Source organism: Helcobacillus massiliensis, assembly GCF_014191425.1.
In the GTDB taxonomy this organism is placed as follows: Bacteria; Actinomycetota; Actinomycetes; order Actinomycetales; family Dermabacteraceae; genus Helcobacillus; species Helcobacillus massiliensis.
This window is the reverse complement of sequence record NZ_JACHWP010000001.1, coordinates 285,275-1,208,020: the sequence shown is the minus strand read 5'-3', so window position 1 is coordinate 1,208,020 and position 922,746 is coordinate 285,275. Positions and strand designations below refer to the sequence as shown.

The window sequence follows — 922,746 nt, the reverse complement described above, 5'->3', positions numbered from 1 at the left end:
GGAGCAGGCCGGAGCGGACCCCTTCTGCGTCCGGCAGCAGACCAGGGAAACCGCCGACGGGTTCGAGCTCGAGTACAGCCTGACGCTGCCTGCGGGGCAGTGAACGCGGCTGCGTGAGGACCGCCCCGGCGCCACGGGGCTCCGACCTCGTGGCGCTGGGCTGATCGGTACTGTGCAGAGGTGGTGACCCGAGACCCCGTCGTCCGGCACTACCGGTCCGCGGATGCCCGCGTGAGCGCGGAGGTGTTCGCCAGACTCCTTCCGGTGATCCGCAGCGCATCCTCATCCATGCCGCCAGGATTGGGATGACGAACGGCCAGCACCCGTCGGCCGCCCCGACCAGGCGGCTACGATGGCGGCAGCCCACCCGCACACCAGACGCGACAGAGGAGCCGCACCATGACCTTCACCGTGTACCTCTCCGGCGAGATCCACTCCGACTGGCGCGAGGAGGTCCAGCGCGGTGCTGAAGCCGCCGGCCTCGACATCACCTTCACCGCGCCGGTCACCGACCACCCCGCCAGCGACGCCGCCGGTGACCACCTCGGCGACGCCCCCGAGGGCTGGTGGCGCGACAACCAGTCCTCCAAGGTCAACGCGATCCGCACCCGCACACTCATCCAGCAGGCCGATCTCGTGGTGGTGCGCTTCGGCGACAAGTACAAGCAGTGGAACGCGGCGTTCGACGCCGGCTACTGCTCCGCCCTCGGCACCCCCTACATCACCCTCCACGACGAGGACATCGTCCACCCGCTCAAGGAAGTCGACGCCGACGCCCAGGCCTGGTGCCGCACCACTGATCAGGTCGTCCAGACCCTCCAGTACGTCCTGAAGGGCTGAGAGGACCGCGCCCGGCGCCGTCCTGGCACACGCCCGTCAGCGGCGCCGCAGCATCCGCACGATCAGGCGGCGCACCTCCTCGATCAGCAGGAACACCACCGCGGCGCCCAGCACCACCAGCCAGTGCGCGCCGTCCAGCGGCACGGTCGAGAACGCCGTGTTCAGCAGCGGGACGTACAGCACCAGCAGCTGCAGGCCGAGCGTGATCCCCAGCGCCGCCCACAGCTTCCCGTTCGTGAACAGGCCCACCGCCATGCTGCGGTGCGCGTGCCGCACCGACAGGGCGTTCGCGATCTGCAGCGCCACCAGCACCGTGAACGCGACGGTCCGCGCCGTCGTCGCATCATCGGAACCGTCGATCAGGCCGCCGGGCAGTCCAGCATCCAAAGTCAGCAGCGTCAGCGCGCCCATGACGAAACCCGTCCACAGGATCCGAGCCCACTCCGGGCCGTTCAGAGCCCGATCACCCGGGCGGCGCGGCGGATCCTGCATCACCGAGTCATCCACCGGATCCAGACCCAGCGCCAGAGCCGGCAGGGAATCCGTCACCAGGTTCACCCACAGGATCTGCGTGGCCAGCAGCGGCAGGAGCACGGACCCGTCGGCCTGAGTCAGCCCGAGCAGCCCCGCGAGGAACACACCGCCCATCACCGTGAGCACTTCGCCCATGTTCGAGGACAGCAGGTACCGCAGAACCTTCGTGAGGTTCCGGTAGATGCCGCGGCCCTTCTCCACCGCGGTGATGATGGAGGCGAAGTTGTCGTCGGTGAGGATCATGGCGGCGGCGTCGTGGGACACCTGCGTGCCGGTGATGCCCATCGCCACGCCGATGTCGGCGCGCTTCAGCGCAGGGGCGTCGTTCACGCCGTCACCGGTCATCGCGACGACCGTGCCGCTCTCCTGCAGGTGGCGCACGATCCGCAGCTTGTGGCTCGGGTTCACCCGGGCGAACACGGACGTGCCGCTGACCGCGTCGGCGAATTCGGCATCGTCCAGGGCATCGACCTGAGCGCCCGTCATCACCTGCGGCTGGTTGATGCCGAGGTCCTCAGCGATGCGGCCCGCAGTCAGCGGGTGGTCACCGGTGATCATGATGACCCGGATCCCTGCGTGCTGCGCTTCGGCGATCGCATCGGCCGCTTCGGGGCGCGGCGGGTCGATCATCGCCGCAAGCCCCACAAACGTCAGGTCCTGCTCGGCGTCCTCCGTCAGGTCGCCGGAAGTCGTCCAGGCGCGGCCTCCGTCGGCCTCCCGGATCGCGACCGCAAGCGTGCGGTACGCGTCCCCCGCGAGCCGCGCGATCTCGCCCTCGATGCCGGTGCGACCCGCCTCATCCAGCGGCGCATCGCCGCCCGCGGTGCGGATGCGGGAGCATCGCGCCAGCACCACATCCGGCGCGCCCTTCATGATCAGCAGCGGCTCCCCGGCCTCACCCGTCACCGCGACCGACATGCGCTTGCGCTCCGAGGTGAACGGCAGCTCATCCATGCGCTCCCACCCGGGGATCGTGTGCGGGCCGTCAGCGCAGGCCAGCAGGAACGCCGCCTCCGTCGGATCCCCCAGCGGCCCCTCCGGTGTGAGCCGCGCGTTCGAGGCAAGCGCCCCCAGCTGCAGCGTCGCAGCGGCGGCACTGTCCGACGCAGCTTGGTCACCGTCAGCGGTCACCACCCGTTCGATCGTCATCCGGTTCTGCGTCAGCGTGCCCGTCTTGTCCGTGCACACCACGCCCGCTGAGCCCAGCGACTCCACCGCATCCAGCTTCTTCACGATCGCGTTGGAGCGGGCCATCTCCCACACACCGAGAGCCAGCACCATCGACACGATCGCCGTCAGCCCCTCCGGCACCGCCGCCACCGCCAGCGACACCCCCAGCAGCAGCACCGTCACGATGGAGGACAGCGAATGGTCATCGGTCGCGAGGTACGCCGCGACCATGACGATCAGGGCGATGGCGATGACCGCGATGGTGAGCATGCGGCCGACGGATGCCATCTCCTTCTGCAGGGGCGTCTCCACTTCGCCGGCGTCCGAGATCATGTCAGCGATCTTCCCGATCTCCGTGGCGGCGCCCGTCCCCGTCACCACGGCGGTCGCGCTGCCCTGCGTGACGGCCGTCCCGGAGAACACCATGCACGTCCGGTCGCCCAGTGCCGCATTGCGAGCGACCTCATCCGCGGACTTCTCCACCGGCACTGACTCGCCCGTGAGCGCCGCCTCCGCCACCATCAGGTGGCCCACCCGGACCAGGCGCGCATCCGCCGGGACGGCATCGCCCTCACCGAGGTGGAGGATGTCCCCGGGGACGAGGTCCGCTGCCTTGATCTCCATCTGCCGCCCGTCCCGGGTGACGGTGGCGTGCGGGCTCGTCATCTGCGACAGCGCTGCGACCGCGTCAGCGGCCTTCAGCTCCTGCACGAGACCGATCACGGTGTTCAGCACGATCACCGCGGCGATCACAATCGCATCCACCGGCAGGCCGTGCATGCCCTCCGCCGCCCACGCGATCACCGACACCACGATCGCTGCGAGCAGCAGGTAGGTGAGCGGCTCGGCGACCAGCGCCAGGGCGCGGCGCCAGATCGGCACCGGGGGCGCGGAGGCGAGTTCGTTGCTGCCGAAGTGCTCGCGGCGCTGCGTCGCGTCAGCGGCGCTCAGCCCGGTCGCGACCTGTGCGTCGAGCGCGGTGAGGATGTCGGAAGCCGATGACGCATGGGGGTCCGCCGGGGGAGGGGTGAGGGGAGGGCCCGCCGGCGGAGGGACGGGGGACTGCGCTGCGCTGCTCATACCTCGAGCCTATGCCGCTTTTCGGGGCCACCGCGGGGCCTTCAGCCTGGTGACGGCGATCCACTGCCCCGAACCCGGCGATCGACAGGGCTGACCCCGGTGCGCACAGGTCCAGGTGTGCACAAACTGGAGATTTCCGCCGGATCGGAAGGCCGAATCCCGCCGCAGGTGAGTTCTGCTCCAACTTTTGCACGCCCCGCCCCGCGACCGGCCCCGCTCGCCACGCTCGCGCCCGGCCCGCCCCGCGAGCCTCGGGGCAGCTCTGCACGGCGGGACGGCCCGGTGAAAAGGAGCGCTGCGGCACACATCCCGCTGGCTCCCACCCGCCCCGGGGTAGTGTGTGAATCGTTGCTCGGAAGTGAAGTTCGTGCTGACAGCCCCGGCGGTCGGCATTGCAAGGCCCAGTTCCTTCTGAATCGTGCATCGAGCAAGCGCCCCGGGACGTCCGAGATGCGGGCGCCCACGCCAGAAGGGATTTCATCATGGCTACCGGTACCGTCAAGTGGTTCAACGGCGACAAGGGCTTCGGCTTCATCGCAGCAGACGACGACTCCGCGGACGTCTTCGTCCACTTCAGCGCCATCCAGGCCGACGGCTTCCGCACCCTCGACGAGGGTCAGAAGGTCGAGTACGACGTCGAGCGCGGCCAGAAGGGCCTGCAGGCGTCGAACCTCACCGTGATCGGCTGATCGACCCCAGCGTGTGACAGGACCGCCGACACACCCGGGCGGCGGTCCTTCTTTTCCGACCCACTGTCGGTCACCACCTGCACAGCGTTCGGGGTCGACGGGGCCCGCAGTCACCTGTGCCAGAATCGCGGCGTGCACACCCCTGACGAACCGACTGACCGATCCCGCGCCCCGCGCGCAGTTGCCGATGCCGCTGCAGACAACCTCGCCCTGACCGATGCCCGCGTGTGGCGCGGCGGCGAATGCATCGCGGCGCACGTCTCGCCCGCCCGGCTTGCGGAGGAGCTCCTCGACGACCGCACAGTGGTGTGGGCGGACCTGCTGGACCCGACCGCAGAGCAGCTGCTGGCGCTGGCGGAGCAGCTCGGCATTTCGCCCGCTGCGGTGGAGGACGCCCTCGCGCCGCATGAGCGGACGAAGGCGAGCCGATCTTCCGACCACATCTTCTTCACCGTGTATGGGGTGGACGTGCGCTCCATGGCAGGGGAGGGGGAGGTCCGCACCGAACTGTCCCCGGCGCGCATCAGCGGCTTCGTGCTCCCGCGGGGGCTGCTGACGATCCGGACCACGCACAACGGCCGCGTTTTCGACCTCGAGGATGTCGTCCGCCGCTGGGACGCCGCCCCCGATCTGATCTCGGAGGGCGCCGCGGCACTGGTCTATGGTCTGCTGGACTCCGTGGTGGACGGGCATTTCGCGGTGATCCAGGACTTGGACGACGCGATTGAGCACTTGGAGGACGTCCTCTTCGAAGAGGGCGGCACGGACAGCGACTTCGAGCAGAAGGTGTACGGGTACCGAAAGAGCCTCGTCCAGCTGCGCCGAGTGGTGCTGCCGATGCGGGAAGTGGTCAACACGCTGATTCGACATCGTGGCCGGACCGGTGGGTCGCTCGACTCCTGGTACGACGACCTCTACGATCACGTTCTGCGCGCGTCCGAGTGGACGGAATCGCTGCGCGACATGGTCTCCAGCGTGTTCGAAACGAACCTGTCGCTGCAGAACGCGCGGCTGAACACGATCATGAAGCAGCTGGCAGCGTGGGCTGCGCTGATTGCGATCCCCACGGCGATCACCGGCTGGTTCGGTCAGAACGTCCCCTACCCCGGTTTCAACAACGCGTTCGGCTTCTGGCTGAGCGTCGCCCTGATCCTCGGCCTGTCGCTCGGCCTGTTCGCACTGTTCAAGAAGAAGGATTGGCTGTAGGCCGACGGGTGCCGCCCCGGGCTGCTGCCGGGCCAGCAGCGCCGCGCCGGTCTCAGGCGGTCAGCAGGGGCTCGGCCCCCGGCATCTGAACGCGGCCGCCGGGCAGCACCTGCTGATCACCGGTGCAGCAGGCGGTGTAGGTCAGATCGCCGTGCAGGTCGCCGCCCACGCCCGGCAGCCTTACCCCCGTAGCGCAGAAGCGGAGGATCCCCCTCGCCCTGCTCGCCGAACGCCTGGGCAGCCGGCGGATGCGCCGCGCGGCAGCCCGCGCGGGGCTGGGCTTCGAGTTCTTCCTGATGGAGCCGAACGGCCGGGAGCTGCAGGAGCTGGTGGCACTGGTGGACTCCGGCGCCCTCACCCTCCCGATCGACGGTCGGTTCCCGCTGGACGACTACGCCGCCGCGTTCGAACGGCTCGAATCCCGGCGCTCCAAGGGCAAGGTCATCGTCGAAATCGGTGCCTGAGCCGGGCGTGCGGATTCAGGTGACCTTCTCGAAGCGGAAGATCCGCCACTGTCCGTTGACATTCTCCGTTTCCACCTCGATGGTGGCCGGCTCTGTGCTGCCGTCCTCCCACGTGAACCGGGTGTCCACCGTCAGTTTGACTCGGGAGCCGTCCGAGCTCTTCTGCCCCTGTGTGATCGTGTAGTCGACCTTGGTCAGCCCCTGCCAGCCCTTCGACCATTTGGCGCAGTCGATGCTCGCGGCGGCATCCGGGGTGAACGTCTCCTTCACCGTCTCGCAGTCGCCGTTCACCGTGGCCTGCAGGTTCGACTTCAGCGTCTCCTCCGGTGAGCTCAGATCCACCGAGGTGGGGCTGGACTCGCCGCCCTGCTTCAGGGTGCCGGCCTCGAGCTGCCCCCAGAGGAACCAGGCGCCGATCACCATGGAGATCGCGACGATCAGACCGAGGCAGCCGCAGGCGCCGAGGATCCAGAGGCGGGACGCGGACTTCTCCGGCACCACGGGGACCTGGCGGCCCACCGGCTGTGCACCGGGACGGGGAGAGGGCGGGGGAACGGAGCTCATGGCACCAGCCTAAGGTGAGAACGGGACGGAACGGGACTGTTCGCGGCATTGGATATCGGATCCAGCAGCGGAAGGATCAGTGGACCCGGAGTGGTCATGCTCCGAGAGTAGGGGAGCGGGCCGACGGGTGCGATGCCCGCCGATGGGTCCCCCTGCCCGGTTCGTCAACGCCCACGCCCACGCCGACAAGTCCTGGTGGGGACGCGACTGGGTGTCCTACGGCGGGGAGGGCGGCACCGACGGCCGCATTGCTCATGAGCGCAAGATGCGGGACGACCTCGGCATCCCCGGCGTCGAAGTGACCGTGAATGTTCTGCGGGAGTTCCTGCGCCACGGCACCACCCGGGTCCGCAGCCACGTGGACGTCGACCTCGGCATCGGGCTGCGCGGACTCGAAGTGGTGCGCGAAGCCAACGCGGCGCTCGGCGACGCGATCGACCTCGAATGGTCGCCTTCCCGCAGGACGGTGTGCTGCGTCGTCCCGGTGTGGATCGGCTGCTCGACGAAGCCGCTTCCGCCGGAGTCGCCCACATCGGCGGTCTGGATCCGTGTCTGATCGACCGTGACCCCGTCGGCCAGCTCGACCTGCTGTTCGGCATCGCTCAGCGGCACGGATGCGGGCTCGACATCTACCTGCACGACTCCGGCACCCGTCGGCTCCGCGCCGCTAACGCTGCCTGAGATGCGGGAGCATGGTCTGCCTCTGGGCCTGGGGACCGGCGGGATCCGGGACCCGTGGGCTCCGTACGGTGACGGCGACATGCTTCGGATCGCCACCACGTTCGCCCGCCGCACTGGGCGCGGTACGACCACGAACTGCAGAACGTCCTGGACATCGCCACGGGTCACACTCACCCGTTCGTGGGCGGGCAGACCCATGACCTCGAGGTCGGCTCGCGCGCGGACATCGTGCTGATGGAGGCGACCGGTCCTCTGGATGCGCTGATGCGCGCGCCGCGCCGTGAGCTCGCGATCGCCGGAGGTGCCGTCGTGGTGGACGCCGGTGAGGTGCTCGTCGGCTGAGCGCTCAGCGGTCCTCTTCGTCCCGCAGACGCGGCTCCACCCGGCGCTGGGGATGCCAGCCGAGCTTGTCGGCGTAGAACGCGCGGATCCGGTCCATATCGGCCTTCACGTCCCCGGTCATGTCGATCGTCGGACCGAGTCCCACCCGTTTGTTCGGTCGGTCGATGAAGCCGAGGGTGACCGGCATGCCGGTCGCGCGGGCGATGCGGTAGAACCCGGACTTCCAGTAGTCGGTTCTGTTCGTGCGGGTGCCGTCCGGGGTGATCACCAGGTTGAACGGGGTGCCGCGCTCCATCTCTGCGAGCAGATCGGCGACCGCGGCGCGGGGATTCCCTCGGTCCACGGGGATGCCGCCGGCAGCGCGGAACAGCGGCCCGTACCAGGAGCGGAACAGGGTGTGCTTGCCGAGCCAGCGCACATGCAGCTGCTCCTGCCAGTTGATCGCCATCATGTACACGAAGTCCCAGTTCGAGGTGTGGGGCGCGCCCAGCAGGATCGAGGGACGCGAGCGGTCGTGTTCGGTGGTGAGGGTGAACGAGGACGCTGCCCAGAACAGGCGGGCGATCAATCGGGTGATCATGCGGTCAGACTACCGGGTGATCACCACCGCGCGGCCCCACCTCCCGGGGCGCGACGGGGCCGGCGCGCTTGGTCGCGGGCCGAGGATGCGGGACACTCAGCCTATGAGCCCTCACCGAGCCAGCCGCCGCCCCCCGAGCCTCCGTCGTCTTCTGATTCCGGCGCTGCTGACCCTCGCTTGGCTGATCGTGTTCGCGTTCGGCGGCATGAGCTTCGGCTCCATCAGCGACGTCTCCACCAATGACCGCTCCACCTTCCTGCCCGAGAGCGCCGAATCCACCCGCGTGCAGGAGGAGATCACCCGCTTCACCGGGTCTGACGCGATCCCCGCGATCGTCATCGCCGAACGGCCCGGCGGCATCACGAAGGACGACACCGCGGCCCTCACCGCGGCCCGGGAGAACGCTCTCGCCGCTGTTCCCGGTGCCGAATCCTCACCCGTGATCCCCTCCGAAGACGGCGAGGCCGCTCAACTGGTGGTGACGGTCCCGTCGGATCAGGACACCGCGAGCGCGGTGGAGACGATCCGCGCAGCGGTGCAGGAGAGGGCTCCGTCGGGCCTGAATTCGTGGGTGAGCGGCCCCGCCGCGTTCACCGCGGAGCTCACCGAGGCGTTCGCCGGGATCGACGGGCTGCTGCTGATCGTGGCGCTCGCGGTGGTGCTGATCATCCTGGTGGCGGTGTACCGTTCGCCGCTGCTGCCGCTGATCGTGCTGCTGAGCTCGCTGACCGCGCTGTGCGCTGCGGTCCTCATCAACGTGGCTCTCGCCCGCGCCGATGTCCTCACCATCACCGGGCAGGTGCAGGGCATCCTGTTCATCCTCGTGATCGGTGCCGCCACCGACTACTCCCTGCTGTTCGTGGCCCGCTACCGCGAAATGCTGCGGGACCATGCCTCGGCGGCGTCGGCGGCGCTCGCCACGATCCGTGAGGTCGCCGCCCCCATCATCGCGTCGGCCGGCACCGTGATCGCGGGCCTGCTGTGTCTGATGCTGTCCGACCTCCGATCCAACGCCGCGCTCGGCCCGGTCGCATCCATCGGCATCGCCTGCTCGGTGCTCGCCACCCTCACGTTCCTGCCCGCTCTGCTCGCCCTGTTCGGCCGTGTCGCCCTGTGGCCGCGCGCCCCAGAGAACGGCAGTGCGCATCCTGTCCTGCACGGCGAGGGTGCCCGCGGCTTCTGGGCGCGGCTCGGCGCCTGGGTGGAGCGGGGCCCGAAGCGCGTCGCGGCCGGGGTGGCGCTGCTGCTCGCCGCTGGCTGCGCCGGCCTCGTGCTCCTGGACGCCGACGGGGTCCCGCAGTCCAGCCTGGTGCTCGGCGACTCCTCCGCCCGTGACGGCCAGGCCGTCATCGATGAGCACTTCGCCGGCGGCTCCGGTTCCCCCACCTATGTTCTCGCCCCCGCAGACCGGCAGGAGGAGGTCGCCCAGGCGATTGCGGAGACCGACGGGGTGGACAGCGTCGCGATCATCTCCCAGGACTCCCCGTCGGGCACCCTCCCCATCGGGGACGACGGCACTGTGCAGACCCCGCCGCCGGGTGCCGGCCCGCCCGGGGCCGTGGAGGCGGAGCCGACGGTGTTGGAGGACCGTGTCATGTTCTCCGTGACCCTCGATAGCGCCGCCGACTCCCTGGAGGCGGAGCAGACCATCATCGCGATGCGCGACGGCCTCAACGGGACGGACGCGGCCGTCGGCGGCACCACCGCCGTGGACCTCGACACGAACGACACCTCCGCCCACGACCGCTCCGTCATCATCCCGATCGTGCTCGTCGTGATCACGGTGATGCTGGGTCTGCTGCTGCGGGCGATCGTGGCGCCGTTGGTGCTGCTGGCGACCACGGTGCTGAGCTTCGGCACCGCTCTCGGCATCAGCGCCGTCATCTTCCACCTGATCGGGCAGGGGAAGTCGGACCCCTCCGTGCCGCTGTACGCGTTCGTCTTCCTGGTGGCGCTCGGAATCGACTACAACATCTTCCTCATGACCCGGGTGCGGGAGGAATCCGTCGGCCACGGCACCCACGTGGGCACCCTGCGCGCCCTCGCCGTCACCGGCGGTGTCATCACCAACGCCGGCATTGTGCTGGCTGCGACGTTCGCGGCGCTGCTGGTGCTGCCGATCCAGTTCCTGCTGCAGCTGGCGATCATCGTGGCGCTCGGTGTGCTGATCGACGCGCTGGTGGTGCGCGCCCTGCTGGTGCCGGCGCTCGCCCTGTGGATCGGGGATGCGATCTGGTGGCCGTCGCCGCTTGCTCGTGGCGCACGCGATGCGCACCGCCGCGACTCGACTCCGTCGGGCCGCGCCACAATAGAGGCATGACCGACCGGACCACCCCGATCCCCGTGTTCGTCGACTGCGACCCGGGCATCGATGACGCCCTCGCACTCGCCCACCTCCTCTGCCAGGACGACGTCACCATCACCGGCATCGCCGCCAGCGGCGGCAACGTCTCCACCGTGCAGGTCGCCGCGAACACCCGCGGCTGGCTCGCCCTCGCGGGCCGCACCGACGTCCCCGTCCACACGGGCCACGCGCTCCCGCTCGCCTGGCACCACGGACCGCCGGCGTTCGCAGCCGGGCGGGACGAACCGGAGTACGCGGACCTCACACACGGGCCGACGGGCGCCGGCTACGCCCAGCTGCCCGACGTCCCCGTCGGCCCGTCCACCGGCGACGGTGAGCCCGCTGCCGACGGGCGGGACGCCGCCCGCGCCTGGGTCGAGGCCGCTCGCGCCCACCCCGGTGAGCTGATCGGCGTGCTGCTCGGGCCCGCCACGAACCTCGCGCTCGCCCTCGAGCTCGAGCCGGAGCTGCCGCGGCTTCTCAAGCGGCTGTTCATCATGGGCGGAGCGTTCAACTATCGCGGCAACACCCACCCCACCACCGAATGGAACGTCACCTTCGACCCGGAGGCGACCGCCGCGGTGATCCGCGCCTTCGGCGGCGCTCATCTCTCCGGTCACACCCCGCACGCCCCGGTGATCGCACCCATCGAAGCGACCGAAGCCGTCGTCATGACCCCCGAGCGCCTGCAGGCGATCCTCGACGGCGCCGCCGCCTACGGCCACGATCTCGCAACCGGGTGGGGAGCCGTCCTGAACCAGCTCGGTGAGGCCCTCCGGTTCTACTTCGAGTTCCATGAATGGGACGGCCTCGGCTGCCTCGCCCACACCCATGACCCGTTCGTCCTCGCCTGCGCCGTCGACTGGGCCCGGAACCCGTCGGCCGGCCTCCCCTGGGCGCAGACGGCCATGGCTCCGGTGGACGTGGAGTGCACCGGTACACTGACACGCGGCGAAACCGTCGCCGACTGGCTCGGACGATGGGGCCGGGAGCCGAACGCCGAGCTCATCCGTACCATCGATGCCGATGCCTTCCTACAGATCTTCAGCGCAGCGCTGATGAAAGGCCCCCGATCATGACCCTCCCCGCATCTGGGCAGGGGTCCGTCCGCCGGACGGGTCCCGCACAAACCCCCGAGCACCCCACCCGCAGCCCGCTTCCGCTCATCCTCATCACCGCCGGGACCCTCGTCATCGCCGCGACCTACATCGCGGTGATCCTCACTCAGCCCGCCAACCTCGATGTTGAGCTCGGGCCCGCCGCCCTCTGGACCATGGCGGGCTACCTCCTCGGCGGCATCCTGATCGCCGCCGGCAGCCTCTCCTACATCCCCCGCGGCATCATCGGCCTGATGCCCGTCGCAATCGCCCTGAACATCGCGGTCGGCCAGATCGTCGGCGTCTACACCCCGATCCCGCTCTACCTGGACTCCATCGGCACCGTCATGATCGGCGTCCTCGCCGGCCCAGCCGCCGGCGCCCTCACCGGCATCCTCACGAACATCCTGTGGGGCGTCACCATCAACCCGGGCGTGATCGCGTTCTCCACCGGCGCCGCGTTCATCGGCGCCGCCGCCGGCTGGGCCGCCCGCCTCGGCCTGTTCCGCCGCATCTGGACCGCCGTCCTTGCCGGCGCCGTCGCCGGCGTCCCCGCCGCTGCCCTCGGCGCCCCGGTCGCCGCCTACATCTACGGCGGCGGAGTCGGCTCCTCCACCGCCGGCGTCGTCGCGATCCTGCAGGCCGCCGGCATGGAGATGCTGCACGCCACCCTCGCGCAGTCCCTGGTCTCCGACATCGCCGACAAAGCCCTGATCTTCGCGCTCGCGTTCGCGGTGGTGCACGGCCTGCCGCGGCGCATCACCGACCGGTACCCGTTCACGCGCTTCACCCGTCGGCCCCGCCGCACCGAATGACGCGCTGGCACCCCGCCACGGAGATCGTTGCGCTGGGCTGCGCCCTGCTGCTGGTGTTCGGTCTCGCCTCCCCGCTGGTGCCCGCCGCACTGATCCTCGTGACCGTCCTGGCGGTCGCCGCCGCCCCCGCGATCCGCTTCCGATCCTGGCTGGTGGCCGTGGCGCTGATCTGCCTGCCCACCCTGCTGTTCGCCATGGTGGTGCAGGGGTTCTTCTACCGCGGCGCCGACCCGATCATCCTGTGGGATGCAGCGATCGCGCAGTTCACGCTGCAGGGCGCGGCGATCGCGGTGCAGCTGTGGCTGCGCCTGACCGCCATGGTGGGTCTGTGCGCCGCGTTCGGTCTCGGCAACGACTCCGCGCGCCTGTTCGACGGCCTGACCCGCCTGCGCGTGCCGCAGCCCATCGCGTACGTGTGCGCCGCCGCGCTCGGACTGATTCCGCTGGTGCGGACCCGGACCGTGCAGATGCTGGAGGCGCGGGCCTGCCGCGGCTGGGACACCCGCTCCTGGGCGGTGCGCATCCGCCTGATCCGCACGCTCGTGCCGGGCCTGTTCACGGCGGTGCTGATGGGGGTCGAGCAGCGGTTCGACACCCTCACCCAGCGCGGCTTCGGCGCGCCCGGGCAGCGCGGCGTCGGCGGCGGCCGGCCCACGGAACTGCAGGACCATCCCGACTCCGCCGCATCCAGGGCGGTGCGCTGGATCCTGCCCCTGGGCGCCGTCGCGTTCACCGCGGCGGTGATGACGGGGCTGATCCCGCTGCCGAGCGCACCGCAGCTGCTGGAGGTGATCACCCGATGAGCCCGGCGGATCCCGCTCAGGCGGCGCCCGTGCTGCTGGTGGAGGGCGCCGGTTTCGCCTACCGCACCGCCGACGGACTCCTCCCGCCCGTCCTCGCCGACCTCCGCCACCGGGTGCCCGCTGGGCAGATGCACACGGTGCTGGGCCCCGTCGGCGCCGGCACCTCCACGCTGTGCCGCCTCGTCACCGGTCTCCTCCACGACCGCGGCGAGACCAGCGGCACCATCCGCGTCACCGCCCCGAGGGGCGATGCCGGAACCGCGGTCATGCTCGGGGACGACCCGGAAGCGCAGCTCACCGGCATGACCACCCGGGTCGCCGACGAACTGCAGCTGCCTGCGCGCCTGCACGGCGTGAGCGCCGCCACCGCCCGCTCCCGTGCGGAAGCGGCCGCGAACGACCTCGGGATCACTGACCTGTGGGACCGGCGGGTCACCGAACTGTCCGGCGGGCAGCGGCAGCTGGTGGCGCTCGCGGCGCTGCTCGGGCTGCAGCCGGATCTGCTGGTGCTCGACCAGCCGGGCCTGTCCCTCGACCCGACGATGCGAGGCCGCCTCTCTGCGATGCTGCGCGACTACTGCGACGCGGGCGGCGCGGTGCTCGTGACCGGGCACCAGGTGGACGAGTTCGCCACCGCCGCCGATCAGGTCCTCGCCCTCGGCCCCTCCGGCCTCGCGTCCCTGCCGCTCACCGCCGATGCTGTGCGGGCTGCGGGGGTATGGGATGCGCGGGCTGCGTCGGCCCCCGCCCCGGGGCCCACCCCCACAGCCGGCCGCCGCGGGGCCCCTCTGCTGGCCGTCCGGGGCCTCCACGCCGCGCGCGGCGACCGTCCCGTCCTCCGCGGCGCCGACCTCGACGTCCACGCCGGGGAAGTGGTGGCGCTGATGGGGCCGAACGGGGCCGGGAAGTCCACCCTGCTGCGCAGCCTGCTCGGCACACTCGACCGCCGCGACCAAGTCAGCGGGACGATCACGGCCGACGGGGTCGACCTCGCCCGCCTGCCCACGCATGAGCGCTCCGCCCACCTCGGCTGGGTGGGGCAGGACCCGGGCGCGCAGCTCAGTGCCCCCACCGTGCGGGACGAACTGATGCGGGCCGCGCCCCTGCCGCGCCGCCCCCGCCACGTCCGCGACGAGGCGATCCGCGAGCGGGAGAAGCAGGTGCAGCAGCTGATGCGCGCGGCCGGCCTAGTGGAGGCGGCGGATGAGCACCCGTTCGATCTGGATGCGGCGCAGCGCAAGGACGTGGTGATCGCCGCGGCGCTGCTGCGGCGCCCACCGGTGCTGCTGCTGGATGAGCCGACGCTCGGGCGCGACGCCGCTTCGATGAGCCGGCTCGTGGGACTGATCGACATGCAGCTGCAGCGGGGTGGGGGAGTCCTCGCCACCACCCACGACCAGCACTGGGCCCAGGCAGTCGCCCACCGGCAGCTGCATCTGGACAGCGGTCGGATCAGCTGAGCACGCTGCCAGTATTGTGGTGGTATGACCACCGATCAGATTCTCGCCCGCCTCGCCGCCTGCGGCATCACCCCTGTCGATCCGACCTCGTTCGCCCCTGAGGACGATGACCCGTTCTTCATCCTCACCGACGTCGACGACGACGGGGTCGGCTCCCTCCGGTACGTGCTCGCCTACGACGCCGAAATGATCGACGATAAGACCGCGTACACGGACTGGATCCATGAATGGGCCCGCGCCACCGACAGGTCCGACGCCATCGGTGACGTGCAGTCCCACGTCGACTTCGACGGCGGCGCGTCCTTCGTCCAGTGGAGCCTCAACGGGACGCGGACCCGTGTCGACTTCGAGCAGGAGGGCGATTGGATCCATCCCGATGCGGCCGACGCCATCATCGACCAGCTCGGCAGTGTGGAGGGTCGCACTCGACTGTTCATCGACAACGGCCAGGGCGGCGTGTACGCGTGGGTGCTGCCCGGCACCGTCGACCAGTTCACCGAGCTGTTCCCCGAAGCCGAGCGAGCCTGACCGGCCCGGGCGCAGGGGCGCCCACGGGCTGAGCGGGCCGCCGGCCGGGTGAGCGCACTTGCTAAACTCGGCCCACTCAATCCACCTGCTCTTTCTCGAGGAGCGCTGTGCTCACCGCCTACCCCGTCCTCTCCCTGCTGCCGCCGCTGATCGCGATCGCACTGGTGATCCTCACCAAGAAGGTGCTCCCCTCACTCGGCGCCGGCATCATCGTCTCAGCGCTGCTGGTCGCGAACGTCAACCCCCTGAAGGCCGCATCCCTCATCTGGGACGGCATCGTGGGCCTCGTCTGGGCCGACGGAGGCATCGCCTGGGACACGGTCCTGATCATCACCTTCCTGCTGGAGCTCGGCGTCATCGCGTCCTTCGTGCTGATGGCGGGCGGAACATCCGCATTCTCCGAGTGGGCCGCGAAGCGCATCCGCTCGCGTCGCGGCGCCCAGGCACTCGGCGGCATCCTCGGCATGGTCATCTTCATCGATGACTACTTCAACGCCCTCGCCGTCGGGCAGGTGGCGCGCCCCATCACGGACCGTCAGCGGGTGTCCCGTGCGAAGCTGGCCTACCTCATCGACTCCAGCTCCGCTCCCGTGGTGGTGCTGGCGCCGTTCTCCTCTTGGGGTGCATCCATCATCGGCATCATGGCCCCGCTGCTGGCGGCGTCTGCGTTGACGCTCAGCCAGGTGGAGGGGTTCCTCCTGGCCGCGTCGATGAACTACTACGCCATCGGCGCCCTCCTGCTGCTGTGGCTGACGATTCTGCTGGAGATCGACTTCGGGGCGATGCGCGCCGAGGAGCGCCGAGCCGCCGACGGTGACGGCGTCATGGCCGAGGACGATGAAGCGCCTGGCCAGCTGTCGGATGACCTCCCCTCCCACGATCCGGGCGCGATGCGGGCGCTGGTGGTGCCGTTCGTGGTGCTGGTCGCCGGAGTCATCGGCGGCATGTACATCACCGGTGGTCTCGCCGCGGGTGGGTGGGGCCCGGTGGAGACCCTCGCCGAAGCGGACGTCACGCTCGCGCTGAACATCGGCGGTCTGATCGCCCTCGGCGTGGCGCTCTACTACTGCCTGCGCTACACCTCCCCGAACCCCGAGTTCACGCCGGGCACGCGTCGCGGCGGTGCCTGGGAGGGCGCGAAGTCGATGATGCCGGCGATCCTCATCCTGATGTTCGCCTGGGTGCTGGCCGCCATGATCGAGGATCTCGGCACCGGGGCCTTCCTCGCTGATGTCGTCCATCAGCTGTCCGTGCCCGCTGTCTGGCTGGTGCCGATCCTGTTCGTGGTGGCCGGTCTGATGGCCTTCGCCACCGGCACATCCTGGGGGTCCTTCGGAATCCTCCTGCCGCTGGCCGGCGAGATGATGAACGCCGTCCAGGGCGGGGACGACGTCCTGCTCGCCGCCTTCGGTGCGGTCCTCGCCGGCGCCGTCTTGGGCGACCACTGCTCGCCGATCTCGGACACCACGATCCTGTCCTCCACGGGCGCGGCCTGCTCGGTGCCCACGCACGTGCGCACACAACTGCCGTACGCGATCACCGGTGCGATCGCCGCCCTGGCCGGCTACGTCGTGTTCGCGCTGACCGAGAACGGCATCGTGGGCCTGGTGGTCACGCTGGTGGGCGTCACCCTGGTCGCCTTCGTGGTCCGACGGATCCTTCCGGTCATCCGCATCCCGATCCGCCACCGCCGCTACGAGGCGAAGGCCTGAGGACTCAGCGGATCTGAGGAATCCGTCGGAAAGGACAGCTTCACCATGTCCTCAGCCGCATCATCCTCCCTCCCAGCCGGACCCGCGCGATCTCCTCGCGCGCATCGGCCACAAGCACGCCTCCCTCGGGATCACTGAGATCGTCCACGACAACCTGTTCGCTGCGATCGTCGGGGTGCTGGGCGCCGATGTCGTCACCGCTGATGTCGCCGAGGCGTGGGACAGCGTCTACTGGATGATGGCGAAGGTCCTCATCGACTTCGAGAAGGACCTCTGCCGGCACCAGGGCGTCCAGCCCGGCGACGTGTTCCACGGGGCCGTGGTCCGCTGGCGCGAGGAGCTCGGTCACGGAGTCATCCGCTTCACCGTGGCCCGGGAGGACGGCGAGGCCCTGCCCGGATTCCTGCCCGGCCAGTACATCTCCGTCGGGGTGACCCTGCCCGACGGTGCCCGCCAGCCTCGCCAGTACTCGCTGGTGAACGGTGCCGAGGAGGGCATGCTGGAGGCGCTGCGCGCGGCCGGCTCCAAGCGACCGATCGGGGCGCTGAACCTGCCGACCGACGCGTCCGTCTATCTGTGCGGCTCGACTGGGCACCCTGACTCTCTGCTGTCCGCGGTGGGTCTAGTGCTCGAACAGCTCCGGTCGGAACTCCCGCAGGTCCGCCTCGATGAACGGGGGCAGCGAGCGCGCCATGGCCCGCGTGATGTGACTGCCGTCCCGCAGGGTGCGCACGTTGCCGATCGCGGCGGGGCACGCATCCTCGGTGCACAGGTACTGCGGGGAGGACAGCACGCGGGTCATCTGCGGATCGTACGGCAGTTCGGGGGAGGGGACGGCACTGGGGCTCGCCGGGTCCCCCTCCATCGGCACATCGAAGGCAGGATCCGTTCGTTCCTGCTTCGGGAAGGAACAGGCTGACGGGTCCTCGGGGCGCTGCGTCTCGACGCACTCCAGGGCCGCTTCGTCGGGCATGGGGGTCTGGCGCACCAGGTAAGCGGGAACACCGGCGTCGTTCAGCCGGGCGACCGCATCGGCCATACCCGCATGCGCGTTCTCCGGACCGTCCCCGCGCCACGTGGTGGCCTGCGCGATGACCAGGGCGGGCTGGGAGCTCTCCAGCTCCTCGATGACCGAGTCCGACCACTCCACACAGGACGGGTCCACCACATCCTCCGAGGCGGCATCACCGCCCACGTTCAGCACGCAATAGCTCTTCGCGTAGTAGACCAGGTTCCACCCGTACTCCTCGGCGAGCATCTCGATCGGCCCCGACCACTGCAAGGTGTGGGAGCCGCCCGCGATCACCACCAGCGGTCCGTCGGGGTCCCCGCCGGCGAAGCGGCAGCTCTTCACCTCCACCCCGCCTCGGTTCTGCACGCACTCCCCGAGGTTCTCCTTCTGCTCGGGCCACGGCACATCCTGCGCCGCGGTGGGCAGATCCGGCAGCACCGAGGCGGGCGGGACCTCCTCGCCCGTGATCAGCGCGACCGCACCCGGGTGCTCCTCGTCGATCGCGCCGCGAGTCTGCTCCTCCCGCTCAGCCTCCGCCTGCGCCGTGGCGGTATTCAGACCGGCGGTGAACAGCAGTGCGATGGAGGCCAGGCCGGCCGCACCGACGGCGATGGAGCGGCGCGGGCCGGGGAACACGATGCGGGCCTGTGCCAGGCGGTCCTCGAACAGGGCCTTGCCAAGTGCGCCCATGGCCAGGGAAGCGGCGAGCACCGCCACCTGCTGCCAGAAGGCGAGGTTGTCACTGTCGAGCGCCGTCATCGTGAGGATCAGGATCGGCCAGTGCCAGATGTACAGGGAGAAGGAGATGTCGCCGATGCGCTGCAGCGGCGTCGTCGTCAGAAGCCGGTCCGCACCCCACTTCGTGCGGCTCTGCCCGCCGATCAGCACCAGGACGATGCCGAGCACGGGCCACAGGGCGGCCGGTCCCGGGAACAGTGCACCGCCGTCCAGCACGAAGCCGCAGCTGACGATCAGTCCGGTCCCGACCCAGGAGAGGACGCCGCGAGTGTGCGGGCTCAGGCGGAAGGAAGTGATGCTCAGCCCGACCATGCCGGGCAGGGTCAGCTCCCAGATCCGCGCCGAGGTGGAGAAGTAGGCGGTTTCGGGGGAGCGGGCCTGATAGTGGGTCGCCCACGCGAGGGAGGCGATGGTCAGAGCTCCCAGCACCACCAGCAGGACCAGCTTCGGGCGGATCCGCAGGCGCAGGGCCCCGAAGCACACGGCCATCACCAGCACGATCATGCCGAGGTGGAACTGCCCCTGGATCCCAGTGGACCACAGGTGCTGCAGAGCGGAGGTGTCCGCGCCGGCCGCGTTGTAGGCGGACTCCGCCCGCACCAGTTCGATGTTCTCGTGGAACAGCAGGGAGACGCGCAGCTCCCGCATCAGCTGCGGCAGGTGCGCCGTGGGCATCAGCAGCCAGCCGACCGCGGCGGTCACCAGCAGCATCGGAAGGATCGGCACGGCCAGGCGTCGGATCAGTGCGGACAGGCGGGCGGCCACGTCCATCCGCCAGCCGTCGCCGGTCCGGCGCAGCAGAGACGGCAGGGCGAGGAAGCCGGTCACGGCGAGGAACACGTCGATGCCGCCGGAGACGCGCCCGTCGGCGACGATGTGGAAGAGGACCACCAGGAGGATCGCCAGCCCGCGAGCCCCGTGCAGCTCGGGGCGGAACCGGCGTTCGTCGCGGAACGCGGCGGAGGCGTTCCGGCGAAGATGCGCAGGCCGCTTCAGCGGCACTCGGGCAGGGCGGGGTTCGCTGTTGCGGCCGTCGGTGTGGTCCTGCAGCTGATGCGCCGCCGCACCGATGCCACTGCGCCCACCGCGGCCAGCACCGCCTGAACAGGCACTGGGGCGGGCCCTCACTCGGTTCACCAAAAGTTTCCCCGAAAATGGTCAAGCAAGGGTAAAGACATGGTTTAGAGTGGTCCGTGTCCAGGTGGGGCGTCGCCGACGCTCCTCCCTCCGAGACCGAGATGAGGTTCCCGCCATGCGCATCACCCGCCGTTCCGCTGCTGTCGCCGCCAGCTCCCTGTTCGCCGCTCTGGCGATCGGCGGCCTCCAGGTCCCCGCTCTCGCGGATGGCGCATCGACCGCCAGCTCCTCGCAGTCCGTGTCCCTCGGCGCCACCGTCTCTCACCTCGGTTCCGGCCTCGTGACGGCAGCTCAGGCCGCCGCCGCTGCCGGTGCGCCTGCTCAGGCCGCCGCCCCGGCCGCCTCCGACGGGGGTCGCCCCCTTCCTGCCGATGCTGTCCAGGCCTCCTCGGTGGTCCCGGCTGGCGTCATCGATGAAGCGGCGGTGGCCGTGATGGTCAGCAAAGACGGCTCGGTGTCCTGCGCCTTCTGGGAGCACGGTGAAGGGCAGTGCGGAGCGCTGGCCGCCCAGGACGGGCGCCACGGTGCGGATGAGAATGGTCAGCCCAAGTGGATGCTCAGCATGACCGGCAACAACCCCATGGAGTTCTACTCCTACGACGCCGCGGGCGACGACACCCCGTGGGGCGCGGCCGGTGGCGACATTCAGGTGGTCGAGCCCGGCCAGACGGTCACCTACGGCGACTTCGCCTGCACCGGCACCGAGGCCGGCGGCATGACCTGCTGGAACCTCACCGACAAATCCATCGACGCCCACTTCGAGGACGGCGACCTGGTGAAGTGACGCCCGTGGCCCGCTGGCTCAGCGGATTTCGAACCGCCCGTCGCCGGCGCGGTGCTCGATCTCTTCGGAGTGAACAGCATCGACACCGGCGGCGGGCGGTCCGTCATGGCAGGCCCGCTCCAGCTCATCGACGGCCTCCGTCGGCCCGCTGACCTCTGCCTCCACGCTGCCATCGGGGAGGTTGCGCACCCAGCCGGACAGGCCGAGCTGTTCGGCGGTGCGCTGGGTCCAGAAGCGGTACCCGACCCCTTGGACCCGGCCGGTGATGACGAAGCGTTTGCGGATCATGGGTCCTCCTGTTCTGAATCTGCTGGTGCGCCGACGCGCCCCGGGGTTGTCCAGGGTAAGTGCTTACGCTCTCAGCATGATGAGCCCTGATGACCGCACTCCCGAGAACCTGCCCGTCTTCGACTCGAGCGGCATGTCCCGCGTGCTCGTGGTGGTCGCCCACCCGGATGACGCCGAGTACGGCCTGTCCTGCGCCGTCAACCGGTGGACTCGCTCCGGCATCGAGGTGTCGTATCTGCTGCTCACCCACGGTGAGGCGGGGATCCGTACCATGCACCCGTCGGAAGCCGGACCGGTGCGGGCAGAGGAGCAGCGCCGCGCCTGTGCGGCCGTCGGTGTCAGCGACCTTGCCATCCTCGACCACCCCGACGGCATGATGGAGCCGTCGATGCAGCTGCGCCGTGACATCGCGGAGCGGATCCGCATCGTCCAGCCGGACACCGTGGTGACTGCCAACTTCGATGTTGAGGCGTACGGCGGATTCAACCAGGCCGACCACCGCGTCACCGGTCTCGCCGCGGTCGACGCCGTCTCCGCCGCCGACAACCCGTGGGTGTTCACCGATCTCGAGCTCAAACCCCACAAGGTCAGTCGCATCCTCATCCACGGTGCGGCGGCTCCCACCCACCGGATCGAGCTGGAGGAGGAGGACGTGCAGGCCGGCATCACGTCCCTCGCCGCGCACGAGGCGTACTTCGAGGCGCTGCCGAACCACCCGAAGCCGGAGCCGTTCATCCGCTCGATGGTGGAGCCGCATGGCCTCATGATCCGGGTGCAGGACCTCGGCTGAGCCGTGCCCATGGACCTGATCATCACCCCCGGTGACATCACCGCCCTGAGCGTGGACGCGATCGTCAACGCCGCGAACTCCGGCCTGCTCGGAGGCGGGGGAGTGGACGGCGCCATCCACCGTGCCGGCGGCCCCGAGATCCTCGCCGAATGCCGACGGATCCGCGAGGAGCAGCTGCCCGAGGGCCTCCCCGCAGGCCAGGCCGTTGCCACCACCGCCGGGCGTCTCGATGCCCGGTGGGTGATCCACACCGTCGGTCCCGTCTTCGCGAAGAGTGAGGACCGCTCCGCCACCCTGGCCTCCTGCTACCGGCAGTCCCTTCTGCTCGCCGGCCGGCTCGGCGCGCGCTCGATCGCCTTCCCCGCGATCTCGGCCGGCATCTACGGCTGGCCGATGGACGATGCCGCGCGGATCGCTGTGGGCACCATCCGCTCCCTCGAGGGGGATGAGATGGTCGCGGGGGTGCAGGAAGTGCACGTGGTGCCGTTCGGTCCGCAGGCGGAGGCTGCGTTCCGCGCTGCGCTCGCAGGCTGATCGCGTGGCGCCCGACGGGGACCGCACCCCATGGCTCCGCCCCGGCGCGTGGTGTGACTGCCGTTACCCTGGAAGGGATCGTGTCATCCACTGACCCCAGGAGGGCCCATGGCCACCACAACCGTCGACAACCGCCGCTCGCCCGGCATGGCGAAAGCCGGCAAGGTCCTGATGATCCTCGGCGCCGTCATCCTGCTGCTCAGCCTCATCGTGGGCGGAATCCTCGCCTACCGCGGCGGCTCCGGAGTGGTCGAGACCATGGATGACCTCCAGACCATCAACAACGGTCAGGCCACGGTCTCGGCTGAGGAGGGCGATATGCTCATACTGCTGAAGCGCGAGAGCGCAGCGACCGCCCCCAGCTGCCAGGTGACCGGCCCGGACGGCCAGGACGTCCCGTTGGAGACCCCGACCACCTCCACCACCATCAACGAGTGGAAGAGCTTCGCGGCGTTCACGCCCTCGATCTCCGGTGACCACTCCATCACCTGTGACGCCGAAGCAGCAGTCTCCCCGCCGCTGAGCGTGAGCGGCATCTTCGGCGCGGTCGGCGGCGTCCTTCTGCTGATCGGCGGCTCCCTGCTGGGCCTGTTCCTGCTGGGTCTCGGCCTGCTGCTCTGGCTGCTGGGTCGCCGCAGGAAGCAGACGGACTATGTCCAGCCGGTGCAGCAGACCGTACAGCACCCCGGTCAGGCAACCCAGCCCGGTCAGCGCGACCAGTTCCCGAACGGCGGCCCCGGCCAGTCCCACTGATATCGGCAGTCCGCTCCAGCATGGCAGCACCCCCGTGATCCGCAGCGGATCACGGGGGTGCTGCTGTCAGTGCCGCGGGTCAGGGGACCGCGAGCGCTGATCAGTAGAGGTTCAGGAACAGCTGGAGGACGCGCACGGTCTGCTCGTCGTTCAGGTCCTTCGCGCCGTTGTGGGTGGCGCCCACCTCGTGCTGAAGCCCCTTCATGGTCTCGGGGCCGACGACGCCGTCCTGCTCAGCCTTGGACCACTTCTGCAGGGCGATGATGGTCTCCTCGTTCATCTCGCCGGTCTGCTCAACACCCAGCCAGTCCTGCAGGGCGGTGATGGTCTTGGGGCCCATCTTGCCGTCCACCTCGAGGGTGCCGGCGACGGACAGGTCAGGAGCGCCGACGGTGCCCTTCGATGCTCGCTTCGGCGCGTCAGACTTCTTCTGCTTCGGCTGTGCCTCCTGCTTCGGAGCCTCCTGCTTCCGCTCCTGCTTCGGAGCCTCCTGCTTGCGCTCGGGCTGAGCCTGACGCTTCTCCTTCTTCGGGGTGTCCTTCTGCTTCGGGGCGTCCTGCTTGCGCTCAGAGGTGTCCTGACGCTTCTCCTGCTTGGGGGCGTCCTGCTTCTTCTCCTTCTTGGGCGCCTTCTCCTGCGTCTCCTTGGCCGGCTTGGACGACGTATCAGCGCCGCCGCTCAGGAACTTGCCGCAGTTCGGCCATGCACCCGCGCCCTGGTTGTCGAGCACGCGCTCAGCAACGGCGATCTGCTGCGACTTGGATGCCTGATCGGCGGTGGGGGCGTACTCGGTGCCGCCGTGGCCTGCCCAGGTCTCGGCAGAGAACTGGAGGCCGCCGTAGTAGCCGTTGCCGGTGTTGATGGACCAGTCGCCGCCGGACTCGCACTCGGCCACGCCGTCCCAGCCGGACGCAGCGTGGGCTTCCTGACCGGTGGTGGCGATGACGCCGGTGGCGAGGACGGCGCCGCCGCCCAGCGCGAGGACGATGCGACGGCTGAAGTTCGAAATGATGGAGGTGCTCATGGAGGACGGATCCTTCGTCGAATCGGGTTCGTGATGACGCCTCGACGCTACGACCCGCCCCACCCACCTCTGCAAGGACCCCGGGCAGAACTTTGGGGAGGTTTGAAGCGCCGAACCGGGGCGTGCAAAAAGCGACCAAAACCCGGGCCCCCGGCGTGATGAACTCACAAAATCCCCAGATTCCGGTCGGATTGTGCTCAGCCCCGGCCCTTTTCGGCTCTTCCGGCTCCGCCCCCAGCTCCCGCCTCGGCCGGACCCGTGACCCGGCCGAACCTGCCCCGGCGCGCCCTGCGGCTGTATTCTGACCGCTCCGAATCCCTGCCCTTCTTGGAGCCATGAGCACCGCAGCCCCACCCCGCCTGACCTCCGACGAGGTCGTCCAGTCCCTCCCGTTCCGCTGGCCCGTTCAGGGCCGCATCTTCATCATCGGCGGCCTCGGCTTCATGTTCGACGCCTGGGACGTCGCCCTCAACGGAGCGCTGATCCCCGCCGCCGTGCAGGAATGGGGCATCAGCCGCCCCGAAGCCGCCCTGCTGTCCACCGCGAACCTGCTCGGGATGGCGCTCGGCGCCATCGTCTGGGGCACGATCGCGGACCGGGTGGGTCGGCGCCGCGCCTTCTCCCTGACACTGCTCATCTTCACGGTCTTCACCGCAGCCGGCGCCCTCGCGCCGTCGTTCGCGGTGCTGGCGGCGTCCCGCTTCCTCGCCGGCATCGGCCTCGGCGGCTGCATCCCCGTGGACTACGCACTCATCGGCGAGTTCACTCCGAGGAGGGTCCGTGGTCGTGTCCTGACCGCGATGGACGGCTGGTGGCCCGTCGGTGCCGCCGCCGCGTTCTTCGTCTCCGCGGGTCTGCTCGCCGCGACCGGCACGTGGCGGCTGTCGCTCGCGATCATGATCCTGCCGGCGCTGCTGGTGTTCTGGGTGCGGCGCGATATTCCCGAATCGCCCCTGTTCCTCGCCCGGCAGGGTCGGGAGGCGGAGGCCCGAGCTGTCGTGGACAGGCTCGTGGAGGCCACCGGCGCCCCGAGGCGCGAGTATGTCGTCGCGGCTGCTGAGCTGGACACGCGTCGGCGCACCGGCAACCCCATCACCGCAGCGTTCGACCAGCTGGCGGCGCTGTGGAGGGAAGCTCCGCGCATCACCGCGGTGTCCTGGGGACTGTTCGGCACGATCCTGCTGGTGTACTACCTGGCGCTGAACTGGATGCCGTCGATCCTGCAGGATGCCGGACTCGGCCGCATCGCCGCTCTGGTCTCCGGTGCGGGGATGGCGCTGGCGGGCCTCATCGGGGTGGTGGTCGCGGCTGTGCTGGTGGAGAGAGTGGGCCGACGGGTGCTGCTGGCGGCATCGGCTCCGGCCGCTGGCCTGCTGCTGGTGCTGGTGGCGGTGACGCTGGATGATCCGCGCGGCGCTGTCGTGTGGCTGCTGGTGTTCGGCGTCATCATCCAGATCTCCGTGCCCGTGCTCTACACCTACGTCTCCGAGCTGTATCCGACTCATCTGCGGGCATCCGGCTTCGGCTGGGCATCGACGATGAGTCGCGTCAGCGCCGGTGTGGGACCGCTGCTGTTCGCCGTGGCGTGGCCCGTGATGGGGCTGGGGGCATCGTTCGCTGTGGCGCTCGCACTGGTGGCGGCGGCGGTGATGGCGATGCTGCTGCTGGCACCGGAGACTGCGGGCCGGGACCTGCGCTGACCCGCGGTCCGGTGCCCTGCGTGGAGGGTTCAGGTGCGCCCGATGTCCGCGAGGACTTCGAGCCATTTCTCGGCGAGCGAATCGATGTTCTCGTGCGCGTTCAGGCCGGACGGCTGCGGCACCACCCAGAGCGCGGTCCCCGTCGGCCAGCGTGGGAGGTCCTCCGGCAGGGCCGACGGGTCCTGCCGCCCCAGCTGCGCCTTCGGCAGTCGGAACGCGGTGCGGTACGCGGTGATGCCGGCGATGGCGACCGCGCGCGGCCGCAGCTCCTGCACGCGGTGGACCAGTCGCACCCCTGCCGCGCGCAGTTCCTCTCGGCTGAGCTGGTCGGCGCGGGCGGTGGCGCGGCCGATGAGGTTCGTCAGGCCGATGCCGCGGCGCAGAAGTGCGAGTGCGTCCTCATCGGTGAGACCGAGGGAGCAGTCCACGACGGCGTCGGTCATGCCCGCGCGGTTGAGAGCGGGCCAGAAGCGGTTGCCGGGCCGTGCGAACGGGGCGTTCACGGCGGCGGTCCACAGCCCTGGGTTGATGCCGACGATCAGCAGGTCCAGGCGGTGGGAGGCGCCAGCGGGCAGCACATCGTCCACACCGTTCGGGTCGGCGGTGTCGACGGCGGCGAGGTCAGCCCGGGTGGGCTTCGCACCGCCCAGCGGCGACGGCCGCCGCGGCCGCAGAGCCACGGTGCGGTGCAGGTCAGTGGGGGAGGTCATGGCCCGATAGTAGTGGCCGGGCCTGGACCGGTGGGCGTGAGGTTCGTGAACCTCTGCAGATCTGCTGGTGACCGGCGCCGCGGCCGCGGATACGATGGTGACCCGACCATTCTCACCGGAGGAGACCCCGTGACCCAGGCGTACCACGCAGATTCCAGTGACCTCGAGACCAAGGAGGTCCTCACCTGGGACCTGTTCGGCACCGCGTCGCGCGAGCTGGCGCAGACGATCGCCGATTCCGACTTCGAACCGGAGATCGTCATCGCGGTGGCCCGCGGCGGACTGCTGCCCGCTGGTTCGCTCGCGTACGCCCTCGGTCTGAAGCTGGCCGACGCCATCAACGTCGAGTTCTACACGGACGTCCACGAGACGCTGCCGGATCCGGTGCTGCTGGAGCCGATGCTGGACACCAACGCCATCACGGGCAAGCGCCTGCTGGTGGTGGACGACGTCGCTGACTCCGGGCGCACTCTCGCGCTCGTGCTGGAGCTGCTGGAGGCGCAGGGCGCCGAGGCCCGCTCCGCCGTTCTCTACGCCAAGTCCGCATCCGTGGTGGAGCCCACCTACGTGTGGAAGCGCACCGACGACTGGATCGTGTTCCCGTGGTCCGCTGAGCCTCCGGTCACCCGCTCGAAGTGACCCGCGCCGGGCGCGGATCGCGCCGCCGCCCCCGATGGGCCGTGGCCGGTGCGGTCGGGATCGGTGCCGCCGTCATCGCGGCCAGTGAGGTGATCGACCAGCTCGCCTCCCGCAGCCTCGTCACCCCCACGTCCAGCGAAGCGTCCGGCGGGGGAGCAGCCGACGGGTCCCGCACCCTCATCGTCCTCGGCTACGGCCAGTCCGGCACTCGCGCCGGGCTGATCAACCGGTTCCGGGTCCGCCAGGCGCTGCGCACTGCCTACGTGTGGGAGGCCGACGGCACCGGGCCGTGCACCCTGCTGATGTCCGGCGGCGCCGTGCGCGGTCACATCCCCGAGGCGCACCTGCTGCGTGATGAGGCCATGCGCTGCGGCTTCACCGGTGAGATCCAGCTCGATGCGCTGGCGCGCAGCACCGAGGAGAACGTCCTCAACACGCTGGCGGCGGTCGAATCATCCCGCGACGCCGCCTACATCTCCCACCCGCTGCATTCCCTCCTGGCGCGCCGCTACCTGCGCCACCTGCGACCGGAGCTGCTGAGGCGGATCCGCCGCGCCGATGACGTGCGCATCCTCGAATGGGGGCCGCTGCGGCCCATCATGACCGTGATCGGGCTGCGGGAGCTGCGACGCGTGCGCCGCCTGCACGCCGGTGCGTGAAAACCGGCCCCCGATCGGAGACGATGGAGCCATGACCCTGCCCTTCCCCGACTCCGCCCCGCCCAGCGACGGCCTCGCCCACCTGGAGGCACAGCAGCCCGTTCTGGACGAGCTGTTCGCCCACGCCTCCTCCCACGCCGGCGGCCGCGACTCGCTGCTGGACGCGATGGAGTTCGCCGGTCGCTTCCCCACCCTGTCCTGCTACAACGCGTCGCTGGTGCACCTGCAGCGGCCCCGAGCCCAGTTCGTGGCGACCCGCCGCACCTGGACGAGGGACCTGCACCGCACGATCCGCCCCGGGGCGATCCCCCTGATCGTGCTGCGCCCGTTCGGCCCCATCGACCTGATGTACGACATCGCCGACACCGACGGCCCCCACCCGGTGCCGCAGAGCGTCCTGCACCCCCTGCGCAGCCTCGGCCCCGTCACAGCGGCCGGTGCGGCGCAGCTGGTGCGCCTCATCGAGCAGGCGGGCGGCCGCGAGCATATTGCCGCCGTCTGCGCCCAGGCGGAGGAGGCGGAAGGGACACAGGGGCCGACGGACCCCGCCGATCTGATCGCCGCGGTTCTGCGCGCCCTGGCGCATGCGCTGCTGGGCCACCTCACCCCGTCGACGGAGCCGCCCGTCCAGGTCCTGCGCACCGTCACACCGCAGGGACGCCGTGAACTGGGGCCGCGGGCACAGGACTTCGAAGCGGACGCCGTGGTGGCGCTGGTGCTGCGGCGAGCGTCAGTGGAGCACCCGTCGGCCGCTATCCCGAAGGCCGACGGCGACGATGCCGGTCTGGTCGCGGCGGTGAGCCCCGAAGCGATCTTCACCGCGGTCAAGCACATCGAAGCGCTCGCGGGCAGGCGCCTGCTGGGGGAGCAGCTGCGGGCTGTTCCCCATCAGGGGGACCATCCGCAGCTGATGCCGCGCGGAGGATCGGGGAAGGCGGGGGCGGCCGAGGTGAGCCCGTGGGATCAGCCGTCGCTGTTCGACGCCTCCGGTTCCGCCGCCGACCCCGACACTGCCGACCTCGAGGCCGTCGATCCCGAGGCCGAGGATGCTTCTGCCGATTCCGCGGGCGAACCTCAGGACTCGGAGGAGCCCTCCGGCCGATAGGCATGGCTGCCGGTGCCGGTGCCGGCGGCGGCGCCTCCCGTGCGCTCACGGCCCGCCTGGACGGTGGGAGCGCCGTCCTCGTGGCCCTTTCCGCGCAGCCTCTGGATCAGGGCGACGACGCCGACCACCACCGATCCCCAGATGATGCCGAGGATCAGCGAGCAGACCGTCTCCACCAGCCAGGAGAGGAAGCCCCCGATACCGGCGAGGCCCGCGACCGGGCCCTGCAGGGCGTGCACGAGGTTCTCCGGGGCGTGCCAGCCCAGTTTGTCGAGGCCCACGAGGATGATGTGGCCGCCCACCCACAGCATGGCGAGCATGCCGACGTACTCGATGATGCGCAGCACCACCGGCATCGCCCTGACGAGCGCTTCGCCGAACTTCGCCGCACCGGCGGAGTCCTTCGTCATCATCGCCAGGCCGATGTCGTCCAGCTTCACCAGCAGCGCCACCACGCCGTACACGGCGACGGTGATGACCACGGCCACCACGATGAGGGTGATCAGGCGTGACCAGAAGGCTTCGTCGGCGACCTCCTTCAGGGAGATGACCATGATCTCCGCGGACAGGATGAAGTCGGTGCGGACAGCGCCGCTGACCACTGACTTCTCCGCGTCCGCGCCGCGCTGCACAGCGGGTTCATCACCGGCTGTGTGATGCTCGAGGAGGCCGATGAGCTGCAGGATCTTGTGCGCCCCCTCGTAGCAGAGGTAGGTGCCGCCCACCATCAGCAGCGGGGTCAGCAGCCACGGGATGAACTGGCTGAGCAGCATCGCCAGCACGATGATGATCGCCTTGTTGATGAGGGAGCCGCGCGCGATCTTCGCAATGATCGGCAGCTCCCGCTTGGGGTCCACGCCCTTGACGAACTGCGGGGTGACGGCCGTGTCATCCACGACGACGCCGGCGGCCTTCGCGCTGGCGCGCCCGGACGCGGCGGCGATGTCATCGGCGTTCGCGGCGGCCATGCGCGCGAGTGCGGCGACATCATCCAGCAGGGCGGCGAGTCCACCAGCCATGAGCAACCCCTTCCAGAGGGAACAGTCGTGATCGAATCGTCGCCAATGGTAGCGACCGCCGGCCCCACCAGCCCGCAAGCAGCCTGGACCGCGCTGGTGATGCCCGCCACCGTGCTTGGCGCTGTCCCCACCGCGCCGATACCCTCGATCGGGGCCCGCGCCGCGGACCGGCAGAAGCGATGCGGGAGGGAGGAGACGTGCACAGCGAGCAGGCGAACGAGCACGGCACCCAGCACCCGTCGGCCCCGCTGTGGGGACGCGTGGTCCTCCTCGGCTTCGGCATCTTCACCCTCGTCACCCTCGAACAGCTGCCGATCGGCCTCCTGCCGCTGATGACCTCCGATCTCCACGCCACCGACGGCGCCATCGGCCTCGCCGTCACCCTGCCGGGCATCCTCGCCGCCGTCATCGCCCTGATCCTGCCCGGCATCACCCGCGGCATCGACCGCCGGCTCATCCTCGTGGCGTCGCTCGCCGCCGTGGTGCTGTCCACGGTCGGATCGGCGCTCGCCCCCAGCACCGGCGTGCTGATGGCCTCGCGCATCCTCACCGGCTTCGCCATCGGCATGTACTGGCCGGTGATGCCGCAGGTGGCTCTCGCGCACGTGCCGCGCCGCCACAGCGCCGCCGCCCTGTCCATCGCGTTCGCCGGCGTCGGCTCCGCGGTGCTGCTCGGCATTCCGCTGTCCACATGGCTCGGCACCACCGTCGGATGGCGCGAATCGTTCCTGCTGGTCGGCGGCATCGCCGCCGTCGTCGGGGTGCTGCAGCTGCTCGTGCTGCGACCCGTCCACTCTCAGGCTGCGGAGACCGTCCGCTCCACGCTGCGGGCCCTGTCCATCCCCACCGTGAAGTACGGATTCCTGCTGGCCTGCACCGCCGTGACCGCGCAGTTCATCTCCTACTCCTACGTCACCCGCATCCTCGAGCAGCTCGGCGGCGTGCGGATCGAGCACATCTCCGCGTTCCTGCTCGCCTACGGCGTGGTCGGCCTGCTCGGCAACTTCGCCGGCGGCGCCGCGCTCCACCGCAGCCCATGGGGGTCAGTGTGCCTGCTCGTGGGCGGCATGATCGCAGCGCTCACCCTCATGGTCACGATCGTCCACGACCCCGTCACCGCGCTCATCGCCACCATTGTGTGGGGAGCGTTCGCCGGGATGCTGTCCGTCACCGTGCAGGGCTTCGTCCTGTCCGGTGCCGGGAAGCGGGAGGACGCCGCAGTCGCCATCAACTCCTCCGCCTTCAACGGCGCGATCGCCATGGGCGCCCTCATCGGCGGCATCCTCGTGGACCGCTCCGGCATCATCGCCGCGCTCACCGCCAGTCTCGCGCTGCTCGCCGTCAGCGCTGGCATCCTGGCCGCGTTCCGGCTGCGCCAGCCCACCCGAGAGGGGGCCGACGGAGCCCCCAGTCCCACCACAGCACCCGAAGGAGGCACCGCATGATCGACGACCCCACCGACGCCGGCGACACCCGCGCCCGCGACTGGGACGAGAACGAGCCCTCCACCACCACCGGCGCCATCCCCGTGTCCACCGGCGCGATCCCCGTGGTGCCCGAGCACCCCGAAGACACCGCTGAGCCGGCGCGATCGAACTGGCTCGCCGTGGCCACCCTCGCCATCGGCATCTTCGTGCTCGTCACCATCGAAGAGCTCCCCATCGGAGTGCTCACCCTCATCAGCGACGACCTCGGGATCAGCCGCGGATCCGTCGGCCTCGCCGTCACGCTCCCCGGCGTCCTCGCCGCCGCCATCACCCTGGTCACCCCGCGCCTGTCCCGCGGCCGCGATCGACGCATCATCATCCTCGTCGCGCTCGCCATGGTGATCGTGTCCTGCGTCCTCACCGCCGTCAGCTGGGACCTGGTGAGCCTGCTGTTCTCCCGCGTGTTCGCCGGGTTCGGCATCGGCCTCTACTGGGCGGTGATGCCGCTGGTGGCGATGGGGCAGGTGCGCAGTGAGCAGATCCCCCGCGCCCTGACGATCGTCTTCTCCGGGGTGGGGGCGGCACTGATCTTCGGCCTGCCGCTGGCGACCTGGCTCGGCGACTCCTTCGGCTGGCGGATGGCGTTCGTGCTGGTGGGCGCGATGTCCCTGGTGGTCGGCGTGATCGTGCTGGCGATCGTGACCCCGTCGGTCTCCACCGCCGCGAGCACTGTGCGCCGAACCCTCGGGGCGATCACGCACCCCGCCATCGGCACTGCAGTGCTGCTGACCGCACTGCTGCTGACCGCGGAGTTCATCACCTACAGCTACATCCGTCCCATCCTGATCGACGTGGCCGGGGTTCCCGGCTCCTCCACGTCGGTGTACCTGATGGTGTTCGGCACGCTCGGGCTCGTCGGCAACTTCGCCGCCGGGGCCCTGGTGTCTCGCACCCCGGTGCTGGCGATCCTGGTGCTCGCGATCGGCTCGGGACTGTCCGTCGCCGCCCTCATGTGGCTGATGCACGGTCCGGTCGCTGCGGGCATCGTGCTCGCCGCATGGGGCTTCTTCTCCGGCATGATCAGCGTGTCCTCGCAGGCGATGGCGCAGTTCCGCGCCGGTGACCGCGTGGATGACGCCACCGCGCTCAACACCGCCGCCGCCACCAGCGCCATCGCGGTGGGGGCGCTCATCGGCGGTGTGCTCGTGGACTCCTTCGGCCTGCACGCCCCCATGATCGCTTCGCTCGTGCTGACGGTCATGGCCGTGGCCGTGGTGCTCGTCTTCCACCTCCGATTCGACCGCGACGGGGAGCATGAGCGGGCCTGACAGCCACAACCAGTACGCTGTGCCCCATGTCACCATCGAAGAAGAAGGCCGAGAAGAAGGCCGCGAAGAAGTCCGCCACCCGTGTCGAGGAGCTGAAGAAGCTCGACAAGAAGGCTGCGAAGAAGGCCGCAAAGAAAGCCGAGAAGAAGAAGGCCGAGCAGAAGAAGGTCGAGAAGAAGGCGGAGAAGCTCACCGCTGCCGGCTTCTGCGTCCAGCCGTCCCAGCGCGCGAAGGTCAGCGTCCGCGACATCGACCCGCGCTCCACGCCCGGCTTCGACGGTGACAAGGCCGCCGGTCAGGAGCTCCTCGCCCTGCAGTCCGAGCGCCTGTCCGAACTGCAGGAGCGGCTATGGGCCGCCCACTCCGGTCGCGTTCCGGGGCGCCGCGCCGGTCGCAGCGTGCTCCTGGTGGTCCAGGGCATGGACACCTCCGGCAAGGGCGGCATCATGCGCCACGTCGTGGGGGCGGTCGACCCGCAGGGCGTGGACATCACCGCGTTCAAGGCGCCCACCGAGGAGGAGAAGTCCCACCACTTCCTGTGGCGCGTCCGCCCGCACCAGCCGGAGCCCGGCATGATCGGCGTGTTCGACCGCTCCCACTATGAGGACGTGCTCATCCACCGCGTCCACGGCTGGGCCGATGACGAGGAGATCGCGAAGCGGTACCGCTCCATCAAGACCTTCGAGAAGGAGATGGCCGACGACGGCGTCATCGTCCTCAAGGTCATGCTCCACATCTCGAAGGACAAGCAGTGGGAGCGCCTCTTCGAACGCCTGCAGCGGGAGGACAAGCACTGGAAGTTCGCCGTCTCCGACCTCACCGAGCGCAAGCGCTGGGACGACTATATGGACGCCTACGACGCCGCCATCGCCGCCACCAGCACCCGCACCGCCCCCTGGCACATCATCCCCGCGGACCGCAAGTGGTACGCCCGTCTCGCGGTGCAGAACCTGCTGATCCAGGCGCTGGAGGACATCGACCCGCAGTGGCCGAAGGCCCGGTTCGATGTGGAGAAGGCGAAGCAGCGCATGCTGGACGAGCCCGGCCACCCGCTCGTGGACGATGCCACCGGCGCCACCGAGAAGTGACACGTCAGGGCTTTGTCAGCTTCATGGCTGACAGTGGCACCGGCACAGCAACCACCAGCACTCCAGGAGGATGACCATGGCACAGATCAGTCTGCGCGGCGAGCAGGTCGAGACCGTCGGCGACCTGCCGAAGGTGGGCGAAAAGCTCCCCGACTTCACTCTCGTCGGCACCGACCTCAGCGAGATCACCAAGAACGACTTCGCCGGCAAGCGACTCGTTCTGAACATCTTCCCGTCGATCGACACGGGCGTCTGCCAGGCCAGCGTCCGCGAGTTCAATAAGAAGGCCGACGGCGAGGGCGACGTGGTGGTCCTTGCAGTCTCCAAGGATCTGCCGTTCGCCTTCGACCGCTTCTGCGGGGCCGAAGGCATCGACTCGGTCGTCTCAGCGTCCGCATTCCGCTCCGACTTCGGTGAGGACTACGGCGTCACCATGACGTCCGGCGGTCTGAAGGGTCTGCTGTCCCGCTCCGTCGTCGTCGCCGACGAGGACGCCACGATCCTGTACACCGAGCAGGTGCCGGAGATCGGCCAGGAGCCCGACTACGACGCCGCCTGGAGCGCCCTCACCGGCGAGACCCCCGGCAGCGCCGGCCTCTGACACCGACGCCCACCCGCACCGGACCCGGTGATGCGGCCCGGCGGATGCGATCTCACTGATCGACCGCCGGGCCGTTCCCTGTCTCCGCGGCTTATGGTGAAGCGATGGATCCGCTCTCCCTCGTGCTCCTGGCCGTCGCCGCAGTCGTCGCCGGTGCCATCAACGCCGCCGTCGGCTCCGGGTCCCTCCTCACCCTCCCCGTCCTGCTGGCGATGGAGGTCCCGCCCGGCGCCGCCGTGCGCACCAACACCATCGGCATGGTGTTCTCCACCATCGGCGCCGTCGCCGGCTACCGCCGCGAGATCCGCGAGGATCTGCCGCACCTGAAGCCGCTGATGGTCACCACCACGATCGCGGCGCTCGCCGGTGCCGGTCTGCTGCTCGTCACCGGCTCCGACGTCCTCGATTGGGTGGTGCCGGTCCTCATCGTGGTGGCGCTGGTGCTCGTGGTCTGCCAGCCGCTGATCGCCCGGCGCGTGCGCGCCCGCTCCGCTTCCGGTGGGGGAGGGGAGGCCGACAGGGACGAGCTCGCCGCCCGCCGCCTCCGCAGCCCGGGACTGATCGCCGCGATGAGCGGCGCCAGCCTGTACGGGGGGTTCTTCACGGCCGCGCAGGGCGTCCTGTACCTGGCGTTCCTCGGGTCGTTCACGGGGAGACAGATGCGGTCGGTCAACGGCATCAAGAACCTGCTGTCCCTGATCGTGAACGTGTGCGCGGCCCTGGTGTACCTCGTCGCGTTCGTGGTGTTCGACGCCCCCGTCGTGTGGCTCGGGGTGCTCGTCGTCGGGGTCGGTTCCCTGATCGGCTCCTCCTTCGGGGCGCACCTGGCGAAGCGCATCCCCGAATGGCTGATGCGCGGCGTCATCATCGTGGTCGCGCTCGTCGCCCTGGCTCGTCAGGTCATGTGAGAAAGCGCAGGCGCCGCCGTCCCGGCCCATCGGCCAGTGCGGCGGCGCCTGGTTCTGCTCACGGCGCTGGTTGCGTGATCAGCGGGTGCGCAGAGCGTCGATGATGGTGTTCAGCGTGGTGGACGGGCGCATCACGGCGGAGACGGCGTCCTGGTCCGGGAAGTAGTAGCCCTTGATGTCCACGGCCGAGTCCTGCACGCTGTTCAGCTCGTTGAGGATCATCTCCTCGCCGGCGCGCAGCTTCTCGGCGATCGGCTGGAACAGGGCCGCGACCTCCGCATCGTCCTGCCGGCCGAGCTCCTCGGCCCAGAACATCGCCAGGTAGAAGTGGGAGGCGCGGTTGTCGTCCTCCCCGGTGGTGCGACTCGGGCTGCGGCCCTCGTTCAGCAGGGTCTCCGTGGCGCGGTCCAGGGCGTCCGCGAGGATGCGCGCACGCTCATTGTCCGTGGTGCGGGCGAGGTGCCGCAGCGCCTCCGCGAGGGCGAGGAACTCACCGAGGGAGTCCCACCGCAGGTGGTTCTCCTCCACCAGCTGCTGCACATGCTTCGGGGCGGAGCCGCCGGCCCCGGTCTCGAACAGGCCGCCGCCGTTCATCAGCGGCACCACGCTCAGCATCTTCGCGCTGGTGCCGAGCTCCATGATCGGGAACAGGTCCGTCAGATAGTCGCGAAGCACGTTGCCGGTCACGGAAATGGTGTCCTCGCCGCGGCGCACCCGATCCAGCGTGTGCTGGGTGGCGGAGACCGGGTCGAGGATGCGGATGTCGAGGCCGTCGGTGTCCTCCTCGGCGAGGTAGGCGGTCACCTTTTCGATGAGGGCGCGGTCGTGCGCGCGGGAGTCGTCCAGCCAGAACACGGCGGGCATGCCGGACTCGCGGGAGCGGCGCACGGCGAGCTGCACCCAGTCGCGGATCGGGGCGTCCTTCGTCTGGCAGGAGCGGAAGACGTCTCCGGTCCTCACCTCCTGGCGGAGCAGGACGTCCCCGGCGGCGGTGCGGATCTCGACGGCGCCGTCGGAGGCGATCTCGAAGGTCTTGTCGTGGCTGCCGTACTCCTCCGCCTTCTGCGCCATCAGGCCGACGTTCGGGACGGTGCCCATGGTGGCGGGGTCGAACGCGCCGTGCGTCCGGCAGTCCTCCACGGTGGCCTGGTAGACGCCGGCGTAGGAGGAGTCCGGCAGGACCGCGAGGGTGTCCTTCTCGGTGCCGTCCGGGCCCCACATGGTGCCGCCGGCGCGGATCATCGCCGGCATGGACGCGTCCACGATGACATCGGAGGGGACGTGCAGGTTCGTGATGCCCTTGTCGGAGTCGACCATCGCGAGCTCGGGGCCCTCCTCGAGGCCCTGCTGGACGAGGTCGCAGACGCGCTGAGCGGTGGCGTCATCGAGCTGGTCGAGGCCGCCGAGGATGCCGCCGAGGCCGTTGTTGGCGGACAGGCCCGCCTTCTGCAGCGCGTCCCCGCACTCCTCGAACAGGGCGGGGAAGAAGGCGCGCACCGTGTGGCCGAACAGGATCGGGTCGCTGACCTTCATCATCGTGGCCTTCAGGTGCAGGGAGAACAGCACGCCCCGCTTCTTCGCCTCAGCGATCTGTTCGGTGAGGAACTGATCGAGCGCGGCGGCGTCCATGACGGTGGAGTCGATGATCTCGCCCACCAGCACCGGCAGGCTCTCCTTCAGCACGGTTTCGGTGCCGTCGGCGGCGACGTGCACGATGGTGAGGGTGTCGTCCTTCTCCAGGACGTGGGAGGTCTCGTTGGAGCGGAAGTCGCTGCCGTCCATGGTGGCGACGCTGGTGCGGGACTCGGCCGACCACTCGCCCATCGAATGCGGGTGGGCCTTCGCGAAGTTCTTCACCGCCTGCGGCGCGCGGCGGTCCGAGTTGCCCTCGCGCAGCACCGGGTTGACGGCGGAGCCCTTGACGGCGTCGTAGCGGGCGCGGGCGTCCTTCTCCTCGTCCGTGGTAGGGGAGGAGGGGTAGTCCGGGAGGTCGTACCCGTCGGCCTGCAGCTCCCGGATGGCGGCGGTGAGCTGCGGGACGGAGGCCGAGATGTTCGGCAGCTTGATGATGATGGCCGACGGGTCCTTCACCAGCTGGCCGAGCTCACCGAGGGCGTCATGCACCTTCTGGTCCTCGGGGAGGACATCGGCGAAAGCGGCGAGGATGCGGGAGGCGAGGGAGATGTCGCGGGTCTGCACCTCCACCCCGGCCTGGTCGGTGAAGCCGTCGATGATCGGCAGGAGCGATGCGGTGGCGAGCATCGGGGCTTCGTCTGTACGGGTGTAGATGATGCGGGACATCGCAACTCCTGGTTCTGGCAGGTCCCTGCCAACTCGGAAATGTCTTGAGGTCAAGATATCAGGTTCGTTCGGTGCGGTCAGCCGAAGAGCCGCCGCACCTCATCCCACCGTTCCCGCGGCACCGTCTTCACCGAATCGATCGCGTCGCTGAGCGGAACGTCCACCACGGACGTCCCCCGCAGCGACACCATCCGGCCGAACGCTCCCGCGTGCACCAGCTGCACCGCGGCCATGCCGAAGCGGGTCGCCAGGATGCGGTCGTATGCGGTGGGCGCACCGCCGCGCTGAATGTGGCCGAGCACCGTGGCTCGGGATTCGATCCCGGTGCGCTCCTCGATGATCGGCGCGAGCTTCTGCGCCACCCCGCCCAGGACGGGCCGCCCGAACTCGTCCAGTTCGTAGTCGCTGAACGACTCGGACGCGTCCGACGGTGTGAACCCCTCCGCCACCACCACCAGAGGGGAGCGGCGCGGCTGGCGCCGCATCCGGGCGGTGACGAAGTCGCAGATCTCCTGGATCGACAGCGGGAACTCCGGGATGCAGATGACGTGCGCGCCGCTCGCCATCCCGGAGTGCAGCGCGATCCAGCCGGCGGATCGGCCCATCACCTCCGCCACCATGCAGCGGTGGTGGGAGTCGCCCGTGGTGCGCAGTCGGTCGAGGCTCTCCGTTGCGATCTCCACCGCCGTGTTGAACCCGAACGTGTAGTCCGTGGCATCGAGGTCGTTGTCGACGGTCTTCGGCACCCCGACGATCGGGATTCCCCGCTGCGCCAACCGGTGGGCCGTGAACAGGGTGCCGTCGCCGCCGATGGCGATGAGGGCGTCGACCTCGGTCTCCTCCATGGACCGGGCGACTGCAGCGGCTCCGTCGGCCCCGCCGTGGAACGGGTTCCAGCGGGACGTGCCGAGGATCGTGCCGCCGGTGCGGCCGATGCCGCGGACCTTTCGGCGCGGAAGCGGGATCACCTCCCCGCTTTCCACGCCGCGCCAGCCGTCCACGAAGCCCACGAACTCCGATTCGTACACGGTGTCGCCGGTGAGGACCGCTCCGCGGATCACTGCGTTGAGGCCGGGGCAGTCGCCGCCGGAGGTGAGGATGCCGATCTTCATGGCGCCCCAGTCAGCGGCGGGAGCCGCGGTAGAACTCGATCAGAGCGCGCGTGGACTGGTCCTCGGCCTCCATTGCCGCCTGGTCACCGCTGACCGCCGGCGCGAGGTCCTTCGCGAGCTGCTTGCCGAGCTCCACGCCCCACTGGTCGAAGCTGTTGATGCCCCACACCGCGCCCTGCACGAACGTGATGTGCTCGTACAGCGCGATCAGCTGACCGAGCGTGCTCGGCGTCAGCTTCGGCGCCATGATCGAGGTGGTGGGACGGTCACCGGAGAACATCCGCGCCGGCACCAGCGCCCCTTCGGTGCCGCCCGCCTCGACCTCCTCAGCGGTCCTGCCGAATGCGAGTGCCTTGGTCTGGGCGAAGAAGTTCGCGAGGAACAGTTCGTGGACGTCCGTCTCGCCGTCCTTCAGCGGGTGGTTCGGCTCGGCGAAGGCGATGAAGTCGGCGGGGATGATCCGGGTGCCCTGGTGGATCAGCTGGTAGAACGCGTGCTGGCCGTTGGTGCCGGGCTCGCCCCAGAAGATCTCGCCGGTCTCGCAGGTGACGGCGGTGCCGTCCCAGCGCACGGACTTGCCGTTGGACTCCATGGTGAGCTGCTGCAGGTAGGCGGGGAAGCGGTGCAGAAGCTGCGAGTACGGCAGCACCGCGTGGGTCTCCGCCTCGAGGAAGTTGACGTTCCAGATGTTCAGCATGCCCATCAGCAGGGGCACGTTCTCTTCGGGGGCGGCGGTGAGGAAGTGCTCGTCCATGGTGTGGAAGCCGGCGAGCAGCTCGGCGAACACCTCGGGGCCGAGTGCGATGGCCAGCGAGGTTCCGATCGCGGAGTCCACCGAGTAGCGCCCGCCCACCCAGTCCCAGAAGCCGAAGGCGTTCTTCGGGTCGATGCCGAACTCCTCGACCTTGTCCAGGGCGGTGGAGACCGCGGCGAAGTGCTTCGCGACCGCATCGTCCCGCCGGTCCTCGCCGACGCCCTTCGCCGCGAGGCCGTCCAACAGCCAGGTCCGCACCAGGCGGGCGTTGGTGATGGTCTCCAGCGTGGTGAAGGTCTTGGAGGCGACGATGACGAGGGTGGTCTCCGGATCGAGGTCCTCGGTGGTCTGGGCGACGTCCGTCGGGTCGATGTTGGAGATGAAGCGGGCGCTGATGCCGGCGTCGGCGAGGGGGCGCAGCGCTTCGTACACCATGACGGGGCCGAGGTCGGAGCCGCCGATGCCGATGTTCACCACTGTCTCGATCCGCTTGCCGGTGACGCCGGTCCATTCGCCGGAGCGGACTGCGCGCGCGAACTCGGCGATCCGATCCAGCGTTGAATGGACGTCCTCGTCGATGTTCTGGCCGTCGACCTCGAGGGCGGGGGAGGCGCCGGCGGGGCGGCGCAGCGCGGTGTGGAGGACAGCGCGGTCCTCGGTGGTGTTGATGTGCTCGCCGCGGACCATGGCGTCGCGACGCTGCAGCACGCCGGTCTCCTCGGCGAGGCGGAGCAGGAGGCCGACGGTCTCATCCGTGACCAGGTTCTTGGAGAGATCGACGAACAGATCGCCGGCGCTGTGGGAGTGCTTCCGGGTGCGCTCGGGATCGGACTCGAACCATTCGCGCAGGGAGCCGTAGAGCTCGGCGTCGTGCTGCTCGAGCGCGCGCCAGGCATCGGTGGTGGTGGGGTCCACAGGGGAGGCAGGAGCGGTGTTCTCAGTCATGGCGCCATTGTCGCCTCCGGATCCGGATGCCTCCTGGAGGATACTGAGGCGACGCCGGCCCGGGGAGATCGGTGGTCTGACCAGGCGGATTGGTCAAAGGGGCGACGTGTCCGGCATCATATGGCAGTTGCTCAAAGCGGAGACCCTGCCGCGGGCGACTGTCCCTGTTCCCCAAGAGAAGGCCCATCCCTGTGCTCTGGTATATCGGGCGGCGACTGCTGCAGATCATTCCGGTGTTCCTGGGTGCCACTCTGCTCATCTACCTGATGATGTTCTCCACCGGCTCGGACCCGATCCAGGCGATCGCGGGCGAGAAGGCACTGCCGCCGTCGGTGGAGGCGCAGCTGCGCGCCCAGTACAACCTCGACAAGCCCATCCTCGTCCAATGGTTCCTCTACATCGTGGGAGTCATCCAGGGCGACTTCGGCCTCAACCTCTCCGGACGTCCCATCATCGACGACATCCGACGCGCGTTCCCGGTCACCGCGAAGCTCGCGATCATGGCTGTCATCATCGAAGCGATCTTCGGCATCGTCGCCGGTGTCATCGCCGGCCTGAAGAAGGGCACGTGGATCGACACCACCTTCCTGATGCTCTCGCTTCTGGTCATCGCAGTCCCGACCTTCGTCATCGGCTTCGTGGCGCAGGTGATCCTCGGCGTCCAGCTGAAGCTGGTGCCGGTGAACGTCGGCAACGACCCGTCGTTCATGAACCTGCTGCTGCCGGCGACCGTGCTCGGTGCGGTGTCGTTCGCGTACGTGCTGCGCCTGACCCGCACCAGCGTCGCCGAGAACGTGCCGGCCGACCACGTCCGCACGGCGAAGGCGAAGGGCCTGTCCTCCGGCGCCCTGGTGTCCAAGCACATCCTGCGCAACTCCCTGATCCCCGTGGTCACCTTCATCGGTGCCGACCTCGGCGCCCTCATGGGCGGCGCGATCGTCACCGAGGGCATCTTCAACATCAACGGAGTCGGCTCGCTGCTGTTCCGCGCCCTGCAGCGCAGCGACAGCCCGACCACCGTCAGCGTCGTCACGCTCATGGTGATCATCTTCCTGATCTCCAACCTGATCGTCGACGTGCTGTACGCCGTTCTCGACCCGAGGATCCGCTATGCCAAGAAGTGACCAGAGCCAGTCCATGTCCCCCGAGCGCCGCACCGCCGCCCCCCACCCGGGTCAGGAGCACTACACCGCGCCGCTGTCGGAGACGCCGCTGAAGGACGTCGACGCGTTCGACGACACCAGCACCCCGCGCTCCATGTGGCGCCAGGCCGCGCACTCGCTGCTGCGCGACCCGGTGTTCATCGTCTCGGCGATCCTCATCGCCTTCATCCTGTTCGTGGTCGCGTTCCCCGGGGTGTTCACCTCGCAGGACCCGACGGCGGGCTCCCTCGCCAACGCCAACCAGGACCCGAGCGGCGAGCACCCCTTCGGCACCAGCCGTCAGGGCTACGACATCTTCTCCCGCGTCATCCACGGCACCCGCACCTCGGTGATCGTCGGCTTCTTCACCATGATCGGCTCCACCCTCATCGGCGCCGCGATCGGTGCTCTCGCCGGGTACGTCGGCGGCTGGGTCGATGAGATCGTCTCCCGCGTGGTCGACGTCTTCTTCGCCATCCCGCTGATCCTCGGTGCGATCGTCATCGGCGCCCGCTTCCAGGGCATCGACTCGATCTGGGTGGTGATCCTCGTGCTGTCCGTGTTCGGCTGGACGAACATCGCCCGCATCACCCGCGGCGCGGTCATCGGGGTGAAGAGCCAGGAGTTCGTCATGGCGTCCACAGCGCTGGGCGCCGGGAGGTTCTCCAACCTGATGCGGCACGTGCTGCCGAACGCGCTCGCGCCGATCATCGTGACCGCGACCGTGAACCTCGGCGTGTTCATCGTGGCGGAGGCGACCCTGTCGTTCCTCGGTGTGGGCCTGCCGCCCACCGTCGTGAGCTGGGGCGGTGACATCTCCACTGCGAGGACGTCCCTGACCACCCACCCGATGCAGCTGATGTACCCGTCGATCGGCCTGGCGGTGACGGTGCTGAGCTTCATCATGCTCGGCGACGCCGTCCGCGATGCCCTGGACCCGAAGGCGAAGAAGCGATGAGCCGCGAGGACGAGAAGCAGATGAGCACGACCACCACCACTGCACCGCTGCTGGAGATCTCCGATCTGGACATCACGTTCTCCACCTCCAGCGGTGACGTCAACGCCGTCCGCGGCGCATCCCTGACCGTGTACCCCGGCCAGACCGTCGCCATCGTCGGCGAGTCCGGCTCCGGCAAGTCCACCACCGCGATGTCGATCGCCCACCTTCTGCCGAAGAACGGCAGGATCACCGGCGGCACCGTCCGCTTCCAGGGAGAGGACATCACGCACCAGCGCGAACGCCAGATCATGGCGCTGCGCGGAAGCGAGATCGGACTGGTCCCACAGGACCCGATGTCGAACCTCAACCCGCTGTGGAAGGTCGGCTACCAGATCGACGAGGCGCTGCGCGCCAACGGCGTGAAGGGCTCCAAGCAGGAGATCCGTCAGCGCACCGTGCAGCTGCTGGAGGAAGCTGGCCTGCCCGATGCGGAGCGCCGGGCTCGGCAGTACCCGCACGAGTTCTCCGGCGGTATGCGCCAGCGTGCCCTCATCGCGATGGGCCTGGCGGCGCGTCCGTCGCTGCTCATCGCCGATGAGCCGACCTCCGCGCTGGACGTGACCGTGCAGCAGCAGATCCTCGACCACCTCGACACCCTCACCGGTGACCTCGGAGTGGCGGTGCTGCTGATCACCCACGACCTCGGTCTCGCCGCCGAGCGCGCCCAGCACCTCGTGGTGATGTACAAGGGCCAGATCGTGGAGTCCGGCCCGGCGCTGGAGATCCTGCAGAAGCCGCAGCACCCGTACACCAAGCGACTGATCGCGGCGGCACCGTCCCTGGCCTCGCGCCGGCTCTCCTCCATCCACCAGCGCGAGGAGGTCGCCGAGCAGGCGCAGGAGCACGCAGCGGAGGACACGGACGGCAGCCCCGCGGTCAGCGAGAACATCATCGAGGTGCGCAACCTCTCCAAGGTGTTCCAGCTGCGCGGCGCCTCGCCGTTCAGCACGACTCCGTTCACCGCGGTGGACGACGTCTCCTTCGACCTGAAGCGCGGCACCACCACCGCCATCGTGGGCGAGTCCGGGTCGGGCAAGTCCACCGTGGCGCAGATGGTGCTGAAGCTGCTCGAGCCCACCTCCGGTGAGATCCGATTCGACGGTCGGGACATCGCATCCATCAAGTCGGCCAAGGACATCCTGGGCCTGCGCCGCCGCATGCAGCCGATCTTCCAGAACCCCTACGGGACTCTGGACCCGATGTACTCGATCTTCACCACGATCGAGGAGCCGCTGCGCATCCACGGCATCGGATCGAAGAAGAGCCGCGATCAGAAGGTGCGCGAGCTGCTGGACCATGTCCGCCTGCCCGCCGCCATGCTGCGTCGCTACCCGAACGAGCTGTCCGGCGGTCAGCGGCAGCGCATCGCGATCGCTCGTGCTCTGGCGCTGGACCCGGAGGTCGTGGTCTGCGATGAGGCCGTGTCCGCTCTGGACGTGCTCGTGCAGGCGCAGGTCCTCGAGCTGCTCAACGACCTGCAGGCGGAGCTCGGCCTGTCCTACATCTTCATCACGCATGACCTCGCGGTGGTGCGCCAGATCGCGGACGCGACCCTGGTGATGGAGAAGGGCCGCGTGGTCGAGCAGGGCACCACGGACGAGGTGTTCCACAGCCCGCAGCAGGAGTACACGCAGCGTCTGCTCGGCGCCATCCCCGGCGGCTCGATCCCGCTGGCCGGCTCCGAGACGATCAGCGAGGACGGCTCCCAGGAGGCGGCCCCCGTCGGCCGGCCGACGGGTTCCCACCGCGCCCCCGCCCACCGCGCTGACGGCTGACGCCCCGGCGGGGGAGGACAGTCGCCTCTTTCACACGCCCCGCCTCTGATGACGAGAAGCGCGCCGCGATAGACTTCCACGCGGCGCGCTTCTCGCGCCCTCGCACACGCCACAGTTAGGCCCTTCATGACTCAGACTCTGCGCACTGATCTCCGCAACGTCGCGATCGTCGCCCATGTCGACCACGGCAAGACCACCATGGTGGACGCCATGCTCACCCAGGGCGGTGCGTTCGGCGACCACGAGAAGCACGACGAGCGTGCGATGGACTCCGGAGACCTCGAGCGCGAGAAGGGCATCACCATCCTCGCGAAGAACACCGCGATCCGGTACACCGGCCCCACCGCGGCCGCCGTCGGCGAGCCCGATGGGATCACCATCAACGTGATCGACACTCCGGGGCACGCCGACTTCGGCGGCGAGGTGGAGCGCGCCCTGTCCATGGTGGACGGCGTGGTGCTGCTGGTGGACTCCTCCGAGGGCCCGCTGCCGCAGACCCGCTTCGTGCTGCGCAAGGCGCTCGCCGCGAAGCTGCCGGTGATCCTCGTGGTCAACAAGGTGGACCGGCCCGACGCCCGCATCGACCACGTCGTGGGCGAAGCGACCGACCTCCTGCTCGGCCTCGCTTCCGACCTCGCCGATGAGGTCCCCGACCTCGACCTCGACGCCGTCCTCGACGTGCCCGTCGTGTACGCCTCCGGCAAGTCCGGCCGCGCCTCCCTCAACCAGCCCGCCGACGGCGAACTGCCGGATGAGGAGACGGTGGAGCCGCTGTTCAAGACCATCATCGAGACGATCCCGGCGCCGTCCTACGACACCGACATGCCGCTGCAGGCGCACGTCACGAACCTGGACGCCTCCCCCTTCCTCGGCCGTCTCGCGCTGCTGCGCATCTTCAACGGTGAGCTCACCAAGGGCCAGCAGGTCGCCTGGGCCACCCAGCACGGCGAGATGAAGACCGTGAAGATCACCGAACTGCTGGAGACCAAGGGCCTCAAGCGCGAGCCGATGACCCGCCCCGCCCGCCCCGGGGACATCGTCGCCGTCGCCGGCATCCCGGAGATCATGATCGGTGAGACCCTCACCGACATCAACGACCCGAAGCCGCTGCCGATGATCGAGGTGGACGACCCGTCGATCTCCATGACCATCGGCATCAACACCTCCCCGCTGGCCGGGAAGAACGCGAAGGGCCACAAGCTGACCGCCCGCCAGGTGAAGGACCGCCTGGACCAGGAGCTGATCGGCAACGTGTCCCTGCGGGTGCTGCCGACCGAGCGCCCCGACGCCTGGGAAGTGCAGGGCCGCGGCGAGCTGGCGCTGGCGATCCTGGTGGAGCAGATGCGCCGTGAGGGCTTCGAGCTGACCGTCGGCAAGCCGCAGGTGCTGACCCGCGAGATCGACGGAGTCACCTGCGAACCGGTGGAGCGCCTCACCATCGACGCGCCCGAGGAGTACCTCGGCACCATCACGCAGCTGCTCGCCAGCCGCAAGGGCCGCATGGAGACGATGAACAACCACGGCTCCGGTTGGGTCCGCATGGAGTTCGTGGTGCCCGCCCGCGGTCTCATCGGCTTCCGCACCCGGTTCCTCACCGAGACCCGCGGCACCGGCATCGCCGCCTCCATCAGCGACGGCTTCGCTCCGTGGATGGGCCCCATCGAGTTCCGCTCCACCGGCTCCCTGGTCGCGGACCGTGCCGGCACGGTCACCCCGTACGCCATGATCAACCTGCAGGAGCGCGGCTCGTTCTTCGTGGAGCCCACCTCCGAGGTGTACATGGGGCAGGTCGTGGGGGAGAACTCCCGCAACGAGGACATGGACGTCAACATCACGAAGGAGAAGAAGCTGACGAACATGCGCGCCGCATCGTCGGACAGCTTCGAGAACCTGGTGCCGCCGCGCAAGCTGACCCTGGAGGAGTCCCTCGAATTCGCCAGCGAGGACGAGTGCGTGGAGGTCACCCCGGAGATCGTCCGCATCCGCAAGGTGAACCTGGATCCGACCGAGCGCGCCCGCGCCCGCTCGCGCGCCAAGAACTCGTGACCGCGCAGCCGCCGAGCGCGCCCCGTCGACCACTGGAGCGCATCGCCCAGTTCGCCACCGGGGCCGTGCTCGGCGTGCTCTCCGCCTTCGTGCTGATCGGGATGCACCGCGTCAGCGCCGAGATCGGCGGCGTCACGGTGCCCTGGGGACTCGCGTTCGGCGCCCTGTTCCAGGTCGTCGCATGCGTTCTGGTGGTCGCCTGGTTCGATGCCAAGCTCCCGCTGATCATCCTGGCGGCGGTGTTCGCGCTGCTGGCGCTCATGTTCTCCGGGCCGAGCCCCGGCGGCGGCATCCTCATGCCCGCTGAGGTCAACGGCGAGGCGCAGTACTCCGGGTGGCTGATCCAGCTGATCGGCGTGCTGATCCCGCTGATCGCCGCTGCGGGCCTGTGGGCCGTGCAGATCGCGGCGCTGCGCCGCGCCCACGAGCATTCCGCCCGGCCCACGACCGCCGACTGACGGTCGCACATCACACCGGCGCGGCGCCTCCGGCGCTGGAAAAGGACCGTTTCGGTGGGACAATGGTCCGAGGGCCCCGCCTGATGCGAGCCCTCGACCGCCGCTGTTTCGAGAGGATCAACCATGACCTACGTCATCGCCCAGCCGTGTGTGGACCTCAAGGACCGCGCCTGCGTTGACGAATGCCCCGTCGACTGCATCTACGAGGGCAACCGGATGCTGTACATCCAGCCCGACGAGTGCGTGGACTGCGGTGCCTGCGAACCGGTCTGCCCGGTCGAGGCCATCTACTACGAGGACGACGTCCCCGACGAGTGGGCCGCCTACTACGACGCCAACGTCGAGTTCTTCGACGAGATCGGCGCCCCCGGCGGTGCCGCGAAGATGGGCGTGATCGATGCCGATCACCCGCTGATCGAGGCCCTGCCGCCGCAGAGCACCGAGGGCTGATCCGCCCATGACTGTGCGCCGCCCTCTCGCCAGCCGCCTGCCGGACTTCCCGTGGGACTCCCTGGAGGCGGCGAAGGCCCGGGCCGCCGCCCACAGCGACGGCATCGTCAACCTGTCGGTCGGCACCCCCGTGGATGCGACCCCGTCGGGCATCCAGGAGGCGCTCGCCGCCGCTGCGGACTCCCACGGCTACCCGCAGACCATCGGCACTCCCGCGCTGCAGGACGCCCTGGTCGCGTTCGCCCGCGAGCACCGCGGCGCGCCAGCGGGCCTCGGGGCCGACGGAGTCCTGCCCACCATCGGCTCCAAGGAGCTGGTGGCGCACCTGCCGTTCCAGCTCGGCCTCGGAGCCGAGCACGCCGTGGCATTCCCGCACATCGCCTACCCGACCTATGACATGGGGGCGCGCTTCGTCGGTGCGCAGCCGCTGCCGGTGGACATCGCGCACCTCGCCGCCACCGGCGAGGCCCGTTCCGGGGCCGACGGATCCGCACCGCTGACCGAGGAGCAGATCTCCTCGATCGCTCTGCTGTGGCTGAACTCTCCGTCCAACCCGACCGGTGAGGTCCTCGACGTCCAGCAGCTGCGCTCCCTCGTTGAGTGGGCGCGCGAGCGCGGCATCATCATCGCCAGCGATGAGTGCTACGCCCTGCTGCCGTGGACGGTGGACGAGGTGCCCAGCGTGCTGGATCCCCGCGTCAACGGCGGCGACCTGACCGGTCTTCTGTGCACCTATTCGCTGTCGAAGCAGTCGAACCTCGCCGGGTACCGCGCCGCGTTCATCGCCGGTGACCCGGCACTGATCGCGGAGATCACCGCGATCCGCAAGCAGGCCGGAATGATGATGCCCGGTCCGATCCAGGATGCGATGGTGACCGCCCTGGCTGACCTGGACTCCGTCGGCCGGCAGCACGCGGTCTACCGCGCACGCCGCGACGTGCTCAAGCCCGCCATCGAAGCGGCCGGCGGTGAGGTGAGCGGCTCCCAGGCCGGGTTGTACCTGTGGACGTCCTTCGGGATGAGCGGTGACGACGCCGTGGAGCGCCTCGCGGACTTGGGGATTCTGTGCGCGCCCGGTAGATTCTATGGTGAGGCAGGCAACAGCTTCGTTCGCATTGCCCTCACCGAATCGGACGAGCGGATCCGTGCCGCGGCTGACCGACTCAGCACGTCACAGCTGCGACCGTAGAGCGCCATCCGGTGCGGGGGCCGATCACGTTCACATAGGGGAGATACGGAAATGGCAGAGACGACCTCGGCACAGCTTCAGTACAACGGGGGCTCGATGGAGCTGCCGGTCGTCGAGGCGGTGGAGGGCAACCCCGGCATCGGCATCGGCCCGCTGCGCACCGAGACCGGTGCCGTCACCTATGACCCCGGTTTCATGAACACCGCGAACACGAAGTCCGCGATCACCTTCATCGACGGCGACGAGGGCATCCTGCGCTACCGCGGCATCCCCATCGAGCAGCTCGCCGAGCACTCCACCTACCTGGAGACCGCCTACCTGCTCATCACCGGCGACCTGCCCACCAAGAGCCAGCTGGAGAACTTCGAGGTCTCCATCCAGGAGCGCACCCTGCTCGATGAGTCGTTCAAGCGCGTGTTCGAGGCGTTCCCGCGCGACGCCCACCCGATGGCGGTGCTGCAGGCCGGCGTGTCCGCCCTGTCCACGTTCTACCAGGACTCCCTCGACCCGTTCGACACCGAAGCGGTCCGCATCTCCACCGCCCGTCTCATCGCGAAGATGCCGACCATGGCCGCCTATGCGCACCGCGTGGCGCACGGCCAGCCGCTGATGTACCCGGACAACAACCGCAGCCTGATCCAGAACTTCCTGCGCCTGATGTTCGCGTTCCCAGTGGAGGACTACCTCGCCGACCCGCTGATCGAACGCGCCATGGAGCAGCTGCTGATCCTGCACGCCGACCACGAGCAGAACTGCTCCACGTCCGCTGTGCGGCTCGTCGGCTCCGCCCAGGCGAACCTCTTCACCTCCATCTCCGCCGGTGTGGGCGCACTGTCCGGCCCCGCCCACGGCGGCGCGAACGCCGCCGTGATGAAGATGCTCGATGAGATGCGCGAGAACGACATCTCCCCGCGCGCCTTCATGGAGAAGGTGAAGAACAAGGAGGACGGCATCCGCCTCATGGGCTTCGGGCACCGGGTCTACAAGAACTACGACCCGCGCGCCCGCATCGTGAAGGGCCTCGCCGACGAGGTCCTCGAGCGCCTCGGCGTGGACGACGAGCGCCTCGACCTCGCGATGAAGCTCGAGGAGATCGCCCTCAACGACGACTACTTCGTGGAGCGCAAGCTCTACCCGAACGTCGACTTCTACACCGGCATCATCTACCGCGCCATCGGCTTCCCCACCGAGATGTTCACCGTGCTGTTCGCGCTGGGCCGCCTGCCCGGCTGGATCGCCCAGTGGCGCGAAATGGTCGCCGACCCGGAGACGAAGATCGGCCGTCCCCGCCAGATCTACACCGGTGAGACCAAGCGCGACTACCGCCAGCTGTCGGAGCGGACCGGCACCTCGGAGCTGCGCCTGGCGGAGCTGCACGAAGAGCTGAAGAAGCACGAGGCCGCGAACCCGTCCGAGTGACACCCACCCACAGCGTCCGCCCCGCGGGGCGGGGCGCCGGTGACGGGCCGCGCCGCGAAAGGCTCCCCCAGGAGATCCTCGTCCTCGTCGGTGCGGCCTTCGTCATCGCCATCGGCTTCGGGCTCGTCTCGCCCGTGCTTCCGGCCTACGCCCGCACCTTCGACGTCGGCGTCGCCGGCGCCTCCGTCATCGTGTCCGCCTTCGCGGCGTTCCGGCTGCTGTTCGCACCCGCCGGCGGCGCCCTCGCCGCCCGGCTCGGGGAGAGACGGATCTACCTCACCGGCCTGACCGTGGTGGCGCTGTCCTCACTCGCCACGGCGTTCGCCGGCAGCTACGTGCAGCTGCTGGTGTTCCGCGGCCTCGGCGGCATCGGCTCCACCATGTTCACCGTGTCCGCGATGTCGCTGCTGGTGCGGCTCGCCCCACCGAGAATGCGCGGCCGGGTCAGCTCAGCGTACGGATCCGCGTTCCTCATCGGCGGCATGGTGGGCCCGGTCCTCGGCGGCATGCTCGCCTCCTACGGTCTGCGCACCCCGTTCGTGGTGTACGCCGCCGCGCTCGCCGCCGCCGTGGCCGTGGTGGCCGTCGGCATCCGCCCGGAGGCGCTGCGGCCGAAGCCCGGTCAGCCCGCCCGGGCGGTGATGACCCCGAAGGAAGCGGTCGCGCACCCCACCTACCGCGCCGCACTGATCTCCGGCCTCGCCAACGGGTGGACGAACTTCGGCGTGCGGGTGGCGGTGGTGCCGCAGCTGGCGTTCTCACTGCGCGGAGACGCCTGGGCCGCGGGCGCGGCCCTCGCCGTCTCCGCAGTCGGCACCGCGGCGGCGCTGCAGGGCGCTGGCCGGGTGGTGGACCGACACGGCCGCAGGCCCGTCGTCATCACGGGCCTGGCGGTGATGGGCGCGGGGATGGCGGCGCTCGCCCTCACCGAACAGCTGGGGATCTGGTTCCTGCTCGCCTGCTGCCTGGTCTCCGGCATGGGGGCGGGGCTGGTGAATCCCGGTCAGCAGGCCGCAGTGGCGGACGTCGTCGGCTCGGACAGGTCCGGCAGCCGGGTCCTCGCCGTCTTCCAGATGGCGCAGGACCTCGGTGCCGTCGTGGGGCCGGTGCTGATCGGCCTGGTCGCCGATGCCGCCGGTTGGGGCTGGGCGTTCGCCCTCACCGGCGGCCTGTGCGGCCTCGCCCTCATCCCGTGGCTGAGCGCCCCGGAGACCCTCGACCTGTCAGCGACCGGTCACGCGGTCAGTTCGCGTGGAGGTCAGCGTTGAGCTGCAGCGCCTTCCGCTGATCCGCGACCGCTTCGACGGCGCCGGTGACGGAGTTGCGGCGGAACAGCAGACCGCTGCGGCCGGACAGGTCCCGGGCCTTGACCACGGTGTCGCCCGCCCCGTCGTCCCCCTTCAGGGTCACCTTCGTGCCGGCCGTGATGTACAGGCCCGCCTCCACGGTGCAGTCGTCGCCGAGGGCGATGCCGATGCCGGCCTCCGCACCGATCAGGCAGCGCTCACCAACGGCGACGCGCTGGCTGCCGCCGCCGGACAGGGTGCCCATGGTGGAGGAGCCGCCGCCGAGGTCGGAGTCGTTGCCGATCACCACGCCCTGCGAGATGCGGCCCTCGATCATGGCGGTGCCGAGGGTGCCGGCGTTGAAGTTGACGAAGCCCTCGTGCATGACGGTGGTGCCGTCGGCGAGGTGGGCGCCGAGGCGGACCCGGTCGGCGTCGGCGATGCGGACACCCGTGGGGACCACGTAGTCGACCATGCGGGGGAACTTGTCGATGCCGAACACGACCGGTGGGCGGCCGTCAGCGCGCAGCCGGGCGCGGGTCAGTTCGAAGCCGTCGACGGCGCAGGGGCCCTGGTCGGTCCAGACGTTGTTCGGCAGCAGAGGGAAGATGCCGTCGAGGTTGATGGTGGTGGGCTGCACCAGGCGGTGCGAGAGCAGGTGCAGGCGCAGATAGGCGTCGGCCGTGGAGGCGGGGGCGGCGCCGGTGTCGATGGTCAGCTCCACGACCTCCTGGCTGGTGCCGCGGGCCTCGTCGGTGCGGGCGGCGGCCCGAAGGCTCGTACAGATCTCGTCGGCCTGCTCGGCGGGAGTCTCCGCAGCGAGGACGGGGGAGGGGAACCAGACGTCGAGGACGGTGCCGCTGCGCATCGTGGCCAGTCCGATGCCGTGGGCGGTGGTCGCGGTGCTGGGGGTGCTGTTTCGCGAAGTCATGCGTTGAGTGTAATCGCGGTTTCCTATGATGATTCGTATGACTTCCGCACCCCTCACCGCTTCGCCCGCAGCCGACCCCCGCGCCCCGGAGGGGACGCACACGAGCATCGCGATCATCGGTGCGGGACCGCGCGGAGTGGTGGCGCTGGAGCGCCTGGTCGCTGCGGTGCAGGAGCCCGGATTCCGGGGCAGCCTCACGGTCCACCTGATCGACCCGTACGTCCACTCGGGCGGGTCGGTATGGCGCAGCGACCAGACCGAGACGCTGCTGATGAACACCCGCACCTGCGACACCACAATGTACCCGGACGAGTCCACCGCGCCGCGGTTCCCCATCCCCGCGTCCGCGCAGACGTTCGCGCAGTTCTGCGAGGCCGACGGGTTCGAGATCGACGACTTCGCGCCGCGCCGCCAGCACGGGCGCTACATCACCGCGGTCCGCGAACAGGCGCTCGCGGACGCCGCAGCCCTGCCCGCCATCGAGATCCGCGAGTACGAGGGGAGTGTCCGCGACATCGAGCGCGGTGACGAGGACGAGCAGCTGCTGCGGATCGAACCGCGCGACCCGTCCGCGTCCCACATCGGCATCGCGGTGGACTCCGTCATCTTCGCGCTCGGGCACCTCCCCACGGAGGTCGGGATCCGGGCCCGCGCGTTCCAGGACTACGCCGCCGTGCACGACCTCGCGTTCGCCGCCCCCGCGAACCCCCTGGATGTGGACTATAAGCAGTTCCTCGGCCGGGAGAAGGTCGCGGTGCAGGGCATGGGCCTGAACTTCTACGACGCCCTCGGCATGATCGTGGAGGCCGCCGGCGGCCGCTTCGAAGCCGACGACACCGTCCCCCACGGCCTGCGCTACGTCCCCGGCGGCCGGGAGCCCGTGCTGGTGGTGGGGTCGCGCACCGGCATGGTGTACCGGCCGAAGCCGGACACGGGCCCGAACCTGCCGAAGCGGCACCGCCCCACCGTCCTCACCGACGAGGTGATCGACGAGCTGTCCGGCCGCGTCCACGGCATCGACTACGAGGACGACGTCCTGCCGCTGATCTTCCGCGAGCTCACCGACGCACTCGCCTCCCGCGGCTTCACCCCGCCGGAGTTCGACGACGTCGAAGCAGAACTGTTCCCGCTGGGCCGCCGCGCCGTCTCCGCGGAGGACGCCCACGCCCGCACCGTGGAGGTGCTGCGGGCCGCGACCGTGCGCTCCATGCGGGAGCCCGACGGGCGCTGGCTCGCCCTGTTCCGCGCCCTGACCGCGGTGAAGGACCAGGTCAACAAGCTCGCCGAGCGCGGCGCCTTCAGCACCGGCTCCTACCTCCGGGACATCCAGGGGTTCCTGCGCAATGCCCTCGCCTCGTGGACGTCCGGGCCGCCGGTGATCCGCGGCCAGCAGCTGCTGGCCCTCGTGGATGCGGGCCTGGTGGAGTTCACCGGCCCCGGCATGTACATCGGCAAGGACGTCCATTCCGGGCGGTTCCTCGTCCACGCCGGCGGCACGTCCGCGCACCTGTGCGACGGCCTGCTCATGGCGCACCTGCCGGCCGTGGACCTTGACGCCTACACCTCGCCCCTCATCCGCTCGATGGTGCGCCGGGGCGATGTGGTCAACGCCCGCCTGGCTACCCCGCAGCCCGACGATGCACCCGCCACCGGATCCATCGAAGTGGCCGAGCGCCTCTTCCCGGTCACCGCTGCCGGTGACGCGGTGGCGGACCGCTTCTTCCTCGGCGTGCCCGTGACGGCGGCGCAGCCGGGCAGCGCGATCACGGCGGCGCCCGGCACCGGCGCGCCCCTGCTGCGTCTCGCGGAGCAGGCGGTGGAGCGCCTGCTGGTCGCCGAGGGGCACATCGACGCACGCGAGGAGACGCTGTCCGCGTTCGCGACGCTGCGACCCGAACCCGAAGGCGTGCCGCTGGCCGACGGCGAAGAGCTCGACCTGCGCCCCACCGAGCCCGCCCCTGCCGTCGCCGACCCGGAGTCAGCACCTCCGGCCCGCGGCGTGAGGGGCCGGTTCCTCACCGTCGACGGCGACCTCACCTCCCTCACTCGTCAACTGATCGACATCGAATCCGTCTCCGGCAATGAGACCGCTCTCGCCGACGCCGTCGAGGACGTCCTGCAGCGCTGCGACCACCTCACGGTGGAGCGCGACGGCGACACCCTCTGCGCCCGCACCAGCCTCGGCCGACCCACCCGGGTGCTGCTCGCCGGACACCTGGACACCGTCCCCGTCGCGGGCAACCTCCCGGCGACCCTGCGGGTGCTCAACGGCGTGGAGGAGCTCGCCGGCCGCGGCGCCGCCGACATGAAGGCCGGGCTCGCGATGATGCTGCAGGCGGCGGTGCTGCTGCAGGACCCGTCGGCCGACATCACCCTGATCTGCTACGACCACGAAGAGGTCGCCAGCGAGCTCAACTCCCTCACCCGCATCGCCGCCACCCGCCCCGAATGGCTGCAGGCGGACTTCGCGATCCTCGGCGAACCCACCAACGGCGGCATCGAAGCGGGATGCAAGGGCACGCTGCGCGTCATCGCCCGGGCCACCGGCACCGCCGCGCACTCCGCGCGCGACTGGGTGGGCCACAACGCCGTCCACGACCTCGCGCCCGCCCTGCAGCGCCTCGCCGACTACGAGGCCCGCCGCGCCGTCATCGACGGCCTGGAGTACCGAGAAGCGCTCAACGCCGTGGGCATCGGCGGCGGCATCGCCACCAACGTCATCCCCGACTCCGCCCACCTCACCATCAACTACCGCTTCGCCCCCGACACCAGCCCGGAGCAGGCCGAAGAGCACGTCCGCGAAGTCCTCGCCGGCCTCGACCTCGACATCGATGTGGATGATGCCGCCGCCGGTGCCCTGCCCGGCCTCACCCACCCGATGGTGCGCTCCTTCACCGACGCCCTGCGCCGCACCAGCGGCGGCGACCCCGTCGTGGAGGCGAAGCAGGGGTGGACCGATGTCGCCCGCTTCACCCAGCTGGGGGTGCCGGCGATCAACTTCGCGCCCGGCGACCCGCTGCAGTGCCACACCGACGACGAGCACATCCGCACCGACCAGCTGGATCCCTGCTACCGGGCGCTCGAATCGTTCCTGACAGGCCGCTGAGCGGGACCGTTAGGCTGGGGGCCATGTCAGAGACCAAGCAGAACGGCGACTACCGCAAGGGCCCGGTGGTCCTGCGGGGGTCCCAGCGACCCGACCGCACCACCGACCAGAACCTCCTCGAAGAGACCGCACCCGGCAGCTGGGTGCACTCCGACCCGTGGCGCGTGCTGCGCATCCAATCGGAGTTCGTGGAGGGCTTCGGCGCCCTCGCCGAACTCGGCCCCGCCGTCTCCATCTTCGGCTCCGCCCGCATCCGGTCCGAGCATGAGGACTACACGAAGACCTACGAGATCGCGAAGCGCATCGGCGACCGCGGCCTCGCCGTCATCACCGGCGGCGGCCCGGGCGTGATGGAAGCCGGCAACAAGGGTGCTCGCGACTCCGGCGCCGTCAGCGTAGGCCTCGGCATCGAACTGCCCTACGAGCAGGGAATGAACCAGTACGTGGAGCTCGGCGTCAACTTCCGTTACTTCTTCGCCCGCAAAACGGTCTTCATCAAGTACTCCCACGCCTTCGTGGTGATGCCCGGCGGCTTCGGCACCTTCGATGAGCTGTTCGAGGCGCTCTGCCTCATCCAGACCCACAAGATCCAGAAGTTCCCCCTCATCCTTGTGGGCAGCGAGTACTGGTCGGGTCTGCTCGACTGGATCCGGGGGCCCGTGTGCGACTACGGCGCGATCTCCCCGGGCGACCTCGACCTCATCCACGTGTGCGACACGGTCGATGAGGTGGATGCGGCGCTGCAGGAGCACTGCGCCCAGTACCGCGACGGCCAGCGGAAGGCCTGAGGAGCGCCGCCATGGTGTGGGTGCTCATCGGCTGCGCCGTCCTCGCCGCGGTCCTCTTCGCCGCTCTCGCCCTGGGTGTTCTGCCCGACGGGATGCAGCGTCCCCGTCCCCACCACCAGGCGATGGTGGAGCGGGTGCGGGGCGGCCCGACGGGGCCCCACAGCGGCTCGGATCACACTGTGATGCCTGACAGGCAGGCACAGGAAGATGACGGATAATGGACGAGTCCGCAGATTCTGAGCATGAAGGGGGCCCACATGGCCGCTATGAAACCCCGCACCGGCGACGGTCCGATGGAAGTCACGGAAGAAGGGCGCAGCCTCGTCATGCGCATGCCGCTCGAAGGCGGCGGCCGTCTCGTCGTGGAGATCAACCAGGACGAGGCCACCGAACTGCGCGACGCCCTCAACGGCGTCATCAAGGCCTGAGCCTCACCTTCGACTTCCCGTGCGCTGACGCACGAACGGATCCCCCTGACCGCTGAGCCCGCGCACCGGGCTCGCCGCCAGGGGGATCCGTTGCGTTCAGCGGCGCACCGCGGTCAGCACACCGTCGCCGGAGGAGCTGAGCGAGGACAGGAACTGGTCATCGTCATGCACCGCCCGCAGCAGTGACCGGATCGCCTGCGTGGTCGCATCTCGCGCCACCGGGTCCGCCACCCGGTCATGGAACAGCACATTGGTCACCACCGTGACCCCACCGGAGCGCAGCACCCGCGCCGACTGCGCGAACAGTTGCGCGGCCTGCGGGTGGTCCGCGGAGAACACGACCATGTCATAGGCGCGGTCCGACAGCCGCGACACCACATCCAGGGCCTGGCCGGCGATGGTCCGCACCCGGTTCGTGCGGATCCCCGCCTCGTCGAACGCCGCCCGGGCGGCCCGCTGGTTCTCGCGCTCGTAGTCGATGGTGGTGAGGACCCCGTCGGCCGTCATCCCGGAGAGCAGGTACAGCGACCCCACGCCGCTGCCGGTGCCGATCTCCACCACCGACTGGGCGCGCACCATCGCCGCGGAGGTGCGCAGCTGGGCGGCGGCGCCCCGCAGCAGGGGAGCGACCCCCAGCTCGTTGCCGCGCTCGCGGGCACGGGCCAGCAGCCCGGGGACGGGGAACAGTTCGTCCTCGTCGATGAACTCTTCGCCAAAGGCCCACGATGCGATCTTTCCGGACGCCACGAGCGCACCGCCTTCCTGTCGGGATCGATATGTCCCCAGGGTAGTGCACCCGTGGGTCACGATCCGGCGCACGTGCCCGTCTGGTCAGCGAGCACGGTGATGTCCCTGGCATAATGGCGAGGACTCTTCTCGACGAATGGTGGGACAAGCGTGCAGATCTTCGGGCTGAACGGCTGGGAGCCGGTGGTTCTCATCCTGGTGTTCCTCGTGGTCATCGGGCCGCAGCGCCTCCCCGAGTACACCCAGAAGGCCGTGCAGGGCATCAGGAAGCTGCGCCGCTGGGCGGATGAGTCGAAGGCCAGTCTCGAGGACGAGATGGGCATCGCGGTCGACGACCTGAAGAAGTACGACCCCCGCCAGTACGACCCGCGCCGCATCGTCCGCGAAGCGTGGGACTCCACCGGCATCGAGGACGACTTCCGCTCCGTCGGGGACGCCGCGAAGCGCGCCACCACCCTGTCCGGCTCCACCGCGGTGGACGCCTCCGGGGCGGCCGCTGGGGCCGCTGCCGCCACCGCGAGTCGCGGCGCTGCGGAGGCGCCCGTCATCGAGGGCACCCCGTACGATCCCGAAGCGACCTGAGGGCCCCGCCGATCTGCGGCGAGGCCGCGGGCTCACATGACGGTGAGCTTCAGCTTCCTGCCCGCAAGGCCCCGCGGCTTCGCCACCGCGGAGGCGATCCGCAGGAACTCCTGCGCCGCCGGCGACGTCGGATCGGACACCACGATCGGGGTGCCCGCATCGGAGCCCTCCCGCACGGGCTGTTCGAGGGGGACCTGGCCGAGCAGCGGCACCCGTCGGCCCTGAGCGGACGACAGCTCATCGGCGACGCGCTCACCGCCGCCGGCACCGAACACCTCCATGCGGGTGCCGTCCGGCAAGTCCATCCAGCTCATGTTCTCCACCACGCCGATCACCGACTGCTGCGTAGAGGAGGCGAGCGACCCGATCCGCAGCGCCACATCCGAGGCCATCGAGTTCGGGGTGGTCACCACCATCAGCTCCGCCGACGGCAGCAGCTGTGCCACCGAAATCGCCACATCGCCCGTCCCGGGCGGCAGGTCCAGCAGCAGGAAGTCGAGGTCGCCCCAGAAGACGTCGGAGGCGAACTGTTCGATCGCGCGGTGCATCTTGGGGCCGCGCCACACCACGGCCTGCCCCGGCGGCACGAACACGCCGATGCTCATCACCTTCACACCGTGCGCCTCCGGGGGCATCAGCAGGTCGTTCACCTTCGTCGGCTGGTCGGTGACGCCGAACATGCCGGGGATGGAGAAGCCGTGGATATCGGCATCCAGCACCCCCACCCGATGGCCGAGGGAGGCGAGAGCGGCGGCGAGGTTCGCGGTGACGGTGGACTTGCCGACCCCACCCTTGCCGGACGAGATGCCGAGCACCCGGGTGAGGGAATCGGGCCGATTGAACGGGATCTCCCGTCGGCCCTGGCGCAGCGAATCCACGAGGCGCTTGCGCTGCTCCTCGCTCATCGTGCCGGACTCCACCCGCACCTCGGTGAGGCCGGGCACCGTCGCGGCCGCTTCGGCGGCCATCCGTTCGATGTTCGAGCGCATCGGGCAGCCCTCGATGGTCATCAGCACCCGGATCTCCGCCGCGCCGCGCTCGTCCACCGTCACCGACTCCACCATGTCCAGTTCGGTGATCGGCCGGCCGATCTCCGGGTCGATGACGGAGTTCAGGGCTGTGCTGATCTGCTGAACGAGCTCAGCGGTCACGGGGTGCGTCCTCCTTCGGGGCGTCGGGTCGGGGCATGTCGCTCAGAGCGCTGCGGAGCTCTTCGCGGACGATGCGGCGGATCGCGTCGGCGTCGGGGCCGACGGGTGCCGGCGTGCGGTTCGCCGACGCTGCTGCGGGGGCCGGCACGCGCGGGTCGCCCTGCTGGGCGTCGGTCAGCTCCTCCAGCAGGTCGCGCAGCTCACCGCGGACGTAGTCGCGGGTGGCGACGTCGTTCACCGCGAGGCGCAGCGAGGCGATCTCCCTGGTGATGAAGTCGGTGGTGGCGTGCGCGCTCTCCGCACTGTGGCGGTCCGCTTCGGCCTGCACGCGGTCGCGGTCGTCCTGCCGGTTCTGCGCGAGCAGCAGCAGGGGAGCGGCGTAGGACGCCTGCAGCGACAGCATCAGGGTCAGCAGGGTGAAGTTGAGGGCGCGCGGATCGAACTGCAGAGTCTCGGGCAGCAGCGTGTTCCAGCCGAGCCAGACACCGCAGAAGATCGTCATGCCGATGAGGAACCCGGGGGTGCCCATGATGCGGGCGATCCACTCGGCGGCGCGGCCGAACGCGTCGCCGTCGCTCTGCCCGCCCTTCGGGGCGCGGTGCAGACTGAACGCGCGGCGCTGCACCACGGGGTCGTCCACCTGCGGGATCTGACGCTTCTTCGCCATCGGGCTCACCGCCCTTCGCTGTTGGATCGGTTGACTTCGGCTGCGATCTCCCGCAGGTCCATCTGGCCGGTGACGGCGGCGTCCACATCGTCCTGTTCGCGCCAGTCCTCCGGGAGGACATGGTCGAGGACGTCATCCACGGTGACGGCGCCGAGCAGGTGGTTGTGCTCATCCACCACCGGCAGGGACACGAGGTTGTACGCGGCCATTTCGCGGGTCACTTCGCTGAGCGAGGAGTCCGCGGAGAGCTCCGGGTAGTCGGAGTCGAGGATCTCACCGACGGGCCGCTCCGGGCGCTCCCGCAGCAGGTGCTGGAAGTGGACGGCGCCGAGGAACCGGCCCGTCGGGGTCTCCAGCGGCTGCCGGCACACGTACACCATGGCGGCGAGGGCGGGGGAGATCTCCTGGCGGGAGATCATCGCCAGGCACTGCGCAACCGGCGCCTCGGGCGACACCATGATCGGCTCGGTGGTCATCATGCCGCCGGCGGTGTACTCGTCGTACTCCAGCAGACGCCGCACATCAGCGGCCTCCTCCGGCTCCATCAGCTGCAGGAGGGCTTCGCCGAGCCGCTCGGGGACCTCCTGCAGGAGGTCGGCGGCGTCGTCGGGGTCCATCACGTCCAGCACGTCCGCGACGCGCTTCGTGTCCAGCCCGGACACGATCTCCACGCGGGTGTCCTCCGGCAGCTCCTCCAGCATGTTCGCCAGACGCTCATCGGAGAGCTCCTCGGCGACCTCCCGCCGACGCTTCGGATCCATCTCGTGGACGAGGTCCGCGAGGTCGGGGATCTTCAGGTCCGAGTAGGAGGCGAGCAGCAGCTGCGCGGACTGCTCAGCGGCGGAGCCCAGCAGGCCCGTGGCCTCGTCCCAGTCGACGGTCATGGTCTCGCCCCGGCCCACGAGCTTGGACAGGGCCCCGCCGTGGCGGCGGCGCCGCACGAACAGGCGCGACACCTCCCATTCGCCGGGGCGCTTCTGCTCCAGGGCGACGTCCTGCACAGTCGCCTCGCCGGACCCGTCGGTCAGGGTGACCACGCGGTCCAGCAGGTCGCCGATGACGAGCACCTCGCTGCGGCGCATCTCGAAGCGGCGCGGGTTCAGCTCGCCGCGCATGATGACCTGTCCGGTGCTGATCGACATCACGCGGGTGGCGCCGAGGAAGATCCGCCTGCGGCCCGGGATCTCCACCACGAAGCCGACGGCGCGGGCGGGGCGCCGGTCCTGCGGCACCAGGACGACATCGCGGATGCGGCCCACCTGGTCACCGATCGGGTCGAACACCCCGGTGCCGGCGAGGCGCGCCGCATAGAACCGCGAGGAGGCCGCCGGGCTGCTCACAGCAGGTCCGCCATCCAGGCCTCCACCTCGTCGGGCGTGCGGGCGAGGGCGGCGGACATGTTGACGGCGCCGTCGGCGGTGACGAGGATGTCGTCCTCGATGCGCACACCGATGCCGCGCATCTCCTCCGGCACGAGCAGGTCGTTGTCCATGAAGTACAGGCCCGGCTCGATCGTGAAGACCATGCCCTCTTCGAGCTCGGCATCCAGGTACATCTCGCGGCGCGCCTGCGCGCAGTCGTGAACGTCCATGCCGAGGTGGTGGCTGGTGCCGTGCACCATCCAGCGGCGGTGGAACTGGCCCTCGGGGCTGAGGGACTCCTCCGCGGTGCCCGGCAGCAGGCCCCATTCCTCGAGCGCGGCTGCGATCACCTTCATCGCCTCGTTGTGGAGGTCGCGGAACTTCAGACCCGGCTTTGCGATGGCGAAGGCGGCGTCCGCGGCCTCCAGCACGGTCTCGTAGACCTTGCGCTGCACGGGGGTGAAGGTGCCGGAGATCGGCAGGGTGCGGGTGATGTCGGCGGTGTACAGGGAGTCCACTTCGACACCGGCGTCCACGAGGATGAGGTCGCCGTCCTTCACCTGGCCGTTGTTGCGGATCCAGTGGAGGGTGCAGGCGTGGTTGCCGGCGGCGGCGATGGTGTCGTAGCCGACCCCGTTGCCGTCGGCGCGGGCGGTGCGGGCGAAGGTGGTCTCCACCAGGCGCTCACCGCGGTGGTGCTTCTTCGCCTCGGGCAGGATCTGCACGACCTGCTCGAAGCCGCGGATGGTGAGGTCCACGGCGAGCTGCATCTGGTCGATCTCGAACTGGTCCTTCACCAGGCGCGCCTCGGACAGGGTCTGCTGCGTGTGGGCGTGCAGGTCCGCTTCCTCCTCGCCGGTGGGCAGGCCGTTCTGGGAGCGGATCTCGGAGACCATCGACTGGACGGACTGGTCCACGTTCGGCACCACGGTCAGGTTGAGCGAGCCGCCCACGTCCTTGGCGATGGCGTCGCGGAGGTCGTCGATGTGGCGGCACGGCACACCGATCTGCTGCTCGACCTCCTCGAGGGTCGGGCGGCGGCCCACCCACAGTTCGCCGTAGCGGGAGTCGGCGTAGAACTCGTCGGTGTCGCGGCCGGAGCGGGGCCGGAAGAAGTAGGTCGCCTCAGCGCGCTCAGGGTCCTCGGCCGACGGCTCCACGACGAACACCGAGTCCGGCTCCTCATCGGTGCCGAGACCGGAGTAGTAGGCGAAGCCGGTGTCGGGTCGGAACGGGTAGTCCGTGTCGTTGGAGCGGACCTTGAAGTTGCCGGCAGGCATGACGATCCGCGTGTTCGGCAGTGCCTTCACGAGGGCGTCGCGGCGCGCCGGAGTGAACGCGGCGACCTCGCGGCGCTCAGCGGGCGGGACGGACTCATCCCAGCCCTTGGCGATGAATGCGCGGAACGCCTCGTTGGCGGGTCGCTGAGAACGGGTGTCTCCGCGCTTGGACAGGTCGTCAGAACGGGTCTTCTCGTTGGTACTCACGCCTCGATGATCCCATGGGGTGCTGAGTGAGGCAGAATCGGGGTATGGACCGGATCGATCTGCACGCCCATTCCTGCGTCTCCGACGGCATGGACACCCCCGCCGAGCTCATCGCGGCCGCCGCGGCAGCCGGCCTGGACGCGGTGGCGATCACCGACCACGACACCGTCGACGGCTGGGACGAGGCGGCCTCCGCCGCCGCGGAGCACGCCATCGCTCTGGTGCGCGGCATCGAGGTGACCTGCCGCCACCAGGAGCGGTCTCTGCACCTGCTGGCGCTGCTGGTGGACCCGTCGGAGGGCACCGCCCTCGCGCAGCGCCTGGCGAGCCTGCGCGCCTCCCGCGTGACGCGCGCGCAGCGGATGGTGGAGCTGATCGCCGCGGACTACCCCCTGACCTGGGAGGAGGTGCTGGCCGCCTCCACGCGCGACGGCGTTTCTCCCCGCACGCTCGGCCGCCCCCACATCGCGGATGCACTCGTCGCCGGCGGGGTCGTGCCCGACCGATCCGCCGCGTTCGCCGACATCCTCACCCGCAGTGAGTACCGCGTGGACAACGAGGAGTACCCGGCCCAGGAGGCCATCGCCGACATCCACGCCGCTGGGGGAGTGGCGATCGCGGCGCACGTGCTGTCGGGGGCGCGGGTGCGGGGGCCGAAGCGGGAGGTGGGCGACCGGCTGGAGTCCCTGATCGCCGCGGGGGTCGACGGTTTCGAGGTCGACCATCGCGAGCACGACGACGCCGAGCGGGCCCTGCTGCGCGAGATCGTGTCCTCCCGCGGACTGATCGGAACCGGCGGGAGCGATTATCATGGCTCCGGCAAGCCCAATCAGCTGGGCGAGAACCTCACCACTGCCGCGTCGCTGGCAGCGATCAGCGAACGCGCCACGAGCACCACCGGAGTCCTGCACCCGTGACCTTCATCGACGTCGCCTTCCTGACCAGCGTCTTCGTGACGCTCTTCGTGATCGTCGATCCGCCGGGCACGATCCCGATCTTCATGGCGCTGACGGGGTCGATGACCGCGAAGCAGCGGTCGAAGGCGGCGTGGACCGCGACCGGCGTCGGCATGCTGATCATCGTCATCTTCGCGGTGTTCGGCCAGTTCATCCTCGGCTACATGCACATCTCACTGTCGGCGCTGCAGGTGTCCGGTGGTCTGCTGCTGCTGATCATCTCGCTGCAGCTGCTGACGGGCAAAGAGGACGAGATGGCGGCGTCCGATGGTGTGAACGTGGCGCTGGTGCCGCTGGGCACTCCGCTGCTGGGCGGCCCCGGCGCGATCGTGGCGGTCATGCTGTTCGCGCAGCAGGCGCAGGGGTCGATGCCGCGCACCATCGGCCTGGTGGTGGCGCTGCTGACGATCGCCGCGATGATGTTCCTGTTCATGCGGTTCAGCGGGGTCATCTCCCGCATCCTCGGCAAGGGCGGCGTCACCCTCGTGACGCGCGTGGCGGGCGTTCTGCTCGCCGCGATCTCGGTCCAGATGATCGCCGACGGCGCTCAGGCGTTCCTCACCACCTGGGGTCTCATCCCCGAGGCCTGACCGGGAACGCTGCGCGTCCCGCACTCGCCGCACCGGCGGAGACCGCTTCGCGGGGGCCGACGGGTGCGCCCATAGCGTCAGCAATACGCACTGCAGCGCGTACAGGCTCAGTGCGGCCCGTCCCGGCGCCGACGAGCAGCGCGAACAGGGGAGCGGTGAGGAACTCACTGGTGATGAGGATGCGCGCCGGCCCGTCGCTCGGGGCGGTGTGCGCGATCACCATCGAAACAACGGCCGCACCGCGCGCCCTCCAGGGCGAGAACGCGGTGCGGCCGAATGCTGTGCTCGGTCACGGGGAGTCAGCTGTCGGCGGACTCGCCGCCTGTGCGCTTCTGCGCCACCACTTCGCCGTTGACGCGGCGGGTGCGGGTGCGGCGCCGACGGCGGCGACGACGCGCAGGCGCCTCCTCGCCGGTGCCCGCCTGCTCGGTGCGCTCAGCACAATCGCCGCCCCGGCCACCACGGGTGCGACCGCGCCGGCCACCACGACCGGCATCGCGGCCGCCACGGGAGCCGGTGCGTCCACCGCGGCCTCCGCGACCCCCGGCACGGCTGCGGGAGTCGGGACCGCCGAGGTCCTCCAGGACCTCCGCGTCCAGGCCCTCGCGGGTGCGCTTCTCCTTCGGCAGCTTGCCCTTCGCGCCCTCGGGGATGTCGAGGTCGGTGAACAGGTGCGGGGAGGTGGAGTAGGTCTCCGGGACCTCCAGCGGCAGGCCGAGCTGCTTGGCGATCAGGCCCCAGCGCGCCAGGTCCTCCCAGTCCACGAACGTGACGGCGGTGCCGCGCTTGCCCGCACGGCCGGTGCGGCCGGTGCGGTGCAGGTAGGTCTTGTCGTCCTCGGGGCAGGTGTAGTTGATGACGTGGGTGACGTCCTCCACGTCGATGCCGCGGGCGGCGACATCGGTGGCGACGAGCACGTCGATCTTGCCGTTGCGGAATGCCCGCAGTGCCTGCTCACGGGCGCCCTGGCCGAGGTCGCCGTGCAGGGGAGCGGCGGCGAAGCCGCGGTCCTGCAGATCGCCGGCCGTGCGGTCCGCGTCCCGCTTCGTGCGGGTGAACACGATGGTCAGGCCGCGGCCCTCCGCCTGCAGGATGCGGGCGAGGACCTCGTTCTTGTCCAGCTTGTGCGCCTGGTAGATGACCTGCTTGATGTCCGCCTTCGTGCGGGCGGTGTCACCGGGGTCCGCGGCGCGGATGTGGGTGGGCTGGGACATGAAGCGGCGCGCCAGCGACATGATCGCGGCCGGCATGGTGGCGGAGAACAGCATGGTCTGCCGCTTCTCCGGCACGGCGCGCAGGATCTTCTCCACGTCCTCGAGGAAGCCGAGGTCGAGCATCTCATCGGCCTCGTCGAGCACCGCGACCTTCACCTTGGACAGGTCCAGATGCTTCTGGCGCATGAGGTCGATGAGGCGGCCGGGGGTGCCCACCACGACCTCGACGCCCTTGTTCAGGGCCTCGACCTGCGGTTCGTAGGCGCGGCCGCCGTAGACGGTGAGGACGCGCACGGAGCGGTTCGCGGATGCGATCGAGAGGTCGGAGGAGACCTGCACGGCGAGCTCGCGGGTGGGGACAACGATCAGCGCCTGTGGGGCGCCGTCGGTGGTGGGGCCGTCCTCACCGGGGCCGACGACGGCTTCGAGCGCGGGAATGCCGAAGCCGAGGGTCTTGCCGGTGCCGGTCTTGGCCTGGCCGATGATGTCGCGGCCGCGGAGGGCGACCGGCAGGGTCATGGCCTGGATGGGGAAGGGGGTGGTGATGCCCTTGGCTTCCAGGGCGGTCACGATGTCGTTGCGGACACCGAAGTCCGCAAAGGTCTCGGTTGCTGTCACAGGTTCAAGCTCTCTTCATCAGGAGAGGAAGCCCACGCGTCGAGGCTCCTCCGTCGACAGGTCGACGTAGGCGATCTTCGCCCCGGGAACCAGCACGACGCGGCCCTTCGGGTCCTCGAGGCGCAGCAGCGAGGATTCGGCGACGGCGGTCTCGATCAGCGCCGTCAGGTCCTCAGCGGACTTCTCGCTCTCCACTGTGATCTCACGAGGGCTGTGCTGCACACCGATGCGAAGTTCCATGGATCTTCCTTCAATTCACAATCGTGCGCCCGCTCAACCGCGGCGCCGCGGACGATGAGCCCGGGCGGCGGCGGGAGGGGCGCTGGCCGTGCGCAGGTGTGCGCACGATTTTCGTACCAGTGGCCAGTCTACAGCTCACTCGTCATCGAACTCGGGTGCGCCCTGGAACGACATCACACCGTAGGTGAGCAGCTGCACGGTCTCGTCGATCGCGGCCTGCAGAGCATCCGGGTGCAGCTCATCGGGGCCGGAGTCCGCCAGCTGGTGCGCGGAGGACTGGATGGAGCCGGCGAAGATGCGGCCGAGGGTGAGGGCTGTGCGGCGCTCCACGTTGCGGGTGGCGGTGAAAACCTCCGCGATCGCGAGCGCGCCCTCGTCCTGGATGCGGCGGATCTCGGTGTGGACGTCGTCGGAGATGTACTCCTTGCCGAAGAACATCTGCATCGTCTGCCGATGCGTGGCCATGAGGTTGAAGTACATGGTGACGCCGGCGCGGACCCGATCCTCGGTGGTGCCGCCGAAATCGGAGTAGGAGGCGATCTGCTCGCGCAGGTACTCGCCGATGCTGGCGATCACCGCGACGTACATGTCCTCCTTGGAGGCGAAGTGCTGATACAGCACCGGCTTGGTGATGCCCGCGGCGCTGGCGATGTTCTCCATCGACGTGGGATGGAAGCCCTTCTCGCCGAACTTCTGCGTGGCGATGTCGATCAGCTGGGCGCGGCGCTGAGCGCGCGGCATGCGTTTGGTCAAGGGACTCCCCTCTCACTGTGCTGCCAGGACCGTCCGGATGCGTAGAATCAGGAGCCGCTGTCGGGCGGGCGGGGCGGCAGCGGCCGGTGACTCCGGCTGCTGCCCTCATCGTAGGGTGTTTTTGGCCGTGAAGACGCCTGTGCGCCAGATCTGTGGTGCATGTTACCGAATGGCCCGGCGATAAGTTACCGACGGGCCCGAGCCGAGTGATCGGAGGAGAGGGTGCGGATGCTTCCGCCGCGGGCCGATCGCCCCGCCGAACTGCTCGATGCGGACGCGCTCAGCGACGGACAGCGCGAGGCACTCGCCGTCCTCGAGGACGACGGTGACGCCCTCGTCGTCGCCGCACCCCGGTCCGGCGCCACCTCCCTCATCGTCACCGCTGCGGCCCGCGCCATGGGGGCCGACGACATCCTCGTGCTCGCTCCCACTCGTGCCCGCTCCGCCGCGATCCGCACCGCCCTGATGGCGGTTCAAGTGGCGGCGGGTCCCACCCCGCCGGTGCCGCCGCTGCCGGCCTGCGCAACGCCGACGGCGGCGGCGTTCGCCGTGGTCGCCGACCGCAGCGCCCGCACTGGCCGTGGTGACCCGACCCTCGTCACCGGCGCTGACCAGGACGCCCTGCTGGAGGAGATCCTCCGCGATCCAGCGCTCGACTGGCCCACCTCCCTGCAGGGCGCGGTCCACGAACTGCCGGGCTTCCGCACGGAGGTGCGCGATGTCATCGCCCGCGCCGCCGAACGTGGCCTGGGCCCCGAGGATCTGGCCGAGCTGGGCCGACGAGCGCACCGGCCCGTGTGGTCGACCACCGCCGGTGTGTTCGAGGCGTACCGGGACGTCCTCGCCCTGCAGGCCGCCACCGCTGTCGACGCGGGCCCCCGCCTGGACGGTGCCGGCCTAGTGGACGCCGCGGTCCAGGAGATCGAGGCGGGCCGCGCACCGTCGCCGGATGTGCTGCTCGTCGATGACCTGCACGACTTCACCCGCGCCGGTGTGCGGCTCATCCAGGCGCACCTGCGCGCCGGTGCCCGCGCCCTCATCACCACCAGCGCCGACCAGGCCACCGAGACGTTCCGCGGCGGCATGCCGGAAGCGGCCGGCCTCCTGCTGGAATCAGCCCCGCGCCCCCTGCACTCGGTGACCCTCACCGAGGCGTTCGACCAGGACGGGGCTATCACGGTGTTCACCGACCGGATCCGCTCCCGCCTGCCGCTGCACGGGGCACCGGCCGCCACCCGTCGGCCCCGCGCCGCCCTCCCCGCCCCGGAACCCGATGAGCCCACCGAGCCGCTGCCGCCGTGCGCCGTCGCCGCCGTCACCGCCCCCGACGCCGATGACGAGGCCCGCCGCATCGCCACCGTCATCCGCGCTCTGCGCGGCGAGGACGGCGTCAGCCTCGACGACATGCTCCTGATCTGCCGATCCGGCGGCGCCGCCGACGACCTCGCCGCGTCCCTCATCCGTCACGGCGTCCCGGTCCGCACCGACCGACGCGCCACCGCCCTGAGGGACGAGCACGCCGTGCAGTCCCTCAGCGCGGTCATCCGGACGGCCCTGAACCCGTCGGCCCTCACCCCCGACGCCGCGGCCGCCCTGCTGCGCGGCGCGTTCGGCGACGCCGACGACCTCCAGCTCACCACCCTCCGGCGCCTCCTGCTCGCTGCCGCCGACACCGAGGACGCGCACTCCGACCAGCTGCTGGTCCGCTCCCTCACCGAACCCGGCCTCGCTGTGCGGGACGAGGTGCTCGCCGCCCAGCCGAAGCGGCGCCGAGCCTGGGCGCGGGGCGCCCTCGCGCCGCTGCTGCGGGTGCGCACCATGATCGACGCCGTCCGCGACCTCGACTCCCGGCGCATCCTCGACGTGCTCTGGGCCGCCTGGCAGGCGTCCGGCCGCGCCGGTGTCTGGCAGCGCGCAGCCCTCGAGGACGGCGACGAAGGAGCGCGGATGCGCGCCGCGGTGATGAACCGCCGACTCGACGCGATGACCGCCCTGTTCACCGCGGGGGACCGCTATCAGGAGCGGCAGGCCGATGCCGACATCGCCGTGTTCCTCGCACACATCGACGACCAGGAGGTCCCCGAGGACTCCCTGTCCGCCCGCAGCGCCCTCCCGGGCCGCCTGCACATCACCACCCCCGCCGGCGCCGCCGACCACAGCGCCGACACCGTCATCATCGCCGGGCTGCAGGAGGGTGCCTGGCCGAACGTCCGCATCCGCTCCTCCATCCTCGGCGCCGCCGACCTCGCTCTCATCGCCGACCGGCCCGACCTCGAGCACGCCGACCTCGACCTGATCCGCTCCATCCAGCGGGAGAGCGTGCTGATGGACGAACTGCGGATGATGGTCTCCGCCGCCAGCCGCGCCCGTCGCAGGCTCCTGCTCACCGCGGTCGACTCGGACTCCTCCGCCCCGTCGGTGCTGCTGCGCCTCGCCCAGGAGGTCACAGCCCAGCACGGCGGCGCTGCCTGGACCCAACCGATCCTCACCGGAGAGGACCCCGGCCCGTACCCGGACCCGCGCCGCCTCATCGCCTCCCTGCAGCGCCGCATCGCCACCGCCGACGATGATGATGAGCGCGACCTGCGGCTGCGCCAGCTGGAACGCCTCATCACCGCTGGAATCCCCGGCGCCGACCCGCACACCTGGTACCACCAGGCCCCCAGCACCCGTCGGCCCGTCATCGACGACGACGACCGGCTGCGCCTGTCCCCGTCGGCCCTGGAGACCGCCGCCGCCTGCATCCGCGCCCACCTCCTCGAAGCCGCCGCCGACCCCGGCACCGCCGGCCCCGCCCAGCTCATCGGAACCGCCCTGCACGCCCTCGCCGAAGCCCACCCCACCGCCGGGCCCGACGAGCTCGTCCGCCGCCTCCCCGACCACCTGCCGAGCCCAGCGTCCGACGCCCCGTGGCGCGAGCACGCCGACTACGAGCGGGCCGTCACGATGGCCGACAAGCTCGGCCAGTACCAGCTCGCCCACCCCGACGTGGCCGCCGTGGAGCAGCGGTTCGACATCACCCTCGGTCGGGTGGACCTCGTCGGCACGATCGACCGGATCGAACGGGAGGACGGGCAGCTGCGCGTGGTGGACTACAAGACCGGCACCGCCGCGAAGTCCGCGGACGCCGCCATGCAGGACCTGCAGCTCGCCGCCTACCAGACCGCCCTCGCCGACCAGCCCGGCTCTGCGCCCGTCGCCGGCGCCAGCCTCGTGCACATCGGCACCGCCACGAAGTCCGCCGCCATCCGCCACCAGGCGCCGCTGCGCGACCACGGCGACCCCGACTGGTTCCGCACCCTCGTTGCCGACATCGACGCAGCGGTGCGGACCCTGCCCCAGATGCTGCACCGCAACGACCACTGCCGACTGTGCGCCGTGCGCTCCTCCTGCCCCCTCCAGGACGACGGGCAGCAGCTGCGATGACCACCGACATCCGCTTCACCGCCGAACGCCTCAACCAGCTGCTCGGACAGCACCCGCCCACCGCCGAACAGGCCGACGTGATCCAGGCGCCCCTGCAGCCCCTGCTGGTGGTCGCCGGCGCCGGCAGCGGCAAGACCGAAACGATGTCCGGCCGCGTCCTGTTCCTTATTGCCAACGGCCTGATGGAGCCGCGGCACATCCTCGGCCTCACCTTCACCCGCAAAGCCGCCCTCGAACTCGAGGAGCGCATCAGCGCGCGCCTCGCCGCCCTCACCAGCGCCCTGCAGGCAGCGGGGGAGCAGCTGCCGCCCGCGCTCGAGCGCTCCCGCGACTCCCTCATCGGGCAGCGGCCGACGGTGCAGACCTACAACGGGTTCTCCCTCGACCTCGTCACCGAGCATGCCCTGCGCATCGGCATCGACCCCGACTTCACCGTGCTGACGCCCGCGGCCGCGTGGCAGATCGCGTACGAGATCGTGGACTCCTGGCCCGCCCGCCTCCCGTTCGAGCAGAGCTCAGCGACCATCGCCTCCGCCGTGGTGGCCCTGTCCGGTTCGCTCGCCGACCACCTCGCCGGCCCCGATGACCTCGACGGCTACCTCACCGACATCATCCGCACCACGCAGAACCTGCCGCTGCAGGACGAAGGCCGGCGGCGCACGAGCCCCGCCGCCGTCCGCGACCTGTGGTCCAGCATCGACCAGCGCCTCGCACTGATCCCGCTGCTGCGGCGCTTCGAGGAGATCAAACGCGAACGCGGCGCCATCGACTTCTCCGACCAGGTCTCCCTCGCCGCCCGCATCGCCGACACCGCACCCGAAGTGCCGCAGCTGATGCGGCGCATGCACCGCGCCGTGCTGCTGGACGAATTCCAGGACACCTCCGTGGCGCAGCTGCGGCTGCTCGCCGCCCTGTTCGGCGACGGCCACCCCACCACCGCGGTGGGGGACCCGAACCAGGCGATCTACGGCTGGCGCGGCGCCTCCGCCGCCTCCCTCACCACCTTCGTCCAGGACTTCGCCGGCGAGGACGCCCCCGTCCTCCAGCGCAGCCTCTCCACCTCCTGGCGCAACGACCACCTCATCCTCGACGCCGCGAACGCCGTCAGCGCGCCCCTGACCAGCGCCAGCGACCCGGTGCAGGTGCCGCGCCTGGCCGCCAGCCCCATCGCGGGTTGCGGCACCGTGCGCACCCAGCGGTTCGTCACGGTGGAGGAGGAGGCCGACGGCATCGCCGACTGGATCGGAGCGGCCCGGACCGAGGCCGCCGAGGACCCGTCGGCCCCCGTGCCGCCCAGCGCCGCCGTCCTCGTCCGCAGCCGCGGCGCCATCCCCGCGATCGGCCGTGCCCTCCAGCGGCGCGGCATCCCGTTCCACGTCGTCGGCGGGGGAGGGCTGCTGCACGAACCCGAGGTGGCGGATGTGCGCGCCCTGTTGGAGTGCGCGGACTCCGCTCAGCGGCCCGACGCCGCCCTGCGCCTGCTCGAAGGGCCCCGCTTCGCGCTCGCCCCGCGTGACCTGCAGGTCCTCATCGAATGGCGCCGCAGCCTCGGCCGCACCAGCCGCCGCGCCGCGCCCGGCGACGACGCGACCGCGTTCACCCTCATCGACGCGATCGACTCACCCCCGCCGTACGACTGGGAGGATCGGACCGGCCGCCGGCTCTCCCGCACCGCACAGCGCCGCGTGCGCGACCTGCGGGACGTTCTGCGCCGCATGCGCCGCCACTCCAGCCTCCCGCTCGCCGACCAGGTGTCCCTCGCCATCCGCGAACTCGGCACCGACCTCGCCCTCCTCGCCGACCCGGACCGAGACCCCATCACCGCCCTCGCGAACCTCGGCCAGTTCCGCGCCTACGCCGCCGGGTACGACGCCTCCGCCGCCACCTCCGCCTCCGCCCCCACCCTCGCCGGCTTCCTCGCCTTCCTCGACGTCTCCGAGGACCAGGAGGCGGGACTCGCCGCCCCCGTCGACGCCGCCGTCATCCCCGAGGACGCCGTCACCATCTCCACCATGCACGCCTCCAAGGGCCTGGAATGGGACATGGTCGCGATCGCCGGCCTCACCGACGGCGGCTTCCCCTCGTTCACCACCCGCGGCGCGAAGGCCGTGGACCCCGCCACCGGACTGATCGCCCCGCGCGACTCCGGCTGGCTCGGCGCACTGAAGGACGCCGGCATCCCCAACGATCTGCGCGGCGACGCCGACCTGCTCGAGGAGCTCGCCTGGGGCGAGGCCGCCACCCAGGTGGACCTGGAGGGCGCGATCGAGGAGTTCCGCCTCGCCTCCGGCGCCGAGTCCCTCCGCGAAGAGCGCCGCCTCATGTACGTGGCGCTCACCCGCGCCAAGCACGCCCTGCTGCTCACCTCCGCCGCCTACAAGCCCGACGTCAAGGCTCCCGCGCCCGCCTCCCGGTTCCTCACCGAGACGCTCACCGTGGACGGGGTCGATGCCGCGCCCGACCCCGACCTGCCGGAGGAGAACCCCCTCGCGTCCGCACCGGCGCTGGTGGCGTGGCCGCAGCCGCCGAGCCCCCGCGAGGCCTCCGTCACGGCAGCGCTCACTCGCCTCCAACAGCTGCGCGAAACGAACGACCAGCCGCCCGCCGAGGCGCCGACGGATCAGCTGTCCCTCGCCGTGGACCACGTCATCGCCGACCACGAGGACCGCGCCCGGTACGGCGACGTCCACCTGCCGCTGCGCCTCAGCGCCTCCGACATCGTCGCTCTCGCCTCCGCCGACGGCGACGACCAGCGCACCCTCGACCTGCTGCGGCCGCTGCCGCGCCGCCCGTCCCCGCAGGCGTCGCTCGGCACCCAGTTCCATGCGTGGGCGGAGCGCGCCGCCGGCGCCGCCGCCCTCGTGGATCTCGACGACCTCACCGACGCCGATGACGACTCGCTCTCCGCCACGGACGCGGCCGCGCTCGCGGAGCTGCGGGAGAAGTTCGACCGCTCCCGCTTCGCGGCGATGACCCCGATCGCGGTGGAGCAGCCGGTCTCAGCGGTGCTGGGCAGCGCGTTCGCCGCGGGCGTCATCGACGCCGTGTTCCCGAACCCGGACGGGGAGGGGGTGCTGATCGTGGACTGGAAGACGGGGCGCGTCCCCTCGCGGCGCGAACTGCGGGCGAAGTCCGTGCAGCTGTCGATCTACCGCCTCGCCTGGCATCAGGCGACGGGCCTGCCGCTGGAGCGGATCCGCACCGCGTTCCACTATGTGGCGGCGGAGGAGACGGTGGAGGTCACCGACCATCTTGGGCCGGGGGACCTGGAGGCGATGATCGCCGGTCAGTCGGCGGCGTGGGAGCCGTCGAGCTCGGAGTAGGTGCGCTCAGCGTCCTCCCGCGCCATCTGCGCGAGGTCCTCTTCGATGTCCTGCAGCATGGCGAGGCCGTCGTCGACGATCTGGTCGTCGCCGCTGTCCAGCCCGGTCAGCATCCAGTCGAGCACGGCGAACTCGCCGGCGAGCTGCGTGCGCTCCACCAGGCGCGCATCGGGGCGGCGGTCGAGGTTCGCGGTGTAGGCGGTGAAGAACTCGTCGAACGCTCGCGGATCCAGTGCCGACAGGATCCACGCGAGGTCCGAGGCGGGGTCGGCGACCCTCGCCTGCGAGAAGTCGAGGAAGCCGGAGACGGAGGTGGAGTCGGCGAGGACCTTGTCCTCCGTCATGGAGCCGTGGATGAACCGCGGGGTGAAGTCCCACAGGGAGTCGTCGTCCAACAGGCGGGTCCAGCGCTGCACCACGGCGGTCGGCAGTTCGCGGTGCTCACGGGCCCGACGGATCCCGGCCCGGTGGTGGTCCCGGATCGCGGTGACGGTGAACTGCTCCGCGCCGGATGCTTCGATCGCGTACGTGGGCGTGTTGTGGAGGGTGGCGACGGCGGTGCCGAGGGAGGCAATGAGCCGCTCGTTGCTCGCGAGGTGGTCGACGTCGAGCGCCTCGCCGTCGAGGGCGAGCGCGATCATGGCGCGGCCGCCTTCGGGCAGGCGCGCGAACCCCTGCGGGGACTGCACCAGAGGGGCCAGTTCGGTGCCGCTCAGGGCCTCCAGCACCACGGTCTCCTGCTCGAGCCGCGCACCGGATGCGGGGTCGGTGCCGGCGGCGACCACCCAGAAGCGGTCCTGGTCGTCGAGCACCACGGCGGTGTCGATGTCCGGGGCGCTGTCGGTTCGGCGGCAGCGCACCGGGATCACCCCGGGGATGCCCGCGGAGGCGAGGGCAGCGAGAGCGTAAGGATTTCTTTCCACAGCACCACCCTAGGGGCTCAGAGCTGACAGCTAGGGTGGGACGCATGCCGAATCCCGCGAACTTTCCCACACGCTTCCTCACATCCTCCTATCGGGCGGGTGAGGATGCACGGCTGGCACCCGTCGGCACCGCCGCCGACGCCGCCAACCGAGTCCGGGTCCGCGGCAGCGGCGTCGCCGTCACCGGTGAGCAGCCCGGCTCGATCCGCCTCTCCCTCGACCCGCTGACCCCCGCCGATCTGGGGGCCGACGGGGTCCGCGGCGGCATCCTGCTGGGCACCGATCACGGGCTCGACACCCTCACCGCCGACCTCACCGACGCCCCGGAGTCCGTCGGCCTGCCGCCGGGCGCCCGCTTCGCCCCGCTGCGGCAGGTGGGGCCCCACCTGGATCGGCGGGAGGCGAACCTGGCGCTGACGGCTGTGGCGATGAGCACATGGGACCGCACGGTCCGCTTCTGCTCCGACTGCGGCGGCACGATGCGACCGGCGAAGAACGGCTGGATGAGGCGCTGCGACGCGGACCACCTGACGTTCCCCCGCACCGACCCGGCGATGATCGTCGCCGTCACCGATGAGCATGACCGCCTTCTGATCGCTCGCAACCACCGCTCCACGACCGGTACCTCCAGCGTGCTCGCCGGGTTCGTGGACCCGGGGGAGGACCTCGAGACCACGGTGCGCCGCGAAGTGCACGAAGAGGTGGGACTGGAGGTGACGGATGTCCGGTACCGGTTCAGTCAGCCGTGGCCGTACCCCCGGTCGCTGATGATCGCCTTCACCGCCCGGGTCGTCACCGGCCTCGGCGAGGGGGACATCGCCCTGCTGGACGGGGAGATCGAGCAGGCGCGCTTCCTCACCCGCGAGGAGATGCGCGCCGCCCTCGCCGACGGGACCCTCCGCATCCCCGAGCACGGCTCCCTGGGCCGCGCTCTGATCGACCTCTGGGAGGCCGGCGAGTGAGGCCCGAGCAGATCCTCGAGCAGCTGGACCCGGAGCAGCGGCAGGTCGCCGAATCGATCGGCGGGCCGCTCTGCGTCCTCGCCGGTGCCGGCACCGGCAAGACCCGCGCCATCACCCACCGCATCGCATACGCGGTCGCCACCGGCAAGTACAACCCCCGCCATGTGCTCGCGGTGACGTTCACCTCGAAGGCGGCGGCGGAGATGCGGTCGCGGCTGCGGGACCTCGGCACCCCGGCGGTGCAGGCCCGCACCTTTCACTCGGCGGCGCTGCGCCAGCTGCGGTACTTCTGGCCCCGCACGATCGGCGGCCCCATGCCGGAACTGGTGCCGAACAAGATCGGCATGGTCGCCAGCGCCTGCCACCAGCTGAACATGAAGGTGGACCGCGCGGCGCTGCGGGACATCACCAGTGAGCTGGAGTGGGCGAAGGTGTCGCTGATCCTGCCGGAGCAGTACCCGGTGGCGGCGGCACGCCTCGGCCGCGAAGGGGTCTCCGGGTTCGATGCCCGCTCCATCGCCCGCATCATGGCCCGGTACGAGGACGTCAAGAGCGACAACAACGTCATCGACTTCGATGACGTGCTGCTGCTGACCGCGTCCCTGCTGGACGACTACCCGCAGATGGCGCGGGAGGTGCGCGGCCAGTACCGCCACTTCGTGGTGGACGAGTTCCAGGACGTCTCCGCGCTGCAGCACCGACTGCTGCGCGCCTGGCTCGGCCACTCCCAGGACGTGTGCGTGGTGGGCGACGCCGCCCAGACGATCTACACCTTCGCCGGCGCGCAGTCGACCTATCTGACGGAGTTCACCAAGGAGTTCCCCCGGGCGTCCGTGGTGAAGCTGGAGCGCAACTACCGCTCCACCCCCGAGATCGTGAAGGCCGCCAACGGGGTGCTCGATGCCGCTGCTTCGCGCCGCGATGACACCCGCCTCACCCTGCGTGCCCAGCGCGACTCCGGCCCGCAGCCCCTCGTCATCGGCTACGACGACGATGTGAAGGAGGCCGACGGGGTCGCCGACTCCATCGGGCAGCTCATCAACGCCGGCACGCCCGCCAGCGACATCGCGATCCTGTTCCGCACGAACGCGCAGTCGGAGAACTTCGAGCAGGCGCTCGGCGTGAAGAACATTCCCTACCTCGTGAAGGGCGGGGAGAAGTTCTTCGAACGCCAGGACGTGCGCTCGGCGATGGTGACGCTGCGCGCCGCCGTGGCGGCGGCCCCGCCCGGTCACGACCCGGCGCAGGTGGCGATGGATGTGCTGTCCGGGCAGGGATGGACCACCACCCCGCCGGAGGGCACCGGTGCGATCCGTGAGCGCTGGGATGCGCTGAACGCCATCGTGAACGTCGCGAAGAACATCGGCGAGCGCGAGGGCTCCACCATTCAGGACGTGGTGGCGGAGCTCCAGGAGCGGGCGGAGGCGCAGTCGGCGCCGACGGTGGAGGGCGTCACCCTTGCCTCCATCCACACCGCGAAGGGCCTGGAGTGGCCGGTGGTGTACGTCGTGGGAGCCTCGCGCGGCCTGATCCCGATCTCGATGGCGAAGACCGATGAGGCGATCGAGGAGGAGCGGCGCCTGTTCTATGTGGCGCTGACCCGCGCCCGGGACATCCTCACCGTCACCTGGTCCGCGGCTCGCAGCGAAGGGGCGCGCGCCTCCCGCAAGGCATCCCCGTTCATCCAAGGCGCGTTCGATCGGTCCCGCGACCGCACGGACCGCTCGGCTGTGTCCCGCTCCACCGGCCGGCGCGGCGCCACGATCTTCCTGCACTGCTCGCAGTGCTCGGGGGCGCTGGAAACAGCGGCGGAGCAGAAGATCGGGCGGCACCGCGACTGCGGCGGTGAGCAGTCCGCTGAGCTGTTCAACGCTCTGCGCGAGTGGCGTCTGGACGTGTCGCGGGAGCTGAAGCGACCCGCGTTCGCCGTGTTCACCAATGACACGCTGCTGGCGATCGCGGACCGCGCCCCGCGGGACGAGGCGCAGCTGCTGGCGATCCCCGGCATGGGGCCGGTGAAGCGGGAGCAGTACGGCGAGGCTGTGCTGGCGATCGTGAACCGTGTCCTCGGCTCTGAGAAGCAGTGAAATCCCAGGTCAGAAAATCGTTGGCCCTCCGGCGCGGTGCGCTGTAGGCTGTGACGCGACGATTGACCGCATCGTGAGCGAGAGGATCGCTCGCGCGAGAACCGAAGGAGGTGCCTGATGAACAACAACTGGACACAGCTCATGCTGACCGCTCAGGCACCCGTGCGCCCGCGCATCGGGGGAGTGGACTCCTGACATCCAGGGCGTGACCGCCCTGCCAGTCCGCTCCACGGGCCTGCCCGCGTCCGGCAGTGAGCCCCCGCACCCTTTGTGATCCTCTCCGTCTGCGTCCAGAAAGCACCACGATGACGTTCGCTTCTGCAGCCCTGCTGTCCTCCACCGCCGCCCCCACCCGACAGATGCCGGGTCCCGTCGGCTCACCGTCCATCCCGAGCGACCTGCCCTGCGCGGGTGATGCCGCCGACCTCTTCTTCTCCGCCTCCCCCGCCGAGCTGAACGAGGCGAAGCAGCTGTGCGCCCACTGCCCGCTGCGCACGGAATGCCTGGACGGCGCCCTGCGCCGCGCCGAACCCTGGGGCGTGTGGGGCGGCGAGATCCTCGACAACGGTCGCGTCATCGCCGCCAAGCGCGGCCGCGGCCGGCCCCGCAAGTCCGAGACCGCTGCTGAGCAGGCGGCGTAGGGGGGTGACGGAGCACGGCATCGAGGTCCCCATCGCCGGCGAAGAACGGGTCCTCCTCCGTACCGAACACATGCACATCGGGCCCCGTCGGCAGTCCCCCGTCGACGGATGAGGGGTCGATGAAGGCGTGGACCAGCAGCGCCCCTCGTGCAGTGGGCCGGCGCGCCAGCTCCTCATCTCCGATCTCCCCGACGTGTGCGAGGCCGTCCTGCAGGGAGTCGAACGTGCGGACGTCGGCACCGGTCGCCCGCAGGGCGTCGGCGATGCGGCGAACGCCGCCGGTGAGGCCGAGGACATGGCGGAGGAGAACGATCGTCGTTATGGGTCGACCCCAGCGTCGGATGCCGGAGATCCACTGTCACGGGGCCCGGAGAACGCTGGGAACGCAGAAGCGGGACTCCCCGTCATGGGAAGTCCCGCTCGCTGTCTGCTGGTGGCGTCAGGACGCCTTGCCGAGGATGCGGTTGAGCTTGGTGCTGCATTCCGGGCAGGTGCCCTTGGCGTAGCGGCGACCGTTCTGCTCCACGACGTTGCCGGTGGCTTCGCGCTTCTCGCGGCACTTCACGCAGTAGAACTCACCGGTCCACGTTTCGTCAGCCATGTTGGTGCTCCTTCTCATGGATGGAGACGAGGGTGTCCTCGTCGCTGTCACCCCAGCGCACGGATCGGCTGTGACCGGCCCGCGGGGATTTGGCACCAGCGTAACCCGCTGTTCTTCAAAGAGAACGGCGACCCTGGAGCTTCGGGATGATCAGCGGGTGTTCCACCGCAGAAGGAGAAGTGCTCCGGGTCGCCGTTTCGCCGCCTTCACAGACGGAGGACTCCGGGGGCTCTCAGCACCACGCGCACCTTCCCCGTGTGCGTTCTGCTAGTTATCCCGAAGCCCTTGTCCGATCGAATCTAATGGCCTTCTCCGCCTCGGTCAACGCGTCGTTGTGCGCCCACTGTGGACAAGTCAGGGCCAGCTGTGGAAACCACGCGAACCTGTGTGGACATCGTGTGTGCGACACGCCGACGACACACCGTCACACAACTGTGACCAGCGCAAACGCCATACCCGGGGACCGCAGGTAAAATCTTTCTGGCAGGGCCGGGCGCCCCTCACATTCCCGCTGCGCAGCGGTGCCTCCGCACAAGTTGTCCACAGACTCCCCGCCGATATCGCTGACCTGCACAGGGACGGGCGGATCGTCGCTAGACTCGCCCCATGCCGCGCAGCCGACGAGTCCTTTCCCGCGACCTGGTGAGGTCCTCCGCGACCCGCCGCACCGAGCTGGTGCAGTTCGCGGACATCGACGAGCCGATCCTCGTCACCCGCTCGAAGCGCCGGCGCCGCACCATCGGCGCCCGGAGAGTCGGCGGCCGGATGGAGCTGCAGATCCCTTGGGGCCTCTCCGCCGCCGAGGAGCACCGGTGGGCGCTGCACATGCTCGAGCGCGCCGAGCAGTCCCGCCACCGGGTCGCGCCCAGCAGCGATGACGACCTGCTCGCTCGCGCCCGCGAGCTCGCTCGCCGCTATCTCCCACCGGGGACCGACGGGCCCGTCAGCGTCCGCTGGGTCAGCAACCAGGGCAGCCGCTGGGGCTCGTGCAGCACGCTGGAGCGCACCATCCGCCTGTCCGACCAGCTGCAGGGAATGCCCCGTTTCGTGCAGGACGCGGTCCTCGTCCATGAGCTCGCGCATCTGGTGGAGGCGAACCATTCACCCGCGTTCTGGGCGATCGCCGATTCGTTCGAGCACGCCGAGAAGGCGAAGGGATTCCTCGAGGGCGTGGCCTACGCGCAGTCGCTGCCCCCGTCGGACTTCTGAGGACGATCCAGTCCCAGCGCGGCGAGCGTGGCGTGCAGGTCCCGAACCAGACCCGCCGGCAGGTCATCGAGTGCGAACCAGGCCAGCCCCGCGCTCTCGCGCTCGCTGATCGCGAGTCCGTCCTCGGCGCTGGCCGGGGTGAACGGGGCACGCAGCAGGTACTGCACATCCCAGTGCTCGCGGCAGTGCGCGAAGTTCTGGTTCAGAGCGTGGGCGTGCAGCATGGCCGGGCCGTCGCCCACCACCTGCAGGTCCCTCAGTCCGGACTCCTCGGCGGCTTCGCGCCGCGCGGCATGTTCGAAGGATGTCTCGCCGTCATCGATGTGGCCGCCGAACTGCAGCCAGGCCCCCACCTTTCGGTGCAGGTGCAGAGCGATGTGCTCACCGGAGGCGTCGATCACGATCGCGGAGGCGGTGAAGTGAAGGGGCCCGCTCGACTTCCGGTGCACCTGCGTGCCCGAGCGCGCGAGCTGCAGGAACTGCTCCCGCTGTGCAGCCGGGCCCGCTGCGCGCTCCAGCTCAGCGATGAATCGACTGCTCATGCGGCCGGTGCCGGGCCGGGCTCATCGCCGTCCCCGTCGCCATCGTCATCCCCGTCGCCATCGCCGTCCTCCTTCGGCGCTTCTGGGAGTTCGCCGTCCAGCAGGCGACGCAGCTCCTCATCGAAGTCCGCATCGAAGTCGGCGGCGGCCTCCGCGGGCTGCTCAGCGGCGTCGGCCTTCGGCGCCTGCGGCTGCCCGGACAGCACCTCGGGGGAGGGAAGCAGGTCCGGGTGCGCCCACACCTTCTCGCGGCCGGCCGCGCCCTCGGTGTCGAGCACGGACTGCCACCAGTCGTACGCCTCCGAAATGGAGCGGGGTCGCAGTTCGATGCCGACCAGGTTCGCGAGCATCTGCTCGGCCTGACCGCCGGTGGCGCGGCGGCGCCGCACCAGTTCCCGCATCGCATCCAGGCGCGGCAGCTTCCCCTCCAGCGCGTGCGTGACCACGTGGTCCACCCATGACTCGATCAGCGCGAGCGTGGTGGTGAGCTCGGTGAGGGCGCGCTCCTGACGCTCCGACCGGGTGAAGGTGAACATGTCCTCCGGGTTGAGCGCGCTCATCGCGATGGGGTCGGACACGTCCACGTCCCGCATCTTCTCCTCCAGGGAGGAGAGGTCCAGTTCGATGCCGCGGGCGTAGCCCTCGATCGCGGTGAAGAGGTGCTCCGGCAGCCACGGTGCGCTGCGGAACAGGGTGACGTGGGCGATCTCGCGGGCCGCGAAGAAGATCCGGGCGGCGCTCGGGTCGAGGTCGGAGTCCGCCAGGAGGTCGTCGAGGTTGGCGGGGATGAGCACCGGGGCGGAGGAGTCCCAGAGCGGCAGCGAGAGGTCGGTGGTGCCGAGCTGCTCGCGGGCGAGGGAGCCGATGGCGTGCCCGAACTGCATGCCGAACATGGTGCCGCCCATCATCCGCATCATGGCGCGCGGATCGCCCATGCCCATGGCGCCGAGGCCCTCCATGCCGGGCATGGACTGCATCTGCTCCATCTGCTTGCCGAGGGCGTCGCCGATGGCGCCGGCCATGTACTCGGCGACCGGCTCCACCACCTTCTGCCAGCGGGGAATGGTGCGGTTCACCCAGGTGCCACGGGTCCATGCTTGCAGCGGCGCGGCGGGGACGTCCACATCCACCACCTGCTGCAGCCACAGCCGGGCGATGGTGGCGGCTTCGTCGAGGGCGTGCTGCGCTTCGGGAGTGACCGACGGGTCCCCGTCCGTGCCGATCTGCGAGCCGCCGGTGGGCGGCAGAGCGTGCCCCGGCACCATCGTGACGGAGCCGGAGGCGACCTGCCGGGCGAGGTCCTGGGCGAGCTTCCAGTTCACGGGCTCATCACCGCCGGAGGCGAACAGCGACTGCATCTGCGCGGCCGCGGCCTGCAGCATCGCGGGGTCGGACGGCAGTCCGGCTCCCTTCGCCAGTTCCGTCAGGTCCATGCCCTCGAGCGCGCCGGGTGGCAGCTGGCCGCCGAACACCTCTTCGAGGAACTTGCGGAGGTTCTCTTCGTCAGATCCGGATGAAGACGTCATAGCGCTCAGAGTATCCGCCTGCGCTTGGAGCAGACTCCGCAGGAGCGTCCCCGTGCCACAATAGGGCCGTGTCGTCCCCCGCCCCAGTGCCCCAGCAGTCGCGCCGCATCTCCGCGCGGCGTTCACTGATCGGCAGCATCGCCCTGATCGCTCTGTGCGTGCTCACCCTCATCGCCACGCTCACCCCCTCGCCGTACGTCATCGAGTCGGCGGGGCCGACGGTGGACGTCCTCGGCGAGGTCGACGGCACCCAGGTGATCGAGGTGAAGGGCAGCGAGCCGGAGAAGCCCGACGGCCAGCTGCGCATGACCACTGTCGCCGTGCTCGGCGCACCCGGTCAGCCCGCCCCGACCACCGCGGTGTTCGCCGCCTGGTTCGACCCCACGAAGTCGATCCTGCCGCGCGAAGCGGTCTACCCCGACACGCAGGACGAAGAGGGCAGCAAGCTCATGACGTCCGCGCAGATGAGCTCCTCCCAGCAGGAGGCGATCGCCGTCGCCCTCGCCGCCCAGGGCATGGAGTCCACGCCGGTGGTCCGCATCTCCGGGGTGCGCTCCGACGGTCCCGCCGCTCAGCTGCTGAAGCCGGGCGACCGCGTCGTGTCCGTCAACGGCACCGAGTCCGACGAGGTTCCCGCCCTGCAGAAGGCCACCGCCGACACCCCCGCCGGCGGCACCGCCGACTTCGTGGTGGAACGCGACGGGAAGAGGACGACCGTGTCCGTGCCGGTGGAGCAGAAGGACGGGCGCAGCGTCGTCGGCATCGTGCTGACCCCCGGGTTCGACTTCCCCGTGGACGTCAGGATCGCCCTGGACGGCATCGGTGGGCCCAGCGCCGGCCTCATCTTCGCCCTCGGCATCTACGACGAGATGACCCCCGGCAGCCTCACCGGTGGGAAGCGGATCGCCGGCACCGGCACCATCGACCAGAGCGGCGCCGTCGGCCCCATCGGCGGGATTCGGCAGAAGCTGGTCGGCGCGAAGGAGGACGGCGCCGAGTTCTTCCTCGCTCCCGCCGACAACTGCGCCGAGGTGGTCGGTCACGTGCCCGACGGGCTGAGCGTGGTCCGGGTCTCCACGTTCGAGGACGCCAAGCACGCTGTCGAGACCATCGCCGACTCCGGCAGCACCGCCGGTCTGCCCACCTGCACCGCCTCCGAAAGGACCTGATCCATGGCCCGCCAGCGCCGCACCCGCTCCACCGACGCCCTGTCCCAGAAGACCGTCGTGTTCGACTTCGGCGGCGTCATATCCGCCGCCCACGACCCCGTCCCCGCGATCCACGCCGAGACCGGCGGCGACCTCGAGGAGGTCCGCGCCGCGTTCTGGGGCGAACGCCTCGCCTACGACACCGGCGACCTCACCCTCGAGGAGTACTGGGGCCGCGTCTGCGCGGCGGCGGGCATCGAGGACCCCTCCGCCGATGAGCTCGCCCACCTGCAGGACGTCGACAACCGCTACTGGCTGGAGATCCACCCGGAGTCCCGCAGCCTCATCCACGACCTCTCCCGCAACGGCGTCCGTCTGGTGCTGCTGTCCAATGCATCGGTCGCGTTCGGTGAGGCCGTGCGCCGCGCCGAATGGTTCGAGGCGTTCAGCTTCGCCATCATCTCCGGTGAGGAGGGCGTGGTGAAGCCGGACCTGCGGATCTTCGAGGTCCTGCTGGAGACCCTCTCCCACGAGACCGGGGGAGTGGAGCGCCCCGCGTCCACGATCTTCTTCGACGACGTCGAGGAGAACGTGGAGGCGGCCCGCCGCCTCGGCATCGACGCCCACCGGTGGCCGCGCAACGGCGACGGCGCCGCCGACAACGGCTGGGAGATCGCCCGCGCACACCTCGCCGGGCGCGGCATCCCGCTGGACTGAGCGACCGGGAGCCATTGGTAGGCTGGCCCAGTGCGCTCCCGGCCGCCTGAGCCGACGAGCGGTCCATCAGTCTTCTTTTTGCACACATGCTGCACGGCGACACTCCGACAGTGTCCTGACCAGGGGAAATCGCTTGGCTGAATTCATTTACACGATGTACAAGGCACGGAAGTCGGTGGGCGACAAGCTCATCCTCGACGACGTGACCATGAGCTTCTACCCGGGCGCGAAGATCGGCATGGTCGGTCCCAATGGCGCCGGCAAGTCCACGATCCTCAAGATCATGGCGGGGCTCGATGAGCCCAGCAACGGCGAGGCGCGCCTCAGCCCCGGCTACACCGTGGGCATCCTGCTGCAGGAGCCGCCGCTGAACGAGGAGAAGACCGTCCTCGAGAACGTCCAGGAGGGCATGGGCGACCTCTACGCGAAGGTCCAGCGCTTCAACGAGATCGGCGAGGAGATGGCGCAGCCGGACGCTGACTTCGACGCCCTCATGGAGGAGATGGGCAAGCTCCAGACCGACATCGACGCCGCCAACGGCTGGGACCTCGACTCCCAGCTCAACCAGGCGATGGACGCCCTCCGCCTCCCGCCGGGCGATGAGAAGGTCACCCACCTCTCCGGTGGTGAGCGCCGCCGCGTGGCACTGTGCAAGCTCCTGCTGGAGAAGCCGGACCTGCTGCTGCTGGACGAGCCCACCAACCACCTCGATGCCGAGTCGGTCCTCTGGCTGGAGAAGCATCTCCAGGCGTACGAGGGCGCTGTCATCGCCATCACCCACGACCGCTACTTCCTCGACCACGTCGCCGAGTGGATCGCCGAAGTCGACCGCGGCCACCTCTACCCGTACGAGGGCAACTACTCCACCTACCTGGAGAAGAAGGAGGCGCGCCTGCAGGTGCAGGGCAAGAAGGATGCGAAGCTCGCCAAGCGCCTCAAGGAGGAGCTCGAGTGGGTGCGCTCCAACGCGAAGGGCCGCCAGACCAAGTCGAAGGCCCGACTCGCCCGTTACGAGGAGATGGCGGCGGAGGCCGAGCGCACCCGCAAGCTCGACTTCGACGAGATCGTCATCCCGCCCGGCCCGCGGCTGGGCAATGTGGTCATCGACGCCAAGGACCTCAAGAAGGGCTTCGGAGACCGCGTCCTCATCGACGGCCTCTCCTTCTCGCTGCCGCCGAACGGCATCGTCGGCGTCATCGGCCCCAACGGTGTCGGCAAGACCACGCTGTTCAAGACCATCGTGGGTCTGGAACCGCTGGACGGTGGTGAGCTGAAGATCGGCGAGACCGTGAAGATCAGCTACGTCGACCAGAACCGGTCGAACATCGATCCGGAGAAGACTCTGTGGGAGGTCGTGTCCGAGGGCAACGACTTCATCCAGGTGGGCAAGGTGGAGATCCCCTCGCGCGCCTACGTCTCCCAGTTCGGCTTCAAGGGCCCGGACCAGCAGAAGAAGGCCGGTGTGCTCTCCGGTGGTGAGCGCAACCGCCTGAACCTGGCGCTGACCCTCAAGCAGGGCGGCAACCTGCTCCTGCTCGATGAGCCGACGAACGACCTCGACGTCCAGACGCTCGGCTCCCTGGAGAATGCACTGCTGAACTTCCCAGGCTGCGCCGTGGTCGTCACCCACGACCGCTGGTTCCTGGACCGCATCGCGACCCACATCATCGCCTACGAGGGCACCGAGGAGAATCCGTCGAACTGGCACTGGTTCGAGGGCAACTTCGAAGCGTACGAGCGCAACAAGGTCGAGCGACTCGGCGAGGAGGCGGCGCGTCCGCACCGCGTCACGCACCGTCGCCTCACCCGCGACTGATCATCACTGCAGCGGAAGGGCCGGTTCCCCTCGGGGGAACCGGCCCTTCGTCGTTCAACCGTGACTCCTGCGCCTCTCTACTCACCGCCGGTGGTCTGCTGACCGGTGCTCACAGCTGTGCCCAGCGCGCCCCCGGGCGCCTTCGGGGACTCGTCGGTGGCACCGCGCTGCCGGACCAGCAGCAGGTGCACGGCCAGCGCGATGACGAGGACGATCAGACAGGCGATGAGGATTCCGCCCAGCGCAAGACCAGCGAGCACGAGTGTCTCCATGCGGTCTCCTGATTGAATATTGAACTGATGGTGGCCTGTCCCGAGTCTACGTTCGACCAGCGCACCCCCAGATGCTCAGAAGTCCCTTGATGCAGAATCGTAATGACTGACCGGTCATCAGCAGCCGACGGGCATCATTCCCGACTCGCCGCGGCGCTGACCGTCACCTCGGCCCACCGCCCTGGAATACTGAGGAGGTCATCGCCGTTGAACTGACAGCACTGCCCGACGAGCCCCCAGAGGTGACTCCATGATGCGAAGCCGCAGCCCCTGGACGGCGTGGCTCCTGGTGGCACCCGCCACCATCGGCGTGGTCGCCTTCATCCTGCTGCCCGTCCTCGTGGCGTTCGGTCTGTCGCTGACGAACTGGCAGCTCGTCGGCGGCGGCGGATTCGTCGGCCTGGAGAACTACCGGGCGCTGCTGACCGGCGGCGCCCTCCTCAACTCCCTGGTCGTCACCGCCCTGTTCACCCTCATGAGCGTCCCGGTCGCGATGGCGCTCGGTCTGCTGCTGGCGATGCAGCTCAACCGCGCCCTGCCCGGCGCCGGCGTCTTCCGCGTCATCGTGGTGATCCCGTGGGTGTGCGCACCGTTGGCGATCGGCGTGGTGTTCTCCTGGATCTACCAGCCGAGCTACGGCGCCCTGAACGCCATCCTCGGCCGCCGCGTCGAATGGCTGACAGACCCGTCCCTCGCGCTGCCGTCGGTGGCGTTCGTGGCGATCTGGCAGGCGGCCGGATACATCGCGCTCTTCTACCAGGCGGGTCTGCAGAAGATCCCCTCCTCCATCTATGAGGCCGCCGAACTCGACGGGGCCGGCCCGCTGCGCCGCCTGTGGTCGATCACCCTGCCGCTGCTGCGCCCCACCACGTTCTTCGTGGCGCTCACGCAGATCGTGGCGAGCTTCCAGGTGTTCGACACCGTGTACGCCCTCACCGGCGGCGGGCCCGGGCGCCGCACCGAAGTGATCGCCTCCCTCATCTACTCCGAGGCGTTCACCTCGTACCGCATGGGGCGGGCCAGCGCGATCGCGGTGATCCTGTTCGTGATCCTCGCGCTCGTGGCGATCGTCCAGCAGCGCTACTTCTCCTCCCGCATCACCTACGACATGAGCTGAGGCGATGACTGTGAGACCCTCCCACCGCAACCGGCCCGGCGCTGCTGGCGCCCTGTTCGCCTACGTGGTCATGACTGCGGCCGCGCTGCTCACCCTCGCACCGATCGCGCTGAGCACCATGACCGCGCTGCGCGCCCCCACCGACTTCCTCTCCCAGGGGCCGCTGCACCTGCCGAACCCGCCCACGCTGGAGAACGTCACCCAGCTGTTCACCCGCGAGGATTCGTTCATCACGCCGTTCGCTGTGACGGCGCAGATGGTGGCGGTGATCCTCGCCGGGCAGATCGTGTTCTCCGTCATGGCGGCGTACGCGTTCGCGTTCCTGCGCTTCCGGGGCCGCGACGCCCTGTTCTGGCTGTTCATCTCCACGCTGATGGTGCCGCAGGTCGTGGTGATCATCCCGCTGTTCCTGGCCCTGTCGGAGCTGGGGCTGCGCAACACGTTCTTCGCTCTGGTCATCCCGTTCGTGTTCGGCTCACCGTATGCGGTGTTCCTGCTGCGGCAGAACTTCCGGTCCGTCCCCCAAGAGCTGATCGATGCGATGCGCGTGGACGGCGCCGGGCACCTGCGGATCCTGTGGAACCTGGTGGTGCCGCTGAACCGCCCGATCATCGTCACCCTCGTCATCATCACCGTGGTGACGCACTGGAACTCGTTCCTGTGGCCGCTGATCATCACCAAGGGACCCGACTGGCGCACCCTCACGGTTGCGACCTCCGCTCTGTCCACCCAGTACAACGCCAACTGGACGCTCGTGATGGCGGCGACCACGCTCGCCCTCATCCCCCTGATCCTGCTGTACTTCGCGTTCCAGAAACAGGTCGCGAACTCGATCTCCGGCACCGAGCTGCGCTGACGCAGCCGCGCCGACCCTAGAAAGGAAACACCATGGTCACTCGCCGCACCTTCGTCACTTCCGCCGGCATCGCCGGCGCCGCTGGAGCGCTCGCCGCCTGCTCCCCGTCGAAGAGCTCCTCCGACGGGTCCTCGAAGTCCTCGGGCTCCGACTCGAAGAAGCTGACTCTGCGCATCTGGGACGATGTCGCCAAACCCGCCTATGAGGAGTCGCTGAACGCGTTCACGGAGAAGACCGGCATCGAGGCGGCGGTCGAGGTGGTGCCGTGGGCGGACTACTGGAAGACCCTGCCGCTGGACATCGCCTCCGGTGACGCCGCCGACGTGTTCTGGCTGAACAGCGCGTCCTTCACCCAGTACCAGCAGGCGGGCAACCTTGTGGACATCACCGAGACCCTGGGGGAGGACGCCGCCGCGTCCTGGGAGAAGGCCGTGGTGGAGCTGTACACCCGCGACGGATCCCTGTGGGGCGTGCCGCAGCTGTGGGACTCCATCGCCCTGTTCTTCAACAAGAAGCTGACGGATGAGGCGAACGTCGACCCGACGAAGCTGAGCTTCGACCCCGCCGCGAAGAGCGATCCGCTGCGCGATGCCGCGCTGAAGCTCACGAAGGACAAGGCGGGAAAGAAGCCCGGCGAGTCCGGCTTCGACCCGAACGCGCGTCAGCAGTTCGGCTTCAACTCCGCGGCGGACCGCCAGGCCATCATCGGCCCGTTCCTCGCCTCCAACGGCGCCGAGTGGCAGAAGGACGACACGTACGCGTTCGACACGCCTGAGGGCGTCGCCGCGTTCAAGTACATGGCCGACCTCGTCAACACCTGGCAGGTGGCCCCGTCGGCCGCGGACACCAACCCCAACGGCGACTTCGCGCGCGACCAGTTCATCCAGGGCAAGCTCGGCCTGTTCCAGTCCGGTCCCTACCACCTGATGAACATTCTGGAGGGCGTGGGCGACTCCTTCGAGTGGGGGATCGCGCCGATGGTGGGCGGCCCGAAGGGGCAGAAGTCGCTGGTGCACGGCGTGGTCGCCGCCGGCAACGCGAAGAGCGAGAACCAGGACGGGGTGAAGAAGCTGCTGGAGTGGCTGGGCTCCGCCGAGGGGCAGAAGCCGATCGGCACCAAGGGCGTCGGCTTCCCCGGCCACACGGATGTGCAGTCCGCGTTCGTGGAGTTCTGGAAGGGCAAGGGCCATGACGTCCAGCAGTTCATCGAGGCGGCGAAGGACCCCGCGATGGCGGACACGGGCGCGAAGGCGCTCGCCGGCCTTGAGGCTGTGATGCCGGTGTTCCAGCAGATCTTCGCCGGTGAGGTTCCGGCGGAGGAGGGCGTGCCGCAGGCCGTCAAGGAGGGCAACGCCGCGATGGCGTGACCTCCTGTCGGGTCGCGGCCGTCACTCCTTGATGCGGATCATCCCCTCCTGGGTGACGGTCGCGATCAGCTCACCGCTGCGGCGGTACAGCAGGCCCTCGGTGAGGCCGCGGCCACCGGCGGCCGACGGGGACCGCTGCACGAACAGCATCCACTCGTTGACATCGGGCCGCGAGTGCCACCAGATCGCGTGGTTGATGGTGGCGGCGCGGATCCCGGGGGTGGTCCACGCGAGGCCCTGGCGCCGCAGGATCGGTTCGAACGGCGTGTAGTCGGATGCGAACGACAGGATCGCGTCGTGGGTCAGCTGGTCCGCCTCCACCGGCGCCAGCACCTTCATCCACACCATCTGCTGGGAGCGCCCTGACTCGTCCGGCGCTAGGTAGATCGGCCGTTCCACGTGGCGGATGTCGATCGGCCGCTGCGTCGCCCAGTACTGAGCCACCGGGTGGTCGATGTCGCGCAGGTGGTCCGCTGTGGTCGGCAGCGTCTCCGGGTCCGGCGCCTCCGGCATCGGCTCGGCGTGCTCCAGGCCGTCCTGCTCCTCCTGGAAGGACGCCGTCATCGCCAGGATCGTCTTCTCATGCTGGATCGCCAGCACGCGCCGCACCGAGAACGAGCGGCCGTCCCGCAGGGAGTCCACTTCGAACCGGATCGGGACCGACGGGTCCCCGGGCCGCAGGAAGTACGAGAACATCGAATGGATGTGCCGCCCTTCCGGCACGGTCCGACCCACCGCCATCACCGCCTGGCCCATCACCTGGCCGCCGAACACGTGACCGCCCGGGTGCGGGTGGGAGTCGCCTTCGAAGCAGCGGAACGCGTCGGCGGCGGGGGAGTGGGGGACGGGACTGTCGTCGACCCCGGACGGGACGGAGCGGAGGTCCAGGACGGTCAGCAGGCCGTCGGTGACGGCGCGGTCATCAGGAAAGCTCATGGACTCATCGTAGGCGGGGACGCACCCGGGCGCGACGGACGGTGCCCGTGCCGTCCGTCGCCTCCCAGGGCGGTGTGGGACAGTCAACGCATCTGACCCCTGTCGAGAAGGAGCGAGACCATGATCCTCATCAACGTCAAGTACACCGTCAAGGACGGCCAGGCCGAGGAGTTCCTGGAGGCCGTCGGCGAGTTCACCGCCGCCACCCGCGCTGAAGAGGGCAACCTCTGGTTCGACTGGTACCGCTCCACCGAGAACGAGAACGAGGTGCTGCTCGTTGAGGCGTTCAAGGACGACGCCGGCGAAGCGCACGTCAGCTCCGACCATTTCGCCGCCGGCCTGGAGGCGATGAAGCCGTTCCTCACCGCCACACCGCAGATCATCTCCCGCACCGTCGACGGTGAGGGCTGGGACCGCATGGGTGAGCTGAAGGTCGACTGACGCCCAGTGAGCGCCTGGGACGTCTTCCTCGACCTCGCATGGATGGGCCTGCTGCTGGCCGTCGGGGCGCTGATCCGCGCCACCGTTCCACCGGTGCAGGCCCTGTTCCTGCCCGCCTCTCTGATCGCCGGTGTCCTCGGACTGATCCTCGGGCCAGCTGTGTTCGGAGTGATCCCGTTCTCCGAGCTGATCAGCCAGTACTCCGGCCTGCTGATCGCGGTGGTGTTCGGGGCGCTGCCGTTCACGATGCGCATCGTGTCGGTGAAGTCCGTGATCCGCTCCGTGGGGAGCATGTGGGCCGTCACGCAGGGCTCTACCCTCATGCAGTGGGGCTTCGGCCTGCTGATGTCGCTGATGCTTCTGTCACTGATCTTCGGCGGCCTGCCCGACGGATTCGGCCTCATGCTCGCCGCCGGCTTCATGGGCGGGCACGGCACCGCGGCAGCGGTCGCGGAGGGCTTCGGTGATCGGTGGCCCGATGCGGCCTCGCTCGGCTTCACCTCCGCCACCATCGGCATCTTCGTTGCGATCATCGGAGGCATCACCATCATCAAACTGGAATCGCGCCGGGGCGGCACCGCCTACCTGCAGGACTTCGCGGACCTGCCGCGCGAACTGCGCACCGGGGTGCTGGAGCAGAAGAGCCGCGCCCCGATCGGCCGGGCCACCGTCTCCACGATGAGCATCGACCCGCTGATGCTGCATGCGTCGATCCTCGCGGCGATCGCCGGCGCCGCGTACCTGATCTCCGAATGGTTCAGCGAGGTCACCGGCGGCCTCTCCTTCCCTGCGTTCGCCGTCGCGTTCATCGTGGGCGGCCTCGTCCTGCTGGCGATGCGCACCACCGGCGCCGACCGCGTCCTCGATTCGGAGACGATGAACCGCGTCTCCGGGTCCGCCACCGACCTGCTCGTCGCCTTCGGCATCGCGGCGATCAGCCCGGCGGTGGTGGCGCGCTACTGGCAGCCGCTCGCGCTGCTGCTGGTCGGCGGCCTGATCCTGCTGCTCTTCTCCTACGTGTTCGTGTGGAAGCCGTCGTTCCGGGACCACAAGGTCGAGCAGTCCGTGTTCAGCTTCGGCTGGCAGACCGGCACCGTCCCGATGGGCATCGCTCTGCTGCGGATCGTGGACCCGCAGATGCGCTCCAAGACCCTCGACTACTACGGCCTGGCGTACATTCCGATCAACCTGGGCGACATCGTGCTGATGGCGTTCCTGCCGGCCCTGGTGCTCGCCGGATTCGCCTGGCCCCTCGCCATCGGCCTGACGGCGGCCGCCCTCGCGATCTATGCGTTCGCACTGCGGCTGAACCGCGGGCACTGGCATGCCCAGCCCTGACCCTTCGAAAGGATCCCCGACCCCCATGGCCCATATCGACATTCCCGTTCCGCTGCGCTGGTCCGACCTCGACGCCTACGGGCACGTCAACAACGCAGCCCTCCTCACCCTGCTGGAGGAGGCGCGCATCCACGCGTTCTGGGAGGTGCCGCAGGAACAGCTCGGCGGCGGCACCGAGCAGTCGCCGATCGTGCTGCCGGTCTCTGCTGACGGCCGCGACCTGCTGACCTTCGTCGCCTCGAACCGGATCGAGTACCTGAAGCCGGTGGAGTACCGACGCGACGGCGCCGTGGTCCGCCTCTGGATCTCCCGCCTCGGCGGCGCGTCCCTGACGGTGGACTACACGCTCCACACGCCGGGGCGGATGGATGAGGCGCTGATCCGGGCGCGCACCGTGGTGGTGCTGGTGGACTCCTCGGGCCGCCCGACGCGCATCGACGACGATATGCGTGAGCGGCTCGCCCCGTGGATGGGGGAGCCGCTCACCTTCCGCGACTGACCTCAGCGGGCCTGCGCGGTCACTGCATGTGGTCGGGCATCGTGCGGCCCGCCATCGGCGCTTCACCGCCGTTGACGGTGTTGATCAGGGAGCGGGCCGCCCGGTCCATGTAGTCGAGCATGAGGCCTTCGTACAGCGGCGGCAGCTGCTGCTCGGTCACGGCCGTGGTCATGTGGCGCAGCCAGGCGTCGGCGGCGTCGGGGGAGACGGGGAAGACTGCGTGGCGCATCCGCAGGCGCGGGTGGCCGCGCTGCGCCCCGTAGTCCTTCGGCCCGCCCCAGTACTGGACGAGGAACATCCGCAGGCGGTCCTTCGCGCCGTCGAGCTCGTCCTCGGGGTACATGGGGCGCAGCAGCGGATCCTCGGCGACACCCTCGTAGAAGCGGTCGACGATGGCGGTGAAGGTGGGCATCCCGCCGACGGCGTCGTACACGCTCTGCTGGTCGTCGTCGCGGCCGCGGGTCGGCTGGAGGGGGATGGTCACGGTCACTGACCTGCTTCCTGGAATCGGGGGAGTGCGAAGCTGATCTTCTCATCCTGGAACGCCCGACGGATGCGGCGGCGCAGCTCCTGCTCCACCTCCCACTGGCGGCCGGGCGCCGACTTCAGGGTGACGCGGCGCTGGTAGCGGGCGCCGTCGATGGACAGGATGCCGCTGATCTGCGGCTTGTCCAGCAGCACCTTCTCCCACGTGGTGTCGCGCCACAGGGCGTCGGTGACGCGCTGCAGCACCTCGGTGACGTGGACGTCGTCGTTGGACAGGTCGAGGTCGAGCTTCACCAGGGCGGTGGCGAAGCCGCGGGACATGTTGCCGATGCGGATGATCTCGCCGTTGCGGACGGTCCACAGCACGCCGTCGATGGAGCGCAGCTGCGTGGCGCGCAGATTGATGCTCTCCACCGTGCCGGTGGCGTACTCGAGGTCCACGAAGTCGCCGACGGCGACGATGTCCTCGAACAGCATCACCACACCTGCCACGATGTCCTTGATGATGGTCTGCGCACCGATGCCGGCGGCGAGGCCCACCACGCCGAGACCGGCGATGACGGGGGCGATGTCGATGCCGAGTTCGGACAGCACCATCACGCTGGCGAGCGCGCCGATGATCAGCGCGGCTACGTTCCCGGCGACCTGGGAGAGGGTCTGGGCGCGCTGCTGCCGGCGCTGCTGGGCGCGTTCCTGCTCACCCGCGTGCTCGGTGCGGCGGATTGCGGCGTTCGTCATCGCGGAGATGCGGGTGCCGGAGTCCAGCATAGTGCGCACCACCCGCCGGATCAGTATCGCGGCGACGTACCGCGCGGCCAAGGCGAGAATGATGATCAGCAGGATCTTCACGCCGTGATCGAGCAGCCAGGCGCCGGCGTGGTCCAGCCAACTGAGGGCGTCGTCTGAAGTGGGAGCAGAGATCAGCATAGGGCAACAGGCTAGCCCCCGCGGATGGGAGCACAGTCAGCGGAGCCTCCGCTCCACTGACTGTGCGGCTCTGACCTGGATCAGTGGGCGTCGGCGCGCTGCACCCGCAGGGCGCGCTGCACCGTGTCCCGACCCTCGAGGATGGGGCGCCGCTGACCCATCGGCTTGTCGGCGTTCTCCTCCAGCCACTGCGTGGACAGGTCCACGACCTTCTGGCTGGGGAACTTCGCCGGGAAGTACCCCTGCACGAGGCGGTTCGCGATCTCACTGGAGCGGGTCGCCCACGCCGTGTTCAGCATGCCGAAGAACCGCTCCGTGTACGGGTCGAGCAGTTCCTTGGACCCCTGGTTGAAGCCGATCACCACGGAGGTGACGGACTCGTTGGCGAGTTCGTCCTTCTCCACGGTGTCCTCCCAGGCCTTCGCCTTCGCAGCCTCCGTCGGTAGGGCGGCGTGCGCGGTGAGCGCGGACTTGCGGCCGCTCTGCGTGTCGTCGGACGCGAGCACCTCGTCGATCTGGGCGTCGTCGAGGGCACCGGCGGCGGCGAGGGCGATGACGATCTTCCATCGCAGGTCGGTGTCGATGTCGCGGCCCGGCAGCTGCTGGGAGCCGTCGAACAGGGCGCGCGCGAGCTCCACCTGCTCGTCGGTCACAGCATTGCGGAGGAAGCCCTCCAGGTACTGCAGCTGCGCGTCGCTGCCGGCCTCCGCCTGCTGGGTCAGGCGCCACAGCGCGTCGCCGGCGGCGGCTTCGCGCTCGGCGCGCTGCTCCGGCGCAGCGTAGTGGCCGGCCACCGCATCGAGGCGGGTGAGCAGGGTGCGGATCACGGAGGACTCCGTCTCACCGGCGATGTTGTTCACCAGCAGCTCCTGGTAGCGGCGGCTGGGCAGTTCAGCATCGCGCACCATGTCCCAGGCGGCCGACCAGATGAGGGTGCGGGCCAGTGAGTCCTCCAGGGTGGACAGCTTCTGCATCGCGGTGGCGAGGGACTCATCGTCCAGGCGGAGCTTCGCGTAGGCGAGGTCGCCGTCGTTGACGAGCCACAGGTCGGCCTGCTTGCCCGTCAGCTCGGGGATCTCGGTGCGCTCACCGTCGACATCGACCTCCACTGTCTCGGTGCGCACCAGCGCGCCGTCCTGCTCGGTGAAGCCGGCGATGCGCAGGCGGTGCGGCCGCAGCGTCGGGTAGTCCGACGGGGCCTCCTGCAGAACCGCGAACGACACCACGGCGCCGTCCTGGTCCCGCTCGATCTGCGGGCGCAGCAGCGTCACTCCCGCCTTCTCCAGCCACAGTGCTGACCAGGAGGTGAGGTCGCGTCCGCTGGTCGCCTCCAGCTCCACCAGCAGGTCCTTCAGCTGCGTGTTCCCCCAGGCGTGCTTGCGGAAGTAGGCGCGCAGGCCTTCGAAGAAGGCGTCCTCGCCCACATAGGCGACGAGCTGGCGCAGCACGGAGGCGCCCTTCGCGTAGGTGATGCCGTCGAAGTTGGTCTCGACCGCGTCGAAGTCCACCATGTCCGCCACGATCGGGTGCGTGGACGGCAGCTGGTCCTGGTTGTACGCCCATGCCTTCTCGGAGCCGGCAAAGGTGGTCCATGCGGTGGTCCACTTCGTCGCTTCGGCGGAGGCGAGGGTGGAGGCGTATTCGGCGAAGGATTCGTTCAGCCAGAGGTCGTCCCACCACTTCATGGTGACGAGGTCGCCGAACCACATGTGGGCGAGCTCGTGGAGGATGGTGAGGTCGCGGCGCTCGCGGATGGCGTCGGAGACGTCGGAGCGGAACACGTACGCCTCCACGTAGGTGACGGCACCGGGGTGCTCCATCGCACCCATGTTGTACTCGGGCACGAACACCTGGTCGTACTTGCGGAACGGGTAGGGGCAGTCGAACTTCTCCTCGTAGAAGTCGAATCCCTGCTGGGTGACGTCGATGATGTTCTGCCCGTCGAGGTGCTCGGCGAGGGAGGCGCGGGCGTACACGCCGGCCTTCAGCTCGCGGCCGTCGCGCGACCGGATCGTGCCCTCCACGCCCTCGTACTTGCCGGCGATCAGCGCCGTCAGGTAGGTGGAGATCCGCTCGGTCGCTTCGAACGCCCAGGTGGCGATCCGCTGCCCGTTCTGGTCGGTGCCGGCATCCGTCGGCTCCGGGGTGGGGGCGATGGAGATGACGCGCCAGTGCGCGGGTGCGGTCACCGTGAACGTGAACTCGGCCTTGAGGTCGGGCTGTTCGAAGCAGGCGAACATGCGGCGCGCGTCCGACACTTCGAACTGGGAGTAGAGGTACACCTCGTCGTCTACGGGGTCGACGAAGCGATGCAGGCCCTCACCGGTGTTCATGTAGGCGGCATTCGCCCGGATGCGGATGGTGTTCTCACCCTTCTGCAGCGCGGGCAGCTGCACGCGGGCGCCGTCGAAGCGGGACGCTGGGTCCTCCAGCAGCTCGCCGTTGAGCTCGATCTCCAGCACCTCGGGGGCGATGAGGTCCACGAACGTCTCCCGCTCCTCGGTGGAGGTGACGCGGATGGTCGACTCGGTGAGGAAGGTGGTGGGCCCCTGCGTCAGATCCAGGGTGACGTCATAGGTCGAGGTGGACAGGAACGAGGCGCGTTCCTGGGCTTCGCTGCGCTTCAGGTTCTCGGTGGCGCTCACGCGGGCATCCCTTTCGGTCGGTGCAGATGGATCCGTGCCATTGTGTCACCGATCTCACCGAGGGGAGGCATCAGCGTTTGCGGTGCGTCTCCCGGTCCGTCAGGTCCTTCTCCCACGTGTAGTGGTCGGGCAGCGCCGGAGTCCCCCAGCTGGGGTTGGGGAAGAAGTACTCGTACCCGGCGTTGAAGGGGTAGCACCAGGCGCGGATGTCGCGTTCGGCTTCGCGGCCCCACGCGCGGATCTGGTCGGCCTCCTGGGGGGAGAAGTAGCCGACGCGCTCCGCCCCTTCGAGTTCGTCCTCGTCCTTGTAGTGGTAGTCGCGGCGCGGCAGCACCACGAGGTCGAGGACCATGTCGCGGGAGCGGACGCCTTCGTCGGTGCGCTCCAGGGGGGATTCGAGGTTGACGTAGTAGCACCCGAGGGTGCCGTCGTCTCGGTAGAACAGCCACACGGAGTACGGCTTGTCGGGCAGGCCGATCATGAGGATGCCGTTGCCGGTCCACAGCTGCTTGGACTGGTGGCGCTGCTCGGTGAACATGCCCTCGTCGCCGGCTCGGCGCAGCGGCGCGCCGGACTCCAGGACGGGGAGGAGGACTTCGGTGCCCGGAGCGATCCACACCACGATGCCGCGATCATCATCCAGGACGACCGTGCCGGGCCGAACGGTGATGGTGTCGTGCGCGTGCGTGTAGTACGTCCAGGTCACGTGGTCCCCGGGGGACCATCGCTTCTGGGACATCACGTTTTCCTGGCCTGGTCAGCCCCACGAGCACACGCGCGACCGGCCGAGGCGCGGGTGTGGATTCCGCTCGTGAGGGGGAATCGAGTATGGGTCGAGCCTAGCGGATCACACGCGGGGGCGCCTGAACGCTCACCGGCTCCAGGCCGCCCACAGCCGCGCGTACTGACCATCCGCCGCGAGCAGATCCGCATGCGACCCGGACTCGATCACGTGCCCGTCCGCCATCACGAGGATCCGGTCGGCGTGCATCGCCTGCGAGAGGCGGTGCGCCACGATGACGGTGGTGCGGCCCTCGGCCACAGCGAGCGCTGCGCGCTCCAGCACCCGCGCACCGGAGGATCCCTCATCGGCGGTCGCCTCGTCCATCACCAGGATCGCCGGGTCCTTCAGCGCGACGCGCGCGAGCGCCAGCTGCTGCGCCTGCTCCGCGCTCAGCCGCTCGCCCTTCTCCCCGACCGCGGTGTCGAGCCGGTGGGGGAGGAGCTCCGCCCAGGAGTCCGCGCCGACGGTTCCCAGCGCCGCCCACAGGTCCTCCTCGCTCGCGTCGGGAGCTGCGAGGCGCAGGTCGTCGGCGAGGGTGCCGTGGAAGACGTGCACGTCCTGGCTGACGATCACTGCATGCGCCCGCACTGCGTCCAGCTGCGCCCGCGAGAGATCGGCGCCGCCGTGGCGCACCGTCCCCTCACTGGGCCGCAGCGTGCCCGCGATGATCGACGCGAGGGTGGACTTCCCCGCACCGGAGGCGCCCACCAGTGCGATCGTCTCGCCCTCCTCGATCGTGAGGTCGATCGGCTCCAGCACGCGCTGCTGCCCGTAGGAGTGCGCGATCCCCGTCAGCTCCACGGACCCGTCGGCCGGCTCTTCCGGCCCGGGGGAGACCGCGGGGTCGATGGAGACGATCACGCCCACCATCCGCATCAGCGACGCCGCCGCCGACTGCGCATCATCCAGGGAGAAGATCAGCGACTGCAGCGGCCACAGCAGGGTCAGAATGTAGATTCCGGCCGACGCCACCACCCCGACCGGCACCCCGACGGAGTTCACCAGGAAGAAGCCCAGGACCAGCACCAGGGTGATCGCCAGCAGCTCCGGCACTGTCATGATCCAGGCCACCGAGATCACCAGGTTCATGATCCGCATCTTCAGCGAATAGGCGGAGCGCGACAGCGCCGCGACATGCCGCGTCTCGCGCTGCTCGATCTCGTAGGCGTGGACCGTCGGCACACCGTTGATGGCGGACAGCAGGCCCTGCGCTCGCGCCCCCAGCGCGATCCGCTCCACCCGGTAGATGCGGTTCGTGCGCGGAAGGAACCAGCGCAGCGCCGCGATGTAGAACGGCAGGATCGCCACCACGACCAGCAGCAGGTACGGCGACAGCATCGCCAGCGCCACCAGCGTGATCGTGATCTGGAAGGTGACGGTGATGATCCACGGGACGATGTTCGTGACGGCCTTCGCGGTGACGGCGACGTCGTCGGCGACACGGGAGAGGGCATCGCCGATCCCGGCCCGCTCCATCGTCTGCGCCGGCAGGTCGAGGGCGCGGTCGATGACGTCCTCGCGCATCCCCGCCAGGAGACGCTGCCCGAGCGCGGACACCTGCGCCTGCCCGAGTGCAGAGCACACCGCCTGCAGCACCCCGACGCCGACCATCACCGCGGCGAGCACCCACACGCCCTCCATGTGGCCGCCCTCGGGCGCGGTCACCACATCGACGACGGTGCCGATGAGGCGAGGCACCGCGGCCCCGGCGATCGCGGCGGCGAGCACCGTCAGTACCATCAGCACGAACGCGAGGCGCATCGACCCCAGGCGCGTCAGCAGGAAGCGAAGGGTCTGCCGGCCGGTCGCGATCGGCAGCAGTTCGGCATGGCGGGACAGCTGCCGGGCGACATCGTCCTCCTCCCGCATCGAGGTGATGAGGTCGAGCTCCCGTTCGCTGGCCTCGTTGGTCGGCATGGTCATCGCTTCACCACCTCCGCATAGTCGTCCCGTTCCATCAGGTCGAAGTGCGTGCCGCTGACCGCACCCGTCGGCGCGAGGAACACCACCCTGTCCGCCTGCACCAGCAGGGACGGGGCGCGCGTGAGGATCAGGGTCAGCCGGTCCGGGACGCGCCGCGCGGCGGCGAGCGCTTCCCCGATGTTCTGCTCGGTCACCGCGTCGACCGCGGTCGTGGGGTCGTGCAGCACCAGCGCCGGCGGATCAGCGGCGACGGCGCGGGCGAGCGCAAGGCGCTGCCGCTGCCCGCCCGACAGGTTCGAGCCGCGGTCCTGGATGCGGGTGTCGAACCCGTCGGACAGGATCCCCAGCAGATCGAGGGCCCCCGCCGCCTCCAGTGCGCTGCGCGCCCACGCGTCCCCGTCGTCGAGGTGGTCGACGCTCTTCTCGGGGGCGCGGGTCGCGAGCTGTTCGCGCAGCGTGCCGTCGAAGAGGTCCACGGTGTGCGGTTCGATCAGCAGGTCCCGTCGGCGCTCCTGCAGCGTGCCCGGCGTGATCGCCTCCCCACCGAGCGACGCCGACGCGTCCCCAGCCGTTCCGGCGAGCGCCGTCAGGACGGTGTGGGCGTCCCGCGCAGTCGGTGCAACAACACCGACGACCTCCCCGTCGGCCACCTCGATGCAGCCGTCCGGCAGCTCCAGGGCGAGGGGGCCGACGCCGTCCCGACGCGGCCCGTTGCCGCGCGTCACCGGCGCCGCTTCGCCAACGGCCGGCGACGCGGCGATCGCCTCGCGGATCACGGGGTCCTCGTGGGTGCGGCCGAAGTCCGCCATCAGGCGGTCGATGCGCTTCGCGGATGTGGAGATCGACGCCCACCACACGGGCACACCGGACAGGCCGTGCATCATTCCCGACATGGTGCGGATCAGCGACACCACCGCGATCAGGGCGCCGACGGTGATAGCGCCGCTGAGCGTCAGAGACGCCGCGAGCACCACCACCGACGCGATCATCAGCGTGGACACCAGGATCATCATCCCGTTGGCGACACCGGAGAACCGAGCGTTCGTCAGCGCCGCCCGCAGCGCGACCCGGGACGACGCCCGGTAGTTGAGCCGGGCCCGGTGCTGCACACCGAGGCCCTGCAGCACCCGCAGGCCGTGCACGAGGTCGGTTGCGGTGGAGGCGGCGTCGGCGGCGCGGGACTGCTGGTCGTCGTACTTGCGGGACAGCACCGGCGTCACCACCCTCAGGCCGACGATCTCCAGCAGGATCCCGATCAGCACCGCCAGCCCCAGCCACGGTGACACGAACGCCATCCACGCGCCGGCGCCGAGCACGGCGATCGCGGCGGGCAGCGCCCACCCGATCATGTCGAAGAAGTCGGGCGCATTGTCGGCGTCGCTTGTCGCGATCGACAGCACCTCACCGGCGGGCCGGTCCACCGGCCGCGAACCGGGGTGCAGCGCCGCGGCGGTCAGCGCGACCCGCAGGTTGTGCTGCTCCGCCATCCGCAGCTGCATCGCCCAGTGGAAGCTGAACGACCATGCCGCCATCGCCACGAGGCGCACCAGCACCGCCAGCGCCGCGAGCTGCAGCAGGAGGGTGAGGTCGCCGCCGAGGATGCCGCGGTCCACGGCGAAGCCGAAGATGATCGGAACGCTCATCTCGAGGGTTTCCGTGACGATGGAGGCGGCGACTGCGGCGGTCACCTTCGCGGGGTGTCGAGCGATGATGGTGCGCAGAGTGCGCACGTGCGCCGCAGTCGGAGAAGTCATGACCTCGATCCAACCGCCCCGGTCGCCTGGTGGCAAGTGGATTTCCCAGCGGCCGGGCTCTGACACAATGGAGGGGCTGACTGCACGATTCGAGGAGGAACCAGTCCATGGCCCAGATCGTCGACGTCTTCGTTGACCCGACCTGCCCGTTCGCCTGGCTGACCAGCCGCTGGGCGCTCAACGCCGCTGAGGTGCGGGACGTCCGGATCCGCTTCCAGCCGATGAGCCTGTCCGTCCTCAACGAAGGACGCGACCTCGACCCCGACTACATGGAGGCGATGCGGAAGGCGTGGGGCCCTGCCCGACTGCAGCTCGCCATCGACGAGCAGCACGGTCAGGACGCCTTCTCCACCTGGTACACCGCCTGGGGCACCCGCTTCCACGTCCAGGACCAGAAGGACGACTACCGCCGCGTCGCCGTCGAGGCGCTCGAGGAGGCCGGCCTGCCGACGGACCTCGCCGATGCGATGGACACCGACACGAACGACGACGCGCTGCGCGCCGCCCAGAAGCGGGCACAGGACCTCGTGGGCGATGACGTCGGCACCCCCGTCATCTCCTTCGGCTCCGGTACCGCCTACTTCGGTCCCGTCCTCTCCCGCGCCCCGCGCGGCGAAGAAGCCGGCCGGCTGCTCGACGCCATGGCCACGATGGCGGAGATCAGCGGCTTCGCGGAGCTCAAGCGCAAGCGCGACCCCCTCGACTTCTCCTGACCCCGTCGGCCCCCACCCCCACCACACCCAAGGAGCACCGTCCATGCAGGTCCACATCGGCACCGACCACGCCGGCTTCGAACTCAAGAACCGCCTGGTCGAGGCACTGAAGGCGAAGGGCCACGAGGTCACCGACCACGGCGCCCACACCTACGACGCCCTCGACGACTACCCGCCGTTCTGCACCGCAGTCGGCGAAGCCGTGGTCGCCGCGCCCGGCAGCTTCGGCATCGTCATCGGCGGCTCCGGCAATGGTGAGCAGATCGCCGCGAACAAGGTGAAGGGCGTGCGCGCCGCCCTCGTCTGGAACGAGGACACCGCCAAGCTCGCCCGCCAGCACAATGATGCGAACGTCATCTCCGTCGGGGCTCGTCAGCACACGGAGGACGAACTGGAGCACCTGATCGACCTCTTCCTCGCCGAGCCGTTCAGCGGCGACGAGCGCCATGTGCGCCGCATCGAGAAGATCGCGACGTTCGAAACCACCGGCGCCTACTGACATGCCCGAAGGCCATTCGATCCATCGACTGGCCCGCGCGATCACAGCCGCATTCGGGGACACCCGGGTGCGGCTGTCGTCGCCGCAGGGCCGGTTCGCGGAGGAGGCGGCCCAGCTGGACGGCTGGCACCTCCACCCGGCCGACGCGTTCGGCAAGCACCTCTTCCTGCCGTTCTCGCCCGACGCGGACACCGACCCCACCCTGTTCGTCCACATCCACCTGGGACTGTACGGGTCGTGGACGTTCGCCGGCGACGAGGACTTCGCGACCGCGCACGCCATCGGCGCACCCCGCAACCGCATCCATGAGGAGGGCACGGACTGGCGGCTGATCCAGCCGGGACAGAACGTGCGCCTGCGCATCACCGGCCACCACGGCCTCGCCGATCTCACCGGCCCGAACCAGTGCCGCATCATCGACTCCGCCGGCCGCGCTGAGGTCACGGCCCGGCTCGGCCCGGACCCGCTGCGCGCTGATGCCGATCCCGACGTGTTCGTGGACGTGGTGAAGCGCTCGCGGACCACGATCGGTGCGCTGCTGATGAACCAGCAGGTCGTCGCCGGCATCGGCAACATCTACCGCGCCGAGCTGCTGTTCAGGGCTCGTCTTGATCCGACCGTGCCAGGCCGAGACCTGTCGCGACCCGCGATTCGCGCGATCTGGGACGACCTGGTGCCGCTGATCCGCTACGGGCGGCGCACCGGCCGCATCGTCACCACGCAGCCGGAGCATCGGGCGATCCACGCCGCGATCCAGGAGCGGTCCGTGCCGACCTACCAGAACGATGACGACCACCCGGATGCGGTGCCGCGGGAGGAGTCGTTCTACGTGTACCACCGGCAGAACCTGCCGTGCCGCATCTGCGATGCGACGATCCGCACCGCGATGGTGCAGGGCCGCACCGTGTTCTGGTGTCCCCGCTGCCAGCGCCGGCGCGTCAACGCCGCCCGTTGGATCCTTGACCATCCCGCCGGCCCGTGGGCCGACCCCGAAGGAGCTGTTTGATGTCGACCCTGATCACCCTGGATGCTGACCTTCCGGAGGGCATCACGATGCATGCCGCTCACATCCGGGACATCGACCCGGTCATGGTGTACCTGCTGGCGAAGCTGAGGCAGGACGTGTTCACGATGGAGCAGGGCGCCACGGACGCGGATCTGGATGGTCGCGAGACTGAGGACGGCACCCGCCTCGTGTGGTGCGAGCGCGTCGGTATTCCGCTGGCGCATCTTCGTGTCCTGGATGATGGCGCGAATCTTCGCATCGGGCGTCTCGCGGTCAGCAAGGACGCGCGGAGGCTGGGCCTGGGCGGCCGCGTGATGCGGGCGGGCCTCGATCTGACGGAGCAGATCGACGCAGACCGCGTGGTGAAGATCGACGCGCAGTCCTACCTGGAGCAGTGGTACCTCGACATGGGCTACGTGACCACGGGCGATCACTTCATGGAAGCCGGCATCGACCACGTGCCGATGGAGTTCCGGCACCGCTGAGGCCGCGTCGCCGCCGCGGGGGTCAGGAGTTGAACAGCTCCGTCATGTCGGTGCGCTGGAAGAATTCGGCGGTGGCGCGGGCCGACGGGTTCCCGGCGTCGAGGTCGGCGCCGCCGTCTTTGAGTGCTCTCACGGTGTCGATGTCGTTCTTGAACACGGCGCCGGCGATGGGGGTCTGACCGCGATCGTTCTGGCGGTCCACGTCGGCCCCGCGTTCGATGAGTTCGCGCACGAGGTCGGTGTGGCCGTGGTAGGCGGCGAGCATGATCATGGTGTCGCCGTTGGCGTTCTGCATATCGAGGGGAGCGCCGGCGTCGAGCGCGGGGCGCAGCAGTTCCAATTCGCCGGCGCGGGCAGCGTCCATGATGGCGTTGGCGAGTTCGATGGCGTCGGCATCTGGCATGGAGTTCTCAGAGAAGTCGGTGTTCACGCATCCCAGCCTATCGGGGCCCATTCATGGGCGCCCGCGTAATCCCGAGTGTCCCCGCTGTCTGCACGCGGGGACGCGGTGAATCCACTGCGAAGGGTCACTGGATCATCCGCATGGTGCGCGGCGGTGGGAGATAGTCGCACGCCGTCATGAATCTTCGGCGCAGCGGGGTGCTGCGGGTCCGCTCGTGTTCCGTCGCCGGAGTGCTGGTGGCTCCGGCCGGACTTCGGTGGATTGGTGCTGCTGGGCTGTAGCTCGGGTAGTGGGTGGTGATGATGCCGACGGTGCTCGCCCACGTCAGACCGTCACCCCTCGGTGTGGGACGGGCCTTGTGGATGTGGTCCGCCTTGGTGAGGTTGTCGGAGGCGTCGAGCGCGGCGCCGTTGCGGATGCTGGTCGGTCCTCCGCAGGTGGCGGGGTGAATGTGGTCAGTGTGGGTGGCGGTGCCGTTGCAATAGGGCGCTTCGCAGATCCCCCCGGCGCGCATGCGGATGAATTCGGCCATGGCGCCGGTGAATCGGCGCTTCTTCTGTTCCATGTGGATGAGCTGCCCGCTTGTGGGGTGGGTGAACAGCCGGCGGATCCAGGCGGTGTCCGGGTTCCTTCGGATCGCGCTGACGAGTTCCTCGAGCGGGACGGGGTTGTAGCCGTCGATCAGTGCGGGCCCGCCCTTGTCCGGCTCGAGCAGCTGCCGGTCCGTCATAACGATGTTGAGGGTGAGACTGGAAGGCGATGCGGGCCGGTCCCCGGTGATGATCTGGGCGAAGGCATCCGCCATCGCCTGATGACGTGTCAATTGGAAACGTTTCATTCCTGTCGTGCCCGCAGCCTGCTGTGATGCGCTGGTTCTGCTGATCGGGTCCCCGTCGGCGCCCCCGATGCCCCCGACGTCAGGGCACGGCTCATTGTTCCGTTCGCGGATGAGCGTGTTCGCGGCGGCTTCGAGTGCGGTGAAGGCACGGTGGGCGTTCAGGCGGGGGAGGACGGCGCGGATGATGCTGGTGCCGTCGTCGGCGTCGTGGATGGTGACGCGCCGATTGTGGTGGGCGCGTCGGGTCCGGTCGCGGAGGACCTGCGGATCCAGTTCGGCTATGCGGCGCCGCGCCTGATTGCGCCACGCACGAGTTCCGGCCGCTGACAGCTGTGCGGCGTCCTCAGCGAGAACGTCATCGAGGCGCTGTTGGTGCTGAAGCGTGGGCGCGAGCGCGGCTTCGCCCGTGATGGCGAGGGCGGATTCGTGGTCGATCCTGCCGGCGGCAACGGCGTCACGCAGCTTCGGCATGGAGGAGTTCATCAGAGCGTGAGCGGCGATGAGACGGCGGGCCCTGTGGTGGGACTGGCGCATCCATGTGCCGATCTCATGGGCGGCGGCCCGAGTCGCGATCTGGCGTTTCGCCAGGGCAGCCGCGGCGGAGTCGCTGGGGTGGGGCGGGTTCTCTGCGACGGTGGCCGCTGTGGCCTGAGCAGCCAGAGAACCCATGAGAAGGGTGATCTGATCACGCGCAGCAGCGACCACGGTGGTGGCGGGTCCGTATTCTTCGGCGTGGGTCAGCGGCTCGGCCATGAGCTCGTCGTGCAGAGTGGAGATCTCCTCAGCGAGAGCGAGCGCAGCGGAATGTATGCGGTCCAGTGTGGGGTTGGTTGAGCGCGGGAGCTCGTGCAGGGGACCGAGATCGATCGCCATCGCTGAGTCGCCTCCTTTCGCTGATAGTCGAGTGGTCCTCCGGCGAGGGAACCGCCGGTCTGTGCTGTGTGGACGTCTGTTCCTTGGGGTTCCGGTCGTGCCGTCAGCGTAGGAGAGGGGTGCGACATTTAAAGTCGGGGGGTCTGTTCCTGCTGGTCAGGGCTGGTTTCTGGCGAATTCTCGCTGTGGAGAAGTGATCGTCCCCAGTGACGGCGTGAGGTCGACGAGGACTGCTAGAGGTCACGGTCTGTCCACAATTTCTGTGATTCATGCCCGCGGGTGCTGGTGAGCTGGTTGGGTCGTGGGCATGACTGTTCCCCTTCCCGAAGGAGACACCGATGTCCCCTCGTGTCCTGCGCCGTTCCTTCAGCACCGCCGCTGCGGCGCTTATGCTCGCATTCAGCGCCGCCGGGTGCGCGTCGAAGGACGAGCCGCCGGTGATCACACCGAAGCCGGAGCCCAGTGCAGGTTCGCCGGCATCGGACGCAGGCGATGATGGCTCAGTCGCATCCGATGGCGGCGGTGGCGCCGCTGCGAAGCCGACGGATGCCGCCATCGACAAGAGCCAGCTCCCGCCGGAGAACCGCGACCTCAAGGCTCCCGATCCCAAGGACTACCCCGGGTTCTACGAGAAGACGGATGAGGGGGCAGGTGCTGTTCTTCTCTATTTCGTTGATGCCATGCATTACTACGAATCGACAGGGGACGACTCTCCTCTCGCCGACGTATACGACGCTGAGCAGTGCACAGGATGCAGGCAGGTCACCAAACATGTGGCAGAAGCGATTGTGGACGGAACCTACTCTGCGCCGACCGAAGCGCAGATCCAGGAGCACTATGTCAAGCACAATAAGGACCGCGTGCTGGCTTACGTGGAATATGGAGTCCCGTCCCGGAAATTTCTTTCGGGCGCAAAAGCCGGGGAGAATCGGCCTGCGCTGACCGTTAAACTTGCCGCCCTTGTTGAATGGAACGGGGAACATTGGGTCATCCTCGGACTCAACGCCGAGAACGAAAAAGGCTAAGCATGAGAACTCGAATGATTGCTGGACTCATGGCCGCATACTGGATGTGCAGTACCGCGACCGTCGCCTATGCAGGTAACTCCGATGACAACTATTGGGGTGCTACAGACGGTGACCAGAGCTTTCTCGTTGAAGCAGAGTCAGTTCCGTCGGGCCGGACAGATGCGGGGGCACCATTCGCAGTCTCGCGACCTAAGCATGGCAGCAAACCGCGATCACGCACTCCTGGCGGGCCGTCTGTGAAACGCCCCGCGAAGCAAACGGTCCGGAAGCCTCCGCGGTTCATCTCGTTGCAGAGCTCGATCGAAGGTGAAGGGTGCATCCCCGGCGCAGTCGCGTCGTGCGGTGTTGGGGAACTGACCTGTCTCGAGGATTCGGCGACCGGTGCACAGTCCGTCGCCTACCGCCGGCGCGGATCACCAGTACCCGAAGGGATGCGCCCGTGCACCGCGAAACCGGCTGAGCCGGCGAAACCCGCTGCACAGGAAGCCGAGGCAATGCCGACGGTGCAGGCGAACGCGACCGGGTTCGGTGAACTGGTCATCACGCCGCCCACAGGCATGCGGGCGCCCGGTTTCGACTACGTTCCGGTGCGGATCCCGATCACGTACTGGGCTAAGGGCGACGAGGTGCAGACGCACACCCAGACCATCCTCGGCCACGAAGTGACGATCACTGCGCGCGCTGAGTCCTATGAATGGGACCTCGGCGACGGCAACACCCTCACCACCACGTTCCCGGGTGGGGCGCCGACGAAGAAGGGGCCGGGCGCGATCTTCCATTACTACCGGTTCCAGGGCTGGTACCAGGTCACGATCCGCACCACCTACTCCGGCAGCTATTCCATCGACGGCGGTGAGGAGATCCCGATCGACGGCACGGTCACGCTCGATTCCGACCCTGGCTGGTTCTATTCGAAGTCGCTGCGGGCCCGTCTGACGGGTGAGAACTATGAGGCGAAGCCGATCGAGGTGCCGCCGCGCACCGCTGAGAACCTCGGCCGGAAGGATCCGGCCGCTGAGCATCGCGACCTGACCGAGGCCATGAACGACCGTGCCGAGAAGAAGCGCCTCGACCGAATCCGCGAACGCGGTGCCCGGCGCAGATGAGCCGGCGGCGGCTCCACCGGATCAGCCGAGCAGGAGGCGCACAGCGAGCGGAACGAAAGCGAAGACCAGCACCAGCACCAGCCCCACCGCGTCGATCCGATGGAACCGCGAGCGGTGTGCCCAGGTGCGGTCCTTCGCCTCCGCGAAGCCACGTGCATCCATCGCCACAGCCTGAGTCTCCGCACCCCGCAGTGTCCACACCAGCAGGGTGAGGGTCGCCCCCGCATACAGCTTCACCGGGTTGCGCCGGTGAATGCCGCGCACCCGTCGGATCAGCAGGATCTCCGACCATTGGGCCCGGATGTGCCCCACCCGGACCAGCCCCGCGGTCATCGCCGCCATCGCCCGCGCAGGCATCCGCAGATGCTGGGCGAGCGCCTGCCCGAGCCGCGTCGGATCCACAGCCTCCGCCAGCACAGCACCCGGGGCCACGAACGCGAACAGGCGCAGCGCCTCCGAGGCGGCGAGCGCCCACGTCGCCGCCTCACCCCAGGGCCGGCCGGACAGAAGCAACGTCGACCAGGCGAGGGACAGCGCCGCCAACGACACCGGCAGCAGGCGCAGCCCCAGCCGTTTCGGCGTCCGCGCCGCGAGCGGCACCACCAGCAGCGTCAACGATGCCGCCACCGCACCCACCAGCAGTGAATCCACAGCGAAGGACCCGATCGCCGCAGCCAGCGCCACGGCGATGATGACCAGGGGATTCATGCCGTCGGCGGGTACCACCGGCGAGCGGCGCACCCGCGGAATCGGCGCGGAGGCAGCCCCGTCGGCCGGCCGGCGATGCATATCGGAGCGGGAGGCCGACGGGACCAGCGGCACCTCCCGCTCCGCCTCCGCGACCAGACCCGGATCGTGCGTGGCCGCGATGACGGCGACCCCGGCGTCGCGCTGGGCGCGGATCATGTCCAGCACGTCACGGCGGGCGAGGGGGTCGAGCCCCACCGTCGGCTCATCGAGCAGGAGAACGGGTCGGTTCGATGCCGTGGCGGCGGCGAACGCGAGGCGTCGCTGCTCCCCGCCCGACAGGGTGAACGGATTCGCCTGCGCCAGGTGGCCGATCCGCACCTGCTCCAGGGCAGCACGTGCCGCCTCCTCGGTGACGCCGGGCGTCGCCATCGCCTCGCCGAGAACTGTCGACGCGCAGAACGAGATCTCCGGATTCTGCGGTAGGAAGGAGCACGGCCCCTCGTCGATGAGGCGGCGCAGCAGGGTGGACTTCCCAACGCCGCTCGGGCCGGTCAGCACCACCAGGTCGCCGGGATGAGCAGTGACGTGGACGGTCTCAGCGAGAAGATCGGATTCAGCGAGGGCGCCGTTGACGTCCAGGACAGGGGCCGATGAGTGCGCGGCGGGCCGGTCGTGAAGAGCAGATGCCGCCGGAGGAGAGGCAGGCGAGGCTGGGGCGGGAGGAGCACTGCACGGCTCGATCGCGAGACCGAGCTCGCACAGCAGCTCCGGCTGGTGCAGGTCGATCCGCTCCGGTGTGTCGTCCGCGAGGATGCGGCCGCCCGGACCGAGGACGATCACGCGGTCCATCTCATCCCACCAGGCGTCCAGGCGGTGATCCGCGATGACGAGGGTGCGCCCGGTGGCGTCGGCGGCGGAGAGGATGGAGGCGCGGATTTCGCGGGCCGTCGCCTCATCCACCATCGACAGCGGCTCATCCATCAGCATCACCGCACTGGTCACCGCGAGAGTACCCGCGAGCGACAGGCGCTGCTGCTGGCCGCCGGACAGGGCGAACGGGTCGGTGTGCAACGGCGCATCGAACTGCGCGAGGGCGCGCGCCCGCTCCACCGTCTCCGGCATGTCCGCGGGCGGCACCTGTTCGTTCTCCGGTGCGAAGGCGATGTCGAGCCCGGCGTTCGCGGCGACGATCGCGTGCGCCGGGTTCTGCACCATGAGGGCGCGGCGGGACGCGTCCGCAGGCTCGGGCGGCACCTCACCGGTGGTGTCCCCGTCGGCCAGGAGGCCCGCGAGGGCCCGCAGCAGGGTCGATTTGCCGGACCCCGACGCGCCCGCCAGCAGCACACGCTGCCCAGCGGGGATGCTGAGCGTGACATCGGTGAGCGTGGGGGAGCGGCGGCCCACCGGGGTGAAGGTGAGGCCGCGCAGTGCGAGGGCGGAATCGGTCGGGGTCACGGCGGCGGGCATGTCAGACCGCGGTGCGCTCGGCGTGCTCCCGTCCGGGAGCGAAGCGGTTGATCGCACCGGTGGATGCCAGCAGACGGGTCAGCAGAAGGCCCAGCCCAGCGGTCAGGACCAGCCCGGAGATCAGGAAGAACACCAGGTACATGCCCTTGAAGAACACGTCCCACTCGGGGAAGTACGCGATGATCTCGTAGATCCATTCGAAGAACACCGACAGGCATGCGCCGAGGGCGGCGGGTGCCCAGCCGAAGCGGCGGTAGCCGAACACGGCGAACCCGATCTCCATGCCGAGGCCCTGAGCAGCGCCGGAGATGACGGCGCCGATGCCGAAGTGGGAGCCGAGCAGGGCCTCCAGGATCGCGGCGATCATCTCCGCGCCGAGCGCGGCGCCCGGTTTGCGGACGATCAGCAGCGCGAGGATCGCCGGCAGGCACCAGATGCCCGTCAGGATGCCTTCGGCGGGGCGGAACAGCGCCGTGACCGGACCGATCGCGGTGTAGAACAGGGAATATCCCATGAAGGCCACACCGAAGGCGACGCCGATCAGCACCGTGACGAGGATGTCGATGGTGCGCCAGCCGCGCTCGGGGGCGGTGGGGGTGGTGGTCATCGTGGTCTCCTTTCCCAGCGGAAAGGGCCGGTGGGTGCGCTGTTCGCCGCCACCGGGAGATCGTCCCGACTTCCTTCGCCGGTGCTAACCGGATCAGGTTCGAGGGTCTGCGCGCCTGCGCACTCTCAGCACCGCTCGGTGCTCCCCTGTCTGACAATGACGGCCACGAGTGTAGGCGCTCCCGGCGGGAGGGGGCCAATCGGCGGGGCCGACGGGTTCAGCGCTTCGCCCGGATCACCTGCGCGAGCGTGTGCGCCGCCGCGTCCGGGTCGACGGGGGACAGCAGGAAGCTGCGGCCCCGATGCCCGACCACTTCGACGATCCGCCCGCCCTTGGTGACGGCGCATTCGGCGTCCTGCCGCTCGTCGACCGCTGTCAAACGGCGCAGGCCGTCGACCTCCTCGATGGCGGACATCTGGGCGCGCAGCACGCGGCCGCGCCGCAGACCGAAGCCGCCCACCTGGGTGCCGACCTGGTCGCCGGGGATGCGGCGGATCTGTACGGTGCGGAACTCCTCTGCGGGCCAGGTGCGGGCGGGCCAGAAGCCGCCGCGCGACACGGTGATCCCCTCGGGGTCCACGATGAAGGTGAGGGACTGGTTCATCCATTCCCGCACCGCCAGCGCCGTGAACAGCACGATGAACGCGGCCGCGACGAGGAGCGCCTCGGCGCCCCGCATCCACAGCACCAGGGGGACCGCGACCAGGGCGATCACCAGCGGTGCTGCGATGCGGGTCCAGCCGACGGGGCCGGGGGTGATCCGGCCCTTGTGGAACAGGTTCTTGCTCACCAGATCGACACGCGCTTCTCAGGAGCGAGGAACAAGGAATCGGACTCCGTGACGCCGAACGCGTCATGGAACTCGTCCATGTGCCGCACCACGCCGTTGGTGCGGAACTCGGCGGGCGAGTGCGGGTCGATCGCGAGACGACGGATCGCCTCGGCTTCGCGGTACTTGGCGCGCCAGATGACCGCCCAGGCGAGGAAGACCCGCTGGATGCCTGTGAATCCGTCGGCCCCCGTCTCGTCGGCGGTGTCGCCGGCGAGGTGGCGGTAGGCGTCCAGGGCGATCGAGAGTCCGCCGAGGTCGCCGATGTTCTCACCGATGGTGAAGGCGCCGTTGACGGTGTGCTCGTCGTCGAGGTCGCGCGGGGACATCGCGGAGTAGTCGTCGATGAGGGCGCGGGTGCGGTTCTCGAACTCCGTGCGGTCCTCCTCCGTCCACCAGGAGCGGAGGTTGCCTCGTCCGTCGTACTTGGATCCCTGGTCGTCGAATCCGTGGCCGATCTCGTGGCCGATGACGGCACCGATTCCGCCGAAGTTGACGGCGTCGTCGGCGTCCATGTCGAAGTACGGGGCCTGGAGGATGGCGGCGGGGAACACGATCTCGTTCGCACCCGGGTTGTAGTAGGCGTTGACCGTCTGCGGGGTCATGTGCCACTCGTCCGGGTCCACCGGCTGGGCGAGCTTCGCCATCTGGTGGGCGTGCTCATGGCGGGCGACGGCAAGGCGCTGATGCAGCAGGGAACGGTCGTCGATCTCCAGCTCGTCGTAGCGGCGCCACGTCGCCGGGTAGCCGATCTTCGGCGTGAACTGCGTGAGCTTCTCCAGGGCCTTCTCGCGGGTTGCGGGGGTCATCCACTCCAGATCGGTGATGGAGCGGCGGTAGGCGTCGATGAGGGCGTCCACCAGTTCCTCCATCCGCTGCTTCGCCTCCGGCGGGAAGTGCTCGGCCACGTACATCTCACCGATCGCCTCACCGAGAGCGTCCTCCACGAATGCGACGCCGCGCTTCCACCGCTCCTTCAGCTGCGGGACACCGGTCAGGGTGGTGCCGAAGAACTCGTGGTGCGCGGCGACGAACTCATCCGACAGATACGGCGCGGATGCGACGACGAAGTGCAGCGCCAGCCACGCGCGCAGGTTCTCCAGCGGTTCGTCCGCCCACAGTGTGCTGACGCCCTGCAGGTACTCCGGCTGGCCGACGTTGACGTCGGACAGCTCGGCGAGGTCGACGCCGAGACCGCTGAAGTGGGCATCCCAGTCGAAGGCGGGGAATGCGGCGGCGCGCTGATCGGCGTCCATCCGGTTCGTGGACTTCTCGCGGTCCCGCAGGCGCACCACGTCGACGTGGTGAGCGGCGATCCGCTTCTCCAGGTCGACCACGGTCTCGGCGAGGGCACGGGCGTCACCGTCGGGCAGGCCGGCGCGGCCCGGCAGGGATGAGAGGTCGGCGAAGCGGGCGAGGACATCGGTGTACGCCTCGACGATCGGGGCGTACTGCTCCTGGCGGTAGAAGGACTCGTCGGGCAGGCCGAGGCCGGACTGGAACACCTGCGCCTGGTTGCGGGAGGAGTCGTCGGCGTCGTGCCACACTCCGACCGCGATGACGGCGGTGGCGGACTCGGGGCGGGCGGCGACCTCGGTGAGGGCCGAGCGGGAGTCAGCAGCGAGGATGCGGCCGACGAACTCCTCCAGCGGCTCGGCGCCGGCGCGGTTGGCCGCGTCCTCATCCATGAACTGGGTGAACAGGGCGCCCACCTTGTCGGCATCGGACTCGATGGTTCCGCGGTCGGCCTGGTCGGCGGCGAGCCGCTGGGCGAGGGCGTGGACGCGCTCCTCGGAGAGGTCCCGGAGGCGGGTGAATTCGCTGTCGCCGGACTTGTCCTCTGCGATCTCGTGGGCGGCGAGCCAGGCGCCGTTGACGTGGCCGAACAGGTCGTCCTGGATGCGGATGGAGGGGTCCCGCTGGGACAGGTCGAGACCGGACGTGGGCGTGCTCATGCACTCTCTCCTTCGTGGGGTGGGATGCAGTGACCCACGCTACCAGCGGTGAGAGGCCGAGATCACACGCCGATCGTCGCGGGCACGAGCACGAGTGCGATCGCCAGCAGGAGGGTGAGCACGGAGATGACGATCGGGGCGTACAGCCACGGTGAGCGGGCGCGCCTCTCAGCGCTGTAGCGCTGCACCACCAGGGTGGAGAACCCGGAGGCGACCGACAGGATGAACGCCGCGCCGGCCATGATCGGGGCGGCGGCCACGAGGACGGTGGCGGCGAGCTGGAAGATCAGCACGGCGGCGATGTCCACGAAGCGCATGGTCATGGCGCGGCGCACCGACAGCTTGTCGTTGAGGACGGACAGCACCGTGTTCTTCGACCAGTCGCCGGGGCGGAGGATCCGTCGGCGGCTCATCACCAGCTGGGCGGTGGTCAGCACCGCCCACACGGTCATCGCGCCCACGCCGATCCACAGGCCGAGCGGGCCGGGGCCCTCGCCGACGAACAGGACGAGGCCGAGCAGCACCACCGCGAGGCGCAGCGCCTCCTCGAAGCCGACGCGCGCCACCAGCAGCACGGGGGAGTTCGCGAGGTCGCCCGCGACTCGGCTCGCCACGGCGCTGAGCGCGATGAGGGAGGCGAGGTGGCCCAGGCCCATGCCGATGCCGAGCAGGAGCACGAGCGGGCTGGACGGGGTGAGGATGAGGGAGCCGGCGATCAGCACGATCGCGAGGGCGGGCACTGCGAGGGAGAGGACCGCGAAGCCCTTGCCGAGGCCCTGCACCACGTCCGAACCGGTCGGCCCGTGGTCGTGGTCGCTGCCGCAGGAGCAGGCGTTCGTCGCGGGGTCCACGGTGTGGTCGGCGGCGGTGTTGGCTGACACGGATTCTCCTTCTTGCAGGTCGGCGTTCAGGATACCGTCGGGATGCGGTGGCTCTCGAGAGGTGCCGACGGGGCTGTGAGGCTTTCGTCAGCGGTCGACGTGAACTCCATGTCTTTTCGGATCGAATTCCCTGCGGCCGCGGAGCCTTCTGTGGGACGATTGCCCTGATCAGCAGGGGTGCCGACGGCGACGGAGCCGCGGCCGTCTCGCCGCTGATGCCCTCGCAGGTCGACACCAGGAAGGAGCGCCGTGACGCCCAGTGAGCTCACCGAGGAGCTGCGGGAACGCACCCTCGGCTCCATCCTGACCGCCGCCACCGGCGACGCTCTCGGAGCTCCCTACGAGTTCCAGCCGCCCATCTCCTCCTCCGAGGACGTCGACATGATCGGCGGCGGCATGCTGAACTGGGAACCGGGGGAATGGACCGACGACACCTCCATGAGCGTGGTGATCCTCGGAGTGGCTGCCGATCCGAAGATCGGCCCGGACCTCACCAGCACGGAGGCCCTCGACCAGATCGCCGCCGGCTGGTACCGCTGGTCGCTGAACACCCCCGACATCGGGGTGCTCACGTCGAAGGTCATCACCCGCGCTGTGGAGAACGCCTCCTCCGACGGCCGCGCCGTCCCGAGCGCCCACGACTTCCGCTGCTCCGCCCAGTCGATCTACGACACCGACGGGCAGGGAGCCGGCAACGGCGCCCTCATGCGCACCTACGCCGTGGTCACCACCTGCCTGTTCACGCCGAAGGAGCACCTGACGCGCTCCGTTCTGGCCGTGAGCTCGCTGACCCACGTGGACCCGGAGACCGACGACGCGGGCGTCATCTGGGCGCACGCCATCCGCCACGGCATCCTCACCGGGGAGCTCAACCTGCACGCGGGGATCGACCAGATCCCCGAGGAGCGGCGCACTCTGTGGCTGAAGCGGATCGACGACGCCGCGAGCGCCCCCAGCACCTTCTTCAACCGCAACGGCTGGGTGGTGCATGCGCTGCAGGCCGCGTGCTCCGCGATCTTCGCCGCCGGGGACGTGCCGGAGGACAAGTATGAGCAGCGCGCCTACGTCTCGACTGTGCTCGACAACGCGGTCCGCGCCGGCTTCGACACCGACACCGTCGCCTGCATCGCCGGTTCCCTCGTGGGAGCAGTGCTCGGCTCACGGGCGGTCGACCCGATGTGGCTGCGGCGCGTGCACGGCTGGCCCGAGTACACGGCGCGGGACCTCGAGGAGCTGATGGACCACATCCTCGCCCTGCAGACCACGACCTGACACCAGAAGGCCCCCGCTGATGCGGGGGCCTTCTGCGTGCGGGGCCGATCCGGCGGCAGGTCAGTCCGCGGCGGCGAGGGCCTCAGCGGGGGAGACCTTCGCGGCGGACCGCGCCGGGATCACCGAGGCGAGCAGACCCGCGAGGATCGCCAGCACGACAACGGCCAGCAGGGTCACCCACGGGATGCCGATGACGAACGGGACGCTCGCCGGCACCACGGTGCGGGCGCCGACCACTCCGAACACGGTTCCGAGCAGGAGGCCGATCGCGGCGCCGACCAGGGCCATGATGACGCCCTCCCAGGCGAGCATCGCCCGGATCTGTCCCTTCGAGGTGCCGAGAGCGCGCAGCAGGGCGTTCTCGCCGCGTCGCTCCACCACGCTGAGCGAGAGCGTGTTCATCACCCCGACCAGAGCCACGAGGACCGCAACAGCCAGCATGCCGGTGGCGAACATCAGCAGTCCGTTGACGGCGGTGGTGAACATGTCGCGCTGAACACCCGGCATGTCCAGTCCCAGACCCGCGGGGTTCTCCTCATCGGCGCCGTCGTCACCGTCCTGGGCCTGCGGGCCGAGGACGGAGCCGACCTCCGTCAGTATGGTGGGCGCATCCGTCTGCTTCCGCTGCGGATCCGAGCGCTCCGCGAGCCGCGCAGCCACCGCCGTTTCGGGCGAGGTCGAGAAGTGCTGGACGGTCTCCTCGGTGGTGAGCGTGAGGCTGAGCGACTCGTTCACGCGGACCCTGACCTTCGTGCCGTCGGGTGCGGTGAGGGTGTCGCCGTCCTTCAGACCGAAGCTCTCCGCGCGGTCCTTGCCGACGAGGACCTCGTTGTCGCGGACGTCGTCGGCGAGGCCGTCGAGGACGCTGACGCGCTCGATCTCATCCCGGTCGAAGCCGAGGATGGTCATCATCTCGCCGTTCGGCGCCTTCACATCGACGCTGACGCCCTGCACCGCGGTCTCGACTCCGTCGACCGCCTGGGTCCGCTTCGCACTGGAGTCCGTGAAGGCGGCCGAGGAGGCGATCACGTCGAACGGGGAGGAGGAGTTCAGCTCGGTGATCAGGGTGCGCTCCGCGGTGTTCGCGCCCACGCTCATCGTCGCCATCAGCGTGGTGCCGATGACCAGGGCGGTGATGGTGGCGGCGCTGCGGCGCGGGTGCCTGCCGGCGTTCAGAGCGGCGAACCGTCCGGGAACGCCGCCGATGCGACCGAGCACTGCGCGGAACAGGCGCATGATGGCGGGCACCACGACCAGCACACCGGCGATGACGCCGATCATCATGACGATGGTGCCGAGGATCGCCACGAGCATCGGCACCGCGGTGACAGCCGCATCGGGCGAATCGTTGCGCAGGGCCAGGAACCAGCCGGCGGCGAGCAGGGCCGCGCCCGCTGCGACGAGCAGCGCGGCGACGAACGTGCGGATCACCCCCGCGCCCTTGCCGGCCGCCGCTTCGATCGGGCGCAGCGCCTCCACGGGTCGCACCTTCGTGGCGGAGATCGCCGGGACGAGCCCCGCGGCCACCGTCAGCAGAACGCCCAGCACGATCGGGACGATGATCGCGAGGATGGACAGGGGCGGCAGCGGCGGGAACGCGGTGGAGGAGGTGATGCGCAGCAGGTTCAGCGCACCGGTGCCGGCCAGGTACGCGAGCACCACGCCGATGACGGCGCCGACGAGGCCGACGAGGGCGGAGTCCTTCAGCACGAGCCGCACCACCTGGCCGCGGGTGGCGCCGAGTGCGCGCAGCAGCGCGAAGGAACGGCGGCGCTGCGCAACGGTCACGGCGAACGTATTCGCCACCACCAGAGCGGCGGTCACCACGGCGATCGCGACGAACGAGCCGAGCGCCACGGTCAGGGACGCGACCATGACGAGCACGGCGGAGTTCATGTCCTTGATGACCTGCTCGGTGGTGGTGGCGTCGAACCCGTCGGCCTGCAGCTGCTTCACCACCTGGGCCGGGTCGGTGCCGTCCTCGACCTGGGCGTAGATCGCGGGGCCGCCGAACTCCACGGGGTCCCCGGCGAGGGTCGCTGCGCCCTCGCTGGTCATCACCAGCGGGGAGGCGCCGAGCAGGGCGCTCTTGGGGGTGTCCTGGATACCGGCGACCGTGAGGCGGACCGGCTTGCCGTCGGTCACCTTCTGCAGCACCAGCTCATCGCCCACCGCGAGGTCGTTGTCCTCGGCGATGGCGGTGTCGATGAGGACCTCGGACGGCGAGGACGGCATCGACCCGGAGTTCAGGCGCGTGTCGCTGTCGGCGCCGGGAGGCGCGACCTGCACATCGACGAACGCCCCGGGAGTGGCGAACGGGTTCTGATCGTCGATCTTCGACTCATCGGCGACGAGCTTGCCCAGCAGGTTCTCCGGCACCGGCCAGGCGGCCCTGACCCCATCGGTCTTCTCGACATCGGCGGGCGCGATCTGGCCGGCCACGCCGGTCTCGTCGTCGACCGTGGGCTGGACGATCACGTCGGTGCCGGCGTACTGGCCCTCCACCTGAGCGGTGATGATGCCGGACACGAACGTGATCGCGAGGATCACAAGGGACACGAACGCGGTGGCGAGGGTGACGGTGACGACTGCTGCGGCCTGCCGGTGCGCGGGCTGCAGACGCAGACGACTGCGCTTCATGACGGCGGCTCCTCTCACTTCGTCGCGGCCGATGCGTGCGGCACGGCCTCGTCGGCGATGATGCGGCCGTCGGCCAGGGTGATGATGCGGTCGGCGCGCTCAGCGGCGTCGCGCTCATGCGTGACCATGACGACGGTCTGGCCGAACTCCTCCACGCTGGTGCGCAGGAAGTCCAGCACCTCATCGGTGGTGGCGGAGTCGAGGTTGCCGGTGGGCTCATCGGCGAACAGCACCGACGGGCGGGTCACCAGTGCGCGGGCGATCGCGGTGCGCTGCACCTGACCGCCGGACATCTGGCTCGGCAGGTGGGTGAGGCGCTCGCGCAGACCGAACCGGTCCACCACGGTGTCCATCCAGGCGCGGTCCGGCTTCTGCCCCGCCAGCTCCAGCGGCAGCAGGATGTTCTGCTCACAGGTCAGCATCGGCAGCAGGTTGAACGACTGGAACACGAAGCCGACGCGCTCGCGGCGCAGCTTCGTGAGCTGCGAGTCGCTGAGGCCGGTGATGTCGATGCCGTCGATGACGACGCTGCCGGTGTCGAGGCGGTCGAGTCCGGCGAGCATGTGCAGCAGGGTCGACTTGCCGGAGCCGGACGCGCCCATGATGGCGGTGAAGCACCCCCGCTCGATCCGGAGGGTGACGTCGTCGAGGGCGCGGACCTCGGCATCGCCCTCGCCGTAGGACTTCCGCAGTCCGGTGGCGGTCACCTGAGCGGTGGGGGAGGCATCGGCCGACGGGTCCGGCGCGTTCACTGGTGCAGTCGAGGACATGGCGTTTCCTTCGCTCGGGGAATCGGTTCACCACGATCATCCGCCGCGGCGGTTCCCTGCGGCATCAATCGCTGGGAGCGACCCGAAGATGCCCGGTCATCCGATGGTTGTAGCTGTCAGTACGCTGGGAGCATGACGGACGAAACGTTCAGCGCCGCCGAGCGCGCAGCCATGACGCAAGCAGCCGCCGAGCGGAAGGCTTTTGCGGCCGCCGCGAAGAAGGGCGGGACCCGCGCGGGGAGGGCCGCGGCGAAGCGCGCCGCGGAGCTGACCGCCTGCACCGACGCGATCGCCGCCCTGCCGGAGAGCGACCGCGCCATCGCCGAAGCCGTCCACGAGATCGTGTTCGCCGAGGTCGAGGACGTGCGCGCCAAGACCTGGTACGGGTTCCCCGCCTACCACCTCGACGGGCCCGTGATCGCGTTCGTGCAGCCCGCCTCGAAGTTCGGCACCCGCTACTGCACGCTCGGCTTCAACGACGGCGCCCAGCTCGACGACGGCGCGATGTGGCCCACTTCCTTCGCCGTCCTCGAGGTGAACGATGAGGTGCGCGAGCGCATCACCGCTCAGGTGCGCACCGCCTTCGGCGCGTGAGCGCGGCAACCGCCCCGGTGGGGACAGCACCGGTGGGCGCATCCGGTCGGGCGAGGCGGGCCGTCGCCGGCGGCATCGTCGGCAACCTCATCGACCAGCTGCACATCTTCGTGCCGGTGGTGGCGCTCGCCCCGGCGCTGCCCACCCTGATTGGGTCGGACCGCATCGAGCTCGCCGCCGCGCTCGTCATGGCCGCCACACTGATCGGCCGCCCCGTCGGCGCCGCCGTGTTCGGCAGCATCGCCGACCGCGTCTCCCGCACCGCCACCACCCAGATCGCGATCGGCGGCACCGCGCTCTGCTCGCTGCTGATCGCCCTCGTGCCCGGACACGCCACCCTCGGGGTGGGGACACTGGTCGCGCTGATCGCGCTGCGCTTCCTGCTCGGCATCGCCATCGCCGGCGAGTACAGCGCCGCGATCCCACTGGCGATGGAATGGTCCGCGCCGCGCCGACGCGGCCTGAACTCGGGCCTCATCATGGCGATGGCGCCGCTGGCCCAGGCCGGGATCGCGGCGTTCACCGCCCTCGCCCTGCAGGGCCTGGGACCGGATGCCTACGCCCAGTGGGGGTGGCGGATCATCTTCCTGATCGCCTCCGCGCTCAGCGTCGGCATGCTGATCTTCTACCGGCGCCATGTGGTGGACGCCGCGGCGTCGACATCGGCTGAGGCAGCGGCGCGGACGCGGCTGTGGGACGTCGTGGCGGGCCGGTGGGCGAAGCCCTTCTGGCAGCTCTTCGCCCTCATGACCGGACTGTGGCTGATGACCCAGATGACCGTCATCGTCATCGTCGGCCGGCTCAGTGCATCGGACGGGCCCGGACTCGACGCGGATGACACCGCACTGATCATGCTCGCCGCTTCCATCGCGCAAGCTGCGGTGATGGCGGTCGCGGGTCATGCGTCCACACTGCTGGGGCGCCGCCGCTTCCTGACGCTGTGGGGCGTCGGTTCGGCGGTGCTGGCACCGGCCGTGTGGATGTGGGCAATGGGCACGGGCACGCTGGGCGCGGCGCTGGCGCCGGTGGTCCTGCTGCAGATGGTGACGGTCCCGGTGTACGGCCCGATGGGCGCCTACATCTCCGAATCGTTCTCCGCAGCGGTCCGCTCCCGCGGCTACGGCACCGCCTATTCGGCGTCGATCGTGCTGCCATCCCTGACGATGCTGTACATGCCGCTGCTCGACCGCGCTCTGGGGCCACTGGTGGCGCCGGCCGTCGTGCTCGGCGCGGCCGGACTGCTGGTGGCGGCCGCCGCGCTCGCCGGACCGGCCGCCCGCCGGGAGGAGGAGCCGCTCAGCTGAGGCGCACCCGTCGGCCCTGGTGGAACGCGACCGCCGCACCCACGAGGCCGCCCACGACGGTGACCAGCAGACCGATCCTCAGACCCGCCGACACCGACACCAGGCCGATGATCGGCGACGTCGCGAGCATCCCGATCCGCATCGACCACGACAGCACCGCGACACCGGTGCCGTGCCGGAGGCCGGGGATCGCGTCGGCGCCGGCGAGCGCAGCCGGCACGAGCGGGCCGCATCCCAGCCCCATCAGCATGAATCCGGCGATGCCGACGACCGGGGCCGAGGCGAGCGCAGCGGTCGCACCGCCCGCGGCGATCAGCACGCCGCCACCGACGGCAGCCGCATGCATGCCGAATCGGCTGCTGATCGGATCGGTCGCGAAGCGCCCCACCACCTGCGCGGTGAGCGTCAGGGTGAAGGCGAGTCCGGCGACGCCGGGGGAGGCGCCGAGTTCGCGGCCGGTGAACAGTGCGGACCAGTTGTTCGCGACGTCCTCCACCATCGTCCCGGCGATCGCCAGCAGCGACAGGGCCAGCAGGGTGATCACCGCGGGCCCCGCAGGACGGCGCGTCGATGCGGCACCGGCCGGCGCGTCCTCGGCGTCGGCGTCGCGCACGAAGCGCTCAGGGGTGCGGGCTGCGGCCGCGGCCGCCACCACCACGAGCACCCAGATGCACGAGTTGATGCCCATGTGCACCAGCAGGGGGACGGAGGCGGCGGCCGCCCAGGTGCCGATCGCGCCGCCCGCAGCGGCGCCGATGGACCAGGCGGCGTGCAGGGAGCCGAGAATGGTGGACCCCTTCCAGCGCTGCACGGCGAGGCCCTGCAGGTTCTGCGCCGTGTCGACGACGGCGTCGGCGGCGCCAGCGGCCATCATGGCGAGGACGAACAGCGCGGCCGTCGGCGCGCCCGCCGCAGCAGTGACCAGGCCGCCCACCAGGATCGAGCCGGCGACCATCGTGGGCAGCGCGCCGGCCCGGCGGATCACCGCTCCAGCCGCCGGCGCGGCGATCAGCGCACCGATCGCGGTGGCGATGACGACGAACCCGAACGCGTGGTCATCCAGCGCGAAGCGGTCCTTCACCTCCGGCAGGCGCGGCATCAGCGAGGCGAGCAGCGCCCCGTTGGTGAGGAACTGAGCGGAGATGCCCAGGCGGGCCAGAGACGGCGAGGGGGTGAACATCCCGCCACGCTCCCACGGAACCGTGCGACTCAGCCATCCCCGTCCACGTAGGATCACACTGTGCTGATCAGCCCCGTCACCATCGCTCCGCTGAGCATCGACACCCTCCTCCCGTTCGCCGCCGCGCACCCCGACTGGGCCGAGGCGGCCCCGTACTGGATTCTGCTGCAGGACGCCGGGCGCTCCCGCGTCCTCGTGGCGCACGACCCGGGACCCGTCGGCATGGTGGAGATCGTGACCGCGGGGGCGGTGCCGCTCCTCCGCCACCTGGAGGTGCTGGCGGCGCACCAGGGCCGCGGCATCGGCACGCAGCTGCTCGCCGCTGCGGAGGCCGCGATCGCTGCGGAGGCCGAGCTCGCCGCCGCCGGTGCGATCCGCCTGCAGGTCGCCGCGGACAACCTGAGCGCCGCCGCGCTGTACCAGCGCTGCGGATACGTGGACACGGGCAGGAGGACCGCGGCGGAGGGAGAGCAGCAGCTGATCCTGGAGAAGCCGAGCGCCCACCCGGCGGTGCCGTGATGGCGGCCGTGGAATCCTCTGATCTTCGGCGGCGCCTCGGCATGGTCGACGCCGTCACCATCGGCCTCGGCTCCATGATCGGTGCGGGGATCTTCGCCGCGCTCGCTCCGGCCGCCGCCAGCGCCGGGAGCGGCCTGCTGATCGCGCTGGCGATCGCGGCCGTCATCGCCTACGCCAATGCCACCTCAACAGCGCGCCTCGCCGCGCTCCACCCGCGTGCGGGCGGCGCCTACGTGTACGGCACTGAGCGGCTCGGAGCACTGCCCGGCTTCCTCGCCGGCTGGTGCTTCCTCATCGGCAAGAGCGCCTCGGCCGCCGCGATGGCCCTCACCATCGGCTCGGCCATCGCTCCCGATGCCGCCCGGCCCATCGCGGCCGCGGCGGTCATCGCGCTGACGGTTCTGAACACGCGGGGCGTGCAGAAGTCCGCCCTGCTGACCCGTGCCATCGTGGCCGGCGTGCTGGCGGCGCTTGCGGCGCTGGTCGCCGCCGGGCTGCTGGCGGCGCTCGGCGGGGGCGGGGCCGACGGGGCCCTGCTGTCCCTCGGCTCCGACGCTCCTGAGGGCGCAGGCGGCGTCGTCGGGATCCTCGGTGCGGCCGGTCTGCTGTTCTTCGCGTTCGCCGGGTACGCGCGCATTGCGACGCTCGGCGAGGAGGTCCGCGAACCGGAGTCGACGATCCCGCGGGCCATCATCACGGCGCTGGGGATCGCACTTCTCGTGTACGCCCTGGTTGCGGTGACGGTGCTGCGGGCGCTGGGGGCGGAGCCCCTCGCGCAGTCGCCGGCGCCGCTGGTCGATGCGGCGCGGGCACTCGGAGGCACCTGGCTGGTGTGGGTGATGGCGGCGGCGATGGTGGTGGGATCCGTCGGCTCCCTGCTGGGCCTGATCCTCGGGATCTCCCGCACCGCGTTCGCCATGGCCCGCGACGGCCGCCTGCCGGGCGCGCTGGCGGCGGTGCATCCGCGCTTCGGGGTGCCCCACCGCGCGGAGATCGCGGTGGGCGTCGTGGTGTGCGCAGCGCTGCTGGTGGCGGATCTGCGCCACGCGATCGGGTTCTCCTCATTCGGAGTGCTGCTGTACTACGCGGTGGCGAATGCGTCAGCGCTGACGCTGACGAAGCGGGAGGCGGCGGGCACGAAGGCGATTCCGGCGATCGGGCTGGTGGGGTGCGTTCTGCTGGTCGTGTTCCTGCCGCTGACCTCGATCATCGCGGCGCTGCTGCTGATCGCGGTCGGGGTGGTCGTGTTCGCGATCGGCGCTCGGAAGCGCCGGCCCTGTGATCGCTGACACAGTCGGATCGGGCCGGGAATGAAAGCCGATCGGCGAAGGTTGAGCCTAGTGAACTCAACTTCAGTGCCACGCTGATTGACAACCCGAGAAGCGGGTCGTTTGACTGGGACTGTTCTTGAGCCGCAGTGACTCAATGGCCGGCAGGTCCGGCAGGAAGAAGGATCAGAACTTATGTCACGTGTTGTTGGTATCGACCTCGGAACCACGAACTCCTGCGTCGCAGTCCTCGAGGGCGGCGAGCCCCAGGTCATCGCGAACGCCGAAGGCGCCCGCACCACCCCGTCGGTGGTCGCGTTCTCCAAGCAGGGCGAAGTCCTCGTCGGCGAGCTGGCCAAGCGCCAGGCGGTCACCAACGTGGACCGCACCATCGCCTCTGTGAAGCGCCACATGGGCACCGACTGGAGCACGGAGGTCGACGACAAGAAGTACACCGCGCAGGAGATCTCCGCGCGCATCCTCGGCAAGCTCAAGCGCGACGCCGAGTCCTACCTCGGTGACCAGGTGACCGACGCGGTCATCACCGTCCCCGCGTACTTCAACGACTCCGAGCGCCAGGCCACGAAGGACGCCGGTCAGATCGCCGGCCTGAACGTTCTGCGCATCATCAACGAGCCCACGGCCGCGGCCCTCACCTACGGCCTCGAGAAGGGCAAGGACGACGAGCGCATCCTCGTGTTCGACCTCGGCGGCGGCACCTTCGACGTCTCCCTCCTCGAGATCTCCAAGGACGAGGACGGCTCCGCCATCCAGGTGGTCGCCACCGCCGGTGACAACCGCCTCGGCGGCGACGACTGGGACCAGAAGATCGTCGACTGGCTGACCCAGCAGGTGAAGAACAAGGAGGGTGTGGACCTCTCCAAGGACCGCATCGCCCTGCAGCGCCTGAAGGAAGCAGCGGAGCAGGCGAAGAAGGAGCTGAGCTCCTCCTCCTCGACCAACATCTCCCTGCAGTACGTGTCGATGAGTGAGAACGGCCCCGTCCACCTGGACGAGACCCTCTCCCGCGCACAGTTCGAGGACATGACCTCGGACCTGCTCGACCGCACCAAGGCACCGTTCCACCAGGTCATCAAGGACGCCGGCGTGTCCGTCTCCGATATCGACCACGTGGTCCTGGTCGGCGGCTCCACCCGCATGCCGGCCGTGACCGAGGTCGTCAAGGAGCTCACCGGCGGCAAGGAGCCGAACAAGGGCGTCAACCCCGATGAGGTCGTGGCGATGGGCGCAGCCCTGCAGGCCGGCGTCATCAAGGGCGACCGCAAGGACGTCCTGCTCATGGACGTCACCCCGCTGTCCCTCGGCATCGAGACCAAGGGCGGTGTGATGACCAAGCTCATCGAGCGCAACTCCGCGATCCCGACGAAGACCTCCGAGGTGTTCTCCACCGCTGAGGACAACCAGCCGTCCGTGGCCATCCAGGTGTTCCAGGGCGAGCGCCAGTTCACCCGCGACAACAAGCTGCTCGGCACCTTCGAGCTGACCGGCATCGCACCGGCGCCGCGCGGCATGCCGCAGATCGAAGTCACCTTCGACATCGACTCCAACGGCATCGTCCACGTGACCGCCAAGGACCGCGGCACGGGCAACGAGCAGTCCATCCAGATCACCGGCGGCTCCGGCCTCTCCGATGAGGAGATCGACCGCATGGTGAAGGACGCCGAGGCACACGCCGCGGAGGACGCCGAGCGCCGCAAGACCGCCGACGCCCGCAACGGCCTCGAGCAGACCGCCTACCAGGGCGAGAAGCTGCTCAAGGACAACGGCGACAAGGTCTCCGATGCGGACAAGACCGCCGCTGAGGACGCGATCAAGGAGGCCAAGGAGGTCCTCGCCAAGGAGGACGCCAAGGCTGACGAGCTCGAGGCCGCGCAGACGAAGCTGAACGAGGCTCTGCAGGCCGTGGGCACCGCGATCTACAGCCAGGCCCAGGCGGCCGACGGCGCCGAGGGCGCTGCCGGTGCCGATGCCGCAGGCGAGTCCTCCGATGAGGACGTCGTGGACGCCGAGATCGTCGACGATGAGGACGAGGAGAACAAGTGAGCCAGCAGGACGACCAGCGCGCAGGCGACGAGCCCGAGCGCCAGGACGCGCCCTTCAGCTTCACTGACAAGCGCAAGGTGACCTCGGACGGCACCTCCACTGCCCCGCAGGACGGTGCCGCCGAGGCCCCCACCGCCCAGCCGGACGCCGCCGACGAGCAGGGCGCTGCCGGCGACGGCGAGGTCGACGACCTCTCCGCCGAGGCGGGGCGGCTCTACGAGTCGTCCGTCGCAGAAGCGGACCAGCTGCGCGAACGCGTCGCCGAACTGGAGGAGGAGCTGAAGCGCGAACAGGCCGAGTACGTCAACTCGCGCCGCCGCATCCAGCAGAACGCCGAGGTGTCCAAGCAGAACGCCGTGGCGAACGTGCTGAACTCCGTCCTCGGCGTCATGGACGACATCGAGCTGGCCCGCCAGCACGGTGATCTCCCGGAGGGCACGCCGTTCGCCTCCATCGCCGCCAAGCTCGAGTCCGCACTGGCCCAGCACGGTCTGCAGCGGTTCGGCAAGGAGGGCGAGGAGTTCGACCCGCAGATGCACGAGGCACTCATGCATGAGGATCAGGAGGGTGCTGAGAGCACCACGCTGAAGGTCGTCATGCAGCCGGGCTACCGGATGAACGAGCGCGTGCTGCGACCCGCACGCGTCGGAACTCAGGGCTGAGCCCCGAGTCCCCACAGGAGCGGGCGGCGGGAGTCCCACCGGATTCCCGCCGCCCGCTTCCCATTCCACGACTTTCCACTCTTCAGGAGGCACAGTGTCCCAGCAGGACTGGCTGAGCAAGGACTTCTACAAGGTCCTCGGTGTGTCGCAGGACGCCAGTGCGTCCGACATCAAGAAGGCCTACCGCAAGCTCGCCAAGAAGTACCACCCGGACCGCAACCCGGGCGACAAGCAGACCGAGGCGAAGTTCAAGGAGATCGGCGAGGCCTATTCGATCCTCAACGATCCTGAACAGCGCAAGCAGTACGACGCCATCCGCGCCATGGGAGCCGGCGGAGCCCGCTTCGCATCCGGGCCCGGCGGCGCCGGCGGAGCGGGCGGCTTCGAAGACATCTTCTCCGCCTTCGCCGGCGGCGGCCGACCCGGCGGTGGGCAGGCCGGCGGCATCAACATCGAGGACATCCTCGGTGCGTTCGGTGGCGCCCAGGCCGGCGGGCAGGGAGGCTTCAGCCCCTTCGGCGGCGGAGGCTTCAGCGGCGGATTCGGTGGAGGCCACGGTCAGCAGGCGCCGAAGGGCGAGGACCAGCAGGCGCGGGCGCGCCTGTCGTTCCGCGATGCCGCGCTCGGCACGCAGATCTCGATCCCCGTCGGCGGCCGCACCGTGAAGACCCGCATCCCCGCGGGGGTGCGGGACGGCCAGAAGATCCGCCTGCGCGGCAAGGGCCACCCCAGCCCCTACGGCGGTGAGAGCGGTGACCTCATCATCATCGCGGACGTCGCCGCCCATCCTCTGTTCACGATGGACGGCTCGAACCTGCGCGTCACCGTGCCGGTGACGCTGCCGGAGGCGGTGTTCGGCACCACCATCGAGGTGCCGCTGCTCGAGGGCGGCTCGGTGAAGCTGCGCGTCCCGCAGAACACCCCGAGCGGACGCGTGCTGCGCGCCAAGGGCAAGGGCATCACCACGAAGTCCGGCACCGGCGACCTGCTCGTCACCCTCAGCATCGCCGTGCCCACCGAGCTCAGCGACGACGCCGAGAAGGCGCTGCGTCTGTTCGGGAAGGCGACGGAGGAGCAGAACCCCCGCGCCGGCCTGTTCGACGCCGCCGCGGAATGAGGTGACGGACCATGCCGCAGGGACTGGATCAGCACAAGGGAGTGTTCGTCATCTCCGTGGCCGCTGAACTGTCCGGCATGCACCCGCAGACGCTGCGGACCTACGATCGCCTCGGCATCGTGTCCCCGCAGCGGACGCGGGGCCGGGGCCGCCGCTACTCCGCCTGGAACATCGCCCAGCTGCGCGAAGTGCAGCGGCTCAGCCAGGAGGAGGGCATCAACCTCGCCGGCATCAAGCGGATCATGGAGCTGGAGAGCCAGGTGGAGGAGCTGCAGGGCCAGTTGGAGCGCGCCGCGGAGGCGATCATGCGCCTGCAGGGGCAGAAGTCGCGCGTGTTCACCGGCTCCGCCGACGGTGAGGTGACGCCGATCCGCCGTGGTGAGCGTCCGCCGGAGCGTCGACGCGGGGGAGCGCTCGTGCTCTACCGCGGCCAGCGCGGCCCGCGGGTATGACACCGGGGCCGACGGGGACCGCGCCTCAGGCGGGCAGCAGCGCCGTGTAGAAGTCCCGCCACTGGCGGGCCACGGAGTCGCGGTTGTAGAACTCGGCGCCGCGGCGCGCATCCGCCACGGCGGCATCGCGAACCGCGCCTGGTTCGAGGATGCGCTGCAGCTGCTGAACGAACCGGTCGATCTCACCGGGCGCGGCGTCGATCCGCGCCGCATAGTCGTGCAGGACGCCGTCGTAGTAGACGAGGTCGCGCACCACCACGGGCGTGTGCGCCGCCATCGCCTCCAGGATCGTCATCGGGAACAGTTCCTCGAAGGACGGCAGGAAGAAGGCGTCGGCCAGGTTGAACAGGACGTTCATCTCGCCCCGCGGCACCAGCCCCACCAGGTTCACGTTCGCTGGCAGCTCGCGCATCGCCCGGGTGATCTCCGAGTGCCCGGCGGTGATGCGGCCGAAGGAGAAATCACCGGCCCACAGGAACTGCACGTGCGGCAGGGCGCGCGCCACGGCGAGGAAGTCGAAGAAGCCCTTGCGGACCTGCAGCTGGCCCGCGCACAGCACCACGGGCCGGCCCGTCGGCACCCCGAAGCGCGTGCGCATCGCGGCAATGCGGGGATCGTCCGCCGCGAGGGGGTGGAAGTCATCCGCGGAGACGAAGTTCGGGATGAACGTGATCCGCTGCGGGTCCATGCCGTAGTCGTCGGCGAGCTTCGTGATGAACCAGGGGTTCACGGTCACCAGGTGCTGGGCGCGCCGGTAGAACGCGAGCATGTACCGGTCGAACACGGCGCGGGCAGGCCGCGGCATCCGGATCGAATCGTTCACGGTCTCCGGGATGAAGTGGACGTGCGCGACCGTTGCGCCGCGCCGCGCCGCCGGGATCATCGCCGCGAAGTACTCCGGGTTGATGGAGTGGAAGTGGTTGATGTCGCCGAAGCCGCCGCGCAGCCGGGCCCGGCCGAGGATGTCGAACTGGTCGGACAGCTCCCGCTCGATCAGCTGCACCTGCTCCAGGTAGGCGGAGCCCACTCCCTGGCCGGCAACGGAATCGGCTTTGGAGAAGGCGTGGATTGTGGGCTTCACTGAGGGTCCTTCGGTCAGGGGCGGGTCACCAGGGGACGACCGTGGCGAGCAGCGCGCTGATGCCGAGGCCGTAGGCGAGCAGGGTGGGGATCTTGCCCAACAGGATGATGATCGCGTACGCGGAGAACCGCATCTTCGTGGTGCCGGCGAGATAGCACAGCAGGTCGTCGGGGGCGACGGGGAGCACGATGGCGATCGCGAAGGCCCGAGCGAAGTTCCGGTGCCGGGTCCACCCGAGGTACTTCTCCACCAGCTTCTCGCTGAACAGCGTCTCGATCAGGGCCAGGCCGATGTGACGGGCGATGATGAAGTTCAGCAGCGACCCGGCGCACACCGCGACCCAGTTGATGATGGTGCCCGTGACCGGCCCGAACAGCACGGGGGCTGCGAGCACGAGGAGGCCGCCGGGCACGATGGGGAACACCACGGAGGCGAAGGACGCGAAGCCGAACACCAGCGGGCCCCAGAATCCGAGGGAGTCGATGAAGGCGCGCAGGTCGTCCTGCGAGGACAGCACCCCGCTCTTCAGCCCGGCGATGACGAAGCCGGCGCAGACCGCCAGGCCGATGAGCGGAAGGATGCGCGAGGCCCACCGGATCGCAGCGGAGTGCTCCTTCACGCTCTGCTGAGCGCGCGTCAGTTCAGCGGGACCACCGGCTGCGGTCTCGGCTGCGTGCGACACGTCAGGCGGCCTGCAGCTCGAGCTCGCGCCCGGTCATGAGATCGGTGAGAAGCATCTCCTCGGCGATCTGCTCCACCGACGGCAGGCCCAGCACCCGGCGGTACACGCCGAGCACGGCGAGGCCGAACGCCCGGGCACTGAACACGGCAGCCGCATGGGACGCGCCCTCATCACCCATCGCCCGCATGACGGCGGAGCTGGAGGTGATGGCATCGAGCCCGCGGCGGAACCCGTCGGCCGAGGTGAACGTCCACCCTGTCCGGCCGGGGACGACGACCTGCTCCAGGGATGGATCCTCGCGGCACAGCAGCGGCAGCCCGCACGCCTGCGCCTCGATGTAGGTGAGCCCCTGCGTCTCACTGAGGGAGGCGGAGACGAAGACGTCCGCCATCCGGTAGTACTCGGGGACGGCCGACGGGGCCACGAAGCCGGCGAATCGCACCGACTCCTGCACATCCAGGCGCTCCACAAGGCGTTCGAGCTCCGGCCGGTACGGGCCATCGCCCACGAGCACGAGAGTGGTGTTCTCTGCACCGGACGCGGCGAAGGACGCGATGACCTCGTCCACGTTCTTCTCCTTCGCCAGGCGGCACACGGAGATGAGGACGCGGTGGTGGGCGGGGACGCCGAGCTCAGCGCGCAGGCGCACGCTCTGCTCCCGCTCCGCAATCGTGGCGGCGGGACGGAAGTGCGTGAGGTCCAGGCCCGTGGGGATCACGGAGATCGGGGTGGTGATGCCGTAGCCCTGCAGCAGATCGGCGACCTTGCCGGTCGGGACGATGACGGCGTCCATCGCCGTGCACACCTTGCGGCTGAAGGAGGACACCATCTTCTTGCCCATGGTGCGCGAGGGCGAATAGTAGTGCGTGTAGTCCTCGTAGATCGTGTGGTAGGTGTGCACCACGGGGATGCGGAGGCTCTTCGCCAGGCGCTTCGCCCACAGGTGCGTGGAGAACTCGCACTGGGAATGGATGACATCGGGACGCCACTGCTCGAGCTCGCGGCGAATCCTGCGGTTCGAGCGGACCGCCAGGCGTGCATGGTCGTAGAACAGGGACGCGGACACGGACCCGAGACGGTACACCCCGTTCTCGATGGTGGAGCGGACGGACCCGGACAGCGTGAGGACGCGGACATCGCAGCCCAGCAGCTCCAGCTGCTTCTTCAGGGTGAGCACACTGGCCACCACTCCGTTCACCACGGGCTCGTACCAGTCGGTGGTGATCAGCACCTTCAGCGGTCGTTCCATCCTCATGCCCCCATCGTCACTGATCCGCGCGGCCGCGACCATCGTCGGAAAGTCGCGAGCTGATCCGACTTGAGGACGGCGGCAGCACGGCTCGGTTCCATCCCTGCCAGGCTACGGGCAGCAGTCGGCGGCGCGCCGGTGCGACGCCCCGGAGATTCCCCGGAGTGGCCCGGACGGGGTCAGAAGCCGTCGGCCGACGGCGACCGGTAGTGCTGGGCGAACTTCTTCACCTGGTTCGCCATCGCCGCCGCGACGTAGGCGCGGCGCTTCAGGCCCTCGGGACGGTACAGCAGCGGGTGGACCGTGGCACGCTTCGCGATCGCCTTCGCGCGTGACCGCAGAGACGGGTCCGTGACGTAGCGCCACAGCAGGGTTCTCGGGATGATCGAGTAGAGGATCTCCCGGGTGGGGCGGATCTGCTCGATGCTGCGCTGCTGCAGATGGTCCGCCACAGCCGGCAGCGCAATATTGGCGCCCGCCGCCGTCATGTAGACGTTGTTGCGGCCCACCCGCGGGTTCACCTCGAAGAACTTCGGCTGCCCATCGCGCGGATCCACCTTCACATCGAAGTTCGCGTACCCGCGGTAGCCCACATGCGTCAGGAACCGCTCCGCCTGAGCGAACAGCTCGGGCATGTCCTGCGTGATCATCGCCGCCGGATTCCCCAGGGCGCCCGGCGTGTGCTCCTCCAGCAGCACATGCGCTCCGCCCATCAGCGTGACCGCCCCGCGCTGATCCACATACGCCGTCACCGACCGCATCGCCGTGTCATCGCCCGGGATCATCTCCTGCAGCACGAAGCGGTCCCGGAACCCCGCCTCATGCAGGCGACGGACCAGATCCTCCAGCTGCGCGCGGTCAGCGATCTCGAACACCTTCCGCTTCCCGGGGAACTTCACATGCGCGTACGCCGAGGAGCGGGACGGCTTGGCCACCAGCGGCCAGCCCAGATGCTCCACTTCCGGCACCGCCGGCAGGGCACCGTCGGTGAAGTCCACGATCACCGTAGTCGGAGTGGTCATCTCCACCTCGGCGCACAGCCTCGCGAACTCAGCCTTGTCCGCCACCTGCTCCAGCAGGTCCTCCGGCAGCACCGGCAGCAGATAGTGCTCACTCAGCGCTTCCCGGTTGCGGACGATCAGCGCAATCAGCCAGTCCGCGTTCGCCAGCAGGAACGGCTTCGGACCTCCCGTCCGCGCCCGCTGCGCGGTGGCCAGGCGCCCGGTCTCCAGAGCGGCTTCGAGCAGCTCCGCCTCTCCGGCCTCGGCACCCAGACCGCGGGCCTGCAGGATCGAGGAGTCCGCGACGGGTCCCGCCACGCTGCGTGTGATCACCGTGGCGTGAGTGCCGAAGGCTTCGTGGAACGCGCGCGCGATCGCGTAGACGCCGATGTCACCGCCCAGCAGCACCAGCTGCACATGCTCGGTGTCGGAGTGGTCAGCCGGCGAAGGCGAAGCCGGAAGGGCGGAGGAACGGGTCATGGCAGACGAAGCTTTCGATCGGAGAGAAGAAGCGTGGCACAGGGCGGCGCGGGATCAGAAACCGGAATCCGTCGGCCGCGGATACACGCGCAGGTACTTGCGCACGAAGTTCGCCCCGGACACCACTGAGTACGCCTTGATCCACAGGCGCTCCGGGCCGTAGCGGAACGGGTTGCGCAGAGCGCGCCGCGCAATGCGGTCGAAGCGGCGCCGCAGGTGGCGGTCACGGATGTAGCGCCGCACCCACAGGCGCGGCACGATCGAATAGAGCACCTCGCGGTCAACGACGACCTGATCGAGGTCGACCCCGTCGATGCGGTCCGCCACGATGTGGCGCGACACGGGCTCGCCCGCTCCGGTCACGTAGTAGTTGTTGCGGCCGATGCGCGGGTTGATCTCCAGGAAGTACGCCTCGCCGGTGCGCGGATCCACCTTCAGATCGAAGTTCGCGAACCCGACGTAGTCCACATGGTCCAGGAACCGCTCCGCCTGCGCCGTCAGCTCCGGGAACGACCCGGTGATCATCGCCGCAGGACGGCCCAGCGCCTCCGGCGTGTGCTCCCCCAACAGCACCTGCGCGGCGCACAGCAGCGTGACGCGGCCGCGTGTGGACCGGTAGGCCGTGATCGACCGCAGCGTAGTGTCGTCGCCCTCGATCAGCTCCTGGAACAGGAACCGGCCGCGGAATCCGGCGTTCGTCAGCGACTCGACGAGATCGCGGCGCTCCCGCTCGGACTCCAGCATGAACACCTTGCGCTTCCCGGGGAAGGTGAGATGGGCGTAGTCGCTGGTGCGGGCGGGCTTCGCCACCACGGGGAACTGCCACGGCAGCTCCTCGTGCCCGTTCCACCCCTCCTGACCGGCGCGGGAGAAGTCCACGGTCACAGTCGGCGGGGTGGGAATGTCCAGCCTCGCGCAGATCTCCGCGAACTCTGCCTTGTCCGCCAGCTGATCGAGCAGGCTCCGCGGGATCTGCGTAAGCAGGTAGTGCGGCTCCAGCTGGTCCCGGAAGCGGTCGATGAACGCGATCAGCGTGTCATCGTTGGTCAGCAGCAGGGCCGGCCGGCCCGCAGGACGCCTGCGGGCCAGCTCGACGAGCGCCTCAGCGAACTCCTCATCGGAGGTCCCCAACGGCAGCGTCACCGCATCCGCTGTGACCGTCTTCTCGTTCATGGCCACCGAGGAGCGCATCACGAAGGTGGAGCGCATCCCGTACTGGGCGTGGAAGGCGATCGCAAGGTTCAGGGAGTTCAGGCCCGCGCCGAGGATGACCACATCGAAGTCATCACGCGGCTCCGCCGGTGTGTGAGAGCGCATGAACTGCAGACTACCAAGCGGTGGTCAGCGCAACCAGACGGTGCTGTTCGCCGCCAGACGCTCCTGCGCGTCCGGGTGGGAGGCGAGCAGCACCTCAGCGCCCGCCGGCAGGTCATGGTCCTGATCCGTGGTGTTCACCAGGACCGTGACCCCGGCGTTGGTGAGCGAGAGCACGCCCTCATGCGGGCTCTCGTTCATCACCAGGTCACCGGTCGCCAGACCCAGGGCGCGGCGCTGCGCGATCGCGGCGCGGTAGAACTCCAGGGTGGAGCCGGCCACGCCGTCCTGCTGATCCGCGGCGCGCTCACCGTAGACGTCCGGCTGCGGCAGCCACGCCTTCCCCGTCGAGGAGAAGCCGTAGGCGGGGGAGTCCTTCTCCCACGCCAGCGGCACACGGCAGCCGTCGCGGCCCGGCACGCCGGCCCGCTTGTGCGCAGGGTCCTCGCGCAGCTCGTCGGGGATCTCCGCGACCTCCGGCAGCCCCATCTCCTCGCCCTGGTACAGGTAGGCGGAGCCGGGCAGAGCCAGCATAAGGGCGGTGGCGCCGCGGGCGCGACGCAGACCCAGCTCCAGGTCCGGCTTCTCCTCGCGGGACAGACCCTCACCGAAGCGGTAGCCGTGGTCGAAGCCGTACCGGGTGGCGTGACGGATCACGTCATGGTTGGACAGCACCCAGGTGCTGGGGGAGCCGACCTCCTTCGCGAAGGTCAGCGGCGTCATGATGGCGTCGGTGATGGTGTCCACGCTCCAGCCAGCGCCGAGGAAGCCGAAGTTGAAGATCTGGTGCATCTCGTCGGGCCTGATGTACAGGTGCTGACGGTTCTTCGGCACCCACGCCTCCGCCACCATCATGCGGTCGCCCTCGTACTCGTCGAGCACACGGCGCCACTCGCGGTAGATCTCGTGGACCCCGTCCTGGTCGAAGTAGACGGGGACCACGTCGGGGTCGCCGGCCATGAGCTGACGGTGCTCCTCGGACTCATCCGGCAGGCCGTCCGGCTTGATCATGCCGTGGGCGACGTCCACGCGGAAGCCGTCCACACCGCGGTCCAGCCAGAACCGCAGAACGCCTTCGAACATGTCGCGCACGGCGCGGTTGGTCCAGTTGAAGTCCGGCTGGGAGGTGTCGAACAGGTGCAGGTACCACTGGCCGTGCTTCTCCTCGCGGGTCCAGGCGCTGCCGTGGAAGATCGACTGCCAGTTGTTCGGCGGCTCCTCGCCATGCTCGCCCCTGCCGTCGCGGAAGATGTACATCTCGCGCTCCGGGGAGCCGGGCTCCGCGTCCAGCGCGGCCCTGAACAGGGGGTGCTCGGAGGACGAGTGGTTGGGGACGATGTCCACGATCACCCGGATGCCGAGCTCATGGGCCCGGGCGATCAGGGCATCGGCGTCCTCGAGGGTGCCGAAGCGGGGGTCGACGTCGGTGAAGTCCGCGACGTCATAGCCGGCGTCGTGCTGCGGCGAGGTGTAGAACGGGGACAGCCAGATCGCGTCCGCGCCCAGGTCCCGGATGTGCTCCAGACGCGCGGTGATGCCGGGCAGGTCGCCCATGCCGTCGCCGTTGCCGTCGGCGAACGACCGCGGGTACACCTGGTACACCACGGCGCTGCGCCACCATTTGTTCGACATTGCAGTCCTCCTTCTCTGGGGGGTGGATGGTCGTCGGTTCAGGTCAGGTCGGTGAGGGGGAGCGCGCTCAGCCCGGGCCCCTCGGCGCTCAGGCGGAGGACACCGGCCCCGTCGGCCCAGGCGGCTCCGCCCACGTGCAGGAGGGCGGCCGACGGATTCTGGGCGCGCACCGTCCCCAGCAGCAGATCGGTGGGGACCTCGATCGCGTCATGGGCGGTGCGGGCCGCATGGATCAGCACGCTGCCCTCCGGGTGAGTGCGGACGAACACGAGCGCGTCGGCGGTGGCCGCGATCCAGCGGATGCCGCCGCGGCGCAGGGCGGGCGAGGCGGCGCGGGCCGCAAAGGAGCGCTGGACGGTGGTGAGGGCGTCGTGGTCGATCGCGGTGACGGCGCTCGCGGGCCCGGAGCCGTCGATCAGGTCCCACGGCATCGGAGTGCGGGAGTGCTCGCCGTTCAGCCCGTGCAGGCCCAGCTCGTCGCCGGCGAACAGGGTGGGGACGCCGGGCAGGCAGGCGAGCAGTCCGAGCGCCACCCGGGTGCGGCCGGCGTCACCGGTGACCGTGCGGATGCGGGGCGTGTCGTGGCTGGACAGCAGGTTCTGCGAATGCAGCCGTGACGGATACGGCATCTGGGCGTTCACACCGCGCAGCGTGCGGGTGGCTGCGCCGCCTGGCAGGCGGGGGATGCTCATCGGCAGACCGAGCCAGTTGAGGTCCGAGTCGGGGTCGGCGAGCCACGCCCAGAGGGGGCGGGTGAAGCCGGCGTAGTTCATGGTTCCGTGCCAGCCGTCGCCGTCGAGGTCGCGCGTGGCGTCGTGGCCGTGCTCGGCGATCAGCCAGTGCTGCCGGCCGAGGGTGCGGCGCATGGTGCGGGCCACCTCGTGCGCGAGGTCCTGGGCGCCGTGGCGGCCGGTCATGTTCGCCACGTCGATGCGCCACCCGTCGGCGCTGAACGGCTCGGCGAGCCAGTGCGCGGTGACGGAGTCGGCGCCCTCATAGAGTGCGCGGCGCATCGCGGGTGCGCGGTGGTCGAGCTTCGGCAGGCTGGGGACGCCGAGCCAGCCGACGTAGTCGTCGCCGTCGCCGGAGAACAGATAGAAGTCCCGCTCCGGGGCGGTGGGGTCGGCGAGCGCCGCCTGGAACCAGGCGTGCCGATCGCCCGTGTGGTTCGTGGTGAGGTCGAGGATGAGGCGCATGCCGCGCTCGTGCAGGGCGGCGCTGAGCCGTGCGAGGGCGTCGTCGCCGCCGAGCAGCGGGTCGACGCGCTCGAACGCGGAGGCGTCGTAGCGGTGCACGGAGCCGGCGGGGAAGATCGGCGTCAGGTAGACCGTGTCCGCGCCGAGGCCCTGGATGTGGTCGAGGTGCTCGATGATGCCGTCGAGGTCACCGCCGAACAGCTGGACGCCGTTGCGGTGGCCGTCCTCCGAGGCGGGATCGGACCAGCGCATCGGCTCCGCCCAGTCGGGCAGGTCGAGATCGGGGAGGCCGTCGGCTGTGGTGGGGGAGTGGGCGGCGCGGGCGAAGCGGTCCGGGAAGATCTGGTAGACGATCGCGTCGGCGACCCAGTCGGGAGCGGGGGTGTGGGCGATGAGGGTGAAGTCCTCGGCGTCGGTGACGTCGTGGTCGCGCACCCCGGCGGCGGTCACCCACGCGTACGGCAGCGGGGAGGGGGCCGACGGGTCCTGGGAGCCGACCACGCAGAACCGGTAGCGGGTGACCGGGTTGTGGACGAGCACCTCGCCGGTGAACCAGTGCCCGGCGCCGTCAGCGGGGCCCCGCTCGAGCGCGGTGGCGACGGGTTCGCCGTCGCGGACCTGCCGCAGGGCGACCGCGCTCGCATGCCACAGGTCCGGCACCCACAGACGGACCTCGACGGTGTCGCCGAGCGCCGGGGCGGACGCGGAGGTGCACAGCGGACCGGAGTCGTGGAACGGCTCAGCGGCGAACAGGTCGAGGCCGGGTGCCGTGGGGGTGAACGGTGCGGTCAATGTGCGCTCAGCCCTTGACGGCGCCGGAGGTGGAGCCGCCCACGATGTACTTCTGCAGGAACTGGTAGAGGACGATCACCGGGATCATCGTCAGCACCGCGCCGGCGGCGAACACGCCCAGGTTGTTGGAGCGGTCACCGGCGAGCATGCCGTAGAGACCCACGGCGAGGGTCTTGTTCTCGTCACTGGTGAGGAAGATCGACCCGAGGAGGAAGTCGCTCATCACGCCGACCAGCGACAGCAGGAACGTGGTCGCCAGGATCGGGGTCAGCGTGGGCAGCAGGATGCGGGTGAAGGTCTGCCAGTGGGTGGCGCCGTCGATGATCGCCGCCTCATCCAGTTCCCGGGGGATGGTGTCGAAGAAGCCCTTGATCAGCCACACCTGCCCGAGGGAGCCGCCCAGCAGCACCACGATGTAGCCGGGCAGGGAGTCCAGGCCGAGGAACGGGATCGCCTCGCCGAGGTCGGAGATCATCGTGTAGATCGCGATCATCGACAGGATCGCCGGGAACATCATGATCAGCAGCAGCGCCAGCATGCCGCCGCGCCGGCCCGCGAAGCGCAGGCGGGAGAATGCATAGCTCGCCAGCACCGACAGGCTCACCTGGGTGAGGGCCACCACGCCGCACACGATTGCGGTGTTGAGGTACCAGCGCAGGAACGGGCCGCGGGAACCGGACAGCAGCTCGCGGAAGTGGTCGAGGCTGAACGCCCGCGGAATCAGGTTCGTGGAGGACACGGTGCCCAGCGGATTCAGGGATGCGGAGATGACGTACAGGATCGGGATGGCGGCGAAGACCAGGGCGGCGATGCCGACCAGGTGGCGCCAGCCGACCTCGCGGAACCAGCGGCCCGCGCTCATGCGGTTGCGCGGAGCCGGGTCGTCGGTGGGGGTGGTGATGGAGGTGCTCATCGGTGTCAGTCCTTGTGCTGCGGCCGGTCAGTTGACGTCTTCGAGGAACTTCGTGAACCGGAACTGGAACGCCGCCAGCAGACCGGTGATCGCGAAGAGGACCACGGACACGGCGGAGGCGAAGCCGAAGTCCGCTCCGGAACCGCCGAAGGCGATGCGGTACACCATCGAGATCAGGATGTCGGTGCCGCCTCGGGTGAACTCGTTGTCGGGGAACGGGCCGCCGCCGGTGAGCAGCTCAATGGCGTTGAAGTTGTTGAAGTTGAAGGCGAACGAGGCCACCAGCAGCGGCGCGATCGACACCAGCAGCAGCGGGGTGATCACCTTGACGGTGGTCTGCAGCGAGGAGGCGCCGTCGATGCGGGCGGCCTCCTTCACGTCCGACGGGATCGACTGCAGCGCGCCGGTGCAGACGATGAACATGTACGGGAAGCCCATCCACAGGTTGGTCAGCAGGATCGCGACCTTCGCCCAGGTGGGGTCGCCCAGCCAGTTGATGTGCAGGCCGGTGAGCTGGTTGATCAGCCCGTAGTCCTGGTTGTAGAAGTTCGACCAGATCAGCAGAGCGATGAAGGCCGGCACCGCGTACGGCAGCAGCAGGAACGACCGGTACAGGCGGCGCCCCCGGATCCGTTCGTCGTTGAGGGCGAGTGCGAGGGCCAGACCGAGCGCGAACGTGGTGATGACCGAGCCGGCGGCGAACACGAGGGTCCATGCGAACGCCTTGAGGAACTGGGCGCCCACGCTGCCGTTGGTGAACAGGCGGGAGTAGTTGTCGAACCCGACGCCCTGCAGCCAGGACTGGGAGAAGGCGCGCTTGCCGTCGGCATCCACGAACGCCTGCTCGCCGCCCACCTCTCCGACGGTGAAGACCTCACCGGTGGCGGTGTTGACGATCTGGTCCTTCGCTTCGTCGTACTGGAGCACCTTCGTTCCCTGGAACGCCGTGCCGGCGTCGAGGATGCGCACCGCGGTTGTGTCGTCCACGGTGACTGCGACGTCGCTGATCTCACGGAAGTGGTCGTTGACCTCGCGGGGCTTGAGGAGGGTGAATCCGTCGGCCTCCGTGACGCGGCCCGAGGAGATCGAGACCGCGTCCTCCTCGACCGGTTCGAGCGGCTGCTCGGCGCTGCCGGTGAAGGCCTCACCGGTGCTCTGGTCCACGAGGAAGAACGTGTACGGGCCCTCCACGGCGCCCTTGGTGCCGACGGTGAGGGTGTAGCGGGATGCGCCGTCGACCTGCTGCACGGAGTTGCCGGTGATCGAGTTGATCGCCTCCTGCTTCGTGCCGCGGGAGCCGTCCCCGTAGTTCGTGAACGAGTACCCGACCGTCAGGATGATCGGCGTGATCAGGAAGACCACCAGGAAGAACGTGCCGGGGAAGATGTACTTGCCGGGGATGAAGCGCTTGGTGGTGTAGAGCGCGAAGATCGCCGCCACGGTCAGCACGGTGAAGGTCAGCCACAGCCAGGCCTTCAGACCGATCAGCAGCGGGATCAGCCACACGGCAGCGGCGGCGACGGAGCCCAGGAACAGGATCTTCACCACCAGGGCGGTGGTGGAGGTGGTGCGCTGCCGGTGGGCAGGGGCGGAGGTGTCGGTCATCTCGCGGATCTTCCTCGATGCTTCGGACGACGGAGTTGGGGAGGGGTGGCGGCTGGGGCCCCGCCGGCGCAGAGGCGAGCGGGGCCCCAGCCGCCTGGCGGGATCAGCCCGCGATGGAGTCGGTGATGGCCTTGCCCGCGCCCTCCATGGAGGACTTCGGGTCGGCGCCGCCGATGATGTTGGCCTCGGCGATCCCGAGCGGCTTCCACACGGCCGCCATCTGCGGGATCGACGGCATCGGCTCGGCCTTCTCGGCGAACTGCGCGAACTTCACGACCTCCGGGTGCTTATCAGCGAGCTTTTTCTGCAGCTCGAGGTTCACCGGCGGCAGCTCGTTCTTCGCGAACATCTGCTCCACCAGGTCCGGGGAGGCGGCGACGGCGTTGACGAACTGGTTGGCGAACGCGGCGTTCTTGCCCTTGGAGGCGACGTAGAACGCGTTCACGCCGGCGAACGGGCGGGCCTCCTCCAGGCCTTCGAAGCCGGGAATGGGGGAGAGCTCGAAGTCGATCTTCGCCTTCTTGATGTCCGCGAGCGCCCACGGGCCGGAGATCAGGTAGGCGGCCTTGCCGTCGGTGAACAGCGAGATGGCGTTGTCGTTGGTGATGGAGGTCTTCAGCACGCCCTCCTTGCCGAGCTGCTGCATCTTCTCACCGGCGGAGACGGAGCCGTCCTTGCCGACGCCGACGTCCTCGGGGTTGAGGCCGCCGTCGGCCTTCTCTCCGAACAGGTAGCCGCCCGCGGAGGTGTACAGCGGGTGCATGGCGTAGGGATCGCCCTCTTCGCCGACGGGCAGGGAGAGCGGGGTCTCGGCGCCGCCGGCCTTGCCGGCCTCGACGAGCTCCTCAATCGTGGCCGGGCTCGGCTTGTCGGTGAGCTTCTTGTTGGCGAACAGCGCAATGCACTCCACGGCGTACGGCATGCCGTAGGTCTGGCCGTCGTAGGTGACGGCGTCGAGGCCGACGGGTGCCAGGGCCTTCTTGGCTTCTGCCGGCAGCTGAACGGGGGAGACCGCGCCGTTCTGCACGAGGTTGCCGATCCAGTCGTGGGCGCCGAGCAGCAGGTCCGGGCCGTTGCCGGCCTGGTTGGCGGTGATGAAAGAGCTCTGCAGCTCGTCGGCGACGGTCTGCACGGCGACCGTGAGGCCCTGGGACTCGCCCCATGCCTTCGCGGGCTCCTGCAGGGCGGCGGCCTTCTTCTCGTCCGCCCAGATGACGAGGTCGGCGTTCTTGGGGACGGCCGGGGCTGCGCCCTCCGCGCCACCGGCGTCGGACGCGCCGGAATCGGCGCCCTTCTTCTCGGTGGAGCCTCCGCCGCAGGCGGCGAGGGTGGCGGCGCCCATGGCCAGGAATGTATGACGACGGATCAGCACCGTGTTCTCCTTCGAATGGTGGCTGCTCGCTGTGCGGTCCGATGGGGAACCGTGGTGGCGGGCATCGGTCGCGGGGGTGGCGGGCCACTCCCGTTGCTTCACGGTAGGCCGAGGGGTCCGCGTATGCAAGAATGAGACTGCAAGATGCAAGAAAGTTGCATTGAATGAGGAGTCGCCGACTCCCGAACAAGGACGTTCGTCCACCCCTCTGGGCCGTTCCCACTCGTGCTCCTGCACGGGAATCGGGCCGCGGGTGGCGAAGAAAGCAGCAGCAATGAAAGCGCGACTGATCGACATCGCAGCGCAAGCGCACGTCAGTGAAGCAACCGTGTCCCGTGTTCTTGCAGGAAAGCCCGGCGTCAACTCGGCCACGCGCGAGAAGGTGCTGCAGATCGCCCGCGAGCTCGGCCGATACAGCGATGCGGCCCTGCAGGACTCCCGTCCGCTCATCGGCGTGGTGCTGCCCGTGCTGGACAATCCGATCTTCCCGATGTTCGCCGACGCAGTCGAGCAGGAAGCCGCCCGCGCCGACGCAGACGTCCTCATCGGCGCCGGTGCCCGCAGCCCAGAGGACGAGGAGCGGATCTTCGATCGCCTCGTGCGCGCCGGCTCCCGCGGCATCATCGTGGTCTCGGGTCTGCATGCCGACTCCGCGCACAGCCACGACCACTACCGGGCGGCGATGGAGCGCGGCGTCGCGTTCAGCCTCGTCAACGGCGAACTGCCGGACCTGCAGGCCGCCTTCATCACCGCGGATGACGAATTCGCGATCAGCCTCGCGCTCACCCACCTGCGCGAGCTCGGCCATGAGCGCATCGGCCTCGCCGTCGGCGATGAGCACACCTGGCCGGTGCGCCGCAAGACCGCCGCCTTCAGCGCGCAGACGGCCGACTGCTCCGGCCGCAGCCCCATCTCCTACACCGACTTCTCCTACGCCGGCGGCTACCAGTCCGCGAGCGAACTGCTGGACAAGGACTGCACGGCCATCATCTGCGGCTCGGACGTCATGGCCGTCGGTGCCGTCGCCGCCGCCGCCGACCGCGGCCTCAGCGTCCCGCGGGACCTCTCAGTCGTCGGCTACGACGACATCCCCACCGCCCGCACCCACTCGCCGGCGATCACGACGATCCGCCAGCCGGTCGCGCTGATGGCCCGCACTGCGCTGCGGCACGTCCTCGCCTCTGAGGGGCGCACCCGTCGGGCCCCTTCCTCCGCCTTCGCCGCCCGCCCCGAACTCGTGGTCCGCGCCTCCACCGCTGCGCCCCGCTGACGGCCGATCCTTCAGCGGTGCGCCGCCAGCCTCGCTGCGGGGGAGCGGGCGGCGGATCCGGCGCGCGCATTCGGTACGGTAGAGGGGTGAACACGAACACCGCTTCTACGTCCCCGACCATCGCCGAGATCCCCAGCGGCACCTACGCCGCCGCGCTGCGCCGCAATGAGCAGATCGAGCAGCAGCTGGAGAAGGACCCGTCGGTCTTCCGCATGCTGACCGGTGACCGCCCCACCGGTGCTCTGCACATCGGGCACTACTTCGGCACGCTGCGCAACCGCGTCCGGCTCCAGAACGCCGGTGTGGAGTCCTGGATCCTGGTGGCGGACCTGCAGGTCATCACCGATCGCGACCTCGTCGGCGACATCCGCGGCAGCGTCACCCAGCTGCTGACCGACTACCTCGCAGCCGGCATCGACCCCGAGAAGTCCACGATCTTCGCCCACTCCGCGATCCCCGAGCTCAACCAGCTCGTGCTGCCGTTCCTCGCCCTGGTCACCCAGCCGGAGCTCGAGCGCAACCCCACCGTGAAGTCCGAGCTCGCCGCTGCCGGCAAGAGCCATATGGGCGGACTGCTGCTCACCTATCCGGTCCATCAGGCCGCCGACATCCTCTTCTGCCACGGCAACCTCGTACCCGTGGGCAAGGATCAGCTGCCCCACATCGAACAGACCCGGGTCATCGCCCGTCGCTTCAACGAGCGCTTCGCCGGCGGCGAGAAGTTCTTCACCGAACCGGACGCGCTGCTCTCCAAGGCGCCGATCATCCTCGGCCTCGACGGCGACAAGATGTCGAAGTCCCGCGGCAACACCGTCATGCTCTCGATGACCGCCAAGGAGACCGAGAAGCAGATCAAGCGCGCCAAGACCGACTCGGACCGCACCATCACCTACGACCCCGACGCCCGCCCCGAGGTGGCGAACCTGCTGACCATCACCAGCGAGTGCACCGGTCGCAGTCCCCAGGAGATCGCTGACGAGATCGGCGACAAGGGGGCCGGCACGCTGAAGGTCATGTGTGCCGAAGCTCTCAACGAACATCTGGCGCCGCTGCGGGCACGCCGCGAAGAGCTCGAGCAGAGCCCCGACTACCTCCTCGAGGTGCTGCGCGCCGGTAATGAAAAGGCGCGTGATCAGGCGGTTCGCACGCTGGATCAGGTGCGGGACTTCATGGGCATGGCCTACTGACCGAGCCAGGACGAACTCCGTGGTGGGGCGCTGCAGCATCGACGCTGCGGCGCCCCGCCGTCGTTTCCGAGGGTGCAGCGCTGGTCGCTCAGGGACGGCGGCATAGGATGGAGCCATAAGAGCAACTTAGGGTGACCAAAAGTGAAGGCGGTGCATCCGTCGGCACTCATCCACCCACCCACCCAGAACAGGAGCTGATCCGCGTGCGCATCCATTCCAGCGTCTCCGACCTCGTCGGCAACACCCCGCTCGTCCGCCTCAACCACCTGCCCGATGCCGTCCGGGCCACCGTGGTCGCCAAGATCGAGTTCTCCAACCCCGGCGCATCCGTCAAGGACCGCATCGGCGCGGCGATGATCAACGCTGCGGAGGAGTCCGGGCAGCTCACGCCCGGCGGCACCATCATCGAAGCCACCTCCGGCAACACCGGCATCGCCCTGGCCATGATCGGCTCCTCCCGCGGCTACCGCGTCATCCTCACCATGCCCGCCTCGATGTCCAAGGAGCGCCGGGCGCTGCTGCGCGCATTCGGTGCCCAGATCGAACTCACCGAGCCCGCCGGCGGCATGAAGGGCGCCGTTCAGAGGGCCGAAGAGCTCGCCGAGGAGACCGGCGGCGTCCTCGTGCGCCAGTTCGCCAACCAGGCCAACCGCGAGATCCATCGCGCCACGACGGCGGAGGAGATCTGGCGCGACACCGACGGAACCGTGGACGCGCTCGTCGCCGGCGTCGGCACCGGCGGCACCATCACCGGCGTCGGCCAGGTGCTCAAGGAGCGCAAGCCGGACGTCCGCATCGTCGCTGTGGAGCCCGCCGAGTCGCCGCTGCTGTCCGGCGGCAGCGCCGGCCCCCACAAGATCCAGGGTCTCGGCGCGAACTTCGTGCCCGAGGTGCTCGACACCGAGGTGTACGACGAGGTCATCGCCGTCGAAGGCGAGAAGGCGATGGAGCGCGCCCGCAGCGTCGCCCGCTCCGAAGGCCTGCTCGTCGGCATCTCCTCCGGCGCCGCCGTCGAAGCGGCCATCGAGCTCGGCTCCCGCGATGACATGGCCGGCAAGCTCATCGTCGTGATGATCCCCAGCTTCGGCGAGCGGTACCTGTCCACCCCGCTGTTCTCGGAGTACCTCGACTGATGATCCGCCGCGCCGCCCGCTCCCTGACCGCCGTGCGCGAGCAGCTCCGCGAGGACCTGCAGGGCGCGCGCGAGCGCGACCCCGCCGCACGCAGCGACCTCGAGATCGCCCTGCTGTACCCCGGGCTGCACGCGGTCTGGACCCACCGCATCTCCCACCGGCTCTGGCAGCGGCCCCGCCTGCGCTTCGCCGCCCGCGCCCTGTCGCAGGTGAGCCGCGCCGCAACCGGTGTGGAGATCCACCCGGGTGCGCGGATCGGGCGGCGCTTCTTCATCGACCACGGCATGGGGGTCGTCATCGGCGAGACCGCCGAGGTCGGCGACGACGTCATGCTCTACCACCAGGTCACGCTCGGCGGGCGCTCCCTCGAGCAGACCAAGCGCCACCCCACCGTCGGTGACGGCGTGATCGTCGGCGCCGGTGCGCGCATCCTCGGCCCCGTCGAGATCGGCGCGCGGTCACGGATCGGCGCGAACGCCGTGGTGGTCAGCGACGTGCCGACGGAGTCCTCCGCTGTCGGAATCCCAGCCCGCTCACGCCCGCTGGATCCGACCGTTCACCGCGAGGAGTCCGCCGGAACCGATCCCGCGATCCTCATCTGAGCGGGCGCTAGCATGGGAGGCGTGCAGACGCGTGCCTTCGAACTCCGCCCCCATCACCGCCGCGTGGTCGCCCTCACCGGGGCGGGCCTCAGCGCGGCGGCCGGCCTGCGCACATTCCGCGGCCCGGGCGGCCTCTGGGAGGAGGACCCGCTGCTGGAGGCGTCCATGGACGTCGCCGCCCTGCCGGACAGCCTCGATCATCTGTGGCAAGTGTGGGGCGGCGTGTTCGAGACCGCCGCGGTCAACGGCCCCACGCCCGGCCACCGGGCTCTCGCCCGGATCGGCGCGCAGGTCCTCACCCAGAACGTGGACGGCCTCCATCAGGTCGCCGGCAGCCGCGATGTCGCCGAACTCCACGGCAGCGCCGCCCATGCCCGCTGCCTGAACGACGACTGCCCGTGGCGCGCCGACCTCGTCGCCGGGCAAGCGGGCGCCGTCCCGCGGGATCTGCCCGAGCGGTACGGTGCCCCGTCGGCCTGCCCCCTCTGCGGAGAGCGCACCCGACCGGACGTGGTGCTGTTCGGCGAAATGCTGGACGTCGCCGTCATCGAGGCGGCCGAGCGCGCCGCGCGCAGCTGCGATGTGTTCCTCGCCGTCGGCACCTCCAACACGGTCGCGCCGGCCGCGCTGCTGGCTCCGCTGGCCCGCTCCTGCGGCGCCGTCACCGTGTGCATCGACCCGCGCGCCACGACCTCCAGCGTCAGCGCCGTGTTCGATCACGTCATCGCCGAGGACGCCCACACGGTGCTGCCGCGCTGGGCGCAGCTGCGCGACAAGGAGCGGCGCAACCCCTTCCTCGAGCCGTTCTGATTCCGGTCAGTCCAGCGCCAGGGGCCGCTCCATCAGCAGGCACTGCTCGCCGAACTCCGTCAGGCCCTTCCGGGTCGTGAAGCCGAGGCGCTTCAGCAGCGCCACGCTGCGTTTGTTGCGCGAGGCGGTCACCGCGATCACATGCTCATCCGGCAGGTTCTCCGCCGCCCAGTCGAGAACAGCATGGCACGCCTCCGCGGCGTATCCGAAGCCGACGCAGTTCGGCAGCAGCGCGTACGTCAGCTCCAGCTCTTCGCGGTCGTAGCTGAGGGTGACGATGCCCAGCATGCGGTCCGCCGGTGCATCGTCAGTGTGATCCTCGACTCCGTCGGCAGATGTTGCCGCGATCACCCATCGGCCCCAGGTCAGGCCGAGAGGCGAGAGCTCCAGGGCCTGCCGGGAGGCGAAGCCGACGGCGCCGCCGAGGTAGTCGCGGGCGCGATCAGCGGTGATCAGCTCGATGAGGGCGGGGCGGTCGCGCTCCGACGGCTCCCTGATCGACAGCCGGTCCGTTGTCAAGCGGACGGGCCATACGTTCGTACCCTCAGTGTTCACGCCGTCAGCCTAGGCCAGGCGGCAGGACGGCCGGTCCAGGAATCCCTAGTAGAGTGGCGCCAGCAGCCCGGTCCAGCGCTGGTCGCAGGTTGTGCGAATTCTCGGGACCGGGATCGATGGAACAATGTGTTGTACGCGCATTGCGCAGATCTAGGAGTCTTAATGTCCGCTGATGAGCTTCTTCGCACACCCCTCCAGGAAGTCCACCAGGAGCTGGGAGCGTCGTTCACCGACTTCGCCGGCTGGAACATGCCCGTGCGCTACACCTCCGACAAGGCGGAGCACGCTGCGGTCCGCGACTCGGCCGGTCAGTTCGACCTCTCCCACATGGGCGAAGTGTTCTTCACCGGCCCGCAGGCCGGGGAGGCCCTCGACTACGCCCTCGCCGGCAAGCTCTCCAGCATGCAGATCGGCCGCGCGAAGTACACCCTGCTGCTCAATGACCAGGGCGGCATCATCGACGACCTCATCGTCTACCGCCTCAGCGAGGACGAGTTCATGACCGTCCCCAACGCCGGCAACCGCCTCGTGGACGCCGAGCAGCTCGTCAAGCGCGCAGAAGGCTTCGACGTCAAGGTCGAGGACCAGTCCGAGCAGACCGCACTGGTCGCCGTGCAGGGCCCGAAGTCCGCCGACATCGTCGAGGAGTTCGCGAAGTCCGACGAGGTCGAGGTCGACCTCGACGAGCTCGCCGAGCTCAAGTACTACCGCATCCTCGAGGGCACCTACCAGGGCAAGCGCCTGCTGATCGCCCGCACCGGCTACACCGGTGAGGACGGCTTCGAGCTGTACGTCCCGAACGAAAGCGCCGTGGACCTGTGGAAGGCCATGGAGACCATCGGCGGCGAGGGCATCCTCCCGTGCGGTCTCGCCTGCCGCGACTCCCTCCGCCTCGAGGCCGGTATGCCGCTGTACGGCAACGAGCTGTCCGAGGACCTCTTCCCCGCGCAGGCCGGTCTCGGTCGCGTGGTTGCGTTCAAGTCGAAGGACGACTTCGTCGGCCGCGAGGCCCTCGAAGGCAAGGACTTCAGCGACATGCCCGTCCTCGTGGGCATGACCGCTGAGGGCCGTCGCGCAGCGCGCGCCGGCTACAGCATCAAGGACGAGTCCGGCACCGAGATCGGCCACGTGAGCTCCGGCGCACTCTCGCCGACCCTCGGCTACCCGATCGCCCTGGGCTACGTGGATCCGAAGTTCGCCGAGCCGGGCACCAAGCTGGAGATCGACGTCCGCGGCAAGACCCTGCCCGCCACGGTGGTCAACCTCCCGTTCTACTCCCGCGAGAAGTAATCCCTCCAGAGCTTTCCACTCTTTTCCACAATCGAAAGGAAATGACCATGTCTGATCTCAAGTTTTCCAAGGACCACGAATGGGTTCGCGAAGAGGGCGACACCGTCGTCGTCGGCGTGACCGATTTCGCCGCTGACCAGCTGGGCGACGTCGTCTACGTTGACCTGCCCGAGGTGGGCGACAGCGTCGAGGCGCACACCGAGATGGGCGAGATCGAGTCCACCAAGAGCGTCTCCGACCTCTTCTCCCCGGTCACCGGTGAGGTCATCGAGATCAACGAGGACGTCGTCGACGAACCCGAGAAGGTCAACGAAGATCCGTTCGGTGCGGCATGGCTCATCAAGGTGAAGGTCGAATCCCTTCCCGATGACCTCATGTCCAAGGACGAGTACGACAAGCTCACCCAGTCCTGATAGGGGCCACTCTCAACTGATGTCTGATATGAACGAGGCCATCTACGGCCAGCATTCGTTTGTCCGCCGCCACGTGGGCACCACCGCGAACGACCAGGAGCACATGCTCAAGGCGCTCGGCGTCTCGTCGCTCTCGGAGCTCATGGAGAAGGCCGTGCCCAGCACGATCTACCTCGGTGAGGAGCCCGACTCGATCCTGCCGGAGGCAGCGACCGAGTCCGCGACCCTCGAGGAGCTGCGCGGCTTCGCGAAGAAGAACAACGCGAAGCGCTCGCTGATCGGCCTGGGCTACTACGGCACACACACGCCGTCGGTCATCCAGCGCAACATCCTGGAGAACCCGGGCTGGTACACGGCCTACACGCCGTACCAGCCGGAGATCTCCCAGGGTCGTCTGGAGTCGCTGATGAACTTCCAGACGATGATCGCCGACCTCACCGGCATGGATCTGTCCAACGCATCGATGCTCGACGAGGCCTCCGCGGCCGCTGAGAGCATGATGCTCGCCCGTCGTCAGAACCGTCGCCAGAAGTCCAACGTGTTCCTCGTGGACGCGGACGTCCTGCCGACCACCCGCTACGTCCTCGAGGGCCGTGCCGACATCCTCGGCTTCGAGCTCAAGTACGTGGACTTCGCGAACGACGGTGCACCCGAGGGCGACTTCTTCGGTGCCCTGATCCAGTACCCGGGCGCTTCCGGCCGGGTCTGGGACGCCACCGAGGTCATCGCCGAGCTCAAGAAGTCCAAGGCCGTTGTCATCGTGGCAGCGGACCTGCTCGCTCTGACGCTGCTGAAGTCCCCGGGCGAGATGGGCGCCGATGTCGTCATGGGCACCTCCCAGCGCTTCGGTGTTCCGCTCGGCTTCGGTGGTCCGCACGCCGCGTTCGTGGCCGTCAACGACGACCTCAAGCGCCAGCTGCCGGGCCGCCTGGTGGGCATCTCCAAGGACGCCGACGGCAACCCCGCGTACCGTCTGTCCCTGCAGACCCGCGAGCAGCACATCCGTCGTGAGAAGGCGACCTCGAACATCACCACCGCGCAGGTACTCCTCGCGGTGATGGCATCGATGTACGCCGTCTACCACGGCCCGGACGGCCTGACCGCCCTGGCGCGTCAGACCGCCGACCGCACCGCGACCCTCGCCGCATGGCTGAAGGACGCCGGCTTCACCCTGAAGCACGAAGCGTTCTTCGACACCCTGCGCATCGAGGCACCGGGCAGGGCCAAGGACATCTACGAGGCCTTCAAGAAGGCCGAGATGCTCATCCACGTCGTCGACGATGACACCGTGCAGCTGTCGCTGGACGAGACCGTCACCGCCGAGGACCTGAAGGCCATCGCCGGCGTGTTCGGCGAGTTCGGCTCCGCCAAGGGCGAGATCGAGGACGGCGCCGTGAAGAGCGGCGACGCATGGGGCGGCCTCGTGCGCGAGACCTCCTTCCTGCAGCACCCGGTCTTCCAGTCGTTCCACTCCGAGACCGCGATGATGCGCTACCTGCGTCGTCTCTCGGACCGCGACTACGGCCTGGACCGCGGCATGATCCCGCTGGGCTCCTGCACGATGAAGCTCAACTCCGCCACCGAGATGGCTGCGATCACCTGGCCGGAGTTCAACTCCGTCCACCCGTTCGCGCCCGTCGAGGACGTGGAGGGCTACCTCGAGATGATCACTCAGCTGGAGGAGTGGCTCGCCGACCTCACCGGCTACGACACCGTCTCCCTGCAGCCGAACGCCGGCTCCCAGGGTGAGGTCGCCGGTCTGCTGGCGATCAAGGCGTACCACAACTCGCGCGGCGAATCGCAGCGCGACGTCTGCGTCGTGCCGTCCTCCGCGCACGGCACGAACGCCGCTTCGGCTGCGATCGTCGGCATGCGCGTGGTGGTCGTCGCCTCGGACGCCAACGGCAACATCGACGTCGACGACCTCAAGCAGAAGATCAAGGACCACGGCGATGAGCTCGCCGCGATCATGATCACCTACCCGTCCACGCACGGCGTGTACGAGTCCGAGGTCCGCACCATCTGCCAGCTGGTGCACGATGCCGGCGGTCAGGTGTACGTCGACGGTGCGAACGCAACCGCGCTGCTGCAGGTCGCCCGCCCGGGCGAGTTCGGCGGCGACGTCTCGCACCTGAACCTGCACAAGACCTTCTGCATCCCGCACGGCGGCGGCGGCCCGGGCGTCGGTCCGGTCGCAGCCAAGGCGCACCTCGCTCCGTTCCTGCCGGGTCACCCGCAGATCCAGAAGCCGGAGCATCCGGTGGTGGGCGAAGGCGAGCAGGTGCACGGCGGCGCTCCGGTGTCGCAGGCACCGTACGGCTCCGCGTCGATCCTGCCGATCTCCTGGGCGTACATCCGCATGATGGGCGCCGAGGGCATCCGCCACGCCACCAGCTCCGCCGTGCTCGGCGCGAACTACCTGGCGAAGCGCCTCAGCGAGAAGTTCGAGATCCTGTACACGGGTGAGAACGGCCTCGTGGCCCACGAGTGCATCGTGGACCTGCGTCCGTTCACCGCCCGCACGGGCATCACCGTGGACGATATGGCCAAGCGCCTCATCGACTACGGCTTCCACGCTCCGACCATGAGCTTCCCGGTTGCGGGCACGTTCATGGTGGAGCCGACGGAGTCCGAGGACCTGCAGGAGCTCGATCGCTTCGCCGACGCTATGCTCGCCATGTACGACGAGGCTGAGAAGGTCCTCTCCGGCGAGTGGCCGAAGGACGACAACCCGCTGGTCAACGCTCCGCACACCGCTGAGTGCGCATCGGCATCCGAGTGGGAGCACCCGTACTCCCGCGAGGTCGCCGTCTACCCGGGCGTGGACAACAGCGAGGACGTCAAGGGCTACCACTCGAACCGCGCCATGCGCATCCAGGCCAAGTACTGGCCGGTTGTGCGCCGCATCGAGCAGGCCTTCGGCGACCGCAACCTCGTCCCCACCTGGGGTGACTTCTCCGGCATCGTCGACGGCGAGTGATCGCCGCGGCTCAGCCGCTGAGATGTGACTGATCATGACGCCCCGTGAACTCCGGTTCACGGGGCGTCATGCCGTCCCGCTACTGTGGCGACATGACCATTGAGACAACGCATGCGGGCTCCCTTCCCCGCACTCCCGAGCTGATCACCGCCAACGCTGAACGGCCCCTCGAGGCCGACGGGATCACCCCCGTCACCACGGACGAGTTCGCCGAGACGCTGCGCGACGCCGTCGCCTCGGTGGTGCAGCGCCAGAAGGACATCGGCATCTCCATTCCCGGAGACGGCGAATACGGCAAGGACATGTCCACCGGCGTCAACTACGGCTCCTGGTGGTCGTACATCTTCGGCCGCACCGCCGGCCTGGAGATCACGGGCGAGGACCACCGCCACAGTGAGCCCAAGCGCTCCGAACCGGGCCGCATCCGCCTCACCTCGTTCCCCGATCGCCGCGACTGGGTCCGCTTCGCCGACGCCTACAACGACCCGGAGTCCGGCATCACGGTCGGTGGACAGAAGGTGTTCCCGGCCGCCACCTCCGCCATCGGCTACACCGACCTCGGCCGGGAGTTCGCCGCGACGGACACCCGCAACTTCCGCTCCGCGCTCGACGCCGCAGGGTACGACCAGGGCTTCCTCTCCTCCCTCTCACCGGGCTCCGGTGCCCGCATCGCCGATGACCACTACGGCGATGAGGACGCGTTCATCGAGGCGTGGGTGCAGGTCATGCGCGAGGAGTACCGCGCGATCGCGGACTCCGGACTTCTGCTGCAGATCGACGATCCGTCGATCGCGGAGAACTGGGACCAGATCAACCCCGAACCCACCATCGAGGACTACCTCGCGTTCACCCAGAAGCGGGTCGATGCGATCAACCGGGCACTGGAGGGGATCCCGCAGGAGCAGGTGCGCTTCCACCTCTGCTGGGGCTCCTGGCACGGCCCCCACACCACCGACATCGAGTTCCGCCACATCGCGGAGCTGATGCTGCAGATCAACGCGAAGTACTTCAGCTTCGAGGCCGGCAATGTGCGCCATGAGCACGAATGGGTGGTGTGGAAGGACATCGAGCTGCCCGCGGACCGCGTTATCATGCCCGGCGTGGTCTCGCACGCCACCAACGTGGTGGAGCATCCGGAACTCGTGGCGCAGCGCCTGCGCCGCTTCGCCGACATCGTGGGACCGGAGCGCGTCATCGGATCCTCCGACTGCGGGTTCGGCGGCCGCATCCACCCGGACATCGCCTGGGCGAAGCTCGAGTCACTGACCGAGGGCGCAGCGATCGCCTCCCGCGGCTGAGCCGACCGAGCCCGGCCCGGGTGCGGCTGACGGCGCGCCCGGGCTCGGATCGCGGCGTGTTCACATTCGGCCATGCAGATTGTGATGGGGCCTTCCCGTGCAGTGAACTGGGGGAACCCTCGCGGCAGCGGGGGAGCACAGCACCACTGCGGGGCCGCCGAGCACCGCCGAATGACACGGAAAGGATGGCGCAATGAGCAACATCGCTGCACATGACACTGCTTCTCACAAGGACGCCATCCGCATGTCCGCCTTCATCGGCAGCACCGCCGCCCCCAGCGCGGACACCGCCACCGGCCGCACCCGTCGGCCCCTCATCGGCATCACCGCCGGCACGCGCACGCTCACCGACGGCGCCTGGGCCGGGTACGAGGCCACCGCCGTGACCACCAACTACACCACCGCCATCCGCGAAGCCGGCGGACGGCCCGTCATCCTGACGCCCGGTGAGGTGTGGAGCGCCGACGAGCTCGCCGACCTCGACGGCATCGTCATCACCGGCGGCACCGACATCGACCCCGCGCGCTACGGCGCGGATGCTCTGCCGACGGACTTCGCCGCCGACGAGGCGCGCGACGCGTTCGAGATCGAGCTCGCTCAGGCCGCCGAGGAGAACGGCATCCCCGTGCTCGGCATCTGCCGCGGCCTGCAGATCATCAACGTGGCGCGCGGCGGCACCCTCATCCAGCACCTCGCGGATGAGGATCTCGCGTACCCGCGCAGTGACCAGCAGCTCACCGAGGTGCCGATCGAGGTCGACGCGGACAGCGACGTGGCGCTGGCGCTCGGCACCGCACCGACCGTCAGCGCGTTCCACCACCAGGCGATCGACGCCCTGGGGCGGGGGCTGCGCGTGGTGGCGCGCCACGCCTCGGGGGTTGTGCATGCGGTGCAGTCGACCTCCGGTGCGCCGGTCCTCGCCGTCCAGTTCCATCCGGAGACGCGCGCGGACGCCGCCGAACTGTTCGCCCGCTTCGTGGGCATCACGTCAGGTTCGCGCGCGGTGGCTCCATCGCCTAAGATGGCAACGGTACAGCCGTGATTTTGGAGGATCGATGAACGCATACGCCGCTTCGGACGTTCGGGGAGCCGAGGGCTCGCACACCGTGGACGAGAGGCGCGAAGCCAACCAGACCGGTGAGGGCAACAGCCTCGGTTCGTCGCTCGCGATGTTCATCCCGCTGTTCCTGCTTTTCACCGCCGGCCTGTGGGTGCTGAGCCTCTACACCGTGTGGAACTGGTACTTCATCATCGGCCTGGCCATGTGCCTGGTCGCGCTGTACATCACCTTCGCGGTGATCCCGCGCCACAAGAACGATTCCGAGGAACTGCTCGACTGACCACGCGTCGCGCGCTGTCTCAGCCGCCGCGCTGAGTCCTCGATGACGGAAGGGGCGGAGCCAAGAGGCTCCGCCCCTTTCGTGTGCCCGACCGGCTCAGTGGGTGCTGACGTCCAGGGTGTGCAGCGCATCCAGCGCCATGACGACCATGTCGGAGAAGGTCTCCTGCCGCTCCTGCGCACTGGTCTCCTCACCGGTGATGAGGTGATCGGACACGGTGCAGATGGAGAGGGCGCGGCGGTCGAACTGCGCGGCGAGGGTGTACAGGGCCGATGCCTCCATCTCGACGCCGAGCACGCCGTAGCCGGCGAGGGTCGCGGTGATGTCGGTGCGCGGGTTGTAGAACTGGTCGGAGGAGAACAGGCCGCCCACCACCGCGGGCAGGCCGCGCTCATTCGCGGAGTCGACCGCGGCGCGCATCAGGTCGAAGTCCGCGGTGGGCGCGAAGGTGACGTCGCCGAAGCGGGCGCGGTTCATCGCGGAGTCCGTGGAGGCGGCGGAGCCGATGACGACGTCGCGCACAGCGACCTTCTCGGACAGGCCGCCGCAGCTGCCGACGCGGATGATGGCCTCGACGCCGTACTCGGCGAACAGCTCCTGCGCGTAGATGCCGATGGACGGCTGTCCCATGCCGGAGCCCATGGCAGTAACGCGGCGGCCGTTGTGGGTGCCGGTGTAGCCGAGCATGCCGCGGACCTCCGTGACGAGCTCGGCGTCCTCGAGGAAGTCCTCGGCGATCCAGCGGGCCCGGTAGGGGTCGCCGGGCATCAGGACATGGGGTGCGATCTGGCCGGGTTCGGCTCCGATGTGTGTCGACATGCGCCCAGCCTAGCGCGCCGCGCCTACTGGCCGGTGGGGCAGTCGCGCTTCCTGCCGGAGCTGACCCGACCGAGGATCTCCACGAACCCGTCGGCGTCCATCACGGCCATGTCGCCGGTGAGGACCCAGCCGTCCCCGGTGAGCACCTCAGAGGTCTTGTCGGGGCGGCCCCAGTAGCCGTGGAACACCTGTGGACCCTTCACCATCAGTTCGCCGGCGTCGCCGGTGGGCAGGACGCGGCCGCGGTGGCTGGGATCCACCACCCGCATCTGGGTGGCGGGGAAGGGGATGCCGACGATGCCGGGCGAGTCGCTGAACGCGGCGAGGGCGCGGATCGCCTCCGGGTGGGGGCTGATGCCGGGGATCGCCGCGACCACGCACGACTCCTCCAGGCCGTAGCCGATGATCGTCGGCATCTGGTGGGTGGCCTCCAGCCAGCTCGTGGCGGTCTCCTCGGTGATGCGCGACGTCGGTGTGAAGGCCACGCGGATGCTGGCGATGTCGAGCTTGCCGTCGTGGGCGAGGGCGGCGAGGTGGTCGACCACTTCGGTATCGGCGGCGAGGACCACCGGCCGATGCTTCTTCACCGCTTTGGCGACCGCGGCACGGTCGAAGGCGGGGATGAGGATGACGCGGCGACCGTGGAACAGGCTCGTGGTGAGCGCATCGGCCACGCCCACCACGGAGTGCAGCGGCCACATCGCCAGGCTCGCCTCCTGCCCGGGCTGGGTGTCCGCCAGCCACGACAGCGACTGGGCGGCCATGGCGCAGAGGTTCCCATGGGTGATGATCGACCCGAGGGGGTGCCGGCCGCCCTCATCTCCGTACATGATCAGGGCGATGTCGTCGCCGCTGGGCATGGGGTGGTCGGCGTCGATCCGGGCGGAGGTGAGCACGCTCCGCCACTTGCCGACGTAGAACCCGTCGGCCCCGCCCTTCTCGGCCGGCTTCTCCCGCTTCATGAAGGGCCGCGCGAGCTTCCCGGTGGAGACGGCGGCGGTCCTCTTCAGCGTGGAGATGGTGCCGGTCAGGGAGATCTTCGTGACGTCGAGCTGAGAGGGCGGGCGCGGCACCGCGATCACGGACAGCGGCAGCGCGGCCGACGGGATCCGCGTCAGCACACCGAGGCGCTCCTCGGAGACGATGGCGCACACCGGTTCGTAGTCGTCGAAGTAGCGGGACAGCTGAGCGGCGGGGGTGTGCGGGGAGTGCTGCACGACCACGGCGCCGATCCGCAGAACGGCATGGAAGGCGATGACGGCGTCCAGGCTCATCGGCAGCAGGAGGCTGACGCGGTCGCCCTTGCGGATGCCGCGGTCCAGCAGCCCCTGCGCGGCGATGTCGATCTGCTGTCCGAGCTGCCGATAGGTGAGGGTCCGGCCCTGGAAGTCGAGGGCGACCGACGACGCGAACCGCTCGGCGGCCGCGGTGATGGCGGCGGGGACGTTGGTGAACTCCGGGGTGACCGTGCGCGCTGTGCCGGGAGCGTAGTACTTCGCGAATCTCTGGGGCACGCTCGCATCCGCTCCTTCTGTGGGTTCCGTCCCCGTGAGTCTAGGGATGCTTCCTGAACAGTGCCGGGGGTCCGCCCGGCACGCGCGAACGGCGCCGTGGACGCTCACCTGCTCGGTAGGGTGGGCCGCATGAACCGCCCCGCCGCCGCCTCCGATCCGAGCTCCGCACGCCTGGACGTGTGGCTGCATGCGGTGCGGCTGGCGAAGACCCGTTCGGCGGCGAAGAGCCTGATCACCGCCGGTCATGTGCGGCTGAACTCCGAGGTGCCGAAGGCGTCGGCGAAGGTGGCGGTGGGCGATGAGGTGAGGATCCGTCGGCCCGGGCATGAGCGGATCTTCGTGGTGCGGCGCCTCCTGGCGAAGAGGGTGGGCGCTCCGATCGCGCAGAGCGCGTACGAGGACGTGTCCCCGCCGCCGCCCCCGCAGCTGTTCGCGGCGCCGCCGAGACGGGAACGGGGGAGCGGCCGGCCCACGAAGAAGGAGCGCAGGGCGCTGGATCGACTGCGCGGCCGCGCGAGCAACACCCAGCGGCGCGGGAGCGGCCCGTTCAGCCTGTGACCTGGGCCGCAAACGCCCCGTCAGCAGGGTTGAGCGGAATAGACTCAACTTCGCTGTCGTTGTTCTCAGTGATGGTCGTGGGAACTCCCACCGGCCTGTGATCCACTGTCAACGACACCAGCGAAAGGAGTGCGTGGAATGGACTTCCGCTTCACCACCCGTTCAGAAGAGGCTGTGCAGCAGGCAGCGCACTCCGCCTCCTCCCGCCGCAACCCCGCCGTCACTGCGGCGCACATCCTCAAGGCCCTGCTCGGCCAGGAGGACTCCATCGCGACCGCCGCCCTCCGGGAGGTCGGCGTCGACATCCCGTCCCTCACCAGGGGCGTGGAGCGCGAGCTCGAGGGCCTGCCACGCGTCAGCGGCACTTCCGTGGTCAAGCCCACCGTGCAGGGCGACGGCTACGACGCCCTCGAAGCAGCCGGTGAAGCAGCCGGACTCGCGCGCACCGACGCCGCCGCCCGCGGCGAGGACGACCGGCCCTACATCTCCACCGAGCACCTGCTGCTGGGCATCGCCACCGCCGCCAGCCCCGCCCGCGACATCCTGACCGACTCCGGCGCCACCGCAGAGGCCCTGCGCGCCGCCATCACCACCCTTACCGGAGGCACCCCCGTGAACAGCTCCAACCCCGAAGGCACCTTCAAGAGCCTCGAGAAGTACGGACTCGACCTCACCGCCCGAGCCCGCGAGGGCAAGCTCGATCCGGTGATCGGCCGCGACGCCGAGATCCGCCGCGTGGTCCAGGTCCTGTCCCGCCGCACCAAGAACAACCCCGTGCTCATCGGCGAACCGGGAGTCGGCAAAACCGCTGTCGCCGAGGGCCTCGCCCAGCGCATGGTCGCCGGTGACGTCCCGCAGTCCCTGCAGGGCAAGACCCTCATCGCCCTGGACCTGTCCTCGATGGTCGCCGGGTCGAAGTACCGCGGCGAGTTCGAGGAGCGGATGAAGGCCGTCCTCGACGAGATCCGCCAGTCCAACGGCCAGATCGTCACCTTCATCGACGAGCTGCACACCGTGGTCGGCGCCGGCTCCACCGGCGACTCATCCATGGACGCCGGCAACATGCTCAAGCCGATGCTCGCCCGCGGCGAACTGCGCATGGTGGGCGCCACCACCCTGGATGAGTACCGCGAGAACATCGAGAAGGACCCGGCGCTGGAGCGCCGCTTCCAGCAGGTGTTCGTCGGCGAGCCGTCCGTGGAGGACACCGTCACGATCCTGCGCGGACTCAAGGACAAGTACGAGGCGCACCACAAGGTCACCATCGCCGACTCCGCCCTGGTCGCGGCAGCCGCGATGAGCGACCGCTACATCGCCTCCCGCCAGCTGCCGGACAAGGCCATCGACCTGGTCGACGAGGCCGCCAGCCGCCTGCGCATGGAACTGGACTCCTCCCCGGTGGAGCTGGACATCCTGCGCCGCCAGGTGGACCGCCTGAAGATGGAGGAGATGGCCCTGCAGGGCTCCGACGACGACGGGTCCCGCGCCCAGCTCGAGCACGTCCAGTCGCAGCTCGCGGAGAAGACCGAGGAGATGAACGCCCTCTCCGCCCGGTGGGAGAGCGAGAAGGCCGGCCTGAACAGGGTCGGTGAGCTGAAGGCGAAGCTGGAGGACCTGCGCATGCAGGCCGACCGCGCCCAGCGCGACGGCGACCTGACGAGCGCCTCCAAGATCCTCTACGGCGACATCCCCGCTCTCAAGCAGGAGCTCGCCGAGGCCGAGGAGGCCGAGGAGTCCGGTCAGGCCGAGACCGTCGACGACCGCGCACCGCTGGTGGCGGACAAGGTTGGACCGGACGACATCGCCGACGTCGTCTCCGCCTGGACCGGCATCCCCGCCGGCCGCCTGCTGAAGAGCGAAACGCAGAAGCTGCTGGACATGGAGTCCATCATCGGGCAGCGCCTCATCGGGCAGAAGCGCGCCGTCGCCGAGGTGGCGGATGCGGTGAGGCGCTCCCGCGCCGGCATCGCCGACCCGAACCGGCCGACGGGATCCTTCCTGTTCCTCGGTCCCACGGGTGTGGGCAAGACGGAGCTGGCGAAGTCCCTCGCCGAGTTCCTCTTCGACGACGAGCACGCCATGATCCGCATCGACATGTCGGAGTACGCCGAGAAGCACTCGGTGTCCCGTCTCGTCGGCGCCCCTCCGGGGTATGTGGGCTATGACGAGGGCGGTCAGCTGACCGAGGCGGTGCGCCGCCGCCCGTACTCGGTGGTCCTGCTGGACGAGGTGGAGAAGGCCCACGCGGACATCTTCGACATCCTGCTGCAGGTCCTGGACGACGGCCGTCTGACCGACGGCCAGGGGCGCACGGTGGACTTCCGCAGCACCATCCTGATCCTCACCTCGAACCTCGGTTCGCAGTTCCTGCAGAATCAGGAGATGGAGCCGTCGGCCCGCGAGGACGCCGTGATGGCGACCGTGCGCGCCGCCTTCAAACCGGAGTTCCTCAACCGCCTGGACGACATCGTCATGTTCGATCCGCTCGGCCGCGACGAACTCACCCACATCGTGGGCCTGCAGATCGCCTCGGTCGCGCAGCGACTCGAGGACCGCCGCATCAGCCTGGACGTCGACGAGCAGGCGGAGCGCTGGCTCGCCGAGAAGGGCTACGACCCCGCCTACGGTGCTCGTCCGCTGAAGCGTCTGGTGCAGAAGGAGATCGGCGACCAGCTCGCCCGCCTGATCCTGCAGGGCGCGGTGCGCGACGGCGACACGATCGCCGTGGCCGTCGACGCCGCGGACGATGCGCTGGCGCTGACCGTCACCGGGGAGCAGGAAGCGGACTGATCCCGCTCGCGACTGACACAGCGGCGCCGCACGGACCTGATCTGTGCGGCGCCGCTTCGTGTGTCGGGCGTGTGTCCACGCTGAAGGATGAGCACGCGGATGAGATGCCGGGCACCTACAGTGTGCGTATGCGAGAACAGAGCACACCCCCGAACGGCTCCCATACAGCAGCATCCGTCGGCGCCGCCGAGCCGGCCGCCAAGCAGTCCTCGATGAAGACCATCCTCGGCACCGGGGTCGGCAACGGCCTCGAATGGTTCGACTGGAACATCTATGCCAGCTTCGCCGTCTACTTCTCCGCCCAGGCGTTCAACGACGACGACCCGACCTCGGCGTTCCTGCAGACCATGGCGATCTTCGCCGTCGGGTTCGTGGCCCGCCCCTTCGGCGGCTTCGTCTTCGGCTGGATCGGTGACCGCATCGGCCGCAAGCACGCCCTGACCGTCGCCGTCCTCGCCGCCTCCTTCGGCTCCCTGCTGATCGCCGCTCTGCCCACCTACGACCAGGTCGGCGTGTGGTCCTCCGTGATCCTCCTGGTGGCGCGCCTTGTGCAGGGCCTCGCCCACGGCGGCGAGCTTCCCAGCGCCCAGACCTACCTCGCGGAGCATTCGCCGCGGGAGCACCGCGGCCTGTGGGCGTCCTCCATCTACGTCACCGGCACCATCGGCCTGCTCGCCGGCCTGCTGCTCGGCCTCATCCTCTCCAGCATCCTGACCGAGTCGCAGATGAACGCCTGGGGCTGGCGCATCCCGTTCGCGATCGGCGCGGTCCTCGGCCTCATGGCGCTGTGGATCCGCTCCTCGATGGAGGAGTCCGACGTGTTCGAAGAGGAGCAGCAGCGCCAGCAGCAGGAGGAGGCGAAGGTCAACGTCCTCGTGGCCCTCTGGCAGGACCGTTCGCGCGCCCTGCGCGTCATCTTCATGACGGCGGGCCTGACCGTCGCCTACTACATCTGGTCGGTGTCCATCGCTGCGCTGGCGAAGCAGAACCTCGGCTACACCGACCAGGAGGCGTTCCTCGCCTCCATGATCGGCAACATTGCGCTCATCCTCGCCCTGCCGGTGTGGGGCGCGCTCTCCGATCGCATCGGCCGCAGGCCCTGCGCCATCGGCGGCCTGCTGGGCACCGCCGTGCTGTACATTCCGCTGATTCTGCTGATCCAGGGTGAGTTCTGGCAGCTGGTCGTGGCGATCGTCGTGCAGCTCGTGCTGCTGGCCGGCATGCTGTCCCACGCTCCCGCGATGTATGCGGAGATGTTCTCCACCGGCAACCGCGCCAGCGGCTTCGGCATCCCGTACGCGATCGCGATCGCCCTGTTCGGCGGCACCGCCCCGTACCTCAACACGTGGGTGGGCGACCAGATCCAGTTCGGCGTCTACGTGGTGGCGCTGCTGGTCATCTCCTGCGCAGTGATGGCGTTCATGCCGGAGACCAAGGGCAAGGACCTGGCGCATGACACGCCTCGGAGCCGTCACCCCTGAGAGCAGGGCAGAAGCTCGTTTACCCCCGATGCACCCCTTGTTTGTGCAGTCTTGGTGATCTCTTGACCCAAATGCCTGATCGTGTTTAGCTGGAGGGGTCGGAGTTGAGAATGCTGCGACGTTGCATGGCAGACACTCTCACCGAAGGAGGATCTTTTGTGACTACTTCAAGGATGACAGTTGACCGCCGAGCATTTGCCACATCCGCCTTAGTGGGGGGTGTCCCTATGTTTCGAGTCAAGCCGCGAGAGCGGTCGGCTCGGGGGTAGGGGCGGTTGTCGGTGGCTGGTAGTAGGTGCCGTCGCGGAGCATGGCGTAGATGACGTTGCAGCGGCGGCGGGCTAGGCAGATCACGGCGGCGTTGTGCCGTTTGCCTTCGGCGCGTTTGCGATCGTAGTAGGCCTTGGAGATGGGGTCGTGGTTGGAGGCGACCCAGGCGGAGTAGAACAGGGCGTTCTTCAGGCGTTTGTTCCCTGACCGGGCGGGGAACTCTCCGCGGATCGAGGTGCCTGATCTGCGGGTGACCGGCGCGATCCCGGCATAGGCCGCGAGGTGGCTGGCGGACTCAAACGCGGAGCCATCACCGATCGCGAGGAGGATCTGGGCGGCGGTCTTGATGCCGATCCCCGGCATGCTCATCAAGACCGAGGCGAGAGGGAAGTCCTCCAGCATGCCCTCCACTTCGTGGGCCACGGTCGCGCGCTGTTCTTTCAGCTCTTTAACCTGGCCAGCGACTCGGGGGATCACCAGCTCAACCGCTGCGGTGGCGGGCACGATGACGGTCTGCTCGCTAAGGGCTGTGAAGATCTGCTCGACCAGCGTCTCGGGGTCGCGGCGTGAATGCGCGCGGGCGAACCGCAGCACCTTCCTTCGGCCGGCACTTCGGAGGCCGGTGGGTCCGCCGAACTTCTCCAGCAGGTCCAGCACGAGTCCGGTCGAGAGGGTCCCGCCTGCGAAGACGCGCTCGAGCGCGGGGTGGATCTGGGTGAGCAGGGACCGGATCCGGTTCAGCGCCCTTGTGGTCTCGTGGGCGAGGTCCTCGTCGAAGCCGGCAAGGACCTTCAGTGCGGAGAGGACCTCGCTGTCGCGATCGACCTGCCGGAGGGTGTGAGGCATGGTGCGGGCCGTGTCGGCGATGATGAACGCGTCGCGCGCATCGGTCTTTGACCTGCCCGGATAGAGGTCCGCGGCCTTCCGCATCGCCAATCCGGGAAGGTAGGCGACTGTGCAGCCGGTATCCCGGGCCACCGCGATCGGCAACGCTCCGATGGTGTTCGGCTGATCGACGACCAGCAGCACTTCGCCGTGGTTCTGCAGCTGGGTGAACAGCTCGCGAAGTTTGGTCTCGTCCTGCGGGAGGGGCTTGTCGAACAGCTTGTTCCCCTCCGGGTCGAGTGCGCACGCGTGGTGAGCTGTCTTCCCGACGTCCAGGCCGATCACGACCGCGAACCCTGTGTTCATGACGCTGTCCTCCTCATCACTGCTGGCCGCAGTCTCGACACCCGATGCCGGCACCCACGTTACGAAGAGACCTCAGACAGAGCTGGGCCGTGTCCCTATCAGCGGTCAACGCGTGTCTCTCGACCGGGCGGCAACACCCCCCGGACCATCAATGGCAGGGCAACAAAGCCATACCCGGCCGAGCGACCAGACCCCGTCCATCGGGGTGCTCACAAGGTAACGGGGTTGAGTGTTGCGCTTGGGGTGTCCCCGCGGGCAGAAGGGGCAGGTGTCGATCCTGCCGCAGCTGAAAAGGGCCTGACTCTTTCTCGCGATCAGCAAGAGGACGCCGAGGTTATTTCCAAGGGCCTCGAAGACTTCTTTACCAGGTATATGCCGGTCAAGAGTGGAAAATTTGTAGTCCACGACTCTGCTGTGATTGCCGATGGATACGGTGACGCGTTGCCGAAATTTGAGAAAATGGCAAGCGAGCTCAATGCAATGGCCGACGGTCGGGTTGCCATCGCGGGCGATCGAACGGCGTCAGCATCCAGTGCAAAGTCGTACGCCCAGTGCGTCGTCCTAAGCGCGCTCGGAATCCCAGCAGGCGCATTGAGTGCGGGCACATGGACTGCCATCGCTGATGCTATAAAGATGTATCGCTGGGGGCTCGCAGCGAAAACCATCGTCCGAGGATTGGGGCCCGCCGCGCTCAAGGGCGTTTTGAGAGCTGTCGGTGGTCCAGCGGCGATCGCAGCGGCCCTTGCAGGTAGCGCAATCGTCTGTGCTGGATCTTGAACGTTGCTCGCGGAAAGGATGGAGTATGCGCACGACAGCGTGGCTGATCGGCATCGGAATGTTCGCGACGACTACGCTCCTCTTGGCAGCGATATTCTCGTTCGCGACCGGCGGTGCATTGCTACCGAATAATATTGTCATTTGGGGTGTCGCCGCAGTCGTGGCCGGGGTCTTCACTGTTCCCGTGATTCGGGGTGTTGGGAGCGGACGACGCCTCTGACTCCCCTCTGTACGAGTAGGCCGGGCCATCACGTGAGCGATGGCCCGGCCTATATTCTCGTCAGTCTGGTTGTCGGGAGATTTGGGGCTGAATTATTGAGGCAGGGGGTGATATCGGTGTCGCACGGCCCCGGCGCCGCCTCAGATCACCAGGTTGACGAGCTTCGGGGCGCGCACGATCACCTTGCGCAGCTCCTGGCCCTCCAGCAGCTCCTTCACACGGTCCTCGGCCATCACGCGGGCCTCGAGGTCCTCGGCGGTGATGTCCGCCGGCACCTGCAGGCGGTGGCGGACCTTGCCCTTCACCTGGACCACCGCGGTGATCTCGTCCGCGCCGAGGTAGGCCTCATCGGCCGACGGGTACGGCGCCCGCACCAGGGGCTCCTCGTGGCCCAGGCGGTGCCACATCTCCTCCGCGATGTGCGGCGCCAGCGGCGCCGCCATCAGGATCAGCGGCTCCACCACGCTGCGCGGAACCGCGGTGCCGGCGGTCATCAGCTTCGTGAGCTGGTTGACCAGTTCGATCATCTTGGAGATCGCGGTGTTGAACCGCATGTTGTCCATCTCCACGGTGACCGCATCGATCGTGGTGTGCAGGGCCTTGAGGGTGGCAGCGTCGGCCTCGCCGTCACCGGCGATGACCTCACCGGTCTCCTCGTCGATGACGAGGCGCCACAGGCGCTGCAGGAAGCGCTGAGCGCCGACCACGGCGCGGGTCTCCCACGGACGGGACTGGTCAAGAGGGCCCATCGACATCTCGTACACGCGGAAGGTGTCCGCGCCGAACTGGGCGTACATGTCGTCCGGGGTCACCGAGTTCTTCAGCGACTTGCCCATCTTGCCGTACTCCTGGGAGACCCTCTCGCCGTTGTAGGTGAAGGTGCCGTCGGCCTCCTCTACGACCTCCTCAGCGGGGACGTACACGCCGCGGGCGTCGGTGTAGGCGTAGGCCTGCACGTAGCCCTGGTTGAACAGGCGATGGAACGGCTCCTGGCTGGACAGGTGGCCGAGGTCGAACAGGACCTTGTGCCAGAAGCGGGCGTACAGCAGGTGCAGCACGGCGTGCTCCACACCGCCCACGTACAGGTCCACACCGCCCACGGAGCCCTCACTGCGCGGCCCCATCCAGTACTCCTCGTTCGCGCGGGAGGTGAGCTCATCCTCGTTCGTGGGGTCGGTGTAGCGCAGCTCGTACCAGGAGGAGCCGGCCCAGTTCGGCATCGTGTTCGTTTCGCGGATGTAGTCCTTCTCGCCGTCGCCGAGGTCCAGACGCACGTTCACCCAGTCCTGGTTGCGGCTCAGCGGGGTCTGCGGCTCCGTGTCGGTGTCGTTCGGATCCAGCGCGGTGGGGGAGAAGTCGTCCAGCTCCGGCAGCGGCACGGGCAGGTGCTCCATCGGCAGCGGGATCGGGGTGGTGGGGTCGTCCTTGGCGTACACGATGGGGAACGGCTCACCCCAGTAGCGCTGGCGGGAGAACAGCCAGTCGCGCAGACGGTACGTGGTGCGGGCGCGGCCGAAGCCCTTCTCGATCGCGTACTCGAGGGCCTTCTGCTTCGCGTCGTCGATGCCGAGGCCGTTGAGGTCCAGCTCGTCGCTGCGGGAGTTGATCTTCTCGCCGTCACCGGTGTAGGCCCGGCCCTCCTCGAAGTCGTCCGGGACCTGGACGGTGCGGATGATGTCGAGGTCGTACGCCGAAGCGAACGCGTAGTCGCGCTCGTCCTCGGCCGGCACCGCCATGACGGCGCCGGTGCCGTAGCCGATGAGCACGTAGTCGGCGACGAACACGGGGATCTTCCGCCCGTCCATCGGGTTGACGGCGAACAGGCCGGTGAACACGCCGGTCTTGGGGCGGTCCTCGTCGGTGCGGTCGTCGTCGGTGAGGGAGGCGGCGCGCTGCTGGTAGGCGCGGACCGCCTCGGCGGGTGTGGCGGCGCCGCCGGTCCAGGCGTCCTTCGTGCCGTCCGGCCAGGAGTCGGGTAGGGCCGACGGGTCCGCCATCAGAGCGTGTTCGGGGGAGAGCGCACAGAAGGTGGCGCCGAAGAGGGTGTCGGCGCGGGTGGTGAACACGTCGAACTCGCCGCCGGCGAGGGCGGACGGGGCGTCGGCGAAGCGGAAGCGCACCTGGGCGCCGTGGCTGCGGCCGATCCAGTTGCGCTGCATCAGCTTGATCGACTCCGGCCAGTCCACGCGGTCCAGATCGTCCACGAGGCGGTCCGCGTAGGCGGTGATGCGCATGTTCCACTGACGCAGGCGGCGCTTGAAGACCGGGTAGTTGCCGCGCTCGGAGCGCCCGTCGGCGGTGACCTCCTCGTTCGCCAGCACGGTGCCGAGTCCCGGGCACCAGTTGACCGGGGTGTCGGAGATGTAGGCGAGGCGGAAGGAGTCCACCAGCTCCTGCATCTGCTCGGGGGTGTACTGCACCAGGAAGTCGAACGGGGTGGAGTCGCCCTCGATCCAGTGCTTCGGGGAGGGCTTGCGCTCGATCCAGTGCTGCGGCAGCTCGATGCCGAGCCTCTCCGCCATCGCCCACGGATCCACCTCGCGGTTCTGGATCGCGCCCTTCAGTTCGCTGATGGGGCGGGCGCGGCCGGTGACGCCGTCGACGTTCTCGGCCGTCGGGTCGTACCAGGACTCGAACAGCTGCAGGAAGATCCACTGCGTCCACTTCACGAAGTCGGCGTCGGTGGTGCGCAGGGCGCGGCGCAGGTCATGCGAGAGGCCGAGGCGGAACAGCTGGCGGGACATGTTCGCCACGTTCTCGTCAGTGGTGGTGCGCGGGTGGGTGCCGGTCTCGATGGCGTACTGCTCAGCGGGCAGGCCGAACGCGTCGTAGCCCATCGTGTACAGGACGTTCTTGCCCTTCATCCGCTCGTAGCGGGCCAGCACGTCGGTGGCGATGTAGCCCAGGGGGTGCCCCACGTGCAGACCCTTGCCGGAGGGGTAGGGGAACATGTCCATGATGAAGGACTTCTCCGGGAGCGGGGAGCCGTCGCCGGCGAACTCGCCCTCGGGGTCCACGGCGTGGAAGCTGCCGTTGTCCTTCCAGAAGGCCTGCCAGCGCTCCTCAATGGAGCCGGCGAGATCGGCGTTGTAGCGATGCGGTGCGTCAGTCATCCCAATCCTTGTGCGTCTGAGCGGGTCGGCCGACGGATGCTCCCGCGCACAGGGGCCCAGCTGGATGGGTGAGCATCCCGGTGGGGTGGGGGAGCAGCCGGCGTTGGCGGTGCTCCCAGACTACCGAAGCCGCCCGCTGGACACCGGATCGGTCCAGCGCGGATCACCTCACGCCTGCAGGCGCTCCTTCACGGCCGCGAAGATGTGCGGCATCGCCTCGTTCAGCACGTTCATGGTGGAGGTGAAGTTCTCCGCCCCGCCGTACCACGGGTCCGGCAGCGGGTCGCCCGCATCCGCACCGGGGACGAAGTCGGTGACCAGAGCGATCTGGTTTTCGCGGGCGCCGAGGGCGCGCAGACGCTCCAGGTGGAAGTCCTCCGCCGCGATGATGAGGTCCGCCTCCCGCACATCGTGCTCGGTGATCTGACGGGCCCGGTGGTTGTCCGCATCGATGCCGTGGCGGCGCAGCTCCACCCGGGCGCGGTGGTCGATGGGATTGCCGAGCTCCTCGCTGGACACGCCGAAGGATTCGATGCTCAGCTCCTCCAGCTCGGAGGCGGTCAGATGCTCGCGGGCGCACTCCTGCGCGATGCGCTCAGCCATCGGGCTGCGGCAGATGTTCCCCCAGCAGACGAAGTACAGGTGCACGATCCGATCTCCTCCACACAGCAGTCACGGTGAACCGTCATGCTCTCAGATCGAGCCGTGCACCGGATGGGCGTACGGGCCGCGCACGGCGACCTCAGCCCAGCGCGCCGGGCTGACGCGGCTGAGCAGGACGAGGCCCACCAGGACGTGCGCCGCTCCCAGGATGAGGAACATCCAGGGGGAGGTGAGCGGAGCCCCGCCCACGCCGAGCACCGCCATGCCGAGATGGAAGCCGCCGTGGATGCCGGCCGCGGCCCAGACGCTGCGCAGCAGGATCCCGAGGGCGGCGGCGGTGAGGGAGAACCCGAACGGGATCGTCAGATACGACAGGTGCCCGATCAGACCCTGCTGGCCGCCCGAGCTCCCCAGATGCGGCAGGGTGAACACCACCGCGGCGATGAACACTGCCCGACGGGGCCGTGACCGCAGCGACTGAAGCAGATAGCCGCGCATCAGCACCTCCTCGCCGATGCCCTGCAGAACGAAGGACCGAACCAGGATGTAGGCGAGCAGCAGCCAGGCGGGGATCTGCGCCAGAGCGGCGGGGGCGCCGAGCGCGGCCTCCTCCGCCGTGGCGGGCCCCGCCGGGGACGCCAGCACCGGCTCCACCAGCAGCCAGCCCGCGGTGGCGGCAGCGGCGATCGCCACGGAGACGGCGGTGCCGACGACCAGGGCGATGAGAGCACGCGGCCCCGGTCGCAGCCCCAGGTCGCCGACCGGGCGACGGTCAGCCCAGCGCACCAGCGCCATGGAGCCGCCGACGAACACCACCAGCGCCAGCGGCCACACCAGAAGTGCGATGCGCATATGCGCGGCGTCGTCGGCGCCGACGAAGTCGGCATGGGCATCGGGCAGGAGCGCGAGCACCAGCATCGGCGCGGCTGGCGCCGCAGTGAACACGGCAAGGGTCAGCAGGATGCGCACCCACATCGGAAGGCGGGGCTGAACGGTGGGGGAGGGAGGCTGAGATGTCATGACCTCCACGCTAGGAATCGGTGCCCCTGGGGCTTCAGTGCCGCTCGTCACCGACACCCATGACCCGTGTCATGGGTCAGTGCACGGCCGCCGCGCATAGGCTCATGCCGTGACCCGACCAGAGAGCACCGCCGACCCCACCCGCGCCCTGCCGCTCCTGCAGGCCGGAGCCCTGTTCTGCTACCTGCTGGGGGTGCTGCAGTTCGCGAACCCCGATGCGCTCGAGGACCCGTCGGCCCCCGTCTTCACCGCCGCTTCCGCACCGATCGCCACCGGCATCGCGGCGATCACAGCCAGCGTCGGTCTGCTGTGGGTCCTGCGGCGCAGCCTCACCAGCAGGCGCATCCGGTCCGCGCTGGCGATCCTCGTCTTCGCGCTGCTCGCCGCCGGCGCCCTCCTCGGCCACCTGGGCCTGTACGCACCAGCGCTGATCCTCTCCACTCTGCTCCTCGTGCTCGACGCCTCCTGGCGGATCTCCCTTGCTGCCGTTGCCATCGACGCCGCCGTCAGCATCGCCGCCGGGCCGCTCCTGTTCGGCACGCCCGTCCTCCACGCTGTTCTGAACGTGCTGCCCGTGGCGATGGTGTACGCCCTCGGCACCATCCTCGGCGTCATCCTCGCCCGCTACGCGACCCTCGTGGAGGAGGAGCGCCGCGCCGTCGCGCAGCGCGACCGCGCCCTGCAGGAACTGGCGCGCCGCAGCGTCGCCGAACGCGATCTCATGCTCGCCGAAGAACGGGCACGAGCCGCCGCCGAACTCCACGACGGGCTCGGCCACCGCCTCACCCTCATCGGCATGAGCCTCGAATTCGCGCAGCGGATGCGCGACCGCGCACCCGAGGCGGCCTGGCAGGAGATCGCCACCGCCCGGACCACCGCCTCCGACGCCATGGGGGAGATGCGCACCTGGGTGCGGGCCCTCAGCCCCATCCGCCGCGACGGCTCCCACGGCATCGCCGCTGTTGAGGACGCCGTCGCCTCCTTCGAACGCACCGGCCTCACCGTCACCCTCACCGAGGACCTCGCCGGCGCCGCCCTCACCGAACCGATGGAGCGCCTGTCGCTGCGCACCGTCCAGGAGGGCCTCACCAACGCCCTGCGGCATGCCCGCGCCGACCATGTCACCATCGACATCCACCACGACCGCGCTGAGGGCACCGTCACCGTCACTGTCCAGAACCCCGCTGCGGACGCACCCGTCGGCCTCCTGCCCGCCGAGCACCGCGGCATCGGACTCACCGGCCTCACCCGCGCCGCCCGCATCCTCGGCGGCACCCTCACCGCCGACGCCCGCCCGGCAGGTGAGGGAGGCGGGCGGGTCTTCCGCCTCACCGTCACCGTCCCCGCGGGCGAGGCCCTCGCCACCACCGAAGGAGCCCCAGCATGACCTCCACCGACCGTCCGCCCCTGCGTGTCCTCGTGGTCGACGACCAGCAGCTGCTGCGCCGCGGGCTCACCCTCCTGCTCGGCACCGAGGACGGCATCGACGTGGCGGCCCAGGCCGCCGACGGACGCGAAGCGCTCGCCCTGCTCACCACCACCGAGGTCGATGCTGTCCTCACCGACGCGAAGATGCCCCACATGGACGGAATCGACCTCGTCCGGGCCGTTGCCGACCGCCACCCCGGCCTGCCGGTGCTGGTGCTCACCACCTTCGACGAACCCGACCTCGTGCAGGGCGCCATCGCCGCCGGAGCTGCCGGCTTCCTCCTGAAGGACTCCTCGACCACCACCCTCGCCGACGCGCTGCGCGCAGCCGTCGGCGGCGGCATGGTGATCGCCCCGCGCGTCGCCCGCGCCGCGTACTCCCCGCCACCGTCCGGAGAGGGGGAGGAGGGCATCCTGACCGTCCTCACCCCGACCGAGCGGCGCGTTGCCGAAAAGGTGGCCGACGGGTGCTCCAACCAGGAGATCGCCGCGCAGCTGTTCCTCGCCGAGGGGACGGTCCGCAACCACATCTCCGCTCTGCTGCGCAAAACCGGTGCCCGTGACCGCACCGTCCTCGCCCTCGACCTGTTCAAGGCGCTGCGCTGAGAGCCCCGCGCGGGAGAGCGGGGAGAGGCGCGGCCCTCAGGTGAAGAAGGGGCTGACCGCCAGCAGCACCAGCATCGTGCCGATCGAGGTCACCAGCGCCGTATCGCGCGAGACCTCCTCCGCCGTCTCATAGTGCGCCGCCGTCACGTACACGTTCTGCGCCGTCGGCAGAGCCGCCATCACGACCGCCGCGAACAGCGCATGACCGGACAGCCCGAACAGCACCGCCGCCGCACCGAACGCCACCAGCGGCATCACGATCAGCTTGAACGCGCTCGCCAGAAACACATCAGCGCGCACCCCATCGGTCTTCGCGAGCGGCTTCGAGGCCACCAGCGACATGCCGAAGCTGATCAGCAGACCGGGGATCGACAGCCCGCCCAGGATCTCGATCGGCTCCATGGCGAACGCGGGCAGGCTCCCCCCCGCCGCCAGCAGAGCGATGCCGATCGCCGCCGCGATGATCGTCGGGTTCGCCGCAACGTTCGCCGCGAACGCCTTCAGCGACGGCCGCTGCCCGCTCTTCACCGCATGCAGGACGAACTGGAACATCGGGGTGAAGAGCGCCATCTGGAACAGCACGATCGGCAGTGCGAACGCCACATCGCCCAGCACGTACGCCGCCAGCGGGAAGCCCATGTTCGCGGAGTTCACCATCGAGGCGCTGACCGCCGTCACCAGGGTGTGCTCGGGGCGCCGACGCAGCAGCAACTGCGCAGCCGCCCCCGTCAGCGCCACGGTCATGAACGCCGCAATCGCTGCGATAGCGAAATGCGGCGACAGCACCATCGAGAGGTCCGAATCCATCAGTGAGGTGAACACCAGCGCGGGCGTCCCCACGAAATAGGTGATGCGGTTCAGCACGAACCGCCCCTGCGGGCCGAGGATCCCGGTCAGGCCAGCGGCGATGCCGACCGCGATCAGGACCGAAATGATGAAGAAGCCGCTGAGAACTCCGAGCATTCAGGATCGCCGGCTCACCGCGACGCGATCTGGCCCGGCATCCCCGGGACGGGCTGCGCGGGATCGGTCCCGATGCCCACGATGCGGTTGTTCTCGTCCACGTGCACCACGCGCGGCTCATGCACCGCGGCCTCCGCGTCATCCATCAGCCCGTAGGCGATGAGGATGACGAGGTCACCGGGATGCACCAGGTGGGCGGCCGCGCCGTTCACCTTGATCTCGCCGGTGCCGTGCTCCCCGCGGATGACATAGGTCTCGAGACGGGCACCATTGGTGATGTCGACGATCGCGACCTTCTCGTTCTCCATGAGTCCGGCGGCGTCCAGCAGGTCGGCGTCCACCGTCACGGAGCCGACATAGTGCAGGTCCGCCTGGGTGACGGTGGCGCGGTGGATCTTCGAGGTCATCAGTGTTCGCATCATGATGCCCCCATTGTCCCACCGGAAGCGCCCGCGGTCAGTGAGGCGTTCGCCGCATCCGCGCAGGGGCGACGGGCCTGTCACGCTCAGGGCCCACCGGCCCCGTTCCTGCGATACTGGGGGAGTTCACCGGCGCCTGCCGGCAGGGCCCCGTCGGCCCGCATGAGGAACAGCAGACCCGCGCCGCGCCGGCCCGCAGAGGAGGAACCGATGCCGAAAGCGAAGAACCGCCGCTCCAAGGGGACGCCCTTCGAGGACATGGCCCTGCCCACCGAGCTGATCAACGAACTCGACTACCACGGCTTCACCCGCGCCTTCGAGATCCAGGAGGCGATCCTCCCCGACGCGCTCGCGGGCCGCGACGTCCTCGCCCGCGCTGAGACCGGCAGCGGCAAGACCCTCGCGTTCACCCTCGCGATGACGGCGCGCTTCCGCGGCCGACGGGTGCACAAGCGGCGCCCGCTCGGCATCGTGCTGGTGCCCACGCGCGAGCTGGCGGTGCAGGTCGTCGACACCATCCACCCGTTCGCCCGCGCAGTCGGCATCCGCGCGCAGCTGGTGGCCGGCGGGATGAACATCGAGAAGCAGGCCGAGGCGCTGAGGCGCGGAGTCGCGATCATCGTCGCCACACCCGGCCGTGTGAAGGACCTCGCGATCCGCGGCGACCTCGGACTGGACTGCATCGAGACCACCGTGATCGACGAGGCGGACCACATGGCCGACCTCGGCTTCCTGCCGCAGATCGGGGAGATCCTCGCGAACATCCCCATGGGAACGCAGAAGATGCTGTTCTCCGCCACGCTCGACGACCAGGTGGAGCGGATCGTCGACGACTTCCTCGTGGACCCCGTCACCCACGAGACCACTCCGGTGGCCGCCGCTGTGAAGACGATGCGGCACGAGGCGTACGCCATCAACCCCAAGCGCAAACGGGAGATCACCGCGCAGATCGCCGCGAGGGACGGCCGCACCCTCATCTTCACCCGCACGCAGCTGGGCGCGGAGCGCGTCGCCCAGGAACTGGTGGAGGTGGGCGTGGCCGCCGCCGCCCTGCACGGCTCCAAGCAGCAGGGAATGCGCACCAATGTCCTGGCCGGCTTCCGCAACGGCGCTTACGACGTCCTCGTCGCCACGGACGTTGCGGCGCGCGGCATCCACATCGACGACGTCTCCCTCGTCCTGCACGTGGACCCGCCGGAGACGGCGAAGGACTACGTGCACCGGTCGGGTCGCACCGCCCGCGCCGGCGCGCACGGCATCGTGGTCACCCTTGTCCTTCCGCACCAGAAGGACGGCGTGTCGCGGCTCCTGGATGCAGCGGAAGCCCCCGTCCAATGGCATGATGTGGCCTCTGAGAACGATGAGGTGCTCCGCTTCGTGGGCGGCAGGGCCCCGTCGGGCGAACCCGCGGAGGATCCCGCGATGATCAAGCACAAGGGTGCCCCGCGCCGCCTCGACATCCGAGGCGGCAGGGGAGCCGACCAGCGGCGCGCCGAGGTGCGCCGCGAGAACGAGGCGCGGCGCTCCGTCTACGACCAGGACGGCGAGGGCGCCGCAGGGGCCGCATCCGGGAGCCGGGGCGGCGCCGGCCGACGGCACCAGCGGCGGACGACCACGAGCACCTGGCGGGGCCAGGGCGAGGGCGCGTCCGAGCGCAGGAGCCCGCGGGGCGGCCGTTCCGGCGCCGGGCGAGGCGGCGGACGCGGCCGAGGGCAGGGTGGCCCGAAGCGCTCCGGCGGTGCACGCAGTCGGGGGAAGTAAGGACCAGTAAGGATCAGATATGGCAATCAGCTTGTTCGACCTGTTCAAGATCGGCATCGGGCCGTCGTCCTCGCACACCGTCGGTCCCATGCGCGCCGCGAACGAGTGGGCGCAGGAGATCCTCGCCGATGAGGGCATCCGTTCCCGACTCGATGACCTCGATGTCCACCTGTACGGCTCCCTCGCCGCCACCGGCATCGGCCACGGCACCCTCGATGCCGTCATCCTCGGCCTGGAGGGCAATGACCCCCGTGAGATCGACCCCGTCAAGGGCTGGGAGCGCGCCCAGGAGATCGAGAAGGAGGGCGGGCTGCTGCTCGGCGGGCAGGTGCCCGTCACCCTGCGCCCCTCCACGATCGTGGTGCACCCCCTCACCTTCCTGCCCGAGCACTCCAACGGCATGACCTTCAACGCCCTGGACGCCGACGGCGAAGTCATCGCCACGCGCACGTCCTTCTCCGTCGGCGGCGGCTTCGTGCTCACCAAGGAGGAGATCAACGCGCGAGGTGCGGACGCGGCCGACGAAGCCGAGGACGTCAACCCGATCTTCACCACCGGCGCTGAGCTGCTGCGCGTGTGCGAGGAGCACGGCATCTCCATCTCGCAGGCCATGATGTGGCGCGAGCGCCAGTGGCGCAGCGAAGAGGAGGTCCGTGCCGGGGCACTGGAGATCTGGGCCGCGATGGACGCCTGCATCACCGCCGGGATGCACACTCCCGGTGTTCTGCCGGGCGGGCTGAACGTCAAGCGCCGCGCTGCCGGCTGGTACGAGTCCCTCCAGGCGGAGGATCCGGACAAGAGCCGCGACAGCCAGTTCGACTGGGTCAGCCTCGCCGCTCTCGCCGTCAACGAGGAGAACGCGGCGGGCGGCCGGGTCGTCACCGCCCCCACCAACGGCGCAGCCGGCATCATCCCCGCCGTCCTGTTCTACGCCCTCAACTTCCTGGACTTCGACACCCAGGAGGAGAAGGACGACGCGGTGGTGCGCTTCCTGCTCGCCGCGGCGGCCGTCGGCTCCCTCTACAAGGAGAACGCCTCCATCTCCGGCGCCGAGGTCGGCTGCCAGGGCGAGGTGGGCTCCGCTTCCTCCATGGCCGCGGCCGGCCTCGCCGAGGTGATGGGCGCCAAGCCCCCGCAGGTGGAGAACGCTGCGGAGATCGCGATGGAGCACAACCTGGGCCTCACGTGCGACCCGGTGGGCGGCCTCGTGCAGATCCCCTGCATCGAACGCAACGCGATGGGCTCCATCAAGGCGATCACGGCGGTGCGGTTCGCCCTGCGCGGCAACGGTGAGCACCTGGTCTCCCTGGACACCGTCATCGAGACGATGCGCCGCACCGGCAAGGACATGAACGAGCGCTACAAGGAGACCGCAATGGGCGGTCTCGCGATCACGGTGCCGGTGTCGCTGCCCGAGTGCTGACCCGATTCTGTGCTTCAGCCCACATGCGATAACGTTGTGAGGGTCACGCCGCAGGAGCCGGCGGACAGCGGAGAGATCCGCGTCCGTCGGCTCCTGTGCTTCTGACCAGCACCGCCGCACCCGGACCCGTGGAGGAGAGCCAGGATGACCACCCAGAACCCGTCGGAACCCGCTGAGCAGACCCAGGACGTCTACCCGCCGAGCTCCGAATTCTCCACCAACGCGGTCGCGCGCCCCAGCCTCTACGAGGAAGCCGCTGCTGATCGCCTGAAGTTCTGGGAGCTGCGCGCCCGCCTGCTCAACTGGTCGAAGCCGTTCACCGAGGTCCTCGACTACTCCAACGCCCCGTTCGCCCGCTGGTTCGCCGACGGTCGCCTCAACGCCTGCTACAACGCCGTGGACCGCCACATCGAATCCGGCCACGGCGACCAGGTCGCCCTCTTCGCCGAATACGAGGACGGAGCCGACGCCTCCTACACCTACGCCCAGGTGAAGGACGAGGTCTCCCGCATGGCCAACGCCCTGCAGGACCTCGGCGTCACCACGGGGGACCGCGTGGCCATCTACCTGCCGATGATCCCCGAAGCGGTGTTCGCCATGCTCGCCTGCGCCCGCATCGGCGCACCCCACTCTGTCGTGTTCGGGGGCTTCTCCGCCGACGCCCTCCGCTCGCGCATCGACGACGCCGGCGCCGTGGCCGTCATCACCGCCGACGGCCAGTTCCGCCGCGGCAAGGCGCTCCCCCTCAAGCCCGCTGTGGACGACGCCCTCGATGGCTCGCAGGGCACCGTGAAGAACGTGCTCGTGGTCAAGCGCACCGGTGGCGACGTCGCCTGGACCGACGGCCGCGACCACTGGTGGCACGAACTGCGCGAGGACGCATCCACCGAGCATGAGCCCGTCGCGGTCGACGCCGAGCACCCGCTGTTCATCCTCTACACCTCCGGCACCACCGGGAAGCCGAAGGGCATCGTCCACACCACCGGCGGGTACCTCACCCAGGCCGCCTACACGCACCGCAACGTCTTCGACCTCAAGCCGTCCTCCGACGTCTACTGGTGCACCGCCGACATCGGCTGGATCACCGGCCACACCTACGTGGTGTACGGACCGATGGTGAACCGCACCACGCAGGTCATCTACGAGGGCACCCCCGACACCCCGCACCAGGGCCGCTGGTGGGAGGTCATCCAGAAGTACGGCGTCACCACCTTCTACTCCTCGCCCACGGCGATCCGCACCGCCATGAAGTGGGGCGAGGACATCCCCGCGAAGTTCGACCTCTCCAGCCTGCGCCTGCTCGGAACGGTCGGCGAGTCCATCAACCCGGAGGCATGGCGCTGGTACCGCCGCGTCATCGGCGGTGACCGCTGCCCGATCGTCGACACCTGGTGGCAGACCGAGACCGGTGCGATCATGATCTCCCCGCTGCCCGGCGTCACGCCCCTGAAGCCCGGCAGTGCGCAGGTGCCCCTGCCGGGGATCAGCGCCGACGTTCTCGACGACAACGGTGAGGCCGTCCAGCCCGACGAGCCAGGCTTCCTCGTGCTCACCGATCCGTGGCCGGCCATGCTGCGCGGCATCTGGGGCGATGACCAGCGCTTCATCGACACCTACTGGTCCCGCTTCGAGAACCGGTACTTCGCCGGTGACGGCGCCAAGAAGGACGCCGACGGGGACGTCTGGGTGACCGGTCGCGTGGACGACGTCATGAACGTCTCCGGCCACCGCCTGTCCACCTCCGAGATCGAATCCGCCCTCGTCTCCCACCCATGGGTCGCCGAAGCCGCCGTCGTCGGCGCAGCCGACGAGACCACCGGACAGTCCGTCGTCGCATTCGTCATCCTCCGCTCGGATGCGCTCGGCGACGTCGAGGCTGAGGGCGGCGAGGAGAACGCGGTGCAGGTGCTGCGCGCGCATGTAGGCCAGGAGATCGGCCCGATCGCCAAGCCGAAGAAGGTCCTGCTCGTCACCGAGCTGCCCAAGACCCGATCCGGCAAGATCATGCGCCGCCTGCTGCGCGATGTCGCCGAGAACCGCGAGGTGGGGGACACCCAGACCCTCGCCGATTCCTCCGTGATGGACCTCATCCAGCGCGGCCTCGCCGGCAAGTGAGCAAGTGATGGAACAATGATGGCCATGGCTGAGAAGAAGACCGAACCGTTCCAGAGCGACCCGACGAAGACGCGGGCATCGCTCAACGACGTCGCCGAATCCGTCGGCATCACCAGTGCGATCGCAGTGCGCGCCCTGCGCGGCGCCCCGGACATCAAACCGGACCTCGCGCAGCGCACCCGCGAAGCCGCTGAGCGCCTCAACTTCCCCCTCGAGGACATCTCGGAGGAGGACGCGCGCAACGGAGTCATCGCCGTCCTGGTGAACACGATGCGCAACACGTGGATCTCCGACCTTGTGCGGGCCATCCGCATTGAGCTGTCGGCCACCGGGCGCACGGTCGTGGTGGTGCCGACCCGTCAGCGCGTCCCGGAGTACCCGGTGACGGTGGACGAGTCCACCATCTCCTCGCTGACCGCGCTCGGCGTGGACGGCTTCATCATGGCTTCCGACCTCCCCGATATGGACGTGGTGCGCCGCGCCATCGGCTCCCGCCCGATCGTCGCGATCGGCGCATCCAAGCAGCACATCGGCACCATGGACACGGTCCGCATCGACGACGAGGCCGGCCTCGGCCTCGTCGTGGACCACCTGGTGGCGATGGGGCACAAGGACATCGCCCACGTGGGCGGTGTGGGGTACACGGTGGCGCAGGAGCGCGCCGAGGCGTTCACCGCGGCCATGGCACGCCACGGTCTGGAGGACCGCGCACGTGTGGAGCCCGCCGACTTCTCCGAACAGGTGGGGCGCACCGCCGGGTCGATGCTGCTGAACGGCTCCTCGGTTCCGACCGCGATCACCTGCTCGAACGACGTCACTGCGACGGGAGTCCTCACCGCAGCGGTCGAGGCGGGCTACAGCGTTCCGGCGGACCTGTCGGTCGTCGGCTACGGCAACACCTCGCTCGCCGCCTCCGGAACGGCGCAGCTCACCAGCATCGATCCGAATTCGCGGCGCCTGGGTGCGATGGCGGCGCAGTTCATCGTGGAGCGCGCCGGTGGGTACGACGGTCCGGCCCGCGACGTCGCGGTGACCCCGCGGCTGGAAGTGCGCCGCAGCTCCTCGGCGGGCCCCCGCCCGGAGAAGCAGCGGCGCCGCCGGATCACCCTCGACTGACATAACGACCAGATCACAGTCCTGATAGGGTTTCTTCATGATCAACTCTTCGAATGACCGCGCGTCGCGGACGAGCCAGCGATCCATCAGCGAGCTCATCACGTCCATCAAAGCCGAGGTCACCGGCGTTGTGCAGCGAGAGATCGCCATCGCCAAGAAGGAGATCACGGACATCGTGGTCAAGGCCGGCATCACCGCCGCCCTTGCCGCCGTCCTGGTGTTCTTCCTGCTCAGCGCCTGGGTGATGCTCCTGTTCACCGCCGCATGGGGTCTGGTGGCCCTGGGTCTCAGCCCGTGGCTGTCCTTCCTCATCGTCGCCGCTGCGCTCATCGTGCTCGGCCTGATCCTGGGCCTCGCGGCGTTCCTGGTCGCGAAGAGGATCAAGGGCCCGACCACCACCGTCGAAACCGCCACCAGCGCCGTCGGAGCAGTGCAGGGCAAGCGCCCCGTGAACGCCGCTGACTACGACGACGCCTACGAGGAGCTCTACGGCAAGCAGGTCGCTGCTCGCTCCGTGGAGAAGACGAAGGCCCGCGCCTGAGTCGCCTCCCTCATCATCGAGAAGCGGATCGCCCTGCGGGCGGTCCGCTTTTCCGTTCCCCAGACGCGCAGAATATGCTGGCCTGGTGACTCTTCGACTGCATGACTCCGCCACCCGCACGCTCTCGGACTTCATTCCGCTGACGGAGGGGAAGGTGGGCCTGTACGTCTGCGGTCCCACCGTGCAGGACGGGCCGCACATCGGGCACGTCCGCACCTTCCTCGCATTTGACGTCCTCGTGCGCTGGCTGCGCCGCAGCGGATACGACGTCACCTATGTCCGCAACGTCACCGACATCGATGACAAGATCCTCGCCCGCGCCGAGCAGGAGGGCCGCCCCTGGTGGGCTTGGTCCATCCAGCACGAGCGCCTCTTCGGCGAGATCATGGACCGCTTCGGTGCTGTGCGCCCCGACTACGAACCGCGCGCCACCGGGCATGTGCCCGAACAGGTCGACTTCATGCAGCTGCTGATCGACCGCGGCCACGCCTACGCCGACGGTGAGGGCAACGTCTACTTCGACGTCCGCTCCCTGCCGGAGTACGGCTCCCTGACGAACCAGTCCCTCGATGACATGATCGACGACCTCGAAGCCCCCGAGCGCGGTAAGCGCGACCGTCGGGACTTCGCGCTGTGGAAGCAGGCGAAGGCCGACGAGCCGGAGTCCGCCGCGTGGAACACCCCGTTCGGTCGCGGCCGGCCCGGCTGGCACCTCGAATGCTCCGCCATGAGCCGGAAGTACCTGGGGGAGTCGTTCGACATCCACGGCGGCGGCCTCGACCTCCGCTTCCCCCACCACGAGAACGAGCAGGCGCAGTCGTTCGGCGCCGGCTACGGGTTCGCACAGCGCTGGATGCACGCCGGCATGCTCACCGTGGACGGCATGAAGATGGGCAAGAGCCTCGGCAACTTCATCACCGCCGAAGAGGCGCTGACGCAGTCCTCCCCGCAGGCGATCCGTCTGGCGATGGTCTCCAGTCACTACCGGTCCGACATGGAGTTCAACAGCCGCATCCTCGGCGACGCCGAGACGGTCATCGCGCGACTGGATGCGTCCGTGCTCCGCGCCGTGGAGGCGGTCGATGGATCCTCAGCATCGGCGGAGCTGATCGATCCCGCGGAGGCGGATCTGCCGGAGGCGTTCGTCGCCGCGATGGACGACGACCTCTCCGTGGCCGATGCCCTCGCCAACATCCACCGCACCCACGCGGACCTCAACACCCTCCTCGGCGCGAAGCAGCAGGACCTGACGGCGATCGCCCGCACGGTCTCGTCCCTGCGCGGCATGCTGGATGTGCTGGGCCTGGACCCAGTGCAGTGGCGCGCCCAGAGCACCCGGACCTCGGGAACGGCCGCAGAGGATGCGTTGGATGCGCTGGTGACCGCGCAGCTCGAGGAGCGGGCCCAGGCGCGCGCCGCGAAGGACTGGGCGGCGGCCGACGCCATCCGCGAGCGACTCGGTGCCGCCGGCATCACCATCGAGGACGGTGCGGACGGCGCCCGCTGGTCGCTGACCGACCACTGACCACACGACACCGACACCACGCGCGCGCCGATGCGGCGCCGAATCCGATTCGGAGGAATCATGGCACGCTCAGCACCCAAGGGCTCAGGAGGCCAGCGCCGACGCGGTCTGCGCGGCCGCGGCCCCACCCCCAAGGCGGAGGACCGCCCGTACCACAAGGCGTACAAGGGCACGCAGGACACCGTCGGCCGCGCCGGTGCGAAGACGGGCAGGCGCCGACCGAAGCCGAAGGCTCAGAAGGACATCGCGAACCGCCCCACCCACATCGCAGGCCGCAACTCCGTGCTCGAGGCGATGCGGGACGAGGTGCCGTCCCTGGGCCTCACCCTGCAGATCCGCATGGATGTGGACGACCGCGTGCGCGAGATCATGCGGATCGCGCAGGCGGAGAACATTCCGCTGCGAGAAGCCAGCCGCAACGAACTGGACACCATGACCGACGGCGCCGTCCACCAGGGCGTGGTGCTGACCATCCCGCCGTACGAGTACGCCGACATCGACGAACTGATGGACATCGCCGCTCAGCGCTTCGAGGCGCCGCTGTTCGTGGCGCTCGACGGCATCACCGACCCGCGCAACCTCGGCGCCATCCTCCGCAGCGCCGGTGCGTTCGGTGTGCATGGCGTGATCGTGCCGGAGCGCCGCTCCGCGCAGATGACCGCCAGCGTGTACAAAGTGGCCGCCGGTGCCGCCGGACGCGTGCGGGTGGCGCAGGTGACGAACCTGAACCGTGCGATCGACGACCTCAAGAAGCGCGGTGTGTTCGCCGTCGGCCTCGACGCCGACGGGGACCAGAACCCCCGCGAGCTGACGTTCGCCCCGGACCCGCTGGTGCTGGTCATCGGTGCGGAGGACAAGGGCATCTCCCGTCTCACGCGGGAGAAGTGCGATGCGATCACATCCATTCCGATGGCGGCGACCACGGAGTCGCTGAACGCGTCGGTGGCGGCGTCGATCGTGCTGTACGAGGTGGCGGGCCACCGTGCCCGCGCCGGCCTGCGCTGAGCCGCTCGGGCGGCGGGGCGTCAGCCCTCGAAGATCGGGATCGCTGACGTCTCCGAGGTGATCAGCGCCCGCTCATCCTGACGGTGGATCAGGACGGTGAGGATGTAGTCCTGAACGGTCTGGTCCATCGTCGCGTCGTGTCCGAGGCGCTGCGACAGGTGCCACCGATGTTCCAGCAGCTCGTGGTAGAACTCCGGCGCCTGCAGTTTGCGGCGCATCGCCCGGGGAATCGCCCTCACCACCGGCTCGTAGCACTCCTGCAGCCATTCGTGCGCCACGAAGTCCTCGTCCTCGCCCTGCTGGTCCGTTTCGGCGGCGTACTGGTCGAGGTCGTTCAGCAGGCGCCGAGCCTGGTTCTCCTGTGCGTCGATGCCGGTCAGGCGCAGCAGACGCCGTGCATGGTGACCGGCGTCCACCACCTTCGGCTGGATGCTGACCGAGGTGCCGTCGAGGTCGGTGGTGATGTCGAGTTCGTCCACGTCGAAGCCGAGCTCGTTGAGCTTCTCGATGCGGGCGGAGACCCGCCAGCGCTCTTCGGAGCTGAACGTCTCCCGTTCGGTGAGGGTCGCCCACAGCACCTGGTAGCGCTGCACCAGCTGGTCACCGATCTCGATCGCATCGACGTCATCGGCCAGTTTCTCCCCGGCCTGCAGGTCGAACATCTCTCCGATGATGTTGGTGCGGGCGAGGTCGAGGTCGTATTCGCGCTGACCGCGCGAGAGGGTCTCGTGCAGCTGCCCGGTCTCGACGTCGACGAGGTAGGCGGCGAAGGAGCCGGCATCGCGGCGGAACAGCGTGTTGGACAGGGACACATCGCCCCAGTAGAAGCCGGCGAGGTGCAGGCGCACCAGCAGCACGGCAAGGGCATCGAGCAGACGGCTCGCGGTCTGCGGCTGATTCACCTGGGAGAACAGCGCACGGTACGGCAGGGAGTACTGGAGGTGGCGGGTGATGAGGACCGCGTCCAAGGGCCTGCCATCGACCGTCTCCCTGCCGGACACCACGGCGAAGGACTCCACCGCTGGAATGTTCATCTTCGCCAGCAGCCGCAGCAGTCGGAACTCGCTGCGGGCGAGGTCCTCGGTGATCTCCTTGAGGGCGAGCACACGCCCGGAGACACGGGCGAACCGCACCACGTGGCGGGAGATGCCGCGGGGGAGGGAGGCGAGAAGGTCGTCCGGCCAGTCCGCCAAGGGGAGGTGCCACGGCAGATCCAGTAGGGCGGGATCGGGACGTGCAGCGGAGATCTCCAGGGCGGCCATGGGTCCATTGTCTCCCATCGCGGGGTCCGGTGATGACGAGGGGCGCGCACCCGGATGGATGCGCGCCCCTCGCCCTTCGGTCGGGCCGGGTCAGTCGCCCAGGCGCAGGCCGCTGCTGAGATCGAACAGGTGCACGTGGTTCTGCTTCGGGCGGAAGTGGACCGTCTCACCCTTCTGCGGGGGAGTGCGGCCGTCCACGCGCGCGATGATCGGCTTCGCGGTTGGGTTCTTCTCACCAGCGAGGCGGCCGTACACGTAGGCGTCGGCGCCGAGCTCCTCGACTACGTCGATCTCGACCGGCAGGCCCTCGCCGTCCGGGGAGATCTCCAGATCCTCGGGGCGGACACCGACGGTGACGGAGTTGTCCGAGGACTGGGAGAGCGTGGAGCGGTCCACCGGCACGAGGGCGCCCCCGAACTGCACACCGCCCTCGGAGAGCGGCTGCTCGATGAGGTTCATGGCGGGGGAGCCGATGAAGCCGGCCACGAACACGTTCGCCGGGCGGTCGTACATAGTGCGCGGGGTGTCGACCTGCTGCAGGATGCCGTGGTCCAGGACGGCCACGCGGTCACCCATGGTCATGGCCTCGGTCTGGTCGTGCGTCACGTACACGGTGGTGACGCCGAGGCGGCGCTGCAGGGACGCGATCTGAGTACGGGTGGAGACGCGCAGCTTCGCATCGAGGTTCGACAGCGGCTCGTCCATGAGGAACACCTGGGGGCTGCGGACGATGGCGCGGCCCATGGCCACACGCTGGCGCTGACCGCCGGAGAGGGCCTTCGGCTTGCGGTCCAGGTACTCGGTGAGGTCGAGGATCTCGGCGGCCTCGCGGACGCGCTCACGGATCTCGGCCTTCGGCTTGCCCTGGATCTTCAGCGCGAAGCCCATGTTGTCCGCCACGGACATGTGGGGGTACAGCGCGTAGTTCTGGAACACCATGGCGATGTCGCGGTCCTTCGGCGGGACGTCGGTGACGTCGCGGTCGCCGATGAGGATGCGGCCGGCATTGACCTCTTCGAGGCCGGCGAGCATGCGCAGAGCGGTCGACTTGCCCGAGCCCGACGGGCCGACGAGGACGAGGAACTCGCCGTCCTCGATGTCGATGTTGAGGCTGTCCACCGAGGGCTTGTCGTTGCCCGGGTAGATGCGGGTGGCACTGTCATAGGTCACGGTTGCCATGGGGCTGTTCTCCTTCACCGGCAGGTACGTGCCGGACGATCCGTTGTGAAGCGAAGCCTGCGAACCTCGTTGTCGCAGGTCCAGTGATCGTATCGCAGGTTCTCCGCCGGATGTGGGACATTCCACAGCCGGGCTGCGGAGATGTTCGCCTGGTAGAACAGGGGCATGAAGCTGCGCGACCTCACCGCCAAGATCCTCTCCCGCCGCGACGACTCCGCCGACCCGCTGCGGATCGTCCAGGCCGGGCACCCTGCTCTGCGGGCATCCAGCGTCGCCTTCGCGGACCAGCTCGATGCCGACGAGCTCTCCGCCCTGCTGCGGGCCATGGTCATCACCATGCACGAAGCGCCCGGCGTCGGTGTTGCGGCGCCCCAGATCGGCCTGCCGCTGCGGCTCGTGGTGATGGAGGATTCCGTCGGCTTCGACGAGGAGGAGGGCGAGGACCCCCTCGAGCGCCGTGATCTGCCCCTGCACTGCATCGCCAACCCCCGGTACGAGGGAGTCGGCGAGACCGTGGTGTACGCATGGGAGGGGTGCCTGAGCGTGGACGGCTGGCGCTCCATCGTTCCGCGCCACCAGCGGGTGCGGGTGCGCGGAACCGTCATCGGGGCCGACGGGTCCCGCCGTGACCTCGACGAGGTGTGGTCCGGGTGGCCCGCCCGCATCTTCCAGCACGAAGCCGACCACCTCGACGGGATTCTCTGCCATGACCGCGCCGTGGATCGGTCCATGATCTGGGAGGACTACGCTCCGTACTATGAGGAGCTGACGGACGCGGTCGACTACCTCGGGCTGACCGGCCCGATCACCGAACTCAACCCCGGTGAGGTCGCCCACACTCGATCCGCGTCCCAGTCCTGAGACCAGGAGAGCCCGCCCGAGAGGGCACTCGAGCGCCCACCGGAAGGAGACCCCATGGCCGCTGCGAAGAGAGCAGACACGGACGCGCTGACCCCTGAGGAGGCGGGCGTCCAGATCGCCGACCGCCACTTCGCCCTGATCGACCGTGCGCTCGCCCTGCAGGCGCCGCTGGCGAACAAGTACATCGACGGCATCCGCCGCAAGCGCCCCGAGCTCACCGATGATCAGGTCGTGCGGCGCATCGAGAAGCAGTTCCTCACCCTCGCCACCGCGACCGGCGCCGGCGTCGGCGGAACCGCCGCCCTGCCCGGCGTGGGAACCGCTCTGGCGGTCGGGCTGACCGCCGGTGAAGGCGCCGCGTTCGCCGAGGCATGCGCCTTCCTCGCCCTGTCCGTTGCGCGCGTGCGCGGGGTGGACATGACCGATCCGGAGCGCCGCCGCATGGTCACGCTCGGCATCATCGGCGGTGAGCGCGGCAGTGAGATCGTTGCGAAGGCGCTCGGCAAGCAGGGGGCGCAGTGGTCCACTGTGCTGGACGGCATCGCACCCGACTTCGTCATGGCCCAGGTCAACAAACGCGTGAAGAAGTGGATCCAGCGCCGGGCGGCGACTCGCCTCGGCGGGGTGTGGCTGGGCCGCCTCGCCCCGTTCGGCCTCGGCGCGGCGATCGGCGGATTCGGCAATCGCGCCGTGGCCAAGAGCGTCATCGACGCCTCGCGTGAGATCTTCTCCCACGCCCACACCACCACCATCGAGGGCGCGAAGAAGGACGAGCGACCGTCGCCCTGACGCCCAGAGCCGAGCGGGCCCCCGACTGCACAGTGCAATCGGGGGCCCGCCTCGTGGACCAGGTGATCCGGACAGAGATCAGTCCTTCTCGAAGAACTCCTTCGGGGTGTACTCGTTGTAGTGCTCAGGGCCCGCTTCCACGGCGCGCTTGAAGGAGGCGCGGATCTCCGCCTCGGCTGCGGAGCGGCCCTCCCAGTGGGCGCCCTCCACGCTCTTGCCCGGCTCGAGGTCCTTGTAGACCTCGAAGAAGTGCTGGATCTCCAGGCGGTGGAACTCGGAGACGTCGGTCAGCTCCTGACGGCGCACCTGGCGCTTGTCCTCCACCGGGACGGCGAGGATCTTGTCGTCACCGCCGGCCTCATCGCGCATGCGGAACATGCCGATCGCACGGCAGCGGATCAGGCAGCCGGGGAACGTGGGCTCCTCCAGCAGAACGAGAACATCCAGGGGATCGCCGTCCTCACCGAGGGTGCCTTCGATGAACCCGTAGTCGTCCGGGTAGCGGGTGGCGGTGAAGAGCATGCGGTCCAGGCGGATGCGCCCGGTGTGGTGCTCCACCTCATACTTGTTGCGATTCCCCTTGGGGATCTCGATCGTTGCGTCGAATTCCACGTCTGACTCCATTGGCTCAACGGAAAAGGTCTCAGGCGCGCGACCTAGGGCCGGCGCATCAATTGGGTCCACCCTACCCCCGTGATCCCCAGCCGGCCTGCAGCATCGCCGATCCGCTACTGTGATGCCCGACGGGTTCGCGTTCGATGGGAGGCAGCGGATGAAGCGGAGTGTGCGCGCAGCAGCTCTGGGTCTGTGCCTTGCCGTCCCCGTCGGGTTCTATGCACTGGCCGACGCCGTGGACGCTCTGCCGGGCGTCATCACGATCGACCGCGCCGCCGGCCACCCTCCGGTCAACCCACCCGCCGCCGCGGAGACGATGACGCCGCCCGCCCCAAAGGCGCTCGCCCCCGTCGACCCCAGCTCGGGCGCTCCCGCAGGTCAGTCGAGCGCCGACCCCGATGCCGACCCCAGCGCCGATGCGTCCGGGGACGCTGTCCAGCCGACGGTGTCCGGCGACCAGATCACTGCCGCGATGATGCGCGCCGCCGAGATCCCCGTGGTCAACAACCACCTCGCCTTCAGCGTGGTCGACGCCCGCACGGGGGAGACCATCGCGGAGCACGACGGCGACACCGCACGCGTCCCAGCGTCCACCATGAAGCTGCTCACGTCCGTCGCGGCGGCGCGCCACATCGACCTGGATTCCCGGCTGACGACCTCCACCCATCTGAAGGGCGGGGACCTGTTCCTCCGCGGCGGCGGCGACATGATGCTGACCACCGAGTCCGCGGCGTCGAAACCGGTGGTGAAGGAGGACCTCTCCCGCGCCTCCATCACGGACCTCGCCCGCGCCACCGCCGACGACCTGAAGAAGCAGGGCGTCACATCCGTAGCCCTGCACCTCGACGACACCGCGTTCGCCGACGATCCCGTCAACCCCGCCTGGGGCAGCAATGGGCCCTCCGGTGGGTGGGTCGCCCCCATCACCGCGATCGCGGTCGACGGCGGCCGCCTGGACGGCGAACCGTACGGACCGAAGTCCACCAACCCCTCGGAGGACGCCCTCACGGCGTTCCGCGCCGAACTGGAGAAGAACGGCATCACCGTCACCGGGGAGCCGAACCGCGCCGCAGTGCCGAAGGACGCCGCTGAGATCGCCCAGGTGCAGTCCGCGCCCGTCCGCGACCTCATCCACCACACCCTCATCCACTCGGACAACACCACCGCGGAGGTCCTCGGCCGCCTCGTCGCCGCCGAGCAGGGCAAGCCGGCCACAGTCGCCGGCGCCCGCGACGCCGTCCAGGAGGACATCACTCTGCTGGCCCGTGACGAGGGCCTGCATGCCGACGGGCTCCGCATCGCCGACAACTCCGGCCTCTCCGCCGACAACCGCATCCCGCCGCGTCTGCTGGCCGAACTCAACGCCTGGTCCACCGGCGAAGCGCCCGACCCGGTGCGCGAGGTGTTCACCCTCGTCCCCATCAGCGGGCTCGAGGGCACCCTCGCCGACCGCTTCGAAGCCTCCTCCGTCACCGACGCGCGCGGCATCGTCCGCGGTAAGACCGGGTACCTCGCCGGCACCTCCTCCCTCACCGGGGTCACCACCCTCGCCGACGGCCGCGTGGTCGGCTTCTCCATCGTCGTGTACGGCTTCGACGGAGCGGACGCGGACGCCGCCCGCGCAGCCGTGGACACCACCGCCGCGCTGATGATCCGCGAGCAGTCCTGATGACGGGACCGCCGCCGCAGATCGCGCGCGCCCGCACAGCGGTCCGCGCCGCGCTCCTGCAGCGCCTCACCGACCTCGCCGACCGCACCGACCACGCGCTCCACGGCGACCAGGCGGATGCCTCCGCCCGCATCATCGTCGGCCTCAGCGGCGGCGCGGACTCCACCGCTCTGCTCGCCACCACCGTCTGGTGCGCCCGGAAGCTGGGCCTGAGCACTCACGCCGTCATCATCGACCACGGCCTCGCCGACGACTCCGCCTCGGTGGCGGAGCGCGCCCGCACCACCGCCGAACGAGTCGGCGCCGACCAGGTGACCGTCCGACGGGTGCAGGTCGACCGGGATGCGCCCGGGGGAGTGGAGCAGCGCGCCCGCACCGCCCGCCTCGACGCCCTCGATGAGATCGCCGACGCCAGCGGGGCCCTCGCCGTCCTGCTCGGCCACACCCTCGACGACCAGGCCGAACAGGTGCTGCTCGGGCTCGCCCGCGGCTCCGGCGCCCGCTCGCTGGCCGGCATTCCCCGTGAGCGCGGCCGCATCCTCCGCCCCTTCCTCGGCACCGGCCGCGATGAGACCACCGGGCTGTGGCGCAAGGACACCCGCGCCATCTGCGACCAGCTCGACCTCGACATCTGGGACGACCCCATGAACGAGGACCAGGACCTGCTGCGCGTCGCCGTGCGCACCGCCGCGCTGCCGCAGCTGCAGGAGGTGCTGGGCGAGCACGTCACCTCCGCGCTCGTGCGCACAGCGGACCTCCTGCGCGATGACGCCGACGTCCTCGACGACCTCGCCGCCGAGGAGTTCACCGCTGCTCGCCGGCATCCGTCGGCCGAGGACCCCGACGGCACCGTGCTCGCCCTCAGCGCCACCGCGCTCGCGCCGCTGGCGCGGGCCCTGCGCACCCGGGTGCTGAAGCTCGCCGCTGCGGAGGCCGCCCGCCTCGGCGGGCACCCGTCGGACAAGTCGATCCTGCGCCGGCAGGTGCTCGCCGCCGACTCCCTGCTGTCCGCATACCGCGGTCAGGGCCCGATCCCGCTACCCGGTAGGATCGATGTGCATCGGTCCAACGGGGCCATCCTGTTCGTGACCACCCACCCAGCAGCGACCCAGCGGAGGCCTTCGTGACCAGCCAGGACCACCATCCGGATGTGCAGAGCATCCTGCTGACCGAACAGCAGATCGCCGACCGCGTGGCCGAGCTCGGCCGCGAGATCGCGGAGGCGTACCAGGATGAGCCGCCCCTGCTCGTCGGCGTGCTCAAGGGCGCCGTCATGATCGTCGCCGACCTCGCCCGCCGCATCGACCTGCCGATCGACATGGACTGGATGGCCGTGTCCTCCTACGGCAGCGGCACCAAGTCCTCCGGCGTGGTCCGCATCATCAAGGACCTCAACGCGGACATCACCGGTCGGCGCGTCCTCATCGTCGAGGACATCATCGACTCCGGGCTCACCCTCTCCTGGCTGATCGCCAACCTCCGCTCTCGCGGCCCCAAGAGCGTGGAGATCTGCACCCTGCTGCGCAAGCCCGACGCCGTCAAGGTCGACATCGACGTCCGCTTCTGCGGCTTCGACATCCCCAACGAGTTCGTTGTGGGCTATGGCCTGGATCACGCAGAACAGTACCGGAACCTGCCGTACATCGGGGTTCTCAAGCCCTCGGCGTACACGGACTGATCCCACTCGCCAGAGCCCAGCACGGGCGGCTACCGTAGCCCCATCATCATCCACGAATCGGAATAGCGCATTTCATCTATGGCAAAGAAAAAGAAGGCCCGCGTCCCATCCGCGGCGGTTGCGATCATCGCCCTCGCGGTGCTCGCCTTCCTCCTGTTCAGCCTTTTCGGCTCCGGCGGGTACCAGAAGATCGACACCCAGCAGGGCCTGGAGCTGCTGAACTCCAAGAAGGTCGAGCAGGCCGAGATCATCGACGGCAACCAGCAGCAGGTGAACCTCGTCCTCACCGAGGAGTTCGAGGACAAGGGCACCAAGGTCCAGTTCCCGTACGTCACCGCCCGCGGTGACGCCGTCGTCAAGGCCGTGGAGGACGCCGCCCCGAAGAAGGGCTACACCGACGAGATCGCGCGGTCGTCCTGGCTGTCCACCCTCGCCTTCTCCGTCCTGCCGCTGCTGCTGTTCCTCGGCCTGTTCTGGTTCCTCATCATGAACGCCCAGGGCGGCGGCCGCGCCATGCAGTTCGGCAAGTCCAAGGCGAAGCTGTTCAACAAGGAGGCCCCGAAGGTCACCTTCGCGGACGTCGCCGGTGCCCAGGAGGCGGTCGAGGAGCTCGACGAGATCAAGCAGTTCCTCGTCTCCCCGGAGCGCTACCAGGCCGTCGGGGCGAAGATCCCCAAGGGCGTGCTGCTGTACGGCCCGCCGGGAACGGGTAAGACTCTCATCGCCAAGGCCGTCGCCGGTGAGGCGGGCGTGCCGTTCTACTCCATCTCCGGTTCGGACTTCGTGGAGATGTTCGTCGGAGTCGGCGCCTCGCGCGTGCGCGACCTGTTCTCCACCGCGAAGGAGAACGCCCCCGCCATCATCTTCATCGATGAGATCGACGCCGTCGGTCGCCACCGCGGCGCCGGCATGGGCGGCGGTCACGACGAGCGCGAGCAGACCCTGAACCAGATGCTCGTGGAGATGGACGGCTTCGAGGAGAACCAGAACGTCATCCTCATCGCTGCCACCAACCGCGTGGACATCCTCGACCCGGCGCTGCTGCGCCCCGGCCGCTTCGACCGCCAGATCGCAGTGGAGGCGCCCGACCTTAAGGGCCGCCTGAAGATCCTCCAGGTCCACGCCAAGGGCAAGCCCTTCGCCGATGACATCGACTTCGAGAACATCGCCCGCCGCTCCATCGGCATGTCCGGCGCTGACCTCGCGAACGTCCTCAACGAGGCGGCGCTGCTGACCGCCCGCAGCGGCAACCAGATCATCGACAACCGCGCCCTGGACGAGGCGATCGACCGCGTCTCCATGGGTCCGCAGCGGTACTCGAAGGTCATGACGGAGCGCGAGCGCCAGATGACCGCCTACCATGAGGGCGGCCACGCGCTCGTGGCGGCGGCGCTGAACAACTCCGCCCCCGTCACGAAGGTGACGATCCTGCCGCGCGGCCGCGCCGGCGGCTACACGATGGTGGTCCCCACCCAGGACCGCAACTACCAGTCCCGCAATGAGCTGCTGGACCGCCTCGCCTACGCGATGGGCGGGTACGCCGTGGAGGAGGGCATCTTCCACGACGTCACCACCGGCCCCAGCTCGGACCTGCAGAACGCCACGAAGATCGCCCGCACCATGGTCACCCAGCTCGGTATGAGCGATGTGGTGGGCCAGGTGGCGCTCGCCAGCGACCAGGACGAAGTGTTCGTCGGCATGCAGCAGGGCCAGGGCCCGCGCTACTCCCCGGAGACCGCGGAGCTGATCGACAACGAGATCCGCCGCCTGCTCGACAACGCCCTCGATGAGGCCTGGCAGATCATCCGCGAGAACCGCGATGTCCTCGACCGCCTCGTGGAGGAGCTGCTGGAGAAGGAGACCCTGGACGAGCACCAGCTCGCGGACATCTTCGCGAACGTGAAGAAGCGCGCGCCGCGCGAGGTCTGGCAGTCCTCCTCCACCCGGCCCGTGTTCCACGAGCCCCTCGTGGGCGGCGCACCCGGGCAGATCAGCGGCGAGCCCGACGGCACCGAGAACAAGGGCGCCGGCGAACCGCTGAGCCCCACCCCACCCGAGCTGCCGCAGCCCGGCGGCGACGAGCCCCCGATCCCAGGAGCGTGAGCGTGACCACCGAGCCGAGCACCCCGAACCCCGGTGAGTCGCCGGTCGACCTCGACCGCATCGAAGCAGCGGTGAAGGAGATCCTCGCCGCCGTCGGTGAGGACCCCCAGCGCGACGGACTCCTGGACACCCCGGGTCGGGTCGCCCGCATGTACGCCGAAGTGTTCCGCGGCCTCCACGAGGACCCGAAGGAGCACCTGGCGCGACAGTTCGATGTTGAGCACAACGAGATGGTCATCATCCGCGACATCGCGTTCTATTCGATGTGCGAACACCACCTGCTGCCGTTCCACGGCACCGCGAACGTTGGGTACATCCCCGGCCCCAGCGGGAAGGTGGTGGGCCTGTCGAAGCTCGCCCGCGTGGTCGAGGGCTACGCGGCGCGCCCGCAGGTGCAGGAGCGCCTTACGAGCCAGATCGCGGACGCCATCATGTCGGAGATCAGCGCCCTCGGGGCGATCGTGGTGATGGAGGCCGAGCACATGTGCATGTCGATGCGCGGCGTCCGCTCGCCCCGTTCGGCCACCGTCACCAGCGCCGTGCGCGGCCAGCTGAAGAAAGAGGCCACCCGCGCAGAGGCGATGTCGCTGATCACCAGCCAGGTCAGCCGCTGATGCCGGGCTTCCTCGATGCCGCATCGGCGCCCGCCTGGACGTCCCCGCAGGGACTGCCGGAGGCGATGATGCACGCCGGGCGCACCCTCACCATGGGCGTGCTCAACGTGACGCCGGATTCGTTCTCCGACGGCGGAGCCCACAACGAGCGCGGTGACGCGGTCGCCCACGCTGAGAAGCTCATCGCCGACGGCGCCGACATCATCGACATCGGCGGCGAATCCACCCGCCCCGGCGGTGAGCGCGTCACCGAGGACGAAGAGCTGCGCCGCGTGATTCCCGTGGTCCGCGATCTCGCTGAGCGCGGCATCGTGATCAGCGTGGACACCATGCGCGCATCCGTCGCTCAGGAGTCCGTGAAGGCCGGCGCCCTCATCGTCAACGACGTCTCCGCTGGTCTCGCCGATGAGCAGATGGCACCGGTGGTGGCCGCAGCGCGCACCTCTCTCAGCGCCCCGCCGGTGTTCATCGGCATGCACTGGCGCGGCCACAGCGACGTCATGAACGCCATGACCGACTACGAGGACGTCGCTCGCGATGTCGCCCGCGAACTCTCCGAGCAGATCGACCGCGTCCGCGACGCCGGTGTGGAGGAGGGCTCCCTCGTCCTCGACCCCGGATTCGGGTTCTCGAAGAAGGGGCGGCAGAACTGGGACCTGCTGCGCGAGCTCGCCGTTCTGGAGCAGCTGGGCCTGCCGCTGCTGGTCGGGGTGTCCCGCAAGCGCTTCGTCACCGCCCTCGGCGGCGACCGCGACGCCGCCACCGCGGCGATCTCCACCCTGTGCGCCGCCCGCGGCACCTGGGCGGTGCGTGTGCACGATGTCGCAGCCACCGCCGCCGGCATCCGCGTGGTCAGCGCCCTGCAGGGCCGCGTGGGGGAGGCCGACGGGTTCAATGCGCACCTGGCCGACGGCGAGTACCCGTCGGCCCACCGTGCCGCCGAGGTCGCCGGAGGCGCCGATGCCTGAGCTGAACAGTGAACAGATCCTCTCCCACGGGGTGCCGGCCTGGCGGCCGGAGGCCCTGGACGTCATCGGCATGGACGGCTTCACCGTTCACGGCCCGCACGGCGTCCTGGAGCAGGAGAAGATCGACGGCCACGACTTCCGCGTCGACTGCCGACTGTCGGTGGACACCCGCTCCGCCGGTCGTGATGACGCGCTGGACCGCACCGTGTCCTACGCGGACGTCGCCGCGATCATCCAGGACGTCATCGACTCCCCGAGCGTGGACCTCATCGAAACACTGGCGGCGCGCATCGCCGAGCGGATCCATGCAGAGCACCCGATGGTGCGCTCCTGCATGGTGCGGATCAGCAAACCGACCGCGCCGATCGACATGCGCTTCGACACCGTGTTCGTGCAGATCCAGCGGGACGCCCCACCGGTGCGGGCGATCCTCGCCGTCGGCTCCAACATGGGGGACCGCGCGGCCTACCTGCAGCTGGCGCTGCAGGAGCTGGAACGGGCCCACGGCATCGACCTGGTGGCCGCGTCCGCCACAATCGAGACGGACCCCGTCGGCGGGGTGGAGCAGGACAGCTTCCTCAACGCCGCCATCGCCGTGGACACCACCCTCAGCCCATGGCAGCTGCTCGACCTCGCCCAGCACATCGAACAGGTCGCGCAGCGCCGGCGCATCGTCCGCTGGGGACCGCGCACCCTGGACGTCGACGTCATCACCTGGGGTGAGCTCCAGCTGAACGACCCGGCACTGACCCTCCCGCACCCCCGCGCCCACGAGCGAGCATTCGTGCTGCATCCCCTCGCTGACCTCGAGGAGCGCCTCGGCACACCCATCACCCTGCCGGGCCGCAGCCGCGGAGTGCCGGATCTGCTCGCCGATGCCCAGGACCGGGACGGCATCCGTCCCGGGATCGAGGTGGTCGGGTACCCGTCGGCCCCCGCCGGTGGGCCCGCGCACAGCGCCCCAGCGCCGACCGAGGACGGCTGAGCGCGTGCGAGCCACCCCGGTCACCACGGCGATCTGGTTGCTGCTGATCGCCGCCGCTCTCGGGCTCGGCCTCGGCCACCTGCTGGGCTCCGCCGGGCAGCCGCTGCCGCTGCCGGGCTGGATGTCCGGTCTCACCATGCTCGCCCTCGCCGGTGTCCTCCTCACCTTCGCGCTGCGGGTGCGGCGCTACATGGTGGAATGCGAGGAGCGCCGACGCGAGCACACCGCAGCGCCGCGCCGCCACGAACTCGACATGGTGACCGCGTTCCGCACTCTGCTGTTCGCCCGCGCCGCCATCATCACCGGGTCCCTCGTCGCCGGATTCTTCGGAGGAGAACTGGTGTTCCTGCTGATCAACGGAACGGGCACCCTCACCGGGGCGCTGCTGCCCACTGGGTTCGCCGCTCTCAGCGCCGCCGTCCTCGCGATCGTCGGATTCATCGCTGAACGGTGGGGCAAGCTGCCGCCGGAGGAGGGCGATGCCGAGACAGAGGGGCCCTCACCCACCGTCTCGGACGCCCCACCGGCCTGAGCGACGCACGTCGGCACTCTCTTCGACCATCGGAGGAGGGGAGCCCCCGTCAGCGGTGACATGATGGCCGCATGACCCGCTCCGCGATCCCCCTCCCGGGCGAGGACCACACCCTCACGCCCGTGTCCCCGAAGCTCCTCGCCGCCCGCCGCGTCTCCGGCCTCATCCGGTGGCTGATCTTCCTCGGGCTCGCCGCAGGCTGGAACGTCCTGTGCGCCTGGCTCGAGTGGCCCTGGTGGACCCACCTGTTCGCGCTTCCGCTCTACCTGCTGGTGGCGCAGTCCGTTCTGCTGCTCGGTCGACGCACCCGCGCCATCGCCTACGCGGTCCGCGAGCACGACGTTCTGCTGCGCACCGGCATCATGTTCCGCAGCATCGAGGCGGTGCCGTTCGGACGCGTGCAGGACATCGAGATCGACGAGGGACCCATCGAGCGCCGCTACGGCCTGTCCACCATCACGGTGAAGACCGCCGGAAGCGACATCACCATCCCCGGCCTGGAGAAGGCGCAGTCCGAGCATCTGCGCGCGGTGATCCTGCGCGAAGCCGCCGAGCAGATGGCGGCGCTGTGATGGCCGAGGAGACCGCCCCGGACACTCCGGAGCAGCTCGCCGAGCAGCGCCAGGACCCGCCGGACACCGAGTTCCAGCGCCTGCACCCGCTCACCCCGCTGCTGACGGGCTGGCAGGTGGTGGCCGGCGCCATCGCGATCCTCACCGCACAGAACATCAGCGAGCTGATCGACGAGTTCACCCTCACCCGCCTGCTGATCGCCCTCGGCATCCTCGCGGGCGTCGTTCTGCTGTTCGTCGCCGGGTCGTTCATCAGGTGGCGCCTCACCGCCTACGCTGTGGTGCCCGACGGGGTCTTCCTGCGGTCCCGGTTCATCACCACCACGCGCCGCACCGCGCCCCGCGGACGCATCGACTCCGTCTCCATCCACCGGCCGCTGGTTCCGCGCCTGCTGGGTCTGGCGAAGGTGCGGGTGGAGCTCGTCGGCGGCGGCGATTCCCACCTGGACCTCACCTACCTCTCCTCCGCCCGCGCGGAGGAGGTGCGCCGACGGATCCTGCAGATCGCGGCTTCGTCCTCCGACGACGCCGATGCCGAGTCGGTGCCGGAGCTGCCGGGCACCGATCCCGAGGAACAGGAGCAGGCCAGCACCGCGGACCGGATCCGCGGCACCCTGCTCGACGGCGTCACCACCGGCACCCTGCTCGCGCAGATCCCCACCCAGCGGCTCCTGCACGCACTGATGCGCGACCCGTTCATGTGGTTCGTGCCGATTCTCACCGTGCTGGTCGCCATCGGCCCCATCACGGCGATGGTCCTCGACGGATTCAGCATGCGCGCGCTGATCCCGGTTCTCACCGCGGTCATCGCCGGACCGAAGCTGATCCTCGACCGCATCGAAAAGGGCTGGGGCTTCACCTCCCGCTCCACCGACGCCGGCCTGCGCGCCCGGCGCGGCCTGTTCACCACCCGCTCCGACAACCTCTCCGCTGACCGGATCCAGACCGCCACCCTGCGCCAGCCCCTCCTGTGGCGGGACCCCGCCTGGGTGCAGATGGATGTGGCCACCGCCGGAGCGGAGGACGACGACGAGAACGGCGCGATCCTTCCCGTCGGCACCGGCGATGAACTGGTGCGCAGCATCGACCACATGCTGGCACCCGTCGGCCTCCCCATTCCCCCTGAAGCATGGGGCGCAGGCGGCCCCGGCCCGGAGGATGTCGCTGCGGATGCTGCTGCCGAGACCTCCGCCGAGGACGACGTCGCCATGCTCACCCGCATGCTGCGCGTCCCAGCCGCCGAGCTGCCCGGCATCCGCCCCGACCATTGGCTGTTCCCGCTCGGACGCCGGTTCACCAGCGTCATGCTGACGCCCCATGCTGTGCTGGTGCGCAGCGGAACCCTCGTCAAGCGGATCCGCATCATCCCCCGGGACCGGATCCAGACGGTCGAAGCCCTCGAGGGCCCCATCGACCGCCGCATCGGGCTCCTGCCGCTCAGGGTCACCACTGCCGACGACTCCGAGGTGCTCACCCTGCCGACCGCTGACGCCCTGCGGCTCCTGCCCGTCCTGCACAACGATGCGGCGACGAGGCGTCGTCTCGCTCACCGCGAGCAGTGGGCGCGTCCCCGCCGGTCCGGTGCGCGCGCTACCGTGGAGGCGTGAGCACACCAGGACACCGCATGGGCGTCGGCATCATCAGCGCCGGTCGGGTCGGCGCCGTCGTCGGCTCCGCGCTGCGCGCCGCCGGTCACGCCATCACCGGGGTCGCCGCCGTCAGCGACGCCTCCCGGCAGCGCGCCGACGACCTGCTGCCCGGCATCCCCATCCTCGATGCGCCCACCATCCTGGAACGAAGCGAACTGGTGGTCCTCGCGGTGCCCGACGACGCCCTCGCCGACCTCGCCGAAGGACTCGCGACCGCCGGGGTCGTTCCCGGCGGTCAGATCATCGCCCACACTTCCGGCCGCTACGGCATCGAGGTGCTGAAGCCCCTGCAGGAGAAGGGCGCGATCACGCTGGCCCTTCACCCCGCGATGACGTTCACCGGGATGTCCCTCGACCTCAAGCGCCTCATCGGCTGCCCCTGGGCCGTTACCGCCGCCCCCATGTTCCTGCCGATCGCCAAAGCGCTCGTCGTCGAGATGGAGGGCGAACCCGTGGAGATCGGTGAAGCGGACCGCGGTGCCTACCACATGGCCCTCGCCCACGGCTCCAACCACCTCGTCGTCCTGGTCAACCAGGTGCTGTCCATCCTGGACGAGCTCGGGGTGGAGGACCCCGCCCGTCTCGTCTCCCCGCTGCTGCACGCCGCACTCGATGAGACCCTCCGCACCGGCCCCGCCGCCCTCACCGGGCCCGTCATGCGCGGAGACGCCGGCACCGTCGGCGAGCACCTCGACGCCATCCGAGAGATGCGCCGCCCGGAGGTGGACCGCACTTACCGGGCCCTCGCCGCCGGCGCGCTCGCCCTCACCGACCTTGACGAGCCGAAGAAGCGCACCATCGCCCGGCTGCTCGCCGACACCGACCCCGCCACGGGAACAGACACCACGGAGGACCCCGAGTGACCCGCCTGATCACCACCATCGCCGAGATGCGCGACATCCGCGCCTCCCTCACCGGCCGGGTGGGCCTCGTGCCCACCATGGGCTCCCTGCACGACGGGCACCTCACCCTGATGCGCCGCGCCCGCGAGCAGTCCGACGTCCTCATCGTCTCCGACTTCGTCAATCCCCTGCAGTTCGGTCCGAACGAGGACTACGACCGCTACCCCCGCGACCTCGACGGCGACCTCGCGAAGGTCGACGGCCTCGCCGACTACCTCTTCGCCCCCAGCGCCGAGGAGATGTACCCCGCCGAGGAGCCGTTCCAGGTGGACGTGGGACGCATCGGCACCGTCTTCGAAGGCGCCATGCGCCCGGGGCACTTCAACGGCGTCGCCACCGTGGTGCTGAAGCTGTTCACCATCATCCGGCCCGACATCGCCGTGTTCGGGCAGAAGGACGCGCAGCAGCTCGCCGTCATCCGCCGCCTCGTCCGGGACTTCAACGTTCCCGTCGACATCATCCCCGCCCCCATCTCCCGGGAGGGCTCCGGCCTCGCCCGCTCCTCCCGCAACGCCTACCTCGACGAGGACGGACGCTGGCACGCGCTGGCTCTGTCCGGCCTGCTGAAGGATCTGAGCGGCCGACGGATGCCGGCCCCCGAGCTGTTGCACGCTCTCGAACAGGCGCGCGCCACCAGCAGCACTGACGTCCAGTGGGACTACGCCGAAGCGGTCGACCCCGCCACCTTCGAGCCGATCGACTCGTCCTTCACCGGGGACGCGGTCGTGATCGTCGCGGCGCGGGTGCAGGGCGTGCGCCTGCTCGACAACGCTGAGATCACCGTCGGCACCTGACCACTCGGTGCGCGGCGGGTGAAGGTGCGCACACTCACCGTGCCGCGTCGCTCACCCCTGCATGGGTCCGCTCGGGGAAGCTGAGACAATGACCCCATGACGACTGACCAGAACGCCCCCCAGGCAGAAGCAGAGAGCACCAACGACCAGATCAGTGTGCGCCGCGCCAAGCGGCAGCGACTCCTGGACCGCGGGGAGGAGGCGTACCCCGTCTCCGTGCCGGTCAAGGACACCATCGAGGACGTGCGGGCGACGTACGCCGACCTCGAGGACGGCGAGGAGACCGACACGGTCGTCGCCGTCGCCGGCCGAGTCGTCTTCCAGCGCAACACCGGCAAGCTGTGCTTCGCCACCATCCAGGCCGGTTCCGGCGAACGCCTGCAGGTGATGCTGTCCCTCGCGAAGGTGGGTCAGGAGCGCTTCGCCCAGTACAAGGCCGATGTGGACCTCGGCGACCACGTGTTCTTCGAAGGCCCGATCGGGAAGTCCCGTCGCGGCGAGCTGTCCGTGTTCGCCACCGAATGGACCATGGCCGCCAAGGCGATGCGGCCCCTACCGGTGCTGTTCGCCGACCTCTCCGAGGAGTCGCGGGTGCGCCGCCGCTACGTGGACCTGATCGTCCGCGAGCAGGCTCGGGCCACCGCGAAGCTGCGCGCCGATGTCATGTGGTCGCTGCGCAACAACTTCCACAACCGCGGCTACATGGAGGTGGAGACCCCCATGCTGCAGGCCGTTCCATCGGGCGCCGCCGCCCGTCCATTCGTGACGCATATGAATGCCTACGACATGGAACTGTTCCTGCGGATCGCACCCGAACTGTTCCTCAAGCGCGCAGCCGTCGGCGGAATGGAGAAGGTCTTCGAGATCAACCGCAACTTCCGCAATGAGGGCGCCGATTCCACTCACGCCCCGGAATTCTCCATGCTCGAGGCCTACCAGGCCTATGCCGACTACAACACGATGGCGGACCTGACGCAGAATCTCGTGCAGCAGGCCGCTCTGGACGCTTTCGGCTCCACCACCGTCACCCTGGCCGATGGCACCGAATACGACTTCGGTGGTGAATGGAAGCGCATCGGCATGTACGAAACGGTCAGCGAAAAGCTGGGTCGGGACATCACCCCGTCCACGACTGTCGATGAGCTGCGCGCGATCGCCCGCGAGCTCGACCTGGATCTCGACCACCCGAAGTACGGCCACGGCAAACTGGTGGAGGAGCTGTTCGAGCACCTCGCCGAGGACGACCTGTATGAGCCGACCTTCGTGATGGACTTCCCGACGGAGACCTCGCCCCTGACTCGTGCGCACCGCTCGAAGGACGGCGTGGTGGAGAAGTGGGACCTGTATGTGCGCGGCTTCGAGCTCGCCACCGCCTACTCCGAGCTGATCGACCCGGTGGTGCAGCGTGAGCGCTTCGAGCAGCAGGCCCGCCTGGCGGCTCAGGGCGACGATGAGGCGATGCGCCTGGACGAGGACTTCCTCGAGGCGATGGAGTACGCGCTGCCGCCCACCGGCGGCATGGGCATGGGCATGGACCGACTGCTGATGGCGCTCACCGGCCTGGGTGTGCGTGAGACGATCCTGTTCCCGCTGGTGAAGTGACGATGGACATCTGGTTCGAGCTCGGGGCCCTGGTGCCGTCGATCGGTGTGGGCCTGCTGTTCTGGTTCGTGCTGCGGTCGATCGTCCGCGCGGACCGCGGTCAGCGCGCCGCGGAGCGGGAAGCGGAACGCGAATGGGAGCTCCATCACGGTTCACCCGATTCGCCGTCTCAGAGCCCGGCGCCTGAAGGGCGAGAATAGACCGCATCCGAATAGATCGCCATTCATTCAGCGAATTGTTCACCTCTATTCTTGATATTCACTAGGTGAGGGAATAGCCTGGGGGCGTTAGACGATCCCCTGCGCAAAGGAATGACGACTGTGGCACGTAAGACGATTGTGGAGCTCATCGATGACATCGACGGCTCCAAGGCAGTGGACACCATCAACTTCTCGCTTCAGGGTGTGAACTACGAAATCGATCTGTCCGAGGAGAACGTGGACAAGCTCCACCGCGAATTCGGACTGTGGATCGCGTCGGCGCGTCGCGTCGGCGGGCGTGCACGCCGGTCCTCCGGTGCACCGACCACCGCGAAGGAGACCGCGAAGATCCGCGAGTGGGCCCGCGAGAACGGCTACCGCGTGTCCGACCGCGGCCGCATCGCCGCTGACATCCGCGAGGCCTACCACGAGGCCAACGGCAGCTGATCTGACGTCGGCGACGGCGGCGAGTGCCGTCGGCCCGCCGCATCACCAGCCGTCGATGGTCCATTCGTGCAGGACAGTGTCTCCCGCATCGATCGCGATCACGTCGGTGCCGGTCGCGAACGCGTTCGGCGGGCACGTCATCGGTTCCACCGCCACGGCGGTGCCGGAGGTGTACACCTGCACCCAGGGCAGGCGCGAGTGATCGAAGGCGATCGCCGCGCCGGTGCCGGCAGGGGAGTGGACCGCAACCCGGCCCCCGGTGAGGTCCGTGAACGCATGGTCGAGGGCAGCGTCGGCGAGCGCCAGGGCGCCGTCCGCCGCTTCGGCGCCGAGCAGCGCCGAAGCGGGCAGGAGATCGGCGGGCAGCTTGCGGTCATCCACAGCGAGCACGCGGCGCGCCGGCAGGTTCAGGGACCAGCAGGCGGCATCATCTGTTCCGGCGACGAGGTACGGGTGGGGGCACACCCCGTAGGGGGCAGGTGCGCCGCCCCCGAGGGAGACGTCGATGTGGTGCGCCGTTACGCGGGTGGTCAGACCCTGCTCCTCGTGGAGGATGTGCTCGACGTCGATGCTGAGCGGGAACGGGTAGCCGGGGCTCGGCACCAGGTCCAGGTGAAGCGCTGCTCGATCCGCCGCTCGCTCCCGTACGGTGAAGGCGGTGAAGCAGGTCAGGCCGTGCAGGGCGGTGCGGGTGGATGCTTCGGTGACGGGCACGTGGTGGTCGGCGCCGTGCCACGTGTAGTCCCCGTCGGCCAGCCGGTTCGGCCAGGGCGCCACCAGCGCTCCGCGGTACTCCGCGTTGGGAGCATCCACCGGGGCTGGGAGGATGAGGTCGCGGCCGGCGAGGGTGAGCGACTGGACGGCGGCGCCGACGGCGGCGATGCGGGCGCGGTAGTCACCGGCGGCCAGGTCGATCAGCTCACCGGTGAACGGGGTGGAAGCAGTGCCGGTCATGAGGCGTCCTGGTCGCCCTGCGCGGGCGGGGCGATCAGCACCACGTCGAGACGGCGCGGTCCGTGCACGCCGTCCACGCGCTCCAGTTCGATGTCGCTGGTGGCGCTGGGGCCGGAGATCCAGGTCCACGCGGCCGACGGGTCATCCTCACGCATCCGCTGCACGCACGCCGGCACACCCACGACCGTGTCCTCGGGCCGGACCACGACGATGTGATGATCCGGGATGAGGGAGATGATGCGGCGGCCGCCGATGCCGTCGTCCTTCAGCGCAAGAGTGCCGGTCATGGCGATGGCGGTGTGGCAGCCGGTGATGACGGCGTCCACATCATCGAGGGAGCGGGCGTCCAACGAGCCGTGGTCCGCCACCAGCTGCGCCTGCGCGGACGGCAGCCACGCCTCCGGCAGGTCAGGGGCGTGCACGGCGACGGCGCCCTCATCGAGCAGCTCGGCGATGGTGTCGGTGACATCGGCCTCCTCCACCATCTGCACGCCCGCCCCGTACTCGGTGAGGGTCTTCGTCAGTGCGGCGAGGACCTTGTCGATGCCGGTGGTGGTCTCCGCCTTCGCGTCGGGGCCCTGGTAGTCGCGGGGGACGTCCTCGAGCGCGGTGATCGGATTCGGTCGGGGCTGGTCCAGAGCGGTGCGCAGGCGCTGCAGGATCTCGGTCTTCGCGTCGCTCACTTCTGCTCCTTGTTCGAGGCGTCGGCGCTGCGCCGAGCCTTCTCCCTCTTCGTATACCAGGACCGGAACGACTCGCGGGGAACGGGCAGGTCGCGGAACTGCGTCCAGTCACCGATCATCGGCAGCGGCAGGTTCGAGAAGTTGCCGCGGGGCTTCGCGCGGCCGATGAGGGCGGAGGCGCGGACCACGGCGTCGTAGGTGCCGGGGCTGCTCATCAGCTTCGACGCCCCGGCCATCGCCGCATCCCACTGGTTGCGCTTGGCGCCGGCCTCGGCGCGCTCGTCGACATCCCGGGAGCGCAGGTGCACGAGGATCTCAGGAATGTTGATCTTCACGGGGCACACGTCGTAGCAGGCGCCGCAGAGCGAGGATGCGTACGGCAGGGTGGCGTTCGGATTGTCCTCGCCCTCCATCCCGGTCATCTGGGGTGAGAGGATCGCGCCGATGGGGCCGGGGTAGGTGGAGCCGTAGGCGTGTCCGCCGGCGCGTTCGTACACGGGGCAGGCGTTCAGGCAGGCGGAGCATCGGATGCAGTGCAGAGCGGACCGCCCGTGCGGGTCGGACAGGACCGCGGAGCGGCCGTTGTCCAGCAGTACGATGTGCAGATTCTCGGGCCCGTCGGCCGCCTGCGTGCCGGTGAACATCGTGGTGTACGGGTTCATCCGCTCACCGGTGGAGGACCGCGGCAGGAGCTGCAGGAACACTTCGAGGTCCTGGAAGGTGGGGATGAGCTTCTCTATGCCCATCACCGCGATCAGCGTGGACGGCAGGGTCAGGCACATGCGGCCGTTGCCCTCGGACTCGACAATGCTCAGGGTGCCGGTCTCCGCGACCGCGAAGTTCGCGCCGCAGATGGCGGTGTCCATCTGCAGGAACTGTTCGCGCAGGAAACGGCGCGCCGCCGCGGTCAGCTCCTGCGGGTCGTCGCCGAGATCAGCGGGCGCGCCCGGGAGATGGTCGCGGAACAGCTGCTGGATCTGCCGACGGTTGCGGTGGATCGCCGGCACGACGATGTGGCTGGGCGTGTCCCCGGCGAGCTGCACGATCAGTTCGGCGAGGTCCGTCTCCACGGCGGTGATGCCGGCATCGGCGAGGGCCTCGTTCAGGCGGATCTCCTGCGTGGCCATCGACTTCACCTTCAGCACCTTCTCACTGCCCGCGTCGCGGACGAGGGAGGTGACGATGCGGTTCGCCTCGTCGGCGTCGCGCGCCCAGTGGACCGTGCCGCCGGCGGCGGTGAACGCCTCCTCGAACTGCTCCAGCAGCTCCGGGAGGTGGTCGGTGACGTGCCATTTCAGGGCACTGCCGGCGCTGCGCAGCTGCTGGAAGTCCCGCAGTTCGCGCACTGCCTTGGCGCGCTTGGTGCGGATGCCTCCGGCGGCGTGCGCGAGGTTGGCGCGCAGCTGATCGTCCTGCAGTTCGCCCTTCGCGGCGTCGCGGAACCCGTCGGCCCCCATCAGCGCCGACGAGGCGGAGGCGTACGGTGGGCGCACCCGGGGCATTCCGAGGTTCACGGTGGTCATGAGGCCCTCCCCAGAAGAGTCGACGACGGCACGAACGGGTTCTCCTTCGTGCTGTTGAGGATCTGCGCCAGGTGGATCGGCCGTGGCCGCTGCCCCTGCCGGGCGAGCTTGCCGCCGATGTTCATCAGGCAGGAGGCGTCACCGGCGACCACGAAGTCGGCGCCGGACTTCACCACGTTGTTCGCTTTGTCGGTGACCATCGCGTTGGACGTCTCCGCGTTCTTCACCGAGAAGGTGCCGCCGAAGCCGCAGCAGGTGTCGGACTCCGGCAGGTTCACCACGGTGATGCCCTCGACGGCGCGCAGCAGTCGCAGGGGGCGCGGACCGACCTTCAGGAAGCGCATCGAATGGCAGGTGGGGTGGTAGGTGACGGTGTGAGGGAAGTACGCGCCCACGTCGGTCACCTTCAGCACGTCCACGAGCAGTTCGGACAGTTCGTATGTCTTCGCGCTGACGCGGCCGGCGCGCTCCTCGAGGTCGGCATCACGGGCGCGGCGGGCCACCAGGGCGTGCTGGTCGCGGACGGCGCCGGCGCAGGAGCCCGACGGCATCACGACCGCGTCCACGTCCTCCAGCTGCGGTTCGAACACGTCCACGAACTGCCGGACCACGGGCGCGGCCTCGCGGAAGTAGCCGGTGTTGGTGTGCATCTGTCCGCAGCAGGTCTGCCGCTTGTCGAACACGACCTCGTGGCCGAGCCGCTCCAGCAGCTCGACGGTGGAGCGGGCCACATCGGGGGCCATCACGTCCGCCAGGCAGGTGGCCATCAGTGCGATTCTCATCGATCCTCCTCGACGGGGGTGCGGACGCTGGGCGCCGCGGGGGTCGGCGTGGGGGTCACCGGTTGAGGCCGAGGACCTCGGCGGTGCGGTCCAGGGAGGCCGTCGCGGCCGACGGGTCCTGGCTCAGCGGCTTCCGCCAGCTCGGCACCATGGCGCGGACCTTCGGCTCCCAGGTGCTGGAGCGCTGCGGGAACACGGCTTCGAGCATGCGCAGCATGATCTCCACCGAGGTGGACGCGCCGGGGGATGCGCCGAGCATGCCGCCCATGGAGCCGTCAGCGGTGGTGATCAGCTGGGTGCCGAACTGCAGCACGCCGAGCCGGTCCTTGTCGGGGGCGATCACCTGGACGCGCTGACCGGCGGTGATCAGCTCCCAGTCGTCCGCGTTGGCGCTCGGCATGAACTCCTGGAGGGAGGCGACGCGCTGTTTGAAGGTCTTGGTCAGCTCGCTCACCAGGTACGTCATCAGGTCGAGGTTCGGCGGGGCGACGGCCAGCATCTGGCCGATGTTCGAGGGCTTCACCGACCGCAGCAGGTCCGTGTTGGACCCGGTCTTGAGGAACTTCGGCGACCAGCCGGCGTAGGGGCCGAACATCAGCTCGCGGCGGCCGTTGATGTACCGGGTGTCCAGGTGCGGCACGCTCATCGGCGGGGCGCCGACGGCGGCCTTGCCGTACACCTTGGCGCTGTGGTCGGCGACGATGTCCGGGTTCGTGCAGCGCAGCCATTCACCGGAGATCGGGAAGCCGCCGAACCCGCGGATCTCATCGATCCCGGCGTCCTGCATCAGCGGCAGGGCATTGCCGCCGGCGCCGACGAACACGAACGGAGCACGCACCACAGAGACATCGCCGTCCGTGCCACGGGACATCACACCCCAGTCGCGGCCCATGCGGCGCAGAGAGGTGACGGTGCGGCCCGTGCGCACCTCGGTGCCCTGCTTCGACGCGGCATCGAAGAGGATGCGGGTGAGCTCGCCGAAGTTGACGTCGGTGCCGTCCAGCGAACGGGTCGCGGCGATCGATTCGGTCTCCGGGCGCCCCCGGGTGATCAGCGGCGCCCACTCGGACAGTTCCGCGTGACTGGTGGTGTACTCCATGTCGCGGAACAGGGGGTTCTGGGAGAGGGCCTCGTGGCGACGGCGCAGGTAGTCGGCGTTCTCCAGGCCGCGCACGAAGCTGATGTGCGGAACCGAGTGGATGAACGCGGACGGATCGGCGATGCTGCCGGTCTCCACCAGGTGCGACCAGAACTGCCGCGACAGCTGGAACTGCTCGTTGATGCTGATGGCCTTCTTCGGACTGACGGACCCGTCGACGTCCTGCGGAGTGTAGTTCAGTTCGCACAGAGCGGAGTGGCCGGTGCCGGCGTTGTTCCAGCCATCCGATGCCTCCTGGCCCACCTTCGGCAGCTTCTCCAGCACCACGATCCGCCAGTCGGGTTCCAGTTCGGTCAGCAGCGCCGCCAGGGTGGCGCTGGCGATTCCGCCGCCGATCAGCACCGCATCAGCTGTGCTCGCGTTCACTGTTCTCGACGACCGAGTCGGCATCAGACTTCCCTTCACAAGATCGCGTGTCCGTCCCCGATCCTATCGACCGATTGCGTCCGCCGCAGGCAGGTGAGCCGGTCCCGAACCGTTTCACCCTGTGGCGAACAGGAGCGCGTTCCCAGGGGCATCCCGCATAGGCTCGTACCATCTGACGACCAGACTGAGGAGAAGCATGTTCGAACGTTTCACCGACCGTGCCCGTCGCGTCATCGTCCTCGCCCAGGATGAGGCCCGGCTGCTCAACCACAACTACATCGGCACCGAGCACATCCTTCTCGGTCTGATCCACGAGGCCGAGGGCGTCGGCGCCAAGGCCCTGGAGGCGCTCGGCGTCACCCTGGAGGGCGTGCGCGAGCAGGTCCGCGAGATCATCACCGAGGGCTCGCAGGCACCGACCGGGCACATCCCCTTCACTCCGCGCGCGAAGAAGGTGCTGGAGCTGTCGCTGCGCGAAGCGCTGCAGCTCGGGCACGGCTACATCGGCACCGAGCACATCCTGCTCGGCCTGCTGCGCGAGGGCGACGGCGTCGCCGTCAAGGTCCTGACCCGCCTGGGTGCGGAGCCGTCGGCAGTGCGCCAGGAGGTCATCCAGCGCCTGTCCGGCTACCAGGGCAAGGAGACCGTCAACGCCGGCGGCGGCCAGCAGGAGGGCCAGCCCTCCGGTTCGCTCGTGCTCGATCAGTTCGGCCGCAACCTCACGCAGGCTGCGCGCGACAACCAGCTCGACCCGGTGATCGGCCGCGACAAGGAGGCCGAGCGCGTCATGCAGGTGCTCAGCCGCCGCACGAAGAACAACCCGGTCCTCATCGGCGAGCCGGGCGTCGGCAAGAGCGCCGTTGTGGAGGGCCTCGCCCAGGCCATCGTCCGCGGCGACGTGCCCGAGACGCTCAAGGACAAGCAGCTGTACACCCTCGACCTCGGGTCCCTCGTGGCCGGCTCCCGCTACCGCGGCGACTTCGAGGAGCGCCTGAAGAAGGTGCTGAAGGAGATCCGCACCCGCGGCGACATCATCCTGTTCATCGACGAGATCCACACCCTCGTCGGTGCCGGCGCCGCCGAAGGCGCGATCGACGCCGCCAACATCCTCAAGCCGATGCTGGCGCGCGGCGAACTGCAGACCATCGGCGCCACCACCATCGAGGAGTACCGCAAGCACATCGAGAAGGACGCCGCGCTGGAGCGCCGCTTCCAGCCGATCCAGGTGGACGAGCCGTCGATCGCCCACACCGTGGAGATCCTCAAGGGTCTGCGCGACCGCTACGAGGCGCACCACAAGGTGACCATCACCGATGACGCCCTCGTCTCCGCGGCGAACCTTGCCGCCCGGTACATCAACGACCGCTTCCTGCCGGACAAGGCGATCGACCTGATCGATGAGGCCGGCGCGCGCCTGCGCATCCGCCGCCTCACCGTGCCGCCGGAGCTGAAGGCCTACGAATCGAAGATCGAGGAGTCCCGCAAGGCGAAGGAAGCGGCGATCGACTCCCAGGACTTCGAGAAGGCCGCCAGCCTCCGCGATGAGGAGCAGCGCCTCACCGAGGAGCGCAAGGAGAAGGAGAAGGCCTGGCGCGAAGGCGAGAACGACACCGTCTCCGTGGTGACCGAGGACGTCATCGCAGAGGTGCTCGCCGCCTCCACCGGCATCCCAATCATGAAGCTGAACGAGGAGGAGTCCACGCGCCTGCTGCGCATGGAGGACGAACTGCACAAGCGCGTCATCGGCCAGAACGAGGCCGTGCGGGCCCTGTCGCAGTCGATCCGCCGCACCCGCGCCGGCCTCAAGGACCCCAAGCGCCCCGGTGGTTCGTTCATCTTCGCCGGCCCCACGGGTGTCGGCAAGACCGAGCTGGCGAAGGCTCTGGCCGAGTTCCTGTTCGGTGATGAGGAAGCGCTCATCCAGCTCGACATGTCCGAGTTCGGGGAGAAGCACACCTCCTCGCGTCTGTTCGGCTCCCCGCCGGGATACGTCGGCTACGACGAGGGCGGTCAGCTCACCGAGAAGGTGCGCCGCAAGCCGTTCAGCGTGGTCCTGTTCGACGAGGTGGAGAAGGCCCACGCCGACATCTTCAACTCGCTGCTGCAGATCCTCGAGGACGGCCGTCTGACCGACTCGCAGGGCCGCATGGTGGACTTCAAGAACACCGTCATCATCATGACCACCAACCTGGGCACGAAGGACATCGCCAAGGGCGTCTCCATCGGCTTCCAGGCCGGCGGTGACCTCTCCACCGACTACGAGCGGATGAAGGGCAAGGTGCACGAGGAGCTCAAGCAGCACTTCCGCCCCGAGTTCCTCAACCGCGTGGACGACATCGTGGTGTTCCCGCAGCTCGGCCTCGAGGAGATCAAGCAGATCGTGGACCTCATGATCCACAGGCTCGACGACCGCCTCGAAGAGCGCGACATGACGGTGGAGCTCACCGAGCCCGCCAAGCAGCTGCTCGCCGAGAAGGGGTACGACCCGGTCCTCGGTGCCCGGCCGCTGCGCCGCACCATCCAGCGCGACATCGAGGACACCCTCTCCGAGCACATCCTGTTCGGTCGTGTCCACGCCGGCGACGAGATCCTCATCGATGCGCGCGGTGAGGGACCGCTCGGCGAATTCGTGTTCTCCCGCCGGGGCAAGGACGGCACGGTGACCGAACTGGACACCGAGGTGACCGTCGAGAGCCTCAGCGAGAACAGCTGACCTGACAGCGCAGGCGCCCCGTCCGGTTCCGCCGGGCGGGGCGCTGTCGATCCGTGACCGGAGAGCACCGCCCATGACCGCCTGGATGCATCAGCTGGAGGTGTGGATCGCCGGCGTCGCCGACGCCTGGTGGATCCACCTGGTGATGTTCGCGTGCGCGTTCGTGGACGCGTTCTTCCCCACGGTGCCCAGCGAATCCGTGCTCGTCACCCTCGCCTCCCTGTGGTCCTCGGGCGGCACGCCCACTCTGTGGCTGCTCGTCCCGGCAGCCTGGGTCGGCGCGTTCCTCGGAGACAACCTCACGTTCCTCATCGGCCGACGGGTGCCGCTGCACCGCCTGCGGTTCCTTCAGCGCCCGAAGATGCAGGCCGGAATGGAGGCTGCTGAAGCGGGGCTGGAGAGCCACGGGTTCCTGTGGATCATGACCGCCCGCTACATCCCGTTCGGCCGCACAGCCGTCAACCTCTCCGCCGGCGCACTCGGCTACGAGCACCGCAGGTTCCTCAGCCGGTCCCTCGTGGCAACGTTCTGCTGGGCGACCTACGGCGCCGCGGTCGGGGCGATCGCAGGGCAGTGGTTCACCAGCCACCGGCTGATCGGGGTGATCGTCTCGCTGGCGGTGGCGGTGGTGCTGTCGCTGATCATCGAACGGCTCGCGGCGGCGGTCCGAGCGCGATCGCTGCGTCACCGGCGGAGCCCGTCGGCACCCGGTGGACGAGACGATCAGTGAGCAGTGACTGCAGGATGCGCGCAAAGCGGGCGTCATCCGTCGCAGCGGCTCGTTGCAGATCCGCTTCCGAAGCGGCCGCACCCGTCGCCTGGCGCAGGTGCTTCATAACGCGGCCGCGCAGCTGACGGTCCGTGCCGGCGAACTTCTGCACGGGGGAGCGGCGCACCTCGGGAACCCGTCGGCCCTCGACGTTCCAGGTGCAGTGCGCAGCGAGCGGGCAGTCGTCGCAGCGTGGGGACCGGGCGGTGCAGATCAGCGCGCCGAGCTCCATGATGCCTTCGTTCCAGATGACACTGTCGCCCGCGCTCGCCGGCAGCAGCGAATCCGCGAGGGAGCGCTCCGCCGCAGTCGACGACGGCCGCTGGTCGAACTCACCGGAGATGACGCGCCCGATCACGCGCCGGATGTTCGTGTCGAGCACGCGGATCCGCTGACCGAATGCGAAGGACGCGACTGCAGCGGCGGTGTACTCTCCGATGCCGGGCAGGGCGCGCAGGAGCTCCGGGTCGCCGGGGACACGGCCGTTGTGCCGATCTGTGATCGCCTGCGCGCACTCCTGCAGGCGCAGCGCTCGGCGCGGGTAGCCGAGCGAGCCCCATGCCCGCAGAACATCCGCCGGATCGGCGGTGGCGAGGTCGGCGGGGGTGGGCCAGGTCTCCATCCACTCCACCCATGCAGGGGCGACGCGGCCCACCGGGGTCTGCTGGCTCATCACTTCGCTGACGAGCACGCCCCACGGGGAGACCGACGGGCGCCGCCATGGAAGATCGCGACGATGCTCATCGAACCAGTCGGCGATGAGGCGGAACAGGTCGCGTCGCGGCAACGATGCCACTGGTTCTCTCGTGCGGTGGGAGTCGGCGGGGGAGGAGGTCACGACGGCCACTGTACCGGCGCGGACAGCGACGAAGCGGGACCCTCCAGAAGAGGATCCCGCTTCGTGTGCGGTGGGGGCGGTCGCGGCTCAGGCTCGCGAACGCTGACCGAATCGACCGGATGCGATCACTCGTTGACGCGCGGGGTGCCGGTCTGCGGGTGGCGCTGGTCGCCGGCGAGCAGGTCGCGGATCTCGGTGAGCAGAGCGATGTCCTCAGCGACCGGGTCCTCCTCGACGGCCGGCAGGCCCTTGCGGACGCGGGCCATCTGGCGAGCCTTCGCCATCGGGGCGACGAACACGAAGTACACCACGGCGGCGGTGATGAGGAACGTGATCACCGCGGACAGCAGCATGCCGATGTTGATCTGAGTCGCCGGGTTGTCCCGAATGATGCGCGGACCGAAGCCGGCGATGCCGCCGGTGTTGAACACGGAGAGGATCGGGGTGATCACGTAGGTGACGAATGCGCCGACGAGAGCGGTGAAAGCAGAGCCGATGACGACGCCGACGGCCAGGTCGATGACGTTGCCCTGCATGATGAAGTCGCGGAAGCCCTTCATGAGTGTTCCGTTCGAGGAGGGGACGGAACGACCGCAGTGGGCCGATCTTCAGGAAGAGAACCTACCCGATCACCGCGATTGTTGCAGTACCTCTATCCGCGCACTGCGCCGCGGACGACGCCGCATCTGCGGGGATGTCGACCAGTACTGCGGGAGTGCGCGGACTTATTGATCCGGCTGTGATCTCCGTTTCTTCCGGCAGTGCTGCACCCGCGGAATGCACTCGAGCCTCAATGGCGGGCGCTGTCGGTTCGGGGCCGCCCGGACACACGAGGGTGATCGCGGTGCCGGGTGTGAGGAGTGTCAGCAGGGCGTCATCGCGCAGCTGCACGGCGATCACCGCCCGGCCCTCAGCGGGTCTGTGCGACCCGTCCGTCCCGGGTGCTGAGCGTGCATCGGATCCCGATTCGTCCCCATGCCCTGTCCCGCCCGATGCCCCCGCCTCAGCGGCATGCGCTGTGCCGGGGCTGAGGCTGCGCGCCGCCGCCTGCACCCCCTGGGCGAGGATCGCCGTGACCAGGAGCAGGAGGAGGATGCGTCGATGTCGGCGCAGACTCCGACGTGCAGCGGGCAGGCGATCGGTCACACGTGAGAACAGCATGCGCTGATGCTACGAAGGGGCCTCGATGCGCCACGAGGGGCCCGCAGGGACTGGGGATGACTGGAGGTGTGGGCAGCCCGTGGCCGCTCCGCCGCCCCGGTGCACTGGGGGGGTGTCCCTATGTTTCGAGTCAAGCCGCGAGAGCGGTCGGCTCGGGGGTAGGGGCGGTTGTCGGTGGCTGGTAGTAGGTGCCGTCGCGGAGCATGGCGTAGATGACGTTGCAGCGGCGGCGGGCTAGGCAGATCACGGCGGCGTTGTGCCGTTTGCCTTCGGCGCGTTTGCGATCGTAGTAGGCCTTGGAGATGGGGTCGTGGTTGGAGGCGACCCAGGCGGAGTAGAACAGGGCGTTCTTCAGGCGTTTGTTCCCTGACCGGGCGGGGAACTCTCCGCGGATCGAGGTGCCTGATCTGCGGGTGACCGGCGCGATCCCGGCATAGGCCGCGAGGTGGCTGGCGGACTCAAACGCGGAGCCATCACCGATCGCGAGGAGGATCTGGGCGGCGGTCTTGATGCCGATCCCCGGCATGCTCATCAAGACCGAGGCGAGAGGGAAGTCCTCCAGCATGCCCTCCACTTCGTGGGCCACGGTCGCGCGCTGTTCTTTCAGCTCTTTAACCTGGCCAGCGACTCGGGGGATCACCAGCTCAACCGCTGCGGTGGCGGGCACGATGACGGTCTGCTCGCTAAGGGCTGTGAAGATCTGCTCGACCAGCGTCTCGGGGTCGCGGCGTGAATGCGCGCGGGCGAACCGCAGCACCTTCCTTCGGCCGGCACTTCGGAGGCCGGTGGGTCCGCCAAACTTCTCCAGCAGGTCCAGCACGAGCCCAGTGGAAAGCTTCCCGCCTGCGAAGACGCGCTCGAGCGCGGGGTGGATCTGGGTGAGCAGGGACCGGATCCGGTTCAGCGCCCTTGTGGTCTCGTGGGCGAGGTCCTCGTCGAAGCCGGCAAGGACCTTCAGTGCGGAGAGGACCTCGCTGTCGCGATCGACCTGCCGGAGGGTGTGAGGCATGGTGCGGGCCGTGTCGGCGATGATGAACGCGTCGCGCGCATCGGTCTTTGACCTGCCCGGATAGAGGTCCGCGGCCTTCCGCATCGCCAATCCGGGAAGGTAGGCGACTGTGCAGCCGGTATCCCGGGCCACCGCGATCGGCAACGCTCCGATGGTGTTCGGCTGATCGACGACCAGCAGCACTTCGCCGTGGTTCTGCAGCTGGGTGAACAGCTCGCGAAGTTTGGTCTCGTCCTGCGGGAGGGGCTTGTCGAACAGCTTGTTCCCCTCCGGGTCGAGTGCGCACGCGTGGTGAGCTGTCTTCCCGACGTCCAGGCCGATCACGACCGCGAACCCTGTGTTCATGACGCTGTCCTCCTCATCACTGCTGGCCGCAGTCTCGACACCCGATGCCGGCACCCACGTTACGAAGAGACCTCAGACAGAGCTGGGCCGTGTCCCTATCAGCGGTCAACGCGTGTCTCTCGACCGGGCGGCAACACCCCCCGGACCATCAATGGCAGGGCAACAAAGCCATACCCGGCCGAGCGACCAGACCCCGTCCATCGGGGTGCTCACAAGGTAACGGGGAGTCAGGCGTCGTCGGTGAGTACCGCGATGCCGTCCGCTGTTGCAGCGAACCGGATCGGGTAGTCGTGCTCGTCGCGCGGCAGCGTTCCCGCCGGCAGAAGCTCCGACGGGTTCACCGCAGTCACCACGAACGACTCCGTGGACCGGTGCTGAAGAGCGCGGTCGTAGTAGCCCTTGCCGTGGCCGATGCGGGTGCCCGAACGGTCGACCGCCACCGCCGGCGTGATGATCAGATCCGCCGTGGCGAGGCCCTCCACACCGTGGTCCTCACCGGTCGGTTCCGTTCCGAACTTCGCCCCTTCTGATGCCTCCAGTTCGCTGACGCCGTCCCACTCCCTCCAGGTCAGCACATCGCCGTGGTACACCGGCAGCAGGACGGTCGAACCGCCGGTTGCGAGGGTGCGCAGCAGCGCCATGGGATTCGCCTCCGTCGGCAGCGCGCTGTAGCCCGCAACCACGAGGGGGCGCTCGAGGTCACCCAGATGGGAGTCGATGAAGCCCTCCAGGTGGGCGACGAGCGCTTCGGACTCATCACGGTGCCGCTGCGCGCCCTCCGGTGTCGAATAGGCGGAGCGGCGGGCGGCGAGGATCTCTTTGCGCAGCGCCTTCTTGCGGGCGGTGAGGTCGTCGATGTTGCTCATGTCGCCATCCTGGCACGAAGATCAAGGGGTGACCATGAGAGAACCGGGCGGACCTGCCGCCCAGTCCCCGGCCGACGCAGGCGCGCCGCGGCACGAACCGCGGGTCGAGCTTCGGCCCCTGCGCCGCCGCGACCGTCGAGCATTCATCCGTCTGCGGGACCAGAACTGGGAATGGCTCCGCCCCTGGGAGGCCGTGGATCCGTCGGCTGATGCCCCCGCCTCCTCCGCCGCAGTGTTCCGCTCCCTGCGCCGCAGCGACCGGCTCGGCTCCACCGCAACCCTCGCTGTTGAGGTGGAAGGGCGCCTGACCGGCCTGGTCATGATCGGCCCCATGATGTGGGGCGCGGTCAGCACCGCCCCCATCGGCTATTGGATCGAGGAGAGCGCCGCCGGGTGCGGAGTGATGACGCGGGCACTGCGCCTCGCCCTGGACTACTGCTTCGAAGACCTCGCCCTGCACCGCGTCACCGCCCAGATCCAGCCCTCCAACACCGCATCCCTGCGGGTGGCGCACAAGGTCGGGCTGCGCCGTGAGGGCCTGCTGACCGGGTCGATGCACGTCAACGGCGCCTGGCGCGACCACCTGCTGCTCGCCGTGACCGCGGAGGAGCACCGTCCGCTGAATCCGTGAGCGGATTCCATGGGGAGGCCGCGCGTGTCTGACCGGGAAATGACATCGCTGTCATTACCCTGGAACAGTGAACGAATTCAATCTTGGTGCGGTGCTCCTCGTCCTCCTGCTGCTCATGTGGCTGGGGTACGCTGTGCCGCGCATCTCCCGTCGCCGAGAACTGCTCGGTCAGGCGCAGGAGATGAACCAGGAGAGGTTCACCCACACCGCACGCGACCTCACTGGCGGCGTGCGGGCCCGGCAACGATCAGCAAAGGCTTCCCCCATGGCTCACCGCTCCCAGCTGCTCCGTCCCAGCACTCCGATCGACCGCCCGCGCTTCGAGGTTCAGGGCGCAGGCCGTGATCTCGGCGCCGAGGTCATCGCGCCCGTGGAGAACCGTCACCGGCTGCTGACCGCGATCCTGCTGGTCCTGCTGGTCGGAGCACTGGCGCTCACCGGAACCGCCATCGCCGGGCTCACCAGCTGGTGGCTCGCAGCGGGCGTCGCATGGCTCGCCGTCATGTTCGCGACTGCGCTGCGCCTGACCCGAACGCGCCGCCAGCGCCGCGCAGTGCGTCCGGCACGCGTCCAGGAGTCGGCACCCCTCGGCCAGGCGGCCGCCGCGGAAGCCGACGATGCCGGCAGCGGAGCCGGTTCCACTGCGACCGCCGCACAGGCTGAGACCGCGCAGCCGGCTCGCAGCGCCGTGATGGGTCCCGCAGAGCGACACGAACTGTTCCTGCGCGAGATCATCGGCACCGATGCTCGTGAGCAGTCCCAGACCTACCGCTACGGCACCCTGTCCTCCGCCACCGCCCCGCTCGAGTACGCACGCCTCGAGGAGATCGAAGCGGTCGAAGCCGAGACCGCGGATGCGGAGGCCGCCGCCGGAATGACCATCGCCGAGGGCCTTACACTGGATGAGGTGCTCGAGCGCCGCCGCGCCTGAGCCCGCTGGCCCGAGGGTGCGCCGGGCTGAGCGCGTCAGACAGCCGCCTCCTGAGGAAAGGGCCGTGCACCGTGGCACATCTTCGCAGCGACCGCCCCCTGCCGTTCGATGAGCTGGACGCCGTCCTCCGGCAGGCCGGGCTCACCCACCGCCCCGTCGGCGTCGTCGACCTCGACGCCTTCGAGGACAACATCGCCGCCATGCGCCGCCGCACCGGCGGCCTCCCCATCCGAGTCGCCACGAAGTCCCTCCGAGTCCGCTCCCTCATCAGCACGGCGGAAGCAGCCGAGGGCTACTCCGGCCTGCTGTGCTTCACCCTGGACGAAGCACTGTGGCTGCACAGTCGGGGCCACCAGGACATCGTGGTCGCCTATCCCACCGCGGACACCGCAGCGATCCAGCGCCTCGCTCAGCACGACAGCGCCCGCGCCGCCATCACCCTCATGGTGGATTCGAGGCCGCACCTCGACCTGATCGAAACCGCCATCGGCGCCGCCTCGAGCAGCACCGCCCCGATCCGCGTGGCGATCGACATGGACGTCGCCTACCAGCCTCTGAAGGGCCTCCACATCGGAGCCCTGCGGTCCCCGCTGCGCACACCCGAGGACATGCTGGGCCTCGCCCGAGAGATCAGCCGCCGCCCCGCCCTTCGCCTGGTCGGCATCATGGCGTATGAGGGCCAGATCGCCGGGGTCGGCAACCTCGGGCCCCGCCGGGCCGTAGTCCGCCTGATGCAGCGCGCCTCCAGCCAGGAGATCCTGCACCGCCGCGGCGCCGCTGTCCGCGCCGTCGCAGGCGAGTTCGACCTCGAATTCGTCAACGGCGGCGGAACCGGCTCCATCGAGACCACGTCCCAGGACCCCGTGATCACCGAGATCGGAGCCGGGTCCGGGCTGCTGGCATCCGCCCTCTTCGACGAATACAGTGCGTTCACCCCGCGGCCGGCCCTGTTCTTCGGCTTCGCCGTTGTGCGCCGACCAGCGCCGAAGGTCGCCACCATCACCGGCGGCGGGATCATCGCCAGCGGTGTCCCCGGGCCGGACAGGCTTCCGCGCGTGGTGCACCCAGCGGGCCTGCGGTTCAGCCGTCAGGAGGGCGCCGGCGAAGTGCAGAGCCCAGTGGTCGGAGAAGCGGCAGAGCACCTGCGGGTCGGGGATACAGTATGGCTCAGGTGCGCGAAGGCGGGGGAGCCCGCGGAGCGCTTCTCGCAGTATGCACTGGTGCGCGGCACGGAAGTGGTGGACGTGGTCCCCACCTACCGCGGTGAGCATCAGCTGTTCCTCTGATCCGAAAGGACGGTCCGCCGATGACCCCACTGCCGCTCGCTGACAAGCGCACCCTCACCTCGAACTGGTCCGGCAGCGTGGACTTCTCAGCGGCCGACGTCGAGCACCCCGGCACCGAGAGTGCGGTCATCCACCACATCGCCCGCGCCACCGCCCACGGCCACAGCCTGCGCCCCATCGGCGCCGGCCATTCCTTCTCACCGCTGTGCGAGACCGACGGAACCCTCCTCACCCTCGACAACCACCGCGGCCTGGTCAAAGTCGACCGCGCCACCGGTGACGCCACCTTCCGCGCCGGCACCCGCCTGATGGAGATCGGTCCCGCGCTCGCGCGCCACGGCCGCGCCATGATCAACATGGGCGATGTGGACGCGCAGTCCATCGCCGGCGCCATCTCGACCGGCACCCATGGCATGGGCCACCAGATGCAGGGCCTCGCCGCCACCGTGACGGGCCTGCGGATCGCGCTCGCCAGCGGTGACGTGGTGTGGGCGGACAAGGACACCAACCCGCGCCTGTTCGAAGCGGCCCGTCTCAGCCTGGGGGTCATCGGCATCATCCTGGAGGTTCGGATGGCGACCGCCCCCGCTTTCCGGCTGGAGAGCAGGGACGAGAACCTCCCGGTCGACGACGCCGTAGCCGGATTCCTCCAGTCCAGCACGCAGGCCGACCACCAGGAGATCTTCTGGTTCCCCGGCTCGACCCGCGCCACGCTGCACACCATGCACCGACGGGAGGCCGGCGCCCGTCGGTCCCGCCCCAACCGGGTCTCCAGCTTCGTGAGCCGTGAACTGCTCGCCAACGGCGTGTGGGAGATCATGTGCCGCGCCGGCACCCGGTCACCTCGGGTTGCACCCGCCCTCGCCGATGTCGCCTCACGGTTCTTCCCGGGCGCCGCCGTCACCGACGACTCCCACACCGTGTTCACCGCCCCGCGCCGCGTCCGCTTCCACGAAGCGGAGTACGCGATCGCCGCGGAGGCGTTCCCGGAGGCGTTCGGCAAGGTCCGCGCCCGCATCCACCGGGAGTTCCGGGACGTGCTGTTCCCGCTGGAGATCCGCCGCGCCGCCGCGGACGATGTCTGGATGTCCACGTGCTACGACCGAGACACCATCTACATCGCCGCGCACACCTACCACCGGCGCGACGGCTACGCCTTCCAGCAGGCGGTGCAGGAGGAGCTGATGGAGTTCGACCCGCGTCCGCACTGGGGGAAGATGCACTGGCTGGACGCCGACTACTTCGCCCGCGTCTACCCGCGCTTCGACGACTTCCGCACGGTCCGTGCCGAAGTGGACCCGAAGGGCATCTTCCTCAACGACCACACCCGCACCGTCCTGGACGTCTGAGGGCGCGCCGACGGGTGCCTGAGAGGATGGATGCATGACTTCAGCATCCGTCCCCACCATCACCTCACTCGTCGACGCGGCGCGCGCCGCCGCCAGCGCAGCGGCCGACTACCAGCGCGGCCTGGACCGCTCGGCTATCGACCGTGAATACAAGCTCAACGCACACGACATCGTCACTGAGCATGACAAGCGCTCCGAACAGATCATCGTCGACGCGCTCAGCGCCGCTGTGCCCGATGCCCGCATCCTCGGTGAGGAGAGCGGCCACCAGGGCGGTGACGGCCCGGTGGCGTTCATCGTGGACCCGATCGACGGCACGTCGAACTTCGCCGCCGGCCTGCCGCTGTTCTGCGTGTCCATCGGCATCGAGATCGATGGAGCCCTCGTCGGCGGGGTGATCAACGCCCCGATCCTCCACCAGGAGTTCTTCTCCGATGACACCGGGGCGTACCTCAACGGTGAGAGGCTGGGCCCGCACACGATGAAGCCGCAGCAGGATTCGCTGGTGCTGTCCTCGTTCCCCGGCAACCGCGACTTCAGCGACCACCCCGACATCGCCCTCGACCTGGCGGGTGCGCTGCGCAGCGACACCAGCGCGCTGCGCAGCCTCGGCACCGCGGCCCTGGAGCTCGCCTATGTGGCGGCGGGCTGGGCGGACGCGGCGATGCTGCTGAGCATCAAGCCGTGGGACGTGGCCGCGGGCTTCCACCTGGTGCAGCAGGCGGGCGGGTCGGTCCGGGCCTGGTCCGGCGAGCCCGGCGTCGAGTCAGACGGAGGTATGACCCCGCTGCACATGCGCCCTGCCTACGTCGCATGTGCGGGGCAGGACCGCCTGCCTACGCTGGACCTGATCGCTGAGCGCGTGCATTCGCACCGCGCCGGCGCCTCACCCAACTGACCAGGAGGTTGCCATGAGCAGCGCCATCCCACCGCACAACCCCAACAGTCCCAATCCCTCGCAGCCCGACGAGTACGGCTACGGCCAGCAGGGCCCGCACGCACAGAACTCAAACGAACAGCACGCAGGCCATGGCCAGCAGCCGCATGCTCAGCAGGCTCCCTACGCTCATCAGCCGTCGGCCGCGCAGGGGGCGCAGGCGCCGCTGTCCGACTCCGATGCCCGTCTCTGGGCGATCCTCGCGCACCTGTCGATGCTGATCGGCAGCCTCGCGTCGGTCGGCTACCTCGGCTGGCTGGGACCGCTGGTGATCCTGCTGGTGTTCGGCAGCCGCAGTCCGTTCGTGCGGCAGGCCGCCGCCGGCGCCCTCAACTTCGCCATCACCATCTTCATCGCGCAGGTGGTCCTCGGCATCATCGCCGCCATCGGCTGGATCCTCGTGTGGGTCCTGGTCGGCCTCATCCCGCTGGCAATCGCCGGCCTCGGCCTGGTGATCGTATGGGTGGTCTCGATCATCGTTCCGATCCTCGCCGCGGTCACGGCGAACAGGGGCGAGGCCTACCGCTACCCGCTGACCTGGCACATCATCTCGTGAACGTGTGAACCGCGCACGGCGCAGAACGAAGGGGCGGGGCCGAGGAGACATCTCCTCGGCCCCGCCCCTTCCTGTGCCCCCACGACCGCGCCGGTCGTCGGCCCCAGCGTGGGGAGCGGAACTCACTCGGTGAGCGCGTCCGTGTCGTCGTCCACCCAGTCGAAGGTGCGCTCCACAGCCTTGCGCCACACGCGCATGGAGCGCTCGCGGGTCTCCTCGTCCATGGCGGGCTCCCAGCGGGTGTCCTCGGACCAGTTGTCGATGACGTCCTGCTCTGACTTCCAGAAACCGACCGCGAGGCCGGCGGCGTAGGCGGCGCCGAGGGCGGTGGTCTCCACGACCTTCGGTCGGACCACATCCACGTCCAGAAGGTCCGCCTGGAACTGCATGAGGGTCTCGTTGACGGTCATGCCGCCGTCGACCTTCAGCTCCTTCAGCGGCACGTCCGCATCCTGGTTCATCGCCTCGACCAGTTCCGCGGACTGGAACGCGGTGGACTCCAGGACGGCGCGGGCGATGTGGTTCTTGGTGACGAAGCGGGTCAGGCCCACGATTGCGCCGCGCGCATCATCGCGCCAGTACGGGGCGAACAGGCCGGAGAACGCAGGCACCACGTACACGCCGCCGTTGTTGTCGACCTTCTTCGCGAGGGTCTCAACCTCGGGGGCGTCCTTGATCAGGCCGAGGTTGTCGCGCACCCACTGCACGAGGGAGCCGGTGACGGCAACCGACCCCTCCAGGGCGTAGACCGGCTTGTTGTCGCCGAGCTGGTACAGCACGGTGGTCAGCAGGCCGTTCTCGGAGTGGACGATCTCCTCGCCGGTGTTCATCAGCAGGAAGTTGCCGGTGCCGTAGGTGTTCTTCGCCTGGCCGACCTCGAAGCACGCCTGGCCGAAGGTGGCGGCCTGCTGGTCGCCGAGGATGCCGGCGAACTTCGCGCCGATCAGCAGGGAGTTCTTCGACCCCTCGCCGTAGACCTCGGAGGAGGAGCGGATCTCGGGCAGCATCGACATCGGAATGCCCATGTCCTTGCAGATGGACTCCTCCCAGTTGAGGGTCTTCAGGTTCATGAGCATGGTGCGCGAGGCGTTCGTGACATCGGTGATGTGCAGGCCGTCCTTGGTGCCGCCGGTGAGGTTCCACAGCACCCAGGTGTCGGTGGTGCCGAACATGAGGTCACCGGCTTCGGCCTTCTCGCGGGCACCGTCGACGTTGTCGAGGATCCACTTCACCTTCGGGCCGGAGAAGTAGGTGGCCAGCGGCAGGCCGACGATGTCCTTGTACTTCTCCGGGTCGCCGCCGCCGAGCTCCTCCACGATCTTCTTCGTGCGGGTGTCCTGCCAGACGATGGCGTTGTAGATCGGTTTGCCGGTGGTGCGGTCCCATACCACAGCGGTTTCGCGCTGGTTGGTGATGCCGACCGCGGCGATCTGGTGGCGGTTGATGTCGGCGCGGGACAGGGCCGTGCCGATGACTTCGCGGACGTTCTTGATGATCTCCACCGGATCGTGCTCAACCCAGCCGGACTTCGGGAAGATCTGCTCGTGCTCCATCTGGCCGACCGAGACGATCTCGCCGGCGTGGTTGAAGATGATCGCGCGCGAGGACGTGGTGCCCTGGTCGATCGAGAGGATGAACTTCTCCTGGGACATGATGGTCTCCTTCAGGGGCTTCTCTGCCCGTTGACGGTTCTGTGACAGGTCAGTTGGCGACGAGGACGGTGGACACGAGGCCGGCGAGGACACCGCCGACGATCGGGCCGGCGATCGGCACCCACGAGTACGCCCAATCGCTGCCGCCCTTGCCGGGGATCGGCAGCACGGCGTGCGCGAGGCGGGGGCCGAGGTCACGGGCCGGGTTGATGGCGTAGCCGGTGGGACCGCCGAGCGACGCGCCGATGGCGAGCACCAGCAGGGTCACCGGCAGCGGGCCGAGCTCGGTGGGAGTCGAGCCGAACATGATGATGACCAGCACAAGGACGAAGGTGGCGATGGCCTCGGTGACGAAGTTCCAGCCGTAGGAGCGGATCTCCGGGCCGGTGGCGAAGGTGCCGAGGATGAGGGCCTGGTCCTGCTCCTGGTCGTAGTGCTTCTTGTAGGTCATCCACGCGAGGACAGCGCCGATGAAGGCGCCGATCAGCTGCGCGAGGAGGTAGGCGATCGTGTTGCCGAAGGTCACGGGGATGCCGGGTGCGTATTCGGCGGCGCCGCTGGCGAGCAGGCCGAACGTGACGGCGGGGTTGATGTGCGCGCCTGTTTTGAAGGCCACATAGACACCGCAGAAGACGCCGAGCGCCCAGCCCACGTTGATCAGCAGCCAGCCGCCGCCGAAGCCCTTGGTCTTGCCGATGATGACGTTGGCGACGACGCCGACGCCCAGCAGGGTCAGCACCGCTGTACCGGCGATTTCATACAGGAAGATCTCTCCCATGGGTTCTCCTCATTGAGACTGCGGCCGCGTGTGCGGCGGTGGAAGGGTGGGGTCGAAGGGACAGGGACAGGTGGGCGGCCGGCCCGCCGCGGGGGAGGGCCGGCCGCAGGCGCGCTCAGATCAGCGCGGGGACTTCGGGGACGGGCTCCACGAGGGCGGCGGCCTCAGCATCGGTCTGCACGTCTTCGGCATCCAGATGCGCCTGGATGTACGCGCGGTAGGTGTCGACCTCGCAGACGCGGCGCGCCTCCGACCAGTCGAGCTCCGCGGCGACGATGCGGGAGGCTTCGTCGGCCGCGTCGACTCCCCGGTCGGTGACCTCATAGATGAGGCGGGTGCGCCGGGCGAGGACATCGGCGAGGTGCTCCGCGCCTTCTGCACGGGCGGCGTAGGCCACTTCGGCGCGCAGGTAGCGCGGGGCGCTCTCCAGCGGCTTCGCCAGAGACGGGTCCTCCTCCATCATCGCGAACAGCTCGCCCAGCAGGGAGCCGTATCGGGTGAGGAGTCGTTCGGTGCGGATCGCATCGAAGCCGAACTCGCGGGCGCGGCGCTCGGCGTGCAGGCGCATCTCCTCGAACCCGTCACCGCCGATGATGGGGATCTGCTTCGTCCGCGTCTTCGGCGCATCGGCCTGGCCGCGCAGCGCGAAGTCGACCACGTCCTCCGCCATCACGCGGTAGGTGGTGAACTTTCCGCCGGCGATGGCGGACATCCCCTCGCGCACCTCCATCACGGTGTGCTCGCGGGAGACCTTCGCCGAGGACTCCTCGTTCGTCGAGACCGGCTGCAGCAAGGGGCGAAGGCCTGCGAAGACGCCGAGGACGTCGTCGCGCCGGAGCGGCCTCTTCAGCACGGCGTTGGCATGCTCGAGCACGTAGTCGATGTCGGCGCTGGTGGCCGAGGGGTGCGCGACGTCCTGCTTCCAGGGCGTATCGGTGGTGCCGATGATCCAGTACTCGTCCCACGGAATGATGAACAGGACCGACTTCTCGGTCTGGGTGATGACCCCGGTGTGCTCTTCGGCCTGGATGGCGTCGCGCGGCACCGTGATGTGGATGCCCTTGGAGGCGAGCACCTCGAGTCCCTGACCGGCGTCGACTCGGTCCTGCTCGTCGCCGGTCCACACGCCGCCGGCGAGGATGACGTGCTCAGCGTGCACCGTGTACTGATCACCGGTGAGCAGGTCGGTGAGCTCCACGCCGATGACCCGTTCCCCGCGGCGCAGATAGTCGGTGACGCGGGTGTAGGAGGTGGCGTGGGCGCCGAGGTTGACGGCGGAGCGCACCAGCATCATGGTGACGCGGGCGTCGTCCATTGTGGCGTCGTAGTACTCGATGCCGCCGCGGTTCTTCGCCGGGTCGAGGCCCGAGAAGTGCTTCTGCAGCTTCTTCGGGAACAGGTGGCGGTGCATCGGAACGGCGCGGTGGCCGGTCTGCATCGCGTCGTACAGAGCGATACCGGAGCCGATGAAGGCGCGTTCGGCGATGTTCTTCATCGGGAACACGAAGCTGACGGGCTGGACCAGGTGAGGCGCCGTGGTGGTCAGCAGCAGGTCGCGTTCGCGCAGCGCTTCGGCGACGAGTTTGAAGTCGAGCATCTGCAGGTAGCGCAGGCCTCCGTGCATGAGCTTCGAGGAACGGGAGGAGGTGCCGGTGGCCCAGTCCTGCATCTCGGCGACGCCGACGCTGAGCCCGCGGGTCGCCGCGTCGAATGCGGCGCCGGCGCCGTTGATGCCGCCGCCCACGATGAAGATGTCCAAGGGGTTCTCGGCCGTGGCGGCGGAGTAGGCCTCGAATGCTGACCTGCGTGCCTCGGCGTTGAGGGGTGCCTTCAGAGAGGGAGTCACGGTGTCCTCAGATCTGCGGGCAGCAGCCCGCCTCGGGTGTCGTGTCCACCCATTGTGATGTGACCTGATCGAGTGGTCAATCAGGGTGCACGAACGTGCAATACTGGCCTGATGAGCGGGTCCGATCGACTGAATGCGGCCTTTGAGGCTGCACTAATGTATTACCAGGACGGCATCACCATGGAGGCGATCGCCGACCGCACCGGCCAGTCCCGCTCGACGATCTCCCGCCTGCTGCGCGACGCCCGTGCCCACGGCCTCGTCACCATCACGCTGCGACCGCCTGGCCAGCAGCGCGTGCAGGCTCTGCAGGTCCGGCTCCGCGACCGCTTCGGCGTCAGTGCCACCGTCGTCCCCGTCGCCCCCACGATGGATGAGCGCGAACGCCTGGACGCCGCGGCCCAGGAGGCAGCCGCCCTCATCGATTCCCTCATGGACACCAGCACGGTCATGGGCATCGCCTGGGGCACCACCATGACTGCTGTTGCCGACGCCATCCGGCCCCGTCCCGTCCCAGGAGCGCGCATCGTGCAGCTCAACGGCGCGATCGACTCCGAAGGCGCCGGCTTCGACTACGCCACCGCAGCCATCAGCCGCCTCGCCCAGAAGTGGGACGCACAGATGCACCCGTTCGCGGTCCCCGCGTTCTTCGACTACGAGGACACGCGCCGAGCCATGTGGCGAGAGCGCTCCACCCGCCGCATCCTCGACCTGCAGAACCGCACCTCCATCGCCGCATTCGGCGCCGGCGCCTTCGACTCCGCCGTCCCCTCCCACGTGTACGCCTCCGGCTACTTCACCAAGGAGGTCACCGAGCAGCTGCAGGCCGACGGGGTCGTCGGCGACGTCTGCACCATCGCCCTGCGGGCCGACGGATCCTGGCGTGACATCGAACTGAACCGCCGCGCCACGGGCCCGAACCCGGACCGCCTGAAGCGGATCCCACGGCGCATCCTCGTCGGCGCCGGATCCTCGAAGGCGCGGGCGCTGCGCGCCGCCCTGCTCGCCGGTGTCGCCACCGACCTGGTGGTGGATGAGAGCGCCGCCGCCGGCATCCTCGCCGACTGACAGCGCTCGGGTCCGAACCCGACCCTGCGATGATGGGACCCGTCCCCAGGAGGAAGGAGACTCCATGTCCTCACGTGCCAAGCGCGGCCCCGCGCGCGGCGGCCGCCCCGCAGCGGGCAGAAGCCGCACCGGTGGACGCGGGAAGAAGCCGTCGGCCCAGGAGCAGCGCCGCACAGGACGTCAGCGCACCTCGGGGGACGGGCATGAGGCCGCCGATAGGCAGGCGGCCAAGGACGAGCGCACGCTGAGGGTCGGATTCATCCCCGGCGTGGAGCCGGACCGGTTCGGCCGTCGCTGGCGTCAGTCGCCGCTGCGCGCGGACCTGGAGCTCGTTCCCCTCGTGGAGCGCGACCCCCTGCAGGCGCTCGCGGCGGGCGAGGTCGACATGGTCTTCGCTCGGTTCGATCCGGCGCAGGTCATCGGCGGCTCCCACCTCGACCCGCCGATCGATCTGCATGCGGTGCCGCTGTGGCAGGAGGTGCCGGTGGCGGTGATGAGCCGCGACAACGAGCTGAGCATCCTCGATGAGGTCAGCGACGCTGATCTCGAGGACGAGCACGTCTTCGACCAGCAGCGCCCGGGCGATGAGAAGGAGCGGGTGCTGATCGTCGGAGCCGGCATCGGCTGCACGATCATGCCGATGTCGCTCGCCCGGTTCCACCACCGCAGGACCGTGGTGCACCGTCCCTACGTGGACGGCGAGCCCACTCAGATCGCCCTGTGCTGGCCGACGGATGCGGACGATGACCTTCGGCAGGAGTTCGTGGCGGTGGTGCGCGGCCGCACCTCCCGCTCGTCGCGGTGATGGCGCGGACGGCGCCTGCCGGCCCGCAGCGGTTCTCCGTGAGCGCTGATCCCATCTCGATACGCTGACGGGGCACAGCACCGCCGTCGAAGGGAACAGTCATGGCCGAGAAGATGAACGTGGAGAGCTTCAACCTGGACCACCGCAAGGTGGAGGCTCCCTACATCCGCATCGCCGACCGCAAGGACCTCGGCAGCGGGGTCCGCCTGACGAAGTTCGATCTTCGCTTCACCCAGCCGAACCGTGAGCATCTCGAGTCCGAGGTGGTGCACTCGCTGGAGCACATGATGGCTGAGCACTCCCGCAACCATTCGGACGTGGTCATCGACATCTCGCCGATGGGATGCCGCACCGGCTTCTACCTGCTGGTCTCCGGCGACATGGAGGCGCAGGACGCCGCGGATCTGGTGGAGGCCACTCTGAACGACCTGGTGGCGGCCGATGAGGTTCCCGCCGCCAATGAGATCCAGTGCGGGTGGGGCGCCCACCATGATCTGGACGGGGCGAAGCGGGAAGCGAGCCGCTTCCTGGAGCAGCGCGAGGACTGGCTCACAGTGGGGGTCTGAGGCTCAGGACCAGCTGTCCAGCCAGATCCGCCACTGCCACTGCTCGTACGGGATCATCTCCCCGGTCCACACCGGCCAGAAGAACGCCGAGACCAGGATGATCAGGCAGGTGAGGGAACCGGCGGCGGCCGCGCCGACCTGTCGGCGCCCCGCCGCCTTCTCATCGCCCGCGGCGAAGAGGGCGGCGCCGCCCGCTGGAGATGCGGCCCGCTTCCCGCGGCGGGCACGGGCCCGCAGCAGGCGCGGACCGATCAGCAGCCCCAGCACGTACACCAGCGCCATCACCATGAACGGTTCGAACACGATGGTGTAGAAGGTGAACACGGTGCGGTTCAGGTACATCAGCCACGGCAGGTAGCCGGCGCCGATGCCGGTGAGGATTGCGGCGGCGCGGCCGTCGCGGCGCCACACCGCGGTCACCAGGAGCACCGGGATGGACAGCGCCGCCGCCCACCACAGCACCGGATTGCCCACCGATGTGATCACCTCAGCGCAACTCTGCGCCGTGCAGCCGTTCTGCCCGTGCTCGGAGGAGGTGAACAGGAACAGGGTGGGTCGCAGCTGCAGCAGCCAGCCCAGCGGGCTCGCCTCGTACGTGTGCCCGGAGTCCAGCCCCACGTGGAACCGGTACGCCTCCTGGTGGTAGTGCCACCAGGAGATCAGGGCCCGCACGGGCCCCGGCGCGGAGGCGTGCCCGTTGCTCTCAGCCCAGCGGCGGCCCCAGCCGTCGTCCGAGACGAACCAGCCGGTCCAACTCGCCAGGTACACCAGTGCCGCAACCGGCACCGTCTGCAGGAACGCGGGGATCGCATCGCGGACGAAGCCTCGGGTGAACCAGTGCGGATCGCGGGCGCGGCGGCGCCGCATCCAGTCCCACACCACGGTGAGGATGCCGAAGAACGCCAGCACGTACAGCCCGGACCACTTCACCGAGCACGCCGCACCCAGCAGGACGCCCGCCGTCAGCCGCCACCCGCGTGCTCCCAGCGGCAGGCCCGAGGCGATCCGCGCATCCGCGCGGTCACGGTCCAGCAGCAGTGCACCGAACGCCAGCAGCACGAACACCATGAGGAAGAGGTCCAGCAGGCTGGTGCGCGAATGCACCAGGTGGGCGCCGTCGATCGCCATGAAGAACCCGGTGAGAGCGCCCAACAGGAGGCTGCCGAGCAGGCGGCGCACGATCAGAACAGCGGCGATGATGCTGATCGTTCCGGCCACGGCCGCGGAGATCCGCCAGCCGACGGGGTCATCGGCACCGAGGGCCATCTGCCCCAGTCCGATGAGCCATTTGCCCAGCGGAGGGTGGACGACGTACGCACCGGAATCGAGGAATGTGGAGACGTCTCCCGCTTCGAACGCGGGGTTCGGGTTCTCCGGCCAGTCCATCTCCACGCCGCGCTGCGTGAGCGTGTAGCCGTCCTTGACGTAGTAGGTCTCATCGAAGATGAGAGTCTTCACCGCACCGAGGCGGTGCAGGCGCAGCATCAGCGCGAACGCGCCGATCAGCAGGGCCGTGATCCAGGCCGCGACGGCGGTGTGGGCGTCTGCGGGCAGGTGGACGGCCCGGGTGCGGCCGACGGAATCAGGAGCTGTGGCTGTGGACACCCCGCCATGGTAGCGGCGGCAGCGGCCCGATCGATGCAGGCGGCGACAGATACGATCAGGACATGAGCGATGAGACTGCAGGCCAGAGCGGCAGCTCGGCACCCGTCGGCGCCGACGCCGTCCTCACCCCCGGGGTGCTGACCCTCGCCGCCACCCCCATCGGCAACCCGCTGGACGCCACCGTGCGCCTCACCCGCGCCCTGCGGGAAGCGGACCTCATCGCGGCGGAGGACACCCGCCGCCTCAAGCGGCTCGCCACCGCCCTCGGCATCCGCCTGGACGCCACGACCGTCTCGTACCACGAACACAACGAGGAGCAGCGCACCGACCGGCTCCTGAGGGCGGCCGCTGAGGGGCAGCGCGTCCTCATCGTCACCGATGCCGGGATGCCCGTGGTCTCCGATCCGGGGTTCCGCGCAGTCCGCGCCGCCCTCGAGACCGGCTGCCCCGTCGATGTCCTGCCCGGACCCTCGGCCCCCGTCACCGCGCTCGCCCACACCGGCATCGCGCCCGACCGGTTCGCGTTCGAAGGGTTCCTGCCGCGGCGCCCCGGGCAGCGGACGGCAGCCCTGCAGCGCATCGCAGCGGACGACCGCACCCTCATCTTCTTCGAATCCCCCCGCCGCACTGCCTTGACCCTCGCAGCGATGCGCGAGGCGTTCGGAGCAGATCGCAGCGCCGCGGTGTGCCGGGAGCTCACCAAGACCCACCAGGAGATCAAGCGGGGCACCCTCGCGGAGCTGACGGATTGGGCCGAGGCGCACGAGGTGCTCGGCGAGGTCGTCATTGTGGTGGAGGGCGCCGGCCCCGAGGACGCCGCCGCGCATGCCGCCGCGCAGGCAGCCGACCCGATGGACCTGCTGCGTGAGCTCGTGGCCGACGGCACCCGCCTGAAGGACGCTGCGAAGCAGGTGGCTGCGCAGGTGCCGGGAGTGCGCTCACGCGACCTCTACGAGCAGGCTCTGGCCGAGAAGCACTGAGGCGGCCGCTGCGCGTCTGACCGGACGCGGGCATGAAAAAAGCGCCCACCGCAGTGGACGCTCATTTCAGATGTGATCCAGCAGATCAGGCATCGATGTCGATCAGACCGCGCTGGTAGGCCTTGGCCAGACGGCGCGGAACACGTGCGGTGCGGCCGCGGACGGACACCTGCACGAGGTCGGTGGCTTCAGCCTTCCACTGGGCGCGGCGCGAACGGGTGCGGGCCCGGGACATCTTGAACTTGGGCACTGCCATGAGAACGCTCCTTGCTCGAATGAAAAAATCTGGGGGCGTGCGTGTGGAACCGACGAATCGGCACGAGCGCACGCAACAGGAGACGATTATGCCAGAGAACCGCCGCGCAGGGGAGAGTATCGGGTCGGGCGTGTGGTGGTGATAACAGCAGTCGGCGGGGTCCGTCGGCCGCCACCCGTACGATGGGTCCATGACTGACTCTGCGCCCACCACGGGCAAGCGCACCCGCGACCAGCGCACCGAGAGCGGAAGCCGTCGCGACCTCAGCTGGCCTCCCCAGCCGGAGGCTCTGCCGCTGCCGGTGACGGACAACCACGCCCACCTCGACTTCATCGACGGCAAAGAGGAGCTCAGCGTGCAGCAGCAGCTCCAGCTCGCGATCGACTCGAACGTCACCGGCGTCATCACCATCGGCTGCGACCTCGCCGCCGCCCGCTGGACCCGCGCCCTGCTCGACGGCAGCGTCGAACAGCCCGCGGACCCCGCTCTGTTCCGCAACCACCTGCGCGCCGGCGTCTCCATCCACCCCAACACCGCGGTCGAACACCGCCGCGGCACCGACCGCGACGGCAACGAGCTGCCCAGCCTCGAGGACGCGATCGCGGAGGTCTCCGACCTCCTCGACCACGACCACATGGTCACCATCGGCGAGACAGGTCTCGACTGGTTCCGCACGAAGCGCGCCGACGAGCACGCCCGCACCGCCCAGATCGACTCCTTCCGCGCCCACATCGCGCTCGCGAAGGAGAAGGGCCTGCCGATGCAGATCCACGACCGCGACGCCCACCAGGACGTGCTGGACGTGCTGGACGCCGACGGGATCCCCGACCGCACCGTGCTGCACTGCTTCAGCGGCGACGCCGACTTCGCCCGCGCCTGCGTGCAGCGCGGTGCCTACATCTCCATCGCCGGGCCCATCACCTTCAAGTCGAACGACTCGCTGCGCGATGCCCTCGCCGCCGTCCCCCTCAACCGGGTCATGGTGGAGACTGACGCCCCGTTCCTCACCCCGGTGCCGTACCGAGGCCGGCCGAACTCGCCGTACCTCATCCCGCACACCATGCAGACCATCGCGGACGTCCACGGCGTCAGCCTCGAGGACGCGTGCGCCGCCGTACAGGCCACCACTGCCGAGGTGTACGGCTGGAGCGGCGCATGAGCGCTCCCTCCCCCCTGCTGACCGCCCCCGAGATCCGGCGCCTCGCCGAGTCCGGCGGCATCCGGCCCACCAAACAGAAGGGCCAGAACTTCCTGCTCGACCCCAACACGGTGCGCGGCATCGTGGAGCGCGCCCGCATCGAGCCCGGCCAGGCCGTCGTGGAAGTGGGGCCGGGCCTCGGCTCCCTCACGCTCGGACTGCTGGACGCAGGGGTGCACCTCGGCTGTATTGAGCTCGATGAGAAGCTCGCCGACCTGCTGCCGCAGACCGTCGCCGCCAAAGGGTTCGACCCGGACTCCTTCGCCCTCACCCAGGGGGACGCCCTCAAGGTGGAGCAGCTGCCGAGGCCCGCTGCCGCGAGCTCGGATGCGACGGCCCTGGTCGCGAACCTTCCGTACAACGTGGCCACACCGATCGTCCTGACCATGTTCGCCCGCTTCGACTCCCTGCGCAGCGCCCTCGTCATGGTGCAGAAGGAGGTCGCGGAACGGCTCGCCGCTGTCCCGGGGTCCAAGATCTACGGCGCGCCGAGCGTGAAGACGGCCTGGTACGGATCAGCGGCGCTCGCCGGCACCATCTCCCGCCAGGTGTTCTGGCCCGTGCCGAACGTGGACAGTGCCCTGGTGCGCATCCAGCGCGACCGGGTCGCCGATCCGGCGGAGCCCGCCCGCGAGGACGTGTTCCGCCTGATCGATGCGGCGTTCGCCCAGCGTCGCAAGACCCTCCGCTCCGCGCTGAAGCCCGCCCTGGGCACCACGCAGGTCGTGGATGCTGCTCTGGAGGCCGCCGGCATCGAACCGACCCGCCGCGGAGAGACCCTCGTGATCTCGGACTTCATCCGCCTCGCAGCGGCAGCATCCGGTTTGCGCTGACGGGCTCGGATGCGGTTTGCTCAGACCCATGACAGTCGGCTCAGTGACAGTGCACGCGCCCGGGAAGATCAACCTCTCCCTGCGCTGCGGGCGCGCAGACGAACGCGGCTACCACCGGCTCGCCACCGTCTTCCACGCGGTCGACCTGGTGGAGACCATCACCGCTGAACGCGCCGATGACCTCACCGTCACCATGTCCGGAGCCGGCTCCGAACACCTGCCGGTGGACGGCACCAACCTCGTGGTGCGCGCTGCGCGAGCCATCCACGAGCGCGCCGCCGTGCTCGGACGCCCCGTCGGCGGCTCCGCCCGCATTCATGTCGACAAGCAGGTGCCGGTCGCCGGCGGAATGGGCGGCGGCAGCGCTGACGCCGCCGGCACGCTCGTGGCCCTGAACCGCCTGTGGGGGCTCGAGCTCGGCCTGCACGAACTCACCGTCCTCGCCCGCGATCTCGGAGCGGACGTCGCATTCCCCTTGCTGGGCCGCACCGCCCTCGGCACCGAGTACGGCGATGTTCTTGAGGCGGTGCCCGCAGCGGGGTCCTGGCACTGGCTGCTCATCGAACCCGGCGGCGGCCTGTCCACTCCGGGCATCTTCCGCCGCTTCGACGAGCTCACCGCGGCAGCCGGCCGCCCCGTTCCCGAGCAGCCCGACGCCGACTCCGCGCTGCTCACCGCTCTCGCCGACGGCGACCTCCACCGCGTGGGGGCGCTGATGGACAACGACCTCCAGGCCGCAGCGTTCGACGCCGACCCCCGCCTGCGCGCCCTCATCGCGACGGCCCGCACCGCTGGCGCGCTCGGCGCTGTCGTCTCCGGCTCGGGCCCCACGATTGCGGTGCTCGCCGTCAGCGGCGAGCACGCTGCGCAGCTGGAGCAGGCGATCCTCGCCGACCATGACGTAGCGCGCACCCACCGGGTCGGCGGCGGAGCCGCCGGCGCGCATGTGACCGCCTGAACGCGTGTTTCCGCGGCCGACGGGCACCCCGCTAGGGTTGGTCCGTGGCACTTCTCCTCGGGGCTGAGTCCCTGCACCTGGCATATCCGAACCGCGTCGTCATCGACTCGGTCACCTGCGGCATCTTCGACGGCGACCGCATCGGGATGGTCGGCCGCAACGGTGACGGCAAATCCACTCTGCTGTCCATGCTGTTCGGCCGTCTCGAGCCGATGGGCGGGCGGGTCACTCCACGCGGCGGTGTCCGCATCGGGCTGCTGGCGCAGTCGGACAGCCTCGATGACGAGGCCACCGTCGGCCACGAGATCGTCGGCCATCTCCAGGAGTACGAGTGGGCGGGCGACCCCCGCATCCGCGACGTCGTCTCCGGCCTCGTCTCCGACATCCCCTTCGACCGCCTGATCGGCGCCCTCTCCGGTGGGCAGCGCCGCCGCGTCGCGCTCGCGCAGCTGCTGGTGGGGGAGTGGGACCTGATCGGTCTGGATGAGCCCACCAACCACCTGGATGTGGAGGGCATCGCCTGGCTCGCCCGGCATCTGAAGAACCGGTGGCCGAAGAACCAGGGGGCGCTCGTGGTCATCACCCACGACCGCTGGTTCCTCGACGAAGTCTGCACTGCCACCTGGGAGGTGCACGACGGCATCGTGGAGCCGTTCGAAGGCGGCTACGCGGCGTACGTCCTGCAGCGCGTGGAGCGCGACCGGATCGCGGCCCAGGCGGAGCAGAAGCGGCAGAACCTGATGCGCAAGGAACTGGCGTGGCTGCGCCGCGGCGCCCCCGCGCGCACCTCGAAGCCGAAGTTCCGGATCGACGCCGCCAATCAGCTCATCGCCGATGTGCCCGATGTCCGCAACTCCCTCGAACTCAAGCGCATGGCCACGGCGCGCCTCGGCAAGAAGGTCGTGGACCTGGAGGACGTGGGCGTGGCCTACGGCGACAAGCAGGTGCTCGCGGATGTCACCTGGCTCATCGCCCCCGGTGAGCGCACCGGCATCCTCGGCCAGAACGGCGCAGGCAAATCGACCCTGCTGAACCTCATCGCCGGAGCGATCGAGCCGACCAGCGGTCGCATCACCCGCGGCAAGACCGTGCAGGTGGCGATCCTCGACCAGCAGTTCCGCGAGCTCGCGGAGATCGGCGACAAGCGGGTCCGCGAGGTGCTCGCCGAGTACCGGACGTCGTTCACAGTGGACGGCAAGGAGCTCAGCCCCGCCCAGCTGCTGGAGCGCCTCGGCTTCACGAAGGACCACCTGTCGACCCCGGTGATGGACCTCTCCGGTGGCCAGCGCCGCCGCCTGCAGCTGCTGCTGGTGCTGATGAGCGAACCGAACGTGCTGATCCTCGATGAGCCCACGAACGATGTGGACACCGACATGCTGACCGCGCTGGAGGACCTGCTGGACTCCTGGCCCGGTACCCTGATCGTGGTCAGTCACGACCGCTACCTGATGGAGCGCGTCACCGATCAGCAGTACGCGGTGATCGACCAGGGGCTGCGGCACCTGCCCGGCGGGGTGGAGGAGTACCTGCAGCTGCGGGCCGCCCAGGACTCCCGCCCTGATGCAGCGGCCACGGCACGCGGCTCCGACGGGTCCGCCGCACCAGAGGGACAGGCGCTCAGCGGAGCCGAGCTGCATGCCGTGAAGAAGGAGGTCTCCTCCATCGAACGACGCATCGACCGCCTCACCGCCGAGATCGCTCGCCTGCACGATCAGCTCGCCGCCCACGACCCCACCGACTTCGAGGGGCTCAGCGCCCTGCACGCGCAGGTGCGCGAACGCGAGGAGGAGATCGAGCAGTTGGAGGAGCGCTGGCTCGAGCTCACAGAGCTCACCGGTTGATGGACGCGGCCACGGGCGAGGCCGGCTGGCACAATGGGCGCATGACTGCTGAGCGCGTAATCGATTCGCCCCTGGGGCGCCTGCTGCTGACCGCTACTGACCGCGGCGTCAGCGCCGTCAGCTTCGAGGCGGACCTCGACGTCCCCCGCGACGCCGACCGTTCATCGCCCCAGCGGGACTGCGCACCCAGCAGCGGGCAGCACCCGTCGGCCGCTCACCACCTCGAGCGCGCCGAAGCGGAGCTCGCCGAGTTCTTCGCGGGTGAGCGCAGAGGATTCACCGTGCCGCTGGCACCACCGGCCACCACGGAGCTGCGCCGCGCCGTTCATAACCACCTCGCGCAGATCCCCTACGGCACCACCCGCACCTACACGCAGGTCGCCGATTCCGTCGGCCGCCCGAGGGCGACCCGCGCAATCGGCTCCGCCTGCGGCTCCAACCCTCTCCCCATTCTGGTGCCATGCCACCGCGTGCTGCGCGCCGACGGGTCGCTCGGCGGCTACCGCGGCGGGCTCGAAGCGAAGCGGATGCTGCTGGACCTCGAATCGGGCCGCTGATGGACCCCCTGTTCGGGGACGAGCTCGTGCAGCGCCCGATTCCGGAGCTGCCGCCGGGTGCCCACTTCGTGCCCGGGTTCCTCACCCTGGAGCAGCAGCGCTGGATCGTCGGCCAGTTCCATCGGTGGGTCGAGGGACCGGTGCCCCTGCACTCCACCACGATCCGCGGAAACCCGATGAGCGTGCGCACCGTCTGCCTCGGGTGGCATTGGCGCCCCACTGGCTACACGCGGGAGGCCGTGGACGTCAACGGGCGCCGCGTGCTCGACTTCCCCGACTGGATGGGGCGGCTGGGTCGGCGCGCCCTCACCACCGCCACCGGGGACGAGAGCGCCGCGGTCCGCTACCGCCCCGACACCGCCCTGGTGAACTTCTACGACTCCACCGCCCGGATGGGCATGCACCAGGACAAGGACGAAAAGGCCGACGACCCGGTGGTGTCCCTGTCCATCGGTGATTCCTGCCGCTTCCGCTTCGGGAACACCGAGACCCGAAACCGGCCCTATCAGGACCTTGAGCTGCGTTCGGGCGACCTGTTCGTGTTCGGAGGGCCGTCCAGGCTCGCATTCCACGGTGTGCTCGGCACCCGGGCGGGCACCGCGCCCGACGGATGCGGCCTCACCAGCGGCCGCATCAACATCACGATGCGGGTCACCGGCCTCAGCGGCTGAGCATCACCGCGTCGTGGACCATCACTTCAGGGGAACGCGCCGCACCCGCTGCCGATGATCCAGCGTGTTGTGCCCGTTCATCATGCGTGAACGCAGACTGTCGTAGCGGCGAGTGGGCCGATCGTACATCTGCACATCGACCACTTCGACACTGGTCTGAGTTTCGAACTCGTAGGACTTATCGGTGTTGCGGTAGTACTGGTAGATCGCGAAGTACACCGTGAGCCCCACCAGCAGCATGCCGCCGAGCGGGAACAGGATGTAGCTGATCGCTTCGTTCATCGTCGGTGTCCTTCTCAGAAGACATTGGCGACAAGCGGCGCAAGGAAGCCCAGCACCAGCCCGCCGAGGGAGGCGAGCGCGGACACGGCGATCAGCTTGCCCTGCGACACGGGGACGGAGCCCATGGTGCGCCCCGTGCGGCCGTTCACGGCGATGTAGTGAACGAACTGGCTGCCGTCGGACCGCTGCTCCATGTGGCTGTACAGCCACACCGGCAGATAGATCGACACCCAACGGCTGCCGTGCACGTCCAGTCCCTCCCGCTCCCAGACCACACCGCGGTCGTACAGCGGCAGCATGCCGGAGGCGCGGGCGCGGGCGATGGACAGGAAGCCGTCGGCCGCTTCTCCGCCGAGGTCGGCGATGTTCGTGTCGCGCCGCTCCGAGGTGAATCCGCTGAGGTAGTTCGGGTTGTAGGCGACGGCGTTCTTCGTATCGAACGGCTGCACCGCATTGATCACGTTGTTCGTGTTCACGGCGGTGTTCATGTGGGCGCGGTCCGCGTTCGACTCGAGCGGCAGGTCGTCCACGCGCAGGGTGAAGCGGCGACCGAACTCGTACTCCTGCGCGATGTAGTAGGTGCGTCGTTTGTCGTCGGAGCCGACTGTGCGGGTGCCGAGGTGCTCCTGGCCCCGTCCCTGCAGCTCGACGTCCATGGTCGCATCCACCAGCATGTACGGCATGTACACCCCGAGGATGTTCTGCGGCTGGAACCCTTCCTTGAAGGCGGCGGTGGCGAACGCGCGCCGGGATCCGGCGAATTCGCGGATGTTCTTGACGGCCGCCTCATGCGGCACCGTGAACGGCAGGATCGCGTCCGGGATGCGGCCGTTGCCGATGCGCTGGCCGAGGCTCAGCACCTGTCGGCACCAGTGGCAGCGCGCCTGAGCCGCCTGCTGCGGATCGATGACGACGTCGGCGCCGCAGCCGGCGCAGCGGATCGTCACCACTGAGTCGTCCTCGACCAGGTTCGCAGCACCGGAGCCGTGCACCGTTCCTCGCAGGGAGCCGATGGAGGAGTCGAACCCGAACTGCTGGTCCGCGTTCGCCTCGTTCCACTGGAAGCGGCAGTAGGTGCACACCAGAGCGGCCGCTACGGGGGAGTACCCGATCTCCGTGGAGCCGCAGCGGGGGCACTTCTGGAAGCCGCTCTGCTGGCCGCGCGAGGTGTCGATGACCTGCTCGCCGACGGGGCGGACATCCGTCATCGCTTCGTCACTGGCTTCGGTCCCGTTCAGCGGCGCGCCCTGCGGATCGGCGGCGACCCGGTGGGCGTCGTGTGCTCCCTGGGGGATGGGACGCGGGGCGTTGGGATCGAACGGGGCGGACATCACAGGCCGAGCGCGCGGTTCTTCGCAGCGTCGTAGTCCTCTTGGGAGATGAGGCCCTGGTCGAGCATCTGCTTGAACTGCGCGAGCTTCGCCACGGGATCCTCGCCGCTCTGGGACCCGTCGGCCTGCCCGCCCTGAGTCTGGCCGCCCTGCGCCTGACCGGCCCCGCCGTCCTGCTGGGGCGCTGCCTGCTGCTGACCCTGCTGCGCGCCGGCGAACGGCGTCTGGTTCGTTGGCGCGGCCATGCCGCCGAGCGCACCGGCGCCCATGCCCATCATCGCCAGGCCCGCACCGCCGCCGTTCTGGCCAGCGGACTCCACGCCGCGCGCGAACGCCTGGCTGGCGAAGGAGCGGGAGCGGTCGCCGGAGAGGGCGTCGGCCTTCTTGACATCGGACAGCAGGCGGCGAGTGTCCTCGTCGTACTCGATGGACTCCATCGCGACCTTGACGATCACCAGACCGCGGTCCGCCGCCCAGCGGTAGTTCTCCTCCACCGCGGCGCCGAGCGCCTGGGCGAGGCCCATCGAATCCTGCTGGATGCGGGTGATGCGGTGGTCCTTGTCCTCGTCGTTGGTGTACTTCGAGAACGCTGCGGCGAGGGAGGCGACGACCTCGCGGAACAGCTGGTCCGCGGCGTCATTGCTCATGTCCGTGAAGTCGAACGGCTGAGCGTTCGGCTGGAGGTGCCTCGCGGGGACCCAGTTGTGCACGAACAGCAGCGGATCCACGATTTTCATCGTGTACGACCCGCGCGCCACGGCGCCCACCTGCGCGTTCATGTAGCGGTCGTCCCAGTAGATCTCCGACTGGGTGCCGAAGCGGTTGTTCGGCAGCTCCTTCAGCGACACGAACATCGCCAGCTGCTGGCTGCCGGGCTGCCCGCCGAACTTGAAGCGCTCCCAGGTGGTGGACACGGTGGAGGCGATGATGCCGTTGCCGGCGAACACGGAGCGGGAGTTCGGATCGCCGGAGGCCCAGATGTACCCGCCCGGCTCGGTGATCAGGCCCGTGGTGCGGCCGTCCTCCATCGTGATGAGGCCGTAGCCCGGCGGCACCACGATCTTCGACCCGTTGGAGATGATCGACTCGCTGCCCTTGGTGTTCTGGCCGCGACCGGCGTTGGTGCCCTTCGAGACGGCGGGGAACAGAGCGGCCGTCGGCGCAATGCCGGACGGAACGGTGAGGAAGTCCAGCCACTGGTCGGCGAAGGTGCCGCCGAGTGCGCCGGTGAATGCCTGGATGAAGCCCATGAGGTCCTCCTGAAGTGGATGGTTCAGCGCCGATGTGACGGGCGCCGCTGCAGACAATCCAAGCACAGCCGACGGCGCCCACCTGCGTGTCAGCCGGGGGAGGGGTCCCCACCCGGGCTCGACGGAGACGTCACGGAGGTCAGGCCGACGGGTCCTCGGCGTCCGCCGGCGCCTCCAGCGCGAGCAGAAGACTGCGCAGAGCATCGCCCATCTGCTCCTGCGCGCCCGCGGGCAGGGCGTCGAGGAACTCCTGTTCGGCGTCCATCAGCGCACTGATCGCCTCATCGGCCAGGCGGATGCCCTCCGCCGACAGCTGCACCACCACGCTGCGGCCGTCCTCGGGGGCGCGGGCCCGCGTCACCAGGCCCCGCGCCTGCAGCTTGTCGAGCCGGGTGGTCATGGTCCCGGAGGTCACCAGGGTCTCCTGGATCAGCAGTCGGGGAGTGAGCTGGAACGGGTCGCCGGCGCGGCGCAGTGCGGAGAGGACGTCGAACTCCCAGCCGTCCAGGCCGACCTTCGCGAAGACATCGCGCCGCAGGTTCTCCTGGATCCACGCGATGCGGGAGATGCGGGAGAACACGTGCAGGGGAGTGGAGTTGAGATCGGGCTGCAGCTGCTGCCAGGCCCGGACGATGCGGTCCACCTCGTCCATCGCGGGGCGCTCAGCTGTCATCGTCTGCGTCTCCTCGTCTCGTCGGGTCTCTTCCGACGGCTGCCGGTCCAGGCGGCCCGCGCGGGGTCCGCCGTCGGTGTCGGAGGCGACCCCAAGTCTCACACATCCCGGCTCGGCAGATTAAGCGAATGGACAGGCCGAGGCTTAGGATCGGGAGCGTCCCCTACGGGTCATCCGCGATGGTGTAATCGGCAACACATCAGATTTTGGTTCTGAGATTCCAGGTTCGATTCCTGGTCGCGGAACGGCAGTGATCTGCAGATCGCGTCGCCGCCAACCGATGAAGGCCATCCGAAGGAGCCATTGAGTGGACTCTCAGACGCCAGCAGCAGTCGTCGTCCTCGCAGCAGGGGCCGGCACTCGAATGAAGTCCAAGCTTCCGAAAGTCCTCCACCCCGTGTGCGGGCAGTCGATGCTCGTGCACGCCATCGGCGCGGCCGGTGAGACGGGCACCCCAGAGGTCGTCGCCGTGGTGCGGCACGAACGCGAGCAGGTGGTCGGCCATCTCGCCGAGCACGCACCCCAGGTGAAGATCGCCGACCAGGACGAGATCCCCGGCACCGGGCGCGCCGTGCAGTGCGGCCTCGAGCAGGTCGCCGCGGAGACCGGCACCGTCCTCGTCACCTACGGCGACGTCCCCCTCCTGCAGGGCGACACCCTCCGCGCACTCATGGAAGCGCACGCCGGCTCCGGCGCCAAGGTCTCCGTCCTCACCGCTCACCTCGAGGACCCCACCGGCTACGGCCGCATCCTGCGCGAGTCCGACGGCGGCGACGTCCTCGGCATCGTCGAACACAAGGACGCGACCGAGGAGCAGCGCGCGATCACGGAGATCAACTCCGGCATCTACGCCTTCGACCTCGACCTCCTGCGCACCGCGCTCGCCCGCGTCACCACCGATAACGCCCAGGGCGAGATGTACCTGACCGATGTCCTCGGCATCGCCCGGGAGCTCGGCCACCGCGTCTGCGCTCACCCGATCGACGACATCGACCAGGTCGAGGGCGCCAACGACCGCGTACAGCTCTCCCAGCTGGCCCGCGAGATGAACCGACGGATCCTGGAGCGCCACATGCGCGCCGGCGTCGGCATCGTGGACCCGGAGACCACCTGGATCGACAGCACCGTCACCATCGGCGCCGACACCGTCATCCGCCCCGGCGTCCAACTGCACGGCACCACCGCCATCGGCGCGGACTGCGAGATCGGCCCCGACTCCACGCTCACCGACATCACCGTCGGCGACGGCGCCTGCGTGGTCCGCACCCACGGCAGCGGAGCCTCCATCGGTGAGGGCGCCTCCGTCGGCCCCTTCACCTATCTCCGACCCGGCACCGTGCTCGGCGCCGCCGGCAAGATCGGCGGCTTCTGCGAAACGAAGAACGCGCAGATCGGCGACGGCGCCAAGGTGCCGCACCTGTCCTACGTGGGTGATGCCCAGATCGGTGAGGGCACCAACATCGGCGCAGCCACGATCTTCGCCAACTACGACGGCGTCAACAAGCACCGCACCGTGGTCGGCAAGCATGTGCGCGTCGGCAGCGACAACGTGCTCATCGCTCCGGTCACCATCGGCGACGGCGCCGCCACCGGCGCCGGCACCACCGTCTTGGAGGACGTCGCCCCCGGTGACCTCGCCATCAACACCGTCTCCCAGCGTACGCTGGAAGGATGGACCCTGAAGAACCGCGCCGGCACCGCGGCAGCCGATGCCGCCGCAGCGGCTCGTGCATCGCACTCCACGCCGACCGACACATCCACCGAGAACGGAACTGAGGAGAAGAAATGAGCGGCATCAGCACCAAGGGTGAGAAGCACCTCGTGCTTGCGGCGGGCCGGGCGCACCCCGTGCTCGCTCAGGAAGTCGCGAGCGAGCTCGGCATCGACCTCCTGCCGATGGACGCCTGGGACTTCGCCAACGGCGAGATCTACGTGCGCTACGGCGAAAGCGTGCGAGGTGCGGACGTCTTCGTCCTCCAGGCGCACCCGGCGCCGCTCAACAACTGGCTGGTCGAGCACCTGATCATGGTCGATGCCCTCAAGCGCGCCAGCGCCAAGCGCATCACCGCGATCGCTCCGTCCTACCCGTATGCGCGCCAGGACAAGAAGCACCGCGGCCGCGAGCCGATCTCCGCCCGCCTGGTCGCCGACCTGTACCGCACCGCCGGCATCGACCGCATGATCTCGGTGGACCTGCACGCCCCTCAGGTCCAGGGCTACTTCGACGGTCCCGTCGACCACCTGATGGCCATGCCGATCCTGTCCGGCTACGTCAAGGAGCACTACGGCGATGAGGACCTCTGCGTGGTCTCCCCGGACGCCGGCCGCATCGCCGTCGCGGAGAAGTGGGCGAAGGTGCTCGGCAGCGTGCCGCTGGCCTTCATCCACAAGTCCCGTGACCCGAAGAAGCCGAACCAGGCAGTGGCCAAGCGCGTCATCGGCAATGTCAGCGGCAAGACCTGCATCCTCGTGGACGACATGATCGACACCGCCGGCACCATCGTGCAGGCAGTCGAGGCGCTGAAGGAGAACGGCGCGAACTCCGTCGTGGTGGCGACCACCCACCCGATCTTCTCGGACCCCGCCACCGAGCGTCTGCGCAACGCGGACATCCGCGAGGTCATCTGCACCAACACACTCCCGATCCCGGAGGAGAAGAAGTTCGAGACTCTCACGCAGCTGTCGATCGCACCGCTGCTGGCCCGTGCGATCCGCGCGGTCTTCGATGACGGCTCGGTGACGAGCCTGTTCGACGGCGACGTCTGATCGGTCCTGCCGCTCGCCCCGGGCACGGGGAAGCGGTGAGCGCGCACCAGGCGCGGACGGCCTCCACCGTCCGCGCCTTTGTGTTCGAGGTGCTGGGAGAGCATGAAGAAGGGCCTCGGAGCCGCGTCCCTCCTCGCAGCTCCGAGGCCCTGACGGGGCGGTGTCAGCCCCGGGGGACCGGTGGGACCGGGCTCAGCGGAGCCACGAATCCTCACCGACGATCTGTGCCCACTTCCGGCCGAAGCCGAGGTGGTCCTGAGCGCCGACGCCCAGCAGGACGATCAGCACCAGTGCCATCAGCACGTGGTCATCAACGAACGGGTTGGTGCCGAACGGGTACGCCGCCAGCGCCATGAACAGGTACATCGCCACGCCGCTGATGGTGGCGACCTTCATGCCGATCCCGAGCATCAGTGCCGCACCGATGCCCAGAAGCCCGGCCATGAACAGGATGTCGGTGAACGGATTGATCGACACCAGGGCATTCCACACGCCGGTGAGGGGATTTCCTGCTGGAACTGCGTGCGTGAGGAATCTGGTGGTGGGGCTGCCGCCGTTCAGCACCGACTTCCCCGGTTCGGTGCCGACGCCGAGGCCGAACAGCTTGTCGAAGAATGCCCAGAGGAACACGAAACCGGTCAGGATGCGCAGCACACCTGCCGCGGGGAACATCCAGGATGCGACGCCACGGCGCTCGTCCGTACGGGTGAGAGCGGCTGTCGAGTCGGTGGGGTGGAGATTGCGGGGTGCGGTCGGGGCAGTCATCGCAGGGCCTTTCTGGCGAATCCCTATTCTTCTGCTTCCTGGATTGGCGTCTTCTCTGAAGTCGGTTCCACCGTATCCCTGTGAAAGACCCAAAAAAAGGGACCAGTGTCCTTTTCTGAGCGGTCTCATCGAATTCCTCGCCGGTGCGGTTCCGAGCGGGTGCGATGCGCCATCATGGACAGCACGCGAGATGGCTGCCGGGAGGGCTGTGCGCGCCTGCCCGGTGGACCGACGGGTGCTGAACGTCACCCGGCTTCCCGGCTGGAGTCCTGGCCCTCAGCCGGCGGCGCCGGTAGACTTCTGGAGAACTTCGGCGAGGGAGAGCGCCTGCTCTCCGTGATCGACGCGGTGACCATAGCCAGTCCACGTCTTCGTGGGCGCCTTGTGTCGCGTTGAGTCGCCTCCGCATCTTCACAAGGAGAATCCCATGGCAGAGAACCTGAAGGTTGAGCGCCGCGAAGACTTCGGCAAGGGCGCTGCCCGCCGCATCCGCCGCGACAACGCGATCCCCGCTGTGCTGTACGGCCACGAGATGGACCCGGTCCACCTGGTCCTTCCGTACCACGCCACCGCTCTGATCGCCCGTAACTCCAACGCCCTGATCGAGCTCGAGCTGCCGGACGGCAAGACCAAGCTCGCCCTGATCAAGGACATCCAGCGCCACCCCGTGCGTCGCGAGATCCAGCACCTGGACCTGATCGTCGTCAAGCGCGGCGAGAAGGTCGAGGTGGACATTCCGTTCCAGGTCGAGGGCGAGCCGGTGTCGCCGGCCACCCACATCATGGAGCTCAACGACCTCACTATTCTGGTGGACGCTCTCAAGGTCCCCGAGGTCATCGAGATCTCCGTGGAGGGCCTCGAGGAGGGCACCCAGATCTTCGCCGGCGACCTCACCCTGCCCGAGGGTGCGGAGCTGGTGACCGACGCTGAGGCGCTCGTGGTCTCCGTTGAGGTGCCGCAGGTCGACGAGGCCGACCTCGAGACCCCGGAGGCCGAGGACGCCGAGGGCGAGGAGGCCGCTGAGGGCGAGGAGTCCTCCGAGGACGCCGAGGACTCCGACGAGGAGTGATCCTCTTCTGACACCCGCAGGGGCGCCGTGCCGACAGGCACGGCGCCCCTGTACTCTGTGGACCGACGCGCGAAGGATGGAAAAACGGTGAGCAGCACAGTTCTGATCGTGGGCCTCGGCAATCCGGGCCCCCAGTACGCCCAGACCCGCCACAACATCGGCCACATGTGCCTGGATGTGATGGCCGGCAGCGCCGGAGGCCGCTTCAGCAGCGCCAAGCGCGCCGCCGCGGAGGTCATCGAAGGCCGGCTCGGCCTGCCCGGCCAAGGGGTGCGCGCGGTCCTCGCCAAGACCACCAGCTTCATGAACGTCTCCGGCGGCCCGGTCAGCTCGCTCGCCCAGTACTACGGCATCGACCCCGACCACGTGATCGTGGTGCATGACGAGATCGACACCGAGTTCGGCACGGTCCGCCTCAAGCAGGGCGGCGGCGAAGGCGGGCACAACGGCCTGCGGGACATCACTCGTGCGCTCGGCACGCGCGACTACCTGCGAGTGCGGCTGGGCGTCGGGCGCCCGCACCGCGGCCAGGACACCGCCGACCACGTCCTCTCACGATTCTCCGCCGCCGAGCGGAAGGTGCTGGACGACCTCCTCATCGACGGTGCGAACGCCGCCGAGCACCTCGCACTGCACGGTCTGCTGTCCGCCCAGAACGAATTCCACCAGCGGGAGGCGATCCGCCCGTGAGCCTCGGCCACGCCCTGGACCTGGTCCGCCGCTCGGCGGACCTGCAGCGCATCGGGGAGGCGTTCAGCGCCTCGCAGTCCATCAGCATCATCGCCCCGCAGGGCATGCATCCCTTCGTCGCGGCGGAAGCGGCGAGCTCCGCCGGCACCGATCAGCCGCTGATCATCGTCACCGCCACCACCCGCGAAGCCGAGGACGTGCTCGCACAGGTGCAGGCGCTGGCCCCGTCGGCCCCCGCGGCCCTGCTGCCCGCGTGGGAGACCCTCCCGCATGAGCGGCTCTCGCCGCGCTCGGATACGGTCGCGACGCGGCTCGCCACTCTGTACCGGCTCGCTCACCCGGAGGAGACCGACCCGCTGAGCGTGCTGGTGATGCCGGTGCGCGCCCTGATGCAGCCGATGGCGAAGGGCCTCGGCGACCTGCGGCCCGTGCGCATCGTCCGCGATGACGCCTACCCGATGGATCAGCTGGTGGACGACCTGGCGGCCGCCGCCTACGTCCGGGTCGACATGGTGGAGCGCCGCGGCGAGTTCGCCGTGCGCGGCGGCATCCTCGACGTGTTCGCGCCGACGGAGCCCCACCCGGTCCGCATCGAGTTCTTCGGCGACGACGTCGACGAGATGCGCTTCTTCTCCGTCGCCGATCAGCGCTCGCTGGACGCCGAACTCACCGAGCTGCACGCCCCCGCCTGTCGGGAGATCCTCCTGACCGACGATGTGCGCCGACGTGCCCGCGAGATGGCCCAGCAGCTGCCGGGCCTCGCGGACATGCTCACCCAGATCGCCGACGGCATAGCCGTGGACGGCATGGAGTCCCTCAGCCCGGTCCTGGTGGACGGGATGGAGTCCGTCGCCGAGACGGTGCCGGAGCGCTCCCGCGTGCTCGTGCTGGAGCCGGAGCGCGTCCGCGCCCGAGCCGACGAACTGGTGCAGACCACCGGGGAGTTCCTCGCCGCCGCGTGGTCCAGCGCCGCTGGTGAGGGCGCAGTGCCGATCGATGTGGACGAGGCCAGCTTCCTCGACATCGACGCGCTGCAGGAGATCTTCCGCCGGCGCGGCATCCCACTGACCACCGCCGCCCCGTTCGGCATCGACGCCGACATCACCGTCGCCGCAGCCGCCCACCCCGGCTACGGCGGATCGACCGCCCAGGCGGCGCGAGATCTTCACCGCCGGCAGACCGACGGCTGGCGCCTGCTCATCACCACGGCCGGCGCCGGCACCGGCCGCCACCTCGCGGAGAGCCTGCGCGACGCCGACGTCACCGCGCAGTTCACCGAGACCCTCGACGAGGAACCGGCCGAGGGCCAGCTGCTCATCACCACCGGCCCCATCACCGAAGGCGTGGTGCTGGAGTCGGAGCAGATCATGGTGATGTGCGAACGCGACCTCACCGGAAAGTCCGGGGCGCGCCGCAGCTCGGAGCGTCGCCTGGCGTCCAAGCGCCGCGTCACAGTGGACCCGCTGCAGCTGAAGGCGGGGGATTTCGTGGTGCACGACCACCACGGCGTCGGCAGGTTCGTGGAGCTCACCAGCCGCACCGTCGGCCAGGCGGGCAAACGGACCACCCGCGAATACCTCGTCATCGAGTACGCGCCGTCACGCCGCGGACAGCCGGGTGATCGTCTGTACGTGCCCAGCGACCAGCTGGAGCACATCACGAAGTACGTCGGCGGGGAGTCGCCGAGCGTCAACCGGATGGGCGGCAGCGACTGGTCGAAGACCAAGTCGAAGGCCCGCAAGGCGATCCGGGAGATCGCCGACGAACTGGTGCGGCTGTACAGTGCCCGCCAGGCGTCCGAAGGGCACGCCTTCGGTCCGGACACCCCCTGGCAGCAGGAGCTGGAGGACGCGTTCGAGTTCACGGAGACGCCCGACCAGCTGTCCACGATCGACGAGGTCAAGAAGGACATGGAGCGCCCGATCCCGATGGATCGCCTGATCTGCGGCGACGTCGGATTCGGCAAAACGGAGATCGCGGTCCGTGCGGCGTTCAAAGCCGTCCAGGACGGAAAACAGGTCGCTGTGCTCGCTCCCACCACCCTGCTGTCGCAGCAGCATGTGGACACCTTCACCGAGCGCTTCGCCGGCTTCCCCGTCACGGTGCGGGGCCTGTCGCGCTTCCAGGCGAAGGCGGAGTCGGATGCCACGGTGGAGGGCCTCCTCGACGGCTCCGTCGATGTCGTCATCGGCACGCACCGTCTGCTCACCGGCCAGGTGCGCTTCAAGGACCTGGGCCTGATCATCGTCGATGAGGAGCAGCGCTTCGGCGTGGAGCACAAGGAGACGCTGAAGGCGCTGCGCGCCAACGTCGATGTGCTGTCGATGTCGGCCACACCGATCCCGCGCACCCTGGAGATGGCCGTCACCGGCATCCGCGAACTGTCCACTCTGGCGACCGCGCCCGAGGAGCGTCACCCCGTCCTCACCTATGTGGGCGCACAGGAGGACAAGCAGGTCGCCGCGGCGATCCGTCGCGAGCTGCTGCGCGAGGGGCAGGTGTTCTACATCCACAACCGGGTGGAGGACATCGACCGCACCGCGCAGAAGATCCGTGAGCTGGTGCCGGATGCCCGGGTCGAAGTGGCGCACGGCAAGATGAACGAAGCGCAGCTGGAGCGCGTGATCCTCGACTTCTGGGAGAAGCGGTTCGATGTGCTGGTGTGCACCACCATCGTGGAGACCGGCCTGGACATCTCCAACGCGAACACGCTGATCGTGGAGAACGCCGACCGGTTCGGCCTCTCGCAGCTGCACCAGCTGCGCGGCAGGGTGGGCCGGTCCCGGGAACGCGCCTACGCGTACTTCCTGTACCGCGGCGACAAGCCGCTCACCGAGACCGCCCACGACCGCCTCACCACTCTCGCCACCCACTCCGACTTGGGTGCCGGCATGCAGGTGGCGATGAAGGACCTCGAGATCCGCGGCGCAGGCAACCTCCTCGGCGGTGAGCAGTCCGGCCACATCGCCGGTGTGGGCTTCGACCTCTACGTCCGCATGGTCGGCGAGGCGGTGAATGCGTTCAAGGGCACGGGTGCCCCGGTGCGCCGGGACGCGAAGGTGGAGCTGCCGCTGAACGCCCGGATCCCGTTCGACTACATCGAATCGGAGCGGCTGCGCCTGGAGGCGTATTCGAAGCTGTCGAAGGCCGTCAGCACCGAGGAGCTGGAGAGCGTTCGGGAGGAGCTCACCGATCGGTACGGCGAGATGCCGCCCGAGGTCGCTCTGCTGTTCACGGTGGCGCGCTTCCGCCTGGACTGCATCGAGGCGGAGATCGACGAGGTGCAGGTGCAGGGCCGGATGATCCGCTTCGGTCATCTCGAGGTGCCGGATTCGGTTGCGATGCGCCTCAAGCGTCTGTTCCCCGGCACACTCATCAAACCGGCGACCCGTTTGGTCCTCATCCCGCACCCGCAGACCAAGCGGATCGGCGGCACCGGCCTCGTGGACGACGACCTGCTCGACTGGTGCCGCACGGTCATCGCCGTTCTGCGCCCGGACAGCGCCATCGCTGAGACCGCTCAGGCCCCGGGCACCGTGGGGGCCGCACGATGAGCGAACTGGTGATGCTTCCGGTGTCGCCGCTGAATGCGGCCGGCCTGCTGACCGCCGCCGGCTGGGACTGCCTGCGGTCGGCCGGCCGAGTCGCCGTCGGCTCCATCGCCGCGGACTCCTGGGAGGCGCACCTGCGGGAGGCCGGGGTGGAGGCCCACCTGCTGGATGCGCGCTCCGCTGCCGCGCTGATCGACGGCCTCGCCGGCCTGCTGACGGGGGAGGGGGAGGCCGACGGGAGCGCCACTGATGACCCTCTCGTCCTGCTGATCGACTCCGAGCACCCCTTCCTGCCCGGCCCCACAGCGCTGCTGGATGCGCTGGAGGCGCGCCTGGGGCGCCGCCTGGATGCGGATGTCCGCTTCGCCTCTCCCACTGCCCCGGGAAGCGCGGTCGTGGAGTCGGTGCGGATCATGCATGCGCTGCGCAGCCCCGGCGGCGATGTGTGGAGCGCTGAGCAGACGCACCAGAGCCTCGCCAGGTACCTCCTGGAGGAGACCTTCGAAGTGCTCGACGAGCTGGAAGGACCGGATCCGGATGGTCCCACGGCGGTGGAGGAGTTCGGGGACCTGCTGTTCCAGCTCGTGTTCCATGCGCGCATCGGCATGGAGAGCGCGAGCCCGTGGACCCTGGACGACGTGGCCCGATCACTGAACCGGAAGATGTACCGCCGCAATCCGCATGTCTTCGCACCCGAGGACGAGCGCACGGAGGTCGGCACGGTGCAGGACGTGGTCGACCAGTGGCAGGCGGTGAAGTCCGCGGAGAAGCCCCGCAGCCATCTGGGGGAGGGGATCCCGTCGGCCCTGCCGGCGCTGCAGGCGGCGTTCAAACTGATCCAGCGGGCCCGCACCGGCGGTGAACTGCCGGGCATCCTCGAGCATCTGGAGCAGGTGCGCATCGCCGCCGAGTCCGCCGCGCCGACCGACCCTGAGGCGGCGATCACCCTGGATGCTCTCGATCTGCTGGCGGTGGTGGTCCGCGCTGAGGAGCACGACCGGGATCCGGAATCCGCTCTGCGCCGACTGAACCGACTGATCGACTCAGTTGGGACTGCGCGCTCAGTCAGTCCCGATCACCTCGCCTAGAATGGTCCCCGCGGGTCAACGCCGACCAGCGACCTTTCACCCTCGACGAAGGAGACCTGTCAATGGCATTCATCACCGACGTGCGCGGCCGCGAGATCCTGGATTCGCGCGGCAACCCGACCGTGGAGGTCGTGGTCAGTCTCGACAACGGCTTCGAGTACCTCGCCCAGGTCCCCTCGGGTGCCTCCACCGGCCAGTTCGAAGCAGTGGAGCGCCGTGACGGCGACAAGGGCCGCTACCTCGGCAAGGGCGTGAAGGACGCCGCCGCTGCTGTGCGCTCCGATCTCGGCCCGCAGCTGGTGGAGCTGGACGTCGCCGACCAGCGCGCCATCGACTCGATCATGCTGGACATCGACGGCACCGACAACAAGGGCAAGATCGGCGCGAACGCCATCCTCGGCGTGTCCCTGGCGGTGGCGAAGGCCGCCGCCGACGTCGCCGAGCTGCCCCTCTACCGCTACATCGGCGGCCCGAACGCGCACCTGCTGCCCGTGCCGATGATGAACATCCTCAACGGCGGGTCCCACGCGGACTCCAACGTGGACATCCAGGAGTTCATGATCGCCCCGATCGGCGCTGAGACCTTCACCGAAGCCGTCCGCTGGGGCGCCGAGGTGTACCACGCGCTGAAGGCAGTGCTGAAGGAGCGCGGCCTCAGCACCGGCCTCGGTGACGAAGGCGGCTTCGCCCCGAACCTCGACTCGAACCGCGAAGCGCTCGACCTCATCGTCGACGCGATCCGCGCTGCCGGCTACGAGCCCGGCAGGGACGTTGCGCTGGCGCTGGACGTCGCCGCATCCGAGTTCTACGAGAACGGCTCCTACCGGTTCGAGGGACAGGCCCGCACGGCCGAGGAGATGGCGGACTACTACGCCGAGCTCGTCGCAGCCTACCCGCTGGTCTCCATCGAGGATCCGCTCGATGAGGAGGACTGGCAGGGCTGGGTGGCCATCACCGAGAAGCTCGGGGACAAGGTCCAGCTCGTCGGCGACGACCTGTTCGTCACCAACCCGGAGCGCCTGGAGCGCGGTGTCCGGGAGGGCGCTGCGAACTCCCTGCTGGTGAAGGTAAACCAGATCGGCACGCTCACCGAGACCCTGGACGCTGTGGCCCTTGCCACCCGCTCCGGCTACACCTCGATGATCTCCCACCGTTCCGGCGAGACCGAGGACACCACGATCGCGGACCTCTCCGTGGCCCTGAACACCGGCCAGATCAAGACCGGCGCACCGGCTCGCGGCGAACGCGTCAACAAGTACAACCAGCTCATCCGCATTGAGGACGAGCTGGGCGAGGCAGCGGTGTACGCGGGCGCTTCGGCATTCCCGCGCTTCCGTGCCTGATCGCACACCTGAGGGGCAGGGCGCTTCGCCGTCGGCGAGGCGCCCCGCTTCATCGAACCCGAGCTCCCGGCCGAGGGCGCCCCGCCGCCCCCAGTCCGGGGATCGGCGAGAGGAGCAGAACCAGCGCGCAACCTCCGTCGGCCCCGGTGCCGCGCCCCGTCACGGTGCCGCGAACTCCGCCCGCGTTCGCAGCACATCGCGTCCCGCGGCGTCGGCCCGTTCCGCACCCGCCTCGGGCGGCACCGCCGTCGCTGCCCGGCAGCGCACTGGCCGCGCCTCGCGGACCGCGGGCCGCGTCGGCGAGCACGCACTCGGCATCACCAAGCGCAGCCTGGTGCTGATCACGGTGATCGTTCTGGCGCTGGCCGCGCTCGTCCCGTCGGTCAACCACTATGTGGCGCAGGAGCAGCGACTCGCCCAGATGCAGGCGCAGATCCGCAACCGCCAGCAGCAGCTGGACGACCTCGAAGCGCAGGTCGCCCGGTGGGACGACCCCACCTTCGTGGCCGCGCAGGCCCGTGAGCGGCTGCTGTTCGTCTGGCCCGGTGAGACCCAGTACCGCCTCACCGACACCTCCGGTGAGGAGATCCCGATGACCACTGCGGAGCGGCGCGAACAGAAGGCCCACGAGACCGCCTGGTACGGCACTCTGTGGGATTCGATGGTCGGGGCCTCGCAGGCCGCGCCGCCGGAGAAGCCGTCGGCTGCGGACGATCACCCGAAGAAGCCCGCGCCGGCCCCCGCGTCCGATTCCGGCGGCTCGAACGAGCCCACTTCCGATTCCTCTGACCCGAAGGACACCGAATGACCCTCGACCCGATGCCGTTCGAGAGCCCCGCCACTGCGCTCGACATGGAGATCATGTCCCGCCAGCTGGGCCGCACGATGCGCGGGGTCGTGTCGATCGCCCGCCGGTGCGCCTGCGGTGCACCCGCGGTGGTGCGCACTCTGCCGCGCCTGCCGAGCGGCGCCCCGTTCCCCACCTCCTTCTACCTGACGCTGCCGTCGCTGGTGGAGGAGATCTCCCGCGTTGAGGCCACCGGCACCCTCGCCGAGTGGACGGAGGAGCTCGCCGGCGATCCGGAGGCGCAGCGGAAGCACCGGCGCGCCCATGAACACTTCCTTGAGCGCCGCGATGAGCTCGGCGATGTGGAGGAGATCCGGGGGATCTCGTGCGGCGGCATGCCCGAGCGCGTGAAGTGCCTGCACGCCCTCGCCGGTCACGCCCTCGCAGAGGGCCCGGGGCTGAATCCCTATGGCGACCGGGTCCTCGAGCAGATCGCCGAGAGCGCCAGCATTGAGCGCTGTCGCTGTGAGGACACGCCGGCGTCGGTCACCGCTGAGTGGGAGGCCGACGGCACCCGGCCCACCGACCGGGTCGCAGCGATCGACTGCGGCACCAACTCCATTCGTCTGCTCATCGCCGATGCCGCCGACGATCCCGACCGACCCGGTGGTGCAGCACTCACCGACATCGACCGCACCATGACGATCGTGCGGCTCGGCTACGGCGTGGACCGCACCGGCGTCCTCGACCCCGAAGCGATCGACCGCACGCTGGAGGCGCTGCGGTCCTACAAGCAGAGGATCGACGCCGCAGGGGTGGCCCCCGCCGCGGTGCGCTTCGTCGCCACCAGCGCCACCCGCGATGCCTCCAACCGCGACGACTTCGTCCGCGGCGTCCGCTCGATCCTCGGCATCGACCCCGAAGTGATCGACGGTGCTGAGGAGGCGACGCTCAGCTTCCAGGGCGCGGTCACTTCGCTCCCGTCGGCGCCGGAAGCCCCGTCCCTCGTGGTGGACATCGGAGGCGGCTCCACCGAACTGATCATCGGTGCTGAGGAGCCCGAGGCGGAGGTCTCCCTGAACATCGGGTCCGTGCGGATCATGGAGCGCCATCTGCAGGACGACCCACCGAGTGAGGACGCGATCCGCGCTGCAGAGCGGGACATCGACGAGATGCTCGACACCGCCACCGAGATCGACCTCTCCCGCGTGCGCTCCTTGGTCGGCGTCGCCGGCACCGTCACCACGATGACAGCGCATGCACTGGGCCTCGACCAGTACGAACCGGATGCGATCCACGGCGCCGAGACTGATGTGGAGCGCTTCGCCGAGCTGTGCGAGGAGATGGCGCGGACCCCGCGCGCCGAGCGGGAGCAGATGGCGTACATCCACCCGGGCCGCGTCGACGTCATCGGTGCCGGAGCCCTCGTCTGGGCGCGGATCCTGCGCCGCGTCGCCGCTGAAGGCCACGTCTCCGTCGCCGTCACCAGCGAACACGACATCCTCGACGGCATCGCCCTCAGCGCCCTGCGGCGACTGCGGGTCGCGGAGGCGGAGCCGGCGCCTCGAACGAGCGCGCCGACGGGTGCGCAGACTGACTGACACCTCACACATCCCACATGGAACGATCAGAAGAACAGGACTAGCCTTAAAGCCATGAACACCAATGCATCCAAGCCCCATGTCCTCATCCTCGGCGGCGGCACCGTCGGCATGAACGTGGCCTCGGAGCTGACGAAGAAGCTCGGCTCCAACGCGGCCGTGACCGTCGTCGACTCCCGCCCGTACCTCACGTACCAGCCGTTCCTGCCTGAGGTGGGCGCCGGCGCCATCGACCCGCGCAACGTCCTCGCTCCGCTGCGCAAGGTGCTCAAGGGTGCGAAGGTTGTGACCGGCACCGTCGACCGCATCGACCACAAGGACCGCTCGGTCCAGGTGAAGACCGATGACGATGTCGCGGTCTCCATCAACTACGACTACCTGGTGATCGGCCTGGGCGCTGTTCCGCGCACCCTGCCGATCCCCGGGCTGGCGGAGAACGCCATCGGCTTCAAGCAGGTCGAAGAGGCCATCGCTGTGCGCGACCGCATCCTCGCGAACCTCGCGGAGGCAGCCTCCACGAAGGACGCCGAGACCCGTAAGCGCCTGCTCACTTTCACCTTCGTGGGCGGCGGCTTCGCCGGCGGCGAGGCTGTGGCAGAGGCGCAGGACATGGTCCGCGCCGCCCTGCGCTACTACCCGGACCTGCACCCGTCGGACGTCCGATTCGTGGTCGTCGAGGCGATGGGCCGCATCCTTCCCGAGGTCGGCGACGACCTCGGCAAGTTCGCTCTGAAGGACATGCGTGAGCGCGGCATCGAGGTCAAGCTCGAGACCTTCCTCAACTCCTGCGAGGACGGCATCGTGAAGACCTCCGACGGTGACGAGTTCGCCTCGGACCTCATCGTCTGGACCGCCGGCATCAAGCCGAACCCGGTGCTGGCGAACTCGGACCTGCCGCTGAACCAGACCGGCCGCCTCGACTGCATGGCCGATCTGCGCGTCAAGGGCGAGAACGGTCCGCTGGAGAACGTGTTCGCCGCGGGCGACTGCACCACGGTTCCGGACCTCGCCTCCGGCGAGGGCAAGGTCTGCCCCCCGAACGCGCAGCACGCTCAGCGTCAGGCTGTCCGCCTCGCCGACAACATCGTCCGCGACATCGACGGCCGTCCCCTGGTGGACTACTTCCACAAGAACCTCGGCACCGTCGCCACGCTCGGCATGTACAAGGGCGTCGGTCAACTGTTCATCGGCGGCAAGACCATCGAACTGAAGGGCCTGCCGGCCTGGGCAGCAGCCCGCGCCTACCACGTGTACGCCATGCCGACCTTCGCGCGCAAGGCCGCGGTGATCGCCGGATGGGCGACCAACGCCATCGGCAACCGCGACATCCTCGGCATCCCGGAGTCCACGGATCCGCGCCGCGCCTTCGAACTCGCCGCCGCGTCGACGCCGAAGAAGAAGTGACGTCCGCACCGAGGGTGTCTCCTCGGTGAACAGTGCACGGCAGCGCTCGTCGCCGCGACCGCGGAGGCGAGCGCTGCTGTGTCCCCGCCCCAATCCTGTCCCCGCCATTCCCATCGGAAGGAACGCCGTGCGCGTCATCATCAAGAAGACACCCCAGGACGCCGCCCGCACAGTCGCCGACCAGATCGAGGCCGTTGTGCGCGGTGCCGGAGAATCCGGTGCCACACTCGGCCTGGCCACCGGGTCGTCGCCGGTGCTCAGCTACACCGAGCTGATCCGCCGCCATCGGGAGGAGGGCCTCAGCTTCGCCGGCACGCGCGTGTTCATGCTGGATGAGTACGTCGGCTTGGACGCCGACCACCCGCAGAGCTACGCCCGGTTCATCCGTGAGCACCTCACCGACCACATCGACATCGAGGACTCCGCGGTGCAGTCCCCGCGCGGTGACGCCGAGGACCCCGTCGCCGAAGCCGCCCGGTACGACGCCGCCATCGGCGCTGCCGACGGCGTCGACCTGCAGCTCCTCGGCATCGGGACCGACGGACACATCGCCTTCAACGAACCGGGCAGCTCCCTGGCCTCCCGGACTCGCGTGAAGGTGCTGCTGGAGCAGACGATCGAGGACAACGCCCGCTTCTTCGACAAGAAGGAGGACGTTCCGGTCCACGTCCTCACTCAGGGCATCGGCACCATCTTGGAGGCGCGCCGCATCGTGCTGACCGCAACGGGCAGCAATAAGGCGGAGGCCATCGCGCAGTGCGTGGAGGGCTCCGTGTCCTCCCGCTGGACGGGCTCTGCGCTGCAGATGCATCCTGACGTGGTCCTCGTGATCGACGATGAGGCCGCTGCGAAGCTGGAGCTCGCTGACTACTACCGGTTCTCCGAGGAGCACCAGCTGAAGCGCTGACTGCTCTTGTTCTGTGATGCCCGTCGCGCTGACTGCGTGAGCGGGCGTCACTGCATGCACGCACCGTGGGCGCATCGGTGAGAATGGGGGCATGTCGAGCACCTCGGACACCAGGACCGCACCCAGCAGCCAGCAGCCGCGCCCCGGCGCGCTTGACCGCTACTTCCACATCTCTGAGCGCGGATCCACGGTGGGCCGCGAGATCCGCGGCGGCGTGGTGACGTTCTTCGCCATGTGCTACATCGTGGTGCTGAATCCTCTGATCATCGGCACGGTTCCGGATTCCACGGGGCACTTCCTCGGCGGCGGCACGGAGCCGAACCTTCCCGCGGTCGCTGCGGGCACCGCTCTGGTGGGCGCGGTGGCGTCGATTCTGATGGGCGCGTGGGCGAAGTTCCCGTTGGCTCTTGCGACCGGACTCGGCCTCAACGCCTACCTCGCCTACTCCGTGGTCGCACTGCCGGGGATGACCTGGGGCGGCGCGATGGGGTTGGTGGTCCTCGAAGGCGTCATCATTCTGCTGCTGGTGCTGACGGGGTTCCGCCGGGCGGTGTTCCGGGCGGTTCCAGGGTTCCTGAAGACGGCGATCGCTGTGGGCATGGGCCTGTTCATTGCGTTCATCGGTCTGTTCAACGCCCGCTTCGTCACCTCCGGCACGGGGGTGCCGGTGCAGCTGGGCGTCAACGGTTCGCTGGAGGGCTGGCCGACGGCGGTGTTCGTGTTCGGGCTGCTGCTGATGATCGTGCTGTGGGTGAAGAAGGTGCCCGGGGCGATCCTCATCTCGATCCTCTCCACGACGATTGTGGCGGTGCTGCTGGAAGCGGTGCTGAAGATCGGTGTGTTCGTTCCGGCGGACGGCAAGTCCTCTGGGAACCCGACGGGCTGGTCGATGAACGTCCCGGCGCTGGATCTCTCGGCGTTCGCTCTGCCTGACTTCTCCACGGTGTTCGAGGCGGACCCGATCGGCGGTGTGACGGCGCTGGGCGTGGTCGGTGCGTCCATCGTGGTGTTCTCGCTGCTGCTCGCCGACTTCTTCGACACGATGGGGACGATGGTCGCGGTCGCGTCAGAGGCTGAGCTGGTGCAGGAGGACGGGGACGTTCCCCATTCGCAGCGGATCCTCGTGGCCGATTCTGCTGCGGCGATCCTGGGCGGCGTGGGCGGCGTGTCATCCGCCACGAGCTTCATGGAGAGCGCGACCGGTGTCGGAGAAGGAGCGCGCACCGGGTTCGCGTCGGTGGTGACGGGCCTGTGCTTCCTGGCGACCGTCTTCCTGTCGCCGTTGGTGGCGCTGGTGCCCTACGAGGCTGCGACGCCGGCGCTGGTGCTGGTCGGGTTCCTGATGATGACGCAGGTGACGGACATCGACTTCTCGAACCTGTCGGTGGCGATTCCGGCGTTCCTGACGATCATCCTGATGCCGTTCTCCTACTCGATCACGGTCGGCATGGGCGCCGGCTTCATCGTGTATGTGCTGCTGCAGCTCGTCCAGGGTGCGGGCCGACGGATCCATCCGCTGATGTACATCATCGCGGGCATGTTCGTCCTGTACTTCCTGCGGGATCCACTGGCGACCCTGATCTCCTGAGGCACACGCCCCTGTTGCCCTGCCGCTTCCGCGACGCCTGAGAACGGCGGCCCTTCTCGAGTGGGAGAGGGCCGCCGTTGTGGGTTGTGCTTCGGTGTCAGCTGAGCTGGTCGAGCACCCAGTCGAGGCTTGCGATGAGCGCCTGCACGTCTGAGGGATCGACCGCGGGGAACGTCGCGATCCGCAGCTGGTTGCGGCCGAGCTTGCGGTACGGCTCGATGTCGATGATGCCGTTGGCGCGCGCAATGCGCGTGACCTCGGCGGCGTCGATGGCGCTGTCGAGGTCGATGGTGGTGACGACCTGCGACCGGGCCGAAGGCTCCGTGACGAACAGCGTCAGTTCGTCACGCCCTTCGACCCACTGGTGCAGCAGACCGCTCGTCTCAGCGGTTCGAGCCGTTGTGAAGTCCAGACCGCCGTTCTTGTTCATCCAGTCCACCTGTTCTGCCATGAGCAGGAGGGTGGCGGTGGCGGGCGTGTTCAGGGTCTGGTCCTTGCGGGAGTTGCTGAGGGCGGTGGTGAAGGAGAGGAACTGGGGGATCCAGCGGTCGGTCGCGGCGATCTCCTCGGCACGGCTGATGGCAGCGGGGGAGCACAGGGCGAACCACAGGCCGCCGTCGGCGGCGAAGGACTTCTGCGGGGAGAAGTAGTAGACGTCGGTCTGCTCGATGTCGACGCTCAGCCCGCCGGCGCCGGAAGTAGCGTCCACGAGCACCAGTTGGTCATCGGTGGCGCTGTGCGGCCGGATGATGGGGCTCATCACGCCGGTCGAGGTCTCGTTGTGGGCGTAGGCGTAGGCGTCGACATCGGCCTCGCCCGTCGGCAGCGCGAGGGTGCCGGGGGCACTGGAGATGACCGACGGGTCCTGCAGGTGGGGTGCGGCAGCAGCGGCTTCGGCGAACTTCTGGGAGAACTCGCCGATGGTGACGTGCTGCGAGCGAGTGCGGATCAGGGAGCTGACGGCGGTGTCCCAGAAGGCGGTGGCACCACCGTTGCCGAGAACGACTTCGTACCCGTCGGGCGCGTCGAAGAGGTCGGTGAGGCCGCGGCGGATTCGGCCGACGAGGTTCTTCACGGCGGGCTGTCGGTGGGAGGTGCCCATCACCGTACGGCCGGCGCGATCGAGCGCGGCCATCTGCTCTGGTCGAACACGGCTGGGGCCGGAGCCGAAGCGGCCGTCGGTCGGCAGAAGGGTCGAGGGGATCGTCAATGTTTGGCTGTTGCTCATGCACCCATTGTGGTGGTCGACTCATCAGCGGTGCAGTCCTGTCCGCCATCGGCGCGCCGTGCGGGGCGCACGCCGTCGATCAGGCAGGATGGAGGCATGAACCGCGCTGACCTCTCGAAGAAGCCCGTTGACGTCTCCTCGATGTTCGACGGCATCGCCGGACGGTACGACCTGCTCAACGACATCCTCGCCTTCGGGCAGGTGCGCAGCTGGCGGCGTGCCATGGTCGAGGCGCTGGATCTGCGTCCGCACTCGGATGTTCTGGACGTCGCCGCAGGCACTGGGACGTCGTCCGCGGCGATTGCTGCCGCTGGCCATCGCGTCATCGCGTCCGACTTCTCCGAGGGAATGATGCAGGAGGGCCGGCGCCGCCAGCCCCACATCACCTTCATCGGCGCTGATGCGACCGCGCTCCCATTCGCTGACGACTCCTTCGATTCAGCTGTGGTGTCCTTCGGACTGCGCAATGTTCAGCAGCCGCAGAAGGCACTGGCGGAGATGACCCGCGTGGTGCGTCCAGGCGGCAGTGTGGTGGTGTGTGAGTTCTCCACGCCCACCAATCGAGTCTTCCGGCACGTGTACTCGAACTATCTGATGAAGGCGCTGCCCGCAATGGCGTCGGCGGTGGCTTCGGACGGCTCTGCGTACACGTACCTGGCGGAGTCGATCGCAGCGTGGCCGGACCAGCAGGGTCTCAGGTCATGGTTCCTCGATGCGGGCCTGGAGAAGGCTCAGTATCGGAACCTGACGGGCGGCATCGTGGCGCTGCACCGTGGGTACGTCCCGGCAACTCGCTGACCAGCGGTTTCACCAGGCGGCACAGCCGAACCGAAGCTGCCGCTGTTATCCAGCGCACCTTCGCGCGGCGCTGGCTTGCGGGCCCGATCCGGAGCGCGTAATGTTTCATCTCGTTGCCGCGGAGAACGGAAGTTCCTCAGGCGGCGATTCCGAAGCCAAGAGCTTCACCTCTCAACGATGACAGCGACGCAGTCGAAGCGCGGCACCATGCCGAACAGAGACAGTGACGCAGATCATAGCGGAGGGGCTTGCGGAGGAGTTCCCAAGCGGGTAGAGTAATCTCCCGTGCCGAGAGCGGCACGAATATCGTGAAGAAGTAGCCATTGAGGCCGAGCGGCGCGAGCCGTAACGATCAGTGTGCGCAAGTTGTTTGATATCTCAATAGTGTGTCTGTTTGTTGATGCCAAAGTTTTTTTGGCAGAGGATCAATTTTCTAGTTGATTTCTTCGGACAATTGAACGCAGATTTTTTATCAGCGTCGGTTGTTTGTTTTCTGCCGGGTTTCAAATTTTTTTATGGAGAGTTTGATCCTGGCTCAGGACGAACGCTGGCGGCGTGCTTAACACATGCAAGTCGAACGATGAAGGCCCAGCTTGCTGGGTTGGATTAGTGGCGAACGGGTGAGTATCACGTGAGTAACCTGCCCTTCACTTCGGGATAACTTCGAGAAATCGGGGCTAATACCGGATGTTCTGTCTGCACCGCATGGTGTGGGTTGGAAAGATTTATCGGTGGAGGATGGGCTCGCGGCCTATCAGTTTGTTGGTGAGGTGATGGCTCACCAAGGCGATGACGGGTAGCCGGCCTGAGAGGGCGACCGGCCACACTGGGACTGAGACACGGCCCAGACTCCTACGGGAGGCAGCAGTGGGGAATATTGCACAATGGGCGGAAGCCTGATGCAGCGACGCCGCGTGGGGGATGACGGCCTTCGGGTTGTAAACCTCTTTCAGTAGGGAAGAAGCCTTTGGGTGACGGTACCTGCAGAAGAAGCGCCGGCTAACTACGTGCCAGCAGCCGCGGTAATACGTAGGGCGCAAGCGTTGTCCGGAATTATTGGGCGTAAAGAGCTTGTAGGTGGCTTGTCGCGTCTGCCGTGAAAACCCAATGCTTAACGTTGGGCGTGCGGTGGGTACGGGCAGGCTAGAGTGTGGTAGGGGAGACTGGAATTCCTGGTGTAGCGGTGAAATGCGCAGATATCAGGAGGAACACCGATGGCGAAGGCAGGTCTCTGGGCCATTACTGACACTGAGAAGCGAAAGCATGGGGAGCGAACAGGATTAGATACCCTGGTAGTCCATGCCGTAAACGTTGGGCACTAGGTGTGGGGAACGTTCCACGTTTTCCGCGCCGTAGCTAACGCATTAAGTGCCCCGCCTGGGGAGTACGGCCGCAAGGCTAAAACTCAAAGGAATTGACGGGGGCCCGCACAAGCGGCGGAGCATGCGGATTAATTCGATGCAACGCGAAGAACCTTACCAAGGCTTGACATGCACTGGATCGCTGCAGAGATGTGGTTTTCTTTGGACTGGTGCACAGGTGGTGCATGGTTGTCGTCAGCTCGTGTCGTGAGATGTTGGGTTAAGTCCCGCAACGAGCGCAACCCTCGTTCCATGTTGCCAGCACTTCGGGTGGGGACTCATGGGAGACTGCCGGGGTCAACTCGGAGGAAGGTGGGGATGACGTCAAATCATCATGCCCCTTATGTCTTGGGCTTCACGCGTGCTACAATGGTCGGTACAATGGGTTGCGATACTGTGAGGTGGAGCGAATCCCAAAAAGCCGGTCTCAGTTCGGATTGGGGTCTGCAACTCGACCCCATGAAGTCGGAGTCGCTAGTAATCGCAGATCAGCAATGCTGCGGTGAATACGTTCCCGGGCCTTGTACACACCGCCCGTCAAGTCACGAAAGTCGGTAACACCCGAAGCCAGTGGCCTTACCCCTTGTGGGAGGGAGCTGTCGAAGGTGGGATCGGTGATTGGGACTAAGTCGTAACAAGGTAGCCGTACCGGAAGGTGCGGCTGGATCACCTCCTTTCTAAGGAGTATCTTTCGAGCATTTTGGCACTGTCGTGACCGAGTGTGTTGCGGGTGCTGCTCGTTGGGTGGAACATCAATGAATCAACAGGCTGCTGCTGGTTGGGCTGGCTCTAGTACGTGTCTCTTCGGGGGTGCTGGAACGGGTCTGGGTTCGGCTGGTGGGGTTTGGTAGGCACACTATTGGGGTGTGAGGCGGCTTGTGTCGTTTCTTCCCTGCTGGGGTAGGAGCCATCCTGTGTGGGTGGTGGGGCCTTGGTGTGGGGGTGTTGTTTGTCAACTGCATAGTGGACGCGAGCATCTTGTAAGCAATTTACAGATTGTTGCGAAACGAAGCTTTGTTTTTGTTTTGTCTCTGTGTGTTCATTTTTATGTGTGTTTTGTTGAAGTTTTCAAGGGCGCACGGTGGATGCCTGGGCACAAGAAGCCGATGAAGGACGTGGGAGTCTGCGTTAAGCCCCGGGGAGGTGACAACCGACCTGTGAGCCGGGGATGTCCGAATGGGGAAACCTGCCAGGCGTTATGGTCTGGTACCTGCCGTTGAATGTATAGGCGGTATGGGGGGAACGCGGGGAAGTGAAACATCTCAGTACCCGTAGGAAGAGAAAACAATTGTGATTCCGTGAGTAGTGGCGAGCGAAAGCGGATGTGGCTAAACCTGGTTGGTGTGATACTCGGCAGAGGTTGCTGATCAGGGGTTGTGGGATGTGCATGGATTGGGCTGCCGCCTGGTCGTCGCTGTCAGTGTGTGGTAGGTGAATCCTTGTGAGTGGGGAACCGTAGTGGGTGTGAGTCCCGTAGCTGAAACTGCATGGCTGGGTGATGGTGCATTGTCCCGAGTAGGACCGGGCTCGTGAAATCCGGTGTGAATCTGCCAGGACCACCTGGTAAGCCTAAATACTTTCTTGTGACCGATAGCGGACAAGTACCGTGAGGGAAAGGTGAAAAGTACCCCGGGAGGGGAGTGAAATAGTACCTGAAACCGTGTGCTTACAATCCGTCGGAGCCTTTTTTGTGGGGTGACGGCGTGCCTTTTGAAGAATGAGCCTGCGAGTTAGTGGTCGGTAGCGAGGTTAACCTGTGTGGGGTAGCCGTAGCGAAAGCGAGTCTGAATAGGGCGCCTTTAGTTGCCGGCTCTAGACCCGAAGCGAAGTGATCTATCCATGGGCAGTGTGAAGCGCGGGTAAGACCGCGTGGAGGCGCGAACCCACTTCAGTTGAAAATGGAGGGGATGACCTGTGGATAGGGGTGAAAGGCCAATCAAACTTCGTGATAGCTGGTTCTCCCCGAAATGCATTTAGGTGCAGCGTTGCGTGTTTCGTCCTGGAGGTAGAGCACTGGATAGGCGATGGGCCCCACCGGGTTACTGACCTTAGCCAAACTCCGAATGCCGGTGACGTGAGAGCGCAGCAGTGAGACTGTGGGGGATAAGCTTCATAGTCGAGAGGGAAACAGCCCAGAACATCAGCTAAGGCCCCTAAGCGTGTGCTAAGTGGGAAAGGATGTGGAGTTGCTGAGACAACCAGGAGGTTGGCTTAGAAGCAGCCACCCTTGAAAGAGTGCGTAATAGCTCACTGGTCAAGTGATTCCGCGCCGATAATTCAGCGGGGCTTAAGTACACCGCCGAAGCTGTGTCACTCCACTGTGTGTGGGGTGGGTAGGGGAGCGTCGTGCATTGTGTGAAGCTGCGGGGGGACCTTGTGGTGGATGGTGTGCGAGTGAGAATGCAGGCATGAGTAGCGATTAGGCGGGTGAGAATCCCGTCCGCCGAATGATCAAGGGTTCCAGGGCCAGGTTTATCCGCCCTGGGTTAGTCGGGTCCTAAGGCGAGGCCGACAGGCGTAGTCGATGGATAACGGGTTGATATTCCCGTACCGGTTGTGTGAGGACCCATGCTGAAAGTCGTGATGCTAACCACCCGAGCGCTGCTCTTCACCTTCGGGTGTTGGTGTGGTGTGAGGCTGGGGTCCAATCGGTGAGTAGGTGAGCGTGTGGGATGACGCAGTGAGGTAGCTTCCGCGGGGCGATGGTTGTCCCCGTCTAAGCGTGCAGCCTGTGCCCGAGTAATGTTGGGCGCGTGTAGGTCAGACGTGATAGTGACCCTTTAGTGGGGAAGTTGGGTGATCCTGTACTGCCGAGAAAAGTCCCGGCGCCACGAGCGCAGCCGCCCGTACCCTAAACCGACTCAGGTGATCTGGTAGAGAATACCGAGGCGTTCGAGAGAATCGTGGTTAAGGAACTCGGCAAAATACCCCCGTAACTTTGGGAGAAGGGGGACCTGACCAGTGAGAGCTGGGAGGGTCGCAGAGACCAGGGAGAAGCGACTGTTTACTAAAAACACAGGTGAGTGCGAAGTCGTAAGACGCTGTATACTCACTGACGCCTGCCCGGTGCTGGAAGGTTAAGCGGACTGGTTAGCGCCTTCGGGTGCGAAGCTGGGAAGTTAAGCCCCAGTAAACGGCGGTGGTAACTATAACCATCCTAAGGTAGCGAAATTCCTTGTCGGGTAAGTTCCGACCTGCACGAATGGCGTAACGACTTCTCCACTGTCTCAACCGCGAACTCGGCGAAATTGCATTACGAGTAAAGATGCTCGTTACGCGCAGCAGGACGGAAAGACCCCGGGACCTTTACTATAGTTTGGTATTGGTGTTCGGAGCGGCTTGTGTAGGATAGGTGGGAGACTGGGAAGCTGGCACGCTAGTGTTGGTGGAGTCGTTGTTGAAATACCACTCTGGTCGTTTTGGATATCTAACCTCGAGCCATGATCTGGTTCAGGGACAGTGCCTGATGGGTAGTTTAACTGGGGCGGTTGCCTCCTAAAGAGTAACGGAGGCGCTCAAAGGTTCCCTCAGCCTGGTCGGTCATCAGGTGTTGAGTGTAAGTGCACAAGGGAGCTTGACTGCGAGACAGACATGTCGGGCAGGAGCGAAAGCTGGAACTAGTGACCCGGCACCTCATTGTGGAATGGGTGTCGCTCAACGGATAAAAGGTACCCCGGGGATAACAGGCTGATCTTGCCCAAGAGCTCATATCGACGGCATGGTTTGGCACCTCGATGTCGGCTCGTCGCATCCTGGGGCTGGAGTTGGTCCCAAGGGTTAGGCTGTTCGCCTATTAAAGCGGTACGCGAGCTGGGTTTAGAACGTCGTGAGACAGTTCGGTCCCTATCCGCTGCGCGCGTTGGATATTTGAGAAGGCCTGTCCCTAGTACGAGAGGACCGGGATGGACTGACCTCTGGTGTGCCAGTTGTTCTGCCAAGGGCATGGCTGGTTGGCTACGTTGGGAAGGGATAACCGCTGAAAGCATCTAAGCGGGAAGCCTGCTTCGAGATGAGATATCCGTGCACCTTTGGGTGTGTGAGACCCCCAAGAGATGATTGGGTTGATAGGCCAGATGTGGAAGCGCGGTAACGTGTGGAGCTGACTGGTACTAATTGGTCGATGACTTTATCAAAATACGCATAAAGCACTGGCTGTTGGTTGGTGTGTTTGCTTGTGTGTTCGCGTCCACTAGGCGGTTGATTGACCGCACCCCTTGTGGCTGCCGGCAGTGCCCTTTTTGTGGGTGGTGTTGGTGGTGGGGTTGTGTTGTGTATAGTGTCTGATCCCTGCACCCGGTGGGTGTGGTGTGGAACGGTCTTTGTGTGGTTGTTCCGGTGGTCATAGCGTTGGGGAAACGCCCGGTTACCTTTCCGAACCCGGTAGCTAAGCCCAACTGCGCCGATGGTACTGCACTCGGGAGGGTGTGGGAGAGTAGGTCGCTGCCGGACTTTTTCTTGTGTGGTGTGGGCTCCAGCCTTGTGGTTGGGGCCCACACGCATTTAATTGTTCTTTCGCGGCACAGGTTCATTGACGCTGCTTGTTGCTGTGTGTGTGAAGGACTGGCCCCGGCGGCCATCCGCTGCGACCGACCCGTTGCAGTCGCGTGCCCGTGCCGCAGATGGCGGATGTCCTGACATGCGCACCAGACCGCATAGGGGCCGTCCGGACAGGCGCACCGCAGTGCACCTCCATTCTGGGCTCTCACTGCGCTCGCATGAACGCCGTGACTTCTGCTAACTACTGCCGCGGGCCCGTAGGTGGACACGGTCAGGTGCCCTAGTCTTGATGTGTAACCCCATAGCGCCAGCGCCCTGAGGCAGGAGAACTGAATTGTCTGACTACGAGCACCGCTCCGACCGCGGCAAACGCCGTGACTGGTCCCACTCATCTCAGTCTCGCCGCGCGGGTGGCTACCCCCGCTCCAACGAGCAACGGCGCGATACCAGCCGGGGCGACCGCCGTCAGCGCCGCGACGAGCGCGGTGACGCACAGGGCCGCAGCCGCGACGAGCGTAGCCGCGGCGAATACGGCGATAATCGAGGGCGTCGAAGTGACGTCAACCATCGCCGCCGTGACGATTCACAGTCCACACCTTGGTGGGAAAAGCGGGACAACGGCAGCGGCGATGCCGCCGGCCAGTCCCGATCGCACCGACACAGCGCCGGCTCCCGTCGGGACGAGCGTCATTCTGCCCACCGAGGCCCGGGAGGTGACCGCCGGGGCGGCAGTCATCGCGGCGACTCCCGTCGAGATGACCGGCGCAGTGACCGCAACGAGTCGCGCCGCGACGGCCGAGGCGGCTACCGCAAGGATTCGCCTCGGGATGACCGAGGCGGCTACCGCAAGGATTCCCGCCGCGGCGAGCGAGGGGGACACCAGCAGGATCGTGGAGGGTTCCGCCAGCAGCGCCGCGACGACCGTGGGCATCGCGACGAACGGCGTGGGCCCCGCAGCGACCGCCGCGACTTCAGCAGCGCGCCTGTGGACCACCAGCAGGACCGTGACGACCGGATCCGTACAGGTCGGGAACCGTTCGTGCCCGCCGAGATCACCGGTCGCGAGCTTCCCAAGGAGATCCGCTCGGAGCTGAAGACCCTCACCAAGGACCAGGAGGAGCGCGTCAGCCGCCACCTCGTCCAAGGCATGCTCATCCAGGACACCGATCCCGAACTCAGTCTCGACCACTTCCGCTGGGCCACCCGATTCGGTGCACGCGCAGCGACCGTCCGCGAAATGTACGGTGTCCGGCTCTACGGGGCCGGAGAGTACCGCGCCGCAATCCGCGAACTGCGTGCCGCCATGCGCATGAACGGTCGCAACGACATGCTGCCGATCATCGCCGACTGCGAACGCGGGCTCGGCCGCCCCGAACGCGCCCTCGACGTCGCAGCGCTGCCGGAAGCGGAATCCCTGAGTGAATCCGAGACCATCGAACTGATGATCGTCGTCGCCGGTGCCTACGCCGACATGGGCGATATCGACCTTGCCCTTGCGTCCCTTGACATCCCAGCGCTGCGCCAGAAGGTGAACGGACAGTGGCAGGTGCGCCTCTGGGTGGCCTACTCCGACCTCCTGGAGAAGGCCGGACGCAGCGATGAAGCCTTCAAGTGGCTGACCCTCGCCGCCGACGCCGACACCAATGAGATCACCGACGCCGGGGAGCGCCTGGGCCGCCCCAGCAAGGTCCAGGCACCCGTCGTGCTCGAAACCGACGAACAGATCGGCGTCATGGACGTCCTCGACGACTTCCTCGCCGAAGAGCGCGAACGCGAACGAGAAGCAGCCGACGACGCTGCCCGCTCAGAAGACACTGCGGAAGCAGGCGCCGACGATGACGCCGAACCGGCAGAAGACAGCGAGATGTCCGACCCTCAGCCCAGCCCGGAGGGGGCCGGCACCGAGGACGCCGCCGATATCGAGACCGACGACGAGGACACCGATGCGCGCCAGGACTGAACTCAGCTTCCTCGACCGCTTCGACGCCCTCCTGCTCGACATGGACGGCACCCTCATGCACGGTCATCGCCCCATCGACCACGCGGTCGACAGCGTGGATGCCGCTCGCTCCCACGGGACGGCGATCGCATTCGCCACCAACAACGCCTCCCGGACTCCCGACATGGTGGTGGAGCACCTCACGGCGCTCGGCTTCAGCGCGCACGCGCATGAAGTGGTCAACTCACCCCACGTCGCAGTCGCCGTGCTCGAGCAGAGCGTCCCCGCACCCGCCCAGGTGCTCGTCGTCGGCGGCGACGGCATCACCCATGAACTCGACGCACGGGGATACGAACCCGTCCGCGAAGCCGATGACACGGTCGCGGCCGTGATCCAAGGATTCGCCCCCACCGTCGGGTGGCGCGACCTCGCTGAGGCGGCCTACGCCATCCGCGCCGGTGCCCTGTGGATCGCCACCAACGCGGACTCCACCCTCCCCACGGAACGCGGCCTCGCGCCCGGCAACGGATCCCTCGTCGCCGCGCTCACCCATGCCACCGGTCAGCAGCCGCAGATCGCCGGCAAACCCCAGCCCGCAATGTTCACCACCGCCGCACAGCAGGTGTCCTCGCATGCCCCGCTCGTCGTCGGCGACCGACTCGACACCGACATCGAAGGCGGCAACCGCGCCGACCTGCCCACCCTGCACGTCCTCACCGGCGTCTCCAGCTGGCAGGACGCCGCCTACGCCGAGCCGATCCAGCGCCCGACCTTCATCCGGCCCGACCTCTCCTTCCTCACCGGCCCCGCCGGCGACCCCAACGTGGAGGCCGGCGCGACCGGCGAAGACGAGGGCAGCGGGGGCACCGAGGGAGTGACACGTGAGGCCGGTGGGGGAGAAGGCAGCGGGAGCGTCCGGGCCGCACGCTGCGTGTACGGGCCAGTGACCGCGGAGCTCGCCGACGGCATCATCACCGTCAACGCCACCGACCAGGACTGGCACACCCACCAGGCCGTCATCAGCCTCATCCGCGCCACCCACCCCGACCGCGCCTTCGCCGGCGAGATCCGCCTGACGAACACCACCATCACCGCGGACAGCGAGGCCGGTGCGGCACGGTGAGCACCCGCATCGACACCGCGCTCCATCAGCGCGGCCTCGCATCCTCGCGCACCCACGCCCGCCGCATCGTGGAGGAAGGCAGGGCGCTCATCAACGGCGCCCGGGCCCGGCGCGCATCCGCTCCCGTCGGCCCTGACGACCGCCTCGACGTCACCGGAGCACCCGTCGGCGGCGAATACGCCTCCCGGGCCGCCCACAAGCTCGCCGGCGCCCTCACCGCCTTCCACCTCGACGACACGGCCGACGGGTCCCACGCTCTGGACCTCGGCGCCTCCACCGGCGGATTCACCGACGTCCTCCTGCGCGCCGGCGCCCGCACCGTCACCGCCGTCGACGTCGGCACCGGGCAGCTCATCGAGCGCCTCCGCGCCGACGAGCGTGTGCGCAGCCTCGAACAGACCGACGCCCGCACCCTCAGCGTCGACACCGTCGGTCACCGGCCCGACCTCATCGTCTCCGACGTCTCCTTCATCTCCCTCACCCAGATCATCCCCACGATCAGCCGCGTCGCCGCCGACGGCGCCGACATCGTCCTCATGGTCAAACCCCAATTCGAAGTGGGCCGGGGCAACCTCCCGAAATCCGGGGTCGTCACCGACCCCGCGCTCTGGCGCCGCGCCATCGCCGCTGTCGCCGAGGCCTGCGCCGAGCACGCACTGACCGTCGTCGGCGTGCAGGAGAGCACGCTGCCCGGCCAAAACGGCAACCGTGAGTTCTTCCTCCATGGGCGCAACACCCCACCCAATCCCGCCTGCTCCCACCACGTCTGTGGGATGATCGACGAAGCAGTCGAACGGGCCAGCGGACGCGGAGAAGGAAGGACCAGATGATGCGCCGATTCCTTCTCTATCTGCACACCGGGCGCTCCAGCGCGCTGCGCGGCCTCGCCCAGGTGATCCACGAAATGCGCAACCGCGGCGTGCGCACCGGCATCCTCGACCAGCAGCTCACCGAGATGCGCGAAGCCGACCCCGCGCTGCTGCCCGACGGCCTCCTCGAGGCCATCGACGGGCCGGACGTCGACATCGTCCACGACCTCGACCCCGCCATCGACGAACTCGTCATCGTCCTCGGCGGCGACGGCACCATCCTGCGCGCCCTCGAGATCGCCCGCGAGCACAGCGTCCCCGTACACGGAGTCAACCTCGGACACGTCGGCTTCCTCGCCGAATCCGAAGCGGCCGACCTCGCCACCACCGTTCACCGCCTGCTGGACGGGGACTACTCGATCGAGAAGCGCGGCACCCTCAACATCGAGGTGTACGACGCTGAGGACCGCATGGTGGCGGCCGAGTGGGCCCTCAACGAAGCCAGCCTGGAGAAGTCCGACCGGCAGAAGATGGTCCACGTCGTCATCGAGATCGACGGCCGCCCCGTCTCCACCTTCGGCTGCGACGGCGTCATCCTGTCCACCTCGACCGGCTCCACTGCATACGGCTTCAGCGCCGGCGGACCCGTCGTCTGGCCGGAGGTCGACGCATTCCTCGTCGTCCCACTGGCCGCCCACGCTCTCTTCGCGCGTCCCCTCGTCCTGGGACGCTCCAGCGAAGCGGCCATCGAGATCACCGCCGACAATACGTGCAGCGCAGTCCTCACCATGGACGGCCGACGCGTCCTCGACGTTCACGCCGGCATGCGCATCGAATCGGTGCTCTCACCCAACTCCATCCAGTTCGCGCGACTGACCCACACCCCCTTCGCCGACCGCCTCGTGGAGAAGTTCGAACTGCCCGTCGACGGCTGGCGCGGTCGCGGGCACGATGACCCCGCCGCGCAGGAGCGCTGATGCTGACCTCCCTCGCCATCCGCCACATCGGCGTGATCGACGACGCCGTCCTCGACTTCGGGCCCGGATTCACCGCCATCACCGGCGAAACCGGCGCCGGAAAGACCATGGTCGTCACCGGACTGTCCCTCCTGCTCGGCACCCGCCTCGACAAGCGCCGAGCCGGGGTGTCCAGCACCGTCGAGGGCCGCCTCCGCGTCGACGGATCCCCGCTGCTCCAGCACCGCCTCGACGACCTCGGCGCCGAAGCCGAAGACGGCGAAGTGCTCGTCGTCCGCCGCGTCACCAAGGACGGACGCTCCCGCGCCCATGTCGGCGGGGTCCCCATCCCCGTCTCCACCCTCGCCGAACTCGTCGGCGAGAACATCACGATCCACGGTCAGAGCGACCAGATCCGCCTGAAGAGCCCCGACCTGCAGCGCGACGCGCTCGACTCCACCATCGGCCCCGAATTCGACGACCTCCTCGCCGAGCATCGCGCCACCTTCCGGTCCCGCCGCGACAACGCCGCCGAACTGGAGCGCATCCGCGCCCTCCTCGCCGACCGCGAGCAGCGCGAGCAGGAACTCACCAGCATCCTCACCACCCTCGAAGAGGTGGACCCGCAGCCGGGGGAGGACGACGCTCTGCGCGAGGAGATCACCCGCCTCAGCGACGCCGCCGACGCCGCCGACGCGTTCGACACCACCCTCATGCACCTCGTCGGCGACGAAACCGGCAGCGCCCTCACCCGCCTCGACGAGGCCATCGCCGCCATCACCGCGCTCGACTCCGACTCCACCCCCGGCCTCGCACCCCTTGTGGATCGGCTCGTCTCCGCCCGCGAAGAGCTCAGCGACACCGCCGCCGACCTCTCATCCCTGCAGGACGACTCCCACGCCTCCCCGGGCCGCATGGAGGAAGCACAGCAGCGTCTCCACACCCTCAGCGTCCTCGTCCGCGACCTCGGGCCGCGGCTGGACGGCGCCGCCACCGTCACCGAACTGCTGGACAACTCCGCCGGCGCCGTCAGCGCCCTCCACGACCTCGAAAGCGCCGCCGACACCAGCGAACAGCTCACCGCCCGCATCGTCGAACAGGACGAGGAGCTCGACGACCTCGCCGCCCAGCTGAGCCAGCGGCGCCGCACCGCCGCCGAACGCCTCGCCGATCGCATCGAGACCGAACTCGCCACACTCGAGATGCCCGGCGCGAAGATCCGAGTCGACATCGCACCCGCACCCGCCCGTGAGCACGGCCGCGACCTCGTCACGTTCCTCATGCAGCCCCACCGCAACGCCGAGTTCATGCCGCTGGCGACCGGTGCCTCCGGAGGTGAGCTTTCCCGCGTCATGCTCGCACTCGAAGTGTCGCTCGTCGCCGACCGCACCGACCGCAACCAGGAGATCGGCCACCCCGTCTTCATCTTCGACGAGATCGACGCCGGCATCGGCGGCAAAGCGGCCCGCGCCGTCGGCGAACGCCTCGCTCACCTCGCCGGTGAAGCCCAGGTCATCGTGGTGACGCACCTGCCGCAGGTCGCCTCCTACGCCGGAACCCACCTCACCATCGTGAAGGAGACCCGCGGCGAGGAGACCTCCTCCCGAGTCGACCTGCTGGACAGCGACGGGCGCGTCCACGAACTCGCGCGCATGCTCGCCGGCGACGCCTCCTCGGAAGCCGCCCTCACCCACGCTGAGGAACTGCTCGCCGAATCCGCCGCCGCAGCACAGACCGCCGCATCCCGGTACGCCGCCGCTCCGGGCCGGAAGAAGAAACGGACCCAGGCGGGGGAGAAGCGATGAGCACCGTGCACACGCCCGCCGTCACCACCGGCATCGCCCGCATCGGACGCCGCACCAAGGACCTCACCAAACGGCTGGTCCCCGGCGACATCGCGGTCATCGACCACGAGGACATCGACCGCGTCGCCGCGGAAGCACTCGTGGAGAAGAAACCGGCCGCGGTGATCAACGCCGCGCAGTCCATCTCCGGGCGCTACCCCAACATGGGCCCCCAGATCCTGGTGGACGCCGGCATCATCGTCATCGACATCGAACACGACACCCTGCTGGAGACGATCGGCGAAGGCCACGAACTCACCCTGGACGGTGCCGATGTGCGCCTCGCCACCGGGGACGTCCTCCAGGGCAAGCGCTACACCCCGTCCATCGTCGCCGAGGACCTGCGCCGCGCCCGCGAGGGCCTCTCCGAACAGCTGGTGAAGTTCGCGGAGAACACCATGGAATACATGGTGCAGGAGCGCGATCTGCTCATCAACGGGGTCGGCACACCGGATGTGCGCACGGTCTTCCAGGACCGGGCCGTGCTCATCGTGGTGCGCGGCTACCACTACAAGGAGGACCTCACGGTCCTGCAGCCGTTCATCCGCGAGAACCGTCCCATCATCGTCGGAGTCGACGGCGGTGCCGACGCCGTCCTCGATGCCGGCTATCGGCCTGACATGATCATCGGAGACATGGACTCCGTGTCCGATCGCGCGCTGCGCTGCGGAGCCGAACTCGTCGTCCACGCCTACCGCGACGGCTGCGCCCCCGGGATGGAGCGCCTCGCCGAACTCGGCCTCGACGACGACGCCGTGACCTTCCCGGCCTCCGGCACCAGTGAGGACATCGCCATGCTGCTGGCCGACGACCGAGGCGCCGACGTCATCGTCGCAGTCGGCACCCACGGCACCCTCGAGGAGTTCCTCGACAAGGGCCGCGCCGGCATGTCCTCCACGTTCCTCACCCGGCTGCGCGTCGGCTCCAAACTGGTGGACGCCAAAGGCGTGTCCCGCCTGTACCGTCAGCGCATCTCCACCCTTCAGCTGTTCGCCCTCGTGGCGGCGGGCCTCGTGGCGATCATCGCCGCCCTGTCCGTCACCGCCGGCGGGCAGACCCTCATCCAGCTGCTCGGCGCTCGGCTCGACGACTTCCTGTCGTGGTTCACCGGACTGTTCACGCTGCAGAGCGTTCCGGCGAGCGCAGCCGCCCTTCTGCTGCCGCCCCGGCTGACCCGACCCTTCCGGGAAGAGACCCATGATTGATTTCCGCTACCACCTCGTGTCCCTCGTCGCCGTCTTCCTGGCGCTCGCCCTCGGCATCGTGCTCGGCGCGGGGCCCCTGCGGCAGAGCCTCGGCGAACAGCTCACCAACCAGGTGGAGCAGCTGCGCCGCGACAAGGACGAGCTGCGCGCTCAGAACACGGAGCTGACGGACGGCGCCAAGCGCCTCACCAGCTACATCGACGCCTCCGGCAAAGAGCTGCTCGCCGGCGCCCTGCCCGATGGCGCCCCCATCACCATCATCTCCGACGGCGAATCCGTCGCCACCGCCGCTGACCAGGTGAGCGAACGCGTCACCCAAGCCGGCGGCACCACCGGCAACCGGATCAGCCTGAACCCGTCCCTGTGGGATCCGGCCGCGGAGGCCAAGCGCACTGACACCCTCACCGCCCTCACCAGCCGCTGGCCGGAGCTCGCCGCTCAGACCTCGACCAGCGGCGAAGGCCTCATGCATGCGCTGATGGTCGCGATCTCCCCGCAGTCGCCCCTCAGCGACGCCGACCGCACTGAGGTGGTCAAGCGCCTCGCGGCCGATGGTTTCATCACCAGTGACGGCGGCTCAGTGGTCGCCCCCGCCGGGCTCGTGTACGTCGCAGCCGCCCCCGACACGTTCACCAACTCGGACGACAGCGCCGCCCAGGATGCCGAGCGCATCAGCCGAGTCGAAGCGGTGCAGATGCGGTTCGTGACCGACATGCGCGAGGCGAAGGCTCCGATCGTGGTTGCGGGTCAGTCGCCGACGCTGCACGAATCCGTCGGCCTGGTCCGCGCCATCCGCCGCACCACCGACCTGCAGTCCGTGTCGACGGTCGATGCCGTCACCTCACCGGAGGGTCCGGTCGTGATCGTGCTCGCCCTGGCCGAATCGGTGCGCGGCGGCAGCTCAGGTCACTACGGCGCCGCCCCCGACGCACAGGCCCCGATGCCGGCGCTGCCCAGCTCCCCAGCCGGCGGCGGCCAGTCCGGCGCAGACGCCCCGGACGCCTCTCAGCCGACGGAACCCGCGCAGCCCGCCGACGCGGACACCGACACCACCAGCGGCAGCGGTGCGTCCCCCGATTCGGGTGGGCAGAAGAACCAGCGCCGCACCAGCACTCCCACCCCTTCCGCGCCGCAGGGCGCCAGTGACTCCGGAGGAGACCGATGACCGCCGCTTTCGCCGCCGCCAACACCACCACCGCCGCGCAGGCAGCCTTCGACTCCGGCATCGCCGCGCTCCCGCCGGAGCTCGCGGGCGACGTCAGCCGGGCTCTGCAGCGCACCAACTACCGCGGCTCCACCGTCAGCCTCGCCGAAGGCATCGGCGTCATCGCCGGGATCGTCGGCGGAGCGTCCGGGGCCCTGCCGATGCGGGAGCGCGCCGCACTCGCCGCCATCGGCGCTCTAGGCCTCATCGACGACCTCGCCGAACCCTTCCTGCAGGACCACGGGACCACCGCCTCCAAGGGGCTGCGAGGTCACCTCGGTGCGCTGCGCCGCGGACGCCTCACCACGGGCGCTGCGAAGGCGCTCGCCATCCCCGCCGCCGCCGCCGTCATCTCGCTGCACCAGCCGAAGGCACTGGACCGAGCCATCGACACGGTCCTCATCGCCGGCAGCGCCAACCTCATCAACCTGTTCGACCTGCGGCCCGGCCGCGCCCTCAAAGCCACAGCAGCACTCTCCGCCGTTCCCGGTCTCGGGGTTCTCTCCCGTCTGCGCGACGGCGACCTGGACGAATCGGCGCGGGACCTGCTGCTGGGAATCCTCGGCGTCATCGCGTCCGCCGCCCCCGCCGATCTCGATGAGGTCGGGATGCTCGGCGACAGCGGAGCCAACATCCTCGGCGCCGCCGTCGGCACTGCCGCATCGCGCGCCCTGCCGCGCTCCGCCCGCGCCGCGCTCGCCGCCGCCCTCGTGGGACTGACGCTCGCCAGTGAGACCGTGTCGTTCTCCCGCATCATCGACTCGGTCCCCGCGCTGCGCGCCATCGACCGTCTGGGACGCGCCGAATGACGGTGAATGCACCGAACGGGTCCCGAACGCGGGCCCTGATCCGCGCCGCCGGCATGATCGCCGTGGTGACGATCCTCGCCCGCATCGCCGGATTCATCCGCTACCTGGTGTTCGGCGCCAGCGTCGGCGCCGGCGACGTCGGCACCGCCTACTCCTCCGCGAACCTCGTCCCCAACGTCCTGTTCGAGGCTGCCGCCGGCGGCGCCCTCGCCGGCATGGTGATCCCGCTGATCGCGGGGATGGAGATCACCGCGAGCCGACGAGCCGACCGCATCATCTCCGCGCTCCTGACCTGGACGCTGATCATCACCGCGGTGCTCGCCGGTCTCGTCATCGCGTTCGCGCACCCGATCTCCGAGTTCGTGTTCGCGCAGGGAAGCTCCTCCCTCTCCACCGCCGGGGTGGACCTGGGCGCACGCTTACTGCGGGTCTTCGCCCTGCAGCTGCCGCTGTACGGCATCACGATCGTGCTCGGAGCGTTCCTGCAGGCCCGCAAGCGCTTCTTCTGGCCCGCGTTCGTCCCTCTCGTGTCCTCGCTGATGGTGATGGCGACCTACGCGGCGTACGCGGCGTCGGTACCGCCCGCCGTGTCGGTGGCGACGCTGCCGCCGGGCGGCGAGTTCTGGCTGGGCTGGGGCACCACCCTCGGCGTGGCCGCGATGGCGCTGCCGCTGATCATCCCGTCGCTGAAGGCAGGCCTGCGCTACCGACCCACCCTCACCCTGCCGCGCGGCGTCACCCGCCACGCCCTCGGGCTCGCCGCCGCCGGGATGACCGCGGTGCTCGCGCAGCAGGCCGTCACCGCCCTCGTGCTGATCCTCGCGGTCCGCGCCGGCGGCTCCGGCACCCTACCCCTGTTCCAGTACGGTCAGGCCGTCTACCTCCTGCCGTACGCCATCCTGCTGGTGCCGATCATGACCACCGTGTTCCCCACCCTGTCCGAGTCGAGGCTCGCCGGCGACAAGGCGGAACTGTCGCGGCTGGCTCTCGGGTCGATGCTGTCGATCACTGCACTGGCGGGCGTCGGCGGCGCCGCGCTGTGGGGCGCATCCGTCGGTCTGGAGCGCTTCTTCACAGCGATCGACCGGACGGGAGTGGTCGGTGTCGGCGCCGTGACCGCCGCGTTCGCGATCGGACTGATCCCGTTCGGGGTCGTCATGCACTCCATCCGGGTGCTCAACGCGGCCCTGAAATCGCGCGAAGCACTGATGGTGGGGGCGGTGCCGTGGCTGTGCGCGGGACTGCTGATCACCTTCACCGTCCTCACCTCGAGCACCCGCACCGCGTCCGAGGCGGCCGTGCTGTTCGCGTTCTCGATCGCGATCGGGCAGATCGTCGGTGCGGTCAGCGCGATCACCGTGCTGCGTGAGCACACGCTCGCGCCCGAGGACGGGGCGGCGATGATGCGCGGAACCGCGACGGCGGCCATGGCGTCGATCGTGGCGTCCGTCGGCGGCTACTTCGGCGGGCGGGCCGCGGAACCGATGATGACGGGGGCCGCCACCGCCGCGCTGCTCGGCGCCGTGATCGGCGTCGCCGCCGGAGCGGCCTGCCTGGGGCTGATCGCCGTGCTCGACCCCGCTCGTGCCCGCGCCGTCATCGGCATCGCCGGTTCTCTGCTGCCGGGCCGCCGAGCAGAGCGCACCGCCGACGAATCAGCATGATCATCATTCGTCCCCGCGCCGCCGGCGGCATCCTCAGCCACATCCGCGATGAGCACCGGATGCTCACCGCAGCCGGCCACCCCACCCTGGACGCCGGCCCTACCGACGATGCGATTCCCGCGAGCGCCATCCACCATCACGGCATGCCGATCGGTGCCCGCCCGCACCCGCTGCGGGACCTCCGCGCCGTGCTCGCCCTGCGGACCCTGCTGGGCCGCAGCCCCAGCGTCGCGGTGCACGCCCACGGGGTGCGGGCCGGGGCACTGGCCGTTCTGGCCCGTCGAGGCTGTGCGCCTGAACGCCGCGGTCGACTCATCGTCACCCTGCACAACGCCCTCCCCACTCGAGGTGTCAGCGCCGCAGTGGGGGCGGTGCTGCTGCGGATCACCGCTCGCGGGGCCGACGGCATCCTCGCCGTCTCCCCGGACCTCGCGGATGCCGCACGAGCCGCCGGTGCGGAGCAGGTGGAGCGCGCTGTCATCCCCGCGCAGCGACCCGGCGCCACCGACGCGCCGCGCGACTCCGAGGAGCTGGCCTCGGCACGGCGCGATGGCCGCGACCCGAACCCATCACGCGGAACCGATACCGACTCGGAGCCCCTGCGTCTGCTGATGCCGGCGCGGCTCGCCCCGCAGAAGGACATCCCCACCGCCCTCGCGGCCATGGCCCTGCTGAAGGAGCGCGGCATGGGGCCGGTGCGGCTCGACATCGCGGGGGAGGGGCCGCTGCGCCACCACCTCGAGCAGCTCATCGCCGGCTCCGGGGAGGAAGCGCACCTGCTCGGCCACCGCACCGACCTCCCGGCCCTCATGGCCGACGCAGACGTGATCGTGCAGAGCTCCGTCTGGGAAGGACAGCCCGTCGCGATCCAGGAAGCACTGCACCGCGGGTGCGCCGTGATCGCCACCGACGCCGGCGGCACCCGCTGGGTGACGGAGGACGCTGCCCTGCTCGTGCCACCGGCGGACCCGTCGGCCCTCGCCGACGCGATCGTGCAGATGAGCGATGCCGCAGTGCGCGCTGACTTCCGCCTGCGGGCCCTCCGCCGATCCCACAGCCTGCCCGGCGATGCGGACCTGCTGGAGCAGATCACCCGGCTGCTGCAGCTCGACTGAAGGAGAACTGATGCTCACCGACCGCTTCGGCGCTCGCCCCACCGTCCAGTCCCGAGCCGTCCATTCCGGCATGATCTGGACGGTCCGGCGTGACACCGTCGACTTCGCCGACGGGGTCCGCTTCGACCGCGAATACATCGACCATCCCGGTGCGGTCGCCGTCCTCGCGTTCACCGACGACGCCCGCGCCGTCATCATCCGGCAGTACCGCCACCCGGCCGGTGGGTGCTTCGCGGAGATCCCCGCGGGACTGCTCGACAAGGACGGCGAGGCACTCGGGGACGCGGCCCTGCGCGAACTGGCGGAGGAGACCGGGTACGAGGCGACGCGGATCCATCACCTCCTCGACGTCTTCCCGTCGGCGGGCAGCTCCAGTGAGATGATCCGGATCTTCGTCGCTCTCGGCGCCCATCCCGCCGCCTCCGTGGAATTCGACCGGACGGATGAGGAAGCGGAGATCGAGGTGGAGCTCGTGCCGCTGGGGGAGCTGGTCGACGCCGTCCTCGGCGGTGAGGTCACCAATGCGGCGCTGGGCAGCGCAGTGCTCGCCGTCTGGGCGCATCTGAACCGGCAGGGTCTGGGCGAGGCGGATGTTGCTCAGCTGGACCTGCCCGACGCCGACCGACCGCTGCCGGGCGCCTGACCCCAGCGCGCATGTCCCACCCGAGCGCAGTGACCGGTGCGGGTCAGCGGCGGGGGAGTGCCGCCTGAAGCAGCGGCGCCACCTGCTGAGCCTGCCACGGCCGCGCACCGACGGCCTCGAGCTCGCGGCGCACAGCGGCCGTATCATCGGACGCCGTCTCGTGGTTCCACACCCACTGACGCACCTGCCCGGGGGAGATCAGGTTCTCCACCGGCATGCGGATCTCCTCAGCGTGCCGAAGCAGGCGCTCGCGCACAGTCCGGTACCGCTCCTGCACCTCCGGGTGCTTCCGCGCCCACGACTTGTGGTGCGGGTGCGGGCCCTTCTCGTTCGTCTCCGGCAGATGCCCGACCCCCAGGGCGCGGGCGGCGCGGGCCGCCTGCCACCAGGCCTCGCCCTGCTTCATCCCCTTCGGCATGGCCGCCAGGAAATCCGCCTTCGTCCGCATCGACGCCTTCACCATCGCCATCAGGTGCTTGTCGCGCACCACCATGAACGGAGCGATGTCCGCGGTCCGCGCCATCTCATCGCGCTTCGTCCACAGGGCACGGGCGATCGCGAGCTGCTTGCGGGACCGCAGTGAACTGACCCCGCTGAGGGACCGCCACGGCTCATCGGGAACCTCCGGGTGGGAGAACCGCATCTCGTGGTGGAACTCCTGCAGGGCCCATTCCCACTTCCCGTCGTGGCGCAGACGCTCCGTCAGCGCGTCCCGCAGCGGCAACAGGTACTCCACATCGAGAGCGGCATAGGCCAGCCAGGAGGTCGGCAGGGGGCGCTTCGACCAGTTCGAGGCGGAGTGCTCCTTCGCCAGGCGCACCCCTATGAACTCCTCCACTACGGCACCGAGGCCGACGCGCTCCAGACCGAGGAGCCGACCGGCGACCTCCGTATCGAACAGCCCCGCGGGCTCCATTCCGTCCATCGCCAAGGACGGCAGGTCCTGCCGGGCGGCATGCAGCACCCAGGTGCGGGAGTTCATCAGCTCCACGAAGCTGCGCGGCAACCGCATCGCCAGCGGATCCACCAGCACGGTGCCTGCGGATTCGCTGCGCACCTGGATCAGGTACGCCTTCGCGCTGTACCGGTAGGAGGAGGCGCGCTCCACATCGACCGCGAGGTCCTCCTCGGCCGCCACGCGGTCGCACCACGCCAGGAGCTGCTGGATCGTGGTGGTGAGCTCAGGAGTGCCGCCGGCTGGTTCGCGCACCAGCGGCGCCGCCGGCGCCGGGGCTGCCGCGTCACCGGCACGGCCGGTGCGAGCAGCATCCGCGGACCCGGTATCGGCAGGGGAGCCGGAGGACGCCGGGGCATCGTCGGCGGCGGCTGAGGAGAAGGGCCGCCCGGACCGAGCGCGGGACTGGGAGCGGGCGCGGCTGCGGGAGCGCGTCCGGGTGCGTGAGGAGGAGCGGGGAGATTCAGAGGTCATCGGCTCGAAGAGGGGGTCGGGCGGACGCGAGGTCGACCGGACGCGGCGGGAGGCCGCCGGCCGCTGCAAGGATCTGCGTCCAGGAGGCGAAATGGGGCTCGAGGTGGTGCTCGTCCGGGGTCCACGAGGCACGGATCTCCACATCCACCGAGGTTGGGCGGGCAGCCAGCGCGCCGTAGCTCTGCGACACCACCCGGGTGATGGTGCAGCCGAGCTCATGAGCGGACGCGCCCATCGATTCCAGCGACTCCGTCACCCAGGACCAGGCGACGTCACCGAGCATCGACTCCACAGCGAACTCAGGCTCCAGCCGGGCCTGCATCAGCGTCACCACGCGCAGGTCGCCCTGCCATGAGTCGTTCCCGGCAGGGTCGTACAGCACGATGAACTTTCCGCTGGCGACCTCCTCATCGTCATCGCCGATGAGCTCAGCGGACGCCGCCCACGTGAACGGGGCGAGGCGGGAGGGAGCGGGGATCTCGTTCCACTCGACCTCCCGGCGCACGCGGACTCTCGAGAGAGCATCGGTCAGGGCCTGGAACGCCGCACGATGCTGAGGGAACTGATGGACTGCCACGCGAACACCCTAACGGCGCGCTGTTCCCGGATCGCGGCGGCGCGCCGCACGCGCCGACCGGATATGGGGCCGGTCGCGACGATCGCCGGTGTTCTCAGGCGGCGTCGTCGGAATGGACCAGGCAGATCGAATTGATGCAGAAGCGCTCATCCGTGGGGGTGGGGAAGCCCTCTCCCCGGAACACATGCCCGAGGTGGCTGCCGCAGGCCCGGCACCGCACCTCGGTGCGGCGCATCCCCAACGAATCGTCATCGAGCAGCTCCACCGCGTCGGAATCCGTCGGCGCGTAGAACGCCGGCCAGCCGCAGTGCGCGTTGAACTGGGTCTCAGCGGTGAAGAGCTCCGCGCCGCAGCCTCGGCACGCATACGTCCCCGACGGACGGACCTCCTCATATTCGCCGGTGAAGGGCCGCTCCGTGCCGCCCTCGCGCAGAACATGGAACTCCTCAGGGCTGAGACGCTGACGCCACTGCTCGCCGCTGAGCGCCAGGGGATAGTCGCCGTCGCCGATCCGGTGCGTGCTCATGGGTGGACTCCTTTCACTGCGGGCGCGCCGGTGCCGCACCCGCCGGGGTGGGGTAGAGGTGCAGGAACGTCGCCTCCACCGCGTCCTCCACTGTATGCGCCCACTCGTCGGCGAACTCATGGTCGCGCACGATCGGCTGCGTGAACGCCACGATCGTCATCGACGAGCACTCCGAGACGTCCGCGGAGCAGGCCGACAGGGGACGGTCCGTCACACAGCCGTCCACCACATCGCAGCCCGCCGCGGTGAACGCCCGCGTCAGTGACGACAGGATCTCCTCGGGCTCCGCCTGCTCGCGGCCGTGCTCAGCACCCCGCAGGAGGGCCATCTCCTGCGGGAAGCGGTCGGCGAAATCGGAGAGGCCCAGCACGTCGACGGTGTCCAGCACCAGGTTCCGGGTGCGGGAGGAGTGCACTCGCAGACGAGCCGACGGGCGGCCGCCGTCCCGCGGGTCGATCCCGAGGAACGTCAGGGCATTGAGCGCATCGATGGAGTCGATGGTGCAGTCGGCGACCACCACGAGATCGGGGCCGCACTGCTCGGCGAGGGTGCACATGTCACCGATCGTAGACCCGGCCCCTGCACCATCTGCGCCCAGGCCCGTCCCGTACCCTGACGAACATGACCAAGGCCTCCCGCATCGCCGTCGCCAGCACCGTCGGCGCCGGTGCGTTCGCCCTCTCCGCGGCCGGAGCAGCAGCGGCCGCCACCATGGTCGCCCGGGCGCCCCTGACCCCCGTCGCGTCCGAACCGCCCCTGCTGACCGTTCAGCACGCCGATGTCCACTGCGTCACCCTGACCGCGTCCCGCGCGGCCGAATGGCCCGGCGTCTTCGGCATCCGCCAACAGGGCGGCGCCGTCCACGCCCGCATCGGCGACATCATCGCCAAACCCACGCCCACCACGGTGGTGCGGCGCATCCTCGCCGCCGACACCCGCGAGCACCTGGCGCCCGGCCCCGCCGCCCGCAACGGCCTGTTCTGGGCCGGCACACCCATGCACGCCCACGGCATGCCCTTCCAGGACGTCACCATCGACTCACCCGTCGGCTCCATGCCGTCCTGGCTGGTCCTCGGCGCGGCCCCCAGTGCGGGCGGCCCGGACCCCGCCCGCACCTGGGCGATCACCATCCACGGTCACGGCTCCGTCCGCGGCGAAGGCCTGCGCGCCCTCCCGCTGCTGCACGCCCTCGGCCTCACCACGCTGATGGTTTCCTACCGCAACGACGCCGGAGCCGCCCCCTCACCCGACCGCCTCCTCCACCTCGGTGCCCAGGAGTGGGAGGACGTCGACGCCGCCATCGCGTTCGCGCTGCGGCACGGTGCTCGCTGCATCCTCCTGATCGGCTTCTCCATGGGCGGCGCCATCGCTCTGCGCACCTCGTTCTTCTCCGAGCACCGCGACGTAATCGACTCCCTCATCCTCGACGCCCCCGCGGTCGACTGGGAGGTCATCCTCGAGCACCACACGCGGCTCCGACGGGTTCCGCAACCGCTCGCGCTCGCGGCCCGCAGCCTGATGACGCACCCGCGCTGGTCACGCTCCGTCCGCCTGCTGGAGCCGATCCTCCTGAACGAGATGACCACCGACTACGCGGCAGACGCGCTGCGCCACCCCACCCTGCTCATCCACTCCCGCGAGGACGAAGTCGTCCCCTACGAACCGAGCAGGCTCCTCGCCCACTCGCGCCCCGACCTCGTGCACCTGCGCACCTGGGACATGGCCTCCCACACCCGGGAATGGAACCTCGACCCGGCGCGCTGGGAGAGCCAGATCCTCACCTGGATCCAGCAGCGCTCCGCCGGAGCGGGGTTCCCGATCAACCGCGTGGACCCGTCGGCCCTCCCGATCCGTCAGCCCAGCGCCCCAGCCCAGCCGCTGTCCTCCGGTCGCAGGCTCTGAAGCCGGCAGCCACCAGCGCCCCGGCGTCAGTCGCGGTCCCGCACGTACCGATGAAGAGTGGCGCCGCGGCCCACCAGCATGTCCGACAGCTGCCACTGCGCGTCATGCTCCGCCCCCCGCACGATCCGCGTGTGCTCGCCGCCCACCGTCACATGACTGGTGGACACGCACAGCTCGTCAACTGCATCGGCTTCCAAGAACAGCGCGTTCACTGACGGGCCGCCCTCCACCTGGATGCCCACCCAGCCGCGCTGCGCGAGCTGCTCGATCAGGTCCAACGGCTCCTCGAACGTCACCACGTTCTCCGTGGGGAAACCGGAGGCCTCGATCACCGCATCCCGCTTCCCCCGCGAGGTCGCCAGCAGGGTCGGCCACGACGGATCCACCGCCCCACCCAGGTCCCCACTGCCCGTCAGCACCACCAGCGCCGGAAACTCCGTCCCGCTCGGCCGCCTGCTGGGAGAGCGCAGGGACTTCCGGCCGCCCGGCCGCTTGTAGTCCTCCGCCCGCACAGTCTCAGCGCCCGCAACGATCACATCGGGCATCGCCCTCAGCACCACCAGGTTGAAGAAGTCAGTCGGGTTCCCCAGAGACGCACTGGTCCCGTCGGCCCCCGTGGCGGAACCGTCCACCGAGGAGTTCATCATCACCCGCACCGTGGTGCGCTCCGGATCGAACTGGTACAGGTCCGCGAGCTCCTCAGCACCCGCATCGTCCATCGGCACCGCGGCAGCGGCACCGTCGGTGAACGCACCATCGCGCAGCACCATGTGCACACTGTCCTTCTGCACCCCGTCGGCGGTCATCGCACTCTCCAATCCACCGCGCAGGAAAAGGGCCCGGCACGGCTCGCGGGCTCCTGGGATCGCCTCCAGCATAGTGAGCAGACCCAGACCCCTCCGCCGTACACTGAACGCCGTGACCACAAGCCTGACCTCCCGATTCCCCACACCCGCACCGGGCGAACTCGTCGCCCAGCTCGTTCCCCCGCCGCGCTTCCAGCAGGCCCGCCTGGACAACTACATCCCCGACCCGGACTACCCCTCCCAGGAGGCGGCGAAGCAGTCCCTGCAGCAGTTCGCGTCCCGCCTCACCGCTCAGCCCAGCAGCAGCCGGGGCGGCCTGCTCAGCATGTTCGGCAGGAAGAAGGGCCCGGCCGCAGCCCACGGCCTCTACCTCGACGGCGGCTTCGGAGTCGGCAAGACCCACCTGCTCACCGCCCTCTTCCACATTGCACCCGGACGGCCCCTCTACGGCACCTTCGTGGAGTACACCAACCTCATCGGCGTCCTCGGCTTCACCCGCGCCGTCGAGGAGTTCTCCACCGCCAGCGTCCTGTGCATCGACGAGTTCGAACTCGACGACGTCGGCGACACCCTCCTCATGACGCGCATGATCCGTGAGCTGTCCGACCGCGGCGTCCCCGTGGTCGCCACCTCCAACACCCTCCCCGACGCACTCGGCGAGGGCCGCTTCGCCGCCCAGGACTTCCTCCGCGAGATCCAGGCCATGGCCGACCGCTTCGATGTGCTCCGCATCGACGGCCTCGACTACCGCGAGAAGGACCGCATCGACGACCCGCCCCAGCTGGCCGACGACCAGGTCCGCAGCGGCGCTCGCGGTGACAGGGTCAGCCTCGACGACTTCGAACCGCTCGCCGAGCACCTGCGGGAGGTCCACCCCTCCCGCTACGGCGCGATGATCGACGGGATAGAGCGCTGCCACATCGTGGGGATGGAGCAGGTCAGTGAGCACAACCGCGGGCTGCGTCTCGTGGTTCTGATCGACCGCCTCTACGACCGGGAAGTGCCGGTGGCACTGAGCGGGGTGCGGGTGCCGGAGCTGTTCACCGAGGACCTGCTGAACTCCGGTTACCGCAAGAAGTATCTGCGCTGCCTGTCCCGCCTGGGGGCGCTGCAGGCCGACGGGGCCCGCGCGCTCGTGTGAGGCGCGGCGTGCACCGCCCACTCGTGGCCCGCGCCGGCGGTGCTGGCGCGGGTGCGGGTCTGGAACAGCGAAAGGGCCCCGGTTACCCGGGGCCCTTTCCTCGTGGAGCGGATGACGAGACTCGAACTCGCGACCCTCACCATGGCAAGGTGATGCTCTACCAGCTGAGCTACATCCGCATGGGTCGGCCGGAGCGTGCTCCGACGAAAGAAGACAGTAGCCAGGCCCGTCAGGGCCGCGCAAATCCGCAGGCTGCTTCGTGGTCGGGGTCACGGCCGAGCGGGTCGAATGTGGCGCTCGCCGCAAACTGCCCGTTTTCGACCTCTGCGAATTTGTCGCCGCTCGGAAGTCGTGTAATGTTGTTCAGGTCGTTGAGGGAGCAGGCCGCTCCGGAAACGCACCGGCAGACCCGGGCGATTAGCGTAGTGGTAGCGCGCTTCCTTCACACGGAAGAGGTCACTGGTTCGATCCCAGTATCGCCCACGTCACATATGAATAGTGATCTGCGGATGTAGCTCAGTTGGTAGAGCATCACCTTGCCATGGTGAGGGTCGCGAGTTCGAGTCTCGTCATCCGCTCGGAGAACTTCGGTTCTCGCACGGTGGGTTGGCCGAGAGGCGAGGCAACGGCCTGCAAAGCCGTGTACACGGGTTCGAATCCCGTACCCACCTCGCAACAATGGGCCCACGGGTCCTGCATACGGGCGATTAGCGTAGTGGTAGCGCGCTTCCTTGACATGGAAGAGGTCACTGGTTCGATCCCAGTATCGCCCACCCACGAAGAAGACCCCCTCGGTTCGCCGAGGGGGTCTTCTGCATGACAGGCGCAGGGGAACCCGACGGGGTCCGCGCATCGCAGCTCTCAGGCCAGCCGTGCGAGCGCGCTGCGCGCTGCCGCCTGCCCTCCCAGGCCGTGCACACCGGGCCCCGGCGCGCTCGAGGCCGAGCACAGCAGCACCTCAGCATCCTCGCCGCCCGGCGCCCAGCCCGGCAGGGTCGCCAGATGGTGCGGATCCGTCGCGAGGAACGGCCGGGCCCCCAGATGCGGCAGAGCCGTGCTGCCGCCCGCAATGTCCCCGCCGGTCAGGCTCCGGTTGTGACCCGTCATGCGCGAGGCCGGAACGCCCCGCGCCGCCACCACCAGGTCTCGGACGCCCGGGGCGAACCGCTCCAGCTGTGCCAGCACCAACGGCACCGGATCCACCGGGCAGCCCAGCGGCACGTGCGCATACGCCCACACCGGCCGCAGCCCTCGCACCTCCCGCGAGGGATCCGCCCCCGCCGGATCGCTCACCAGCACCACCGGGGCCTCCGGCAGCCGACCCTCCGCCACCTCCCGCTCGGCCGTGTTGATCAGGGTCGCCGACCCGCCCAGATGCACCGTCCCGGCGCGCGCAATCCCCGGCGCCTGCTGTGCGGCCGCCCACGGGATCGGCCCGGACAGCACCAGGTCCGCCTTCGCCGCCGCCCCCGCCGACGGAGGGAAGACCTGCAGACGGCGGGTGAGCCGGCGGGAGGCGGCGGACCTCGCCCACGGAGCCAGCAGTCGACCGGCCGACGGGGCAGGCAGATCCAGCAGCACCACCCTCGACGGCGGGAGCTGATCCAGTGACGTGACCGGCGCGTGCGTCACCACTGAGCCGCCGAGCTCGGACAGTTCCGCGATCCACGCGGTGACCAGGGACTGCGAGCCGCCGCGGGGGATCGGCCAGCCGCCGGTGTGGGCGAGGGAGCCGAGCAGCACAGCCGTCCCGATCGCCGTGGGGGAGGAGAGGGGGCTGATCGCATGGGCGCCGACCCCCGCGAGGAGCGCGCCGGCATCGTCGCCGCTGCGGACGGAGCGGTCCGCCAGGGCAGCTGCCCGGCCCAGCAGCGCTGCCGTGCGGGCACCCGTCGGTGAGGTGATGGCGCGCAGGCGCTGCTCAGCCGTGCCGAGCATCAGAGCCATCACGTCCGGTCCATGAGCGGCGAGAGAGGAGAACACGTCGGCCCACACTCGCCCGCGGCGCCCACCGATGAGATCTCCCGTCGCAGCGGCGCTGCGCATCGCAACCGCTGCCCTGCCGCCGTCCAGCGGATGCGCGTACGACGCCTCCGGCGCGATCATGTCCACACCACGGGCGCGCAGCCACTGAGCTCCGATCGCCGGACTCGCCAGCGCCAGCGGATGCACAGCCGAGCAGACGTCATGGACGACCCCGTCGGCCAGCCCCAGATCGAGCGTGCGCGCCCCACCGCCGGGGGTGGCCTCCGCCTCCAGCACGAGCACCTGCATGCCCCGTCGGGCCAGAGTCAGTGCGCCGAGCAGGCCGTTCGGGCCGGAGCCGACCACCACCGCATCCCACGGTCCCGAACAGCCGCGGAGCACGGCCGGATCGACGGCTGGGCGTGGCATGTGATCCATACCGACAACCCTAGCTGTGAGCGCCCCCGGTGCATCGTTACACTGGACGGCAGAGCCGGCATGGTAGGTCGGATCCCCTCAGCGATAAGGAGCTCACGTGTCCCAGATCAGCATCGTCCTCAACGGAACGCCCACCACCGTCGAGGGAGGGACCACCGGCACCGAGCTCTTCGAATCTCAGCGGGACATCGTCGCCCTGCGCGTCAACGGTGAACTGAAGGACCTCTACGCGGAGGTCGCCGACGGCGACCAGGTCGAAGGCGTGGAGCTCACCAGCGACGACGGCCTGATGATCCTCCGCCACTCCACCGCGCACGTCCTCGCGCAGGCCGTGCAGCGCATCAACCCCGAGGCGAAGCTCGGCATCGGCCCGCCGATCCGCGACGGCTTCTACTACGACTTCGATGTGGAGACCCCGTTCACCCCGGAGGACCTCAAGGCCCTCCAGAAGGAAATGGTGAAGATCGTCAAGGAGGGTCAGCGCTTCCAGCGGCGTGACATCCTCGACCCCGATGCCGAGCAGGAGCTCGCCTCCGAGCCGTACAAGCTCGAGCTCATCGGTCTGAAGTCCAACGCGTCCGAAGCCGCCGAAGGCGCCAGTGTGGAGGTCGGCGACGGCGGCCTGACCATGTACGACAACATCAACCGTCGCGACGAAGTCGTGTGGACTGACCTCTGCCGCGGCCCCCACCTGCCGTCCACCAAGCTCATCGGCAACGGCTTCGCCCTCACCCGCTCCGCCGCCGCCTACTGGCGCGGCAGCGAGAAGAACCCGATGCTGCAGCGCGTCTACGGGACCGCCTGGCCCACGAAGGAGGAGCTGCGGGAGTACCAGGAGCGCATCGCGGAGGCGGAGCGCCGCGACCATCGTCGCCTCGGCAGCGAACTCGACCTCTTCTCCTTCCCGGACGAGATCGGCTCCGGCCTGCCCGTGTTCCACCCCAAGGGTGCGATGATCCGCATGGAGATGGAGGACTACTCTCGCCGCCGCCACGTGGAGGACGGCTACTGCTTCGTCAACTCCCCGCACATCACCAAGGCACAGCTGTTCCAGACCTCCGGCCACCTCGACTGGTACGCCGAGGGGATGTACCCGCCGATGCACGTGGACGAGGAGCGCAGCGCCGAGGGTGAGATCACCCGCCAGGGCCAGGACTACTACCTGAAGCCCATGAACTGCCCGATGCACAACCTCATCTTCCGCTCCCGCGGCCGGTCCTACCGCGACCTGCCGCTGCGGCTGTTCGAGTTCGGCACCGTGTACCGCTACGAGAAGTCCGGCGTGGTGCACGGCCTCACGCGCGCCCGCGGCTTCACGCAGGACGACGCCCACATCTACTGCACCCGCGATCAGATGAAGGACGAGCTCACCCGCGTGCTCGAGTTCGTCCTCGACCTGCTCAAGGACTACGGCCTCAACGACTTCTACCTCGAGCTCTCCACCAAGAACGAGGAGAAGTACGTGGGTGACGACGCCGTGTGGGAGGAGGCGACTCGCACCCTCGAAGAGGTCGCCACCGCGTCGGGCCTCGAGCTCGTTCCGGACCCGGGCGGCGCCGCGTTCTACGGCCCGAAGATCTCCGTGCAGGCCCGTGACGCCATCGGACGCACCTGGCAGATGTCCACCATCCAGCTGGACTTCAACCTGCCGGAGCGCTTCGACCTCGAGTACACCGCGTCCGACGGCTCCCGGCAGCGCCCCGTGATGATCCACCGCGCCCTCTTCGGATCCATCGAACGCTTCTTCGGTGTGCTGCTGGAGCACTACGCCGGTGCGTTCCCGGTGTGGCTGGCCCCCGTGCAGGTGGTCGGCATTCCCGTGGCCGGCGACTTCGCTCCCTACCTCCACGAGGTGGCGGACAAGCTCCGCAAGCGGGGAGTGCGCGTGGTCATCGACGACTCCGACGACCGCATGCAGAAGAAGATCCGCACCCACACCAAGGAGAAGGTGCCGTATCTGCTGATCGCCGGCGGAGAGGATCAGGCCAACGGCGCCGTGTCCTTCCGCATGCGCGACGGCTCCCAGGACAACGGCATCCCCGTGGACGAAGCCGTGGAGAGGATCGTCCACTCCATCGCCGAGAAGGAGCAGGTGTGAGCACTCCGCTCCCGCACGACCCGGACACCGCCCGCGTCCCCGCCTCCGGCGAGGGCGCGGGCGCGCCCGCATCCGAAGCCCCCTACCGGTTCGCCGGGGCGCCCGATTCCATGCAGCGCCTGTGGACGCCGCACCGCATGGCGTACATCGACGGGGCGGGCAAGCCGTCCTCCACGGACGCGACGGACGAATGCCCCTTCTGCTCCGCGCCCGACCGGACCGATGAGGACGCCCTGATCGTCCACCGCGGACAGAGCGCCTTCGTGATCCTCAACCTCTTCCCCTACAACTCCGGTCACCTGCTGGTGTGTCCGTTTCGGCACGTCGCCGACTACACGGACCTGACCGAGCAGGAGGTGCACGAAGTCGCGGAGCTGACCCGCACAGCCATGCGGGTGGTCCGCTCCGTGTCGAAACCTGCCGGGTTCAACCTCGGCATGAACCAGGGGGACGTGGCCGGCGCTGGGATCGCCGGGCACCTCCACCAGCACGTGGTTCCCCGCTGGTTCGGCGACGCGAACTTCCTGCCGATCATCGGCCGCACCAAGGCTCTGCCGATCCTGCTGGACGACACCCGCCGTGCCTTTGCCGACGCCTGGCCGAAGGACGGCGCGTGAGAAACGCCCACGACTACGACTATGACGTCGAGCGACCGGCCGGCTCCGCGGACCGGCCGCTCACCAACGGCTCCCGCACGGCGCACCTCGACGTGCGCCGCAGGCGCTGGCCGCGCTGGATCGTGTTCGGGATGGTCGCCGCCGTTCTCGCCGTTGCAGCCCTGCTGCTGCTCGTGTTCGTGTTCATCCCGATGGGGTTCGGAACGGCGCTGGCCGCCGGCACGGCCTCGCTGCTGCCGCTGGCGATCGTCGGCGTCGGCATCTGGTGGCTGGACCGCTACAACCCGGTGCCGCGCGGAACGATGGTGTACGCGTTCGCGTGGGGCGCGATCGGCTCCGTTGTGCTCACCCTCATCCTGGGCACCGCGGTGCAGCTGCTGCTCGCCGTGCAGCGTCCGGAGCCGACGGAGCAGCAGTTCATCAGCGCGGTGATCCAGGCGCCCGTCATCGAAGAGCTGATGAAGTCCGCCGGACTGCTCGTGCTGCTGGCGTTCGGCCGGCGGTACATCGCCGGGCCCGTCCAGGGCGTCGTCTACGCCATGCTCATCGCCAGCGGATTCGCGTTCACCGAGAACATCACCTACTTCGCTCGCGCCCTCGATGCCGCCGGCATCACCGGCAACTCCACCCTGTTCTGGACCATGCTGCTGGTGCGCGGCGTGCTGTCGCCCTTCGCGCACGCCGCCTTCACCTCACTTGCGGGGCTCGCGTTCGGCATCGCAGCCGAGCGCCGCTCACCCCTGCTCGGCCTCACGCTCGGTCCCGCCGGGATCGCGCTCGGGATGTGCCTGCACGCCCTGTGGAACGGCTCCTCCTTCCTCGTCCCCGCCAGCCGTCAGGACGGCGGCTTCGGCAGCTTCCTGCTGACCTATTCGCTGATCCAGGTGCCGATCTTCGTGGTGCTCGCCGGTGTGCTGATCGCGCTGCGACTGCGGCAGCGCCGGATCGTGCGCCGTCGCCTCGGAGAGTACGCGGCCGCGGGCTGGTTCACCCCCGGTGAGGTGGACATGCTCGCCGGCATCCGCAGTCGCCGTCGGTCCCTCGTGTGGGCGTCCGAGCAGGGAGCAGTGGTGCTGTGGGCGATGCGGGCGTTCCACCGCACGGCCCTGACGCTCGCCATGCAGCGGCAGAGCGGGGGAGCGGACGCCGGGGCCGCCGCCCGCCGCACAGAAGCGGAGCTGCTGACCGATCTGGTGTCCGAACGGCGCCTGATCTCGTCCCTGACGCTGCCGGTGAACGGCGCATCAGGTGGGACCACTACAATGGATTCCTGACCCCGGCGCACGGGGTCCCATGGAGCCTGCCTCCACACCCCTGCGCCCCCGTTCGCCGACAGACAGAGGGAGCATCGATGGCCGGTCATTCCAAATGGGCAACCACCAAGCACAAGAAGGCGGCACTGGACGCCAAGCGCGGCAAGCTCTTCGCGAAGCTCGTGAAGAACATTGAGGTCGCAGCGCGCATGGGTGGACCTGACCCGGCCGGCAACCCGACCCTCTTCGACGCCATCCAGAAGGCGAAGAAGAACTCCGTGCCGAACGACAACATCGACCGCGCGGTCAAGCGCGGCGGTGGCCTGGACGGGTCCGGTGTCGACTACGAGACGCTCTGGTACGAGGGCTACGCGCCCGGCGGTGTCGCCGTCCTGGTCGAAGCCCTGACGGACAACAAGAACCGCGCTGTCTCCGAGATCCGCCTCGCGTTCAACCGCGGCGGCGGCAACATGGCCGACTCCGGCTCCGTGTCCTACATGTTCGCCCGCAAGGGCGTCGTCGCGGTGGCCGTCGAGGGCAACACCGAGGACGAGCTGCTCGAGATCGTCCTGGACGCCGGCGCTGAGGAGATCAACGAAGAGGGCGATGTCTTCGAGATCATCTCCGACCCCGGCGACTACGTGGCGGTCCGCACCGCCCTGCAGGAGGCGGGCAAGGACTACGAGAGCGCCGAGGTGCAGTTCGTGCCGTCCATGAAGACCGAGGTCGACCTCGACGGTGCGAAGAAGGTCCTCGGCCTCATCGACGCCCTCGAGGACTCCGACGACGTCCAGAACGTCTTCACCAACCTCGACATCCCCGACGACGTCGCCGCGCAGCTCAACGACTGATCGGATTCCATGCGCGTTCTCGGCATCGACCCGGGTCTGACCCGGTGCGGTTTCGGAGCCGTCGACGGCGGGGCCTCTCGCTCCGCCGTCTTCGTCGGCGCCGGCGTCATCACCTCCTCCAGCGCGGACACGATCGACCAGCGCCTGCTGGAGATCCACACCGGCCTGGAGCAGGTGATCGAGGAGTACGCCCCGGACATCCTCGCCGTGGAACGCGTGTTCTCGCAGAACAACGTCGGCACCGTCATGGGCACGGCGCAGGTGTCTGGACTGGCGATCGTGCTCGCCGCCCAGCGCGGCATCCCCGTGGAGATGCACACTCCCTCCGAGGTGAAGCGCGCGATCACCGACAACGGACGCGCCGACAAGAAGCAGATCCAGGCCGTGGTGGCCCGGCTGCTGGGGCTCGCCGAAGCGCCGAAGCCGGCCGACGCCGCCGACGCGGTCGCCATCGCGATCACCCAGCTGTGGCGCGGACGCGGCACCGTTCGCCTGGACCGCACCGGAGCGGCGCGCACCAGCGCGCAGGCGCAGTGGGCCGACGCCGAACGACGAGCCCGGCGCTCCCGAGAAGCCTCCACATCCCACTGGTGATCAAACATGTGTTCTAGGATGGGTTCGTGATTGCAACTCTGAACGGCACCGTCAGTGCCATCGGCCTCGATGCGCTTGTGGTGGAGGTCGGCGGCATCGGCTACCTCGTCCACTCCGCTCCGCAGACCCTCGAGCAGGCCCGGCATGGCCAGGCGATTCTGCTCCACACCGAACTGGTGGTGCGCGAGGACTCACTGACCCTGTTCGGGTTCCTCACCGCTGAGGAGACCGACCTCTTCCGCACCGTCCAGTCCGTCTCCGGGATCGGGCCGCGGATCGCGCTCGCTGTTCTCGCCGTGTTCACCCCCGGCGAGTTCGGCCGCGCCATCGTCAGCGATGACGTCAAAGCGCTGACCCGGGTGCCCGGCGTCGGCCCCAAGAGCGCCAAGCGGATCCTGCTGGAGCTGAAGGAGAAGGCGGCGCGCTTCGCTGCGTTCGGCAACGAGGAGGCCCCGCCGGGCCCCGAACCCGACGAGGAGACCGCGGCGCTGCCCCCGAACGCGGCCGACGTGGTCACCGCGCTGCTCGGTCTCGGCTGGTCGCAGAAGCAGGCGGAGGACGCCGTCACCAGCGTCCTGTCCACCATGAGCGAGGACGAAGCGCGCCTCGCGGAGTCGTCGCTGCTGCTGCGTCTGTCGCTGCGCAGCCTCGGAGGTCAGCGATGATCGAACGCTCCAGCAGCCCCGAGGGGGCGCCGCGTCCCGGTGGGGGAGGGCCGACGGGTGCCGACGCGGACGGCCGGGACCTTGTGCGCGCGGAGGCCGCCGCTCTGGAGCGCGCCGCCGAAGGGGCGCTGCGGCCGAAGGACCTCGGGGAGTTCGTGGGGCAGACCCGCGTGCGCGAACAGCTGTCCCTGGTCCTGGACGCCGCTTCCGCGCGCGGCCGCTCTCCCGAACACATGCTCCTGTCCGGACCGCCCGGGCTCGGCAAGACCACGCTCGCCATGATCATCGCCCGCGAGCTCGGGGCGCCGCTGCGCATCACCTCCGGTCCCGCGGTGCAGCACGCCGGTGACCTCGCCGCGATCCTCTCCTCCCTCGAGGAGGGCGAGGTGCTGTTCATCGACGAGATCCACCGCCTGGCCCGCCCGGCGGAGGAGATGCTCTACATGGCGATGGAGGACTTCCGCGTGGACGTCGTGGTCGGCAAGGGAGTGGGCGCAACCGCCATCCCGCTGGAGCTGCCGCCGTTCACCGCGGTCGGGGCCACCACCCGGGCCGGTCTGCTGCCGTCCCCGCTGCGGGATCGCTTCGGATTCACCGGCCACCTCGACTTCTATTCGGCGGCTGAACTCGCCCAGGTGATCGAGCGCAGCGCGGGTCGGCTGGAGATCGCCGTCGATCCTGATGCCGCCCACGAGATCGCCTCCCGATCCCGCGGCACACCCCGCATCGCGAACCGTCTCCTGCGCCGCGTGCGCGACTTCGCCGAAGTCCGCGGAACCGGGGACATCACCATCGACTCCGCTCTCGAAGCCCTGCGCGTCTATGAAGTGGACCAGCGGGGGCTGGACCGCCTGGACCGTGCGGTCATCTCCGCCCTGTGCACCAAGTTCGGAGGCGGCCCCGTCGGCCTGTCCACTCTGGCGATCGCGGTGGGGGAGGAGACCGAAACCGTGGAGACCGTGGTGGAGCCCTTCCTCGTGCGAGAAGGTCTGCTCGGCCGGACACCGCGTGGACGCATCGCCACCCCGGCCGCGTGGGAGCACCTCGGCCTGGCCGCGCCGCCGCAGTCCGCGCAGTGGGGCGCGCAGCCCGCCCTCACCGACGACCCCGGGGATGACATAGGTCTCGGACGATTCGCCTGAGGCTGCTCTCGCAAACACCGTTCCGCCCGATACAGTGGGCGGTGCACTGTGCGCGGCCGCTGAGCCGCTCGCACTCATCGTATGAAAGGACCCTCCGTGGACTTCACCTTCCTCCTCCTGCTCTTCGCCCTCATGCTGCTGCCGATGCTCCTCATGGGCCGCGGCCAGAAGAAGCGCATGCAGGCGCACCAGGAGATGGTGCAGTCCGTCCAGGTCGGAGAAGAGGTCCGCACCACCTCCGGCTTCTACGGCCTCGTGGTCGAGAAGTACGACGACGTCGTCATCCTCGAAGCCGAGGACGGCTCCGAGCTGAAGTGGGCGCTTCAGTCCATCGCTGAGCGCATCACCCCGACCGATGCCGTCACGGCGGACACCGCGGAGACCCACGGCGAGTCCGGTTCTGCGACCGGCAGCGCCACGACTGCTGATGCCGATTCCGTGGACAGCGACAGCGCTGGTTCGTTCGGCCACCGTCCCGAGGACACCTCCGGCCCGTTCGGTGAGACCCGCCCCTCCGACCGCCGCGACGACACCCGCGGATCCTCCGCCCTCTGACCCCTCCGCAGCACCGCCCCTCATGACGGGGCGGTGCTTTCCCGTGAAAGAGCACTGATGCCAGTACGCCGCATTGCCCTGAGCGCCTTCGCCGTCCTCCTGATCCTGGTCTGCGGAGGGCTCGGCCTCGCCGTCGCCACCCAGGGCTGGCAGGCGCAGCCGAAGTACGCCCTCGACCTCGAAGGCGGCACCCAGGTGATCCTCAAGGCCCGATCCAACACGGGCGAGCCGATCTCCAGCGAGCAGATGAACCAGGCCCGCAACATCATCGCGCAGCGAGTCAACGCCATGGGCGTCGCGGAAACGGAGATCTCCGTCCAGGGCGGCACCAACATCATGGTGAGCGTCCCCGGCTCGATCGACCAGAAGACCTCCGACGCTCTGCGCCGCACCGCCACACTCGCCTTCAGGCCCGTGCTCATCCAGGGCGCGCCGAACGCCACCGCCTCCGACGGCGGCGGGTCCGACGGCACCTCGGAGATCGACCAGGCGAAGGCCCAGGCCGCATCCGACGGCGGCGGCGCCCAGGCGGCTCCGAAAGCGACCGGCTCCGATGCCGGCGGAGCCTCCGATGCCGGCGGCGGCGCATCGCCCACCGTGGTCAACGGCAAGCCGGCCTGGTCGCTGGAGCAGATCACTCCCGAGGTGGAGAAGCAGTGGACGAGCCTCGACTGCACCGACGCCGAGGTCCGCCGCAACCACGACGTCAACAGTGCCCCGAAGTCCGCCGTGGTGGCGTGCGCGCCCGACGGATCCGCCAAGTACATCCTGGGCCCTGAAACCGCCGACGGCACCTCCATCACCGACGCCAAGGCTGCGCCGCAGGAGAACTCGACCTACTACCAGGTCTCCATGAACTTCGACAAAGCCGGCGGCAAGGCATTCGGTGACATGACCACCGCCCTGTTCAACGGGGAGGGAGCCACCGGCCAGTTCGCCATCGTCCTGGACTCCCTGGTGATCTCCGCACCCCAGGTGCAGGCCCCCACGTACGGCGGCGCCTCCATCACCGGCAACTTCTCCGCCGACAGCGCCCAGGAGCTCGCCGACCAGCTGAAGTTCGGGGCGCTGCCGCTGGAGTTCACAGTCGAATCCGAGCAGGAGATCTCCGCCACGCTCGGCGGCGACCAGCTGCAGAAGGGCCTCATCGCCGGTCTCATCGGCCTGGTCCTCGTGGTGGTCTACGCGTTCTTCCAGTACCGCGTCCTCGCCATCGTCACCACGCTCAGTCTGCTCACCATGGGCATGCTCGCGTACGGGATCATCACGATCATGTCGAACATGAGCGAGATCGGCTTCCGCCTCTCCCTCGCCGGTGTAGCCGGCCTGATCGTGTCCATCGCGTTCACCGCCGACTCGTTCATCGTCTACTTCGAACGTGTCCGCGACGAGATCCGCGACGGCCGCGGCATCCGCGCCGCGGTCGACCACGGCTGGGACCGCGCCAAGCGGACCATCCTCGCCTCCGACGCGGTCAACCTCATCGCCGCGGTGGTGCTGTACCTCGTCAGTGCAGGATCGGTGCGCGGGTTCGCCTTCACTCTCGGACTCACCACTGTCCTCGACCTCGTCGTGGTGTTCCTCTTCACCCACCCCATCCTGCAGACCCTGGTGCGCACCAACTTCTTCGGCAAGGGCCACCCGATGAGCGGTCTGGATCCCGCGCAGCTGGGTCGGAACGTCCCCGCCTATGCCGGACGCGGCCGCTTCCGCAGCCCCGACGAGAGGAAGGGCCGGCGCTCCCGCCGCGGCGGAGACGATGCCCCCACTGAGACCCTGGCCGAGCGGAAGGTGCGCCTGGAGCGCGAGATGGAGGATGACGCATGAGCACGCTGAACCTGGCCGAATTCGGCAATGACCTCCACAGCGGGAAGCGCTCCTTCGGGATCGTCACCCGCCGCCGCACCTGGTACGCCATCGCCATCGGCGTCCTTCTGATCCTCGGCATCGTCGCCGGGGTGCGGGGATTCAACTGGGGCATCGACTTCACCGGCGGCAGCGAGTTCCAGGTTCCGGGCGTGAGCGTCTCCGACACCGACACCGCCCGCACCGTGGTCCGCGACCACGTGCCCGACAACGAACCCACCGTGACCGCCCTCGGCTCCGACACTCTGCGGATCCAGACCCAGCAGCTGGACTCCGACGCCACGAAGGCCCTGGCCGCCGACCTCGCCTCCGCGTACAGCGTGGACCCGTCGGCCGTCTCCACCTCGTTCATCGGCCCCAACTGGGGCCAGGGCGTCACCGACAAGGCGATCCGTGGAGTCCTCGTCTTCCTCGCGCTCGTCGGCGTGGTGATGGCGCTGTACTTCCGCAACTGGAAGGCATCCGCCGCAGCGCTGCTGGCGCTGCTGAGCGACCTGATCTTCACCGTGGTCGCCTACGGCGCCATCGGCTTCGAGATCACCCCCGCCACGATCATCGGGTTCCTCACCGTGCTCGGCTACTCCCTGTACGACACGGTCGTGGTGTTCGACAAGGTCCGTGAGAACACCGCTCACCTGCCCAGGGAGAACAGGACGTTCGAACAGCTGGTGAACCTCGCCGCCAACCAGACCCTGGTGAGGTCCATCAACACCTCCGTCGTTGCGCTGCTGCCGGTCGGCGCGATCCTCGTGATCGGCGCATTCCTGCTCGGTGCAGGTACGCTGAAGGACATCTCGCTGGTCCTGTTCATCGGCATCATCAGCGGAACGTTCTCCTCGATCTTCCTCGCCCCGGGGCTGCTCGTGGATCTGCGCAGCCGTGAACGCGGCATCCGGGAGCACAGTGCACGCGTGGCGTCCGCGCCCGCCCAGGAAGGAGTCGCCGCATGAGCGACACGACCATCGACAGCCTCTACGACAGCCACATTGCGCTGTACCCCGACTTCCCGCAGGACGGGGTCCTGTTCCGCGACATCACCCCGCTGCTGCGCGACCCCGTCGCGTTCCGCCAGGTGATGGACCACTGGTGCTCCAAGATCCCGTCGGACATCGACCTCATCATCGGCACCGAGGCGCGCGGCTTCGTGTTCGGTGCCCCCATGGCGTACGCCCTCGGCATCGGATTCGTGCCGGTCCGCAAGGCCGGCAAGCTGCCCGGCGACCCCCGCTCGCTCACCTACGACCTCGAATACGGGACCGCCACGGTCGAGATCGCTGAGCACGCCATCGGCGACGGCCACCGCGTCATGGTGGTCGACGACCTCCTCGCCACGGGCGGTACTGCCCGCGCCACCGTGGACCTCGCCCGCCAGTACGGGGCCGACGTGGCCGGTGCCAGCTTCCTCATCGAACTCGAGGGTCTGGGCGGACGGGACGTCCTGGACGACGTCCCCGTCACCACTGTGTGGAGCGTCCCGAACTGACGACCGGACCGGACCAGGGTTGACGGTTCGGTCACAAGCGCGGCGAGTGGCTGGCCGAGGCGCACCGGACCGCTAGGATCAGGGCACAGGTCAGAAGGAGGTCGCGCTATGGCTGAGAGCACCCACCCCGATGGGCCGAGCACGCCCAGGCGGTCCCTCACGAGCCTCTTCGGCGGGAAGAAGACCCCGGACGACCCCCTGCTCGAACCGCTGATCCAAGCGATCCGCGGCCACCAGCCCAAAACCGACCTCACCCTCATCCGGCGCGCTTTCCAGGTCGCCGAGAAGGCGCACCGCGGCCAGATGCGGCGCAGCGGCGACCCGTACATCACCCACCCCGTCGCCGTCGCCACCTTCCTCGCCGAAATGGGCAGCCCGTCCGAGGTGCTTGCGGCAGCGCTCCTGCACGACACCGTGGAGGACACCGACTACTCCCTCGACGAGCTGAGGACCGACTTCGGCGAGACCATCGCCGTCATGGTGGACGGCGTCACCAAGCTCGACAAGGTCCAGTACGGCGAAGCGGCGCAGGCGGAGACGGTCCGCAAGATGATCATCGCGATGAGCCGCGATGTCCGCGTGCTGCTCATCAAACTCGCCGACCGCGTGCACAACGCCCGCACCTGGAAGTACGTGTCCGGGTCGTCCGCGGAGCGCAAGGCGAAGGAGACCCTCGAGATCTACGCGCCGCTGGCGCACCGCCTCGGCCTCAACACCATCAAGTGGGAACTGGAGGACCTCTCCTTCCAGGTGCTCTACCCGAAGGTGTACGACGAGATCGTCGCCCTGGTCGCCCGCCACGCCCCGGCCCGCGAGAAGTACCTCGGGCAGGTCACCGCCATCATCGAGGACGACCTCTCCCAGGCGAAGATCGGCGCGTCCGTCACGGGCCGTCCGAAGCACTACTACTCGATCTACCAGAAGATGATCGTGCGCGGCCGCGACTTCGCCGACATCTACGATCTGGTGGGCGTACGCGTCCTCGTGGATTCCGTGCGCGACTGCTACGGGGTCCTCGGCATCCTGCATTCGCGGTGGAACCCGATCCCGGGCCGCTTCAAGGACTACATCGCGCTGCCGAAGTTCAATCTCTACCAGTCGCTGCACACCACCGTCATCGGCCCCACCGGCAAACCCGTCGAGATCCAGATCCGCACCTGGGACATGCACCGACGCGCTGAGTACGGTGTGGCCGCGCACTGGAAGTACAAGGCGCAGATGCGCAACGAGCCGCAGGACGGACGCTCCGGCAGCACCCTGGACATCCAGGGCGGGGAGATGAACTGGCTGCGCCAGCTCCTCGAATGGCAGAAGGACACCACCGACTCCGGTGAGTTCCTCGATTCCCTGCGGTACGAGATGAACACCCAGGAGGTGTACGTCTTCACCCCGCGCGGCGACGTCATCTCCCTCCCGCAGGGTGCCACCCCCGTGGACTTCGCGTACAGCGTCCACACGGAGGTCGGGCACCGCACCATCAGCGCCCGAGTCAACGGAAAGCTCGTGTCTTTGAAGGCGGAGCTGGCCACCGGCGACGTGGTCGAAGTGTTCACCTCCAAGGCGGAGGGCGCAGGGCCCAGCCGCGACTGGCTCGCCTTCGTGAAGTCGCCGCGTGCGCGCAACAAGATCAAGCAGTGGTTCTCCAAGGAGCGCCGCGAAGAGTCACTGGACCGCGGCAAGGACGAACTGGCCAAGGAGCTGCGCAAGCAGAACCTGCCGCTGCGGCGCATGCTCACCCATGAGCTGCTGTCGCAGGTTGCGCTGGACCTCAACTACGACAGCGTGGACGCGCTCTACACCGCGATCGGTGAGAACCATGTCAGCGCAGGCGCTGTCACGGGTCGCCTCGTCCACGCCCTCGGAGGGGTCGACGGCTCCGAGGAGGACCAGGCGGAGGCGGTGCTGCCGTCGAAGGTGACTTCACGGCGACGCAGCGATGCCGCCCAGGCCGACCAGGGCGTGGTGGTCGACGGAGAATCGGACCTGTGGGTGAAGCTCGCGAAGTGCTGCGCGCCCGTGCCGGGCGACCCGATCGTCGGGTTCGTGACCCGCGGCGCCGGTGTGCGCGTGCACCACGCGGCCTGCACGAACGCGATCGACATGAACAAGCAGAACCCGGAGCGGTTCCTCAAGGTGTCATGGTCCGGCAGTGCCCGCTCCCAGTACCTGGTCCACATCAAGGTGGAGGCACTGGACCGCTCCCGCCTGCTGACCGATCTCGCGAACGTCATCAGCGACCAGCAGGCGAACATGCTGTCCGCCTCCTGCAACAGCCATCCGGACCGTCTGGCCATTGCCCACTTCTCGGTGGAGCTGGTGGACCCCGGTCACCTCAGCTTCCTGCTGGCGCAGGTGCGCCGTGTCGAGGGTGTGCTGGATGCGTATCGTGTCTCGAGCGACGGTCAGCCGATCCTCGACGCGACGGGTGCCCGCTCCCACTGACGGTTCCGTCGGCCGTTCAGAGACGCTCCAGCGCCTCCAGGGAGCGCCGTGAGTTCCTGCCCGGCCCGATCTCGTGGATGCGTTCGCGCACGACGGTCTTCTGCGTCCACCCGCGTTCCAGCAGCGTTCGCAGCGCAGCGATCACACCGGGGTCGTCGGGCCCGGTGCGCAGCAGGTCAGCGGCCACGCGGCTCGGCGACATGACAGGGCAGCCCCCGATCGTGAGGATATCGGCGGGGGAGAGGGAGAACTGGTGGAGCGTCACCCCACCGCGGGTGCGGGCCCGGTGCGGCACCGCCACGGCGGGACGCTCGGGCGGCGCGCCGCCGAGGTACACCCAGGCGGCGCTCCAGTTGGCCAGCACCCACGGCCGGCGCAGGTCCGCGCCGATGCCCATCGCTGCGAGAACGGCGCGCTCCGGCAGTGACACGTCGACGTGGGCCGGCAGCAGCAGGTCTGCGCCGAGGCGGTGCACCGGGACGTCGAAGCCGATCAGCTGGGTGCGGACATCACCGGCGTCCAGCAGCAGATGTCGGCTGATCGTTCGTCCGAGCTCGTACGCGTGCGGAGACCACACGGTCAGCGGTTCGGCACAGGCAGAAAGATCTCCCCTCATGCCCGTCAGTATCGTCCGGTTCGGACGGCGGGGCAGGAGGGGAGATCCTTTTGTGGACAGTCAGGCGTCCACAGGGACGCGCTGAGTGCCGGTGGTCAGTTCAGCTGCTGTGCGGAGCGTTCGATGACAGCGAGCCATTCGCGACGGGCGTCGAGAGCGGCCTGCGCCTTCTCGATGCGCTTCGCATCGCCGGACGCCTTCGCCTTCTCCAGGTCCTCCTCGTAGGAGGCGATGGCGCTGTGGAGCTGGCTGGAGGCGCCTTCGACGCGTGCGCGGGTGCGCGGGTCGGTGCGGCGCCACTCGGCGTCCTCCGCCTTCTTCAGGGCGTCGCGGACAGCGCGGATGCGGTCCTCGACGCGGCGCATCGCGTTGCGGGGGACACGGCCGGCGGCGTCGAAGCGCTCTTCGATGCCGCGCATCTTCTCCTTCGCGGCGTCGAGGTCGGTGATCGGCAGCAGTGCCTCCGCCTCGTCGAGGATCGCCTCCTTGACCTTGAGGTTCTCCTTCTGCTCGCCCTCGATCCTCTTGCGGTCGGCATTGCGGCGTTCGAAGAACGCATCCTGGGCGGCCTTGAACTTCGCCCATTGGGCGTCGTCCTTCTTGCGGTTGCCGCGCGGGGCGGCGCGCCACTCGTCCATCAGCTCGCGGTAGGCGCGGGCGGTGTTGCCGAAGTCCTCGGAGTCCTTCATCGCCTCGGCGCGGTCGATCAGGGCGGCCTTCACCTTCTCGGCTTCGGCGTGGTCGGCATCAAGCTGGCTGAAGTGGGCGCGGCGCTTGCGGTCGAACTCGCTGCGGGCGGCGGACAGGCGCTTCCACAGTCCGTCCTCAACGGAGCGGTCGATGGCGACATCGCCCTTCTGCATCGTCTTCCATTCGCCGACCATGCCGCGCATGGTGGCGGCGGCCTTCTTCCACGAGATGCGGTGGGAATCGGTGGCCACGAGCTCCTCGATGGACTCGACGAAGCGGGTGCGCTTCGCCGTGGCCTCATCGCGAGCCGCCTGGCGCTTCTTCTCCAGCTCCCCGATCTGCTCCTTCGCCTTCTCGCGCAGGTCGTGGGCGCGCTGGCGCAGCGCCGGGATGTCGCCGACGGTCTTCGGCTCCTTCATGTTCTTGCGCATCTGCTCGAGGATGCGGTTGAGATCGGCCTGCGTGTTGCCGTCCACCCCGAGCTTCTGCTCGACGATGTCGAGGAACGCCGCGAGGTCGAGGTAGGCGTGGGCGAACGGAGTGAGGGCCTCGTCGACGTCGGTGCCCGGTTCGACGGCGCCGATCTCACGCACCTGGGTGCCGTCCTGCACGGTGACGACGCCGTCCTCGCGGACCGTGCCGAAGGTCTTCGCTTCGGCGACCTTCGCGTCGTCGTACTCGGCGGCCACGGGGATCACCGGCACCAGGGGAGTGGACCGCTTGGCCACAGCGGCCGGGTTGGGGGCGGGCGACGACGTGGTCGCCGAGGTGAGCGCAGACGGCGCCGGCGTGGTGGGTGCCGACGGGGTCGGGGCATCGTCGCCGGCCGACGGGACCGCGCCGGTCTGCGCCGCCTCCTGGGCAGTCTTCGCGGACTGATCGATGGGCTGGTCCGCGGGCGTCACCGCACCGGCGGTCTGCTCAGCTGCGGCGGTCTCGGGGGCGGCCTCGGCGGCGGTGGGCTCGCCGGAGTTCTGCTGGGTCTCGGCGGTGCGGTCGTCGCTCACGTCGATGCTCCTTCGTACGGTGCTGCGCCCGACTGGGGGCGCGGACAGGGGCACTCGGCGGTGCCCGGGGCATGGATCCGCAGCGCGCAGTCAGCCGCCGCGGGGACGATCCCCGCACCGGGATCGCACGCGCGGGCGCGAGTGGGCCGGGACCTGCGAAAACCCTACCCCGTCGGGCTGAAGTGCGGGCAATCGTCGCGGAATCGGCCCGGGGACCGGCCTGTGCCACGATGGAGTCATGAGCAGTCCTCTCGCCGTCCGCTTCGTCGTCTCCCCGTTCCTGCAGGCCACCTGCTGCGTCCTCCACGAGGATCAGCAGGGCGGAGCCGCCCTCATCATCGACCCGGGGTTCGACGTCGCGCCGACCGTGCAGGCGTACCTGGACGCGGGGGAGCTGGAACCCGTCGGTCTCGCCGTCACCCACGGCCACCTCGACCACGTGGCCGACGCTGCCCGCCTCGCCGCCGACTGGGACGTCCCCGTGCACGTGGGCCGGGGCGACTCCTACCGGCTGGACTGCCCGATCGATCAGCTGCCGGACGCCTTCACCGGCGCCATCCGGCCGGTCTGGGAGCAGCTCGGCTGGCAGCGGCCCGCGCAGGTCCGCGAACTCGCCGAGGAGGACACGATCCAGCTCGGCGCGCACCGCCTCACCACCACGACCCTGCCCGGGCACACGGAGGGATCCACGATCATCTGCGCCGACACTCCGGTGCGGGCCGTACCCGCCGGCGGCATCACCGACGGCCTGGCCGAGCTCCACGAGCACGGCATCGCCTTCACCGGCGACATCCTGTTCCGAGGCTCCATCGGCCGCACGGATCTGCCCGGCGGCAGCAGTGACGACATGCTCGCGTCCCTGCGCCGGCTGCGGGCCCTCGCTGAGCAGCGGCGTGCGATGACGATCGTGCCGGGACACGGACCGGCCTCTGCATTCGGACGCGAACTGACCGATAATAGGTTCCTGAGCCTCTAGCCGCACGGCTGGGCGCCCCACCCGGACCACCCCAAGGAGCACACCCGCATGGCGAAGATCACGCCGCTGTCAGGATTCCCCGAATGGCTGCCCGCCGACAGGCTCGTGGAGCAGCACGTCATCGACGTGTTCCGCGAGGTGGCCGAACTGCACGGCTTCGCCAACATCGAGACCCGCGCTGTGGAGCCGATGAAGCAGCTCCTGCGCAAGGGCGAGATCGACAAGGAGGTGTACGTCGTCTCCCGCCTGCACGCGGAGGACGGTGAGGACGCCCCCGCTGCCGACGGGGAGGACCGCCGCCTCGGCCTCCACTTCGACCTGACGGTGCCGCTGGCCCGCTACGTGTTGGAGAACCAGGGCAGGCTGGAGTTCCCGTTCCGCCGCTACCAGGTGCAGAAGGTGTGGCGCGGCGAGCGCCCCCAGGACGGCCGCTTCCGCGAGTTCTACCAGGCCGATCTCGACATCATCGGCCAGAACGCGCTGCCCGCCCACATGGACGCCGATGTGGCGATCGTGATGGCGGACATCCTCCGCCGCCTCCCCCTGCCCGGCGGTTTCCGCATGGCGGTCAACAACCGCAAGCTCTCCGAAGCTGTGTTCACCGCGCTCGGCCTCACCGACACCCCTGCGGTTCTGCGCGAACTGGACAAGATCGCGAAGATCGGCCCCGAAGAGGTGCGCCGTCAGCTGATGGAGAAGGCCGGCGCCACGGGGGAGCAGGCCGACGGGTGCCTCGCCTTCGCCCAGATCCGCGCCGGCGCCGACGACCTCGCCGACAGGATTGCTGCTCTCGGACTCAGCAGCGACGACATCGACGCCGCGGTCGAGGAGCTCGCCTACGTGATCCGCACGGTCGATGCGTCGGCTCCGGGCGTGTGCGAAGCGGACCTGTCGATCGCCCGCGGACTCGACTACTACACCGGCACCGTCGTGGAGACGTTCGTGGAGGGCCATGAGGACCTCGGCTCCATCTGCTCCGGCGGCCGCTACGACACCCTCGCCGCCGATCGCCGTTTCACCTACCCGGGTGTGGGCCTGTCGATCGGCCTGTCGCGCCTGGTGTCGCGCCTGGTGACCCGCCAGGCGGCGGTGCCGACCCGCTCCGTGCCGACTGCGGTCCTCGTCATCGTGGAGAGCGAGCAGGAGCGTCTGCGCAGCACCGAGATCGCGCGCGAACTGCGCGAACGAGGCATCGCCGCGGAGGTGTCGCCGACGTCCGCGAAGTTCGGCAAGCAGATCCGCTACGCCGACCGGCGCGGCATCCCGTTCGTCTGGTTCCCGTCGGAGGACGGCGGCACCACCGGCGACGTCAAGGACATCCGCAGCGGTGAGCAGGTGCAGGCCGATGCCCGCACCTGGGAGATCCCCGCTGAGGACGCGCGAGTGCGCATCACCACCGCCGAGTGACCGCGCTCACGCACACGGAATAGGACCACACCGAAAGGGGTTGGAACCAGCATGGCTACTCTTGAGATGACCACCGAGAACCACGACGACATCGTCAAGGACGGCATCGTCCTGATCGACTTCTGGGCGGAATGGTGCGGCCCCTGCCGCCAGTTCGGCCCTGTGTTCGAGGCCGCGGCCGAGAAGCACACCGACATCACCTTTGCGAAGGTCGACACCGAGGCGCAGCAGCAGCTCGCCATGCAGTACGGCGTCACCTCCATCCCGACCCTGGTCGCCTACCGCGACGGCATCCCCGTATTCGGTCAGCCCGGCGCACTGCGCGAGAACGACCTGAACAGCCTCATCGAACAGGTCAAGGGCCTGGACATGGATGAGGTGCGCACGGCCTACGAGGAGCAGAAGGCGAAGCAGCAGGGCTGATCCGCCGCACCTGAACCACCGCACCGGGCGGGTCCACGACGATCTTCGTGGGCCCGCCCGTTCGTCATGCCGGCGCGGCGCCGCCGGAGAGGATCCGCACCGCGTCGAGATCGGCGGGTGCCCAGGCCAGGTGTGGGAGGTCCGACGGGTGCACCCACTGCATCGCATCGTGGTCCGTGGATGATGTCGGCGCATCCCCGGTCAGGGCGCAGGTGTAGACCCGCAGTTCGACGGCGCGGCGCCGGCCGGGCGTCACCGTGGCCGAGACACGGTCGCCGACGGTGATGGAGCAGCCGAGCTCCTCGCGGATCTCGCGGATCAGCGCGGCCGCGTCCGTTTCGCCGGGGTCGACCTTCCCACCGGGGAACTCCCACAGTCCGGCGTTCGCGGTGCCGGGGGCTTTGCGGGCGCACAGGAAAGCTCCGTTGTGCTGAATGGCGGCAGCGACGACGATGAGGGCGGTGGGGAGGTGACGGCTCGGCATGCTGCCGATCGTAGCTGACCGGTTTATGCAAGCTGGGACTGTCGAAAACAGGGTGCTCGCGTAGGGTGGGGCGCATGACGACTCCGAGCCCCCGCCCCGCATCCGATCCCGGCCCCCGCCCCGCGAAGAAGCCGCGCCCGCAGGCCGTCCTCACCGTCCGCTCCGTCACGCCGCTCACCCCGCGACTGACCCGCGTCGTCGTGGGCGGTGACCAGATCGAACGTCTGAACCCGAATCAGCACGCGGACCGGTACGTGAAGCTCCTGCTGCCGCAGCCCGGCAGCGGCCTCACCCCGCCGTACGACATGGACGCGATCCGTGAGCAGACCCCTGAGCTGCTGCCGTCCCGGCGCACCTACACGGTGCGCCGCTGGGACCACGACGCCCAGGAGCTGTGGCTGGACGTGGTGATCCACGCCGAGCCCGGCCGCACCGGCATCGCCTCCGAATGGGCCCGCACCGCGACGCCCGGTGATCAGATCGCCATGAGCGGAGCCGGCGGCGGCTACACGCCGCGGACCGATGCACGCCAGCATCTGCTGATCGGTGATCACGCCGCCGTGCCCGCCATCGGCAGCGCCCTGGACGCCATGCCGGCCGACGCAGTCGGGCAGGTGCTCATCCACCTCGAGCATGCCGAGGACCAGCTCGACCTCGACGCTCCCGACGGGATGCGGATCCAGTGGATCATCGGGGACCGTGAGGAGCTCGTTCAGGCGGTCGAATCGCTGGAGCTGTCCCAGGAGCTCATCGCCGAGCGGGGTCTGCAGGTGTTCTGCCACCTGGAGCGCGGCGCCACGAAGCGCCTGCGCAGGTCCCTCATCAATGAGCGCGGCCTCGACCGCGAGGACGTGTCCATCTCCGCGTACTGGGCGCTCGGGCGGGTCGAGGACCAGTTCCAGGCGGAGAAGAGGGAAGCCGTTGGGCAGATCTTCTGAGACCGTCGGTCCCGTCGGCGCTGGCCCCGACCTCGTAGTGGGGGCCGACGGGTGCGCCCGACCGCCCTGGGCGACGGCCAACGAGATGGTGCGCGCCTACTACGACACCGAATGGGGCATGCCGGTGCGCACCGAACAGGGAGTGTTCGAGCGCCTCAGCCTCGAAGGTTTCCAAGCGGGGCTCAGCTGGGCGACGATCCTCACCAAGCGCGCCGCGTTCCGCCGCGCCTTCCACGACTTCGATGTCGACCGCGTCGCCCAGATGGGGGAGGAGGACATCCAGCGCCTGCTCAGCGACGCCGCCATCATCCGGCACCGCGGCAAGATCGCCGCGACGGTGACGAACGCGCGGATCGCCCAGCGCATGCGCACAGAAGGAACCGACATCGCCGAGCACATCTGGTCGTTCCAGCCGGCGCTCACCTACGCACCGCGCACCCTCGCTGAGATCCCCACGCAGGATGAGACGTCACGGGCGCTGTCCCGCGACCTGAAGGGACGGGGGTTCCGGTTCGTCGGCCCCACCACCGTGTTCGCGCTGATGGAAGCGATCGGACTGGTCGACACCCACCTCGTCGGCTCGCACCGCCGCGGCGCGTCGGGGCTCTTCGGGGCCGACGGATCCCGCCGCTGAGCCGGCGCCGCTGCTGACGAACGAACCGCCCGAGCCCGGAGCTGCCGGGCGGGGCTCGGTCAGCGCTGCGGCAGCTCCCGTCGGACAGCCTCGGTTGCGGAGGACAGATCCACCTCCACGACGCCGTCGCGGACGCGGGAGTCGTACACGGACAGGCGGAAGTTCGGCGAGGTGTAGCACTCGCCGGTCTCCAGATCGTAGGACTCCTTGTAGAGCGGGCTCGCGATCGTGGGTCGGCGCTCACCGCCCACCTCGTGGTCGCCGACGATGCCGCGCGACATCACGCCCTGGTGCGTGCGCGGATCGATGTTCGAGGTGATGTGCACCTGGCCGTCCCAGGCGAGGAACACGGCGAGCTGTTCGGTGCCGAACAGCGCTGCCTCGCCCCAGTTCTTCTCCAACTGGTCAATCCGGCACACCTCGCGCCACTGATCGTCGGTCATGGAACACTCCTTCAGCTCAGGTGCTGTTTCCACCATTGTCGTGCCCGGGCGGCTGGGCTGCGGGGACACTGGTCCTCCCACCCGTCGAATGGACCCGAACAGGACGCTCGTCCTGGTGACCCGCAGATCTTCAGGGTAGCGTCGGCGATGAACAGACCTCTGGGAAAGGGCCAGTTGATGACCACTGACACTCTCGCGCACAGCACGAACGAACCGGCGGTCGAGCACGTCGTCGTGGTGGGCGGCGGACCCGCCGCACACCGCTTCACCGAGACGATGCGCCGCCGCGACACCGAGGACCGCTTCAAGGTCACCGTCATCTCCGAAGAGGCCCTGGCGCCCTACGACCGCGTCAACCTCGCCAAGCGCTGGGACCGCTCCTACGACCTCACCCTCGGCGACCCCACCCTGTGGGAGGACGAGCACGTCGGCCTCGTCCTCGGCGACCGCGTCAACTCCATCGACACCGAGCTGCGGCAGGTACGGACCCGCTCCGGCACCATCTACGGCTACGACCACCTCGTCATGGCCACCGGCTCCAATGCCTTCACCCCGCCGATCTCCGGCTGGGACACCAAGGGCGTGTTCGTGTACCGCACCGTCGACGACGTCGACCAGATGGCCGACTGCGTGCAGGGCATGCAGTCCGACGAGAACCGCACCGGCTCCGCCGTCGTCCTCGGCGGCGGCCTTCTCGGTCTCGAAGCAGCCGGTGGTCTCGCCGCCGAAGGGTACGACGTCCACCTCGTCGAACTCGCCGACTGGCTGATGCCCGCTCAGCTCGACGAAGGCGGCGGCCGACTGCTCAACCGCCTCATCGAACAGCGCGGCATCACCCTCCACATGGGCGTCTCCCTCGACTCCATCGAGAAGCGGATCTCCTCGCGGAAGCCGTCGGCCTCCGAAGCCGACGCGCTGGCGAGCGCCGCCTCCAACGTGCGTGCCGTTCGACTCTCCGACGGCTCCGAGATCCCTGCGGACCTGGTCTGCCTCGCCGTCGGCATCCGCCCCCGCGATGAGCTCGCGAAGGTCGGCGGCTTCGAGATCGGGCCGCGCGGCGGCATCATGGTTGGGCAGGACTGCGCCACCTCCATCGACCGGGTGTGGGCGATCGGTGAAGTGGCCGCTGTGGAGGGCCGCTGCTACGGCCTGGTCGCCCCCGCCAACACGATGGCGGAAGTGGTCGTCGACCGCCTCCTCGGCGGAAAGGCCGTGTTCGGCGAACCCGACTCCTCCACCAAGCTGAAGCTCTCCGGCATCGACGTCGCCAGCTTCGGCGATGCCAAGAGCGCCCAGAAGAACACCTTGGACGTCGTCTTCGCCGACCCCACGCAGGGGATCTACCAGAAGCTCATCCTGTCCTCCGATGTGCGGGTCCTGCTCGGTGGCATCCTCGTCGGCAACGCAGAGAACTACTCGACCCTGCGCGCCTACATCGGCCGCGAGCTGCCGGGGGACCCGTCGGCCTACCTCGCCGCCGGCGGCGGTGAGCTGCCCGACACCGGCGACATCCCCGACGAAGTCGTGGTCTGCTCGTGCAACAACGTCACCTCCGGCACCATCAAGTGCGCCGTCAACGGCGAGGGGGACTTCGAGACCCCCGCCCGCGACATCGCCACCCTGAAGGCCTGCACGAACGCCGGCACCCAGTGCGGCTCCTGCGTGCCGCTCATGCAGAAGATCCTCGCCGCGCAGCTCGCGAAGGCCGGCATCGCCGTGTCCACCGCGCTGTGCGAGCACTTCGACTACTCGCGCTCCGAGCTGTACGCGAAGATCCGGGAGAATGACCTCTCCACGTTCGACGAGGTCATCGCGGAATACGGCACCGGTCACGGCTGTGACGTCTGCAAGCCGACCGTCGCCTCCATCCTCGCCTCCCAGCGGGACCGCTACATCCTCGACCGAGGGCTCGGCGAGCTGCAGGACACCAACGACCGATTCATCGGCAATATGCAGAAGGACGGCACCTACTCCGTGGTGCCGCGCGTCCCCGGCGGTGAGATCACTCCGGAGCGTCTGCGCGTCATCGCGGAAGTCGCCGCCGACTTCAACCTGTACACGAAGATCACCGGCGCGCAGCGCATCGGCCTGTTCGGCGCCCGCCTCGAACAGCTGCCCCATATCTGGCAGCGGCTCGTGGACGCCGGGATGGAGTCCGGCCAGGCGTACGGCAAGTCCCTGCGCACGGTGAAGAGCTGCGTGGGCTCCACCTGGTGCCGCTTCGGCCAGCAGGACTCCGTGTCCATGGCGATCCTCCTGGAGGAGCGCTACAAGGGCCTGCGCTCCCCGCACAAGTTCAAGCTCGGCGTGTCCGGCTGCGCCCGCGAATGTGCGGAGGCCCGTGGGAAGGACATCGGCGTGATCGCCACAGATAAGGGCTGGAACCTGTACGTCGGCGGCAACGGCGGCTTCTCGCCCCGCCACGCCGAACTGCTCGCCTCCGACGTCGACGACGACACCCTCGTCTCACTCGTGGACCGCTTCCTCGGCTACTACATCCGCTCCGCGGAGAAGCTGCAGCGCACCGCTGCGTGGATCGACTCGATGGACGGCGGCATCGACCACGTCCACGCCGTCGTCGTCGAGGACTCCCTCGGCATCGCCGACGAACTGGAGAAGGAGATGCAGGAGTTCGTGGACGGCCACGAGGACGAATGGGTCGCCACCTTGAAGGACCCCCAGAAGCTCGCCCGCTTCCGCTCCTTCATCAACGCCCCCGAGGCCGCCGACCCGCTGTTCGCCCGCGTCCCCGAACGTGACCAGAACCGCCCCGCCACCCTGGAGGAGCGCGAATCGGTCCTCATCTCCGGCCCCGAGATCGCGTTCCGCGGACCGCGCGGCGAAGCCATCGGCTCCGGGCGCACAGTGTGAGGCCCACCGCGTTCCACCTCGAGCGCAGCTGGCAGGGGCGGACCGTCGATCAGGAGACGGCGGGCCGCCCCCTCAGCTGGCAGGCCGCGCAGGCGTTCGCCGCTGAGGGCGCCCACGTCATCCTCGACACGGATGAGCCCCAGCGGCGCGCGCAGCGCTTCGACGCCCTCGCCCGTGAACAGGGGCTGCAGGACACCGTGCTGCAGTGGGCGACGCGCGATTTCGGCACCATCACCATCCGCGAAGAAGCGCCGCGCAGCGGCGAACCGATGGGGGAGGGGCCGACGCCCTCCGTACCAGGCAGTGTCGCGCTCGTCGGCAGCGGGCCCGGCGATCCGGAGCTGCTCACTCTGGCCGCCATGCGCGCCATCGCGGAGGCCGACGTCATCTTCGCCGACCGTCTCGGTGCCGCCGGCGACTGCCTCCGGCTCGCCCCCGGGTCCCTCATCGTGGATGTGGGGAAGAAGCCCGGGCACCATTCGATGATCCAGGAGCTCATCAACGACCAGATGACGGTCTTCGCCCGTACCGGCGCCCGTGTGGTCCGGCTGAAGGGCGGCGATCCGTTCATCTTCGGCCGCGGATCCGAGGAATGGCAGCACCTCGCAGAGAACGGCATCCGCGTGGACGTGGTCCCCGGCATCACCAGCGCCCTGGCGGTGCCCGCGAGGGCCGGAATCCCCGCCACCCACCGCGGCATCACCCGCGCGGTGACGATCATCTCCGGCCACGAAGCGATCGACGGCGCAGAAGCCGCAGCGCTCGTGCAGCTGGGCGGCTCCGTCATGATCCTCATGGGCATGGGCACTCTGCCGCTCACCCAGCGAGCCCTGCTGGAGGCCGGACTGGATCCGGCCACGCCCGCCTCCGTCATCCACCGCGGATTCCATGGCGATGAGGCACGCTGCCACAGCACCCTCGCCGCTGTTGCGCAGGACGCCGCCGACGCCGGCCTGACGAGCCCGTCGATCATCGTGATCGGTGAGGTGGCGGGACTGCACACCACCACCGCGGACATCACCGACGGCCTCTGAGAGAAGGAGACGGCATGCCCACCGACCACGCCCAGCAGACACCGCCTACCGCCGCCGGCAACGCGGGATCGGCGGACCCGTCGGCCGCACCGGGACCCACGACCGCACAGGGCACGCAGCAGCCGCTGGCGGGCCTGCGGATCGCGGTGACGGCGAGCCGACGCGCCGATGACCAGGCCGATGCCCTGCGCCGCCGCGGCGCCGACGTCCTGCTCGCCCCCACCATGAGGATCGTGCCGACGGGTGCCGACGCCCAGCTGCTCACCGACACGCGCCGCCTGCTGGACGTGCGTCCCGCACTGTTCTTCGTCACCACGGCACAGGGCTTCACTGCGTGGCTCGACGCCCTCAGCAGCGCCGACCCCGATCTCGCGCAGGCCGCCATGGCCTACCTCGCCGACACGCGCATCATCTGCCGCGGTGCGAAGGCCCGCGGCGCTGTCCGGGGCCGCGGCCTGCCCGACGCACCGGCCGCACCGTTGGAGACGTCCGCATCGATGGTCGACGTCGCCCTCGCCGAAGGCGTCCCCGCGGGCCCCGTCGGCCTGCAGCGCCACGGCTACATCCACCCCGATGTCCTCACCCGGCTCGCCGATGAGGGGGAGGGGCACGACCTCGTGGTGGTGGCGCCCTACCGGTGGGAGCCGCCGGAGGAGCTGGACCCCGTCGACGAACTGGTCAGCGGTATCTGCCTGCGCCGCATCGACGCGGTGACGTTCACGGCCGCGCCGTCCGTGGATGCCCTCTTCGCCCGAGCCGACGAACTCGGCCGCCGCGACGACGTCGTCGATGCGCTGCGCAGCGATGTGCAGGCCGTCGCCGTCGGCCCCGTCACCGCGGAGCCCCTCGAAGCCGAAGGGATCACCCCGATCGCGCCTCAGCGTCAGCGCATGGGTGCGATGATCCAGCTCATGGCCGAGCAGCTGCCCGAACGGGTCAGTCGGCGCTGAGGGCGGCAGCGCAGTCCAGATAGCGCTGCGCCACCACCGGACCGAGCGCTGCGCCGAGGTGCCCGGCGGTGTCCCAACCGGCTGCGGCGGCCGATGCCGCGGTGCGCTCGAGCAGCAGACCGGGCGCCGTGAACAGCGGCAGCAGCAGGCCCGGCTCGTCCGCGGTGATCATGTCCGCCGCTCGCGGAGCACAGGTCGCGAACCCCGCCCGCACCCGTCGGCCCAGGGCAGCGCCCAGCCGGTCCGCGAGGTCCGCCACCGCGGCGTTCGCCTGCTCGTGTGAGGATCCCACCGCCAGCAGCACAACAGGGGAGTCCTCGCGACCCGGTGAGGTGTGGGCCCGTGCCTGGTCCGCGAGGACCGCGAGCACATCGTCACCGGTGCCGATGATGCCGGCGCGGTGGATCGGCAGACCCGTCGCCGCCTGCGCCTCATTCAGTGCTGCCGGAACATCGGAGGTGGCGTGGAACGCCTCCGTGAACAGCAGCGGCACCGCGATCGCTCCCGGGCACTGGTTCGCCGCCAGCTCCGCGGCACGCGCCTGCACGGACGGCTCCGCGAGGTCCAGGTACGCGTCAGCGAAGGGGGCGCCGGCGATGCGGGCCGCGGAGCGGGCGATGTCCTGGGTGGCGGTGACAGCGGAGTCCAGGCGGGATCCGTGCGCGATCGCCAGCAACAGGGGCTCGCTCATGCGTCGCTCACGCCGAGCCGCTCCAGCTCCTCATCCACGATCGACGGGTCCAGCTTCTGGAAGATCGGCTTCGGCTTCGCAACCGGGGCGCCGACGGTGACCGGGCGGTGGCCCCAAGCGGGCACGTCCGAATAGTCGCCGGTGATGATCGGATAGCCGGGACCGCCGTCGAGGTCGTCCACATCCTCCATGCGCGGCATCGGCGCGACCACGCGGTCCCCGCCGAGGGCCTTCTCCACCTCGTTGGAGGAGTGCGGCAGGAACGGCGAGATCATCGTGTTCAGGTCCGTGACGGCCTGGGCGAGCGTGTGCAGCACGGTCAGCAGGCGCGGACGCTGCTCCTCCGCCTTCATCTTGAAGGGCTCGGTCGCGGAGACGTACCCGTTCGCTTCGCCGACCAGACGCATGATCTCGTTGATGGCGGAGCGCTGATGGTGGTGCGCGATCAGATCGCCGACGGTGTCGAATCCGTTGCGGATCTTCGCCAGCAGGTCGAGGTCGATCTGCTCCATCTCGCCGGCGGCGGGGATCTCGCCGACGTTCTTCGCGATCATCGCTGCGGTGCGGTTCACCAGGTTGCCCCAGCCGGCGACCAGTTCGTTGTTGGTGCGGGAGACGAACTCGCTCCAGGTGAAGTCCGCGTCGTTGTTCTCCGGACCCGCCGCCGAAATGAAGTACCGCAGCGCATCCGGCTGGTAGCGGGAGAGGATGTCCCGCACGTAGATGACCACGCCCTTGGACGAGGAGAACTTCTTGCCCTCCATGGTGAGGAACTCACTGGAGACCACCTCGGTGGGGAGGTTCAGCTCCCCGTACACACCGGGGGAGCCGCCCTTGGCGCCCTCACCGTTGTGGGCGATGAGCTCCGCCGGCCAGATCTGGGAATGGAAGACGATGTTGTCCTTGCCCATGAAGTAGTAGGACAGGGCCTCGGGATCGTTCCACCACTTCCTCCACGCGTCCGAATCGCCGCTGCGACGGGCCCATTCGATGGAAGCGGAGAGGTAGCCGATGACCGCATCGAACCAGACGTACAGGCGCTTGGTGGGCTGGTCCTCCCAACCCGGCACCGGGATGCCCCAGTCGATGTCGCGCGTGATGGCGCGCGGGCGGATCTCCTTCAGGAAGTTCTGGCTGAAGCGGATCACGTTCGGCCGCCACAGGCCGGTCCTCTCCCGCTGGTCCAGCCAGCGTCCCAGCTCCTCCGCCAGCGACGGCAGGTCCAGGAACCAGTGCTGGGTTTCGATGAACTGCGGGGTCTCGCCGTTGATCCGCGAATGCGGGTTGATGAGGTCGGTGGGGTCGAGCTGATTGCCGCAGGCGTCGCACTGGTCGCCCCGGGCGCCGTCGGTCCCGCAGATCGGGCAGGTGCCCTCGATGTAGCGGTCAGGGAGGGTGCGGCCGGTTGAGGGGGAGATGGCGCCGTGCGTGGTCTGCTCGATCATGTAGCCGTTGTCCCGCACAGCGCGGAACATCTCCTGCACCACGGAGTAGTGGTTGACCGTGGTGGTGCGGGTGAACAGGTCGTAGGACAGGCCCAGCTGCACCAGGTCCTCCACGATGATCCGGTTGTTGCGGTCGGCGAGCTCCCGAGCGCTCACGCCCTCAGAATCGGCGGCGACGAGGATGGGCGTGCCGTGCTCGTCCGTGCCGGAGACCATCAGCACGTCATGACCCGCCATGCGCATGTAGCGCGAGAACACATCGGATGGGACTCCGAAGCCGGCGACATGACCGATATGGCGGGGGCCGTTCGCATACGGCCAGGCGACTGCTGAAAGAACTCTGCTCATAGGCCCAGTCTACGAGGCGTCCTCACCTGCGCTCAGTAGGATGGCGGTATGAGTGAACAAGGTCTTTCCCACGCCCAGCGGAAGATGCGCGAGGCCTCCGTCCCCGAAGCCGCCATCAGCGTGTTCTCCGATTTCTACCGCCAGCTCGAGGAGGGCACCACCGGCCAGATCCCCGAGGACACCATCGAGCCGTACCTGAACCCGCCGAAGCTCGCCGATGAGACCGTCAGCGAGGACGACGCGGCCGACGCGTTCTCGAAGCTCGTGGTGATCAAGCTCAACGGCGGGCTGGGCACGTCGATGGGCCTGGACAAGGCGAAGACCCTGCTTCCGGTGCGCGACGGCAAGAACTTCCTGCAGATCCTCGCCGAGCAGGTTCTGTCGGCGCGGGAGCGCACCGGCGCCCGCCTGCCCCTGCTGTTCATGAACTCCTTCCGCACCCGCGAGGACACCCTCGAGGTCCTCGAGCAGTACCCGAACCTCGCCGTGGAGGGGCTGCCGCTGGACTTCCTGCAGAACAAGGAGCCGAAGCTCCGCCAGGACGACCTCACCCCGGTGGAGTGGGAGGCGGACCCGAGCCTCGAATGGTGCCCGCCCGGTCACGGCGACATCTACACCGCTCTGTTCGCCTCGGGTGTGCTCACCCAGCTGATCGATGCGGGCTTCCGCTACGCCTGCGTCTCCAACTCGGACAACCTCGGCGCCGAGCCGTCCCCCGAGCTCGCCGGCTGGTTCGCCGCCTCCGGTGCCCCCTACGCCGCGGAGCTGTGCCGACGCACCGCAGCGGACCGCAAGGGCGGCCACCTGGCCGTGCGCAAGGAGGACGGCCGCCTCATCCTCCGCGACACCGCGCAGACCCCGGCGGACGAAATGGACTTCTTCACCGACGAGGACCGCCACCCGTTCTTCCACACCAACAACCTGTGGTTCGATCTGGTGCGCCTGCAGGAGATCCTGGATGAGCGCGGGGGCGTGATGGGCCTGCCGCTGATCCGCAATGAGAAGACCGTGGACCCGGGCGACAAGTCCAGCACGCCCGTCTACCAGATCGAGTCCGCGATGGGCGCCGCGATCGAAGTGTTCGAGGGCGCGACCGCGATCGTGGTGGATCGGGCCCGGTTCCTGCCGGTGAAGGCCACCAGCGATCTGCTGCTGATCCGTTCCGACGCCTACTCCCTCACCGATGACCTCGCGCTGCGCAAGGCGGTGGACACGGTGCCGCTGGTGACGCTGAGCGATGACTACAAGCTGATCGGTGACTTCGATGCCCGCTTCCCGCATGGTGTGCCGTCCATGAAGGAGGCGTCCCGCCTGACCGTGGAGGGTGACTGGACGTTCGGCGCGGACGTAGTGGTCCGCGGTGAGGGGCGCCTCGGCGCCGAGGGCGGTCAGGTGGCCGACGGGACCGTGCTGGGCCAATGACCGCGTGACATGACGCGCTGAGCCTGCGCGAACCCGCAGGGCTGCGCGGCGCAGATGCGACGAGCGGCGGCCGTCCCCACGAGGGGACGGCCGCCGCTTCTGTTCGTCAGCGAGGCTGACCGACGGAGGATCAGACCTCGCGGATGATCTTCTCCAGGTCGTACGGCAGCGGGTTGCCGTATCGGTGGTTGGTGGCGCTGACCGCCTGCTCATGCACGTAGCTGATCAGCTCGGCGCGACCGGACTGCACCACTGCGTGATCGAACAGGGCGACCTCCGGGCGGAGGTTGATCGCCTCGCGGATCTCCGGCTCCACACCGCCGATGGCGCGGACGCGGTAGATCGGTGCGGTGCGCAGGCGCGCCGCCAGAGCCGCAGCGGACTCGGTGACGACCTCCACGCCCGGGTGGTCGGTGGGGACCTGGGAGGCGAACTGCTCCGGGACCGACACGGATACGGTCGCGCCGACGGTCTTGGCGGCGTGCAGCACACGCTCCACCTCGAACTCGGTGACCTTGCCGCCGACGCGGATCAGCATCTCCACCGGGCGGTACTTCATCACGTTGATCTCGCCGTGCAGCTGCTGCACGTCCTTCGGGGCGTAGAAGGTCGACCAGTTCTCGATGTCGGACTTCTTCGCCTTCTCCAGCCAGGCGGCATCGCGCTCGCCCTCAACGGGGTCGCTGCCCACCATGAGGTGCATCAGGTAGTTCGGGCCGCCCGCCTTCGCGGTCGGGCCGATGGCGGAGCGCTTCCAGCCGCCGAACGACTGACGCTCCACGATCGCACCGGTGATGCCGCGGTTGATGTACAGGTTGCCCGCCTCCACGCGGGAAGCCCATTCGGCGATCTCAGCGGGCTCCAGCGAATGCAGACCAGCGGTCAGACCGTAATCGGTGCCGTTCTGGATCTCGATCGCCTCATCAAGGGTGTCAGCGTGCATCACGCCGAGGATCGGGCCGAAGTACTCCGTGCGGTGGAACTCGCTGCCCTTCTTCACACCGGTGCGCACACCGGGGGAGAAGAGGCGACCGGTCTCATCCAGCTGCTCCGGCTTCGCGAGCCACTTCTCGCCCTCGCCGAGGACGGTGAGGCCGCGCTCCAGCTTCTCGCCGGGCTTCTCGATGACGGGGCCCATCTCGACGGTGGGATCCGTCGGCCAGCCGACCCGCAGGGACAGCACGGCATCCGCCAGCTGCGACTGGAAGCGGCGGGAGCGCTCCACGCTGCCCACGGTGATGACGAGCGAAGCTGCGGAGCACTTCTGGCCGGCGTGCCCGAAGGCGCTGTGGGCGACGTCGTAGGCGGCGAGGTCGAGGTCGGCGTGCGGCGTCACGATGATCGCGTTCTTGCCGGAGGTCTCCGCCTTGATCTTCGCCAGCGGGTTGAAGCGGGCGAACAGCTTCGCGGTCTCGTACGCGCCGGTGAGGATGATCTGGTCGATGCGCTCATCACCGATGAGGGCCTGACCGATCTCGTTCTCCGGCACGTCCACCAGGCGCAGAACATCCTCGGGGATGCCCGCCTCGTGCAGCAGGCGCACCAGGTAGGCGCCGGTGCGCATCGCCTGCGGAGCCGGCTTCACAACCACGGCGGAACCGGTGACCAGGGCGGACACGATGGAGCCGCACGGGATCGCGATCGGGAAGTTCCACGGCGGGGTGACCAGGGTCAGCGGGCGCGCTTCGAACACGATGTCGTCGCGGCTCGCCAGGTCCTCGGCGTTGTCCGCGTAGTACAGCGCGAAGTCGATCGCCTCGGAGACCTCCGGGTCTCCCTGCTCGAAGGTCTTGCCGGTCTCGGACGCGGCCACCTCCAGCAGCTCGGCACGGTGCTCGGCGAGGACCCGGGCGCATTCGCGCAGCAGGTTCGCACGCTCGGACATCGGACGAGCGGCCCATGCCTCCTGGGCGCGCAGCGCGCCGGAGATGATGTCGTGGACCTCCTTCTCGCTGTCCACGCGGGCGGCCTCCGCCTCGACGACGCCGAGGGTGGAGTCGGCGATGCGCGGCAGCAGCTGACGCGCCCACTCCTGGTTCGCGGCGGTGGTCATGTCGGTGTCCGGGGTGTTGAGGAACTTCCCCGGGGTGGACGGGATGGCGGCGGAGCCGAGCGGGATGCGGGACCCGTCGGCCGGCTTCTCCGCGGCGCGGTCACCCATGCGGTGACGCACCGGCGCCTCCTCCTCGAAGGAGCGGCGCAGAGCGGCCTCGAAGCGCTTCTGCTCGCGCTGGAACAGAGCCTCGCTGGAGTCCAGTTCGAACACGGCGGACATGAAGTTGTCCGAGGAGGCGTTCTCCTCGAGGCGCCGCACCAGGTAGGAGACAGCGACGTCGAACTCCTTGGGGTGCACGACCGGCACGTACAGGCGCATCGAGCCGACGGTCTCGCGGACCACCTGCTGCTGGCCCGGGGCCATGCCCGCCAGCATCTCGAACTCAACGGCGTCCGAGCCCTCGAGTCCGCGCTCCTTCATCAGCAGGTGCGCGTAGGCGATGTCGAACAGGTTGTGGCCGGCGATGCCGAGATGAACGTTCTTCAGCCGCTCCTCGGTCAGGGCCCAGCGCAGCACGCGCTTGTACTGGGCGTCCGACTCCTCCTTGGTGTGGAAGGTGGCGAGCTCCAGGCCGTGCACGGACGCCTCCACCTGTTCCATCGGCAGGTTCGCACCCTTCACCAGGCGCACCTTGATCGGGGCACCGCCCTCGGCGACGCGGCGGGCAGCGAACGCCTGCACGCGCTCCATCGCGGCAGCGGCATCCGGCAGGTAGGCCTGCAGCACGATGCCGGCGTACAGGTCCTTCAGCTCCGGCATGGACAGCAGGCGCTCGAACACCTCGAGGGTGAGCTCGAGGTCCTTGTACTCCTCCATGTCCATGTTGATGAAGGTCGGCTTCGCCTGACGCGCCGCATCGAAATAGAGCGGCTTCAGGTTCTCGAGGATCTTCTCGATCGTGATGTCTGCGCCCCACAGGGACATGTGGTCCACGATGGAGGAGATCTTGATGGAGCAGTAGTCGACGTCATCGCGCAGGATCAGGCGGTGCACGCCCTCCAACCGGCGGTTCGCCTCACGGGCGCCGAGCACGGCCTCGCCGAGCAGGTTGATGTTGAGGTTCACACCCTGATCGCGGAAGCGCTGAATGGCGCGGCCCAGCTGTGGGTCGCGGGCATCGAGGATGAGGTGCGAGACCATGCGGCGCATGACCTCACCGGCGATCAGCACCGTGGTGCGCGGCGTGATGTACGACGCGGTGGAGCCGAGCTGCACGATGGAGCGCAGGGGACCGGTCAGGAACTTCGGCGGGTCCTGGGCGAGGTGGCGCAGATGGTGCGCGGCGGCGCGAGGATCCTCCGTGCGGATCACGAGGTCGACGAATCCGACGGTGAACTCGAGGCCCTTGGGGTCGGCGAGAACATCGGCGAGCATCTTCGCCTGTGAAGGAACGGGCAGACGGGCTGCATCCTGCACCCAGGTGCGCACCTGTTCGGTGACGGCGCCGGCCATAGCAGCGGGCTGATCGGCGCGGCGGCCGGATCGGGGCATGGTGGACAACTCTGTCTTCTCCTCACCGTAGACAAGAGGGCGCCGGGCGGCGCTCTCGATCCAACAATAGGGGCACTCCCCCTATTCGAGCCCAGCCCGAGGAGTGCGGACTGCGTCACGCGCAGCCCTGCGGGCTGTGTCACCTCTATGGGTGCATTCGATCGGACTCGGGCACAATGGTATCCGGAGACAGTCGATGCCGACTGTCCGAGCACCACTTGCTGTTCAAGGAGGAACACCGCGTGAGCAACGCATCCGCCAGCGCTGACCAGGTCCACAACGATTGGCTCCGCCGTGTGGCGATCGCCGAAAGCATGATCCCGCTGATCGGCGGGCTCTACCGCGAGAAGGATGTGAAGCCCCACATCTTCGGTCGCACTCTGATCAACAAGTCCGGAACCGACATCCTCAAGGCCCACCGCTGGGCCCGCCGCATCGAGAACGGCGAAGCGAAGGTGGAGGACACCCTCGCCGTGCTCGAACTCGCCCGTGAGAAGGACGTCACCGGGATCCCGCTGGACCTCGGCCGCCTGATCCGCGCCGCCTACCGTGACGGCAAGGACGTGCGCGAAGCCGCCCTGGAGTACTTCGAGAAGGCCGAGAACCGCGCCCCGCAGCAGCCCACTGACGTGGTCCTGTACGGCTTCGGCCGCATCGGCCGTCTCCTGGCCCGCATCCTCATCGCCCACCAGGGCTCCGGCGCGGGCCTGCGCCTGAAGGCCATCGTGGTCCGAAAGAACGGTGAGGATGACCTGCAGAAGCGCGCCAGCCTGCTGCGCCGCGACTCCGTGCACGGCAAGTTCGACGGCACGATCTCCGTGGACAAGGACTCCAACGCGATCATCGCCAACGGCACCCGCATCCAGGTCATCTACTCCTCCGACCCGGCATCCGTGGACTACACCGAGTACGGCATCAACAACGCCATCGTGGTGGACAACACCGGCCGCTGGCGCGACGAGGCCGGTCTCGCCGAGCACCTGAAGTCCACCGGTGTGGGCCGAGTGCTGCTGACCGCGCCCGGCAAGGGCGATCTGCCGAACGTGGTGTTCGGCATCAACCACGAGCAGATCACCCCGGACACCCGCATCGTGTCCGCTGCGAGCTGCACCACCAACGCCATCACCCCGGTGCTGAAGAAGCTCAACGACACCTACGGCATCGTCCGCGGCCACGTGGAGACCGTGCACTCCTACACCAACGACCAGAACCTCATCGACAACTTCCACAAGGGCCCGCGCCGCGGCCGCTCCGCCGCGCTCAACATGGTCATCACCGAGACCGGTGCTGCGAAGGCCGTCTCCAAGGCCCTCCCGGAGCTCGAGGGCAAGCTGTCCGGCAACGCCATCCGCGTGCCCACGCCGGACGTCTCCCTTGCGGTGCTGAACCTGACGTTGGAGAAGCCGGTCGACCGCGACGAGGTCAACGCCGACATGCGCGCCGAGTCCCTCACCGGCGAGCTGCGCAACCAGATCGACTACATCGCGTCCTCCGAGGTCGTCTCCACCGACTTCGTCGGCTCCAAGCGCGCCGGCGTCGTGGACGGCCTCGCGACCATCGCTGAGGACAACAGCCTCGTGCTGTACGTCTGGTACGACAACGAGTTCGGCTACTCCTCGCAGGTGATCCGCGTGCTGGAGCACATGGCCGAGCAGATGTGACCGGTCGTCTCACCGCACTGCCCGCAGGGCTGGGGTGAGATGACGAAGGGCCCCGTCGGCCGAGGAGACCTCCTCAGCGCCGACGGGGCCCTTCCCTGTGCGGGGTCGGTCCCTGTGCGGACCGGTCAGCGGACGCGGCGGGCGGTGAACTGGTCGCGCGGGTTCACATAGCGCTCCTGGTTCTCCACCAGCAGCAGCTCCGGCGCGCCCTTCTCCTCCGTGTCGGTCAGCAGGTCGAACACGGCCGAGGCGGTGCGCTCCAGCGACTCCTCCGGGGTTGCGCCGGAGCGGTAGTGTGCGGAGAACAGGGCCGCGGTGACGTCACCGGATCCGTTGCGCTTGGTGGGCAGGTGCGGGGTCTGCACGATCCAGGCGCCGTCCTGGTCGGCGAACAGCATCTCGAGGGTGTCGGCCTCGCGGTCCGGGCGGAACACGGAAGTGACGAGCACGGCCGACGGGCCCATCTCGAACGCACGGTCCACGGACGCGAGCGTGGACTCCAGATCGGTCGGGTCGGTCTCGGTGAGGTAGCCCAGTTCGAACTGGTTGGGAGTGATGAGGTCCGCGGCGGGGATCACCTTCGAGCGCAGCAGCGGCGGGATGTCATCGGCCACGAAGCAGCCGGAGTTCTTGTTCCCCATCACCGGGTCAGCGGTGTAGGTGGCGTTCGGGTTCGCGGCGCGCACCCGGTTCGCGGCGTCGATGATGACCTCGGAGATGGCGCTCGAGCCCTGGTAGCCGGACAGGACCAGATCGACCTCGGAGAGGGCGCCGCGGTCCTCCATGCCGAGGATGACCTCGTGGACATCGTCGGCGTCCACCACGGGGCCGCGCCAGGAGCCCCACCCCGTGTGGTTGGAGAACAGCACGGTGCTGACGGGCCACACTTCGTGGCCGAGGCGCTGCAGGGGGAAGACGGCCGCGCTGTTGCCGACATGGCCGTAGGCGACGGAGGACTGGATGGACAGAATCTTCATGCCCTCATTGTTACACCCCCGGTGCGCGGTCAGAACATGGCGGGACCGGCGGCGCGGGAGCGCTCCTGAAGGTAGCAGCGGCCGCACAGCGATTCGTAGGTGACGGTGCCGCCGGCGCCGGAGTCGATCGCGACCTGGTCGCCCTCGAACACGAAACGGCCGCCCACCGATCGGCAGTTGAACTCGGCCTGGGAGCCGCACCGGCACATCGTGGGCAGCTTCTCGAAGTTGTCGGCCACCTCGAACAGCCGTGAGGAGCCGGGGAACTGCGCGGTGCGGAAGTCGGTGCGCAGCCCATAGCAGATCACGGAGATGTCATCGAGCTTCGCGACGAGGAACAGCTGGTCGATCTGCGCGGAGGTGAGGAACTGCGACTCGTCCACGAGGATGCAGGCAAGGGGGCTGCTGAGCTGCGCGGCGGCGTCGTGGATCATGCGGCGCAGATCCTCGCCCTCCTCCACCAGCAGGTCAACGCGGCGGCGGCTGCCGGCGCGCGCCACGACCCAGTCATCGCCCTTGGTGTCCACAGCGGGCTTCACGGTGAGGGTGCTCAGGCCGCGCTCTTCGTAGTTGAAGGCGGTCTTGATGAGGGTGTCGGACTTGCCGGAGTTCATCGCGCCGTATTTGAAGTGCAGCTTGGCCATGCCTCACAACTCTAGTTCACCCCGACTTGCTAGCTTCGGTGCCATGCCCGACGACTCCACACCCCGGAGGCGGATCAGCCGCCCGAACCAGGCCAGGCGCGCCTCGTCGGCGTGGCGGGACCGCAACCGCCCGCAGCTGGACGCTCTGCAGCGGCACGAGGTGAACCGCCGTATCCCGGTGGGGCTGTCCACGTCGTCGGTGTTCCCCCTGGGGCTCGAGGACACGTTCCGAGCTGCGCAGGGGGCCGGGTACGACGGCGTCGAGGTGATGCTCTCGCACGAAAGGTGCACGCACGACGCCGAGCACCTGCGTGACCTGGTCGCCCGCTACGACATGCCGATCCTGTCGCTGCACGCCCCGACCCTGTTCCTGCTGCAGTTCGTCGGCGGCCTCAATCAGCGCCGCAAGCTGGCGGGGTCCGCGGCGCTCGCCGCGGAGCTCGGCGTGCCGACGGTCGTGGCCCACCCGCCGTTCCGCTGGCAGGGGAAGTACGCCGCGCGGTTCGAGCAGATCGTGCGCGACCTCGAGAAGCGCTACGGCGTGGAGATCGCGGTGGAGAACATGTACCCCTGGCGCCTCGGCGTGCGCGAAGTCCTCGTATACGCCCCGGACCACGACCCGACCGACCAGGACTTCGCCCACGTCACGATCGACCTCTCCCACGCCTCCACCGCCGGAGACGACTCGCTCGCGATGGTGCAGCGGGTGGGGGACCGGCTGGCGCATCTGCACCTCACCGACGGCAACGGGCACAGCATGAAGGACGAGCACCTGGTGCCGGGGGAGGGCAAGCAGCCCGCCGCCGAGGTTCTGCGGCACCTCGCCATCACGGAGTGGTACGGCTCGATCGTGGTGGAGATCAGCACCGGCAAGGGGCGCCGCTTGGACGCGAAGATGCCGGCGATCGAGAGGTCATTGGCGTTCGCCCGACGCGAGCTCGGTCACCATGCCTTCGAGTGATGGGATTTCTGCACCCTTTTTCAGAGGCAGGTGAGAGAATCACCTGATGGATTCCGCGCGCTCGGGCCCGGCCCCGTCCGGTCGGCCGAGCAGCGCGAACCTCCCGCAGAGCAGCGCGCCGCGCACCCGTGCACGAGTGCGCGCCTCGAACAACGAGCAGACGAAGACAGACGGAAGTGACATGGTTCTCAGCAGCAACGCCTCGTTCGAGCATCGCAACGCCGCGATCCTCTCCATGACCGCGGTGGAGGCGCAGGTCCCCGTGACCTCGGACGAGCTCGATGAGATGCTCGCCCCCGCCCGCAAGCGCCTGCGCATCCCCAAGGGCATGCTGCAGCGCGTGGCCGGCGTGTACGAGCGCCGCTGGTGGAAGGACCCGGAGAACGGGTGGAAGCACGGCGTGGTCCAGGCCGCTGAGCGGGCCATCGCCGAGGCGGGCATCTCTCGCGACCAGGTGGGTCTGCTGATCAACGCCTCGGTGTCCCGCAAGCATCTGGAGCCGGCGATGTCCACGCACATCCACGCCGCGCTCGGCATGCAGCCGTCCACGATGAACTTCGACATCACCAACGCCTGCCTCGGCTTCGTGAACGCCATGACGATGGCCGCCGGCCTGATCGACGCCGGCCAGCTCGACTACGTGCTCGTGGTCGGCGCGGAGGACGTCGAAGAGGTGCAGCGCCGCACCATCGGCCGCCTCAACCAGCGCACCGCCACCCGCGACGACTACAACAACCAGTTCGCCTCCCTCACGCTCGGGTCCGGCGCCGCCGCCGCTGTCATCGGCCCAGCCGACCGGCACCCGGAGGGGCACCGTCTGCTGCACACCCAGTCCCGGGCGGGCACCGAGCACCACGAACTGTGCATCGGCAGCATGGACCACATGCAGACCGACTCCACCGGCCTGCTCGAGAACGGACTGGCGCTCGTGCTGGACACCTGGCGCGCCGCCAAGGAGTCCGGCCGTGACTACAACGCCTGCGACTGGGTGGTCATCCACCAGGTGTCGATGGTGTACTCCCGCGCCTTCTCGAAGGCGGCGGGCTTCGACTTCGACCGCGTGCCGCTGATCTTCCCGGACCTCGGGAACATCGCCGCCGAAGCGGTCCCCATGACCGTGGCGAAGCACCAGGACAAGTTCTCCCGCGGCGACAAGATTCTGATGATGGGTGTGGGCTCCGGTCTGAACACCGCAATGATGGAGGTTGAGTGGTGACGATCGGACACCAGAGCACCGACGCCGGCCGTACAGCAGCGCCGGAGATCCCCGAGCAGCCTGGAGTGGACCCTCGCCTGCACAGGTTCGCCACCGTGAAGGACTCCTTCGGAGACGACCGCCAGTGGCACTACCTGGACAACATCGATCTTCTCGCCGAGCGCGGTGTGACACCGCGCGGCACCATCCTCGCGGTGCACGGCAACCCCACCTACTCCTTCCTGTTCCGCACCCTGTTCCGCGACGACATCGACTGGCGCGTCATCGCAGTCGACCAGCTGGAGATGGGCTACTCGGAGCGCACGAAGCGCATCCGCGGCCTCCAGGACCGCATCACCGACCTCTCCCTGTTCACCGACAGTCTCGGCCTGCGCGGTCCGATCGTGACCGTCGGCCATGACTGGGGCGGCATCATCTCCATCGGCTGGGCGCTGGACAACAAGCACGACGTCGTCGGCATGATCCTCACCAACACGGCGATCTACCAGGGGCTCGGCGAGTCCCTGCCGAAGGCGCTGCAGATCGCCTCCGCGCCCTCGATCATCCGCACCATGACCTCGGGGACCGACGCGTTCCTCCGCGGCACCATCAACCTCTCCAAGCCGCCGCTGCCTTCTGAGGTGAAGGCGGCGTACCTCGCCCCGTACCGCGGCTCCAAGCGCCGCGCCGGCATCGAACAGTTCGTGGCGGACATCCCGGCCGACGCCATGCACCCCTCCCGCGCCACGCTCGAGCGCCTCGCCGAGGGCCTGAAGGACATGAAGGTGCCGTCTCTGTTCCTGTGGGGCCCGCGCGACGTCGTCTTCTCCGACCGGTTCCTGCGCGACCTCTTTGAACGCGTTCCGCACGCCCAGGTGCACCGCTTCGAGAACGCCTCCCACCTCGTGTGGGACGACGCCGATGTCGCCGGCACCATCGCCGAGTGGCTGCAGGACGTCTACGGCGACCAGAAGCCGGGCGACACCGCTGTCCCCTCGCTGGAGCGCGGCCCGAAGGCCGTCTCCACGTTCGCGGACCAGCCGCCGCACGTGCCGCTCGGCTCCCGCATCACCGAGCTCGCCGAGGACCCCGCCACCGCTGACCTGTCCGCCGTGGTGGAGATGAACGGCGGGCCCGACGGGGGCCGCCGCACCATCACCTGGCGCCGCCTCGAGGAGCGCATCGCCGACCTCAGCGCCGGCATGCTCGCCCACGGCATCCGTCGGGGCTCGCGCGTGTCCGTGCTGGTGGAGCCGGGTGCGGACCTCACCGCCGTGCTCTACTCCTGCCTGCGCATCGGGGCCGTCGCCGTTGTGGCCGATGCGGGTCTCGGCGTGAAGGGCCTGACCCGCGCGGTCGTGGGCTCCCACCCGGACTTCATCATCGGCATCGACCGTGCCCTCATCGGCGCGAAGGTGCTCGGCTGGCCGGGGCAGAAGATCAGTGTGCAGACCCTGCCGACCGTGGACCGCGCCGTCCTCGGCGTCACCACCTCGATGGCGGAGCTGATGAACGAGGGTTCGCAGATGCGCGCCCTCGCCGCTGATACCCGCGCCGAAGACCTGGACCCGGACGAGGACGCCCTGATCCTGTTCACCTCCGGCTCGACCGGCCCCGCGAAGGGCGCCGCCTACACGCACCGTCAGGCCAGCGCCATGTTCAGCGCCGTCGGCGAGACCCTGCAGCTGCGTCCCGAGCGCGGCCTGGTCGCCGGGTTCGCACCGTTCGCGCTGCTGGGTCCCTCGCTCGGCGCCCCCAGTGTGGTGCCGGATATGGATGTCACCCGCCCCGGTGAGCTGACCGCTGCGGCTCTCGCAGATGCGGTGGATGCGCTCGGCTCCCCGGCCGTGTTCACCGCCCCCGCAGCACTGAAGAACATCATCGACACCGCCGGCGAGCTGACCACTGAACAGCGGGAAGCGCTGGCGCGTGTGCCCAGCTTCTTCTCCGCCGGCGCGCCGATCCCGGCGCCGCTGCTGCGGCAGCTGCGCACGCTGATGCCGAACGCGCAGTCGTTCTCCCCGTACGGCATGACCGAATGCCTCGCGGTCGCCGCGATCGACCTCGACGGCATCGAGGAGGCCGGCAGTGGCAACGGCGTCTGCGTGGGCCGACCCGTTCCGCGCGTGGAGATCGCCATCGCGCCGGTCGATGAGCTCGGCCGCGCCGCCGACCACGCCGTCACCACCGCAGGGGTGACCGGTGAGATCCTGGTCCGCGCAGCCCATGTCCGCGACCGCTACCTCATGCTGTGGCGCACCACCCGGGAGGCGATGCGCATCGAGGGCTACCACGCCACCGGCGACATCGGCCACCTCGACGACCAGGGCCGGCTCTGGGTGGAGGGCCGCCTCGCGCACGTGATCCCCACGGCCGAGGGCGTCCGCACCCCGGTCGTGATCGAGCAGGCCGTGGAATCGGTCGAGGGCGTGCGCCGCGCCGGCGTCTGCGGCGTCGGCCCCGCCGGCACCCAGCAGATCATCGCGGTGGTGGAGATGGAGGAGGACCACCGTCCGGGCAGGCCCGCACAGCCGAAGCCGGCGCCGCACGAACTGGAGGACAGCATCCGTCGGACCGTGCGCGAGCGCACCGGCGCCGAAGTGACCGCCGTGTTCACCACCACCACGCTGCCCACCGATATCCGCCACAACTCCAAGATCGACCGCACGCGCCTGGCCGCGTGGGCCGAGGTGGCACTGTCCGGAAAGAAGGCGAAGCTGTGAAGGTCCTCGTCACCGGCGCATCCGGCATGCTCGGCGGGTATGTTGCGCGGGCTCTGCGCGACGCCGGCCATGAGGTGTCCGCATTCCAGCGCCGCCCCGCCGGCATCGACGGCGTCGCCGACATCACCGGCTCCCTCACGGAGGAGGCCGATGTCCGCCGCGCCGTCGCCGGGCAGGACGCCGTTGTGCACCTCGCTGCGAAGGTGTCGATCTCCGGTCCCGAAGAGGAGTACCGGAAGATCAACATCGAGGGCACCCGCCACATCGTTGAGGCGATGAAGGCACAGGGCGGCGGCAAGCTCGTCAACATCTCCTCTCCGTCGGTCGCGCACTTCGGCCAGTCGATCGTGGGCCTCGGCACCACCGCCCCGGAACCGGAGCGCGCCTCCAGCCCGTACGCGCGGACGAAGGCAGCGGCGGAGCTCGTCGCCATGGCTGCGGACGGAGAGGACGGCATGCTCGTCACCTCGATCCGCCCGCACGTGGTGTGGGGACCGGGCGACACGCAGCTGGTCGAGCGCATCGGCGGCCGCGCCAAGCAGGGGCGGATGCCGCTGCTGGACGAGGGCAACGCCCTGATCGACACCATCTACGTCACCAACGCCGCGGACGCGATCGTGGCGGCGCTGAACCGAATCGACGAGGTGCACGGCGAGTCGTTCGTCGTCACCAACGGCGAACCGCGCACGGTGCGCGACATCATCGGCGGCTTCGCCGCCGCTGTCGGTGCTGAGCGTCCCACGCTGCGGATCCCGTCGTCAGTGGCGCGCATCGCCGGGCGCATCATCGAGCGGCTCTGGGAGATCCGACCGGGATATGACGAACCGCCGATGACGGAGTTCTTCGCCGAACAGCTGTCCACCGCGCACTGGTTCGATCAGCGCCGCACCCGTGAGCGCCTGCAGTGGACGCCGAAGGTCAGCATCGATGAGGGCTTCGAGATCCTGCGCCGCTACTACTCCACCCGCTCCCGCTGACGTGGATCCGTCGGGCACGAGACAGAAGGACATCGTGAACGCTCACGCCGTTGAGGACTATCAGGACCTGGATGCGGAGATCCGCGCCGATATGGATGCCGCCCCGCGCGCCCCTCAGCGCACGGTCGGGCTCGTCCTGCTGATCGGCGGTTTCCTCGGCTGGTGGGCGTCGGTTGCACTCACCCTCGATAAGTTCACCCTGCTGAAGGACCCGCACGCGAAGCTCGGGTGCGACGTCAACCCGTTCATCTCCTGCGGCACCATGCTGAACACGTGGCAGGCGTCCACGTTCGGCATCCCGAACCCGCTGATCGGCATCGGCGGGTTCGCGATCATGGCGGCCGTCGGCGCGCTGATGATGTCCCGGGTCCTCCTGCCGCGCTGGTTCGAATGGGCGGTGTTCGGCGGAGTGGCGTTCTCGTTCGCGTTCATCCATTGGCTGGCGATCTCCGCGATCTTCTTCATCCACGCCCTCTGCCCCTGGTGCCTCGTAGCGTGGGTGGCCAGCGCCCCCATGTTCTTCTCGGTGGTGGCGCGCCTGGTGGAGACCGGGCATATCGGTGCCCAGGGGGCCGTCCGACGGGTGCTGCGCTCCTGGGTGGTGCTCACCCTCGCTTGGTACCTGCTCGTGATCGTTCTGATCGTCGTGATGTTCTGGAACCAGTGGGTGCTGATGTTCGGTCTGTGAGCCGCAGCTGACCCGGTCCGTACACGGCGGCTCGGTCCACATCACCGCTTGTCCCCAGTCCCCGTCTTCGGGCGGAGGCTGGGGACGATGCTTCCTAGCGTGGGCGCATGAGTCAGAGGGATACGCGGAAGGGCCGCCGAGCGGCCCCGCACACACAGGCCAGCAGCTGGGACGATCTGGAGAAGTGGGCACGCCCCACCCTCACCGAACGCGTCCGGAGCGCCGTCACCCTCACCCGCGTGCTCGTGTTCGCAACCGTCATCGCCGTCGTGGTGCTGGCGGCCCGGCTGGTGACGGCCGGGAGCGATTCCGGCACGGTGGTGCCGCCCGCTGCCGCCGCCCGCACCTATCCGGGAACTGCCGCCAGCGATGGTGGCGGGACCGGTGGGGGAGCGGAGCGCCCGCAGCCCGCCCCCGCTTCGACTCCCGGCCCCGGCGATCCTGCGGCCCCGGCAGAGGGACCGGAACCGGCCGCCGGGGTCATGTACGTCTACGTCACCGGGCAGGTGCCGAACCAGGGCGTGGTCCGGGTTCCGGCGGGCGCGCGCGTGCACGATGCTGTGCGCGCCGCCGGCGGCCTCACCGGCGACGCCGACACCACCTCCCTCAACCTCGCCCGCCCTCTCCAGGACGGTGAGCACATCCATGTCCTCGCCCACGGGGAGGAACCGCCGCCCGGGTACAGCGCCGGCACCATCGGCTCACCCGGCAGCACCGGCACCACCGGCTCCAGCAGCCCGGGCAGCGGGGGCGGGCCCGCCGAAGCGCGCGGAACCAGCACCGGCGGGCCCGGTGGGGGAGCCGACGGGCGCATCAACATCAACACCGCCACCGCTCAGGAGCTGCAGGAACTGCCCGGAGTGGGCCCGTCCATCGCCCAGCGCATCATCGAGTTCCGGGACGCGAACGGCCCGTTCCCCAGCGTCGACTCCCTCACCGAGGTGAGCGGAATCGGCCCGGCCACGCTGGAGAAGCTGCGTGACTCCGCGACAGTCTGACCGACCTGGGCGACGCACCCTCAGAGCCGGCGACGCCGCCTCTGGTGAACGCCCCGCCCGAGGCTCGCTGGGCGGCGATCCGGCCGCGCCGATGCCGCCGGATCGCCGGGTCCGCAGCCGGCTCGTCCCAGCCGCCGTCATCCTGTGGGCGGCAGCGATCACCGGTGTGCTGTCCGGTCTGGAGAGCGGCCGCGCCGTCCTCGCCGGGGGCCTGCTGGTGGCGCTGGGGACCGCGATCATCACTCGGCGGCACCGTCGCCTCGAGGACGACCGCGTCGACCCGCCATCCCCGGCACGGACCCACCTCACAGCGACCGCTGTCGTGACTGCGGTGGTCCTGTGCATCACGGGGCCGGTGCAGCTGCTGCGCACCGACGCGCAGGAGCAACAGCTCGTGCCGCTGGACCGTGCTGTCGCGGCCCGCACGGACCCGTCGGCCCCCGACCTGATGATGACGATCGACCTGCGCATCCGCACCCCACCGGCTCTCATCCGGGCGCAGAGGCGCACCGACAACAGCGGGGAAACCGAGCTCAGCACTGCCGGAGACCGCGTCACCGCGCATGCGGACCCCGTTGAGCGGTCAGCACGCCTCGGCCGCGACCGGGTCGAGCTGCCGGACCACACTCGCGTGATCGTCGCGCTCGACTCCTCGACCCGCGGGGACGCACGGCTGCTGCCAGGGGACCAGGTGCAGGTGCGCGGCCGCATCGACCGGCGCGGCACCACCGTGTTCATCGACGCCGCCGAGATCCGCCCCGCCCACGGCCTCGACCTGACGGGCCCGTGGAGACCGGCTCAGCTGCGCGGACGGCTCCACCAGCATCTGCAGGCCGCCACGTCCGTCCTGCCCGCCGATCGCGCCGCCCTGGTGCGCGGCATGGCCATCGGCGACACCACCGGCATGAGCGAGGAGCTGGATGAGGCGATGAAGATCTCCGGGCTCACCCATCTGGTGGCGGCATCGGGCGCGAACATCGCCCTCGCGTGCGCCTGCGCGGCGATCCCGCTGCTGCTGCTCGGAGTGCGGCGCCGGATCCGAGTGCTGATGTCCATCGCGTCCGCGGTGGGATACCTGCTGATCGTCGGTCCCGAACCGAGTCTGCTGAGGGCGTTCGCGATGGTGCTGCCGCTGCTGGTCGCGCGGTTCATCGGCATCCGCACCAGCGCCCTCAACGCCCTCTGTCTGACCGTCATCACCTACAGCGCGCTGTGGCCGCCCCTCGCGGCGTCTGTCGGCTTCATCCTGTCCGCCGCAGCCACCGGCGCGATCCTCACCCTCGCGCGGCCCACCGCCGCCGTGATCCGTGAACTGACCGCTGACCGGGTGCCGGAGATCATCGCGCTGGCCGTCGCTGTGCCGCTCGTTGCGCAGGCGGCGTGCACACCGGTGCTGATCCTCCTGCGCCCCGAAGTGTCCCTCTGGGCGGTTCCCGCGAACATGGCCGCGGAGATCGTCGTCGCCCCCACCACCGTCGTCGCGTTCCTCGCTCTCACGGTCGCTCTGGTGAGCCCCGGCGTCGCGGCTCCGATGCTGCAGGTCGCCGGCTGGGGAGCCGAAGCCGTCATTCAGATCGCCGAGTGGAGCCGAATCCTGCCCGGCGCGCAGATCCCCGTACCCGACGGGGCGCGCGGCGCCCTCCTCGCCGCGGTGGTGCTCACCGGGGTGCTCGCCCTGACGTGGCAGCGGCACCGGCCCGCCGCGTGGGCGCTCGCCGCCTGCCTCGTCCTCATCGCCGCCGGGCCCGGCATCGTGCAATCTGCGAGCATTCGGTTCGCGCCACCGGCGTGGACGATGGCGCTGTGCGACGTCGGTCAGGGCGACGCCCTGCTGACTCGAATGGCGCCGGATCCGTCGGCACCCGTGGTGCTGATCGACACCGGGCCCGACCCGCAGGCGCTCACCGGCTGCCTCGATGCGCTCGGTGTGGACCGCATCGACCTGGTGGTCCTCACCCACCCCCACGCCGATCACACCGGCGGCCTGCCTGCGCTGACGGGGGAGCGGGCTCCGTCGGCGGCCTGGGTGTGTCCCCTGGACACCTCCACACCCCCGCATCTGCCCGCCACCACGAACGTCCGCACCGCGGTGCGGGGCGACGCCCTGACGCTCGGGCAGGGCCGCCTGGACGTCCTCTGGCCGACGGATGCCGACACCATCACCAGCGTCGCCGCCCGCGAGAGCTCCTCCGGCGAGCAGGCGGAGGCCAACGACTGTTCCGTCACCGTCGCCCTCACGTGGGCCGACGGAGCCCGGCTCGTCGCCCTCGGCGATCTCGAACCGGCGGCCCAGGCCGCCCTGGCGGAGCTCGGCGCAGGGCATGCCGACGTCGTGAAGGTGGCGCATCACGGGTCCCGCCGCCAGGACGACGCCCTGTACCGTCAGCTCGCACCGTCGCTGGCGGTGATCGGAGTGGGGGAGGACAACACGTTCGGCCACCCCCACCCGGATGCGCTGAGGCTGATCAGCGATCGCGGCGCGACCATCGTGCGCAGTGACCTGCACGGCCTCACACTCATCAGCAGCGACGGCGGCGGCGCGTGGCGTGTGCACCCCCAGCGCTCTGATCTAGACTCGGTCCGGTCAACAGGGAGGTTCCATGGCCCAGGTGGAATGGCACAGCGTCGCACCCGCCCCGGTGGTGCTGCTGACAGGCAGAGAACCGCTGCTGCTGCAGCGGGCCGCTGACCGCCTCCGCACACTCGTCCGGGAGAAGGACCCCGAGGTCGAAATCCACGACCTGCAGGCCGGCGACACCACGCCCGGTGAACTGCGGCAGGTCACCGCACCGTCCCTATTCGGCGACGCCCGCCTCGTCCTCATCGACAACCTCGGCCGCGCCAACGACCAGCTGCTCGACGCGCTCATCGACTACGTGCAGCAGCCCGAGGACGGCGTCACCCTCGTGCTGCGCCACGGCGGGGAGCAGCGCGGCAAGAAGCTCCTGGACACCATCAGGAAGTCCGGTGCTCCCTGGGTGAAGGCCGACCCGATCAAGAAGCTGAACGACAAGCACGCGTTCACACTCTCCGAGTTCTCCCGTGCCCGCCGGCGCATCGCCACCGACGCCGTCCACGCCCTCGTTGACGCCTTCGGCTCCGACCTCGCAGAGCTCGCCGCCACCTGTCAGCAGCTGCTGTCCGATACACAGCCGGAACCGAAGGAGGAGGCAGGCCCGATCACCCTGCGCGACGTCGAGGCGCTCACCGCCGGGCGGGTGGAGACCACCGCGTTCGCCGTGGCCGATGCCGCGATCGGCGGCAAGGAGCGCGAAGCCCTCGCCCTGCTGCGCCACGCGGAGCTCGCCGGTGTGGATCCCGTGCCGCTCGTCGCGAGCTTCGCCCGCAAACTGCGGGATGTGGCCAGGGCGGCGGCGCCGGGTGCCACCGCGCAGTCCGTCGGCATGCCCGATTGGCTGTTCCGCAATCAGGCCCGGGAGGCCCGCCAATGGACCGACCGCGGACTCGCCGCCGCGATCCAGGCCGTCGCCTCCGCCGACCACGGTGTGAAGGGCAACGAACGCGACCCCCACTGGACCGTGCAGCGCATGGTCATCAGCATCTGCCGCGCCCGCCGCATCCGCTGACCTCTCACTGAAGGAGACTCATGAAGCACCGATTCACCGCTTGGCAGATCTTCGTGATCGTGTGGGCGGCCCTGTTCATCCTGCTGGTTCTGATCGGCGTGGTCCTCAAGGGCCCGGACCTGCTGCGCACCACGTTCTCCGACCCGAACGCCGCCGCGCACAGTGCAGCGAGCATCGCCGCGCCGCTGAGGGCATGACGAAGCGGCCGCACCCCCTCGGGATGCGGCCGCTTTCCGAGCCTGTGTCAGGCGATGATCACTTCTTGAGCGATGCGACCAGCGCAGCGAGACCGGACTTGCGGTTCGCGCTCTGGTTCTTGTGGATGACGCCCTTGGACGCTGCCTTGTCCAGCTTGCGCGAAGCGTCGCGCAGTGCGGCAGCAGCTGCGTCGGCGTCACCATTGGCGACCGCAGCGCGCACCTTGCGCGTGTAGGTCTTCAGCTCGCTCTTGACGGCGCGGTTGCGCGCGCGAGCCTTCTCGTTGGTGCGGTTGCGCTTGATCTGGGACTTGATGTTTGCCACGTGGAGCCTTCTCTGTTGTCTATAAGGTGAAGCGCCGCTTCAGCGGAGGGTGCGGTTCGGACGGGGACGGGCGGTGGGGATTCGCCTGGAGACGTCCGCGCCGCACTGCGGAAGCGGATAACACGATCCCCGTTCAGCGAAAAGGCCTCCCGGACACGGATGGGCGGCCCGCCACCGACAGCGGATCGGTATGTTCACACATACTCGACCGACCTTACCAGCGAGCCGTCGCGCAGGGAACCGCCCTCCCCTCACCAACCGTACTGATCACGTATGGCTTTGCTCACCCGGGTGAACACGGCCTCGCCCACACGGCCGCCCTCTCGGCGCACCGTGCTGGTGCGCAGCTGGATCAATCGGTCCACCCGCACCTCGGACGGCCGACCCTTCGCATCCCACTGGCCGGAGCCGATGTCCACCCATCGGTTGCCGTGCTCGTCCACATGGTCGCCGGCGCCGCGGTCCCGCGAAGTGAGCATCAGGCAGGTGAGGACATCGCCGTCGACCTCCAGCACCAGGACGGGGCGGTCCTTGCCCTGCGTTGGGTCCTCCTCGAACGGGACCCACCCCCACACCACCTCACCCGGGTCGGGGGAGCCATCGGCCCGGGGTGCATAGGTCAGGCGCAGCGGGCGGGAGCCGTCGCGGTCAGGCAGTGGCGTGCCGAGCGTCTGCTGCTCGGCCTGGGCGCGGCCGGTCCGCTCCGCCGCGGGAGCCCCCGAATGGGCCGGGGCAGGTGCGGCCGAGCCTCGGCGGCGCTGGAGTTCGCGGATGCCGCGGCGTCCCAGGGAGAACGCGGTGCGCTGCACCATCGGATTGCGGGCTGCGCGCAGCAGCGATGAGAACAGTGACATGACTGGAACGCTAGCAGCGGCGCCTGGTGAGACGGAGCGCTCAGATGATGCTGGGGCCGGTGCACTCGTGAGACGATGGTGCGCGACTGCACCCCCAGGGCGCCCCCGCGCATCCGACGCGGGCCGTGAGCGCCCGGTGCACCAGGTATTCGACGAGAGGAATCAGTTCGTGGCGATGGACGTGTCCCCGCAGGAACAGGCGAAGATCAGACCGGCCCACACGCAGGTGGACCGGATCCGCAACTTCTGCATCATCGCGCACATCGACCACGGCAAGTCCACCCTCGCCGACCGCATGCTCGGCCTCACCGGTGTGGTTGAGGACCGCCTCATGCGCGCCCAGTACCTGGACCGCATGGACATCGAGCGCGAACGCGGCATCACCGTGAAGAGCCAGGCCGTGCGCATGCCCTGGTCGGTGGACGGTGAGGCGTACGCCCTCAACATGATCGACACCCCCGGCCACGTGGACTTCACCTACGAGGTCTCCCGCTCCCTCGCCGCCTGCGAGGGCGCCATCCTGCTGGTGGACGCCGCTCAGGGCATCGAAGCGCAGACCCTCGCCAACCTGTACCTGGCGATGGAGAACGACCTGACGATCATCCCCGTGCTCAACAAGATCGACCTGCCCGCCGCCGATCCCGACAAGTACGCGGCGGAGATCGGCCAGCTGGTCGGCGTCGACCCGAGCGAGGTGCTGCGTGTCTCCGGCAAGACCGGTCTCGGCGTGGAGGAGCTGCTGGACCACGTGGTCCGCACCATCCCCGCCCCGGAGGGCGACCCGGACGCTCCCTGCCGCGCAATGATCTTCGACTCCGTGTACGACACGTACCGCGGCGTCGTCACCTACGTCCGCATCAAGGACGGTCGTCTCACCCCGCGTGAGCGCATCCAGATGATGTCCACCCTTGCCAGTCATGAACTGCAGGAGATCGGCACCATCTCACCGGAGCCGAACCCGTCGGAGGGCCTCGGTGTGGGTGAAGTGGGCTACCTGATCACGGGGGTGAAGGACGTCCGCCAGTCCAAGGTCGGTGACACCGTCACCACGCTGCACCACGGCGCAGAAGAACCGCTGGCCGGCTACGAGGAGCCGAAGCCGATGGTGTTCTCCGGCCTGTTCCCGATCGACGGCTCCGACTACCCGAACCTGCGCGACGCCCTGGAGAAGCTCAAGCTCAACGATGCCGCCCTGAACTACGAACCGGAGACCTCGACCGCGCTCGGCTTCGGCTTCCGCGTGGGCTTCCTCGGCCTGCTGCATCTGGAGATCGTCCGTGAGCGCCTCGAGCGGGAGTTCAACCTCGACCTGATCTCGACCGCCCCGTCGGTGATCTACGACGTCCGCATGGAGGACGGCACCGAGGTGCGCGTGCTGAACCCGTCGGACTTCCCCGAAGGCAAGGTCAACGAGATCCGTGAGCCGGTCGCGGTCTCCACCATTCTGGTGCCGTCGGAGTTCGTGGGCGCCACGATGGAGCTGTGCCAGTCGAAGCGGGGCCAGATGCAGGGCATGGACTACCTTTCCGAGGACCGCGTGGAGCTGCGCTATTCGCTGCCGCTGGCGGAGATTGTGTTCGACTTCTTCGACCAGTTGAAGTCCCGCACCAAGGGGTACGCCTCCCTCGACTACGATGTCCGCGGTGACCAGGCCTCCGACCTCGTCAAAGTCGACATGCTGCTGCAGGGCGACCCGGTCGATGCGTTCAGTGCGATCGTGCACCGAGACAAGGCGTATCACTACGGCGTGGAGATGGCTGGGAAGCTGAAGGAGCTGATCCCTCGCCAGCAGTTCGAGGTGCCGATCCAGGCTGCGATCGGGTCCCGCATCATCGCGCGTGAGAACATCCGCGCGATCCGCAAGGACGTCCTGTCCAAGTGCTACGGCGGCGACATCTCCCGTAAGCGCAAACTGCTGGAGAAGCAGAAGGAGGGCAAGAAGCGCATGAAGAACATCGGCAACGTCGAGGTTCCGCAGGAGGCGTTCATCGCGGCGCTCTCCAATGATGGCAGCAGCACGAACAGCGATGGCAAGCGCAAGTGACCCCGCGGGGCGGACACGACAGAACGTCGGCCACTCACCACTAGGAGATCCGATGCCCGAGCAGCCCACGTTCCCCGAAGCCGCCGGCCCACCGGCCCCCGATGAGCTGATCGGGATCTGGGAGCTGCGCGGTCTTGTGGAGGACAAGGAGTGCAACCGCTTCGAGATCGAGGACAGCGAGACGTTCCGCTCCCGCCGGTCGACGTGGCTGATCCCTCCGCTCGAGGAGATTCCCGTGAAGCGCTTCCGCCGCGCTCAGGGCCTTGCGATGCTCATCACCGAGGAGAACGGTGAGATCCGCGCCCGGGAGGTCTCCGACGCCTCCGAGGTCCCGTGGATCGACGAGGAGGGCACGGGGCCCGCGAAGGTGCCCGAGCCGTACGAATCCCGGCTGCTCACCACCCGCGGTGCCGACGGGACGTCGCGACAGTTCCTCATCCCCCTCGCCGAGGCCGACGGGGCGCGCACGCCGATCCGTGAAGGCGCCTCCGGCAGTGAGAGCTGCGATGCCCTCACGCTGCTGGATGACGGCCGGCTCGTGCGCACGCAGGCGAACTGGGTGGACGACGCCTACGGGTTCCGCCACCATCTGATGTTCGAGCGCGTTCAGCAGCAGGAGACCGAGCACCGCCGCAACCTCCGGGCGATCCCGAGGCCCGCCCCGTCGGCCGGGCGACCGGTGCCGGACCTGCTGCCGCCCGAGATCCGCGCACGGGTGATCAGCGCGCTGTCCGAGGCGATGGCGCGCTGCACCGTGCCGCTCGCCGGTGCGGGCGCGGTCTGCTTCGTGGAGCTCAACCGCGGCAGCACCAGCACGACGAAGGACGTGACGGTCTATGCGGCGGACGGTCGACGCGTCCAGCTGTCCCCGGAGATGGATCAGATTCTGCGCAAGGGCGTGCACCGGAACGTGCTCCGCGCCATGACAGATTCCCTCAAGGAGTCCCACCTCGAGGAGGGGCTCGCCGATCACCACGGCACACGGGTCTACGGCGTGTTCTTCGGCCTGGAGCCCGGGGCCGATGAGCTCACCATCAGGCTGTACAGTGGTGAAGCCGGCTGGGGCCTGCGGCACGGCCGTGGCATTCCGAATCTCGAATACCTCAAGCAGGTCCTTCCCGCCCTCGCAGCCGTCGACCCGCTGCCGGACTTCTATGACTGCGTCTCCATGATCGGACCGGGCTCGGCGAATCCGCTGCCGTTGCCCGTCGAGGAGCAGGAGCAGCTGCGCCGCGCCCTCGCACCCGCCGCCCAGAAGGCACCGCACGCCCTCATGCTCCATGTGCACTGGCAGGTGCGGAAGAAGCCGCTGCGTTCGAGCGAGGACTGGCTGTTCCTGCACCTCCTCGGCGTCTCAACGAACGGGACGGTTCTGCGCTGGACCACCCGCCGCGGCGAGCCCAGCATCCCGGAGGAGCTCGTGACCGGCGGTGCCGACGCCTTCCAGGCGATCATCGAGCGCTCCCTGCAGCACACTGGCACAGCATCGCAGGACCCGAAGGAGCGCGGCCCCGGCGCGGGACACATCATCCACCGCCTCAGCACGGGGGAGACCACGGCGCTCGTCTACGACGCGCACGACGCCCCCCACGTGACGGAGCTGAAGGACCTCACCGAGACCGTGGCCCGGTCCACCATCCCCGCCTGGATCGCCGACGGGGACGTCCCGCACGATGACCCGTTCGCAGCCCTCGACCTCGGCGGCAGCACCTCGAGCTCAGCCCCGCGCACCCTGTCCCTGCCCGACACCACCCCGGGAGAGCGATGACCGCGACCCCAATTGCCGGAACCCTCGCTGCCGTGTGCCTGCCGCGCGAGCTCTTCGCCGTCACCACACGCGGCCGTCTGATCAGCGGCATCGCCAAGGAGCCCGTTGAAGGCCCCGTTGAGGTCCTCTCCCAGGGGATCTGGGGCGACGTTCAGGGCGACCGCCAGCACCACGGCGGCACGTTCAAAGCCGTCTACGCCTACGCGCGAGAGCAGCGCGAAGCGCTCGCGGAGAGCCTCGGCAGAGAGTTCCCCGACGGCTTCTTCGGCGAGAACCTCGTCACCACCGGCATCGACACCGACGGCGCCGTGATCGGGGAGCGCTGGCGCATCGGCACGACCGTGCTCGAGGCCAGCTGCGTGCGCACCCCGTGCGCCACGCTCGCCGAGCGGACGGGCGATCCGCGCTTCGGCCGCCGCTTCACCGACCACGGCATGCCGGGCGCCTACTTCCGCGTCATCGAGGAGGGCGAGATACTGGCGCGGCAGGACATCGAGGTGATCAGCAGGCCGGACCACGGCGTCACGCTCCGCGACGCCTTCCGCGGCCTCACCGCAGACCAGGCCTCGGCCCTGCTCGACTGGTCCGAGGAGAGCGCCACTGTCCTGTACAGCTCGCTTGTGAAGTCCGCGCAGCGGACGCTCGCCAAGGCTGGCCTCGAGCACTTCCATCCCGCCCGGCTCAGCTCCGACGGCCGGGGGATCTGACGTGAGCACCCGCCCCACGCCGCCATCGGCGGCCGCCGGCCTGTCCGTCTACATTCACATTCCGTTCTGCGCCGTGCGCTGCGGCTACTGCGACTTCAACACCTACACCGCCACTGAACTCGGCGGGGGCGGCTCCCAGCGGGAGTACCCCGACAACGCCTGCCGCGAAATGGACCTCGTCCTCGCGGACGACCGCGCCGCCGGCTACGACTACGAGGCGATCTCCACCGTGTTCTTCGGCGGCGGCACCCCCACCCTCCTGCCGGCGGATGACCAGGCGCGCATGCTGGAGCACCTCACCTCCCTGATCCCACTCGCGGACGGGGCGGAGGTGACCACGGAGGCGAACCCGGACTCGGTGAGCCGCGCCTCCATCGCCCGTCTCGCCGACGCCGGCGTCACGCGTATGTCGTTCGGGATGCAGTCCGCGGTGCCGAGCGTTCTGCGCACCCTGGACCGCACACACGACCCGGAACGAGTGCCGCAGGCGGTCCAGTGGGCGCGCGACGCGGGTCTGCAGGTGTCCCTCGACATGATCTACGGGACGCCGGGGGAGCGGATCGAGGACGTCGCCGCCACGGTTGACGCGATCACCGCGATGAGCCCCGACCATGTCAGCGCGTATTCGCTGATCGTGGAGGGGAACACGAAGATGGCGCGGCAGCTGCGCCGCGGGGAGCTCGAGACCCCGGACCCGGACTTCATGGCGGACGCCTACGAACTGATTGCGGATCGCCTGGAGGCCGACGGGTTCTCCTGGTACGAAGTGTCGAACTTCTCCCGCTCCCACGACACCCGCTGCGAGCACAACATCGCCTATTGGCGCGGCGCCGACTGGTGGGGGATCGGCCCCGGCGCCCACCGCCACCGCAACGGCCTGCGCTCCTGGAACGTCAAGCATCCCTCCCGCTACGCGGCGATGCTCGCCGACGCCTCACTGCCGGTGCAGGGGTCGGAGACCGTCGGCCGGGAGGACCGGGAGGTGGAGCGGCTGATGCTGGAGCTGCGCCTCGCTGACGGCCTCGCCATGGACTCCCTCGACCTGCTCGGCACGGACCACGCCCGTGAACAGATCGACAAGCACATCCGGCTCGGCACGCTCGATGCGGCCGCGCGGGAGGCGGGCGTTCTGCGCGTCACCGATGAGGGCCGCCTGCTGGCCGACGGAGTCGTCCGCGACATCGTCTCCTGACCCCGTCGGCCCCCGCAGCGCGGCGGCGATGTGGGGCGGAGACCGTCCGGTTCAGTGCCAGATGGAGATGAACCCGCGGCCGAGGACCGCGAAGGTGATGCCGGCTGCGAGCAGGCACGCCCCGGCGATGACCAGCAGCGTGATGCCGAGAGTGGACAGCCCGGCCGCGGTCGCGAGGAACGCGATGGACAGGTCCCCGATCATCGGCAGGGATGCGATGAGGAACAGGGCGCCGCTCGCGGCGATGACCGCGAGGAACCCGATGACCCGCAGCATCGGCGGGTGGTTGCGCTTCGCGGCCGTCAGCGACCAGATGATCGTGGCGAGCACAGAGATCGCCACGAACGCCCCCACGAACGTGACGTTGATGGTCATGCTGCCCGCCGCGGGCTCCGCATTGATCCGGGAGTAGATCTGATCCAGGGGCATGCCCGGGACGATCCGGGTCGGGTTGAGCGCGAGGATGTCCCAGGCGCCGAGGGCGGCGAAGACGACGGTGGTGAGGATGCCCAGGGCAGTGATCAGCCCCGTGTGAGATCTGTGCATACTGACCATGCTAAGCGGTCAGTCGCCTTCTGCGGTCACCCAATCGATCAGTTCTTCGATCCGGCCGCTCAGAGTCGGCTCCACATCCGCGTAGGACCGCACCTGCTGCAGGATCCGCTGCCAGCCGAGCCCCACGTCCTCCTTCGTGGCATGCGGCCAGCCGAGAGCCGCCAGCGACCCCTGCTTGATGTCCGTGCCCTTGGGAACATGCGGCCATTCGCGCAGGCCCACCCGCTCCGGCTTCACCGCCTGCCAGACGTCCACGTACGGGTGGCCGAGGATCAGCACGTGCTCCCGCGCACCGGGCAGGCGCATCACCTCCTCGGCGATCCGCGTCTCCTTCGACCCGGCGACGAGGTGGTCCACCAGGATCCCGAGCTTCTGCCCGGGACCCGGGCCGAACGCCCGCACCCGCTCGGCGAGGTTGTCAGCGCCGTCCAGCATCTCCACGACCACACCCTCGATCCGCAGGTCATGCCCCCACACCTTCTGCACCAGCTCGGCGTCATGCCGGCCCTCCACCCAGATGCGGGACCCGCGCGCCACCCGCGCCTTCGCGCCCTTCACGTACACGGAGCCGGAGGCGCTGCGCAGACGCTGCCCGGAGCCGCCGGGGGCCGACGGGGTCTGGGCGCGGCGCTGGGGCGGCGTCAGCGTGACGGGCCGACCGTCGATGAGGAACCCGGGGCCGAGGGTGAAGGAGCGCAGCCGGCCGTGCCGGTCCTCCAGCTCGACCACATGAGCGCCGGCGGTCTTCTCCACGCGCGTGATCGCACCCACCCAGCCGGTGGAGGCGTCCTCGACCACGAGGCCGCGCTCGGCGGGCACAGGGGCGGAGGCGGGGCGACGCGGCCGGTGCGGCTGTGCGGTGCCGGCGAGGATGTCGGATCCGTAGCGGTCGAAGGTCATGCGGTGACCGTAGCAAAGCACCGGGCCGACCCCTCAGTGCGGCGCGCCCCGCGCCCGGGCCTGTTCGCTCACAGGGGAGCAGGGGGCCTTGGGGAGGCGCGGCCCTGCCCGATAGGCTGGCACTCGCGCACGCACAGTGCTAAACGGATTGCAGGCAGGACCAGACCAGGAGGGACGCAGTGGACGACCGCAAACTGCACATCCTCGGCGCCATCGTCGAGGACTTCGTCGCCACCCGCGAACCCGTCGGTTCCAAGTCCCTCCTCGAACGGCACGAGCTCGGCGTCTCCGCCGCCACCGTCCGCAACGACATGTCCGTGCTGGAGGATGAGGGCCTCATCACGCAGCCGCACACGTCTGCGGGCCGCATCCCCACCGACAAGGGCTACCGCGTGTTCGTGGACCACGTGGCGCAGGTGAAGCCGCTGTCCGCCCCGGAGAAGCGCGCCATCCGCGCGTTCTTCGACGGCGCCCACGACCTCGACGACCTCCTCACCCGCACGGTCCGCCTCCTCGCCCAGCTCACCCAGCAGGTCGCTGTGGTGCAGTACCCCGCGATCCGGCAGGCGCATGTGCGGCACGTGGAACTGGTGAAGGTGGCCGACACCCTGCTGACCGTCGTGCTCATCACCGACGCCGGCCGCGTGGACCAGCAGACCATCACCCTGGAGCACCCGGCGAGCGCCGAGGAGTACATGGCGCTGCGCGAACGCATCAACCGCGTCTGCATCGGCCGCTCCGTCCTGGACATCCCCTCCTCCTTCGACGACCTCATCGCCTCCCTCCACCCGAGCGAGCAGGACTCCGCCCGGGAGGTCATCGCCTCCCTGACGGAGCTGCTGGACGAACGCCGCGAGGAGAGGGTCGTCATGGCCGGCACCGCGAACCTCGCTCGGGCCGCCCAGCAGGCCGCGGACGTGGAGCCGATGCTGGATGTGCTGGAGGAGAACCTGGTGCTGCTGCGGCTGCTGTCCGCGATGCGCGCCAGCCCCGGCCACGTGGATGTGCTCATCGGTGAGGAGCTCTCCAATGAGGCGCTGTCCCGGGCGGCGCTCGTGGGCACCGCCTACAGCGGCCTCGGGCAGAACGACGCCCCCAGCCGCATCGCAATCCTCGGCCCCAGCCGCATGGACTACGTCACCGGCATTTCGTCCGTCTCCGCCGTCGCCGCCTACATTTCGCGCTTCCTGCGCTGATCCGGCCCCGGCACCGGACGCCCCCGACCATCACACTGCACAGAATCGACAGGACAGGAATCAGTGAACGAGGACTTCTACGAACTGCTCGGCGTCTCCCGCGACGCATCCGCGGACGACATCAAGCGCGCCTACCGCAAGGCGGCGCGCAAGCTCCACCCGGATGTGAATCCCAGTGAGGACGCCGCGGATCAGATGAAGAAGGTCTCCCAGGCGTACGAGACGCTGTCCAACCCGGAGAAGCGCCGCATGTACGACATGGGCGGCGGAACCGGCGGCTTCGGTGGTTTCGGCGGCGGTGGAGCCTCGTTCGACTTCTCCGACATCTTCGACATGTTCACCGGCGGCCAGGGCCGCGCCCAGGGCCCGATCCCGCGTCAGCGCCGCGGCAACGACATCCTGCGCCGCGTGGCGGTCTCCCTCGACGACATCGTGTTCGGCTCCGAAGCCGAGGTCGACTTCCGCACCGCGGTGGCCTGCACCCGCTGCAGCGGCTCCTGCTGCGAACCCGGGACCAGTCCCAGCCGCTGCTCCACCTGCTCCGGCACCGGCCACGTGCAGCGCGTCACCCAGTCGCTGCTCGGCCAGATGGTGCAGATGGCTCCGTGCTCCGTGTGCCACGGCCACGGCGACGTCATCGAGAACCCCTGCACGGAGTGCTCCGGCCACGGCCGGGTCCAGCAGAAGCGCACCATCACGGTGACGATCCCGTCGGGCCTGGAGAACGGCACCCGCATCCAGCTGCGCGGCGAAGGCGAAGTCGGCGAGGCCGCCGGCCCCTCCGGCGACCTGTTCGTGGAGATCGCCATCGAGGATCACGACACCTTCCACCGCGACGGCACGAACCTCATCGCCCGCATCACCGTGTCCATGGTGGCGGCTGCCCTCGGCACCACCATCACCCTGCCCACGTTCGACGGCGACAAGGAGGTGCAGATCCGCCCGGGCACGCAGCCCGGTGAGATCATCACCCTCGACGGCTTCGGCATCACCCAGTTCCGCTCCGACAAGCGCGGCGACATCCACCTGGATGTCGACGTGGAGATCCCCACGAAGCTGTCCCGCGAGCAGCAGGACCTGCTGCGGCAGTTCGCCGACGCCCGCGACGAACCGGACGTGGCCGAGGCGCCCCGCAATGCCGCGAACGAGCCCCGAACTGCCGGGCGCAAGTCCCGGTTCTCCAAGCTCCGCGACCGTCTCCGCGACCTGTGACCGCGCTCAGCTTCCTGCTGCCGGACGGCGCCCTGGAGGGGCACCGTGCCGGCGACTCGATCACGGTGGACGGCGATGAGGGCCGCCACGGCGCCGCCGTGGTGCGTCTGCGCGCGGGGGAGGACGTGCTGCTGACCGACCCCGTCGGCCGGCAGGCGGCGGCGCGCGTCACCGCCACCACGAAGACCCGCTTCACCGCGGAGCTCACCGCTGAACCCGCCGATGCCCCGGCGCCGCGCCCCCGGATCACCCTGGTGCAGGCGCTCGCCAAGGGCGGCCGAGACGAGAGCGCGGTGGAGAGCAGCGTCGAACTGGGCGCCGACGCCGTCCTCGCATGGCAGGCGGGCCGCTCCATCGTCCGCTGGCAGGGCGCGAAGAAGGTCAAGGGCGTCGCCAAATGGGAGGCGACGGTGCGCGCCGCCGTCAAACAGTCCCGCCGCCCCATCCTCCCGCGTGTGGAGGGCGTGGTCACCACCGCCGAACTCGCGGAGCGGATCCGGGAGGGGGAGGCCGACGGGTGCCGCGCGATCGTTCTGCACGAAGCCGAACAGCGTCCCCTCACCACCATCACCGACGCCCTCGCCGATGCCCGCGACATCCTCATCGTGGTGGGCCCCGAAGGCGGCATCAGCAGCGAGGAGCTCGACCAGCTGCAGGCCGCCGGTGCCCTCAGCTGCGTGCTCGGCACCAGCGTGCTGCGCGCATCCACCGCCGGGCCGGCCGCGATCGCGGTGCTGTCCGCCGCTCTCGGCCGCTGGTGAGGGCCCGCCGCGGTCCCAGGTGGGGTGCTCCGTCCTCGGACGGTGGTGCAGGAGCGCCCCGTAGGATGGATGCATGACTGATCACGACTGCGTGTTCTGCCGCATCATCGCCGGCGACATCCCCTCCGACCGCGTCTACGAGGACGAGGACGTCATCGCGTTCAAGGACCTGAACCCCGCCGCGCCCGTGCACGTGCTCGTGGTGCCGCGCAAGCACGTGCCGAACGTGGTGGCGCTGTCCGCTGAGCCGGCGCTGCTCGCCGCTGTCGCCTCCGCTGCCGGCACGGTCGCGCAGCAGGAGGCGAACGGTGATTTCCGGTTCCTTTTCAACACCGGTGAGACCGCCGGCCAGACCGTCTTCCACGTGCACGGTCACGTCCTCGCCGGCACCGACATGAGCGAAGGAGAGCTCTGAGCTTGTCATCCGCTGACACCGACCCCGACATCCGGTCCTGGGACATCGCGATCCCCGACCACCTCAACCCCGTGGCCGTCCTCGGCGCCAACGACCAGGCGCTGAACGTCATCGAGAAGATCCTGCCGGATGTCGACGTCTCCATGCGCGGCCACCGCATCACGGTGCGCGGCCCCGAGCAGGCGATCAGACGAGCGGACGCGATCATGCGGTCCCTGATCGCCGTCGCCGCGAAGGGCGAGGTCGTGAACTCCGAAGCGGTGCACCGCGCCGCCCACATGTACGGCGATGACCGCCGCCGCGAACAGAACGTCTCGGAGGTCCTCTCCCAGACCGTGCTGTCCGCCCGCGGCCGCACCATCCGCCCCAGGACCATCGGGCAGCGCGACTACGTCAACGCGATCGAAGAGAACACGATCGTGTTCGGCATCGGACCCGCCGGCACCGGCAAGACCTACTTGGCGGTGGCGAAGGCGGTGCGGGCGCTGCTGTCGAAGCAGGTCAACCGCATCATCCTGACCCGTCCGGCCGTGGAGGCGGGGGAGAGGCTCGGATTCCTGCCCGGGTCGCTCAACGAGAAGATCGACCCGTACCTGCGGCCCCTGTACGATGCCCTGCACGACATGCTCGACCCGGAGTCCATTCCGAAGCTGATGGGCGCCGGCACGATCGAGGTGGCGCCGCTGGCGTACATGCGCGGCCGTACCCTCAACGACGCGTTCATCATCCTCGATGAAGCGCAGAACACCTCTCCCGAGCAGATGAAGATGTTCCTCACGCGGCTCGGGTTCAACTCCACCATGGTCATCACCGGTGACATCACCCAGGTGGACCTGCCGGGCGGGCACCCGTCGGGCCTGCGGATGGTGGAGAAGGTGCTGAAGAAGGTGGACGACATCGAGTTCTGCCACCTCAGCGCCAAGGACGTGGTGCGCCACCGCCTCGTCTCCGACATCGTCGACGCCTACGCTCAGTGGGACTCAGCCAGCGGGAAGAAGGACCGCCGATGACCATCGAAGTGAACAACGAGACCACGCACCGGCTGAACGAACGGGAGTTCACCGACCTCGCCCGGTACGTGTTCGAGCAGATGTTCCTCCACCCGGCGACCGAACTGTCCATCCTGTTCGTGGATGAGGACGCGATGGAGGACCTGCACAAGCGGTGGATGGACCTCGACGGACCGACCGACGTCATGAGCTTCCCGATGGACGAGCTGCGCGAGGGCAGCGAGGACCAGCTCGCACCCGAGGGCCTGCTCGGTGACATCGTCATCTGCCCGACGGTCGCCGCGAAGCAGGCCCGCATCGCCGGGCACTCACCCGAGGAGGAGATGCTGCTGCTGACCACCCACGGCATCCTCCACCTTCTCGGCTACGACCATGTGGAGCCGGAGGAGGAGCGCGTTATGTTCACCCTGCAGCGCAAGCTCCTGCTCACCTTCCTGGCCTCCCGCGGCGGCAGTGCCCACATCACCGACACGGGCGGCCGCGCGTGATCCTCGTGCTGATCGGCGTCCTCGCGGCTCTGGCCGTGGTGGTCGCCACCCTGATCGCGGCCTGTGAGGCCGCCATGATGTCCGCATCCAAGCATTCGCTGGAGCGGGCGCTCGAGGAGAAGTCGGAGAAGAAGCGCGAGAGTGTCCTGCACCTGCACCAGGACGCGCACACCACCCTGTCCACCCTTGCGCTCGGGCGAGTGCTCGCGGAGAGTGCGTACGTCGTCATCATCACCGCGATCCTGTTCGAAACGATCGACGGCCTCTGGACACCGCTGCTGCTCGCCATGGTGATGGCGGGCCTGATCTCGTTCATCGCGTCCTCCGCATCGCCCCGCACCATCGGCCGGCGCAGCCCCGACGCCGTCCTGATCCGCCTCTCCCCGCTGATCCGGACCTGCCGGACGGTGCTCGGTCCGCTGTCCCGCCTGCTGGTGCACATCGCGAACGCCGCCACACCCGGCGGGAAGTACGCCGGCGGGCCGTTCGCGACCGCGGACGAACTGCGGCAGATGGTGGACCGCGCCAGCGAAGGCGAAGAGCTGCAGGACGACGAGCGGGACATGATCCGCGGCGTGTTCGACCTCGGCGACACCCTCATCCGCGAGCTGATGGTGCCGCGCACCGACATGGTCACGATCCAGTCCGACGCCAGCGCCGAGAAGGCGATGCGCCTGTTCGTCCGCTCCGGCTTCTCCCGCATCCCCGTGATCGGTGAGAGCGTCGACGACCTGCTGGGCATGCTGTACTTCAAGGACGTCATGCGGGCGATCCACTCGCCGTGGAACCCGGGCGCTGACCGCCCCGTCACCGACATCATGCGCCAGGTGCGCTTCGTGCCCGAGTTCGTCGGCGCGGACGAGGTCATGAACCAGATGCGCACCAGCCGCGTGCATGTCGCGATCGTGACCGACGAGTACGGCGGCGTCTCCGGCATCGTCACGATCGAGGACATCCTGGAGGAGATCGTCGGCGACATCTCCGATGAGCATGACCGTCATGAAGCGGCCGCCGTGCCGATGTCCGGCGGCGCGTTCCTCGTGCCCGCCCGGGAGAAGCTGTCCGAGGTGGGCGATCTGTTCGACATGGAGATCGACGACGACGACGTCGACACCATCGGCGGGCTCCTCGGCAAGGCCCTCGGCAGGGTCCCGATCGTCGGCTCCGAGGCCGACGCGCACGGTCTGCACATGGTGGCCGAGAAGATCAGCGGCCGCCGCAAGCGCGTCAGCGCCATCGTGGTCTCCCGCGCCCCCCGCGAGGCCGCCCTCACCGGGGAGCTCCCCGTCACCGAAGGAGAGAACGAATGACCGACGTGCACCGCAGCGGCTTCGCCGCCCTCGTGGGCCGACCCAACGTCGGCAAGTCCACCCTCACCAACGCCCTGGTGGGGGAGAAGGTCGCGATCACCTCGGACAAGCCGCAGACCACCCGGCGCGCCATCCGCGGCATCCTCACCACCGAGGACGCCCAGATCATCCTGGTGGACACCCCCGGAGTCCACCGGCCCCGCACGCTGCTGGGGCGCCGGCTCAACGACCTCGTCAACGAAACCCTCACCGATGTCGACGTGGTCGGGTTCTGCATCCCAGCGGACCAGAAGATCGGCCCCGGCGACCGCTACATCGCGCAGGCCCTCGCCGAGATCCGAGCGAACCGATCCCGGCCCGTCATCGTGGTCATCGTGACGAAGGCGGACCTGGTGAGCCGCGACCAGCTCGCCGATCAGCTCGTGGCGGTCTCCCAGTTCATCGACGCCGACGAGATCGTCCCGATCTCCGCGGTGGAGGGAACCCAGATCGACGTGGTCACCCGCGTCATCGCCTCCCACCTGCCGGAGGGCCCCGCCCTCTACCCCGACGGCGTCCTCACCGAGGAGTCGATCGAGGACCGCATCGCCGAACTCGTGCGCGAAGCCGCGCTCGCCGACGTCCGCGACGAACTGCCGCATTCGCTCGCCGCCGTTGTGGAGGAGATCGTCGAGGAGGACCCCGAGGGCGACCCGTTCAAAGAGATGGCGCCGGGGGAGGGCCGGCTGGTGGTGCGCGTGTCCCTGTTCGTGGAGCGGGACTCGCAGAAGGGCATCGTGATCGGCAAGGGCGGTGCTCACCTGAAGAAGGTCGGGACGACCGCTCGCCGGCAGATCCGCAAGCTGATGGGCCGCCCGGTGCACCTGGACATTCGGGTCAAGGTCGCCAAGGACTGGCAGCGGGACCCCAAGCAGCTCGGCCGTCTCGGATTCTGACACGCTGTTCACAGTCAGAGACAGGCGCGTAGACTCGGGGCCATGCTGCTTCTCAACCGCCGTGCGGACCTCCTGCTTATCCGCCGCGACGAGTCCTGACGCCGGGTCCTCGTCGCGGAGGCCCCTCATGCCCGGCGACTGATCACATCGACGTTGAGGACCACACCATGAACGACTCCGCAGCAGCCACCGCCTTCGCCGCCGCCCAGGCCCCGACTGTTCCCGTGACAGGGCAGAGGGGCGGTGCGCCCCAGCAGCCGTCGGCCATGCCGATCCACCGCTACCAGCCGTTCCACGAGCAGATCCGCGTGGACCTGCCGGACCGCACCTGGCCGAACACCATCATCACCCGCGCGCCCCGCTGGTGCGCCGTGGACCTGCGCGACGGCAACCAGGCGCTCATCGACCCGATGAACTCCGAGCGCAAACTGCGCATGTTCGACCTGCTCGTACGGATGGGCTACAAGGAGATCGAGGTCGGGTTCCCGTCGGCCTCCCAGACCGACTACGACTTCGTGCGCACCCTCATCGAAGAGGACCGCATCCCTGACGACGTCACCATCCAGGTGCTCGTCCAGTCCCGTGAGCACCTCATCGAGCGCACCTACCAGGCTCTTGAGGGCGCGAAGCACGCCATCGTCCACCTGTACAACTCCACCTCCATCGTGCAGCGCGACGTGGTGTTCCGCTCCGATGAGGACGGCATCCTCGACATCGCCGTGCAGGGTGCACTGCTGTGCCGCAAGTACGAGGAGACCATCCCGGACACGAAGATCAGCTACCAGTACTCCCCGGAGTCCTTCACCGGCACGGAGCTGGAGTACGCCCTGCGGGTCTGCAACGCCGTGATCGATACGATCAAGCCGACGCCCGAGGACAAGATGATCATCAACCTCCCGGCGACGGTGGAGATGGCGAGCCCGAACGTCTACGCCGACTCCATCGAGTGGATGCACCGCAACCTCGACCGCCGCGACTCCCTGGTGCTCTCCCTGCACCCCCACAACGACCGCGGCACCGCGGTCGCCGCCGCCGAGCTCGGCTACATGGCCGGCGCGGACCGCATCGAAGGATGCCTGTTCGGCAACGGTGAGCGGACCGGCAACGTGGATCTGGTGACCCTCGGCATGAACCTCTTCACCCAGGGCGTGGACCCGCAGATCGACTTCTCGGACATGGATGAGATCCGCCGCACCGTGGAGCACTGCAACCAGATCAACGTGCACGAGCGCACCCCCTACGGCGGCGACCTCGTCTTCACCGCCTTCTCCGGCAGCCACCAGGACGCCATCAAGAAGGGCCTGGAGCGGATGGAGTCCGATGCCGCGAAGGCCGGCAGGAGCGTCGAGGACAGCATCTGGCGCGTCCCCTACCTGCCGGTGGATCCGAAGGACGTGGGCCGCTCCTACGAAGCGGTCATCCGCGTCAACTCCCAGTCCGGCAAGGGCGGGATGGCGTACCTGCTGCGCACCGAGCATGGCCTGGACCTGCCGCGCCGCCTCCAGATCGAGTTCTCCGGGATCGTGCAGCACCTCACCGACTCCGAGGGCGGCGAGGTGTCGCCCGAGGCGCTGTGGGAGGCGTTCCGGGACGAGTACCTGCCGGCGCCGAAGCCCGCTGACCGCTGGGGCCGCTTCAGCTTCCGCGGTATGCACCAGGTGTCCGAAGGCGAAGGCACCGACCGCATCACCGTGGAGATGGTGGTCGACGACCACGTGGAGGAGATCACCGGTCTGGGCAACGGACCCCTGGACGGCTTCGTGAAGGCACTGGACTCCAAGGGCGTGAAGGTGCGCATCCTCGACTACGCGGAGCACGCACTGGCTGAGGGCGATGACTCCCTCGCCGCCGCCTACATCGAAGCCGAGATCGATGAGGCGATCTACTGGGGCGTCGGCATCGACGGCTCCATCACCCGCGCCTCCATGCAGGCCCTGGTCTCGGCGCTGAACCGGGCGGCGAAGATCCGTCGGTGATCTCCCGGCTCATCCGTGATGAAGCGGTCGTGCTGCGCACCCAGCCCCTGGGTGAAGCCGACCGCATCATCACGCTGCTGACCCGACGGCACGGCAAGGTGCGGGCGTCGGCGCGGGGCGTGCGGCGCACGGCCTCCCGCTTCGGCGCCCGCCTCGAACCGTTCCAGCGGGTCGATCTGCAGCTGCGCCGCGGTCGCAGTCTGGACGTCATCGCCCAGGCCGTCACCATCACCGGCTACTCCAGCCGCATCGCGGAGGACTACGACCGGTTCACCGCCGCCACGGCCGTAGCGGAGACCGCCGAGCGGCTCAGCGATGAGGGCATCGACTCCTCGAACGACTTCTACCTGCTGGTGCTGTCCGCCCTTGCCGCGATCGCGGACGGCTCCCGGCCGCCGATGCTGCTGCTGGACTCGTTCCTGCTGCGCGCCACCGCCAGCGCCGGCTGGACTCCGCAGCTGCGCACCTGCGCCACCTGCGGGGCCGACGGGCCCCATGTCGCCTATGACGTCGCAGCCGGCGGCGTGGTCTGCTCGGAGTGCCGGCGCCCCGGCGCCGTCGGTGTGCGACCGAGGGTCATCGAGCATATGATCTTCCTGCTCGCCGGGGATTGGGAGAACGTCCTGGACTCCGACGATCGCACCCAGAACCAGGCCGCTGCCCTGATCGCCAGCACTCTGACCTGGCATCTGGAGCGCGGCATCCGCGCCCTGCACTATGTGGAGCGCTACCAGAGAGGACCCCAGTGACCACGAAGCCCCTGCCCGGATCCATCGGCCAGCACCCGTCGGGCGCGCAGCCCCCAGTGATCCCGGCGCGCTTCGTCCCCCAGCACATCGCGGTGGTGATGGACGGCAACGGCCGGTGGGCGAACCACCGCGGTCTGCCCCGCACCGCCGGTCACGAAGCCGGTGAGGCGGCCCTGCTGGATGTGGTCGCCGGCGCGCTGCAGATAGGGGTCACGCACCTGAGCGCGTACGCGTTCTCCACCGAGAACTGGGCGCGCTCCCCGGAGGAGGTGCGGTTCCTGATGGGCTTCTCCCGGTTGGTTCTGCGCCGCCAGCGCGACACCCTCAACGAATGGGGCGTGAGGATTGTCTGGATCGGCCGGCCGCAGCGGCTGTGGCGATCCGTCATCAGCGAGCTGCAGGCCGCTGAGGAGCTGACACGGCACAACACCCGCCTGACGCTGTACATGTGCGTGAACTACGGCGGGCACGCCGAACTGGTGGACGCGGTGCGCCGCATCGCCGAGGAGGCGGCCGACGGGCGCCTGAAGCCGTCACGGATCCGCTCCTCGACCATCGAGTCCCACCTGTACGCGCCCGATATGCCGCCAGTCGACCTGTTCCTTCGGTCCTCGGGGGAGCAGCGCACCTCGAACTTCCTGCTGTGGCAGAGCGCGTACGCGGAGCTGCTGTTCATCGAGGAGATGTGGCCGGATGTGGACCGGGTGGTGCTGTGGCGCGCCATCGAGGAGTACGCGAAGCGCGATCGGCGCTTCGGGGGCGCCGAGGACCGCCCACAACAGGTGAGCGAGGGGCAGGGCCCCGCGTCAGTCAGCGCGGACGGATGAGCTGCCAGTGCCCTGACGGTCGGCCGCCCCAGCCAACGGCGTCGCCGGGGATCTGAGTCGCGCACGCGCCCGTCGGCCCCCGCGGATCACCATGGCGGCGCCGAAGATCGCGAGCACCACGAGGACCGCTGCCAGCGGGTTCGCCACCAGCAGGCGCCACCACAGGCTGAACGCCGCCAGCCCCGCCGTGGCGTAGATGACCGCCCACAGGAAGCCTCCGACGGCGAGCGCCGGCAGGTAGCGCCGCAGCGGCATCCGGACGACGCCGGCAGCAGCATTGACCGCGGTCTGGAAACCGACGGTGAGGAAGCTCAGCGCCACCAGCGGAGCACCCCAGCGAGCGAGCTTGTCCTGAGCGCTCGCGACTGCCGCGGACTCCAGGAAGCGGCGCAGGCGGCTGCGGTGCGCCAACTGAGTGGCGAAGCGGCCGAGCGCATAGGTGGCGCCGGCGCGCAGGTAGATCACCACGAGAAGAAACGCGATCGCGGGGATCAGCGGCAGTGACCGGATCCAGTCGAGCACGGCTCAGCCGGACTGCTCTGCAGAGGCCGCAGCATCGCCCGTGGCCTCAGCGCTCTCCTGATGCTTGGGGCACAGGCCGTAGATCTCCATCGTGTGGTGGAGATCGGTGAAGCCGTTCTCCTGAGCAATGCGGTGCGCCCAGCGCTCCAGCTCGGGCGCCACGAACTCGATCGTGTGGCCGCAGACGCGGCACAGCAGATGATGGTGGTGCTCTTCGATGCGGCACTGGCGGTAGATCGCTTCGCCCTCATCGGTGATGAGCACATCGACCAGGCCCGCGTCCACGAGGGACTGCAGGTTGCGGTAGACCGTGGCGAGGCCCACCGGCTGGTCATCATCGCGCAACAGGTCATACAGCTGCTGCGCGGTCATGAAGTCGCGCTCGGACGCCAAACAGTTGAGGATGGCGGTGCGCTGACGAGTCTGGCGGACAACCTTAGTCATAGTCGCTCCATCATCCCACGCCGCGGCGGGGAATAAGAGCGGATGCGAGCAGACCCACGATGTACACGGCGATGGACAGCAGAACGATCACACCGCCCGGCGGCAGATCCACGAACACGGTGATGAGCAGGCCCGCCACAGAGCACAGCACCCCGATGACGATGGCGACGTTCATGGTGCGGGAGAAGCCGCGCACCATCGACTGTGCCGCCGCCACCGGCACGATCATCAGCGCCGACACCATCAGCGCACCCACGATCCGCATCGCCAGGGTCACCGTCAGCGCCGCCATCACAGCGATCAGGATGTTGACCATCCGCACCGGCAGGCCGATCGCCTGCGCATGCTCCTCGTCGCTGGTGACGGCGAACAGCAGGGGCCGCAGCCCCACGCCGATCAGCAGCACCACCACGGCGAGAACGGCCGCGATCAGCAGGTCCGAGCGCGTCACCGTGGACAGCGACCCGAAGAGGTACGCCATCAGGGACTGGGAGGTGCCGCCGGCGAGCTGGATGAGGACCACACCGCCGGCGATGCCGCCGTAGAACAGGATCGCCAGAGCAGTGTCGCGGCTGGTGTGCCCGGCTATGCGCACCCATTCGATCATCACAGCGCCTGCGACGGCGGCGACCAGAGCGCCGGGCACGGCCAGCACGTCGGGGGAGAGGGCGGTGAGAGAGGCGACGAGCCAGCCGACCGCCACACCCGTCAGCGCGACGTGGCCGAGGCCGTCACCGAGCAGCGAGAGCCGCTTCTGCACCAGGTACGTGCCGACCACGGGGGCGGTCAGGCCGACGAGCAGAGCGATGATCAGCGGGTCGCGGATGATGGGGGAGCTGAGCAGCTCGAAAGGGCTCATGGGGTGAACTCCTGGCCGATGCACTCCTCAATGATCGGGTCCACGTGGTGGTCATCGGCGGGGTCGTGGGGAAGGCGGTCGGGGACGGGGCCGTCATGCACGATGCGGCCCTGCTCCAGGAGGATCGCGCGGGTCAGCAGGGAGCGCAGCGGTCCCGTTTCGTGGAGCACCACGATGACGGTGGTGCCGCCGGCGTTGAGGTCGCCGATCAGTTCGGCGATCTGCTCCTGGCTGGAGGCGTCCACACCGGTGAACGGCTCGTCCAGCAGCAGCACCTGCGGGCGGCGGATGAGGGCGCGGGCGATCATCACCCGCTGGCGCTGTCCGCCGGACATGTCGGTGATGGGCCGGTCCGCGAGGTGGGAGATGCCGACCGTGTCCAGGGCCTCGTCGACCCGTCGGCGGTCGCGGCGCAGGAAGAGCGAGCGGGAGTTCAGCAGACCCGCGGAGACCGCTTCGCGCGCGGTCGCGGCGATGTTGCCGATCCCCGCACTGGTCTGCGGCACGTAGCCGATGCAGTCGTGGGCGGCGCGGTGCCGAACCGGGTCGCCGTGGATCCATGCGCGGCCCTCCGCGAGCGGCAGGATGCCGATCATGGCGCGCATGAGAGTGGACTTGCCGGACCCGTTGGGCCCGATCACGGCCACGAACTCGCCTTCGCCGATGGCGGTGGAGACGGAGTCGAGCACGCGTGCACCGGAGCGCACCACCGTGGCGCCCTCCAAGCGGATGAAGGTGTCGGGGCCGTCAGCGCTTGCCGGGGTGGAGGGGGATGCAGCGGTGGGGGTGTGCTCGGCCCTCACTGCCACGATGCGACCAGTTTTTCAGCGTCCTCGATCATGACTTGAGAATAGTCCTTCTTCTCATCGAGCTGCTGCTCCAGGTTGTCCAGCTCCTCCGCCTTCGCACCGGTGGAATCGGCGAGGGACTTGGCGACCTTCGGGGACGCGGTCGTCTCGAAGAACACGGTGGTGACGCCCTCGTCCTTGATCACCTTCTGCAGGTCGCGCAGCCGCTTCGGGCTGGGTTCGCTCTCGGGGTCGATGCCGGAGATGCCGACCTGTTTGAGGCCGTAGCGGGCCGCGAGGTACCCGAATGCTTCGTGGGAGGTGATGAAGGTCTTCGGGCCCTTCACGGAGTCGAAGGTGGACTTCAGCTGAGCATCCAGCTTCTCCATGTCTGCGGTGAAGGACTTCGCACGCTGTTCGAAGTCGGCGGCACCGGAGGTGTCGATCTCACCGAGGCGCTTCGCGAGGGCGGTCGCGACCTCCGCCATCTTGGTGGGGTCGAACCAGAAGTGCGGATCGTAGATGCCGTGGTCGTGACCGTCGTGGCCCTCACCGGCGTGGTCTTGCTCATCACCGTGATCGGCGTGATCGGCGTGCTCCTCAGCGCTCTCGCCGGCGTGCAGCAGGTCGGTCACCTCGTGCACGGCGAGGACGTTGTCGGGCTTCTGCTGCTTCACGAGGTCGTCCACGGCGGCCTGGTAGCCGGTGATGTGCACCAGCACATCCGCCTGGGTGATCTCGGTGGCCTGGGCGGGCGAGAGCTCGAGGCCGTGGGGGTCTACGCCCGGTTTGACGGGGTTGATGATGGTGACGGCGTCACCGCCGATGCGCTGGGCGATGTGCACCAGTGGGTAGCAGGTGGCCACCACGCTCACGCCGTCCCCGTCGGCCGACTTCCCGCCGCAGGCGGCGAGGGCCGCGGCGAGCGCTCCGCCGCCCAGCAGAGCGCCGAAGGAGCGGCGAGTCAGGGCGGCGCTGAGGTGCGGCATGCGGGTGCGCTGGGGTGTGGGTGCGGGGGCCGACGGAGTCACTTCATTCATGGGAACCATTATCAGTGAGCGGGGTGGTGGGCGGCAAGGAGAACCGCCCCGCCGGCTGTCCGAGTGTGCCGAAGGACTCGGATATCCTGGATGGGACCTCCATCGCCCGCCCGCGGAGACCCCGCAGAAGGAGACACACGTGGCCAAGCCCGCACCGTCCAAGCTCGACAGCGTCATCGCCCTCGCGAAGCGCCGAGGTTTCGTCTTCCCCGCCGGTGAGATCTACGGCGGCACCCGGTCGGCATGGGACTACGGGCCTCTGGGTGTGGAACTGAAGGAGAACATCAAGCGTCACTGGTGGCGCACCTTCGTGCAGTCCCGCGCGGACATGGTGGGCCTGGACTCCAGCATCATCCTGCCCACCGCCGTGTGGGAGGCCTCCGGGCACGTCGCCACCTTCACCGACCCGCTCGTGGAGTGCCGCCAGTGCCACAACCGATTCCGTGAGGACCACCTCATCGAAGCGTTCGAGGAGAAGAAGGGCCGCGCCCCCGAGGGCGGCACTGCGGAGATCGCCTGCCCCTCCTGCGGCACCAAGGGTGAGTTCACCGACCCGCAGCAGTTCTCCGGCCTGATGAAGACCTACCTCGGCGCCGTGGACAACGAGACCGGCCTGCACTACCTGCGCCCCGAGACCGCGCAGGGGATCTTCGTCAACTTCCTCAATGTCGCCACCACCGCGCGGATCAAGCCGCCGTTCGGCATCGGGCAGATCGGCAAGAGCTTCCGCAACGAGATCACGCCCGGAAACTTCATCTTCCGCACCCGCGAGTTCGAACAGATGGAGATCGAGTACTTCACCCCCGCTGAGCAGGCCGATGAGCACTTCGACTCCTGGGTCGAGGCCTGCTGGAACTGGTTCATCGACCTCGGCATCAGCGAGGAGAACCTGCGGAAGTTCGATGTGCCCGATGAGGAGCGCGCCCACTACAGCGACGCCACCATCGACCTGGAGTACCGCTTCGGCTTCCAGGGCAGCGAATGGGGCGAACTGATGGGCGTGGCCAACCGCACCGACTTCGACCTCGGCTCCCACGAGAAGGCCTCCGGCAAGTCGATGCATTACCACGACCAGGCCAGCGGTGACCGCTACGTGCCGTACGTGATCGAACCGTCCTTCGGCCTCACTCGCGCCATGATGGCGTTCCTGGTGGAAGCGTACGAAGAGGACGAGGCTCCCAACACCAAGGGCGGGGTGGACAAGCGCACCGTCCTGCGCCTGGACCCGCGCATTGCGCCGATCAAGGCCGCCGTGCTTCCGCTGTCCAAGAGCGAGGACCTCGTCCCGATCTCCACGAAGCTGGCCGATGAGCTGCGCGGACTGTGGAACGTGGACGTGGACACCTCCGGCGCGATCGGCCGCCGCTACCGCCGCCAGGACGAGATCGGCACACCGTTCTGCATCACGGTCGACTTCGACACCCTCGAGGACCAGGCCGTCACCGTTCGCGAACGCGACTCGATGGAGCAGGTGCGCGTGCCGCTGAGCGAGGTCACCGGTTACCTCGCGCAGCGCCTCGTCGGTGCCTGATCTGCACAGTGACCTGAGCTGACGCCTGGTCCCGCTGGCATGTGACCGACGGGACCAGGCGTCGCCATAGGAACCGCTGTGCACCTCTGGGACAATGGGGCCATGCCCCATCCCTCCACGCCTGAATCCGCCGCGCCCACGAGCGCCGCCGCCGTCAGTGGTGACGCGCCCGTCGGCGCTGACCGCATGCCGCTGACCATCGGCCCGCTGACGTCCGACACCCCCGTGGTGCTCGCCCCCATGGCCGGCGTCACCAATGAGCCGTTCCGCTTGCTGTGCCGCGAATTCGGCGCCATGCACTCGGACAACGACGGCGGCTTCTTCGTGTCCGAAATGGTCACCAGCCGCGCCCTCGTGGAGCGCAAACCCGAAACCATGCGCATGGTGAAGATGGGGGAGCGGGAGCGCCCGCGTTCCATCCAGCTGTACGGCGTGGATCCCGCCACGGTCCGCGCAGCCGTCGGCCTCCTCGTGGAGGAGGACCTCGCCGACCATGTCGATCTCAACTTCGGCTGCCCCGTCCCGAAGGTGACCCGCAAGGGCGGCGGCGCGGTGCTGCCGTGGAAGACCGAACTGTTCACCCAGATCGTCAGCGGCGCCGTGGAGGCCGCCGGTGATGTCCCCGTCACCGTGAAGACCCGCATGGGTGTGGACGAGGACCACCTCACCTACCTGGATGCGGGCCGCATCGCGCAGGAGGTCGGTGCCGCCGCGATCGCTCTGCACGGCCGCACCGCGAACCAGCACTACTCCGGCACCGCACAGTGGGACGCCATCGCCGCCCTCAAGAACGCCGTCACGGACATCCCCGTGCTCGGCAACGGCGACATCTGGACGGCCGAGGACGCTCTGCGGTTGGTGGAGGAGACGGGCTGCGACGGTGTTGTGGTGGGCCGCGGCTGTCAGGGCCGCCCGTGGCTGTTCGCCGACCTCGCCGCCGGTTTCGCGGGTCGCCCCGACCGGGTGCGCCCGACCCTCGGCGACGTCTGCCGGACCCTGCGCCGCCACGCCGTACTGCTCACCGAGTTCTTCGAATCCGAGGAGCGGGGCGTGCGCGACCTGCGCAAACACGTCGGCTGGTACTTCAAGGGCTACCCCGTCGGCGGCGAGCTGCGCCATGCCCTCGCCACCATGGAGTCCATCGCGGACCTCGATCAGAAGCTGTCCCGCCTCGACTGGGACTCCCCGTACCCCGGTGAGACCGTGGAGGGGCCGCGCGGCCGGGCCGGGCGCCCCAAGCGCACCCACATGCCCGACGGATGGCTGATCTCCCGTGAGCTGACCGACGAGCACCGCACCCGGCTCCACGAGGCCGAACTGTCGATCTCCGGAGGCTGATCCGTGGCCCGCTCACCCCGCATCCCCGCCGGCTACACCGCTGCCGACCTCGACCGCTTCTTCCAGGAGCCGCCGAAGTCGCAGAACCGCACCCCGTTCCAGCGCGACCGCGCCCGGGTCCTCCACTCCAGTGCACTGCGCCGCCTCGGAGCGAAGACTCAGGTCCTCGGCGCCGGCGAGAACGACTTCGTCCGCACCCGCCTCACCCACTCCCTCGAAGTGGCGCAGGTGGGTCGTGACATCGCCGAGGAGCTCGGCTGCGACCCGAACCTCGTGGACCTCGCCTGCCTCGCCCACGACCTCGGCCACCCGCCGTTCGGCCACAACGGGGAGCGCGTGCTCAACACGCTCGCGGATCCCGTCGGCGGCTTCGAAGGGAACGCGCAGAGCCTGCGCCTGCTGGCCCGCCTCGAACCCAAAGTGCTGGACGCGGACCGCTCCTACGGCCTCAACCTGACCCGCGCGGCCCTGGATGCGTCCATCAAATACCCGTGGCGCCGCGGTGAGGGCCCGAACCCGTCGTCCCCGAAGTTCGGTGTGTACGAGGACGACCTCCCCGTGTTCGACTTCGTCCGCGACGGCGCCCCCGCCCAGCAGCAGTGCCTCGAGGCGCAGGTCATGGACATCTCCGATGACATCGCCTACTCCGTGCACGACATCGAGGACGCCGTCACCGGGTTCCGCATGAATCCCGCCCTGCTGCAGGACCCGATGGAGCGCAGCGCCGCGCTCTACGTGGTGCAGGACTGGTACACCCCCACCCGCAGCATCGACGAGCTCGACACCGCCCTCACCCGCCTCGAAGCGGACCCCGCGTGGCTCCATGAGTACACCGGGAACCTCGCCGACTCCGCCGCACTGAAGGACCTGTCCTCCCAGCTGATCGGCCGCTTCGTCTCGGCCGTCGTCACCGCGACGCAGGCCGAGTACGGCACCGACCCGATCGCCCGCTACCAGGGACAGGTGGTGGTGCCGGAGGAGACGGCGCTGGAGATCTCCGTGCTCAAGGGCCTCGCCGCCGCCTACGTGATGAGCAGCCGTGAACAGCAGCCCGTGTACCAGCAGCAGGAGCAGATCATCACCGACCTGCACGCCGCGCTGCGCAGCACCGGCCGCACCCACCTCAACCCTCTGTTCCGCAGCCTGTGGGACCGCGCGGCCGACGGGGACGAGCGCGAACGGGTCATCATCGACCAGATCGCGTCCTTCACCGACGTGATGGCGGTGCGGCTGCACGCCGAACTGTTCGGCAGCGGCTCCAGCGCCTCCGCTCTCGACGAACCGCTGCCGGGCCTCGGGCCCGATCTGCCGACGGCATAATCCCCGGACCAGGGGTCGACGAGCGGATACAGTGGGGCCGGCAGCGGCGGAAGGAAGGCGGAATCGATGGCAGGCGGGCTGATTCGGCGCGAGGACATCCAGCTGGTGCGCGAACGATCCCGCCTGGACGAGATCGTCTCCGAGCACGTCACCCTGCGCACCGCCGGTGTCGGTTCGATGAAGGGCCTGTGCCCCTTCCACGACGAGAAGACCCCGTCCTTCCACATCCGGCCCGCCCTCGGCCACTGGCACTGCTTCGGCTGCGGCGAGGGCGGCGACGTCATCGCCTTCGTCCAGAAGATCTCCCACCTGTCGTTCGTGGAAGCGGTCGAATACCTCGCCACCAAAGCGGGGGTCACGCTGCGCTACGAGGACACCGGTTCCGGTGGGGAGCGCCGCACCGATTTCGCCTCCCGCCAGCGCCTGCTCGAAGCGCACCGCGTGGCGGAGGAGTTCTACCGTGAGCAGCTCGCCTCCCCGGAGGCGCAGACCGCGCGCCGATTCCTCGGAGAGCGCGGATTCGACCGCGCCGCCGCCGAGAAGTTCGGGGTCGGGTTCGCGCCGCAGGGCTGGGACACCCTGCTGCGGCACCTGCGCGGCCGAGGCTTCACCGAGAAGGAACTGAGCGTCTCCGGGCTCGTCTCCCAGGGGCAGCGCGGCGTGTACGACAGGTTCCGCGGACGCCTCACCTGGCCCATCCGTGACGTCACCGGCGCCACCATCGGCTTCGGCGCCCGCCGCCTCTTCGAGGACGACAAGGGCCCGAAGTACCTCAACACCCCCGAAACACCCATCTACAAGAAGTCGCAGGTCCTGTACGGCCTGGACCTCGCCCGCAGGGCGATCTCCACACAGCGGCAGGTGGTGGTGATGGAAGGCTACACCGATGTGATGGCCGCGCATCTGGCGGGGATCGAGACCGCGGTCGCGTCCTGCGGCACCGCATTCGGCGGCGACCACGTCACCGTGGTGCGCCGCATCATGGGCGACACCGCCGCCACGGCCGGACTCCGCCTCGGCTCCGGGTTCGGACAGGGCGGTGCCGGCCTCGGCGGTGAAGTGATCTTCACCTTCGACGGCGACGAGGCCGGCCAGAAGGCCGCACTGAAGGCGTTCGGCGAGGACCAGCGGTTCGTGGCACAGACGTTCGTCGCCGTGGAGCCCGGCGGGCTCGACCCGTGCGACGTGCGCATCCAGCGCGGCGACCAGGCGCTGCGGGACCTCATCGACTCCCGTGTCCCCATGTTCGAGTTCGCGATCCGCGCCGCCCTCAAGCATGTGGACCTCGACACCGCCGAAGGGCAGGTCGCGGGTCTGCGCATGGCAGCGCCGGTGGTGGCGCAGATCCGGGACAAGGCGCTGCGCCCCGAATATGCGCGGAGGCTGTCCGGGTGGCTCGGGATGGATGAGCGCACCGTCGGCCGGGCCGTGCAGGACGCCGCGAAGCAGGCCCGCCACCAGGCGAACGAGCAGCAGCTGCACCGACACGACCCCACCGCGCAGCAGCCCGGCGCGGCCGCGTCGGCCCACCAGGGGGCGGCGGGGGAGGAGCAGCCGCCGATGGAGCAGGCGCTGCGGCTGCGGGACATCATGCCGCGCCGAGACCCCGTCGGCATCGTGGAGATGCAGTCGCTCGCGCTGATGCTGCAGTCACCGCAGGTGCTCGACCCGGTTGCCGTCACACTGCTGCCCGATGAGGCTTTCCGGACCACCGCGCTGCAGTCCATCTGGGACTGCATCCTCGCCACCGCGAGCCTGGAGGACGCCGTCACCGGCCAGCTCAGCCCTGCCCGGTTCCTCGACGCGGTCATGGAGATCGCCGGGGACACGCTCAGGCCCCTGATCGTGGAGCTGGCGTCCCTGGAGCTGCCGGCCCGCACCGAGGAGCAGCTGGTGCGGCTCGGCGCGTCGCTGATGACGCGGCTGACCGAGCTGAGCTTCACCCACGAGTACTCCCTGCTGCGCCACCGCCTCGCGCGGCTGGATCCGCGCACCGATCAGGAGGAGTACACGAAGGTGATGACGCGGATGTCCGCGATCCAGGAGCAGCGGCGGGCCCTGCACGCCGACGACCTCTGACGCCGTCAGCCCGGTCCGCCCGCTACAGTGGATCGGGTGAGCGCAGCTGAACCGAGGATCTCCCAGGCACCCATCCACCCGCGGCGCATTCTCGCTGTCCTGCTCGCACCGCTCTTCATGGCGCTGGTGGCGATCTCCGTCATCAACGTGGCACTCGCTGCGATCTCCGAGTCTCTCGACACCACCAGCACCGGTCTGCAGTGGATGCTGTCCGGCTATGCCCTCGCGTTCGGGGTCTTCCTGGTGCCGTCGGGGCGCGCTGGGGACGCCACCGGGCGACGGAGGCTGCTCGTCATCGGTGTCGGGGTCTTCACCCTCGGCTCTCTCGTCTCAGCGCTCGCTCCCAACGAGGGAACTCTCATCGTGGCCCGCATTCTGCAGGGCATCGGGTCGGGTCTGCTGAACCCGCAGGCGATCGGTCTAATCCAGCAGCACTTCCACGGGCAGAAGCGTGCAGCGGCGTTCGCGATGTTCGGAACGACTGTCGCGGTCGCGACCGCGATCGGCCCCGTGGTCGGCGGTGTGCTGATCGAACTGTTCGGGTCGGCGCTCGGGTGGCGCATGATCTTCCTGCTGAACGTGCCGATCGGCATCGCCACCATGGTCTTCGCGCTGCGCTGGCTTCCGCAGGACCGGGTCCGTGTGGATTCGAAACTGGACCTCGACCCGATGGGGACGATCCTGCTGACCGCCGGCATCATCTCGTTCATGGTGCCGTTCATGACCCGCGGCAACCCATGGGTCTACGCCCTGCTCGGCGTCGCCCTGGTGATGTTCGCCGGGTGGGCGCTGTGGGAGAAGCGGTACAAGCAGCGCGGCCGCCAGCCCATGGTGGACCTGGCGCTGCTGCAGCAGCCGTCGTTCCGCAACGGCATCGCCATCATCACCGTGTACTTCCTCGGCGCCACCAGCGTGTGGATCCTCGTGCCGGTGTACATGATCACAAGCCTGCACCTCTCCGCGTTCGAGGCGTCCCTGATCGGTCTGCCCAGTTCGATCGCGGCGATGTTCTCCTCGCAGCTGGGCGGCCGCTACGTGCTCCGACTCGGGCGCCGACTCGTGGCTGCCGGCTTCGCGCTGGCGTTCTTCGCCATGGTGACGATGGTGCTGATCGTTCCGCTGGTGGAGTCCGGTCGCATCAGTCACTGGTGGTTCGCGGCCGCGCTGCTCATGTTCGGCTTCAGTCAGGGCCTGACGATCTCACCGAACCAGACTCTGACGCTCAACGCGGTGGACCCGCGGTTCGGCGGTGTCGCCGGGGGTGTGCTGTCGCTGGGACAGCGGATGGGTGCGGCCGTCGGCACAGCACTGATCCCCGGTATCCTGTTCTCCATGCTCGACAGGGGCGCTCCCTGGGTGGAAGCGTTCCGCACCTCGGTCGCGGTGATCATTGCACTGATGCTCGGTGCGTTCGTGCTGACTCTGGTGGACCGCCGACGCGAGAAGCGGGACATGGCGGCCGCGCGCGCCGCCCAGTCCTGACCCGCGGTGGGGCCCACCGGGGCGCGAATCGTGGCATCAGTCATAAAAGGCCCGGGAGCGGCTTCTCAATTGGATTCGTGCGAGTCAGTCCTGGTAGAGTCATATCTCGTTGATCCCCCATAGCTCAACGGCAGAGCACTCGACTGTTAATCGAGGGGTTGTTGGTTCGAATCCAACTGGGGGAGCCACATGATGAGGGCTCCGGCTGATGCCGGGGCCCTTCTCGTGTTCCGGGACTGCGTCGGCTCCCTGCGCTGAGCACCCAGAGGATTCTCGTGCGGCACGCGGCCGCCCCCACCAGCCCGGACAGCGGGATGGTCGTGACGCCGAGTGATGTCGGCGTGCTGATTTCCTGGGCGGCGGCGCGTGCGGAATAATGGAGCGTTGATCAGGGCCCATAGCTCAGCTGGTCAGAGCACTGGACTCATAATCCATTGGTCGCGGGTTCAAGCCCCGCTGGGCCCACCACGAAACCCCAGGCCACCGGCCGAGGCGCCCGACGGGTGCGCGGCCCAAGCCTGGGGTTCATTGGTGCCGGCATTGCAGTGAGCCGGCCGCAGGGGAGATGGTGCCCCATGCAATCGTTCGGCGGACGCCGCCGAGATCAGTGCGGTCAGGGTCAGTCCGCCATGTCGCCCACGACCACGGCCTCCGCTTCGAGCTGGGTGCTGGTCGCGCCTTCGAGCCTGTTCAGTCCGCGGTTGATGGTCTTCGCGCCGAACAGCAGCGCCACCACAGCGATGAGAGCAGTCACCACGCCCAGCTGGAAGGGCGCGCGGCGGGCTCGGGGCTCGGGGTCGACTTCGGGGCTCCCCGGCCAGGTCCATTCGCTCACGCCCTCGCCTGCGGACCGCGCCGGTCCCGTCCTGAATCGTCCCTCCGGTCAGGGCCCGGATACACTGACCGATGGATCCATGCCGGTGCCGCAGAATTCGCGTGCGCAGGCATCCGTCGGCCCACCACCCAGGAGAGACATGTCCGTGAAGTCCCCACGCGAATTCCCCCGCGACAACGCGCCCGAGGGAACCGACGTCTGGGTGGAGCGCACCGCCGAGCGCGAACTCACTGGCTTCAACGTCCGCGGCGTCAGCATCCCCATCGGCCGCGGCGAGGGCCGCATCACCCCCGGGGAGCTGCTCAAGCTCTCCCTCATCGGCTGCGCCGGCATGACCATGGACAACTCGGCCGCCCACCGTCTCGGCGAGGACTTCGCGCTGCGCATCACCGCACGCGCCACCTCCGACGAGAAGGAGAACCGCTACCTCGACATCGCCGAGGAGATCGAACTCGACCTCTCCGGCCTCACCGAGGACGAACAGGCCCGCCTCACCGACCTGCTCTCCAAGGTCATCGGACGCGGCTGCACCGTGGAGCGCACCGTCACCGCGGACCCCGCGATCCGCCACACCATCATCAACGCCGCCGAAAAGGACCAGAACGCATGACCTACCGCAGTATCCGCGTCGTCGGGGACCCCGTCCTGCGCACCGAGTGCGACCCCATCACCGCCATCACCCCCGGAGTCCGACAGCTCGTGGAGGACCTGCTGGAGACCGTCGACGAAGACGGCCGCGCCGGCCTCGCCGCCAACCAGATCGGCGTGGCCTCCCGCGCGTTCTCCTGGAACATCGACGGCGACATCGGCTACATCCTCAATCCCGTCATCACCCATGTCTCCGAGGAGACCCAGGACGGCGACGAAGGCTGCCTGAGCGTGCCCGGCCTCTTCTTCCCCCGCATCCGCGGCGCGGAAGCGGCCTGCGAAGGCATCGACCTCGACGGCCGCAAGGTCACCCTCGAAGGCGACGGCATCATCGCCCGCCTCATCCAGCACGAAGTCGGCCACCTCAACGGCGAGCTGTACATCGACGGCCTCGAGCGCAGCGTCCGAAAGAAGGCGCTGCGCGCTATCAGAGAGACCCTCTAACCTGAACTGGCTCACCTGGGGCCAGCAGACCATCCGGGCAGCGAATCGATTCGTGGGGAAGACGCTTCGATTCGACCGGAAGGGGAGCAATGGCTCAGGGAGTCCTCTATATTCACTCCGTTTCGCGCGCCCTCGCACCACACATCGAATGGGCTGCCAGCGGAGTCCTCGGCGTGCCCGTGCGCATCAGGTGGTACGACCAGCCCGCCGGCCCCGGCCTGCAGCGCGCAGAGATCGCCTGGAGCGGCCGCGCCGCAGTCGGCGCTGAGCTCGCCACCGCGCTGCGCGGCTGGAACGACCTGCGCTACGAAATCACTCAGGAGCCCACGGCGACCGACACCGGCTCCCGGTGGATGTACACCCCCGACCTCGGCATCCACCACACCGCGATGGACCACGAAGGCAACGCCACCCTCACCGAGGACCGCATCCGCCACTGCATCGCACTCGCCGGCAACAGGCCGCACCGCATCCCCGACGAGATCGACCGAGCGCTCGGCCGCGACTGGGATGAGGAACTCGAGCACTACCGCCGCGCCGCCATCGAGGAGAGCGCGCCCCGCCGCCTCCACCTCGTGGGGTGACATCGCTCGGTCACGAAGCGAAGGCCGGAGGAATGAACCTCCGGCCTTCAATGTATGAGATGTAAGGCGAAGCCTTACGCGTTGGTGAAGACGACGGCGATGTCGTGACCGCCGAAGCCGAAAGCATTGTTCAGCACGGCGGCATCGCCCTCCGGCATCTCGCGCGGTTCGTTGACCGCCACATCCAGCGGGACGTTCTCATCGAGGTTCTCAATGTTGATCGTCGGCGGGATCACCCGGTTGCGCAGTGCCAGAACCGAGAAGATCGACTCCACCGCGCCGGCGCCGCCGAGCAGGTGACCGGTCATCGACTTCGTGGAGCTCACCACAATCTGATCCGACTTCTCCGCGCCGACGGCGTCACGCACCGACTCCAGCTCGGAGATGTCTCCGAGGGGAGTGGAAGTGCCGTGCGCGTTCACATGCTTCAGGTCGGAGCCGTCGATGCCGGCGTCCTCGATGGCCTCGCGGATCGCGCGCTGCTGCCCGTCCGGGCTCGGGGCGGAGATGTGATGGGCGTCCGACGCCATGCCGCGACCGGACGCGTACGCGTAGATTCGGGCGCCACGGGCCTTGGCGAACTCCTCCGACTCCAGCACGAGGATGCCGGCGCCCTCACCGAGGACGAAGCCATCGCGGTCGCGGTCGTACGGGCGCGACGCGGTCTTCGGGTCATCGGTGCGGGTGGAGAGGGCGCGGATGTTCGCGAATCCTGCCAGCGGCAGCGGGTGGATGCAGGCGTCCGTGCCGCCGGTGATGACGACATCGGCGCGGCCGTTGCGGATCATGTCCATGCCCCAAGCGACGGATTCAGCACCCGTCGCACACGCGGACACGGGAGTGTGGGAGCCGGCCTTCGCACCGAACTCGATCTCGATATGGGCCGACGCGGAGTTCGGCATGAGCATCGGAACGGTGTAGGGGTTGACGCGGCGGGCGCCGCGCTCACGGACGATGTCCCACTGGTCGAGCATAGTCCAGACACCGCCGATGCCGGCGCCGACCACGGTCGCCAGGCGCAGCGGGTCCACTTCGGGGCTGCCGGCGTCCTTCCATGCCTCGCGAGCAGCGATCATCGCGTACTGACCGCTGGGGTCGAGCTTGCGCGCCTCCGGGCGGGAGAGGAACTCCAGCGGATCACCGGCGACAGTGCAGGCGAAGTCCACGGACAGGCCGTAGGTCTCGGCCCAGTCGTTGTCGAGGGTGGTGGCGGTGCTGACGCCGTCCAGGGCGTTCTTCCACGAAGTGGCCGCGTCAGTGCCGAGCGGGTTGAAGGTGCCGAGGCCGGTGACGACGACGCGTGGGCTCTGGTCAGTCATAGTGAAGCAGTGTCCTTGTGACGAGGCGGCAAAAAAGCGCAGCGCCCGGGACTCCCATCTGCATGAGAACCCGGGCGCTGATCAGATCAGGCCTGAGCGCTGGAGATGTACTTGACGGCGTCGCCGACGGTGACGAGGTTCTTGACCTCTTCGTCGGGGATGCGGACGTCGAACTTCTCCTCGGCGTTGACCACGATGGTCATCATCGAGATGGAGTCGATGTCGAGATCATCGGTGAAGGACTTGTCGAGCTGGACATCGGCGGTCTCCACGCCGGTCTCCTCGTTGACGATCTCGGCCAGGCCGGCGAGGATCTCATCATCGGTGTGTGCCATGAGGCTCTCCTTTGGTTGGACAGAACAATCAGCAAGCTCAGACTACCGCCAAAGCCGGGAAAGGGACTGATTCGCCGCGCTTGGACGGGGGTTGGTCACATAAAGATTCGGTTACCGAGCCAAAGAAACCGTGTGGCCAGGACTGTTACCGTTCGGCAGTCAGGGGAGGATGACCACCTGGCCGGCATAGGCGAGGCCGGCGCCGAATCCGATCTGCACGCAGACGTCGCCGCTCTTGGCCTTGCCCTCCTGCAGCAGGCGGTGCGTCGCCAGGGGTATGGACGCGGCCGATGTGTTGCCGGTGTCCTCGATGTCGCGGGCGATCACCACGGAATCGGGCAGCTTCAGCTGCTTCGCCAGCTGGTCGATGATCCGCATGTTCGCCTGGTGCGGCACGAACACGTCGACGTCCTCCACGCTGAGGCCAGAGCGCTCCAGCGACTCGCGGATCATGTCCGCGGTGTGCCACACGGCCCAGCGGAACACTGACGGCCCCTCCTGCCGCAGAGTCGGGAACCCGAGCTCCGGGTTCTCCTTGTACTCCAGCAGCGAGTGGGTCATGTAGATGGTCTTCCAGTTCTCGCCGTCGCTGCCCCACACGGTGGGGCCGATCTTCGGAACGTCGCTGGCGGACACCACGGCTGCTCCGGCGCCGTCGCCGAGCAGGAAGGACATGGAGCGGTCGGTGGGGTCGATGATGTCGGAGAGCTTCTCCGCTCCCACCACGAGGACGTTCTTCGCGGTGCCGGCGCGCACCAGGGCGTCGGCCTGGCCGATGCCGTAGCAGAAGCCGGCGCAGGCGGCGCCCATGTCATAGGCGATGGCCCCGTCGGCCCCGATCTCGTAGGCGAGCAGAGCAGCCAGCGACGGAGTGTGGTACTCGAAGGTGATGGTGCCGACGATCACCGCGTCGATGTCCGAACCTGTCAGGCCGGAGTTCTCCACGGCCTCCAGGGAGGCCTTCTTCGCCAGGTCCAGCAGGCTCACGTCGGCGCTGGCGCGCTTGCGGGAGATGATGCCGGTGCGCTGCCGGATCCACTCGTCGGAGGAGTTGATCGGGCCGACGATGTCGTCGTTGGGGACGTCCAGGTCGCCGCGGGCGGCTCCGTAGCCGAGGACCTGGGAACCGGGGACCGGCTGCGTCGGAGTGAGGGAAACGGTCATGTCAGCTCTCCTTGGAGGCGCTGGCGTGCTCGGAGACGAAGGCACGCGCGGCGTCGAGGTCGTCGGGGGTGTTCAGGTCGAAGCGGGCGACCTGCTTGAGGTCGCGCTTCGCCAGGCCGGTCAGCGTTCCGGCGGGAGCGAGCTCCAGGATGCCGGTGACGCCCTGGTCGGCGAACGTGTGCATGCAGGCCTCCCAGTCGACCGTGCTCGCCACCTGGTTCACGAGCGAAGAGAGGAAGGCGGCGCCGTCGGTCACGAGGGAGCCATCGGCGTTGGAGACCACGGGGATGATCGCGTCACGGGTCGCGAACTTCCCGGCCTGCTCAGCGAGCTCATCGCGCGCCGGCTCCATGAACCGCGAGTGGAATGCGCCCGCGACCTGCAGCGGGATCACGCGCGCACGGGCCGGCGGGTTCTCCGAGAGCGCGGCGAGGGAGGCCTCGTCGCCGGCGGCGACGACCTGCGCGGCGCCGTTGATGTTCGCGGGGGAGGCCCCGGCCTGCTCAATCGCAGCGAGGACCTCCTCGCGCTTGCCGCCGACGACTGCCGCCATCCCGGTCTGCTCGGCCGCAGCGGCGCGCGCCATCGCCTGGGAGCGGACCGCCACCAGGCGCATCGCGTTCTCCTCGGACAGCATGCCCGCCTGCGCGGCAGCGCCGATCTCACCGACGCTGTGCCCGGCGTACAGGTCGGGGCGGGGCAGGGTGAGGGAGCCGAACAGCACACTGTGGGTGATCAGGCTGGCAGCGACCAGCAGCGGCTGAGCAACGGCGGTGTCGCGGATGGTGTCCGCATCGGATTCGGTGCCGTGGCGGCGGATGTCGATGCCGGAGGCGTCGGACAGGGTGTCCACGAGGGATCCGACGGAGTCGAGCTCCAGCCAGGGGCTGAGGAATCCGGGCTTCTGCGCTCCCTGTCCGGGAGAGGCGATGACGAGCAATGTGGCTCCACAAGTCGATCGGCGATGGTGGTCAGTGCGAAGAGGAAGGGGCGATCAGGCGCGCCTCATTCCAGTTCGGAGAGGGCACGGCGGACATGCGCGATCGCGTCATCGCGTGACAGGCCCGATCGTCTCGCCGTCTCAGCATACTCGCGGGCCGCCGCCGCGATCTGGGATTCGACGCCGTCGGGCGCGGCGACGCGTGTCCCACCTCTCCCGTGCGTGGTCACCAGGCCCGCCTCCTGCAGGGAGCGGACCGCCTTGGCGGCCGTGTTCGCCGCAACCCCCAGATCGGAGGCGAGGGCGCGCACGGCGGGCAGGCGCTGGCCGGGGGAGAGGTCACCGCTGCGGATGGCAGCGGCGATTCCCGAGTGGATCTGCTCCGCAGCGGCCACCGGGCTGCTGCGGTCCACGCTGATCAGGTCGGTGAGCTGAGCGGGCATCAGTTCTCCAGTGCGGCGGGACAGCGAGGGGCCGACGGATCCTCCAGAACCCGTCGGCCCATCGCCATGATCAGGCGTCGCCGCCCGCGTTGCCGGTGCGGCCGGCGTTGACGTTCAGCAGGTCGTACTTCTCCATGGCGTCGCGCACCACGGAGCGCTCGATCTGGCCGTCCTTCGCGAGCATCTGCAGGGCGCGCACCACCATCGACTCAGTGTCGATGTGGAGGTAGCGGCGTGCCGCGGAGCGGGTGTCGGAGAAGCCCCAGCCGTCAGCACCGAGAACGGCGTACTCGCCCGGGATCCACTGACGGATCATGTCCGGCACCAGGTAGTCGTAGTCGCTGGTGGCGATGAACGGACCCTTCGCCCCCTCGAGGCGCTGAGAGATCCACGGGGTGCGCGGCTCGTCCTCCGGGTGGAGGAAGTTGTGCTCCTCCGCCTCCAGGGCCTCCTTGCGCATCTCCGTCCACGAGGTGACGGACCAGACGGTGGCGCGCACGCCCCAGTCCTCCAGCAGCAGCTTCTGCGCCTGCTCAGCCCACGGCACCGACACACCGGACGCCATCAGCTGCACCTCGGGGCCGTCGCCCTCCGGCGCGGGCTGGATGACGTACATGCCCTTCAGCAGACCGTCGACATCGAGGTCCTCCGGCTCCGCCGGGTGCACGATCGGCTCGTTGTACACGGTGAGGTAGTAGAAGACGTTCTGCTCCCGCTCCTCGTTCTCGCCGTACATCCGCTGCAGGCCGTCGCGGATGATGTGGCCGATCTCGTAGCCGTACGCGGGGTCGTAGATGACCGCACCGGGGTTCGTGTTCGCGAGGATCGGGGAGTGGCCGTCCATGTGCTGCAGGCCTTCACCGGCGAGGGTGGTCTTGCCGGCGGTGGCGCCGATGACGAAGCCCTTCGCCATCTGGTCGCCGGCGGCCCAGAAGAAGTCACCGGTGCGCTGGAATCCGAACATCGAGTAGAAGATGTAGAAGGGAACCAGCGGCACTTCATGGGTCGAGTACGCCGTTCCTGCCGCGGTGAACGCGGAGGTGGAGGAGATCTCGTTGATGCCCATGTGCTTGATCTGGCCGGTCTCGGACTCCTTGTAGGCGAGGAGCAGGTCACGGTCCACGGACAGGTAGTTCTGGCCGCGCGGGTTGTAGATCTTCGCGGTGGGGAACATGGAGTCCATACCGAACGTGCGGGCCTCATCGGGGATGATCGGCACCCAGTACTTGCCGGTCTCCTTGTCGCGCATGAGGTCGCGCAGCAGGCGAACGAGCGCCATCGTGGTGGCGATCTCCTGCTTGCCGGAGCCGCGACGGGCCACATCGAAGGTCTTCATCTCCGGCACCTGGAACAGGGCCTTCTTATGACGGTTGTCGGGGATGACGCCGCCGAGCTCCTTGCGCCGGTCATGCATGTACTGCATGGCGTCGCTGTCCGGGTCCGGGGTGTAGTACGGCGAGCCGTACAGGTTCGGATCGATCTCCTTGTCGGTGATCGGGATGTGCAGGGTGTCGCGCAGCTGCTTGAGGTCCTCCAGAGTGAACTTCTTCATCTGGTGGGTGGCGTTGCGGCCCGCGAAGTTGGAGCCGAGCACGTACCCCTTGACCGTGTGCGCGAGGATGACGGTGGGCTTGCCCTTGGTCTCCATCGCGGCCTTGAACGCGGCGTAGATCTTCTTCGGGTCGTGGCCGCCGCGCTTGAGCCCCCACCAGATGTCGTCATCGCTGAGATCCTCGACCAGGGCCTTCGTGCGCGGGTCGCGGCCGAAGAAGTTGTCGCGGATGAAACCGCCGGATTCGGCGCGGTAGGTCTGGAAGTCACCGTCGGGCGTGGTGTTCATGAGGTCCACCAGGGCGCCGTCGGCGTCCTTGGCGAACAGATCGTCCCAGCCGCCGCCCCAGACGAGCTTGATGACGTTCCAGCCGGCACCGCGGAACTGTGCCTCCAGTTCCTGGATGATCTTGCCGTTGCCGCGGACGGGGCCGTCGAGGCGCTGCAGGTTGCAGTTCACCACGAAGGTCAGGTTGTCGAGCATCTCGTTGGCGGCGATGTGCAGAGCGCCGCGGGACTCGACCTCGTCCATCTCACCGTCGCCGAGGAACGCCCACACGTGCTGATCGGACGTGTCCTTCAGGCCGCGGCTGTGCAGGTACTTGTTGATCGAGGCCTGCTCAATCGCGTTGACGGGGCCGATGCCCATCGACACGGTCGGGAACTGCCAGAACTCCGGCATGGCACGCGGGTGCGGGTAGGACGGCATGCCGTGGGGGTGGGACTTCTCCTGCCGGAAGCCGTTGAGGTCATCCTCGCTGAGGCGGCCCATCAGGAAGGCTCGGGAGTAGATGCCGGGGGAGGCGTGGCCCTGGAAGAAGACCTGATCGCCGCCGCCGGGGTGCTGCCGCCCGCGGAAGAAGTGGTTGAAGCCCACTTCGTACATCGTGGAGATCGAGGCGAAGCTGGAGAGGTGACCGCCCACCCCGATCTCGGGACGCTGCGCACGGTGTACGACCATCGCGGCGTTCCAGCGGACGGCGCGGCGGATCTCCTTCTCGATGGCGAGGTCGCCCGGGTATTCGGGCTCGTCGTCGACGGAGATGGTGTTGACGTAGTCCGTGTTCTCCACGGAGGGGACGTCGATGTTGTTCTTGCGCGCGTGCGTGATCAGATTCTGAACGACATGCGATGCGCGCTCATCGCCGCGGGCCCTGCGGACCGCGTCGAGGGAGTCGAGCCATTCGCGGGTCTCCTCGGGGTCGGAGTCATTGGCGTAGCTCGGCAGGCCGATGCCCTGACGACCGGTGATGTCGTTCGAATTCACGCTGTCCTTCTTCCTTGCGGGGGTGGCGCGCGTGCTGGAGCTCTGGGCTGTGCGCACGCGTCGGTCAGTCGACCGCAGACGCCCCCAGCCTACGCTGTCCCGCGCAGGTGGGCGCAGAGGAAGGCCCCCGCGGTGGGGCCCGGGGAGACTCAAGTGACATGGGCGGGGTGCTCCGTTAGAATCGCGATCACGTCCGTATGAGTCGGGCGTCACTCCGGGACCCGTCGGCCGACGGGTTCACTCAACTGTGAAGAGGAGATTGTTCTTGTCACCGTCTGCCGAGGCCGACAACCGCAAACAGCTCGCTGATGCGCTCGGCTTCACCCATGACCAGCTCATCCAGGAGTTCGGATACGACGACGATGTCGACTTCGACCTCCGGGACACGATCGAGGACATCATCGGCTCCGATCTGGAGGACGAGGATTCGCAGGAGATCGTGGACCACGTGATCATCTGGTTCCGCAAGTCCGACGGTGACCTTGTGGACATCCTTCAGGACGCCATCAGCTCCCTCGATGCCGGTGGCGACGTCTGGGTCCTCACCGTGAAGGCCGGGCGCGACGAGCACGTCAACCCCGCCACGATCATGGAGTCCGCGGACCTCGCCGGTCTGCGCTCGATGAACACGATCACGGTGGCTGAGGACTGGACGGCGACCCGCCTCGCCAGCCGTTCCTGATCCCCGGCGCGGCTGTTGCAGCCGTTCCGCCCGGCTCCCCGATTCCGGTCGGGTTTGCGCCGGGGAACCCCGCGTGGCAGGATCACTGCCCGTGCGGGCCATTAGCTCAGTTGGTTAGAGCGCCATGTTTACACCGTGGATGTCGGGGGTTCGAATCCCTCATGGCCCACCATTGACTGCTGTGCCGCTCTCCGACGATCCGTCTGCGCATGAGGGGCTTTCTGCGAGCACATCCCCGACTGTGCAGAACAGTCGAACAGCGGGGAGTCGGCTCAGGCAGCGGCCGCAGTTCAGTGGCCGGCTCCCATCCCGACACTGACCGCGTCGCGAAAGGCCCCCGCATCGTGAACCCACCGCTTCGTTCCCTCGCCTCCCGGCGCCTCATCCTCACCGGCACGCTTGCCGCCGGAACCTCCGCCGTTCTCGCCGCCTGCTCCGACAGCGACGACGCGACGCAGAAGAAGGCCACCAAGGGCGGCAAGGGCACCGGTACCCGCTTCGCCGCCACCGCTGCGGCGAACACCGTCGTCGATCCGGCGGACGATGCCGCAGCCGCCGCGGCGGTCAGCGCTGCCGTGGTGGAGACCGCCGAACACGTCGCCGTCGCCGACCCGGGCTCCGCCGACGCCCTGTCGACGATCGCTGACCTCGCCGCGAAGGCCCACATCCCACTGCTGCTCGGCACCGGCGCCGCGACCGCCGACGAACTCACACGCCTCAAGACCACCACCGTGATCCACCCGAAGGGCCTGGACATCACCGGCCTGGGGGAGAAGCTGAAGTCGGTCGAGCTCGACCTCGCCGCAGACCCGGCGACGGACATGCCGACGAAGCCATCGCGCTGGCGAAGCAGTACGCGAAGGACTATCAGCCGCACAGCGACGTCCCCGTGCAGCCGGCGTTCGAGATCATCACCACGATCGCCTCGTCCGCCGCGGGGGCCGACGGGGACTACTCCGCCGAAATCGACCCCGAAACCATCAGGCCCTGGGTCGAGGCGGCCGGCAAAGAGGGGATCTATGTGGTCCTGGACCTGCAGCCCGGGCGTACTGACTTCCTCACCCAGGCGAAGCTGTACGAAGACCTTTTGAAGCACCCCCACGTGGGCCTCGCGCTCGACCCGGAATGGCGGCTCAAGCCCGACCAGAAGCACATGCGGCAGATCGGATCCGTTGAAGCCGCCGAGATCAACACCGTCATCACCTGGCTCGCCGACCTCGTGAAGTCGAACCGGCTGCCGCAGAAGGTGCTGATCCTCCACCAGTTCCAGCTCGCCATGATCCGCAGCCGTCAGGACGTCGACACCTCCCGAGAGGAGCTCGCCATCACTCTGCACGCCGACGGGCACGGTGTGCGCAGCGAGAAGATGGCCACCTGGGATGCTCTCCGCACCGACCTTCCTGAGGGCATCTGGATGGCGTGGAAGAACTTCATCGACGAGGACAAGCCCATGTTCACCCCCGAGGAGACCTACGCCATCGAACCGCGGCCCTGGTTCGTCTCCTACCAGTGAGTCCCCGAGCACGATGAGGGGCGGCACCCGCAGATCTGCAGATGCCGCCCCTGTTCTGTTCACCCGATCAGCAGACCGGTCCGGTGGTCAGCCCTTCCCGTTGCCCTTGCCGGGCTTCGCGGGCTTCTTGCCCTTGCCCGGGTTCTGCTTCTCGCCGGGGCGATCGATGGTGAACGAGCCGGACTCCCAGGTCTCCCAATGCGCCGGGTTCTTCGGATCACCCATCGGCTTGAGCACCTTCAGCTCCATGACGTAGTCACCGCTTGGGACCGTGCGGCTCTTGTTGTTGCCGTTGTTGCCCTGCACCTCGCCGGTCCAATCGGCGATGAAGTAGTCCGCGGACTTCGTGACGTGCTGGTCCTCCCACGCCGTGTTGAACTTCGGGTGGACCGGTGCGCCCTTGGAGCCGTCGGCGTTGGCCGTGAAGATCTCCAGCTTCGCGGTCTCGGCCGGCAGGTTCAGCCGGTAGATGATGTACGGGCGGTCATCGCCCTGCATCGTGTAGGTCGGGTGCTTCCCGGCGATGTCCACCGAGTCGCCCTTCGCCTTACCGAGCACCGGCAGACCCATGCCGCCGTCCACCAGCAGCGGCAGCGCCTGGTAGTCACCGGACATACCCGCGAACGGCACCGTGTGCTCCTCCATCGGGTCCGTCACCGTGATCCAGCCGCCGTGGATGATGCCGTTCTGGCCGAAGTCCTCGGAGAAGGTGACATCGACCGTTTCGGAGCCGCCCGCGGGCACCGTCACCGTGTCCTTGGAGAAGGTGACGTCCGCCTTCGCCTCCATGAACGTCGGGTCGTGGGTCTCCTCGCCGCCGGTGGCGACGCTGTAGCGGACCCCCAGGTCGTAGGTGACGGGCTTGTCCGAGGTGTTGCGGATCGTGATCGTCTTCGTGACCGGGCCCTGCTCGCCCTCACCCAGAGCAAGATGCGAATGGCCGCGATCGGTCGTGATCAGTGTGGAGGTCTTCACCGCCTCCGGGACGTTGACGATGCCGCCGCCCTGGTGGTGCACCGGGGCGTTCAGGCCGGCGTTCGGCTTCAGGCCGAAGTCGAGCTGGTCAGCCGTGTTCTGCAGGCGGATGCGAATCTCATCGGTGGTGAGGTCAGGGTTGTCCTGCAGCATCTGCGCGACCACACCGGCCACGTGCGGGGTCGCCATCGAGGTGCCGGACATGGCGCCCTCGCCGCCCTGCTCCACCGGGATGGTGGACCAGATGGCCCCGCCTGGTGCGGACACCGTCGGCTTGAGGTCGAGGTCCGCGGTCAGGCCGTAGCTGGAGAAGTCCGACATGTAGCCGCCGGTCTCGTTCTCCGTGGCGACCGTGCCGTCCTGCCAGGTGAAGGTGGCGCCGCCGTCGGCGATGTCCTTCTGCAGGGCGAGCCCGTCGGCCTGCGTGATGGTGACGGTGGGGATGCCGATCTTCGGGTCACCGTCGAGGGAAGCGTTGATGGTGCCGGCGGTGTTGTTGTAGATGATGACGGCCTTGTAGCCGGCCTTCTCAGCGTTGACGGCCTTCTCGTGGAAGCTGCACTCGCCGCGCTTGATCAGCAGGGCCTGCTCACCGGTCGCCTTCGGCAGGTCGGTGCCGTTGCAGGCCAGCGCGTTCTTGTCATCATCGGCACCGGCGGCGACGAGCTCCATCGTGCCGGAGGTCGGCGGCTGCGGGGCCGGGCTGCCGGGAGCGTAGGCGATCTCGGCGCCGGCCTCAGTGGTGAAGAACGGGCTGCGGTAGTGGGTGTTGTCCACGGAGCCCACGGAGATGACCTCGTCCGCGGTGCCCGGGGAACCACCGGTGAAGGTTCCATAAGCGCCGTCGTTGCCCATCGCGACGATCATGGAGATGCCCTCGCGGTGCATGGCGTCGGCCGCCTGCGCAGTCGGGTAGTCCTTCCACGTCATGAGGCCCGAGCCGAGCGACATGTTCACCACGTCCATGCCGTCCTGCGCAGCACGGTCCATCGCGGCGAGGATGACATCGGTGGAGGCGCTGCCGTTGGTTCCGAAGATGCGGTACGCGTACAGGTCCGCCTCGGGGGCGACGCCCTGGACGTCGCCGTCGCCGCCGATGATGCCGGCCACGTGGGTGCCGTGACCACCGGTGTCATCGGGGAACTCATCCGGAGTGGGAGTGGGGCTGCCGTCCCTGCCGGAGGCGTCGTAGTCGTCGCCGACGAAGTCGTAGCCGCCCACCACGCGCTTGTTGGGGAAGTCGGCCTTCTCGTTGTTGGTGCCGGAGCCGCCGAGGGACGGGTTGTTGTAGTCGATGCCGGAGTCGATGACGCCGACCTTCACACCCTTGCCGGTGAGGCCCATGTCGTTGCGGGCGATGTCCGCACCGGTCATCTTCTGCGCGAACTCGTTCTGCGGCTCGGCATTGTCGACCGGCTCGGGGCGCTCCACCTCGTACACCGGGTAGACGGCGACGACGCCGTCAGCGGCGCGCAGCTTCTCCACCTCGGAGTCATCCACGGTGACCGACATGCCGTTCCACACGTCGGAGTACTCACGGTCCACCTTCATGGTGACGCCCTGGCCCTTCGCACCGGCCTTGGCGCGCTGCTGGGCGCTCTTGATGGCGGACCTGCTGCCGCCGTGGGCGATGGCCTTGCCCTCGGTCTGCACGAGGTAGCGGTTGTGGACGCGCACACGCTCCAGCTTGAGGCCGTCCGGGGAGATCGTCGCGACCGCGCCGCCGAGGTCGGAGGCGGAGCCGATGACGGTGACGTCACCGGTGGCGGTGGAGGCGGGGAGGCCGAGGCTCATGGACAGGGCGGCTGCGGCGGCTCCGGCACCGACGGTGCGGGCACGGTGGGATGAGGGGCGGCGTTCAGCCATGGGGGATTCTCCTTAGAGGGGGGAAAGGGCACCCGAAGGTGAGGCTCATTACAGCATGTGACCTGCGTTGCCCTCCAAGGCTTTGTCTGCTCTTTGCCGAAATGTGACCGCATCGGCATCACTGCAGGTGAGGGAGGTGCCTGGTCGAAGCCGGGCACCTGGACTGAGCGCGCGTCCACCGTGTGCCGCCGCTATCCTGCCGGGATGACGACGGAGGACAGGGCGCAGATGGCGCAGGGCATCGCGCTGATCCTGCTCGCCGCCGCCGTTCTCCAGTTCGGCGCATCGCTCGCCACCGCGGTGATGCCCGTGTTCGGCCTCGCCGCCCTCGTGCTCGTCCGCTACACGATGATGGCGGCCAGCCACACCGCCCTGTCCGTTCGCCTCGTTCCTCGCATCACCGACCGCCGCCAGCTGTGGTGGGGCGTCCTCCTCGCCGTGCCCCTGCTCGCGATGAACGTCTCCATCTACCTGGCATTCGCCCGGATCGGCGTCGGGATGGCGGTGTCCATCGAAATGCTGGGCCCGATCCTGCTGGGGGCGATCTCCTCCCCGCACCGCCGTGGATGGGCGTACGCTGCGCTCGGCCTCGTCGGCATGCTGCTGCTGACCGGCCCCACCCTGTCCACTGATGCGCTCGGCATCGCCTTCGCCGCGATCGCCGGGCTGAGCTGGGCGTTCTACCTGCTGGCGAACCGGGCGGCGGGGCGGCGCCTGCCGGGCCTGGTCCCGTCGGCCATGGCATCGCTCACCGGCCTGGTGGTCCTCATCCCGATCGCGCTGGTGCTCGGCACCGCTCAGCCGCTCACCTGGCCGGTGCTGCTGATCGGGCTCGCCGCCGGCGTCCTCTCCTCAGCGCTGCCGTACGCGCTGGACGTGCTGGCGATGCGGCGCGTGCCGATGCACGTTGCATCGACACTGCAGAGCAGCCATCCCATCGCCGCGGTGCTGTTCGGGGCGATCGTACTGGGGGAGCGCCTCACCCCTGTGGAGCTGGTCGGCGTGGCGCTGATCTGCACCGCGACCACACTGGTGGTCCGCTCGGCGCGCCGTCAGCCCAGGGCGTGCAGCACGCAGAGTCAAACGCGGGTGAGCAGCGAGGACTCGGAAGCGGGGGAGCGGGCCGACGGGTCCTGACCGAGCCCACCTGCGCACTCGTATGATGAGGGAAGGCACCACCCGGCTGAGGAGAGGACACGGAGACCGCATGCGCGACTGGGACATCGAATCGATCCGAGCGGATTTCCCGATCCTGACGCGCACCACAGCGGACGGTCAGCCCATCGTCTACCTCGACTCCGGCGCCACCTCCCAGCGGCCCCGCCAGGTCATCGACGCCGAAGTCGACTTCCTCACCGGCCACAACGCCGCCGTCAAGCGCGGCGCCCACCAGCTCGCGGAGGACGCCACCGACCCGTACGAGTCGGCCCGCGAGACGATCGCGCGCTTCGTCGGCTGCCGGGACGAGCGGGAACTGATCTTCACCAAGAACGCCACCGAGGCGCTCAACATCGTGGCCTACTCCCTGTCCAACGGGGACGCCTCCACCCCCGACCACCTGCGGGTCAAGGAGGGGGACGAGATCCTTGTGACCGAAATGGAGCACCACGCGAACCTGGTGCCCTGGCAGGAGCTCGCCCGCCGCACCGGCGCGACCCTGCGCTGGATCCCCCTCGCGGACGACTTCACCCTCGACCTCACCGACCTCGACACCCTCCTCACCGAGCGGACGAAGGTGGTCGCCTTCACTCACCAGTCCAACGTCACCGGCACGATCAACCCGGTGGCCCGTCTGGTCGAGGCCGCGAAGGACGTGGGAGCGCTGACTGTTCTCGACGCCTGCCAGTCGGTGCCGCACATGCCGGTCGATGTCCAGGACCTCGGGGTCGACTTCGCCGCCTTCAGCGGCCATAAGATGCTCGGACCCACCGGCATCGGTGCTCTCTGGGGGCGCTTCGAGCTGCTCGCTGAGATGCCGCCGGTGATGCTCGGCGGCTCCATGATCGAGGTCGTCACCATGGAGCAGACGACCTTCGCCGAGCCCCCGGCGCGGTTCGAAGCCGGCACCCCGATGATCTCACAGGCCATCGGCCTCGCCGCCGCTGTCGACTACCTCAGCGACCTCGGCATGGACCGCATCGCCGAACACGAACGGCAGCTCACTCAGCGCGCGGTGCGCGGCCTCGAGGCGATCGACGGTGTCCGCGTCATCGGCCCTTCTTCCGATGTCCCCGGCCGTGCCGGCGCCGTCGCGTTCGCCGTGGACGGCCGCCACCCGCACGACATCGGCCAGGTGCTCGACTCCCAGGGCGTTCTCGTGCGCGTGGGCCACCACTGCGCCTGGCCCCTTCACCGCCGCTACGGCCTGCCCGGCACCAGCCGCGCCAGCTTCAGCGTCCACACCACCGAGGCGGAGGTCGACGCCCTGCTCGACTCCGTCCGCACCGCCATCGACTTCTTCGCGAGGTTCCAGTGACCAGCCCTCTCACCGCGCTCTACTCGGAGCTCATCTTCGACCACGACAAGCACCCGCAGAACGCGGGTCTGCGCGACCCGTTCGACGCCGAAGTGCACCACGTCAACCCCACCTGCGGTGACGAGATCACGCTGCGGATCCGCCTCTCCGAGGACGGGCGGCGCGTGGAGGACCTGCCGTACGAGGCGCAGGGCTGCGCGATGAGCCGCGCCTCCGCCTCCATCATGACCGACCTGTTCATCGGGCGCACCCGCGAGGAGATCGAGGAGATCAGTGCCCACATGGACGAGGCGATGCACTCCCGCGGCAGGATCGCCGGCGATGAGGACGTGCTCGGCGACGGTGTCGCCCTCACCGGCGCCTCCAAGTTCCCCGGCCGCGTCAAATGCGTCCTCATGGCGTGGAAGGCGTACCAGGCTGCGCTCGCCGATGCTCTCACCGCCCGAAAGGACACCGAGAATGACCGCTGAGACCGCTCCCGACCCCGCTGAGGGAACCTTCGGGCACAACCCCATCGGCCTCACCCTCGGCGCCGTCCAGGACGTCCTCGAGGACGCCTACCCGCTCGACTGGGCGGAGGACTGGGACCGGGTGGGCCTCGTCGCGGGCGTCCGGGACGAACCGGTCCGACGGGTGCTGCTGACCGTGGACCCCACCCTCGCAGTGGTCCGCGAAGCGCGCGAGATCGGCGCAGACCTGATCATCGCGCACCATCCGCTGCTGTTGAAGCCCGTCAGCTTCCTGCCGGCGCACACCGGCAAGGGCGCTGTCATCACCGAACTGATCCGATCGCGCATCGGCCTGTGGTGCGGTCATACGAATGTGGACCGGTCCATCCGCGGCACCGTCGGCGGGTGGCTGCGCGTTCTGGACCTCGAGGACCCGCAGCCGCTCGCCGCGTCCGGCGCGGACTCCGCACGGGAGGACCTGTTCGGCCTGGGCGCCGTCGGCGCGCTGCGTGAGCCCACAACGGTGCGCGAGCTCGCTGAGAACATCGCCGCCCGCGTCCCCGCGACCGCGCAGGGCATCCGCTTCACCGGTGACGGGGACCGGCCGGTGCGGCGTGTCGCGGTATGCCCCGGCTCCGGCGACTCATTCCTCTCTGACGCGACCGCCGCCGGTGTCGACGGCTACGTCACCAGCGACCTGCGCCACCACCCCGCCTCCGAGCACCTCGAATCCGCGGCGGATGAGACAGCGGTGCCCGCGCTCATCGACGTTGCCCATTCGGCCAGCGAATCCCTCTGGCTGCCCCTGGCGAAGGAGCTGCTCGCTGAACGCCTGCCCGATCTCGAGGTGCGCATCAGTTCCGTCAGCACCGACCCGTTCACCGGCCGCGTCGGCTGAGGGGCCGGGCGCGTTCGGGCTAGGCGCCGCCCACGCGCTCGAACCGGTCTACGATCACGAGCTTCGAGCGGTCCAGCTCCACGCCGAGACGGTCACCGAACGCTGAGCGCAGCTGATCCACGACCTCGTCGGCCGAAGTTGCGGGGGAGTCCGCCCGCATGAGCTCCCGCGCTACGAGGCCCCGGTAGTGCTTCGCATCGTGGGAGACCACGGTGCGCTTCCCGTCCCGCTCCTGCACCGGCGACACGTCCAGTGCGTCCTTCACCGGCATCATCGACCGGTACGCGCCGCTGCGACCATCCACCACGAGATGCCCAGCGAGCTCCTTTGCGATGGGGGCGAGCTTCGGCTTCCACCAGGTGCCCACCTTGCCGAGGCGCTTGACGGAGGACCCGGCGCTGAGCCGATAGGCGGGGATGCGATCCGCTGCCGCATCCACGACACCGAACAGAGCGGATGCGATGAGCACCTGCACGTCCTCATGCGTGGGGCGGGCATCACCGAGGGCGTCGAACAGGACCCCGGAGTACACCTCGAGGGCGGGCCCGGCGGGCTCGGCATCGATCCGGGTCATCCGCTCCTGCAGCTCCGGCGCCGACGCCGGGACCCCGAGCATGCCGGCCCCGTCGGCCGCCTTCGCGGTCGCGACTGCGGCGCGCATCATGGTGGCGCGTGCCTGCCCGAGCTGCGGGCGGGTCAGGGTGTCGAGCTCCACCGCGGCCTCGCGCGGCGCGGGTGCGGTCTTGGTCTCCGACGGGGGCAGGAGGATGATCACGGTTCTTCCTTGTCTAGTAGGGTGGGCGGCGGACCAGTCAGCCGGACAGTCGCGCGCCTTCGGGCTCGAGGAAAGTCCGGGCTCCTCCTGGCAGGGTGGTGGGTAACGCCCACCCGGAGCGATCCGCGGGACAGTGCCACAGAGAGCAGACCACCAGCGCAAGCTGGCCAGGGTGAAAGGGTGGTGTAAGAGACCACCGCGCAGCCGGTGACGGATGCGGCACGGCAAACCCCACTCGGAGCAAGGTCAGACAGGAAGCGCATCGGCCGCCAGGGTCGGCTTCCGGGTAGACCGCTGGAGGCCGTCGGCAACGGCGGTCCTAGACAGATGACTGTCGATCACAGAACCCGGCTTACAGGCTGACTGGTCCCTCTCTTGGTCAGCGTGGTGTCACGCGGACTTCTTCTTGCTCGGCTTTCCGGACTTCTTCTCGGACTTCTTCGCCTTCTTCTCCTGCTTCACAAGGCTCTTCTTCTCCCGCTTCGCGAGCACGGCTGCGCCGATGATGCCCGCCTGATTGCGCAGGTCAGCGCTGACGATCGGGGTCTTCAGATCCAGCAGCGGCAGGAACTTGTCCGCCTCCTTGGAGATGCCGCCGCCCACGATGAACAGGTCCGGGGTGAACAGGAACTCCACCATCGAATAGTACTCCTGCAGGCGGGAAGCCCATTCCTTCCAGCTCAGCTTCTCCTTCTCGAAGATCGAGGACGCAGCGTACGCCTCCGCCTTCTCCCCGTGCAGGGTGAGGTGGCCGAGCTCGGAGTTCGGAACGAGGATGCCGTCGATGAACATGGCGGAGCCGATGCCGGTGCCGAGCGTCGTCATGATGGTCACGCCCGAGGCGCCGCGGCCGGCACCGAACTCCATTTCGGCGATGCCGGCGGCGTCCGCGTCGTTCACCACGAACACGTCATGCCCGGTGCGCTCTGTCAGCAGTGCGTCCACGTCGGTGCCGATCCAGGATTTGTCCACGTTCGAGGCCGTCTGTGCGACGCCCTCGTGGATCACGGCCGGGAAGGTGACGCCGACGGGCATGTCGTCGGAGACGTCGAACTTCCCGATCAGCTCCGCCACCACGTCCGCGACGGCGTCCGGGGTGGACGGCTTCGGGGTGGGGATGCGGACGCGGTTGGCGGCGAGGGTGCCCGCATCGAGGTCAACGGGTGCTCCCTTGATGCCGCTGCCGCCGATGTCGATGCCGAAGGCCGGCTTGGTCATGCTGTGCTCTCCAGTGTTCGCAGGTGGATCGGTGTCACTCGGTGACGGTGAGGACTTCGTAGCCGTCCGCCGTGATCAGGAAGGTGTGTTCGAACTGGGCGGTGTACGACTTGTCCTTCGTGGTGATGGTCCAATCGTCCTCCCACTTGTCCCAGTCCTGGGAGCCGAGGGTCACCATCGGCTCCACGGTGAAGATCATATTCTCCTCGATGACGTCGTCGAAGAACGGAGCGGAATCGTAGTGGGGAATGATCAGGCCGTTGTGGAAGCCCTCCGCCACGCCGTGGCCGGTGAAGTCATGCACGGATTCGTAGCCGAAGCGGCTCACGTACTTCTCGATGACGCGGCCCACCACGTTGACCTCGCGGCCCACCTTCGCCGCGCGGATGCCCCGCCACATCGCCTCTTCGGCGCGCTCGATCAGCAGCTGCGCCTCCTCGGCGACCTCACCGATGGCGAAGGTGGCGTTGGTGTCGCCGTGTACACCGTCGATGAACGCGGTGACGTCCACGTTGAGGATGTCGCCCTCCTCCATCACGGTGGAGTCGGGGATGCCGTGGCAGATGACTTCGTTCAGGCTCGTGCAGCAGGACTTCGGGAAGGACAGGTAGCCGAGCGTCGACGGGTACGCGCCGTGGTCCAGCAGCACCTCATGCACCACGCGGTCCACGTGATCGGTGGTGACACCGGGCTCGGCGACTCGCCCGGCTTCCCGCAGGGCGATCGCGGCGATGCGGGAGGCGGCGCGGACCTTCTCGATGATCTCCGGGGTCTGGACGTACGGGCCGCAGTCATCGGACTTCGCTTCGTCCTTGAATGCGTACTCCGGGCGGGTGATGGAGGCGGGAACCTCCAGTAGCGGGGAGATCGTGCCGGGGGTCAGCGGGGCCCGATTGTCAGGGCGGAGCCATCGTTCGTCAGTCATACTGACCAGTGTCTCAGAGAATCACTGGGGCCGACTCAACGGAAGGCTGACCATGACCGAGTTCTTCTACAACCTCACCACGAAGCAGGTCGAAGAGGGCCGCAAGTCCCCCGGGGACGAGCTGATGGGCCCCTACGCCACCGCAGATGAGGCCAAGAACGCCCTCGCGAAGGCGGAAGCGCGCAACCAGGCGTGGGACGCCGAGGACCGCGAATGGGAAGAGGGCTGAGCCCCTCCCGTCTCACTCAGTCGAACGCATGGTCCGCGTCGGGGAAGGTCCCGGCGCGGACTTCGTCTGCGTACTGACCGGCAGCGGCACCGAGCGTCTCGCGCAGCTGCGCGTACTGCTTGACGAACCTGCCGGAGAACCCGGACAGGCCCGCCATGTCCTGCCACACCAGCACCTGCCCGTCGCAGCCGGCGCCGGCGCCGATCCCGATCGTCGGGATCGTCAGCTCGGCACTCACCCGTTCGGCCAGTGCGGCGGGCACCATCTCCAGCACCACCGCGAACGCACCGGCCTTCTGCACAGCACGGGCGTCCGCGAGCAGCCGCTCAGCGGCCTCATCGCCGCGGCCCTGCACCCGGTTGCCGCCGAGCTGGTTCACCGACTGCGGGGTGAACCCGATGTGTCCGCACACCGCGATCCCCGCATCCACGAGCGCACGGATCCGGGAAGCCGAGCGCACGCCGCCCTCCAGCTTCACGGCGTGCGCACCGGCGCGCACAAGGTCGATGCCGGAGGCGACGGCCTGCTGCTCGGACACCTCGTAGGTGCCGAACGCGAGGTCGGCGATCACGAGGGGGCGCGTGACGGAGCGGGCGACTGCGCCGGTGAACAGCTGCATCGCCTCGTGGCTGATACTGGCGGTGGCTTCGTAGCCGAGCACCACGTTGCCGGCGGAATCGCCCACCAACAGGACGTCCACGCCGGCGTCGTCGAAGATCGCGGCGGTGAGCGCGTCGTAGCTCGTGAGCATGCTGAACTTCCGGCCCTGCTCCTTGAAGTCCTGCAGCGTCAGCGTGCGCACCCGCCGCGGCGAGCGACGCTGCTCCGGGGCGCCTGCGCCGGTCGCACCGCCGGTGCTGCCGGCGCCTCCGGTGGGGCTCGGGGGAGCCGCGTCGACGGACGAGCGGGGGCTGGGGGACTCGGGCGCGGTCATGGACCCTCCAGGGGCTGATGGGAACGGATCGCCCCCACCCTATCCGGCACCCGTCGGCCGACGGGCCCCACCCCGCAGCGCAGCCCGTGATCTGCAGTTCCGGCCGAGCTGCGTGGGGCACAATGTCCGCATGGAACGCCAACAGGACTCCGTGCTGCGTCAGGTTGAAGAAGCGAACGTCGACTACATCCGTCTGTGGTTCACCGATGTGGTGGGAACCCTGAAATCGGTGGTCATCTCGCCCACGGACCTGGAGACCGCGTTCGATGAGGGCCTGGGCATCGACGGCTCCACCATCGAGGGCCTCACCCGCACCTACGAGTCCGACATGCTGCTCGCCCCCGACCCGAGCACGTTCCGCATCCTCCCCGAGTACGACTCCACCGGCACAACCGGCGTGATGATGAGCGATGTCCTCACTCCCGACGGCGAGCCCGCCGCCTCCGACCCCCGCGGCGTCCTCAAGCGCGCCCTCGAACGGGCCGAGAGGATGGGGCTGGAGTTCTTCACCCACCCGGAGATCGAGTTCTACCTGTTCGAGAAGCCCTGGCGGCGCGGGGAGCCCCTGCAGCCCATCGATGACGGCGGCTACTTCGACTACGTGCAGCGCCCCACCGCGAACAACTACCGGCGGGAGCTCATCAGCCAACTGGAGTCGATGAACATCCACGTGGAGTACTCCCACCACGAAGGCGGGCCCGGCCAGAACGAAGTGGACCTGCGCTACGCCGACGCCCTCGCCACCGCCGACAACATCCTGACCATGCGCGCCATGACCAAGAAGGTCGCGCACTCCATGGGCCAGGTCGCCACGTTCATGCCGAAGCCGATCGTGGACCAGCCCGGCAGCGGCATGCACACGCACCTGTCCCTGTTCCAGAACGGGAAGAACGTGTTCCATGAACCGGGAGCCGAGTACGGGCTGTCGAAGACGGCGCGGCACTTCATCGCCGGCCTGCTGCGCCACGCCCCCGAATATTCGGTGATCACCAACCAATTCGTGAACTCCTACAAGCGTCTGTGGGGCAAGCAGGAAGCGCCGAGCTTCATCTGCTGGGGCCACAACAACCGGTCTGCGCTGGTGCGAGTGCCGTACCACAAGCCCACCAAGGGCACGAGCTCCCGCGTGGAGTTCCGGGGCCTCGACTCCGCAGCGAACCCGTACCTCGCGTTCGCTGTTCTGCTCGGCGCCGGCATCGCAGGCATCGAGGGCGAGTACGACCTGCCGGAGGGCGCGGAGGACACCGTGTGGGACCTGACCGATCGGGAGCGCCGAGCCATGGGCATCGAGCCGCTGCCCTCGGACCTGTACCGGGCGCTGGACTCGTTCGAGGACTCCGAACTGATGGCGGAGATCCTCGGTGAGGAGGTGTTCGAGTTCATCATCCGCAACAAGCACGACGAGTGGGCGAAGTACCGCAACCAGGTGACGGACTCTGAGCTCGCCTCGACCTTCAACGCCGTCTGATCCGCGATGCTCCCCACCTCAGCGATCCAAGCGATTCAGGAGAACGGCCCGTTCAACCACGCCGAGCTCGCCCGTCTCGGCTTCGTCCACACGGAGCGGTCCGCTCGTTTCCTCGCCGATGAGGACCTGGCGGCGGTGCCGCCGTCCCTGGTGCGCACCATCGGCACGACCGCGGACCCCGATGAGGCGACGATCGCGCTGCTGCGGGTCGGCGAAGCGGCGAACCGCGGCGAGCAGCGCGCACTGTTCGAGCGAGTGGTGGGGTCGGAGGCAGGGGAGCGCCTCGTGCAGCTGCTCGGGGTGTCCGCAGCGCTCGGCGACTTCCTCACCCGCCACCCCGAACGGCTCGCCCTGGTGGAGGAGGACGTTCTGCCGATGGACTCCTACCGCGCCCGCCTTCTGAAGGCGATCGGCGCGGACCCGGATGCTGACATGCCGGTCTCCTCCTGCACCGGGCAGGACGGACGCGACCGCATCCGCATCGAGTACCACGACATCCTCTGCCGCATCGCCCTGGCGGACATCACCGCCCCCGACGCCGCTGACGCCCAGCCCGACGTGTCCCGGCGACTCAGTGCCCTGGCCGGCGCCTCCCTCGACGCCGCACTCGCCCAGGCGCGCGCCCAGGTCACCGACCACGACAAGGTGCGCCTGGCCGTCATCGCCATGGGCAAGACCGGGGCCCAGGAGCTCAACTACATCTCCGATGTGGACGTCATCTACGCCGCCGACGCGGCGGACGATGAGGTCAGCGCCGATGACGTCACCGCCATCGGCGGGGCCCTCGCCCGAGAGCTCGCGCGCGTGTGCGCGGACCGCACAAAGGAGGGCGCCCTGTGGCAGGTGGATGCGAACCTGCGGCCCGAGGGCAAGGACGGTGAGCTGGTCCGCACCATCGATTCGTTCGCCGCCTACTACACGCGGTGGGCGTCCTCGTGGGAGTTCCAGGCGCTGCTGAAGGCGCGCCCCGCCGCTGGGGATGCGGCGCTTGGGCAGCGGTTCGTGGAACTGGTGGAGCCCATGGTGTGGCAGGCCTCCACCCGTGACGGCTTCGTGGAGGACACGCGCGCAATGCGGCGCCGCGTAGTGGAGCTGATCCCGAAGTCCGAAGTGAACCGCAACCTCAAGCTCGGCCCCGGCGGTCTGCGGGACGTGGAGTTCACCGTGCAGCTGCTGCAGATGGTGCACGGCCGCACCGATGACTCCATCCACGCCCCCGACACCCTGTCGGCTCTCGCGCAGCTGACCGACGGTGGGTACGTGGCGCGCGACCAGGCGGCCGAGCTGGACCGAGCGTACCGTCTGATGCGGGCACTGGAGCACCGCATCCAGCTGCACCGCCTGCGCCGCTCCCAGGTGGTGCCGACCTCACCGGCGGACGTGCGGCGCCTCTCCCGCGCCATGGACATGAACCCGCAGGTGTTCGAGAAGAACCTCGATGCGATCCGCCGCCGGGTGAAGCAGCTGCACGAGGAGATCTACTACCGACCGCTGCTGCTGACCGCCGCCAGCCTGTCCGATGGCCAGGTCGCGCTCACGCCGGCGTCGGCGCAGGCGCGGCTCGCCGCGATCGGCTACCGCGACGCCAAGCGCGCCGGTCAGCACATCGAGGCGCTCACCAAGGGGCTGTCCCGCAGGGCCGCGATCCAGCGACAGCTGCTGCCGTCCCTGCTGGAATGGCTGGCTGACGGCATCGACCCGGACCTGGGGCTGCTGGCATTCCGCCGGCTGTCCGATGAGCTCGGCTCCACCCACTGGTTCCTGGGCATGCTGCGCGATTCCGGTGTCGCCGCGAAGCGCCTCACCCGTGTGCTGGCCAGTTCGAAGTACGTGGGCAACCAGTTGGAGTCGGTGCCGGGGGCGGCGAGGTGGCTCGGTCGTGACGCCGACCTCGAACCCCGCTCCGGGGAGTCGATCGTGGCGGAACTGGACGCCACGATGAAGCGCACCGATGATGCCGCCGAGCTGATCGACGTTCTGCGGCACGTCCGCTCCCGCGAGATCACCCGCATCGCCCTCGCCCATGTCACCCGCGTCATCGACCCGTCCCGGGTCGCGGAAGCGCTCACCGATCTCGCGGCTGCGGTCCTGCAGGCGGCGCTGCACATCGCCCGCCTGCAGGCGAAGCAGGAGGGCGCGACGGATGCGCCCCGGGTCATCCTCACCGTCATCGCGATGGGGTCGTTCGGTGCCGGCGAGATGGGCTACTCCTCCGACGCCGACGTCCAGTTCGTGGTGGAAGGCCCGGACGACCTGACCGACTCGGACCTCGTGGCCGCCGGCACCACCGTGGTGACGCATCTGCAGAAGATCCTCAACGCCCCCTCCAGCGGCATCGACATGAAGGTCAACGCCGACCTCCGCCCCGAAGGCCGCTCCGGCGCCCTGGTGCGCACACTCGCGTCCTTCAGCGACTACTACCGTCAGCACGCGGAGCGGTGGGAGAAGCAGGCGCTGCTGCGGGCCGCACCGCTCGTGGGACCGGAGGAGACGAAGGCGCAGGTGGTGCAGGTCCTGGACGAGGTGCGGTACCCGTCGGAGGGGCTGACCCCGTCGGCCGCGCGGGAGCTGGCGCGGATGAAGGCGCGCATCGAATCCGAACGCCTCCCGCGGGCCGCCCGCGCCACCCATCACCTGAAGCTGGGGCCGGGTGCGATGACCGACGTGGAGTGGGTGGTGCAGAAGCTGCAGACCGAGTACGCGCACGAGAACGAGCAGCTGCGCACCACCTCCACCCTGACCGCCCTGGAGGTGCTGGCGGCCGACGGGACCCTGCCGCGCACCGACGCCGACACCCTCAGCCAGGCCTGGCGGATGGCGTGGCAGCTGCGGCGCGCCCTGTTCCTCTGGAAGGGCCGCGAAACCGACGTGCTGCCGGGCGACGCGCACGAGCTCGCGGCACTGGCGGGCCTCATCACCGGGTCGGAGGAGTCCGCGCGCGAGATGATGGATCGTTACCTGAAACTCACCCGCCGCGCCAGGTCGGTCACCGAGAGGGAGCTGTTCGGCGAGTAGCATTGATGGGCAATGACTACACCTGAGCTGAGCGGCAGCACGCCCCGTGGCCGCATGTACCGAGTGGAGCCCGGCGGGAAGCTCGTCTACCCCTCGATCACGACCGTTGCCGGGATGCGCTCCAAGGACAGTCTGCAGTCCTGGTACGCGCGTATGGCCGGCCAGCGCGCCCTCGACATGTTCGCCTACCTCGACCGCAACCCGGGCCGCGCCATGGAGGAGATCCGCCGCGTCTCCCGCGACAGATGGGGCACGCAGAAGAAGATCGCGGCGGCCGCGGAGGAGTACACGCAGACCGCCGCCGACTTCGGCACCTATGTGCATGCGCTCTGCGAGATGTGGGAGCGCTCCGGTGAGCGGCCGAGCCGCACCGACATGTCGGACCTCGCCACGCAGCTGCGCGGGAACGGGGTGCTGGTTCTGGAGCGCAATCTGGGCGCGCTGCTGGACCGCGCCGATGTCCGCCTCGACGGGTTCGACCGCTTCCTCGAGGAGTTCCAACCGGAGTTCGTGGAGATCGAACAGACCGTGCTGAACCGCACCGTCGGCTACGCCGGCACGACCGACGCGATCGTGAAGATCGGTGGTTCGGTGCTCTCAGCGGACATCAAGACATCCAAACGGGTGCGCGGCGACTACGCCCTCCAGGGGGTGGCGGTGGTGCGCGCGGAGAACCTGCTGGACAACGACGGCACCATTCGGGACATGCCGGAGCTCACCGGTGCGTTCGTGATCCACCTGCCGGAGGCGGGCGGCTACCAGGTGGTGCCGCTGCGCACCGGTGACGCGGAATGGGAAGTGTTCCAGTCGCTGCGCCGCTCCTGGGACTTCCTGCCGGACGACTGCGCCCTTGACGCCGCACAGAACCCGAAGGAGCTGCTCTTCAGTCTGCTGAACGCGAAGCTCTGACGTCTCGAGAGGCTCGCATGCCCCGCGCTGCGGGCCCGTCCGGCACGACCGACGAGGAGCCCTCGCGGGCGCCGGCTGTCACGCGTCGGAGCGCAGCACACCGAGCTCACGCGCCCGGGCCACCGCTTCGGTGCGCGAACGCACCTGCAGCTTGTCGAAGATGTGCACGAGGTGCGTTTTGACCGTCGCCTGCGAGAGGAACAGTTCGCGGGAGATCGCGGCGTTGGTGGCGCCGCGGGCCACGAGGTCGAGCACTTCCCGCTCCCGCTGCGACAGCGCGGCCTCACTGTCGAGGCGCCGACGGATCCTGCGGTCCAGCACCGACTCCCCACTGACGGCGCGGCGGATCGCCGCGGCGATCTCAGGCCCCGGCGTGTCCTTCAGCAGGTAGCTGGTGGCGCCGGCGTCGATGGACGCGAGGACGTCCTGGTCGTTGTCGTAGGTGGTCAGCACGATCACCACGGGGGCGCTGTCCAGGGCCACGATGTCAGCGATGACGTCGGTGCCGCGGGCGGCGCCGGACACGAACTGGAGGTCCAGCAGCACAACGTCCGGCCGGTGCAGGGACGCGAGTCGAAGCGCGTCCTCCGCGGTGGCGGCTTCGGCACCGATCACGTCGAGGTCGCCCCCGTCGGCCTCCAGCACGGTGCGCAGCCCCTGGCGCACGATGGCGTGGTCGTCGGCGAGCATGATGCGAGTCATCGGGGGCCTCCTCGGTTCAGTGCGGCTCTCAGTGTTCCACGCCGCCCTGGGGCGGATCGTGGGGCGGTCACGCGGGGACGGTCACGGATACGGCGGTTCCGTGCGCGGGCGCCGTCTCCACGGTGGCGGTGCCGCCGGCGGACTTCACGCGGGCGCGGACGGTGCGCAGACCGAAGCCCTCATCCCGGCCGGTGGGGATGCCGGCGCCGTCATCCACGACGTCCAGCATGAGCTCGCCCTCATGCTGCCCGACTGTCACCACGATCGTGTCGGCCCGGGCGTGCTGGACAGCGTTCGCCAGCAGGGAGGAGGCAACGCGGACAAGGGTCTGCGCGGCGCTCTGCCGTATGGCCGGGCGGGCGTCCGGCTCGGCGCTGATTCCCGGGGCGCTGTCGCTGGCGGAGAGGTCGCAGCGCAAAACGATCCGGGCGCTGGTCGTCAGCTGATGCTGGTCCACCAGCTGCTGCAGCTCCTGGCAGAGCACGGCGGCCGGGTCCTCGTCGACCGGCGCAGCGGAGGGAGCACCGGCGTCGACGAACTGGCGGGTCTGCCGGGTGGTCTGCCGTGTCATGTCCAGCGCTGATTCGAGCAGTTCGCCCAGGCGCGCGGTGTCGGAGTCGGCGGCGGCGCGCTGCGCGGACTCCAGGAGCATGCTGATGGAGATGGTGGACTGGGCGACTGTGTCGTGGAGGTCGCGGGCGATGCGTTCGCGTTCCTGGGCGATGCCGGCGTCGCGTTCGGTGCGGGCGAGCTGCGCGCGGGTGGTGCGCAGTTCACGGGTGATGAGTTCACGGATCGCTATCTCCTTCTGCAGGGTCCGCAGTGTGCTCATGATGCCGAGGGCCACGAGGGCGCCGATGAACGGGCCGAGCACCTGGCCGGGGCCCAGAACAGCCGTTTCCGTCGTGTGGAGCGCGGGCGCGAACCCCGCGACCAGCGCAACCAGGAACAGCAGTGTGATGCCCAAGATGCGGGAGGGGAGCATGAGGACGGCGAAGAAGAGGGCGAATGCGATCCAGACGCCCTGGGGGGTGAGCACGCACAGCACCAACCACAGTGCGAGCGTCAGCAGCAGGGCGAGAAGAGAGCGGCGCGGGTGCACGCCGGTCAGGGACTGCGGGGAGGCGCTGGGCGCCGGATCCTGAGGGCGCTCCACTGAGAACCGCGCACCGAGGGAGTAGACGCTCACCAGCAGGACGAGCACGGCGACCGCGGGGCCTGCCCCGGGTTCGGATCGTGCGAGCAGCAGCAGTCCCACGATTCCCGACAGTGCGTACAGCAGCAGATGCACGAACCAGCGCACCCCTGCCGCGAGCCGCGATTCTGATCGTGGCACCGTCATCGCTGCGCTCATGAGCCGTCCCCGGCGCTCAGCGCGATGTTCCCCGTTGCCGCGGACAGTGCCTGCGCCGCATCCAGGCACAGGTCCTCCCGGCCGGGCCGCCCGATCAGCTGGACGCTCATCGAGACGCCGTCGCCGACCCGCACGGTCGGCACGGACACAGCAGGCAGCCCCGCCACGTTGATCATGGAGGTGTGGGGACTGTACTGGCACTGGGCGTGGAAGTTCGCGAGCCCGTCCCCGGTCTCGAGGTCACCGGGCCAGTCGTTCGGGCGGGGCGGCAGCGCGGTGGTGGGGGAGAGGACGAGATCATAGGGCGCGAACGTGCGGATCAGGGCGCGCTCCACCTCAGCGAAGCGGCCGACGGATGCCGCGACGTCACCGGGGTCGAGGCTGCGGCCCTGCTCGATCAGCCAGCGGGTCAGCGCTTCGAACGGCGGCGGCTCCTCCATGGGGGAGGGCAGGGAGCGCAGCTGCGCCGCGTTCGCCATCCACAGCGTCATGAACGCCTGCGCGTACCCCGGCAACGACGGCAGACGCACCTCCTCCACCTCAGCACCGAGACCGGTGAGCGCCGCGATGGCGGCGTCCTGCGCCTGCGCCGCTTCGGCACTGGTGGGGCAGTCGACCACCTCGTCCCACAGGGTGGGGCCCGCGATCACCCCGACCCGCAGGCCCGGCGCGAGGTCGCGGATGTCGGCGAAGGATCGACGCTGCGGCGGTGGGGGAGCGGTGGCGGCACCGGAGGTGGGTGCGCCGTCGGCCCCGCGGGTGATGAGGGCATCCAGGAGGATCCCCGCGTCCTCAGCGGATCGGGCGAGGACGCCCGCTGTCGGGAGACCGCCCAGGGCGTCCTGCCCATCCATCGCGGCGATGCGGCCGCGCGACGGCTTCAGGCCGATGATGCCGCAGGCCGCGGCGGGAATGCGCACGGACCCACCGGCGTCTGAGCCGGGCGCGACGGGCAGGATGCGGGAGGCGACCGCGGCGGCCGCGCCTCCGGAGGAGCCGCCCGCGTTGAGGTCCGGCCGGCCGGGAACGGTCGTGGTGCCGTGCAGAAGCGAGCGGGTGTAGTTCGTGAAGCCGAACTCAGGGCTGGCGGTGGCGCCAAGCGAGAGGGCACCGGTGGAGTCGAGCTGCGTGGTGAGCGCGTCGGTCCGTTCCGCGCGCAGGCCGCGGAAGCGGCGGGTGCCGAACGTGGCGACCCACCCTCGGCGCTGATGCAGGTCCTTGTCCGCGGTGGGGAGCCCGGCGAGTGGCCCGGTGAAATTGCCGGCATCCACCTGGGCAGCTCGCTCCAGGGCCCTTTCGGGTTCGAGCGAGACGATCGCGTTCGTCTGGTCGCCCTCGCAGCGCTGAAGGAAGTGGCGAGCTGCGTCGACGGCGCTGACCTCCCGGTTCTTCAGGGCAGAAAGGAGCGCGGCAGCGCTGAGCTCATGCAGGTGGGACATGGCACAACGCTACCGCGCAGCATCCGTCGGCCGCTGATCAGCTGATCAGTGCGGCGATGGGATCAGAGGTCGTAGTAGAGCTCGAACTCCAGCGGGTGGGGGATCAGGCGGAACGGCTCGATCTCGTTCTCCCGCTTGTACGCGATCCACGTTTCGATGAGGTCTGCGGGGAACACATCACCCTCGGTGAGGAAGTCGTGGTCCTTCTCCAGGGCGTCCAGGGCGCCGCTGAGGGACTCGGGCAGCTTCGCGATCGCCTCGTGCTCCTCCGGCGGCAGCTCGTACAGGTCCTTGTCGATCGGCTCCGGCGGCTCAATGCGGTTGCGGATGCCGTCGATGCCGGCCATCAGCTGCGCTGCGAACGCCAGGTACGGGTTGGCCGACGGGTCCGGGGCGCGGAACTCCAGGCGCTTCGCCTTCGGGGACGAACCGGTGACTGGGATGCGGATAGCAGCGGATCGGTTGCGGGCGGAGTACACCATGTTGACCGGTGCTTCAAAGCCGGGCACGAGGCGCTTGAACGAGTTCACGGTCGGGTTGGTGAACGCGGTCAGGGCCTGCGCGTGCTCGATGAGACCGCCGATGTACCAGCGCGCAATATCGGACAGGCCGCCGTAGCCGCGCTCGTCGTAGAACAGCGGTTCGCCGTCCTTCCACAGGGACTGGTGGCAGTGCATACCGGACCCGGCGTCACCGTACAGCGGCTTCGGCATGAAGGTGACGGTGCGGCCGGCTTCCCAGGCGACGTTGCGGACCACGTACTTGAACTTCATGACGTCGTCAGCGGCCTGCTGCAGCGTGGAGAAGCGGTAGTTGATCTCCTGCTGGCCGGCGGTGCCGACCTCGTGGTGGGCGCGCTCCACTTCCAGGCCGGTTTCGTCCAGGACACGGCAGATCTCGTCGCGGAGGTCAGCGAGCTGATCCACGGGCGGGACTGGGAAGTAGCCGCCGTTGACGCGAGTCTTGTAGCCCTGGTTGCCGCCCTCTTCGATGCGGTCGGAGTTCCAGGCGGCTTCATCCGAGTCGATCTCGTAGAAGGAGCTGTTGATGCCGGTCTTGTACCGGATGTCGTCGAAGATGTAGAACTCGGCTTCGGCGGCGAAGAACGCGGTGTCGGCGATGCCGGTGGACTTCAGGTACTCCTCGGCCTTCGCCGCAACCGTCCGGGGGTCACGGGAGTACGGCTCATCGGTGAACGGGTCAACGATGGAGAAGTTGATGATCAGAGTCTTCTGATCGCGGAACGGGTCGATGTAGGCGGTCTCGAGGTCCGGGATCAGCTTCATATCGGACTCGTGGATCGCCTGGAAGCCGCGGATGGATGAGCCGTCGAACAGCTGCCCGGTCTCAATGGCTTCGAGGTCGAACGACTTCGCGGGCAGATTGAAATGCTGCATCACACCGGGGAGGTCGATGAAGCGGACGTCGACGAACTTGACGTCCTCCTCTTCGATGTAACGGACGGCTTCTTCCGGGCTGCTGAACACTCTGTTCCTCCAATTCGCACGTGGTCGCGCGGTCTGCCAGCACCTGTGAGGGGTGCATGTCCCTCCCATCCTAAACGGCGACCCGAGAGTTGAATCGGATCTGACCACCGCGTATCTTTCGGATGTGATCGAGAGAAAAGACCTGGGGACCTGGCTGGAGGGCGCACCGACTGACCCCGACTACCGCCCCGGTTCCCGGTACGGCGTGCCCGCCGATGGTCCCGGCTCCCCAGCGCGTCTCGGCATCCGCTTCACCTCCTGGATCATCGACGCCCTGGTCTCCGCCGGTGGCGCCTATCTCGCGTTCGGCCCCACCAACTGGGGGTCCACCGCCGTGTTCCTCGCGATCAATCTGCTGATGCTGCCCCTGTTCGGCGCCACGATCGGCCAGTTCTTCTGCGGCCTGCGCCTCATGCCCGTCAGCGGCCGCTCGCCAATGGTGCTGCGGGCCCTCATCCGCACCCTGCTGATGGCGCTGCTGATCCCCCTGGTCATTCAGGGCAGGGACCGTCAGCTCGGTCACGATATGGCCGCCGGCGTGCTGGTGATCCGCGCCACCTCCTGATCCCGTCCGCCCCGCCTGCAGACTCCGTCGTCCCCCCCCTCACCCCGCGGCACTCTGAGAACGGAGAACGGGCCCGCAGGGAGCATCTCCCCACGGGCCCGTCACCGTCATCACCGCCGCAGCGGCGCGACCAATGCGATCAGCGGCCGCGCATCGCGCGACGGTTCGGGCGCGCACGCATCGGATCCACACCCTTCGGCACAGCCTGGCGGATCGGGTTCGGCATCGCCTGCAGGCGGCGCGAGACCTCACCGGCCTCATGCTTCGTCAGGGTCGGCTTCATGCGCTGCATGTACGTCGCCAGCTTCGGCAGCGGGATCTCGTCCTCACCGCGCCCCACGTGGATGCCGTGCACCGGAACATTCGGGAAGAGCCGCTCCATGCGGGAGACCTCCTTGCCCATCAGCTTGCGGGCCGGACCGTTCGATCCGGACACCACCAGGGCGATGCCGGGACGACCGGAGGCGCGGAACAGCATGGTGTGGCCGCGCGGCTCCAACGCCGCCGGGTCCCGTTCCACGTTCCAACCGCGGCGAATGGACTGCATAGCGGCGAGCTCGGCGCCCTGCTGGCCCTCGATCTTCGCGTAGGCGGCGCGTTCAGCGCGACGACCCAGGATGAACAGGGCCGCGATCAGACCGAACGCCAGGCCGATGAACGCGCCGTAGATCGGTGCATCGAGGATCAGCCACAGCAGGAGGGAGAACAGCACGATGCAGCCGATGAGGGCGCCGAGCATCCACGGCAGTGTGCTCGGGTCCTCCCGCTGCGTCTGCTTGTACGCCTCGAAGATCTGCTTCATGCGGCCGGGCTTCTTGCCGGGCGCGGTATCGGGGGATGGGGATGCGGCGGCCGAACCGCCGCGGGTCTTCTTCTTCGCCATGTCCTTCTTCGCTCAGGTCGCTTCGGGAGGGGTCAGCGGCCGGAGGCGGCGTCAGCTGCGCGGCGAGCAGCACGGCGAGCCTCGAGGGCGGCGTGCCGCTCCTCGCGCTCCTTCATGCGCTCCACCACGGCTTCGGCCTCCTGGGTCGCAGGGGTCGAGGTGTCCAGGTGCTTCAGCTCCTCCGGGATCGGACGGCCGAGCTTGTTCATGGCCTCCGCCCAGAGACGACCCGCACGGTACGAGGAGCGGACCATCGGGCCGGCCATAACGGCGAGGAAGCCGATCTCGTACGCCTTCTTCGACAGGTCCACGAACTCCATCGGCTTCACCCACCGGTCGATCGGGTGGTGCAGCTTCGAGGGGCGCAGGTACTGGGTGATGGTGAGGATGTCGGTGCCGGCATCGTGCAGCGCCTGCATCGACTCGATGATCTCCTCGGTGGTCTCGCCCATGCCGAGGATCAGGTTGGACTTGGTGATCATGCCGGCGTCCTTGCCCTGCCGCAGCACATCGAGGCTGCGCTCGTAGCGGAACGCGGGGCGGATCTGCTTGAAGATCCGCGGCACGGTCTCGAGGTTGTGGGCGAACACTTCGGGCTTGGCCTCGAAGACCTTCTGCAGTGCCCCGGCGTCACCCTTGATGTCGTCGATCAGCAGCTCAACGCCCGTGCCGGGGTTGAGCTTGTGGATCTGCTTGCAGGTCTCGGCGAACAGCCCGGCGGCGCCGTCGGAGAGGTCGTCGCGCGCCACACCGGTGATGGTGGAGTAGCGCAGGCCCATGTCCTTGACCTGCATCGCGACCTTGAACGGCTCCGCGGGGTCCACGGGCATCGGCTTGCCGGTGGCGATGTCGCAGAAGTCGCAGCGGCGCGTGCAGGTGTCACCGCCGATGAGGAAGGTCGCCTCGCGGTCCTCCCAGCATTCGAAGATGTTCGGGCAGCCCGCTTCTTCGCAGACCGTGTGCAGACCCTGGCCGTGCACCCGCTGCTTCATCGCAGCGTACTCGGGGCCCATCTTCGCGGTGGTCTTGATCCAGCTCGGTTTGCGCTCGATCGGAGTTTCCGCATTGCGAGCTTCCACTCGACGCAGCTTCCGTCCTTCAGATGCGACCGTCACGCCTCAGCCTCCTTGAATTGGGTTCGGCCCAGTCTATCGAGGGGCCCCGCGTTTGCCCGGAACGGGGTGATGCAGGGAACTCAGTCCAGGCCCTTGTTCGCTTCGAGCTGACGCATCTGCTCCTCGACCGCGTGGATCACGTCAGCTGGTCGGATGGTGCACCCGGTCTCCACGCTGAGGCTCGTCACCCCGGCGTCGTCGATCCCGCAGGGGATGACGTTGTGGGACCAGGAGAGGTCGTTCGCGCAGTTCAGGGCGAACCCGTGCATGGTGGCGCGCTTGGACACGCGCAGCCCGATGGCGCACACCTTGCGGTCCATGCCGAGCGGGTCGGGCACCCACACACCGGAACGGCCCTCGATGGGCACGGTGTTCACACCGACCTGGTCGCACACCGCCATGATCGCCTCTTCGATGCCGCGGACGAATCCGACCACATCGATCGGCGGGGGCAGCTTCACGATGGGGTAGCCGACGAGCTGCTCGGGTCCGTGCCACGTGATCTTGCCGCCGCGGTCCACATCCACCACGGGCGCTCCGTCCTGGGGGCGCTCCTCGTCGATGGTGCGCTTGCCGGCGGTGTACACCGGCTGGTGCTCCAGCAGCAGCAGCGTGTTGGGGCGCTCACCGCCGACGACTTCGGCGTGGATGCGGCGCTGCAGATCCCACGCGGCTCGGTATTCGACGGGACCGGGCGGCAGCCCCCACTGCTCGTGGGTGGAGTCCAGTCCTGAATCCTCGGAGAAGCCGACGCGAATGATCTCAAGCACGCCCTCCACCCTACGCCACCGCGGGTGGGCCGCCGCCTCCCGGTTATCCACAATGTAGTGGTCCTCGCGCCACAGGGGCCGTCTGGGGTGTGCGATGGGCTCATGGGACGTCTATCTGCCGCGGGCCTGGACCCGCACACACTGACCGAGATCGATGACGGACGCGAGGTCTGGGCCGCTCGCACAGCCGTCGGCCAGGAGGTGACCGTGGTGCGCGCCCGCACTCTGCGGGCCGCGCTGCGGGTGCGTCGGGAGCGGGCACTGATCCGCTCGCTGAAGGCCGACGGGGTCCGTGCCGCGCCTGAGCTGCTGAGCGGCGGAGTGCTCCACTATGCGGTGGAGACGGGGGAGGTGCTGCGCCGCTCCCGGGGACGGCGGACCCAGAGCCGCGCCGCGGGTGCGCCCCGGGCCGCGGAGGCAGAGGCAGCGGTCCGGCGGGACCTCGAGCAGCTGTGCGAAGCGCTGAACGCGCGGGAGCTGGCCCTGGGGCACCGTCCGGGTGCGGGCCTGCTGCTGCGGTCCGACGGGTCCGCGCTCGTCACTGACTTCTCATCCCTGCGGGAGGCGACGTTCGCGGCGCACCGGGCGGATGTGCGATGGATCGAGTCGGTGATGGGCGGCGGGGAGGTGCCGGCCTCGATCATGCGCCGCCAGGCGAAGGCGACCCTGGTGCAGACTCCGCGCCGTGCCCGTCCCGCAGTGAGGATCGCCCTCTCATCGGCTGCCGCGACCGTGGTGCTCGCCGCTGTCGTCGCGGGCGGTGTGCTGACGGGCGGCGGCGTTCCCATCGCCGGTGTGCTCCAGCAGACGGGCGCTGATCTGTCCGCGGGAGCGGGGCGCCACGATGCCTCGGACGGTGCCGAAAAGGCAGGGTCCGGCGTGGCGGTGCCGCTGCAGGCGGACAACGGGGCGGGAGCGACGTCGCCGGATTCGCGGAGCGGGCCCGGGGCTGACACGGCGCCCAGCGGGGCCCAGCAGATGAGCGGTGACCCGGTGCAGGCCGTCAGTGCGCTGGCCGATGCCCGCCGTGACTACGTGATCGGTGCAGCGGGGGAGAACGCGGCCGTGGTCGAGGGATCACCGGCCGCGGTGGACGATGCCCGCCTGCGGCAGCGGTTCGCAGTGTTCCGTGTGGATGGCGGGGTCACCACGGTGCACGAGGTGCAGGTTCTGGAGCGCGATGATCAGCGGTGCCGGATCCGGGCGCGGATCAGTGACAGCCCGATGACGCTGACCGATGAGAAGGGCCGTCAGCGGCAGGTGCCGGCGGGGGCGGAGCGGACCGTCGTGATGGAGCTGGCACGGGAGCCCGACGGGTGGCGGATCGTCAGCGTCCGCGCCGATGAGCAGGAGAGCAGCGCGGCCGCCGGGGATACTGTCGCGGCTCGCTCCGCAACCGGCAGACGCTGAATCCAGCAAGGGACAGGGAAAGGGGCGGCCGCTCACCCGGTGGGTGAGGGACCGCCCCGTTGCACTGCTGGGTCAGCGGGCGTGGATCAGAGTCCGAGCTCGCTGCCGAACGCGCCTTCTTCCAGTCGCGCCTTCATGTGGGTGAGGAAGCGTGCAGCGTCCGCACCGTCCACGAGGCGGTGGTCGTAGGAGAGGAACAGGTACATCATCGAACGGATCGCGATGGTGTCGTTGCCGTCCTGGTCCTTGACCACGGCGGGACGCTTCACGATCGTGCCGCAGCCGAGGATGCCGACCTGCGGGTTCGGGACGATCGGGGTGTCCCAGAGGGCGCCGCCGGATCCCGTGTTGGTGATGGTGAAGGTCGCGCCCTGGAGGTCGTCCGGGCCGAGCTTGTTGTTCTTCGCCTTGCCGCCGAGCTCACCGATCTGGCGTGCGAGACCGGCGAGGTTGAGGTCACCGGCGTTCTTGATGACGGGGACCACGAGACCGCGCTCGGTGTCCGCAGCCATGCCGATGTTCTCGCTGCCGTGGTACTTGATCATGCCGTCCTGGATCTCGGCGTTGATGACCGGGTAGGTCTTCAGCGCTTCGACAGCGGCCTGCATGATGAACGGCAGGAAGGTCAGCTTCGCACCCTCGCGGGCAGCGAACTGGTCCTTCGCCTGGCTGCGCAGAGCGGCGATGCGGGTCATGTCAACCTCGACCGCGGTGGTGAGCTGCGCCTGCGTGTGCAGGGACTCCACCATGCGCTCAGCGACGATCTTGCGCAGACGCGTCATCTTCTGCTCGGTGCCGCGCAGCGGCGACACCTCGACCGGGGCGGACGGCTTCGCAGCAGCGGGGGCAGCGTGCTGCTGACCTGCGGACGGAGCCGAGGGCGCCTCAGCGGCCTGCTTCTGCTTCTCGGCGGCGTCCTTCACATCCTGCTTGCGGATGCGGCCACCCACGCCGGTGCCGGTGACCTGGGAGAGGTCAACACCGGAATCTTTGGCGAGCTTGCGAACGATCGGGGTGACGTACGCCGTCGCGTTGGAGGAGCCGGTGAGCGACGAGTCAGCAGTGGCGGAGGCCTCAGCCTTCTGCTCCTGCTTCTCGTCCTTCGCGGGCTTCTCCTCAGCAGCCGGCTCGGAGGCCGCCTTCTGGGCGTCGCCCTTGTCGGAGGCGTCAGCGGACTTCTCCTCCTGCTTCGCCGGTGCGGGCTTCTCAGAGGAACCACCGGATGCGGCACCGGACCCGATGACGGCGATGACGGCGCCGATCTCGGCCTCTTCATCCTCCTTCACGCGGATCTCCTGGAGAACACCCGCCACGGGGGAGGGGATCTCGGTATCGACCTTGTCGGTGGAGACCTCGAGGAGCGGTTCGTCGACCTCGACCTCATCGCCGACGTCCTTCAGCCAGCGGGTGACGGTGCCTTCGGTGACGGACTCGCCGAGGGCCGGCATGGTGACCTCTTCGCCCTCACCGGAGCCGCCGGAGGACTCTGCGGGTGCATCGTCCTCGGACGCGGCGTCGTCGTCCACATCATCGGCGCTGTCGTCAGCGTCGTCGGCTGCGGGCTCCTGCGAGGCCTCATCCGCGGCGGAGTCGTCCTCGGACTTCTCCGCGTCGGAGGATGCACCGTCGCCGCTGCCGATGACAGCGAGATCGGCGCCGACCTCGGCGTCCTCGTCCTCAGCAACGAGGATCTCTTCGAGCACGCCGGCGACCGGTGACGGGATCTCGGTGTCGACCTTGTCGGTGGAGACTTCGAGGAGCGGCTCGTCGACCTCGACGGTGTCGCCGACGTCCTTCAGCCAGCGGGTGACGGTGCCCTCAGTGACGGATTCACCGAGAGCCGGCATCTGTACTTTTTCTGACATTGTCAGTTCCTCTGCTGTCGACTGGTGGATCAGGCGTGGGAGTGCAGCGGCTTGCCGGCCAGTGCCAGCGCAGCCTCGCCGAGCGACTCGTTCTGGGTCGGGTGGGCGTGGATGAGGGAGGCGACATCCTCCGGCATGGCCTCCCAGGACACGATGAGCTGAGCCTCACCGATCTGCTCGGACATGCGGGCGCCGAGCATGTGGACGCCGACGATCGGGCCGTCCTTCTCGCGCACGAGCTTCACGAAGCCCTGCGTGCCGAGGATCTGGGACTTGCCGTTGCCGCCGAGGTTGTACTCGTAGCTCTCGACCTTGTCCTCGCCGAACTTCTCCTTCGCCTGCTTCTCGGTGAGGCCGACGGAACCGACGTTCGGCTCGCAGTAGGTGACGCGCGGGATGTGCGCCTCGTTGATCGGCTCCGGGTTCAGGCCGGCGATCTGCTCGGCCACGAAGATGCCCTGCTGGAAGCCGCGGTGGGCGAGCTGCAGGCCCGGGACGATGTCGCCGACGGCGTAGATGCCCTTGACGTTGGTCTCCAGGGTCTCCTTGTTCGCGAGCACGAAGCCGCGATCCATCTCGATGCCCTGCTCCTCGTAGCCCATGTCCTTGGTGTTCGGGCCGCGGCCCACTGCAACGAGGAGGTAGTCGCCCTCGAACTCGGTGCCGTCGGCGAGGGTGACCTTGACGCCGTCCTCGGTCTGCTCGGCCTTCTCGAAGAAGATGCCGAGTGAGTACTTGATCTTGCGGCGCTTGAAGGCGCGCTCCAGACCCTTGGAGAGGGCCTCGTCCTCGTTGGCGACCAGGTTCGGCAGGCCCTCCACGATCGTGACGCTCTCAGCGCCGAGGGACTTCCACACGGAGGCGAACTCGACGCCGATGACGCCGCCGCCGAGGATGATCGGGTTCTTCGGAACCTCGGGCAGCTGGAGCGCCATCTCGGAGTCGATGATGCGGCCGCCGAGCTCGAGGCCCGGGAGGGTCTTCGAGAAGGAGCCGGAGGCGAGGACGATGTTCTCGCCGGTCAGGATGGTGGTGCCGTTCTCGCCGGTCACCTCGACGGTGTTCTTGCCGGTGAGGCGGCCGAAGCCTTCGACGTACTCGATGTCGCCGGAGCCGACCAGGCCCTGCAGACCCTTGTACAGGCGGCTGATGGTGCGGTCCTTGAAGGACAGCATCTTGTCAACGTCGATGTTGTTGAGGGTGAGGTCGATGCCCAGGGCTCGGGCATCGGCGGGCGCCTCGGCCATCTCGGCCACGTGCAGAAGCGTCTTGGTGGGGACACAGCCGCGGTGCAGGCAGGTGCCGCCCAGCTTGTCCTTCTCGACGAGGGCAACGGACTTGCCCAGCTGAGCGGCGCGCAGAGCTGCGGAGTAGCCGCCGCTGCCGCCTCCCACAATCACAATGTCGAACTTCTGGTCAGTGGAGTTATCAGCCACGTTCAAGCTCCCTAGCTCACTCGATGGTCGTGCTCGGCGCCGACCGGAAATGGCCGGGCGGCGATGCTCACGCCGAGCGCGCTCGCGCTCAGCGATGATGCCTCCCATGCTATTGCACTGCGGCGCAACATTCCTCCAGCTCGCCGCCCGGCGGGAACTGAGGGCCCGGCGGGTGGCCGGGATCATGGACGGCACGGGCCCGTGGGCATGCAGAGCATAGGCCCGCGGGCACGAAGAAGGCCGACGGGCCCGTTCGTGCGAGGGTCCCGTCGGCCTTCCCGGTCAGTCAGGTCAGCTCACGGCTGCGCCTGGTGGAGTGCAGCGCTGCTCAGCGGCTGGTGTCCTCCAGCACGGCGAGCATGGTGCGCAGGCTCTGGCCGGTGCCGCCGCGGGTGGTGTAGCCGTACGGCTTCTGGGTGAAGCCGGTCGGGGCGATGTCCAGGTGCGCCCACGGCAGACCGTCGGTGAACTCCTGCAGGAACACTCCGGCGCTCAGCGTGCCGCCCGGGCGCTCACCGATGTTGGAGAGGTCGGCGACGCGGCCGTTCAGGGTCTCGCGCAGCTCCTCCGGGAACGGCAGCGGCCAGAACGCTTCGCCGGCGCGCTTGGACGCGGCCCACAGTTCGTCACGCGCATCCTCGGTGCCCATGACGGCAGCGGTGCGGGAGCCGAGGGCGACCACGGCCGCACCGGTCAGGGTGGCGACGTCGATCAGCAGATCCGGCTTCTCAGCAGCGGCGTCCACGAGCGCGTCGGCCATGACCATGCGGCCCTCAGCGTCCGTGTTCAGCACCTCGACGGTCATGCCGTTGCGCATGGTGACCACGTCGCCGGGGCGCTGAGCGCCGCCGCCCGGCATGTTCTCGGCGAGGGCGAGGAAGCCGGTCACGGCGATCGGCAGCTCCAGCTTCGCCGCGGTCAGAACGGTGTGCAGCGTGGTGGCTGCACCCGCCATGTCCGAGGTCATCTCGTCCATGCTGGCGCCCGGCTTCAGAGAGATGCCGCCGGTGTCGAACGTGATGCCCTTGCCGACGATCGAGACGTGACGGGTGGCCTTCTTCGGCACGTAGGTCAGCTTCACGAGACGGGGCTTGCGGGTGGAGCCCTGACCCACGCCCATGATGCCGCCGTAGCCGCCGGCGAGGAGCTTCTTCTCATCCAGGATCTCCACGCCGACGCCGACCTTCTTCGCGGCCTTCGCGGCGATGTCCGCGAACGCCTCCGGGAACAGCAGATTCGGCGGGGTGTTCACCAGATCGCGCACCGCGTGCACGTGCTCGGCGACGGTCATCGCGCGGTCCAGACGCGCGGACAGCTCCGTGGACGGCTTCGAGACGGTGACGACTTCGAACGACTCGACCGGGGTCGACTTCTTCGCGGACTCAGCGGTCTTGTGCTCGATGTAGTTGTAGGAGCCGAGGGCGAAGCCCTCAGCAGCGGCGACGACCTGATCGTCGGAGCCGCCGGGGAATGCGATGGCGGCGGACTTCACGCCGGTGAGGGCGCGGGCGGCGGAACCGAAGGCCTCGCGGATGTGCTCATCGGTGACATCGGCGAGATCGGAGGAGCCCAGGCCCACGAGGAGCACGGACTGGGCCTTCAGACCATTGACGGCGGGCAGGCGGGTGGTGGCGCCCTTGGCGCCGGAAGCGCGGACAGCGCTGACCGCGGAGCTCAGCTTCGGGAGGCCGACGGGGGTCGCATCCGCATCCTTCTCGCCGGCGAGAAGGGGGAGGACCAGAACCTCGGCAGTGACGGACTCAACCTTAGTGGCAGTGATTTTCATATCTGTCATATCCTCATCGTAGGCCAGCCGGCACGCCGCCGCCCGCAGAACATGCGAGCAGAATCCACCGCCGCCGCATGGCCGTACCGATTTGCAGCAGAAGGGACACGATGAGCGCACTGATCATCGCGACGTACATCATCGGCGTCGGAGTCGGAGCGCTCGGCCTTCTCTACGTGGTCAAGGACCTCGCCGCGGACCTCATCCTCCTCGGCGCCCAGCTGCTCGTGCTGCTGGTGTGGATCGCCCTCGTGGTGGGGGCCCTGCTGAAGGCGGCATCCGTCGGCGGCCCCACCGATGCCATCACCTTCTGGGGCTACGCCCTCACCGGCCTCACCCTCCCCATCGCCGGGCTCTACCTCGGGTTCCTGGAGCGCTCACGCTGGGGGGCGCTCACGATCGCGATCGCGTCGCTGACGATGACGGTGCTCGCCGCCCGCCTTCCGCAGATCTGGGCCGGAGGGTTCGCATGAGCGGCCGCACCGGGATCCGCCGCGATGCCGAGCACACGGATCGCACAGGTGCCGAGCAGGGCCGCGGCTTCCGCGTGGTCATCATGCTCGCCTACTTCATCTTCGCGATCTCCGCGACCGCCCGGTCCCTCGTGCAGATCCTCACCGAATTCGACCAGGCGCCTGTCGCGTTCGTGCTCTCCCTGCTCGCCGCCGTCACCTACATCGTCCTCGCCGTCCTCGTCTCGCGCCCCCGCGTGCCCATCACCGCCGCCCTCACGGTGGTCGGGATCGAACTGGCGGGCGTCATCGGCGTCGGACTGCTCAGCATTGCGGTGCCCGCCCTGTTCCCGCGCCCCTCGGTCTGGTCCCACTTCGGATCCGGCTACGGCTATGTGCCGCTCGTGCTGCCGATCATCGCCGGGATCTACCTGCTGCACCAGCGCCGGCGAGGAGTCAAGCACGCCGCGTAGACTTGAGGGGTGAGCATCTACCCCCTTGTCTTCTCCCAGGTCCTCAGCCGCTTCGACCCCGAGCGGGTCCACCATCTGACGATCAGCGCCCTCGGCCTCGCGCACCGCCTCCCAGGCGGCCCCGCGGTCCTGCGCCGCCTGTTCAGCGCCCGCGGAGCCGAGAAGAGCCGCACGGTCGCCGGCATCGACTTCCCCGGCGCGTTCGGCCTCGCCGCCGGGTTCGACAAGAACGCTCAGGTCCCGCTCGCACTGCTCGATCTCGGGTTCACCCATGTGGAGATCGGCACCGTCACCGCGCGCCCCCAGGACGGCAACGACACGCCGCGCCTGTTCCGCCTCGTGAAGGACCGCGCCGTCATCAACCGGATGGGGTTCAACAATGAGGGCGCCGTCGCCGTCGCCGACCGTCTGCGCCGCATCCGTTCCACCGACGCGGGCCGCCGCGCCGTCATCGGCGTCAACATCGGCAAGAACAAGACCACCGCACTGGAGGACGCCGCCGCTGACTACGCCATGAGCGCGCGCCTGCTGTCCCCCTACGCCAGCTATCTGACGATCAACGTCTCCTCCCCGAACACTCCGAACCTGCGCGCTCTGCAGGCCGTGGACGAACTGCGGCCGATCCTCTCCTCCGTCCGGGAGCACACGGAGAACACCGCTGTCAACGGCCGACGGGTTCCGCTGTTCGTCAAGATCGCCCCGGATCTCCACGACGACGACGTCGTCGCGGTGGCCCGCCTCGCCCTGGAGCTCGGCCTCGACGGCATCATCGCCACGAACACCACCATCGAGCGCCCCGATGCCCTCGCCGAACCGCGCTCGCGCATCGAGCAGATCGGTGCGGGCGGACTCTCCGGCCCGATCCTCCGCACCCGCTCCCTGGAGGTGCTGGACCTGCTGGTCGCGAACCGCACGGGGGTGGGGGCCGACGGGGCCCAGCGCAGCCTGGCGCTGATCTCCGCCGGCGGCGTCCGCACCGCCGAGGACGTCATCGAACGGCTCGAGCGCGGCGCCGACCTCGTGCAGGGCTTCACCTCCATGATCTACGAGGGCCCGTCGTGGCCGGGCCGCATCGCCGCTGAGGTGGCGCGCCGCCGTGAGTGACGACGATCTGTTCTCCCTGGCCGGTGACGCGCCCGCCCCGAAGACCCTCGGGGACCGCAACACCGACCATCGGGCGCCGCTCGCCGCGCGCATGCGTCCCCGCAGCATCGATGAGATCGTGGGGCAGGAGGAAGCGCTCAGCGAGGGCTCACCTCTGCACCGGCTGCTCAGCGACGACGACTCGCGCACCGCGCCCTCCTCCCTCATCCTCTGGGGGCCGCCCGGCACGGGGAAGACGACCATCGCCTACGCCGTCGCCCAGTCCGGCGACCGTGAATTCGTGGAGGTCTCAGCCGTCCTCGCGGGGGTCAAGGACATCCGCACCGTCGTCGACGCCGCCCGCAGTCGGCTGCGCACCACCGGGCGCGAAACCGTCCTCTTCGTGGACGAGGTGCACCGCTTCTCCAAATCCCAGCAGGACGCGCTGCTGCCGTCGGTGGAGAACCGCTGGGTCACCCTGATCGCCGCCACCACCGAGAACCCGTACTTCTCGATCATCTCCCCGCTGCTCAGCCGCTCCATCGTGCTCACCCTCAGCTCGCTGACACCCGCACACGTGGACCAGCTGATCGACCGCGCCCTGAGCGATGAGCGCGGCCTCGGCGGCGAGGTCGAGCTCAGCGATGAGGCCCGCGCTCAGCTGCTGCGGCTCGCCGGCGGCGACGCGCGCAAGGCCCTCACCTCCCTCGAAGCCGCCGCCTCCAGCGCACTGCGCTCCACGGACCGCACCATCACCCCCGACGTGCTGTCCCAGGCGATCAACCAGGCGATGCTGTCCTACGACAAGACCGGGGATCAGCACTACGACGTCGCCTCCGCGTTCATCAAGTCGATGCGCGGCAGCGACGTGGACGCCTCCCTGCACTACCTGGCGCGCATGATCGAATCCGGTGAGGACCCCCGGTTCATCGCCCGCCGCGTGGTCATCGCCGCCAGTGAAGAGGTGGGGATGGCGGACCCCAGTGCCCTGCAGGTGGCTGTCGCCGCCATGCAGGCGGTGCAGATGATCGGCATGCCCGAGGGCCGCATCCCGCTCGCGCAGGCCGTGGTCCACATTGCGACCGCGCCGAAGTCCAACGCCTCCTACGCTGCGATCAACAAGGCGATCGCCGATGTCCGCGCCGGCAAGGGGCGCGGCGTCCCTGCGCACCTGCGCGACTCCCACTACAAAGGGGCCGAAGACCTCGGCCACGGTGAGGACTACGTCTACGCCCACAGTGAGCCGCGGGGCGTCGCCGCACAGCAGTACGCGCCCGATGACCTCGTGGGCGTGGACTACTACGAGCCCACGGACCGGGGGAGGGAGGCCTCCGTCGGCCGTTCCCTCCATGTGCTGCGGCAGATCACCCGCGGCCACCGCCCCCACGGTGACTGAACGCACAGGCGAAACCGGCGTGAGGCGCGCCGAAACCGTTGAACGGCAGGGGGTGGGCCGCGTAGGATCGACTCTTGAATCCGCGGCTGCCTAATGGATTCATCGCATCGAAATTGAGGTAACTCTGTGACCAGTGTCACCAAGGCGCGTCGTACCGCGCGACTTTCCCGTGCTCTCGGGCTCGCTCTGACCCCGAAGGCCGTGAAGTACTTCGAGAAGCGCCCGTACCCGCCGGGCCAGCACGGTCGTGCTCGTCGTTCCAACTCGGACTACGCAGTGCGTCTGACCGAGAAGCAGCGTCTGCGCGCGCAGTACCAGCTTCGTGAGAAGCAGCTGCACCGCGCATATGTCGAGGCCAAGAAGCTCCCCGGTCTGACCGGTGAGTCGATGGTGGAGCTGCTCGAGATGCGTCTGGACGCTCTCGTGCTGCGTGCAGGCTTCGCCCGCACCATCCTCCAGGCCCGTCAGGCCGTCACCCACCGCCACGTCCTCGTGGACGGTCAGCTCGTCGACCGCCCGTCCTTCCGCGTGAAGCCGGGCCAGACGATCCAGATCGCCCCCAAGGCTCAGACCTACGAGACCTATCAGGCTGCCGCCGAAGGCGGGAACAGCGATGTCGCCGCTTCGGTGCCGTCGTACCTGTCGGTGGAGCTCGAGGAGCTGAAGGCGAAGCTCGTCTCGCGCCCCAAGCGTGCTGACGTTCCCGTGACCTGCGACGTCGCTCTCGTCGTCGAGTACTACGCTCGCTGATCAATCTGTGCTGGCACCGTCACGGTGCATAGGCAACCTGAAGCGGCCCCGCCCGGGCACTGCACGTACACTGGGCCGGGGCCGCTTCTCGCATTCCGCCCCCATCCTTCCCGCCGCCCCGACACACCGGGCTGACGCCCCATGAAAGGACCGACAGATGCAGACGTCTGAGGTGCACCGCCGCTGGCTCGACTTCTTCGAGAAGAAGGGCCACACGATCGTGCCGAGCGCGTCGCTCGTGTCCTCCGACCCGTCGATCCTCTTCACGATCGCGGGCATGGTGCCCTTCATCCCGTACATCCTCGGTTCTGAGACCCCGCCGTACTCCACCGCTGCCAGCGTCCAGAAGTGCATCCGCACCAACGACATCGAGAACGTCGGCAAGACCACCCGCCACGGCACCTTCTTCCAGATGGCGGGCAACTTCTCCTTCGGCGACTACTTCAAGGACGGCGCCATCCGCATGGCCTGGGAGCTGCTGACCACCTCCCAGGACGACGGCGGCTACGGTCTCGAACCCGACCGGATCTGGGTCACCATCTGGGAAGAGGACGACGAGGCCCGCACCTCCCTCGTGGACGGCATCGGCTTCCCCGAGGAGCGCATCGTGCTGCTGCCCCGGGAGGAGATCTTCTGGGACACCGGCCAGCCCGGCCCCGCCGGCCCCTGCGCCGAATTCCACTACGACCGCGGCCCCGAATTCGGGCCCGACGCCCCCACTGGCCGTGTCAGTGAATGGCCCGGCGACGAGCGCTCCGAGGACCGCTACATCGAGATCTGGAACCTCGTGTTCGACCAGTTCCTCCGCGGTGAGGGACAGGGCAAGGACTACCCCCTGATCCGCGAGCTCGACCAGAAGGCCATCGACACCGGCCTCGGCGTGGAGCGGCTCGCGTACATCCTGCAGGGCAAGAACAACATGTACGAGATCGACCAGGTGTTCCCCCTGATCGAGAAGGCGGAGGAGCTGTCCGGCCGCACCTACGGCGAGGATGAGGAGGCGGACGTGCGCATGCGCGTGGTCGCCGACCATGTCCGCTCCGCCATGATGCTCGCCTCCGACGGCGTCCGCCCCGGCAACGAAGGGCGCGGCTACGTGATGCGCCGCCTCATCCGCCGCGCCGTCCGCTCCATGCGACTGCTCGGCTACGACAAGCCGGCCCTGCGCGAACTGCTGCCCGTGGCGCGCGACGCCATGGCGGCCGGCTACCCCGAACTCATCACCGATGACGCCCGCATCAGCGAGATCCTCTTCACCGAAGAGGACACCTTCCGTCGCACCCTCGTGCACGGCACCCAGATCTTCGACCAGGTCGCCGGCGACCTGAAGAAGTCCGGATCCACCGTGCTGCCCGGCGACGAGGCCTTCACCCTGCACGACACCTACGGATTCCCGTTCGACCTCACCATGGAGATGGCCGCAGAGGCCGGTCTCAAGGTGGACGAGGCCGGGTTCCGCACCGCGATGCAGGAGCAGCGCGAACGCGCCCGTGCCGACGCCCAGGCGAAGAAGGGCGGCCACACCGACACCTCCGTGTTCCGCGAGATCCTCGGTGAGAAGGGCACCACCCGCTTCGTCGGCTACACCGACGCCACCAGTGACGTCACCGTCGGCTCGGTCCTCCAGGACGGTCATCTCGTGGACTCCGCCGACGCCCCCGCGGACGTCGAGATCGTTCTGGACGTCACCCCGTTCTACGCCGAAGCCGGCGGCCAGCTCGCCGACCAGGGCACCATCAGTCTCGCCGGCGGCGGCATCGTGGAGATCGACGACGTCCAGGCTCCCGTGAAGGGACTGTCCGTGCACCGCGGCCGCCTCGTGGAAGGCAGCGTCCGCGCGGGGGAGAGCGGCGTCGCCGCCATCGACACCGACCGGCGCGGCGCCATCGCCCGAGCCCACACTGCAACGCACATGGTGCACGAGGCGCTGCGCGAAGAGCTCGGCGACACCGCCACTCAGGCCGGCTCTGAGAACTCCCCGGGCCGCATGCGCTTCGACTTCCGCTGGAACAGCCAGGTTCCGCAGTCCTCCCTCGCCCAGATCGAAGGCGTGGTCAACGAGAAGCTGCAGCAGAACATGGACGTCACCGATCAGCAGATGTCGCTCGATGAGGCGAAGGCCCTCGGCGCGCAGGCTCTGTTCGGTGAGAAGTACGGGGACGTGGTCCGCGTCGTCTCCATCGGCGGCGACTGGTCCCGCGAGCTCTGCGGCGGCACCCACGTGGCCGGCACCGGCTCCATCGGCACCGTTCAGCTGGTGTCCGAAGCCTCCATCGGCTCCGGTGTCCGTCGCGTTGACGCCCTCGTCGGCCTCAACGCGTACCAGCACCACTCCAAGGAGCACGCGATGGTCTCGCAGCTCGCGGAGATCCTGAAGGTGAACCGGGCCGACATCCCGGAGCGCGTCCGCTCCCTCACCCAGCGCATCAAGGAGATGGAGAAGAACCTCCAGACCCTCCGCGGCCAGCAGCTGCAGGCCGAAGCGGCGCGACTGGTGGAGAGCGCCCAGGACATCAACGGCGTGCGCGTGCTGACCCATGACGCCGGCACCGGCGTCAACGGCGGCGATGTCCGCACGCTCGTCACCGACCTGCGCGCCCGTCTGGGCGACGGGGCGCCCGCCGTCATCGCCGTCACCGGTGAATCCGACGGCAAGGTCGCGCTCGTGGTCGCGACGAACCCGTCGGCCCGCGATCTCGGCATCTCCGCCGGCGCCCTCCTGAAGGACGCCGCTCAGGCGATGGGCGGCCGCGGCGGCGGCAAACCCGACATGGCGCAGGGCGGCGGCGGTGAGCCCGCCAAGGCTCCGCACGCGCTGGAGTCCATTGCGTCGGCACTGCGCAGCCGGACCTGACATGACCTCCGAGCGATTCATCCGCATCGGAATCGACGTCGGCGACGTCCGGGTCGGCTGCGCCCGCAGCGACCTCGACGGCCTCATCGCCACCCCCGTCGAGACGTTCCAGCGTCCCACGGCGGCGGCGAAGATCGCCGAGCTCTGCATCCGGGATGAGGCGCGACGGGTCATGATCGGCCTGCCGCGATCCCTCAACGGCAGCGAGGGGGCTGCCGCTGACAAGGCCCGCCGGTTCGCCGACGAGCTCCACTCAGCCCTCGGCGACACAGCCGAGAGCGTCGACATCCGGTTCATCGACGAGCGACTGACCACCGTCAGTGCGCACCAGGCGCTGCGCTCCTCGGGCCGGAAGACGAAGCAGCACCGCTCCGTAGTGGACCAGGTGGCCGCAGTGATGATTCTGCAGACCGCTCTGGATCAGGAGCGCTCCACCGGTCGCGCGGCCGGCATCCCCCTGAACTGACCCTGTCCCAAGGAGGCGCCCAGTGGCCCACGACAGCTTCGACGACCTGTTCGAATCCCCAGACGAACCCGGCAACGACGGCGGGCCCCGCGGCCGCCGCGCTGCTCGTCGGGGCAACGACAAGCCATCCGGCATCCAGCGCTGTCTCCCCCTGCTGCTGGTGGTGCTGGTGCTCGCCGGCCTCGGCCTCGGCGCCTACGAGGGCTACAAGTGGGTGACCGGTCACCGCATCGAACAGGAAGCGGACGACTACACCGGTTCCGGCAGCGGCGAAGCCGTCATCACGGTGGAGGATGGCGACACCGGCACCGACATCGCCAAGAAGATGGTTGAGAAGGACGTCATCAAGTCCACGGGCCCGTTCGTCACCCTGTTCGCCAACGAACCGAAGGCCGCTTCGATCCACCCGGGCCAGTACAAGCTGAAGAAGCAGATGTCCTCCTCGGCGGCGCTGGATGCGCTGCTGGATCCGCAGAGCGCCGCCGGGGTGCGCGTCACCATTCCGGAAGGCTCGCCGAACAAGGTGGTGTTCAAGACCCTCTCGAAGCAGACCGGCATCCCCGTGGCGGAGTTCGAGAAGGCGGCGAAGGACTACACCGCCCTCGGCATTCCTGAGAACAAGGCGAAGAGCGCCGAAGGCTACCTGTGGCCCGGCACTTACACCTTCTCCGACGACGCTGATGCGAAGGAGATCCTCACGGAGATGGCCGGGCGCATGCAGTCGAAGATGGAGGAGAAGGGCATCCCGGCCAAGAAGCAGCACGACGTCCTCACCCGCGCCTCCATCGTGGAGCGCGAAGCGCGCAGCGACGAGGACTTCGGCAAGGTGGCCCGCACCATCGACAACCGCCTCAAGGGAGTCGGCGAAGCCGGCGGCACTCCGATGGCGCTGCAGGTGGACTCCACGGTCGCTTACGCGGTGGGCGATGTGCGCAAGGGCTACTCGACCACGCCGAAGGAGCGCGCGATCGACTCCCCGTACAACACGTACAAGCACAAGGGGCTGCCGATCGGACCGATCTCCAACCCTGGCGACAGGTCCATCGACGCTGTGCTGAATCCTCCGAAGGGCGACTGGCTGTACTGGGTGACCGTCAACACCGATACGGGTGAGACGAAGTTCGCCACCACCAATGCCGAGCACGAGAAGTACGTGAAGGAATGGCGGGAGTGGGCCAAGAACAAGTGACGCGGCGCTTCTGCGTGATCGGTGATCCGATCGATCACTCGCTCTCCCCGGCTCTGCACACCGCCGCCTATGCGGCTCTCGGTGTGCAGGATGCGCGGTACGAGAAGGTGAGGGTGCCCGCCGACGGGTTCGAGCATGCGCTGAGCACCGGCCTGCAGGCGTTCACCGGCATTTCGGTGACCATGCCGCACAAGCGGTCGGCGTTCCTTGCAGCACTCGCCCATGATCGCGCCTCCCAGGATCTGGGCATCGCCAACACGCTGATCTCGTTGCCCACGTCGCCGGGTGCTGAGCGGCGGTGGGCCGCATTCAACACCGATGTGCACGGCATCGCCCAGTCGTTCCGCGACGCCGGTGTTGGGGATCCGGCCAGCGCGGCGATCCTCGGCTCCGGCGCGACCGCCCTTTCTGCCCTCGCGGCGATGCACGAGCTCGGCGCGGAGGACGTCACGCTGCTGGCGCGGAGTGCGCAGAAGCTGGTGCCGCTCGTGGAGTTCGCTGACGCGCGCGGATTGACCGTGCGCACCGGGACGCTTGCGGATGCGCCGCGTCTCCTCGGCGCGGACGCAGTGATCAGCGCGCTGGCGGAGCCGGGAGCGCGGGCATTGGCGTCGGTGCTGGAGGCTGCCCCGTCGGCCCCTCAGCGCGCCGGGGCGTTCCTCGACGTCCTCTACCACCCGCTGCCGACGGTCCTCGACGGTCTGGTCCCGGCGGACGTCACCATGGACGGCCGGGCGATGCTGGCGAGGCAGGCGATGCGGCAGGTGGAGCTGATGCTCGGGGTGGAGCAGGCGCCGGCGGAGGCTATGGAAGCAGCAGTGTTCGCAGCAGTGCGCTGAGCCCGAGTGCGGCGCCGGCGCACGCACATGCCCAGAGGGCACTGGCGAGGGTGCCGATGATGAACAGTTCGCCGATCGCGGGTTCGTCCTGGGCTCGCAGTTCGGGGTAGCGGCCGAGGCCCTTGATGGCGAGGACGAATCCGATGCCCACGGGGAAGCCGGCGACGATGCAGGCGTAGATGCCGAGGCGCTCCAGGGTGCCGATCCAGCGGCCGCCGGGCAGGTCCCGTTCGCGGCTCAGGAGATCCCGTGGGGCCGACGGGGGAGTGCTGGTGGTGATGCGGGAGAGCAGCCGGCGGACGATGAGGTTGCCGAGGAGGGTGGCCGCGCCGAACGCGGCGATCAGCAGCGCGTGGATGAGGGCTGACATCTCACCGTCCATGAAGGTAATCTCGTACTATGGCAAAAATGAAGGCTCAAGCTTCATGTGTGGCGGTGCTCGTGGACATCGTCCGCTCCCGCGACGGAGCCCGAGCTGAGAGCCAGAAGCAAGCTACCACAGCGGCTCACGCCGTCAACGAGGCGGTCGACGCGCTGGATCCGCTGCGTCCCACGGTGGGGGACGAGTTCCAGGGAGTCTATTCGACGCTCGGCGCCGCACTGCGCGCCGCGCACCTGCTGCGCCTCCACATGCTCGGATCAGCCGATGTCCGCTTCGGTCTTGGTGGGGGAGAGGTCCGCATCATCGATGAGGAGACCGGCATCCAGGACGGCAGTGCCTGGTGGGGTGCCCGCGAGGCGATCGAAGCGGTGCGGACGCTGTCGGACGCCGCTGGATTCGACGGCGTGCGCACCGGTGTCCGGGAAGCGCGCGCGGGCCGAGAAGAAGCCGCAGAGCTGGAGTCGCTGCTGCAGTGGCTGGACATCTCCATCAGCGATCTGCGCGGGGGCGCGCAGAGGACGCTCCTCGGCCTCCTGGAGGGGAAGGACGTAGCGGCTCTCGCTGAAGCGGACGGAGTGTCCGCATCCGCGATCAGTCAGCGCATCGTGACGAACCGTCTGCGTGCTCTTGCCAAGGCGCTGCAGGGCACGTGGGTCCTTCCCTGAACGCATGAGCCGCCATGGTGCTGGGCATGCTGCCAGGGCGCATGCGAAAACCCCTCCCGATCCGCATCTCTGCTGATCAGAAGGGGTTTCCTTCGGTGTCCGAGGGGGGCTTGAACTCCTTCCTCAGGCAACGATCAGGCCGCTCGTGAGCCCGGAAAGCACCCGTTACCTTGTGAGCACCCCGATGGACGGGGTCTGGTCGCTCGGCCGGGTATGGCTTTGTTGCCCTGCCATTGATGGTCCGGGGGGTGTTGCCGCCCGGTCGAGAGACACGCGTTGACCGCTGATAGGGACACGGCCCAGCTCTGTCTGAGGTCTCTTCGTAACGTGGGTGCCGGCATCGGGTGTCGAGACTGCGGCCAGCAGTGATGAGGAGGACAGCGTCATGAACACAGGGTTCGCGGTCGTGATCGGCCTGGACGTCGGGAAGACAGCTCACCACGCGTGCGCACTCGACCCGGAGGGGAACAAGCTGTTCGACAAGCCCCTCCCGCAGGACGAGACCAAACTTCGCGAGCTGTTCACCCAGCTGCAGAACCACGGCGAAGTTCTGCTGGTCGTCGATCAGCCGAACACCATCGGAGCGTTGCCGATCGCGGTGGCCCGGGATACCGGCTGCACAGTCGCCTACCTTCCCGGATTGGCGATGCGGAAGGCCGCGGATCTGTATCCGGGCAGGTCAAAGACTGATGCGCGGGATGCTTTCATCATCGCCGACACGGCCCGCACCATGCCTCACACCCTCCGGCAGGTCGATCGTGACAGCGAGGTCCTCTCCGCGCTGAAGGTTCTGGCCGGGTTCGATGAGGACCTCGCTCACGAGACCACAAGGGCGCTGAACCGGATCCGGTCCCTGCTCACCCAGATCCACCCCGCGCTCGAGCGCGTCTTCGCAGGCGGGAAGCTTTCCACTGGGCTCGTGCTGGACCTGCTGGAGAAGTTTGGCGGACCCACCGGCCTCCGAAGTGCCGGCCGAGGGAAGGTGCTGCGGTTCGCCCGCGCGCATTCACGCCGCGACCCCGAGACGCTGGTCGAGCAGATCTTCACAGCCCTTAGCGAGCAGACCGTCATCGTGCCCGCCACCGCAGCGGTTGAGCTGGTGATCCCCCGAGTCGCTGGCCAGGTTAAAGAGCTGAAAGAACAGCGCGCGACCGTGGCCCACGAAGTGGAGGGCATGCTGGAGGACTTCCCTCTCGCCTCGGTCTTGATGAGCATGCCGGGGATCGGCATCAAGACCGCCGCCCAGATCCTCCTCGCGATCGGTGATGGCTCCGCGTTTGAGTCCGCCAGCCACCTCGCGGCCTATGCCGGGATCGCGCCGGTCACCCGCAGATCAGGCACCTCGATCCGCGGAGAGTTCCCCGCCCGGTCAGGGAACAAACGCCTGAAGAACGCCCTGTTCTACTCCGCCTGGGTCGCCTCCAACCACGACCCCATCTCCAAGGCCTACTACGATCGCAAACGCGCCGAAGGCAAACGGCACAACGCCGCCGTGATCTGCCTAGCCCGCCGCCGCTGCAACGTCATCTACGCCATGCTCCGCGACGGCACCTACTACCAGCCACCGACAACCGCCCCTACCCCCGAGCCGACCGCTCTCGCGGCTTGACTCGAAACATAGGGACACCCCCCCGAAAGGGGCGATGTGAGCACTCACGCCTATGGTGAGGATGCCGTCGCACAGGGGGGCTGCCTGCAACCGGCAGCGATATGGCGTTCCAGTCATTCGCGATTGTGATCGCGGCGATGCTCACCACCGCGAGCCTGCTGGAGCGCGAAGCACCTGGCGCTAGGCCGCGAGTGCCTCGGTGGGCGACACCTTGGCCGCCTTCATGGCGGGCAGCATGCCTGCGATGGCGCCAACCAGGATGGTGACCGCAACACCGAGTGCGGCAATCAGCGGAGGCACCGTGGGCGTCCAACCGTTGATCAGTGAAACGGCGACGGTACAGCCCACACCCAGCACGAGCCCGGCTGTACCACCGTATGTGGCGAGCATCACGGCTTCCATCAAGAACTGCTTGCGCACATGCGCACGCGTGGCTCCCAGGGCACGGCGCAGACCGATTTCACGCTGACGCTCGAGCACCGTGATGACCATGGTGTTCGCCACGCCGATACCACCCACGAGCAGTGCGATCGAGCCCACACCGACGAGCATGCCCGTCAAGGCGGTGTCGATGGCGTGTTGTGCGGCCAGCGAGTCGGACGGCCGGCTCACGCTCACCTCATTGGGCGATTTCGGGTTGATTGTGGCTGGGATGAGTTCGCGCACCGACTCCACTGAGGCGTCAGTCGAACGCTCATAGAGCGTGGTGGGCGAACCGGTGAAACCAAGTCGCTCGGCGGCGTGCGGCGCGCCTACCAGCACCGAAGTGTCGAGTTCGGGTGCGAGCGCTGACGGCTTAAGGATGCCCAGCACCGTGTGATTCTGGCCACCAATATTCACCATTGAGCCGGGCGAGACGACGCCCAGTCGTTTGGCCGCGGTTGTCCCCAGCACGGTTGTGGGGTACTGCTTGTTGGCGTCGTTGAACCAGCTGCCGCTGTGCAGCTCACTGGAAGTTGCCGACAGCAGCCCGGTGTCGGTTGCGGCCACGTTGAGGCCGTTGGTCGAACCTGGATCGATATAGCTGCTGCGGTAGGCCGCCACCTCAGGCAGGTCACCCACCCAGCCCACCTGTTCGATGCCTTCGATGCGTTGCAGTCGTTCGGGGGAGTCGACCGGCAGCTCGGCCGAGTCGCCACTGAATGATTTACCGGCCGACACCGTGAGCAGGTTGGTGCCGAGCGATGCGAGCCGCTCCTGAATCTTTGCCTGGCTCGACAGCGAGATGCCGATCACGGCAATCATCGCGGCGATGCCAATGGCAATTCCCAGTGCCGAGAGCGTGGCCCGCACGGGGTGCGCACGCAGGCCCTGCCAGCCCAAACGCAGCAGGTCTTCTTGGCGAAGGTGCGAGCGTGATTCTTCTGGATCGAGTGTCATGCTTTCCCTCCTCCGCTATTGCTGGGTGTCAGATTCGAGCACACCGTCACGGATGCTGATCTGTCGCGGGAATCCCGCTGCGAGTTCACGGTCGTGCGTGATCACCAGCACCGTGGTGCCGGTGCGGTTGAGATCCTTCAGGATGTCGACTACCTGCGCCCCCGAGCGAGTGTCGAGCGCACCGGTGGGTTCGTCGGCGAGCAGCAGCGGCGGGTCGCCGACAACGGCTCGCGCAATCGCCACGCGCTGCCGCTGCCCGCCCGAGAGCTGGCGTGGCGTGTGATGGGCTCGATCTCCCAGGCCCACGCGATCGAGCGCTTCGCGGGCGCGTGCCCGCCGCTCCCTGAGCGGCATACCGGTGTAGAGCAGTCCCGTGGCGACGTTGTCGGCAGCGGTCTGCGCATCCTCAAGGTGGTACTGCTGGAACACGAACCCGATGAGGTGTGCTCGCAGCGCCGAGAGCTTCGCGTCGCTCGCTGCCGAGACGCGGTGGCCGGCGATGGTGATCTCGCCGTCACTTGCCCGGTCGAGCGTGCCTACGAGGTTGAGCAGCGTCGACTTTCCCGAGCCACTCGGTCCGGTAATGGCCACCATTTCGCCCGAATTCACGGTGAAGCTGACGTCATCGAGAGCAGTTGTTGGTGGCGAACCGTATTGTCGCGACACGCTGTTGAGTGTCAGCAGTGGCAGGTCGGGGGTCATTCGCCCACCGCCACTTCGTCGCCCTCGTGCACGTCGCCGCCCTTGATCTCCACCAGGTCATCGGCGAATGCACCGATTTCAACAGGCACGCGGGTGGCTTCGCCGTTCTTGATGACTTCCACGGCGTACTTGCCGCCGGGCTCGGCGAGCAGGGCACGCACTGGCACCGCCAGCACACCCTTGGCGGTGGTGCGAGTGGTGACCACGCTCACGGTCACGTCGGCATAGGCCTCAGCGGCGGCAGGATCGGTGAGCGACAGACGCACCGGCACCTTGACCGATTTCTGTCCCGATTCGTCCTCCTTCTCTACGGACGGGTCGACTGCTTCAACAACGCCCTCGGTGGTCTTCCCGTCGGGCAGTTTGATGTCTGCCTTCGCACCCACCGGCAGCAGGCTGCGCATACTCGGCGGCACCTCGGCGGTGACGACCTTCGAAGTGCCGGTGACGTCAAGCACCGAGGTGCTCGCCGCATCCCCTGCCCTTGCCTTCTGCGAGCTCACCTGCACATCGCTCGGAATGAATACGACGCGTCCGAGTTCGAGCGTGGTGCTCCATTCAAAGCCGTGGTCCTTCTTCCACCGGGCGATCGCGGATGCGGTTCCCCGGCCGAAGTGCTTGTCGGGCTCGTCTTCGAAATAGCCGAGCGCCTTGAGGTTCTGTTCGAGCTGCATCACATCTTGACCGTTCGACATCCCCTCCTCAAAATTGCGCCAGGCCGGCACTTCACCCCGCATCGCGAACACGGGACGTTCGTTGACGCGCATCATCTCGGTGCCGATGGTGAGTCTGGTTCCGGGAGCGGCCACCGAGGTGAGCGTTCCGGTGAGCTGCGTGCCGTAGGTTGCCGGCTTGCCGTGGTTGAGTGTGCCCTTCGCTTCGACGCGCTCAACCAGGTCGGTCTTGGTCACGGTCGCGGTTTCAACCGATGATGACACCGCCTTGGTGGTCTCTTCGGCGCTCGTACCGTCCATGAGCGAGAATCCGGTGGCGCCAGCAGCGATGGCGAGCACCCCTGCGGCCGAAATGACTGCGATTCGCTTCTTGCGCATCAACTACTGCTGCTCTCCCTGGATCTCGAGGCCAGCTTCTTCGGTGCAGCGCTGCACGTCTGCCGGGTCGGCTTCTGGGCCACCGTTCTGCTGCACGGTGATGCCCTCACCGTTCGGCTTGGGGTCGGGCACGTCGTAGCCGGCTTCACGCATGCACTTCGCGTAGGTGAGCAGCTGTTCGTTGAGCTGTTCGTCGGTTACCGGGTTAGCAGCCTCGGGAGCCGGGCCCACCTTGTCGGAACAGGTCTGCAGTGCGGCTTCGAGGTCAGCTTCACCTTCGTCACCCTCGATGGGTGAGCCGTCGGGGTTGACGGGGATGCCGGCGTTCTCGACGCCCTCTTCTTTGAGGCAGCGCTCGAAGTCGTGCTGCCACTGTTCGGCGCTGGCTGCGTGATTCTGCTGCAGTTCGGGCTGATCGTTCGCCGAGCATCCGGTCAGCGCCAGCATTGCGCCAGCTCCAACGAGGAGTGCTGCTGTGGCAGTACGTGAGGTGCGTGTACGGAACATGGAGGGTTACAATTCACTTTCTTAGAGATGTATCCGGCGTCACCTTTGCGGCGGCGCCGATCAGGACATGTCCCAGTTCACGCGGGTGCGGGTTGCGGCAGCGTAAAAGAAAATGCTTACGTTTCTCTTACCTGTCGCGTGCCAGACTGAGGTTGGCGACCACTGGTCATAGTCCGAGCGGCCGCATCGTTGCTTTTCGCCGCTTTCTGGGCGGCGCCGCGGTTCTCAGGAGGAGTCATGCGCGTACTCATCGTTGAAGACGAGCCGTATCTCGCCGAAGCGATTCAGGACGGGCTCGCGCTCCACTCGATTCCCGCCGACACGGTGGCTGATGGTCGGGATGCGCTGGCAGCCATTGAGATGAACGACTACGAGGTCGTGCTGCTTGATCGCGATATCCCCGGCGTGAGTGGCGACGAGGTGTGTCGGCAACTCAACCTGCGCGAGGATCGTCCAACGATTCTGATGGTGACCGCGGCGCGGCGCATCCAAGAGAAGGTGGATGGTTTCCAGCTGGGTGCCGATGACTATTTGGCGAAACCGTTTGAGTTTGCGGAGCTGGTGGCTCGCGTGCGGGCGCTGGGTCGGCGTCAGTTCACGACGCGACCCACCCGATATGAAGCGGCCGGGGTCACGCTCGACCCGTTCCGCCACGAAGTCACCCGTGACGGCCGGTATATCCGGCTCAGCCGCAAGGAGTTTGCGGTGCTTGAGTCATTGATGCGCGAGCCCGGGCGGGTGGTGAGCGCCGAGACGCTGCTCGAGGAGGCCTGGGACGAGAACGCTAATCCGTTCACACAGTCGGTGAAGGTGACGATCAGTTCGCTGCGGCGCAAGCTTGGTGAGCCGTGGGTGATTCGTACCGAACACGGTGTTGGTTACACGATCGACCGGACGCTCAATGGTTAAGCACCTGCCCACGCTTCTTCGCCGGAAGCATCGTTTCACGGCGCGCACTCGGCTCGCGTTTTCGTACGCGCTGCTGATGTTCCTGTGCGGTGGGCTGCTGCTCACCCTGGTGACGCTGTTCATTGGTTTTGTGCCTGATTACGGGTTTGAGTCGGTTGATGCTCAGCCGAGCCAGGAGCCGCTGGTGATTGCCGTGGACGACCCCGCAGTTCCGCCGGACAACATCAAGATTGCGGTGCAGAGCCAGGCCGATTTCATCACTCTGCTGCTGCAGGTTTCGGCGATTGCGTTGGCCGTGCTGGTGGTGCTGAGTTCGGTTGCTGCCTGGTTGCTGGCGGGGCGGATGCTGAAGCCACTCGCGGCGGTCAACCAGGCTGCGAAGCTGGCTGCGGATGGTCGGCTCGACCACCGCATTGGACTCACCGGCCCTCACGACGAGATCTCCGAGTTGGCGCAGACGTTCGACCAAATGCTTGAGAGCATTGAGCACTCGACCGCGGCACGGCGACGGTTTGCCGCTAACGCTTCGCACGAGCTTCGCACGCCGCTTGCCACCACCCGAACCATCCTCGATGTGGCGCTCTCGAAGCCAGGAGAGGTTGATCGGGATGTGCTGCGCAAGCTGCTGCAGGTGAATGAGCGCAGCATCCGCACCGTCGAGTCGCTGCTTGATCTTGCCGAACTCGAGGGGGGAAAGGTGAAGCCGACCAGCTGCGACATGACCGAGATCGTGTCGACGGTGCTGCGTGAGTCGCAGCCGCTGCTGGCCGAACGTGACCTTGCGGTCACGAGCGAGTTCGGCCCGGCCACTGCGTTTGGGGATGAGCGGCTGTTTCACCAGCTGGCACAGAACCTCATCCAAAACGCGATTCAACACAATACCGATGGCGGCAGCCTGACGGTGAGTACCCGGATGGTGGCCGGTGATGACTCGATGGCCGAACTCACCGTGCGCAATACCGGTGAACTGATTGATGGGGCGCAGTTGAGCCAACTCACCGAACCGTTCAAGACCACCAAGGGTCGCACCGGCGGCACCAACAGCGGACTCGGGTTGTCGATCGTGTCGGCAATTGTCGACCGTTCGAACGGCACGCTCGACATTGCTGCGAACGAGGGCGGTGGCCTGTGCATCACCGTGACGCTGCCGAGTCCGGATGCTCCGGCGTAGAGACAGGACTCGAACCGAATCGGTGAGTACAGCGTGCTCAAGAACGCGCACCGCAGGTTCCAGGCAAGCGGTGTCGAAGGACACCCCGACGTTGACCACGGTGGTGTGGATGTCGGACCAGCCGCAGCCTTCGGGGACAGCAAAAGGAGCACCCCTCCGAACCATGCGTTTTCGCAGGTCAGGAGGGGTGCTCCGTCGGTGTCCGAGGGGGGACTTGAACCCCCACGCCCTTAAGCGGGCACTAGCACCTCAAGCTAGCGCGTCTACCAATTCCGCCACCCGGACTAGGTGACTGCCTCGTCGGCAACGAATAAGAATCTAGCACGGCTCAAACCCGCCGCGCGAACCGAGAGGCCCCCAAGCCGCCCCCGAGTGAACGGAATCACGCAGGGGTGCGCTGCATCCCGGATCGATGACTGTGCGCTGCCGGCAGCTGGTGAGCTCCGGGGCGCGTGCGTGCCGATAGATTGGTCCCCATGCCCCACATCATGTTCGTTGAGCCGCTGATCCCCGGCAACACCGGCAATGCCATCCGCCTCGCCGCCGTCACCGGCTGCCACCTCCACCTCGTGGAGCCGCTCGGCTTCAACTTCGAAGACGCCAACCTGCGCCGCGCTGGCCTCGACTACCACGACCTCGCCGACACCACCGTGCACCCCGACATCGACGCCGCCCTCGCCGCCGTCCCCGACAGCCGCGTCTTCGCGTTCACCGGCAAGGCCGACGGATCCTTCGCCGACATCGAGTACCGCGAGGAAGACGTTCTGCTCTTCGGACGTGAAGACACCGGCCTTCCCGACAGCGTCCTGAACCACCCGCGGATCACCCAGCAGGTCCGCATTCCGATGCTTCCCGCGCGCCGGTCCCTCAACCTCGCGAACTCCGCCTCCATTGCGGTGTACGAGGCATGGCGTCAGCGCGGATTCTCAGGCGGCGTCTGACCTGTTCTGGGGGTGCGGGCCCCGTCGGCCCCCGAGAGCGGCCGGGGGAGCACCGGGATCAGGGCAGCGTGCCGGCGAGCAGCGCCGCGACGAGCAGACCGCCGTAGGGAACGCTGAGGATCACCGGGCCGAACGCGAACCGGGATGAGAAGTCCCCGCGCGAGCGCACCAGCGCCACCACGGCGCCGACCGCCGACGCCGCACAGAACCACAGCAGCGCGCTCACGATCACTGCACCGCCGAGCAGGCAGGTGACCAGCGCGGTCGCGAACACGACCTTCGCGTCTCCCATTCCGAGCGCCGACGGCACCAGCAGCGCCAGGCACACAGCGCCCCCACCGAGCACGAATGCAACCAGGATCGACGCCGGCAGAGCCGCCCGAACTGCAGGCAAAAGCGCCGCAGCCACCAAGGACACCGCTGCCACGCAGGTGCTCTGCCACAGCACCAGGCGATTGGGCAGGCGGTGCTCGCGCACATCGAACACCGTCAGTGCAGCAGCGAACGGCAGGTGCGCGGCGAGCAGAGCGACGGTCAGCAGCAGGGGCATGCCCCTACTGCATCACACCGCGAGCGTCACAGGGCGCTGTTCGGGCCGAACGGGGACAACTGGTCCTGTGCAGAGGGCACGCGGATGATCCGTCGGCGCAGGAACACGCGCTTACCGCCGCCGATCAGCAGCTGCGTGCGCGCCAGCTCCCAGCGTCCGTACTCCGCCTCATCCTGCAGCGCCTGCCGCACCTCGCCCAGAGTGAAGCCGCGAGGAACCGTCACCACCTGGAACTCCATCTCGCCGCGCCGGCGACCCCCGGCCGACGGGATCGTGCTTACCGAAGCGCCCTCGATTCCCGGGATTCTGCGGCGGCTCCACGTGGGCGGCAGCATCGACTCGGTCTGGCGGTTCACAATGCGGGTCATCACCGCTCCTGAAGGGGGACGGGGCCAATGGTGGCGACCAGGATAACGGGGTGTCGCATCCGGGGCGAACGGGGTAGATTCGAGGCATGAGCACCACAGATCCTCGCGCCGCACTCACCGCCCTGATCGATGCCCTCGAGCGCCACTACACGGCCGCCGTCGACTCCAGCGGCCAGGATGATCCGGCGCTCGACCGCGCCAACGATCGCCTCGCCGAGGCGTTCGACATCTATGACGGTGCTCTGTTCGACGCCGTCGGCACCGCCACCCCGCTCGTCGTGTTCGATGACGAGGACGACTTCGATGACTTCGACGACGACGATGATGACTACGAGGATGACGAGGATGACGACCTCGATGAGGACTTCGAGGACTTCGACGACCTCGATGACGACGAGTTCGATGATGACGCCGATGACGCGGACGATGACGACGAGGACGACTCGCGTCACTGACCGCGAACGGTGACTTCTGCATCACCCTTCGGCGCGGCGTCAGCTGAATCAGCTGGCGCCGCGTACCGTTGTGCGAGCACAACCAGCACCCCGATGAGCGAGGCCACATGACCATCCTGACCGCGATCATCCTGGGCATCGTCCAGGGCCTGACGGAGTTCCTTCCCGTCTCCTCCTCCGCTCACCTGCGCGTCACAGGCGAGCTGCTGATGCCGGGCCGCGAACCCGGCGCGGCTTTCACCGCCATCATCCAGCTCGGCACCGAACTCGCGGTCCTCATCTACTTCTGGAAGGACATCACGCGCATCCTCTCCCAGTGGTTCAAAGCGCTGGTGAAGAAGGTCCCGCAGTCCGACCCGGACGTGCGCATGGGCTGGTTCGTCATCCTCGGCTCCATCCCCATCGGTGTGCTCGGCCTGCTGTTCGAAACGCAGATCGACCACAGCCTGCGCAACCTCTACATCACCGCAACGATGCTCATCGTGTTCGCCGTGATCCTCGCGTTCGCCGACGCCCGCGCCCCGCAGAAGAAGGAACTGGAGAACCTCACCCTGCGCGACGGCATCCTCTACGGCTTCGCCCAGGCTCTCGCCCTCATCCCCGGTGTGTCCCGCTCCGGCGGCACCATCACCATGGGCCTGCTGCTCGGCTACACGCGCCGCTCCGCCGCCCGCTACTCGTTCCTGCTGGCGCTGCCGGCTGTGTTCGCCTCCGGTCTGTACAAGGCGGCGAAGGAGATCCCGCCGCTGCTGACCGCCGACGGGCGCGCCGCCGCAGCCGCCGCCGGTGAGCCGAGCCTGCTCGCCATGATCATCGCGACCCTCGTCGCGTTCGGGGTCGGCTTCGCCGTCATCGTCTGGTTCATGAAGATGATCGAGAACCGGTCCTACTCCGTGTTCGTCTGGTACCGCCTGTTCGCCGGCGCGGCCCTGCTCCTCCTGCTGATCTTCGGTGTGGTCTCCCCGCTGCCGCCGGCAGCGTCCTGACCCACCGCCTCTGCTCCGGACCGGCCGTCCGGCCGATGCCCGTTCCCGTTTCCCGAAAGGACCCCCTGTGAAGACCTGGCCCGCGCCCACTGTGCCGACCATCGAACCCAGCGGCGTCCTGCCCACCTTCCACAGCACGCTCACGGGCCGCAGGGAGCAGTTCGCTCCGCGCGTGGAAGGCGTTGCGACCCTGTACGTCTGCGGCATCACCCCGTACGACTCCACCCACATGGGCCACGCCATGACGTACCACAGTGCGGACCTGATGCGCCGGATCCTCCTGGACGCCGGCCTGGATGTGCGCTTCGCGGAGAACGTCACCGATGTCGATGACCCCCTGTTCGAACGCGCCCAGCGCGACGACATCGACTGGCGGGAGCTGGCGGACCGGGAGGTCGCGAAGTTCGTCGGTGACATGGAAGCGCTGCGGATCATCCCTCCGCACCACTTCGAGTCCGTCTCCGAAGCGGTCGATGCGATCGCCGATGCCGCCAACCAGCTGCTGGAGCGCGGCATGCTCTACCCCGTCGCCAATGAGGACGGCTCCAGCGACTGGTACCAGGAGTACGCCCTGACAGGCGGCACCGGGCTCGTGGAGCAGATGGACCGCGAAGAGGCGCTGGCGATCTTCGCCGAACGCGGCGGCGACCCGCAGCGGGAGGGGAAGAAGGACCCCCTGGATCCGCTGGTGTGGCAGGCGCACCGGCCGGGCGAGCCCAGCTTCGATAGCCGCGCCCTCGGCCCCGGTCGGCCCGGTTGGCACGTGGAGTGCCTGTGCATCGCGGAACGGGGCCTCGGCATGCCGATCGACCTGGAGATCGGCGGCAACGACCTCGTCTTCCCCCACCACGAAATGGGGCACGTCCACGCCCTCGGTCTGGGTCTGGACACGTTCGCGACCCTGTGGGCGCATGTCGGCATGGTCGCCTACCAGGGCGAGAAGATGTCGAAGTCCCTCGGGAATCTCGTCTTCATCAGTCGACTCACCGCTGACGGCGTAGACCCCGCCGCGATCCGGCTCGCTCTGCTCGCCCACCACTACCGCACGGATTGGGAATGGAGCGACGACCAGCTCCGCGAGGCCGAGCAACGTCTGCGCGCCTACCGGGAGGCCTCCCAGCAGCGGCCGACGGATGCCGCCGTCGTCGAGGACCTGCGCCGCGCACTGCGCGATGACCTCGATACGCCGCGGGCCCTCGAGGTCCTCGACCGGTGGGCCGACGGCATGGGCGGATCCGCAGCCGCCACCCCTGGTGCCGGGAGCATCAGGATCGCCGACGCCGTCGACGCCCTGCTCGGGGTCCGCCTCTAGTCGTCGCCGCGCCGGCGGAGGAACTGCTCGAACTCGTCAGCGATCGCCTCGCCGGATGCTTCCGGCAGGTCCGCGGCGTCCCGCGCCTGCTCCAGCTGCTGGACGTACTCGCCGATGTCCTCTTCGCTCTGTGCCAGCTCGTTGAGTCCCAGCTCCCACGCCTTCGCATCGTCCTCGAGGTCGCCGAGGGGGATCCGCAGCTGCAGCTCCCGCTCCACCGCCTTCACCAGGCCCAGTACGGCCTTCGGCGCCGGCGCCTGACCGACGTAGTTCGGCACCTGCACCCACAGGGACAGAGTGGGGATGCCGCGCTGCACGGCCATGTCGGCGAGCACGGTCGGGATGCCGATCGGGCCCTCATAGGCGGAGGTCTCCGTGGCGGTCAGGGGCTGCAGATCGCAGGCGCGCCAGGTCGCGGAGATCGGCAGTGGCCGCGTGTGGGGTGCATCCGCCAGCAGCGCCCCCAGCACCACCAGCACCTCAACGCCCTGCTGCTGCAGCTCATCGAGCAGCTCAGTGCAGAAGGCGCGCCACTTCAGGGACGGTTCGGGGCCCTGCACGGTGAACAGGGGCCGGTCCTCGTCAAGGCCGAGATGATTGATGAGGGTGTCCGGCCAGACGATCTCACTGCGGGAGTCCATGGTCGACATACCGGCCGGCGCCACCGGCGCCGCGTCATCACTGATGTCGAGAACGGGGGAGAGGGTGGGGCGATTCATCTGGAAGTCGACGTAGTCGTCGGCCGGGAGGGATGCGACCATACGGGCGCCCCACTCCTCTTCGATGTGGCAGAGCGCTTCGGAGGCGGCGCCGCCGGCGTCGTTCCAGCCGGTGAACGCGGCCAGTGCCGCACTGCGGCGGCGCAGGTCCTGACCTGAGTCTGCGGGTTCTCCTGCGGCTGCGGAGCGGTTCATCTCACCCATGGTTCTCCCTCTCACGTCAGCGCCAGTTCGACGTGCCAGTATAGGCAGGCCGTGATCAAGGCCTGCACTGAGGAGAGCAATCGATGACGCCCACCGGTCCCCGCATCGCCGGGTTCCGCCTGCGCGTGGCGCCCGCCACGATCCTCACCGTCATCGTGATGGCGGCGATCGTCTACCCGGCGCTCGCCCGCAGCGTCCAGGACAGCTCCCTCGCCATCGCCACTGCGGTGCTCCTCGCCCTCGTGATGGTGCTGTGCGTGCTCATCCACGAGCTCGCCCACGCCCTGACCGCCCGCGCCTTCGGCGGGGACGTCCAGGAGATCGCCCTGACGCTCTGGGGCGGGCACACCACCTACCGTTCGGGGACGATCCGGCCGGTCGCCTCCATGCTGATCTCCCTCTCCGGCCCGGCCGCCAACATCGTGCTCGCCCTCCTCTTCTCCGGCGCGGCATCGCTTCTCCGAGAGGGCCTGCACAGCGGCCAGGTCGTGGTCAGTCCTTTTGCAGTCGCGGCGCTCGCCCTCATCGCCTACGCCTCGATCCTCAACTGGGCACTCGCCCTGTTCAACCTCCTGCCCGGCCTTCCGATGGACGGCGGCCGCGCCGTGGAGTCACTGCTCACCGCGCTCGGGACACCCGCGTGGACGGCGACCACCGTCACCGCGTGGGTGGGCCGCGTGGTCGCCGTCGCGATCGTGGTGATCCCGCTGCTGCGGGGCCTGGTCGCCGGACAGATGCCGGATCTGCTGGTCATGATCTGGGCGCTGCTGATCGCCTCGTTCCTGTTCCGCGGCGCCGGTGAGGCGCTGCGCGAATCGCGCCTCCTCCGCCGCAGCCAGGGCCTCAGCACCGAGGCGCTGATGGAGCCCGTCGGCCCCTGGGAGCCCGCCGCGAGCCTCGAGACCGCACTCGCCGCCGCCGGCCCGCAGAGGAAGGGCCTCCTCGTCGGGGCCGACGGGACCGTGGTCCTGCTCGACCCCGACGCCGTCGCCTCGGTTCCGCCGCAGCAGCGCGGCAGCGTCCCCGCGTCCGCAGTCGCCCTGTCGCTGGGGACGGCGCCGGCCATCAGGGCGGACCTCAGCGGTCCGGATCTGCTGGAGGCGATGGTGGCGGCCGATGCGGCCGTGTTCCTGGTGCAGCGCAGTGACGGGCGCATCATCGGCGCCATCCGCGCCACGAGCGTGAACACTGCGCTGGGCCTGGATCACTAGACTGGTGAGCATGCAGGAAGAAGCGATGACCCCGCGTCTGGACCGAACCGGTCCGTTCGTCGAGGGCGACAAGGTGCAGGTGTCCGACTCCAAGGGACGGATGAACACCATCACCCTCAAAGCGGACACGCTGTTCCACTCCCACCGCGGATTCATCCGCCATGATGACCTGATCGGCAGGCCCGACGGCACCGTCATCACCAACAGCGCCGGCCAGCAGCTGCAGGCCTTCCGACCGCTGTACAACGACTACATGATGGCGATGCCCCGCGGCGCCGCCATCATCTACCCGAAGGACAGTGCACAGATCCTCATGTACGGGGACGTCTTCCCCGGCGCGCGTGTCATCGAAGCCGGCGTCGGCTCGGCGGGGCTGAGCATCGCGCTGCTGCGCGCCATCGGGCCGACGGGTTCTCTGCGCTCCATCGAGCGCCGCTCCGACTTCGCCGAGGTGGCACGGGAGAACGTCCGGGCGTTCTTCGGTGAGGAACCGGCGTGGTGGGACCTGAGCGTCGGCGACTTCCAGGACGGCGCCGTCGCCCTCGCCGAGCAGGGGGAGCGGGCCGACCGCGTGGTGCTGGACATGCTCGCCCCGTGGGAGTGCGTGGATCAGGCCGCGGACGTTCTCGAGGACGGCGGCGTGTTCCTCGCGTACATCGCGACCGTCACCCAGATGTCCCGCACCGTGGAGGCGCTGCGCGACCACGGCGAGTTCACCGAACCGGACGCGTGGGAGACGATGATGCGTCCCTGGCACCTGGACGGCCTCGCCGTGAGACCCGTGCACCGCATGAACTCCCACACCGGCTTCCTGCTGACCGCCCGCCGCACCGCCCGCGGAAGCCTCGCCCTGCGGCGCAAGCAGCGCCCGGCCCCCGGCTCCCGGGACGAAGCCGAACTCAACCACCCCGACAACGACGGCTTCGGCGGTTCCGACTCCGAATGGTCCGCGCAGGACCTCGGGGAGCGCGGCATTGCCGAGAAGAAGTCCCGCCGTGCCCTGCGGGACATCCGCCAGGGAAGGACACGATGAAGACGTACCAGGAGCTCAGCACCGAGCTCAACGGCCTCGCGAAGCAGAACGAGCGGCTCGTCGCCTCCCTCACGAAGGCGCGCGAGCAGATCCTCGACCTGCGCTCCGACCTCGAGCGCATGGCGGACCCGCCGAACCCGTATGCCACGTTCCTCCAGGTCGCCGACGGCACCACCGTGGACGTCCTCCACAACGGTCGCAAACTGCGAATCGCAACCTCCCCGGAGGTGGATCCGGCGACTCTGACCCGCGGCCAGGAGCTGCGGATGAACGAAGCGCTCGTCGCCGTGGAGGCCATGCCCACCAGCGACCTCGGCAACGTGGCCAGCGCTGTTGAACAGCTGCCCGACGGCCGCATCCTCGTGCAGGTCCACGCCGATGAGCAGCGCGTTATGCACGCCTCCTCCGCCCTCGCCGGCACCGCTCTGAGCCCGGGCGACCACCTGATGGTCGACCTCAAGGCCGGGATCGTCCTGGAGCGCCTGGAGCGCAAGGAGATCACCGACCTCGTCCTCGAGCACGTCCCGGACACCTCCTACGGCGACATCGGAGGACTCCAGGGCCAGATCGAAGCGATCCGCGACGCCGTGGAGCTGCCGTTCCTCCACCAGGACCTGTACCGCGAGTACGGCCTGCGGCCGCCCAAGGGTGTGCTGCTGTACGGCCCTCCCGGCTGCGGCAAGACCATGATCGCGAAGGCCGTGGCGCACGAACTGGCGCTGAAGGCTGCGCAGATGCGCGGGGAGGACGCCGACTCCGCCCTCGGCCGCACCTGGTTCATCAACGTCAAGGGCCCGGAGATCCTCAACAAGTACGTCGGCGAGACCGAGCGGTCCATCCGCCTCGTGTTCGAACGCGCCCGTGAGAAGGCCAGCGACGGCCACCCGGTGGTGGTGTTCTTCGATGAGATGGACTCCCTGTTCCGCACCCGCGGCACCGGCGTCTCCTCCGATGTGGAGTCCACGATCGTGCCGCAGTTGCTCAGCGAGATCGACGGCGTGGAGTCCCTGGAGAACGTCATCGTCATCGGCGCCTCCAACCGCGAGGACATGATCGACCCCGCGATCGTGCGGCCCGGTCGCCTCGACGTCAAGATCCGCATCCAGCGGCCCGACGAAGCCGCCGCCCGCGAGATCCTCGCTCTCTACCTCAACGAGGACGTCCCCGTGCAGGAGGACCGCACCCGCCTCGTGGAGCAGACCGCCGCCCTGATCTACCGCCGCACGGAGGACCTCGCGTTCGTCGACGTCGAATACGCCGACGGCTCCGAGGAGACGCTGTTCTTCGGAGACTTCATGTCCGGCGCCATGCTGCGCAACATCGTGGACCGCGCGAAGAAGGCGGCCGTCAAGGACTTCCTCGCCAGCGCCGAGCGCGGCATCACCATGGACCACCTGGAGGATGCGGTCTTCGCGGAGCTTCGCGAGAACGAGGACCTGCCCTCCAATGCCGACCCGGACGACTGGGCGCGCGTCGCCGGCCGGCGAGGTCAGCGCATCGTCCAGATGCATCCGCGCCGAGCATCGGAGGCCGCCCATGCCTGAGGCACCCATCCGCCTGCGCACCCGCCGCGTGATGGGGCAGGAGATCGAGTTCGGCGTCACCCACGCTGAGGAAGCCCAGCGCGCCCGCGCCGGCGCGAACGCCTCGATCCAGCTGTCGCACTTCACCGTCGGCGCGTACGCCCTGCTCGAGGACTCCGATCGGGAACGGGTGCGCTGGGACTACGGCGATGAGACCCCGCTGCGGGACGCCCGCGGATTCGAACTCACCCGCGCCGCCGCCCACCCCACCCAGCTCACCGACCAGGGGCAGGACGCGCACGTCCCCAGCGTCGACATGGACCTGCCGCTGGCCGCCCACGAATCGATTCCGCGCGACCTCGATGACTCCGCCGTCCTGCACTTCGCGCAGCGCCGCGCCATCGGCAACGCCGTCCTCAGGAACGGCGCCCGCCTCTATGTGGACCACGCCCACCCGGAGTACTCCGCGCCGGAGACCATGACCGCCCGCGAATGCCTCGTGTGGGACCGCGCCGGCGAAGAGATCGCCCGTGCCGCCATGGCCCGCATCGACGGCGCCGACACGGTCCCCTCGATCGCGCTGTACAAGAACAACACCGACGGCAAAGGCCAGTCCTACGGGACCCACGAGAACTACCTCGTGGACCGCGCCGTGCCGTTCGACCGCCTCGTCGAGGTCCTCCTGCCGTTCTTCACCACCCGGCAGGTCCTCGTCGGCTCCGGGCGGGTCGGCCTCGGCACCCGCGGACAGGAGCCGGGCTTCCAGCTGTCCAGCCGCGCCGACTTCTTCGAATCCGAGGTGGCGCTGGAGACCACCCTGAACCGGCCCATCGTCAACTCCCGCGACGAGCCGCACTCGGACGCCTCCCGATTCCGCCGCCTCCACGTCATCATCGGGGACGCGAACCTGTTCGAGACCCCGAACTACCTCAAGACCGGCATGACCTCCCTCGTCCTGGCCGCCGCCGAAGCGGAGCAGGCGACCGGTGAGGCGATCCTGCCGGACATCCGCCTCGCCGACCCGGTCGCTGCGCTGCACCGCGTCTCCCACGACCTCACGCTTCGTGAGGACCTCGAGTGCGCCGACGGCTCCGCCATCACCGCTCTCGGCATCCAGCGCGCCTACCTCGACGCCGTCGCCGCCCACGCAGACGTGGGCGATGCGGAGACCGCCGACGTCATCGGCCAGTGGCGCGAGCTGCTCGACATCCTCGAATCGGATGACCGTGCCGCCGCAGCGGACCGCATCGAATGGCTCGGCAAGCACACCCTGCTGGAGTCGTTCCGGGCACGCCACGGCCTCGAGTGGGACGACCCGCGGCTCACCGCCCTCGACATCCAGTTCACGGACCTGCGACCCGCGAAGTCGCTGTACCTGAAGCTGCGGGGCGCCGGTCGCGCCCGCACCCTCGTCAGCGACGATGAAGTGCGCCGAGCCATGGTGGAAGCCCCCACCTCCACCCGCGCGTACTTGCGCGGTGCTCTCGTCACCCACCACCGCTCGGAGCTCGACTCCGCCGGGTGGGACGCCGTCACGATCAAGGACGACGGGGCCGCGCTGCGCCTGCGGTTCAGCGACCCCCGCTTCGGCTCTCAGGCATGGTGCGCCGACAATGGGGTGGACCCGTCGGCCCCCGTGGAGGCGATCATCGCCGCCGCCCGCGCCATCGAGACCCAGCCGGCCACCGCCGAGACCCCAACCAGCCACAACGAACCGCCCACCCGCCCCGCGGGTGCGAAGGAGGAGCAATGAGCCAGTCACAGATCCACGGCCCCGGCCGCAATGAGGACGATGCCGACGACCTCGGCCCCGACACCACCGGCGGCGGCCAGGTGCAGCAGTCCATCTCGACCAGCGACGACCTCCTTGACGAGATCGACCTCGTTCTCGAGGAGAACGCGGAGAGCTTCGTGAAGTCCTTCGTGCAGAAGGGCGGCCAGTGAAGCGACGCGTCGCCGGCATCGAAACGGAGTTCGGCCTCACCGTCGTCACCAGTGACGGCCGCCGCGCCCACGAAGTGGAGCAGGCCGCTCGCGACCTGTTCCGGCCCGTCGTGGCCTGGGGCCGCTCATCCAACGTGTTCCTGACCAACGGGGCGCGGCTCTACCTGGACGTCGGGTCCCACCCCGAGTACGCCACCGCCGAATGCGACGACATCTGGGATCTGGTCGCCCAGGACCGCGCCGGCGAACGCGAATTCGAACAGCTCGTGGCGCAGGCGAACGCCGCCTACCAGGAGAAGGGCGTGGATGCCCGCATCCACCTGCTGAAGAACAACTCCGACTCCGAAGGCAACTCCTTCGGCAGCCACGAGAACTTCATGATCGAACGGCGCGGCGAGTTCACCCGCCTGCCGCAGATGCTCGTGCCCTTCCTCATCACCCGCCAGATCGTCACCGGCGCCGGCGGCGTCATCCACGACGAGGACGGCGCCCGCTTCGGTTTCTCTCTGCGCAGCGACCACATGTGGGAGACCGTCTCCAGCGCCACCACCCGCGCCCGCCCCATCATCAACACGCGCGACGAACCGCACGGCGACCCCACGAAGTTCCGGCGCCTGCACGTCATCGTCGGCGACTCCACCATGAGCGAACTGTCCACGTGGATGCGCATCGAGATGACGAACGCTGTTCTGCGCCTCATCGAGGCGGGCCGCCCCGTCGGCACCATCGCCCTGAAGGACCCGATCGCAGCGATCCGCGTGGTCGCCCGCGACCTCACCGGCACCGCGCCCCTCGAACTGGCCGACGGCGGCACCATCACCGCTCTGCAGATCCAGCGGCGCTTCCTCGAGGCCGTCACCGCCGCGTTCGACGACCTCGACGAGCGCATGCTCGACCTGTGGGACCGCGCGCTGCGCGCCGTGGAGACGCAGGACTTCTCCCTGGTGTCCCGCGAACTGGACTGGGCGATCAAGCACGACCTGTTCCACGCTGTTGCTGAGCGGCGCGGCCTCGCCCTCGACGATCCGCAGATCCAGCGCCTCGAATTCGCCTACCACGACATCGACCGCACGAAGGGCGTGTTCTGGGCGCTGCAGCGCCGCGGCCTCGCCCCGCAGATCCTGTCCGATGAGCGCATCGAGCAGGCGCGGACACAGGCACCCACCACGACCCGTGCGCACCTGCGCGGCCGAGTGCTGCACGCCGCCCGCGACGCCGGCACCGACGTCGCCGTGGACTGGACCAGTGTGCGCCTCAACGCGCCCGGTCAGCGCCCCATCTCCATGCTCGACCCCTTCCAGACCGAGAGCGCCGAGATCGACGCCCTCATCGACGACATCCGCAGCCGCTCAGAGGCCGCGGACCCCGCTTCCCCAGGAGGAAACCCGTGATCAGCCGACGCACCCTCGTCACCGCCCTCACCGCCGCCGCGGCGGGAGGAACCCTCGCCGCCTGCGGTGGCGACAAGTCGACGACCCAGAAGCCGTCGGCCAACCCCTCCGCCCCCGCCGAGAAGGGCGGAGCTGTCCTCGACAAGCTCACGATCAGCGACAACGTCGGCAAGGAGCCGAAGGTCACCTTCGACGCCCCGCTCGAGTACAAGGAGCAGGAGAACACGGTGGTCGTCAAGGGCGACGGTGCAGCCGTCAAGCAGGGCGACACGATCATCACCCGGTCGGTGTTCATCGACCCGGCCTCCGGCGACACACTGTTCTCGGAGTTCAAGGAGAAGAGCGCGACCGCACTGCCCGTCGTTGAGAAGACCATCGGCAAGAGCGCCGCGGAGTTCTTCTCCGGCATGGCCGTCGGCACCCGCTTCGCCCAGGCCGGCTTCACCGCCGACCAGTCCGGGCAGGGCCAGCAGCCGATCCTGCAGGTCGGCGACCTCGAGGGCATCGCCCTGAAGCGCGCCGAGGGCACACAGAAGCCCGTCCCCTCCGGTATGCCCGAGTTCACCCTCGGAGACAACGGCGCCCCCGAACTGAAGGGCAAGCCCTCCGGGAAGGCCCCGACCGAACTCGTCGCCGAACCGACGATCGTCGGCACGGGGGAGAAGGCCGCCAAGGGGGACACCCTCGTCATGCACTACACCGGATGGGACTGGGAGACCGGCGAGAAGTTCGACTCCTCCTGGGACCGGGGCGAGCCGTTCGTGTTCCCCCTCGGCGCCGGCCGCGTCATCCCCGGCTGGGACAACGGCCTGGAGGGCGCCGCCGCCGGCAGCCAGTACCTGCTCGTGATCCCGCCGAAGGACGGCTACGGCGATGACCCCGCCCAGCACGAACTCGGCGGCAAGACCCTCATCTTCGCGGCGGACGTCCTGTACGTCGCCAAGGCATGAGATCCGTTCACCCGACCCGAAAGGAATCCCTCATGAACCAGCAGAACCCCACCAAGCCGCAGGTGTCCGTGGACGGCACCGAAGAGCCTACCGAGCTCGTGATCATCGACGAGTGGGAGGGCGACGGCGACGTCGCGAAGAAGGGCGATGTCGTGGACGTCCACTACGTCGGCGTCGGCCTCAGCGACGGCAAGCAGTTCGACGCCTCCTGGGACCGCGGTGAACCGCTGACGTTCCCGCTCGGCGTCGGCCAGGTCATCCCCGGCTGGGACCAGGGCGTCCAGGGCATGAAGGTCGGCGGCCGGCGCCGCCTGGAGATCCCCGCGGACCTCGCCTACGGCCCGCGCGGCATCCCCGGCGTCATCAAGGGCGGCGAGACCCTCATCTTCGTCTGCGACCTCGTCGGGGTGCGGTCCAACTGACCGACCCCAGCAGCACCCAGGGCGGCCTCTTCCCACAGCCGGAGGGAGAGGCCGCTCCTGCGCGCCTGCGCACCACCGCCGGCTTCGACCTCGTCGACACCGACCCGGTCGCCCGCGTCCACGTGATGGGGGCCCTGCCGCATCTGGACCGCGCCTTCGAGTACGCGATCCCCGCCGACATGGACGAGCTCGCCCCCGGGCAGCGCGTCCGCGTCGCCTTCGCCGGCCGCGACAGCGAAGCACTCGTCCGAGAGCGCGTCGCCGCTCCCGACACGGACCGGCCGCTCGCTCCGATCAGGAAGCTCGTCTCCACCGACCGCGTCATCAGTGAGGACACCTTCCGGGTGTGCGCGATGGTCGCCGAACGCACCGCCGGCAGCCTGACCGATGTGCTGCGCCTGGCCGTCCCGGCGCGACACGCCCGCGCGGAGAAGCGCGCCCATGCCGACCGCGAAGAATTCCTCGCGCGCCGCGCCGAATCAGCGGACGCGGACGACGCCGCTGAACCCGTCGGCTTCCTCACCGCCCGCTACCGCGGACTCGCCGCGTTCTATTCCCACGCCCGTGAGGGCGGATCGCCCCGCGCCGCCATCACCCTCGACCCCGCCGAGAGCTGGCTGGACGCCGCCGTCGAAGCCGTCCATTCCCTCGACGACGACCAGGGCGCCCTCATCCTCGCCCCCGACGCCCGCGACGCGGCTCGCGTCAGCGCCGCCCTGCAGGGCGACGGGATCTCATGTGCGCAGCTCACCAGCAGCGAAGGACCGGAGAAGCGCTACCGGACGTTCCTGCGCATCCTCAGCGGTGAGCACCGCGTCGTCGTCGGCACCCGCAGTGCCGCGTTCGCTCCCGTCGCGAACCTCGGCCTGATCCTCATGTGGGACGAAGCCGACGACCTGTTCGAGGAGCCGCGCGCACCGTACCCCCACGCCCGAACAGTGGTGCTCGCCCGCTCCCACATCGAGCGGGTCCCCGTGCTGTTCCTGACCCCGTCGCGGTCCGTGCAGCTCACCCAGTGGGCCCGGGACGGCGTCCTGGTGGAGCTCGAGCCGGCGCCTGCGCCGCACGCCCTCACGCACCCGCGGATCGAACTGATGGATGAGCACCTGCGGGAGCGGGAAGGAGCCTCCGGGTATTCCCGCCTGCCGCAGCGCGCCTACCGCCTCATCCGGGAGGGGCTGACCCGCGGCCCGGTGCTCGTGCAGGTGCCGCGCTCCGGGTACGTTCCGGCGCTGGTGTGCACGTTCTGCGGGACTCGCGCCACCTGTACCGCCTGCCACGCCGCCCTTGTGGTGCGGGGGAGGGGACTGGCGCTCGTGTGCCCCGTCTGCGGACTCACCCACGGGGCGTTCCGCTGCGCCGAATGCGACCGCACGCAGGTGCGGCCGGTGGTCTCCGGCAGTGCCCGCACCGCCGATGACCTCAAGCGCGCCTTCGGCGATGTCGAGTTCCACGTCTCCGGCGGCGCCGGCGGCATCGTGCCGGACGAGGACGTGGACGGGCCCTGCGTGGTGGTCGCCACCCCGGGCGCGGAGCCGCTCCCAGCGGGTGGGTACGCCGCCTGCGCAGTCCTGGACGCCGACGGCACCCTCGCCCGCGCCGCGTTCGACGCTGATGTGGAGGCGGTGCGCCGCTGGTCCCATGCGATCGCCGCCACCAGGCCCTTCTCCGACGGCGGCCAGGTCCTCGTGGTCGGCACCGCTCATGCCCCCGCGATCCGGTCGCTCGTGGTGCCGCGAGGCCGCGCGTTCATCGACACCGTGCTCGAGCAGCGCGCCGAACTGCTGTTCCCGCCGCTGTCGAAGGTGGTGGAGGCGCGCGGTGACAAGGCCGCTGTCGCCGGATTCCTCGACGTGCTGGAGCTGCCGGGGATGGCGGGTGTCCTCGGCCCCCTGGACGATGTGTGGGACGGGGAGAAGCCCGTGACGCGCGCGGTGCTGCGGATCGCCGCGCCCGGCGCCCAGCAGCTCGTGGAAGCGGTCCGGGCGGCGCTGATGGTCCGCAGTGCGAAGAAGCTGCCCGGTCAGCTGCGGGTCCAGGTGGACCCGCCGCACATCTTCTGACACCCGCCACCGCTGCGCCCACATCCGCACTGCCCGCTCGCCCCCCGTCCACCGCATAGAATCGAGGCACCATGCGTCTTCTCTTCGCCGGAACCCCGGATGTCGCCGTTCCCTCCCTGCAGGCCCTGATCGACTCACCGCACGAGGTGGTCGCGGTCCTCACCCAGCCCGACGCACCGACGGGCCGGGGCCGACGACTGCGCCCGTCGGCGGTTGCGCAGGCCGCCAAGGAGGCCGGGATCCCCGTGCTGAAGCCGGAGCGGATCGCGGACGCCGCTGATGACCTCCGCGCCCTTGAGATCGATGCCGCAGTGGTCGTCGCCTACGGGCAGCTGCTGCGTCGCGAGGTGCTGGAGATTCCCCGCCACGGCTGGTTCAACCTGCACTTCTCCCTCCTGCCCGCCTACCGCGGCGCCGCCCCCGTGCAGCGCGCCGTCCAGGACGGCCTCACCACGACGGGTCTGAGCATCTTCCGCCTCGATGAGGGTCTCGACACCGGCGATGTGGCCCTCACCGCCGAGTGCTCCATCGCGCCCGATGAGACCGCCGGCGACCTGCTGGACCGCATCGCCGTCGACGGCGGTGCCGCACTTGTCCGCGTCATGGACGAGATCGCCGCGGGTCACCTCACGCTCACGCCCCAGGCGGCCGACGGCGTCAGCCACGCGGCGAAGCTCACCGCCGAGGACCAGGCCATCGACTTCACCGCCGACGCCGCCGCAGTGTCGGCGCGGATCCGCGCCGTCGCCCCGAAACCGGGCGCGTTCGCCTACCTCGGCGGGCAGCGGCACAAACTGCTCGGCGTGGGCACCGACATCGCCCCCGACGGGATGCGCTTGGAGCCGGGCGGCATCGGCGCGACGAAGCGCGCCGTGTTCGTCGGCACCGGCACCGGGCCGATCCACCTGACGCGGATCGGTCCGCCCGGGAAGCAGGCGATGAACGCCGCCGACTGGGCGCGGGGCGCCCGCCTCGATGACGCATCCCGACTGACCACCACCCCCGAAGCGAGCGGAGAGCAGGCATGAACCGATACCGTCAGGACCGCGGCGGCGGCAGTCGCCGCGACCAGCACGGCGACCGCCGCGAGACGCGCGGCGGTCCCCAGCGGCACCGCAACGCCAAGGGCCGCGAACGCAGCGGCAGCCGCGGCCGTGGCGGGCCCCGTCGGGGCTTCTCCCGGCAGCGGCCGGGGGAGCGGCGTCGGGAGTCCACGCCGTCGCGCCGCGCCGCGTTCGAAGCGATGCAGGCCGTGGCCCTCGATGACGCGTACGCGAACCTGGTCCTGCCGAGCATTCTGCGGCGCCACCGGGTAGATGCCCGCGATGCCGCCTTCACCACCGAACTGTTCTACGGCGCGCTGCGCGCCCAGGGCCGCCTCGATACCGTCATCGCCGCGTGCGTGGACCGCCCACTGGACCAGATCGAGACCGCGGTGCTGAACGTGCTGCGCCTCGGCGCGTACCAGATGCTCGACATGAACGTGGCGCCGCACGCCGCCGCGTCGGAGACCGTCGGCCTCGCCCGGGATGTCACCGGTGCCGGCGCCGCCGGCTTCGTCAACGCCGTGCTGCGCCGCATCAGTGAGAAGAGCGCGCAGGAGTGGATCCAGGAGGTCGCACCCACCCGGGAGGAGAACGAAGCGGCGCACCTCGCCGTCGTCCACTCCCACCCCGAGTGGATCGTGCGCGCCCTCACCGACGCACTGCGCATCCACGGCCGCAGCGCCGCCGAGATCGACGACCTGCTCACCGCCCACAACACCGCCCCGCAGATCGACCTCGTGATGCGACCGGGCCTCACCGACGAGGACGAACTCGCCGACGCGGGGGCCGAGAAGGGCCGCTGGTCCGTCTTCGGCATGGGGTGGCCCGGCGGCGACCCGGGCCGCATTCCCGCCGTCAACGAGGGGCGCGCCGCCGTCCAGGACGAAGGCTCGCAGATGGTGGCGCTCGCCCTCGCCCTCGGTGCTGACTCCCTCGTGGAGGGCGACACCGGCCGCTGGCTCGACTTGTGCGCCGGGCCCGGCGGCAAGACCGCCCTGCTCGCCGGCCTCTCCGTGGAGCAGGGCGCCGAGGTCCTCGCCGTGGAAGTGCAGGAGCACCGCACCGGCCTGGTGGAGAAGTCCGTGGCCACCCTGGTGGACGCGGGCGCCGAGGTGGACTGCATCACCGCCGACGGCACCACCATCGGCACGGACCGCCCCGGCGAGTTCTCCCGCATCCTCGCCGACGTCCCCTGCTCCGGCCTCGGCGCTCTGCGGCGCCGCCCCGAATCCCGGTGGCGCCGACAGCCCGGTGACCTCGCCCAGCTGGGCCGCCTGCAGCGCAGCCTGCTGGCCAGCGCCCTGGACGCCGCCGCCCCCGGCGGAGTCATCGCCTACGTCACCTGCTCACCGCACGCCGCCGAAACGGTCCTCATCGTCAAGGACGTGCTGCGCCGCCGCGACGACGCGGAGGTCGTCGATGCCCGCGACGCCGTCCAGGCGGGCCTGCGCGCCGACGTAGGCGATGCGCACCTCGGCGACGGCCCGTTCGTGCAGCTGTGGCCCCACATCCACGGCACCGATGCCATGTTCCTCGCCCTGATCAAGAAGAAGGCCTGACGCCATGCAGTACAGCACCGACACCTCGCTGATCCACCCGTCCATCCTCAACAGTGACTTCATGGCGATCGGGCAGGAGCTCGACCGCATCGCCACCGCCGACGCCGCCCATGTCGACGTCATGGACAACCACTTCGTGCCGAACCTGACGTTCGGCCCGTCCATGGTGGAGCAGATCGTGCGCCGCAGCCCCATCCCCGTGGACGCCCACCTGATGATCGAGGACGCGGACCGCACCGCCCCCGAGTTCGCCGAAGCGGGCGCCCAGTCGGTGACGTTCCACCTGGAGGCGGCATCCGCGCCGATCCGCCTCGCCCGCGAACTGCGCCGCAAGAACGCCGCGGTCGGCGTGGCGCTGCGCCCCGCCACCCCGGTCGAATCGATCCTCGACTTCATCGGCGAGTTCGACATGCTGCTGATCATGACGGTGGAGCCCGGCTTCGGCGGCCAGTCGTTCATCGACTCGATGCTGCCGAAGATCCGTCGGGCCCGGCAGGCGATCAGCGAGAGCCACCTCAACGTCTCGATCCAGGTGGACGGCGGGGTCTCGAGGTCCACCATCGAACAGGCCGCTGACGCCGGCGCCAACGTGTTCGTCGCCGGCTCCGCGATCTACAGCGCGGCCGACGCCGCCGATGAGATCGCCACGCTGCGCTCCCTGGCTCGCGACCACACCGCCGCGCACCGCGGCGCCGGCTGCTGACGGCCGGCGCATGGATCTTCTGCGCTGGCTCTTCGACGCCCAGATCACCTTCCCCGGCGGACAGTTCATCCTGTTCCGCGAAGTCATCGGCAACGCCTTCGGGCTGCTGTCCGCGTTCGCCGGCATGCGCCGACGGGTGTGGGCGTGGCCCGTCGGCATCGCCGGCAACATGCTGCTGCTGACCGTGTTCCTCGGCGCCGTGTTCGGCTCCCCGAACCCCGTCAATCTGCTCGGGCAGGCGTGCCGGCAGGCGATGTTCCTCATCGCCGCGATCTACGGGTGGAGCCAGTGGCGCGCCACCAAGATCGCGCACGGTGAAGCGGTCGCCCCCGATTGGGCCTCCTGGCGCACCCGCCTCGCCCTGGTCCTCACCTGGGCCGCCGGCGTCGCCGTGCTCACCCCCGTCTTCCGTGCGCTCGGCTCCTACGAGCCCGTGTGGGCGGACGCCTACATCTTCATGGGCTCCCTGCTCGCCACCTACGGGATGGCGAAGGGATGGGTCGAGTTCTGGCTGATCTGGGTGGCGGTCGACGTGGTCGGCGTGCCCCTGCTGTGGTCCGCCGGCTACTTCGCCAGCGCGTTCATGTACGTGTTCTACGGGGCGTTCACCCTGGTCGGCTTTTTCGTATGGTGGCGCATCCGCCACCGCCGGGACCGGGTCGATACGCTGTCCACGTGAAGAATTTCGAGACCCTGTTCGAGGAACTGCAGCGCAAAGCCGCCGAACGCCCGGAGGGCTCCGGCACCGTTCGGGAGCTCGACTCCGGTGTGCACGGCATCGGCAAGAAGATCGTGGAGGAGGCCGCCGAAGTGTGGATGGCCTGCGAATACGAGACCGATGACGATGCCGCCCTGGAGATCTCGCAGCTGCTGTACCACGTCCAGGTCATGATGGTGAAGAAGGGGATCAGTCTCGATGACGTCTACCGGAAGCTCTGAGCCGAAGCGCCTGCTGCGCATCGCCCTGCCGAACAAGGGCGCCCTGCATGAACCCGCCAGCGCACTCTTCGCCGAATCCGGGTACGTGCAGCGCTCCAGCTCGAAGGAACTGGTGCTGGTCGATGAGGCGAACGAGGTCGAGTTCTTCTTCCTTCGCCCCCGCGACATCGCAGTGTACGTCGGCACCGGCACGGTCGATGTCGGCATCACCGGTGAGGACATGCTGATGGACTCCGGCACCCCGGCAGATGTCCTCATGCGCCTCGGCTTCGCCGTGTCCACGTTCCGGTTCGCCGCTCCCCGCGACGTCCAGGACCCCCAGCTGGAGGGTGCGCGCATCGCCACCAGCTACGACCGACTCGTCACCGACCACCTGCAGGCCGCTGGGATCAGCGCCGAGGTGGTGCACCTGGACGGCGCTGTGGAGAGCTCCATCCAGCTCGGCATCGCCGACGTCATCGCCGACGTGGTCGAAACCGGCTCCACCCTGCGCGCAGCCGGCCTCGCCACCTTCGGCGACCCGATCGTCCGCAGCGAAGCGGTGCTCTTCTCCCGCCCGGGGCTCGACCTCGATCCTGCCCGCGCCCACACCCTCGAAGTGCTCCGGCGCCGCATCCGCGGTGTCCTCGTGGCCCGCGAGTACGTGCTGCTGGACTTCGACATCGCCGCGGAGAACCTCGACCGGGCAGTGGAGATCACCCCGGGGTTCGAATCCCCGACCGTGTCGCCGCTGCACGGACGCGACTGGTACGCCGTGAGGTCCATGGTGTCGCGCAGGGGCCTGAACGCTATGATGGATGAGCTCTACGAGGCCGGCGCCCGCGCCATCCTCGTCACCGACATCCAGGCCTGCAGGATCTGAATGCCCACCCCGTCGCCCATCCGCATCTTCCGCCCCCGCATCGCCCGCATCTACGCGCTTGCGATCGGCTCGGTCATGATGCTGGCGATGACCGTGATGGCGATCATCCTGCCGTACCCGCAGTTCGCGATCTCGGACCGGGTCGGCTTCCTCATCCTCGGTGCCATCATCTCCTGGTTCTGCTGGCGTCAGGCCAGTGTGTGCGTGAAGGCGGAACCGGACCGGGTGACGGTGCGGAACCTGTTCAGCACCACCCGCCTGGAATGGGCGCAGATCGTTGATCTCACGTTCATGGAGGGCGCACCGTGGGCGACCGCGAACCTCAACACCGGCGACACCCTCAGCCTGATGGCGTTCCAGCGCACCGACGGTGCCCGCGGCATCGCCGAAGCGAAGGAGTTCCAGGCGCTGCTCTACGAGAAGAGCGACCCGGCGTAGCGACCCGCGAGCGCCGGGTACAGGAACGCCCGCAAGTCCTCGGCGAACCCGCGTCCCATCGTGGACAGGCGCACGGGGCTCGAGCGCAGCTGATCGAGGAGCCCGTCGGCCCGCACCGCGATGACCTCCCGCCCGAGCGGCGCGAGCGCCTCCCGCACCTCCTGGTCGATCGGGGCGGCGAGGGCGTCGTCGGCCGCGAGCACCGGCAGGCCGACGGGAACGTGCGTGAACCGCTCCAGCACCGTGAGGGAATGGTGAGAGAGCCCGCGGTGTCGGGGCCGCTGATCGGCTTCGCTGACGCGCAGGGCGTGGATCGCCCGGCCGTGCAGCGCGTGGGCCATGTTGATCGCTTCGGCGGCGTGGATGCCGGAGAAGCCCCAACGGGTGCCCGTGCCGAGGTTGCCGGGGCCCTGCACCGCGATGACAGCGTCGGCCTCCAGGACGTGCACCGCGGCGATGAGCGCTGACGGCAGCGAGACCGCCTCCCAGTCCCCGCCGAACGCCTGCCCGGTGGAGATGACGGAGGCGAGGTGGCCCGCGGCGCGCAGCTCAGCAGCGGCGCGGGAGAACTGCGCCGGCAGAGCCGCCCAGTCGGTGTGGATCGCGACGATGCGCGCGGCAGGGGCCTCGGCCCGGATGCCGGCGATGATCGCGGGCAGGCTCGAGTGCAGGTCCGCCACCACCACGGGGGTCCCGTGCAGGGAGTCGGCGGCATCGATCACGGTCGCATGGGGGCTCTCGGGGTCGTCGATCGCATCCACCATCATCTGCATCGGGGTGTAGCGGGCCTTCATCATGTGCCCGCCCAGCGGCGGATCGTCCTGCTGCGGTGCACTGTCAGCGGCGCCGCCAACGCCGGGCGAATCATCGAGCCGGGCCACAGCGAAGGCGTCGCCGCCGGTGCCGAGGCCGCGCCGCAGCGCGTTCGTGTTGAGAGCCAGGTGCTCCCCGGGGGAGACCTCGCCCAGCATGTCGGTGTAGACGAGGGCACGCACGTGCTCGCCGTCGACGTCCACGATCAGCTGCTGCACACCGGGCCAGCGCGTCCGTTCCTCGAGGACGCGCCCCGTCTCCCATCGGATCATGGACCCAGCCTAGATTACGCTGGGGGTATGCCGCCCACGAGCAATGTTGAGCGCGTCCTGTCGCTGATGATGACTCTCGCCTCCCGCCGCCGCGGCTTCACCCGTGCCGAACTGTTCGACCTCATTCCCGGCTATGACGGTGCGCCCCGGACGGTGGCGCGCCAGTTCGAACGGGACCTGCAGCAGCTGCGTGCCGCCGGGTTCGCCGTCCAGCAGGGCTCTGAGCCGTTCGACCCGGCCACCGTCCGGTACTCAGCTCCCGCCGCGGACACGGACAGCGCCACCACCGCAGTCACCTTCACAGCGGCGCAGAAGCCCGTCATCGCCGCGGCGCTCTCCGCCTGGGACTCCAGCAGCACCGGCGGCATCGGTTCACGGATCCGCGCGAAGCTGCTGTCCCACGGCATTGAGCCCGCCACATCCCTCCTCGGCCGCACCGATCTGCGCTCCGCCCCCGCCGCCACCGCCCTGCTGGAGGCAGTGCTGGAGCGCCGCACCGCTGAGTTCGCCTACCGGACTCCCGGGTCCGCGTCCCCGCAGCGCCGCATCATCGAACCGTGGCTGGTCGGCGCCGCAGGCCCGGCCACCTACGTGTACGGGTTCGACCTCGTCCGCCGAGCACCGCGCCTGTTCCGCCTGTCCCGCATCACCAGCACACCGAAGCTCGGGCGGGCCGCGGATGAGCCGCGCCCCGCGGCGATCACTCTGGAGGAGGTGCTCGCAGGCACCCGCGGTGACGACGCACCGGTCACGGTCCTCCTCGAAGTGGAGCCGTTCAAGGCGCTCACCCTGCGCGACCGCTTCCACGCGTCCGCTCACGAGCCCACCATCACCGGGATGATCCGCCCTACGGAGCTGCGCCGCGCCGTCCTCGCCGCCGCACCCTGGGTGCACCTGCCGGCGGGCGGGCCTGCGGCGGTCGAGGACATCCGCGCCATGGTGGCCCTCGTGCACACGCTGCACGAGGGCGAGGCCGACCTCACTCCCTCTCAGATCAGGACGCTGCCGAAACGGACACTGCCCAAGCAGCGCAGCCTCGCCACCGGCGCCACCGAGGCGGCGCGGCTCGCCGCCGAGGCGCAGTACGCCCAGCGCAATCCCGGTGCCGCTGTTGAGGACATGGCGGCGCACTTCGGGATCACTGAGGCGCAGCTGCAGGAGGATCTCACCGCTCTGATGTTCGTGGGCGACTACTCCGCCGGGTACAGCGACCTCATCGTCACCAGCAGTGAGGACGGCGTCCATGTGGAGCGGGCCGACGCCCTGCAGCGTCCGCTGACGCTGACGCCGCTGGATGCGTCAGCTCTTCTTCTCGGCCTCGACCTCGTGGACGCAGACGCGCTCGGCCTGGCCCCGTCGGCCGTGGCCTCCACGCGGAAGGTCCTCGCCTCGGTGGCGGGGGAGGGGTCGGTGCCTGCCGCAGAGGCGGGGGCGGGGCCGACGGCACCCAGCGATGACCGTCGGCGCATCGCTGAGATGCTGACCGACGCCCAGTCACGGCAGCGCCCCGTGGTGATCCGATACTCGCCGCCGGACGCGCGCGGCACATCGGTGCGGCGCATCCGTCCGCGCGGGGTGACAGTCGCGAACGGCGCCGCCTACGTCACCGCCTTCTGTGAGTCCGCGGGGGCCGAACGGCGCTTCCGCACCGACCGAATCGTGGAGGCGTGGGCCGACGCCGACGCCTCACCCGAACCCACCGCGATCGGCAGCGGCGCCCGCGAAGACGACGGCACCGATGCCGCTATCGAGGCGGGGCTGCGCCCGTGGGAGAAGGCCGCACCGATCTGGCTGCGCCTGGATCCCGCAGCGCAGTGGATCCTCGAGGCGTTCACCGTCCGTGATCAGCGGCAGGCGCCGGGCGAGCAGGAGGTGATCGCGCGGATCACCTCGTCCTCGCAGCAGGCGATCGTCACCGCGGTGCTGGAAGCGGCCGGGGCAGCCGAAGCGCTGCACCCGCCGGAGCTGAGGGAGCGCATCCGCCGGGTTTCCGAGAGCGTGATCGGTGCCGCGACGCTGTAAGCTGACAGCCGCAGTCCCTTCTCCTCGCGTGTGCGAGCATAGGGGCACTGCAACACCTGCTCGACAACAAGTGGAGAATCAATCATGGGTCCCAAGAGTCCGTGGATCATCGGCGGTCTGATCGTCCTGGCCATCCTGCTGTTCGGTGCCGGCAAGCTGCCGAGCCTCGCGCGCAACCTGGGTCAGTCCATGCGCATCTTCAAGAGTGAGGTCGAGGAGCTGCGCAACGACGATGAGCGCCGCGGCCCCAACGCCGCCAAGGACGACGCCGTCCGCGACGGCGACCAGGTCGTGGAGCGTGAGCGCACCCGCGAGTACGATCCCCGCTCCGAGCGCACCGTGGAGACCGAGCGGGTTCAGACGCGTCGGGAGGACGACGACCTCCGTCGCTGAACCCCACAACTGTTGACATGCTTCTCGGGCCCGGCCTCATGGTCGGGCCCGAGAGGAGATGAAGGATGGCCTGAGGCGTGGCGAAGAACGCGAAGCCGAAGAAGCAGAGAACACCGAAGAACCCCGAAGGGCGGATGACGCTCGGTGAGCACCTCCTTGAGCTGCGCAACCGACTGCTCATCAGCGCCGCGGCGGTCCTCGTGTGCGCCATCGCCGGCTGGTGGATCTACTACCCGGTCTTCGATGCCATCTACCACCCGTTCGCGCAGCTCGCGAAGGACGGGTACAACGTCAACCTCAACTTCGGCGGCATCGGCACCACTCTTGAGGTGCACATCCGTCTGGCCGTCTACATCGGCCTGGGCCTGGCGAGCCCCATCGTCCTGTACCAGATCTGGCGGTTCATCACGCCGGGTCTGCACACGAACGAGAAGAAGTACGCCATCGGCTTCGTCGGCGCCTCCGCGCCGCTGTTCCTGATCGGCTGCGCCGCCGGATACTTCGCCACCACCAAGCTGGTTCCCGTGCTGCTGGGCTTCCGCCCCAATTCGGAGGTCTCACAGCTGGTGGAGTTCGGGATGTACCTGGACCTCGTCATCAAGGTGGTCCTCGCGTTCGGGCTGGCGTTCATCTATCCGGTGCTTCTGGTGGCCCTCAACATGGTCGGGGTCCTACCGGCCCGCACGATGATCAAGGGCTGGCGCTGGGCGATCTTCCTATCGTTCGTGTTCGTGGCCGTCCTGGTGCCGACCCCGGACCCGATCACCCTGATCGCGATGTCCGTGCCGCTGATCATCCTGTTCTTCGCCGCTGTCGGCATCTCCGCCGTCAACGACCGCCGCCGCGCCAAGCGCGAAGCCGCGCTGGAGGCGGACCTGGACGCCGGCACCGCGTCCACCATTGTGGACGCCCCCGCTCCCATCGATCTCCCGGAGTCCGTGGAGGACTCCTACCGGGAGTCGGACCGGTGAGCCGGTTGCGCGTCGGCCTGCTGACGAACCCCACCGCCGCTTCCGGCTCCGCCGGCCGCATCGGCCGCCGAGTCCACCACCTGCTGACGATGGCGGGCCTGTCCGTCGTGGACCTCTCCGGCCCCAGCGCCGAGGTCGCCCGCTTGCGCGTGCAGGACGTCGCCCACGACCTCGCCGCCCTCGTCGTCGTCGGCGGTGACGGCACCGTCGCCCTCGGCGCCTCCATCGTCGCGGACACCCCCGTCCGCCTCGGCATCGTGCCCGCCGGATCCGGCAACGACCTCGCCCGCGCGCTCGGCCTTCCCATCGGCGATGCGGACGAAGCGGTCCGCATCCTCCTGCACGCCCTCTCCCGCCCCGTCACTCCGATCGACGCGGTCGCGGTGACCTGCGATGAGTGCGACCAGGTCTCCCTCGCCGTCGGCAACGTCAACCTCGGCTTCGATGCCCGCGTCAACGCCCGCGCTGCCGTCTCCGCAGCGCCCCGGGCTCTGCGGTACCCGTCGGCGGTGCTGCGCGAAGCGCTCACCTACGGCACCGTCGACTACTGGATCGAAGTGGACGGCGGGGAGCGGCAGGAGATCACCTCCCCGCTGATCGCACTGTGCAACTCCGGCGCCATGGGCGGCGGCCTGCGTCTCTCCCCTCAGTCCGACCCGTTCGACGGCCGCCTCGAACTCGCCGTGGTCTCGCCTCTCAGCCGTGCGCGCCTGCTGCGGCTGCTGCCCCGCGTGTACCGCGGAACCCACATCGACCGTCCTGAGTTCCGCACCATCCCCGTCACCGAGTCACTCCGCATCGGGCTGCAGGACACCGCTGCCGCCAGCGGGACGGTGCTGCGCGCCTTCTCCGACGGCGAACCCCGCTGCTTCCTGCCGATGACCGCACGGCTGAAGAAGGGCGCGGTGCGGATCCTCGTGGAGCAGGAGACCTGATGAGCACCCGCCGCGAATTCCTCGACCGCTTCAGCTTCGACCTCGACCCGTTCCAGATCGACGGCATGGACGCCATCGACCGCGGCTCCTCCGTCCTGGTGGCGGCGCCGACGGGTGCCGGCAAGACCATCGTCGGCGAATACGCCGTGCACCGCGCCATCTCCCAAGGCGTGAAGGTGTTCTACACCGCGCCGATCAAGGCGCTGTCGAACCAGAAGCATCAGGAGCTGGTGGAGTGGCTCGGGCACGACCGGGTCGGCCTCATCACCGGCGACACCTCCATCAACCCCATGGCGGACGTGGTCGTGATGACCACCGAGATCCTCCGCAACATGATGTACGCCGACTCCCCAGCGCTGATGGACCTCGGGTTCGTCGTGATGGACGAGGTCCACTACCTCGCCGACCGGTTCCGCGGCCCCGTGTGGGAGGAGCTGATCATCCACCTGCCGCGCACCGTGGCGCTGGTCGCCCTGTCCGCGACCGTGTCCAACATTGAGGAGTTCGGGGCCTGGGTCGATGAGGTGCGCGGCACCACCGAAGTGATCGTGTCGGACCGTCGCCCCGTGCCGCTGTGGCAGCACGTCCTGTTCGACCACGACCTGGTCGACGTCTTCCTCGACCTCGACGGCAATCCGACACCCGCCCACGGTCCCGAGGTCAACACCCGCTACCGGGAGATCAACCCCGCGCTGCAGCGCCTCGGCGGACACGAGCGCCCCGTGTACCGGGGAAGGAATCGGAAGGGCCGCGGCTCCTTCCGCGAGCGCCGCCACGAGCAGCGGATGCGTCCGCGAGGCATGAGCAGAGCGGACATCGTCCACGCCCTCGCCGAAGCGGACCTGCTGCCGGCGATCTTCTTCATCTTCTCCCGCGCGGGCTGCGATCAGGCGGTGGGGCAGCTGATGCGCGCCAACGTGGAGCTGACCACGCCGGAGGAGCGCCGACGCATCCGGGCCGCCTTCCGCGCCCGCTTCGCCGACCTCGCCGGGCCTGACGCCGACGCCCTCGGCATGCACCGCATCGAACGAGCCGCCCTCGCCGGTGTCGCCTCCCACCATGCCGGGCAGCTGCCGATGGTGAAGACGATCGTGGAGGACCTGTTCGCCGAGGGCCTCATCAAGCTGGTGTTCGCCACCGAGACCCTGGCGCTCGGCATCAACATGCCGGCCCGCACAGTGGTGCTGGACCAGTTGAAGAAGTTCAACGGCACCGAGCACGCCCCCATCACCCCGGGGGAGTACACGCAGCTGACGGGCCGCGCGGGTCGCCGCGGCATCGACACGGAGGGCCACGCGGTGGTCGCCGTCATGAACTCCACGTCCGCGCAGGAGGTGGCGGGTCTGGCGTCCAAGCGCACCTACCCGCTGAAGTCGGCGTTCCGCCCCACGTACAACATGACGGTGAACCTGCTGGACCGGTTCAACCTCGAGGATGCCCGCGACACCCTCGACAGTTCGTTCGCGCAGTTCCAGACGGACCGCAGCGTCGTCTCCCAGGCGCGCCGTGCCCGTGATCTGGAGGAGACCGCGGAGCAGTACCGCCAGGCGATCACCTGCGAGCAGGGCGACATCGTCGAGTACGCGGACCTGCTGGAGCAGATCTCCGAACGGGAGAAGGCGCTCGGTCGGGACCGCGCGGAGCGGGAGCGCACCCGTGCGCGCCAGGCGGTGAAGAAACTGCGCCGCGGCGACATCGTGCAGCTGCCCGGTGGTCGCCGCCAGGGCTACGGCGTGGTGATCTGGAACGAGCGCCGCGTGGACGGCCCCCACATCACCGCCGTCACCACCGACGGTCAGTTCCGCGAGTACCGGGCGGATGACTTCCGCACCCGGCCCGCGGTGATCGGCACGATGCGCACCGCTGACCCGGACCGTCTGCGGGCGGCGAAGGTGCGGCGCGACACCGGCGCCGCGCTGAAGAAGCAGCTCGCCGGGCACGGTGCGGCAGCGCGCCCGCCGAAGCGCGAACCGTCCACCGCCGCTGAGGACACGGTGCTGCTGGAGCTGCGGTCCCGCCTGCGGGAGCACCCCTGCCATTCCTGCGAGGACATCGACGCGCACATGCGGTGGATCTCCCGCTACCGCAAGGCCGCCCGCCAGCGCGACAAGGCGCTGCGGTCGATCACGCAGCGCACCTCCTACCTGGCGCGGGAGTTCGATCGGGTGCTCGAGGTGCTCCATGCCCTCGGCTATGTGGAACGCGCCGATAACGGCTCCACACGGATCACTGACAAGGGGCATCTGCTGGAGCGGATCTTCTCCGACCGCGACCTCGTGATCTGCGAGGGCATCACCGAGGGGGTGTTCACGGGCTTGAAGCCGCCGATGCTGGCCGCTGTCGCCTCGTCCCTCTGCTACGAGCCGCGCCGGGACGACTCCGCGCCGGAGGAGATCGCCGACCGTGCATTCGGCCGTGCTCTGCACGCCCTCGGCGTGCTGACCGACCAGATCAACGCCCAGGAGCGGCCCCGCGGACTCGACGTCACCCAGGAGCCGTGCGCCACGATGGCCGGCGCGGTGCATCGGTGGGCACTGGGCCAGGGCTTCGCGTCATCGGTGGGGGAGATGGGCGCCGCGCCGGGCGACTTCGTGCGCCACGTGCGGCAGGTGATCGACCTGCTGGAGCACATGGAGCACATCGGAGGCTCCGATGACGCCCTGACCGTTGCCGTCACCGCCCGCCAGGCGCGCTCGCTGCTGCAGCGCGGCATCGTCGCCCAGGATATGTGAGGAGAGCCCATGCCCCTTCTGCTGCTCGACATCGTTCTGTACAGCTCGGACGACCCCGAAGCGAGCGCCGTCCTCATCGACGACGGCGTTATCGCCTGGACCGGCCCCGCTTCCACGGCGCGCGCCCTGTTCACCGGCACACCCGCGATTCGGGCCGACGGGTGCCTGGTCTCCCCGTCGTTCGTGGACGCCCTGCCGGTGGGCCGCACCATCGCCGGTCGTTCCGGCGCCTCCGCCGAGGGCCACGAGGACCCGTCGGTCCCCGCCGCCGGCGACGGGTACGCCGCGCCGCGGGCCGCGCTCGGCATCACCGATGTGGGCCCCGCCGCCTCCGGCCGCGGCATGCAGGACGGGGTGCGCATCATCGTGCCGATGATCGACATCGCGGTGGACTACCTCGCGGAGGCCTCCGGCGGCACCGCCATCGCGTTCGGCTCCGGAGGGGAGGACGGCTCACCCTGGCGCTGGGTGCGCGCCGCCAGCATCGACGCTGACCCTGACAAGCGCATCTCCGAAAGGGCCGCGTTCCTCGCCGCTACCCGCGGCGGCCGCCGCCTCCTCGGGCAGCACCATCCCGGGTCCCTGAACCCGGGCGCGCCCGCTGACCTGGTGGTGTGGGAGCCGTGGGACCTGACGGTCCGCGGCAATGACGAACGCATCCAGACCTGGTCCACGGACCCCCGCTCCCGCACCCCGATGCTGCCGGACCTCACCGACGGCGAACCGCGCGCCCTGCTCACCATGAAGGACGGCGAGGTCGTGTTCGATGCCGGGGAGCTCGACGCCCCCCAGGCACTGGAGCCGGGGGAGTGACCTCCCGCCCCACCTCGCTGCGCACCCCCGGCGGCGTCGCCGTGATCCTCGCGGCCGTCGGCGGGGTCCTGTTCAGCCAGTCGTTCCCACCCGCGGACCTGTGGTTCCTGCTGCCGGTGGCGATCGGTCTGCTCGTCATCGCCTCCCACACGGAGCGCCGGTCGATCGCTGCAGTGGTCGCCATCGTGTTCGGGGTGTGCGCCTTCCTCCCGCTGTTCGCGTGGGCGAACATCTACGCCGGGCTCGGACCATGGGCGGCACTGGCGGTTTTCGAAGCCTGCTACCTGCTGCTGTTCGCCCTCGGTTCCCGCGCGGTCCTCGCCCGCTGGGGCCACGGGCTGCTGCCCGCCCTTGCGATCGGTGTGCTGTGGGCGGGCACCGAAGCGGTCCGCTCGCATGTGCCGTGGGGCGGCCTGCCGTGGGCGGCGTCGGCGTTCTCCCTCGCCCATTCGCCGCTGCTGAACCTCGGCCCGTGGATCGGGGTGCCGGGGCTCGCCGTCGTGCTCGGCTGGATGGGGGCCGCGGTCGCGTCCTGTCTGCTGGGGCTCGCCGGTCGCCGCCGTGACCGCCTCGACGGGCTCGGGGCTCTCCTGCCGCTGCTGACGGCAGCTCTGGTCATCGCGGCATCCGTGGTGGTGCCGCTTCCGCGGAATCCGTCGGCCACCGAGCCGCGCAGCCTTGCGGTCACCGCGGTGCAGGGCAATGTGAAGCCGCCGCCACCGGGCTCGTACTACCTGCCGGAGGAGATGTTCGACAACCATGTCGCGGCGACCCGGACCGCGCTGTCCAACAGCGGAGCAGCAGCGTCCGGGACCCGGCCCGCGCATGAGCCGGACCTCGTGGTGTGGCCGGAGGACTCCACCGGCTGGAACGCGCCTTCGCAGCCGTCCCGCATGGCTCAGGTCGCCGACCTCTCCTGGCAGGCCGGTGCACCCATCCTCATCGGCGCGCAGGTGCCGCACGGCCGCGACAACCGCAGGAACATGGCGATCCTCGTGGACGAGAACGGCCCCACCGCCCAGCAGTACGCGAAGCGCCACCCCGTGCCCTTCGGGGAGTACATTCCGGCGCGCGGGTTCTTCTCCCGCATCACCGACAAGGTCGAACTCGTCGCCACCGACATGGTCGCCGGCAGTGAAGTCGGGGTGATGCAGGTTGCGGGGGCACCCGTCGGCGTCCTCATCTGCTTCGAGATCGCCTACGAGAACCTTGTCCAGGACGTCGTCGCCGATGATGCACAGATGATCGTGGTGCAGTCCAACAACGCGCTGTTCGGCGACTCCGACGAAGCGATCCAGCAGCTCGCCGAAGCGAAGGTGATGGCGGTGGTCTCCGGCCGCTCAGTGGTGCACATCTCCACCGTGGGGCACTCCGCCGTGTTCACCCCGAACGGCCGCACCATCGCCTCCCTTGACCATTGGGTCGCCGGGTCGATGCAGGCGGATGTTCCCCTGCACACCGGCATCACCCCGGCGATGCGGTTCGGCACCCTGATCCGGTGGGCTCCCGTGGTCGGCTCCGCCGCCGTCCTCGTGCTGCTCGCCCTTATTCCGGAGCGCAGCCCCGCCCCCGCACAGCCCTCACGCACGATGCCCCCACGCAGGAGGAAGACCCGATGAGGACCATCATCGTCACCCCCACATTCAACGAACGCGAGGCCCTGCCGGGCACCCTGCGCCGCCTGCTGACCGCGCTGCCGCACGTGGACGCCCTCATCGTGGACGACGGCTCACCCGATGGAACCGGCACCTGGGCCGAACAGGAAGCGCTGCGCGATGAGGCCGCCGAGGGCCGCCGACGGATCCATGTCCTGCACCGGGCCAGCAAACAGGGCCTGGGCCCCGCCTACCTGGAGGGATTCGCGTGGGCGCTGGAGCGCGGCTACGAGGTCATCGGTGAAATGGACGCAGACGCCTCCCACCGCCCCGAGCAGCTGCATCGGCTCCTCGATGCCGTGGACGCCGGCGCGGACCTCGCCATCGGGTCACGGTGGGTGCCGGGCGGGCGCGTGCACAACTGGCCGGCGCACCGGGAGGTGCTGTCCCGCGGCGCCAATATCTACGCACGCCTCATGCTCGGCCTGTCCGTTCACGACGCCACCGCGGGATTCCGAGCATTCCGCGCCGACCTGCTGCGCACTGTCCTGGCCGGGGATGCGGTCGCGTCCCAGGGGTACTGCTTCCAGGTCGACATGACGCGTCGTGCCGACGGTGCCGGGGCCCGCATCGTGGAGGTCCCGATCGACTTCGATGAGCGCACCGAGGGCGCTTCGAAGATGAGCTCCGCGATCGTCCGCGAGGCGCTCGTTCGGGTCACTCAGTGGGGCGCGGCCCATCATGGGCGTCGCCTCCAGGCCACGGTGGGAGGATGGGCCGACCGTATCGTCCAGGCCCGAAGGAGTCGACGGTGAAAGAGAAGGCGATGTCCCTGCTGCCGCTGTGGATTCTGCTGATCGGCCTGGCGGAGCTCGCGATCCTGATCGCGATCGGGGTCAACACGAGCTTCTGGTGGCCGGTTCTCATCGTGGTGATCGGCTGGCTGATCGGCATCGCCCTGCTGGTGCTGGCCACGCAGCAGTCGATGAGTCGCCTCGGTGCGCTGATCCGCACGCTGCGCGACGGCTCCCGTTCCTCCTCGCGCCGGTCCCGTCCCGTGTTCACTCTGATGGCGGCGCTGCTGTTCTTCTTCCCCGGTATCCTCACGGACCTGGCGGGCCTCGCTCTGCTGTTGACCCCGGTGCAGGACTCCGCAATGAAGAAGGCGGGCCTGGGGTCCGCGAATCGTCGGCAGCTGTTCTTCCGGGGCCGCGGCGGGGTGATCGAGGGGGAGATCGTGGTGACCTCGGATGACCGGGCGTCCTCCACTGGGTCGCATGCGGCAACGCAGACGCCGCCCCCGATGATCGAGGGCGGCGTGGTGCGTGAGAAGGGGGAGGACCCCCGCGCCTGAGGCTGCGGACCGCGTGCGCATCTCAGCGTGCGCGGAGCCTCACAGCGTCACAGGAAGTGACGGTTGGAGTGGAGGCGGCCGCGGCGCAGCAGGTCGAGGCGCTTGTCCAGGAGGACCTGCAGCTCTTCCTCGGAGCGGCGCTCCAGCAGCATGTCCCAGTGGGTGCGGACGGGGCGACCCGGCTTCTCATCGGGCTTCTCGTGGTCGCGCAGCACGGCGGTGGCGCCGCAGCGGCACTCCCACACGAGCGGAACATCCGCCTCCACGGAGAACGGGAGGATCGTGGTGTGGCCGTTGGGGCAGTCGTACGGCGACTCCTGGCGGGGTGCCGCGAGGACGCCCTCGTCGGTCTCCATGGACAGCGAACCCAGCCGGGTTCCTCTCAGCGAGCGAGAGCTCATCTAGTTCCAGCCTTCTTCCACTGATTCGGTGCGTGTGGCGATCTGCTCACACCCGGTCAACGCGCGGGCTGACCTGTGTATTCCACAGATCGATGCGGTTAGTGATAATACCATCCGCCCCCATCTCCAGCAGGCGCCGCATGTCCCCGGGGTGATCCACCGTCCACACGTGCACCTCGCAGCCTGCCCGGTGCGCCTTCGCGATGAGGCGCTCGGTCACCACCCGCACACCCCGCACCTGCTCCGGCACCTGCAGTGCGTCCCAGCGGCGCAGCAGGGTATCCGTGCCGGGCAGTTCGAGCGCGTCGGCCAGGCGGATCGCCGCCATCGGCGCGAGTGACGGGCTGCGCCTCACCCGCACCCCGGTCATGCCGGTGATCATCGCCGCCGCCCGCCGCGGATAGGCACCGGTGAAGCCCGCGAGGCACACCCTGTCCTGCGCGCCGGCGCGGACGATCGCTCGGGCGGTCGGCAGGATCGCCTGCTCCGCTTTGATGTCGATGTTGACCGGGACGTCCAGGTCCCCGAGGACGTCCTCGAGGGTGGGAATGGGGCTGAGGCCGCCCACGCGCACTCCGCGCAGGTCCTGCAGGCGGCTCTCGGCGACGGTGTGCTCGTCGCCCGTGGCGCCGCAGCGGATCTGCGGATCGTGCACGGTGAGGGCGATGCCGTCGGCGGTGGCGTGCACGTCGGTTTCGATGACGTCCGCGCCGTTTGCGACGGCCCGGTGGAAGGCCTCCAGCGTGTTCTCGTCACCGTCCGGGGCGAAGCCGCGGTGGGCGATGCCGCGCGGCAGCTCACCGGGCATGAACCCGCTTCTCACAGTCCTTCTCCTGTCACCAGCATGTCCTCTTCGTCTTCGTCGCTGAGTCGTCGCCGCGGCCGCTTCGCGCCGGCGCTGCGGGCGGAAGGGCCATCGGTCCGAGATCCGTCGGCCGCCTCCGCGTCTGGGTCACCGCTCTCGGCGCGGGCATCGCGCTCATCCAGGACGGCGCGGCGCGCCGCCACCACGAATCCGACGGGGAAGAACGCCGCGAACACCCACCACTGGAACGCGTACGACAGGTGTGGTCCGGTGTCGGTCTCGGGCCGCTCCACCGGCATCAGCGGCGCGGACGCATCGGCCGGTGGTGCCGACGGGTCCTCACTGATCATCGTGCCGTAGGCGCCCGTCATGACTCCGGGCAGCGGCCCGGTCTGCCCCTGGACATCGGGGACGTTGATCGACTGCACCTGGCCGTCGGTCTGCGCCCGGCCGAGGCGGGGCTCCGTCGGCCTCAGGTGGGCGGTGAGGGTGACGGTGCCGTCCGGCAGCGGGGGTGAGCCCGCCGGTGTCGACTCGACCTTCGCAGCGGGTACCCAGCCGCGCACCACCAGCAGGGTGCGCTCGCCGTCGGTGAAGGGGACGAGCTGCAGGAACCCGACCTGGGAGGCACGGGTGCGGTTGCGCACGAACAGGGTGTCCTCGGACCGGTACTGCCCGGTCATGGTGACCTGGGTGTAGTCGTCCTCAGCCCGCAGCGCAGAGGTCGGGGAGGGGAGTGGACCGGCGGGGTCGACGGGTGCGGCGTCGTAGTTGCGTTCGATGGTGGCGACGGCCTCAGCCTTCGCTTCGTAGCGGTGGAACTGCCAGCGGCCGAGCAGGATGCACGCGGTGACGGCGGCGAGCACGAGGAGGAGGGCGAGCGCCCACCGGGGTGTGAGCAGGGTCTTCATTCTTCGCTGGTCGTGCTGTCCTCGTCGATGATGCGGCCGTCGGAGTCGATGATAACCACGGGCGCTGATGACTCCAGGAGCAGAGGTCCGCCCGACGGCTCGGGCGGAGGGGAGCTCTGCCCCTCGCGGTCCTGGTCATTGGCGAACATCACCGCGAACAGGGGGATGAGGACCGCAGCGACCAGCATCACGAGCTTCCACCAGCCGGGCACGATGAGGATCAGCACGAAGCAGATCATGCGGATCGCCATGTTGATGGAGTAGATCCGCAGGCGGTGCGAGACGTCCTCGGAGCGGGCCTTCGGAGCCGGAGGCGGGGGAGCGGCGAACTGGTCGGTCATTGCGGCAGCACGGCCGCGTGGTCGAGGAGTCGCAGGAACAGGTACACGGTGCCGCCCACGATCCCGGTGCTGATCACCGCGATGACCGCGTCCACGCGGCGGGATGGGCGGCGGATCTCAGCCTCGGGAATGTCCTGGGCGGTGGGGGAATCGGCGAGGACGCCCGGTGCGGTCACGGCCAGGGGATAGTCGAGGTCGGTGCCGCGCTGGAGGCGGGCTCCGCTGGCGCGCAGCGAGCCGCTCGGCGCCAGGGGAGCATCCGTCGGCAGCTCCTCCGCGTTCCAGCGCCACCCCGCCGGCGGGGTGGGCCAGTCAGCGGGAGGCACCCACCCGGCCGGAGGCTCCCAGTCGGCACTGGGCGGCTCCGGCCAGGCGGGGGCGGGGTTGAAGCGGGACACGGTCACTTCTCGGGGACTGCCCACTTGGCGCCGGACTTGTCACCGTTCCAGGTGATGGTGAGGTCCGGGACCTTCTTGATGTCGTACAGGATGCGCATGGTGCCGGACTCGCCCTCTTCGAGGTCGTAGTCCAACGTGTTCAGGCCCGCTTCATCGGACTGGCTGTAGGAGGTGCGCGCGACATCCACCACACCGCCGTACGGGGTGTTGACCCGGACGTTCAGCGGGTTCTGGTGGATCTTTCCGGACTTCGAGGTGGTCTGAACCGTCACCACGAGGTAGGTGCCGTTGGTGGGCTTGTCCACCGGTTCGCCGTCGCTCGTCTTGATGTCGCTGCCGTCGGACCAGCGGGTGGAGAGGACCACCTCACCGGAGCCGGAGAAGGTGACCACAGATTTCTTCTCAGCGTTCTTGTCCGGCTTGACCAGCGGTTCCTTCGGCGTGGGCTCAGCAGTCTCAGTGGGTGACGGGGCCTCAGACGTGGTGGTCGGGTCAGCCGGTGCGCTGGAGCTGGAGCTGGGGCTGGGCGACGGGTCAGCTGTCGCCTCGTCGTCGCCCTTGAAGAAGTAGAAGGACAGGGCGATTGCGGCAAGGATCGCGAGCAGCAGCGGCAGCACCAGGCAGGTCAGCCACCAGAACCGGGCGAAGAAGCCCTTCTTCTCCGGCACGCCCTGCGCCTGGATCGGTGTCCAGTTCTGCGTGGTCGCGCCGGAGGGCTCACTGTCACCGGCGCCGAACATCGGGGCGGGGGCGGCGCTCGCCGCGGAGGAGCCCGTCGCGGACGAACCTGTTTCGGACGCGGAGCCTGCGGCACCGGCGTGGGAGGCGGAGTCGTCCGCGTCGTCCTCCACCCAGTACTGCCAGTCGGCGGGCGCTTCGCCCCACGCGGGGTCCGGCTGCCAGCCTTCGGGCGGTGTCCAGCCCGGTTCTGCCGGCGGCCAGTTGGGCGGTGGGTTGAAGCGCAGTGCCATAGTGGTCGTGTCCCTTCCCCTGCTGCAGGGATGCATCGGTCAGTGGGTGCGGCCACCAGTGTACGACCGTGCCGGGTTCGCGGGGGCGATCAGCGCACCAGGCGGCCGCGATAGGGTAGCGGGGCCCATTCATGACCCCATCGAAGGAGAACGCGGTGACCGCACGCAGCGTCCTGATCACCGGCGGCAACCGAGGCATCGGCTACGCCCTCGCAGAGCACTTCCTGTCCCTCGGCGACAAGGTCGCCGTCACCTCCCGCTCCGGCACGGGCGGCCCCGACGGCGCGCTCACCGTGGCTGCGGACGTCACCGACTCCGCCTCCATGGACGCCGCGTTCGCTGAGGCGGAGGAGAAGAACGGCCCGATCGAGGTGCTGGTCGCCAACGCCGGCATCACCGACGACCAGCTGCTGCTGCGCATGAGCGACGACTCCTTCGAGAACGTCCTCGGCACCAACCTCACGGGTGCGTTCCGCTCCGTGAAGCGCGCCATCAAAGGCATGATGCGAAAGAAGAAGGGCCGCATCATCCTGATCTCCTCCGTGGTGGGCCTGTACGGCTCCCCGGGCCAGGTCAACTACGCCGCCTCCAAGTCCGGCCTGGTCGGCATGGCGCGCTCCATCACCCGTGAGCTCGGCTCCCGCGGAATCACCGCGAATGTCATCGCCCCCGGCTACATCGACACGGAGATGACCCAGCAGCTCAGCGACGATCTGAAGAAGGAGTACCAGAAGGCGATCCCGGCGGGCCGCTTCGCCCAGCCGGAGGAGGTGGCGAAGGTCGCCGCGTTCCTCGCCTCCGATGACGCCGCCTACATCTCCGGTGCTGTCATCCCGGTCGACGGCGGCCTCGGTATGGGACACTGATTCGGACCGTCCCCATCACACAGGAAGAGGACTTGTGAACGACGAACCTCCGAGTCGGATGCTTCTGCTCATGCGCCACGGCAAAGCGGAGAACTCCGCCCCCACCGATAAGGAGCGCCCTCTGGCCTCCAAGGGCGTCACTCAGGCCCGCGCCGTCGGCGACTACCTCCGTTCGCAGGGCATCTGCCCGACCCGAGTCCTCGTCTCCTCCGCGCAGCGCACCCGCGACACGTGGGATGCGCTGCGCCCCGGTCTTCCGGACTTCGACGGGGACGTCAGCGTCCACGACGAGTTCTACGCCACCGGACCTGCTGAGGTGCTCGAGGAGCTCCACCGCCTGCCCGCCGACGAATCGGTGGTGCTGGTGATAGGCCACGAGCCGGTCATGTCCTCGCTCGCCTCCCACCTCGCCGATGAGGAGTCGTCCGATTCGGGTGCGACCGCACAGGTGCGGCTGGGGATGCCGACGGGGTCCGTCAGCGTCTTCAGCGGCCGCCTCGGCTCGTGGGCTGAGCTCGGTGAGGATTCGCTGAGCCTGCACGCGCTGCTGCGCGGCTGACGGCCCAGCGAACGGCCGGGCCGTCGCTCAGAACCCGTCGAGTCGGGCCAGGTGCTCACGCACCGGGTCGAGGGACGGGCCGTCGATCACGAGGTCCACAACCTCCCGCAGGGCCGGCTTCGGGTGGAACCCCACCGCGAGGCCGGCCTCCGCCATGAGGTCGATGTCGTTGGCGCCGTCGCCGAGGGCGATGATGCGCTCGCGCGGCACACCGTGCGCGGCGGACAGGAACCGCGCCTGCATCGCCTTCGCTTCGCGGTCCACGATCGGGCCGTCGACCCTGCCGGTGAGGTGCCCGTCGGCCACCTCGAAGCGATTCGCCAGCACCGACTGGATGCCGACCTGCTCCGCGAGCGGAGTGATGATCTCCTCGAAGCCGCCGGACACCAGCGCCACCAGCCAGCCGCGCTCGATCGCCTCGGAGGCGAGTTCGAGCGCGCCAGGGGTCGGCACGAGCTGCTCGCGCACCTCGTCGATGACGGTGGCGGGCAGGCCCTTGAGGGCGGCGACGCGGTGGTGCAGAGACTCGGCGAAGTCCAGTTCGCCGCGCATCGCCCGCAGCGTCACCTCTTCGACGTCGTCGCGCACGCCGGCGTAGTCGGCGACCAGTTCGATCACCTCCTGCGTGAGGAAGGTGGAGTCGACGTCGGAGATCAGCAGTCCGCGGTAGGCGGTGTCAACCACAGCATGTCCTTTCGACGGGGCTCTCGTCTGCGCAGTCTAGCCGCGCTCACACTGGTGAGGAGGAGAGGACCGCGCTGAGGGCGCTGCGGGCAGCATCATGCAGATCCCGCACCAACTCCCGTCGCGCCGTATCGAGGTCCGGGTCCTCCAGAAGCCGCTCGCACTGCACCGCGGCGCGGCCCGCGATCCGCGCGGTTTCCACATGCCCCGCGTCGATCCCGGGGTGGGGCTCCATCAGGAACCAGTCGTCGGGCAGCTCCGCGGGGCCGACGGGTTCCTCCAGCACGATGTCCAGGCGCTGCGCGCGGTCAGCCGCGTCCTGCAGGCAGCGGAACAGGTGCTCCCGGGCCCCGTCGGTCCGCTGCGGCGTGACGGGCCGGTTCGGTGGGGCGTTGTGCCGATCCACCACGAGGGTGCGGTGGTGCGGATCCTGGCGGTGGACCGTGAGGGTGTGGTGGGCGAGGGGCCCGTCGGCGACCACGAGCGCCTGCCCTGCGTCCAGCGCCGCCGCGATCGCCGGGGGCGGGCCGATGAGGCCGGCGATCCGCCCGGGCTGCGGCAGCACGAGGTTCACGATGGGGCGGTGCATCAGCTGCAGGTCCAGCAGCCACGCCGCCGGGTCGAACGGGGGAGCGAAGAAGAACTCGGGGCCGTCGAGCTGGTCGAGGAGCCCGTCGGCGCAGAGGCGGCCGCGCAGCAGACCGTGCGTCCAGGAGGACAGCACCGCCAGGCGCGGCACAGGGATCGCCGTCACGTCAGGAGGCTGAACTCGGCGGTGGGGATCGCGCCGTCCTTCTCCGGTTCAGCGATCCGTTCCAGGCGGAGTCGAACGTGCGTGCCGAGGTCGGCGTCGGCGGCCACCCACGTGGTGACGGGTGGTTCCACGAGCTGCACCTCCACGCGCGGCTTCTCCCCGTCGGAGCGTTTGATGACGGTGCCGGTGAACTCCTGGCCCACGAACGGCTTCAGGCTCAGCACCTCCACGAGATCCACCGCTTCGCGCTCCAGCTTCCCGGCGACGGAACCGGTGGACTTCATGATCTCCGGCAGTTCGCCGAGGGCGGCGCGCAGCTCAGCGGGGATGGCGCGGTCGGTGCTGATCATCCAGCAGACGAGGAGTCCGAAGCGGTCCACGAGGCGGCGCAGCGGCGCGGTGACGTGGGCGTACGGGGCGCCGATCGCGGCCTGCTCCAGGCTGGGCGCCTCGTCCGCGTCGTCGTCGGCCGGCGGGGCCCCGAGCGGCAGGTATCCGGCACCGCGGAACAGCACCCCTGCGTGGTTGAGCAGCGCGAGATGCTGCGGGTTGCGCCAATCGAGGGTGCGGAGGAACTGCCCGTACGGCTGACCGTCGGCCCAGGTGATGCCGAGGGCCTCCGCCTGCAGACGGAAACGGGTGCGGGCCTCATCGGTGGGGGCGGGCATGGTGCGCAGGATGCCGACACCGGCATCGATCATCATCTGCGCTGCGGCCATGCCCGTCATGAGGGAGATCTGCGCGTTGGAGTCCTCGATCGGCTGCGGGGTGCGCCAGGCGAGGCGGACGCTGCCGTCCTCGTTCTCCTCCACCTCCTGCTCCGGCGTGTTCAGCGAGGCGCCCTCGCGCAGCTTCTCCTGTTCGATGCGGAGGTCGCCGACCTGCTGCAGGAGCAGCATCATGGGGTGGCCCTGGCCGGCGTCGAGGTCGTGCTGGACAGCGTCGTAGGCGAGCTTCTCGCGGCTGCGGACCACGGCACGGGTGAGGCTGCAGGCGGTGACGGCGCCGGCCGCGTCCAGGCGCATGTCCCACACGAATGCGGGAGCGTCCTGGTCCGGCAGCAGGGATGCCGCTCCTTCGCTCAGCACCTCGGGGTGCAGCGGAACCCGTCGGCCCGGGAGGTACACGGTGGCGCCGCGCCGACGCGCCTCCTGATCGATCACGTCCCCGAGGTGCACGAAGGCGGGCACATCCGCAATGGCGTAGCGGACGCGGAAGCCGTCCCCATCGGGGTCGATGTGCAGCGCCTGGTCGAGGTCGGTGGAGGAGGCGGGGTCGAGGGTGACGAACGGGATGTCCCGCAGGTCCTCGCGTTCCACCTCGCCGTTCTGCCAGGAGCCGGCGGCGCGTTCAGCGGCCTCCAGGACGGCGGGCGGGAACTCCACCGGAACCTCGGTGGCGGCGACCAGGACATCGATGGCGGCGCGGATCTCATCGGCCGCGACGCCGTGGGCGGACAGTCTCACCGTTCGGTTCGTCATGCGCGCCAGTGTACGGGCGCGCCCTGCCTCCAGGGTGGGGGGAGCGGGCGGTAGGGTTGGTGGCATGGTTCCTGTTGCGCAGCTGAACAGCGTCAGTGTTCGCCGAGGTGAGAAGCACCTGCTGAAGGACGTCTCCCTCACGATCAGCGAGGGGGAGCGCTGGGTGGTGCTCGGCCCCAATGGCGCTGGGAAGTCCACCCTGATCTCCCTGCTGGCGGCGCGCATGCACCCCAGCTCCGGCACCGTGGACCTGTTCGATGAGCGCGTGGGCCGCACCGACGTGTTCGAGCTGCGCCCCATGATCGGCCTCGCCAGCCAGGCCCTCGCCGACTCCATTCCCGCCGGTGAGCGTGTGCTGGACGTTGTGGTCACCGCCGGGTACTCGGTGGTGGGCCGCTGGCGCGAAGAGTATGAGGACTCCGATGTGGAGCGCGCGCGCCGCCTCCTGACCGTGTTCGGCGCTGGGAAGCTCGCCGATCGGCGCTTCGGCACGCTGTCCACCGGGGAGAAGAAGCGCGTGCTCTCGGCGCGCGCTCTGATGACGGACCCGGAGCTGCTGCTGCTGGATGAGCCCGCGTCCGGCCTCGATCTGGGCGGCCGTGAGCACCTCGTGCGCGCCCTCGGCATCCTCGCGAAGGATCCCGCCACCCCGGTGACCGTGCTGGTGACGCACCACGTGGAGGAGATCCCGCCGGGCTGCACGCACGCTGTCCTGCTGCGCGGCGGCGAGATCGTGAAGGCCGGCGCGATCAGCGACGTGCTGACCTCCCAGAACCTGACGAAGACGTTCGGCCTGCCCCTGGTGGCGGAGAAGAAGGGGGAGCGCTTCACTGCGCGGGCCCTCACCCTCTCGTGATCATCCGCTTCGAGGACCCGCAGGATGAGCGCCTGCGGGACTACCACTCGATGACGGACGTGAACCTGCGCCGTGCTCTGGAGACGGAGTGCGGTCTGTTCATGGCGGAGAGCTTCAACGTCATCGACCGGGCGCTGCGGTCGGGGTGCCGCCCGCGGTCGTTCATGATGAGTGAGAAGTGGCTGGAGAAGTTCGCGCCGCTGTTCGAGAAGGATCCATCGGTCCCCGTGTTCGTGGCCAGCGAGGACGTGCTCGAGCAGACCACCGGTTTCCATGTGCACCGCGGGGCACTGGCGGCGATGCACCGCCCCGAGCTGCCGACGGTGGCGGAGGTCCTCGCAGGTGCACGCACTGTGGCGGTGTTCGAGGACATCGTGGACCACACGAACCTGGGCGCGATGTTCCGCTCCGCGGCGGCACTCGGAGTGGATGCGGTGCTGGTGACGCCGTCGAGCGCGGACCCGCTGTACCGGCGGTCCATTCGGGTCTCCATGGGGACGGTGTTCCAGGTGCCGTGGACCCGCCTGGAAGCGTGGCCGCATGGCCTGGATGTGCTGCGCGAGCACGGGTTCACCAGTTACGCGCTGGCGCTGGAAGAGGGGTCGGTGCCGCTGCAGGACGCCGAGCTCGGCCCCGGGGGGAAGGTCGCGTTCATCCTCGGCACCGAGGGGCACGGGCTGAAGCGGTCCACCCTGTCGCGAGTGGACGGCACGATCATCATCCCGATGAGCGGGGGAGTGGACTCGTTGAACGTCGCGGCGGCGAGCGCTGTTGTGTTCTGGCAGCGGCAGGCGGAGCTCGCACTGGCCTGAGACCGCCCCGCGGCGTCGGACGCCTGGCTGCCGGATGTCACGGTCTGTCCATAATTTCTGTGAATCATGCCCGCGGGTGCTGGTGAGCTGGTTGGGGTCGTGGGCACGACTGTTCCCCTTCCCGACGGTTGCGGACCTGCTCGCTCTCGCGGTCGGCGCCGGTGAAGGCACTGTTGCGGCGATGGAGAGGGGCAGTAGAAGCACGAGCGGCCCCCTGGCGCATGAGCCCGGCCGCACTGTCGCGGATATCCGTGCCGGAGCGGACGTGGAGGATGCGCTCCGCCAGCTGGGCCGGCGCACGTCCCTGGAGGCCATCACCCGGTTCACCGATGGCGTCACCGTCGCCATCAGCCTCAAACCCTGAGCCGCCTTTTCTCGAACGCATGCTCGAGTGTTGGAGGGATGCGGCAGGCTCTTGCCCATGAGCAGTCAAGCAGACCGCGACTGGGCCTACGGTATCCGCCTCGCCGTCGAGGAGATGAAGACCGGAATCAAGCCGATCCCCTGGTTCGAGCGGAACGCGGCCGCGCCGGTGGATCCTCTCGCATCAGTCGGTGAGGAGTCGCAGGACGCCGGCTGCTGGGAGCCGGCATGACCGCGATCCCGGCCCCCGACCCGTGGCTCCGGCGGATCCGTGTGGGCTGGGCGGAGCCGCTCCCCACGCCGTGCCCGTGCGGGGCGACGCGGGCGATGCTCGGCTGGCGGACATGCGCGTGCGGGTCCGGGCCGACGATCGGTGGGCAGTGGACGCGGGTATGACCCCGGCCGCTGCGATGCGGGCATGAACTGGATTCGGACGCTGCTAGGGCTCCCGCCGCGCACCGGCTGGTGCATGATGTGCAGCGACCACCCTGCCGCCCCGCGGAGCCCGATCTGCGAGTCCGACGAGTGCGCGGCCGAACTCCGCGACAGTTTGGCGTACTGACCATCCCGAGACCCCCACCCGGGACCGATGCGCACATACCGCGAGGTCAGGCTAGGATCCGCACATGGCTAAGCGACTCGAATGGATGGATGAGCTCCGCGGGCTGGCGATCATCCTCGTCATCGTCCACCACGTGCTCACGGTCCCCGCCGTCCTCGGCGGTGCGTCCCCAGCGTGGCAGCCCGTCATGGACTTCCTGCTCCCGTTCCGGATGCCTGTGATGCTCGCACTCTCGGGCCTGCTTCTCCCACGGTCTGTGGCGAAACCCCTGCGCGACTTCTACGCCGGGAAGGTTCAGCGGATCCTCTGGCCGTACGTGCTGTGGATGGTGATCAGCTGCATCGTCTTGCTGTCGCCCGCGACGTTGGTCTCTATCTGGGCCTGGGCCGGTGGGGCGTGGCACCTCTGGTTCCTGGCTGTCCTTCTCGCCTGCTACCTGGTCGCACCGATGACCCGCTGGATCCCCGCATGGGTGTGGCCGATCCCCATGGTGATCCTGGCGCAGTTCCCGGACACGAACGCGGTAGTTCGAGTGCTCTGGTTCGGCTCGTTCTTCTTTGCCGGCGCGGCCCTCGCGCGGTGGCTGGACCGATGGCAGGGCGTCCGCGCCTGGGCCCCCTGTCTGCTCGCCGTAGCTGCCGTTGCGGCGGCCGTCTGGATGAAAGGATCGGATGAGTCGATCGCCGGCTTCCTCGTCTCACTCGCGGGGATCCTCGCTGCCGTGTGGATCGCTCCGCGTGCGCCCCGGTCTCGGGGCCTGCAGTTCATCGGTGAGCGGTCCATCGTTTTCTACCTCGCCCACTTCCCTGCGATCGGTGTCGCGTACCTGCTGATCGGAGACGTGACGTGGTGGGTCCTGGGCCCGCTGCTGCTCGTGGTCGGGATCGGCGTCCCGCTGGCGCTGACGCGGCTGTCGGAGTCGTTCCTGTTCAGGTTGCCGGTCCCGAAGCGTGAGGGCGTGCGCGCCGGCCGGGCATGACGAATCGCCCGTTACCTTGTGAGCACCCCGATGGACGGGGTCTGGTCGCTCGGCCGGGTATGGCTTTGTTGCCCTGCCATTGATGGTCCGGGGGGTGTTGCCGCCCGGTCGAGAGACACGCGTTGACCGCTGATAGGGACACGGCCCAGCTCTGTCTGAGGTCTCTTCGTAACGTGGGTGCCGGCATCGGGTGTCGAGACTGCGGCCAGCAGTGATGCGGAGGACAGCGTCATGAACACAGGGTTCGCGGTCGTGATCGGCCTGGACGTCGGGAAGACAGCTCACCACGCGTGCGCACTCGACCCGGAGGGGAACAAGCTGTTCGACAAGCCCCTCCCGCAGGACGAGACCAAACTTCGCGAGCTGTTCACCCAGCTGCAGAACCACGGCGAAGTTCTGCTGGTCGTCGATCAGCCGAACACCATCGGAGCGTTGCCGATCGCGGTGGCCCGGGATACCGGCTGCACAGTCGCCTACCTTCCCGGATTGGCGATGCGGAAGGCCGCGGATCTGTATCCGGGCAGGTCAAAGACTGATGCGCGGGATGCTTTCATCATCGCCGACACGGCCCGCACCATGCCTCACACCCTCCGGCAGGTCGATCGTGACAGCGAGGTCCTCTCCGCGCTGAAGGTTCTGGCCGGGTTCGATGAGGACCTCGCTCACGAGACCACAAGGGCGCTGAACCGGATCCGGTCCCTGCTCACCCAGATCCACCCCGCGCTCGAGCGCGTCTTCGCAGGCGGGAAGCTTTCCACTGGGCTCGTGCTGGACCTGCTGGAGAAGTTTGGCGGACCCACCGGCCTCCGAAGTGCCGGCCGAGGGAAGGTGCTGCGGTTCGCCCGCGCGCATTCACGTCGCGACCCCGAGACGCTGGTCGAGCAGATCTTCACAGCCCTTAGCGAGCAGACCGTCATCGTGCCCGCCACCGCAGCGGTTGAGCTGGTGATCCCCCGAGTCGCTGGCCAGGTTAAAGAGCTGAAAGAACAGCGCGCGACCGTGGCCCACGAAGTGGAGGGCATGCTGGAGGACTTCCCTCTCGCCTCGGTCTTGATGAGCATGCCGGGGATCGGCATCAAGACCGCCGCCCAGATCCTCCTCGCGATCGGTGATGGCTCCGCGTTTGAGTCCGCCAGCCACCTCGCGGCCTATGCCGGGATCGCGCCGGTCACCCGCAGATCAGGCACCTCGATCCGCGGAGAGTTCCCCGCCCGGTCAGGGAACAAACGCCTGAAGAACGCCCTGTTCTACTCCGCCTGGGTCGCCTCCAACCACGACCCCATCTCCAAGGCCTACTACGATCGCAAACGCGCCGAAGGCAAACGGCACAACGCCGCCGTGATCTGCCTAGCCCGCCGCCGCTGCAACGTCATCTACGCCATGCTCCGCGACGGCACCTACTACCAGCCACCGACAACCGCCCCTACCCCCGAGCCGACCGCTCTCGCGGCTTGACTCGAAACATAGGGACACCCCCCCACCCCGGGGCCCGGAGGCTCAGGGGGCGCCTCGAGTCAGGAGGGGCGGGAGTCGAGGGAAGCCAGCGGCCCGGACCATCGACGAGCCCGTGGGTCCAGTCCCGGTCCACCTCGACGCCATTCGAAAGAGGCGAACATGAGGTACAGCGCACGCCCCCCAAGCTCGCTTCCGGTCCGCGCAGAACCTCATCGCTGGACTATCGATCGCAACCCTCGGGATCGCAGTCTGCTTCGGCGACATCGACCTGGGGCTTTGTCGTGACCCGCTCGGTCGTGCTGGGGTCCGTCATCGGTTCCGCTGGCCTGCTCAACGCGGTTGCCGCATTGCTCTCAATGCGCAGCAGCAAGCATCCCAGCGCCCCTGCTCCGCAATGATCGAAAGCAGTTGAGCGTGGTGGTACCGGATACGCACCCGTATCTGCGCCCGCGCCTTCTTCCGCATCCACACCACCACATTCGAACACAGGGTTGATCGAACACGCCTTGCCCCACTAGATTGGACGCACGTTCGAATTCGGGGAAGGGGTGGACTGCAGTGAGCATCGCGTTCGATGACCGGCTTGCCCGCGCGCAGGCCGTCCTCAGCACGGCCGAAGCGCGCGTCAGCGGTCTCACCGGCGGCATCCGTCGGCCCGTGGAGACCGGTTCCCTGCCCGTCCCCAGTGCCCTGGCCTCAGTGCTCGCCGGCCTGCGGCCCGGCAGCAGCGTCGCCGTCACCGGCAGCACATCGCTCCTGCTCGCCCTCGCCGGCGCCGCCATGGGGGAGGAGTCCTGGTGCGCCGTCATCGGCATGCCGCACCTCGGCCTCGGCGCTGTCGCCGACCTCGGTGTGGATCCCGCCCGTCTCGCCCTGCTGCCCGACCCGGGTGCCAGCATCTCCCAGCTCGTCTCCGCCATGATCGACGGGGTCGACGTCGTCGTCATCGGCAGCGCCGTCTCCGACCAGCTGTGGCGCGCCGCGATCTCCCGCGCCCGCGCACAGGACACTCTGCTGCTCGCGGCGGACCCGCCCGGCCGTGCCGACCTGCGGATCAGCGCCGACCATGTGCGCTGGCGCGGCCTGCGCCGCGGCTCCGGGCGGCTTCGTCACCACGACGTCGCCGTTGCCGTCACCAACCGTGGCCTCCCCTCGGGCCGTGTCGACATCACTCTGCCCAGCGTCAGCGGCGCCATGGTCGTATCGCCGCTGACCACCGCAGCGTCTGCGCCTGCTTCCTCCGCGCCGTCGCGGTCGAAGCGCCCGGCCCTGTCGATCGTGCGGTCCGCCTGATGTCCGCACCCGCCTCCAGCACCGCGGCCACCCCCACGACCGCGACCCGCACCGTCTGCGTCCAGGTGCCCGACTGGCCGCTGCTCACTGCCCTCGAAGCGCAGCGGGACCACACCCTGCAGACAGACCGCGCAGCAGCTCTCCTGGCGGTGATGGACCACCATCGGGTCCTCACCGCGTCCGCGAGCGCCCGCGCTCTCGGGGTCCATGCGGGGATGAAGAAGCGGTCCGCGCAGGCCACCTGCCCGAACCTCGTTCTCGTGGACCGCAGCGAGGATGCCGAAGCGGCCCTGTTCGAAACCGTGGCGGCTGCTGTGGACACCGTCGCCGCCGGGGTCGAGGCGCTGCGACCCGGGGCGCTGCTGATGCCGGCACGGGGACCCGCCCGGCACGCCGGCAGTGAAGAGGAGCTCGCCGAAGCGCTGATCAACGCGGTTGCGGACCTCACCGGGTTCGAATGCACCGTCGGCATCGCCGATGGACCACTCGCGGCGATCCTCGCCGCCCGCACCGGCCGGATCGTGCGCCCCGGTGAAGCCGCCCGTTACCTCGCGCCGCACCCCATCGCGACGCTGCTGGAGGCGCCGATCGGGCACAGCTCCCGCTTCCTCACCACCGATGTGTCCCTCCCGGAGACGGTTGACCTGCTGCAGCGCCTCGGCATGCACACCCTCGGCGACTTCGCCGCCCTGCCGGTGCGCTCGGTCACCGACCGGTTCGGTCCTGCCGTGGCACTGCTGCACCTGCTGGCCAACGGGCAGGAACCGACAGCGCCTGTGCACATTCGGCTCGACCAGCCGATCCAGGTGGACAGAGTGCTGGACCCGCCGCTGGAACGAGTGGACCAGGCGGCGTTCGTGGCCAAGCCCATGGCGGAGGAGCTGCAGGAGCAGCTGCGCCGGCACGGGGCGGTGTGCACGCGCCTGACCGTCATCGCCCGCGCCGACGGCGGGCATGAGACCGCCCGCACCTGGCGGCACGACGGCGCCCTCACCACCGCCGACATCGTGGACCGGGTCCGCTGGCAGTGCGACGGCTGGATCCAGACCGCCCGACTGCGCACCGACATCCGCACCGGCGCCCTCACCCACCTGCAGCTGCTGCCCGAACAGGTGGTGCCCGCCGGGACGCACGCCCCCGCCCTGTGGGGACAGACCGGGCAGAAGGCGCTGCGGGCGCACCGCGCGTTCACTCGCGCCCAGTCGATCGCGGGGGAGCAGGCGGTGCTGATCCCCGCGCCGAACGCGACGGGCCGGCTCCTGCGGGACCTCAGCGCCACCATCCCGTGGAAGAGCGAAGCACCCGCGGTGCCGACGGGTCCCTGGCCCGGCAGGCCCACCGCGCCCCTGCCCGCCACCGTGTTCGCCGAGACCATCCCCGTGCAGCTGACCGACGCTGACGGGGCCGACGTCGTCGTCACCGCCCGCGGCGTCCTCAGCGCCGACCCCACCCACCTCACCAGCGAGCAGGGACTGCCGCCGCACCTGCCGGGGACGGCCCCCGTCGGCCTCACCGGCTTCAGCGCCCCCGAGATCCTCGACCAGGGATGGTGGCGCAGCGCGGACGCTGCCAGTGCTCACCGCGGTGCACGGATGCAGGTGCTGCTGGAGAGCGGTCTCGCGCTCGTGCTGCTGAGCGAACGCGGCACCTGGCGGATCGAGGCGCTGTATGACTAGATGGTTCCTCGGGCCGCCCAGCTGGCGGGACCTCGAAGCGGTGCTGTCGGACCGGTCGGTGCCGGTCGGGCCCCAGATCCACATCGAGCACACCGGTGAGCAGGACAGCACTCCCACCTACGAGCCGGAGCGGGCCGTTCCGTACGCGGAACTGCACGCCCACAGTCACTTCAGCTTCCTCGACGGCGCTTCCAGCCCCGAAGACCTCGTCGCCGAAGCGCACCGGCTCGGACTGGATGCGCTCGCCCTCACCGACCACAACGGGTTCTACGGGGCGATCCGGTTCGCGCAGGCCGCCCGCGAGCACGACCTGCGCACCGTGTACGGCGCAGAGCTCACCCTGCCCGTCGCCGGCTCCCCGCCGAGCGCCGCGTCGGCGCCCCGCACCGGCAGCCACGACCCGCAGGGCGAACACCTGCTGGTGCTGGCCCGCAGTCAGGACGGGTACCGTCGGCTGTCCGCTGCGATGGCCCGCGCCCACCTCGACGGCGCCGACAAAGGCGAACCCCGCTACAACCGCACCGAACTGCAGGACGCGGCCCGGGGCGGGCACTGGCTGATCCTCACCGGCTGCCGCAAAGGCGCCGTTCAGCAAGCCGTGCTGCCGCACCTGGCCACGGGCGATATCGAGCAGGCGGCACTGGCCGCCGCGGAGCAGATCGAACGCCTCGTCGACCAGTACGGGACGGATGCGGTGGTGGTGGAGCTTCCGCTGGAGCACAGCGGCCTCCAGGACGAGTTGCACGACGCCCTCGCCCAAGGGGCCCGCATCGCGAGGGAGTCGACCGGGGCGGACCTGCCGCTGGTCGCCACCGGCAACGTCCACTATGCCGCCCCCACCGACAAGCAGCTCGCCGACGTCCATGCCAGCCTCCGCGCCGGGCAGAGCCTCGAGGACGCCGACCCGCACCTGCCGAGCCGCCTCGCGCACCTGCGCAGCGGCGAAGAGATGGCGCACATCCACCGGCGGTACCCGCAGGCCGTGGCGAACGCCGCCATCATCGGCCGCGACTGCGCCATCGACCTCACCCTCCTCGCCCCCGACCTGCCGCCCTGCGAGGTGCCCGACGGGCACACCGAAGCGACCTGGCTGCGGGAGCTCACCCACCAGATGGCGCAGGAGCGCTACGGACCGCGCGGCAGTGACAACGAACGGGCGTGGACGCAGATCGAGCATGAGCTGCGCGTCATCACCGACCTGCACTTCCCCGGCTACTTCCTCATCGTGGAGGACATCATCCGCTTCTGCCGGGACAACGAGATCCTCGCTCAGGGGCGCGGTTCAGCGGCGAACTCCGCCGTCTGCTACGCGCTCGGCATCACCGCGGTCGACCCCGTCATGCACGGGCTGCTGTTCGAACGGTTCCTCGCACCGGAACGCGACGGCCCACCCGACATCGACATCGACATCGCCTCCGACCGGCGCGAAGAGGTCATCCAGTACGTGTACCGCAAGTACGGGAGGCAGAACGCCGCACAGGTCGCCAACGTCATCACCTACCGGGCGCGGATGGCGGTGCGGGACGCCTCCCGCGCCCTCGGATACGCGCCCGGGCAGCAGGACGCATTCGCGCGACGGATCGAACGCTCCTTCACCTCCCTCGGCACCGCCGACCTGCCCGAGGACGTTCAGCGGATGGCGCGGCGCCTGCGGGACGCCCCACGGCACCTCGGCATCCACTCCGGCGGCATGGTGCTGTGCGACCGCCCCGTCATCGACGTGGTGCCCGTGGAGCGCGCCCGCATGGTCGACCGCACCGTTGTGCAGTGGGACAAGGACGACTGCGCCGACGCCGGCCTGGTGAAGTTCGACCTCCTCGGCCTCGGCATGCTCACCGCACTCGACCACTGCCTGCGCATCCTCTCCCAGTACCACGGCGAGCACTACACCCTCGCAACCCTCCCGCAGGAGGACCCGGCGGTGTACGACATGCTGTGCGCCGGTGACAGCGTCGGCGTGTTCCAAGTGGAGTCACGGGCGCAGATCTCCACCCTGCCGCGGCTGCGGCCCCGCGAATTCTACGACCTCGTGGTGGAGGTGGCGCTCGTGCGTCCCGGCCCCATCCAGGGCGGCAGCGTCCACCCCTACATCCGTCGGCGCATGGGGGAGGAGGAGATCTCCTTCGCCCACCCGCGGCTGGAGAAGTCACTCGGCCGCACACTCGGGGTGCCGCTGTTCCAGGAGCAGCTGATGCAGATGGTGGTCGATGTCGCCGACTTCAGCGCCGCCCAGGCCGACCAGCTGCGCCGCGCCATGGGATCCAAGCGCTCCAGCGCGAAAGTGATGGCGCTGCGCGCCGCCATGTTCGACGGCATGGCGAACAACGGCATCGACGGCGAAGCAGCGGAGATGATCTACCGCAAGATCCTCGCGTTCGCGAACTACGGCTTCCCCGAGTCCCACGCCTATTCCTTCGCGTACCTCGTGTACGCCAGCGCGTTCCTCAAAGCGCACTTCCCGGCGGCGTTCACCGCCGCACTGCTGCGATCCCAGCCGATGGGGTTCTACTCCCCGCAGTCCCTCGTCGCGGATGCGCGCCGCCACGGCGTCGTCACCCTCGGCGCCGACCTCCACGCCAGCGACGCCCTCACCACCCTTGAGCTCACCGACGACCACCGCCCCTACCGCTTCGCACCGGGGGAGCAGGTGCAGGGAGAGCGAGCCGCCGCGGGCCCCGCGATCCGACTCGGCCTGTCCAGTGTCCGCGGCATCTCCACCGCCGTGGCGGAGAGGATCGTGGACGAGCGCGCCTGGGGAGGGAGGTTCGCCTCCGTCATCGACCTCGCCCGGCGGGTGCGGCTCAGCCTCGCCCAACTCGAAGCCCTCGCCACCGCCGGTGCGCTGGATGAGATCGCCGGGTCCCGACGGGCCGCCCTGTGGGCCGCCGGCATCGCCGCCCACGAGAGCCCCGGCACCATCCCCGGAGTGCACATCGGCGCTGACGCCCCAATGCTTCCCGGCATGAGCGACGCCGAACTGATGGCAGCCGACACCTGGGCCACCGGCATCTCCCCAGCTGAGCACCCCGTCGCGCTGCTGCGGGACGCACTGGAGGCCGACGGAGTCCACCCCATCGCCCGGCTCCGCGACCACGACCACGGGACGCGCCTGCGCACCGCGGGGATCATCACCCATCGTCAGCGGCCCGCCACCGCCAGCGGCGCCACATTCCTCAGCCTCGAAGACGAAACGGGCATCCTCAACGTCATCTGCTCACGAGGGTTCTGGGGCCGTCACCGGGCCGTGCTGCGCACCTGTCCAGCCGTCGTCATCCGCGGCCGGCTGGAGAAGAGCGACGAAGGGGTGATCAGCGTCCTTGCCGATGACGTCGCCGCTATGCCGCTCGGCGCCCGCTCCACCTCCCGCAACTTCTGCTGAGGGAGGGGAACGGGCGCCGAGGATACAGCGGTGAAGCGGTCAGACCGTCATGCGGCAGCGTGTGCCCGTCGGCGGGGGAGCGGGTCCACCGTGACCGTGCGCTTCGACCGCGCCGCCACCAGCGTGACCGCAACCGACACCAGCCCCATCAGCAGCAGAGTCGCCAGGGTGCTGGACATCGACACCACCGACCCGCCGAGCGCCGCATGCAGCAGGCCCTGCGTGGCCACTGTCAGCGGCATCAGACCCGCCGCCGACTGCAGCAGCTGCGGAGCGGTCTCCAGCGGCAGAATGCCCACCAGTGCAACCACCTGCAGCACCAGCAGCACCACCGACGCGACCCTGCCCACCGAGGTGCCGAACACCGTCAGCATCATCTGGTGGATCGCGGCGAACACCACCGCCGCCAGCAGCGACAGCGCCACCACTCCGAGCACGCTGGCGGCGTTCACACCGATCACCAGCAGCGTCAGCAGCACCAGCACCGCCTGCGCGGCGCCCATCACCACGGCGGGCACCAGCGACAGCAGCGCCACCTGCCACATCGGACGCGCCTCATCCAGGCGACGCTTCGACAGCGCCGGCCACACCACGAAGATGCCGAACGCACCGATCCACAGTGCCAGAGCAGTCACGAACGGGAAGGCACCCGTCGCACCGCCGTTCACCGCATTCTGCCGCAGCGAATCCACTGAGATGGGCTGCGTCGAGGCAGCAGCCAGATCCTTCTGCTCCTGCTTCGAGTACGTCGGAATCTGGTCCGCGCCGTCCTGCAGACCCTTCTGCAGGTCACCGCTGCCGTCAGCGAGCTTCCCGGTGCCGTCATCGATCTGCTCAGCACCGTCAGCGAGCTGCTGCCCGCCCTTCGACAGCTCCCCGGAGTTCTTCGACAGCTGCTGACCGCCGCGGTCCAGCTCGCCCATACCGGTGGCCAGATCCGAGGCGCCCTTCGCGGCGCTGCCGGAGCCGTCGGCGAGCTGATCGGCGCCCTCCGCAAGCTGTGAGGAGCCCTCCGACACGCCGCGGGCACCCGCAGCGAGACCGTCGGCGCCCTCGGTGATCTGACCGGTGCCGGCGGACAGCTTCTCGGCGCCGGTGGACAGGTCACCGGTGCCCTTGGCGAGCTTCCCGGCTCCGTCGGAGAGGCCGGACGCACCGGTGGCGAGATCCGCGGCGCCCTTCTGGGAGGCGGAGACACCGTCGGCGACTCCGCGGGAGCCCACCGCCAGCTGGTGCACGCCGTCACCGAGCTCCGTGACGTGCGTGTTCAGATCCCGGAAGCCCTTCTCAATGGCGGGAGCGTGGTCGGCGAGAGCCCGGGTGCCGTCGGCGACCTGCTGCGCGCCGTCCACCAGGCCCGGCTTCTCGGACGTCCCGGTGAGGGCGCCGTCGATCTGCTGGATGCCGTCGGTGACCTGCTGGGAGCCGTCGATCAGACCGCCCTTGCCGCCGTCGCCGTTGAGGCCCTGGTCCATGCCCTGCGCGTACTTCAGCGAGGCCGAAACCTGCTGGCAGTACTCGGGGGAGGCACCGGAGTCGGCGCAGGTGGCCTCCATCTGCTGCAGCATCGGCAGCAGGCCCGGGTCCTGCGCACTGCCGGAGCCGTTGAGGGCACCGTTCATGTCCTTGAGGCCGCCGGTGACCGAGTCGGAGCCCTGGGCGAGCTTCCCGGTGCTCTGCTGCAGCTTCGAGACGCCGCCGGCGAAGGCTTCGGCTCCGTCGGCCGTGGCGGTGGCGCCCTCCACGAAGCCGGGCTGGCCGTCCTTGCCCTTCATCATGTCGGCGCCTCGCTGGACGCCCTGGACAAGCCCGTCCTCACCGTTGACGGCGGCGTCCAGCTTCTCCGCGCCGGTCGCGACTGAATCGGATCCGTCCACGAGGTCCTCCATACCGGTGGAGAGGTCGGATGCACCGGTGGAGAGGTCACCGGCGCCCTTGGCGAGCCCGGAGGCGCCCTTGTCGAGGTCGCCGGCACCGGCGGCGAGGGCGTCGACGCCCTTGCCGTAGGTGCGGACACCGTCGGCGTACCGGTCAGCGCCCGCGGCGAGGTCCGCTGACCCCTTCGCGAGGTCACCGGTGCCGTCGGCGAGGCCGCTCATACCCTTGGACAGCTCACCGACACCGGTGGAGAGGTCCCCCGCGCCGCCGGCGGCATCACTGACACCGCCGGCGAGCTTGTCCACGCCCTTGGTGTACTGGTCGACGCCCTCGGAGTACTCGCGAGCGCCCTTCGCGTTCTTCTTCGTCCCCTCGGCAAGGTCGCCGGCGCCGTCGGAGAGCTCGCCGGCGCCGTCGGCGGCGTCCTGCATGCCCTTCTGGGCCGAGTTGAAGCCGACGTACAGCTGGGAGAGGTACTGCTCGGCGAGCTGGTTGTTCATGGAGGAGGTCGCCACCTGTGCGATCGCCTGGCCCACGAGGGAGTCGAGCATGCCGGAGGCATCGTTGGTGATCACGGTGACGGGGGAGCGGACCGCGTCCTTCGACCCCATCGTGCCGAGCTTCTTCGAGAAGTCCTTCGGAATGATGACCACGGCGGAGTACTTGCCGCTGTCCAGGCCCTCACGGGCGTCCTCCTCGGTGGTGAGCTGCCAGTCGAAGCCGGCGGTGTCGGGGGAGTCGGACCCCTCAACGGTCTCGGGGTGGGTGAGGGCGCCCGTCAGGAGGCGCCCGAAGGGCACGAACTGCTTCTTCCCGTCGGGCTGGGTGAGTTCGGTGCCCTCGTCGAGGTTGACGACGGCGGCAGGCACCTTGTCGATGGCGTCAGCGCGGTCCTTCAGGGCCCAGAGGCCGGCGCCGGCGATCAGCAGCGGCAGGAGCAGGACAACGAGGATGGTTCGAAGGCGGCGGCTCATGCGAGCACCTCAGCATTCTCATCGGTTGGGCGGGTTCTCAGATCGGCCAGGTCGAGGATGCGGACGTCCGCGAGATCGTCGATCTGGTCGAGCAGGGCTGCGGGGTCGGTGTCCGCCGCGATGACGGCGGCACTTCCCTGACGGGTGCGGGACAGGAGCGCATCGACGCCTCCGTCGGCCTCCACGAGGGCGGCGAGGCTGGGCAGAACCACCGCGGTGGCGGTCGGGTCGGAGGGCCGGTGGCGGGTGAGGGCGCCGACGGGGTCCTCACCGGTGAGCAGCACGTTCTGCTGCGCGGCACCGGTCTCCAGCGGGATGATGCGGTTGCCGATCACCACGTGCCCGGATTCGGGCAGGAGGCGCCCCGCGCTCAGCAGGGTGAAGGTGTCGCGTTCGTCGGCGGTGGGGGCGGTGACCAGCATGATCTCCCCGGAGCGGACGTGCTCGCTGATCGGGCCGAGGGTGCCGGTTCCGCTGAGCAGGGGAGCGGTCACCTCATTGAGGCGGATCACGGCTCGGCCGTGTTCGCGGGTCCATGCCTGGTGCTCCAGGACGGTGGCGAGGCCCTCGCCCTCCACGTCCATGTTCGGCAGGAGCCGGTCCAGCCAAGCGGGCAGGTGCCAGGCGCGCTCGCCGATGAGGGCGAGGACCGCGGGGACGAGGGTCATGCGGACGATGAAGGCATCCACGAACACGCCGGCGGCGAGGGCCAGGGCGATGGGCTGCACTTCGAAGGTGGACTCGGGCACGAACGCCGCGAAGATGAACAGCATGATCAGGGCGGCGGCGATGACCACGGGTGCGCTGTGGGTGAAGCCGCGGGTGATCGCACCCTTCGCGTCACGCGTGTGGGTGAAGTCCTCGCGCATTCGGGATACGAGGAACACTTCGTAGTCCATGGCGAGTCCGAACAGCACGCCCATCACGATGATCGGCATGAAGGAGATGACGGGCCCGGTGGCGGCGATGTTCAGCATGTCAGCGCCCCAGCCGTACTCGAACACCATCGCGGAGACGCCGAACGCGACGCCGATGGACAGAAGGAATCCGAGGGCCGCTTTGATCGGGACCCAGATGGAGCGGAACACGATCGCCAACAGCACGAGTGACAGTCCCACTACGAAGATGCCGAAGGGGATCAGAGCGGCGGACAGGCGGGCGGTGATGTCGGTCGCGGCGGCCGTTGACCCGGTGACCGTGACCTGGGAGATGTTCAGATCCTTCTCCCAGCCGGCGGCGTGGTCCCGCAGGTCCTCTACGAGCTTCGCGGTGGAGGGGTGGGAGCTGCCGTGCTCGGGGATGAGGACCACCACGCCCATGTCGGCGCCGCGGTTCGGGGTGGCGAGCTGGACGGTTCTGACACCGTCGAGCTTCGTCGCGCGCGCGGCGAGTTCGTCGACCACGCCGACGGGGTCGGTGGAGTTGACGATGTCCGCGGTGACGAGGATCTGCGCGGTGTAGCCCTCGCCGAACTCCTCGACCACGACGTCGTTGCCGACCCGGGAGGCGGAGCCGACGGGCTCCGTGCCCTGATCGGGCAGGGCGAGGCGCAGGTCCTTCGCGGGGATGATGAGTGCAGCGGTTGCTGCGAGCACCACGATGAGAGTGAGGGCCGGCACACGGGTGATGAGGCGGACCCACTTCTCCCGCAGGGGTGTGCGGGCGGGCTTCGCGGCGTGCGAGCCTGAGCGATGGTCGGGGCCGTCGGCCTGCTGCGCGGTGCGGGACGAGCGGGCGGACTTCGGCCGCAGCCGTTCACCGAGCAGCGCGAGGATCGCCGGCAGGAGAGTCAGTGCGACGGCGACGTTCGCCGCCACAGCGATGGCGGAGACGACGCCCATGATGGTGAGGAACGGGATGCCCGTGATGAACAGACCGATCAGGGCGATGACCACCGTCATACCTGCGAACACCACGGCGCTGCCGCTGGTGGCGGTGGCGCGGCCGATGGACTCGTCCACGGCCATGCCGTCCCGCAGCTGGTCGATGTGGCGGGACACGATGAACAGGGAGTAGTCGATGCCGACTGCCAGGCCGATCATGACGGCGAGGGTAGGCGCGGTGGAGGACACGGTCAGGATGCTGGTGCCGGCGAACATGAGGAGCATCGCGATGCCCACGCCGACCAGTGCGGTGACGATCGGGATGAACGCGGCCACGAGGGAGCGGAACGAAACCGCAAGGATGATGAGTGCTGCGAGGACGCCGAGCGCTTCGGTGATGGAGATCGGGACCGACGGGTCCTTCAGCATCCATCCGGACGGGATGACTTCGAGGCCGTTGCCGGTGTGCTCCGATGCCAGCTTCTGGATCTTCTCGATGCTGTTGGGGTCGTAGGAGCCGAGCCCGCCGTCCATCTGGACGCTGCCCATGAGGGCGGTGCCGTCCTCACTGGTGACGCCCTTGGTGTGTTCGCCGTAGGGGTCGGGAGCGGCGACGACGTCCTTGTAGGTGGAGATCTCCTTCATCACTGCGGTGATCTCGTCGCGGTGGGAGTCGATGGGGGAGCCGTCCGTGGTGCGGAAGACCATTTCGCCGGAGGTTCCGGACATCTCCGGGAAGCGGGTCTCGAGGTTGTCCAGGCCCTGCTGAGCCTCGGTGCCGGGGATGGCGAATTCGTCGCTCAGGCGGTCGCCGAAGGCGCCGGCGAGGGCACCCAGCAGAACGATGATGCCGAGCCAGGCGAGGATGATGCGCTTGGGGGTGTGTGAGGCGCGCAGTCCGAGGCGGTAGAGGGATGAGGACACAGAACACCTTCCGTTCAATACAGAACTGTATCGGGCTCGATACTATGATGCATCGAGACCTGTTTCAATGATGGGAAGAAGTGACGTGAGCCAAGTGCGCGAAGCGGTCCAGGACCCGACCAGTGCCGTGCGTTCGAAGGAGAACACCCGATCGAAGCTGGTGGAGTCCAGTGTTCAGGTGTTCATCGACTTCGGTGTGGACGGTGCCACCGTCGACGCCCTCACCAGCGTCGCCGGTTTCACGCGCGGCGCCTTCTACTCGAGCTTCCGCTCCAAGGTCGACGTCTTCATCGAAGCGTTTGAGCTCGTGACCGACCGCGTGATCGCCGACCTCGCCGGCCACCTGGCGAAGCCGGATCTGCACGAGAACCCGTCGGCCGGCTACCTCCCCGTCCTCAAAGCGCTCCGGCCGAACGCCATCCCGTGGTACCTGCTGCACTCCGAAGCGGTGAGCTATGCGCTGCGGGATCCGTCCTTCGCCCGCCATGTCACAGTGCAGCGCCGACGGCTGCGCACCGCTGTGGCGGACGCCTTCCGCGCCGCGGAGGCCAGGGGAGAGGCGCGCCTCACCCTCGATCCCACACTGCTGGCGGAGACCCTGCTGGGCGTGTTCATGAACCTCATGCTCAGTGAACAGCTCGACGGCGCCAGCGATGTGGAGACCACCAACCGGGTCATCGAAGCCATCCTCGACACCTTTGTGGATCCGCTCTGAACCGCAGGCTGGCGCTATGAGCAGAACCGTTGTCTATGCTGATCGCGGCAACTCCCACTTCGACATCCTCGTGGCCGTGCAGGCCGTGGTGGTGATCCTCTCGGGTATCGGGGCCGCCAAGGGCGTCCTGATCGGACCGGTCATCACCGACGCCGCATTCTTCCTCTTCCCGATCGCCTACATCATGGGCGACATCATCACCGAGATGTACGGGCCCGCTGCGGCGCGCCGCGCGATCCTCACCAGCTTCGTGCTGAACGTGCTCGCGGTGCTGGTGTACCAGGTGATCATCGCCCTGCCCGGCTTCACCGACGACTACGGCATCGAGAAGCAGCACGGCCTGGAGGTCGCTCTCGGTCCGGTGTGGATCATCGTGGTGGCGTCCCTGGCGGGCTTCCTCGCCGGACAGACCGTCAATTCACTGGTGGTGGCGCGCATGAAGGCGCGCATGGGGGAGAAGGGCCTGATGGCGCGCCTGTTCTCAGCGTCGGGCCTCGGCGAACTGGTGGACACCATCATCTTCTGCACGATCGCCGCCACCGCGATCGGCATCACAACGCTCGGCGACTGGGCGAACTACACCGCGTTCGGATTCCTCTACAAGGTGCTCGTGCAGTACGCCGCCGTCCCGGCCACCGCCGCCGTGATCCGCTGGATGAAGCGGACCGATCCGAGCTATCAGGCACGCATGCGCGCCGCCGACAGCTCCATCCATGCCTATATCCGCACCGAAGGAGAAGCCCCATGACCCGCCTGCTGATGATCGTCGATGTGCAGAACGACTTCTGCGAAGGAGGGGCGCTCGGCATTGAGGGCGGCCACACGGTCGCCGAGCACATCGACCGCTATGCGCGCGCCCACGCCGACGACTACGACGCCATCGTCCTCACCCAGGACTTCCATCAGCCGGGCAGCGACAACGGCGGACACTTCGCTGATGAGCCCGATTTCCAGGACACGTGGCCGGTGCACTGCGTCGCCGGCACGAGCGGCGGCGAGCTGCATCCTCTGATCGCGGCCCTGTCGGACGACCTGGAGGTGATCCGCGTGCGCAAGGGCTACGGCATGCCGGCGTACAGCGGCATGGAGGGCGTGATCGGCGATCCGTCCTCCGGCGGGCCGACGGAGTCGTTCGCCGAGTGGGTCGCGGAACATGAGGACGTGCAGGCCGATGTCACCGGTCTGGCGCTGGACTTCTGCGTGCAGGCCACGGCACGTGACCTGGTGGCTGCTGGTGCACGTGTGCGGGTTCTGACGGATCTGAGTGCTGCGGTGCATCCGGCGGCATCGGCGGAGCTGCTCGAGGATCTGGAGCGCCATGGGATCCTGACCGGTACGAGTGATCAGAACACACCCTCTGCATAACGCCGATAATGTACGTTATGTAAAGTGAGAGTGGGGAGCGGGTGCTCCCGCGCAGGACCGCTGGAACCTGATCGGGCCCAGCCCCTCCCTCGTCTCAGGCCGGAGCGCCCTCGCACTGCCCGCAGGTGGGCACACGCCCGGCCTCGGTGCACTGCTCACAGCGCAGGTACTGCTTCCGGCACGCGAGGTTCGCACAGTTGACGAACACCGGCGTGCGCTCACCGCATCCCACACAGGACCCGAGCGATTCGGCGCCCTGGCCGAACTCGATGTGCATGCGCTTGTCGAACACGTACAGCGACCCGTCCCACAGGCCGTCGTTGCCGTACTTCTCGCCGTAGCGGACGATCCCGCCGTCCATCTGGTACACGTCGGTGAAGCCGCGGTTCTTCATCAGCACGCTCAGCACCTCACAGCGGATGCCGCCCGTGCAGTAGGTGACGACCGGCCGGTTCTTCAGATCGTCGTACTTGCCGGATTCGATTTCGTCGATGAAGTCGCGAGTGGTGTCCGTGTTCGGGATCACAGCTCCGCGCATCCGGCCGATCTCCGCCTCCATTGCGTTGCGGCCGTCGAAGAACACCACCTCCTCTCCCCTGGCCTCCACCAGCTCGTGCAGCTGCTCGGGCTTGAGGTGAACCCCGCCGCCCTGGACTCCGTCGGCGGTGACCTTCACTTCCTCGGGCACGGTGAAGGTGACCAGCTCGGGGCGCACCTTCACGCTGAGGCGCGGGAAGTCGTCGCCGAGCCCGTCGGACCACTTGATGTCGGCGTCCTTGAAGGGGGCGTATTCGCGGGTGGTGCGCACGTAGCGCTTCACATCGTCGAGGTCTCCCCCGACGGTCGCGTTGATGCCGTCCTCGGAGATGATGATCCGTCCGCGCAGATTGTTCGCCTCACACAGGGTGCGCTGCCAGAGCCGGATCGCCTCCGGATCGGGCAGCGGGGTGAACTTGTAGAACAGGAGGATCTTCGGGATGGCCATGGCGCTGATCCTACCGGCGGAACCTACCCGTCGGTGACCGGGAAGCGCCCGTCCTTGACTGCTTGGGTGAACGCCTCGAAGTCCTGCTCGATGACGTCGGCGTAGTCCACGGCCCACTGGGAAACGGCCTTGTCGAACTTCTTGGCTTCGTACAGGTAGCCGGCGATGGCGGTGCCGTCGGGCGACTGGGCGTGCGCGCGGGCGAGCTGGCGGGCGCACAGCGCGGCATAGGCGCGCACCTCCCCCGGTTCGGCGCTGGTGAGGTTGAAGCTGCCCTTCATGTCGCGGAACTGCCGCCAGTAGAAGTTGCGGCCGTCGGGGTCCACGGTGCGGCCGAGGAACGGGTCGGAGGTGGACTGCAGCACACGCTGCGATTCGGTGACGCGGTAGGCGTGGCGGGAGGCGTGCTCCGCTCCCTTCGGGGTCACGCCGGTGAGGCCGCCGTGGGACTCCAGCACGGAGGTGAGCGCCTCCTTCACCTGCAGCACCAGCGGCTCCCCCTGCGGCCCCTGCAGCAGCACCACGGAGCAGTGCGTGCCGACGCTCGACACACCGACCACGCGGCGCGCCACATCGACCAGGCGGTACTGGCTGAGCAGCAGGGCGCGGTCCGACAGCAGCGTCTCAAGGTATTCGTTGAGGCGGTAGCGGATGCGCTCGCGCCGCCCCTCGGGGTACGGGATGAGCAGCGGCGGCTGCAGCGCGAGCCGGAGGCGGCCGCGTTCGTCCTCTTCGGCGATCTTGCCGAGTACCTGCTCACTGGTTCGGCGGCGCGCCTTCGTCAGCGCCTTGGAGAACGTGCGGTACCCGGTGGCGAGCAGGTCGGGGGCGCCGACGGAGGCGAAGTACCGGTCGGTCGCGTCCATGTAGAACAGAGCCAGCAGCATGTCGCGGTAGGCACGGGAGATGTCCCGCAGCTCCTGAGGGATGTCGGACTTCTTCATGCCCTGTTCGCGCAGTTCGAGGACATAACTGGTGAGCAGGCGCTTCAGGTCCCACTCCCAGGGGCCGATGCCGGCTTCGTCGAAGTCGTTGAGGTCGAAGATGAGGCGGCGCTCCGGGGAGGCGAATAGGCCGAAGTTACCGAGGTGAGCGTCGCCGTCGATGATGGTGCGGATGCCGGAATCGGCGCCGTAGCGCAGGTCCGCGCACATCATGTCCGCGGTGCCGCGGTAGTAGGCGTAGGCGCTCTGCCGCATGCGGTTCACCCGCACACCGATGAGGTCCTCGATGCGGGTGCGGTGGGTGCGTTCGATGACCGTGAGCGGGTCGCGGTTCTCCTTGATCACCAGTTCGGCGTGGTCGCCCAGGGGGTGGACGGCGCGGATCTCCCGGCCGGCGTCGAAGGAGTCCTGGGCGCTGCCGCCGGGCGGCAGGAACTGGCGAATGCTCATGAGGCCATTATCACCGGTGCCCGGGGCCGGGAATAGCGGGCGCGCCGAGGACGTTGGATCGGACACGACCGGCGCCACCAGCAGGTGGCGAATCCGAGACCCCGCCCCTGCGGGCGCTGAGCCCACGAACGGAGGAGCCATGCTCGATCCCACCACGCTCTTCTCGTATGAGCGCGATGTCGACGCCCGCACCGTCGACGCGCCCACCATGCTCGTCACCCTCGGTTCCTACACCGATTCCGGGCATGTGCAGGCCACGATCGATGAACACATCCTGTCCTCGTTCGAGCACCGCCTCATCGGCACGGTCGACGCCGACCAGGTCATCGACTACACCGCGGTGCGCCCGGGCATCACCCTGGACGCCGACCGCCTCACCGGCTACGAAGCGCCCCGCATCGAACTGCATGAGGTGTCGATGCCGTCGAAGCCGCGGTTCCTGCTGCTGCGCGGCCCCGAACCGAACTACCAGTGGGAGCGGACCGCGCATGCGATCCGCATCGTCACCGAGCAGCTCGGCGTGACCCGCACCGTGCTGGTCTCCGGCTTCCCGACCGCCACCCCGCATACGCGCCCGACGCCCGTCACCACGTTCGCGCCCCGCCCGGAGGACCTGACGATCTCCAACCCGATGCCGGGGCCCGTCGGCCTGCGCTCCGCGTTCCCGCTCGTACTGGCGATGCGACTGGCGGAAGCCGATCACGCCGTCGTCGGCCTGGCCGCGCACATCCCCTCCTACGCCCACGAGGTCGAGTACTTCCCCGCGGTGCTGACGCTGCTGTCCGCGGTGGAGACAGCCGGCGGCCCCGCGATCGAGCCCTCCGCCCAGCTGGAGGAGAAGGCCGACGGGGTCCGCCGTCAGATGGATGCCGCACTGGAGTCCAATGAGCAGCTGCAGACCATGATCGGCGAGTTCGAGGCGAACTACGCCCGGCTCGACGGCTTCCTGCAGCAGATCCCCACCTCCGGCGACCGTATTCCGGGGGCCGAGGAGCTCAGCGAGGACGTGGAGGAGTTCCTGCGCCGGATGAGCGAGGACGAGGACAACGGCCCGACCGGCGGTGGGCAGGACACCGGCCACTCCCCCGCCTGATCACGGCTCCCGCCCACCCGACGGTTGGTATCCTGACACCGTGTTTGTTGTGAGTCTGTATTCCCTCAAGGGCGGCGTCGGCAAGACGTCTGTGACCCTCGGCCTGGCATCTGCGGCGCTGCATCGCGGGGTGAACGCTCTGGTCGTGGATCTCGACCCCCAGGCTGACACCACCCTCGGACTCCTCGGCGAGCCCGGCGGCGAACCCGACATCGCCGAGGTGATCGCCTCCGCACGCACCGAAACGATCGACCGCTCCGTCATCCAGACTCCGTGGGCCCGCTCCGGTGCCCGCAGCCACCTCGACATCATCCCCGGGTCGCACCGCTCCTCCCGGCTGGACTCCCCCGCCCTGGACCGGCGGGCGCTGCGCCGACTGCGCGACGCCCTCGACAAGCGCACCCAGCAGTACGACATCGTGCTCGTGGACTGCCCACCGTCGCTGAACGGGCTGACGCAGATGGCGCTGTCCGCATCGGACCGCAGCATTGTGGTCGCCGAGCCCGGCTTCTTCGCTGTGTCCGCCGCTGACCGCGCATTGAAGCTCGGTGACGAGCTGAAGGCGCAGGGCGCCGCTCAACGACTGCAGCCGCTGGGCGTGCTGGTGAACCGGTACCGTCCACGCAGCGTGGAGCACCAGTTCCGCGTGCAGGAGCTGAAGGACCTGTTCGGCGATCAGGTGATCGACCCGATCCTCGAAGAGCGCATCGGTCTGCAGCAGGCGCAGGGCGGCGCTGTTCCGCTGCACGCCTATGAGGGCGCCTCGGCGCAGCAGCTGACGGAGGACTTCGACGCGCTGCTCGGCACGATTCTGGACTCGCGCCAGCACTCCTGACCAGCGCCACTCCCCCCACTCACGAAACGAGAAGACCCCCGCACCTGGAGGAAGCGGGGGTCTTCTGCTGTGCGCGGCCGCTCGCGGGCGACCGCTGACGATCAGGATGCGCGGCGTGCGCGGCGGGCGGCGAGCTCGTCGCGCAGGAGGGCGCCGGCGTCGTCCGCCGGGTCGATGCTGGGCAGGATCGCGAGGTCGTTCTCCACTTCGCGGGCCACCCGGCCCACGGCGATGCCGAACACGCCCTGGCCGCCCTGCACGAGGTCGAACACGTCCTGGGCGCTGGTGCATTCGTAGACGGAGGCGCCATCGCTCATCAGGGTGATCTGGGCGAGGTCATCAGCGCCGCGTTCGCGCAGCGCGTTGATGGCGACACGGATCTGCTGGAGGGACACGCCGGTGTCCAGGAGGCGCTTCACGACCTTGAGCACGAGGATGTCGCGGAAGCCGTACAGGCGCTGTGAACCGGAGCCGGTGGCGGAGCGGACCGACGGCTCCACCAGGCCGGTGCGCGCCCAATAGTCGAGCTGGCGGTAGGTGATGCCGGCGGCCTTGCAGGCGGCGGGGCCGCGGTAGCCGAGCTCACCGGGGGTGTCGACGAGATCATCGAACAGGACGCCCTGCTCAGCAGCCGGGATGGTGCTCTGAGCCGACCGCGGATTCTTCTGATTGTTCATGGTGCCTCCAGGTGGTGCCGCCCGTCGGGGAAGGTGGCCGGCACAGGCCTCAGCCTACCGACTCCGGGCCCGTTTTGGGAATCACGCAGCGCCGACGTGTCGCGTTCAGTGTGAGCGGTTCAGTGCGCTGGTCAGAAGAGCGGTGTGCAGGGAGGTCAGCGACGCCGACATACTGGCTCGCGCATCCTCGGCCTCGCCTTCGGCCACGGAGTCATCGCGGTGCGAGGAGGGGGTGAGCACCGACTGGATGAGATGGGCCTGACGCTGTGCGGAGGAGCGCACCAGCGAGAGGTGGCGCGGCTGCAGGCCGTGCTCGGCCAGGTCGCGGCAGGCGGTCACCGCGTCGAGGTCCTGCTGGTCGTAGACGGGCGCATCCTTCACCAGAAACCCGTACTCCTCCATCTCCGTGACGAAGGCGGCCGACACTCGGGCCTCTCGGGCGAGCTCGCGTCGGCTGAGCCGGACCGCGGGGCGTCGCTCTCCCTCGCTGAGGGCGCGCACACTGAGGCTGCGCACGGGCGAGCCGTCACGGTCCAATTCGTCGAGGTGCTCCTTGATGACCTTGAGCGGCCAGAAGAGGTCGCGCTGAGCGCGCAGCACCAGGAGAATGCGATCGACGTCGGCTGCGGAGTACTTCCGGTAGCCGGATGCGGTGCGCACCGGCTCGATAAGGCCCTCCGCTTCGAGGAAGTGGAGTTTGGAGTGCGTCAGGTCGGGGAACTCCTCGCGCAGCTGCGCGCGGACCTGCCCGATGCTGAGGAGCGCTGAGGCGCGGTGCTTGTGGGCGGCGCTCACGAGACGATCTGGTGGAAGGTCATTCGGTACTTGCCGATCTGCACTTCCTGGCCGTTGACCAGGGTCGCCTCGTCGACGCGCTCGCGCTCCACGTAGGTGCCGTTGAGTGAGCCCATGTCGCGCACGACGAACTGGCCGCCGTGACGGAGGAATGCGACGTGCCGCCGGGACACGGTGACGTCGTCGAGGAAGATGTCGCAGGAGGGGTGGCGGCCGGCCACGGTCTTCTCCGCGTCCAGCAGGAAGCGGGCACCCAGGTTCGGGCCCTTGCGCACGATCAGCAGAGCGGAGTCCGCCGGCAGTGCGTCAACGGCGGAGCGCTCCTTCGGGCTGAGCCCGCGCTCCTGCTCATCGGGGAAGTCGACATCCGCCAACGGGGACAGAGCAGTGGTCTGCGTCGACGGGTCCAGTGCATCGAACGTGTCAGACATGTTCTCTCCTTCTGTCGGCCAAGCGGGCGGATCCACGCCCGGGAGGTTCCATCTTGTCATGCCGAGGCCTGCAAAGGCGCTTACAGTGGCCGATTTTAGGGAGACTTTGCCCTGATCGGCCTCGATCGGGGCATTCTGTCCTCCCATCGGGCCCAGAACGCACTGCCGGCCGACGGGTGCTGAGCGTCACGTCAGCTCAATTCGCCCCGGGCCAGGGGCTTCGCTATAGTTGACGAAGGTTCGACCACGGGCTGTGGCGCAGTTTGGTAGCGCACACGACTGGGGGTCGTGGGGTCGCAGGTTCAAATCCTGTCAGCCCGACCGTGGATGCAGAGGCGGCCAGGAGTTTTCCTGGCCGCCTCTGCTGTTTCACCCCGATAGAATCGGGAAATCGGATAGTCCTGCTAAGGAAGGCCACAATCTATGTGCGGAATCGCTGGAAGCTTCGGCTTCGGTGCCTCAACCGGCGACATCGTCGCCCGAATGAACGATGCGCAGCGCCATCGCGGACCTGACGGCGAGGGCACCTTCACCGGCGGATCGATCGGCCTGGCGCATCGCCGCCTGTCGGTGATCGATCACGAAGGCGGCGCCCAGCCCTTCTACAGCGAGGACCGGCGCTACGCCATGGCGTACAACGGCGAGGTCTACAACTTCACCGAACTGCGCGAGGAGCTCACCGCCCTCGGCCACACTTTCACCACCGCGAGCGACACCGAAGTCGTGCTGCACTCCTACATGCAGTGGGGCACCGAGGCGTTCGACCGCTTCAACGGCATGTTCGCCATCGCCATCGCGGATACGCAGACCGACACCCTGGTCATCGCTCGTGACCACTTCGGCATCAAGCCGGTCTACTACTGGTTCGATGAGCAGAGCGGCCGCCTCCTGTTCGGCTCCGAGATCAAGTCGATCCTCGCCGCTGAGCAGTTCACGCCCCAGCCGAACGACCGCGCCGTCTACCGCTACCTGAAGTTCCGAGTGCAGGACGAAGGCGATGAGACCTTCTTCCAGGACATCCGCCGCGTCCGCTCCGGTGAGGTCGTCACCATCACCGAGGGCGGGCTCAGTGCCGAGAAGTACACCACCCTCGAAGAGGACCTGAAGGAGCTGGCGAAGACTCCCGGCACCCCCTACTCCGAGAAGGTCCGGGACGAGTACGGTGAGCGCCTGCGCGAGTCGATCCGCATGCGCCTGCAGGCGGACGTCTCCGTCGGCACGTCCCTGTCCGGCGGCCTCGACTCCTCCGCCGTGGCGGCCGTCATCGCCGAGCACCTCAAGCAGGGCGGTGACGACGACGTGTACGACTCCGTCGGCTCCCGCCAGAACACCTTCAGTGCCGTGTTCCCGAAGTCGAACAACGATGAGGAGGCCTACGTGGACTCCCTCCTCAACCGGTACGACGGCCAGATCGCCGCGCACAAGATCCACCCGGACGCCAGCAGCTTCCTCACCGACCTCGAGGACTTCGTGCGCACCCAGGAGGAGCCGATCATCTCCACCGGCCCGTACGCCCAGTACGTGGTGATGCGGGAGGCGACCAAGCACGTCACCGTGCTGCTGGACGGCCAGGGCGCGGACGAGATGATGGCCGGCTACAACCCGTACTACTACGTGTACTGGCGACAGCTGAAGGCCCGCAAGCAGTTCTTCGCCCTCGCCAAGGAGATGTTCCGCTCCCGCGACATCGCCCGCAAACTGCTGATGGCGAAGATGCGTCTGCGCAACACCACCAGCATGGAGCCGCTGCTCAACAGCGAGTTCGCTGAGCGCTTCCGCAACGAGAAGGTCTCCTCCGTCTCGGACAACCTGAAGATGCGCCTCATCGAGGACACGTTCCACAACTCGCTGCCGTCGCTGCTGCGCTACGAGGACAAGAACACAATGCGCTTCAGCCTCGAGGGCCGCGTCCCGTTCGTGGACAAGGAGCTCATGCGCTACCTGTTCACCCTCAGCGAGGACGCGATCCTCTCCGACGGCTGGAACAAGCGCATCCTGCGCGAGTCCATGGACCCGGTGCTGCCGGACATGATCTCCAAGCGCCGCAACAAGATCGGCTTCACCACCCCGGAGCAGGAGTGGTTCGTCCGCATCAAGAACTCCCTGTACGCGATCTTCAAGTCGGACTCGTTCGCCTCCCGCCCCTACTTCGATGCTCCGACCGTCATCGCCCTGTTCGAGGACTACATCAAGCATCCGAAGAACCACGGGACTCTGCTGTTCTGGCGCATTCTGAACGTGGAGCTGTGGATGCGCCAGTTCATCGACCCCGCGAACGGCGTCGCCGAGAAGAAGGCGGAGAAGGTCATCGAGCACAAGAGCCCGTTCGTTGCGAACCCGGGCAAGGAGCTGGACATCCGCTCCAGTCACGATCAGAAGACCTACCGCCGCTACCCGATCCAGACCGGTCTGGTGGACCGCGACACCCGCATCGAGGACTTCACCGAACAGTACCTCGCGGACTTCGCCCAGCAGGCGAAGCCGGAGGACCTTCCCGCCGGCAAGGACTGGTATCTGTTCATCAGCGAGAAGATCATCGCGATCTCCCAGGGCCGCTCCTACTTCACCTGGGAGATCAAGCCGTCCATCGGCGCAAACGTGCTCAGCCGATTCGTGACCCGCACCCCCGCCGGCATCGGCCTGGGCAGCCCGTTCACGATGGAGCTGGCGATCCGTGAAGCCGGCCTGCCGCGCATCGCCGGTGCTGCGCTCGCCGGAGCAGTCGGCAAGCTGGTGGGCCGCAAGGGCCTGTTCTACGACCTCGCCGGCGCGAACGTCCGCGCGATCGACGGCCCCACCGAGTACTCCGCGTACCCGTCCAACGTATCCGCAAAGCTGCCGCCGAAGGACCCGGACGCGGTGGCCCGCCGCCTCAGCGCCATGGTGCGGGGCCTCGATCTGCCCGCGGATGTGCTCGCCGGATTCCAGGGCACTGTCGTGATGGACGCCAACGACCTCGGCCGCAACGTGCTCGGCTCGGACGTGTCCGACACCGAAGCGGCCCTCGGTGCGATGTTCGCGGACAACCCGCTGGGCCAGGGGCGTCAGCAGACGCCGCTGGCGATCGTGATCCGTCAGGACTGACGACCACGCCTCCCCCGCCCTGACCGGGGAAGCCGACGGGGCCCGGAGCGGGCGGCATATGCCGACTGCCCGGGCCCTTCGTCACGCTCCGATAACGGGGCTAGCGGTTCCGTCACGGGCAGGCAATACCCATTGCCGATCTCATGCCGCTTGTTTACCCATCGGTCACCGCAGTGTGGGCATCGGGTCACCCGCGGGGTCCAGCATCGATGGCGGCCGTGCGCAGAAGCGCCGGTCACCGTCGAAAGGATCTCTCCCCCATGCCCATTCGTCTGCCCCTGCTGATGAAGGACCACGTCGCCGGGAAGCGCTCAGCCGTCACCTGTGCGCTCAAGTGCGGCAACCAGTGCGTCGGCGCACTGTGCAACACTTCCGACAACTCCTACTTCCGCGACGTCGCCTCCGGCGCCCTCTCCCGCCGCGCCCTCCTCGGCGGCGGCGCCGCTGCCGCAGTCGCCATCGCCGCCGCCGGTACCCAGGGCGCTGCTCCTGCCACCGCTGCCGAGGCCCCCGGCGCCGCCTTCGGCCTGAAGCCGTCGGCCCCCGGCGGCTCGAAGCTCCGCTTCGACGCCATCGCCCCGGTCGAGCACACCGTGGATGAGCTGACCGTGCCCGAGGGCTTCGACTGGCACACCGTCATCCGCTGGGGCGACCGCCTGTTCTCCGACGCACCCGAGTTCGACTGGGCCAAGCAGTCCGCCGAGCAGCAGAAGCGCGCCTTCGGCTACAACAACGACTACTCCGCGATTCAGGAGCAGCCGGGCACGGCCGGGAAGAAGGCCGTCATGTTCGCCAACCACGAATACACCAACGAGCAGATCATGCTGCCCGAGGGCACCAGCGAAGACGATGTGATCGAGATCGGCATGGCCGCTCACGGCCTGTCCGTGGTGGAGCTGGAGCGCAAGAACCGCACCTGCCCCTACTCCCCCATCGTCGACGCCCCGCTGAACCGCCGCATCCTCCTCGACGAGGTCTTCGAACTCACCGGCCCCCTCGCTGGCAGCGACGCCGTGAAGACCAAGGAGGATCCGGAGGGGCGCCGCGTGCTCGGCACCCTCGGCAACTGCTCCGGCGGTCTCACCCCGTGGGGCACCATCCTCTCCGGTGAGGAGAACTTCCACAGCTACTTCCTGGGCAGCGCCTCCTACGGGTCGAACAAGCGCTACGGCGTCACCAATACCGAGGGCACCGCCCGCGGCTGGGAGAAGAAGTACGACCGCTTCGACTCCCGCATCGACGGCTACGAGAACGAACCGAACCGCTTCGGCTACATCGTCGAGGTGGATCCGTGGGACCCGACCTCCACACCCCGCAAGCACACGTCTCTCGGACGCCTCAAGCATGAGGGCGCCAACATCATCATCGGTGAGGACGGCCGCGCCGTCGCCTACACCGGTGACGACGAGGCATTCGAGTACCTCTACAAGTTCGTCTCCGCTGACCGCTATTGCGAAGGCGATCGCGCCCACAACATGACCCTGCTGGAGAAGGGCGACCTGTACGTCGCCCGCTTCACCGGCAACTCCCCCGCCGCTGAGATCACCGGCAGCGCCGAGCTCCCCTCCGACGGCGCCTTCGACGGCTCCGGCGAGTGGATCGCCCTCGTGAAGGACGGCGAGTCCGCCGTTGAGGGCTTCACGCTGGAGGAGGTGCTGGTGAACACCCGCGCTGCCGCGGACGCCGTCGGCGCCACGAAGATGGACCGCCCGGAGGATGTCGAGCCGTCCCTCGTGAGCCGCAAGGTGTACATGGCGTGCACGAAGAACTCCGACCGCGGCGCCGCCGGCAAGGCACCCGCCGACGAAGCGAACCCGCGCGCCAAGAACCGCGACGGCCACGTGATCGAGATCGACGAGCTCGGCGACCAGGCGTCGCAGACCTTCGCGTGGAACATCCTCCTGGTGGCCGGTGATCCGGCGCAGGGCGACCCGGTGTACTTCTCCGGTTTCCCGGTGGACAAGGTCTCCCCGATCTCGTGCCCGGACAACGTCGCCTTCGACTCCGTCGGCAACCTCTGGATCTCCACCGACGGCGCCCCCGGCGGCATCGGCTACAACGACGGCCTCTTCCGCGTCACCCTGGAGGGCGAGGAGCGCGGCCGTGTGGAGCAGTTCCTGTCCGTGCCGCGCGAAGGCGAGACCTGCGGCCCCGTGGTCCACGACCGCGACGAGTCCGTATTCGTGTCCGTCCAGCACCCCGGTGAGGACGGCACCTTCGCCGACCAGCACTCCTTCTTTCCGGACTACAACGGCACCGGTCCCCGCCCGACCGTGGTGCAGGTGCTGCCGCGCCGCGGCAACCGCCCCGACCACGCCGATCAGAAGCCCGGCAAGGGCAAGGACAAGCCCGGTCACGGCAAGGACAAGCCCGGTCACGGCAAGGGCAAGGGCAAGGGAAATGGGAAGGGCCGGAAGAAGCACTGATCCTCAGCCCTGAGATCCGGCGCTGCCACCGGCGCCCACCACCAGCCTGCGTCCCTGTGCTCACAGTCACAGAGACGTAGGCTGGTGTCATGAAGAACCTGATGAACACTCCCCAGACCATCGTCGATGATGCGCTCGCGGGCATGGCGGCCGTCCACCCCTCCCTGCAGCTCGACGCCGAGCACCGCGTGATCCACCGCGCCCACCCGAAGAAGGAGGGCCTGGTCGGGATCATCTCCGGCGGCGGCTCCGGCCATGAGCCCCTGCACGCCGGCTTCGTCGGCGAGGGCATGCTCGACGCCGCCTGCTCCGGGGAGGTGTTCACCTCCCCCGTGCCGGACCAGATCATGGCCGCGGCGAAGCACGCTGACCGCGGCGCCGGTGTCCTGTTCATCGTGAAGAACTACACCGGTGACGTCATGAACTTCGAGATGGCCGCCGAACTCGCCGCCGCCGAATCCGACATCGAGATCGAAACCGTCGTCATCGCCGACGACGTCGCCGTGGAGGACTCCACCTTCACCGCGGGGCGCCGCGGCGTGGGCGCCACCGTGCTGGTGGAGAAGATCGCCGGCGCAGCAGCCGAACGCGGTGACAGCCTTCAGCAGGTCGCCGAGATCGCGCGTCGCGCCGCTGAGGCGTCCCGTTCGATGGGCATGGCGCTCACCTCCGTCACCGTCCCCGCGAACGGCAAGCCCAGCTTCGACCTTCCGAGCGACGAGGTGGAGATCGGCATCGGCATCCACGGCGAGCCGGGCCGCCATCGCGAGAAGCTGACGAGCGCGGCAGAGATCACCCGCACCCTGATGGACCCGCTGCTCGCAGAACTGCCCGGTGAGGGCGGCGTGCTGCTGTTCGTCAACGGTATGGGCGCCACCCCGCTGCTCGAACTGTACGTCGTCGCGAAGGAAGCGGCGGCGGTCCTGGGCGAAGCGGGGATCCCCCTGCAGCGCTCCCTGGTGGGGGACTACATCACCAGCCTCGACATGGCCGGCTGCTCGATCACCCTGCTGCGCCTGGACGACGACCTTGCCGACCTGTGGGACGCCCCCGCCTCCACGCCCGGACTCACGATGGGAGGTTCCCGATGAGCACCCTCACCACGTCTGAACTCATCGCCTGGATCAGCACTGCCGCCGACTCCCTCGCTGAGCACGCCGCAGAACTGACGGACCTGGACGCCGCCATCGGCGATGCGGACCACGGCACCAACATGAAGCGAGGGATGCGCGCCGCCGCGGACGCCGTCGCCGACGCTGAGTTCGAGACGCCCGCTGCGCTCGCGAAGAAGGTCGGCATGTCGCTCGTCTCCGCCGTCGGCGGTGCCTCAGGTCCCCTGTACGGCACGTTCTTCCTCCGATTCGCCCAGGGCGCTGGCGACGCCGCCGATCTCGATGCCGAAGCGCTCGCCGCTGCCCTCGACGCCGCAGCGGCTGGTGTTGCACAGCGCGGAAAGGCGGACATCGGGGAGAAGACGATGCTCGATGCTCTCCGTCCCGCAGCTGACGCGGCGAAGGAGGCGGCAGCCGAAGGAGCAGATATCACAGCGATGCTCACCGCTGCGGTCGCAGCCGCGCGTGAAGGACGGGACGCCGTGATCGACTCGGTCGCCACGAAGGGCCGCGCCTCCTATGTGGGTGAGCGGGCGAAGGGGCACATCGACCCCGGTTCGCAGTCCGCGGTGCTGCTGCTGGAAGCGCTGCAGGCCGCCGTGGGAGCAGCAGCATGACCGGCATCGTGGTGGTGTCCCACTCCCCCGCCCTGGCGCGCGCCGCCGTGGACCTCGCGATGGAGATGGTGCGCGGTGAGGGCCCGCCGATCGAGATCGCAGCGGGCACGGCCGACGGATCCACCGGCACCGACGCCGCCGCCATCTCAGCCGCGATCGAGACCGTCACCTCCGGTGAGGACGCGCCGGGCGCGGTGGTGCTGTGCGACATCGGCTCCGCCGTGCTGTCCGCGCAGATGGCGCTGGAGTTCCTGGACCCGCAGGTCGCCGAGCGGGTGATCCTGTCGGATGCGCCGCTGGTGGAGGGCCTGATCGGTGCGGTCGTCACCGCCTCCGCCGGCGCGGGCGCTGAGGCGGTCGCTGAGGAAGCGGGTCGGGCCGTGGACGCCAAGCGGTCGCAGATCGCCTCCTGAGGCGCGGGCTTCAGCCGGGGCGGCGCCGCGCCGTCAGCGGACGTCGTCGGGCAGGTCCGTGGTGGTGACCCCGTTCTCGAGCTGCTCGAGGGCGCGCGCATACACGCGGGTGAAGCGATCATTCATCGGCGGCGGCTGATCCGCCGGGAACCAGCGCGCCTCGGTGTTCTCCCCGTCGGCCGGGTGCGGCTCCCCCGCCTTCCATTCGCACACGAACGCGAGGTCGAGGTAGCTCGCCTCGTCGCCGTTGGGGTACGTCATGGGGCCGACGGTGTCCAGCGCAGCCAGGTGCAGCACCCGCGCCTGCACCCCGGTCTCCTCCTCGATCTCCCGCAGGGCCGCCCGCGCGGGATGCTCCAGCGGGTCGATGATGCCGGTGACCGGGGTCCATTCGCCGTTGTCGGAGCGGCGCACGAACAGGGCGCGGTCCCGCTGCGGGGTCAGCACCACCGCCGTGGCGCCGGACAGCCACAGCGGCGCCGTGCCGACCTTCTCCCGCAGCGCGAGGATGAAATCGGGGGTCGTCATGGTCAGCGCCGCTTGCGCTTCTCGCGGATCCGCACCGAGATCTCGATCGGCGACCCGGTGAACTCGAAGTCCTCCCGGAGGCGGCGTTCGATGAAGCGGCGGTACCCGTGCTCGAGGAACCCGGAGGCGAAGATGACGAACCGGGGCGGGCGGGAGCGCGCCTGGGTCGCGAACAGGATGCGGGGCTGCTTGCCGCCGCGCAGCGGATGCGGGTGCGCCGCCACCAGAGTGCCGAGGAACGCGTTGAGGCGCGCGGTGGGGATGCGCGCATCCCACGATTCGAGGGCGCGGTCCAGCGCCGGCACCAGCTTGTCGGTGTGGCGGCCCGTTTCGGCGGAGATGTTGATGCGGGGAGCCCACGCCACGTGCGCGAGGTCCTTCTCGATCTCCCACTCGAGCTCCTTGCGGCGGTCTTCGTCGATCAGGTCCCACTTGTTGAAGGCGAGGACGAGGGCGCGGCCGGACTCGAGGACCATGTCAATGATCTTCATGTCCTGCGTGGAGATCGTCTCGGTCGCCTCCAGCAGCACCACGGCCACTTCCGCACGGTCCAGCGCCGCCTGCGTACGGATGGAGGCGAAGAAGTCAGCGCCGCCGGTCTGGTTGACGCGTCGGCGGATGCCGGCGGTGTCCACGAAGGTCCATTCGCGGCCGGCGAGGGTGATGACCTCGTCAACGGGGTCGCGGGTGGTGCCGGGGACGTTGTCCACCACCACGCGGTTCTCCTTCGCCAGCTTGTTCAGCAGGGAGGACTTGCCGACGTTCGGGCGACCGATCAGGGCGACGCGGCGGGGACCGTCCGGCTTCGCCGGGGTGGAGCCCTCCTCGGGCAGGATCTCCAGGACGGCGTCGAGGACGTCACCGGAGCCGCGCCCGTGCAGCGCCGACACCATGTGCGGCTCCCCCAGGCCCAGGTTCCACAGCGACGCGGCTTCGAGCTCGGCGCGCTCATCATCGACCTTGTTCGCAACCAGCAGCACCGGCTTCTTGGAGCGGCGCAGCACCTTCACGAACTGTTCGTCGGTGGTGGTGATGCCGACGTGGACGTCCACGATGAACACCACCGCGTCGGCCAGGCCGATCGCGGCCTCCGCCTGCTCGGCAACACGGTGGTCGATGCCGGCGACCCGGTCCTCCCAGCCGCCGGTGTCCACCAGCATGAAGTCGCGGCCCGCCCAGTTCGCTTCGTAGAAGACGCGGTCGCGGGTGACACCGGGGGTGTCCTCGACGACGGCGGCGCGGTGGCCGAGGATGCGGTTGACGAACGTCGACTTGCCGACGTTCGGGCGGCCGACGATCGCGAGGGTGGGCAGGAGGCGCTGCTCCTGTTCGGTGGGGAAGTCCGCGAACTCCCCGCTGAGCAGGGCGGCGTCCTCGTCGTCGAGGTCGTAATCGTCCAGGCCCGCGCGCAGCGCCTGGGTGCGCTGGACGTCGTCGGCGTCGACGCCGTCCTCCGCCCAGTCGTCGTCCTCCCAGTCGTCATCGTCGTCGACCAGTTCGATGCCGGGCACGAGCTCCAGCACCGCGTTGACGACGTCGTCGATGCTGAGGCGGGTGGTGTCGATGGTCGTGACGCCCTCGGCGGCGGTCATGAACTCCGAGACGGTGGAGTCGTCGCGGTCGCGGCGCAGCACCTGGTCGCGCATGCGCTGCGCGGTCTCCTCGTTGTCCTCGAGCTGCAACTGCTGGGAGCGGCGCGCCATGCGGGCCTCTTCGCTGGCGGTCAGCAGCACGCGCACGTCCGCTTCCGGGGCGACCACAGTGGTGATGTCACGGCCTTCGGCGACGCAGAACCCGAGCCGGTGAGCGGTGGAGAACAGCAGGGCGCGCTGCCGCTCCTGCAGGATGATCCGCACCTGCGGGTTCGTCGCGACGGCGCTGACGCGGGTGGAGACCTCTTCGGTGCGGATGGCGTCGGTGATGTCGTCCTCGCCGACGAGGACACGCGGGTCGCTCGGGTCGGTGATGATCTGCAGCGGCATCTCGCCGACGTGCTCGGTGACGGCCTTCTCGTCAGAGAGATCGATGCCGGCCTTCATGCAGGACCAAGCGGCGGCACGGTACATGGCGCCGGTGTCGAGATAGCCGCCGCTCAGGGCGCGGGCGACCTCTCGCGACACGGTGGACTTGCCCGAGCCGGCGGGCCCGTCGATCGCAATGGTTACGGGGTCCACTGGTCCTCCAATTCGTTCGGCAACAGCCTCCAGGATAGTTACTCTTCGCCCGCGCGGGCCCAGCCTTTCTCCTCCAGCATGGCCACCATGCGCCCCTCATCACGTTTCAGCACGCTGATGTGCGCCAGGCCCACCGGTTGGCCGATCGAATGCTCCAGCCGCAGGTCCTCCATGTTGATCCCCGCATCGCCCATATCGCTGAGCAGACGCGCCAGGGCACCGGGGCTGTCCGGCACGAGGATGGTGAACGCGGCGAACGAATCTGCGGAGCCGCCGTGCTTGCCGGGGATGCGGGCCACACCGAGGTTGCCGTCGGCGATGGTGCGGGCTATCTCCGCCCGCGGCGTGCCCTGCCCGTCGGCGTCGCACAGCGAGTCGAACGCGCCGACGAGGCGGCCCAGGTCCTCCTGGAAGGCCCGCAGGATGGGCCGAAGTGCGGGGGCGTTCGCCACGAGGATCTCCACCCAGAGGCGCGGATCGGAGTGGGCGATGCGAGTGGTGTCGCGCAGTCCCTGCCCGGCGAGGGCGAGGGACCCGTCGGCGGCGGACTGCAGCTGCCGCGCGAGCAGGCTCGCGACCAGCTGCGGGGCGTGGGAGACATAGGCGACGGAGAGGTCATGCGCGGCGGCTTCGGAGCGGACGACGACACCGCCGAGTTCGTGGCCGAGCCTCTCAACCGCATCGACGGCGCGCCGGCTCGAGCCGTTGTGCGGGACGAGCACGAACGGGCGACCGAGGAACAGGTCGCCGCGGGCGGCGACCACGCCGGAGACCTCGCGCCCGGCCATGGGGTGCGCGCCGACGTACCGGGAGGCGTCCAGGTCCGGGTCCGCTGCGGCGGCGTCGAGGACGGCGCGCTGGATCGTCTCCTTCACGCTGGCGACGTCGCACACGATCGCGTCGGGGAACTCCCGCAGCGCGTCCACGACGATGCGCCCGGTGACATCCGGTGGGGTGGCGACGACGACGAGGCCGGGGGTCGACTCCCCCTCATCGGCACCGACGCCGAGTTCACGGGCGAGGCGGGCGGTGCCGGGTGAGGAGTCGCGGACCAGGACCTCGCGGCCGCGGGCGCGCAGGGCGAGGCCGACGGAGCCGCCGATCAGCCCGGCGCCGATGACCAGGACGGTCACAGGCCGACGCTCGCCATCAGGGTGCCGAGCTCCTTGCCGGTGAGCTCACGCGACTGGCCCGACTTCAGGTCGTTGAGCAGCACGGGGCCGATGCGGGTGCGCACCAGGCCCGTCAGCGGGTGGCCGAGGGCCTCGAACATGCGGCGAACGATTCGGTTGCGTCCCTCGTGGATGGTGATCTCCACGAGCGCTTCCCTGCCGTTGTGGGCGAGCAGGGCGGCGCGGTCCGCAGTCGCGGAGCCGTCCTCCAGGTCGATGCCGTCGCGCAGCTGCTTGAGGATGCCGCGGGGGAACTCCGGGGCGTCGAGGTCGAAGCGGCAGACGTACGTCTTGGACACTTCGAAGCTGGGGTGCATCAGGCGGTGGGCGAGCTCCCCGTCGTTGGTGAGCAGCAGCAGCCCTTCGGTCTCGTAGTCGAGCCGGCCCACGTGGTAGAGCCGCACCGGGTACTCCTCGACGAACTCGCTGAGGCTCCGGCGGCCTTCCGGGTCGTCCATCGTGGACATCACCTTCGGCGGCTTGTGCAGCGCGATCGTCAGCTTCGTGTCGTCGAGCTGCAGGCGGCGACCGTCCACGTGCACCACCTGCGTCTCAGGGTCCACACGGACGCCCTGCGTGGTGACCGTTTCGCCGTCCACGGCGACGCGGCCGGTGGCGATGAGCGCTTCGCAGGCGCGGCGGGACCCGAAGCCGGCGCGGGCAAGGACCTTCTGCAGCCGCTCCCCCGTCGGCCCCTGGTCACCGACCTCGGGGCCCCAGGAGCCGCCGAAGTCCTCGAGGTCCTCGTCCTTCGCGGGAGCGGGACGGTCGGCGCCGTCGGAGTCGCGCAGGCGGATCTGCTTGGGGGCCGTGAAGTCGCTGGAGCGACGGCGACGCTTCGGCTGGGTCATTCAGGCAGCGCTCCCCCGGGCGATGAGTTCACGGGCGAGCTGACGGTAGGCGTCCGCGCCCTTCGTGGAGGAGGCGAAGGAGATGATCGGTTCGGCGGCGACCGAGGCGTCGGGGAACTTCACGGTGCGGTTGATGGTGGAGTGGAACACCTTGTCGTCGAACGCTTCGACCACGCGGGCGCACACTTCGCGGGCGTGCAGCGTGCGCGGATCGAACATGGTGATCAGGATGCCGTCGATCTCCAGCGCCGGGTTGATGCGGTCCTGCACCTTCTCGATCGTCTCCACCAGCAGTGCGACGCCGCGCAGTGCGAAGTACTCCGCTTCCAGCGGGATGATGACGCCGCGGCTGGCGGCGAGGGCGTTGACGGTGAGCAGTCCGAGCGACGGCTGACAGTCGATGATGATGACGTCGTAGTCGTCGACCACGGGGCGCAGCACGCGGGCGAGTGCCATCTCGCGGGCCACCTCGTTGACCAGCTGCACTTCCGCGGCGGACAGGTCGATGTTCGCCGGCAGCACGTCCATGTTCTCCGTGCCGGTCTCCTGGATGACATCGCGGATGTCGTGCTCGCGCTCCAGCAGGAGGTTGTAGACGGTGACGTCGAGGTCGTACGGGTTGACGCCGGTGCCGGCGGACAGCGCACCCTGCGGATCGAGGTCCACGAGCAGAACCCGTCGGCCGTATTCGGCGAGGGCGGCGCCCAGGTTGATGACGCTGGTGGTCTTGCCGACCCCGCCCTTCTGGTTGACCATCGAGATGATGCGGGCGGGTCCGTGGGAGTCCAGAGGAGTCGGCTCGGGGAACTCGGGCAGCGGGCGTCCCGTGGGGCCGTAGCTGAGCTCGAGCTCGAGTTCGTTTCTGTCCTTCACGTCGCTCCCTGATTCTCGTCGGTCGGTGTGCAGTTGTTCATCGTACCTGCCGAAGGTGCGTCCAGCGCCCGGGGATGAGCGAGGGCGTGCACCTCCCGCAGCGCGTCCGGTGTCACGTGCGTGTAGAGCTGCGTTGTGGTGACCGAGGCGTGCCCCAGCAGCTCCTGCACGGTGCGCACATCGGCGCCGCCCTGCAGCAGGTGGGTGGCGTAGGAGTGCCGCAGCGTGTGCGGGCTGACCTGCGCGGGGATCGTGGCTGCTTCGGCGGCGTCCCGCACGATCGTGAACGCCGCCTGACGGGTGAGGCGGGTGCCGCGGTGGCCGAGGAACAGGGCTGGGCCGCCGGTGCCGCGCTGAGCGAACACGGGACGGGCCCGCACCTGGTAGGCGGTGACGGCGTCGATCGCCATGGACCCCAGCGGGACGGCGCGCTGCTTGTCGCCCTTGCCGTGCAGGCGCAGCACCCTCTCCTCCAGCAGAAGGTCGTCGAGGTCGATGCCGATCGCTTCGCTGATGCGGGCACCGGTGCCGTACAGGATCTCCAGCAGCGCCCGGTTGCGCAGGGACCGCTCCTCGGCGAGGCGGCCGGTGAACGGCCCGGAGCCGGCGTCGATGATGCGGGCGACCTCGTCGATGCTGAGCGCTTCGGGGAGGTCGAGGGGGCGCGCCGGGCCGGTGAGGCGGGCCGACGGGTCATCGCTGCGCGCACCGTCCTCCTCCGCGAACCGGTGCAGGGCTCGGATGGAGGCGAGCATACGGCCCGCTGAGGACGCTGCCAGGGCGCGGCCTCCGTCGGCCCCCTCCTGGACGGCCTGGAGGAAGGCGGTGATGTGCTCGCTGCCGGCGTCGGCGATGCCGAGGCCCTGGCTGCGGAGGTAGTGGGCGTAGCGGGTGAGGTCGCGCTGGTATGCGCGGACCGTATTGGCGGCGAGCCCCCGCTCCACGCGGATGTGGGTGAGGAATCCGCGGAGCAGGGGCTCGTCCATGGGGCCGGTGGTGGGGCTCAGAAGCGCAGGAACGGGTCGAGCGCGAGCGCCACGAACAGCAGCGTCAGGTAGGTGATGGAGGCGTGGAAGACCCCCATCGGGTGGAGATCGCGGCCGGTGCGGCCCTGGAACACGCGCACGGCGTAGCGGATGATCAGGGCAAGGAACCAGGCGCCCACGGCGATGGCGGCGACGGCGTACACCGGGCCGGTCGGTGCCAGAGGGATGATCGCGAGAGAGCAGGCGACCATGGCGACGGTGTGGGCGATCATCTGCACCGCCACGTTCCGGCGGGAGGACACGACCGGCAGCATCGGCACACCGGCGCGTTCATAGTCGCGGGTGAACTTCTCCGCGAGCGGCCAGTAGTGCGGCGGCGTCCAGAAGAAGATGACGAGGAACAGCAGGAACGCGGTCCAGGACACGGTCCCGGTCACCGACGACCAGCCGATTAGCACGGGCATGCAGCCGGCGACGCCGCCCCACACGATGTTCTGGCTGGTGCGGCGCTTGAGGATCAGGGTGTAGAACACCACGTACAGGACGATGGCGCCGAGCGCGAGCATCGCCGACACGGCGTTGACCAGCACCCACAGGTACACGGTGGACAGCGCCGAGAGCACCAGGCCGAAGATGACGGCGGCGCGGGGGCTGATCTCACCGGTCACCAGGGGGCGGTTCTTCGTGCGCTTCATCTTCGCGTCGATGTCGCGGTCGAAGAACATGTTGAGCACGTTGGCGCCGCCGGCCGCGAGGTAGCCGCCGATGATCGTGTTGAGGATCAGCAGGAACGGCGGGAAGCCACCGGCCGCGAGGAACATGGTGGGCACGGTGGTGATGAGCAGCAGCTCGATGATGCGCGGCTTGGTCAGCGCCACGTAGTTGAGCACGGTGCGCTTGACGGACCGGGGCCGCTGCGGCGCGCTCACCTGCACTGCTTCAGGTGCGGCGGGCTCTGCCTGCACTGGGCTGTCCACGGGTTTCGTCACGTCACCGACCTCGTCTTCTCGCTGTCCGACACACCCGCGCTCCAAGGGCCACGGGCCCGGCCAGTGTATCGGCGGGGGCGCTGGTGGGCCAGCATCTGAGGGGCGTTGCACGTCACGCCCACTCGGCCCCGGCCCCGCCGTGATGACCGGGCGCGCGAGACGTGGACCTCGCAGAGTGAGCCGAGTGGGAAGCGTTAGGCTCGGATGCGCTGATGCCGAGCTCCGCCTCCGCCCCCGCCGCATCGGCGGCCGCGAGCGGGCCGAGCCGAACACTCCCGAAAGGAAACTGTTCATGACCACTGACTTCATCGCTCCCGAGGGCTGGACCGACCTCGACCGCCGCGCCGTTGACACCGCCCGCACCCTCGCTGTGGACGCCGTCGAGAAGGTCGGCAACGGCCACCCCGGCACCGCCGTCAGCCTCGCCCCGGCCGCCTACCTCCTCTACCAGGACGTCATGGCGTACGACCCGAAGGACCCGAACTGGATGGGCCGCGACCGCTTCGTGCTCTCCGCCGGCCACTCCAGCATCACCCAGTACGCCCAGCTGTTCCTCGCCGGAGTCGGCCTCGAGCTCGAGGACCTCAAGCAGCTGCGCACCTTCCGCTCCAAGACGCCCGGCCACCCGGAGAACTTCGTGACCGACGGCGTCGAGGTGACGACCGGTCCCCTCGGCCAGGGCGTCGCCATGAGCGTGGGCATGGCCATGGCGCAGCGCCGTGAGCGCGGCCTGCTCGACCCGGACGCTCCCGCCGGCGAGAGCCCGTTCGACCACTTCACCTACGTCATCGCTTCCGACGGCGACCTGCAGGAGGGCGTCTCCCACGAGGCCAGCTCCCTCGCCGGCACCCAGAAGCTCGGCAACCTCGTCGTGATCTGGGACGACAACGAGATCTCCATCGAGGGTGACACCGAGATCGCCTTCACCGAGGACGTCGCCGCCCGGTACGAAGCGCTCGGCTGGGATGTGCGCACCGTGGACTGGCGCAACGGTGGCCAGTACCGCGAGGACGTTGCCGCGCTCAAGCAGGCGATCGAGGACGGCAAGAAGGTCACCGACAAGCCGACCTTCATCCAGCTGAAGACCATGATCGGCTGGCCGCTGCCGGGCGTGCAGGGCAAGGCGTCCGTCCACGGCTCCGCCGTCGGCGCCGAAGCGATCCGCGGCCTGAAGGAGAACATCGGGGTCGACCCCGACAAGGACTTCGAGGTCGCCCCCGAGGTGCTCGAGCACACCCGCGCCCGCGGTGAGAAGACCCAGGCCGAGCGCGATGAGTGGGCGAAGAAGTTCGACGCCTGGAAGAGCGCGAACCCTGAGAAGGCCGAGCTGCTTGAGCGTCTGCAGAAGCGTGAACTGCCGGACCTCACCGACGCCCTGCCCGCCTTCGATGCCGATGAGAAGGGCATCGCCACCCGCGCCGCCTCCGGGAAGATCCTTGAGGCCCTCGCCGATGTGGTTCCTGAGCTGTGGGGCGGCTCCGCTGACCTCGCCGGCTCCAACAACACCACGATGAAGGGGGAGCCGTCGTTCATCCCGACCGAGCATCAGACCGAGGACTTCTCCGGCAATCCGTTCGGCCGCACCCTGCACTTCGGCATCCGTGAGCACGCGATGGGCTCGATCCTCGCGGGCATCTCGCTGCACGGCCTGACCCGCCCGTACGGCGGCACCTTCTTCCAGTTCGCCGACTACATGCGCGGCGCTGTCCGCCTCACCTCCCTGATGAACGTGCCCTCCACCTACGTGTGGACGCACGACTCCATCGGCCTCGGTGAGGACGGCCCCACGCACCAGCCGGTCGAGCACCTCGCCGCGTACCGTGCGATCCCGAACCTGTCGATCGTGCGGCCCGCTGACGCGACCGAGACCGCTCAGGCGTGGAAGGCCCTGTTGGAGCGGGACCGCGGCCCCGTCGGCCTCATTCTGACCCGCCAGGCGGTGCCGACGTTCGACCGCGAGGAGTACGCCGACGCCGCCGGTCTCGCCAAAGGCGCGTACGTGATGAAGGAGGCGTCGGCTGAGCCCCAGCTGATCCTCATCGCCACCGGCTCCGAGGTGCAGCACGCCGCTGCCGCGCAGAAGAAGCTGGAGGCCGACGGGATCCCCACCCGTCTCGTGTCCATGCCGTGCATGGAGTGGTTCGAGGAGCAGGACGAGGCGTACCGCGAATCGGTTCTGCCGAGCTCCGTGAAGGCGCGCGTCAGCGTCGAGGCGGGCATTGCGATGCCGTGGCACCGCTACCTCGGCGACGCCGGCCGCGCCGTCTCCCTCGAGCACTACGGCGCGTCCGCCGACGGCGCCCTGCTGTTCGAGGAGTTCGGCTTCACCGCCGACAACGTGATGAAGGCGGCGAAGGAGTCCCTCGCCGCTGCCGGCAACTGACCCGCACCATCCCGCTCACCCGACGACCCTCCCGAAAGGACTGGGAACCCATGGCTCAGAACCCGAACACTCAGGCCCTGTCCGATGCCGGCGTCTCCATCTGGCTGGACGACCTCTCCCGCCACCGCCTCACCAGCGGCGGCCTGAAGGACCTGATCGCCTCGAAGAACGTGGTCGGTGTGACCACGAACCCGTCGATCTTCCAGGGCGCGATCTCCGGCTCGAAGGACTACGACGACGCGATCGCAGGCCTCTACGCCGACGGCCGCGACGTGGACGGCATCATCGAAGCACTCACCACCGATGACGTGCGCGACGCCTGCGACGTCTTCATGGACCTGTACCGCTCCACCCAGGGGTACGACGGCCGCGTCTCCATCGAGGTGGATCCGCGCCACGCCAACGACACCGACGCCACCATCGAGCAGGCGCAGCGCCTGTACGACCTGGTGGACCGCGAGAACGTCATGATCAAGATCCCGGCGACCCTCGAGGGTCTGCCGGCGATCACCGAAGTGATCTCCCGCGGCATCAGCGTCAACGTCACTCTCATCTTCTCCGTCGCCCGCTACGAGGAGGTCATCGAGGCCTACCTGGAGGGCCTGGAGAAGGCGGCAGAGGCCGGCCGCGATCTCGCCACGATCCATTCGGTGGCCTCGTTCTTCATCTCCCGCGTGGACACGGAGATCGACAAGCGCCTGGAGGAGATCGGCGGCGACGCCCTCGAACTGCTCGGCAAGGCGGCCGTGGCGAACGGTCGCGCCGCGTTCGGGCTGTACGCCCGCGAGTTCTCCTCGGAGCGCTTCGGTGCGCTGAAGGAGAAGGGCGCGAATGTGCAGCGTCCCCTGTGGGCGTCCACCGGTGTGAAGAACGAAGACTACTCCGACACCCTCTACGTGGACGAGCTCGTCACCGACCCGGCGGTGAACACAATGCCGGAGAAGACCCTGGACGCGTTCGCCGACCACGGCGACGCCTCCGGCCGCCTCACCGTCGCAAGCGCCGCCGATGAGGAGGAGAAGGCGGAGGAGCTGTTCGACCGCCTCGCTGAGGCCGGCATCGACCTCGCGGACGTGTTCGCACAGCTGGAGTCCGAAGGCGTGTCGAAGTTCGTCGACGCCTGGGGTGAGCTGCTGGACACCGTCGGCTCCGCTCGGCCGTCCGAGAACGCCTGAGCGCGCCGACCGGGAGGACACGAGTGAACAACCCCCTGCGCGATCCCCGCGACCGGCGCCTGCCGCTGATCGCGGGACCGAGTTCGATGGTCATGTTCGGTGTGACCGGTGACCTCGCGAAGAAGAAGCTGCTGCCGGCGATCTACGACCTCACCAACCGCAGCCTGCTGCCGCCGAGCTTCGGCCTGGTCGGCTTCGGGCGCCGCGACTGGTCGCATGAGGACTTCGCCGACTATGTCGAAGAGGCGGTGAAGGAGGGCGCCCGCACCGGCTTCCGCCAGAGCGTGATGGACCAGCTGCGCGGCGGCCTGCGCTTCGTCACCGGCGAGTTCGATGAGACCGCCGCGTACGAGCGCCTCACCGACGTGGTGAAGGAGCTCGATGAGACCCGCGGCACCGGCGGCAACCACGCGTTCTACCTGTCGATCCCGCCGAAGGCGTTCCCTCAGGTCTGCGAGCAGCTCGCGAACTCCGGCCTGAACGCGTCGGAGAACGGGTCGTGGCGGCGCGTCGTCATCGAGAAGCCCTTCGGGCACAACCTCGAGAGCGCACGCGAACTGAACGACGTGGTGGAGAAGGTGTTCGATGAGGAGGACGTCTTCCGCATCGACCACTACCTCGGCAAGGAGACGGTGCAGAACCTCCTCGCCTTCCGCTTCGCCAACCAGATGTTCGAGCCGGTGTGGAACGCCAACTATGTGGACCACGTGCAGATCACGATGGCTGAGGACATCGGCATCGGGTCGCGCGCCGGCTACTACGACGGCATCGGCACCGCCCGCGACGTCATCCAGAACCACCTCCTGCAGCTGTTCGCGCTGACCGCGATGGAGGAGCCGATCTCGTTCGAAGCCGCGGACCTGCGCGCCGAGAAGGAGAAGGTCCTTGCCGCGGTCGAACTGCCCGGTGACCTCGCCACCTCCACGGCCCGTGGCCAGTACGTGGGCGGCTGGCAGGGCGGCCAGTGGGTGAAGGGCTACCTGGAGGAGGAGGGCATCCCGGAGGACTCCGAAACGGAGACGTTCGCGGCGATGCAGCTGAACGTCAACACGCGCCGCTGGGCGGGTGTCCCGTTCTACCTGCGCGCCGGCAAGCGCCTGGGCCGACGGGTCACGGAGATCGCCGTGGTCTTCAAGTCTGCGCCGTTCCTCCCGTTCAACGACACGGACACAAAGGACCTCGGGCAGAACTCGATCGTGATCCGCATCCAGCCGGATGAGGGTGTGACGATGCGGTTCGGTTCGAAGGTGCCGGGTTCCCAGATGGAGGTGCGGGACGTTTCGATGGACTTCGTGTACGGCTCCAGCTTCACGGAGGAGTCGCCGGAGGCGTACGAACGTCTGATCCTGGACATGCTGCTGGGCGACCCGCCACTTTTCCCGCGCCAGCGGGAAGTGGAGCTGTCCTGGGCGATCCTCGATCCCGTCACCGAGTTCTGGGCGGAGAGCATGCCGCCCAGCCCGTACCGCGCCGGCACCTGGGGCCCCCAGACGGCGCATGACATGCTCGCCCGCGACGGACGGCATTGGAGGCGCCCATGATCCACACGATGAAGGACACCACCACGTCCGAGGTGAGCCGGGTCCTGATCGAACTGCGCGAGGACACGGGCCTGGTCACGCTCGGCCGGGTCGCCACTCTCGTGGTGATCTCCCCGGAGGACCACCTGGATGACAGCATCGATGTCGCCGTCCACGCTTCGCATGAGCATCCGGCGCGGATCATCGTGATCGTGCCGCAGGGCGACACCGACCGCAACGCGCTCGACGCGGAGGTCCGCGTCGGTGCCGACGCCGGCGCCGGTGAGCTGATCGTGCTGCGCCCGTCGGGCCTGGTGGTCAACGGCATGGACACGCTGATCACCCCACTGCTGCTGCCGGATGCGCCGATCGTCACCTGGTGGTCGGCGGCTCCGCCGGTGTGCCCCAGCCAGGACGTGGTGGGGGCGCTGTCCACCCGCCGCATCACCGATGCGCTCGCCGCGGACGACCCGGACGCGGTGATCCGCCGCCTGTCGCACAACTACCATCCCGGCGACACGGACCTGTGCTGGAGCCGCCTGACGAACTGGCGGGGACTGCTCGCAGCCGCGTACGAGCAGCCGCCGATCAGCGCCCCAACCGCCGTCACCATCGAGGGGAAGCTCAACAAGCCGACGGTGACCCTGATGCGGCAGTGGCTCGCGGACTTCCTGTGCGTGCCGGTGACGGTGAAGGACACCGACGGCGACTTCGGTCTGATCTCCATCACCCTGCACCGTGAGGACGGCGACATCACGCTGCGCCGCGTCTCCCCGCACACGGTGATCGTGTCCACCCCCGGCGAGACCGATGACCAGTCGGTGACGATGCCGGTGCGGACCATGCACGACCTCCTCAGTGAGGAACTGCGTCGCCTCGATGCGGACGACATCTACGGCAGGGTCCTGACCGCGGCGTTCCCCCACCACGTGGATGTGAAGGACTTCGCGACCGGCAAGCCGGCGCCGTCGGACATCCGGGTGAAGGACAAGGACGACCTCATCGAGCATGCGGCGCAGTTCTCCGTGGAGATGATCGACGAAGCGGTCCGTGAGCGCGGCATCGCCCACATCGCGATGACCGGTGGCCGCACCGGCACGCAGGTGGCGCGCCGCATCGGCGAACTGCTGCACTCCACCGATGTGGCCGCCTCGAAGGTCCACGTCTGGTGGGGCGATGAGCGCTTCGTGGAGACGAAGTCCGATGACCGCAACGACCGCCCGGCCCTGTCCGCGCTGACGCTGACCGCTGGCATCCCCGTGTACAACGTGCACTCGATGCCGGCCAGCGACATGGGCATGGAACTGGACGACGCCGCCGCCTGGTACGGCCAGCAGCTGTCCCTGCTGGGTGCGGACAGCGCCCACACGGAGGAGACCGACGAGGAGCGCGCATTCTTCGACGTGGTCCTGCTCGGCATGGGCGAGGACGGGCACATCGCGTCCCTGTTCCCCGATCATGAGGACGCGGGCGATGCGACCCGGTCCGCGGTGTCGGTGCGGAACTCGCCGAAGCCGCCGTCGGAGAGGATCTCGCTGACGTGGCCGATGCTGAACGCGGCCCGCCACGTGGTGTTCCTCGTGGCCGGTGAGGAGAAGGCGGAGTTCGCGGCCCGCGCCCACGGCGACATCGACCCGGTGAACCTGCCGGCGTCCGCCGTGCGCGGCACCGTCTCCACCACCTGGTTCCTTGATCCGGAGGCGGCCTCAGCGATCGAGCACTGACCCGTCCTCATCCGCTTGCGCGAGCAGCAGCGCCCCCACCACGGGCTCTGCTGCTCGCGTCGTCTGCAGGCCCCGCGCCGCCAGCGCCTGCTCAACCCTCCGCGTGATCGGGGTGTCGGCGGCGAGCAGAGCGCCCGCCAGCACCACGAGGGCGCCGACGGGTGCACCCAGCGCGTCCAGCGTCGCCACGAGGTCACTCGCGGCGCCGTCGATGATGCTCTGCGCGACCACATCCCCCGCGCAGCTGCCGGGGATGCGGGCGAAGCGGCCCCACTGGGCGGGCGTCAGCGGATCCGCCGCCTGGATCAGCGCCTGGCGCACATCCACCGCGTCCCCGCTGCCCGCGGGCCTGGTGCTGCCCGCGATGCCGAGCTCCTCCAGCACCCGCGCAGTCATCGCCGTGGCGGGGCCTCGGTGGTCGAGATCGGCGGCGGCGGCGCGCAGCACCCGTCGGCCGATGTCCACGGCGGAGCCGCAGTCCCCCAGCAGCCAGCCCATGCCGTCCGCCCGGGCGACCATCCGGCCCTGTTCGAACCGAGCCACGGCGGCGCCGGTGCCGGCGAGCAGCAGGAACCCGTCGGCCCCCACCCGGCCGGCACCCGCGGTGAACGCGGTGACCTGGTCATCGACCACCCTGCCCACCCCGGCCGGCACGCCCGCCCGCGCGAGAGCGGGCAGCAGGAGCGCGCTGACCTCCGCGTGCCGTGCCGGCCCGGCGCCCGCAACACCGAGCACCGCCGCCTCCACCGACGCGAGGTCCTCCCCCGCGGCGCGGGCGTCCCCGGCGAGTTCGGTGAGGAGGTCGGCGACACGCCCGGCGGCGTCAGTCCCGGAGGATCGGATGTTGCAGCCGCCGCCGTTGCGCTCGGCGACGCGGACTTCCCCGCGGGTGAGGCGGAGGCGGGTGCTGGTGCCGCCGATGTCGGCCCCCAGGATCAAGCGCGGCATGTGATCCTCCTCTCGACGTCACAACCCGATCATGGTAACTTGCAGTCCATCGCGAGTCGATAAAACTTATTTTCACTTCGCGGTCGGTGACAGCTCAGCACCGGTCGGGTCAAAGGAGATCTCATGATTGCACGGCGGACAGTCCTCGCAGGCGGCGCAGCCAGCGCCGCAGCCCTCGGCCTCGCGGCCTGCGGCTCCGACTCCTCGAAGGGCAGCGGCACCGACGGCAAGGGCAAGACCCTCACCCTCTGGATCATGGAGGGCACCAACCCCTCCACCGACGCCTACATCGCCGACCTCAAGAAGAAGTTCAAGGAGGCGACCCAGGCGGACCTCACGGTCGAAGTGCAGCCCTGGGACGGCGCCCACGACAAGTTCGTCAACGTCATGGGCGGGGACAGCGCCCCGGACGTCGCCGAAGTCGGCACCACCTGGACCCCCGAGTTCGCCGACGCCGGCGGCCTCGACCCCATCGGCGACGAACTCGAGGAGGCCGGGCTCAGCGGAAAGTACGTCAAGGCCCTCAAAGAGTCCGCCACGCTTGAGGGCGAGGTGTTCGGCGCCCCCTGGTACGCCGGTGTCCGCTCCATCCTCGCCAACAAGGACCTGCTCAGCGCAGCCGGTGTCGACAAGCAGCCCGGCAACTGGCAGGAGCTGCTCGACGCTGCCCAGGCCCTGAAGAAGAAGGACCCCTCCACCATCCCGTTCCCCATCTCCGGCGGCTCCCCGTTCGGCCTGCTGCCGTTCATCTGGGGCGCCGGCGGCGAGATCGCGAAGCAGTCCGGCGACACCTGGAAGGCCGCCATCGCCGACTCCCCCGCCGTGGAGGGCGTCACCTGGTACACGGACATCGCGCTGAAGCACAAGCTGTCCACCCCCGCCGCTTCCACCTGGAAGGAGACCGACGCCCTCGCCGCGTTCCAGAAGGGCGATGTGGGCATGTTCATCACGGGCTCCTGGGTGCCCGCCACCATCAAGGAGAAGTCGCCGGAGCTGTACGACAAGCTGATGGCGTTCACCATCCCCGCGAAGGACTCCGAGGTGGCCCCGAGCTTCCTCGGCGGCTCCCACCTGTGCCGCTTCACCGGCACGAAGGAGCCGGAGCTGGCGTTCGAGCTGATCAAGCTGATGACGACCGGCGAGTTCGCCGCGAACTGGGCGAAGCAGACCAACTTCTTCCCCGGTGAGCAGTCCGCCCTCGACGAGGTCGTCACGAGCGGTGATGACCTCACCGCCGTATTCGCCAAGCAGATGACCGAAGGCGGCAAGTCCGTGCCCGTCACCCCACTGTGGGGCCAGGTCGAAGGCAAGAAGACCATCCCGAACCTTCTGAACACCGTGCTGACCGGAGGGAAGGACGCGGCGACCGCATGCCAGGACGCCGCGAAGGAGATGGACCAGATCTTCGACGACTGACCCGTCGGCCCAGTCGTCCCGTACTCTCCCCCCCCTGCCCGATTCCGCTCGTCTCGAGGTTCCCGTTGAGCACTGCCCCCTCCACCGCCGCGCCGTCGGTGCGCCGCCCCAGCCGGGCCGCGCGCCTGCGGCGGGCCCTGCCGCCCTGGCTGCTGCTGGCGCCCGCCCTGATCACCCTCGGCGTGCTGCTGCTGTGGCCGATGATCCGCGTGGCGGACCTGTCCCTGCAGAAGTTCCGGCTGCGCCACCTCCTGCGCGGCGAACGCGAGTACATCGTTCTGGAGAACTACCAGAAGATCCTCACCGACGATCACCTGTGGCTGACGGTCCTGCCGAACACCATCGGCTTCGCCGCCGTGTGCGTCGCCGCCACCATGCTGGTGGGAACGGTGGTGGCTCTGTTCCTCAACACCCTGTCCACGCCGTGGCGCATCATCTGCACCACCGCGATCATGGTGGCGTGGGCGGTGCCGGCGCTGACCGGCACGTACATCTTCGTGTGGCTGTTCGATCCCCATTCCGGGTTCGTCGCCGGTGTGCTGGAGTGGCTCGGTCTGCTGGAGGCGGACACCGTCAACTGGTGGAACAACCGGTGGGCGTTCTACGGCATCGCCGCTCTCAACGTGGTCTACCACGGGTTCCCGTTCATCGCGGTGACGATCCTCGCCGGCCTGATGACGGTCCCGAAGGAGCTGTACGAAGCGGCCCGCGTGGACGGCGCCGGCGCGTGGCGGCGCTTCGCCTCCGTCACGGTGCCGACCATGCGGCCCATCTTCGCCGTGTGCCTCATCCTCTCCACCATCTGGGACTTCAAAGTGTTCACCCAGATCTACCTCATGCCCGGCGGTGACGGCTCGAACCGATCCGTCATGAACCTCGGCGTCTGGTCCTACACCGAAGCCGCCGGGCAGGGCCACTACGGCATGGGCGCCGCCATCGCCGTGCTCCTGACCGCCCTTCTGCTCGTCATCTCCGTGGTGTACCTGCGGACTCTTCTGAAGGAGGACGACCTGTGAGAGGCCCCTCCCCCGCACGCCGCATCCTCACCGGGTTCGGCATCGCCGTGGTGCTGATCTACGCCCTGTTCCCGTTCTACTGGATGCTCAGCACCGCCGTGGACCCCCATGCGGACGCCCGCGGCGCCGGCCTGCTGCCATCCGGGTTCACCCTCGACCACTTCCATCGGGTGCTGGTGGAAGCGGACTTCCTGCAGTACGTGAAGGTGAGCCTGCTGGTGGCGCTCGGCACCGTCGTCGCCTCCGGCGCCATCGCCCTGCTCGCGGCGGTGGCGGTGGCGCGCTTCCGGTTCCGGTTCCGCTCCGTGGTGCTCATCATGGTGCTGGTGGTGCAGATGGTGCCGCTCGAAGCGCTCGTGATCCCCCTCTTCCTGCAGGCGAAGTCGCTGAACATGCTGAACTCCCTGCTCGGGCTGGTGATCGTGTACCTGGCGTTCTCACTGCCGTTCGCGATCTGGAACCTGCGCGGCTTCGTCGCTGCTGTCCCCAAGGAGCTGGAGGAGGCGGCCTACGTGGACGGCGCGTCCTGGTGGCGCATGTTCCGCTCCGTCCTGCTGCCACTGGTGGCGCCCGGCCTGGTGGCGACCTCAGTGTTCAGCTTCATCACCGCGTGGAACGAGTTCATCTTCGCCCTGACGTTCATGACGGACTCCTCGAAGTACCCCGTCGGCGTGGGACTGCGGACCTTCTTCACCACCAACACCGCGGAATGGGGCGCTGTCATGGCGGCCTCCACGATCATCGCCCTGCCGGTGGTGGTCTTCTTCGTCCTCGTCCAGCGCAACCTGGCGTCCGGCCTCACCGCCGGAGCCGTGAAGGGGTGAGCCCGCCATGAGCCCACGCACCGATTGGGACCCTGATGTCCTCGGCGTCCTCCTCGCCCCGATGGAGGGCACTGAACTCAGCGACTTCATGCGCTCAGCCCTCGCCTCCGGCCTCGGCGGCATCACCCTGTTCGCCCCGAACACCCCGACCCTTGGCGCCACGCAGCGCCTGTGCGCGCAGATCCGGGACGCCGGAGCAGACCCCATCATCGCGATCGACGAGGAGGGCGGGCGCGTCACTCGCCTGTTCGGCCACGGTGACGGATTCGGCGGGCCTCCCGGCCGGCCGACGGATACCGCACCTCTGACCCAGGCGGAGACCAGCCGGCATGAGGGCCCGCTGCCCGCGGCTGCCGTCTTCGGCCGCGCCGACGATGAGGACCTCACCGCACGTGCCGGTGCCGCCCTCGGCGCCCTGCTGGCAGAGCTCGGCATCACCATGGACTTCGCGCCCGTCGCCGATGTCGCCACGAACCCGGAGAACCCGGTGATCGGGCACCGCGCGTTCTCCTCCGACCCGGCCGCTGCCCTGCGGCACGCCGCGGCGTTCACCCGCGGTCTGCACTCGGCTGGGGTCGCCGCCTGCGCGAAGCACTTCCCCGGCCACGGCGACGCCGACACCGATTCCCACCTGTCCATGCCGACCATCCGCCTGGACCGCGCCACGGTGCTGAGTGACCACGCCGAGCCGTTCTCTGCGCTCTGGACCGGGGAGATGGACGGCGCCGCCGCCGTCGACGCCGTCATGACCGGCCACCTGGAGGTCCCCGCCCTCGGCGACGGACCTGCCTCCCTCTCCCGCTGGTCCGCAGACCTCCTGGATGAGATCGGCTTCACCGGCGTCATCGTCACCGACGCGCTCGATATGGGGGCCGTCACCCACGCCGCCGGCTTCGGCGACGGCTGCATCCGGGCGCTGGAAGCGGGCGCGCACCTTCTGTGCCTGGGCTCCCCGCTGCAGGCCCGCGAACATGACCTGCTGACGGCGGCGCATGATGCGATCCTGGGCGCCGTCGGCTCCGGCCGCCTCACCCGCGAGCAGCTGCGGGACGCGCACCAACGCGCCGCGCGCTGCCAGCGTGCCCGCCGCGTCACAGCGCCCACCCGCCCCGCCTCGTCCGATCTGGAGCCCCTGGTGGCGCACCTGTGGCAGGTGGGTGATGAGGCACGTGCGGCCGGAGAATCGTCAGTCAGCGCGGCCGATGTCCCCACGGAGCAGCGCAACGAGCGCACCCGACACATCGACACGGTCAGCACCCCGGACGCGGTCGACCTCATCCTCGCCGAGGAGCAGACCTCGGTGGACGCCGTCCGTTCCCAGGCAGCGCAGATCGCCGAACTCGCCGAGATCTGTGTGGACACCATCGTCAGCGGCGGAACGGTGCACTACGTCGGCGCCGGCACGTCCGGGCGCCTCGCCGTGCTCGACGCCGCCGAACTGCTGCCCACATTCAACGCCGACTCCGACGTCTTCGCCGCCCACCTCGCCGGCGGACCCAGCGCGATGTTCCACGCCGTGGAGGGCGCTGAGGACTCCAGCGCCGCCGGCGCCGCCCTGATCGCCGAGCACTGCGGTGGATGCGACACCGTCATCGGACTCGCCGCCTCCGGCCGCACCCCGTTCGTGCGCGGCGCACTCGAAGCGGCCCGTGCCCGCCGCCTTCGCACCGGGCTGATCTCCGCGAACCCGTCGGCCCCGCTGGCGGGCCTCGCGAATGTGGCTGTGCTGCTGCCGACGGGCCCTGAGGCGATCGCCGGCTCCACCCGGATGAAGGCGGGAACGGCACAGAAGATGGCGCTGAACGCGCTCTCGACCGCCACCATGGTGCGGCTGGGAACCACCTACGAGAACCTCATGATCGACGTGCGCGCCACCAACGAGAAGCTGGTGGAGCGCACAGCCCGCATCCTCGCCACCGCCACCGGCATCGACGCCGACGGCGCCCGTGCCGCCCTTCGGGCCTGCGACGGGGAGCTGCGCACCGCCCTCGTCATCCTGCTCGCAGGCGAGGACCCGACGGATCCCGCCGTCCGCGAGTCCGCCCGCGCCGCCCGCGCCGCGGCACCGCCCGACCCGTCCCGTGACGGCGACCCCTCCGGGATCCGCACGGCCGCTGAGGAGCTGCGCCGTGCATGACCAGCACCGGCCGTCGGTGCTGCGACTGATCCGAGACGCCCGTCCCACACTGCCTCCGGCCGTGGACCGGGTGGCGCGACTGCTGCTGGCGGACCCGTCGGCTGCTGCCGCGATGACGATCTCGAAGGTGGCGCGCGAGGCCGGGTCGTCAGAGGCGAGCGCTGTCCGCCTCGCCCGCGAACTGCGCCTGTCCGGCTACCGGGAGCTGCGGTCGATGCTGCGCACCGAGATCGCGTTCAATGAGGGCCGCACCGCATCGTTCGCCGGCGATGCGCAGGCGCAGATGCTGGGGAATGATCTGTCCGCTTCGGACACGCTCGCCGAAACGGTCGCGAAGATCGCGTTCGCCGACGCCCGCGCCGTCCAGGACACGGCCGACCAGCTCGACCTGGACGCCCTGGGCCGGGCTGTCGACACTCTCGCCTCCGCGCAGCGGATCGTGACGTTCGGGGTGGGGGCGTCAGCGTTCGCGGCCCTGGACCTGCAGCAGAAGCTGGCGCGGATCGGCCGCAGCGCCGTCGCGTTCACCGACGTCCATCAGGGGCTGCCGGGCGTGGCGCTGCTCGACGGCGACGATGCCGCCGTGATCGTGTCCCATTCGGGGTTCACGACGGATGCGATCGATGTGCTCGCCGCGGCGAAGCGCGCCGGAGTGCGGACCGTGGGAGTGACGAACGCAGGCCGCTCTCCGCTGTCGGAGGGGGCCGGCGTCGTGCTGCTGACCGCGGCGCAGGAATCGGAGATGCGCTCCGGTGCGACCGCGTCCAGGATCGCTCAGCTGAGCGTGGTGGACATGCTGTTCATCGCGACGGCGCAGCGGGACATCGAATCGGCCCGCAGCGCCCTGTCACGGACGTACCTTGCGATCAGCCGGGGTAGAAGCGCTGGATGACCCCGATGCCGATGATGCTGCCCACCCAGATGAGGGCGACGATCACGGTGAGGATGTTGAGGTTGCGTTCGGCGACGCCGGACGAGCCGGCGCCCGCGGAGATGCCGCCCCCGAACATGTCGGACAGGCCGCCGCCGCGTCCCTTGTGCATGAGCACGAGCAGGATGAGCAGGATGCTGGTGATGGCCAGCACCACGAACAGGGCGATCTTCAGGGTGTCCATGGGCAGCGGGTGACTCTTTCCTCGACGTCGAACAGTCGCATCCAAGACTACGCCGCGCCCGGTGCTGTGTCATGCATCGGGCGCGGCGTGGTCTGCGGGTGAGGCGGGACTCTCAGGCGGCGTTGCCGGCGAGCGCGGCGAACTCGTCGGCCTTCAGGCTCGCGCCGCCCACGAGGGCGCCGTCGATGTCGTCCTTCGCCATGATGTCGGCGACGTTCGAGGACTTCACCGAACCGCCGTACAGGACGCGGACGCGGGAGGCCACGTCATCGCCGTGCAGGTCGCTGAGGAGGCCGCGGATCGCACCGCACACCTCCTGCGCATCCTCCGGGGTGGCGACCTCGCCGGTGCCGATCGCCCACACCGGTTCGTAGGCGATGACCGTGTCGGCGACCTGATCGCCGCTCAGGCCCTCGAGGCCGCCGCGCACCTGGTCGAGGGTGTGCTGCACGTGCGTGCCGGCCTGGCGGACCTCGAGGGGCTCGCCGACGCACAGGATCGGGGTGATGCCGGCGCCGAGGGCGGCCTTCACCTTGGCGTTCGTGATCGCTTCGTCCTCACCGTGGTACTGGCGGCGCTCGGAGTGGCCGATAGCGGCGAAGGTGACGTTCAGGGCCTTCAGCATGGCGGCGGACACCTCACCGGTGTAGGCGCCGGACTCGTGCTGGGAGATGTCCTGTGCGCCGAGACCGATCGACGACTTCGCGGCGTCCAGGACGGTCTGCACGGTGCGGATGTCCACGAACGGCGGCAGCACAGCGACGTCGACCGCGTCGAAGTCGTGGTCCGTGAGCGCGTCGTTCAGGTCCTCCACGAGGGCCTGCGCCTCGAGGTGGGTCTTGTTCATCTTCCAGTTGCCGGCGATGAGCGGGGTGCGGGTCATATCAGTTCTCCTCCAGAACGGCGATGCCGGGCAGCTGCTTGCCCTCGATCAGTTCGAGGGATGCGCCGCCGCCGGTCGAAATGTGGGAATAGCGGGATTCGTCGAAGCCGAGGTTGCGGATGGCGGATGCGGAGTCGCCGCCGCCGACCACGGTGTACGCGGGCGATTCGGCGAGGGCTTCAGCGACGGCCTTCGTGCCGGCCTGGAACAGGTCGAACTCGAACACGCCCATCGGGCCGTTCCAGAACACGGTGCCGGCGTCCTTGAGGGCGTCGCCGAACTGCTTCGCGGAGTCGGGACCGATGTCCAGGCCCTCCTGGTCCTCGGGCATGAAGTCGGAGCCGACGGTGGTGGCGGGGCCGTCGGGCCCGAACGCGGGGGCGACCACGTTGTCCACCGGCAGCAGGATCTCCACGCCGTTCTTCTGGGCGCGCTCCATGTAGCCCTTCACCGTGTCGACCTGCTCCTCCTCGAGCAGGGAGTTGCCGACCTCGTGGCCGAGCGCCTTCTGGAAGGTGTAGGACATGCCGCCGCCGATGATGATGGTGTCGGCGCGGTCCAGCAGGTTCTCGATGACGCCGAGCTTGTCGGACACCTTCGCGCCGCCGAGGATCACGACGAACGGGCGCTTCGGGTCGTCGGTGACGCGGCGCAGCGACTCCACTTCCTTCTGCACCAGCAGTCCCGCCGCTGCCGGCAGCAGCTGCGCAACGTCGTACACGGACGCCTGCTTGCGGTGGACGACGCCGAACCCGTCGGACACGAAGACGTCGGCGAGGTCGGCGAGGCGGCGGGCGAACTCCTGCCGCTCGGCCTCGTCCTTGCTGGTCTCGCCCGCGTTGAAGCGGACGTTCTCCAGCACGGCGACGTCGCCGTCACCGAGGGAGTCGACCACGGAGCGGGCGCTGTCGCCGACGGTGTCCTCAGCGAACGCGACGTCCGCACCGAGGAGTTCGGACAGGCGATCGACGACGGGCTTCAGGGTGAAGGCGGGGTCCGCTTCGCCCTTGGGCCGCCCGAGGTGGGCCACCAGAATGACGCGAGCGCCCTTGTCACGCAGGGCGGTGACGGTGGGCAGGCAGGCCCGGATGCGGCCGTCATCGGTGATGCGGTCGCCGTCCAGGGGAACGTTGAGGTCGGCGCGGACGAGGACGCGCTTGCCGGCGAGGTCGCCGAGGGAGTCGATGGTCTTCAGCACGAGTCTTCCTTGTGGTGGTGCGGGCGGTGAATGCAACGGCCCGTGCGCCCGATTCCTGTCGGAATGAGACGCACGGGCCGATTGTCAGTGGGGTCGGATCAGAGCTTGGCGCCGACGATCTCGACCAGGTCGACGAGGCGGTTGGAGAAGCCGGCCTCGTTGTCGTACCAGGTCACGACCTTGACCTGTTTGCCGATGACCTTCGTGCTGAGCGCATCGAAGATCGAGGAGTGCGGGTCGCCGACGATGTCGGAGGACACGATCGGATCCTCGGTGTAGTCGAGGACGCCCTTGAGGTCACCCTCCGCGGCCTTCTTGACCGCAGCGTTGATCTCCTCGACGGTGACCTCGCGCGAGGCCTCGAAGGTGAGGTCCACAACGGAGCCGGTCGGGACCGGGACGCGGACGGCGTAGCCGTCGAACTTGCCCTTGAGCTCCGGCAGGACGAGCGCCACAGCAGCGGCGGCGCCGGTCTTGGTCGGGATCATGTTGAGGGCGGCGGCGCGGGCACGGCGCAGGTCCTTGTGCGGGGCGTCCAGCAGGCGCTGATCCGAGGTGTAGGCGTGGATGGTGGTCATCAGGCCCTTTTCGATGCCGAACTCGTCGTTCAGCACCTTCGCCAGGGGTGCCAGGCAGTTGGTGGTGCAGGACGCGTTGGAGATGATGTGGTGGTTCTCCGGGTCGTAGTCCTTGTCGTTGACGCCGACCACGAAGGTGGCGTCCTCGCCCTTGGCGGGAGCGGACACGATGACCTTCTTCGCACCGGCCTCGATGTGTGCGCGGGCGTCCTCCGCCTTGGTGAACAGACCGGTGGACTCCAGCACGATGTCAGCACCGACCTCGGCCCACGGGATGTTCTTCGGGTCCTTCTCAGCGAACACCTTGAAGGTGTCGCCGTTGACGGTCATGGTGTCGTCGGTGTGGGAGACCTCGCCCTGGAAGCGCCCCATGACCGAGTCGTACTTGAAGAGATGGGCGAGCGTCGTGTTGTCCGTGAGGTCGTTGACACCGACGATGTCGACGTCAGCGCCGTGTGCGATGACTGCTCGCAGGAAGCCGCGTCCGATGCGTCCGAAGCCGTTGATTCCAACCTTGATGGTCACGTTTCCTCCTAGGTAGTCGCAGTGGTGCTGCGAAGAAGTGGAGTGGCACGCACGCCGTTGTACGCATTGACGTCCCAGATGAGGGATTGACCTCACCCTACCAAGTGTGACCTGCGCAGTTCTGCAGGAATCAACCCATGAGAAGGCCCGGTTCGGTCAGTGGCCCGTTCCGTTCAACATTTCAGGACTTAGGTGTGCATCCGTCGGCTCAACCCCCAGCTCAGCGGCCCTTCTGTCCGCCAGGGCGAGCAGCCGACGGATCCTTCCCGCAACCGCGTCCTTCGTCATCGGCGGGTCCGACAGCCGCCCGAGTTCCTCCAGGCTGGCCTGGCGGTGCTGCAGGCGCAGCGCGCCCGCGGCGAGGAGGTGGTCGGGAGCCTGGCCCTCCAGGATCTCCAGGGCCCGCTGCACGCGCGCGCTCGCTGCGACGGCGGCGCGGGCGGAGCGCCGCAGGTTTGCGTCGTCGAAGTTCGCGAGGCGGTTCGCGGCTGCGCGCTCCTCCCGGTGCACCCGCTTGCGGTCCCATTCCTTCACCACCTGTTCCGCCCCCATGGCGCGCAGCAGCTGGGAGATCGCTTCCCCGTCCCGCAGCACGACGCGATCGGCGCCGCGCACTTCGCGGGACTTCGCAGCCACCCCGAGCCGGCGGGCGGCGCCCACCATGGCGAGGGCGGCTTCGCTGCCGGGGCAGGCGAGTTCGAGGGCGGCGCCGCGTCCGGGTTCACTCAGCGCTCCCTGGGCGAGGAACGCACCGCGCCACGCGGCAGCCGCGTCGGCCCCCGAGCCGCCGACCACCGTGGGCGGCAGGCCCCGCACGGGCCGGCCGCGGGAGTCGAGGATGCCGGTCTGCTTGGCGAACACGGCCCCGTCACCGGCGAACCGCACCTGGTGGCGGGCGGAGCGCCGGATCCCGGAGGGCTGCACGATGGTGACGGTGGACGCCAAGCCGTACTGGTCGAAGACGAGGGCCTGCAGGCGGCGGGCCGTGCGCTCGGAGTCGAGGTCCGCTTCGATGACGACGCGGCCGCCCTCCATGTGGAGCCCGCCGGCGAACCGCAGCATGGCCGCGATCTCGGCCTTCTTCGCGCTGGAGCGGGTGACGGCGACACCGGCCAGTTCACGGCGGACATCGGGGGTCAGTGCCATCTCAGTCCTCCCTTACGTCGGCGATCACGCCGTCGAACACATCGCGGTAGGCGGCGGCGAGCCGCACGGGGTCATGCACCGGAATGCCCCGGCCCACGCTCACCTGGCGCAGGATCGAGGAGATGCCGTGCTGCTGGGCGAACTCCACCAGCTCCAGGGAGTCGTCCAGCATGGTCGGGTCGGCGACGATCGCATCGATGCCGAGGTCCGGTGCGGTGTCCATCAGCACCTGCAGGTGGTCGGTGCTGGTCATGCCTTCGGTCTCCGTGGGGTCGGAGGTGAGGTTCATGGTGATCAGCCGCTTCGCCTTCGAGGAGCGGATCGCCTCCACGATCTCGGGGATCAGCAGGTGCGGCAGCACGGAGGAGAACCAGGAGCCGGGGCCGAGGATGATCCAGTCGGCCTGCGCGATCGCCTCCAGCACTTCGGTGGGCACCTCGGGGGCCGACGGGATCAGGCGCAGCTCATCCACATGCCCTTCCAGGGACGCCACCTCGGCCTGGCCGCGCACCATGCGGCTGGTGCCGGAGCGGTCCGTCACCGTCGCTTCGATGTCCAGCGGTTCCAGAGCCATCGGCAGCACCCGGCCCCGCACCCCGAGGAGCGCGCCGACGTGGTCCAGCGCCTGGATGGGGTCGCCGAACATCTGCCAGAGGGCGGCGATCAGGAGGTTGCCGAGAGCGTGGCCGTTCAGTTCGCCGTCGGACTCGAAGCGGTGCTGGACGACGTCCCGCCACACGATCCCCCAGTCGGAGTCCTCGCACAGGGCGGACAGCGCCATGCGGAGGTCGCCTGGCGGCAGGATCGGCAGCTCCTTGCGGATGCGGCCGGAGGAGCCGCCGTTGTCGGCGACGGTGACGACAGCGGTGATGTCATGGGCGACGTGCCGCAGGGCCCGCAGGTTCGCGGCGAGGCCGTGGCCGCCGCCGAGGGCGACCACGCGGGTCTCCCCTTCGACCATGCGGCTGCGCGGCTTGGAGTGCTCGAGGATCAGGCTGGTCTGCCGGCGCTGGTTCTGGTGGGTCACTCGCGCCCCAGATCCCGGTGGCGGACCCGCACGGAATGGCCCAGTCGCCGCAGCTGCGCCGCGACCTCCTCGCTGACGGCGACGCTGCGGTGCTTCCCGCCGGTGCAGCCGATCGCAACGGTGGCGAACTGCTTGTTCTCCTCGCTGTATCCGCGCAGCACCGGCAGCAGGGCGTCCACGTACTTGTCGACGAACTCCCGCGCGTTCGGGGCGTTCAGCACGAAGTCGGACACCTCCTTGTCGACACCGCGCTTCTCCCGCAGCTCCGGCACCCAGTACGGGTTCGGCAGGAAGCGCACATCGGCCATGTGGTCCGCTTCGATGGGCACGCCGTACTTGAAGCCGAAGCTCAGCAGGTTCACGGTGACGGTGCGGTCCTCGTTCGTGCCGAACGTCTCCCGCATGCGGATCGCCAGCTGGTGCACGTTGAGGTTCGAGGTGTCGATGACCACGTCCGCCATGCGGCGCAGCGGCTCCAGCTGGTCCGCTTCGCGGCGCAGCCCTTCGATGACGCCCTCTTCGCCCTGCAGCGGGTGGGGCCGACGAACGGAGTCGAAGCGGCGCACCAGGACGTCCTCACTGGCGTCGAGGAAGACGAGGCGCACATCCAGCTCCTGCTTCTTCAGCTGCCGGATGATCTCCGGCAGCTCACCGAAGAACGGTCCCGAGCGGGGATCGGTGACGACCGCGAACCGGGTGTCGCGGCCGGAGGTGGACGCCTGCAGGTCATACAGGCGGCGGATCAGCTGCGGCGCGATGTTGTAGACGACGTACCAGCCGATGTCCTCCAGGGCATGGGCGGCGGTCTCACGGCCGGCGCCGGCGATGCCGGTGATGATGATGATCTCCGGTGCTTCGGCTTCCGGCGGGGACGCTGGCGTCGGGGTCACGGGCGCTCCTTCACGTGAGGGATGGATGTCCTGATGGTACCGGCTCCATCACTCGAGGATCTCACCGGTGGTCATGTTCACGGCCGGTCCGGGCTGATCCGCGGCGAGGGTCGCCATGATGGTCTGGGCGAGGGTGCGGCCGATCCCCTTCACCTGCGCCAGCTCGTCCTCCCCCGCCTTGCGGATGCGGTCCACAGTCACGAAGTGCTCCAGCAGCGCCCGCTTCCGCGCCGGGCCGAGCCCCGGCACGGCGTCCAGAGCGCTTTCCTGCACGGAGCGGCCCCGTTTGGAGCGGTGGTAGGAGATCGCGAACCGGTGGGCTTCGTCGCGAAGCCGCTGGATGAGGAACAGCGCTTCGGAGGTGCGCGGCAGGATGAGGGGATAGTCCTCGTCCGGCAGCCACAGCTCCTCGAGCCGCTTGGCGATGCCGACCAGTGCGATGTCGGTGATGCCGAGCTCATCGAACGCGCGCTGCGCGGCCGCGACCTGCGGCTGGCCGCCGTCGACCACGATCAGCTGCGGCGGGTACGCGAACCGCGCCTTCTCGCCGGTCTCGGGATCCGTCGGCAGCTCCCCGCTGGCCCTCTGCTCCTTCACCTTCAGGTGGTGCTTGAGCCGGCGGGTCATGACGTCGTGCATGGAGGCGGTGTCGTCGCGGGCGGCTTCACCGGTCACGGAGAAGCGGCGGTACTCGCTCTTGCGCGGCAGCCCGTCCTCGAACACCACCATGGAGCCGACCACATTGGTGCCCTGTGAATGGGAGATGTCGAAGCATTCGATGCGCAGCGGCGCATCCTGCATCTCCAGTGCCTCCCCCAGATCCTCCAGGGCCTTCGAGCGGGAGGTGAGATCACCGGAGCGCTTCAGCTTCCCGAGCCGCAGCGCCTCCACCGCGTTGGCGGTCACCGTCTCCAGCAGGTCCTTCTTCTCGCCCCGCACGGGGATGCGGATCGAGGTGGTGCGTCGGCCGGTCAGGTCGCGGATCGCATCGGGATCCGTCGGCTGGTGGCTGACGAGGATCTCCTGAGGCGCCCGCGTATCCGTCCCCTCATACAGGGCGGCCAGCGCCCGCTCCATGATGTCACCGGGGGTGGAGTCGTCCAGCAGTTCCGCCACCCAGCCGCGCTGACCTCGGATGCGGCCGCCGCGCACGTGGAACACCTGCACCGACACTTCCAGGTCGTCGAACGCGAGCGCCACCAGGTCCGCGTCGGTCGCCTCCGACAGCACCACCGAGTTCTTCGACATCACGGTGTCCAGCGCCTGAATGTCGTCGCGGAACCGCGCCGCCGATTCGTAGTCCATTTCGGCGGCGGCGTTCGCCATGCGGCGCTTCAGATCGGCGACCCACTTGCCGGTGTTGCCGTCCATGAAGTCGACGAACCCGTCGGCCAGCTGCCGGTGCCTCTCCTCGCTGACCCTCCCGATGCAGGGCGCGGAGCATTTGTCGATGAAGCCGAGCAGGCACGGCCTGCCCGACCGCTCAGCCCGCCGGTACACGCCCGCGGAGCAGGTGCGGATCGGGAACACCCGCAGCAGCAGGTCGAGGGTTTCGCGGATCGCCCACACGTGCGCGTACGGCCCGAACGACCGGTCGCTCTTCGAGCGCTCCCGGCGGGTGATCAGCGCCCGCGGCACCTTCTCCCCCATCGTCACCACGAGGAACGGGTAGGACTTGTCATCGCGGAACTTCACGTTGAACCGCGGCTCGAACTCCTTGATCCACGTGTACTCCAGCGTCAGCGCCTCCACATCGGAGGACACCACGGTCCACTGCACACTGGATGCCGTGGTCACCATCCGCTGGGTGCGGGGGTGCAGACCCGCCAGATCCTGGAAATAGGAGGAGAGGCGCTGGCGGAGGTTCTTCGCCTTGCCGACGTACACGACCCGGCCGTCCGGGTCGGAGAACCGGTACACCCCGGGATCCGTCGGGATCGACCCCCGGGCGGGACGGTAGCTCGACGGATCCGTCACGGAAGCATCTCCTTCAGGAACTGCCCCGTGAACGAATCCGGGTACTCGGCGACCTCCTCCGGTGTTCCTTCGGCGATGACCTGACCGCCGCCGCTGCCGCCCTCGGGGCCGAGGTCGATGAGGTGGTCGGCGCTCTTGATGACGTCGAGGTTGTGCTCGATGACGATGACCGTGTTGCCCTTGTCCACCAGGCCCTGCAGCACCTTCAGCAGCTTGTTGACGTCCTCGAAGTGCAGGCCCGTGGTCGGTTCGTCCAGCACGTAGATGCTGCGGCCGTTGGAGCGCTTGTGCAGCTCGGAGGCGAGCTTCACGCGCTGCGCTTCACCACCGGACAGGGTGGTGGCCGCCTGCCCGAGGCGGACGTAGCCGAGGCCGACGTCCACGAGGGTCTGCAGCTGGCGGCGGATCGCGGGGACGGCGTCGAAGAACTCGACGCCCTCCTCGATCGGCATGTTCAGCACCTCGGAGACGTTCTTGCCCTTGAAGTGGACTTCCAGGGTTTCGCGGTTGTAGCGGGCGCCCTTGCAGACTTCGCAGGTGACGTAGACGTCCGGCAGGAAGTTCATCTCGATCCTGATGGTGCCGTCACCGGAGCAGTTCTCGCAGCGGCCGCCCTTCACGTTGAACGAGAACCGGCCCGCCTTGTAGCCGCGCACCTTCGCCTCCTGGGTCTGCGCGAACAGGGTGCGGATGCGGTCCCACACGCCCGTGTACGTGGCGGGGTTGGAGCGGGGAGTGCGGCCGATCGGCGACTGGTCCACATGCACCACCTTGTCGAGGTGCTGCAGTCCCGTCACTCGGGTGTGCCGGCCGGGGACCACGCGTGCCCGGTTCAGGTGCTTGGCGAGCACCTTGTACAGGATGTCGTTGACGAGGGTGGACTTGCCGGACCCGGACACGCCGGTGACGGCGGTGAGAGTGCCGAGCGGGAACGACACGTCCATGCCCTTGAGGTTGTTCTCCCGCGGGTTGACCACGGTGAGCCGACGGGTCCGGTCGATGGGCCGGCGCACCGGCGGCACCGGGATCTCCCGCTTGCCGGCGAGGTACTGGCCGGTCAGCGACTCGGGGTTCCGCTTCATGGCGGCGAGGCTGCCGGAGTGGACGATGTGGCCGCCGTACTCGCCGGCGAGCGGTCCGATGTCGACGATCCAGTCGGCGGCCTTGAGGGTGTCCTCGTCGTGCTCCACGACGATCAGGGTGTTGCCGAGGTCCCGCAGCCGCGTCAGGGTCGCGATGAGGCGGTTGTTGTCCCGCTGGTGCAGACCGATCGAGGGTTCATCGAGCACGTACAGCACTCCGACGAGCCCGGATCCGATCTGGGTGGCGAGGCGGATGCGCTGCGCCTCGCCGCCGGAAAGGGTGCCGGCGCTGCGCGACAGGTTCAGATAGGTCAGACCGACGTCGATGAGGAAGCCGAGACGGGCGTGGACTTCGCGCAGGACTTCGTCGGCGATGGCGAGTTCGCGGTCGGTGAAGCTGAGCTCGTCGAGGAACGCCTTCGCCTCATCGATCGGCAGCTCGGACAGCTCCGCGATCGACTTCCCGCCGATCCGCACGGCGAGCACTTCGGGGCGCAGCCGCGCACCCTTGCAGACGGGGCAGGGCGAGGTGCGCATGAACTGTTCGTAGCGTTCGCGCGCCCAGTTCGATTCGGTGTCCTCGTGCCGACGGTGCAGGAAGTGCATCACGCCTTCGAAGCCGGTGGAGTAGCGGCGCTCGCGGCCGAACCGGTTCTTGTAGCGCACGTGCACGGAGAAGTTGTGCCCGTTCATCAGCGCGTCCTGCACCTCGGCAGGCAGGTCCCGGTACGGGGTGTCCATGGAGAACTTCATCTCCTCGGACAGGGCCGTCATGATCTGCTGATGGTGGTCGGCGGAACCAAGGGTCCACGGGGCGATCGCGCCGTCCTTGAGGGACAGGGCGTCGTCGGGGATGACGAGCTCGGGGTCCACCACGAGCCGGGAGCCGATGCCGTCGCATTCCGGGCAGGCGCCGTAGGGGGCGTTGAAGGAGAAGGACCGCGGTTCGATCTCTTCGAGTTCGAGCTTGTGCTCGTTGGGGCAGGAGCGGTGCTCGGAGAAGCGGCGGGTGCGGTCGGGGTCGTCCTCGGCACGGTCGACGAAGTCGACGATGAGGGTGCCGCCGGACAGGCGCAGCGCGGTTTCGACGGAGTCGGTGAGGCGGGTCCGGGCGTCGGGTTTGACGGCGAGGCGGTCCACCACCACGTCGATGGTGTGCTTCTTCGTCTTCGCGAGGCTGATCTCGCTGTTCAGGCGCATGGTGTCGCCGTCGATGCGGGCACGGGAGAAGCCCTGGGACTGCAGGGAGCTCAGCAGGTCCGCATGTTCGCCCTTGCGGCCCTTCACCACGGGTGCCAGCAGCTGGAAGCGAGTGCCGGATTCGAGGTCGAGCAGCGCGTCGACCATCTGTTCGGCGCTCTGCGATTCGATGGGGGCGTCGCAGACGGGGCAGTGCTGGGTGCCGATGCGGGCGAACAGCAGGCGCAGGTAGTCGTGGATCTCCGTGATCGTTCCGACGGTGGAGCGCGGGTTTCGGTTGGTGGACTTCTGGTCGATGGAGACGGCTGGTGAGAGGCCCTCGATGAAGTCGACGCGCGGCTTCTCCATCTGCCCGAGGAACTGGCGGGCGTAGGAGGAGAGGGATTCGACGTAGCGGCGCTGCCCTTCGGCGAAGATGGTGTCGAACGCCAGGGACGACTTGCCGGAGCCGGACAGGCCGGAGAACACCACCAGCTTGTTGCGGGGGATCTCGAGGTCGACGTTCTTCAGGTTGTGTTCGCGCGCTCCGCGAACGATCAGCTCTTCACTCACCGAGCCATCGTATCGCCCGGCAGCGTCGGCGATTCGGAGGTGTGATGCACCCCCGCTGGCTAGACTGCGCGGCATGATGAACACGGACTCCTCCCCCGCCCCTTTCGCGAACAACCACCAGTACACGGGCGATGTGACGGTCGGCGGCCCGAGTGATGTGCGTGAGCTGCGCACCCTGACGGTCCGCAAGGCCGCCGTCGGCGATATGGACAACAATGCTTATCTGCTGACCTGCCGGGTCTCGGGCGCGCAGCTGCTGATCGACGCGGCTGCCGATTTCCCGCGCCTGATGGAACTGGTGCGGGAGGGCTCCGCCACGGGCCGGCTCGACACGATCGTCACTACGCATGCGCATCATGATCATGTGGGAGCGCTGTCGGCGATGGTGGCGAGCACGGATGCGCGCACCGTGGCGGGCGCGGCCGACGCCCCGGACATCCCCACCCCGACGACGCAGACGGTGTCGCACGGCGACGTGATCCGCGTGGGTGTGAACGATCTGGAGGTGGTGGGGCTGCGGGGCCACACTCCGGGCTCGATCGCGCTGATCTTCCGCGGGGAGGGGGCCGACGGGGACCACGTCTTCACCGGTGATTCCCTGTTCCCGGGCGGTGTGGGCGCCACGCAGGGTGATGCTGCCCGCTTCGAGTCTCTGATCACGGATGTGGAGCAGCGCCTGTTCGGTGTGCTGGATGATTCGGCGCACGTCTACCCCGGTCACGGAGCAGACACGACGATCGGGACCGAGCGCCCGCACCTGGAGGAGTGGCGCGAACGCGGCTGGTGAGCAGCGCGCCGGACCAGCCGCCCAGGCCTAGCCGGTCCGGCATGGCCGGTCAGACACGTCTGTCAGGTCTGCCTGTCAGGCCGGTGGGAAGTCCGGCATGGGCAGATTGAGTGCTCCCATCAGCAGTTGCACTGCCGCATCGGGGTCCCGTGTGCGATGCTTCTCGGCTGCGCGACGTGCGGCGGTTCGAGCCGCCGCTGCACGGTCGGCAGCTTCCTTCTCTGCCGCGGTGCGGAAGTCATGGTGGTGGATGGTGGTTTCGTGCCCGCTGGTGGTGCGCCAGGTGATGCCGGCCCCGTCGGCGGTGGGTGTCGCGGCGCCCAGCCGTGCGCCCTTCGCGAGATTCGATGTGGCGTCGAGCGCGGCAGCGTTGTCGATGCTGGTGTCGCCACCGGCGGCGACGGGGCGGACGTGGTCGATGTGGCGGGGCGTGCCGTTGCAGTACGGTGCCTGGCAGATGCCGCCGGAGCGCAGCGTCACGAACTCCGCCATCGCTCCGGTGAATCGTCGGCGCTGCGAGTCCATCTGGATCAGCTGCCCGGTGGTGGGGTGGGTGAACAGCCGACGGATCCACATGTGCTGATGGTTGTCGCGGATCATGTCGGTGACGTCCTCGAGCGGTGCGGTGCCGTATCCGTGGATCGTGACCGGTCCGCCGCGCAGCGGTTCCAGCAGCTGGCGCTCCGTCATCACGATGTTCAGGGTGACGCTGCCGGCTTCGGGCTGCGCATCCCCGGTGAGCAGGCGAATGAGGGCGTCAGCGCGCGCCTGGGAATCGGACAGGGCGGTGGGCTCTTCGGGGAGGAGGCGCCCATATTCACCGAACCGCGGCGCCGGGCGCCCCTCCGGGCCGAAGCGGATCGTGTCCGCCGCTGCCCGCAGGGCCGTGTAGGCGCGGTGCGCCTCCAGGCGGGGCAGGTAGGCGCGCATCACGGCCATGCCGTCCTCGCAGTCGTGGAGGGTGACGGTGCGGCCCCGGCGCGCCGCCGTGGTGCGACGCTTCTCAATCGTGGGGTCGAGTTCGGCGAGGCGGCGCTGCGCTTCGCGCTTCCAATAGCGGGTGCCCGCCGACCGGTGGAACGGGATCTGACCCGCGAGGATCCGGTCCAGCTCCATCTGGGTGGCGCGGTCCGGGGCGTGGGTCGCTTCGAGGGCGATCGCCTCGGCGGCTTCGAATTCGACGTCGCCGCGGCACACCGAGCGGCGGATCGTCGGCATCGCTGATGACATGATCGCCTGCGCCGTGACGAACCGTCGGGCCTTGTGCGGTGACTGGCGGCTGAGGATCGCGACCTCGGACAGTGCGTGACGCTCCGCTGTGATGCGACGCTTGCGATAGGAGGAGTCGGACTCGTCCTGTTCCCGGACCACGTGGGTGAGCTCCGCTTGGACCGCCTGCACGGCGAGGCTCCCCAGCATCATGGCGACGGAATCCCTCGTGCGCGCGACCGTGTCGAGTGCCTCGGCGTAGTCGGTGGCGTCGATAGTGGCTTGGGCGGAGTCGAGGGCGGCGGTGAGCTGAAGCATCCGCTGCTGCATGGCGGCGGCTTCAGCTCGGATCGTTTCGAGCAGGCCCGCGCCGTTGTCAGCGTTCAGGGTGTCTGCATGCGCATCAATCGCATCGCCCATGATCGGTGCCTCCTCTCCCAGTATCGGTCGGCTGAACGGGTGTCACAGCCGTCTGTCCTCTGCCGCCGTCGTCTGTCTCCGACGCTACAGAGGGGGTACGACATTTAAAGTCGGCCCTTCCGGTACCCCGCACACGGCGGTGATCGGTGAGGAGGATGGCTGGCGGGAGAAAAGTTGTCCACAATCCTGGCGGCACCCGGTCATGACGGGCCGATCGCTGCTTGGCTGAAAGGGCCACATCACCGTCGATCAGCGAACGAGACACCGATGTCACCCCGAACGATCAGCCCCGCCCAGCGCCGCACACGCCCCGCGACTCATCGACGGCCCCGGCGGCGCTGCCGCCCCATCACCACGACGGCCGCCGCGATCGCCATCGCTGTCGGCGCCACAGGATGCGTGATGATTCCGCAGCTGATTCCGCCCGACCCGAAGGACTGCACCGGGATGGATCAGAACACCGGTGAAAGAGCGTTCGCGACGCTCGAATGCTCCATCGATGCCCGCTTCTGCGCCATGGCCACAGAGGACCTGTCAGCCTTCGACAGCATCGTGGCCCCACCCGGTGCAGCGGGTGCATGACGACCCGCCAGGACAGCGTCAGCAACCTGGAGCCGGGCTACTACTTCTCAGCCCTCCCCCGAGTACACCGCCCTCGAGGGCTCCGTGGTCCCGCTGGCTCCGCAGTCCATCGTCGCCGGACTCGAATGGGCCGGCGACCACTGGGTCATCGTGGACCTCGCCCAGGACGCCGTGTCCGACTGATCCCCGGGCCCCGTCGGAGCGCGCCCGGTCAGTCCTCCTCGGGCTGCGAGGACACCGGGGTGATGGATGCTGAGTCGATCTGTGCGGCCATCAGCATGAACCGCGCCTGGGTCTGGGTCGCGCCCTCCGGCACCTCCAGCTTCTCCACGTTCAGAGCGTGCACCGTGTGGATGTAGCGGTGGGTGCGGCCGGCCGGCGGGGCTGCACCGCCGTAGCCCTTGTAGCCGTAATCGTTCTCCCATTCGCGCGCCGGGGACTCGAGGGCACCTCCCTTCTCGATGTCCGTGACGGACGTGGGGATGTCGAACGCGACCCAGTGCCAGAAGCCGGAGCCCGTCGGCGCGTCCGGGTCGTACACGGTGAGGGCGTAGGACTTCGTGCCGTCCGGGGCGCCGCTCCATGCGAGGTCGGGGATGGTGTTCTCGCCGCCGCTGGAGGGTTCGGCGAACTCCAGGGGGATCGCTTCGCCGTCGGTGAGTGCCTGCGATGTCAGCTGCATGAGTGCTCTTCCTTTCCTGTCGCTCCGGTCAGCCTTCGAACTGCCGCAGCTCCTTCTTCAGTTCGGACACTTCGTCGCGGATGCGGGCGGCTTCCTCGAACTGGAGCGCCTCCGCTGCCGCGTGCATCGAGGTGGTCATCTCCGTGATCATGTCCTTCAGCGTCGCCACCGGGTCATCGCCCAGGTCCAGCGAGCGGTTGTTGAGCACGGAGTCGCCGCGGCCGTGGCGGCTCGCCACCCTCTCCTTCCCGGCGCGGTAGTCGGTGGCCAGGAGGGTTTCGGTGTCGACGTCCTCGCGGGCGAGCATGTCGGTGACGTCCGCGATCTTCTTCCGCAGCGGCCGCGGGTCGATGCCGTTCTCCTTGTTGAACGCGATCTGCTTCTCGCGGCGGCGCGTGGTCTCGTCGATCGCTTCGCGCATCGACTCGGTGATCGTGTCCGCGTACATGTGCACCTGTCCGGAGACGTTGCGGGCGGCGCGGCCGATCGTCTGGATCAGGGAGGTGCGCGAACGCAGGAATCCCTCCTTGTCGGCGTCGAGGATCGCCACGAGGGACACTTCGGGGAGGTCCAGACCCTCACGCAGCAGGTTGATGCCCACGAGGACGTCGAACTCACCCATGCGCAGGGACCGCAGCAGCTCCACGCGGCGCAGCGTGTCCACATCGGAGTGGAGGTATTGGACCCGCACCCCGTTCTCCAGGAGGTAGTCGGTGAGGTCCTCCGCCATCCGCTTCGTCAGCGTGGTGACGAGGATGCGCTCGTCCTTCTCCACGCGCTTCTCGATCTCTGCGCGCAGGTCGTCGATCTGCCCCTTGACCGGTTTCACGATCACTTCGGGGTCCACGAGACCGGTGGGGCGGATGATCTGCTCCACGTACCCGTTCGCCCGCTCCAGCTCATACTGCGCCGGGGTCGCCGAGAGGTACACGGTCTGTCCGGTCCGCTTGATGAACTCCTCGAACTTCAGGGGCCGGTTGTCGAGGGCCGACGGGAGCCGGAACCCGTAGTCCACGAGCGTCCGCTTGCGGGAACGGTCCCCCTCGTACATGGCGCCGATCTGCGGGACGGTCACGTGCGACTCGTCGATGATCAGCAGGAAGTCCTCCGGGAAGTAGTCCATGAGGGTGTTCGGCGGGGTGCCGGGTCCGCGCCCGTCGAAGTGGCGGGAGTAGTTCTCCACACCGTTGGTGGAGCCGGTCTGGCGGAGCATTTCGATGTCGTGGGTGGTGCGCATCCGCAGCCGCTGCGCCTCCAGGAGCTTGTTCTGCCCTTCGAGCTCCTCGAGCCGCCAGGCGAGCTCCTTCTCGATGTCGCCGATGGCGCGCTGGAGTCGCTCGGGGCCCGCCACGTAGTGGGAGGCGGGGAAGATGTGGACCTGCTCCTCCTCGCGGATCACCTCACCGGTGACGGGGTGGAGGGTGTACAGGGCGTCGATCTCGTCGCCGAAGAACTCGATGCGCAGGGCGAGCTCCTCGTACATCGGGATGATCTCGACCGTGTCGCCCCGCACCCGGAAGGTGCCGCGGACGAAGGAGACGTCGTTGCGGTCGTACTGCATGTCCACGAACCGGCGCAGCAGGTCGTCGCGGTCCAGTTCCTCGCCGACGGACAGGCGCACCATCCGGTCCACGTACTCCTGCGGGGTGCCGAGGCCGTAGATGCAGGACACGGACGACACCACGACCACGTCGCGACGGGTGAGCAGGGAGTTCGTGGCGGAGTGGCGCAGCCGCTCCACCTCCGCGTTGATCGAGGAGTCCTTCTCGATGTACGTGTCCGACTGCGGGACGTACGCCTCCGGCTGGTAGTAGTCGTAGTAGGAGACGAAGTATTCGACCGCGTTGTTCGGCAGCAGTTCTCGGAACTCACTGGCGAGCTGCGCGGCCAGGGTCTTGTTGTGCGCCATCACCAGGGTGGGGCGCTGCACCTTCTCAATCAGCCACGCCGCGGTCGCGGACTTGCCGGTGCCGGTCGCGCCGAGCAGGACCACGTCCTGTTCGCCGTCGTTGATGCGGCGCGCCAGTTCGTCGATCGCCTTCGGCTGGTCACCGGCGGGTTCGTACTCGCTGACGACCTCGAAGGGGTGCCGGGCTCGGACCAGATCAGTGACGGGACGCATGCGGCCACACTAGTGGGGATCACTGGGAGCGAGCATCCGTCGGACCTCCCCCACCGCAGCGTCCGCGGCGGCGGCGAGGTCCTCACGGGTGCCGGTGTTGTCGATGAGGATGTGGCAGCGGCGGCGGCGCTGATCATCGGTGGTCTGCGCGGCGATGACGCGCTCCACCCACTCGCGGGTCTTGTTCGAGCGCTGCATGACCCGACGGATGCGCTCCTCGACGGGGGCGAGGACACCGATGATGACGGCGAAGTCGGCGTCGTGCCCCTTCTCCAGCAGCAGCGGCGAGTCGTGCACGATGAACTCCTCCCCCGCCGCCGCGGCCGCCTCATCGAGGGCGCTGACCTGTTCGGCGACGCGGGTGAGGACGATGCGTTCGAGGTCGGCGCGGGCGGCGGCGTCGGAGAATACGAGGTCGCCGAGCTTCGCCCGGTCCGCAGTGCCGGCCCTGTTGAGGTACTCGGCGCCGAAGCGGGCGACCATATCATCGACGCCTTCGCCGGGCTGGTCGAGGACGGCGCGGGACAGCTCATCGAGGTCGATGACCGTGATGCCGGTCTCGCGGAACCGGTCCGCCACGGTCGTCTTTCCGGAACCGATCCCGCCGGTCAGACCGACGCGCTGAAGGTGGTGACGCATAGACGTAGGCTACTGATATGCCCAGCTCTGCCGCGACCCCCGAGACGTTCCTGCTGACGAACGACATGATGCGCGCGATGGACCTCATCGGCGTGTTCGTGATGGGGATCGTCGGCGGTGCGCTCGCCCGGCGCCTCCAGTTCGACGCGGTCGGCTTCGCATTCATCGGCATCGTGTCCGGTCTCGGCGGCGGCATCATCCGCGACCTCATCCTCGCCCAGGGCGTGCCGGCCGCCTTCTCCACCCCGTGGTACCTCGCGGCGAGCCTCGCCGGCGTCCTCATCGCGTTCCTCATCTCCGTGGACGCCAGGATCTGGAGGCACTCCACCACGGTGCTGGACGCGGTCGCTCTCGGCGTGTGGGCCGCGATCGGGTGCGCGAAGTCGCTCGGGGCGGGCCTGTCACCGCTGCCGTCGATCCTGCTGGGGCTCACGACGGCGGTGGGCGGCGGTGTGATCCGCGACGTCATGGTGGGCCGTATCCCCGGGATCTTCACCGGCGGCCCTCTGTATGCGACGGCCGCACTGCTGACCGCGGTCCTCACCTGGGGTGTGGATGCCCTCAACCTGCCGAGCTGGATCGTGGTGCTGGCGGCGCTCGCGGGCACGGCGGTGGCGATCCTGGCGCAGTGGCGCCGCTGGTCCCTGCCGACGGCCCCCGATCTCGCCGTGACCCTGTCACCGGTGCAGATGCGGGCGTTCGTGCGGCGGGTGCGGCGCGAGGAGCGGCAGCGGGTGGCGGCGGAGACCGGGCAGATCCCGGTGCTGGACCCGCAGGACCTCGTGCACGACTCCTTCTTCAACGTGGAGGGAACACCTGAGGAGCCGGACTCCAGGGCGGCTGCGCCGCCGTTCCAGATCCATTTCCCGTCACTGCGGCGCGAGCACGATCATGACGGCGCGATGCACGTCGATGATGATGACGACGATGAGGCGCCGTTCGAGTCAGGCCCGCAGCACCACCGCGGCCGCTGAGCCCGGCAGCTCACCGCTGAGCGGGAGGGCGGCGCGGACCTGGTCGATCGGGATCTGCCCGGGGGCGCTGGCGCGGCCGACGGCGGCGAACGTGGCGGCGGATGCGAACGCCTGCGGAGCGATCCGGGTGACGGCGCCGAGCGGACCCATCGACATGGCGATCACCGGTTTCCGGCTCGGGGCGGGCTGCGCGGACTGATACGACTCAACGGCCTGCATAAGGGTGAGGACGTCGGCGCGGCTGGTCGGCATCACGGCGATCTTCAGCGTGCGGCAGCCGGCGGCGTGGAGAGCGTCGAGAAGGGCGTGGATCTCGGGGGCCGACGGGGTCCGCCGAAAGTCGTGACTGGAGCCGATGACCGCGGCGCCGGTCTGTGCGATGCCGGTGACGAGGTCACGGGCAGAGGCGGGATCGAGCCGGGCGGCCTCCACGTCGATCGCGTCGATGCCGGAGCGAGCGGCGAGGTCGAGCAGCAAATCGGCGTAGGCGTCGTCGCCGAGGGCGATGCCGTCGCCTTCGGCGACGGTGCGAACCGCAGCGAGCAGCGGGACCCGTCGGGCCTGCAACGTCCGGCCGGGGTGCGATGCTGCGCCTGCCTGTGCCGCCGGGTCGGCGTGCGCGGCGAGAGCGCGGGAGATCGCGTCCGCAGCCTCCGCCCGCACCGCTGGGTCGAGCGCGGCCTCTCCGAGCGCATCGACGCGCCATTCGATGACGTCGGCCCCCGCCGCGACGGCTGCGCTGGCCTGGTCCGCGGCAGCGGCCGCAGCGGCGGCTGCGGTGGGGCCGGCGGGCATGATCGGGACGATCACCTGCGGCAGCATCAGGGCTGCGCCTCGTCGGTGACGGCGGCGTACGCGGCGAGCAGCAGCTGCGGGTCCGGGCCTTCGAGGCGGCCCGGGGAGGCGAGGGCGTCCAGCACCACGAAGCGGAGCATGCTGCCGCGGGTCTTCTTGTCGCGCTTCATCGCATCGGCCAGGCGGGGCCACTGGCGGCCCCGGTACGCGACCGGCAGGCCGAGCGAGGTGAGGATGGACCGGTGGCGGTCGAGCAGGGCTTCGTCCATGCGGCCGGCGAGGTGGGCGAGTTCGGCGGCGAACACCATGCCGATGGCGACGGCGGCGCCGTGGCGCCACTGGTAGCGCTCATTGTGTTCGATCGCGTGGCCGAACGTGTGGCCGTAGTTGAGGATCTCCCGCTCCCCTACCTCGCGCAGGTCGCTGCTGACCACGTCGGCCTTCACGCGGATGGCACGGGCGACGATGTCGGCGAACGGCTCGGAGGTGACGTCCAGGGCAGCGGCGGGGTCGTCCTCGATAATGTCCAGGATCTGCGGGTCGCGGATGAACCCGCATTTGACGACCTCGGCGAGGCCGGCGGCGACGTCGTTCGGCGGGAGGGTGCGCAGCGTGTCGAGGTCGGCGAACACGGCGCGGGGCGTGTGGAACGCGCCCACGAGGTTCTTGCCCTCCGCCGTGTTGATGCCGGTCTTGCCGCCGACTGCGGCGTCCACCATGCCGAGGACAGTGGTGGGCAGCTGGATGATGTCGATGCCGCGCAGCCAGGTGGCGGCGGCGAACCCGGCGAGGTCGGTGACGGCGCCGCCGCCGAAGCCGATGACGATGTCGGTGCGGGTGAGGTCGGCCTGGCCGAGGGCCTGCCAGAGGAACCCGGCGACCTGCGCGGTCTTCGCCTCTTCGCCATCGGGCACTTCGGCGAGGTACGCCTCGCGCCCGGTGTCGGCGATGGCGCCGCGGAGCTCATCGGCGAGGACGCGGGTGGACGGCTGGTGGATGATCATGACGCGTTCGCACCGGTCCGGGAGGGCGGCGGGAACGCGCGGCAGGATGGAGCGGCCCACGTGGACGTCGTAGGCCGCCTGGCCGGAGCCGACGGGAATCGTGGTAGTCATGGCTGCTCCTTCGTGCCGGTGATGTCGGCGATGGTGCGGGCGATCTGGTCCGGGGTGCGCCCGGTGGTGTCAACGGTGTGGGTTGCGCAGGCGGCGAACAGGGGTGCGCGTGAGGCGGTGCGCTCCCGCCACGCGGCCAGGGGGTCGGGCCCGCCTGCCAGCAGGGGACGCCCCTCCCCCGTGCCGATGCGGGGACCGACGGCGTCCTCGTCGACGTCGAGCAGGATCACCGTGTGGCCGGTCAGGGCCTCGCGGGTGGCGCCGGTGGTGACGGCTCCCCCACCGAGGGCGAGCACCCCCCGGTGGTCTGTGAGGAGCCGCGCGATGACGCGCTGCTCGACAGTGCGGAAACCGGTCTCGCCGTCCTGCTCGAAGATGACCGGGATGGTGCGCCCGTCGGCCTCCACAATGGCGGCGTCCGAATCCGCGAAGGGCACGCCGAGGAGCCGGGCGAGGGCGCGGCCCACGGTCGTCTTCCCGGAGCCCATCGGCCCGATCAGAACAGCGACCGGTCCTCTGCTCGGGCCGGGGGCGGTGGTGCGGGACGTGTCGGTCATGCCTCGCGCGGGCAGAGGGCGTCGGCCTGCAGCGCGGCGGTGGCCTCGAGGTGGCGGCGGATCTCTGCGACGCTGTCGCCGCCGGCCTTCTCCAGCAGCGCATCAGCGAGGGTGATCGCCACCATCGCTTCGGCGATGACGGCGGCGGGAGCGACCGCGGCGACATCGGACCGCTGGTGGTTCGCGGTGGACTCCTCACCGGTGGCGACATCGATGGTGCGCAGGGCGCGGGGCACGGTCGAGATCGGCTTCAGGGCGCCGCGCACGGCGATGACCTGGCCGTTGGAGATGCCGCCTTCGAGACCGCCGGCGCGGTTCGTGGCGCGGCTGGTGGCGGCGGGGCCGTCACCGCCGGTGAGGATCTCATCGTGGGCGGCGGAGCCGCGGCGGGCGGCAGTGGCGAATCCGTCGCCGATCTCCACGCCCTTGAACGCCTGGATGGACATGATCGCCTGGGCGAGGCGGCCGTCGAGGCGGCGGTCCCACTGGGTGTGGGAGCCGAGGCCGACGGGGACGCCGTAGGCGAGGACCTCCACAACACCGCCGAGGGTGTCGCCGTCCTTCTTCGCGGCGTCGATCTCCGCGACCATGCGGGCGGAGGCTTCGGGGTCGAGGCAGCGGACGGGATCGTCGTTGAGGCGCTGCTCGTCATCCGGGGTGGGAACGGGTGCGTCCGCGGCGATGGCGGCGGTGCCGACAGAGCGGACATGGGAGACCAGGCGGATGCCGGCCGCCTGTTCCAGGAGGGCGGCGCAGAATGCGCCGATGGCGACGCGGGCGGCGGTTTCGCGGGCCGATGCGCGCTCCAGAACGGGACGGGCCTCCTCGAACCCGTACTTCGCCATGCCGGCGAGGTCGGCGTGACCCGGGCGGGGGCGGGTGAGGGCGCGGTTGCGGGCGATTTCGCGTTCGTCGCCGGTGCCGGCGTCGATGAGGAGGTCGGCCGGGTCAACGGGGTCGGGGCTCATCACCTTCTCCCATTTCGGCCATTCGCTGTTGCCGATCTCCATGGCGATCGGCGAGCCGAGGGTGGTGCCGTGGCGGACACCGCCGAGGATGCGCAGGGCGTCCTGTTCGAACTTCTGGCGGGAGCCGCGGCCGTAGCCGAGGCGGCGACGCGAGAGGTGGCGGCGGACATCATCGGAGGTGATGGTGACGCCGGCGGGGAAGCCGTCGATCAGGGCGGTCAGCGAGGGTCCGTGGGATTCGCCAGCGGTGAGCCAGGTGAGCACTGGGCTCCTTCGGTCAGGCCGACGGGGGTCGGCGGTGGTGGATGCGGGACGGTGGGGTCCGCGGTGCGCTCCATGGTACTCGGCGCCGGGACGCGGACGGCGCCGCCCCCACAGTGTGGGAACGGCGCCGTGCCGGTTCAGCGTGTGATCAGGTGATCAGTTGCCGGTGAGCTTCTCGCGGAGGGCTGCCAGTGCTTCGTCCGATGCGAGGGTGCCCTCGTCGGTCGGTGCGGACTGGTAGGAGGCCGGTGCCTCGCCCACAGCGGCGGTGGCGGCGGCGTCAGCATCGGCCTTGAGAGCCTCGGCGACCTGCGCCTTGTGCTGGGTCCAGCGCTCGTAGGCGCGAGCGTAGTCGGCCTCCCAGGCCTGACGCTGCTCGTCGTAGCCCTCGAGCCACTCGTTGGTCTCCGGGTCGAAGCCCTCGGGGTACTTGTACTCGCCGTTCTCGTCGTACTCGGCGGCCATGCCGTACAGAGCCGGATCGAAGGTCGAGTCGTCGCCCTCCGGGTCCACGCCCTCGTTGGCCTGCTTCAGCGACAGGGAGATGCGGCGACGCTCCAGGTCGATGTCGATGACCTTGACGAAGACCTCCTGGTCCACGGTCACGACCTGCTCCGGCAGATCCACGTGGCGCTGCGCGAGCTCGGAGATGTGCACGAGGCCCTCGATGCCGTCCTCAACGCGGACGAACGCACCGAACGGAACGAGCTTGGTGACCTTGCCCGGCACGACCTGGCCGATGGCGTGGGTGCGGGCGAATGCCTGCCACGGGTCCTCCTGGGTCGCCTTCAGCGACAGGGAGACGCGCTCGCGGTCCATCTCGACGGAGAGGACCTCGACGGTGACCGGCTGACCGACCTCGACGACCTCGGACGGGTGGTCGATGTGCTTCCAGGACAGCTCGGAGACGTGGACGAGGCCGTCCACACCGCCGAGGTCCACGAAGGCACCGAAGTTGACGATGGAGGACACGTGGCCGTCGCGGACCTGGCCCTTCTGCAGGGTCTGCAGGAAGTCGCTGCGGACCGACGCCTGGGTCTCCTCCAGGTAGGCGCGACGGGACAGGACCACGTTGTTGCGGTTCTTGTCCAGCTCGATGATCTTCGCTTCGAGCTCCTGGCCGATGTACGGCTGGAGGTCGCGCACGCGGCGCATCTCCACGAGGGAGGCGGGGAGGAAGCCGCGCAGACCGATGTCCACGATGAGGCCGCCCTTGACCACCTCGATGACGGTGCCGGTGACGACGCCCTCGTTCTCCTTGATCTCCTCGATCGAGCCCCAGGCGCGCTCGTACTGTGCGCGCTTCTTGGACAGGATCAGGCGACCTTCCTTGTCCTCCTTCTGGAGGACCAGGGCCTCGACCTCGTCGCCGACCTCGACGACCTCGTCCGGATCCACATCGTGCTTGATGGAGAGCTCACGGGAGGGGATGACACCCTCGGTCTTGTAGCCGATGTCAAGCAGGACCTCGTCCCGGTCTACCTTGACGACGGTGCCCTCGACGATGTCGCCATCGTTGAAGTACTTGATGGTTTCATCGATCGCTGCGAGCAGCTCTTCTTCGCTGCCGATGTCGTTGATAGCGACCTGAGGTGCATTGCTGGTGGTGGTCATGTAGGTAGGAACTCCGTCGGGACAAAAGTCGTAGGGATACTTGCTTGCGATGCCCGCTGCCGCCCTTCGAGCAGGCGGGAAAGCAGACAGGCTCCAGCCTAACCTTCCGAACAGGCCCCAGCCAACCCTTTTCGGTTAATTGTCGGCGAATTGTGAGTGCCCTGACCTGCGACCGCGGAGCAGGGCGGCGCTGCGGCCGCCTCGGGCGTCAGTGCGCGGCCTCCAGCCAGGTGCGACCCGTGCCCACCGACACATCCAGCGGCACCGAGAGCTCGTACGCGCCCTCCATGCCGTCCTTCACCACCTGCATGACCTGCTCCTCCTCGCCCTCGGCGACATCCAGGACCAGCTCGTCATGCACCTGCAGCAGCAGACGGCTGCGCAGGTCCGCCTGCTCGAGGCCCTCACGGACCCGCAGCATGGCGAGTTTGATGATGTCCGCGGCACTGCCTTGGATCGGGGAGTTCAGCGCCACCCGCTCCGCGTTGTCGCGGGCCTGGCGGCGGTCACTGGTGAGGTCCGGCAGGTAGCGGCGGCGGCCGAGGATCGTCTCGGTGTAGCCGCGCTCGCGCGCCTCCTCCACGGATTCGCGCAGGTAGTCGCGGACCCCGCCGAAGCGTTCGAAGTACTGGTCGCGCAGCGCCGTCGCCTCCGACTGCGGGATGCCGAGCTGGCGGCCCAGACCGAACGCGGACAGGCCGTACGCGAGGCCGTAGGACACTGCCTTCGTCTTCGACCGCATGGCGGTGTCGACCTCGTCGGCCTCCACTCCGAACACCTGGGAGGCGACGAAGCTGTGCAGGTCCTCGCCCGAACGGAACGCCGAGATGAGCCCCTCGTCCTCGGAGAGGTGCGCCATGATCCGCATCTCGATCTGCGAATAGTCCGCGGTCATGAGGCTCGCGAATCCGTCGGACGCGCGGAACGCGGAGCGGATCTGCCGGCCCGCTTCGGAGCGCGCCGGAATGTTCTGCAGGTTCGGTGCGGACGAGGCGAGGCGGCCCGTCGCGGCGGCGTTCTGCGAGAAGGTGGTGTGGATGCGGCCCTCCGGCGTCACGGCCTTCCGCAGCGTTTCGATGATCTGGCGCAGCTTCGTGACGTCGCGGTGCTTCAGCAGCGCCTCCAGGAACGGATGCTGGGTCTGCGCGAACAGAGTGTTCAGCGACTCCGCATCGGTGGAGTAGCCGGTCTTCGTCTTCCGGGTGGGCGGCATGTTGAGGCGGTCGAACAGGACGCTCTGCAGCTGCTTCGGGGAGCCGAGGTTGATCTGCTCGCCACCGATGTGGCTGAACGCCTCCTCCGCCACCTGCGCCTGCTGACGCTCATGCTCAGCATCCAGCTCATCAAGCTTCTCGCGGTCCACGGCGATGCCGACGGATTCCATCTCCCGCAGGATCACCGCCAGCGGCAGCTCCAGGTCCCGCAGCAGACCGAGCGCGCCGCGCTCCTCCAGTTCGGCGCGCAGCATCGGCACCATGCGGCGGACCGCGGAGGCGCGCCGCACCAGCGCCTGCGAATCCACACCGTCGAGGTCCAGCGACTGCTGCGCGCCCGAGTCCGCGGCCTGCGCAATGTCCTCCTGCAGGTGGCGCATAGCCAGACCGGCCTCGTCCGTCGGCCGCTGATCGGGGCGGCAGAGGAACTCCGCCAGCGCGAGGTCGAACTCCCAGCCGCGCACCTGGAGGTCCGCGCCGGACAGGAGGTGTCCGGTCAGCTTCGTGGAGAACGCCCGCTTCGGGATGACGCTGTTGCGCAGCCAGCGCTCGAGGGCGGCGCGGTCGTCGCCGCCGAGCTCGTTGGGCTGCAGCACGATCGACGCGGTGTCGCTGGACAGCACCAGGGCGCGGAGGTCCGCCTGGCCCTCCGCCCAGGTCCCGTCGGCCTGCACCACGGCGCCGACGGCGGCGTGCTCCCCGAGGACGGCGTTCAGCTCCCCGTCGGCCGGTTCGATGACGGGCAGTTCGGGGTTCGCCACGATCACCCGCTCCTCCTTCTGGGAGGATTCGCTGAGGAGGGCGGTGGGGATGTCGCGGCGGATGGTGGGGCCGAACGAGAGTTCGTCGAACACGGAGTTGATGGCGACCAGGTCGCCGCGGCCGAGCCTGCAGGTGTCGAGGTCGCCCGGCAGGTCGAGGTCACGGACCGCTTCGTTCAGCTGCCGGTTGCGCCGCACCGCCTCCAGGTTGTCGCGGAGGCTCTGCCCCGCCTTGCCCTTGATCTCCTCCGAATGTTCGAGGATGCCGTCGAGGTCGCCGTACAGGCCGATCCACTTCGCGGCGGTCTTGGGGCCCACGCCCGGCACGCCGGGCAGGTTGTCGGCGCTCTCCCCCACCAGGGCCGCGAGGTCGGGGTACAGGTGGGGCGGCACCAGGTACTTCTCCTGAACGGCCGACGGGTCCATGCGCCGCAGCTCCGTGACGCCCTTGACGGGCTGCAGGAGCGTGGTCCTGTCGGTGACGAGCTGGATCGCGTCGCGGTCGCTGGTGAGCAGCAGCGGCTCCACCCCCGCCTTCTCCGCGGTGGTGGCGAGCGTGGCGACGATGTCGTCCGCTTCGTAGTCCTCGACCGTGTACCAGGTGATGCCGAAGGCGTCGAGCATCTTCTGGGTCAGTTCGACCTGGCCCTTGAACTCCTCCGGGGTGGCGTCGCGCCCGCCCTTGTACTGGTCATAGATGCGGTCGCGGAAGGTGCCGCCGGCGAGGTCGAACGCGACCGCGATATGAGTGGGCTGTTCGTTCTTGATGACGTTGAAGACCATGCGGGCGAACCCGTAGACGGAGTTCGTGGCCTGGCCCTGACCGTTCTTGAACGACTCCGGCGGCAGCGCGAAGAACGCGCGGAACGCCATGGCGTGGCCGTCGATCAGGATGATGCGCTGGTGGGAGGACTGCTCACTCATGAGCATAAGTGTGGCACGCTGGGCCCATGACTTCGACCAGCCTCTCCCCCGCTGAACTCGACCAGCTCAACGACATGCTGCGCGGCACCCTCTGCGAACGACTCGGAATGCGCCTGACGGAGCTGTCTGAGGACGGCGGCGTCATGACGATGCCCGTTCAGGGCAATACGCAGCCCGCGGGCCTGCTGCACGGCGGCGCGACGATCGCGCTGGCGGAGTCCCTGGCGTCGTTCGCGGGGATCCTGCGCGCCAGGAACCTCTACGGACCGACGGCTCAGGGCGTCGGCACGACGGCGTCCGCCACCCACTACCGGTCCGGGCGGAGCGGCCTGGTGACGGCAACGGCGACGGCGCGGCACCTGGGCCGCACCGTCGCCAGTTACATGGTGGATGTGCGCGACCAGGACGAGCGCCTGCTGTCCACCGTCATGATGAGCGTGCAGATGCTGCCGCCGCGCGACTGAGGCTCACGCCGAGCGGCAGGGACTACTTGCCGGAGCCGAGCTGGTCGATGACCGCGTCGGCGACCTCGCGCATGGTCAGGCGGCGATCCATGGACGTCTTCTGGATCCAGCGGAACGCATCCGGCTCCGACAGGTTCATGTTCGACTGCAGCAGGCCCTTCGCCCGGTCCACCCGCTTGCGGGTCTCGAACCGATCCCCGAGATCCTTGATCTCTTCGTTCAGAGCGGTGATCTGCTGGAAGCGGGAGACGGCGATCTCGATCGCGGGCAGCAGGTCAGCCGGGGTGAACGGCTTGACGACGTACGCGAACGCACCGGCGTCACGGGCCCGCTCCACCAGCTCCTTCTGGCTGAAGGCGGTCAGCATCACGACGGGGGCGAGGTTCTCCTCGCCGATCTTCTCGGCCGCGGTGACGCCGTCCATCTGCGGCATCTTCACGTCCATCACCACGATGTCGGGGCGCAGTTCGCGCACCTTCTCCACGGCGGAGGCGCCGTCGCCGACGGCGGCGAGGACCTCGTAGCCCGCTTCGGAGAGGGTCTCCACGATGTCCATGCGGATCAGGGACTCATCTTCGGCGACCACGGCGGTGCGCTGACGGGATGCGGTCTCATCAGCTGCGGTGTCCTCGAGGGCGTCCGCCTCGGCGGCGGTGTCCGGCTCGATGGGGTCGTGGACGTCGGTCATGGTCCCTCCTTGGGATCTCGCGATCGTGCGCGGATGGTTGTGCGAGGTTCACCACCGATCCGGCGGGGCCGGGTGGGAGGCGAAGCCGTCAACTGTATCCTAGAGCGGCCCGCTGGCTGGACAGTCAGCGGATTCGCCGGATTGGCGGAATGGTAGACGCGGGGCACTCAAAATGCCTTGTCTTCGGGCGTGCGGGTTCGAGTCCCGCATCCGGCACCGCATCCCTCCCGGGCAGCAGTCCCGGGAGAACCGTTTCAGCAGAAGAGCCCTGGATCGCTCCGGGGCTCTTCTGCTGCGGACGGGGCCGCGCGGCAGTCGCCGCCGAGCGGCCGCGCGGGTCAGCGGTGGGTCGGGGACTCGCCGCGCGCGATCGCCTCTGCCTCGACGCGCGCCGCGGCGGTGCCGTCGAAGTCGCCGATGCGGTGCACGCGCAGCGTATTGGTGGAGCCGCGCTGGCCCGGGGGCGAACCGGCGGCGATCACCACGAGGTCGCCGGGCTGCAGGCCCTTCTTCTCCCGCAGCAGCCGGTCCACGCCCTCGATCATCTCGTCGGTGTTCTTCTGCATCGACACCAGGAAGGCCTCGATGCCCCAGGACAGGCCGAGCTGGTTCGCGACATGGTCGTACGGGGTGATCGCGAGCAGGGGGATGGTGGGGCGCAGCCGGGACAGTCGGCGCGCCGTGTCACCGGATTCGGTGAATGTCACCAGGTACTGGGCGGAGAGCTGGTCGCCGATCTCGGCGGCCGCGCGGGTGATGGCGCCGCCGCGGGTGTGCGGGATGGTGCCGAGCTCCATGATGCGGTCCGCACCGTTCTGCTCCGTGTTGGAGATGATGCGGGCCATCGTGCGGACCGCTTCGAACGGGTAGCTGCCCACGGAGGTCTCACCGGACAGCATGACGGCGTCGGCGCCGTCGAGAATGGCGTTGGCGCAGTCGGATGCTTCGGCCCGGGTGGGGCGGGGATTCTCGATCATCGACTCCAGCACCTGGGTGGCGACGATGACCGGCTTCGCGTTGCGGCGCGCCAGCTCGATGGTGCGCTTCTGCACCAGCGGCACCTGCTCCAGCGGCAGTTCCACGCCGAGGTCGCCGCGGGCGACCATGATGCCGTCGAATGCGGACACGATGGCGCGCAGGGAGCGCACCGCCTGGGGCTTCTCGATCTTCGCGATCACGGGCCGACGGATGCCGACCTCGTCCATGATGCGGTGCACCCCGTCGATGTCGTGGGCGTCCCGCACGAAGGACAGGGCGACCATGTCGGCACCGAGCTCCAGGCCCCAGCGGAGGTCCTCGATGTCCTTCTCGCTGAGCGCCGGCACGGACACGGCGACACCGGGCAGGTTGATGCCCTTGTTGTCGGAGACGGGGCCGGGGACCTCGACCACGGTCTTCACGTCGGTGTCGGAGACTTCGAGGACGCGGACGGAGACCTTTCCGTCGTCGATGAGGAGGATGTCGCCGGGGCGGCAGTCCCCGGGGAGACCCGAGAAGGTGGTGGAGACGCGCTCGGCCGTGCCGAGGATGTCATCGGTGGTGATGGTGAAGGTGTCGCCCACGTTCAGCTCATGAGGTCCGTTCTCGAACTTGCCGAGGCGGATCTTCGGGCCCTGCAGGTCCATGAGGACGGCGACGGACCGACCGAGGTCGTCAGCCGCAGCGCGGATGTTCTCGTAGACCTGGCGATGGTCCTCGTGCGTGCCGTGGCTGAAGTTCATCCGGGCCACGTTCATCCCCGACTCGATCAGAGTCCTGATCTGGTCGTAGGTGTTGGTCGCCGGACCAAGTGTGCAGACAATCTTCGCTTTGCGCATCTCAACCCAATTCGTTGCTTGTCGGGCCGGACCAGCATGGGTGGACGGATGCGGGATCGGGTCTAGAGCCATACAGGTCGCGACGCCGAGATCCTTGTCTCGAGTCTAGGTCACATTGCGCGCATGTGCCAGGAGATCAGTCCTGATCGGTGCGCTCGGCGCGCTCGTCGACAGCGCGTGCGATCGCCGGGACGTCCTCATCGTCGCTGTCGGGGCCGGCAGCGCTGGCGGTGGGGCCGTGGATGTCGTGCACCCGTCGGGCCTCCCAGCTGCGCCGACGATACCGGGCCGTCAGGGCCGCGAACACGAGCGCGCCGATCAAAAACACGATCAGATACACCCACAAGTGGATGCGCAGGCCCGCGATGATCGGGGCGTCGTCGATCCGGATCGTCTCCATCCAGGAGCGGCCGAGTGAGTAGCCCATCACGTACATCCAGAAGACGCGGCCGCCGCCGATGCGCAGACGCTCGGAGATGACGAGCACGAGCACGCACATGGTGAGGTTCCACAGCGCTTCGTACAGGAAGGTGGGGTGGTATGCGCCGGCGACGCAGCCGGCGATGATCTGGCCGTTCTGCTCGCAGGTGATGTCCAGACCCCACGGCAGGTCGGTGGGGCCGCCGTACAGCTCCTGGTTGAACCAGTTGCCGATGCGGCCGATCGCCTGCGACACGAACAGCGCCGGTGCGATCGAGTCAGCGAGCACGGCGATGCTCACGCCCTTCATGCGGCACATCACCCAGGCGGCGAGCCCGCCCACCACGACGGCGCCGCCGATGCCGAGACCGCCCTTCCAGATCTGCAGGATCTCGATCGGGTTGCCGCCAGGACCGAAGTAGGTGGCCGGGTCGGTGATCAGCACGTGGTAGAGGCGGGCGCCGATGATGCCGGCGATGATCGCGACGAAGCAGATGTCGAAGATGCTGTCGGAGGTGCCGCCGCGCTTCTGCCACCGCTTCGTCGCCCAGAACAGACCCACACCGATGCCGGTGAGGATGCAGAGGGCGTAGAAGTGGATCGTCAGCGGTCCGAGGGAGATCGCGTTGACCGTCGGGCTGGGGATGGTGGCGAGGCTCATGCGCCCTCCACGCCGCGGCGCAGCTCCGTTGCGAGGGCCTCGAGGCGGCGATGGGCATCGGCGCGGTCGTCGGCTTCGAGGATGGCGCGGACGAACGCGCTGCCCACGATGACGCCGTCGGCGTAGGAGGCGATGTCGGCCGCCTGTGCGCCGGTGGAGACGCCGAGGCCCACACAGACCCGTTCAGCGCCGGCGCGGCGGGTGCGGTCCACAAGGTCACGGGCACGGGAGCCGACGGAGGCGCGCATGCCCGTCACGCCCATCGTGGAGGCGGCGTAGATGAAGCCGCTGGCGCTGCGCACCACGTACTCCAGGCGCTGCGCGTCGGAGCTGGGGGCGACGAGGAAAACGCGGTCCACCTCATGCTTCGCTGCGGCGTCGATCCATTCGGCGCCTTCGTCGGGCACGAGGTCCGGGGTGATGACGCCGGCGCCGCCTGCGGCGGCGAGGTCGCGGGCGAACGCGTCGGGTCCGTAGGCGAGGATCGGGTTGTAGTAGCTCATGACGAGCAGAGCGGCGTCGCAGTCGCGGCCGGAGAGCTCATCGATGGCGGCGATGACGTCGCGCGGGCGGGTGCCGTTCTTCAGGGCGATGTCGGCGGCCTGCTGGATGACGGGGCCGTCCATCACCGGATCGGTGTAGGGCACGCCGAATTCGATGGCGTCGACACCGGACTGGGTGAGGACGTGGGCGGCGTCGATGGAGCGGTCGAGGGTGGGGAAGCCGACGGGCAGGTAGGCGATGAGGGCGCTGCGGCCCTCGGCGCGGGCCCGGTCGATGACGTCGGCGGAGCGGAAGCGGGTCATGTCAGTTCTCGTCCTTTCCGGCGGGTGCGGCCGGCGCAGCGGGGCCGACGGGTGCGTTCTCGAGAGCGTCGGCGACGGTGCGGCGGATCTCGGCGAGATCGGCGCGTCCGTCGTCGCCGACGAGGCCGAACCAGGCGGAGGCGGTGTGCACGTCCTTGTCGCCGCGGCCGGAGAGGTTCACGATGATGACCGCGTCCTCCCCCATCTCGCGGCCGAGGTCGATGGCGCCGGCGAGGGCGTGCGCCGATTCGATGGCCGGCATGATGCCTTCGGTCATGGAGAGGTACGCGAACGCCTCCATCGCCTCGGTGTCGTTGACGGCTCGGTAGTCGACCCGGCCGATGTCGTGCAGGAACGAGTGCTCGGGGCCGACGCTCGGGTAGTCGAGGCCGGCGGAGACGGAGTGCGATTCGATGGTCTGGCCGTCCTCGTCCTGCATCACGTAGGAGCGAGCGCCGTGGAGGACGCCCGGGGAGCCGGCGTTGATGGTGGCGGAGTGCTCACCGGATTCGATGCCGGAGCCGCCGGCTTCGCAGCCGATGATTCGGACGTCCTCGTCGTCGAGGAACGCGTGGAACAGGCCGATGGCGTTGGAACCGCCGCCGACGCAGGCGACGACCGCGTCCGGGAGGCGGCCGATCTGCTCCTGGATCTGGTCGCGCGCCTCCTCACCGATGCAGCGGTGGAACTCCCGCACCATCGTGGGGTACGGGTGGGGGCCGGTGACGGTGCCGAGCAGGTAGTGGGTGGTCTCCACGTTCGCGACCCAGTCGCGGAACGCCTCGTTGATGGCGTCCTTGAGGGTGGCGGAGCCCTGCTCCACGGGGATCACTTCGGCGCCGAGCAGGCGCATGCGGGCCACGTTGAGGGCCTGGCGTTCGGTGTCGACCCTGCCCATGTAGACGGTGCAGTCGAGACCGAGCAGGGCGGCGGCGGTGGCGGTGGCGACGCCGTGCTGACCGGCGCCCGTCTCCGCGATGACGCGCTTCTTGCCCATCCGCTTGGTGAGAACGGCCTGGCCGAGAACGTTGTTGATCTTGTGGCTGCCGGTGTGGTTGAGGTCCTCGCGCTTGAGGAAGATGCGGGCACCGCCGGCGATCCTGGAGAAGCGCGGCACTTCGGTCAGCAGAGAGGGGCGCCCGGTGTAGTCACGGAACAGACGCTGCACCTCCGCATCGAAGGTGGGATCGGCTTTCGCCTTCTCCCATGCTTCGGCGAGCTCGTCGAGTGCGGGGATGAGCGCTTCGGGGAGCCAGCGGCCGCCGTACTCGCCGAAGTAGGGTCCCTGGACGTCCGTGATGTTCATCGGTTCCTTCTTTCGTCGGTCTGCGCGGGAACGCTGAGGAAGTCGCGTGCGGTCGCTTCCGGGTCGCCGTCGGTGACGAGGGCTTCGCCGACGAGGACCGCGTCGGCACCGTGGCGGGCGTACGTCTCGACGTGAGCCTTCTTCAGGACCGCGGATTCGCCGATGGCGAAGCGGTCACCGGGGATGGTGGGCAGCAGGGCGGCGGCGCCGTCGAGGTCGAGGTCGAGGGTCTTGAGATTGCGGGCGTTGACTCCGATGAGGCGGGCGTCGGTGGCGAGGGCGCGCTCGAGCTCGTCGGCGCTGTGCGCTTCGACGAGTGCCCGCATGCCGAGCTCGTGGGTGAGCTGCAGGTGCTCGGCGAGCTGGGCGTCAGTGAGGGCGGCAACGATCAGCAGAACGATGTCGGCGCCGTGGGCGCGGGCCTCGTAGATCTGGTACTCCTCGACCGTGAAGTCCTTGCGCAGCAGCGGGATGTCGACTGCGGTGCGGACGCGGTCGAGGTCGTGGAGGGACCCGCCGAAGCGTCGCTGTTCGGTGAGGACGGAGATGGCGGTGGCGCCGGCGGCCTCATAGGAGCGGGCGAGGTCCGCGGGTTCGGGAATGTCGGCGAGGGCGCCCTTGGAGGGTGAGGAGCGCTTGATCTCAGCGATGAGGCCGACGGTGTCGCGGCCGTCGAGCCGGGCGCACACGTCGGCGGCGGGCCGCTGGGCGGTGGTCTCGGCGGCGAGGTCGCGGATGCGCGCGAGGGGGGTCGCGGCGCGGCGGGTGTCGAGGTCGGCGCGCACGCCGTCGATGATCGAATCCAGAACAGTGGTGCTCATGGGAACCTTTCGTCAGGGCGCCGCCAAAGGGGCGGCCCCGGGTGCGGGGCCGCCGGTGTTCAGCAGGTGGGAGTGCTCAGGCCGTGTGCTCGCGCGGCTGGCCCTTGCCCGCCTTCGCAAGGCCGAAGCCGGCGATGAGGCCGACCACGATGACGGCGGCGCCGATGATCATGACCAGCTGCGACGCGGTGGCGAGGCCGAAGGCCGCCACGATCGCACCGACGACCACCAGCACGGACAGCACCCAGGCTGCGAGGGTCTTGCCCTCGTTCGCGGGCGGGGACGGCGGAACCATGTAGGTCTTCGACATCAGGTGATCTCTCCATCGAACGGGATCGGAAGGGGTCGGGAGGAGCGGGCTGCTCCTCCCCTATTGTGCCATGTGCCAGGGACTCGGCCGCGCACGCTCACGTGGGGTCGTCACCGCGGCTGAGGGCGTCCCAATCGGAGGCGTCGGACCGGGCGGTCTTCGCGCCGGTGGCGGAGCGGTCGGCGGAGCGGCTGTAGCGGCTGGCGGTGGGGGCCGACGGGTCCTGCCCGTCCGCGCGTGCGGCGCGGCGGCTCGTCACGGTCAGCGCACTGGCGACCGCTGCGGCGGCGAAGGCCGCGAGAGCGGCGAGGATCGGCATGGTGGTGGTGCGGGCGACCACCTCACCACCGAGCACACCGGTTGCTTCGGAGACGGCGCCTGCGGCCGCTGCCTCCGGGTCGAGCAGCACCAGCAGGGAGGCGACGGCGGCGCTGACCCCGGCGAGGACCGCGATCCCGGCGATGACGGTGCGGGCGGTACCGCGGGCCAGCGCGGAGGCGAGGAACGCCGCGATGACGACCACGGCGAGGGCTGCGGCGGCGGGTGCGGCGGAGGAGCCGACGACGTTCTGCGCGACAGCGGTGCCGGTCAGGTCCATAGCGGTGGCGTGCAGCCACACGGTGCGGGTGAGGCCGAGGGTGCCGGCGCCGAGGGCGATGCCGAGCAGCGGCAGGAGCTTCAGTGAGCGCATCAGGCGTCCCCTCGGGACCCGTCGGCCCCCGGCTCCGTGCGCGGCGCGGGCGTGTCGGGGCGGAGCGTGGCGGCGGAGGCGACGGCGCGGACCGCGGCGGCAGCCTTCTGCTCGGATTCGCGGAACTCCATGGTGGGGTTGGAGTCGGCGACCACTCCCCCGCCGGCCTGCACGTGGGCGCGGCCGTCCTTCATGACGGTGGTGCGGATCGCGATCGCCATGTCCATGTCGCCGGCGAAGTCGAGGTAGCCGACGGTGCCGCCGTAGATGCCGCGGGAAACCGGCTCCACTTCGTCGATGATCTGCATGGCGCTGGGCTTCGGCGCGCCGGACAGGGTGCCGGCGGGGAAGGTGGCGCGCAGAGCGTCGAAGCTGGTGGCTCCGTCCCGGAGGCGGCCGGTGACGGTGGAGACCATGTGCATGACGTGGGAGTACTTCACCACGTGCTTGAATTCGCGCACCACCACACTGCCGGGTTCGCACACCTTCTGCAGGTCATTGCGGGACAGGTCCACGAGCATGACGTGCTCGCTGGCGTCCTTCGGGTCGGCGAGGAGGTCGTCACGCAGGTGGGCGTCCTCCTCCGCGGTGCGGCCGCGCGGGCGGGACCCGGCGATGGGGTAGGTCATCGCTTCGCCGGCGCGGACGCGGACGAGGGTTTCGGGGCTGGCGCCGACGATGTCGATCGGGTTCCCGTCGCCGTCGTGCGCGCGCACCAGCATCATGTACGGGCTGGGGTTGAGGCGGCGCAGCACCCGGTACACGTCCAGGGGGTCGGCGGCACTGTCGTGGGAGACGCGGCGGGACGGCACCACCTGGAAGATGTCGCCGTCGCGGATGCGGTCCACAGCGGTGCGGACGATCTCTTCGAAGAGGGCCTGGTCGAGGTGGGAGGTGCCGCCGTCGCCGTCGCGGTTCTCGTACACCACGGGCGCGGTGTCCACAGGGGCGGCGAGAGCCCGGCGCATCACCTCGAGGCGCTGCAGGGCGGCGTCGTAGGCGGCGTCGACCCCGGTGTCGAGGGCGTTGATGTTGAGGGCGTTGGCGACGAGCAGCACGGTGGAGTCGACGTGGTCGTACACGGCGACGTCTTCGGCGAGCAGCATGCACAGATCGGGGGTGCCGATCTCGTCGGCGGGCTTCTCGCCGAGTCGCTCCCAGCGGCGGACGGCGTCGTACGCGATGAAGCCGACGAGGCCACCGGTGAACGGCGGCAGGTTCGGCAGGCGCGCCGCACGGAACTCATCCGCGGTGGCGCGCAGTGCCTCCAGGGGGTCCCCGTCGGTGGGGACGGAGGCGGGGACGTCGCCGAACCAGCGGGCGGCGCCGTCCTTCTCGGTGAGAGAAGCGCGGGCGCGGGTGCCGATGAACGACCAGCGGGCGTCCTCCCCTTCGCCACCGGATTCCAGCAGGAACGTGCCGTCGGTGCCGGTGGCGGCGGTGAGTTTGCGGTACACGCTGATGGGGGTGTCCTGGTCAGCGAGGACGCGGTGCACCACCGGCACCACACGCTGCTGCGCGGCGAGGACCCGGAACTGTTCGCGGTCCGGCCAGACCTCGCCGAGGCGTTCACTGGTGAGGCCCTGGATCTGCTCGGGGTAGATCTGGGCGCTCTGCATAGTGCGGGACTGCTCGGTGCTCACTGCGTGGTCTCCTCTGGGGCAGCGTCGATGGTTGCGGGCAGGTCCCGGCCGCGCACGGACCCGTCGGCGCCCTCCTCCTCGAAGCAGGTGCGGGTGCCGGTGTGGCAGGCCGCGCCGATCTGTTCCACCTCGATGAGGATGGTGTCGGCGTCGCAGTCGAGGCGGGCGCGGCGCACGTACTGGGCGTGGCCGGAGGTGTCGCCCTTGCGCCAGTATTCGCGGCGGGAGCGGGACCAGAAGGTGACGCGGCCCTCCTCGAGGGTGCGGCGCAGCGCTTCGGCGTCCATGTAGCCGAGCATGAGCACCTCACGGCTGGTGTGGTCCTGCACGACGGCGGGGATGAGCCCGTCGGCCCCCCAGCGGATGGAGGCGGCCTCGGCGCTCACAGGGCGCGGGTGAGCTCGTCGATGCGGGTGGTCTTCTCCCACTCGAAGTCCGGCAGCTCGCGGCCGAAGTGGCCGCCCACGGAGGTCTGGGAGAAGATCGGGCGCAGCAGGTCGAGCTGCTCGATGATGGCATCGGGTCGCAGATCGAACACCTTCGTGATGGCGGAGGCGAGGGCGGAGTCGGCGACCTTGCCGGTGCCGAAGGTGTCCACGTACAGGCCGACGGGCGCCGCCACACCGATGGCGTAGGCGACCTGCACTTCGCAGCGCTCAGCGAGCCCAGCGGCGACGACGTTCTTCGCCACCCAGCGCAGCGCGTACGCGGCGGAGCGGTCCACCTTCGACGGGTCCTTGCCGGAGAATGCGCCGCCGCCGTGGCGGGCCATGCCGCCGTAGGTGTCGACGATGATCTTGCGGCCGGTCAGGCCGGCGTCCCCCTTTGGACCGCCGATGATGAAGCGGCCGGTGGGGTTGATGTGGAGGCGGGTCTGGGAGGTGTCGAGGCCGAGCTCGGCCAGCTCGTCGAGGACGGGCTGGATGACCACCTGGCGGATGCCGGGGGTGAGCTGGTCGGCGAGGTCGACGTCGGCGGCGTGCTGGCTGGAGACGACGATCGCCTCGACGCTGCGGGCGATGTTGTCGTCGTCGTAGCCGATGGTCACCTGAGTCTTGCCGTCGGGGCGGAGGAACGGCAGGATGCCGTCTTCGCGGGCGGTGGTGAGGTTGAGGGCGAGGCGGTGCGCACTGTGGATCGGCAGCGGCATCAGTTCGGGGGTGTCGTTGCAGGCGTAGCCGAACATGAGGCCCTGGTCGCCGGCGCCCTGAAGGTTGCCGGTCTCGGTGAGGCCGGACTTGTGCTCGTGGGAGGTGTCCACGCCGAGGGCGATGTCCTCGGACTGGTTGCCGATGGACACTTCGATGCCGCAGGAGTCGGCGTCGAAGCCCTTCTCGGAGGAGTCGTAGCCGATCTTCCGGATGGTGTCGCGGACGATGCGGTTGACGTCCGAGTAGCCTTCGGTCCGAACTTCGCCGGCGATGTGGACGAGGCCGGTGGTGACGAGGGTTTCGACGGCGACCCGGGAGCTGGGGTCCTGGGCGAGCATGTCGTCGAGGATGGCGTCGGAGATCTGGTCGCAGATCTTGTCCGGGTGGCCGCCGGTGACCGACTCGGAGGTGAAGTAGCGCAGTCCCTGGGTCATTCTCGGCGTCCTTTTCGTTCGGGGTCAGAGGCTCCGCCGCTCGGGGTGAGCAGGCGGGCTATGGCGGTGAGGATGGCGTGGGCGACATCCGTTTTGGTGCCGTCAGCACGGTCGATCTCGCTGCCGGAGCCGTCCAACAGTACGACGGCGTTGTCCGCGGAGCCGAATGCGTGCTCCGCAACGTTGTTGAATGCGAGGAGGTCCGCGCCCTTGCGGCGGGCCTTGTCGCGCGCGTGGTCCAGCGCGGTGGCGTGCTCGTCACCGGTTTCGGCGGCGAAGCCGACGATGACAGTAGGCCCGCTGCCGGCGCGTTCACGATTCGTCACAAGGCTGCGGAGGATGTCCTCGGTCTGTTCCATCTGGAGGGTGAGGCCGGCCTTCGGCGAGGTCTTCTTCAGCTTGCTGCCCGCTCCCCCACCGGTCGGGGCGAAGTCACTGACGGCGGCGGCCATGACGACGGCGTCGTGGTCTGCTTCGTGGCGGTGGACGGCCTCGGCGAGCTCGGCAGCGGAGTCGACGCGCTCCACGGCGATGCCGGTGGGCAGCGGTTCGGTGACGGCGCCGGCGAGGATGAGGGTGACATCGGCGCCGCGGGCTGCGGCAGCATGGGCGAGGGCGACGCCCTGTTTGCCGGAGGAGTGGTTGGAGATGAAGCGGACCGGGTCGATCGCTTCGTGGGTGCCGCCGGCGGTGATGAGGACCCGTCGGCCGGCGAGGTCGCGCAGGGGCGCGCCTGCAGCGGCAGCGCGGGCGCTGCCGGTGGGTGCGGCGGCGCGGGGTGCGCGCAGGGTCGCGAGGACGCGGTGGAGGATCTGCTCGGGTTCGGGCAGGCGGCCGGGCCCGGAGTCGGGGCCGGTGAGGCGGCCGACGGCGGGCTCCATCACGTCGATTCCCCGCTCGCGCAGGACGGTCACGTTGTCGCGGGTGGCGGGGTGCTCCCACATTTCGGTGTGCATGGCGGGCGCCATGATGACGGGGCCGCGGGCCACGAGGAGGGAGGCGGTCATCAGGTCGTCGGCTCGGCCCATGCGGGCGCGGGCGAGGAAGTCCGCAGTGGCGGGGGCGATGAGGATCGCGTCGGCGTCCTGGCCGGTGGCGACGTGCGCGACCTGGTCGACGTCCTCGAACACGGAGGTGAGGACGCGGTGCCCGGTGAGGGCCTCCCAGGTGGCGGCGCCGACGAACTCGAGGGAGGACGGGGTGGGGATGACGCGGACGTCCGCTCCCCACGCGGCAAGGCCGCGCACGATATGCGCGGCCTTGTACGCGGCGATTCCCGCAGTGACGCCGACGACGATGCGCTCACCTGCCAGGGGCTGATGCGTCATGCCGGGTCCGGGGGTGCTCAGAGTTCGAAGCTGATCGGTGCCTCGGGGGCGTCATCGCCGAGCTTGAGCGGCTGACGCGCTGGCTTCTCCGGCTCGGAGTCATCATGCTCCTTGGCGGTGAGCAGGCCTTCATCGATCTCGCGCAGCGCGATCGACAGCGGCTTCTCCTGCGGATCAGTGTCGATCAGCGGTCCCACGTGCTCGAGGAGGCCGTCCTCCATCTGCGAGTAGTAGGAGTTGATCTGGCGAGCACGCTTCGCCGAGTAGAGCACGAGAGCGTACTTCGAATCGACGGTCTCCAGGAGACGGTCGATCGGCGGATTCGTGACGCCTTCGGGCTGTGCGACTGTTCCGGACACAGGTGTCCTTTCATCGAGCGGTTCGTACTGCAACCCACCATCATAGGCGGTGGGGTGTTCGGGTGGAAGGAGCGGCCGCCTCAGGCGGCGGTGACGTCTCCCACGCCGATGACGCGGGCGAGCTCCTCAACGGCACGGTCGAGGTCGTCGTTGACGATCGTCAGATCGAATTCCTTTTCGGCCGCCATCTCGGTCTCAGCGGTGAGCAGCCGGCGTTCGCGCTCCTCAGCGGTTTCGGTGCCGCGGCCGATGAGGCGGCGGACCAGTTCTTCGCGGGACGGCGGGGCGAGGAACACGAACTGCGCCTCCGGCATTGAGGCGCGCACCTGGCGGGCGCCGGCGAGGTCGATCTCGAGCAGGACGGGCCGGCCCGCCTGGAGCTGTTCGATGACGGGGCCGCGCGGGGTGCCGTAGCGGTGCTTGCCGTGCACGATGGCCCATTCCAGCATGTCGCCTGCGTCCACGAGGGAGGTGAACTCGTCCTCGCTGACGAAGTGGTAGTGCTCGCCGTCCTTCTCACCGGGGCGCGGCGGCCGGGTGGTCGCCGAGACCGACAGGTGGAGGTTCGGCTGCTTCTCCAGCAGGCGGTTCACGACCGTGCCCTTGCCGACGGCTGTGGGACCGGCCAGAACGGTCACGCGGGCTGGTTCAGCCGCCGGCGAGGGGGTCGTACGGGGGGTTCGAGAGGAAGGGGTCGTCACGTGTCTCAATCAGTCAGTCAGTCGGCGAAGTGGTCAAGGAGCTTCTGCGCCTGGTGGCGTCCCAGGCCGCGCATTTTGCGGGACGGCGATATGCCGATCTCCTCCATGATCTGCGCTGCCTTCACCTTGCCGATGCCGGGCAGCGATTCGAGCATGGCGGAGACCTTGAGCCGCGCTACGGCCTCGGACTCGTCGACCTCGCCGAGCAGGCGGCGGATCTCGTCCGCTCGGCTGCCGGTCGAGGACTTCAGGCGCGCCTTGACCGCGGCCCGCTCCTGACGGAGCCGCGCCGCCTTCTCGAGCGCAGCGGCGCGCGTCTCGGGGGTCAGTGTCGGAAGAGCCATCTTCGTCACCTCTTCATTCCAATGGCCGACGGGTGCACAGCACCGGGTGTGCCTGCGATCCCGCTCACGACTGAGGATAGCGGAGCGATATGGTCAGAACCCACCCTCTCGGGGATGAATCCCCAGACAGGCGCGTGGCCGGTCAGAGCGCGTAGTCGGCGCGGGTGCTCTCGCAGGCAGCGCTGATCGCACCGGCATCGGGGCCGGCCGCCATCAGCGAACGCGACATCGACACCAGCACGCGCGGCGCGGCAGAGCCGAACACGCTGCGCAGCTGTGCGGGACCGGCGCCCTGGGCACCGAATCCGGGAGCGAGCAGCGGCCCGCCCACGGCGTCCAGATCGATGCCGAGGTCCGCGGCGGCCGAGCCGATGGTCGCACCGACGACGAGTCCGACGCTCCCCCACTCCCCCGCGGCGCGCGCCTGAGCGTTCGCCTCGGCGGCGTGGCGAGCCATCACGGAGGCGACCGGAACGCCGTCCGCGGTGCGGGCGTGCTGCACTTCGGGGCCGTCGGGGTTGGAGGTGAGGGAGAGGACGAACATGCCCTTGCCGGCTGAGCACACCCGTTCGGCGGCGGGCTCGAGGGAGCCGTAGCCGAGGTACGGGGAGACGGTCAGGGCGTCGACCTCCATCGGTGCGCCGGGCGCGAGGAACGCCTCAGCGTAGGCACCCATCGTGGAGCCGATGTCGCCGCGCTTCGCATCGAGGATCGTGAGGACGCCCGCGGCGCGGGCGGCCTGCAGCAGCTCCTCGAGGACGGCGAACCCGTCGGCGCCGAAGCGTTCGAAGAACGCGGCCTGCGGCTTGATCGCGCTGACCCGGCCCTGGACCGCCTCGAGCATGCGCAGGGACAGGTCACGGGCACCGGCCGCGGTGTTCGGCAGGCCCCACTGCTCCAGAACGGAGGCGTGGGGGTCGATGCCGGCGACGATCGGGCCGCGTTCGGCGACGGACGCCTGCAGATCGGTTCCGAAGCTCATCGGCGCACGCCCTCCAGGTCCCGCTGGTGCTCCTGCAGCGACATGACGTCGAAGGGCCCGTCGGCGAGGGATTCGATGGCCTGCACAGCCGCGGAGAACTCCGAGATCGTCGTCATGATGGGCACGTCGATTGAGGTGGTGGAGGCACGGATCGCGTACCCGTCGGCCCGCGCGGACGAGCCGGTCGGGGTGTTGACCACCATGTCGATCTTCCCGGTGTCGATCAGGTCGATGATGGTGGGCTCACTGCTGCCGTCGGCCGCTTCGGACTTCTTGCGGGTGAGGGTGCAGTCCACGCCGTTGCGGCGGAGGATGCCGGCGGTGCCGGCGGTGGCGACGATCTCGAAGCCGAGGTCGAGCAGGCGCTTCGCGGGGAACACGATGGCGCGCTTCTCCGAATCGGCGACGGAGATGAACACAGTGCCGCTGGTGGGCAGGCCCTTCCCGGCGATGGCGAGCTGCCCCTTCGCGAAGGCGCGCGGGAAGGTGCGGTCCATGCCCATCACCTCGCCGGTGGAGCGCATCTCGGGGCCGAGGATGGAGTCCACAGAGCGGCCGCTGGCGGTGCGGAAGCGCTTGAACGGCAGCACGGCCTCCTTGACCGCGATCGGCTGGGTCAGCGGCATGAGGGTGTTGTCGCCCTCGGCCGGGAGCACGCCGCGCTCGCGCAGGTCCTGGATCGAAGAGCCGGCCATGATCAGGGCGGCGGCGCGGGACAGCGGCACCCCGGTCGCCTTCGCGACGAACGGGACGGTGCGGGAGGCGCGCGGGTTCGCTTCGATCACGTACAGAATGTCCTGCGTCATCGCGAACTGGATGTTGATCAGTCCGCGCACCCCGACGCCGCGGGCGATCGCCTCGGTGGATTCGCGGATGCGTTCGCACTGGGCATCGGACAGGGAGATCGGCGGGAGGGTGCAGGCGGAGTCACCGGAGTGGATGCCGGCCTCTTCGATGTGCTCCATGACGCCGCCCATGAACAGCTCCTCGCCGTCGAACAGGGCGTCGACGTCGATCTCGATGGCGGTGTCGAGGAACCGGTCGATGAGGATCGGGGCGTCGGCGCGGCCGGATTCGGGGAGGTTGCGCTGGACGTAGGAGCGGAGCTGCTCGTCGTCGTACACGATCTCCATGCCTCGGCCGCCGAGCACGTACGAGGGGCGCACCAGGACGGGGTAGCCGACGGTGTTCGCGACCTCGAGGGCGCCGTCGAGCTGGTAGGCGGTGCCGTACGGAGGGGCGGGCAGGTCCGCGTCCTGCAGCACGGAGCCGAAGTGGCCGCGGTCCTCCGCCATGTCGATGGCGTGGGGGCTGGTGCCGATGATCGGCAGACCGGCCTCTTCGAGGCGGCGCGCGAGCGACAGCGGGGTCTGGCCGCCGAGCTGCACGATCACACCGGCGACGGGGCCGGCGGCCTTCTCCGCTTCGTACACCCCGAGGACGTCCTCGAAGGTGAGCGGTTCGAAGTAGAGGCGGTCAGCGATGTCGTAGTCGGTGGAGACCGTCTCCGGGTTGCAGTTGATCATGACGGTCTCGTAGTCGTACCCGAGCTCCGGGTTGCGCAGCGCAATGGCGGCGTGGACGCACGAGTAGTCGAACTCGATGCCCTGGCCGATGCGGTTCGGACCGGAGCCGAGGATCAGCACGGCCGGCTTCTCCCGCGGCTCCACCTCGGTCTCCTCATCGAAGCAGGAGTAGTAGTAGGGGGTGCGGGACTCGAATTCGGCGGCGCAGGTGTCGACGGTCTTGAACACGGGCACCACGCCGAGGGCCTTGCGGACCCCGAACACGACGTCGTCGTTGATGCCGCGGATCTCAGCGACCTGTTCGTCGCTGAGGCCGTGGCGCTTGGCGCGGCGCAGCAGCGGCTCGTCGAGCACGGCGGCGTCGCGCAGTTCGGCGGCCACTTCGTTGACGAGCAGGATCTGGTCGAGGAACCACGGGTCGATGCCGGTCGATTCGTAGAGCCGGTCGATGAGCTCGTCGGCCCCGCGGTCGCCGCAGGCGGCGGCGCGGAGGATCTGCTGCACCTGCACGTGGCGGCGATCCGTGGGGGTGGCGGCCTGCTCGATGAGGGCGTCCAGCTCCTCCCCGGTGGGGGCGTCTCCGCGCCAGTGGAACCCGGCGCCCTTGACGTCGATGGAGCGCAGCGCCTTGCCGAGCGCTTCGGTGAAGCTGCGGCCGAGCGCCATCGCCTCACCGACCGACTTCATGGTGGTGGTGAGGGTGGGGTCGGCGGCGGGGAACTTCTCGAACGCGAAGCGCGGAACCTTCACCACGATGTAGTCGAGGGCGGGTTCGAAACTGGCGGGGGTGGTGCCGGTGATGTCGTTGCGGATCTCGTCCAGGGTGTAGCCGAGGGCGACTCGGGTGGCGATCTTCGCGATCGGGAAGCCGGTCGCCTTGGAGGCGAGCGCCGACGAGCGGGAGACGCGCGGGTTCATCTCGATGACGACGATGCGGCCCGTGGTGGGGTGGATCGCGAACTGGACGTTGCAGCCGCCGGTGTCGACGCCGACCTCGCGGATGATGGCGATGCCGATGTCGCGGATCTTCTGCATCTCCACGTCGGTGAGCGTCATCGCCGGGGCCACGGTGATGGAGTCACCGGTGTGGACGCCGACGGGATCCACGTTCTCGATGGAGCAGACGACCACGCAGTTGTCGTTGCGGTCGCGCATCAGCTCCAGTTCGTACTCCTTCCAGCCGAGGATGGACTCCTCGAGGAGCACCTCGGTGGTGGGCGAGTAGTGGAGGCCGTCGCCAGCAATGCGCCGCAGGTCCTCTTCGTCGTACGCCATGCCGGAGCCGAGGCCGCCCATGGTGAAGGACGGCCGGACCACCATCGGATAGCCGAGCTCGTCAGCGGCGTCGAGGCATTCCTGCATGGAGTTGCAGATGCGGCTCCTGGCCGATTCGGCACCGGCGCGCTCCACCACGTCCTTGAACTGCTGGCGGTCCTCCGCCTTCTCAATGGCGGGGATGGAGGCGCCGATGAGTTCGCAGCCGAACTCCTTGAGAATGCCGCGCTCACCGAGCGCGATGGCGGCATTGAGCGCGGTCTGCCCGCCGAGGGTCGGCAGGATCGCGTCGGGCCGTTCCTTGGCGATGATGGTGCGGATGACGTCCGGGTCGATGGGCTCGACATAGGTGGCGTCGGCCATCTCCGGGTCGGTCATGATGGTCGCCGGGTTGGAGTTGACGAGGATGACCCGCAGGCCCTCTTCCTTCAGGACGCGGCACGCCTGAGCGCCGGAGTAGTCGAACTCGGCGGCCTGGCCGATGACGATCGGGCCGGAGCCGATGACGAGGACGGAGGAGATGTCAGTGCGGCGGGGCATCAGGAGTCCTTTCCTGCGCGGTGGGTGCGGATCATGTCCACGAGGGCGTCGAACAGGTAGTTGGCGTCGTGCGGGCCGGACGCGGATTCGGGGTGGTACTGGACGGAGAACGCGGGCCGGTCCTCCAGGTGGAGGCCTTCGACCACGTCGTCGTTCAGGCAGACGTGGCTGACGCGGACCCGGCCGAACTCGCCGTCGTTGTGCGGGGCGGTGACGGCCTCGCCGATGGGTGCGTCGACAGCGAATCCGTGGTTGTGGCTGGTGATCTCCACCTGGCCGGTGGCAAGGCGCTGCACGGGCTGGTTGATGCCGCGGTGGCCGTACTTGAGCTTGTAGGTGCCGAAGCCGAGGGCGCGGCCGAGCAGCTGGTTGCCGAAGCAGATGCCGAAGAACGGCAGGCCGCGGCGCAGGACCTCACGCAGCACCTCCACCTGCTCATCGGCGGTGGCGGGATCACCGGGGCCGTTGGAGAAGAAGACCGCGTCGGGGCTGATCGCGAGGATGTCCTCGATGCCCGAGGCGGCTGGCAGGACATGGACGTCGAGTCCGCGGGCGGCCATGTGGCGCGGGGTGGCGGACTTGATGCCGAGGTCGAGCGCCGCAACGGTGCCGATCTTCTCGCCCTCCGCGGGGATGATGTACGCCTCGCGGGTGGTCACCTCGTCCACGAAGGAGGCGCCTTCCATGGTGGGAGCGGTGCGGACCTGCTCGAGGAGGGCGGCCTCGTCGGCCTGGTCGAGGGCGGGGCCGGAGAAGATGCCGCCGCGCATGGCGCCGGACTCCCGCAGCCGACGGGTGAGGGCGCGGGTGTCGATGCCGGCGATGCCGACGATCCCGGCGTCGGTGAGGGCGTCGACGAGGGGCTTCTCGCTGCGCCAGTTGGAGGTGCGGCGGGCGGCGTCGCGCACAACGTATCCGGCGGCCCAGATGCGGGAGGACTCCATGTCCTCGGCGTTGGTGCCGGTGTTGCCGATGTGCGGGGCTGTCTGCACCACGATCTGGCCCGTGTAGGAGGGGTCGGTGAGGGTCTCCTGGTAGCCGGTCATCCCGGTGGTGAAGACCACTTCGCCGAGGGTGGTGCCGCGCGCGCCGTAGGCGTCGCCGCGGAAGACTGTGCCGTCTTCGAGGATCAGAAGGGCGCCATCGCGCGTCATGAGTTCTCCTGGTGGATTGTGGTGCTGCGGGTCAGGAATTCGTTGTGGTCGTCACGGGTGTGGAAGCGGATGCCGGTGTCCAGTTCCCGCTCCCCCAGTCGCCAGCGGATGACGGACAGGCCGTTCCTGCCGACGACCTTGCCGGCCATGCCGCGCGCGGTGGTGATCTGCAGAACGGACTGCATGGGGATTTCGAAGCTGGTGGCGCCGGAGCGGACCAGTTGGATGCGGTCGCTGCCGAGGCGGACGGTCACTTCGCTGCGGGCGCCCATGTTGTGGACGGTGACCCGTTCCAGCGGCTGGCGCGCCTTCGTGGTGGAGACGTAGATCCCGTCGGCCTCCCAGCGGTCCGAGGCGGACGGCGCCGGGTGCTCCTCGACCGCTTCGGTCATCTCGTCCTCACTGGGAAGGTCGAGGTTCGAGACCGGGAGCGGTTCAGGGAGGTCGGAGTCGGAGTCGGTGCGGTTCTTCCATCCGAACCACATGGCGACGAGGATGCCGATGAACAGGACGCCGAGGACCGCCAGCGGCATGAAGCGGTCGGGTCTGAGGAGCTCATCCATGCACGAGCTCCCCGTCGCGCACGGTGAACCGGCCGTTGAATATGGTGGCGCGGTTCGTGCCGGGCAGGTCCATTCCCTCGAAGGGGGTGTTGGAGGAGCGCGAGGCGTGGTCGGCGGGGTCCACGGTGGCGGTGGTCGACGGGTCCCACAGCAGCAGGTTCGCCGGCTCCCCTGCCGCGATGGGGCGGCCGTGGCGGGCGTCGAGCCCGATCTGGGCGGGCTTCTCACTCATGACGCGGGCGACGTCCCGCCAGGTGAGGCGGCCGGTGTCCACCATGGTGGCCTGCACGATGCTGAGGGCGGTCTCCAGCCCGGTCATGCCGAAGGCGGCGCGGTCCCATTCGGTGTCCTTCGCGTCCCGCGGGTGCGGGGCGTGGTCGGTGGCGACGATGTCGATGGTGCCGTCGGCGAGTCCTTCGCGGACGGCGTCGACGTCCTTCTGGGTGCGCAGCGGCGGGTTCACCTTGTAGCGGGCGCTGTAGGTGCGGGCCTTCTCGTCGGTGAGGATGAGGTGGTGCGGGGTCACTTCGGCGGTGACGGCGATGCCGCGCTGCTTCGCCCACCGGATGATGTCGACGCTGCCGGCGGTGGACAGGTGGCACACGTGCAGGCGGGAGCCGACGTGCTCGGCGAGCAGGACGTCGCGCGCAATGATCGACTCCTCGGCGACGGCGGGCCAGCCCATGAGGCCGATCTCGGCGCTGACGGCGCCTTCGTGCATCTGCGCGTTGGGGGTCAGGGCGGGGTCCTGCGCGTGCTGCGCGATCACGCCGTTGACGGTCTTGACGTATTCGAGGGCGCGGCGCATGAGGAGGGGGTCGAACACGCATTTGCCGTCGTCGGAGAAGACGCGGACGCGGGCAGCGGATTCGGCCATGGCACCGAGGTCGGCGAGGCGCTCGCTCTCGAGGCCGACGGTGACCGCGCCGATGGGGAACACGTCGCAGTGCCCGGCTTCCTGACCGCGCTGGTGCACCTGCTCCACAACACCGGCGGTGTCGGCGGTGGGGGTGGTGTTGGCCATGGCGTGCACGGCGGTGAAGCCGCCGCGGGCTGCGGCCATGGTGCCGGTGTCGACGGTTTCGGCCTCTTCGCCGCCCGGTTCGCGCAGGTGGGTGTGGAGGTCCACGAGGCCGGGCAGGAGGATGCATCCGGTGCCGTCGACCTTTTCGGTGGTGGCGGTGACGCGGCCGGTCGCTTCGGGGCCGACGGCGACGATGTCCTCGCCGTCGATGAGGACGTCGGCGATGGTGTCGCCGTACAGCGAGGCGCCGGTGATGAGGATCGAGGTCATGATGCTTCCTCCGTGTGGGCTGCGAGGACGTGGTAGAGGACGGACATGCGGACGCTGACGCCGTTGTTGACCTGCTCGACGATGACGCTGCGGGGACCGTCGGCGACATCGCTGGCGATCTCGAATCCGCGGTTCATCGGGCCGGGGTGCAGGACGACGGCGTGGTCCGGGAGGCGGTCGGCGCGGTCGGTGGACAGGCCGAACCGGCGGGAGTACTCCCCTTCGGTGGGGAAGAATCCGCCGCCGACCATGCGCTCGCGCTGCACGCGCAGCATCATCACGGCGTCGGCGCCTTCGGCGATGGCGGCGTCCAGGCTGTAGGACACCTCGCACGGCCACGACTGGACGCCGATGGGGATGAGGGCGGGCGGTGCGACGAGGGTGACGGATGCTCCGAGCAGGCTGAGCAGCTTCACGTTGGAGCGGGCCACGCGGGAGTGCAGGATGTCGCCGACGATGATGACCCGCTTGCCGGCGAGGTCGGAGCCCGTCGGCCCCTCCACGAGGTGGCGGCGCAGCGTGTACGCGTCCAGCAGCGCCTGCGTGGGGTGCTCGTGAGTGCCGTCACCGGCGTTGACGATCGGCTTGTCGATCCAGCCGGCATTGGCGAGCAGGTGCGCGGCGCCCGAGGAGGAGGAGCGGACCACGATGGCGTCCGCCCCCATGGCGTCGAGGGTGAGCGCGGTGTCCTTCAGAGACTCCCCTTTGGACAGGCTGGAGCCCTTGGCGGAGAAGTTGATGATGTCGGCGCTGAGGCGCTTGGCGGCCGCTTCGAAGGAGATGCGGGTGCGGGTGGAGTCCTCGAAGAAGAGGTTGACCACGGTGCGGCCCACGAGGGTGGGGAGTTTGCGGATGGAGCGGGACTGGGTCTGCGCCATGTGCTCCGCGGTGTCGAGGACGTCGATGGCGTCCTGGCGGGTGAGGTCGTCGATGGAGATGAGGTGCTTCATCGGGTCTCCTCCTCGGTGAGGGGGCGTTCGAGGAGGACAGCGTCGTCGCCGTCGGTCTCGGTGAGGTGGACGCGGACGGCTTCGCGGCGGGAGGTGGGGAGGTTCTTGCCGACGAAGTCTGCGCGGATCGGCAGGTCGCGGTGGCCGCGGTCCACGAGGACGGCCAGGCGCACGTTGCGCGGGCGGCCCAGGGAGCTGAGGGCGTCCAATGCGGCGCGGATGGTGCGGCCGGAGAAGAGGACGTCGTCGACGAGGACGACGGTGCGGCCGTCGATGCCGCTGGGCGGCAGGTCCGTGGAGTACGGGACGCGCGTGGGGTGCTGAGCGAGGTCGTCGCGGAACATGGTGATGTCCAGGGTGCCGACGAAGTCGTCGATCTCGCGGTCAGTGGCGCCGGTGCGGCGCAGCGATTCGCCGATGCGGCGTGCGAGGGGGACGCCGCGGTTGTGGATGCCGAGGATGACGAAGTCGTCTTCGCCCTTCTGCGCTTCGACGATCTCGAAGCCGATGCGGGTGAGCGCTCGGCTGATCTCGTCCGCCCGGAGGACCTCGGTGCGGGTGGTGGGTGTATCGGTCATGTGTGGCTCCCTTCCGCGCCTCTCTGGACGCGATTTTAAAGGGCGGGTGGGCGGAGCGCCCGGGCCGACGGGGTCAGCCGAGGAGCTCCTTCATGTCGGCGATCCGCTGCAGGAGCGCATTGACGAACGCGGGCGACTTCTCCGTGGAGATCTGCTCCGCGATCCGGACGTACTCGCGGATGATGATCGCCGGCGGGGTGTCCTGCTCGGAGAAGAGGATCTCCGCTGTGCCCAGGCGCAGGATGGCACGGTCCACGGCCGGCATGCGCGACAGCTGCCACGCTTCGGAGTGGGTGTGCAGAGCGTCGTCGACATCTGCGCGGTGGCGGGCGTAGAGGTCGGCGAAGGCGCGGGCCCGTTCGGGCAGGGTGGTCTGGGCCGTGGAGCGCTGGGTGCGGCTCTCGGCGATCTCGGCGGTGTCGGCGCCGCGCAGATCGGCTTCGAACAGCACATCGACGGCGCGCAGGCGTGCGCGGGTGGTGGCGCTGAAGCCGGAGGTGTCCGCAGCGACGGAGCGGACGAGCTCGACGTCCGCTCCGTCGCGCTCCGGAAGGGGGAGGTCGGTCATGCTCAGGCGCGCCCGGTGTATTCGCCGGTGCGGGTGTCGACCTTGACCTTGGTGTCCTGTTCGAGGAACAGCGGCACCTGGATCTCCTTGCCGGTTTCGAGGGTGGCGGGCTTGGTGCCGCCGGAGGAGCGGTCGCCCTGCAGGCCCGGCTCGGTGTGGGTGATGGTGAGGACCACCGACGGCGGCAGCTCCACGAACAGCGGGTTGCCCTCGTGGAAGGCGATGACGATGTCCTGGCCTTCGAGCATGTAGTCAGCGCTGTCGCCGACGAGCTCTTCGGTGAGGTTGGTCTGCTCCCACGTGCTGGTGTCCATGAAGACGAACATGTCGCCGTCCTTGTAGGAGTACTGCATGTCGCGGCGATCGATGGTGGCGGTCTCGACCTTGACGCCGGCGTTGAAGGTCTTGTCCACGGTCTTGCCGGTGAGGACGTTCTTGAGCTTGGAGCGCACGAAGGCCGGGCCCTTGCCGGGCTTCACATGCAGGAACTCCACGACCTGCCAGAGGCCGTTGTCGATCTTCAGCACCATGCCGTTCTTGAGGTCGTTGCTCGTTGCCATGGGTCTCCTCGATAGTCTCTGAGCGCTCTCGTTCGGGCTCGTCCCGGTCGCGGGCGCATGTCCGCCCCATCCTACAAGAGCCGGCCCGGTGATCGTGCAGGTCGCAGACGGTGGTGACCCGTTGAACACACGGGACGCAGCACTGCGTCAGGCGAGCTCGATGAGCTCCTCGTAGTCGGGGCCCCACAGATCCTCGGTCGCATCCGGCATCACGAGCACGCGCTCCGGGTTGAGGGCGCGCACGGCGCCCGGGTCGTGGCTGACCAGCACGATCGCGCCCTCGAAGGCGTGCAGCGCCCCGAGGATCTCCTCACGGCTGGCGGGGTCGAGGTTGTTGGTGGGCTCATCGAGCAGGAGGACGTTGGCGCTGGAGACCACCAGGGTGGCGAGGGCCAGGCGGGTCTTCTCGCCGCCGGAGAGGACTCGCGCGGGCTTGTGCACATCGTCCCCAGTGAAGAGGAACGAGCCGAGGATCTTGCGCACCTCCACCTCGGCCATATCGCCGGCGGCGCGCTGCATGTTGTCCAGGACGGTGCGGTCACCGTCGAGGGTCTCGTGCTCCTGTGCGTAGTAGCCGAGGCGCAGGCCGTGCCCGGCGATGACCTCGCCGGAATCGGGGGTCTCCACTCCGGCGAGGAGTCGCAGAAGGGTGGTTTTGCCGGCGCCGTTGAGGCCGAGCACGACCACGCGGGAGCCGCGGTCGATGGCGAGGTCGGCACCGGTGAAGATCTCCAGGGACCCGTAGGACTTCGAGAGCCCGTCGGCCTTCAGCGGGGTGCGTCCGCAGGGCGCCGGGGATGGGAAGCGGAGCTTCGCAACCTTGTCGCGCTGATGGTCCTCCTCGACCCCGTCGAGGAGGCGTTCGGCGCGGCGGAGCATGTTCTGCGCTGCGACCGCTTTGGTGGCCTTCGCCTTCATCTTCTCGGCCTGGGTGGTGAGTGCGGCGGCCTTCTTCTCGGCGGAGAGGCGTTCGCGGCGGCGGCGCTTCTCATCGTCCTCACGCTTGGTCAGGTAGTTCTTCCAGCCCATGTTGTAGATGTCGATGACGTGGCGGTTGGCGTCGAGGTAGAACACCTTGTTGACCACCTGTTCCACGAGGGCGACGTCGTGGGAGATGATCACCATCCCGCCGGGGTAGGTCATGAGGAAGTCGCGCAGCCAGCTGACGGAGTCGGCATCGAGGTGGTTGGTGGGTTCGTCGAGGATGAGGGTTTCGGCCTGGGAGAAGAGGATGCGGGTGAGTTCCACGCGGCGGCGCTGGCCACCGGAGAGGGTGCCGAGTTCGTTCTCGAGGAGGCTGTTGGGGATGCCGAGGTTCGCGGCGAGCTGTTTGGCGTCCGCCTCAGCGGCGTAGCCTCCCTGGATCTCCAGTTCATTGGAGAGGCGGCTGTAGCGGTTGAGGGCCTTCTCCCGGCGGTCCGCACTGATGGACATGTCCGCCATCTCATGTTCCGCCTTGGCCAGGCGGCGGTGGATCTCGTCGAGGCCGCGGGCGGAGAGGATGCGGGCGAGGACGGTCTGGGTGGGATCGGAGACCTGGGTGTCCTGCGGGAGGAAGCCGATCTGGCCGCGGGTGTCGATGGTGCCGTTCGCGGGCTGGAGGTCGCCGGCGATGGTGCGGGTCAGGGTGGTCTTGCCGGCGCCGTTGCGGCCGACGAGGCCGACGCGGTCCCCCTTGTTCACCTGGAAGCTGACGTTCTCCATCAGGAGGCGTGCGCCCACTCTGATCTCCAGGTCCTGCACGCTGATCATGAACACCTCTGCGTCTCGCTGTTTCGGGCCCTGTTGATCCTACGCGCACCGACACAGGTCCCGAGACCTCTGTGATGTGATGGAGGTGACCAGCCGGGGTGAGTGTCGGAGCGGCCGGCGCTCCCCATCAACAGGAAGGAGCTGCTGTGCGCATCGGAGTGCCGAAGGAGATCAAGAACCACGAGTATCGGGTGGGCCTGTCGGTCGCCGCGGTGCATGAGCTCGTTGCGGCCGGGCACAGCGTGTCCGTTCAGGCGGGTGCGGGTGTGGGCGCCGGTTTCGATGATGCCGCGTATGAAAAGGCCGGCGCTGCCGTACTGGAGTCCGCCGAGGAGGTGTGGGCCGGGGCGGACATGGTGGTGAAGGTGAAGGAGCCGCTGCAGGAGGAGTACCGATACCTTCGCAGTGACCTGATCCTGTTCACCTACCTGCATCTGGCAGCGGATGAGTCGCTGACTCGGGCTCTGCTGGAGGCGGGCACCACCGCAATCGCGTATGAGACGGTGCAGCGCCCGGATGGGTCGCTGCCGCTGCTGGCGCCGATGAGCGCGATCGCTGGGCGTCTGGCGGCGCAGGTGGGGGCCTACCATCTGATGGCTCCGCTGGGCGGTGCGGGTGTGCTGATGGGCGGTGTCCCGGGCACACCGAAGGCGAGGATCCTGGTGGTGGGCGGCGGTGTGGTCGGTGAGCAGGCCGCGATCATGGCGCGCGGCATGCAGGCCGACGTCACCGTGATGGATGTGAATGTGGCGCGCCTGGGTCAGATCGATCTGACGCATGGTGGGTCGATCCGCACTGCGTATTCCACCAGCCTCGATCTGGCGGAGCACATGCGGGACGCGGATGTGGTCGTGGGGTCGGTGCTGATCCCGGGTAAGAAGGCGCCGAAGCTGGTGACCGATGAGATGGTGCGCGGCATGAAGCCGGGCGCGGTGCTGGTGGATGTGGCGATCGATCAGGGTGGCTGCTTCGAGAACAGCCGGCCGACCACGCATGACGACCCGACGTTCCGGGTACATGAGACCACGTACTACTGCGTGGCGAACATGCCGGGCTCGGTTCCGCGCACCGCGACGACGGCGCTGAACAATGCGACGCTGCCGTTCGTGATGGCGATCGCGGGCAAGGGCTGGAGGGCTGCGCTGGCCGACGATGCAGCACTCGCGAAGGGCCTGCACACCCATGATGGTGCGCTCTTCAACGCCGGTGTGGGCGAAGCACTCGGCATCGAGACGCAGGAGATCAGCAGCGTTCTCGGCTGAGGCGCTCCCCCGCCTCGTGGACAGTTTCCACGCGGGAATGACGAAGCGGCCGGCCCCCACAGGGGCCCGCCGCTTCGTCATATGGTCGGCTTCAGATCTGAACTGTGGACGAAGTGCAGGTTCCACCGGTTCGCGGGTCGCTCGGGCAGACCCGGGTCATGCGCCACTTCCGGCCATCCTTGGTGGTGTATTCGACAACGACTTGCCAGTCGGCTGTCGGCCACGTCGACTGTTTGGCGGTGGGACCGCTGACACTTCTGTACCCGAGTTCGAAGATCGGGGTGTCCTTGATGGTGAGCGTCTTGCACCCGGTGGTGGAATTCGTGGTCCAGTGGGATGGCGTGAGTTTGCTCGGGTCGGACTGGAACTTCAGCGTCCAGGCCATGCCCTAGGTGCCGTCCCGGAAGGTCCGGTCCACCCAGTTGCTTTCGAGGTAGATTCGAGCGTCACGGGTGACCCAGATCGGGTCAGTGCCGGACAGGCTTCGGTAGAGCAGCTTTTTGCGGTTCCCCGATGCCAGCGCCGCGCTACCGGCGTCCACCGTCGTATCGTAGAGCGACTTGAACTCACAGCCAGTAATGGCGCCGAACTCGGCCGAGCACGTCGTATTGCCGAAGTAGGTCTTATTCACCTTATTGTTGCCCGGGTCGTAGGCGCCGCGGTCCTGCCACTTGTCACCTCCCCTGTCATTCCGGTTCATGACGATGAGGCGGTAATCCACCGTGGTGATGACAGCGTCGGCCGGAAGGTTCTTGACAGTCAGGCTGCCTGCCGCCTTCAGGGTCTGGTTAGTCCTCTCTGTATCCGCTACTCCCCAGTCGTAGGAGAAACCTCCGCCTGAGTCCAGGACCGGGTTGCAGGGTCGACTCACCGCATAGGCGGAAGCGGCGACGCTCACCGTGGCAACGGGAACCGACCACGCGCCACCGCGCGCGAGCGCGCGGCGGGAGATCTGCTGAGACATAGGGGGTGTCCTTTCGGGGCGAAAGGTCTAGTCGGCACGGTGCCGCCGTTCGAGCACTACTAGACCCTCTAGTAACTTACTGGCCGATCGGGTCAATTCGGACGTCACCGTGGTGTGACCGAACGAACCATCCTGCCCCCCACCCCTGATTCCACACTCGCGGGCACCCGTCGGCCCCCTCCTGGAACGCCACCGGCGCCGCCCCCACGAAGGGGAACGGCGCCGGTGACTGTCAGGGACAGGCGTCAGATGTTGAAGCCGATCGCGCGCAGCTGTTCGCGACCATCCTCCGTGATCTTCTCCATGCCCCACGGCGGCATCCACACCCAGTTGATGCGGTGCGACTCGGTGATCGGATCCAGCGCGGCGAAGGTCTGCTCCTCCAGCACATCGGTCAGCGGGCACGCCGCGGACGTCAGTGTCATATCCACGACCGCGTGACCGTCCTCGAGAGTGACGCCGTACACCAGGCCCAGATCAACGATGTTGATGCCGAGCTCCGGGTCGATGACGTCCTTGAGGGCCTCGATCAGGTCCTCTTCAGTGACGGGCTTGGATTCAGCCATGTCTGCCTCGTTTCTGCGCGGGTGCGCTCAGGTCTCAGGCGTTCGCTGCGGTGAGGAAGCGGTCGTATCCCTCTTCCTCCAGGCGCGCAGCGAGCTCCGGGCCGCCCTGCTCAGCAACACGGCCGTTGACGAACACATGCACGAAGTCCGGCTTCACGTAGCGCAGGATGCGGGTGTAGTGGGTGATGAGCATGACGCCCAGGCCCTCGTTCTCCTTCACGCGGTTGATGCCTTCGGAGACGACGCGCAGAGCGTCCACATCCAGGCCCGAGTCGGTCTCGTCCAGGATCGCCATCTTCGGCTTCAGCAGCTCCATCTGGAGGATCTCGTGGCGCTTCTTCTCGCCGCCGGAGAAGCCCTCGTTGACGTTGCGCTCGGCGAACTTCGGGTCCATGCGCAGCTGGTCCATGGCGCCCTTGACGTCCTTCACCCAGGTGCGCAGCTTCGGGGCCTCGCCGTCCACGGCGGTCTTCGCGGTGCGCAGGAAGTTCGAGACGGTCACGCCCGGCACCTCCACCGGGTACTGCATGGCGAGGAAGAGGCCCGCCTTGGCGCGCTCGTCCACGGACATCTCCAGCACGTCCTCACCGTCGAGCAGGACCTCGCCCTGGGTGATCTCGTACTTCGGGTGGCCGGCGACGGCGTAGGCGAGGGTGGACTTTCCGGAGCCGTTCGGGCCCATGATCGCGTGGGTCTCACCCGACTTGATGGTCAGGTTGACGCCCTTGAGGATCTCCTTGGTGTCGCCTTCGGGGGTCTCCACGGTTGCGTGGAGGTCCTTGATTTCAAGAACAGACATGATGTCCTTTCGAGTTTCAGTCAGCTGTGGGGGTCGGTCACCGCAACGCTGATCGCGCCGGTGGCCTCATCGATGGATACGGGATAGACGGCCACGGGTTCGGTGGCGGGCAGCTGGCGGGGACGGCCGGTTCGCAGATCGAACTGGCTGCCGTGCTTCCAGCATTCGAGCGTGCCCTCGAACACGTCTCCGTCGGACAGGGCGACCTCCCCATGGCTGCAGCGGTCCTCCAGGGCGTGGAGGGTGCCGTCGGCGTCGCGCGCCAGGGCGACATCGACACCGGCGACGCTCACGCTGAGCACCTCTCCGGGGGCGATGTCCGCGATGTTCGCAGCCGCGTGGAAGGTCGGGGTCATCAGTTCATGCTCCGACGGAGCTCGTCCTCGATGGAGTCGGTGAGGTGCTCGCGGATCTCCGGAACGTCGATCTTCTGGATCAGCTCCTGGAAGAAGCCGCGGACCACCAGGCGGCGGGCCTCGATCTCGGGGATGCCGCGCGAGCGCAGGTAGAACAGCTGCTCGTCATCGAAGCGACCCGTGGCGGCGGCGTGGCCGGCGCCCTCGATCTCACCGGTCTCGATCTCCAGGTTCGGCACGGAGTCCGCGCGCGCCCCCTCGGTGAGGACCAGGTTGCGGTTCAGCTCGTAGGTGTCGGTGCCTTCGGCCTCCTTGCGGATCAGCACATCGCCGACCCACACGGACCGAGCGCCCTTGCCCTGCAGCGCCCCCTTGTAGGTGACGTCCGAGGTGCACTTCGGGGCGGCATGGTCCACGAACAGGCGGTGCTCGAGGTGCTGCTTGTCATCGGCGAAGTACAGGCCGATCTGCTCGATCTCCGAGCCCGGGGCGTTGAACTTCGACGTGGAGTTCACGCGCACGGCACGGCCGCCCAGGGAGACGACGATGTGCTTGAGCTTCGCATCGCGGCCCAGGTGCGCCACGTGGGTGGCGACATGGATGGCGTCGTCGTCCCAGTCCTGCAGGGAGATGACGGTCATCTCGGAGTTGTCGCCGACGACCATCTCCACGTTCTCACCGAACAGGGCGGTGCCGGTGTGGTTGAGGATGTAGGTGGCGCGAGCCGACTCCTCGGTTTCGAGCACGATCGCGGCGTGCGAGGCGGTGGAGCCGTCCTTGCCGGTGATCTCCACGCGCAGCGGCTGCTCCACCACGGTGTTCTTCGGCGCCTTCAGGTGGAGGGCGTTCGCGGTCAGCTCAGCGGCTGCGGCCGCGATGCGGTCCTCCGGGACGAGCAGGGTGTTGCGGGGCGCCTCGTCGGCCCCCAGTGAGCCGACGGTGATGCCCTCGACCTCGTCGACGTCGAAGGCGACGACGTCCTCGGACACGGTGGTCTCGGTGGCCTGGAGGAGCGGGTAGATCTCGCGCAGGGAGGCGAAGCGCCACTCCTCCTCGCGGCCGGTCGGGATCTCGTGGTTGTCCACGCCGAACGCGGCGTAGCGGTACGCGCGGGAATCCTCCGTGTGGGCACCGAGGGCGATGCCCTCGGACTCCAGCTCAGCCTTCGAGTGGTCTGTGACTGTCATCAGCCAACGCTTCCTTCCATCTGCAGTTCAATGAGTCGGTTGAGCTCAAGCGCGTACTCCATCGGGAGCTCACGCGCGATCGGCTCGATGAAGCCGCGCACGATCATCGCCATCGCCTCGGTCTCTTCAAGGCCGCGGCTCATCAGGTAGAAGAGCTGCTCCTCGCTCACCTTGGAGACGGTCGCCTCGTGGCCCATCTGGACATCGTCCACGCGCACATCCACGTACGGGTAGGTGTCGGTGCGGGACTGGGTGTCCACCAGCAGGGCGTCGCACAGCACGGTGGAGGCCGAGTGGCGGGCATTGTTGTTCACCTGCACCAGGCCGCGGTACGAGGATCGGCCGCCGCCGCGCGACACGGACTTCGAGACGATCGAGCTCGAGGTGTTCGGTGCCATGTGCACCATCTTCGAGCCGGTGTCCTGCTGCTGCCCCTCGCCGGCGAACGCGATCGAGAGGGTCTCGCCGCGGGCGTGCTCGCCCATCAACCAGACAGCCGGGTACTTCATGGTGACCTTGGAGCCGATGTTGCCGTCGACCCACTCCATGGTGCCGCCCTCTTCCACCGTGGTGCGCTTGGTGACGAGGTTGTACACGTTGTTCGACCAGTTCTGGATCGTGGTGTAGCGGACGCGGGCGTCCTTCTTCACGACGATCTCCACCACGGCGGAGTGCAGCGAGTCCGACTTGTAGATCGGGGCGGTGCAGCCCTCGACGTAGTGGACGTAGGAGCCCTCGTCCGCGATGATCAGCGTGCGCTCGAACTGGCCCATGTTCTCCGTGTTGATGCGGAAGTAGGCCTGCAGCGGGATCTCCACGTGGACACCCGGCGGGACGTACACGAAGGAGCCGCCGGACCACACGGCGGTGTTCAGAGCGGCGAACTTGTTGTCGCCCGACGGGATCACGGTGCCGAAGTACTCCTCGAACAGCTCGGGGTACTCCCGCAGGCCGGTGTCGGTGTCCACGAAGATGACGCCCTGGGCCTCGAGGTCCTCACGGATCTGGTGGTAGACGACCTCGGACTCGTACTGCGCGGCGACGCCGGCGACCAGGCGCTCCTTCTCCGCTTCGGGGATGCCGAGGCGGTCGTAGGTCTCCTTGATGTCCTCGGGCAGGTCCTCCCAGCTGGTGGCCTGCTTCTCGGTGGAGCGCACGAAGTACTTGATGTTGTCGAAGTCGATGCCGGAGAGGTCGGGGCCCCAGGTGGGCATCGGCTTCTTCTCGAACAGGCTGAGGGCGCGCAGGCGGCGCTTGAGCATCCACTCCGGCTCGTCCTTCAGCTCGGAGATGTTGCGGACAACATCCTCGGACAGACCGCGGCGGGCGTTCTGGCCTGCTTCGTCAGAGTCCCTCCAGCCGTATTCATAGCTTCCGATGGACGAGATGATCTCGTCCTGGGTCAGCTGTTCAGGTGCACTCGTCATGGTGTCCTTCCTTCTGTGAACAATTCGTGGTCGGGCAGCTCGTCCCCACCACCCGGCATCGGAGTGACGTGGGTGGTGCAGACATGGGCGCCCGAAGCGCGGGTCGCCAGCCGTTGGACCGGCGCCCCCAGCATGCGGGCGAGTGCGGACGTCTCGACGTCGCACAGCTCAGGGTGCTCAGCTGCGATGTCCTGAATGGGGCAGCGCCCCTGGCACAGCTGAACGGTGCGCAGAGTCCGCCCACCTCCGGGAAGGCGCACTGCGACGGGACGCATGGAGGCGGCATAGCCGCGCTCCTGCAGCAGGTCGACGACGATCTCCAGACGGCGGGCCGTGGTGACCTCGGCCCCGTCGGCCTGCTCGGCCGTGAGGCGCCTGGCGAACTCGCGCTCCCAGCGATCAGTGCGGGCGCGGGCGAGGCGCACAACGGCCTCCGCTCCCCCAGCTGCTTCCAGCTCGCGCATGGCGGCGATGGCGATCTCGTCCGCCTCGGAGGAGGCGAGGTCGCGAGGCGTTGAGGAGGCGAGGACGAATTCGCGGCGGGGGCGCCCGCGGCCGCGCTTGACGGTGGCCGGTTCGCGCTCCTCGATGACGCCGTCGGCCTCCAGCTGAGCGAGATGGCGGCGGATGGCGGCGCCAGTGAGGCCGAAGCGCTCGGCGAGGTCGCCGGCTGCGATGGGGCCGTCCACGGAGATGGCTTCGACGAGGCGATCACGAGTGTTCTCAGGAGCACCGACTCCCGCGGGTGCGGGACTCTGATCGGTCATCGTTCACCTCTTTCCGCTGCTCGACGACATTGACACCGATTCTACAACCCGGCCGTTGCGAAAAGAAACGAAGGGGGACCTAAGTCATCGGCCGCTCACCCATGTTGCTTCACTATTCAACTATCGGTCGCTAGAGTGGACTCCAACCGCCGACGAGCATCCGTCGGCCCACCGCCGGAGAAGGAGGCACCATGACTGCCGACGACACCACCCAGCATTCCACCAAGGGCTCCTACGTGCATGAGGGCGAAGCCTTCGAGCGCGACATGACCTACATCCCCACTCGCATCACCCGCGACGGGCGCGACGGCTACGAGGTCGAAGCGCACCGCTACCGCCTCATCGCCGCCCGTGCCTGCCCGTGGGCCAACCGCACCCTCATCGTCCGACGCCTGCTCGGCCTCGAAGAGGCCATCTCGGTCGGCATGCCGGGGCCCACGCACGATGCCCGCTCCTGGACGTTCGACCTCGACGAAGGCGGCAAGGACCCGGTGCTCGGCATCGAACGCCTCCAGGAGGCGTACTTCCAGCGCTTCCCCGACTACGAGCGCGGCATCACCGTCCCCGCGATCGTCGACACCCGCGACGGCAAAGTCGTCACCAACGACTTCGACCAGATCACCCGCGACTTCTCCTCCGAATGGACCGAGTTCCACCGTGACGGTGCCCCGAACCTGTGGCCCGCCGAGCATGCCGAGGAGATGGAGGCGCTGCTCCACTTCATCCTGCACCGCGTCAACAACGGCGTGTACAAGTGCGGCTTCGCCGGCACGCAGGAGGCCTACGAGGAGGCCTATGACGAGCTGTGGGACGCCCTCGACGTCCTCGATGAGCGCCTTTCGGCCCGCCGCTACCTGATGGGCCGCTCCATCACGGAGGCCGATGTGCGCCTGTTCGTCACGCTGGTGCGCTTCGACCCCGTCTACCACGGTCACTTCAAGGCGAACCGCCAGACCATCCGCTCGATGGAGAACCTCTCCGGCTACCTCGCCGACCTGTTCCAGACACCCGGTTTCGGCGACACCGTCGACTTCCAGCAGATCAAGGACCACTACTACATCGTCCAGGAAGACGTGAACCCCACCCAGATCGTGCCGAAGGGGCCGACTATGGAGTGGCTGCTGGAGCCGCACGGCCGCGACCGGTTCGAGACGAACACGTGGGGCGACGGCGGCACCGCACCCCTGCCCCCGCTGGAATCCGAGACGGTCGCCCAGGAGAACACGCCGCTGGAGATCACGCACCGCTGAGGTGCGCAGCACCGCGCAGCACCGATGACCACCCCGGGCACACCCAGCTCGACGGGGCGGGCCTACGATGGAGCAGCCATGACTGAACTGCCCCATCCAGCCCGCGCCTCCGACGGCCTGGTCATCGACTCACTCACCAAGCGCTTCGGGTCCGTCACCGCCGTGGACGGCGTGAGCCTGACCGCCCGCCGCGGTGAGATCACCGCCATCCTCGGCCCCAACGGCGCCGGCAAATCCACCACGATCGCCTGCGCCACCGGCCTGCTCGCTCCCGACTCCGGCACCATCCGCGCCCTCGGCGCCGACCCCCTGCGGGCCACAGCGGATGAGCGCGCCCGCATCGGTGTGATGCTGCAGGACGGCGGCCTCAGCACCAGCGCGAAGCCCCGCCAGCTGCTCGCCTACGCCGCCCGCATGGTGCAGCAGCCCCGGGACGCTGACGCACTCGCCCGCCAGCTCGGAATCGACCAGTTCGCCTCCACCATTGTGCGGCGGCTCTCCGGCGGCCAGAAGCAGCGGCTGTCCCTCGCGCTTGCCCTGATCGCGCAACCCGACCTGCTGTTCCTGGACGAGCCCACCGCTGGGATGGACGCCGCCATCCGCCGCCGCACCCGTGACATCATCCGCGCCGAAGCGGACCGCGGCGCCGCGGTCATCCTCACCACCCACGCCATCGACGACGTCGAGGCCCTCGCCGACCACGTCGTGGTCATCGCCGGGGGCCGCATGCTCGCCTCCGGCTCCACCGCCGACGTGGTGTCCCAGCTGCAGGACTCCGCTCCGACCCGGACCGCCCTCACCCTGGGCGGCGGCACCGATGAGGACCGTGCCGCGTTCACCGAGCAGATGCGCCGCGCCGCCGTCGAGAAGGGCCTCACCCTGGAGGCCGCACCGGCTTCCGACGCGCTGGAGGACATCCTGGTGCAGCTCACCAACGACACTGAGGAGGCCCGCGCATGAGCACCGCCACCGCCCCGCAGACGCCGGCGGCCGCCCCGACGCCGCAGCGCGCCGCCAGCACCGGCCGCCGCATCCTCACCCACGCCTCCTTGGAGGCCCGCACCCTCCTCGGCAACGGCGAACAGCTCATGGTCGCGATCGTCCTGCCGGCCCTCGTCCTGCTCGGCCTGCACCTCATCCCCCTGCCCGACTCGATGTTCGACGGTCGTGCCCTCACCATGGGCGACAAGGTCGCCGCCACCGCCGTCACCGCGATCATCGCCACCTCGATGACCTCGCAGTCCATCGCCACCGGCTTCGACCGACGGGCAGGCGTGCTGCGCTGGATCGCCACCACTCCCCTGGGCCGCTCCGGCTACATTGCCGGCAAGCTCCTCGCGCTCGGTCTCATCCATCTGCTGCAGGTCGCCGCCCTCGGCGCCCTCGCCCTCGCGCTCGGCTGGCACCCGTCGGCCGCCCAGGTCCTCACCGCGGTGCTCCCATGGCTGCTCGGCACCGCCGCGTTCGGCGCCCTCGGGCTCCTCATCGCCGGGACGCTGCGCGCGGAAGGAGTGCTGGCGCTGGCGAACCTCGCGTTCATCGCCCTGGTCGCCGGTGGCGGGGTCGCCCTTCCGGTCGAATCGTTCCCCTCATGGGCGCAGCCGCTCGTGCAGCTGCTGCCCTCCGGCGCGCTGATGGCGCTGGTCCGCGCCGCCCTCAACGGTGCTGCGCTGCCCTGGCTGTCCGCGCTCATCCTCGCCGGCTGGACCGTGCTGTTCACGGTCCTCACGGTGAGGTTCTTCAAATGGACCAGTGCATGAGACGTTCGTCCCGATGGCCCCTTCCTACAATGACCGCATGAGCTCCACCCCGCACCAGGGCCTGATCGGCCTCACCCCGAAGCAGTCGCTCCTGCTGCGCATCGCCTTCTGGGGCAACATGATCTCCCAGATGGGCATCATCGTCACCGGCGCCGTGGTCCGCCTGACCGGGTCCGGCCTCGGCTGCTCCACCTGGCCGAACTGCGAACCGGGCCAGTTCACGCCCCGCTACCACCCTGAGATGGGCATCCGGCCGTTCATCGAGTTCGGCAACCGCACCCTCACCGGAGTGCTGGTGGTGTTTGCCGTCGCGGTCCTGGTCCTCACCTATCTGTGGCTCAAGCACAAGGGGGCCGGCTTCCGCGTCCTCGCGTGGGTGCCGCTCATCCTCACCCTCGTACAGGCGCTGCTCGGCATGGGCGTGGTGGTGCTGCACCTCGACCCGAAATGGGTGAGCCTGCACTTCCTGGTCTCCCCCATCCTGGTGTTCGTCTCCGGCCTGCTGCTGTACCGCCTGTACGACGGCAATGACACCGGCCGTCCCGCCGTGGCCCGCCCAGTGCGGCTGCTGTTCTGGCCGATGGCAGCGGCCGGGTTCCTCGTGCTCATCCTCGGCACTGTCGTCACCGGCTCCGGCCCCCACTCCGGTGACGCGAACACGATGGTTCGCTTCATGGTGGATCCGCGCACCATCTCCTGGCTGCACGCGGACGTCGTCATGCTGTTCGCAGGGCTCCTTGTGGGCCTGCTGGTCGCGCTCGTCGCCTCCGGGGCGCACCGCCCCGCCCGCCGCGCCGCCCTCGCACTCGTCGTGGTGACCGCCCTGCAGGCCGTCATCGGCTACACCCAGTACCTGCTGGGGCTGCCGGAGCTGCTCGTGGCGCTGCACATGACCGGCGCCGCCCTGTTCGCCGGCGGCATCTCCTGGGTGGGCTCCAGCCTGTACACGTGGCGGGAGAAGACCGCAGTCGACCATGAGGAGGCCGGCGCCCATGCTGCGACGCCGACGCCCGCGCACTGACCGTCCCAGCCCCGAGCAGCTGCGGCCCGCCGGCGAGTTCGTCGCCGGTGTGCTCTCCCACCTGCGCACGGTCGTGGAGCCCGGCATGAACCTGCTGGAGATCGACGCCGAAGCGCACCGCCTGATCCGCGAAGCCGGCGCCGCCTCCTGCTACCTCGACTACCACCCCAGCTTCGGCGGCTCCCCGTTCGGGCACGTCATCTGCACCTCCGTCAACGAGGCGGTGCTGCACGGCCGCCCCTACGACCGCGTCCTGGCCGACGGGGACCTGCTGTCCCTCGACTTCGCCGTCGAACTCGACGGCTGGGTCGCCGACTCCTGCCTGTCCATCAGCGTGGGTGAGCAGTCCGACGCGCACCGCCGCCTCATCCAGGACACCGAGGACGTCATGTGGGCGGGGATCGACGCCGCCGTCGCCGGCGCTCGCGTGGGCGACATCGGGCACGCGGTCGAGTCACGGGCGCACGCACTCGGCTACAGCATCAATACCCGCTTCGGTGGGCACGGCGTGGGTCGCACCATGCATGAGGAGCCGTTCATCCCGAACTGGGGTCAGCCCGGGACGGGTCAGCGCCTGGAGGCGGGAATGGCTATCACCGTGGAGCCGTTCCTGTCCCCCACCACGGCGTCCCTGTTCATCACCGAGCGGGACGGCTGGACGGTCGAGACCGATGACGGCTCCACCGGCGCCCACGCGGAGCACACGCTGATCGTGACCGACGGTGCTCCGATCATCATGACCGGCCGCGCCGACGACCCGTCGCCGCGCTCCAGCATCGCCTGAACCGCACCCGTTCAGCAGAGCGGCGCGGGCCCGCTGGTCAGCGCAGGCGCGCCGCAGCCTCCGCAATCGCCTCCGCGTCCAGGCCCTCACGGCTGAGGATCGCGTCGCGCTTCGCGTGATCGATGAACGCCTGGTCCACACCGAGCACGGCGCTCGGCACCTGCACGCCGCGGTCCGCGAGGGCGAACCGCAGCGCCGCCCCGATGCCGCGCTCCCGCACGCCGTCCTCGATCGTCACCACGGCCGACGCACGCGCACACAGGTCCAGGAGGGGTCCCGCGAGCGGCAGGGCGATGACGGGGTCGATGACCAGCACCTCTGCGCCGGTCGCGGCGAGCGTCTTCGCCGCCGCCACGGCGCGGGCAGCGAGCGACCCGATCGTGATGATCAGCGTCGGCGCCTCAGCATCGAGCGCCTCGCCCGTCGCGCACGCCAGCGCGGCGTCGGAGGACGCGAACAGGACATCTCCGGCGGGCACCGAGGCCGCCGCGGCCACATCGGGGCCGACTGAGCCCTTCGGGAACCGGATCAGGCCGGGACCCGTCGGCGCCTCATCACCACCGAGGCGGCGGCGCAGGGCGTCCTCCAGCCGCTGCCCGTCGCGCGGCGCGCACACCTCCAGGCCCGGCACCTGCGCAGCGAGCGCGAGGTCCCAGATGCCGTGATGGCTGGCGCCGTCATCACCGGTGACACCGGCGCGATCCAGGGTGATCGTCACCGGCTCGCTGTGCAGGCCGATGTCCATCAGCAGCTGGTCGATCGCGCGGGTGAGGAACGTGGAGTACAGCGCCACCAGGGGCCGCTGGCCGGCGTTCGCGAGGCCGGCGGCGATGTCCAGGGTCACCTGCTCGGCGATGCCGGTGTCGAGGACCCGTGCGGGGTGGGCCTGCTGCATCGGGGTGAGGCCGACGGGGTCGATCATGGCGGCGCTCAGCGCCACCATGTCGTCGCGCTGATCGGCGATGCCGAGCACGGTCGCGGCGAAGCGGTCGGTCCAGGTGGCGCCGGGGCCGGTCGGCACCGGGTCGGGGGTCGACTGGGCGGTGGTGATGTCGAACGGGCCGTGGGCGTGCCACAGGTCCACCTCGTGCAGTTCGGCGGCGAGCAGGCCGCGGCCCTTCGCTGTGACGGCGTGGACGAGCGGAACCGCGCCCTGGCCGGCGGCGTCCCGCGCCTGCGTCAGGGCGGCTTCGAGGGCGTGGACGTCGTGCCCGTCGACAGGACCGATGTAGCGGTAGCCGAGCACCTCGAACGGGTTCGCGGCAGCAGTGCCGCTGCGCAGCTCACTGAGGCAGCGAGCCAGACCGCCGATGGTGGGGGCGTAGCTGCGGGTGTTGTCGTTGAGGACGAACACGGTGCGTGCGTGGGGATGATCGACCGCGAGGTTCAGTGCTTCCAGCCCCACACCGCCGGTGAGGGCGCCGTCGCCGATCACCGCGACGGAGGTGCGGGAGCGGGACCCGTCGGACAGCGCAGCCGCGTCGGCGGAGAACGCCATGCCGAGACCCAGCGCCCACGCGAGCGAGCCGGAGGCGTGGGAGTTCTCCACGAGGTCGTGCTCGGACTCCGATCGGCTCGGATAGCCGGAGATGCCGCCTTCGGTGCGCAGCCCCGCGAGGTCGGGGCGGCCGGTCAGCATTTTGTGGACGTACGCCTGGTGGCCGGTGTCGAACACGATCGGGTCGCGCGGGGAGTCGAACACGCGGTGCAGGGCCACGGTGAGTTCGAGGACGCCGAGGTTCGGGCCCACGTGGCCGCCGCTGGCGGCGACGATGTCGAGCAGGCTGCGCCGCAGGTGCGGCAGCAGAGCATCGACCTCGGCGGCGCTCAGGGCGCGCAGGGCTGCCGGGTCGGCGGGGATGGACGGGGCGGCCGCGGGGGTGGCGGCGTGCTCAACGATCTCCGTCTGCGTTCTGCTCATACCGCGAGACTACGCTCCCCATCTGCGGTTTCCGAGCGCATCTGCACATACGTGCAGAAATTCACCAGATGATCACAAGTGTGAGAACGGCGTGTGCACACGCCGCGCCGCCCTTCACAGGGCAGCGACCCCGCTCCCCCATCGATGGAGGGGAACGGGGCCGCTGCGCGGGTCAGGCCGGGGCCATCACTTCGCCGCGAGCTGGCGCAGCACGTACGGCAGGATGCCGCCGTTGCGGAAGTAGGACGCCTCGCCCGGGGTGTCAATGCGGACCACCGCGTCGAACTCGACCGTCTCGCCGCCCTCGCGCTCGGCCGTGACGTGCACGGTCGACGGGATCGGTCCGTCGTTCAGCGCCTCGATGCCGGTGAAGGAGAAGGTCTCCTCGCCGGTCAGGCCGAGCGAGTCCGGGGTCTGCCCCTCCGGGAACTGCAGCGGCAGCACGCCCATGCCGATGAGGTTCGAGCGGTGGATGCGCTCGTAGGACTCCGCGATGACGACCTGCACGCCGAGCAGCTTGGTGCCCTTCGCAGCCCAGTCGCGGGAGGAGCCGGTGCCGTACTCCTTGCCGGCGATGACCACCAGCGGGATGTCCTTGGCGGCGTAGTCCTGCGCAGCGTCGTAGATGAAGGACTGCTCCCCGGTGAGGAAGTTCTTCGTGTAGCCGCCCTCCACATCGTCCAGAAGCTGGTTGCGCAGGCGGATGTTCGCGAACGTGCCGCGGATCATCACCTCGTGGTTGCCGCGGCGGGACCCGTAGGAGTTGAAGTCCTTGCGGTCAACGCCGTGCTCCTTCAGGTACACGCCGGCGGGCGAATCCGCCTTGATGGAGCCGGCGGGCGAGATGTGGTCGGTGGTGGTCGAATCGCCGACCATCACCAGGACGCGAGCACCGGAGATGTCGGTGAGCTTCTCCGGCTGAGCACCCATGCCCTCGAAGTACGGAGGCTTGCGCACGTAGGTGGAGTCCTCGTCCCAGGCGAAGGTGTCGCCCTCCGGAGTCTCCAAGGAGCGCCAGCGCTCATCGCCCTGGAACACGTCGGCGTAGTCGTTCTGGTACATCTCGCGGGTGATGGACTCGCTGATGACCTTCTCCACCTCGGCGGGGTTCGGCCAGATGTCCTTGAGGAACACGTCGTTGCCGTCCTTGTCCTGGCCCAGCGGATCAACATCGAAGTCGAAGTCCATGGTGCCGGCGAGTGCGTAGGCGATCACGAGCGGCGGGGACGCGAGGTAGTTCATCTTCACGTCCGGGTTGATGCGGCCCTCGAAGTTGCGGTTGCCGGACAGCACGGAGGTGACGGCGAGGTCGCCTTCGGCGATGGCCTCGCTGATCTCCGGGGCGAGCGGGCCCGAGTTGCCGATGCAGGTGGTGCAGCCGTAGCCCACCAGGTGGAAGCCCAGCTGTTCGAGGTACGGCCAGAGGCCCGCCTTCTCGTAATAGCCGGTGACCACCTGAGAGCCGGGAGCCATGGACGTCTTGACCCACGGCTTCACCTCCAGGCCCTTCTCAGCGGCGTTCTTCGCCAGGATGCCCGCGGCCATCATCACCGACGGGTTCGAGGTGTTGGTGCAGGAGGTGATCGACGCGATCGACACGATGCCGTGGTCGATCTCGAAGTCGTGGCCCTTCACCGGGGTCGGGTTGGAGGCGCGGCCGGCGACCTTCTCGCGGGCCGGCTTGTCCTCCTCGTGACCCTCGTTCGCGGGGTCGGAGGCGGGGAAGGAGCCGTCGCCCTCGTCCACGGCGACGGTGTCGTCACCGGCAGCGGCGTCACGGGCGTAGGCGGGCAGCACCTCGCGGAAGCCCTTCTTCGCCTCGGACAGCACGATGCGGTCCTGCGGGCGCTTCGGGCCGGCGATGGACGGCACCACGGTGGACAGGTCCAGCTCGAGGTACTCGGAGTACTCGACCTCGTTCGCGGGGTCGTGCCACAGTCCCTGGGCCTTCGCGTACTTCTCCACCAGCTCCACCTGCTCCTCGGAGCGGCCGGTGAGGCGGAGGTAGTCGGTGGTGACGGAGTCGATCGGGAAGATGGCGCAGGTGGAGCCGAACTCGGGGCTCATGTTGCCGATGGTGGCGCGGTTGGCGAGCGGCACCTGGCCCACGCCCTCGCCGTAGAACTCCACGAACTTGCCGACCACACCGTGCTTGCGGAGCATCTCGGTGATGGTGAGGACGACGTCGGTCGCGGTGGCGGCCGGCGGGATCTCGCCGGTGAGCTTGAAGCCGACCACGCGCGGGATCAGCATGGACACGGGTTGGCCGAGCATCGCCGCCTCCGCCTCGATGCCGCCCACGCCCCAGCCGAGCACGCCCAGGCCGTTGACCATCGTGGTGTGGGAGTCGGTGCCGACGCAGGAGTCCGGGTAGGCGCGCAGGACGCCGTCGACCTCGCGGGTCATGACGGTGCGGGCGAGGTACTCGATGTTGACCTGGTGGACGATGCCGGTGCCCGGGGGCACGACCTTGAAGTCCTGGAAGGCGTTCTGGCCCCAGCGGAGGAACTGGTAGCGCTCACGGTTGCGGCCGTACTCGAGCTCCATGTTCTTCTCGAGGGCGTCGAGGCGGCCGGCCACGTCGATCATGACGGAGTGGTCGATGACCATTTCGGCCGGTGCGAGGGGGTTGATCTTGGAGGCGTCGCCGCCGAGGTCCTCCATGGCCTCGCGCATGGTGGCGAGGTCCACCACGCAGGGCACGCCGGTGAAGTCCTGCATGATAACGCGGGCGGGGGTGAACTGGATCTCGGTGGACGGGTCCGCCTTCGGGTCCCATTCGGCGAGGGCGCGGACGTGGTCAGCGGTGATGTCAGCGCCGTCCTCGGTGCGCAGAAGATTCTCCAGCAGGATCTTCAGCGAGTACGGGAGGCGGCTGGCGCCCTCCACCTTGCCGAGGTCGTAGATCTCGTAGTCGGTGTCGCCGACCTTGAGCGAGGTCTTGGCGTCGAAGGAATTGACGGTGCTCACGGGCATCTCCTCACAGATATCTTGATCTCAAGATAAATCTATCACGAGGCTCCGCCGTGTGCGAAGCCTCACCCGGCCGTCGCCGGTTCCAGCGTCACCACAGATTCGAGGTGGTGAGTGTGCGGGAACAGATCGAAGGCGCGGAAGTCGATGATGCGCCAGCCCGCCTGTTCGGCGGCGCGCAGATCACGGGCGAGGGTGGAGGGCTCGCAGGACACGTACACGGCCCGCTGCCTCGTCAGCTCCAGCAGGCGGCGGATCGTCTTCTCCCCGACACCGGCGCGCGGCGGGTCCATGATGATCCGATCGGCGCCCGTGTCGGCGCGGGCCGCGAAATCGGTGACATCCGCGGCGACGACCGACGCCTGGGGGAAGGCGGACAGATTGCCTTCGGCGTCACGGCTCGCGCGCGCCGATCCCTCCACGGACACGAGGGAGCCGCTCTCCCCCACGGCGCGGGCCGCACCGACGCTGAGCAGACCGGCGCCGCCGTACAGGTCCCAGACCGTCTCCCCCTCCTGGGCGCCGAGCATGCGGGAGACCACGGTGGTCAGAACCCGCGGGGCGGAGCGGTGGATCTGCCAGAAGCCGCCGCCGTACAGCTCGAACTCGTCCTCGCCGACCCGTTCACGGACCCGCTCACTGCCGCGCAGCACGTCGCTGCCGCGGCGCGTCACCACGGCGACGTCCACATCGTCCAGGCGCCTCGGCAGCGCCAGGTCCTCCAGGGTGAGCGGCTGGTGCGACCGGATCACGAGAAGGGGTCCGGAGGCCGACGGGGCCACCGCGTCGATCGCACCGACGCACTCCGGCACGGTGATGTCCGACAGGTGCATCTGGGCGATCGGCTCTGCGGCGAGCGGGTTGTCCCCCACACCGTGGACCGTGTGGGACCGCCAGCCGCGCATGCCGATGCGGCCGCCGTCGGCGGAGAACCGGACTCGGCTGCGCCAACCGAGTCCGTCGAAGTCTCCGGGGGCCGGCTCCACGGAGACATCGGCGATGTCGATCGTGCTCAGACGCGCGTGCGTGAGCAGCTCCTGCAGGATGTCGGTCTTGATGCGGCGCTGTGCGTTCAGGGCGATGTGGGCGAAGTCGGCACCGCCGAGTCCGCCGGTGCCGGCTTCGGGCCAGATCGACTCCACGCGGTCCGGGGACGGGTCGATGACCTCGATGACTTCGGCGCGCCAGAAGCGGGCGCTGTCGCGGTCGTCCTCCGGAAGAACACGGGCGGCGACGGTCTCCCCGGGTGCGGCGCCGCGGACGAAGACCACGCGGCCCTCATGCCGGGCCACGAAGGTGCCCCCGTTCGCCGCTTTCGACGTGGTGACCGTGATGATGCGTCCCTCGGTCGCACTGGCGTCCGTCATGGTCTGCGCCCTCTCCTGGTTCGGGCGCGCTGAAGATGGTCGCGGAAGAACCTCGACCGCTCGCGCGCTGATGTGAGCTGCCACGGCACGGTTGCGATGACCACGCGGGGCAGCATCGTCAGCTGGTGCTTGAGACGGTTCATCGCGTGGTTGTGCAGCAGTGCCTCCCACCAGTGTCCCACGAGGTACTCCGGAATGTAGACGACCACAACATCATCCGGGTGTCGCCTGGTAAGGGATGAGACGTACGCGAGGATCGGACCGGAGAATTCGCGGTACGGCGAGTACACGATCCGCAGGGACATCGGGATGTCGAGGTCGCGCCACCGGTCGATGAGCTGACGAGTGCGGGCCTCGTCGTTCTTCACCGTCAGCGCCTCCACCTCCATGTGGCGGGATGCGGCGGCGACGTCGAGGGCCCGAATCGCGGGCCGGTTCAGCGCTGTCACCAGCACCACCGCACGGGAGGAGAGGGCGCGGCGCTGCCAGCTGAAGCCGGAGTCGGAGTCCTGGTCGGCACTGGAGGAGGTGCGCTCCCCGGCGGAGTCGCCGGCGGCGTCCTGGATGCCGACGGGGGCCGCCGCGTCCGAGTCAGCGGCCGTCTGCGGCAGCTCCAGCTGCGAGCGGACGTCCTCGTAGTGGTGGGAGATGCCGGTCATCAGCAGCAGAAGGACCGCCATCAGCAGCAGCGCCACCCAGGCGCCCTCGGCGAACTTCGTGATCACGACGACCGCGAGCACGGTCGCCACGATGACGAAACCGATCTGGTTGATCAGGCGGCCGAGGCGCAGCCGCTGCCGGCGGGCGGACTGCGCCTCGACCCGCAGGCGCGCATTGAAGTGACGGACCATGCCCGCCTGCCCGAACGCGAAGGACACGAACACGCCCACGATGTACATCTGGATCAGCAGCGTCACTTCGGCACCGGTCGCCCACACGAGCACCCCGGAGGCCGCGGCCAGCGCGATGATGCCGTTGGAGTAGGCGAGGCGGTCGCCGCGGACGGCGAACTGCCGCGGCAGGTACCGGGAGCGGGCGAGGATGCTGGTGAGGATCGGGAAGCCGTTGAACGCCGTGTTCGCCGCCATGCACAGCACCAGCACGGTGGCGAGGATGACGAGGGCGAACAGCACTCCGGTGCCGCCGAAGACAGCCTGTGCGATCTGTCCGATCACGGGCACCTGGTGGTACGCCTCCCCCACCGGCTCACCGCTGCGGGCGAGCTGCTCGGCCGGGTTCTCCACGTACTTCACGCCGGTGGCGCCCGCAAGCCAGATCACGCCCATGATGAGGACGGAGGCGGCGATGCCCACCATGCCGAGCACGATGCTGGCGTTGTGCGACTTGGGCGGCTGCAGGGACGGCACGCCGTTGGACACGGCTTCCACGCCGGTGAGGGCGGCGCAGCCGGACGTGAAGGCGCGAAGGATGAGGAACACGCCGCCGAGCGCGGTCAGCCCCTCCTCGACCGGGTCGGTGACCACGAGGTCGAGCCCGGCGCTGGGAGCCTGTCCGAGGGTGCCGGTGATGGTCCCGTAGGCGCCGGCGATCATGAGGACGCCGAGCGCGGCCATGAACAGGTAGACGGGGACGGCGAGGACCACGTTGGAGTCGCGGACGCCGCGCAGGTTGACCACGGCGATCACCGCGATCACCGCCAGGGAGATCCGCACTTCGTAGCCGTGCAGGAATGAGGTGGTGGAGGCCGCGTAGGTGGACGCCTGCGCCACGGACACCGCGACGGTGAGCACATAATCCACGAGGAGCGCAGCGCCGACGACGCGGCCGGCGCGGGGTCCGAGGTTCTTCTGGGCGACTTCGAAGTCGCCGCCGCCCGACGGATACTCATGGATGATCGTGCGGTGGGTGATGATCACCACGACCATCAGCGCGACGACCGCAAGCCCGACCCACGGGCTCAGCGCATAGGTGGTGACGCCGCCGACGGCGAGGGTCAGCAGGATCTCGTCGGGCGCGTACGCGACGGCGCTGAGGGCGTCAGCGGCGAAGGTGGGCAGGGCGAGCCTTTTGGGCAGACGCTCGCGCGACAGCCGGTCTGAGGAGAACGGCCGCCCCACCACGAGGCGCTTGAGCGATCCGGAAATCCCTGGCACGGGTCAAACTCTAGCGCGCTGGCCACGGGATCTGCGACTAGGCTGGTCGGGGTCGGCGGCGGCGTCCACGAGGACAGCCCCGCCGACAGCCGAGCACCCCACTCTTCAGGAGGCCACCGTGCACTTCGTCGTCATGGGCTGCGGACGCGTGGGCGCCGCACTGGCCCAGCAGCTGTCCTCGATGGGGCACTCCGTGGCGATCATCGATAAGGACGAGAAGGCGTTCCGCCGGCTCCGCGACGACTTCGAGGGCACCACCGTCACCGGCCTCGGCTTCGACCGCCGCGTCCTCGCTGAGGCGGGCACGGATCGAGCGGCGGGATTCGCCGCCGTCTCCAGCGGCGACAACTCCAACATCATCTCCGCACGCTCTGCCCGTCAGCTGTACGGCGTGCGCACCGTCGTGGCGCGCATCTACGACCCGCGCCGCGCCGAAGTGTATGAGCGCCTCGGCGTTGCGACCGTCCCGACGGTCCGCTGGACGACCCGGCAGATGATGGACCGTCTCCTGCCGGGCTCCTCGCAGCTGGAGTTCCAGGATGTGTCCGGGTCCGTCACCATGGTCACCTCCGGGTTCGACGCCTCGTGGGTCGGCACCCCGATCACGGCGCTGGAGGGGATGCTCACGGTCCGCGTCGGTTTCGTGACGCGGCTCGGTGAGGGCATGCTGCCGCAGGCGGGGATGCGCGTGCAGGACGGGGACCTGCTGCACCTGCTGATCGAGACGGAGCGCCTGCACGCGGTGGAGTCGATGCTGACCCACACGAAGAACATCGACGAAGAGGACAAGCTGTGAAGATCGTGATCGTGGGAGCTGGCAGCGTGGGCCGCTCGATCGCCCGCGAGGTCGCTGACGAGAACCGCACCGTCGTGTTCATCGACCAGGACGAGCCCCAGGCGGACCTCACCGACGGCGTGTGGGTGCAGGGCGACGCCGCCGAGCTCGACACCCTCGCTCAGGCCGGTGTGTCCGACGCCGACGTGGTGGTCGCCGCCACCGGCGATGACAAGGTCAACCTCGTGGTGTCGCTGCTGTCGAAGACGGAGTTCGGGGTGCCGCGGACCGTCGCCCGCGTCAACCATCCCCGCAACGAATGGATGTTCGACGACATGTGGGGCGTGGACGTCGCAGTGTCCACCCCGCGCCTGATGACGGCGATGGTGGAGGAGGCGGTGAGCGTCGGCCGCATCGTCACCCTCTTCTCGTTCGCGAAGACCGCCACGAACATGGTCGGGGTGACGGTGCCGGAGACCTCCCCGCTGGTGGGCCGAACGGTTGCGTCGATCAGCTGGCCGGCGGGCGCGGTGCTGGTCGGCATCATCCGCGGCGGCCGCCCGATGGCGCCGCAGCCGCGCGACGGCCTGGAGTCCCGCGACCAGCTGCTGTTCCTCTCCGAGGGCGGCGCCTCCACGGATGACCTGCAGTCCCTCGTTGTGCCGGAGGCGCTGGAGCACGTCACCGCGACGCTGCCGGTGGTGCCGGAGGATCAGGTCGACTGATCGGTGGGCGGCTGCTCCGCGCGGCCGAGCCGCTGCAGCAGCGCCCGGTGCATCAGGTAGATGAAGAACACCACGAGCGCGAACGCAGGCAGCCCCATCACGAGCTTCGCCGCCCCGAGCGCCTCGACCTGATCGGTGAGGTACAGCGGCGCCTGCACCGCCACCTTCGCGGCGAACAGGCCCGCCAGCACCAGTGTGGCGCGGCGGTACACGGAGCGGGCCGACGGATGCTCGCGCCAGTCGGCGATGCGCTGATCCATCATCCCGGCGAGGACGCCGACGAGGGGCCACCCGGCGAGCACTGACGCCACGAGAACCGTGCAGCTGACGGCGTTGGTGATGATGCCGATGAGGAAGAAGTCGGAGCCGTCACCGGAGCGGACGGCGAGGACGGCGCTGGCGGCGACCGCGACCACGCCGCCGAGGACAGTGGAGACGGACTGGCGCTGCACGAGGCGCGCCAGCAGCAGCACAATCACGGCCGTGACGGCGGCCACCGCGGGTACGGTGACGTCGCGCGTGATGACGTACAGCACCACGAAGATGAGGGTGGGCAGCACGGACTCCAGGATGCCGCGCGGCCCGCCGATGGCGTCGGAGACGGAGAAGTCGTCCTGGGTGAAGGCAGCGCGCATGCCCTTCTCACTGCCGCGCTCGCTGACGGGCCGGTCGTTGTCGGGGGTCATGTTTCGAGCTCCTCATCGTCCGCGCCCAGGATGCTGTAGCGCGGGTTGTACATCACGGGCAGGCCGCCGCGCACGGCGGCGAATCCGCTGACCTCCAGGCGCACTCCGGGTGCGATGCCGGTGATCTTCTCGCGGCCCAGCCAGAAGACGGTGATGACGCCGGTGCCGTCGAACAGCTCCACCTCCACGGCGGGGGTGGCGTGCGCGGGCCGCACCACGAGGGAGGAGATCACGCCGCGCAGGCGGACTTTGTCGCGCCCGTGGATGGAGGCGATGCGCTGGTGGCGGGAGGGGGCGTCCGCGGGCCCCGTCGGCTGCTGGGCCGACGGGTTCAGGAGCCGCTCGAGCCACCTGAGCACTAGCGGGTCTCCGCGATCGCCGGCCCGGGCTGGATGTGGGCGACGTCCGCGTAGGGATTGCGCTCCGTGGTGTCGGTGGTGGCGCCGGGCATCGACAGTTCGATGACTTCGGTGGGCGCCATCGGTCCGCTGCCGCGGACCACCACGGTGGAGCGGATGATCCGTTCGACGTCTTCGCGGATCTCATCATCGCGCAGCGCCTGACCGGAGACGACGGCGCGCAGCATCCACCGCGGGCCGTCCACGCCGATGAACCGCATGGGGCGGTAGGTGCGGGCCTGGGAGTTCTCCGACGACACGGGGATGCGGGCGTGCAGTTCGGTGCCGAACTCGCCCTGACGGGTCTCCGTGGTGGCGTCCTGGGCGGTCAGCGAGGCGCGCAGACGACCGCGGACGTCCTCCCAGAGGCCACCGCGGCGGGGCGCGGCGAATGCCTGCAGCTGGATCAGAGTGTCTCGGTAGACGAGGTTGAGGCCGGTGAGGCGACGGGTCTCGCGTTCGGCGTCCACGGAGATCTGCAGGCCGTCGATCGGCAGGACCTGCAGGCCGCCGAAGTCGATGCGGGCCTGGCCCTCGGGGGCGTCGGCGATGTCGAACGGACCCGCCGGCATCGGCTCGGTCGCGGGCGCGTCGGTCGCCGTCTCCTCAGCGGCCGCAGCGGGGTCGGGGGCCCCGTCGGCCTGCGCGGGCTGCACGAAGGCGTCACTGGCCTCAGCAGCGGTCTCGTCCTTCTTCCTGCGGGAGAAGAGTCGCTTCACTTGGTGTCCTCGCTTCCTTGCGCGCCGAAGCCGCCGGATGATCCGAAGCCGCCGACGCCGCGGCCGGCGGACTCGCCGAGCGCGTCCACCCGCTGGATCTCCGGGATGATGATGGGGGTGACCAGCAGCTGGGCGATGCGGTCGCCGCGCTGGATCTCGAACGCCTCGCGCGGATCGGTGTTGACCAGGGCGACCTTGAGGGGGCCGCGGTAGCCGGCGTCGATGATGCCGGGGCCGTTCAGCACGGTGATGCCGTGCTTCGCCGCCATCCCGCTGCGGGGGCACACCAGGCCGACCGTGCCGGTGGGCAGGGCGATCCTCAGGCCCGTGTCCACGAGGGCGCGGTCGCCGGGCTCCAGGCGGACCGCGTCAGCGGCGCGCAGGTCGAGGCCCGCGTCGTCGGCGTGGGCGCGGCTGGGCATGAGCGCGGGATCGCTCGCGGCGATCTGCAGACTGGCTCGGTCATCGGGTGGACACATGTGCCCAGCCTATCGCCTGGATCTCCCCTCTCCGTTCCGACTTCAGTGCAGGCCCGGTGGTGGGTGATGATGGAGGAATGAACGATGACCTCTTCCGCGAACGCCTCTCCCCCGGCCCCGTCCCACTCATCGCGGGCGCTGTGTTCGGTGCCCTGCTGGGGATGATCCTCACCGTGCTGTCCACTGCAGCGGGTCTGGCCGTCGGCATCGCCGGCCTGATCGGTGTGCCGGCGATCCTCATCCTCACCTCCCCCGTGGTGCGGGTGACGCGGGAGGCTCTGCACGCGGGCCCGGCGCACATCAGCACGGACCTGCTGGGTGAGCCGGAGGTCCTCGACGCCGAGCGGATGCGCCGCGTGATGGGACCGGAGATCCGGCCCGACGCCTACCGCTGCACCCGCGGCTGGATCCGCACCGGCCTGCAGGTGCCGATCCTCGATGAGGAGGACCCGGCCCCCGCATGGGTCCTCTCGCTGCGCAGTCCGGAGGAGTGCCGCACTGCAATCCTGGCCGCTCAGCGGCAGGGCGCCTGAGAGCGCGGCACCCCGGGAACGACGACGGGCGGCCACCGCCGAGCACATGCTCGAAGTAGGTGGCCGCCCGTCGTCTGATCCGGTGCCGTGCGCCGGAGGGGCAGGGTGCGCGCTCAGGCGGCAGCGCACTCCTTGCAGATGATCATTTTGCCCTCGAGGTGGTCGATCTGACTGCGGTGCTTCACCAGGAAGCAGGAGCCGCAGGTGAACTCGTCGGCCTGGCGGGGCAGCACGAGGACGCTGAGCTCCTCGTTGGAGAGGTCGGCACCGGGAAGCTCGAAGCCCTCGGCCGCTTCGGCCTCGTCCTCATCCACCTCCGGGGAGGAGTTGTCGTTGCGGCGGCCCTTGAGCTCCTCGATCGAGTCCTCCGAGGAGTCCTCATCCTTCTTGAACGGGGCGTCGTAGTCAGTTGCCATGAGTGGATCCCATCGACGGTCTCTGCTGAACTTCGCGCGGGACCACCGGGTGCTCACGCGAATCTGGGGTAAACGCGAAGGATTATTGCACCCGGGGAGGGTCTGCGCAAATGGTTCGGATCGGCGGGTTCTCGGGTGTGGCGCGGCCCTCCGTGCGGGCCCTTCGACCCCGGTCGCGGCGAAGCGGCTGAGTGTTGTCCGCACAGGATGGGCGGGCCGGCCCGTATGATCGTGGGGCACACGGCCAACGGAAGGACAGCAGATGCGCGAGCTCACTCTTCACGGACTCCACGATGACGGGGAGCACCTCGTCCTCAACGATTCCGACGGGGCTTCGTACCTGCTCACCATCGATGAAGCGCTGCGCGCCGCTGTGCGCCGCGACCGCCCCGCCCTTGGCCTGATCCAGGCCACCGAAGCGTCCTCGGTCCGGCCCAAGGACATCCAGGCGATGCTCCGCTCCGGTCACACCGTGGAGGAGATCTCGGAGATGTCGGGCCTGGCCGCCGAGGACATCCGCCGGTTCGAGGGCCCCGTGCTCGCCGAACGCTCCTACATGGCCCGCCAGGCGCAGCAGTTCCACCTGGGCCGCGGCTCCTCCGACAAGCTCGGCGAGGTCGTCACCTCTCGTCTGCATGCCCGGCGCGTGGAGCAGGAGCCGAACTGGGATGCGTGGCGCCGCCCGGACGGCACCTGGACCCTGCTGATGCAGTTCTCCGCGGGCTCCCGTGCGCGCACCGCGCAGTGGCAGCTCGATGTTCCCAACCGCATCGCGCATGCGGAGGACGACGAGGCGCGCTGGCTGTCCGATTCGGAGGAGGCGATCGCCGAGGACCAGCCGCGCACGCGCCTGCGCGCTGTCCGCAACCAGGTGTTCGATGTGGAGGCCGCAGACCGCGGACTCGGCCGCGGCGGCGCGGCCGACGTCCCGGCCCCGGTGCGCGGTCAGCATCCGTCGGCCCAGCAGGGCGCCGCCGGCCAGGCGCGCCCCCAGGGTCAGCAGGGCCCCCGCCCCATCACCGATGAGGAACTGGACCGCATCAACGCGCAGCGCGGAGTCCGCCCGGTCCCGCAGGCTCAGTCCGATGCTCCGACCCCGGGGGCCGGGGGAGGCTCCGAGAGCTCCGCGTCCGCGTCCTCTCCGTGGGTGTCGCTGACGGAGTCGGATGATCTGCCGAGCCGTGACACCGGTGAGGACCTCGGCACCATGCCGACCGATGACATGTCCGCGATCACCGCACCCGATGACCTGGACTCCGATATCGACCGCGCCCGCGCGCAGCGCGACGCGGCCACTTCCGCGGACGTGCCCACCCCGGTGCATCCGGCGCACACCGCTGATGACGACGCCGCCGCGGAGTACGCTGCGGAATCCGCCCGCTCCGAGCATGCGGATGCCGACTCACAGGAGGATCCGGACGGCGACTCGGGCCCCGGCCACAGCAGCAGCGACGAGTACGACGGTGACGATCACAGCAGCGATGACAGCGGCAGCGCCGGCGCCGATGAGGACTCCCAGGAGTCCGAGGACGAAGGTCTGAGCACGGAGGATCTCGAACCGCTGCCTGGGTTCGAGAAGCCGAAGAAGAAGCCGGAGAAGAGGCGTCGCGGCCGCTCATCCATCCCGAGCTGGGATGACATCGTGTTCGGCACGAAGGACCGCTGAACCTCACCCGACCGGCCCGCTGGGCCCGTCAGCCCAGTCGGATCAGTGGGATCTCCAGCTCCGCAGAGCTGAGCGACCCGTGCACTCCGCGCTGATCGAGGACCGCGCTGCTGACGAATCCGCTGTGCGTCAGCAGCGTCGCCCCGTTCGCCCAGACCTGCAGGTCGCCGAGCCGTTCCAGTGCGTGCGGCGCTGCCGTGCTCGCCGGCCCGAGCAGACCACAGGTGAGCAGCTCCTCGCGGGTCATCACCCAGCCGCGCTCGGCCACTCGGTCCTGGAGCCGTGCTGCGACCACGTCGGGATCCTGATCGCCGTGCAGGCGCAGGGTCAGGGCTCGGGGCTCCCCCGCCACAGCCCGCACCGCCGGGCCGACGCCGTCGATCTCGGCGAGGTCCAGCACCTGGGATCGGTTCGCGGGCACCATGCCGTGGTCGGCGGTGATCGTCACGCGGACGTCATCGCCCGCGGCGCGCAGCAGCGCACCGATGGCCTGGTCGGCGTCTTCCAGGGCCTGCAACCAGCGCGGTGATCCCGGGCCGTCGTTGTGGCCGGCCTTGTCGACCTCCGCCAGGTGCACGTACACCACGCCGTTGCCGTGGGCGCGGCGCAGTGCCCGCTTCACGGCGGCGAGCCGCTGGCCGGAGCCCTTCAGTTCGATGAACTCCCAGCCGCGCTGCATCACCTCGGTGAGGAAGCTGCGTCGGTACCGCGCCGGCCCCACCTGTCCGGCGTACCGGCCACTCCGCTTCGCGGCCTGCCCGAGGTTCTTCAGCGGCATCCATCGCTCGGGCAGGATTCCGGGCGCGCCCGTCAGCTGCGAGATCGCCCGGTCACCGCCGTCGGTGCCGGGCGCTCCCGCGAACACGGTGTAGCCGAGCACTCCGTGCTGCAGAGGACTGAGACCCGTCAGCATGCTGGCGAGCACGGCGGCTGTGGTGGAGGGCGCGGTGGTCAGCACCGTGTCGGTGTGCGGGGCGAGGCGGCGCAGGGTCGGGGTGTGCGCTCGGTGCTGCTCCAGCAGCTGTGCGCCGAGGCCGTCCACGAGGATGACGAGGTCCAGGCCCGTCCGGGCGCCGTCGTCACCGGTGACGGCGTCGTGGATCGCAGCGGCAGCGGGCGGCAGGGCCCCGTCTCTCCCCCACCCGGCGGGGGTGATCAGCCCGTCCGGGCGGGTCATGCGGTGACGAGGTTGAGGTCGTCGAAGAATTCGAGGGCACGGTCGATCGCGTCGGGGCCGTCGACGATCGCGGACACCCGCAGCGCGAGGTCGGAGGGGCCGATCGTGCCGGTGTAGCCGTGGTCGGCGTCGCAGTTCGGGTCGTCGCACCAGGCGCGCTCCAGGTCGACGCGGCGGGTCGCGCCCCAGGAGATGCCGATGGTGATCTCCGCCTGCGAGTCGCTGACGACGCCGTCGCCGCTGGTGTTGTACGCCTGCGCGAGCCCCATGTTGTGGATGCGTTCGTGGCGGATCCGTTCGGTGCCGACGATCACCTGGTTCGGGTTGAGCGTGTCCTCGGACTCGTCATCGAGGTGCAGCACGATGAAGTGACGCGGCGTCAGCAGCAGCACCGTGAGGTGCCGGCGCACCTGCGGGCCGTCGAACGTGGTGGCGGGGTGCACGAAGAAGGAGGTGACCTCGTGCCTGCTGGCGGCGCGTTCGAGGGCGGCGAGGGCGGTCTGCGGGAAGTACCCGGCGCGCTCGATCTGGTCGATCAGGGATGCAGGCAGAGTCATGCCCTCCAGTGTAGGCCGTGCTGCACCGGGGCCGCAGAGCCGGTTCAGGAGCTCGGCAGCAGGGTGCGGCGCAGGGAGTCCAGTCGGTTCGGTGTGCGCTGCACGGTGACGGCGGCGTCGATGACGCTGACGCCGTCGGCGCCCACCATGACGGGGTTCAGCTCCACCTGCGCGAGCGAGGGGTGCTGGTGGATGAGAGCGGCGGCGCGCACCAGCAGGTCCTGCAGGGCGGGGGTGTCGGGCCGGTGGCCGCCGATCGTTTCGAACAGTTTGCCGGCGGCGGCGGGCCGACGGATCAGGGCGAGCGCCGATTCGGGGGTCAGCGGCGGGATGCCATAGGCGATGTCGCCGAGCCGGGAGGTGGCATCGCCCGCGATGGAGAACGCCAGCACCGGCCCCAGTGAGGGGTCCTCACGCATCGTCAGGACGGTGGAGACGCCCGGGGGCGCCATCGCCTGCACAATGAAGGAGTCCGCGGCGGCGGGCAGGGTTCGGCGCATGTCGGCGAGCACCGCATCGAGGTGCTGCGGCGAGGTGATGTCGAGGCGGACTCCGCCCAGGTCGGTGCGGTGGCGCAGGGGCCCGTCGGCGAGCTTCAGGGCGACGGGGTAGCCGATCTCCTCCGCGGCGGCACGCGCCTCTTCGGGACCGGTGGCATGCACGGACGGGAGCACGTGGATGCCGTAAGCGCCGAGCAGCTCCGCGGTGTCCTCCGCATCGAGGCGGACGGGCTCGTCACCGAGGTGCCGGGTGATGACGGCGCGGGCAGCAGCCGCATCGGTGCCGTCCACCCGGTCGACCCCGTCCAGCACGGTGATGCGCCGCTGGGCGAACCGCACCAGTCCCCAGACGGCGCCCATGGCGCGTGAGGGGATGGAGAACACCGGCGGCATCGACGCGGACTCAGCGGCCGCTTCCCGCAGGGGCCGCATCCGCTCCTCGGGCGCCACCACCACCATGACGACCTGGACGGCGCTGTTGCGGGCGAGCACTTCGATCTCCCGCGCCACCTCCAGCAGGTCCCCCACCATGGGGTCGAGGATGCCGACCACGATGATGTCCGCGTGACCCGGCCCCGCCATCGAGGTGAAGGCGCGCGGGATGAGGCGCCGGTCCGCACCGACGGGGACGCGCAGGTTCTCGTGCGCAATGCTGAGGCCCAGGTCTTCGGCGGCGCCGCGCAGGGCCGCGCCGAGGCCCGGCGAGTTGGACAGCAGGCCGATGCGGGTGCCGTTCACGGTTCCTTCGCGGGCGAACACGTCCACCATGTCCATGAGGTGGTCCACGGTCTTCGCCTGGATGACGCCGGCGGCCTCCAGCAGCTGGTCGAGCGCTGCGCGCGGCAGAGCGGAGGGGCGCACCTGGTGCCCGGGCGGGGCCTGGTCGTCCACACCGGGCGGGCGCAGCACCAGCAGCGGCTTCACCTGCGCGATGCGGGAGGCGATGCGGGTGAACTTGCGGGGGTTGCCGACGGATTCCAGCGCCACTGCGATCAGGTCGACGCTGGCGTCGTCCTCCCAGTGCTGGAGGGTGTCGTTGAGGGAGAGGTCGGCGCGGTTGCCGGCTGAGACGAACTCGTGCAGCCGCACACCCCGCTCGTCCGCGGCGGCGAGCACCATCGCGGACAGGGCGCTGGACTGGGCGGCGAGCGCCACCGCACCCGCCTGGCCGGTGCGCGGGATCAGGGACACGTTCAGGGGATTCTCTCCGCCGTTGCGGAAGAAGCCGAGGGTGGCGGGCCCGAGCAGGCGCAACCCGTGCGCGCGCACCGTGGCGACCAGCTCCCGCTGCAGCTCGCGGCCGCGCTCCGCCGCGTCGGCGAAGCCACCGGACAGCACCACGATGCCCTGCACGCCTGCGGCGGCGAGGTCCGGCACGATGCGGATGCACTTCTCGGGGCTGATCGCCAGCACCGCGAGGTCCACGGGCCCGGGCACGTCCCGCACCCGCGCGTAGGCGCGCAGACCGGCGATCTCCCACGCCTCCGGGTTCACCGGGTGGACGGGACCGTCGAAGCCGGAGTCGAGGATCGCGCGGATCACGCGGGCACCGATGCGGTCCCGCTCACGGCTCGCACCCACCACCATGATGGACGCGGGGTGCAGCAGCCGTTCCGTGGTACGGGCCTCGGCGCGTCGCTCCCGTTCGGCGATCACTTCGACGCTGCGCGCGGTGGGGGTGATCGCGAAGTCGACCTGGAAGACACCGTCGTCATAGGTGCGGCGGACATCGAAGCCGGCATCGGCGAAGACGGACAGCATCTGCTTGTTCTGCGGCAGCACCTCCGCCACGAACGTGGTGATGCCGTTCTCCAGCGCCGCCGCTGCCAGATGCTCCAGCAGGATGGAGCCGAGGCCCCGACCCTGCAGGGAGTCGGCCACGTTGAACGCCACTTCGGCCTCCGTCGGCCCCACCCGGTCGTAGCGGGCCACCGCGACCAGGGCCCCGGAGATCTCCACGATGAAGGCCACCCGGTTGACGTTGTCCACCTGGGTGAACGTCTCCAGATCGGAGGGACTGAGCTCCGGCTTCGCAGCGAAGAAGCGGAAGTACCTCGAGCGTTCGGACTGGCCGCGGTGGAACGTCTGCAGGGCATCCGCGTCGCCCGGGGTGATGGGGCGCAGATGGGCGGCGGACCCGTCGCGCAGGGGGATGTCCGCCTCCCAGTGAGCGGGATAGGCGGGCTGTCGGCGGCGCGCTGAGCCGCGAAGACGTCCAAGGGCCATGATGTGATCCTACGCCGCCCGGGCCTGCGCTCCCGTGATTCGGGCCCGGCGTTTGCTTGAATGGTGGCCATGGCCCGCACACGCTCTGATCAGACGCCGCCTCCGATCAAGGAGAACATCCAGGACATCGATGTCACCAGTGAAATGGAGACGTCGTTCCTCGAGTACGCGTACTCGGTGATCTACTCGCGCGCCCTGCCCGATGCGCGCGACGGTCTGAAGCCGGTGCAGCGCCGCATCCTCTACATGATGGATGAGATGGGGCTGCGGCCGGACCGCGGGCACGTGAAGAGCCAGCGCGTCGTCGGCGAGGTGATGGGCAAGCTCCACCCGCACGGCGACTCCGCCATCTACGACGCCCTCGTCCGCATGGCGCAGGACTTCTCCATGCGCCTGCCGCTGGTGGACGGCCACGGCAACTTCGGCTCCCTCGACAACGGCCCGGCCGCCGCCCGCTACACGGAGGCGCGCCTCGCCCCCGCCGCCCTCCTGATGACCTCGTCCCTGCATGAGGACGTGGTGGACACCGTCCCCAACTACGACAACCAGCTCACCCAGCCGGAGGTGCTGCCCGCGCAGTTCCCGAACCTGCTGGTCAACGGCGCCGCCGGCATCGCAGTCGGCATGGCGACGAACATGGCGCCGCACAACCTCGTGGAGGTCATCGCCGCGGCCCGCCACCTGCTGGAGCACCCGGATGCGACCCTTGAGGACCTGATGCGGTTCGTGCCCGGCCCCGACCTGCCGACGGGGGCGAAGATCGTGGGCCTGGACGGCATCCGGGACGCGTACCGCACCGGGCGAGGCTCCTTCCGCATGCGCGCCACCACCACGGTGGAGAACATCACCAGTCGCCGCAAGGCGATCGTGGTGACCGAACTGCCGTACCAGGTGGGCCCGGAGCGGCTCGCGGAGAAGCTGCGGGATGCGGTGCAGCGCAAGCGCGTGCAGGGCATCACCGACTACCAGGACTACTCGGACCGCAGGAACGGCATGCGCCTGGTGCTGGCGCTGAAGTCCGGTTACAACCCGGAGGCGGTCCTCGCCCAGCTGTACAAGCACACGCCGCTGGAGGAGTCCTTCGGCATCAACAACGTGGCCCTTGTGGAGGGCCAGCCGCGCACCCTCGGCCTGCAGCAGCTGCTCGAGGTGTTCATCGCGCACCGTCTGGACGTGGTGCGCCGGCGCACCGAATTCCGCCTCGGTCGTCACAGCGACCGCCTCCACCTGGTGGAGGGCCTGCTGATCGCGATCCTCGACATCGACGAGGTCATCCAGATCATCCGCTCCTCCGACACCTCCGAGGAGGCCCGCACCCGCCTGATGCAGATTTTCGACCTGTCGGAGATCCAGGCGGAGTACATCCTGGAGCTGCGGCTGCGCCGCCTGACGAAGTTCTCCCGCATCGAGCTGGAGTCCGAACGGGACGAGCTTCTGCGGGAGATCGAACGCCTCAAGGAGATCCTCGGCTCCGATGCTCTGCTGCGCCAGCTGGTGTCCAGCGAGCTCGCTGAGGTGGCGAAGGAGCACGGGACGGCGCGCCGCACCATCCTGCTGGATTCGGAGGCCGCGCAGGTGGATCCGAAGTCCCTCGACCTCGAGGTGAAGGACGAACCCTGCCAGGCGGTCCTGTCCGGAACCGGCCTGATCGCCCGCATCCCCGCGACCGACACCGACGACCCGGCCGCCACACCCGCCGGCGCCACCCGCTCCCAGCATGACGTGGTGGTCGCGCGGGTGCGCACCACCACCCGCGCCCTCATCGGCGCCGTCACCTCCACGGGCCGCCTGCTGCACGTCAACGTGGTGGAGCTGCATGCGCTGGCCCCGTCGGCCGGCTCCACCTCGATGGCCGGCGGCACCCGCCTGACCGACCTGGTCTCCCTGGAGAAGGGCGAACGCGTGGTGGGCCTGGTGCGCGTGGACGAGGACGACACGCAGCGCGGCGGCGGAATCGCCCTCGGCACCCGCGGCGGCGTGGTCAAGCGGGTCTCCCCCGCGTTCCCGAAGTCCGACGGGTTCGACATCATCTCCCTCAAGGACGGCGACGAGGTCGTCGCAGCTGTGGACATGGAGGACGATCAGGACGTCCACCTCGCGTTCATCACCTCCGACGCCCAGCTGCTGCACTTCCCCGCCTCGGGGGTGCGGCCGCAGGGCCGCGCCGGCGGCGGGGTCGCCGGCATCCGGCTGGCCGACGGGGCGGAGGTCATCGGGTTCAGTGCGTTCACCATCACGAAGGACGCCGCCGTGGTGACGATCTCCGGCTCCTCCGGTGCGCTCGCAGACGTCCAGACCGGGTCGCTGAAGGTGTCCGACGCCGCTGACTTCCCCGCGCGCGGCCGCGCCACCGCGGGAATGCGCTGCCACCGGTTCCTGCGCGGTGAGGACGTCCTGCTGAAGGGATGGGTGGTGAACGCCCCGGCGATGGCGTCCAGCGACGCCGGTGCGCCGATCGACCTGCCGTCCCCGATCGCGCGGCGCGACGGCTCCGGCTCCCCCACCGCGATCCCGATCTCTGCGGTGGGCCCGGGCACCGCGCTCTGAGCGGGGCCTCTCAGGAGGCGCGCAGTGTGACGACGACCAGTTCGAACGGGTTGTTCAGTCGCAGCGGCGCCACCGAGTTGCCGAGTCCGCGCGAGATGATCATCGCGGTGTCCCCGGAGGTGTGCATACCCGCCGTGTAGGGCGGCAGCACCTCCCCTCCGGGACCGACGAGACCGGTCTGGTCATCGCGCTTCGGCGCCGTGGGCACACGGATGAGACCGCCGTGCAGATGCCCGGACAGCACCAGTTCCGCGCTGACCGTGGATGCCGTGTACTCCGGGAAGTCATCGGGACGGTGCGCCAGCAGCACGGTGAACGTCTCCGGGGACGTCCGCAGCTTCGCGAGGTTGCTGCGCGTCACCACCGTGTGGTCCTGGTGCTGTGCGACTGTGCCCCAGTCCATGTTGGGGTCGTCGATGCCGGCGATCTCGATCGCCTCACCGTCCCGTTCGATCCGCTGCACGTCATTGCGCAGAACAACGACGCCGGCGTCCTCCAGGCGCTGCAGGAACTCATCCACCTGCGGGTATCCGGCTTCGTGGTTGCCGGTGATGAAATAGGTGGGCGCCACGCCGGCGAGGTCCTTCGCTGTCTGCACCGCGAGCTCCACCTCGCCGGGTGTGGAGTCGGCGCTGATCTGGTCTCCGGTGATCGCGATGATGTCCGGATCGGCGTTCTGCACCTCGGCGATGAGCTTCCGGTTGCCGGAGCCGTGCTCGAAGGCGTGCAGATCGGACACCTGCGCGATGGTGAACCCGTCGAACGCGGCAGGGACGGGGCTGTCCTTCGATGCGGACGTGACCTCGAAGCGGGTGGTGGACAGGCTGACCGTGTTGTCGTACACGAACCAGCCGGTGACGGCGACGGCCAGCACCAGCAGACCTGCGAGGACCACGGAGACGCAGCTGCGTCGGCGGTTGCGCCTGCTCATCGCACCTCGTGGCCGGCCGCAGCCAGCGCGCTCTTCACACCGGCGATCTCCACCTGGCGGAAGTGGAAGACGGATGCGGCGAGGACAGCATCGGCCCCCGCCTCCACCGCGGGCGGGAAGTGCTCGGCACTGCCGGCACCGCCGGACGCGATGACCGGGACTGTGGTGGCGCTGCGCGCGAGGCGGATCAGCTCCAGATCGAAGCCGTGCTGGGTGCCGTCGGCGTCCATGGAGTTCAGCAGGATCTCCCCCGCACCCCGCTCGGTGACCTCGTGGATCCATTCGATCGCATCGATGCCGGTGCTGCGGCGGCCGCCGTGGGTGGTGACTTCGAAGCCGGAGCCGGTGCGCGCGGGACCGTCGGGGGTGTCGTCGGTGACGCGGCGGGCGTCGATCGACATCACGAGCACCTGGGATCCGAAGCGGTCCGTGATCTCACTGATGAGGTCGGGTCGGGTGATGCCGGCGGAGTTGACGCCGACCTTGTCCGCCCCGGCGCGCAGCAGGCGGTCCACGTCCTCCACGGAGCGGACCCCGCCGCCGACGGTCAGCGGCACGAAGACCGTCTCCGCGGTGCGGCGCACCGTCTCCATCATGGTGCCGCGGCCGCTGCTGGTGGCGGTGATGTCGAGGAAGGTGAGCTCGTCGGCGCCCTGCGCGGCGTATTCGGCGGCGAGCTCAACGGGGTCGCCGGCGTCGCGGAGGTTCTGGAAGTTCACGCCCTTGACCACGCGGCCGGCGTCGACGTCCAGGCACGGGATGACTCGGATCGCGAGGCTCATGCGTCGATCCTCTCCATCGAGAGGTCGTCGGCGCCCTCCACGATGAACTGCTTGCGGGGCGCCACTTCGGAGCCCATCAGCAGTTCGAACATGCGGTCGGCGGCTTCGGCATCGGAGATGGTGACGCGGCGCAGCAGGCGCTGGGAGGGATCCATGGTGGTGTCCGCGAGCTGGTCGGCGTCCATCTCACCGAGGCCCTTGTACCGCTGGATCGGCTCCTTGTACCGCTTCTTGGAGCGTTCCAGCTTCTTCAGCAGGGTCGTGAGCTCCGCTTCGGAATAGGTGTAGACCAGTTCGTTCTTCTTCTTTCCGCCGTGGATGATCTCCACCCGGTGCAGCGGCGGCACCGCGGCGTAGATGCGGCCGGCTTCCAGCATGGGCCGCATGTAGCGGTGGAACAGGGTGAGCAGGAGGGTTCGGATGTGGGCGCCGTCGACGTCGGCGTCGCTCATCATGATGATCTTGCCGTAGCGGGCGGTCTCCAGATCGAAGGTGCGGCCGGAGCCGGCGCCGATCACCTGGATGATGGCGGCGCATTCGGCGTTCTTCAGCATGTCCGTGATGGACGCCTTCTGCACGTTGAGGATCTTGCCGCGGATCGGCAGCAGGGCCTGGAACTCGGAGTCGCGGGCGTTCTTCGCGGTGCCGAGCGCGGAGTCGCCCTCCACGATGAACAGTTCGGAGCGTTCGATGTCGGTGGAGCGGCAGTCGGCGAGCTTGGTCGGCATCGTGGAGGACTCCAGAGCGTTCTTGCGGCGCGAGACCTCCTTGTGCATGCGAGCCGCCACGCGGGCGCGCATCTCGGAGACCACTTTGTCCACCACGAGGGCGGCCTGCTGCTTCTCCTCCCGCTTGGTGCTGGTGAGGAAGGCGCCGAGCTCCTGGTCCACGACCTTCGCGACGATCTGCCGCACAGCGGGGGTGCCGAGGATCTCCTTGGTCTGGCCTTCGAACTGGGGCTCTTCGAGACGGACGGTGACCACGGCGGTGATGCCGGCGAGGACGTCGTCCTTCTCGATCTTCTCCTTCTTCGCGTTGAACTTCACCCGGCGTGCCTGCGCCTCGACCGCGGAGCGGATGGTGCGGGTGAGGGCGAGTTCGAAGCCCTGGATGTGGGTGCCGCCCTTGGGGGTGGAGACGATGTTGACGAAGGAGCGGACAGTGGTGTCGAAGTCGGTTCCCCACCGCAGGGCGATGTCGACCGCGCATTCGCGCTTGACGTCCTTGGACACCATCTGGCCCTTGGAGTCGAGGACGGGGACGGTCTCGGTGTACTCACCGGAGCCGGACAGGCGGATGATGTCGGTGATCTTCTCGTCCTGCGCGAGATAGTCGACGAACTCGCTGATCCCGCCGTCGTACTGGTAGGTGGTGGATTCGGGCTGTTCGGGGGCGCGCTCGGGCCGCTGGTCGGCCACGGTGAGGGTGAGGCCGGGCACGAGGAATGCGGTCTGGCGGGCGCGGCGCTGGATCTCGTCCAGCGTCACGTGGGCGCCCTTGATGAAGATCTGCGGGTCCGCCCAGTAGCGGACGCGGGTGCCGGTGACGCCGCGCTTCACCGTCCCGATCTCATCGAGGACACCGGGGCCCTTCGCGGGGGTGAACTCGGCGGCCGGGTCGGGGTCCGACGGGTGCCCATCGGCGAAGGTGCCGGGGACGCCGCGGGAGAAGCTCATGGCGTAGGTCCTTCCGCCGCGGTCCACCTGGACCTCCATGCGGGAGGAGAGGGCGTTGACGACCGAGGCGCCGACGCCGTGCAGACCGCCGGAGGCTGCGTAGGAGCCGCCGCCGAACTTTCCGCCGGCGTGGAGCTTGGTGTAGACCACTTCGACGCCGGTGAGGCCGGTGCGGGGCTCCTTGTCGATGGGGACGCCGCGGGCGGTGTCGCGCACTTCGATGGAGCCGTCGGCGTGCAGGATCACGCGGATGGTGTCGCCGTGACCGCCGAGCGCTTCGTCCACGGAGTTGTCGAGGATCTCCCACAGGCAGTGGGTGAGGCCGCGGGAGTCCGTGGACCCGATGTACATGCCGGGTCGCTTCCGGACTGCCTCGAGTCCTTCGAGGACCTGCAGGTTCCGCGCGTCATAGGAGGAGGCGCGGGAGCGGGATGCGGACGTGTTCTTCGTGGCGGCCATGGTCTCGATTCTAGGGATGTTCGCCGCTGGAGGCTGGGCGCGCCACGGCGGATGTGATGCGGGCCGACGGATGCCGCCCTCGTGTCGGGGTCCGACCCGGGGTGTTTGCGCGCAGAGCGAACCTCCCCACTGTTTCGGTGCACGGGGGCCGGTCATTTGTTCTAATGGCCGTATGAACCAGACTCTTGAAGCACCTGTCCTGAGCGCGGCCGACCGCTGTGACCGCTGCGGTGCGCAGGCGTTCGTGAAGTATGTTCTGCAGGCCGGCGGTGAGCTGACCTTCTGCGCTCACCACTCCCGCGCCAATGCGGAGGCGCTGACTCCGATCAGCAGCCAGGTCATCGACGAGACCGAGCGCCTGGACCCGGCACCGCCCTCGATCGAGGACTGAGCGGTTGCGCTGCCCCGTCGGCGGCGCCACTGATGTGACAACGGCCCCTTCCGTGCAGCGGAAGGGGCCGTTGTCTGTGCGCGCTGACGCGTGCTGTCAGCCGCTGAGTGCGGAGGGGTCCAGGCGGTACTGCACCCAGACGAGGTCGTCGCGCCGCGGGTGGGGTTCGGTGACGCCGGTCTGCTGGAAGCCCATCCGCTCGTAGAAGCGGATCGCCCGAGCGGCGCCGCTGGAGACGTCGAGCATCAGCACGGGCCGTCCCCGGTCGCGCGCGAGGTCGGCCGCCGCCTGCATCAGTCGGGTGCTGACGCCGCTGCCGCGCGCCGAGGGACTCACGTACATGCCGACGATGTTGACCGCGTCCGCAGGGAGGTCGTGCTCGTCGGTGTACGGCTCATCGAGCACGCCGACCTGCCCCACGACAGCGCCGGTCTCATCGAGCGCTTGGAGGAAGGTGCGCAGTTCGATGTCGCGTCGCCAGTCGGCGTCGGTGAGGGCGTCGGCTTCGGCGAGGGTCTCCCAGAACTCGTCGGGGGCGTCGACCAGCATCTCGCGGCGGAGCCGCCGGTGCGACTCCAGGTGCCGCTGGTCAACGACCCGCACAGCGGGTTCCATGGATCAGTCGAGGTAGTCGCGCAGCACCTGCGAACGGGAAGGGTGGCGCAGCTTCGACATGGTCTTCGACTCGATCTGGCGGATGCGCTCACGGGTCACCCCGTACACCTTGCCGATCTCATCCAGGGTCTTCGGCTGCCCGTCTTCGAGGCCGAAGCGCATCGCCACCACACCGGCTTCGCGCTCGGACAGCGTGTCCAGCACCGAGTGGAGCTGCTCCTGCAGGAGCGTGAAGGACACGGCATCGGCCGGGACCACGGCTTCGGAGTCCTCGATGAGGTCACCGAACTCGCTGTCGCCGTCCTCGCCGAGCGGGGTGTGCAGGGAGATCGGCTCACGGCCGTACTTCTGCACCTCGACCACGCGCTCCGGGGTCATGTCGAGCTCCTTGGCGAGCTCCTCGGGCAGCGGTTCGCGGCCGAGGTCCTGCAGCATCTGGCGCTGCACGCGGGCGAGCTTGTTGATGACCTCCACCATGTGCACGGGGATGCGGATGGTACGGGCCTGGTCGGCCATGGCGCGGGTGATGGCCTGACGGATCCACCACGTGGCGTAGGTGGAGAACTTGTAGCCCTTGGCGTAGTCGAACTTCTCAACAGCGCGGATCAGGCCGAGGTTGCCCTCCTGGATGAGGTCCAGGAACAGCATGCCGCGGCCGGTGTAGCGCTTGGCGAGGGACACCACGAGGCGGAGGTTCGCCTCGAGGAGGTGGTCCTTCGCGGCGCGGCCGTCCTCCACGATGAGGGCGAGTTCGCGGCCCGCCTTGGAGCGGCGGCCGGACTCGTTCTGCTTCAGCTTGTGCTCGGCGTACAGGCCCGCTTCGATGCGCTCAGCGAGCTCGACCTCCTGAGCGGCGTTCAGCAGCGCCACCTTGCCGATCTGCTTGAGGTAGTCCTTGATCGGGTCGGCGGTGGCGCCGGCGGTCACGACCTGCTGCGCCGGGGAGTCGTCCTCGGTGTTGCGGATGGCGAAGCCCTTGGAGCCGTCGTCCTCGTCGTCATCGGACTTCTTGGTGCCCTTGATCTTGGCGGCGCCGACGACGTCGTCATCCTTCTGCTCCGGCGGGGTGTCGTCATCCGAGTCATCGGCGTCCTCGGCGTCCTCGACGGCGTCAGCGTCCTCGTCGAGCTCCTCGTCCTCGAGGTCCTCCGGCTCGGCCACGTCCTCGTCGACGTCCTCGGACTTCTTCTTCGGCGTGGACGACGCGGCGGCGGACTTCTTCGGCGTGCTCGCCTTCTGCTCGGCCTTCTCCTCTGCGGATTCGCCGGCAGCGGCGGCCTTCTTCTTGCCGCGGGAGGCGGGGCGGCCGGTGATCTCGACGCCTTCGAGCTCTTCGAGCTTCCTGGAGAGGAAGGCGACGCGGTACGGGGACACCCCGAGGGAGCGCGCTGTGGCGCGGAGGTCTTCGTAGTCGACGGAGGCGGGCGAGCCCATCTCCTTCATGACCGTGGAGACGAGTTCCTTCACATCATCGGGGGTCTTCGTGGCGTCTGACACAGAGTTCCTTCGTTCTACGGCTCGGATTGCCATCGGCTCGGGCTGCGAACCGGTCCGCGCGGCGCGTCGACTGCGGCGGAGGGGCCGGCGCTGTGCGGGCGGGCGGCGCTGGTCTGGGGCCTTCGGTCGAGCATCGGCTCACCGAAGGGCTGCTCGGACTGTTGCGTCCAGCGTCCATTATAACGGGACATAGTCCTCAATCATTCCCGTGTCCAGAACGGCGTGACCCTCGCCTCAGAAGATTCGTTCTCGTCGGGCCGGCGGCGCGGGGCCAGCAGGCGGCGATCAGGCGGCGCTGACCTCGTCCGGCTTCACGACGAGCACGGGGCACGGGGCGCCGAGGATGAGTTTGCGCACAGCCTGCCCGAGGTTGAGCTTTCCGGTCAGGGACTTGCGGCGGAGCCCGACGATCAGGAGTTCGGCGCCGCGGCGCTCCGCGATCTCGTTGAGGCGATCGCCCACGTTGATGTCGGAGGATTCGTCGATGACCAGTTCGAGGGATTCGAGGTAGCGGCGGATCTCCGGGGAGAATCCAGCGGCGATCCGGTGCAGCGCGCGGGTCGCTTCGGCGCGTTCGGCATGAGTGAGTCCGTGGTCCGGGTGGTGGTACGCGTGGGAGATGATCACGAGATCGCTCTGGCGCTGATGCGCTTCCCGAACGGCTGCGCGCAGGGCGGCATCGCCCTGCTCACCAGGGGCGTACGCGGCGACGACTGCCATGGCGCTGCCTTTCGTCGAAGGGTCGTGGGCCCACGTTACCGCGCCGTCGCGCCCCCAGGGTGCGGTTTCGCCGACGGCTTCTCGCCGTCCGATCCATCGGCGTCCCGCAGCAGGTCCTCGACCCTGCGATTGAGGGGCGGCGAGTCGAGGAGGAACCCGTCGTGCCCTGCCGGCGAATCGATCACGAGCAGGTCTGCGTTCGGGATGTGCCGGGCGATCAGCTGGGAGTCGGTGACGGGGAACAGCCGGTCGGAGTCGACCGCGGCAACGAGAGTGCGGGCGGTGATGCGGCTGAGGGCGGTGGGGATGCCGCCGCGTCCGCGGCCGACGTCGTGCGTGCTCATGGCGCGGGCCAGAACGGTGTAGCTGCCGGCGTCGAATCGGCGAGCGAGCTTGTCGGCGTGGTGGTCGAGATAGCTCGTGACGCGGAATCGGCCGTCGCGGGTGCCGACGGGGTCCTCGTCCGCCTGCGGGCCGTTGCCGAAGCGGGTGTCGAGCTCGACCGCGGTGCGGTAGGTCGTATGGGCGATGCGGCGGGCGACACCGAGCGCTGCGGCCGGACCGCTGTCGGCATCGAGGTGATGGTAGTCGCCGCCGGCGAACCCGGGGTGCGCTTCGATCGCGGCGATCTGTGCGCTGTTCCAGGCGATGACGTCACCGCTCGCCCGGGCGGAGGTGGCGATGACGGCGAGGCGCTCCACATCGTCGGGGTGCGTGACGGCCCATTCGACGGCGCGCATGCCGCCCATCGATCCGCCGATGACGAGCGCCCATGCGTCGATGCCCAGGTGGTGCTGGAGGAGGCGCTCGGCGGCGACCTGGTCCCGGGTGGTGAGGTGGGGGAAGCGGGAGCCGTAGGGAGCGCCGTCGGGGGCCTGGCTGGCGGGACCGGTGCTGCCCTGGCAGCCGCCGAGGATGTTCGGCGCGATGACGAAGAATCGGTTCGTGTCGATCGGCCTGCCGGGCCCCACGAGGTGCGGCCACCAGCCGGCTGTGCGGTGCCCCGGCCCCGCGTCGCCGCAGACGTGCGAGTCGCCGGTGAGGGCGTGCAGGACGAGCACGGCGTTGGATGCGTCGGCGTTGAGCTCGCCCCAGGTTTCGTAGGCGAGGCGGACCGTCTCGAGGCGCTGCCGGTTCTCGAGGTCGAGTGCACCGAGGTCCGCGAATCGGCGGTTGCCGACAGGGTCTCCGGGCAGCCACGCGCCGGTCGGACGGGTGGCGCGGTCCTGCACTGCCGTCATCTGCATCCTTCCCTGGACGTGAGGTCTTCTCCGCCCGGACGCGAGGCGTCACAGCAGGCGGCTGCCGGTGCTGGAGCTCCGCACGAGTGCGCACGAATCGGCGTCGAGCCAGGGGTGGACGAGGAGTCCCTCCATCATCGGCTCGAGCAAGCCTGCCAGTCGGTGGTCGGGACAGGTGAGAAGAACAGATCCGACTTGTCTCGCCATGTCGCCGAGTCGGGTTGTCCACCAGTTGACGAGGGCATTGTGCAGAACGATCGTGGCCAAAGATTCGACCATTCGGTCCGGCATTTCGTCCGGCGGCGCCAGCTGCCAGAGGCGCCAGAGCTCCCCCAGCAGCACATCGACTGAACCACCAGGCAGGACGGCTTCGGTCGGCACAAAGTCGGGATCGGTGCAGATCGCGTGCAGCAGTGACTGCGGCGTGTGATCAGCATTCATTCCGCGATTCATCACGGCGGTGAAGAATGCATCGCTGAACGCGGAATCGGTCATTGCGTGGAGGAATTCGGTGAGGTGTTCATACAGCGACATGCGAGTGCCGTCGGCGGTGCGGACCTGCGCCTCGCGGCGCAACCAGCCGGGTCCGGTCGCCGCCAGATCCAGGAGGTCGCGGGCCTCCGCCGCCGGGTCCAGATCGGGTATGTCAGACCGAGCCTGGCGCTGCAGAGCGTCGATGAATCGGCTCAGCTGGTCGGGTGACAGTGCGGCCTCGTCCTCGGGCCTGAGGAACAGGGGCCGCCCGCGGGAGACCGCTTCGGCTGCGACAGCACTGTCGGCGAGGTCCCCGAACGGCACCGGGTCGCTGATGGGCCCGTCGGCCCCCACATCGATGCTGACGCGCCCGGAGATCAGCCAGGTGCGGACGCAGCCGACGAGCTCCCGATGCAGGGTGAGGGCGTCATGAGTGGAGGCGGCGAGATCAGCCAGTGAGAGGAGCTGCCCCGGGTCGTCGGCCAGGGGCGGCTCGCCGACGAGAAGAGGGTCGCCGTCGGCCGGGACAGTTCCGACGACGAGCACGCGCATAGCGCTGTACCCCTGTTCGAGGAGGGCGTGGACGTTCCGGGCGAGGACGGAGTGGTAGAAGCCGGGGTCACTCCAGCACTCGGCGCGGATCCGCATGATGGCGGCCAGATGTCCGTCGGAGTCGAACGGGAAGAGGATCACGCCGTGCTGCGGGATAGCGCCGTAGTGGGTGCTGACGGCGGCGAGGAGTTCGCGGGAGTCAGCGCCGTGGATGGTGATGGGATCATGGTGGTCGCCGGTGAAGGCGCTGCTGGGTGCGTTCGTCATGCCCGCCAGCCTGGCTCGTGCACGGGCCTGTCGCGAGGAGTCCGTGCGATGTGGGGATGAGTGCGGGTGTGGATCATCAGTGCGCCGGGATCCTCTGGGATACTGGAAGCCCCCAAGGAAAGAGGTTCGCGTGCCCATCACCACCGCCGAGTCCGTCCGCACCCGTGTCGCCGCTGAGCTGGACCGCTTCATCGCCGAGCAGGCGGAGGCGCTCTCCCCGATCGCACCGGAGCTGCGGGACATCACCGACACTCTGACCGGCTTCTTCGCGGGTGGGAAGTTCCTGCGGCCCCTGTTCGTGGTGACCGGCGGCCTCGCCGTCCCCGCCGGCGACCTGGACGCGAGTACGGCGACGACCACCGGCGATGCGCCCGCCGACGCGATTCCAGCCGATCTCATCACCCTCGGCGCCGCTGTGGAGCTGATCCAGGCGGCGGCACTGATGCATGACGACGTCATCGACAACTCCCACACTCGCCGCGGCCGACCCGCTGTGCACGAGGCCGCGGCGACGCGCCACCGGGCCGATGGGTTCGACGGCGACGCCCGCCATTTCGGGCTCGCCTCCGCGGTCATCATCGGCGATCTGGCGCTCTCGTGGGCGGAGCAGCTCGCGTCCTCGGTGCTGAGCGGTCCCCGGGCACGGGCCCAGTTCGATGCGCTGCGCACCGAGGTGATGGCGGGGCAGTACCTCGACATCCTCAACCAGATGGGCGGGTTCCGTTCGGCGGCCGCCATGCGGGAGGCGTCTCAACGAGTGACGCGGTGGAAGACCGTGCCGTACACCGTGCTGCGGCCGCTTCTGCTGGGGGCGGCTCAGCGCGGCGGGGACGATGACCTCCTCGCGGCGCTGGAGGGGACGGCAGTGCCGCTGGGGGCCGCGTTCCAGGTGCGGGACGATCTGCTGGGCGTGTTCGGCGATCAGGCCGTGATCGGCAAATCAGCCAGCAGCGACATCACCGAGGGCAAGCGCACCACCCTGCTCGCCCACGCCCTCGAGCAGGGCACCGACGAGCAGCGGGAGGTCCTGCAGCGCATCATCGGCAACGATGAGGCGAGCGCGGAGGATGTGGAGCAGGTGCGGGAGGTCTTCACTGCGACAGGGGCGCGGGAGCGCGCAGAGCGGGACGTCGCCGCCGGCGCCGCCGCCGCGTACACCGCGCTGCGCGAGCGGGTGGAACCGCTCGCCGACGGGACCGCCGTCCGGATGCTCAGCACTCTGATCGCTCAGGCGACCGGGTGTGAGGCCGACGGGTCTCAGAACGCGAGGGACTGAGCGCGTCGGCGGACTTCGCCGCGCTGTCCCTCACGGAGGCGGTCGATCGGACGGCCGGGCAGGGTCTCGTCTTCGGTGAAGAGCCACTCGATGATCTCGTCGTCCCGCAGCTCCTGGTCCTGCAGCAGGATGATGGTGCCCTTGAGGTTCTTGGTGACGCGGTCGCCGTCGAGGAACAGCGCCGGGGTGACCCGCACGTTGTCGTCGTTGCGGACGGTGATGAGCTCCCGCTCCTCCAGCAGGCGGTGCACGCGGGAGATGGACAGGTCCAGCTGCTCGGCGACGTCCGGCAGAGGCATCCACTCGCCGACGAGCGCGGTCAGGTCAGAGAAGGTCAGGTCGTTGTCGTTCACGCTGTCACTATATTTCACGGTGTCGATGCAGGGTTCGTGCGGGCGGACTCTCTAGTCTGTGGGTGTGACGAGTGCGCCGAGTCCTTCCCCTGAGGCCGGCCTCATCCTCGACCAGCGCTACCGCGTGGACTCCAAGATCGCCCGCGGCGGCATGGCCACCGTGTTCCGCGGTTTCGATGAGCGCCTGGAACGCCCCATCGCGCTCAAAATCATGCACCCGCATCTGGCGGAGAACCCCGACTTCATCCGCCGCTTCGCCCGGGAGGCCCGCTCCGCGGCGCGCCTGACCCACCCGCATGTGGTCGGTGTGTTCGATCAGGGTGAGGACTTCGGCCACGTCTACCTGACGATGCAGCTGGTGGAGGGCGAGACCCTGCGCCAGGAGCTGCGTCGGGAGGGCCCGCTGACTCTGCGCCGTGCTCTGCGAGTGGGCCGGGACACGCTCGCCGCGATCGACGCCGCCCACCGGTCCGGCATCATTCACCGCGACATCAAACCGGAGAACGTCCTCGTCGCGGAGGACAAGGACGTCCTGGTCGCGGACTTCGGCCTCGCCCGCGCCATCGACTCCGCCACCGCCAGCGCCACCGGCACGCTGCTGGGCACCGTGGCGTATGTGAGCCCGGAGGTGGTGACGAAGGGCTTCTGCGATGCCCGCAGTGACCTCTACTCCTGGGGCATCCTCCTGTTCGAGATGCTGACCGGCCGTGTTCCGTTCACCGGTGAGTCCCCGGTGCATGTGGCGTATCAGCATGCGCATGAGGATGTGCCGGCGCCGTCCACGATCAACTCGGCGGTGCCGCCGTCGGTGGATTCGATCGTGACGTGGGCGTGCTCCCGGCTGCCGTCCTCGCGTCCGTCGCGCGCCGCCGCGCTGCTGGATGCGCTGGACGAGGTGATCGCACAGCTCAGCGATGCCCAGCTCGATGCTGCGCCTGCAGTCCACGATGAGGACTCCCCCACGCATGATCTGCCGCGGCTGACGCGCACGATCCCGTCGGCCGAGGAGCACTTCCCCGACCTGACGTCGACGCTGCCCGCCGCTGCCCCGGTCCCGTTCCCGATCGATCCGGATGACGACGCCGCCGCCGACCCCGGTGGCGACGGCGGCGCCGCTGCCACCGGATCCACTGCGGTGGAGCGCGACGAATCCGCGCGTGAACTCACCCTCGGTCCCCGCACCCAGACACACGGCCGACATCTGCACGGCCCGCTGCGCTCGGTCCCCGCCCGCATCGCAGCCCTCGCCCTCGCCCTCGCGGCCCTCGGAGCATGGGGCGTCGCCGGCAGCCAGTGGTACGCCTACGCCGGCCCCGGTGCGGAGCGGACCGTCCCCGTGCTCGCGGGCACTCCCCTGACCGACGCGGAGAACGTCCTGGCCGGCCAGAACATCGACACCCGGACCGTGGAGCAGTTCAGCGCGGAGGTGCCGAAGGGGCACATCATCAGCGTGGATCCCGCCGCCGGAGCCACCATCAAACGCGGCGACACCATCACCGTGGTGGTCTCCAAGGGCGAGGAGCTTTTCGCGGTCCCCGACGTCACCGGCAAGCCCGTGGAGGAGGCGACGGCCGCTCTGGATGACGCCGGCTTCACCGTGGTGGAGGACGACCCCGAGTTCGACGAGAAGGTGCCGAAGGGCACGGTCATCTCCCAGCAGCAGGACGGCGACGCCCTGCCGAAGGGCGCGGAGGTGCACGTCACGGTCTCGAAGGGCCGCGAGCCGATCGCCGTCCCCGTGGTGATGGGCGCCAGCCCGGACCAAGCGCGGACCCGCCTCGAAGCCGCCGGCCTCACGGTCAAGCAGACGGAGGCGTTCTCCTCAGCCCCGAAGGGCACGGTCGCCTCCCAGCAGCCGGCCGACGGGTCCCTCTTCCGCGGCGATGCCGTCACGATCGTGGTCTCGAAGGGGCCGGAGATGGTGAAGGTCCCCAACGTGTTCGAGAAGCCCGAAGCGGCCGCGAAGGCGGAGCTGGAGAAGGCCGGCTTCACCGTGTCGGTCGAGCACGACAAGGGTGAGCCGGTGTTCGGCAAGGTGTACAAACAGGACCAGGCCGCCGGCTCCGAAGCGGAGAAGGGCTCCACCATCACCATCCGGGTGTTCTGACCCGCCGCTCCGCCCGCAGTGCACAGGACGGCCCCGCCTCAGATCTCCGAGGCGGGGCCGCTGTGCATATGGTTCGACCGCGGTGAGCGGCAGGCGTCAGTCGCGCTTGGCGCGCTGCAGCATCTCCCCCACCAGGAACGCGAGCTCCAGGGACTGGGTGTGGTTCAGGCGCGGGTCCACCAGCGTCTCGTAGCGGCGGGTCAGGCCCTCTTCATCCAGTTCACCGGCACCGCCGAGCACCTCGGTGACGTCGTCGCCGGTGAGCTCCATGTGCAGGCCGCCGGGGATCGTCCCAGCCTCCTGATGGGACTCGAAGAAGCCGCGCACCTCATCCATGATGTCCTCGAAGCGGCGGGTCTTGTAGCCGTTCGAAGAGGTGATCGTGTTGCCGTGCATCGGATCGGTCACCCAGGTGATGGGGGCCCCGTCGGCCTTGACCTCCTCCAGCAGCTTCGGCAGACGCTCACGGATCGTGGAGGCGCCCATGCGGGTGACGAACGTGAGGCGACCCTCTTCGCGCTCGGGGTTCAGCAGGTCGATGAGGCGCTTGGCGTCGTCGGAGGTGGCGGTGGGGCCGAGCTTCACCCCGATGGGGTTGCGGACCTTCCGCAGGAAGTCGACATGGGCGCCGTCCAGCTGACGGGTGCGCTCACCGATCCACAGGAAGTGGCCGGAGCAGGCGTAGATCTCGCCGGTGCGGGAGTCCACGCGGGCGAGCGCCTCCTCGTAGTCGAGCAGCAGGGCCTCATGGGAGGCGTAGAGCTCCACCAGCTTCAGCGGTTCGAAGTCGACCCCGCAGGCCTCCATGAACTGGAGGGCCTGGCCGATCTCATCGGCGAGGCGCTCGTACTTCGTGTAGCCCTTGGAGCGGACGAAGCCGCGGTTCCAATCGTGCACCTGGCGCAGGTCGGCGAAGCCGCCGCCGGTGAAGGCGCGCATCAGGTTCAGGGACGACGCCGCGGTCGTGTACATCCGCCACAGCCGCTCCGGATCCGGGATGCGGGCCTCGGGGGTGAACTCGTAGCCGTTGACGGCATCACCGCGGTAGCTGGGCAGGGTGACGCCGTCGCGGGTCTCCTCATCGGAGGACCGGGGCTTCGCGAACTGGCCCGCCATACGGCCCATCTTGATGACGGGAGTGGACGCGGAGTACGTGAGGATCGCAGCCATCTGCAGAATGGTCTGGATCTTGTTCTTGATGCGGTCCGCGGTGGAGTCCTGGAAGGTCTCAGCGCAGTCACCGCCCTGCAGCAGGAACGCTTCACCACGGGATGCCGCCGCGAGGCGGGAGCGGACGAGGTCGACCTCGCCGGCGAAGACCAGCGGCGGGGCGGAGCGGAGGCGGTCGAAGACATCGCCGAGCTTCTGCTCATCCGGCCATGTGGGCTGCTGCACGCGCGGATACTCGCGCCATGCCGAAAGCTCCGTGAGGGCTTCGTTCTCGGCAGACAGTCCGAAGGCATGGCGGGTATTGGCGCTGAGCGGCGAATGAATAGTCACGCTGCGATCGTAGCGAGGCGCCCGGTCGGGGCAAATTCCGGGACCGGGCGTCCACCGTTCGGACACCCGGGCAGACTCCGCTCAGTCAGCCATGACGGCCGACGCCTTCCGCATCCGCGCACGGTGATCCACAGCGTACTCATCCACCTGCTCCTGACCGGTCATCGCCGCCAGGCGCGCCATCACCAGATCCGTCAGGGCGCGGATCTCCTCCTGCGAGGCGGGAGCACCTGATGCGCAGCCGACGGATGCCGGCATCCCGTCGGCCCCCTCCCCCGACTTCGGGGGATCCGACCGCTCGGCGCGCCGGTCGCCCGGCTGCTCAGCCTGCAGGGTCCCCATCGGCTCAGCATGCCGGTCCCCCACCTGCTCAGCCCGTAGGGCTTCCAGCTCGGTGCGCAGATCGATCGCCTCCCCCACCTCAATCCGGATGCGGGGCTGGAGGCGCGGGAAGACCGACCGGCCGTGACCGGCCTGGAACGCGCCGTGGATCGCGACCGGGTGGATCGGGGCGCCGCCGGCGAGAGCAACGCGCACCGCACCGGTCTTCCCCTTGAACAGTCGACCGTCCGGGCTGCGCGTCCCCTCCGGGTACACGCCGATCAGCTCGCCTTCGCGCAGCACCTCGGCAGCGCTGTCCAGGGTGCCGTTGGCGGTTCCGCCGCCGGAGCGGTTCACCGGGATCACGCACACGCTCAGCAGGAAACGTCGCGCCACCCAGCCGGCCGCACCGGGACGGGTGAACAGGGAGTCCTTCGCGAGGATGTGCACCGGTCGGCGCATCAGCGCCGGCAGCATCCACGTCTCCGCCACCGACCCATGGTTGGAGCACAGCACCGCGGCGTACCCGGCGGGCAGGCGGTTCTCACCGGTCAGGGACGCGCGCCACACACGGCGCGCCAGGACCGTCGCAACAGGCTTGGCAAGGCGGTAGATCAGCATGGGACCTCAGAATGGGAGCGGGATGGCACCATGGTCTCATGACCCCTCAGCAGCGCACCGCCCTCATGCTCCACGGCTTCACCGGCACTCCCGGCTCCATCGAACCGTGGGCCCGCCGCTTCCGGCAGCAGGGCTGGAGCGTCTGCACTCCCACCCTCGCCGGCCACGGCACCACCTGGCAGGAGATGGGACGCACCACCTGGCCGAAATGGCTCCACGGCCCCGAGGAGGACCTGAAGCGCCTCGCTCGTGACACCGGCGGTCCGATCGTGGTGGCGGGCCTGTCGATGGGCGGCACCACCGCCCTCGCCCTCGCCGAACGCCACCCCGACCTCGTTGCCGCCGTTCTGCTCGTCAACCCCGCTCTCGGAGTGAAGAGCCCCGTGGCGCGGTTCGCGTTCTGGCTGCAGCACATCGTGCCGTCCGTGCCGAGCATCGCCTCCGACATCAGGAAGCCCGGGGTGCGCGAACCCGCCTACCCCCGCGTTCCCGTCGCGTCCGTCGCGGAGCTGAACGGCTACACCGCGCACGTGCGTGCTCGTCTGGAGCGCATCCGGTGCCCCATCTGGCTCGCCACCTCCACCGTGGACCACCTGGTCGCCATCAGCGACTCCGATGACATCGAATCCGGTGCTGTCAACGCCGCCGGCATCACCCGCGTCACCGCCGAGAACAGCTGGCATGTCGCCACCCTCGACCATGACGCCGACATGATCGCGGAGGAATCCGAGCGCTTCGCTGCGCGTACACTGGAGCGTCTGCGGAATCCGTCGGTCCGCCTTCGGTGATTCGACGAGCACAGATCGCCCCCGGCGCGTAGGATCGGATGCGCACCGCGAAACCGCGCGCCCTGTCAGATGAGGAGTTCTCAGTGAAGCAGTTCGAAACCCCGATCGCCGCCAGCGGACGAGATGACGAGAACTCCACCGACCTCCTGCTCCTGCGGGAGCGCCGCGACCCCAGCGCCCCCATCTTCGAACGCCAGCTCACCCCCGGCACCTGGTCGCCGCTGCCGGTGTCGCAGTTCATCACCCAGGTCCGCCAGCTCGCCCAGGGCCTGCTCGACCAGGGTCTGCAGAGCGGCGACGTGGTCGGCATCATGTCCCGCACCCGCTACGAATGGTCCCTGATCGACTGGGCCGTCTGGTTCGCCGGCGGGGTCAGCGTCGCCATCTACGAGACCTCCTCCCCCGGCCAGATCGAATGGATCGCCTCCGATTCCGGTGCGAAGTTCCTGTTCGTGGAGACCACCGGGCACGCGCAGGACGTCGAACAGGTCGCCTCCTCCCTGCCGAACCTGCAGGAAGTGTTCATCATCGACTCCGGCGACATCGAGCGCATCAGCGCCGACCGCGCCGTCCTCGACATGGACCGCCTCGAAGAGGCGCGCCGCAGCCGCGTCAAGGACGACGTCGCCACCATCATCTACACCTCCGGCACCACCGGCCGGCCCAAGGGCGCCGAGCTCACCCACGGCAACTTCATGGACACCTCCCTGAACGCTCAGGCGCTCCTCGGACACCTCGTCCTGCCGCCGGGCAGTCGTCTGCTGATGTTCCTGCCGCTCGCGCACGTGTTCGCCCGGATGATCGTGCACCTCGCCACCGTCGACGACACGATCACCGGCTTCACCCCGGACGCCAAGCACCTCCTGGACGACCTCGGCACATTCAAGCCGAACCTCCTGCTCGCCGTGCCGCGCGTGTTCGAGAAGGTGTACAACGGCGCCGAGCAGAAGGCCATCGCCGACGGCAAGGGGAAGATCTTCCAGCGCGCCGTGGACATCGCCTGCCGCTACTCCGAGGGCATCAGCAACGGACGCATCCCCCTCGCAGTCAAGCTGCAGCACGCCGTGTTCGACAAGCTCGTGTACTCCAAGCTGCGCGCCCTCATGGGCGGCGACCTGAAATGGGCCATCTCGGGCGGCGCACCGCTCAGCCCGCGCCACGCCCATTTCTTCCGCGGCCTCGGCGTCACCATCCTCGAAGGGTACGGCCTGACCGAAACCACCGCACCGCTGAGTGTGTGCGTCCCGTGGAACCACAAGGTCGGCACCGTGGGCCCGCCGCTGCCCGGCGCCGCTGTCCGCATCGCCGACAACGGTGAGATCCACGCCAAGGGCGTCATGGTGTTCAAGGGCTACCACAACAACCCTGAGGCCACCGCCGAAGCGAAGACCAGCGACGGCTGGTTCAACACCGGAGACGTCGGCACCCTCGACGACGACGGCCACCTGACGATCACCGGCCGCTCCAAGGAGCTCATCGTCACTGCTGGCGGCAAGAACATCTCCCCCGCCCAGCTCGAGGACCAGATCCGCTCCAACCCGCTGATCTCCCAGTGCATGGTCATCGGCGACCAGAAGCCGTTCGTGGCCGCCCTGATCACCCTCGATGAGGAGATGCTCCCCACCTGGCTGAAGAACCACGGCCTGCCGGAGATGTCCGCCACGGACGCCGCACGCGAGGAGGCGGTGCTCGCTGAGGTGCAGAGCGCCGTCGATGCCGCGAACAGCTCCGTGTCCCGCGCTGAATCGATCCGCAAGTTCGAGATCATCGACCGCGACTTCACCGAGGAATCCGGTTACCTGACCCCGTCGCTGAAGCTGAAGCGGAACGTTGTGGTGAAGGACTACGCCGAGGTCATCGACCGCATCTACTCCGGCCCGAAGCCCGGGAAGAGCTGACAGGCGCTGCCCGCCCAACCCAGCTTCGAGGACCTCGGCCCCGCCCTCCAGGACGTGGAGTTCGTGGTCGTCGACCTCGAAACCACCGGCACCAGCGCCGATTCCGACGCCATCACGGAGATCGGCGCTGTCCGCGTGCTCGGCGGCGAGGTCACCGGCGAATTCCAGACGTTCGTGGACCCGCAGCGGCCCATCCCCGCCTACATTGCGCGCCTCACAGGCATCAACGACCGCATGGTCGCCGGCGCCCCCACCATCAGCGCTGTGCTGCCGATGTTCCTCGAATTCGCCCGCGGCACCGTGCTCGTGGCGCACAACGCGAAGTTCGACATCGGCTTCCTCCGCGCCGCCGCCGCCCGCACCGACTACGCGTGGCCGAAGCACACCGTGGTGGACACCCTCACCCTTGCGCGCCGCACCTTCCCTCGCGGTGAAGTGCAGAACCACCGCCTCGGCACCCTCGCCGCCCACGTCGGCGCCACCGTCGTCCCCAACCACCGGGCCCTCTCCGACGCCCGCGCCACCGTGGACGTCCTCCACGAGATCATCGCCCGACTCGGCGGCATCGGCGGCACCCACCTGTACGACCTCACCCGCTCCGGGAAGCAGGCCACCCCGGCCCAGCTGCGCAAACGCCACCTCGCCGACGGCATACCTCCGGGCCCCGGCGTGTACACCTTCATCGGCGCCGACGGGGCCGTCCTGTACGTCGGGAAGTCCATGAACCTCCGGTCCCGCGTCCGCTCCTACTTCTCCCCGTCCGAAACCCGCCGCAAAGTCCTCGACATCATCCCGCTCACCGAACGGGTCGACGTCATCGAATGCGCCAGCGACACCGAAGCGTCCATCCGGGAGCTGCGGATGATCGCCGAGCAGCGTCCACCCGCGAACAGGCAGGGACTGCGCCCCAGCGCCGGGCACTGGCTGCGCCTCGGCGCCGGCGCCGCCGGACTGCGAGCAGCACGCACGACGAAGCCTGAGGACGACGGCACCGTCCAGATCGGGCCGCTGCGCTCCCACCACCATGTGGAGCCGATGCGCTCCCTTCTGTATCGGTCGATCCTCGGCCCGGACGCCCAGTTCGGCCCCACTCGCGGTGACGACTCGTTCCACCAGCGGATGCGCCGCGCAATGACAACGGACCCCTCGGAGGTCCTCGACGACGTCGCGCACCGGCTGCGGGCCCTCACCACCTCCGGCCGCTTCGAGGACGCCGCACAGCTGCGCGAACGCACTGAGGCGTTCCTCGAGGCGGCTGCCCGCGCACAGCGCCTTCGTGAAATCGCCGAGGTTCCGTTCATCGTCGCCACCCGGCGCCACCGCGTCTCCGAGTCATCACCGTGGATCTGGGAGACCCTCGCCATCCGTCACGGTCGACTCGGCGCCGTCCTCGCCCTCCCCAGCCACGGGGACCCCGTTGCGTCCGTGGAGCATCTGCGCCGCATCTCCGCCGACGAAGCGGACAAGCACGCGCCCCTCTGCTTCGGGTACTGGGGGGAGGCAGAGCTGATCCTCCACTGGCTGCAGCAGGACGGCGTCCGGATCGTGCACGTCGACGGCGACTGGTCGAGCCCCGCCACTGGCGCGTTCGACCTCGGCGCTCTCAGCCGCGCGTTTGCCCGCACCGCTGCTGCGACCGATTGAGCACCCGCTGCACGGTCCGCCTCCGCTTCCCTGGCCCGGGGCGATAGTGTGGGAGCCACCCGCCCGCACTCGGCGCCGGCAGCATCCATTGCGTCGCGTCATACCGGCCGACGGGTGCTCACCCTGCAGAAAGGCTCCCCTATGATCACCGCGATCGTCTCCATCACCGTCGAATCCGATCAGATTCCCGAAGTCGCGCAGAAGATCGCGAACACCGAAGAAGTGAGCAAGGTGTACTCGGTGACCGGCGACGTCGACCTCATCGCGGAGGTGCGGGTCCGCGAACACGAAGAGCTCGCCGACGTCATCGCCGGCACGATCTCCAAGGTGCCGGGCGTGGTCTCCACCACCACCAACATCGCGTTCCGCACATACTCCTCGGACGATCTCGACGCCGCGTTCGACCTCGGCGCCGTCAATTGACGCCCAGTCCTGACCACAGGACGAAGGCCCGGCCCCCACACGGGGACCGGGCCTTCGTCATCACGAGAGTGACTCAGCGGATCACGGCTCCAGCTCACGGTACGGACCCGTCAGCGCCTCGATCTTGTGGCGCTCATGGCCACCGTGCTCGAGGGCCGCGCGCAGCTCACGCGGGGTGACCGGATCGATCTGGTCCTTGAAGAAGAAGCTCGATGCCTTCGCGCGCAGACCTGACACACCGTTGCCCTCCTTGAGGGGACGGAAGGTGTCGTGCTGCACCAGGGTCCAGCGCTCGTACTCGTTGAGCGGCTCGTGGATCTCCAGCATCTCGCCGTTCTCCATCCGGACCACCTTGGCGGTCTCCACGCCGTGGAGGACCAGGTCGCGCTTGTGGCGCTGGATCGCCAGGCAGATCCGCTTCGTGACGATGAACGCCACGACCGGGGCCACGAAGAACCCGATGCGGTACAGCCAGGTGAGGTCGTTGATGGAGATGTGGAACGCGATGGCGACGAGGTCATTGGTCGCGCCCAGGACGAGCAGGATGTACTCGGTGATCCAGGCGACGCCGAAGGCGGTGCGGACCGGAGCGTTGTACGGCAGGTCCAGCACGTGGTGCTCACGGTCATCACCGGTCACCCACTGCTCGAGAAACGGCCACAGGGCCAGAGCAGCGAGGAACAGGCCGTAGAACACCATCGGGATCAGCATGTTCAGCGAGATCACGTATCCGAAGATGGTGAACTCCCAGCCCGGGATCAGACGAAGACCGCCATCGGTGAACAGCATGTACCAGTCCGGCTGCGAACCAGCGGACACCGGCGACGGGTCATACGGGCCATAGGCCCACACAGAGTTGATCGACACGGTCGCAGAGACCAGGGCGATGAGGCCGAACACAATGAAGAAGAAACCGCCGGCCTTCGCGGTGTACACCGGGAAGAGCGGGTAGCCCACAACGTTGCGGTCGGTGGCGCCCGGACCCGGGTAGTGGGCGTGCTTGTGCACGACCAGCATCACCAGGTGGATCGCGATCAGGCCCATGATGGCCGCGGGGACCAGCAGGATGTGGATCGTGAACAGGCGCGGAATGATGTCCGTGCCGGGGAATTCGCCGCCGAACAGCAGCATCGACATGTAGGTGCCGACGAGCGGGATCGACTTCATCAGGCCGTCCGCGATGCGCAGGCCGTTGCCGGAGAGGACGTCGTCCGGCAGGGAGTAGCCGGAGAAGCCGGCGACCATGCCGAGGATCATCAGGCTGAAGCCGACGAGCCAGTTCAGCTCACGGGGCTTGCGGAACGCACCGGTGAAGAACACGCGGAACATGTGCACGAAGATCGCGACCATGAACAGCAGCGCGGCCCAGTGGTGCATCTGGCGGAACAGGAGACCGCCCTTGACCTCGAAGGAGAGGTCGAGGGTGGACGCGTAGGCGCGGGACATCTCCAGGCCGTACAGCGGCTCGTAGATGCCCTCGTAGGTGACTTCGTCCATGGAGGGAACGAAGAACATGGTGAGGAACGTGCCGGAGATCAGCAGCACGACGAAGCTGTACAGCGCCACCTCGCCGAACATGAACGACCAGTGGTCGGGGAAGACCTTCCGGGCGAAGTTCTTCACCACGCTGGACATGCTGGTGCGCTGATCGATCCAGTCGGCACCGACGGAGCCGAGCTTGAAAGCGCGGCCTTCGGGGTTCAGCAGCCCCTGCTTCTCAGTTGTCGACACGATCTATCACTTGTCCTTGTGGAGGTTCCAGAAGCTGGGTCCGATCGGCTCCGGGAAGTCGTCGGTCGCAACGAGGTAGCCCTCGTCATCAACTTCAATGGGCAGCTGGGGCAGCGGGCGGTGGGCCGGGCCGAAGATGACCTTGGCGCCGTCGGTGACGTCGAACGTCGACTGGTGGCACGGGCACAGCATGTGGTGGGTCTGCTGCTCGTAGAGCGCCACCGGGCAGCCCACGTGCGTGCAGATCTTCGAGAAGGCGAGGATGCCTTCGTAGCCGTTGCTCAGCGACTCCTGGTTCTTGGCATCGGCCGGGTCGATGCGGACCAGAACCGCAGCGGCCTTCGCGCGCTGCTCAAGGAAGTCGTGCTCGTTGTTCTCGTGGGTCAGACCGTCCGGCATGACGTGGAAGATCGAGCCGACGGTGACATCGGAGGCCTTGATCGGCGTGTTGTCGTGGTCGCGGACGATGCGCAGCGGCTCCTTCTTGGCCTTGGCCCAGAAGGTGTGGTGCAGTTTGTTGCCCGGCAGCGGCCCGAGGGTCGAGATCGGGAAGAGCACTGCGATCGGCAGCACGGCGAGGGCTCCGACCATGGAGGCGACGATCAGCGGGCGACGTGCCACACCGGACTCGTCCAGACCATCAACGATGATGCCCGAGGCCTCTTCGCGCACCGGGTTGGTACGGCTGTAGATATGGCGCTCCTCGGTGACCTCGTGGTCCGGCATCAGGGTCTTCGCCCAGTGCACGGCGGCTGCACCGATGAAGAACATGGCGACGGCCAGGCCGATGCCGGTGAAGAGGTTCGACCACTTCACCGCCTGCAGGGTCTTGGACTCAGCCAGCAGGTTGTACCCCATCGGGGTGAAGAGGAAGTAGCTGGCGATGAAGATCGCGGTGCCGATGATCGACAGGATGAACATCCCGGCCACCATCTTCTCGGCCCGGCGCTCAGCCTTCGGATCGAGATCGGACTGACGGTACTCGTGAGGAGGGAGTCCCGGGTTGACGAACCCGCCGTCTTCCTTGGCGACAACAGCGCTGACGCCGCGGTGCGGCTGCGTGCCGTCGTGGTTGTGGGAAAGGTCGTTGTGTGTCACTTTGCTTTAGCTCCCAGCCAGTATGCACATCCGAGGATCAGTGCGAGGAAGACGGTCCAGGCGAAGAGGCCCTCGGTCACGGGTCCGAGCGAGCCGAGCGAGTAGCCGCCCGGGGAGCCGTTCTCATCCAGCTTGTTGAGGTACGCGATGACGTCGCGCTTGTCCTCGGGGGTGAGGTTGTTGTCATTGAACACCGGCATGTTCTGCGGGCCGGTCTCCATTGCTTCGTACACGTGGGTCGGCTCGACATCCAGCAGCGGCGGCGCGAACTTGCCGCGGGTCAGAGCACCACCGGAACCGGAGGCGTTGTGGCACATGGCGCAGTTGATGCGGAAGATCTCGCCGCCCTTGGCCGGGTCGCCCTTGGCGGGGTCCACGGCGTCCGCGGAGGGGATTTCCGGACCGGGGCCCAGCGATGCGACGTAGGCGCTGAGCTGCTTGGTCTGCTCATCGTTGAACTGGGCGGGCTTCCGGTGCGCCTGCGGACCGGACTCCTGCATCGGCATACGACCGGTGCCGACCTGGAAGTCCACCGAAGCAGCGCCGACGCCGATCAGGGACGGGCCGGAGGTGTTGCCCTCGCCGTCGATGCGACCCTCGCCCTTCATGCCATGGCAGGTGGCGCAGTTGGCGACGAAGAGATCGCGGCCGGCGTCGATGTCGGCCTGACTGGCCGACTGCGCGGAGGCGTCTTTCGGGGAGAGAGCAACGAACAGACCACCGGTGGCGAGCAGGGCCATCAGCAGGATGGCCAGGAACGCCAGCGGGTGGTGACGATGCTGGGCTAGTGCCTTCACAGGTCAGACCTCGATTCGTGGGATGGGGAAAGAGTGCGCATTAGGGGGCGGCTCAGAAGAACGTCCAGTTGCCCTGCATGGTGCCCAGGATGACCGGGTCGAGCAGGTAGACAACGGCGAACAGAGCGACCCAGACCACATCGACGAAGTGCCAGTAGTAGGACACGCAGATCGCAGAGACCTCTTCGTGATGGGTGAAGCGCTTGGCGGCGAACGCACGAGCCAGCACGAGGAGGAAGGCGAGCAGGCCGCCGATCACGTGCAGTCCGTGGAAGCCGGTTGCGAGGAAGAAGATGGAGAAGTGAGGGGAGGCGGAGAAGGAGGCGCCCGCGTGGGCGAGCTCGGCGTACTCGAAGGCCTGGCCGGACACGAAGATGGCGCCGAGGATGAACGTGAGGGTGAACCACTCGATCAGGCCCCACTTGGCGATGTTCACGATGCTGCCCTGACGGCTGCGGATGCGCTTCTCAGCGGCGAACACACCGGCCTGGCAGGTGAACGAGCTCGCCACCAGGATCAGGGTGTTGGTGACCGCGAAGGCCAGCTTGAAGTGCTCCTGACCCTGCAGGAACACCTCGGGGACCACGCTGTACAGCGTGAAGTACATGGCGAAGAGCGCACCGAAGAACATGAGCTCACTGGAGAGCCAGACGATGGTCCCCACCTGGGTGGCGTTCGGGCGGCTCACAGGGCTCGGGGCGGCGGAGTGCGCTCCATGCGAAGCATGCGAGGTAAGACTTGCTGTAGACACGTTTCCCATTATCGCGTGTGATCGGCCGAAATGGGGCTCAGACACGGCACCGAGACCCACTTTGCTGCTGAGGGCATGGCACACCACGCCTCGACGGGGTTCAGCATACCGATCTTCGACCTCTTTGAGAAACCGGGGAGGCCCTCCGGAGCAGCCCTGGCCCGCGGTGCCGAACGGATCTCTCCGGCGAGGAGAGCGAGGTCACCATGACGGGGCGTAGTGCGAGGTGACAGCGGTACTGAGCCTGGGTGGACGCCGCCGCAGACGGCCGGGACAGGATGAGATGATGATCCCATGACGACTCCCGGAACCTCCCCCACCTGGCGTTCACTCACCTCCGCCCTCCTGCGCGGAGAGAACCTCGATTCCGCATCGGTCCGATGGGCGATGGCGGAGGTGATGGACGGAGCTGTTGAGCCGGTCTCGCTCGCCGGGTTCCTGGTCGCCCTGGAAGCGAAGGGACCGACGGTGACAGAAGTGCGGGCCCTCGCCGATGAGATGGTGGCGCACGCCCGCACTTTCACCGCGCCGACGGGAGCTGTCGACATCGTCGGCACCGGTGGAGACGGCGCCAACACCGTCAACATCTCCACCATGGCCTCCGTGGTGATCGCTGCGAGCGGACTGCCTGTGGTGAAGCACGGCAACCGGGCCGCCTCATCGAAGTCCGGGGCCGCCGACTGCTTGGAGCAGCTCGGTGTTCGCCTTGACCTCCCGGCGGGCGACGTCGCCGCCATGGTGGAGAAGGTCGGCATCACCTTCTGCTTCGCACAGGTCTTCCACCCGTCCATGCGCTTCGCTGCCCCCGCTCGTAAGGGCCTGGGGCTGCCAACCGTGTTCAACATCCTCGGCCCGATCACGAATCCGGGCCGCGTGGAGGCCTCGGCCGTCGGCGTGGCCTCAGCCAGCATGGCTCCGGTGATCGCCGGAGTGTTTCAGGAGCGCGGAGCGTCCGCTCTGGTGTTCCGAGGACGGGACGGTCTGGATGAGCTGACCATCGCCGACGACTCCGATGTGTGGGAAGTGCGAGGAGGCGAGATCCGCCCGCACGTGCTCAATCCGTCCGAACTGTTGGGACTGCGTAAGGCTCCCCTGTCGGAGCTGGTGGGCGGCTCGCCCGCTTACAACGCAGAGGTGGCCCGCCGCATCTTCGACGGTGAGCGCTCCGCTGCACGCGATGCCGTCCTCCTCAACGCGGCGGCCGGCATCACCGCGGCCGCCGGCATCGGTCAGGAGCCCTCCGACGGCTTCGAGGACCGCTTCAGTGCCGCTTTCGCCCGTGCGGAGGAGACGCTGGATTCGGGGCGGCCGGCGGAGCTGATCGAGACGTGGGCCTCAACGTCGCAGGAACTGTTGGCGGCCCGCTGAGGAAGCTTCCACCGCTGCCCTGCCCGGGTATGACGAAAGGGGCGATCCATCCGAGGATGGATCGCCCCTTTCGTGTCTGATCGGGTCAGTCGATCAGTGGGCGTGGAATCCGGTGGAGTGCGCCATCACCCAGGTGATCACGCCGTAAGCGGCCACGATGAAGCCGAGCACCATCAGCCACCAGCCGATCGGCAGACCGATGAAGACCAGCGACGCACCGAGCGATGCCCAGAGCGGCGCCCAGGAGTACGGAGCGAAGGTGCCCTGCACGCCGGCTTCGTCATGGACCTCGCCTGCGTGGTCGTCCTGCGCCTGCTTGTTGAACCGGCGGCTCGTCATCATCGAGTAGACCGACATCATGAACATCAGTCCGGAGAGGCCGAAGATGGCGGGAACGCCCACCCATTCGAAGCCGGACGGCTCATAGGTGCCGGTGAGGAAGGTGTAGGCCACCCCGACGATGATGAAGAAGAATCCGCAGATCGCGGTGATGCGGGCAAACGTATTCATGGAGTGTCAGTTCCCCTTCCGCGCCGCAGCTGCAGCGGTGACAGCATCAGCGTGCATGTGGTCGGTCGCTGCGACATCCGGGAAGCGGAGGTCGAAGGCCGGGCGCTCGGAGCGCACCGGGGGCAGCGAGTGGAAGTTGTGGCGCGGCGGCGGGCAGGTGGTCGCCCACTCGAGCGAAGCGCCGTAGCCCCACGGATCGTTCTCGGTGACCTTGTGGCCCTTGAGGTGGGTGAGCACCACATTCAGCAGGAACGGCAGGGTCGAGGCACCGAGGATGAACGCACCGACGGTGGACACCTGGTTCATGAACGCGAAGCCGTCCTCAGCCAGGTAGTTCGGGTAGCGACGCGGTGCGCCCTCCACACCCATGAAGTGCTGGATGAGGAACGTGAGGTGGAAGCCGACCATCAGCAGCCAGAAGTGGATGCGGCCAAGGCGCTCATCCAGCTTGTAGCCGAACATCTTGGGCCACCAGAAGTAGAATCCGGCGAACATCTCGAAGGCGATGGTGCCGAAGATGACGTAGTGGAAGTGCGCCACCACGAAGTAGGTGTCCTGGAGGTGGAAGTCCAGCACCGGGGTGGAGAGGATGACGCCGGTCAGACCGCCGAAGAGGAAGGTCGTGAGGAACCCGAGGGTGAACAGCATCGGGGTCTCGAACGTGATCGAGCCTCGCCACATGGTGCCGATCCAGTTGAAGAACTTCACGCCGGTCGGCACGGCGATGAGCATCGTCATGAAGGCGAAGAAGCTCAGCATGACCGCACCGGTGGTGTACATGTGGTGCGCCCACACGGTCACGGACAGTGCGGCGATCGAGATCGTCGCGTACACCAGGGTCTTGTAGCCGAAGATCGGCTTACGGGAGAACACCGGGATGACCTCCGAGGCGATGCCGAAGAACGGCAGGGCGAGCACGTACACCTCGGGGTGGCCGAAGAACCAGAACAGGTGCTGCCAGAGCACCGGTCCGCCGTTGGCCGGGTTGAAGATGTGCGCGTCGTAGATGCGGTCGGCGCCGAGTGCGAACAGGGCGGCGGCCAGCGGCGGGAACGCCATCAGCACCAGGATGCCGGTGATGAGGATGTTCCACGTGAAGATCGGCATGCGGAACATGGTCATGCCCGGCATGCGCATGCAGATGATCGTGGTGATGAAGTTGACCGAGCCGAGGATCGTACCGAAGCCCTGCATGGCCAGGCCGAACACCCACAGGTCTCCGCCGAGGCCCGGGGAGAAGGTCGTATCGCTCAGCGGGGCGTAGGCGAACCAGCCGAAGGATGCCGCGCCCTGCGGGGTGAGGAAGCCGGCGCAGGCGATGAGCGCACCGAAGCCGGTCACCCAGAAGGCGAACATGTTCAGGCGCGGGAACGCCATGTCCACGGCGCCGATCTGCAGCGGCACGAGGTAGTTGGCGAAGCCGTTGAACAGCGGGGTGCCGAACATCAGCAGCATGATCGTGCCGTGCATGGTGAACAGCTGGTTGTACTGGTCCTTGGAGACGACGACCTGGAGGCCGGGCTCCCACAGCTCAGCGCGGATCAGCAGGGCGAGCACGCCGCCGAAGCAGAAGAACGCGAACGCCATCACCATGTACATGATGCCGATCAGCTTGTGATCGGTGGTGGTGAGCATGCCCATGATCTGCTTGCCGAGCGAGGTCTCAGCGCGCGCGGGCTTGAACTGGGTCTGCTCGGGAGTGTGCGAACCGGTCGCTGCCCGAGGTGCTGATTGCGTGGTCACTTCGCACCATCCTCACGACGATTCTGGATCGTCTCCTGGTTCTTGTCCCGCATGTTCCAATCCTTCTGCATGCGGTTGAGGTCGTTGCTGAGCTGCCCCTCGTAGCCCTGTTCGCGCAGTTCCTTCATGTGAGCGTCGAACTCCTCCTGGGACACGACCTTCAGGTTGAAGAGCATGTCCGAGTGGTACTCGCCGCACAGCTCCGCGCACTTGGCGGGGAAGGTGCCCTCAGCGGTCGGCGTCACCTGGAAGACGGTGGTGTGCCCCGGGAAGATGTCCTTCTTGTAGAGGAAGTCGACGACCCAGAAGGAGTGGACGACATCGCGGGAGTCGAGCTGGAACTCGACGGTCTTGTTGACCGGAACGTAGAGGACCGGCAGATCCTTCTCGGCGCCGGGCTCGCCGGTGCGGAAGGACTGGACGCCGGCGGGTTCGTGGACGTCGTCATCCACGTAGTTGAAGTCCCACGCCCACTGCTTGGCCACGACGTTGACGGTGTAATCGGGATCGGCCTTCAGGTTCTCGATCTCGTTGATGTCACGCTGGGTGAAGTAGAAGAGCGTCATGATCATGACGACGGGGATCAGCGTGAAGGTGAGCTCGATCGGCACGTGGTAGCGCAGCTGCACCGGGAAGCCCTTGTCGTGCTTCTTCCGGCGGTAGGCGATGGCGCACCACATGGCCAGGCCCCACACGAGGAGGCCGACAGCCAGCAGCGTCATCCAGGATCCGGTCCACATCGAAATGATGCGGCCGGTCTGGTCAGTCACCTCTTCAGGGGTGCTTTGCGGGAGGAATCCACGTTTCTGCTCGGCTGTACAGCCCACCAGCGCTAGCGACACGAGGGCTGTGGCAGCGAGCGCCTTCGGAGCCCTGCGGCTGCGTTCCGTGGTTTGGGGAATCACAGGCTGACCTTCCAATCACCGACCATCAGCCGCCCGAGGAGCGGGGCGAGGCGGTCGACTCGACGTATAAGGGGCATCGGTTCCTGCTGTTCGCCCGCCGGACGCACTGATCCGGCGCTTCCCAGCGGACAGCATGGTTCCGCTCGATCATCATACGCGAGATTGAGCACGATGCAGACTCCAGGCCCCGCGTGCCGCAAAAATGTGAGATGCCCGCCGTCAGCGGCGTCGGCACACCTCCGCCGAGAACGCCGAATGCGGCGCCCCGCGATGGGAGCGCCGCATTCGTGCAGACGAGAAGGGCGCGCAGCGCACCCACGTGCGATCAGGCGAAGGAGTCGCCGCAGGCGCAGGAGCTCCCAGCGTTCGGGTTGTCGATGGTGAACCCCTGCTTCTCGATGGTGTCGGAGAAGTCGATGGTCGCACCGATGAGGAACGGCACCGAGTTCTTGTCCACCACGACCTCAACGCCGTTGAAGTCGACCGTGGCGTCACCGTCGAGGAGTCGCTCATCGAAGTAGAGCTGGTAGATCAGACCGGAGCAGCCTCCTGGCTGCACAGCGATCCGCAGGCGGAGGTCGTCGCGTCCCTCCTGCGCGAGGAGGGACTTCACCTTGTCAGCAGCGACATCGGTCAGTTCGACGCCGTGCGCCGGTGCGGTCTTCTGCTCGCCAGCCGTGGTGGTCATAGAGGGATCCTCCCGTGATCGACAGTACGTGCCTCCCACCCTACGCCGGAGCACTGCGGTCGGCGGGACCGAGGGTCCCGGCGCAGGATGGGGAACAGCCGTGTGTGCTAATTGTGCAACACGATCTTTTACATATTCAACAGGGCGACGAGCATGATGCCGGTGTACCCGATCACCATGCCTCCGAGCCCCATCAGCACCGGGTTGCGCACCCCCGGCTTCGAGGCGGCCAGCATCACCCCGCCCAAAGCCACCAGGCCACCGATCACTGCGCCCCACGGGCCGATGATATAGCCGAGCAGGAAGCCGAGGACGAGCCCGCCGAAGGTGAACGGGACGGTCGCCGGGTGCACCGGCTGGCTGGTGCGGTCCTCGTCGCGCAGGGGGCTGCTCATCGGCCGCCACCGGCTGCGGCGCCGCGCAGGATGTGCGCTTCGGCGAGGCAGACGTGCTCGAAGTCTCCGAGGTGCAGCGACTCGTCGATGCCGTGCGCTCGCGAATCCGGGTCCTCCACACCGGTGACGAGGACGTCCGCCTCCGGGAACACCTCGAGCAGGTCGGCGATGAACGGGATGGAGCCGCCCAGCCCGGTGTCGACAGGCTTCACGCCCCAGGACGCCTCGAAGGCGGCGCGTGCAAGCTTCATGCCGGCGCTGTCGGCGGGGGCGAGGAACGGCTTGCCCATCTCACCGGGGGTCACGGTGACCTCAGCGCCGTTCGGGGTGTTCTCCTTGACGTGCTGGATCAGCGCTTCCATCGCCGCCTCCGGGTCCTGTCCGGGCGCGAGGCGCAGCGATACCTTCGCGCGGGTGGAGGCGATGATCGTGTTGGACGCCTGCTGCACGGGGGTAGCGTCGATCCCGATGATCGAGAGGGCCGGCTTGGTCCAGAGTCGACCGGTGAGCGAGCCGGTGCCGGACAGGCCGAGGCCGTCGGGCACGCCCGCGTCGCGACGGAGGTCCGCTTCGTCCATGTCGACATCGGGCTCCTCGGCCTGGTGCAGACCCTTGATCGCAACGGACCCGTCGGCGTCATGGAAGGTGGCGATCAGGCGTCCCAGCTGGGTGGGGGCGTCGAGGATCGGCCCGCCGAACATGCCGGAATGGACCGGGAAGTCGAGCACGCGGACGTCGATGACGGCGTCCACCAGCCCGCGCAGGCTGGTGGTGAGCGAGGGCTGTCCGACCTTCCAGTTGGAGGAGTCGGCGACGATGATGATGTCCGACCTCATCGCGTCGCGGTGCTTCTCGATGAAGGGGCGGAAAGTGGGCGAGCCCCACTCCTCTTCGCCTTCGATGAAGACGGTGACGCCCACACCGGATTCGTCGAGCTCCTCGCGCAGGGCACGCAGGGCGGTGACGTGGGCCATGATGCCGGCCTTGTCGTCGGCGGCTCCGCGGCCGTACAGGCGACCGTCCCGTTCCTCCGGCTCGAACGGTGCGGAGGTCCAGGCGTTCTCGTCACCGACGGGCTGAACGTCGTGGTGGGCGTAGAGCATGACGGTCGGCATGCCGTCCGCGGCGGGACGCCGGGCGAGCACAGCGGGCGCTCCCCCGTCGACGCTGTCGATCTCGACCTCGGGCATGCCGGCCTCGCGCAGCAGGCCGGCGACCGCCTCCGCGCTCCGGGCCACATGGGACTGGTCGTACCCGTCGAAGGCGATCGAGGGGATGCGCACGAGGCTCTTGAGGTCCTCGACGGCTTCGGGCATCAGCTCCGCGATGCGGGCGGTGAGCTTGGGGTCCGCGGTGACGGTCATGGCTGGGATGTTCTCCTTCGTCCGACGGGTGCCGCCTGTGCAGCGGCGCACTGGCTCCACCGTATCGCGCTGGTCGCAGTCACTCCCCCGCCCTGCCCGGGTCCCGCTCCTTCTCGCCTACACTGGGCGGCGTGATGAACACCAGTCGTGAGAAGAAGAAGCGCGGCGGCTCGACCGCCGTGGGCGCCGCTCCTGCGGGCGCCGAGAAGTCAGTGCCCACCCCCGTCGCCGCGGAGAAGCCGGCGAAGTCCGGGGGCAAGGGCCGCCCCACCCCGAAGCGCCGCGATGCGCAGGCCGCCCGCCAGCGTCCGCTCGTGCCCTCGGATCGCAAGGAGGCGCGCCGACGGAACCGGGAGCGCGTCAACGAGGCCCGCAGCAAGCAGAACCGGGCGCTGATGACCGGCGACGAGGCGAACTACCCGCTGGCGCATGCCGGACCGGAGCGCCGCCTGGCCCGCGATGTGGTCGACTCCCGCTTCAACGTGGCCGAGTGGCTGCTGCCGTTCGCCCTGGTGACGCTGACGCTGCCGCTGATCCTGCAGCTGGTGAGCCCGGCCCTGTACTCGAAGGTGGGGCTGACGCTGATCATCGTGCTGTGGGCGGGTGTGATCGTCGCGGTGCTCGACCTCATCCTGCTGCGCTCGAAGGTGCGCCGCGCCATGGTGGACCGCTTCGGCTCCGTGCCGCCGGGGATGGTGAGCTACGCGTTGCTGCGCGCCACGAACATCCGTCGCCTGCGGATGCCGCGCCCGATGATCAAGCGCGGCGAAGCGCCCCGCGCCTGAGCCGCAGCGTTCGTCCGGACGAACAGAAGAGCCGGTCCCTCCTCGGGGACCGGCTCTTCTGCTGTGCGACGGCTTCTCAGGCTTCGGCGTTCTCCGCAGCAGCCTCCGCCTCGTCCTTCTTCTTCGGCTTGGCATCCACGCCGGCTTCCTTCCGCTGCTGAGCGGTGATCGGAGCGGGTGCCTCGGTCAGCGGGTCGAAGCCGCCGCCGGTCTTCGGGAACGCGATGACCTCGCGGATGGAGTCGACCTTGGCGAGGAGGGCCACGATGCGGTCCCAGCCGAAGGCGATGCCGCCGTGCGGCGGGGCGCCGTACTTGAACGCCTCCAGCAGGAAGCCGAACTTCTCCTGCGCCTCCTCCTCGGAGATGCCCATCACCTGGAAGACGCGCTTCTGCACATCCTCCTGGTGGATGCGGATGGAGCCGCCGCCGATCTCGTTGCCGTTGCAGACGATGTCGTAGCCGTAGCTGAGGGCGGACGCCGGATCGGTGTCGAAGGTGTCGAGGAATTCCGGCTTCGGGGAGGTGAACGCGTGGTGCACGGCGGTCCAGGCGCCGGAGCCGACGGCCACATCACCGGCGGCGACGGCGTCACCGGCCGGCTCGAACATGGGCGCGTCCACCACCCACACGAACGCGAATTTGTCGTCGTCGATGAGGCCGAGCTTCTCGGCGATCTCATTGCGGGCGGCGCCGAGCAGGCCACGGGAGCTCTTGGCGTCACCGGCGGCGAAGAACACGCAGTCGCCCGGCTGGGCGCCGGTCTTCTGGGCGAGGCCGGCCTTCTCCTCATCGGAGAGGTTCTTGGCGACGGGTCCGCCGAGGGTGCCGTCCTCCTGGATGAGGACGTAGGCGAGGCCCTTCGCACCGCGCTGCTTCGCCCATTCCTGCCAGGCGTCGAGCTGACGGCGGGGCTGGGAGGCACCGCCGGCCATCACGATCGCACCGACGTACGGGGCCTGGAACACGCGGAACGGCGTGTTCTGGAAGTACTCGGTCATCTCGGTGATCTCAAGGTCGAAGCGCAGATCCGGCTTGTCGGAGCCGTAGCGGCGCATCGACTCCGCGTAGGTGATGCGCGGGATCGGGGTGGTGACCTCGACGCCGATGGTGGCCCAGATGTTCTGCAGCAGCTGCTCGGTGAGGGCGATGATGTCGTCCTGGTCCACGAAGCTCATCTCGACATCGAGCTGGGTGAACTCGGGCTGGCGGTCCGCGCGGAAGTCCTCGTCGCGGTAGCAGCGGGCGAGCTGGAAGTAGCGCTCCATGCCGCCGACCATCAGCAGCTGCTTGAACAGCTGCGGCGACTGCGGCAGGGCGTACCAGGAGCCGGGTGCGAGGCGCGCCGGGACGAGGAAGTCGCGGGCGCCCTCGGGGGTGGAGCGGGTCAGGGTCGGGGTCTCGACCTCGACGAAGCCCTGATCGATCAGGGTGGTGCGCGCTGCCTGATTGACGGCGGAGCGCAGGCGGAGGATCTTCGCGGGGCCGCTGCGGCGCATGTCGAGGTAGCGGTAGCGCAGGCGGGCCTCTTCACCGACGTCGGAGTGCTCGTCCAGCTGGAACGGGAGGGCGGCCGACGGGTTCAGCACCTCGACCGTGTCCGCGATGACTTCGATGGTGCCGGTGGGCAGGGCATCGTTCTCGTTGCCTTCGGGGCGCTTCTCGACCGTGCCGGTCACCTTCAGCACGTATTCGCTGCGGAGGTGGTGGGCGTCCTCTTCGCGGACCACGACCTGAGCGACGCCCGAGGCGTCCCGCAGGTCGAGGAAAGCGACGCCGCCGTGGTCGCGGCGACGACCGATCCAGCCGGCCAGGGTGACGGTCTGTCCGATGTGCTCCTCGCGGAGCTCACCGGCGTTGTGAGAGCGCAGCATGCAGAATCCTTCGCCTTGTGCGTGTATGAGGGTACGAGTGCGTCCATCGTATCCTCCGCCCCGGGCCGAGGTCGGGCTCCGTCGACCGGCCGGCGGAGGACGTGAGGGATGTCGCCACCCGAGTGCCTATCCGCACGGCTGTCCGATCGGTAGTGTGGAGGAAGCACTTGATCGGCGGCCTCCTGCTCGGTGACCACCGAGGATGACGCCATGGGTCGCGGTTCGCCTCCTGGTACCGAACCGCTCGTGCGGCGCTTCGAACGCCGCGAGTCTCAAGTGAACGACGAGAGCGCGCGGACTACTGGGATCGGGCGTTCACTGCCCCGATTGGAAGCCTTTGACCGCACTCGAGCAACCCTGCGCTGCCCTTGACCTGCCCACCACCGCCGCCACCGCGAACGACACCACCCCCACCACAGCGACGCATTCAGCCGCCCAGCCCGCATCGGCGGACTCCGCAGGGTCCCCTGAGGCCCTTTGTTCGGCTCCCGCGTCCATCGAAGAAGCGCAGGAGCGTATGAACGAGAACATCGACACCACCGACCCCACCGCCACCACCGAGGATGCGGCCGTGACCTTCGCCGACCTCGGCCTTCCGCCGGCCCTTCTGGACGCCGTCACCGAGATCGGATTCGTCACCCCCTCCCCCATTCAGGAGAAGGCCATTCCGGCGCTGCTGAACGGCGAGGACGTCATCGGCGTGGCCCAGACCGGCACCGGCAAGACCGCCGCGTTCGGCCTGCCGATGCTGGCGCACACCGACCCCTCGTCCACCGCGACGCAGGGTCTGGTCCTGGCACCGACCCGCGAGCTCGCCATGCAGGTGGGCGATGCGATCCAGGACTTCGCCCGCAACATGCCGGGCGTGCGCGTGCTGTCCATCTACGGCGGCTCCCCCTACGGCCCGCAGGAGAAGGCGCTGGAGCGCGGTGTGCAGATCGTGGTCGGCACGCCCGGCCGCGTCATCGACCATCTCAAGCGCGGCAACCTTCGCCTGGGCGACCTGCAGACCCTCGTGCTCGATGAGGCCGACGAGATGCTCCGCATGGGCTTCGCCGAGGACGTCGACGAGATCCTCGGATTCGTCCCGGAGGAGAAGCGCATGGCGCTGTTCTCCGCCACCATGCCGCCAGCGATCAAGCGTGTGGCCGACGAGCACATGCCCAGCGCCGTCAGCGTCGCCGTGGCGCGCCAGTCCACCACCGTCACCAGCGTGGAGCAGAGCTACGCGGTGGTGCCGTTCAAGCACAAGACCGGTGCGCTCACCCGGGTCATCGAGACCAGCGATGCAGACGCTGCGATCGTGTTCGTCCGCACCCGCAGCGCTGCTGAAGAGGTCGGCACCGCCCTGGTGGGACGCGGCATCGTCGCCGCCACCATCTCCGGTGACGTCGCGCAGAAGGAGCGCGAGCGCATCGTCGGCCGCCTGCGCGAGGGCTCCCTCGACGTCCTGGTCGCCACCGATGTCGCCGCTCGCGGCCTCGACGTGGAGCGCATCGGCCTGGTCGTCAACTTCGACGTCCCCGGTGAGCCGGAGGCGTACGTGCACCGCATCGGCCGCACCGGCCGCGCCGGCCGCACCGGCAAGGCCATCACCTTCGTGGCGCCGCACGAGCGCCGCAAGCTGAAGAACATCGAGCGCGTGACGCGCCAGGAGCTCACCGAGGTCCAGGTTCCGACCCCGCTGGACGTGTCCCGCCACAAGATGCAGCGTGTCCTCGGCGAGGTGCAGACCCGCCTGGACGCCGGCCGACTCAGCCTCTACCACGAGCTGATCTCCGAACACCTGGAGAGCACCAACATCTCTGCCGAGCAGCTCGCCGCTGTCCTCGGCGCCATGGTGGTGGGCGATGACGGCCCCCGCCGCGACGATGAGGAGTTCACCGGTGCGTCGTTCCGCGACCAGGGCCGCGACCGTGATCGCGCGAATCGCGGCGATCGGGGCAGCCGTGACGGCGGTCCGCGCGACCGCAGCCGCGGCCCGCGCACCACGAGCCCCGGCTTCACCTCCTACCGGATCAGCGTGGGCCGCAACCACGGGGTGCGCCCGCAGGCCGTGGTCGGGGCCATCGCCGGCGAGGGCGGCCTGAACGGCAAGGACGTGGGCAAGATCGACATCTTCCCGTCGTTCTCCCTGGTCGAACTGCGCAACGGCGTGAGCGAGGACCAGCTCGCGGCGATCGGTCGCGCCCGTGTGGCCGGCAAGCAGATGCGCATCGCTGAGGACCGCGGCCCCGGCGGCGGCAAGGGCGGACACCGCGGCTTCCGCGGTGGGCGCGACCGCGACTTCGGCGGACGCGGCCACGACCGCCGCTTCTGATCGCACACAGACGACGGGGCGCCCTCCTGCTGGGAGGGCGCCCCGTCGTCGTGCGCCCCGGTCTGCGGAGCGCGGGTGTCAGAGGGAGACGAGCGCCTCGCGCAGCTGCGGAGCCAGGTCGCTGGTAGTGCGCAGAACGACTGCGACGTTCGCACCTGGGGTGTCGGGAATGGACTCCACCGGCACATCGGAGGGCAGGTCGCAGATCACGCGACCGCGCTGAGTCCCGGTGGTGCAGTCCACCCGCACACGCACGATGGGGGCGACGGCAGCGCTGATGCCCTCCACGGCGATCGCGGCGGCCAGCGGGTCGTGCAGGGCGGCGGCGCGGCGGCCGTAGAAGCCGACGTAGAACTGGAAGTAGTAGTCCAGCATCTCGGCGACATGGCGGCCGAACTGCCCGGAGGCGGCGAGCGCCTGCCGGTCCTCCTCTTCGAACGTGTTGGTCAGTGTGACGTCCAGCGGCACCACGGTGATGTCCCACGGGGCGCCGAACACGACCTGCGCACCCTCGGGGTCATGCTTGATGTTCGCTTCGGCGGCCTGGCTGACATTGCCGGGAACGAGGGCTGCTCCGCCCATGATCGTCACCCGTGCGACGCGCCGCGGCAGGGTCGGGTCCTTCTCCACGGCGCGGGCGATGTTGGTCAGCGGACCGACGGCGATGATGTGCAGCTCCCCGGCGTGGTCGTGGGAGAGGCGCAGGAGCATGTCAACGGCGCTCTCCTCCACCGGGGAGGCCGACGGGGCGGGCAGCTCCGCTGCGCCGGCGCCGCGCGCGCCGTGCACGTGCGGCGCGCCGCCGTCGTAGTTGCCGTGGAGGAAGTCGTTGGAGCCGACGGCGACGGGCACCTCGGTGCGGCCGGCGAGTTCGAGGAGGGCGAGCGCGTTCGTGGCGCCCTGTGCGGCGTTAGTGTTGCCGCTGACGGTGCCGATGCCGAGCAGGTCCACGTCCTCCGCAGCGAGCAGGTAACCGATCGCGAGGGCGTCGTCGATGCCGGGGTCGCAGTCCAGGTAGATCTTGTGCGCGCTCACGCGGTTCCTTCCATCTGCTCGATTGGGTCCGACCCAGTCTACGGCGGCCTCCGTCGGCCGACGAAAACCCGAGGTGGACGCCCATTTCCGCAAATGCGAGCGCACATAAATCGGGATGGCGTGGGCAACACCCGCCGATGTGCGTCTGGGCGTTGTATTCCGACGTTCACGGAGTAGGCTCGGGTCATGGCTAGAATCACCCCGCTCAATTGGCCCGCCGTTCGGCAGCTGACATCGGGTGACCTCTTCGGCCGCGGCCCGGCGGTGAAGTCGCAGGTCTCTGAGGACCTGACAGCTCGCACCGTGACCGCGGATTCGATGGCTCACTCCGTGTGTCCGTACTGCGCAGTCGGCTGCGGCCAGCGCGTTTACACCAAGGACAACAAGGTCATCCAGATCGAGGGCAACCCCGACTCGCCGCATTCGCGCGGCCGTCTCTGCCCGAAGGGCGCCGCATCGGAGCAGCTGGTCAATTCACCGGGGCGCATCACCGAGATGCTCTACCGGGCTCCCCGATCCACGAAGTGGGAGAAGCTCGACCTCGACACGGCGATGGAGATGATCGCCGATCGCTTCATCGAAGCCCGCCGCAACCACTGGCGCGAGAAGGACGATCAGGGGCGCACCCTTCGTCACACGCTCGGCATCGCCTCGCTCGGCGGCGCGACGATCGACAATGAGGAGAACTACCTCGCCAAGAAGCTGTTCACCGCAGCCGGGGCGATCCAGATGGAGAACCAGGCACGCATATGACACAGTGCCACGGTCCCCAGTCTGGGGTCCTCGTTCGGCCGCGGCGGCGCCACTCAGTCCCAGCAGGACATGGCGAACGCCGACTGCATCGTCATCCAGGGATCCAATATGGCGGAGGCCCACCCCGTGGGCTTCCAGTGGGTCGCTGAAGCGAAGGCGCGCGGCGCCCGCGTGATCCACGTGGATCCGCGCTTCACCCGCACGTCCGCTCTGGCGGACAAGCATGTGCCGATCCGTGCGGGCTCGGACATCGTCCTGCTCGGCGCGATCATCAACTACATCATCACCAATGAGCTGTGGTTCAAGGAGTACGTCACGGCGTACACCAATGCCGCCCAGCTGATCAGTGAGGACTTCCGGGACACTGAGGACCTCGACGGCCTCTTCTCCGGCTACGACCCGGAGACCGGCTCGTACGATCCGTCGTCCTGGCAGTACGACGACTCCGGTGAGCGCGATGAGACCCTGCAGCACCCGCGCACGGTGTTCCAGATCCTCAAGCGCCACTACGCCCGCTACACCCCCGAGCTGGTGGAGGAGACCTGCGGCATCTCGAAGGACGACTTCGAGTACCTCGCGAAGTCCCTCACCGACAACTCGGGTCGCGAGCGCACGAGCTGCTTCGTGTACGCCGTGGGCTGGACCCAGCACTCAATCGGCACGCAGTTCATCCGCACCGCCTCGATCATCCAGCTGCTGCTGGGGAACATGGGCCGCCCGGGCGGCGGCATCATGGCGATGCGCGGTCACGCCACCATTCAGGGCTCCACGGACATCCCGACCCTGTTCCACATCCTGCCCGGCTACATCGCGATGCCGACCGCAGGCAAGCACGACACGTACGAGGAGTACGTGAAGGCTGTGGGCAACAAGGACCAGAAGGGCTTCTGGGCCAACGGCGAGACCTACCTCATCAACCTCATGAAGGCGTGGTGGGGCGATGCCGCAACGAAGGAGAACAACTGGGCGTTCGACTACCTGCCCAAGCTCTCCGGCGCACATGGCACGTACCAGACCACCATGGCGATGCTCGAGGACAAGGTCGACGGCTACTTCATCCTCGGCCAGAACCCGGCCGTGGGCTCCGCCAACGGTCGCATGCAGCGCATGGCGCTCAGCCACCTCAAGTGGCTCGTGGTGCGCGACTTCTCCATGATCGAGACCGCGACCTTCTGGAAGGACTCGCAGGAGATCGCCACCGGTGAGCTGAAGACCGAGGAGATCGACACCGAGGTCTTCTTCATGCCGGCCGCGAACCACACGGAGAAGGCGGGCTCGTTCACGCAGACGCAGCGCATGGTGCAGTGGCGCGACCAGGCCGTCACCCCGCCGGGCGACTGCACCAGTGAGCTGGAGTTCTTCCACAAGCTGGGCCTGATGATCAAGGAGCGCCTGAAGGACTCCACCGATCCGCGTGACAAGCCGATCCAGGACCTCACCTGGGACTACAGCGTGGATGAGCACGGTGAGCCCGATGCCGAGGACGTCCTGCGGGAGATCAACGGCTATCACCTGTCGGGTGAGAAGAAGGGCCAGAACCTGAACGCCTTCGGCGAGATGCAGGCCGACGGCTCCACCGCCGGCGGCTGCTGGATCTACGCCGGCGTGATGGCCGACGGCGTCAACCAGGCGCGTCGCCGCAAGCCGGGCCAGGAGCAGGACGAGATGGCCCTCGAGTGGGGCTGGGCATGGCCTGCCAACCGCCGCATCCTCTACAACCGCGCCTCGGCGGACCCGGAGGGCCGTCCGTGGTCGGAGCGCAAGAAGCTCGTCTGGTGGGACGAGGAGCAGGGCAAGTGGACCGGGTACGACGTTCCCGACTTCCCACCCACGCTCGCACCGAGCCACCGAGCCGAGCCGGGTGAGACGGGTGTGAAGGGCCTCAGCGGCAACGACCCGTTCATCATGCAGGCCGACGGCAAGGGCTGGCTGTTCGCTCCGAAGGGCATGGTGGACGGCCCGATGCCGACCCACTACGAGCCGCCGGAGTCCCATGTGGGCAACCCGCTCTACCCGATCCAGTCCAGCCCGACCCGAGTGCTGTTCTCCCGCGAGGACAACCTGTACGCCCCGCACGTGCGCGAGGCGGGCAACGACGTCTACCCGTACGTGTTCACCACGTACCGGCTGACGGAGCACCACACGGCCGGCGGTATGAGCCGCTTCCTGCCGTACCTGTCGGAGCTGCAGCCGGAGCTGTTCTGCGAGGTCTCCCCCGAGCTCGCCGAAGAGGCCGGCCTGGTCAACGGCGAATGGGCCACGATCATCTCGCCGCGCTCGGCGATCGAAGCGCGCGTCATGGTGACCCGCCGTGTGAAGCCGCTGCAGGTGCTGGGACGCACGATCCACCAGATCGGCATCCCGTACCACTGGGCGCAGGGCGACGAGGCCGTGGTCTCCGGTGACAGCGCGAACGATCTGCTGGGCCTGACCCTGGACGACAACGTCCAGATCCAGGACTCCAAGCACAACGCGGCAGCCATCCGCCCGGGTCGACGCCCGCGCGGTGAGGATCTGCTGGATCTGATCGACAAGTACCGGGCGGACGCCGGCATCACTGTCGACACCGGCATGGTGCAGCTGGACCGCTCCTTCGTGCAGCCGGAGAACCCGCTGCAGGCGGAGCAGACCGTGGTCGACGGCTCCAACCGGGGCCGCGCGACGATCTCCGCGGGCAGGAAGTCCGGCGGGGACGACAGTGAGAAGGGCTCGGGCGCGATGACGGAGTCCTCCGGCTCCACCGGCGGTGACTCCGATGAGTCGAAGTCCTCGAAGCACACCAAGGAGACGAACGCGGCTCCGAAGGGCAGCGAGGGCCCCACCGCCAGCAGCTCCGGCTCGACGTCCGGCGACACCGAGAAGAGGAAGGACCGATGACCGCTCTCATGCCCAAGCTCTACGGAGCTGAGGACCCGATCGAGAACGCTCGCTGGTCCCTTCACGACGCCAAGGATCGCAAGGCGTTCTTCACCGACACGTCCATCTGCATCGGCTGCAAGGCGTGCGAGGTGGCGTGCAAGGAGTGGAACCAGAACCCGCAGGACGGCGACTACGAATACCTCTCGCAGTCGCACGACAACACCGGTGAACTCGGTGCCAACACCTGGCGCCACGTCGCCTTCATCGAACAGGGCGAGGACGAGGTGGCGAAGGCCCGGGAGTCGGGCAGGCGCCTGGTGTCGCTCGGCATGCCGTCGATCGGCCCGAAGACCGCGATGACTCCCGAGCAGAGGGCGGATGCGGCGATCGCCGGTGGGAATGTGGACACCACTCCCCCGGATACGCCTGACTTCCGCTGGCTGATGAGCTCGGATGTCTGCAAGCACTGCACGAACGCCGGCTGCCTGGACGTGTGCCCGACGGGTGCGCTGTTCCGCACGGAGTTCGGCACCGTGGTGGTGCAGAACGACATCTGCAACGGCTGCGGCACCTGTGTGGCAGGCTGCCCGTTCGGCGTGATCCAGCGCCGTGACGACGGCACCATTTCGCCGAAGTCCGAGCCCGGGGACCACGACGACGTCAAGAACATGGGCACCGCCAACAAGTGCACCCTGTGCTACGACCGTCTGCTGGACGGGCAGACCCCTGCGTGCGCGCAGACCTGCCCGACCACGTCCATCAAGTTCGGTGACCACACCGACATGGTGGACAAGGCGCGTCAGCGCGTGGCCGAACTGCATGCGAAGGGCATGACTGAGGCGCGTCTGTACGGCGCGAACCCGAAGGACGGCGTGGGCGGCACCGGCGCGGTGTTCCTGCTGCTGGACGAACCGGAGACGTACGGCCTTCCGCCGGACCCGGTCGTTCCGACGAAGCACCTTGGTCAGATCATGGCGAGCTACGCCGCTGCTTCGGCCGGCATGGTCGCCGTGGCGGCCCTGGCGTTCCTGGGAGGCAGGAAGTGACGAATTCCGATTTCGATGCATACCGTCCGCCGGAGCAGCCGCGCCGGAAGCGCCGCCGCGACCGCCTGAGCGGCGCCGCCGGTGACATGCTGCGTCGTCGCCGCCGCGGCGGTGACGACGGCGGGCGCGAGATGAGCATGGTCGACGACGTCGAGTTCACCTCATACTACGGTCGGCCGATCGTGAAGGCCGCCCCGTGGGGCGACGAGATCAGCGCGTACCTGTTCCTCGGCGGTGTCGCAGGCGGTTCGGGCCTGCTGGCGTTCGGTGCGCAGATGTTCGATCTGGACGACCTGCGCCGCAACGCCCGCTTCGCTGCCCTCGGCGCCGTCGGCGCCGGCACGGTGTGCCTGATCGCCGACCTCGGCCGCCCCGAGCGCTTCCTCAACATGATGCGCACGGTGAAGCCGACATCGCCGATGTCGTGGGGCACGTGGATCCTGTCGGCATACGGCACTGTGACCGGCATCGCCGCCGTCTCCGAGGCGGACGACGTCCTCGGTGAGGTGCTGCCGCTGGGGCCGCTGCGCCCGATGCTGCGCACCGCCGCCGACACCTCCGGTGTGGCGATGGGCTTCCTCGGCGCACCGCTGGCGGCATACACGGCCGCACTGCTGTCGATGACCTCGACACCGACGTGGGCGGGTGCCCGTCGCGGCCTGCCGTACCTGTTCGTGTCCTCCGCAACGGCCGCCGCCAGCGGCCTGGCGATGATCACGACGGGCTCCGAGCAGACGAAGCCGGCGCGCCTGCTGGCGATCACCGGTGCCGCCGGTGAGCTCATCGCCATGGACCTGATGAAGAAGGACATGCACCCGCTGGAGCGGGAGCCGCTGGAGATCGAGGAGCCGGGCCGCAAGCTGAAGCTCGCGCACGCCCTCACGATCGCCGGTGGCGTGGGCACGCTGCTGTTCGGCAAGCGGTCCCGCATCCTCGCCGCCGCGTCCGGTGCCGCCCTGATGGCGGGCTCCGCTCTCACCCGCTTCGGCGTGGTGGAGGCCGGCCACCTGTCCACCACGGATCCGAAGTACGTGGTGGGTCCGCAGCGTGACCGTCTTGAGGAGCGCCGCGCTGCCGGCATCGTCGACGACTCCATCACCACCGCGGGCTGACCTCCGCGACAGCTGAAGCGCCGGCCGTCCCGATCCGTGGGGGCGGCCGGCGCTTCACATTAGGGAAGGGCGCAACAGGTCCCCGGATGTCACCGGATGGTGACGGTGCCCGCCGGCGCGTCGGAGCCAGCCGGGGTGATCTCACCGATCACCGGGTAGCCGGGCACCTCGCCGACCACGAGGAGCCCTCCGGAGGTCTGCGCGTCGGCGAGAGTGAGCAGCGCGTCCTCACCGACGGAATCGTGCGTGCGCAGGTGCGGGGCGACCCAGTCGAGGTTGCGGCGCGTGCCGCCGGAGACGAACCCGTCGGCCAGCGCGTCGGCGGCACCGTCGAGCAGCGGCACGGCGGCGGAGTCGACCACGGCGCTGACACCGGAAGCGCGGCACATCTTGAACAGGTGACCGAGAAGCCCGAAGCCGGTGACGTCCGTCGCGGCGACTGCCCCGGCGTCGATCGCGGCGCGGGCGGCGTCGCGGTTGAGAGTGGTCATGGAGTCGATCGCTGCTGCGAACACGTCGCCGGTGGTCTTGTGGCGGTTGTTGAGGAAGCCGACGCCGAGCGGTTTCGTGAGGGTGAGCGGGAGCCCCGCCTCGGCGGCGTCGTTGCGCATGAGGCGGGACGGGTCGGCGGTTCCGGTGACGGCCATGCCGTACTTCGGCTCCGGGTCGTCCACGCTGTGGCCGCCGATGACGGGGCAGCCGGCTTCGTTCGCGATGTCGCGGCCGCCGCGCAGCACCTCGCTGAGCATCTCCATCGGCAGGTCGGCGCGGGGCCAGCCCACGAGGTTGATGGCGACGACGGGCGTGCCGCCCATGGCGTAGACGTCGGAGAGGGCGTTCGCGGCGGCGATGCGGCCCCAGTCGTAGGGGTCGTCGACGACGGGTGCGAAGAAGTCCGCGGTGGAGATGACCGCCAGGCCGTCCTGGATGCGGACCACGGCGGCGTCATCGCCGTCGTCGAGACCAACGATCACACTGTCGAAGTCCTGACCGGCGAGCGGGGAGACCGCCTGCTCGAGTTCCGCGGCGGGGATCTTCGAGGCGCAGCCGCCGCCGTGGGCGAACTGGGTGAGGCGGCGCTGGCCATCCGAGGGAAGGGTGATACCGGCGAAGTTGGGAGTGCTCATGCTCCCACTGTACCGAGGAGGCTCGGGACCCAGGCCCCGGACCTGGGGTTCTGTTCTGGTAGCGTTGGCGGCGGAGGCGTCTGGGTCCTGGTGGGCTCCGCAGTCTTCAAAACTGTTGAAACCGAGCATCTCGGTTTGGCAGGTTCGATTCCTGTCCGTCTCCGCCAACTCTTCTCGCAGCCCTCGAGCCGCGCCCCGCACCGGCGACCGCCACCGGTCGCCTCGGGCGGGTTCGGGGGCTCGCCGCTGTCCCGAGCAGAAAGGCCGCGCCGTGCCCACTGCCCCCTCCGATCCGCGCCGACGGATCCCCCGCACGGATGACCTCCTGACCCTGCCGGAGGTCGCTGCCGCGTCCGCGTCGCTGAGCCGGCCGGTCGTCACCGGCATCATCCGCGGTGTGCAGGACCGCGCCCGAGCCGGCGCGATCACCCCGGAGGATGTGCAGGCTGAGGTGGTGCGCCTGGTGACGGGCCGGACCCCGTCGGCCCTGCGCCCCGTTCTCAACGCCACCGGCGTGATCATCCACACCAACCTCGGCCGAGCACCCCTCTCCGCGGCCGCGCGCGCCGCGATCGCCGACGCCGCCGGGTACACGGACGTGGAGATGGACCTCGGCACGGGGAAGAGGTCACGCCGCGGCACGCAGGCGCGCGCCGCCCTGCTGCAGCGGATGCCGGACGCTGAGGACGCGTTCGTGGTGAACAACGGCGCTGCAGCGCTCGTCCTCGCCACCACAGCGCTCGCGTTCGATCGGGACGTCATCATCTCCCGCGGCCAGTTCGTGGAGATCGGGGCGGGTTTCCGACTCTCGGACCTGATGGAGTCCACGGGGGCGCGGCTGCGGGAGGTCGGCACCACGAACCGCACCCGCCTGGAGGACTACGCGGACGCGATCGGACAGGACACGGGGGCGATCCTCGTGGTGCACCCGTCGAACTTCCGCCTCGAGGGCTTCACCGGAGTTCCGCCGCTGAACGACGTGGCTGCGCTCGCGCACGAACGAGGTGTCCCGCTGATCGTCGACGTCGGCTCGGGTCAGTTCGAACCGGATGCGGCGCTGCCGCAGGAGCCGAGCATCGGGGAGGCGCTACGGGCCGGGGCGGACGCCGTCATCGCCTCGGGCGACAAGCTGATGGGCGGCCCCCAGGCCGGTGTCCTCGCCGGAACCGCCGCAATGGTGGCACGGCTCGCGCGGCACCCGCTCGCGCGCGCGGTGCGCGTGGACAAACTGACCCTCGCGGCGCTGGAGGCGACGCTGCTCGGCCCCACTCCCCCGGTGCTGGCCGCGCTGCACGCCGATCCGGCTGAGCTGCGCCGCCGCACGGAGGCCCTCGCCGACGCTGTCCACGGCGCCGCGCCGAACGCCGGCGTGGTGGAGCATGAGGGCCGCGTGGGCGGCGGTGGAGGCACGGGCGTTCCCCTGCCCGGCTGGGCGCTGCGCCTGCCGACCCGCCTGGCGGACCCGCTGCGCTCCGGTGAGATGCCGGTCGTGGGGAGGGTGGCCGACGGGGCCTGCCTGATCGATCTGCGCTGCATCCCCGAGGATCAGGACCAGGTCCTCGCTGAGCAGATCATCGCGGCGGCTGCCGCTGCTGAGAGCACTGAGGAGGAGGGTTCGTGAGCTGTTTCGTCGTCGCCACCGCCGGACATGTCGACCACGGCAAGACGACTCTCATCGGCGCCCTGACCGGCATCGACACGGACCGGTGGGCGGAGGAGAAGGAGCGCGGCCTGACCATCGACCTCGGGTTCGCGTGGACCGAGCTCGACGGTGACACCGTCAGCTTCGTGGATGTGCCCGGCCATGAGCGGTTCCTCGGCAACATGCTGGCCGGGCTCGGCCCCGCCCCGATCGTCCTGTTCGTGGTCGCTGCCGACGAGGGCTTCCAGCAGCAGTCCGCGGACCACCGCGACGCCGCAGCGGCTCTCGGCATCGACCGCGGCATCATCGTCATCACCAAGACCGACAGAGCGCCGGAGATGGTGGACGCAGTCATCGAGCAGACGCGTGCGCAGCTGCGCGGCACCGGGCTGGAGGGTGCGCCCGCCGTGGCCGTGTCCGCCCGCACCGGCGACGGCATCCAGGTCCTGCGCACCCAGATGCATCGTGTCCTGCGCGAATCCATCACCGCCTCGCCGGCTGCCGGAGCCGCCGGCCACCGGACCCGGCTGTGGATCGATCGGTCGTTCGCGATCTCCGGCGCCGGCACCGTCATCACCGGCACCCTCGGCGCCGGCACCCTCCGCACCGGGATGCGCGCTGAGATCATCACCCGCGCGGGGACGCTGAGTGCGGACGTCCGGGGCCTCCAGTCGCGGGAACGGTCCGTGGAGCGCCTGGAACCGGTGAACCGGGCAGCGGTGAACCTGCGGGGCGTCAGCACCGATGCGATCCACCGCGGCGATGTCCTCATCACTCCCGGCGCCTTCCATCTCACCGACACGGTGGATGTCCGCTCCACCACCGCCGGCGACCTCACCGAGCTGCCGGGCGATGTCACCGTCCACATCGGCTCGGCCGCCCTGCAGGCGCACATCCGGCCGTTCGATGCGCAGCATGCGCGGATCACCATGCCGCGGGTGCTGCCGCTGGTCATCGGCGATCGCATGGTGCTGCGCGGTAGTGGGCAGCGCGCCGTCCTCGGCGGTGTCCGCGTCATGGATGTGGACCCACCGGAACTGGACCGCCGCGGCGCGGGACGGCGCCGCGCCGCGGAGCTCGCGGCCCTGCCCGAGAGGGGCAGTGCCCTGGTGGAGGTGGAGCGGCGGGGTGCGATGCGCACCGAACAGCTCGAGCGGTTCGGACTCGAGGTGCCGGGCGCGGACCCGTCGGCCCCGTCCCTGAGCGACCTCGGCCTGATCCCCAACGGGGACTTCCTCATCGCCCGCGACCGCCTCGACCGCTGGGCGGCCGAGCTGCGCACCGCGATCGGCGAGGAGCTGAAGCGCGACCCGCTCGGCGGCGGGCTCCCCCGCGGCGCCGCCCTCACCGCCCTGCAGCTTCCGGACCCTTCCCTGCTGCCCCTGGTGGTGCGCACCGCCGGTGTCGAGGCAGTCGGCGGACGCTTCACCCTCCCGGGTGCAGCGCCCACTTTGGGGGCGGCGGAGGCGTCGGTCGCGGAGCTGGAGCGGCGTCTTCAGAAGGAGCCGTTCGCGGCCCCGGAGGCGTTCGATCTGGATGACCTGCGGCTTGGCCCGAAGGAGCTCGCGGCGGCTCAGAAGCAGGGCCGTCTGCTGCGCATCGCCGACGGCATCGTGCTGCTGCCCACCGCGCCGGCACTGGCGATGCGGGAGCTGGCGCAGCTGGATCAGCCGTTCACGGCGTCGGAGGCTCGGCGTGCGCTGGGCACGACCCGCCGAGTGCTGATCCCGCTGCTGGAGCATCTGGACGGGCGCGGCTGGACCCGGCGCGTCGATGCGAATCGCCGCACCATCGTGCGCTGAGCCTGCAGCTGAGAGACGAACACCGGCGTTCTCCTGACACCGCATTCACCCTGGTGTAGCCTGCGCCACTTAAATCGACCTCGCGTCGGCACCGGGCTACGGTGGACCAATCCCTCATGACCGCCGCGGGCGCCGCCGTGCCCTGACGGCGCGTGACCCTGACCGTCCACCTGCGAAGGAATCCGACAACTATGTCTGCCCAATCCCCTGCCGAACAGGGCGGTTCGACCGCCGCTGTCATCGAGGAGCCCGCGAACCCGCCCGAGCATCCGAAGCGGTTCAACATGTCATGGGCGATCTCGCTCTTCGGCACCGCCGTGGGTGCGGGAATCCTCCTGCTGCCCATCTCCGCCGGCGCCGGCGGCGTGTGGCCGCTGCTGATCATCACGATCATCATCGGGCCGCTCGCGTTCCTCGCCCACCGCGCCCTCAGCCGCTTCGTGCTGTCCTCCCGCGTGCCCGGATCGGACATCACCATGGTGGCGGAGCAGAACTACGGCAGGGTCTGGGGCATGGTCATCACGATCGTGTACTTCCTGGCGATCCTGCCGTTCGTCCTCGTGTACGGCGTGGCGATCACCTCGACCGTGGACTCGTTCCTCGTGAACCAGCTGCACGGACCGGAGATCCCGCGCTGGCTGCTGGCCCTGGTGCTCATCGGTGCGATGATGGCCGTGATGTTCTTCGGCCTGAACCTGATGCTGAAGGTGACGTCGTTCCTGGTGTGGCCGCTGATCGCCGCGCTCGCGTTCTTCACCCTCTACCTGATCCCGATGTGGGACCTGTCGGCGTTCTCCGCGCGCCCCACCGTCGGCTCGCTGGTGTTCTCGGTGTGGCTGTCGATCCCCGTGCTCGTGTTCGCGTTCTCGCACACACCGGCGATCTCCCAGTTCTCCCTGTCGATGCGGGACGCCTACGGCGACCGCGCCGAACAGGAGGCCTCCCGGACCCTGCGGGTCGCGAACATCCTGCTGGTCATCTTCACGATGGCGTTCGTGTGGTCCTGCGTGCTGGCGATGGGTCCCTCGAAGCTGGCGGAGGCGCGCGCACAGAACCTGACGGTGCTGTCCTACCTCGCCAACGACACCGGCGTGGCGATCATCGGCATCATGGGCCCGATCATCGCGATCTGCGCGATCACCTCGAGCTTCTTCGGCCATTACCTCGGCGTGGCGGAAGGCGTGGTCGCGATGATCCGCGACTCCGCGCCCCGCTTCACCGAGCGCCTCGGCGAGAAGGGCGTGAAGTACCTGGTGGCCGCCATCATCTTCGCAATCGTGTACGTCACCGCGGTGGTGAACCCGCAGATCCTCGACCTGATCGAATCGATGTCCGGTCCGGTGCTGGCGGCGATCCTCTTCGTGCTGCCGATCGTGGGCATCTACACGATCCCGGGCCTGACGAAGTACCGCCGCGACTACCTGCGCAACGGGTTCGTTCTGATCTTCGGACTGATCGCCATCTCCGGCGTCCTGTTCACGCTGTTCACCGGCGCCTGATCCGCAGCTCCGGCTTCTCGCCCCGACCAGTGTCCGCCCAGGTAGCGGCGCTGTTCGGGGCGTTCGCAGTTCTGCGGAGCCGACTCGCGCGCGCCTGAGTCGGGCCACGGGTGCAGATTGGTAAGGTCGAGGGGCACCCCGGAGTCTCTCTGCTAGGACAACGATGTCTTCCACCCCCGAGAATCTGTCGAACACCACCACGGCGTCCGACGGCGAACCCAAGGCCTCGAAGCGATGGGCGATCAGCATGTTCGGCACCGCTGTGGGCGCCGGCATCCTGTTCCTCCCGATCTCCGCCGGTGAGGGCGGCGTGTGGCCCCTGCTGATCCTGACGATCATCGTGGGCCCGCTGGTGTTCCTCGCGCACCGCGGACTGTCCCGGTACGTCCTCTCCTCCGACCGTGAGGACGCCGACATCACCACCACCTCCGAGGACCACTACGGCCATGCCATCGGCATGGTCATCACGGTGCTGTACTTCCTGGCGATCCTGCCGATCGTGCTGATCTACGGCGTCTCCATCACGAACACGGTGGACGGCTTCATCCAGCAGCAGCTGCACGGCCCGGAAATTCCGCGCTGGCTGCTGGCCCTGGTGCTGGTGGGCGCGATGATGCTGGTGATGCTGTTCGGGCAGAAGCTGATGCTGATGATCACCGGGTGGATCGTGGTGCCGCTGATCCTCGCCCTGTTCACCTTCTCGATCTACCTGATCCCCCAGTGGGACTTCTCCGCCTTCAGCCAGGCACCGAGCGCAACGGGCCTGCTGACGGCTGTGTGGCTCGCAATGCCGACCGTGGTGTTCGCGTTCAACCATTCGCCCGCGATCTCTCAGTTCTCCCTCGCGATGCGCGAAGAGCACGGAGACGATGCGAACGCGGTTGCGTCCAAGACGCTCGGTCTGGCCTCGACCATCCTCGTGGTGTTCACGATGCTGTTCGTGTGGTCCTGTGTCCTGGCGATGGGGTCGGACGGCATGGCGCAGGCCCGCGCCTCCAATGACACGGTGCTGACCTTCATGGCGAACACGCTCGACAACCCGATCATCGCCTACGCCGGTCCGATCATTGCGATGGCGGCGATCACCTCCAGCTTCTTCGGCCACTACCTCGGCGCTGCTGAGGGCGCGGTCGGCATCATCCGTGCGGTGCGCCGCACCCCGCGCGAGGACTTCAACGCCAAGACCGTGCAGAAGATCGTCGCGGTGCTGCTGTTCGTCATCACCTGGCTGGTGGCGGTCGCGAACCCGCAGATCCTCGACATCATCGAACAGATCACCGGCCCGGTCATTGCGATGATCCTCTTCATCCTGCCGGTGGTGGGCATCTACACGATCCCGGCGCTCAAGCCCTTCCGCCGCCAGTGGGTGGTGAACGCGTTCGTGGTCGTGTTCGGGCTGATCGCGATCTCCGGCCTGGTCACGCAGTTCTTCCTGTGAGCGCCTCCGATGGGCTCAGGGCATGACCACTGACCCGAAGCTCGAGCGCGTCTTCCAGATGCGATACGGCGATATCGACGGCCTGTACCAGACCAAGGTGGAGCGCAAAGGCCACACCCGCGAGGAGCTCGACCACGTGCTGACCTGGCTGACCGGCTACAGCACCGAGCAGCTGCGCGAGCAGGCGGCCTCTCCCGCCACGCTGCGGGAGTTCTTCGCGGATGCTCCGCAGATGCACCCGAACACGGACCTGATCACCGGCGTGCTCTGCGGGGTGCGGGTGGAGGACATCGAGGATCCGCTCATGCAGAAGATCCGCTGGATGGACAAGCTCGTGGACGAAGTGGCGCGCGGCAAGAAGATGGAGAACATCCTGCGCTCCTGACCCGCTGCGGCGCCGTTCTCACACAGCAGGGCCCCACCCGTTCGGGTGGGGCCCTGCTGTGTGTCCGCTGGTGTCAGTTGGACTTGCGGTTCTGGAACTTGTCCACGCCCTCGGCGACAGCACCCTTGACCTGCTCGAACTTCTCCTTGACGACCTCCTGGGCGGAGCCGTCCTGGATGGAGTTCTTGACGGAATCGAGGGCGTCCTTGCCCTTCGCCATGAGGGCCTCGGCCTTGCCCTCGCCCTTGAGCTGATCATCGCCGGTGAGGCCGCCGAGTGCTTCCTTGGCCTTGCCGGAGAACTCGTCGGACTTGTTCTTCGTCTTGTCTGCGAACTTGTCCGCGGCACTCTCTGCCTTGTTGGCGAAATCGTTGTTCATGGGGTCTCCTTCCGAATCGACGCAAGGCGCGCCAGTCTCGTTTCGATAACGATGCAACTATAGGCGGCGACTCTCCACGCACTCCCAGCCTTTCCCGCTGATGCATCGGTGGCACGGGCCTCGAACGCCTCGTCCCGCCCGCTGGAAACCGCTAGCCTGTCGGCGTGTCTACGTCAACGAACCCCTCCTCACCCCAGCCTGAACCGCTCCCCAGCACTGCGCCCGACGGCGCCGACGCCCCGTCGCAGAGCCGCGGTCGAGGGCGCGGGCGCATCCTGATCGTCGTCGGCATCGCCGCTGCCGTGTTCGCCGCGCTCGTGCTCGTCGCGCAGTTGACGAAGAACCGCTCGTCCGAATCGCCCACTGCTGCTTCCGCGTCGGCGAACCCCGCGCCGACGGCGACCGCCCAGGCCGCATCCGACGGCGGCGGTGAACAGCAGGCCCCGTCGGCCTCCCCCGCTGCGGGTGATGACGGCCCCGGCCTGGAGCGCAACGACCCGGACGACCCCATGGCGATCGGTGATGTGGACGCGCCGGTCACGATGATCGAGTTCACCGACATGCGCTGCCCGTTCTGCGCCCAGTTCGACCGCGACACCCTCCCGGAGATCCAGAAGAAGTACGTGGACTCCGGTCAGCTGCGCATCGAGTTCCATGACGTCTCCTTCTTCGGTCCCGAGTCTGAGCGCGCCGCCATGGCAGCTCGAGCCGCCGGCCGCCAGGGCAAGTACGTGGAGTACATCACCGCAGTCTACGCCGCCGCCCCCGCACGCGGCCACCCGGAGCTGCCGGATGACGAGCTGGTCGACTTCGCCCGGGAGGTCGGCGTGGAGGACATCGACCGCTTCAAGAAGGACATGAAGGACCCGGCGCTCGCTGAGGAGGTCCGCGCCTCGACGCAGCAGGCTCAGATGGCCGGGGTGACGAGCGTTCCGTTCTTCGGCATCGGCATGCAGGGCATGGCCGGCGCGCAGCCGATCGAGAACTTCGAGGAGTTCATCGACAAAGCCCTCGAGGACGCCGGCGAGAAGCCCGCGGAGTGACACCATGGACCTCGGTTTCCTCGGCGCCTTCCTCGGTGGGGCACTCACACTGCTGAGCCCCTGCTCCGTCATGCTGCTGCCGGCGTTCTTCTCCTACGCGTTCGCCGACCGCACCACCGTGCTGACGCGCACCGGCGTGTTCTACCTCGGACTCATCACCACCCTCGTCCCGCTGGGCATCCTCGCCGGCTCCCTCGGCGCGTTGGTGAACCAGCACCGGTCAACGCTGGTCACCGTCGTCTCGATCCTTGTGATCGTGCTCGGTGCTCTGCTGCTGCTGAACATTCCGATTCCGGGTCTGTCCCGCCTCAGCTCCGCCCCGTCGGTGGGAGCGCCCGGCGCCCCGGGCGGCAGCTCGAGCATCTCGGCACTGTCCACCTACGCGCTCGGCACCGTGTACGGCGTGGCCGGTGTGTGCGCCGGCCCGATGCTCGGCGCGGTCCTCGCGTTCGCCGCGTTCAGCTCCAACGCCCTGTACGGCGGCCTCATCCTGCTCGTGTTCGCGGCCGGGATGACGGCGCCGTTGCTGATCTTGGCACTGGTGTGGACGCGCCTGCCGTGGGTGCGGTCGCTGGTGCGGCCGCGGGAAGTGGTGCTCGGCCCGATCCGAACCACGTGGACGGCGATCATCGCCGGTGTGCTCACGATCGGCATCGGCGTGCTGATGCTGCTGACGCAGGGCACGGCGAACCTCGGCGGTGTCCTCGGCGCACGCGACCAGGCGCAGCTGGAGGCGAACGTCATGTCCTTCTCCCGGGCGGTTCCGAACTGGGTGACCATCGCGGTCGCCGCAGCCGTCCTCGCCGCTGTGGTCGCATGGAACGCTCACCGCCGCGGCGCTGGTCGAGGGGGTCAACGGTGACGGGACGCATCATCGCCCACCGGGGCATGAGCCGTCTCGCCCCGGAGAACACGCTGGCGGCATTCCGAATGATGGCGGAGCACGGAGTGCAGTGGCTGGAATGCGACGTTGATCTGCTGGGCGACGGCACAGCGGTGCTCCTCCACGACACCCAGCTGGACCGCACCACGGACCGCTCCGGAACGATCGCGGACCTCACTCGCAGCGATCTCGAGCATATCGACGCCGGCTCCTGGTTCTCCCCCGCGTTCGCCGGTGAGCGGATTCCCACGCTCGATCAGCTGATCGATCTGCTGAACGCCCTGGAGCTCAATGCGAACATCGAGCTGAAGTCACCCGTCGGCGGTGCCGCGGCTGGACGCGCCCTCGTGGACACGGTCCTCAAGGCGCTGGACCGGTTGGATCCGGACCGGCGCATCATCCTGTCCTCGTTCAACCACCTGCTGATCCGCCGCGCCGCCGACCAGCTGCAGGGCGCGCCGACGGGGGCGAGCATCGAACTCGCGTGCCTGTTCACGCGGGAGTCGCTGCGGGAGGACTGGCGGACCGTGATCGAGATGGCCGGTGCGGGAATCGTGCATCCGCAGGATCGAGGACTGACCCGCGCCGAGGTGGAGACGATGCGCGCCGCCGGATTCGACGTCAACGTGTGGACCGTCAACGACCCGGCGCGCGCGAATCAGCTGCTGAACTGGGGCGCCACCGGCATCTGCACCGATGTCGCCCACCTGCTGATCAGGGGGTCGGCTGGCCGCCGTTCACGTTGAGGGTCTCCCCCACCACGAAGCTGGACTCCGCCGAGGCGAGGAACACGTAGGCCGGTGCGAGTTCCACCGGCTGGCCGGCGCGGCCCAGGTGGGTGTCCTTGCCGAACTTCGGCAGCTTCTCCTTCGGCTGCCCATCGGTCACCTGCAGCACTGTCCAGACCGGACCGGGCGCCACCGCGTTGACGCGGATCCCCTTGGGTGCGAGCTGCTCGGCGAGCCCCTTGGTGAACGCGTTGATCGCGGCCTTGGTGGAGGCGTAGTCCAGCAGGTGCGCGGACGGCTTGTAAGCCTGCACCGAGGTGGAGTTGATGATGGTGGAGCCTGCCGGCAGGTGCTTCAGCGCGGCACGGGTGATGCGGAACATCGCGAGGATGTTGACGTCGAACGTCTCCTCGACCTGCTGATCCTCGAGCTTCTCCAGTTCGTCCACGCTGATCTGCTTGCCGGCGTTGTTGACGAGGATGTCGAGACCGCCGAGACCTTCGACCGCCTTGTCCGGCAGTGAGCGGCTCACATCATGGTCGGCGAGGTCACCGGGAAGCAGGACCGCGGTGCGGCCCTCCTTCTCGATGAGGTCCTTGATGACCTCTGCGTCGGCCTGTTCCTGCGGCAGGTAGTTGAGGGCCACGTCCGCACCCTCGCGGGCGAAGGCGATGGCGACGGCGGCGCCGATGCCGGAGTCGGCACCGGTGATGAGAGCGCGGCGGCCCTGCAGACGGCCGGTGCCGCGGTAGGACTCCTCACCGCGGTCAGGGTGCGGCTTCAGATCGCGGTCCAGGCCGGGCTCCTCCTGGTGCTGGATCGGCGGTTCGATGGACTCGAAGCGGGTGACGGGGTCGTGGAAGGTGAGCTGGTCGAGCTTCTCGGACATGGCGCCTCCTGAAGAACGGGTGTCGAGGGCTGTGCCGTGAGGCTAATCGCCAGGCCTCCGCGCAACCTTGGCGGCACCCGTCGGCACCCGTCGGCACAGGTCGACCGCGGGAATCCCCACATGCCGACCGGGAAGGGCTGAGCGCGGCGTCAGCCCAGCGCGGCGATGCGTTCGGCGGTGAGCGTGCCCGCGGTGACGGCGAGCGCCTCCCCCTGCTCCAGGCGTTCATACCCGGAGGTGTCCACGCCGCTGGACACCACGACGACACGCTCTGCCTCCGCTCGGAAGTCCAGGTGGTAGTCGCCGTACTTCTTCGGCGGCTTCGACTGCTCCGGGTCCCACTGGGTGTACGCCACGAAGCCGCGCGGGGTTGTGAGCACGCAGTTCAGTGACTCGGGCGGGCGGGTGCCGTGGGCGAGGACCAGTCCGGTGATGTCGCGCGCCGCCTGCTGCACGGCCCGCGCCCAGTCGGCGAGCGGGGAGGCGTCGGTGAGGTCGGCGTCGGCGGCGCAGCGGGTGAGGAGGGAGAAGAACAGTTCGGTGTCGGTGGTGCCGAAGGGGGTGCGGCCACCGCGGTCGAGGACGGCGCGGCGCAGGGCATCGGACAGGTCGAACTCGCCGTTGTGGGCGAAGGCGATGTCGCCGTCGGTGAAGGGGTGGGTGTTGGCGATCTCGGTGGCGAGGCCTTCGCTGGCTTTGCGCAGGTGCGCGAGCATAATGGGGCCGCGGGCCCGGTGGGTGGTGAGGTCGCGGTACAGGCCGGAGGCGTGCGCTTCGTCGATGTCGCGGCCGGTGCTCAGGTGACCGTTCTCATACCAGGCGAGGCCCCAGCCGTCCGTGTGCAGGCAGGACTGGGAGGTGAACGCTTCGAACTGCTCGCTGTAGGCCTCCGCGAGGGGGCGGTCGTCGCGGGTGGAGACGGCGAGCAGACGGCACATGGCAGTGTCCTTCCGGTTTGTTCATGGAAATTCCAAGAGAATCATGAAACGGTCAAGGGTGTCCTGTCACCTGTGCGAGGAGACCACCCTCATGGCTGAACCGCTGAACCGCCGCGATCTGCTGCGTCTGACGTCCGGGGCGGTGGTCTCCTCAGCGGCGTTCACCGTCGGGGTCGTGGGGGCGCCGGCGGCGTCGGCGGCGCACGACCCGTCGGCGGAGACGATCAGTGAGGCGGGTGCTGACAGGACCCGCCCGGTGCGGCAGCTGCGCGCAATGTGGATCGCGGCGGTGGAGAACATCGACTACCCCTCGAAGCCGGGGCTGTCCGCTGAGGAGCAGAAGAAGGAGTTCCTGGCGTGGCTGGACCTGGCCCAGGAGCTGCGGCTGAATGCGGTGATCTCGCAGGTGCGGCCCACGGCCGACGCGTTCTGGCCGTCCGATCTGGAGCCGTTCTCCCACTGGCTGACCGGCGAGCAGGGGAAGGACCCGGGGTATGACCCGCTGGCATTCCAGGTGAAGGCCGCGCACGCCCGCAACCTGGAGTTCCATGCCTGGTTCAATCCGTTCCGGGTGGCGCAGCATGACGACCCGTCGGCTCTGGTCGCGGACCACCCGGCTCGGGTGCACCCGGACTGGGTGTTCGCGTACGGGAAGAAGCTGTACTACAACCCGGGTCTGCCGGCGGTGCGGTCGTTCGTGCAGGACGCGATGATGGACGCCGTCACTCGGTACGACATCGACGCCGTCCACTTCGACGACTACTTCTACCCCTATCCCGTGGACGGGGAGGAGCTGCCGGACGCTGACGCGTTTGCGAAGTACGGCGCGGGCCAGAGCGTGGAGGACTGGCGCCGGCAGAACATCACCCTGCTGATCGAAGAGATGGGGACGCGGATCAAGACGGAGAAGCCGTGGGTGAAGTTCGGGGTGAGCCCGTTCGGCATCTGGCGCAACCAGTCCTCGGATCCGCGCGGCTCCGCCACGTCCGGCTCGGGGTCCTACGAGACCGTGTACGCCGACACCCTCGACTGGGTGAAGAAGGGCCTGGTGGACTACATCTGTCCGCAGATCTACTGGGAGATCGGCCACCCAGCGGCGGACTACGCGGAGCTGACCTCCTGGTGGTGCGAGCAGGTGAAGGACACGAACGTGTCCCTGTTCATCGGTCAGGCCGTGTACAAGTCCACCTCCGGTGAGTTCGGTGCGGCTGAGCTGACCGAGCACCTCACGTTCAACCGCTCCTACCCGTCGGTGGACGGCGATGCGTTCTTCAGCGCGAAGGATCTGCGCTCCGACACCGCCGGTGCCGTCACCGCGATGGTGAAGCAGCACTATTCGACTCCGGCACTGGTTCCTGAGATGCCGCACCTGAAGGGCACGACCCCGTCTGCCCCGGTGGGTGTGCAGGTGTCCGCGAAGGGCGATGCCGCGGTGCTGTCCTGGAACCGCGCGAGTGCGAAGGGCGCCACCAGCTTCGCGATCTGGCGCCTGCCGGCCGGGCAGGCCGACGGAGCCGCTCTGGGCGACGGGCGCAACCTCCTCGCCACGGTCCGCGCCGACGACCGCGGGGGCCGCCAGACCCTCACCCTGACGGGCTCCGCGCCGGTGCGTGGAACGTTCGTGGTGACGGCCCTGGACCGGCTGTGGAATCAGTCGGCTCCCAGCCGCCCCGTCCGCATCTGAGGGGCGCGTGCCTCAGGCTCGCACGCAGGTGCGCGGCTTTGCCTGGAGGGGCCCGGTGGCTTAGCGTCGAGCCATGAGTGCGCTTCTTGACTACCTGGCGGCCCTGCGGGGATCCGTTCTCGATGAGGTCAGCGGCGGACAGATCCCGCCGATGTCCAAGCTGACGGGCGCCCGATCGGACCACCTGGCAATCGCTGTGTGCCTCGGCGACGGTGAGGTGATGAGCGTCGGCACGCGGCATGAGTTCGCGATCCAGTCGATCTCGAAGGCGTTCGGCTACGCGGCGGCGCTGGACCATCGGGGTGAGGACCATGTGCTGAACCGAGTGGATGTGGAGCCCACCGGTGAGGTGTTCAACGCGGTGTCGCTGAACCTGGACACGGGCCGGCCGAAGAACCCGCTGATCAACATCGGCGCGATCCGGATCCACGCCATGCTCGGCACCAGCCCCCGTGAGCGGCGGGAGCGTCTGCACGAGGCGATGTGCCGAGCCGCGGGCCGTGACCTCGAGGTGCATGCCGACACCCTCGAAGCGGAGATGGAGGACGCTGACCGCAATCTGGCGCTCGCCCACATGCTGCGCGCCGCCGGCCAGATGGCCGAGGACGCGCATGACGTGGTGGAGGGCTATGTGCGCGGCTGCTCCACCCTGGTCACCGCGGAGGACCTCTCGGTGATGGCGGCGACGCTGTCCAGCGGCGGCGTGAACCCGAAGACGGGTGAGCGGGTGTTCTCCCGGCGCGCAGCGAAGCTGACGATGTCGGTGATGATGACCTGCGGGATGTATGACGACGCCGGCGACTGGATGACCGATGTGGGCCTGCCGGCGAAGTCGGGGGTGGGCGGCGGCATCCTCGCGGCGCTGCCGCCGAAGCTGGGGTTCGCGACGTTCTCACCGTCGCTGGACGAGCACGGCAACCCCGTGCGCGGCACCGCCTGCTTCGACCGCATGAGCCGTGACTTCGCCCTGCACATGCTGGACGGCGCCTCCGTGGTCGATGCGGAGGCGCGGGCGGAGGACCTCCTCCGTCGGCGGTGAGGCCGACGGATCCGGCCCTCCAGCCCGGCCGGCCCCGTGACCGCGGGGCCTCACCTCGGCGCGGCTGTCAACCGGCGGCGCGCATGTCCTCCAGCGCCTCGGGGGTCTCCGGCAGGATCTGGCCGCCGTCCACGATGATCTGCTGACCGGTGATGTAGCGGGCGCCGTCGGAGGCGAGGAAGGCGGCGGCTTCACCGATGTCCTCGGGTTCACCGAGGAAGCCCAGGGGGACGGAGCGCGCCATCTTGTCCATGTAGTCCTCGCCGAGGGCCTTCAGCCCCGGGGTGACGATGTTGCCCGGCAGGACAGCGTTCACGGTGATCTTCGATGGTGCGAGCTCGATCGCGGCGGAGCGGACGAAGCCCATCTGCGCGGCTTTTGTGGCGCCGTACAGCGACCAGGCGGGGTAGCCGGTGTGGTTGCCGGTGATGGAGCTCGTGACCACGATGCGGCCACGGCCCGAGTCGCGCAGCGTCGGCAGCGCGGCCTTCACGATGTTCACGGTGCCGCGGACGTTGACGCCGAAGATGGTGTCGAAGTCTTCGGCGGTGGCGTCTTCGATGCGGACCTGCGGGTAGATGCCGGCGTTGGAGCAGAGCACATCGAGGGAGCCGAGCGTGGACACGGCCTGTTCGATGGCGGCGGCGCAGGCGTCCGGGTCGCGGACGTCCACGGCGATGGCGTCGAAACCGGCGTCCCGGACGGGGCCGCATTCCTTATCGGTGAGGCCGGTGACCATGACGCGGGCGCCGTGAGCGCGCAGGGTCTGGGCGATACCGAAGCCGATGCCGAGGGTGCCGCCGGTGACGAGGGCGCAGCGGCCGGCGAGAAGATCAGACATGGGGTCCTCCAGAAGTCAGTCACAGCGAATGGGGTTCCATCTCCACAGTAGGCGCGGTGAAGGCGCTGCACTGGGCGGTTCCCGCGAAAATGCCGGCCCAATGCGGCCGGCTGTGCGATTCTGTGCTGTCCCGTACCCTAAGGTCTCTATGGACACCGATCTGATCGACGCCTTCGCCGCCGTCGCCCTGGACAACATCACCCGCCACTACCCGTACGCCGCGCACCATGTGCAGGCCGACCCCGCCGACATGCACACCCCGGCAGCGCTGCACCCCGCATTCGGCAACTCCTTCGACTGGCACTCCAGCGTCCACATGCACTGGCTGCTCACCCAGCTCATCGAGGAGCCCGTCGGCCCCTCCCCCGCCCCCGCATGGCGGCAGCGCGCCCTGGACCTCCTCCAGCAGCACCTCAGCGCCGAGAACATCCAGACCGAAGTCGACTACCTGCGGGCCCACCCCACATGGGAGCGGCCCTACGGCTGGGCGTGGGCTGCGATGCTCGCCGACTCCCTCGCCACCGCCACCACGCCCGAACTGCAGGACCGCGCGCCCGGGGCGGCGCCGCTCGCCGACACCGTCCTCGACCTCACGATCACCTGGCTGTCCCGCACCGACCTGCCGGTGCGGCACGGACTGCACACCAACACGGCGTTCGCGCTGCGCCGGCTGCTGATGGTCGCTGAGCGCCGCGGCCGCACCGACGCTGCCGACGCCATCCGCGAGAGCGCCCGACGCTTCTTCACCAGGGACCGGGCGTGGGCGTTCCACCAGGAGCGCTCCGGCCACGACTTCCTCTCCCCTGGCCTCTGCGAAGCCGACCTCATGCTGCTCGCCCTCGATCCGGATGAGCTCGCTGCCTGGCTGCCGGCGTTCCTCACCGACCTGGGCGAAGACTCCGAGATCCTGCGGCCCGTGCCGGTGCTGGACCCCACCGACGGCCACCAGTCCCACCTCGACGGCCTCGGCCTGACCGCTGCCGCTTCCGGGCTGCGCCTGGCGCGCGCACTCGACCGGATCGGTGCCCGGTCCGACCTCTCGGCTGCGCTGCGCGCGGCGGCCCCCTCCCTCATGGCGCCGGGCACCGCCGCTGCTGTCTCGGATGAGTACATGGCCAGCCACTGGCTCGCCACCTTCGCGTGGGAAGCATCGCACGAAGTCGCATAGACCAGGCGCCGCCTCCCCGGAGTCCGAGGAGGCGGCGCCTATCAGTGCTGAAGGATCAGCGGAAGGTGTGGAAGGTCGGGTTGCCCCAGATGTTGCGCTCAGTGACGGCCTGCGGGGTGCGGCCGGCATCGATCACACGGCCATTGCCGAGGTAGATGCCCACGTGGCCCGGCCATGCCACGAGGTCACCGGGCTGCGCCTGGGACCGCGGGATCTGACGGCCGGCAGCGGCCTGGGAACCGGAGGTGCGGGGCAGCTTGATGCCCGCTGCCCTGTAGGCGTGCTGGGTGAGGCCGGAGCAGTCGAAGCCGATGCCCGGCTTGGAGGCGCCCCACTTGTAGGAGACGCCGGTCTGCGCGCGGGCAGCGGAGATGATTGCGTCAGCGTTGAAGCTGCCGTTGGAGGGTGCCGCTCCGGGCTTCGAGGTCCCGTTGCCCGCCGGGATGGAGACGCCGCCGCCGTTGAGCGCGCTGCGGGTGGCGGGGCCGACGATGCCGTCCGGAACCAGGCCGGCGGCGGACTGGAAGGCAGTGAGGGCGTTGCGGGTGGCGGCGCCGTAGACGCCGTCCACTGCGATGCTGGCACCGCGGGCGTTGAGCGCCGCCTGAAGTTCGCGGACCGCAGAACCGCGATGGCCCGGGCGGATCTTCGCGGTGGAGCTGATCGCGGTCGCCGGAGCGGATGCGCTCTGGCCGCCGGTGGAGCGCAGAGCACCGCGGGTGGCGGGGCCGACGACGCCATCCGGAACCAGACCGTTGGCGGACTGGAAGGCGGTGAGGGCGTTGCGGGTGGCGGCGCCGTAGACGCCGTCCACTGCGATGCTGGCACCGCGGGCGTTGAGCGCCGCCTGAAGTTCGCGGACCGCAGAACCGCGGTGGCCCGGGCGGATCTTCGCGGTGGAGCTGATGACGGTGGCGTTCAGGCTCGGCGCAGCCGGTGCCGTGTGCACGGGGGCGGCGGGAGCATTGACGGCGTTGGCACCGGTCATGACGCTCATGGCACCCGCACCGGCGAGGACGACGCCTCCGGTCTTGGTGAGGGTGGATGTCATGTCGATGCGGATCTCAGCGGGACCGGGGGCGCGATGAGTGTTCTGGCGTGCCACGAGCAGCGGTTTCCTTCACGGGTCGAGGATCGAGGCGTCCCTGGGGACGCACGGGAAGCGACAGAGCGGCGCCCGTGAACGGGCGGGGAAGGAAGCTGCTCCGTGTGGAATATGGCCCGCGCTCAGATGAAACCCGAGGTGGGGCCCTTCGCTCTCAACTGTAGGGCCGCCTGGGGACCCCTCCCCGTGTGTTGAACCGGCTGTGCAGAAGATTTGACCCTCGCCTTGACCTAACGGCGGACCGGCTCACGAAACGCCTCAGACATTGGGCCAAGAGAACCCAAATCTGCACGCGATGCAGACCGTGTCTTTGCTTTCTCTTTGCTCTAGCGGTGGATATTCGACCATTACAGGGGACTTCTTGGTGCTCTTGTGCCCCGTTTCAGGGAGGGAGGGCGAAAAAAGTCTGAACCTTTACTCGAGGCTGAGCCGATCCCCGAGGCGGATCAGCATGAGAAGAGCGCCGCTCCCACGGATGGGATGCGGCGCTCTCCTGTCATCACTGCCCGATCAGGCAGCGAGTCTCATGTCCCGCTCGATCAGCGGAAGGTGTGGAAGGTCGGGTTGCCCCAGATGCTGCGCTCAGTGACGGCCTGCGGGGTGCGGCCGGCGTCCACGACCTTGCCGTTGCCGGCGTAGATGCCGACGTGACCGGGCCATGCCACGAGGTCACCGGGCTGTGCCTGGGACTGCGGGATCTGGCGGGCAGCGGCGACCTGCTGGCTGGAGGCGCGCGGCACATCGATGCCGGCGGCGTCGTAGGCGAACGAGGTCAGGCCGGAGCAGTCAAAGCTGGAGCCCGGGTTGCTGGCGCCCCACACGTAGGTGGCGCCGATCTGGGAGCGGGCGGCCTCGAGGACGGCCTGGCCGTCGCCGGAAGCGGAGGAGGTGGAGCCCTCGGCATCGGACTGCTTGTTGGCGACCGGTGCGGCGGTGCCGCCGGCCGGAGCGGATGCGCCCTCGGCACCGGATGCGTCCTCGGTGCCGTTGAGGGCATCGCGGGTCTCGGGACCGACGCGGCCGTCGACCCGGTTCAGGTCGTTCTCGGCCTGGAAGTCGCGCACGGCCTGGTCGGTGGCGGGACCGAATACGCCGTCCACCTTGATGTCGGCGCCCTGTGCGTTCAGAGCGGTCTGGAGGGTGGAGACGTTGTTGCCGGCGGAGCCCCACGTGAGGATGGCGGTGCCGTCGAGGGTGATGTCCGCGGCCTCATCGGCGGCCGGTGCGGTCTCAGTCTTCTTCTCCTGGCTGGGTGCCGCCGCTGCCGGGGTGCGGTTGACCTGCTCGGGGTCCACTTCGCCTGCACCCGGTGCTTCGGCGGCGCCTGCTGCTGCGGTGGCGCCGAAGACGCTGGCGCCTGCCAGTGCCATGCCGGTCAGGACCTTGCAGGCCCCGGCGATGGGGAGACGGATCTCTGCTGCGCCGGCGGTGCGGTGGAGGTTGTTGGTAGCCATGCTTCTCTTCCTTTGCGTGTGTTCTCTGGTGATGCGCCGTGCGGCGTCTCCCGTGCGGGAGGAAGTCGATCGAGGCGGTGGGCTGCTGTTCGCTGACCCGAACCCGCTGCTGCCCTGTGGCCTCGTGGGAACCACGCTATGTCCGGGTCGGCCGTCCTCCCGTGCGTGTTGAAGGGGTCGGTCACGGACTTTTACGAAGAGGGCGGTGGCTCGATGCACCAGGTCACAGAACGCCTGCCGCTGTGATCTCGCTGCAATCTTGTGTTGACGATTCAATTGCTTCGCGCCGCTTCGTTTGAACTCTCGTGACGATGTCCCCCGTCGGCCTCCCCGCCGGCGGCGCCGCCTCACGGCGGATCCTGCCTCGTGGGCGTGTGACCAGGTGTTCTGCACCGCGCGGCGGCGCCGCTGCCTGTTCAAGATCCTTTGCTTCCGCGCGGATTCCGTGGCGCACCGTTGCCACGGGGCGGCGCGCCTCAACCAGTTCCGCGTGGCACTGCGCGGGGTACGACGAAGCGCCGCTCCCCGAAGGGAACGGCGCTTGTGCGGTCTCTGAAGGGGCGCACCGGCTCACGCCGGGGCTCGCCGCATCAGCGGAAGGTGTGGAAGGTCGGGTTGCCCCAGATGCTGCGCTCAGTGACGGCCTGCGGGGTGCGGCCGGCGTCCACGACCTTGCCGTTGCCGGCGTAGATGCCGACGTGGCCGGGCCATGCCACGAGGTCACCGGGCTGTGCCTGGGACTGCGGGATCTGGCGGGCAGCGGCGACCTGCTGGCTGGAGGTGCGCGGCACATCGATGCCGGCGGCCTTGTAGGCGTAGGAGGTCAGGCCGGAGCAGTCGAAGCCGGAGCCCGGGTTGCTGGCGCCCCACACGTAGCCGGTGCCGATCTGCGAGCGTGCGGCGGCGAGCACGGAGCTGGAGGAGTTGGAGTTCTGAACCGGGGCGGACTTGCCGGTGCCGCCGGGGATGGATCCGGAGCCGCCGTTCATGGCGCCACGGGTCTCCGGGCCGACGACGCCGTCGACGGCGATGCCGGAGGAGGCCTGGAAGTCCTTGACGGCTGCGAGGGTGCGGGGGCCGAACTTGCCGTCGACCGCGAGGCTGGCGCCCTTGGCGTTGAGGGCGGACTGCAGCTCGGAGACGTTGCCGCCGGTGGAGCCGTAGCGCAGCTTGGAGGTGAAGGTGAGGGTGGGGGCGGTGGCGCGCTCAACGGGGGCCTGAGCGGTCTGCGGAGCGGCAGTGGTGGCCTTGTGTGCGGCGGGGGCCGGGGCGGGAGCGGCGGTGGCTGCCTGTGCACCGGAGAGGACGCCGAAGACGCCTGCGCCTGCGAGGGCGATGCCGGTTGCTGCCTTGCCGGCGGTGCCGAGGGGGAAGCGGATTTCTGCTGCGCCGGTTGCGCGGTGGGTGTTGTGACGAGCCATGGGGTGCCGTTCCTGTTCTGGTTACGTGTTGCTGAATGCGGGTGGGTCCTGGAGGAGCCCGAGTCTGTTCTGGGTCATGACAGCCGAGATCTCCACCCTCTGCGGGCTGGTCTCCGGCGTTGCCTGTGCTACCAACCTACGGAGGGTCGGGGCCATCTCCTAGGCGGTTGGCAATGCTTGACCGACGGCTTTGCTCAAGACCGCCCGAACCGTTGACTCATGTCACAAACACGGGGGTATCGTTCCCATTCCCTCGCCTGCGCTTGACCGCACTTTTAAGGAGTCCGCTCAGTGGTTCCCGCGGGCGGTCCGGGTAGGGATGGGGTTTGTTCGGCGACCTCGGACAACAGCGAAGCCCACCGGCTTGGCCGATGGGCTTCAACGAGTCACTGTCTCACGGTTTCTCGAGTGGACCTAGCGGGAGGCTTGTCGAAACTTGCCCCGCCGGTGATTCAGATGTTGCGAGCACACCAGTCCATCCGCGCGAGAAAGCACAAGACGCACCGCCGGAGGCACCAACCGCAGCAGGCGCCGCGAGCGTCCGCAGACCTCCTCCAGCGAGCGGAAGCCGCTTACGTTGCCGGCGGGTCCCTGAAGGCTGTGGCCCGGCAAGTTGGCCTCGGACACGAGCGACTCTCTCGCCTCCTGCGAGAAGGCGGTGTCGTCCTCCGCAACCACTCCCCGTCGATCAGCGAGATTCGGCTGATGCGGTCCATGTATGAGCAGGGGGCTTCACTGGAGCGTGTGGGCAACAAGTTCGGCTACACCGCGGGGACAGTCCGCAAACACTTGATCGCCGCCGGTGTCATGATGCGCGACACGCACGGTCGTGTCTGAATGGAGCCCCCACGGTTTCGGCAAGAGCTCAAGACATCATGGCCAACGCTGATGTTTCCAACAGGAGCTGGGTCCGAGTATGCAGTCCTTCGCCGTTCATATCAGCTCTGTACCCGGCCGCGCGCGCGATCGCGGGCTTGCTGCCGCAGTCTTGCCCGTACTTCGTCGTGGATCGTGGTCGAGGTCTGCTCTGCTGTCTCGATGGAGACCACGAGTGCGTATCGCACCGTCTTACCAGCACCAAGGTGTTGGGCGTCGTCCATGCATTCAACGTGGATCGGGAACGTGTCATCGTCGCCGAACACCATGGCGCGGCTGCCTTGGACGATCTCGTGTTGGAGGCTCCCTCGCCTGACCGAGTTGTGCTCCGCATCAATGCGTTCTCCGCCTGCGAGTTGCTTGTCTGGAGTGGCGAAGTACACCTTCGCACTTCGGTAGCGGTTGAGCCGACTGACAGTGGGGGCCATGTACGCCAGGGTGATGGTGAGGCGATGCCATTCTGCGCGTGCACGAAGCGAAGGCGGGAGTGGCAACTCATAGGTGTGACGTTGGTCGCCGGCTATCAGCCCTCCGCTGACTAGGACTGCTCTGTTTGTGGCCCCAGCGCCGAGTCGATCTGTGTCGAGGCGCCCGTAGCCCAGAAGCGCGGTCAGGTGTCGACGAGCTTCCTGCTTGCTCAGCTTGAGTTCGCGGCGCAGTTGCGGTTCCCAATCGCCCCAGCTTGTCGCATGGGCAAGGAGGGCTCTCACTAGTAGGGGATGATATTGAGGATCTGGCAGCGGCGCGTCTTCTGAATCGTCGGAGCCAGCTTCAAGGACATCGAAGAGTCGGCTGGCCTCGCGCGTCACCAGTGCCGTTGCGTTGCTCGTGCCGACGCTGAAGACGGTGTGGTTGGTTGCGCCTGCTCGCCCAGGTGCAGCCACCTGGAGCCCCGGACCGGTAGTTGCGGTCTGGGCCAGTTCCACGGCAACGGTTTCTAGGCGATCGGCTGGAATGACAGGGCGGGTGTAGAGCGCTCTGCCACCGGTGTGATGCAGGTCGGGCTTGACTGATCGATCGACGCCGGGTCCCGTCGCGCCGTAGTGGGCAGGTCCGTTCGGGTGCGTAATGTCCCAGGCGGTGTCTGGTACGTCGATATCGCCGAGTCCGTCGGTGTGGGTCGCTCCGATGGTGAGTGCGTTGAGAGCATCTCCTGGAGGGAGGATGCCGCGCAACAGCGCACTGTCGTGGAGGGTTCGGATTGCAGCGGATCGAGCGGATTCGGGGTCGCTGGCCACGGTAACGGGAATTGTGATTGGGCCGAGGTGATTGCCAGCGCTGACGATGAACAGCAGGTTGTAGGAGTGAGCTAGCCAGTCGAGTAGCCGGCCAACAGGGCTCATCCTTCTCACGAGCGCTCGTGCTTGGGACCCGATCGAGAGGTTGATGACGCGCACGCTGGGTGCGACAGGGTCGTGGCCGGCATCACCTTCAACGATTCGCTTGACCGCGCGGTGTAGCAGGTCAGGGAACAGCCTGTCTGGCAGGGTCTGTTCGTGTCCTGACATGAACTCGTGGGGTTGCATGATTGGACGCACATAAAGGGGCCGGTCGATCGGTTCACTGCGGGTGGCAAGGTCTCCATGAATGATCAAGGACGCCATCGCCGTGCCGTGGTAACGAGAGGCCAGCGGGTAGTCCTCGCCAAGACCATCAGGATCATCGACTACCAGTCGACCTGCGAGGGCGTCATGGTTAGTGAACGGCAACCCATCCAGCAAGGCGACCCTAGGCAACTCAGAAGGGGCACCTCTTCGGGGTTCCAGGTCGAACTGAATACTCGTTTCCGTGGTCGGCGGTGCAACGTGCATAGGGGTGAACGGGCTGACAAACATGACTTCGTCTGTGGCCAGTAGTTGGATCGACTCGGCACCCTCAGTGGTCAGGGAATGAACCTGTTGAATCGGCAGTTCGGCAAGCAGGGCGTGGTAGCTGATCTCCCCGATCTGAGAGCGATCGAGCACACGCCCGCCACTGTCGGCGATGACTTGCTCGACGTGCGCTTGCGCGGTGGCGCGCTGTCTAGCATCGGAGCGGTACCACAGCTCGATTTCAACCATCACAGTGCTCACGGATTGGTCGACGAGGTCGAGCGTCTCTTGCCACTGTTCGCGAAGGCCGGTCTCTCGGATGCGATCCTCTGGCCCCCAGCGTCTGATTGAGGTGAGCTGTTCGAACGCTGTCTTGAACCTGCCGAGGCCACGAGCAAACTTTATTGTCGGGTCTGTTTGCCAAGTCTTGAACAAGCTGAGGAGTTGATCAATCGCTTTTGCGTTCGACAGCATCAGGTACAGGGAGTGCTGAACGGGCTTGTCCGTACGGCCGCTCTTGGACTCCACCATGTGGAAATCGTCGTCAGGGTCAGATTGCTCCCCGATCAATTCAGACAAGAACTCCAGCCCGTCGACTTTGTCGATCGCGTTGCGGAAATCCGTGACGCTGCCGGCGAGGTCAAAGACCACTACCAAGGCCGGATCCACCTCATCCCGCGCGTCAGGCGAGAGACGTGCGCGCTCGGCATCGAACGCCGAGCGCAGTTCACCAAATTGCGGTGTCAGGCGTGCGCCCTGCCTGCCGCTGGTTGGTTTGGACAAGCGTGGCAGATCGCGTGCCTTTTGTTTTGGTCGGCCTGCAACCTTCGGTGCCCCGAATGCCAGGAGGGGCCGAGGCTCGGCCGTCATCCCGTTGCCTGATCTCGTCTGTGCTCCAGACGTTCTTGGACGATCTTCCGGAGGTTGCTGTCGGGGAGTTCGAGGACTGCTCTGCGACGCACGTCGAGAGCGAACTCTTCCAGTTCGGAGAAGCTAGCTCCCGCAAGTTTGTCCGCCAGAGTGCGCGGGGCAAATCCGAGATCACCGCCTAGCCGGGCGGCGAGGCGTTCGAGAAAGCGCGTCGCTTGAGCACGGCTGGGTGGTTCGAGTTCGGCGCGGATCTGGAAGCGTCGCCATGCTGCCCGGTCGAGAAGCTCGCTGTGGTTTGTCGCCCCGACTAGAAGGACATGCGGAGGCAGCCGGTCGATCTGGAGCAGCAGTGTCGAGACCACGCGCTTGATCTCTCCTGTCTCGTGCTCGTCCGATCGCTCTTTAGCGATGGTGTCAAGTTCGTCGAAAAACAGGACGCAACGGCGCGTCCGTGCGAACTCGAAGGCATTGTCGAGCCGTGCAGCGGTTTCGCCCAAGAAGCTTGAGACCACTCCTTCATAACGGATGACGTAGAAGGGCAGCATCAGTTCTGAGGCGATCGCCTCGGCGACGCTGGTCTTGCCGTTACCCGGCGGACCAGACAACAGGAGTCGGTTGCGGGGCTCGATTCCGTAGCTGCGGAGCAGCTCGGAACGCTTTTGCTCTTCAATCAACTCAGCGACGACCCGACGAGGGACCGGTGCAAGCTCTAGCTCTTCCAAGCGGCGTTGAGGAACGATCTCCTGGATCAGGTCGCGCATAGCTGCCGCATGGTCGTCACGCGGAGCGCTCTGCCCAGTAGTGGTAATCAGCTCGGACAAGCGGTCAGCGACAAGGTGGTGCTGGTTGGCTCGCTCCTCAGCGATTACAGCTTCGACGAGAACGCGAAATCGGTCTCGGTCACCACGTCTCTCCGCTTCGACGAGGTCAAGTAGCAGGTCAGCACGCGCCATCTCTGCCTCCTTGAACCGCTGGCCGTTACCCTTGCTCCATCTTAGCGGCGAGCACCGGGAACCGAGAGAGCCTCGCCGCCGTGGACACCCCGGTCCCCGCGCGACAGCGGCGGGTTCACTTCCCTCGCGACTGCCAGGCAGTATGGTTGCCTGTAGGCGGCCTCTACCTGCGTGGCCCACCGTTGGATGCGGTGGTTGACCTGATGGCTTCGGTCGGAGTGGTCCTCTTGTTTCCTTGTCGCCGGTGACGAGGAGAGGACTGTGCTCATGTTTAGCCTGATCTGGATCGCCAGCATCCACACGCGGGACTTCCTGCACCGCTACATGCCGACCAACATCGTCTTGGACAGGCTCCGCACGCGGCGGGGGCTGAAGTGGGGCGTGCCGGCGATGTTGCTGGCCATCCCGTATCTCGCGGGCGCGAACATCCTGACGATTCTCATCGGCCGCGGTGCGCCTGGTTGGTTCCACCTGCTGGTGCTGCTGTGCATCTGGAACGCGTTCAAGTTCCTGGTCATGGGGCCGGTGAGCGTGGTGCTGTTGGTGCGTGCCCGCACTACTGAGCGTCGCGACCGGCGCCTGCTGTCACGTTCGCCGGTGCCCACGGCCTGACAGCCGCGCGAGGCTCGCGGGCTGTGTTGGCGCACCTACTCGGCGGAGTCTGTTCGAGGAGGGTGCGTCATGTCTGGTGTTGCTGGTCTTGGTGTTGATGAACGTCGTGCCCGAGTGGTGCTGGCCATGCTGGCGGAGCCTGATGATCCCGTCACCGGTGGGCTGATGCGCCGCGTGGGTGCCGTTGAGACGCTCGGGCTGCTCGACACCGACACGACCGTGCCTGGTCTGGGTCGGATCGATGGTCAGGTGTGGCGTGACCGCCTCACCTCACCGGGCAGGCTGGATGAGGTTGACCAGCGGCTGCGCATGGTTGAGGCGAGCGGGATCGCCACGCTGATCCCGGGTGATGCGCACTGGCCCCGAGCGCTGGATGAGCTGGGCGAGCGTGCCCCGTATGTTCTGTTCGTGCGCGGCGCAGCGTCGTTCCTGGCTCGACCGCTGAACGGCTTGGTGACGGTCACGGGTTCTCGGGCGGCCTCCGCGTATGGGGAGCATGTCGCGGGCGAACTGGCAGGTGACCTCGCGAACCGTGAGCGTGTTCTGGTGGCTGGTGGCGCCTATGGTGCCGAAGCTGCCGTGCACCGCGCGGTGTTGGCGGCCGGTGGGGACACAATCGCGGTGCTCGCAGGTGGTGTGGACCGCCCCTACCCGAGCGGGAATCGTGACTTGCTGGACCGGGTGGGTGATGTGGGTGCGCTGGTCAGCGAGCTTCCTCCCGGAGCGGCGCCGACGCGGCACCGATTCCTGGCCCGCTCCCGACTGCTGGGGGCCATGTCAGCCGCGACGGTGGTCGTGGAAGCCGGCGCACGATCGGGGGCGCTACGGGTAGCAGTCGAAGCCCACCAACTCGGACGCCAAGTCGGTGCAGTGCCAGGGCCAGTCACCAGCGCTACCAGTCATGGTCCGCACGAGCTACTCCGCACCGGCCACGCACACTTGGTCACCTCCGCTGCCGACGTCGAAGAACTCACCGCCAACCGCGCCACCCAGCGTCCGGAGCTGTCAGCCGAGTTCACACGGCGCGCGTCGCCGGCGGCTGGTCCGCCGGAGCGATCGCTGTAGCCGGTCGGCAGCTTGAGAGGGTCTCGCATCATCCCGTTGGACGGTGCGAGACTCCTTTCTTTGCGCCCCGCGATTACAGGTCGAGGCGCCGCCTCGCCTGGTTGGCGGGGCGCCGGCGCTCGTCGTGGATGGTTGGGCGGGTCAGTGTCCGTAGTGCTGTGTCGGCTCGGGCGCGGTCAATCTTCTGCGCCGTGCCTTCCGGTTGGGCGCCGAGCGGGGTGGTGTCGGTGATCTGGTAGCGGTCTCGGTAGGCGGCGACGACCACAGCGCGGCGTCGCCACTGCTGCCGCTCCCGCCCACTGGCGGGTATCGGACCGAGTTCCGTGGCCCATGGCTCGTGGGTGTGGAGGGCGGTGTCGAGGATGGCTTCTGCGCGGGTTTCGATGAGGTGGCGGCGCTCGGCCAGGGCCCGTTGCATGTCGGGATTCATGGGGCCGCCAGCTTCAGGGATCAGGCCGGCGATGAGACGCGGTACCTGGCGGGTGCGGCCGGAGCCGGCGGGGCGTGCGGTGGCGTTGGCGACGCGGTGGTGGATGACGGAGGCGATGTCGTCGGCGTCAGCGAACCCACGAGCCTTGATGAGTCGTGGCAGGAGGGTGCCGACATTGTGGTGGTTGGCTTCGGCCCGGCGCAGTTCCGCGGTCAGAGCGCCGAAAGCATCGGAGTCGATCACGGCTTGCGCCTGGTCGGTAGTGAGGCCGCTGGTGGTGATGAGAGCAGCCCAGCGGTCGTGTTGGGCTGCGGCGGCGATGGTTTCGTATTCGGCGGCAAGTTGGGCGATCGAGCCCCACTGGTCCTGTTCGGCGGTGATGGTCTCGTGCGCCGACAGTTCAGCACCGCTGTGTTGGAGCACGCCGTAGAGGACCGTGCGGGCGGTGGCGTCGGGATTGTCGCCCGGGTGCGCGGTGGCGTGATCGTCGGGACGGTCGAGGATGACGTAGGCCTGGTTCGATTCCCGTCCGCGCGTCATCGCGACATACAGGTTCTCCCTGGTGGTGGTGGGTTCGACGAGGACGTGGGCGGTGTCGGTGGTGATGCCTTGGGCACGGTGGGCGGTGACGGCGTAGCCGAGGTCGACATGCTCAGCCACATAGGCGGCGGGCAGGACGATGCTGTTTCCGAACCGGGCCCCGGGTGGGCGAATCGTAACCGACCCGTCGTCACGTACGGCGGTGATGGTCCAGGTTTGGCCGTTGCGGACCCAGCCGTGCCGGTTCCGCAGCCGCCGGTCATTGCGGCGGGTGATGATCGTGTCACCCACACCTGCTGCCGATCCGTCGGACAGGGTGATTTCGGGGCCGGACTTGAGCGTGCCGTCCAGGATGAGGTCAGCGCGAGCACGGACGTTGAGGGCGGTGACGTTCTCGCGGGTTTCGGCGATCAGCACCGACGCCAACCCCTGCTGGCGGTCGTGGCGCCAGGCGGTGTAGGCGGCATCGGTCATGGCCTCGCCGTCACCATCGTGGATGCGATCATGTGCCAGGTAGGTGTCGATGACCGGGGCGCGGCCGTGCCGCAGCTCCAGGGATGCGCTCTTCTCCCAGACGTGGGTGAAGCGGTGGACATCGACCAGCTCGGGGGCATCGTCGCGGTCGTGGATCAACAGGCTGAACGCACCCCCGGCATCGACGGACTGGAGCTGGGCGTAGTCACCGACCAGCAGCACCTTCGCCCCCGCCTCCTCAGCTGCCTGCGTGATCCGATCCAAGGAGAGGGTGCCGGCGAGGGAGGATTCGTCGATGATGACCAGCTGCCCGGCCTTGAAGGTCGCGCCGGTGTGTTGGTAGGTGGTCCACCACTTCGCCGTGTTCTCCGTCTGAATGCCCAGATCGTCGGCCAGCACCTGCGCCGCCACCGCCGACGGAGCCAACCCCACCACCGACCCGGCACCATGCGAGGTTTCCCACGCCCGGCGGAGTGCGTTCATCGCGGTCGTCTTCCCCGCCCCCGCCGGCCCCACCAACACATCCACCACCCGGCCCGAGACGGCAACCGACGCCAAAGCAGCTGCCTGGTCGGGACCGAGCATCCGCCCCTCGGCGTCAGGCTTGCTCGTGATCGTTTCGACGGTGGTCAGGTCGATACTCGGCCCGGTGGTGGCGCGGGCCCGTTGCAGGAGGCGGTCTTCTGCGGCCAGGAGGGTGTCGGAGGAGAACACGGTCGAGTGCTTCGGCCGAAACACACTGGTGCCGTCCAGGCGGCGAAACTCCGCCGGACTGGTCGCCAGCTCGGGTGGAGTCAGCCGCAGGGACGCTTGTTCGGCGGCGTCGGCGACCATGGCGGTGATGGCTTCGCGGTCCTCGACGGTGGCGAATCGCCACCCCATCGTTTGGCGGGCGGCTTCGGCCATCAGGTTCCAGCGCCGCCACGTCGAACGCTTCTCACCGACCACCTCCACCACCGACCGCCCCACCTGCTCGATCAGATCCAACGGCACATCATCAGCCCGCAACAGCAACTGCCGCTCCCCACCCGTGACGGCGCGCGCCCACACCGTCGCATCACTGCCGAGGACTCTGCTGGCGCGGGTGCGCCACTCGGCTGTTAGCTCCGCCAAGGATCGGACCTGCTTCTCCGGACGCGTCGCGAGCGTGGCCTGGGCGCGCAGTTTCACGATGGTCGCCGACGACGGGCGCTTGCCATGCTGAGTCACGTAGGCAGCAATCAGCGCGTCGGTCGCCTCGTTGATGTGCCGGGAGCGGGTCGAGAACTCCGCCACCAGTTGTTCGGGGACGTTGGTGATCGCCCAGGACGGGTTCCGGTCACGGCCCATCTCCCGCACCTCCCAGCTCACGCCGAAGGTGCGGGTCATGTGATCGGCGAACACGGCCTCGTGCAGCTCCGACAACGCGACCACCGCGGCATGCATCGGACGCCCATCCAGACTCCGCCACTTCCCATCCAACACCGTGCGGACCTTGTTGCTGATCACCACATGCGTATGCAAGTGCGGATCCCCAGCGCGGGAATCGAAGTGATCAAACGCCGTTGCGATCAAACCCGTGACGTCGACCTGTGCAACCGCGCCATCCCCAGCAGTTGCACCCGTGCGGGTGGCTGCAACCTCGCGCTCCATGAACGCAACCACCGCCGCAACCGCCTCATGATGGGCTTGCGCAATCAACGCCTGCGTCCCCGCGTCCGCAACCGCCCACAACACCGATGCCGACTTCGGCACACTGAACGTGAAGTCAAACCCCGCCACCGCACGCCGCGACCCCCGCGCAGCCTCCTCCGCCTCAATCTGCGCAACGACCCGCCCCCGCTCCACCGCCCCCAGGGCAGGGTCCAGCTGCGCGACACGGTCCGCGACCCGCTCCGCCGTCGAGCTGTACACCGGATACGCCCGCCCCAACGGCACACCAGTAATCGGATCCCGCCCCATACCGACCAGCAGCTGAAGCTGCGCTTCCGACACCTGGGCGCCAGGGGTGAGTTCACCATTACCCAAAGCAGTGACACCGGAACCGAGCCAGCGTCCAGGTGGGGTGCCAGCCTCGGCGTAGTAGCGGGTCAGCGGCGTCGACAGCGACCGGTCACCATCGCCAGCCGCCACGGTGCGCAGCAGGTACTTGTAGCCGTCACCAGCCGACATCACCCGCATCGACACCGTCACCCAAACCACCCCTCACCTGCTTGTCACACAGGTGAGCTGGCAGCCACCGAACCTCGATCTGCAAGAGGCGTGGCAGCTCCAGATGGTGGCTATAGGAGGCTGAAAGCCCGGGTGCTCAGAGGTGACCGAACGGGTGCTGTTCTCTGCAGTTGTCGTTGTTACGTGAGCTCGGCGATGCCGACCCGCAGGGCGAAGAGCACGAGCTGCACGCGGTCGCGGGCTTGGGTCTTAGCGCGGAGGTTGCCGATGTGGGTCTTGATGGTGGGCATGGTGAGCCAGAGTTCGTCGCAGATTTCTTGATTGGTGCGGCCCCGCGCGATGAGGGCGAGGATGTCGCGTTCTCGGGGTGTGAGTTCGTCTGCGAGTCGACTGTCGGTGGGTGAAGGGCACGCGGCGGGACCTCCTGGGCGTTTCCGGAACGTGGTGAAGAGCCTCCTAGTGGGGCCGGGCGAGATGACGGCATCGCCGTCGTGAACAGTGCGGATGGCTGTGACGACATCGTTGGGAGCGGTGTTCTTGACGAGGAATCCTGACGCGCCGGACTCGATCGCGGTGAGCACGTACTCGTCGGTGTCGAAGGTGGTGAGGATGATGATCTTGCTCTGTGTTCCGGCAGTGATGAGGTGCTGAGTGGTGGCGAGACCGTCGAGGGTGGGCATCTGGATGTCGAGCAGCAGGATGTCCGGCGCTTCGTGGTTGTGTTGACGGATGGCGTCGGCTCCGTCGATGGCCTGCCAGAGAACGCTCATGTCGGGCTGGGCGTCGAGGATCATCGCCAGCCCCGCGGTGAACAGTGGTTCGTCGTCTGCGAGTCCGACGGTGATCATGGCTGCCTCCATGGCAGGCTCGCGGAGACGCACCATCCACCGGTGTTCGGGTCGGGGCCTGCGGTGAAGGTGCCGTCAAGTGCGCGTGCGCGTTCCTGCATGCCGATGATCCCTTGGTGAGAACCATCGCGCCGCGTGGTCTGCGATTGGCCTGTCGAAGTGTTATGAATGGTCAGATCAACTGCACGGTCGTGGACGACGATGCGGACACTTGCTGCTGCGCCATAGGCGTGCTTCAGGACATTCGTGATGCTCTCCTGCACGATCCGGTAGCCGGCGAGTCCGACCTGGTCCGGGACGGCCCCCAAGTCTCCATCCACGTGAAGCCGGATCGGTGCTCTTGTGTGCTGCAACTCGCTGATGAGCGCGCCGATCTCGCGCAGGCTTGGGGTAGGGCGTGTCAGAGCCTCAGTGTCGTGATCGGTGCCGAGGACATTGATGAGGTCGCGAACGTCATCGACGGCGGTCCGGCTCAAGCGACCGATAACGGCAAGCGCCTGATCGGCGCGGTCGGGATCGGTGTTGATCACGCACCGGGCACCTTCTGCCTGCACCGCAATCGTGTTCAAGGAGTGGCCGAGCACGTCGTGCATCTCGCGGGCGATGCGTGTGCGTTCCTCGACAGCGGCAAGCCGTCGCTCCACCGCTTGCCGGGCTTCCAGAACAGCGGCACGTTCGAGCGCGTCCTCGTAGCGCGCCTTCCGGGTCCTCCGGACGGTGCCGGCCAGGACGGCGACGGTGACCAGCGCTGCTGCGGCTGCCGCAATCACGAGCCTGACCTTCCACTCGGTGTCCGCGGCGGGGGTCGATGAGGTGAGCACTGCCGCAGCTGCACCAACGTAGATGACGGCGACATACCCCCACCGCCACGGCGCGAACAGCTGCGTCTGTGTGGTGTATGCCGCGATGAGGCAGACCGCGCCGGCGAACAGCGTCAGTTCCTGCACCGTGACGAGGTGCAGGACGAGCAGTACGCCGATGACGGCGAGGCTGAGGCGTGGGCGCATGCGCCGAAAGATCAGAGCGACCGAGCAGCCGAATACGATGATGCTGTAGGCCGTCTGCTCGTATGTCACGAACGACAAGGTTGGCCGGCCAATCGCGCCAAGGAATCCGCCTAGCGCCCCAAGTAGGAGGTCAGCCGCCCAGGGCTGTCCCTGCCAGACAGCGCGGAGCCGGTCACGGGTCGCAGGGCTGGTGAACGGTTCCATGCCTACCCAGCCTATGGCGCGGGCATCCGAAACGACTCATACCACGGCATGAAGACCGAGTTCGTGCCGCAGCACGATCTGCCACGCGACTATTCCGGGAATTGTGGATGGGGTGACGAACCCGACCGAAACGAGGCATCCATGACCAGCGTCATCACCACCCACGAACTGACCAAACAGTTCAAGACCCACACCGCCGTTGACGCCCTGAACCTCGACGTCCCACAGGGTCACGTGTACGGGTTCCTCGGGCCGAACGGGTCGGGCAAGTCGACCACGATGAAGATGATCCTGGGCCTGACCCAGCCGACCAGCGGCGACATCGAAGTCCTCGGCGAACCGCTCACGCGCGCATCGCGCACCAAGCTGCTGCCGTCGATCGGGTCGATGATCGAGGCTCCTCCCGGGTACGGGCACCTCACCGGCCGGGAGAACATGCGGATCGTCCAGGACATGCTCGACCTTTCGACCGCGCAGATCGACCACGCACTGGCGACCGTCAGACTGACCGGGCAAGAGAACAAGCTCGTTCGCAACTATTCCCTCGGCATGAAGCAGCGGCTCGGCATCGCAATGGCCCTCGCACGCAACCCGGCGCTGCTCATCCTCGACGAGCCAACCAACGGACTCGACCCGGCCGGAATCGAAGAGGTCCGCATGCTGCTCGTGGACCTGGCCAGTCAAGGGATCACCGTGATGGTATCCAGCCACCTGCTCGACGAGATCGACAAGATGGCCAGCGTCCTGGGCATCCTCTCCAGCGGGAAGATGATCTTCCAGGGCAGCCGCGACCAGCTCTTCGAACAGTCCGTGCCCGATCTGATCATCGAGACCTCCGACCCGCAGGCCGCCCTCGCACAAGGACTGACGGCGACCCGGGTTCCTGAGGGCATCCGGATGAGCGGGATCGACAAGGACCAGACGGCGAAGGTCGTCTATCAGCTCGCCGTCGCAGGTGTCCCGATCTACGAGGTGCGTCGTGTCGCGCACAGCCTCGAAGACGTGTTCATGGACCTCACCGGCAGGGGTGGTCTGCTGTGAGGCGCGCGATCCGGCTCGAGTTCCGCAAGATGCGCCGCTTGCGCACGTTCCTCATCACCGCGATCCTGGTCCTCGCCGTCGCGGGCTTGTCCAGCTTCTCCCTCTTCGCGGGCAGCACGCAGGAATCGTTCAACGACCCGGACGCGTTGCCCTGGGCGGGCCTGATGGTGACCTACACCCTCATGGCCGCGATGACCTCCCCGATCCTCGCCGCCGTGCTCGCCAGCCGACAGACCGACATCGAACACTCTGGCATCGGCTGGACCCTCGCCTCCACCGCTGGCTACTCACCCGGCGTGCTGTGCCGGGCGAAACTCGTCGCGCTCAGCGCGGTCCTGCTGCCCGCCGTGATCGTGCAGACCCTGCTCGTGATCGGTATCGGCCTGTTCGCCGGTATCCGCGTGCCCCTCGATCCGGGGCCGTGGGTTCTGTACACGGGGCTGCTGTTCCTCATCGATGTCGCGTTCCTCGCGCTGCACATCTGGCTCGCCGCCATCGTGGAGAACCAGCTCGTCTCCGTCGGCGTCGGCATGCTCGGCGCGTTCCTCGGCGTCTTCACACTCCTCACCTCGACCGCCATCGCCCGGCTCATCCCCTGGGGGTACTACGCCATGATCTCCCCAATCGGGCAACAGGGAGACCGCCTCGTGTATCTCACGCCGCCGTTCGGATGGATCGCCGGCTTCCTCATCCTCGTCGGCATCGTCTTCGCCGTCGCCACCCGACGTCTCGACCGGATCGAAAGGTAACCCCGTGCTCCGCGCAGAAATCCTCAAACTCAAGCGCTCCGCCACCTGGATCATCGCGCTCATCCTCCCGCTGCTGGCCGTCACCACCGGGACGATCAACCTCGCCAACAACCCCGACACCCTCGACGCCGGATGGGCATCCTTCACCTCGCAGGTCACCCTCTTCTACGGACTACTGTTCTTCTCCATCGGGATCGGCTTGATCGCGTCCACCGCCTGGCGGGTGGAACACCGCGGCACCAACTGGAACCTCCTCCTGACCACCACCCGCAAGCCCGTCAAGCTGGTCGTCGCCAAGGTCCTGGTCATCATGATCCCCGTCGCGTTCATGCAGCTCGTCCTCGTCGCAGGCACCCTGATCTCGGGCACGCTCGTACTCGGGCTAGAGGGAGCGATCCCGTGGCAGTTCGCCCTCATCGGCGCGATCTCCGTCCTCGCGGCCCTGCCCTTGATCGCCATCCAATCGCTGCTGTCGATGCTGCTCAAATCGTTCGCCGCACCCGTCGCGATCTGCCTCCTCGGCTGTGTCGTCGGCGTCGCCACCGTCACCAGCGAAGCCCTCCGACCGCTGAGCTTCATCTGGCCACAAGCCATCAACACCCGCGCTCTGAACCTCGGGTCGTCCGCTCTCGCAGGCTCTGGGGGGCTCACGGCCCAGGACGCGCTGCCGCTCATCGGCACGGCGCTCGGCGTCGCACTGATCATCGTCGCGCTCACCGGCACAACGATCCGTACAGTCAAGCTCCGCTGAGTCGAGCGATGATGGGCACAGCCCGCGCGCGTCAAATGAGCCGTGGCCACCGCTCCTGCAAGCAACGGCGTCAGGGGAGCCGCACAGTCACAGATCAGGACACGACTATGAACCGCCCCGACGTGTCCGGAGAGTGAATTCGTTGAAAGGATCACTCTCATGGCACGTCCTTCGAAGTACCCGCCCGAGTTGCGCCAGCGGGCTGTCCGGCTGGTGATGGAGTCCCGCGAGGAGCACGAGACCGAGTTCGCCGCGATCAAGTCGGTGGCCGCCAAGTTGGGGATCACCTCGCCCGAGACGCTGCGCAAGTGGCTACGGCAGGCCGAGATCGACCAGGGCGTCCGCCCTGGGGTGACAAGTCAGGAGTCTGCCGAGTTGAAGCGGCTGAAGCGGGAGAACGCCGAGCTGCGCCGCGCGAACGAGATCTTGAAGGCGGCCTCGGCTTTCTTTGCGGCGGAGCTCGACCGCCCCGGCAGGTACTAGTCGATTTCGTCGACGCCCATCGTGACCGGTTCGGGGTCGAGCCGATCTGCAAGGTCTTGCGTGAGCATGGCTGCCAGATCGCTCCGAGCACCTACTACGAGGCCCGCCAACGCCGCGCCTCGGCACGGACGCTGCGTGACCAGCAGCTGGTCGAGCTGATGCGCCAGCTGCGCGAAGCCAACCGGTTCCTGACTCGCTTCGGTGCGCGCAAGATGTGGATCTTCCTGCGCTCGCAGGGCCATGACGTGGCTCGTTGCACGATCGAGCGGCTCTACCGCGCCCAGGGCTGGCAAGGGGCGACGCGTCGGCGCAGGTTCAAGCCCATGCCTTCGGACGGGACCTGCACTACCATCGACCCAGACTCACCGCCTGAGCCACCAAACCAAGTCTCCGGACATGCCGGGGCGGTTCAATCCGCTACGCCTACTACATCTGCACCGGTAGAGCCACCAAACGCACCACGTGCACGAGGAAGGCCGTGCCCGTCGGCATCGCCGAACAACTCGTCACCGACTGCTACCAACAGATCGCCATCACCGAGCAGACCTAACGGCTGCTCGCACAGCGGGTCGAGGCTGCCTTCGATGAGCGTCTTGCCGAGCGGTCCCAAGCCCTCGACGATCTCACCGGCGCCAAGCAACGATTGGAAGCCGAGGCGGACAAGCTCCTCGAAGCCCACTTCGCCGACGCCATCGACCTACCGACGCTGAAACGCCACCAGGACCGGATCAGGATCGCTCTGGCTGACATCACCAAACGCCTGGAAGCCGAGCGGCACGACCACGAAGGCCCCCGCCGACACCTCGCCACCGCACTGCGGCTGCTGGTCGACTGCGCCCAGATGCATGCCCGCACAGATGACCACGGGAAACGGCTCGCCAACCAAGCCTTCTACCAACGCATCCTCATCACCGAAGACGAAAAAGCGGCGATCCAGCTCAACGAGCCGTTCGCCACCCTCGCACCCACATCTTCCGATGTCAGGTGTTCTAGTACGTCTGATTTGGTGGACGCAATGGAGCGTTGCGGGAACAGGCGACCAAGGGTCGAGCGGCTGGTTTCCGCATGGAATCAAGGCACCCGTGGGGATGGCGACCTTGCCGGAGAGCCGGACGACCCGCTGATCGGCACGTCAGCGGAACCAAAGAAACGACCTCGAACACGACTCACGGACGAGGAAGTGGACGCTATGCGAACAGCCCGGGCGCAAGGGATCAGCGTGAACGCGGTGGCTCGTCAGTTCGGGGTGCACCGGTGCACGGTGTGGGCGAAGACGCGATGACAGCCGTTCCCCTCGGTATTCGTTGTCGCATCACACGAGAGAAGCCATCAGATGACTGCCCTTGGTCACGCCCAGACACTTCACCCGTAAAGCGGCGTCCGAGGCATGGCGGTCGGCTTCGGTCGTGTGCCCGGTGAGTGTGCTCCCAAGGCCTTTGCTCCCCGGTCGCACGATCATGCTCACGGATGATGCTGACGGTACTTGAGTGCGACGCGACACCGCGAATGGGCGGCTTACGTTGGAGGCGAGTCGTCGTTCGTCTCTGGTCGGTCAGTGCTCGTGAACCGGTTGGCTCGTGGGTGCTACTGACTTGGTGAGAGCTGCGATGGGCAGTGCGAGGTCGTGAGAGGCGAAGAGTACAGAGTGGCGTGGTCAGGTTCAGCGGTCGAGACGGATGAGGCGTTACTCCTCCGGATCGGTGCCGCCGATGAGCGTGCCCTCGCTGAGCTCCACGCGCGCTACTCGTCCGTGGTGTTCGGCTTCGTTTCGGCTCGGACGCCGGACCGCGGAGTCGCGGAAGAGGTCAGTGCTGACGTGTGGCTGGGCTGCTGGCGATCGGCGCGCGCGTTCCGCCGCGACAGTCGCGTGCTGACCTGGCTGTTGGGGATCGCGAAGCGGCAGATCTACGCGCACACCCGGCGCAAGCGTCTGGAGCAGGTGCCGCTCGATGAATCTGAGTACGCGATCCCCGCGGACGACGGTGATCCTGCCGACCTGGTGGCATCCGCCGACGAGACCCAAGCACTCCTGACGGCGTTGAGAGCGCTTCCCGCCGATCTGAGCGAGGTCGTTCGGCTGGCCTGGGTGCACGAGCTGCCGTACGAGGACATCGCGGAGCTGGTGGGCGTCCCGCGAGGAACGGTGAAGAGCCGGGTGTCTCGCGCCCGGCGCCTGCTGCGCGAGGAGTTGAGGAGGAACGGTGACTGAGCACAGGTCTGACCCCGGCGGCGATGACGCCTTCCGTGAGGTGCTGCGCCGCTGGGAGAGCGAACAGGGCGAGGCGCCCGCGTTCGATCTGATCCGGCGTCGGATCGCGAGCGCGCCGTCTCCGATGAATGGTCCCCGGTGGTCCGCGAGGCGGAGTGCGAGGTTGGCGGCGGTTCTGGCGTGGGCGCAGGTTCGGGTGGTGCCGTGGCTGATCTTCCCGGTCGCCCTGGTGACTGTGACGATGGCGATCTTCGCGGCCCGGTTCTTCGGGGTGACACAGGGAGGATCGGCCGGCGACACCGGGTTCGCCTCGGTGATGCTCGCCGGGATCGCTGTCACAGTGACGATGGCGCTGTCGTCCGCGAAGCCCGACGCGATCGCCCTGACGACACCGCTCGGCCCGCAGGTGGTCGTGCTCGCGCGGATCGCTCTCGTGCTGGTCGTCGACGCGCTCACCGGGCTTGCGGCGTCCGGCCTGGTATCAACCTGGGGGTACACGAGCGGCCTGCCGGAGGTCGTCGCGAGCTGGCTGATCCCGGTCGCGCTGGTCGCGGGAGCCGCGACGTTCGCCTCGATCTGGGTCGCACCCTGGGCCGGCATCGCCGCCGGGCTGGTGCTCATCCCGATGGCCGCCCCGGTGTCCGAGGCGATGTTCTTCTTCGGCCTGTCCGGGGTGCTGTGGAACGCGCTGACCCCGCTCGGTCTGCTGGGAGCAGGCGCGGCCCTGCTGGTCGCGGCCGTCACGACGGCGCGGCGGGCCGCGATCAGCGGACTGCAATCCGCGTGAACCGATCCGCCTGACCCCGCTACTGACCTTGTAGATGCAGATTCTCAAGAGTTCAGGAGCAGGAAGTGACGAGAGCAGCGATCCGTGCACAGGGCCGACGCGTCGGCCTGATGGTGCTCGTCGGGCCGGTCCTCGCTGGGGCCGTGGTCGCCCTCGCCGGCTGGTTTGTCGCCGACGCCTGGCCGCTCTCGCAGGCGATGACTCTGGTGAACTGGCTCGCGCAGGTGTTCGTGATCGCCACTGGCGTCTGTGCGGCGGTCGCCCTCACGGGTGACCCGTTGATCGAGCTGCACGAGTCCACGCCGACCGGCTTCCGGCGCGTGCAGTTCCTGCGTGCCGGGCTGGTGGCGCTGTCCGGGCTGGCTGGTGCGGTGCTGATGTTCTTCCCGCTGCACGCGCTGCGGGTCTGGCCTCGCGACGAAGGCTGGACGTCGGTAGCGTCGCCTGCCGGCGCGGTCGTGATCATGATCGTCGTCGCAATGGTGGCCGCAGCGTTCGCGGGCACGGCATCGACCACCACCATCGCGGTCGTGGCGGCATGGATGTTCCTCGCGATGCTCTGGGACCCCTATGTCTTGCCGCTTCACCTGCAGCGGGGTGTCCCGCTCATCATCTCGGCCGGACTCCTCGTCGCCGTCTGGCACCGGCTCGCGAAGGCGGAACGCAACATCGCAAAGGTGGTCGCGGCATGACGGTTCTCGCCCTCGCTCGCACGCACTCGAAAGTCGCCCAGCGGCAGAAAGCGCTGTGGTTCACCGCGATCCCGCTGACCGCGTTCGCCACCCTGCTCGCCGTCATCTCTCCGGCCCGGCCCGGCACCGGCGGCATCGAGGACCTCGCGTTCTCCGCACAGCTGATCGTGATGTTCACCGGCGTCGCCTACGCCGCCGCGTTTGCCGACTTCTTCACCGCCCCCTCACGGCTAGGGATCAACGAACTCGAAGCCTCAACCCCGGTACGCCCCCTCGCCCTGCGCACAGCGAGGATCTTCGGCACCTTCGGCGTCGTCGTCGTTCCCGCACTGGCAGTGCTCCTGGTTATGGGCGTCGTGCAGACGCTCAGCGGGCATCCATGGTCGATCCCAGTGGCGGTGGCGGTGACTGCGACGATCATCGCCCCCGGCGTGCTGATCGCCATGTCATTGTCGGCGCTGCTCGGCGCAATCCTGCCGCGCGCGCTCGGCCGTATCGCGGGCGTGCTGGTCTGGTTCTTCCTGATCTTCTCGTCCTCGCTCCTCCCGCTGCCCACCCCGAACGGCACGGTCTTCACCGTGATCGGCGACGCGATCGCGGCCGGCTACTTCGGTGCCGATTCGATCCACCCACCCGGAGGGCTGCTCGCGTTCGACGGCACCGCGTGGACGGCGACCGTCTCGCTGCTCGTCCAGTTCGTCATCATCGTCCTTCTGCTCTCCGCCGGGTCCGCGTTGGCCGGGCGCATGGCCAAGCGTTGAAAGGAAACCGCATGTTCATCTCCATCGATCACCTGGGCAAGGACTTCCGCAAGAAGCCCGCCGCGCTCGATGACGTCACCCTCGACCTGCCGCAGGGCATGATCGGGCTGCTCGGCTCCAACGGCGCCGGGAAGACCACGCTCATGCGCATCCTGTGCGGGATCATCCAGCCCACGAGGGGCCGGGTGCTCATCGACGGTCACGACCTCTCAGGAGCCGCGACGCGCCGGGCAGTGAAGAAGACGCTCGGCTATCTGCCGCAGGATGTCGAGCCGTACCCGAACCTCACCCCGCTCGAGTTCCTCGACTACGTCGGCGTGCTCAAAGGCATCGACAGCGCGACCGACCGCAGACGGCAAGCTCGTGAGCTGATCTCCCAGGTCGGCCTGAACGAGGCGAAAGATCGCAAGGTCGGCGGGTTCTCCGGCGGTATGCGCCGGCGGGTCGGCATCGCGCAAGCACTCATGGGCGACCCGGAACTGCTCGTCGTCGACGAGCCCACCGCGGGCTTGGACCCCGAGGAGCGGATGCGGTTCCGCACCCTGCTGGCGAGCCTCGGGCAGAACCGCACGGTGATCTTGTCCACGCACATCCTCGATGACGTGGCGCAGACCTGCCCGTACGTCTTCGTCCTCCGGGAGGGGCATCTGCGCTACGACGGACCCACCGACGGGCTGATCGACGCCGCCCGCGGCCGCACCTGGCTCACCGCCTCCCGCAGCGCGCCTCCGCCGGAGCATGTCACGGTCGTCAACGCCACCACGACCGGGGTCGGCACGCGGTACCGGATCGTTACCGACACCCCGCCTGCGGACGCGACGCCGGTCGATCCGAACCTCGAAGACGGCTACATGGCCCTCACGATCCCGAAGGAGCACGCATGAACATCCACCGCACGACCATCCGCATGTCCGCCGCCGTCGGCGCTGCGCTGCTGACGCTCGGTCTGGCCGGATGCAACGGGATGATGAACCCCGAGGATTTCCCCGAAGACGGCCCTACCCGCACTGCGACCAGCAACCCGCAGGACGTCACGGCCGACGACTTCGGCCACTCGTGGAACCTCGACGTGGACCACGGCACCGTCAGCTGCGAGAAGAACGGCAAGGGCGATCCCGTGCTGCGATTCACCGCCCCCGACGGCACCGAATACGCCCTCAACTCGGTGGATGAGAACGCCGACCTGCCACCGATCGGCGACATCTCCGACGGCTCGATCGGCACGCTGCGCACCTTCGCGTTCACCGTCTGCGACGCCTGACACGGCATCAGAAAGGAGCCGCTGTATGACAGCCCAACCCGCACCCGCCCCGGCGCCGCAGCCGGCGATCCGCTGCACCGACGTGCGCCTGCAGCGCGGCGACACGGTCGTGCTCGACGGCCTCGACCTCCACGTCCAGGCCGGGCGCGTCCATGCGCTGCTCGGCCGCAACGGAGCCGGCAAGTCCACCACGTTCCGACTACTGCTCGGACTCATGCAGCCCGACTCGGGAACGATCGATGTCCTCGGCCAGCCCCCGGCGTCCGGTACCAAGAACCGGGCCGCACTGGAACGCATCGGCGCGAGCATCGACGGCCCCGCGATCTACACGCACCTGAGCGCGTTCGACAACCTCCTCGTGCACGCCCGGCTCACTGGGGTCGGACGGGCACGGATCGAGGAAGTGCTCGACATCGTCGGACTCGCCAGCACGGGCCGCAAGCGCGCCCGCCACTTCTCGATGGGCATGAAAGCCCGGCTCGCACTCGGCATCGCCATCCTCACCGAGCCGGACGTGCTGATCCTCGATGAGCCTCAGAACGGCCTGGACCCGCAGGGCATCGCCGAGCTGCGCCAACTGCTCCGCGACTACGCCGCCGCGGGCCGGACGGTCCTGGTCAGCTCCCATCAGCTCGGCGAGATCGTGCAGCTCGCCGATGACATCTCTGTCCTCGCCGACGGCGTCTGCCGCTACGAAGGACCCCTCGCAGACTTCGCTGCCCCAGGACGGTTGGAGGAAGAGTTCCTCAAACTGACCATGCTCAGCGCCACACAGCAGGAGGCGGCATGATGGGCGCGCTCACCCCTGCGATCCGGGCAGAAGCAGTCCGCGCGAGAGGGTCAGCGGCGGCCGCGCTTCCCTGGGTCGGGATCATCCTCGCCGGCATCAGCACTGCCGGCATCCTCATCACGCCCGAGAACCAGGAACGCGCGGCACTGCTGTGGCAGACCCTCTACGTCACCGGCATGGCCGCACCACTCATGACGCTCCTCGCCGGCCTCACCACCGCCCGCGAGACCACCGCCCGAGACGGCGGCACCCTCTGGAGAGCTACCAACCCGCGCACCATCCTCGTCGCGCGATTCATCGTCCTGGCCGGCCTCTCCGCCCTGTTCCACGCGCTCGCGTTCTGGCTCGTCATCCCGCTCTCCCTCGCCGCTGGAGCCCCGACCGACATCCCGCGCCTCCTGTGGGCCGGTCTCGCCTGCTGGGTCGCGACACTCGGCCTCCTCGCGCTCGCGTTCGTGCTCACCGAACGGTGGGGCACGATCCCCGTGTTCCTCGCCGCCTGGGTCTGGCAGGTCATCGGCGCTCTCGCCGCCGAGACGACCGCCTGGTTCGCGATCCCCCCGACCTGGGCCGTCCGAGCGATGCTCCCGATACTCGGAGCACACCAGAACGCCGAACCCCTCGCAGCCAGCGACCCGCTCGCCACCGAATCACCCGCCCTCGCGCTCACGCTCAGCGTCCTCCTGACCGTGCTCGTACTGGTTCTGCGGGTGCGGCTGCCGGGCACGCTTCGGGTGGAACGAGGCACGGACAGCCGACCGGTCGGACGCCGCAGCACCCGAGAAAGCGCCGTCGGAGCGATCCGTGCCATGATGCGCTCTCGCGCCGTCATGCCGCTGTGCGCTGCCGCGATCCTGCTCGCCGTCGCCACCGCCGCGATCTACCCGAACTCGTACCTGCTCGGGCTGCACACCTACGCAATGCTGCCCCTCGGCGCCTGCGTCATCGCCGTCCTCACCTGGCAGGCTGTCCTTCCGGGATGGCGGGTGCTCATCCTCCGCAAGGCCACAGTTCCCACCGCTGTGCAAGCCTGGCTGCTGCTCTGGGTCAGCTTCGTGTCCGTGGCGGTGACCGTCACCGCTCTCGCCAACGCCCTACGACGAGGCCACGGCGACGCCGCGTCCCTGCTCGCCATCACCCAATCCGGGGCGCTCTGGCTGATCCTCGGCATCGCCGGCACCCTCGGGGCGCTCTGGATCACCGTCCGCTTCGGCGCTGGGTGGGCGCTCGGCGCTGCGGTGATCCTGATCATCGTCGGCGTCACCCTCGGCGGCGACATCCTCGCCGACACCTGGCTCTGGATCCTCGGACCCACAGCATGGCCGCTCTCCGCCGACACCCCGCAACGATTCCTTGCCGCAGCGCTGATCGCCTCCGCGTTCGCCGTCCTCACCTGGCTCCTGAGCACACGCGCCATGCGCAACGCTCCCGCGAGAGCAGCATGACCCAGCACATCCGCGTGGTCTGGCTGGCGTCCGCACCGATGGCCGCTGCCGAAGCAGAGCACTGGTTCAGACAGCAGCAATGAGTGGCCGCACGACTCTCCCCGCCCTTGTCAGCCCGCACCCGCACCGTTCATCGCCCCATCGGGCCGGCTACCTATGACTGCGTGCGGCTTGTCGTGGTGCGCGATGGCACGTCGATCGTGTTCTCCGAGTTCGGCGAGCAGCCGGTTAGCTTCGGCGATGCGATCCTGCTCGGACCCCACGTGCTGTGCGGAATCGAACCGAAGGGCTACTGACCTTCACAACGATCTACGTCGACACCGACCTCGCGTTGGATCAGTTCTTCTGGCAATACTCCACGATCTTGCACGACCGATTAGACGCCCAAAGCTTTGCCGAGAAGGTGTACTCCGAGCCGGCGCAGGTGCTGCATCTGGGCCGGGATCGGGCGGGTCTGGTGCACATGCCGAGCAGGGAAGGCTCAATGGTTTGCTCGGCCTAGTCTTCGTCAACACCTGAGCCCCTTCGCCCCATGACACCCAGCCCGGAGCATGGTCGACGCCCGCAGTCGCGCCCTTCCGTCGACGAGGAGGCTGGTTCCCGTGCGGTACTCACTCACTTGTCAGTGGTGATGCAGACAGATTTGGCACATCCGTGGTCACTGGCGAAGTTGGCTGAGATCGCGCATCTGTCACCCTCGCGTCTGCGACAGTTGTTCGTCGAGATCTTCGGGATGCCGCCGATCGCGTGGCTGACGCTTCAACGGGTGAGAGCGATGGCTCGAACCATCAGCGCCACCGACGCAACCATCCGACAGGCAGCAGCCGAGGTCGGCTGGAGAAACCAGGCTCACGCAGCGAAGCAGTTCCGCAAGCTCACCGGGAGGTCACCGACCGAGTATCGGGCTGCGTACCGCGATCGAGGCGTGCGGACGTGCCCGTGGTGCGGTCATGTCTGTTAGCGCAATGCTGGCCACTGCGTTCATGTCGGCGGTTCATGGCTGTGAGGAGAAAGATGTGTTGGACTCACGGGTTGCGAAGCAGCAGGGCTGCCTGTGACGGGCGCGGTGTCACGCGGCGGCTACGACTGTAGGAGCGTGCGTTCACACAGCGGTTCCACATGCCGCTCATGCGGTACCTGGCCCATGTTCGGGCCCACGGGCTAACCGAGCTCCTGGTCGAGACTGATCTTCCAATCCGCGTCGCCATGACAAAAGTCGGGTGGCGCAGCCGTGGGCATGCCGCACGGCAGTTCACCGACGTCGTCGGGATCAGCCCGTCCGAATATCGGCGCACTGCGATTGTGGGCGCACTCTCACGGAGACCAGTCCGTGGCCATCAGCAACGCACGGCAGCCCCGAATCAAAAGCCCCCTCACGACAAGAGTGCCGTGATGCCGTCGGAGAGGATCTCCTGCGGGCTGATGTGGTGCGTCGCGTGGAGTCGCGCATAGGTAGGGGCTTGGTCAGGGTCGATGGCGACACGCTTCTCGTCAGATGCCATGGGGGCGGTCAGGGAGGCGCCGATCACCAGGTTGGACAATCGGTAGGCCGTTCCCAGCGGATCCGGGGTACCCGTTTGTTCGAGCAGGACGCACATCCGCTCGGAAAGGGCCAGGTACGCCGGGCCCCGGGGTGCGCGCATGCCAATGACCTGACCGGCCCACCGGTGGGTCGTGAGGTGCGCGAAGAAGGCATGCATCAGGGCGGGCAGGTCGGCGTTGCGGATCGACTCGGACATCACGGGATCGTCTGCAAGCGCTGTGTCGAGGGCGAGGTCGAACAGATCGTCGACTGATTCCACGCGGGAGTACAGGCTGGCTGGAGCGACACCCACCTGTTGCGCCACAGATCTCAGGGTGAGGGCCCTCAACCCACCTTCGTCCAGCAGCCTCACCGATGCCCTCGCAACCTCCACGATGTCCACTGCGCGGAGGCGTTGCACAGGTTTGCGGTGTTCCCAGTAGCTCACCCCACCAGCCTAACCAAACACGCTTCAGTTAGCTATCCATTCTATGTTAGGTTTAGCGCATGTTGGATGCCACCACCCTTCCGATCACCTTTGAGGACACTCGCCTACGCCCCCTCTCTGAGCTGGACGCAGACGCGTATGCGGCCGGCACCAAGGATGAGGCTGTGCGGCGCTTCGGCCACCTTCCTGAGCCCGACTACACCCCCGAGTCTGTGCGACGGATGATCCGTGAAGAGGTCGCGGCAGGTCTGTCGTCGGGTACCTTGGCAGTCCTTGCACTTGCCGACGCCGAGACGGACCGGTTTGTGGGTTCCTTGGTGCTCTTCGACGTCAGCTCTGAGGCTGCCGAGGTCGGGTTCTGGATTCATCCGGATGCGCGGGGAGCAGGGCACGCTCGTCGGGGCCTGGAGTTGGCATCGCGCTTCGCACACAGCAGTGGACTGCGAACCTTGACGGCACGCACACTTCCGGAGAACGAAGCCTCTCAGCGGTGCTTGACGAACGCAGGGTTCCGTGAGGTCGAGCGGCGCGTCGGGACCACGCCCGCAGGACAGCACCAGGAGTTGTTTCATTACCGGCGCGATCTCGTGCTCAGCGCCCAGTGGCCGTTGGCGACGGAGCGGCTTCGGCTCCGTCTGCATGAGACAGGCGATGCCGAATGGCTTCACGAGCTGTACTCGCGACCTGACGTTGCCCGCTACCTGTTGGATGAGCCGTGGACCGCGGAAGTCACCCGCGACAAGCTCGCCGAGCGCCTGAGCAAGACCGGCCTCGATGGCGAGACTAGCGCGCTTGCGCTGGTCATCGAGCATGGCGGCGTCCCGATCGGGGACGTCCTGCTGTGGCTGACCGACAAGGAGCGCCGCGTCGCGGAAATCGGCTGGGTACTCCATCCAGCCCATGGCGGCCATGGTTTCGCGCGCGAGGCGGTCGCCGAGGTCCTTCGCATTGCTTTCGAGCACCACCGACTGCACCGCGTGGTCGCTCAGATGGATGCCCGCAATAGGCCCTCAGCGAGGCTCGCCTCTGCCGTGGGCATGCGGCAGGAGGCCCACCTGCGTCAGGACTGGTGGAACAAGGGCGAATGGACCGACACGCTCATCTTTGCCTCTCTCCTGGACGACCCTCGTCCGCCGGTCCTCGACGTGAATCGACCCACGTAACGAGATAAGCGCTACGCAGAACGATGCTGCGGCGGGGGCTGCTTCTTGGCCGTCTCGGCAGTCATGACATGCCGTCTTCCTGCACGCGGAAAAGGGACCCACGATCGGATGACCTCACGAAACACCGCCGCGGCAGATGCTGCGGTTCGGCCCGACGGGCGCTGGCTGGTGCTGACAGCGGTCTCACTTGGGCTGCTGCTGGCAACGCTCGACACTTCGATCCTGTACATCGCAGTCCCACCGTTGACTGTGGATCTGGGTGCGTCCACGAGTGAGTCGCTCTGGATCATCAACACGTACCCGTTGGTGATGACTGGGCTGCTCTTGGGAACCGGGACTCTCGGCGATCGGTATGGCCATAAGCGAGTTTTCCAGTATGGAATCGTCTTGTTTGGAGTGGCGTCGCTGGTTGCGGCCTTCTCACCGAGCCCCGGTGTGTTGATCTTCGCGCGAGGGCTTTTGGCAGTGGGAGCGGCGCTCATGCTTCCCGCAACTCTGGCGATCATCAGAGTCACGTTTGGTGATGAGAAGGAACGGAACTTCGCTATCGCCGTGTGGTCAAGTGTGTCGATCGGCGGGATCGCGTTCGGGCCGCTTGTGGGCGGACTGCTCTTGGAGTGGTTCTGGTGGGGCTCTGTGTTTCTGATCAATGTGCCCATCGTGATCGCCACCTTTGTGCTGACGGGGCTCTATGCGCCAAAGGCTCAGGAGTTGGGGGCGGTGCCCTGGGACTTGCTCTCGTCGCTGCTCGCGCTCGCTGGTCTGACCGGGATGGTTGCTGCGATCAAGGAGGTCACGCTGCCGGATGCGTCCGCGGTCCTGCTTGTTGGCGCGATTCTGGTCTCCGCGGTGAGCTTTACTCTGTTCGCCCGGCGACAAGCACGGCTGAAGACACCGCTCCTGGACTTCCGCATCTTCAGTAACCGCGGCGTGTCCGCGGGAGTGGTGGCGGCCGGGCTGAGCACCTTCGTTTTCGCCGGGGTCGGAGCCGTGACCTCTCAGCACTTCCAAACGGCCGAGGGATACTCACCGCTACACAGTGGGCTCTTGGTGGGGTGTATCGCTGTCGGAGCGACAGTCACATCGCTGCTGAGTGGTTCGCTGCTCTCCCGCATCGGCCCACGCCCGATGTTGCTTGGCGGGGCAGGTCTTGCTGCCGTTGGCTACGCGACCGGGGTACTCGTCCTCCCGGTGAGCCTCGGGGTATTCGCAATCGCCCTTGTCGCAGCTGGGGCTGGCATCGGTGTCCTGATCACGGTGGCTTCTTCCACCATCATCACCAACGTTTCCCCGGAACGTGCCGGTATGGCATCCGGAGTCGAAGAGGTCGCCTACGAATTCGGCAGCTTGCTGTCAGTCACCATCCTCGGAAGCGCCTACGCTTCTGTGGCCCTCACTCCCCTCGGCACTGAGTCAAGCTACCGAACCATTCTGCTGATGGGGGTCACCGCTGCGGTACTCGGACTCATCAGCATCGCTTGGCTTCTCCCTTCCCGCGCCTCAGCGGTCGCCGGGAACGGGCATTGAGCGAGCCGGATCTTGGCTCAGGCACCGCGGCCGTTCCCTCAAGGCCGCTCCAGGGAGAGCCAGCGGATCTCCGCTGGACCCGCTTTACGAGAAGAGGTCATCGTGGCGATGAACGCGATGGAGCATGACCTGTCCCGGCCGTGGTCGCTGCGTGATTGTCCCGCGTCAAGTAGTTGGCAGGATTTCCTTGGTTTTGAATGTCGGGGTGGTGGGGTCGGCCAGGCCCAGGTGCACCTCCTTGGGCCGGTTCCATGAGATGGCCTCGTGGGGCCGGAGCTCGTTGTACTCGATCCGGTAGTCCTCGGCCCGCTCGGCGAGCACGATCGCGTCGTCAATCTCGTCCAGGTAGAGCTGTTCGTACTTCAGCGTGCCGAAGCCGCGTTCACGGGACCCGTTCTGCCCCGGGGTCTTCACTCGGGTGCGCACGTGGTGTAGCTCGGGGTGGGCGGCGATGAAGGACTCGAAGCGGAAGGACCGGAACGGCCCGCCGTTGTCCGTCACGATGGTCACCACGGGCAACAGCTCACCGGTCTCGGGATCGACCGGGCAGGCCTCGACCAGCGGGTGACCGAACATGGCCTCGTAGTCGGCCAGGGCCAACTCGATCGCGTCGATCGCGTCGTGCTGGTTCCCGGTGGGCGAAACGTGGAAGGGGTGCTCGTACTTGGACCAGTAGTCCCGGCACCCGGCCAGCCGCCAGGTCCCTCCGGTGGTGGTCTCGAACTCGCTGAAGTCCAGCTGCCAGACTTGGTTCGGGCCGGAGGGCTCGGTGGCGAACGCGGCCTTGCGCCGCTCGGCCAGCTTCCGTCGCTCCCGTTGGTACTGCGCGGGCAGAATCAGCCCCTCGTCGCGCAGGATCCGCAGCACGGTCGCCTCGGAAACCACATGCCCGTCGTGGCGGACCATTGCCCAGATCTTCCGATGCCCCCACGCCGGATGGGCCAGCGCGTGCTTGACCACCAGTTCCCTGGCGGCCTGCCGTCCCGGTTGCGGCCACGGTCCCTTCACCGCCGTCCCGGTGCGGGCCTTGGCCTGCCAGCGGCGCCAGGTCCGCTCGGGCATGTCGAAGAGCTGGCAGAACCTCGCGGTCGACATGCCCGCTTCCACGCGGATCACCTCGAGGTCCTCGAAGGGCCCAGCCGGCCCTCCGCGGACTTCTTCCACACCCTGGCTTCCAGGTGTGCCTCGCCCAAGGCCTGGGTCAGCTCGGCGACCTCGGCCTCCAACTGTTCCTCTCGGGAGGATGGTCCGGACCTGCCGGCCACCAGGGCGGTCTTGCCGGCTTCCAGGAACTCGGCCTTCCACCGTCCGATGGACTGCTCACTGACTTTCTCCTTGCGTGCCGCTTCGGCGATGGACATCTCGCCGGCCAGCACGCTCAGCACTATCCGGGTCTTCTTCTCCGCCGGAATCGAGGGTGGTCTACCCATGTCTGACTCTCCTTCAGGACCTACATAACGGCCCTGCCACTAAGTCTGACGCGCGTCACACCTACCAGCGCAACTCCCTGACCCAGACCCAGGCTGAGCATGTCCGGAAGGTCCTCAACGACGTGTTCGACCAGCTCGAAGGATCCAGCGAGGACGAACGCAAGCTCCTGACCGTCCAGCGCGACAAGCTCGAAGCCGAACGCCTCAAACTCGTCCAAGCTCACTACGCCGACGCGATCCCACTCGACCTCCTCAAAAGCGAACAAGACCGCATCCGTGCCAGCCTCGACCAGATCACCACCCGGCTCGACAACCTCACCGACACCTACGCCGAGGCCCGAACAGGCTTGGACCAGCTCACCGAACTCCTGGTCGACCTCGACGAGCTCTATAACAAGTGCGAACCAGCTGAACGACGCATCCTCAACCGCGCCCTGTTCACCCGCATCACCATCGACGACGAAGAGGACGCCACCTACACCCCCGAGCAGACCACCGCCAGCGTCCTCACCCACACCAGCATCGATGCCCCGGCGCACGTCACCGCAGAAACAAAACTGCCCCGCCATCAGGCGGGGCAAGTTTCGATTTTCTCATCTTACGTGGAGGTAAGGGGATTCGAACCCCTGACCTTCTGCATGCCATGCAGACGCGCTACCAACTGCGCCATACCCCCGAGAGGAAATATTCTCTTTTTCCTGTCCCGCTGTCGCGAGGACCCCTCTAGATTACACACGTTCCGTGGCCGGGTGAAATCCAGTCGTCAGGAGTGTGACGCCTCCCTCAGAGCCTGCTGCCTTCGGGCGTGCGGGCCCGTTCGGTGGTGGCGGGACCGACCTTTGCGGGCACGCTCGGCGGCAGGTTGTGCGCCACGATCCGCATCCAGCCGGTGGGCGGCCCGGCGGTGGCGTACGTCAGTTCGGTGCGGTGGCAGTTGGCCAGTCCCCCGATGCCGCGGAACCCGTCGGCCTCGAGGCCGAGCATGGCGGTGATGCCGAGGGTGATCGCGGCGCCGTGGGAGACGACCACGGAGGTCTGGTGGGCGGGGGTGTCCGCCATGATGTCGCGGCAGGCGGCCACGAAGCGCTCTGCGACGGTGTCACGCTCCTCGACTCCGACCCCGTGGACCGCACATCCGCCGCGCCAGTCGCGGAACTTCTCCGGCCAGCGCTGCGAGATCTCCTCGCGGGTGAGTCCCTCCCACTGTCCGAAGCTGCGCTCCAGCAGGCGGGGGTCGTTCTCCACGTCGATGCCGAGGCGGTCGCCGATCTCCAGCGCGGTCTCGTGGGCGCGCAGCAGCGGGGACGCCCAGATCCGGTGCACGCGCGCATGCCCGGCGAGGGCTTCGCCGACGGAGCGGGCCTGGGCGTGGCCGGTGTCGTTCATCGGGATGTCGACCTGGCCCTGCAGGCGGCCCTCCACGTTGTGTTCGGTCTGCCCGTGTCGCACGAGGATGAGGGAGCCCATCAGTGGTGGGCGGGGCGACCGTCGTCGAGCTGGAGGTCGATGACGGGGGCGTCGCGCCAGAGCCGGTCGAGCGCGTAGAACTCGCGGTCTTCGGCGTGCTGAACGTGCACCACGATGTCGGTGAAGTCCATGAGGATCCAACGGGCGTCGCTCTCGCCTTCGCGGCGCTTGAGCTTGTAGCCGGCCTTGTGCATGTCCTGTTCGATCCCGTTGCACACGGCGGACACCTGGCGCTCGGAGTCGGCGGAGGCGATGACAAAGATGTCGGTGATGGCGAGCTGCTCGGAGACGTCGAGGGCGATGACGTTCTCGGCGAGTCGATCGGTGGCGGCCTGCCCGGCGACGCGGGCCATGTCGATGGATTCCTGAGGGATGCTCACAGGGAAGAGACTCCAATGCGTGGGGGTGAGAGGTCAGCGATGGTGGCGGTCAGGCTGGTGGTGGGGCCAACGGGGGCCGCACCGGACTGCAGGATCCCGGGGCCGATCAGGCCGAACAGGACCAGCAGCACAATGGCGAGCAGAACGAGTGCGATGACGCCCCAGGTGATCCAGGCTCCGACACCGGCGGTGGAACGGGTGGGCTTGTTCAGCACAGTGCCTTCGAAGCGGGGCGCGGGCCGCGGATCCGGCGCGTCCTCCGGGGGCAGCTCACCGAATTCGACGCCGTCGTGGTCGCGGTCCGCATCGGCGGCGCGGTCCCGGCTGAGCTCCGCCGTCGCGGTGCCGGCAGCAAGCGCCGTGGAGCCGAGAGCGGCGGCCACGGTGCCGATGGAGCGCTGGTCATCGGCATCGACATGAGCCGCTGCACCGCCGTCCACGTCGGTGTCCGCATCGTCCACCTCGGCGTCGGCATCAGCCGGGACGACGTCGTCCTCGTCCCCATCAGACTCGTCGTCGGCGTCCATGCCGTCAGCGACAGTGCCATCGGCGACGCTGGCGTCAGCGTCCTCACCGGCCTCGTCGGGGAGCTCGTCATCGACCACCAGCGGGTCAGAGGCCAGGGCGTCCTCGGCAGCCTCATCGGCTTCCTCGACGTCCGCGGTCTCGTCCGCATCAGCGGAGTCCTCCGCGTCGGCGGGCTCTCCCGCGCCGGCGAGGTCGACCTCGTCGGCTGTCTCCTCCTCGCCGGAGAGCTTCTCGGCGTCAGTGGGCTCTTCGGCGTCCTCGTAGTTCAGTGCGGGATCCTCCACACCGAGCTCCAGATCAGCCGGGCCGTTCTCCGCGACCGGGACATCCGAGGGGTCGAAGACGACCGGCTTGAACTCGATGGTGATCTCGCGGCCGTCCACGGTCTCGGTGACACGGTGCGGATCGAACCCGTCGGCCGCGTCCTCCTGCACATCGGGCGCCGCTTCCTCCACCCGCAGCGCGGAGGCGGGCAGGAGCCCATCGCGCTCCGGCTTCGGGGAGTCCGCGGGCGGAATCTCCATCACGGGACGGAAGGCGAACAGGGACAGTGTGATGGTCCCTCCGCGACGACGTGCGGAGCCTCCCTCGGCCGCGCGGGCTCGGCGGCCGCGGCGGCCGGTCACGCTGTTCTCAGGAGCCATTGCCACTGCTTTCTGTGTAGAGGGCGTACTTGTTGATGTACTGGACCACCCCATCGGGTACGAGGTACCAGACGGGCTCGCCGCTCGCGACACGCGTGCGGCAGTCGGTGGAGCTGATCGCCATGGCGGGAACCTCGATGAGGGTCACCTTGTCGGCCGGCAGTCCACCGAGCTCCAGATCATGTCCGGGGCGCGTCACGCCGACGAAATGCGCGAGGTCGAAGATCTCGTCGTAGTTCTTCCACGTGAGGATGTTGGTGAGGGCATCCGCTCCGGTGATGAAGAACAGGTCGTCATCGGGGAACTGCTTGCGCAGGTCGCGCAGGGTGTCGATGGTGTAGGTGCGGCCCGGCCGGTCGATGTCCACGCGGGACACGGTGAACACGGGATTCGCGGCGGTCGCGACCACGGTCATCAGGTAGCGGTGCTCCGGATCGGAGATCCGGTCGTCCTCCTTCTGCCAGGGGCGACCGGTGGGGACGAAGATGACCTCGTCGAGCCCGAACACGCTCTGCACTTCCGAAGCGGCCACAAGGTGGCCGTGGTGAATGGGGTCGAACGTTCCGCCCATCACGCCGAGTCGTCTGCGCGTGCGCTCCATCGTCAGTTCACTGCTCCTGCGGGACCGTCCTGGGGTCAGCGGCGACGGCGCTGGTGCTCGCGGTGGGTGCGCTCCAGCTCTGCGACGGTGCGGCGGCCCTCCGACGGCTGCTGGCGCAGGCCGGAGAACAGGTAGGTGATGCCCAGCAGGGACATCAGAATGATGAATGCGCCGATCCCGATGACAGCGGGGTGCACACCGCCATGGGACGCCTCGGCCTCGGAGGCTGCCAGCAGAACCTGATCCAGCATCGAATCACCTTTCACGGAGGGGTCTGAACGCTCAGAGGAGAGCTCGGTCCATTGTTTCACATCCGGAGGCAAAGCCCCACGCAGCGGGGCCGTCGTCACGCTCAGGGCTGATCGTCCGCTCCCCCGCCGTCCGAGGCCTGATCCGCCTTCTCCCATTCGGAGCGGCGCTTCTCGTTCTCCTTGTCCGCGGCGCGGCGCTTCTCCTCCGTCTCCTTCGCCTCCTTCAGGCGGTCGATCTTCACATCTGCGCTGCGCAGGGAGGACTTCAGCGCATCGCGCTGCGCCTTCACATAGTCGTGGGTGGAGGTGGAGCTGAGGGCGTGCAGCCCCAGGTCCTGCAGGCCCTGCCCGGACAGCTGCTCTGTGAACGCCGCTGCGGACTTCCGCTTCGCAGCGGCGTCCTCCAGAGCCGTCGGCACATCCACCCCCGGGCCCGGCTGCTGCACAGCGTCGATCTGCTTCTTCTGCTCCGCCGCCTGTGCTTCCAGCGAGCACGGCACCGTTGGGTCGAACAGGCCGCGCTTGTTCTTCATAGCGCTGTTCTGTCCGTCGAGGACCTTCTGGTAGAACCGCTTGTTCTCCTTCACCCCGGCCGCGGTGGCGAGGCCCTCCTTGGCGATGTCCTGATTGATGGAGACGTCATCGACCTGGACCAGCGCCTGCAGGTGACCGGCGGAGTTCTTGCGCTCGTGATCGAACACGAGATCCACCTCGGTGCCGCTCGGCAGACGCTTCGCCAGGTATTGGGCGGATTCGTTCGCCAGGCACTGCTGGGGCTGGTCACCGGTCGCGATATCGGGCGCGTTCACATTGATCAGATCCACTGCTGTGCCCTTGCCGTCGATATCGACGATGACCGTGTCCCCGTCCTGCACCCCCACCACCGTGGCCCTCTGGGTGTCGGATCGGACATAGGAGTTGTAGACCCACAGCCCGCCGAGCACCAGCATCGCTGTGCCCGCCATGAGCAGGACGGCGTACAGCAGCGATGTCAGCCGTGTGCGTGCAGACTGTTCCACAGTGGGATCCTTTCGCCGGGAGCTCAGGCAGGGGCCTCGGAGGACTGGGGATCAGTCTAGAGACCCGCGGGCCGCGCCGCGCTGGTCAGCGGCACTTCCGGAAGGTCTTGCCGCCCGGCATCCCGTAGCGCTTGCCGGTGTAACCGCCGTCGGCACCGTAGGGGATCTCAGGCCCGTAGGGCACGCACGAGGACTTCCCGGACTTCGTCGGCTTGTTCTGCTTCGGCTTCGGCTTCTCCTGCTTCGGTGAACGTCTCGGCTTCTCGGTCGACGGCGCCTCTCGCTTCGGCTGCTGCTGCGCAGGGGCCGACGGCTTCGACTCCTTCGGTCGGGTCGGCTCCTCCTTCGCCGGTCGAGGCGTCTGAACCGCGGGCCTCTTCGGAGCGCTCTGCGCGGCGGACTTCTCATCGACAGTTCGCGCCTCAGAAGAGCGAGCCTGCTCAGCGCGGCGCACCTGCTCACGTTTGTCGAAATCCGCCCTCACGGCGCGAAGACGGCCGGTGGCCTTCTGGTGCTCGTCGCTGATCAGTGCGTGCTGTGCGTCGCGGTAGCCGCTCAGCGAGTCAGCGGCGTAGATGCCGAGACCGAGGGCGACCAGGTTGCCGCCGGGCGCCACGGCGCTGACCAGCGTCTCGGCGGAGCTGAGGATGTCGTCGGCTCCGGCCGGAGCGGCGGCGGGCGAAGCAGCAGTCGGTGCAGCGGGCGGGATCTGAGAGAGCGACGCCTGCGCCGCCTGCACCTGAACCGGCAGCGAGCACTCGACCATGGGATCGAACAGACCGCGCTTGCCCTCCTCCGCTTCCTTCTGGCCGGCACGGACCGTGCTGAAGAACTGGGTGTTCGGCTCATAGCTGACCGCGACGCCAAGACCCTGTTCGGCGATCTCGCGATTGATGAGGGAGCCGCCCACGGACACGGCCGCGAGGGTGCGCCCGTAGCGGTCGGTGCGCTCTTCGTCGTACTCGAGCTCGACCTCGGTTCCGGCGGGCAGACGCTGCGCCAGCCATTCAGCAGCCTCCGGGCCCATGCATTGGACCGGCTTGTTCGGATCCTTGGTCTCCGGAGTGTCGACGTTGAGGAGGCGGACAGTCGTCTCCTCCCCCGCAATGGACATGATCACGGTGTCCCCGTCGATCACACTGATGACAGTGCCGGTGCGGTCTGAGCCGCCGCGGGTGAGTTCGAGCGCGCCGGCGACCCCCATGCCGAACAGCAGTGCCCCGAGGAGAGTCAGCACGAGCACTGTGCGCCGCCGGCGTGGGCGGGGCGATGCTGAGGCAGCTGGCCTGCCGGCACATGCTCCTGCGGCAGCGGGCTCCGGCAGCTCCCAGCTCTGCCCGTCGTGTGTTCGGTCCTGCACCATCGCGGTCCCCCATCTGATCCTGAGCCGCCTCTGCTCGCGGCATCCTCACCGAAGAGTAAGTCAGCGCCCAGCCTGCATCCAGAGAAAGATCAGGAGGTGTCCAACGTCACGCCGATGCGCCGCCCCGTACGATGGAATCCGACCCGCCCCTTCTGCCGGCCTGGAGGCCCACCGTGACCACCCGCTCCCCCGTCGTCACCGTCGTCGGTTCGATCAACGCCGATCTGTCCGCTGTGGTGCAGCGCCACCCCTCCCCCGGTGAGACCCTCCACGGGACCGGCGGCGAGATCACGCCGGGCGGCAAGGGTGCGAACCAGGCAGTCGCCGCGGCGAAGCTCGGCGGCACCGTGCGGATGGTGGGAGCCGTCGGCACCGACGCAAACAGCGAACCTGCCCTGTTGGAGCTGCGCGCCGCCGGGGTCGACCTGACGGCGGTGGATGAGGTGCCCGGCCCAACAGGGCTGGCGATCATCACGGTGGACGCCGCCGGAGAGAACACGATCATCGTGGTTCCCGGGGCGAACGGCGCGATGGACGCGGCCCGGGTCACCGCCGCCCGCGCCGCTGTCGAGGGCGCCGCCGTGGTGATCAGCCAGGGCGAGATCCCACGCGATGGCATTGAGGCGATCCCCGGCCTCGTACCGACGGATGCGCGCTTCCTGCTCAACCCGGCACCGGTGCTGAACCTGGAGCGCTCCGTGGTCCTCGCCGCGGATCCGCTGGTGGTCAACGAACATGAGGCGCAGCTCGTGGCGGACCAGTTCGGCATCGCCTCATCCGGCGCCACCGCCGCGTGCACCGCGCTGCTCACCGCGGGCGTCCGGTCGATCGTGCTGACGCTCGGGGCGGACGGCGCCGTCGTGATGGAGCACGGCAGCGACAGCGTCAGCATCCCCGCCGTCACGGTCACCGCGGTCGACACCACCGGCGCAGGCGACGCGTTCATCGGCGCACTCGCGCTGAAGCTGGCCGACGGGGATCCACTCGTGGACGCTGCTCGCTTCGCGGCTCGGGTCGGCGCCTACGCGGTCACAGGACGCGGAGCGCAGACGTCGTACCCGTCGGCCGGTGACGATCTGCCCGCCTGATCAGTCGTCCTTCGACGGGTCCGCCCATTTGCCGGAGCGTCGCTCCTCGTCCATCGCTGCAATGCGCCCCAGGCGCTCCTGAGTCCGCACCCGCTTCACCTCGCGCTTCTCGGCACGGGTAGGACGGCTGGACTCCTCGAAGCGCAGGTCGGTTCCGCGGGCACCGAGGTGCTCGGCTCCGCCCAGCATCGTCGGCTCCCAGTCGAACACGATCGCGTCCTCGCCGGGGCCGATGACGACCGTGTCGCCGGCCTTCGCCCCCACCTTGAACAGTTCGTCCTCGACACCGAGGTTGTTGAGGCGATCGGCGAGGAAGCCGACGGCTTCGTCGTTGGAGAACTGGGTCTGGCGCACCCACCGCTCGGGCTTGTCGCCCACGATCCGGAAGGCGTAGTGCCCAGCGTACTGCTCCTTCTCGATCGTGAAGTCCTTCTCCTTGCGTCCTCGCATCCGCGGCTTCAGCGTGACGACCTCACGCTCCTCGTCCTCGGGTTCCGGGACGGCCGCACGGGCCTTCTCCACCATAGAACCGAGCGCCAGTGCCAGTTCCCTCAGGCCCTTGTGGGACACGGCGGACACCTGGAAGATCGGCATCCCCGTCTTCTCCAGCTCGCCCATCACCATCTCGGACATGTCCACGCCGTCCGGCAGGTCCGTCTTGTTGAGGACGATGACACCGGGGCGCTCCATCAGCGGCGGCATCCCCTCAACAGCGCTCTCCTTGTCCAGGGAGGCGGCGTACTGCCGCAGTTCGTTCTCGATGGTTCGGAAGTCATCAACAGGATTGCGGTCCGACTCCATCGACGCCGCATCCAGCACATGCACCAGCACGTGGCAGCGCTCGATGTGCCGCAGGAACGCCAGGCCCAGGCCCTTGCCCTCGGACGCGCCGGGGATCAGGCCCGGGACATCCGCCATCGTGAAGCGGAACTGCTGCTCCTGCACCACACCGAGATTCGGCTGCAGCGTGGTGAACGGGTAGTCCGCGATCTTCGGACGGGCGGAGCTCATCGCAGCGATCAGCGAGGACTTCCCGGCCGACGGGTACCCGACGAGGGCGACGTCCGCGATGGACTTCAGCTCGAGCACAAGCGTGCGCTCCTCACCGGGCTCGCCCAGCAGTGCGAACCCGGGGGCCTTGCGCTTCGCCGACGCGAGCGAGGTGTTGCCGAGACCGCCCTTGCCGCCGCGGGCCGCGACGAAGCGGGTGCCCACGCCGACGAGGTCGGCGATGAGCTCGCCGTCGCGGGTCTTCAGCACGGTGCCGTCGGGGATGCGCAGCACCAGGTCCTCACCGTTCCTGCCCTCGCGGTTGTCGCCCTTGCCGAAGCCGCCCGATTCAGCGCGGCGATGCGGCAGGTGGTGGAAGTCCATGAGGGTGGTGATGTTGCGGTCCACTTCGAGGATCACGTCACCGCCGTTGCCGCCGTCGGCACCGTCCGGGCCGCCCAGGGGCTTGAACTTCTCGCGGCGGATGGAGGCGGCACCGTCACCGCCGTCACCGCCGGTGACGTGGATGACTGCTCGGTCGATGAAGGTCGCCATGGATCTCCCCTAAGTGCCTGGTTGCGTGTGCGTTCAGTGTAGGCGGGCGCTCAGAGGACGCCCGCACAGAAGAAGCGAGGAGCGGGATTGAAACCCGCTCCTCGCTTCGGATGCTTTTCGGTCGCGTGTGCCGATCAGGCAGAGGCGACGACGCTGACGACCTTGCGGTCGCGCTGACGGCCGAACTCGACGGTGCCCGCGGTGAGCGCGAACAGCGTGTCGTCCTTGCCCTTGCCCACACCGCTGCCGGGGTGGAACTTGGTGCCGCGCTGGCGGACGAGGATCTCGCCTGCGAGCACGTCCTGGCCGCCGAAGCGCTTCACGCCGAGGCGCTGTGCGTTCGAGTCGCGGCCGTTCTTGGATGAGCTGACGCCCTTCTTCGATGCCATGAGTCAGTTACCTTCTCTCGATTATCGGATCGCCGATCAGGCGATCTTCGTGACCTTGAGCCGGGTCAGTTCCTGACGGTGGCCCTGGCGCTTCTTGTAGCCGGTCTTGTTCTTGTAACGGAGGATGCGGATCTTCGGACCGCGGAGGTCCTCAACGATCTCGGCAGTGACCTTCACGTTGGCGAGGTCGTCCTTGGAGGAGGTGACCTTGTCGCCGTCAACGAGGAGGACCGGAGCGAATTCAACGCTGTCGCCCGCCTCGCCTGCAACGCGGTTGATCACGATGGTGTCACCGACCGACACCTTCTCCTGACGACCGCCTGCGCGGACGATTGCGTACACCACGTCTCTACTCTTTCCTACTTGCTGACACAAAGCTGTTGTGGCCTGGCATCTCAGACCGCAAGCCCCCGCCCAGAGGGCTCAGGACGAGCCGGAACTCGGGCGGAGATCGGGAGATGCGCACACCTGGTGCTGGAAAAGCACCGGCGTACAGAATACGAGAGCGCACACAGGCCGGTCAACAGAACACGCACCCCCATGGGGCTCAGAGCACATCCGAGCCCGGTGGCTTTGGTCACGTCGGCCGGCCGGCGACGTCAGTCCTCCTCGGCCGTGAGGTCCAGTGCACTCTGCGGGTCATCCTGAGCCGACGGGGCCTGCTCCGGCTCACCCTCCTGGTCGAGGCTGATGACCTGGCCGTCCACCGTCACCTCCGGGTGATGGTGATCGTCCTTCGCGGTCGCGGCCGCGATCGAGGCGATCGTGGCGCGGGCGAGGTCGCGCGACTTCTGGTCCTGCTCCAGGACCTGGACGTCGCTGCTGTTCTTCTGGTCCACGATCTCCTGCACGGCGTCACGAGCGCGCTCAGCTGCGGCTTCGCGCTTGGCGTCCGCATCGGCAAGGGCCTGCTCAGCGTCGGCCTCCGTCGGCGCGCTCTGCTTGGAGCCGCGACCACCGTTGCCGTTCGCACTGCCGCCGGAGTCACGACCACCGCGCTTGCCGCGCCCGCGGCGCCCACGACGGTTGGAGTCGTCCTCGAACGCGGGAGCCTCCTGGTGCTGGTGACCGTCGAGGTCGATGATCACGCCGCGGCCGTTGCAGCTGTCACAGGTCGAGGAGAAGGTCTCCACGAGGCCGGCGCCCACCCGCTTACGGGTCATCTGCACGAGGCCGAGGGAGGTCACCTCCGCCACCTGGTGCTTGGTGCGGTCACGGGAGAGGCATTCGATGAGGCGGCGCATGACGAGGTCGCGGTTGGATTCGAGCACCATGTCGATGAAGTCGATGACGATGATGCCGCCGGTGTCGCGCAGACGCAGCTGACGGACGATCTCCTCCGCCGCCTCCAGGTTGTTCTTGGTGACGGTCTCCTCCAGCGAGCCGCCGGCACCGCCGGTGAACTTGCCGGTGTTGACGTCCACCACGGTCATGGCCTCGGTGCGGTCGATGACGAGCGAACCACCGGAGGGCAGGTAGACCTTGCGGTCCATCGCCTTCATCAGCTGCTCGTCCACGCGGTGCTTGGCGAACGAGTCGCGGTCACCGACGTGCTTGGTGACGCGGTCCAGCAGGTCCGGCGCCACGTTGGAGAGGTACTCGTGCACCTCCTGGTACACGCTCTCACCCTCGACGATCAGCGAGGTGAAGTCTTCGTTGAAGATGTCGCGGACCACGCGGATCGCCAGGTCCGGTTCGGTGGACAGCGCAGCCGGGGCGTTCTTCGACTTGCGGGTCTTCTCGATCTTCTCCCACTGCTTCTGCAGACGCTCGACGTCCCGCGTCAGCTCCTCATCCGTTGCGCCCTCAGCGGCAGTGCGGACGATCACGCCCGCGTCCTTCGGCACGATGGTCTTCAGCAGCTTCTTCAGGCGGGCGCGCTCGTTCTCCGGCAGCTTGCGGGAGATGCCGGTCATGGAACCGCCCGGCACGAACACCAGGTAGCGGCCCGGCAGGGAGATCTGCGAGGTCAGGCGGGCGCCCTTGTGGCCGATCGGGTCCTTGGTGACCTGCACCAGCACAGGGTCGCCCGGCTTGAGGGCCAGTTCGATGCGGCGCGGCTGACCGTCGAGTCCAGCGGCGTCCCAGTTGACCTCACCGGCGTACAGCACGGCGTTGCGGCCCTTGCCGATGTCGATGAAGGCGGCCTCCATCGACGGCAGCACGTTCTGCACCTTGCCGATGTACACGTTGCCGACCATCGAGGTCTGCGACTTCTGCGCCACGTAGTGCTCCACGAGGATGTTGTCCTCGAGCACGGCGATCTGGGTGCGGCCCGGGCGCTCGCGCACGATCATGGAGCGCTTGACGGACTCGCGGCGGGCCAGGAACTCCGCCTCGGTGATGGAGTGGCGGCGACGGCCGGACTCACGGCCCTCGCGGCGGCGCTGGCGCTTCGCCTCCAGGCGGGTCGAGCCCTTGACGGCTCGAACCTCGTCGCGGGCTTCGCGCACGCGCACCACCGTGTTCGGCGGATCGTCCGACTCCGGCTCACCGCTGGAACCCGAGGAGCGGCGACGGCGACGACGGCGACGGCTGCTCGAGGGCTGCTCCTCCTCCGAGGAGTCGTCATCGTCGCTGTCGTCGTCATCCGAGGACTGGTCGTCTCCGGAGCTGCGCTGATCATCGTCACCGCGGCCCCGGCCGCGCCGACCACGGCCCCCGCGGCGGCGACGGCGGCGGGACGAGGAGCGCGAGCCCTCCGAATCGTCGTCATCGGAGTCGTCGGAGTCACCGTCGTTGACGTCGTCATCGTCCTCATCGGCCTCGTCACGGCTGCGCTGCGCCTGCTCGGCGCGGCGACGACGCGACTCTTCGCGACGACGCTCCGCCTCTGCGCGGGCGGCCTCGAGGTCGGGGGCGTCGAAGCTCAGAGCGGAGCTGATCTCCACGCCGTTCGCATCGAACTGCGGCTCATCGTCCTGGTCCTCGTCGCTCGGCGTCGGTGCCTGGAAGAGGAGGTTCGCGAAGTCGGCGGTGTCGGCGGCGGCGCGGCGCTGACGCTTCGGCTCCGGAGCGGACTCGCGCAGGGCCTGCAGGTCATCGGCCACACCCTGATTGCGCTCGCCCTGATCGCGGTCGTTCTGGTCGCGCGGGGCGTCTGCGGCCTCAGCGGGCGCGTCCTCGGTGCGGTCGTCGCTGGAGGATCGGTGCGAGCGGCGACGCGAGCTGCGCTCAGAGCCATCAGCGCTCTCCGAGCGGCGGCTGCGGCGGCGAGGGCTCGGCTCCTCCTGCTGGTCGCTCTGGCTGCTGGGGTCGTTCTGATCGGAATCGGCCGACGGGGTCGAATCATCAGCCTCGCTGCTGCGGCGGGAACGGCGACGGCTGCGCGCGGTGCGGCGGTCCTCCTCGGCGCGCTCCGCACGCTCTGCGCGGCGAGAACCGGCGCGCTTCGGCTCAGCGGCGAGCACCTCAGCGGCGTCCTTCGGAGCTTCCTTCGGCGCATCCGTCGATGCACCCTTCGTATCCTTCGCCGACGTGCGGGCGCTGGTGCTGCTCTTCTCCGCCTTCGCCGGGGAGGCGGCGCGGGTGCGCGTGGCGGGGCCGTCGGCCGGGGCGGCCGAGTCCGCTGGCGCGGAGGCGGCAGCGGCGCGGCGGCGCTGGCGGAAGTTCACGGGTGCCGCATCGGACACGACGCTGGAGGCGGCGGGAGCGGCGGCAGTGGTGCGGGGGCTCGAGTCCTGGTCAGGGGCGGGGCTGCTCACCTGAGGCGCGCCGGCTGCGCTGCCGGCTGCTCGGCGACGGCGTCGGGGCGGAACGCTCGAGACGCTGGTCGACGAGGGTTCATCAGTGTGCGGGTGTGCATCAGCCATGGGGCTGCTCCTTTTCGGCGGAACCACCGCACCGTGGCCCGTTCAGGTCATCGTCCCCTGGGGGACGGAAGTCAATCATTCCCTCGCGCTGCTCCGCGGAAGCGGAGCGCTGCGGTGCTGACCTGCAAGCTTCACGGCCTGGTTCGGCGGAGCGCTCAGCCAACGGAGGGTGCCGGATGCTCGGTGCGGAGCACGTCGGCGTTCGCGCCCCAGTATCGCACACTGCTCCTGCGGGGAGCGGAGCGAACCGCCGCTCGACCCCATCGCATCGCACTGCGGGACGGACCAGGACCTTAGCCCTATCGGTCCCAAGCCGGGAGCACTACCCTGAGACCGTCCCCTCACCCATTCCTTCAGATTGCAAAGGACGCAGCATGGAGGCTCTTGATTTCGCACGGTGGCAGTTCGGCATCACAACCGTCTACCACTTCATCTTCGTCCCCCTCACCATCGGCCTCTCCCTCCTCGTCGCGATCATGCAGACCGTCGCCTACACGTCGAAGGATCCGGTCAAGGCTGACTCGTGGACCCGACTCACCAAATTCTTCGGCTCCATGCTGATCGTCAACTTCGGCATCGGCATCGCCACCGGCATCGTGCAGGAGTTCCAGTTCGGCATGAACTGGTCGGAGTACTCCCGCTTCGTCGGCGACATCTTCGGCGCGCCACTGGCCCTGGAGGGCCTGATCGCCTTCTTCATGGAGTCGACCTTCCTGGGCCTGTGGATCTTCGGTTGGAACCGCATGTCGAAGAAGGTCCACCTGCTGACGATCTGGCTGGTCGCCCTCGGCACCACCGCGTCCGCGTACTTCATCATCGCGGCGAACTCCTTCATGCAGCACCCCGTCGGCGCTCAGTTCAACCCGACCACCGGCCGCGCTGAGCTCGACCCGGAGGCCGGCGGCATCTTCGCCGTCCTCGCCAACCCGACCACCCTTGCCGCATTCCCGCATGTGATCGCGGGCGCCTGGCTGGTCGCCGCCGCATTCGTCACCGGCATCGCCGCCTTCCACATGGTGCGCCACCACAACCGCGCCCAGGAGCTCGAGGCCGACACCGCTGCCGCCCAGGAGCACACCCACCTCGCCCGCGAGGTGTTCCGCCCCGCGGTCCGCTTCGGCACCCTCGCCATGGTCATCTCCGCACTGCTGATCTTCGTGTCCGGCGATGTTCAGGCCAAGCTCATGTTCCAGCAGCAGCCGATGAAGATGGCGTCCGCTGAGGCGATCTGCGAGGACCAGGAGGGCGTGCCGTTCTCCATCCTGACCGTCGGCGGCCCGGAGGCGTTCAAGCAGAACTGCTCCGACGTCACGCACCTCATCGAGATCCCGTACGTCACCTCCATCCTGGCGACCAACAACCCCAACGCTGAGCTGCGGGGCGTGGAGAGCCTGCAGAAGGAGTACAAGGAGAAGTTCGGTGACACGGTCGTCAACGCCGCCGGCGAGACCGTCGAGGCCAACTACCGTCCGAACCTGTTCGTCACCTACTGGTCCTTCCGCCTCATGATGGGCTTCGCCGTCTTCTCCGGCATCCTCGCCGTCTGGGCATGGTGGGTCACCCGCGGCAAGGGCGAGATGCGCCGCACCACCGGCTCGAAGTGGTTCGCCCGCTTCGCAGTGCTCGCCATCCCGATGCCGTTCCTGGCGAACTCCGCCGGCTGGGTGTTCACCGAAATGGGCCGCCAGCCCTGGGTGGTGCACCCCTCCCCCACCGGTGACCCGATGGTGCGCATGATGACCATGCAGGGCGTCTCCGGACACCCCGACTGGATCGTCATCCTCACTCTCGTCGGCTTCACCCTCATCTACGGCGCCCTTGCGGTGGTCTGGTACTACCTGATGCACAAGGCCGCGGTGAAGGGCGTCTCCGCCCCGCAGCGCGTCACCGCCGACGACGGCGCCAAGCAGCTCGACACCCCGACCATCAGCTTCGGCTACTGAGGCACAAGGAGACTCATCATGGATGCAACATTCCTCCAGATCCTCTGGTTCGCGCTGATCGCGGTGTTGTTCCTGGGCTACTTCGTCCTCGAAGGCTTCGACTTCGGGGTCGGCATGAACGTGTTCCCGCTCGGCAAGGGCGATGAGCGCCGCAAGAAGCAGATCCTGCGCACCATCGGCCCCGTGTGGGACGGCAACGAGGTGTGGCTGCTGGTGGGCGGCGGCGCCATGTTCGCCGCCTTCCCGGAGTGGTACGCCACTCTGTTCTCCGGCGCCTACCTCGCCCTGTTCGTCATCCTGCTCGCGCTCATCGTGCGCGTGTGCGCCTTCAAGTACCGCGACAAGGTGGACAGCCCCACCTGGAAGAAGGCGTGGGACTGGATGCACTTCATCGGCGGCTTCGGCCCCGCCCTCCTGTGGGGCGTCGCCTTCGCCAACATCGTGCGCGGCTTTGAGATGGAGGCGAATGCCGGAGGCAACTCCGTCATCACCACCACCCTGCTGGGCCTGCTGAACCCGTTCGGCATCCTCGGCGGCCTCACCTTCGTGCTGCTGTTCTGGCTGCACGGCACCCTGTACCTGGCCCTGCGCACCACGGGCGACCTCCGCGAGGACGCCAACCGGCTCGCCGGCCGCATCGCGATCCCCACGATCGTGGTCGCCGCCGTGTTCGTGGTGTGGGCCCAGATCGCCTACTCCCACACCTGGTGGACCTGGATCCCGCTGGTGATCGCGGCGCTCGCCCTGATCGCCGTGGTGCCGCTCAACCGTGCTCGTCGTGAGGGCGCCGCGTTCGGCGCCACCTCCCTGGCGATCGCGATGGCGACCATCCAGCTGTTCGGCGGCCTGTTCCCGTACGTGCTGCCCGCGGTCAACGACGACGCCCTGTCGCTGACGGTGACCAACGCGTCCAGCACGGAGTACACCCTGACGGTCATGACCATTGCTACGGTGGTGCTCCTGCCGATCGTCCTCGCCTACCAGGCCTGGAGCTACTGGGTCTTCCGTCACCGCGTGACCGGTGAGGACACCCCGGCTCCCGGTTCCGGCATCGTCGGCCGTGTGCGCGATGAGTACCGCGCCGCGTTCGACACGGATGATCACCGCACCGAGACCGCCCGCTGACTTCGGTCAGCTGAGAGGGAATTAGAGCACGTGGCTCGTCGACAGCCTCCCCTGGACCCCCGCCTCATCTCTGAGGTCCGCAGTGCCCGCCAGCACCTGGCGCTCACTGTCGCAGCGGGTCTGGTGGAGGCTGTCGCCATGATCACGGTCGCCTGGTGCGTGGGCCGCCTCGGCGCCGCGGTCCTCCAGCACAACCAGTGGCCGCTGGAGCACCCCGGGGTGCTCGGCGTGCTCACCCTCGCCCTGGCGGTGCGCGCCCTCACCCAGTGGGTGCGGGAGCTCACCGGCCACCGCGCCGCTACGCGCACCATCGCGCAGCTGCGGCAGCGCTTTATGCGCCACCTCGCGCTCGCCGGCCCCCGGGGCCGCGTGGACGCGAACGGAAGGCCGACGGAGGCCGCGTCGTCCGCGGCGCTCGCCACCACCGGCTTGGAGGCGCTGCGCCCCTACATGACCGGGTACGTGCCGCAGCTGGCGCTCGCCGCCACCGTCACCCCGCTTGCGCTCCTCGCCATCGCCTGGTGGGACCTGACCAGCGCGATCGTGGCGCTGGTGGCGATCCCCCTGATCCCGGTCTTCATGATCCTCATCGGTCGCATGACCGAGAACGCCTCCCAGCGGTCCCTCGGCACGATGCGCACTCTCTGGTCCCAGACCCTCGACCTCGTGGAGGGCCTGCCGACGCTGCGCGCCCTCGGCCGGGAGCGCGGCAGCGAGCAGATCGTCGAAGGCCTGGGCCGCGAGCACAAGTCCTCGGCGATGCGCACCCTCGCGTTCGCGTTCCTGTCCTCGTTCGTGCTGGAGCTCATCGCCACCCTCGGCGTCGCCCTGATCGCCGTCTCGATCGGCCTGCGCCTGGTGTACGCCGAGATGGAGCTGTTCCCCGCGATCGCCGTGCTGGTCCTCGCCGCCGAGGTGTACCTCCCGCTGCGGCTCGTGGGGCAGCAGTTCCACGCCTCCGCCGACGGCGTCGCCGCCCTCGACGCCGCCTTCGCCGTGCTCACCGCTCCTCTGCGTCCCGAGGGCTCTACGGCAGCCCCTGATCTGCGCACCACCACGATCCGGATCGAGGACCTGTCCGTCACCGGCCGCGACTCGACCGCCCCCGCGGGACTGAACGTAGTCATCGAACCCGGCGGGGTGCACGCCCTCACCGGCCCGTCGGGCTGCGGAAAGTCCACCGCCGTCAGCGCCCTGCTGGGCCTGCTGACGCCCACCGATGGCCGCATCGTCCTCGAACCGGCCGGATCCGCCCCCATCGACCTGGCCGACGTGGACCTCCCCGCTCTGCATGAGCAGGTGACATGGCTGCCGCAGCGCCCGGTCATCGGCCCCGGCACCATCCGGGAGATCCTCACCGGCAGCGCCGCAGCCGACGGCACCGCCCCCGACGATGAGCAGCTGCGCGCCGCCATGGACGCCACCGGCCTCGGCGACGTCATCGACGACCGCGGTTGGGACGCCGTGATCGGCCGCGGCGGCACCGGCCTCAGCGTCGGCCAGCGGCAGCGGGTCGCGCTCACTGCGGCCCTGCTGCAGCACCGGCCTCTGGTGATCCTGGACGAGCCCACCGCCCACCTCGACGGCGAGAGCGAGGACCGCGTCATCGCCGTCATCGACCGTCTGCGCGACGCCGGCTCCACGGTCCTCATCATCACGCACCGCACCAGCCTCCTCGAGGTCGCGGACCGCGTCACTCCCGTCCGGTCGGCCGTCCCCGCGGCTGCGGACGAGACCGCGGAGGTGCCGGGATGAGCCAGCACCGAAGCGTCCCCGACCTCGAGCACGCTGAAGCACCCGCCAGCGCCGACCGCCGCCTACTCGACCAGCACGACCAGGAGCCGGACCGCCCCCTCTCCCCCATCATCCTGATGCGGGCGCTGATGGAGATTCCGCCGCGGTCGATCATTGCGGCTGTCGCCGCCGGCGTGGCGACCCTGGCGGCTGCGTTCGCCCTCGCCGCCGTGTCCGGCTGGCTGATCACCACTGCGTGGACGATGCCGCCGGTGCTGGACCTGTCCATCGCCGTGGTGTCGGTGCGGGCGCTCGGCATCTCCCGCGGCGTGTTCCGGTACGTGGAGCGCATGCTCACGCACGACGCCGCCCTCACCGGTGTGATGAACCTGCGCACGAACCTGTTCACCAACCTGTCGCGCCGCACCGACGACCATCTGCAGCGCCTCAAGCGCGGCGACCTCCTCGCCCGCATCGGCGACGACGCGGAGGACATGGCCGATGACGTCATCCGCCACGTCATCCCAGCGATCGTCGCGGCCGTCATGGCCGTGCTGGTTGTGCTCACGTTCTTCCCCTTCGCGCCGATCGCTGCCCTGTTCATGCTGGCGTCCCTGCTGATCGCGTCCCTGTGGGCGCCGTACGCCGCCTACCGGGCCGCTCAGCACACCGAACGCGCCCTCGTGCAGCGGCGCATGCGCCTGGCGGCGATCACCCTCGACATCGCCGAGAACGGCGACGCCATGCGGGTCGCCGGCACCCTCGAGACCGCCCTGGCCGATCTCAGAGACGCCCAGGCGGACCTCGATCGGGGCCTGGACGAAGCGGCGCGCCCGTCGGCCTTCGCACAGGCCGGCGTCATGCTCGCCATGATCCCCGCACTGGTGGGCTCCATCCTCGCGGCGGGCGCCGTGCACCTGCTGCCGGCCGACGGGTTCGCCGGCGGCATCGTCCCCACCACCGCCGGCATCGTCGGCCTGCTCCTGCTGCTGCCGCTGTCCAGCTTCGAAGCGGCCACCGTCCTGCCCGCTGCGGCCCGCCAGAAGGCCCGATCGGAAGCCGCCGCGGAGCGCCTCAGCGACATCGCCGGCACCGGTGAGATGCCCGACATCGACGACGACGCCCACCGCGCCGCCGCCCTCCCCGCCGCAGACAAGGGCCACCGGGCGCTCACCCTCGCCGCCACGAACCTCACGGTCGGCTGGGTGCCCGGCACGCCCGTGCTGCGGGACTTCACCCGCACGTTCGCCCCCGGCTCCCGCACGGTCGTCCTCGGCGCATCGGGCCGCGGCAAGACGACGCTGCTGCTGACCCTGGCCGGACTGCTGGCACCGCTGCGAGGACGGGTCTCCGTCGGCTCCCATTCGAGCGGGCAGTGGGTGTCCCTCGCAGGCCTTGACGAGCAGCAGCTGCGCGGGCACATCACCTCCTACGCGGAGGACGCACACCTCTTCGCCACCTCCCTGCGGGAGAACATCCGGGTGGCCCAACGCGATCTCGATGACGAGCAGATCCGCGGCGCTCTCACCGACGCGGGCCTCGGCGGCTGGGTTGCGGGCCTGCCGGGCGGGTTGGACACCATGCTCGGGTCCGGCGGCACCGACGTCTCCGGCGGTGAGCGCCGCCGCATCCTGCTGGCGCGCGCCATCGCCCGCCGCTCACCCATCACCATCCTGGACGAGCCCACCGAGCACCTCGACGAGGACACGGCGCACGCGCTGATGCAGCGCATCCTCGGCACCGGCGAGGACGCCCTCTTCGAGCACTGCACCGTCATCGTGGTGACCCACGACCGCCGCTTCACCGAACTCGGCGCCGACATCATCGACCTGGAGGACCCCGCATGGCACGCGTGACCCGCATCGACGAACTGACGCTCGCCGTGCTCAACGGCCACGACGACGATGAGCTGCTCGACTACCTGATGGACGCATCGTTCTCGGACCTCCACGCCGACACCCTGATGCTGCTGCTGCCAGCGGGGCCGCGCGCCTGGTCCTGCGAAGTGGTGCGCGGCCGCTACCGCGACGAACTCATGGGCCGCGACGTCCGCTACGAACCGGAAGCGCCGGGCCGCTCCAGCCGCATGGCGCGCACCCTCGACTCGCAGAACGCCCCCGGGTTCGACCTCCTCACCTGGGAGGCGATCTCCCGCACCCTCACCGGGCACTACCTCGACCCCTACGAGCAGGACGACCTGCCGATCCCCGGCACGCTCTGGGCCGACGGGGACCGACGGCCCCACCCCGAAGCCCCCACCCCGCAGGTGCTGACGCGCGTGGTGGAAGCCGGGCGCGACGCCGTCGGCCTCCTCATCGCGGTGCGGTTCCCCGCCGGCTCCGAGCAGACCGCCGACGCGTCCTTCGACCGGGAGTCCACGATCCTGGCGGACGCCCTCGCCTCGGTGATGTCGTTCGCCCTCAACAACGCGAGCGCCCGCTCCGTCATCGAGGACGATGTCGCCACCGAACGGGACCGCATCGCTCGGGACCTGCACGACCTCGCGATCCAAGAGCTGTTCGCGGCGGGCATGCAGCTGGAGTCCGCAGCGAAGTCCGCGGAACGGTTCCAGGAGTTCCGGGAGAACGGGCCGGTCGCGGAATCGCTGCGGCAGTCGATGGCGTCACTGGAGAACTCGATCGCGCAGATCCGCCACATCGTGCAGTCGCTGCGCAACGAATCCGATGAGCTGACCCTCACGCAGCTGATCCGCCATGAGTGCGCGATGGCGATCGCGGGTCTCGGGTTCGCGCCGTCGCTGCAGTTCCACTCCTCGATGGACGACCTCGATGCCACGAACCCGGAGCTGACCGCTGACGTGGTGGCGGTGGTGCGCGAATGCCTCGCGAACGCCGCCCGGCACGCCCACGCCTCAGCGGTCGCGGTGACGGTGACGGTTCTGCGCGAGGGCGTGGACCGGGTGGTTCAGGTCAACGTGTCGGACAACGGCCGCGGCATCGACCCGTCGGTCACGCGGCGTTCGGGCCTGGCGAACATGCGCTCGAGGGCGCGGCGGCACGCCGGGTGGGTCGATGTGTACCCGTTGGAGCCGGGCACCATGGTGTCCTGGCGGGCGACCGAGTTCGCGAGCTGAGCAGGTCCGCTCAGCTGTCCTTCCAGTCGGCGCGGCGGTTCGCGACGACCCACGCCGCCACCTGGGTGCGGCGCTGCATCCCCATCTTCTGGAGGATGCCGGTGATGCGGTTCTTCACGGTCTTCTCCGCGATGCCGAGATGCTCGGCGATCTCCCGGTTCGGCAGACCGTCGCCGATGAACTGGACGATGCGGGACTCCACGGGGGTGAGGTCGAACTCGTCACCGTCGTCCTTGCCGGCCGGCCACATGGTGCCGCCGGCGGCGACTTCGACGATCGCACCGGTGATCTCCGCCGACCGCGCCGACTTCATCAGCAGGCCCCTGGCACCCGCCTGGCGGGACTCGCGGATCGCGGCGGTGTCGTTGAAGGAGGTCAGCACCAGCATCGGCTGGTCCTCGCGCAGAGATCGGGCGATGTTCATGACGTCAATGCCGGTGCCGTCGGGCAGCTGGAGGTCGACCACGAGGAGGTCGGGGCGCACGGCCGGCAGGCGGCGCTGCGCTTCGGCGACGCTGCCGGCCTCAGCGACAACGGTGAGTCGCTCGTCGGCATCGATCGCCGCAACGATGCCGCGGCGCACAACCTCGTGGTCGTCCACGATCATCACTCGGGTCTGCTGGTCCATGGGCGAAGGATCCTCCATCACTCGACACGGCTGGGTCCCCAGCCGCACTCGGACACTCTATCGGCGTTGGCACCTCGTGCACACATACGACGAACGGTTCTGGAACACATGCCGGCGGATCGGTGCGCGGCAGCGCGGGCACGGCTCGCCCTCGCGGCCGTAGGCGTTCAGCGAGCGGGCGAAGTAGCCGGAGCGGCCGTCGACGTTGACGTACAGCGCGTCGAAGCTCGTGCCGCCCACCTCGAGGGCGCGCTCCATCACCGCCCTCGCCTCCGCCAGCAGCTGCCGCACCTTCGCTGCGCTGACGCTCTCACCGGGGCGTTCGTAGTGGATGCGGGCCGCCCAGAGGGCTTCGTCGGCGTAGATGTTGCCGATGCCGGAGACCACCTGCTGGTTCAGCAGCAGGGACTTGATGGAGGCTCGGCTGCGGCGGATCGCAGCCACGGTGCGCTCCACATCAAGTTGCGGGTCGGTGAGGTCACGGGCGATGTGCGCGGCCGAGGAGGGAATGAGGGGAAGATCGTCGCCTTCACCGGCGGGAGCAGCATCTGCTGTCTCCTCCAGGGGCGAGAGCCAGAGGCCGCCGAAGATCCGCTGGTCGATGAAGTCGATGCGGGTGCCGTCATCGAGCTCCAGACGCACCCGCAGGTGTTTGACCGGGTCGGAGGCGGGTCCCTCGCTGGGCGCGGCGCCTGTCGGCCCCGCCCCCGGGCCGCCCACGGAGGCCGGGTCGGTCGCGGGCGGTGCGCTGACGCGCAGCTGGCCGCTCATTCCCAGATGCACCATGAGCGCGTCGTCGAGGTGGTCGTCCAGCAGCCACAGGAACTTCCCGCGGCGCACGGCGGAGCGGATCCGGCGCCCCACGAGGGCGTCGCCCAGGTGGTCAGCACCGGGAGTGTGCCGACGGATCGACCGGACGTCATGGACCTCGACGCGGTCGATGGTGCGTCCGGTGACGTAGGGGGCGAGGCCGCGGCGCACGACCTCGACCTCGGGCATCTCGGGCATCAGGCGTCGAACACGGAGAACTCGATGCCGTGGGCGTTGCAGTACGCCAGCACGGCCTGCTGCGCGGCGGCGCGCTCAGCGTCCTTCTTCGAGGTGCCGTCGCCGCGGCCGGTGACCTGCCCGGCCACGGTCGCGACGGCGCTGTAGGCGGAGACGCCGTCGGCCGAGTGGTCCTCCACCTCGTAGGCCGGGACGGTGTCGTGCTCCGCGGCGATCTCCTGCAGGCGCGTCTTGTAGTCGTATTCGGCGCGCAGGAACTCGTCGTCGTCGATGATCGGATCGATCAGGTCCAGCACGAAGCGGTCGGAGGCCTCAGCGCCGAGGCTGAGATGGACCGCGCCGATGATCGCCTCCACCGTGTCGGCGAGGACCGAGGAACGGTCGCGGCCGCCGGACAGGGCCTCCCCGCGGCCGAGGCGGATGTACTCGCCGAGCCCGTGGCGGCGCGCCAGCAGTGCCAGGGCCCGCATCGATACGACGGCGCTCTTGTGCCGGGACAGGCGGCCCTCGGGAGCGTCCGGGAACAGGTGGAACAGGCGGTGGGTGACGGCGAGGCCGAGCACGGAGTCGCCGAGGAACTCGAGCCGCTCGTTGTGCGGCACTTCCCCGTTCTCGTACGAGAACGATCGGTGCGTCAGCGCGACCTCGAGGAGGTCCTCGCGGATCTGCTGCCCCCGCAGCGGCAGGGAGGCGAGCAGCTCACTGCGGTCCTCGCGATGCTGCTCGATGCCGCGGGCACGGTTCTTCCGGCTCACTGTGCCGAGTCCCCCTTGGCGTCACCGGCGGCGCCATCGGAGTCCTGCAGCAGGGCGGCGAGCGAGCTCAGTCGCGGGTCGATGATGACGTGCTCGTGGTCGGGGTCGTCCTCCATGCGGAACCCGCACTGGTCGCACAGGCCGAGGCAATCCTCGCGGCACAGGGGTGTGAACGGTGCGGCCACGGCGAGGGCGTCGTGGACCTGGTGGCCGAGGTCGATGGTGTCGCCGGTGAGGAGGGGGATGTCGTCCTCCTCCGGATCGATGCCCTTCTCGAGCTTGTCGGGGTAGGTGAACATCTCGCCGATGGGGGCACTGACGTCCTCGGTGATCGGATCGAGGCATCGGGAGCATTCGCCGGTGAGGGTGGCGTCGGCGCTGCCGGTGATGAAGATGCCCTCTTCCACGGATTCGAGCTGGGCGCGCACGTCGATCGGGTCGCCGGCGGCGACGCCCATGACGGGGCTGCCGACCTGCTCGTCGGCGCGGACGATGCGCTCTTCGGTGCGGTGGGCGCCGATGCGGTGGATGAGGTCGATGACCTCGAAGCGGAGGTCGAGGCCGGCGGGGAGCATGGGGTCTGCCATCTCAGCTGTCCTTTGCCAGGGTTGCGGTGAGTGCGCCGAGGACCGGCGCGGGAACGAAGTCGGACACGTCGCGGCCGAGGCCGGCGACCTCTCGGACGAGGGTGGAGCTGATGTGGGAGAGCGACGGATCGGTCAGCACGAACACGGTGTCGATGCCCTCCAGGTGCTGGTTCATGCGCGCCATCGGCTCCTCGTAGGCGAGGTCGATCTGGGAGCGCAGCCCCTTGATGAGGTGCGTGGCGCCGCGGCCCTTCGCGAAGTCCACGAGGAGCCCGCTGGGGAGGGCTTCGGCGGTGACGGTGGTCAGTCCCTCCTGCTCGAGGGTGTCGCGGATGGTCCGCAGGCGCGTCTCGATGTCCAGCAGGTGGTTCTTGTTCGGGTTGTGGGAGACGGCGACGATGACGCGGTCCACGAGGGCGGACGCGCGGCGCACGAGGTCGAGGTGACCGGTGGTGAAGGGATCGAAGGAGCCCGGCACAACTGCTGTGGTCATTGCCCCAGCATATCGCCCGTGCCTGCCGCGCTGATCCGGGGGTCGAGATAGGTGAAGAACTCCACGGCGGTGTCGCCGTACTGCTTCGCACCCTCGTCCACGAACTCGGGGCCGAGGCGCAGCTGCTCATCGGTGCGGCCGGAGTGCTCGATGACGATGACCGCTTCGTCGGCGAGGACTCCGGCGGCGCTGAGCTGCTCGAGGAGGTCGGCGATGTGCGCGAGGGGGACGGTGTAGGGAGGGTCGAGGAACACCGCTGAGGCGGCGGGGCCGGCCGACGGGTTCAGCGTCCGGATGACGCTCTCGGCCCGCCCGGTGATGACGCTGACCTGGTCGGTGAGGCCGAGGTCCTCGGCGCTGCGGCGGATCACCTGGGCGGTGGGGCCGTGCGCCTCCACGATGACGGCGCTGCCGGCGCCGCGGGACAGCGCTTCGAATGCGAGGGCGCCGGTGCCGCCGAACAGGTCGAGCACATGGGCGCCGCGCAGAACGCCCCAGGCGTCGAGCCGCCCGAACAGGGATTCGCGGACCCGGTCGCTGGTGGGGCGGGTGCGGCTGCTGGGCGGGGAGGCGATGGTGCGACCGCCCAGCGCTCCGGCGATGATGCGGGGCATGTCAGCTCCTCTCCACGTCCGCATCCACGAGGCGGGCGTCGATGGCGTCGGTCAGTCGGGTCCGTTCAACCTCGCTGAGGGCGCCGAGGTCCAGGCTGAATGCGGCCTGTCTCGCCTCGGCGATCACGGCGGCGTCCCGCAGCACATTCAGATGGGTGATGCCGGCGCGCATGCCGGACTGGGCGGTGCCGATGAGGTCGCCGCCTCCGCGGCGCTCCAGGTCGATCTCGGCGAGCTCGAACCCGCTGCGGGTGTCGGCGAGCGCCTTCAGATGGTCGTGCTGGGGGCTGCCCGCTGCGGCGCGGGTGGTGAAGAAGGCGATGCCGGGATGGTCGGACCGCCCGATGCGGCCGCGCAGCTGGTGCAGCTGGGACAGCCCGAACCGCTCAGCATCGAGCACCACCATCACGGTGGCGTTCGGGATGTCGACTCCGACTTCGATGACGGTGGTGGCGACCAGGACGTCGATCTGCCCGGCGGCGAACGCCTCCATCCGCTTCTGCTTGTCGTTCGCGTGCTGGCGGCCGTGGAGGGTCGCGATCCGCAGGCCGCGGAAGCGGGGGTCGGTCTGCAGCTGCTCGGCGATCTCCTCCACGCTGTGCAGAGCCCAGGGATCCGGGAGTCCGTCGGCCCCCTGCCCGCCGCTGCTGGTGAGCAGGCCGGGGTCGGCGTCGTCCACGAAGCCGGCATCCGCGTTGTCGTCGGTGTCGTCATCGGGGCTGATGCGGGGGCACACCACGAACGCCTGCATGCCGCGGCGGCACTCCTCCGCGGTGCGCTCCCACATGCGCTCGCGCCACGAGTCACTCGACTCGGGCACCACAAAGCTCTGCACCTCGGCGCGGCCCGCAGGGGCGGTGTCCAGGGCGATGACATCGAGGTCGCCTGCAATGCTGATCGCCGCGGTGCGCGGAATCGGCGTGGCGGTCATGACGATGACATGCGGGTTGCCGCCGTGGCTGCCCTTCGCGCGCAGCATGCGGCGGTGCTCCACCCCGAAGCGGTGCTGCTCGTCGATCACGACGAGGCCGAGGTCGGCGAAGTCGACGCCGTCGGACAGCAGCGCGTGAGTGCCGACGATCAGTCCCGCGGTCCCGACCTGCATGTCCAGCAGCGCCTGGCGGCGCTCGGGCACCGTGAGGGACCCGGTGAGCAGCCGGACCGTGGTGGCGTGCTCCGGGGCGTGGAGGGTGCCGGCCTCCCCGAGGTCCCCGAGCATGCGCATGATGGTGGCGTGGTGCTGCCGCGCGAGGACATCGGTCGGAGCGAGCAGCGCCGCCTGATGGCCGGAGTCGATGGCGCGGACCATGGCCCGCAGCGCCACGATGGTCTTGCCGCTGCCCACATCGCCCTGCAGCAGCACCGACGTGGGGCGCGCGGTGGAGATGCGCTGCTCGATCTCGGCACCGGCGCGCTGCTGCGCGTCGGTCAGCGAGAACGGGAGTCGCTGATCGAGCCCCGTGGCGAGCTGTCCGCGGACATCCAAGGCGGAGGCGCGGTCCTCGGCGTCGCGGGCGCGGCGGCGCGCGAACGCGGACTGGATGATGAACGCCTCTTCGAAGCGGAGGAACCGCCGGGCGGCGTCGACGTCCTTCATGCTGCGCGGTCGGTGCAGGGCGGTGAGGGCCTGCTCAGCGGTCAGCAGGCGATGCTCTCGGAGGACCGCGCCGGGCACGGGGGTGGCGGTGAGGCTGACGTAGTCGAGGGCTTTGTCGAACGCGCTGGCAACGGTGCTCTGCTTGGAGCCGGATCGCTGCGGATAGACGGGCCGGGGCTGCAGCGCCTGCTGGATGGTGATGCCGTCGGTGTCCTCGCCGTCGGGTGTGAGCAGCGTGTAGTCCGGGTGGGTGACCTGCGGCTGTCCCCGGAACAGTTTGACGGTGCCCTGGACGAGGATGCCGACGCCGGGGCGCAGCCTCCCCCGGTGATAGGTCACCAGGTGCTGCTTGTACAGGAAGAACGGCAGGTCCAGCTGGTCCCCGGAATCGTCCTCGATGCGGGCGGTGAGGACTGTGCCGCGGCCGCTGCGCATGCGGTGTTCGCTGATGTCGATGACGGTTGCGATGACGGTGATGTCATCGCCCTCCTGCAGGCTGTGGAGGTCGCGCACCGGCCCGGGGACCTTGTAGCGGTTCGGGGAGACGCGCAGCAGCTCCTCCGCGGTCTCGACCCCGAATCCGCGGACGGCCTTCAGCTCCTTCGGGCTGAGGATGGTGGTCAGGGCAGGCGACTGCATGGCTCCTCCTGTGCGAAAAGCGGCCCCGGGATCCGGGGCCGCTTCTCACGGGTGCTGGTGGGCAGCTGCGCTCAGGCGGCGCGCTGCACCTTGCCCGCCTTGATGCAGGACGTGCACACGTTGATGCGCTTGGCGCTGCCGTTCACGATGGCGCGCACGGACTGGATGTTCGGGTTCCAGCGGCGCGAGGTGCGACGGTGGGAGTGGGAGACACTCTTGCCGAAGCTCGGGCCCTTGGGGCAGATGTCACACTTAGAAGCCACGATGTTCTCCTGGTCGAAATGAATGGAAGTCGTCGATGATGCGCCCACGGCAGGCGCGGACGATCTCGCCCTGGCGCAAGGCAACCCATTGAGCATACCGCACGGACCATCGCTGAGGACAGGGCCCAGTGCCGCCGGCGGCTGTGGACTCCCTCACTCGAAGTGGTCCCAGCCGAGCGCGGACCCGTCGGCCCCCTGCTCGTTCACACCCGCAGCCGTGGCGCGCGGGCCCTCCTCCCCCGCCGGCAGGACGCGTCCCACCACCGTGAGGTCGCGGCCTGCATCCCGCAGCACGTCCCGGGCGGCCTGGAGGGCCGACGGGGGCAGGCAGATCAGCATCGCATGCTCCTCCCCGCTGCCCAGCACCCACGCCGACGGATCCTGCCCGAGGGAATCGGCGAGCGGTCGCAGCGCCTCGGCCATGGTGGCCAGGCCGTCGGCGTCGAGGTGGATGCGGACTCCGGAGGCGTCGGCCAGACGGCCCGCGTCGCGCAGGAGCCCGTCGGAGACATCGATCATGGCGTGCAGGTCGTGGCCGAGAGCAGCGGCGAGGCGGTGCCCGGCCTCCAGGTCCACCTCGGGGGCACGATGGAACTCCAGCGCGCCCTCCGCGCCCCGCTGCACATCACCGAGTTCGGCGGGGTCGTGGCCCCCGAGCAGAAGAGCGAGCCCGGCGGCGCTTCGGCCGAGCTGGGGTGTGCCGACGGCGACGACATCCCCCACCCGGGCGCCGTCGCGACGGATCGCCCGTCCGCCGAGGCCCGGGACGAGTTCGCCGAGGGCGGTGACGGTCAGGCTGATCATGTCCGCTCCGCCCAGATCACCGCCGATGACGACGGCGCCGGCACGGGCCGAGCGAGCGGCGAGGCCCCGCGCGATCCCCTCGATCAGGGCGAGGGGGGTCGTGGCGGGCGCGGACAGGCTGAGCACGAGCGCCGTGGGCTCGGCACCCATGGCGGCGATGTCCGCGAGGTTCTGCACGGCGAGCTTGTGGCCGATCTCCTCGCCGGTGGAGCCGAGCGGGCTGCGCCCCGGTGCATCGCCGCGCAGCAAGAAGTCCTTGCCTTCGATCATGGTGTCGGTGGTGATGACCACCGAGCCGGAGGGGACCGCGAGGAGAGCGGCGTCATCGCCGGGACCGATCAGAGTTCGCTCCGTGTTCGCGGCGCCGGAGAGGATCGGCAGGATGCGTGCGAGGATGCCGGCTTCGCCGAGCTCACCGAGGGTGCTCATGCGTCCATCATGCCAGTGCGGATGGTGCCGTTCGTGCGGTGCACCGGGATGCCGCCCGCGGCTGCGACGAACGCGCTGCGCACGGCGCGGATGGCGAGATGTCGGGCCTGACCGTCCCGCACCTCCGTGTAGAGGGTGCGGCGGGGCGCGGCGCCGTCGGCTCCGGCGAGGGCGAACACGTCGATGCCGCGGCCGAGGCGCGCGCCGAACAGCGCCGGCACGAAGGAGACGGCGAGCCCGGAGGCCACCAGCTGCATGTGCAGCGTGGGGTCGGTGCTCTCGGATCGGATGCGGGGGTTGAACCCGGCGGCGAAGCATTCGGTGCGGGCCCAGCGACCCATCCGCGTCTTCGACGACTCCAGCGCCCACGGCTGGTCGGCGAGGTCGGCGAGTCGGCGCGGGGCGCGCTGCGCCGCGAGGGCCGACGGAAGGGCCACCCACAGCGGGTCCGTCAGCAGGTCTTCGCGCTGCACACCCGGGACGGGCGGCTGGGGGTGGCCGTCGAACTCCTCACCGAGGATGAGGTCGAAGGCGTGGGAGAGCAGACCGGAATGGGCATCGTCCACATCGCGCTGGAAGAGAACCACGTCGAGGTCGGGGTGCTCATCGGCCAGGAGGGCGAGGGCGCGCGGCGCCACTTCCAGCAGAACAGACTGGAAGGAGGCGACCCGCACCTGCCCGGACACGGTGTAGGACAGGTTCGCGAGGTCCGTTTCGGCGCGGGCGATGGCGCCGATGATCTCGTGGGCGTGCGCGGCGAGCATGCGGCCCGCATCGGTGAGACGCACGCCTCTGCCCACCGGGGTGAGAAGCGCCACCCCGGCCTCCCGTTCGAGTGCGGCCAGCTGCTGCGAGACGGCCGACGGGGTGTAGTTCAGAGCACGCGCCGCCTCGGCGAGAGTGCCTCTGCGCTCCAGTTCCACCAGCACGCGCAGCCCTTTGACGCTCAGCATGACGCCCCTTCGCAGAACAGTTCACGGATCCTTACTGATTCATTCCAGTTTCCATCACTGGACTGAACACTTCTGAGGGCTCCACAGTGGAGGCATGAGCACGCGCACCACCACCGGATCCTTCACCGTCGTCTCCCTCGACGGTCAGCCCACGGACTCCCCCACCACCGGTTTCATCTCCGACGCCCCCACCACCGGCAGCCCCACGGCCGGCATCCCGATCGTCGCCGAGATCGTGCAGGGCCAGGCGGAGCTCACCGAGTCGCCCCGCAGCGGCCGCGGCACCCTGGTGGGCGCCCTGTTCGTCCTCGCGTCCGCCACCAGCCTGCAGATCGGCGCATCCCTCGGCGTGTCCCTCTTCCCCGCCTTCGGCCCCTGGGGCACCACGTCCCTGCGCCTGCTGGTCGCCGCCGTCGTGCTGATGCTCATCACCCGCCCGGCGATCCACCGGTGGACCCTGCCGCAGTGGCGAGCCGTCGGCCTGTTCGGTGTGGTGCTCGCCGTCATGAACGGCTTCTTCTTCGCCGCGATCGACCGCCTGCCGCTCGGGGTCGCGGTCGCGATCGAGTTCATCGGCCCGCTCACCCTCGCGGCCGTCCTCTCCCGACGCGCCCGTGACCTCGCCTGGGTGGGCCTCGCCGTGCTCGGCATCGGCCTGTTCTTCGTGGACGATCTGATGGGCCACGGCGGTGCTGCACTGGATCCCCTCGGCGTGCTGTTCATCCTCATCGCCGCCGCGTGCTGGGCCACCTACATCGTGGTCTCCCAGCGCACCGGCCAGCTCGTCTCCGGTGCCGGCGGCCTCGCCGTCGCCGTCGCGATCGCGGGCGTCCTCCTCCTGCCGTTCGGCATCACGGCACTGCCCACAGCGGTCAGCGACCTCGGCCTGCTGACCGTGGTCATCGCCTGCGCGCTGCTGGCCACCGTGATCCCCTACTCCCTGGAGTTCGCTGCCCTCCGACGCCTGCCGAAGTCCGCCTTCGGGGTCCTGCTGTCCCTCGAGCCGATGGTGGCGGCGCTGGTGGGATGGCTGTTCCTCGGCCAGGGCATCAGCCTGCTCGCCGTCCTCGCGATCGTGGTGATCATGGGGGCGAGCGTCGGCTCCACCGCCATGGCAGCAGCGGATGACACGGCACCCCGACCTGTCACCGGGGCGATCCCCGCCGTGGACTGTGAGGAGGAGACGGATGCGGCCATGCCGGTCAGCGCCGACGAGTTCGAGCGCGTCTGATCGGGCGGCTACGCTGAACAGGTGACGTCCTCACCGAACCCCCACGATCCGCAGCAGCCGTCGGACCCCTCACCGGAGGTGGTCCAGCCCAGCCGTGCGCTCCCCCGCCGTGCACACCGCGGCCTCATCGCCAGCGCCGCCCTCATCGGCGGCGGCATGCTGCTGAGCCTGCTGAGCGGCTGCGCCGTCACAGTACCGCCGGGCCCGGACGCCGCGAACCCCGCCTGCGCGGATGTCATCACCAAGCTGCCCGACGAAGTGATCGGGCAGAAGCGGCAGGAGACCACCAGCCAGTCCACCGCCGCGTGGGGCACGGGTGAGAAGGCGGTGGTGCTGCGCTGCGGCGTCACTCCCCCGCCGCCCACAACGGAGCTGTGCACCACCACACAGGCGCCGAACGGCACCGCAGTGGACTGGATCGTGCATCAGGACGATGAGACCGGGATCCTCACGTACACCACGTACGGCCGTGAACCGGCGATCGATATGACAGTGCCGCGTGCCGCCGCACCGGATCAGCCGAGCGCCGCTCCCCTGGCGGTGGTGGGTCTGGTGAACCAGATCCCCGCGACCCGCTTCTGCGTGGGGCAGGGCGAGACGAACTGACGGCGCTGCCGCCCCTCGCCCGAGACAGCGTCAGTGGACGCCGAGCGGCTTGGCGAGCGCCGAGTCGATCAGTTCGGTGATCAGCTCACGGTAGGTGATGCCCATGTTCTCCCACAGCACGGGGAACATGGAGAACGGCGTGAACCCGGGCATCGTGTTGATCTCGTTGACGATCACGCCGGAATCGGTGACGAAGACGTCGACCCGGGCGAGGGTCTCCAGGTCCAGGGCCACGAACGCGCGCTCGGCGATGTCACGGACCTGCGCGGCGCGCTCCTCGCTGATCGACGCGGGGACGTCGATCCGGACAGTGCCCTTGCCGAAGTACTTCGATTCGAAGTCGTAGAACTCGAGGTCGTCGCCGATGGCGACCTCACCGGGCTGCGTGGAGCGCACCGGGTGGCGGCGGGAGGTGCGCAGCACACCGCACTCCACTTCGCGGCCGTTGACACCGGACTCCACCAGCACCTTCGGGTCCACCTCGAAGGCGGAGCGCAGCGCTTCCTCGAGGCCGTCGAGGTCCTCGATGCGGGAGACGCCGAGGCTGGAGCCGGCCCGGGACGGCTTCACGAACAGCGGTGCCTGCAGCTCGGCGACCCGTGCGCGGATCTCGGCGCGGCCCTCATCGGTGCACCAGTCCTCCTGGCGGACCACGCAGCCGTCGGCCACGGCGATGCCGGCATCGGCGAGGACCCGCTTGGTGAAGTCCTTGTCCATGCACACCGCGCTGGCGAGCACTCCGCTGCCCACGTAGGGGAGGTCGAGCAGGTCGAACAGCCCCTGGATGGTTCCGTCCTCACCGTAGGGGCCGTGCAGCAGCGGCAGGAACACGTCCACGTCCGCAAGGTGCTCCACACGGCCGCCCCGGATGACGCGCAGCTGCGACGGTTTCCCGGCGGTCTTCGCGACGGTCGGCAGGAGGACCTCCTCGCCGTCCTCCGGCACTTCGGGGGCGCGGCCGTCGCGGATCACCCAGTGGTCGGGGTCGTCCGTGACGGACACGAGGCGGCCGCTGGGGGTGATGCCGATGGGGATCGGGGTGAAGCGGTCGCGGTCGATGGCGCGGAGGATGCCGCCCGCGGTGACGCAGCTGATGCCGTGCTCACCGGAGCGGCCGCCGAAGAGGAGGGCCACGGAAATGCTCATGGGTGTGATGATCTCATTCCGGTCGCACGGAGCGTGACAGGAGTTCCCGTGTCACGCTGGAAATGTCACGCCCGTGATCGATCACATCGACCAGCATCGACGTGATCGGCAGGTCCAGGTCGCGTTCGTGGGCGATCTGCCGGACTGCGCGCGCGGTGGCGACGCCCTCGGCGGTCTGTCCCACCTCGCGGATCGCGTCCTCCACGCTGAGGCCCCGGCCGAGGGCGGCGCCGAGGCGGAAATTGCGGGACAGCGGTGAGGCGCAGGTGGCGACGAGGTCGCCCATGCCGGCGAGCCCCGCGAACGTGTCGGCCCGGGCGCCGACGGCCGTGCCCAGGCGGGTCATCTCGGCGAGCCCGCGGGTGATGAGGGAGGCGCGGGTGTTGTCGCCGTACCCGAGTCCGGCGGCGGCGCCGACAGCGGTGGCGATGACGTTCTTCATGGCGCCGGCGACCTCCACGCCGATGACGTCGGAGGAGACGTAGGTGCGCATGTAGGGGGCGCGGCACCAGCGGGCGACCCGGTCCGCGGTGGCGGCACTGGTGGAGGCGACGACGGCGGCGCACGGCTGCTGCTGGGCGATCTCGACCGCGAGGTTCGGTCCGGACAGAACCGCGATCCGGCTGGGCTCGATGCGGCCGACGGATGCCAGCAGTTCGCTGATCCGCAGATCCGTGTCCCGTTCAATGCCCTTGACGAGCGACACCACGGGGACGTCCGGCAGGGCTGGCCACTGCTCGAGGGCGCCGCGCAGCTTCTGCGCGGGCACGGCGATGACGACGCCATCGGCCCCGTCGAGCACAGCGCCGGCGTCACTGGAGGCGTTGACCGTGTCCGGCAGGGTGAGCTCCGGGATGTAGCCGCGGTTGGTGCGGCGCTCGGTGATCTCTGCGGCGATGTCGGCGCGGCGCGCCCAGATGCGGACCCGGCAGCCCGCGGCGGCCAGGACCGAGGAGAACGTGGTTCCCCAGCTGCCGGCGCCGAGGACCGCGATCAGCGGTGCGCCGGCCATGTCAGCGGCCGCTGTCGGGGCGGCGCTGATCCTGCTGGCCGCCGCGGCTGTGCTGGCCGGGGCGGGGCTGGTCGATCAGCTTCGGCAGACGGGTCACCCCGAGCAGGCCGCGCTGGCCGCTGGCGCGCACCTCGCGGGTGCGCATGGTGACCGGGGCGCGGCGCGCCAGCGTGTGGACGGCGGCGGCGTGCATGACGCGACGGGGCGCCCAGGTGAGGCGTCCGCGCAGGTTCCGGTACTTCACCGCGGTGGTGATGCGCAGCAGGTGACCGCCGGGCTCCACCGCCACACCGATGCGGACGGCGAGCGACGGGGTGTCGTCCACGATGAGGGCCTCATCACCGACCACTTCGATGACGTCGCGCGTGCGATCCGGCGGCGGCACGAGGTCGAACAGGCGGATCGCCTCATTGCGCAGGGCCTTCGCCCCGCGGGAGGCGAGGGTGGCGTTCTCGCGGGAGAAGATCGCCTCCGCCCACACCCGCGGGTCGGTTTCGCGGACACCGCGGGTGGGGATGATGACCACGTCGCAGTAGTCCGGCAGCGGGATGTCGCGCAGGGCGAGTGAGTTGTAGCCGCGGGCCTCGCGTACGAAGTGCTCGGTGCGGTCCGTGTCGTCGGCGCGGTCGCCGTGGTGGGCGGTGCCGTCCTGCTGGTCGTCGGGCTCGATGATGATCTCGTCCGGCTCCGGGGTGCTCATCGGCTCATCCCTCCCAGAAGTCGGCGCCCAGAGCGGTCAGCTTGTCCCGGAAGGACTCGTAGCCGCGGTCGATGAGGTCGATGCCGTAGATGTTCGAGATCCCGTCGGCCGCCAGAGCAGCGATGAGGTACGAGAACCCGCCGCGCAGGTCCGGAACGGTGATGTTGCGGCCCTCGAGCTGGCGGGGGCCGGAGACCACGGCGGAGTGGTTGAAGTTGCGCTGGCCGAAGCGGCAGGAGGAGCCGCCGAGGCATTCGCGGTACACCTGGATCTGGGCGCCCATGTCGTTGAGGGCGCTGGTGAAGCCGAGGCGGTTCTCGTACACGGTCTCGTGGACGATGGAGATGCCCTCGGCCTGGGTCAGCAGCACCACCAGGGGCTGCTGCCAGTCGGTCATGAAGCCGGGGTGCACGTCGGTCTCCACAGCGACGGGGCGCAGCGGCTCGTCGGTGGCGAAGAAGCGGATGCCGTCGTCCTTGATCTCCATGCCGGCGCCGACCTTGCGCAGGATGTTGAGGAAGGTGGACATCGCCTTCTGCTCGGCGCCGCGCACGAACACGTCACCGCCGGTGACGAGCGCCGCGCAGGCCCAGGAGCCGGCTTCGATGCGGTCAGCGAGGGCGGTGTGGGTGTAGCCGCCCAGCCGCTCCACGCCCTCGATGATGATGGTGCGGTCCGTGCTCAGGGAGATGATCGCACCCATCTTCTGCAGCACGGAGATGAGGTCCTCGATCTCCGGCTCGACAGCGGCGTTCTCCAGCTCCGTGAGGCCCTTGGCCCGCACGGCGGTCAGAAGCACCTGTTCGGTGGCGCCGACGCTCGGGTACTCCAGGCGGATCTTCGTGCCGGTGAGACCGTTGGGCGCGGTGATGTAGATGCCGTGCTCGCGCTTGTCGACGTGCGCACCGAACTGGCGCAGCACGTCGAGGTGGTAATTGATCGGGCGGTCGCCGATGCGGCAGCCGCCGAGGTCGGGGATGATCGCCTCGCCCAGGCGGTGCAGGAGCGGGCCGCAGAACAGGATCGGGATCCGGGAGGAGCCGGCGTGGGCGTCGATGTCGGCCACGTGGGCCCGCTCCACGTTCGACGGGTCCATGCGGATCACGCCGCCCTCAACGTCCCAGTCGATGCCGACGCCGTGGACCTTCAGCAGCTCCTTGACGATCGCGACATCGCGGATGTCCGGAACCGAGCGCAGTTCGCTGGGCTCTTCGCCGAGGAGGGCAGCGACCATGGCCTTGGAGACGAGGTTCTTGGCGCCGCGGACGGTGACCTCGCCCGTGAGGGGCTTGCCGCCGCGAACTGTGAACGTGGTGCTCATAGTGTCCTTACATCGAATGGTCTGGGGCGGTTCGCGGACGAACCGGTGACCGGCCCACCATACCGGAGCAGCCCGGATGCCGCCCGGGCGAGGTGACGCGAGGATCAGCCGGCGGTGCGGGCCGGAAGGGTTCTCGGCATCCAGCTCGGGCGCTTCTCCTCGAACGCTGCGATATCGGCCTCATAGCGCATCGTCAGGCCGATGTCGTCCAGGCCCTCCATGAGACGCCAGCGGGTGTAGTCGTCGATCTCGAAGCCGAAGGTGAGGTCGCCGCATTCGACGCGGCGCTCCACCAGGTCCACGGTGATCTCCGTACCCGGTTCGTTCTCCAGCTTCTTCTGGATCTGCTCGATGTCCTCCGGTGCCAGCTGCGCGGCCACGAGGCCCTGTTTGCCGGCGTTGCCGCGGAAGATGTCCGCGAAGCGGGAGGAGAGGACCGCGGCGAAGCCGTAGTCGCGCAGCGCCCACACGGCGTGCTCACGAGAGGAGCCGGTGCCGAAGTCGGGGCCGGCGACGAGCACGCTGCCCCTCGTGTACGGCTCCTGGTTGAGGACGAACTCGGGGTCGCTGCGCCACACGCTGAACAGGCCGTCGTCGAACCCGGTCTTGGTGACGCGCTTGAGGAACACGGCGGGGATGATCTGATCGGTGTCGACGTTCGAGCGGCGCAGCGGCACGCCGATGCCGGTGTGGGTGGTGAACTTCTCCATGAGGTGGTCTCCTTTGGGGCGCGGCCGCCGTCGGTGGGGCCTGCGGGTGCAGATGGGGCCGACGGGTGCTGGCGGTGGATCGGGTCAGATGAGGTCGGCGGGCGAGCTGAGGGTGCCGCGGACCGCGGTCGCGGCGGCGACGACCGGCGACACCAGGTGGGTGCGGCCGCCCTTGCCCTGGCGTCCTTCGAAGTTGCGGTTCGAGGTGGAGGCGGAGCGCTCCCCCGGCTTCAGCTGGTCCGGGTTCATGCCCAGGCACATGGAACATCCGGCCTGGCGCCATTCGGCGCCGAACGCATCGAACACGTCGCCGAGGCCCTCCTGCTCAGCCTGGATGCGCACCCGTGCCGAGCCGGGCACCACCATGACGCGCACCTCGGGGTGCTTCTTCTGCCCCTTGATGACCTCGGCGAACGCCCGCAGGTCCTCGATGCGGCCGTTGGTGCACGAGCCCATGAACACGGTGTCCACGCGGATGTCCTTGAGCTTCTGACCCGGCACGAGGTCCATGTACCGCAGCGCCGATTCCGCGGCTTCGCGGTCGATGTCATTGGTGAAGTCCTCGGGCGCGGGAACGGTCGCGGACAGCGGCAGCCCCTGTCCCGGGTTCGTGCCCCAGGTGACGAACGGCTCCAGCTCATCGGCGTCGATGACGACCTCGGCATCGAACTCGGCGCCCTCATCGGTGGGCAGAGTGCGCCAGTACGCGACGGCGTCGTCCCAGTCCTTGCCCTGCGGCGCGTGCGGGCGCCCTTTGACGTACTCGAACGTGGTCTCATCCGGGGCGATCATGCCGGCACGGGCACCGGCCTCGATCGACATGTTGCAGATCGTCATGCGGCCCTCCATCGAGAGGGCGCGGATCGCCTCGCCCCGGTACTCCAGCACGTACCCGGCGCCGCCGCCGGTGCCGATCTTCGCGATCACGGCGAGGATGATGTCCTTCGCGGTGACGCCGGGCTTCAGCGACCCGTTGACGGTGATCGCCATCGTCTTGAACGGCTTCAGCGGCAGCGTCTGGGTGGCCATCACGTGCTCCACCTCGGAGGTGCCGATGCCGAAGGCGAGGGCGCCGAACGCGCCGTGGGTGGAGGTGTGGGAGTCGCCGCACACCACGGTGATGCCGGGCATGGTGAGGCCGAGCTGCGGGCCCACCACGTGGACGATGCCCTGATCGGCGTCTCCGAGGGGATGGATGCGCACGCCGAACTCCTCGGCGTTGCGGCGCAGGGTGTTGATCTGGGTGCGGCTGGTGATGTCCGCGATGGGTTTGTCGATGTCGATCGTCGGGGTGTTGTGGTCCTCGGTGGCGATCGTCTGGTCGACCCGACGCAGGGTGCGACCCTCCTGGCGGAGTCCGTCGAACGCCTGCGGGCTGGTGACCTCGTGGATCAGCTGCAGGTCGATGTAGAGGAGGTCGGGTTCGCCGTCGGTTCCGCGGCGGACCACATGGTCCTGCCAGACCTTCTCTGCGAGAGTGCGCGCCATGGTGCGGGCTCCTTGCTGCGTCGGCTCGGGCCTCGGATGAAGGCCCACCTGTTTCGGAATTCGGACCAACTATTTCGAGGTTCGGGACGAGTCGCACTTGCGTCTCAACGGCTAAGACGGCAGTCTTAGGTCATGAACAACGCGAAAGAAGATCAGGGAAGCGGCGTCGGCGTTCTCGACAAAGCCGCCGCCGTGCTCGGGGCGCTCGAGGCCGGCCCCGCCACGCTCGCGCAGCTCGTCACCTCGACCGACCTCGCCCGACCGACGGCGCACCGCCTCGCCGTGGCGCTCGAACACCATCGCCTCGTGGCCCGCGACATGCAGGGCCGCTTCATCCTCGGCCCGCGCCTGACGGAGCTCTCCGCAGCCGCCGGCGAGGACCGCCTGCTCGCCGCTGCAGGCCCCGTTCTCGCGTCGCTTCGCGACCACACGGGCGAATCCGCACAGCTCTACCGCCGCCAGGGCGAGCACCGCATCTGCGTGGCCGCTGCAGAGCGCCCCATCGGACTGCGCGACTCCGTCCCCCTCGGGGCCACGCTCACGATGAAGGCGGGCAGCGCCGCCCAGATCCTCCTCGCGTGGGAGGAGCCCGATCGCCTGCACCGCGGCCTGCACGGCGCGCGGTTCACGGCGACCATGCTCTCGGCAGTGCGCCGGCGCGGCTGGGCGCAGTCCGTCGGCGAGCGCGAAGCGGGCGTCAGCTCGGTCTCCGCGCCCGTGCGCGGCCCGAACGGCCGGGTCGTGGCGGCCCTGTCGATCTCCGGACCGCTGGACCGGATGACTCGCCAGCCGGGGCGGCTGCACGCTCAGGCTGTGATTGCGAGCGCGAACCACCTCACCGAGGTGCTGCGCCGCGCCGCCGGCTGAGACCGGGCAGGTCTCAGACCCGCTCGAGCCAGACCGGCGTGTGGGCGTACTGCAGCAGCGACACCGTGGTCGGTGCTGCGGAACGCCGCTCCTCGCCCTGCGTGCGCGCAGCGGCGACGATCATCCGAGTGCCCTCGGCGCGCTGGATCAGGGCCTTCGCACTGTGGTCCTCGGTGTAGGGAGTCATATCGACCTCCACATCCTCATGATGGCGGGCGACGATCCGCTTCGCCTCCTCCAGCACCCTCGGCCATTCGGCGTGCGGGATCGCGATCGACGGGTACACCCGCAGCGAGGTTCGGTGCAGCTCCGCCAGGCGGGCAGCTCGGGTGACGATCTGCTCGAAGGACTCCTGGCCGTCGTAGAACGCGGCGATGGGGCCGTCGTCGATGCTGCCGCGGACCACCACGACGTTCGCGCTCGCGCGGGCGATCAGCGCGAGCGAGGTGGAGCCGACGATGAGGGCAAGGAAGCGCCCGAGGCCGCGCGAGCCCACCACGATGGTGTCGTTCGGCCTCTGCACCGACAGCAGCACGTCGAGGGCCCGGCCGTCCACGACCTCACCGGTGACCATCGCGTCGGGCGCTTCATCGCGCGCAACGGCGATCGCCTCCTCGACGAGCCGATCCGCGGACGCCTTCAGGCCGGAGCCGCTCACACCGGGGACCGGGTCGACGTCCACGCCCATGAGGGGCCAGACGAAGGCGTGCACGAGGTGCAGGGGACGGCCGGTGAGAACCGCGTGCTGGGCGGCCCAGCGGATCGCCTTGTCCGCTTCCTCCGTGTCACCGATGCCGACGATGATGCGCCCGATTCCGCCTGTCATGTCCGTCTCCTTCGTCCGAGCTGCTGATGTGCCTCCAGTCTACGGGCATGACGAAAGAGCCGGGACCATGATGGTCCCGGCTCTTCCTACCGTGTACCCCGTACCGGATTTGAACCGGTGTTACCGCCGTGAGAGGGCGACGTCCTAGGCCGCTAGACGAACGGGGCCTTGGAACAGCGCTCACCCATCGAGACTGATGGATGATTGCGATTCCCTGTACCCCGTACCGGATTTGAACCGGTGTTACCGCCGTGAGAGGGCGGCGTCCTAGGCCGCTAGACGAACGGGGCCTCGGCATCTCTGCCGTGTTCCGCACCGAAGTGCAGATCGCTGGGGTACCAGGATTCGAACCTAGAACAACTGAACCAGAATCAGCCGTGTTGCCAATTACACCATACCCCAAGGATGGTCAGTTCTGATCTCCTTACGGAGGTCTTCCCTGCAACGGAATACAACATTACATGCCCCCTGGGGACCATGCCAATCCGAGGCGGAGAAGTGTGGCGCGGCCAACGTCCGCCGGCCGCGCCACCAGGAATCAGGCCTGGTCAGGCTGCTCCGCCAGCACCGTCAGGAAGCTGCGCAGGCGCGCCAGTGTGGACTCCCTGCCCAGCAGATCCATGGACTCGAACAGCGGCGGGGAGACCCGTCGGCCCGAGACGGCGGAGCGCAGCGGACCGAAGGCGAGGCGCGGCTTGATGCCCATCTCGTCGATGATCGAGGCGCGCAGCGTCTCCTCCAGCTTCTCCGGGGTGAAGTCGGAGTCGCCGAGGTGCTCGATGTCGTCGATGGCGCGCTGCACCACGGCAGCGGGGTCATCGCCGAGCTTCTTCAGCGCGTCCGGCTGGATCTCCAGGTCCTCGTCGGCCGTGAAGAGGAACGCGAGCAGCTCGGGCGCCTCGGAGAGGAGGTTCATGCGCGGCTGCGCCAGCGGGGTGGCGCGCTTGAGCAGGTCCAGCTCCTCCTCGGTGATCGGCACGGAGGTGACCTCCGCCTTCTCGAGGTACGGGATCATACGGGCGGTGAATTCGTCCTCATCCAGCATCCGCATGTGGTCGGCGTTGATGGCCTTCGCCTTCTTGATGTCCACGCGGGCCGGGTTGGGGTTGACGTCGTGGACGTCGAACTTCTCGACGAACTGCTCGCGGGTGAAGATGTCCTCGTCCGCGGAGTAGCCCCAGCCGAGCAGCGCCAGGTAGTTGACCATGCCCTCGGGGATGAAGCCGTCCTCGCGGTAGAGGAAGAGGTCGGCCTGCGGGTCGCGCTTGGAGAGCTTCTTGTTCCCCTCCCCCATGACGTACGGCAGGTGGCCGAACTCGGGGATGCGCTTGGCGACGCCGACGGCCATCAGCGCGCGGTACAGCGCGATCTGCCGCGGCGTGGAGGACAGCAGGTCCTCTCCGCGCAGCACATGGGTGATGTCCATCAGGGCATCGTCCACCGGGTTGACCAGCGGGTACAGCGGCTGGCCGTTCGCACGCACCACCACGTAGTCCGGGGTGGAGCCCGCCTTGAAGGTGATCTCGCCGCGCACCACATCGGTGAACGTGATGTCCTCATCCGGCATGCGCAGGCGCCACACCGGTTCGCGGCCCTCGTCGCGGAACGCCTGCTTCTGCTCCTCGGTGAGGTCGCGGTCGAAGCCGTCGTAGCCGGACTCCTTCGGACGGCCGGCGTCCACGTGGCGCTGCTGGATCTCCTCCGCGGTGGAGAACGACTCGTAGATGAAGCCGCCCTCCTTCAGCTTCTCGATCACGTCCTGGTAGATCTCACCGCGCTGCGACTGACGGTACGGGCCGTGCGGACCGCCCACCTCGACGCCTTCGTCCCAGTCGATGCCGAGCCAGCGCATGGCGTCCAGCAGCTGCAGATAGGACTCTTCGCTGTCGCGCGCCTGGTCGGTGTCCTCGATGCGGAACACCAGCTTTCCGCCCATGTGGCGGGCGTAGCCCCAGTTGAACAGGGCGGTGCGGACCAGGCCCACGTGCGGGGTGCCGGTGGGCGACGGACAGAACCGGACGCGGATCTCGTCGGCGCTCTGCGGTGCGGTCTCGGTTGTCACGGGTGTGTCTCCTCGGAGAGTTGTGGGTGGGAAGGGTGTCAGAGGGTCGCGGCGCTGCTGATGGGTGTGGTGAGCTCACCGATGCCCTGGATCCGGACGGTGACGCGGTCCCCGTCGGCCACCTGGGCCACCCCGGCGGGGGTGCCGGTGAGGATGACGTCACCGGGCAGCAGGGTGGTGACGCGGGAGACCTCGGCGATGATGTCCGCGACCGGGTGGATCATGTCCGCGGTGGTGCCGTCCTGCTGCGCCTCGCCGTTGACCTCGGAGCCGATCGCGAGGGCCGACGGGTCCAGGTCCGTCTCGATCCACGGGCCGAGCGCACAGGAGGTGTCGAACGCCTTAGCGCGGAACCACTGGTCCTCCTCGCGCTGGGAGTCCCGGGCGGTGAAGTCGTTGCCGCAGGTATAGCCGAAGACTACGCCCGCCGCGGCGGACGCATCGACGTTCTTCGCCATCTGCTTGATGACCACGGCGAGCTCCGCCTCGAGGGACACCTCACTGGAATAGGTGGGGATGAACATCGGCTCCATCGGACCGATCACGGCGGTGTTCGGCTTCATGAACAGCAGCGGCTGCTCGGGCGCCTCCCCGCCCATCTCCTTCGCGTGCTGCGCATAGTTCTTGCCCACGCACACCACCTTCGAGCGCGGGATCACCGGGGACAGCAGTCGCACGTCCTCCAGCGGTCGAATCACGCCGTTGGGCGTGATCTCGGTGAACAGGGGGTCTCCGGCGAGGCCGTAGACCATGTCGACGCCGTCCTTCTCCTGGACGATGCCGAACATCGGGTCAGAGCCGTCGGTGAATCGTGCAATGCGCATGCCTCCAGTCTAGGCCCCGTGCTCCGGCGGCCCCGTCGGCCCCCGTCCGTACACTGGGGCGCATGGATCTCACCGCTGTTCTCACCGCCCAGGAGGCGGCCGCTGAGCGCTCTCGGCACGAAGGGCGCGCCGATGCGCTGACGGCCGCTCACCGCGAGCGCCGGGCCCGACATGAGAAGCACCCGGTGGAGGACTTCCTGCACACCTACTACCCCTTCTCCCCCGCGTTCCTCCGGCGGTGGCACCCGGGGTGGAGAGTCGGCTACGAGGCCGACGCGGACCGGGATCTGGCCGGGGTCGGGGACGTGGTGGAGGACGGAACCCGTCGGCACTACATCGACTCCCGCTCCCCCGCCGGCGGGGTTGCCGTGCGCCGCGCCGACGTCGCCGGCTTCCTCGCGAAGCGGGCCGACGCAGTGCGCTTCATGCATCGGCTCCTGACCCGCTCGCAGCTCGGGGTGCGGCCGGCGAACCTCTCCTGCTTCGGGCTGCACGAATGGGCGATGGTGTACCGGCTGCAGCCGGGTCAGCAGCGGCACGAGGATCTGCCGCTGCGCCTCGGCCAGGCTGAGACGGACCGGGTGGTGGAGGCGAACCAGCTGGTGTGCTCCCACATCGACGCGTTCCGGTTCTTCACGCCGCAAGCCGTCCCGCGCAATTCGATGGAGCCCACGCGGGCGACCCAGGTGCAGCGCGACAACCCGGCGTGTCTGCACGTGGGGATGGACCTGTACAAGTGGGCGGCGAAGCTGGTGCCGCTGGTGCCGAGCAGCCTCGTGCTGGACTGCTTCGAGCATGCCCGCAGCACCCGTTTGCTCGATATGGAGGCCTCCCCGTATGACGTGCGGCCGCTCGGCTACGGGGTGGTCGCGATCGAGACCCCGGAGGGGAAGGCGGAGTACGTGCGCCGCCAGAAGGAGCTGGCTCAGGGGGCGCAGCAGCTGCGCCGACGGATCCTGGAGCACCTGGATCCGCTGATCGCGGCGGGCTCCGAGGAGGATGCGCACCGCCTGGGCTCCGGCGCGCACCGCTCCCGATAGGCTGGCGGTGTCCAGCCCAGCCCCCATCCAAGGAGTGCGCGTGACCGACCGCCGCGCCGTCTTCATCGATTTCGACGGAACCCTCGCCGACCACGGCGTCATCCCGCCCGCGCACATCGACGCGATCGCCCGCGCCCGTGCCCATGGCCACCTGATCTTCCTGTGCACCGGCCGCCCCCTCGGCATGGTGCTGCCCGAGGTGGAGGAGCTGTTCGACGGCGTCGTCCTGTCCGCCGGCGCCTATGTCCGTATGAACGGCGAAGTGCTGCTGGATGAGGCGTTCCCGCCTCCGATGGCGGAGCGGGCGGTGGATGTGCTCCAGTCCGAGGGGATCGGCTATGTCGCTGAGTCCTCCTCCGGTCTGCACGTACCGGCGGATCAGATGGAGGCCTACACCTCCTACATCCGCTCCGTGCAGAAGGACCTGCCGAAAGCGCAGCCCGGTTCGATCGGCAACGGCCCCATCGACATCATCCGCGACATCACCCCCATGCCGACGGACCGCACTCCGCGGATCACGAAGATCGCGGTGTTCGGCTGCCGCCGACCCATCGCCGAGATCGCCGCGGACATGTCCGAGGAGCTGAACGCACTGCCGAACTCACTGGACTCCAATGATCTCGCCTCCGGTGAGATCCATCTGGCGCGGATCGACAAGGCCGATGGCGTGCGGTTCGTGGCGGACCATCTGGGGATGGAGATGTCGACGACCGTCGGCATCGGCGACGGCGCGAACGACGAGAAGATGCTGAGGACCGCCGGCACCGGGGTGGGCATCGAAGGATCGCCGCAGTACGTCATCGATGCGTCCGACTGGCTGGTGCCCGGCCCGTCCGGTCACGGGGTGCAGCTGGCGTTCGAGAAGCTCGGAATGATCTGATCGCCGCCGCCTGAGGGGCTTGAGCGCAGCCCGCCTGCGACAATGGGGGCATGACCTCTCTCCTGGCCTCCTTCCTGCCCGAGTCCTCCGGTGGGGACCAGATCGTCGACGCCTTCGTCGAGGCCCAGGCCTCCGTGGGGCGCACCCTCTACCCGCACCAGGAGGAGGCGCTGCTGGCGATCGCCGCCGGAGAGCACGTCATCGCGGCCACGCCCACGGGGTCGGGGAAGACCACCATCGCGTACTCCGCGCTGTTCGCAGCCATGGCCCGCGGGGAGCGCGCCTACTACACGGCGCCCATCAAGGCGCTGGTGAGCGAGAAGTTCTTCGAGATCGTCTCCATGTTCGGTGCCGAGATGGTCGGCATGATGACCGGTGACGCCGCGGTGAACCATGATGCGCCGATCATCGTGTGCACGGCGGAGATCCTCGCCAACCATGCGCTGCGCGACGGCGCCGACTCCGACATCGGAGTGGTGGTGATGGACGAGTTCCACTTCTACGGTGACTCCGAGCGCGGCTGGGCGTGGCAGGTGCCGCTGCTGGAGCTGACCGATGCGCAGTTCGTGCTGATGAGCGCCACGCTCGGTGACGTCGCCTTCTTCGAAGAGGACCTGAACAAGCGCACGCACCGATCCGTCACCACCATCTGGGATGCGCCGCGGCCGGTGCCGCTGGACTTCCGGTGGGCCACCACTGACCTCGAGGACACCATCAGGGAGATCCTCGAGAGCCGCGACGCCCCCGTCTACATCGTCCACTTCACGCAGGCGAACGCGCTGCAGCAGGCGCAGAACCTGCTGGGCTGGAACATCCTCACCAAGGACGAGAAGGCGCAGATCCGGGAGCTGATCGGGGACTTCCGCTTCTCGCGCGGCTTCGGGAAGATCCTCTCCAAGCTGGTGCGCGAAGGCATCGGGGTGCACCACGCCGGAATGCTGCCGAAGTACCGGCGTCTGGTGGAGCGCCTCGCCCAGTCCGGGCTGCTGAAAGTCATCGCCGGCACCGACACCCTCGGGGTGGGCATCAACGTGCCGATCCGCACCGTGCTGCTGACGGGGCTGGCGAAGTTCGACGGCCGCACCACCCGCCTGCTGAACTCCCGGGAGTTCCACCAGATCGCGGGCCGCGCCGGTCGCGCCGGGTACGACACGGTGGGGCACGTTGTGGTGCAGGCGCCCGAGTGGACGGTCGAGTTCGAGAAGCAGAAGGCCCGCGCCGCGGCCCGTGCCGAATCGGGGAAGGCACCGAACAATGCGAAGAAGAAGCGCAGAGAGCCGAAGGCGAAGGTCCCCGAGGGCGCCGTCAACTGGACCGAGGCGAACCTGACGAAACTGGTGGAGAACCCTCCGGCGCCGCTGCGCGCCCACATGCGCATCACCTCCTCGATGCTGCTGGCGCTCATCGCACGGCCCGGAAGCGCCGCCGCCCACGCACGGCAGCTGATCGAGACGAGCCACCAGACACCGGCGCAGAAGCTCGCCCTGAAGCGCCGCGCCATCGAGCTGTTCCGCGGCCTCACCGAATCGGAGATCGTGGAGGTCACCGGCACCGCCGACAACCAGGGCCGCCGCATCCACCTGGTGGAGGACCTGCAGCTGGACTTCCAGATGAACCAGCCGCTGGCGCCGTTCGCGATCGCGTTCCTCGACTCCCTTGATGAGGACTCCCCGGACCTCACGATGGACACCGTCTCCACGATCGAGGCGATCCTGGAGGACCCGCGGCAGATCCTGCTCGCCCAGCAGGGCACCGCGAAGCGCCGTCTGCTGGCGGAGCTGAAGGCCGACGGGGTCGAGTACCAGGAGCGGATGCAGCTGCTGGACGAGGTGACGTGGCCGAAGCCCTTGGCGGAGGAGCTGGAGGCGGCGCTGGAGATCTACGCGAAGCAGCGCCCCTGGGTGCCGGTGGATGACCTCTCCCCGAAGTCGATCGTGCGGGAGCTGTTCGAGACCGGTTCCACATTCAGCGAGTTCGTCTCCCGGTATCAGCTGATCCGCTCCGAGGGCATTGTGCTGCGGTACCTCTCGGACGCCTATCAGACCCTGAGGCGCACTCTGCCGCAGGAGCTGCGCACCGACGAGGTCGAGGACATCATCGAATGGCTCGGCGTGCTCGTGCGCGGTGTGGACTCCTCCCTGCTGGACGAATGGGAGGCGCTCGCCCATCCGGAGGACGGCGACGGCCACGACGGCGCCGACGAGATCCGGCCCGACTCCCCGCGCGCCCTCACGGCCCAGACGAAGGTGGTGGAGACAATGATCCGTCAGGCGATGTGGCGCCGCGTGGAGGACTTCGCCTTCGAGCGCGAAGAGGACCTCGGCCAGCTCGGTGACGACGACTGGGACGCTGACCGCTGGGGCGAGGCCATGGACGAGTTCTATGACCTGTACGACCATGTCGTGATCGAGCCGCAGGCCCGCGATCCGCGCCTGCTGCGGATCACGAAGGAGTCGAAGCAGTGGCTGATCACCCAGACCGTCATGGACCCCGATGAGAACAACGACTTCGTTCTGCAGGCCGTGCTCGATGTCGACGCCTCCGATGAGGCCGGGGAGCTCGCCCTGTCGATGGAGTACGCCGGGGACATCGCGAAGGCGCCCTGGCGCTGAGCACGCCGTGATCAGAGCCGGCGACTAGGCTGGAGCGCATGAACGACGTCGAAATCTTCATTCCCGGGCGCGAGAGCGCCGAGGCCGACGGTTCCCTCCAGGAGCGCAGCGAGTTCCTCACCACCGTGGAGGAGCTGCGCGCGGAGGGCCTGCCGATCCTGGTCTACTCCACCGACGACCAGCCGGAGGCGTTCACCGCCTGCGAGCACGTCAAGGACATGATCGACGTCTCCGGTGAGGACATCCTGCCGATCACCCTGCTCGGCAGCGAGATCCTCGGCGTGTACGCCTACCCCACCGCTGAGAAGATGCGCCGCTTCGCCACCACCGAGAAGGACACGCCGCGCGGCCCCTCCAACGCCTGCGCACCCGGCCGGGGAAGCGCCGGCCAGGGCGGTGCCGACGGCACGGGCGAGGGCACGGCACCCGTCGGCCGGCAGAAGCCCGCCGGCCTCGCCGCCATGCTGCGCGGACCCGAGCCGAACGCGCCGGACATCGGCGCCCGCCGCAACCTCATGGGCGGCGACACCGGCGACGGCCTGCCCACCCCGGGCGGCGAGGAGAGCGGCCGGTGACCTTCGACTTCCCCGTCGCAGACCGCTACCGCGGCCTCGCCACCTCCCCCGTCAAAGAGATCTTCGCCCTCGCGGCCCGGCCGGACGTCGTCTCCTTCGCCGGCGGCATCCCCGACCCTGCCCTGTTCGACCTCGACGCGGTGCGGCGCTGCTACGACTGGGTGCTCACCCATCAGGGACAGCGCGCCCTGCAGTACGGCGTCACCGAAGGCGAAGCCGAGATGCGCGAACAGGCCGCGGCACGGATGTCCCGCTTCCTGCCCACCTCCGCGGACCAGGTGCAGATCACGTCAGGGTCCCAGGAGGGCCTGTTCATCGCCGCGCAGGCGCTGCTCAACGAGGGCGATGTGATCCTCGTGGAGTCCCCCACCTATCTCGCCGCTGTGCAGGCGTTCGCTGCGCACGGAGCGCGGATCATCGGGGTGCCGTGCGATGACCATGGGGTCCTGCCGGACGCTCTCGAGGCCGCGATCGGCGAGCACTCCCCCGCCGCGCTGTACCTCATCCCGAGCTTCCAGAACCCGACGGGGCGCACCATGCCGATGTCCCGCCGCGAACAGGTCGGTGAGATCGTGCTGCGCCACCGCCTCGCCCTCATCGAGGACGACCCGTACGGGGACCTGCGCTTCTCCGGTGAGGCGCTTGCGCCGATCGCGTCGCTGCCGGGGCTGTCGAAGCAGACGCTGCTGATGAACTCGATGTCGAAGCTGATGAGCCCGGGCGTCCGCATCGGCTGGACCCGCGCCGAAGGCCCCATCGGGCAGACCCTCGCCGTGGCGAAGTCAGCGATCTCGATGCAGTCCTCCGTGGTGGACCAGCTGACCGTGGCCCGCTACCTGGAGACCGAAGACCTCGAGGGACACGTCGCGCAGGTGATCGACGTGTACCGGCACCGTCGCGACGCCATGGCGGACGCCCTCTCGGGCCGTCTCCCGGACAGCGCCCACATCACCTACCCGGAGGGCGGCATGTTCCTCTGGGCATCGCTCGGCTCCGGCATCAACGCCCAGGACATGCTGGCCGACGCCTGCGACGCCGGCGTGGCGTACCTGCCGGGCTGGTCGTTCTTCGCGCAGGACCCCGACTTCTCGACGCTCCGGCTCAGCTTCGTCACCCACTCCCCCGACGTCATCGCGGAATCGATGGACCGACTCGTGGGCGTCATCGACCGCACCCTCGAGCAGCCGATCTGACCCGGCCGGCGCGGGAGCCCCGCATGACCGGATCGAGCCGAGCCGGTCAGATCGAGCCGAGCTCCAGGCGGTACAGGCCGTAGTTGTAGGCATCGAACAGCGCCTCCCAGGAGGCTTCGATCATGTTCGGCCCCACGCCCACGGTCGTGAACGTCTCCCCCGGGATCGCGGTGGTGACCAGCACACGCGTGATCGCCGACGCGCCCACCTCGGAGTCGAGGATGCGGACCTTGAAGTCCTGCAGCTCGAACGTCAGGACCTGCGGGTAGCTGCGCGACAGCGCCGTGCGCAGCGCCGAGTCCAGCGCATGCACCGGACCGTTGCCCTCAGCGATCGTCACCTCGCGCCCGAAGCGGCCATCGCCCTTCAGCTTCACCGTCGCCTCGGACTCCACGGAGCCGTCGCGGAACTGGTGGCTCGTGGCCCGCCACGACTCCACCTGCGCGTACGACGGAGCGCCGCGCATCTCATCCATCAGCAGCATCGCAAACGACGCATCGGCCGCCTCATAGCTGTACCCGGCCGCCTCCCGCTGCTTCACAGTGCGGGCCAGGCGCGCCAGCAGATCCTTGCTGCCGGCGAGGTCGAAGCCGAGCTCCCGGCCCTTCAGCTCGATCGAGGCGCGTCCCGCCATATCGGAGATGATCATCCGCATGTCATTGCCGATGTGGCGCGGATCGATGTGCTGATACAGATCCGGGTCCACCCGGATCGCCGAGGCGTGCAGACCGGCCTTATGGGCGAACGCGCTCGACCCGGTGTACGGTGCGCGCGGCTGAGTCGGCATATTCGCAATCTCACCGATCGCGTGGGCGATGCGGGTCGCGTCCTCCAGCGCGGCCGCCGGCACGATGTCGCGCCCCATCTTCAGCTGCAGGTTCGCCACCACGGGGATGAGATCGGCGTTGCCGGTGCGCTCACCGTAGCCGTTGACGCAGCCCTGCACGTGCATCGCACCGCCGCGCACCAGCTCAAGGGAGTTGGCGATCGCGCAACCGGTGTCGTTGTGCATGTGAGCGCCCAGCTGCGGGTCCCGGATCCCGTCGGCCTCCAGACGCTCCCGCAGCTCCGCGTGGATCTCGGTGACCCGGTGGGGCAGCATCCCGCCGTTGGTGTCGCACAGCACCACCACGGCGGCGCCCGCCCGCAGCGCCGCCGCCACCACGCGGGTGGCGTAGTCGGGGTCGCAGTCGAAGCCGTCGAAGAAGTGCTCCGCATCCACGAAGACCTCGCGGCCCGCCTCCCGCAGATGGCCGACGGTGTCCGTCACCATCGCCAGGTTCTCCTCCGGCGTGGTGCGCAGAGCGTCGGTGACGTGGCGGATATCCGACTTCGCGACGATCGTGATCGTCCCGGCGCCGGAGTCCAGCAGCGCCTGCACCTGCTCGTCATCCTCCACAGCGGTGTCCGCGCGGCGGGTCGCGCCGAACGCCGCCAGCCGGGCGTGACGCAGCCGCAGCTCCCTCTCGGCGCGCTGGAAGAACTCGGTGTCGCGCGGAATCGCGCCCGGCCAGCCGCCTTCGATGTAGGTGACGCCGAGCTCGTCGAGCAGACGGGCGACCCGCAGCTTGTCCTGCACCGACAGGCTGAGGCCCTCCTGCTGGGAGCCGTCGCGCAGGGTCGTGTCGTAGATGTGGAAGGCAGTCATGGGTGCATCATACGAGTCGGTGCATCCATCCTCGGTCGTCAGCAATGCGGCCGTACTGCAGGTCCGTCAGGATGCGACGCAGCGCCATCGTGGTCTCGCCCGATCCGCCGTCGCCGATGGTCCACTCCCCCTGTTCGGAGGCGAGCTTCCCGATCGGGTTGATGACCGCGGCGGTGCCGGCGGCGAACATCTCCAGCACCTCACCGGAGGCGATGTCCTCAGCGAGCCGATGGATGTCGATGCGCTCCTCCACGGGGGTGAGGCCGTGGTCGGGAGCCAGCTCCAGGATCGAATCGCGGGTCACGCCGGGCAGGATCGAACCGGTGAGCTGCGGGGTGACGAGGCGGCCGTCGCTGTGGAGCACGAACACGTTCATACCGGACAGCTCGTCGATGAAGGTGTGGGTCTCGGAGTCGAGGAACATCACCTCGTCAGCGCCCTGGCCCACAGCGGAGTTCTTCCCCTCCAGCGAGGAGGCGTAGTTGCCGCCGCACTTCGCGAAGCCGGTGCCGCCTCGGCCGGCCCGGGCGTAGTCCGGGGAGATCCACACCGTCAGCGGCTGCACGCCGCGCGGGAAGTAGTCACCGGCGGGTGAGGCGATCGTGTAGAAGTCCACAGTGTGGGAGGCGCGCACCCCCAGGAAGTTCTCGTTCGCGAACATGAACGGACGCAGGTACAGCGACTTCTCCCCACCGCCGGGCACCCACGGCTCATCGGCCTGCACCACGGCTTCAAGGCTGGCGATGAAGTCCTCGGTGGACAGCGGCGGCAGGGCCAGGCGCTCAGCGGAGCGCTGGAAGCGCAGGGCGTTCATATCGGGGCGGAACGTCCACACGGAGCCGTCGGCGTGACGGAACGCCTTGAGGCCCTCGAAGATCTCCTGCGCGTAGTGCAGCACGGCACTGGCCGGCTCGATGTTCAGCGGCCCGTAGGGCAGCACCTCCCCGCTGCTCCAGCCCTCGCCGACCGTCCAGCGCTGATGCGCCATGTAGTCGGTGAAGTGGTTGCCGAAGCCGGGTGCAGCGAGGATCTCGGCGCGGCGCTCGTCACTGGTGCGGCGCGGCGCTGTGGGCGGTGTGTAGGTCATGGCGGGCTCCCTGGTGCGGGGCGGGCAGCAGAGGCGATTGCTGCCTGCGGAACGGATGGTGTCAGGCGCGGACTGCGGCGGCGATCGCGTCGCCCACGTCGGTGGTGGAGCGCGTGCCGGGCGCGGTGGCGGCGAGGTCGGCGTGCACGGCGGAGCGGATGCGCTCGGCGGCGTCCGTCAGGCCCCGGCTGTCCAGCAGCAGGGCAGCGGAGAGGATCGCCGCGGTCGGGTCCGCGATGCCCTGCCCGGCGATGTCCGGGGCGGAGCCGTGCACCGGTTCGAACATCGAGGGGAAGTCACCGGACGGATTGAGGTTGCCGGAGGCGGACAGTCCGATGCCGCCGGAGATCGCGCCCGCGAGGTCGGTGATGATGTCGCCGAAGAGGTTGTCGGTGACGATGACGTCGAACCGGGACGGGGAGTCCACCAGGTGGATCATCATGGCGTCGATGTGCTTGTAGTCGACCTCGACCTCGGGGTACTCGGCACCGACCTCGTCGGTGATGCGCCGCCACAGGTGCCCGGCGTGCACCAGCACGTTGTGCTTGTGCACCAGCGTGAGGCGCTTGCGGCGCGCCTGCGCCTGCTCGAACGCGTAGCGGACCACGCGCTCCACACCGAGGGCCGTGTTGAGCGACACTTCGGTCGCAACCTCGTCGGCCGTGCCTTCGCGCATCGTGCCGCCGTTGCCGACGTACATCCCTTCGGTGCCCTCGCGGACCACCAGGAAGTCCACCTCGCCCGGATCGGCGAGCGGGGAGGGAACGTTCGGCAGCAGCACGGTGGGTCGCAGGTTCACGTAGTGCTGGAAGGCGAAGCGCAGGCGCAGCAGCAGGCCCCGCTCCAGGACGCCGGAGGGGACGGAGGGGTCGCCGACGGCGCCCAGCAGGATCGCATCGTGCTGGGCGAGGGCCTCCATGTCCTCGTCGGGGAGGGCCTCGCCGGTGGCGTGCCAGCGGCGAGCACCGAGGTCGTACTCCTCGGTGGTGAGCTGGACGTCGGTGCCCTCGAGCGCGGCCTGCAGGACCTTGAGCGCTTCGGGGATCACCTCCTGGCCGATGCCGTCGCCGGGGATGACTGCGAGGTTGAGCGAGGACATGGAGCCTCTTTCTGTTCCGAGGATGAGTGGGTCAGTAGGAGACGTTGACCGCAGCTGCGCGGGTGGCGTCGATGGAGCTCTGGATGGTGGCGGCGAGCTCGCCGGTGGCGGGCCGATCCAGGTTGAGGGCGACCAGGGCCTCACTGCCGGAGTCGGCTTCGCGGGACACCTGCATGCCGGCGATGTTGCTGCCGGCGCCGCCCAGCACCGCACCGATCTGGCCGACGATGCCCGGGCGGTCCCGGTAGGTGATGACGAGCATGTGATCGCTCAGCGGCACATCCAGCTGGTGGCCGTTGATGCCGACCAGCTTGTGCTCCTGCGTCTTGGAGGCGAGGGTGCCGACCACCGAGACGATGCGGCCGCTGGAGAGGGTGCCTCGCAGCTCGATCTCGTTGCGGAAGCGCTCCGAGTGGGTGTCGGTGACGAGCTCCACGTCGATGTCGCGCTGCTCGGCGAGGACCGGGGCGTTCACGTAGGACACGGTCTGGTCCACGATCGGGCGGAACACGCCGCGCAGGGCGGACAGCTTCACCGCGGAGACGTCCTTCTCGGCGATCTCGCCGCGCACGATGACCTTGAGCTTCGAGGGCGAGTAGTCGGCGAGGGCGGTGAACACCTGGCCCATGCGGTCGGCGAGGGCGATGCCGGGGCGCACGGACTTCGCGATCTCGCCGCCCGAGACGTTCACGGCATCCGGCACCAGCTCACCGGCCAGGGCGAGCCGCACCGACTTCGCGACCGCCACGCCGGCGCGCTCCTGCGCCTCATCGGTGGAGGCGCCGAGGTGGGGCGTAAGGGTGACGTTCGGCAGGGTGAGCAGGCGGCTGGCGCTCTCGGAGGCCGACGGGGGCTCAGCAGAGAACACATCCAGACCTGCTGAGCGGATCTGACCGGTGGTGAGGGCGTCGTAGAGCGCGTCCTCGTCGATGAGGCCGCCGCGGGCGGCGTTGACGACATGGAGGCTGGGCTTGGCAACGGCGAACTGGTCGGCGCCGATCATGCCGGTCGTCTCGGGTGTCTTCGGCATGTGGATGGTGAGGATGTCGGCGCGGCGCATCAGCTCCTCGAGGGTCACGGAGGTGACGGAGAATTCGGCGGCGCGGGCCTTGGAGACGTAGGGGTCGTAGCAGAGCAGCTCGACGCCGAAGGGCTGCAGGCGCTCGGCGACGAGCTGGCCGATGCGGCCGAAGCCGACGATGCCGACGGTCTTCTCGAACAGTTCGAGACCGGTGAGCTGCTTGCGCTCCCAGCGACCGTCCTTCGTGGAGGCGCTGGCTTCGGCGATGTGCCGCAGTCCCGCGAGCATGTGGGCGATGGCCAGTTCGGCGGCGGAGACGATGTTGGAGGTGGGGGCGTTGATCACCATGACGCCGGCCGAGGTGGCGGCGTCCACGTCCACGTTGTCCAGGCCCACGCCGGCACGCGCGACGGCCTTGAGCTTGGGGGCGTGCTGGAACACTTCCGTGTCCACGGTGGTGGCGGAGCGGACCAGCAGGGCGTCGACGTCGGAGACGGCGTCAAGGAGGGCCACGCGGTCGGTGCCGTCCACGGTGCGGACGTCGACGCCGTCGCCGAGGGCGGCGCGGGTGGCGGGTGAGAGCTCTTCGGCGATCAGAACGACGGGATTCGTCACGGTGGGTGCCTCCGATGGGGTGGAAGGGGTGATCCGTGATCGATCCTAGGAGCCGGCCGTCTCACGCCGTCTCAGCATTCAGCATATGGACCGTTCAGAGAGCGGACCCCTCATCGAACGACAGCGATGCGATGATCCCCTCCACCAGTTCCTCGAGCCGTTCCGCCGTGGGGGCGATCACGTCGATCCAGAACTGGTCCTTCGGTGTGGCGACCAGGATCACCGCCAGCGGCGTGGAGCCCAGCGACGACGCGGCCGCGGAGGTGCTCGCTGCGGCGACGGCGTAGTCGGCGCCGGGGACGTCGACGCGCGCTGCGGCGTCCACATGCGTGACCGGCACCGGTCCCGTCGACGGGAGGCAGAACTGCATCACCTGGACCGTTTCGTCGCCGACCCGGGCTCCGACACTGGTGTCCAGCGCCTCGGCACCGTCGGCGAACGCGGGCGGCACCTTCAGACTGAGACCGGCGTGGGTGATCGCCGTCCAGTCCGCCGGCACCGAACCGACCCCGGGGTGCTGCGGCACCGCGTCCGCGTCCTTGACGTGCACCATCGTGCCGCTCTGCAGGGTCGCTCCCACAAGCGCCTGAGCATCGGAGGCGCCGTAGCTCAGTCCGACCGTGCGCATCAGCAGTTTCGTAGTGCCGTCCGACAGGACGATCGGGTAGTACCCCACCGCGGCGGCCTCCACCAGAGGCATTTCGGACACCTGAATGCCGGCTGCGCGCACAGCTGCGCCGGAGGCTCCGATGTGGAAGCGGATCTCGTTCGGCGAGTACGGCTCCGGTTCGGCGTCGAGCTGGTCCAGGAATCCTTCGCCGCCCTCGGGACCTCCGTTCAGGCCCACGCTCTGGAAGATCTCGTCGAGGGCGTGGGGGTCAGCCGTTTCACCGATCGCCGCAATGATCTCCGGACTGGCCTCCGTGTGCCTCTCGTTGGTCTTCTCGAACGCCACCGGGGAGTCGAGGACGGTGCGCACCGCAGCGCTGAGGAGCTTGCCGGGGAGCGCGTCGTCTCCGAACGGCGGCTTCCCGTTCTGCCTGCGCTCGGTGAGCGACGGCTGGGTGATGGGCGAATCCTTCGCGAACTGCGGGGCCCGCCAGCTGCCGAAGCGGTCGGTGCGCGAGGTGGAGCTCGGTGACAGCTTCGCTACCGCGTCGAGTGCCGCGAGGTCGAGGTCGACAGTGTCGAGATCGGCGATGCGGCCCCATCCGTCGAACGGCTGCCGGGGCGTCGGTGAGGCGCTGGGGCTCTGCGGGGACGGGGAGGACCCGTCGGCCGACGGGGTCTGCGGATCACCGCTGCTCCGGCTGGCGATGACCCCGCATCCGGACAGTCCGGCGGCGACGGCGGTGGGAACGCTGACAGCGGTGGCGGTGCGCAGGAGCGCGCGACGGCTCGTGGTGACCATGGCCACAACAATAGGCGAAAGCCGCCCGCCCCGGAGGGCGGACGGCTTCCAGCGGAGGCGAGGGCCGGAATCAGCGGGCTGCGGAGCCCTCGGTGTAGTCGGAGTCGAGCTGGTTGGCGTTCCAGGAGAACATGCCGCGCAGCTCCTTGCCGACGCCCTCGATCGGGTGGGCGGCTTCCTTCTCGCGCAGTTCGGCGAACTCCTTCGCACCGCCGTCCTGGTCGTCGATGAAGCGCTTGGCGAAGTCCCCGTTCTGGATGTCCTCGAGCACGGCCTTCATGTTCTTCTTGACGTTCTCATCGACCACGCGGGGGCCGGAGACGTAGTCGCCGAACTCAGCGGTGTCCGAGATGGACCAGCGCTGCTTGGAGATGCCGCCCTCGACCATGAGGTCCACGATGAGCTTGAGCTCGTGCAGCACCTCGAAGTAGGCGATCTCGGGCTGGTAGCCGGCCTCGGTGAGGGTCTCGAAGCCCGCCTGCACGAGGTGGCTCATGCCGCCGCAGAGAACAGCCTGCTCGCCGAAGAGGTCGGTCTCGGTCTCCTCGGTGAAGGTGGTCCGGATGCCTCCGGCGCGCAGACCGCCGATGGCCTTCGCGTAGGACAGGGCGATGTCCCAGGCGCTGCCGGATTCGTTGTGCTCAACAGCGACGATGACGGGGACGCCGCGGCCGGCTTCGTACTCGCGGCGCACGGTGTGGCCCGGGCCCTTCGGGGCGACCATGGCCACGTCCACGCCCTTGGGCGCTTCGATGTAGTTGTAGCGGATGTTGAAGCCGTGGGCGAAGAGGAGGACGTCGCCGTCCTTCAGGTTGTCCTTGATCGACTCGGCGAACACGGTGCGCTGGTGCTGGTCCGGGGTGAGGATCATGATGACGTCGGCCCACTGGGCGACCTCGTCGACGGTGCCGACGGTCAGGCCCTGCTCCTCGGCCTTGGCGCGGGACTTCGAGCCCTCCTTCAGGCCGATGCGGACGTCGACGCCGGAGTCGCGCAGGTTGAGGGCGTGGGCGTGGCCCTGGGAGCCGAAGCCGATCACGGCGACCTTGCGGCCCTGGATGATGCTGAGATCCGCATTGTCGTCGTAGAACATATCTGCCATGGGAGGAACTCCTTCAGGTTGGTGGGTGGTGCCAGTCTAGAGCCGGCGTCTTAGTCTGTGGTCAGGGGTCTTGCAGTCTGGGATCACAGGCCCTTGAGGGCCCGATCCGTCATCGACTTGCCGCCGCGGCCGATCGCCACCGCACCGGACTTCACGATCTCCCGGATGCCGAAGGGCTCCAGCATGCCCAGCAGCGCGGCGATCTTGTCCGCGGTGCCGGTGGCTTCGATCGTCACGGCATCCGGCGCGGCATCCACCACCTTCGCGCGGAACATCTGCATGATCTCCAGGATCGAGGTGCGCGAATCGTTGTCCGCCTTCACCTTGATGAGCACGATCTCGCGGGACACCGACTGGCGCGGGTCCAGCTGGATGATCTTGATGACGTTGACCAGCTTGTTCAGCTGCTTGGTGATCTGCTCGAGCGGCTGCTGGTCAACGTTCACCACAACGGTGATCCGAGAGATGCTCGGATACTCCGTCGGCCCCACCGCGAGCGAAGAGATGTTGTAGCCGCGGCGGGAGAAGAGCGCCGAGACCCGGGCGAGCACACCGGGGCGGTCCTCCACGAGCACCGACAGCGTGTGCGCGTTCTCGGGGTTCACTGTGACAGTCATGGCTCAGATTTCCCTTTCCCACTCGGGGGTCATGCCCTTGGCGATCTGGATCTCGTCGTTGGAGACGCCCGCGGGCACCATCGGCCACACCATCGCGTCCGCGCTGACGGTGAAGTCGATGACCACCGGTCGGTCGTTGATCTCCATCGCCGCGCGGATCGTGTCGTCGATGTCCTCATCGCGCTCGCAGCGCAGGCCCGCACAGCCGTAGGCGTCCGCCATCTTCACGAAGTCCGGGATCCGGCGAGTGCCGTGACCGGTGTTGAGGTCCGTGTGCGAGTAGCGCTGGTTGTAGAACAGGTTCTGCCACTGGCGCACCATGCCGAGGGAGGAGTTGTTGATGATCGCGACCTTGATCGGGATCTCATTGATCACGCAGGTGGCGAGCTCCTGGTTGGTCATCTGGAAGCAGCCGTCGCCGTCGATCGCCCACACCGGCATGTCCGGGCGACCCACCTTGGCGCCCATGGCGGCGGGCACCGAATAGCCCATGGTGCCCAGGCCCCCGGAGTTCAGCCAGGTGTACGGGTTCTCGAAGTCGATGAACTGCGCGGACCACATCTGGTGCTGCCCCACACCGGAGGCGTAGATCGAGTCCGGCCCGGAGATCGCTGAGATGCGGGAGATCACCTTCTGCGGCGCCGTGTAGCCGTCGGCGGTCTGGGTCCACCCCAGCGGGTAGGTCTCGCGCAGGTTCTCCAGCACCGACCACCAGGCTTCGTAGTCGCGCGGGTCGTCCTCCTCGAGGGCGGCGCGCAGTTCCTTCAGCATGCCGACGGCGACCTCGGCGGCCTCGCCCACGATCGGCACGTCCGCTTCGCGGTTCTTGGAGATCTCCGCGGGGTCCACATCGGCGTGGATGATCTTCGCGCCGGGCGCGAACGAGTCGAGACGTCCGGTCACGCGGTCGTCGAAGCGGGCGCCGATGGCGATGATCAGGTCAGCGCGCTGCAGCGCAGATACGGCGGAGACGCTGCCGTGCATGCCGGGCATGCCCAGGTGCCCGGGGTGGGAATCGGGCAGGGCGCCGCGGGCCATCAGCGTGGTGACGAACGGGATGGCGGATTCGTCCACCAGTTCGCGCACCTCCTTGGTCGCGCGGCCGCGCAGCACACCGCCGCCGAGGAGGAACACGGGGCGGCGCGCCGTCAGCATCAGCTCAACGGCTTCGCGCAGGCGCTTGGGGTGCGGGCGCGGCGGCAGGCGGTAGCCGAGCAGGCCCACCTCCTCGGGCCACTCGAACGTGGTCTGCGCCTGCTGCGCATCCTTGGTGATGTCCACGAGCACCACGCCGGGGCGGCCGGTGGAGGCGATGTGGAACGCCTTCTTGATGGTCATGGGGATCTCGTCGGCATCGGAGACGAGGAAGTTGTGCTTGGTGACCGGCATCGTCATGCCGACGATGTCCGCCTCCTGGAAGGCGTCGGTGCCGATGAAGGAGGAGCCCACCTGGCCGGTGATGACCACCATGGGGATGGAGTCCATCTGAGCGTCCGCAATGGCGGTGATGAGGTTGGTGGCGCCGGGCCCGGAGGTCGCGATCGCCACGCCCACCTTGCCAGTGGCGTGCGCGTAGCCGCTGGCGGCGTGGCCCGCGCCCTGCTCGTGGCGCACGAGGATGTGCCGCAGCTTCTTCGCATCCATCAGCGGATCGTAGGCGGGCAGGATCGCACCGCCCGGCAGGCCGAAGACGACTTCGGCTCCCGCATGCTCCAGGGACAGGATCAGCGACTCGGCCCCCGTCACGGTGTTCCCAGTCATCGGGCCTCCTCCAGTTTCAGGCTCGTGCAATGAAAAACCCCTCGGCCCGAGGGCTTCGAGGGGTGCGCGGCATCAGGGTGATGTGACCGAGGGGCGTCAGCCGCGCACGGGTACAACAAGAAGAATGATGCTCTGCATGACGCACATCATACGTGAGGCGCCCCCTTCCCCACCGGCGGTCCGCATCCTGAGATCTCGTCCCGGACAGCGGCCAGTGGGAGCGGGGGGTGTCCCTATGTTTCGAGTCAAGCCGCGAGAGCGGTCGGCTCGGGGGTAGGGGCGGTTGTCGGTGGCTGGTAGTAGGTGCCGTCGCGGAGCATGGCGTAGATGACGTTGCAGCGGCGGCGGGCTAGGCAGATCACGGCGGCGTTGTGCCGTTTGCCTTCGGCGCGTTTGCGATCGTAGTAGGCCTTGGAGATGGGGTCGTGGTTGGAGGCGACCCAGGCGGAGTAGAACAGGGCGTTCTTCAGGCGTTTGTTCCCTGACCGGGCGGGGAACTCTCCGCGGATCGAGGTGCCTGATCTGCGGGTGACCGGCGCGATCCCGGCATAGGCCGCGAGGTGGCTGGCGGACTCAAACGCGGAGCCATCACCGATCGCGAGGAGGATCTGGGCGGCGGTCTTGATGCCGATCCCCGGCATGCTCATCAAGACCGAGGCGAGAGGGAAGTCCTCCAGCATGCCCTCCACTTCGTGGGCCACGGTCGCGCGCTGTTCTTTCAGCTCTTTAACCTGGCCAGCGACTCGGGGGATCACCAGCTCAACCGCTGCGGTGGCGGGCACGATGACGGTCTGCTCGCTAAGGGCTGTGAAGATCTGCTCGACCAGCGTCTCGGGGTCGCGGCGTGAATGCGCGCGGGCGAACCGCAGCACCTTCCCTCGGCCGGCACTTCGGAGGCCGGTGGGTCCGCCAAACTTCTCCAGCAGGTCCAGCACGAGCCCAGTGGAAAGCTTCCCGCCTGCGAAGACGCGCTCGAGCGCGGGGTGGATCTGGGTGAGCAGGGACCGGATCCGGTTCAGCGCCCTTGTGGTCTCGTGAGCGAGGTCCTCATCGAACCCGGCCAGAACCTTCAGCGCGGAGAGGACCTCGCTGTCACGATCGACCTGCCGGAGGGTGTGAGGCATGGTGCGGGCCGTGTCGGCGATGATGAAAGCATCCCGCGCATCAGTCTTTGACCTGCCCGGATACAGATCCGCGGCCTTCCGCATCGCCAATCCGGGAAGGTAGGCGACTGTGCAGCCGGTATCCCGGGCCACCGCGATCGGCAACGCTCCGATGGTGTTCGGCTGATCGACGACCAGCAGAACTTCGCCGTGGTTCTGCAGCTGGGTGAACAGCTCGCGAAGTTTGGTCTCGTCCTGCGGGAGGGGCTTGTCGAACAGCTTGTTCCCCTCCGGGTCGAGTGCGCACGCGTGGTGAGCTGTCTTCCCGACGTCCAGGCCGATCACGACCGCGAACCCTGTGTTCATGACGCTGTCCTCCTCATCACTGCTGGCCGCAGTCTCGACACCCGATGCCGGCACCCACGTTACGAAGAGACCTCAGACAGAGCTGGGCCGTGTCCCTATCAGCGGTCAACGCGTGTCTCTCGACCGGGCGGCAACACCCCCCGGACCATCAATGGCAGGGCAACAAAGCCATACCCGGCCGAGCGACCAGACCCCGTCCATCGGGGTGCTCACAAGGTAACGGGCGCCTGATGAGCGGGAGCTCATCGGGTCGACAGAACCCGTCGGCCGATCAGTCCAGGCGGCGGCGAGTCGCCCCGTAGGTTGCCGAGCGCACCAGGTGTGCGTACACCTTGAGCGCCTGGCTGACCTCGCGGTCCCGGCCGACGGGGCGCCACGGCAGCTCCCCGCGCGCCTCGCGGCGACGCTGCAGCTCCTCATCGGACACCTCCAGACGGAGCTGGCGGGTGTCCACGTCGATCACGATCCGGTCGCCGTCCTCCACCAGACCGATCACGCCGCCCTCCGCCGCCTCCGGGGAGATGTGGCCGATGGAGATGCCGGACGTGCCGCCGGAGAAGCGGCCATCAGTGATGAGCGCGCAGGTGCGGCCGAGGCCGCGGCCCTTCAGGAACGAGGTCGGGTACAGCATCTCCTGCATGCCCGGTCCGCCCTGCGGTCCCTCGTAGCGGATCACCACGACGTCACCGTCCACGATCGTCTTGGAGAGGATCTTCTCGATCGCCTGCTCCTGCGAGTCGCACACCACGGCGCGGCCCTCGAAGTGAAACAGCTCCTCATCGATGCCGGCGGTCTTGATGACCGCACCCTCCGAGGCGAGGTTGCCGGTGAGCACGCAGAGCCCGCCGTCCTTGGTGTGGGCGTGCGGCACGGAGCGGATCACGCCGTTCTCGGCATCGGTGTCCAGCTCCTTCCACAGGTTCGTGGAGGAGAACGCCTGGGTGGTGCGGACCCCGCCCGGGGCGGCCCGGAACAGCTGGAGCGCCTCCTCCGACGGGTCCTGCCCGCGGATGTCCCAGCGGTCCAGCCACGTGCGCAGATCCGGCGAGTGGACACTGGTGACACTGTGGTCGAGCAGTCCGGCGCGGTCGAGCTCGCCGAGGATGGCGGGGATACCGCCGGCGCGGTGGATGTCCTCCATGTGGGCGGTGCCGTTGGGCGCTACCTTCGTCAGGCACGGCACGTTGCGCGAAAGGCGGTCGATGTCCTCGAGGTCGAAGTCGATCCCTCCCTCGATCGCAGCGGCGAGGATGTGCAGCACGGTGTTGGTGGAGCCGCCCATGGCGACGTCCATGCTCATGGCGTTGGTGAACGCCGCCTTGTTCGCGATGCTGCGCGGGAGGGCGGACTCATCGTCCTGCTCGTACCAGCGGCGGGTCAGCTCCATGATCTGCGTGCCCGCGTCCAGGAACAGGTTCCGGCGCAGGGCGTGGGTGGCGAGGGTGGAGCCGTTGCCCGGCAGGGACAGGCCCAGCACCTCGGTCAGGCAGTTCATCGAGTTGGCGGTGAACATGCCGGAGCAGGAGCCGCAGGTGGGGCAGGCGCTGTCCTCGATCTCCGCGAGCTGCGCGTCGGTGATGGCCTCATTCGCGGACAGGGCGATCGCATCGACCAGATCGGTGCGGTGCTCCACCGCGCCGTCCACGGGTTTGCCGGACTCCATCGGTCCGCCGGACACGAAGATCACGGGGATGTTGAGCCGCATCGCGGCCATCAGCATGCCCGGGGTGATCTTGTCGCAGTTGGAGATGCAGACCAGGGCATCGGCGCAGTGCGCGTTGACCATGTACTCCACGGAGTCGGCGATGACATCACGGCTCGGCAGGGAGTAGAGCATGCCTCCGTGGCCCATGGCAATGCCGTCGTCCACCGCGATGGTGTTGAACTCCTTGGAGACGCCGCCGGCCTCCTTGATCGCGGAGGCGACGAGATCGCCCATGTTCTTCAGGTGGACGTGGCCGGGCACGAACTGCGTGTACGAGTTCGCGATCGCGATGATGGGCTTGCCGAAGTCACCGGACTCCATGCCGGTGGCGCGCCAGAGGGCGCGGGCTCCGGCCATGTTGCGGCCGTGGGTCGAGGTTCGTGAACGCAGGTGAGGCATGGCCCCAAGACTACCGGGCGTTCGCGATGCGGAACAGTCGTCCCACACCGCGGACGCCCGGGGGCTCGCCGTCAGCCGCGGGTCAGTCCCGCTCCTGCGCCTGCGTGCTCGGGTAGTCCGGATCCGCGGCGAGGCGCTCCTGCACCGCGTCGAGCATCTGCTGCTCCCGCTCCTCTTCGGCGGCCGCGGCAGCGATCTGCTCCTGGGACGGATCGTGATCGCCCAAGCCGACCGCGAGCTCCGGATCCACCTGCTCGATCGCACCGGTGGTGACCTTCACGCGGTGACGGAGGATCTCCAGACGCAGCACCTTGGACAGCAGGTAGATGCCCAGCAGGTTCGGCACCGTCATGAGGAAGAACAGGGAGTCGGAGAAGCTGATCACGGACTCCAGGGAGATCGCGGAGCCCACCACAACGGCGAGGATCCACACCACCTGGAAGGCGCGCACCACCCAGGCGCGGTTGCCGACGATGAAGGTGACCGCGAGCTGGCCGTAGTAGTAGTAGCTCAGCACCGTGGAGAACGCGAACAGGATCACGGCGACGGTGAGGACGTACGGGAACCAGGAGGCGACGGTCGCGAACGCCTGCGAGGTGAGGACGATGCCGTCGGAGTCCGCGTCACCGTGCTCGTACACGCCGGTGACGGTGATCGCGAGCGCGGTCAGGGTGCAGATGATGACGGAGTCGACCAGCGGCTCCCACATGGCGGTGAAGCCCTCGGTGGCGGGGTGCTTCGTCTTCGAGGCGGAGTGCGCCATGGCGGCGGAGCCAACGCCGGCGGCGTTGGAGAACAGGGCTCGCTGAATGCCGGCGACGGCGACGCCGACCGCACCGCCGGCCACGCCCTCCGGTGAGAACGCGCCGGTGACGATGCGCAGGAAGGCATCGGGCAGATGGGTGATGTTGGCGATGAGGACGGCGAGGACGCAGATCAGGTACACCAGCGCCATCAGCGGGGTGATCTTGGAGGTCCACCGGCCGATCGACTTGATGCCGCCGATGATGACGAGCGCTGCCAGGGCGGCCATGACCACGCCGACGACCCAGCGGTTGTCATTGAGGAAGTCCGACCCGGTCTGGTCGGCGAGGATGATCGCCGCCTGGTTGGACTGGAACAGGTTGCCGGCACCGAACACACCGATGGCGGCGAACAGGGCGTACATGAACGCGAGGACGCGGCCGGACTTCGGCATGCCGATCTCCGCCAGGCCGTGCTTGAGATAGTACATGGGGCCGCCGGAGGTGGTGCCGTCCTCGGCGACCTCGCGGTACTTCACGCCGAGGGTAGCCTCGGCCATCTTCACACTCATGGCGAGGAAGCCGAACAGGACGATCCACAGAGCGGCCCCGGGCCCGCCGATGGAGATCGCGACGGCGACACCGGCGATGTTGCCGAGGCCCACGGTGCCGGACAGCTCCGTGGCGAGCGCCTGGAAGGAGGACACCTCTCCCGGGTCGGTCTTCTTGGTGAACCGACCGCGGATCACCTGGAGGGAGTGGCCGAGGCCGGTGATCGGCTGGAAGCGCAGCCACACCGTGAGGAAGAGGGCAGCGGCGATCAACCAGAGGACGATGATCGGCACTTCGACTCCCGCGATGACGGGAGAGTAGAAGACGATGGAGGACAACCCGTCCGCGAACGGTTTGAACGTGTCCTCAAGGAACTGGTCGATCGAGCCTGCAGCCACAGAATCTCCTGGTTCAAGCGGTTGGGAAGTTGGGACCGCAATCGATCTTTGCGTGTGAACTCGTCCACTTCAACACCAGAGGGTGCGGATGGATGAACGACACGTTGCGCCACGGTGACCGGATGAACAGTGATATCCGCTCCACCGACGGGTTCAGTTCACCTGGCTGACGCAGGCCCGTCCGCAGAGTGGTCGGTCACATGCAACGGGCCCGCTCACCGGAATCGGTGAGCGGGCCCGTCGGCCTGGACGCGCGGATCGGCTCAGCACCCCGCGCGCAGCAGGTCAGCCGGCGACGCCGAGCTTCTCCATGATGATCTGGCGGACGCGGCCGGCATCGGCCTGACCCCGGGTCGCCTTCATGACGGGGCCCATGAGGGCGCCGATGGCCTGCACCTTGCCGCCCTTGATCTTCTCGACCACATCGGGATTATCGGCGATGGCGGCGTCGACCGCGTCGGTGAGCACGGAGTCGTCGGAGACGACCGCGAGGCCCTTGTCCTCCACGATCTGCGCGGGCGAGCCGTCGCCGTCGGCCTCGACGATGACGCCGAGGACCTGACGGCCGATCTTGTCGTTGATCTTCTTCTCGTCGATCAGACCGATCAGCTCCGCCACCTGGGCGCTGGACACGCCGAGCTCGTCGAGCTCCACGCCCTTGTCCTTGGCGTAGCGGGCCAGCTCGCCCATCCACCACTTGCGGGCCGCCTGCGGCTTCGCACCGGCGTCCACCGTCTCCTGGATGAGGTCCAGGGCGCCGGCGTTGATGACGTCGCGCATCTCGAAGTCGCTGAAGCCCCACTCGCCGATGAGTCGGCGACGGCGCGCCGCCGGCAGCTCCGGCAGCGTGGAGCGCAGCTGCTCCACCCAGTCGCGGCTCGGCGCCACGGGCACGAGGTCCGGCTCCGGGAAGTACCGGTAGTCCTCGGCGTCGGTCTTCACACGTCCGGGGCTGGTCTCGCCGGTCTCGTCGTGGAAGTGGCGTGTCTCCTGCACCACGTCCATTCCGGCGTCGAGGACACCGGCCTGGCGGCAGATCTCGAAGCGGACGGCGCGGTCGATGGCGCGGAAGGAGTTGACGTTCTTCGTCTCGGTGCGGGTGCCGAGCGGGGCGTCCGCATCGGCGCGCAGCGACACGTTGATGTCCGCGCGGACGTTGCCGCGCTCCATCCGCGCCTCGGAGACGTCCAGAGCGCGGAAGATGTCCCGCAGGGTGCGCACGTACGCAGCGGCGACCTCGGGGGCGCGCTCGCCGACGTTCGGGATCGGGCGGGTGACGATCTCCACCAGGGGCACTCCGGCGCGGTTGTAGTCCACCTGGGAGTGGGTGGCGCCCTGGATGCGGCCGGTGGACCCACCGATGTGGGTGTTCTTGCCGGCGTCCTCCTCCATGTGGGCGCGTTCGATCTCCACGCGGACGATCTCGCCGTCCTCCAGTTCGACGTCGACCCAGCCGTCGAAGGCGATGGGCTCGTCGTACTGCGAGGTCTGGAAGTTCTTCGTCAGGTCCGGGTAGAAGTACTGCTTGCGGGCGAAGCGGCAGGACTCGGCGATCTCGCAGTTGAGGGCGAGGCCGATCCGGATCGCGTACTCCACAGCCTTCTCATTGACCACCGGCAGGGTGCCGGGCAGGCCGAGGGACACCTCGGTGATGGCGGTGTTGGGTTCGGCGGCGAACACGTTCGGTGCGCCGTCGAACATCTTGGTGGCGGTGCCGAGCTCCACGTGGACCTCGATGCCGAGCACCGGGTCGTAGGTCTTCACGGCGTCGTCGAAGTCCAGCGGCTGCACATCGAGGTACTCGCGGACCTTGTTCGCGCTGACGGGCTGAGCGCTCATCGGGCGCCTCCTTCCAGGGCCGGGGCCTGAGCGAGGATCGGACCGCCCCACTTATGCTCGAGCAGCGCTTCGAGTGCGCCGCCGACGCGGTACAGGCGGTCATCGCCCAGGGCGGGGGCGAGGAACTGGATGCCGGCGGGCAGGCCGTCCTCGGCGAGACCGCTGGGCAGGGACATGCCGGGCACGCCCGCGAGGTTGGCGGGAATGGTGGCGATGTCGTTGAGGTACATCGTCATCGGGTTGTCCACTTTCTGTCCCAGCGGGAACGCCACGGTGGGGGCGGTGGGCGAGGCGAGGACGTCGACCTTCTCGTAGGCGGCGGCGAAGTCGCGCTGCACGAGGGTGCGGACCTTCTGGGCGCTGCCGTAGTAGGCGTCGTAGTAGCCGGAGCTGAGGGCGTAGGTGCCCAGCAGGATGCGGCGCTTCACCTCGGCGCCGAAGCCCTCACCGCGGGTGGCGGCCATGACGCGCTCAGCGGTCGGGTTGTCCTCGGGGATGACCCGCAGGCCGAAGCGCATGCCGTCGAACTTCGCGAGGTTGGAGCTCGCCTCCGACGGCATGATCAGGTAGTACGCACCGAGGGCGTACTCGAAGTTCGGGCAGGAGACGCGCACGATCTCAGCGCCGGCCTCCTCCAGCAGGGCGAGGGACTCCTCGAAGCGGGCGCGCACCAGCGGGTCGAAGTCGTCGTGCTCGAGCTGTTCGATGACGCCGACGCGCAGGCCCTTGACGTCCTTCGAGCGGGCGGCGGCGACGAAGTCGCCGAAGCCGTCCCTGATGGAGGTGGAGTCCTTCGGGTCGTAGCCGCCGATGACGTCGTGCAGCAGCGCCGCGTCCTCCACGGTGCGGGTGCAGGGCCCGGCCTGGTCCAGTGAGCTGGCCATGGCGATGAGGCCGTAGCGGGACACGGAGCCGTAGGTGGGCTTCACGCCGACGGTGCCGGTGACGGAGGCGGGCTGGCGGATGGAGCCGCCGGTGTCGGTGCCGATCGCGAGCGGGGCTTCGAAGCCGGCGACGGCGGCGGAAGAGCCGCCGCCGGAGCCGCCCGGGATGCGGTCCAGGTTCCACGGGTTGCGGGTGATGCCGTAGGCGCTGGTCTCGGTGGAGGAGCCCATCGCGAACTCGTCCATGTTGGTCTTGCCGAGGATCGGCAGGCGCGCCTGCTTGAGGTGGGTGACAAGGGTGGCGTCGTACGGCGGCACCCAGCCCTCGAGCATCGTGGAGCCCGCGGTGGTCTGAACACCGCGGGTGACGGCGATGTCCTTGACGGCGACGGGCACACCGGCGAGCGGCGCCAGCTGCTTCCCGGCGGCGCGGGCGGAGTCGACGGCGTCGGCGGTGGCGCGGGCGTCATCAGCGGTGACGGTGATGAAGGCGTTGAGGTCGGAGTCGACCGCCTCGATGCGCTCGAGGTGGGCGTCGGTGAGTTCGCGGGCGCTGAACTCGCCGGCGGCGAGGCCGGCGGCCATCTCAGCAGCGGACTTGCGGATCAGATCGGTCATCTCACTCCTCCCCCAGGATCTGCGGAACGACGAAGCGTCCGTCGGCCGCCTCGGGGGCGCCCGCGAGCGCCTCCTCCTGGGTCAGCGTCCGGGTGACCTCATCGGCGCGGAACACGTTGGTCATCGCAATGGGGTGGCTGGTGGCGGGGACGTCGTCGCTGGCGACCTCGCTGACCGATGCGACCGCGGTGAGGATCGCGTCGAACTCGCCCGCGAAACGGGTGAGCTCCTCATCGGTGAGCTGGATGCGAGCGAGAGACGCGAGGCGCGCGACTTCTTCACTACTCATTGTTGGCATGGGGCCCATTCTAGGCCCGTGGCCGCGCGCCTCGTCTCTCAGTCCTTGAGAGCTGCGGGGCCCTCTGAGAGGAGGCGCACGAACTGCGCTTCGTCGAGGATCCGCAGGCCCAGTTCTTCGGCCTTGTCGGCCTTGGATCCGGCGTTCTCGCCGACCACGACGAAGTGGGTTCGCTTGGAGACGGAGCCGGAGGCCTTGCCGCCGCGGCTGAGGATGGCGTCCTTGGCGCCGTCGCGGGTGAAGCCCTCCAGGGAGCCGGTGACCACCACGGTGATGCCCTCGAGGGTGCGCGGGGCGTCCTCGTCCTGTTCGTCCTCCATGGTGACGCCGGAGGCGGCCCAGGCGTCGACCAGGTCGGCGCGCCACTGATCGGCGAAGAAGGCGCGGACGGATTCGGCGACCACGGTGCCGACCCCGTCGGTGTCGGCGAGGCGGTCGACATCGGCGGTGCGGATCGCCTCCATGGAGCCGAACGCGGTGGCCAGGGAGCGGGCCGCCGTGGGGCCGACATGACGGATCGACAGCGCCACCAGAACACGCCAGAGCTCGGTGTCCTTCGCCTTCGCGAGCTCGTCGATCAGCTTCGTGGTGGTGGCCGACGGCTTCTCCTCCTTCACCCGGGTCTCGCCGGTGGACTTCAGGCGGGTGGTGGTGCGCTTGGTCCAGAACGCGCGGACCAGGCGCCAGTCGCCGGTCGGCTCGCCCTTCCTCCGCAGCGGCTGGTACACGAAGACGTCGCGGAGGTCGTCGGCGGTGAGGTCGAAGAGGTTGCCGCCGGTGCGGACCACGGGGGTCTGTTCGCCGGGGACGTCGTCGGCGTCGCGGATGCGGCCGGTCTCGGTGTCGAGGGCGTGGCCGGCGCGGACGGCGGCGATGGCTTCGTCGCGGCGCTGGTCGGGGTTGGTGAGGGCCAGGGCGCTCTCCTCCCCGAGTGCTTCGATGTCGAAGGCGCCGCGGCTGGCGGCGTGCGCGATGCGGCCGGTGACCTGAGCGGGGCAGTCCTTCTGGTTGGGGCAGCGCCAGTCCTTCTCCCCCTCGTTGGTGGGGGCGATGCGGGTGCCGCAGGAGGGGCAGTCGGCGGGCATCTCGAAGGCGCGCTCACTGCCGTCGCGGAGGCGCTCGACGGGGCCGAGGATCTCAGGGATCACGTCACCGGCCTTGCGCAGGATGATGGTGTCGCCGATGAGGACCCCTTTGCGCTCCACCTCGAACTGGTTGTGCAGGGTGGCCTTCTCCACGGTGGACCCGGCGACCTTGACGGGTTCCATCACGCCGAACGGGGTGACGCGGCCGGTGCGGCCCACCTGCACCTGGATGTCCAGGAGCTTCGTGGTGACCTCTTCGGGCGGGTACTTGTAGGCGATGGCCCAGCGGGGGGCGCGGGAGGTGGAGCCGAGGGCGCGCTGGTGGGCGAAGTCGTCGACTTTGATGACGATGCCGTCGATCTCGTGCTCGAGGTCGTGGCGCTTATCGCCGAACTCATCGATGTACTCGCGCACCTCGGCGAGGGAGTGCAGAACGCGGGAGTGGGGGCTGGTGGGCAGGCCCCAGGAGGCGAGCAGCTCGTACGTCTCGGACTGGCTCGTGGGGTACTCGCCGCCTTCGTGGGCGCCGATGCCGTGGACGTAGACCTCGAGGGCGCGGGACGCGGTGACGGCGGCGTCCTTCTGCCGCAGCGAGCCGGCGGCGGTGTTGCGGGGGTTGGCGTATTCGGCGAGCCCGTCGGCGCGGCGCTGCTCGTTGAGCTTCTCGAACTCGGCGGTCGGGTAGAACACTTCGCCGCGCACTTCGAGGATCTGGGGTGGATGCTCGGTGGTCAGGCGCTGCGGGACGGAGGCGATGGTGCGGACGTTCGCGGTGACGTCCTCGCCGATGCGGCCGTCGCCGCGGGTGACGCCGCGGATCAGTTCGCCGTTCTCGTAGACGAGGGAGACGGCGAGGCCGTCGATCTTCAGTTCGGTGAGGAACGCGGGGGTGCCGGGCGCCTCCTTCTGGGTGCGTTCGGCCCATTCGTCGATCTCCTCGACGCTGAAGGCGTTGTCCAGGCTCATCATCCGCTGGATGTGCGGTGTGGGGGTGAAGCCGGCCGCGACGGCGCCGCCGACGGTCTCGGTGGGCGACTCCTCGCTCTTCAGCTCGGGGTTCTCCTCTTCGAGGGCCTTCAGCTCGCGTTCGAGCTCGTCGTACTGGGCGTCGGCCATGATCGGCTCGTCGTCCTCGTAGTACGCGGAGCGGGCTTCGGCGAGCTGGGCGCGCAGCTCATCGATGCGGGCCCGTGCTTCGAGATCAGTGGTCTCGCTCATGCGTCCTCCCCCTGGGCTGCGCGGCCGACGGGGACCACCCTGACCTGCTCAGCGCTGGTGCGGGCGGCCTGAAGGACCTCCATCGTGTGCAGGGCCTCCGCCACGGGGACTGGGCCCTCTCCCCCGCTGGTGATCGCGTCGGCGAACGCTTCGTACAGCTCGGTGACATCACCCTTCTGGCTGGGGATGGTCTCCGCCCGGCCCTCCCGGGTCTGCGGCTCACCGGCGTCCTCCCGCAGGCGCAGGGTGCCCCAGCGCGCCTTCTGCTCGAAGCCCCAGGCGTCGCGGTCGTGCTCGGGCCAGTGGCCGGCCTGCACCGCGTCGGCCTGCACGTCGGTGTAGTCCGAGATGTAGCAGCCCTCATCGGAGGTGAGGCGGAGGCGCCGCCCGACGATGCCGGACGCCTTGGTCGCCGACACCAGCGACTGGGCGCCGTTCTCGTGCTCGATCGCGATCGCGTGCGCCACGTCGGTGGGGCCCTGGTCGGTCGGGCGCATCTGCAGCTGGGCGTGGACGCTGGTGGCGGGGCCCAGCAGGTGCAGGGCGCAGTCGATGACGTGCGGGCCGAGGTCCAGCAGGACCCCGCCCTTCGAGGCGACGCGCTCGGGGGCGGAGAACCCCTGGTCGAGGGCGAACTCGAACCGGCGCACCTGGCCGAGTCGGCCCGACTGCATGAGGGCGCGGGCGGTGCGGATGTCGGTGTCGTACCGGCGGTTGTGGAACACGGTCAGCAGCACGCCGGCCTCCTCGGCGGCGCGCGCCATCTCCTGGGCGTCGGCGTAAGTGAGCGCGAACGGTTTGTCCACCACCACGTGCAGTCCCCGTCGGACCGCTTCCAGGGTGAGGTCGCGGTGGGTTGCGGGCGGGGTGGAGATGACGACGGCCTCGGCTCCGGCGGCCTGGACGCCGTCGAGGTCGGCCACGATCCGGGCCGACGGGTTCTCCGCGCGGGCCTGGGCGGCGCGTTCCGCGTTGGTGACCTGGACGGCGACGAGGTCGAGGTTCTGCGCGGCGCGGATGAAGGGGGCGTGGAAGACCCGGCCGCCGAGTCCGTACCCGATGAGTCCGATGCGTGCTGTCATGGTCCCCAGTCTGTCACCTCACTCGCGCGTACGCTGAGTCCATGACCTCGATCCCCGTCTTCCCACGCACCGGTGCGCAGCCGCCCGGCCCGGCCGAGAACATCTGGCTGCGCGCAGTGCACACCAACCCCAATCATGCCGCGGACTACGTCCAGCGGTGGCGGCGCCTCGCGGCGCAGGGGCAGGACATCCACGGGGAGGCGCGCATGATCGATGCGATGCTCGAGCGGGGCTCGTTCGTCATCGACGCGGGCTGCGGCACCGGCCGCACCGGGGGCTATCTCTTCGACGCCGGGCACCGCGTCATCGGTGTGGACCTCGATGAAACCCTCATCGCGGCGGCCAGGACGGACCATCCGGGGGCCGACTGGCGGGTGGGCAACCTCGCCGAGCTCGACCTGCGCGCCGCTGACGGGTCCCGCCTCATGGCCGATGTCATCGTCTCCGCCGGCAATGTGATGACGTTCCTCGCAGCCGCGGAGCGCAGGCCCGCGCTGGTGGCGATCCGCGCTCACCTGTCGAGCACGTCGCGCTTCGTGGCGGGTTTCCAGACCCACCGCGGATGGTCCGCCGAGGACTTCATCGCCGATGCCGAACGCGCCGGGATGCGCCTTCAGCAGGCGTTCTCCTCCTGGCAGCTGGCGCCGTTCACCGGGGAGGACGGCTTCCTCGTCGCGGTGCTCGTGCGCGCCTGAGCCTCAGGCCTCCAGGCGCTCGCCCCACCGCAGCATCATCCGCATGCCCTGCTCGATCTCCGGCAGGCTCAGCGCCTGGTCCGCGGTCAGCGACTGCTCCCGCCGGCGCGCCGAGCCGCGGCTGAGCAGGAAGTCGAACCCGCGCGCCTCGCGCGGCGCGAACCCGAGCTCCCGCCAGCAGCTGAGCACATGGGACAGTGCCTTCTCCTCCCGCCCGGGCGCGAGGACGAACGTCAGCCCGACGCCGCGGTCGCGGGCATCGGCGAGCAGCTCCCACAGCCTCCCCGGCCGCCGCGCCTGCCCTGAGAGCGGGTCCAGGCCGATGCGTTCGGCGCCCGCCGAGCGCGCCGCATCCACCAGGTCGGTGTGGGCGTCGATGAGGATGCGAGGCTGCGCAGTGCTCGGATCAGCGCTGCTGGTGAGCACGGTGGCCAGGTGGCGGGTGATGGCGTCCCGGCCGACGGGCGGGTGGAACCGGTACCCGGAGGCGGTGCGGATCCGGCCCTGCTGAACAGCGCGCAGGCCCCGCTCGTCGAGCGTGATGTCCAGGGCTGCGCCCGGCACCCGTTCACGGACCTGCGCCGTCTCGCGCGCGAGTCCGCCGGCCAGCAGGTGCGGAAGGTCGCGCAGCAGGCCCGGGTCGGCGAGCGCCCGCTCCCCCGAGGCGGTGAACACGGCGGCCGCGAGCGCCACGGGTCCGGGCCGCTGGATGGTGAGGGGTCCGTCGAAGCCGAACAGAGCGATGCGGGCGGCGTCCAGCAGGCGGTTCGCGTGGTCGCGGGCGGCGTGGAGGGCGAGGCCGTCGCCCACTCCGACCCGCCAGCCGTACGGGGCGAGATCACCGGTGAGATCGAGGCTGGCGAGAGCGGCGGCGAGCGGGGTGTCGATCAGGGCGGAGGAGGCCGCGCCGGTGGCGGTGTCGGCGGCGGCGCTGTGCGCCAGCGCGGGGGCCGACGGGATCTGCTCGTCCACACCGCTGCCGAGAAGCGAGCGGGACCGCTCCAGGCGGTGCATCAGCGCATCGGCGATGACGGCGGACTCCCCCGCGGTGAGGCTCGTGGCCGGCAGTCGGAGCGTGGAGTCGGTGACCAGTCGCGCCAGTGGTGCGCTGCTCATGTCCGATGGGGTCGGGCTCATGCGCGCCGGTCGAGGGTGGCGGAGGCGAGGACCCGGTCGCCGTCGTACAGCACGAGGGTCTGGCCGGGTGCGACGCCGCGGATCGGCTCATCGAGGTCGACCGTGATGCGCTCGGAGTCCACAGCGGTGACGACGGCGCCGGTGGCGGCGCCGTGGGCGCGGATCTGCGCCTGCACCCGTCGGCCGACCTCCAGGTCCTCGAAGGGGATCAGATCGGCGGCTTCGAGGGTGCGGGTGGACAGCAGTTCAGCCGCGCCGACCACCACCTGGCGGGTGTCCGGCTTCACATCCAGCACGTAGCGGGGGCGGCCGTCCTGGGCGGGCTGCTGCAGGCCGATGCCCTTGCGCTGCCCGATGGTGAAGTTGTGGGTGCCGCGGTGCTCGCCGAGGACCTCACCCTCCGGGGTGACGATCTCGCCGGGGGCCTCCCCGAGGGAGCGTTGGAGGAAGCCGCGGGTGTCGCCGTCGGCGATGAAGCAGATGTCGTAGGAATCGGGCTTGTGGCCCACGCCGAGGCCGCGGCGGTCCGCTTCGGCGCGCACCTCGGCCTTGTCGGCGAAGCGGCCGAGGGGGAACATGGCGCGCTTCAGCCCCTCCGGGCCCATGACGGCGAGGACGTAGGACTGGTCCTTGGCGTCATTGGCGCTGCGGTGAAGGGAGGGCGCGCCGTCCGGGCCGTCGGTGCCGATGACGGCGTAGTGGCCGGTGCAGACGGCGTCGAAGCCGAGGAGGCGGGCGCGGTCCATGAGCGCTTCGAACTTGATCCGCTCGTTGCAGCGCACGCACGGGTTGGGGGTGCGGCCGGCGGCGTATTCGGCGAGGAAGTCCTTGACCACGAGGTCGTGGAAGTCGTCGGAGAGGTCCCACACGTAGTAGGGGATGCCGATGTGGTCGGCGGCGCGGCGGGCATCGGAGGCGTCCTCGACCGTGCAGCAGCCGCGTGACCCGGAGCGGGTCTGGTCGCGGTTCTTGGACAGCGCCATGTGCACACCGACCACATCGTGGCCGGCTTCCTTCGCGAGCGCCGCGGCGACTGCTGAGTCGACGCCGCCGCTCATCGCTGCCAGGACCTTCATGCACTGCCTCCCGGGTGTCGCTGCCGCCCGCGGGTGCGCACGGGCCGCGCACGAGTCTAGGTTTCGCGCCGCCCTGCGCGAAAGCGAACGTGAGCTGACTGCCTCAGGCGAACAGCCGCCCCATGGCGCGGCCCCGCTCGAGCGCATCGGGCAGCGCCTGCAGCACCGCGTCCACATCCTGCTCGCTGGAGGTCCAGCCGAACGAGAAGCGGATGGCGCCGCGCATCAGCGACTCCTCGAAGCCCATCGCCTCCAGCACGTGGGACGCCTGCGTGACGCCGGAGGAGCAGGCGGAACCGGCGGAGCAGTCCACCCCGGCCTGGTCGAGGACGAACAGGACAGCATCCTGCACAGCGCCGGGGAACTGGACGTGCACGATGTGCGGGGCGTGCGGCGAATCCTCCGCGGTGAACACGGCATCGGCGTCGATGGCGCGGATGCCGGCGCGCAGCCGCTCCGCGAGGCTTCCCAGGCGCGCCTGCTCCGCAGCGGCATCAGCGAGGGTCTCGCGCAGCGCGGCGGCGAAGGAGGCGGCGTGCGCGGCGTCCAGGGTGCCGGAGCGGATGCCGCGCTGCTGACCGCCGCCGGTGCCGACGGCCGCCAGCTTCACATCGGGCTGCGCCACGAGCACCCCGACGCCGACGGGCGCGCCGATCTTGTGCCCGGACAGGCTCATCAGGTCGACCGTGTCGAAGTCGGGCAGCTGCACATGCCCCGTTGCCTGCACCGCGTCGGTGTGGACGGCGGCGCCGTACCGGTGGGCGAGGCCGGCGATCGCGCTGAGGTCCTGCACCACACCGGTCTCGTTGTTGACCAGGGCGGCGGAGACGAGGGAGGCGGGGGCTCCGTCGGACCGCGCCTGGTCGAGCGCGGTCTCAAGCGCCGTGAGATCCATGGTGCCGTCGCGGTGCACGGGCAGAAGGCGGCCGTTGAGCGCCTGGACGGTCTGCACCACCGCCGGGTGGTCGGTGGCGAGGCCGAAGACGGGACCGAGGTGGGCGGCGCCGCGCAGCGCGAGGTTATCGGCTTCGGTGCCGCCGCTGGTCATGATCAGCCAGCTGCGCGGCACACCGAGCTGCTGCGCGATCTCCTGCAGGGCGTCGTCGAGGATGCCGCGGACGCGCCGACCGGACGTGTGCACGCTGGTGGGGTTGCCGAGCGCACCGGCGGCGTCGACGAGGGCGTCGCGGGCGGCCGGCCGCAGGGCGGTGGTGGCGGAATGGTCGAGATAGGTGCGATTGTTCACCACGGTTTGTCTGGTCCTTCGTCTCCGGAGCCGCCGTCCGGTGGGGGTGCCTGGTCGCCGGTGGTCGTGCCCTTGTTGCGGTTGTTCAGCTCGTCCTCCCGGTCCTGGTCCGGGTTCGACGGGGTCGGGTCGTCGGCCGGGTCACCGGAGCCGTCGCCGTTCGGGTTCTTCGTGGGGTCGTCGTTCGGCGGCTGGTTCCCGTCAGCCGGTTCATCGGTGGGTTCCTGCTGGTCGCCGCCGTCACCGGGGTCCTTCTCCGGGTCGCCCGGGTCGGTCTGGTCGCCCTTGTTCTGCTCGTGGGAGCGGCGCTGCTTCTCCCCCTCGATGCCGCGCGAGGTGGAATCAGTGGACTCCTGGTCCTCGTTGTCCTTGCGCTGATCCGACTGGGGCCCGCAGGGGGCGAGCACCTCCTGGGCGCGCTCAAGCTCCTTCTGCGCGGCCGACGCATCCATCGTGCGGGACTTCTCCGCGATCGCGATGGCGAGGTTGTTGCGGATCTTGCACTGGGCGTGCGGCGGCGCGTTGAGGTCCTTCGCTGTGGACCACAGCCGGAGGGACTCCGTCAGCTCCGCTTCCGCTTCGGCGTACTTCTTGTCCTTCAGCAGGGCGGTGCCCTCGGTGAGGTGCGGCAGGTACGGTTCGAAGACGTTGCCGACCTTCACTCCGGTCAGGGCGGAGACGGTTCCGCTGTAGTCCCCGGCGCGGTAGCTGGCGAGAGCGGACGCCTGCACCATCGGCATGGTGGCGACGCGCACGCCCAGCAGCAGCAGGAGGATCAGCGGCAGCGCCGCGATCGCCAGGCAGATCCTCCTGGCCATCGACACCTTCGCGGGGTCGGTGCCGTAGGAGCGCTGGTCGCGGCGGGTGCGGCGACGTCCTCGTGCGGTCGTACTCATGCGTCCTCCTCCCGGCGGCGGCGCGACCGGGGCAGGCGCCGCACCATCGCCGCCAGCTCCCACACCGCCAGAGCGCCGAGCGCGATCGCGGGGATCCAATACCAGTCCTGTCCGGAGTCCAGCGGGCTCGCCTGTGTGCTGTCGATGGTTCTGAGCTCGACGCCGCTCGCCGCGTCCTCGAGGCTCTGCCCGGGCTCGGTGCGATGGATGTACGGCACCCCGAGCTGCGCGGCGGCCTCCTTCAGCACGCCTTCGTCGAGGCGGGAGCGGCCGGGCTGACCGCTGGAGTCGGTGACGACCTCACCATCGTCCTTCCCGCCGTGCACCCGCATGGTGCCGCCGGCGGTGGTGCCGTAGCCGAGGACCGCGCCGGCGTCGATCATGTCGCCGGAGGAGAACGGGACGGACTGCTTCCCGTCGGTGTTCTCCCCGTCGCTCATCACGATGACGATGATCTGCGACTCCGGGTCGTCCTCCGCGGTGCGCCGCACCATGGTGTCCAGGGACGCCTGGGCGCGGTCGATGTTGGAGCCGCTGGAGAAGCCCGGCGGTTCGGGCCGCATGGTGTCGAACCATGCCTGCACCGCGGTGGAGTCGGTGGTCAGCGGCAGCTGACGGGAAGCGGCGGAGTCGAAGGAGATGATGGCGAAGCGCGCCCCGGCGAAGCGGTCGGTGATCTGCGCGGCATCGGCCCGCATGCCCTCAACGCGCCGCTTCGAGCCGTTGTAGTCCTCCGCGTTCATCGACCCGGTCTGGTCCACCACGAAGATGACGTTCGCGTTCTTCCGTTCGGTGGCGATCACATCGCTCGGGCTGAACGGCCTCAGCGCGATCACCAGGAGCAGCAGCACCATCAGCAGGCGGCGCGCCCACGCCAGACGCAGGCGCGGCCGGCGGACCAGCATGACGACGCAGACCACGAGCAGCGGCAGGAGCAGCGTCATCAGCGCCAGGGGCGGAATGATCGGCAGGAACTGGAGGTTCATCGCTGCCTCCAGCCCACGGCCACCACACCCACCATCGCCAGGAGGCTGGCGAGCCAGAACGGTGCGGGATGGTCCGTGTAGTAGGAGCGCTTCGCTCCCCCGGTCTTCGCGGCCTGGGACTTCTGGATCTCCGCCACGATCGTGTCCACGCTCTGCGCGCTGCCGGTGGTCCACATTCGCCCGCCCGTGCGCTCGGTCTCGGTGCGCAGCTCCTCCAGTTCGGCGCCGCCGATCACACTGTCCGGTGCAAGGGTGTACACGGTGGCGCCGCGGCGCTTCGCCGCCTCCATCGCCTCCGGCAGCTGGTACAGCGGAGTGCCGGCCAGCTGGTTGTCAGTCGCGAAGATGATGAAGCGGGAGCGGGACTCATCGGACCGGTCGAACTGCTGGGAGCAGGAGACGAGGCCGTCGCCGATCAACGAGGATCCCGCGCCGGTGGACTGGGATGTGGCGCGCAGCTGCTCGAGCAGGGCGTCTCGGTCGTTCTCGGTGGCCTTCGCATCGCCCTCGGCGGTGGTGCTGGACTGTCCGCCGATCAGCTGCGCGCCCGCCTCCAGCTGGCGACGGCTCATCAGGTAGTCATGGGTCAGGGGGAACACGGTGACGGCGCGGCTGTTGAACACCGTGAGACCGACGCGTTCGCCGTCGAACCGCTGCACGATTTCGTTGAACGTCATCAGCAGGTCCGCATCCACGGCCGACATCGACCCCGACACGTCCAGGCACAGCACGATGTCGCGGCTCTGCGTGGACGGCTGCTCCACCCGTTCGGTCGCCAGGCGCCCCGACAGCAGGGCGCTGGTCAGCACCAGTGTCGCCGCGAGCAGGACGGAGGTGGCGGCCAGCATCAGCGCGATCCGCCGCGAACGCTTCACCGCGGGGAGGGAGTCCACATACGCGGAGTTCGCCACCCGGATCGTGGGACGCTTCGCGTGGGCGCGGCGGAACCGCAGCGCGATCAGCGCCGCGATCAGACCGACGCCGAGGATGATGAGAGTGACCCACCACAGCACCATCACCATGCGCGGATCACCTCTCGCGCCTCCTGCAGCGACTCGTCCATCTGCGCACTCGACGCCAGGGAGAAGCTCGGCTCGTACAGCCGGCCGATCAGCTCGCCCATGCGGCCGAGCTCGGGGTCGCGGCGCACCGCATCCAGGTGCTCGGTGTCGATCGCGATGCCGGAGGTGCGGCGGACGAACAGGCGCAGCAGCGCGACCAGCTCCTGGTGGGCCTCGCGGGTGCCGATCTCGCCGGCGTCGAACCGGCGGCGCAGGTCAGCGAGCACCCGGAGGAACTCAGCCTTCACGGTGTCGGACTCCGTGGGTCGCTTCGCCCACGCCGCCCGCTCCGCCGCCCACCTGGTCACGAGACGGATCGCCAGCAGGGTGCCGATGATCGCCAGCAGGCATAGCAGCGCCAGGATCGGCCAGGCCACGGAGTACTGCGGCGGTTCGATGATCTCAACGCCGTCCATGCGGCCTCCTCGGTGCGCGCAGCAGTCGGATCATGTCATCGACCACGCTGTCGGCGCCGTCGGTGAGGGCGTGGGCGATGTGCAGACCGTCCAGCATCGCGGTGACCTGCTGTTCGCGGGCCTCCCGGTAGCGCTGCACAGCTCGCCGCACCGCCGGGTCCCGTCGGGTGTAGTCCAGCAGGTCGTGGTCGGCGTCGCTGTCCTCCACGCTGTGGGTCAGTCGGTCCGGCTGCAGCGGGTCGGCGTCGCGGATGCGCAGCACGAGCAGGTCGTGGCGCCGCGCCAGCAGCCGCATGTCCGCCTCCAGGTCCGGGGATGGGCGCGCCTCGTCGGTGATGAACAGCAGCAGGGACGGCCGACGGATCCAGCGGTGCGCCCGCTCCAGCAGCCACCGGTCGTCCCCCTCCCCCGCCTGGGCCGTGGTGGCGCGCTGAACGGTGCGCAGCAGCAGCTCCAGGTGGGCGTCCGAGGACCGCATCGGCAGGGTCTCCGGGGCGTCCGCGGTGCCGGCCACCAGTCCCACCTGGTCGGCGTGCTGTCGGGCGGCGAAGCACACCAGGCCCGCCGCGAGCAGCATCGCCTCGAGCTTGTCGGTGCCGTCGGCGGCAGTGGCGGACATCGACCGGGAGGTGTCCGCAATGATCGCGATGTGCCGGATCCGCTGTTCGGTGAATCGGCGGATCAGCGGTTCACCGGAGCGGGCGGTCGCCTTCCAGTCGATGTCGGAGATGCGGTCGCCGGGCTGGTACGCCTTGAGGTCGTCGAAGTCCTCACCGTGGCCCGTGAACAGGGAGGTGCCGCGGCCGGTGATCAGGCCGCGGACCTTGCGGGAGGTGTGCAGGTCCACGCGGGCCTGCACTCGGGTGAGCAGCGACTGCGACATCGGCGATCGGACTCCGTCGGTGCTACGGCTGCGGGACGGCGGCGAACACCGCGTCGATGATGGATTCGGTGCTCATGCCGGCCGCGATGGCATCGAAGGTCAGCACGAGGCGGTGACGCAGCACCGAGTGGGCGAGGGCGCGCACGTCCTCCGGGGTGACGAAGTCGCGGCCGTGCAGCAGCGCATGCGCCTGCCCCACCCGCATCAGAGCGAGGGACCCGCGCGGAGATGCGCCCACGCGCACCGACTGCGTCAGGTTCTCGATCGGGCGGGGCCCGGTGCCGCGCGTGGTGAAGATGAGGTCGATGATGTACCGCTTGATCGCCGGATCCACGTAGACCCGGTCCACTGCGGACTGCAGGAAGCGGATGTCCTCGAGGCTGACGGTCGGAGCCGCGGCCCGCGGGGCGGTCAGCTCACCGGAGGTGGAGCGGTCCAGGATCGCGTGCTCGTCGCGCGGGCTGGGGTAGGTGAGGATCTCCTTGAGCAGGAATCGGTCCATCTGCGCCTCGGGGAGGACATAGGTGCCCTCCTCCTCGATCGGGTTCTGGGTGGCGAGCACCATGAACGGGTCCGGGAGGCGGAACAGTTCACCGCCGATGGAGGTCTGCCGCTCCTGCATCGCCTCCAGCATCGCCGACTGGGTCTTCGCGCTGGACCGGTTGATCTCATCGAGCAGCACGATGTTCGCGTGCACGGGTCCGAGCTGGGTGGTGAACTCGCCGGTGCCGTAGTTGTAGATCTGGGTGCCGAGGATGTCGTTCGGCATCAGGTCCGGGGTGCACTGGATGCGGGCGAAGCTGCCGCCGATCGCGGTGGCGAGCGCCTGCGCAGCGGTGGTCTTCGCCAGGCCCGGGACGGACTCCAGCAGGATGTGACCGCCGGCGGCCAGGGAGGCGACGAGTGCGAGCCGCAGACGCTCCTGGCCCACCACGCGGGAGCGGAAGGTGGCGGAGATCCGTTCGATGACGTCGTCGGCGCGGTTCTGCTCCGCAGCGCTGAGCGCCCGCTCGACCGGTTCGAACGGGCGGCCCTGCGCTGTGCGGTCCGGGGCCGCAGTTCTCCGGGCGGGCGCGGACGGGTCCTGCTGGGGCGCGGCCTGCTGGGAGGGGGCCTGCTGAGCGGGCGCCTCCTGGCGGCGCCGGCCGGTGCGGGGCCTGTCCCAGGGCTGCTGCTGGGGGTCCGGAGTGCTCATGCGGGTCCTTTCGCGGGGTGTGGCCGGCGCGTCGGCGCCGTCAGCGGTGACGGCTTGGAACAGTGGGTCAGAACATCAGGCGGGCGAGGCGGCGACGAGCAGCGCCCACACGCTCATCGTCCGCACCGACGACGTCGAACAGGTCGAGCAGGCGCTCGCGCAGGCGGTCGCGGGTCTCCGCGTCGGCGGCTGCATAGCGGTCGAGGATGCGGCCGAACGCATCGTCCACGTGCCCGCCGAGCAGGTCGAGGTCCGCCCCCAGGAGCTGGGCATCGAGGTCCTCAGGCGCGTCGGCGGCTGCACGGCGGCCCTCCTGCAGGTCCACCTCGCGGGTGCGCTCCATCAGGCGGGTGGTCGCGGCGCCGCGCTTCGCCTCCGGATCACCGGGGTGGGTCTCCAGATAGTCCTCGAACGCCTTCTGCGCTCCGGCGAGGTCGCCGTTCTGCAGCAGGGTGGTGGCGTGCTCCAGCTCCGGGGGCAGCTGAGCGGCAGCGGGGGCATCCGACGGGGCCTCCCCCACCGACATGCCCTCCTGCGCCGCGAGCTGAGCCAGCTGCTCCATCACGGACTGCAGCTGGTCGTCCGCGACCGCGCCCTCGAACAGGGGCTGGATCTGGCCCTTCATCATCAGCATGGCAGCGGGCAGGGACTGCACGCGCAGCGCAGCCGCGACGCGCGGCTGCTGATCCGCATCCACGAGCGCCAGGCGGATCGTTCCCGCATGGCGCCCCACAGCGGCGCGCACCGCATCGACGAACGAGGCCCCGCCCTGGACCCGAGCGCTGGTGACGAGCAGGAGAGTCAGCTGCTGCTGCGAGGAGTCGATCAGGCCCTGCAGGTCCTGTTCGCTGACGGAGACCTCGTCGGCCAGCGGCTGGGAGGTGCCGGCGGCGCTGTTCTCCTTCTTCAGCGAGCTGAAGTCCATCACACCATAGGCGTCGGTCATCGTGGAGGGTTCTCCTTGTCTGGGGTTCGTGTCGGTCGGGCGTGCCGCGTCCGCGCGGAGCACCGGTCAGCTGCCGCTGGCCTTCAGCAGTACCTTATAGCCGGCGATCGGCTGGATCTTCTCGCCGGTCTGGTCCTTCGCCGGAATGTGCAGAGCGATGGTGGAGCCGTAGGTGCGCACGAGCTCCTTGGTGAACGTGTGGCGGCCCACCAGCTTCGCCAGCACCGTGTCCGCGCCGTACTCCACCTGACCGGAGCTGACGCTGAGCCGCCGGTTCGAGGTCAGGGTGGTCATGACGATCGCGCCGCCGTCCACCGTGCGGATCCCGAGGTACTCCTGCTCGTTCGGGGTGTACTCCTCCCGCACCTGTGCGATCTGGTCCCAGTCCACGCCTTCGTTGATCTGTTTGCGCTCGGTCTGGATCTCCGCGTGGTTCTCCTCGAGGAACGGGTCGGTGGCCACCACATCGTCCTTGTCCGCGTTGTCGTGCCCGTCGGTGAGCACACGGCAGTACAGGGCGATGGCGTCCTTCGGCGACATCAGCAGTTCAGCGTCGTCCACGGCCACGGCTTCGGACCCCGTGGGGATCGGGGCCACCGTCGGCATCTTCACGTTCGCCAGCTGACGCGCCCAGCCCCAGGAGACGAAGCGGGAGGAGTCGGAGGCGTCCTCCTGCTGCTCGAAGCCGACGAAGAACGGCAGGCCCTCGCCGTTCTCAGCGTCGGCGACGGCCAGGGCGTAGCGGGCCCCGCCCTGCGCGTCGGTCGCGATGCCGATCTTCACGGCGTCATCAGGGCGGCTCAGCTTCGGTGCGCGGTCCGGATCAGCCTTGAGGGTCTCCTCGCCCACCTTCTTCATGATCTCGTAGCTGGCGGTGCGCTCAGCCAGTGCACTGCCGGCCACGATGGGCGACAGCAGCTTCGGATCCTTCTTCTCGTCTGCGGTGGTGAGCGCCTTGTTGAGCTCGGTGAGCAGATCGGCGAGCTCCGCTTCGTCGAGGGCGGAGGGCGGGGTGGTGGGCGTGGGGCTCACCGACGGGCTCGGGGCCGCCTTCTTCGTCGAGGACGAGCAGGCGGCGAGGCCGCCACCGGCCGCGGCAAGGGCACCGAACGACAGAATCGAACGGCGCGTCAGGTGCTGAGTCATCTCTTCTCCCACATAGTCGGTCCAGCCGCGGGCGTCGTCGAGGCCCCGGGCCGTGGAAAGAGTCTTGCACGAAAACCCCGCACGCTTCGAGATCTGCGCCCACAGCCGAATCGGGGATCACTCCCCGCCGCGCGACGGGGACGGCGACGTTGGGCTCCCCGGCGCGCTCTCACGTAGGCTGAGCGGGTGCGATTAGTGGTTGCAGAATGCTCAGTTGACTACACCGGCCGACTCACGGCCCACCTCCCCCGCGCCCCGCGCCTGCTCATCGTGAAGGCCGACGGCAGCGTGCTCGTCCATTCCGACGGCGGCAGCTACAAGCCGCTGAACTGGATGGCCCCGCCGTGCACCCTGCGGGTCGCGCTGCCCGAGGACGACGGGCGCGCCCAGGACGCCGAGGACGGCGACTGGGTGGAGGAATGGACCGTCACCCACGGCAAGACCGGTGACACCCTGCGCGTGCAGGTCCACGAGATCCTCTCGGACACCAGCCACGAGCTCGGCGTCGACCCCGGGCTGATCAAGGACGGCGTCGAAGCGCACCTGCAGGCCCTGCTGGCGGACAACATGGACGCCCTCGGCGACGGCTGGTCCTTGGTGCGCCGCGAATACCCCACTGCCATCGGCCCGGTCGACATCCTCGCTCGCGACCCCGAGGGCGGCTGCGTGGCCATCGAGATCAAGCGCCGCGGCGAGATCGACGGCGTCGAACAGCTCACCCGCTACGTGGACCTGCTGAATCGGGACCCGCTGCTGGCGCCCGTGCGCGGCGTTTTCGCCGCGCAGGTGATCAAGCCGCAGGCGAAGACCCTCGCCGGTGACCGCGGCTTCGACTGCGTCACGCTCGACTACGACGAACTGCGGGGTATCGACGACAAGGAAGCGAGACTGTTCTGATGGCCACCATCATCATCGGCCGCGCGGTCGTGGACGGCCGCCTGCTGGAGGACGCCCGCGTCATCATCGACGGCGGCACCATCCACTACGCCGGCCCGGCCGAGGGAGCCCCCTACGTTCCCGCGGGCGCCGAGGAGATCATCCACAGCGGCCTGATCCTGCCCGGCCTGATCGACATCCACAACCACGGCGGAGGCGGCATCGGATTCCCCGACGCCATGGACGCCGACGACGCCCGCACCGCCATCGCCGAACACGCCCGCCACGGCACCACCACACTGGTGGCCTCCCTCGTCACCGCCGCGCACGCCACCCTCCTGGAGCGCATCGGCACCCTCGCTCCCCTGGTCCGAGGCGGCGAACTCGCCGGCATTCACCTGGAGGGGCCGCACATCTCCCAGGCCCGCCGCGGCGCCCACGACCCAGAGCTGATCCGGCCGGGCTCCGTCGTCGCTCTGAAGGAGCTGCTGGACGCCGGTGACGGCACCATCGTCACCATGACCCTCGCCCCCGAGGACCCCCAGGTGGACCCCATGAGCGAGGCGCTGATCGAGGCGGGCGCCCTGCCGAGCTACGGCCACACCGACTGCTCCGCGTACCAGATGCTCGAGGCCATCGCGTTCAGCCTGCAGGCCGGTGCGATCCCCACGGCGACGCACCTGTTCAACGGGATGCGCCCCATTCACCACCGTGACGCCGGCCCCGCGTTCGCCTGCCTGGACGCGTCGGCCCGCGGGGACATGGTGGTGGAGCTCATCGCCGACGGGGTCCACACCTCCGCCGACACCGTGCGCTTCGTGTTCGACCTCGCCGGTGAGGACATGGTCCTGCTGATCACCGACGCAATGGCCGCCACCGGCATGACTGACGGCTCCTACCGTCTCGGCTCCCTTGACGTCACCGTCGCCGACGGCACGGCCCGCCTCACCCACGGCGGCTCGATCGCCGGAGGCACCGCACATCTGCTCGACATAGTCCGCTTCGCCGTGCGCGACGCCGGCGTGGACCTCGGTCAGGCCGTCCGCGCCGCCAGCTCCACACCCGCACGGGTGCTCGGACTGTCCGATCGGGGTGCGCTCAGCACCGGTCTGCGGGCCGATGTCGTCCTCACGGACGGGGACCTGCGGCCGGAGCGTGTGATGCGCGCCGGCCAGTGGATCTGATCCGCTCCCACAGCGTCCACCGACTGCGGCACGGGGCCTGGACGGAACCAGCTCGTCAGTGCACGAAGTCGCCGCGGGCCGGCGCTGACTCAATCCAGGCGCCGAGCGCGTAGGACGCCGCCGGAGGCATCTGCATCTGCACCGCGGGTGCCGTTCCGGTGCGCGCGATCTCGACCCGCACCCAGCTGTCGGACCCGTCGGCCTGCTCCCTGGCGACATCCTCGATGTCATCGCGCCGGATCACCAGCCCCGCCGTCAGCAGGAAGCCGATCGTGCGGTGCCAGCGCAGCTCATCGGTGGCGAACCGGAGCGTCCCATCCCTCCAACAGGCGCCGCGCCGCGGCTCGGGCCGCAGCACAGAGCATTCCACCCCGCCGCGCGAACGCGTCACGACGATGGCGCGCACCAGCATGACGAGCCCCAGAACAGCGATGAGCGCCCCGCACGCTTCGAGAAGAAGGAACGGGGCGCTCATCGGTTCAGGCGTGGTGAACGCTGGTCAGGCAGCCGTCAGCTCATTGGCCTCGTCCACCACGACCTTGACGGTCGAGTGATCCACGGACACGAACCCACCGGTCACCTGCATCGCGAACTGCGAGCCGTCGGCCCGGGTGATCTCGACGATGCCCGGCTGCAGAGCGGCCAGGACGGGCGCCATGTTGGGCAGCAGGCCCATGGATCCGTCGGCGGCGGGGACGCGCACGTAGCTCGCCTCGCCCTCCCAGACCGTCTGGTGGGCGGTGACGAACGTGACGCTGAGCATCGACGCTGACATCAGTTGAGGCCCTTCTGGATGGAGTCCCACTGACGCATGACGTCTTCGATGCCGCCGCAGTTGAAGAACGCCTGCTCGGCGATGTGGTCGAAGTCGCCGTCGCAGATGCCCTTGAAGCCCTCGATGGTGTCGCGCAGCGGGACGTCGGAGCCGTCCACACCGGTGAACTGCTTCGCCATGTGGGTGTTCTGCGAGAGGAACTGCTGGATGCGCCGAGCGCGCGCCACGATGACCTTGTCCTCCTCGGACAGTTCGTCGACGCCGAGCATCGCGATGATGTCCTGGAGCTCCTTGTTACGCTGCAGGATCTGCTTCACGCGCACTGCGGTCTCGTAGTGGTCGTCGCCGATGTAGCGCGGGTCCAGGATGCGCGAGGTCGATGCCAGCGGGTCGATGGCCGGGTAGAGACCGCGCGAGGCGATCTCACGGCTGAGCTCCGTGGTGGCGTCGAGGTGCGCGAACGTGGTGGCCGGGGCCGGGTCGGTGTAGTCATCGGCCGGCACGTAGATCGCCTGCATCGAGGTGATCGAGTGGCCGCGGGTCGAGGTGATGCGCTCCTGCAGAACGCCCATCTCGTCCGCCAGGTTCGGCTGGTAGCCCACGGCCGAGGGCATACGGCCCAGCAGGGTGGACACCTCGGAGCCGGCCTGGGTGAAGCGGAAGATGTTGTCGATGAACAGCAGCACGTCCTGCGACTGCACATCGCGGAAGTACTCCGCCATTGTCAGTGCGGACAGGGCCACGCGCAGACGCGTGCCCGGCGGCTCATCCATCTGGCCGAAGACCAGGGCAGTCTTCTCGATCACGCCGGACTCGGTCATCTCTTCGATGAGGTCCCAGCCCTCACGGGTGCGCTCGCCGACGCCGGCGAACACGGACACACCGTCGTGGTTGTTGGCCACGCGGTAGATCATCTCCTGGATGAGCACGGTCTTGCCGACGCCTGCGCCGCCGAACAGGCCGATCTTTCCGCCCTGCACGTACGGGGTGAGCAGGTCGATCGACTTGATGCCGGTCTCGAACATCTGGGTCTTGGACTCCAGCTGGTCGAAGTTCGGCGCCTTGCGGTGGATCGGCCAGCGCTCGTTGACCTCGAGCTGCTGCCCTTCTTCGACGTTGAGGACGTTGCCCACCACGTCGAACACCTTGCCGAGGGTGAAGTCGCCGACGGGCACCGAGATTGGTGCACCGGTGTCGGTGACCTCCTGGCCGCGGACGAGGCCGTCGGTCGGCTTCAGCGCGATGGCGCGGACCATGCCGTCGCCGAGGTGCTGGGCGGTCTCGAGGGTGAGGGTGTGGCGCGCCGCGCCCTCATCGGTGGGCAGCTCGACCTCGGTGGTCAGAGCGTTGTACATCTCCGGGATGTTGCCCGGGGGGAATTCGATGTCGACGACGGCGCCGGTCACGCGTGCGATGCGACCGGTGGCCGTCTTCGACGGTGCGGTTTCGATGGTGGTCATTGTGTTCTCCAACATGCTCTGTCTGACTCAGCGTTCTTTTCGGCCGGAGGAGCTCAGGGCGTCGGCACCGCCGACGATCTCCGTGATCTCCTGGGTGATCTCCGCCTGCCGGGCCGAGTTGGCAAGACGCGTGAACTTCTGGATCTGGGTCTCGGCGTTGTCCGTCGCGGTCTTCATCGCCTTCTGCCGGCTCGCGTGCTCGGACGCGATGGACTGCAGGAGGATGTTGATGATGCGCGACTCCACGTAGCGCGGAACGAGCTCGGCGAACACCGACTCCGGATCCGGGCTGTACTCGTACAGCGGGAACGTCTCGCTGCTGTTCTGCGCGGCCTGGTCGTCGCCGTGCAGGCTGAGCGGCACGAGACGAGCGATCCGCGGCTCCTGGCGGAAGCGGTTGTGGAACTTGTGCCCCACCACGTACAGCTCGTCCAGGTGCTCCGACGGAACCTCGCTGAGCAGGGCATCGCGCAGCTCGCGGGCGATGGTGAGGCCGACCTCAGCCATCTCCTCCTCGCGGATGCCGGTCCATGCCTTGTGCGGCGGACGGTTGCGGAAGCGGTAGTACGACTCGCCCTTGCGGCCGACGACGTACATGACCGGTTCCTTGCCCGCCTTGCGCAGCTTGTTGCCGAGCATCTCCGCTTCGCGGATGGCGGACGGCGAGTACGAGCCCGCCATGCCGCGGTCAGCCGTGATCAGCAGGACGCCGACCCGGTTGCTGCTCGTGCGGTCGTGCACCAGGAACGGATGCTCCGCGTCCTTCGTGTGCTGGACCACCGATGCGATCGCGTCGGTGATGGCGTCCGCATACGGAGTGGTCGCGAGCACACGGGCGTGGGCCTTGGAGATGCGCGCCGCGGCGATCATCTCCTGAGCCTGGAAGATCTTCTTCATGCCCGTGGCGGACGAGATCCTCTTCTTGTACTCCCTTTGCTGGGCTCCCATGAAACTCCCTCGTGACTATCGAAATCGAACGTGACCCGATGTCACTTCTGGGACGACCCCAGGATGGAGGTCTGCTCGATCCTGTCGTCGCTGACCTCGCCCTGCTGGTCGTAGACCGAGGAGCCCTGCTTCTCAGCAAAGTAGTCGCGCTTCACGTTCTCGACGATCTGGGTCAGCTCGGCTTCGGTCTCATCGGAGAACTTGCCGGACTCGCGGATGGTGGAGAGCACGGACCCGTTGTGACGCAGGTACTCGTGCAGGCGGGACTCGAACTCGCGCACGTCCTCCACCTCGACGTCGTCGAACTTACCGGTGGTGCCGGCCCAGATCGACACGGTCTGCTCCTCCACGGGCATCGGCTGGCCCTGGCCCTGCTTGAGCAGTTCCATGAGGCGAGCGCCGCGGTTCAGCTGCTGCTTGGAGGCGGCGTCGAGGTCCGAGGCGAACATCGCGAAGGCCTCGAGGTCGCGGTACTGCGCGAGCGAGATCTTCAGGGTACCGGACACCGACTTCATGGCCTTGACCTGGGCGGAGCCGCCCACGCGGGACACCGAGATGCCCACGTCCACGGCGGGACGCTGGTTGGCGTTGAAGAGGTCGGACTGCAGGAAGCACTGACCGTCGGTGATGGAGATGACGTTGGTCGGAATGTAGGCCGAGACGTCGTTCGCCTTGGTCTCGATGATCGGCAGGCCGGTCATGGAGCCCCCGCCCATGGCGTCGGAGAGCTTCGCGCAGCGCTCGAGCAGGCGGGAGTGCAGGTAGAACACGTCACCGGGGTAAGCCTCGCGGCCCGGCGGACGGCGCAGCAGCAGGGACACGGCGCGGTAGGCCTCGGCCTGCTTGGAGAGGTCGTCGAAGACGATGAGGACATGCTTGCCCTCGTACATCCAGTGCTGGCCGATGGCCGAGCCCGTGTAGGGCGCGATGTACTTGAAGCCCGCCGGGTCGGATGCCGGAGCGGCGACGATCGTGGTGTACTCCAGGGCGCCGGCCTCTTCGAGGGTGGCGCGCACGGAGGCGATGGTCGAGCCCTTCTGGCCGACGGCGACGTAGATGCAGCGCACCTGCTTCGAGGGATCGCCGCTCTCCCAGTTGGCCTTCTGGTTCAGGATGGTGTCCACCGCGATGGTGGTCTTACCGGTCTGGCGGTCACCGATGATCAGCTGGCGCTGGCCGCGGCCGATCGGCGTCATGGCGTCGATCGCCTTGATGCCGGTCTGCATCGGCTCCTTCACGCTCTTGCGCTGCATCACCGTGGGGGCCTGCAGCTCGAGGGCACGACGTCCCGTGGTGGCGATCTCGCCGAGGCCGTCGATCGGGTTGCCGAGGGCGTCGACCACGCGGCCGAGGTAGCCCTCGCCGACGGGGACCGACAGGACCTCACCGGTGCGGCGGACTTCCTGGCCCTCTTCGACGGTGGCGAAGTCGCCGAGGATGACCACACCGATCTCGGTCAGTTCGAGGTTCAGGGCCAGGCCCAGGGTGCCGTCCTCGAAGCGAACGAGCTCGTTCGCCATCAGGTTGGGCAGGCCCGTGACACGGGCGATGCCGTCGGCGGTCTCCGAGACTCGGCCAACTTCTTCGCGGTCGGTTCCACCAGGCTGGTAGGTGGACACCGCGGTGTTCAGAGCGTCCCGGATCTCTTCGGGACGAATCGTGAGCTCAGCCATCGCGCTGCTCCGCTTCCTTTTCTCTACCCGGCAGGACCGGGACGCTTGTGTTCGTTGCTTGGGGTGTCACGCCGAGAGCCTCGACCGCGCCTCGGTGAGGCGCGAGAGGACCGTTGCGTCGTACAGGTCGTCCCCGACCTGGACTCGCATCCCGCCGATGACATCCGGCGAGACCTCGAAGTTCATCTGGACGCTCTGGCCGAACTTGGCGGCCAGGATCTCGGAGAGGCGCGACTGCTGCCTGTCGGAGAGCTCGGTCGCGCTGGTGACCACCGCGAGGAGACGGCGCCGCCTGTCAGCGGCGAACTCTGCGAAGTGCAGAACCCGTCGGGATGCCTTCATCTCAGCGTCTGCGCCGACGGCCTGCACGGCCAGAGCGACGGTCACCGGGTCGACTCGGCCCTCGAGGAGGCGACGGGCGATGGAGCGGCGTGCGCCCGCATCGTCACGATGCTCATCGAAGGCAGCGGTCAGCTCGGGCTCGGAGTCGATGAGGCGGGAGAACTGGAACAGCTCCTCCTCCACCGTCTCGAGCCGGCCGGCCTTCTCGGCCTGGGACAGCAGGGCGGATGCGCCTGCTGCCTCGAGCGCGTCGAGGATGTGGTTCTGCTCCGACCAGGGGCGGCGCACAACCTCCTCGGTGAGCTCGAGGGCTTCGTCGGACGCCTTGCCCTGGATCAGGGTGCGCACCGCGGTGCTCTTCAGTTCGGGGTCGCGGCCCGGATCGCTGAGCAGGCGGACCAGCTGGTTGCTGGTGTCGACTGCTGCGGCGATCTGGAAGAGCTCGGAGGCGAGCTCCTCCATGGACTGGGAGGAGCGTGCAACGACGTCCTCAGTCCGGGAGAGCACATCGGCGAGCGATGCGGCGGATGTTCCTCGCATGGTCACCTTCTTGTCACTTGGCGGTCGTAGACGACTCGAGGTCGTCGAGGAACCGGTCGATCACTCGGCTGGAGCGCGCGTCATCGGTCAGCGATTCGCCGACGATGCGGGAGGCGAGCTCGCTGGCCATGGTGCCGACCTCACCGCGCAGCTGGGCTGCGGCGGCGGTGCGCTCGGCGTCGAGCTGCTGACGACCGGCCGCCAGGGAGCGCTCGGCCTCGAGGTCTGCGCGCTGCTTCGCCTCGGCGATGATGCGCGCACCCTCCTGACGGGCGCCCTCGCGGATCTCGGCTGCCTCGCGGCGAGCTTCGGCGAGCTCCTGCTCCTGGGTCTCCTTCAGGCGGGAGACCTCCTGCTGGGCCTGCTCGGCCTGCTGGAGACCGCCCTGGATCTTCTCTGCGCGCTCATCGAGCACGCGGTTCATCTTGGGAAGGATGAACTTCATGAAGACAAGAGCGAAGATCACCAGGAAGAGCAGGGTCCAGATGATCTCGGACCACGCCGGGATCAGCAGAGCTGTTCCCGGAACGTCTTTCGCGGCGATGTTCATGGATGGAATCCTCGTCAGGCGGATCAGGAGAAGATGAGGCCGGTGACGATGGCCAGCAGGGTCAGGATCTCGGTGAACGCGATACCGATGAACATGGTGGTCTGCAGCTGACCGCGCAGCTCGGGCTGACGGGCGGTTGCCTCAGCGGTCTTGCCGACGATGATGCCGATGCCGATGCCCGGGCCGATGGCGGCCAGGCCGTAGCCGATCGACGCGACGTTACCGGTGAGCTCGGCGAGGATGGTCGGTTCCACAGGGTTTCCTTTCGGTTTGCCGCCCCGGGTCCGGGACAGGCGGTGAGGTTATCGGGAAGAAGAGGTGATCGATCAGTGCTCGTCGCTGGTGGCCATGTTGATGTACACGGCCGACAGGATGGTGAACACGAACGCCTGGAGGGCGGCAACGAAGATCTCGAAGCCGTAGATTCCGATGGCGAGTGCGCCGGACAGCGGCGACACGGCCATCAGCCAGGTGCCGCTGAGCAGCAGGCCCTGGGTCAGGGAGATGAAGACGACCAGCATCATGTGGCCGGCGACCATGTTGGCGAGGAGTCGGATGGTCAGCGACGCCCAGCGGATGATCGCAACCTGCAGGAACTCGATCGGGATGAGCAGCAGGTAGATGGGCTTCGGGACGCCCGGGGGCATCGTCTCGTGCTTGAGGTAGCCGCCGAGGCCGTGCTTCTTGACGCCGAAGATGATGTAGGTGACGAAGGTCCACAGGGCCAGCATGAGCGGCAGGCCGATCACGGAGGTGCCGGCGAGGTTCATGCCGGGGATGACGCCGCCGAGGTTCATCGCGAAGATCATCACGAACATGGTGATGAGCATCGGGGAGAACTGCCGGCCGCGCTCGGAGCCCATGACGGAGTCGATGATCTGGGTGTTCACGAACTCGATGATGAGCTCGAAGATCGACTGGATGCGGCCCGGGACGAGCTTCGCGCGGGAGGCGATGAGGTAGGTGCCGACCAGGACCACCACGAGGATGATCAGGCGGACCAGCTGGACGCGGTTGAACTCGAAGGGGGTGCCGGCGAAGAGGATCGCGTCCGGGAAGAACTCTCCGAGGGTGGGGGTGTGGTAGAGCTCATCGCCTGAAGCGGCGAGTTCGGGCGAGGAAACGTCAGCGGTCAACAGCTCTAACTCCCATGTGTTGCGGGCCGAGATTGCCTGGGCAATACGTCAACGTCGATGTTGATTCGTGCGGCCTGAGGTCGGTCCTGGCGCGCGGTCGACGCGCCGATTGCACTCGGATGAGCATACCAGAGCCCGTCGGCGACGCCGCGTCTCAGATCAGACGTTCAGTCGCGGTGTGTGGCGCATCATAAGACTGATCTCCACCGCGGTCGCGACGACCGCCCCGGCGAGCAGCGCGATTCCGATCCACGGCATCGACACCGACGCACTGCCCCGCACCAGCAGCAGAACGGCGATCAGCACGATCATCTTCACCAGCCATGAGCCGAGCACCGCGGAGGCGAGGGCGCCGAAGCCGCGGTGGGTGGCGAAGCGCGCCGTCAGCAGGGTCGGCACCGTCACCACGAGGGCGAGTACGGTGCCGAGGACGGCTCCCCACAGCTCGGCCCGGTCGAATCCGACGGCGGCGATGCCGATGACGAGGAGGTCCAGCACCACACCGACCGCGATGCCGATCGCAGCGGCGCGGGTGAGTGCGATGTTGGTCTCCCCCAGCCGGGGCGGGGCCGACGGGTTCTGCTCAGCGGCGTTCATGCTGTCCTTTCCTGGCGCGCAGCGCTTGGATGCGGGAGAGGGGATCGGCGGTGAGCACGATCGCGGCGAGCAGGCCGATCACGGCGACGCTGACGGCGATGGTGCGGGTGAAGAAGACGGGTGCCAGCAGGATGGCACACACCACGACGGTCCACAGGTACATGATCAGCACTGCCCCCACCTTGCTGTGACCGATCTCAAGGAGCCGGTGGTGCAGGTGCATGCGGTCCGCGTGGAACGGCGACTTGCCGCTGCCGACTCGGCGGATGACGGCCAGGACCATGTCCAGCAGCGGCACGATCATCACCCCGATCGGCAGCAGGATCGGCAGGAACTGGCCGAACACGTCCACGGTGGACAGCTGCGCCGGATCCACCTGGCCGGTGACGGCGATGGTCGCGGCGGACAGCAGCAGGCCGAGCAGCAGCGCGCCGGAGTCCCCCATGAATATCCGTGCTTTGGAGAAGTTGTGCGGGAGGAATCCGAGGCAGGCGCCGATCATCACCGCGGCGATGAGGGCGGCGAGGGAGGAGAAGTCGGTGGAGGAGGAGTCGCGGGTGAGGATGTAGGCGTAGAGGAAGAACGCGCCACCGCCGATCGCCATGACGCCGCTGGCGAGGCCGTCGAGGCCGTCCACGAAGTTGACGGCGTTCATGCAGCCGATGATGACCACCGCTGTGAGGATCAGCGCGGAGCGCGGGCTGAGGAGAGTGACGCCGCCGATGGGGAGGCTGGCGAGCTGCACGCCCTGCCAGGCGAGGAAGAACGCGATGAGGGCCTGACCGGCGAGCTTCGTGACCCAGTCGAGGTCCCATTTGTCGTCCAGGGCGCCGAGCAGGCAGATCATGCCGGCGGCGATCAGGATCGCCCACGCCTGGAACGACTCGGCGAACAGTGGTGCGAGGAACTTCGTGCGGGAGGCGATGAGCATGGCGACGGCGACGCCCGCGAACATGGCGACGCCGCCGAGCCGGGGGGTGGGGTCCTTGTGGACGTCCCTCTGTCTGACGGCCGTCATCGCACCGAAGCGGCGTGCCACCAGTCGCGCTGCGGGGGTCGCCAGGAAGGTGACGGCCGCCGAGACGAGCAGGAGGAAGAGGTAGACCCTCACGTGTCTGCGCGGTCTCCGGAGTCCGGTGCCGTCGGCTGAGCGTCATCACCGGGCTGCTCTGCTGGGTCAGCGGCCGGCGAGAGCTGGTCGGCAGCCTCAGCGTCACTGGGTTCTGCAGCGGCGGGCTCAGCGTCGTCGGCGTCGGGGCCGACGGGTTCCGGGGACGCGAAGATGTCACCGAGCTTCTCGATGATGGTGTCCTTCGCAATGGCGCCGTGGCGGAGGATCTCCGGCGGTTCCACCGTTGCGTCGATGATCGTGGAGGACTCGCCGCCGGCGGAGCGGCCGCCGTCGAGGTAGATGCTGACGGACTCGCCGAGCTGAGCGGCTGCAGCGGTCACCGAGGTGGAGGCGTCGCGTCCGTGCTTGTTGGCGCTGGACACGGCCAGCGGGCCGGTGCGCTTCAGCAGGGCGAGCGCGGCCTCGTCATCGGGCATGCGCAGGGCCACCGTGCCGCGGGATTCGCCGAGGTCCCACATCAGGGACGGCTGGGCTCGGACGATCACGGTGAGAGCACCGGGCCAGAACGCATCGGCGAGGTCCTCCACAACGGCGGGAATGTCCACGCCGAGGGCGTGCAGCACGTTCTGGTCGGCGATGAGAACCGGCGGCGGGTACTCCCGGCCGCGGCCCTTGGCGTCCAGGAGCGCCTGCACGGCGTCGTGGTTGAACGCATCGGCGCCCAGTCCGTACACGGTGTCGGTGGGAAGGACCACGAGCTCACCCGCGCGCACGGCGGCGGTTGCGGCTTCGACGGCTTCGTCTCGGGAGCCCTCGTCCCGGATGTCATAAACGCTCACGGCGGTATCCTCTCATTTCTCGGCGCGCCGCGCGGTGAGGAAGCGATCGCGCCCTGTCAGGTCGGAAACGGTGCGGATCGCGGTGAAGCCGCCGACCTCCTCGAGCATCCGTCGGGCGCTCTCGCCCTGCACATCGGCGTGCTCCATCACGAACAGTCCCCCGCCTCGCAGCAGCGCCGAGGCCGCCTGGGCGACGGCCCGCGGGATCTCCAGGCCGTCTTCTCCCCCGCCGAACAGCGCGGCATGCGGATCGTGCTCCACGACCTCCGGATCGCGCGGGACCGCCCCGGGCGGAATGTACGGCGGATTGGACACCACCACATCGGCAGTGCCGACATCGCCGAGGGCTCTGCCGGTCTCCAGCAGCTGCGGATCCGTCACGGATCCGCGGCGGATGTGCCACTGGCGGGACCCGTCGGCCCCTCCCCCACCCGATGCGGCGGCAGCGCGAGCGGCGGCTGGGACGGTCGCGCCGGCAGCGGCTGGGGTATTCCCGCGGGCGGCTGCCGCCACGTTCGCGCGGGCGAGGCCGACGGCGTCCTCACTGATGTCGATGCCCCACACGCTGGTGCGCGGCAGTTCGTCCACGAGCGACGCGGCCAGCGCCCCCGACCCCGTGCAGAGGTCCACGGCGCGCTCGACGCGCTCGCCGTCGCCGCGGAAGGCGAGGACGAGGTCGATGATGAGTTCGGTCTCGGGCCGCGGAATGAACACACCGGTCCGCATCTCGAGGCTGAGCCGGCGGAACGGTGCGCGGCCGAGCACCAGCTGGAGGGGTGCGCGGGTGCAGCGGCGGGTGGTGAGGCGCTCGAGCTCGGCATCGAAGCCGACCGGCAGGTCGTCGAGGAGGACAAGGGAGCGCTCGGAGCCGGCTGCGTGGGAGACGAGGGCGCGCGCTTCGGCATCCGCCGATTCGATGCCGGCTGCTTCCAGACGCGCGCGGGTGGCGCGGATGGCTGCGCCGACGCGCAGACGCACCTCAGCCATCGCCCGACCCAGCCGCGGCGATCATCGCCTCGCGGTCCGCGGCCATCAGCGAATCGACGACGGCATCGAGATCACCGGAGAGCACCTGGTCGAGGTTGTTCGCCTTGTACCCAGTGCGGTGATCGGCCACGCGGTTCTCCGGGAAGTTGTAGGTGCGGATCCGCTCGGAGCGGTCCACGGTGCGCACCTGGCTGCGGCGCGTCTCGGACGCCTCCGCCTCCTGCTCGGCGTGCACCTGGTCGAGCAGGCGGGAGCGGAGGATGCGCAGGGCCTGCTCCTTGTTCTGCAGCTGGCTCTTCTCGTTCTGGCAGGACACCACCAGCCCAGTGGGCAGGTGCGTGATGCGCACAGCAGAATCGGTGGTGTTGACGGACTGGCCGCCGGGACCGGAGGAGCGGTACACATCGATCCGCAGATTCGCCGGCGCCATCTCCTCGGCCAGCATCTCGTCCTCATCGGCCGCGTCCGCTTCGGGCACCACGAGCACGCCCACCGCGGAGGTGTGGATGCGGCCCTGCGACTCCGTGACCGGAACGCGCTGGACCCGGTGCACCCCGCCTTCGTACTTCAGGTGCGCCCAGACCCCGTCGGCGGGGCTGACGGAGCCCTTCGTGCGGATGGACATCGCCAGGTCCTTGATGCCGCCGAGATCGGAGGAGGTTTCGGTGATGATCTCGCTGACCCAGCCGCGGCGGGTTGCGAAGTGCTCGTACATGCGGACCAGTTCAGCGGCGAACAGGGCGGACTCTTCGCCGCCTGCGCCGGCTTTCACCTCGAGGATGACATCGCGGGCGTCATCGGGGTCGCGCGGGGCGAGCAGGTCCTCCAGGCGGCTGGTGAGCTCCGGCAGGCGCTTCTGGATCCCGTCGGCCTCCGCGGCGAAGGAGGGGTCTTCGGCGGCGAGCTCGCGGGCGGTCTCGAGGTCGTCGGTGGCGCTGCGCCAGTCGCGGTAGGCGGTGACGATCGGGGTCAGTTCGGCGTAGCGGCGCCCCACCTTCTTCGCGGCCGACGGGTCCGTGTGCAGCGCGGGGTCCGCCATGCGCTGCTCGAGGTCATGGAATTCGTCGATGAGGGCGGGGACGGCGTCGAACACTGCGGCTCCTGGGTGGCACGGGACGAAGGCGGGTGGGATGAGAAACGGCGCCGATCCCCTCTGCTGTCAGGGGGATCGGCGCCGCATCGAACAAGCTACTTGGCAGCCTTCTTGCCGTAACGGGCTTCGAAGCGTGCCACGCGGCCACCGGTGTCCAGAATCTTCTGCTTGCCGGTGTAGAACGGGTGGCATGCCGAGCACACCTCGGCCTTGATGGTGCCGTCGGTCTTCGTGCTGCGGGTGGTGAAGGTGTTGCCGCAGGTGCAGGTCACCTCGGTCACCACGTAATCAGGATGGATGTCCTTCTGCATGGGGTGTCTCCTTAGGTCAGGGGTCGCTGGGTCGAGTCGCAGGGGCGGCTCGTGAACCAGAACCGTCGTTCATTGTCCCACGGCGGGGCGGACCGCGTCACCGGGCGGGCCTGTCAGACTCGTTACACCGGTGACGCGGTGTGAAGCTCACTCCCCGTTGGCGGAGCCGCGGGGCACGCTCGGCGTGGACTTCGCGACCGTCATCAGGAACTCGGTGTTCGACTGGGTCTTCTTCATCCGCTCCAGCAGAAGCTCGAGCGCCTGCTGCTGCTCGAGCTGCGCCAGCACGCGGCGCAGCTTCCACATCACCGCGAGCTCCTCGTTCTGCATGAGCGCCTCCTCGCGGCGGGTGCCCGAGGCGTTGACGTCCACAGCCGGGAAGATGCGGCGCTCGGCGAGCTTGCGCTCCAGCTTCAGCTCCCAGTTGCCGGTGCCCTTGAACTCCTCGAAGATCACTTCATCCATCTTCGAGCCGGTGTCCACCAGAGCGGTCGCGAGGATCGTCAGCGAGCCGCCGTTCTCCACGTTGCGGGCGGCACCGAAGAACTTCTTCGGCGGGTACAGCGCCGAGGAGTCCACACCACCGGAGAGGATGCGGCCCGAGGCCGGGGCGGCCAGGTTGTAGGCACGGCCCAGACGGGTGATGGAGTCCAGCAGGACCACCACGTCGCGGCCGAGCTCCACCAGGCGCTTCGCTCGCTCAATGGCGAGCTCCGCGACGGTGGTGTGGTCATCGGCAGGACGGTCGAAGGTGGAGGCGATGACCTCACCCTTGACGGTGCGCTGCATGTCGGTGACCTCTTCGGGGCGCTCGTCCACGAGCACCACCATGAGGTGGACCTCGGGGTTGTTCGTGGTGATGGCGTCCGCGATCTTCTGCAGGATGATGGTCTTGCCGGTCTTCGGCGGCGCCACGATCAGGCCGCGCTGGCCCTTGCCGATCGGTGAGACCAGGTCGATGATGCGCGTGGTGAAGTTGCCGGCGGTGGTCGCCAGGTGCAGACGGCTGTCCGGGTAGAGCGGGGTGAGCTTGCCGAAGTCCTTGCGGTTGCGGGCGTGCTCGGGCGGCATGCCGTTGACGGCGTCCACCGTGACGAGCGCGGCGAACTTCGAGTGGGCGTTCTTCATGTTGCGCCCACCGCGGCCGCCACGACCGCCGCGGCCCTGGTTGCGACCGCCGCCCTGGTTCTTCTGGTTGTTGTCGTCGCCGTCCTGAGGGGCCTTGACCTGGCCGGCGATGGCGTCGCCCTTGCGCAGGCCGTACTTGCGGACCTGGTTCATGGACACGTAGACGTCGCTCTCCCCCGGCAGGTAGCCGGTGGTGCGGACGAAGGCGTAGTTGTCGCGGATGTCGAGGATGCCGGCGACGGCCACGAGGACGTCGTCCTCGTTCACCTGCTCGTCCTGGCCGCCGTTGCCGCCGCCCTGCTGCTGGTCGCCGTCGCGCCCGCGGCGCCGACGGTCCCGGGAGCGGGAGCGCTGGCGGTTGCGGCCGCGGCCCTTGCCGTCCTCGTCGTCCTGGTGGCGGCGATCGTCATCACGGCCCTGCCCGCGGCTGTCCCGGTCGTCCCGGGAGCCGTCGCCCTGGTCGCGGCGATTGCCGTCGCGGTCGGAGCGGCCGCCGCTATCACGGCGGCTGCGGCGATCGTCGCGATCATCACCGTCGCGGTCGCTGCGGTCACGGTCGCGCCCGCGACGGCCGCGGGAGCCCTGCTGGTCGTCATCACGGCGGTCCTCGTGGGAGTCTCGGCCGTCCGCTGACGCGCTGTCACGGCCGGTGCGCGGCGATTCGGGCAGCTGGATGTCCTCCACGCGGCGGGGGCGGTCGTCGCCCGCGCGGTCGGTGCCGGTGCCCTCATCGGAGGAGCGCTTGTCGGAGCCGCGCTTCGCGGAACGGCTGTTCTCGGCATTCTCGGCCGGCTTCTGCGGAGCGGTGAACGGCTCCTGGTCCTGCTCAGCGCGTTCGCTGGAGTCGGGGGCGCCGGAGTCCGAGGCCTGGGGGCGCGATGCGGGGGCGCTCGATGCGGCGCCGCCGGACTGAATCGCTGCGATGAGCTCGCCCTTGCGGTACTTGCGGACGCTCTTGATGCCCATGGAGGTGGCGATGGCCTGCAGCTCGGGGAGCTTCTTGGCCTGCAGGTCGCTTGCGGCGGCCTGGGCGTTGTTCTCAGTCACCCGGGGTCCTTCCTTAGGTTCGATTCCCGTGGTTCTCGGCGGTGAGGAGAGCGCGGGCGTGCACACTCTGATCGAACAGAAGCGCGCAGACAGACAGCGGCACAGGGGATTCCTCTGAGGATTCACCACCGAGTAGACATGGTTCGTGGTGCAGTGCGCTGAAACTCGCGGGCGTTCAGACCTATGACAAGGGATGGCCCGCCGGGAGAGATCCCGAGCGCGCCCTCAGAGTAGCACAGTGCGTGCACCGCCGCCTGACAGGCCGATGCGCGCGATCCGCCACTGGGCGGGGTCGTCCACCATGTCCCGAACGAGGCGCACCAGGTGCCGCGGTGCGCCGGCGGGGATGAGCACCGTCGGCCCCGCTCCCGAGATCACGGCGGGTACACCCTCCTGGCGCAGCATCTGCACCAGCGCCACACTCTGCGGCATCGCCTCCTGTCGACGCTCCTGATGCAGGCGGTCCTGCGTTGCGGTCAGCAGCAGCGAGGGATCCTCCGCGATCGCGTGCACGAACAGCGCGGCGCGCGACAGGTTGAACGCAGCATCAGCGAACGGCACCTCCTCGGGCAGCAGCGACCGCGCCGTCGACGTCGCGACCGGAGCGGCAGGGGAGATGATGACCGGGTCGAGGATGCTGGACCCGTCGGCCCCCGTCCCCACCCGCAGGCGTTCGGCGTGCGCGCGCCCGCCCTGCAGATAGGAGAGGGTGACGCCGCCCAGCAGCGCGGGGGCGGCGTTGTCGGGGTGCCCCTCGAGGTCAGTGGCGAGCTGCAGCATCTCCTGCTCGTCCAGGGCCGACGGGTCCGCCAGCAGTGCCCGTGCCAGCACGATCCCGCCGACGACCGCGGCAGCGCTCGAGCCGAGCCCGCGACCGTGGGGGATGCGGTTCGTGCAGTGCAGGCGGATCCCCACCTGCGCAGCGCCGATGTGATCGAGAGCGGCGCGCAGCGACTGCACGACCAGGTGCGCATCGCCGCGGGGGACGTCATCCGCGCCTTCGCCCTCCACGGTGATCTCCACTTCCCCGGTGGTGACCTCCAGCTCGTACTCGTCGCGCAGCTCCAGGGCGAGGCCGAAGCTGTCGAACCCGGGACCAAGGTTGGCGCTGGTGGCGGGCACCTGGGCGCGAACGCGCTCGTGGGCGATCCTCACAGTCCCATCGCCTTCGCCGCCGCGTTGATGTCCACGGGAACAGTGACCGGGGTGAGGTCCTTGTTCTTCAGCGCGGTCTCCGTATCCTTCAGGCCGTTGCCGGTGACGGTCACGGTGATCACCGAGTCCTTCGGGATGGAGCGCTCCTGCCCAGTGGCGGTGCGGCCCTCCCGCTTGATCTTCAGCAGGCCGGCCACACCGGCGGCGGAGGCGGGCTCCACGAAGATGCCGACTTCGGAAGCGAGCAGGGACTGCGCTTCGAGGATCTCCTCGTCGCTGACGGCGGAGATGAGGCCGCCGGAGGAGTCGCGGGCATCCGCAGCGAGGGACCAGGAGGCGGGAGCGCCGATTCGGATCGCGGTCGCCACGGTCTCCGGGTCGGTGATGGGGCGGCCGGCCACGAACGGTGCGGCGCCGGCGGCCTGGAAGCCCCACATCTGCGGCACGGAGCCGCTGATGCCCTTGTCGCGGTACTCCGTGTATCCCATCCAGTAGGCGGAGATGTTGCCGGCGTTGCCGACCGGCAGGACATGGATGTCCGGCGCCTTCCCGAGGGCGTCGACGATTTCGAACGCTCCGGTCTTCTGCCCCTGCAGGCGGTACGGGTTGACGGAGTTGACCAGCTCCACCGGGAACGCCGCATCGAGTTTGCGGGCGATCTCCAGGCAGTCGTCGAAGTTGCCCTGCACAGCGATCAGGCGCGCCCCGTGCATCACGGCCTGCGCCATCTTGCCGGCGGCGATCTTCCCCTCCGGCAGCAGGACGGCGCAGCCGATGCCGGCGCGGGTGGCGTACGCCGCGGCGGAGGCCGACGTGTTCCCGGTCGAGGCGCACACCACGACCTTCGCACCGTCGTTGACGGCCTTCGTCATCGCCGAGACCATGCCGCGGTCCTTGAACGACCCGGTGGGGTTCATGCCCTCCACCTTGATGTGGACCTCGGCGCCGAGCTGCTCGCTGAGGGTGGGCGCGTGCACAAGCGGAGTGCCGCCTTCGCCGAGTGTGAGAAGGGCGTCGTCCTCACTGAACGGCAGGTGGTCGAGGTATTCGCGGAGCACTCCGCGCCACTGGTGAGCCATGGTCATTCTCCTTCAACGCGGACGAGCGAGTCCACGCTCGTGACGGTGTCCCGGCTGCGCAGCTGCTCCAGCGCGGTCTGCATGTCCTTCTCCCCCGCCGTGTGGGTGACGATGCCGATGTGGGCGCTCGCGTCGCTGCCCTCCGGGTCGGTCGCCCCCTCCTGGTGGATGGTGCTGATCGAGATGCCGTTCTCGCTGAGGATCCCGGCGACGTCGGCGAGCACACCGGGGCGGTCCACCACGGTGAGCGCCAGGTAGAACGGGTTGGAGAGAGCGTCCAGGCCTGCGGTCGGCAGCTTGGCGTAGAAGGACTCGTCGGGCTCCTTGCCTCCGAAGACGCGGTTGCGGGCCACGGAGACGAGGTCGCCGAGGACGGCCGACGCGGTCGGGGCGCCGCCGGCGCCCTGTCCGTAGAACATCAGCTCGCCGGCGGCCTCCGCTTCCACGAAGACGGCGTTGAACGCTTCGCCGACGGATGCCAGCGGGTGCGCGTTCGGCAGCATCACCGGGTAGACGCGCGCCGAAATCGCCTCGGATCCGTCCTCGCCGGTGACTCGCTCCACGACGCTCAGCAGTTTGATGACGCGGCCCAGGCGCTCAGCGGCGGCGACGTCATCGGAGGAGATGCGGGTGATGCCTTCGAGGAAGACATCGTCCAGGTGGACACGGGAGTGGAAGGCGAGGGAGGCGAGGATCGATGCCTTCGCGGCGGCGTCCTGTCCCTCCACATCGGCGGTCGGGTCCGCTTCGGCGTAGCCGAGGCGCTGAGCGTCGGCGAGGGCGTCGTCGAAGCTCTGCCCGGTGCGGGTCATGGCATCGAGGATGTAGTTGGTGGTGCCGTTGACGATGCCGAGGACGCGCTCGATGCGGTCCCCCGCAAGGGAGTCGCGCAGGGGCCGGATCAGCGGGATGGCTCCGGCGACGGCGGCTTCGAAGGAGATGTCCACGCCGTGGCGGTCGGCAGCTTCGTACAGGGCGGGGCCGTCGGTCGCCAGCAGCGCCTTGTTCGCGGTGATGACGCTGGCGCCGTTCTCGAGGGCGTGCAGGATCAGGGAGCGGGCGGGCTCCTGGCCGCCCATCACCTCGACCACGATGTCGGCCTCTTCGACGAGGGCTTCGAGGTCGTCGCGGATGAGGGAGCGGTCCACGTGGGGGCCGCGGTCCTTCGAGGAGTCGCGCACACCGATGCCGATGATCTCCAGCGGTGCGCCGGCGCGGTGCGCGAAGTCCTTGGGGTGCTGGCCGAGGAGGCGGATCACGTCGGTGCCGACGGTGCCGGCGCCGAGCACGGCGATCTTGAGCGGCTGGGGTGCGGATGCGTTCTGGGTCATGGGGTCTTCGTCTCCTTGGGTTGGGGTGTCAGCCGAGGTCGCGGGCCAGGAGGTCGTCTTCGGTCTCGCGCCGGATCATGGGGCTGACCTCGCCATCGGCCACACTGACGACAACGGGTCGGGGAACGTGGTTGTAGTTCGAGGCGAGCGAGTAGCAGTAGGCGCCGGTGACGGGGACGGTGATGATGTCGCCGCGGTGCACATCGGCGGGCAGGTACTCGTCCTTGACGACGATATCGCCGCTTTCGCAGTGCTTGCCGACCACCCTGACCACGGCCGGTTCCGCATCAGAGGTGCGGGAGGCGAGCAGGCAGGAGTAGTCGGCGTCGTACAGGGCGGTGCGGATGTTGTCGCTCATGCCGCCGTCGACCGAGACGTAGAGGCGCCGCTGGGCGGGGCCGAGCTCCACCATCTTCGTGGTGCCGACGGTGTACAGCGTCTGCGTCGAGGGGCCGGCGATGGCGCGGCCGGGTTCGAAGCCGAGCACCGGAAACGGGAGGTCGAGGTCGGTGCATTCGATGCGGATGATCTCGGCGAGGGAGTCCGCGAGCGCCGTCGGGGTGGAGGGGGTGTGCTGGGTGTTGTACATGACGCCGAAGCCGCCGCCGAGCACGAGGTGCTCGCAGGTGCGGCCGGTGGTCTCCTGGATGCGCTTGACGAGCGCGAGGACCCGTCGGGCGGCGACCTCGAAGCCGTGGGTGTCGAAGATCTGCGAGCCGATGTGGGAGTGGAGCCCGTCGAGGTGGAGACTGGGGCGCTTGAGGACGTCCTCAGCGGCGGTGAGGGCGTCTCCGGTGGTGATGGAGATGCCGAACTTCTGGTCCTCGTGGGCGGTGGCGATGAACTCGTGGGTGTGGGCCTCCACGCCGCTGGTGACGCGCAGCAGGACGTGGGCGGTGGTGCCGAGGCGCTCGGCGATGTCGGCGACGCGGTCGATCTCCTCGAGGGAGTCGATGACGATGCGGCCGACGCCTTCGGTGAGCGCGCGTTCGATCTCGGCGTCGGACTTGTTGTTGCCGTGGAGGGTCATGCGGTCGGCGGGCATGCCGCCGCGCAGTCCGACAGCCATTTCGCCGCCGGTGCAGACGTCGAGGCCGAGGCCGTCCTCCGCCATCCAGCGGGCGATACGGGTGGCGATGAACGCCTTCGCGGCGTAGCTGACATGGGCGCCGTTCAGGGGTGCGAAGGCGGTTTCGAACGCATCCTTGAAGGCGCGGGCGCGAGCACGGAAGTCCTCTTCGTCGATGACGAAGGCGGGTGAGCCGACCTGCTGGAGGATGGCGTGGGCGCTCACGCCGCCGATCTCCAGAGCGCCGTCGTCGCCGCGGCGGGTCTGCTGGGAGAACAGGCCCGGGATGAGGGCGTTGACATCAGCCGGGTAGGGCAGCCAGGTGGGGGCTGCGTCATTGCCGTGCAGGGCTCCGGCTTCGTGTGCGCGCATGGGTCTCCTTTGTGGTCGGCACCGCTCCGTCCGGATCGATGTCGCTCCATCGTAGGGAGCGGGCGCCTGGCCGTGAGATGGGTGTCCACACTGCGGCTCCGTGGTCGTGGCGGGCCGGTGGCCGACGGGGCGGGCCCGGCCTGGTTCAGCCCGTCGTCTGGGGCCATTGGTACGCTCACAGCGAAGGCTGTAGGAGGTTCACCACATGCACAAGCATGAGCTCGTCGTCGTCGCCAACCGACTCCCTGTTGACCAGCACGTGGCCAGTGACGGCACCCGTTCGTGGGTGACGTCCCCGGGTGGTCTGGTCACCGCGATGAAGTCGGTGATGGAGGATGTGGACTCCGCCGCCTGGGTGGGCTGGCCGGGCCTCACGGATGAGGCGATCGAGCCGTTCGAGGCCGACGGGATGAGCCTCTTCCCGGTGTTCCTCACCAACAGCGAGGTGGAGAAGTACTACGAGGGCTTCTCCAACGGCACCCTGTGGCCGCTGTACCATGACGTGATCGCGGACCCGAACTTCCACCGCACCTGGTGGGACGCGTACGTCGATGTGAATCGGAAGTTTGCGGCGGCGGCCGCGTCCGTTGCGGTGCGCGGCGGCACCGTGTGGGTGCACGACTACCAGCTGCAGCTGGTGCCGGAGATGATCCGCGCGCAGCGACCCGACCTGAAGATCGGGTTCTTCAACCACATTCCGTTCCCGCCGTTCGAACTGTTCGCACAGCTGCCCAAGCGCAACCTGGTGCTGCGGGGCCTGCTGGGCGCGGATCTCGTGGGCTTCCAGCGGGAGCGCGACTCCATCAACTTCATGACCTGCGTGCGGCAGCTGCTGGGCTACCGCTCCGCTGAGCACGAGATCCACGTGCCGGGGATCGGCGTGGAGCCGGACCGCACCGTGGTGGCGCGCGCGTTCCCGATCTCGATCGACACCTCCGTGTACGACCGCCTCACGAAGGACCCGGCGGTGCTCAAGCGCGCGGAGGAGATCCGCGCGGAGCTCGGCAATCCGAAGAGGATCGTGCTGGGCGTGGACCGCCTGGACTACACGAAGGGCATTCGACACCGCCTGAAGGCCTACGGCGAGCTGCTGGCCGAAGGCGCGGTGGATCCGCACCTGGTGACGATGCTGCAGGTCGCGACCCCGTCCCGCGAACGCGTGGATGCCTACCGGCAGCTGCGTGACGAAGTGGAGCTGACGGTCGGCCGCCTGAACGGCGACTTCGCGCCGCTGGGCCGGCCCGCCATCACCTACATGCACCGCTCCTTCAACCGGGAGGAGATGACCGCCCTGTACATGGCGGCGGACGTCCTGCTGGTGACGAGCCTGCGCGACGGCATGAACCTGGTCGCGAAGGAGTACATCTCCTCCCGGGTGGACTGCCAGGGCGTGCTGGTGCTGTCGGAGTTCACCGGCGCCGCGGATGAGCTGCGCGCCGCCACGCTGGTGAACCCGCATGACATCGATGAGCTGAAGACCGCGATCCTGCACGCCCTCGCCATGTCCCCCGATGAGCAGCGCGCCGCCATGGAGTCGCTGCGCCGGCAGGTGGAGAACAACACTGTGCAGGACTGGGCCGATGACTTCCTGTCGGTGCTGAGCGAGGGCGGGGAGCGCAACTCGAGCCCCCACATTCCGGAGGTGCGCCTCAGCGGGGAGACTGCTCCCCCGCTGGAGGAGCTGGATGAGAGCGTTGAGCGGTTCATGTCGATCCCACGGGTGCTCATCGCCTCCGACTTCGACGGCGTCCTCGCCCCGATCGTCGCGCACCGCGATGATGCGCAGGCGCTGCCGGACTCGCTGGCGGCGCTGCGCGGCTTCGCCGACATCGACGGGGTGAACGTGGCCCTGGTGTCCGGGCGCACCCTGGAGGACCTGGACAGCCGCACCCACATGCCGAGCTCGGTGGTGCTGGTCGGCTCCCACGGTGCTGAAGTGGGGGCGCTGCCCCGCGATATGGACGCGAGCGTGCTGGACGGTGCGTCGCTGTCGATGAACCCGCAGCGCACCGCTCTGCTGCAGTCGATCAGGCGGACGCTGGAGAAGATCGCGCTGAAGTTCCCCGGCACCGAGGTGGAGGTCAAGCCGTCGGCCGCGGTGCTGCACACCCGCAACGCCCGCGGGCGCGGTGGTGTGAACGCGACGGAGGCCGCGCTGGAGTACGCGCGCACTCTGCCGGATGTTCGGGTCACCCCGGGCAAGGCCGTGGTGGAGTTCTCCGTCATCCCCGCCACGAAGGGGGAAGCGGTGGAGACCCTCGCGCGGGCGTGCGCCGCCGATGCGTGGCTGTACATCGGCGACGATGTGACCGACGAGTCCGTGTTCGCCCGCGCCGAGGACGACGACATCACCATCAAGGTGGGTGAGGGCGATACGGCGGCGCAGTTCCGCCTGGAGAGCCCGGAGGATGTCCGCTCGTTCCTCGTGGATCTGTCCCGTTCGCTGCGGACGAGGACGGGACGTTCGGACTCCTGACCACGCTGCGACCAATAATCACCGTTTGGTCACACACTGGTGCGGTGCGAGTATCCCCAATGCAGCGCGAAGGCACTCCCCATCGAACAGACGAGTGAGACCTCCACGTCAGAGAAGCCCGTCAGCCCCTCACTCCGAAACCTCGCGAGGGGCGTGGCCTGGTCTGTGCCGGCCGCCGTTGTGTCCGCCGCGGCACCGGTCTACGCAGCCTACCGCTGCCCGAACCCGGTCGCAGGGTCGAACTGCACCGCGGCGTTTGATCGGATGCCGGCTGACGCACCAGGCACAACTGGGGACCCTCATGAATTGACGCTCAGAGTGAATTCCGTCGGCGCGAACAACCTTCCGGCTGATGCAGTCGTGACCGACGTTCGCGTCACCTGCACCGTCCAGCAGTCAGCGTCCAGCACGAAGTCCGGGCCTGGGATTCCGGCCTTCAACGCTCCCGGTGCCACCGCCAAGGGCAGCGCGTGAACCCCAACACCGGGTGCAGGTCCTTCACCTTCGGTGTTTCACCGGGGCTGGATGTCTCTTACGTGGGGGACACCTCGCCCGGAATCACCGCTGCGACCGGCGACACCAACCACTGCTGATCTGACTCCCGCGACAGACGGAAGCACAACGAAAGGCCCCTCACCACTGATTGCTGGTGAGGGGCCTTCTCGTAGCGCCCGCGACAGGATTCGAACCTACGACCTTCTGCGTTCAGGTGAGCTGCGGGCCATCCGTGTCGGCGGGCGGAACCAGTGGAGAGTTTGCGAGGCCGAGTTGGAGGCCTACATCGAGCGTGCTTACGCCGCCACGGCAGAGGAGCTGAGGATCAGCGCTACGCCTCGCGCTTCCAGCTGATCGTTAAGGGGCTCTTCCCGGTTCGTGGTGATGGGGAGCGTCGTGTCGCTGGCGTAGAACGGCTCGTGGCCCTGCTGTGATGGGTGTTGTCAAGACATCCACATCCCAGAGGACCACGAGCCTGTGCACGAGAATACTGGTTCGCAGCGCGATGCTGCGAGCACGATCTTCAACCTGCCCAACTACCGCGTCATCGACGCCACCGACCTGCCCGACGGGGACCGGCGGGTGGTGATCACCTCGACCGTCACGCCGGGCTGTCCGGTCTGCGGGGTGCTCGCGACGAAGGTTCACTCGCGCCGGTCACCCGAGTTGGACCTCTCTGGGAGATGAACGCTGATTCTGTCGATGTTCCTCCTGGTCAGGGCCGTGCCGGAGGTCGTGGGTGACACACTAACGGCATGGTGTTTCTGCGGAAGACGAAGACGGCGTCGGGTGCGACTGCGGTGCAGATCGCCGAGCGGAAGAACCGCCGGGATGTAGTGCTCGAGCACCTCGGCTCCGCCCATACCGAGCCCGAGCTTGCCGCGCTGATGAGTGCGGGCCGGGACAAGATCAACGCGGCCCAGGAGGCCCTTGACCTGGGTCTTCCGCGGGATCCGCAGTCAGCGGTGGTCTACTCGAAACGCTCCCGCCAGCTGGTGGAGACGCTCCAGGTGGCATGGACGGCGCTGGGGTTCGACGTCATCAAGAACGAGGCGTTCTTCCAGCTCGTCGCCGCGAGACTGACCGAGCCGACCTCGATGAGCGACTCCGCTCGCGTGCTGACCGAGGTTGGGATGGACCCGGTGCACCGCTCGACGATGAAGCGCTGCCTGGCACGCGTCGCCGAGCGCGAGTACCGCGACCACATTGCCACGAAGTGCTTCGAACACGCTGCCACCAGCGGTGACATCTCGCTGGTCCTCTACGACGTCACCACGCTCTACTTTGAGGCGGAGCACGAGGACGAGCTGCGGAAGGTCGGCTACTCCAAGGAACGCCGCGTCGATCCGCAGATCGTGGTCGGCCTGCTCGTGGACCGGGGCGGGTTCCCGCTGGAGATCGGCTGCTTCGAGGGGAACCATGCCGAGACCCGCACGATCGTGCCGATCATCAAGCAGTTCCAGACCCGCCACAACCTTGCCGACATGGTTGGGGTCGCTGATGCCGGGATGCTCTCCACCGCCAATCTGACGGCGCTGGACGAGGCGGAGCTGAAGTTCATCGTCAGCTCAAGACAGGTGAAAGCGCCGGGTGACCTGGCCAATCACTTCCACTGGAATGGGCATTGCGTTCACCGATGGGCAGTTGATCGACACGATCACCCCGCGCCACGGCAACACCAGGACCGAGCGGAAGAAGAACCGGCGGGAGCCGGTCTGGGACCCCGAGCAGCATCCCGGGCACTGGCGGGCCGTCTGGGCTTACTCCCGCAAACGCGCAGTCCGGGACGGACACACACTCACTGCGCAGGAGAACCGGGCCCGGGCCGTGATCGACGGGGACGCGGCGGTGAAGTCGACCCGGTTCGTGAAGACCACTGCGGCCGGTCGCACCCTCGACGAAGCCTCTCTCGAGCGAGCTCGGCGCCTGGTCGGATTGAAGGGCTACGTCACCAACATCCCCGCCCAGGTCATGCCGCCGGCAGAGGTGCTCTCGAGCTATCACGACCTCTGGCACGTCGAGCAGTCCTTCCGGATGAGTAAGACAGACCTGCAGGCCAGGCCCATATTTCACCGGCAACGCGACGCGATCGAAGCCCACCTCACCATCGTGTTCACTGCCCTGGCGATCGCCCGCTACCTGCAGCACAAGACCGGGTTCAGCATCCGCAAGATCATCCGCACACTACGCCCACTCCAAGACGTCACCATCAGCCTCGCCGGACAGCAGATCACAGCCAAGCCCGAACTCACCGACGACGCCCGACACGTCCTTCAGCGAGTGACACACTAAAGAGGTCCAAGTCAGGTCGGATGCTCCTTCGGTCAGGCGTGCGGGGTCAGGGGTGGCCGGCCGGTGCGACGCGCCGGTGGTGCGTCCGCGAACAGGTCCGGGCACTCCCGGGCTCACCAGCCCTCGGTGCGCTCTTTGAGCTCACGGTAGGCCGCCAGCACCTGCGGTGTCGCCTCCGCGCCGACGGTGCGGCTGCCGGTGATCTCCCAGTGCGGCGGCTCGTCGGTGCTGGCGAGCGCCCAGGCGGCCTGGCGGGCTGCTCCGAGTGCGACGTACTCGCCGCTCGGGGCGATCTCGACCTCGCGGCCGAACACGGCCGGGGCCAGTTCCTGCACGGCGCGGCTGCGGGCCCCGCCGCCGATCAGCACGATCCGGGCCGCAGCGGTGCCGGTGACGTCCTCCAGGGCCGCGATGCCGTCGGCCAGGGAGCACAGCAGGCCTTCCACGTAGGCGCGCGCCACGTCCTCACGGGTGGTGGAGGCGCTCATTCCCGTGAGGGTGGCCCGCGCGGTGGGGCGGTTGGGGGTGCGCTCCCCGTCGAAGTAGGGCAGCAGGGTCACCCCGCCCGCCCCGGGCTCTGAGGCGAGCGCGAGCCGGGAGAGCTCCTCGTGGTCCACGCCCAGCAGGGCACGGCCGGCCTCGAGGATCCGGGAGGCGTTGATGGTGGTGGTCATCGGCAGGAAGCGCCCGGTGGCGTCGGCGAAGCCGGTGACGGTGCCTGAGGCGTCGTCGGGCCGGACGTCCGTGACCATGGCGCACACACCGGAGGTGCCGATTGAGACGGAGACGTCCCCCGGGCCGAGCGACAGCCCGAGGGCCGCGCCCATGTTGTCGCCGGTGCCGGCCGCGATCGCGGCGCCTCCCGGGGTGCGCGCCATGACCTCCTGCGGCGTCGACGGGAGGCGGGGCAGCTCCAGGGCGTGGCCCAGGGCGCGCTCGGCCAGCTCAGGCACCCAGGCCTCGGCGCGTGTGGAGTAGTAGCCGGTGCCGGAGGCATCGCCGCGGTCGGTGAAGGCGTCCCCTCCCCCGGCCAGGTGACGGGAGACGTAGTCGTGCGGGAGCATCACGGAGCGGGCGCGCGCTGCGCTGTCGGGCTCGTTGTCCCGCACCCACCGCAGCTTGGAGGCGGTGAAGGAGGCCACCATCAGGCTGCCGATCTCACCGACGCACTGCTCGGGCCCGCCCATCTCCTCGATCAGTGCCTGCGCCTGCGGTGCGGAGCGGGTGTCGTTCCACAGCAGGGCGTCGCGCACCACGCCGCCGTGCTCGTCCAGCAGCACCATGCCGTGCTGCTGGCCGCCCACGGCGAGGGCCTCGGCCCGCTCCAGGAGGGGACCGGCCGCCTCGTCCACCGCGTCCAGCCAGGCACGGGGATCGACCTCGGTGCCCTCGGGGTGGGCGGCGCGGCGCTCGTCCTGCACCTCGCCCGTCTCGGCGTCGACCAGCAGGGCCTTGGTGGACTGGGTGGAGGAGTCGATGCCTAACACGAAGGGCATAGTACTTTCCTTCCCTACATTCCCCAGCTCCGCTGAGCTGGCGCTTCAATCTTGTGTTTCATGCCATAGTGGCAGAGGGACCGCCCGCATTCTCGACGCCACCCTCCTCAGCGCTCGTCTCTGCAGTTAGCCTCGTGATACCCATTCCCGTCGCAGCCAGAACAATTGCAACTAGGACCCCCGCCCAGTTCTGAACCGCCCACGGCAGATAATCGAGGGTTGCGACGCCTAAGGTGCCCGCCATGTAAGCCCCCGCCGCAGTCCAGGGGAGGATAGGTTCGATCACGCTTGCGGCGTCCTCAATCGTTCTCCCCAGCACCTTCGGGTGAACTCCTCGCTTGATGTATTCGGGACGGAAAATCTCACCGGGCAGAATAATTGAAATCTGCCCGTTGCAAGTCACCCCGATTGTCGTCAAGCAAGTGACGATCGTCGCTCCTGCCAGTCCGAAAATATTCTTGACGCCTGCCAACAGCTTCTCGACCATCACCTGCAGCGAACCGGTCAGATCGATGATACCCGCGAAGGCGATAGCACAAAACGCAATGAGCAGCGTGCCCATCATGGAATTCATCCCTCCACGATTCAGAAGCGTCGCGAGATCCTCCCCGCCCGACACAGCATCAAACCCCGCCCGTTCAATCATCTCTAGGTTGAAGCCGTTGACGATCGCACCCACGGTGTTCTGCAATGAGATTCCCTGAAACACCACCGCGTTGATCATCGCGAGAGCGGCGGCGGACAACATAACAGGAATAGTCGGCATGCGGAGAAGTGAACCCGCAAAGACAACTATCACCGGCAAAACGACCAGTAGATTGAAATCAAACCCTGAGGAGAGGGAGGTGAGCATGCCGTCTATGCTCTCCGATGAAATTTCGCCACTCCCTTCATTGTTCAGCCCCACAAAGAGAAACGCCAGGGCGGAGATAATATATGCTGGAAGTGTCGTCCATAGCAGGTTAGCAATGTGCTCATAGAGGTTGACACGCGTAATCATCGACGCCAGGTTCGTAGTGTCCGAAAGCGGCGACATCTTATCTCCGAAATACGCACCGGCCACAACAGCACCTGCAACTGAGGCAAGATTCGCATCCATGCCGATCGCAACGCCCATGAAAGCGACTCCTACCGTCCCGGCAGCCCCCCAGGACGTTCCGGTCGCCAATGCGACTATTGATGTCACCAAAAGAGCTGTCAGACCGATAAATTGGGGGCTAATGATCCTCAATCCCCAGTAGATCATCATTGGGATTGTGCCGCCAGCCATCCAGGCACCAATTAGAAGGCCTACGCAGATCAGAATGAGGATCGCAGGCCACGTCTTTTTCATTTTAACCGCGATCGATTCAACCATATCGTTCCAGGTCCAGCCGAGGAACTTGGCGACCACCGCTGCAACAGCCGCTGAAAGGATGATCATAGGCTCGGCATTGAGACCAAAGGCAATGTAGCCAACGCCGAGGAATATCATCATTGCGAATATGGGAATGAGAGCGACCAACAGCGTTGGCTTCCTGCGCCCATGCTCATCGGGATTGATGTGTTGAGTCTCGGGGGCCGGCTCTTCACCCAGTTGATCGACGTTGTTCATTGGGTTCCTCTCTCGCGGAAGCGCGTCTCTGAGCGCTTTGAATTAATCCGTGTGCGCTGATCCGCGCGAATCGCAAGATGCTGGGCAGCTGGGAGCATTCATCTTGGACCGCGCTGTGATAGGTGCCGTACTAACAAGCCTGCGTAGCACCTCTTGAAGTCGGTCGCGGGGAATACCGAGGTTCAAACGTAACCATCCAGAGTACTCTTCTCCAAAGTCGGAACCGAAACCTGGAATAACCTTGGCGTCTCGAACGAACCATTTCCGTAGTGTATCCTCATTGCCAACGCTACGCGCGTCTATCCACAATAGGAATGTTCCGCCCGCCGGAACCGGTCGCAGGCCGGGCAGTTCCTGTCGTAATACTTTCCACGCGAGATCAAATGATGCTTGAAGCTCTAACTGTGTGCGATCCAGCCACTCATCACATTGACTCCATGCTATTTGCGTCGCGCGTAGACCAAAAATATTAGCATTATGGAATCCCGCCCGCCTAAGCGATCCGCGCAACCATTGTGAAGTTTCAGTTCGCGAACAGACAATTGCGCTCGTCTCGAGTCCTGCGAGATTGAATGCTTTTCCTGGAGCGATGCAACTGATCCATTCCTGCCCCTCCCCCGCGACCAGCGCAAAGGGCGTATGGGTGCCATGCCGCACGGAGTCAGAATGCACCTCGTCAGAGACGACCATGACCCCGGCGGCTTCGCACATTCTTGCTATTTGCTCAAGTTCATGGCGAGGCCAGACGGTTCCTGTCGGATTGTGCGGCGAGCAAAGTAAAAGCATGTCCGCACCAAATATAACGGATTCCAGGTTTGCTAGGTCTACGGACCATACGTTACCCTCTTCAACGAGGCGAGATGTACGGATTGCGCAGCCATTGCGCTTTAGGACTTCGAGCGTGGGAGAGTATTGAGGGGACATCGTAACGACAATTGGCGGCGCCGGGAAGTACTCACGGGCTATGAGAGCGAGGAGATGTACTACGCGCGGCACCATCACCACCAGATCCATATTTACTTCCCACCCGTGACGGCGTAAACACCAGTCGTGCACGAGGCGTGGGAAATCCTCGAAGGGCTCTGTGTATCCGTACGCTCCGGTCTGTGCGAGGCGGGTCAGTTCCTCGCATATTGGCGCCGCGGTCGGGAACTGAAGTTCAGCAACGTTGAGTGGGATGTAATCGTATTTGCCTTCGCGGATCAGATGGCCCCATACAGAGCTGTTGAGCAGGTTCGGCTCGATCATCGGGGTGCGCCTTTGCATTGATTCGTTTGGTGTCGCGTGCGGAGTGTCCGGTTAAAAAATCCACAGGCAATTCGGTCTCTTGGATGCTTCAGGCCCGGAAGCCGAGCAGGTGCTGCATGGCCAGCTGGTTGAGCCGCACGAAGCCGTAGTTGCGCGCACCGGCCGCGTCCACGTCGAAGTCCTCGTAGGTCGAGCGGTCCGCGAGCAGGTCCTCCACGGACTCGCCCTCGCCGAGGGTGGGCTGGGCCAGCTCCTCGATGCCCGAGTACGCCAGCGCCTCCTGCACCTCGGGGTCCTGGCGGAAGGCCACGGCCCGCTCCTTGAGCATCAGGTACATCTCCATGTTGGCGTACGCGGAGTCGTACTGGCCCTTCTCGTGCTCGGTGCGGGAGGGCTTGAAGTCGAAGTGGCGAGCGCCTTCGTAGGCGCCGGGCTTGGACGGGAAGCCGTTCTCGAGCAGGTCGACGGTGAAGAAGGCACTGATGAGATCGCCGTGACCGAACACGAGGTCCTGGTCGTACATGGGCCCGTGCTGGCCGTTGAGGTCGATGTGGAAGAGCTTGTCGGCCCACAGCGCCTGCGCGAGGCCGTGGGTGTAGTTCAGGGTGGCCATCTGCTCGTGGCCGGTCTCGGGGTTGATGCCCACGATTTCGCCGTGCTCCAGCTTCTCGATGAAGGCCAGGGCGTGGCCCACGGTGGGCAGGAAGATGTTGCCGCGGGGCTCGTTGGGCTTGGGCTCCAGACCGATGCGCAGGTCGTAGCCCTTGTCCTTGATGTACCCGGCAACGGTGTCGATGCCCTCGGCGTAGCGCTGGTGAGCGGCGAGCAGGTCCTTGGAGCCGTCGTACTCCGATCCCTCGCGGCCGCCCCACATCACGAAGGTGGTGGCGCCGAGCTCGGCGGCGAGGTCGACGTTCGCCAGCACCTTGCGCAGGCCGAAGCGGCGCACGGAGCGGTCGTTGGAGGTGAAGGCGCCATCCTTGAACACCGGGTGGGCGAAGGTGTCGGTGGTGATCATCTCGATCACCAGGCCGGTCTCCTCGGTGACCTTCGTGAGCTCATCGATGATCTGCTGACGCTCCTGAGGGGTGGCGTCGAAGGGCACCACGTCGTTGTCGTGGAAGGTGAAGCCCCAGGCGCCCATCTCGGCGAGCCTGCGGATGTGGGCGGACAGCTGCAGCGGCGGGCGGGTCGCCAGGCCGAACTGGTCGCGCGCCTCCCAGCCCGTGGTCCACAGGCCGAAGGAGAACTTGTCGTCACGGGTGGGGATCGGGGCTGTCATCGTCGGGTCCTCCGCTGCTCCGGGGCGGCCTCGCCACCCCTTAGTTAGTTTGCGTTACTTACTATAGACATGGAATCCTGGGGAGCACGAGCGGCAACGGACTCTGGGGGAAGAGATGCAGTCCACGCACCTGCGCGAGCACAACCTCTCGACGATCCTGCGAGCGGTCGTCTCCTCCCCCTCCCCCCTGTCCCGCGCGGCACTGGCCAAGCAGACCCGCCTAACCAAGCCCACGGTCTCCAAGCTCGTCGAGGAGCTGATCGGCGCGCACCTGATCCAGGAGGACGCACCGGTCAGATCGGGGGCCGGGCGCCCCATGGTCCCGCTGCTCCCGGCCATGGACACCCTGGCTGCGATCGGCATCGAGGTGGCGGCGGATCACGTGGTCTGCCTGGCCGTCGACCTCGCCGGTCGCACTCTGTCCCGCCGCACGGAGTACGTGAGCGTGACCTCCGCCACCACCGAGGACGCGATCTCCTGCTGCGCGCGGCTGATGGACCAGGCGCGCGGCGAGGTGGGGCATCTGCCGATCGCGGGCGTGGTCGCTGCGATCCCGGGCCGCATCGCTCCGGACGGCGATCACGTACTGTCGGCCCCCAACCTGGGCTGGGACCGGGTGCCGTTCGTGAGCCTGCTGCGGGAGCACCCGGCTCTCGCCGATCTGTCCGTCCGGGCGCAGAACGACAACCGCCTCTCCGTGCTCACCGAGCTGGACCAGCGCCCCGGGGAGTCGTTCATCTACATCCGTGGCTACACCGGTGTGGGCGGGGCCGTCGTGATCGACGGGGAGCTGCTCGACGGCGTGCACGGCTGGGCCGGCGAGTTCGGCCACACGGTGGTCCAGCCGGGAGGTGACCGGTGCCTCTGTGGGCGCCGAGGCTGCCTGGAGGCCTACATCTCGTACCACTCGCTGCGCGAGCGCGCCGGCCTCGGGGACGACGTGCTGATCGACGATCTCATCGACGCCCTGGCCCGCAGCGGGGACCGGGCCGAGGTCATCGGGACCATCGGCCGCTCACTCGGCCTCGCGGTGGCCAATGCGATGAACGTGCTGGACGTGTCCACGGTGGTGCTGTCCGGGTACCTCGCTCCCATCGCGGAGGAGATCTCGCCCGTGGTGCGGGAGACCGTGGATCGTCATGCTCTGGCGGCCGAGGCGGGCCCGATCACCCTCGAGCGCTCCGACGACCTCGAGGACCCTGCCCTGCGCGGGGCCGCTCGCGCGGCCCTGCAGCCGGTGCTCTCCGCCCCCGGGCGCTGGATCGAGCGCGCGGCCCGGTCTCACATGGACGCGTAGCGCGAGCGCAGGATCGAGTAGATCCCGTACAGGATCAGGCCCACGCCCACCACGACCAGCAGCACGGTGCCGGCCGGCAGGGTCGCCATCTGCTTGATGGCTCCGTCCATGCCGGTGGCCTTCTCCGGATCGGCGCCGATAGCGGCCCAGCCGAACAGCACGCCCACGCCGACCAGCGCCAGGCCCTTGGCCACGTACCCGGCCACCCCGGTGACCACGACGGCCCTGCCCACGTTGCCGCCGCCGGTGGCCTGCAGGTCCTCCTCGAACTTGCGGGTGACGCCCTTGACGATGTGGTAGACGCCGATGCCGATCACTGCCAGCCCCGCCACGGCGATCAGCACGCGCCCCACGGGTGAGGGACAGGGCTGTCTCGAGAGGCTTGGGGTCAGGGGCCGTGCCCTGTGCCAGTTGGGTCAGCAGCTCGGCGTTGAGCTCGGTCTCTTGTGTGTCCCAGGGGTTCCCGGTATCGGGCGACTCCTGGAAGAAATCGTCGATGCGCATGGGTCCATCATCCCTTGGGCAACCCACATCCAAGCGCCGGCGCGTTGCGTATTGCGTACCTCAGTGCGTACATGTCCACTCTAGCCAGGCATGAAGAAGGCCCCTGGTCTGCGTTTCCGCTGACCAGGGGCCCTTTCTTGTGCCCGCGACAGGATTCGAACCTACGACCTTCTGCTCCGGAGGCAGACGCTCTATCCACTGAGCTACGCGGGCAACGCGGTCCAGTCTAGCAACGCCCGGGCCGCTGGGCGCCCTCTCAAACGAAGACGAGAGACGGGTGAGGGGAAGCTCACCCAGCGCTGGGCAGCTGCGCCCTCTCGAGAACCGCCGACGGGTCCGCGCTGATCGCGAGTCCCGACGGCTCCTTGCCGGCGCGCACGAGCATGTCGCCGACAGCGGCGATCATCGCCCCGTTGTCGGTGCACAGATCGATCGACGGGACGCGCAGCTGAATCCCGGCGGCATCGCACGCCTCCTGCGCGTGGGTGCGCAGGCGCTTGTTCGCTGCCACTCCCCCGACGATCGTGAGGGTCTGCATGCCCTTGTCGCGGCAGGCGCGCAGTGCCTTGGCGACGAGCACATCCACGACCGCCTGCTCGAACGATGCGGCGATGTCCGCGACGGGAACCGGGTCGCCATCGCGCTCCAGCTTCTCAACTGTCCGCGCCACCGCGGTCTTCAGCCCGGAGAAGGAGAACGCGTAGGGATCATCGCCGGGGCGCAGCATCGCGCGCGGGAAGCGGAAGGCCGACGGGTTCCCGTCCACCGCCGCAGCGGAGATGACCGGCCCGCCCGGGTAGCCCAGGCCGAGCAGACGCGCGACTTTGTCGAATGCTTCACCGGCCGCGTCATCGAGGGTGTCCCCCAGGTGGACGATGTCGTCCTCCACGAGGTCGTGGACCTCGAGCAGCGAGGTGTGCCCACCGGAGACGATGAGGACGATGCCCTTGTCGGGCAGGGGGCCGTGGTCGAGCAGGTCGGCTGCGGCGTGGCCGGCGAGGTGGTGGACGCCGTACAGCGGCTTGTCCAGAGCCCACGCGATCGCCTTTGCGGCCGCGAGGCCCACGTGGACGGCGGTGGCGAGGCCGGGGCCGCTCGTGACAGCGACGTGGGTGATGTCCTCGAGCTCCACGTCCGACGCGGCCAGGGAGTTCTCCAAGGTCGGGACCACCGCGTCCAGATGGGCGCGAGCAGCGATCTCCGGAACCACACCTCCGAACTCGGCGTGCTGCTGGGCACTGGAGGCGATGCCCTGGCCGAGCAGGCGACCGTTGGAGACGAGACCGAATCCGGTCTCGTCACAGGAGGACTCGACGCCGAGGACGATGGGTGAGGTCATCGCAGAAGGTTCAGCGGGTTCGTCGACTCACCGCTCGGAGTCTTGGCGCCGAAGTGCAGGTGGCAACCGGTGGAGCGGCCGGTGGTGCCGACCTTGCCGACTTCCTGGCCCTGCACGACGCTCTGGCCCTGAACCACGCTCTGGGACTGGAGGTGGAAGTACTGGGTGACGGTGCCGTCGGCGTGGGTCACCTCGACGAGGTTGCCGGAGGCGCGGTGGTAGCCCACCTTGGAGACCGTGCCGTCGGCGGCGGAGCGGGCGACATCGCCGCAGGCCTGCGCATAGTCGACGCCGTCGTGGAACTTGGTGTAGCCGAGGGTCGGGTGAGTGCGGTAGCCGTAGCCGGAGCTGATCGCGGCACCGCCGGAGGGATCGACGTAGGCGGCGCGCTTGCCCTGGGAGACCTTCTCGACCTCGGCAGGAGCGCCGGCGCGCTTGCCGGTGGCGGTCTGACCGCCCGCGGCCTGCGGAGCGCTGGCTGCCGCAACCTCAGCCTCAGTCGGCGGTTCGTCCACGGAGAAATCGGCCGCGCCGGTCTCCAGAACGGCGGTGTCCTCCACAGCTCCGGCACTGACGGCCGGGATCGCCTGCGGAGCGGGAGCAGCCGGGGCAGCAGGAGCGCCGACTGCAGGGGCGGCCTGTGCAGCACCGGGTGCAGCTCCGGCCGGCGCCTGCTCGGGCGTGCTGGCGTTCGACCCGGCGATGCCGAACGCGCCGGTGGAGGAGGTCGCCAGGGGAAGGGCGATGGTGGCGACCGCGAAGGTGCTCAGTGCGCTCGCCTTGGCGACGGCGACCGAGGCAGTGCGGGTGCCCCGGTGCAGACCGCGCGGGGCGGGCTGCAGCGGCCGGATCTGTGCCGGGCCATCAGCGCGACGCTTTCCCATGTCGACACCCTTCCTTCCGATCGTCTGCGGGGGTCCAACGCCGGTCCGTGAATCCATCACCCCGGCGCCTTCCGTTCAAGCCGCGTTCAATCGTAGGAAGCTCCCAGACTCCTCAGGCACCCTCCAGGCCCTTCATTGCCAAGTCTTTGCCGAGGCCTGTGCAGGACGGGAAACTCCGAAGATCAGAACACTGTTTTCGTGCCCGTTCCGAAACAATCACTGTTGACCGCATCACAGGAATTTCGGGTCGGATTCGGGGACGACTCCCCATCGAACCGTCGTCGGCTTCCGTCGACCGCCCTCCCGGTCAGCAGGTGACGGCCATGCCGATCAGCCGTTGGCCGCACCGCCGTGCTTCTGCATGACGTCCTTGACCTCACCCACGAGCTCCTCCAGCACATCCTCCAGGAACACGGCGCCCACGCTGCGGGCACCGGCGGAGTCCACACGGGCGAGATGCGCGCCGTTGTACTGCATGGCCCGCAGCGCCTCTTCGATCTCGTCGTCATCCGCAACGGACACCACCGCCCGCACCCGGCCCGGCGAGATCACCCTGCGGTAATCGGCGTCGCTCGCATCCGGCGGCAGGATCACGTCCTTGAGATGGAGGTACCCCACCAGGTCACCCGCGTCGTTGCGCACACCGATCCGGCTGAACCCGGTCTCGGCGACGATGTCCTCGAACTCGGCGTGGGTGACGCCGTAGGGGACGGTGACGACCTCTTCCATCGGCACCATGACTTCACGCGCTGTGTGGTCGGAGAAGTTGATCGCTCCGGCCAGAAGGCCCTGGTCGTCCACGAGCAGGCCCTCGCGCCTGGACTCGTCCACGATCGCAGCGATCTCATCGGCGGTGAACTCGCTCTCCACTTCATCACGCGGCTCCACCCCGAAAACGCGCAGCACCATGTTCGCCACCGTGTTCAGCACCCAGATCACCGGAGCGAACAGCAGGGAGAACACGCGCAGCGGCCAGGCGAGCAGCAGCACCGACCCCACCGGCAGGGAGATCGACATGTTCTTCGGGATCATCTCGCCGAACACCACATGCAGGTAGGAGGCGATGAGCAGCGCGATGGCGAACGAGATCGGGTGGACGAGCCCGTCCGCCACTCCGAAGCGCACGAACATCGGCTCCAGCAGGTGGGCGATCGCCGGCTCCGCCACCGCACCGAGGGTGACGGAGCAGATGGTGACGCCGAACTGGGCGGTGGCGAGCATGATCGAGACGTGCTCGATCGCCCACAAGGCGGTGCGGGCACCGCGCCGGCCGTCCTGCATCAGCGGTTCGAGCTGGCTGCGCCGGGCGCTCATCACCGCGAACTCGGCAGCCACGAAGAACGCGTTGCCCAGCAGCATCGCCAGGCCCACGATGAGGGAGACTGTCGAGCTCATTCGGCCTCCTCCTCAGCATCGCGGTCGCGGTGTGCGAGCACCCCGGGGTCGAGCACGGTCAGCCGCAGCGAGTCGATGCGGCGGCCGTCCATCGCGAGGACGTCGTACCGAACGCCGCCGACCGTCACGGTGTCGCCCACAGCCGGGATGCGCCCGAGGTGCATCATGACGATGCCGCCCACGGTGTCCACCTCGGTGGACTCCTCGATGAGGATGCCCATTTCGCGGCGGATCTCGTCAGGGCGCATCAGACCGGACACCTGCCAGTGGTCGATGTTCTCCACGAAGCGCTCGGGCTCGTCATCGTCGTGCTCGTCGCTGACCTCGCCGACGATCTCTTCGATCACGTCCTCGAGGGTGACGATGCCGGCGGTGCCGCCGTACTCGTCGATCACGACGGCGAGCTGGGCACCCGCTTCGCGCAGGTCCACCATCAGGGAGTCCAGCGGCACGGTGTCCGGAATGCGCAGCGCTTCGCTCATCAGCTCCCGGACCGTCGTGGTGCGGCGCTGCTCGCGCGGCACGGTGACGGCCTGACGCACCTGGATGATGCCGACCACATCGTCCTCGCTGTCCTCGATGACGGGGAAGCGGGAGTGTCCGGTTTCCCGAGTGAGCGCGAGGACGTCCTCGGCGGTGGCGCTGACGTCGATCGACAGCATCTTGCCGCGGTGGGTCATGACGTCGGCGGCTTCGCGTTCGCGCAGCTGCAGGGTGCGGGACAGCAGCACCGCGGTGGCGCGGTCCAGGGTGCCTGCACGGGCGGAGTGGCGCACGAGGGAGTCGAGCTCGGCGGGTGAGCGGCCGCTGCTGAGCTCCTCCTGCGGTTCGATGTTCATCAGCCGCAGGAAGAAGTTCGCGGTCGCGTTGAACATGATGATGACGGGCCGCAGTGCAACGGTGAACGCGTGCTGCAGCGGTGCGACCACGCGGGCGGTCTGGTAGGGCACGGCGATCGCGAGGTTCTTCGGGATCAGCTCCCCCACCACCATGGAGAACGCGTAGCTGATCATCATCGCTAGCGCCACGCCGATGGTGACCCTCAGCCCCTCGGGGACGCCGACGGCGTCGAGGCCGGGGGTGATGAGGTCGGTCAGCGGCTGCTGCACGGCGAAGCCGAACAGAAGCGTGGTGATGGTGATGCCCACCTGAGCGCCGGAGAGGTTCGTGGAGAGATGAGTGAGTGCGGACAGAACACCCTTCGCGCCGGAGTCGCCGTCGGCAGCGGCCTTCTCCACGGTGTGCTTGTCCAGGGCCACCAGGGAGAACTCGGCCGCCACGAACAGGGCGGTGCCGAGCGTCAGCAGGACACCGGCAAGCAGCAGGAGCCAGGTCATCATCGGCCCTGATCACCGCTCAGGGCCGGTCTGGACGACGGGAGAGGATTCGGGTCGCATATGTCGTTCATCGTGGCATCGAGTATAGGGTCGTCGCCGCCGTCTGCTCTGTGGGATTCGCCGACGGGCTCCGGCCCCACAGGTGGTCGGCATCCGTCGACCTCTCCCCTCACAGCTGGGTGTTCGGGCCGCGGCCTACATTTGTGGGCATGGAATCTACGGACACAGCAGCTCCTCGCGTCATCGTCGTTGAGGACGAAGCGGCCATCGCCCGCGCCATCGCCGACCGTCTCTCCGCGGAGGGCTGGCAGGTGCGCATCGCTCACGACGGACCGACGGGCCTGGCGGCCATCCAGCAGCTGAAGCCCGACCTGGTGGTGCTGGATGTGATGCTGCCCGGATTCGACGGGCTCGAACTGTGCCGCCGCATCGGAGATGACCAGAACCTCGGCGTGCTCATGCTCACCGCCCGCGATGACGAGACCGACATGCTGGTCGGCCTCGGCGTCGGCGCCGACGACTACATGACCAAGCCCTTCTCCATGCGCGAGCTCGTGGCGCGTCTGAAGGCCCTGCTGCGGCGCGTCCAGCGGCTCGGCGCCGCGGAGCAGGAACCGGCGGCGCAGACCACCCTCACCCTCGGCGACCTCGTGGTGGACCGTGCCTCGCGCCGCGTGACCCGCGGCGGGGAGCTCGCCCACCTCACCCCGACCGAGTACGACCTTCTTCTGTGCCTGGCGAACGCGCCCGGAACGGTCCTTTCGCGCGAGCAGCTGCTCGCGGACGTGTGGGACTGGGTGGATGCGACCGGCACCCGCACCGTGGATTCGCATGTGAAGGCGCTGCGCCGCAAGCTCGGCAGCGACCTGGTGCGCACCGTCCACGGCGTCGGCTACGCGCTCGAGGTGCCGCAGGCGGCGGAGGAGCAGTGAGCCGCTCCGACCAGCTGCCCACCCCGCTGCAGGGGTTCCAGTCGTTCAAGATGAAGCTCGGCGTCCTCGTGGGCGTCTCCGTGCTGGTCGCCGCCGCGATCGCGTGGGTGGGGTCGAAGACGGGCCTGAACGCGATCATCATGATCCCGCTGACGGTCCTGGCCGCCCTTGCGGTCACCCAAGTCCTCGCCCGCGGCATGACCTCACCGCTGCGGGAGATGACGGCGGCGGCGCGCGCCATGGCGCAGGGGGACTACGAGCGCCGCGTCACCACTCGCTCCCGCGATGAGGTCGGGCAGCTGGCCGACGCGTTCAACACCATGTCCGCGGATCTGGAGCAGACCGACCGGATGCGCCGCGAGCTGGTCGCGAACGTCTCCCACGAGCTGCGCACCCCCGTCGCCGCACTGCGCGGCCAGCTGGAGAACCTGGCCGACGGGGTGACCCCGGTGACACCGGAGAACCTCGAGGTGACGCTGCAGGCCACGGAGCGCTTGTCCCGCCTCGTGGACCACCTGCTGGATCTCTCCCGGCTGGAGGCCGGGGTGACGGATCTGCAGACAGAGCAGATCGAGCTCACACCGCTGCTGCATGAGGTCACGGACACGGCGAGGCTGGCGGCCCGGGTCCAGGGGCGCGATGTGCACTGGTCGGTGGATGTGCAGCCGGCGGACCTGAGCATCGCCGCTGACCCGGAGCGCATCCGGCAGGTGTTCTCCAATCTCCTGGACAACGCCTCCCGCCACTCCCCCGCCGGCGGCGGCATCTCCGTGATCGCGTTCCTCTCCGAGGGCGCCTTCGGGCCGGGGGTCGACGGCGTGTGCATCGAAGTGCGCGATGAGGGTCCCGGCATCGCCGAGGAGCACCGCGCGAGCGTGTTCGGAAGGTTCGAGCGCGGAGAGGCGGCTCTGGACGGCTCCGGCGGCACCGGGCTGGGGCTGGCGATCGCGCGATGGGCGGTGACGCTGCACGGCGGCAGGATCGAGGTCATCGATGACCCGCGGCGGGCTGCGCGGGCGCCCTCCTCCACCATTCGGGTGACGCTGCCGACGGATCCCGCCGCCCTCTGATCCTGCTCATTCGAGCGGCGCCTGGGGCAGGAATCGCCACTGTGTCCGGCTCAGCGGTCAGGACCTGGTAAAAGCCGCTGTCCGCGGTGGGGTGAGTGCCCCGAATTCCGCTAGGCTGGATCCGATCAATCGTCCGGAAGCGAAAGTTGGCGATCCCAGAGTGTCAGAGCAGACACACAGCACGAACGACACTGCTGAGGCCGAGTTCGGCCCGAACCAGTGGCTGGTCGACGAGCTGCACGCACAGTTCCGAGAGGACCCCTCGAGTGTGGATTCGTCCTGGGCGGAGTTCTTCCGCTCCCGGGAGTCCTCCGGCACCGCTGAGAAGGGCGCGGACGAGTCCCCCGCCCCGGCGGCATCGAACCCCGCCGCCAAGGCCGAGTCGAAGCAGGCCGAGTCCACGAAGGCTGCGCCGAAGAAGGCCGCGCCGACGAATGCCGCACCCGCCGCGAAGTCCTCGGCTGCGAAGAAGGTCGATGCCGCGGAGAAGAAGGCCGGGGTCTCAACCACCTCAGACCGCCCCGCGAAGAAGGACGATTCCTCCGCCGCGCCCGCGCAGGCGACCAATGAGCCGACCCCGGTGAAGCTGCGCGGCCCCGCCGCCGCCGTGGTGCGCAACATGGACGAGTCGCTGACCGTGCCCACCGCGACCTCGGTGCGCGATGTCCCGGTGAAGCTGCTGTTCGACAACCGCATCGTCATCAACAACCACCTCAAGCGTCGCCGCGCCGGCAAGGTCTCCTTCACACACCTCATCGGCTTCGCCATGATCGAGGCGATCACCGAGATCACCGACATGAACAACGGCTTCGATGAGCAGGACGGCAAGCCGGTCCTGCTCAAGCGCGAGGACATCAACTTCGGTCTCGCGATCGACATGCCGCGGCCCGACGGGTCCCGCGGTCTCGTGGTCCCCAACGTCAAGGCGGCGCAGAAGTACGACTTCCACGGCTTCTGGCAGGCGTACGAGGACATCGTGCGCCGTGCCCGCGCCAACAAGCTGACCATGGCGGACTTCACCGGCACCACGGTGTCGCTGACCAACCCCGGTGGCATCGGCACCGTCCACTCGATCCCCCGCCTCATGAAGGGCCAGGGCACGATCGTCGGCGTCGGCGCGATGAACTACCCTGCGCAGTTCCAGGGCGCCAGCCAGGAGACCCTCGCGCAGCTTGCGGTCTCCAAGGTCATGACCCTGACCTCCACGTACGACCACCGCATCATTCAGGGCGCCGCCTCGGGCGAGTTCCTCAAGGTGATGGCGGACAAGCTGCTCGGCCTCGACGGCTTCTACGACCGCGTGTTCGAGTCCGTCGGCGTCCCCTACGAGCCCGTGCGGTGGGTGGCGGACAACCCGATGCAGGACTCCCCGCAGGAGAAGTTCGCGCACGTGATGGACCTGATCCACGCGTACCGCACCCGCGGCCATCTGATGGCGGATATCGACCCGCTGCAGTACCGCCAGCGCCGCCATCCGGACCTGGACGTGGAGACGTACGGCCTCACCCTGTGGGACCTTGACCGCACGTTCCCCACGCGCGGCCTCGGCGGCCGAGACAGCATGACCCTGCGCGAAATCCTCGGCGTGCTGCGCGATGCGTACTGCCGCACCATGGGCGTGGAGTACATGCACCTCACCGACCCGGAGGAGCGCAACTGGGTGCAGGAGCAGGTGGAGAACAAGCGCCGCCCCTTCACGAAGGACCAGCTCACCCACATCATGGACCGCCTCAACGCAGCCGAAGCGTTCGAGACGTTCCTGCAGACCAAGTTCGTGGGCCAGAAGCGCTTCTCCCTCGAGGGCGGCGAAGCGATGATCCCGCTGCTGAACTCGATTCTGACCGACGCCGCGCGCGACGGCGTCAAGGAGGTCTGCATCGGCATGCCGCACCGCGGGCGCCTCAACGTGCTGGCGAACATCGCCGGCAAGAGCCACTCGCAGATCTTCCAGGAGTTCGAGGGCACCGCTCAGGGCGTCGGCTCCGGTGACGTGAAGTACCACCTCGGCACCGAGGGCTCCTACACCTCGCTCGACGGCGACACCACGAAGGTGTACCTCGCTGCGAACCCCAGCCACCTCGAAGCGGTCAACCCCGTGCTCGAGGGCGTGGTGCGTGCGAAGCAGGACCGCCTGGAGCTCGGCGGCAGCGAATTCCCGGTGCTGCCGATCCTCATCCACGGTGATGCGGCGTTCGCCGGTCAGGGCGTGGTGCCCGAGACCCTCAACCTTTCGGAGCTGCGCGGCTACCGTACGGGCGGCACGATCCACGTCATCATCAACAACCAGATCGGCTTCACCACGCTGCCCGATTCCTCGCGGTCGTCGTTCTACTCCACTGACATCGCCAAGGGCACGCAGCTGCCGATCTTCCACGTCAACGGCGACGACCCGGAGGCGTGCATCCGCGCCGCCGAGCTGGCGTTCCAGTACCGCCAGAAGTTCCACCGCGACGTGGTCATCGACATGGTCTGCTACCGTCGCCGGGGCCACAACGAGGGAGACGACCCCTCGATGACCCAGCCGCTGATGTACGACCTCATCGAGAAGAAGCCGAGCGTCCGCAAGCTGTTCACCGAGACCCTGCTGGAGCGCGGCGACCTCTCCGAGGACGAGCTGCAGCATGTGGTGGACAACTTCAAGCAGCACCTCGACCAGGCGTTCGCCGGTGCCCGTGAAGCTGGCAAGGACGCGAAGAAGGACGGTGCGATCAAGGGCCTGGAGAAGCCCATGTCGCAGCAGGGCGACGAACCCGACTACGGCGAGGTCGAAGCCGAGACCGCGGTCGACGCCTCCGTGCTCAAGACCATCGGCACCGCGCACGTCGACTACCCGGACACCTTCGAGATCCACCCGAAGCTGAAGTCCCTGACCGAGAAGCGGCAGGAGATGTCCCGCGAGGGCGACATCGACTGGGGCTTCGGCGAGATCCTGGCGTTCGGCACCCTGCTCATGGAGGGCACCCGCGTTCGCCTCGCCGGCCAGGACTCCCGCCGCGGCACCTTCACTCAGCGCCACGGTGTGCTGATCGATCGTGAGGACCAGGACACCTACACGCCGCTGCTGCACCTCGGCGAGGGCCAGGCGCGGTTCAACGTGTACGACTCCTCCCTCTCCGAGTTCGCCGCCCTCGGCTTCGAGTACGGCTACAGCGTGGAGAGCCCCGAGTCGCTGGTCCTGTGGGAGGCGCAGTTCGGTGACTTCGTCAACGGCGCGCAGACCATCATCGACGAGTTCATCTCCTCCGCTGAGCAGAAGTGGGGGCAGCGGTCCTCGCTGGTCATGCTGCTGCCGCACGGCTACGAGGGCCAGGGACCGGACCACTCCTCCGGCCGCCCCGAGCGCTTCCTCCAGCTGTGCGCGGAGAACAACATGCGGGTGGCGATGCCGTCCACTCCGGCGAGCTACTTCCACCTTCTGCGCCGCCAGGCGAAGCGGGAGCGCCGCCGCCCGCTGATCGTCTTCACCCCGAAGTCGATGCTGCGCAACAAGCTTGCGACCTCGTCCGTGGAGGACTTCACCTCCGGCTCGTTCCGTCCGGTGATCACCGAGGGAACGAAGGACCCGTCGGCCATCAAGCAGGTGCTGGTGTGCTCCGGCAAGGTCTACTGGGACCTCGTGGCGCAGCGGGAGAAGCGCGGGGCCGATGACGTCGCCATCGTCCGCATCGAAGAGCTGTACCCGCTGCCGACCCAGGAGATCCGCGAGGCGCTGTCCGTGTACGACGGCGCCGACGTCCGCTGGGTGCAGGAGGAGCCGTCAAACCAGGGTGCGTGGCAGTACATCGCCATGAACTTCGCTGAGCATGTGCGCGTTCCGCTGACTGTGGCGGCGCGCCCGGCGTCCGCATCGCCCGCGGCCGGCACCATGAAGCGGCACGTTGCGGAGTTCGAGCGCCTGATGGACAGCGCGTTCGCACGATGACCGGTTAGGGTTGGGAGGTCCGTCGATCTCCCACCCCCATCGATCCCACCTGGAGGCTTGCTCGTGAACTCATTCTCCGAAGACCAGCAGGACCCGGCCCGACGGGTTCGGCTCGTCGCTCTCGGCGATGAGCTGCTCGCCGGTGCCGGCGACGCCAAGGCCCTCGGATGGCTCGGACGCGCAGTCGCCCGCCACAACGACGGCCAGGCACGGGTGGACGTGTTCACCGCCGCCATGCCGCGGGAGACCACGGCGCAGCTGGCGGTGCGCTGGCAGGAGGATCTGGAGCGCCTCATCGAGCGGGACGAGGAGTACCCCACCGATCACCGTGTGGTCCTGTCCCTTGGCAGCGCCGATGTGGACTCCGGGCTGTCGCTGGCGCGGTCGCGCCTCAACCTCGCGACCGTTCTCGACGGGTTGGAGCGCTACAAGTTCCCCACGTTCGTGGTGGGCCCGGCGCCGTCGGCCGATCGGGCGAAGACCGAGAAGGTCTTCGAGCTCTCCGGGGCGTTCAACGATGTGTGCGCGCGCCGACGGATCCCCTACGTGGACCCGGTCGCAGCGCTGATGCACCACGAGCAGTACATGGGTGATGTGGCCCGCTCCGAACGGGACATCCCCACGCAGACCGGGTACGGCCTGATCGCCTGGCTCGTGCTGCATTCGGACTTCTCACAGTTCCTCGAACCGCGCTGACGGCGCTGGACTGTGGCACAATAGCGGGGTTGCCTTCGGGCAGCTTCCCGTGATGACAGCACGAAAGGAGTGCGTGATGAGCAAGCGTGGACGCAAGCGCAAGGCGCGTCGTAAGAGCAGCGCCAACCATGGCCGTCGCCCCAACTGCTGAACCGTTCCGGTTCCAGTGCTGAAGGAGCGCCCAGGACGATCAGTCCGGGCGCTCCTTCGTTTCGCTGCTGCGACGCGGCGCTCTCAGCCCTGGCGCCGGTAGGTGATGCGCACTTCGCGGTAGGTGACGCGGATCCTCTCGCGCAGTTCTCGCGGGGCCGGCTCCTCACGGCAGGATGCGCGCAACCGCGCCTGCAGGCGGCGGGCGCGCTCCACTTCGCGTGCACAGTTGATGCAGTCACCCAGGTGGGACTCCAGCTCGGCGATCTCACTGGGGGTCAGGCCCGCGGCGAGCGCCTGGTCCACCCGCGCCCGCAGCCGCGCCGCGGGATCGTCCATGCGCTCCGCAGGACCGTTCATGTGCGCCCCGGGACCGCTCAGACCGTTCGCCGGGTCGTCCGCATTCCGCATGGGCGCGCTCCTCTCTGCTGGCACAGGCCGGGCTGGCATCGGCTGGTCGTCGGGGACAACGCCGCGCGGATCGGATTCATTCCATCGACCAGAGGTGGCTCCGCTCATGCCTCCTCCTCCCCCGGTTCATCGCGCAGGTAGCCACGGCTGCGGGCGTACTGCTCGAGCTGGTCGCGCAGCTGCGCGCGGCCGCGGTGGAGCCGGGACATGACGGTGCCGATCGGCGTCTCCATGATCTCGGCGATCTCCTTGTAGGAGAACCCTTCGACATCCGCCAGATACACCGCCTCGCGGTAGTCCTCGCGCAGATTGTTCAGCGCTTCCTTGATATCCGAGTCGGGAAGCGCCTCCAGCGCTTCGGTCTCCGCGCTGCGCAGGCCGGTGCTCGTGTGGGACTCGGCGCGGTGCAGCTGCCAGTCCTCCACGCCGTCACCGGCGGACTCCTGCGGGCGGCGCTGCTGTTTGCGGTAACCGGAGATGAACGCGTTGTGCATGATCCGGAACAGCCAGGCACGCATGTTCGTTCCCGACCGGAAGGAGTCGCGGGCACGATACGCCTTCGCGTAGGTCTCCTGGACGAGGTCCTCCGCGTCCTGCTGGTGGCGGGCGAGCTTCAGTGCGCCGCCGTAGAGGGAGTCCAGATGGGTGAGGGCTTCGGCTTCGAACTCGTCGTCGCTCAGGGGCTCCGCGGAGCCCGTGGTCGCATGATCCGGCTGGTCAGACATGGTGTTCAGGGGCCGGTTTTGCGACAGTGTTCGGGGTCATGTGCGTTAGGCTATCAGCGACTTCTGTCATAGAGAGAAAACCGTGAGGTAACCATGTCTGTTGTCCGCCGCATCGCTCGCCCGCTGCTCGCAGCCCCCTTCATCGTCGACGGGGCGCGCACCGTGGCGCGTCCCCAGCGCGTCGTCGACGGCCTGCCCGTTGAACTCCCCGAGCTCGACTCCTACGTCACCAGCGCCGGCATTCCGACCGACGCCCAGACCCTCGTGCGCGTGTTCGGCGGCGTTGCAGCCGCTGCGGGTGTCGCCTTCGCCCTGAACCGCGCGCCGCGGTTCTCCGCCGGCGCTCTCCTGCTCTCCTCCACCATTGCGCTCGGCGGTCGCCGCCGCATCTGGGAGCTCGAAGGCAAGGAGCGCCTCGAGGAGCTCGGCCGCATCGCCGGCGATCTCGGTCTGCTCGGCGGCGTCCTGCTCGCCGTCGTCGACACCGACGGCAAGCCGGGCCTCGCGTGGCGCGTGGACCACGCCATCGAGCGCGGCCAGAAGATCGCCGAGAACAAGCGCAAGGACCTGGAGAAGGCGCAGAAGGCGGCTGAGCGCTCGAAGTCCGCGAAGAAGCTCGACAAGAAGCTCGCCAAGAAGATCAAGAAGGCCTGAGGCCCTCTCCTCTTCCCTCACTAAGGACTCCCGATTCACAGTGCAGCACGTTCAGTGGTCCGCCCCTGTCGCTGAAGGGCCCGTGGATGCTCATGTGACCATCCCCGGTTCGAAGTCGCTGACCAACCGCTGGCTGGTGCTCGCCGCCCTCGCCAGCAGCCCGACGCGCCTCACCGGTGCTCTGGCCTCACGCGACTCCCGCCTGATGATCGACGCGCTCACCGAACTCGGCGCCTCGTTCGAAGCCGACGGCGAGACTCTGATCGTCACGCCGATCTCGTTCAACGAGCAGGGCGCGACCACCGAACGCCGCGGCCACGGCCGACGTGCCGCCCGGGACAGCAGTGAGGACCTGCTGACCGACGACCCCCTGGTCATCCACTGCGGCCTCGCCGGCACCGTGATGCGGTTCGTTCCGGCCGTCGCTGCTCTGCATTCCGGCCCGGTGCGCTTCATCGGCGATGACACCGCTGGCGCCCGGCCCATGGCGCCGCTGCTCGACGGTCTCGAACAGCAGGGCGTGCGGATCGACCGGGAGGACCCGTCGGCCTCCCTGCCGTTCACCGTCAACGGCACCGGCAGCCTGCGCGGCGGTGTGGTGGAGATCGACTCCAGCGGCTCCAGCCAGTTCGTCTCCGGGCTGCTGCTCGCCGGTGTCCGCGGCGAGGCGCCGCTGACCGTGCGTCAGGTGGGCGACTCGCTGCCGTCGATCCCCCACATCGATATGACCGTGGCGCTGCTGCAGGCCGCAGGCATCACGGCCGAGCATCGGGTGGTGGACGGCCGCCACGAATGGACCGTGGAGCCGGGCGAATTCGAGATCGGCGACATCACCATCGAACCGGACCTGTCGAACGCGGGACCGTTCATCGCCGCCGCCGTCGCCACGGGCGGCTGCGTCTCGGTCGCGAACTGGCCGGAGCACACCACCCAGCCCGGCCAGGACTTCACCCGCATTCTGCCGATGATGGGCGCCGAGGTGGAGCGCATCGGCAGCGATGTCGAGTTCAGCGGCACCGGACACATCCGCGGCATCGACATCGACCTGTCCTCCGTCGGCGAGCTGACGCCGACGATCGCCGCCCTCGCCGTCCTCGCCGACTCCCCCTCGCACCTGCGGGGCATCAAGCATCTGCGCGGTCACGAAACCGATCGAGTGGCCGCTCTCGCCACTGAACTGCGTCGCCTCGGCGCCGACGTCGTGGAGCACGAAGGCTCCCTGGAGATCACGCCGAAGCCGCTGACCGGCTGCGTGATGGAGACCTATGAGGACCACCGCATGGCGACCGCCGCCGCGATCATCGGTCTGAAGGTGCCGGACGTGCGCGTTGTGAACGTGGCGACCACGCAGAAGACCCTGCCGGACTTCGTGGGCATGTGGCTGTCCATGCTGCACGCGGAAGCGCGGTCCGGAGGCACCTGGTGAGTCGTCGCCCTCGAGGCTCGTACGACGAATCGGATGTGCGCATCCGTCCATCGCGCCGCGGGTCCCGGCCCCGCACGAAGGACCGCCCCGACTTCTCCGACGCCGTCACGGGCCGCGTCGTCGCGGTGGACCGCGGCCGCTGGCGGACCGTCATCGATGCCGGCACGGACGCCGAGCGTTCGGTCACCGCTGTGCGCGCTCGCGCCCTTGGCCGCTCCCCCATCGTTCCCGGTGACGTCGTCGGCATGACCGGCGATACGTCCGGCCGCACCGACACCCTCGCGCGCATCGTGCGCATCGACGAGCGCAGCTCCTTCCTCCGCCGGTCCGCTGACGATGACGACTCCACCGAACGTCCCCTGGTCGCCAACGCGACCCAGATGGTGATCGTGACGGCGCTGGCTGATCCGGAGCCCCGCGGCGGCATGATCGACCGCTGCCTGGTCGCCGCCTACGTCGCCGGCATCAGGCCCCTGCTGTGCCTGACCAAGTCAGATCTGAAGGACCCGTCGGACTTCCTCACCACCTACGCCCCGCTCGGGGTGGAGTACGTGGTCACCCACCGGGAGGCCGACGGGTCCATCGCCGGCCTGGATGAGCTCCGGCAGCGCCTCGGCGGGGAGACCAGCGTGCTGATCGGGCATTCGGGGGTCGGCAAATCCACCCTCATCAACGCGCTGGTGCCCGGCACGGACCGCGCCACCGGCCACGTCAACGACGTCACCGGCCGCGGCCGCCACACCTCCTCTTCCGCGCTGGCGCTGCAGCTTCCCGGCGGCGGGTGGGTGATCGACACCCCCGGTGTGCGCTCGTTCGGCCTCGGCCACGTCACCCCCGAGGAGCTGCTGGGTGCGTTCGCTGACCTCGCGGCCCTGGAGGAGAACTGTCCGCGCGGCTGCACCCATGCCGAGGACGCCCCCGACTGCGCGATGGACGCTCTGGTGGAGCAGGGCGCCGCGGGACCGGCGGGACCGGCGCGGCTGGCGTCGTTCCGCCGGCTGGACGACGCGCTGCGGAAGAACAACCCCTGGGACCTCTGAATCGGTAGGGTGAGCCCATGAGCTCTTCCCTCTCCGACGATCTGCGCCTCGCCCACGTCCTCGCCGACGCGGTCGACCAGAAGACCCTGTCCCGATTCCAGGCCCAGGACCTGACAGTCGAGACGAAGCCCGACCTCACCGAGGTCACCGACGCCGACCGCACCGCGGAGGAGATGATCCGCGCACAGCTGGCCCGGGTCCGCAGCCGCGATCAGGTCATCGGCGAAGAGTTCGGCTCCACCGGGGCAGGCTCCCGCCAGTGGATCGTGGACCCGATCGACGGCACCTCCAACTTCGTGCGTGGGGTGCCCGTGTGGGCGACCCTCATCGGACTCGTCGAGGACGGCGAAGTGGTGGTCGGCGTCGTGTCCGCGCCGGCTCTGAAGCGCCGCTGGTGGGCTGCGAAGGACGCCGGTGCGTTCACCGGCCCACGCCTGTCGTCCGCGAAGCGCCTGCAGGTGTCCGGCGTGGGTTCGCTGGACGCCGCATCGCTGTCGTACTCCGACCTGTCGAACTGGGCGGAGCAGGGGCGCCTGCGCGAGTTCCTCAACCTGATGCAGCGGTTCTGGCGGACCCGCGCGTACGGCGACTTCTGGAGCTACATGCTGCTCGCCGAAGGCGCTGTCGATGCTGCTGCAGAGCCGCAGCTGGCGCTGCATGACATGGCGGCGCTGGTGCCGATCGTAACGGAGGCGGGTGGCCGTTTCACCGACCTCGACGGTGCCCCGGGGCCCTTCGGCGACGGTGCCGTGGCGAGCAACGGGCACCTGCACGAGATGATCCTGGAGGCGCTCGCTCAGCAGGCCTGAGCCGGCAGTGAATCCCCTGGTCATGGGGCCTGTTGCGAGGACCTTCCTCCCCAGGCGCCGCCGCTAGGATGGCAGTGTCCGTTGACCTGCCCGGCCGCCTGATCGCGGCGGCTGTTTCCGGGCACCCATGGAAAGGGAAGATATGACCGTCAAACGCGTTGCACTTCTGACTGCGGGCGGCTACGCGCCGTGCCTCTCGTCTGCTGTGGGAGGCCTCATCGAGCGCTACACCGAGCTCGACCCGAGCATTGAGATCATTGCCTACCGCCACGGCTATTGGGGTCTGCTGTCCGGCGAGAAGATCATCGTGGACCAGACGGTGCGCCGGAACGCAGGTCTGCTGCACCAGTTCGGCGGCTCCCCCATCGGCAACTCCCGCGTGAAGCTCACCAACACCGACGACCTCGTCAAGCGCGGCCTCATCAAGGAGGGCGAGAACGCCCTCCAGGTGGCGGCGGAGAAGCTGAAGGCCGACGGGGTCGATGTCCTTCACACCATCGGCGGCGACGACACGAACACCACCGCCGCTGACCTTGCGGCGTACCTCCACGAGCACGACGCTGAACTGCGCGTGGTGGGTCTGCCGAAGACGATCGACAACGACATCGTGCCGGTGCGCCAGTCCCTGGGCGCCCTGACCGCCGCTGAGCAGACCAGCCAGTTCGCGCAGAACATCATCGCTGAGCACGGCTCGAACCCCCGCATGCTCATCATCCACGAGATCATGGGCCGCGCCTGCGGCTATCTCACTGCTGAAGCCGCCCGCTTCTACCAGCAGTGGCACGCTCAGCAGCAGTGGCTTCCGGAGATCGGCCTCGATGCCGAAAAGTGGGATGTGCACGCCGTCTTCCTGCCGGAGCTGAAGATCGACATCGACCGTGAGGCGAAGCGCCTGAAGGCTGTGATGGACGAGGTCGGCAACGTCAACATCTTCCTGTCCGAGGGTGCCGGCATCCCGGAGATCGTTGCGGAGATGGAGGCGAACGGCGAGGAGGTGCCGCGCGACCCGTTCGGCCACGTCAAGCTCGATACCATCAACCCGGGCAACTGGTTCGCGAAGCAGTTCGCGGACAAGCTCGGCGCCGAAAAGGTGATGGTGCAGAAGTCCGGGTACTTTGCGCGGTCCGCGAAGGCGAATGCAGAGGACCTGCGCCTCATCAAGTCGATGACGGATCTGGCCGTGCAGGTGTCGCTCGAAGGCGGCAGCGGCGTGATCGGCCATGACGAGGGCAACGACAACCGCCTGCGCGCCATCGAGTTCGATCGAATCGCCGGCCACAAGTCATTCAATGTGGAGCAGGACTGGTTCCAGGACGTCCTGGTGCGTGCGGGCCAGCCGTTCGCGAAGGCGGAGCCCAGCGAGGACTGATTCGGGTTCTTGTCTCGCCTGGCTCGGCCAGTCGGGCTCCCTCGGTCCAGTTGGCCTGATGTTCGTGGCGACCTGATGCGCGCGGCGACCCGATGGACGGGCCGACCTGATGAACAGCGCCCCGGTGGTGAATCCGCCGGGGCGCTTCTCTGCCCCCGATGCGCGCACTGCGCAGCCTGCGACCGCCGCACTCCTCCTCCGCACGCTGCGGCCACGCCGAACGATCCGTCTGCACTTTCGGGAAAGTCAGCGCGTACAGCCCCGAATACGTCGACGAATCGACCGGCACAGGCGCGACGGCACCGCGACCAGCCGCTCCCGGGTAAGGGAAAGGCCCTGACCAGATTTCTCTGGTCAGGGCCTTCATCTCGTAGCGGGAGCAGGATTTGAACCTACGACCTCCGGGTTATGAGCCCGGCGAGCTACCGAACTGCTCCATCCCGCGTCGACATGTTCTAATCTACGCGGGCACCCCTCCGATGTCCAACGCGGAGGCGTCAAACGTGAGACAGGAAACTTTCACCTCCGGTTTGCCCGGTTGACGCCCGTCCCCGTCAGCCTACTGCTTCCCGTTGGCCTCGCGGGCGCGCTTGATGGCGTCGTCCATCTTCTTCTGCGCCTCACCGTACGCGGCCCAGTCACCGTCCTTCAGAGCCTTGTCGGCCTCCTTCTGGGCGGCATCCAAGTCGTCGAGCGCCTTCGTGAGGGCATCGGCATCGGCAGGCGCCGGCGCCGCCGGGGACGATGGATCGGCCGACGGGGTCGGCGATGGCGAAGGCTGCGGCGTCGCGCCGTCCTTCGGCTGCTGGCCGTCGGTGCCCGGTGCCGGGTTGGCGCCCTCGACGGCACCGGCTTCGCCCTTGGTGGGCACTTCCGCATCACCGGCGTTCGCACCGGAGTCGCCGCCGAAGACGGCATCCAGTGCCTCATCGAGCGTGTCGGCGTACCCGACCTTGTCGCCGAAGGAGACGAGGACCTTGCGCAGCAGCGGATACGAGGTGCCGCCGCCGGAACTGGAGCTCATCACGTACACGGGCTGCACGTACAGCAGTCCGCCGCCCATCGGCAGGGTCAGCAGGTTGCCGTTGATGACCTCGGAGTTGCCGGTGCGCAGAAGGTTCAGCTCCCGCGACACCTCCGGGTTGGTGTTGAACGTGTTCTGCACCTGGCGGGGTGCGCTCACCGGGTTCGCGGTCGGCAGCACCAGCAGATTCATGTCGCCGTAGCTGTCGGCCGGATTGCCGGCGGTGCTGCCGGTCTCCGAGTCAACGGCGAGGAAGCCCATGAGGACGTCCTGGCCCGCCACCGGGATGTAGCTGGTGGAGACGGAGAAGCGCGGGCCGTCCTGGTTGGGCATCTTCATCGACAGGTACAGCGGCGGCTGAACGACCGTGCTCTGGCCGTCCTTGCTGTTCTGCCCCGCAGCTGCGCGGTTCGGGTCCGGCGTGACCTGCCAGAAGTCCTGCCCGCCGAAGAACTCGTCAGCATCAGTCACATGGTACTGGCCGAGCATGTGACGCTGCGACTTGAACAGGTCCGAGGGGTACCGCAGGTGGCTCATGAGATCCGAGGAGATCTTCGTGGCCGCGCGGTGCGAGGTCGGGAAGACATCGTTCCACGCCCGCAGGATCGGGTCCTCGGTGTCCCAGGTGTAGATCTCCACCGAGCCGTCGAATGCATCCACCGTCACCTTCGCGGAGTTGCGGATGTAGTTGACGTCCGCCTGCCGCTGATCCGCAGTGGCCTGTCCGTTGGTCTTCGCGTCCGTCACCACGGTGTTGAAGTCCATCGACTGCGCGTACGGGTACCGGTCGGTGGTGGTGTAGGCGTCGATCACCCACTTGAGCTTGCCGTCCACCACAGCCGGGTACATCTCGGAGTCCAGCGACAGGTAGGGCGCGACCTTCTTCACGCGGTCGCGCGGATTGCGGTCGTAGAGGATCTGCGACTCGGAGTTCACGTAGCTGGAGATGAAGATGTTGGGTTCGCGGAACTTCACCGCGTACAGGAGGCGCACAAAGGGGTTGCCGATCTTCGGTCCGCCGTCGCCGGTGTAGGTGTTGGAGACCTGGGAGCCGTCGCCCTTGCCGTCGGTACCGCCGGACTGGTAGTCGAACTCCTGCGGGTCCGCTCCCTTCGGAGCACCCACCACGGAGTAGTCCGGCGAGTGCCGACCGAAGTACACCCGCTCCTGGTAGTCACCGAACGGGCCGCTGCCGGGCACGCCCGACTGGAAGAACGACGGTTCGCCGTTCGGCTGGCGCCGGTTGCCGTACGCGGCGGCCACACCGTACCCATGGGTGTAGACCACGTGCTGCGTCACCCAGTCGCGGTTGGCGAGGTTGAGCTTGTCGGGGCGCAGTTCGCGCACGCCGATCACGGTGTCCTGCTGCTTCCCATCGATGTCGTAGCGGTCAACGGAGAGCTGGTCCTCGAAGCCCCAGTAGGGTCGGTTCGCTTCGCGCTGCTCGAAGGTCGGGGACACGACCCCCGGGTCCATGAGGCGGATCTGGGCGGTGGTGGAGGCGTCGGAGCGCAGCGCACCGGCGTCGGCGTCGGTCTTCGCCTCGTAGCGGGTCTCCTTCACCTTGTCGATCTTGTACGCGGCGCGCGTCGCGTCGATGTTGTGCTGGATGTACGGCTGTTCGAGGGCGCGCTCGTTCGGGTCGACCTTGAAGTTCTGGATCAGCGTGGGGTAGGCCATGCCGACGGCGAGCGTGGACAGCACGATGAGACCGGCACCGATGGCGGGGATCTTCCAGTTGCCCTTGATGATCCACAGCAGCATCAGCGCCGCCACGATCAGGGCGGCGACCGCCAGGATCGTCTTGGAGGGGATGAGGGCATTGACATCCGTAAAGGACGCGCCCTCGAACTTTGTGTGGCCGGAGTTCAGCAGATGGTAGCGCTCCACCCAGTGCTGGGCGGCGAGGATCAGCAGGTAGCCGAAGGCGATGATGCCGAGGTGCCGGCGTGCCGCCTTGGTGATGGAGATACCGGATTCCTGACCCCAGGCGATGCCGCCGTACACGAAGTGCCCGGCGACGGCGGCGACGGCGGTGGCGACCACGATGAAGTTCAGCACGGTGAGCGCCATGTCGATGACCGGCAGATGGAACACGTAGAACCCGATGTCGTTGTGGAAGATCGGGTCCGTGGTGCCGAAGTTCTTCGCGTGCATCGCCAGCTGCACCGGCTCCCACGCCCTCGCGGCGGCGAGACCGCCGAAGATGCCGAGAGCGCCGGGGACGGCGTAGGTGATGAGGCGCCGCAGCGGCTCCACAGCCTGACGGAACTGCTCCACCGCCTGTTCTTCGCGGGTGATCGGCGGATGCACCGGCCGATGCTTGTAGGCGAAGCGGAGGGTGAAGAACAGCGGCAGGGCGATGAGGGCGGCGCCCAGGAGGAAGAGGACCACCTGGGTGATCCAGCGGGTGCGGACCACATCGACGTAGCCGAGCTGGCTGTACCAGAGGTAGGCGGTGACGACTTCCGCAGCGATCACCAGCGCGACCAGGAGCGCACCGATGATGAGAAGCGTGATGGTGAGGGGTGTGAACCGGCTCTTGCCGTCCTCCTGCGTTCCCGACGGTTTCGGCCGCGGACGTGATCCGGGTGCGGGGACGGAGAAACTCACTGGCTACCTCATAACTCGCAGGGCGATCTCACAACTGTCCGCGCGCGTCGCCGATCGAAGCGCGGCGGTCAGTAGTCTGGACGGAGAAGTCCCCGTCCATTCTGTCAGGTTAAACTTTGCACGTGAATTCCGACTCCCCTGCTGATCTCACTGAACGCGAAGCCGGCCTCGCCGCTTCGCTCCTCGAAGTGTTCCGCTTCGCCTTCTCCGGACCGCAGGCTCCCCCCGCGGGTGCGACCGCGTCCCGCTGGATGCTGCTGAGGACCGGCATGATCGCCGAGGATCATCCCCAGCTGGCCGAGCTGATGGACCCCGAGGACCTCGCCGCCGGTGATGACGACCCGGAGCACCTCACGCCGATCGAAATGGGCGCCGACCAGCTGGACCCGGTCGCTGAACTGCAGGAGGCCACCTGGCCGGAGGACCTCGCCGGCGGAGCCGTCCACGCGGTGATCGATGCCGCGCCGCGGGCCGACGGGGACCGGCGAGATGACAGCGCGCCCGCGCAGACAGCTGTCGTTGTGGGCGCGCTGCTCAACGGTGAGACCTGGTGTGTGGTGCGGGCTGTGGAGAACGGCCGGGTCATCGCGGACTCCCCCACGAGGATGGGGCGCCGCCTCATCCCGGCGCTCGTGGACGCCCTGCAGGCGAGCCTCGGCCTCGCCCCGGCCCAGGACTGACGCCCAGCAGCGTCACACCACCACTCGGCGGCGTCCACCGCTGCTCAAGCGGAGGCGGTGGGATCAGAACGGCGGCTCCTTGTCGCCTTCTGCCCCGTCGGCCTCCTCTCCCCCACCGACGCAGACGGCGACCAGCTCCGACGGGTCCCGCCGTACCGGCGCTTCCCGATCCTCGGCGGTGTCGTCGGGAACAGTGCGGCCTTCGAGCTCAGCAGAGGTGTCCTCACCGCCGGTGAGCTGCTCGCCGTCGTCCCCGACCGGCTTCTGGTTGTTGTTCTTGAAGTAGCGGGTGGTGCCGAACTGCAGGCTCGGCCCGAGGGCCTCAGCATGCAGCAGCAGCGCGAAGAAGTCGCGGTTGTCGGGGCCCTTCCACGAATGGGTGGTGAGGCGCCCCGTCACGATCACCGGATCGCCGACGCTGAGGGAAGCATCAGCGTTGAGACAGAGGTCGCGGCGGCGGGTCTGCACGCGCACGAACTCGGTGCCGCGGTCGGCGAACTCCCCGGTCTTCTTGTCGAGGTACTGGTCGTTGACGGCGACGGTGAACGTGACGACGAGATTGCCGTCCGGGAACTTCTGCAGCCGGATCGGTTGGGCGATGTTGCCCACGATGGTGGTGCGGATAGCGGACATGGGTCCCCCCTTCTTTGGCGGCGCTGCGGCCGCGTCGGTCCGGCGCTTGCCGCCGGCGGTCCGTCCAGCATTTCCAGTGAGCGTCCGCACCACACCCCGCGGAGGCGAACTGTGCACAAGTGGCGGTGGGCATGGGCCACTCGAATTCGGGGCGGCGGGCCCTGCTCGCCTACACTTGAGCCGCACACCCCGCGGCGTCACCGCCGCGCCGTCGGCCCCGGGACGGGGCGACGGGTGCCCCGCCTCCGTAGCTCAATGGATAGAGCACCGGCCTTCTAATCCGTAGGTTGCAGGTTCGAATCCTGCCGGGGGCGCCCACAGCACACGAGAAGGGGTGCGGGCCAGATTTCTCTGGTCCGCCCCCTTCTGTCATCACTTCACGCGACTGGGTCAGGAGTTCAGCATCGTGCCCTCGTTGATCGGCGGGTACGGTGCGCGGATCTGCAGGTCACGCATCGATGCCGGCGCCGGATACTCGGCGCCCGGGAAGCGGCCGAACTGCTCCTCGTCCAGAACGAGTCCCTCCGCGCGCGCACGGTTGATCAGTTCGATCGCCTGCTCCGGCGTGGGATGCTTCTTGGAGAAGGTGGAGCCCGCCGGCAGCATCTGGTGGAACAGCGGCGCCTTGGGCCGCAGCCACATCCTGCCGGCGCGGGTGCGGTCGCGCAGGGCGTTCGCGCGCCAGGTGGTGATGGGGTGGGTGGAGGTCCACTGCACGAGGTGCACCCACAGTCCCTTTTCAGTGGCGGCACGGTCGGCGAGCTCGTTCACGTTGACGTGGGCGTTGAGGTACTTGCCGCCGGCCAGCAGCGCCATGGTTCCGGGCGCACCGTTGGGGACGTGCGAGTAGCCGTAGTTGTCCGCCGTGTACTCCTGGGCGCGGGAGAGGGCCTTGCCGAGGATCGGCACCTGGTAGAAGAGGTTCTGGAACAGGATGCGGAAGTAGCCGGTGTGGCCCGCAGCGTGATGCCCCACCTCGTGGGCGATGACGAAGCGCAGTGCTTCGGGGTCGCGGACACGCCCGCCCACCTCGAACAGGTCGGAGTGGACCACCACGTAGCGGCGGAAACCGTGACCGGCGGCGAACGCGTTGATCACGCCGTTGCCCATCGTCACGTAGGCGTCGGGAACGCGGCGCATGCCGAACTGCTGCGCTGCCTCGCACACCATCCGGTAGCCCTCCGGGAACTGGGTGGGGCTCATGCGGACCGCGAGCGCGCGCTGCTGCGCGTACATGAGGGCGCGCAGGATCCACAGGATCCACGGCAGGGCGCCGATGATGACGAACAGCTGGATGAGGTTCGGGTCGAGGCTGTCGACGACGGAGGCGTCGTTGCCGGTTGCGACGAGGATGATGAACACGACGATGCTCGCCAGCCACGCCAGGTTGAACCCGATGGTGACGAGCACGGCGACGGCGAAGAGCGGCAGCTCCCAGGGGTGCCGCATGGCGAGGTCGCCGGTCAGGCCGAGACGGGTGGAGCCGTTGAAGAGTCGGGGGCGGCCGACGGGTTCGCGACCGTCCAGGGGGCCGTGAGGACCGAATGCGGCCGGTGACGATGAGGGCTGCTGCGGTGAAGTCATGGAACAACCGTAGGGAAGAACCCGTCGGCTCGCCGTTAGACCTGGCGGTGCTTCCGGCCGGAGCGCCTCCGACCAACGTATGACCCCGCCGGCCCGCAGACAGTGAACAGCGGCGGCGCCTCCGAGGAGGCACCGCCGCTGGTTCGCTCAGGTGAGCGCGGGACTGCTGGCGATCAGGCCGTCGGCGTGATCAGGCCGACGGTCTGCTTACGGGCACGCTCGAAGCGGTCCGCAACATCGGCCCAGTTGACGATGTTCCAGAACGCCTTGACGTAGTCCGCCTTCACGTTCTGGTAGTCGAGGTAGAAGGCGTGCTCCCACATGTCGAGCATGAGCAGCGGGACGGAGCCGGCTGCGAGGTTGCCCTGGTGGTCGTACAGCTGCTCGATGATGAGCTTGCCGCCGAGGGAGTCCCAGGCGAGGATCGCCCAGCCGGAGCCCTGGATGCCGAGGGCTGCAGCGGTGAACTGGCCGCGCAGGCCGTCGAAGGAGCCGAAGAACTCGTCCACTGCGGAGGCGAGCTCACCGGTCGGCTTGTCGCCGCCCTCCGAGGAGAGGTTGTTCCAGAACACGGTGTGGTTGACGTGGCCGGCGAGGTTGAACGCGAGGTTCTTCTCCAGCTGGTTGATGGTGCCGAAGTCGTCCTTCTCGCGTGCCTCAGCAAGCTTCTCCAGAGCGGTGTTCGCACCGTCCACGTAGGTCTTGTGGTGCTTGGAGTGGTGCAGCTCCATGATCCGGCCGGAGATGTTCGGCTCGAGAGCGCCGTAGTCGTAGGAGAGATCCGGAAGAGTGTAGTCAGCCATGGAAGGCCCCTTTCTTCGTCGAAGTGACGCCGGGCTGCCCGATTCAGATGTGCCGCCTGGCGCGGTTCGTGTCCAACCCTAGTGGCCGGAGTTGAGCACTCGGTGACAAAGCCCTGATCAGGCGCCGGGAGCGCGCGGGCATGGGGGCAGTGGATAGGCTGGACGGGTGAAGAGCACGAAGAACACTGTCAGCAACCGAATCGTCTGGGTGGACTGCGAGATGACCGGCCTGGACAAGGCCGAGGACGCCCTCATCGAAGTCGCGGTCCTCGTCACCGACGCCGACCTCACCGTCCTCGGCGACGGTGTGGACATCGTGATCCGCCCGCCGGAGGGCGCAATCGAGTCCATGAACGACTTCGTCCGCCAGATGCACACCGACTCCGGTCTGCTGGAGGAGCTGGCCGACGGGGTCACTCTGGAAGAGGCCCAGCAGCAGTGTCTGGAGTACGTCCGCCAGTACGTGCCGGAGCCCGGCAAGGCGCCGCTCGCCGGCAACAGCGTGGGCACCGACCGAGCGTTCCTGGAGCGCGACCTGCCCCTGTTCGAGAGCTACCTCTCCTACCGCACAATCGACGTGTCCTCGCTGAAGGAGCTGGCGAAGCGGTGGCTGCCGCGGGTCTTCTTCAACACGCCGCAGAAGCACGGCGGGCACCGCGCCCTCGCCGATATCCGCGAATCCATCCAGGAGCTGAAGTACTACCGGGAGGCGATGTTCGTCTCCGCGCCCGGCCCCACCACCGACTATCTGAAGGTGCAGGCGAAGCGCTTCGAGCTCCCGGCCGACGGCTCCGCCGATTCCTCCGGTGCCGCGGACGCGGCCGATGCGGAGGGTGACCACCCCGCGAGCGTCACCTGGCTGGACTCCCCCACTCACGCCCGCTGGCTCGCCAGCGAGGGCGATGCCCTGCTCGAGTTCGCTGCCGGCTCCGCGCTCGATGAGGGCGGTTTCGGTTGGCTCGATGAGACCGGCGAGATCGACGAGTCGAAGAATCGGGAACTGTGGATCAACTGCCGCATGACCCACGTGTTCTCCCTGGCCTCCATGCTCGGCAACCCGGAAGCCGGGCAGTTCGCCGATCACGGTGTGCGCGCCCTCCGCGATGTCTTCTCCGATGCCGAGCACGGCGGCTGGTTCGATGAGGTCGCCCTCGACGGCTCGGTCGCGGGGGATTCGAAGAGCGCGTATGCGCACGCGTTCGTGGTCCTCGCCGCCGCGTCCGCTACGGCCGCTGGCCGCCCCGGTGCCCGCGCGCTCCTCGATGACGCGCTCGAGGTTCTGCTCGAACGGTTCTATGACCGCACCGAGGGCATGGTCCGTGAGAGCTTCACCAGGGACTTCTCCTCTACGGAGGAGTACCGCGGCATCAACGCGAACATGCACACGGTGGAGGCGCTGCTCGCCGCTGCTGATGTGCTCGACCGCCTGGACCTGCTGCAGATCGCGGTGGGGATCATCAAGCGCGCTGTCAACGAGTTCGCCCGCGACAACGACTGGCTGCTGCCCGAGCACTACTCCTCCGAATGGGAGATGCTGCCGGAGTTCAACACGGACAACCGCGCGGATCCGTTCCGCCCCTACGGCGCGACGATCGGCCACTGGTTCGAGTGGGCGCGCCTGACGCTGACGGCCCGCGCCGGTCTCGCCCAGCAGGGTCAGGATCAGCCGCAGTGGATGCTGGAGTGCGCGCTCGCTCTGATGAACCGCGCCGCTGAGTTCGACGGCATCGACGGCACGGGCGGGTTCCCGTACACGGTGGACTGGCAGGGCGAGCCGGTGGCGCGCGAGCGGATGCACTGGGTGGCGGCTGAAGCCGTCGGCGCCGCCGCGGTCGCCTACCGCACCACCCGTGACCGCCGGTGGGCGGACCTCTACCAGCAGTGGTGGGAGCACATCGCTGAGGACTTCATCGACCCCGCGGGCGGGTCCTGGCACCACGAGCTGGACATTGACCTGGAGCCGTCCACGACCGTGTGGCGGGGGAAGCCGGATGCGTACCACGCCGTGCAGGCCACGCTGATTCCGCGACTGCCGGTGTGGCCGTCGCTCGCAGAAGGGGTCCGACGGGGGCTGCTCGACAACCCGCAGTGAGAGGCAGCAGCGGCGCGGTGGCGGAGCTGCCGGGGCAGCCGCAGGCGTCGTGGCGGAACAGCCAGGGCGGCTGCGGGCGCAGCGGGGCGGACATGAAAAATCCCGGGACACCGCTGCAGCGGTGTCCCGGGGCACTGGGGTGATCGACGGGATTTGAACCCGCGACCGCCTGGACCACAACCAGGAGCTCTACCAACTGAGCTACGACCACCAGGGATCGGATGAGCCGCGCCCTGATCCCTCAGGACTGACGCGCTCGTCGTCACGAGTATTCAGCATAGTGCGCCCCATCCGACGAAAGCCAATCGGGTCAGCGGCCGCGTGGTGCGGATCTCGTTGCCAGAACCGCCAAGCCCACCAGCATGAACCCCGCCGCGATGAGAAGCGCCCACCGGGTGCCGTCGGTGAACGCCTCCGCCATCCCCGCTCCCGGCAGCGCACCGGGCCCATGCCCGGCCGCGTCACCCACCGCCGCGCACGTCAACCGATTGGTTGACCGCCGACGGGTACCCGGTTCAGCGGCCGCGGACCTCTGCAATCGCCCGGTAGGTGCGGATCGCCGCTTCCGCTGCGGCATAGCCGGCGTCCTCGCTCGCGCCCTCTCCCCCGGCGCGGGCGATCGCCTGCTCCTGCGTGTTCACGGTCAGCACGCCGTTGCCGACCGGGGTGGACTCCTCCAGAGCCACCTGGGCGAGGCCCGAGGTGGCGGCGCTTGCGATGTGCTCGAAGTGCGGGGTCTCTCCGCGGATCACCACGCCGAGGCCGACCACCACGTCGGTCGCACGGGCGAGGGACTGCGCCGCGATCGGGACCTCGAACGAGCCGGGAACCCGAATCTCGACGATGTCGTCTATGCCGGCGTCACGGGCGGCGCGCCGGGCGCCGTCCATCAGCGAGTCCATGATCTGCGCATGCCAGGAGGCAGCGGCGATGCCGATGGAGCGGGGACCGTTCTCTGCGGGGGCGAGCGGGGTGGAGGGGGTGCCGTGTCCGGCCATGAGAAGTCTCCTTCGATTCTGCGGAGTGTGCGAGTTGGTGGTGGGGTGGTCAGATCGCTGTGAGCATGTGGTGCATGCGGTCGCGCTTGGTGGCGAGGTATCGGGTGTTCTCCGCGCGCGCCGGCACTTCGGCACTGCGGATAGAGCGGACGCGGATTCCGTCGGCCTCCAGCGCCGCCGCCTTCACCGGGTTGTTGGTGATGAGGTCGACCTCGGTGAGGCCGAGGCGGCGGAGGATGCCGGCGGCGTCGGTGTAGAGCCGCGCGTCCACGGGCAGGCCGAGGTCGCGGTTGGCGTCCACGGTGTCCGCGCCCCGGTCCTGGAGGGCGTAGGCTCGCAGCTTGTTGAACAGGCCGATGCCGCGGCCTTCGTGTCCGCGCAGATACAGCAGGGTGCCGCCGTCGCGGGCGATCGCGGTGAGGGCGGCGTCGAGCTGTTCGCCGCAGTCGCAGCGGTGGGAGCCGAACACATCCCCGGTGAGGCATTCGGAGTGGAGGCGGACTGTGGCGCTGGGGCTTCCGTCGGCCCCGGGGGCGCTGATGCGGTCGGGGCCGTCGGCGGTGAGGGTGAGGTGCTCGCCGCGCTCCGTCTGCCAGGCGCGGGCGGTGAACGTGCCGTGCGGGGTGGGCAGGTCGATGGGGTCGCTGGCGGCGATGCCGTCAGAGCAGTCGTCAGCTCCCTCGCCGCGACCATCGGCGGCACCGTCGGGGTCGTCGGCGCCGTCGGCGCTCTGCGGCCGGCCGACGGATGCGGCGTGCCCATCGAGCTCCTCCAGCAGGCCGCTGGCGAGGATCTGCTCGATCGTGATGATCGCAAGGCCGTGCTCGGCGGCGAACGCGGCGAGGGCGGGCGCGCGCATCATGGAGCCGTCGTCGTGGACGATCTCGCCGATCACCCCGGCTGGCCGGAGCCCTGCGAGGCGGGCGAGGTCGGTGGCGGCTTCGGTGTGGCCGGGGCGTTCGCGCAGACCGCCGGGACGAGCGATCAGCGGAACGAGATGACCGGGCCGGATGAGGTCGGAAGCCTCCCCGGTGACGAGGGTGCGGGCGGTGAGGGCGCGGTCGTGCGCGCTGATGCCGGTGGTGGTGCCGTGGCGGGCGTCCACGGTGAGGGTGTAGGCGGTGAGCTTCGGGTCCTCGGAGTTCGGCACCATCAGCGGCAGGCCGAGTCGGCGTGCACGGCCCGGGGTGATGGGGGCGCAGAGGTAGCCGGAGGTGTGGCGGACCATGAAGCCGATCTGCTCCTCGGTGGCGAGTTCGGCGGCGAGGATGAGGTCGCCTTCGTTCTCGCGGTCCTCGTCGTCGAGCACAACGACGGGTCGGCCGGCGCGCAGCTGGTCGAGGGCATCGGGCAGGGGCGTGAGTCGGAGCGTCATGCGCGGGCCTCCTTCGGGGCGTCGGCGGGTGCAGCGGTGGAGCGGTCGCACGCGGATGCTGGGGCGGGCCGCGCGGCGGCGACGGCGAGGAGGCGCTGGGTGTACTTCGCGATCGCGTCGGTCTCCACGTTCACCCTCGTGCCGACGGATGCGCGCCCCAAGGTGGTGGCGCGCAGCGTCTCGGGGATCAGCGCGACCTCCGCGAAGGGCTCCGCAGCGCCCGGCACGGACACCTCAGTGATGGTGAGGGAGACGCCGTCCAATGCGATCGAACCCTTCTGGGCGATCTGACCGGCGAGGGCCGACGGGATCTGCACCCGCAGACGGCGCCACTGCCCCTCGTCGCGGCGGTCCACGACCGTCCCGACCGCATCGACGTGGCCCTGCACGATGTGCCCGTCGAGCCGGTCGCCGGCGCGGGTGCAGCGCTCCAGGTTGACCTCGTCACCGACTCTCGCACCGCCGAGCGTGGTGAGGGCGAGGGTCTCCCCCATGACGTCGGCAGTGAACAGCGCTGTGGCGGCAGCGCCCGGGTCCGCGGCGTCGGTGGTGGCAGCGGACTCTCCGGGTGCGTGCTCGGGAGCAGGCTCGGCCAGGGCGGTGAGGCAGACCCCGCTGACGGCGATCGAGGCACCGTGCTGCAGATCCGCGATGAGGTCCGCGGGTGCCGACACGGTGAGGCGGGTGAGGGAGCCGCCGAAATCGCGGATCTCGACGATCCGTCCCTTCGCTTCAACGATTCCAGTGAACATCAGACGTCCTTCCGGTCGGGGGTGCCCGCGGTATCGGCCTGCGGCGCTGCAGGGCGGGGCCGGGCGTGGATGGTGACGGTGGTGCCGTGGATTTCGGGCGCATCAGCGTCGAAGTCCAGGCGGTCGGTGAGGGTCGACGGGTTCAGGCCAAGAACACTGGGCCGGCCTGCGCCGAGGAGCGTCGGCTCGATATGGACCCACAGGTCATCGATGAGGTCCGCGGCGAGTGCCGCCCCGATGAGGGTGGGGCCGCCGTCGATCAGGAGGTGCTCCACGCCGTGCTCTCGGCGCAGCTGCGTGAGCGCGGCCGGCAGGTCTCGGGTGGCGAGGTGGACGAAGCGCCCGTCGGCTCCGATGACGGCGGACCCCTCAGGCACCGGGCGCTGCCCGATCACGACGCGCAGCGGCTGGTGCGCAGCGTCGCCTGCGGGGGTGCGGGCACTCAGGCGCGGGTCGTCCGCGATGAGGGTGCCGGTGCCGACGGCGATCGCATCGACATGCGCGCGCAGTCGGTGCCCGGCGGCGCGCGCTTCGTGGGAGGTGATCCACTGGCTGGTGCCGTCGGGAGCGGCGGTGAAGCCGTCGAGGGTCTGTGCGATCTTCGCAGTGACGAAGGGCCGCCGTTCCGCCTGGGCACGCATCCACCGGTCGTTGAGCCGCTGCGCATCCGCGGTCAGCGATTTCGCCGCAGCCGCGTCGCCGGGGGTGCTGGCGTGGTCGGTGTGAGCGACGGCGTCGACCCAGGTGAGGGCGGTGATGCCGTCGGCCCGCAGCAGGTCCGCTCCCCCGCCGGCCCGTTCGGTGGGGTCGGCGTGGGCGAACAGGCAGGCGGTGACGCCGGCGTCGATCAGGCCCCGGGCGCACGAGGGGGTGCGGCCGCTGTGGGCGCACGGCTCCAGCGTGACGATCATGGTCCCGCCGCGGGGATCGTGACCGGCGGCGCGGGCGCGGTCGAGTGCGTCGGCTTCGGCGTGGGGCGTGCCGGCGCCGCGGTGCCAGCCCTCCACGGTGTCGCCGCTGGGCAGAATCAGGAGGGCGCCCACTCGGGGGTTGGCGCTGCGTGGTCCCTTCTGGGCGAGTCTGATCGCGCGCGAGAACGCCGCGGCCAGCTCGGTGCCTGGAAGGGATGAGAGGAGTCTCCCGCTCATCGGTTCCTTTCACGACACCGGGCGCGGGAGACGGGCGCTCGCCATGAGGGCGCGCGCCAGTTGTGTTCCTCCCATCCAGACTGTGACTGTCGGCACCGGAATTCCACCGGTCAGGCCAGCTCAGCGGTCCCGCGGGTGCGGGCCGTGGAGCCGGTTAGCGGGCTGTCACCGCCAGTTCGGAATTCCACCGATTCCCGGAACAAGTGCGTCCAGTGTAACCGAGCGCAGTCCGGATCACATGCGCGACCAGCCGAGGGTGGACGGCCCGATCGTGGGCGTCCAGCCGGTCTCGTTGAAGAACCGCAGGGACGACACCCGCAGGGAGCGCCGCTGCACCTCGAGGCGGGGGCTGAGCGCGAGCTGCGCGATGTCGTTGAAGAACCGGGCGGGTTTGTCCGCCTTCGCTTCGCGGCCGAGGTCCTTCGCCCAGCGCTCACGGCGGATCGGCTCCCCGCCCACGTTGTAGAACCCGGAGCGGGCCTTCAGGGCCGCGGTGAAGGCGCGGCCGGCGTCCTGGTGGTGCAGCAGGGTGATGTAGTCCGACGGCTTCCCCAGCAGCACCGGGGCCCCATCGCGCACCTTGCGCAGGGTGTCCGTGGTGGCGGGGTCGCGACCGTACAGCTGGCCGAGCCGCAGGATCACCGCGGAGCGGCCTCGGTTGGCGAAGTCGACCGCGGCGCGCATCTCGGTGACGCGGGCTCTGAACGCGGAGCTGCGGACGTTCAGCGCCTGGTCCTCACCGATCCAGTCATCGCCGTTGTCGGGGTACATGAACAGGGAGGACTCCTGGATCAGCTTCGAGCAGCCGGCATCAGCGGCGGCCTGAGCGATCGCCACGGACGCCTCCTGATGGAGACGGTCGTCCTCACGCCACGCGAGGGGTCGCAGCGCGGTCATGCCGACGGGGATCTTCGCGAGAGTGTTGATGACGACGTCGTGCCCGCGGAATGCGCGGGCGAGGTCGGACGCGCTGAAGACGTCGGCGACGACGGGGCGGGCGCCGCGTCCTTCGATGACGGGAATGCCGCGCTCCCGGCGGGTCACACCGGTGACCTCGTGGCCCTCCGCAACCAGAGCTTCGACTGCTTCCTGGCCGAGCACGCCGGTGGCGCCGGTGACTGCGATCCTCACAGGAGTCTCCTCGGTTCGTCGTGGTGAGCGGGGGGTGGAGACCAGTCTATGCGAGCCGGTCACCTGCACCTGGGGCCCATCCGTCCCGGACGGGGGGTGTCCCTATGTTTCGAGTCAAGCCGCGAGAGCGGTCGGCTCGGGGGTAGGGGCGGTTGTCGGTGGCTGGTAGTAGGTGCCGTCGCGGAGCATGGCGTAGATGACGTTGCAGCGGCGGCGGGCTAGGCAGATCACGGCGGCGTTGTGCCGTTTGCCTTCGGCGCGTTTGCGATCGTAGTAGGCCTTGGAGATGGGGTCGTGGTTGGAGGCGACCCAGGCGGAGTAGAACAGGGCGTTCTTCAGGCGTTTGTTCCCTGACCGGGCGGGGAACTCTCCGCGGATCGAGGTGCCTGATCTGCGGGTGACCGGCGCGATCCCGGCATAGGCCGCGAGGTGGCTGGCGGACTCAAACGCGGAGCCATCACCGATCGCGAGGAGGATCTGGGCGGCGGTCTTGATGCCGATCCCCGGCATGCTCATCAAGACCGAGGCGAGAGGGAAGTCCTCCAGCATGCCCTCCACTTCGTGGGCCACGGTCGCGCGCTGTTCTTTCAGCTCTTTAACCTGGCCAGCGACTCGGGGGATCACCAGCTCAACCGCTGCGGTGGCGGGCACGATGACGGTCTGCTCGCTAAGGGCTGTGAAGATCTGCTCGACCAGCGTCTCGGGGTCGCGGCGTGAATGCGCGCGGGCGAACCGCAGCACCTTCCCTCGGCCGGCACTTCGGAGGCCGGTGGGTCCGCCAAACTTCTCCAGCAGGTCCAGCACGAGCCCAGTGGAAAGCTTCCCGCCTGCGAAGACGCGCTCGAGCGCGGGGTGGATCTGGGTGAGCAGGGACCGGATCCGGTTCAGCGCCCTTGTGGTCTCGTGAGCGAGGTCCTCATCGAACCCGGCCAGAACCTTCAGCGCGGAGAGGACCTCGCTGTCACGATCGACCTGCCGGAGGGTGTGAGGCATGGTGCGGGCCGTGTCGGCGATGATGAAAGCATCCCGCGCATCAGTCTTTGACCTGCCCGGATACAGATCCGCGGCCTTCCGCATCGCCAATCCGGGAAGGTAGGCGACTGTGCAGCCGGTATCCCGGGCCACCGCGATCGGCAACGCTCCGATGGTGTTCGGCTGATCGACGACCAGCAGAACTTCGCCGTGGTTCTGCAGCTGGGTGAACAGCTCGCGAAGTTTGGTCTCGTCCTGCGGGAGGGGCTTGTCGAACAGCTTGTTCCCCTCCGGGTCGAGTGCGCACGCGTGGTGAGCTGTCTTCCCGACGTCCAGGCCGATCACGACCGCGAACCCTGTGTTCATGACGCTGTCCTCCTCATCACTGCTGGCCGCAGTCTCGACACCCGATGCCGGCACCCACGTTACGAAGAGACCTCAGACAGAGCTGGGCCGTGTCCCTATCAGCGGTCAACGCGTGTCTCTCGACCGGGCGGCAACACCCCCCGGACCATCAATGGCAGGGCAACAAAGCCATACCCGGCCGAGCGACCAGACCCCGTCCATCGGGGTGCTCACAAGGTAACGGGCCGACGGGTGCCGCGATGTTCGATGCGTCTCACGAACACCCGCTCGGCTTCCCCATGGACCATCAGGGCGTGTACTGTCTTTCGAGTACCGCACAGCGGGACAGGCGCCATTAGCTCAGTTGGTTAGAGCAACTGACTCTTAATCAGTGGGTCCGGGGTTCGAATCCCTGATGGCGCACACTGCATGGGAAGGCCCCGTCGGATCACCGGCGGGGCCTTCTGCATACCCGCCCCGCCCACTCGCATTCGTACGGTCGCTGCGACGACGAAAAGCGCGGGGCCCCCGTCGACCCCGAAGAACCGCCCCCGGTCAGGCGCGCTGCACTGCCTCGGCGGATGTGGTGATGCGGGCGACGTGCAGCGCCAGATACGACACCTCGTCCGCTGTCAGGCTCTCGCCGAAGCGGAGGCTGACGATCGACGCGAGCTGCTCCGCCACGCGCACCGCCTCGGGATAGGCGTCGCGGATCGACTGACCGATCACGGAGGACACCTCCTCCAGCTGTTTGCCCTGCTGGATGCGGGCGAACAGGTACCGCACATGCGTGATGAAGCGGGCTGTGTTCACCGTGGACTGCTCCAGCTCCACACCGAAGCGGCTTTCGATCACGGCGAGCATCTGCTGGATCACGCCCGTCATCCGGTAGGTGAAGGCGAGGTCCCCCTGATGCGCGAAGCTCGCGTTCACCAGGTGCAGCGCGATCGCGGTCGCTTCCGAGTCCTCCAGCGGCTGCTCGACCTGGTCGTTGATCAGGCGGAGGATCGTCCGAGCCCGGTCGAGCTCCTGCGGGTAGAGGGCCCGCACCTCCGGCTCCAGCGGGTAGGCCGGCTCGTCGTCACCGGAGGCGCGGCGAGCGGCGGCGCCCGCGATGTGGTCCGCGATCGCGACCACGAGGGTGACGGACTGGGCGAGCTTCTCATCGACCTGCCGTAGGGCGTTCAGGACGGCGCGGGCGATGCCGGGATGCAGCTCGGCGAGCAGCTGCGCGAGATGGTCGGGGTCACGTCCGTCGGCCGGCACGAACGTCTGGGAGATCTTCGCGGGGTCGACCGCATCGCCGGGGCGGGCCCGGAAGCCGAGCCCCGAGCCGGTGAGGATCACGGCGCTCCCGGACGGATCGCGGGAGAGCACGATGTTGTTGTTCAGCACGCGCAGAACCTTCATCGCACCTTCCCGCTCTTCATGGATGTGTCAGACTCCCGACACCTTACTTCGCCACGCGGATCACCGCGTCACCGGCGCGGGCGGTCGAACCGACAACGGGCTCCACCGAACCGAGCGACGCGGTGTTGGTGACGGTCATCAGGGTGGTGGCGGGGTGGCCGGCGCGGCGGACCGCGTCGAAGTCCACCACGGCGAGCACATCCCCGGCGTGCACGGACTCGCCCTGCGCCACGCGGACGTCGAAGCCGTCACCGCCCATCTGCACGGTGTCGATGCCGATGTGGACGAGCACCTCGACGCCGTCGGCGGTGCGGATGCCGTAGGCGTGACCGGTGGAGGCCACTGTCATCAGCTCACCGCCGACGGGCGCGGTCACCTGCACGGACCCGGCGTGCGCATCGGGTTCGATGCCGACGCCCTCACCGAGGGCGCGCGAGGAGAACACGGCGTCATCCACGTCATCCAGGGACAGGACCGCGCCGTCGAGCGGGGCGCCGATCGTCTCCGTGGGCCCGTCGGCCCGTCCGCTGGCAGCAGAACCACCGGCAGTCTGGGCGCCGACGGAGCCCTCCGCCGAAGGTTCCGAACCGGCGGCGTGGGAGCCGGCCGCAGCGGCCGCACCAGCGCCGGCGGCACCGGCTGGGAGGGGCGCGCCGGCACCGACGAGCTCACGCTCATCCGCCGTCGGGACATCGCCGCGCTCTGCGGCTTCAGCGGCGTCGCGCTCAGCGATCGCCGCAGCGCGCTGCTCCGGCGTCATGTAGTCGGTGAACACGATCAGCAGCATGGCGGTGAAGAACGCCGCGGCGATCGCGATGATGTACACGAGCGCGGGCGAGAACACCGGGATGGTCAGCAGCGAGGTGAACACGAAGGTGGAGGCGTTGACGCCGCCGAACAGGCCCACGATCAGGCCGCCCACAAGGCAGCCCACGAGCATGCGCGGGTAGATCCGCTTGAACCGCAGGTGGATGCCGTACAGGGACGGCTCGGAGATGCCGCCGAACAGACCGGCCGCGAGCGCACCCGTGGAGGTCTGCCGCATCACGCCGTCGCGGTGACGGATGGAGAGGATGAGGACGCCGGCGGTGGCGCCGAAGCAGGCGAAGTTCCATGCGCCCATGGGGCCCTGGATGAAGTCGTAGCCGAGGGTGTTGATGTTCTGCAGCATGAGCGCGTTCAGCGGCCAGTGCAGGCCCAGCGGCACCAGGAACGGGTACAGCAGCGGGATGAGGATGGCGAACACGATCGGGGCGTTGCCGTTGAGCCATGCCAGACCGGTGCCGAGGCCGGAGCCGAGCCAGATGCCGAGCGGGCCGATGAGGAACGCGGTCACCGGGATCATGATGATGAAGCTGAAGAACGGCACGAACACCATGTGCACGGAGCTCGGGATGATCCTCTGGAACAGGCGGTACACCAGGAACAGCAGAGGCACCATCATCAGCGGCACGAAGACCTGGCCGCCGTAGTCCTGCAGCTGCAGCGGGATCCCGGCGATGTTCGCCACGCAGGACTCGGTGCCGAGCGTGGCGTTGGTGGTGCAGATCGTGTCGGCGAACCGTTCGGTGTTCTTCAGGAGGATGTATTCGGGGGTCATGACGGCGGCCATGACGGCGGCGCCCACCCACGGGTCGATGTTGAGCTTGCGGGCGGCGTTGTACGCCACCATCACGGGCAGGAAGTAGAACACGCTGCGCCACATCGCATCGACGAACACCCAGGTGGCTGACTTGTCATCGGCGCGGAAGTCGACAACGCCGAAGGCGTCGAGCACCGCGGTGAACGCGATGATGAGGGAAGCGCCGAGCAGCACGCCCAGCAGGGGGCGGAAGGAGTCCGAGAGGTACTCGAAGAAGCTGTCGAGCCAGCCGAAGCGGCCGCGCGGGCCGCCGGCGCGGGCCTCGGCCTTCACTTCGGCATCGGTCTTGGGACGCGCGGAGGAGGAGTCGCCGAGGAAGCGGGTCTCGGGCAGACTGATGATGTCGTTGTACATGCCGCCGACGGCGCCGCCGATCACCACCTGGTACCGGTCGCCTGCCTGCGGGACGGTGCCCATCACGCCGGGGACCGTGTCGAGCACGGACGCGTCAGCCTGGGCTGCGTCCTTCAGCTGAAACCGCAGGCGGGTGGCGCAGTGGGTGAGGCTGATGATGTTGTCGGGGCCGCCCACGCCCTCGACGATCTGCGCTGCTGGTGAGCGCGTCTGCTTCGTGGACATCGATGTCCCTTCCTTCCGAAGTGTGGCGAGGCACCGCGTTAAATGCGAAAAGACCCGAGACGGGCACAGTGGTGCTGTCTCAGGTCTTGCCTCGGAGGAGTAACAATCCTGCGCTGACTATAGCAGGGGCTCAGATGCCCGGCGCAGGGACGTTGGTCACCGAGCGCAGGAACGCCTGGGCGGGGGCCGACGGGCTGCTGCCGCGCCAGACGGCGCGGATGGTGCGGTCCAGTTCGTCGCCGCTGATGAAATCGGCCTCGACTTCCACGAGGGTGCCGCGCTGCAGGTCCTCGAGCACCACCAGTTCGGACAGGACAGCGGGGCCGCCGCCGGCGAGGACGGCGGAGCGGACGGCCGCGTTGGAGCCGAGTTCCACGATGGACTGCAGCACGGCCTCCTCCCCCAATGCCTGCTGGAGGGTGAGTTTGGTGCCGGAGCCGTCCTCGCGGGTGACGAGGCCTTCGGCGAGGATGTCCTCACGGGTGATCTCGGTGCGCTGCGCCCATGGGTGGCTGGGCGGCACCACGATGGCGAGGCGGTCGCGGGTGATGTCCTCAGTGGACAGGCGCGGGTGGACCGACGGGGTCTCCACGAAGCCGAGGTCGGCGCTGCCGCGCTGGACGTCGTCGAACACCCGGCTGGAGTTGCGGACCACGACGGACACGGTGATGCCGGGATGGGCGGGCCGGAATGCGGCGAGCCAGCGCGGGATCATGTGGTCAGCCACGGTGTTGGAGGCGGCGATGGCGAGGCTGCCGGTGGGGGCGGCGGCGATGTCCTCGAGGGTGCGGGCGTGGTCGCGGGCGGCGTCGAGGAGCCGGCGGGCGGTCTCGGCGGCGCGCTCTCCCGCTGGGGTGAGGCGAGCGCCGCGGGGATGGCGCGTGAGCAGCTGCGCGCCGAGGGAGCTCTCCAGGGCGCTGATGGTGCGCGACGCGTTGGGCTGGGCGATGCCGACATGGCGGGCAGCGGCCCCGATGGAGCCGAGTTCGCGCACGGCGGCGAGGAGCTGGGCGGTGCGCAGGTCGGGCAGATCCGGAAGCATACGCCGATGATATGCCCCCGTGCGGGGAGCATGCCTACCGGAAGCGACGCGAGCGGCGAAGACTTGTCCCCATGTCCCGACACGCATCGACCCCCCAGACCCTGACCGCTCCAGCCCCCGCCGCCACCCAGGCGCCGGCCACCGCACCGGCACCGGATCCGGGCCCGCGCCGCGGCATCGGCGGGCTCATCCCGGGCATTGCCCTGTGCGCCGCCGGCATCGCTCTCGCGTTCGCGATCTCGACCGTGACGGGCCCGATCAGCGCACTGATGATCGCCATCGTCCTCGGCATGCTGATGCGCAACACGATCCGCGTGCCCGACCTGGTCGAACCCGGGATCGCGTTCAGTGCGAAGCACCTGCTGCGAGCCGGCATCGTGGTGCTCGGCCTGCAGCTGGCCATCGGCGACATCCTCGCCCTCGGGTGGGGCGTTCTGCTCCTCGTGGTGGCGGTGGTCGTCATCGGCCTCGCCTCCTCTCTCGCCATGGGATCCATGCTGGGGCTCAGCCGTCCGCATTCCCTTCTGATCGGCTGCGGCTTCTCCATCTGCGGCGCTGCTGCTGTGGCGGGCGCCGACGGCGTCATCCAGGACAAGAAGGAGGAGGAAGTGGTCTCCGCCGTGGCGCTGGTGGTCGTGTTCGGCACGATCATGATCCCGCTGCTGCCGCTGATGGCCTCCGCGATCGGCTTCACCACCGACCAGACCGCGATGTGGGCCGGCGCCTCCGTGCACGAGGTGGCGCAGGTCGTCGCCATCGGCGGCGCCCTCGGCGGTGCCGCCCTCGGAGCGGCCGTGATCGTGAAGCTGGCGCGTGTGCTCGTGCTCGCCCCGGTGATGGCCGGCATTGCGATCGTGGAGCGCCGCCGCCTGCGCCAGCGCGGGGCCGACGCGTCCGCGACCACCATGCCGCCGGTGATGCCGATGTTCGTGGCCCTGTTCATCGTGGCTGTGATCCTGCGGTCGATCCTGCCGATGCCGCAGGGCCTGCTGGATGCGGCGAGCCTCGTGCAGACCCTGCTGCTGGGTGCCGCGATGTTCGGCCTCGGCGCCGGCGTCAAGCTCAGCATGTTCCGCCGCCTGGGCCTGCGCCCGGTGATCCTCGCCCTCGGCTCCACTGTCGCGGTGACGGTGGTGGGCGGCCTCGGCGCGGCACTGCTCGCCTGAGCGCCGCCGCCCCATGATCTCGAGCATCACACGCGGTGATCTGGTCAGTGCCGCCCAGCGTCTGCTTCGCCGTCACTTGTCACCTCATCGCCGACGAAGCCGCCGGGTGTGATGTTCGACCTACCTGCCTGTGGCCCCGGTTCCGAGTGGCGCCGGGGCCGCGAGGGCGATAGGGTGGTCTCCGTCGCTTCGGCGATGACCTGTTGCCTCAGCGGTCACCTGCTGTGAGCAGCGAAGCGCCATTAGCTCAGTTGGTTAGAGCAACTGACTCTTAATCAGTGGGTCCGGGGTTCGAATCCCTGATGGCGCACACTGCATGGGAAGGCCCCGTCGGATCACCGGCGGGGCCTTCTGCATGCCCCCGTCAGGTCTCCACGCTCAGCCCACCAGCACCACGGCCGCATACACGGCGAACAGGCCGAGGTGCCCCCACCCAAAGCCGGCTCCGATCCGTCCGCGGAGGAATCCGGCTGCGGTGAGGACCAGCGTGATCGCCATGATCGCGATCTCCGGCCACGATGCCGCGAGCACCACCCGCTGACCCGTCAGCGCACCGATGATCAGGACCGACGGGATCGTCAGCCCCACGGTGGACACCAGCGCCCCATGGCACAGGTTCGACACCCGCTGGATCTCCCCCGCCGCACCGGCCCGGACCGACGTGATCGTCTCCGGCAGGAACACGATCGCCGCGATCAGCAGGCCCGACAGCGCCACGGGCGCCTGCGCCCGTGTCACGGCGATGTCGAGCAGCGCCGCCATCGACTGGGAGATCAGCACGATCGGCAGCGCCAGCGCGATCAGCAGCAGAGTGCGCAGAACCAGGACGCGGGCGGCACCCGTCGGCCCCTCCCCCACTGCGGCTGACGAACTCCCCGGCGCTGCATCGGCTGGGTGCGGCGCGCCTGCCGCCGCCTCCTGGAAGTCCCGCTTCCCGCGCCCCATCTGACGAACGAGGAACACCGCGTACACCCCGGTCACGAGCACTGCCACAAGGACCCCGATCCGGGCCGACAAGGCACCGTCCGTGCCGAGCGGGTGCGGCAGAACGAACGCGATCGCCGAGAACAGGAGCGTCAGCATCAGGTACTGCGCCACCCCGCGACGATTCGGCAGCATCGGGCCGTGCCGCCGGGCCCCCACCACCAGCGACAGGCCGATCACCAGATTGAGGATGATCATCGAGACCGCGACCACGGAGTCACGGGCGATCGTCTGATGGTCGCCGGGGCCGAGCATGACCGAGGAGATCAGCGTGACCTCGATCAGCGCGATCGACAGGGTGAGCACCAGGGTGCCGTATGGGTCGCCGAGCAGGTCTGCGAGCGCTTCGGCTTCAGCCACCACTCCGAAGGAGCAGACCAGGATGATCCCGACGATCACGGCGAGCGCCACTGCGAGGACCGGCGTGGCGGGGGTGGCGGTCAGGGCCGGGGTGAGCGCAGCGAGGGCGCCGACGGATCCCCACCCGATCAGCAGTCGCGCGATCGCAGCAGGGGTCAGGACAGTGCGGGCAGTGCTGGGCATTCGAAGCCTGGTTCTGCGGGGCCGTCCCCGCTCGGTGCGGCACAGGCGGGGCCGTCCCCGCCGCATCGGTCACGCCGGCGATCCTATCCCCTGGGCAGGCCCCGCCCGGATGCGTCGCGGGCGACGCGGCCAGCCAGGCCGAGCGGCCCCGTGCGGACCGGGCCGAGGAGCCCAGGGTGCTCGGCCGAGAGGAGCCCAGCGAGGCGGGCCGGCCGGCCTCAGCTGGCTCTGAGCACGTGTTGAGGACTGTCACAAACTCGAGCCGTACGATGATCACATGAAGATCACGAAGGACCTTGAGAAGAAGTTCAACGACCAGATCACCCTCGAATTCGAAGCCAGCATGACCTACCGTCAGCTCGCCATCGAGGCCGACCGCCAGGACCTCTCCGGCATGGGCCAGTGGCTGCGCGCCCAGGCGGATGAGGAGATCGTCCACGCCAACAAGTTCATCGACCATGTGGTTGATCGTGAGGGCCACGCGCAGATCGAGAGTATTCCCGCGCCCGAGCTCACAGAGAGGACGATGACGGCCCTGGAGATCTTCCAGGCCGCCCTCGCGCATGAGCAGAAGGTGTCCGAAGCGATCCGCGAGCTGTACCGCGAGACCGAGAAGGCTGGCGACCTCGACGCCCGCCCCCTGCTCAACTGGTTCATCGACGAGCAGCTCGAAGAGGAGGCAACCGTCGGTGAGATCGTCGGTCAGCTCGAACTCGTCGGCACGGACGGCTCGGGTCTGCTCCGCATCGACCAGGAGCTCGGCCAGCGCACCTCCGACGGCACCGAGAACGAGGCCTGAGCACCCCTTGAGGTGCTGAGCACGCGCTGGTCACCGGGCCCCGTCGGCCCCCATGACCAGCACTGAACAGCAGCGCGCCCGCGAGTCCGTGCAGACTCAGCGGGCGCGCTACTGTTGTGGCCATGACCCAGCCGATCCTCGACCTCTCGCGCGCTCACCGCACGGACGTCGCCCACCACACGTTCGTCCGCGTCATCACCAAGGACCAGTTCGCGCAGATGCGCTCGGTTCCCTTCCGTCTGATGACCGCGGACCTCGTCGCCATCCTCGTGCTGGACCTGCCCGACGGCATCATCCCCCTCACCCAGTCCTCCGTGGAGCGCTTCGGCGGCTGGGACGAACTGTTCGCCATCGGCATCGACAACCTCGCCGCCATGGACCTCATCGACATCGACCGCCACGGCGACGCCACCTGCTCCTTCACCGCCGTCACCGGGGAGACCGCCCTGACGGCGTCCAAGCTGCTGGTGGGGGCCGATCTCATCGAGCAGGCCGACGGGTTCCGCCCCACGGACGACGGCTACCTCTTCGCTGCGCCGCACTTCCGACTGTTCGCCTATTCTCCGATTCGGGACGCGTCAGTGCTGCCCGCGATCCGGGCCCTGCTGCGCTTCGCCGCTCACGAGTTCAGCGGGGCCGAGCGTGAGGACCGCCTGTCCCCGCACATCTTCTGGCAGCGCGGCGAACGCATCGAGCAGCTGTCCACCCTGGAGGACGGCGGCGCCCTGTCCGTCACGTTCAGCGACGACTGCCGCAGCGTCCTCGAACGCGTCAGCGGGCAGGCGCTGTGATCGCCGCCGATCCCGCCGCGTCAGAGCCCTGCCCGTGCAGCAGCCGTGCGCCCTGGAGTGAATGCTGCGGCCCGGTCATCGCGGCGCCGTCGACCACTGGGCCCGGCGCGGCTCGGGTGGCCGCGTGGAACTGCATGAGCGTTCGCAGTTCGTCCGCGACGGCGGGGCGTGGCTCTACACCACCGGCGAGATCCTCGACTGAGACCCCGTCGGCCGCCCCGCGCCGCGAGCGCTGAGTCCGGTTACTTCTTCACCTGTGCAAGGAAGTCCTCCGCACCGCCCACGAGCTCCACGTGTCCGGTCTCGACGTCCGCGGTCGCCATGGCGACGATCTCTTCAGCGAATTCGGCGACGCTGTAGAGGCGGCCGGCGGCTTCACGGCGGGACTCCAGAGCACCCGGCTGGGCGCGGTTCAGCAGAGTCGCGGTCACCGTGCCTTCGATCATGTCCCCGGAGACGACCACGAAGCTGACGCCCTGGTCCTTCATCTCCGGCACCATCGCCGTCAGCGCATCCTCACCGGCGCGCTTGGACTTCGCCACCTCGTGGTACTCGGCCATGGTCTCCACATCGTTGATGAAGTGGGCCTGGTGGCTCGTCACGAACACCACGCGGGAGCCCGGCTGCATCAGCGGCAGCGCAGTCGTCAGGGCACCGACCTGGGCGTCGCGGTTCAGGCGCAGCGCGTAGTCCTCACCGAGGTTCTTCTCCATACCGCCGGAGGCGTTGAGCACCAGCAGGTCCAGGGAGCCGAACTCATCCACGGCGGACTGCATCAGCGTCTTCACGTCCTCAGGCTTGGTCAGATCGGCGCCGACGGCGATCGCCCGACCGCCCGCTTCTTCGATCTGCTGCACGACCTTGTTCGCGCGCGGCGCCTTCTCCCGGTAGTTCACCACCACGTTGAAGCCCTGGCCGGCGAGGAGCTTGGCGGTGTCGGCGCCGACGCCGCGGGAGGACCCGGTGATCACGGCGGTGAGGTTCTGCTGATCGTTCATCATCATTCCTGTTCGGTTCTCTGGAGGGGACGGGACTCGCCGGTTCTCAGACACGGCGATCCACCGCGCCGCCGGTGGCGAACGCGGTGGACCTCATGGCGCTGGTCAGACGACGACGCGCTTGTTGACGGGGCGCTGCTTGAGGCGCTTCACGCGCTCCTTCGCCTGGCGGAGCTCCTCGTTGCGCTCATCGTCCTGCTTGGACTTCACGGTGAGGAGCGCTGCGCCGACGACGACGGCGATGCCGGCGAGGGTGGCGCCGCCGACACCGGCTGCGGGGCCGGGCTTCGGCTTGCCATTGGAGTCGAGGAAGAACGCACGGCCCTTATCAACAGCCTCGTTCTTCGTGCGCTCAAGGACGTTCTTCGGGTTCACTCGGTCCAGCAGCTCGGCGACATCACCCGCGAGGTTGTTCTGGCGACGGTATGCGTCAGCGCGCATGTCCGCGAGGGACTCCTTGTTCTTGTCAGCCACGTTCACTCTCCATCGTCGGATCTGGGCTCATTCACCCTCCAGGGTACCGCGCGGCACCCTGGCAGAACCTTGGCCGCGACGCAGCCACCTGCGACCCGCCCCGTGACGAGCCGCGACTCGCGCTCTGGCGAGCCGGACCCGGCACCCTGACGAGCCGAGCCCTGCACCGTCGACACCTGAGACCCGCGCCGGACGCGGCCCGGGTTAGGCTGTGGGCCGCGCGCGAGTGGCGGAATTGGTAGACGCGCTGGATTTAGGTTCCAGTGTCTGAGGACGTAGGGGTTCAAGTCCCCTCTCGCGCACCACCGATCTGCGGCCGCCCCAGAGGCGGCGGGTAGAGTTGGCAGGGATTGAGACCCCGCCCACTTCCCGAACGAGGACCCCGCATGACACGCACCGCTGTTGGCACCGAATCCGCCTGGTTCGACCGCGACGAGCTCGAGTATCTGCGCAGCCGCCTGCCGATCCTCTACGTGGACATCATCCCCGTGCGCCAGGACGCCAGCGGCGCCATCACCGAAGTCGGACTGCTGCTGCGAGCCGACGGCGGCGGCCACATCGTCCGCTCCATCGTCTCCGGCCGCGTCCTCGTGCGCGAAACCCTGCGCGACGCCATCATGCGGCACGTGGAGAAGGACCTCGGCTCGATGAGCTTCCCGAAGATCCCCACGTCCATCACCCCGATGACGGTCGCGGAGTACTTCCCCACCGACGGACCCGATGTCCTCTTCCACGACCCGCGCCAGCACGCCGTGTCCATGGTGTACGTGGTGCCGGTGGAAGGCGAATGCGAACCGCAGGAGGACGCGCTCGAACTGTCCTGGTTCAGCGTCGCCGAACTGCGCGAGGGCCGTGTTCTGGAGGACCTCGAGAAGGGCCACCGCATCCTCGTGCAGCGCGCCCTCGCAAACGCCGGCCTCGCCTGAGGGGTCAGCCGCGGCTCACGCCCCCAGCAGCGCCACCACGTGCGGCGCGAGCGCCCGGAACGCTCGACCGCGGTGCGAGATCGCGTTCTTCTCCTGCGCACTCAGCTGCGCCGAGGAGACCGCGCACCCGTCGGGCCGGAACAGCGGGTCGTAGCCGAAACCGCCATTGCCCTGCGGGGCTCGCAGCATCACACCCGCCATCTCGCCTCGCTCCACGTGGGTGGCGATCCCGTCGGCCGACGGATGCGCCATCGCCGCCGCGCACACGAAGCGAGCCCCGCGATGCTCGTCCGGAACATCGGCGAGCTGCGCGAGCAGGAGATCATTGTTGGCCTGGTCGTCGCCGTGGCGGCCCGACCACCGGGCGGAGAAGATGCCCGGCGCGCCGCCGAGGACATCCACCGCGATGCCGGAGTCGTCCGCGATCGCGATCAGGCCCGTCCTCTCCGCGGCGAACCGCGCCTTGATCAGGGCGTTCTGCTCGAACGTGACGCCGTCCTCCACCACATCGGCCAGGCTCAACTCGCTCGCGGAGGTCACCAGCGCCGGGTCGAAACCGGGCATCGCCTCCGCCAGCACGGACCGCAGCTCCGTGAGCTTCTTGGCGTTGTGGGTGGACAGGACGATCCGCGGCTCAGTCATCAGCGAGGGCCCTTTCAGTTCTGGAACGCGGCGAGCTGCTTCTGGATCAGGTCGCGGCAGCCGTCACTGGCGAGGCCCAGCAGAGCGGTCAGCTCCTCGTGGCTGAAGGGCTCGCCCTCGGCGGTGCCCTGCACCTCCACGAACCCGCCGGCGCCGGTCATCACCACGTTCATGTCGGTGTCCGCGGCGACGTCCTCGCGGTACTCCAGGTCCAGCAGCGGGCGACCGTCCACGATACCGACGGACACTGCCGCCACCGAGTCCTTCAGCACGGTCGCGGCGGCCGGGACCGACGTGTGCCGCTTGCCCCACTGGATCGCATCCACGAGGGCCACATACGCGCCGGTGATGGCAGCGGTTCGGGTACCGCCGTCGGCCTGCAGCACATCGCAGTCGATCTGAATGGTGTTCTCCCCCAGCGCCTCCAGATCCACAACGGCGCGCAGGGAGCGGCCGATGAGGCGGGAGATCTCGTGGGTTCGTCCCCCGATCCTGCCCTTCACGCTCTCCCGCATGGAGCGGGAGTTCGTAGCGCGCGGCAGCATCGCGTACTCGGCGGTGACCCAGCCGGACCCGGAGCCCTTCTTCCACCGCGGCACCCCTTCGGTGAAGGACGCGGCGCACAGCACGCGGGTGCGGCCGAACTCGATCAGACAGCTGCCCTCGGCGTGATCCAGCCAGCCGCGGGTGATGCGGACCTCCCGCAGGTCACCGGGGCCGCGTCCGTCCACACGGGGAGCGTCAGCGGCGGTGCGGTCAGCGGTCGTGGGCTCAGCGTTCATCAGGTTCTCCTCGCGGATCGGATCGGTTGCGGCCCGCTCCTGCGGCGCCGTCACCGCACCAGGATGTCAGACGCTGACGGTGGCGAGCAGTTCAGCGCGCGAGATCGGCCCCTCGAACACCTCGGAGGCTTCCCGCATCGGGATCTGCGGGTCCGTCCACGCCGGAATGTGGGTCAGCAGCAGATGCTGGGCGCCCGCCTCCTGAGCGGCGACACCGGCGCGGCGGCCCGACAGGTGCAGGCCCTCGATGTGGTCGTCGCGCCCCTCGATGTACCCCGCTTCGCAGAGGAACAGGTCAGCGTCCCGGGCGAGGTCCACGAGGCTGTCGCAGGAGTCGGTGTCACCGGAGTAGGTGAGGGTGCGGCCGCCCGCTTCGATGCGGAAGCCGAACGCGGGTCCCGGGTGCCGCACCTCCCGAGCTGTGAACCGCACCGGCCCCACCTCGAAGGTGCGCTGATCGGCGAGGACCTCGTGCTTGAGTGCGGGCCCGGACGCCCCCGGCGGGGTGGTGCAGGTGTTGCCGGTGGCGGCGTTGAGCCGCGCCGCAGCGTCCTCGGGGGCGTACACCGGGATCACCGGCAGGTCCCGCTCCGGGTGGTAGGCGCGGAACACTTCGAGCGCCGCTACGTCGAGGAAGTGGTCGGCGTGCAGATGGGAGATCACAACGGCGTCGAGGTCGCACGGGTCGACGACGCGCTGCAGGGTGGAGAAGGAGCCGTTGCCGGCGTCCAGGAGGATCCTCCAGGTGCGGCCCTCATCGTCGACGTGCTGCACGAGGTAGGAGGAGGCGGGGGAATCGGCGCTCGGGAAGCTGCCCGAGCAGCCGAGAACGGTGAGCTTCACTGGTCGAGCCCCTCTTTCGAGTCGATCATGGGAATGGTCGCGGTGCGGGAGATCGCGGGGCCGAGGAACCGCTGCGACAGCTGCGCGAACTGCGAGGTGCGGCCCACGCGCGGCGCGGTCTCAGCGAACGTGTGCAGCGGCGGCTTCGCGTCCTCGCGCAGCAGGTCGCCGGCGCGCAGCTCGCGGTACACCTCCAGGGCGGTCTCCTCCGAACTGGACACCAGCGTCACCTCGGGACCCATCACGACGCTGACGGCCCCCGCGAGATGCGGGTAGTGGGTACATCCGAGCACCACGGTGTCCACGCCCGCCGCTTTGATCGGCGCCAGGTACTCCTCGGCGGCGGCGATGACCTCCGGGCCGGTGGTGGTGCCGGACTCCACGAACTGCACGAACCGGGGGCAGGCGGCGGAGGTGACCTCCACGTCCACGGCGGCGGCGAAGGCGTCCTCGTAGGCGCGGGACTTCACGGTGGCGCGGGTGCCGATCACGCCCACCTTGTTGTTCCGTGTGGTGGCAACGGCGCGGCGCACAGCCGGTTTGATGACTTCGATGACGGGGACGTCGTAGCGTTCGCGTGCGTCGGCGAGCACGGCTGCGGTGGCTGTGTTGCAGGCGATCACGAGCATCTTCACCCCGTGGTCCACCAGTTCGTCCATCACGTCCAGGGAGAGCTGGCGGACCGTGGCGAGCGGCTTGTCGCCGTAGGGGGTGTGGGCGGTGTCGCCGATGTACAGCAGTTCCTCATTGGGAAGCTGGTCGATGATCGAACGGGCGACCGTCAGCCCGCCGACCCCGCTGTCGAAGATGCCGATCGGTGCACTGTTCATACGACCAACCTAGCCACTGTCATCACCGAAGTCCGGTGCGCCCGTCACTGTGCGCCTCTTCTCACACTAGGGCCGCGGCGCGGGTCTCAGTCGGCACCCGTCGGCCGCGGTCCACCAGCGACCGGCCGCTCAGCGCAGGCCGGCGGACATCGCCCGCACGAGCGATTCCTGCAGCCAGGAGAGGAACTCGTACAGGGAGGCGAGGAAGTCCAGGCTGGCCACGCCGTCCTCGTCCTCCTTCTCGGTGACGTCGATCTGGTTGGAGCGCAGCAGCTGCAGCGCTTCGAAGTCGCCGTCGTTCTTCAGCCCCATCCGGTCGGCGAGGACGAGGCGGATCGTGGTGATGGCGCGCACGAAGTGGTCGGCCTGCTCGGCGTCCAGGACGAGCTCCTCATCGGGGCTGAGCTCATGGGCCCCGAGCGCTGCTATGACCGTGTTGAGGGTCTCGATCATCCCCTCCGCGAGGGAGGTCTGGCTGAAGCGCCGGAACTCGTCGGCAGCGCGGTCATCGTCGGGGAAGGCCGACGGGAACAGGCGCCTGACGGCGCCGTCGCGCGGGGCCGACACCTGCTGGTCGGCGGCGTGCTCCGCCTCCAGGCGCGCGAGCGGGTCATCGGAGGCGAGTCCGGGACGCGCGGCCTGGGAGTCGTCGTCGGCGTCCATCCGCAGATCCCAGCGGATCAGCTGCACCACCTCCGTGGACACCTGCGCGAACACGTTGCGCTCGTCCTGATCGAGGCGGCACATGTAGCGGCCGTCCAGCCGCGGCACGAACGAATGCGCCATCGCTCAGCCCTCCTGCTGTTCGAGGGTCGCGTTGAGGCCGAACGCGTGCATCGCCTGCACGTGCCCCTCCGCGCTTTCACGGGGGTCGGTGGAGACGATGGCGCGGCCTTCGTGGTGGACCTGCAGCATCAGCCGCTCCGCCTTCTGCCGGTCGTAGCCGAAGTGGGTGCGCAGCACGTGCACCACGTAGGACTGCAGGTTGATGGGGTCGTTCCACACCACGGTGTTCCAGAGGCGGTCCTGGACGGCGATCGCGGCGGTGTCGCGCTCCTGCTCGAGTCCGCGATCGGCATCGCTGAGGGCCGGGGCCGTTCGTCGGCGCTCCGGGCTCGCCTCGACCATGGGTGCTCCTCCCCTCCCGCCGGCGGCGGTCTGATGTCGGCAGACGGTGTCCCCCTATCCTAGGCTGAGGGCGTGACCAAATCGCTTTACACGGACCTGTACGAGCTGACGATGATGCAGGCGGCGCGCCGCGCCGGCACCGCCGACCGCCGCTGCACCTTCGAAGTCTTCACCCGCTCCCTCCCCGAGGGCCGCCGCTACGGTGTGTTCACCGGCATCGGCCGCGTGCTCGACGCCCTCGCCGACTTCCGGTTCGATGAGCGGGACATCGACCACCTCGCCTCCCTCGACCTGTTCGATGACGACTTCCTCGCGTTCCTCGCCGACTACCGCTTCACCGGCTCCCTCTCGGCCTACCGCGAAGGCGAACTGTTCTTCCCCAACTCCCCCGTGGTCCGTGTGGACGCCACCTTCGAACAGGGAGTGGTGCTGGAGACCCTGATCCTGTCGATCCTGAACCACGATTCGGCGATCTCCTCCGTCGGCTCCCGGATGAAGCTCGCCGCTGCGGGCCGCCCCCTCATCGAAATGGGGTCGCGACGCGTCCACGAAGAGGCGGCGGTGGCGTGTGCCCGCTCCGCCGCGATCGTCGGCTTCGGCGCCACCTCTAACATCGAGGCGGGCCGCCGCTACGGCATCCCCACGGTGGGCACCTCCGCGCACGCCTTCACCCTCCTGTTCGATTCGGAGGCCGACGCGTTCCGCGCCCAGATCGATTCCCTCGGCGCAGGCACGTCGGTGCTGGTGGACACCTACGACATCCGCGAAGCGGTCCGCACCGCCGTGGAGATCGCCGGCCGCGACATGGGGGCGGTCCGTCTGGACTCCGGTGACCTCGCCGCGGCGGCGCGGGAGGTGCGCGCCCAGCTCGATGAGCTCGGCGCCACCGGTACGCAGATCACCGCCACGAGCGACTTGGACGAGTACCGGGTGTTCGAGCTGCGGGAGGCGCCGATCGACGGCTACGGCATCGGCACCCGTCTCGTCACCGGCGGCGACCATCCCGCGCAGGGCTTCGTGTACAAACTGGTGGAGCGCGAGGGCGAGGACGGCACCATGGTGCCGGTGGCGAAGAAGTCCGCGGACAAGGCCACGATCGCGGGCCGCAAGCGCGCCTACCGCGTGCTGGGGGCCGACGGGCGCGCCACCCACGAACTGATCCTCCCCCACCAGAGCGGCGCCGAAGAGGACACCCTCATCCTGCCGCCGGGGAAGCAGGTGCGCCCGCTGCACGTAACCCTGATCGACCAGGGCCGATGTCTGGATGAGCTCGGGCAGCAGGAACGGATCCAGCGGGCCCGGCAGGTGCATGACGCCGCTATCGCGGAACTCGATGACTCGGTGCTGTCCGGCCAGGACGGCGAGGTGATCCTGCCGGTGGTGCTGAGCGCGGACGCCGTCACCGACTGAGGCGCTGGACGGGACCGGGCCCCGTCGGCGCGTCGGCCTCCCTCGGGGGGCGGACCTCGCCGGCGCGCCGGGCTCCGTCGGCCGGCTACTTCTTGCCGACGAACCAGCCGCGCAGCACGTCGATCCGGTCCTGGATCTGGGCGGCGCTCGCCTGCGGGACCGCCGGGCCGCCGCAGCGGCGGCGCAGCTCGTTGTGGACGCTGCCGTGCGGGGTGCCGGTGCGCTTCGCCCACCCGCTCACCAGGGACGACAGTTCCTTCCGCAGAGCGGAGATGTCCCGGTGGTCGGCGATGTCGTGCGCGGTCGCGGATGCCTGTGAGGAGGAGCCGCCGCGGGTCTGCTGGGAGCGCTGACGCTCCTTCAGCAGATCCGTCACCTGGTCGGCGTCCAGCAGCCCGGGGATGCCGAGGAAGTCCAGCTCCTCCTGGCTGCCCGCCATCGCGTGCGTGCCGTACTCGCCGCCGTCGAAGAGGACGCGGTCGAAATGCGCGTCGGACTCCAGCGCCTCGAACGTCTCCATCTCGTTGCTGGCGCGCTCCGCACGGTTCGCCTCCCGCAGCGCGTCCTCGTCGAGCCCGGTCTCCTCATCGCCCGTCTCGGTGCGCTGCTGGAGCACGTGGTCGCGCTCGGCTTCGAGTTCGTTCGCGAGCGCCAGCAGGATCGGCACGGACGGCAGGAACACGCTGGCGGTCTCGCCGCGGGTGCGGGAGCGCACGAAGCGGCCTACAGCCTGCGCGAAGAACATCGGGGTCGCAGTGGACGTGGCGTACACGCCGACGGACAGGCGCGGCACATCCACGCCTTCGGACACCATGCGCACCGCGACCATCCAGCGGTCATCGGAGTCGGAGAACTGCTCGATCTTGGAGCCGGCGGTGGCATCGTCGGAGAGGACCAGGGTGGCGGGCTGCCCGGTGATCTGCAGAAGGATCCGGGCGTATTCGCGCGCGGCCTTCTGATCGGTGGCGATGACGAGACCGCCGGCGTCGGGGACATGGCGGCGCACCTCGGTGAGTCGCTGGTCCGCGGCCTGCAGCACGGTCGGGATCCATTCGCCCTTCGGGTCCAGTGCGGTGCGCCACGCCTGCTGCGTGATGTCCTTGGTCTCCATCGCGCCGAGCTGCGCGGAGATCTCGTCACCGTCCTTGGTGCGCCAGTGCATGCGCCCCGAATAGGTCATGAACAGAACGGGCCGCACCACGTAGTCCTGGAGGGCGCTGCGGTAGCCGTAGGTGTAGTCCGCTTTGGAGCGGAGGTGCCCCTGCTCGTCCGGTTCGTAGTCGACGAACGGGATCTGGGCGTCGTCGGAGCGGAACGGGGTGCCGGTGAGGCTGAGGCGCCGCTTCGCGGGGTCGAACGCGTCGCGCACACCGTCGCCCCAGGTGAGGGCATCACCGGCGTGGTGGATCTCGTCGAGGATCACGAGCGTGGGTTCGGCCTCGGTGCGGGCGCGGTGCAGCCGGGGGTTCGCCCCCACCTGCGCGTAGGTGACGGCGACGCCCTGGAAGTGGGCGCCGTGGCGGCCCTGCGCGTTCGTGAAGTTCGGGTCCAGCGCGATGCCCACGCGCTTGGCGGAGTCCGCCCACTGGGTCTTCAGATGCTCCGTGGGGGCGACCACGGTTACGCGGCGGACGATGCCGTCCTGCAGCAGCCCGGCCGCGATCTGCAGCGCGAACGTGGTCTTGCCGGCGCCGGGGGTGGCGACGGTGAGGAAGTCCCGCGGCTGCGTGCTCTGGTACAGCTCGAGCGCCTCGGCCTGCCAGGCGCGCAGCTTCGCGGCCGTTCCCCAGGCGGCGCGCGCAGGGAACGCGGGCGGCAGGGTCTGGGCGGCGAAGGACGACGGGTGCTTGGGGCCGGGATCGTGCGAAGCAGAGGCATATGAGTTCATGAGCGCATCCACTGTAGCCCCACCGTGGGGTGTCCGGACGCAGGCCGCATCGAGGTGCCGGACACCCTCGCCGCCGCAGCCACCACCGTTGCGCCCCCGCAGCCCCGCGCCCGAGACACTCGTCCCACCGCGCCCACCACCGTTGCGCCCCGGCAGCCCCCACGCCCGTCGCGGCCGCCACACCCGCCGCGGCCGCCACACCCGCCGCGGCCGCCACCGTCTCGCCCGTCGCGAAACGAAAGCGACTTTTCTGCGGAAAGGCCGGGGCTTTTCTGCAAAAAAGTCGCTTTCGATTGTGAGGCCTGGGTCAGCGGCCCAGGCGGGGCCAGGGATCGAACCGGAGGCCGGGGTGAGCCGGGGCGAACCGAAGGCCAGGCGGGGCCGGAGGCCAATCGGAGGCCGGAGTGGGCTGGGAGGCCGAGGTCAGCGGCCGCCGCCGAAGAAGCGGCCGAGCCCGCCGAAGCCGGAGCGGCCGGAGTCGCCCTTGCCGTCGCCGTCGCCCTTGCCGGAGCCGCCGCCCTGGCCCATCTGCTCGTAGATCTCCTTGCACTGCGGGCACACCGGGTACTTGCCCGGGTCACGGCCCGGCACCCACACCTTGCCGCACAGGGCGATCACCGGAGAGTTGTTGAGCGCCGCCTTCGCGATCTTCTCCTTCTCCACATAGTGCGCGAAGCGGTCGTGATCGCCTTCGTCGGCGTCCTCCAGCTGCTCCTCACGGTCGAGGACCGCGGTGCTGGACGGAGCCGTCGGCGCATCCGGAGCGGCATAGGGCCCCGGATCGTTCGGATCATTGATGGAAGCGGAGGCGCCACGTGCCGCCGCGCCAGTGGCGGATGCGCCGCAGGCGGCGACCGCGCTGGAGGCGCCGGCCGCGGTGCCAGCGGGCAGAGTGCGAAGAGTCGTCGAAGTCATGCCGCCATCCTAGCGACCGGCGTGACACCCGACTGCGGCGGCCCGCACCCGGCGCCACGGCCCGCCTCCACCATCGCTGTGCGCCACGACACGTCCTGTCACGAACGCAGACAGCCCCGCCGCGGGATTCGGTTCCGGGGCGGGGCTGCTGAAAGAGCGCGGCTCAGAGGTGGATCTCGCCGCCCTTGATCGCCGGGATCGCACCGGTGATGGTGTCCACGGTGCCCATCTCCTCACGCGCCTGCTGCTCCACCGCGTCCGCCACTGCCGAGGTGACGCGCTCGTTGAACACCGAGGGAATGATGTAGTTCGGGTTCAGCTCCTCAGGGCTGACCACGTCCGCGAGCGCCTCCGCGGCCGCGAGCAGCATGCGGTCGCTGAAGTTCTTCGCGCGCGCATCGAGCAGCCCGCGGAACACGCCGGGGAAGGCGAGCACGTTGTTGATCTGGTTGGCGAAGTCGGACCGGCCGGTCGCAACCACTTCGGCGTGGCGGGCCGCGATCACCGGATCGATCTCCGGCTCCGGGTTCGCCATCGCGAACACCACGGAGCGGTCCGCCATCGCAGCGATGTCGTCCTCGTCGAGGATGTTGGCAGCGGAGACGCCGATGAACACGTCGGCGTCCTTGACGGCGTCCTTGAGGGTGCCGGTGATGCCGCGCGGGTTGGTGACCCCGGCGATCCACGGGAGGCGGCCGGTGAGATTCTTGCGACCGGAGTGGATGACGCCGTCGATGTCGGCGACCACGATGTCCTCCGCGCCGGCGGCCTTCAGCAGGCGCAGGATCGCGGTGCCGGCCGCGCCCGCGCCGGACAGGACGATGCGGACAGTCCGGATGTCCTTCTCCACCACGCGCAGAGCGTTGCGCAGAGCGGACACCACGCACACGGCGGTGCCGTGCTGGTCGTCGTGGAACACGGGGATGTCCAGCTCCTGACGGAGGCGGTCCTCGATCTCGAAGCAGCGGGGGGCGGAGATGTCCTCGAGGTTGATGCCGGCGAACACGGGCGCGATCGCCTTCACGTGGGCGACGATGTCGTCCACCTCAGTCGCATCCAGGCAGATGGGGAAAGCGTCGATGTCGGCGAAGCGCTTGAAGAGGGCGGCCTTGCCCTCCATGACGGGCAGCGCGGCGAGAGGGCCGAGGTCGCCGAGGCCGAGGATGGCGGAGCCGTCGGTCACCACGGCGACCGTGTTGCGCTTGATGGTGAGGCGGCGGGCGTCCGACGGGGTCTCCGCAATCGCCTTCACCACGCGTGCCACACCGGGGGTGTAGACGAGGGAGAGGTCGTCGCGGTGGCGGATCGGATGCTTGGACTTCACTTCGAGCTTGCCGCCGAGGTGGGCGAGGAAGGTGCGGTCGGAGACCTTGCCGAGCTCGACGGACTCAATGCCCTTGAGCGCCTCCACCACGCTCATCGCGTGGTCGTGGCCGGCGGTCAGGACGGTCATGTCCACGCGCATCCGCTCGGGGCCGGAGGCGTTGACGTCCAGAGCGGTGACGCTGCCGCCCATCTTCTCGATGGTGCCGGTGATGTCGCTGATGGCGGCGGAGTTCGCGGCGAACTCCAGACGGATGGTGATGGAGTAGCTGACTGAAGGCTGCGGTGTCATGGACCCCAGTGTGACACGGCCGATCTCAGCGACCGGTCACCTTCACCGAAACTCGGCCGAAACCTGTCCGAATGTCAGGACTTCTCCAGTTCCGCGATCGCCTTGCGGATCCGCTTGTCACTGACCGTCACGGAGGTTCCGAGCTGCTGGGCGAACAGCGACACCCGCAGCTCTTCGATCAGCCAGGGGATGTCCTGCGCAGCTTCCGACGCCCGCACAGCGGCGGGCAGCTTCAACTGCGCGTGCTGCCAGTACCCCTCGATGTCCTGGATCTGCCACTGTGCGTGCGCATCCTTCTGCGGATTGTCCTGCATCTTGTCCACCCGGTGCAGCGCGGCCTTCTCGAACCGCGGCAGCTCCGGCAGCCACCGGGCGGGGGTGCGGGACACGAACCGCTCCCCCACCAGCGAGGCCGCGTGGTCGCGCAGCTGCGTGATCTGGTTGAGCACCGACAGCGAGTTCACGCGGGAGACCGCCTTCGCCACCTTCGCGTGCGCCGCGAGCGCGTCCACGGCGTTCAGCATCAGGGAGCGGGCAAGCGCCGGGTGCTCCGTGCCGACGCGCTCCACCAGCGCCTCGAAATCGTCGGGCTCGAACACCATCCCGGCGGCGTCGGTGCGGCGCACCAGGTCCGCGGTGGCGGCGAGGGAGGCGTCAGCAAGGAGCTTCTGCGCGCTGCCGTAGCTGGACTGAGTGATCGCGAGCTTCACCGGGTTCGGCAGTCCGGCGAGGATCTGCGCGGAGTCGGTGCGCATCCGCTGGTCCACCAGGCGGGTCACCGCGGCAGGGTGCTCGCGAGCCTGCTCCTGGGCCGACGGGAGCGCCGTCAGATCGATGCGGACGGCCCCGTCGGTCTCGGTGCGGACGACGAGCGCGGGGTACACCACCACGTCCAGGGCGCCCTGGCGGGACCGGCGGGTGGTGGGGATCGGCGTGTCGGGGAACGCAGTGAGGCCGCGCGCGCCGAAGCTGTCGGCCTGCTTCGCCGCGGAAGTGCGGACACGGCCGGCGAGGCGCTGCTTGAGCTGCGCGAGGTCGTCGCCGGCGCCGACGGTGCGGCCCTTCTCGTCGACCACCCGGAAGTGCATGCGCAGGTGCTCGCTGAGGCGGTCGGTCTGGAACTCCGGTCCGTACAGCTCCAGGTCGTCGGGGACGCCCGGCAGCGCGACCAGTTCATCGGCGACGGCCTCGACGAACTTTTCGCCGGTGTTGGGGTCGTCGTCGGCGAGGGTCTGCGCGACCGCCTTCGCTTTGTCAGGGGCGGGGATGAGGTGGCGGCGCAGCGGTTTCGGCAGGGAGCGGATGAGTTCGATGATGAGCTCTTCGCGCATGCCGGGCACGAGCCAGTCGAACCCGGTGTCCTCGAGGCGACCGAGGACGGCCAGAGGGACGGTGGCGGTGACGCCGTCGCGCTGCTTCTGCTTCGCGTCCCGCTGGGTGGTGGGGTCGAAGTTGTAGGTGAGGTGCAGGGTGATATCGCCCTGCACCCAGGTGTCGGGGAAGCCCTGCGCGACGGGTTCGGCGTCGTCGGCGAGCAGCAGGTCACGGGTGAAGTGGAGCAGATCCGGGGTCTTGTGCCGCTGCTTCTTCCACCAGGAGTCGAAGTGGCGGCCGGAGACGATGTTCTGCGGGAGGCGCTCGTCGTAGAAGCGGAAGAGGGTCTCGTCGCCGGCGATGATGTCGCGTCGGCGGGTCTTCGCCTCCAGCTCCTGCAGGTCCTCGATGAGGCGGTTGTTGTCGCGGAAGAAGTGGTGGCGGGTGGTCCACCGGCCTTCGATGAGGGCCTGCTGGATGAAGGTGTCGCGGGCCTGCTCTCGGTCGATGCGGCCGAGGTTGACGGCGCGCTGCGCGATGATCGGCACCCCGTACAGCGTCACCTTCTCGTACGCCATGGCGGAGGCGCGCTTGGTGGACCAGTGCGGTTCGGAGTAGGAGCGCTTCACCACGTGGGCGCCGAGCTCCTCGATCCATTCGGGTCGGATGCGGGCGGCGGTGCGGCCGAAGAGGCGGGAGGTCTCCACCAGTTCCGCTGCCATCACGTAGTCGGGGCGCTTCTTGGCGATGGCGCTGCCGGGCCAGAGCACGAACCGGGTGCCGCGTGCACCCTGGTAGTCGCGGTTCTTCTCCTCGAACAGGCCCACGTGCGAGAGGAGGCCGGCGAGCAGGGACTGGTGGATGGCGTCGTCGCCGGCGCGGTCGCTGCTGGTGTGCAGGTCGAGGTCGCGGCACATCTGCTTGAGCTGTCCGTGCAGGTCCCACCATTCGCGGATGCGCATGTAGTGGAGGAACTCCTGACGGATCTCTCGGCGCAGGGCGGAGGAGGACAGGGCGCGTCGGCGCTCCTCGATGTGGCGCCACAGGTTGAGGAGGGTGAGGAAGTCGGAGGTGTCGTCGGCGAAGCGGCGGTGGAGCTGGTCGGCCTTCTCCTGCTGCTCCAGGGGCCGTTCGCGGGGGTCCTGGATGGACAGCGCCGCCACGATGATGAGGACGTCGGCGAGGGCGCCGCGGTCGTGCGCTTCCAGGAGCATGCGCGCCATGCGGGGATCGAGGGGGAAGCGGGCGAGCTTGCGGCCCGTGGGGGTGAGGGCGCGGCCGCCAGGAGCCGACGGCTTCTGCTCGATGGCGTGCAGCTCCTCCAGCAGGCGGATGCCGTCGCGCACCGCACGGGTCTCCGGCTTCTCCAGGAACTCGAAGCGTTCGATGTCGCCGAGGCCGAGCGCGGTCATCTGCAGCACGACGCTCGCGAGCGAGGTGCGCAGGATCTCCGGTTCGGTGAACTCGGGGCGCGCGGCGAAGTCCTCTTCGGAGAACAGACGGATGGCGATGCCGGGGGCGGTGCGGCCGGACCGGCCGGAGCGCTGCTGGGCGCTGGCCTGGCTGATCGGCTCGATGGGGAGGCGCTGCACCTTGGTGCGCTGGGAGTAGCGGGAGATGCGGGCGAGACCGGAGTCGATGACGTAGGTGATGCCGGGGACCGTCAGGGAGGTTTCGGCGACGTTCGTGGCGAGGATGATGCGCCGCGTCGTCGAGTTCTTCGGCGGGGAGAAGATGCGGTCCTGGTCCGCTTGGGAGAGGCGGCCGAACAGGGGCAGCACCTGCACCTGTTCACCGGCGCGGGTGCGAGCGGCGAGGTGCTTGCCGAGCTCATCGCCGATCTCGCGGATCTCCCGCTCCCCGGGGAGGAACACGAGGATGTCGCCGGGGCCTTCGCGGCGCAGTTCGTCAACGGCGGAGCAGACCGCCTGCGGCAGGGACCGCTCCTCCTTCTCGTACAGGTCCTCCTCGTCCTCGTTCTCGGCCTCGACGGTGGTCTCGAGGACCAGGGGGCGGTAGCGGATCTCCACCGGGTAGGTGCGGCCGGACACTTCGAGGATGGGGGCCGGGTCGTCGGAGTCATCGGAGAAGAAGGCGGCGAAGCGCTCCGGGTCGATGGTGGCGGAGGTGATGATGATCTTCAGGTCGGGGCGCCGGCGGGCGATGCGCTTGAGGTACCCCAGGAGCATGTCGATGGTGAGGGAGCGTTCGTGCGCCTCGTCGATGATGATCGTGTCGTACTTCTTCAGCAGCCGATCGTGCTGGATCTCCGAGAGGAGGATGCCGTCGGTCATCACCTTCAGGCGCGCACCTCGGGCTGTCTGCTTCGTGAAGCGCACCTGGTAGCCGACTGTTCCCTCACCGAGCTTCTCGCCGAGTTCGTGGGCGATGCGGGAGGCGACCGAGCGGGCGGCGATGCGGCGCGGCTGCGTGTGGCCGATGAGGCGGCCGTTCGCGCCGCGGCCCAGCTCAAGGCACATCTTCGGCAGCTGGGTGGTCTTGCCGGACCCTGTCTCGCCCGCGATGACCACGATCTGGTGGTCCCGGATCGCGGCCATGATGTCCTCGCGGCGTTCGGAGACGGGGAGGTCCGACGGGTACGTGATCGCGATGGGCGCAGGCGAAGAGGATGTCGACATGGTGCGCCCACTCTATCCGGCGGCACCCGTCGGCCGCGCCTGCCCGCCCTGCCCTCCCCCATCACCCGGGACCCCGGCCGGGCGCTCCCGCGCAGGCGGCCGGTCCTTCGGAAACGGGCCGACGGGGCCCCAACGCGCGAAAAGCAGGGCGGAACGGTACTAGGCTGGTGACGGTGCGCAACGGCGCGCCCATCCGTACAGCGAGCACAACGAGGTTCTATGAAAGCGCTGAAGAAGGTCGGTGCGAGCGCCGGCCTGGAGTTCGTCGATGTTCCGGAGCCCCATCTGGAGCGCTCCACCGACGTCAAGATCCGGGTCCTGCGCGCCGGCATCTGCGGCACCGACCTGCACATCCTCGCGTGGGACTCCTCCGCTCAGGACATGTGCGACACCGTCCCCTTCATCCCCGGCCACGAGTTCTACGGCGAAGTCGTGGAAGTCGGCAGCGAAGTCCTCGACGTCAAGGTGGGCGACCGCGTCTCCGGTGAGGGCCACGTGGTGTGCAACATCTGCCGCAACTGCCGCGCCGGCCGCCGCCACATGTGCCGCCGCTCCCGCGGCATCGGCGTGCAGCGCGACGGCGCCTTCGCCGAATACGTCGTCATCCCCGACGAGAACGTGTGGGTCCACGAGAACAACTCCAAGACCGACATCATCACCCCGGAGCTCGGCGCCGTGTTCGACCCCCTGGGCAACGCCGTGCACACCACGCTGAAGTTCCCCGTGGTGGGCGAGGACGTCCTCATCACCGGCGCCGGCCCCATCGGCCTGATGTGCGCGGCCGTCGCCCGCCACGCCGGCGCCCGCTACATCGCCATCACCGACGTCGCCGACCACCGCCTCGACATGGCGGCCGCCGCCGGCGCCGACGTCGCCATCAACGTGGCGAAGGAGCGGGTGCGCGACTCCCAGGCGGTCCTCGGCATGATCGAGGGCTTCGATGTGGGCCTGGAGACCTCCGGGAACCCGTCGGCCGTCAAGGAGATGATCGACAACATGAACCACGGCGGCAAGATCAGCCTCCTCGGCCTGCCGGCCCGCGAGTTCGAGATCAACTGGACCCACGTCATCACCCGCATGCTCACCCTGCAGGGCATCTACGGCCGCGAGATGTTCGAAACCTGGAACGCGATGAGCGCCATGCTCCGCTCCAGCGAGAAGCTGCGCGGCCAGATCCTCGCCACCGTCACCGACGTCCTGCCCGCTGAGCAGTGGGAGAAGGGCTACGAGATGGCCCGCACCGCCGCCGGCGGCAAGATCGTCCTGGACTGGGAGAACGTGTGAGCCGCACCCCGGCTCCCCTCCCCCGCATCCATCACTGAAAGGCACTGTCCCCTCATGTACACCGAGATCAAGCAGCAGCTGAACGACGAGCTGCAGGCCATCCGCGACGCCGGCACCTTCAAAGCCGAGCGCGCCATCACCACCCCGCAGTCCTCCCACGTCAAGGCCACCCCCGGCGGTGTCGAGGACTCCTCGAAGGCCGAGCCGGTGCTGAACTTCTGCGCCAACAACTACCTGGGCCTCGCCGACCACCCGAAGCTGATCGAGGCCGCCAAGCGCGCCCTCGATGAGCGCGGCTTCGGCATGGCGTCCGTCCGCTTCATCTGCGGCACCGGTGACCGCCACCTGGAGCTGGAGCGCCGCGTCTCCGAGTTCCTCGGCACCGAGGACACCATCCTGTTCGCCTCCTGCTTCGACGCCAACGGCGGCGTGTTCCAGTCCCTGTTCGGCAAGGAGGACGCGATCATCTCCGACGAGCTGAACCACGCCTCCCTCATCGACGGCATCCGCCTCACCAAGTCCGCCCGCCTGCGCTACCGCAACGCCGACATGGCGGACCTGCGCGCCAAGCTGGAGGAGACGAAGCAGCTCAACGACGGCAAGGGCGCGCGCCGCACCGTCATCGTCACCGACGGCGTCTTCTCCATGGACGGCTACCTCGCACCGCTGGATGAGATCTGCGACCTCGCCGACGAATTCGGTGCCCTCGTCCTCGTGGACGACTCCCACGCCGTCGGCTTCATGGGCGAAACCGGCGCCGGCACCCCGGAGCACTTCGGCGTCTCCGACCGGGTCGACATCTACACCGGCACCTTCGGCAAAGCCCTCGGCGGCGCCTCCGGCGGCTATGTCGCCGGCCGCAAGGAGATCGTGGAGATGCTCCGCCAGACCGCCCGCCCATACCTGTTCTCCAACTCCCTCGCCCCCAGCATCGTGGAGGCCACCATCACCGCGCTGGACCTGGTGAAGGAGTCCAGCGAACTGCGCCAGCAGCTGTTCGACAACGCCGCCCTGTTCCGCCGCCGCATGAGCGAAGAGGGCTTCGAACTGCTCGAGGGCGAGCACGCGATCATCCCCGTGATGTTCCACGACGCCGCCCTCGCAGGCCGCATCGCCGACCGCATGCTGGAGAACGGCGTGTACGTCACCGCGTTCTCCTTCCCGGTGGTGCCCCGCGGTGAGGCCCGCATCCGCGTGCAGCTCAGCGCCGCGCACTCCGCGCAGGACATCGAGAAGGTCGTGCAGGCGTTCGTGAAGTCCCGCGACGCCGAACAGCACTGATCGGCGCGATCACGCCCTGACGCCGCAGGGCCGGAACCGCCGCGCATCGTCCCTCCCCCGTCGGCCCCGCCGGGGACACCAGGGAGGTGCGCGGCGGTTCCGCATACCCGCAGCCCTGCCGGCCACGATCCGTCCTGAAGTGGCCATACCCGGGCACCGCCCTTATCCTGGGGAGCGCTGTGACGCGCAGCACTGTCTACAGAAAGCTCCCCATGTCGTCGATCGACTCCGTCATCGAAGCCGTCTTCGCCCCTCTGTCCGCCGTGCTCAGCTCCATCATCTTCGTAGAGCTGCCGATCTTCGGCGGCGTCCCCGTGGTGGTCCTCTGGCTGATGCTCGCCGCCGTGTTCTTCACCGTCTGGCTGCGGTTCCAGCCCATCACCGGACTGAAGCACTCCATCGCCGTGATCCGCGGCCGCTACGCCCGCAAGACCGATCCCGGGGAGATCAGCTCCTTCCAGGCGCTCGCCACGGAACTGTCCGCCACCGTGGGCCTCGGCAACATCGCCGGCGTCGCCATCGCGATCGTGGCCGGCGGTCCCGGCGCAGCCGTCTGGATCGCCCTGTTCGGCTTCTTCGCCATGAGCGTGAAGATGGCCGAAGCGGCGCTCGGCTCGAAGTACCGCCGGGTCCTGCCCGACGGATCCACCCTCGGCGGCCCCATGTACGTGCTGCGCGACGGCTTCGCCGAGATCGGCTGGAAGCGCTTCGGCGTGGTCCTCGCCGGCATCTACGCCGTATGCGCCCTCATCGGCATGCTCGGCGGCGGCAACCTGTTCCAGGCGAACCAGGTGACGATGATCGTCTCCAGCGCGTTCGGCGAGAACAGCGTGATCGGGCAGAACAACTGGATGATCGGTGCAGCGCTCGCGGTGATCGTCGCGATCGTGGTGCTCGGCGGCGTCACCTCCATCGCCCGCTGGACCTCGTTCATCACCCCGTTCATGGCGATCGCGTACATCCTGTCCGTGCTGCTGATCATCGTGATGAACATCGGTCAGCTGCCGAGCGCGGTCGCTGAAATCTTCACCGGCGCGGTGTCGCCGCAGGGTGTGACCGGCGGCGCGATCGGTGTGGCCGTGATCGGCATCCAGCGTGCCCTGTTCTCCAACGCTGCGGGTGTGGGAACGGCATCGATGTCGTTCTCCGCCTCGAAGACGAAGGACCCCGCCACGGAGGGGTACACCGCGATGTGGGGCCCGTTCGTGGACTCCGTGGTGGTGTGCATGCTGACCGCGGTCGCGATCGTCATCACCGGGGTGCACCGCCACGGCAGCCCGGACTCCGACGGCGTGGTGCTGACCGCTGAGGCGTTCGGCACGGTCACCGCCTGGTTCCCGTACGTCCTCACGGCCGTGGTGTTCCTGTTCGGCCTGTCGACGATGCTGAGCTACTCGTTCTTCTGCGAAATGCTCGCCACCTACATCTTCGGCCCCTCCAAGGGAGTGCGGATCACGTTCCGCATCATCTACGTGCTCTCGGTGGTCGTGGGTGCGGCGATCTCCATGGACTCCATGGTCGGGTTCGCCGACGCCACCACGTTCCTCGTCACCCTCCCGAACCTGCTGGGCCTGTACGTGCTGGCCCGGGTGGTCCGCTACGAGATCCTCCGCCACCGGACCCGCGTCGCGGTGGGAACGGTCAGCGAAGTGGATGAGGACCTGCGGGTCGGCATGGGCGACCACACCCCCACCCGTGAGCAGACCCGCACCGCGGAGATGGAGGCGATCCGCCTCGACGAGCACGAAACCGCGGTGCACAACCGCCTGGCTGCCGACCCGGACTGGCCGCACTACTCCGACGAGCGCAGTCCAGGGGCCGCAGCCGCGGATGGGGCTGCGGGGGCCGACGGGTCCTCCGGGTCCCACGCCACTGGCTGACCCCGTCAGCCCTCTGCCTGAGGGGGCGCTTCCGCATCGCCGGACACCTTCCCCGGCGCTCCATCCGAGTCCCAGCAGAAGTGAGCACCGGGACCGACGCCCCCTGCATTACATTGTTCAACAGTCCATCGACCCCCGACTCTCCGGAAGGTGACATCGATGTCCACCACCCCTCCCCCAGCGGGTGATCCTCAGCCCTCCGCGCCCACAGGCTCCGCCGCGGGCTCGGCTGAAGCCCCCGCCGGCGTGCACATCCCCGACGATGACTTCTTCGCCGCCGAGGACGAAGGCATGCAGAAGGGGCTCTCACCCCGACAGCTGCAGATGATCGCCATCGGCTCCGCGATCGGCACCGGCCTGTTCCTCGGCGCCGGCGGCGGCCTCGCCGCCTCCGGGCCCGCCCTCGCCATCGTGTACGCCGTCTGCGGCTTCATGGGCTACCTGATGCTCCGCTCCCTCGGCGAGCTCGTGGTGCACCGCCCCTCCTCGGGCTCCTTCGTCTCCTACACCCGCCAGTTCTACGGCGAGCGCTCCGCCTTCACCGCCGGTTGGCTGTACTGGTTGAACTGGGCCACCACGGCCGTTGCCGACGCCACCGCCATCGCGCTCTACATCGCATGGTTCGGCCGGTACAGCGAGTTCGTCGCCGCCATCCCGCAGGGTCTCACCGCCCTCGTGGTCCTCGCCATCGTGCTCGCCATGAACCTGGTGAGTGTGAAGGTGTTCGGTGAGCTCGAGTTCTGGTTCGCGTTCATCAAGGTTGCGGCGCTGGTGACGTTCCTCGTGGTCGGCATCCTCTTCCTGATCTTCGGGACGCCGACGGGTTCGGACACCGGCTTCCACCTCATCAGCGAGAACGGGGGCTGGTTCCCGTTCGGCGCCGTTCCCGCGCTCCTGGCGATCCAGGGCACCGTGTTCGCCTACGCCGGCATCGAGCTGGTGGGCACCACCTCCGGTGAGACCCAGGACGCCAAGACCGTGATCCCGAAGGCGGTCAACACGGTGCTGCTGCGCATCGCCCTGTTCTACGTGGGCTCCATCGTTCTGCTGGTGCTGCTGCTGCCGGCCAGCGCCTACTCCGGGAGCGAGTCGCCGTTCGTGACGTTCTTCGACTCCATCGGCATCACCTGGACCGCCCCGGTCATGCAGCTGGTGGTCATCACCGCGGCTGCGTCGTCGCTGAACGCGGGCCTGTACTCCACCGGCCGCATCGTCCACTCCATGGCCATGGCCGGCTCCGCCCCCGAATGGGCGGGCCGCCTCAACAAGCACGGCGTGCCCGTGGGCGGCATCTGGCTGACCTCCATCGTGGGTGTGCTCGGCGTGGGGCTGAACTTCATCGTCCCCGAGGACGCGTTCACGATCGTGCTGAACATCGCCGCATTCGGCACCATGGCGGCGTGGGCCGCGATCTGCCTGTCGCACATGAAGTTCGTGCACCTGGCGAAGAAGGGCGTGTACTCCCGCCCGAAGTACCGGGCACCCCTTGCACCGGTCAACGACATCGTGGTGCTCGCGTTCCTGGCGATCGTGGTCGTGATGATGGCGTTCGACTACCCCGTCGGCACGTACACCCTGGCGTTCCTTCTGCTGCTCGTTCCCGTGCTGATCGGCGGCTGGTTCCTGGTGCGCAAGCGCGTCATGGCGATCGCGGCGGAGCGCCAGGGCTACACCGGCGAGCACCCGGTCCTGGCGGCCTCGCAGTACGTCGAGGAGCGCGGCCGCGGCTCTCACCGCTACGACGGCTGATCCCCGCGCTGCCTGACGCGGACAGCGCACCGCCCCGAGCAACCGGCTCAGACCGGAGGTTCGGGGCGGTTCTGCGTCTGCGGTCTGAGGGTCAGCGGGCGCGGTCGGCGAGGAGGGCGGCGCCGCGGATGAAGGCCGCCATCTCCTGCCTCAGCAGGTCACCATCGGGGCGGAACGTCGCGTCCGGGAACCCGGCGGTGATTCCACTGGCACGGATCCAGCGGATCTGTGCTGCCGCTGGATGGTCAGCAGCGACGTCGGCGAAGAGGTCCGCTGCCTCCGGGTCAATGCGCAGACCGTGGCGGCGCAGGCGCGCCTCCAGCAGACCATGCAGGTAGTCGGCCAGCAGGCCGCGGGTGGCGACGGCGTTCGGCTGGAACTCGCCCTCAGCGCTCCCCCACTCAAGCCCCTGCGCCTGCAGCCATTCGATCTCTGCACGGTTCTGCGCATCAGCGGGAACATCCGTGAAGACCCCGCGGGCCCCGACCGTGGCCGGCGACCCCGCGAACCGGTACAGCGCAGCCGCGAGCTCATGCCGCAGAACCGGTGTCTCCGGCTGGAACTCATGCTTCCCTGCACCCGGGTCAATGCCCGTGGAGGTGATCCATTCGATGTCCGCGCGGAAGGGCGATTCTGAGACGTCAGTGAACCTCCGGACGACGGTGGCGCCCGTTCCCGTCAGCAGGGCAAGGCCGCCGATCGACCCGGCGGCGACGAGGACCCGGCGGCGCACGCGGCCCGAGGGTGTGGGAGACGGCCTCATCAGATCCACCCCAGCTGCTTCATCCGCTCCAGCAGCGCCCACACGACGACCTGGTTGCCGCGCGCGTTCAGATGGATGCCATCGGGGGCCACCACCGACTCCGGGATGCGACCCCGCGTCGCGGTGAAGGCGAGCGCGCGCACCGGTGGGCTCTGCAGACCCCACGAGGTGGACAGCAGTTCCTGCACATCGAGGAAGAGATCGCCGTAGCGGGCGCGCTGGTGATCGTTGACCCGGGCGACCGCGCGAGCGATCCGGGTGCTGTCCAGTGGAGTGACCCACTGTCCGAGGATGAAGCACCGCTCCGCCGCGCCGGTGAAGTCGACCATTGCATCGGTATCGCTGATGGTCAGGGCGCCGCCCTGTTCACCGATGTTGTTCTTTCCGCACCAGAAGAGATGGTGGGCGCCCTTCAGGTCTGAGGTGAAGGCGGAGACGAAGGGGCCGTCCTCGGTGAGGGTCGACCCGTCGGCCGGTGTCCAGGTGAAGTGCGTGTCCGCACCGGCGAGGACGCCGGGCACACCGTTGATACTGCCGGCGCAGGAGAAGCCGCGCCAGGAGTTCATGTGATGGTCCACCCCGGAGACGGGCGCGGTGCCGGGGGTGGCGGCGCGACCGCCGGGGAACGCGACGGTCGGGGCGTCGAGTCCGATCTGGACACGGTTGTGGAAGCTCTGGGTGCCGCCCTGCGCGGTGGGGATGACCTCGCCCGGGCTGAGGACTGCGCGGAGGTGCTCGTGCGGACGGCTCGGGCTCGGCGCACCGTGGTCGCCGCCCTCGCCGGACATGGAGCTGGAGCCCCAGGTGAAGAGCCGAGCAACGGTGGGCGTGAGCAGAAACCTGGTACCAGCCGTCCCTGTCTCCACTCGTCACCCCCTGTCACGGTCCCACGGGCTCTTTGCGAGCGCACAAGCTGAAGAATACCTGCCCTTTGCCTCGGCGTGCGACCCGGATTCCGACCTCCGCATGGGAGATCTGAGCCACACGTCAGCGGCGGACATGCACGCGCCGACCGTGCTGTTCACCGTCTTGGGCACAGAAAAGAGCCCTGGACATCAGTCCAGGGCTCTTCGTTGATCAGCTGCTGGCGCGTCACTCCCGTGATGAGCGGGGCGCCGCTGAATGGTGGAGCTCAGGGGGCACGTGTCGAACTCTTGGCCTTCAGGAATCACCTGGTGTTGACGGACCGGCTCCTGGCGGCGTGAGTGGCGACCGGTGCGCGACTGGCGGTCGAGGACGTCCAGGTCGTTGCAACCCGGTAGAGCGGCCTGCGGCACATAGCGCGGTTCTCTTCTCAGGGCAGGACCCCCTCCGGGAAGACAGCAGGCCTGCTCGCTCGGGCAGGGCAATCGGTCAGGCCGGGTGGTCGATGGCGCTCGGTGCCGGCGCGGTGGCGCGGCTGCCTTTTCGGGGCAGGACCCCTCCGGGCAGTCAGCAGGACTGCTCGCACGGGCAGGGCAACCGGTCAGGCCGGGCCGCCACGTGCAGTGCTGTGTGAAGTTTGTGCAGTTTGCTGCACTACTTTCCCGCGCGCCCGGGAGGAAGTACGGGGGTGAACTGCACAAACTTCACAACCCCTGGTCAGAACATATTCAGACTCCAGGGGCTTCTGCACACCCCATCGACCACCCCTGCTGACCGCCTCGTCTACTGAATGAGTGGGGTCCCTCCTGATGGGGAGGATCTCTCGACTGGAGAGGGCGGGCCCGCAGCGTGCCCTCGGCCGAGCGAAGCGCAGATGCCGCCGTCGCGCGAGGCCGAAGACCTGCGAGTTGCCAAGGTCTGGGGTAGCGCAGGGTTGACAGGGGTGATAGGCTCGTTCCTATACCGCCGACGAGCCCTGAGGGGTTGCGGCGGGCCGCCTGGCGTCCGACCTGGGCGGCACCACAGTAGATCTTCTGGTCCTCCTGTCGGCGTGAGGGGACTCGGGGCCTGAGAGCCCTGACGTGGAGCTTCCGAAGGCACCACGCGTGTATTCGTCTTGATCGGGATTCGGTGAGCCCGACGGTCCCCCGTCGCCTCCTGAAGGACTCACGATCATGTCCCTGTCACCGAATGCTGTGGATCCCGGCCACACCCTCCCCCCGGCTGCACTCGACACTGACGAAGCTGGGCGGTACATCGGCGTCGCTCCGAAGACCCTCGCTAACTGGCGTGGCCGCAGCCAGGGGCCCCGATACGTCCGTGCGGGTGCCCGGGTCGTCTATCGCGTCGCCGATCTGGACGCCTGGCTGGTGGAAAACCTCGTTGGAGGTGGACCGCGATGAGCGAACAAGAAAGCCGCCCCACCCAGTCAGGTGGAGCGGCTCCGGAAGAGTTTGCCGACTCTGGGCCTCAGATTACCATTGCCGAGCAGCGCACGATATTGCTCGACGACGCCCGCAAGCACCGCAAGCACGTCAGGGCTGCGCATGAGTTCGCTGCCCAGTGGCTCGGCAAGTTGTTGTACGTGGTCGGCATCGGCTGGCACCACTGGGACGGCAAGCGCTGGGCCGAGGACAAGGGCGGTACGCGCGCCAAGGCTGCGGCGATGGAGACGCTCAAGGCCATGTGGGGGCTCGCCCTCGGCGACAAGGACCTGGCGTCCGACGTGATGGCGTGCAGCACGGCCTCCGGGGTTCGGGGGGTACTCGAACTCGCGGGGTCCCTGGAGGGCATGTGCGCCGCTGCTGCGGACATGGACGCCGACCCCTACCTGCTCAACTGCGCGAACGGGACGCTCGACCTGCATGGTCTGGAACTGCGACCCCACGACCCCGATGATCGGATCACGAAGGTCACCCGGGCCGCTTACGTCCCTGGGGCTCATAGCGAGCTGTGGGAAGACTTCCTGGAGCAGGTACTGCCGGATGACCACGTTCGGTCCTACCTCGCGCGGTTCTTCGGGGTGGGTCTTGTGGGGAAGGTTTTGGAGCACGTGTTCCCCATCGCGACCGGGACGGGGCGCAATGGCAAGGGTGTGGCGTACACGTCGGTTCTCCACGCTCTGGGTGATTACGGCGGGGTGGCTGACCCGGCGCTGATGGAGGTCGTCAAGTCGAATCCGAACGCGCCGTCTCCGGCGTTCTTCGACCTGCGGGGGCGTCGGATGGTGGTGCTCTCGGAGACCGACACGAAGATCCGTTTGTCGGCGTCGGTCCTCAAGAGGTTGACCGGCGGCGATCCGATCAAGGCGCGTGCGCTGCGGAAGGACCCGATCGAGTTTCTCCCGTCGCACAGCTTCCTCATGGTGACCAACCATTTGCCCGAGCTGCCGTCTAAGGTCGCGGACCCTGCGGTGTGGTCGCGGGTGCGCGCGGTGCCTTTCAATGTCGTGATCCCGCCGGACGAGCAGGACCCCCGCCTTCCGGAGAAGTTGGAGCTCGCGGCCGACGCGATTCTGACATGGATGGTGGCTGGCCTCGGTGAGTACTGGGAGCGCGGCCTCGATGAGCCGGAGGCGGTTCAGGAGAGGACGAGCGAGTACGCCGAGGGCCAGGACGATGTGCGCAGGTTCGTGGCCGAGCAGTGCGAGACGGGGGGCATCGGCGACACGACGACGGTGCTGCACGAGGCGTACAAGGACTGGTGCACAGCGGAAGGGATCTACCGCCGCGACCAGCTCGGTCGGTCGGGGTTCGCCGATGCGCTGGCTCGGCTCGATTACCCGTCGGTGAAGGAGCGCCGCGGGATGGTGCACCAGGGGTTGAACGTCCTGCGCGAGGCGCTGACCGTGTCCAAGGAGCCGATGGTAGAGCTCCCTCCCGGGCAGCGCCCTGCTGCGGTACCGCAGCAATCTCCGAAACCCCAGACGTCGGTCTGGGACGAGGTCGCGGACGCCCCGGGGATCATGCTGCTCTGACTTACCGGCCCACCACCGGGGATGGGTTCCCGAACAACGACGCCTAAGGAGGCATCACTATGACCGACAACATGACCATGACTCGGCGCGAGCGGCGGGTTCAGCGGCTCGCCGATCTCGTCGCCGAGCGGAAGGCCTTCGAGGCCGAGCTGGCCGCGAAGAAGGCGGCCATCGAGGCCGAGGAGAGGGCCGACGCGAAGGCCGTCAAGGACGCGCTCAAGTACGCCGGTGAGGCGCGCTGTGCCGCTGTCGAGGAGTTGTACGAGCTGTTCGGTATCACCGAGGAGGTGACCGAGCGGATGACGAAGGACGGCACGGTGCGCCGGGTCCGCAAGGACCGCGGCGAGGCCAAGCGGGCCGCGCGCCTCGTCGAAGCCGTCGTCGCGCTGAAGGCGCGCGGGGCCGCGAGCGAGGCCGGCATCGAGCAGGCCGAGGAGCCCGTCCTCGAGGACGGGGAGACGGTCGCCTACGGTGCCATCCACGAGGGCGACGAGGAGCGTGAGGACGCGCACGAGCGGGGCTTCTCGGTCTACGGCGCGTAGGCGTCGTGGACGGTGACGAGGACCCCGGTTCCGCGCAGCGGGCCGGGGTCTTTCCGTGCCGTCGGGAGGGGCCCCACCGGAGCGCAGCAGAGGTGGGGAGGGCGGTAGCCCTGTCCCCCGAGGAGGCGGAGCCGACGAGGGGCGGGCAGCAACTGGGAGGGGGTTTGGCGGAGCCAAACACCCGTACAGTTGAACTGCTCGCCGTAATGCTGCAACCGGGTATACTGATGGGGGTGCGCAGCCCACCGGACAGCCCGGTTGCAGCATTACCGAGGGGAGGTCGACCGACGTGGTGACGATGCCGGACGAGGCGCAGCCGAGGCGGCGAGGAGGTAGGCGGGCGATCTACCCGAAGCGGGTCGAACTCAGGATGACGCAGTCATCGTTCGACCTCGCCGAGGAGTCCGCGAAGCGGGCGAGTGAGGCGACCGGCCGGGCCGTCACCGTCTCGGACATCATCCGCGAAGCGGTGGAGGACGGATGCCGATGGCTGGCCCGCGAGCAGGCCCAGGCATCGGCCCGAAGGGGCGGTGCCGATCCCGGGGTGGTGGACGGCCTGATCGACGGCGTCCAGGAGCTGAGGACTGAGATGAGGAAGGTCGGCCACAACGTCAACCAGATGGCCAAGGTCGCCCACCTGACGGGTCAGGTGACCGGCGACCTCGACGACGTGAAGCGCCAGCTCGAAGCGATCGACGGCAGGCTGGTGGAGCTGGCCGGGCGCATCGCGGGAGTGGATGACTGAGGTCATGGTGAAGCCCATCGCAGCGGTCGTGATGTCCAGCCCGACGAGGAACTCGGCGCGGCTGATTGCGTATGCGCTCACTGAGAAGGACGGTCAGGCCAAGGGCGACCGGTTCGTGGCTGCGAGCGGCATCAACGGCTGCATCCCGGAGTTCGGCGAGGGGCAGTTCCGGGATAACCGGAAGCGCTGGCGCAAGGACGGGACCAGGACGGTCAAGGTGCAGTGGGGCACCGACAAGGCGACCGGCCAGCCGACCTACCGCGACGTCACCGAGGGCGCTTACGTGCAGGCGTACCACGTCATCCAGAGCTTCGCGCGGGACGGTGCGGGGGCTCTCGACCCCGACGATCCCGACGACTGGGAGGAGGGTCATCGGCTGGGCCAGGAGCTGGCCCGCTCGCTCGCTGGTGACCATCGCCGCGCGCTGGTCGTCACCCAGGTCGATGGGAAGACCGGCTGCGTCCACAACCACATCGTGATCGACTCGATCGACAAGGCCACGGGCAAGAGCTTCGCCTCGTCCAACGTGAAGCACTCGGTCCTGTCCAGGACCCACGACGCCGTGCTCGCCGCGCAGGGGTACGAGCAGCGCAACGAGCTGACGTCCACGGGCTGGGAGCTGAAGGAGAAGTCCGAGCAGCGGGGGCTGGACAAGCACCAGAAGTGGAGCGCCGGGGCCTCGCCGAGCGAGCCGGAGCCGTTCAGCTTCGCGGTGCTGAAGGAGCGCATCCGGACTGTGCTCGAGGACACGGGCTACACCGACTTCGACGGCTACGCCGAGGCGCTGGCCGGGGTCGGCGTCGTGGTCGAGAAGCGCGGGAAGAAGGGCCGCGGGCTCACCTACCAGATGAAGCGCCGCGGGGCGGACGGTGAGTACATCGAGCCGAGTCCCAGCGACCGGCGACGGGCCAGCAGGCTCGGCCGCTTCGCCATGCTCGACCACGTCGAGGAGACGATCCAGCGCAACGCCGAGCTGGCTGCGCAGGCCGCGCCGAAACCGGCGATGTCGGCGGCGCAGATGCGCGCGGCGATGGCGAGCAGCCTCGACGACGCCCTGGCTGAGCGCCGCAGCGAGAGCGCCGCGGCGCTGGCGGCCCAGTGGGAGCAGGAGCGCCGCGCAGAGGAGATGATGGCCGAAGCCCGGCGGGCTGGGTTCGAGGCGGCCATGGCGCCCGCGGAGCCGTCGCCCGAGAGCGCAGACGACGGCGTCGCCGTGGCGGATGGATCCGATGCGGATGGACCGGACGCGAAGCTGGCCGACAAGGTCGTCCTCGACGCCTGGGACCTCCAGAAGCGGCGGCTGCGCACGCCCGATCGAGGTGCGATGCGCAGCGCCGGGATGGGCTACGCGGAGGTCGACGCCGCCATCGCCGCGTGGCGCGCGCTCGACGAGCCGAAGACCGCCTGGGAGCGCGAGCAGGAGGCCGAGCAGCAGCGTGCCGTCGAGACGGTCGAGGACGTGGCCGAGGTGAGCGCGCCGGCTGCCGCCGACACGACTCCGGCCCCAGCCCCGGCTACCGCCGGGTCCAGGGCCGAGGCGCCCTCGACCTCCGAGGTGAGGACCGCTGCGCCCCACGAGTCACCGCTGCGGAAGAGGAGGCCGACGCGCGAGCGCGAGGTGGCTGCCTGGGAGCAGATGGTCCAGATCGACGAGCGCTGGCGCGCGCAACTGGCCGCCGGGGAGCCGCTGGACGGCGCGCTGGCCAAGGGGCTCAGGAGCGCCACGCTGGAGCGCTACGAGGACGCACTGGACACCTCGGTGGCCTTCGAGCTGTGGCGCCGCGCGGCGAAGCTCGCCGAGGCCCGCAGGGCCGTCGAGGTGCACCAGGACAAGGCACTGGCCGACGCGATGCGCGCCGAGGTCGCTGCGGGCGACCACGCCTGGGACGGCGAGCCCTCGACGCTGGCCGAGCTGAGGCACGAGGCCACGAGGAGAGAGCTGACCAGCAGGGAGAAGGCACTCAAGTCGGTCCGTGAGGCCGACCTCGAGGTCAACCACGAGGACGGGCTGGAGCGCCCACCGAACGCCGGAGGGATGGAGCGGTGAAAGACGACAGGCCCGCTCCGACGGGAGCGGGCCTGCGGCTGCATACGGTCTACTTGGCGATCCAGTCGCCGTTGACATCGCGCTCGTAATCCTCGACCTAGGCCTCGACCACGGTGATCGAACCGTCGGACAGGACGGTGTAGTCGAACTCGGCGAAGTCGGCCCCCTCCCCGTCCTGGGAGGTCCGGAAGGTGAAGGTCTCGGTGGCGTCGTCGTCGGTCGGGTTGGCCGCGCAGCTGCCCACGTTGATGCCGGAGGCGAAGTCCGGAGCCAGGTACAGGCCGGTCTCGGGCGCGGACTCGTTCAGGTCGGCGAGCGGGTACACGCTGCCCCGGATGCCGAGGCCCTCACGGGCGACGTTGGCCTCCTCCGACTCCTCTGCCGCCTCGTCGACGGGCTTGTTGGCGTCGGCGGCGATGAGCTCCTGCATCTTCTCGATGAACAGGCGGGGCTCGAACGCCAGGCCCTGCTCCCGCAGTTCGCGGGTGGCGTTGGCAGCGTAAGGATGGCTCTGGTCGGCTGCCTCCATCCCCTCGGCGATCGTCTGGCCCGCCTGTGCATCGCCGCCCTGGGCCCGCTCGGCCAGCTCGATCCACTCCTCGGTGGTCTCGACGTCGAAGTAGTCCAGGAAGCTGTTGGTCCACTTCTCGATCTCGGCATCGGCATCGGCCTGGGACGTGGCCGGCTTGTTGGCCAGCTCCAGGGCACCATCAGCCCACTCGATGGCGACATTCACCGCGCAGTGCTTCACGCCGTCAAGCTCGTGGGGCGTCAGGGTCACGCTGTCGACCAGGAGCCCCTCGGCATCGGGCCCTGCGGCCTCTCTGAGGTCGTCGGGGATGGCGACGGTCAGGGACGTGAGCATGCCCGGCGGTTCGCGGGTGAACTCGTAGACGGCCGAGCCCGACCCATCGTCGGCGGGATCGCCTGCTCCGGGGTCGGGTTGCGTCGGGTCGCCCGAGCCTCCCCCGCACCCCGTGAGGGCAAGCAGCGACAGCAGGACCGATGCAGTCAGGATCGTTGGTCTGTGGGACATGGTCGTTCACCTTCGTTCGGCAATGGTTCGGTTGAACTCCCGATCAGCGTACTGAAAACAGGCGCGTTTGGGTTACTGTGCAACGCACGCGCCTGCGGGAAGTTGGGTGGATGCCTGCTCCCGCCCCAGACCTGCGCGCCCTCGGCGTGGAGGTGGCGCGCCTGCGCAAGGAGTCCGGGTTCTCGATCGACCGGCTCGCAGAGGCCGCCGGGGTCCACCGCAAGACGATCATCGAGGTCGAGGCCGGGCGCGTGGCCGCGAAGATCTCCACGCTCCACGGCATCGCCCACGCCCTCGGCGTGCCCTTGACCGAGCTGGTGGCCCCGGTCTGCGCGCGGCACCCCAAGCAGGTGGGCGTGCCCTCCAAGCTCGTCTGAGCAGCTCAGAGGTCGCGGAACACGTAGACGCCGTAGCCCTCGACCGCCGGGGCGTCGACGACGGTGTGGTCGAAGGCGAGGTCGCGGGTCCAGCCCGCCCAGTCGAAGTACCGCACGGCTTCCTCCGGCCAGCCGGTCATCATCCCGGTATCGTCGGCGAGCTGCTCGGCGTACTCCCGGAAGCTCTCCCAGTGACCGCAGTAGCGCTCCTCGAAGTCGGGCAGCGAGGGCAGGTCGCCGGTCCCCTCGGTCACGTGCATCCCGGACCGGACCCACGCGCAGACGGCGGGCCACTGCTCAGGACCGGCCTCCTCGAAGCACCGGCCCCACTCAGCGGCCTCGTGAGGGCTCATCTCGCCCGGGATGGGGATCAGGTCGTGGTCCATCACCCAGAGCTCTTCACAGGCCGTGTAGGGCCTCCCAGAGCCCTTGTGGACGTCGGCGAGAGTGGCCTCGTCGGCATCGACGGCGTCGAACCAGTCGCCGACGAGATGGCCGGAGTTGTAGCAGCAGTGCAGGCAGCCGATCCATGCGCGCGGGGTCTGGTGGGCGGTCGCGGCGGTCATCGGGCGGCCTCGCGGTCGAGCTGATCGGTCAGGAGCCGGTGGAGCTGGCGGGCCTGGTCCCAGTCCAGGGTGAGCCGGACGGCGTCGCCGACCCAGACGGCGACGCCTCCCCCGCTCGGGGACAGGCCGACGCGCTCGGTCGTGCTGATGGTGGGCTCTGACATGGTGGTCCTCCTCGGTGTCGGGAGGACCCGGCGCACCCTCGCAGCCGTGCTCGGGTGAATCGGCGCTTGCGGGCGCAGCCGGGTCCTCATGGGATTACCCGGCGCGGCTCTGCCGCGAGCACAAGAGGAATCAGGGAAACAGTTGCCGAAACTCACTGCTTGAGATGACATCAAGCCCAAAGCATCCAGCGGCTGCTGTAACCGCCTTGTCATCCGTGACGATCACCCAGGTATCCGGGAGGAGAGTATTGCGCTCGAAGTCACGCGCCTCAAGGGTGAAGGCGATCATGACCGGATCGGCAGTGCCCTTGTTTGCATACAAGTCCACCAAGCTCGTGTCGCCAACCTGTGCATCCGCCATCACTTCGATGAGCCGGTTGAGCACCTGCGGCGTCAGAGGGACCTCTCGGTCTTCGAGCTCCGGCTCGACGTAGCCGCGCGCTTCGTGGAGGACGTCGGCAGTCAGATGGCAGTGCTCCAGGAAGAAGCTACTGGTCCGCTGCGTCGACGTGAGCCGCGAGAGGGCGTTGTTGTCCACCAAGTAGCGCCTGCTCACCAGACGGCGCTCCGGAAGTCGGGGATATCGAACACGCCGATCCGGTTTGAGCAGGCCAACTGACAGAACTCTCGCGGCGTTATCCGCCCACTATCCAATGCGTCCAGCATCCGCACAGAGAACTCCCTCCCGTTGTACTTCCGAATCGCGTTGACAGGCTTTGGCGTTCGCGCCGGAGGCTTAGGGCGCGCGGAGTAAGCCTTTGCCAGTTCGGCGAGGTAGTCATCGGCCACCGAGCGGTCAAGAAGCTTGAGCAGGGCGGAGCGGACAACGATGGCGCTGGGGGTCACCTTGAAGTGGTCGGCGACCTCGCCTACCTCGTCTAGCGAGGAGAGCGAACACTGACGCAGTTGGACCGCAGGCATCAGCATCTCCGCGACGATGCCGTACTCCGGCCCGGGTGACGCTTCAATCTGTCGAGTGTCCATGGTGACCGGCACGAAGACCCGACGAGCCACGAGCACGGCCAGGAGCGCGAGTGTGAAGACCTGGCGACCGACCGGCTCCTCGTCCTCTCCATGGGAACCGCCCGTCAAGAAGATGTAAGGGACCTTGCCATCCCGGACCGTCAGGCCGCTGAACTTGGCTTTTGACAACGTCTGGGGCATGTAGCCGTTCACGCTGCGCGAGACGAGGATGTGGTTCGCTTCGAGGCGGCTGATGAACAGCTCTGCAGCTGCGGTTTTGTTCTTCGTCGCTTGAATGTCTTGGGTCGAGAAGCCGAGCGCCGTGAGGAGGGCCTGGGCGTCACGGACCGGGCCGCCAGTGGATTTACGGAGCATCCCGACGATCGGATTCCTCTTCAGGGTCGGGTCGTGCTTCTTCACCAACTCCTGCTTCCGTACGAGGTCCTTGATGATCAGCTCGACGTCGGCCAGCTCGATCGTGGCACGTGAGTTGAGCGAGAATGTCCCCTTGCGCACGCCCTGGAGCAGTTTCCGCGTCTTCAGATCGACTTGAGCCGTGACAACCGGCAGTGGAGCGAAGAAGAGAGGGTAGGGGATCTCTGCCTTGCGTGAGAGGTCGAGCAGGTCCTTGAACGCGATGACTCCCGCCGAGAGAGCGGTCGTGTAGTCCTTGTAGTTGCGCACCGTCGAGTTGTCGAAAAGTAGCTCGAAGACCTCGCGGTCGATGGACGCAACACCCCCGCCCAGGGTCACGGAGATAGTCATCTCAAGAGGCCGTCATCTCAGCGGTTGCCCTTCGAGCGGTTGTGGGTCACGCAGAGCATCTCGCAGTTGTCCAGCGAGGTGTCGCCGCCGGTTGACCAGGCGGTCACGTGGTCGGCTTCCATCTCCTTGAGCTTGTAGATGCGCGTCTTGTTCGCATTGCTGCCTACGGCGCACAGGGGGCAGTTCGAGGTGCCCTCGGCGTTGGCCTTGTCGGTCTGGCGCTTGTAGGCGGCCTTCTTCGTGGGCGCATCGAACAGGCGCACGTTGAGCAGCCGGGGGTTCTCTTCGCCGCCGAGGAGGTAGGGGTAGATGCCCTTGTGGTCGTTGACGGCTGGGTCGGCCAGCAGGTCTTGCAGGCGTTCGTCGATCCGGTCGGGCTGGTAGGCGGTGCCCTTGTGCTCCTCATAGAGGGCTCCCCAGTCCAGTCCGCGCATGGCCGCGTCCGGCGGGGCTGTGAATACCCCGGAGACCCAGTCGATCACGGTGGTGAAGTAGGTCTTCAGCTCGCTGATCCCGGTGTCGGTGCGGTGGGCGGCCATGTAGCCGTCGATGCTCTGGTCCTTCGAGCTGGCGACCCAGTCGAGGGCCACTTCGAGCACCTGCTGGCGCTTGGGGTCGCCCTTGACGTAAGCCGACCACTTCTGCTGGAGGGCATTCTGGCTGTTGGAGAACTCGGCCTTAGCCGCGGTGACGAACGGGCCGGAGTAGATCGCGTTGCGCAGCTCCTGGGCATTGAGCGGGATGCCGACGATGTTGATCGTCTGGAACCACTCCTTGATCTCCGCCTCGGTGCCGGTGCACACGTAGACCAGCAGCTGAGCGCCGGTGATGCGCTCCTGCTCCTCCTTAGGCAGCGAGCCGAAGGTCTGCTCGCGCCCGTCGCGCATGATGGCGAACTTGCCGGTGACGAAGCGGCCCACCGAGGTGATCCGCTGCTGGCCGTCGAGGACCTCGAGATGCGGGCCCGAGGGGTCCCCGGTGTCGACGAAGTAGATAAGCCCCAGCGGGTAGCCCTTCAGCAAGGAGTCGATGACGGCCACGTCCTTCGTGCCGTCGCCGTACAGGTAGCTGCGCTGGAACTCGGGCTGGATCACCAGCGTGCCGTCGAGCCCGAACAGGCCCTTGCCTTCGAGCTCGTTGTAGACGAACCCCTTGGTGACCTCGGCCACCGTGTACTGCTCCAGCTGGGTCTTCATGGGTCAGCCCTTCTTCGCTCGTATGAGAACCCGAGGGTAAGTCTGAATGAACATCTCGCCCTCGACCTCGTAGTGGGTTGTCGATGGCCTCGTTGCGACCTGGATCGCGGTGCCATCGTTGAGCTTGCCAACCTGAGATCGCGCCCCTGACTTGGCTACCTGCGTCTGGGGTGGGAATAAGCGTGTCCGCAGACCCGAGTCTTGGTCCCATGCCTTCGAGATGCCCAGGATCTCGAACTGCTCCGGATTGTACTTATCCAAGAACGTGATGGGCACGCCCATGAGGCCGGCATGGTCGCTTGGGATAGCGTCCGTGAACGGCACTTCTATGCCGTCGTAGTTCGCGTACCGCCTGTAACCAAGGCCACGCACTTCCTTGTGCTTGCTGAACTTGATGTTGTCGGCCTCAGTCATGAGACGCAACGGCGCATGCCGTCGACCATGGTCGATGTTCGTGAACCACCGAACGCCTTTCACCCGGATGTACTTGTTCCCATCCTCGTCGACACGGAATCCCGCCGCCTCCAGCGGGTAGCTGGCGGGCACCCTGAACTCGCGGTCACCGCTAGTGATCGTCGGACCCATCCAGAGCTTGTTATCCCGAATGAGGGGGAAGATCTCCTTTGTCGAAACGGCGTTGACATTCCCAATGACAGAGAACTGAACGCCACCCTCCACCAACCACTTGATAAAGGCGCGGAACAGGCTGAAGGGGCCGTTGGTGATGACCATGTCTGCTTCGTCGCGCAGAGCGGTCACCTCCGCTGAGCGGAAGTCACCGTCGCCTTCGAGGTACTCCCAGCGAAGGTCGTCGATGTCGACCCGTCCGTCGCCGGAGAGGTCTTCTGGCAGCAGGGTGAACACCCGGCCGCGCTGCTCGCCCATGGTAGTGGGCTCATCGAACAGGGTGGGCGGCTCGTAGCCGGACGGTGCATTGTCGTCGTGTGCATAGCTGGTCGAGATGAGCTTCTTTAGGCCAAAGTCCGCGAAGTGCAGGGCGAAGAACTTGGTGAAGTTGCTCCACTCAGGGTCGTCGCAGGGCAGCAGGATCGTCTTGCCCCGGAACACATCGGGGTCGTACTCCAGGTACGCGTTCATCTCCCGCTCGATGTCGGACCACGAGGTATAGAAGGCGTCCTTCTTCGCGGCCTTGGCGGCTCCCAGGTCTACGTTGGCCATGTCCCTCGATCTCCTCGTCCCTCAATGGACAAGAGTATCTAGGAGGACTGACACGCGGCGAGACCGGCGTGGTGCGGCGAGTCTCGGCGTCTAGCAGGGTCTACCCCAACTACCACGACCGGATTCCCCGAATCCCGCTGTGGCTTCGTTCGCTTGGTGGCGGGGTTTTTGCAGCGCTCCGTGGCGGTCTTGTTGCCGCGATCACGCAGGACTGGCTGCAGGTAGGTGTCGCGGTCTGAACCGAGAGGGGTGCGCCCGGTCGGGGCCGTTTGGATCGCTGCCGCTACGTCAGAGTCCGAAGGCTCCGCCGCTGACGAGGATCACGATGCCGAGGCCGATGAGAACGATGGGGAAGAGGATGTGCTCCCAGCGTTCGAGCACTTCGGCGATCGGGGGGCGGGTGGCGACGAACTTTGCCAGGGCCACCAGGACCGCGACGAGCGCGAGGAAGACGATGCAGTAGGCGACTACTGCGAGAGGTTCCACGCTGAGGAAGACAGGGGTGTAGACGCCGATGTTGTCGCCGCCGTTGGCAAGGGTGACGCCTGCGACTGTCCACACGCCGACCTTCTTGCCGGCAACCTTGGCCTCGTCGTCATCGTCGTCATCGTCTCCGCGCCAGGCCTGCCATGCGGCCCAGAGGCCGAGGCCCAGAGGGATGAGACCGAAGTACGGGATGGCTGCCGAGGGCAGGAATGCTCCGGCACCGATGGTCACCAGGACCGCGGCACCGAGGATGCCGGCGAATCCGAGGTACTGGCCGGCCAGAATGCGGGCGGTAGTGCCGCGCTGGCCTGCCCCTCGCGCGAAGAAGAGGGAGAGCACGATGATGTCGTCGATGTTGGTCGCTGCGAACAGGCCCATCGCCTGCAAGACCGAGGTGAGGATCATGCGCCCTCCCCAGCTGCGTCGCATCCGGGAAGCGAGCAGGCGGGATCGATGCACGGGGCGTCTTCGTCCACTGCCAGGGTGGCATCGACCAGTGCCGTCAGCGCCTGCGCCAGGTGCGAATCGGCGATCTCATATCGTGTCCGACGACCCTCGGGCTCGGAGACGACGATCCCGCAATCGCGCAGGCATGCCAGGTGGTTGGACACGTTCGGGCGTGTCAGGTCCAGATCTCGGGCCAGTTCCGCCGGGTAAGCGGGATGGTCGAGCAGGGTCAAGATGATCCGGGATCGAGTGGGGTCGGCCAGTGCACGACCCAGGCGGTTCATCACGTCGAGACGCGAAGCAATAGTCAGCATGGACTGAACTATACAGCGCGAACTGAATACTCGGTCACAGGCGTCAGCCCAGATCGCATGCCCGCAAGGGGATCCTTCACCGGGACAGCGGCCGACGGCAGGCCGGAGGAATAGGCGTCGCGATAGGGTGCACCCCGCGCAACAGAACCGTTGCGAAAGGTCTAACACCCCAACGCAACAGAGTGGGCCGCCATGCGCTGCCACGGGCCCGTGAACTTCGGTGTCACAGGTAGCGGCAGACATCCTCGGGGGAGCACGTGGCCGGGTCGCCGGCGGCGGCGTCCTCGCGCAGGTCGGCGATCGTGGTGCGTAGCTGCGCGAGCTCGGCGAGTTGCCGGTCGATCACATCAAGGCGGGTGTCGAGCAGGTCGGTGACGTGCCGGCAGGGGGCCTGCCCCCGGTCGCGGATGTCCAGCACCTGACCGATCTGGGCCAGGGTCAACCCGACCGCTTGCCCCCGGCGGATGAAGTCCAGCCGGTCGAGCACCTCGGCGCCGTAGTCCCGGTAGCCCGCCGGGGTGCGGTCCGCGGCGGGTAGCAGCCCGACCTCCTCGTAGTACCGCAGGGTCTTGCTCGTCGTGCCCGACGCCCGAGCCACCTCACCGATCCGCATGCCACTCATTCTCCCCCTTGACCTTCCAGTGCACTGGAAGGTCGATCCTGAGGGCGATGAAGGAGGAGTTCATGACGGCAACGGCTAACAGCAGGTCGTATGACCTGGCAATGATCGGGTCCGGTGGGGCGGCGTTCGCGGCCGCGATCCGCGCCACCAACCTCGGCAGACGGGTGGTGATGATCGAGCGTGGCACCGTCGGCGGTACCTGCGTGAACACCGGGTGCGTGCCCTCCAAGGCCTTGCTCGCGACCGCCGAGGCCCGCCACGTCACACTCGACGCCTCCCGGTTCCCCGGCCTGCCGCTCCCCGAAGTCCGGCCGGTCGACATGCCCGCCTTGATCGCCGGCAAGGATCGGCTCGTCGGGTCACTGCGTGGCGAGAAGTACCTGGACCTGGCCACCGAGTACGGATGGGATCTCCACCCCGGGGACGCCACGTTCGTCGGCACACCCAGCGAGCCGGCACTGCGCGTCACCGGCCCTGACGGCACGGTGGAGACGGTCCGGGCCGCGCACTACCTCATCGCCACCGGCTCCAGGCCCTGGGCGCCGCCGGTCCCCGGCCTGCAGGAGGCCGGTTACCTGACCTCGACCACCGCGATGGAACTGGACCACGTCCCGGAGTCGCTGCTGGTCATCGGCGGCGGCTACGTCGCGATGGAGCAGGCCCAGCTCTTCGCTCGGCTCGGCGTCCGGGTCACCATGCTGGTCCGCTCACGGCTGGCGTCCCAGGAAGAACCCGAGGCGTCCACCGCCCTGGATGAGATCTTCACGGACGAAGGCATCCAGATCATCCGCGGCGCGGTGCCCAGCGCGGTCCGCCGCGACCCGGCCACCGGCGAGGTCACGGTCACTGCCACCACCACTGACGGCTCACAGGAACTCCGGGCGGCCGAGGTACTCGTCGCCACCGGGCGCCGCCCGGTCACCGCCACGCTCGGTCTCGACACCGTCGACGTGCGCACCGGCGACCACGGCGAGGTGGTCGTCGACAGCCATCTGCGCAGCACCAACCCGCGCGTCTGGGCTGCCGGTGACGTCACCGCCCACCGTCAGTTCGTGTACGTCGCCGCGGCCCACGGCGCCCTCGTCGCCGACAACGCCCTCACCGGCGCCGGCCTCGAGGTCGACTACCGCCACCTGCCCCGGGTCGTGTTCACCAGCCCCGCCCTGGCCGCCGTCGGGATGACCGAACGGCAGGCCTCCGCTGCCGGGATCCGCTACGACAGCCGTGTCCTGTCACTCGCGCACGTCCCACGCGCGATCGTCAACCGCGACACCCGCGGGTTCATCAAGATGGTCACCGACGCCGACACCGGCCGCATCATCGGCATTACCGCCCTGGCCCAGGACGCCGGCGACCTCGCCGCCGCCGGGGTCTACATGCTCGAGGCCGGCATGACCACCAGCCAGGTCGCCAACCTCTGGAGCCCCTACCTGACCATGGCCGAAGGCCTCAAGCTCACCGCGCAGGCCTTCACCACCGACATCGCCAAGCTCTCCTGCTGCGCAGCGTGAACCTGCCCCGCACACAGGGACACCGATAGGGGACCGCCTCGCCCCGGGGCGCGAGACAAGAAAATGGGCGCCGATCAGCCCTACTTACTGGCACCCCTGCGTATCGGACCTGCAACCACCGGGGAGTTCAGTCGATGCAAGAACTCCCGTCCCAGGCCTATATCTGGACGTCTTCACGACCTCTACGTGCTCGACCCGACGAGGACAGCACTGGACGACGCGATGACCGCCTTGCGGCGCCGCCATGAGGCCGCGGTCCGTTTGGGCCGCGTCACCGCACCACCATGACCACGATCGTCACCACGTAAGCCGCGGCGACCAGACCGATCCCCAGCAGGGTGAGCACCACCCCGCGCCGGGCCGGCCGCTGGCCCTCGTCCGGCCCGGGGCCCTTGCCGTGCTTCGCGGTCATCGCGCGCTCCTAAGACGTTGCTCAAGCATGTGCGGCTCTCGCGAGCGGGCTTCCGTGCCGAGTGCTACCAGCTCAGGTCGTGACAGCCGTCGCTGCCGGCGCCCTCCACCTGCAAGGTGGCATGGGCGATACCGTAACGGTCGCGCAGCACCCGGCGCGCGCCGGCAAGCACGGCGCCGTGGTCCGCGCCCTGGTCAGCGACCAGGTGGGCCGTGGCCACGTTCATCCCCGACGTCAGGGTCCACAGGTGCAGGTCGTGGACCTCCTCCACCCCCTCGACCGCGTCCAGGTCACCGGCGACGTCCTCCGGGTCCACCCCTTCCGGGGCGTGCTGGCCCAGCACCGCGATCACCTGCCTGCCCAGAACCACTGCCCGGATGATGACGAAGACCGCGATGAGCGCCGCGACCACGACGTCCCAGATCGGCTGGCCGGTGAGGATGATCAGCACGCCGGCGACCATGACACCCACCGACCCGGCGGCGTCGGCGATCACCTCGTAGTAGGCGCCCTTGACGTTCAGGCTGTCCTTGGCCCCGCTGCGCAGCAGCAGCATGGAGATGATGTTGATCACCAGGCCGGCGAAGCCGACCGCGAGCATGGCGCCGGAGGCCACCTCCGGCGCGTCGCCCAGCCGGCTGATGGCCTCGACCACCACGTACACCCCGACCGCGAGCATCGCCAGCACCGCCAACGCCGAGGCGAACACCTCGGCCCGGTAGGAGCCATAGGTGCGTCGCCCTGTGGAGTCCGGCCGGCTCGCGATGCGCGTCGCCAGCAGCGCCGCACCCAGCACCACCACATCGGCAGCCATGTGCCCGGCATCCGACAGCAGCGCCAACGACCCCGACACCAGCCCCGCGACCAGCTCGATCAGGAAGAAGCCCGCCGTCAGGGCGAACGCCCCCGCCAGCCGCCGACGGTAGCGGCCACCGGCATGCCCGGTCGCCGGGGCATGGCTGTGTCCCGCCCCCATCAGCCCTGCCCCTCGTGGCGGGCGTGCTCACGGGAGACGTCCAGCAGCATCCGCACATGCCCGTCAGCGAGGCGGTAGTACACCATCCGCCCCTCCCGGCGGTTCTCGACCACCCCAGCGGTACGCAGCACCCGCAGCACCTGGGACACCGACGCCTCCGCGACATCGACCGACGCCGCCAGGTCACACACGCACAGCTCGCCGGCCTCCAGCAACGCATACAGCACCCGGGCACGGCGCGGGTCCCCCAGGAGCTCGAACAGCCCGGCCAACCTGCCGGCCTCGCGCTCGTCGGGGATCCTCTCCCGGGTCAGCGCCACCTTCTCCGGATGGACGGCGGTGACCTGACACGAATCCAACGGCGTCACACTCATGCCACGACCATACACCAATGCAGATGTGCAGATATCAGCAGCGGGAGCCACACACGAGAGGTCAGCAGGTTCTGTATGGTCAGCGCATGCTGACTATTGCTTCGCGGCTGGACGTGATGAACCGGCTGGGCCGGGCGATGGCCGACCCGACCCGCTCCCGCATCCTCATGACACTCCTCGAGGGCCCGAGCTACCCGGCGGTACTCGCCCGCGACCTAGGCCTGACCCGGTCGAACGTGTCGAACCACCTCACCTGCCTGCGGGACTGCGGCATCGTCGTGGCCGAGCCCGAGGGGCGCCAGACGCGGTACGAGATCGCCGACCCCCACCTGGGGGCGGCGATGACCGCGCTGGTCGAGGTGACGCTGGCCGTCGATGAGAACGCCCCGTGCGTGGATGCCACCTGCACGGTGCCCGGCTGCTGCCCGAGCGGGACCGTGGCATGAGGGCGACCACCCACACCCCCGTCGAGGAGCTCGAGACCGACGACGAGCACGAGACCCCGTGGTGGGCTGACCGCGCCGTCCTGATCCCCATCGCCTCGGGGGTCGCGTTCGTCGCCGGGCTGGCCTGTGAGTGGTCCGGCGCCCAGAGCGCGGCGCTGGTGCTGTTCTGGGTCGGTCTGCTGCTCGGGGCCTCCACGTTCGTCCCCGGTGCGCTGCGCAAGCTCGCCACGGGCAAGCTCGGCATCGCGCTCCTCATGACGATGAGCGCCACCGGCGCGGTCATCCTCGGCCACGTGGAGGAGGCCGCGGCCCTGGCCTTCCTCTACTCCATCGCCGAGGCCTTGGAGGACCGGGCGATGGACCGGGCGCGTGCCGGGCTGCGCGCGCTGCTCAAGCTCGTGCCCCAGAGCGCCACCGTCCTCACCGACGGCCATAGCGCGAGCGTCCCGGCCCGTGACCTGGCCGCGGGGCAGGTCACGCTGATCAGGCCCGGTGAGCGCATCGCCACCGACGGCATCGTCCGCAGCGGGCACAGCAGCGTGGACACCTCGGCGATCACCGGTGAGTCCATCCCCGTCGAGGTCGGCCCCGGTGATGAGGTGTCTGCCGGGGCGATCAACGCCGCCGGAGCCCTGCAGGTCGAGGCGACCGCGCCCGGCACCGACAACTCCCTGACCACGATCGTGAGCCTGGTCGAACGCGCCCAGGCCGAGAAGGGGCAACGCGCCCGGCTGGCCGACCGCATCGCCCGTCCGCTCGTGCCCGGCGTCCTGGTCCTGGCCGTGCTGGTCGCGCTCATCGGCTCACTCGCCGGTGACCCGCAGACCTGGATCACCCGCGCCCTGGTGGTGCTCGTGGCCGCCTCCCCGTGTGCGCTGGCGATCGCGGTGCCGATCACCGTGGTCTCCGCGGTCGGCTCGGCCAGCAAGTTCGGCGTCATCATCAAGAGCGGTGCCATCTTCGAACGATTCGGGGACATCGGGCACGTCGCCTTCGACAAGACCGGGACCCTGACCCGCAACCAGCCCACCGTCACCGCCGTCGTCCCCGCCGCCGACGTCACCGAGCAACAGGTCCTGGCCTGGGCCGCCGCGCTCGAGCAGCACAGCACCCACCCCCTCGCCACCGCCATCACCCACGCCGCCCCCACAATCCCCGCCGCCCAGGGCACCACCGAGGAAGCCGGCCACGGAATCCACGGCACCGTCGACGGCGCCGTAGTGCTGGTCGGCAGCCCCCGCTGGGTCGACCCCGGCGACCTCACCTACCGGGTCCGTGACCTGGAGGCCCAGGGGATGACGGTCGTCGTCGTCCACCGCGACGGCGCGGTCGCCGGGGCGATCGGGGTGCGTGACGAGCTCCGTCCCGAGGTCCCCGAGGTCATCACGACCCTGGCGGGCCAGGGCATCGACGTCACGATGCTGACCGGAGACAACGAGCGCACCGCCCGCGCCCTCGCGGCCCAGGCCGGCATCAGCGACGTGCGCGCCGAGCTGCGCCCCGAAGGCAAGTCCGCCGCCGTGGGCGAGCTCAGCGTGCGCCGGCCCACCGCGATGATCGGTGACGGCATCAACGACGCCCCCGCCCTGGCCGCGGCCGACGTCGGGATCGCGATGGGAGCCACAGGCTCCGACGCCGCGATCGAGTCCGCCGACATCGCCTTCACCGGCCAGGACCTGCGCCTGCTGCCCCAGGCCATCGCCCACGCCCGACGCGGACGGCGCATCGTCAACCAGAACATCGTCCTGTCACTGCTCATCATCGCCGCGCTGCCACCCCTGGCCATCACCGGCGTCCTGGGCCTGGCCGCCGTCGTACTCATCCACGAAGTCGCCGAGGTCCTGGTCATCCTCAACGGCCTGCGCGCCGCACGCACCCACCAGCCCACGCGCGGACACTGACCCCCGCGGACCAACGCGGCCCCACTGACCCACCGCCGGCGGTCCGGCGCGCCCTGAAAGGCACCGATGGAACTGCTCACCCCGATCCTGCAGGCGATCGGCCTGTTCGTGGCCACGAACATCGACGACATCATCGTCCTGTCCCTCTTCTACGCCCGCGGCGCCGGCCAGCGGGGCACCACCCGCAAGATCCTGCTCGGCCAGTACCTCGGCTTCGGGGGCATCCTGCTCGCCGCCGTGGTGATCTCCCTCGGGGCCCGCAGCTTCCTGCCCGAGGACGCCCTGCCCTACTTCGGGCTCATCCCCCTCGCCCTGGGCCTCTACGCGGCATGGCGAGCGTGGCGCAACCGCGGTGACGACGACGATGACGAGGCCAAGGTCGCCGACAAGCAGGTCGGAGTCCTGACCGTGGCCGCCGTGACGTTCGCCAACGGCGGAGACAACATCGGGGTCTACGTCCCCGTCTTCGCCACCGCGTCCACCACCGCGATCATCGCCTACTGCCTCGTCTTCCTCGCCCTGGTCGGCCTCCTCGTCCTCGCAGCCAAGTACGTCGCCACCCGCCGGCCCATCGCCGAGATCCTCGAACGCTGGGAACACATCCTCTTCCCGCTGGTCCTCATCGGCCTCGGCATCGTCATCCTCCTCGAGGGCGGCGCCTTCGGCTTGTAGCTCACGCCCGCGGCGCCCGACATCACTGGAAATTCAACGACGACTGACAGAACGTCGCGGTCCTCGGGAGCAAACGCTGTTACCTCTTCTGCGGCGGGAGGGGGAGGTCTGCGGCATGAGCATTGACCGTCCCGTAAGTGGAACCCTCACCGGACACCACCGCTACTTATCGAGAGGAACGACGGCACGCCTGGCGGGCTGTCCCGTAAGACCCGTCCGGTGAACTGTCCGGTGAAGGGAGGCTATATGACACACTGGGGAGCATGTCCCCCTTGAAGGTCGGCTATGCCCGAGTCTCCACCGACGAGCAGGACCTGACCGCGCAGCGTGACGGACTCGCGGCGTTCGGCGTCGATCCCAAGCGCATCTACGTCGATCACGGGCTCACGGGCCGCAACGCCGACCGTGAGGGCCTGCGGCAGGCGCTGGCTGCCTGTCGGGACGGCGATACGTTCGTGGTCACCAAGCTCGATCGGCTGGCGCGTTCAGTCCGTGATGCCCACCAGATCGCCGACGACCTCGCGGCGCGGGAAGTGAAGCTGAGCATCGCCGGATCGGTGTACGACCCGACCGACCCGATGGGGAAACTGTTGTTCAACGTGCTGGCGATGGTCGCCGAGTTCGAAGCCGACCTCATCCGTGCCCGCACCCGCGAGGGGATGAAGGTCGCCAAGGCCAAGGGCCGGCTGCGCGGGAAGTCACCGAAACTCACCCCCCGGCAAGAAGCTCACCTCGTCCAGCTACATGCCGCCGACGAGCACACCGTGGGCGAGCTGGCCGAGCTGTTCAGCGTGGGCCGCTCCACGGTCTACCGCGCCCTTCAGCGCGCCGAGCGCGGGCGCGAGAACGCCTTGCAGTAGGTGCGTCGTGGACGCTCGAGCGCGGTGGCGAATCCTCAGGCTCCACGTCGAGGACCAGGTGCCCCTCGCGCGCTTAGCTCGCGAGACCGATGTAGGGCTGCGGACCCTGGAGCGCTGGCACGCCCGCTACCGCGCCGACGGCTACGCCGGACTGGAGACAGCCTCACGGGCGGACACCGGGACCCGCCGCCTTCCGCCCGACCTCGTCGACCTGATCGAGGGCCTGGCACTGAGCAAGCCGCGGCCGGCCATCGCCACGATCCATCGCAAAGTCACCGGCATCTGCGCCACCCGGAGATGGCCGGTCCCCTCCTACTCGGTGGTGTGGGACATCGTGCGGACCCTGGATCCCGGCATGGTCACCCTCGCCCTGGAGGGCGCAGCGTCCTACCGCGACAAGCACGAGCTGGTGCTACGCCGGCAAGCAGAGCTGCCCAACGCGATGTGGCAATCCGATCACACCATGCTCGACATCCTGGTGGTGGGCACCGACGGCAAGCCCGCACGGCCATGGCTGACAACGATCCTCGACGACTGCTCCCGGGCGGTCTGCGGCTACACAGTCTTCCTGGGCGCACCGTCGGCGATGAACACCGCCCTGGCGCTGCGCCAAGCGATCTGGCACAAGACCGACCCGGCCTGGCCGATGTGCGGCTTGCCCGACGTGCTCTACGTCGACCACGGCAGCGACTTCACCAGTGACCAGCTCGCCCACACCGCCGTCGACCTCCATATCCGACTGATCCACTCCACCGTCGCCCGACCCCAGGGACGGGGCAAGATCGAGCGGTTCTTCGGGACCATCAACACCGAGCTACTCGCCACCCTGCCCGGACACATCACCGAAGGGGACCCCTGGCCGACACCGAAACTGTCCCTGGCCGACCTCGATAGCGCCCTGGAGGCGTTCGTGGCCACCTACAACGACCGCACGCACAGCGAGCTCGGAACCTCCCCGCGCAGCGCGTGGATCGCGGACGGCTGGCTGCCCCGAATGCCCGACAGCCTGGAAGACCTCGACAGACTGCTGTTGACCGTCGCCAAGACCCGCGTCGTGCGCCGCGATGGCATCCGCTTCCAGGGCCTGCGCTACGTCTCGCCAACTCTGGCCGGCTACGTCGGACGCTCGGTCGTGATCCGCTACGACCCCCGCGACATCACCGAGATCCGCGTCTTCGATCACGACGAATTCGTCTGTAAGGCCGTCAACCAAGAGCACCACGATCAAAAGGTCAGCCTCAAGGAGATCCAGGCCGCGCGCAACGCCCGCCGCCGAGCGCTGCGAGCCAGCATCAACGAACGCATCGCCCTCGTGGCCGCACCTACCGAGACGCCACGGATCACCGAAGCACCGGCTCCGGCGCCGAGGTCGGCGTTGAAGATCTACAAGGAGGACCTCAGGTGAGCCAGCGCTTCATCGTCACCAAGGAGCACCGCCGCTTCACCGAGTTCGCCGACGCCGTGCGCCGCGGGCACACCATCGGTTTGTGCTTCGGATCAGCCGGCGTAGGAAAGACACTCTCCGCGCGCCGCTACGCACACTACGAGAAGGCTCATGACCTGCTGACCTACTGGGGGCCGCGCTCCGACAACGACGCCAAGATCTACGCCGCCTTGAACCGGAGCCGCACCGTGCTCTACACCCCCAGCGTGCTGACCACCCCGCGGACCCTGAAGGACGAGCTGACCCAAGCCATCACCCGCACCAACATGTGCATCGAGCAGCACCTCGTACCTCCCGGCACGGCCACTCCCGAGGCCTGGGGATGGCGACACGGCAGGAACTACGTGGAGCTGATCATCGTCGACGAGGCCGAACGACTGCGTCCCGCCGCTCTGGAACTGCTGCGCGATCGCTACGACCGCGACGACATCGCCCTGATCCTGATCGGCATGCCCGGCCTGGAGAAGCAGTTCAGCCACTACCCCCAGTTTTACAGCCGAGTCGGCTTCGCCCACCAGTACCGGCCCCTGGGACAAGACGAACTGCTGTTCGTCCTCGAGCGACACTGGCGATCCCTCGGCAAGACCCTCGACCCCGACGACTTCACCGACGCCCAAGCCATCGCAGCCATCGCACGGATCACCCGCGGCAACTTCCGGCTCCTCGAACGCCTCTTCCCCCAGATCCAGCGGGTCCTGAAGATCAACGAACTCGACACCATCACCAACGACGTCATCGAAGCCGCACAGAGCACCCTGGTCATCGGTGTCACCTGACCCCGCCACGAAGCGACCGAAGAACCCCGCCATTCAGCAGACGAAGTCACAAATCCCGCGTCCAACAGCATTGGTTAGCGTAGTATTGGACAGGAGTGGAGAGGCGGTCTAGACATGGTCGGACACAGGAGTCAAGTGGTCGGATACGTGCGCGTGAGCGCCGCTGACCAGAACACAGCGCGGCAGGTCGAGGCACTCGGCGAGGTCGACCGGCTGTTCGAGGAGAAGGTCTCGGGCAGGAGCGTGGCCGACCGGGAGCAGCTGACGGAGCTGCTCGCCTACGTCCGCGAGGGCGACACCGTGCGGGTCAAGTCGCCGGACCGGCTGGCTCGCTCGACGACCGACCTGCTGACCCTGGTGCAGCAGCTGCGAGACAAGGGGGTGGCGGTGGAGTTCGTCGACAACCCGGAGCTGAGCACCGAGACCGCGCATGGGGAGTTCATGCTCACGGTGCTGGCGGGCATCGCCCAGATGGAGCGTCGGGTCATCCGCGAGCGGCAGGCCGAGGGCATCGCCATCGCCAAGCGCAAGGGCGTCTACGACCGGGGGCCGAAGCTGAGCCCTGGACAGGTGCAGGAGGCTCGCCAGCGCGTCGCTGAGGGCGTCCCGAAGGCGAAGGTGGCCCGCGACCTCGGTGTGGCCCGACAGACGCTGTACGCGGCACTCAAGGGTGAGGGACGGTACGCGGAGCAAGGCGTCGCGTCATGAGGGGCAAGCCGGAGTTCAACGACAACGACCTGGTCGTCGGCTACTACAGGTACTCCTCGTCCTCGCAGAACGAGGCCAGCATCGAGCAGCAGCGTGAGCTGGTCCACCGCTGGGCCAAGGCTCAGGGGCTCCAAGTAGTCCGGGAGTATGCCGACGCGGCCAAGACCGGCACCAACACTGAACGACCCGAGTTCCAGCTGATGCTGCGCGAGCTGCCGAGCATCCGTCCTTCCTACGTGGCGGTCTGGAAGAACGACCGCCTGGGCCGCGACCGGATGGACCTGCTGAAGGTCAAGAACGCGATCCGCATGGCCGGCGCCAAGCTGCACTACATCGAAGGCTTCTCCCCCACCGATGACCCCGACTCGATCTTGGTCGAGGGGCTCAGCGATGCCTTTGCCGAGTACTACTCCAGGCAGCTCTCGGCGAACATCCGCCGCGGGGTCCACTTCAACGCCGAGAAGGCCTTGGCCAACGGCAGGAAGATCTTCGGCTTCGCCATCGGCGCTGACAAGCGCTACGAGCTGGACCCGCAGAACGCCCCGGTGGTCGAGCAGATGTTCGCCGACTATGCCGCCGGCAAGTCGATGCAGCGCATCTGCGACGAGGTGAACGCTGCCGGCGTCCGCACGACCAACGGGTTCACGTTCTCCCCCAAGACGCTGAACAAGATGCTGAAGAACCGGGCCTACATCGGCGAGTACCCCTACGCCGGGCACGTGGTCCCAGGCGGGATGCCGCAGATCGTCGACGACGAGATGTTCGAGCAGGTCCAGAAGATGTTCGCGGTAAACAAGCGCCGCGGCGCGAAGACGAAGGCCGAGCTGGCCTCGATGGGCGACGAGGCACCTGACTACTGGCTGACGGGCCGACTGTTCTGCGAACGGTGCGGCGCGTCGATGGAAGGTGTCTCGGGCACGTCGAAGACTGGCCGGAAGTACCGGTACTACAACTGCCTGAACCAGCGCAAGAAAAAGTGTGCGGCCAAGGCGGTGCGCAAGGACGACATCGAGCAGCGCGTGGTCGAGGTCGTCGAGTCCTTCCTCGACGACACCGAGATGCTGGCCTCTCTGGCGGTCGACATGGCTCACCACTACCGGGAGACCCACGAGCGCGGCAGGGACGTCCTGGAGGCCCTGGAGGCCCGTAGACGCGACGTTGAGGGCAAGCTGGCCAACTTCGTGAAGGCGATCTCGGCAGGGATCTTCAACGAGTCCACGGCCCAGGCGATGGCGGCGCTGGAGGAGCAGAAGAAGGAGCTGGACTCCGCGATCCAGGCCGAACACGTCAAGGCCACGCTGTTCGAGGACGAGGCGTCGATCGGGGCGTTCTACCAGCGCTTCGCCCACGCGACGATGGACACCCGCGAGACCAGGGAACTGCTGTTCGAGTACTTCATCGACAAGATCTTCGTCGGCGCGACGACGCTGACCATCGCGTCGTGGTTCTTCGACCACGGCGCAGAGTTCACCCGCGCCGATCTGGACGAGATGAAGGAAACGGGGGAAGTGCTGAACGTAGAGTTCAACACTTCCCCCCGAGGTGGAGCCGGCGGGAATCGAACCCGCGTCCGATAGTGCGAAGCCAGGGCTTCTCCGGGCGCAGTCTGCGAAAGGCGTTTTCTCAGTTCCGGCGCTCACACAGACATGTCGCCGACGAACTCAGTCATTCTGAAGTGTTCACCCCGTGCCGATGACAAGCACGGGAAGCAGTGGCTCGCTCAATGATGGACAGGCCAGGTCGCGAGCAGCTCCTGACGGTCCAGACTGCTACTCGCTGATCAGGCAGCGAGAGCGAAGTCAGTGCGCTTAGGTTCGGCACTTATTGGTTTCCACAGATCGTTAACGAGATGACTGTGGCTCCTCGGCCCGCTTCCCCTCGCTGGACATCTACCGTCGAAACCGATCGGCCCCGTGCAAGGAATGCGGTATGGATCGCACACCCTATGAACTTGTCAAACAAGCCGCGGACTCCTCGTCCGTGGAGAACCAGCCTACCACCAGCCGGGAGGACCGGCCAGGCATTATTCGCCACAGGCGAACTGCGGCGCCCGTCGGCCTCCCGCCGCGGTTTCCGGTGGCGGCAGCGCCGATATCTCAGCCGCCGAGCTTCTCCCGATGACGCATCGCGCGCTGCGCTTCGCGGTTGTCCTGCTTCTCCCGCAGGGTCTGCCGCTTGTCCCATTCCTTCTTGCCGCGCGCCAGCGCCACCTTCACCTTGGCGTGCGAGCCGAGGAAGTACAGCTCCAGGGGAACGATCGTGTGCCCCTTCTCGCGGGTCTTGCCCATGAGCTTGAGGATCTCCGACTTGTGCATGAGCAGTTTGCGCTTGCGGCGCGCTGCGTGGTTGGTCCACGTGCCCTTCACGTACGGGGCGATGTGGACGTGCTCCATCCACATCTCGCCGCCATCGATGTAGCAGAACCCGTCGACCAGGGAGGCTCCGCGGTCGCGCAGGGACTTCACTTCGGTGCCGGTCAGGACGATGCCCGCTTCCCACGTCGCATCGATGTGGTAGTCGTGCAGGGCCCGCTTGTTGGAGGAGATCAGCACCTTCTTGCGCTCGGGGGCGTCGCCTCCAGGGCGCTTGCCGGACTTCGAGGCCTTCGTGCTCACGATGCTCACTCCTGTTCGAAACGATGGGGCCCGACGGATGCGGGCCCCACATTGTTGCACGCACCGCAGCGGTGGTGCGAAGGATTTTCGCGTCCGGCTCAACCCAGCCTGCGTGCCGGCGGCGCAGCCGACGGGATCAGCCGATGAACCTGAGGGGGTCCACGGGGGTGCCGTCGAGACGGGTTTCGAAGTGCAGGTGCGGGCCGGTGGAGTTGCCGGTGTTGCCGGACAGCGCCACCAGCTGGCCCTTCTTGACAGTCTGTCCTGGGGAGACGCGGAAGGCTGACAAGTGCAGGTAGCGAGTCACGAGCAGCTGCCCGTTGTACAGGCCGTGGCTGATCTCCAGCACGTTGCCGCCACCGCCGCTGAAGCCGGTGCGCAGCACCTTGCCGTCGGCCATGGCGCGCACGGGGCTGCCGCTCGGGAGGCCCCAGTCCTGGCCGGCGTGCAGCTTGCGGGTGTGGAAGATCGGGTGGACGCGGTAGCCGAACTTCGAGGTCATGACGCCGTCGGACGGCTTCATGAACTGTCCGCTGGTGGTGACGGTGTCCGTGTAGGTGGAGGACAGGGTGTCCTTCTCCCCCGCGCCGCGGCGGCGCGAAGCCTCACGGCGAGCAGCGGCGAGCTGCTCCTCACGCTCCTTCTTCTCCAGGCGCTCCAGCTCCGCATTCAGCTGCGCGGACTGCTTGTTCAGCTCCCGCTCGCGCTTCTTGAAGCGGGTCTTCTCCGTCTCCAGAGTCTGCTTCTGCTTCTTCTGCTGGGAGTAGAGCTCGTCCAGTCCCTTCTTGGCGCTGGCGGCATCGGACTCCGCCTTCTTGCGCGCCTTGACCGCGGCGGCGGACTTCTTCTTCAGATCCGCGATCTCGGTGCGGACAGCACTGAGGCGGTCAGCGGCATTGACGTTCTGGGCCTGGTCGGTGCGCTTGCCGACCAGTTCGCGGCCCTGCGACTGCAGGGTCAGCTTGTAGTTCATGGAACGGTCGACGGTGTTCTGCGGATCACCGGAGCCCACGAACACGGACGCGGCGCTCGGCATCCCCGAGCCCTTGTAGGCGTCCAGGGACAGTTCGGCCATTTCGGCGTCTCCGGCGGCGATCTCCTCCTTGCCGGAGGCGACCTTCTTCTGCAGCTCCTTCTCCTCCTTCTGCGCGGCGGCGAGGCGCGAGGCGAGCGCGTCGTCCTCCTTCTGCGCCTGCGCGAGGGCGGTCCGGGCGTCGTCCAGGCGGGACTGCGCCTCGGGGATCTGCAGCTCCGTCTGCGCGAGTTCGAGATAGGTGTCGGCGAGCTGCTGATCCACGCCGTCGAGGTCTTGGCGCATGCGGGCGAGTTCGGAGTCGACGCTCTCCTTCTCCCGCTGCTTGTCCTTCTTGCCGTTGTCGGCGTAGGAGACGGGCGAGGTGGACAGCAGCACCGTGCCCAGTCCGCACACGAGGGCGGAACCGGTGACGGAGCGGAGCAGGGTTCGACGGGACGGCAGACCGGTCATGCGATCACACCTTCAGGTAGCGGTTGAGCGAGACCACGGAGGACCCGATGGCCATGAGTGCGCCGAGCAGGATCAGGATGGGCGCGATCCAGATGATGTCGCCGCTGCCGATCTGCACGATGGAGTCGCCGAGGGTGGAGCGCAGCCACCCGTCGACCAGGAAGTTGAAGCCGAGCGCAAGGATGCCGCTGGCGAGGATGCCGCCGATGATGGCGGCGACCGCGCCCTCGAGCAGGAACGGCAGGCGGATGAACAGGTTGGAGGCACCCACCAGGCGCATGATTGCGATCTCGCGGCGACGGTTCACCACGGACATGCGGATCGTGGTGGCGATCAGCAGCACGGCGGCGATCAGCATGATGACCGCCAGGCCGACCGCGAGCAGGGTGGACTGGTTGAGGGCGTTGATGAACGGTTCGTACACCGCGAGGAGGTCGGACACTTCGTCCACGCCGGTCCTGCCCTGGAAGAAGTCCACGACCGCCTGGGAGCGCTGGGAGTCCTTCAGGGTGATGTGGAAGCTCACCGGCATGTCCTTCTCGGTGAAGTCCTGCGCGAACGCTTCACCGCTGAACTGCTCCTGGTAGATCGCGAGCGCTTCCTTGGGGCTGCGCTCCTTCACGCTGGCGATGTACGGGGAGAGGACGTCGCCGCTGAGGGCGTCACGGGTCTCCTTCAGCTGCGCGTCGGTGGCGGCGCCGCCGGAGCAGGAGGCGGTGGTGGAGTGCGGGGAGCACATGTAGATGGTGATCTGGGAGTTCTGCACCAGGGTCTGGCGCATCTCCATGATCTGCTTCTGCATGGCGATGCCGGCGCCCACGAAGGACAGGGACACGGCGGTCACGATGATCACGGAGATGACCATTGCGATGTTCCGCCACAGTCCGATGAAGCTCTCGGAGAGGACGTAGCGTGCTCTCATCGGGCGCCCTCCTCGCTGCTGTGGACGGGCTCGTCGAAGCCGGCTTCGCCGTAGCCGTCGTCATCGAACGCGGTGTCGACGTCGCCGATCTTCTCCTCCTCGGGGAAGTAGTCCTCGAGGTTGGGGGCGGGCGCTGCTGTGGATCCCGTCGGCCCGCCGTCGCGCAGATCGGGGCCGACGGGCGCGTCGTCCTCATCGCGGGTCAGCAACGGATCGTCCGGGTGCCCCGACTCGTCGGCGCGGGTCTGGGTGACGGGGCGGGACCCGTCGGCCTCCTCCGCCGCGCCGGAACCTGCGGTGCGGGCGGGCTCGGACATGCTCTCGGTGGGGGTGTCCTGGTCGGCGTCGCGGCCGAGGGCTTCCCGTGCGGCGGTTTCGCGAGCGGCCGCGGTGGCGGCGCGGTCACGGTCTGCCTGCGTGCCGACGGGTTCGCCGAGCTCGTTGAGCGGCATGCTCGAGGTGTAGCCGCCGCCGACCTCATCGCGGACCACGACTCCCCCGACGAGCTCCACCACGCGGCGCTTCATGCGGTCCACCGCGGAGCGGTCGTGCGTGGCCATCAGCACGGTGGTGCCGTTGTCGTTGATCTCGGTGAGCAGCTCCATGATGCCTTCGGCGGTCTGCGGGTCGAGGTTGCCGGTGGGCTCATCGGCCAGCAGGATGCGGGGGCGGTTCACGTAGGCGCGGGCGATGGCGACGCGCTGCTGCTCACCACCGGAGAGCTCATGCGGCATGCGGTGGCCCTTGTCCTCCAGGCCCACCATCTCCAGCATCTCCGGCACGAGACGGCGGGACGCGGAGCGGGGCGTGCCGATCACGTGCAGCGCGAACTCGATGTTCTGGTACGCGGTCTTCGTGGGCAGCAGGCGAAAGTCCTGGAACACCATGCCGATGTCGCGGCGCAGCTTCGGCACCTTCCACGACGGGATCCTCGACAGGTCCTTGCCGGCCACGAAGATGCTGCCGGAGGACGGGGTCGTCTCCTTCAGGATGAGGCGCATCATGGTGGACTTGCCGGAGCCGGAGGCGCCCACCAGGAATGCGAACTCGCCGCGCTCGAACTCGATGGTGAGTCGATCGAGCGCGGGCTCTGCGGTTCTCTGGTACGCCTTGGTGACGTCGTCGAAGCGGATCACGCGTGTCCTTCTGTCGCTGCGGAGGTGTCAGTGGGTCGGGTCACGGGTCCACCGGGGCTGGGCCCGGTCAGTCCTCGCTGGTGCCCTGGCCGACTCGCCAGCGGATGCCGGCTTCGAGGAAGCCGTCGATCTCGCCGTCGAACACTGACTGCGGGTTGCCCTCGGAGTACTCGGTGCGCAGGTCCTTCACCATCTGGTACGGGTTCAGCACGTAGGAGCGCATCTGGTCGCCCCAGCTCGCCTTCACATCGCCGGCGAGCTCCTTGCGCTTGGCGTCCTCCTCCTGCTTCTTCACCAGCAGCAGACGCGACTGCATGACGCGCAGGGCGGCCGCACGGTTCTGGATCTGCGACTTCTCATCCTGCATCGACACCACGATGCCGGTGGGGATGTGCGTCATGCGGACTGCGGAGTCCGTGGTGTTGACGCTCTGCCCACCGGGTCCGGAGGAGCGGAACACGTCCACCTTCAGCTCGTTCTCGGGGATCTCGATGGAGTCGGTGGACTCGATCAGCGGGATCACCTCGACCGCGGCGAAGGAGGTCTGGCGGCGGCCCTGGTTGTCGAACGGAGAGATGCGCACCAGGCGGTGCGTGCCGCCCTCCACCGACAGGGTGCCGTAGGCGTACGGGGCGTCAACTTCGAAGGTCACGGACTTCAGCCCTGCCTCTTCGGCGTAGGACGTGTCCATCACCTTGGTGGGGTAGCCGCGGTGCTCTGCCCAGCGCAGGTACATGCGCATGAGGATCTCCGCGAAGTCAGCGGCGTCCACACCACCGGCGCCGGCGCGGATGGTGATGACGGCGGAGCGCTCGTCGTACTCACCGGAGAGGAGGGTGCGCACTTCGAGCTCTTCAAGGGTCTTGCGGATGGAGGCGAGCTCCTTCTCCGCCTCGTGGCGTGCGTCCGAGTCGTTCTCCTCCTCGGCGAGCTCCACCATGATCTCGAGGTCGTCGATGCGGGACTCGAGGTCGTTGATGCGGCGGAACTCGGCCTGCGCGTGCGACATCTGCGACGTCACCTTCTGGGCGGACTCGGGGTCATCCCACAGGTCAGGCGCTGCGGCCTGCTCCTCGAGGACCGCGATCCGCTTCTTCAGCGCGTCCATATCGGTGACCTTCTCGATCGAGGTCAGCGTGGCGCGCAGGGCAGGGATTTCGGCAGAAAAGTCAACACTCACGATTTCCATCCTAGATCAGGCAGTCCCATCGGTCAGCGAAGGGGACGGTGAGTCTGGACGCACTCCCCCACCCGGTCAGCCAACACCGCGGCAGGGCGACCAGGTCAGAACGAATGCGCTTCGGACTCCACGCGCAGAGTCACCGGCGCATCGAGGCCGCGCGAGATCCACCCCACCAGCGGCGGGTAGGTCTCGGCGACCATACGCACCGTGACGTCACCGCTGGGATGCACCTCAACCGACTCCACCTCGACTCTGCCGAGACTCCCGCCACCGGCCGGATAGGACGCCAAGTAGTCCTCCACGGCCTGCTCCGCACTGTCCTGCGAGATCAGCTTCGACCTGGTCTGCCCCGGAGCGCGATAGCCCGCGTTGAATGCCTCCACCGCATCCTCATCCACAGCCGCGGCCGCCGACAGCGCAGCACCGTCAGCCATGGCCTGCACCCGATTGCGGTCCAGCTCCACGCCTGTGATCGCGGCACCGAACGCAATGACCATCAGGACGATGACCATCACCCCGATCGTGAGGACCGACGTATTCCCCCGTTCTTCCCGGAGCGCGGCGACCAGACGTGTTCGTGACGTCCAGCGGGGCCGGATCATCCGACTGGGCCGGGTCATCCGCGGTCCTCCCTGTGCTCATCGACAACGAGGGAATGCTCAGCGGAGACCGTGACCGGCCCGCCGTTCAGTCCGAGGTGACCGAGTCCGGGCAACGGTACGGGGATCTCAACCCGCGTGGTCACGGTCGTTCCCGGGGCGGAGCACCGCGGGGACGAACAGTCGACCGAGACGGCATCCCGCGTGAGCTCGACCCCGTAGTCCTCACGGGCCGACTGAACGATCAGCGCCACTGCGCGATCTGCAGCTTCAGGATCTTCGTGCCCGGTGATGGACCGGGTGGTGTGGACCGCCGTGCTTGTGGCCGCGAACGATGCGTTCTGCATCGCCCCGAGCCACAGGATCAGATAGGCCAGCGGGATCAGGAGAATGACGGCCGTACCGATGAACTCAACGGCTGCAGATCCTCGCTCGCTGCGCAGTCGTCGGCCGATGGGCGCTGCCGCGCGCACCGCCCGCTTCACAGCGAGTCCTCGTCCACCGCGTGACCCTCCACGACCAGTCCCCCGCGCGGCCCGATGAAGCCCACGAGCGGCAGGTCCGCCCGGACCCGAACCGTGATCATCCCATCGGCCGTGCGGTCAGCGCTGACTTCGGGGTCGACCAGGGAATGGAAGCGTCGATCAGCGATCGCATAGGTGCGGTTCGTGCCGTCCTCCACGCCGTTGCCGTACAGGCTTGCGTGGTGGGCGCCCTGGACCGCTGCATCGATCAGACCATTGCGGACGTAGACGAACAGGGCCAGCTGCGTCAGCGTCAGGGCCAGGCCCACGACCAGCACCATCACCAGCGGAAACTCGGCGATGATGCTGCCGCGCTCCTCCCGCAGGCGGGAGGGCAGCCGCGCAGAGAACCGTGGCAGCGGTCGCAGCAGAGGGCGGGGCATGAGGATCAGCCGAACTGGGCGATCGCCTGGTTGAACAGCCCGATCAGGGCGTCACTCGCAACTGCCCATAGGGCAACAACAATGCCTGCGGTCATAAGAGTGATGAGGACCCAGCCGGGCACGTCACCACGGTCGCTGCGCAGCGCTTCTGCGACGCGACCGGCGAGGCGCCGCAGACGCTCCGGTCGGCGGGTCTGAGCAGTGATGCGGGTGTCCTTCATGGGATTGACTCCTTAGTTCGTTTGAGTGATTGAGGACGGAGGGGACCGGTTCAGGTCACAGGGAAATGGAAAGGACGGACAGGCCGGGGAAGATGGCGAACACGATGACCATCGGCATCAGCAGGAACACAACGGGAATCAGCATCCAGATCTCGCGCTTGCCCGCTGTCTCCATCAGGTCGCGGCGTCCGGCGTCGCGGGCGTCCTGCGCCTGAGCGCGCAGCACATCCGCCAGCGGCGTACCGCGTTCGATCGCAACGGTGACGCCGTCGGTGAACCGGGTGATGGTCTCCAAGGAGGTGCGCCGCCCCAGCTGTCGGAACGCGTCCTCCACTGTCGCGCCGGCGCGGATATCCGCCACGGTCCGGCCGAGCTCGTGCGCGAGCGGCCCGGTCGTTGTTCGACTGACCCGTTCCATAGCGGCGACCGTGCCCTCACCGGCAGCGACCGCGAGCGCGAGCAGGTCCGCGACCGTGGGGAACTCCCGGGCGAGCTGCTCGGATCGCCTCTGGATCTGCATGGACAGCCATTTGTCGCGGGCGAGGGCACCGAGGACGGTCATCACGAGCACGAGGATCAGCATCGGGACAGCACCCGCGTCACGCAGGGTGATGAGCAGGATCGCCGAGATCAGCGCCACCGTGAATGCGGCGACCGCCCACAGTGCCTGTTCGGCGCGGAAGGCGTCGGCGGAGTCCTCGCGGCCCGCCAGGCGGAGCCGACGGGTGATCTCCTCCTCCGAACCGAACCAGCGGGCTGTGAGCCGCGCCGCCGACCGGACCGGCGGCAGGATGTTGCGGCGCAGGAACGGGTGGGAGGACAGGGCGTGCTCGTAGGCGGCGAAGCCTCCGCGGCGCTGACTGCGGCGAACGTACGGGTCGATGCGACGGTGCACCGCGCGCGGCCGTGTCCACGGATTGTGCAGGAGCACGAGCACGCTGCCCACCCCGAAGGCTGCACCGATGACCGCGCCGAGGACCGCGGGGCTCATGCGAGCGTCCTCTGGTCGTGCGGGAGGCGTCCGATGCGGACCATCAGGCGATAGGCAGCAATGCTGACCACCGCTCCCCCGGCGATCAGTGCCGCCCCGGCCGGAGTGTCGTACGCCTCGGCGGCTTCGGGGCGCATCACCATCATGGCGAGGACCGCCCACGGCGCCACGAGAGCGAGCCGAGCACCGTTCACGGTCCAACTCTGTCGGGCTTCGAGTTCGGAGCGGACTCGGGCGTCATCACGGAGGAACTGGGCGAGTGTGCGCAGCAGCGCGCCGAGGTCCGTGCCGCCCACATCCCGCGTGATCCGCAGGGCCTCCACAATGCGGTCACCGACGGGGTCGGCGAGGCGCATCTTCAACCGGTCCAGGCAGTGCCCGAAGTCACCAGTCGCCTGATAGTCGCGGGCGAAGTCGGAGAAGCTGTCGCGCAACGGCTCCGGGCCGTGCTCGGCGAGCTGTGCCAGCGCCTCCGGCAGCGACATTCCCGCCCGGACAGCGGAGTTCACGTGCTCGATCAGATCCGGCCACACGTCCTTCAAGGAGTCCCGCCGCTTCTGCGCCAGCATCCGCACGATCGCGATGGGTGCGGTGAGGGCGAGCGCGCCAGCGGCGATGCTCGGCACCATGGCAGTGGTCGCTCCGAGAGCGATGAGGAAGA

General features: G+C 68.8%; 823 protein-coding genes, 24 tRNA genes, 3 rRNA genes, 2 other RNA genes, 3 pseudogenes, 2 riboswitches and 1 other annotated feature (2 of these 858 only partly in view). Of the genes and pseudogenes, 434 read left to right on the top strand and 421 right to left on the bottom strand.

The features are described 5' to 3' along the window. A protein-coding gene (locus tag FHX50_RS05540; protein ID WP_183375174.1) for a MerR family DNA-binding transcriptional regulator crosses the window boundary here: on the top strand, positions 1-103 show its final stretch. 791 nt of this gene lie to the left of the window's left edge; 103 of the gene's 894 nt are visible here — the last part of the coding sequence; its start codon lies beyond the left edge, outside the window; its stop codon occupies positions 101-103. A gap of 296 nt (positions 104-399) precedes the next feature. Beyond that, positions 400-840 (top strand): YtoQ family protein, encoded by a 441-nt coding sequence (locus FHX50_RS05535; protein ID WP_183375172.1) that lies wholly within the window; start codon positions 400-402, stop codon positions 838-840. Between the two features lie 36 nt (positions 841-876). Here FHX50_RS05535 and FHX50_RS05530 read toward each other — a convergent pair whose 3' ends face one another. Beyond that, complete coding sequence (locus tag FHX50_RS05530) at positions 877-3,624, bottom strand: cation-translocating P-type ATPase (RefSeq protein WP_183375170.1); 2,748 nt, start codon at positions 3,622-3,624, stop codon at positions 877-879. Positions 3,625-4,106: 482 nt separating this feature from the next. On the opposite strand from FHX50_RS05530, the gene FHX50_RS05525 reads away from it, so the two are divergent. The 3 genes from FHX50_RS05525 (at position 4,107) to FHX50_RS05515 (ending at position 5,983) form a co-directional block, all read left to right on the top strand. Beyond that, positions 4,107-4,313, top strand: coding sequence for a cold-shock protein (locus FHX50_RS05525; RefSeq protein WP_183375168.1), 207 nt, complete (start codon positions 4,107-4,109; stop codon positions 4,311-4,313). A gap of 132 nt (positions 4,314-4,445) precedes the next feature. Continuing rightward, a complete protein-coding gene (locus tag FHX50_RS05520; RefSeq protein ID WP_259923574.1) occupies positions 4,446-5,519 on the top strand; it encodes a magnesium transporter CorA family protein in 1,074 nt (357 codons plus the stop codon). A 248-nt stretch (positions 5,520-5,767) separates the two neighbouring features. Beyond that, positions 5,768-5,983, top strand: coding sequence for a zinc-binding dehydrogenase (locus tag FHX50_RS05515; RefSeq protein WP_183375166.1), 216 nt, complete (start codon positions 5,768-5,770; stop codon positions 5,981-5,983). A 15-nt stretch (positions 5,984-5,998) separates the two neighbouring features. Here the strand turns inward: FHX50_RS05515 and FHX50_RS05510 are convergent, their stop codons facing one another. Beyond that, complete coding sequence (locus FHX50_RS05510; protein WP_183375164.1) at positions 5,999-6,547, bottom strand: hypothetical protein; 549 nt, start codon at positions 6,545-6,547, stop codon at positions 5,999-6,001. A gap of 142 nt (positions 6,548-6,689) precedes the next feature. On the opposite strand from FHX50_RS05510, the gene FHX50_RS05505 reads away from it, so the two are divergent. Then, positions 6,690-7,103 (top strand): amidohydrolase family protein, encoded by a 414-nt coding sequence (locus FHX50_RS05505; RefSeq protein WP_183375162.1) that lies wholly within the window; start codon positions 6,690-6,692, stop codon positions 7,101-7,103. Positions 7,104-7,408: 305 nt separating this feature from the next. Continuing rightward, positions 7,409-7,570, top strand: a complete 162-nt coding sequence (locus FHX50_RS05500) for a hypothetical protein (protein WP_183375160.1) — start codon at positions 7,409-7,411, stop codon at positions 7,568-7,570. 4 nt (positions 7,571-7,574) lie between these two features. Here the strand turns inward: FHX50_RS05500 and FHX50_RS05495 are convergent, their stop codons facing one another. Beyond that, positions 7,575-8,150 carry a 1-acyl-sn-glycerol-3-phosphate acyltransferase gene (locus tag FHX50_RS05495; RefSeq protein ID WP_183375158.1) on the bottom strand — a complete coding sequence of 192 codons (576 nt, stop codon included), beginning with the start codon at positions 8,148-8,150 and terminating at the stop codon, positions 7,575-7,577. 103 nt (positions 8,151-8,253) lie between these two features. Between FHX50_RS05495 and FHX50_RS05490 the strand changes: the two genes are divergently transcribed. The 7 genes from FHX50_RS05490 (at position 8,254) to FHX50_RS05460 (ending at position 16,909) form a co-directional block, all read left to right on the top strand. After that, on the top strand, positions 8,254-10,470 hold the full coding sequence (locus FHX50_RS05490; protein ID WP_183375156.1) for an MMPL family transporter: 2,217 nt from the start codon (positions 8,254-8,256) through the stop codon (positions 10,468-10,470). After that, positions 10,467-11,573, top strand: a complete 1,107-nt coding sequence (locus tag FHX50_RS05485; protein ID WP_183375154.1) for a nucleoside hydrolase — start codon at positions 10,467-10,469, stop codon at positions 11,571-11,573. The genes FHX50_RS05490 and FHX50_RS05485 overlap by 4 nt, the downstream gene beginning before the upstream one ends. Further along, on the top strand, positions 11,570-12,406 hold the full coding sequence (locus tag FHX50_RS05480; RefSeq protein WP_183375152.1) for a histidine kinase: 837 nt from the start codon (positions 11,570-11,572) through the stop codon (positions 12,404-12,406). Before FHX50_RS05485 ends, FHX50_RS05480 begins: the two co-directional genes overlap by 4 nt. After that, the gene (locus tag FHX50_RS05475) at positions 12,403-13,209 is read left to right on the top strand and encodes an energy-coupling factor transporter transmembrane component T family protein (protein ID WP_183375150.1); all 807 of its coding nucleotides are present in this window, start codon (positions 12,403-12,405) and stop codon (positions 13,207-13,209) included. Before FHX50_RS05480 ends, FHX50_RS05475 begins: the two co-directional genes overlap by 4 nt. Beyond that, positions 13,206-14,669 carry an ATP-binding cassette domain-containing protein gene (locus tag FHX50_RS05470; RefSeq protein ID WP_183375148.1) on the top strand — a complete coding sequence of 488 codons (1,464 nt, stop codon included), beginning with the start codon at positions 13,206-13,208 and terminating at the stop codon, positions 14,667-14,669. Before FHX50_RS05475 ends, FHX50_RS05470 begins: the two co-directional genes overlap by 4 nt. 24 nt (positions 14,670-14,693) lie before the next feature. Further along, positions 14,694-15,197, top strand: a complete 504-nt coding sequence (locus tag FHX50_RS05465; RefSeq protein WP_183375140.1) for a hypothetical protein — start codon at positions 14,694-14,696, stop codon at positions 15,195-15,197. 107 nt (positions 15,198-15,304) lie between these two features. Next, positions 15,305-16,909 (top strand): Na+/H+ antiporter NhaC family protein, encoded by a 1,605-nt coding sequence (locus FHX50_RS05460; protein WP_183375139.1) that lies wholly within the window; start codon positions 15,305-15,307, stop codon positions 16,907-16,909. A 40-nt stretch (positions 16,910-16,949) separates the two neighbouring features. Here the strand turns inward: FHX50_RS05460 and FHX50_RS05455 are convergent, their stop codons facing one another. Continuing rightward, positions 16,950-17,258 carry a hypothetical protein gene (locus FHX50_RS05455; RefSeq protein WP_183375138.1) on the bottom strand — a complete coding sequence of 103 codons (309 nt, stop codon included), beginning with the start codon at positions 17,256-17,258 and terminating at the stop codon, positions 16,950-16,952. Between the two features lie 273 nt (positions 17,259-17,531). Continuing rightward, positions 17,532-19,787, bottom strand: a complete 2,256-nt coding sequence (locus tag FHX50_RS05450; RefSeq protein ID WP_183375137.1) for an SGNH hydrolase domain-containing protein — start codon at positions 19,785-19,787, stop codon at positions 17,532-17,534. A gap of 124 nt (positions 19,788-19,911) precedes the next feature. Between FHX50_RS05450 and FHX50_RS05445 the strand changes: the two genes are divergently transcribed. Further along, positions 19,912-20,580, top strand: coding sequence for a hypothetical protein (locus FHX50_RS05445; protein ID WP_183375136.1), 669 nt, complete (start codon positions 19,912-19,914; stop codon positions 20,578-20,580). An 18-nt stretch (positions 20,581-20,598) separates the two neighbouring features. On the opposite strand, the gene FHX50_RS05440 is transcribed toward FHX50_RS05445, so the two are convergent. After that, the gene (locus tag FHX50_RS05440) at positions 20,599-20,868 is read right to left on the bottom strand and encodes an acylphosphatase (protein ID WP_183375135.1); all 270 of its coding nucleotides are present in this window, start codon (positions 20,866-20,868) and stop codon (positions 20,599-20,601) included. 76 nt (positions 20,869-20,944) lie between these two features. Here FHX50_RS05440 and FHX50_RS05435 point away from each other — a divergent pair, with 76 nt between their 5' ends. The 3 genes from FHX50_RS05435 (at position 20,945) to FHX50_RS05425 (ending at position 22,945) form a co-directional block, all read left to right on the top strand. Next, positions 20,945-21,658, top strand: coding sequence for a PIG-L deacetylase family protein (locus FHX50_RS05435; protein WP_221187105.1), 714 nt, complete (start codon positions 20,945-20,947; stop codon positions 21,656-21,658). Between the two features lie 9 nt (positions 21,659-21,667). Next, positions 21,668-22,192, top strand: coding sequence for an O-acetyl-ADP-ribose deacetylase (locus tag FHX50_RS05430; RefSeq protein ID WP_183375134.1), 525 nt, complete (start codon positions 21,668-21,670; stop codon positions 22,190-22,192). Positions 22,193-22,300: 108 nt separating this feature from the next. Then, positions 22,301-22,945: a hypothetical protein gene (locus FHX50_RS05425; RefSeq protein WP_183375133.1), complete on the top strand. Its 645-nt coding sequence runs from the start codon at positions 22,301-22,303 to the stop codon at positions 22,943-22,945. 100 nt (positions 22,946-23,045) lie between these two features. Here the strand turns inward: FHX50_RS05425 and FHX50_RS12245 are convergent, their stop codons facing one another. Continuing rightward, positions 23,046-23,969 (bottom strand): transglycosylase family protein, encoded by a 924-nt coding sequence (locus FHX50_RS12245; RefSeq protein WP_183375131.1) that lies wholly within the window; start codon positions 23,967-23,969, stop codon positions 23,046-23,048. A gap of 335 nt (positions 23,970-24,304) precedes the next feature. On the opposite strand from FHX50_RS12245, the gene FHX50_RS05415 reads away from it, so the two are divergent. Further along, positions 24,305-25,669: an MFS transporter gene (locus tag FHX50_RS05415; RefSeq protein WP_183375129.1), complete on the top strand. Its 1,365-nt coding sequence runs from the start codon at positions 24,305-24,307 to the stop codon at positions 25,667-25,669. Positions 25,670-25,698: 29 nt separating this feature from the next. Here FHX50_RS05415 and FHX50_RS05410 read toward each other — a convergent pair whose 3' ends face one another. After that, positions 25,699-26,379, bottom strand: coding sequence for a mismatch-specific DNA-glycosylase (locus FHX50_RS05410; protein WP_183375127.1), 681 nt, complete (start codon positions 26,377-26,379; stop codon positions 25,699-25,701). Between the two features lie 129 nt (positions 26,380-26,508). Between FHX50_RS05410 and FHX50_RS05405 the strand changes: the two genes are divergently transcribed. Genes FHX50_RS05405 through FHX50_RS05395 form a run of 3 tightly spaced genes read left to right on the top strand, consistent with a single transcriptional unit; the run spans position 26,509 to position 28,782 of the window. Continuing rightward, the gene (locus tag FHX50_RS05405) at positions 26,509-27,018 is read left to right on the top strand and encodes a phosphoribosyltransferase (RefSeq protein ID WP_183375125.1); all 510 of its coding nucleotides are present in this window, start codon (positions 26,509-26,511) and stop codon (positions 27,016-27,018) included. Positions 27,019-27,059: 41 nt separating this feature from the next. Further along, positions 27,060-27,677 carry an ElyC/SanA/YdcF family protein gene (locus tag FHX50_RS05400; RefSeq protein WP_183375123.1) on the top strand — a complete coding sequence of 206 codons (618 nt, stop codon included), beginning with the start codon at positions 27,060-27,062 and terminating at the stop codon, positions 27,675-27,677. A gap of 31 nt (positions 27,678-27,708) precedes the next feature. After that, on the top strand, positions 27,709-28,782 hold the full coding sequence (locus FHX50_RS05395) for a hypothetical protein (RefSeq protein WP_183375121.1): 1,074 nt from the start codon (positions 27,709-27,711) through the stop codon (positions 28,780-28,782). Here FHX50_RS05395 and FHX50_RS05390 read toward each other — a convergent pair. After that, on the bottom strand, positions 28,752-29,801 hold the full coding sequence (locus FHX50_RS05390; protein WP_183375119.1) for a DUF808 domain-containing protein: 1,050 nt from the start codon (positions 29,799-29,801) through the stop codon (positions 28,752-28,754). The two genes, FHX50_RS05395 and FHX50_RS05390, sit on opposite strands and share 31 nt — an antisense overlap. A gap of 197 nt (positions 29,802-29,998) precedes the next feature. Between FHX50_RS05390 and FHX50_RS05385 the strand changes: the two genes are divergently transcribed. The 5 genes from FHX50_RS05385 to FHX50_RS05365 all read left to right on the top strand — a co-directional run bounded on the left by FHX50_RS05385 (position 29,999) and on the right by FHX50_RS05365 (position 35,153). Further along, a complete protein-coding gene (locus FHX50_RS05385; protein WP_183375117.1) occupies positions 29,999-31,246 on the top strand; it encodes an MFS transporter in 1,248 nt (415 codons plus the stop codon). Beyond that, positions 31,243-32,556: an MFS transporter gene (locus tag FHX50_RS05380; RefSeq protein ID WP_183375115.1), complete on the top strand. Its 1,314-nt coding sequence runs from the start codon at positions 31,243-31,245 to the stop codon at positions 32,554-32,556. Before FHX50_RS05385 ends, FHX50_RS05380 begins: the two co-directional genes overlap by 4 nt. A gap of 26 nt (positions 32,557-32,582) precedes the next feature. Further along, complete coding sequence (locus tag FHX50_RS05375; RefSeq protein WP_183375113.1) at positions 32,583-33,644, top strand: PPK2 family polyphosphate kinase; 1,062 nt, start codon at positions 32,583-32,585, stop codon at positions 33,642-33,644. A 76-nt stretch (positions 33,645-33,720) separates the two neighbouring features. Next, a complete protein-coding gene (gene tpx, locus FHX50_RS05370; RefSeq protein WP_183375111.1) occupies positions 33,721-34,245 on the top strand; it encodes a thiol peroxidase in 525 nt (174 codons plus the stop codon). A 104-nt stretch (positions 34,246-34,349) separates the two neighbouring features. Beyond that, a complete protein-coding gene (locus FHX50_RS05365; protein ID WP_183375109.1) occupies positions 34,350-35,153 on the top strand; it encodes a sulfite exporter TauE/SafE family protein in 804 nt (267 codons plus the stop codon). 78 nt (positions 35,154-35,231) lie between these two features. Here FHX50_RS05365 and FHX50_RS05360 read toward each other — a convergent pair whose 3' ends face one another. The 3 genes from FHX50_RS05360 to pgi all read right to left on the bottom strand — a co-directional run bounded on the left by FHX50_RS05360 (position 35,232) and on the right by pgi (position 40,265). Beyond that, positions 35,232-37,454, bottom strand: a complete 2,223-nt coding sequence (locus tag FHX50_RS05360; protein WP_183375107.1) for an NADP-dependent isocitrate dehydrogenase — start codon at positions 37,452-37,454, stop codon at positions 35,232-35,234. A gap of 77 nt (positions 37,455-37,531) precedes the next feature. Then, a complete protein-coding gene (locus FHX50_RS05355; protein ID WP_183375105.1) occupies positions 37,532-38,566 on the bottom strand; it encodes an ATP-dependent 6-phosphofructokinase in 1,035 nt (344 codons plus the stop codon). Between the two features lie 10 nt (positions 38,567-38,576). Continuing rightward, on the bottom strand, positions 38,577-40,265 hold the full coding sequence (gene pgi / locus FHX50_RS05350; RefSeq protein ID WP_183375103.1) for a glucose-6-phosphate isomerase: 1,689 nt from the start codon (positions 40,263-40,265) through the stop codon (positions 38,577-38,579). A 191-nt stretch (positions 40,266-40,456) separates the two neighbouring features. Here pgi and FHX50_RS05345 point away from each other — a divergent pair, with 191 nt between their 5' ends. From FHX50_RS05345 to FHX50_RS05305, 9 genes are all read left to right on the top strand, one after another. After that, a complete protein-coding gene (locus FHX50_RS05345) occupies positions 40,457-41,389 on the top strand; it encodes an ABC transporter permease subunit (protein ID WP_183375101.1) in 933 nt (310 codons plus the stop codon). After that, positions 41,376-42,365: an ABC transporter permease gene (locus tag FHX50_RS05340; RefSeq protein ID WP_183375099.1), complete on the top strand. Its 990-nt coding sequence runs from the start codon at positions 41,376-41,378 to the stop codon at positions 42,363-42,365. Before FHX50_RS05345 ends, FHX50_RS05340 begins: the two co-directional genes overlap by 14 nt. Beyond that, the gene (locus FHX50_RS05335) at positions 42,362-44,182 is read left to right on the top strand and encodes a dipeptide ABC transporter ATP-binding protein (RefSeq protein WP_246370668.1); all 1,821 of its coding nucleotides are present in this window, start codon (positions 42,362-42,364) and stop codon (positions 44,180-44,182) included. The genes FHX50_RS05340 and FHX50_RS05335 overlap by 4 nt, the downstream gene beginning before the upstream one ends. A 126-nt stretch (positions 44,183-44,308) precedes the next feature. Further along, a complete protein-coding gene (gene typA / locus FHX50_RS05330; protein WP_183375097.1) occupies positions 44,309-46,228 on the top strand; it encodes a translational GTPase TypA in 1,920 nt (639 codons plus the stop codon). Further along, a complete protein-coding gene (locus FHX50_RS05325; RefSeq protein ID WP_183375095.1) occupies positions 46,225-46,686 on the top strand; it encodes a hypothetical protein in 462 nt (153 codons plus the stop codon). Before typA ends, FHX50_RS05325 begins: the two co-directional genes overlap by 4 nt. A 123-nt stretch (positions 46,687-46,809) precedes the next feature. Then, on the top strand, positions 46,810-47,136 hold the full coding sequence (gene fdxA / locus FHX50_RS05320; protein WP_183375093.1) for a ferredoxin: 327 nt from the start codon (positions 46,810-46,812) through the stop codon (positions 47,134-47,136). 7 nt (positions 47,137-47,143) lie between these two features. Then, complete coding sequence (gene dapC, locus FHX50_RS05315) at positions 47,144-48,325, top strand: succinyldiaminopimelate transaminase (protein ID WP_183375091.1); 1,182 nt, start codon at positions 47,144-47,146, stop codon at positions 48,323-48,325. A gap of 51 nt (positions 48,326-48,376) precedes the next feature. Next, complete coding sequence (locus FHX50_RS05310; RefSeq protein WP_183375089.1) at positions 48,377-49,744, top strand: citrate synthase; 1,368 nt, start codon at positions 48,377-48,379, stop codon at positions 49,742-49,744. Next, positions 49,741-51,012 (top strand): MFS transporter, encoded by a 1,272-nt coding sequence (locus tag FHX50_RS05305; RefSeq protein ID WP_183375086.1) that lies wholly within the window; start codon positions 49,741-49,743, stop codon positions 51,010-51,012. The genes FHX50_RS05310 and FHX50_RS05305 overlap by 4 nt, the downstream gene beginning before the upstream one ends. Here the strand turns inward: FHX50_RS05305 and dapD are convergent. Next, positions 50,987-51,961, bottom strand: a complete 975-nt coding sequence (gene dapD / locus FHX50_RS05300) for a 2,3,4,5-tetrahydropyridine-2,6-dicarboxylate N-succinyltransferase (protein WP_183375085.1) — start codon at positions 51,959-51,961, stop codon at positions 50,987-50,989. The genes FHX50_RS05305 and dapD overlap by 26 nt on opposite strands. A gap of 37 nt (positions 51,962-51,998) precedes the next feature. On the opposite strand from dapD, the gene dapE reads away from it, so the two are divergent. From dapE to FHX50_RS05275, 4 genes are read left to right on the top strand one after another with little or no spacing between them, the layout of a single operon-like run. Beyond that, a complete protein-coding gene (gene dapE / locus FHX50_RS12350) occupies positions 51,999-55,067 on the top strand; it encodes a succinyl-diaminopimelate desuccinylase (RefSeq protein WP_343064046.1) in 3,069 nt (1,022 codons plus the stop codon). Between the two features lie 23 nt (positions 55,068-55,090). Then, a complete protein-coding gene (locus FHX50_RS05285; protein ID WP_183375084.1) occupies positions 55,091-55,855 on the top strand; it encodes an LOG family protein in 765 nt (254 codons plus the stop codon). 11 nt (positions 55,856-55,866) lie between these two features. Next, on the top strand, positions 55,867-56,073 hold the full coding sequence (locus FHX50_RS05280; RefSeq protein WP_183375083.1) for a hypothetical protein: 207 nt from the start codon (positions 55,867-55,869) through the stop codon (positions 56,071-56,073). Between the two features lie 39 nt (positions 56,074-56,112). After that, positions 56,113-56,283: a DUF3117 domain-containing protein gene (locus FHX50_RS05275; protein WP_183375082.1), complete on the top strand. Its 171-nt coding sequence runs from the start codon at positions 56,113-56,115 to the stop codon at positions 56,281-56,283. Between the two features lie 96 nt (positions 56,284-56,379). Here FHX50_RS05275 and FHX50_RS05270 read toward each other — a convergent pair whose 3' ends face one another. Next, positions 56,380-57,030: an O-methyltransferase gene (locus FHX50_RS05270; RefSeq protein ID WP_183375081.1), complete on the bottom strand. Its 651-nt coding sequence runs from the start codon at positions 57,028-57,030 to the stop codon at positions 56,380-56,382. 150 nt (positions 57,031-57,180) lie between these two features. On the opposite strand from FHX50_RS05270, the gene FHX50_RS05265 reads away from it, so the two are divergent. Continuing rightward, positions 57,181-57,612, top strand: a complete 432-nt coding sequence (locus FHX50_RS05265) for a twin-arginine translocase TatA/TatE family subunit (RefSeq protein WP_183375080.1) — start codon at positions 57,181-57,183, stop codon at positions 57,610-57,612. A 32-nt stretch (positions 57,613-57,644) separates the two neighbouring features. On the opposite strand, the gene FHX50_RS05260 is transcribed toward FHX50_RS05265, so the two are convergent. From FHX50_RS05260 to FHX50_RS05245, 4 genes are read right to left on the bottom strand one after another with little or no spacing between them, the layout of a single operon-like run. Beyond that, positions 57,645-58,763 (bottom strand): Mrp/NBP35 family ATP-binding protein, encoded by a 1,119-nt coding sequence (locus FHX50_RS05260; protein WP_183375079.1) that lies wholly within the window; start codon positions 58,761-58,763, stop codon positions 57,645-57,647. After that, positions 58,753-59,430 (bottom strand): DUF1003 domain-containing protein, encoded by a 678-nt coding sequence (locus FHX50_RS05255; RefSeq protein ID WP_183375078.1) that lies wholly within the window; start codon positions 59,428-59,430, stop codon positions 58,753-58,755. The genes FHX50_RS05260 and FHX50_RS05255 overlap by 11 nt, the downstream gene beginning before the upstream one ends. Positions 59,431-59,435: 5 nt before the next feature. Then, positions 59,436-60,770: a magnesium transporter MgtE N-terminal domain-containing protein gene (locus FHX50_RS05250; RefSeq protein WP_183375076.1), complete on the bottom strand. Its 1,335-nt coding sequence runs from the start codon at positions 60,768-60,770 to the stop codon at positions 59,436-59,438. Beyond that, entirely contained in the window at positions 60,767-62,278 is a 1,512-nt protein-coding gene (locus FHX50_RS05245; protein WP_183375074.1) for an aminopeptidase P family protein, read from the bottom strand. The genes FHX50_RS05250 and FHX50_RS05245 overlap by 4 nt, the downstream gene beginning before the upstream one ends. A 44-nt stretch (positions 62,279-62,322) precedes the next feature. Here FHX50_RS05245 and FHX50_RS05240 point away from each other — a divergent pair, with 44 nt between their 5' ends. Together FHX50_RS05240 and FHX50_RS05235 are read left to right on the top strand one after the other, a co-directional pair. Next, a complete protein-coding gene (locus FHX50_RS05240) occupies positions 62,323-63,195 on the top strand; it encodes a PHP domain-containing protein (protein WP_183375072.1) in 873 nt (290 codons plus the stop codon). Between the two features lie 5 nt (positions 63,196-63,200). Beyond that, positions 63,201-63,824 carry a MarC family protein gene (locus FHX50_RS05235; protein ID WP_375544848.1) on the top strand — a complete coding sequence of 208 codons (624 nt, stop codon included), beginning with the start codon at positions 63,201-63,203 and terminating at the stop codon, positions 63,822-63,824. Here the strand turns inward: FHX50_RS05235 and FHX50_RS05230 are convergent. The 4 genes from FHX50_RS05230 to FHX50_RS05215 form a co-directional block, all read right to left on the bottom strand. Then, the gene (locus FHX50_RS05230; protein ID WP_183375068.1) at positions 63,808-64,047 is read right to left on the bottom strand and encodes a hypothetical protein; all 240 of its coding nucleotides are present in this window, start codon (positions 64,045-64,047) and stop codon (positions 63,808-63,810) included. The two genes, FHX50_RS05235 and FHX50_RS05230, sit on opposite strands and share 17 nt — an antisense overlap. 76 nt (positions 64,048-64,123) lie before the next feature. After that, positions 64,124-65,656 carry a DEAD/DEAH box helicase gene (locus tag FHX50_RS05225; protein ID WP_343064045.1) on the bottom strand — a complete coding sequence of 511 codons (1,533 nt, stop codon included), beginning with the start codon at positions 65,654-65,656 and terminating at the stop codon, positions 64,124-64,126. An 18-nt stretch (positions 65,657-65,674) separates the two neighbouring features. After that, positions 65,675-65,896 carry a DUF3107 domain-containing protein gene (locus FHX50_RS05220; RefSeq protein WP_183375066.1) on the bottom strand — a complete coding sequence of 74 codons (222 nt, stop codon included), beginning with the start codon at positions 65,894-65,896 and terminating at the stop codon, positions 65,675-65,677. Between the two features lie 135 nt (positions 65,897-66,031). Next, positions 66,032-66,649 carry a TetR/AcrR family transcriptional regulator gene (locus tag FHX50_RS05215; RefSeq protein WP_183375064.1) on the bottom strand — a complete coding sequence of 206 codons (618 nt, stop codon included), beginning with the start codon at positions 66,647-66,649 and terminating at the stop codon, positions 66,032-66,034. 228 nt (positions 66,650-66,877) lie between these two features. Here FHX50_RS05215 and FHX50_RS12240 point away from each other — a divergent pair, with 228 nt between their 5' ends. Beyond that, positions 66,878-70,075, top strand: a complete 3,198-nt coding sequence (locus tag FHX50_RS12240) for a PD-(D/E)XK nuclease family protein (protein ID WP_183375062.1) — start codon at positions 66,878-66,880, stop codon at positions 70,073-70,075. Next, positions 70,072-73,398 carry an ATP-dependent helicase gene (locus tag FHX50_RS05205; RefSeq protein ID WP_183375060.1) on the top strand — a complete coding sequence of 1,109 codons (3,327 nt, stop codon included), beginning with the start codon at positions 70,072-70,074 and terminating at the stop codon, positions 73,396-73,398. The genes FHX50_RS12240 and FHX50_RS05205 overlap by 4 nt, the downstream gene beginning before the upstream one ends. Here FHX50_RS05205 and FHX50_RS05200 read toward each other — a convergent pair. After that, positions 73,362-74,321, bottom strand: a complete 960-nt coding sequence (locus tag FHX50_RS05200; RefSeq protein ID WP_183375058.1) for a phosphotransferase — start codon at positions 74,319-74,321, stop codon at positions 73,362-73,364. The genes FHX50_RS05205 and FHX50_RS05200 overlap by 37 nt on opposite strands. 44 nt (positions 74,322-74,365) lie before the next feature. Here FHX50_RS05200 and nudC point away from each other — a divergent pair, with 44 nt between their 5' ends. From nudC to FHX50_RS05185, 3 genes are all read left to right on the top strand, one after another. Beyond that, entirely contained in the window at positions 74,366-75,283 is a 918-nt protein-coding gene (nudC, locus tag FHX50_RS05195) for an NAD(+) diphosphatase (RefSeq protein WP_183375056.1), read from the top strand. After that, positions 75,280-77,370 (top strand): ATP-dependent DNA helicase UvrD2, encoded by a 2,091-nt coding sequence (locus FHX50_RS05190; protein ID WP_239374085.1) that lies wholly within the window; start codon positions 75,280-75,282, stop codon positions 77,368-77,370. Before nudC ends, FHX50_RS05190 begins: the two co-directional genes overlap by 4 nt. Before the next feature lie 305 nt (positions 77,371-77,675). Beyond that, positions 77,676-78,011, top strand: a complete 336-nt coding sequence (locus FHX50_RS05185; protein ID WP_275436375.1) for a WhiB family transcriptional regulator — start codon at positions 77,676-77,678, stop codon at positions 78,009-78,011. Positions 78,012-78,450: 439 nt separating this feature from the next. On the opposite strand, the gene FHX50_RS05180 is transcribed toward FHX50_RS05185, so the two are convergent. Next, complete coding sequence (locus tag FHX50_RS05180) at positions 78,451-78,612, bottom strand: DUF5679 domain-containing protein (RefSeq protein WP_183375054.1); 162 nt, start codon at positions 78,610-78,612, stop codon at positions 78,451-78,453. 606 nt (positions 78,613-79,218) lie between these two features. Between FHX50_RS05180 and FHX50_RS05175 the strand changes: the two genes are divergently transcribed. After that, the gene (locus tag FHX50_RS05175) at positions 79,219-79,821 is read left to right on the top strand and encodes a M48 metallopeptidase family protein (protein ID WP_183375052.1); all 603 of its coding nucleotides are present in this window, start codon (positions 79,219-79,221) and stop codon (positions 79,819-79,821) included. Here FHX50_RS05175 and FHX50_RS05170 read toward each other — a convergent pair. After that, the gene (locus tag FHX50_RS05170; protein ID WP_183375050.1) at positions 79,788-80,363 is read right to left on the bottom strand and encodes an NUDIX hydrolase; all 576 of its coding nucleotides are present in this window, start codon (positions 80,361-80,363) and stop codon (positions 79,788-79,790) included. The genes FHX50_RS05175 and FHX50_RS05170 overlap by 34 nt on opposite strands. Beyond that, positions 80,360-81,889: a zinc-dependent metalloprotease gene (locus tag FHX50_RS05165; RefSeq protein ID WP_183375048.1), complete on the bottom strand. Its 1,530-nt coding sequence runs from the start codon at positions 81,887-81,889 to the stop codon at positions 80,360-80,362. The genes FHX50_RS05170 and FHX50_RS05165 overlap by 4 nt, the downstream gene beginning before the upstream one ends. A 68-nt stretch (positions 81,890-81,957) precedes the next feature. Here FHX50_RS05165 and FHX50_RS12345 point away from each other — a divergent pair, with 68 nt between their 5' ends. The 3 genes from FHX50_RS12345 (at position 81,958) to ettA (ending at position 85,570) form a co-directional block, all read left to right on the top strand. Beyond that, positions 81,958-83,058 carry a PDZ domain-containing protein gene (locus FHX50_RS12345; RefSeq protein ID WP_183375046.1) on the top strand — a complete coding sequence of 367 codons (1,101 nt, stop codon included), beginning with the start codon at positions 81,958-81,960 and terminating at the stop codon, positions 83,056-83,058. 3 nt (positions 83,059-83,061) lie between these two features. After that, on the top strand, positions 83,062-83,754 hold the full coding sequence (locus FHX50_RS05155; protein WP_183375044.1) for an HAD family hydrolase: 693 nt from the start codon (positions 83,062-83,064) through the stop codon (positions 83,752-83,754). A 133-nt stretch (positions 83,755-83,887) separates the two neighbouring features. Next, positions 83,888-85,570, top strand: coding sequence for an energy-dependent translational throttle protein EttA (gene ettA / locus FHX50_RS05150; RefSeq protein WP_183375043.1), 1,683 nt, complete (start codon positions 83,888-83,890; stop codon positions 85,568-85,570). Between the two features lie 77 nt (positions 85,571-85,647). Here the strand turns inward: ettA and FHX50_RS05145 are convergent, their stop codons facing one another. Next, entirely contained in the window at positions 85,648-85,842 is a 195-nt protein-coding gene (locus FHX50_RS05145; protein ID WP_183375041.1) for a hypothetical protein, read from the bottom strand. Positions 85,843-86,092: 250 nt separating this feature from the next. Between FHX50_RS05145 and FHX50_RS05140 the strand changes: the two genes are divergently transcribed. Genes FHX50_RS05140 through FHX50_RS05130 form a run of 3 tightly spaced genes read left to right on the top strand, consistent with a single transcriptional unit; the run spans position 86,093 to position 89,182 of the window. Further along, positions 86,093-86,959 (top strand): ABC transporter permease subunit, encoded by an 867-nt coding sequence (locus tag FHX50_RS05140; protein WP_183375039.1) that lies wholly within the window; start codon positions 86,093-86,095, stop codon positions 86,957-86,959. Between the two features lie 4 nt (positions 86,960-86,963). Continuing rightward, on the top strand, positions 86,964-87,815 hold the full coding sequence (locus tag FHX50_RS05135) for a carbohydrate ABC transporter permease (RefSeq protein ID WP_183375037.1): 852 nt from the start codon (positions 86,964-86,966) through the stop codon (positions 87,813-87,815). Positions 87,816-87,847: 32 nt separating this feature from the next. Then, a complete protein-coding gene (locus FHX50_RS05130; protein ID WP_183375035.1) occupies positions 87,848-89,182 on the top strand; it encodes an ABC transporter substrate-binding protein in 1,335 nt (444 codons plus the stop codon). A 21-nt stretch (positions 89,183-89,203) separates the two neighbouring features. Here the strand turns inward: FHX50_RS05130 and FHX50_RS05125 are convergent, their stop codons facing one another. Next, positions 89,204-90,118 carry an acyl-CoA thioesterase gene (locus tag FHX50_RS05125; RefSeq protein WP_183375033.1) on the bottom strand — a complete coding sequence of 305 codons (915 nt, stop codon included), beginning with the start codon at positions 90,116-90,118 and terminating at the stop codon, positions 89,204-89,206. A gap of 120 nt (positions 90,119-90,238) precedes the next feature. On the opposite strand from FHX50_RS05125, the gene FHX50_RS05120 reads away from it, so the two are divergent. The 3 genes from FHX50_RS05120 to FHX50_RS05110 are packed head-to-tail and all read left to right on the top strand — an operon-like array spanning position 90,239 to position 92,396. After that, the gene (locus FHX50_RS05120) at positions 90,239-90,559 is read left to right on the top strand and encodes a putative quinol monooxygenase (protein WP_183375031.1); all 321 of its coding nucleotides are present in this window, start codon (positions 90,239-90,241) and stop codon (positions 90,557-90,559) included. 6 nt (positions 90,560-90,565) lie between these two features. Next, the gene (locus FHX50_RS05115; protein WP_183375030.1) at positions 90,566-91,897 is read left to right on the top strand and encodes a sodium/glutamate symporter; all 1,332 of its coding nucleotides are present in this window, start codon (positions 90,566-90,568) and stop codon (positions 91,895-91,897) included. Between the two features lie 25 nt (positions 91,898-91,922). Next, on the top strand, positions 91,923-92,396 hold the full coding sequence (locus FHX50_RS05110) for an acyl-CoA thioesterase (RefSeq protein WP_183375029.1): 474 nt from the start codon (positions 91,923-91,925) through the stop codon (positions 92,394-92,396). 19 nt (positions 92,397-92,415) lie between these two features. Here the strand turns inward: FHX50_RS05110 and FHX50_RS05105 are convergent, their stop codons facing one another. The 6 genes from FHX50_RS05105 to FHX50_RS05080 form a co-directional block, all read right to left on the bottom strand. Beyond that, positions 92,416-92,880 (bottom strand): globin, encoded by a 465-nt coding sequence (locus FHX50_RS05105; protein ID WP_285262422.1) that lies wholly within the window; start codon positions 92,878-92,880, stop codon positions 92,416-92,418. A gap of 2 nt (positions 92,881-92,882) precedes the next feature. Next, complete coding sequence (locus tag FHX50_RS05100; RefSeq protein WP_183375028.1) at positions 92,883-93,809, bottom strand: mechanosensitive ion channel family protein; 927 nt, start codon at positions 93,807-93,809, stop codon at positions 92,883-92,885. Positions 93,810-93,889: 80 nt separating this feature from the next. After that, a complete protein-coding gene (gene pepN, locus FHX50_RS05095) occupies positions 93,890-96,454 on the bottom strand; it encodes an aminopeptidase N (RefSeq protein ID WP_183375027.1) in 2,565 nt (854 codons plus the stop codon). Positions 96,455-96,524: 70 nt separating this feature from the next. Further along, positions 96,525-97,193, bottom strand: coding sequence for a ribonuclease FAU-1 family protein (locus FHX50_RS05090; RefSeq protein WP_183375026.1), 669 nt, complete (start codon positions 97,191-97,193; stop codon positions 96,525-96,527). 132 nt (positions 97,194-97,325) lie between these two features. Beyond that, entirely contained in the window at positions 97,326-99,161 is a 1,836-nt protein-coding gene (locus tag FHX50_RS05085; RefSeq protein ID WP_246370667.1) for an ABC transporter ATP-binding protein, read from the bottom strand. After that, a complete protein-coding gene (locus FHX50_RS05080) occupies positions 99,158-100,915 on the bottom strand; it encodes an ABC transporter transmembrane domain-containing protein (protein WP_246370666.1) in 1,758 nt (585 codons plus the stop codon). Before FHX50_RS05080 ends, FHX50_RS05085 begins: the two co-directional genes overlap by 4 nt. 107 nt (positions 100,916-101,022) lie before the next feature. On the opposite strand from FHX50_RS05080, the gene FHX50_RS05075 reads away from it, so the two are divergent. The 4 genes from FHX50_RS05075 to FHX50_RS05060 are packed head-to-tail and all read left to right on the top strand — an operon-like array spanning position 101,023 to position 103,618. Next, the gene (locus FHX50_RS05075) at positions 101,023-101,628 is read left to right on the top strand and encodes a mycothiol-dependent nitroreductase Rv2466c family protein (protein WP_183375024.1); all 606 of its coding nucleotides are present in this window, start codon (positions 101,023-101,025) and stop codon (positions 101,626-101,628) included. Positions 101,629-101,671: 43 nt separating this feature from the next. Next, complete coding sequence (locus tag FHX50_RS05070) at positions 101,672-102,127, top strand: ribose-5-phosphate isomerase (RefSeq protein ID WP_183375022.1); 456 nt, start codon at positions 101,672-101,674, stop codon at positions 102,125-102,127. A gap of 1 nt (position 102,128) precedes the next feature. After that, positions 102,129-103,133 (top strand): Fpg/Nei family DNA glycosylase, encoded by a 1,005-nt coding sequence (locus FHX50_RS05065; protein WP_183375020.1) that lies wholly within the window; start codon positions 102,129-102,131, stop codon positions 103,131-103,133. After that, on the top strand, positions 103,133-103,618 hold the full coding sequence (locus FHX50_RS05060) for a GNAT family N-acetyltransferase (protein ID WP_183375018.1): 486 nt from the start codon (positions 103,133-103,135) through the stop codon (positions 103,616-103,618). The genes FHX50_RS05065 and FHX50_RS05060 overlap by 1 nt, the downstream gene beginning before the upstream one ends. Positions 103,619-103,640: 22 nt before the next feature. Here the strand turns inward: FHX50_RS05060 and FHX50_RS05055 are convergent, their stop codons facing one another. Beyond that, positions 103,641-104,048, bottom strand: a complete 408-nt coding sequence (locus FHX50_RS05055; protein ID WP_343064044.1) for an ankyrin repeat domain-containing protein — start codon at positions 104,046-104,048, stop codon at positions 103,641-103,643. A 97-nt stretch (positions 104,049-104,145) separates the two neighbouring features. Beyond that, on the bottom strand, positions 104,146-105,732 hold the full coding sequence (locus FHX50_RS05050) for an HNH endonuclease (protein ID WP_183375016.1): 1,587 nt from the start codon (positions 105,730-105,732) through the stop codon (positions 104,146-104,148). Positions 105,733-106,070: 338 nt separating this feature from the next. Between FHX50_RS05050 and FHX50_RS05045 the strand changes: the two genes are divergently transcribed. Together FHX50_RS05045 and FHX50_RS05040 are read left to right on the top strand one after the other, a co-directional pair. Continuing rightward, positions 106,071-106,757, top strand: coding sequence for a DUF6318 family protein (locus FHX50_RS05045; protein ID WP_183375015.1), 687 nt, complete (start codon positions 106,071-106,073; stop codon positions 106,755-106,757). Positions 106,758-107,254: 497 nt separating this feature from the next. Continuing rightward, entirely contained in the window at positions 107,255-107,866 is a 612-nt protein-coding gene (locus FHX50_RS05040; RefSeq protein ID WP_183375012.1) for a hypothetical protein, read from the top strand. 21 nt (positions 107,867-107,887) lie between these two features. Here the strand turns inward: FHX50_RS05040 and FHX50_RS05035 are convergent, their stop codons facing one another. The 5 genes from FHX50_RS05035 to FHX50_RS05015 all read right to left on the bottom strand — a co-directional run bounded on the left by FHX50_RS05035 (position 107,888) and on the right by FHX50_RS05015 (position 114,295). Then, a complete protein-coding gene (locus FHX50_RS05035; RefSeq protein ID WP_183375010.1) occupies positions 107,888-110,011 on the bottom strand; it encodes an ATP-binding cassette domain-containing protein in 2,124 nt (707 codons plus the stop codon). Positions 110,012-110,024: 13 nt separating this feature from the next. Continuing rightward, a complete protein-coding gene (locus tag FHX50_RS05030) occupies positions 110,025-110,630 on the bottom strand; it encodes an ECF transporter S component (RefSeq protein ID WP_183375008.1) in 606 nt (201 codons plus the stop codon). Positions 110,631-110,683: 53 nt separating this feature from the next. Continuing rightward, a riboswitch (TPP riboswitch) is annotated at positions 110,684-110,788 on the bottom strand. A 59-nt stretch (positions 110,789-110,847) separates the two neighbouring features. Next, positions 110,848-111,420, bottom strand: a complete 573-nt coding sequence (locus tag FHX50_RS05025; RefSeq protein WP_183375006.1) for a hypothetical protein — start codon at positions 111,418-111,420, stop codon at positions 110,848-110,850. Beyond that, the gene (locus tag FHX50_RS05020) at positions 111,417-113,414 is read right to left on the bottom strand and encodes a M13 family metallopeptidase (RefSeq protein ID WP_183375004.1); all 1,998 of its coding nucleotides are present in this window, start codon (positions 113,412-113,414) and stop codon (positions 111,417-111,419) included. Before FHX50_RS05020 ends, FHX50_RS05025 begins: the two co-directional genes overlap by 4 nt. A 62-nt stretch (positions 113,415-113,476) precedes the next feature. Beyond that, on the bottom strand, positions 113,477-114,295 hold the full coding sequence (locus tag FHX50_RS05015; RefSeq protein WP_183375002.1) for a hypothetical protein: 819 nt from the start codon (positions 114,293-114,295) through the stop codon (positions 113,477-113,479). 249 nt (positions 114,296-114,544) lie between these two features. Between FHX50_RS05015 and FHX50_RS05010 the strand changes: the two genes are divergently transcribed. Continuing rightward, the gene (locus tag FHX50_RS05010; RefSeq protein WP_183375000.1) at positions 114,545-115,567 is read left to right on the top strand and encodes an ADP-ribosylglycohydrolase family protein; all 1,023 of its coding nucleotides are present in this window, start codon (positions 114,545-114,547) and stop codon (positions 115,565-115,567) included. Between the two features lie 60 nt (positions 115,568-115,627). Here FHX50_RS05010 and FHX50_RS05005 read toward each other — a convergent pair whose 3' ends face one another. Then, the gene (locus FHX50_RS05005; protein WP_183374998.1) at positions 115,628-118,207 is read right to left on the bottom strand and encodes an FtsX-like permease family protein; all 2,580 of its coding nucleotides are present in this window, start codon (positions 118,205-118,207) and stop codon (positions 115,628-115,630) included. 14 nt (positions 118,208-118,221) lie between these two features. Then, on the bottom strand, positions 118,222-118,977 hold the full coding sequence (locus FHX50_RS05000; protein WP_183374996.1) for an ABC transporter ATP-binding protein: 756 nt from the start codon (positions 118,975-118,977) through the stop codon (positions 118,222-118,224). Positions 118,978-119,109: 132 nt separating this feature from the next. Here FHX50_RS05000 and FHX50_RS04995 point away from each other — a divergent pair, with 132 nt between their 5' ends. Both FHX50_RS04995 and FHX50_RS04990 read left to right on the top strand, forming a co-directional pair. Continuing rightward, positions 119,110-119,571 (top strand): DUF1801 domain-containing protein, encoded by a 462-nt coding sequence (locus tag FHX50_RS04995; RefSeq protein ID WP_183374994.1) that lies wholly within the window; start codon positions 119,110-119,112, stop codon positions 119,569-119,571. Continuing rightward, positions 119,568-120,875, top strand: a complete 1,308-nt coding sequence (locus FHX50_RS04990; protein ID WP_183374992.1) for an MFS transporter — start codon at positions 119,568-119,570, stop codon at positions 120,873-120,875. The genes FHX50_RS04995 and FHX50_RS04990 overlap by 4 nt, the downstream gene beginning before the upstream one ends. Here the strand turns inward: FHX50_RS04990 and FHX50_RS04985 are convergent. After that, a complete protein-coding gene (locus tag FHX50_RS04985; RefSeq protein ID WP_183374990.1) occupies positions 120,868-122,055 on the bottom strand; it encodes an MFS transporter in 1,188 nt (395 codons plus the stop codon). The genes FHX50_RS04990 and FHX50_RS04985 overlap by 8 nt on opposite strands. A 60-nt stretch (positions 122,056-122,115) precedes the next feature. Here FHX50_RS04985 and FHX50_RS04980 point away from each other — a divergent pair, with 60 nt between their 5' ends. The 6 genes from FHX50_RS04980 (at position 122,116) to FHX50_RS04955 (ending at position 128,137) form a co-directional block, all read left to right on the top strand. Beyond that, positions 122,116-122,574: a GNAT family N-acetyltransferase gene (locus FHX50_RS04980; protein ID WP_183374988.1), complete on the top strand. Its 459-nt coding sequence runs from the start codon at positions 122,116-122,118 to the stop codon at positions 122,572-122,574. Beyond that, a complete protein-coding gene (locus FHX50_RS04975) occupies positions 122,574-123,863 on the top strand; it encodes an APC family permease (RefSeq protein ID WP_183374986.1) in 1,290 nt (429 codons plus the stop codon). The genes FHX50_RS04980 and FHX50_RS04975 overlap by 1 nt, the downstream gene beginning before the upstream one ends. A 174-nt stretch (positions 123,864-124,037) precedes the next feature. Beyond that, positions 124,038-125,906 (top strand): molecular chaperone DnaK, encoded by a 1,869-nt coding sequence (dnaK, locus tag FHX50_RS04970; protein WP_183374984.1) that lies wholly within the window; start codon positions 124,038-124,040, stop codon positions 125,904-125,906. After that, positions 125,903-126,568, top strand: coding sequence for a nucleotide exchange factor GrpE (gene grpE / locus FHX50_RS04965; protein WP_343064043.1), 666 nt, complete (start codon positions 125,903-125,905; stop codon positions 126,566-126,568). The genes dnaK and grpE overlap by 4 nt, the downstream gene beginning before the upstream one ends. Positions 126,569-126,662: 94 nt before the next feature. Continuing rightward, positions 126,663-127,685 (top strand): DnaJ C-terminal domain-containing protein, encoded by a 1,023-nt coding sequence (locus FHX50_RS04960; RefSeq protein WP_183374981.1) that lies wholly within the window; start codon positions 126,663-126,665, stop codon positions 127,683-127,685. Positions 127,686-127,696: 11 nt separating this feature from the next. Continuing rightward, the gene (locus tag FHX50_RS04955) at positions 127,697-128,137 is read left to right on the top strand and encodes a heat shock protein transcriptional repressor HspR (RefSeq protein WP_183374979.1); all 441 of its coding nucleotides are present in this window, start codon (positions 127,697-127,699) and stop codon (positions 128,135-128,137) included. A gap of 25 nt (positions 128,138-128,162) precedes the next feature. Here FHX50_RS04955 and FHX50_RS04950 read toward each other — a convergent pair whose 3' ends face one another. From FHX50_RS04950 to FHX50_RS04905, 10 genes are all read right to left on the bottom strand, one after another. Further along, entirely contained in the window at positions 128,163-129,218 is a 1,056-nt protein-coding gene (locus FHX50_RS04950; protein WP_183374977.1) for a glycosyltransferase family 4 protein, read from the bottom strand. 25 nt (positions 129,219-129,243) lie between these two features. After that, positions 129,244-129,900 carry a TVP38/TMEM64 family protein gene (locus FHX50_RS04945; RefSeq protein WP_183374975.1) on the bottom strand — a complete coding sequence of 219 codons (657 nt, stop codon included), beginning with the start codon at positions 129,898-129,900 and terminating at the stop codon, positions 129,244-129,246. Position 129,901: 1 nt separating this feature from the next. Further along, entirely contained in the window at positions 129,902-131,155 is a 1,254-nt protein-coding gene (locus FHX50_RS04940; RefSeq protein ID WP_183374973.1) for a glycosyltransferase family 4 protein, read from the bottom strand. 173 nt (positions 131,156-131,328) lie between these two features. Beyond that, entirely contained in the window at positions 131,329-132,630 is a 1,302-nt protein-coding gene (locus FHX50_RS04935; protein ID WP_183374971.1) for a carboxylate--amine ligase, read from the bottom strand. Between the two features lie 54 nt (positions 132,631-132,684). Beyond that, positions 132,685-133,947: a carboxylate--amine ligase gene (locus tag FHX50_RS04930; protein ID WP_183374969.1), complete on the bottom strand. Its 1,263-nt coding sequence runs from the start codon at positions 133,945-133,947 to the stop codon at positions 132,685-132,687. 24 nt (positions 133,948-133,971) lie between these two features. After that, positions 133,972-135,576 (bottom strand): glycoside hydrolase family 13 protein, encoded by a 1,605-nt coding sequence (locus FHX50_RS04925; RefSeq protein ID WP_183374967.1) that lies wholly within the window; start codon positions 135,574-135,576, stop codon positions 133,972-133,974. A gap of 38 nt (positions 135,577-135,614) precedes the next feature. Further along, positions 135,615-137,564 (bottom strand): glycoside hydrolase family 13 protein, encoded by a 1,950-nt coding sequence (locus FHX50_RS04920; protein ID WP_183374965.1) that lies wholly within the window; start codon positions 137,562-137,564, stop codon positions 135,615-135,617. 7 nt (positions 137,565-137,571) lie between these two features. Further along, positions 137,572-138,477, bottom strand: coding sequence for a sugar ABC transporter permease (locus FHX50_RS04915; protein ID WP_183374964.1), 906 nt, complete (start codon positions 138,475-138,477; stop codon positions 137,572-137,574). A gap of 27 nt (positions 138,478-138,504) precedes the next feature. Beyond that, positions 138,505-140,082, bottom strand: coding sequence for an ABC transporter permease subunit (locus FHX50_RS04910; RefSeq protein ID WP_183374961.1), 1,578 nt, complete (start codon positions 140,080-140,082; stop codon positions 138,505-138,507). A 103-nt stretch (positions 140,083-140,185) separates the two neighbouring features. Beyond that, positions 140,186-141,556 carry a sugar ABC transporter substrate-binding protein gene (locus FHX50_RS04905; RefSeq protein WP_343064042.1) on the bottom strand — a complete coding sequence of 457 codons (1,371 nt, stop codon included), beginning with the start codon at positions 141,554-141,556 and terminating at the stop codon, positions 140,186-140,188. 172 nt (positions 141,557-141,728) lie between these two features. Here FHX50_RS04905 and FHX50_RS04900 point away from each other — a divergent pair, with 172 nt between their 5' ends. From FHX50_RS04900 to FHX50_RS04880, 5 genes are all read left to right on the top strand, one after another. After that, positions 141,729-142,724, top strand: a complete 996-nt coding sequence (locus tag FHX50_RS04900; RefSeq protein WP_183374959.1) for a LacI family DNA-binding transcriptional regulator — start codon at positions 141,729-141,731, stop codon at positions 142,722-142,724. 86 nt (positions 142,725-142,810) lie between these two features. Then, on the top strand, positions 142,811-143,911 hold the full coding sequence (gene trpS, locus FHX50_RS04895; RefSeq protein WP_183374958.1) for a tryptophan--tRNA ligase: 1,101 nt from the start codon (positions 142,811-142,813) through the stop codon (positions 143,909-143,911). Positions 143,912-144,114: 203 nt separating this feature from the next. After that, a complete protein-coding gene (gene cysK / locus FHX50_RS04890) occupies positions 144,115-145,044 on the top strand; it encodes a cysteine synthase A (protein WP_183374956.1) in 930 nt (309 codons plus the stop codon). Then, positions 145,044-145,646 (top strand): serine O-acetyltransferase EpsC, encoded by a 603-nt coding sequence (gene epsC, locus FHX50_RS04885; RefSeq protein WP_183374954.1) that lies wholly within the window; start codon positions 145,044-145,046, stop codon positions 145,644-145,646. The genes cysK and epsC overlap by 1 nt, the downstream gene beginning before the upstream one ends. A gap of 12 nt (positions 145,647-145,658) precedes the next feature. Next, positions 145,659-146,456: an SIR2 family NAD-dependent protein deacylase gene (locus tag FHX50_RS04880; protein WP_183374952.1), complete on the top strand. Its 798-nt coding sequence runs from the start codon at positions 145,659-145,661 to the stop codon at positions 146,454-146,456. Positions 146,457-146,462: 6 nt separating this feature from the next. Here FHX50_RS04880 and FHX50_RS04875 read toward each other — a convergent pair whose 3' ends face one another. Further along, entirely contained in the window at positions 146,463-147,011 is a 549-nt protein-coding gene (locus tag FHX50_RS04875; RefSeq protein ID WP_183374950.1) for a GNAT family N-acetyltransferase, read from the bottom strand. 162 nt (positions 147,012-147,173) lie between these two features. On the opposite strand from FHX50_RS04875, the gene gcvT reads away from it, so the two are divergent. From gcvT to FHX50_RS04845, 6 genes are all read left to right on the top strand, one after another. After that, positions 147,174-148,301: a glycine cleavage system aminomethyltransferase GcvT gene (gene gcvT, locus FHX50_RS04870; RefSeq protein ID WP_183374948.1), complete on the top strand. Its 1,128-nt coding sequence runs from the start codon at positions 147,174-147,176 to the stop codon at positions 148,299-148,301. A gap of 47 nt (positions 148,302-148,348) precedes the next feature. After that, the gene (gcvH, locus tag FHX50_RS04865) at positions 148,349-148,714 is read left to right on the top strand and encodes a glycine cleavage system protein GcvH (RefSeq protein WP_221187103.1); all 366 of its coding nucleotides are present in this window, start codon (positions 148,349-148,351) and stop codon (positions 148,712-148,714) included. Positions 148,715-148,733: 19 nt separating this feature from the next. Next, positions 148,734-151,694: an aminomethyl-transferring glycine dehydrogenase gene (gcvP, locus tag FHX50_RS04860; protein ID WP_183374944.1), complete on the top strand. Its 2,961-nt coding sequence runs from the start codon at positions 148,734-148,736 to the stop codon at positions 151,692-151,694. Between the two features lie 92 nt (positions 151,695-151,786). Continuing rightward, complete coding sequence (locus tag FHX50_RS04855; protein WP_183374942.1) at positions 151,787-152,992, top strand: cobalamin-independent methionine synthase II family protein; 1,206 nt, start codon at positions 151,787-151,789, stop codon at positions 152,990-152,992. 193 nt (positions 152,993-153,185) lie between these two features. Further along, positions 153,186-154,034 (top strand): gamma-glutamyl-gamma-aminobutyrate hydrolase family protein, encoded by an 849-nt coding sequence (locus FHX50_RS04850; RefSeq protein ID WP_183374940.1) that lies wholly within the window; start codon positions 153,186-153,188, stop codon positions 154,032-154,034. A gap of 13 nt (positions 154,035-154,047) precedes the next feature. Further along, entirely contained in the window at positions 154,048-154,332 is a 285-nt protein-coding gene (locus FHX50_RS04845; RefSeq protein WP_221187102.1) for a hypothetical protein, read from the top strand. A 96-nt stretch (positions 154,333-154,428) separates the two neighbouring features. On the opposite strand, the gene deoD is transcribed toward FHX50_RS04845, so the two are convergent. Both deoD and FHX50_RS04835 read right to left on the bottom strand, forming a co-directional pair. After that, positions 154,429-155,151, bottom strand: coding sequence for a purine-nucleoside phosphorylase (gene deoD / locus FHX50_RS04840; RefSeq protein WP_183374938.1), 723 nt, complete (start codon positions 155,149-155,151; stop codon positions 154,429-154,431). Between the two features lie 23 nt (positions 155,152-155,174). After that, complete coding sequence (locus FHX50_RS04835) at positions 155,175-156,665, bottom strand: AMP-binding protein (protein ID WP_183374936.1); 1,491 nt, start codon at positions 156,663-156,665, stop codon at positions 155,175-155,177. A 129-nt stretch (positions 156,666-156,794) separates the two neighbouring features. Here FHX50_RS04835 and FHX50_RS04830 point away from each other — a divergent pair, with 129 nt between their 5' ends. The 3 genes from FHX50_RS04830 to FHX50_RS04820 all read left to right on the top strand — a co-directional run bounded on the left by FHX50_RS04830 (position 156,795) and on the right by FHX50_RS04820 (position 161,494). After that, on the top strand, positions 156,795-157,223 hold the full coding sequence (locus FHX50_RS04830) for an RNA-binding S4 domain-containing protein (RefSeq protein ID WP_183374934.1): 429 nt from the start codon (positions 156,795-156,797) through the stop codon (positions 157,221-157,223). 138 nt (positions 157,224-157,361) lie between these two features. Continuing rightward, positions 157,362-160,013: an ATP-dependent chaperone ClpB gene (gene clpB / locus FHX50_RS04825; RefSeq protein WP_183374932.1), complete on the top strand. Its 2,652-nt coding sequence runs from the start codon at positions 157,362-157,364 to the stop codon at positions 160,011-160,013. 128 nt (positions 160,014-160,141) lie between these two features. Continuing rightward, complete coding sequence (locus FHX50_RS04820; protein WP_183374930.1) at positions 160,142-161,494, top strand: MFS transporter; 1,353 nt, start codon at positions 160,142-160,144, stop codon at positions 161,492-161,494. A gap of 237 nt (positions 161,495-161,731) precedes the next feature. Here FHX50_RS04820 and FHX50_RS04815 read toward each other — a convergent pair whose 3' ends face one another. Next, positions 161,732-162,955 (bottom strand): IS110 family RNA-guided transposase, encoded by a 1,224-nt coding sequence (locus FHX50_RS04815; RefSeq protein ID WP_183375385.1) that lies wholly within the window; start codon positions 162,953-162,955, stop codon positions 161,732-161,734. Positions 162,956-163,180: 225 nt separating this feature from the next. On the opposite strand from FHX50_RS04815, the gene FHX50_RS04810 reads away from it, so the two are divergent. Beyond that, positions 163,181-163,732 (top strand): hypothetical protein, encoded by a 552-nt coding sequence (locus FHX50_RS04810; RefSeq protein WP_183374928.1) that lies wholly within the window; start codon positions 163,181-163,183, stop codon positions 163,730-163,732. Positions 163,733-164,092: 360 nt separating this feature from the next. On the opposite strand, the gene leuS is transcribed toward FHX50_RS04810, so the two are convergent. From leuS to FHX50_RS04795, 3 genes are all read right to left on the bottom strand, one after another. Beyond that, positions 164,093-167,065, bottom strand: a complete 2,973-nt coding sequence (leuS, locus tag FHX50_RS04805; RefSeq protein WP_183374926.1) for a leucine--tRNA ligase — start codon at positions 167,063-167,065, stop codon at positions 164,093-164,095. Positions 167,066-167,233: 168 nt separating this feature from the next. Further along, on the bottom strand, positions 167,234-167,713 hold the full coding sequence (locus tag FHX50_RS04800; protein WP_183374924.1) for an arsenate reductase/protein-tyrosine-phosphatase family protein: 480 nt from the start codon (positions 167,711-167,713) through the stop codon (positions 167,234-167,236). 45 nt (positions 167,714-167,758) lie between these two features. Continuing rightward, a complete protein-coding gene (locus tag FHX50_RS04795; RefSeq protein WP_183374922.1) occupies positions 167,759-168,688 on the bottom strand; it encodes a CPBP family intramembrane glutamic endopeptidase in 930 nt (309 codons plus the stop codon). A 109-nt stretch (positions 168,689-168,797) separates the two neighbouring features. On the opposite strand from FHX50_RS04795, the gene FHX50_RS12340 reads away from it, so the two are divergent. Beyond that, complete coding sequence (locus FHX50_RS12340) at positions 168,798-170,075, top strand: histidine kinase (protein ID WP_183374920.1); 1,278 nt, start codon at positions 168,798-168,800, stop codon at positions 170,073-170,075. Next, on the top strand, positions 170,072-170,722 hold the full coding sequence (locus FHX50_RS04785) for a response regulator (RefSeq protein WP_183374918.1): 651 nt from the start codon (positions 170,072-170,074) through the stop codon (positions 170,720-170,722). Before FHX50_RS12340 ends, FHX50_RS04785 begins: the two co-directional genes overlap by 4 nt. Before the next feature lie 36 nt (positions 170,723-170,758). Here FHX50_RS04785 and FHX50_RS04780 read toward each other — a convergent pair whose 3' ends face one another. Both FHX50_RS04780 and panD read right to left on the bottom strand, forming a co-directional pair. After that, complete coding sequence (locus FHX50_RS04780; protein WP_183374916.1) at positions 170,759-171,685, bottom strand: AEC family transporter; 927 nt, start codon at positions 171,683-171,685, stop codon at positions 170,759-170,761. Positions 171,686-171,699: 14 nt separating this feature from the next. Beyond that, entirely contained in the window at positions 171,700-172,107 is a 408-nt protein-coding gene (panD, locus tag FHX50_RS04775) for an aspartate 1-decarboxylase (protein ID WP_183374914.1), read from the bottom strand. Positions 172,108-172,314: 207 nt separating this feature from the next. Here panD and FHX50_RS04770 point away from each other — a divergent pair, with 207 nt between their 5' ends. The 7 genes from FHX50_RS04770 to rlmB all read left to right on the top strand — a co-directional run bounded on the left by FHX50_RS04770 (position 172,315) and on the right by rlmB (position 181,590). Next, positions 172,315-173,865 carry a DEAD/DEAH box helicase gene (locus tag FHX50_RS04770; RefSeq protein WP_183374912.1) on the top strand — a complete coding sequence of 517 codons (1,551 nt, stop codon included), beginning with the start codon at positions 172,315-172,317 and terminating at the stop codon, positions 173,863-173,865. A gap of 19 nt (positions 173,866-173,884) precedes the next feature. Beyond that, entirely contained in the window at positions 173,885-175,288 is a 1,404-nt protein-coding gene (locus FHX50_RS04765; protein WP_183374910.1) for an L-serine ammonia-lyase, read from the top strand. Positions 175,289-175,432: 144 nt separating this feature from the next. Further along, the gene (acs, locus tag FHX50_RS04760; RefSeq protein WP_183374908.1) at positions 175,433-177,403 is read left to right on the top strand and encodes an acetate--CoA ligase; all 1,971 of its coding nucleotides are present in this window, start codon (positions 175,433-175,435) and stop codon (positions 177,401-177,403) included. A gap of 24 nt (positions 177,404-177,427) precedes the next feature. Then, positions 177,428-178,519 carry a LacI family DNA-binding transcriptional regulator gene (locus tag FHX50_RS04755; protein ID WP_239374218.1) on the top strand — a complete coding sequence of 364 codons (1,092 nt, stop codon included), beginning with the start codon at positions 177,428-177,430 and terminating at the stop codon, positions 178,517-178,519. Between the two features lie 37 nt (positions 178,520-178,556). After that, the gene (locus tag FHX50_RS04750; protein ID WP_183374904.1) at positions 178,557-179,060 is read left to right on the top strand and encodes a phage holin family protein; all 504 of its coding nucleotides are present in this window, start codon (positions 178,557-178,559) and stop codon (positions 179,058-179,060) included. Positions 179,061-179,145: 85 nt separating this feature from the next. Continuing rightward, positions 179,146-180,585 carry a cysteine--tRNA ligase gene (gene cysS / locus FHX50_RS04745; RefSeq protein ID WP_183374902.1) on the top strand — a complete coding sequence of 480 codons (1,440 nt, stop codon included), beginning with the start codon at positions 179,146-179,148 and terminating at the stop codon, positions 180,583-180,585. A 60-nt stretch (positions 180,586-180,645) separates the two neighbouring features. Continuing rightward, positions 180,646-181,590, top strand: a complete 945-nt coding sequence (gene rlmB, locus FHX50_RS04740; RefSeq protein WP_183374900.1) for a 23S rRNA (guanosine(2251)-2'-O)-methyltransferase RlmB — start codon at positions 180,646-180,648, stop codon at positions 181,588-181,590. 20 nt (positions 181,591-181,610) lie between these two features. Here rlmB and FHX50_RS04735 read toward each other — a convergent pair whose 3' ends face one another. Together FHX50_RS04735 and FHX50_RS04730 are read right to left on the bottom strand one after the other, a co-directional pair. Continuing rightward, positions 181,611-182,852 carry a DUF4032 domain-containing protein gene (locus FHX50_RS04735; RefSeq protein ID WP_183374898.1) on the bottom strand — a complete coding sequence of 414 codons (1,242 nt, stop codon included), beginning with the start codon at positions 182,850-182,852 and terminating at the stop codon, positions 181,611-181,613. A gap of 90 nt (positions 182,853-182,942) precedes the next feature. Next, on the bottom strand, positions 182,943-184,031 hold the full coding sequence (locus tag FHX50_RS04730) for an ABC transporter ATP-binding protein (protein WP_183374896.1): 1,089 nt from the start codon (positions 184,029-184,031) through the stop codon (positions 182,943-182,945). Positions 184,032-184,196: 165 nt separating this feature from the next. Between FHX50_RS04730 and FHX50_RS04725 the strand changes: the two genes are divergently transcribed. Beyond that, positions 184,197-184,892 (top strand): peptide deformylase, encoded by a 696-nt coding sequence (locus FHX50_RS04725; protein WP_183374894.1) that lies wholly within the window; start codon positions 184,197-184,199, stop codon positions 184,890-184,892. 54 nt (positions 184,893-184,946) lie between these two features. Further along, positions 184,947-185,681, top strand: a complete 735-nt coding sequence (locus FHX50_RS04720; protein ID WP_183374892.1) for a hypothetical protein — start codon at positions 184,947-184,949, stop codon at positions 185,679-185,681. Positions 185,682-185,759: 78 nt separating this feature from the next. Here FHX50_RS04720 and FHX50_RS04715 read toward each other — a convergent pair whose 3' ends face one another. Next, complete coding sequence (locus FHX50_RS04715; RefSeq protein WP_183374890.1) at positions 185,760-186,293, bottom strand: inorganic diphosphatase; 534 nt, start codon at positions 186,291-186,293, stop codon at positions 185,760-185,762. Between the two features lie 124 nt (positions 186,294-186,417). On the opposite strand from FHX50_RS04715, the gene dacB reads away from it, so the two are divergent. The 15 genes from dacB to FHX50_RS04640 all read left to right on the top strand — a co-directional run bounded on the left by dacB (position 186,418) and on the right by FHX50_RS04640 (position 201,011). Next, positions 186,418-187,965 (top strand): D-alanyl-D-alanine carboxypeptidase/D-alanyl-D-alanine endopeptidase, encoded by a 1,548-nt coding sequence (gene dacB / locus FHX50_RS04710; protein WP_183374888.1) that lies wholly within the window; start codon positions 186,418-186,420, stop codon positions 187,963-187,965. Further along, entirely contained in the window at positions 187,965-189,092 is a 1,128-nt protein-coding gene (gene tilS, locus FHX50_RS04705; RefSeq protein ID WP_183374886.1) for a tRNA lysidine(34) synthetase TilS, read from the top strand. Before dacB ends, tilS begins: the two co-directional genes overlap by 1 nt. Continuing rightward, the gene (hpt, locus tag FHX50_RS04700) at positions 189,089-189,643 is read left to right on the top strand and encodes a hypoxanthine phosphoribosyltransferase (protein WP_183374879.1); all 555 of its coding nucleotides are present in this window, start codon (positions 189,089-189,091) and stop codon (positions 189,641-189,643) included. The genes tilS and hpt overlap by 4 nt, the downstream gene beginning before the upstream one ends. Before the next feature lie 78 nt (positions 189,644-189,721). Next, positions 189,722-191,746 carry an ATP-dependent zinc metalloprotease FtsH gene (gene ftsH, locus FHX50_RS04695; RefSeq protein WP_183374877.1) on the top strand — a complete coding sequence of 675 codons (2,025 nt, stop codon included), beginning with the start codon at positions 189,722-189,724 and terminating at the stop codon, positions 191,744-191,746. Positions 191,747-191,748: 2 nt separating this feature from the next. Then, complete coding sequence (gene folE, locus FHX50_RS04690; RefSeq protein ID WP_239374238.1) at positions 191,749-192,360, top strand: GTP cyclohydrolase I FolE; 612 nt, start codon at positions 191,749-191,751, stop codon at positions 192,358-192,360. After that, positions 192,360-193,328, top strand: coding sequence for a dihydropteroate synthase (folP, locus tag FHX50_RS04685; RefSeq protein ID WP_221187100.1), 969 nt, complete (start codon positions 192,360-192,362; stop codon positions 193,326-193,328). Before folE ends, folP begins: the two co-directional genes overlap by 1 nt. Continuing rightward, on the top strand, positions 193,321-194,313 hold the full coding sequence (folK, locus tag FHX50_RS04680) for a 2-amino-4-hydroxy-6-hydroxymethyldihydropteridine diphosphokinase (RefSeq protein ID WP_183374873.1): 993 nt from the start codon (positions 193,321-193,323) through the stop codon (positions 194,311-194,313). The genes folP and folK overlap by 8 nt, the downstream gene beginning before the upstream one ends. Positions 194,314-194,317: 4 nt before the next feature. Next, positions 194,318-194,845, top strand: coding sequence for a DUF3180 domain-containing protein (locus FHX50_RS04675; RefSeq protein WP_183374871.1), 528 nt, complete (start codon positions 194,318-194,320; stop codon positions 194,843-194,845). Positions 194,846-194,916: 71 nt separating this feature from the next. After that, a complete protein-coding gene (locus tag FHX50_RS04670) occupies positions 194,917-195,417 on the top strand; it encodes a PH domain-containing protein (protein ID WP_183374869.1) in 501 nt (166 codons plus the stop codon). Next, positions 195,417-197,024, top strand: coding sequence for a PH domain-containing protein (locus FHX50_RS04665; RefSeq protein WP_183374867.1), 1,608 nt, complete (start codon positions 195,417-195,419; stop codon positions 197,022-197,024). Before FHX50_RS04670 ends, FHX50_RS04665 begins: the two co-directional genes overlap by 1 nt. A 17-nt stretch (positions 197,025-197,041) precedes the next feature. After that, the gene (locus FHX50_RS04660; protein WP_183375381.1) at positions 197,042-197,929 is read left to right on the top strand and encodes a Rossmann-like and DUF2520 domain-containing protein; all 888 of its coding nucleotides are present in this window, start codon (positions 197,042-197,044) and stop codon (positions 197,927-197,929) included. Further along, on the top strand, positions 197,926-198,762 hold the full coding sequence (gene panC, locus FHX50_RS04655; RefSeq protein WP_343064041.1) for a pantoate--beta-alanine ligase: 837 nt from the start codon (positions 197,926-197,928) through the stop codon (positions 198,760-198,762). Before FHX50_RS04660 ends, panC begins: the two co-directional genes overlap by 4 nt. A gap of 96 nt (positions 198,763-198,858) precedes the next feature. Continuing rightward, a complete protein-coding gene (gene lysS / locus FHX50_RS04650) occupies positions 198,859-200,364 on the top strand; it encodes a lysine--tRNA ligase (RefSeq protein ID WP_183374865.1) in 1,506 nt (501 codons plus the stop codon). 2 nt (positions 200,365-200,366) lie between these two features. After that, positions 200,367-200,564, top strand: a complete 198-nt coding sequence (locus tag FHX50_RS04645; protein ID WP_183374864.1) for a hypothetical protein — start codon at positions 200,367-200,369, stop codon at positions 200,562-200,564. A gap of 120 nt (positions 200,565-200,684) precedes the next feature. Then, positions 200,685-201,011, top strand: coding sequence for an Lsr2 dimerization domain-containing protein (locus FHX50_RS04640; RefSeq protein ID WP_183374862.1), 327 nt, complete (start codon positions 200,685-200,687; stop codon positions 201,009-201,011). A 42-nt stretch (positions 201,012-201,053) separates the two neighbouring features. Here the strand turns inward: FHX50_RS04640 and FHX50_RS04635 are convergent, their stop codons facing one another. The 5 genes from FHX50_RS04635 to FHX50_RS04615 are packed head-to-tail and all read right to left on the bottom strand — an operon-like array spanning position 201,054 to position 206,502. Next, positions 201,054-201,965, bottom strand: a complete 912-nt coding sequence (locus FHX50_RS04635) for an aldose epimerase family protein (RefSeq protein ID WP_183374861.1) — start codon at positions 201,963-201,965, stop codon at positions 201,054-201,056. Next, the gene (locus FHX50_RS04630; protein WP_343064040.1) at positions 201,962-202,648 is read right to left on the bottom strand and encodes a LutC/YkgG family protein; all 687 of its coding nucleotides are present in this window, start codon (positions 202,646-202,648) and stop codon (positions 201,962-201,964) included. Before FHX50_RS04630 ends, FHX50_RS04635 begins: the two co-directional genes overlap by 4 nt. Beyond that, on the bottom strand, positions 202,645-204,171 hold the full coding sequence (locus FHX50_RS04625) for a LutB/LldF family L-lactate oxidation iron-sulfur protein (RefSeq protein WP_183374860.1): 1,527 nt from the start codon (positions 204,169-204,171) through the stop codon (positions 202,645-202,647). Before FHX50_RS04625 ends, FHX50_RS04630 begins: the two co-directional genes overlap by 4 nt. Next, positions 204,168-204,953, bottom strand: coding sequence for a (Fe-S)-binding protein (locus FHX50_RS04620; RefSeq protein ID WP_183374859.1), 786 nt, complete (start codon positions 204,951-204,953; stop codon positions 204,168-204,170). The genes FHX50_RS04625 and FHX50_RS04620 overlap by 4 nt, the downstream gene beginning before the upstream one ends. Before the next feature lie 55 nt (positions 204,954-205,008). Beyond that, a complete protein-coding gene (locus FHX50_RS04615; protein WP_183374858.1) occupies positions 205,009-206,502 on the bottom strand; it encodes a malate:quinone oxidoreductase in 1,494 nt (497 codons plus the stop codon). A 172-nt stretch (positions 206,503-206,674) separates the two neighbouring features. Between FHX50_RS04615 and FHX50_RS04610 the strand changes: the two genes are divergently transcribed. Both FHX50_RS04610 and FHX50_RS04605 read left to right on the top strand, forming a co-directional pair. Then, positions 206,675-209,191, top strand: coding sequence for an ATP-dependent Clp protease ATP-binding subunit (locus FHX50_RS04610; RefSeq protein ID WP_183374857.1), 2,517 nt, complete (start codon positions 206,675-206,677; stop codon positions 209,189-209,191). A gap of 73 nt (positions 209,192-209,264) precedes the next feature. Further along, positions 209,265-209,921: a DedA family protein gene (locus tag FHX50_RS04605; protein ID WP_239374273.1), complete on the top strand. Its 657-nt coding sequence runs from the start codon at positions 209,265-209,267 to the stop codon at positions 209,919-209,921. Here FHX50_RS04605 and FHX50_RS04600 read toward each other — a convergent pair. The 4 genes from FHX50_RS04600 to FHX50_RS04585 form a co-directional block, all read right to left on the bottom strand. Further along, on the bottom strand, positions 209,833-210,798 hold the full coding sequence (locus tag FHX50_RS04600; protein ID WP_285262188.1) for an HhH-GPD family protein: 966 nt from the start codon (positions 210,796-210,798) through the stop codon (positions 209,833-209,835). The two genes, FHX50_RS04605 and FHX50_RS04600, sit on opposite strands and share 89 nt — an antisense overlap. A 125-nt stretch (positions 210,799-210,923) precedes the next feature. Then, the gene (gene mscL / locus FHX50_RS04595) at positions 210,924-211,358 is read right to left on the bottom strand and encodes a large conductance mechanosensitive channel protein MscL (protein ID WP_183374856.1); all 435 of its coding nucleotides are present in this window, start codon (positions 211,356-211,358) and stop codon (positions 210,924-210,926) included. A 731-nt stretch (positions 211,359-212,089) separates the two neighbouring features. Further along, positions 212,090-213,313 (bottom strand): IS110 family RNA-guided transposase, encoded by a 1,224-nt coding sequence (locus FHX50_RS04590; protein WP_183375371.1) that lies wholly within the window; start codon positions 213,311-213,313, stop codon positions 212,090-212,092. A gap of 227 nt (positions 213,314-213,540) precedes the next feature. Continuing rightward, positions 213,541-214,179 carry a 5-formyltetrahydrofolate cyclo-ligase gene (locus FHX50_RS04585; RefSeq protein ID WP_183374854.1) on the bottom strand — a complete coding sequence of 213 codons (639 nt, stop codon included), beginning with the start codon at positions 214,177-214,179 and terminating at the stop codon, positions 213,541-213,543. Between the two features lie 34 nt (positions 214,180-214,213). Here FHX50_RS04585 and FHX50_RS04580 point away from each other — a divergent pair, with 34 nt between their 5' ends. The 6 genes from FHX50_RS04580 to FHX50_RS04555 all read left to right on the top strand — a co-directional run bounded on the left by FHX50_RS04580 (position 214,214) and on the right by FHX50_RS04555 (position 219,869). Then, positions 214,214-214,810 carry a GNAT family N-acetyltransferase gene (locus FHX50_RS04580; protein ID WP_183374852.1) on the top strand — a complete coding sequence of 199 codons (597 nt, stop codon included), beginning with the start codon at positions 214,214-214,216 and terminating at the stop codon, positions 214,808-214,810. Between the two features lie 67 nt (positions 214,811-214,877). Then, positions 214,878-215,741 (top strand): hypothetical protein, encoded by an 864-nt coding sequence (locus FHX50_RS04575; RefSeq protein ID WP_183374850.1) that lies wholly within the window; start codon positions 214,878-214,880, stop codon positions 215,739-215,741. A 71-nt stretch (positions 215,742-215,812) separates the two neighbouring features. Then, positions 215,813-217,027: an alanine racemase gene (locus tag FHX50_RS04570; RefSeq protein WP_343064039.1), complete on the top strand. Its 1,215-nt coding sequence runs from the start codon at positions 215,813-215,815 to the stop codon at positions 217,025-217,027. Between the two features lie 20 nt (positions 217,028-217,047). After that, the gene (locus FHX50_RS04565; protein WP_183374848.1) at positions 217,048-218,376 is read left to right on the top strand and encodes a D-arabinono-1,4-lactone oxidase; all 1,329 of its coding nucleotides are present in this window, start codon (positions 217,048-217,050) and stop codon (positions 218,374-218,376) included. A 34-nt stretch (positions 218,377-218,410) separates the two neighbouring features. After that, complete coding sequence (locus tag FHX50_RS04560) at positions 218,411-219,274, top strand: inositol monophosphatase family protein (protein ID WP_183374846.1); 864 nt, start codon at positions 218,411-218,413, stop codon at positions 219,272-219,274. Between the two features lie 13 nt (positions 219,275-219,287). After that, a complete protein-coding gene (locus FHX50_RS04555; RefSeq protein WP_183374844.1) occupies positions 219,288-219,869 on the top strand; it encodes a DUF4870 domain-containing protein in 582 nt (193 codons plus the stop codon). Positions 219,870-219,991: 122 nt separating this feature from the next. On the opposite strand, the gene glpK is transcribed toward FHX50_RS04555, so the two are convergent. From glpK to FHX50_RS04540, 3 genes are all read right to left on the bottom strand, one after another. Then, on the bottom strand, positions 219,992-221,521 hold the full coding sequence (gene glpK / locus FHX50_RS04550) for a glycerol kinase GlpK (RefSeq protein WP_183374842.1): 1,530 nt from the start codon (positions 221,519-221,521) through the stop codon (positions 219,992-219,994). Between the two features lie 49 nt (positions 221,522-221,570). Then, positions 221,571-222,299 (bottom strand): MIP/aquaporin family protein, encoded by a 729-nt coding sequence (locus FHX50_RS04545; protein WP_183374840.1) that lies wholly within the window; start codon positions 222,297-222,299, stop codon positions 221,571-221,573. Positions 222,300-222,414: 115 nt separating this feature from the next. Next, on the bottom strand, positions 222,415-224,145 hold the full coding sequence (locus FHX50_RS04540; protein WP_183374838.1) for an FAD-dependent oxidoreductase: 1,731 nt from the start codon (positions 224,143-224,145) through the stop codon (positions 222,415-222,417). Positions 224,146-224,301: 156 nt separating this feature from the next. On the opposite strand from FHX50_RS04540, the gene FHX50_RS04535 reads away from it, so the two are divergent. From FHX50_RS04535 to FHX50_RS04525, 3 genes are all read left to right on the top strand, one after another. Beyond that, positions 224,302-225,213 carry a sugar-binding transcriptional regulator gene (locus FHX50_RS04535; protein ID WP_246370661.1) on the top strand — a complete coding sequence of 304 codons (912 nt, stop codon included), beginning with the start codon at positions 224,302-224,304 and terminating at the stop codon, positions 225,211-225,213. A gap of 64 nt (positions 225,214-225,277) precedes the next feature. Further along, a complete protein-coding gene (locus FHX50_RS04530) occupies positions 225,278-226,018 on the top strand; it encodes a LysR substrate-binding domain-containing protein (RefSeq protein WP_221187098.1) in 741 nt (246 codons plus the stop codon). A 101-nt stretch (positions 226,019-226,119) separates the two neighbouring features. Then, the gene (locus tag FHX50_RS04525) at positions 226,120-226,584 is read left to right on the top strand and encodes an S-ribosylhomocysteine lyase (protein ID WP_183374834.1); all 465 of its coding nucleotides are present in this window, start codon (positions 226,120-226,122) and stop codon (positions 226,582-226,584) included. A gap of 3 nt (positions 226,585-226,587) precedes the next feature. Here the strand turns inward: FHX50_RS04525 and FHX50_RS04520 are convergent, their stop codons facing one another. After that, on the bottom strand, positions 226,588-228,189 hold the full coding sequence (locus FHX50_RS04520) for a phospholipid carrier-dependent glycosyltransferase (protein WP_183374832.1): 1,602 nt from the start codon (positions 228,187-228,189) through the stop codon (positions 226,588-226,590). A gap of 62 nt (positions 228,190-228,251) precedes the next feature. Here FHX50_RS04520 and rsmI point away from each other — a divergent pair, with 62 nt between their 5' ends. Continuing rightward, a complete protein-coding gene (gene rsmI, locus FHX50_RS04515; protein ID WP_183374830.1) occupies positions 228,252-229,169 on the top strand; it encodes a 16S rRNA (cytidine(1402)-2'-O)-methyltransferase in 918 nt (305 codons plus the stop codon). Positions 229,170-229,254: 85 nt separating this feature from the next. Here rsmI and rpmF read toward each other — a convergent pair whose 3' ends face one another. Then, positions 229,255-229,425: a 50S ribosomal protein L32 gene (rpmF, locus tag FHX50_RS04510; protein ID WP_183374828.1), complete on the bottom strand. Its 171-nt coding sequence runs from the start codon at positions 229,423-229,425 to the stop codon at positions 229,255-229,257. 190 nt (positions 229,426-229,615) lie between these two features. Between rpmF and FHX50_RS04505 the strand changes: the two genes are divergently transcribed. The 6 genes from FHX50_RS04505 to FHX50_RS04480 are packed head-to-tail and all read left to right on the top strand — an operon-like array spanning position 229,616 to position 235,483. Then, positions 229,616-230,584 carry a TatD family hydrolase gene (locus tag FHX50_RS04505; RefSeq protein ID WP_183374826.1) on the top strand — a complete coding sequence of 323 codons (969 nt, stop codon included), beginning with the start codon at positions 229,616-229,618 and terminating at the stop codon, positions 230,582-230,584. Next, positions 230,581-231,456: a 16S rRNA (adenine(1518)-N(6)/adenine(1519)-N(6))-dimethyltransferase RsmA gene (gene rsmA / locus FHX50_RS04500; protein ID WP_183374824.1), complete on the top strand. Its 876-nt coding sequence runs from the start codon at positions 230,581-230,583 to the stop codon at positions 231,454-231,456. Before FHX50_RS04505 ends, rsmA begins: the two co-directional genes overlap by 4 nt. Before the next feature lie 28 nt (positions 231,457-231,484). Next, positions 231,485-232,414: a 4-(cytidine 5'-diphospho)-2-C-methyl-D-erythritol kinase gene (locus FHX50_RS04495; RefSeq protein WP_246370660.1), complete on the top strand. Its 930-nt coding sequence runs from the start codon at positions 231,485-231,487 to the stop codon at positions 232,412-232,414. Positions 232,415-232,458: 44 nt separating this feature from the next. Further along, a complete protein-coding gene (locus tag FHX50_RS04490; RefSeq protein ID WP_183374820.1) occupies positions 232,459-234,255 on the top strand; it encodes an ABC-F family ATP-binding cassette domain-containing protein in 1,797 nt (598 codons plus the stop codon). 41 nt (positions 234,256-234,296) lie between these two features. Further along, a complete protein-coding gene (locus tag FHX50_RS04485; RefSeq protein ID WP_183374818.1) occupies positions 234,297-234,812 on the top strand; it encodes a methylated-DNA--[protein]-cysteine S-methyltransferase in 516 nt (171 codons plus the stop codon). After that, positions 234,812-235,483, top strand: a complete 672-nt coding sequence (locus FHX50_RS04480; RefSeq protein WP_183374817.1) for an alpha-ketoglutarate-dependent dioxygenase AlkB family protein — start codon at positions 234,812-234,814, stop codon at positions 235,481-235,483. The genes FHX50_RS04485 and FHX50_RS04480 overlap by 1 nt, the downstream gene beginning before the upstream one ends. Before the next feature lie 21 nt (positions 235,484-235,504). Here FHX50_RS04480 and FHX50_RS04475 read toward each other — a convergent pair whose 3' ends face one another. The 4 genes from FHX50_RS04475 to FHX50_RS04460 all read right to left on the bottom strand — a co-directional run bounded on the left by FHX50_RS04475 (position 235,505) and on the right by FHX50_RS04460 (position 239,019). Next, positions 235,505-235,765, bottom strand: a complete 261-nt coding sequence (locus FHX50_RS04475) for a hypothetical protein (RefSeq protein WP_183374815.1) — start codon at positions 235,763-235,765, stop codon at positions 235,505-235,507. Between the two features lie 14 nt (positions 235,766-235,779). Beyond that, positions 235,780-237,096 carry a TFIIB-type zinc ribbon-containing protein gene (locus FHX50_RS04470; protein WP_183374813.1) on the bottom strand — a complete coding sequence of 439 codons (1,317 nt, stop codon included), beginning with the start codon at positions 237,094-237,096 and terminating at the stop codon, positions 235,780-235,782. Next, positions 237,096-238,346 (bottom strand): SPFH domain-containing protein, encoded by a 1,251-nt coding sequence (locus FHX50_RS04465; RefSeq protein ID WP_183374811.1) that lies wholly within the window; start codon positions 238,344-238,346, stop codon positions 237,096-237,098. The genes FHX50_RS04470 and FHX50_RS04465 overlap by 1 nt, the downstream gene beginning before the upstream one ends. Positions 238,347-238,485: 139 nt before the next feature. Beyond that, entirely contained in the window at positions 238,486-239,019 is a 534-nt protein-coding gene (locus FHX50_RS04460; protein WP_183374809.1) for a MarR family winged helix-turn-helix transcriptional regulator, read from the bottom strand. Positions 239,020-239,192: 173 nt separating this feature from the next. On the opposite strand from FHX50_RS04460, the gene FHX50_RS04455 reads away from it, so the two are divergent. The 3 genes from FHX50_RS04455 to FHX50_RS04445 all read left to right on the top strand — a co-directional run bounded on the left by FHX50_RS04455 (position 239,193) and on the right by FHX50_RS04445 (position 241,785). Further along, positions 239,193-239,264, top strand: a tRNA-Gln gene (locus FHX50_RS04455). Positions 239,265-239,326: 62 nt separating this feature from the next. Continuing rightward, positions 239,327-240,808: a bifunctional UDP-N-acetylglucosamine diphosphorylase/glucosamine-1-phosphate N-acetyltransferase GlmU gene (gene glmU / locus FHX50_RS04450; RefSeq protein WP_183374807.1), complete on the top strand. Its 1,482-nt coding sequence runs from the start codon at positions 239,327-239,329 to the stop codon at positions 240,806-240,808. Continuing rightward, positions 240,805-241,785 carry a ribose-phosphate diphosphokinase gene (locus FHX50_RS04445; RefSeq protein WP_183374805.1) on the top strand — a complete coding sequence of 327 codons (981 nt, stop codon included), beginning with the start codon at positions 240,805-240,807 and terminating at the stop codon, positions 241,783-241,785. Before glmU ends, FHX50_RS04445 begins: the two co-directional genes overlap by 4 nt. Before the next feature lie 192 nt (positions 241,786-241,977). Here FHX50_RS04445 and FHX50_RS04440 read toward each other — a convergent pair whose 3' ends face one another. Next, entirely contained in the window at positions 241,978-242,550 is a 573-nt protein-coding gene (locus tag FHX50_RS04440; RefSeq protein ID WP_183374803.1) for a hypothetical protein, read from the bottom strand. A 427-nt stretch (positions 242,551-242,977) separates the two neighbouring features. On the opposite strand from FHX50_RS04440, the gene FHX50_RS04435 reads away from it, so the two are divergent. From FHX50_RS04435 to FHX50_RS04390, 10 genes are all read left to right on the top strand, one after another. Then, complete coding sequence (locus FHX50_RS04435) at positions 242,978-243,619, top strand: 50S ribosomal protein L25/general stress protein Ctc (RefSeq protein ID WP_183374801.1); 642 nt, start codon at positions 242,978-242,980, stop codon at positions 243,617-243,619. An 87-nt stretch (positions 243,620-243,706) separates the two neighbouring features. Then, complete coding sequence (gene pth / locus FHX50_RS04430; RefSeq protein ID WP_183374799.1) at positions 243,707-244,309, top strand: aminoacyl-tRNA hydrolase; 603 nt, start codon at positions 243,707-243,709, stop codon at positions 244,307-244,309. Then, the gene (mfd, locus tag FHX50_RS04425; RefSeq protein WP_415829944.1) at positions 244,306-247,863 is read left to right on the top strand and encodes a transcription-repair coupling factor; all 3,558 of its coding nucleotides are present in this window, start codon (positions 244,306-244,308) and stop codon (positions 247,861-247,863) included. The genes pth and mfd overlap by 4 nt, the downstream gene beginning before the upstream one ends. Next, on the top strand, positions 247,860-248,948 hold the full coding sequence (locus tag FHX50_RS12040; protein ID WP_246370659.1) for a MazG nucleotide pyrophosphohydrolase domain-containing protein: 1,089 nt from the start codon (positions 247,860-247,862) through the stop codon (positions 248,946-248,948). The genes mfd and FHX50_RS12040 overlap by 4 nt, the downstream gene beginning before the upstream one ends. A gap of 62 nt (positions 248,949-249,010) precedes the next feature. Continuing rightward, positions 249,011-250,291 (top strand): phosphopyruvate hydratase, encoded by a 1,281-nt coding sequence (eno, locus tag FHX50_RS04415; protein WP_183374797.1) that lies wholly within the window; start codon positions 249,011-249,013, stop codon positions 250,289-250,291. Beyond that, a complete protein-coding gene (locus FHX50_RS12035) occupies positions 250,284-251,099 on the top strand; it encodes a septum formation initiator family protein (protein ID WP_239376149.1) in 816 nt (271 codons plus the stop codon). The genes eno and FHX50_RS12035 overlap by 8 nt, the downstream gene beginning before the upstream one ends. Further along, the gene (locus tag FHX50_RS04405) at positions 251,096-252,679 is read left to right on the top strand and encodes a DUF501 domain-containing protein (RefSeq protein ID WP_183374795.1); all 1,584 of its coding nucleotides are present in this window, start codon (positions 251,096-251,098) and stop codon (positions 252,677-252,679) included. Before FHX50_RS12035 ends, FHX50_RS04405 begins: the two co-directional genes overlap by 4 nt. 54 nt (positions 252,680-252,733) lie before the next feature. After that, complete coding sequence (locus FHX50_RS04400) at positions 252,734-254,083, top strand: NAD(P)/FAD-dependent oxidoreductase (protein WP_183374793.1); 1,350 nt, start codon at positions 252,734-252,736, stop codon at positions 254,081-254,083. Positions 254,084-254,210: 127 nt separating this feature from the next. Next, positions 254,211-254,990 carry a glucosamine-6-phosphate deaminase gene (gene nagB, locus FHX50_RS04395; RefSeq protein ID WP_183374791.1) on the top strand — a complete coding sequence of 260 codons (780 nt, stop codon included), beginning with the start codon at positions 254,211-254,213 and terminating at the stop codon, positions 254,988-254,990. Between the two features lie 91 nt (positions 254,991-255,081). After that, complete coding sequence (locus FHX50_RS04390) at positions 255,082-256,578, top strand: NCS2 family permease (RefSeq protein WP_183374789.1); 1,497 nt, start codon at positions 255,082-255,084, stop codon at positions 256,576-256,578. Positions 256,579-256,675: 97 nt separating this feature from the next. On the opposite strand, the gene serC is transcribed toward FHX50_RS04390, so the two are convergent. Next, positions 256,676-257,806, bottom strand: coding sequence for a phosphoserine transaminase (gene serC / locus FHX50_RS04385; RefSeq protein ID WP_183374787.1), 1,131 nt, complete (start codon positions 257,804-257,806; stop codon positions 256,676-256,678). Positions 257,807-257,902: 96 nt separating this feature from the next. Between serC and FHX50_RS04380 the strand changes: the two genes are divergently transcribed. The 4 genes from FHX50_RS04380 to rrf all read left to right on the top strand — a co-directional run bounded on the left by FHX50_RS04380 (position 257,903) and on the right by rrf (position 264,414). Continuing rightward, entirely contained in the window at positions 257,903-258,604 is a 702-nt protein-coding gene (locus FHX50_RS04380) for a demethylmenaquinone methyltransferase (protein WP_183374786.1), read from the top strand. Positions 258,605-259,116: 512 nt separating this feature from the next. Continuing rightward, positions 259,117-260,642, top strand: a 16S ribosomal RNA gene (locus FHX50_RS04375). 381 nt (positions 260,643-261,023) lie between these two features. Then, positions 261,024-264,098 (top strand): 23S ribosomal RNA (locus tag FHX50_RS04370). Between the two features lie 198 nt (positions 264,099-264,296). After that, positions 264,297-264,414, top strand: a 5S ribosomal RNA gene (rrf, locus tag FHX50_RS04365). The 16S, 23S and 5S rRNA genes sit together here, the layout of an rRNA operon. A 631-nt stretch (positions 264,415-265,045) precedes the next feature. Here rrf and FHX50_RS11895 read toward each other — a convergent pair. Beyond that, the gene (locus FHX50_RS11895; protein WP_221187229.1) at positions 265,046-265,651 is read right to left on the bottom strand and encodes a hypothetical protein; all 606 of its coding nucleotides are present in this window, start codon (positions 265,649-265,651) and stop codon (positions 265,046-265,048) included. Here FHX50_RS11895 and FHX50_RS04360 point away from each other — a divergent pair. The 11 genes from FHX50_RS04360 to FHX50_RS04310 are packed head-to-tail and all read left to right on the top strand — an operon-like array spanning position 265,610 to position 277,773. Next, positions 265,610-266,422: a hypothetical protein gene (locus FHX50_RS04360; RefSeq protein WP_246370657.1), complete on the top strand. Its 813-nt coding sequence runs from the start codon at positions 265,610-265,612 to the stop codon at positions 266,420-266,422. The two genes, FHX50_RS11895 and FHX50_RS04360, sit on opposite strands and share 42 nt — an antisense overlap. Continuing rightward, positions 266,406-267,524, top strand: a complete 1,119-nt coding sequence (locus tag FHX50_RS04355; RefSeq protein WP_183374784.1) for an HAD-IIA family hydrolase — start codon at positions 266,406-266,408, stop codon at positions 267,522-267,524. Before FHX50_RS04360 ends, FHX50_RS04355 begins: the two co-directional genes overlap by 17 nt. Continuing rightward, the gene (locus FHX50_RS04350) at positions 267,521-268,354 is read left to right on the top strand and encodes a TlyA family RNA methyltransferase (protein WP_183374782.1); all 834 of its coding nucleotides are present in this window, start codon (positions 267,521-267,523) and stop codon (positions 268,352-268,354) included. Before FHX50_RS04355 ends, FHX50_RS04350 begins: the two co-directional genes overlap by 4 nt. After that, entirely contained in the window at positions 268,351-269,310 is a 960-nt protein-coding gene (locus tag FHX50_RS04345; protein ID WP_246370655.1) for an NAD kinase, read from the top strand. Before FHX50_RS04350 ends, FHX50_RS04345 begins: the two co-directional genes overlap by 4 nt. Continuing rightward, positions 269,310-271,094 carry a DNA repair protein RecN gene (recN, locus tag FHX50_RS04340; RefSeq protein WP_183374780.1) on the top strand — a complete coding sequence of 595 codons (1,785 nt, stop codon included), beginning with the start codon at positions 269,310-269,312 and terminating at the stop codon, positions 271,092-271,094. The genes FHX50_RS04345 and recN overlap by 1 nt, the downstream gene beginning before the upstream one ends. Further along, entirely contained in the window at positions 271,091-272,338 is a 1,248-nt protein-coding gene (steA, locus tag FHX50_RS04335; RefSeq protein WP_183374778.1) for a putative cytokinetic ring protein SteA, read from the top strand. Before recN ends, steA begins: the two co-directional genes overlap by 4 nt. Further along, positions 272,331-273,503, top strand: coding sequence for a copper transporter (locus FHX50_RS04330; RefSeq protein WP_183374776.1), 1,173 nt, complete (start codon positions 272,331-272,333; stop codon positions 273,501-273,503). Before steA ends, FHX50_RS04330 begins: the two co-directional genes overlap by 8 nt. Beyond that, positions 273,500-274,351 (top strand): hypothetical protein, encoded by an 852-nt coding sequence (locus FHX50_RS04325; protein ID WP_183374774.1) that lies wholly within the window; start codon positions 273,500-273,502, stop codon positions 274,349-274,351. Before FHX50_RS04330 ends, FHX50_RS04325 begins: the two co-directional genes overlap by 4 nt. Next, positions 274,348-276,015, top strand: a complete 1,668-nt coding sequence (gene murJ / locus FHX50_RS04320) for a murein biosynthesis integral membrane protein MurJ (protein ID WP_183374772.1) — start codon at positions 274,348-274,350, stop codon at positions 276,013-276,015. The genes FHX50_RS04325 and murJ overlap by 4 nt, the downstream gene beginning before the upstream one ends. After that, on the top strand, positions 276,012-277,130 hold the full coding sequence (locus FHX50_RS04315) for a glycosyltransferase (RefSeq protein WP_183374770.1): 1,119 nt from the start codon (positions 276,012-276,014) through the stop codon (positions 277,128-277,130). Before murJ ends, FHX50_RS04315 begins: the two co-directional genes overlap by 4 nt. A 10-nt stretch (positions 277,131-277,140) precedes the next feature. Continuing rightward, positions 277,141-277,773 carry an NUDIX domain-containing protein gene (locus FHX50_RS04310; protein ID WP_183374768.1) on the top strand — a complete coding sequence of 211 codons (633 nt, stop codon included), beginning with the start codon at positions 277,141-277,143 and terminating at the stop codon, positions 277,771-277,773. A gap of 43 nt (positions 277,774-277,816) precedes the next feature. Here the strand turns inward: FHX50_RS04310 and FHX50_RS04305 are convergent, their stop codons facing one another. The 4 genes from FHX50_RS04305 to FHX50_RS04290 form a co-directional block, all read right to left on the bottom strand. Beyond that, entirely contained in the window at positions 277,817-279,202 is a 1,386-nt protein-coding gene (locus FHX50_RS04305; RefSeq protein WP_183374766.1) for an HRDC domain-containing protein, read from the bottom strand. Then, positions 279,192-279,779, bottom strand: coding sequence for a DUF3000 domain-containing protein (locus FHX50_RS04300; protein ID WP_183374759.1), 588 nt, complete (start codon positions 279,777-279,779; stop codon positions 279,192-279,194). Before FHX50_RS04300 ends, FHX50_RS04305 begins: the two co-directional genes overlap by 11 nt. Before the next feature lie 94 nt (positions 279,780-279,873). Continuing rightward, a complete protein-coding gene (msrB, locus tag FHX50_RS04295; RefSeq protein ID WP_183374757.1) occupies positions 279,874-280,305 on the bottom strand; it encodes a peptide-methionine (R)-S-oxide reductase MsrB in 432 nt (143 codons plus the stop codon). A 13-nt stretch (positions 280,306-280,318) separates the two neighbouring features. After that, complete coding sequence (locus FHX50_RS04290) at positions 280,319-280,861, bottom strand: hypothetical protein (protein WP_183374755.1); 543 nt, start codon at positions 280,859-280,861, stop codon at positions 280,319-280,321. A gap of 65 nt (positions 280,862-280,926) precedes the next feature. Between FHX50_RS04290 and FHX50_RS04285 the strand changes: the two genes are divergently transcribed. Further along, positions 280,927-282,207, top strand: a complete 1,281-nt coding sequence (locus FHX50_RS04285) for an alpha/beta hydrolase family protein (protein ID WP_183374753.1) — start codon at positions 280,927-280,929, stop codon at positions 282,205-282,207. Between the two features lie 26 nt (positions 282,208-282,233). Here FHX50_RS04285 and FHX50_RS04280 read toward each other — a convergent pair whose 3' ends face one another. Further along, complete coding sequence (locus FHX50_RS04280; RefSeq protein ID WP_183374752.1) at positions 282,234-283,013, bottom strand: dihydrofolate reductase family protein; 780 nt, start codon at positions 283,011-283,013, stop codon at positions 282,234-282,236. Between the two features lie 112 nt (positions 283,014-283,125). On the opposite strand from FHX50_RS04280, the gene zapE reads away from it, so the two are divergent. After that, positions 283,126-284,154 (top strand): cell division protein ZapE, encoded by a 1,029-nt coding sequence (zapE, locus tag FHX50_RS04275; RefSeq protein ID WP_343064038.1) that lies wholly within the window; start codon positions 283,126-283,128, stop codon positions 284,152-284,154. 103 nt (positions 284,155-284,257) lie between these two features. On the opposite strand, the gene FHX50_RS04270 is transcribed toward zapE, so the two are convergent. Beyond that, positions 284,258-284,333, bottom strand: a tRNA-Gly gene (locus tag FHX50_RS04270). Between the two features lie 232 nt (positions 284,334-284,565). On the opposite strand from FHX50_RS04270, the gene FHX50_RS04265 reads away from it, so the two are divergent. The 4 genes from FHX50_RS04265 to FHX50_RS04250 all read left to right on the top strand — a co-directional run bounded on the left by FHX50_RS04265 (position 284,566) and on the right by FHX50_RS04250 (position 284,927). Then, positions 284,566-284,637, top strand: a tRNA-Val gene (locus FHX50_RS04265). Positions 284,638-284,659: 22 nt separating this feature from the next. After that, positions 284,660-284,732: transfer RNA gene (locus FHX50_RS04260), tRNA-Gly, on the top strand. Between the two features lie 22 nt (positions 284,733-284,754). After that, a tRNA-Cys gene (locus FHX50_RS04255) sits at positions 284,755-284,825 on the top strand. Between the two features lie 30 nt (positions 284,826-284,855). Next, a tRNA-Val gene (locus tag FHX50_RS04250) sits at positions 284,856-284,927 on the top strand. An 88-nt stretch (positions 284,928-285,015) separates the two neighbouring features. Here the strand turns inward: FHX50_RS04250 and FHX50_RS04245 are convergent. Next, positions 285,016-286,548, bottom strand: a complete 1,533-nt coding sequence (locus tag FHX50_RS04245; RefSeq protein ID WP_183374750.1) for a phytoene desaturase family protein — start codon at positions 286,546-286,548, stop codon at positions 285,016-285,018. 106 nt (positions 286,549-286,654) lie between these two features. Here FHX50_RS04245 and thrS point away from each other — a divergent pair, with 106 nt between their 5' ends. The 12 genes from thrS to FHX50_RS04185 all read left to right on the top strand — a co-directional run bounded on the left by thrS (position 286,655) and on the right by FHX50_RS04185 (position 300,123). Further along, positions 286,655-288,655: a threonine--tRNA ligase gene (gene thrS, locus FHX50_RS04240; RefSeq protein ID WP_183374749.1), complete on the top strand. Its 2,001-nt coding sequence runs from the start codon at positions 286,655-286,657 to the stop codon at positions 288,653-288,655. Between the two features lie 110 nt (positions 288,656-288,765). Beyond that, positions 288,766-289,272 (top strand): HIT family protein, encoded by a 507-nt coding sequence (locus tag FHX50_RS04235; protein WP_183375356.1) that lies wholly within the window; start codon positions 288,766-288,768, stop codon positions 289,270-289,272. Then, the gene (locus tag FHX50_RS04230) at positions 289,269-290,546 is read left to right on the top strand and encodes a PrsW family intramembrane metalloprotease (RefSeq protein ID WP_183374748.1); all 1,278 of its coding nucleotides are present in this window, start codon (positions 289,269-289,271) and stop codon (positions 290,544-290,546) included. The genes FHX50_RS04235 and FHX50_RS04230 overlap by 4 nt, the downstream gene beginning before the upstream one ends. Positions 290,547-290,623: 77 nt before the next feature. Then, complete coding sequence (locus FHX50_RS04225; protein WP_183374747.1) at positions 290,624-291,376, top strand: YebC/PmpR family DNA-binding transcriptional regulator; 753 nt, start codon at positions 290,624-290,626, stop codon at positions 291,374-291,376. Between the two features lie 9 nt (positions 291,377-291,385). Next, on the top strand, positions 291,386-291,970 hold the full coding sequence (ruvC, locus tag FHX50_RS04220) for a crossover junction endodeoxyribonuclease RuvC (RefSeq protein WP_183374746.1): 585 nt from the start codon (positions 291,386-291,388) through the stop codon (positions 291,968-291,970). A 26-nt stretch (positions 291,971-291,996) separates the two neighbouring features. Beyond that, positions 291,997-292,635 (top strand): Holliday junction branch migration protein RuvA, encoded by a 639-nt coding sequence (gene ruvA, locus FHX50_RS04215; RefSeq protein ID WP_183374744.1) that lies wholly within the window; start codon positions 291,997-291,999, stop codon positions 292,633-292,635. Continuing rightward, positions 292,632-293,777 (top strand): Holliday junction branch migration DNA helicase RuvB, encoded by a 1,146-nt coding sequence (gene ruvB, locus FHX50_RS04210; RefSeq protein WP_183374742.1) that lies wholly within the window; start codon positions 292,632-292,634, stop codon positions 293,775-293,777. Before ruvA ends, ruvB begins: the two co-directional genes overlap by 4 nt. 96 nt (positions 293,778-293,873) lie before the next feature. After that, a complete protein-coding gene (yajC, locus tag FHX50_RS04205) occupies positions 293,874-294,332 on the top strand; it encodes a preprotein translocase subunit YajC (RefSeq protein WP_183374740.1) in 459 nt (152 codons plus the stop codon). Positions 294,333-294,389: 57 nt separating this feature from the next. Continuing rightward, positions 294,390-296,159 carry a protein translocase subunit SecD gene (secD, locus tag FHX50_RS04200; RefSeq protein ID WP_183374738.1) on the top strand — a complete coding sequence of 590 codons (1,770 nt, stop codon included), beginning with the start codon at positions 294,390-294,392 and terminating at the stop codon, positions 296,157-296,159. Then, complete coding sequence (gene secF, locus FHX50_RS04195) at positions 296,156-297,148, top strand: protein translocase subunit SecF (RefSeq protein WP_183374736.1); 993 nt, start codon at positions 296,156-296,158, stop codon at positions 297,146-297,148. Before secD ends, secF begins: the two co-directional genes overlap by 4 nt. Continuing rightward, positions 297,145-297,681: an adenine phosphoribosyltransferase gene (locus FHX50_RS04190; RefSeq protein ID WP_183374734.1), complete on the top strand. Its 537-nt coding sequence runs from the start codon at positions 297,145-297,147 to the stop codon at positions 297,679-297,681. Before secF ends, FHX50_RS04190 begins: the two co-directional genes overlap by 4 nt. A 108-nt stretch (positions 297,682-297,789) precedes the next feature. After that, positions 297,790-300,123 (top strand): RelA/SpoT family protein, encoded by a 2,334-nt coding sequence (locus FHX50_RS04185; RefSeq protein ID WP_183374732.1) that lies wholly within the window; start codon positions 297,790-297,792, stop codon positions 300,121-300,123. A 16-nt stretch (positions 300,124-300,139) separates the two neighbouring features. Here FHX50_RS04185 and FHX50_RS04180 read toward each other — a convergent pair whose 3' ends face one another. Together FHX50_RS04180 and FHX50_RS12335 are read right to left on the bottom strand one after the other, a co-directional pair. Continuing rightward, on the bottom strand, positions 300,140-300,739 hold the full coding sequence (locus FHX50_RS04180; RefSeq protein ID WP_183374730.1) for a hypothetical protein: 600 nt from the start codon (positions 300,737-300,739) through the stop codon (positions 300,140-300,142). 95 nt (positions 300,740-300,834) lie between these two features. Further along, a complete protein-coding gene (locus tag FHX50_RS12335; RefSeq protein WP_343064037.1) occupies positions 300,835-302,436 on the bottom strand; it encodes a DUF349 domain-containing protein in 1,602 nt (533 codons plus the stop codon). Positions 302,437-302,674: 238 nt separating this feature from the next. Between FHX50_RS12335 and FHX50_RS04170 the strand changes: the two genes are divergently transcribed. From FHX50_RS04170 to trxA, 3 genes are read left to right on the top strand one after another with little or no spacing between them, the layout of a single operon-like run. After that, positions 302,675-303,412 (top strand): MBL fold metallo-hydrolase, encoded by a 738-nt coding sequence (locus FHX50_RS04170; RefSeq protein WP_183374728.1) that lies wholly within the window; start codon positions 302,675-302,677, stop codon positions 303,410-303,412. 48 nt (positions 303,413-303,460) lie between these two features. Further along, positions 303,461-304,819, top strand: a complete 1,359-nt coding sequence (gene hisS / locus FHX50_RS04165) for a histidine--tRNA ligase (protein ID WP_183374726.1) — start codon at positions 303,461-303,463, stop codon at positions 304,817-304,819. A gap of 51 nt (positions 304,820-304,870) precedes the next feature. Continuing rightward, on the top strand, positions 304,871-305,242 hold the full coding sequence (trxA, locus tag FHX50_RS04160) for a thioredoxin (protein ID WP_183374724.1): 372 nt from the start codon (positions 304,871-304,873) through the stop codon (positions 305,240-305,242). 64 nt (positions 305,243-305,306) lie between these two features. Here trxA and FHX50_RS04155 read toward each other — a convergent pair whose 3' ends face one another. Next, positions 305,307-305,726, bottom strand: a complete 420-nt coding sequence (locus FHX50_RS04155; protein WP_183374722.1) for a (deoxy)nucleoside triphosphate pyrophosphohydrolase — start codon at positions 305,724-305,726, stop codon at positions 305,307-305,309. Positions 305,727-305,800: 74 nt separating this feature from the next. Between FHX50_RS04155 and FHX50_RS04150 the strand changes: the two genes are divergently transcribed. Both FHX50_RS04150 and FHX50_RS04145 read left to right on the top strand, forming a co-directional pair. Further along, positions 305,801-306,664 carry a siderophore-interacting protein gene (locus FHX50_RS04150; RefSeq protein WP_183374720.1) on the top strand — a complete coding sequence of 288 codons (864 nt, stop codon included), beginning with the start codon at positions 305,801-305,803 and terminating at the stop codon, positions 306,662-306,664. Next, on the top strand, positions 306,648-307,298 hold the full coding sequence (locus FHX50_RS04145; RefSeq protein ID WP_246370653.1) for a DNA-3-methyladenine glycosylase I: 651 nt from the start codon (positions 306,648-306,650) through the stop codon (positions 307,296-307,298). The genes FHX50_RS04150 and FHX50_RS04145 overlap by 17 nt, the downstream gene beginning before the upstream one ends. 59 nt (positions 307,299-307,357) lie before the next feature. On the opposite strand, the gene nirD is transcribed toward FHX50_RS04145, so the two are convergent. After that, complete coding sequence (nirD, locus tag FHX50_RS04140) at positions 307,358-307,741, bottom strand: nitrite reductase small subunit NirD (RefSeq protein WP_239374651.1); 384 nt, start codon at positions 307,739-307,741, stop codon at positions 307,358-307,360. A 177-nt stretch (positions 307,742-307,918) separates the two neighbouring features. On the opposite strand from nirD, the gene nirB reads away from it, so the two are divergent. Genes nirB through FHX50_RS04125 form a run of 3 tightly spaced genes read left to right on the top strand, consistent with a single transcriptional unit; the run spans position 307,919 to position 312,596 of the window. Beyond that, positions 307,919-310,612: a nitrite reductase large subunit NirB gene (nirB, locus tag FHX50_RS04135; protein WP_183374716.1), complete on the top strand. Its 2,694-nt coding sequence runs from the start codon at positions 307,919-307,921 to the stop codon at positions 310,610-310,612. Continuing rightward, the gene (gene cobA, locus FHX50_RS04130; RefSeq protein ID WP_183374714.1) at positions 310,609-311,646 is read left to right on the top strand and encodes a uroporphyrinogen-III C-methyltransferase; all 1,038 of its coding nucleotides are present in this window, start codon (positions 310,609-310,611) and stop codon (positions 311,644-311,646) included. The genes nirB and cobA overlap by 4 nt, the downstream gene beginning before the upstream one ends. A 14-nt stretch (positions 311,647-311,660) precedes the next feature. Then, a complete protein-coding gene (locus FHX50_RS04125) occupies positions 311,661-312,596 on the top strand; it encodes a uroporphyrinogen-III synthase (RefSeq protein ID WP_183374712.1) in 936 nt (311 codons plus the stop codon). Here the strand turns inward: FHX50_RS04125 and FHX50_RS04120 are convergent. Beyond that, the gene (locus FHX50_RS04120; RefSeq protein ID WP_183374710.1) at positions 312,583-313,287 is read right to left on the bottom strand and encodes a sirohydrochlorin chelatase; all 705 of its coding nucleotides are present in this window, start codon (positions 313,285-313,287) and stop codon (positions 312,583-312,585) included. The two genes, FHX50_RS04125 and FHX50_RS04120, sit on opposite strands and share 14 nt — an antisense overlap. Continuing rightward, positions 313,284-315,080: a methionine--tRNA ligase gene (metG, locus tag FHX50_RS04115; RefSeq protein WP_183374708.1), complete on the bottom strand. Its 1,797-nt coding sequence runs from the start codon at positions 315,078-315,080 to the stop codon at positions 313,284-313,286. The genes FHX50_RS04120 and metG overlap by 4 nt, the downstream gene beginning before the upstream one ends. A gap of 48 nt (positions 315,081-315,128) precedes the next feature. On the opposite strand from metG, the gene FHX50_RS04110 reads away from it, so the two are divergent. Further along, positions 315,129-316,502 (top strand): UTP--glucose-1-phosphate uridylyltransferase, encoded by a 1,374-nt coding sequence (locus tag FHX50_RS04110; RefSeq protein ID WP_183374706.1) that lies wholly within the window; start codon positions 315,129-315,131, stop codon positions 316,500-316,502. Between the two features lie 130 nt (positions 316,503-316,632). Here FHX50_RS04110 and FHX50_RS04105 read toward each other — a convergent pair whose 3' ends face one another. Next, positions 316,633-320,049, bottom strand: a complete 3,417-nt coding sequence (locus tag FHX50_RS04105) for a bifunctional proline dehydrogenase/L-glutamate gamma-semialdehyde dehydrogenase (protein ID WP_183375349.1) — start codon at positions 320,047-320,049, stop codon at positions 316,633-316,635. 314 nt (positions 320,050-320,363) lie between these two features. Between FHX50_RS04105 and FHX50_RS04100 the strand changes: the two genes are divergently transcribed. Next, complete coding sequence (locus tag FHX50_RS04100) at positions 320,364-321,710, top strand: glyceraldehyde-3-phosphate dehydrogenase (RefSeq protein ID WP_246370779.1); 1,347 nt, start codon at positions 320,364-320,366, stop codon at positions 321,708-321,710. Between the two features lie 125 nt (positions 321,711-321,835). On the opposite strand, the gene pdxY is transcribed toward FHX50_RS04100, so the two are convergent. Both pdxY and FHX50_RS04090 read right to left on the bottom strand, forming a co-directional pair. After that, positions 321,836-322,687, bottom strand: coding sequence for a pyridoxal kinase PdxY (pdxY, locus tag FHX50_RS04095; protein WP_183374702.1), 852 nt, complete (start codon positions 322,685-322,687; stop codon positions 321,836-321,838). A 29-nt stretch (positions 322,688-322,716) separates the two neighbouring features. Beyond that, the gene (locus FHX50_RS04090) at positions 322,717-323,331 is read right to left on the bottom strand and encodes a thymidine kinase (RefSeq protein ID WP_183374700.1); all 615 of its coding nucleotides are present in this window, start codon (positions 323,329-323,331) and stop codon (positions 322,717-322,719) included. A 43-nt stretch (positions 323,332-323,374) separates the two neighbouring features. Here FHX50_RS04090 and FHX50_RS04085 point away from each other — a divergent pair, with 43 nt between their 5' ends. From FHX50_RS04085 to FHX50_RS04045, 9 genes are all read left to right on the top strand, one after another. Then, positions 323,375-324,292: a sugar phosphate isomerase/epimerase family protein gene (locus tag FHX50_RS04085; RefSeq protein WP_183374698.1), complete on the top strand. Its 918-nt coding sequence runs from the start codon at positions 323,375-323,377 to the stop codon at positions 324,290-324,292. Positions 324,293-324,473: 181 nt separating this feature from the next. Continuing rightward, complete coding sequence (locus FHX50_RS04080) at positions 324,474-325,508, top strand: 3-oxoacyl-ACP synthase III (protein WP_183374696.1); 1,035 nt, start codon at positions 324,474-324,476, stop codon at positions 325,506-325,508. Then, complete coding sequence (locus FHX50_RS04075; protein ID WP_343064035.1) at positions 325,505-328,210, top strand: alpha/beta fold hydrolase; 2,706 nt, start codon at positions 325,505-325,507, stop codon at positions 328,208-328,210. Before FHX50_RS04080 ends, FHX50_RS04075 begins: the two co-directional genes overlap by 4 nt. Then, positions 328,207-329,187 carry an NAD-dependent epimerase/dehydratase family protein gene (locus FHX50_RS04070; protein ID WP_183374694.1) on the top strand — a complete coding sequence of 327 codons (981 nt, stop codon included), beginning with the start codon at positions 328,207-328,209 and terminating at the stop codon, positions 329,185-329,187. Before FHX50_RS04075 ends, FHX50_RS04070 begins: the two co-directional genes overlap by 4 nt. A 34-nt stretch (positions 329,188-329,221) precedes the next feature. Then, on the top strand, positions 329,222-329,875 hold the full coding sequence (locus FHX50_RS04065; RefSeq protein WP_285261647.1) for a vitamin K epoxide reductase family protein: 654 nt from the start codon (positions 329,222-329,224) through the stop codon (positions 329,873-329,875). A 107-nt stretch (positions 329,876-329,982) separates the two neighbouring features. After that, positions 329,983-330,873, top strand: coding sequence for a helix-hairpin-helix domain-containing protein (locus FHX50_RS04060; RefSeq protein WP_183374690.1), 891 nt, complete (start codon positions 329,983-329,985; stop codon positions 330,871-330,873). Between the two features lie 91 nt (positions 330,874-330,964). Next, positions 330,965-333,562: a ComEC/Rec2 family competence protein gene (locus FHX50_RS04055; RefSeq protein ID WP_183374688.1), complete on the top strand. Its 2,598-nt coding sequence runs from the start codon at positions 330,965-330,967 to the stop codon at positions 333,560-333,562. Beyond that, the gene (gene holA / locus FHX50_RS04050; RefSeq protein ID WP_183374686.1) at positions 333,474-334,460 is read left to right on the top strand and encodes a DNA polymerase III subunit delta; all 987 of its coding nucleotides are present in this window, start codon (positions 333,474-333,476) and stop codon (positions 334,458-334,460) included. Before FHX50_RS04055 ends, holA begins: the two co-directional genes overlap by 89 nt. Before the next feature lie 20 nt (positions 334,461-334,480). Beyond that, positions 334,481-334,657, top strand: a complete 177-nt coding sequence (locus FHX50_RS04045) for a hypothetical protein (protein WP_183374684.1) — start codon at positions 334,481-334,483, stop codon at positions 334,655-334,657. A 58-nt stretch (positions 334,658-334,715) separates the two neighbouring features. Here FHX50_RS04045 and rpsT read toward each other — a convergent pair whose 3' ends face one another. Continuing rightward, positions 334,716-334,982, bottom strand: a complete 267-nt coding sequence (rpsT, locus tag FHX50_RS04040; protein WP_183374682.1) for a 30S ribosomal protein S20 — start codon at positions 334,980-334,982, stop codon at positions 334,716-334,718. Between the two features lie 251 nt (positions 334,983-335,233). Then, on the bottom strand, positions 335,234-335,836 hold the full coding sequence (locus FHX50_RS04035) for a type II toxin-antitoxin system PemK/MazF family toxin (protein WP_183374680.1): 603 nt from the start codon (positions 335,834-335,836) through the stop codon (positions 335,234-335,236). A 175-nt stretch (positions 335,837-336,011) separates the two neighbouring features. On the opposite strand from FHX50_RS04035, the gene lepA reads away from it, so the two are divergent. From lepA to hemW, 4 genes are read left to right on the top strand one after another with little or no spacing between them, the layout of a single operon-like run. Then, a complete protein-coding gene (gene lepA / locus FHX50_RS04030; protein ID WP_183375345.1) occupies positions 336,012-337,880 on the top strand; it encodes a translation elongation factor 4 in 1,869 nt (622 codons plus the stop codon). A 52-nt stretch (positions 337,881-337,932) separates the two neighbouring features. Beyond that, on the top strand, positions 337,933-339,648 hold the full coding sequence (locus FHX50_RS04025) for a hypothetical protein (protein ID WP_183374678.1): 1,716 nt from the start codon (positions 337,933-337,935) through the stop codon (positions 339,646-339,648). Next, on the top strand, positions 339,645-340,355 hold the full coding sequence (locus FHX50_RS04020; protein ID WP_183374676.1) for an MOSC domain-containing protein: 711 nt from the start codon (positions 339,645-339,647) through the stop codon (positions 340,353-340,355). The genes FHX50_RS04025 and FHX50_RS04020 overlap by 4 nt, the downstream gene beginning before the upstream one ends. A 1-nt stretch (position 340,356) precedes the next feature. Continuing rightward, positions 340,357-341,547 carry a radical SAM family heme chaperone HemW gene (hemW, locus tag FHX50_RS04015; RefSeq protein WP_183374674.1) on the top strand — a complete coding sequence of 397 codons (1,191 nt, stop codon included), beginning with the start codon at positions 340,357-340,359 and terminating at the stop codon, positions 341,545-341,547. 51 nt (positions 341,548-341,598) lie between these two features. Here the strand turns inward: hemW and FHX50_RS04010 are convergent, their stop codons facing one another. Both FHX50_RS04010 and FHX50_RS04005 read right to left on the bottom strand, forming a co-directional pair. After that, the gene (locus tag FHX50_RS04010; RefSeq protein WP_183374672.1) at positions 341,599-342,093 is read right to left on the bottom strand and encodes a hypothetical protein; all 495 of its coding nucleotides are present in this window, start codon (positions 342,091-342,093) and stop codon (positions 341,599-341,601) included. A gap of 18 nt (positions 342,094-342,111) precedes the next feature. Next, the gene (locus FHX50_RS04005) at positions 342,112-343,002 is read right to left on the bottom strand and encodes a DUF3097 domain-containing protein (protein ID WP_183374670.1); all 891 of its coding nucleotides are present in this window, start codon (positions 343,000-343,002) and stop codon (positions 342,112-342,114) included. A 179-nt stretch (positions 343,003-343,181) separates the two neighbouring features. Between FHX50_RS04005 and hrcA the strand changes: the two genes are divergently transcribed. The 11 genes from hrcA (at position 343,182) to FHX50_RS03950 (ending at position 353,881) form a co-directional block, all read left to right on the top strand. Beyond that, the gene (hrcA, locus tag FHX50_RS04000) at positions 343,182-344,198 is read left to right on the top strand and encodes a heat-inducible transcriptional repressor HrcA (RefSeq protein ID WP_183374668.1); all 1,017 of its coding nucleotides are present in this window, start codon (positions 343,182-343,184) and stop codon (positions 344,196-344,198) included. 63 nt (positions 344,199-344,261) lie between these two features. Then, on the top strand, positions 344,262-345,410 hold the full coding sequence (gene dnaJ / locus FHX50_RS03995; RefSeq protein ID WP_183374666.1) for a molecular chaperone DnaJ: 1,149 nt from the start codon (positions 344,262-344,264) through the stop codon (positions 345,408-345,410). After that, positions 345,407-346,171 (top strand): 16S rRNA (uracil(1498)-N(3))-methyltransferase, encoded by a 765-nt coding sequence (locus FHX50_RS03990; RefSeq protein WP_183374664.1) that lies wholly within the window; start codon positions 345,407-345,409, stop codon positions 346,169-346,171. Before dnaJ ends, FHX50_RS03990 begins: the two co-directional genes overlap by 4 nt. A gap of 73 nt (positions 346,172-346,244) precedes the next feature. Further along, complete coding sequence (locus FHX50_RS03985; protein WP_183374662.1) at positions 346,245-346,586, top strand: HIT domain-containing protein; 342 nt, start codon at positions 346,245-346,247, stop codon at positions 346,584-346,586. 2 nt (positions 346,587-346,588) lie between these two features. Next, positions 346,589-347,596 carry a PhoH family protein gene (locus tag FHX50_RS03980; RefSeq protein ID WP_246370651.1) on the top strand — a complete coding sequence of 336 codons (1,008 nt, stop codon included), beginning with the start codon at positions 346,589-346,591 and terminating at the stop codon, positions 347,594-347,596. After that, complete coding sequence (gene ybeY / locus FHX50_RS03975) at positions 347,593-348,084, top strand: rRNA maturation RNase YbeY (protein WP_183374660.1); 492 nt, start codon at positions 347,593-347,595, stop codon at positions 348,082-348,084. The genes FHX50_RS03980 and ybeY overlap by 4 nt, the downstream gene beginning before the upstream one ends. Beyond that, positions 348,081-349,394 (top strand): hemolysin family protein, encoded by a 1,314-nt coding sequence (locus tag FHX50_RS03970; RefSeq protein ID WP_239374580.1) that lies wholly within the window; start codon positions 348,081-348,083, stop codon positions 349,392-349,394. The genes ybeY and FHX50_RS03970 overlap by 4 nt, the downstream gene beginning before the upstream one ends. Continuing rightward, entirely contained in the window at positions 349,391-350,329 is a 939-nt protein-coding gene (gene era, locus FHX50_RS03965) for a GTPase Era (protein ID WP_183374658.1), read from the top strand. The genes FHX50_RS03970 and era overlap by 4 nt, the downstream gene beginning before the upstream one ends. 167 nt (positions 350,330-350,496) lie before the next feature. Further along, entirely contained in the window at positions 350,497-352,305 is a 1,809-nt protein-coding gene (gene leuA / locus FHX50_RS03960) for a 2-isopropylmalate synthase (RefSeq protein WP_183374656.1), read from the top strand. Beyond that, entirely contained in the window at positions 352,302-353,054 is a 753-nt protein-coding gene (gene recO, locus FHX50_RS03955) for a DNA repair protein RecO (RefSeq protein WP_183374654.1), read from the top strand. The genes leuA and recO overlap by 4 nt, the downstream gene beginning before the upstream one ends. Next, a complete protein-coding gene (locus FHX50_RS03950; RefSeq protein WP_183374652.1) occupies positions 353,051-353,881 on the top strand; it encodes an isoprenyl transferase in 831 nt (276 codons plus the stop codon). Before recO ends, FHX50_RS03950 begins: the two co-directional genes overlap by 4 nt. Here the strand turns inward: FHX50_RS03950 and FHX50_RS03945 are convergent. From FHX50_RS03945 to FHX50_RS03925, 5 genes are read right to left on the bottom strand one after another with little or no spacing between them, the layout of a single operon-like run. Next, a complete protein-coding gene (locus FHX50_RS03945) occupies positions 353,861-354,403 on the bottom strand; it encodes a VTT domain-containing protein (RefSeq protein ID WP_183374650.1) in 543 nt (180 codons plus the stop codon). The two genes, FHX50_RS03950 and FHX50_RS03945, sit on opposite strands and share 21 nt — an antisense overlap. 3 nt (positions 354,404-354,406) lie before the next feature. Continuing rightward, on the bottom strand, positions 354,407-354,847 hold the full coding sequence (locus FHX50_RS03940; RefSeq protein WP_183374648.1) for a Fur family transcriptional regulator: 441 nt from the start codon (positions 354,845-354,847) through the stop codon (positions 354,407-354,409). 10 nt (positions 354,848-354,857) lie between these two features. Next, positions 354,858-355,706, bottom strand: a complete 849-nt coding sequence (locus tag FHX50_RS03935; RefSeq protein WP_183374646.1) for a metal ABC transporter permease — start codon at positions 355,704-355,706, stop codon at positions 354,858-354,860. Beyond that, positions 355,703-356,509: an ATP-binding cassette domain-containing protein gene (locus FHX50_RS03930; RefSeq protein ID WP_183374644.1), complete on the bottom strand. Its 807-nt coding sequence runs from the start codon at positions 356,507-356,509 to the stop codon at positions 355,703-355,705. Before FHX50_RS03930 ends, FHX50_RS03935 begins: the two co-directional genes overlap by 4 nt. Beyond that, positions 356,506-357,534 carry a metal ABC transporter substrate-binding protein gene (locus FHX50_RS03925; RefSeq protein ID WP_246370650.1) on the bottom strand — a complete coding sequence of 343 codons (1,029 nt, stop codon included), beginning with the start codon at positions 357,532-357,534 and terminating at the stop codon, positions 356,506-356,508. The genes FHX50_RS03930 and FHX50_RS03925 overlap by 4 nt, the downstream gene beginning before the upstream one ends. Positions 357,535-357,673: 139 nt before the next feature. On the opposite strand from FHX50_RS03925, the gene FHX50_RS03920 reads away from it, so the two are divergent. The 7 genes from FHX50_RS03920 to FHX50_RS03890 all read left to right on the top strand — a co-directional run bounded on the left by FHX50_RS03920 (position 357,674) and on the right by FHX50_RS03890 (position 365,752). Continuing rightward, positions 357,674-359,065 carry a glycine--tRNA ligase gene (locus FHX50_RS03920; RefSeq protein WP_239374550.1) on the top strand — a complete coding sequence of 464 codons (1,392 nt, stop codon included), beginning with the start codon at positions 357,674-357,676 and terminating at the stop codon, positions 359,063-359,065. 102 nt (positions 359,066-359,167) lie between these two features. Further along, entirely contained in the window at positions 359,168-360,403 is a 1,236-nt protein-coding gene (dusB, locus tag FHX50_RS03915; RefSeq protein WP_183374640.1) for a tRNA dihydrouridine synthase DusB, read from the top strand. A 3-nt stretch (positions 360,404-360,406) separates the two neighbouring features. Next, positions 360,407-361,723: a deoxyguanosinetriphosphate triphosphohydrolase gene (locus FHX50_RS03910; protein WP_183374638.1), complete on the top strand. Its 1,317-nt coding sequence runs from the start codon at positions 360,407-360,409 to the stop codon at positions 361,721-361,723. Between the two features lie 66 nt (positions 361,724-361,789). Then, on the top strand, positions 361,790-363,802 hold the full coding sequence (dnaG, locus tag FHX50_RS03905; RefSeq protein ID WP_183374636.1) for a DNA primase: 2,013 nt from the start codon (positions 361,790-361,792) through the stop codon (positions 363,800-363,802). 36 nt (positions 363,803-363,838) lie between these two features. Further along, complete coding sequence (locus tag FHX50_RS03900) at positions 363,839-365,284, top strand: MFS transporter (protein ID WP_259922854.1); 1,446 nt, start codon at positions 363,839-363,841, stop codon at positions 365,282-365,284. 113 nt (positions 365,285-365,397) lie between these two features. Beyond that, positions 365,398-365,472 (top strand) — tRNA-Asn (locus FHX50_RS03895). A gap of 203 nt (positions 365,473-365,675) precedes the next feature. After that, positions 365,676-365,752, top strand: a tRNA-Ile gene (locus FHX50_RS03890). Positions 365,753-365,903: 151 nt separating this feature from the next. On the opposite strand, the gene FHX50_RS03885 is transcribed toward FHX50_RS03890, so the two are convergent. Continuing rightward, positions 365,904-366,119: a hypothetical protein gene (locus FHX50_RS03885; RefSeq protein ID WP_183374634.1), complete on the bottom strand. Its 216-nt coding sequence runs from the start codon at positions 366,117-366,119 to the stop codon at positions 365,904-365,906. A gap of 139 nt (positions 366,120-366,258) precedes the next feature. On the opposite strand from FHX50_RS03885, the gene FHX50_RS03880 reads away from it, so the two are divergent. The 3 genes from FHX50_RS03880 to FHX50_RS03870 all read left to right on the top strand — a co-directional run bounded on the left by FHX50_RS03880 (position 366,259) and on the right by FHX50_RS03870 (position 367,795). Further along, positions 366,259-366,729 carry an OsmC family protein gene (locus FHX50_RS03880; protein WP_183374632.1) on the top strand — a complete coding sequence of 157 codons (471 nt, stop codon included), beginning with the start codon at positions 366,259-366,261 and terminating at the stop codon, positions 366,727-366,729. Next, entirely contained in the window at positions 366,726-367,211 is a 486-nt protein-coding gene (locus FHX50_RS03875) for a peptide deformylase (protein ID WP_183374631.1), read from the top strand. Before FHX50_RS03880 ends, FHX50_RS03875 begins: the two co-directional genes overlap by 4 nt. Before the next feature lie 89 nt (positions 367,212-367,300). Beyond that, positions 367,301-367,795, top strand: a complete 495-nt coding sequence (locus FHX50_RS03870; RefSeq protein ID WP_183374629.1) for a DUF3145 family protein — start codon at positions 367,301-367,303, stop codon at positions 367,793-367,795. Positions 367,796-367,869: 74 nt separating this feature from the next. Here the strand turns inward: FHX50_RS03870 and FHX50_RS03865 are convergent, their stop codons facing one another. The 6 genes from FHX50_RS03865 to aceE form a co-directional block, all read right to left on the bottom strand. After that, a complete protein-coding gene (locus tag FHX50_RS03865) occupies positions 367,870-369,114 on the bottom strand; it encodes a beta-ketoacyl-[acyl-carrier-protein] synthase family protein (protein WP_183374627.1) in 1,245 nt (414 codons plus the stop codon). A gap of 86 nt (positions 369,115-369,200) precedes the next feature. Then, the gene (locus tag FHX50_RS03860; RefSeq protein ID WP_183374625.1) at positions 369,201-369,449 is read right to left on the bottom strand and encodes an acyl carrier protein; all 249 of its coding nucleotides are present in this window, start codon (positions 369,447-369,449) and stop codon (positions 369,201-369,203) included. A gap of 159 nt (positions 369,450-369,608) precedes the next feature. Beyond that, entirely contained in the window at positions 369,609-370,613 is a 1,005-nt protein-coding gene (locus tag FHX50_RS03855) for a beta-ketoacyl-ACP synthase III (RefSeq protein ID WP_183374623.1), read from the bottom strand. Between the two features lies 1 nt (position 370,614). After that, positions 370,615-371,553 carry an ACP S-malonyltransferase gene (locus tag FHX50_RS03850; protein WP_183374621.1) on the bottom strand — a complete coding sequence of 313 codons (939 nt, stop codon included), beginning with the start codon at positions 371,551-371,553 and terminating at the stop codon, positions 370,615-370,617. A 65-nt stretch (positions 371,554-371,618) separates the two neighbouring features. Further along, a complete protein-coding gene (locus FHX50_RS03845; protein WP_183374619.1) occupies positions 371,619-371,996 on the bottom strand; it encodes a GntR family transcriptional regulator in 378 nt (125 codons plus the stop codon). A 70-nt stretch (positions 371,997-372,066) separates the two neighbouring features. Continuing rightward, positions 372,067-374,814 carry a pyruvate dehydrogenase (acetyl-transferring), homodimeric type gene (gene aceE / locus FHX50_RS03840; protein ID WP_183374617.1) on the bottom strand — a complete coding sequence of 916 codons (2,748 nt, stop codon included), beginning with the start codon at positions 374,812-374,814 and terminating at the stop codon, positions 372,067-372,069. A 265-nt stretch (positions 374,815-375,079) separates the two neighbouring features. On the opposite strand from aceE, the gene FHX50_RS03835 reads away from it, so the two are divergent. Then, positions 375,080-375,496, top strand: a complete 417-nt coding sequence (locus tag FHX50_RS03835) for a DUF3052 domain-containing protein (protein WP_183374615.1) — start codon at positions 375,080-375,082, stop codon at positions 375,494-375,496. A gap of 95 nt (positions 375,497-375,591) precedes the next feature. After that, a tRNA-Val gene (locus FHX50_RS03830) sits at positions 375,592-375,668 on the top strand. Between the two features lie 118 nt (positions 375,669-375,786). On the opposite strand, the gene FHX50_RS03825 is transcribed toward FHX50_RS03830, so the two are convergent. Beyond that, the gene (locus FHX50_RS03825) at positions 375,787-376,236 is read right to left on the bottom strand and encodes a hypothetical protein (RefSeq protein ID WP_183374613.1); all 450 of its coding nucleotides are present in this window, start codon (positions 376,234-376,236) and stop codon (positions 375,787-375,789) included. Positions 376,237-376,385: 149 nt separating this feature from the next. Here FHX50_RS03825 and FHX50_RS03820 point away from each other — a divergent pair, with 149 nt between their 5' ends. Then, entirely contained in the window at positions 376,386-377,009 is a 624-nt protein-coding gene (locus FHX50_RS03820; protein ID WP_183374611.1) for a hypothetical protein, read from the top strand. An 87-nt stretch (positions 377,010-377,096) separates the two neighbouring features. On the opposite strand, the gene FHX50_RS12235 is transcribed toward FHX50_RS03820, so the two are convergent. Continuing rightward, positions 377,097-379,850, bottom strand: a complete 2,754-nt coding sequence (locus FHX50_RS12235) for a S8 family serine peptidase (RefSeq protein WP_183374609.1) — start codon at positions 379,848-379,850, stop codon at positions 377,097-377,099. A gap of 204 nt (positions 379,851-380,054) precedes the next feature. On the opposite strand from FHX50_RS12235, the gene FHX50_RS03810 reads away from it, so the two are divergent. From FHX50_RS03810 to FHX50_RS03795, 4 genes are all read left to right on the top strand, one after another. Next, on the top strand, positions 380,055-380,987 hold the full coding sequence (locus tag FHX50_RS03810) for an EamA family transporter (protein ID WP_183374607.1): 933 nt from the start codon (positions 380,055-380,057) through the stop codon (positions 380,985-380,987). 70 nt (positions 380,988-381,057) lie between these two features. Then, positions 381,058-382,326: an aminotransferase class V-fold PLP-dependent enzyme gene (locus FHX50_RS03805; RefSeq protein ID WP_183374605.1), complete on the top strand. Its 1,269-nt coding sequence runs from the start codon at positions 381,058-381,060 to the stop codon at positions 382,324-382,326. After that, positions 382,323-382,796 (top strand): Fe-S cluster assembly sulfur transfer protein SufU, encoded by a 474-nt coding sequence (sufU, locus tag FHX50_RS03800; protein ID WP_183374603.1) that lies wholly within the window; start codon positions 382,323-382,325, stop codon positions 382,794-382,796. The genes FHX50_RS03805 and sufU overlap by 4 nt, the downstream gene beginning before the upstream one ends. Beyond that, positions 382,786-383,673, top strand: coding sequence for a Nif3-like dinuclear metal center hexameric protein (locus FHX50_RS03795; RefSeq protein WP_246370649.1), 888 nt, complete (start codon positions 382,786-382,788; stop codon positions 383,671-383,673). Before sufU ends, FHX50_RS03795 begins: the two co-directional genes overlap by 11 nt. A gap of 19 nt (positions 383,674-383,692) precedes the next feature. Here FHX50_RS03795 and FHX50_RS03790 read toward each other — a convergent pair whose 3' ends face one another. Then, positions 383,693-384,448 carry a YaaA family protein gene (locus FHX50_RS03790; protein WP_183374593.1) on the bottom strand — a complete coding sequence of 252 codons (756 nt, stop codon included), beginning with the start codon at positions 384,446-384,448 and terminating at the stop codon, positions 383,693-383,695. Positions 384,449-384,481: 33 nt separating this feature from the next. Between FHX50_RS03790 and rnpB the strand changes: the two genes are divergently transcribed. Further along, positions 384,482-384,819, top strand: an RNA gene (gene rnpB, locus FHX50_RS03785) — RNase P RNA component class A. 19 nt (positions 384,820-384,838) lie between these two features. On the opposite strand, the gene ppgK is transcribed toward rnpB, so the two are convergent. Both ppgK and map (FHX50_RS03775) read right to left on the bottom strand, forming a co-directional pair. Next, positions 384,839-385,666, bottom strand: coding sequence for a polyphosphate--glucose phosphotransferase (gene ppgK, locus FHX50_RS03780; protein ID WP_183374591.1), 828 nt, complete (start codon positions 385,664-385,666; stop codon positions 384,839-384,841). A gap of 34 nt (positions 385,667-385,700) precedes the next feature. Then, positions 385,701-386,591: a type I methionyl aminopeptidase gene (map, locus tag FHX50_RS03775; protein WP_183374589.1), complete on the bottom strand. Its 891-nt coding sequence runs from the start codon at positions 386,589-386,591 to the stop codon at positions 385,701-385,703. A gap of 52 nt (positions 386,592-386,643) precedes the next feature. Between map (FHX50_RS03775) and FHX50_RS03770 the strand changes: the two genes are divergently transcribed. After that, positions 386,644-386,820: an SPOR domain-containing protein gene (locus FHX50_RS03770; protein ID WP_183374587.1), complete on the top strand. Its 177-nt coding sequence runs from the start codon at positions 386,644-386,646 to the stop codon at positions 386,818-386,820. 16 nt (positions 386,821-386,836) lie between these two features. On the opposite strand, the gene panB is transcribed toward FHX50_RS03770, so the two are convergent. Then, entirely contained in the window at positions 386,837-387,754 is a 918-nt protein-coding gene (panB, locus tag FHX50_RS03765; protein WP_183374585.1) for a 3-methyl-2-oxobutanoate hydroxymethyltransferase, read from the bottom strand. A gap of 130 nt (positions 387,755-387,884) precedes the next feature. Between panB and FHX50_RS03760 the strand changes: the two genes are divergently transcribed. From FHX50_RS03760 to FHX50_RS03750, 3 genes are read left to right on the top strand one after another with little or no spacing between them, the layout of a single operon-like run. Next, positions 387,885-389,222, top strand: coding sequence for a glutamine synthetase family protein (locus FHX50_RS03760; RefSeq protein WP_183374583.1), 1,338 nt, complete (start codon positions 387,885-387,887; stop codon positions 389,220-389,222). A gap of 6 nt (positions 389,223-389,228) precedes the next feature. Then, positions 389,229-392,237: a bifunctional [glutamine synthetase] adenylyltransferase/[glutamine synthetase]-adenylyl-L-tyrosine phosphorylase gene (locus tag FHX50_RS03755; RefSeq protein ID WP_183374581.1), complete on the top strand. Its 3,009-nt coding sequence runs from the start codon at positions 389,229-389,231 to the stop codon at positions 392,235-392,237. 12 nt (positions 392,238-392,249) lie between these two features. After that, positions 392,250-393,146 (top strand): hypothetical protein, encoded by an 897-nt coding sequence (locus FHX50_RS03750; RefSeq protein ID WP_183374579.1) that lies wholly within the window; start codon positions 392,250-392,252, stop codon positions 393,144-393,146. A gap of 78 nt (positions 393,147-393,224) precedes the next feature. Here FHX50_RS03750 and FHX50_RS03745 read toward each other — a convergent pair whose 3' ends face one another. From FHX50_RS03745 to glnA, 4 genes are all read right to left on the bottom strand, one after another. Then, positions 393,225-393,848 (bottom strand): LuxR C-terminal-related transcriptional regulator, encoded by a 624-nt coding sequence (locus tag FHX50_RS03745; protein WP_183374577.1) that lies wholly within the window; start codon positions 393,846-393,848, stop codon positions 393,225-393,227. A gap of 67 nt (positions 393,849-393,915) precedes the next feature. Continuing rightward, positions 393,916-395,202, bottom strand: coding sequence for a sensor histidine kinase (locus tag FHX50_RS03740; protein ID WP_183374575.1), 1,287 nt, complete (start codon positions 395,200-395,202; stop codon positions 393,916-393,918). Next, entirely contained in the window at positions 395,199-396,641 is a 1,443-nt protein-coding gene (locus tag FHX50_RS03735) for an amidase (RefSeq protein ID WP_183374573.1), read from the bottom strand. Before FHX50_RS03735 ends, FHX50_RS03740 begins: the two co-directional genes overlap by 4 nt. Before the next feature lie 62 nt (positions 396,642-396,703). Then, entirely contained in the window at positions 396,704-398,128 is a 1,425-nt protein-coding gene (gene glnA, locus FHX50_RS03730) for a type I glutamate--ammonia ligase (RefSeq protein WP_183374571.1), read from the bottom strand. 124 nt (positions 398,129-398,252) lie between these two features. Here glnA and FHX50_RS03725 point away from each other — a divergent pair, with 124 nt between their 5' ends. Then, positions 398,253-398,693: an RDD family protein gene (locus tag FHX50_RS03725; protein ID WP_183374569.1), complete on the top strand. Its 441-nt coding sequence runs from the start codon at positions 398,253-398,255 to the stop codon at positions 398,691-398,693. Positions 398,694-398,832: 139 nt separating this feature from the next. On the opposite strand, the gene FHX50_RS03720 is transcribed toward FHX50_RS03725, so the two are convergent. The 3 genes from FHX50_RS03720 to lipB all read right to left on the bottom strand — a co-directional run bounded on the left by FHX50_RS03720 (position 398,833) and on the right by lipB (position 401,461). Next, entirely contained in the window at positions 398,833-399,576 is a 744-nt protein-coding gene (locus FHX50_RS03720) for a DUF4191 domain-containing protein (protein ID WP_183374567.1), read from the bottom strand. Between the two features lie 32 nt (positions 399,577-399,608). Next, entirely contained in the window at positions 399,609-400,691 is a 1,083-nt protein-coding gene (gene lipA / locus FHX50_RS03715; protein WP_183374565.1) for a lipoyl synthase, read from the bottom strand. A gap of 80 nt (positions 400,692-400,771) precedes the next feature. Next, complete coding sequence (lipB, locus tag FHX50_RS03710) at positions 400,772-401,461, bottom strand: lipoyl(octanoyl) transferase LipB (RefSeq protein ID WP_183374563.1); 690 nt, start codon at positions 401,459-401,461, stop codon at positions 400,772-400,774. A 102-nt stretch (positions 401,462-401,563) separates the two neighbouring features. Here lipB and FHX50_RS03705 point away from each other — a divergent pair, with 102 nt between their 5' ends. Next, a complete protein-coding gene (locus FHX50_RS03705; RefSeq protein WP_183374561.1) occupies positions 401,564-402,871 on the top strand; it encodes a hypothetical protein in 1,308 nt (435 codons plus the stop codon). Positions 402,872-402,957: 86 nt separating this feature from the next. Here the strand turns inward: FHX50_RS03705 and sucB are convergent, their stop codons facing one another. From sucB to FHX50_RS03690, 3 genes are all read right to left on the bottom strand, one after another. Next, the gene (sucB, locus tag FHX50_RS03700; protein WP_183374559.1) at positions 402,958-404,736 is read right to left on the bottom strand and encodes a 2-oxoglutarate dehydrogenase, E2 component, dihydrolipoamide succinyltransferase; all 1,779 of its coding nucleotides are present in this window, start codon (positions 404,734-404,736) and stop codon (positions 402,958-402,960) included. Between the two features lie 29 nt (positions 404,737-404,765). Continuing rightward, complete coding sequence (gene lpdA, locus FHX50_RS03695; protein WP_183374557.1) at positions 404,766-406,172, bottom strand: dihydrolipoyl dehydrogenase; 1,407 nt, start codon at positions 406,170-406,172, stop codon at positions 404,766-404,768. A gap of 328 nt (positions 406,173-406,500) precedes the next feature. Further along, entirely contained in the window at positions 406,501-407,967 is a 1,467-nt protein-coding gene (locus FHX50_RS03690) for a leucyl aminopeptidase (RefSeq protein ID WP_183374555.1), read from the bottom strand. 101 nt (positions 407,968-408,068) lie between these two features. On the opposite strand from FHX50_RS03690, the gene FHX50_RS03685 reads away from it, so the two are divergent. From FHX50_RS03685 to FHX50_RS03645, 9 genes are all read left to right on the top strand, one after another. Beyond that, on the top strand, positions 408,069-408,431 hold the full coding sequence (locus tag FHX50_RS03685; RefSeq protein ID WP_183374553.1) for a hypothetical protein: 363 nt from the start codon (positions 408,069-408,071) through the stop codon (positions 408,429-408,431). Further along, positions 408,428-408,883, top strand: coding sequence for a hypothetical protein (locus FHX50_RS03680; protein WP_183374551.1), 456 nt, complete (start codon positions 408,428-408,430; stop codon positions 408,881-408,883). Before FHX50_RS03685 ends, FHX50_RS03680 begins: the two co-directional genes overlap by 4 nt. Before the next feature lie 9 nt (positions 408,884-408,892). After that, on the top strand, positions 408,893-409,987 hold the full coding sequence (locus tag FHX50_RS03675) for a quinone-dependent dihydroorotate dehydrogenase (protein ID WP_183374549.1): 1,095 nt from the start codon (positions 408,893-408,895) through the stop codon (positions 409,985-409,987). After that, the gene (locus FHX50_RS03670) at positions 409,980-411,362 is read left to right on the top strand and encodes a replication-associated recombination protein A (protein ID WP_183374547.1); all 1,383 of its coding nucleotides are present in this window, start codon (positions 409,980-409,982) and stop codon (positions 411,360-411,362) included. The genes FHX50_RS03675 and FHX50_RS03670 overlap by 8 nt, the downstream gene beginning before the upstream one ends. A gap of 126 nt (positions 411,363-411,488) precedes the next feature. Then, positions 411,489-412,112 (top strand): 30S ribosomal protein S4, encoded by a 624-nt coding sequence (gene rpsD / locus FHX50_RS03665; protein ID WP_183374545.1) that lies wholly within the window; start codon positions 411,489-411,491, stop codon positions 412,110-412,112. A gap of 157 nt (positions 412,113-412,269) precedes the next feature. Next, positions 412,270-414,966 carry an alanine--tRNA ligase gene (alaS, locus tag FHX50_RS03660; RefSeq protein WP_183374538.1) on the top strand — a complete coding sequence of 899 codons (2,697 nt, stop codon included), beginning with the start codon at positions 412,270-412,272 and terminating at the stop codon, positions 414,964-414,966. 1 nt (position 414,967) lies between these two features. Further along, a complete protein-coding gene (gene ruvX, locus FHX50_RS03655; protein ID WP_183374536.1) occupies positions 414,968-415,432 on the top strand; it encodes a Holliday junction resolvase RuvX in 465 nt (154 codons plus the stop codon). Between the two features lie 22 nt (positions 415,433-415,454). Further along, a complete protein-coding gene (gene mltG / locus FHX50_RS03650) occupies positions 415,455-416,621 on the top strand; it encodes an endolytic transglycosylase MltG (protein WP_183374534.1) in 1,167 nt (388 codons plus the stop codon). Next, complete coding sequence (locus FHX50_RS03645; protein WP_239375808.1) at positions 416,603-417,460, top strand: shikimate dehydrogenase family protein; 858 nt, start codon at positions 416,603-416,605, stop codon at positions 417,458-417,460. The genes mltG and FHX50_RS03645 overlap by 19 nt, the downstream gene beginning before the upstream one ends. Here the strand turns inward: FHX50_RS03645 and FHX50_RS03640 are convergent. Continuing rightward, positions 417,426-417,830, bottom strand: coding sequence for a hypothetical protein (locus tag FHX50_RS03640; RefSeq protein ID WP_239375809.1), 405 nt, complete (start codon positions 417,828-417,830; stop codon positions 417,426-417,428). The genes FHX50_RS03645 and FHX50_RS03640 overlap by 35 nt on opposite strands. A gap of 38 nt (positions 417,831-417,868) precedes the next feature. Between FHX50_RS03640 and FHX50_RS03635 the strand changes: the two genes are divergently transcribed. Together FHX50_RS03635 and FHX50_RS03630 are read left to right on the top strand one after the other, a co-directional pair. After that, complete coding sequence (locus tag FHX50_RS03635) at positions 417,869-418,507, top strand: SatD family protein (RefSeq protein ID WP_183374528.1); 639 nt, start codon at positions 417,869-417,871, stop codon at positions 418,505-418,507. Between the two features lie 385 nt (positions 418,508-418,892). Next, complete coding sequence (locus FHX50_RS03630; protein WP_183375244.1) at positions 418,893-420,116, top strand: IS110 family RNA-guided transposase; 1,224 nt, start codon at positions 418,893-418,895, stop codon at positions 420,114-420,116. Positions 420,117-420,296: 180 nt separating this feature from the next. Here FHX50_RS03630 and FHX50_RS03625 read toward each other — a convergent pair whose 3' ends face one another. The 4 genes from FHX50_RS03625 to FHX50_RS03610 are packed head-to-tail and all read right to left on the bottom strand — an operon-like array spanning position 420,297 to position 423,697. After that, the gene (locus tag FHX50_RS03625) at positions 420,297-421,496 is read right to left on the bottom strand and encodes an ABC transporter permease (protein WP_183374526.1); all 1,200 of its coding nucleotides are present in this window, start codon (positions 421,494-421,496) and stop codon (positions 420,297-420,299) included. Between the two features lie 15 nt (positions 421,497-421,511). Then, positions 421,512-422,198, bottom strand: a complete 687-nt coding sequence (locus tag FHX50_RS03620) for an ABC transporter ATP-binding protein (RefSeq protein WP_183374524.1) — start codon at positions 422,196-422,198, stop codon at positions 421,512-421,514. Further along, entirely contained in the window at positions 422,195-423,250 is a 1,056-nt protein-coding gene (locus tag FHX50_RS03615; protein ID WP_183374522.1) for a peptidoglycan-binding protein, read from the bottom strand. The genes FHX50_RS03620 and FHX50_RS03615 overlap by 4 nt, the downstream gene beginning before the upstream one ends. Before the next feature lie 3 nt (positions 423,251-423,253). Continuing rightward, on the bottom strand, positions 423,254-423,697 hold the full coding sequence (locus FHX50_RS03610; protein ID WP_183374520.1) for a hypothetical protein: 444 nt from the start codon (positions 423,695-423,697) through the stop codon (positions 423,254-423,256). Between the two features lie 297 nt (positions 423,698-423,994). On the opposite strand from FHX50_RS03610, the gene FHX50_RS03605 reads away from it, so the two are divergent. Continuing rightward, positions 423,995-424,666 (top strand): response regulator transcription factor, encoded by a 672-nt coding sequence (locus tag FHX50_RS03605; protein ID WP_183374518.1) that lies wholly within the window; start codon positions 423,995-423,997, stop codon positions 424,664-424,666. Next, positions 424,659-425,837 carry a sensor histidine kinase gene (locus FHX50_RS03600; RefSeq protein ID WP_183374516.1) on the top strand — a complete coding sequence of 393 codons (1,179 nt, stop codon included), beginning with the start codon at positions 424,659-424,661 and terminating at the stop codon, positions 425,835-425,837. The genes FHX50_RS03605 and FHX50_RS03600 overlap by 8 nt, the downstream gene beginning before the upstream one ends. Before the next feature lie 199 nt (positions 425,838-426,036). Here FHX50_RS03600 and FHX50_RS03595 read toward each other — a convergent pair. Further along, positions 426,037-426,122 (bottom strand) — tRNA-Leu (locus tag FHX50_RS03595). Positions 426,123-426,313: 191 nt separating this feature from the next. On the opposite strand from FHX50_RS03595, the gene FHX50_RS03590 reads away from it, so the two are divergent. Continuing rightward, positions 426,314-426,778 (top strand): tRNA (cytidine(34)-2'-O)-methyltransferase, encoded by a 465-nt coding sequence (locus FHX50_RS03590; protein ID WP_183374514.1) that lies wholly within the window; start codon positions 426,314-426,316, stop codon positions 426,776-426,778. A 58-nt stretch (positions 426,779-426,836) separates the two neighbouring features. Here FHX50_RS03590 and FHX50_RS03585 read toward each other — a convergent pair whose 3' ends face one another. After that, positions 426,837-427,328 (bottom strand): prepilin peptidase, encoded by a 492-nt coding sequence (locus FHX50_RS03585; protein WP_183374512.1) that lies wholly within the window; start codon positions 427,326-427,328, stop codon positions 426,837-426,839. 26 nt (positions 427,329-427,354) lie between these two features. Continuing rightward, positions 427,355-427,696, bottom strand: coding sequence for a DUF5703 family protein (locus FHX50_RS11890; RefSeq protein WP_221187094.1), 342 nt, complete (start codon positions 427,694-427,696; stop codon positions 427,355-427,357). Between the two features lie 86 nt (positions 427,697-427,782). Here FHX50_RS11890 and FHX50_RS03575 point away from each other — a divergent pair, with 86 nt between their 5' ends. The 3 genes from FHX50_RS03575 (at position 427,783) to mshC (ending at position 430,449) form a co-directional block, all read left to right on the top strand. Further along, positions 427,783-428,151, top strand: a complete 369-nt coding sequence (locus FHX50_RS03575) for a DNA primase (RefSeq protein WP_183374510.1) — start codon at positions 427,783-427,785, stop codon at positions 428,149-428,151. Positions 428,152-428,258: 107 nt separating this feature from the next. After that, positions 428,259-429,137 carry an undecaprenyl-diphosphate phosphatase gene (locus FHX50_RS03570; protein ID WP_183374508.1) on the top strand — a complete coding sequence of 293 codons (879 nt, stop codon included), beginning with the start codon at positions 428,259-428,261 and terminating at the stop codon, positions 429,135-429,137. Positions 429,138-429,204: 67 nt separating this feature from the next. After that, positions 429,205-430,449, top strand: coding sequence for a cysteine--1-D-myo-inosityl 2-amino-2-deoxy-alpha-D-glucopyranoside ligase (mshC, locus tag FHX50_RS03565; protein WP_183374506.1), 1,245 nt, complete (start codon positions 429,205-429,207; stop codon positions 430,447-430,449). On the opposite strand, the gene FHX50_RS03560 is transcribed toward mshC, so the two are convergent. Then, a complete protein-coding gene (locus tag FHX50_RS03560; RefSeq protein ID WP_183374504.1) occupies positions 430,446-431,372 on the bottom strand; it encodes a PAC2 family protein in 927 nt (308 codons plus the stop codon). The two genes, mshC and FHX50_RS03560, sit on opposite strands and share 4 nt — an antisense overlap. An 83-nt stretch (positions 431,373-431,455) precedes the next feature. Here FHX50_RS03560 and FHX50_RS03555 point away from each other — a divergent pair, with 83 nt between their 5' ends. The 16 genes from FHX50_RS03555 to FHX50_RS03480 all read left to right on the top strand — a co-directional run bounded on the left by FHX50_RS03555 (position 431,456) and on the right by FHX50_RS03480 (position 447,456). Then, positions 431,456-432,583 (top strand): site-2 protease family protein, encoded by a 1,128-nt coding sequence (locus FHX50_RS03555; protein ID WP_183374502.1) that lies wholly within the window; start codon positions 431,456-431,458, stop codon positions 432,581-432,583. A gap of 10 nt (positions 432,584-432,593) precedes the next feature. Next, complete coding sequence (locus FHX50_RS03550) at positions 432,594-433,616, top strand: tRNA (adenine-N1)-methyltransferase (RefSeq protein WP_246370647.1); 1,023 nt, start codon at positions 432,594-432,596, stop codon at positions 433,614-433,616. Next, positions 433,613-435,160 carry a proteasome ATPase gene (gene arc, locus FHX50_RS03545; protein ID WP_183374500.1) on the top strand — a complete coding sequence of 516 codons (1,548 nt, stop codon included), beginning with the start codon at positions 433,613-433,615 and terminating at the stop codon, positions 435,158-435,160. The genes FHX50_RS03550 and arc overlap by 4 nt, the downstream gene beginning before the upstream one ends. Next, entirely contained in the window at positions 435,153-436,892 is a 1,740-nt protein-coding gene (gene dop, locus FHX50_RS03540; RefSeq protein ID WP_183374498.1) for a depupylase/deamidase Dop, read from the top strand. The genes arc and dop overlap by 8 nt, the downstream gene beginning before the upstream one ends. Beyond that, the gene (locus FHX50_RS03535; RefSeq protein ID WP_183374496.1) at positions 436,889-437,083 is read left to right on the top strand and encodes a ubiquitin-like protein Pup; all 195 of its coding nucleotides are present in this window, start codon (positions 436,889-436,891) and stop codon (positions 437,081-437,083) included. The genes dop and FHX50_RS03535 overlap by 4 nt, the downstream gene beginning before the upstream one ends. Continuing rightward, positions 437,080-438,474: a Pup--protein ligase gene (pafA, locus tag FHX50_RS03530; protein ID WP_183374494.1), complete on the top strand. Its 1,395-nt coding sequence runs from the start codon at positions 437,080-437,082 to the stop codon at positions 438,472-438,474. Before FHX50_RS03535 ends, pafA begins: the two co-directional genes overlap by 4 nt. Further along, on the top strand, positions 438,471-439,424 hold the full coding sequence (locus FHX50_RS12330) for an FKBP-type peptidyl-prolyl cis-trans isomerase (protein ID WP_183374492.1): 954 nt from the start codon (positions 438,471-438,473) through the stop codon (positions 439,422-439,424). The genes pafA and FHX50_RS12330 overlap by 4 nt, the downstream gene beginning before the upstream one ends. A gap of 32 nt (positions 439,425-439,456) precedes the next feature. Further along, the gene (locus FHX50_RS03520; RefSeq protein ID WP_183374490.1) at positions 439,457-439,846 is read left to right on the top strand and encodes an FKBP-type peptidyl-prolyl cis-trans isomerase; all 390 of its coding nucleotides are present in this window, start codon (positions 439,457-439,459) and stop codon (positions 439,844-439,846) included. A 125-nt stretch (positions 439,847-439,971) separates the two neighbouring features. Further along, the gene (locus tag FHX50_RS03515) at positions 439,972-441,909 is read left to right on the top strand and encodes a primosomal protein N' family DNA-binding protein (protein ID WP_246370646.1); all 1,938 of its coding nucleotides are present in this window, start codon (positions 439,972-439,974) and stop codon (positions 441,907-441,909) included. Between the two features lie 71 nt (positions 441,910-441,980). Continuing rightward, positions 441,981-442,937, top strand: coding sequence for a methionyl-tRNA formyltransferase (gene fmt, locus FHX50_RS03510; protein ID WP_183374488.1), 957 nt, complete (start codon positions 441,981-441,983; stop codon positions 442,935-442,937). Further along, entirely contained in the window at positions 442,934-444,514 is a 1,581-nt protein-coding gene (locus FHX50_RS03505) for an RsmB/NOP family class I SAM-dependent RNA methyltransferase (RefSeq protein ID WP_183374486.1), read from the top strand. Before fmt ends, FHX50_RS03505 begins: the two co-directional genes overlap by 4 nt. Before the next feature lie 4 nt (positions 444,515-444,518). Further along, positions 444,519-445,217 (top strand): ribulose-phosphate 3-epimerase, encoded by a 699-nt coding sequence (rpe, locus tag FHX50_RS03500; protein WP_183374484.1) that lies wholly within the window; start codon positions 444,519-444,521, stop codon positions 445,215-445,217. Between the two features lie 10 nt (positions 445,218-445,227). After that, the gene (gene pnuC / locus FHX50_RS03495; RefSeq protein WP_183374482.1) at positions 445,228-445,896 is read left to right on the top strand and encodes a nicotinamide riboside transporter PnuC; all 669 of its coding nucleotides are present in this window, start codon (positions 445,228-445,230) and stop codon (positions 445,894-445,896) included. Continuing rightward, on the top strand, positions 445,893-446,156 hold the full coding sequence (locus FHX50_RS03490) for a phosphoribosyl-ATP diphosphatase (protein ID WP_183374480.1): 264 nt from the start codon (positions 445,893-445,895) through the stop codon (positions 446,154-446,156). The genes pnuC and FHX50_RS03490 overlap by 4 nt, the downstream gene beginning before the upstream one ends. Before the next feature lie 10 nt (positions 446,157-446,166). After that, positions 446,167-447,018 (top strand): ATP phosphoribosyltransferase, encoded by an 852-nt coding sequence (hisG, locus tag FHX50_RS03485; protein ID WP_183375331.1) that lies wholly within the window; start codon positions 446,167-446,169, stop codon positions 447,016-447,018. Further along, positions 447,019-447,456: a PH domain-containing protein gene (locus FHX50_RS03480; protein ID WP_183374478.1), complete on the top strand. Its 438-nt coding sequence runs from the start codon at positions 447,019-447,021 to the stop codon at positions 447,454-447,456. Here FHX50_RS03480 and FHX50_RS03475 read toward each other — a convergent pair. Continuing rightward, on the bottom strand, positions 447,432-448,541 hold the full coding sequence (locus FHX50_RS03475) for a DUF3866 family protein (protein ID WP_183374476.1): 1,110 nt from the start codon (positions 448,539-448,541) through the stop codon (positions 447,432-447,434). The genes FHX50_RS03480 and FHX50_RS03475 overlap by 25 nt on opposite strands. Positions 448,542-448,568: 27 nt before the next feature. On the opposite strand from FHX50_RS03475, the gene FHX50_RS03470 reads away from it, so the two are divergent. From FHX50_RS03470 to FHX50_RS03430, 9 genes are all read left to right on the top strand, one after another. After that, positions 448,569-450,563, top strand: coding sequence for a WYL domain-containing protein (locus tag FHX50_RS03470; protein WP_183374474.1), 1,995 nt, complete (start codon positions 448,569-448,571; stop codon positions 450,561-450,563). 84 nt (positions 450,564-450,647) lie between these two features. After that, the gene (locus FHX50_RS03465) at positions 450,648-450,956 is read left to right on the top strand and encodes a Sec-independent protein translocase subunit TatA (protein ID WP_183374472.1); all 309 of its coding nucleotides are present in this window, start codon (positions 450,648-450,650) and stop codon (positions 450,954-450,956) included. A gap of 77 nt (positions 450,957-451,033) precedes the next feature. Beyond that, positions 451,034-451,927, top strand: coding sequence for a twin-arginine translocase subunit TatC (gene tatC, locus FHX50_RS03460; protein ID WP_239375296.1), 894 nt, complete (start codon positions 451,034-451,036; stop codon positions 451,925-451,927). After that, complete coding sequence (locus FHX50_RS03455; RefSeq protein ID WP_183374470.1) at positions 451,924-452,862, top strand: diacylglycerol kinase family protein; 939 nt, start codon at positions 451,924-451,926, stop codon at positions 452,860-452,862. Before tatC ends, FHX50_RS03455 begins: the two co-directional genes overlap by 4 nt. After that, positions 452,862-455,594, top strand: a complete 2,733-nt coding sequence (locus tag FHX50_RS03450; protein ID WP_183374468.1) for a DEAD/DEAH box helicase — start codon at positions 452,862-452,864, stop codon at positions 455,592-455,594. Before FHX50_RS03455 ends, FHX50_RS03450 begins: the two co-directional genes overlap by 1 nt. A gap of 9 nt (positions 455,595-455,603) precedes the next feature. Then, positions 455,604-456,407 (top strand): amidohydrolase family protein, encoded by an 804-nt coding sequence (locus FHX50_RS03445; RefSeq protein ID WP_183374466.1) that lies wholly within the window; start codon positions 455,604-455,606, stop codon positions 456,405-456,407. Then, positions 456,404-458,026 (top strand): apolipoprotein N-acyltransferase, encoded by a 1,623-nt coding sequence (gene lnt / locus FHX50_RS03440; protein ID WP_183374464.1) that lies wholly within the window; start codon positions 456,404-456,406, stop codon positions 458,024-458,026. The genes FHX50_RS03445 and lnt overlap by 4 nt, the downstream gene beginning before the upstream one ends. Then, on the top strand, positions 458,023-458,817 hold the full coding sequence (locus tag FHX50_RS03435; RefSeq protein ID WP_183374462.1) for a polyprenol monophosphomannose synthase: 795 nt from the start codon (positions 458,023-458,025) through the stop codon (positions 458,815-458,817). The genes lnt and FHX50_RS03435 overlap by 4 nt, the downstream gene beginning before the upstream one ends. Further along, positions 458,814-459,356 carry an FxsA family protein gene (locus FHX50_RS03430; protein ID WP_183374460.1) on the top strand — a complete coding sequence of 181 codons (543 nt, stop codon included), beginning with the start codon at positions 458,814-458,816 and terminating at the stop codon, positions 459,354-459,356. The genes FHX50_RS03435 and FHX50_RS03430 overlap by 4 nt, the downstream gene beginning before the upstream one ends. 47 nt (positions 459,357-459,403) lie before the next feature. On the opposite strand, the gene FHX50_RS03425 is transcribed toward FHX50_RS03430, so the two are convergent. The 6 genes from FHX50_RS03425 to FHX50_RS03400 are packed head-to-tail and all read right to left on the bottom strand — an operon-like array spanning position 459,404 to position 463,183. Next, positions 459,404-459,757, bottom strand: a complete 354-nt coding sequence (locus FHX50_RS03425) for an RNA polymerase-binding protein RbpA (protein ID WP_183374458.1) — start codon at positions 459,755-459,757, stop codon at positions 459,404-459,406. Between the two features lie 46 nt (positions 459,758-459,803). After that, positions 459,804-460,580 carry a glycerophosphodiester phosphodiesterase family protein gene (locus tag FHX50_RS03420; protein ID WP_239375308.1) on the bottom strand — a complete coding sequence of 259 codons (777 nt, stop codon included), beginning with the start codon at positions 460,578-460,580 and terminating at the stop codon, positions 459,804-459,806. Continuing rightward, entirely contained in the window at positions 460,577-461,473 is an 897-nt protein-coding gene (locus tag FHX50_RS03415; RefSeq protein ID WP_183374456.1) for an SURF1 family cytochrome oxidase biogenesis protein, read from the bottom strand. The genes FHX50_RS03420 and FHX50_RS03415 overlap by 4 nt, the downstream gene beginning before the upstream one ends. After that, positions 461,470-461,814, bottom strand: coding sequence for a DUF3099 domain-containing protein (locus FHX50_RS03410; protein WP_183374454.1), 345 nt, complete (start codon positions 461,812-461,814; stop codon positions 461,470-461,472). Before FHX50_RS03410 ends, FHX50_RS03415 begins: the two co-directional genes overlap by 4 nt. Next, a complete protein-coding gene (locus FHX50_RS03405; protein WP_183374452.1) occupies positions 461,811-462,212 on the bottom strand; it encodes a hypothetical protein in 402 nt (133 codons plus the stop codon). Before FHX50_RS03405 ends, FHX50_RS03410 begins: the two co-directional genes overlap by 4 nt. 2 nt (positions 462,213-462,214) lie before the next feature. Continuing rightward, entirely contained in the window at positions 462,215-463,183 is a 969-nt protein-coding gene (locus FHX50_RS03400; RefSeq protein WP_183374450.1) for a hypothetical protein, read from the bottom strand. 131 nt (positions 463,184-463,314) lie between these two features. On the opposite strand from FHX50_RS03400, the gene fabG (FHX50_RS03395) reads away from it, so the two are divergent. Continuing rightward, positions 463,315-464,049: a 3-oxoacyl-ACP reductase FabG gene (fabG, locus tag FHX50_RS03395; protein WP_183374449.1), complete on the top strand. Its 735-nt coding sequence runs from the start codon at positions 463,315-463,317 to the stop codon at positions 464,047-464,049. Positions 464,050-464,119: 70 nt separating this feature from the next. Beyond that, positions 464,120-464,608: a SixA phosphatase family protein gene (locus FHX50_RS03390; RefSeq protein WP_239375310.1), complete on the top strand. Its 489-nt coding sequence runs from the start codon at positions 464,120-464,122 to the stop codon at positions 464,606-464,608. A 27-nt stretch (positions 464,609-464,635) separates the two neighbouring features. Here FHX50_RS03390 and serB read toward each other — a convergent pair whose 3' ends face one another. From serB to FHX50_RS03375, 3 genes are read right to left on the bottom strand one after another with little or no spacing between them, the layout of a single operon-like run. Further along, entirely contained in the window at positions 464,636-465,292 is a 657-nt protein-coding gene (gene serB, locus FHX50_RS03385; RefSeq protein WP_183374440.1) for a phosphoserine phosphatase SerB, read from the bottom strand. A gap of 46 nt (positions 465,293-465,338) precedes the next feature. Then, positions 465,339-466,046 carry a hypothetical protein gene (locus FHX50_RS03380; protein ID WP_183374438.1) on the bottom strand — a complete coding sequence of 236 codons (708 nt, stop codon included), beginning with the start codon at positions 466,044-466,046 and terminating at the stop codon, positions 465,339-465,341. Beyond that, a complete protein-coding gene (locus FHX50_RS03375) occupies positions 466,043-467,527 on the bottom strand; it encodes an RNB domain-containing ribonuclease (protein WP_183374437.1) in 1,485 nt (494 codons plus the stop codon). The genes FHX50_RS03380 and FHX50_RS03375 overlap by 4 nt, the downstream gene beginning before the upstream one ends. 64 nt (positions 467,528-467,591) lie before the next feature. Here FHX50_RS03375 and FHX50_RS03370 point away from each other — a divergent pair, with 64 nt between their 5' ends. The 9 genes from FHX50_RS03370 to FHX50_RS03330 all read left to right on the top strand — a co-directional run bounded on the left by FHX50_RS03370 (position 467,592) and on the right by FHX50_RS03330 (position 478,902). Further along, a complete protein-coding gene (locus tag FHX50_RS03370) occupies positions 467,592-468,383 on the top strand; it encodes an ABC transporter ATP-binding protein (RefSeq protein ID WP_183374435.1) in 792 nt (263 codons plus the stop codon). 50 nt (positions 468,384-468,433) lie between these two features. Next, positions 468,434-469,195: a TrmH family RNA methyltransferase gene (locus tag FHX50_RS03365; RefSeq protein WP_183375325.1), complete on the top strand. Its 762-nt coding sequence runs from the start codon at positions 468,434-468,436 to the stop codon at positions 469,193-469,195. Positions 469,196-469,277: 82 nt separating this feature from the next. Further along, the gene (locus tag FHX50_RS03360) at positions 469,278-469,559 is read left to right on the top strand and encodes a type II secretion system F family protein (RefSeq protein ID WP_221187092.1); all 282 of its coding nucleotides are present in this window, start codon (positions 469,278-469,280) and stop codon (positions 469,557-469,559) included. Positions 469,560-469,616: 57 nt separating this feature from the next. Further along, on the top strand, positions 469,617-469,790 hold the full coding sequence (locus tag FHX50_RS03355; RefSeq protein WP_183374424.1) for a hypothetical protein: 174 nt from the start codon (positions 469,617-469,619) through the stop codon (positions 469,788-469,790). Between the two features lie 394 nt (positions 469,791-470,184). Continuing rightward, on the top strand, positions 470,185-471,099 hold the full coding sequence (locus tag FHX50_RS03350; RefSeq protein WP_183374422.1) for an acyltransferase family protein: 915 nt from the start codon (positions 470,185-470,187) through the stop codon (positions 471,097-471,099). Between the two features lie 231 nt (positions 471,100-471,330). Next, on the top strand, positions 471,331-472,554 hold the full coding sequence (locus FHX50_RS03345; RefSeq protein WP_183375244.1) for an IS110 family RNA-guided transposase: 1,224 nt from the start codon (positions 471,331-471,333) through the stop codon (positions 472,552-472,554). Positions 472,555-473,112: 558 nt separating this feature from the next. Next, complete coding sequence (locus FHX50_RS03340) at positions 473,113-473,847, top strand: hypothetical protein (protein ID WP_183374420.1); 735 nt, start codon at positions 473,113-473,115, stop codon at positions 473,845-473,847. After that, a complete protein-coding gene (locus FHX50_RS03335) occupies positions 473,847-475,523 on the top strand; it encodes a DNA polymerase Y family protein (protein WP_183374418.1) in 1,677 nt (558 codons plus the stop codon). The genes FHX50_RS03340 and FHX50_RS03335 overlap by 1 nt, the downstream gene beginning before the upstream one ends. Beyond that, the gene (locus FHX50_RS03330) at positions 475,516-478,902 is read left to right on the top strand and encodes an error-prone DNA polymerase (RefSeq protein ID WP_183374415.1); all 3,387 of its coding nucleotides are present in this window, start codon (positions 475,516-475,518) and stop codon (positions 478,900-478,902) included. Before FHX50_RS03335 ends, FHX50_RS03330 begins: the two co-directional genes overlap by 8 nt. Positions 478,903-478,949: 47 nt before the next feature. On the opposite strand, the gene FHX50_RS03325 is transcribed toward FHX50_RS03330, so the two are convergent. Both FHX50_RS03325 and FHX50_RS03320 read right to left on the bottom strand, forming a co-directional pair. Continuing rightward, positions 478,950-481,754, bottom strand: coding sequence for a YhgE/Pip domain-containing protein (locus tag FHX50_RS03325; RefSeq protein WP_183374413.1), 2,805 nt, complete (start codon positions 481,752-481,754; stop codon positions 478,950-478,952). Continuing rightward, positions 481,751-484,501 (bottom strand): MMPL family transporter, encoded by a 2,751-nt coding sequence (locus FHX50_RS03320; protein WP_183374411.1) that lies wholly within the window; start codon positions 484,499-484,501, stop codon positions 481,751-481,753. The genes FHX50_RS03325 and FHX50_RS03320 overlap by 4 nt, the downstream gene beginning before the upstream one ends. An 85-nt stretch (positions 484,502-484,586) precedes the next feature. On the opposite strand from FHX50_RS03320, the gene FHX50_RS03315 reads away from it, so the two are divergent. From FHX50_RS03315 to FHX50_RS03305, 3 genes are read left to right on the top strand one after another with little or no spacing between them, the layout of a single operon-like run. Continuing rightward, complete coding sequence (locus tag FHX50_RS03315; protein ID WP_183374409.1) at positions 484,587-485,216, top strand: TetR/AcrR family transcriptional regulator; 630 nt, start codon at positions 484,587-484,589, stop codon at positions 485,214-485,216. Between the two features lie 16 nt (positions 485,217-485,232). Next, positions 485,233-485,964: a queuosine precursor transporter gene (locus tag FHX50_RS03310; RefSeq protein WP_183374407.1), complete on the top strand. Its 732-nt coding sequence runs from the start codon at positions 485,233-485,235 to the stop codon at positions 485,962-485,964. Further along, positions 485,961-486,581 carry an isochorismatase family protein gene (locus FHX50_RS03305; RefSeq protein ID WP_183374405.1) on the top strand — a complete coding sequence of 207 codons (621 nt, stop codon included), beginning with the start codon at positions 485,961-485,963 and terminating at the stop codon, positions 486,579-486,581. Before FHX50_RS03310 ends, FHX50_RS03305 begins: the two co-directional genes overlap by 4 nt. A gap of 94 nt (positions 486,582-486,675) precedes the next feature. On the opposite strand, the gene trhO is transcribed toward FHX50_RS03305, so the two are convergent. Both trhO and FHX50_RS03295 read right to left on the bottom strand, forming a co-directional pair. Further along, on the bottom strand, positions 486,676-487,566 hold the full coding sequence (gene trhO / locus FHX50_RS03300; RefSeq protein ID WP_183374403.1) for an oxygen-dependent tRNA uridine(34) hydroxylase TrhO: 891 nt from the start codon (positions 487,564-487,566) through the stop codon (positions 486,676-486,678). A 23-nt stretch (positions 487,567-487,589) separates the two neighbouring features. Next, a complete protein-coding gene (locus FHX50_RS03295) occupies positions 487,590-488,960 on the bottom strand; it encodes a DUF2252 domain-containing protein (RefSeq protein WP_183374401.1) in 1,371 nt (456 codons plus the stop codon). 139 nt (positions 488,961-489,099) lie between these two features. On the opposite strand from FHX50_RS03295, the gene FHX50_RS03290 reads away from it, so the two are divergent. Beyond that, the gene (locus tag FHX50_RS03290) at positions 489,100-490,053 is read left to right on the top strand and encodes a PAC2 family protein (RefSeq protein WP_183374399.1); all 954 of its coding nucleotides are present in this window, start codon (positions 489,100-489,102) and stop codon (positions 490,051-490,053) included. A 40-nt stretch (positions 490,054-490,093) separates the two neighbouring features. After that, positions 490,094-490,888: a ParA family protein gene (locus tag FHX50_RS03285; protein ID WP_183374397.1), complete on the top strand. Its 795-nt coding sequence runs from the start codon at positions 490,094-490,096 to the stop codon at positions 490,886-490,888. A 101-nt stretch (positions 490,889-490,989) separates the two neighbouring features. Here FHX50_RS03285 and FHX50_RS03280 read toward each other — a convergent pair whose 3' ends face one another. From FHX50_RS03280 to FHX50_RS03270, 3 genes are all read right to left on the bottom strand, one after another. Then, complete coding sequence (locus FHX50_RS03280) at positions 490,990-491,565, bottom strand: MerR family transcriptional regulator (RefSeq protein WP_183374395.1); 576 nt, start codon at positions 491,563-491,565, stop codon at positions 490,990-490,992. A 105-nt stretch (positions 491,566-491,670) separates the two neighbouring features. Continuing rightward, positions 491,671-492,360: a transcriptional regulator FtsR gene (gene ftsR, locus FHX50_RS03275; protein WP_183374393.1), complete on the bottom strand. Its 690-nt coding sequence runs from the start codon at positions 492,358-492,360 to the stop codon at positions 491,671-491,673. Beyond that, the gene (locus FHX50_RS03270; protein ID WP_183374391.1) at positions 492,357-492,791 is read right to left on the bottom strand and encodes an FHA domain-containing protein; all 435 of its coding nucleotides are present in this window, start codon (positions 492,789-492,791) and stop codon (positions 492,357-492,359) included. The genes ftsR and FHX50_RS03270 overlap by 4 nt, the downstream gene beginning before the upstream one ends. Before the next feature lie 247 nt (positions 492,792-493,038). Between FHX50_RS03270 and FHX50_RS03265 the strand changes: the two genes are divergently transcribed. From FHX50_RS03265 to dhaM, 6 genes are all read left to right on the top strand, one after another. Beyond that, a tRNA-Pro gene (locus FHX50_RS03265) sits at positions 493,039-493,112 on the top strand. A 102-nt stretch (positions 493,113-493,214) separates the two neighbouring features. Beyond that, positions 493,215-495,875 carry an asparagine synthase (glutamine-hydrolyzing) gene (asnB, locus tag FHX50_RS03260; protein ID WP_183374389.1) on the top strand — a complete coding sequence of 887 codons (2,661 nt, stop codon included), beginning with the start codon at positions 493,215-493,217 and terminating at the stop codon, positions 495,873-495,875. A gap of 260 nt (positions 495,876-496,135) precedes the next feature. Further along, a complete protein-coding gene (locus FHX50_RS03255; RefSeq protein ID WP_183374387.1) occupies positions 496,136-498,301 on the top strand; it encodes a PhoX family protein in 2,166 nt (721 codons plus the stop codon). Between the two features lie 89 nt (positions 498,302-498,390). Then, a complete protein-coding gene (dhaK, locus tag FHX50_RS03250; RefSeq protein ID WP_183374385.1) occupies positions 498,391-499,392 on the top strand; it encodes a dihydroxyacetone kinase subunit DhaK in 1,002 nt (333 codons plus the stop codon). Beyond that, complete coding sequence (gene dhaL / locus FHX50_RS03245) at positions 499,389-500,030, top strand: dihydroxyacetone kinase subunit DhaL (RefSeq protein WP_183374383.1); 642 nt, start codon at positions 499,389-499,391, stop codon at positions 500,028-500,030. The genes dhaK and dhaL overlap by 4 nt, the downstream gene beginning before the upstream one ends. Further along, positions 500,027-500,443 carry a dihydroxyacetone kinase phosphoryl donor subunit DhaM gene (dhaM, locus tag FHX50_RS03240; RefSeq protein ID WP_183374381.1) on the top strand — a complete coding sequence of 139 codons (417 nt, stop codon included), beginning with the start codon at positions 500,027-500,029 and terminating at the stop codon, positions 500,441-500,443. Before dhaL ends, dhaM begins: the two co-directional genes overlap by 4 nt. Before the next feature lie 33 nt (positions 500,444-500,476). On the opposite strand, the gene FHX50_RS03235 is transcribed toward dhaM, so the two are convergent. The 7 genes from FHX50_RS03235 to FHX50_RS03205 are packed head-to-tail and all read right to left on the bottom strand — an operon-like array spanning position 500,477 to position 507,962. Further along, positions 500,477-500,971 (bottom strand): NUDIX hydrolase, encoded by a 495-nt coding sequence (locus tag FHX50_RS03235; protein WP_183374379.1) that lies wholly within the window; start codon positions 500,969-500,971, stop codon positions 500,477-500,479. Positions 500,972-500,973: 2 nt separating this feature from the next. After that, positions 500,974-503,145 carry a bifunctional cytidylate kinase/GTPase Der gene (gene der / locus FHX50_RS03230; RefSeq protein ID WP_183374377.1) on the bottom strand — a complete coding sequence of 724 codons (2,172 nt, stop codon included), beginning with the start codon at positions 503,143-503,145 and terminating at the stop codon, positions 500,974-500,976. 38 nt (positions 503,146-503,183) lie between these two features. Continuing rightward, positions 503,184-504,278 (bottom strand): prephenate dehydrogenase, encoded by a 1,095-nt coding sequence (locus tag FHX50_RS03225; RefSeq protein ID WP_183374375.1) that lies wholly within the window; start codon positions 504,276-504,278, stop codon positions 503,184-503,186. Continuing rightward, positions 504,275-505,168, bottom strand: coding sequence for a pseudouridine synthase (locus FHX50_RS03220; RefSeq protein ID WP_183374373.1), 894 nt, complete (start codon positions 505,166-505,168; stop codon positions 504,275-504,277). The genes FHX50_RS03225 and FHX50_RS03220 overlap by 4 nt, the downstream gene beginning before the upstream one ends. Then, positions 505,169-506,041 (bottom strand): ParA family protein, encoded by an 873-nt coding sequence (locus tag FHX50_RS03215; RefSeq protein ID WP_343064034.1) that lies wholly within the window; start codon positions 506,039-506,041, stop codon positions 505,169-505,171. Further along, the gene (locus FHX50_RS03210) at positions 506,038-507,027 is read right to left on the bottom strand and encodes a site-specific tyrosine recombinase XerD (RefSeq protein ID WP_183374371.1); all 990 of its coding nucleotides are present in this window, start codon (positions 507,025-507,027) and stop codon (positions 506,038-506,040) included. Before FHX50_RS03210 ends, FHX50_RS03215 begins: the two co-directional genes overlap by 4 nt. A gap of 17 nt (positions 507,028-507,044) precedes the next feature. After that, on the bottom strand, positions 507,045-507,962 hold the full coding sequence (locus FHX50_RS03205) for a heme o synthase (protein WP_343064047.1): 918 nt from the start codon (positions 507,960-507,962) through the stop codon (positions 507,045-507,047). Between the two features lie 346 nt (positions 507,963-508,308). Here FHX50_RS03205 and tkt point away from each other — a divergent pair, with 346 nt between their 5' ends. The 4 genes from tkt (at position 508,309) to pgl (ending at position 514,818) form a co-directional block, all read left to right on the top strand. Further along, complete coding sequence (gene tkt / locus FHX50_RS03200) at positions 508,309-510,399, top strand: transketolase (RefSeq protein ID WP_183374369.1); 2,091 nt, start codon at positions 508,309-508,311, stop codon at positions 510,397-510,399. A gap of 50 nt (positions 510,400-510,449) precedes the next feature. Beyond that, the gene (gene tal / locus FHX50_RS03195; RefSeq protein ID WP_183374367.1) at positions 510,450-511,574 is read left to right on the top strand and encodes a transaldolase; all 1,125 of its coding nucleotides are present in this window, start codon (positions 510,450-510,452) and stop codon (positions 511,572-511,574) included. A gap of 86 nt (positions 511,575-511,660) precedes the next feature. After that, entirely contained in the window at positions 511,661-513,115 is a 1,455-nt protein-coding gene (gene zwf / locus FHX50_RS03190; protein WP_221187164.1) for a glucose-6-phosphate dehydrogenase, read from the top strand. Further along, positions 513,112-514,818: a 6-phosphogluconolactonase gene (gene pgl, locus FHX50_RS03185; RefSeq protein WP_183374365.1), complete on the top strand. Its 1,707-nt coding sequence runs from the start codon at positions 513,112-513,114 to the stop codon at positions 514,816-514,818. The genes zwf and pgl overlap by 4 nt, the downstream gene beginning before the upstream one ends. Here pgl and FHX50_RS03180 read toward each other — a convergent pair. Continuing rightward, positions 514,801-515,766 carry an N-acetylglucosamine kinase gene (locus FHX50_RS03180; protein WP_183374363.1) on the bottom strand — a complete coding sequence of 322 codons (966 nt, stop codon included), beginning with the start codon at positions 515,764-515,766 and terminating at the stop codon, positions 514,801-514,803. The two genes, pgl and FHX50_RS03180, sit on opposite strands and share 18 nt — an antisense overlap. Before the next feature lie 123 nt (positions 515,767-515,889). Here FHX50_RS03180 and FHX50_RS03175 point away from each other — a divergent pair, with 123 nt between their 5' ends. The 5 genes from FHX50_RS03175 (at position 515,890) to FHX50_RS03155 (ending at position 522,051) form a co-directional block, all read left to right on the top strand. Next, the gene (locus FHX50_RS03175) at positions 515,890-517,182 is read left to right on the top strand and encodes a sugar ABC transporter substrate-binding protein (RefSeq protein ID WP_183374361.1); all 1,293 of its coding nucleotides are present in this window, start codon (positions 515,890-515,892) and stop codon (positions 517,180-517,182) included. A 65-nt stretch (positions 517,183-517,247) separates the two neighbouring features. Next, the gene (locus FHX50_RS03170; protein ID WP_246370642.1) at positions 517,248-518,198 is read left to right on the top strand and encodes a carbohydrate ABC transporter permease; all 951 of its coding nucleotides are present in this window, start codon (positions 517,248-517,250) and stop codon (positions 518,196-518,198) included. Further along, positions 518,195-519,022: a carbohydrate ABC transporter permease gene (locus tag FHX50_RS03165; protein ID WP_239375384.1), complete on the top strand. Its 828-nt coding sequence runs from the start codon at positions 518,195-518,197 to the stop codon at positions 519,020-519,022. Before FHX50_RS03170 ends, FHX50_RS03165 begins: the two co-directional genes overlap by 4 nt. 7 nt (positions 519,023-519,029) lie before the next feature. Beyond that, on the top strand, positions 519,030-521,159 hold the full coding sequence (locus FHX50_RS03160) for an N-acetylmuramic acid 6-phosphate etherase (protein ID WP_183374357.1): 2,130 nt from the start codon (positions 519,030-519,032) through the stop codon (positions 521,157-521,159). Next, positions 521,152-522,051, top strand: a complete 900-nt coding sequence (locus FHX50_RS03155) for a MurR/RpiR family transcriptional regulator (RefSeq protein WP_343064033.1) — start codon at positions 521,152-521,154, stop codon at positions 522,049-522,051. The genes FHX50_RS03160 and FHX50_RS03155 overlap by 8 nt, the downstream gene beginning before the upstream one ends. Here the strand turns inward: FHX50_RS03155 and secG are convergent. From secG to uvrA, 9 genes are all read right to left on the bottom strand, one after another. Next, a complete protein-coding gene (secG, locus tag FHX50_RS03150; RefSeq protein ID WP_183374355.1) occupies positions 522,026-522,274 on the bottom strand; it encodes a preprotein translocase subunit SecG in 249 nt (82 codons plus the stop codon). The genes FHX50_RS03155 and secG overlap by 26 nt on opposite strands. A 112-nt stretch (positions 522,275-522,386) precedes the next feature. Then, a complete protein-coding gene (gene tpiA, locus FHX50_RS03145) occupies positions 522,387-523,157 on the bottom strand; it encodes a triose-phosphate isomerase (RefSeq protein ID WP_183374353.1) in 771 nt (256 codons plus the stop codon). 1 nt (position 523,158) lies between these two features. After that, complete coding sequence (locus FHX50_RS03140; RefSeq protein WP_425485169.1) at positions 523,159-524,355, bottom strand: phosphoglycerate kinase; 1,197 nt, start codon at positions 524,353-524,355, stop codon at positions 523,159-523,161. 98 nt (positions 524,356-524,453) lie between these two features. Continuing rightward, complete coding sequence (gene gap, locus FHX50_RS03135; protein ID WP_183374351.1) at positions 524,454-525,458, bottom strand: type I glyceraldehyde-3-phosphate dehydrogenase; 1,005 nt, start codon at positions 525,456-525,458, stop codon at positions 524,454-524,456. Positions 525,459-525,614: 156 nt separating this feature from the next. Next, positions 525,615-526,604 carry a DNA-binding protein WhiA gene (whiA, locus tag FHX50_RS03130; RefSeq protein WP_183374349.1) on the bottom strand — a complete coding sequence of 330 codons (990 nt, stop codon included), beginning with the start codon at positions 526,602-526,604 and terminating at the stop codon, positions 525,615-525,617. Position 526,605: 1 nt separating this feature from the next. After that, on the bottom strand, positions 526,606-527,631 hold the full coding sequence (locus FHX50_RS03125) for a gluconeogenesis factor YvcK family protein (protein ID WP_425485168.1): 1,026 nt from the start codon (positions 527,629-527,631) through the stop codon (positions 526,606-526,608). Beyond that, on the bottom strand, positions 527,628-528,521 hold the full coding sequence (gene rapZ / locus FHX50_RS03120) for an RNase adapter RapZ (RefSeq protein WP_183374347.1): 894 nt from the start codon (positions 528,519-528,521) through the stop codon (positions 527,628-527,630). Before rapZ ends, FHX50_RS03125 begins: the two co-directional genes overlap by 4 nt. Positions 528,522-528,569: 48 nt before the next feature. After that, complete coding sequence (gene uvrC, locus FHX50_RS03115) at positions 528,570-530,498, bottom strand: excinuclease ABC subunit UvrC (RefSeq protein WP_183374345.1); 1,929 nt, start codon at positions 530,496-530,498, stop codon at positions 528,570-528,572. Next, the gene (gene uvrA / locus FHX50_RS03110; RefSeq protein WP_183374343.1) at positions 530,495-533,332 is read right to left on the bottom strand and encodes an excinuclease ABC subunit UvrA; all 2,838 of its coding nucleotides are present in this window, start codon (positions 533,330-533,332) and stop codon (positions 530,495-530,497) included. The genes uvrC and uvrA overlap by 4 nt, the downstream gene beginning before the upstream one ends. 76 nt (positions 533,333-533,408) lie before the next feature. Between uvrA and FHX50_RS03105 the strand changes: the two genes are divergently transcribed. After that, positions 533,409-534,119 (top strand): MBL fold metallo-hydrolase, encoded by a 711-nt coding sequence (locus FHX50_RS03105; RefSeq protein ID WP_183375311.1) that lies wholly within the window; start codon positions 533,409-533,411, stop codon positions 534,117-534,119. A 75-nt stretch (positions 534,120-534,194) separates the two neighbouring features. On the opposite strand, the gene FHX50_RS03100 is transcribed toward FHX50_RS03105, so the two are convergent. Continuing rightward, positions 534,195-535,748, bottom strand: coding sequence for an HNH endonuclease signature motif containing protein (locus FHX50_RS03100; protein WP_183374341.1), 1,554 nt, complete (start codon positions 535,746-535,748; stop codon positions 534,195-534,197). A 402-nt stretch (positions 535,749-536,150) separates the two neighbouring features. Here FHX50_RS03100 and FHX50_RS03095 point away from each other — a divergent pair, with 402 nt between their 5' ends. Continuing rightward, positions 536,151-536,330, top strand: coding sequence for a hypothetical protein (locus FHX50_RS03095; protein ID WP_183374339.1), 180 nt, complete (start codon positions 536,151-536,153; stop codon positions 536,328-536,330). Positions 536,331-536,541: 211 nt separating this feature from the next. Here FHX50_RS03095 and FHX50_RS03090 read toward each other — a convergent pair whose 3' ends face one another. Genes FHX50_RS03090 through coaE form a run of 3 tightly spaced genes read right to left on the bottom strand, consistent with a single transcriptional unit; the run spans position 536,542 to position 539,773 of the window. Further along, complete coding sequence (locus tag FHX50_RS03090; RefSeq protein ID WP_183374337.1) at positions 536,542-537,012, bottom strand: YbhB/YbcL family Raf kinase inhibitor-like protein; 471 nt, start codon at positions 537,010-537,012, stop codon at positions 536,542-536,544. Positions 537,013-537,040: 28 nt separating this feature from the next. After that, positions 537,041-539,134, bottom strand: a complete 2,094-nt coding sequence (gene uvrB, locus FHX50_RS03085; RefSeq protein WP_183374335.1) for an excinuclease ABC subunit UvrB — start codon at positions 539,132-539,134, stop codon at positions 537,041-537,043. Positions 539,135-539,143: 9 nt separating this feature from the next. After that, positions 539,144-539,773 carry a dephospho-CoA kinase gene (coaE, locus tag FHX50_RS03080; protein WP_183374333.1) on the bottom strand — a complete coding sequence of 210 codons (630 nt, stop codon included), beginning with the start codon at positions 539,771-539,773 and terminating at the stop codon, positions 539,144-539,146. A gap of 17 nt (positions 539,774-539,790) precedes the next feature. Here coaE and FHX50_RS03075 point away from each other — a divergent pair, with 17 nt between their 5' ends. Beyond that, positions 539,791-540,747: a trimeric intracellular cation channel family protein gene (locus tag FHX50_RS03075; RefSeq protein ID WP_183374331.1), complete on the top strand. Its 957-nt coding sequence runs from the start codon at positions 539,791-539,793 to the stop codon at positions 540,745-540,747. On the opposite strand, the gene aroD is transcribed toward FHX50_RS03075, so the two are convergent. The 6 genes from aroD to polA all read right to left on the bottom strand — a co-directional run bounded on the left by aroD (position 540,718) and on the right by polA (position 548,959). Next, complete coding sequence (aroD, locus tag FHX50_RS03070; protein WP_183374329.1) at positions 540,718-541,569, bottom strand: type I 3-dehydroquinate dehydratase; 852 nt, start codon at positions 541,567-541,569, stop codon at positions 540,718-540,720. The genes FHX50_RS03075 and aroD overlap by 30 nt on opposite strands. Continuing rightward, a complete protein-coding gene (aroB, locus tag FHX50_RS03065; RefSeq protein WP_183374327.1) occupies positions 541,569-542,657 on the bottom strand; it encodes a 3-dehydroquinate synthase in 1,089 nt (362 codons plus the stop codon). The genes aroD and aroB overlap by 1 nt, the downstream gene beginning before the upstream one ends. Beyond that, complete coding sequence (locus FHX50_RS03060; protein ID WP_183374325.1) at positions 542,654-543,214, bottom strand: shikimate kinase; 561 nt, start codon at positions 543,212-543,214, stop codon at positions 542,654-542,656. Before FHX50_RS03060 ends, aroB begins: the two co-directional genes overlap by 4 nt. After that, positions 543,211-544,446, bottom strand: coding sequence for a chorismate synthase (aroC, locus tag FHX50_RS03055; RefSeq protein WP_183374323.1), 1,236 nt, complete (start codon positions 544,444-544,446; stop codon positions 543,211-543,213). Before aroC ends, FHX50_RS03060 begins: the two co-directional genes overlap by 4 nt. A 156-nt stretch (positions 544,447-544,602) precedes the next feature. Next, the gene (rpsA, locus tag FHX50_RS03050) at positions 544,603-546,060 is read right to left on the bottom strand and encodes a 30S ribosomal protein S1 (RefSeq protein ID WP_183374321.1); all 1,458 of its coding nucleotides are present in this window, start codon (positions 546,058-546,060) and stop codon (positions 544,603-544,605) included. 208 nt (positions 546,061-546,268) lie between these two features. Then, positions 546,269-548,959, bottom strand: a complete 2,691-nt coding sequence (gene polA / locus FHX50_RS03045; protein WP_246370637.1) for a DNA polymerase I — start codon at positions 548,957-548,959, stop codon at positions 546,269-546,271. A 26-nt stretch (positions 548,960-548,985) separates the two neighbouring features. Here polA and FHX50_RS03040 point away from each other — a divergent pair, with 26 nt between their 5' ends. Next, complete coding sequence (locus FHX50_RS03040; RefSeq protein WP_183374317.1) at positions 548,986-549,423, top strand: PaaI family thioesterase; 438 nt, start codon at positions 548,986-548,988, stop codon at positions 549,421-549,423. A gap of 22 nt (positions 549,424-549,445) precedes the next feature. Here the strand turns inward: FHX50_RS03040 and FHX50_RS03035 are convergent, their stop codons facing one another. After that, on the bottom strand, positions 549,446-550,111 hold the full coding sequence (locus tag FHX50_RS03035) for an ANTAR domain-containing response regulator (protein ID WP_183374315.1): 666 nt from the start codon (positions 550,109-550,111) through the stop codon (positions 549,446-549,448). 135 nt (positions 550,112-550,246) lie between these two features. Here FHX50_RS03035 and FHX50_RS03030 point away from each other — a divergent pair. Further along, positions 550,247-550,327: transfer RNA gene (locus FHX50_RS03030), tRNA-Leu, on the top strand. A 122-nt stretch (positions 550,328-550,449) separates the two neighbouring features. Here the strand turns inward: FHX50_RS03030 and pyk are convergent. From pyk to FHX50_RS02910, 24 genes are all read right to left on the bottom strand, one after another. Beyond that, positions 550,450-551,928 (bottom strand): pyruvate kinase, encoded by a 1,479-nt coding sequence (pyk, locus tag FHX50_RS03025; RefSeq protein WP_183374313.1) that lies wholly within the window; start codon positions 551,926-551,928, stop codon positions 550,450-550,452. Between the two features lie 136 nt (positions 551,929-552,064). Beyond that, positions 552,065-553,009 (bottom strand): prolipoprotein diacylglyceryl transferase, encoded by a 945-nt coding sequence (gene lgt / locus FHX50_RS03020; protein WP_183374311.1) that lies wholly within the window; start codon positions 553,007-553,009, stop codon positions 552,065-552,067. Continuing rightward, the gene (gene trpA, locus FHX50_RS03015; RefSeq protein ID WP_183374309.1) at positions 553,006-553,815 is read right to left on the bottom strand and encodes a tryptophan synthase subunit alpha; all 810 of its coding nucleotides are present in this window, start codon (positions 553,813-553,815) and stop codon (positions 553,006-553,008) included. The genes lgt and trpA overlap by 4 nt, the downstream gene beginning before the upstream one ends. 1 nt (position 553,816) lies before the next feature. Next, a complete protein-coding gene (gene trpB / locus FHX50_RS03010) occupies positions 553,817-555,121 on the bottom strand; it encodes a tryptophan synthase subunit beta (protein WP_183374307.1) in 1,305 nt (434 codons plus the stop codon). Further along, positions 555,118-555,942 carry an indole-3-glycerol phosphate synthase TrpC gene (gene trpC / locus FHX50_RS03005; RefSeq protein WP_183374305.1) on the bottom strand — a complete coding sequence of 275 codons (825 nt, stop codon included), beginning with the start codon at positions 555,940-555,942 and terminating at the stop codon, positions 555,118-555,120. Before trpC ends, trpB begins: the two co-directional genes overlap by 4 nt. Before the next feature lie 76 nt (positions 555,943-556,018). Continuing rightward, entirely contained in the window at positions 556,019-556,252 is a 234-nt protein-coding gene (locus FHX50_RS03000; protein ID WP_183374303.1) for an HGxxPAAW family protein, read from the bottom strand. Between the two features lie 97 nt (positions 556,253-556,349). Then, the gene (locus FHX50_RS02995) at positions 556,350-556,943 is read right to left on the bottom strand and encodes a Trp biosynthesis-associated membrane protein (RefSeq protein ID WP_183374301.1); all 594 of its coding nucleotides are present in this window, start codon (positions 556,941-556,943) and stop codon (positions 556,350-556,352) included. Further along, a complete protein-coding gene (locus tag FHX50_RS02990; RefSeq protein ID WP_183375309.1) occupies positions 556,943-558,562 on the bottom strand; it encodes an anthranilate synthase component I in 1,620 nt (539 codons plus the stop codon). Before FHX50_RS02990 ends, FHX50_RS02995 begins: the two co-directional genes overlap by 1 nt. A 20-nt stretch (positions 558,563-558,582) precedes the next feature. Beyond that, positions 558,583-558,972, bottom strand: a complete 390-nt coding sequence (hisI, locus tag FHX50_RS02985; RefSeq protein ID WP_183374299.1) for a phosphoribosyl-AMP cyclohydrolase — start codon at positions 558,970-558,972, stop codon at positions 558,583-558,585. Continuing rightward, entirely contained in the window at positions 558,969-560,171 is a 1,203-nt protein-coding gene (gene metK / locus FHX50_RS02980) for a methionine adenosyltransferase (protein ID WP_183374297.1), read from the bottom strand. Before metK ends, hisI begins: the two co-directional genes overlap by 4 nt. Then, positions 560,168-561,499: a bifunctional phosphopantothenoylcysteine decarboxylase/phosphopantothenate--cysteine ligase CoaBC gene (gene coaBC / locus FHX50_RS02975; RefSeq protein WP_183374295.1), complete on the bottom strand. Its 1,332-nt coding sequence runs from the start codon at positions 561,497-561,499 to the stop codon at positions 560,168-560,170. The genes metK and coaBC overlap by 4 nt, the downstream gene beginning before the upstream one ends. Before the next feature lie 17 nt (positions 561,500-561,516). Continuing rightward, complete coding sequence (rpoZ, locus tag FHX50_RS02970; RefSeq protein ID WP_183374293.1) at positions 561,517-561,858, bottom strand: DNA-directed RNA polymerase subunit omega; 342 nt, start codon at positions 561,856-561,858, stop codon at positions 561,517-561,519. 80 nt (positions 561,859-561,938) lie between these two features. Continuing rightward, positions 561,939-562,496 carry a guanylate kinase gene (gmk, locus tag FHX50_RS02965; protein WP_343064032.1) on the bottom strand — a complete coding sequence of 186 codons (558 nt, stop codon included), beginning with the start codon at positions 562,494-562,496 and terminating at the stop codon, positions 561,939-561,941. 80 nt (positions 562,497-562,576) lie between these two features. Beyond that, positions 562,577-562,903, bottom strand: a complete 327-nt coding sequence (gene mihF, locus FHX50_RS02960) for an integration host factor, actinobacterial type (RefSeq protein WP_183374289.1) — start codon at positions 562,901-562,903, stop codon at positions 562,577-562,579. A gap of 142 nt (positions 562,904-563,045) precedes the next feature. Further along, a complete protein-coding gene (gene pyrF / locus FHX50_RS02955) occupies positions 563,046-563,885 on the bottom strand; it encodes an orotidine-5'-phosphate decarboxylase (RefSeq protein WP_183374287.1) in 840 nt (279 codons plus the stop codon). Next, positions 563,882-567,226 carry a carbamoyl-phosphate synthase large subunit gene (carB, locus tag FHX50_RS02950; protein ID WP_183374284.1) on the bottom strand — a complete coding sequence of 1,115 codons (3,345 nt, stop codon included), beginning with the start codon at positions 567,224-567,226 and terminating at the stop codon, positions 563,882-563,884. The genes pyrF and carB overlap by 4 nt, the downstream gene beginning before the upstream one ends. After that, positions 567,226-568,380, bottom strand: a complete 1,155-nt coding sequence (gene carA / locus FHX50_RS02945) for a glutamine-hydrolyzing carbamoyl-phosphate synthase small subunit (RefSeq protein WP_183374275.1) — start codon at positions 568,378-568,380, stop codon at positions 567,226-567,228. The genes carB and carA overlap by 1 nt, the downstream gene beginning before the upstream one ends. Further along, entirely contained in the window at positions 568,377-568,943 is a 567-nt protein-coding gene (locus tag FHX50_RS02940) for a PH-like domain-containing protein (protein ID WP_183374267.1), read from the bottom strand. The genes carA and FHX50_RS02940 overlap by 4 nt, the downstream gene beginning before the upstream one ends. Further along, on the bottom strand, positions 568,936-570,237 hold the full coding sequence (locus tag FHX50_RS02935; RefSeq protein WP_183374266.1) for a dihydroorotase: 1,302 nt from the start codon (positions 570,235-570,237) through the stop codon (positions 568,936-568,938). The genes FHX50_RS02940 and FHX50_RS02935 overlap by 8 nt, the downstream gene beginning before the upstream one ends. Further along, on the bottom strand, positions 570,234-571,187 hold the full coding sequence (locus tag FHX50_RS02930; RefSeq protein ID WP_183374264.1) for an aspartate carbamoyltransferase catalytic subunit: 954 nt from the start codon (positions 571,185-571,187) through the stop codon (positions 570,234-570,236). The genes FHX50_RS02935 and FHX50_RS02930 overlap by 4 nt, the downstream gene beginning before the upstream one ends. Next, the gene (gene pyrR, locus FHX50_RS02925) at positions 571,184-571,765 is read right to left on the bottom strand and encodes a bifunctional pyr operon transcriptional regulator/uracil phosphoribosyltransferase PyrR (protein ID WP_183374261.1); all 582 of its coding nucleotides are present in this window, start codon (positions 571,763-571,765) and stop codon (positions 571,184-571,186) included. The genes FHX50_RS02930 and pyrR overlap by 4 nt, the downstream gene beginning before the upstream one ends. Positions 571,766-571,838: 73 nt before the next feature. Then, on the bottom strand, positions 571,839-572,333 hold the full coding sequence (gene nusB / locus FHX50_RS02920; protein ID WP_183374259.1) for a transcription antitermination factor NusB: 495 nt from the start codon (positions 572,331-572,333) through the stop codon (positions 571,839-571,841). A gap of 2 nt (positions 572,334-572,335) precedes the next feature. Continuing rightward, positions 572,336-572,893 (bottom strand): elongation factor P, encoded by a 558-nt coding sequence (gene efp, locus FHX50_RS02915; protein ID WP_183374257.1) that lies wholly within the window; start codon positions 572,891-572,893, stop codon positions 572,336-572,338. A gap of 147 nt (positions 572,894-573,040) precedes the next feature. Then, positions 573,041-574,645: an ABC-F family ATP-binding cassette domain-containing protein gene (locus tag FHX50_RS02910; RefSeq protein WP_183374255.1), complete on the bottom strand. Its 1,605-nt coding sequence runs from the start codon at positions 574,643-574,645 to the stop codon at positions 573,041-573,043. A 146-nt stretch (positions 574,646-574,791) separates the two neighbouring features. Here FHX50_RS02910 and ald point away from each other — a divergent pair, with 146 nt between their 5' ends. Then, positions 574,792-575,907: an alanine dehydrogenase gene (gene ald / locus FHX50_RS02905; protein ID WP_183374253.1), complete on the top strand. Its 1,116-nt coding sequence runs from the start codon at positions 574,792-574,794 to the stop codon at positions 575,905-575,907. 388 nt (positions 575,908-576,295) lie between these two features. Here ald and FHX50_RS02900 read toward each other — a convergent pair whose 3' ends face one another. The 7 genes from FHX50_RS02900 to FHX50_RS02870 all read right to left on the bottom strand — a co-directional run bounded on the left by FHX50_RS02900 (position 576,296) and on the right by FHX50_RS02870 (position 581,973). Then, positions 576,296-576,871, bottom strand: coding sequence for a hypothetical protein (locus tag FHX50_RS02900; RefSeq protein WP_183374251.1), 576 nt, complete (start codon positions 576,869-576,871; stop codon positions 576,296-576,298). A 245-nt stretch (positions 576,872-577,116) separates the two neighbouring features. After that, positions 577,117-577,437: a metal-sulfur cluster assembly factor gene (locus FHX50_RS02895; protein WP_183374250.1), complete on the bottom strand. Its 321-nt coding sequence runs from the start codon at positions 577,435-577,437 to the stop codon at positions 577,117-577,119. Positions 577,438-577,471: 34 nt separating this feature from the next. Further along, positions 577,472-578,236, bottom strand: coding sequence for a Fe-S cluster assembly ATPase SufC (gene sufC / locus FHX50_RS02890; protein WP_183374248.1), 765 nt, complete (start codon positions 578,234-578,236; stop codon positions 577,472-577,474). 20 nt (positions 578,237-578,256) lie between these two features. Further along, on the bottom strand, positions 578,257-578,592 hold the full coding sequence (locus FHX50_RS02885) for a non-heme iron oxygenase ferredoxin subunit (protein ID WP_183374246.1): 336 nt from the start codon (positions 578,590-578,592) through the stop codon (positions 578,257-578,259). Beyond that, complete coding sequence (sufD, locus tag FHX50_RS02880; RefSeq protein WP_183374244.1) at positions 578,592-579,779, bottom strand: Fe-S cluster assembly protein SufD; 1,188 nt, start codon at positions 579,777-579,779, stop codon at positions 578,592-578,594. Before sufD ends, FHX50_RS02885 begins: the two co-directional genes overlap by 1 nt. Next, the gene (sufB, locus tag FHX50_RS02875) at positions 579,779-581,206 is read right to left on the bottom strand and encodes a Fe-S cluster assembly protein SufB (RefSeq protein ID WP_183374242.1); all 1,428 of its coding nucleotides are present in this window, start codon (positions 581,204-581,206) and stop codon (positions 579,779-579,781) included. The genes sufD and sufB overlap by 1 nt, the downstream gene beginning before the upstream one ends. Beyond that, positions 581,203-581,973 (bottom strand): helix-turn-helix transcriptional regulator, encoded by a 771-nt coding sequence (locus FHX50_RS02870; protein ID WP_183374240.1) that lies wholly within the window; start codon positions 581,971-581,973, stop codon positions 581,203-581,205. Before FHX50_RS02870 ends, sufB begins: the two co-directional genes overlap by 4 nt. A 191-nt stretch (positions 581,974-582,164) precedes the next feature. Between FHX50_RS02870 and FHX50_RS02865 the strand changes: the two genes are divergently transcribed. The 5 genes from FHX50_RS02865 (at position 582,165) to map (FHX50_RS02845) (ending at position 586,788) form a co-directional block, all read left to right on the top strand. Further along, positions 582,165-583,223, top strand: a complete 1,059-nt coding sequence (locus FHX50_RS02865; protein ID WP_183374238.1) for a glutathione S-transferase family protein — start codon at positions 582,165-582,167, stop codon at positions 583,221-583,223. A 78-nt stretch (positions 583,224-583,301) separates the two neighbouring features. Next, positions 583,302-584,183 (top strand): ABC transporter ATP-binding protein, encoded by an 882-nt coding sequence (locus FHX50_RS02860; protein WP_183374236.1) that lies wholly within the window; start codon positions 583,302-583,304, stop codon positions 584,181-584,183. Further along, a complete protein-coding gene (locus FHX50_RS02855; RefSeq protein WP_183374234.1) occupies positions 584,180-584,983 on the top strand; it encodes an ABC transporter permease in 804 nt (267 codons plus the stop codon). The genes FHX50_RS02860 and FHX50_RS02855 overlap by 4 nt, the downstream gene beginning before the upstream one ends. Before the next feature lie 37 nt (positions 584,984-585,020). Further along, the gene (locus FHX50_RS02850; RefSeq protein WP_246370636.1) at positions 585,021-586,004 is read left to right on the top strand and encodes a COX15/CtaA family protein; all 984 of its coding nucleotides are present in this window, start codon (positions 585,021-585,023) and stop codon (positions 586,002-586,004) included. Next, on the top strand, positions 585,976-586,788 hold the full coding sequence (gene map, locus FHX50_RS02845) for a type I methionyl aminopeptidase (RefSeq protein ID WP_183374232.1): 813 nt from the start codon (positions 585,976-585,978) through the stop codon (positions 586,786-586,788). Before FHX50_RS02850 ends, map (FHX50_RS02845) begins: the two co-directional genes overlap by 29 nt. 37 nt (positions 586,789-586,825) lie before the next feature. On the opposite strand, the gene FHX50_RS02840 is transcribed toward map (FHX50_RS02845), so the two are convergent. From FHX50_RS02840 to FHX50_RS02825, 4 genes are all read right to left on the bottom strand, one after another. After that, a complete protein-coding gene (locus FHX50_RS02840; RefSeq protein WP_183374230.1) occupies positions 586,826-588,709 on the bottom strand; it encodes a 1-deoxy-D-xylulose-5-phosphate synthase in 1,884 nt (627 codons plus the stop codon). 186 nt (positions 588,710-588,895) lie between these two features. Next, on the bottom strand, positions 588,896-591,679 hold the full coding sequence (gene acnA / locus FHX50_RS02835) for an aconitate hydratase AcnA (protein ID WP_343064031.1): 2,784 nt from the start codon (positions 591,677-591,679) through the stop codon (positions 588,896-588,898). Positions 591,680-591,747: 68 nt separating this feature from the next. Continuing rightward, on the bottom strand, positions 591,748-593,049 hold the full coding sequence (locus FHX50_RS02830; RefSeq protein WP_183374226.1) for a class I SAM-dependent RNA methyltransferase: 1,302 nt from the start codon (positions 593,047-593,049) through the stop codon (positions 591,748-591,750). Further along, on the bottom strand, positions 593,046-595,163 hold the full coding sequence (locus FHX50_RS02825; RefSeq protein ID WP_183374224.1) for an amino acid permease: 2,118 nt from the start codon (positions 595,161-595,163) through the stop codon (positions 593,046-593,048). The genes FHX50_RS02830 and FHX50_RS02825 overlap by 4 nt, the downstream gene beginning before the upstream one ends. A 118-nt stretch (positions 595,164-595,281) precedes the next feature. On the opposite strand from FHX50_RS02825, the gene FHX50_RS02820 reads away from it, so the two are divergent. Beyond that, the gene (locus tag FHX50_RS02820) at positions 595,282-595,959 is read left to right on the top strand and encodes an NAD-binding protein (protein ID WP_183374222.1); all 678 of its coding nucleotides are present in this window, start codon (positions 595,282-595,284) and stop codon (positions 595,957-595,959) included. Beyond that, a complete protein-coding gene (locus FHX50_RS12325) occupies positions 595,956-596,663 on the top strand; it encodes a potassium channel family protein (RefSeq protein ID WP_183374220.1) in 708 nt (235 codons plus the stop codon). The genes FHX50_RS02820 and FHX50_RS12325 overlap by 4 nt, the downstream gene beginning before the upstream one ends. Here the strand turns inward: FHX50_RS12325 and FHX50_RS02810 are convergent. From FHX50_RS02810 to dut, 4 genes are read right to left on the bottom strand one after another with little or no spacing between them, the layout of a single operon-like run. Then, positions 596,651-597,349, bottom strand: coding sequence for a DUF3159 domain-containing protein (locus FHX50_RS02810; RefSeq protein ID WP_183374218.1), 699 nt, complete (start codon positions 597,347-597,349; stop codon positions 596,651-596,653). The two genes, FHX50_RS12325 and FHX50_RS02810, sit on opposite strands and share 13 nt — an antisense overlap. Beyond that, on the bottom strand, positions 597,346-597,708 hold the full coding sequence (locus FHX50_RS02805; RefSeq protein ID WP_239374364.1) for a single stranded DNA-binding domain-containing protein: 363 nt from the start codon (positions 597,706-597,708) through the stop codon (positions 597,346-597,348). The genes FHX50_RS02810 and FHX50_RS02805 overlap by 4 nt, the downstream gene beginning before the upstream one ends. After that, positions 597,708-598,466 carry a DUF3710 domain-containing protein gene (locus FHX50_RS02800; RefSeq protein WP_183374216.1) on the bottom strand — a complete coding sequence of 253 codons (759 nt, stop codon included), beginning with the start codon at positions 598,464-598,466 and terminating at the stop codon, positions 597,708-597,710. The genes FHX50_RS02805 and FHX50_RS02800 overlap by 1 nt, the downstream gene beginning before the upstream one ends. Further along, positions 598,463-598,945, bottom strand: a complete 483-nt coding sequence (dut, locus tag FHX50_RS02795; RefSeq protein ID WP_183374214.1) for a dUTP diphosphatase — start codon at positions 598,943-598,945, stop codon at positions 598,463-598,465. The genes FHX50_RS02800 and dut overlap by 4 nt, the downstream gene beginning before the upstream one ends. 77 nt (positions 598,946-599,022) lie before the next feature. Between dut and FHX50_RS02790 the strand changes: the two genes are divergently transcribed. Next, positions 599,023-599,478 (top strand): DUF3093 domain-containing protein, encoded by a 456-nt coding sequence (locus FHX50_RS02790; RefSeq protein ID WP_183374212.1) that lies wholly within the window; start codon positions 599,023-599,025, stop codon positions 599,476-599,478. 113 nt (positions 599,479-599,591) lie between these two features. Here the strand turns inward: FHX50_RS02790 and FHX50_RS02785 are convergent, their stop codons facing one another. Beyond that, positions 599,592-599,894 (bottom strand): DUF4193 domain-containing protein, encoded by a 303-nt coding sequence (locus tag FHX50_RS02785; protein ID WP_183374210.1) that lies wholly within the window; start codon positions 599,892-599,894, stop codon positions 599,592-599,594. A 262-nt stretch (positions 599,895-600,156) separates the two neighbouring features. On the opposite strand from FHX50_RS02785, the gene sepH reads away from it, so the two are divergent. Then, complete coding sequence (gene sepH / locus FHX50_RS02780; protein ID WP_183374208.1) at positions 600,157-601,560, top strand: septation protein SepH; 1,404 nt, start codon at positions 600,157-600,159, stop codon at positions 601,558-601,560. A gap of 28 nt (positions 601,561-601,588) precedes the next feature. Here the strand turns inward: sepH and FHX50_RS02775 are convergent, their stop codons facing one another. From FHX50_RS02775 to FHX50_RS02765, 3 genes are read right to left on the bottom strand one after another with little or no spacing between them, the layout of a single operon-like run. Beyond that, positions 601,589-602,737 (bottom strand): alkaline phosphatase family protein, encoded by a 1,149-nt coding sequence (locus FHX50_RS02775; protein WP_183374206.1) that lies wholly within the window; start codon positions 602,735-602,737, stop codon positions 601,589-601,591. Continuing rightward, positions 602,734-603,294 carry a DUF5998 family protein gene (locus tag FHX50_RS02770; protein WP_183374204.1) on the bottom strand — a complete coding sequence of 187 codons (561 nt, stop codon included), beginning with the start codon at positions 603,292-603,294 and terminating at the stop codon, positions 602,734-602,736. The genes FHX50_RS02775 and FHX50_RS02770 overlap by 4 nt, the downstream gene beginning before the upstream one ends. Positions 603,295-603,338: 44 nt before the next feature. Continuing rightward, positions 603,339-606,020, bottom strand: coding sequence for a bifunctional acetate--CoA ligase family protein/GNAT family N-acetyltransferase (locus FHX50_RS02765; protein WP_183374202.1), 2,682 nt, complete (start codon positions 606,018-606,020; stop codon positions 603,339-603,341). Positions 606,021-606,089: 69 nt separating this feature from the next. Here FHX50_RS02765 and FHX50_RS02760 point away from each other — a divergent pair, with 69 nt between their 5' ends. After that, a complete protein-coding gene (locus FHX50_RS02760; protein ID WP_183374200.1) occupies positions 606,090-608,567 on the top strand; it encodes a DNA gyrase/topoisomerase IV subunit A in 2,478 nt (825 codons plus the stop codon). A 10-nt stretch (positions 608,568-608,577) separates the two neighbouring features. On the opposite strand, the gene FHX50_RS02755 is transcribed toward FHX50_RS02760, so the two are convergent. The 3 genes from FHX50_RS02755 to FHX50_RS02745 are packed head-to-tail and all read right to left on the bottom strand — an operon-like array spanning position 608,578 to position 612,415. Next, entirely contained in the window at positions 608,578-609,498 is a 921-nt protein-coding gene (locus FHX50_RS02755; RefSeq protein WP_183374198.1) for a metallophosphoesterase, read from the bottom strand. Next, entirely contained in the window at positions 609,495-610,280 is a 786-nt protein-coding gene (hisF, locus tag FHX50_RS02750; protein WP_183374196.1) for an imidazole glycerol phosphate synthase subunit HisF, read from the bottom strand. Before hisF ends, FHX50_RS02755 begins: the two co-directional genes overlap by 4 nt. Further along, complete coding sequence (locus FHX50_RS02745) at positions 610,277-612,415, bottom strand: DNA gyrase/topoisomerase IV subunit B (RefSeq protein ID WP_183374195.1); 2,139 nt, start codon at positions 612,413-612,415, stop codon at positions 610,277-610,279. The genes hisF and FHX50_RS02745 overlap by 4 nt, the downstream gene beginning before the upstream one ends. Positions 612,416-612,587: 172 nt before the next feature. Between FHX50_RS02745 and FHX50_RS02740 the strand changes: the two genes are divergently transcribed. Further along, positions 612,588-612,806 carry a DUF7455 domain-containing protein gene (locus FHX50_RS02740; protein WP_183374193.1) on the top strand — a complete coding sequence of 73 codons (219 nt, stop codon included), beginning with the start codon at positions 612,588-612,590 and terminating at the stop codon, positions 612,804-612,806. Between the two features lie 96 nt (positions 612,807-612,902). Here FHX50_RS02740 and FHX50_RS02735 read toward each other — a convergent pair whose 3' ends face one another. From FHX50_RS02735 to FHX50_RS02715, 5 genes are all read right to left on the bottom strand, one after another. Next, positions 612,903-613,409, bottom strand: coding sequence for a GNAT family N-acetyltransferase (locus FHX50_RS02735; protein ID WP_183374191.1), 507 nt, complete (start codon positions 613,407-613,409; stop codon positions 612,903-612,905). Between the two features lie 15 nt (positions 613,410-613,424). Further along, a complete protein-coding gene (locus FHX50_RS02730) occupies positions 613,425-614,864 on the bottom strand; it encodes an RNA polymerase sigma factor (RefSeq protein ID WP_375544804.1) in 1,440 nt (479 codons plus the stop codon). A gap of 339 nt (positions 614,865-615,203) precedes the next feature. Continuing rightward, positions 615,204-615,638 (bottom strand): universal stress protein, encoded by a 435-nt coding sequence (locus tag FHX50_RS02725; RefSeq protein WP_183374189.1) that lies wholly within the window; start codon positions 615,636-615,638, stop codon positions 615,204-615,206. A gap of 35 nt (positions 615,639-615,673) precedes the next feature. After that, on the bottom strand, positions 615,674-616,879 hold the full coding sequence (gene metX, locus FHX50_RS02720; protein WP_246370635.1) for a homoserine O-acetyltransferase MetX: 1,206 nt from the start codon (positions 616,877-616,879) through the stop codon (positions 615,674-615,676). 48 nt (positions 616,880-616,927) lie between these two features. Next, a complete protein-coding gene (locus FHX50_RS02715; RefSeq protein ID WP_183374185.1) occupies positions 616,928-618,172 on the bottom strand; it encodes a hypothetical protein in 1,245 nt (414 codons plus the stop codon). Positions 618,173-618,302: 130 nt separating this feature from the next. Here FHX50_RS02715 and FHX50_RS02710 point away from each other — a divergent pair, with 130 nt between their 5' ends. After that, positions 618,303-619,448, top strand: coding sequence for a polyprenyl synthetase family protein (locus tag FHX50_RS02710; RefSeq protein ID WP_183374183.1), 1,146 nt, complete (start codon positions 618,303-618,305; stop codon positions 619,446-619,448). Here FHX50_RS02710 and FHX50_RS02705 read toward each other — a convergent pair. Continuing rightward, the gene (locus FHX50_RS02705) at positions 619,430-619,747 is read right to left on the bottom strand and encodes an Rv2175c family DNA-binding protein (RefSeq protein WP_183375300.1); all 318 of its coding nucleotides are present in this window, start codon (positions 619,745-619,747) and stop codon (positions 619,430-619,432) included. The two genes, FHX50_RS02710 and FHX50_RS02705, sit on opposite strands and share 19 nt — an antisense overlap. Before the next feature lie 118 nt (positions 619,748-619,865). On the opposite strand from FHX50_RS02705, the gene pknB reads away from it, so the two are divergent. Beyond that, a complete protein-coding gene (gene pknB, locus FHX50_RS02700) occupies positions 619,866-621,908 on the top strand; it encodes a Stk1 family PASTA domain-containing Ser/Thr kinase (protein ID WP_183374181.1) in 2,043 nt (680 codons plus the stop codon). 96 nt (positions 621,909-622,004) lie between these two features. Here pknB and FHX50_RS02695 read toward each other — a convergent pair whose 3' ends face one another. Together FHX50_RS02695 and FHX50_RS02690 are read right to left on the bottom strand one after the other, a co-directional pair. After that, positions 622,005-623,408 carry a class II 3-deoxy-7-phosphoheptulonate synthase gene (locus tag FHX50_RS02695; protein ID WP_183374179.1) on the bottom strand — a complete coding sequence of 468 codons (1,404 nt, stop codon included), beginning with the start codon at positions 623,406-623,408 and terminating at the stop codon, positions 622,005-622,007. 81 nt (positions 623,409-623,489) lie between these two features. Further along, entirely contained in the window at positions 623,490-624,350 is an 861-nt protein-coding gene (locus FHX50_RS02690; RefSeq protein WP_183374177.1) for a lysophospholipid acyltransferase family protein, read from the bottom strand. Positions 624,351-624,388: 38 nt separating this feature from the next. On the opposite strand from FHX50_RS02690, the gene FHX50_RS02685 reads away from it, so the two are divergent. From FHX50_RS02685 to FHX50_RS02670, 4 genes are all read left to right on the top strand, one after another. Continuing rightward, the gene (locus tag FHX50_RS02685; RefSeq protein WP_183374175.1) at positions 624,389-625,138 is read left to right on the top strand and encodes an alpha/beta hydrolase; all 750 of its coding nucleotides are present in this window, start codon (positions 624,389-624,391) and stop codon (positions 625,136-625,138) included. 83 nt (positions 625,139-625,221) lie between these two features. After that, positions 625,222-627,036 (top strand): AMP-dependent synthetase/ligase, encoded by a 1,815-nt coding sequence (locus tag FHX50_RS02680; RefSeq protein WP_183374173.1) that lies wholly within the window; start codon positions 625,222-625,224, stop codon positions 627,034-627,036. 6 nt (positions 627,037-627,042) lie between these two features. Beyond that, positions 627,043-628,680 (top strand): DEDD exonuclease domain-containing protein, encoded by a 1,638-nt coding sequence (locus FHX50_RS02675; protein WP_183375298.1) that lies wholly within the window; start codon positions 627,043-627,045, stop codon positions 628,678-628,680. A gap of 141 nt (positions 628,681-628,821) precedes the next feature. Continuing rightward, the gene (locus FHX50_RS02670; protein WP_183374171.1) at positions 628,822-629,103 is read left to right on the top strand and encodes an Lrp/AsnC family transcriptional regulator; all 282 of its coding nucleotides are present in this window, start codon (positions 628,822-628,824) and stop codon (positions 629,101-629,103) included. Positions 629,104-629,184: 81 nt separating this feature from the next. Here the strand turns inward: FHX50_RS02670 and qcrB are convergent, their stop codons facing one another. From qcrB to ctaE, 4 genes are read right to left on the bottom strand one after another with little or no spacing between them, the layout of a single operon-like run. Further along, positions 629,185-630,834, bottom strand: coding sequence for a cytochrome bc1 complex cytochrome b subunit (gene qcrB / locus FHX50_RS02665; protein ID WP_239374398.1), 1,650 nt, complete (start codon positions 630,832-630,834; stop codon positions 629,185-629,187). A gap of 6 nt (positions 630,835-630,840) precedes the next feature. Continuing rightward, positions 630,841-631,932, bottom strand: coding sequence for a cytochrome bc1 complex Rieske iron-sulfur subunit (gene qcrA, locus FHX50_RS02660; RefSeq protein ID WP_183374169.1), 1,092 nt, complete (start codon positions 631,930-631,932; stop codon positions 630,841-630,843). Next, positions 631,929-632,729, bottom strand: a complete 801-nt coding sequence (gene qcrC, locus FHX50_RS02655; RefSeq protein WP_183374161.1) for a cytochrome bc1 complex diheme cytochrome c subunit — start codon at positions 632,727-632,729, stop codon at positions 631,929-631,931. Before qcrC ends, qcrA begins: the two co-directional genes overlap by 4 nt. Positions 632,730-632,781: 52 nt before the next feature. Further along, the gene (gene ctaE, locus FHX50_RS02650; RefSeq protein ID WP_183374159.1) at positions 632,782-633,489 is read right to left on the bottom strand and encodes an aa3-type cytochrome oxidase subunit III; all 708 of its coding nucleotides are present in this window, start codon (positions 633,487-633,489) and stop codon (positions 632,782-632,784) included. A 285-nt stretch (positions 633,490-633,774) separates the two neighbouring features. On the opposite strand from ctaE, the gene trpD reads away from it, so the two are divergent. Beyond that, entirely contained in the window at positions 633,775-634,848 is a 1,074-nt protein-coding gene (gene trpD / locus FHX50_RS02645) for an anthranilate phosphoribosyltransferase (protein ID WP_183374157.1), read from the top strand. 93 nt (positions 634,849-634,941) lie between these two features. Here trpD and ctaF read toward each other — a convergent pair whose 3' ends face one another. From ctaF to FHX50_RS02615, 6 genes are all read right to left on the bottom strand, one after another. Continuing rightward, positions 634,942-635,358 (bottom strand): aa3-type cytochrome oxidase subunit IV, encoded by a 417-nt coding sequence (gene ctaF / locus FHX50_RS02640; protein WP_183374155.1) that lies wholly within the window; start codon positions 635,356-635,358, stop codon positions 634,942-634,944. A gap of 6 nt (positions 635,359-635,364) precedes the next feature. Then, positions 635,365-637,002 (bottom strand): aa3-type cytochrome oxidase subunit I, encoded by a 1,638-nt coding sequence (gene ctaD / locus FHX50_RS02635; protein WP_239374447.1) that lies wholly within the window; start codon positions 637,000-637,002, stop codon positions 635,365-635,367. Between the two features lie 95 nt (positions 637,003-637,097). Next, positions 637,098-638,006 carry an aa3-type cytochrome oxidase subunit II gene (gene ctaC, locus FHX50_RS02630; RefSeq protein WP_183374154.1) on the bottom strand — a complete coding sequence of 303 codons (909 nt, stop codon included), beginning with the start codon at positions 638,004-638,006 and terminating at the stop codon, positions 637,098-637,100. 325 nt (positions 638,007-638,331) lie between these two features. Further along, entirely contained in the window at positions 638,332-638,694 is a 363-nt protein-coding gene (locus FHX50_RS02625; RefSeq protein WP_183374152.1) for a HesB/IscA family protein, read from the bottom strand. 128 nt (positions 638,695-638,822) lie between these two features. Then, on the bottom strand, positions 638,823-639,089 hold the full coding sequence (locus FHX50_RS02620) for a hypothetical protein (RefSeq protein ID WP_183374150.1): 267 nt from the start codon (positions 639,087-639,089) through the stop codon (positions 638,823-638,825). Beyond that, positions 639,086-640,453 carry a dipeptidase gene (locus FHX50_RS02615; RefSeq protein ID WP_183375292.1) on the bottom strand — a complete coding sequence of 456 codons (1,368 nt, stop codon included), beginning with the start codon at positions 640,451-640,453 and terminating at the stop codon, positions 639,086-639,088. Before FHX50_RS02615 ends, FHX50_RS02620 begins: the two co-directional genes overlap by 4 nt. Before the next feature lie 134 nt (positions 640,454-640,587). Between FHX50_RS02615 and FHX50_RS02610 the strand changes: the two genes are divergently transcribed. Then, on the top strand, positions 640,588-641,238 hold the full coding sequence (locus FHX50_RS02610; protein ID WP_183375290.1) for a DUF3043 domain-containing protein: 651 nt from the start codon (positions 640,588-640,590) through the stop codon (positions 641,236-641,238). Between the two features lie 76 nt (positions 641,239-641,314). On the opposite strand, the gene aspS is transcribed toward FHX50_RS02610, so the two are convergent. Further along, positions 641,315-643,111: an aspartate--tRNA ligase gene (gene aspS, locus FHX50_RS02605; RefSeq protein ID WP_183374148.1), complete on the bottom strand. Its 1,797-nt coding sequence runs from the start codon at positions 643,109-643,111 to the stop codon at positions 641,315-641,317. 517 nt (positions 643,112-643,628) lie between these two features. Between aspS and FHX50_RS02600 the strand changes: the two genes are divergently transcribed. After that, on the top strand, positions 643,629-645,431 hold the full coding sequence (locus tag FHX50_RS02600; RefSeq protein ID WP_183374146.1) for a DEAD/DEAH box helicase: 1,803 nt from the start codon (positions 643,629-643,631) through the stop codon (positions 645,429-645,431). A 78-nt stretch (positions 645,432-645,509) separates the two neighbouring features. Here FHX50_RS02600 and FHX50_RS02595 read toward each other — a convergent pair whose 3' ends face one another. Then, a complete protein-coding gene (locus FHX50_RS02595; protein WP_183374144.1) occupies positions 645,510-646,466 on the bottom strand; it encodes a nucleoside hydrolase in 957 nt (318 codons plus the stop codon). A gap of 186 nt (positions 646,467-646,652) precedes the next feature. Between FHX50_RS02595 and fdnG the strand changes: the two are divergent. The 3 genes and pseudogenes from fdnG to nrfD all read left to right on the top strand — a co-directional run. Beyond that, positions 646,653-649,790 (top strand): annotated as a pseudogene (gene fdnG, locus FHX50_RS02590) (formate dehydrogenase-N subunit alpha); the annotation flags it as partial. 314 nt (positions 649,791-650,104) lie between these two features. Beyond that, entirely contained in the window at positions 650,105-651,124 is a 1,020-nt protein-coding gene (locus tag FHX50_RS02585; RefSeq protein ID WP_183375288.1) for a 4Fe-4S dicluster domain-containing protein, read from the top strand. Further along, positions 651,121-652,236: an NrfD/PsrC family molybdoenzyme membrane anchor subunit gene (nrfD, locus tag FHX50_RS02580; protein WP_183374140.1), complete on the top strand. Its 1,116-nt coding sequence runs from the start codon at positions 651,121-651,123 to the stop codon at positions 652,234-652,236. Before FHX50_RS02585 ends, nrfD begins: the two co-directional genes overlap by 4 nt. 89 nt (positions 652,237-652,325) lie before the next feature. Here nrfD and selD read toward each other — a convergent pair whose 3' ends face one another. Continuing rightward, positions 652,326-653,363, bottom strand: coding sequence for a selenide, water dikinase SelD (gene selD / locus FHX50_RS02575; protein WP_183374138.1), 1,038 nt, complete (start codon positions 653,361-653,363; stop codon positions 652,326-652,328). Between the two features lie 72 nt (positions 653,364-653,435). On the opposite strand from selD, the gene FHX50_RS02570 reads away from it, so the two are divergent. The 6 genes from FHX50_RS02570 to FHX50_RS02545 all read left to right on the top strand — a co-directional run bounded on the left by FHX50_RS02570 (position 653,436) and on the right by FHX50_RS02545 (position 660,129). Continuing rightward, positions 653,436-653,530, top strand: a tRNA-Sec gene (locus tag FHX50_RS02570). A gap of 104 nt (positions 653,531-653,634) precedes the next feature. Beyond that, the gene (selA, locus tag FHX50_RS02565) at positions 653,635-654,984 is read left to right on the top strand and encodes an L-seryl-tRNA(Sec) selenium transferase (RefSeq protein ID WP_183374136.1); all 1,350 of its coding nucleotides are present in this window, start codon (positions 653,635-653,637) and stop codon (positions 654,982-654,984) included. Then, the gene (selB, locus tag FHX50_RS02560) at positions 654,981-656,807 is read left to right on the top strand and encodes a selenocysteine-specific translation elongation factor (RefSeq protein WP_183374134.1); all 1,827 of its coding nucleotides are present in this window, start codon (positions 654,981-654,983) and stop codon (positions 656,805-656,807) included. Before selA ends, selB begins: the two co-directional genes overlap by 4 nt. A 191-nt stretch (positions 656,808-656,998) precedes the next feature. Next, a complete protein-coding gene (locus FHX50_RS02555) occupies positions 656,999-658,306 on the top strand; it encodes an SLC5/6 family protein (RefSeq protein ID WP_239374423.1) in 1,308 nt (435 codons plus the stop codon). Positions 658,307-658,469: 163 nt separating this feature from the next. After that, positions 658,470-659,744 carry an aromatic amino acid transport family protein gene (locus tag FHX50_RS02550; RefSeq protein WP_183374132.1) on the top strand — a complete coding sequence of 425 codons (1,275 nt, stop codon included), beginning with the start codon at positions 658,470-658,472 and terminating at the stop codon, positions 659,742-659,744. A gap of 22 nt (positions 659,745-659,766) precedes the next feature. Then, complete coding sequence (locus FHX50_RS02545) at positions 659,767-660,129, top strand: DUF2200 domain-containing protein (protein ID WP_183374130.1); 363 nt, start codon at positions 659,767-659,769, stop codon at positions 660,127-660,129. Positions 660,130-660,202: 73 nt separating this feature from the next. Here FHX50_RS02545 and FHX50_RS02540 read toward each other — a convergent pair whose 3' ends face one another. Continuing rightward, positions 660,203-660,508, bottom strand: coding sequence for a CsbD family protein (locus FHX50_RS02540; protein ID WP_183374128.1), 306 nt, complete (start codon positions 660,506-660,508; stop codon positions 660,203-660,205). Positions 660,509-660,672: 164 nt separating this feature from the next. Here FHX50_RS02540 and FHX50_RS02535 point away from each other — a divergent pair, with 164 nt between their 5' ends. Genes FHX50_RS02535 through FHX50_RS02525 form a run of 3 tightly spaced genes read left to right on the top strand, consistent with a single transcriptional unit; the run spans position 660,673 to position 663,180 of the window. Continuing rightward, complete coding sequence (locus FHX50_RS02535; protein WP_343064030.1) at positions 660,673-661,551, top strand: DsbA family protein; 879 nt, start codon at positions 660,673-660,675, stop codon at positions 661,549-661,551. A gap of 4 nt (positions 661,552-661,555) precedes the next feature. After that, complete coding sequence (locus FHX50_RS02530; protein WP_183374126.1) at positions 661,556-662,413, top strand: cytochrome c biogenesis CcdA family protein; 858 nt, start codon at positions 661,556-661,558, stop codon at positions 662,411-662,413. Then, positions 662,410-663,180 (top strand): glycerophosphodiester phosphodiesterase family protein, encoded by a 771-nt coding sequence (locus FHX50_RS02525; protein WP_221187085.1) that lies wholly within the window; start codon positions 662,410-662,412, stop codon positions 663,178-663,180. Before FHX50_RS02530 ends, FHX50_RS02525 begins: the two co-directional genes overlap by 4 nt. Here FHX50_RS02525 and FHX50_RS02520 read toward each other — a convergent pair. Then, the gene (locus tag FHX50_RS02520) at positions 663,149-664,051 is read right to left on the bottom strand and encodes an SDR family oxidoreductase (protein ID WP_183374122.1); all 903 of its coding nucleotides are present in this window, start codon (positions 664,049-664,051) and stop codon (positions 663,149-663,151) included. The genes FHX50_RS02525 and FHX50_RS02520 overlap by 32 nt on opposite strands. Positions 664,052-664,200: 149 nt before the next feature. Continuing rightward, positions 664,201-664,989, bottom strand: a complete 789-nt coding sequence (locus FHX50_RS02515; protein WP_183374120.1) for a class II glutamine amidotransferase — start codon at positions 664,987-664,989, stop codon at positions 664,201-664,203. Positions 664,990-665,080: 91 nt separating this feature from the next. Between FHX50_RS02515 and FHX50_RS02510 the strand changes: the two genes are divergently transcribed. Together FHX50_RS02510 and glsA are read left to right on the top strand one after the other, a co-directional pair. Then, positions 665,081-666,673 (top strand): glycoside hydrolase family 10-like protein, encoded by a 1,593-nt coding sequence (locus FHX50_RS02510; RefSeq protein ID WP_183374118.1) that lies wholly within the window; start codon positions 665,081-665,083, stop codon positions 666,671-666,673. A 73-nt stretch (positions 666,674-666,746) separates the two neighbouring features. Beyond that, a complete protein-coding gene (gene glsA, locus FHX50_RS02505) occupies positions 666,747-667,712 on the top strand; it encodes a glutaminase A (RefSeq protein WP_183374116.1) in 966 nt (321 codons plus the stop codon). 67 nt (positions 667,713-667,779) lie between these two features. Here glsA and fabG (FHX50_RS02500) read toward each other — a convergent pair whose 3' ends face one another. Further along, positions 667,780-668,553: a 3-oxoacyl-ACP reductase FabG gene (gene fabG / locus FHX50_RS02500; protein WP_183374114.1), complete on the bottom strand. Its 774-nt coding sequence runs from the start codon at positions 668,551-668,553 to the stop codon at positions 667,780-667,782. A 148-nt stretch (positions 668,554-668,701) separates the two neighbouring features. Here fabG (FHX50_RS02500) and FHX50_RS02495 point away from each other — a divergent pair, with 148 nt between their 5' ends. After that, a complete protein-coding gene (locus FHX50_RS02495) occupies positions 668,702-669,721 on the top strand; it encodes a DUF2891 family protein (protein ID WP_183374112.1) in 1,020 nt (339 codons plus the stop codon). Between the two features lie 55 nt (positions 669,722-669,776). Here the strand turns inward: FHX50_RS02495 and FHX50_RS02490 are convergent, their stop codons facing one another. The 5 genes from FHX50_RS02490 to FHX50_RS02470 all read right to left on the bottom strand — a co-directional run bounded on the left by FHX50_RS02490 (position 669,777) and on the right by FHX50_RS02470 (position 678,211). After that, entirely contained in the window at positions 669,777-670,826 is a 1,050-nt protein-coding gene (locus FHX50_RS02490; protein WP_343064029.1) for a C40 family peptidase, read from the bottom strand. 539 nt (positions 670,827-671,365) lie between these two features. After that, a complete protein-coding gene (locus FHX50_RS02485) occupies positions 671,366-672,280 on the bottom strand; it encodes a C40 family peptidase (protein ID WP_183374110.1) in 915 nt (304 codons plus the stop codon). A 590-nt stretch (positions 672,281-672,870) separates the two neighbouring features. Then, entirely contained in the window at positions 672,871-673,701 is an 831-nt protein-coding gene (locus FHX50_RS02480; protein WP_183374108.1) for a C40 family peptidase, read from the bottom strand. A gap of 938 nt (positions 673,702-674,639) precedes the next feature. Continuing rightward, complete coding sequence (locus FHX50_RS02475) at positions 674,640-677,258, bottom strand: S8 family peptidase (protein ID WP_183374106.1); 2,619 nt, start codon at positions 677,256-677,258, stop codon at positions 674,640-674,642. Then, positions 677,255-678,211, bottom strand: a complete 957-nt coding sequence (locus FHX50_RS02470; protein WP_047691388.1) for an AAA family ATPase — start codon at positions 678,209-678,211, stop codon at positions 677,255-677,257. The genes FHX50_RS02475 and FHX50_RS02470 overlap by 4 nt, the downstream gene beginning before the upstream one ends. Positions 678,212-678,478: 267 nt before the next feature. Here FHX50_RS02470 and FHX50_RS02465 point away from each other — a divergent pair, with 267 nt between their 5' ends. Both FHX50_RS02465 and FHX50_RS02460 read left to right on the top strand, forming a co-directional pair. After that, positions 678,479-678,823 carry a sulfate permease gene (locus FHX50_RS02465; RefSeq protein ID WP_066081622.1) on the top strand — a complete coding sequence of 115 codons (345 nt, stop codon included), beginning with the start codon at positions 678,479-678,481 and terminating at the stop codon, positions 678,821-678,823. A gap of 69 nt (positions 678,824-678,892) precedes the next feature. Further along, positions 678,893-679,888: a DNA-processing protein DprA gene (locus FHX50_RS02460; protein WP_183374104.1), complete on the top strand. Its 996-nt coding sequence runs from the start codon at positions 678,893-678,895 to the stop codon at positions 679,886-679,888. A gap of 73 nt (positions 679,889-679,961) precedes the next feature. Here the strand turns inward: FHX50_RS02460 and mobF are convergent, their stop codons facing one another. The 3 genes from mobF to FHX50_RS02445 all read right to left on the bottom strand — a co-directional run bounded on the left by mobF (position 679,962) and on the right by FHX50_RS02445 (position 685,542). Further along, positions 679,962-683,492, bottom strand: coding sequence for a MobF family relaxase (gene mobF, locus FHX50_RS02455; RefSeq protein WP_183375274.1), 3,531 nt, complete (start codon positions 683,490-683,492; stop codon positions 679,962-679,964). 170 nt (positions 683,493-683,662) lie between these two features. Further along, positions 683,663-684,331: a response regulator gene (locus tag FHX50_RS02450; protein WP_183374102.1), complete on the bottom strand. Its 669-nt coding sequence runs from the start codon at positions 684,329-684,331 to the stop codon at positions 683,663-683,665. Further along, complete coding sequence (locus FHX50_RS02445) at positions 684,328-685,542, bottom strand: sensor histidine kinase (protein ID WP_183374100.1); 1,215 nt, start codon at positions 685,540-685,542, stop codon at positions 684,328-684,330. The genes FHX50_RS02450 and FHX50_RS02445 overlap by 4 nt, the downstream gene beginning before the upstream one ends. A 141-nt stretch (positions 685,543-685,683) precedes the next feature. On the opposite strand from FHX50_RS02445, the gene FHX50_RS02440 reads away from it, so the two are divergent. From FHX50_RS02440 to FHX50_RS02425, 4 genes are all read left to right on the top strand, one after another. Next, entirely contained in the window at positions 685,684-686,583 is a 900-nt protein-coding gene (locus FHX50_RS02440) for an ABC transporter ATP-binding protein (protein ID WP_183374098.1), read from the top strand. Then, on the top strand, positions 686,580-687,332 hold the full coding sequence (locus FHX50_RS02435; protein ID WP_183374096.1) for an ABC transporter permease: 753 nt from the start codon (positions 686,580-686,582) through the stop codon (positions 687,330-687,332). The genes FHX50_RS02440 and FHX50_RS02435 overlap by 4 nt, the downstream gene beginning before the upstream one ends. A gap of 4 nt (positions 687,333-687,336) precedes the next feature. Continuing rightward, a complete protein-coding gene (locus tag FHX50_RS02430) occupies positions 687,337-688,083 on the top strand; it encodes an ABC transporter permease (RefSeq protein WP_183374094.1) in 747 nt (248 codons plus the stop codon). 159 nt (positions 688,084-688,242) lie between these two features. Further along, positions 688,243-688,566, top strand: coding sequence for a transposase (locus FHX50_RS02425; protein ID WP_183374092.1), 324 nt, complete (start codon positions 688,243-688,245; stop codon positions 688,564-688,566). Next, positions 688,524-688,652: a sequence feature (AL1L pseudoknot), on the top strand. Its footprint overlaps the gene before it by 43 nt. On the opposite strand, the gene FHX50_RS02420 is transcribed toward FHX50_RS02425, so the two are convergent. After that, positions 688,563-688,808: a hypothetical protein gene (locus FHX50_RS02420; protein WP_183375417.1), complete on the bottom strand. Its 246-nt coding sequence runs from the start codon at positions 688,806-688,808 to the stop codon at positions 688,563-688,565. (Overlaps the previous feature by 90 nt.) The genes FHX50_RS02425 and FHX50_RS02420 overlap by 4 nt on opposite strands. Between FHX50_RS02420 and FHX50_RS12435 the strand changes: the two genes are divergently transcribed. The 13 genes and pseudogenes from FHX50_RS12435 to FHX50_RS02355 form a co-directional block, all read left to right on the top strand. Further along, positions 688,725-689,276 (top strand): helix-turn-helix domain-containing protein, encoded by a 552-nt coding sequence (locus tag FHX50_RS12435; RefSeq protein WP_183374090.1) that lies wholly within the window; start codon positions 688,725-688,727, stop codon positions 689,274-689,276. The two genes, FHX50_RS02420 and FHX50_RS12435, sit on opposite strands and share 84 nt — an antisense overlap. Continuing rightward, entirely contained in the window at positions 689,210-689,848 is a 639-nt protein-coding gene (locus tag FHX50_RS02410; protein ID WP_183374088.1) for a helix-turn-helix domain-containing protein, read from the top strand. Before FHX50_RS12435 ends, FHX50_RS02410 begins: the two co-directional genes overlap by 67 nt. A 342-nt stretch (positions 689,849-690,190) precedes the next feature. Next, positions 690,191-690,775 carry an RNA polymerase sigma factor gene (locus tag FHX50_RS02405; protein WP_343064027.1) on the top strand — a complete coding sequence of 195 codons (585 nt, stop codon included), beginning with the start codon at positions 690,191-690,193 and terminating at the stop codon, positions 690,773-690,775. 199 nt (positions 690,776-690,974) lie between these two features. After that, positions 690,975-691,562, top strand: a complete 588-nt coding sequence (locus FHX50_RS02400) for a hypothetical protein (RefSeq protein WP_183374085.1) — start codon at positions 690,975-690,977, stop codon at positions 691,560-691,562. A 65-nt stretch (positions 691,563-691,627) separates the two neighbouring features. Beyond that, entirely contained in the window at positions 691,628-692,254 is a 627-nt protein-coding gene (locus tag FHX50_RS02395) for a hypothetical protein (RefSeq protein ID WP_144246031.1), read from the top strand. Next, the gene (locus FHX50_RS02390; protein ID WP_048740487.1) at positions 692,251-693,015 is read left to right on the top strand and encodes a hypothetical protein; all 765 of its coding nucleotides are present in this window, start codon (positions 692,251-692,253) and stop codon (positions 693,013-693,015) included. Before FHX50_RS02395 ends, FHX50_RS02390 begins: the two co-directional genes overlap by 4 nt. Before the next feature lie 11 nt (positions 693,016-693,026). Then, positions 693,027-693,899 (top strand): ABC transporter ATP-binding protein, encoded by an 873-nt coding sequence (locus tag FHX50_RS02385; protein WP_034375248.1) that lies wholly within the window; start codon positions 693,027-693,029, stop codon positions 693,897-693,899. Continuing rightward, positions 693,896-694,276 carry a hypothetical protein gene (locus tag FHX50_RS02380; RefSeq protein ID WP_034375247.1) on the top strand — a complete coding sequence of 127 codons (381 nt, stop codon included), beginning with the start codon at positions 693,896-693,898 and terminating at the stop codon, positions 694,274-694,276. The genes FHX50_RS02385 and FHX50_RS02380 overlap by 4 nt, the downstream gene beginning before the upstream one ends. A 25-nt stretch (positions 694,277-694,301) precedes the next feature. Then, entirely contained in the window at positions 694,302-695,066 is a 765-nt protein-coding gene (locus tag FHX50_RS02375) for an ATP-binding cassette domain-containing protein (protein ID WP_081976557.1), read from the top strand. Continuing rightward, positions 695,063-696,511 (top strand): ABC-2 family transporter permease, encoded by a 1,449-nt coding sequence (locus tag FHX50_RS02370; RefSeq protein ID WP_183374083.1) that lies wholly within the window; start codon positions 695,063-695,065, stop codon positions 696,509-696,511. The genes FHX50_RS02375 and FHX50_RS02370 overlap by 4 nt, the downstream gene beginning before the upstream one ends. 83 nt (positions 696,512-696,594) lie before the next feature. Further along, entirely contained in the window at positions 696,595-696,807 is a 213-nt protein-coding gene (locus tag FHX50_RS02365) for a hypothetical protein (RefSeq protein ID WP_183374081.1), read from the top strand. Positions 696,808-697,043: 236 nt separating this feature from the next. Beyond that, positions 697,044-697,472 carry a helix-turn-helix domain-containing protein gene (locus FHX50_RS02360; protein ID WP_183374079.1) on the top strand — a complete coding sequence of 143 codons (429 nt, stop codon included), beginning with the start codon at positions 697,044-697,046 and terminating at the stop codon, positions 697,470-697,472. 146 nt (positions 697,473-697,618) lie between these two features. Further along, a pseudogene (locus FHX50_RS02355) lies at positions 697,619-697,963 on the top strand (helix-turn-helix domain-containing protein); the annotation flags it as partial. Here FHX50_RS02355 and FHX50_RS02350 read toward each other — a convergent pair. After that, entirely contained in the window at positions 697,885-698,481 is a 597-nt protein-coding gene (locus tag FHX50_RS02350; protein ID WP_343064026.1) for a TetR/AcrR family transcriptional regulator, read from the bottom strand. The pseudogene FHX50_RS02355 and the gene FHX50_RS02350 overlap by 79 nt on opposite strands. 59 nt (positions 698,482-698,540) lie before the next feature. Here FHX50_RS02350 and FHX50_RS02345 point away from each other — a divergent pair, with 59 nt between their 5' ends. Both FHX50_RS02345 and FHX50_RS02340 read left to right on the top strand, forming a co-directional pair. Next, positions 698,541-699,644 carry a GNAT family N-acetyltransferase gene (locus tag FHX50_RS02345; RefSeq protein WP_183374075.1) on the top strand — a complete coding sequence of 368 codons (1,104 nt, stop codon included), beginning with the start codon at positions 698,541-698,543 and terminating at the stop codon, positions 699,642-699,644. A 108-nt stretch (positions 699,645-699,752) separates the two neighbouring features. Continuing rightward, entirely contained in the window at positions 699,753-701,171 is a 1,419-nt protein-coding gene (locus tag FHX50_RS02340) for an MFS transporter (RefSeq protein ID WP_183374073.1), read from the top strand. Between the two features lie 165 nt (positions 701,172-701,336). Here FHX50_RS02340 and FHX50_RS02335 read toward each other — a convergent pair whose 3' ends face one another. The 11 genes from FHX50_RS02335 to FHX50_RS02285 all read right to left on the bottom strand — a co-directional run bounded on the left by FHX50_RS02335 (position 701,337) and on the right by FHX50_RS02285 (position 708,728). Next, positions 701,337-702,287: an IS3 family transposase gene (locus FHX50_RS02335; protein WP_183374071.1), complete on the bottom strand. Its 951-nt coding sequence runs from the start codon at positions 702,285-702,287 to the stop codon at positions 701,337-701,339. Then, the gene (locus FHX50_RS02330) at positions 702,284-702,601 is read right to left on the bottom strand and encodes a transposase (protein ID WP_010080477.1); all 318 of its coding nucleotides are present in this window, start codon (positions 702,599-702,601) and stop codon (positions 702,284-702,286) included. Before FHX50_RS02330 ends, FHX50_RS02335 begins: the two co-directional genes overlap by 4 nt. A gap of 20 nt (positions 702,602-702,621) precedes the next feature. Beyond that, on the bottom strand, positions 702,622-703,182 hold the full coding sequence (locus tag FHX50_RS02325; protein WP_221187083.1) for a hypothetical protein: 561 nt from the start codon (positions 703,180-703,182) through the stop codon (positions 702,622-702,624). 22 nt (positions 703,183-703,204) lie between these two features. Then, a tRNA-Ala gene (locus FHX50_RS02320) sits at positions 703,205-703,277 on the bottom strand. Between the two features lie 107 nt (positions 703,278-703,384). Beyond that, positions 703,385-704,068: a histidine phosphatase family protein gene (locus FHX50_RS02315; RefSeq protein WP_183374069.1), complete on the bottom strand. Its 684-nt coding sequence runs from the start codon at positions 704,066-704,068 to the stop codon at positions 703,385-703,387. Continuing rightward, on the bottom strand, positions 704,068-704,448 hold the full coding sequence (rsfS, locus tag FHX50_RS02310; RefSeq protein ID WP_183374067.1) for a ribosome silencing factor: 381 nt from the start codon (positions 704,446-704,448) through the stop codon (positions 704,068-704,070). Before rsfS ends, FHX50_RS02315 begins: the two co-directional genes overlap by 1 nt. Then, positions 704,445-705,620 (bottom strand): hypothetical protein, encoded by a 1,176-nt coding sequence (locus FHX50_RS02305; RefSeq protein WP_183374065.1) that lies wholly within the window; start codon positions 705,618-705,620, stop codon positions 704,445-704,447. Before FHX50_RS02305 ends, rsfS begins: the two co-directional genes overlap by 4 nt. Continuing rightward, positions 705,610-706,221: a nicotinate-nucleotide adenylyltransferase gene (nadD, locus tag FHX50_RS02300; protein WP_183374063.1), complete on the bottom strand. Its 612-nt coding sequence runs from the start codon at positions 706,219-706,221 to the stop codon at positions 705,610-705,612. Before nadD ends, FHX50_RS02305 begins: the two co-directional genes overlap by 11 nt. 35 nt (positions 706,222-706,256) lie before the next feature. After that, complete coding sequence (locus FHX50_RS02295; protein ID WP_183374061.1) at positions 706,257-706,472, bottom strand: hypothetical protein; 216 nt, start codon at positions 706,470-706,472, stop codon at positions 706,257-706,259. A 101-nt stretch (positions 706,473-706,573) separates the two neighbouring features. Then, positions 706,574-707,491: a thermonuclease family protein gene (locus FHX50_RS02290; RefSeq protein WP_183374059.1), complete on the bottom strand. Its 918-nt coding sequence runs from the start codon at positions 707,489-707,491 to the stop codon at positions 706,574-706,576. An 85-nt stretch (positions 707,492-707,576) separates the two neighbouring features. After that, positions 707,577-708,728: a thermonuclease family protein gene (locus FHX50_RS02285; protein WP_183374057.1), complete on the bottom strand. Its 1,152-nt coding sequence runs from the start codon at positions 708,726-708,728 to the stop codon at positions 707,577-707,579. A gap of 299 nt (positions 708,729-709,027) precedes the next feature. On the opposite strand from FHX50_RS02285, the gene FHX50_RS02280 reads away from it, so the two are divergent. Then, on the top strand, positions 709,028-709,942 hold the full coding sequence (locus tag FHX50_RS02280) for a ribokinase (RefSeq protein WP_343064025.1): 915 nt from the start codon (positions 709,028-709,030) through the stop codon (positions 709,940-709,942). Here the strand turns inward: FHX50_RS02280 and obgE are convergent, their stop codons facing one another. From obgE to FHX50_RS02260, 4 genes are all read right to left on the bottom strand, one after another. After that, complete coding sequence (obgE, locus tag FHX50_RS02275; protein ID WP_183374053.1) at positions 709,943-711,487, bottom strand: GTPase ObgE; 1,545 nt, start codon at positions 711,485-711,487, stop codon at positions 709,943-709,945. A gap of 134 nt (positions 711,488-711,621) precedes the next feature. After that, positions 711,622-711,876 carry a 50S ribosomal protein L27 gene (gene rpmA / locus FHX50_RS02270; RefSeq protein ID WP_183374051.1) on the bottom strand — a complete coding sequence of 85 codons (255 nt, stop codon included), beginning with the start codon at positions 711,874-711,876 and terminating at the stop codon, positions 711,622-711,624. 36 nt (positions 711,877-711,912) lie between these two features. Further along, positions 711,913-712,221, bottom strand: a complete 309-nt coding sequence (gene rplU / locus FHX50_RS02265) for a 50S ribosomal protein L21 (RefSeq protein ID WP_183374049.1) — start codon at positions 712,219-712,221, stop codon at positions 711,913-711,915. Between the two features lie 254 nt (positions 712,222-712,475). Then, positions 712,476-715,688, bottom strand: coding sequence for an Rne/Rng family ribonuclease (locus FHX50_RS02260; protein ID WP_221187081.1), 3,213 nt, complete (start codon positions 715,686-715,688; stop codon positions 712,476-712,478). A gap of 374 nt (positions 715,689-716,062) precedes the next feature. Here FHX50_RS02260 and FHX50_RS02255 point away from each other — a divergent pair, with 374 nt between their 5' ends. From FHX50_RS02255 to FHX50_RS02235, 5 genes are read left to right on the top strand one after another with little or no spacing between them, the layout of a single operon-like run. After that, positions 716,063-717,631 carry a cytochrome ubiquinol oxidase subunit I gene (locus FHX50_RS02255; RefSeq protein WP_183374047.1) on the top strand — a complete coding sequence of 523 codons (1,569 nt, stop codon included), beginning with the start codon at positions 716,063-716,065 and terminating at the stop codon, positions 717,629-717,631. An 18-nt stretch (positions 717,632-717,649) separates the two neighbouring features. Next, positions 717,650-718,756: a cytochrome d ubiquinol oxidase subunit II gene (gene cydB, locus FHX50_RS02250; protein WP_183374045.1), complete on the top strand. Its 1,107-nt coding sequence runs from the start codon at positions 717,650-717,652 to the stop codon at positions 718,754-718,756. Positions 718,757-718,786: 30 nt separating this feature from the next. After that, positions 718,787-720,511 carry a thiol reductant ABC exporter subunit CydD gene (gene cydD, locus FHX50_RS02245; RefSeq protein ID WP_183374043.1) on the top strand — a complete coding sequence of 575 codons (1,725 nt, stop codon included), beginning with the start codon at positions 718,787-718,789 and terminating at the stop codon, positions 720,509-720,511. Beyond that, complete coding sequence (gene cydC, locus FHX50_RS02240) at positions 720,508-722,346, top strand: thiol reductant ABC exporter subunit CydC (RefSeq protein WP_246370633.1); 1,839 nt, start codon at positions 720,508-720,510, stop codon at positions 722,344-722,346. Before cydD ends, cydC begins: the two co-directional genes overlap by 4 nt. Then, positions 722,334-723,584, top strand: coding sequence for a sensor histidine kinase (locus FHX50_RS02235; protein ID WP_246370632.1), 1,251 nt, complete (start codon positions 722,334-722,336; stop codon positions 723,582-723,584). Before cydC ends, FHX50_RS02235 begins: the two co-directional genes overlap by 13 nt. A 10-nt stretch (positions 723,585-723,594) precedes the next feature. Here the strand turns inward: FHX50_RS02235 and FHX50_RS02230 are convergent, their stop codons facing one another. From FHX50_RS02230 to FHX50_RS02185, 10 genes are all read right to left on the bottom strand, one after another. Further along, on the bottom strand, positions 723,595-724,212 hold the full coding sequence (locus FHX50_RS02230; RefSeq protein WP_239374938.1) for a response regulator: 618 nt from the start codon (positions 724,210-724,212) through the stop codon (positions 723,595-723,597). Between the two features lie 57 nt (positions 724,213-724,269). Continuing rightward, positions 724,270-725,220: a bifunctional DNA-formamidopyrimidine glycosylase/DNA-(apurinic or apyrimidinic site) lyase gene (gene mutM / locus FHX50_RS02225; protein ID WP_183374041.1), complete on the bottom strand. Its 951-nt coding sequence runs from the start codon at positions 725,218-725,220 to the stop codon at positions 724,270-724,272. Next, on the bottom strand, positions 725,220-725,975 hold the full coding sequence (rnc, locus tag FHX50_RS02220; RefSeq protein ID WP_259923196.1) for a ribonuclease III: 756 nt from the start codon (positions 725,973-725,975) through the stop codon (positions 725,220-725,222). Before rnc ends, mutM begins: the two co-directional genes overlap by 1 nt. Next, on the bottom strand, positions 725,972-726,562 hold the full coding sequence (locus FHX50_RS02215) for a YceD family protein (protein ID WP_183374039.1): 591 nt from the start codon (positions 726,560-726,562) through the stop codon (positions 725,972-725,974). Before FHX50_RS02215 ends, rnc begins: the two co-directional genes overlap by 4 nt. A 1-nt stretch (position 726,563) precedes the next feature. Continuing rightward, a complete protein-coding gene (gene coaD, locus FHX50_RS02210; protein WP_183374037.1) occupies positions 726,564-727,055 on the bottom strand; it encodes a pantetheine-phosphate adenylyltransferase in 492 nt (163 codons plus the stop codon). After that, positions 727,052-727,669, bottom strand: a complete 618-nt coding sequence (gene rsmD / locus FHX50_RS02205; protein ID WP_183374035.1) for a 16S rRNA (guanine(966)-N(2))-methyltransferase RsmD — start codon at positions 727,667-727,669, stop codon at positions 727,052-727,054. Before rsmD ends, coaD begins: the two co-directional genes overlap by 4 nt. A 1-nt stretch (position 727,670) precedes the next feature. Continuing rightward, the gene (locus tag FHX50_RS02200) at positions 727,671-729,905 is read right to left on the bottom strand and encodes an ATP-dependent DNA helicase RecG (protein ID WP_183374033.1); all 2,235 of its coding nucleotides are present in this window, start codon (positions 729,903-729,905) and stop codon (positions 727,671-727,673) included. A 71-nt stretch (positions 729,906-729,976) separates the two neighbouring features. Further along, a complete protein-coding gene (rpmB, locus tag FHX50_RS02195; RefSeq protein ID WP_183374031.1) occupies positions 729,977-730,168 on the bottom strand; it encodes a 50S ribosomal protein L28 in 192 nt (63 codons plus the stop codon). A gap of 153 nt (positions 730,169-730,321) precedes the next feature. After that, entirely contained in the window at positions 730,322-731,401 is a 1,080-nt protein-coding gene (gene thiL / locus FHX50_RS02190; RefSeq protein ID WP_183374029.1) for a thiamine-phosphate kinase, read from the bottom strand. Then, positions 731,398-732,354 (bottom strand): LysR family transcriptional regulator, encoded by a 957-nt coding sequence (locus FHX50_RS02185; protein ID WP_183374027.1) that lies wholly within the window; start codon positions 732,352-732,354, stop codon positions 731,398-731,400. Before FHX50_RS02185 ends, thiL begins: the two co-directional genes overlap by 4 nt. A 94-nt stretch (positions 732,355-732,448) precedes the next feature. Between FHX50_RS02185 and FHX50_RS02180 the strand changes: the two genes are divergently transcribed. Next, entirely contained in the window at positions 732,449-733,585 is a 1,137-nt protein-coding gene (locus tag FHX50_RS02180) for an EamA family transporter (protein ID WP_183374025.1), read from the top strand. Between the two features lie 21 nt (positions 733,586-733,606). After that, positions 733,607-734,191 carry a DUF3515 domain-containing protein gene (locus tag FHX50_RS02175; protein ID WP_343064024.1) on the top strand — a complete coding sequence of 195 codons (585 nt, stop codon included), beginning with the start codon at positions 733,607-733,609 and terminating at the stop codon, positions 734,189-734,191. A gap of 30 nt (positions 734,192-734,221) precedes the next feature. Here FHX50_RS02175 and FHX50_RS02170 read toward each other — a convergent pair whose 3' ends face one another. The 6 genes from FHX50_RS02170 to leuC all read right to left on the bottom strand — a co-directional run bounded on the left by FHX50_RS02170 (position 734,222) and on the right by leuC (position 740,568). Beyond that, positions 734,222-735,337 carry a D-alanine--D-alanine ligase family protein gene (locus FHX50_RS02170; RefSeq protein ID WP_183374023.1) on the bottom strand — a complete coding sequence of 372 codons (1,116 nt, stop codon included), beginning with the start codon at positions 735,335-735,337 and terminating at the stop codon, positions 734,222-734,224. Between the two features lie 13 nt (positions 735,338-735,350). Continuing rightward, positions 735,351-736,349 (bottom strand): NAD(P)H-dependent glycerol-3-phosphate dehydrogenase, encoded by a 999-nt coding sequence (locus tag FHX50_RS02165; RefSeq protein ID WP_183374021.1) that lies wholly within the window; start codon positions 736,347-736,349, stop codon positions 735,351-735,353. A 1-nt stretch (position 736,350) separates the two neighbouring features. Then, positions 736,351-737,049 carry a DUF2867 domain-containing protein gene (locus tag FHX50_RS02160; RefSeq protein WP_183374019.1) on the bottom strand — a complete coding sequence of 233 codons (699 nt, stop codon included), beginning with the start codon at positions 737,047-737,049 and terminating at the stop codon, positions 736,351-736,353. Between the two features lie 4 nt (positions 737,050-737,053). Continuing rightward, positions 737,054-738,370 carry a UDP-N-acetylglucosamine 1-carboxyvinyltransferase gene (murA, locus tag FHX50_RS02155; protein ID WP_183374017.1) on the bottom strand — a complete coding sequence of 439 codons (1,317 nt, stop codon included), beginning with the start codon at positions 738,368-738,370 and terminating at the stop codon, positions 737,054-737,056. Between the two features lie 104 nt (positions 738,371-738,474). After that, entirely contained in the window at positions 738,475-739,080 is a 606-nt protein-coding gene (gene leuD, locus FHX50_RS02150; protein ID WP_183374015.1) for a 3-isopropylmalate dehydratase small subunit, read from the bottom strand. Positions 739,081-739,164: 84 nt separating this feature from the next. After that, a complete protein-coding gene (leuC, locus tag FHX50_RS02145) occupies positions 739,165-740,568 on the bottom strand; it encodes a 3-isopropylmalate dehydratase large subunit (RefSeq protein WP_183374013.1) in 1,404 nt (467 codons plus the stop codon). A 132-nt stretch (positions 740,569-740,700) separates the two neighbouring features. On the opposite strand from leuC, the gene FHX50_RS02140 reads away from it, so the two are divergent. Then, entirely contained in the window at positions 740,701-741,435 is a 735-nt protein-coding gene (locus FHX50_RS02140) for an IclR family transcriptional regulator (protein ID WP_183374011.1), read from the top strand. Between the two features lie 13 nt (positions 741,436-741,448). Here the strand turns inward: FHX50_RS02140 and FHX50_RS02135 are convergent, their stop codons facing one another. From FHX50_RS02135 to FHX50_RS02110, 6 genes are all read right to left on the bottom strand, one after another. Then, the gene (locus tag FHX50_RS02135; protein ID WP_183374009.1) at positions 741,449-742,261 is read right to left on the bottom strand and encodes a universal stress protein; all 813 of its coding nucleotides are present in this window, start codon (positions 742,259-742,261) and stop codon (positions 741,449-741,451) included. Positions 742,262-742,355: 94 nt separating this feature from the next. Next, positions 742,356-742,428, bottom strand: a tRNA-Glu gene (locus tag FHX50_RS02130). 50 nt (positions 742,429-742,478) lie between these two features. Further along, positions 742,479-742,551 (bottom strand) — tRNA-Glu (locus tag FHX50_RS02125). A 40-nt stretch (positions 742,552-742,591) separates the two neighbouring features. Then, positions 742,592-742,663 (bottom strand) — tRNA-Gln (locus tag FHX50_RS02120). A gap of 136 nt (positions 742,664-742,799) precedes the next feature. Then, the gene (gene gltX / locus FHX50_RS02115; RefSeq protein WP_183374007.1) at positions 742,800-744,323 is read right to left on the bottom strand and encodes a glutamate--tRNA ligase; all 1,524 of its coding nucleotides are present in this window, start codon (positions 744,321-744,323) and stop codon (positions 742,800-742,802) included. Between the two features lie 38 nt (positions 744,324-744,361). Continuing rightward, positions 744,362-745,147 (bottom strand): fumarylacetoacetate hydrolase family protein, encoded by a 786-nt coding sequence (locus FHX50_RS02110; protein ID WP_183374005.1) that lies wholly within the window; start codon positions 745,145-745,147, stop codon positions 744,362-744,364. Between the two features lie 62 nt (positions 745,148-745,209). On the opposite strand from FHX50_RS02110, the gene FHX50_RS02105 reads away from it, so the two are divergent. Genes FHX50_RS02105 through FHX50_RS02085 form a run of 5 tightly spaced genes read left to right on the top strand, consistent with a single transcriptional unit; the run spans position 745,210 to position 751,447 of the window. After that, positions 745,210-746,187, top strand: a complete 978-nt coding sequence (locus FHX50_RS02105) for a 3-methyladenine DNA glycosylase (protein ID WP_183374003.1) — start codon at positions 745,210-745,212, stop codon at positions 746,185-746,187. Positions 746,188-746,227: 40 nt separating this feature from the next. After that, positions 746,228-747,067, top strand: a complete 840-nt coding sequence (locus tag FHX50_RS02100) for an HAD hydrolase family protein (protein WP_183374001.1) — start codon at positions 746,228-746,230, stop codon at positions 747,065-747,067. A gap of 50 nt (positions 747,068-747,117) precedes the next feature. After that, positions 747,118-749,679, top strand: coding sequence for a DEAD/DEAH box helicase (locus FHX50_RS02095; RefSeq protein ID WP_183373999.1), 2,562 nt, complete (start codon positions 747,118-747,120; stop codon positions 749,677-749,679). A 38-nt stretch (positions 749,680-749,717) separates the two neighbouring features. Next, on the top strand, positions 749,718-750,254 hold the full coding sequence (locus tag FHX50_RS11990; RefSeq protein ID WP_183373997.1) for an arsenic metallochaperone ArsD family protein: 537 nt from the start codon (positions 749,718-749,720) through the stop codon (positions 750,252-750,254). Further along, entirely contained in the window at positions 750,251-751,447 is a 1,197-nt protein-coding gene (locus FHX50_RS02085; RefSeq protein WP_183373995.1) for an aminotransferase class I/II-fold pyridoxal phosphate-dependent enzyme, read from the top strand. The genes FHX50_RS11990 and FHX50_RS02085 overlap by 4 nt, the downstream gene beginning before the upstream one ends. Before the next feature lie 46 nt (positions 751,448-751,493). Here the strand turns inward: FHX50_RS02085 and cimA are convergent, their stop codons facing one another. The 16 genes from cimA to FHX50_RS02005 all read right to left on the bottom strand — a co-directional run bounded on the left by cimA (position 751,494) and on the right by FHX50_RS02005 (position 774,098). Further along, on the bottom strand, positions 751,494-753,095 hold the full coding sequence (gene cimA, locus FHX50_RS02080; protein ID WP_183373993.1) for a citramalate synthase: 1,602 nt from the start codon (positions 753,093-753,095) through the stop codon (positions 751,494-751,496). Between the two features lie 7 nt (positions 753,096-753,102). Further along, complete coding sequence (locus FHX50_RS02075; protein ID WP_183373991.1) at positions 753,103-754,182, bottom strand: branched-chain amino acid aminotransferase; 1,080 nt, start codon at positions 754,180-754,182, stop codon at positions 753,103-753,105. Positions 754,183-754,243: 61 nt separating this feature from the next. After that, on the bottom strand, positions 754,244-755,281 hold the full coding sequence (locus tag FHX50_RS02070; protein WP_183373989.1) for a 3-isopropylmalate dehydrogenase: 1,038 nt from the start codon (positions 755,279-755,281) through the stop codon (positions 754,244-754,246). Positions 755,282-755,312: 31 nt separating this feature from the next. After that, positions 755,313-756,917, bottom strand: a complete 1,605-nt coding sequence (serA, locus tag FHX50_RS02065) for a phosphoglycerate dehydrogenase (RefSeq protein WP_183373987.1) — start codon at positions 756,915-756,917, stop codon at positions 755,313-755,315. A gap of 94 nt (positions 756,918-757,011) precedes the next feature. After that, positions 757,012-758,328, bottom strand: a complete 1,317-nt coding sequence (locus FHX50_RS02060; RefSeq protein WP_183373985.1) for a hypothetical protein — start codon at positions 758,326-758,328, stop codon at positions 757,012-757,014. Positions 758,329-758,398: 70 nt separating this feature from the next. Next, positions 758,399-759,430 carry a ketol-acid reductoisomerase gene (gene ilvC, locus FHX50_RS02055; RefSeq protein WP_183373983.1) on the bottom strand — a complete coding sequence of 344 codons (1,032 nt, stop codon included), beginning with the start codon at positions 759,428-759,430 and terminating at the stop codon, positions 758,399-758,401. Between the two features lie 83 nt (positions 759,431-759,513). Then, the gene (ilvN, locus tag FHX50_RS02050; RefSeq protein ID WP_183373981.1) at positions 759,514-760,047 is read right to left on the bottom strand and encodes an acetolactate synthase small subunit; all 534 of its coding nucleotides are present in this window, start codon (positions 760,045-760,047) and stop codon (positions 759,514-759,516) included. A gap of 3 nt (positions 760,048-760,050) precedes the next feature. Then, a complete protein-coding gene (locus FHX50_RS02045; protein ID WP_183373973.1) occupies positions 760,051-761,808 on the bottom strand; it encodes an acetolactate synthase large subunit in 1,758 nt (585 codons plus the stop codon). Between the two features lie 245 nt (positions 761,809-762,053). Continuing rightward, positions 762,054-763,277: an IS110 family RNA-guided transposase gene (locus FHX50_RS02040; RefSeq protein ID WP_183375244.1), complete on the bottom strand. Its 1,224-nt coding sequence runs from the start codon at positions 763,275-763,277 to the stop codon at positions 762,054-762,056. 271 nt (positions 763,278-763,548) lie between these two features. Beyond that, entirely contained in the window at positions 763,549-765,381 is a 1,833-nt protein-coding gene (ilvD, locus tag FHX50_RS02035; protein WP_183373971.1) for a dihydroxy-acid dehydratase, read from the bottom strand. Positions 765,382-765,463: 82 nt separating this feature from the next. Further along, positions 765,464-767,074, bottom strand: a complete 1,611-nt coding sequence (locus FHX50_RS02030; RefSeq protein ID WP_183373969.1) for an amino acid carrier protein — start codon at positions 767,072-767,074, stop codon at positions 765,464-765,466. A 285-nt stretch (positions 767,075-767,359) separates the two neighbouring features. Further along, complete coding sequence (gatB, locus tag FHX50_RS02025; protein WP_183373967.1) at positions 767,360-768,913, bottom strand: Asp-tRNA(Asn)/Glu-tRNA(Gln) amidotransferase subunit GatB; 1,554 nt, start codon at positions 768,911-768,913, stop codon at positions 767,360-767,362. Then, positions 768,910-770,415 (bottom strand): Asp-tRNA(Asn)/Glu-tRNA(Gln) amidotransferase subunit GatA, encoded by a 1,506-nt coding sequence (gatA, locus tag FHX50_RS02020; protein WP_183373965.1) that lies wholly within the window; start codon positions 770,413-770,415, stop codon positions 768,910-768,912. Before gatA ends, gatB begins: the two co-directional genes overlap by 4 nt. 1 nt (position 770,416) lies before the next feature. Continuing rightward, entirely contained in the window at positions 770,417-770,713 is a 297-nt protein-coding gene (gene gatC / locus FHX50_RS02015) for an Asp-tRNA(Asn)/Glu-tRNA(Gln) amidotransferase subunit GatC (protein WP_183373963.1), read from the bottom strand. A gap of 38 nt (positions 770,714-770,751) precedes the next feature. Beyond that, positions 770,752-773,016: an NAD-dependent DNA ligase LigA gene (gene ligA, locus FHX50_RS02010; protein ID WP_183373961.1), complete on the bottom strand. Its 2,265-nt coding sequence runs from the start codon at positions 773,014-773,016 to the stop codon at positions 770,752-770,754. Next, positions 773,013-774,098 (bottom strand): Gfo/Idh/MocA family oxidoreductase, encoded by a 1,086-nt coding sequence (locus FHX50_RS02005; protein WP_183373959.1) that lies wholly within the window; start codon positions 774,096-774,098, stop codon positions 773,013-773,015. Before FHX50_RS02005 ends, ligA begins: the two co-directional genes overlap by 4 nt. Positions 774,099-774,139: 41 nt before the next feature. Between FHX50_RS02005 and FHX50_RS02000 the strand changes: the two genes are divergently transcribed. Then, positions 774,140-774,793, top strand: coding sequence for a class I SAM-dependent DNA methyltransferase (locus FHX50_RS02000; RefSeq protein WP_183373957.1), 654 nt, complete (start codon positions 774,140-774,142; stop codon positions 774,791-774,793). Positions 774,794-774,796: 3 nt separating this feature from the next. On the opposite strand, the gene FHX50_RS01995 is transcribed toward FHX50_RS02000, so the two are convergent. From FHX50_RS01995 to FHX50_RS01945, 11 genes are all read right to left on the bottom strand, one after another. Continuing rightward, positions 774,797-775,909 carry a hypothetical protein gene (locus FHX50_RS01995; protein ID WP_183373955.1) on the bottom strand — a complete coding sequence of 371 codons (1,113 nt, stop codon included), beginning with the start codon at positions 775,907-775,909 and terminating at the stop codon, positions 774,797-774,799. 17 nt (positions 775,910-775,926) lie between these two features. After that, the gene (mnmA, locus tag FHX50_RS01990) at positions 775,927-777,006 is read right to left on the bottom strand and encodes a tRNA 2-thiouridine(34) synthase MnmA (RefSeq protein WP_183373953.1); all 1,080 of its coding nucleotides are present in this window, start codon (positions 777,004-777,006) and stop codon (positions 775,927-775,929) included. A gap of 103 nt (positions 777,007-777,109) precedes the next feature. After that, positions 777,110-778,255, bottom strand: a complete 1,146-nt coding sequence (locus tag FHX50_RS01985) for an aminotransferase class V-fold PLP-dependent enzyme (RefSeq protein ID WP_183373951.1) — start codon at positions 778,253-778,255, stop codon at positions 777,110-777,112. Next, entirely contained in the window at positions 778,249-779,148 is a 900-nt protein-coding gene (locus FHX50_RS01980; RefSeq protein ID WP_183373949.1) for a hypothetical protein, read from the bottom strand. Before FHX50_RS01980 ends, FHX50_RS01985 begins: the two co-directional genes overlap by 7 nt. After that, positions 779,145-780,134 carry a vWA domain-containing protein gene (locus FHX50_RS01975; protein ID WP_183373947.1) on the bottom strand — a complete coding sequence of 330 codons (990 nt, stop codon included), beginning with the start codon at positions 780,132-780,134 and terminating at the stop codon, positions 779,145-779,147. Before FHX50_RS01975 ends, FHX50_RS01980 begins: the two co-directional genes overlap by 4 nt. Next, positions 780,131-781,156 (bottom strand): VWA domain-containing protein, encoded by a 1,026-nt coding sequence (locus FHX50_RS01970; RefSeq protein WP_183373945.1) that lies wholly within the window; start codon positions 781,154-781,156, stop codon positions 780,131-780,133. The genes FHX50_RS01975 and FHX50_RS01970 overlap by 4 nt, the downstream gene beginning before the upstream one ends. Beyond that, entirely contained in the window at positions 781,150-781,611 is a 462-nt protein-coding gene (locus FHX50_RS01965) for a hypothetical protein (RefSeq protein WP_183373943.1), read from the bottom strand. Before FHX50_RS01965 ends, FHX50_RS01970 begins: the two co-directional genes overlap by 7 nt. Further along, positions 781,598-782,494 (bottom strand): DUF58 domain-containing protein, encoded by an 897-nt coding sequence (locus FHX50_RS01960; protein WP_183373941.1) that lies wholly within the window; start codon positions 782,492-782,494, stop codon positions 781,598-781,600. The genes FHX50_RS01965 and FHX50_RS01960 overlap by 14 nt, the downstream gene beginning before the upstream one ends. 22 nt (positions 782,495-782,516) lie before the next feature. Next, positions 782,517-783,689, bottom strand: a complete 1,173-nt coding sequence (locus tag FHX50_RS01955; RefSeq protein WP_221187079.1) for an AAA family ATPase — start codon at positions 783,687-783,689, stop codon at positions 782,517-782,519. Positions 783,690-783,756: 67 nt separating this feature from the next. Then, on the bottom strand, positions 783,757-784,635 hold the full coding sequence (locus FHX50_RS01950; protein ID WP_183373939.1) for a co-chaperone YbbN: 879 nt from the start codon (positions 784,633-784,635) through the stop codon (positions 783,757-783,759). Between the two features lie 66 nt (positions 784,636-784,701). Continuing rightward, the gene (locus FHX50_RS01945; RefSeq protein ID WP_183373937.1) at positions 784,702-785,781 is read right to left on the bottom strand and encodes a DUF8094 domain-containing protein; all 1,080 of its coding nucleotides are present in this window, start codon (positions 785,779-785,781) and stop codon (positions 784,702-784,704) included. Between the two features lie 186 nt (positions 785,782-785,967). On the opposite strand from FHX50_RS01945, the gene nucS reads away from it, so the two are divergent. Together nucS and FHX50_RS01935 are read left to right on the top strand one after the other, a co-directional pair. Then, positions 785,968-786,678 carry an endonuclease NucS gene (nucS, locus tag FHX50_RS01940; protein WP_183373935.1) on the top strand — a complete coding sequence of 237 codons (711 nt, stop codon included), beginning with the start codon at positions 785,968-785,970 and terminating at the stop codon, positions 786,676-786,678. Continuing rightward, a complete protein-coding gene (locus tag FHX50_RS01935; RefSeq protein ID WP_183373933.1) occupies positions 786,678-787,841 on the top strand; it encodes an N-acetylglucosamine-6-phosphate deacetylase in 1,164 nt (387 codons plus the stop codon). Before nucS ends, FHX50_RS01935 begins: the two co-directional genes overlap by 1 nt. 55 nt (positions 787,842-787,896) lie before the next feature. Here the strand turns inward: FHX50_RS01935 and FHX50_RS01930 are convergent, their stop codons facing one another. From FHX50_RS01930 to lysA, 20 genes are all read right to left on the bottom strand, one after another. Then, positions 787,897-788,316 (bottom strand): DUF2550 family protein, encoded by a 420-nt coding sequence (locus FHX50_RS01930; RefSeq protein ID WP_183373925.1) that lies wholly within the window; start codon positions 788,314-788,316, stop codon positions 787,897-787,899. Positions 788,317-788,340: 24 nt separating this feature from the next. Then, positions 788,341-788,616: a F0F1 ATP synthase subunit epsilon gene (locus FHX50_RS01925; protein WP_183373923.1), complete on the bottom strand. Its 276-nt coding sequence runs from the start codon at positions 788,614-788,616 to the stop codon at positions 788,341-788,343. Then, a complete protein-coding gene (gene atpD / locus FHX50_RS01920; RefSeq protein WP_183373921.1) occupies positions 788,616-790,076 on the bottom strand; it encodes a F0F1 ATP synthase subunit beta in 1,461 nt (486 codons plus the stop codon). Before atpD ends, FHX50_RS01925 begins: the two co-directional genes overlap by 1 nt. A gap of 27 nt (positions 790,077-790,103) precedes the next feature. After that, positions 790,104-791,024, bottom strand: coding sequence for a F0F1 ATP synthase subunit gamma (locus tag FHX50_RS01915; protein ID WP_183373919.1), 921 nt, complete (start codon positions 791,022-791,024; stop codon positions 790,104-790,106). 41 nt (positions 791,025-791,065) lie between these two features. Continuing rightward, positions 791,066-792,697 (bottom strand): F0F1 ATP synthase subunit alpha, encoded by a 1,632-nt coding sequence (atpA, locus tag FHX50_RS01910; RefSeq protein ID WP_183373917.1) that lies wholly within the window; start codon positions 792,695-792,697, stop codon positions 791,066-791,068. 66 nt (positions 792,698-792,763) lie between these two features. Next, positions 792,764-793,579: a F0F1 ATP synthase subunit delta gene (locus tag FHX50_RS01905; protein WP_183373915.1), complete on the bottom strand. Its 816-nt coding sequence runs from the start codon at positions 793,577-793,579 to the stop codon at positions 792,764-792,766. 13 nt (positions 793,580-793,592) lie between these two features. Then, positions 793,593-794,129, bottom strand: coding sequence for a F0F1 ATP synthase subunit B (locus FHX50_RS01900; protein ID WP_183373914.1), 537 nt, complete (start codon positions 794,127-794,129; stop codon positions 793,593-793,595). Positions 794,130-794,152: 23 nt separating this feature from the next. After that, positions 794,153-794,383, bottom strand: coding sequence for an ATP synthase F0 subunit C (gene atpE, locus FHX50_RS11985; RefSeq protein ID WP_183373912.1), 231 nt, complete (start codon positions 794,381-794,383; stop codon positions 794,153-794,155). Positions 794,384-794,455: 72 nt separating this feature from the next. After that, positions 794,456-795,265 (bottom strand): F0F1 ATP synthase subunit A, encoded by an 810-nt coding sequence (gene atpB, locus FHX50_RS01890; protein WP_221187078.1) that lies wholly within the window; start codon positions 795,263-795,265, stop codon positions 794,456-794,458. Positions 795,266-795,424: 159 nt separating this feature from the next. After that, positions 795,425-795,862 carry a Cg1360 family ATP-synthase-associated protein gene (locus tag FHX50_RS01885; RefSeq protein ID WP_183373910.1) on the bottom strand — a complete coding sequence of 146 codons (438 nt, stop codon included), beginning with the start codon at positions 795,860-795,862 and terminating at the stop codon, positions 795,425-795,427. Further along, positions 795,849-796,973, bottom strand: a complete 1,125-nt coding sequence (locus FHX50_RS01880; RefSeq protein WP_183373908.1) for an MraY family glycosyltransferase — start codon at positions 796,971-796,973, stop codon at positions 795,849-795,851. Before FHX50_RS01880 ends, FHX50_RS01885 begins: the two co-directional genes overlap by 14 nt. Next, positions 796,970-797,773 (bottom strand): L-threonylcarbamoyladenylate synthase, encoded by an 804-nt coding sequence (locus FHX50_RS01875; RefSeq protein WP_183373906.1) that lies wholly within the window; start codon positions 797,771-797,773, stop codon positions 796,970-796,972. Before FHX50_RS01875 ends, FHX50_RS01880 begins: the two co-directional genes overlap by 4 nt. Positions 797,774-797,785: 12 nt before the next feature. Continuing rightward, on the bottom strand, positions 797,786-798,760 hold the full coding sequence (locus FHX50_RS01870) for a N5-glutamine methyltransferase family protein (protein ID WP_183373904.1): 975 nt from the start codon (positions 798,758-798,760) through the stop codon (positions 797,786-797,788). Then, positions 798,753-799,853, bottom strand: coding sequence for a peptide chain release factor 1 (gene prfA, locus FHX50_RS01865; protein WP_183373902.1), 1,101 nt, complete (start codon positions 799,851-799,853; stop codon positions 798,753-798,755). Before prfA ends, FHX50_RS01870 begins: the two co-directional genes overlap by 8 nt. A 95-nt stretch (positions 799,854-799,948) precedes the next feature. Beyond that, positions 799,949-800,164, bottom strand: coding sequence for a 50S ribosomal protein L31 (gene rpmE, locus FHX50_RS01860; RefSeq protein WP_183373900.1), 216 nt, complete (start codon positions 800,162-800,164; stop codon positions 799,949-799,951). 147 nt (positions 800,165-800,311) lie between these two features. Then, a complete protein-coding gene (rho, locus tag FHX50_RS01855) occupies positions 800,312-802,339 on the bottom strand; it encodes a transcription termination factor Rho (RefSeq protein ID WP_183373898.1) in 2,028 nt (675 codons plus the stop codon). 225 nt (positions 802,340-802,564) lie between these two features. Beyond that, entirely contained in the window at positions 802,565-803,494 is a 930-nt protein-coding gene (gene thrB / locus FHX50_RS01850; protein ID WP_183373896.1) for a homoserine kinase, read from the bottom strand. Beyond that, positions 803,491-804,573, bottom strand: a complete 1,083-nt coding sequence (thrC, locus tag FHX50_RS01845) for a threonine synthase (protein ID WP_183373894.1) — start codon at positions 804,571-804,573, stop codon at positions 803,491-803,493. The genes thrB and thrC overlap by 4 nt, the downstream gene beginning before the upstream one ends. A gap of 2 nt (positions 804,574-804,575) precedes the next feature. Beyond that, positions 804,576-805,904: a homoserine dehydrogenase gene (locus FHX50_RS01840; protein WP_183373892.1), complete on the bottom strand. Its 1,329-nt coding sequence runs from the start codon at positions 805,902-805,904 to the stop codon at positions 804,576-804,578. 28 nt (positions 805,905-805,932) lie between these two features. Beyond that, a complete protein-coding gene (gene lysA / locus FHX50_RS01835; protein WP_183373890.1) occupies positions 805,933-807,345 on the bottom strand; it encodes a diaminopimelate decarboxylase in 1,413 nt (470 codons plus the stop codon). 205 nt (positions 807,346-807,550) lie between these two features. Here lysA and FHX50_RS01830 point away from each other — a divergent pair, with 205 nt between their 5' ends. The 4 genes and pseudogenes from FHX50_RS01830 (at position 807,551) to FHX50_RS01815 (ending at position 812,608) form a co-directional block, all read left to right on the top strand. Further along, positions 807,551-809,821, top strand: coding sequence for a bifunctional alpha,alpha-trehalose-phosphate synthase (UDP-forming)/trehalose-phosphatase (locus FHX50_RS01830; RefSeq protein ID WP_183373888.1), 2,271 nt, complete (start codon positions 807,551-807,553; stop codon positions 809,819-809,821). Positions 809,822-810,346: 525 nt separating this feature from the next. Next, positions 810,347-810,670 (top strand): helix-turn-helix domain-containing protein, encoded by a 324-nt coding sequence (locus FHX50_RS12320; protein ID WP_183373886.1) that lies wholly within the window; start codon positions 810,347-810,349, stop codon positions 810,668-810,670. Between the two features lie 123 nt (positions 810,671-810,793). Beyond that, positions 810,794-811,003 carry a hypothetical protein gene (locus FHX50_RS11975; protein WP_239375052.1) on the top strand — a complete coding sequence of 70 codons (210 nt, stop codon included), beginning with the start codon at positions 810,794-810,796 and terminating at the stop codon, positions 811,001-811,003. A 68-nt stretch (positions 811,004-811,071) separates the two neighbouring features. Then, positions 811,072-812,608: pseudogene (locus FHX50_RS01815) on the top strand (IS1634 family transposase). Between the two features lie 113 nt (positions 812,609-812,721). Here the strand turns inward: FHX50_RS01815 and xylB are convergent. The 4 genes from xylB to xylA all read right to left on the bottom strand — a co-directional run bounded on the left by xylB (position 812,722) and on the right by xylA (position 818,228). Next, positions 812,722-814,104: a xylulokinase gene (gene xylB / locus FHX50_RS01810; protein ID WP_183373884.1), complete on the bottom strand. Its 1,383-nt coding sequence runs from the start codon at positions 814,102-814,104 to the stop codon at positions 812,722-812,724. 58 nt (positions 814,105-814,162) lie between these two features. After that, positions 814,163-815,698: a Na+/H+ antiporter NhaC gene (gene nhaC / locus FHX50_RS01805; protein WP_183373882.1), complete on the bottom strand. Its 1,536-nt coding sequence runs from the start codon at positions 815,696-815,698 to the stop codon at positions 814,163-814,165. 42 nt (positions 815,699-815,740) lie between these two features. Continuing rightward, the gene (locus FHX50_RS01800; protein WP_183373880.1) at positions 815,741-816,946 is read right to left on the bottom strand and encodes a MalY/PatB family protein; all 1,206 of its coding nucleotides are present in this window, start codon (positions 816,944-816,946) and stop codon (positions 815,741-815,743) included. An 88-nt stretch (positions 816,947-817,034) separates the two neighbouring features. Beyond that, the gene (xylA, locus tag FHX50_RS01795) at positions 817,035-818,228 is read right to left on the bottom strand and encodes a xylose isomerase (RefSeq protein ID WP_183373878.1); all 1,194 of its coding nucleotides are present in this window, start codon (positions 818,226-818,228) and stop codon (positions 817,035-817,037) included. 115 nt (positions 818,229-818,343) lie between these two features. On the opposite strand from xylA, the gene FHX50_RS01790 reads away from it, so the two are divergent. Next, positions 818,344-819,525, top strand: a complete 1,182-nt coding sequence (locus FHX50_RS01790) for an ROK family protein (protein ID WP_183373876.1) — start codon at positions 818,344-818,346, stop codon at positions 819,523-819,525. On the opposite strand, the gene FHX50_RS01785 is transcribed toward FHX50_RS01790, so the two are convergent. From FHX50_RS01785 to FHX50_RS01760, 6 genes are all read right to left on the bottom strand, one after another. Further along, the gene (locus FHX50_RS01785) at positions 819,510-819,878 is read right to left on the bottom strand and encodes a DUF1206 domain-containing protein (RefSeq protein WP_343064023.1); all 369 of its coding nucleotides are present in this window, start codon (positions 819,876-819,878) and stop codon (positions 819,510-819,512) included. The genes FHX50_RS01790 and FHX50_RS01785 overlap by 16 nt on opposite strands. A gap of 291 nt (positions 819,879-820,169) precedes the next feature. After that, a tRNA-Arg gene (locus FHX50_RS01780) sits at positions 820,170-820,242 on the bottom strand. A gap of 76 nt (positions 820,243-820,318) precedes the next feature. Next, entirely contained in the window at positions 820,319-821,368 is a 1,050-nt protein-coding gene (tsaD, locus tag FHX50_RS01775; protein WP_183373874.1) for a tRNA (adenosine(37)-N6)-threonylcarbamoyltransferase complex transferase subunit TsaD, read from the bottom strand. Next, a complete protein-coding gene (locus tag FHX50_RS01770) occupies positions 821,365-822,252 on the bottom strand; it encodes a M23 family metallopeptidase (protein ID WP_183373872.1) in 888 nt (295 codons plus the stop codon). Before FHX50_RS01770 ends, tsaD begins: the two co-directional genes overlap by 4 nt. Before the next feature lie 330 nt (positions 822,253-822,582). Continuing rightward, positions 822,583-823,647, bottom strand: a complete 1,065-nt coding sequence (locus FHX50_RS01765; protein WP_183373870.1) for a hemolysin family protein — start codon at positions 823,645-823,647, stop codon at positions 822,583-822,585. Then, entirely contained in the window at positions 823,644-824,987 is a 1,344-nt protein-coding gene (locus FHX50_RS01760; protein WP_246370627.1) for a hemolysin family protein, read from the bottom strand. The genes FHX50_RS01765 and FHX50_RS01760 overlap by 4 nt, the downstream gene beginning before the upstream one ends. A 206-nt stretch (positions 824,988-825,193) precedes the next feature. Here FHX50_RS01760 and FHX50_RS01755 point away from each other — a divergent pair, with 206 nt between their 5' ends. From FHX50_RS01755 to FHX50_RS12430, 5 genes are all read left to right on the top strand, one after another. Further along, positions 825,194-825,916 (top strand): response regulator transcription factor, encoded by a 723-nt coding sequence (locus FHX50_RS01755; RefSeq protein ID WP_183373868.1) that lies wholly within the window; start codon positions 825,194-825,196, stop codon positions 825,914-825,916. Continuing rightward, a complete protein-coding gene (locus tag FHX50_RS01750) occupies positions 825,913-826,986 on the top strand; it encodes a sensor histidine kinase (RefSeq protein ID WP_343064022.1) in 1,074 nt (357 codons plus the stop codon). Before FHX50_RS01755 ends, FHX50_RS01750 begins: the two co-directional genes overlap by 4 nt. Before the next feature lie 160 nt (positions 826,987-827,146). Then, positions 827,147-830,908 carry a multifunctional oxoglutarate decarboxylase/oxoglutarate dehydrogenase thiamine pyrophosphate-binding subunit/dihydrolipoyllysine-residue succinyltransferase subunit gene (locus FHX50_RS01745; RefSeq protein ID WP_183373866.1) on the top strand — a complete coding sequence of 1,254 codons (3,762 nt, stop codon included), beginning with the start codon at positions 827,147-827,149 and terminating at the stop codon, positions 830,906-830,908. 63 nt (positions 830,909-830,971) lie between these two features. Further along, on the top strand, positions 830,972-831,604 hold the full coding sequence (locus FHX50_RS01740) for a GDSL-type esterase/lipase family protein (protein ID WP_183373864.1): 633 nt from the start codon (positions 830,972-830,974) through the stop codon (positions 831,602-831,604). A 76-nt stretch (positions 831,605-831,680) separates the two neighbouring features. Continuing rightward, positions 831,681-831,755: a 50S ribosomal protein bL37 gene (locus FHX50_RS12430; protein WP_375544813.1), complete on the top strand. Its 75-nt coding sequence runs from the start codon at positions 831,681-831,683 to the stop codon at positions 831,753-831,755. 83 nt (positions 831,756-831,838) lie between these two features. Here the strand turns inward: FHX50_RS12430 and FHX50_RS01735 are convergent, their stop codons facing one another. Further along, positions 831,839-832,165, bottom strand: a complete 327-nt coding sequence (locus tag FHX50_RS01735) for a hypothetical protein (protein WP_183373862.1) — start codon at positions 832,163-832,165, stop codon at positions 831,839-831,841. Positions 832,166-832,269: 104 nt separating this feature from the next. Next, complete coding sequence (locus tag FHX50_RS01730; RefSeq protein ID WP_183373860.1) at positions 832,270-832,890, bottom strand: sigma-70 family RNA polymerase sigma factor; 621 nt, start codon at positions 832,888-832,890, stop codon at positions 832,270-832,272. 93 nt (positions 832,891-832,983) lie between these two features. On the opposite strand from FHX50_RS01730, the gene FHX50_RS01725 reads away from it, so the two are divergent. The 5 genes from FHX50_RS01725 to FHX50_RS01705 all read left to right on the top strand — a co-directional run bounded on the left by FHX50_RS01725 (position 832,984) and on the right by FHX50_RS01705 (position 838,188). Next, positions 832,984-833,544 (top strand): DoxX family membrane protein, encoded by a 561-nt coding sequence (locus FHX50_RS01725; RefSeq protein WP_183373858.1) that lies wholly within the window; start codon positions 832,984-832,986, stop codon positions 833,542-833,544. Between the two features lie 40 nt (positions 833,545-833,584). Next, positions 833,585-834,970 (top strand): 3-phosphoshikimate 1-carboxyvinyltransferase, encoded by a 1,386-nt coding sequence (gene aroA / locus FHX50_RS01720; protein ID WP_183373856.1) that lies wholly within the window; start codon positions 833,585-833,587, stop codon positions 834,968-834,970. Further along, on the top strand, positions 834,967-836,010 hold the full coding sequence (gene rsgA, locus FHX50_RS01715) for a ribosome small subunit-dependent GTPase A (protein ID WP_183373854.1): 1,044 nt from the start codon (positions 834,967-834,969) through the stop codon (positions 836,008-836,010). The genes aroA and rsgA overlap by 4 nt, the downstream gene beginning before the upstream one ends. Before the next feature lie 17 nt (positions 836,011-836,027). After that, a complete protein-coding gene (locus FHX50_RS01710) occupies positions 836,028-836,819 on the top strand; it encodes an inositol monophosphatase family protein (RefSeq protein ID WP_183373852.1) in 792 nt (263 codons plus the stop codon). Positions 836,820-836,961: 142 nt separating this feature from the next. Beyond that, positions 836,962-838,188 (top strand): pyrophosphate--fructose-6-phosphate 1-phosphotransferase, encoded by a 1,227-nt coding sequence (locus tag FHX50_RS01705; protein ID WP_183373850.1) that lies wholly within the window; start codon positions 836,962-836,964, stop codon positions 838,186-838,188. A 371-nt stretch (positions 838,189-838,559) separates the two neighbouring features. Here FHX50_RS01705 and FHX50_RS01700 read toward each other — a convergent pair. Together FHX50_RS01700 and FHX50_RS01695 are read right to left on the bottom strand one after the other, a co-directional pair. Beyond that, positions 838,560-838,633, bottom strand: a tRNA-Met gene (locus FHX50_RS01700). A 114-nt stretch (positions 838,634-838,747) separates the two neighbouring features. After that, the gene (locus FHX50_RS01695) at positions 838,748-841,825 is read right to left on the bottom strand and encodes a UPF0182 family protein (RefSeq protein ID WP_183373848.1); all 3,078 of its coding nucleotides are present in this window, start codon (positions 841,823-841,825) and stop codon (positions 838,748-838,750) included. Positions 841,826-841,947: 122 nt separating this feature from the next. Here FHX50_RS01695 and FHX50_RS01690 point away from each other — a divergent pair, with 122 nt between their 5' ends. Continuing rightward, positions 841,948-842,505, top strand: coding sequence for a hypothetical protein (locus tag FHX50_RS01690; protein ID WP_183373846.1), 558 nt, complete (start codon positions 841,948-841,950; stop codon positions 842,503-842,505). 63 nt (positions 842,506-842,568) lie between these two features. Here FHX50_RS01690 and FHX50_RS01685 read toward each other — a convergent pair whose 3' ends face one another. Then, positions 842,569-843,138 (bottom strand): single-stranded DNA-binding protein, encoded by a 570-nt coding sequence (locus FHX50_RS01685; RefSeq protein WP_183373844.1) that lies wholly within the window; start codon positions 843,136-843,138, stop codon positions 842,569-842,571. Positions 843,139-843,379: 241 nt separating this feature from the next. Here FHX50_RS01685 and FHX50_RS01680 point away from each other — a divergent pair. Further along, positions 843,380-843,452, top strand: a tRNA-Arg gene (locus tag FHX50_RS01680). 76 nt (positions 843,453-843,528) lie between these two features. Here the strand turns inward: FHX50_RS01680 and FHX50_RS01675 are convergent. Continuing rightward, the gene (locus tag FHX50_RS01675; protein WP_183373842.1) at positions 843,529-844,722 is read right to left on the bottom strand and encodes a M48 family metallopeptidase; all 1,194 of its coding nucleotides are present in this window, start codon (positions 844,720-844,722) and stop codon (positions 843,529-843,531) included. A gap of 173 nt (positions 844,723-844,895) precedes the next feature. After that, positions 844,896-845,525, bottom strand: coding sequence for a superoxide dismutase (locus tag FHX50_RS01670; RefSeq protein WP_183373840.1), 630 nt, complete (start codon positions 845,523-845,525; stop codon positions 844,896-844,898). 166 nt (positions 845,526-845,691) lie between these two features. Between FHX50_RS01670 and orn the strand changes: the two genes are divergently transcribed. Then, the gene (gene orn, locus FHX50_RS12315) at positions 845,692-847,617 is read left to right on the top strand and encodes an oligoribonuclease (RefSeq protein ID WP_343064021.1); all 1,926 of its coding nucleotides are present in this window, start codon (positions 845,692-845,694) and stop codon (positions 847,615-847,617) included. Between the two features lie 135 nt (positions 847,618-847,752). On the opposite strand, the gene FHX50_RS01660 is transcribed toward orn, so the two are convergent. From FHX50_RS01660 to FHX50_RS01630, 7 genes are all read right to left on the bottom strand, one after another. Then, a tRNA-His gene (locus FHX50_RS01660) sits at positions 847,753-847,828 on the bottom strand. Between the two features lie 304 nt (positions 847,829-848,132). After that, positions 848,133-848,615: a 6,7-dimethyl-8-ribityllumazine synthase gene (gene ribH, locus FHX50_RS01655; protein ID WP_183373838.1), complete on the bottom strand. Its 483-nt coding sequence runs from the start codon at positions 848,613-848,615 to the stop codon at positions 848,133-848,135. 49 nt (positions 848,616-848,664) lie between these two features. Further along, entirely contained in the window at positions 848,665-849,990 is a 1,326-nt protein-coding gene (gene ribB, locus FHX50_RS01650) for a 3,4-dihydroxy-2-butanone-4-phosphate synthase (RefSeq protein ID WP_183373836.1), read from the bottom strand. After that, positions 849,987-850,742: a riboflavin synthase gene (locus FHX50_RS01645; RefSeq protein WP_183373834.1), complete on the bottom strand. Its 756-nt coding sequence runs from the start codon at positions 850,740-850,742 to the stop codon at positions 849,987-849,989. The genes ribB and FHX50_RS01645 overlap by 4 nt, the downstream gene beginning before the upstream one ends. After that, the gene (locus tag FHX50_RS01640) at positions 850,742-851,890 is read right to left on the bottom strand and encodes a bifunctional diaminohydroxyphosphoribosylaminopyrimidine deaminase/5-amino-6-(5-phosphoribosylamino)uracil reductase RibD (protein WP_183373832.1); all 1,149 of its coding nucleotides are present in this window, start codon (positions 851,888-851,890) and stop codon (positions 850,742-850,744) included. The genes FHX50_RS01645 and FHX50_RS01640 overlap by 1 nt, the downstream gene beginning before the upstream one ends. 59 nt (positions 851,891-851,949) lie before the next feature. Then, positions 851,950-852,096, bottom strand: a riboswitch (FMN riboswitch). A 28-nt stretch (positions 852,097-852,124) separates the two neighbouring features. Further along, positions 852,125-853,021, bottom strand: coding sequence for an NAD-dependent epimerase/dehydratase family protein (locus FHX50_RS01635; RefSeq protein WP_183373830.1), 897 nt, complete (start codon positions 853,019-853,021; stop codon positions 852,125-852,127). A gap of 114 nt (positions 853,022-853,135) precedes the next feature. After that, positions 853,136-854,359: an IS110 family RNA-guided transposase gene (locus FHX50_RS01630; RefSeq protein WP_183375244.1), complete on the bottom strand. Its 1,224-nt coding sequence runs from the start codon at positions 854,357-854,359 to the stop codon at positions 853,136-853,138. A gap of 328 nt (positions 854,360-854,687) precedes the next feature. Here FHX50_RS01630 and FHX50_RS01625 point away from each other — a divergent pair. Beyond that, positions 854,688-854,761 (top strand) — tRNA-Lys (locus FHX50_RS01625). A gap of 132 nt (positions 854,762-854,893) precedes the next feature. On the opposite strand, the gene FHX50_RS01620 is transcribed toward FHX50_RS01625, so the two are convergent. The 3 genes from FHX50_RS01620 to FHX50_RS01610 all read right to left on the bottom strand — a co-directional run bounded on the left by FHX50_RS01620 (position 854,894) and on the right by FHX50_RS01610 (position 859,011). After that, positions 854,894-855,748 (bottom strand): PRD domain-containing protein, encoded by an 855-nt coding sequence (locus FHX50_RS01620; protein WP_183373828.1) that lies wholly within the window; start codon positions 855,746-855,748, stop codon positions 854,894-854,896. Between the two features lie 43 nt (positions 855,749-855,791). Next, positions 855,792-857,969, bottom strand: a complete 2,178-nt coding sequence (locus FHX50_RS01615) for a glucose PTS transporter subunit IIA (protein ID WP_183373821.1) — start codon at positions 857,967-857,969, stop codon at positions 855,792-855,794. A 130-nt stretch (positions 857,970-858,099) separates the two neighbouring features. Next, complete coding sequence (locus FHX50_RS01610) at positions 858,100-859,011, bottom strand: LysR family transcriptional regulator (RefSeq protein ID WP_183373819.1); 912 nt, start codon at positions 859,009-859,011, stop codon at positions 858,100-858,102. Positions 859,012-859,082: 71 nt separating this feature from the next. Between FHX50_RS01610 and FHX50_RS01605 the strand changes: the two genes are divergently transcribed. Beyond that, a complete protein-coding gene (locus FHX50_RS01605) occupies positions 859,083-860,177 on the top strand; it encodes a YeiH family protein (RefSeq protein ID WP_183373817.1) in 1,095 nt (364 codons plus the stop codon). 236 nt (positions 860,178-860,413) lie between these two features. Next, a tRNA-Lys gene (locus tag FHX50_RS01600) sits at positions 860,414-860,487 on the top strand. A 68-nt stretch (positions 860,488-860,555) separates the two neighbouring features. On the opposite strand, the gene FHX50_RS01595 is transcribed toward FHX50_RS01600, so the two are convergent. Next, the gene (locus FHX50_RS01595) at positions 860,556-861,704 is read right to left on the bottom strand and encodes a calcium:cation antiporter (RefSeq protein WP_183373815.1); all 1,149 of its coding nucleotides are present in this window, start codon (positions 861,702-861,704) and stop codon (positions 860,556-860,558) included. 277 nt (positions 861,705-861,981) lie between these two features. Here FHX50_RS01595 and FHX50_RS01590 point away from each other — a divergent pair, with 277 nt between their 5' ends. The 3 genes from FHX50_RS01590 to FHX50_RS01580 all read left to right on the top strand — a co-directional run bounded on the left by FHX50_RS01590 (position 861,982) and on the right by FHX50_RS01580 (position 863,496). Beyond that, positions 861,982-862,503 carry a ferritin gene (locus FHX50_RS01590; RefSeq protein ID WP_183373813.1) on the top strand — a complete coding sequence of 174 codons (522 nt, stop codon included), beginning with the start codon at positions 861,982-861,984 and terminating at the stop codon, positions 862,501-862,503. A 122-nt stretch (positions 862,504-862,625) separates the two neighbouring features. Continuing rightward, the gene (locus tag FHX50_RS01585; protein WP_183373811.1) at positions 862,626-863,294 is read left to right on the top strand and encodes a hypothetical protein; all 669 of its coding nucleotides are present in this window, start codon (positions 862,626-862,628) and stop codon (positions 863,292-863,294) included. Between the two features lie 61 nt (positions 863,295-863,355). Next, positions 863,356-863,496 (top strand): YchJ family protein, encoded by a 141-nt coding sequence (locus FHX50_RS01580; protein WP_183373810.1) that lies wholly within the window; start codon positions 863,356-863,358, stop codon positions 863,494-863,496. 40 nt (positions 863,497-863,536) lie between these two features. Here the strand turns inward: FHX50_RS01580 and FHX50_RS01575 are convergent, their stop codons facing one another. Both FHX50_RS01575 and FHX50_RS01570 read right to left on the bottom strand, forming a co-directional pair. Continuing rightward, positions 863,537-864,292: an SDR family oxidoreductase gene (locus FHX50_RS01575; RefSeq protein ID WP_183373808.1), complete on the bottom strand. Its 756-nt coding sequence runs from the start codon at positions 864,290-864,292 to the stop codon at positions 863,537-863,539. Positions 864,293-864,397: 105 nt separating this feature from the next. Beyond that, the gene (locus tag FHX50_RS01570; protein ID WP_239376307.1) at positions 864,398-864,766 is read right to left on the bottom strand and encodes a DUF3618 domain-containing protein; all 369 of its coding nucleotides are present in this window, start codon (positions 864,764-864,766) and stop codon (positions 864,398-864,400) included. 220 nt (positions 864,767-864,986) lie between these two features. Here FHX50_RS01570 and FHX50_RS01565 point away from each other — a divergent pair. Beyond that, positions 864,987-865,071, top strand: a tRNA-Leu gene (locus FHX50_RS01565). Positions 865,072-865,152: 81 nt separating this feature from the next. After that, on the top strand, positions 865,153-865,692 hold the full coding sequence (locus FHX50_RS01560) for a DUF4916 domain-containing protein (protein ID WP_183373806.1): 540 nt from the start codon (positions 865,153-865,155) through the stop codon (positions 865,690-865,692). A gap of 15 nt (positions 865,693-865,707) precedes the next feature. Here the strand turns inward: FHX50_RS01560 and rdgB are convergent, their stop codons facing one another. From rdgB to clpS, 6 genes are all read right to left on the bottom strand, one after another. Further along, complete coding sequence (rdgB, locus tag FHX50_RS01555; RefSeq protein ID WP_183373804.1) at positions 865,708-866,334, bottom strand: RdgB/HAM1 family non-canonical purine NTP pyrophosphatase; 627 nt, start codon at positions 866,332-866,334, stop codon at positions 865,708-865,710. Between the two features lie 14 nt (positions 866,335-866,348). Beyond that, the gene (gene rph, locus FHX50_RS01550) at positions 866,349-867,116 is read right to left on the bottom strand and encodes a ribonuclease PH (protein WP_183375240.1); all 768 of its coding nucleotides are present in this window, start codon (positions 867,114-867,116) and stop codon (positions 866,349-866,351) included. Between the two features lie 66 nt (positions 867,117-867,182). Continuing rightward, positions 867,183-867,959, bottom strand: a complete 777-nt coding sequence (locus FHX50_RS01545; RefSeq protein ID WP_183373802.1) for an MBL fold metallo-hydrolase — start codon at positions 867,957-867,959, stop codon at positions 867,183-867,185. Continuing rightward, the gene (gene murI / locus FHX50_RS01540) at positions 867,956-868,789 is read right to left on the bottom strand and encodes a glutamate racemase (protein ID WP_183373800.1); all 834 of its coding nucleotides are present in this window, start codon (positions 868,787-868,789) and stop codon (positions 867,956-867,958) included. Before murI ends, FHX50_RS01545 begins: the two co-directional genes overlap by 4 nt. Before the next feature lie 129 nt (positions 868,790-868,918). Further along, positions 868,919-869,575 (bottom strand): DUF2017 family protein, encoded by a 657-nt coding sequence (locus tag FHX50_RS01535; RefSeq protein WP_183373797.1) that lies wholly within the window; start codon positions 869,573-869,575, stop codon positions 868,919-868,921. 3 nt (positions 869,576-869,578) lie between these two features. Beyond that, the gene (gene clpS / locus FHX50_RS01530) at positions 869,579-869,917 is read right to left on the bottom strand and encodes an ATP-dependent Clp protease adapter ClpS (RefSeq protein ID WP_183373795.1); all 339 of its coding nucleotides are present in this window, start codon (positions 869,915-869,917) and stop codon (positions 869,579-869,581) included. Positions 869,918-869,989: 72 nt separating this feature from the next. Here clpS and FHX50_RS01525 point away from each other — a divergent pair, with 72 nt between their 5' ends. Next, positions 869,990-871,327, top strand: a complete 1,338-nt coding sequence (locus tag FHX50_RS01525) for a nicotinate phosphoribosyltransferase (protein WP_183373793.1) — start codon at positions 869,990-869,992, stop codon at positions 871,325-871,327. An 85-nt stretch (positions 871,328-871,412) separates the two neighbouring features. Here FHX50_RS01525 and FHX50_RS01520 read toward each other — a convergent pair whose 3' ends face one another. The 4 genes from FHX50_RS01520 to hrpA all read right to left on the bottom strand — a co-directional run bounded on the left by FHX50_RS01520 (position 871,413) and on the right by hrpA (position 879,698). Continuing rightward, on the bottom strand, positions 871,413-873,215 hold the full coding sequence (locus FHX50_RS01520; protein ID WP_183373791.1) for a DEAD/DEAH box helicase: 1,803 nt from the start codon (positions 873,213-873,215) through the stop codon (positions 871,413-871,415). A gap of 423 nt (positions 873,216-873,638) precedes the next feature. Then, positions 873,639-874,130 carry a DUF3039 domain-containing protein gene (locus FHX50_RS01515; RefSeq protein WP_183373789.1) on the bottom strand — a complete coding sequence of 164 codons (492 nt, stop codon included), beginning with the start codon at positions 874,128-874,130 and terminating at the stop codon, positions 873,639-873,641. 163 nt (positions 874,131-874,293) lie between these two features. Continuing rightward, the gene (locus FHX50_RS01510) at positions 874,294-875,745 is read right to left on the bottom strand and encodes an NAD-dependent malic enzyme (protein ID WP_183373787.1); all 1,452 of its coding nucleotides are present in this window, start codon (positions 875,743-875,745) and stop codon (positions 874,294-874,296) included. 74 nt (positions 875,746-875,819) lie between these two features. Continuing rightward, positions 875,820-879,698 (bottom strand): ATP-dependent RNA helicase HrpA, encoded by a 3,879-nt coding sequence (gene hrpA, locus FHX50_RS01505; RefSeq protein WP_183373785.1) that lies wholly within the window; start codon positions 879,696-879,698, stop codon positions 875,820-875,822. A gap of 219 nt (positions 879,699-879,917) precedes the next feature. On the opposite strand from hrpA, the gene tdh reads away from it, so the two are divergent. From tdh to FHX50_RS01485, 4 genes are all read left to right on the top strand, one after another. Continuing rightward, complete coding sequence (gene tdh, locus FHX50_RS01500) at positions 879,918-880,982, top strand: L-threonine 3-dehydrogenase (RefSeq protein ID WP_183373783.1); 1,065 nt, start codon at positions 879,918-879,920, stop codon at positions 880,980-880,982. Positions 880,983-881,036: 54 nt separating this feature from the next. Then, a complete protein-coding gene (locus FHX50_RS01495; protein ID WP_183373781.1) occupies positions 881,037-882,263 on the top strand; it encodes a glycine C-acetyltransferase in 1,227 nt (408 codons plus the stop codon). Positions 882,264-882,475: 212 nt separating this feature from the next. After that, complete coding sequence (locus tag FHX50_RS01490; RefSeq protein WP_183373779.1) at positions 882,476-884,143, top strand: alanine/glycine:cation symporter family protein; 1,668 nt, start codon at positions 882,476-882,478, stop codon at positions 884,141-884,143. 159 nt (positions 884,144-884,302) lie between these two features. Beyond that, positions 884,303-885,892: an amino acid permease gene (locus tag FHX50_RS01485; RefSeq protein ID WP_221187076.1), complete on the top strand. Its 1,590-nt coding sequence runs from the start codon at positions 884,303-884,305 to the stop codon at positions 885,890-885,892. A 91-nt stretch (positions 885,893-885,983) separates the two neighbouring features. Here FHX50_RS01485 and FHX50_RS01480 read toward each other — a convergent pair whose 3' ends face one another. After that, complete coding sequence (locus tag FHX50_RS01480; protein ID WP_183373777.1) at positions 885,984-886,655, bottom strand: S-layer homology domain-containing protein; 672 nt, start codon at positions 886,653-886,655, stop codon at positions 885,984-885,986. Further along, on the bottom strand, positions 886,655-887,443 hold the full coding sequence (locus FHX50_RS01475; RefSeq protein ID WP_183373775.1) for a hypothetical protein: 789 nt from the start codon (positions 887,441-887,443) through the stop codon (positions 886,655-886,657). Before FHX50_RS01475 ends, FHX50_RS01480 begins: the two co-directional genes overlap by 1 nt. 1,251 nt (positions 887,444-888,694) lie before the next feature. On the opposite strand from FHX50_RS01475, the gene FHX50_RS12425 reads away from it, so the two are divergent. From FHX50_RS12425 to FHX50_RS01455, 5 genes are all read left to right on the top strand, one after another. Next, the gene (locus FHX50_RS12425; RefSeq protein ID WP_392452459.1) at positions 888,695-888,922 is read left to right on the top strand and encodes a helix-turn-helix transcriptional regulator; all 228 of its coding nucleotides are present in this window, start codon (positions 888,695-888,697) and stop codon (positions 888,920-888,922) included. Beyond that, positions 888,919-890,496, top strand: coding sequence for a DNA primase family protein (locus tag FHX50_RS01470; RefSeq protein ID WP_183373773.1), 1,578 nt, complete (start codon positions 888,919-888,921; stop codon positions 890,494-890,496). Before FHX50_RS12425 ends, FHX50_RS01470 begins: the two co-directional genes overlap by 4 nt. Positions 890,497-890,555: 59 nt before the next feature. Further along, complete coding sequence (locus FHX50_RS01465; RefSeq protein ID WP_183373771.1) at positions 890,556-891,038, top strand: hypothetical protein; 483 nt, start codon at positions 890,556-890,558, stop codon at positions 891,036-891,038. Positions 891,039-891,408: 370 nt separating this feature from the next. Then, a complete protein-coding gene (locus FHX50_RS01460) occupies positions 891,409-891,783 on the top strand; it encodes a MobC family plasmid mobilization relaxosome protein (RefSeq protein WP_183373769.1) in 375 nt (124 codons plus the stop codon). Next, positions 891,776-893,830, top strand: a complete 2,055-nt coding sequence (locus FHX50_RS01455; RefSeq protein ID WP_183373767.1) for a relaxase/mobilization nuclease domain-containing protein — start codon at positions 891,776-891,778, stop codon at positions 893,828-893,830. Before FHX50_RS01460 ends, FHX50_RS01455 begins: the two co-directional genes overlap by 8 nt. A 97-nt stretch (positions 893,831-893,927) precedes the next feature. On the opposite strand, the gene FHX50_RS01450 is transcribed toward FHX50_RS01455, so the two are convergent. Beyond that, positions 893,928-894,866 (bottom strand): hypothetical protein, encoded by a 939-nt coding sequence (locus FHX50_RS01450; RefSeq protein ID WP_183373765.1) that lies wholly within the window; start codon positions 894,864-894,866, stop codon positions 893,928-893,930. A 110-nt stretch (positions 894,867-894,976) separates the two neighbouring features. Between FHX50_RS01450 and FHX50_RS01445 the strand changes: the two genes are divergently transcribed. After that, on the top strand, positions 894,977-895,243 hold the full coding sequence (locus tag FHX50_RS01445; protein WP_183373763.1) for a helix-turn-helix domain-containing protein: 267 nt from the start codon (positions 894,977-894,979) through the stop codon (positions 895,241-895,243). A 5-nt stretch (positions 895,244-895,248) separates the two neighbouring features. On the opposite strand, the gene FHX50_RS01440 is transcribed toward FHX50_RS01445, so the two are convergent. The 9 genes from FHX50_RS01440 to FHX50_RS01400 form a co-directional block, all read right to left on the bottom strand. Continuing rightward, a complete protein-coding gene (locus tag FHX50_RS01440; protein ID WP_183373761.1) occupies positions 895,249-895,809 on the bottom strand; it encodes an antirestriction protein ArdA in 561 nt (186 codons plus the stop codon). After that, complete coding sequence (locus tag FHX50_RS01435; RefSeq protein ID WP_183373759.1) at positions 895,806-895,973, bottom strand: hypothetical protein; 168 nt, start codon at positions 895,971-895,973, stop codon at positions 895,806-895,808. Before FHX50_RS01435 ends, FHX50_RS01440 begins: the two co-directional genes overlap by 4 nt. 130 nt (positions 895,974-896,103) lie before the next feature. Then, the gene (locus FHX50_RS01430) at positions 896,104-896,511 is read right to left on the bottom strand and encodes a hypothetical protein (protein WP_183373757.1); all 408 of its coding nucleotides are present in this window, start codon (positions 896,509-896,511) and stop codon (positions 896,104-896,106) included. 14 nt (positions 896,512-896,525) lie between these two features. Continuing rightward, positions 896,526-897,701 (bottom strand): hypothetical protein, encoded by a 1,176-nt coding sequence (locus FHX50_RS01425; protein WP_183373754.1) that lies wholly within the window; start codon positions 897,699-897,701, stop codon positions 896,526-896,528. A 17-nt stretch (positions 897,702-897,718) separates the two neighbouring features. Next, entirely contained in the window at positions 897,719-898,897 is a 1,179-nt protein-coding gene (locus tag FHX50_RS01420) for a GmrSD restriction endonuclease domain-containing protein (RefSeq protein WP_183373752.1), read from the bottom strand. A 3-nt stretch (positions 898,898-898,900) separates the two neighbouring features. Beyond that, positions 898,901-900,076, bottom strand: coding sequence for an adenine-specific methyltransferase EcoRI family protein (locus FHX50_RS01415; RefSeq protein WP_183373750.1), 1,176 nt, complete (start codon positions 900,074-900,076; stop codon positions 898,901-898,903). A gap of 288 nt (positions 900,077-900,364) precedes the next feature. Next, positions 900,365-900,967, bottom strand: a complete 603-nt coding sequence (locus FHX50_RS01410; protein ID WP_016997609.1) for a cadmium resistance transporter — start codon at positions 900,965-900,967, stop codon at positions 900,365-900,367. Further along, the gene (gene cmtR, locus FHX50_RS01405; RefSeq protein WP_006590980.1) at positions 900,964-901,323 is read right to left on the bottom strand and encodes a Cd(II)/Pb(II)-sensing metalloregulatory transcriptional regulator CmtR; all 360 of its coding nucleotides are present in this window, start codon (positions 901,321-901,323) and stop codon (positions 900,964-900,966) included. The genes FHX50_RS01410 and cmtR (FHX50_RS01405) overlap by 4 nt, the downstream gene beginning before the upstream one ends. A gap of 223 nt (positions 901,324-901,546) precedes the next feature. Continuing rightward, positions 901,547-901,936, bottom strand: a complete 390-nt coding sequence (locus tag FHX50_RS01400) for a heavy metal-responsive transcriptional regulator (RefSeq protein ID WP_078025555.1) — start codon at positions 901,934-901,936, stop codon at positions 901,547-901,549. A gap of 71 nt (positions 901,937-902,007) precedes the next feature. Between FHX50_RS01400 and merA the strand changes: the two genes are divergently transcribed. Continuing rightward, positions 902,008-903,456, top strand: a complete 1,449-nt coding sequence (merA, locus tag FHX50_RS01395) for a mercury(II) reductase (RefSeq protein ID WP_041103924.1) — start codon at positions 902,008-902,010, stop codon at positions 903,454-903,456. A 271-nt stretch (positions 903,457-903,727) separates the two neighbouring features. Here merA and FHX50_RS01390 read toward each other — a convergent pair whose 3' ends face one another. From FHX50_RS01390 to FHX50_RS01380, 3 genes are all read right to left on the bottom strand, one after another. Next, on the bottom strand, positions 903,728-903,868 hold the full coding sequence (locus FHX50_RS01390) for a hypothetical protein (RefSeq protein WP_002854087.1): 141 nt from the start codon (positions 903,866-903,868) through the stop codon (positions 903,728-903,730). Between the two features lie 64 nt (positions 903,869-903,932). Further along, a complete protein-coding gene (locus FHX50_RS01385; RefSeq protein ID WP_002854089.1) occupies positions 903,933-904,844 on the bottom strand; it encodes a cation diffusion facilitator family transporter in 912 nt (303 codons plus the stop codon). Further along, a complete protein-coding gene (locus FHX50_RS01380) occupies positions 904,844-905,218 on the bottom strand; it encodes an ArsR/SmtB family transcription factor (protein WP_183373748.1) in 375 nt (124 codons plus the stop codon). The genes FHX50_RS01385 and FHX50_RS01380 overlap by 1 nt, the downstream gene beginning before the upstream one ends. Before the next feature lie 86 nt (positions 905,219-905,304). On the opposite strand from FHX50_RS01380, the gene cmtR (FHX50_RS01375) reads away from it, so the two are divergent. From cmtR (FHX50_RS01375) to FHX50_RS01340, 8 genes are all read left to right on the top strand, one after another. Beyond that, complete coding sequence (gene cmtR / locus FHX50_RS01375) at positions 905,305-905,664, top strand: Cd(II)/Pb(II)-sensing metalloregulatory transcriptional regulator CmtR (RefSeq protein ID WP_060774483.1); 360 nt, start codon at positions 905,305-905,307, stop codon at positions 905,662-905,664. Continuing rightward, positions 905,661-907,565 carry a heavy metal translocating P-type ATPase gene (locus FHX50_RS01370; protein WP_183373746.1) on the top strand — a complete coding sequence of 635 codons (1,905 nt, stop codon included), beginning with the start codon at positions 905,661-905,663 and terminating at the stop codon, positions 907,563-907,565. Before cmtR (FHX50_RS01375) ends, FHX50_RS01370 begins: the two co-directional genes overlap by 4 nt. Positions 907,566-907,631: 66 nt before the next feature. Beyond that, a complete protein-coding gene (locus FHX50_RS01365; protein ID WP_068398372.1) occupies positions 907,632-908,237 on the top strand; it encodes a cadmium resistance transporter in 606 nt (201 codons plus the stop codon). 263 nt (positions 908,238-908,500) lie between these two features. Beyond that, entirely contained in the window at positions 908,501-909,097 is a 597-nt protein-coding gene (locus tag FHX50_RS01360) for a recombinase family protein (protein ID WP_010534181.1), read from the top strand. Between the two features lie 7 nt (positions 909,098-909,104). Then, positions 909,105-910,502 carry a Mu transposase C-terminal domain-containing protein gene (locus FHX50_RS01355; protein ID WP_135039699.1) on the top strand — a complete coding sequence of 466 codons (1,398 nt, stop codon included), beginning with the start codon at positions 909,105-909,107 and terminating at the stop codon, positions 910,500-910,502. Further along, positions 910,499-911,317, top strand: coding sequence for an AAA family ATPase (locus FHX50_RS01350; RefSeq protein ID WP_037161208.1), 819 nt, complete (start codon positions 910,499-910,501; stop codon positions 911,315-911,317). The genes FHX50_RS01355 and FHX50_RS01350 overlap by 4 nt, the downstream gene beginning before the upstream one ends. Before the next feature lie 114 nt (positions 911,318-911,431). After that, on the top strand, positions 911,432-912,025 hold the full coding sequence (locus FHX50_RS01345; RefSeq protein WP_183373744.1) for a recombinase family protein: 594 nt from the start codon (positions 911,432-911,434) through the stop codon (positions 912,023-912,025). Further along, positions 912,022-913,602 (top strand): recombinase family protein, encoded by a 1,581-nt coding sequence (locus tag FHX50_RS01340; protein ID WP_183373742.1) that lies wholly within the window; start codon positions 912,022-912,024, stop codon positions 913,600-913,602. The genes FHX50_RS01345 and FHX50_RS01340 overlap by 4 nt, the downstream gene beginning before the upstream one ends. Here FHX50_RS01340 and ssrA read toward each other — a convergent pair. The 12 genes from ssrA to FHX50_RS01280 all read right to left on the bottom strand — a co-directional run. Continuing rightward, positions 913,566-913,938, bottom strand: a transfer-messenger RNA (tmRNA) gene (gene ssrA, locus FHX50_RS01335). The genes FHX50_RS01340 and ssrA overlap by 37 nt on opposite strands. Positions 913,939-914,121: 183 nt before the next feature. Next, on the bottom strand, positions 914,122-914,640 hold the full coding sequence (smpB, locus tag FHX50_RS01330; RefSeq protein WP_183373740.1) for an SsrA-binding protein SmpB: 519 nt from the start codon (positions 914,638-914,640) through the stop codon (positions 914,122-914,124). Positions 914,641-914,776: 136 nt separating this feature from the next. Next, positions 914,777-916,126: a M23 family metallopeptidase gene (locus tag FHX50_RS01325; RefSeq protein WP_183373738.1), complete on the bottom strand. Its 1,350-nt coding sequence runs from the start codon at positions 916,124-916,126 to the stop codon at positions 914,777-914,779. 4 nt (positions 916,127-916,130) lie between these two features. Then, positions 916,131-917,048: a permease-like cell division protein FtsX gene (ftsX, locus tag FHX50_RS01320; RefSeq protein WP_183373736.1), complete on the bottom strand. Its 918-nt coding sequence runs from the start codon at positions 917,046-917,048 to the stop codon at positions 916,131-916,133. Beyond that, positions 917,045-918,184 (bottom strand): cell division ATP-binding protein FtsE, encoded by a 1,140-nt coding sequence (ftsE, locus tag FHX50_RS01315; RefSeq protein WP_183373734.1) that lies wholly within the window; start codon positions 918,182-918,184, stop codon positions 917,045-917,047. The genes ftsX and ftsE overlap by 4 nt, the downstream gene beginning before the upstream one ends. A 67-nt stretch (positions 918,185-918,251) precedes the next feature. Next, positions 918,252-919,373: a peptide chain release factor 2 gene (prfB, locus tag FHX50_RS01310; RefSeq protein WP_221187075.1), complete on the bottom strand. Its 1,122-nt coding sequence runs from the start codon at positions 919,371-919,373 to the stop codon at positions 918,252-918,254. 95 nt (positions 919,374-919,468) lie between these two features. After that, positions 919,469-919,969 carry a pilus assembly protein TadG-related protein gene (locus tag FHX50_RS01305; RefSeq protein WP_259923363.1) on the bottom strand — a complete coding sequence of 167 codons (501 nt, stop codon included), beginning with the start codon at positions 919,967-919,969 and terminating at the stop codon, positions 919,469-919,471. Positions 919,970-919,983: 14 nt separating this feature from the next. Then, positions 919,984-920,451, bottom strand: a complete 468-nt coding sequence (locus tag FHX50_RS01300; RefSeq protein WP_183373730.1) for a hypothetical protein — start codon at positions 920,449-920,451, stop codon at positions 919,984-919,986. After that, positions 920,448-920,873, bottom strand: a complete 426-nt coding sequence (locus FHX50_RS01295; RefSeq protein WP_221187074.1) for a pilus assembly protein — start codon at positions 920,871-920,873, stop codon at positions 920,448-920,450. The genes FHX50_RS01300 and FHX50_RS01295 overlap by 4 nt, the downstream gene beginning before the upstream one ends. Positions 920,874-920,878: 5 nt before the next feature. After that, a complete protein-coding gene (locus FHX50_RS01290) occupies positions 920,879-921,094 on the bottom strand; it encodes a hypothetical protein (protein ID WP_183375415.1) in 216 nt (71 codons plus the stop codon). Positions 921,095-921,149: 55 nt separating this feature from the next. Further along, positions 921,150-922,085 (bottom strand): type II secretion system F family protein, encoded by a 936-nt coding sequence (locus FHX50_RS01285; RefSeq protein ID WP_183373728.1) that lies wholly within the window; start codon positions 922,083-922,085, stop codon positions 921,150-921,152. After that, a protein-coding gene (locus FHX50_RS01280; protein ID WP_183373719.1) for a type II secretion system F family protein crosses the window boundary here: on the bottom strand, positions 922,082-922,746 show its 3' portion. It continues 208 nt past the right edge of the window; 665 of the gene's 873 nt are visible here — the last part of the coding sequence; its start codon lies beyond the right edge, outside the window; it ends in the stop codon at positions 922,082-922,084. The genes FHX50_RS01285 and FHX50_RS01280 overlap by 4 nt, the downstream gene beginning before the upstream one ends.

Bases quoted from the DNA above. Each gene is read 5' to 3' on its own strand.
- FHX50_RS04785 (WP_183374918.1), top strand. From the start codon at position 170,072: ATGACCTCCACCGACCGTCCGCCCCTGCGTGTCCTCGTGGTCGACGAC.
- FHX50_RS05090 (WP_183375026.1), bottom strand. From the start codon at position 97,193: ATGTCCCAGAAGCGATGGTCCCCCGGGGACCACGTGACCTGGACGTAC.
- FHX50_RS02935 (WP_183374266.1), bottom strand. From the start codon at position 570,237: ATGACCTCGATCCTCATCACCGGCGCCTCGCTGTACGGCGACACCATC.
- FHX50_RS04780 (WP_183374916.1), bottom strand. From the start codon at position 171,685: ATGCTCGGAGTTCTCAGCGGCTTCTTCATCATTTCGGTCCTGATCGCG.
- sufB (WP_183374242.1), bottom strand. From the start codon at position 581,206: ATGACGAGTGCACCTGAACAGCTGACCCAGGACGAGATCATCTCGTCC.
- FHX50_RS05070 (WP_183375022.1), top strand. From the start codon at position 101,672: ATGCAGGTCCACATCGGCACCGACCACGCCGGCTTCGAACTCAAGAAC.
- carB (WP_183374284.1), bottom strand. From the start codon at position 567,226: ATGCCCCGCCGCACTGACATCTCCTCCGTCCTCGTCATCGGCTCCGGC.
- FHX50_RS05125 (WP_183375033.1), bottom strand. From the start codon at position 90,118: ATGAGCTTTCCTGATGACCGCGCCGTCACCGACGGCCTGCTGACCGTC.
- FHX50_RS05480 (WP_183375152.1), top strand. From the start codon at position 11,570: ATGACCCTCCCCGCATCTGGGCAGGGGTCCGTCCGCCGGACGGGTCCC.
- recN (WP_183374780.1), top strand. From the start codon at position 269,310: ATGCTGACCTCCCTCGCCATCCGCCACATCGGCGTGATCGACGACGCC.
- FHX50_RS01490 (WP_183373779.1), top strand. From the start codon at position 882,476: ATGTCGTCGATCGACTCCGTCATCGAAGCCGTCTTCGCCCCTCTGTCC.
- FHX50_RS04360 (WP_246370657.1), top strand. From the start codon at position 265,610: ATGCTCATCCAGGACACCGATCCCGAACTCAGTCTCGACCACTTCCGC.
- FHX50_RS02625 (WP_183374152.1), bottom strand. From the start codon at position 638,694: ATGACCACCACGGCTGGCGAGCAGAAGACCGCACCGGCGCACGGCGTC.
- dapD (WP_183375085.1), bottom strand. From the start codon at position 51,961: ATGACTTCGCGAAACAGCACCCCCAGCACCGCGACCACCGCCCACGGC.
- FHX50_RS04730 (WP_183374896.1), bottom strand. From the start codon at position 184,031: ATGGCAACCGTGACCTATGACAGTGCCACCCGCATCTACCCGGGCAAC.
- FHX50_RS04325 (WP_183374774.1), top strand. From the start codon at position 273,500: ATGACCGCCGCTTTCGCCGCCGCCAACACCACCACCGCCGCGCAGGCA.
- FHX50_RS02390 (WP_048740487.1), top strand. From the start codon at position 692,251: ATGACGGTTCTCGCCCTCGCTCGCACGCACTCGAAAGTCGCCCAGCGG.
- FHX50_RS01950 (WP_183373939.1), bottom strand. From the start codon at position 784,635: ATGACCGACGCCTATGGTGTGATGGACTTCAGCTCGCTGAAGAAGGAG.
- FHX50_RS03000 (WP_183374303.1), bottom strand. From the start codon at position 556,252: ATGTCGAAGACCTACATGGTTCCGCCGTCCCCGCCCGCGAACGAGGGC.
- FHX50_RS05335 (WP_246370668.1), top strand. From the start codon at position 42,362: ATGAGCCGCGAGGACGAGAAGCAGATGAGCACGACCACCACCACTGCA.
- FHX50_RS02495 (WP_183374112.1), top strand. From the start codon at position 668,702: ATGGACACCGATCTGATCGACGCCTTCGCCGCCGTCGCCCTGGACAAC.
- FHX50_RS05535 (WP_183375172.1), top strand. From the start codon at position 400: ATGACCTTCACCGTGTACCTCTCCGGCGAGATCCACTCCGACTGGCGC.
- FHX50_RS04555 (WP_183374844.1), top strand. From the start codon at position 219,288: ATGAGCAGCGCCATCCCACCGCACAACCCCAACAGTCCCAATCCCTCG.
- FHX50_RS05020 (WP_183375004.1), bottom strand. From the start codon at position 113,414: ATGAGCACGCCCACGTCCGGTCTCGACCTGTCCCAGCGGGACCCCTCC.
- FHX50_RS03630 (WP_183375244.1), top strand. From the start codon at position 418,893: ATGAACACAGGGTTCGCGGTCGTGATCGGCCTGGACGTCGGGAAGACA.
- polA (WP_246370637.1), bottom strand. From the start codon at position 548,959: ATGAGTGAGCAGTCCTCCCACCAGCGCATCATCCTGATCGACGGCCAC.
- FHX50_RS02450 (WP_183374102.1), bottom strand. From the start codon at position 684,331: ATGATCACCGTCGGACTCGCAGACGACGAACCACTGTTCACCGCGGGG.
- FHX50_RS01450 (WP_183373765.1), bottom strand. From the start codon at position 894,866: ATGTCCCACAGACCAACGATCCTGACTGCATCGGTCCTGCTGTCGCTG.
- FHX50_RS04235 (WP_183375356.1), top strand. From the start codon at position 288,766: ATGCAGCGCCTGTGGACGCCGCACCGCATGGCGTACATCGACGGGGCG.
- selD (WP_183374138.1), bottom strand. From the start codon at position 653,363: ATGAGCACTCCCAACTTCGCCGGTATCACCCTTCCCTCGGATGGCCAG.
- FHX50_RS02295 (WP_183374061.1), bottom strand. From the start codon at position 706,472: ATGCTGGATCAGGTTCTGCTGGCAGCCTCCGAGGCCGAGGCGTCCCAT.
- FHX50_RS04435 (WP_183374801.1), top strand. From the start codon at position 242,978: ATGGCAGAGAACCTGAAGGTTGAGCGCCGCGAAGACTTCGGCAAGGGC.
- pnuC (WP_183374482.1), top strand. From the start codon at position 445,228: ATGGATCTTCTGCGCTGGCTCTTCGACGCCCAGATCACCTTCCCCGGC.
- FHX50_RS05135 (WP_183375037.1), top strand. From the start codon at position 86,964: ATGACTGTGAGACCCTCCCACCGCAACCGGCCCGGCGCTGCTGGCGCC.
- FHX50_RS01970 (WP_183373945.1), bottom strand. From the start codon at position 781,156: ATGGTGATGGTGCTGTGGTGGGTCACTCTCATCATCCTCGGCGTCGGT.
- FHX50_RS05185 (WP_275436375.1), top strand. From the start codon at position 77,676: ATGACGTTCGCTTCTGCAGCCCTGCTGTCCTCCACCGCCGCCCCCACC.
- FHX50_RS05440 (WP_183375135.1), bottom strand. From the start codon at position 20,868: ATGATCCGCAAACGCTTCGTCATCACCGGCCGGGTCCAAGGGGTCGGG.
- murI (WP_183373800.1), bottom strand. From the start codon at position 868,789: ATGAACAGTGCACCGATCGGCATCTTCGACAGCGGGGTCGGCGGGCTG.
- FHX50_RS03870 (WP_183374629.1), top strand. From the start codon at position 367,301: ATGGCTCAGGGAGTCCTCTATATTCACTCCGTTTCGCGCGCCCTCGCA.
- FHX50_RS04765 (WP_183374910.1), top strand. From the start codon at position 173,885: ATGGCAATCAGCTTGTTCGACCTGTTCAAGATCGGCATCGGGCCGTCG.
- FHX50_RS02540 (WP_183374128.1), bottom strand. From the start codon at position 660,508: ATGAACAACGATTTCGCCAACAAGGCAGAGAGTGCCGCGGACAAGTTC.
- FHX50_RS04670 (WP_183374869.1), top strand. From the start codon at position 194,917: ATGACCCGCTCCGCGATCCCCCTCCCGGGCGAGGACCACACCCTCACG.
- FHX50_RS03755 (WP_183374581.1), top strand. From the start codon at position 389,229: ATGCTCCCCACCTCAGCGATCCAAGCGATTCAGGAGAACGGCCCGTTC.
- FHX50_RS05000 (WP_183374996.1), bottom strand. From the start codon at position 118,977: ATGTCCTCGACTGCACCAGTGAACGCGCCGGACCCGTCGGCCGATGCC.
- FHX50_RS03570 (WP_183374508.1), top strand. From the start codon at position 428,259: ATGACCATCCTGACCGCGATCATCCTGGGCATCGTCCAGGGCCTGACG.
- FHX50_RS01955 (WP_221187079.1), bottom strand. From the start codon at position 783,689: ATGAGCACTCCGGACCCCCAGCAGCAGCCCTGGGACAGGCCCCGCACC.
- FHX50_RS01770 (WP_183373872.1), bottom strand. From the start codon at position 822,252: ATGGGAAAGCGTCGCGCTGATGGCCCGGCACAGATCCGGCCGCTGCAG.
- FHX50_RS01475 (WP_183373775.1), bottom strand. From the start codon at position 887,443: ATGTCCGGCGAGGGCGGCGACCACGGTGCGCCGAGCCCGAGCCGTCCG.
- FHX50_RS02070 (WP_183373989.1), bottom strand. From the start codon at position 755,281: ATGTCCTCGCTCAACCTCGCAGTCATCCCCGGCGACGGCATCGGCCAG.
- FHX50_RS01915 (WP_183373919.1), bottom strand. From the start codon at position 791,024: ATGGGAGCCCAGCAAAGGGAGTACAAGAAGAGGATCTCGTCCGCCACG.
- FHX50_RS01445 (WP_183373763.1), top strand. From the start codon at position 894,977: ATGCCTGCTCCCGCCCCAGACCTGCGCGCCCTCGGCGTGGAGGTGGCG.
- folP (WP_221187100.1), top strand. From the start codon at position 192,360: ATGCCGGGCTTCCTCGATGCCGCATCGGCGCCCGCCTGGACGTCCCCG.
- FHX50_RS03480 (WP_183374478.1), top strand. From the start codon at position 447,019: ATGCCCACCCCGTCGCCCATCCGCATCTTCCGCCCCCGCATCGCCCGC.
- FHX50_RS04850 (WP_183374940.1), top strand. From the start codon at position 153,186: ATGAGCAACATCGCTGCACATGACACTGCTTCTCACAAGGACGCCATC.
- map (WP_183374232.1), top strand. From the start codon at position 585,976: ATGCTGCGACGCCGACGCCCGCGCACTGACCGTCCCAGCCCCGAGCAG.
- rsmD (WP_183374035.1), bottom strand. From the start codon at position 727,669: ATGCCCCGCATCATCGCCGGAGCGCTGGGCGGTCGCACCATCGCCTCC.
- FHX50_RS03280 (WP_183374395.1), bottom strand. From the start codon at position 491,565: ATGAACAATCAGAAGAATCCGCGGTCGGCTCAGAGCACCATCCCGGCT.
- FHX50_RS02860 (WP_183374236.1), top strand. From the start codon at position 583,302: ATGACTGAACTGCCCCATCCAGCCCGCGCCTCCGACGGCCTGGTCATC.
- FHX50_RS02520 (WP_183374122.1), bottom strand. From the start codon at position 664,051: ATGTCCGAGAAGCTCGACCAGCTCACCTTCCACGACCCCGTCACCCGC.
- FHX50_RS05240 (WP_183375072.1), top strand. From the start codon at position 62,323: ATGGACCGGATCGATCTGCACGCCCATTCCTGCGTCTCCGACGGCATG.
- FHX50_RS03450 (WP_183374468.1), top strand. From the start codon at position 452,862: ATGAGCACCCGCCGCGAATTCCTCGACCGCTTCAGCTTCGACCTCGAC.
- FHX50_RS01400 (WP_078025555.1), bottom strand. From the start codon at position 901,936: ATGCGGATCGGTGAGGTGGCTCGGGCGTCGGGCACGACGAGCAAGACC.
- rpmF (WP_183374828.1), bottom strand. From the start codon at position 229,425: ATGGCAGTGCCCAAGTTCAAGATGTCCCGGGCCCGCACCCGTTCGCGC.
- FHX50_RS05030 (WP_183375008.1), bottom strand. From the start codon at position 110,630: ATGACCACCACCCCCACCGCCCCCGAGCGCGGCTGGCGCACCATCGAC.
- FHX50_RS04855 (WP_183374942.1), top strand. From the start codon at position 151,787: ATGACCATTGAGACAACGCATGCGGGCTCCCTTCCCCGCACTCCCGAG.
- FHX50_RS05205 (WP_183375060.1), top strand. From the start codon at position 70,072: ATGACCACCGACATCCGCTTCACCGCCGAACGCCTCAACCAGCTGCTC.
- FHX50_RS04480 (WP_183374817.1), top strand. From the start codon at position 234,812: ATGGACCCCCTGTTCGGGGACGAGCTCGTGCAGCGCCCGATTCCGGAG.
- FHX50_RS03605 (WP_183374518.1), top strand. From the start codon at position 423,995: ATGCGCGTACTCATCGTTGAAGACGAGCCGTATCTCGCCGAAGCGATT.
- FHX50_RS02135 (WP_183374009.1), bottom strand. From the start codon at position 742,261: ATGACAGGCGGAATCGGGCGCATCATCGTCGGCATCGGTGACACGGAG.
- FHX50_RS03310 (WP_183374407.1), top strand. From the start codon at position 485,233: ATGAGCAGAACCGTTGTCTATGCTGATCGCGGCAACTCCCACTTCGAC.
- cmtR (WP_006590980.1), bottom strand. From the start codon at position 901,323: ATGCTGACTATTGCTTCGCGTCTCGACGTGATGAACCGCCTGGGTCGT.
- FHX50_RS01440 (WP_183373761.1), bottom strand. From the start codon at position 895,809: ATGACCGCCGCGACCGCCCACCAGACCCCGCGCGCATGGATCGGCTGC.
- FHX50_RS05510 (WP_183375164.1), bottom strand. From the start codon at position 6,547: ATGAGCTCCGTTCCCCCGCCCTCTCCCCGTCCCGGTGCACAGCCGGTG.
- FHX50_RS04725 (WP_183374894.1), top strand. From the start codon at position 184,197: ATGAAGCTGCGCGACCTCACCGCCAAGATCCTCTCCCGCCGCGACGAC.
- FHX50_RS04310 (WP_183374768.1), top strand. From the start codon at position 277,141: ATGCTCACCGACCGCTTCGGCGCTCGCCCCACCGTCCAGTCCCGAGCC.
- FHX50_RS01640 (WP_183373832.1), bottom strand. From the start codon at position 851,890: ATGAGCGGGAGACTCCTCTCATCCCTTCCAGGCACCGAGCTGGCCGCG.
- FHX50_RS05360 (WP_183375107.1), bottom strand. From the start codon at position 37,454: ATGTCCCGCATCATCTACACCCGTACAGACGAAGCCCCGATGCTCGCC.
- gatB (WP_183373967.1), bottom strand. From the start codon at position 768,913: ATGAGCGCTCAGCCCGTCAGCGCGAACAAGGTCCGCGAGTACCTCGAT.
- sepH (WP_183374208.1), top strand. From the start codon at position 600,157: ATGCGCGAGCTCACTCTTCACGGACTCCACGATGACGGGGAGCACCTC.
- FHX50_RS04620 (WP_183374859.1), bottom strand. From the start codon at position 204,953: ATGAGAATCGCACTGATGGCCACCTGCCTGGCGGACGTGATGGCCCCC.
- FHX50_RS01605 (WP_183373817.1), top strand. From the start codon at position 859,083: ATGTCCCGACACGCATCGACCCCCCAGACCCTGACCGCTCCAGCCCCC.
- trpC (WP_183374305.1), bottom strand. From the start codon at position 555,942: ATGAGCACCACTGTTCTGGATTCGATCATCGACGGCGTGCGCGCCGAC.
- FHX50_RS04005 (WP_183374670.1), bottom strand. From the start codon at position 343,002: ATGACCTTCGACCGCTACGGATCCGACATCCTCGCCGGCACCGCACAG.
- cydB (WP_183374045.1), top strand. From the start codon at position 717,650: ATGGATGCAACATTCCTCCAGATCCTCTGGTTCGCGCTGATCGCGGTG.
- FHX50_RS04925 (WP_183374967.1), bottom strand. From the start codon at position 135,576: ATGTCGAACAAATGGTGGCGCAGCGCCGTGGTGTACCAGGTGTACCCG.
- ftsH (WP_183374877.1), top strand. From the start codon at position 189,722: ATGGCAAAGAAAAAGAAGGCCCGCGTCCCATCCGCGGCGGTTGCGATC.
- FHX50_RS02045 (WP_183373973.1), bottom strand. From the start codon at position 761,808: ATGACTGGGAACACCGTGACGGGGGCCGAGTCGCTGATCCTGTCCCTG.
- ctaE (WP_183374159.1), bottom strand. From the start codon at position 633,489: ATGGGAAACGTGTCTACAGCAAGTCTTACCTCGCATGCTTCGCATGGA.
- FHX50_RS03745 (WP_183374577.1), bottom strand. From the start codon at position 393,848: ATGACTCGCATCATGCTCGCCGACGACCACGCCATCGTGCGCCAGGGG.
- leuS (WP_183374926.1), bottom strand. From the start codon at position 167,065: ATGACTGACGCACCGCATCGCTACAACGCCGATCTCGCCGGCTCCATT.
- sufD (WP_183374244.1), bottom strand. From the start codon at position 579,779: ATGACAGTCACAGACCACTCGAAGGCTGAGCTGGAGTCCGAGGGCATC.
- ppgK (WP_183374591.1), bottom strand. From the start codon at position 385,666: ATGACCAAGCCGGCCTTCGGCATCGACATCGGCGGCAGCGGCATCAAG.
- FHX50_RS01620 (WP_183373828.1), bottom strand. From the start codon at position 855,748: ATGAAGGTTCTGCGCGTGCTGAACAACAACATCGTGCTCTCCCGCGAT.
- FHX50_RS03105 (WP_183375311.1), top strand. From the start codon at position 533,409: ATGAACACGGACTCCTCCCCCGCCCCTTTCGCGAACAACCACCAGTAC.
- FHX50_RS02610 (WP_183375290.1), top strand. From the start codon at position 640,588: ATGAACACCAGTCGTGAGAAGAAGAAGCGCGGCGGCTCGACCGCCGTG.
- FHX50_RS02865 (WP_183374238.1), top strand. From the start codon at position 582,165: ATGACTGCCGACGACACCACCCAGCATTCCACCAAGGGCTCCTACGTG.
- fdxA (WP_183375093.1), top strand. From the start codon at position 46,810: ATGACCTACGTCATCGCCCAGCCGTGTGTGGACCTCAAGGACCGCGCC.
- prfB (WP_221187075.1), bottom strand. From the start codon at position 919,373: ATGGAAATCGTGAGTGTTGACTTTTCTGCCGAAATCCCTGCCCTGCGC.
- FHX50_RS04545 (WP_183374840.1), bottom strand. From the start codon at position 222,299: ATGGGAGAGATCTTCCTGTATGAAATCGCCGGTACAGCGGTGCTGACC.
- FHX50_RS03610 (WP_183374520.1), bottom strand. From the start codon at position 423,697: ATGCTGGCGCTGACCGGATGCTCGGCGAACGATCAGCCCGAACTGCAG.
- rsmA (WP_183374824.1), top strand. From the start codon at position 230,581: ATGAGCGCTCCCTCCCCCCTGCTGACCGCCCCCGAGATCCGGCGCCTC.
- FHX50_RS12240 (WP_183375062.1), top strand. From the start codon at position 66,878: ATGCTTCCGCCGCGGGCCGATCGCCCCGCCGAACTGCTCGATGCGGAC.
- FHX50_RS02465 (WP_066081622.1), top strand. From the start codon at position 678,479: ATGTTTAGCCTGATCTGGATCGCCAGCATCCACACGCGGGACTTCCTG.
- ilvD (WP_183373971.1), bottom strand. From the start codon at position 765,381: ATGCCTCACCTGCGTTCACGAACCTCGACCCACGGCCGCAACATGGCC.
- FHX50_RS04580 (WP_183374852.1), top strand. From the start codon at position 214,214: ATGAGAGAACCGGGCGGACCTGCCGCCCAGTCCCCGGCCGACGCAGGC.
- FHX50_RS04485 (WP_183374818.1), top strand. From the start codon at position 234,297: ATGACTGCTGAGCGCGTAATCGATTCGCCCCTGGGGCGCCTGCTGCTG.
- FHX50_RS01340 (WP_183373742.1), top strand. From the start codon at position 912,022: ATGAGGGGCAAGCCGGAGTTCAACGACAACGACCTGGTCGTCGGCTAC.
- FHX50_RS01325 (WP_183373738.1), bottom strand. From the start codon at position 916,126: ATGACCGGTCTGCCGTCCCGTCGAACCCTGCTCCGCTCCGTCACCGGT.
- lgt (WP_183374311.1), bottom strand. From the start codon at position 553,009: ATGAGCCTCGCCACCATCCCCAGCCCGACGGTCAACGCGATCTCCCTC.
- FHX50_RS03040 (WP_183374317.1), top strand. From the start codon at position 548,986: ATGACTTCGACCAGCCTCTCCCCCGCTGAACTCGACCAGCTCAACGAC.
- FHX50_RS05255 (WP_183375078.1), bottom strand. From the start codon at position 59,430: ATGGCGAAGAAGCGTCAGATCCCGCAGGTGGACGACCCCGTGGTGCAG.
- FHX50_RS02910 (WP_183374255.1), bottom strand. From the start codon at position 574,645: ATGATCAGCGTGCAGGACCTGGAGATCAGAGTGGGCGCACGCCTCCTG.
- FHX50_RS04645 (WP_183374864.1), top strand. From the start codon at position 200,367: ATGGACATCTGGTTCGAGCTCGGGGCCCTGGTGCCGTCGATCGGTGTG.
- FHX50_RS05060 (WP_183375018.1), top strand. From the start codon at position 103,133: ATGTCGACCCTGATCACCCTGGATGCTGACCTTCCGGAGGGCATCACG.
- FHX50_RS12040 (WP_246370659.1), top strand. From the start codon at position 247,860: ATGAGCGAACTGGTGATGCTTCCGGTGTCGCCGCTGAATGCGGCCGGC.
- FHX50_RS02460 (WP_183374104.1), top strand. From the start codon at position 678,893: ATGTCTGGTGTTGCTGGTCTTGGTGTTGATGAACGTCGTGCCCGAGTG.
- FHX50_RS03860 (WP_183374625.1), bottom strand. From the start codon at position 369,449: ATGGCACACACCGATGATGAGATCCTCGCCGGCCTGGCCGAGATCGTC.
- FHX50_RS01755 (WP_183373868.1), top strand. From the start codon at position 825,194: ATGGAATCTACGGACACAGCAGCTCCTCGCGTCATCGTCGTTGAGGAC.
- FHX50_RS04170 (WP_183374728.1), top strand. From the start codon at position 302,675: ATGAGCAGTCCTCTCGCCGTCCGCTTCGTCGTCTCCCCGTTCCTGCAG.
- FHX50_RS02095 (WP_183373999.1), top strand. From the start codon at position 747,118: ATGACCTCTCTCCTGGCCTCCTTCCTGCCCGAGTCCTCCGGTGGGGAC.
- FHX50_RS04750 (WP_183374904.1), top strand. From the start codon at position 178,557: ATGATCAACTCTTCGAATGACCGCGCGTCGCGGACGAGCCAGCGATCC.
- FHX50_RS04930 (WP_183374969.1), bottom strand. From the start codon at position 133,947: ATGCGCTCTCACACACCGGCGGAGCCGCGTGATGACTTCGATGTGGTC.
- FHX50_RS03435 (WP_183374462.1), top strand. From the start codon at position 458,023: ATGAGGACCATCATCGTCACCCCCACATTCAACGAACGCGAGGCCCTG.
- FHX50_RS04955 (WP_183374979.1), top strand. From the start codon at position 127,697: ATGCCGCAGGGACTGGATCAGCACAAGGGAGTGTTCGTCATCTCCGTG.
- fmt (WP_183374488.1), top strand. From the start codon at position 441,981: ATGCGTCTTCTCTTCGCCGGAACCCCGGATGTCGCCGTTCCCTCCCTG.
- FHX50_RS02470 (WP_047691388.1), bottom strand. From the start codon at position 678,211: ATGGCGCGTGCTGACCTGCTACTTGACCTCGTCGAAGCGGAGAGACGT.
- FHX50_RS03335 (WP_183374418.1), top strand. From the start codon at position 473,847: ATGTCCGCACCCGCCTCCAGCACCGCGGCCACCCCCACGACCGCGACC.
- FHX50_RS04460 (WP_183374809.1), bottom strand. From the start codon at position 239,019: ATGACAGCTGAGCGCCCCGCGATGGACGAGGTGGACCGCATCGTCCGG.
- FHX50_RS02140 (WP_183374011.1), top strand. From the start codon at position 740,701: ATGAACAACGCGAAAGAAGATCAGGGAAGCGGCGTCGGCGTTCTCGAC.
- FHX50_RS01470 (WP_183373773.1), top strand. From the start codon at position 888,919: ATGAGCGAACAAGAAAGCCGCCCCACCCAGTCAGGTGGAGCGGCTCCG.
- FHX50_RS04470 (WP_183374813.1), bottom strand. From the start codon at position 237,096: ATGTCCGCCCCGTTCGATCCCAACGCCCCGCGTCCCATCCCCCAGGGA.
- FHX50_RS01975 (WP_183373947.1), bottom strand. From the start codon at position 780,134: ATGAACCTCCAGTTCCTGCCGATCATTCCGCCCCTGGCGCTGATGACG.
- FHX50_RS02480 (WP_183374108.1), bottom strand. From the start codon at position 673,701: ATGGCTCGTCACAACACCCACCGCGCAACCGGCGCAGCAGAAATCCGC.
- FHX50_RS04125 (WP_183374712.1), top strand. From the start codon at position 311,661: ATGCCCACCGACCACGCCCAGCAGACACCGCCTACCGCCGCCGGCAAC.
- cimA (WP_183373993.1), bottom strand. From the start codon at position 753,095: ATGACTGCCTTCCACATCTACGACACGACCCTGCGCGACGGCTCCCAG.
- FHX50_RS01675 (WP_183373842.1), bottom strand. From the start codon at position 844,722: ATGACTTCACCGCAGCAGCCCTCATCGTCACCGGCCGCATTCGGTCCT.
- FHX50_RS03855 (WP_183374623.1), bottom strand. From the start codon at position 370,613: ATGACCGTTTCCCTCACTCCGACGCAGCCGGTCCCCGGTTCCCAGGTC.
- FHX50_RS02515 (WP_183374120.1), bottom strand. From the start codon at position 664,989: ATGTGCCGTCTGCTCGCCGTCTCCACCCGCGACGACCGCCCCCTCGCG.
- FHX50_RS04330 (WP_183374776.1), top strand. From the start codon at position 272,331: ATGATTGATTTCCGCTACCACCTCGTGTCCCTCGTCGCCGTCTTCCTG.
- FHX50_RS11990 (WP_183373997.1), top strand. From the start codon at position 749,718: ATGAACGACGTCGAAATCTTCATTCCCGGGCGCGAGAGCGCCGAGGCC.
- FHX50_RS03290 (WP_183374399.1), top strand. From the start codon at position 489,100: ATGCTCGATCCCACCACGCTCTTCTCGTATGAGCGCGATGTCGACGCC.
- dhaL (WP_183374383.1), top strand. From the start codon at position 499,389: ATGAGCACCCTCACCACGTCTGAACTCATCGCCTGGATCAGCACTGCC.
- cydC (WP_246370633.1), top strand. From the start codon at position 720,508: ATGAGCCAGCACCGAAGCGTCCCCGACCTCGAGCACGCTGAAGCACCC.
- FHX50_RS05080 (WP_246370666.1), bottom strand. From the start codon at position 100,915: ATGACTTCTCCGACTGCGGCGCACGTGCGCACTCTGCGCACCATCATC.
- ybeY (WP_183374660.1), top strand. From the start codon at position 347,593: ATGACCATCGAAGTGAACAACGAGACCACGCACCGGCTGAACGAACGG.
- FHX50_RS02105 (WP_183374003.1), top strand. From the start codon at position 745,210: ATGGATCTCACCGCTGTTCTCACCGCCCAGGAGGCGGCCGCTGAGCGC.
- FHX50_RS01345 (WP_183373744.1), top strand. From the start codon at position 911,432: ATGGTCGGACACAGGAGTCAAGTGGTCGGATACGTGCGCGTGAGCGCC.
- FHX50_RS03805 (WP_183374605.1), top strand. From the start codon at position 381,058: ATGCGCGACTGGGACATCGAATCGATCCGAGCGGATTTCCCGATCCTG.
- FHX50_RS05425 (WP_183375133.1), top strand. From the start codon at position 22,301: ATGGCCACCACAACCGTCGACAACCGCCGCTCGCCCGGCATGGCGAAA.
- FHX50_RS05180 (WP_183375054.1), bottom strand. From the start codon at position 78,612: ATGGCTGACGAAACGTGGACCGGTGAGTTCTACTGCGTGAAGTGCCGC.
- FHX50_RS02360 (WP_183374079.1), top strand. From the start codon at position 697,044: ATGACACCCAGCCCGGAGCATGGTCGACGCCCGCAGTCGCGCCCTTCC.
- FHX50_RS02170 (WP_183374023.1), bottom strand. From the start codon at position 735,337: ATGAGCATTTCCGTGGCCCTCCTCTTCGGCGGCCGCTCCGGTGAGCAC.
- FHX50_RS05045 (WP_183375015.1), top strand. From the start codon at position 106,071: ATGTCCCCTCGTGTCCTGCGCCGTTCCTTCAGCACCGCCGCTGCGGCG.
- FHX50_RS02445 (WP_183374100.1), bottom strand. From the start codon at position 685,542: ATGGAACCGTTCACCAGCCCTGCGACCCGTGACCGGCTCCGCGCTGTC.
- FHX50_RS05280 (WP_183375083.1), top strand. From the start codon at position 55,867: ATGGTGTGGGTGCTCATCGGCTGCGCCGTCCTCGCCGCGGTCCTCTTC.
- nirD (WP_239374651.1), bottom strand. From the start codon at position 307,741: ATGACCGACGATCAGTGGCGCGAGGTGTGCCGGATTGACCAGTTGGAG.
- uvrB (WP_183374335.1), bottom strand. From the start codon at position 539,134: ATGCGTCCCGTCACTGATCTGGTCCGAGCCCGGCACCCCTTCGAGGTC.
- tsaD (WP_183373874.1), bottom strand. From the start codon at position 821,368: ATGACCTCACCCATCGTCCTCGGCGTCGAGTCCTCCTGTGACGAGACC.
- FHX50_RS03235 (WP_183374379.1), bottom strand. From the start codon at position 500,971: ATGACGACCCCCGATTTCATCCTCGCGCTGCGGGAGAAGGTCGGCACG.
- FHX50_RS02770 (WP_183374204.1), bottom strand. From the start codon at position 603,294: ATGACTCTGCCTGCATCCCTGATCGACCAGATCGAGCGCGCCGGGTAC.
- FHX50_RS04380 (WP_183374786.1), top strand. From the start codon at position 257,903: ATGAACCGCGCTGACCTCTCGAAGAAGCCCGTTGACGTCTCCTCGATG.
- FHX50_RS05375 (WP_183375113.1), top strand. From the start codon at position 32,583: ATGTCACCATCGAAGAAGAAGGCCGAGAAGAAGGCCGCGAAGAAGTCC.
- FHX50_RS02165 (WP_183374021.1), bottom strand. From the start codon at position 736,349: ATGGCCGGCGCACCGCTGATCGCGGTCCTCGGCGCCGGCAGCTGGGGA.
- atpD (WP_183373921.1), bottom strand. From the start codon at position 790,076: ATGACCACCATCGAAACCGCACCGTCGAAGACGGCCACCGGTCGCATC.
- FHX50_RS04605 (WP_239374273.1), top strand. From the start codon at position 209,265: ATGACCGCCTGGATGCATCAGCTGGAGGTGTGGATCGCCGGCGTCGCC.
- FHX50_RS01425 (WP_183373754.1), bottom strand. From the start codon at position 897,701: ATGACTATCTCCGTGACCCTGGGCGGGGGTGTTGCGTCCATCGACCGC.
- FHX50_RS01760 (WP_246370627.1), bottom strand. From the start codon at position 824,987: ATGATGACCTGGCTCCTGCTGCTTGCCGGTGTCCTGCTGACGCTCGGC.
- FHX50_RS01535 (WP_183373797.1), bottom strand. From the start codon at position 869,575: ATGGCGCATTCGTTCGTGCCGCGGCTGGACGGCCGCTACATGTGCCGC.
- FHX50_RS02200 (WP_183374033.1), bottom strand. From the start codon at position 729,905: ATGCAGTCGCCTGCCCTGACCACCATCCTCAGCCCGAAGGAGCTGAAG.
- FHX50_RS01630 (WP_183375244.1), bottom strand. From the start codon at position 854,359: ATGAACACAGGGTTCGCGGTCGTGATCGGCCTGGACGTCGGGAAGACA.
- FHX50_RS04560 (WP_183374846.1), top strand. From the start codon at position 218,411: ATGACTTCAGCATCCGTCCCCACCATCACCTCACTCGTCGACGCGGCG.
- FHX50_RS05005 (WP_183374998.1), bottom strand. From the start codon at position 118,207: ATGAAGCGCAGTCGTCTGCGTCTGCAGCCCGCGCACCGGCAGGCCGCA.
- panD (WP_183374914.1), bottom strand. From the start codon at position 172,107: ATGATGCGAACACTGATGACCTCGAAGATCCACCGCGCCACCGTCACC.
- FHX50_RS05285 (WP_183375084.1), top strand. From the start codon at position 55,091: ATGTCAGAGACCAAGCAGAACGGCGACTACCGCAAGGGCCCGGTGGTC.
- FHX50_RS04585 (WP_183374854.1), bottom strand. From the start codon at position 214,179: ATGAGCAACATCGACGACCTCACCGCCCGCAAGAAGGCGCTGCGCAAA.
- FHX50_RS02790 (WP_183374212.1), top strand. From the start codon at position 599,023: ATGAACGATGACCTCTTCCGCGAACGCCTCTCCCCCGGCCCCGTCCCA.
- FHX50_RS05155 (WP_183375044.1), top strand. From the start codon at position 83,062: ATGGCCCGCCAGCGCCGCACCCGCTCCACCGACGCCCTGTCCCAGAAG.
- FHX50_RS01905 (WP_183373915.1), bottom strand. From the start codon at position 793,579: ATGCGAGGAACATCCGCCGCATCGCTCGCCGATGTGCTCTCCCGGACT.
- FHX50_RS05110 (WP_183375029.1), top strand. From the start codon at position 91,923: ATGGCCCATATCGACATTCCCGTTCCGCTGCGCTGGTCCGACCTCGAC.
- FHX50_RS02060 (WP_183373985.1), bottom strand. From the start codon at position 758,328: ATGGTCACCACGAGCCGTCGCGCGCTCCTGCGCACCGCCACCGCTGTC.
- FHX50_RS02005 (WP_183373959.1), bottom strand. From the start codon at position 774,098: ATGACAGCACGCATCGGACTCATCGGGTACGGACTCGGCGGCCGGGTC.
- FHX50_RS02110 (WP_183374005.1), bottom strand. From the start codon at position 745,147: ATGCGCATTGCACGATTCACCGACGGCTCTGACCCGATGTTCGGCATC.
- nusB (WP_183374259.1), bottom strand. From the start codon at position 572,333: ATGACCGACCTCCCCCTTCCGGAGCGCGACGGAGCGGACGTCGAGCTC.
- rpsA (WP_183374321.1), bottom strand. From the start codon at position 546,060: ATGACCACCACCAGCAATGCACCTCAGGTCGCTATCAACGACATCGGC.
- mnmA (WP_183373953.1), bottom strand. From the start codon at position 777,006: ATGAAGGTCCTGGCAGCGATGAGCGGCGGCGTCGACTCAGCAGTCGCC.
- FHX50_RS02385 (WP_034375248.1), top strand. From the start codon at position 693,027: ATGTTCATCTCCATCGATCACCTGGGCAAGGACTTCCGCAAGAAGCCC.
- FHX50_RS04505 (WP_183374826.1), top strand. From the start codon at position 229,616: ATGACTGACTCTGCGCCCACCACGGGCAAGCGCACCCGCGACCAGCGC.
- FHX50_RS03750 (WP_183374579.1), top strand. From the start codon at position 392,250: ATGACTACACCTGAGCTGAGCGGCAGCACGCCCCGTGGCCGCATGTAC.
- secD (WP_183374738.1), top strand. From the start codon at position 294,390: ATGCCAGTACGCCGCATTGCCCTGAGCGCCTTCGCCGTCCTCCTGATC.
- FHX50_RS03685 (WP_183374553.1), top strand. From the start codon at position 408,069: ATGAGCGCACTGATCATCGCGACGTACATCATCGGCGTCGGAGTCGGA.
- FHX50_RS01590 (WP_183373813.1), top strand. From the start codon at position 861,982: ATGAAGATCACGAAGGACCTTGAGAAGAAGTTCAACGACCAGATCACC.
- FHX50_RS01410 (WP_016997609.1), bottom strand. From the start codon at position 900,967: ATGATCCTCACCTCGGTCTTGCAGGCGATGGGCCTGTTCGCAGCGACC.
- pgl (WP_183374365.1), top strand. From the start codon at position 513,112: ATGATCCACACGATGAAGGACACCACCACGTCCGAGGTGAGCCGGGTC.
- pyk (WP_183374313.1), bottom strand. From the start codon at position 551,928: ATGCGCAAAGCGAAGATTGTCTGCACACTTGGTCCGGCGACCAACACC.
- FHX50_RS01925 (WP_183373923.1), bottom strand. From the start codon at position 788,616: ATGTCAGCGTCGATGCTCAGCGTCACGTTCGTCACCGCCCACCAGACG.
- FHX50_RS04085 (WP_183374698.1), top strand. From the start codon at position 323,375: ATGCCCGACGACTCCACACCCCGGAGGCGGATCAGCCGCCCGAACCAG.
- FHX50_RS02615 (WP_183375292.1), bottom strand. From the start codon at position 640,453: ATGACCGTCACCGCGGACCCCAAGCTCACCGCCCGCATCGCGGAGCTG.
- holA (WP_183374686.1), top strand. From the start codon at position 333,474: ATGGCCCAGGTGGAATGGCACAGCGTCGCACCCGCCCCGGTGGTGCTG.
- FHX50_RS05165 (WP_183375048.1), bottom strand. From the start codon at position 81,889: ATGACGTCTTCATCCGGATCTGACGAAGAGAACCTCCGCAAGTTCCTC.
- FHX50_RS05395 (WP_183375121.1), top strand. From the start codon at position 27,709: ATGACCCTGCCCTTCCCCGACTCCGCCCCGCCCAGCGACGGCCTCGCC.
- dnaG (WP_183374636.1), top strand. From the start codon at position 361,790: ATGGCAGGCGGGCTGATTCGGCGCGAGGACATCCAGCTGGTGCGCGAA.
- FHX50_RS01295 (WP_221187074.1), bottom strand. From the start codon at position 920,873: ATGCCCCGCCCTCTGCTGCGACCGCTGCCACGGTTCTCTGCGCGGCTG.
- aroD (WP_183374329.1), bottom strand. From the start codon at position 541,569: ATGCTGCCGCAGGTGATCGTCCCGATCATGCCCGCCGGCCCCACCGCA.
- dhaM (WP_183374381.1), top strand. From the start codon at position 500,027: ATGACCGGCATCGTGGTGGTGTCCCACTCCCCCGCCCTGGCGCGCGCC.
- map (WP_183374589.1), bottom strand. From the start codon at position 386,591: ATGACTGACGAACGATGGCTCCGCCCTGACAATCGGGCCCCGCTGACC.
- FHX50_RS04830 (WP_183374934.1), top strand. From the start codon at position 156,795: ATGAACCGCCCCGCCGCCGCCTCCGATCCGAGCTCCGCACGCCTGGAC.
- atpA (WP_183373917.1), bottom strand. From the start codon at position 792,697: ATGGCTGAGCTCACGATTCGTCCCGAAGAGATCCGGGACGCTCTGAAC.
- FHX50_RS04625 (WP_183374860.1), bottom strand. From the start codon at position 204,171: ATGACCACCGTGAACCTCGGAATGCCCCGGGTGCGCCCACCGTACGCC.
- FHX50_RS04565 (WP_183374848.1), top strand. From the start codon at position 217,048: ATGACCCCACTGCCGCTCGCTGACAAGCGCACCCTCACCTCGAACTGG.
- fabG (WP_183374449.1), top strand. From the start codon at position 463,315: ATGACCCCATCGAAGGAGAACGCGGTGACCGCACGCAGCGTCCTGATC.
- FHX50_RS04405 (WP_183374795.1), top strand. From the start codon at position 251,096: ATGACCCTCGACCCGATGCCGTTCGAGAGCCCCGCCACTGCGCTCGAC.
- trpD (WP_183374157.1), top strand. From the start codon at position 633,775: ATGACGACTCCCGGAACCTCCCCCACCTGGCGTTCACTCACCTCCGCC.
- FHX50_RS01560 (WP_183373806.1), top strand. From the start codon at position 865,153: ATGACACGCACCGCTGTTGGCACCGAATCCGCCTGGTTCGACCGCGAC.
- FHX50_RS04155 (WP_183374722.1), bottom strand. From the start codon at position 305,726: ATGCCGAGCCGTCACCTCCCCACCGCCCTCATCGTCGTCGCTGCCGCC.
- FHX50_RS02940 (WP_183374267.1), bottom strand. From the start codon at position 568,943: ATGGATGAGCTCCTCAGACCCGACCGCTTCATGCCGCTGGCGGTCCTC.
- tkt (WP_183374369.1), top strand. From the start codon at position 508,309: ATGACCACTGACTTCATCGCTCCCGAGGGCTGGACCGACCTCGACCGC.
- FHX50_RS02850 (WP_246370636.1), top strand. From the start codon at position 585,021: ATGAGCTCCACCCCGCACCAGGGCCTGATCGGCCTCACCCCGAAGCAG.
- FHX50_RS05435 (WP_221187105.1), top strand. From the start codon at position 20,945: ATGATGAGCCCTGATGACCGCACTCCCGAGAACCTGCCCGTCTTCGAC.
- gatC (WP_183373963.1), bottom strand. From the start codon at position 770,713: ATGCCAACAATGAGTAGTGAAGAAGTCGCGCGCCTCGCGTCTCTCGCT.
- FHX50_RS03355 (WP_183374424.1), top strand. From the start codon at position 469,617: ATGAGCAGTCAAGCAGACCGCGACTGGGCCTACGGTATCCGCCTCGCC.
- typA (WP_183375097.1), top strand. From the start codon at position 44,309: ATGACTCAGACTCTGCGCACTGATCTCCGCAACGTCGCGATCGTCGCC.
- gcvH (WP_221187103.1), top strand. From the start codon at position 148,349: ATGTCTGATCTCAAGTTTTCCAAGGACCACGAATGGGTTCGCGAAGAG.
- FHX50_RS01520 (WP_183373791.1), bottom strand. From the start codon at position 873,215: ATGAACTCATATGCCTCTGCTTCGCACGATCCCGGCCCCAAGCACCCG.
- pyrR (WP_183374261.1), bottom strand. From the start codon at position 571,765: ATGACCGATACACCCACCACCCGCACCGAGGTCCTCCGGGCGGACGAG.
- FHX50_RS03740 (WP_183374575.1), bottom strand. From the start codon at position 395,202: ATGAGCGCAGCGATGACGGTGCCACGATCAGAATCGCGGCTCGCGGCA.
- FHX50_RS03985 (WP_183374662.1), top strand. From the start codon at position 346,245: ATGACTGATCACGACTGCGTGTTCTGCCGCATCATCGCCGGCGACATC.
- FHX50_RS03515 (WP_246370646.1), top strand. From the start codon at position 439,972: ATGGGGGCCCTGCCGCATCTGGACCGCGCCTTCGAGTACGCGATCCCC.
- ruvB (WP_183374742.1), top strand. From the start codon at position 292,632: ATGATCGAACGCTCCAGCAGCCCCGAGGGGGCGCCGCGTCCCGGTGGG.
- FHX50_RS04090 (WP_183374700.1), bottom strand. From the start codon at position 323,331: ATGGCCAAGCTGCACTTCAAATACGGCGCGATGAACTCCGGCAAGTCC.
- FHX50_RS03770 (WP_183374587.1), top strand. From the start codon at position 386,644: ATGACCGAGTTCTTCTACAACCTCACCACGAAGCAGGTCGAAGAGGGC.
- mscL (WP_183374856.1), bottom strand. From the start codon at position 211,358: ATGAAGGGCTTCCGCGACTTCATCATGCAGGGCAACGTCATCGACCTG.
- FHX50_RS05220 (WP_183375066.1), bottom strand. From the start codon at position 65,896: ATGGAACTTCGCATCGGTGTGCAGCACAGCCCTCGTGAGATCACAGTG.
- FHX50_RS02370 (WP_183374083.1), top strand. From the start codon at position 695,063: ATGATGGGCGCGCTCACCCCTGCGATCCGGGCAGAAGCAGTCCGCGCG.
- FHX50_RS02730 (WP_375544804.1), bottom strand. From the start codon at position 614,864: ATGAAGGAGATGGGCTCGCCCGCCTCCGTCGACTACGAAGACCTCCGC.
- FHX50_RS05275 (WP_183375082.1), top strand. From the start codon at position 56,113: ATGGCCGCTATGAAACCCCGCACCGGCGACGGTCCGATGGAAGTCACG.
- FHX50_RS04635 (WP_183374861.1), bottom strand. From the start codon at position 201,965: ATGACCGGCACTGCTTCCACCCCGTTCACCGGTGAGCTGATCGACCTG.
- asnB (WP_183374389.1), top strand. From the start codon at position 493,215: ATGTGCGGAATCGCTGGAAGCTTCGGCTTCGGTGCCTCAACCGGCGAC.
- arc (WP_183374500.1), top strand. From the start codon at position 433,613: ATGAAGACGTACCAGGAGCTCAGCACCGAGCTCAACGGCCTCGCGAAG.
- FHX50_RS03585 (WP_183374512.1), bottom strand. From the start codon at position 427,328: ATGCCCCTGCTGCTGACCGTCGCTCTGCTCGCCGCGCACCTGCCGTTC.
- coaBC (WP_183374295.1), bottom strand. From the start codon at position 561,499: ATGACGCATCAGCCCCTGGCAGGTGAGCGCATCGTCGTCGGCGTCACT.
- zwf (WP_221187164.1), top strand. From the start codon at position 511,661: ATGGTCATGTTCGGTGTGACCGGTGACCTCGCGAAGAAGAAGCTGCTG.
- FHX50_RS02740 (WP_183374193.1), top strand. From the start codon at position 612,588: ATGAACCAGACTCTTGAAGCACCTGTCCTGAGCGCGGCCGACCGCTGT.
- FHX50_RS02235 (WP_246370632.1), top strand. From the start codon at position 722,334: ATGGCACGCGTGACCCGCATCGACGAACTGACGCTCGCCGTGCTCAAC.
- FHX50_RS05145 (WP_183375041.1), bottom strand. From the start codon at position 85,842: ATGGAGACACTCGTGCTCGCTGGTCTTGCGCTGGGCGGAATCCTCATC.
- era (WP_183374658.1), top strand. From the start codon at position 349,391: ATGACCGACGTGCACCGCAGCGGCTTCGCCGCCCTCGTGGGCCGACCC.
- rlmB (WP_183374900.1), top strand. From the start codon at position 180,646: ATGGCACGCTCAGCACCCAAGGGCTCAGGAGGCCAGCGCCGACGCGGT.
- FHX50_RS02425 (WP_183374092.1), top strand. From the start codon at position 688,243: ATGGCACGTCCTTCGAAGTACCCGCCCGAGTTGCGCCAGCGGGCTGTC.
- FHX50_RS04610 (WP_183374857.1), top strand. From the start codon at position 206,675: ATGTTCGAACGTTTCACCGACCGTGCCCGTCGCGTCATCGTCCTCGCC.
- FHX50_RS02555 (WP_239374423.1), top strand. From the start codon at position 656,999: ATGTCTGCCCAATCCCCTGCCGAACAGGGCGGTTCGACCGCCGCTGTC.
- coaD (WP_183374037.1), bottom strand. From the start codon at position 727,055: ATGACCACAGCAGTTGTGCCGGGCTCCTTCGATCCCTTCACCACCGGT.
- FHX50_RS03845 (WP_183374619.1), bottom strand. From the start codon at position 371,996: ATGCCCGCTCAGCTCACCGACCTGATCAGCGTGGACCGCAGCAGCCCG.
- FHX50_RS01495 (WP_183373781.1), top strand. From the start codon at position 881,037: ATGTACACCGAGATCAAGCAGCAGCTGAACGACGAGCTGCAGGCCATC.
- FHX50_RS02215 (WP_183374039.1), bottom strand. From the start codon at position 726,562: ATGGCAGACCCCATGCTCCCCGCCGGCCTCGACCTCCGCTTCGAGGTC.
- FHX50_RS04285 (WP_183374753.1), top strand. From the start codon at position 280,927: ATGACCAAGGCCTCCCGCATCGCCGTCGCCAGCACCGTCGGCGCCGGT.
- whiA (WP_183374349.1), bottom strand. From the start codon at position 526,604: ATGGCACTGACCCCCGATGTCCGCCGTGAACTGGCCGGTGTCGCCGTC.
- glsA (WP_183374116.1), top strand. From the start codon at position 666,747: ATGAGTGCGCTTCTTGACTACCTGGCGGCCCTGCGGGGATCCGTTCTC.
- pgi (WP_183375103.1), bottom strand. From the start codon at position 40,265: ATGACTGAGAACACCGCTCCTGCCTCCCCTGTGGACCCCACCACCACC.
- FHX50_RS01385 (WP_002854089.1), bottom strand. From the start codon at position 904,844: ATGGGGGCGGGACACAGCCATGCCCCGGCGACCGGGCATGCCGGTGGC.
- FHX50_RS02340 (WP_183374073.1), top strand. From the start codon at position 699,753: ATGACCTCACGAAACACCGCCGCGGCAGATGCTGCGGTTCGGCCCGAC.
- FHX50_RS04880 (WP_183374952.1), top strand. From the start codon at position 145,659: ATGGGAGGCGTGCAGACGCGTGCCTTCGAACTCCGCCCCCATCACCGC.
- FHX50_RS01285 (WP_183373728.1), bottom strand. From the start codon at position 922,085: ATGAGCCCCGCGGTCCTCGGCGCGGTCATCGGTGCAGCCTTCGGGGTG.
- FHX50_RS03555 (WP_183374502.1), top strand. From the start codon at position 431,456: ATGACGCCCACCGGTCCCCGCATCGCCGGGTTCCGCCTGCGCGTGGCG.
- FHX50_RS02600 (WP_183374146.1), top strand. From the start codon at position 643,629: ATGAACGAGAACATCGACACCACCGACCCCACCGCCACCACCGAGGAT.
- mutM (WP_183374041.1), bottom strand. From the start codon at position 725,220: ATGCCCGAGATGCCCGAGGTCGAGGTCGTGCGCCGCGGCCTCGCCCCC.
- ligA (WP_183373961.1), bottom strand. From the start codon at position 773,016: ATGAGCGAGACCACTGATCTCGAAGCACGGGCCCGCATCGATGAGCTG.
- dhaK (WP_183374385.1), top strand. From the start codon at position 498,391: ATGAAGAACCTGATGAACACTCCCCAGACCATCGTCGATGATGCGCTC.
- FHX50_RS02510 (WP_183374118.1), top strand. From the start codon at position 665,081: ATGGCTGAACCGCTGAACCGCCGCGATCTGCTGCGTCTGACGTCCGGG.
- ctaF (WP_183374155.1), bottom strand. From the start codon at position 635,358: ATGAATACGTTTGCCCGCATCACCGCGATCTGCGGATTCTTCTTCATC.
- FHX50_RS04985 (WP_183374990.1), bottom strand. From the start codon at position 122,055: ATGTTCACCCCCTCGCCGTCTCTGGCCCGCCTGGGCATCTCCGCTCAG.
- FHX50_RS02260 (WP_221187081.1), bottom strand. From the start codon at position 715,688: ATGGCTGATGCACACCCGCACACTGATGAACCCTCGTCGACCAGCGTC.
- FHX50_RS01290 (WP_183375415.1), bottom strand. From the start codon at position 921,094: ATGAAGGACACCCGCATCACTGCTCAGACCCGCCGACCGGAGCGTCTG.
- FHX50_RS05515 (WP_183375166.1), top strand. From the start codon at position 5,768: ATGCGCCGCGCGGCAGCCCGCGCGGGGCTGGGCTTCGAGTTCTTCCTG.
- FHX50_RS01710 (WP_183373852.1), top strand. From the start codon at position 836,028: ATGAGCTCTTCCCTCTCCGACGATCTGCGCCTCGCCCACGTCCTCGCC.
- FHX50_RS02185 (WP_183374027.1), bottom strand. From the start codon at position 732,354: ATGCTGAGCGTCAAAGGGCTGCGCGTGCTGGTGGAACTGGAGCGCAGA.
- FHX50_RS05230 (WP_183375068.1), bottom strand. From the start codon at position 64,047: ATGGTGATCGCGCACACCGCCCCGAGCGACGGGCCGGCGCGCATCCTC.
- FHX50_RS03375 (WP_183374437.1), bottom strand. From the start codon at position 467,527: ATGACGAACCGAACGGTGAGACTGTCCGCCCACGGCGTCGCGGCCGAT.
- FHX50_RS04190 (WP_183374734.1), top strand. From the start codon at position 297,145: ATGAGCGACACGACCATCGACAGCCTCTACGACAGCCACATTGCGCTG.
- FHX50_RS04150 (WP_183374720.1), top strand. From the start codon at position 305,801: ATGACGACTCCGAGCCCCCGCCCCGCATCCGATCCCGGCCCCCGCCCC.
- FHX50_RS01960 (WP_183373941.1), bottom strand. From the start codon at position 782,494: ATGTCGCAGTCGCTGCTCACCCGAGTGCAGGCCCGCGTGGACCTGCAC.
- FHX50_RS03925 (WP_246370650.1), bottom strand. From the start codon at position 357,534: ATGAATGAAGTGACTCCGTCGGCCCCCGCACCCACACCCCAGCGCACC.
- FHX50_RS05050 (WP_183375016.1), bottom strand. From the start codon at position 105,732: ATGGCGATCGATCTCGGTCCCCTGCACGAGCTCCCGCGCTCAACCAAC.
- FHX50_RS03810 (WP_183374607.1), top strand. From the start codon at position 380,055: ATGACGACGGAGGACAGGGCGCAGATGGCGCAGGGCATCGCGCTGATC.
- aspS (WP_183374148.1), bottom strand. From the start codon at position 643,111: ATGCTGCGCTCTCACAACGCCGGTGAGCTCCGCGAGGAGCACATCGGA.
- FHX50_RS03415 (WP_183374456.1), bottom strand. From the start codon at position 461,473: ATGAAGACCCTGCTCACACCCCGGTGGGCGCTCGCCCTCCTCCTCGTG.
- FHX50_RS01945 (WP_183373937.1), bottom strand. From the start codon at position 785,781: ATGACTCAGCACCTGACGCGCCGTTCGATTCTGTCGTTCGGTGCCCTT.
- FHX50_RS01790 (WP_183373876.1), top strand. From the start codon at position 818,344: ATGCAGTCCACGCACCTGCGCGAGCACAACCTCTCGACGATCCTGCGA.
- FHX50_RS05530 (WP_183375170.1), bottom strand. From the start codon at position 3,624: ATGAGCAGCGCAGCGCAGTCCCCCGTCCCTCCGCCGGCGGGCCCTCCC.
- FHX50_RS04100 (WP_246370779.1), top strand. From the start codon at position 320,364: ATGATCCCGCTGATCGGCGGGCTCTACCGCGAGAAGGATGTGAAGCCC.
- tilS (WP_183374886.1), top strand. From the start codon at position 187,965: ATGACGGGACCGCCGCCGCAGATCGCGCGCGCCCGCACAGCGGTCCGC.
- metG (WP_183374708.1), bottom strand. From the start codon at position 315,080: ATGAGCAGAGTTCTTTCAGCAGTCGCCTGGCCGTATGCGAACGGCCCC.
- FHX50_RS02995 (WP_183374301.1), bottom strand. From the start codon at position 556,943: ATGCGCTCACTGAAGCTCCTGCCGCTGCTCGGCATCGCCCTCGGCGCC.
- FHX50_RS12435 (WP_183374090.1), top strand. From the start codon at position 688,725: ATGCGCCAGCTGCGCGAAGCCAACCGGTTCCTGACTCGCTTCGGTGCG.
- ilvC (WP_183373983.1), bottom strand. From the start codon at position 759,430: ATGGCAGATATGTTCTACGACGACAATGCGGATCTCAGCATCATCCAG.
- FHX50_RS05475 (WP_183375150.1), top strand. From the start codon at position 12,403: ATGACGCGCTGGCACCCCGCCACGGAGATCGTTGCGCTGGGCTGCGCC.
- FHX50_RS02255 (WP_183374047.1), top strand. From the start codon at position 716,063: ATGGAGGCTCTTGATTTCGCACGGTGGCAGTTCGGCATCACAACCGTC.
- FHX50_RS01900 (WP_183373914.1), bottom strand. From the start codon at position 794,129: ATGAACATCGCCGCGAAAGACGTTCCGGGAACAGCTCTGCTGATCCCG.
- FHX50_RS03350 (WP_183374422.1), top strand. From the start codon at position 470,185: ATGGCTAAGCGACTCGAATGGATGGATGAGCTCCGCGGGCTGGCGATC.
- trhO (WP_183374403.1), bottom strand. From the start codon at position 487,566: ATGGCCATCCCGAAGATCCTCCTGTTCTACAAGTTCACCCCGCTGCCC.
- FHX50_RS04525 (WP_183374834.1), top strand. From the start codon at position 226,120: ATGGCCGAGAAGATGAACGTGGAGAGCTTCAACCTGGACCACCGCAAG.
- msrB (WP_183374757.1), bottom strand. From the start codon at position 280,305: ATGAGCACGCACCGGATCGGCGACGGCGACTATCCCCTGGCGCTCAGC.
- FHX50_RS02755 (WP_183374198.1), bottom strand. From the start codon at position 609,498: ATGAGCAGGCGCAACCGCCGACGCAGCTGCGTCTCCGTGGTCCTCGCA.
- FHX50_RS05470 (WP_183375148.1), top strand. From the start codon at position 13,206: ATGAGCCCGGCGGATCCCGCTCAGGCGGCGCCCGTGCTGCTGGTGGAG.
- FHX50_RS01515 (WP_183373789.1), bottom strand. From the start codon at position 874,130: ATGACTTCGACGACTCTTCGCACTCTGCCCGCTGGCACCGCGGCCGGC.
- FHX50_RS02345 (WP_183374075.1), top strand. From the start codon at position 698,541: ATGTTGGATGCCACCACCCTTCCGATCACCTTTGAGGACACTCGCCTA.
- tpiA (WP_183374353.1), bottom strand. From the start codon at position 523,157: ATGACCCGCACCCCGCTCATCGCCGGCAACTGGAAGATGAACAAGACC.
- coaE (WP_183374333.1), bottom strand. From the start codon at position 539,773: ATGCGTCACCACCTTCAGCGCGTCGGTCTGACCGGCGGGATCGGTTCC.
- gcvP (WP_183374944.1), top strand. From the start codon at position 148,734: ATGTCTGATATGAACGAGGCCATCTACGGCCAGCATTCGTTTGTCCGC.
- ftsX (WP_183373736.1), bottom strand. From the start codon at position 917,048: ATGAGAGCACGCTACGTCCTCTCCGAGAGCTTCATCGGACTGTGGCGG.
- merA (WP_041103924.1), top strand. From the start codon at position 902,008: ATGACGGCAACGGCTAACAGCAGGTCGTATGACCTGGCAATGATCGGG.
- leuD (WP_183374015.1), bottom strand. From the start codon at position 739,080: ATGGAGAAGTTCACCACCCACACCGGCATCGGCGTGCCGCTGCGCCGC.
- FHX50_RS03475 (WP_183374476.1), bottom strand. From the start codon at position 448,541: ATGATCCGATGGGAGACGGGGCGCGTCCTCGAGGAACGGACGCGCTGG.
- FHX50_RS03635 (WP_183374528.1), top strand. From the start codon at position 417,869: ATGAAGGCTCAAGCTTCATGTGTGGCGGTGCTCGTGGACATCGTCCGC.
- ruvX (WP_183374536.1), top strand. From the start codon at position 414,968: ATGACCTCCGAGCGATTCATCCGCATCGGAATCGACGTCGGCGACGTC.
- FHX50_RS04010 (WP_183374672.1), bottom strand. From the start codon at position 342,093: ATGCACAGATCTCACACGGGGCTGATCACTGCCCTGGGCATCCTCACC.
- dapE (WP_343064046.1), top strand. From the start codon at position 51,999: ATGACTTCCGCACCCCTCACCGCTTCGCCCGCAGCCGACCCCCGCGCC.
- thiL (WP_183374029.1), bottom strand. From the start codon at position 731,401: ATGAGCACCCTCGGTGAGCTCGGCGAAGCCGGCATCCTCGCACGCATC.
- dut (WP_183374214.1), bottom strand. From the start codon at position 598,945: ATGTGTCCACCCGATGACCGAGCCAGTCTGCAGATCGCCGCGAGCGAT.
- FHX50_RS04440 (WP_183374803.1), bottom strand. From the start codon at position 242,550: ATGACTGCCCCGACCGCACCCCGCAATCTCCACCCCACCGACTCGACA.
- FHX50_RS03625 (WP_183374526.1), bottom strand. From the start codon at position 421,496: ATGACACTCGATCCAGAAGAATCACGCTCGCACCTTCGCCAAGAAGAC.
- FHX50_RS03560 (WP_183374504.1), bottom strand. From the start codon at position 431,372: ATGGGTGAGATGAACCGCTCCGCAGCCGCAGGAGAACCCGCAGACTCA.
- FHX50_RS04315 (WP_183374770.1), top strand. From the start codon at position 276,012: ATGATCATCATTCGTCCCCGCGCCGCCGGCGGCATCCTCAGCCACATC.
- FHX50_RS01980 (WP_183373949.1), bottom strand. From the start codon at position 779,148: ATGAGTACGACCGCACGAGGACGTCGCCGCACCCGCCGCGACCAGCGC.
- FHX50_RS04660 (WP_183375381.1), top strand. From the start codon at position 197,042: ATGGGCGTCGGCATCATCAGCGCCGGTCGGGTCGGCGCCGTCGTCGGC.
- FHX50_RS04400 (WP_183374793.1), top strand. From the start codon at position 252,734: ATGAACACCAATGCATCCAAGCCCCATGTCCTCATCCTCGGCGGCGGC.
- FHX50_RS01455 (WP_183373767.1), top strand. From the start codon at position 891,776: ATGACTGAGGTCATGGTGAAGCCCATCGCAGCGGTCGTGATGTCCAGC.
- FHX50_RS04185 (WP_183374732.1), top strand. From the start codon at position 297,790: ATGGCTGAGAGCACCCACCCCGATGGGCCGAGCACGCCCAGGCGGTCC.
- FHX50_RS02305 (WP_183374065.1), bottom strand. From the start codon at position 705,620: ATGGCTCCTGAGAACAGCGTGACCGGCCGCCGCGGCCGCCGAGCCCGC.
- carA (WP_183374275.1), bottom strand. From the start codon at position 568,380: ATGACGCGCGATGGCGCCCTTCTGATCCTCGAAGACGGCACAGTCTTC.
- FHX50_RS01885 (WP_183373910.1), bottom strand. From the start codon at position 795,862: ATGAACGCCGCTGAGCAGAACCCGTCGGCCCCGCCCCGGCTGGGGGAG.
- FHX50_RS12245 (WP_183375131.1), bottom strand. From the start codon at position 23,969: ATGAGCACCTCCATCATTTCGAACTTCAGCCGTCGCATCGTCCTCGCG.
- FHX50_RS02545 (WP_183374130.1), top strand. From the start codon at position 659,767: ATGACCACTGACCCGAAGCTCGAGCGCGTCTTCCAGATGCGATACGGC.
- obgE (WP_183374053.1), bottom strand. From the start codon at position 711,487: ATGGCGACCTTCATCGACCGAGCAGTCATCCACGTCACCGGCGGTGAC.
- FHX50_RS04770 (WP_183374912.1), top strand. From the start codon at position 172,315: ATGCCGAAAGCGAAGAACCGCCGCTCCAAGGGGACGCCCTTCGAGGAC.
- FHX50_RS01725 (WP_183373858.1), top strand. From the start codon at position 832,984: ATGTCTGTTGTCCGCCGCATCGCTCGCCCGCTGCTCGCAGCCCCCTTC.
- FHX50_RS02895 (WP_183374250.1), bottom strand. From the start codon at position 577,437: ATGGCTGAATCCAAGCCCGTCACTGAAGAGGACCTGATCGAGGCCCTC.
- hrpA (WP_183373785.1), bottom strand. From the start codon at position 879,698: ATGTCGACATCCTCTTCGCCTGCGCCCATCGCGATCACGTACCCGTCG.
- nadD (WP_183374063.1), bottom strand. From the start codon at position 706,221: ATGGAGCGCACGCGCAGACGACTCGGCGTGATGGGCGGAACGTTCGAC.
- ilvN (WP_183373981.1), bottom strand. From the start codon at position 760,047: ATGACTGTCACAGTGAACCCCGAGAACGCGCACACGCTGTCGGTGCTC.
- FHX50_RS03255 (WP_183374387.1), top strand. From the start codon at position 496,136: ATGCCCATTCGTCTGCCCCTGCTGATGAAGGACCACGTCGCCGGGAAG.
- FHX50_RS02715 (WP_183374185.1), bottom strand. From the start codon at position 618,172: ATGACGAACGCACCCAGCAGCGCCTTCACCGGCGACCACCATGATCCC.
- dapC (WP_183375091.1), top strand. From the start codon at position 47,144: ATGACTGTGCGCCGCCCTCTCGCCAGCCGCCTGCCGGACTTCCCGTGG.
- FHX50_RS04355 (WP_183374784.1), top strand. From the start codon at position 266,406: ATGCGCGCCAGGACTGAACTCAGCTTCCTCGACCGCTTCGACGCCCTC.
- FHX50_RS04845 (WP_221187102.1), top strand. From the start codon at position 154,048: ATGAACGCATACGCCGCTTCGGACGTTCGGGGAGCCGAGGGCTCGCAC.
- serC (WP_183374787.1), bottom strand. From the start codon at position 257,806: ATGAGCAACAGCCAAACATTGACGATCCCCTCGACCCTTCTGCCGACC.
- lysS (WP_183374865.1), top strand. From the start codon at position 198,859: ATGACGACTGACCAGAACGCCCCCCAGGCAGAAGCAGAGAGCACCAAC.
- lysA (WP_183373890.1), bottom strand. From the start codon at position 807,345: ATGCGCGCACACGAAGCCGGAGCCCTGCACGGCAATGACGCAGCCCCC.
- FHX50_RS01415 (WP_183373750.1), bottom strand. From the start codon at position 900,076: ATGGCCAACGTAGACCTGGGAGCCGCCAAGGCCGCGAAGAAGGACGCC.
- rpmA (WP_183374051.1), bottom strand. From the start codon at position 711,876: ATGGCATCGAAGAAGGGCGTCAGCTCATCCAAGAACGGCCGCGACTCG.
- FHX50_RS01935 (WP_183373933.1), top strand. From the start codon at position 786,678: ATGGCCACCATCATCATCGGCCGCGCGGTCGTGGACGGCCGCCTGCTG.
- FHX50_RS04975 (WP_183374986.1), top strand. From the start codon at position 122,574: ATGGCGGCCGTGGAATCCTCTGATCTTCGGCGGCGCCTCGGCATGGTC.
- metX (WP_246370635.1), bottom strand. From the start codon at position 616,879: ATGACGGCAGTGCAGGACCGCGCCACCCGTCCGACCGGCGCGTGGCTG.
- FHX50_RS04245 (WP_183374750.1), bottom strand. From the start codon at position 286,548: ATGCCACGCCCAGCCGTCGATCCGGCCGTGCTCCGCGGCTGTTCGGGA.
- deoD (WP_183374938.1), bottom strand. From the start codon at position 155,151: ATGTCGACACACATCGGAGCCGAACCCGGCCAGATCGCACCCCATGTC.
- rpmE (WP_183373900.1), bottom strand. From the start codon at position 800,164: ATGCAGAAGGACATCCATCCTGATTACGTGGTGACCGAGGTGACCTGC.
- steA (WP_183374778.1), top strand. From the start codon at position 271,091: ATGAGCACCGTGCACACGCCCGCCGTCACCACCGGCATCGCCCGCATC.
- FHX50_RS01735 (WP_183373862.1), bottom strand. From the start codon at position 832,165: ATGCGGAATGCGGACGACCCGGCGAACGGTCTGAGCGGTCCCGGGGCG.
- FHX50_RS02040 (WP_183375244.1), bottom strand. From the start codon at position 763,277: ATGAACACAGGGTTCGCGGTCGTGATCGGCCTGGACGTCGGGAAGACA.
- FHX50_RS03875 (WP_183374631.1), top strand. From the start codon at position 366,726: ATGACCTACCGCAGTATCCGCGTCGTCGGGGACCCCGTCCTGCGCACC.
- murJ (WP_183374772.1), top strand. From the start codon at position 274,348: ATGACGGTGAATGCACCGAACGGGTCCCGAACGCGGGCCCTGATCCGC.
- murA (WP_183374017.1), bottom strand. From the start codon at position 738,370: ATGAGCACCACGTTCACAGTTCGCGGCGGCAAGCCCCTCACGGGCGAG.
- tdh (WP_183373783.1), top strand. From the start codon at position 879,918: ATGAAAGCGCTGAAGAAGGTCGGTGCGAGCGCCGGCCTGGAGTTCGTC.
- FHX50_RS02705 (WP_183375300.1), bottom strand. From the start codon at position 619,747: ATGCCTCTGCCGGACGTCGCCGAGCAGCTGGACCTGTCCATCTCCCGC.
- FHX50_RS04345 (WP_246370655.1), top strand. From the start codon at position 268,351: ATGATGCGCCGATTCCTTCTCTATCTGCACACCGGGCGCTCCAGCGCG.
- FHX50_RS02485 (WP_183374110.1), bottom strand. From the start codon at position 672,280: ATGGCTACCAACAACCTCCACCGCACCGCCGGCGCAGCAGAGATCCGT.
- FHX50_RS02000 (WP_183373957.1), top strand. From the start codon at position 774,140: ATGACCTCGATCCCCGTCTTCCCACGCACCGGTGCGCAGCCGCCCGGC.
- FHX50_RS02810 (WP_183374218.1), bottom strand. From the start codon at position 597,349: ATGACCCCCGACAACGACCGGCCCGTCAGCGAGCGCGGCAGTGAGAAG.
- FHX50_RS04665 (WP_183374867.1), top strand. From the start codon at position 195,417: ATGGCCGAGGAGACCGCCCCGGACACTCCGGAGCAGCTCGCCGAGCAG.
- FHX50_RS03735 (WP_183374573.1), bottom strand. From the start codon at position 396,641: ATGTCCCACCTGCATGAGCTCAGCGCTGCCGCGCTCCTTTCTGCCCTG.
- FHX50_RS05100 (WP_183375028.1), bottom strand. From the start codon at position 93,809: ATGCTGATCTCTGCTCCCACTTCAGACGACGCCCTCAGTTGGCTGGAC.
- FHX50_RS05410 (WP_183375127.1), bottom strand. From the start codon at position 26,379: ATGACCTCCCCCACTGACCTGCACCGCACCGTGGCTCTGCGGCCGCGG.
- FHX50_RS02670 (WP_183374171.1), top strand. From the start codon at position 628,822: ATGATCACCGCGATCGTCTCCATCACCGTCGAATCCGATCAGATTCCC.
- FHX50_RS03175 (WP_183374361.1), top strand. From the start codon at position 515,890: ATGATTGCACGGCGGACAGTCCTCGCAGGCGGCGCAGCCAGCGCCGCA.
- FHX50_RS04815 (WP_183375385.1), bottom strand. From the start codon at position 162,955: ATGAACACAGGGTTCGCGGTCGTGATCGGCCTGGACGTCGGGAAGACA.
- FHX50_RS03550 (WP_246370647.1), top strand. From the start codon at position 432,594: ATGCAGGAAGAAGCGATGACCCCGCGTCTGGACCGAACCGGTCCGTTC.
- FHX50_RS03615 (WP_183374522.1), bottom strand. From the start codon at position 423,250: ATGCGCAAGAAGCGAATCGCAGTCATTTCGGCCGCAGGGGTGCTCGCC.
- FHX50_RS01685 (WP_183373844.1), bottom strand. From the start codon at position 843,138: ATGTCCGCTATCCGCACCACCATCGTGGGCAACATCGCCCAACCGATC.
- FHX50_RS01365 (WP_068398372.1), top strand. From the start codon at position 907,632: ATGGAACTGCTCACCCCGATCCTGCAGGCGATCGGCCTGTTCGTGGCC.
- FHX50_RS12425 (WP_392452459.1), top strand. From the start codon at position 888,695: ATGTCCCTGTCACCGAATGCTGTGGATCCCGGCCACACCCTCCCCCCG.
- FHX50_RS04120 (WP_183374710.1), bottom strand. From the start codon at position 313,287: ATGAGCGAGCCCCTGTTGCTGGCGATCGCGCACGGATCCCGCCTGGAC.
- FHX50_RS04020 (WP_183374676.1), top strand. From the start codon at position 339,645: ATGACCGCGACCCCAATTGCCGGAACCCTCGCTGCCGTGTGCCTGCCG.
- FHX50_RS05340 (WP_183375099.1), top strand. From the start codon at position 41,376: ATGCCAAGAAGTGACCAGAGCCAGTCCATGTCCCCCGAGCGCCGCACC.
- rpe (WP_183374484.1), top strand. From the start codon at position 444,519: ATGCAGTACAGCACCGACACCTCGCTGATCCACCCGTCCATCCTCAAC.
- nudC (WP_183375056.1), top strand. From the start codon at position 74,366: ATGCCGAATCCCGCGAACTTTCCCACACGCTTCCTCACATCCTCCTAT.
- FHX50_RS05490 (WP_183375156.1), top strand. From the start codon at position 8,254: ATGAGCCCTCACCGAGCCAGCCGCCGCCCCCCGAGCCTCCGTCGTCTT.
- dop (WP_183374498.1), top strand. From the start codon at position 435,153: ATGCCTGAGGCACCCATCCGCCTGCGCACCCGCCGCGTGATGGGGCAG.
- metK (WP_183374297.1), bottom strand. From the start codon at position 560,171: ATGACCCAGGGACTGCGCTACTTCACCTCCGAGTCGGTCACCGGCGGC.
- FHX50_RS01480 (WP_183373777.1), bottom strand. From the start codon at position 886,655: ATGAGGCCGTCTCCCACACCCTCGGGCCGCGTGCGCCGCCGGGTCCTC.
- ruvC (WP_183374746.1), top strand. From the start codon at position 291,386: ATGCGCGTTCTCGGCATCGACCCGGGTCTGACCCGGTGCGGTTTCGGA.
- FHX50_RS03940 (WP_183374648.1), bottom strand. From the start codon at position 354,847: ATGACTAAGGTTGTCCGCCAGACTCGTCAGCGCACCGCCATCCTCAAC.
- FHX50_RS01645 (WP_183373834.1), bottom strand. From the start codon at position 850,742: ATGTTCACTGGAATCGTTGAAGCGAAGGGACGGATCGTCGAGATCCGC.
- nirB (WP_183374716.1), top strand. From the start codon at position 307,919: ATGACCACTGACACTCTCGCGCACAGCACGAACGAACCGGCGGTCGAG.
- FHX50_RS03880 (WP_183374632.1), top strand. From the start codon at position 366,259: ATGTCCGTGAAGTCCCCACGCGAATTCCCCCGCGACAACGCGCCCGAG.
- dusB (WP_183374640.1), top strand. From the start codon at position 359,168: ATGCCCCATCCCTCCACGCCTGAATCCGCCGCGCCCACGAGCGCCGCC.
- clpS (WP_183373795.1), bottom strand. From the start codon at position 869,917: ATGGTCGAGGCGAGCCCGGAGCGCCGACGAACGGCCCCGGCCCTCAGC.
- epsC (WP_183374954.1), top strand. From the start codon at position 145,044: ATGATCCGCCGCGCCGCCCGCTCCCTGACCGCCGTGCGCGAGCAGCTC.
- FHX50_RS03345 (WP_183375244.1), top strand. From the start codon at position 471,331: ATGAACACAGGGTTCGCGGTCGTGATCGGCCTGGACGTCGGGAAGACA.
- FHX50_RS02330 (WP_010080477.1), bottom strand. From the start codon at position 702,601: ATGGGTAGACCACCCTCGATTCCGGCGGAGAAGAAGACCCGGATAGTG.
- FHX50_RS03425 (WP_183374458.1), bottom strand. From the start codon at position 459,757: ATGAGCTCTCGCTCGCTGAGAGGAACCCGGCTGGGTTCGCTGTCCATG.
- ribB (WP_183373836.1), bottom strand. From the start codon at position 849,990: ATGACGCTCCGACTCACGCCCCTGCCCGATGCCCTCGACCAGCTGCGC.
- FHX50_RS05130 (WP_183375035.1), top strand. From the start codon at position 87,848: ATGGTCACTCGCCGCACCTTCGTCACTTCCGCCGGCATCGCCGGCGCC.
- FHX50_RS03720 (WP_183374567.1), bottom strand. From the start codon at position 399,576: ATGGCGAAGAAGAAGACCCGCGGCGGTTCGGCCGCCGCATCCCCATCC.
- FHX50_RS05365 (WP_183375109.1), top strand. From the start codon at position 34,350: ATGGATCCGCTCTCCCTCGTGCTCCTGGCCGTCGCCGCAGTCGTCGCC.
- FHX50_RS04475 (WP_183374815.1), bottom strand. From the start codon at position 235,765: ATGAACGAAGCGATCAGCTACATCCTGTTCCCGCTCGGCGGCATGCTG.
- FHX50_RS04590 (WP_183375371.1), bottom strand. From the start codon at position 213,313: ATGAACACAGGGTTCGCGGTCGTGATCGGCCTGGACGTCGGGAAGACA.
- FHX50_RS03505 (WP_183374486.1), top strand. From the start codon at position 442,934: ATGAACCGATACCGTCAGGACCGCGGCGGCGGCAGTCGCCGCGACCAG.
- glpK (WP_183374842.1), bottom strand. From the start codon at position 221,521: ATGTCCCAGGAGAAGTTCATCCTCTCGATCGACCAGGGCACCACGTCC.
- acs (WP_183374908.1), top strand. From the start codon at position 175,433: ATGACCACCCAGAACCCGTCGGAACCCGCTGAGCAGACCCAGGACGTC.
- folK (WP_183374873.1), top strand. From the start codon at position 193,321: ATGCCTGAGCTGAACAGTGAACAGATCCTCTCCCACGGGGTGCCGGCC.
- FHX50_RS04900 (WP_183374959.1), top strand. From the start codon at position 141,729: ATGAAAGCGCGACTGATCGACATCGCAGCGCAAGCGCACGTCAGTGAA.
- FHX50_RS02160 (WP_183374019.1), bottom strand. From the start codon at position 737,049: ATGAGCACCCCGGAGCCGGACGAGATCATCATCGAGCCCGACGACCAG.
- rsmI (WP_183374830.1), top strand. From the start codon at position 228,252: ATGAGCGATGAGACTGCAGGCCAGAGCGGCAGCTCGGCACCCGTCGGC.
- panB (WP_183374585.1), bottom strand. From the start codon at position 387,754: ATGACCGCGCCCGAGTCCCCCAGCCCCCGCTCGTCCGTCGACGCGGCT.
- FHX50_RS01830 (WP_183373888.1), top strand. From the start codon at position 807,551: ATGCACAAGCATGAGCTCGTCGTCGTCGCCAACCGACTCCCTGTTGAC.
- pyrF (WP_183374287.1), bottom strand. From the start codon at position 563,885: ATGAGCTTCGGAACCGATCTGCAGGCGTCCGTCGCCGAACGCGGCCCG.
- FHX50_RS05495 (WP_183375158.1), bottom strand. From the start codon at position 8,150: ATGATCACCCGATTGATCGCCCGCCTGTTCTGGGCAGCGTCCTCGTTC.
- FHX50_RS05445 (WP_183375136.1), top strand. From the start codon at position 19,912: ATGCGCATCACCCGCCGTTCCGCTGCTGTCGCCGCCAGCTCCCTGTTC.
- sufC (WP_183374248.1), bottom strand. From the start codon at position 578,236: ATGTCTGTTCTTGAAATCAAGGACCTCCACGCAACCGTGGAGACCCCC.
- FHX50_RS02775 (WP_183374206.1), bottom strand. From the start codon at position 602,737: ATGACCCGCCCGGACGGGCTGATCACCCCCGCCGGGTGGGGGAGAGAC.
- FHX50_RS03180 (WP_183374363.1), bottom strand. From the start codon at position 515,766: ATGCCGCGCTTGATCCTGGGGGCCGACATCGGCGGCACCAGCACCCGC.
- FHX50_RS02315 (WP_183374069.1), bottom strand. From the start codon at position 704,068: ATGGGCTCCCTCATCCTCGTGCGACACGGGCAGACCGAACACAACGTG.
- FHX50_RS03160 (WP_183374357.1), top strand. From the start codon at position 519,030: ATGAGCCCACGCACCGATTGGGACCCTGATGTCCTCGGCGTCCTCCTC.
- rdgB (WP_183373804.1), bottom strand. From the start codon at position 866,334: ATGACTGAGCCGCGGATCGTCCTGTCCACCCACAACGCCAAGAAGCTC.
- FHX50_RS03095 (WP_183374339.1), top strand. From the start codon at position 536,151: ATGATTCCGCAGCTGATTCCGCCCGACCCGAAGGACTGCACCGGGATG.
- leuC (WP_183374013.1), bottom strand. From the start codon at position 740,568: ATGGCGCGCACTCTCGCAGAGAAGGTCTGGCAGGACCATGTGGTCCGC.
- FHX50_RS05140 (WP_183375039.1), top strand. From the start codon at position 86,093: ATGATGCGAAGCCGCAGCCCCTGGACGGCGTGGCTCCTGGTGGCACCC.
- FHX50_RS02585 (WP_183375288.1), top strand. From the start codon at position 650,105: ATGCCCAAGCTCTACGGAGCTGAGGACCCGATCGAGAACGCTCGCTGG.
- FHX50_RS01930 (WP_183373925.1), bottom strand. From the start codon at position 788,316: ATGAGCGCCCCGTTCCTTCTTCTCGAAGCGTGCGGGGCGCTCATCGCT.
- FHX50_RS01965 (WP_183373943.1), bottom strand. From the start codon at position 781,611: ATGGACGGCGTTGAGATCATCGAACCGCCGCAGTACTCCGTGGCCTGG.
- FHX50_RS04110 (WP_183374706.1), top strand. From the start codon at position 315,129: ATGAGTGAACAAGGTCTTTCCCACGCCCAGCGGAAGATGCGCGAGGCC.
- FHX50_RS02765 (WP_183374202.1), bottom strand. From the start codon at position 606,020: ATGGCCCTTGGACGTCTTCGCGGCTCAGCGCGCCGCCGACAGCCCGCC.
- FHX50_RS03590 (WP_183374514.1), top strand. From the start codon at position 426,314: ATGCCCCACATCATGTTCGTTGAGCCGCTGATCCCCGGCAACACCGGC.
- gcvT (WP_183374948.1), top strand. From the start codon at position 147,174: ATGTCCGCTGATGAGCTTCTTCGCACACCCCTCCAGGAAGTCCACCAG.
- FHX50_RS05525 (WP_183375168.1), top strand. From the start codon at position 4,107: ATGGCTACCGGTACCGTCAAGTGGTTCAACGGCGACAAGGGCTTCGGC.
- FHX50_RS04055 (WP_183374688.1), top strand. From the start codon at position 330,965: ATGCCGCCGGATCGCCGGGTCCGCAGCCGGCTCGTCCCAGCCGCCGTC.
- FHX50_RS04445 (WP_183374805.1), top strand. From the start codon at position 240,805: ATGAGCGGCATCAGCACCAAGGGTGAGAAGCACCTCGTGCTTGCGGCG.
- trxA (WP_183374724.1), top strand. From the start codon at position 304,871: ATGGCTACTCTTGAGATGACCACCGAGAACCACGACGACATCGTCAAG.
- FHX50_RS03760 (WP_183374583.1), top strand. From the start codon at position 387,885: ATGGAACGCCAACAGGACTCCGTGCTGCGTCAGGTTGAAGAAGCGAAC.
- FHX50_RS02900 (WP_183374251.1), bottom strand. From the start codon at position 576,871: ATGTCTCAGCAGATCTCCCGCCGCGCGCTCGCGCGCGGTGGCGCGTGG.
- FHX50_RS03690 (WP_183374555.1), bottom strand. From the start codon at position 407,967: ATGACAGATATGAAAATCACTGCCACTAAGGTTGAGTCCGTCACTGCC.
- FHX50_RS03410 (WP_183374454.1), bottom strand. From the start codon at position 461,814: ATGACCGACCAGTTCGCCGCTCCCCCGCCTCCGGCTCCGAAGGCCCGC.
- FHX50_RS03390 (WP_239375310.1), top strand. From the start codon at position 464,120: ATGCGCCACGGCAAAGCGGAGAACTCCGCCCCCACCGATAAGGAGCGC.
- clpB (WP_183374932.1), top strand. From the start codon at position 157,362: ATGGACTTCCGCTTCACCACCCGTTCAGAAGAGGCTGTGCAGCAGGCA.
- FHX50_RS02420 (WP_183375417.1), bottom strand. From the start codon at position 688,808: ATGGCCCTGCGAGCGCAGGAAGATCCACATCTTGCGCGCACCGAAGCG.
- tal (WP_183374367.1), top strand. From the start codon at position 510,450: ATGGCTCAGAACCCGAACACTCAGGCCCTGTCCGATGCCGGCGTCTCC.
- eno (WP_183374797.1), top strand. From the start codon at position 249,011: ATGGCATTCATCACCGACGTGCGCGGCCGCGAGATCCTGGATTCGCGC.
- FHX50_RS04995 (WP_183374994.1), top strand. From the start codon at position 119,110: ATGACGGACGAAACGTTCAGCGCCGCCGAGCGCGCAGCCATGACGCAA.
- FHX50_RS05075 (WP_183375024.1), top strand. From the start codon at position 101,023: ATGGCCCAGATCGTCGACGTCTTCGTTGACCCGACCTGCCCGTTCGCC.
- FHX50_RS03620 (WP_183374524.1), bottom strand. From the start codon at position 422,198: ATGACCCCCGACCTGCCACTGCTGACACTCAACAGCGTGTCGCGACAA.
- rph (WP_183375240.1), bottom strand. From the start codon at position 867,116: ATGAACGCTGAGCCCACGACCGCTGACCGCACCGCCGCTGACGCTCCC.
- FHX50_RS12320 (WP_183373886.1), top strand. From the start codon at position 810,347: ATGTCTCTTACGTGGGGGACACCTCGCCCGGAATCACCGCTGCGACCG.
- efp (WP_183374257.1), bottom strand. From the start codon at position 572,893: ATGGCAACGAGCAACGACCTCAAGAACGGCATGGTGCTGAAGATCGAC.
- cmtR (WP_060774483.1), top strand. From the start codon at position 905,305: ATGCTGACTATTGCTTCGCGGCTGGACGTGATGAACCGGCTGGGCCGG.
- FHX50_RS02375 (WP_081976557.1), top strand. From the start codon at position 694,302: ATGACAGCCCAACCCGCACCCGCCCCGGCGCCGCAGCCGGCGATCCGC.
- FHX50_RS04935 (WP_183374971.1), bottom strand. From the start codon at position 132,630: ATGACCCGTTCCTCCGCCCTTCCGGCTTCGCCTTCGCCGGCTGACCAC.
- FHX50_RS01870 (WP_183373904.1), bottom strand. From the start codon at position 798,760: ATGGCTGAGGTGCGTCTGCGCGTCGGCGCAGCCATCCGCGCCACCCGC.
- FHX50_RS03370 (WP_183374435.1), top strand. From the start codon at position 467,592: ATGGTTCCTGTTGCGCAGCTGAACAGCGTCAGTGTTCGCCGAGGTGAG.
- FHX50_RS01435 (WP_183373759.1), bottom strand. From the start codon at position 895,973: ATGTCAGAGCCCACCATCAGCACGACCGAGCGCGTCGGCCTGTCCCCG.
- FHX50_RS03210 (WP_183374371.1), bottom strand. From the start codon at position 507,027: ATGGACGAGCCCCTGCTCCGCGGATTCCTCACCCACATCCGCGTGGAG.
- sucB (WP_183374559.1), bottom strand. From the start codon at position 404,736: ATGTCAGAAAAAGTACAGATGCCGGCTCTCGGTGAATCCGTCACTGAG.
- FHX50_RS01610 (WP_183373819.1), bottom strand. From the start codon at position 859,011: ATGCTTCCGGATCTGCCCGACCTGCGCACCGCCCAGCTCCTCGCCGCC.
- hisS (WP_183374726.1), top strand. From the start codon at position 303,461: ATGGCGAAGATCACGCCGCTGTCAGGATTCCCCGAATGGCTGCCCGCC.
- FHX50_RS03705 (WP_183374561.1), top strand. From the start codon at position 401,564: ATGGGACGTCTATCTGCCGCGGGCCTGGACCCGCACACACTGACCGAG.
- FHX50_RS02930 (WP_183374264.1), bottom strand. From the start codon at position 571,187: ATGAAGCACCTCATCTCCATCGACGACCTCACCCGCCAGGACGCCATC.
- FHX50_RS04915 (WP_183374964.1), bottom strand. From the start codon at position 138,477: ATGAGCACCTCCATCACCACCCCCACCGACGACCCGGCTCCGCGCAAC.
- FHX50_RS03295 (WP_183374401.1), bottom strand. From the start codon at position 488,960: ATGAGCATTCGCCAGTTCCTGCCGCCCGGCGGCAGCGCCCAGGACTCC.
- FHX50_RS02870 (WP_183374240.1), bottom strand. From the start codon at position 581,973: ATGACCGATCAGAGTCCCGCACCCGCGGGAGTCGGTGCTCCTGAGAAC.
- xylB (WP_183373884.1), bottom strand. From the start codon at position 814,104: ATGCCCTTCGTGTTAGGCATCGACTCCTCCACCCAGTCCACCAAGGCC.
- trpA (WP_183374309.1), bottom strand. From the start codon at position 553,815: ATGACCCGCTTCCGCTCCGCCGACGTCATCGACCGGGCCCGCGCCGAG.
- FHX50_RS01580 (WP_183373810.1), top strand. From the start codon at position 863,356: ATGCTGCGGCCCGGTCATCGCGGCGCCGTCGACCACTGGGCCCGGCGC.
- secF (WP_183374736.1), top strand. From the start codon at position 296,156: ATGAGCACGCTGAACCTGGCCGAATTCGGCAATGACCTCCACAGCGGG.
- FHX50_RS01840 (WP_183373892.1), bottom strand. From the start codon at position 805,904: ATGACCCAGAACGCATCCGCACCCCAGCCGCTCAAGATCGCCGTGCTC.
- FHX50_RS04940 (WP_183374973.1), bottom strand. From the start codon at position 131,155: ATGAGGATGGAACGACCGCTGAAGGTGCTGATCACCACCGACTGGTAC.
- FHX50_RS03575 (WP_183374510.1), top strand. From the start codon at position 427,783: ATGAGCACCACAGATCCTCGCGCCGCACTCACCGCCCTGATCGATGCC.
- FHX50_RS02745 (WP_183374195.1), bottom strand. From the start codon at position 612,415: ATGGCCGCCACGAAGAACACGTCCGCATCCCGCTCCCGCGCCTCCTCC.
- FHX50_RS01705 (WP_183373850.1), top strand. From the start codon at position 836,962: ATGACCGTCAAACGCGTTGCACTTCTGACTGCGGGCGGCTACGCGCCG.
- FHX50_RS03865 (WP_183374627.1), bottom strand. From the start codon at position 369,114: ATGACTGACCAGAGCCCACGCGTCGTCGTCACCGGCCTCGGCACCTTC.
- FHX50_RS02530 (WP_183374126.1), top strand. From the start codon at position 661,556: ATGGACCTCGGTTTCCTCGGCGCCTTCCTCGGTGGGGCACTCACACTG.
- FHX50_RS02440 (WP_183374098.1), top strand. From the start codon at position 685,684: ATGACCAGCGTCATCACCACCCACGAACTGACCAAACAGTTCAAGACC.
- FHX50_RS01670 (WP_183373840.1), bottom strand. From the start codon at position 845,525: ATGGCTGACTACACTCTTCCGGATCTCTCCTACGACTACGGCGCTCTC.
- FHX50_RS04105 (WP_183375349.1), bottom strand. From the start codon at position 320,049: ATGCCCCGATCCGGCCGCCGCGCCGATCAGCCCGCTGCTATGGCCGGC.
- FHX50_RS01595 (WP_183373815.1), bottom strand. From the start codon at position 861,704: ATGCCCAGCACTGCCCGCACTGTCCTGACCCCTGCTGCGATCGCGCGA.
- FHX50_RS04720 (WP_183374892.1), top strand. From the start codon at position 184,947: ATGGCCGCTGCGAAGAGAGCAGACACGGACGCGCTGACCCCTGAGGAG.
- FHX50_RS03330 (WP_183374415.1), top strand. From the start codon at position 475,516: ATGACTAGATGGTTCCTCGGGCCGCCCAGCTGGCGGGACCTCGAAGCG.
- FHX50_RS05085 (WP_246370667.1), bottom strand. From the start codon at position 99,161: ATGACCATGCCGACCAACGAGGCCAGCGAACGGGAGCTCGACCTCATC.
- FHX50_RS03090 (WP_183374337.1), bottom strand. From the start codon at position 537,012: ATGCAGCTGACATCGCAGGCACTCACCGACGGCGAAGCGATCCCCCTG.
- FHX50_RS05415 (WP_183375129.1), top strand. From the start codon at position 24,305: ATGAGCACCGCAGCCCCACCCCGCCTGACCTCCGACGAGGTCGTCCAG.
- FHX50_RS01615 (WP_183373821.1), bottom strand. From the start codon at position 857,969: ATGTCCACGAAGCAGACGCGCTCACCAGCAGCGCAGATCGTCGAGGGC.
- FHX50_RS04290 (WP_183374755.1), bottom strand. From the start codon at position 280,861: ATGTGCACCCTCGCCGAGCAGTGCGGCCCCGATCTCGTGGTGGTCGCC.
- ribH (WP_183373838.1), bottom strand. From the start codon at position 848,615: ATGGCCGGACACGGCACCCCCTCCACCCCGCTCGCCCCCGCAGAGAAC.
- FHX50_RS02725 (WP_183374189.1), bottom strand. From the start codon at position 615,638: ATGGCAGTCGTCGCCGCGTACGCCCCTGGTGAGCAGGGCGATGCCGCC.
- FHX50_RS03060 (WP_183374325.1), bottom strand. From the start codon at position 543,214: ATGACCGACACGTCCCGCACCACCGCCCCCGGCCCGAGCAGAGGACCG.
- fabG (WP_183374114.1), bottom strand. From the start codon at position 668,553: ATGTCTGATCTTCTCGCCGGCCGCTGCGCCCTCGTCACCGGCGGCACC.
- FHX50_RS05485 (WP_183375154.1), top strand. From the start codon at position 10,467: ATGACCGACCGGACCACCCCGATCCCCGTGTTCGTCGACTGCGACCCG.
- FHX50_RS04060 (WP_183374690.1), top strand. From the start codon at position 329,983: ATGAGTCAGAGGGATACGCGGAAGGGCCGCCGAGCGGCCCCGCACACA.
- FHX50_RS04045 (WP_183374684.1), top strand. From the start codon at position 334,481: ATGAAGCACCGATTCACCGCTTGGCAGATCTTCGTGATCGTGTGGGCG.
- FHX50_RS01370 (WP_183373746.1), top strand. From the start codon at position 905,661: ATGAGGGCGACCACCCACACCCCCGTCGAGGAGCTCGAGACCGACGAC.
- FHX50_RS03270 (WP_183374391.1), bottom strand. From the start codon at position 492,791: ATGTCTGACACGTTCGATGCACTGGACCCGTCGACGCAGACCACTGCT.
- FHX50_RS04495 (WP_246370660.1), top strand. From the start codon at position 231,485: ATGACAGTCGGCTCAGTGACAGTGCACGCGCCCGGGAAGATCAACCTC.
- leuA (WP_183374656.1), top strand. From the start codon at position 350,497: ATGAACGACTCCGCAGCAGCCACCGCCTTCGCCGCCGCCCAGGCCCCG.
- trpB (WP_183374307.1), bottom strand. From the start codon at position 555,121: ATGAACATCACGGACGTCCAGGGACCCTACTTCGGCGAGTACGGCGGC.
- FHX50_RS03075 (WP_183374331.1), top strand. From the start codon at position 539,791: ATGCCCAGCTCTGCCGCGACCCCCGAGACGTTCCTGCTGACGAACGAC.
- FHX50_RS04795 (WP_183374922.1), bottom strand. From the start codon at position 168,688: ATGACATCTCAGCCTCCCTCCCCCACCGTTCAGCCCCGCCTTCCGATG.
- FHX50_RS02760 (WP_183374200.1), top strand. From the start codon at position 606,090: ATGGCCCGCACACGCTCTGATCAGACGCCGCCTCCGATCAAGGAGAAC.
- FHX50_RS04910 (WP_183374961.1), bottom strand. From the start codon at position 140,082: ATGACCGACACCTCCGCCCCTGCCCACCGGCAGCGCACCACCTCCACC.
- mihF (WP_183374289.1), bottom strand. From the start codon at position 562,903: ATGGCTCTTCCGACACTGACCCCCGAGACGCGCGCCGCTGCGCTCGAG.
- FHX50_RS02830 (WP_183374226.1), bottom strand. From the start codon at position 593,049: ATGACGGACGCCAGTGCGACCGAGGGACGCATCATCACGGTCACCACG.
- FHX50_RS03365 (WP_183375325.1), top strand. From the start codon at position 468,434: ATGACGGACGTGAACCTGCGCCGTGCTCTGGAGACGGAGTGCGGTCTG.
- FHX50_RS02990 (WP_183375309.1), bottom strand. From the start codon at position 558,562: ATGCAGAGCGCCCAGATCTACCCCGAGCAGATCCAGGGCCTCACCAGT.
- FHX50_RS04305 (WP_183374766.1), bottom strand. From the start codon at position 279,202: ATGACCTCTGAATCTCCCCGCTCCTCCTCACGCACCCGGACGCGCTCC.
- FHX50_RS05065 (WP_183375020.1), top strand. From the start codon at position 102,129: ATGCCCGAAGGCCATTCGATCCATCGACTGGCCCGCGCGATCACAGCC.
- FHX50_RS05390 (WP_183375119.1), bottom strand. From the start codon at position 29,801: ATGGCTGGTGGACTCGCCGCCCTGCTGGATGATGTCGCCGCACTCGCG.
- FHX50_RS01575 (WP_183373808.1), bottom strand. From the start codon at position 864,292: ATGAACGATCAGCAGAACCTCACCGCCGTGATCACCGGGTCCTCCCGC.
- FHX50_RS03470 (WP_183374474.1), top strand. From the start codon at position 448,569: ATGCCGCCCACGAGCAATGTTGAGCGCGTCCTGTCGCTGATGATGACT.
- FHX50_RS04080 (WP_183374696.1), top strand. From the start codon at position 324,474: ATGGTTCTCAGCAGCAACGCCTCGTTCGAGCATCGCAACGCCGCGATC.
- hisF (WP_183374196.1), bottom strand. From the start codon at position 610,280: ATGAGCCTCGCGATCCGAGTCATCCCGTGCCTGGACGTCGACGCCGGC.
- FHX50_RS01765 (WP_183373870.1), bottom strand. From the start codon at position 823,647: ATGAGCTCGACAGTCTCCCTCATCGTGGGCCTGGCGATGCTGCTGGGC.
- FHX50_RS02230 (WP_239374938.1), bottom strand. From the start codon at position 724,212: ATGGACCAGCAGACCCGAGTGATGATCGTGGACGACCACGAGGTTGTG.
- dacB (WP_183374888.1), top strand. From the start codon at position 186,418: ATGCCCGACGGGTTCGCGTTCGATGGGAGGCAGCGGATGAAGCGGAGT.
- FHX50_RS03445 (WP_183374466.1), top strand. From the start codon at position 455,604: ATGCCCCTTCTGCTGCTCGACATCGTTCTGTACAGCTCGGACGACCCC.
- FHX50_RS04735 (WP_183374898.1), bottom strand. From the start codon at position 182,852: ATGGCCGCCCTGGAGATCTCCGCTGCACGTCCCGATCCCGCCCTACTG.
- FHX50_RS02840 (WP_183374230.1), bottom strand. From the start codon at position 588,709: ATGAGCAGAACGCAGACGGAGATCGTTGAGCACGCCGCCACCCCCGCG.
- FHX50_RS04530 (WP_221187098.1), top strand. From the start codon at position 225,278: ATGTCCTCACGTGCCAAGCGCGGCCCCGCGCGCGGCGGCCGCCCCGCA.
- FHX50_RS02690 (WP_183374177.1), bottom strand. From the start codon at position 624,350: ATGCTGATCTACCGCCTTGCCAAGCCTGTTGCGACGGTCCTGGCGCGC.
- FHX50_RS02075 (WP_183373991.1), bottom strand. From the start codon at position 754,182: ATGACCTACACACCGCCCACAGCGCCGCGCCGCACCAGTGACGAGCGC.
- FHX50_RS04615 (WP_183374858.1), bottom strand. From the start codon at position 206,502: ATGCCGACTCGGTCGTCGAGAACAGTGAACGCGAGCACAGCTGATGCG.
- FHX50_RS03520 (WP_183374490.1), top strand. From the start codon at position 439,457: ATGAACCAGCAGAACCCCACCAAGCCGCAGGTGTCCGTGGACGGCACC.
- dnaK (WP_183374984.1), top strand. From the start codon at position 124,038: ATGTCACGTGTTGTTGGTATCGACCTCGGAACCACGAACTCCTGCGTC.
- FHX50_RS03640 (WP_239375809.1), bottom strand. From the start codon at position 417,830: ATGTCAGCCCTCATCCACGCGCTGCTGATCGCCGCGTTCGGCGCGGCC.
- FHX50_RS03935 (WP_183374646.1), bottom strand. From the start codon at position 355,706: ATGAGCCCTTTCGAGCTGCTCAGCTCCCCCATCATCCGCGACCCGCTG.
- FHX50_RS04390 (WP_183374789.1), top strand. From the start codon at position 255,082: ATGTCGAGCACCTCGGACACCAGGACCGCACCCAGCAGCCAGCAGCCG.
- FHX50_RS04180 (WP_183374730.1), bottom strand. From the start codon at position 300,739: ATGAGGGGAGATCTTTCTGCCTGTGCCGAACCGCTGACCGTGTGGTCT.
- FHX50_RS04035 (WP_183374680.1), bottom strand. From the start codon at position 335,836: ATGTCACTGTTCTCATCGCTGCTGCGCGCAGCCCGCAATCCGATGGTG.
- FHX50_RS05380 (WP_183375115.1), top strand. From the start codon at position 31,243: ATGATCGACGACCCCACCGACGCCGGCGACACCCGCGCCCGCGACTGG.
- FHX50_RS04225 (WP_183374747.1), top strand. From the start codon at position 290,624: ATGGCCGGTCATTCCAAATGGGCAACCACCAAGCACAAGAAGGCGGCA.
- FHX50_RS02380 (WP_034375247.1), top strand. From the start codon at position 693,896: ATGAACATCCACCGCACGACCATCCGCATGTCCGCCGCCGTCGGCGCT.
- FHX50_RS05430 (WP_183375134.1), top strand. From the start codon at position 21,668: ATGGACCTGATCATCACCCCCGGTGACATCACCGCCCTGAGCGTGGAC.
- FHX50_RS04820 (WP_183374930.1), top strand. From the start codon at position 160,142: ATGCGAGAACAGAGCACACCCCCGAACGGCTCCCATACAGCAGCATCC.
- nhaC (WP_183373882.1), bottom strand. From the start codon at position 815,698: ATGAACAACGTCGATCAACTGGGTGAAGAGCCGGCCCCCGAGACTCAA.
- FHX50_RS01510 (WP_183373787.1), bottom strand. From the start codon at position 875,745: ATGACACCGCAGCCTTCAGTCAGCTACTCCATCACCATCCGTCTGGAG.
- FHX50_RS03400 (WP_183374450.1), bottom strand. From the start codon at position 463,183: ATGGCACTGCGCTTCAACCCACCGCCCAACTGGCCGCCGGCAGAACCG.
- thrC (WP_183373894.1), bottom strand. From the start codon at position 804,573: ATGGCTCACCAGTGGCGCGGAGTGCTCCGCGAATACCTCGACCACCTG.
- FHX50_RS01995 (WP_183373955.1), bottom strand. From the start codon at position 775,909: ATGAGCAGCGCACCACTGGCGCGACTGGTCACCGACTCCACGCTCCGA.
- FHX50_RS03100 (WP_183374341.1), bottom strand. From the start codon at position 535,748: ATGGGCGATGCGATTGATGCGCATGCAGACACCCTGAACGCTGACAAC.
- alaS (WP_183374538.1), top strand. From the start codon at position 412,270: ATGCAGACGTCTGAGGTGCACCGCCGCTGGCTCGACTTCTTCGAGAAG.
- FHX50_RS05505 (WP_183375162.1), top strand. From the start codon at position 6,690: ATGGGTCCCCCTGCCCGGTTCGTCAACGCCCACGCCCACGCCGACAAG.
- FHX50_RS02475 (WP_183374106.1), bottom strand. From the start codon at position 677,258: ATGACGGCCGAGCCTCGGCCCCTCCTGGCATTCGGGGCACCGAAGGTT.
- FHX50_RS04025 (WP_183374678.1), top strand. From the start codon at position 337,933: ATGCCCGAGCAGCCCACGTTCCCCGAAGCCGCCGGCCCACCGGCCCCC.
- FHX50_RS02685 (WP_183374175.1), top strand. From the start codon at position 624,389: ATGACCCCTCAGCAGCGCACCGCCCTCATGCTCCACGGCTTCACCGGC.
- FHX50_RS01305 (WP_259923363.1), bottom strand. From the start codon at position 919,969: ATGATCCGGCCCCGCTGGACGTCACGAACACGTCTGGTCGCCGCGCTC.
- pdxY (WP_183374702.1), bottom strand. From the start codon at position 322,687: ATGAAGATTCTGTCCATCCAGTCCTCCGTCGCCTACGGCCATGTCGGC.
- FHX50_RS05310 (WP_183375089.1), top strand. From the start codon at position 48,377: ATGGCAGAGACGACCTCGGCACAGCTTCAGTACAACGGGGGCTCGATG.
- FHX50_RS01730 (WP_183373860.1), bottom strand. From the start codon at position 832,890: ATGTCTGACCAGCCGGATCATGCGACCACGGGCTCCGCGGAGCCCCTG.
- tpx (WP_183375111.1), top strand. From the start codon at position 33,721: ATGGCACAGATCAGTCTGCGCGGCGAGCAGGTCGAGACCGTCGGCGAC.
- FHX50_RS01460 (WP_183373769.1), top strand. From the start codon at position 891,409: ATGACGCAGTCATCGTTCGACCTCGCCGAGGAGTCCGCGAAGCGGGCG.
- FHX50_RS03305 (WP_183374405.1), top strand. From the start codon at position 485,961: ATGACCCGCCTGCTGATGATCGTCGATGTGCAGAACGACTTCTGCGAA.
- lepA (WP_183375345.1), top strand. From the start codon at position 336,012: ATGGACGTGTCCCCGCAGGAACAGGCGAAGATCAGACCGGCCCACACG.
- aroB (WP_183374327.1), bottom strand. From the start codon at position 542,657: ATGACTACCACGATTCCCGTCGGCTCCGGCCAGGCGGCCTACGACGTC.
- FHX50_RS01360 (WP_010534181.1), top strand. From the start codon at position 908,501: ATGTCCCCCTTGAAGGTCGGCTATGCCCGAGTCTCCACCGACGAGCAG.
- secG (WP_183374355.1), bottom strand. From the start codon at position 522,274: ATGGACACCCTGAAGATCGCCCTGTTCGTGGTGCTGGCCATCACCAGC.
- FHX50_RS01485 (WP_221187076.1), top strand. From the start codon at position 884,303: ATGTCCACCACCCCTCCCCCAGCGGGTGATCCTCAGCCCTCCGCGCCC.
- FHX50_RS04465 (WP_183374811.1), bottom strand. From the start codon at position 238,346: ATGGGCTTCATCCAGGCATTCACCGGCGCACTCGGCGGCACCTTCGCC.
- FHX50_RS03535 (WP_183374496.1), top strand. From the start codon at position 436,889: ATGAGCCAGTCACAGATCCACGGCCCCGGCCGCAATGAGGACGATGCC.
- FHX50_RS02620 (WP_183374150.1), bottom strand. From the start codon at position 639,089: ATGAGCAGCCCCCTGCGCGACGAGGACCGCACCAGCCAGCCGGTGCAC.
- FHX50_RS04755 (WP_239374218.1), top strand. From the start codon at position 177,428: ATGGCTGAGAAGAAGACCGAACCGTTCCAGAGCGACCCGACGAAGACG.
- FHX50_RS03600 (WP_183374516.1), top strand. From the start codon at position 424,659: ATGGTTAAGCACCTGCCCACGCTTCTTCGCCGGAAGCATCGTTTCACG.
- mobF (WP_183375274.1), bottom strand. From the start codon at position 683,492: ATGCGGGTGATGTCGGCTGGTGACGGCTACAAGTACCTGCTGCGCACC.
- FHX50_RS01465 (WP_183373771.1), top strand. From the start codon at position 890,556: ATGACCGACAACATGACCATGACTCGGCGCGAGCGGCGGGTTCAGCGG.
- FHX50_RS05120 (WP_183375031.1), top strand. From the start codon at position 90,239: ATGATCCTCATCAACGTCAAGTACACCGTCAAGGACGGCCAGGCCGAG.
- FHX50_RS01390 (WP_002854087.1), bottom strand. From the start codon at position 903,868: ATGACCGCGAAGCACGGCAAGGGCCCCGGGCCGGACGAGGGCCAGCGG.
- FHX50_RS01420 (WP_183373752.1), bottom strand. From the start codon at position 898,897: ATGAAGACCCAGCTGGAGCAGTACACGGTGGCCGAGGTCACCAAGGGG.
- FHX50_RS03035 (WP_183374315.1), bottom strand. From the start codon at position 550,111: ATGACCGACGTCCACGACCCCATCGAGCCGGACACCGCCGCCGAGGCG.
- FHX50_RS05040 (WP_183375012.1), top strand. From the start codon at position 107,255: ATGCCGACGGTGCAGGCGAACGCGACCGGGTTCGGTGAACTGGTCATC.
- FHX50_RS01380 (WP_183373748.1), bottom strand. From the start codon at position 905,218: ATGAGTGTGACGCCGTTGGATTCGTGTCAGGTCACCGCCGTCCATCCG.
- FHX50_RS02855 (WP_183374234.1), top strand. From the start codon at position 584,180: ATGAGCACCGCCACCGCCCCGCAGACGCCGGCGGCCGCCCCGACGCCG.
- FHX50_RS02785 (WP_183374210.1), bottom strand. From the start codon at position 599,894: ATGGCAACTGACTACGACGCCCCGTTCAAGAAGGATGAGGACTCCTCG.
- FHX50_RS11890 (WP_221187094.1), bottom strand. From the start codon at position 427,696: ATGACCCGCATTGTGAACCGCCAGACCGAGTCGATGCTGCCGCCCACG.
- FHX50_RS02885 (WP_183374246.1), bottom strand. From the start codon at position 578,592: ATGACCCCGACCTTCCACGCGGCTGCGAACATCGCGGACATCGCCCCC.
- FHX50_RS12235 (WP_183374609.1), bottom strand. From the start codon at position 379,850: ATGGCTGAACGCCGCCCCTCATCCCACCGTGCCCGCACCGTCGGTGCC.
- FHX50_RS02180 (WP_183374025.1), top strand. From the start codon at position 732,449: ATGAGCACGCGCACCACCACCGGATCCTTCACCGTCGTCTCCCTCGAC.
- FHX50_RS03680 (WP_183374551.1), top strand. From the start codon at position 408,428: ATGAGCGGCCGCACCGGGATCCGCCGCGATGCCGAGCACACGGATCGC.
- xylA (WP_183373878.1), bottom strand. From the start codon at position 818,228: ATGACAGCCCCGATCCCCACCCGTGACGACAAGTTCTCCTTCGGCCTG.
- FHX50_RS01800 (WP_183373880.1), bottom strand. From the start codon at position 816,946: ATGATCGAGCCGAACCTGCTCAACAGCTCTGTATGGGGCCATCTGATC.
- FHX50_RS01585 (WP_183373811.1), top strand. From the start codon at position 862,626: ATGACCCAGCCGATCCTCGACCTCTCGCGCGCTCACCGCACGGACGTC.
- FHX50_RS05355 (WP_183375105.1), bottom strand. From the start codon at position 38,566: ATGAAGATCGGCATCCTCACCTCCGGCGGCGACTGCCCCGGCCTCAAC.
- FHX50_RS04535 (WP_246370661.1), top strand. From the start codon at position 224,302: ATGTATTACCAGGACGGCATCACCATGGAGGCGATCGCCGACCGCACC.
- FHX50_RS03220 (WP_183374373.1), bottom strand. From the start codon at position 505,168: ATGACCCAGCCGAAGCGTCGCCGTCGCTCCAGCGACTTCACGGCCCCC.
- FHX50_RS03465 (WP_183374472.1), top strand. From the start codon at position 450,648: ATGGGTCCCAAGAGTCCGTGGATCATCGGCGGTCTGATCGTCCTGGCC.
- FHX50_RS05175 (WP_183375052.1), top strand. From the start codon at position 79,219: ATGCCGCGCAGCCGACGAGTCCTTTCCCGCGACCTGGTGAGGTCCTCC.
- FHX50_RS03325 (WP_183374413.1), bottom strand. From the start codon at position 481,754: ATGAGCCGCCGCCTTCGAACCATCCTCGTTGTCCTGCTCCTGCCGCTG.
- FHX50_RS05465 (WP_183375140.1), top strand. From the start codon at position 14,694: ATGACCACCGATCAGATTCTCGCCCGCCTCGCCGCCTGCGGCATCACC.
- gatA (WP_183373965.1), bottom strand. From the start codon at position 770,415: ATGACCGATCTGATCCGCAAGTCCGCTGCTGAGATGGCCGCCGGCCTC.
- FHX50_RS05170 (WP_183375050.1), bottom strand. From the start codon at position 80,363: ATGAGCAGTCGATTCATCGCTGAGCTGGAGCGCGCAGCGGGCCCGGCT.
- FHX50_RS02550 (WP_183374132.1), top strand. From the start codon at position 658,470: ATGTCTTCCACCCCCGAGAATCTGTCGAACACCACCACGGCGTCCGAC.
- FHX50_RS03795 (WP_246370649.1), top strand. From the start codon at position 382,786: ATGACCGCTGAGACCGCTCCCGACCCCGCTGAGGGAACCTTCGGGCAC.
- FHX50_RS04280 (WP_183374752.1), bottom strand. From the start codon at position 283,013: ATGACCGCCGACGGGGTGCAGAAGGACAGTGTGCACATGGTGCTGCGC.